Raw genomic sequence first — 922,746 nt, forward strand, 5'->3', positions numbered from 1 at the left:
GGCTGGCGGGATTCGTTACCGCCACCCCGACTGGTCTGAGTCACAGGTTGAGGCCGAAGTCGCGCGGAGATTGCTTTGTGACGCAGACTGAGCTTCTTGAATTCGCGACGAATCTTTTGGAGCGGCTCGGCATTCCCTACGCAATCGTCGGTTCATTCGCGACTGCCGTTTGGGGTGACGCGAGGATGACTCGCGATATCGACATCGTTGTTCAACTGACGAGCGAACTGACCGATAAGCTGTGCGATGCATTTCCAGCGGACGACTTCTACGTGAGCCGCCCCGCGGCGCATGAAGCGGTTGCACAGCGCGGGCAGTTTAACGTCATTCACTTTCGTTCGAGCAACAAAATTGATTTTATGATTGCCGGTCGCAGCGAATGGGCGGTGCGTCAACTAACGCGGCGGCGTCGGGTTCAGTTTGGTGCAGGCATTGAGGGGTTTGTCGCGGCTCCGGAAGATGTCATCATTGGCAAATTGGTCTACTACCAAGACGGCGGATCGGAGAAACATCTTCGGGATATCGCCGGCATCTTGAGCCAAGATGAAGGAGATTTGGATCGGCGCTACATCGCCGAGGTCGCAACTCTTCTTGGTTTGACAGCGATCTGGGATCGTTTTGCCATTCCCGACGATCCGACTAAGTACCCGACTATCATCGATTGAAGTCGCATGCTCGCTACCTGCTTCGAGAAATTTTCTGGCCCGATCACTGTTGAACATGTTGCCGACCCGGTTGCGTGTGACGACGGCGTCGTCATCGCCGTCCGCGCCGCGGGGGTTTGCCGCAGCGATTGGCATGGCTGGCAGGGCCACGACGCCGACATCGAGTCGCTCCCCCACGTTCCCGGCCACGAATTCGCCGGCGAAGTCGTTGAAATCGGGCGCGACGTCCGCAAGTGGCGCGTCGGCGATCGGGTGACCATGCCGTTCGTCGCTGGGTGCGGGACCTGCCGCGAATGTTCCGCCGGAGCCGCCCAGGTTTGCGATCGACAATTTCAGCCAGGATTTACGGCCTGGGGCGCTTTCGCCGAGGCGGTGGCTGTTCCCTTCGCTGACTACAATCTCGTTGCACTTCATGAATCGCTCGATTTTGTCACTGCCGCCGCGCTCGGTTGCCGCCTGGCGACCGCTTACCGCGCCGTTGCCCTGCAAGGTCGCGCTGCGCCAGGCGAGTGGGTGGCCGTATTTGGATGCGGCGGCGTCGGATTGTCGGCTGTGATGGTCGCCGCGGCGCTAGGCGCGAGACCGATCGCCGTCGATGTCCGCGACGAATCGCTCGCCATGGCGAAAGCATTCGGCGCCGAGCATCTCGTCAACGCTGCATCCACCGACGCTGTTCCTGCTATTCAAGAAATTAGCGACGGCGGCGTGCAACTATCGCTCGACGCTCTCGGCAGCGCCGCCACCGCGGCAAACTCAATCAAATCGCTCCGCAAGCGCGGCCGGCACGTGCAAGTCGGCCTCCTCGCCGGCAGCGAATTCCAGCCGCGACTGCCGATGGAGCTCGTGATCGGCCGGGAACTCGAAATTTACGGCAGCCACGGACTCGCCGCCGCAGACTATTCTCCGCTGCTCGACCTCATCCTGGCAGGGAAGCTGCCCGTCAGCTCGATGGTGAGGAGGAAAATTTCTCTGGCAGAAGCCCCCGCCGCGCTCGTGGCCATGGGCAGCTTCGGCGAGCCAGGAATTACGGTCATTGACCGCTTCGAATAGCAGGCGCACGCATCGTTCTGAGCGCAGCGTAAAATCTCGCGCCTTGAGCAAGCGTCTAGATCCTTCGCTTTGCTCAGAATGACGATTCCAGGCGCCGTAAGGTACGCACGCCTCCGCTAGCAGCGACAGCACTCATTACCTTTGGCGTTGGCCAAAATCTGTTCACCCGTGAAATGTGATGCGGGGAATGGGCGGACTTTTCCGATAGTAGGGATTACTCCGGCCGCCGAGACGCTGCTGGAGCGTTCTCTTTCTTCTCCTCATCACGACGCCGGCTGGAACACCAGAGGTTCGTGGGTATCGATTCTCTTCGTCGGTTCTCAGCGGACTCAGTTCGATGGTGATCCAACTCCAGCCGCTCACCTTTTCGCAAGCTGCACGGCGATTTTTCGCCGACGCGCTGGCGATTATCGCCGTGCTCTGCGGGGGAAGTGCATTGGCGGAGGACTCGCCAGTCGCTCCCGAGCCGGCGCCGTCAACGATTCACGTCGCGCAGCTTGGCGACGGCGACGATGATGACGAGGAGGCCCCGCAACCGTTGCCCCCGGTCAGCGTCATGGAGCAAGAATTCTCGACGCAACCTTACAACATGCCAACTCCGCCGCTCGAACCGCAAATCGAGGGCATCTTGAAGCGGCTCAATGCGCTAGAAAAAGGCGGCGGTCCCAAAAAGCCCGACGTCAATGCGGAACTCAAGAAGGAATTCGACGTTAACGACGGCGTCGGCGATTGGCGCGATCTCTCCGGCGACAAGTGGGCCGTCAAACTCGGCGGCCACATGCAACTCGACAGCATCAACTGGGCCGACGTCGAGAATCCGCCCGTTCCGGCCTACAACTATGTTGAATTCCGCCGCTTGCGACTGCTGGCCGACGGCGTCGGCTACGGCGTTTACGACTTTCGCCTGCAAATCGACATCGAGCCAGAGGGCGAAGACAACGTCACCACCCCGGTCACAGTCATCAAAGACGCCTACCTCACGATGAACGAAATTCCTGTCATCGATCGGTGGCGGATCGGCAACTTCTTCGTGCCGTTCGGCTTGGAGCAAGTCACGAACGATACGAACAACATTTTTCTCGAGCGCTCGATCCCGACGCAGGGCATTTTTACCGCAGATCGCGAAGTCGGCATGGCGATCTACGGCGTCGACGACGCCAAAGATTTTACGTGGACGACGGGCGTCTTCATCGACAGCCTGAGCGAGGCGACCAAGGAACGAATCGACGGCAATCAGGGGCAGCGCGTCAGCGGCCGCCTCACTTATTTGCCGTACTACGACGAACCGTCGAACGGCCGCTACCTGATTCACACCGGCGCCGGCGTGCTTTACACGCACGACCAAGATGAACAGGCCAGATTCCGCGCCCGGCCGCAAATTCACGAAGGGCCGTTCTTCATCGATAGCGGGCTATTTCCCGCGAAGTCGTACACGACGGGCAACATCGAACTCGCCACCGTATGGGGGCCGTTCTCCGTGCAGAGCGAAATGTATCTCTCGAACGTCGATCGCATCAACGACGAGGTGGCGACGATTTCCGGCGCCTACGTCTACTGCAGCTACTTCCTCACCGGTGAGAATCGCATTTACGAACGCTACGGCCAGCATGGCGCCCAATTTGGCCGGAACGTCCCCTACTCGAATTTCTTTCTCACGCCCGGCGGTTGCGGGCCAGGCGCCTGGGAATTCAAGGCTCGTTGGTCGAACCTCACGCTCACGCAACTCGATAGCGGCCAGTACAACGATTTCACGATCGGTTTCAATTGGTACTGGTCTGATCGCGTCCGCACGATGTTCGACTGGATTCATCCAATCACCCGCTACGGCACCACGCCGTATGGCCCGCAGACTGCCGACATCATTGGCATGCGGTTCGATTTCAACTTTTAAGAGGGGTGCAGCATGACAACTAGAAAAACGCTGCTCTTCGTGTTGTTCACGCTGGCGCTTGCCGGCGGAACGAGCGCCCCGACTGCTGTTGCGGGAGAGATCTGCTGCGCGTTGTGCGGCTGCCACGATTCCTGCCAGAAAGTTTGCCGACTTATTTGCGAAGAGAAGAAAGTCGACGTCATCTGTTGGGGCGTGAAGTGCGAGGATTTTTGCGTCCCCGGACCGAGCAAACCGTGCTGCAAGCAGTGTGATATGGTTTGCGATGAGTGCAGCAAGAAAGCGAAGGAGGGCGATCCCCAGCCGACGCCGCATCGGTTTGTGTGGCGCGATTGGATTCCGAGCCCGTACGCGACGATCCACACTAAGAAAAAGTTGATGCAGCGGATCGATACGAAAAAAGTCCCCAGCTATAAGTGGGTCGTCGAAGACCTGTGCAAGAAGTGCGAATCGAAGGCCAAGTCCGCTTCTGTCGCGCCGGGTATGGCCGTGCCGCCGGTTCCGCAGACCGACGCGAAGATTTTGCTTGCCCATGCCGAGGAAGGCCCGGGCCAGGAAAAATCGTCGACGGCGGTGAAATAGGCCGCGGCGGCCAGCAATTGGCGGCATCCGCCTGGGCGAAATGCGGAGTGTATAATTGACCAGAGACGGCCCCGCGACGGTCCGCTCGTCAATTGCTGCCTCGCTTCCGCTACGCCAGTCCCCGCTTTCGCCGAGTTCCGCCGTGGGTTGCCTCGAAGACAAGCCGAAAGAGTGGGACCATCCCGGCAAGTTCAAATGCAAGTCGTGCGGCGCCACGTCGGATAGCAAAAAAAAGATCTGCAAGCCGACGAAGATCGAGAAGAAGAAAAAGGGGTAGGACGCACCGCCCTGCTGGCCGCATCTCGCTTTGCGTTGATCGCTCACTTATAGTGTGCCGATGCGAGTCGGGCTCTTCATTCCCTGCTACATCGACCAGTTCTACCCCCGCGTCGGCATCGCCACGCTGCGGCTGCTGGAACACTTTTGTCCCGGCCAGGTCGAGTTTCCGACGAGCCAAATCTGCTGCGGGCAACCGATGGCGAATTCCGGCTGCGTCTCCGATGCACGTCCCGCGGCCGAACGGTTCGTCGCCACATTCCGCCCCTACGATTACATCGTTGCTCCCAGCGGCAGCTGCGTGTCGATGGTGCGGCATCACTACCATGGACTGGTCGCCGATGAGGCCGCGCTCGCCGAAGTGCAGGCGAAGACGTTTGAGCTCTGCGAATTCCTAACCGACGTCTTGCAAATCGAGCCACCCGCTGGCCGGTTTCCCCACCGCGTCGGCATGCACCAGAGTTGCCACGGCCTGCGCGACCTACGGCTGGGAAAATCGAGCGAGCTGAATGTTGCACCGTTCAACAAAGTCGAGCGGCTACTGTCGAAACTCGACGGGATTGAATACACGCAACCCGATCGCGCCGACGAATGTTGCGGCTTCGGCGGTTCGTTCGCCGTCTACGAAGAAGCGGTCTCGTGTATGATGGGGCGGGATCGGATCTCCGATCACCAGCGCGCGGGCGCCGAGGTTCTCACCGCCGGCGATATGTCTTGTCTGATGCATCTCGACGGTCTGATTCGGCGTGAGCGCCGTCCGTTGCGAGTGCTGCATGTGGCGGAGGTGCTGGTCGAGGGGATGGGGATTGGCGGGGCGTAGGGAGTGGGCGCGGTCTTGTCTGTAGGGGCGCCTTTGATACCCCGGCTTGAAGAGCCGGGGGCTAATGAACGGAGTGGGGGAACCGTTTGGCGACGATGAAAACCTTCGATCATCCCACGGCCGCCGCGGAATTCGTCGCCGACGATGCGCATGCTCACTGGCATGATCAGGCCCTCTGGTTCATTCGGGCCAAGCGCGACAAAGCCTCGCAAACGCTGCCCGAGTGGGAAGTCCTCCGCGAGCGGGCGGCGGCGATCAAGCAGCACACAATCTCGCACCTCGGCGATTACCTCGAAGAGTTCGAACGGAACGCCACGCGGCTCGGCGCCGTCGTCCACTGGGCCCGCGATGCGGCGGAGCACAATGCGATCGTGCATGGCCTGCTGCGCGAGCGGGGCGTGCGCCGGATGGTGAAGAGCAAGTCGATGCTCACCGAAGAGTGCGGCCTTAACCCGTACCTTGAGCAGCAGGGGATCGAGGTCACCGATACCGATCTCGGCGAGTGGATCGTCCAGCTGCGGCGCGAGCACCCAAGCCACATCGTGCTGCCGGCGATTCATATCAAGAAGGAAGAGGTCGGCGAGCTCTTTCACCGTGAACTCGGCACCGACGAAGGCGCGACCGATCCGACGTACCTTACCGAAGCGGCGCGGCACCGCCTGCGGGAAAAGTTTCTGCAGGCTGAGGCGGGGCTGACTGGCGTCAACTTTGGCATTGCCGAGACGGGGGGCTTCGTCGTCTGCACGAACGAAGGAAATTCCGATCTCGGCACGTCGCTGCCGAAGCTGCACATTGCGTCGATGGGGATCGAGAAGCTCGTGCCGCGATTGGATGATCTCGGCGTGTTTTTGCGATTGCTCGCGCGCTCGGCGACGGGGCAGCCGATTACCGCCTACAGCACGCACTACCATGGCCCGCGGCCGGGCTGCGAATTGCACATCGTACTTGTCGACAACGGTCGCACGAAACTGCTCGCGAGCGACGATTTTCGCAACTCGCTACGCTGCATCCGCTGCGGGGCGTGCCTCAACACGTGCCCGGTTTATCGCCGCAGCGGCGGGCATAGTTACGCGGCGTCGGTGGCGGGGCCGATTGGGTCGATCGTCAATCCGTCGCGCGACGCGGCCAAGTACCATACGCTCCCATTTGCTTGCACGCTCTGCGGTTCGTGCGGCGACGTTTGTCCAGTGAAGATCGACCTGCCGAACCAATTGCTCACTTGGCGGCAACGAATCGCGGAGTTGGGGCTGCTTGAGCCATCGAAGCGGCGGTTGATGGGCGTCGCAGGGAAGCTACTGAGCAGTCCGCGGTTGTACGCATTCGCCGGAAGTGCGGGACGAACGGTGCTGCGTTGGGCGCCGCGATGGTTGTTGTACAACCGGTTCAATCCGTGGGGCAGGCAGCGCGAGTTGCCGACGCCGCCAGATGAGAGTTTCCGGCAGTGGCATGCTCGTCGCGGACGCGGAGGTAAGTCGTGATGAGCAGCGCCGCCCGCGAACAGATTCTGCGAGACGTCCGCCGTTCGTTGCCGGCCGAGGCGCCGCGGCCGGCGCTTGACGGCGAGTGGATTCGCTACGCAGACCCTTACGCCCAGTTTTTTGAAACGCTGCGCGGCGTCGGCGGGGCAGGGCGGATCGTCACTGGCGAGACTCAACTTCGGGAGGAAGTGGAGCGCGTCATCGAGTCGCTTGGCGCCAAGGATATCTGCTCCGTCATTCCGGCTGCGGCGGCGGGAAACGTCGATCTCGCTGCGGTCGATGATCCGCATCAACTCGCGGGCGTCGATCTTGCGATTCTCCCTGGCGAACTCGCGGTCGCGGAGAACGCCGCGGTGTGGGTGACGAACGCCCGAGTGGGGCAGCGCGTCGCGTACTTTCTGTCGCAGCATGTGGTACTCGTCGTGCCGCACGATCGCATCGTGAACAACATGCACGAAGCGTACGAGTGGCTTCACCGTACGGCCGGTTCTGCCGGTCTGTTCGCCGCGGCGACCTGGGGGACGTTCATGTCCGGGCCGTCGAAAACGGCGGATATCGAGCAGGCGCTGGTCATCGGCGCTCATGGGGCACGGTCGCTCCATGTGTTCTTGCTCAAGCCGTGACGTGAAGTTCGTCGCCGAGGCGAAGCGTCATTGCGCCGGCATGCGTTGGGTCGAGCGACGTGTTGAGCGTCAGTCGATAAAAATGGTTGAATGCATCCGCTGGAGCCCAGGCTGGGAGCTCGGCCTGACGATGAGCGGAAAACGCCTTAGCGAATCCTGAGATGATTTCTCCCGTGAGCGAATCGCGGGACGGAACGGCGCACCGCTGGCAGGGCGTGCGGCCGCGGAGCAGTACGTCGCCGAGCGTGAACGGCGTCGGGCCCGTGTCGGTGGCGACGAGGCGGTCCTCCCAAAACGGCTCAGTCGCGTCGATTTCGAGATTCGTGCGGAAGCGGCGGCGGACTTCGTCGAGTTCTAGGCCAAACCACTCGGCGACGCGCTCGAGCGAGCTAACGCTCACCAGCGTCGGCCCCGAGGCGTCGGCGTCGTCGGGAAAACCGATCGCTTGGTTCTCGATCAGCAGGCACTTGCGGCCGATCGCTTCGCTGAGCCACTCGCCGGCGCGATCGACGGCCGCGGGAAGCTCGAAGCTGGCGGGTTCCAAGTTCGGGTGATGGAACGTGACGACTGCCGCGTTCTGTTCGAATGCGGCGCGAATCGGATGAATCGCGGGAGTTCGTTTGCCATTGACGAATTGCCGCATCGGATTGACGATCGCCCACCGCCGATCGCCGACGATCGGGCCGGTCGGCATCAAGTCGGCAGCGTCGACCGCGTAGCCGTCGAGCGACTTGATCGGGTAGATCGTGATGCGCGTGAGGCGTGGCATAAAGGCGTGCACTTCACCAATCGATTGCTTCTTTTGGCTTCCTCCCCCTAGTGGGGAGGGCTGGGGAGAGGGAGTGAACGTTGGTACCAGCTACTGCCACCCCTCTCTAACCCTCCCCATCGAGGGGAGGGGACCCAAACATTTTTATATCTAACCGCTACGACCTCATCGCACGTTCGATTTCTGCGAGCAATGGCCGTGCGTCGGAGAGATCTTCGAGCAACAAGTCGGGCTTCGCCGCTGCGAGTTCTTCGCGCGTCGCGCCGCCGGTCGGCACGGCGACGGCAAACGCGCCGATCGATCGTGCGCAGGTGACGTCGTGCACTGTGTCGCCGATGACCATCGCGCCCGATAGTTCGCAAACTTCTAGGCCACGCGATTCCTGCCACTCGGCGTTTGCGACGCGCTGCGCTTCTGCGAGCGCTGCCGCGGCGATGCCGTTACGATCGGGCGAAGCATCGCCGAAACCACCGAACGAAAAATGCTCGGCAAGACCGTAGTGCTGCAATTTGTGATCGGCGCCTTCGCGGATGTTGCCGGTCAGCAGGCCGATGAGCGGATGGCCGGCGGCGGCGAGTTCCTCCAGTAGGGCGACGACGCCGGGGAGGACGCGGCCCGATTTACGCTTGAGCGCCGACGGCAAACGCTCGAGGTAGCCGGCTCGGAAGCGGCGCCAATTTTCGTCGTGCGGATCGACGCCGTGGAGTCGCATCAGGTCGCTGGCGATCGCCCGATCGCTGCGGCCGGCGAAGGGAACTTTGCCGCTCAACTCGTCGACGCCGAACTCAGCGGCGAACGTTTCGGCGAACGCCAATTGGCCGGCGCCGCCGGTGGAGACGAGGGTTCCGTCGATGTCGAACAGGATGGCGTACACGGGCGATTGGCCTGGAGTGAAGTGGCTTGTTGGTGTCGTGTCGCGTTGCGTCAGAGCGAGAATGCGATTTTAGGCGACACTAAGGATTTGTTGTAAGTTGTTTTGCGAGAGCGATTTACAGCTGATGTCGTGTTCTTGGTGTCGCATTTGAGGCGACATCAAGCGTGGGCTCTTTGTGCAAGCGGCTCACTGGTTGTGACTGCTTTTCTAGTCCCGGGCTCCGCCCGGGGGTGGCGTGAGTTGCGCGTACGGCAACGTCTCTCGAAGTGGAGACCGACCCCCGGGCGGAGCCAGGGCTAGAAATTCACGCTGTCGGACTGCAAGTCCAACCTACCTGTTGGGCGGCCGAAAGCAATCCGCCAGTTTCTGCCAGCGCTAGCGGTAGGGGTGCAGGCCGCGTTCGGTTTGAGCACGGTTGAGCAGCACCAGGGCTCGCGGTTCTTGCTGGAGGAACTTGACGAGCTGCGAGGTCGAGACGCCGAGGCGTTCGGCCGTGGCGGGGGCGGCCCAGTTGGCGGCGTCGAGGGCGTCGAGGGCTTCGGCGAGGAGGGCGGGGAAGTCGTCGTGCGATGTGCTGACGGTGATTCGTTGGCCGTTGGCGCGGCTTTGCCACAGCGGGGAGGGGGCGGCTGTCGTTTCTTCGCTTCGCACGGCGAGGGCGAGTTCGACTTGGAGCCGGTGTTTGGCCTGAGCGAGATTCTCGGCCTGGCTGCGGCGCTCCGAGGCTTCGCCGCGGACGCCGGTCGGCAGATGGGTGATCACGATCGCCGTTTCGGTTTTGTTGCGATGCTGGCCGCCGGGGCCGGAGCCGCGGGTGCGCGTGACTTGGCACTCGGTGAGGAGTTCGTCGATCGGCAGTGCGGCGGGGTGGGGCATGGAAATGCTAACCACAATGAAATGCCAACCACAAAGACACGACAGGCACGAAGGAACACGAAGAAGAGGCTGTCGAAGACGACTTATTCAGGATTTCTTCGTGCGTCTTTGTGTTCGTCGTGTCTTCGTGGTGAATGATCTGGGAATTAGCCCTTTTATACCGCTCCAGCCGGTCGTTGACCGGCGGCTACTTGAGGAGTTGCCAACTGGTGACGGCGATGCCAAGGGGGACGAGGTAGTAGACGAATAGTTCCAGCCGGCCGCGGCGGAGCATTCGTAGGAGGACCCAGAGGGCGGCGATGCCGACTAACATCGAAACGATGAAGCCAAGGGCGAGTGTGGGGATGGGGGTGCTCGTAGTTCCTTTATCGACCGCGTCTTTGATCTTCAGCAGTCCGGCGCCGCCGATAACGGGTATTGCCATCAAAAACGAGAACGTCGCCGCCGCTTCGCGCCGCAAGCCGAGGCCGACGCCGCTGGAAATCGTCAGGCCGCTCCGCGAAACGCCGGGCAAAATCGCAGCGGCTTGAAAGAAACCAATCACGACTGCTTTCCACGTGGGCGTGTCGGGGTAGTCGATCTCCCCCTCTTTCGTACGGCCGAGCCACCACAGGGCGGCGGCCGTGATGAAGAAGCCGAAGCCGGCGAACAGCGGGCTTTCGAGGAGCCACTTCGTCGTTTCGTCGGGAAGGCCTTTCTCGATGCCGACGCCGATAATGCCGGCCGGAATCGTGGCGGCGATCAGCGGGAGGATGGCGCGGCGGTTCGTCGTGAGCAGCCGGATAATCTCGCGGCGGTAGAAAATGAGCACCGAGGCGAGCGTGCCAAGGTGGAGGACGATCGTCGTTTCGAGCAGGTCGGGGACTTCGCCCTTGCCGCCGGCTTGCAGCAACGCGTTGACCACCGCGAGATGCCCGTCGCTGGAGATCGGCAGGAATTCGGTAATGCCCTGGACGATCGCCAGGAGGATCATTTCAAAAATGGACATAGTAGCCGCCGGTCAACGACCGGCCGGAGCGGTTCTGGGTGGACGTGGGGATTTACCACGAAGGCACGGAGGGCGCGAAGACGCACGAAGGAACGCTGAAGTAAGGAGGAAGATTGGGGATTCTCCCTTATTCCTGCTTCAAAACTTGGTGCTGCTTCGTGACCTTGGTGTCTTTGTGGTGAAACAAACTGGGTCGCTCCGGCGGCTCGTTGAGCCGCGGCTGGCGGTGGCTGCGGGACGTATCACTATAGCTTTTTAACGGCGGGTGGGGCTGGGGGGATTTTTCGGGCCGATCGGGCTGGCCGACGCTTGGCGGCTCGATCGCAGGTTGGCCCGCCACCAGGCGGGGGATAGACTGGAGAGACGGCTCACGTCGCGTTTTGCGGCGGGCTTCGGTAGCGAACAGGAAGCGGCATGGGCGTGCGGTTTGAGTGTCCCGCGGGGCACAAACTTCATGTGAAGGCAGAACTGGCCGGCAAGCGTGGAATTTGCCCTGAGTGCGGGGTGAAGTTCATCGTGCCGAGCTTCAGCGGCCAGCGCGTGCCCGAAGATAACGGGCCGCCCGAAGGGACGACCGCGACTGTTTCTGGACCCGGGGCGACTTCTTCGACCGCCACCCCGCCAATTGCGAAGACGGTGCCGGGCGCTCAGCCGCCGCCGGCAGCGGTGGAAACGGCCACCTGGTACATTCGCCCAGCGAGCGGCGGGCAGTATGGCCCGGCCGATGACGCGACGTTCGCTCAGTGGGTGACCGAGGGCCGCGTCGCCGCCGACAGCTGGGTGTGGCGCGACGGCTGGGCCGATTGGAAAGCTGGGGGCGAAGCGCTCCGCGACTTCAAGCGCCGGCCCGCAGCGAGCGCTTCGCCAACGCCTGCAGCTTCAGATCTTTTCGAATCGAACTTCGACGTCGAAGAGCCGATGCCGGCAATCGGCGTGACAACGGCGACGGCTGCCGCGCACATCGAACCGACAAGCGCCGATGCCCGCCGTGCGGAGACGCGGCGACGGAAGCAACAGGTGCGGATGTTTTCGATCGTGCTGTCGATTGTCGCGCTGGTGATGTTGGCGGCGCTGGTGTTCGTGTTGTCGCGCGGCGGGGAGGAAGAGACGCCTGCGGACGAGAAGAAGCCTGCAGTGGCTCCGCCGGCGGCGACGGAACCTGCCGCAGTGCAACCTGCGCCGGAAGCGGCGCCGGTCGAGCCGCCTGTGGCGGGCGCCGTCGCGGAATGAGTGGGCTGCTTGCGACGCATTGAGTCAATAGAGACCGGCATCTCTGTCGGCGTCTTGCTGCTTACTCGTGCGGATGAGTTTGCACGCTGTTGCGAGGTTCGCTCCGGCCGGTCGTTGACCGGCGGCTACTGCGCCGTGGCTAGTTCGCGCGTGGGGCGGAGTTCTGGCGGTTCGACAAACGCGGCTGTGGCGGTTAGCATCGCGGCGGCGAACGGGACCCAGCCGCTGGCCAATGCGAACGACAGCCACACGAACCCGCCGACGATCACGACGATCGGGCGGGCCAGGCGCAGCCAGACGACGAACGGCATCAGCAGCAGATAGAGCGTGATGATGTGGCTCCACGCGGCGACGATGCGGGGGTGATCGGCCAGGCCGCTGAGGTCGATGAGCGGCATGTTTGGGCGGCCGGCGGCGAGCCAGATGCCTTCTCCGCTCCACCACGCCGACTCGGGAGCGGCAAGTTGGGCCCAGCCCATCATCAGGCAGGCGAGCGCGATGTGGATCTGGATCAGCCGCAGCGAAATCGTGCTGAAGGCTGACGGCGGGGCGGGGAGAGGCGAGTTCGTGGTGTGGCGACGCCAAACGGCCTTCAGCGAAAACATGTCGTCGGCTTGGCCGATGCACAGGTAGACGAGAATGAACGACAGGATCGATTCGAATTCGCCAGTCACCAGCGGACCGCGGGCGAAGAAACTGAAGGCGGCGACCGTCGCGGCGAGGGCCGAGAACCGTCCGCCGATGCCGAGCGTGAACAGGCCGATGACGACGAGGGCCAAGTAATAGGCTGGCCACAGCAAGTTCGCAGGCACGTAAAACAACAGCGACCACTGGCCAGGGTAGAGGTTCCGCACCATGTCGAGCGGCAGCATGCCGCCCTCGCCAAACCAGACTTCGAGGTCGGGGGCGTAGGTCGCCACGGCGTAGAACGCGAGCAAGCCGGCGGCGATGCGGATGAATCCCAATGTGGCGGCCGACGACGGCGTGAACCAAAACCGGTTCCACGCGGCGCCGACGGAGGCGTTCAGATCGTTGATGTAGTTGGTAACGGCTTGCATATCGAAGTCCCCCTCCCTTGCAGGGAGGGGCTAGGGGAGGGATTTTTTTGGTAGCTGTCAGCGGTTAGCTTTCAGCGATCAGCCATGCGGGAGAAGTCGCTTCCCGCACAATCGGCGAGGGCGATCAGTCTCCGGAGATTGCTTCGCTATTAGCTGCAGGCGATGCCGCCGGCGCTTCGATTTTGGGCAGCGCGGGAATCGCTACTTCTTCCGCATCCTCTGACTTCGTCACCAGCGAACGCTGGCCGAGGGCCGCTTCGCGGATCCCTTGGTAATGCTCTTCGAGCGGATCCCACACCATGAAAATCTTGATCGGCGGCGGCAGCGGCTTTTCGACGACCTGCTGCTTGAGGCCTCCCTCGCGCATCACGTAGGCGTAGGTGATGTCGGCCTCGATCGCCCGCGGCAGCCGCTTTGAAGGAAGCTTCACGCAGCGGAGCAGGTACGATTCTTTCGGCAGCTCTTCGGCGGCGACCCAGCGACCGGCGACCTGCAGCGGCAAGCTCGTGCGGAGGTCGTTGTTCTCTTCGAACAGATCGTCGAAGAACGCCACGTGGTAGGCAAGTTGCTGATAACGCTGCCGACGGATGCGGAGCTGGGCGTCGTCGTCGGGAAGTTCGGCGAGGACGGCGTTGGGATCGTTCGGGGCGGCGTCGACCTTCACCAGCTGCAGGCGGTGAACGCCGTCGTCGTCTTCGACGCCGGCGAGATGGAAGTCGTAGGCCAAATCCATCATCAACGCGCGGAGATATTGCCGGGCGATGGGGACGTTGCGGAGCGATTGGCCGACGAGCGATTTGCCGCCGCCAATGTTGATGGCGACGCCGATCAACAGGCAGAAGAGCTGGAGGATGATCAGCACCGTGGCGATGCTCTGCCAAGCCGGCGGCGAGGGGGCGGCAGCGGGACGCTTGGAGGGCATAGTCAGCTGGCTACGGCAGGAAAGGTGACGGCAAACCACCCAGCGTAGGCCGTTAGGGACTCGGATTCAACCGGCATTCGTTGTCGCCGCGGGGCAACGACCCGCCGGAGCGGCAGAGCGGATTCTCCCCATAATTCTCACCACGAAGGCACGAAGGGCACTGAGCGGCACGAAGGCAGGGAGTTCGGCTCGCTCAGCCGGCTTAAATCTGACATTCTTTGTGCGTCTTCGTACTCTTTGCGGTTTTGTGGTGAGCATTGGCGAGAGACGCTCCGGCCGGTCGTTGACCGGCGGCTGCTAGGCGTTCAGTTTCACACTCGGATTGTCGGCGATATTGACCCAGGTGTGGACGTGGGGCGCTCCGCGGAAGTGCCAGACGAACGACGGGCCTTCGAGCCGCCAGTTGTCCCAGACTTTGTCGTTGCCGATGTCGCCCGGCTGGTAGAAGGCGAGGCTGCAGGCGTCGAGGCCTCCTTGGGCGCTGAGGCAGGCGAGGGCTTCGTCGCGGTCGCTTTGGCGGAAGGGTTCGATCAGCTTGCGGAGCACTTCCTGCACGCGGGCTTTCTGGTCGGCGGAAAATTCCGTCACCGGAATGCCGTCGAACTGGCCCTTGGCGCCCCGAAAGGCGACTTGCGATTCGCCGGGCAATCGCTTCACCAGCGCGAGTTGCTGTTGCTTGCCGTCGAGCGCCTGGTAAAGCGAGTTGGCCTCCAACGCCTGCGACCAGAAGACGCTCCCTTCGTGGCTGGCGTCGTCTTCCTGCGTGCTGGTCGGATCGTGGCCATAGAAGATCGGCCCGCCGAAGGCGATATGCTCGGCCGAATTGCCGTCGCAGCGGAGCGTCATGTGGCGACCAGTAAGGACGAGTTCGCTTGGCCCGTCGCCCGGCGTGCCGAAGATCGCGATGCTGTTGTTAGCGCCAAAGCCGCCGGCGTCGTCGTCTTGCTGTCGGTCGTAGCGCTCATGCCATTCGGGGGCGATGATGCCGCGATAAATGGCGTGGACGAGTTCCTGCTGCTCGGGCGTGTAAAACTTGCTGTCGACGACCTCGTCGGTGATGTTCCAGTTGGCCGAGACGCGGGTGCGTAGCAGGCCCCACTCGGGATGCTGGTGGTCCCACGCGAAGCAAACTCGCTCGCGCTGGCCGGGCGTGAGCGATTCGAACAGCAGCTTTACGAGCGACTCCGGTGCAGGCGGGCTGGCGAGCGGTGCGTCCGTGGCGAACGCGAGGAGGGGCACGCAAGCGGCAGCGCCGAGGGCGAGGGCCGAGTGTCCGGCCTTATGGAAGAATTCACGCCGATCGAGGGGAGAGCGGGGCATTGCGCGACTCCGGGGCATGGGAGGAGATGCTTTGATTAGAACCGATAGGACCGGTGGCATAAAGGCAAGACCGGAGGCATAAAGCCTCCGGCTCGCTGGGGGATTGGACATCGCCGGGCGTCGCTTGCTGGTCTTGGGGGGGCGGTTTACTACACTTACAGTACGACGACACCAACATTGCGAGCCTGTTGCCATGTCCAACTTTCGTCCTCAGAAGCCTGCCGATGCGTCGAAGCAGGATGCCTATCCTCACATCTACGTGAAGGATACCGACACTGACCTGCCAAGCTTCCAGACGACTGGTTTTGGACGCTACAGCGATTTCCATCCGCTCGCGGTCGGTGGTTCGGCCCAACTGCGGACGTGCCGCGACAAGACGCTAGGTCGGACGGTGGTGATGAAGACGCTCCACCCCCACCTCGCGAACAACGCCTACATGCAGTCGCGGTTTCTGCGCGAGGCCCGCGTCACCGCGCAGCTGCAACACCCGGTGACGGTGCCGGTGTACGACTTGGGCCGCGATCTGGAGGACCGCCTCTACTTCACGATGAAGAAAGTCGAGGGCGAGACGGTCCGCGGCATCATCGAACGGCAAGCCGATGGCGACGCCCAGGCGATTGAGCACTTCGGCCTGGAGCGGATGCTCGGCGTATTGATCCAAGTTTGCAACGGCTTGTCGTACGCCCACGCCCACGGCGTCGTCCATCGCGACGTAAAGCCGGAAAACATTCTCGTCGGTTCGTTCGGCGAGGCGGTGCTGCTCGACTGGGGCGTCGCCAAGGTTTGGAACGACGAGGAGAGCGAGAGCGACGCGCGGATGATGGAGCATCAGATTCTCACCGACGTTAGCCAACGGCCGGGCACGCCGCTCTACATGTCGCCGGAGCAGGTCCGCGGCGGCAGCGACGACATCGATGCGCGGACCGACGTCTACAGCGCGGGGGCTGTGCTGTACGAGATTCTGACGCTCACCGAGCCGCTGCGGGGGAAGCAGATTCAGGAGACGTTCGAAAAGATTGCGAACGAGATGCCGCCGCCGCCGCGCGAGCGAGCGCCGCAGCGGCAGATTCCTGCGGCGCTGGCCGACATCGCGATGACGGCAATGGCCAAGCGGCCGGAAGATCGCTTCGAAACAATGGAAGCGATGATCGAAGCGATCCGCAACTTCCGCGGGCGGGCGTTGGTCTCGGCCGGGTAGCCGCCGGTCAACGACCGGCCGGGGCGCGTACCGGAATTACTAACCACCAAGACACGAAGGAGACGAAGACGCACGAAGGAATTTTAAGGTTTGGAAGAGTTGAGCGACGTCGTCGGCTTCTTCGTGTCTCTTGGTGCTCGTCGTGCCTTCGTGGTTAGAAATTTAGGAGCGACTTTTTATCACCGCTCCGGCCGGTCGTTGACCGGCGGCTACTTTTGGCACTTCGGGCAGTAGAAGGTGGAGCGTTGGGCTTGGACGATCCGCTCGATCGCGACGCTCACGCAGCGGGGGCAGGGATCGCCGGCCTTCGCGTAGACGCGGTGTTCGTTCTGGTAGCCGCCTGATTGGCTGAGGGCGTTGCGGTAGGTGCCGTCGCTGAGGGTGGAGCCTTCGTAGCGGATCGCCGTTTCCAGCACTTCCAGCGCCGCCGCGGCGATTGCTTCCCACTGCTTCGATTTCAGCGAGCGGCAGGTTCGCTCGGGCCCAATGCCAGCGAGGTGCAGAATCTCCGATGCGTACAAGTTGCCGATGCCGGCGACCGCTCGCTGATCGAGCATCGCGACCTTCACCGCCCGCTGCGAGGCGCCAAGCCGCTCGCGATAGAGTTCGGCCGTCATCACCAGGGCGTCGGGGCCGAGCGTGTCGAGGCCGTAGGCGGCTTCGTATTCGTCCGGGCTGAGGAGCCGAATTAGGCCAAGGCCGCGGCGATCCCAGTAGGTGAGTTGCTTCGCCGCGCCGCGCTTGCCCCGCAGGTGGAAGCGGACGCGGTTGTAAATCGGATCGGGCGGCTCGTCGAGCAGAAGTAGGCCGGTCATTCGCGGTTCGAAGATGATCGCATCGCCGCGGTCGAGCCAGAGGACGACCCGCTTGCCGGCGCGGCCGGTCCGCTCGACGCGGGCGCCTTCGACGCGGCGGCGGAACGGAGCGAGCCCCGGCGTGACAGAGATCGGCTTGCGCGGGCACGGAAGGAGTTCGAACCGCTCGATCGTCGTCCCGACGATCGGCTCGACGCCGCGACGCATCGTTTCAACTTCAGGAAGTTCGGGCATTGGTCAGTAGCCGCGGGTCAACGACCCGCCGGAGCAGTGATAAAAGCGGCCAGTTGCTGAAATACTTACCACGAAGGCACGACGAGCACAAAGGAACGCGAAGAAGAGCAAGCCGTTGTGCTCAACTCACTATCTTTTCGAATTCAGAATTCCTTCGTGCGTCTTTGTGTTCGTCGTGTCTTTGTGGTGAGCGTTATGGAGAGACGCTCCGGCCGGTCGTTGACCGGCGGCTGAGCGCAACAACCGGGGGGCGCATAAAAAACGCCGCGGAGAGGAACGGGCCTCTCCGCGGCGATCGTCGACTAACTCTTACTACCCCATCAGCACCAAGGCTGACGGTCGAAGCTGGCCTTATTCAGGCAACACTTCGCCGCCGGCACGGGTGATCTGAGCGAGGTAGGCATTGCGATCGGAATTCGCTTGGATGGCCTTACCATGGCCATCGCAGAAGCCGTGCAACACGATGTCGCCCGAGTGAGCGCTCGAGGGACCGAACATCCGTGAGTTCGGACCATGCGTCCACGGGGTTTGGTAGTAGAACGCCGACGTGCCGGCGACCTCCGGACCCGTCTTGGCGTCCTTGCTGTTGCCATTCTCGGCGGTGCCGCCGACCTTCTTGGCGTTTTGGCCGATGTTCAGAGCCGTTTGGCCGGCCGTGTCTGCGGCCTTCCAACGGAGCATCAGCGGCTGGCCAGTCGTGGCAGTCGGCGAATCGGCGGCCGTCAGCTTCTGGACCTTCTGGCCCGGGCCGCCGGGGTCGGCGCCGACGACGTACGACGAGAACCCGCTCACCCAGCTGGTGTAGTACTCTTCGCGCGATTCACCGAACATGATCGTGTTCGACGTCCCGTCACGAATGCTGGCCATCGAGGCGCCGCCCACCTTGCTGTAGGGGGTGCGGTCGGCAGCCGTCGTCAGGCTGTAGAACGCGATGGCGCCGTTGCCGCCGAGTTGCTTCGGCTTGCCGGCGGTCGGGATCGTGTCGAACGGAATCGCCGCGCTGGTGGCGCCCACGTCGGCAGCGCCCGTGCCAGATCCGTCGTTGTTCATGTGGGTCGAGGCGATGGCGACGTAGTTACCCACGGCGGCCTTCACGGCTCCCGTCGCACCGCCCGTAACCGATCCGGTGTAATACGTATTCTTCGACTCGTCGGCCCCAGGGAAGCTCGGGCACTTGAATGCTTCGATCTGCTGTTGAATAGCATCGCGAAGTTGTGGGGCAGCGGCATTCGGGTTGACGACGCACGCGTTGGCCCCCATCGGACCAGCCAAGAACTTACCGGGCTGGGCGTTAATCTGAGCGTCGCGCATCCGGTTGTAGAGGGCTTGCTGTTCGTTGAACGGCAATATCTGCACCAACCAGCTGTAGCCGTCGCCGTTGTTGCTGAGCGTACCGCGACGATCGTTGGGAGCGGTAAACTGAGCCGCCGTTGCGGTGCCGGGCAGGAATGGCGACGTCGACACGACCGGGAACTTCTCCTTGTTCGTGTCGGCGAAGTTCAACACAGCCAGGCTGATTTGCTTGATGTTATTCAAGCAAGAATTGCGGCGAGCCGCTTCGCGCGCGGCCTGAACGGCCGGCAGCAGCAGGGCGACGAGCACGCCGATGATCGCGATGACCACCAGTAGCTCGACGAGGGTAAAGCCTCGTACCTTTCTCTTTCTTTCCATCGTGGTACCTCCTTCAAGGGAAAAATGGAAATGAAAAAAAGAAAACGACCGACGGGGGGATAAATGGATTCCCGTCGGTATGAAAAACAGTCGAGGATCGCCCGCGACGCGCCGGGGGCGAAGAGGAGTTAGATGTCTCTGAAGCCGATAAGCCGGACCGGTTTTATGCGGGCCGATGGCTGAGAAAACGTCGCATGCCTCTTCACGCGCCGAGCACTCGCGATCGCTAACGTCGGAAAAGACGGTCGCAACGCTACTGCCCTAGCTGGAGCTTCCTGTACCGTAACAGTTTAGGCGAGTTTGGCCTGTGCTGTCAAATATCTGGCGGGGCGTCCTGCCTTGAATTTTGCTGCTTCCGTGCCGGAAAAACCCGCAATTGAAGATCGTGTGAAGGTCGGCCGGGCCGGCCTGCCTTCAAACTCAGTTGTGAGGGTTCAGTGGGCAGGGTTCAGGGTTCAGGGTTCACCTAGAAGACCGGGAGGCGACCTTTACTGGCCCCTAAACCCCGACCTTCGACTCCTCCTGCCACTCTTCTCGTCTCATCGGCTGACGGTGTACGATTCACCCATGGAAATGGATGCCAGACTGGTCGTCGCAATTGGGTTGAGTGGGGAGCCGCAACGGGCGGTCCTGCTGCGCAAGTACCGGGAAATGTTGCGGTTAGGGAGACTTGGCGAGCGGCGGCGGACGCTGTGGATCGCCCCCAGCCAGGCCGTGGCTCGGGCGGTTCGCGAGGAACTAGCCCTGGGCGGTGCGGGGGCGATTCTGGACCCCGGGGTGACCACCTTCGCCGGGTTTGCCGCCGGGGTGGTCCGCGACGGGGCTCGGCCGCTGCGGCCGATCTCGACCCTCCAGCGGCGTCGGTTGGTGCGACAGGTGATCGCCCAGGCTCAGGCTGAAGGGGCTCTCAAATACTTCGCCCCGGTCGGCGGCTCGTCGGGGCTGGTCAATCTGGTCGACGAGACGATCGCCCGGCTGCGGCGACGGGATAAGCCGGCGAAGGATTTTGCCCGCCGGCAGAAACGGGGGACGCCCCGGCAGCGGGAACTCGCCGGGCTGTACGCCGCCTACGAGCAGTGGCTCGACGACCAGCGGCTGGTCGACGCCGAGGGGATGTTCCGGGCGGCCCGGGACCGGATGCTGGCGGAGCCGGCGGTGGCGACGGGCATCGAACTCGCGGTCGTCGACGGGTTCACCGAGTTCACGGCGCCGCAGTTGATGATGCTGCAGTTGCTGTCGCAACGGGCGTCGCAGGTGGTGGTGACGCTACCAGGCGAGGCGGGGGAGGGGGAGCGGCGCGATTTGTTTGCGCGGACGATCGCCACGCGGCAGGAGCTTGTTGAGGAACTGGGCGCCGCTCCGCTTTTCGACAACGAACAGTTAGCAACATACCTCGCCGCTACGGCCCCCGCTGCTCACAGCCTTCCCCCTTCCTCCTTCCGCCTTCAGCATTCTTCTGGTTGGCCCGCACTCGATCACCTCCGCCGCAATCTATTCCGCAGCTACCGTCAACTAGAGTCGCCGACGGACGACGCGCTTGCCACGCTCAACCGGTTCCACATCATCGCGGCGAGCAGCGTACGGGCCGAGATCGAAGAAATCGCCCGCCGCGTGAAGTTGCTGCTCGTCGCGGGCGCGGCGCCGAGCGAGGTGATGGTGGCGTTCCGCTCGACGTACGACGTGGCCGATCGCGTGCGGCAGGCGTTCGACGATTTTGGCATTCCGTATTACCTCGATGCGTCGCGCAAGCTCAACGCGACGCCGCTCGTGCGGAGCTTGCTGAATGTGCTGCGACTCGTGCCGGAGGATTGGGCGTATCGGCGGCTGCTGCATGTGGTGGGGGATCGCTCGATCGGCTGGTGGGATGGTGACAAAGGAGAGAGTGGAAAGGGGAAAGGGGAGGGGGCTGACGGATCGGTGCGCGGGGGCGTCGAGTGGCTGGTACGGCAGGCGCAGTTGCCGACGGGGCGCGAGGCACTGCTGGAACTGGTGGGCCAGGCGCCATCAGCAGAGCAAGCTGCGGTCGCCGAAACTGTCGTGCCGGTGAAGCAGAGCAAACGCAAGCCAGCGGCGAGTTCCAAAGCCGATGACCACTTGCCGTTGTTCGATGACGATCCGTTTGGCGACGAACCTGCGAGCAGCAGCGCTTCAGACGACGATCCCTTTGGCGACGACCTACCCGCGAAAGCGGCGCCGCCAACTTCGCGGCTGCTGCAAGAACTCGCGCTGCGTGGATTCGACAGCGCCGCGGCGGCCGAGCGGTTGCACGGGTTCGCGGCCGCTCTTAGTGATCTGCCCGGGCGAGCGACGATCGGCCGCTGGACCGAACTGCTCGAGGCGTTTATTCGCCGGCTCGGGTTGTTCGACGTCGACGATGGGGCAGAACGTAACCCGCGGCGCGAGTGGGCGATCCTCCTCGAAGGTCTGCAATCGGCGGCGCACGTCGATGCGTGGGCCGGCGACGAGCCGACGAAGCTCAGCCTCGATGAGTTGATTGACCTCATCGCGACGACCGCCATCGAGTTACCGGCGCCTGAGCCGCGCGAAGCGACCGGTTGCGTGCAGGTGCTTGGCGCCGAGAGCTTACGCTTCCTGCGGCCGCGGCATCTCTTCCTCGGCGGGCTGAGTGAGCAAGCGTTTCCGGCAGGCCGCCAAAGCAACGCGGCCGACGAGGAAGCAACCGACGGCGCCGCGGCTGCTGAGCTATCGGCGGCCGCAAGCGACGAGATGCTGCTCTTCTTCCAGACGGTCACCGCGCCGACGGAGACGCTCACGCTCAGTTTCCCGGCGCTTGACGCGAAGGCACAACCGCTGCCGCCGAGCCCATTTCTCATGGAACTGCGGCGGGCGTTCGGCGGGCACGACATTAAGACAACAACACAATCGCTTAGCTACGAGCACCAACATGGCGACGTGCCGTTGTCGCGAAGCGACGTGCGGCGGCATGCGGTTCTCGACGCGCACGATTCCGCGCGGCACGACGCGAAGTTGCTCGCGGCACTCGTCCGTTCGCCGCAGCATGGCGGCGTGGGCGGTTCGATTCTCGAAGGCATCAACGCAGTTGCAGGCCGCGGTGATCGCAAGGTCTTCGGCGAGTTCGAAGGGATCTTCCTTTCGAACGACGCCCGCGCGCGGCTCGCGGCTTACTACGGCCCCGATTACATCTGGAGCCCTAGCCGACTTGAGACATATGCAGCTTGCCCGTTTCGCTTCTTTGGCGAGCATCTGTTGAAGCTCGAGGCGTTGCCGGAACTTGCGCTCGAGAACGACCTTGCCCGTCGGGGCAGTCTGCTGCATGAGACGCTCGCGCGGCTGTACGCGGTGATCAACGAACTCGCGGACAAGGGCTCCGCGCCGTTGCCCGTAGAGGTGGCGGAGAACTTTCAGGTGATGCTCGACCGCGTTGTCGGCGAACGGCCGCGGCGGGGGCTTGATCGGGCGCTCGTCGAAATCGAACGCCGTCAGATCGCCGCGTGGGCCGAGCAGTTCGCCCGTCAGCATGGCGACTACTCGGTCGCCTGGCCACAGGTTGATAGCCCGCTGAAGGCAACGTACTTCGAAGCCCGCTTCGGGCCGAAGAACAAACGTAGCGAATCAACCGACGATGCGACGCTGTCGACCGACAAGCCGTTTGAGCTGAAGATCAAGGAGGAGCAGATTCGCTTCACCGGGCAGATCGACCGTATCGACGTCGGCCGCGTCGGCGGCGTTACCGTTTTCAATGTGATCGACTACAAAACGTCGGCGAAGCAGCGCGTCGACGAGGCGAAGATGCGAGCCGGCACGCAGTTGCAGTTGCCGCTCTACGCGATGGCGGTGGCCGAGTTGCTGCTGGCCGAGCAGGAAGCGGTGGGACTGTCGGCGGGGTACTGGAGCATTCGCGGCAAGGGATTCGGAGCTGGCTCGCGTTCAGGCGGGCCGCTGACGCTCGCCGAGGTGGAAAAGGGCGTGTTGCGTGAAGCGGCGCATTGGCCGGAACTGAAGGGGGCGCTCTTGCAACGCATCGGCGAGATTGTCGACGGCATCCGCCATGGGTGGTTCCCCGTGTACAACGAAGACAAAGACTGCGGCACGTTTTGTCCGTTCAGCACCGGCTGCCGGATCGCGCACGTGCGGAGCCTCGAGAAACGGTGGATTCCACCGGTGGAGGTCGACGCATGAGCAAGTCGACGGCCCCCGTTTCAAAACTCACCGACCAGCAGCGTGCGGCGCTCGACGCCCGCGACCGCTCCGTTTCGCTTTCCGCCGGCGCCGGCTGCGGCAAGACGTTCGTGCTGACGGAGCGTTTCCTCTCGCACGTCGATCCGACGCAAGTTGAGCGGGCGGAGCTGAATGAAATCGTTGCCATCACCTTCACCGACGCCGCAGCCCGCGAGATGCGCGAGCGGATTCGCAACCGTTGCTTCCAGCGGTTGCAGGCGGCGGGAACTGAAACCGAGTCAGCGGCGTGGCAACGCTTGATGCGGTCGATGGATAGCGCCCGCATTAGCACGATCCACTCGTTCTGCACGCAGCTGCTGCGGGCGCACGCGGTGGAAGCGGGGCTCGATCCGCAGTTCGAAGTTCTCGACGCCGCGACGGCGGAACTCGTGAAGCTCGAGACGGTCGACGATCGGCTGCGGGCTCTGCTGCTCGAACGGAACGAAAGCGTGCTCGATCTGGCGGCGAAGCGCGGCCTCGATCGCGTTCGCACCGAAGTAGCGGGACTGGCGGGGCCGCTTGCGATGCCGGCGATCGAACGCTGGCGCCACGCGACCGTCGACGACGTCGTAGCCCGTTGGCAACAGTACCTGGCCGAAGAGGCGGCGCCGTCGGCGATTCCCGACCTGCTCGCCAGCGAAGAAGCCCACCGGTTGCGGTTGATCGCGAACCCAACGCTCGCGGAGAGCGACAAGCTTTATCGGCATCTCGACGATCTCAATCGGGCGCTGCAGTTGGTTTCCTCGACGGACGACGCGGAGGGCGACGCCGCGATCGCGACGCGAACGCCATCTGTGCTCGAGGCGAATCTCATGCTCGACAACCTCCGCGACATGGCGATGGTGAAGGGGAAGTGCACCGTCAAAGATTGGCGCGACGCCGAGGATTTCGAAGAGTACAAAAAGGCGTGCGAGGTCTTCCGCAAACGAGTCGACAAAAGTCTGCTGAAAAAGAAGTTCGACGAAACGGCGGCCCGCGAGACAGCGGCGCAGGGGCTCTCGTTGCTGCGACTCGTTGGCGACGTGACCGAAACGCTCGAACGCTCGAAGTCGCGGCGCAACCAATTGGAGTTCGACGACCTGCTCGCCCGCGCCCACCGCTTGCTCACCTCGCCGACGAACGCGGCGATTCGCAAGGAACTCGCCGGCAGCACGCAGCTGCTAATGGTCGACGAGTTCCAGGACACCAACCCGCTGCAGGTTGAAATCATCCAGGCCTTCTGCGGCGACGATTGGCGCGAGCGGGGACTGTTCGCGGTCGGCGATTTCAAGCAGTCGATTTATCGCTTCAACGGCGCCGAGCCGCAGGTCTCGCTCAACCTCCGCAACGAATTGCCGCCGCCGGGGCGGCTGTCGCTCACCACGAACTTCCGCAGCCAGCCGGCCGTCACCAATTTCGTGAACGCGGTGTTCCACGGCGCGTTCGAGCAGTACGAACCGCTTGTCCCCAAGCGGGAGCAGGCGACGCCCGTGCCGGCGGTCGAGTTTCTGTGGACGCCGGGCGAGAACAGCCTCGCCGATGAGGAGGGCGCCGCGGCAGACCATGCGGCCGAGACGCTCGGCAAGAAACCGAAGAAAGGCCGCAGAGCCGGCGCCGCGCGCGACGCCCGTGCGGTCGAAGCGGATTGGATCGCTCGCCGGCTCGTACAACTCCTCAACTCCGACGAGCCGGTGGTCGTCGACATGATCAACAACGTCGCGACGCCGCGCAAACTAAAACCGGGCGACGTGGCGATCTTGCTCCGTACGCTTAGCGATGCCCAGGTGTACGAAGAGGCGCTGCGGGCCCACAACCTCAGCTACTACCTCGCCGGCGGCCATGCGTTTTACTCGCAACAAGAAATCTACGATGTGCTGAATCTGTTCCGCGCCGTGGCGAGCGAAGTCGACGAGATCGCACTCGCCGGCGCGTTGCGGAGTCCGCTTTTTTCGTTGACGGATGAAACACTCTACTGGCTCGTCGAGCGGCACAAGTCGCTCAACGGCGCCCTTGCCGCGGCCGAACGGCTGCCGGCGGAGCTTGAAGCTGGCGAGGCGGTGAAAGTCCGCCGGGCCGCGGCGACGATCAACAAACTGCGACTCGAGAAAGATCGGCTGCTCGTCGCCGACCTGTTCGCGTTGGCGATGGAGCGGACCGGCTACGACGCCGTGCTGCTCACCGAGTTTCTCGGCCCGCGCAAGGCGGCGAACATCGAGAAGCTGATCGAGCAGGCCCGCACGCTCGACCGCAGTTCGCCCGGCGACCTGCCTGGGTTCATCACGCAGCTGTCGGAGTTCGTCTCCCGCGCGCCGAAAGAAGCGCTCGCGGCGACGCAATCCGAGGGGGGCGACGTCATCCGCATCATGACGATTCACTACTCGAAGGGGCTTGAGTTTCCGCTAGTGGTGCTCCCGGATCTCGATCGCCAACGCAACGCCGGCACAACGACGCCGGTGCTCGACGCGTCGCTCGGCCCGCTCGTGCCGTTGCCGTCGGACGAGCGCGAGGGGCTCATCGGCATGGATCTCTACCGCTATGCCGAGGGAGTGGAAGACCTCGCCGAGCGACGGCGGCTGCTGTACGTCGCCTGCACGCGGGCGGCCGACTACTTGCTCATCAGCAGCAACATCGACGATCCCGAGAATCCCAAACGCGATCTGCTGCAGCTGATCGATCAGCAAGTGAGCATCGTCGACGGTTCGCTGCGGCAGCCGCTGCCGCCAGGGTACGCGGCGCCGCAGATTCGTGTGACGGACGAACTGCCCGAAGTGGCCGAGGCGAAGGGAACGCAGTCGCGCGGTTCGAATCTCGACAAGTTGGTGGCAAGCGTCCGCCAACTCGCGACGAAGAGTAGCGGCGCGTTGCCGCGAGGCAGTGAACCGATTCCTGCCGACGCGCGTGCGAGGAGAAGGTTTTCGTTCTCGCAACTAACCGGGGCGCTAGCGGTTGCCCGCGAGGCTGATCTCGCAGGAGCGGATGACGGAGAAGGGCTGGCTGCTAATTCGCTCGGCTTGGAAAAGGGAGATCGCGAAGGGAAGCTGCTCGGTACGGTCGCGCACGCGGCGCTCGAACGGATTGATTTCCGTCAGTCGGAAGAGGCCCGGGCTTTCTGCCGGTCGATTGCCGCGCTGATGCCCGATGCCGTGCCCGAAAAAACAGTGGAGCGGGCTGCCGATTTGGTCGAGCGGTTCCTGCAATCCCCGCGGGCGGCGGAGTTGGCGGCGGCGAAGATCGTCCGTCGCGAAGTCGAGTTCCTGCTGCCGTGGCCGCCAGCAGAGGAGGGGGGGAAGTCGCCCGCCGACGCAGAAACCGCCCAGCGTTACTTCCACGGCTACATCGACTGCCTCTACCAAGGCGCCGACGGCCGCTGGCGGCTGCTCGACTTCAAAACGAACCGCACGTCGGCGGGGAATTTGGATGCGGTCGCGAACCAATACGAGGCGCAACTGCTCGTCTATACCCTGGCGATCGAGCAAGCCCTCGGCGAGCCGCTGGCGGAAGTGGCGCTGGTGATGCTGGACTCGGAGGTCGAGCGGAAGTTCAATTGGGAGCAGCGGGCGCGAGCGGCGCATGTGAAGCAGATCAATCAAGCGATCGCCGGTTTACTTTCCCCGCCTGCACGCATTTAGTCTCGGAGTCTTGTGGACGCCCCAGTCAGTCAACGTGAATTTGCCCTCGACGTCGTTCGCCGCCTCCGCGATGCGGGACACGATGCGCTCTGGGCCGGCGGATGCGTTCGCGATCAGTTGCTCGGCATCCCACCGAAAGACTACGACGTGGCAACGAGTGCTCGCCCCGAGCAAGTCCGCGAGTTGTTCGGACATCGGCGGACCCTCGCGATCGGGGCGTCGTTCGGCGTCATCTCGGTGCTCGCCCGCAAGCCGCTCGATCCGATCGAGGTGGCGACCTTTCGCACCGATGGCATGTATCTCGACGGCCGGCGGCCCGAGTCAGTGGCGTTTAGCGACGCGCGGCACGACGCCCATCGCCGCGATTTTACGGTGAACGGGCTTTTCTTCGACCCCATCGCGGAAGAGGTCGTCGACTACGTTGGCGGCGTCGCTGATTTGGAGGCCCGCGTGTTGCGGGCGATCGGCGATCCGCAGCAGCGTTTTGTCGAAGACAAGCTTCGTTTGTTGCGAGCGGTTCGCTTTGCGGCAACGTACAGCCTCGCGCTCGAACCGGCGACGCTCGCCGCCGTGCAGTCGATGGCCTCGCAAGTTTCGCAAGTGAGCGGCGAGCGGATCGGCGCCGAGTTGCGGCGGATCGTGACGCACGCGTCGCGGGCACTCGGCGCCAGACTGCTCGCGCAAGCTGAACTATTGCCGCCGATCCTGCCCGAACTGGCGCCGCATGCCGCCGCCAACGATGCGCTCTGGCAGGCGGCGCTCTTACGACTCGAAACGCTGCCGAAGGCGACCGTCGCCTCGGGGTTGGCGGCGCTCTTCTACGGCATGATCGACGTGGCGCCCATGCGGGACGTTGGCCGACGACTAAAACTCTCGAACAAAGAGCTAGAGCGGGCGGCATGGTTGCTCGCGCAGTTGCCCGTCGTCATGGAGGCGGCGTCGCTCCCCTGGCCGCGGCTGCAGCGGCTGCTCGTGCACGAGGGAGCGCCTGAGCTGATGGAGCTTCTCGCGGCGAGCCTGCCGGCCGACGATGCGAGCCTGGTGCGCTGCGGTGCGGAACTCGCCCGCTCGCCGGAATCGCTCAATCCGCCGCCGCTCGTCACGGGCGACGACTTGCTGCGCAACGGCATTCGCGGCGGGCGGCACTTCTCGCCGCTGCTGGAATACTTGCGAGATCGGCAACTCGACGGCGAGCTCGCTTCGGTCGAGGAGTCGCTCGCGGCCGCCCGGAAATGGCTCGCTGAGCAGCCTACCGGCGACCAGCGGTAGACGAATCGCGGGCGGCGGCTTACGATCGAACCCCAGCGGCGCCAGCGTCGGCGCCAGTGGTTCATCAGCCCGCCGGAGCAGCGTCCATGTCTCTCTTTTCCGCAGATATCGACGCCCTGTCGCTTCTCGCCCAAGCCGCGGCGGATGCTCCGCAGATCGACGGCATGTTCGCCGTCCGGCTACTGAGCCGCATTTTCCACATCATGTTCGCAGTCATCCTCGGTGGCGGCCTGTTTTACCTCCGTGCAGTGCTCGCGCCGGCGGGCGTCGACGCCTGTTATGCTGGTCGTCGCGCTGTTTGGGCGCGGTGGGTCGGCATCGCGACGCTGTTTCTCATCGGCAGCGGACTCTTCAACTACATCACGTTCGTCCGCGAAGCGAAGGCGATGGGCGATCCATTGCCCTCGGCGTACCACATGTTGTTCGGCATCAAGTTTTTGCTCGCGCTCTTCGTCTTTTTCATGGCCGCCATCCTCGCGGGGAAAACCTCGCTGGCCGACAAGCTGCGTGCAAACATGGCGATGTGGCTGAACCTCACCTGGACGGCGGTTATGGCGATCATCATCATCGGCGCCCTGATGCGAACCTATCACTAATCGGCCGACGCCGCTCCACTCAACTCACGAGATCTCCTCATGGATAAGAAGGCAAAGAAGCGGATCGAAGTCATTCGTCAGAAGCTGGGGACGCTGCAGCAGCAACTCGCCGGCGCCAAGCAACAGCCCGACGATCCGCAAGAACCGGCCCGCCTGCAGGCGGAGATCGACAAGCTGCAAGCCGAGATGACGAAGCTCAAAGCGAGCTAAGATGCACCCTAGCCCCTGGCTCCGCCAGGGGGTGAGCTTCCATTCCGGCAGATTTTGCTACGGTTTTACGAATTGCCGCGCAAAGCTTCCGGCTTGAGCGTGTGGCTGGTCAGCGCAGCTGCGAACGCCGACGGCGTTCAGGCATCCAGCCCAGGGTTGATCGCCACGCGATCTACCCTGGGGCTAGCGACGAGTCGTTGTTGGCCAACCCTGAAAGGGTTGCATCGCTGTGCGACTAGACCGTCGTGATTCAACCCTTTCAGGGTTGCCGACGAATCGCGCCTGGTGCCCCAGGGTAGATTGCTGTCGCAATCAACCCTGGGCTGGTTGATTGAACGCCGTTGGCGTTCTTCTTGTCAACCACTGCCCACTGCCCACTTACTCGCCTAGCTGCCAGTTCTTAATCGCCTCTACCGGCCAGAAGAGCATCAGCACGTTGAGCAGCAGGCTGTCGCGGATCCAGAGGAGCAGCCCCGCTTCGATGCCGACGAACAGGGCGAGCGTCCACCGCCAGCCGATGCGGCCGGCCACGGCGAAGCCGATGACGCAGGCGAGCAAATCGCCGAGCGAGTTAACCACCGAGTCGCCTGTGTAGCCGAGCGCCGCCGTCGCTTCGCGATAGCGGTTGATGACGAATTCGGAGTTTTCGACGATTTCCCAGAGCGCTTCGATCGCCGTGGCCGTGACGAGCCGCCCCTGCCACGACCAGCGCGGGACGAGCCAGGCGAGCGCCCAGTAGAAGATCAGCCCGTGCTGAAAGTGGGTGAAGCTGTACGGATCGAGCAGATGCTGCGACGTATGGCTGCTGTTCGCGTCGGCGATCCAGAACAACAGGCGATTGCATTCGCAGAACCAGACGCGGCCTTCGAGGCGGACGACGAACACCATCGCCGCCGTAATGCCCGCGACGGCGAGCGCTCCCCAATGGCGGCGGATCGTGGCGTGCATCATTGCGAAAAAAAGATTAGACCCTGAGATCCCCTCCCCTTGATGGGGAGGGTTAGGGAGGGGTGATTGAAGCGGGTACCAGCGATCTACCCCCTCCCCAGCCCTCCCCTCAAGGGGGAGGGAGCCAGAAAATTTAAAGCAGCTCGTTAAGCCGCTGGCTTGCTGGCGACTTGCCGCCACGTCTCGGTGCGTTCGGCGGGAGTGCTTCCAGGTTGCGTGGCCGGCGGCGTCGCGACTTCAGCGACGGGCGGAGCGGCATGCAGCTCAAACGCCTGTTCGCGGGCAGCGTCTCGTTCAGCCGTTTCCGCTGGCTCTGCTTCTTCGTGACCGACCGGCGCAAATGCGGCGTCCGGTTGATCGTTCGTTGCGAAGGCGTCGAACAGCATTGCGAGTAGCTCGTACCCTTCGGTGATCGCGGCGTCGAGATCAAGCTTCAGCGAGTTCTGCACTTCGCCGCCGCCGGCGTATTGCTTGTCGGCGCGGCGCCGCGACAGCGGGCTTGCATCATCGGCGGCAGCCGCGGGCGACTCGACGACCTGTTGCTCAACGGTCGTGGCGACGGGCTGCGATTCCTCGATCGTCAGCGGCAGGACGAAACCGGCCCAGGGCGACGCCTGCAGCGGCGACTCCGGTTCGGGAATCGGCATGGGCGTTGGATTCGGCGCCGGCTCGTTGGGCGTCGGTTCCTCCGCCTCGTCGACCTGCGCGAAACGCTCGGCAAAATCGTAGCCGGTGAGATCAGCCCCCGGCATCACGACGATCTGGCTGATGAGATCGTTCGCTTCGTTCCAGCCGCCGCCGATGCCAAGCCACTCGGGGCCGTCGTCATAACCGACGGGCTGCGTTTCGCGGATCGCGTAGACGCCTGGTTCGAGCGCGGGGAAGTCGTAGCGTCCCTCGGCGTCGGTGAGCGTCTCGGCGACGACGCGGCCGTCGTCGGCGAGGAGTTCGATCCGCACGCCGCTGATGCCGGCGTCGCCGGCGGTCGGTTGGTCGTTCGCGGCGGAGACGGCGACTACGCGCCCGGCGATGCTGCCGGGAATAAAGAGGTCGCCATCCGGAATCATCCCGGAGTCTGCAGGTTGCTCCAACAGCGGCGGCGCCAAATCGACGGCCATCAACAGCCGCGATTCCATACGCTCCACGCGGCAGACGCGGCGACACGCTGGCGTGGAGGGTGGCATAGCGGAGGCAGGCGGCGGGAAGGGGCGGGCGACTGCGGATCGACGCCGACCAGCGCGCGGAGGCGTACCTCGGCGCGGGAGCGCGGCGTCTGCCGAGTCCTCATCGGACGAGGTCGCACGGAAGATTTAGCACGTGCGAAACCTTGACGATTGTGCCGATGCAAGCGGTACGACGAGACGGCGCGGCGGCGCAGTTGCTTACAGCACTCGTTTGCCAGCGTGCTGGCAATTGCATCGCAGGCGACATTACCGGCTGCGGTGCAGGTTAATGATTAAACAAGAACGCCGGGCTGTTGATGAGCGCCCAGGCGAGATCTTGCACTGCCGCGAGCCGCGGATTGGCGAGCAGGCGGGCCGCCTCTTCGAGCGAGCGATACTCGGCGTCGCTCTGCAGGTAATGGCAGAGCAGCTTGGTGCGTTCCGGCTCGCTCAACTCCCGCGCGGCGAGGAGGGCGCGCCACGGCGCCGGCTGCTCAGGCTGCGTGAGGGTGGCTTCGGCGGCGGTTGTGGCGATGCGGACCCGGCCAAGTAGATGGTTGCCGCCCAGGAACTGCTGATCGAGCTCGATGGTGATCCGCGTTCCCGCCCGCGCGACAAGCGGCCGCGAGAGCGTAAAAATCGCCGTGTGCGTTTGACCGAATTGCGGAGCGATCGCCCAGCCCGTTTCGACCTTGCCGTCGATGGCCCGCGCGACGTCGTACCCATCCTGACCAAAATCGGCCTCGGCGGTGCGGAATTTCAAGCGACGAAGTTTGCCGGGCGACGCCGCGTCGGACGCGAACGCCCGAATTTCACTGAGCACAAAGTTGCCGTCGGGCCCCCGACCAGGACCGCGGGCGGGAAATTGATCGTCGGCCAGCGTTTCCAGTCGAATCGCCCGAATCTCGCCAAGCGGGGCCTCGAACGTGAGCTTGTAAGTCCCCAGCCCTGTGCCGCCGGTGGAAACGATCGATCCATCGTCGGCGGCGGTGAGCGTAGCGCCCATGCTGGGCGTTGCTCCAAGTGCCGCAAGAGTCTTCCATTCGATCGGGCGATTCGCGGCACGCCACGCGTCGAAGCTTGGCTCAAGCGCCGCGGCCCGCTCGGCCACGGCGGTGGCGAGGCGAGCGCCTTCATCGCTGGGGGCGGCGAGCATCTCGGCGCCGGCCGCGCGTTCTTCCGCCGTTGGCGCTCGATTGAGCACCCGCATGAAGACTTCGTCGACGAGCGATCCGTCGTCCGCGGTTGCCGCGGTGAGCTTCGCCAATTCGCTGTCGGGATCGCTGATGGCCGCCGCGAACGTGGGGCCGTTGAGGAGCGCCATCACCGGACCGAGCTGCAGATCGCTGGATCGTTCGCACTCGCAGCCGCTCTCGCGGGCCGGTCGGCCGAGCTTCGATAGCAGGCCGCTTTCGACTTCGATCATTGAATCAGGCAGCGCCGCCGCCCGCGTTCCCGCCGGCACGCCGGGGAACTGCGACTTCGAGCCAACGACGCGGAACACGGCGTCGTACAGCGCCTCGGCCGGCAATCGGCGGGGAAGGGCGTGCGAGTAATTCCGCAGGTCGTCGGCGTTCCAGCGATTCGTCTGGTGCGACAGCTGGTACGTTCGCGAGTTGCAAATGAGGCGAATGAGTTGCCGCACGTCGAACTTGCTGACGACGAACTCGTCGGTGAGGTAGGCGAGCAGTTCGGGATTCGTCGCCGGGTTGCCGGCGCGGATGTCGTCGATCGGTTCGATGAGGCCGGCGCCGAGCAGGTGGGCCCACACGCGGTTGGCGTAGCTGCTCGCAAAGTATGGGTTGTCGGCGGAGGCGATCCAGTCGGCCGCCTGCTGGCGGAGCGTTTGATTCGCTTGCTCATTCTCGGTGCGGGGACTTTTCACCGGGAAGGGGAACTTGGCCGACGCCGGCTTGCCGGTGCGGAGATGCGTCATCACGCCGCCGGGAGTATCCGCGACAATTTCAAACAGCGGTTGCGCCGCTTCAACCGCCGAGCCCGCCACCGTGCGATCACCGCTCGCGGGATCCTTCTCCAGTTTCACGTCGGCGAAGTACGCCGCCCAACCGTAATAGTTATCCTGAGTCCACTTTTCAAACGGATGGTCGTGGCACTTGTTGCAGTTGAAGCGAACCCCGAGGAAGACCTGCGTCGAGGTCTCCGCCATCAGGTCGGGCGTGCGGAGCGCCTTGAAGTACGAACCAGCCGGATGCTCGCGATTCGAACCGGCGGCCGTGAAAATTTCGTGCACGAATTGATCGTACGGGCGATTCTCCGCGACGGCGGTGCGGATCCACTGGCGGAACCCCGCGGCGCCTTCGCTGCCGAGGAACTTGCCGTTCACCATTAAGAGGTCGGCCCAACGATTCGTGAAATGCTCAATGAAGTCGTCGCTGCCGATCAATTGATCGATGACGGCGGAACGCTTCGTCCGGCTATCGCGATCGTCGGCGAGGAAGACGCGAACCTGGTCGGCCGTCGGCGGCAGGCCGGTGAGATCGAGATGGATTCGCCGCAAGAATTCTTCGTCGGTGCAGAGTCCGCTTGCGGCGATCTTCATCCGCGCGAGCTTCGCGTCGACGAGTTCATCGATGTGGTTGTAAACCGGCTGCGGCTCCGCAGCGAAACCCTCGCGATCGCCCATCACGGTCAGCGTCGTCGCGGCGTAGGCGCCTTCGTAGCGGGCGAGCAGCGGCGCTTCGCCGCGGCGGATCGCGGTCACCTTGCCGGTGGCATCGGCGGTGGCCGTTTCGGTGTCGCCGCTTTCGATGAACGCGTCCTCGGTGACGTCGCGTTCGCTGCCGTCGCTGTAGCGGGCGATCACCTGCATCGCGAGCGTCGCGTCGGCGTCGTTCACTACCGGGTTTTGCGGGGCGAGTGCGATCGACACGACCCGCGGCGCCTCGGGATTGAAGCGGGCGCCCTCGGCGATCCAGCGACGCATGATTTCGTACCGCCGCGAACCGACTTCGGTGACGGCATTCCCGCCATGCGGTACCGCGCCGATGGCTTTCATCAGCATCAGGCTTGCCGCAGGATCAGCGCGGTTGATGCGGCGAGCGGCCAGATCGTCGGTGAGCGCACGATGATCGCCCAGCGGGTTGTACCCGCGGAGCGACAGCATAAAACCGTTCTGCCCTTCGCGCGAACCGTGGCAGGTGCCGGAGTTGCAGCCGAGTTTCGCGAGCACTGGCATCACGTCGGTGAGAAACTCGACCGGCGGTTGATTGGCGTCAGCGGCGATTGGCGCGGCGGCGTCAGCGGGCGCCAGTTCGAACGCATTGAACTCTGCCAACAGTCGTCCATCTTCGGGTGCGTGAATTCGCACCACGCCATCAGCCCCGCCGGTGACGAGGCCTTTGCCGTCAGGCTGAAACGCGATTGCGTACACCGGCGGCAACTCGCCCGTGGCGGTCGCGACGAGTTCCGCGCCTTCGCGGTTGTACGCTTCGATGCGGGCCTTCTCTTCGGGCGAACGTTGGTCGACCGTCTTCCCTTGAATCAGCTTCACGTCGTCTGGGGGCAGGAGCGCGTCGGGGACGTTGAACAACTGCACATGGCCGCGCCCCTCGTGGCTGCTGGCCGCGGCGAGCCGCGTCCCGTCGGGGCTGAACGCGATCGCAAAGATGCGGCCCGGCATCGCGGGGTAGGCCCGCACGAGGTTGCTGTCGTCGCCGATCTTGCGCTCGACGACGCGGTGTATCATGTAGGTGCGCGGAATCCCCTCGCCGCCGCCGACCGCCACGAGGTCGCGCTGCGGGTGGCGCGCGATCGCGAAGATCGGCCCCCCGGGCACGCCGGGCGAGACGGCGGTGATGTTGTCGACGAACCGGCCCGACGCCGTTTCAACGAGCTTAAGCGTCTGGTCGCGCGAGCCTGTGACGACATGCTTGCCGTCGACGGAGAACGCGGCGTCGAGCACCCAGTCGGAGTGGGCGCCTTGTTCGATTTGCTGGGCGCCATCGGCTGCCGCGACGACGCGGAGGTTGCTGTCGGATCCGCCGAAGGCGATCGACGCGCCGTCTGGGCTCCACGCAGCGCCGCTGAGCGTATCGGCGGTCGCAGTGCGCGAGACGAGCAACTCGCCGCTCGCGACGTCCCAGACTTGTAGCTCGCCCAACTCGCCCGGCTGACCGCCGACGACGGCGAGCTTCGACCCATCGGGCGAGAAGCGCAGCGATTCGATGCGCGACGACAACCCAATCAGGCGACGCACAACGACGCGCTCTCCCTGGGCGGCGGCTTTCGCATCGAGCAGTAATGTTTCGTTAACGCCCGAGACGGCGAGCAGCGTGCCATCTGGAGAAACGTCGAGCGCGGTGATCGTCGCCGGCTTGCTGTAGGTCGGCGGATGTTCGGCGTCGAAATGGGGTCGGTCCGACTCGGCGTCGATCTTCGCGCCCTCGACGATCCAGCGGCGCACGAGGGCGATCTGTTCTGGAGCGAGCGGCTTGCCATCTTTTGGCATCGCAGCGGAGCCGGTTTCATCAGGCGTGATTTGCGCGAGCAGCTCGCTCGCGTCGACGTCGCTTGGCGTGACGACGGCGAGACCGCTATCGCCTTCGCCGAACAAGCCTGCACGGGCCGTCAGATCGACGCCCCCTTCCAGTCGCGCCGGCTGATGGCAACCTTGGCAATTAGCCCGCAGAATCGGCAGCACTTCGCGCTGATAACTGACCGGCGCGGGCTCAGCGGGAGACACAACGTCCCCACGGGCAGCGCTGCCGATGGTTAGCAGCGCGCATAGCACTGCAATGAAACGAAGATGCGGCAACCTGAGAGGACATTCCGGCATGAAGAGAGACCTGCAGCAGCGGGCCAAAACGACTCTTCGATTATAACCGGCCTGCCGAAAAAGGGGCGATTTCTCTACCGCGGCAGGCTCTCGGGGGAACCGTTAGAGCCGGTAAATCCCGACCTGAGCGGTGCGGGGGAGCGGGAAGTTTTTAACCACGAAACACACGAAAGGAACGAAAAGGAAGACGGGGGAGCACCGCTGATGGACGCTGATTAACGCTAATGAAAGAAAATAAATAATGCACTCAATGCAATTGATTAGCGAGCATTAGCGCTTATTAGCGGTGTACTTCCACGCAATTCCCTTTCGTTCCTTTCGTGTGTTTCGTGGTTAATCCCCTCCCCGAATTTCTCACCACCACCCAATCAGCTTCCAATACGGCAGCCCGATGCCGAGCCACACGACGAGGTGGAAAATCGCCACGCCGAAGCCGACGGCGAACCAACGGCGGGTCGTCACGTAGTCGAACCCCGAGTAAATGACGACCTGTCCGGTGGAGTAGTTCGTCAGGCAGCCGCACAGGTTCGAAAAGTACGAAATCATCGGAATAATCAGCATCGCGGGGCTGCCGGCGGCATGGGCGACGACGAAAAACGCCCCCGCCATCGCCATAATATGGCCGGTCATCATTGAGAAGGCGTACATCGAGAAGAAGTAAATCAGCCCGAGCGCCACGGCGGCAGTAACTCCATGCAGGCCGACCACCTGGTCTTTCATCAACGCGGCAAACCAGTCGATGACGCCTTCGCTCTTGAGGTACTTCGCCATGCCGACGAGGCCGCCGAGCCAAATGAGCGAATCCCACGCGGCACGATCGCCGGTGAGGTCGGTCCAGCGGTCGATATTCAGGATGAGAATGACGGCAATCCCGGCGAGCGCGATCCCCGCGGCGTAGACGCCGTGGTAAGGTTCGAGCGCCCAGGCGATCACCATCGCCACGAGCAGCAAGCCGACGGCGATTTGCTTGCCGCTCCAGGGGCCCATCGCCTTCAGTTCGTCGACCGCCTCCTGCCGCGCCTCGGGCGAGTGAGTGAGGTCAGGCCTATGGAGTTTGAACAAGATCCACGGCAGCAGCGCGAAACCGACCAGTCCCATCGGCCAACTGCCGCGAAGCCAATTCATCCAGTCCCAATCGTCGACGCCGAGTGCATCGCGGGCGAAGATTGCGAGTTGCGGGTTCGCCGCCATGCCGGTGAAGAACATTGCCGACGCGATCAGATTCGCGTGGGCGCCGCAGAGCACCAGATAGCCGCCGGTGCGGCGACGTTCGCCGTGGGGCGTGGCGCCGAGCGCAAGGGCGAGCGAATTGACGATCGGCGCCATCACCGCGCCGCCGCGGGCGGTGGCGGCGGGAATGATCGGGCCGAGAATCAACTCGCTGCCGGCGATCGCATAGCCAAGCCCGAGCGTCGTTTGCCCCAACGAGCGGATGAGCATCAGCGCGATCCGCCGGCCAAACCCGGTGCGGACGACCGTTCCGGAGAGCAGGAAGGCCGCCACAACCAGCCAGACCGTCGCATCGGCGAAGCCGCTCAGCATCCCCTCGACCGCCTTCGCGCCTGTGCCGAACGCGCCGGCAAACAGCAGCGTCAGCAAGGCAACGAGAACGAGCGGCCCCATCGCCAAGGGGCGCGTGAGAAAGCCGACGATCGTCGCGATGAAGACCGACGCAAACCACCAGGCATTCGCCGTGAGTCCGTCCGGCGGTCCGGCGGCAATCATGCCGCCGCCAACAACGAGCACTGGGGACCAACGGGCTAACGAATCGCCTAGATGGCGCGAGGAGTCAGACAAGGCACGGCTCCATGCGCAGAGCGGCAGGAAAAGGCGGACGAGGACGGGAAGCAGCCAAGTAAAATAGCGTGGCGAAGAAGCAATCTCTTCGCCACGCTCTGGAGTTGTTCGGGCGAACGCCCACCATGCTACTGAAATTCGCTGGAGCTAACACCCCTCGACTTCAGTTTGTTTCGACGCGAACGCTACTTGGGCAAGGCGTCAGTCGGATCGATCAGCGTATCGTCTCGTTTGATTTTTCCCTCGCGCGCGTGCTGCTTTTCAATTGCAGCGTCGTACTTGCGCGTCTGATCGTTGATTTCCAGCAATTCCCATAGCGCAAACCGTTCTGCGACATCGTCGTCTTCGAGGCTCTGGTCGAGCTGCTCAAGCACCTTCGCGTATGCGTCGACGAATTCCATCAGGTCGCCGCCAGTCGTCGAATCTTTCGGCATTTCCGGGAACTGGTCGAGTGCTTTGCCCCATTCCACGAAGCATTGCTCGTACAACTCCGCGGCTTTCTTCGGGTCGCCGTCTTTGAACGTGAGCGCCGCCTGATGGGCGAGTTCGCGAGCCTTCAGCGATTCGGGCGATTGCTCCAGGTCGCAACGGATCCGCCAATATTCGTAGTTCGCCACGTCCCGGTTGCTGGCAATCAGATTGGCGCGACGATTTGCGTCTTCAATGCGGGTGGCCAAGCTTTGCGCCAGCGCGGCCTTCTCCGGCTGCTCTTTCGCGATTCTCGCGGCAATCTTCGGGACGGAGAAGTCCATCATTGCCGTCGCCTCTTGTTGCCACTTCTGTTCGTCCGCCGTTGGATTGATCGGCGACGCCTCCCACACGCGGCGCTGTTCGGGGGTCAATTGGGCCTGTGCGTCATCTTTCATCTTCTGCTCAACGCCCGGGCTCAACTCGTCGAGTTGATTGCGGAGCCGGGCCGCTTCGAGCTTCCACTTGGTTTCGTCAGTAAGCCGGATCATGAAGTCGTCGGTCGACTTCATTTCGCGGTCGCCGTACTCTTTCCACAGCCGCGCTCCTTCGCGCCACGCGCGTTTCGCCGTTTCGCCAAAAGTGCCTTCTTCCTCAAGCGCTTCGGCATGGCTGATCTGGGAACGCGCCGGCGAATCGAAGAAGGTCGTCGGGTTCATCGTGGAAAGGGATTGCCCCTTCTCGTCGATAGACGCGATGGCTTGCTCGTACCAGCGCTTCGACGCCAGCCAGTTGTCCCGCAGCGCCGGGTTGTCGTCCGGGTTGAGTTCTTCGTCGAGCTTATACAGCTTGCGATAGATTTCGTGCTCATCGGCGCGGCCGACCTTGTTGCCGGTGAACCAGCCGAGGTCGTCGAGCAAACGGGGATGGTCGCGGTTGTAGCCGACCCCTTCGAGCAGGTACTGAATTCCCTGCTTCACGTAGTAGAAGCGGTCGCGAACGTTGTCGAGTTCTACCGAGACGTTGTACGACAGATTCCAGGCCTGATACTGCCACACCTTGATGAAGTAAGGCTGCAGACGGGCGAGTTGTTCGAGCGTCGACTGGAACTTCGTCCAGTCTTCTTTCTTTTTCATGTCGTTGGCATGTTGCCAAAGCAACGTCACGGCGATGCCGCGAAGGCCGAGCGTCGCCAGACGGATTGTTTCGCTCGCAGGATCGATGGCGCCGAGGTCGGCTTGACCCAGGCGAGCGTCGGTTCGCTCCTTCGCCAGCACGCCGCCTTGATCGCCCGGGCTGGAGGGCCGGCCGAGCCAAACGATCGGCGCCGCGATCATCATCAGGATGAGCAGGTAGACGATCTTGCGGAAGGCGGAGCTGTTGGAATTCATCGCTTACCTCGGTAGGTCGGGCTTTCAGCCCGACGTGTAGGTTAGGCTTTCAGCCTGACTACGTTTGACTTCGCTTTGTCGTTAAGTTGCACGGAGCTAGCTCTCCTTCGCAACAGCGACGACTTTGGTTCGATTCGGGCTCGACTGGAGTGCGGCGTTTGGCGTGCTGCTTGTCGGGCTCAAAGCCCAACCTACTTCGCTACCTCGCGGGTCCGCAGCAAGAAGTAGCCCAATATCGACAAGCCCACGACGTACCCGAGGCAGATCGTCATGTCCTGGAACACTCGATCCCACGGCACATTGTATCCTTCCGCCGCATAATTGACCGTGCTGAACGCGCTGAAGTCGGGCAAGCACTGCGCCACCGCCCACATGATCGGCTTGGCGAAGAACCTATCGAACCCGGTTACCAGGTTGTTGAGCAACGTGTCTTCCAGCTGCACCATCACGTTCGCTTGCGTCGCAATGCGGACGACCGATTCGGCCGGGCCGCCGCCGTACGACTTGCCCGTGGCGATGTCGACGAAGTCTTGCCGCCAGAAGCCGAGGATGATGAAGCCGACGACGAACAGCATCGCCACCGGGCCGCTCACCAGCGTGCTGATCGTTACGCCGACCGCCACAACGATGACGGCTTGCACCCAGATGCTGATGCAAACCTTCGCGAAGCTCGCGATCGGCGAGCCGTCGGGATGGCGGATGTACATGTCGGCCTGAGCGAAGCCGAAGTACTGGCCGCGGTCGAGGCACTTTACCAGGACTTCAATCTGGCCCTCTTTGCTTACCAGGTCTTTGAAGAGGTCGATCTCTTGCCGAGATTGCGAATACTGCTTCCGCGGGATGTTGAACTCGTCGACCTGTTGGTCCTGGGCGTCGAAACTGATCGGCTCGCTGGTAAGCTGCGAGACTGGATTGCGGAGTTGGATCGTTCCCTGCAGCTCTTGCCCGATAATTCCCTTGTGCGTGCGGAAGACGCGGACGATGAGGGCGAGGCGGAGCGACCGTTCAGCTTCCGGCACGCCCGGATCGAGGGCGTCGCTGACGTTGTCGAAGGTCCAGATTGCGGTGGCAGGCGTATTGCCGTCGATAAAGCTGCGGTAGGCCCATTCGTTGCCCACGCTAATGCCGGTATCCTTCGCCGCGCCGCCGCGATCAATGAATCGCAGCTTGCCGTACTGCGGCACGCGAGCGCGGATGAATCCGAGCGGCGGCGAGACGCGATACTTGCCGTCGCCGATCGACTCAATCGTGTGGGTGTGGCCGTTCTCGACGAGCGTTTCGCCGTTGCCGTCGGCGTCGAGCGTGAATTCGTGGCGGTGGTCGGCGTCGCGGGTCGTCGTGCCCTTCTTGCCGGCGGCCGCGCCATCCTGATCGGCGACGATCTGGAAGCTCTCGGCTTCGACGCCGTGCGAATGGTCGAGCGAACGAACGACGAAGATGTAGCTGCTGACGCCCATGATGGCCAGCAGCACGGTGATCACGATCGAGAAGCCGATGATGCGACCAAGGATGATTTCACCGGCGCGCACCGGCTTGGTGACGACCGTGTAGATCGTTTTCGATTTGAAGTCGCCTGGCAGGCTGAACGCGCTGAGGAGCAGCGCGACGATCAGGACGAGGTAGGTGGAAGCCGTGAGGACGAAGCTCAGGTAGAGTCGGGCCGGATCCTGGTGGCTGGTGCTCAGAAACCAGTTGGCGAACAGCAGGACGAGGAAGAAGACGCCGAGCGCGACGGCGACGCGGCGTCGCAACGATTCCTTGATCGCCAGCCGGGCGATGGCCCAGACGCGGCGGGGCGACGTCTGCACAAGCTCGCGCAGCCCCTCGCTGACGGTTTTGTAGGTGACGTCGCCGCCGCGGAGCAAACCGTAGCGCGAGGCGGAGATCGCGTACCCGACGACGAGCGCCGCCATCGCGACGCCGAGGAACACCAGCGCAAAACTTGGCAGCGCGCCGATCTGGCCGTTGCCGCCGGTGATCAGCCACTGAAAGTACGGAAGTAGTTGTTGTTCAACGACCATCGGCAGAGGGGGTAGGGTTCAGGGTTCGGGGTTCAGGAAGAGAAGACCAACATCGTTGCGGTAATGCTGTGGTTCACTGGTTCAGAAAGCAGATGTATTCCCTGAACCCTGAACCCCAAAACCTGAACCCTCTACTTGGCTCCTGCCCGGCGACCGGGACGGGCCTCGCTGTCGCGGACGATTTCCAGGAACAGTTCTTCCAGCGTCGTCGTCGGGTTGTCGAGCGAAATCAGCTCGCCGTGATGGCGGGCGATCACGTCGCGCAACTCGTTCTGGCAGTCGACCGAAAGGTTCTTCGCCTTCAGCTGAGTGACGTCGGCCACCTTGAGCAGCTCGTCGACTCGGCCGAGTTCCTTCAGCTCGCCTTGGTGCAGAATCGCGATGCGATCGCAGACGTCTTGCACGTCGGCCAGCAAGTGGCTGCACATGACGATCGTCTTGCCCTCGTCCTTGAGACGCAGGATCATGTCCTTCATCTCGCGAGTGCCGATCGGGTCGAGGCCGCTCGTCGGCTCGTCGAGCATGATCAGTTCGGGGTCGTTGATCAGGGCCTGCGCCAAGCCGATGCGGCGAGTCATGCCCTTGGAGTATTCCTGCAGCTGCCGCTTGCGGGCTTTTTGCAGGCCGACCATTTCGATAAGTTCGTCGATCCGTTGTCGGCGGACGTCGGCCGGCATGTCGAACAGCCGCCCGTAGAAGTCGAGCGTTTCGTCGGCCGTTAGGAACCGGTAGAGGTACGATTCTTCCGGCAGGTAGCCGAGGCGTTCGTTCTTGGCGACGTCGCTGGCCGGTTTGCCGAAGACGAGTGCTTCGCCTTCCGTCGGGAAGAGCAGCCCCAGCAGCAGCTTGATCGTCGTCGTCTTGCCGGAGCCGTTCGGCCCGAGCAGGCCGAAGACTTCGCCGCGGCGGACTTCGAGGTCGAGACCCTTGAGGGCTCGGACTTTTTGGCGGCCCCAGAAGTCGCGGTAAACCTTGGAGAGGGCCCGCGTTTGGAGGATAATTTCGTCGCTCATAGGCGCAGTCGTGGGTCAGCGAATCGGAAAAGAGAAAGGCTCGTTCGAGATCGGTTGGCCCCAAGGGGCGCCATCCGCCGACAGGCGAGCGAGAATCCGGCGTAACACGCACTACGACGGCGAGAGCGCGATGGTTCGGCGACCTTGGCGGGCCGCTTCCAGGCGTCCTCAACTCGCTCCAAGTGAAACGCCGAGTATAAGTTGCGGCCAAATCAGCGACAAGGAGCGGCAACCCGCCCGATGCGGCTCTCCGCGGGGGAAAACCGCCCTCGCGCCAACCTGTGCGACACAACCGGCACAGCCCGCAACGCGACAGCGCGTTCTAGCCCCGGGCTCCGCCCGGGAGTGGGTTGCCATTCCGTTTGGCAACGTCGCGCGATGTGTCGGCCGACCCCCGGGCGGAGCCCGGGGCTAAGGGGCCTGCCACGGCTCAGGCGACAGGATTAGCGTGGCGTTTGTGCGACGCTCGGAGCCTGTAGCGGCACGTACCGCACCGACAATCCGTCGATCTGAGCGCGACCGATCCCCCCTAGGGCGATCGTCAGCCGCAGCTCGGCTCCCGGAGTCGGCGCACGCAGCAGTCGGAACGGCCGCCATTCGGGCGACGATTCGATCCGGATCGCCCCTTCATTGCCGCCGACCGAGTCGAAAATCAGCAGCGGGTCGCTGGAACCGAGCGGCGGCTCCGGGACGCGGACCTGGCCGCTGATTTCTACCATATGCCCTGGCGGAGCCTGCAGCGGCGGAGACGTGACCCACACCGGCGCCGCCGGGAGAGAAGGAGGCGCGTTCTCCGTGAGCTGGCTCTGCACCTGCAGTTCGAGGCAGTAGGCGCCTTGGCCCGGGGCTTCTGGGGAAAGCCGCACGGCTGTCGTCACACCCGTGGGCGGCTGTTCGAAACGCTGCCAACCGGCCTGAAGGAGTTGATTGAGGTCTTCAAAATCGCCGCCAGGCACGGACTGCGGGAGCGAGCCTGCCGGGAGCGCGCTCTCAAGCGTGCGCATCTCGGCGAGGGTCGTCCAATCGAGCGGCAGCGGCGACGAACCGACCGGCAGCGATGGGGCGACCGTCGCCGCAACGCGCCGCAGGGTTTCGTCGAGCAATCGCTCCGCCTCGGCGGCGCAGCCGAACACGGCCGCATGGTCGCGACGCTGAATCATTTCCGCCACTGCCGTCAACTGAGCATCGACGGGGGCAATTTCGGCTCGCGCATCGATTCCCGGGATTTTTGCCAGCGCCTCGACCGCCTGCTGCCGGCGGAGGGCGGCCAGGTCGATTCTCGCATGTGCAGCCCGCGGCGCATGTTGTCGCAAGTAGCGTTCAATGTGGGAATAGGCGTAGCCATCCTCGGTGACGAGGAGAAAGGCGTCGTCCGGCATGTGATCGACGGTAATTTGCAGGCCGCCGGTGACGCGCTTCGCCGGAAGGCGCTGCGAGCCGGCGATCGACAGCAGATAGGCGTCGGACGATTCGGGGACGCCGGGCAGCTTAAACGAGATCGGCTGCTGTTTCGTTCGCTCCGTCGGCGCCAGGGCGTTGTCGCTCCACCGCATCGGCACGATCAGGTGCGAACGCTCGACCTTGATCACCAGCCCGCTGAGGTCTGCACGGCTTGATTGTGCGACCGTCACCGACTTGCCGCCGGCCAACCAGGGTTCGGCCAAACCGAGTCGTAAGTTGGTGAGCTCCAGCGCCAGGCTGCGGATCTGGTTTTCGGGTTCGCCGCCCGCGAGGCTGGCGTTCGATTGAAAGCAAAAGCCGCGTGGAGCAATGCCGAACGCCGCGGACGTGGTCATCGAAAGTTCGTGGAACGTCGCCGGAACGATCGCCGCCGCGCTGCCGCGCAGGGCGCCGAGCTGGGCGCCAAAGTGAGGGCCGCAGTGCGTTTCGACGCTCACCCATAGCGGCGTCCCGCCTCGAACCAGCCGGCGCTGCTGCCCCAGCCACGCCCCGTATGACGGCCAGGGGAGCGACGACCCGAGCGTCGGCCGGCCGATCATCACGAGGTCGGCGATGCGGCTCGCTTCTCGCGTCATTCCGGTGGGCCGCAGCAATACTGGTCGGGCTGGGTCTGATTCGTAGTACTCGATCGCCTGCGCCCAGCGGCGGCAAACTTCCAGGTCGCCCGGTTCGGCGAGCTTGCCCAGGTCCCAGGCCATTACTTGCGAGAACCGCGCGTCGAGCGGCAACGTCCGCATTTGCTCGGGCGTCGGCGGTTCGCAGACGATGAACATTCCGAGGCGTCGCGCTTCGGCAATTTCGCTGTCGACAGGCGGCCGTCCCATCCAGACGGCGTCGAAGCCGAGCTTTTGCAAATAGTCGAGCGGCTCCCCTTGCCACTGGATCACCCGCGGCGCGACCGGCGGCTTGCCGCTCGCCGTTACGATTGGCGACGTTGCCGGCGTCGCGTGAGCCGCCGGAATCACGGCGTTCATCGGCAAGACCTCGTTCGGCGCCGAGCCGGGGGCCTTACCGCCGACGTTCAGCACGCCGTACATCGCGATCTGATCGACCCATAAATCGGTCGGACCCGGCCCGCCGGGAGCCAGGATCACGAGATGCGTGACGAAAGCTTCGCGTTCGTCGATGGCGCCGCCGTACTTCGCCCGCGCGACGCGAACCTGGGCCGGCAACTCGCGCGAAAGCTCGCTGAAGTCGAGTTGTTCCCAGTCGCCCCCTTTGCCGTTCTTTCCCGAGCGAACGAGCAACTGGCGGGGCTGTCCTGTTTCTTCATCGATCGACCGCTTCAGGGTTACCAGCGCGGCGAGTTGCACGCCGGGCCGATTGCACGACGTGATCGCGGTGAGGCGGGTCTCGGCGAGGACGATCGCTTCCGGCAGGTTGTAAGCGAATTGAACCGAAGTCCCGGCCGGCGCGGTGAAGCTGACGTGTTCCGACGCCTTCCCGAATCGTTGCCGGCCGCTCTCGATCGCATGGCTGAGGAGGCGAATTTCGGACGTCGGATTGAGCACGTGCAGCGCCGGCGTTGCACCATCCATATTGTCCAGCAACACGGGAGACGATTGCGCTGATTCAAACGATTGCGCGAGCGCATCCCCGCAAATCGCCCATGCAAGTATTGCAGCAACCATTGAGATTGCTGCGCAGCAGCGACAATCCGATGCGCACCAGCTTCGCTTTATCGTCTCCATGCATACAATCGCTGTGGCCAGACAAGAAATGACGAAGCCGCACGCGGATGTGGCTTCGCTCTCCCAAGATCGCGTGGCGGCGGTCGACCTTCAGCAGCCATGTTGCGGCAGGGCAACATTCGCTGATAGCGACGCGGCTCGACGTAACTTGGGCTTGTATCAGTCTTTCCGCACAGGGGCCAGATCAAGTCGAGGCGTTTCCGCCACAGGCAGGGTGGCAGCACGACTCGAACCGCCAATTGCTTGCTGCACGTTAACTCTTTTCACTACAATGCTTTGCAGCAAGTAGGCGTTGGTCTGGAATGACCGTGGCACGAGCAGTGCCTTAGAGGGTGGCGTCAGCAAGCCACCCGGAGACGCACGATGAACAACACGCCCGATTCGATCGCGACCAGCCAAGACCAGATCCCTGCCGACCTCCTTCGTTTGTCGGAGGCGATCCACGGCATGCCGGAGCCGTACGCCGCGCAGCTCGCTCCGCTGGTCGACGCCGTGATGGAAAGCACCAAACGCCGCCGCCGGATTCTGACCCTCGTTCAGGACGCCCTCAGCCAGCTCCGCCTCGACATGAAGTACCTCATGTTCGATTTGGAAGCCACGCGTCGCGAACGGGACGAATATCGGCTAAAATTGGAAGAGTAAGCATGCGGCGGCTGGCGACACGGGGCAATGTCGCACGGACGGCGCTCGCGGAGAGTTCGCCCCCTCAACCGGTCGACTCTCCAACAGTTCCCACTTTCCGTTGATATTCCCCTAACGGCTCGCTCGGCGTCGATTTCGAGGCGGCCTCTTCTGCGCCATGACCACCACCCTCACCGCTGAGAAGCTGGCGCAACGGGCCGTCGACTGCAATGTCCTCTCCGAGCAGGAGCTCAACGGCGTCTGGGCTGAATTCGGCACTCGCGCCGTCGAATACGAGCCCTTTAAGCAGACTCTCGTCCGACGCGGCCTGCTCACCAATTACCAGCTCGATCGGTTGATCGAGGGGCATCGCAACGGATTCTTCTACGGCGACTACAAGATCCTCTACGGCGTCGGCGCCGGAACATTCGCGAGAGTGTTCCGCGCCACGCACATCCATACGGGCGAATTGTTCGCCGTGAAGGTCTTGCGCGCCCGTTACAGTCGCGCTGGCGCCGATGACAAACGCGACTTGTTCCGCCGCGAAGGCGAACTCGGCGCGCAGCTCAAGCATCCGAACATCGTCGGCATCCATGAGATCGTCTCTAGCGGCGCGCTCAACTATATCGTCATGGATTTCGTCGAAGGGCAGAACCTCCGCGACTTCTACAAGGTCCGCGGCAAGTTCGAGCCGCTCCACGCGACGCGTATCGCCGCCGACATGATGGCGGGATTGAACTATGGATTCCTCAAAGGAATCACGCACCGCGATCTGAAAATGTCGAACGTCATCGTCTCCAGCGACGGCGAAGCGAAGATTCTCGACTTCGGCCTTGCCGGCATCGAAGGGGCCGACGCCGACGAAGCGAATCCCCGCACGATCGACTACGCCGGTCTTGAACGAGCGACCAACGTCCGTAAAGACGACACGCGGAGCGATATCTTTTTCTCGGGCTGCATTTACTACCAGATGCTCTGCGGCAAGCCGGCGCTCGCCGAAACTCGCGAACGCTCGCAACGGTTGAGCAAGTCGCGGTTCATGGAAATTAAACCGATTCTCGACGTGGCGCCCGAAATTCCGCTGGCGCTGGCGCGGATCGTCACCAAGTCGCTCGAACTCGACCCCAGCCGCCGCTACCAAACGCCGGGCGAAATGCTCGCCGACCTGAAGGTCGCCGCCAAGAAAGTCGCCGAAGCCAAAGACAATCCCGCGCTCCTCGAAGAGCAGGTGAAACTCGAAGGTCAGGACGACGCCGGCGAGCCTCGCAAATTGATGATCGTTGAAGCCGATCACAAGATGCAGGACCTCTTCCGCGAGCTGTTTAAGAAACAGGGCTACCGCGTCCTCGTAACGACCGACCCGGAACGTCTGTTCCAGCGGATCTACGACGACGTCAAAGCGTTCGACGTCATCATGCTTAGTTCCGGCCAACTCGGCCGCGACGCGCTCGACGCTTTCAACAAACTCGGCGGCGACATGCGCACGAAGCTGATCCCGACCGTGCTCCTCCTGGGCGACGGCCACGCCGTTCTGGAACCTGAAGCCCAGGCGACTAGCAGCCGCATCGTTGTGAAGATGCCGCTTAAAGGCCGCGAACTCCGCGCGGCGATTCTCAAAGCGCTTGCGGGCAAACAAACATCGTAACGAAGCAGGCCTGTTGAGCTTCACCTGCCCGCGCGCCGCTGGGCCGCTTACTTGAGCGATCGGTTAGAAGCTGCGATCTTGGATTCATTCGGCAGAGAGCTTCACGACCTCAGCTTGTGCGGTTGTCGTTTTGCTTGTCCGTTGCAACTAGAACAGGCTGATCAAGGTTGATCGTCGTTGGCTAGATTTGCAACTGCCCCCAGGCTTGAGGGCAATTCAGCTTCAGCCACGTTTCAGCCGAGTCTGCGGGCAAATCGGCTGTCGTTGTTTTGGCGATCTGCTTCTGCGCGCCTCGTAGTCGTCGCGAGACGGTTTTGCTTCTAATTGGCTCATCCTCTTTCATTCCTAAACGGCGAAGCGTATCGCGGGTCCAATCGCCGCCGAATACTCGCACCAAGGCGTCATCAAACGAAAGCTGGCAAGTCGCTCGAGAGCGGTACGGCAAACCCTTCAGGACATTCAATGCAATGTCGTCGTAGACCGGATGGGGATGCCGCGAGTTAATGATCACTTCTACCCAATTCCGGGCGGCGGAGGTGGCAGAAGATCGGCAAGCGTCGCCAAGATTCGTCGCCAGGCAAGCCTGCAGAGGAAGCGTTGAATTGAACTCCGCTGCGAGTTCGCGCAATACGCTCAGCGAGTCTGGGAAGTGAGCGACAAGGTAGACCGCCGCCGCCGGTTCCCGCAGCGCGGCGGACTCATGAATCGCCGCTCGAATTCCGTTCAGCTTGGCTTCTTCAGTTAGCCAAACAACATTGGGCAAGACTTGAACGTTCGACGGTTCCGATTTTAACCAGTCGAACCAACCCATCGCTTACTCGCTTTAAGGCGTTGAGAGAACTACGGGCATCCCAGCTCTTTTTCCAACTGGTGGATCTTCTCCACCCGCCGCTCGTGTCGGCCCCCTTCGAACGGCGTCGTCAGCCAGACTTCGACCATCCGTTCGACCGTGCGCGGGCTAAGCATGTCGGCCGAGAGGCACAGCACGTTGAGGTCGTTGTGCCGGCGGCTGATCTCAGCCGTCACTTCATCGTTGCATGGCGCCGCGCGGACGCCGGAGAATTTGTTGGCGGTGATCGCCATGCCGATGCCGGTGCCGCAGATGAGAACGCCGCGCTCGGCGGCGCCTTGGCTCACCTTCTTCGCCACGAGGACGGCGAAGTCGGGATAGTCGACCGATTCCGTCGCGCACGTCCCCTCGTCGAGGACTTCATGCCCCTTCGAGCGGAGCATGCCGATGAGCTGCTCCTTGAGGTGGTAACCGCGATGGTCGCTGCCGATGGCGATGCGCATGGCACTGACGCCCTATGAAGATGTGGAACGAATGCGTCGCTGCGTAAAGGAAAACTCTGACTCTGTTTCGGAACTCTGTTGATCGATTGGCATGGCGGGCTGTTCACCACTGCCGACTGCCTGCTAAAGCCGGCAGTCCGATCGTGGAACCCGCCGCCTACTCACTTAAACACCTACTCACCAACACCCTCGCCCCTACGTGAACTTTAGCTCTTTAACCCGCTGCCGGAGGGCTTCCTCAATCTGGTTGGCGCACTGTTCGTACACCTCCATTGGGCAGCCGATGGGGTCTTCAATGTCGGTATTGTCGGGTTGCACCAGGAAGGTCCGCGTCGACGCCTCCGGCCAGCGGCGGATGATCGCCTGCCGGTGGGCGCCGGTGAGGGCCAATATAAGGTCGGCCTGGCGGACCAGCTTCTCCGTCAGCGGCTGCGATTCGTGCCGCGTGAGATCGAGCCCGCGCTCTTTCATCGTGCTGATCGCTTCGGGCGCCGCCCCGCCGCCGGGGGCCGCCGAAACGCCGGCCGAGGAAACCAGCACGCCGCGTTGTTCGACTTCTTCGACTTTGCAGCCCAGCTGTTCCGCCACCAGCTTCCGCAGCAGCGCCTCGGCCATCGGACTGCGGCACGTGTTGCCGGTGCAAACGATGACAATCAACATACTGGCCAGCCGTTCCAATGCCGACGCGGGGACGACCCCCTCGCGGAGGCATTCGTAAGAGTCGTCGCGGGCCCGCACGACCGTCGATGGCTGGCCGTAGCGGCACGCCCCGTCGTCGATTACCAGGCCAACATGTTGCCCAATGCTGCGGATCGCCTCTTCGGCGGTTACGGCATCAGGCTGGCCGGAAAGATTAGCGCTCGTCAGCGCGATCGGTCCCGCCAGCATGTGCAGGACGTCGAGCACCGCGCTATGGGCCGGCACCCGCAGGCCGACTTCGCCGTTTGGGGCAACGGCCGCACGGACTTCCTGCGGTAGCTGCCGGAGCAAGCTCTCGTCCTCGCCATGTTTGACGACCAGCGTAATCGGCCCCGGCCAGCAGCGTCGCGCCAGTCGTTGCGCTTTCACGCCGAGCGTCGGGGCGTAGTCGATCGCATCTTCCACGCTGCGAATCGCTAGTGCCAGCGGCGAGTTGTGCGCCCGTCCCTTCGCTTCAAAAATTCGCCGCACGCCGTCGGCTCGTCGCGCGCTCGCAGCCAGCCCGTAGACGGTCTCGGTCGGAAATACGACCAACTTCCCCTCGGCCAACGTCTGCACGGCGCGATGAACCACATCGCGGCTGTCTTCGGTCTTGCGGAGATTGATGACGATGGGGGGCATAGATCCAATCTATCGAGGCGGGCGTTCGCTCAAGCACGTGGCCGTCCATTCGGCGGAGAGAGCGGGTGCAAACGATCTAGATGGCGGCGCGCGGAGCGACTCAGTTAAGGTACGGACCGAATCCCAGTCGCTGGCGTGAATACGCTGGCCGACCTGCAGCGCTCGACCCCTGCGCTGCCCCACTGACGAATAACGACTCTGAACTATATCTCTGCTCGCCGTCGACGGTCAAGCTGCTGCGGGCTGGCCGTGCGAGGCAAAAGTGGTTGTGTGCAAAGGGGTTACGTTTCGGTAAGGAGCAGTCGTTCGGCGCCAATGCCTCGCTGCCGGTTGCGGGCGATTCCCCGCTGACCAAATCGAAAATCCAATTCTTACCCCGGATTGGCGAACGTCGAGTGCCGGCGCTCATTGCTACCCGAATTGTGAGTCGCCGCTGGTTCGAATGGCGCGATTCTGACGATTTCATCGATTGTTCGCTGAGGCCTCCACTCCGAACCTCTATTCAAATGACAATCAGAAATGCATTTAACACAGAGAACACAGAGGCCACAGAGAAGACGATCAGGGAGAATCACCACCAATGGTTCCTCTGTGCTCTCTGTGTCCTCTGTGTTTAACTCTTTAGCTGCCAACGATTTCAACGGTGACGGCAGTTCAATGGCTTCGCCGCCGGTCGAGTTTGTTCCCACTCCGCTTGCCCCCACGCCCCGCCGCGGAGAAACTTGGGGCTGCCGGTCCGCAACGCTGTTCTGGATGGCGTCACTCCATAGAAAGAAACGGTACATGAGCGATAGCGCCTCGATCGAAAAGCAAGCCGCCGAGTTCGCCGCCCGCTACAAAGCTGTTCGCGAGCAAATCGGCCGCGTCATCGTCGGCCACGACGACATCATCCACGGCGTGCTCACCTGCCTGTTCGTCGGCGGCCACTGCTTGCTCGAAGGCGTCCCTGGCCTCGGCAAAACGCTCCTCATCCGCACGTTGGCTGAAACGCTCGACCTGCAGTTCTCGCGCATCCAGTTCACTCCCGACTTGATGCCCGCCGACATCCTCGGCACGAACATGGTCGTCGAAAACCCCGACGGCCGCCGCACGTTCGAATTCCAAAAAGGCCCGATCTTCACGCAGATCTGTCTCGCGGACGAAATCAACCGCGCAACGCCGAAGACGCAATCGGCGATGCTCGAAACAATGCAAGAGAAGAAGGTCAGCATCGCCGGCAAGGTCTTCCCGATGGAGCCGCCGTTCTTCGTGATGGCGACGCAGAACCCGCTCGAGCAAGAAGGCACCTACCCGCTGCCGGAAGCGCAGCTCGACCGCTTCTTCTTCAAGCTCGTCGTCGGCTATTCGAGCCGCGAGGAACTCTCGACGATCATCGACCGCACCACCCGCGGCGTCGACGTCCGTCCCGAGAAGGTGATGGACGGCCGCGAGATCGTAAAGTGGCAGCAACTCGTCCGCGAGGTGATTATCGCCCCGCACGTGCAGGATTACATCGTGCGGCTCACCCTGGCGACGCACCCCGAGGGCCAGTTCGCCCAACCGATCACGAACCAATACCTCCGCTGGGGCGCCAGCCCGCGCGGCGCCCAAACGGTGACGCTCGCCGCCAAAGTCCGCGCCCTGCTCGGCGGCCGCTACAACGTCAGCTTCGAAGACGTCCGCCGCGTCTTCATCCCCGCGATGCGGCATCGCGTGATCATGAACTTCGAAGCCCAAGCCGAAGGGATCGACGCCGACCACGTTCTCACCGAGATCCTCAAAAAGGTGAGCGAGAAGGGCGAAGACGCGAAGGTGGCGTGAGGAAGCTCCTCTTCTGCTGAGATGCGGCAATAATTCGGCGATGCCAACGCCCTCAATGAGTTCCTAACGCTCGCCATGTCCTCTCCAACCGCCACGCAGACGACGAAGCCCAAAGCCGAGATCCTGACGCCAGAGCTCCTCGCGCAGCTCGAACGGTTGGAGCTCGTCACCCGCAAAATCTTCCGCGGGCGGATGAAGGGCGAGCGTCGCAGCAAGCGGAAAGGGCAGAGCGTCGAGTTCGCCGATTTTCGCAACTACGTCGCCGGCGACGATCTGCGGCTGCTCGATTGGAACCTTTACGCCCGCCTCGACAAGCTGATCGTCAAGCTCTTCATGGAAGAGGAGGATCTCCACTTCTACACGCTCATCGACGCCAGCATGTCGATGGATTTCGGCACGCCGACGAAGCTAGAGTACGCGAAGCAACTCGCCGCCGCGCTCGGCTTCATCGGCCTAGTGCGGGCCGACCGCGTGCGGATCGAAACCGTCGGCCAGTCGGCCGCGCAACGCGGGCCGGTTTTGCGGGGCCGCTCAAGCGTCTGGCGGATGCTTCAGCAGCTTGACGCGATCAAAGCAGGCGAACAAACCTCGCTCGCCGCGGGCGTGAAGAACTTCTGCATCCGCAACCCCGGCAAAGGCATCGTGCTGCTCATCAGCGACCTGATGGACAAGCAGGGGTACGAGACGGCCCTCCGTTATTTCGTCTCGCACGAAATGGACTGCTATGTGATACACCTCCTCTCGCAAGAGGAACTGCAGCCCGAAGTGAAAGGCGATTTGAAACTGGTCGACTGCGAAGACGCCGACGAAGCGGAGATCACCGTTAGCGCGCCGCTGCTCGCCCGCTACCAGCAAACGCTGACCGCATTCACGCGCGGGGCGCAAGAGTTCTGCACCCGCCGCGGCATCCACTACATGCTCGCGAACAACCAGCTGCCGGTGGCCGATTTGGTCGGCCAACATCTACGCAGAAGGGGACTCGTGCGATGAATCATGCTGACATCGAGGGAATGACGAATTCCCGAATGACGAATGACGAATGCCAGAGTGCAGAATCGCCGGTTTACGACTTAGAGGAACGCACTGCTGCATTTGCCGAAACGGTGATCGACTTCGTTCTTGAAATAGATCGCGGTCCAGTCACCTCGCCGCTGATTTCGCAACTCGTTCGCTCCGCCACTAGTGTTGGCGCGAACTACTGCGAAGCAGACGACGCCGAATCTAAGAAGGACTTTCGGCATAAGATCGGACTATGCCGCAAGGAAGCAAGAGAAACCAAATATTGGTTTCGCATGGTGGTCAGAGCGATGCCCGAGACGAAGAAAGCTGCACGCTCATTGTGGAAAGAGGCGAACGAGTTGCATTTGATTTTTTCCAAGATCCGCTGCTCCTGCGACAAGGCTTAAACCAATGCGCATTTCCATTCGTCATTCGTCATTCGTCATTCGTCATTTATGAACGAGCTGTTTCGCAACACGCTAGGCCCCGCCGCTTGGGTCGCGATCGGCATCGTGCCGCCCGCGATCTTTGCGCTCTATTTCCTCAAGCTCAAACGCCAGCCGCTTGAGGTGCCGAGCACCTACCTTTGGACGAAGGTGATCGAAGACCTCCACGTGAACAGCCTCTGGCAGCGACTTCGCCAAAGCCTGCTGCTCTTTCTGCAGTTGTTGCTCGTCGGGCTTGCGATCTTGGCGCTGCTACGGCCGGGATGGTTGGGTGAATCGCTCATCGGCCAAAAGTTTGTTTTCCTGATCGACCGTTCCGCCAGCATGTCGACCGGCGATAGCGATGGCGGCACACGGCTCGACGCCGCGAAGAAACGCGTCGGCTCGCTCATCGATCAAATGGGTTCCGACATGTCGGCGATGATTATCGCGTTCGACGACGAGCCCGACGTGGTGCAAGAGTTCACCGACAACAAACGGCTGCTGCGCGACGCTCTCGACCACATCACCGCGACCGCTAAGCCGACGAACATCCGCGGCGCTCTCGAACTCGCTGGCGGTTTCGCTAACTCGGCGCCGGCGGCGAGCGCTGATGGCAGCGAACCGACGGACGAAACGCCCGCGGCCGCTCCGCAAGAACGCGTCGAACTCTACATTTTCAGCGACGGCCGTTTCGGACCGGTCGCCGAATTCTCGATGGGTAATCTGCAGCCCAAGTACCTCCCCATCGGCTCGTTCGATACGAACAACCTCGCAATCACTGCGTTCAACACCCGCCGCAACGACGCCCGGCCGGAAGATCGGCAGGCGTTCGTGCAAGTCGCTAACTACAGCGACGAGCCGCAAACCTCGACCGTTGAACTCTATCACGACGGCCAATTGCTCGACGCGGCGGAGATTACCGTCCCCGACGGCGACGCCACGGGCGTCACCTTCAATCTTGGCGCCGCTGCGACGGGCAAGCTCGAAGCACGGCTCACGCCGCCGACCGACGCGAACGATCGACTGCCGCTCGACAACCGCGGCTACGCCGTGCTCGACCCGCAGAAGCAATCGCGGATCCTGCTCGTCACTCCGGGCAACAATGCGTTGAAACTCGCGCTGACGACCGGCCGCGCCCAGCGGCTCGGCAAAGTCGAAGTCGTCTCGCCCGAGGCCATCGGCACGCCCGACTTCCAACGGCGAATGGGCGCCGAGACTTACGACCTCGTGATTTTCGATCAGTGTGCTCCCGAGAAGCCGGAGCAAATGCCGCTGGCGAACACGCTCTTCATCGGCCGCGTGCCGCCGCTGCCGGGCTGGACCGAGAAGTCGTCGACTGAAGTGGTCGAGTTGCCGCAAATCATCGACTGGCAACGGAGCCACCCGCTGCTCGCGCTGGTCGAACTCGGCAACGTCGGCGTCATCAACAGCCACATCGTCCGTCCCCCCGCGGGCGGCAAGACGCTGATCGATTCGACCAAGGGGCCGCTGATGGCGATCGCTCCCCGCGACGGGTTCGAGGACGCGGTGCTCGGCTTCGAGATCGTCGGCCGCGACGCCGACGGCGATATGACGGCGAACACCAACTGGCCCCGATACTTCAGCTTTCCGAACTTCTGTTTGAATGTTTTTCAGTATCTTGGCGGGGCGTCGGAAGAGGGACAGAACCAGGTGATCCGCCCTGGCGAGCCGGCCGAGATCGACTTGCCGGAAACCAAGGGGGCGCTCGCGGTGATCCTGCCCGACGGTTCGCGCCGGCCGGTCGAGGCGCCGAAAGCCGGAAAATTGGCGTTTCACGAGACAGATCAGCTTGGCGCGTACGAAGTTCAAGCAGGGAGCGAGGTGGTTGCTCGGTTCGCGGTCAACCTCTTCGACCGCCAGGAGAGCGACATCCGGCTTCGCACCCGCCAGGAGGGGGATGAGGGCCTGCAGGAAGTGGCGTCACTTTCTATCGGTTACGACGACGTGAAGGCCGAATCGCCCTCCTCCCCGATGCGAAAAGAGCTCTGGACGGGACTCCTGTTGGCGGCCCTGGCAGTGCTGGTTTTCGAGTGGTATATCTATAACCGACGAGTGTACATCTGACGGCGGCCGGAGCCGGGCCTGAGCTACGGCGGCACGTCGTTTGCCCTCTCGAGGGCGGCCTTCCGGCCGGAGGCCGAGATCACTCGCCATCATCTGCTGAGGACGCGGCGGCAAATGCCCAAGACCATTAAGCCACGCAAGGCTCGGAAACCGAAGGGAGATGGCAAGACGCTCCACCGGTTTATCGAGAACGACCTCATCCGCCGCGTGAGCTACAACGAATACCGGGATAAGGTCGCGCGAGCCTACGGCGGGCCGAAGGGTGCCCTCCTGACTGTCGCCAGCACGCTTTCGCTCCACATTCCGCTCGGCGAGCGGGTCTTTCGCTCGCGGAAGTTCGATTTGACGGGCGCCAAGTCGATTCTCGACGTCGGCAGCGGCGCGGGCCAATTGGCCGGCCATCTGCTGAAGTACGGCGACCCCGACGCCTCGGTCACCTGCACCGACCTGAGCAGCCAAATGCTGCGGCGGGCCCGCAATCGCCTGAAGAGCGACCGGCCGCGGTTCGTCTCGTGTGATTTGTCGCAACTACCGTTCGCGGACGGTTCGTTCGACTGCATCACCTGCGGCTATGTGCTCGAGCATTTGCCGAACGCCGAGACCGGCCTCGCCGAAATGTCGCGCGTCCTGCAGACCGGCGGCCGGATGTTCCTGCTGACGACCGAGGACAGCTTCTCGGGCGCTTGGACGAGCCGCCTGTGGTTGTGCCGCACATACAACCGTAAGGAACTGATGCGGGTTTGTGAAACGCTGGATCTGCACTGGAAGCAGGAGATCTGGTTCACGCGGATGCACAAAGCCTTCCGCGCCGGCGGCATCTGCGTCGAGATCCAGAAGCGGTAGAGAAGAGGATTAACCACGGAACACACGAAAACGACGAAAGAATTATAAGAGGCGCTTAACTGCCTTTCTTAATTTTCTTTTTCGTTCCTTTCGTGTGTTTCGTGGTTAGAAATGCATTTCTGCATTCGGCTCAAATCCGCAGAAACAACTGCCGCCGGTACATCCAGTAGCAGATCAGCCAGATGAACGCCCCCACAGCAAGATTCTGCAGCAGCGGTTCCCACGCCGGTCCGAAGAGCGTGAATATCGCCGCGCCGAAGTGCCGTAGATAGTTCTCCAGCGTCCAGTGGGCGATGAGGTGAATGAGCGCGTAGGCGGCGATCGAGTTCATTCCCACGACCACCGCCGGGAAGGCCCAGCGACGCCAACCCTTCAGGTCGACGATCGCGTAGAGCAGCCCGAGCGTCAGCAGGCTGAGGCCGCCAGCGGCGAGCGTGAAGCTTGGCGTCCAGATCTTCTTCACGATCGGGCAAACGCCCGCGAAGTGGCAAGCCAAGCCGAGGCCCAGCGCCACGGCGCCGCTCGCGAGCAGCGTCAACAACTTCCGCCGCGGCGCTCCATTGCCACGCAGCAGTTCGCCGGCTATCAGGCCAAAAATCATCGTCGCCAGCGAAGGAACAAAATTAAGCGTGTTGTAGCCGCCGCCGTTGGCGACCCACGGCTCCGGCCGTGGAAAGAGGTTCAGCAGCCAGCCGTCGAAGTAGTGAGCCGGGTGGGCGTTCTTGTTCCAGTGGGCCCAGAAGCCTTCGTAGTAAACGTGCCCGTTGACCGCCGCGTAGTCGTAGTCGCCCGCCGGCAGCGGCCAGAGTGCGAATAGCAGCCAATAGCCGGCAAGGATCGCCGCCGCGACGCCGAGCTGCACCCGCCAGCCGCGGTTCCACAGCAGGAATAAAAACACGTAGCCGAGGCCGATTTGCGAGACGACGTCTTCGAGCGTCCAGTCGGTCGCATCGTCGCCTTCGGACCGCAGGAAGACGCCGATGAGAATCAGCAGCAGCGACCGGTAGACGGCGTGCCCCAGCATTCGCCCGAACGAATCGCCTCGCCGTTGCCGCGCCGCGTATGAAAACGCCGCCGCCGCCCCGACGACGAACATGAACGACGGCTGAATCATGTCCCACAGGACGATGCCGGACCATTCCACATGCTCGAACTGCCGCGCGAATGCCTGAATCCACGGCGAGTCGGGATACCCTTCGCGCACCGCAGAGGTCCAGCCGTTAGGCGCATCAAGCAGCACCAACAGCAGCATCACGAGGCCGCGGTAGACGTCGATCGACGCCAAACGCTGCGACGGGATCGCAGCGCCGACAGGCGCGGTTGCAGATGGCGGACGTTCCATCACCCCTCCTCAAGCCCGCCCCCTCAAGCGGGGACGGGGACAAGTTGCGAGTACGTCCACCTGTTGTAGCGCCGTTACAGCACCGAGTCGAGATCGCCCTTCCAGCGGACGAACCCTTCGATCGCTTCGTACTCGGCGAGGCCGAGCTTGTCGTAGGTTTCGGCCGTGGTGCGGTTCCGCTGTTCGGCGCGTTGCCAGAACTCGCGGGGGTCATTACCCGGGAACAAGGCGCGGTCTTTTTGCGATTCGTGCTTGAAGATTGCCGCACGCTTCCGCAGGAGTTCCTGGGGGCTGAGCGGGACCGCCATCTCAATTTGATGGGCGCCCCATTCCTGCCAGGCGCCGCGGTAGAGCCAGACTTGGCACTGCTGGTACCACTCGTCCCCTTCGGCTTCGATCTGCTTGCACGCCTGCAGGATCGCAGCGAGGCAGGTGCGGTGCGTGCCGTGCGGATCGGAAAGATCGCCCGCCGCGTAGACCTGGTGCGGCTGCACCTTGCGGAGCAGTTCGACGGTGATGCGAATATCGTCGTCGCCGAGCGGCTTCTTGCGGACGCGGCCCGTTTCGTAGAACGGCATGTCCATGAAGTGGAGCTGCGATTCGGGGATGTTGCAGCAGCGGGTCGCCGAGCGTGCTTCCGCGCGGCGGATCGTCCCCTTGATGAACTGCACTTCGGGGCTGTCGACCTGGCCCTGTTGCTTGTGCTTCACGAACTCGTCGATGTGCCGTTCGAACTCGGCGGTCCGTTCGGGATCGATGTTAAACTTGCGGTTGAACTCCGAGACGAAGTCCATGAACGTGATCGCATCGTCGTCGAAGACCGCGATGTTGCCGGAGGTCTGGTAAGCGACGTGCACCTCGTGGCCCTGGTCGACGAGCCGGATGAGCGTGCCGCCCATCGAAATCACGTCGTCGTCAGGATGCGGCGAGAAGATCAGCACTCGTTTTGGGAAGCAGCCTTCGCCGAAGCGGAGCGAATCGCCGGCGCGGCGGGCATGTTCCGGCTTGCCGCCCGGCCAACCAGTGATTGTCTGCTGCAACTCGCGGAAGACTTCGATGTTCAGGTTGTAGGCGCGGCCTTGGCTGGCGAGCAGGTCTTGCAGGCCCTCTTCGTTGTAGTCTTCCTCGGTGAGCTTCAGGATCGGCTTCTGCACCTTCTGGGCGAGCCAAATGACGGCCTTGCGGATCGCGGCGTTGTCCCAATTCACGGGGCCGACGAGCCACGGGCTGCGACGACGCGTGAGGGCATCCGCCGCCGCGTCGTCGAGCACGAACTGAGCGTTCGGGTGCGTTTGCAGGAAGCTTGCGGCGACAATCGCTGAGATCTCACCCTCGACCGCCTTGGCAACGACGGCCGACTTCCCTTCGCCGTAGGCCATCAGAATGACCTTTTTGGCTTCGAGAATCGTGCCGACGCCCATCGTGATCGCCCGGCGCGGGACGTTCTCTTCCGCGAAGAAGTCGCTCGCCGCATCGCGACGGGTCTTCTTGTCGAGCGTGATCATACGGGTGCGGCTGTCTCGACCCGAACCAGGTTCATTGAAGCCGATGTGACCCGTGCGGCCGATGCCGAGGATCTGGATGTCGATGCCGCCCGCTTCAACGATCTTCGCTTCGTAGTTGCGGCAGTACTCTTCGACTTGCGTGTCGGCGAGCGTGCCGTCGGGGACGTGCACGTTCTCTTCGAGAATATCGACGTGGTCGAACAGATTCTCGTGCATGAAGCGGACGTAGCTCTGGAGCTCGTCGGGCTGCATCGGGAAGTATTCGTCGAGGTTGAACGTGACCACGTTCTGGAACGACAGACCTTCCTGCTGGTGGAGCCGCACGAGCTCTGCGTAGACGCCGACCGGGGTGCTGCCCGTGGCGAGGCCGAGGACCGTCTTGCGACCTTGCGAATTCCGCTCGCGGATGAACGCGGCGATTTCCGCGGCGACGGCTTTGCTCGCTTCACCGGCATGACGGTAAACGCGGCAGGGAATCTTCTCGGGGCAGGAGCTGTGATCGTGCATGGAGGTGGCGTCGGTGGGTTGAAGGGCGCCGGCGACGGGCGAATCAATCGTACTCATACAGGGCTAAGGAAGGCCTTATTCGTGGTGGGCGAGGTCGCCCCAAAAGCGGACCTCGATCATTACTGCGTGCGCGTTCGTGAGTGTGAATCTCACATTCTAACCGACTTAGCGCCGGATGCGAGACGCTGCGATGCTGGCAGCTTCCAGATCGCAGATCTTCACGGCGTCTTCGGCTAACCGTCCATTGAGAATCTCACTTTCCTGATTTTTGCGCAGACTTTCGATAACATTGCGCAGCTCGGCGGCAAAGGCATCCATCGGGTCGCCGCTGCCGAGGTCAACGCGCTCCGCTTTGCCTGATTCATCGAGAATCGTCGGCGGGCAGAGGTACGTTCCCGCGCCGTTCAGCACTGAGAATTCGAACAGCAGCGTGGCGCGTTCGAGGTGAATCTCGAAGCCATGGTTGAACGCCCGACCTTGTTGGTCGACCGTGCCGCTCGTCGCTTCGACGACGTAATCTTTGTCGGCGAAGCTGAAGAAGCTGTGCCAGAACTCGGGGAGGCCGTCGCGCATCCGGCCGCGGCTCACGACGTCGTCGGGCATGCCAAACAGCAGCCGAATGAAGTGGGCGTCGTGCACGTGCAGGTCAAACAGCGGGCCGCCGACTTGGTCGGCCGTCCAATAGTTCTTCAGCCACGCCGGGTTGGAAATCACGCGGCGGAAGGCGCCGCCGCGAAGGGCGCCGTAGCGGCCGCTAGTCGCCGCTTCGTAAGCCCAGGCATATTCAGGGAAGAACGGCAGCACATGCCCGACGAACAGCCGGCGATCGGCTGCCGCGGCGGCGGCCGACATCCGCTGACACTCGGCCGAGGTGAGCGACATCGGCTTTTCGCAAAAGACATGCTTCCCGGCGGCGAGCGCTTTGAGAGTGACTTCCGCGTGCAGGGCAGGGGGGAGCGTCACGTCGATCAGGTCGAGGTTCGTCGCGGCGAGCATCTCGTCGACGTTCGAGTACGTCGCGACGCCCCTCAGATCCATCTGCTCGCCGGCGGGGCCGAAGTTCCCTTTGATATCGGTCCAATCGCCCTCGAGCCGGCTCTGCTTCGACTCGCAAATGGCCGCCACCCGCACCCCCGGAATATTCCGGTAGGAGAGGTAGTGGATCATCCCCATGAAGCCGAGGCCTACGATGCCGACTTCGATCATGCGACTTCCTTCGTGGTGGATTGAATTGAACCACAACGACACGACGAGCACGACGAAAGGCGGCGTTCGCAAAACGACCGCAATGTTTTTCTGCGTCGTGTCCGTTGTGTCGTCGTGGTAAGTATTACTGAATCTTGCTAAGCCAACTGACTCTTCAGCGACTCAAGCGTTTCGACTGCCGCGGCGATTTCGGCCTTTTGCCGCACCGGTTCTTGCGGGATTTCGCGTTCGATGGTCAGCGGCCCCGTGTAGCCGATTTCTTGGAGCGTCTTCAGGTACGCGGCGAAGTCGACGGCGCCCTTGCCGAGGGCCACTTCGGCGCCCCACGTGTCGCCCGGTTTGTCCGACCAGGTTGCGTCTTTGCAGTGGATGCTGCGGACGTACTTGCCGAGCGTCTTCAGCGCGGGGATCGGTTCGCCGCAGCCGTAGAGGATCATGTTCGCCGGGTCGAAGTTGATGAACAGGTTGTCGCGCTCCATGTCTTGCATGAAGGCGAGCAGCACGTCGGCCGGCTCTTGGCCCGTTTCGAGGTGGATCGCCTGGCCGTTCTTCGCAGCGTAATCGCAGACGTCGCGGGTCACCTTCAGCACGTCTTGATAAGCGGCGCTCGACCGATCGTGCGGAACGAAACCGAGGTGGAGGCCGACCACATCGACGCCCATCAGGTGGGCAAAGTCGGCGATTTCCTTTAGCTCTGCCACTCGAGCTGCGCGGGTTTCCAGCGGCACGAGGCCGATCGTCCGCTCCACCGTCGGAATGTCGGCGTAGCTTTCGCCCTCAAAGCCGGCGAAAACGACGGTGACGCGGATGCCGAGGTCCTTCAGCTTCGCGACGAATTCCTTGGCCCGTTCCGGCGTGCGCGATCCGGCATGCGGGGTGTGGAGGTGCGCGGTCGAAATCCCGAGCTCATGGGCCGTGTCGGGACGGACACCCAACCCGGCGTCGATGCTGATGAAGACTCCAATCGGCCACTTGCTCATGATTTTTCCTTAACCCAGTTCCACTTCTATTCGAATTGAATTGGTAAGCGCGGACTTTCACGCCAGCAGTGTTTGATCCATGCGTTTGGCGACGTCGGTCAGCCACTCGCGGTCGCCGCCGGCCACCTCCGCCGTGCACCAGCCGGAGAACTTGATCTCGCGGAGCGCCTCGCGGACGGCGGCCCAGTTGACGTCCCCTTCACCGATCTTGGCGTCGAACCCCTTGGTGGTACTCCAGTCCTTCACGTCGAGTTTAACGATCCGCGATCCGAGCGTGCGGATCCAGTTCTCGCTCGGCGAGAACTTCACGACGTTGCCGATATCGAAGTACGATCCGACCCACGGGTTGTCGATTTCATCAATGTAGTCGCGGAGCTGTTCCGGCGTTTCGCAGAAGCCGTTCCAGACGTTTTCGATGAGGACGCGGACGCCGAGTTTGCTCGCGAGCGGCAGTACTTGGCGAATGCCGACGATCGAGCGCTGCCAGACATGGTCGTGGTTCTCGTCGGCGCCGTTGACGCGGCCGGGGACGAGCAGCACCGAGAAGCCGCCAAAGGCGTGGCAGTCGAGAATCGCTTGCCGCAGGATTGCGACCCCTTCGTCGCGGACTTTCGCATCGGGGGCCGAGAGTCGGACGTCCCAATGTTTCATATCAACCAGCCCGTGGACGGGCAGGCCGGTGGCATCGCTCGCCTTGCGGACCTCCTCGGCAGAGAAGTCGGCCGGGCTGATGAGCTCCATGCCGTCGTAGCCGATTTCTTTACAAATCTGAAAGTGATCGAGGACCGTGGGGGCGCCTTCGATCATGCCCCACTTCACTGCTTTGTAGAGTTGTAGCTTGTCTGGCGACGCTCCGGCGGCTCGTTGAGCCGCGGCTGATTCGCCCGAGTTGGTCGGTATGGCGGAGCCGATCGCCGCGATGGCGGCGGCAGTCGTGGCCTGACGCAGGAAGTTACGGCGGTTGGAAGCAGTGGCGTTCATCGAGTGCGTCTCCCCAGGCTCAGGCAGTTGAAGGGTCGGCGAACCCACCATGATGGGCGTTGCCGTGGCTCCTGTCTCCCCGGTCTGTTGCAATTTCTTGTACAGATTTTGCGCGATCTCGCGTTACAATCGGGGCCACGAGTTATGTGCGGCCCAATCGCCCCCGCGGCGGTCCTTCGCCACGCTTACTCCAACGGTTGAGAGCGATGCAGCCATCCTTCGAAAAACTGATCCCGCCCACCGGCAGCTCGATCCGCTGTTTCGATCGGAGCATTATCGAGAAACCGGCCGGGTGGCACTACCATCCTGAGGTCGAAATCTGCCTGATTGAGCGCGGTTCGGGAACCCGCTTCGTCGGCGACCATATCGGTAACTACGCCGACGGCGACTTGGTCCTGCTGGGGGCGAATCTCCCGCACCACTGGGCGTCGGACGAGTTTCGCGGGCAGCGCTACGACCGGCACCCAGCCGTGGTGGTGCAGTTCGACCCAGTGCAGTTTGGCGGGCAATTCTTTGGCCTGCCGGAAATGGTCGATACGGTCGAACTGCTCGATCGCGCTGGCCGCGGGTTGCATGTTCGCGGCGAAACGCAGCAACGTGTGGCGGTTGCCGTGCGGGAGATGCTGCGGCAACGCCCCTCCGCGCGACTGTTATCGCTGCTGGGTATTCTCAACTTGCTAGCCCAATCGGCCGATTTGGCGCCGCTAGCCAGCCCCGGATTCGCCCCTTCGTTCCACCCCCGACTGCAAGATCGTCTCAACCGGGTCTGCAAGTACATCCACGATCACCTCGCCGAACCGTCGCTCAACCAAGGCGATTTGGCAAAATTGGCCGGGATGCACCCTTCGGCGTTCAGCCGATTTTTCAAGAACGGCACCCAGCGAACGGTGACCGACTACGTCAACGAGCTGCGCATCGGCCTCGCCTCGCGGCTGCTGCTAGAGACTGAGCTGAGCATCCTTGAGGTCTGCCTCCGCTCGGGGTATGAAAATGCGTCGAACTTCAATCGGCGATTCCGCGAGTTCCGCGGAATGACGCCGCGAGATTTTCGAGCCGCGCATCGGGCGCCTGGCGGCCACCCGCAGCGTGCGTTCGAGCCCCCTCCCCGCGCTGCCGCGCCAGCGTGAAGCCCTCCCTGCCCCCCACCTTCCCTCCCCACCCCACAAAGACTGCCATGGCTGCCAACGGCGACTCCCATTCCGAATTGCGCCGCGAGATCGACGACCTTGGACGAATGGTCGGGACGACGATCACCCGCTTCGCCGGCGACGCGGGGCTGGAACTGGTGGAGAAGGTTCGCGGTTTAGCGCGTTCGATGCGTGAAGGGAACGCCGAAGCGGGGGCGTCGCTTAAGTCGCTTCTCGCGGAACTCGACGAAGCTCAGTTGAAGATTGTGGTCCGCAGCTTCAGCATCTTCCTGGAACTAGCCAACGTCGCTGAGGACCGCCAGCGGATTCGCACGCTGCAGCAGCGCGAAGAGGCGTCGTTCCCTGAACCTCGCAAGGAATCGATTCGCGACGCGATCGCCGCGTTTAAAAGTCGCGGCCTCACCGCGTCGGAAGTACAGACGCTCGTCAATCGCGTGGCGATCGAGTTGGTGCTCACCGCTCATCCCACCGAGGCCAAGCGGCGCTCGGTGCGGCGGATTTTGCGTCGCATTCATAAAACGCTCGCTGAACGCGACGAGCAACAGGGACAATCGCGGCAACAGGCCCGCATCAATCGGCATTTGCAGAGCGAAATGGAAATGCTCTGGCAAACGGATTTCATTCGTCCGCGCCGGCCGACGGTACTCGACGAAGTAATGCGCGGGCTCGCGTTCCTGCCGGTGCTGTGGGAAGAGGCGCCGGCGCTGCTCGATGAGCTGCGGCAAGCGCTCCAGGCCGACTATCCGACGGTGAAGCTGCAACACGACCCGCCGCTGATTCGTTACGGCTCGTGGATGGGGGGCGATCGCGACGGCAATCCGTTCGTGACGCCGGAGGTAACGCAGCAAACGCTCGAACGCCTCCGCCGCACGGCGATCGACTTGCACCTCGAAACGGGGCGGCAGCTCTCGAAGTATCTCAGCATTTCCGACCGCGAAACGCCGCCGCCGCCGGCGCTGACCGAGGCGATTCGCCGCGTGGGGGCTCAATTCCCGGAGTTGGCCGAAGAGTTGAAGTCGCAGCGGCCGCTCGAATCGTATCGCCAGTGGTTCCATGCGATCGAATGGCGGCTCGGCAAAACCGCGGCGGTGTCACTCGCAGGGGGCGCTACCCCGCCCCCCGGCGCCTACCAATCGGCGAGCGAACTGTGGGCCGACGTCAACGTCGCCGCAACCGCTCTGCTGGCGACGCGAAACAGCACGACCGAAGCGGTCGAAGTGCAGCCGTGGCTCGACCAGATTTTGCTCTTCGGTTTTCACACCGAACGGCTCGACGTGCGGCAACATTCGGGCGTCTACCGCGCCGTCATCGACGAACTGTGGCAAGCGATGGGTGTCGTTGAAGCGGGCGCCACGCTCGATGAAGCGACACGCTGCGACCGCCTGCTGCAGACAATCGGCCGGCCGATTCCAACCACCGGCGTCGAACTCTCGCCCGCGGCGAAAGAGACGCTCGACCTCTTCACACTCCTCCGCCGCGTCGGCCGACGCTTCGGCATGAGCGCGCTCGGCGGCCATGTGATCAGCATGACCGAGTATGCGAGCGACATCCTCACGGTGTTGTGGCTGTGGCGTGCATCGGAAACGGTCGACGGCGGCGACCGGGCCGACGCCCAGTTGCTGCTGCCGATTGTGCCGCTGTTCGAGACGATCGACGATCTCAAGGGAGCGGCGGCCACGTTCCGGGCGATGCTCGAGAAGCCGGCCTACCGCGAGCATCTGCGCGGCCTGAAGAACCAGCAGATGATCATGATCGGCTACTCCGACAGTACGAAGGATGGCGGCTACGTCGCGGCCCAGTGGTGTCTGTTCCAATCGCAAATCGAACTACAGCAGATTGCCGACGAGTTCGGCGTGACGCTCACCTTCTTCCACGGTCGCGGCGGCGCCCTTGGCCGCGGCGGCGGGCCGGCGGCGCGCAGCATTTTGTCGCTGCCGACTGAGGCCTTTTCCGGCTCGCTGCGACTAACTGAGCAAGGCGAAGTGTTGGCCGAGCGGTACGACAATCCCTACATCGCTCACCGCCATCTGGAGCAAGTCGCGTGGTCGACGCTCACCGCCGTCTCGCGACGCTCGCGCCAGGCGCCGACCGAGTGGCAAGAAGCGATGGATCGTCTCGGCGCCGAATCGCTCGCCGCGTATCGCAAGTTCGTCGACCACCCGGCGTTCGGCGAGTATTACCGCCTGGCGACGCCGATCAACGCGATCGAACGCTTGCCGATCGGCTCGCGACCCTCGAAGCGCAAGGCGAGCGGCCGGATCGAAGACTTGCGCGCCATTCCGTGGGTTTTCTCCTGGACGCAAAATCGCTGCATCATTCCCGCGTGGTACGGCATCGGCTCGGCGTGCGAGGCGCTCACCACCGCCGAGCCGTCGATGGCCGCGATCCTGGCCAATATGTACCGCCAGTGGTCGTTCTTCACCGCGATGATCGACAACGCGTCGCTCGCCCTCGCCAAGGCGAACATGACGGTGTTCAAGCAGTACGCGGAACTCGCGGCCGGCATCGCCGGGGCCGACGAACTCACCGCGTCGATCGTCGCCGAGTACGATCGCTCGCGCCGCGCGATCTTGACGATCACCGGCAATCGCGAGTTGCTCGACGAAGTCCCCTGGCTGCAGCGGTCGATCAACATTCGCAACGGTTATGTCGATCCGCTCAACATGATTCAGGTCGAACTCCTACAGCGGGCCGCTCGTGGCGCCGCGACGCCGGAGCGGCAGGAAGAGCTTGAATACCTGACGAATCTGACCGTCAAAGGCCTATCGACGGGGATGCGGACGACCGGCTAAGCCGATTGGATGCGAGCACCATTGGTTCGCAGAACGATGAATCGCCTCCGCAAAAGCGAGAGACTTCTGCGTATGTGCGCTAGCGTCGAAACGGCAGCCTGCGAGTAAGATAAGAGCTGGAACAGCTCACTCCTTCTCCGAGAGGCAGCATGGTCGGTCGCCGGTCTTGCCGTTGGTTTACGCACGCTTGTTGCGCGGTTACTAGCCTACTTGCTGCGGGCGAGGTTCGCGAAGCCCACGCGCAAACGGCGAGTCGCTCGTCGTGGGAAGCCGCCGACTTCCGCATCTGGGGGTACGTCCCGAATTGGACGACCGTTTCCCAGATCAACGCCTTCAGCACGAACGGCATTTACGATCACGTTTCCGACGTTTTGTACTTCGGCGGCGTGCAGCCGAAAGCGGATGGGACGCTCTACTACGCGTCCGGCGCCACCAGCCAGTTGGCGCCCTTAAAGACTGCGGCGCAAACGCGCGGCTTCTCGCTCCATTCGAGCATGTTCACCGTCAATGGCGGAGCGACCGACGACGTGTGGAACGCGATTGTCTCGAGTCCCACGACGCGAGCGACGTTCGTCAACAACGTGAAGAACTTTCTCGCCGCCAACAACATGAAGGGGTACAACCTCGACTGGGAGCGCCCGGGCGACGCCACCGAGTGGGGCAACTACACGCAGCTGGCGCGTGAACTCCGCACCGCGTTGAATCCGCTCGGCATCGAGGTTTCGGTCTGCGACTTCGGCAGCACCGACTACACGTGGGACAACACGGCGTTGTTCGATGCGAAGGTCTACGACCAGATTTTCGTGATGAGCTACCATCTCACGGCATCGTCCACGGGGACTTACACGAATCAAAAACTCGGCCTGACGGGGCAAGGCGCCGCCAAGGCGTTCTCCAACGACCAGATCGGGATTGGCTTCGGTACCTGGGGCCAAGGCGGCCCCGCGACAGTCAGCCTGCAAACGATCGTCAACGCGAACCCCAACCTACCCTACGACGCCCTCACGTTCACCGGCACCATCAACGACATCAACGGCGTCTCGCGCACCGGCACCTGGAATATTGAGAGCCGCAAGCAAGTCCGCGAGAAGGTGCAACTCGCCATCGACCGCGGCATGCCCGGGCTGTTTTCGTGGACGATGCACTACGACGCGACCGGTAAGTACAGCCTCCACCGCGTCGCCCAGCACTATGCGATGGTGAAAAAGCAGACGCCGGATCTCAATCTCGACGGCAAAGTCGACGCCGCCGATGCCAACGCCCTCGCCGACAACATGGGAACGTACTCCACCGCCACCGGGACGGCCGCCGGCGCTCAGTTCGAAGCCTTCTACTGGAACGGCAACTGGGAGAAGGGCGACCGTGACGGCAACGGCTACGTCAATCAGGCCGACGCCACGTGGCTCGCTGGCCGCTACGCTGCATTGGGCGTGGCGCTGCCCGACCGCCTCGCCTTCACCGGCGAGTTCGAAAAGTTCACTGGCTCCCTCGGTCTCAACGGCCGCTGGAAGGCTGGCGCCACGCGCGCCGGCTTCGAAGAGACGGGCAACTTCCACCAACAAAACCTGGGCAATCTGCCCTTCGCCGGCAGCGGCGCCGGCGCTAACAAGTATTCCGCTTCGTCCGTCACGATCCGCAACCAAACCGCCGGCGAAGTCGCCGATGGAGTCAATGGCGCGCAGCGAACAATGAAAACGACGCTGGCCGAAGCGGTCGATCTCGCCGCTGAAGGCGACTCCTACCTCACGTTCGTCGTTCGGCAAAACACCGCGTCGCTCACGGCGACGCAGCTCGACTCGGCGAATCGGACGCTGTCGCTCGAACTGCTCAACTCTGCCAATCTGGTGCAGTACGATTTCTCGTTCCTCGGCCAGCAAACGGATTTCAGCATTCGCAGCCAAGCCGACGCAGCGGGCGACGATGTGACGGCCGACGGATTCGCCGCCGACGCGACGTACTTGTTCGTCGCCAAGATTTCCGGCAACGGCTCCGCGGCCAACACGCTGCAGGCGTCGTTGTTCGCCTACGGTTCCCACGTCGGCAACTTTACCGATCCGCAATTTGAGTGGATGCTAACGGCCAACGGCGGCGCCGGCTTCGATCCGATCATTACGCAGTTGCAGTTCAAATCGTCCGCCGAAGGGAGTTTCAGCGTTAGCAATTTGCTCGTCGGGCAAGAAAGTAATTTTTTCGCCGCCCCCGTCGCGGGCGACTTCAACGCCGACGGCGTCGTCGACGCTGCTGATCTTGAACGTTGGAAGCTAGGCGTTGGAACCACGAACGCCACTCACTGGGATGGTGATGCGAACGACGACGGCGTCGTCGACGGAGCCGACTTCCTGGTGTGGCAACGCAACCTCGGGCAAACGGCGGCGACCAGCGTCGCTGCCGCCGTTCCCGAGCCATGTTCGCTGGCTCTCGCTTCCATCGCCCTCGCAGCGTCGCTGATGCGCCGGCGCAGCGCTTCCTAACCGCCAGGCTTACTTCCTGGCGACGCTGCCGCGACGATCGAAACGGCCGCTTGCCGGCCGCGCTCAGGCGAGGTCCGCAGGGCCGTCGAGCAGTTGCGCTCGCCGCCGATACGCTGCGAGCCGGATCGCTCCGCAGGCGAGCAGCACGCCGGTGCCCGGTTCAGGGATGACGGTGGAACTGGTCCCGCGCGAGACGTTCAGCGATGACCAGCCAAAATTGCGTTGCCAAATTAGGTAGTCGGCGCTGTCGACTCTGCCGTCGCCGTTAGCATCGCCATTGGCAGCCGCCGCGCCCTCGGTAATGCCGAACCCGCCGTCCCAAATCGCCAAATCAGCCTCGTCGACCTTGGCGTCGGCGTTGAAGTCTCCCGGCATCAACTTGTCAGTCACGATCCGGTAGATCTCCCCGGTGTACATATAAGTGATGTAGATGTTGCCGACGGCGTCCTCGCTCAGGGCGACCGGTCCGAGCGGCCAACCTTCGTCAGTGGGAAGCTGCGGATTGAGGAACGTCACTTCCTGCGGCGTCGTTTCCGTCGCTGGCTTCAACATCCAAATTCGATTCAGCGACGTGTCGCCGAAGAAGTAGTTGCCCTGCAGTTCCGGATCTGGCCCGCGATAGGCAATGCCGCCGAAGACCGTGATGCCCGTGAAGTTTTGGTCGACGCCGGCCGTTCCCGGCCGCGCGTAGTCGTAGATCGGTTCAACCGGGGTGACCGGCAAGTCGCCTGAAGTGTTCGGATTATCGAGCGAACCCTCGCGGATGCGCCACCCGTAATTCTCGCCCCCGGTGCTGGTTCCCAGTTGGCGATTGATTTCTTCCCGCTGTTGTTGGCCGACGTCGCCGATCCAGAGATCGCCGGTCGCTCGATCGAAACCAGCGCGGAACGGGTTCCGCAGCCCGTAAGCCCAAATCTCGTTGTCGCCGACCGGATCCTCGGCCCCCGGAGCATCGGGCGCAAACGGGTTGCCCGGCGACTGCGCCGTGTCGTAAGGAATGCCGTAGTTGCGCGCGTTGTCGTTGGGGAAGTCGTCGCGATTCACGTCGACTCGCAACACCTTGCCCAACAGGTTGTCCGTAATATCTTGCGCGTTGCCGGTGGGCTCGACGTGACCTGGGCCGGTGTCGTCGCCGTGGCCGCCGTCGCCCGACATGAGATAGAGGTAGCCGTCGTTCGGACCAAAACCAATCCAGCCGGCATTGTGGGCGTAGTCGGGCTTCGCCCAGCTGATGATCGGCGTGAATTCTGGGTTCGCGGTCGTTGCGTTAGCGCTCGGAGCGGTGTACTCGCGAATGTATTCGCTGAAGACGCTATCCGGGTCGTCGTCGTTCGCCGTCAATGAAAGGTAGAACTTGTGGTTGTTCTGAAAGTCAGGGTGAAACGCGAGCCCCAGCACCCCGCCTTCGCCAATGTTGTTTACGCCCGGAATCGTGAGGTACGGCGTTTCCTGCAGCTCGCCAGTGGTCAGATCGATGACTCTGACGGCAGCGGTTGCGTTCTCGCTCCATTCCGGCGAGCCGCGCTCGATGACGAACATTCGCTGCGGATCCCCCGGAGCGAAGGTCGCATACATCGGCCAGTTAAGGCCTTTCGCAACCAGCTGACGTCCGACGACGCCAGCGTCGGCGGCATTTGTACAGAAGCTAGCCGTTGCAACGGCTAGTAGCGACGACGCGCGGGAAAGACGGGCGGAACGCCGCCGGCCTCTCGGCGCGCGCGCCGAGGGCGTGAGTGGTGTCTGATTCATGGTGCCTGTCCAATGTTCCGTGGTACCGACTGGCGCTCGCCTCCGAAAGCGCCAGAATAGTAGATATGAGTGTATCAGAGATAAGCGATCAGGGCGAACGCGGCGACGATAAAATATGCGGTTTGCCCTATGGAGCAACCCGCGATCCTGCTGGTATGAACAGGGAACGCGCCAGTGAACTGGGATGCATCGCCGTACGCGCGAGCATTGACGCCAGCGCCAGCACCCTCGGTCAACGTGCAGAGTCACCTCTTTAGGTGATTGTTAAATCGGCCAGTCGCCGGCTTTGGGCGGCCCGCTCATTCGTCCTAAGAGCTGCCGGTTTCAGGATTTAGGACTAATTAAATAGTTAAGGGCCCTCTCGCCGCCTCCGCCAAGGGCCAGTCGTCGCTCGAACGCCGAACGCCGCACGGCGTGCTGCGGGTTCTTACGAGGCTCGCCGGGAACGCTGGGATCACGAGACGACGCGTGTCGGGGGCCGCGAAGCAGCCCACGCCTGCCAGCTCGCTTCTCGAGGGGAGCGGATTCAATCCCAGTCGTCGACTGCCGCGCGGCGCCGGGCAGGCTGAGTGCCGCCCACATCGACGTGAAGCTTCGGCAGGAAACCTAGAAAAGCGAATTCCGCAGCGCCGCTCGAACTAAGCGGATAGCTTGTAGGCACGCACGCCGGAAAGAAAATAGCCGCGGCGGGACTCGAACCCGCTGAGAAATCCCCGCGAGATTTTGATGCTGCAGCCGCTGGCGGCGCGCAAAGCGGCGCAGTCCGGCATGGCTTCCCATTCGATGACGCAAGTCTAGGGCGACTAACCTGCGCCGAGGCAAACGTGTTGAGGTCACGGTGGTTAGCGGTGCACCCAGTCATACGCTCGCTCATCAAGTCCCTCATCATCTCAAGCGACGGGGCCGGCGGGAAATGATTGCGGACGCAGCGGACAGGGCGGACGATTCTACGAGGTAATGCCGCAGACTATCGCGAGCCCCGGGGACGCGTGATGAGCAGCGGGAACGTTCCGCTACGGGGAACGCAGACGGCGGCGTGCCGGCGTGGCGCGTCGCCGTTTCCTCGCTATGAGGTCGTCGGCCGGGGGCCCCATGGGTTCGCTGATGTTTTGACCACAACGGGCCGGTCGCGCTGCCGATGGGACTCGACTAGGGGGTATCCAATCGTCACAAATTTTTTAAAAGAAATCTCCAGAGATTGGTATTGTTTTGCGGGGTCGCAAATTCCAGAGTCATTGACCCGGAAGACTTAAATATTTAATGATGCTCGCTAGAATTTCGTCTCGCACGCGGGCGAATCCTGCTCGCCGTTCAGTCTCGTCACCTTCAAAATCTGCCGGGTCTTCGAATGGCCAGTGAAGCGTTCGCTTCGCGTTCGGAAAGAACGGGCACGCCTCCTTCGCGTTATCGCAAACGGTCACGACGACATCGAAAGCTTCCTTGTCGAACTGCTCGACATGTTTGCTCGTGGCGGAGCTGAGGTCGACGCCAAGGTCTTTCATGACTTCAATGGCCATCGGGTGAACGTATCCTGCTGGCTTTGAGCCCGCGGAGACGGCTTGCCACTCGCCTTCGCCGAGCTTATTCCAGAGCGCCTCGGCCATTTGAGAGCGACACGAATTGCCGGTGCAAAGAACTAGAACCTTCTTCACTTGAGTTGTCCCCCACTGGCTAATTCGCATGCTGCGAAATAGCGGCGTTGAAAGAAGAATGCGACGCTAACGAGCCCAATCATCACCGGCACTTCGACCAGCGGCCCGACCACGGCCGCGAACGCCTGTCCGGAGTTAATTCCGTAGACGGCGACCGCAACCGCGATTGCGAGCTCGAAATTGTTGCTCGCAGCGGTGAAAGCAATCGTCGTCGTTTTCGAGTAGTCTGCTCCCGATTTCTTCCCCATCCAGAATGAAACGAGGAACATGACCACGAAATAGATGCAGAGTGGAACAGTGATGCGGAGCACATCGAAAGGTAGAGCCACAATGTAATCCCCCTTCAGGGAGAACATCACGACAATTGTCAGCAGCAACGCAACGAGCGTCAGGGGCGAGATTTTTGGGATAAAGACGCTCTCATACCACTCTCTTCCCTTCGCCCTCACGAGCACCAAGCGAGTTAGCATCCCGGCGATAAACGGAATCCCGAGGTAAATGAATACGCTGACGGCAATCTGAGACATGCTCACATCTAGCGCCGCCCCATCGATGCCGAAGAGGGGCGGCAAGACCGAGATGAAGAGCCACGCATAGAGTGGATAGAACAGCACCTGGAAAATCGAGTTGAAGGCAACAAGCCCTGCCGCGTAGTCATTGTCTCCGTCGGCAAGTTCGTTCCACACGATGACCATCGCAATACACCGGGCGAGGCCAATCATAATGAGGCCGACCATGTATTCCGGGTAATCGCGGAGGAAGATTATCGCGAGGAAGAACATCAGGAGCGGGCCAATCAGCCAGTTCTGAGCGAGCGACAAGCCTAGTACTCGAAAGTCGCGAAAGACCCTTCCTAGTTCCTCGTAACGAACCTTCGCCAGCGGCGGATACATCATCAGGATTAGCCCAACCGCGATGGGAAGATTCGTCGTGCCGACTTGCAAGGAGTCGATGAACTTCTCGACGCCCGGCAGGAAGTGGCCGAGCGCGACCCCGACGATAATCGCGAGGAATATCCAGGCCGTTAGATACCGGTCGAGGAACGACAGCCGCTTCGGACAGCAATTAGTAAGGTCAGATTCCATTCCCTATCCCTTGATGGCGTAGACTTTGACGCTCGCGGCAAAGTCGTTCACGTCATACCGCGAGAGTAGGTCCTGAAGGTCGGAATGAATGCCGGTCGTTTGCTTGCTTGCCGGCTCGCAGCATCCGCCAATAACGGCGAGTCCACTCGCCGGTTCCATCGAGGGAGAGCAGCAGGCACTCTGACCATCGACGTTCGCGTAAGCGTTGAGGTCCGCTCCGCTGTCCTTGATTTCTACCGCCGAGAAGCCTGCATCGAGGAGGCCCGCTCGATACTCGTCAATTTGAATCGCTCCGGCGATGCAGCCGACGTAGGCCATGATGTTCTCGCTGAGCGCCTCCGGCATCGGCTTTTTAATGGCGATGTCGCTGATTGCTACCCGGCCGCCGGGCTTCAGAACCCGGGCCATCTCCGCGAAGGCCTTCGGCTTGTCCGGAGCGAGATTAATCACGCAGTTGCTGATGATGCAGTCCACAGACGCATCAGCCAACGGAAGCTGGTCGATAGTCGACAAATGGAATTCAATGTTCGCTGGTGCCTGCCCAGTTGCAGGATTGACGGCGTTCTTTCGCGCGAGATTAATCATCTCCTCCGTCATATCAATGCCGATGGCTTTGCCTGTCGGCCCCACAGCCTTTGCCGCGAGGAACACATCGAGCCCGCCGCCGGAGCCGAGGTCGACGACGACTTCTCCTTCACGAATGCTGGCGAATGCTGTAGGGTTTCCGCAGGACAGGCCCATGTTGGCGTTAGCAGGAATCGAATTCAGCTCCTCTGCCGAATAGCCAAACGCTTCTGCCACGGAGCGAACGCCTTGCTGTGAGCTGGAGAGCCCGCTCGCAGCGACCTGTCCGTATTTCTCTTGAATGACTTTCTCAATATTTGAAGACATCTCTTCTCTCTGCTGCTAGCTAGCCCGATTTCTCAGATATGGTTTTTACTTGGTCGCCGATTTCTTCCCTGGCTTTGCTTTCTTCTCGCCGCAGCTCTGAGAGCCAGCGAGACCGCACAACTCCGGACGGCCCTTGCAGCACTCTTCGGTGAGGAAGAGCAGCAAGTCACGCATCGCGGGCACACACAGGGAATAGCGAATCGAACGCCCCTCACGCTTGGACTCGATAAGTCCCGCGTGAGTCAGCTCTTTGAGGTGAAACGACAGGGTCGCCGCAGGAATCGAGAGGTCGCCCGCGATATCGCCCGCGGCAACACCCGATTCCCCGGCCACAACGAGAAGCCGGAATACCTGGAGTCGTGATTCCTGGGCCAGGGCCGCTAAAGCCGTAACTGCTTCTGTAACTTTCATAGTTCTGTAATAATGGAAATGTCAGGGGAAGGCAAGTTTGGCCAAACTGCCGGGGGGGGGCGCCACTAAGCGCCGAGGTCGACGCAGACGATTTCCTTCTCGAAACGCACGTAGAGACGCGTTCCAACGAGAGCCGGAAACGTGAAGAGTTCTGCCGCAGCAGAGTCCTTATCCGGAGCGAAGCTGAGGCGAGAGAGAATCCGCGGCTCCTCGTCCTTCGTATCGACGAGAACTAACTCCCCGCCCCGACCCTGGACCAGCAGCCGGTCGTCGCTTGCAATGGCTGCTCCGTATTCGCAGAAAGTTCGGTCGCGGGCCGACCATGCCGACTGGAGCCCCTTCGCCACATCGAAGCATTCGAGTCGACGGTTCACGCAAAATATCCGGTCGCCGATTGCAATCGGCGTGCTCATCTGCGGGTTCAGCTTCGTGTTGACGGCAACATGCTCCGGATTGATGGTGCCGTCATTGTTGAACTCGTAGAGACGACCGCCATTATTTTCCGTGGCAATTAGCAGCTTGTCGCCAACGACAACCGGCGTCGGCACATTGAAGTCACCATCGGTCCGGGGCTTCACCGACCACAGCTCCCGCCCGGTTGACGCTTCCCAACCGCAAAGCATGTTTTGGGTGTGCCCGATGATTTGACGAACTCCGCCGAACGTCGCTGCGATGAATGAACCATAGCCTTGGGGGCCACCTGGAGTTTTCCATCGGACCTCCCCGGTTGCGGCGTCGAGGGCGGCAATCGCCGCGGTCGGAGCGCCCGGGTTTACGATAATCATGTCGTCCACAACGAGCGGCGACGAACAAGTTCCCCACGGCAGCTTGTCGAGCGCGAGGAACTTCAATCGGACGTTGGCTTTCCAGACAACCTTCCCAGTTTCGATGTCAGCACAAATCAAATCACCGAAGGCACCGAAGAAAAAAACCCAGTCCTTATAGATGAGCGGCGTTGCACGAGGGAGGTTGTCGTAATCCAACTGCCCAATGGTGAGCTGCGTGATTGACCACAACTCTTCGCCGGTAGAAGCGTCCAGGCAACGGAACACATCAGCCCGGTTAGCGGCGTCGCGGTCACCGACGAACACATGTCGGTCGGTTGCCGCGAGGCCGCCCATACCGGGGCGAAGGAACGATTGCCGCCAAACGATGTTCGCTGTTTCGGGCAGCGAACTCGGGAGCCACTCAACATGGCCGTTTCTCTCCGGGCCGAGCCAACCGGGCCATGCCCGGGTGGTCGGCGTTACGTTTGCCGCTTTCTTCGACTCGTCGGTCGAAGGTTTGGGTTTTGCCGCTGCCGCAGGAGTTTTTCCGGCAGCTTTGATTACTGGTTTGGTCGGAGCGGGCTTGAAGTCCTCAGGTACAAATCCCAGCATCGTCTCCAGCGCGACCAGCATGCCGGGCGACTGCGCCGCTGCGTATAAAGCCTTCTGTAATTTCTTCTGCTCGTCTTTGTCGAGCGACTTCGTTGCGAAAGCAGCAACGAACGGGACTTCTTCCGTCTCGCCAATAACCCGAAGGTCACCCTTCTTAATCGTTCCGCAGCCTTCGAGGAGCGGAGCGGCGTAACTGGAGATGACAGCCGCGCCGCGAATCTTATCCCCCCAGTCGATAATCATGCACGCACCGTCGCTGCACGCGTAAGAAATCTCGGCGTCCTTTTCAGGAGGAAGGTCGACGCCAGCTTCTTCTAGCAATGCCCGGGCCGCAGCGAACTTCTCATCGCACTCCGAAGGTCCGAAGAGAATACGGTAGCCGTTGAGGTCAGAAAGCTTCTGAGCTGGGTCGGCAGAGCGAACAACAATCAGACCAGTCTGAGTCGTCTTCCCATCCTTACCAACGAGCCGAGCGAGGCGAGAAACATCAAAGTCGTGTTTCTTCCCCTGAGCGGTAACGACTGAATCTTTGCCGATGATGATGTGAATATCATCGACGCTCTCCTTGTCGAGGGCGTTCTTTACCGACTCAGCGAAGACGACTTCAACGGGTCGACCCAGTTCCTTACTGAGATACTCTCCGAGCACTTCGTATTTCCGCTGGGCGTAGCCGGCGACGCATGGACACGACAGCGGCAGCGCCAGCGGGTCCATCACAAGCATCGTAATGGCGTCGTCGCTTTTCGCCTCAGCCTGCACTGGAATTGCGGCGAGCATTGCCATGAGGAGAAGGGCAAGCCTCGCAAAGAGGGATGTTCGCATGATGGGTTTCCTGAGAACTAAACGGCAGGAATGAAAGAACACGGCAGTAAGCCTCGTTTCCGAAACCTACTACCGTGTTGCGATGTGAGAAATTAGCCGCCTGCTATTCGAGGCCGAGCAGGCTGAGAATACCGCCGCTCTTCGCCGAGACGGCATCAGCAAGCGGTTCCTTCGGGTCGGGAAGAACCCGGGTCAGAACCGCGACGTTGTTCTTCGTAATGTCGAGCATGTAGACACGGTCGCCGGTCGAATCGACGCCAATCGAGACTTTCTTGCAGCCCGGAACAACATCGGCGGCGCCGACAACGCTCAGCAGCTTCCCGTCATTCGAATAGCGCTTGATACGACCAGTGGTATCTTCCGCCGTGTAGACGGCACCGTTCGTGCCGAAGGCGAGATTCATCGGATTGCAGCAGCTCCCGAATCCTTCAACGCCCTCTGAGGCTTTGCCCCAGTCACAGATAGACTTCCCCTCGGCGTCAAAGCGACGGACTCGCTTCCGCGAGTTCTCCGCTACGAACACTCCGTCAGCATTCGCTTGAACATCCATCTGACCGCAGCAGCCACTGAGGCCAGAGACGATTTCCTTCCCTTCAGCAAAGTCCGGGTTCAACTTCCAGACCGCGTAGCCGTAGCCAGCGGGCATTCCGCAAGCAACGTAGACCGCATCTCCATCAGAGCTAATCGACGCGACCTTCAGCTTGTACTGAATCGCGGCCTGCACCATTTCTTCAATCTTCTCCTCAGTCAGCTCCTCGGCAGTGCCGTACTCTTTCTTCATCTGCTCTTTCGCAGACTCGTAGGACTTAATCGTCTCTTCCAACGTCGCGAGCTGCTCGTCGGCATTCTCTTGGTCCTTTAGGCCATCAATCTGGTCCTTCAGTGCCTTAATCGCCGTGTCATACGTTTCGAGCATCTGGGGCAGCATGTCGGCTTGCTGCTTGTGCTGTTCAATGGTTTGCTCCCGCACCTGCTTCTTCGCTTCGCGAATCGCAGCAGCATGAGGCGACTCGGCCTTAGTCACAATCTCCCCGTCCTTCGAAAGACGGATTAGCTCTCCCTCACCGGCCACCAGAATGGTTCCGTCCTTAGCGACGTTAATCGCTTCCGGAGCCACGGGCAGCTCAATCGACTTCAGGAACTTGCCCTCAGCATCAAAGACGCGAATCTCATTCGCGTTCCCCGTGCAGCCAGCCAGGAGCTGGTCATCGCCCATCAGGCAGAAACATTGAACGCTCGCCTGGGAGAGGCCGTCAGCGTTGATATTGATAAGCGCAGATTGCTTGTGAGTAGGCTGCTCGCCGGTCGGGTCGGAGTCGTCTTTCGACTCCTCCTTTGCCTCCTCCGCCGCGTCGTCGCTGGCGTCTCCGTCAATCGTTACCACGTCCGCCTCAATGAGGACGGTGACAGGCTTCGACTCTTCAGCAGTCGCTGATTGAGCCAGGAATAGAGATAGAGACAAACAACAAGACAGGACCTCGAAACGACGAGAGAGGGCCATCATTCTGCTCCTTGCGGGAAAACTAACCGCTTCTCCGGAACAAGTGCTCGCCACGCGCGAGCAGCTTTTGTCCGGGCGATTATCACCGATTCAACTGCTGCTCGCCAAGTAATTCGGTCTCGAACGGCAAAGATTGCCGTACGGAATTTGGAAAACTAGGAAGACAGGGCGAGCGGTGGCGATAGCTTGGCTACTGACGAGCGAGAATCAGGGCGGAGCATCTAAGCCGGGATCCTGCGTATTTTGTAGCAGCACCAGCTCGACTTTTAAGAGGGAGCGGCGGCCGGCTTTTGTTGCCTACGCGCTGCGGCTACTGATCGGCGACGCGCTCGACTCAGCCACCGATGAAGAGCATAGCTTACCGTTTTGCCGGCCACTCCAACTAGATTGTAGTCATCCCGGGCCGGCAACCAGAGCATTCTTAACTGCACGGACCGCCGTCGACGACGAGACGCCATGAGTCGGGGCCGTAGGGGCTGCTAGCTGAACCATCCCACGACGCGCCGATAAACAGATCAAAGGCGACGGAGTAGAGTTGCCCCGGCGTTAGGCCCGTATCTACGAGCGAGACGCTCTCATCGAGTGATCCGCTCTTGGTGACGTTGCTGACCAGTTTGCCGAGCCACGTGGACTGGTTGGGAGGTGCGAGCCTGCCGCTGTCGGTCAGTAGGGAGGCTCGACTGAGTGCGACGAGCGAGACACTCGGGGTAAAGCCTGCTGTGTCCGACTCGAAATCGTTGCTGAAGACCGTCTGCACTGCCGTCACGTGGCCCATGGTAAGGGCGAGCGTCAACGAGAGCAGCATTCCGAAGCAACGTGGCAGGGGCGTTGTCTGTATCTCAAAGCTGAGTGCGTGACGGTCAACGTTGACGCATCGGTCGAAGTTGATGCTGGAGCGGCATTTTGGCCCGGCGTTTAGTCGTATCGCAAGCTCCCATGGCTGGAAATGTTGCTCAGTTTTGAGTGCAGCTAGCACGTCGACTGCACGCCGCAGGGCGCACCGCTTGCCGTTCTGATTTCGAGACGCCCCTCGCCGGCAGATTGCCGACTTACCGTCTGGCAGGTGTTGCCTTCGGCATCACCGCAAGCTCGGGCGTTCTCGGCGGTAGTGATCGGCTTAGAGCGGCTTCTTCAGGAAGTCGACGCGACAGTGAGCAGGGGCTTAGTTGTCCCGAATTGAACTCGCCCGACGCTCTGCGCGTTCCAGCGTCTTACGGTGAAGCCGTGCGTCGACCGTTTCCGTCTTAAAATTTTGCTGGAGAAGATCGCGAGGTGTATGAGACTGAAAAGGGTCTTTCGCATTTCCCGGCGCCAGTATAGGCAAGCTGCATTGTCTTTCGAAATGGGGGCCGTCTTGCGGCAATTCGTCGCGAAACAATCGCGATAATTCAGGTTGCCGTATGGTTGGAACCATCTGGCGGATGCTGGTCAAACTGGACTCCGACATCCCGTCATGCAATGCACAGACCTACTGCTTTTGCGGCTCGCAATATGACAACGCCAACAAGGCAAAAGACGTAGCGAGGTTCGGGTCGTTTTCGTACCAACGATTGTCCTTGTTGGTCCATGAGCCGTCGGGATTTTGCCGCTTGATCAACTCCTCGGTCAATTCTTTCCGCCAGTCATGCTTAACGCCGTTGGCGTCCTCGAAGGTTGGAGAGCCGAGAGCTGCCAGCGTCCGAGCCATCACGTAGAAGTGGTAGTACTGCCCAGAAGTGCCGAGCCCGGCATTTGAGTCGACCGAATAATTCTTCTGCAGCCATTTGATCGCAGCCTGCACGCGGGGATCGTCGGGAGTAAGCCCGGCGTAGAGCATGCATTTTAGTCCGCAAAAGGTCATCGACGCGTAACTTTTGACGCCTCCCTCCGCCGCTTTGCCGGCGGCGCCGTAGCCGGTGTGACAAGGCGAGTAGTAAAAGCCGCCGTCGTTCACTTTGGCGGCGAACTCGAGCGTGTTGTGCTCGCTGGCGAGGTTTTGGCAGCGCGAGACGAAGATGAGCGACTTCTCCACCGCAGGGACGTCGGGCTTCACGCCGGCTGACTCGATGGCGTCGAGCATCATGTGGGTGTTCGACAAATCCCCGCCAGGCGTTTTCGCGTGGTAACCGAGACCGCCGTAGTCGGCGTCGCTGGGTTTGCGTTCTTCCTCCTCATCACGCTGAACGTGGGTCAGGAAGTCGACGGCCCCGGCGACGATTTCATCGTAACGGCCGTCGTCGTTGGCGGCGACGAAGCATTCCAGGCCGATGCTAGTGTCGTAGTTGGTGGTGCCTGGCTTCACCATCGTGATGCTGCCGTTCTCTTGGACGCACCCTTGCATGAACTGCAGCGCCTTCGCAACGATTGGATCGTCGCGTTCGACGTCGTGCCGCAGCATGGCGGTCGCTGCGAGGCCGGTTATGCCAGGACCCAGGCGAGTGCTAAAGCCACCGTCAGGCTGAGCGTTCTTGTTGAGGTAATCGAGGCCTTTTGCAACGGCTTGCTCGTAGGGCGTTGCCTCGGCCTTCACCGTTTCCGCTCCGCTGCAGTCGGCGAATGAGATGCCGCAAACAGCAACTGCTAGAAAGAGCGTAGCGTGACGCGTAAGCGTATTCATATAACGACGCCTTCAATTGAAATTAAGGTTATTTCGTGGTGTTTGTTACGCAGTGATGTCCGCTGGACGTTCGTCTGGTCCGAACTCGCAAGGTTCCCGCAAGTGTGGCGATCGTTAGCACAATCGCACTGGCGTTGGGTTCCGGGACGCCTGCCGTCGTGGCTTCGGGAGACGGGCCTGAATAATTGCGTTGCCAATCAAGGAAGTCACCGCCGTCTAAATCGACGCCGAAACGGGCCTCCCACCCTCGGATTGGATCCGTTAAATCAGCATTGTCAACGGAGCCATCTCCATTGAAGTCGCCGGGAGCGGCGGGAGTCGCCAAGTTGACGACGCGAAAGCCTTGGCCGACGTTCTCAACGGTCGCAGTCGATGCAAACCAACCCAGATTCGTGCCATACTCGCCTGGATTGTAAAACGACCCCCCCATCACGCCGCGGACGCCTGCAGTCGTCGCCGCTTCTGGCATCAGCAACGCCTCATTCCATTCGTAGACATTGCCTGCTTGATCGAACGTTCCGTAGTAGTTGCTCGACGCCGTATACGCCCCGACGTTGGTCAGGTAGTTGATGCCGGGAACGATGTCGAGCGGCCGCGTCCCCGCGCCGGGCGTCATGGCAAAGCCGTTGCCGATGAGGTTCGCTGCGTTCGGCGTCGGGCCCGGAAACGTAGAGGTCGGTACGCTGTCGCTGCGAGTCGGGTAGGTCCAGTAGCCTGCGCCGCCGGTTTTTTCGGGGTCGTAGTAGGCCGCCTTGTACCACTCGTCCTCCGTTGGCAGAACGATCGTCGCTCCAGAGTTGCGTATAATCGCTTTCGCGCCAGTTGGCACCGTAGTTCCGCCCTGTAACGTGTAGGCGCCGGTCTCCGTGTCGGCGTCTCCCTGGCCGTTGTTCAGCCAGTTCGTAAACCTCACGGAATCAAACCATGAAACGAAGTTGACCGGTTGCTGACCGCTGCCTTGCTTCAAGCTGTATTTGCTTCCTTGATTCGCCGTCGCGTCAAACAGAATTCCTCCGTTCGCGTCTGTGCCCATCTTGGCGTTGTATAGCCCGTAGGGATTGGTTCCGGAAGGATCTTTGATGTTTAAGAACTCCGCATACTGCGCGTTCGTGACCTCGTATTTGCCAATTTGATAGGCGTAGTTAACTGCCCCGAACGTTCGACCATACGACTCAGGACCGCCGTAATTACCCGTGTCTCCGACGGTCGCCCAATCAATCGTCACGGCGAAAACGATGTCAGCCGAAGCGACGTGCATCGCTAACGCAAGCAAGCCGCTGGCAACACGTAAATGAAGTAACGCTATCCGTGTCATTTCTTGCAGTAATCGAGTGTTGCCAGCAGCTTGCGCCGATTGATCGCCATCTCAGCCGAAATCGCACCGTCGATGCGATTAGCCGTTTCGCTTCGAAAAACGACGCTGAACTAGCCCGACGAGGCTAGCGCCGAGCATCGCCAACAAACCGGCGTGCGGTTCGGGAACAAAAGCAACGCGGAAACCAAGATTCTGGATTTCAGTGGTCGTCGGCTGTGCGCCGCGGAGATAGGCCCGCATGCGGTGAGAAACCTCTTGGAACGAGCCGCTGCGGATGCCGCGATTCGTGCCGGTGATCAGCGATTCGTTCCATTCGTAGACGCTTCCGGCTTGGTCGTAGGTGCCATAGTAGCTGGCGCTCAGCGGCCCAGCGCTGCCGACGGTGGTGACGTTGCCATCGAGCGCATTCCAATCGGCGCCATTGCCCCAGTTAGCAACGTTGGCTCCGGGATTGCTGATATCGCCCACGGCATTGGCAGTCGCGCTCGTCGGTTCAATGTCGCTCTTTGTGGCGTACAGCCAGTAATGATCGTCGCCGGCGGGGCCGCCCTGTGCAGCGGTGCGAGGATCGTAGTATGCGGCTTTGTAGGCTTCGCTTTCAGTCGGGAGGACCCACTTGGCGCCGGCGTTGCGGGCGACGGTCGTCGCATTGCTTGGCGCGGCGGTGCCGCCGAGGAGCGTGTATGACCCGGTCTCGGTGTTGCCGGCTCCCTGGCCATTGCCGAGCCAGTTGATAAAGCGGAGCGAATCGAAGAAGCCGACGAAGTTTACTGGCTTGTTGCCCATGTTGTCTTTGAGCGTGTAAGCGAAGCTGCCGCTAACGCCGCTTTGCACAATGCCGCCGCGGGCGTTGCTGCCCATGGCCGCGTTATATAGGCCAAGGGAGTCGGTCGTTGCTTTGGCGTTGAGGAACTCGACGTACTGCGCATTCGTCACTTCGTACGTGCCGATGCGGTAGTTGTAGTTGACTCCGCCCACGACGCCGTCAGGGCCGAAGCCGGCGTAAGGAGTGCTCGCCCCGTCAGCAGGGCTGCCGATGACGCTGGCTCCCGATAGTTGCCCAGCGTTGCCGGGGTTGCCGACAGGGACGGTGCTCATCGAGACTGCATGGGCTTGCAACGGAATGGCCGCGCATGCAAGCGCGGCCGCGAAACGACCAATAACACGACGGGACATTAGCAAAGCTCCTCAATCAAAGGTGAAAAACGCTCAAGCGAATACAAACATCGCACTAACAAACGAGAGATCTACATGCAGCTCATGCGGTCGTTCGGTTGACGCGACTCGCACGAGCGAACGGTCGTAGGAGAGCTGTTCCGCCGGCGACGATGATCGAAACCAACGGCAGTCCGCTTGGCTCTGGAACCACTGCACCGACGACGGCTGCTGCGGCAGGTGGAGCCAACTGGTAGCTTCGTTGCCATGTAAGAAACGCCTGGCCGTCAAGGTCGATGCCGAAACGAGCCGCCCAACCCAGCGTTGGGTCGGTAAGGTCAGCGCCGTCGACGAAGCCGTCGCCGTTGAAATCGCCTGGCAGCGTTATCGCCGCGAGGTTAACGACGCGAAAACCTTGCCCGACGCTCTGCACCGACGCCGTCGAAGCCGCCCCTCCCATGCTATTGGCGAACGATTCCTCGTTGTGGAACGCCGCGCCGCGGACGCCGCGCACTCCCGCGGGGCTCGTCGACCAAGGCATCAAGTATTGTTCGTGCCATTCGATGACGTTGCCCGCCTGATCGAACGTGCCGTAGTAACTGGGCGACCCCGTGTAGGCGCCGACGTCTGTAAGGTAATCGACTGTCGGTTTGATGTCGGTCCCGCCGGTTCCTTCGCCGGGCGTGAGAGCAAATCCATCGCCGCGGATGTTGGCCGAATTAGGCGTGGCGGAGGGGGGAGCGGAAAGCGGCGTTTGATCGCTTTGCGTCGGATAGAGCCAGTAACCGGGACCGCCCGACTTCTTCGGATCGTAGTAAGCGGCTTTGTACCATTCGTCTTCCGACGGCAGTGCGATCACTGCGCCAGGATTGCGCTCGATCGTTCGCGCATTGCTGGGGGTCGGCGTACCGCCAAGGAGGGTATACGCGCCCGTTTCGGTGTCGGCGTTGCCTTGGCCGTTGTTCAGCCAGTTGATGAATCGCAGCGAATCAAACCAAGAGACGTAGTTAACGGGGTGGTTGCCCGAAGTCGCTTTCGCACTGTACTTGGCGCCCGGCTCACCCGACGCATTGAACAGAATGCCGCCGGTGGCATGCGACGTCATGTTCGCGTTGTAAAGATCGAACGGATTGACGCCCAGCGGATCCTTCGCATTGAGGAACTCGACGTACTGATTGTTGGTGACCTCGTACTTGCCGATACTGTAGAAGTAGTCGACGCCGCCATAGGTGTTGCCGTTCAAGGTAACGGGGCCGTCGTAGTTGCCGACGTCGCCGACCGGCGTCCAGTCGATCGTCACGCCGCTGGCTGGGGCCGCAGCAAGTATCCCGATGGTCGCCGTCGCCCAGGCAATCGACGTGCGGATGCCGCCAATGAGAGCGCGGTGCATAGCAGCTGTGAACCGTCGCCAACCGCGGCGTCCTCCGAGTAGCAACGCCGGTACGATTGCCAGGCTCCACGATTGAGGCTCAGGAACTGTATTTGCCTCAGCCGTGGAAGCGGCCGGTGCCGGACTGCAATTCCGTTGCCAGGCAAGGAAGTCTTCGCCATCCAAGTCGACGCCGAAGCGGGCCTTCCAGCCCATTTCAGGATCGGTGAGATCAAGGCTGTCGACGACGCCGTCCCCGTTGAAGTCGCCAACCAGCGGCTGTAGGCGAATCAAGCGAAAGCCGAGACCCGCTTCCTGAACGTAGGCGTTGGACGCTGCCCAGCCGAGATTGGTCGTCAGATTAGCGCTGTTGTAGAATGAACCTCCCATGTTGCCGCGGACGCCGGCCGAGCCTCCGGGCATATTCATGATCGACTCGTTCCATTCCCAAAGGCTGCCGGCCTGATCGAACGTCCCCATTGCGCTGACCGAAGCCGAATAGGCGCCAACGTCCGTGAGGTAATCAACACCGGCAACAATGTCGGACCCGCTAGAGCCTTGACCAGGCGTCAGCGCGAATCCGTTGCCGATGATGTTGGCGGAGTTCGGGACAGCGGTGGGAAACGACGAAGTTGGCGGAGCGTCGGACTTCGTGGGGTAGGTCCAGTAGCCTGGCTGCCCGCCTTTGTCCGGATCGAAGTACGCGGCCTTGTACCATTCGTCTTCGCTCGGCAACGCGATGAGCGCGCCGCTATTCCGTGTGACCGTCTTGGCGTTTGTCGGCGTGGCTAGTCCTCCTTCGAGGGTGTAGGCGCCCGTCTCAGTATCAGCGTCGCCTTGGCCGTTGTTCAGCCAATTTGCAAATCGCGCCGCATCGAACCACGAAACGAAGTTCACGGGGTGTGACTGGTAGCCGGGCTTCGTTTCGAACTTCGCTCCTAGGGCGGCCGAAGCGTTGAGCAAGATCCCGCCGTTGGCGTCGCTCGCCATACTAGCGTGGTATAGAGACAGCGAGTTCGTTCCGGCGGGGTCCTTCGAGTTCAGAAATTCGGCGTATTGGCCATTCGTCACCTCGAAGCGGCCGATCTCGTAAGCGTAGGCGACGGAACCGAAAACGCGACCGTAAGTTTCCGGGCCGCCGAAGTTGCCAGGGTTGCCTACTGTTACCCAGTGAATGTCGACCGCTTGTGCCGCGCCTCCCGCAATCCAGAAGGTGATCGCGACGATGCTGAACCGCATGCGTCGATCTGAATCCATCATCAGCAGGCTCTAAAAAAAAATTCCGTCGGAGCTGAGCAATTGCTTAGCGGCTTCTCGCAGGTGTGAGCCCAGGCCCCATCAATTTTGCCGTGGCATCATTCGCTTCGTTGGTCGTCACCGACTGCTAACCTAGACGCCGGCGGCCACCAACAAGAAGGGGGCTTATCATACGATGAAAATCCAAGGCCCTACATACGCGCTGCTAAAAGCGACGCGCGCGGCGAAAAAAGCGACACGCTATCATCTCTCGGCCAAAATGGTTCAATTCAACCGTTCCGCGCCATGAGTCGAGCAGCCTTGAGGGGTTCACTCCATTGACGACTATCCGCAATAAACGAGCATTCACGCTGGTCGAACTCCTCGTCGTTATTGCAATTATTGGCGTACTCGTTGCTTTGCTGTTGCCGGCGGTTCAAGCAGCGCGCGAGGCGTCCCGGCGGGCATCTTGCCTCAACAACATGCGGCAGCTGATGCTCGGCTTTCAGAATCATGCTAGCGCTAAGGGGGCTTTCCCGCCGGCACGGATCAATGCCGCCGGGCGGCAACACGGGTGGTTCGTGGATTTGCTTCCCTATCTGGAACAGGCGACGTTGGCCAACGCTTACGACGACACGAAGAATTTCTACGCCCCGGAGAACGAGGCAGCTGGCAACACGCCGCTGCCGATCGCCATTTGCGCCTCGAGTCCGCAAACGCCGACTGATCGAATCAATCCGCTGACAGCAGCAGGGGGAATGCCGTTCAACACAACCGGCTTTGCTGCTGACTACTCCGTTGCGTACTTGCTGGACGCCGCGTCGGCGGTCGCGACCGGCGTGCAATACGGCAGCGACGATCTTCGTCCCGTGCTCTATGGAGGGCCGGGGGAAGACGATCTTCCTCACCCCATGAAATGGGTCACCGACGGTCTATCGTACACGACTCTGATCGTCGAACAGGCGGGGCGCCCGGATCATTACTTGCTTAACGCGAAGCAGTCGACGAACTCGAAGCTGCAATACCCGACATGGTGGATGGCATGGGCTTCGCAGCGCATTTTCGTTTTCCAAGGATACGACGGCAGCGGCCTGACAGCCGGTGCTGCCTGCGCGGTAAACTGCAGCAACAGCCAAGGCATCTACGCCTTCCACCCGAGCGGGGCGAACGTCTCTTTCTGCGACGGCAGCGCTCGCTTCATCTCGCAGGAAATATCAGTACGAACTATGTTCGCCTACATGACGCGGGCGGCGGATGACGGCGTTTACGCCGACGAATAATCGCTCATGAACATGTCTCGTTCGCCACATCGACGGGCGGCATCAGCGTTCGCAATCGTTTGTTGCTTAGCGGCCGCGGGGTGCGGCTCCGCTGCTCCGTCTACTGTTCCAGTAGCAGGGAAGGTGCTCGTCGACGGAAGTCCAGCGAACCGAGCCGTGGTCGGCTTTTACTTGGTTTCTCAACTTCCGGGTCGCACGCCACTAGCGACGGCAATTGTTGAAGCGGATGGTACGTATCGCCCCAGCACCTATGTAAACGGCGACGGCGTTCCGCAAGGCGAATACGTCGTTACCGTTGCGTGGCCTCGTTACGTCGAGTTTGACGGACAGCAAATTGCCAGCGACGATCAGTTGCAGGGTAAATATGCTGATCCCGAAAAATCGACGCTGAGGGTAACTGTCAACGGCACTAGCGGGGAGATCGCGCCCATTGACCTGACACGTTAAACTCCAGCGTTCACTCATACGCGGTTCAATCGTCGCCAACGTTCGTTGCGGCGAAGTCTAGATTTAAGGCCTACATGCTTATGACGCGCGGCGCCGCTCCACTGTTGCGAGTCGAGTCGATAGTCAAACGGTTCCGCCAGGGAGCCGCGACGATCGACGCCCTGCAGGACGCGTCGCTGACGGTCGACGAAGGCGAATTCGTAGCGGTGATGGGCTCCAGCGGCTGCGGCAAGAGCACGCTCATGCACGTGATCGCCGGACTGACTCGGCCCGACTCCGGCCGAGTTTTAATTGGCGACCAAGATCTTTTCTCGCTTTCGGATCGACGACTGACCAAGTTTCGCCACGAGCGCATCGGCTTGGTGTTTCAGGCGTTCAATCTCATCCCCACGCTGACGGCGGAGGCGAATATCGCGCTGCCGCTCTTGGCCGCCGGCCGTTCCAATGCAATGGAGGAGCGGCTGAATGATTTGATCGAGCGAATTGGATTGACCAGTCGCCGCGAGCACCTTCCCGATTCCCTCAGCGGCGGCGAACAGCAGCGCGTCGCCATAGCCAGAGCCATCGTGCAAGATCCGGCTATCGTGCTAGCCGACGAACCGACCGGCAGCCTCGACTCGAATAATGGGCAAGCCGTTTGTCAGTTGCTTTACGAACTATCGCAGGAGCGCCGCCGCACGATCATCGTCGTGACTCACGAGCCGAGCGTCGCCGCCTGGGCCGATCGAGTCGTCGTTATGAAAGATGGTCGTGTGCAAGCGGAATTTGACGCTTCCACGCGATTCGAACCGCAAGAGTTAGCCGCGCGGTATCAAGCGGCGCTTCACGCCCCGACTTCGCTCCCCACCCCGGCCGTTTAATGGGTCTGCTTCGCTCTAACGTGGTTCTCGCGCTGGTAGCCGCTGAATATCGGCGTCGACCGGGGCGGCTCGTCCTTACGACGCTGGCCACCGTCGCAGCGGCGTGCGTCGTCGTGTGGGTTGTCAGCAGCTACGATTCGTTGCTCGTGCACTTCGATAAATTCAGCGACGAGTATCTCGGTAGATATCAGGTCATCGTCGTGCCGGCTCGGCCCAAGGAAACTACGACGTTCGGGCCACGCCAGACTCCCACGTTGCCGATCTCCGCGCTTGATCAAATACGCAGCGACACGGCCGTCGAATCGCTCGATTCGGTGCTTCAAGCCCGCGTGCGAGTGGCTCTGCCGCCCGGCAACCCGGGCGCCGCGAGAGTCAAGCAAGACTCGCTACCGATGCTGGCAGGCAGCGACGCGGCCGCGCCTCCCTATCCGTTATTGAAAGGAGCGTGGATTTCGCCGCAGCGTTCTGCCGAGGGGGCAATCAGCGCCGCTTGCGCCGCCGAGTTGGGGATCGAGATTGGCGACGCGCTGACGATCTCGGATTTCGCCAATGGTACAAAGCGAACGGTAACCATCGTCGGCATCGTCGAACAGCTCGACCGACTTCCGCCGATGAGCCTGAACGCTGAAATGCCGTCGATGCGCCTGGAGGTCTTGCAATATGGACCAGCAGATGCCGTCCTTTACGTTCCGTTGCAGGTTGCAAGAGAAATCCTCGGCAACGACGCGCCCCCTTCCTACGGCGGCATCGTGTTGAAGCCGAACGTCGAACCATCCGAATTCATGCAGCGTTTTGCGGCGGAACATCGGGATTTTTCACAGCAGGCCGAACTCCAAACAGCGGAGCAGATCGACGGCGAACTTCAATCGAGCTTTACTTCCGAGTCGGCGAGAATTCAGTCGTACTCCGCCACGGGGCTGTCGTTGCTGGCGGCGCTGTTCATCATCATGTCGACGTTGAGCATGAGCGTGCAGGAGCGGATTCGACAGTTCGCCATGCTGCGGGCGATCGCGCTGAAGAATTGGCACATCGTAGCGATCGTCGCCCTGGAAGGCGCCCTCCTGGGGCTCATCGGCTGGGGAGGCGGTTTGTTGGCCGGTTGGGGCCTGCTCCAGCTGATGGCATGGCTTCGCCCTGCGCTCTTTCCGGGGGGGGCTTCGCTCGGCAGCTGGTGCGTTCTTCTATCAGGGGCTTGTGCATTAGGCGGCGCGATGCTGGCCTCGCTATACCCCTCGTGGTGCGCGATTTCCGCCACGCCCTTGGAGGGGATGATCCGCCGACCCGCGGCCGCGCCGGCTTACCGCAACGCTCGCTTAGGTTTGCTCGGCGCAGCGCTGATCGCCTTTAACCCTCTCGTGATGTTCTATGCGCCGATTCCCGCTTCCGCCCGCTACGTTACGTTCGCGGCGATTGGTTGCGCAACGACCGCGATTGGATTTCTGCTGATCGCCCCGCTGTTGTTTCGCGTCGTCGAACGAGTCGCCTCGCCGCTTATCGCGTTTTTACTACGCCTCAACCCGCAGCTTCTCGCTACGCAATTAACTGCCAACCTTTGGCGGTCGTTGAGCGTGACGCTCACGCTTTCGGTCGGGTTGGGACTCTTCGTGGCGATGCAGACGTGGGGATATTCGATGTTGGCGCCCTTCATGCCGGGCGAATGGATGCCCGAAGCGCTTGTGATGATTTCTCACGGAGCGACCGACGCACAGCTCGAAGCCTTGGCTGGCGCCGGCGTCGTCCGCGACCTCCTGCCGCTAGCGATCGAGCAGCCCAAATTCGCCGAAGACGTCACAGACGCCAAAACTCGCGCGACGGTCACGCGGCAAGACAACTGCGTTCTCGCCGGCGTCGATGTCGACCGCGCCTTTGGCGGCGACCACCCGCTGCTAAACGTCAGGTTTGTTGACGGTACTCGCGAAGAAGCCGTAGCCAAGCTGAAGTCAGGCCGCTATTGTCTTGTCCCTGATCACTTCGAACGCCAAAGCGGCCTCGGCGTCGGCTCGCAGTTGGAATTGGTTCCTCCCGCCGACCCGGAACGCACCGTCTCCTATGAAATCGCCGGCGTCGTCTCGCTCGAAGGCTGGCATCTGGCGAGCAAAGGCGGCCTGCGCACGAGAAGTCCCCGTTCGGCGGCTATGGTCTTTGCTCCCATCGGCGAAGTTCGTCGCGATTTCGCGATTGGCGATTTGCGATTTTTGTGGGCGAGCGTCGACGGCTCGCAAACGGAAGCGACTCTTGGAAAGGCGCTGTCAGCTGCGCTAAATGCTCCTGCTCAACAAGTTGCCGCCACGGCTTCGGGGGATGCGAAGCCTCAACGGCCAATACAGGCGCGGGTGCAGTTAACGTCGACCTTGCGGGGCATCGTTCAAAAGCATGCCGACGCCATTATCTGGGGCCTCAGCAAACTGCCGCTCATCACGCTGGCCGTTACGTCGCTCGGCGTCGCCAGCGCAGTACTCAGCTCGGTACGTAGCCGCCGCTGGGAACTGGGAGTCTTGCGATCCATTGGCATGACGCGATTCGCGCTGTTGCGATTGATCCTCGCCGAAACGCTGCTAATTAGCCTTGCCGCGTGTTTGTTGAGCCTCGGTTTCGGCGTCGCCGTCGGCTATTGCGGTACAGAAGTTACGCGTTACGTCGACGTCCACGGCGGCTTGAACACAACGCTCGTCATTCCCTGGTTGAAGATTGCCCCCGGCATGCTGGCGGCTGCCCTGCTGTCGATCGCCGCGGCGTTAGGGCCCGCCGTCGTGGCCAGCCGTTGCGAACCCTTGCGGCTGCTTCAGGATGGAAGGGGCGTCGGCTAGGGGCAGGCTCCTCTGCATATCGCCAGCGCATTTCGGGTTGGTCAATCAGCGTCGAAGGACATGTAGTATTCGGGAAGTCTTTCGATGACTGCCTCCGGAAACAATCGCTCTACGCGAGGGCGTTCACGCCGCCATTCGTCGTCGCTACGGCAAGGAACGTAGACCCACGACTGTCCAGTCTCGCCAAAATACCGAAGTAACCCTGGAGCCTTGGTGGGGTAACGCGATGCCTCGGTTCGAACATCTTCGTTCACCGAGTCCAGCACCTTATGCCGCTCGATAAGCCAATGGAGATGGTAGCCCAGAAACAGCACCGCGACGGTCATCGCCGCAAGCAGACCGCGCAGCGAGAAACGAAAAGTTCTCTTCACCCGCGCGGGCAAGTTTCGTGCGCTGTCTCCACTCAAGTCTTCCACCGTGATCCCCGAACTATCTGCGACGCCAACAAGCTCTTATCTTGATGATAGCCGTGGATTTTGAAGCGTGCCGACATCTGCTACCGCCTATCATAGCATCGACTCGACGACAGAAATCGGGAAGCCTAAGGGCGAAGCGGCAGTTGATACTCTTCAGCAACGCCTCGCGGCGGCTATCCTTCGCCATCATCTTCCGCTTCACGCCGAAAGATGGTTCCGAGGGCATGCCGCTGGCCCCGCCGCCAGGTCGTAGATCGACCGGACGGCGCCGGGCATTCGTGACGGCGTCGTCGTCTTCGATGTACAACAGATTCACCATCAGCCGAATGACTTCGCGGGGGGAAGTGCTCGCCGGCGGTCTCGTTGGAGAGTTCCGCGAACTTCCGGATCAGCTCCTCGAACACGGCCCCCATTTGCGCGTTGCTGACAACGTCGGGGTGGAGGTCGATGTTGGCGAACTTCTCGGTCACTAGGTAGAGGAGCCCGGCCTTCGCGAGGCGGTCGATCTGGGGGTGAAACTCGAACGACTCGAAGGTATTGCGAACGGCCGGGGAGAACGCCTGCAGGTAGCTACATGCTCCAGACGATTCGCTCGCGGCCCCTGGAAGCGTTTTTTTCGCATCGGGACATCTACTAGGTGGGTTGGAATAGCAATTCCGATAGTCCGGAAGGAAGCGAAGAGTCGCGGCTTTCTGCACGGCAAGCCCGAGTTGCCCTGTTCTCCAGAACGCCGTAGACTGTGGAAGGTTTCGGCCTTTTGAGATGAGTTATGGTCCGCCGACTAATCACAACATGTGTTTTGATGGGGATGCTCGCCGCCCAGTGGGCGGTCGTTCCCCATTCGCATGGCTCGTCGACCGATCCTTCGCATGACGACTCGCCGCACGTTCACCTCACTTTCGTAGAGCGTGAGCATAGCCACTCTCATCACGAGGGGCACACGCACTGCCATCATGATGCGACGCCTGCTGATCACACCGCCCCTGTTGGGCCCGTGGCAGAGGGCGCCGATCAGCATGATGCAGACGCCGTCTATTTGGCGGGAGGAGATTCCCCGTCCGCTCCAGTTTCGGCGCAGAAGTGCCCCGACCAGTCGCCTACGGCACAACCATACGCATTGGTGGCGAACGTTTGCGACGCCGTTAATTGCTTAACGGCAACTGCGGAAGCGGCGACGACGCCATTCGAGAGCAGGGCCCCTTCGTGCGCTCGTTTTCTCACTCTGCGGACTCTCCGCATCTGAAGCGATTTCGCCGTCCCTTGCGGTGACGGCGGCGGGGGTCTTTCCCGCGTGACGCTTCCTGCTCAACGCATGTAACTGTGCGTTTTCGTTTCGAGTTCATCTTTCGTTTCGTAGGTGCGCAATGGCACTCAAGGCGTTTTACGTCAGCCTCGCCGTCTTACTAGGCATCTCCGGCTGGTGGGGCTGGCGAACGTGGCAAACTTCGACGCAATCGACGGAGGCTCCCGCTGCAGCCACCGTCAAGCCGCCGCTGGGTTCGGTTCCGGTGAGGATCAGCCCGCAAGCTAAGGCGAACATGGGCCTTGTCTCGGCGCCGACTAAACCGGGGACGTACTGGCGAACGGCGGAATTCCCGGCGGTCATCGTCGAGAAACCTGGAATTACGAGTCGCGGCGTCGTCGCCCCCATTGCCGGCGTCGTTTCAAAGATTCACGCATTCCCCGGCGATACCGTAGCCGCCAACGCTCCGCTCGCGACGCTGCGATTGCTGAGCGACTCGGTCTACAGTTCGCAACTTGAACTGTTCAAGGCAACCAAAGATTCGGCGATCACGAAGAGCCAGATCGAACGGTTGTCAGCGGCCGCTGCGTCGGGCGCGTTACCGAAGTCGCGCTTGATTGAACTTGAAAACGAATTGGAGCGGCAGGCAGCGACAATCCAAGCCTACCGGCAAGACCTCGCAGCTCGCGGCGTTGCGGAAGAGCAAATCGACGCGGTCGGCAAAGGCGAATTCCTCACGGAAATGACGGTCTACGCCCCCGCGGCGGACAGTGCAACACAAAGCATCGTAGACCAACGCGAGGTGCCCTTTACGTTCGAGGTTGAGTCGCTAGAAGTTGAACTCGGCCAGCAAGTCGCGGCAGGAGATGTGCTGTTCAAGCTCGCCGACCATAGCCAGTTACTCATCGAAGGGCGCGGCTTCAAAGACGACCTGCCGCTGATCCAGGCCGCTGTGAGCAACGGTTGGAACGCGGAAGTTGATCTGCCCACTTCGCCCGAAGGCGATTGGCCCGAACTGTCGCACGAGTTTCAGATTGACCGCGTCTCGAACTCGATCGACCCGCAAACGCGGACGTTCGGGTTCTTCGTCGCGCTCGGCAATCAGCAACAGGCTTACGCTCGCGATGGCAAGAATCGCGTGATGTGGCGCTTCCGGCCTGGCAGTCAGTTGCGACTACGCGTGCCTGTCGAGAAGTTTGAAAACGTCTTCGTCGTTCCGCAGGCGGCGGTCGTGTGGGAAGGCCCCGAAGCGTTCGTCTTCCAGCAGGACGGGCAGTTCTTCCATCGCCGGCCGGTTCAAGTCTTGCATCAAGACCGCCTCAACGCCGTCGTCGCCGCTGGCGCCGGGATTCGCTCCGGCGACTACCTCGCCCAAGGTTCGGCAGCGTCGCTCAATCGCATCATGAAGTCGCAGGCCCAAGAGGCCAGCGGGGCCCCTCCGGGGATGCACGTTCATCCCGACGGTACGACGCACGCCGCTCACTAGGAAGGCCCAGTCATGCTCAATGCTCTGATTCGATTATCGCTTCGCTACCGGATGTTGGTCGTCGTGCTTTGCATGACGCTGATGTTCTACGGCAGCTACTTGGCGACAACGCTGCCCATCGACGTTTTCCCCGACCTCGATCGCCCTCGCGTCGTCATTTTGACGGAGTGCCCAGGGCTCGCGACCGAGGAAGTCGAAACGCTCGTCACCCAACCGATTGAAATCGCGCTACTCGGAGCAAGCGGCGTTCAAGCTGTGCGCAGCCAGAGCACGGCGGGATTGAACGTCGTCTACATCGAGTTCGATTGGATGACCGACGTTCGTGCCGCACGGCAAACCGTGCAGGAACGGCTGGCGACGCTCACCGGCATTCTGCCGGATGGGATTCGCCCCCAGATGACGCCGACGGCATCGATCATGGGACAGATTATGATCGGCGGCATGTACCGCCAGAAAGGACCGAAGGGCGGCCAGCTTATCCCGCTTCCCGAAGGGGGACTATTGGCAGAAGTAATCGCCGCTCCAGCCGGCGAGCCACAGCTAAACGTCTGGCAGGTCGTCGAACGCAATCAACCCGCGACTTGGAAAGCTGTAGATCTGAAGCAAGTCGAATGGCTTCCGCCGGAGCCGGGCGAGCGCAATCGTCGCGTCAGCATCCACTTGGCGGGCGGCGTCCAAACGATTGCTATTCCCGACGAGCACCAGCAACAAATGGCGTTGCGAACGCTAGCCGACTGGGTGATTCGACCGCGTTTGCTCAAGATACCGGGCATCGCAGAGGTATTCACGCAAGGCGGTGAGCGGAAGCAGTATCAAATTCTCGTGAACCCGACCGCTCTCTTGGAATACGGAGTTTCGCTGCAAGAAGTCGAGCGCGCGCTCCAGGAGAGCAACATCAACACCAGCGGCGGTTTTGCCGTGCAAGGCGAGTCAGAACGCCCGATTCGCATTTTGGGACGACTCGGCCCGCGAGAGTATCGAGTCACGAGCGACTTGAAAATGGTTCCCGTCAAACGAAACGCCTCGCGCCCCGTGCTGTTGCAGGACGTTGCCGAAGTGACCGAAGGGGCCCAGTTCAAACGCGGCGACGGCAGCGTCAACGGCCAACCGGGCGTCGTCTTCACGATCGCCAAGCAGCCGCACGTTGATACGCGCGCGCTTACGAACGAAATCACTGCAGCGCTCGCCGGTGTCGAGCAGTCGTTGCCAGCCGATATCGTCATCAACTCCGAACTATTCCGTCTCAAAAATTTCATCGACCGAGGGATTTTCAACGTCGGCGAGGCACTCGTCATTGGGGCCGTCTTAGTGGTGATTGTGCTGTTTTTGTTCCTGATGAATCTGCGCACAACGTTCATCACGTTGACGGCGATTCCGCTGTCGCTGGTCATTACGACGCTCGTGTTCCGCGTGCTGAGCCAACTTACGGGGGCTCAGCTCTCCATCAATGTCATGACGCTCGGCGGAATTGCCGTCGCGATGGGGGAACTCGTCGACGACGCCATTGTCGACGTGGAAAACATTTTTCGACGGCTGCGCGAAAACAACTCGCTGGAACGACCGCTGCCGGCCATTCGCGTTGTCTACGAAGCCAGCAAAGAAATTCGCAGCGCGATCGTGTTCGGCACGATCGTGGTCATTCTCGTCTTCTTGCCGTTGTTTGCTCTGTCGGGCGTCGAAGGGCGTCTCTTCGCGCCACTGGCCGTCGCTTACATCACCTCCATTCTTGCCTCGCTGCTGGTCTCACTGACGGTGACGCCGGTGCTGAGCTACTACCTGCTTCCCAATTCCCGCGCGGCTCATCGCGAGGGGGACGGGCCGCTTCTGCGAACGTTAAAGACGTTGGCGGCGCCGCTGATTCGCTTCAGCATGGCGCAGCCGACTTTGCTGCTCGTCGTGACGTGGGCGATGGTCGCGGTCGCCGCTTGGCAACTCACCCGGCTCGGCCGAGATTTTCTTCCGCCGTTCGACGAAGGGAGCATCCTCGTCAACGTGACGCTTCCGCCTGGCTCCTCATTGGACGCGTCGAATCAAGTCTCGCAGTTGATTGACGAGGAGTTTCGCGAGCGACAACTCACCTCGGAGAATCCAAACGGTGAGATCGTCCACTTCGTACGCCGCACCGGGCGGGCGGAAATGGATGAGCACGCAGCGCCTGTGAACGCTGGCGAGTACATCCTCAGCATGAACCCAGCGGTGCAGCATAGTCGCGATGAGGTGATCAAAGACCTGCTCGACACGCTTCGCGAGGAAGTTCCTGGCGTGTCGATCGAAGTCGAGCAACCGCTCGCACACTTAATTAGCCACATGGTATCCGGCGTCTACGCTCAGATTGCCATCAAAGTAGTCGGCGACGACCTCGACACGCTGCTCGGAACGGCCGAGCAAATTCGCAGCATCGTCGGCGATATCCCCGGCATCACGCCGCCGGTGATTGAACCGGTTCAGCAGACCGAGGAACTTCACATCGCTCTACGCAGCGACGACTTGGCCAAGTACGGCCTCACGCGTGGCTACGTCGCCCAAGTGCTCGAAACAGCCTTGCAGGGTGATGTCGTGTCGCAAGTGCTCGAAGGCCAACGGCGTTTTGACCTACTCGTTCGCCTCGAAGACGCGGCTCGAACGGACTACACAGCACTCGGCCGACTCCGCATCGAACTGCCGGAAGGAGGCCAAGTCGAGCTTTCAGAACTCGCTGATATCTACTCAGGCGTCGGCCCCAACGCCGTCAATCGAGAGAACGCCCGTCGCCGCATCGTTATTCGCTGCAACACGCAAGACCGCGACTTGGCGAGCGCTGTCGAAGAAATCCAAAAGCGGGTCTCGGCACAAGTCTCGCTGCCCGATGGCTACTTCATCGAGTACGGCGGCCAATTTGAAAGTCAGCAGCACGCGACGCGACTGATCGGCATTCTGGCGATCGTCTCAGCGATCGGCATGTTCGTCGTGCTGATGATTCTATTTCCTTCCGTGCGGATCGTCGGCCAAATCCTCAACGCACTCCCGACGGCCTTTATCGGCGGCGTGCTGGCGCTAGTCCTTACGGGGCAAACGCTCACGGTTGCCAGTCTGGTGGGGTTCATTTCCCTCGGCGGCATCGCCGTGCGGAACGGCATCTTGCTCGTGACTCATTACTTCCACCTCATGAAAGACGAAGGCGAAGCATTCACCGCCGAGATGATTCTCCGTGGCAGCTTAGAGCGACTGGCCCCGGTGTTGATGACGGCGCTCACGGCCGGAATTGGATTGGCGCCGCTGGTGATCGGCGGGCAGGAACCAGGCCGCGAGATTCTGTACCCGGTGGCGACGGTCATTCTAGGTGGACTCGTAACGTCGACGTTCTGCGAGTTTTTAATTCACCCTGGAATCTTTTGGCAGTTCACCGGTAAGGACGCTGACCGGCTCGTGCACGAAGCCAGTCAGAGCGAGGAGTTGTAAGCTCGCCCAACGGACGCGGAAAAACTTTGGAGATGATTTGATGAGAACGAAAGGACTGAGATTAGCCCTGCTGATGGCGGTTTGCTTGCAGGCGGCGGGAAGCTCGCTGGCACACACGCCGCCATCGCGCAAGCCGTCCAAGAGAAAGGAAAAACAGAACGTCACCGTCGCTCTGGCGACGGCTTGGTCGGCCGCCAATCTTGAACGTTAGTAGAGAATTGTAGTTCGTAACGCATCCTTTTTTGAATGGAGACTAGTTCGATGAAACGTTGGACGACTTTATTGAGCCTGTACGGCATGCTGTTGATCGCCCCTGGCTGCCAAGAGCAAAAGCCGGCCGATCCCCCAGCTGACGCGACCGCCATGGCCGAGGCGCTCAGCCCCGCTAAGGACGATTCGCACGGGCACTCGCACGGATCAGGCCCGCACGACGGAGCCGTGGCTGATTGGGGCGGAGGCGCCTACCACGTTGAGTTCACCGTGGACCACGACGCCAAACAGGCGACTGTCTACATCCTGGGCAGCGACGGCAAGTCGGCCGCGCCGATCAAAGCCGAAACCATCAACCTGATTATCGATGAGCCGGCAACCGAACTGACGCTCAAGGCCGAGCCGCTGGAAGGTGAGACCGACGGCATGTCATCGCGATTCAGCGGTACGCATGACACGATCGGAATCGTCCGCGAGTTCAGCGGGACGATCCGAGGCGAAGTCGACGGAACGCCGTACGTCGGCGAGTTCGCTGAAGTCGCTCACGGTCACTAGGAAGGGGAGAGCCGCATGCAACCCTTGTGGTACGTCCTACGGGTGGCAATCGTTACCGTCATCGTGGTCTCAGTCGCGGAGGTCTCCAAGCGATCTCCGCGACTGGGGGCGGTTCTCTTGTCGTTGCCGTTGGTGAGCCTCTTAGCGTTTAGCCGCTGGAGACCCGTTCTGTGATTCGACGAGACCGCACCGACGCTCGTGCCGGCGGGGCGAAGAGAGAGGAGACTATTGGTGTCCGACCGCGCACGCTTTGTTCGCGGTCGGACTGCGGGGCTGGGGCGATGGTCGGGGACGAAGCCCGCCGCGAATATAAGCTTGGAGAAAGGGAGTTTATCGATGGCGTCAGTTTCAAAAGATGCAAAAGGGCTGGTCCGGGTGCTGTTCGTCGATGAACTCGGCGTGCGTAAAACAGTCCGCCTAGGGCGAGTGTCGAAAAAGGCCGCACGATCCGTTGCGAACCATGTCGAGCAACTGGTGGCGTCGGCTGTAACGTCGACCGCGCCGCCGATGGAGACGGCTCGATGGCTTGCGGAGCTTGACGACCGACTCCGCGCCAAGCTGGCTAAGGTTGGGCTCGTGGAGGGGCTGCGCTGTCCATCCGAGGTGCTGACGTTACGTTGGACCGATATCGACTGGGAAGGACAACGGTTCCTCGTACAGTCGTCGAAGACCGAGCACCATGTCGGGGCCGGGGAACGGCTGGTTCCGATCTTCCCCGAGTTAATCAAGCCTCTCAATGACGTGTGGGACGAGGCGGGCGCAGGGGCCGAGTTCGTGATTACCTTCTCGCCGCGGGCGAAATCAGCCGTCAATCTGGTTGCCACGTGCGCGGCATTGTCATCGAGCATGGCGACTCGCGGGGCTTCGACCACCAAGTGGCGATCGACGTCGACGGCAAGTACGTCGAGCTGTGCCAGGTGATTCGCGACGCGATTCGGCAGCACGTCGGGCCGGCGGCGACCTTCGCGACGATTGGCGGCGAGTAGTCACTCTGGAGCGCGGCGGGCATGTCACTTGAAGAGACGAGATCGGCCACTCAGCCGTACGATCCAACGCCGGATGAGATCGCCGCGGGCTGCGAGCGGATCCGCGCCGGCTGATCGGCGGGAGAGACGCGTCGCCGGCGGTGGGATTTGACGAAGAAGTTGCGTTTGGCGATCAGTGAATCAGGCGGGAACCGTGCCGCAGACCGATCTTCGTGCCGGCAATTTATATTTCGAAGAAATAACGCGTTAGCACTATGTAAATGCAGGACACCAGCCACGCCGCATCTTCGAAGCGACTGAAAAGGACAAACCGGTACGAGGGTTGGCGTCGAAAATTACTCATAGATCGAATCAGATGATCCTGTCCGCGACGATCGAAGTGTACGATTGCATCTCGCGCCCCCATTTCACGATCTTCAGCCGAGCGACGCGAAACAAAAGACACGATAGTCAACGCCGCTAACGCCAATCCGGAAGTAACTATAGTTGAGCGTTTGAACTCGAGGCGGTAGGCGAGCACCATGGTCGTGATGAACCACATAAGTCGCAGCGTCAGTCGGAGCAGGAGCTGCTCTAGCCTGATAGATCGGTACTGAGCCATTAACAGCTGCAGAACCGCAGCATCAGGCGGCGTTGGTTCTTCTGGTTTAGCAGATTTGCGGCGTGTCGATTCAGTCATTTTCGTATTTGCTTAGCGATGGTTCGGATTAATGTATCAAGCAACCTTGCATCGCCCCCGTCAACTTTGATAGCGATCGTCCCGACGACGGGGATTGCTTTTGCCTTTTGCACTCCGTGAATTGGTCCGAGTCCGTCGAGCAAGCATTTTTTTACCTTCGCCTGCCGTGCGCTGAAGTGATGCGACTGAACCAAATCTCTCTTGTTGAGCGCTACGAATACCCCTCGCAACTTTCGCTGTAGGCTACTGTCTTCGCGAAAGATCGCGTCAATGCGTTCACAGAACGGATCTAGCCACTCTTGCAACGACTTCACTGAGCTATTTGCATCGAACACGATCAAAATCGCATGCGGACGACGATCTCTGACAAGATTTGCGTGCTCGACCGGCCCCGTTTGACCCGGCACGTCAACTGTTCGCCGGATTCGTAGCTTCAAAGATTCGTTCTTGCCGCATGCTATCTCGAATGTGCTCGACTTAGTTACGTCCAGGGTCTTTTCATGCGGTCGATGATCTTCGAGCTCACCGAATTGGAGATAGTCCGAGATGCTCGTTTTCCCAGCCCCGCCCGGACCAATAATTAGCAGTTCGATGCCGTTGTAAAAGGTAGATAGCCACTTGATGCCCCGAGGGGCAGTGCGACGAAGGACCTCTAGACCGACTTTTACGCCAATTGCGCCAGCATCCATCGAGCTACCTGAAGCTTGTGATTTCATTAGAAGAGGGCCCCGGAGCAGACAGGAAACACGATGTAATATCAGCGCCGTGGGTGTTATTTGGCAAGCCCATACTTTGAAGCAAATCAGTATCGTGGCGACGACTCTGAAAATTCAAACTATTGGGCGGTGTGCGGCCTAAACGCGGCGGCGCGCGGCGTGGACGGCGCCGGCGGTCGAGTTCGACGACGAGGCGGCCGTTGGCGGCCAGTGAGGCAGGTCCCAACCGTTGGCACCTGGCGCGAGTGGTAAGAATCGATGATTCCGCGCTGCGGTTGTCAGCTTGCTGAATCGGGGATCACGGAATCGCGAAATTGTACCACTCGGGGCTTTCGGGCCCGATCTTTGGCAACTCGGTGTAGCCCGCGCCGCGCGAGTAGCGTCCCGGCGCGGGCGTCATGCTTTGACAATTATGGTAAGCGGTCACCGTGGCGTCGCCATCGGGGCGGCATTTTCGATCGCCTCCGCATTCGACTCTCAAGATCCCCGGGAATTATTGAGCTACTTGCTATAAATCTGACCTCGAAACAAAAATTGGATTTGTAGGCGGGAACTCTGCACGGAGAGCCTTTCGATGTGGCAAGATGTAGCCGATCTGGTCCAAGCGTACTCGGCGTTTATCAATGTATTGATCCTGATCATTACGTTCTTCATCGCCGTACGGCAAGGAAAGTACGCTGGTGAACAGGCCATGCTGCTGAAGAACATCGAGCTACGGTTGGGCTTGATTAACGACGCGAACCACAACGACATGCAACGCAAGATCTCGCATAAAGACAACGCTCTTGAGAGGTTGTTACGCAAAATCAACTCGGCGGCAGACCCCTGCGCCGCAGCCGGCCTAACTGAAGACGAACAGCGCCTGCGTCAAAAGCTCGACAACTACCTCAACTACCTTGAAACGGTGGGTTTGTTGCTGGAGCGAAAATGGTTCCGTCGCCATGATGCTGGCGGGTTCTGGGATTACTACTTTCAGCGTTTAGGCGCTTGGCAGCCACTGAAGCAGTACATTTCTCACCCAGAGTTCCTGTGGGGCGATTTGGCGGGCCTGTGCAATGGCATTTCGCGATCGTCGAATGCCGTCTCTGTGTGAGTGCGCGTGAATCTAAGTCGCATCTACTTAGAACAGCGACCCAATCGCCTCCACTTCAAGCCACCCATCGGCCAGCGGACGCATCGATTCATCGAGCGGCTCGCGCTCTTTGATCTCCGGAACTAGCCAGCGAGCGTCCTCGGCTTCGGTCTGCAGGATGACAGTGGCGGGCGGCATTCCGCTTCAGAACGGTGCGCCATAACCTATTGCCTCTAAAGTATTTGGGGAATCTGCAGATTTTTGGCCAAAAGGGCTTTTCTCCGTTGCATAAATTTGTATATTTGGCCACTTCTCTGCGCTACATAGCGTTGTATAATTTTGTCATGGGAAGGATTCCGGGACACCGATACTTGGAACAAGGGAGTTCTCCATGGCCAAACGCCAGAAAGTTGCCCCTGACCCGGCACCGTTGCCGACGCCAGGGGTGGATGTGTCATCGAAGTACCAGGAAGTTGTCGTCCTGGGGGTAGCAGCAAAAGAGGGTTATGACGTCCTCACTCCAGGCCAATATTTACACGTCAAAGACTTGATTAAGCAATTGGTAGGTTTTGGGCGGCGAGAGTTCGGCAGCATTCTCCGTTTGGAGAAGTTGGATGAATTCTGGGAGCTGAAAGAAAAGGGGGGCACACTTGGCAAGAAGAACATTCGCGTGTACTTCAAATTCAACGGCGATGGCAATGAAGTCGTCGTGCTTTGCACTTACAAGAAAGAAGACGATGGATCCGCGCCACCGCACATCGTTTTCAAGTTGAGGAATAGGTGGCGCCTCTATCAAAAGGGGGATTTCCAAGACAACTGCATCCGCTATCAGAGACCGTCAACCAGTTCCGACTAGTCATCGGCTGGTTTCAACTCTCGCGGAGGAGCCAAACCGAGGGATGGTGCACATTATGAAAACCACAGCGAAGAAGTCGACAGACAAGCCACGCCGTAAGCGCAGTGACGTTTACGAGCAAGCGCGTCGCGAGATGCGCGACGAGATCCAAAAGTGGCTAGAGAGTCTCCCCGAGGAACTCGCGGAAGACCTGAAGCAATTGTTCAAGCTGTTGGCGGAAGCTGAGGATCCCAAAGCGAAGTCAGAAATCGCTGAGACAATCAACGAATTGCTGGTTCCCAGCTCGTTGCTGGTGAAGCTAGAGGAACAATTCAAATTGTCAGCGGCTGACGCGGCGGTTCGGGAGCGATTAACCGACTACCGCAAAAAGGTCGGCAAAGCGATCAAAAAGCATCGGACGGCGAAGAAACTATCGCAAGGCGCACTGGCGGATCTCGCTGGGATCCCGCAAAGCCACGTAAGTAGGCTGGAAACCGGTGTCCACGTTCCGACGCATGTAACGATCGAAAAAATCGCGAAGGCCTTAGGAGTATGCCCTTCGCAAATTGACCCAGGCTTCGAGAGTGTTGAGCCTGAGTAAAATCGCTATTTCAGCTTGGAGGGAAATGAAGGCTGGCCGCAGCTGCGGCCAGCCTTCATTTTTGGGTGACTACGAGTTTAGACCGCGTCGAACTATTTCTCCTCCCTTGTACCCGAAAATTGCAACTCACGTCGTGAGAGAAACGAGATCGGATGTTCCAAGAAATGTTCCAACCTCTCAGCAAGCACTTCGATGATGGCTTTGGTGGCGTTGGCGACGCATTCCATCGCGCCGCTAAGCATTTGCTCAACACCGGCGGGGACCAAGGCGCGGCGAAGATCAACGGACACCTGCCGATTAACTATTTGTTGCGGCACACAATAGAGCTCTACCTGAAATCGATGATTCTCACTCTGCATCGAGGCTTTCAAAAACTCGAGAATGAAACCGTTAGCACGCCGGAAATCGAAGTTGGCGAGAAGAAGCCGAAGGTAATCTTCTCAGTTCATGCACTCGATCGTTTGTGGGCAGATCACATTGCGCGGTGCATTGCGCGAAAATCCGATTTTACCGACCTCAAAATGACGGACTGGAGCGCGGCACCCACTGATCTTGCGGGCCACATTGCGACGATCGCGGCAGCCGATCCAATGAGCGCAGCATTTCGCTACCCAGTTTCAAAAAATACGACGCTCGATCACGAGAAGTCTTCGATGAAGCAGTCCGACCCCGCAGAGACGCTTCGCAATGTCGCTATTGGTGTTCAAGGAAAGGTTATACTTGCCGTAGTTGATGATGGTAACGACGATGGCGAAGTCGCCGATACGTATGTGTTGGACGACAATCCGATTCCAGAGCTAAGGGACGCACTATTGGAAGCAGCTGGAATACTTGAAGCAGCGCGCACGGGAATATCGCAAGAAATGTCCGGGGCGCTTTCTACGTAGCGTTCAGCAGTTCCCGCCCATACTTAAGGTTTGCCGCGTAGCCTCATCGCGAGCTCAGCCGCGATTTGCAAGCGTTTACGGTTACTTCACTACCGATCGGAACTTCCGAGCGCCCTCGATGAACTGCGTCTCGTCGCCCTCCGTGACGTGCAGCACGACGTCGCCGAGATCGTCGAGCGCGAACGCGCGAACGGCGCCCGGGCGAGATTCCGTGGCGCTGTAGAACCAGCCGGCCGGCGTCTCCCAAGCGTTCACCACGCCCAAGAGTGCAAGGCCGAACATCGCCTCAGGGAGCTGCGCCTGCAGCTGCTTCGCCTTCTCGATTGCCTCGAGCCGCGTGCCGACGGGCCAGGTGTCGATCGTCCGGTTACCCTGGAGGAGTTCGACCTGCCAGCCGTCAGAGCCTCGCGGCGGGCGGTAGGTGATGACGTACGAGGGCGGCTGGTCCATGGGGGCTAGTTTAATTGGCGAGAAACCGGCCGGCTAAAATTCCTGCTTCGCGCCCAGATGCGAGCCAATCGTTTCGATGATGTTCACCGACGACGGCTTCCCGTTGCTCTCCTTCGAGTAGCCGCTCGACTGCGGCGCGAAGATGCAGGCCGCGGCGTGCTTCAGGACGACATCGCGACTCGCAGCGTCGCCGGTGGCTTCGACGATTGCCTTGTACGTCTGCAGGGCGTTCTGGCGATGGAGATTGACGACGGTGTTGTGGCAGTGTGCGAAGTAGCTGCGCGACGCGATGATTGCCGAGAAAGAGAGGACGCCGAAGACGAGCACCTTCGAAGCGATGAGCTGGGGAGCGTCGAGCGGGGTGTCGGTCAGATACTCCATGGCCTTGAATGCCCAAGCACCGAAGAATGCCCAGCCGGCCAGGAGGAATGCTAAACCGATCAAAACGCCCAACCAGTCTTTCGCGAGCCTCTTATGCTCTATGGAAGCTTCCTGAAACTTGTTCGCTTGAAAATGAACGCCCGCGGCGGCCGCGGCATCTCTTGCTGAATTTAGTGCTGATGCTGCCTCCTCAAGAGTCTTAGCCGTCTCGCGCGACAGATCACGCGCCTTGACTTCGAGGCTCTCGATCATCTCGTTCGAGCGTTGCGAGTGCGCTTCGACTAACTCATTGAGTGACTCCAGCATCTTCACTTGTTGATAGCGGGCAGTCACGGCCAATATCGCATGGGAGTCGCCCCATGCTTGAATAAAAAGTTGCTCCGACTCTGCTAGGAGTTGGCTGCGAACTGCCTGAGGTTGCGAGTCCTGAGGGTTGAATTGAAGGCATCGCTCACAAATTTCAAAAACAAACCTTAACCGTTCGGCGAGATTGTCACTTACTTGCTTCGGAAGTATTTCGAGAGCGTCGGAATCGATCATCTCGTAAATTCGGAGTGCACGTTGTACGTACAAAGCAACCTCCGTGAGCTTCAGGCTCTCGCCAAGCTGCGTCGCCTGTTCCAACATCAGACAGTCGAAGTTGCGAGCGCCGTCGAGAAGTTCACGAGCAGACTTAGATTTTCGGTCGCGAATTATTTCCGGAGAATCCATCGAGCACCTAGAACGCTGAGATTGGAGAAGGATGGGGGCAATCTTGACGACGCCGCCGGCAAATAGCAAGCTTCGCGATTTCCTTAGGATTCGGAGGCGACGCGATGGCCAGGAAGGCAGCTAAACAGACCCCGATGGCGCCGTTGGGGCAGATCGGCGTCCGGTACGAAGGGCTCGAGCGGGATCGGATGTATACCCGCGAGGATCTCTGCCGGCACTTCGGCTACAACCCTGAGGCAGTGCCGGTGGATAACGCCCGCTCCGCCACCCGTAACCGCGATCGGTGGTTCCGCGACAACATGCTGAGCCGCGGCCTGCCGGCGCTGCCGGTCGGCAAGACGTACCTGATCAGCGGGGAGTCGCTTTGGTTGTGGGTGACGGCGAACGCGCGGAAGTTCGACGAGACGCGCGCCGGCTCAAGATCGCCCGGTCTCTAAGGCGGGACAAAGTGCCGTTGCTCCTCAGCAGCGATCTCGCAACATTCCGCCAATGACGAACCTTGCGGCTGTATCCAAATGCGAAGGTTCAACGTGATCCGAATCCTCTAAGTCAGCAACTGTACGCGACACCTTTGCGAAGCGATCCATCGACCGCGTCGACAGACTTCTCGAATCAATTGTTTCTTTGAATCGATCGAAACCCGCGGGCGAGAAATTGCAGAAGTCGGCAACGTGACCGCCTGGGATTGCGGCGTTGAATGGTATCGACGATCCCTCGAATCGCTTAAGTTGCCGCTCTCTTGCTTTTTCGACTTTTGCACGCAGCCGTGGCGATACCCCATCCTCTGACGGCGAAAACCGCTCGTCGGTAGTTAACGCCTTTAACTCCACCTGAAGATCAATACGATCTAACAGCGGACCACTAATCCGGCTTTGATACTTGTCGATGGCCGCGTCGTTGCAAACGCATTTATCGCTGCCGAAGAATCCGCATGGGCAAGGATTCATTGCTGCGACCAAAGTAAACTGGCAGGGGAACTGCAACGTTCCTCCCACTCGCGAGATGGTCACCCAGCCCTGCTCGATCGGCTGACGCAGCGCTTCTAAGGTGTGCCGAGAGAACTCGGCGATTTCGTCGAGGAACAACACGCCGAGATGAGCAAGCGTGACTTCTCCGGGGTTGGGAGTGCCAGACCCACCGCCGACCAAAGACGGCAAAGAAGCAGAGTGATGCACAGGACGCATCGGACGTCGCGTCACGGCCATAGCATCGTGAGCCAGTTTGCCGCACGCCGAATAGATCCGCGTTAGCTCAACTTTCTCTTCGTTGTTCAATCGCGGGAGTATGCCAGGGATCGCGCTGGCGATCAGCGACTTGCCTTCGCCCGGCGGCCCGATTAGAAGCAAATTGTGTCCACCGGCGGCCGATATCACAGCAGCCTCACGAGCAGCCTTTTGGCCTTTAACTCTCCCAAAATCGACGGATTGGGGAATCGCTGATTCGAAGCTAATTTTTTCTTTGAGCGCATTGTCGAGAGATCGCTTGCCCTTAAAGAAATCAATCACCTCGTCGATTGTCGACACCGCGAACACCCCACAGCCCTCATGGCCCGGTTTGGCCATGATGAGCGCACATTCCTTTTCATTACCAGCTGGGACAATTAGCGACTGCCCTGGCTTCGCACGGCATGCGAGAGAAAGCGCGCCGGGGATGCGACGCACCTCGCCATGAATTCCAAGCTCACCCATCAGGACGAAGTTGCCTTCGATGTGGTCAGGCAAGTCTGGAAGGTAGCCAGATGCCTGCAGCAGGATGATCGCGAGCGGCAGATCAAGCCACGTCCCGTACTTCGGCAAATCGGCCGGAGCAAGATTCACTAGGATGCGAACATCCGAGCTATTGACCCCCAACTTAGCGAACGCGCCGCTGATTCTCTGCAGCGACTCTTTCACCGCGCCTGTAGCCATACCGGTTATCGTTGTGGTCCGGCCATTCTGCCACTTAGCCTCGAATGGCATCGGCTCTCTAAGAACCTCGACCGCGCGCGCTTGAATTTCAATGAAGTATCCATCAAGTCCTACGAGCACACCCCCGTTGAGTGTGTGATCGCGCCGAAGGAGTTCAGCGAAACGCTGCTCGCGATCTTGTACTTTTCGAGACGCCATAATTGACTCCGGAGAGAGGCTAGAAGAGTAGTTCCAATTTGGCTCACCCGCGGTCGGAAGTAAATAAACCCAAGCTGCTTCTATTGCAATTTCCCACCGGTTCCGCACAATGATGCCCGTCGACCATTCTCGGTCGACCGGCGCCTAGAAAACGCCGCAAAGATATGGAGACGATTCGATGTTCAGTGCATCAGAGCATGGGCTCGCGCGCGTAGGTTGCCGTTCAAGTTGTGATCCCGGTAGCGGGGGAGCGAGGCGGCGACGGGGGACCATATCCCCTTTTCTACTACGTTCGCGAGCCCATGCTCTTTTCGCGAGCGTCGGATTGCCTGATGGGCTCCCCAGCTACGGGGGGCCCGCCCCCACCTGGGGAGCCTCTCTTCCGCTACGGCAGCTGCCGGCGGCTCGGTGGGAAAGGTGTCCCCATGTTGTCTCTTCCTTTGTTCCGAGGCTTCAGCCTCATGTTCATCGTGGCCCCGTGCTACAAGCCGCCTAAGAAGAAGTCGAAGGCTTGGCCGAAGCTCGAGTGCCCACCAATCGACGGCGATCTGCTCGTCGACGCCCGCGCCCTGTACGACGGCGGTAACCTAGTCGCCGCGGCGATGACGGCCCGCGTCGAGATCGAGCGGCAGCTGACGACGCTAGCGCTCAAGTACCCGAAGTTCGGCAGCGGCTGGCAAGGTATTGGTCGAACGGCCGTCTGGCTCTTCGATCGGCGGATCCTACGCTCCAACACTTTCGATTCGGTAATGGCGGCCGCCGACGTCGGCAACCGCGCGGCGCACGGCCAGCTGGTGACGAAGACTGAGGTGCTAAACATGCTCGGCGCCGTCGAGTCGCTGCGCTACACGGTCCGTCGGAAAGGCGGTGTCGCATGAGCCCGGAAGCAAGAGAAGCCGCGCGGGAACGCGCACTGGCGGCGATGGCGAAGCGGGCGAGCACGCCGGATCCGACCGAAGCGGAGATCGCCGCGGCGTGTCGCGCGATTCAGGAGACGTGGTGCGCGAGCGAAGAGCGGTCGCGGCGGATGAGATCGCGGCGCTGGAGTTTGCAGCAGGTTCGAACCGTCGACTTCTGCATCGGCTGATCAACCTGCAACGTACGTTGCAGCCCCGCGGGCAGGCGGGGCTTTTAGTATTCTTCCAGCCGCCGCTCCGCCAAAGCCTTCCAACCGAGAACGATGGCCGCAATTCCAAGGAGAACCACCCCACGCATAAGCGGCTCGCCTAAAGGCAGGTTCTCTAAGTAAGCCTCGACCGCATCAGCACCTTTAGCACATGCAGGAGGGATAGAGAGGATCGCCGGAACGATGAACATCGCGGCGAACAGAATGGTCGCCGAAATCAGACAGCCGACCGACAGAATGGCGCGGATCATTTTCCTGGTTTCCAGTCAAGGAGCCAGTCGACGTCCACGAGCGTTCATGCGGACGCCGACCGGCCAGCATGCCCAATAGGGGGGAGGGCGGGGCGGATGATCCAAATATCCAGATTCTGCGTCAAGCCCACTTCCTCTCAGCTATCACTTCCCCTTTTTGCCGGGCTTGATCGTCTCGACGACCGAGCCCTTTTTATCCTTCTGGGCCTCCTTTACAGGCTTGAACTTACCTGTGCCGGCATCGCGGCCAATTTTCTTGTCTGCCATAGCTTTAGGTGTCCTAAATCGGGATCGGATGAGAATCGACGCGGGCGCAAACTACCGCGCCGAAGTGCAGTTTCAATAAGAGCAAACACCCCAACGGAGATTCGAAATGCGAGCATGGCTATTCCAAGACTCACGCCAGAAGTCAAAGCTCGGCGACAAATGCCCCTGGTCGGTCGGCTGGTACGACCCCGACGGCAAGAAGCGATCAAAGCGCGTCGGCTCGAAGTCGTTGGCGGAGAAGCATCAGCGAAAGATTGAGGGGCAGCTTGCGGCGGGCACCTACTCCGCCACCGAGCGGACCACCTGGAAGTCATTCCGGGAGGAGTACGATCGGCGGATCGTCGCGGGCATGCCCGCCGGCTCACGGGAGCAGCGGCTCGTCGCGCTCAAGCACTTCGAACGGATCGTGAGGCCTGCGAAGCTGACGGCTATCAAGACGCAGACGATCGACGACTACATCGCCGCTCGGCGTCTTGAGCGTGGCCGGAAGCAGGGGAGCACCGTCTCGCCAGCGTGCATCAACAAAGAACTGCGCGAACTCCGCGCCGTGATCAACATGGCGAAGGACTGGGAATATCTCGCCAAGTCGCCGAAGTTCCATTTCGTGCTCGAGCAGCACCGCGAGCCGACGTTCGTCCCGGCCGAGCACTTCGCCGCGATCTACGACGCGTGCGACGCCGCACGGCTGCCGGCGAACCTACCGTACCCCGCCGCCGATTGGTGGCGGGCGCTGCTCACGTTCACCTACATGACTGGCTGGCGCGTAGGTGAGCCGATGTCGCTCCAGCGGTCGGAACTAGACCTCGATGCAGGCAAGGCGACGCTCCGCGCTCAGAATAACAAGGGGCGCCGCGGAGAGGTTGTGCCGCTCCATCCCGTCGTGGTTGAGCACCTGCGAACGATCGCGAGTTTCGAGCCGACGGTCTTCCCCTGGTATTACAACCGCCGGTCGCTCTGGAGCGAGTTCCTGCGGATCCAAGAGGCGGCCGGCATTAACCTGCCATGCCTCGGTGACCACGTTCACACACCGTCCTGCTACGTGTACGGCTTCCACGATCTGCGTCGCGCGTTCGCTACTGCCAACGCCGCGACGCTTGCAGCAGACGAGCTACAGCGGCTCATGCGGCATCGCTGCTTCGCGACGACGCAGAAGTACGTGAGCATGGCCGCGCGAGTGAACGCTGCCGTCGACAAGCTCGTCGTTCCCGCACGCCTTCAGAAGGTCGCGACGTGAAAGTCGCTTGGCGTGTTTATGGAGTGTTACCCCAACTGCGGCGGTTCGATCAGGATGATCGGGTCGCCGTAAGTCGTTTCTGGGTAAGTAGCCGCGGCGGGACTCGAACCCGCACGAGGGTTACCCCTCACTGGATTTTAAGTCCAGGGCGTCTGCCAATTCCGCCACACGGCCGTACTGAGACATCATTGTAATCGGTCGAAAACGATGCGTCGTGCGGGCATTGGAGCATTCGCTGCGCAAAGGTGCAAGGCGACGGGCCGCCGCATTTCGTCGGCTGGTTCGCAGCCGCCCCTCCGTCTGCTGGGGGCTTCTGTTAGGATGAACCCCGGGGCGGCGAAAAGATTCGGCGAGACGCGAAATCGCTTCGCCATGTTCAGCATTCAGGCTTCGATTCGGTTCGGCCGTCGCAGCGCGTAGGGTTTCATGGATCACGCTTACATCTCCAGTAACGCCACGATCTTGGCGGTGCTTACCGGCATCTGTGCGTTTTATTTTTGGTTGGAGAAGGCGACGCGCTGGCCGCTCTTCAACTATGTGCCGCCGCTGGTGTTCATCTATCTGACGCCGGTGATTTTGGCGAATAGCGGGAACGTGCTCACTCACTTTCGTGATCGCGGAGCAGAGACGCCGACGACTGCCGCCCCGCTCGCGGCGATTCCGAATGTGCTGCCAACTGAATCGCCGGCGTACGACGTGATCAACGATTATGCGCTGCCGATGATGCTCGTACTGATGTTGCTGAACGTCGACGTCGCGGGGGCGGTGCGCGTCGTCGGCAAAGGGGTGGGCGTCATGCTCATTGGCGCGCTCGGCGTCGTGGTGGGCGCTGTGGTGGGTTACGCTTGCGTGAAGCAATGGTTGGGGCCCGATGCTTGGAAGGCCTATGCGGCGCTCACTGGGAGTTGGGTTGGCGGCACGGGTAACCTGGCCGCCGTCGCCGAGGCGACTGGCGCCAACGGCACGCAATTTGGATTGGCAGTACTTGCAGATACTGCCCTATTGCTCATTTGGTTGCCGGTGATGCTGGCCTCGAAGAAAATCGCCGAACCGTTCGCGCGGTTCGCGAAGGTCGACGCCGAGCGCGTCGCCCACCACGATGCGATGTCAGCGGCGACGCAACTCGATGGCCGGCCGCCGAACTATCAAGACTTTCTGCTGCTGCTGTTCACCGCGTTCGCTGTGACGGCGTTCGCGCTCTGGTCGACGCAATCATTGACAGCGAAGTTCGCTGAGTACGACCGCGTTTGGCCAGTGCAATTCAGCGAGAGTACGGCTCGCATTTTACTGATTACCACGATCAGCATCGGTCTGTCGTTCACGAGGTTGCGGCACGTACCGTCGAGCCGCCATTTAGGCATGGCGCTCGTGTTCATCTTTATGGCAAGAACCGGCGCCACCGCCGATCTCGCCCAAGCGGCCGATCAAGCCGTGCCGTTCTTGGTTGGCGCGACGATCTGCATCTTCATCCACGGCTTTTTCTGCCTCGCGGCGGCGAAGGTGCTGCGCGTCGATATCCACACGGCGGCGATTGCGAGCGCCGCGAACGTTGGCGGCATTGCCACGGCGTCGTGCGTTGCGGCGCATCACAAGGAAAGCCTGATGCCGGCGGCGGTGCTACTGGCGCTGTTGGGCTACGCGATCGGCAACTACGCGGGGCTGTTGACCGCCGCGATCTGCGAGAGTTTGTAGCCTTCGCTTTCGAAGCTGGCTCAGCCGAACTTTGTCTACCGAATGTTGTGGCTCCCTCCCCCTGGAGGGGAGGGCTGGGGAGGGGGGAATGAACCCGGGTACCCGCCGCCGTCACCCCTCCCTAACCCTCCCCCTCAAGGGGAGGGGACCTCAAGGTTCACAACTCTCCGGTAGGCAGCCTTGAGATTCTACCTCAAACCTGGTCCGGCCGCTCCGCAATCGGCTGACCCGCGCCGCTCGCAATCCGATTGATCGCATTCAACTGAGCACAGGTGCTCGCCTCGACGGTATCAGTCGAAGTCCCGCGGCCGCGGTACAGCTGGCCGTTGTACTCCAACTCGACCATCGCTTCGGCAACGGCATCTTTGCCGCGGGTCGCACTCTGAACGCGGTAGTCTCGCAACACCGCCGAGATGCCGGTGAGCGTTTCGATCGCGTGGAACAGTGCATCGAGCGGGCCGTCGCCGTAGGTCTCGGTTTGCTTTTGCTCTTCGTTGCCGCGGCGGACGGTGAGCGTTACGGTCGGCGAGGCGCCGCTCGAGGCCTGCACTTCGTAGCTGACGAACTGCCACGCATCGAAGATCTCGGCGTTCCGCTGTTCGATGAGGGCCGCGATGTCGCCGTCGTAGATTTCCTTTTTCTTGTCGGCGAGCTTCTTGAACGCTTCGAACACCGAGTCGAGCTGCTCAGACGTTAAGTGGTAGCCGAGTGCGGTCGCCCGGTCCGCTAACGCGGCGCGGCCCGAGTGCTTGCCGAGGACCAAGTCGGTTTTCGTAAAACCGACGTCCTCGGGCCGCATGATTTCGTAGGTCGAGCGTTCCTTGAGCATGCCGTCCTGGTGGATGCCGGCCTCGTGGGCGAAGGCGTTACGGCCGACGATCGCCTTGTTCCGCTGCACCACCATGCCGGTGATGCCGGAGACAAGCCGGCTCGTCGGCACCAAGCGGGGCGTGTTGATTCGTGTGTCGGCTTTGTAGTAATCGTGGCGGGTGCGGAGGGCCATCACCACTTCTTCGAGCGAACAGTTTCCGGCCCGCTCGCCGAGGCCGTTGATCGTGCACTCCACTTGCCCGGCGCCTGCTTCGATGGCCGCGAGGCTATTGGCTACGGCGAGGCCGAGGTCGTTGTGGCAGTGGACGCTAATGACCGCCTTGTCGATGTTCGGCACGCGTTCGCGGAGGTTGCGAATGACGCCGCCGTAGTGGGCGGGGGTCGCGTAACCGACGGTGTCGGGAATGTTGACCGTCGTGGCGCCGGCGGCGATGGCGGCTTCGACCACGCGGCAGAGGAAGTCGGGCTCGGTGCGAGCCGCGTCCTCAGGCGAGAACTCGATGTTATCGCACCAGCCGCGGGCCCGCTTCACGCCGGCGACGGCCCGCTCGACGATCTCGTCCATCCCCATGCGAAGTTTGAACTCGCGGTGAATCGCGCTCGTCGCGAGGAAGACGTGGATCCGCGTGTCGGGCGCTCCTTTGAGCGCTTCGCCGGCGCGGTCGATGTCTTTGTCATTGCAACGAGCGAGGCCGCAGATGGTGGCGCCACGCACCGTTTGGGCAATCCGCCGCACCGATTCAAAGTCGCCGGGCGACGCAATCGGGAAGCCCGCTTCGATCACGTCGACCCCCAGATCGACCAGCGCCTGCGCGACCTCGAGCTTTTCGTCGAGGTTCATGCTGCAGCCCGGCGATTGCTCGCCGTCGCGGAGCGTCGTGTCGAAGATGATGATCCGGCGTGAGTCGGAGGTGGACATGGCGGTAGGTCAGGCTTGTAGCCTGACGTTAGTGGTAGGTCAGGCTTTCAGCCTGACGGGCGTCACGTTGTGGAATGGAAACCGTCGGTCACTGCTAGTCAGGCTAGAAAGCCTAACCTACTAACAAAAAAACCCCGAAGCCGGGCGGCTTCAGGGTTCTGGCAATTCTCACGATCAAGATGCAGACGAACCCTAAGCCTTGCCCTCGGCAAGTAGCAGCAGTAGCAGGCTGTTTAGGTTCAGAGCTGGCATCGGATGCTTTTTCGGTCTTTGGCGTGGGCAGACGGTGTCTGCCTGCAATCTGTTCTAGCTGACCCGATATCGAGGGTCAAGGTTCGCCGGCGTCGCCGTAAAGCGTTTGATTAAGGGAAAACACCGCCTACTGGGCGATGAAAAAGCGGGCGTCGCTCCCCCCGGGGCCGATCCCGAAGCGAACTCGCTTCGCACAGCGGGGGCAATGGCCGACGTATTCGGTCCCCTCGCGATTGGCGTACACGCGGGAGTAAACGTCGCAGCAGGCGAACTGCACGCCCAGGTACCGCGACGACTCGCGGCGATTGTCGGCCGTCATTGTGGAGGGCATCGGAACTGGACTGCAGAGATCGAGATGTTGGCCGGTCATGGCAACGCCTCATCAATAAAGTGGAAAGACTCGTTTCGTAATATTTGAATCGCAACTCCAAGCGAGCCGCAGGCCTCGTGCCTGCGGTCCTCCAAGTCGCGCCAACCGCCATTTCACGTCCCAAATCGTACGTCGTCCGCGGTAACGTCGCAGCGTCAATTTTTCCGCTATCCCCGCTATCGCCCGCACAGTCGCTACGCGCCGCTAGCACTCGCCCGCTCCGCCTTGCGGCGCCAGCGTGGTTTGCCTACTATCCGCCGCCCGCGTCGCTAAATTTGCCCCCGCTTCCCAGCGACATCGCTCTCCGCGCCTACCCAATCGCCCAGCCGATATGTTCGTCGATTTTGAAGTCACCAACTGCTCTCGCCAATGCGCCGCCAGCGGGCGAACCCTGGCGCCGGGCGAGACGTACTTCTCGACGCTGCAGGTCGATGGCGGCAAAACGGTGCGAGCCGACTACAGCGCGGCCGAGTGGCGCGGCGCCCCGGAGTCGGCGATCGCGTGGTGGAAAGCCGCGATGCCGGCGGGCGACGCGAACAAACCAAAGCTCGCGCCGCACGACGTGCTGATTAACTTGTTCGCCGATCTCGCGGAGCGTCCTGAAGAAGCCGACTTCCGTTACGTGTTAGGACTGCTACTCATCCGTCGGCGGCTGTTGAAGTTGGAAGAGACGCAACGCGATGCCTTCGGCGAACTGATGATTCTCGATTGCCCGCGACGGAACGAACAATTCGAACTCAGAGCGACGACGCCTGATCCCATGCAAACCGAGCAGTTGCAGCAGCGCATGATCGAGCTGCTCTACGGCGGCGAGTGAAGGAGACTCATGACATGCGGAACAGTGCTCAAAACTTATCGTCTAACCTCTCCCTGCAAGGAAGAGGAATCCTCTCCACGCTCTTGCTCCTCGGCCTGGTCTTCTCCACCACCGGCGCCTCGTGCACGCGCACAATGCGTAGCCCCTTCACCGCCTGGCAGCCGCCGGCGCCACAGGTGCTAATGACCGGCTCCTCGCTCGATCAAGTAATCGCGGCAGTGAACGCCAACGCGGCCCGCATCCAAAGCATTCAAACCAACAACGCCTCGATCACCGTCCCCGGCATGCCCGGCATTCCGCTCTTGGGCGGCAAGATCGCCGCGCAACGCCCCGGTCGCTTCCACCTCGTCGCCGGCACCGCGATCACGGGCGACGAAGTCGACATGGGTTCGAACGACGACCTCTTCTGGTTCTGGGTCCGCCGCAACGAACCGCCGGCGCTGTTCTACGCTCGCCACAGCCAGTTCGCCGGCAGCGCGGCGCAGCAGATGATGCCGATCGAGCCGCAGTGGCTGCTTGATGCGATGGGCTTCACCGAATTTCGCCCCGGCGATCAACACACCGGCCCCGTCCCCGTGGGCGACGGCAAGGTCGAGATCACCTCAGTCATTCAATCGCCGACCGGTCAGCTGACAAAGCGGACCGTCGTCGACGCCACCCGCGCGCTGGTGCTCGAGCAGCACGTCTACAACGCCCAGGGTACTCGAATCGCTAGCGCCGTGGCGAAGTCGCACTACTACAGCGAACCGCTGAAAATCTCGCTGCCTCAAAAGGTAGAGATCACCATGCCGGCCGCCGACCTGTCGCTCTCGATCGACATGGGGACGATCGAAATCAACACGCTCGCCGAGAACCCACAGCTGTGGGCGATGCCGTCGAAGCCTGGCGTGCCGCTCACCGATCTCGGCGCGATCCAAACCTCGGCCGCGCCGCAGCGGATGGGCGACCAACTCACCGGCGCCAACTGGTACGGCCCCGGCCCCGCGGCTGGCCAAACGCCGCCGGCCGCCGTCTACGGGCAGGCGCCAAGCATCCCGATGGCGCCGCCGCACACGAACGCGCCGCTCGCCGCCATGCCGCAAGCCATGCCAAGTTCGCCGGCTCCGCAGTTCGTGCCGCCGAACGGCGTCGAGCTTCCCGCCGCGCAAGTGGCGACGCAGCCGTCGCCGTACGCGATCCCGCAGCAACTCCCGTCCGGCGGCGTGTCAGATGCGGGGGCGTTCGTGCGCTAGACGCACGTAGCGATGCTCACAACACGCTCCTGCCCCCGGCCTACGAAACTTAATCGAGTGCCGGCGCCGCCATGAGAAATGTTGTGGCTCCCTCCCCCTGGAGGGGAGGGCTGGGGAGGGGGGATGAACCCGGGTACCCGCTGCCGTCACCCCTCCCTAACCCTCCCCCTCAAGGGGAGGGGACCAGATGGTTTAATTTTCTCAGTGATTCCGGCGGCGTTTCCAATGCCGGGACGTTCGCACGCTAGTTCGCGCTCCAGATCCCGCGCCGCGCACGCTTGGCTTCTTGCTGCGCGCGCCGCAGCACTTCCTTCTTCCGCGGGCTGAAGTCGTACCCCAACGTCGCCCGCGCAAGTCCCGCGCGAACAAGCTCCTCATTCAGCATCCGGTCGCCGCTCCACGCAAACGCGAGATACCGCCCGTGCCGATCAACCGACTCGCCATCAACTTCGATGCGCAGTTGATTACCCGCATCGCGGACGAACTGCTTCGTAAACGCACTCGCCTCGGGCCCAAACGGTTCCACGGGCCAGTCAGGCTTCACCGACTCGGGCGAGTTGACCCCTTGCAGCCGCAGACGGCGATGGCCTTCGAGCAGCAGCGTATCGCCATCGACGACGCGCTCGACGCGGTAGAGGCCAGGCTCCAAGCCCGCCTGTGAAGTCGCAACTCCGCCGCTACCGCTGCGGCCACCGTTACCACCACTTGGCCGCGGCGAATCGAGCGTCCAATCGCCGCTCCACCATCGGAACAGTCCGAGCACAATCACGCCCACGATCGCGGCGAGTTCCCGCCAATACGACCGGCGATAGCGTCTCATGGGCCAATCGCCGCGGGGCGTCTATGACAAGAGATTGCGAAGAGAAAAGTTGAGCGAGCAGGCTCAGTCGGCTGCGAACAGCTAGTTCTGGCTGAATCCAAGCTCATGCAGCCCGACGCGACCGAGCGGGTTCTTCAGGTAAGCGTTGCGACACTTGCTGCACAGGTCGTAGCGCTTCTGTTGGTAGACGTCGTCGCTGATCCGTTCATCCTCAGCGTCGTCGAGCCGATCGAGAATGTCTTGAATTTCTTGCAAGTGGTCGTGCTCGTCTTCCAACTCGCTGTCCATCGGATCGAGCGCGGCGTAAACCTCCAACCGAACGACATAGCGTAATTCGCGCTCCGGGTCGATCACCCGTTTGCAGCAATCGCATGTGAAGTGAAGCATGGCCAGCGTCCTCTGCGACAAGTTCGTAAAACGATACGCTCTGTTCCGTTGAGCGCCCCTGAAGATTCATCCTAACGACAGGATGAAGCGGCTCGCAAGTTAATCATCAATCTTTCCACAACCTGCCAACCGCGCCGCGAAAACTTCGCGCGACATAAACTCGCGCGCTCCCCCATGTGCGGCATCTCCTCCGTGAGGAAGGTTCACGGAATGGCAAATGCCGTGCCTAATGTAGGATTTGCGCGATTTCACAACGACGTTTGAAACACGCTCTTCGCCGCGAATCTCGCTGCGAAATCGCCCGGCAACGGTGCGAGCGACGAAGCGGCGCACGCCCCCCGCGTGCCGACAGACTGAGCCGTTGCCGCCGTGAAATCGCGCAGACCGCGCTGGTTTTGCCGAAAACAGGCGACTAGAATGCAAGTGACGCCACTCGCTTCCGTCGACTCGCTGTGCTTCGGACTCAGCTTCCGAAGCCCCTCAGTTGCCGCGCGACGGCGACATTGGTCTCGGGTCCCGGGCGCTGCTGCGTCCTGCCTAGCAGCGCCTTTCCTTCATACGTCATTAGCGCTCGTCGCCCAGAATGTGGGCAGCGATCGCAGCGAAGAAGCGCATGCGTCGTTCGAGCTTTCGAACCGCGTGAGCCTCTCCGCTACCGGCGTAGGCGGAAATGGCTTCGTCGTCGGCTACGTGTGACGACATGCTTGTTGGGGAGACTACCGCGAATGTCGACTGCTGATGCCAGCGGGCTCAATGCCAGCGTGCTCATCTTGAACCGGCATTACATGGCCGTTCACGTCGTCAACGTACGGCGTGCGTTCGGCCTGCTGGTCAACGCGTTGGCCGAAGTCATCCACATCGAGGATGGCGCCTACACGAATCATGATTTCGACTCCTGGCGCGAAATCAGCGAATTGCGGGCCACGTTTAAGGAACGCGAAGCCCACGACGATTGGATCCGCAGCGTCAACTTCGACATCTGCGTGCCGCGCGTCCTGCGGCTGCTCCACTACGATCGCCTGCCGAAGCAGCAAGTGCGGCTCAACCGCCGCAACATCTTCGCCCGCGACGCGAACCTCTGCCAATACTGCGGCAAGAAGTTTCCCACGAGCGAGCTGAGCCTCGACCACGTCCTGCCGACGTGCCGCGGCGGCGGCGCGAGCTGGGAGAACCTCGTCTGCGCGTGCGTCCGCTGCAACGTCCGTAAGGGAGGCCGCACGCCGCAAGAAGCCGGCATGAAGCTGATCCAAAAGCCGGTGCGCCCCAAGCGGAGCCCGATGCTAACGATCAAACTCGGCAACCCAAAATACGCCAGCTGGAAAAACTTTCTCGACAGCGCGTACTGGACAGTTGATCTGAAGTAACCGCCAGTAGCCGCGGGTCAACGACCCGCCGGAGCGCCACTTCATCGACTTCACTCCCCACAAAAAAACGAGCCTTCAACGCCCAGCGTTGAAGGCTCGTTCGCTTTGATCTCATCAACCGCCAACCGCGAGCTTAGTTCCCCGCGAGCGGTTCTTTCTTTTCAGTGATCCCTGGACACTGCGGCGCCATTTCGGCGTTCAGTTCCGTAAAGCCCTTCCACTCTTCCGGCACGTTATCTTCGTGGAAGATGGCTTCAACCGGACACTCCGGCACGCACGCTTCGCAATCGATGCATTCGTCCGGGTGGATGTACAGGATCTGCTCACCCTCGTAGAAACACTCGACCGGGCATACCACCACGCAGTCGGTGTACTTGCAAGCAAAGCACGGCTCGCACACAACGTGGGTCATCTTCGGAAATCTCCTTCTATCGCGATCTGTCGCAGCAACGCGAATGAGTGGACTGGCTGGTTCAGCCGAAGCCGATTCCGCCGCCGGAATTCAGCCATCGCCCGACAATCCGGACGACGCTCCTATCCTAGCACTGTCGTTTCAACGGCGACAAGTATTGATGAGCGAACGACTTTCGGCCATCGGCTTTTCGCCGCGGCAATCTTAGATTCGGCCAAATCGAGCGTCAACCCAAGGAAAACCTTGCCCAATCGCGACTTTCGCCGGCAATCGCAGCCTCCTCGACCAGCTAAAACCCCGCGGACCCCGACATTATCTTGCTCCGCGCTCCCTGGCTATCTAGAATCGGATGGAGCGGTTGCGACCCTTGGCGCGCTATTCGCTCACGAGGCCAGGAGCTGTATGGGGCTCAACCAATAAGGTGGTGAATCGACGTGGCGCTTTCCGACATCGACCGCAATCTGCTGGAACGCTGCCTCGCCCGCAAACCGCGGGCGTGGGAAGATTTCGTAGATCGCTTCACCGGCCTCGTGATTCACGTTGTGAACCACACCGCTCGCTGCCGCTCGCTGATGCTCAGCTCGGCTGATCGCGAAGACCTCACCGCGGAAGTTTTGCTAGCAATCGTCCGCGACGACTTCGCCGTGCTCCGCCACTTCCGCGGCAAGAGTAGCCTGGCGACGTACCTCACCGTGGTAGCCCGCCGGGTCGTCGTGCGGAAGCTCGTCGACACCCGCACGGCCACGCCGCTTGGCTCAGCCGACGTCGCCGCCGACGGCTCCGCCAACGAACAGCGGATGACCGACCGCGAAGAGGTGGAAGCTCTCATGGAACACCTCGACGACAGCGAAGCCGCCGTCGTCCGGATGTACCACTTGGAAGGTAAAACTTACCAAGAGATCAGCCGCACCACCGGCATGCCGACCAACAGCGTCGGCCCAATGCTGACGCGAGCCCGCGCCAAGCTTCGCAACGCGAGCGCCAGGTAGGTTGGGCTTTCAGCCCGACTCGGTGCGCTGTCGGCTGGCGCTGTTCGGATATTGTCTGTGCTGTGGGAGGCGTCTCCGACGCCGATATCGCTCACCACATGTAACCGACATTGCCTCGCCACGCCGCATCGGGGTCGGAGACCCCTCCCACAGATGCGTTCAGCGAAGTGGTTGTAGCGATGTTCAGAACCCCGGCCCGCGCAAATCAATCGTCCCGCTCGGCCAATGCTCGCCGCCGGGATATCTCATCACCAGCTCATCCCAAAACGGCGACGACTTAGGCTCAGCGCCGAGCGAGTTGATGAACGGATTGAGCGCCCGCACGCAGCCGAGCTTCTCGTAGAAGCCGCACGTCTTGAAGTTAGTTTGAAAGAGCGCGAACGGATACTCGCCGGAGTCGACCAATCCGAACGCCGCGCGAACGATCAGCTCGCCTAAGCCGCGGCCGCGCATCGCGCCGTCGGTGCACACGCGAGCCAATCCGCCGATCGTCATGTCGCCTTGCGACGTTCTGATCTCGCGCGGCAGCATCGCCGCATGGGCGATCACGCGATCGTCTTCCACCACCACGAGCGACCGCGGCGCTGGGCCAGGCTTGCCGCGGAACTGTTGCCCGAGCGCCAGCTGTTGCTCCGCCCGATCGGCCGCGGTGAGATGGGGTTTGGGCCATACCTGAGCGACCAATTCCCCAATCGCCCGCGCCTGGGCAGGAGTGAACTCGCGCACGTCCCAAATCTCGACGGGCATAGCGGCAATCACGGCGGACCATCCTCGTAGCGAACCAGTGGCGTAACCCTATCAAAGGGTACGTCACGCCGCCAAGCCGAGGTCGCGCCGAGGGGGATTTTCACGGCCCCGGCAGCGTTTCGCGGAACCGCAACAAGGCTTTCGCATGACGAGAAGCTGCCCAAAAAATCGGTTCGACACGGTTCACCCGCACATCTGCCGCTGCAATTTGGTGCAGCGAGGGGCCCGTGTGCCAGAGCCCGCGTGATTCCTAGCCCCGGGCTCCGCCCGGGGGTGACTTACCATGCCGCAACGCGTCGTCGCACGCAACGCGACCCCCGGGCGGAGCCCGGGGCTAAAAAACAGTACAATAGACTTACGACGCGAGCTGCGAACCGCACATCGCAACCGCGCAACATCGCCCCTCCAGGACTCCGCCGTCGATGGCCAAGAAATCAAGCACCCGCGACGCCAAGGTCGCCGCCGCTCGCAAACGCAAAGCAGCCGCCAACAAAGACGCCGACAAACGGCAACGCGTCGGCAACAAAGGAACCGGCACACAACAAGCCCGCGCCTCGCAAAAGGCGTCCGGCGGATCGAAGCAAGACCGCGAAGCGACGCGCAGCAAACTGCTGAAGGAAGTCCGCTCGATCGCGATGGGCGCCCTCGTCGCCCTCGAAGAGCAAGACTACGAAGCCGTCCGCAACAGCCTCATGACGATCGCCCAACGCGGCGATAAGTGAGTCGCATGCGGAGGTAGCCCGCAACTTTTCTGCTACGCTCGTCCAAGCCGTGTCCAAATGCTTGTGTCGGTGACGCGCTCGCGCGTTTCACTGTCAGCAAAGAGCTGGTAGTGGCCGCAGTCAGCGCAGAGCACGGCGTCGAACTTCGCGTAGGAAAAGAGCTGGCCGAGCTTAGGCAACAAGAAGGGGCCGTAACCGCCGTTCGCGCCGATTTTGGTGGTGTAGAGAGCCGTGCCGTTACAGTGACTGCATTGAGTTGGCAGCGAGTTGTGAGCCACCGGCGTCCTCAATCGAGCTTCAGCAATCCGTGTTGAACCGAATACGCAACGCTACCGCGGCGGCAGTTCTTCCGGCCGATGCACGTGATGTTCCATCGCCACTTCCAAGAACTCCGCAATCTGATCGTCAGTGAATCCGCCGATCGAATCGAAGATCGATTCCTTCACCGTCTGCGCGTCGTACGCGCTCACTTGGGTGAGAATCTTCGCGATCTCTTCGGGCGAGTGGCCCCGCTCGGTGAGCCAGGCGATCAGTTCAGCGTGACGAGGATCTGGTGCGTTTTCCATGGGCCGTGACCTTAACGAGCGTTTAGGGGATTCCCTACATTCTAGCTTGGCCGGAGGCTGCAGGGCTGGCAGGCGTTGTAGAGGCGGAATCCATCGCTTCCAAACCAGCCAGAAACGCTGGCGACATTCCAGAGATCCAATAGAGTCCGTCATAATGCCGGACCACGCGCATCGGATGCGCGTAGATGATCAAGAGGGGCATGAGCATGCAAGAAATTACCAGACACGACACAGCCAGGACTAGAAACTCCCCACGGCCGGTCGCTACCGCGACGCCTGCCATCACAATCGACATGGGGAGTATGGAAATCAACAAACTTCTCCAGACGAGCCGCCGCCGCCGATACCGTCGCGAAAAACCGGCCTTGAACTTGCAACGCTGACGAACGAACGGCGCCGTGATCATGAAGAACGGCCCCATGAACATCAGCATGAGCAGCCAACGGGGAATATATGGCAGGTTCCAAACTTGGTATTCTGAAGACTCGACTGGTTCGTTGGTGATAATGCACCGCTGCGGCAGCGCGGTTTGCGTCGGAATTACCACGCACGACCCGTCGACCCACGGCTGAAGCTGGGCCGCTTGAGGCTTGGCCATTGTGCCCTCGCTGCAGCAAGAGGTTGGAAATCCAAGCAGCCGCGATTGGCGGCGTTTGGAAAGAGGATAATAGCAGTTGTTGAATCAGGTGCCAACGCCGCGTTCCGCTTGGTGAGTCGCCGGTTCAGAGCCGAAGGTCAGTAAGCATGCCCAAATTCGCCGTCATCCTTCCCGCCGCCGGTCGCAGCAGCCGCTTCCGCGATCCCCACTACAAAAAGCCGTTCGCCAACCTCGGCGGCCGCGCCGTTTGGCTCCACTCGGCCGAGCGATTTCTCAATCGCAAAGACGTGAAGCAGGTGATCATCGTTGTTTCGGAGGAGGACCGCGAAGAGTTCGGCCGCAAGTTTGGCGCGAATCTCGCGATCATGGGCGTCGAGGTCTGCCTCGGCGGCGCCGAGCGGACCGACTCGATTCAGAATGCGCTCGCCAAGGTGAACGACGACATCGACTTTGTCGCGATCCATGACGCCGCGCGGCCCTGCACGGCAGATAAGCTTGTTGACCAAGTGTTCGCCGCCGCTGAACAACATGGCGCCGCGATCTTGGCGGTGCCGGTTGCCGCAACGCTCAAGCGGGCCGCGAAGGGCCAGCCGACGCTGATCGGCGAAACGGTCGACCGCGCCGGCCTGTGGGAAGCGCAAACGCCGCAAGTCTTCCGCCGCGAACTCATCAACAAAGCCTACGCCGCTCGCACCGCGGCTCTCACTGACGACGCCCAACTCGTCGAGAAGCTGGGCGTCCCCGTGGCCCTCGTCGAGGGCTCGCCGATGAACCTGAAAATCACCACGAAGGACGACCTGCGGCTGGCCGAGCAAATCGTGAAGGTCCTCCCCAAAGCAAAGCCCGAAGGCTTTTCGCATCCCTTCGCCGGCGACGACCTCTGGCGGTAGCCGCCACCAACACGGCCAATTTAGCCCCCGATTCTTCAAACCGGGGGCGCCACCGCGTGCCCGCACCAGGAATCAGCGATTTCTGATTTCGGCCGCCTAACCTATGATGGTCGCTCCCCGTTGAACCAGCCATCAAACTACAAACTTACTGCTCGCTCCCATGTCCTTCTTCGCAGATCTCCAGTGGCGCGGCCTGATCCACCAGACCACCGACCCCGCGCTCGACGCCTGGCTCGCTGAAAAGCCCCGTACGCTGTACGCCGGCTTCGACCCCACCGCCGACAGCCTCCACGTCGGCCATTTGATGGGCGTGATGATGCTCCGCCGCTTCCAGAAGGCGGGCCATCGGCCGATCGCCGTCATCGGCGGCGCCACGGGCATGATCGGCGATCCGAGCGGCAAGAGCGCCGAGCGCAATCTACTCAGCAAAGAACAGCTGCAGCTCAACATCGACGGCATGAAGCGCCAGATGGAGCAGTTCATCGACTTTGACGAAAGCCAGCCCCGCGCGCTGCTGGTGAATAATTTCGATTGGACTGGCCCCTGGAGCTACCTCGAGTTCCTCCGCGACATTGGCAAGAACTTCCCGGTCAACGTGATGCTCGCCAAGGATTCGGTGAAGAGCCGCATCGGCCGCGGCGAGGAGAGCGATCCGCAGGCCGGCATGAGCTACACCGAATTTAGCTACATGCTGCTGCAGGCGTACGACTTCGTCCACCTGCACGATCGCCACGGCTGCGAACTGCAGGCGGGCGGCAGCGACCAGTGGGGCAACATCACCGCCGGCATCGACCTCGCCCGGCGGATGCGCGGCGCCCAACTCCGCGGTTTCACCTGGCCGCTGCTCACGAAGAGCGACGGCGCCAAGATGGGCAAAACCGAGTCGGGCGCCGTCTGGCTCGACCCCGCGCGGACCAGCCCCTACGCCTTCTACCAATACTGGTTCAACGTCGACGACGTCGACGCGGCGAACTGCCTCCGCCTGCTTACCGAGTTATCGCAGGCAGAGATCGAAGCCCTCGACGCTTCGCGCGCGGCCGATCCTGCCAAACGCGAAAGCCAACGTGCGCTGGCCGTGGAACTCACGCGACTCGTCCACGGCGACGCCGGCCTGAACGCCGCCAAGCAAGCGACCGACATTTTCTTCGGCGCGGAGATCGCCAATCTCACCGACCGAGAACTCGGCCAGATTTTTGCCGACGTCCCGAGCAAGGAACTTTCGGCAGCTGCGCTGCAAGGCGCCGGCCTGCCGCTGATCGACGCCCTCGTCGAAGCGGGCCTCGCCGGCAGCAAGGGCGACGCCCGTCGGACGATCACGCAAGGGGGCGCCTACGTCAACAACCGCCGCGTTGAAGGCGTCGACGCGACGCTCACTCCGTCGAGCCTCGCCAGCGAAACGGTGGTGGTTCTCCGCAGCGGCAAGAAAAAATACGCGCTGCTCCGCTTCGCGTGATAAACTAACTCCGATGCGACGCACCCCGGAACAGTTGCGCGCGGACGCGCTCCGAATTTGGCGAGCCGGCCTCGACGCCGTTCGCTCTCCGCAGCTCATCTTCGACGCCGTCGAAGTTGAGGGCTCGACGCTGCGGCTTGGCGAAGAGTTCATCGATCTCGACGCGATTGACCGCATCGCCGTCGTCGGCGGCGGCAAAGCGGCGGCCGGCATGGCGGTCGCGCTCGAACAAGCCCTCGGCCCGCGGCTGCTGAAGGCGAAGCACGTCACCGGCATCGTCAACGTGCCGGCCGACTGCCTCCAGCCGACCGACGCGATCCGTCTCCACGCCGGCCGACCGGCGGGGCTCAACGAACCAACCGAAGCGGGCGTCGCCGGCGTTCGCGAGATGCTGCAGCTCGTCTCGCAGCTTGGCCCGCGCGATCTTTGCATCTGCCTCATTTCGGGCGGCGGCTCGGCGCTGCTGCCGGCGCCGATCGAAGGGTTCGCCCTCGCCGACAAAGCGCTCCTCACGCGCGAAATGTCGGCCCGCGGCGCCACGATCGAGCAAATGAACGCCGTCCGCCGCGCCCTCAGCAGCGTGAAGGGGGGCGGACTTGCCGCCGCGTGCAAGGCGGGCCGCCTGGTCGCGCTGGTGCTCTCCGACGTTCCCGGCGACGACCTCGCCGCGATCTCGTCGGGCCCCACCATCCTCGGCCACTCGCAGCCGCAACCGGCGCTTGAGGTGATCGCGAACCTCTCGCTCGCGAATCTCGAAGCCGGAGCGCGAGCCCAAATGCTTCTGGAGCAGCGACTCGCCGCCGCAGCGACGTCGCCCAACAGCCAAAATCACGCCAACAACGATCCGACGGCAACCGTTGCCAACGACTTCGGCTGCCGCATCGAAAACCTCCTGATCGGCAACAACGCGACCGCCGTCGACGGCGCCGGCGTCGAGGCCGAACGGCTCGGCTACAGCCACGCGATGCTCTCGGCCAACGCCCCCGAGGGGCTCGTGGAAGAGGTCGCCGCCGGGATCGTCGCGATGGCCCGCCGCATGCGCGACGAGCCAGGCCCCGATTGCCTCATCAGCGGCGGCGAACCGACGGTCCGCTTGGCGCCCGCCGCCGAGCGGGGCAGGGGAGGGCGAAATCAACAGCTCTGTCTCGCCGCTCTGGTTGAGGAACGCGACTGGCGGCGACTCTGCCTCGTGAGCGGCGGCACCGACGGCGAGGATGGCCCCACCAACGCCGCAGGGGCCTGCATCGACGAACTAATCGCTGCCGAGTTGCAACGCACCAAACTCGACCCGCGGTCGTACCTGGCCCGCAACGACGCGTACACGCTCTTCGACGCCGTGGGCGGCCTGCTCGTCACCGGCCCGACCCACACCAATGTCTGCGACCTTCGCGTCCTCACCGTCAGCGCAAAAAATTAGCCCCCGGCTCCGCCCGGGGGTCGGCTTCCCTTCCGGTAGACGTCGCTACCCTTTGCGTCAGCGCAAGAAAAAGCCCCCGGTTTGAAGAACCGGGGGCTAATGCGTTTCAAAATCAGAAGCGGCGGCGGTCAGGCCTTATCACTTACTCACCTAAACACCTACTCACTCTTCTCTCAATCCCACCACCACTGATCAGCCGGCAAGCTGCTCAGATCAATCGAAGCCTTCGCCTTCGCGACGGCTCCGTCGGTGTCGGCGACGCGGTTCTCGGCGTCGACCGCCTTGTTCGCACGGATTTCGACGCCGCCGCCCACCGGCGTCATCAGCCGGCGGCCTTTCCACATGCTGTTCACAGCCGTGGCGACTTGCGTCGGAGCGTTGTAGGTTTCGACCGCGTACGAACCTTCGTCGCCGATGGCGCCAAGGTCGACTTCCGCTTGGCCGTACAGATCTTGCTGTTGGATGAACGCCGCAGCGACGAGCAGGTCGACGCAGTTCCGCAGCTGGCCGTACACCGGGGCCCGTTCGGCCAGGGCGTTGTAGTTCTTGGTGAAGCTCGTGGTGAACTTCTTGCTCGCGCCGCTTTGGCGAGCCGTCCCCTCGCGACCGCCCGATTGGCTGACGACTTCGTCTTCGCCGACGAGCTTCACGCCCGAGCCGATGAATTCCGCCGCCAAGCCGTCGTTGGCCACCTTGATCCGCTGATAGTCCGGCACGAAGTACCAACGTTGCAGAGCATTGCGAGCCACGGTCGCCGGGTCGGCCATCGAGACGAAGCTGGCGATGTTCACCGGCGCTTCTTCCAGACCGATGCCGATCAGCTTCATCCGATAGTCGGCTTCCACCAGCACCTGGGCGAAGTGGGTGTCGGCCGGCACGCCGCCGACGGTGATCACTTGCAGGCCGAGGCTGTTCCGCAGGTTCTCGACGATGAACTGCTCGTCGCCGGGGCCAATTTGTCGGCCCATTTCGTTGAGGAACTGCTGCATCCGCTGCAGACCTTCCGGGGTCGGGTCGATCGAGCAATAGACGAACGGGTTCTTCTTGCCGTTTGGAGCGAACGTCCGCAGCGCGACGGCCAGGTCTTCCAATTGAAGAATTGGCTGTCCCGAATTCCACCCGACGACGCGGCCGTCCGGCGTGTCGACCCAACCTTCAGCGGGGCCGGCGAGAACAATGTCCTTCGTTTCCGGGTAGTAGAAGACGTACTGCACGCGGGTGAGGCCCGCGAGGCTTTGCATCACTTCATCCGGGCCTTGGCCCGCGGCCGTGGCTTGGTTCATCAGCTTGATCAACCGCGTGAGCGACACCTTCCGCAGCTTGCTCGGTGCAAAGACGTCGCCGCCAAGTTGGGCTTTCGCTTGCTCGACGCGGGTCTGCATCAGTTGGCCAGTGGGATCCCGCACTTCCACGCGCCGTAGCACGCCGTCGGCGTCGACGGCGACGCCGGAGGTGTTGCTGGTGCCAATGGTGTTGCCAGTGCCGCCGCCGCTGCTTTGAGCGAAGACTTGCGTCGCTCCGGTGGCAACGAGGCAGCAAAGCGCGGCCACGGCGACGCGGTGCGAGAGACGAGCCACAGACAAGTGCGACAGCATGACGACCTCAACGGAATCTGAAAGTGTGTTCTAAGCGACCGCTGCGTTGCCGAAGGCACGCCGTTCTCAAAACGGCCTGCCGTCCGCGCTGTGGCGATCAATCTTCTCTGTTTGACGGGCCAGATCGATGGCTAGCCCAGGCGTTCCTAACAGCCCGGCCCAGCCGTCGTTTCGGTTTGGCGAAACGGCGTAACCTGCGCAAGGGCCGATGCTTCTGATCTTAGTTGGGGTTCCGCAGGGAAGCAAGAAACGGCCGTTTGCTTCGAGCTTTTCGCGGGACATTCGCAGCTTGGCGTGGGCCTAGGAGAAGAGCTTTTTTAACAACGAAACACACGAAATGACACGAAAAGCGTGGCGTGTGGACCTAGCGCTCGCTGTAAGCAGCGTTTGGGGGCTTTTCTTTCGTCCCTTTTCGTGTGTTTCGTGGCCAATCTCCCCGTATCGAAATGCTCGTCCAGCCGCTCGATGCCCGGAGAACCCGCAGAATCATCGCCAACCTGCTCGGACGTGGCGAAAAAGCAACACTGCCCGTTGGATTCTGGCATCACTCTCTTATCTAGGCGCTACATTTTACCAGCCGTGTCCCTGCGCGCCCGTTGTTCGCCCCTGGCATTTGCCAGCGAGCGACTGGCGTCTGTCCGGGCCGGACACTCCCCCACATGCCCACCCTCCCCGCCTATCACCGCCGTTTGCTCGTGCTGCTGGCCTTGGCCTGCGCACTCGTCGACGCTGGCTGCGCGGGATTGCGCTGTCCCCGCTGTCCGCGGATCGATCCCTCGGGCGAACGCTGCCTTATCTGGCCGAAGGACGAAGCCGCCGTCGCGACCGTCCCCCCGCCGGCGACCGTCTTTCCCGCCGCCACCGCCTCGCTGCCCACAGTCCCCGGCAATACGACGGCGCCGCCGGTGCTCACCGATCCCGTCTTCCCGCAGCCTGAACTGCCGGCCGTGGCCAGCGCCGCCCCCGGCGTGCCGATCGCGCCCGTCTCAACGCAAGTCGCCACGGAGCCGCAAGATCGCCTGACGATCTCGCCCGAGCGGATGCTCGCACCCGTCGGCAGCGAAGTCGTGCTGAAGGGCAACATCTGCACCACCGAAGGCTACACGCTCGCCGAGCAGAAAATCGAGTGGATGCTCGGCCGCAACGGCGTTGGCGAATTTGTTGAAGTCAGCGGCAAGGGCGCCTTCCACCCGTCGATCTACCCGTGGAACAAAGGTTCCAAAACGGATAATTACCTCGCCACCTCCTACACGGCGAACGGCCCCCACTGCATCGATCGCGGCACGCCCGACCCCAGCGACGACGTCGGCATTTCGCGCGGCGACGCCTGGGTGAGCGTTACCTCCGCGAGCGAGGGAACCAGCCACGTTACCGCCTACACCGAGAGCGTCGACTCGTGGCCGCTCCGCAAACAGATGGCGACGATCTACTGGGTCGACGTCCAGTGGGTCTTCCCGCCGGCCGCCGTCACCAGCGGTGGGCGTGAAACGCTCACCACCGTCGTGAAACGCCAAACCGACGGGGCCCCGCTTGCCGGCTGGATTGTCCGTTATGAAGTCTCCGACGGCCTCACGACCGCGGCCGGCGCCGGGCAAGTCAGCGAAGTCGTCACCGACGCGCAAGGCATGGCCTCGGTGCAAGTCTCGCCGACCGCCGCCGGCGCTGCGAGTTCGAAAATCGATATGCAACTCGTTCGCCCCGCCAACTTCGGCGGCGGCGACGCACCGCGGCTCGTCATCGGCAACAGTTCGACGATCGTCAACTGGTCAGGCGGCTCGACGTATCTGCCGCCGAGCGGTTCATCGCCGTTGACGCCCGTCACTCCCTCCACTCCGGTCGTCCCCGCGGGGCCGCCGATCACCACCATCCCCTCGACCCCGCCGCCCGCGACGACGACCCCGTCGCAACCCGCTGGGCCGCCGCGATTGGAGGTGACGCTGCAAGCTCCGCAGACCGCTCAGGTCGGCGGCAAGTGGGTCAGCACGGTCACTATTCGCAACGTCGGCGGATCGCCGGCGACGAACGTGGTGCTGACCGACCGCTTCGACGTCGGGCTCTATCACGTCACCGATCCGGCGTTGAACATGATTCGGAACGACCGCGTCGGCACGATCGCTCCCGGCGAATCGCGACAATTTCCAATCGAACTGCAAGTTTCCAAAGCCGGGTCGCTCTGCCAGGACGTCACGGCCGAATACACCGGCGGCAATCCGGCGAGTCAACGCGCTTGCGTCTCCGCCACCGCGCCCGCAGCGCCGTCGAACGCCTCCTTCCGCATCGACGTCGAAGCGCCGTCGCCCGTCGTTCAGGGCCAAAACTTGCCCGTCCGCATCACCATTCGCAACACGGGCGAGGTGGCTCTCTCCAATGTGCGGATGGTCGAAGAATATCCACTGGCCGCGATGATTCCCCAGCCGGCCGAGGCGGGCGTCCAGGTGATCAGCGGGCGCATCAGTCGCGACATCGGCATGCTGCCCGTCGGCGCCGTCAAGGAGTTCCGCGTCAACTGCGGCTTGAAGACGGCGACCCGCGCCACGATCTTCGCCCAGGGCGAAGCCTATACCGATACCGGCGCGAGAATCTCCACGGCCGATTCGGCCGACGTCGATATCACCGCCGCGACCGGCGCTCAACCCGGCGCCGGCGGGACGCCCGGCGCGGCGAGCGGCGCCGCGACGCTGGCGATTGGCGTGCAACTCGGCACTGCTTCACCCCGCGCGGGGGGGCCGAGTTCGCTCCGCGTTGGCGCTCCCACCAACTGCGAGATCATGGTTCGCAACACTGGCTCGACGCCGCAGACGAATCTCGGCGTCCGCGTGTTCTTGCCTGCGCAACTGACTCCTAATCTGAACGCGATCTCAGGATCAAGCACGTCAGCCCAAATCGTCGATGGCGCCATTCAGTTCGCCACCATCCCGACGATCAATGCCGGCGAAGCGGTGCGGTTCGTTATTCCGGTGAATCCCACGGCCGCGGTAAACGCCACGGTCATCGCCGAAGCCATTAGCAGCGGCCAACAAGCCCCCGCCCAAAAGACGCAGACGATCGAAATCCTCGAAAACCGCTTCTAGCCCCGGGCTCCTCGCGAGAAATGTTGTGGCCCCCTCCCCCTGGAGGGGAGGGCTGGGGAGGGGGGATGAACCCTGGTACACGCTGCCGTCACCCCTCCCTAACCCAGTGCTTCGCACGGACTACCGCCTGTGCTCGGTCGACACTGGCGACCGTGCTCGTTGCTCCCCTCAAGGGGAGGAAACCTCAAGTTTTCGTTACATTGAGGCTCCGGTCCCTCACCGTCGACTCCCCCGCGCAACTCCCGTAGCATGGAGCCGATGCCCACCGACGACGCTTCGCTCGACCGCTACCGCCGCCAAATGCGCTTCGCCCCCCTCGGCGAAGCGGGCCAACGGCAATTGGCCCAGTCGCGGGCCCTCGTCTGTGGCTGCGGCGCCCTCGGCAGCGTCATCGCCGATCAACTGGTTCGCGCCGGCGTCGGCTTCGTGCGCATCGTCGATCGCGACTTCCTCGAACGCGACAACCTCCACCGCCAGGTACTGTTCGACGAACGCGACGTTGCCGAACAGCTCCCCAAAGCAGTCGCTGCGGCCCGTCGGCTCCGGCTGATCAACTCGGAGATCGAAATCGACGCCGTCGTCGCCGACGTTTCCGCGGCGAACATCGCCCAACTCGCGGATGGCGTCGACGTGATCGTCGACGGCACCGACAATTTTGAAATCCGCTACCTGCTCAACGACTACGCTGTGGCGAACAACGTGCCGTGGGTCTTCGGCGGTTGCGTTGGCGCCGAAGGACAAACGCTTGCGATTCTGCCCGGCGAGACAGCTTGTCTGAGCTGCTTGCTCCCCGAACCGCCACCGGCGGAACTCCAACCGACCTGCGAAACGGCTGGCGTCATCGGCCCAATTGTCGCAACGATCGCTGCGCTCCAATCGGCCGAGGCGCTGAAGATCCTCAGCGGCCATCGCGAGGCAGTGAATCGGCGCCTCGCTGTCGTCGATCTCTGGAATAACCAACTCCGCTCAATCGGCATCTCACGAGCCACCGGCGACGCACCCTGTCGCACGTGCGTCGAGCGCGACTTCCCCTGGCTCGACGGCCGCCGCGGCGCCGCCGCCGTTGCGCTCTGCGGTCGCAACGCGGTGCAACTCGCGCCCACCGGCGGCGAGCCGACGTCGCTCGACCGCCTGGCGGCCAAACTTCAATCGGTCGGCAAAGTTTCCGCGAACCCGTACCTACTGCGACTCGAAGTCGAACGCTACCGCATCACCGTCTTCGCCGACGGCCGCGTGATCGTCAGCGGCACCGACGACATCGCCGAAGCCCGCGTCGCCCACGCCCGCTACATCGGCGGCTGAGGCTGATGGCACGCGCGGTGTGCCGTCGCGATGCCGCGGAACGCGTCAGCCAAAATAGCCAGTTTCGCGCTTGCTTTCGGCCACTAGATTTGCGAATGTGAACGGGTGTTCATTTGCTGCGATTGGGCATGGGAAATCTGGGGTAGAGGCTGCGTTCTCGAAACGCGAAAGATTTGTGGGAGGGGTCTCCGACCCCGAAGCCACGTTGCGCCATCGCCTCCGTTTGCGGTGGTGACCGATCTCGGCGTCGGAGACGCCTCCCACAACGAGGTTACGGAGGCATCAGCGAGGCTGGTTAAATCGCGACGCTACACCCTAGATGTCGCCTCAAATGCGACACGAAGCCGAGGCGACAATCACTCAAACTCAATAAGAGAAACAACTTAAAGCAGGTTTTATAATGTCGCCTAAAATCGCGCTTTGCTCCAACAGGCAACGCGACACGACATTAGCGACACCACTCGCCCCGCCTGGATTGCCAAAGCCTCGGGGAGCAAACACGCAAGCCAACCTCCCTCAACCCACCGCCGCCGAATCCCCTTTTCGTCCCCATCCAGCCTCCACTTTCGTTCCGCCCCGCGTTAAACGCCCCGCCAGTTTCCCAGCTTCACGCTCGCCGGGCGTAGTCGGCAAAATCATCCCGTTCGGACTGAGCGCCGCCGCCCGTTCGGTCGATTTGCTGTCCTGGGGTCGGCAATCCCGCCGCTGATCCTACGTCGGCGCCAGCGTTGTTTCGCGCAACCTGTCCGCGCCTCCTGACCCAGTCTGTCCGGAGCGAATGCATCACGAATGGCCACTGTCGAGAGTTCGTTCGCCACGAAACATCCCGCGGTTCACACTCCAGTCAAACTCGAGCGCAAGCTGGTCGGCCGTATCGGCCCCTGGCAGCTCGTGCGGCTGATCAACGAGAGTGAGCTGGCGCGTGTTTACGTCGCCCGTCCCGCCGATTCAGCCGACGACAAGTCGGCGGCTTACGTCGTGAAGGTGCTGCGTAAAGAGTGGTGGCGCGACGCCCATGCAATCGAAATGCAGCGCCGAGCCGCGTGGGTCGGACGCAAGGTCTCGCACCCGCACTTGTTGCCGGTGCTCTCGGCCGGCGTCGATCAACCGCCGTTCTACACGGTGAGCCCGAAGCTCGAAGGCCGCTCGCTCGCGAAGATTCTCGAGCAGCAGCGCCGCCTGCCGATGGCGATCACGTTGTGGATCGCGCGCCAAGTGGCTGAAGCGCTCGATGCGCTTCACACCACCGCTCGCATGATCCACTCCGACGTGAAGCCGGCGAACATCGTCGTCGCCCCCGACGGGCACGCGACGCTCGTCGACCTCGGCTTCGTCCACACGCCCGGCGAAAGCCGCCATTGGTCGTCACGTCCCGTCTACGGCACGCTGAACTACCTGGCGCCCGAGTCGCTGACGTCTTCGCTTTCTGCCTCGCCGCAGAGCGACGTCTACAGCCTCGGCGTGACGCTGTACGAAGTCCTCACCGGTTCACTGCCGTTCGTCGGCCGCGACGCGGAGGAACTGATCCGCAAACACCGCGAGACGAAGCCCGACTGCATCACGCTCCGCCGGCCTGATGCCTCGAAGGCCGTCGCCTCGCTCGTGGCGCGGATGCTGGCGAAGGACCCGCTCCGCCGCCCCGAAAGCGCCGCCGAAGTGGCCGAGGAACTCGTACGGTTGGAGATCGATTCGTTCGCGGCGCGATCAGCGTAGGTCGGGCTTTCAGGCCGACAGCCCCGCCAAGCGACTTACCAAACTCGCTGCACCCCATAACCGTCCAGCACCGCATCCGCTGAAAGAATCGGCAACGATTCGCACAGCGACTGGGCGACGAGCATGCGATCAAACGGATCGCCGTGCAGGTGGGGCAGCGTCGCTACGCGAGCCGCATGATCTGGTGCGATGGGGAGCAGCTTCAGATCGTTTGAGAAGAGTTCAAGTTCGAAGAACTGGTCGAGTGGTTGGGCGATCTTCAGTTTGCCCAGGCCAACTTTGATCGCGATCTCCCACAAGCTCGCCGGGCTAATGTAAAGATCAGTCTCAGGATGCAACCATTGAGCGCGAGCATCGGCGCTCAGTTTGCGGTCTTCGAGCACCGCCCACAGAAACGCATGGGTGTCGACGAGCAATCGCACTACATGTACTCGGCGAAATCTTGGAGGTGATCGTCGTCTTCGGAGACGATCGTCAGAATTCCCTTGGCCGATCCTAGTCGCCGCTTAGGTTTTTCCTCCGCCGCTACGGGCGTCACCTTCGCCACCGGCTTGCCATCGGCGGTAACGACGATCTCATCTCCGGGCGCCAATTGCGTAATCAGCCCCGGTAGTTGAGACGCGATCTGTTCGATCGAAAGCGTAGTCATCAGGCGTGCTCCAAGTGGAAAGCTCTCCGCTGGAGATTATACGACGGATCGGGCCGGCGACGTAGGTCAGGCTTTCTAGCCTGACTCGCAGTGCGACCGACGAAGCCCCAAAAAAGCGGGACGAACCTTTGATTTGGTTCGCCCCGTTGTCAGGCACTAGGGCTGTCGGGCTGAAAGCCCGATCTACGGCACGTCCACCGCGATCGGCTCGACGCCGTCGAGGAACCCGGTGAGGGCCCGTGAGCGATACGGGCTCTGCAGCTTGCGAACGGCCTTCGACTCGATCTGCCGCACCCGTTCGCGGGTGACGCTAAAGATCTTGCCGACTTCTTCGAGGGTGTACGTGTAGCCATCGGCTAGGCCGTAACGGAGGCGAAGGATTTCACGCTCGCGGTAGGTCAGCTCGGTCATCACCTCTTCGAGGCGAGCCTTGAGCGCTTCCATGTGCGTGTCGTAGAGCGGGTCTTCGTCGCGCTTCTCTTCGAGGAACTCGCCGAAGTAGTTGTCTTCGTGATCGCCCACCGGCTGGTCGAGCGACAACGGCTGGCGGGTCATCTTGTGGACGCAACGGGCGTCGTCGACCGACAGACCGGCCAGTTCCGCGATCTCTTCCGGATTCGGTTCGCGGCCGTAGAGCTGGACGAAGTCGGTCGTTACCGAACGGATCTTGCTCATCGTGTCGATCATGTGGACCGGCAGACGGATCGTGCGGCTTTGGTCAGCGATGGCCCGCGTGATTGCCTGGCGAATCCACCACGTGGCGTAGGTGCTGAACTTGAACCCGCGGGCATGTTCGAACTTGTCGACTGCTCGCATCAGGCCCGTGTTGCCTTCTTGGATCAGGTCTAGGAAGCTCATGCCGCGGTTGCGATATCGCTTGGCGATCGAGACGACGAGCCGGAGGTTCGCGGCGGAGAGATCCCGCTTCGCTGCGTCGTAGGCGGCCTTGCGGCGGAGGGTCCGCGAGGCCAGACGACGCAGCGTAGCGGGCGTCTCTTGGGTGATCTTCATCAAGTAGCGGAGTTCTTGCCGCAGTTCGGCGACGTTCCCCTGGTGGAACGAGTGTTCGGCGTGCGAGAGCTGCGACTTGATCGTCCACATCCGATCGCTGATCTCGTGGAGCTGCGACATGAGCGGGGTGAGCCGCTGGATACGGAGGTTGAGCTCTTCGACCAGACGAATCACCTTATTGCGGCGGGCGATCATCCGGCGCCACGAACTGTGCTTCTCGGCGACGGCGGTCTTGCGGCTCACCGCGCGGCGATAATCCCGCTGGTTGAGTGAGAGCAGTTCGCGAGCGGTGGCCAAGTTTGGGGCGATCCGCTTCAGGATCCGCTTCTTTTCGGCGGTGTTGGTCACCGAGATTTCGATCGTGCGGTCGAGCCGCAGCGTGCCGTCGGCGACCTTTTGCAGTAGGTCGACGGCTGCGTGCAACATGAAATCGCTGCACAGCATCGTGCGGCGGAAGCGGCGGCGGGTCGACTCGATCTGGATGGCGGCGGCGACTTCCTTGTCCCGATTGAGCATCGGGATTTCGCCCATCTGCATCAGGTACATCCGCACCGGATCGTCGATCGCGGCGTCGCCTTCGACTTCGGCCGATTCGAATTCATCTTCGTGGCCATCCGCATCATCTTCGAAGCCGGGGGCTTCCTCCGATTGCGGTTTGGGGCGCGAGGCGCGTCCGGCGGGAGCGACGGCCCCCTTCTTTCCCAGCGGCGAGGCGGTTCCGTTGACCTGAGCACTTGAGCGAGACTTCGTCGACACTGGGGGCTTCCTCATGAAGTGACGCGGCTGTTGATGAGAGTGGATCCGACGAGATGCAGAGGTCGTGCCGCCGCTCGGTTGTCCGGCGGTTAGAAAAGGCGTAAAGTGTTTGCTGCGAGCGATTTTCGACGAGGCGGGAGACGTCGCGGCGAGTGCGGGAGGTCGCTCGACGATGCTGTTTCACCACGGAAGCGGCGTGGCGATGTTCCGGAATCTCAACGTAACCCTTCGTTCGGAATCTTACGCACAATTGGCATATGCGGTTTGCAAGATTGCAATGCGACGGCGCCGGCGCACCGCTCGGGATTGAGGAACTAGCTGCCAGCGGGCAGCTCGATTTTCTGCAGCTCGACTACCCCCGCGCTCGTTGGGCGAAAGTCGAAGGCGCCGCCGAAGCGGCGTTACCGGAGTGCGCCATCGGATTTTGCGACGCCCTGCGGGCGGTTGTGAAACCGCTTTACCTCGACCCGCAATTGCATCTGTTCGCCTCGGCCGGTTGGGCCGATGCCTATGGCGCTGTCGAACGGGCGGCCCACCTGCTTGTCGAAGGGGGTTGCGGCGACGTTCCCGTCGCAGCGGTGCGAGGGAGCAACGTCGAGCCAATCCTGGAGATGCTGGAGGAGGAGGGCGTCGACCTCAGCAATGCCGAGACAGGGGCCCCCTGGCGGGAATTGAAGGCGCCGGTGCTGGCAGCCGACCTGCAACTTGGGGGCGGGCCGCTGTCGCTGGCCCTCGCCGAAGAGGCCCGCGTCATCGTGGCGGGGGCGTTTGATCCGACCGCCCCGCTCGTGGCCGCCGCCGTCCACCGCCATGACTGGAAGTGGCGAGATTGCGATCTCCTCGCCGCGGCCATCGCCGGTGCTCGCGCGGCGACGTGGATCGATTGGCAAGCCTACGCAGGGGAGGCGCCGGCGACTCAGCCATGGCGTCCGCAGGTGGTCGAGCTAGACAGTTCGGGTCGGCTGTTGTTGGAAACTCCTCACGGCAATGGCGACGCCGCCGCGCGGCTGCAGGAGTGGCTGCGGGCGGGCGACGGAAAGGCGGCTGATGCGCTCCATCCCGACGTGCGCGAAGAGCGGGGCGCCCTGGAGTGCCGGCCTCTGAACCCCAAGCAGCTTGAGATCACCGGCGCCCAGGGAGCGGCGAGCGACGATTGCTGGGAGCTGGAAGTTCTCTACCAGACCGGCTTCGTGGTCGAAACCTTGGTCGAGTTCGCCGCCGAGTCCGATCCTCGCTGGCGGCAGCACCTCGCGACGATGGCCCGGGCCAGCCTGCCCGCCAACCGCGATCTCGACGAGCATCTGACAATCGAGGAGCTCCACGGAAGCAGCGGCGGAGGATGGCTCCACCTCGGCTTTCAATCGAAGTCCCGCCGCACGGCCCAGCAGTTTGCCGAACAGACGATGAAGCTCGTCGCGGCTCATCGCCCCCACGTCCGCCTCTCGGTGCGGCCCGAGGTTCACGTCCACTGCAGCTGCTGGCCGGTCCGCGTTCCTCGTGACGCGGTCGACATCGCCGTCGAAACCCGCGTTGCCCGCGAGTGGCTGTAGGCCACTAGCTTACCTACGGAAAATCCCTCAACGTTAAAACCAGAATGACGAAATCCGAATGACGAATGAGAATACTGCAGAGAGGGCTATTCATTCGTCATTCGAGCTTCGTCATTCGTCATTCAAGATTCCGCCATGTACATGCCCAGCAATGCCATCGACGTGAAAGTGTTCGAGGGAGCGGGGACGATCATTCTCAATCGTCCCGACTACGGCAATGCGCTGATGCGGTCGATGGTGCAGCAACTCATCGAGGCGATCGACGACCTGTACCTGGAGAAGCGGGTACGGGCGATCATCATCACCGGGGCAGGGGACAGCTTCTCCGCCGGCGCCGACGTGGGTGAGATGCAGGTGAGCCAGGACTCGGAAGCTCCCGAGGAAGATTGGGGCTCCGACGCCGCTGATTTTCGCGACCTTGTCGTGCGGATGATGGAGATCACCAAGCCGATCATCGCCGCGGTGAACGGCCCTGCGGTCTCCGCAGGAGCGGCGCTCGTGGCGGCGGCCGACATCGTCGTCGCGAGCGAGCGGGCGACCATCGGCGTGTCTGACGCTCGTCACGGCATGGTAGCGGGCCTTGCCGCGCCGCTGATTGCGTTTCGCATCGGGGCAGGGCAGGCGGCGCGGATGATGCTCACTGGCGCCATGCTCGATGCGGCAGAGGCGTATCGCATTGGGTTGTTTCACGAACTCGCGCCGGATGATCTCGTCTGGGCGCGAGCAATGGAAGTCGCCAAGCAGTGCGCCGCCGGCGCGCCCGAGGCGATTCAACTTTCCAAGCGGCTCGTCAACGAGACGCTCGGCGAAGAGCTCGCGACGCAGCTCGCCTCCGGCGCCGTGATGGCCGCCACGGCTCGCACGACCGAAGCGGCGAGCGAAGGGATCAAGGCGCTGCTCGAAGGCCGCCCGCCGGAGTGGAAGTAGCTGCCGCTCGGCTAGAAAAGAGAATTCGAAAACTTTTCCGGCTCGCGTTTGACTTCAGGAAAACTCGACCTAGATTTCAGTTGCCGGCGACGAGTTGCTGACGCTCGCCTGCGACGCCGCGATCGTCTGACCCTTCATGCGACGCGGCGCTGGACTTATCTCGCTACTTATCCTGCCTCGTTTCCTTCCTCATCGTGTTGTCGCTGCGTGCGGGCGTTGGCCCTTCGCTGCGACCCAGCAAGTACCCTGTCAGCTTAGGCCGTCGGCGTGTGTGCGCGGTTCACCCCACGTATCGCTGCTGCGCACGCCGGCGGCCTGGCGCGTGTGAAACTCGTCATCGTCTCATTCGTTTGTCGGCATCTTGAGTGGAGCGAAGAATCTAGAGCTCATGGCGCATCGCCCGCGCCGGTTGCAACCCGGGCCTGACCTGGGGGACGCGGGACGTATGTTGGCCGATGAGGCTCAGTCGGCTCGGCGTCGTTGGCGCTCGAGCCGGAAATGCGGACGGGGTTGGCTTCGCGCCGGCCGTCGTCGCTCTAGATCCTTCGCTGCGTTCAGGGTGGTGACAGCCGCCGAATGGCGCAACAAAGCCGCGACCGCCGGTCGCGGCTTTGTGGAAATTCGCGAAACCCCAACGGGGAAAGTCCGAGACCTGCAGCGTTTGGCGCCCTCCAACGTGTGGCCGGACTTTTCCTTCCACCTGCCTGAGGCGCGGCGGCTCGTAGCGTGTGCTGCGGCCGCCGCCTCAGGCCCCTTCTACCGGCGAGCCGAGTCGTTTGACTTGGTTCAGTCTACTTCCGCGTTCCCTGCCGAGGAGTTGTCGACAAATGTATCTTGATAAAGCGGCATATACCGGTAGTAGACTTCGAGCGTCATCGTGGCCAGCGCGGTGGAATAGAGCCGGCCCCCTGCTGAACTGTGCGGTTCTGAAAAGTACCAGCTCCCTTTCTCGTGCCCCGCCGTGGCCTGGGTGCTGATGAGGTGCTCGCGCATCCGCGGGTTCCACCGCTTCCAGTTCGCACCGCCGACATGGTGGAGCACCTGCGATGCGTAGTAATTGAAGTAGGCGTCTTTCGTGCTCGGCGTCACTTGGCCGAGCCGCGCGACGCTCGCCCGCAACGGGCGGTAGTCCTTTTTCCAGCCGCCAATCATGCGGCAGAGCAGGCCGATGGGCGTTGAGGCGGTGCGTCGGTTCGGCGAATCGCCCTGAACGTACAGGTAGTTCATGCCGTCGTCGTACTGCACGCTATCGAGATAGCTGCCGATGCGCTCCCAGATGTTCGACGGGAGTTCGATGTCAGTGAGGCTCGCGCTTTTGAGGGCCGCGATCTGCCAGCCGCTCACCGTCGTGTCGCCGGCCATCGGTGCTTCAAAGTTCGGCGTGTAGCGCCAGCCGCCGTCGTTGTATTGGGCTTCGAGAATGAACTGGATGGCGAGGATGGCCGACTTGCGCAGCTCGCGGTCGTGGGTCATCGCGTAGGCCTCGGTGAGCGCAAGCGTGGCGATGCCTTGCGAGTACATATTATCGCCATCGCGCAGATCGCCGCCGTGCGTGGTGACGGTCATCTGCTCCTGCAGGAAGTAGAGGCCGTGGCCAACGACTTCTTTGTACGGCCCTTCCTTATGCGTGTACCCCGCGCCGAGGAACGTGAGCAGGGCGAGTCCCGTCGCCGCCGTCTTCGAACGGTTCGATCCTGAATCGCCGCATTGGCCGCCGCAATTCGGATTCGCTTGCAGATCGAACCGCCAGCCGCCGTCGGACCACTGATGCTTCTTCATCCAAACAAGGGCCGCTTCGACGGCTTCTTCGCTGCGAACCGTGCCGCCGCCGGCAAGCGCGGCAGCGCGGCGATTCTCCAACTTGCGGCCTTCCAGTCCGCCTCCGCGCGAGGCCGACGGGCCTAGCAGCGCATCGAGCGGCAGGCCCGTACCAAATCCTGAATCGCTCGATGACGTTGCCGCGGTGACGCCGCTACCAACATTCGCCGCAACGGCGCCCTCGGAGGGGAGGTCGCCAATCGGGCCGCCGAGTTGCGGTGCAATGTCTTCGCCAATGGGCGAGCCGATCATGTCGCTTACTTCGCCCGGGAGCGAGATTTCGTCGCCGAGTTCGAACGGCCCGAGCGATGGAACGAGTTCGTCGGTGGGGGCGATCGGCAGTTCGCCGACGCCGACTTCCATCGGCTCCACCGACAGCGGGCCCGACGGTTCGTCGTCGAACAGCTCTCGGGCTCGCTGTGAGGAGAGGATCGCGATCGACAAGGTGGCGAACAGGACGCCATGGACGACGGCGCTCGAAACCCACGCGCCGGCGCCCGATTCTTCGAGCCAGGCGCCGATGCGGTCGACCAGTCCGAGCGGCTCGCTGAGCGGGACGGCGGGGGAGGGGGGCTCCACCAGCGGTTCCGCCACGGCGGCAATTTTGTCGGCTGGCGAGTCTAAAACGGGGCCATCAAGCGGCGCTGGAAGGTCCGGCGGCTCGACGTGAGGAGGCGGCGTATGGTCCAGCGGGGAGGACAAGCCCGTCTGTTCCGATCTTGGCTGCTAGGGGCTGAACTCGTCAATTATACCGCCACGGCGTCGTTTTCTGCGTCCGAACGCTCCAGTTCCTCTGCTTTCCGGTTACCGCGAGGATGTTGGAGTCCCCACTGGCGTAATGCCGAAAAAGTCCATAAAATGCCGGGCTACCTATACCGTCCGGGCCGCAGCCGACAAACCGGCGCCCCGGAACCCCCGAGTTTTATCGCGTTTCGATAGTTAGGTGACGTATGGCGAAGACCGGCAAGCGGAAGAAGAAAGTGGAAACCGTGTTCCTCGTGTGCGAGGAGACCGGCGATTACAACTACACGCTCCGCCGGAAGACGGGCGGCGAAAAGCTGAAGCTCAGCAAGTTCTGCCCTCGTTTGCGCAAGCACACGATTCACGTTGAGAAGAAGAAGTAAGCTTCTTTTTCCGTTTCTTTAGGGGGCGGCGGGAGTTCTGCGCGCCGCTCCGGCGGGTCGTTGACCCGCGGCTGATTGGGGTTCACCCCGCGGCTGAGCAGGCGGAGCCTCGTCCATGCCCAAACATTGGCGCCTTGCCCCGCATGATCCGGCACGCATCGCCGATTTGGAGCGAGCGGCCGGGGTGCCGTCGCTGGTCGCCCACTTGCTGCTTTCCCGCGGGATTCATGACCCGGCGGACGTGCGGCAGTTTCTCGACCCGAAGCTCACCGGGCTGCGCGATCCTGAACTGCTCCCCGGGGCCGCGGCGGCGGCCGATCTGCTCTATCAGGCCTACCGGGCCAAGCGGCGGATCACCGTTTACGGCGACTACGACGCCGACGGGATGACCGCGACGGCAATTCTTGTCCGCTGCTTGCGGATGCTCGACGCGCAGGTCGATTTCTACGTCCCGCACCGGATCGACGAGGGATACGGGGTTAACTCCGAAGCGATCGCGAAGCTGGCCGAGCAAGGGGCTGACGTCGTCGTTACCGTCGACTGCGGCATTTGCAGCGTCGCGGAAGCACGACTGGCGAAGGAACTCGGGCTCACGCTGATCGTCACCGACCACCATCAGATGGACGCCGAGTTGCCCGATGCGGCGGCGTTGGTCCATCCGGCGCTGCCGGGGAGCGAGTACCCGTTCAAGGGGCTCTGCGGAGCCGCGGTGGCGTTCAAGCTGGCGTGGGCCCTCTGCCAACGCGTGGCGGAGAACAAACGGGTCAACGAGCGGATGCGGCAGTTCTTGCTGCAGGCGGTCGGGCTGGCCGCGATTGGGACCGTGGCCGACGTCGTACCGCTCATCGACGAGAATCGCATCCTCGTGCGACATGGGTTGCAAAGCCTTACGGCGTACCCCACCATCGGCATGTCGGCCCTCATGCGGCAGATCAAGCTGCACGAGAAGCATGCCCTCGAGTGCGAGGATCTTGGCTTTTCGATTGGTCCGCGATTGAATGCGGCCGGGCGGATGGGGCAAGCGGAGCTGGGCATCGAACTCCTCACCACCGAGAGCGAGGTGCGGGCCGAGAAGCTGGCCAAGTACATCGACGAGCTGAATCTCGAACGCCAAACGCTCGAACGAAGTATCTTGCGGGCGGCCGATAAGCAGGCCCGCGAACGCTTCGACCCCAGCCGCGATTCGGCGCTCGTGCTGGCCGACCATGATTGGCATCCGGGCATTATCGGGATCGTCGCCGGTCGCGTGGCCGATAAGTTCCATATGCCGGCGATCGTGATCGCGCTCGATAAGCTTGGCGTCAAGCCGGGCGTCGGCTCGGCGCGGAGCGTGCCGGGGTTCAACCTTCACGCCGCGCTGGCGGAGTGCAGCGAACTGCTGGAGAGCCACGGCGGGCATGCGGCGGCTGCCGGCCTTCGCGTCACCGAGGCGAATCTGCCGGCCTTCCGGCGGAAGTTCTGCGACGTGGTGGCCCGTGAGTTGGGCGAAGGCTCTCGGCTCGCGGAGCTGTTCGTCGATGTCGAGACGACCTTTAGCTGTCTCACCCAGCGAACCGTCGAGCAGATCGAGAAGTTGGCTCCGTTCGGCCACGGCAACCTGCGGCCGGTGCTGTGTGCTAGCGAGGTGCGGCTCACGGAGCGCCCGAAGCGAATGGGCGGCGCAGGGCGGCACCTGTCGATGACGTTCGATCAGGCGGGGATCAAGTTGCGGGCCGTCGCGTTCGGCGGCGGCGACTGGGAAGACGAACTCGCAGCGATCAACGGCGAGATGTCGATCGCGTTTCGCCCCGTCATCAACCGCTACCGCGGCCGGGCATCGGTCGAGATTCATCTTGCCGATTGGCGTCTCGATAGCGCGCAATAGACCTGCAACTGGCAGCGATCTGAACCGCGGCGCATGCTAGCAGCGCCCACAAGCGGCAATCCGCATTGGCCTGCGTGACAAACATCGATCGGCGTTTACGCCGTCTGCACGCTTTCGTATGCTCCCCGCCGTCCAGTTTGATTGTTCGGGGCTGCGCGCCCCACGAAAGGGAGTTCCGCCATGGTTCGGCAATTCTTCAGCCTGCTGTTCATTGTCGCCGCTTCGTGTTCGCTGCTGCGGGAATCGCAGTGCGTCTCGGCTCAAGAATTCCGGATTGAAACCGAGATCTACGTTGGCGACGCCACCGAACCGGCAAGCCACACGGTGACGCTCTTCGAAAAGTCGGCTGTTTACGAGTTCGTCGACAGCCCGCAGCAAGTGATCGTCTACCGCCAGGGCCCGGAAGGGAAGTCGGGGCAGTTCATTCTGCTCGACGTCGTTCGCGAATGCCGCACCGACGTCGAGGCCGATCGGGTGTCGAAGCTGATGGTGAAAATGACCGAATGGGCGTCGGAGCACAAAGACCCGTTGCTCAAATTTTCCGCGAAGCCGAGTTTCGATGAAACATTCGATAGCGACACCGGCGCGCTGACGCTGGCGAACAAAGAGTGGACCTACCGCACCGCGACGATCAAGGCGCAAGACGCCGCTAGTTTGAAGCGTTACCGCGAGTTTACCGACCGCTACGCTGAACTTTCGTCGATGATGTACAACTCGCCGCCGCCAGGTCCGCGGTTGGCCCTCAATTCGTCGCTGGCGAAGCACGGCGTCGTGCCGGTCGAGATTCAACGCTCGCTAGGCGGCGACGACAAGAACGCCGTGCGGGCGACGCACCTCTTCTCGTGGCGACTGTCGCGCGAAGATCGCACGCGCCTCGACGAAGCCCAGGCCCATTTGGCGAACTTCAAGAAGGTCGACAACGAGCAGTTTATTGCGGCTCGGACGGGGAAAGATGTGGTTCGCGGGCAGTCGAAGTAGTCTTCCCAGACGAAGTGTTTGACGTGCGGAATTGGGCTCATGCTATAATTCACGCATGACCATTCAACTCACCTCTGAACAACGGGCTGTCGTCGATTCACAGACGCCAGGTCGCCCCGTACGCGTAGAAGACAGCGAATCGGGGCGCGTTTATTGGCTGGTGTCGTCGGATGACGTTCACTCGCTGTGGACGACTCACGTGAGCGACGCCGTTGAAGCCGGGATGCAAGCGATTGCTCAAGGCCAAGCAGTTGATTGGAACCCTGAGGCCATGAAAGCCTTGGCACGGCGCACCGCGGCGGGCGGTGAGGCTCTATGAGCCTCCGGCATCGTCTATCTTCTCTTGCCGAGCAAGACGTCGCTCAAATCGTCGAGTATTTGGCAAAGGCGAATCTAGACGCCGCGTTGGCGTTTATCGACCAGTTGTCAGAGCGATTCCGGTTGCTTGAGGCGTATCCAGAGAGCGGCGAACGCTATTCGGATCCGCAACGCGGGCTGAGACGAACATCGCTCGACAACTACGTCGTTATCTATCAAACGCTAGACGACGCGATCTTGATCGTTCGCGTCGTCCATGGTGCGCGAGACTTGCATGAGCTTCTCTAGCTGGGCGGCGTATGACCCATGCTCGAATCTCACGTACCTCAATCTTTCAACGCAATTGGGTAACAGCAAATCTTCGTAAGCGGTCGAAAGCATCCTCCGCGGATATTTCTCCGGATGCCATTCCTTCTTCAATAAGCAGGCGAAGTTGTTGGTGTCGTGCGACTTCGCCCGCATACCGCGGCTCCTCCCCCGCAGGCGCTTTCGGCATCTCGTCAGGCGGAGGTTGCGGAATCGAACCCATAATTGCGTCTACGCCCGCACTAGCTTGTGGAACGCCTCGGTCAGCTGCTTCGTGATCGGCCCCGGCTTGCCGCTGCCGATGACGCGGTCGTCGACCTTCACCGCCGGGATGATTTCCGCGGCCGTGCCGGTGAGGAAGCATTCATCGGCGACGTAAACGTCGTGCTTGGTGATCGCCGACTCGGAGGTGACGATGCCCGCTTCGGAGGCGAGCTCCAGCACGGCGTTGCGGGTGACGCCTTCGAGAATGCCAGCGTCGAGCGGCGGCGTGTAGAGTTTGCCTTGCTTCACCAGAAAGATGTTGTCGCCCGTGCACTCGGCGACTTCGCCCTTGTGGTTGAGCATCAGCGCTTCGACGCAGCCTGCCTTCAAGCCCTCGATCTTGGCGAGGATGTTGTTCAGGTAATTGAGCGACTTGATCCGCGGGCTGAGCGCCGCCGGATGGTTGCGGATGACGCTCGAGGTGATCAGTTCGAGGCCGTTCTCGTAGAACTCCTTTGGGTAAAGGCTGATCGAGTCGGCGATGATGATGATTTGCGGATTGCTACAGCGATTGGGGTCGAGCCCCAACGTGCCGCTGCCGCGGGTGATGACGGCGCGAATGTAGCCGTCTTTGATGCCGTTGGCAGCGACGGTGTCGTCGATCGCCTTGGCCATGTCAGGCTGCGACATCGGGATGCTCAGCCGGATGGCGAGCGCCGATTCGAACAGTCGGCGGACATGCTCGTTGAGCTGGAAGACCTTGCCGTTGTAGGCCCGTAGGCCTTCGAAGACGCCGTCGCCGTACAGAAGCCCGTGATCAAAGACGCTGACCGTCGCCTGCTCGGCGGGGAGGAGTTTGCCGTTGATGTAGACCTGTCGTGACATCGTTGCTTTCGTGGGAGCGTTCGGGTTGTATTGAGCGACGGACGACATGGGCACGGCCTCTACGTGGAACGTGGAACGATTTCCCGTAAAGAGGGGCTGCCAATGTCGCAGGTTCGGCCGGCAGGGACGAAACCATCAACGCCGCCGGATTGGCCGATGGAACACCGCGCTAATAGCGTCGGCGTCAGGTTCGTCCACCGGTGGAGCCGGTGGCTTGAATCGGCCCTAGCCGGCGATTCGGCCTTCGACGAGCTTCACCGTGCGGTCCGCTTGCCCGGCGATCCAGGGGTCGTGCGTCACCATGACTATAGTGAGCTTTTCCCGGGCATTCAACTCGGCGAGGGTCTTCATCACTGCTTCGCCGGTGGAGCGGTCGAGGTTGCCGGTCGGTTCGTCCGCGAGCAGGACTTTGGGCTTCAGCAGCAGGGCCCGGGCGATGGCGGCCCGCTGCATTTCGCCGCCGGAAAGTTCGCGTGGCTTGTGCTTGGCTCGGTGCCCGAGGCCGACGAGTTCCAGCAGTTCAAACGCCCGTCGACGGTACGAACTCCGCCGCATCCAATAGCTGAGCGTCGACTCGGCAATGAACGCCGGCGCCAGGATGTTTTCGAGCGTCGTGAGCTCCGGCAGCAGGTGGTAGAACTGGAAGATCATGCCGAAGTGGCGGTTGCGAAGCATGTCGCGCGACGCGGCCGGCAGGTTGTCGATGCGATGTCCCTCGAAGTGGACTTCGCCGCCGTCGGGTTGGTCGAGCGTGCCGAGCAAGTGGAGCAGGGTGCTTTTGCCGCAGCCGCTTTGGCCGACGATCGCAAGGGACTCGCCCTCGTGGATGTCGAGATCGATCCCCCGCAGCACCGGGATGCCGATGGCCCCTTTGCGGTAGCTCTTGAACAAGTTGCGGCAGCCCATGTGAATGGCGTTCGACACGGGCGTCAGCACCGGCGCGACAGGCGTCTGTAGATGCCGCTGCAGGTCGGCGAGCGTTCGCGAGTCGGCGTGGGGCGTCGGACGCGGCGCGTCGGCGGCTCGCCGCGGCGTGATCATCGGAGCGCCTGTCTGCGATTCGTAGTTCGGGCGGCTCATGGCGAATAGTCCGTGGTCAGTTGTCAGTGGTCCGTTGCTGCAAATGCTTTTCGACCGGGTGCCACTGGCGTGTCGCCAGTGGGAAGTGCCGCAACGTGATGATTGCTGTTTGGTTTACAAGGGGCCTGAAAATTAAGGCTGCCTGCTGCCTGCAATGGATTGCTAGTTAGTACCCGCTTCAGCACTAGCGACACGCCAGTGGCACCTAGATGCCAATTTCTCAATTACTCGTACCTTAGCGCACGCACCGGGTGAAGCGTCGCGGCACGACGGGCGGGCAAGACGCTCGCCAACACGGCGATGCCGACGGCGCCACAGGCGATCCAGGCGACGGTGAACGGTTCGACTATCGTCGGGATTTTGTAGAAGTAGTAGACCGATGGATCGAACACCGGTTGCCCGGTGATCTTGCCGAGCAGATCGGCGATCTCGTTGATGTTCGCGACGAAGAGCAGCCCCATGACGGTGCCGACGCCGGCGCCGACGATGCCGAGACTCAGGCCGTACGATAGGAAGATTCCCATGACGCCCCAGCCCGAGGCGCCGAGCGACTTGAGAATGCCGATGTCGCGGGTCTTCTCGACGACGATCATGAAGAAGATCGCCAGAATGCCGAAGCCGGCCACGGCGATGATCATGAACAGCAGCACGTTGAGCACGGCCGTTTCCATTTGCACGGCGGCGAGCAGGGCGCCTTGCTCGTCGCGCCAGGTGCTCACCTGGTAGAACTGCATCGGGAACGCGGCCTGAATCTTGTCGCGAATCTCTTCGGCGTTGACGCCGGGCTTGAGCTTGATTTGGATCGTCGTGAACTTGCCGGCGCCCGTTTTGGGGTCGATCATGCCGCGATCTTTTTGGAGCGCCTTCAGTGGGACGAACGCAAAGTTGGCGTCGTACTCGCTCATCTTGCTTTCATAAAAATCGACGACGGTGTACTCCTGGCCGACGATTTCCGGCGGCATCACCGCGAGCGGGAACGCCACCTTCACGTCGTCGCCCGGCAGACCGAGGTAGTGGTCGACGCCGTCGGGGGTGCGGAAACCGCAGATGCCGATGCCGAGGACGATACCAGTATGCTGTTCGGTGGCGGGGTCGAAGTCGCGACCTTCCGTTTCGCCTGCCTCGGCGGCCGCCATTGCGAATGGATCAGCCATCGCTGGTTCCGCGGCCTTATCCGGAGCGGTTGGGGCCGCGGTCGGTTCGCTTTTCGCTTTGATTTCATCGAGCCGCTTCTGATCCGCGGCCCGTTGCTTGGCGAGCATCGACTTGTACGAGCGATACTGCCAACCGGCGTCGCGCATCACTTCGCGCGGCTTCGCGTCGGCCGGATCGACCTGGTGATCGAGCACGTCGTAGCCGCCGTCACGCAGATCGAACGACAGTTGCTTGCGGTTCTCAGGGTGCTGCAGGAAGTCGCCGAATTGGCTCACCGACGCGTAGCTCGTCTCGTCGATGCCGATCAGCGTCACTTGCCGCGGCAACGTTTCGCCGCCGACGGTAAGGTAGAGCAGCGACGGTACGTGGACTGTCGGCGACATGCCGGCAATCGTGTCGCCCGCGGCGGTGCGAATCTGCGCCATATGGGAGTCGGCGTCGAACACGCCGTCGAGGCTGCGGGTGCGGAAGATGAGGTCGCCCAACATGCCGTTGAGCCGGCCCTGCATCTCGTGCGTGAACCCCGCCATGACGCTGTTGACGACGATCATCGTCGCCACGCCGAGCGTGACGCTGACAATGCAGAGGAGCGCGATGTAGCGGGTGCGCAGGTAACGCCAGCAGAGGAGGAGTTTGTACATGGTCCCATCCTTGGGTTAGTTGCGAGCGGCGAGTCGCGAGTTTCGAGTTGGAAGATAAAACTCCTCGCAACCCGTGACTCGCAACTCGCAACCATCCGTTATTTTTCAGGCCGCAGCACGGGGAACAAAATGACGTCGCGAATCGACTGCGTCCCGGTCAGCAGCATCACTAAGCGGTCGATGCCGATGCCCAGGCCGCCCGCCGGCGGCATGCCGTGGCGTAGGGCGCGGATAAAATCGGTGTCCATCTTCGCCATCGAGTCTTCTTCGCTCATCCCCGCGAGTTGGCTGCGGAACAACTCTTCCTGCAGGTCGGGGTCGTTTAGTTCGGTGTAGGCGTTGGCGATCTCCATCCCGCCGATGAACAGCTCGAACCGTTCGGCGACGGTCGGATCGCTCGCCTTCCGCTTCGTCAGCGGGCAGATGCTCGCGGGGTAGTCGATCACGAAGATCGGGCCCTCAAGGGCGTCTTCGACTTTCTCCTCAAAAACGTCGTTCTTGATGACATCGGGATGCCGGCCGGCGGTTTCGATGCCGAGCTTCTTCGCGAGTGCGGCCACGGCAGCCGAGTCCGTCGGATCAACACCGGCATGCTGCTTGAACAACTCCGCGTAGGTCGCTCGCTTGAATGGCGGCTTGAAATCGACCGTCTTGCCGGCCCAAGAAAGCTGGTAGTTGCGAGTTGCGAGTTGCGAGTTGCGAGAAACAGAATTCCCGCCTTCAGCATTTTCTCGTAACTCGCGACTCGAATCTCGCGACTCATTGATGGCGTGGATCGCTTCGCAGATGCACTCTTCGGTGAGATCCATCATCGAACGGTAATCGCCGTACGCCTGATAGACCTCGAGCATCGTGAACTCGGGGTTGTGCTTGGGGCTAATCCCCTCATTGCGATAGACGCGCCCAAGTTCGTAGACCCGTTCCACGCCGCCAACCAACAGCCGCTTGAGGTGGAGTTCCAGCGCGATCCGCATAAACAGATCGAGATCGAGCGTGTTGTGATGCGTCGTGAACGGTCGGGCTGCGGCGCCGCCGGCAATCGTGTGGAGCGTCGGGCCTTCGACTTCGACGAAGCCACGATCGCCGAGCGTCTTGCGAATCGACGACACAATCCGCGTCCGATCGAGGAAGCGGTCGAGGACGCCCTCGTTGTAGGTCAGGTCGAGGTATCGCTGCCGGGTGCGCAGTTCGGCGTCTTGCAGGCCGCTATGCTTTTCTGGCGGAGTTTCGATCGACTTCGTCAAGATATGGAGCCGGTCGGCGAATATCGAAAGTTCGCCCGTCTTCGTCCGGCGGAGCGTGCCGTCGACGCCGATGATATCGCCGAGGTCGAAGCATTGAGCCAAGTCCCAGCTATCGCCGACCTGATCGCGGCCGATAAACAGCTGCACCTGGCCGGTCATGTCGCGAATGTCGATGAACAGCAGTTTTCCTTTGTCGCGCGACAAGATGATTCTGCCCGCCGCACGCACTTGCGGGCCGACGATTTCGCCGGCGCCTTGCTCGGCGAGCCAAGGGCGGAACGCGGCGCGTTCTTCTTCCGTCTCCAGCGACGGCAGCGTGATGTTGGCGCCATCCGCCTTGCGGTAGAGGATCTCGTTCGTGCGGGCGCGGATCTCGCCGATCAGTTGGCGATCGTCGAAGCGCGTGCCCCACGGATCGTGGCCGAGTTCGATGATGCGGGCGAGCTTAGCGCGGCGCGCGGCTTCCAAAAACGATTGGTCGCGCGAGGGATCGGTTGCGTCGTCGGCGGGAGTCTGTTGGTCGGTCATCGATTGCGGGGCAGGCATCATGGCTGGAGCCGCAACAGCTCGAAAATGAGCCGCGCGGAGGGTGGAAATTTCGCTAAGGTCAAGAGTGGAAAGATTTTAGTGAAGATAGGCAAGGGGTCAACGCCACTCACCCACCGCGAAGGATGCTAGCAGGCGAGAATGACGGCGAGCGTCATTCGCCGGCACGATCGATTCGTCCCGCTTGAACGGCTCTAGCAGGTTCTGCCCGCCGAAAGCGAACCACGATCAAAATTGACCCTTTCGCCCCCATAACCTACGATTTCAGGCCCCCGAATCACCGGGAGGCGTCGGAGACGCTGCCGCCATGATTGCTGACACGCCCCCCCAAACTTCCCGCCCCCCGTCGCTTGCGCTGTCGATTATCGGCAGCGTGCTAGCAGTGCTTCTCGTCGTGGCCGGAGCCCTGTACTGGGCTGCCCAGGCGGTCGATCCATTTTATGCGGCGGCGACCCAAGCAAAGCCGGCTGAGTTGAAAGAAGCAGGCGAGCAACTTGAGAATCGCGTCGCCGATCTCACGGACCAGGCCGAGACGACCGGCCGTTGGGAATCGGTCTTTAGCGATGAGGAAGTGAACGGCTGGCTGGCGACCGTGCTCCGCGAAAAATACCCGACGCTGCTGCCGCCCGAGGTGGTCGACCCGCGCGTTTCGTTCGTGAACGGGAAGTGCCTGCTCGGCTACCGCTACCAAGGCGACAAGGTGCGGGCGATGGTCACCATCGAAGGCGAAGCGTTCATGGCGAGCGACGACGTCGCCGGTCTACGGCTCCGCAAAGCACGCCTCGGCTTCTTGCCGCTACCGCTGTCGAAAGTGGTCGACCACATCAACGACGGCGCCAAGCAGCTCAAGATTCCCGTGAAGTGGGTAGAGCAAGAGGGCGACCCCGTGATGCTCGTCGGCGTCACCAATGCGCTCTCGACCGATGAAGAAGTGCGACGGTTGGACGCGATTGACCTTCGCGACGGGCAGCTGGTGTTGGCGGGTTCGATCGAGCCGCGCCCAACGCTCGCGCCGGCCAAGTCGAGCAGCATAGGCGACCGCGCGCGAGCGGCGGTTAACGCGGCGGCGTCTGCTGCTGCAGCGGCAGCCGTGCAATAGGGGCTGCAAGCATCGCATTAAAAGCCACCGGCTCCGCCGGTGGACGCGGTGAATGAATGTCTGCCGTTGCTTCGTCCACCGGCGGAGCCGGTGGCTTTTATTTCGGTAGCTCAACGATGCCGTGACATCGACTGCCTTTAAGCCGAACGCTCAAACTCGCGGCGTCCTCTGAAGCGACTTCATACTCGCCTTGATCGACGCGGGTCACCGTCCCACGCCCACCGCTGACGGGGCCTTCGTAGTTGAGATACGCGATGCGGTGATCGGCGATGCGCGTGGCTTCGATCGTTGCGGCATCGCCGCCCCAGGCGACCGGTAGCTGCAGCAAGTTCCAGGTGAGCAGCACGCCGTCGCGTTCGAGCATGAGATCCCAGTGACTTGGCTTGCCGAGCGCTGGCGGGCATTCGTGATAGAGCAGCACGAAACGAGGCATGGAGTTACTCGGCGCCTCGCACGTGGCCGGCGAAATAACCGGCGAGGTTGAACTCGGGCGCCAACTCTGCCTGCAGCCGATCGCATGCCGCTCGGGCTTCGGCGAAGCTGGCAAATTCAGGCGATCGCCGCACCGCGATGACCGGTTTTCCTAATGCGACAAGCGCGGCGGGCGGGCGTTCGCCGGCGGCGAGATCGGCGACGATCAGTTGAGCACCTGCCGAATTTACGGCGTCTTGCCACTGCTGCGACGGAAGAACGACCCCGGTCAAGAATGCGTTTTCGTCCGTTCGGTCGTGAACGCCCGCAGCGTGCAGTAGCGCCGCCACCGCTGGTTCCCAAGAGAGCCGTTGCCGCAGTTGTTGAATGTCGCCAGCGAAGCTCGATGCATCAACCAGTACGGTCGCGCCCCAACGCGACGCGGCCGACAGGTCGAGAATCTCTTTCGCAGCAGTAGCTATGATCGCTGACTCAGCTTCGTGCGCCTCGCGGACCGTCTGTTCGTTCAGGGCTGTAGCGACGGCGCCGCGCAGCACGATGCGTTCGCCACCTAGACGAAGGTTCACGGCATGGGCCGATAGCCGTTGCAATCCCAGCGTGTGGACGACGCCGTCGTTCGTGGCGCCGGCACCAACGCGACGCAACTCGTACAAAAACGGCATCGCCGCCGACCAGTAGCAAGGCTCTGTGACGAGGAACTCGATCCGTTTATCAGCCGTGAGCTTGCCGCGAAACGTCGACGCCAGCGTGCGGCCGTGCTCGCAGCGAGGTCCATAGAGTTCCCATTCACCGGCCAAGTCGACGACGCCGTCGCCAACGAGCGACAGCCGCACGCTCGACTCGGTGGCGGACGCAAGTTGGACCGAGACGCCCTCAATCATCGCTATCCGTCGCGACGCGCGCCAGCTCCTCGGCAAGGTATTGGCCGGTCACCGACGCCGGGTTGCGGGCGACTTCCTCCGGCGTCCCGACCGCGACGATTTGGCCACCCATCTCCGCCGGACCGGGGCCGAGATCGATGATGTAGTCCGCCGCCCGCATCATCTGGAGGTTGTGCTCGACGACGATCAGCGAGTGCCCCATCGCGACGAGCGATTCAAAGCATTCGATCAACTGCATCACGTCGGAGAAGTGGAGCCCCGTCGTCGGCTCGTCGAGCACGAACAGCGTCCGCCCCTTGCGAGCGGCCGACACGTAGTTAGCGAGTTTCAACCGTTGCGATTCGCCGCCGCTAAGCGTGTTCGCCGGCTGGCCGAGCCGCAGGTAGTCGAGGCCGACGTCGATGAGGCACTTCAGCCGGGCCAGTACCTTCTTGTGACCGCGGAAGAAATTAAATGCCTCGCGGACGGATAGGTTCAGCACGTCGGCGATGCTGAGGCCGCGGTACTTCACTTCGAGCACTTCGCGGCGATAGCGGGCGCCATGGCACTCGGGGCACTTGATGTAGACGTCGGCCATGAACCGCATGTCGATCTGCTTGTAGCCGTCGCCTTGGCACGCCTCGCAGCGGCCCTCCTCGGCGTTGAAGCTGAAGTGCCCCGCCTTGAAAGAACGGGCCTTCGCCTCGGTTGTTTCTGCAAAGAGCGTGCGAATCGGATCGAACGCTTTCACGTAGGTGACGGGGTTTGAGCGCGGCGTGCGGCCGATGGGACTTTGGTCGACGCGGAGCGCGTCTTCGACCTGGCCGGCGCCGATGAGGTCGTCGAAATCGGCCGGACGATCGCTTTCCATCCGCAACTTCTGGGCGACGGCGGGGAACAACGTCTGCTGGACGAGCGTGCTCTTCCCTGCGCCGCTAACGCCGGTCACGACGCAGAGCAGCCCGAGTGGGAACTCCGCAGTGACGTTTTGCAGGTTGTTGCCGCGAGCGCCAACAAGTTTCAGCCAGCCATGAGTGGTGGGGCGGCGGGTCTTCTTTTCCGTGCCGATACGCCGGCCGGCAATCCACTCGCCGGTGCGGCTTTCAGGATCGTCGAGCATCGCGACCGGCGAGCCCTGAAAAATGACTTTGCCGCCGAACTCGCCGGCGCCGGGGCCCATTTCGACCACGTGCTCAGCCGCTTGGATGAGCGATGGTTCATGCTCGACGAGCGCCACCGTGTTGCCGCGTTCCCGCAGGCTGCGCACAGCTTCGACCAGCCGCGGTAGATCTGCGGGGTGCAGGCCGGCCGATGGTTCGTCGAGGACGTAAAGCATGCCGGTGAGGTTTGAACCGAGCGCCGCCGTGAGCGAGACTCGCTGCGCTTCGCCGCCGCTAAGGGTGCGAAGGGAACGATCAATCGCGAGATGCCCGACGCCGACGCGCTCCAGGTAGCCAAGCCGCGCGGTCACCTGATCGACCAGCAACTGGCCAACTTGCCGTTGCCAGTCGGTGAGCATCAATCCGCGGAGCCACGCGAGCGCTTCGCTCACCCGCATCGCCATCGCCTCAGCGATGTTCCAGCCGGCAATCCGCACGGCGAGCGCTTCCGGCTTCAGCCGTGCGCCACCGCAGGTGGGGCAGGGGTAGTAGCTACGCCAGCGACTGAGGAAGACGCGGATGTGCATCTTGTACTTGCGCCGCTCCAGCCAGCTGAAAAAGCCATTGAGGCCGCCGAACTTTTTTTCCGGCACGCCCTCTCGAATGAGTCGCAGATGCTCGTCGTTCAATTCGCGGAACGGCACGTCGACTGGAATGCCATGCTTCGGGGCGAGGGCGAGCAACTCGTCGAGTTCATGCGAATAGGCGGGCGTATTCCAGGGGGCGATGGCGCCGTCGCGTAGCGATTTCTCGGCGTCGGGAACCACGCGCTGCATGTCGACGTCGATGATGTTGCCGAACCCCTCGCACGCCTTGCAGGCGCCGAGCGGGTTGTTGTAGTTCAGCAGTTGCGGCTCGACGTCGGGATATTGGATGTTGCAGCGTTCGCAACGCAGGACGTTGCTGTAGCGGCGCTTGGTCCAGGTGCGATCATCGATGCTCAGGAGTTGTACGGGGTCGCCAGTCTCGATCCACGCTATCGCCGCCCCGCGGCCTGCCTCGAGCGCATTTTCCAACGAGTCGCGCAGTCGCGTTCCATCTCCTGCCTGCACCGTCACGCGGTCGATGACGACTTCAAGCTCCTTCAACTCGCTCAGCCGCGCGGCCAGTTCGGGAGTGATCTCTTCAGTCTTCCCCGCCAAGATGCAGCGGCGGTAGCCGAGCGCCGCCAAATCAGCCAGCCATTCCTCGGCGTTGCGTTCCTTGCCGCGGAGCGATTTGAAGCCGAGCATCAGCCGCGTGCCGGCCGGCAGGCTTAGGAGTTCGTTCGCTGCCGACTCGGCCGAGTCGCGCTCTACCCGTTCGCCGCAGTCGTAGCAAATCACCTCGCCGAGTCGGGCGAACAACAGCTGCAAGTGCTCGTTCACTTGCGTCGCGCTGCCGACAGTCGCCCGGCTCGAGCGGCTCACATGCTTCCGCGTGACGGCGACGGAGGGAGGAATTCCCTCGATGCTCTCGGCGGCCGGTTTGTCGAGTTGTTCGAGAAACTGCCGCGTGTATGTCGAAAAGCTTTCGACGTACCGTCGTTGCCCCTCGGTGTAGAGCGTGTCGAGCGCCAGGCTCGTCTTGCCGCTGCCGCTCACGCCGCAAAAGGCGATCAGCCGCCGGTGTGGGAGATCAAGATCGACCTCTTTGAGATTATGGACCGCCACCCCGCGCAGTCGAATCATCGGCGGCGAACCATTGGCATCCACGCGGTCGGTCCTTTCCCTGTGGTCGTCGGCAAGCTCTGGGCAAACCGCTCAGTGTACCGCGCCAGTCGGGGGAGACGCCACCGGGGCGGAGATTGCTATAATTCGCGGACGCCCTCAGCCTGGCTCCTTCGTCAAGTCACTCGATGCCCGCCAAACGCAAGCGAATCAATCCGTTTTACGCCCTGCTCGTTCCCGCGGGATTCGTCTTCGCGGTGACGGCGTTCGCGTACGGGTACATGGCGTTCCAAGCGGTGAACGCCGTCCGCTCGCAGGCGAACGCCCACGCTGGGCACCCGCTGTATCGCTGGCTGCGGGCCTATGGCGACGAGGCGATGTTGATCCAGCTGGCGATTTTGGCCGCGCTGACGATCGCCGCTCTCGCGACCGACCGCTATTGGGATCCCGTCGAGAAAACTGAACCGAAACCTCCTGCCACGTGAGCCGATCATGCGCATCAAACGCAACACGGAAGTCCCGCTCAACGACGTCACCATGGAAGGCGCCGCCGGCTGCAAAGTGCGCTGGCTCGTCGGCGAGGCCGACTCGGCGCCGAATTTCGCCATGCGGCAGTTCGAACTTGAGCCGGGCGGCCACACGCCGCGGCATTTCCATCCTTACGAGCACGAGATCTTCGTGCTGGAAGGGGAGGGGAGCATCTTCGACGGCCAGCAGGAACAGCCGCTACGCCCCGGCGACGTCGTGCTTGTGTCGCCGGACGACGTGCATCAATTTCGCAATGTCGGCGGCACGCCGTTCAAGATGCTGTGTCTCATTCCGAACTCCGCGGCGGACAAGAAAGTGACCGTGGTGCCTGAGTGCGGCATCGAGCGTTAACGGCACGAAGCTGAATCGTCTGCTCTCAAATCCCGCTCCGCCCAGGCTAAACTTCGCGGCATGCCCGACGACATCCAACAGCAACTCGACGCTCTTCGAACCGAGATCCGCGCACACGATCGCGCGTACTACGTCGCCGCGACGCCGACGATTACCGATCTCCAGTACGATCGCCTGCTAAATCGGCTGAAGGAACTCGAAGCGGCCCATCCGGAACTCGTGACGCCCGATAGTCCGACGCAGCGCGTCGGCGATGCGCCGATCCCTGAACTGAACTCGGTTGTCCACCGCATCCCGATGATGTCGATGGATAACACCTACAGCCTCGAAGAGTTGCAGCAGTACGGCGAACGGATCGCGAAACTGCTCCCCGGTGAGGGGGTGGGCTGGGACGTTGAGCTGAAGATCGACGGCGTGGCGATTTCGATCGTCTATGAAAACGGCCTGCTAGTCCAAGCGGCGACGCGCGGCGACGGCCAGACGGGCGACGACGTCACCCACAACATTCGCACGATTGCCGACATTCCGCTGCGGCTGGCGGGCGACGAGCTTCCGCCGGTCGTTGAGGTTCGCGGCGAGGTCTACATGACCAATACCGATCTGGCCGATATCAACGCGAAACGCCAGGAAGCGGGGCAGAAACTTTACGCCAACACCCGCAATACGGCGGCCGGCGCGGTGCGCCTGCTCGACCCACGGCTAGCGGCGCAGTTGAGGTTGCGCTTCTTCTGCCATGGCGTCGGCTACAGCGAGGGGCTGACGGCGGAATCGCATTCCGAGTTCCTCAAACTCGCCAGACAGTGGGGAATCCCCGTGACGCCGCTGGTGGAGCGGTTCGACGACTTCGCCGCTGCGGCGGCGCATTGCGATTCGATGATCGCCCGGCTGCATGACTTCGATTTCGAAGTCGACGGGCTCGTACTGAAGGTCGATCGGTTCGACCAGCGCACCCGGCTCGGCGCGACGAGCAAGGCGCCGCGGTGGCTGGTCGCTTACAAGTTCGAGAAATACGAAGCGACGACGAAGGTCAACAACATCTTCATCACCGTCGGCAAAAGCGGTGCGCTAACGCCGACGGCCGACCTCGAACCAGTGCAAATTGCCGGCACGACGGTCAGTCGCGCAGGCCTGCATAACATCGAAGAGATCGCGCGCAAAGATGTTCGCGTCGGCGATACCGTCATTGTCGAGAAGGCGGGGAAGATCATTCCGCACATTGTTCGCGTGGAGAAACATCTTCGCCCGGAAGATGCGGTTCCGTTCATCTACCCGACGCACTGCCCCGAGTGCGGCAGCGAGTTGGAGAAGGATGAGGGAGGCGTCTTCATTCGTTGCTTGAATCCCGCTTGTCCTGCCCAACTAGGACAGCGGCTCCTTTATTTTGCCAGCCGTTCGGCGATGGATATCGAGGGGCTCGGCGAAAAACTGGCTGAGCAACTCATCGCTGAGAAGTACGTTGACGATTTGGCGGACCTATACTCCCTCACGGTCGAGCGACTCACTCAGCTTGAGCGGATGGGAACGAAATCGGCGCAGAATCTGGTCGACAACATCGCCGCCAGCAAGTCCCGGGGACTCGCGCGAGTGCTCAACGCTCTTTCGATTCGCCATATCGGCGTCCGCAGCGCCGCCACGCTGGCAGGGTATTTCGGCAACATCGACGACATGCTCGCTGCGACGGCGGAAGAATTGGCCGCCGTCGAAGATATCGGCCCGATCATCGCCGCCAGCATTCACGACTTTCTACACAACGACGCCGGCATGCGCGCGATTGACCAACTGCGCACGGCAGGCGTCGATATGACGGCGCCAAAGAAGGAACGTGCCCCAGAGGGCCTGCTGACCGGCAAAACGGTAGTCGTTACCGGTACGCTCGAAAAATACACCCGCGAACAGATCGAGGAACTTATCGAAGCCCACGGCGGCAAAGCGGGGAAAAGCGTCAGCAAGAAGACGGCTTACCTCGTCGCCGGAGCCGAAGCCGGCAGCAAACTCGCCAAGGCCGAATCGCTCGGCGTGCCCGTCATCACCGAAGAAGCCTTCGAGCAACTCATCGCCGGCGAACCGCCCGCGTAGCGATTTTTAGCCCCCGGTTCTTCAAACCGGGGCTCTAACGGCGTCCCACTCTCATCACCCCAATCAACGCCATGACGCCCCCCGCCAATCCCGCCGGCGAGTACGTCGCCGAACCCCAACCCACCGACGCCCGTCGCGCGGAACTGATTGCGATCATCGAGCAAGCGCCGCAGCAATTGAGTCGGGCCGTCGCGGGGCTCAGTGACGAGCAACTCAACGCGAAGTACCTCAACTGGTCGATCCGCCAAATCGTCCAACACATCGCCGATAGCCACGCCCATAGCTACATCCGCTGCAAGTGGACGCTCACCGAGGAGCAGCCGCTCATCAAAGCGTATGACGAGAACCTTTGGTCGGCGCTTCCCGATGCTCGCGAGGGCAATATCGCCGCCCCGCTGGCGATGCTCGCCGGCGTTCACCAATGTTGGGTGCAAATACTGCGAGCAATGACGCCCGCCGATTTCGCTCGCAGTTTTAACCACCCCGAGACGGGCAAGGCGGTCGTCCTGAACGACGCGCTGAGCTACTACGCCTGGCATGGCCAGCATCACACGGCGCAGATCAGCTGGCTACGCGAGCAGCATGGCTGGTGAGACGAGCGTGACCTGGAGCACTACTCCGCCACGCGCCCCGTAGATTTCCGCACAATAAGGTCCGCTCCGACGCGGATCGTCGTCGGTGGGCTGTCGAACATCTCGCCATCGAGCCGGTCCAGGATCAATTGCGCGGCTCGGCGGCCGATCTCGCGCGGCCGTTGCCGCATCGTGGTGAGAGCCGGCCGCAGCGTGGCGGCAAAGTCGAGATCAGCGAAGCCGATGATCGACAAGTCGCGGGGAATCTCCAGCCCCAGTTCCGCGGCCGCTTCGTACAGGTAGAGCGCTTCGTGATCGGTGACCGCAAAGACGGCCGTAGGCCGCGGCGTTTGCGACAGGATCTCGCGGGCCACCTCGAGGCCGTCGGTGCCCCAGGGGTTGAGCCGGCGGCTCGTCACCTCGACGCCGCACAATTCCTCGACGGCTTGCTCAAAGCATTCGCGCCGACGCACTGCCCATGCTTGCCACGCCGCTTCGCGCGACGAGAGGCAGGCGATTCGTTTGTGCCCCAGGCTGATGAGATGTTCGGCCACTGCCCGCGCGCTCGCCGCTTCGTCAGTTTCGATCGAGTCGGCGATCTGGTCTTCAGAATATTCGTGGTCGATCACCGCTACGGGAACTTTGCGTTCCAGCAACTCGCGGAAGTGGTCATAGTAAGCAACCGCGAACGACGGCCACAGAATGAGGCCGTCGACGCGACGATCGAGCAACCGGCTGATTTGCTTAAAGCCTTCGTCTTCGTCTTTTTCGAAGTGGGGCATCTCCTGGCAATCGCCAACCCAGACCGTGATCGGCAGGTAGTCGGCTTGCGCAAGCACTAGATGAATGCCGGCGAGCACGTCGACCCAGAACGAATCGAACGGCGGAATCATCACGCCAATCGTGCGGGTGCGGCCGGTTTGCATGCCGCTGACGAGCAGATTACGCCGCCAGCCAAGTTCTCGCGCCGCTTCGAGGACGCGATCGCACGTTTCTTCGCCGAAGCGTTGCCGCTCGCCGCGCAGAATGCGCGACGCGGCGCTGAGCGAGACATTGGCCTTCGCCGCCACATCCTTCAAACGCGGAACTTGCGAACTAGCCATATCTCATTCCCCTCCCTCGCAGGAGGGGCCAGGGGAGGGATTCCCGACCCGACTTTCAACTCGCGCGATCTGAACTGGCGAGCGGCTGCGATCGCAACCGCAGCTTGCCAACAAGCCGCAGTCGCACAACTACTTGCCAATTTTTGCCGGCAGAGCGACACCGCCAGCCTCTATTATCTCGACCGCAGGCGCTAGCAGCAATCGCCAGTTTCCGTCGCTTCCGAATTTTCCGCTGTTAAACTAGTTGAACGATTCCGACCCCGTAGCTAAAGTTTAGATTGGCGGCGACGAAGCCGCTGCGCGCCTCCCGCCCGGCAAGTGGGGCATCGCGAACGGGGCTCCTCCACGGGTTCCGACGCTGTTGCCGAGGACTGGGGCACGCCACCGGACTCTTCATCTTCCACAGGACTTTCCTCGGATGGCCGACCAATTCTCTCCCGTCAACGCTGGCGGAACCGCCTTGGCTGCTCACAAGGGGCAGGCAACCAATCGCGGTAAGCTGGCAGCCGCGCCCGCCATGCCCTGGCAAGAGCGACCGGCCGGATCGAAAGACGTCGTCTGGCGCCATTCCGCAAATCCTGTGATCGGCCGCCGCCCGCTGCCCGATGTGCTGGGCATCTACAACAGCGCTGTCATTCCGTTTGGCGACGGCTTCGCCGCAGTGTTTCGCCTGGAAGACCGCACCCGATTCCCGCGGCTGCACATGGGCTGGAGCGACGACGGCCTACAGTGGCACATCGAGCCGACGCCGATCGTGTTCAAGAATCGCCCTGGCGACGGCGACGAGGTCTCCGACTACGCCTACGACCCGCGCGTCGTGAAGATCGAAGACAAGTACTACATCACCTGGTGCGGCGGGACGAACGGCCCGACGATCAGCGTCGCCACGACGACCGACTTCCAAGAATTCACGCGGCTCGACAACGCCTTCCTGCCCCACAACCGCAACGGCGTGTTGTTCCCACGGCGGATCGACGGCAAGTATTTCATGCTGAGCCGTCCGAGCGACAACGGCCATACGCCGTTCGGCGACATCTACATTAGCCAAAGCCCGGATATGATCCACTGGGGCAAACACCGCAAGGTGATGGGCCGCGGCGGTGATGAGCACGGTCTTTGGTGGGAGCGGACGAAGATCGGCGCCGGCCCCGTGCCGATCGAGATTGAAGACGGCTGGTTGATGATCTATCACGGCGTGATGGATACTTGCAACGGTTTCGTCTATCACATGGGCGCCGCGATTCTCGATCGCGACGAGCCGTGGAAGGTCGCCTACCGCTGTAGCAACATCCTGCTGGCGCCGGAGGCCGACTACGAAGTTTTCGGTCATGTGCCGAACGTCGTGTTCCCAGTGGCGGCGCTCTGCGATCAGGAGCAAGATCGGCTGGCCGTTTACTACGGCGCCGCCGATACCGTGACTTGCCTCTGCTACTCGCGGTTGAGCGAGTTGATCAGCTACATTAAGGAAAACTCGCTGGTCTTCTAGTCGCAGCCCCGGCCTCTGCGCGGGGGGTAAGTCTGAGGTACGCTGTACGTTTTGCAGGGGTGACGCGACCCTCGGGCGGAGCCCGGGGCCAGTGGAATTTCTCTTCGTTCGATCTCATCCGCGGGGCCGGGACTGTGCGCCTGCATCTGCTCGATATCTCCATCCTGCTCGGCTACTTCGTCGCCACGATTCTGATCGGGCTGTGGGTTTCGCGGCGCGGCAGCAAAGATCTCGACTCGTACTTCCTGGGCGGGAAATCGTTGCCCTGGTACGTGCTCGGCGTGTCGGACGCCTCGGGGATGTTCGATATCAGCGGCACGATGGTGATGGTCTTCTGGCTGTTCGTCTACGGCCTGAAAAGCATCTGGCTGCCGTTCGTGTGGCCGGTGTTCAATCAGGTCTTCCTGATGATGTTCCTCAGCGCCTGGCTCAGACGCTCGAACGTTCTTACCGGCGCCGAGTGGATTGAGTTTCGTTTCGGTCGCGGCTTAGGCGCCAACCTGGCTCACCTGAGCGTCGTGCTGTTCGCCGTGCTGAACGTCATCGGCATGCTCGCTTACGCGTTCAAAGGGATCGGCAAGTTTGCCGAACGGATGTTGCCGTGGGACTTGCAGTCCACGCTCGCCGGCTGGGCGCCGTCGCTTTTGTCGACTGACCCCGCAGCGCTGCTCAACAACGAAAATCTCTACGCCCTCGTCATTCTGCTGCTCACGTCGCTTTACGCGATCAAGGGCGGCATGGTCAGCGTCGTCATCACCGAGGTGATGCAATTTTTCGTCCTGACGATCACCTCCGTCATCATCGGCATCACGGCGATCTACAAAGTTTCGCCGGAGATGATTCAAAAGGCCGTGCCCGAGGGCTGGTTGAGCCCGTTCTTCGGCTGGGAACTGGGCCTCGATTGGAGCGGCCTACTGCAGCAGGCGAACGAGGTCATTGAGCAGGACGGGAATGAGTTGTTCGCCATCGCGTTCGGCCTGATGTTTTTCAAAGGCGTGCTCGCCAGTCTCGCGGGGCCGGCGCCCAACTACGACATGCAGCGGATCCTCGCCACGCGAACGCCGCGCGAGGCCTGCCTCATGAACGGCATGGTCAACCTCGTGCTCTACTTTCCGCGGTACATGATGATTACCGGCATCACGGTGCTGGCGGTTGCTTTCTCAATGGAAGAAATGCGATCGTTGAAGGCGGACCAGTTTGAAGAGTTGCTGCCGATTGTGCTGACGCGGCACATCCCGGTTGGCGTCGTTGGCTTGCTGCTCGCGGGGCTGATAGCGGCGTTCATGTCGAACTTCGCCGCCACGCTGAACGCCGCGCCGGCGTACATCGTGAACGACGTCTACAAGCGATTCATGAATCCCGATTGCACGCCACGCCGTGCGGTGACGCTGAGCCGCTTTGCGTCGATGGCCGTCCTGGCGATCGGCATCGGGTTCGGGCTGTTCACGACGCGCATCACCGACGTGATGATGTGGATCGTCGGCGCCCTCTACACGGGCTACGTGATGGCCAACGTCCTGAAGTGGTATTGGTGGCGGTTCAACGGCTACGGCTACTTTTGGGGGATGGTGAGCGGCATCGGCGCCGCGATGCTCGCGTCAAAAATCGCGAAGCTAGATGGCGTGGAGGCGTGGTTCGTCGAGCATATCGGCAACATGAACTCGCTTTACCTCATTCCGCCGATCTTGTTGGCTTCCGCGATTGGTTGCCTAGCGGGAACGCTGCTCACGCCGCCGGAAGACGAAGAGACGTTGCTCAACTTTTATGTGAAGACGCGACCATGGGGGGCGTGGGGGCCGATTCGCGAGCGGGCGATGGCGACGATTCCTGGCTTCGAGCCGAACCACGACTTTCGCATCAACATGTTCAACGTCGCGATCGGCATCGTCTGGCAGCTCTGCCTGACGGCGCTGCCGATCTACGTCGTGTTGCAGCAATGGAACTGGGCGATTCCCGTCGCGACGACGCTCGCGGTGACGAGCTTAACGCTCAAGTTCACCTGGTTCGACCGTCTGGAACACGATCCGCCGGCGGTTTGCACCGCCTAGCGTGCAGGCCGCTCGGAGATGGCCTAACACGCTTGGCGATGCTGAATCCGTTCGACAGGCGGCGCCATCGTCGACGCCGCTTCCAGCTTCTCTCGCACGTCGGCTTCCACCGACGCCTCCATTCCCAGCAAACGTAGCGCTGCGGCATGCTGCCCCGCAGCCGCCAACGTACGGGCTAGGAACCGGAGATCTTGTACGGCCCGCGCCACGGCGGCAGCGACTTCAGGAGCAAGAGGCTGGGGCATGGCGCGGGTTCCTCGGGCACTATTGATTCGACTCTCGTCGGAGAGCTAATTCTCGTGACTAGTTCGCTGGTCACTTCGGCTCTCCATCAGCATTTACGAGTCAATCATCCTCTTGGATATTACAAACTGGAAAGACCTGGCTACGGGTTAACGCGAAAACCCTCGGAGCGACCGCAGTCGCCCCGAGGGCCGTTTGCTTCAGCAGTAGGTTTCTAGGCTGTTAAGCTCAGAATTCCTCGAACCCGTCGTGACCGGCGCCGGCGCCGACCAGTTCGAGTTCCTCGACGCGGCGGCTCGCTGGCTTCGCGGCAGTCCGCTTGGCCGGCTTGCTCGGCGTCGAGTAGGCCTGAGCCGTCGCCTGCGGGGCATGGCTCGACTTCTTTGCCGTCTGCTTCGCTTCGCGGTTCAGGTTGAACTGAGCCACGACCGACTGCAGCTGCTCGGCTTGGCCGGAGAGGGCCACGGCCGTGCCGCTCATCTCTTCGGTTTGCGAAGCGTTCGACTGCGTCACCTGGTCCATCTGAGCGACCGCCTTGTTGATCTGCTCGATGCCGACCGTTTGCTCACGGCTGGCAGCGGCAATCTCGGCGACGATGTCGGTCACGCGCTTCACGCTCGTGACGATCATGCCCAAGGTCTCGCCCGACTTGTTGACGAGTTCCGAACCGGTCTCAACCTTTTGCACCGAGTCTTCGATGAGACCCTTGATCTCGCGAGCGGCAGTCGCACTACGTTGAGCCAAGTTGCGAACTTCACCGGCGACGACCGCGAAGCCACGACCTTGTTCGCCGGCACGAGCGGCTTCGACCGCGGCGTTCAAGGCGAGCAGGTTCGTTTGGAACGCGATCTCGTCGATCGTCGTGATGATGTCGGCGATCTTACGGCTCGAGCGGTTGATCTCGCCCATCGCGTCGACTGCTTGGGCCACCACGGCGCCACCCTTTTCGGCCGTTTCACGCGAGCTGTTCGCCAGCTGGTTGGCTTGATCGGCGTTGTCGGCGTTTTGACGAACCGTCGCGGTGATCTCTTCCAGCGACGAGGCGGTTTCCTCGAGGCTCGAAGCCGATTGCTGGGCGCCCGAGCTCAGCTGCTCGCTTGCGGCGGCCAGTTGCTGCGAGGCGGAGGCGACGCTGTTCGAAATGTCGTCGACCTCGACGACCGCACGGGTGAACCAACGCGAGATCCATGCCGCCATACCGAGGCCGAGCAGGACGTTGATGCCGAGGACTGACAGCGTGACCAAGCGGCCGGTCGAGTAAGCGACCAGTGCCGTGGCAGCTTCAGCGTTGCACCCGGTGCGGTTGATTTCCAACTCTTTGCCGATCGAAGCGCTCAACGCTTCGCGCGACTCAAAGAGCGGACCCAACAAAATTTTGTTCGCTTCATCGCGTTTGTCTTCGTCGACCAGCTTGATTAGCGCGTCGGTCTGGGCGAAGTAGGTGTTCATCTTGCCCTTGAGCTCGTCGAGCACCTGCTTCTCTTCGGGAGACGCGCAGAGCTTCACCAACGCATCGTAGTTGGCTTGGATCTTCGTCGTGAAATCTGCAAGCGATTTCTTGCACGCAGCGCGATCTTCCGGAGTGGTGACCGTGTACAGCTTGTAGGTCTGCACGCGGTGATCCGAGGCGTTCGTATTCATGACGTTCGTTTCAGCACGAGCGGGAATCCAGTTGTCGTTCAGTTCGACGACGCTGGAATTCAACGAAGCCATTTTCATGATGGCGATCGTGCCCATGATGCCCATCAGCAACAGCAGAGACATGAACGCGGCGAACAACTTCGCTCCAACGCTCAAACGAGTAAACCAAGCCATAGTAAATTCTCCCCCACGACGCCGGTTTAGGCGTCTTGAAAATAGATAGGAACAAGTCGTAGAAAGATCTCAACGGCAGGACGACTAGGCCGCCGTCGTTTCGGCTTCGATCAGCGCTTCGACGCCGACCAACCGTCCAGTATCGAGCAGCATGACGATCCGCTCGCCCAACTTCCCCATGCCGGTGATGCAGGACGAATCACCGGAAGTCGCTAGTTCCGGCGGATCGGCGATCGAATCGTTCGGAATGTTGAGCACGTCCGACACGGTGTCGACGACGAGACCCACCACCCGATTGCCGACGTTCACTACGATGATGCAGGTGAACTGGTCGTATTCCTTCTCGGTCATCGCGAACCGAGCGCGAAGATCGATGATCGGCACTACCGTGCCGCGGAGATTCATCACGCCGCGCACGAACGACGGAGCGTTCGGAATCGGCGTGATCTTCGAAAATCCTTTGATCTCCTGCACGCGAAGAATCTCGATTCCGTATTCTTCGTTCTGCAGGGTGAACGTCAGGAACTGGCCGTTCTCCGACGCCTTGTCTCCTCCCCCACTGTCTAGTTCTTGTCGCATTTCACCATTCCCCTGGTTGACCGGAGTCGACGTTGTCGCGTTCGACGTCCGTACAATTGGCGAAACCGAATTCGCCCTGCTACGGACTACCCGTTCGACTCTACGGCAGTCCGCAAAGACTAGGTTGCGTCTGCATGAAGCAGGTCAAATCCGCCGTGCGGAGATGTGCGTCTTTAGGACTCTCGCTTTAGCTGCGGGACGTTGCCCCAGCGGCTGGCGGAAGGCCACGTGCAGAACTCGCAAAACCCGTGGAGCGAGGAGGCGACGTAGCCCGCAAGGCGGGTTTGTGCATTGCGAGTTGAGAGGCAACGCCGCGTGCTAAGGGGCCGCATGCTGAAGGAACGTTGTGAGCGCTTTCGGCTTAGGAGCGGCGCTGCAGCAGAGTCCGGACGATGCGCCCCACGGCTGCCGCCGTAGAGGTGTACAGAACGTCGCGCTCGCCCAGGAGACGCCAATCGTCTGGTGCGGCTTCAGGCAACGGCTCGAGTAACGGATAAATATCGCCGGCGGCGCCGCCGCTTCGACCTACGGGAATCAACGCCGCGCCGTGCGCGGTGGCGACGGCTGCTTCGTGCTCCGTTCCCGGCCCTCCTTCGATCACCAAGTAGATCTGCGCCGCGCGCCCGAGGACTTCGCGACGCTGGTTGAAATCTTCGCCGGCTCCGAGCGTCGTGCCAGACCTTTGGAGTAACGTGCCGTGCGGAAGCAGATGGTAGAGATTCACGGGCAGCCCATTTGCTTTTCGAGCCGTCTCGTACGCTTCGGCGAATGTTTGCCCCACGCCATTCATGCCGCCGGTCAGGGCGACCAATGGTTCGATCGCGGCCAGTTCGCCCGCGATTGCCTCGCACAGCGCAGGGCTGCCGGCATCCCAGAACTCCGTGCTGCCGATGACCGCGAGCCGCGGACCTGCGGCGAGACGTACGAGGGCTCGTTCAAGCTCTGATTCAATGCGAGGGTTCACGGCGGCGCTCCCGAGAAAATCGAGAAGTTGTTAGCGACCGGTATCGAACTTCCGAGCGAAAATCGAAGCCTTCAGGCTCCGGCTCGGTGGTTTCTTCTCGGTTTTCTTGCTGAAAAGGGCAGCCTGCTTCGGTACGATTGCAATCTGCTGCACGTCTTGATTTAACAAAAATTTTCTGACGGCAGCAGAACTCATCAGCGACCTCAGCATTCAGCGTCGCCGACCAGGCAAGCGACCACTCCAGCGGCATTCAACACCATGCGATTTGCATTCGTCGCGAGCGCGACCTTTCTGACGATCTCGCTGCTGGCGGGAGCAGCGAGCGCTGAACTGAGCGGCTTTATCACAGCTCGCGGCGACCAACTTTTTGACGGCGACAAGTCATTCCGATTCATCTCGTTCAACATACCGAATTTGCAGCTGATTGAGGACAACTTCGCGCCTGACGCCGAAACGGCCTGGGCGTGGCCGAACGAGTTTGAATTAAACGACGCCCTCGCCTCGGTGCGGCAACTGGGCGGAACGGTCGTGCGAACCTACGTCTTGAGCGTCCGCCGCGACGGTTCAGACATGGGCGATCATGTCTACCTCCGCGGGCCCGGTGAATTCAACGAGGAAGCATTCAAGTCGCTTGACCGCGCCCTCGAAGCGGCGAATCGTCACGGCGTGCGGCTGATCATCCCGCTCGTTGATAATTGGAAGTGGCAGGGAGGCATTGCCGAGTACGCCGCCTTTCGCGGGTTGCCTCCTGAAGCATTTTGGACCGACGAGCAAGTGATCGCCGATTTCGAAGCGACGATCCGGCACGTTCTCACCCGCATCAACTCCCGCACCGGCGTCGCATACCGCGATGATCCGGCGATTCTCGGTTGGGAAACCGGCAATGAACTCGACGCCCCACCCGAGTGGACGGCGCGGATCGCGAAGTTCATCAAGTCGCTCGATCGCAACCATCTCGTTATCGACGGAGATTCGCTCCACGGCGTCCCCGAAGAATCGCTCGCCGATCCCAACATCGACGTCGTCACGACGCACCATTATCCGAACGTCGGCAACGGCGACTACGTCCTGCCGATTCGCGCCGCACGGGAGCAGGCGCGCGGCCGTAAGGCATACTTTGTCGGGGAGTTCGGTTTTATTCCAGCAGACAAAATCGCGCCTGTTTACGACGAGATCATCGCGAACGGCGCGAGCGGGGCCTTGCTCTGGAGCTTGCGGTTTCACCATCGAGACGGCGGATACTATTGGCATTTCGAACCGTTAGGGGAGGGGATATATAAGGCTTATCACTGGCCTGGCTCGCCGACGGGCGATGACTACGACGAACGCGAAGTACTACGACTGACGCGAGCAAAAGCGTTCGAGATCCGCGGCCTGCCGATCCCTCCGTTTGAAGCGCCGGAGGCTCCGGTGCTTTTGCCGATCGTCGACGTCGCGGCGATCTCGTGGCGCGGCAGCGCTGGAGCTGCGACTAACGTCGTTGAACGTGCGACTAACTCAGCAGGTCCATGGACGCGTATCGCTGAGAGAGTGGACGATACTGCGGTGCAATACCGGCCGCTGTTTAGCGACGCCTCGGCTTCGCCGGGCCAGAACTACTATTACCGAGTGATCGCCAAGGGAAGCGGCGGCGAATCGCCGCCGTCAAACGTCGTTGGGCCCGTGGCCGTCAATCAGCGCACGCTTGTCGATGAAGCGCGCGACCTCAAGCTCATTGCGAAAGTCGACGGCGAGGTTGTTCCGGTGAGCGCCGACGCGCGGCGGCGCCGCGAAGACTGCTCGCGACTAAAGCTCGCGCCCGGCAGTCGCGTGACGTATCGAGTCGATGCGCCAATTAGTTCTTGGCAGGCGGAGTTCTTCTTGTTGGGCGCCGATGCGACCGCAACTCCGGTAGCGGCGGAATGGTCTGTCGATGGCGTGGAATTCAAGACGCTTCAAGCCGCCGCCGAACTTCGCGGGATAGGGCCGGCCGACGCCGATTACGGCTACTTACCGCGGCTTGAACTCTCTGTAGCGGCGATGCCTGCCGGAGCGAGATTCTTACGCTTGGCCGCCGAGGCGGAGGTGGAGCTTGCTTGGCTGCAAATCCGTTATGGGAAGCGTGCTGAGCCAGCGATCGGGCCTGCCCAAACGTCCGCGGTAAAAAAACACGGTCGTCGGTAAAATCTGGTAGACACGCCGCGACGAAGGCGGTAATATGCCGGCGTTCAACTATTTGAGCTAATTTCCTTGCGAACTGCTCAAGTATTTGAACGACCCAGGCACCTCTTCACTATTCGAACGTTACGGCAGGCAGCCCTTCGCTCGATCCCTTAAGTCGTGGTCGGTAGCTGCTGGCAAATCTGCCGGCAGCGGTTAGCGAAGCTCGCAGCTTTCAGCGCGTTCGACGTCCCTTTTCGATTTGTATCGCGTCTTCGTCCGTGGACGGCGTTTCCGACGATCGTCGCTGCAAGCGTCGTTCTCGCGCGCCGTCGCTCATCGTGATCCCGCTTCTTGTGAGCTCTTTTCAATTTAGAGGGAGAAGTCTAATGCAATTGATTCCTCGTTGGACCTTGATCGCCGCACTGGCGGTCGCGTTGTTGCCGGCCGGAACATCGCTGGCTGGCAGTGCGCAGCTTTACTCGTGGGAAGCTGGCCTCGAAGGTTGGACCGCCGCGAACGCGACGCTCGCCAACTCGCCGACGCTCGGCGTGACCGACGGCGCCCAGTCGCTGTTGCTCGATAATCTCACCTCCGGCTTCAAAAACGACGTCGGCGTCGCGACGGTCGGTTCCGGCCCGGCGTTTGCGAGCTGGTCGCAAGCCGCCACGGCCTTTGCCGGCGGTGCGACCGATGTGAAGCTTGAATTCGATTTCAGCTGGGACAACACGAACGCGACGACTGACGGCTTTGCCCAGCTCGGCATGTTCCTCAACAGCACCACCGGCGGCTACACGCAGTACGGCACCGGCGCGTTCATTCAAGGCAATTTGCTGAGCACGTTTCCGATCCTTGGCGCGCAGGCGACGATCGATGGCGTCACGCTCACTTCGATTGGCCAAAATCGCGTCCACGTGGCCGTGCCGTTCGTTTCGGTGGGCGTCGGGCCCGGTTCGTTCTTCCAAATCGGTTTCAAGTCGAACGGCGGTTGGGGAGGCACGACCGACTGGGCGATCGACAACATGAAGGTGACCAGCGCCGCGATTGGCGTCCCTGAGCCGAGCTCGGTACTGATTGCCGGGCTCGCGGCAACTGGCGTGGCCACGGTGGTTCGTCGTCGTCGCCAGATCGCTTAACGAAGCCCTTGCTCTGAACAAGGCTTCTAAAACATCGCGCCGGTTGGCTCGTTTTCTTGGGCCAACCGGCGAATAAAAACTTTTCTCGAACGCAGGTTGCTCGAAACTCACGCAACGACGTAAGGAACGTTCACCATGAAGAAAATGCGAACGCTGTTTCTGGCAGCTGCAGCTCCCTGCCTCCTTCCCGCCGCGACGCATGGAGCAACCGTGTTCCATCAACTAGCGGACTTCGAGAGCGGCGTTCCCGCCTTCTTCGCTCCGCAGAACGGCGCGATTCTTACGCAGTCGACGATCGGTGCGACGCACGGGACTTCGAGCCTGAGCGTTCAATTCACGGATACGCGTACGACCGATACCCGGCCGGACCAGCACATTTACATGGCGATCGACGCGACGAACAACAATTTCGCCAAGTGGCAGGAGGCGGCGACGTTGCAGGTTACGACCAACCGCCAGTTCGCGCTTGCTTACGACATGTACCTCGATTTCGACGGCGGCTCGATTCCCGCCGGCGCCGACCTCTTTGCCTCCGACCTGCGCTACAACCAAGACCCCGATCCAGGCGCGGCCGTGCCGATTCCCGGCTTTCAGGATACCGGGGGCGAGTATGGTCTGCCGACGCGCTACAGCAGCGGGTTTCCGACCTCCGACCGGTTGATGCCGATCGTGATTCCGTTCGACAAGGCCGACAATCCACGCAGCTTCTTTGTGAATCCGAATCCCAGCAACAGCTTTTATCAGCTTCAGCTGGGGCACAAGTACGGCCCGGTTGGTCTCGGCAGCTCGGCCAAGGTCTACTACGACAACTTCCGCATCCTCGAGTACAACACGCCGCAAACTAATGTCCTGTTTTCGTGGGAGACGCCCGATAACCCAGGCACGCCTGAGAACGAACAACTCGAAGGCTGGGGCTTGGGGGCAAGCGGCGCGCCCGGCCACAACCGCTCGATCACCGCGGTCGGCGCCACCGACGGCGCCTCGGCACTTCGCATCGGCACCGGACTCAACGGTTTCACTTGGGGGAGCCAGGTCACTTTCGGCAACCAGACGCAGGTGACGCAACTCGCCGATTCATTTAAGAAGGCGATCCGCGTCGAGGCCGACGTTACCTTCACCGGCGGCGGCGCCTCGACGACCTACTTCAGCTTCTTCATGCATATCTCCGGCGCCGGTCACTTCTATCAGTCGCCTGCCTCGCAGTTCAACGACATCCAGAACCTGGGCGTCGGCGAATCGAAGACGATCACGATTCAATTCAGCATGGACGATTTCCGTGATGCGAACGGGACGCTGCGGCAGATCGGGCTCGATGGCGCCACCTCGCTCGCGGTCGGCATCGGCACGAACGAAGGCGCCCTCAACAACGTGAACATTTCGGTCGACAAGCTGCGCGTCATCAGCGAGCAGGCGGTAGCCGTCGAGACGGGCGACTTCAACGACGACGGCATCGTCAACGGCGCCGACTTTTTGATTTGGCAACGCGGTTTCGGCGCCGGCAGCGGGGCGTCGCTCGGGCAGGGCGACGGCAACGGCGACGGCGCCGTCAACAATCTCGACTTGGCGATTTGGAAGGCCCAGTACGGTTCGCCCGGTTCGACGGTGACGGCTGCCGCCGTGCCGGAACCAGCGACGGCGCTGCTCGGAGCCGTTGCTATGCTCGGCGGCGCTGCATTGCGTGGCAAGACGCGGCGTTCGTAACGGAACAGCTTGCGGGGCGGCGAACGCGCACCGCAATGCTCGTCTGGATAATCTCAGCAGGAACGTGAGAGAGGGGAGGCCACGTGGCGTTAAGCATTCAACTTGAACACCGCTCGCCGCGGCGGCGCGGATTCACGCTTGTCGAGTTGTTGGTAGTCATCGCGATCATCGGCGTGCTCGTCGCGCTATTGCTGCCGGCGGTGCAGGCGGCGCGCGAAGCGGCGCGGCGCAGCCAATGTACGAACAACCTCCGCAACGTGGGGTTGGCCGTGTTGAATTACGCCGACGTCCGCGGCCGGATGCCCGCGGCGGCGACGTTTCTGCCGAAGGGGGAACTCAGTGCGAATCCCGCCCGCGACAACGGGCTGATGTTTAACTGGGCAATCGACATTCTGCCGTACATGGAACAGCAGGGGCTGCACAAGTCGTTCATCATTGATCCGGCGAACGACATCAAGCTGTTCAGCGACGAAAACAAGCTCGCCCGCGGTACCGAGATTCCCATCATGCTTTGCCCGAGCGACGGCGGGCAGGGGCAGCCGTTTCAAGGTTCGGGAGGAAACTGGGCCCGCGGCAACTACGGGCTGAACGCGATGCAGTGGTATCCCAATGCGTTCATGTGGCCCAACATGCAAACCGACCCCTTCTTCGACTTCAACATTGGCATGGCCGGCTTCAGCAACGGCGTCATCAATCAAGGTCAGAAACTCGCCCAAATTACTGACGGTACGAGCAATACGATCATGCTCGCTGAGATGCGCGTCGGCCTTGGCGCCAGCGATCGTCGCGGCACGTGGGCGATGGGACTCTGCGCCTCAAACTACCACTGCCGACACGCTGGCTTCCCGCCGAACGCTTGCGGCGGCGCCGAAGACGACACGCAGGGCGTCGCCGACATCATCAAAGAGGTTGGCGAAGGAACGCTCAAAATGGAGTGCATGCTTCCCGACGCCAGCGTGCCGGATAGCGGCCAGTCGGTTGTTCGCAGTCGGCACCCAGGCGGCGCCCACGTTGCGATGGCTGACGGCAGCGCTCGCTTCATCAGCGACTTCATCGAGTATGTGCAGGTGAGCCTTGGCCCCAAGTTCGACGACACGGAGAACAAAACTTCCGAAAGCAAGTTCGTTGCTTGGCAACGGTTGAACGTCTCCCGCGATGGGATGACCGTGGGAGCAGCACAGTAACGGCATGACACGCATGATTTCCAGGGACGCTTGGTGGGCGCTAGCATTGACCGCGCTAATCGGCTGCGGGTCGGCTAGCCCGTTCGACTATCAGCCTGCGTCGGGAAAAGTCACCTACGACGACGGCACGCCGATTTCGCCGAGCGGCTTCACCATTTACTTCTCGCCGCAAGTCGCCGCCATCAACGCCGAGACCCATCCACGCGTGGCGAAGGCGATGGTCGACGCCAGCGGCAACTTTACCGAAACGACCAGCCATAAGTTCGGCGACGGATTGATTCCGGCCAAGCACAAGGTATTCCTCGATCTTAAACCGGCGAAAGGAGCGAAACCGTTAGTCGCCGCCGCGTACACTGACGTCGAGACGACGCCTCTGGAGGTCGACTCAACGGCCACCGATTTCTTAGAGATCAAAATCCCTCGCCCGCAGTAACTCTACCCACCCAGATCGAGCAGCGTCGACGTGCGAACAGCGAACATCATTGCCGGAGCGTTGGCGTTGGCGTTAGTGACCTGCCTCTCCGGCCGTCTCGACGCGCAGAACTATCGCTACGAGGCGGAATCGTCGCAGCGAACCGGCGTGCAGATGGTTAGCAGCATTCCAGGCTATTCGGGAACCGGTTACGTCACGGGCTTCGACAACACGTCTGACAAGGTGACGTGGCAGGTCGACGTGCCGAACGGCCTCTACGAGATGTGGGTCGGCTACCGCTCGCAGTATGGCCAGAAGGGCTACGACTTCCATGTCGACGGCGAAGCCGGGAGCGGCATGTTCGATCAGTCGAACGTCTTCAAGGCCGATCGCGCCGGCCTGTTCAACCTCCAGAACCCGACGAACACGTTTTCTATTGAGTATGGCTGGGGCTACTACGATCTCGACTACGTCGAGTTCCGGCCGTTCACGCCGCCGACGCTCGCGCCCGTCTCGCCGCAACTAGTCGACGAACAGGCAAACGCGCGGACCAAGTTTTTGATGAATTATCTCACCGATATCTACGGCGAAAAAACGCTCTCCGGCCAACAGCACGAGGTGAGCCAGAACCTGTCGTTCCCGGGGCAGAGCTATCTCACCAAGTCAGGCGGCCTCGTCCCCGCGATCCGCGGCTCGGACTTCATCGAATACTCGCCGTCACGCCTGCAGTTTGGTTCGAACCCGCGCAACGAAACTGAGCAGACGATTGCTTGGGCTCAGCAAACGGGCGGCGTCGTTTCGATGATGTGGCATTGGAACGCGCCGGCCAACCTCATTAATCAATCGGGCGGCAAAGAATGGTGGCGCGGGTTCTACACCGATGCGACAACATTCAATCTACCGGGCGCGTTAGCAAATCCTGCCGGCAACGACTACCAGCTATTGCTCCGCGACATCGACGCGATCGCCGTTGAGTTGCAGAAGTTCGAAGACGCTGGCGTCCCGGTCATTTGGCGGCCCCTGCACGAAGCGCAGGGAGGCTGGTTCTGGTGGGGCGCTCACGGGCCGGACACATTCAAGCAGCTTTGGAACCTCACCTACGATCGGCTCACTGAGTATCACGGCCTCCACAACCTGATTTGGGAATTTACTTCGTCGTCTGCGGAGGGAAACTTTCGCGACTGGTATCCCGGCGACGACGTCGTCGACATGATCGGTCTCGACATCTACACCGATCCCTCGGCGAGCATGAGCGGCCAGTGGTACGACCTTGTCCAAGAGTACAACGGCCGCAAGCTCATCGCCCTCTCGGAGACCGGCACGTTGCCGAACCCTGACGTGATGGACCAGTGGGGCATCGATTGGAGTTACTTCTCCCCCTGGAGCGGATCATTCGTCAATGCATTCACGGCTCAACAACTTCAAGCAACGCTCGGACACGAAGACGTCATCACGCTCAACGAACTACCGATGATGCCGTGGAATGCCGCTGCTCCGCAGAATGGCGATTTCAACGACGACGGCATCGTCGATGGCGCCGACTTGCTGCTCTGGCAGCGTGAGTTTGGGTCAAGTGGCGTGCTATCAGCCGACGGCAACGGCGATGGGGCCGTCGACGCCGACGACTTAGCAATTTGGCGCCAACAGTTCGGCCAGTCGGCCGGCGGGGCAGGGGGACAAGCGACTGTCCCCGAGCCGGCGACTGCCGTGTTGGGCGGCGTTTTCGGTGTTGCGTTTGGCTTTTGCAGCCGCCGATCGAGACGCTAGCAACCGGCAGCGTTGGCCGCACTTATAAGTCGCGCCGCCCTCGCGCCAAGTCGATCTTGACCCATCCGCCGAACTGGGCCACATTCGCACGATCTTGCGCCGGCCGGAGTGCCGCGCTCCCCCCGCATACTTGCTTTAAAGCTCAATGGAGTGACGTGATGAAGCGAGACCTCGACCTGGCCCGGCAACTCTTGCTGGAAATTGAAAACCGCGGCGCCGATTGCTCGGTGAGCGTCCTGCGCAGCGGACCGAACCACGAAGCGGAAGAACGGATCCGTTACCACCTGCGTCTGCTGATCGATGCCGGCCTGCTAAAGGAAGTCGACCGCACTGCGGGCGGCGTGCCGTGCGTCCGCCTGACCGACGCTGGTCACGAAACGATCGAACTCACCCGCAGCGAATCGCGTTGGCGCGATGCGAAGTTCGCCTGCCAAGAACGAACCGGCGGCCTATCGATGGGCGTCATTCGCGACATCCTCGCGCATTGGTCGCTCGATGCGCCCCGCTATCGATCCCGCCGCCGCTACGCAGTCGAAGGTCCGGCGCTCGTCGAAGGTCGCTACCGCGGCCGCCGTTCGCCCTACCGCTTCGAGCCGTTCATTGAGAACGAAGTCAGCGCTATCCTTGATGACGACGTCCGCTATGTTCGCGTCCGTCCGAGCCGCGCGAACGGTTGGCGGTACGAGCCGCTCGAGAGCGATTCGGTGCGCAGCGCCGAGTTCGGCGTCGACGCGACGCTGCCTGATTACTTGCTGTAGCGTTTGCCGTTTCAGATAGCTTTTAGCGTTTCTCACAACCTCAAGCCGTCGCCTCTCCAAGCGAGAGGCGACGGCTTGTCGCATTTTGCGGCGCTGGCGGCATGGCAAGACTCTCAACGCCCGAGGCGAATCGTCGGCAGCCGCAGCGGAGCGTTGGCAATTGCAGAATGGATTCCTAGACAAAATGGGTGGAGTCTGAGCGGACGCTTTGTCGCAGAATTGGCTGATTCGTCGTCTTAGAATCCGGCGTAGACCCTCGCGGTAATTACCACGGGTCCGCTGCTTGTGCCATTCGCGGCAAACCGGCTAGATTCCCTCGCCTCGTGCATCTGCTGGCAGACGGTTTGCCGTACTGATTCCTGGCGGACTTTGGAGCCGGCTGCTCTGCTAATTATTCGCCATGGCTTGGGGACGTTGGCGGCTCCCCCACAGTCATTTCCGCTGGTAGCGATTATGCCGGCTGTCGACCTGTGGTTGGCCGTTTTCTGACTCGTTCATCCAAAACTCTATGTTCCGAACGCTCGTATTCATTTTGTACTAAAGAGGCAGTTTTTCGGTTCCGCCACCGTTGATTCACACCCTGAACCTGTATGCTCATCAAGTTAGCCGAGCGACGGATGCTCCCAGATTCCGTCATTCGGGCCGGTATTCGCAAAGTTCTCGAACGGCGTCTCGCCCGCGAACGCGCCGCTATCCCAGCCGATCATTCCGGTCGCTTGCAACTCCTGCGCGAGCGGTTCGCCTCTGGGCCGATTGCCGAAGGCGTCGAGGTTGCTCTCGCTCAGCAGTACGAAGCTCCCGCGTCGCTATTTCTGACGATGCTCGGGCCATGGCTAAAATACAGCGCAGGCCTTTGGGAGAACCCCGATAGCACGCTCCTCGAATCGGAAGAGGCGATGCTTGCTCTCACCTGCAAGCGAGCCGAGATTGCCGACGGGCAACGAATCCTTGATCTCGGTTGCGGCTGGGGAGCGTTGACGTTCTGGATGGCGGAGCGGTATCCCAACGCCGACGTCGTCGCCATTTCCAATTCGCGTACGCAGCACAAGTTCATCACCGAGCAGGCGCTCGCCCGCGGGCTGATGAACGTGCGGCATGTGCGGATGAACATCGCGGACTTCGATCGAGAGCCGCCTGCCGAGCAGACGGAGCCGGACGCTGAATGGCAGTTTGATCGCATCGTGTCGATCGAGATGTTCGAACACATGCGCAACGTCGAAAGCCTGCTCACGCGGCTCGCAGGCTGGCTCCGGCCCGACGGCAAGCTGTTTTTGCACGCCTTCTGCCACCGCGAGCTGTTCTACCGCTTCAACCTTGACGGCCAATACGATTGGATGGCCCGCCACTTCTTCACCGGCGGCGCCATGCCCTCGGCTGATTTGTTCGAACACATTCACGGCCCTCTGCAACTGCAGCAGAAATGGGAAGTCGCCGGCCAACACTACGCCCGCACATGGCGCGCCTGGTTGGGCAATCTCGACGCGAATCGCGAGGAGATCATCAGGGAGTTCGAACAAACGCAACCGCCAGTCGACGCTCGTCGACAGTTCCAACGCTGGCGGATGTTCCTCATGGCCGGCGGAGAAATCTTCACGTACGGCGATGGCAGCGAGTGGTTCGTTATGCACGCGCTGCTCTCGAAATAGCGGCGCGCTCCGGTCGCCGCGGTCGCGACCGGAGCGTTCTAAATGCCGTGTTTTCCGCTCGGCGGAATCGCTAACTATTCCGCACGCGCACGGCGTCGGCGATCACGTAGCCCGTGCCGGAAGTCCAGCGGCTGACGCCGACGACGTTGTAATCGCCCGCGGCGAGGTTAAACGTGCCGATGTTTCGCCACGAACCGCCGTTGGTCGTTTGGTTGACGGCCACCGTCTGATTGCCGCTGGAAGTGGCGACGATGTACGGCGTCGACGTGTTGTAGCCCGGGTCCGCCGGATACCAGACGTCGACCATGTAGTTGCCGGCGCTGGGAATATTTACCTTGAACCACGCCGTATCGCTGGCGAGGACAGGATTTGCGTAGCGGTAGTCCGCCCCGTTCTTCTGGCTCGACCAACTCGACGTGAGCCAGTTGGCGCTCGCAGTGAAACGTCCGGCAGTCGCGTTGTCGACTACCGTGCTATAGTTTCCGCCCGCGAGCACAGCCGCCACATCCGAGCGTAGCCCCGGCAGCATGCCGTAGAGAATGTTCCCCGGGCAGGCGGTCGCCATGAAGTCGCGGTGGCCGAAAATTTGCGTTGCCGGTAGGCCGTATTGGTCGCAAATGTATGCGCACAAATTAACGAGCTTGTCGTAGAGCGCGGTCGGCGGCGTCGCCGTCGTGTAGAGCCCTTCGTTCTCGATGCCGATGGCCTCGTTGTTGACGTTGCCCGCGCCGACATGGGCGCCGCGGACGAAACTGGTGCCGAGATTCAACCGCTCGAGACTGCGATGGCGGCCTTCCATCGCATAGCCGCCGCGGCTCACGGTAAACTGTTGCCCGGTATCGATCCAGCCGTTGCTATCCATGTGATAGTTCTGAATTGAACGCGCGAGCGAGTAGGCGGCGGCTTGCGTCGTGGCGGTCGTGTTCGAGGTCGCGGTGTGGTGAATGACGATGTACGACGGCTTGTAGCTCAGCACGCTGACCGCTGAACTCGCTGCGCGGGCGCCCCATGCGCTCGTACTGGCAATGCTGGGGTTTGGAACGGCCGCCAGCGCGGGCGTCGCCCGCAGCAGTTCCATGCCGCCGACCGCCGCCGCCGTGCCGAGCGTTACGGCGCCGCGCATCATGTCGCGACGGCTCATCGAACGATTGCACATACACATAGAGAACTCCTTTCAAGAGGCGAGAAAGAATGGAGACCGGTTCGCCGCCCAGCGAGAACGAGAGAATGGCCTGGGAGGAGCGCAAGAAGCATGCTCCAAACCGCGGTCGCGAACGAGCGTTCGCACCAACGCCTGAAACGGCGATAAGAAAAGCGCAGAGTACCGCACACGCAACTCATGTGAATCCTCGGATCGCAGTGAGTCGACGAAGCTCGGTGTCGCGAGACAGGCTAGCGAGTTACGCGGGCGCAGTTCAACATGTTCTTGCGCAAAATGCTCTCGATAATCCGAATTGCCCGCTGCTGCATAGCCACGGCGAAGTGAATATCGATGCGGAGAGAAGTTTTCTAAATTATCCAATAGTCGAGATAGCTCTTTCGGGAACGGCGGAATGCGTGGCAGCTTCGCTGAACCGCCAAGGACGCTAAGAGCGCCAAGGAAGAGAATGTGGGAACCGCCGATGAACGCCGATAGACGCAGATGAAAAGTCAGTTGTGTTCACCCGCGTTTCTCAGCGGTTCAGCATTTTCCGGGGCGTCCGTCGTGCTTGTCGCGTCGTCGTGGCTAGTCCCCCGGAAGGCATTTCTTGCTTTCACGCCTCCAAGTCGGGTAAAACGGCGGCGAGCGAGCACAATCTCATCCCGCAGTCTCCCACCGGCGGTGTCATCGATGCGTATTTCAACTTGCCTTCGTCTTTGCCGTTCCTTCGCGTTCGCCGCGCTGCTTGCCTCAGCATGGCCGTCTGCCCTCCCGGCGGCCGAGACGGCCCCGCAGCAGGGCGACGATCAGCGCGACTTCTCGGCAGAGGCGGCGGCTCGCCACGCCGATCGGTTTGAAGCTCTCCGCGACCCTGAACTGCGCAGGCATTACCTAGACCAAGCGGAAAGCCGCCGCTGGAGCGATTTGGAACGCAGGACGCGAGTTGAATCGAAGCTCACTCCCGGAAGCGGCGAGCTTCCGCCGGAAATCCGCCAGCTGCAAAAATCACTCGGCGGGCCGCAGGTCGATCAGTTCCCTGCGCTCCGTTCAGACGGCTTTGGCGCCCCGTCGTCGCCGTCGCGGAATGACCGTAGCCCGCGGGGCTCGCAGCGGGACGTCATCCGCGCCCTCCGCGACGCTGCCACGCAGCTCGACGCGACCGCCAACCGTTTGGAGCAGCTCGATCTCTACCGCCAAGCCGATGGCCTCCGCCATCAGGCCCAGCAGCTCCGCATCGACGCCCGCGGCTTCGGCGGCGATCCGCAGACGACGCCAACGCCCTCGACGCCGACTCCCAGCTCTTGGGAGCAGTGGCCGACTTCGCCCGCACCGGCGCCCGTCCCACAGCCAGTACTGCTGCCCGACGCCGTCCCCCAGCCTACCCTCAACACGATTCCCACGCCGGCGCCAACGGCAGACCCGCGCATTCCGGACGACCAACCCAAGCCGCAACCCCTGAACGACTCCCCCGCAAGCTCGCCAATCGCTGAGCCGGAGCTTGAGGATTAACCGCTCCAGGGGCCGTGGCATGGAGTCTCCCTCGGATTGGTCGCTTAAGCGACCAGTCCTGCAGCGCGCGACGACTTCAACCGTTCCACGCCTTCGCACGCCGTTCGGCATTGATTGACTTTCCAATCCCGCCCCACTAGCCTAAAAGGTTACAGGCGGGATGGTTACGCGCTCTCGGCGATCGCTGGGGACGCGCACTCCGCCCGCTCTTCGGGTCGATTCGCGGCCGTCGCGGCCGCACCGATCCTGTCGATTCGCTTCCGGAACACGCAGCAGAGAAGAAGCCGCCATGGCCGATCGATTCGGGGATTTTCTCATTAAGAAGGGGATCATCGGTCCCGAACAGCTCCAAGAAGCCGAGACGGTCGCCAAGTCGCGCCGGCTGAAGCTGCAAGACGCCATCGTGCAGCTCGGCTACGCCAATGGCGAGCAAATCGCCAAGTCGCTGGCGAAGCTCCACGGCTACGAATACTACGACCTCAACAACGTGCCGATTCCCCCCGCGGTGGTTGAACTCGTGCCCGAATCGGTCGCCCGCGAAAACGCCGTCATCCCGTTCTCCGAAGAAAATGGCGCCCTGAAGGTGCTCGTCAGCGATCCGCAAGACTTCGAAACCTTCGACAAGCTGCAGTTCATTCTCAATCGCAAGATCGAGATCGGCGTCTCCACGAAGGAAAGCATTCTCGAAGCCATTAACCGCAACTACGGCCAAGTCGACGGCGAATCCGCTGACTCGATGTTGCAGGAATTCACCGACACGGCCATCGACTTCACCGAAACTGAAGACGATACGGCCAGTGATTCCGACGACGTGGTCGACGAAACCAGCGCCCCGATCGTCCGGCTCGTCCAGCTGATGATCGGCGAAGCGGTCCAATTGCGGGCCTCAGACATTCACGTCGAACCGTTCGAAGACCGCGTCCGCATCCGCTACCGGATCGACGGCATGCTGGTCGAACGCGACAGCCCGCCGCGGCGTCTGCTCGGCGCCCTGCTGAGCCGTATCAAAATTCTCGCCAAGATGGACATCGCCGAACGCCGACGCTGCCAGGACGGCCGGATCAAGATCACGGCCGGCGGCAAGGAACTCGATCTCCGCGTCAGCATGTTGCCGACCAACCATGGCCAGTCGTGCGTGATGCGGCTGCTCGATAAGGACAACATCAAAGTCGGCGTCCGGCAGCTTGGTCTTTCCGAGAAAGACTTCAAGACGTTCAAGAATCTCATCCGCCGTCCCAACGGCATTTTGCTCGTCACCGGCCCGACCGGTTCGGGCAAGACGACCACCCTCTACGCGGCGATGAACGAGCTCAATCGCCCCGATCGCAAGATCATCACCGCCGAGGATCCGGTCGAGTACTACCTCCCAGGCGTTAATCAGGTAGAGGTTCGCCACAACATCGGCCTCGACTTCGCCAAGATCATCAAAGCGATGTTGCGGCAGGCCCCCAACGTCATTCTCGTCGGCGAAATGCGCGACCACGAGACGGCGTCGATGGGCATTCAAGCGTCGCTCACGGGCCACTTGGTGTTCAGTACGCTCCATACGAACGATGCTCCCGGCGCCATTACCCGTATGGTCGACATCGGCGTCCCGGCCTATTTGGTGGCTGGCAGCGTCGTCGGCGTCATGGCCCAGCGGCTTGTCCGCGTTAACTGTGCCAAGTGCAAGCAGCCGTTCACTCCCTCGCAGGCCCAGCTCGACATTGCGGGAATCACGCCCGAACAGGTGGCGGGCGCTACCTTCATGAAGGGCGTTGGTTGCTCCCATTGCGGTAAGAGCGGCTACCGCGGCCGGATTGGCATTTACGAGCTGATGACGATGACCTCAAAAGTCCGGGAACTTTCGTTCCAGGGCGCCTCGACGCTTGAAATCCGCAAGGCGGCCGTCAAGCAGGGGATGACCACCCTCTACGACGACGGCATCCTGAAGACCCTCCAAGGGATCACGACGCTGGAGGAAGTCTTCCGCGTCTCGAAACGCGAGCAGACGACCTAGTCGTTGGCGGAGGGTTCGCCGCAACACCTCTAGCCCCGGGTTCCGCCCGGGGGTGGGCCTCTATTACGGTGGACGTCGTCCCTCGCAATGTCACCCCCGGGCGGAGCCCAGGGCTAATGCGCCGCTGCAACCTGCGCGGCGGCTGAAGGGCGGCATTCCACCGGATTAAACGGCCTTTCCCAGGCTTCGCCAAACGGCATTATCCTCTTGAAACTCTTGAGTTTACCACTTTCCCCCGACATAATGCCTAGGTAGGCGCAGAGCAATTTTGAGGGGGTGGATCGAGGAGCGTGGAGACCCGTTCGGCCGGAACAGCCGACGCGGGACGCCTCTCTTGCCTGGGCCGTCAGACTTGTCACGGGAAGAGGCTTCCCGGATGGCGCTGCTTGCCTCTCGGCAACTCGCCGCGCGATCGTTACGGGAAAGAACATATGGGTACGATTCTCATCGACAAGCTCCTCTCTGCTCAAGTCAAGCAGGGGGCGAGCGATCTTCACATCTCCGTCGGGCAGCCGCCCGTGCTGCGGCTCCACGGTCATATGCAGAAGCTCAAGACGAAGGTGCTTGAGCCCGCCGACACGATCGCGTTGATGAAGTCCATCACGCCCGATCGTTGCCAACAAGAATTCCAAGAAACCGGCAGCGCCGACTTCGGCTTCGCATTCGGCGATCAGGCCCGTTTCCGCGTCTCGATTTTCCGCCAAAAGGGCAACGTCTCGATGGTTCTCCGGCAGATTCCGGTGAACCTGATGTCGATGGATCAATTGGGCCTCCCCCCAATTTTCAAAGACCTCATTCTGCGGCCGCGCGGTCTGCTGCTCGTCACCGGGCCAACCGGTTCGGGCAAGTCGACCTCGCTCGCGGCGATGGTCGATCACCTCAACTCGACGGTCGACCATCACATCATCACGATCGAAGACCCGATCGAATTTTATCACAACCACAAGAAGTCGACGGTCAACCAGCGCGAAGTAGGCGTCGACGTCACGTCGTTCGCTGAAGCGATTCGTCGCGCATTGCGGCAGGATCCCGACGTCATTCTCGTCGGTGAATTACGCGACTTGGAAACGATTGAAGCCGCCATCACCGCGGCCGAAACAGGCCACGTCGTGTTCGGCACGCTCCATACGTCGAGCGCTGCCGGCACGATCAACCGCGTCATCGACGTGTTCCCCAGCCATCAGCAAGATCAGATCCGCACGCAGCTCGCGACGGCGATCATCGGCATTCTCGCCCAGCAGCTCGTCCCCCGCATCGGCGGCGGCCGCGCGGCGGCGTTCGAGACGCTGGTCGTTACCCCGGGCATTGCCAACCTGATCCGCGAGAACAAGATTTTCCGCATTACCTCGGCCATTCAAACCGGCTCGAAGTACGGCATGCAGCTCCTCGACGATCACCTTTTCCAGCACTGGCGGAATGAAGTCGCCACGAAGGAAGACGTAATGATGAAGTCGAACAGCCCCGACGATTTGGCCAAGCGGATCGCCGCGGCCGAGCGTGGGATCTTCGACGAACCGCAAGCGAACGATCCCGGCTAGTAGTCTCGACGAAGAGAAGAAGATTTCACGCAAAGGCGCGAAGGCGCAAAGGAAATGCAAAAAAAACGCACAGGTTCGGCGCACTGATCAATGGTTTTCTTTGCGCCTTCGCGCCTTTGCGAGAAATTTCCTTAGTTCATCCTTATTCAATTAGCATCCTGACGCGCAAGCCATGGCCCAACGCCGCATCGGACAAATCCTGGTCGACCTCGGTTACGTCTCCGACGACCAGCTCGAATTGCTGCTCGAAGAGCAACATCAGCGCACCGGCCAATTGCTGGGCCAGGTCGCGCAGGACATGGGTCTGATCAACGACGATCAGCTCGCCCAGGCCCTCGCCGAACAGCTCCACCTCCGCGTCGTCACCGTCACGGATCTCACCATCGATCCCAAAGTGATCTCCATGGTCACCGAGCCGATGGCGCAGATGTATCGCATCATTCCCACCGAGTTCGACGGTAACACGCTCACCGTCGCCATGTGCGACCCGCAGAACCTCGGCGTTCAGGACGAGCTGCGCACCTTCCTCGGCTACAACATCCGCGTCGTCGTCGCCACCGAGCCGGGCATCATCAAATCCCTCGAACGCTACTACGGCGAAAGCACCGAAAGCGTCGAGTCGATCGTCACCGCGATGGAGGACGACGCCGAACTGGCCGCCGCCGCCGCGAAGGTTGCCGGCAACTCGGTCGACCTCACCAGCGTCGAAGCCCTCGCCGACAGCGCTCCGGTCCGCAAGCTGCTCAACATGGTGCTGCTGCTCGCGATCAAGGACCACGCGAGCGACTTGCACTTCGAGCCGTTCGAAGACGAATTCCGCATTCGCATCAAGGCGGACGGCGTCCTCTACGAAATGGTGCCGCCTCCCCGCCACTTGGCCTTCGCGATCACCACCCGCATCAAGGTCATGGCGAACCTCGACATCGCCGAGCGCCGTCTGCCGCAAGACGGTCGCATCGAGCTCACCGTGGGCGGTCACCCTGTCGATCTCCGCGTCAGCGTCTTGCCGACCTTGTTCGGCGAGAGCGTCGTTATGCGGGTGCTCGACCGCTCGGTCGTGTCGCTCGACCTCCGTAACGTCGGCATGAACCAGGAGACGATGGACGTCTTCCGCCTAGCCATCGCCAAGCCGAACGGCATTGTCCTGGTCACCGGCCCGACCGGTTCCGGCAAGACGACGACGCTCTACTCGGCGCTCAACGAGCTCAATACGATCCACGACAAACTGATCACCACCGAAGATCCGGTCGAGTACGACATGGAAGGGATCATCCAGGTCCCCATCGACGCCTCGATCGGCAACACCTTCGCCGCCTGCCTCCGGGCCATCCTGCGGCAAGACCCCGACAAGATCCTGGTGGGCGAGATCCGCGACCTCGAAACGGCCGAAATCGCCGTTCAGGCGTCGCTCACCGGCCACATGGTGTTCAGCACGCTCCACACGAACGACGCCCCCAGCACGATCACGCGTTTGAAGGATATGGGGGTTCCCGTGTTCCTCATCACCGCCACGGTCGAGGCAATCCTCGCCCAGCGGCTGGTCCGGCGCGTCTGCACCAAGTGCCGCGAAGAGCACACGCCGACGAAGGAAATGCTGGACGATTTGGAGCTTTCGCCTGCCGACCTGAAGGGAAAACGCTTTTTTCGTGGCTCAGGTTGCGAAAATTGCAACAATACTGGGTACAAGGGGCGCGTTGGTCTGTTCGAGCTGATGATCATGAACAACGAGCTCCGCGAGCTCATCATGCGCAACGCCTCGACCGACGAACTCCGCGAGGCGGCCCGTCGGGGCGGCATGGTCACCCTCCGCGACGCCGGCATGAAGGCCTGCTTCGATGGGCTGACCACCGCCGAAGAAACGATCCGCGAAACGATTATGGAAGCGTAAGAGAGGTCAGTTGTCAGTGGTCCGTGGTCAGTTGCGAGCAACTCAACGACCTCCCAGCAACTGACCACGGACCACTGACAACTGACAGAGTTAGAGGAACGGGACTGAGGACCCACTGCGGACTGCGCCGCTTCAGCGACCAGCCCGACGCTAAGGATCGCCGCTATGCCAACTTTCCAATTCGAGGCGATGGACTCCACCGGGGCGGAGATCAAGGACGTCATTGACGCCGCCACCGAGGAAGATGCGCAAGCGACTATCCGGCAGATGGGATACTTCGTCACGAAGATCTCCGTCAAGAAGGTTCGCAAGAAGGCCGAAGCCGGCGGAGCCAAAAAGAAACGCGGCTTCGTTTTCGGCGGCGTCCGCTCCAAAGATCTCACCGCCTTCACCCGCCAGCTTTCCATTCTCCAGGACGCCGGCCTGCCGATTCTCCGCTCGCTCCGCATTCTCGGCGAGCAAGCGAAGCCGGGCCGTCTGAAGTACTCCCTCGAAGACACTTGCGAAGCGATCGAAGGCGGCGACACCCTCTCCGAGGCGATGGCCAAGTCGCCCAAATGCTTCGACCGCCTGTACGTCAACATGATCAAGGCCGGCGAGGCGGGCGGCGCCCTCGAAGTCATTCTCCAGCGTCTCGCCGACTTCAAAGAACGGGCCGAGTCCCTCAAACGCAAAGTTAAGTCGGCGATGATCTATCCGGTCGTCGTCGTCTGCGTCGCCGTCGGTATTTTGACGTTCATCATGATCAAGATCGTCCCGAGCTTTCAGGACATCTTCGAGGACTTTGACCTTGAGCTGCCGACGCTCACGATCTACCTGATCAACGTCGCCGAGTGGTGCCAAAACTACTGGTACCTCATCCCTGGCATCCCGATCGCCATTTGGCTCACGATCAAGCTCATTCGCAAGTTCCGCCACGGCCGCATCGGCTGGGACCAGTTCTGCATCAAGATGCCGATTTTCGGCCAGCTGGTCGAAAAGAACATCATGGCCCGCACGTCGCGGACGCTCGGCACGCTGATCGCTTCGGGCGTGCCGATTCTCGAGGCCCTCAACATCACCCGCGAGACCGCCGGCAATGCGATTTTCGAGAAGATGTTCTTGAAGATCAGCGAGCGGATCCGCGAGGGCGACGCCATCGCCGGCCCGATGAAGGAATTCTCCCGCCTCAGCTTCCACCCCGTGGCGGCCTTCTTCTGGTTCTGCTTTATCGGCGGCCCGATCGGGCTCCTGATGTACATGCTCAAATACCGCCAGCGGGTCGTCGACGACATCGTCGTCAACATGGTCGACGTCGGCGAGGAAACGGGCGAGCTCGACACGATGCTCTACAAGGTGGCCGACACCTACGACGAAGAAGTCGCTGTCCTCACGGACGGCCTGACGAAGCTCATGGAACCGCTGCTGATTATCTTCCTCGGCGGCGCCGTCGGCTTCATCGTCATCGCCCTGTTCGTCCCCCTGGTCGACCTCATCAACAACCTGTCGGGCTAGGCGGAAAATGACCGAATGACGAAACCCGAATGACGAATGGAGGGTCCTGACCCCCATTCGTCATTCGTCATTTAGGCATTCGTCATTACGCCCCACGGGCGTCTCCGGTTAGTTCCCAGCTACCCCGAAAGCAGTTAAACTCCATCCGGCACACAGTTTGCGGTTGCTAGCGATTCAACGTGCGAACTTGCTAATTTCCGCGGACTTGCGTCGGGGGGCGCCTTATTCCGCCTTGCGAAATCAAACGCTTCGTCTCATTCCAATACGCCTCTCTCCCACACGGAGAGAGGGCAGGGTGAGGGGAGGAAACTCCCATGGTGAGATTTCGCCACAGGCAGACAGGTCGAACCCCGCCGCCTGGCCACCCCCATTCGGGGGAGCCAGCCGCCAACAGTGCCCACTAAACGAACAGTGCCACTAGCCGAACGGCCCCGCCGTCCGGTCGCCCCGAACCAGACGCCAGTCCCGGAAACCAACCAGAACCGCCCAGCATCAACGCCCGGCCAGGCGAGCCAGAAGAGCAAGACAAGGAGCCAAAGTCACATGCAAGAATCGCAAGTCACCGCCGCCGCCACCAGCCAGCGTCGCGCGACCGCCCGCCGCAAGGGCTTCACCCTTACCGAACTGCTGGTGGTCATCGCGATCATCGCCGTTCTCGCCGGCCTGATCGCCGCCGCGGCGGTGAATGCGTTGAAGAACGCCAAGCGAGCCCGCATCGTTTTAGAGGTGAAGAATCTCTCGGGCGCAGCGGAGAATTTCAAGAACGACTACGGCATCTATCCGCCGAACGGGATGAACCCTTCCGGCGGGACCGTGGGGCCGATGGTGAGGGCCGACTTCGTGCGTGCGTTCAAGAAGGCCTTCCCGCGGCACAACGAGCCCGCGGACCTGATTGACGCCCTTGCCGGGGTCACGCCGTCTTCCACAACCATTGTGACGTCAGGCGCGCTTCCGAACGGCATGACCGGCGCCGAAGCCCTCTATTTCTGGCTGGGGGGATTCAGCAGCGACGAGCAATATCCCATCTCTGGGCCAGGCGGTCCGTCGTTTTCCACGGCAACCGGAAGTCCCGGCGAGGTTCTCGAAAATAGAAACAAGCGTTATGAGTTCGATTTGGGCCGCTTAACGCCCAGAAACGACGACGGTTCGTTCTTGGACGACACGTCCAACGCGGCCGCAGGCAGATTCGTAACGTATGTAGATCCGCAGAACAGCGCCATCACTCGTCGTATTAATCTCTGGCGATACATCCCTGCTGGATCGACGCAGCCGCTCGTCTACTTCGATACGTCGCGTCACAAGCCGTACCAGTACGATCCGTACGCCTCGGCGACGGCGAACAACGTCTTCGCCCTCAAGAAAGTCCGCGAAGGCAAAGCGACCGCCGCGAGCTTGCAGGACCTGGCGTTCGTGGACGCTAAGTTCCAAATTCTGCACTGCGGTCTCGACGACGATTGGGGCGACTTCGGCGTTAGCGCGTCGGGCAATTCCCCGGTTCCGACCGTCGCACAACTCGAACCTTATCTGTTCCCCAAGGGTGTCTACATCGGCCCGATCGCCGACACGCTGACCAATTTCACCGAAGGCGAACTCTCCGCCGCAGCGGAGCAATGAGCATGAAGAATCAATGCGGAATGTCGAATGGAAAGTGGGGAATGGAGCCAGAGCGGCTGCGCGCTGAGCGTGCGCTCCCCATTCAACATTCCGCATTCTCCATTGGCACGGGCCCCATTCGCACCGGCCTCACGCTCGTTGAGCTCCTGATCACCATGGCGATCATGGCGATCATCGCCGCCGCCATCCTCGGCACCGCCGCAGCGGCGATCGAGGGGGCGCGCGAGAAGCGTACGCAAACGCTGATCACGAAGATCCATACGCTCATCCTCGAACGTTACAACTCGTACGAAACGCGACGGGTCGAGGTGAAGGCCAAAATCATCAGTGATATTGACGCGTGGGTTGCGAGCTTTGTTGCAGGTTCCAGCAACCCTCAGCAAGCGATGAAAGAAGCTTCAAAGGCTCGTGGAGAGATGATTGCGGATGCAAGGCTGCTTGGCATCCGTGAGTTGATGAAAAAAGAAATGCCGGATCGGGTGGAGGACATTCTTTACGTCCCGCAGATTCTCGCTCAACCGCCGCAGTTGGCGTTCGCCTACGATCGGCGTCGGCTTCAGTTGCCGGCTACAGCCGGGCTTTCGCAAGCGGAATGCCTCTATCTTGTAGTAATGAACGCGACTGGCGACGGCGAAGCCCGAACTCTGTTCGCCAAGCAAGACATTGGAGATACGGACGACGACGGGGCTCCCGAATTCATCGATGGATGGGGAAATCCGATTGGCTGGATACGTTGGCCTGCCGGAGTGACGTCTGATTTGCAGCCTCGCAACCCTGACGGCACCCGCCCAGGAGAGACGGACCACGATCCTTTCGATCTCTACCGTCGCGATTCACCAACGGTGGTCACTCCGAATTTGGGTTACTATCCCGCGTCGCTTCGTAGCGTCTACGAGGCCAACATGCGCAACCGGATGACGCGTGCGACGGGGGCTAATATGACGCATCAGCAAGCATATCGATTGGTGCCGTTGATTTACTCTGGTGGTCCGGACGGCGAATCGAAGCTGCAACTCACTGGCGCTCAAAATGGCGATAACATCGATCCCTATGTCGCCAATCAGAGTGAGAGTTACGTCGACGGCACGCAGTCAGGCGCGCCTGTTCTCGACTCGGTGCAGCTCACCAAAGACAACATCACCAACCACCTCATCGAGTACTAACCGCCAATCGCCGCAGCAACTGCCGAAATAGCCCTGACCTAGCGAGGTCAGGGCCGCCGCCAAGAGACGAAGCTATGAACCGCCACGACCAACTGCGAACTGCCGAATGCGGAGCGATCGCCGCCGCGTCGCCGACCGCTTCCGCGCGCCGCGGCCTGACGCTGATCGAACTCCTCGTGACGATCGTCATCATGGTGACGGTCCTCGCCGGAGCCCTGCCGCTGCTTTCGCCCAACAACAACTCCCGCAAGATTCGCGAAGCTTCGCGCCAGCTCACCACGCTGTTGTCTCAAGCCCAGGCCCAAGCTGCGCGCGACGGCCGGCCCGTCGGCGTCGCCTTCCGGGAGACCGGAACCAGCTCGCCGTTCAGCGGCATGGCGCTCGAAGCCTACATGATCGCCCAGCCGCCCGCGTTCACGGGTTTCAGTGAGTTTTCTCGCGTCTCCGTGAATAAGCCCCGTTCGAACGACAAGCTGACCTATGGCGAGCCGACGACGGACAACGCCAACGGCAATGGCGGCACGATGTTCGACGCCCGTTACCGCGGAGCGGGGGTTTGGGAATTGGCGTTCACGCTGTACGGCGCCGAGGATCCCATTCCGCCGCGCATGGTTCGCAACGGCGACGTCGTCAACGCCGGCGGGAACTACTTCTTGATCGTCGACGACGGCGGCGGCACCGAGGGGGCTCATCAAGTCGACCAGGCGACCGGTTACGTCATGCCGACGAATTTCTTGCTCGCCATTTGGCTCAACCAAAACGGCCAGCAACTGGCGCCAGGCGCGCTCAAGCCGTTCTCGTTTGCCCGCCTGCCAGTCAACACTTCGGAGCAGCCGCTGCAGTTTCCTCGCGGCATCGGCATCGATCTCGAAGCATCGGGCGCTACCGGCGTCGGCGCCTCCATGCCAATGGACTTCGACTCTGGCGGAGCGACGACTGTCGGCATCATGTTCAGTCCCAACGGCTCGATCGAAGCCGTCTACCGCGACGGCGTCCGCCGTGAGGGGGCCGAGCAGATTTTCCTGCTCCTCGGCCTCTTTGAGAATGGCAACAACGGCTCGCAAGATCCCAACGACTACGATTTCTCCGCTGGAGCGAGCATTTCCAACGACGAGTTGACCCAACGTCGCACGCGCATCAACTGGCTGAGCGCTGATAGCCGTTGGGTGACGATCAACCGCGCCGGCCGCATCATCACGGCTGATAACAACATCAGCTTTGATCCGCGTCTTTCGCCTTACATCGACGACACTGCGCCTGCGGCTCAGCGTGCCAAGCAAATTGGCGACGCCCGCCAAGCCGCCAAGAACATGACTGCCGCCACCGGCCGCTAACGCCTTGAACATATGACCAATCAACTCCACATCCGCCGCGGCATCTCGCTCCTCGAAGTCCTGATTTCGATGTTCGTGTTGCTGTTCGGCCTGATGGGCGTCGCCGCCGTGTTCCCGGTCGGCAACCACTACGCCGGCAAGGGCGAGCAATTCGACCGCGGCTCCGCCCTCGCCGAAGCCGCCATGGCCGACCTCAAGGCCCGCGGATACCTCAAGCCGGAGAACTGGCTCTACGCTGCCCAGCCGACGAACGGCGTGGTCGCTGGCGACTATCGCGTCATTCAGCCCGACTGGATTCCCGGCGGCTCCCCGACGCTCAATCCGACTGCGGACTACTTCAACACGACCGGCACGGTCGGGGGAGGGCAGGCGTTCGTGATCGACCCGCTCGGCGAAGCTGCGGCGCGCAATGACGGTATGATCGCGGATCGCGACATTTTTCCGTTCGCGTTCTTCAGCGACGCTTACCCGACAGGCGCAGACAACGACCCGCTATTTTCGACGAACTCTCAGAACGTCACTTGGCCCGCTACCCCTCTACCGCCGTCAACCGTCGGCCTCGCCGAAACCCGTTGGCCAATCCGTCGCCTGACGCTCTCCTCGACGAATGTTCCGACGACGACCGTCGCAGTTCCCAACATGAGCGTCGCTTTCGCTGAGACGATCTTCCGCCTCCACGACGACGTCACGAACGAACTGCCCAAGCAAGACGATCGACCCGCCATCCAGCGCTGGAGCGCCGTCGATAGCAACGCGACCCCGACACCGAATTATGCAGCAGACGACACGCTGCTGTCGCGTCAGTATAGCGGCAGCTACTCCTGGATTGCGACGATCGTGCCGACGACCACCGGCGGCCTCAATGCGTTGCAGCCGATTAATCCGCAGTTCGGCAGCGAGCTCTACGAAGTTTCCGTCGCCGTCTTGAACAAGCGCGAACTGACGCCTTCGGCCGCGTCGGAGCGTTCGATCGCCGCCGTCATGAACCTGGGCAACGAACTTGTCATTTCGGCCGCCAACAACAACACGGACGCGGTCGACAACGCCGTCGACGGCATTCGCGCCGGCAACTGGATCGCCGTCGCCGGGGTCCATCAGGGGACGGGCCAGTTCCTGATGCGATGGTACCGAATCTTATCGATCGACGATGAATCTCAAGATCGCATGCTCGCCGATGGCAGTAACACCGGCAACTTCGCCATCCGCCGCTTGATGCTCGACGGCCCCGAATGGCCGTTGAATTCCGGCTCGAACCTCCGCGCCATCCTCCTCCCCGGCGTCATCAGCGTCGCCACGCAAATGCTGCCGATGGAGGCTCAATAAGTTGCGAGTGACGAGTGGCAAGAAGCCAAGCCGCACGACGACGCTCCCACTGACAACCGCCATCAACAACTCGCAACTCGTCGCTCGCAACCCGCAACTCGCAACTAGATTCGTCCGTTACTTGGGGCAAAACAAGTAGCACAGGAACAGCAGTCGCCATGTCTCCGCACCGCCGCCAACCATCGTCGTCGCCAGCTCCCCGCCGAGCTCGCGTCGGCCGCACCGCTCGCACCAGCCGCAGCCGGCCCGCCCGCCGCGCCCGGCTGCTCACCCGCCGCGCGAAGCTAAACGCCGCCCGCCGCCCCCGCCGCGGCGTGCTGCTGCTGGTCGTTCTCAGCTTGCTGGTGCTGTTCATGATGGTCGGCACCGCGTTCATCATCACGGCGAAGCAGTCGGAAAAGACGGCCAAGACCGCGATGAAGGCCTCGGTCCGCCTCGCCAGCGAAGCGGCCCAAACGCAACTCCTCGACGAAGTCCTGCTGCAAGTCCTCCGCGACACGAATAATCCCAACAGCTCGCTGCGATTCCACTCGCTGCTGGGGGATATGTATGGGAATGAGGGAATCAAGACGCAGGTAATGACTGGGGCGGCTTCCGCGTCGTGGGCAAAGGATGCCTCAGGATTCCCGATTGCTGGCGATCAGATTGTTGAGTTGAACCTCGACGCCAACTTCGTGCAGAATCTGCAGGGCATCGATATCGACGGCTACGGAAACTATTTTGTCACTTCAGCAACCCCGCCGCCGCGCTTTAGCCCGTACGACAACGCCTACAACGGCCAAGTCCTGACATTTCTGAGCGGCCCCGCCAGAGGTCGTAGCACGCGCATCGTCGGCTTCGTGCCGCCGAATCGCATGCGCATCATGAACGTGCAGCTGGCCGATGGATCGTTGATTACCGCTGCGAACGTCGGGACGCTCGCCGAATCTCGCATTCTCATCAACGGCCGTCCGTTCAGCGGCACGGGTTTCGGTTACAACCGTGCGGCGGCGAACAATGCCGCGAAGCTGAGCCTGCTCGAGGAAGTCAACGTCGGCGGTACGCCGTACTCGTTTGAACTCGCGTTACTGCCGAACACGACGTTCCTCAACGTGATGCAAATTCACCAAACCGCGACCGACACGGCGAACGCGAACTACCTGCTGAACAGCGCCTCGCTGCAGTTTATCGACCAGTACACCGGCGCCGACAAAGCCGCTCGCAGCATCGCCCTGGCGAACCTCGTGGGCCCGGCCGCGGCCGGCGGCGGCAACGAAGGTTACGACGCCGTCGATTTCCAGAACATGGCGCTCGCCTACCTCCCCGCGACCGCGTTGTCGGAGACGTTGATTCAGGGAGTTGACTACACAACGATGCCCGCGGCGCTTTCGCAGGCCAATACGGCGCTGCCGACTTTCGGCTCGTTGGTGCTTCCCTCCTGGCATCGTCCCGACCTGCTCTACTACTGGGCGATGCGGGCGCCCTACGCCGCCGCCACGCCCGACCTCATGACGTCGACCCTCGGCACCCAAGCGATGATGCTTCGCAAGGTGTTGCTCCGCCCGAACTGGCTCGATCATCCAAAGTTCAGCGGCAGCAATCCCGAGTTCGCCGCGACGCAAACGCCGCAACAAAAGCTGGCCCGCATGATTTACGGGCCGTGGGACGTCGACAACGACAACGACGGCGTCCGCGACAGCGTGTGGATCGACGTCGGCCTGCCCGTGATGGCCGGCCCCAACGGCAAGTTGGTGAAGCCGCTCGTGGCGATGCTGATCGTCGATCAGGACGGCAAGGCGAACGTCAACGCCGCCGGCACCTGCGACTTGGCGGGGGCTTGGGATAGTAGCGCGGGAGGAATGGCGTCGCTTCAAAACACGGGGACGCCGCCGAACACCGGTCGGCCCTCGACCATTGCTTCAACGGGCCTCACCTCCTTCACCACGCCCCGCGGCATCGGCTACGGCCCGGGCGACGTCAATCTGGCCTATCTGTTCCCCGATCCCAACCCGATTCAGCGTTTCCAACAACTGCTCACTGGCGATGGCGGCACGCCGCTCGTTCCGGGACGCTACGGCTTGCCGACCGCCGTCGGCGCTCCGATTCGTCCTGGCGTCGTCAGCGCCGTCGACCAGATGGCCCAAATCAGCATGTTCGGCTGGCCGCTGCGGGCGAACATTCGTTCAAGTTTTGGGACGCCGCCTGATCTCCGCGCGCGTTACGGCTCGGCAGTCAATTACCACGGCCAGCCGGTCTTCGACGCCACGCTAACGACGGAAATGAATACCGCCACCGACCCTGGTCTGCTGATGGACTCGCCCTACGAGCTCAATCTCTCGCAGAAGACGGCCGCCGGCGTAAATGGTTACGTCGGCGCGAGCGGCAGCGACGCTCCGTTCACCGACGGCGAGTTGGAACGGGTGCTGCGAGCCTATGACTCAGACGCCGGTTCGCTTCCTCCACGGTTAGCGACGCTGTCGCAAGCTCAAGGCACGACTCGCAACAAGCTCACGACGACCAGCTTTGATTTGCCGACGCCAAACGTCTCTTTGCCGCACGAACTGGCGAATGATGCGACGATGTATTCGACGAATCCGCTCTACAAGCGTCCTCCGCGCACGCCGGCGGATCTGGTGGAAATGCGCGTCCGCAAAGCGCTGGGGCTTCGCCCATTTCCGGAACCTCTCGCAGGGATTGGCGCCATCCGTCTGCGCAATCACATGCGACGGCTCGTAGCGCCTGAATTGCTAAACGGCACGCCTCTCAATGTGAATCGCACGCTTGGCAACGGCGCCGATGACAACAACAACGGCGTCGTCGACGAACCGGGCGAAGGGGGCGCAACCGGACAGCCGGTTTGGACGAACCGGACAGGATTAAACGCAGACTTCGATAGCTATTTTCCCCAATACGCCGCTGATTACGTTCCGGACGCCTCGAATGTTGTGACTCGCGAGGATGCCGATCACCGTCAGTTGATGGCGCGTCATCTCTACGTTCTCGCCCTCACGACGGCGGCCGAGGCAGACTACGCCGGCACGAGCGCTCAAGACAAGGAACTCGCCCGTCGCATTGCCCAGTGGGCGATCAACGTCGTCGATTTCCGCGATGCGGACAACATCATGACGCCGTTTGAATACGACACCAATCCATTTGACGGATGGGACGTGAACGGTTGGGTGGGCGACGCCAAGCCTGGCCCAGACGGCATTCTGGGCACGGCGGACGACGTCTCGGTGACGCCAGCCGATGATACTGCCGCGCATCGCGGATTAGTCTGGGGCGCCGAACGCCCCGAACTCGTGATGACCGAGACGCTCGCGTGGCACGATCGAAATACAACCGATGAAACAGACGAAGATCCTAACCCGGGCGAACAGGCCGCCTCGACGACGGACTCGCCTCCTCGAGGACCAGATCCGGACTTCGATCAACTCTATCGACCGCGCGGTGCGTTCTTTATGGAGATTTACAACCCCTGGCCGGAGACGCCGTCTCCGAGCCGCGACTTGCACCTTACGGATACGACCAACGCCGCCTTGCCGCAGCACGATTTGGGCGTCGACGTCACGCGCACTCATAATCAGCAACGCGACGGGTCGCCGGTCTGGCGCGTGATTGTGACCCGCGACGTCGACCCGCGGAAGGATCCCGACGATCCGCTGCCGGCCAATCGCCCCGCGCAAATCGACCGCTCGATCTATTTTGGCGATCGCGATCCGCAGATTGCGAACGATGGCGTCGCCTTTTATCGATTCCCGGGCGCAACGGGCGATACCGCAGACCCCGTCGTTCCGCCAGTTCGCCCAGGTCGCTACCTGGTGGTTGGTTCGGGAACTCGCGATAAGACCAATCCAAAGATCTACGCATCGCAGCTGGGGCAACGCCTGGACCAAACGCCATCGCAACGACCGCGACGTCCGCTACGGCGAGTGGAACTCGACTCCGATCTGAGCACGCTTCACTCGGTGCGCCTTCTCGACAACGCGAGTGGCGACAACACTGTAGCGACGAATGCGCAAGACGCCGCCAACCAGTACCAAATGGAGGCGCCGTCTGAAGCGCAGGCTTCGGGAGCGAACGCCGTGCCGACCATCACCGTCAACAACAGTCGCTGCGTGGCCGACGTTGCGATTATCAATGGCGCTGAAGGCGTGCGTCGCCGATTGACGTTGTCGGAGCCTGCCGGAGGATATCCCAATCGAGTGGGGAACGTGCAGTTCGTCAAATTTGATCCGCCGCCTCAGAATGCCGGTACTTCGTACGATCCCAGCGAGGATGGCATGTATTGCAACGGCGGCGATATCACGACGCCGAAAGCGATTGATACTCCTTTGGACGACGGCGACGCCGAGTTGACGAAATTAGGCACCGACTTCACGAAAGGCCGCCGACTATTTTTGCAGCGTCTCGCCAATCCGCTTGCGCCCTACCATGTGACGGCGAACCCCTATCTCACGATCGATGATACGCAGGCGTACATTACCGTATTCAACGGCCGATTGAGCCAATCTCAATCGGAACTGGGAGCTCGGAATTCGACCGTTCGAAGCGGATTCTCTAGCGCTGAACGCGGATATGGCGCACGCGGCCAGACGGAGGATCGCGATTTGTGGAAAACTCGCGCTCCTGATACCGCTAGTTTCACCAACCAGGACGCCAAACGCGCCGCAATCAATGCGAATACGACGTACTCGTTGTCGCGAATTCCTCAAATGAGCTTAGGGTTCTTGAACCGGCCCCTCATGAACACCACGGAGCCTACCCCGGCAAAGAAGCTTCTACAGCCTAAGCAGCCGTTCCCGTGGCTGACTTGGAACAATCGACCTTTCGTCAGCGGCAATGAGTTGATGCTCGTGCCACGGCATCGATCGTCGCAGATGCTTCGCTATTTCCGGTCCGGCGAAAACCCTGTGGCTGGTTGGAAGCAGTACGATCCAACCGACGCCGACGATCCGCAACAACAGCTTGCCAATCCCAATTTTCAGCCGAAACCGTTTAGCCACTTCGAAAATTTCTTCTCGACCGAAAACGCGGGCGGAACGCCTACGCCCGGCGTGCCGCTTCATCTCTATCGAATGTTGGAGTACGTCCACACTCCATCGCTATTCGTGGGAACGCAAACCTGGCTCAATCCCAACTATTTTGATTCTGCCGTCTATGCATCGCCCCCAGGCGCTGAGGACCCGCGGCTCAATTTGCAAGCGCCGTTCAACCAAGTATCAGAGTTCCGCGACCCTGGGCGGATCAATCTGAATACGGTGTCGGAGCGCGATATGAAGCCAAATGCGCCGACCTCGGCGATTGAGATGAGAAAGCGCAACGTCTGGAACACTCTCTTCCATGGCGAAACGAGCCGCAACGTCGCGCCAGGAGCAATTCATCCTGGCCCGAGCATCGATGACTGGATCATCTCGCGCAGCGGGCAGCTGCCTCCGGCGGCGCCGTCGACGCCGCCTCGCTCAGCGACGATGCTCGATCGAACGCTCCCGACTGTCTTCGCAAACCCGCTCCGCAGTCCCGACGCCGGCGATCTCGTGCCGGTTGCCGCGATGATGCGATCAGGGGTCGATTGCACGTTGCTGCGAAGCATCAGCGGCACGGCGGGGAGCACGGCTGCGCCTAACGGCGAGCCATTGTTCTCTACTGATCTGAAAGGCGCCGGCAACGATCATTGGAACTCCGAACGCAACGGCTACTTTCGATATCAGCCGATCGTCCGCCTCGACAATCTCGTCACCAACCGATCGAACGTTTACGCGATGTGGGTGACGATTGGTTTCTTCGAGGTGGAGGAAGTTCCTGATTGGAACACCGCTACTGCTGCTCAATTGAACAAAGCTAACTTCAACAATGATCCTCAGCTCTACAAAAAGGTTTACCCTGAAGGGTACGCCTTCACCCGCGAAGACGGCGTCGACGTCGGCAACGTGCGGCGAATCCGTGGTTTCTACATTATCGATCGGACTCAGATGGCTGGTTTCGAGCCAGGCGCCGATCACAACGTCGAAAACACGGTCAGGCTTCGCCGCAGGATCGAGTAAGCAGCTATTTTTCCGAGCAACGGAGCCAGCGTGCCAAACGAGCGCCTTCCCGGAACCTCGAACGCTACACCCCCGAACCCTTCCGACAGAGACAAACGCCGCCCGCAGCGGCCATAAGTAGTAGCCCCCAGCAGCGGCAAACCGGGGCTGCCGACCGTAATTGCTCATTTAGCCCCGGCCGGCGGGGCGGGCGACAATTTGCTGGCACTTCCCCCAGTTTTCAACGATTATAGAACGACGGGCCAGATACCGACCGGGGCGAAGCTGTGCGCCGCGGTCGACGAGATTAGAAAGAGGCATCATCGATGAAGCGTAGCAATTGGCGGCTCCCCGCGATTTTGTGGTTCAAGCGACAGGGGGCGGCGGCACTGCTGGCCGCAGCTGGGTTGGCGGTCGCGCTCCCTCTGCAGTTTGCGCAGGCAGACGTTGTTGGCGAAGGCGACTACAGCCCGTTTGGAGGCCTACCTCTCGACGGCGGAGTTGTCGCAGGAGACATCATCGTTGGCGGCACTGGCTTTGACCCGCTCTTCACGGTCGGCCGCATGGCAATCGATGTGCCGGCGTTCACGCTTCCCCTCGTCTCAAACAATGGTTTCATCGGTTTGAGTACTGACGGCGTCGGCGAAGTCGCCGTCTCCGGCTTTCTGTCGGAATGGACGATTCAAGAGCTATTGTCCGTCGGCGTCGAAGGGCAAGCGTATCTGACAATCTCCGGCGGCGCCATCGTACGAACCAACTTCGATGGAACCGTGTCGACGGACGCTGACGGCGTCGTCGGCGAGATGCTCGGGTCGCAAGGCTTCGTCTCGCTGACCGGCGTCGGTTCTAGGCTCATCAATACGGATCTGACGGTCGGGTTACGCGGGAAGGGCGATATCTCCGTCGTCGCCGGCGCGCAGCTGATTACTCTCAACGAGGCGATTCTTGGCGAAGAGTCGCGACTGACGAGCGGCACGCTCGCCATCGGTTCCGGATTGGTGACCGTCTCCGGCGCTGGTTCGCGCTGGACCGTCGCAGATCAGTTGACGGTTGGCGACGAAGGACGCGGCGAAGTCCATGTCTTCGAAGGCGGCCTGGTGCACGTCGAAGAAGATATCACGTTCGGCGCACAGAACACTGCGTCCGCGACGATCCCGGCGGTCTATTCAAAGGCAATCGTTTCTGGCCAAAACTCGCTGATGTGGGCGGAGCAAACGATTACCGTTTCCACTCCGCTGACAAATGCTCAAGCGGAAGTCTACGTTGAAGATCGGGGCATCCTCCGCGCCGACACTGATATCGTTGTCGGCCAGCAAGGGTTCATTAACCTCAATGGCGGGACGTTGCTGACGCCTATAGTGACGTCGTCTGGCGTTATTCGCGGCGCTGGTACCGTCAATGGCGCCGTGGTCAACAACGGCGACATCCGCAACGCGGCTTCAACGACCAACCCGAACGTTCGCGAACGCCTTCTCTTCACCGGCGCCGTCACGAACAACGATAACATCGAGTCGGTCGGCGGCGAGATGGAGTTCAAAGGCAACGTCACCAACAATTCGCCGAACGGCGATATTTACGGCAAGGATGCGATCCTCCGTTTCATCGGCCCCAACGGCCTCGTCAATAATAGCCGTGTGACGCTCGACAACACCATCGTCGAGTCGACCGTCTTCGCCAACAATGCCGCACTCGCCGTGCAAGCCGACGCCAAGTCGACCATCATCGGCGATCTCACGTTGAGCAGTTCCAGCATCCTTGAGATGGACCTCGGCAAAGATTACAGCCAACTCTGGGTGACCGGCACGGCCGACCTCGGCGGCATCTTATCGCTGTCGCTGATCCCGAGCTACGTTCCGCAACTCGGCGACTCGTTCGAGATCCTTCGCAGCGATACGCTGGCAGGCTCCACCTTTGATGCGGTGATTAGCCCCGGCACGTTGTGGAACGTCACCTACCCGGGCGACAGCGTCTTCGTGACGTACGCCGGCATCGCGGCCCCGGGCACTGGCGCCGACTTCAACGGCGACAACATCGTCAACGCGGCCGACCTCGCCATTTGGAAGCTGAACTTTGGCGTCGGCCTGAACCCTCCGCCAGCCGCGACGAAGGCGCAAGGCGACGCGAATGGCGACGGCGTCGTCGACGGCTCCGACTTCCTGCTGATTCAGCAGCAATACGGCGGCCCGCCAGTCGCGATTCCCGCTTCGGGCGGTTCGATCGTCGGCGTGCCGGAACCGAGTTCGCTGGTGCTCGCCGCCGCCGTGCTCGGCTTGCCGCTGGCCGCTCGCCGTCGCCGCAAGTAATCGCCGCTGAATCGGCGTTCGCGCCCATCGCCCCGATGATCGCGAATCGCGAATTGAACGAAGCAACCTGACGCCGTGAGAGATCGCATTAGCGGTTTCTCACGGCGTCGTGCTATATTGCCGCGATGGAAAAGCGTGCAAGCTTCGGCGATTCGTTCGGCGTTATTCTGTTGATCATTGCGATTGTCGGCGGCGTCTGGATGCTGCGCGGCGTCTCAAGCCCGAGCTCCGATCTCAAAGTCGGCACGCCGATGCCGCCGCTCGGCGTCGAAGGTTGGTTGAACGTCCCCGAGGATTTCGCGTTCGAGCCTGCCGGCAAAGTGGTCGTCGTCGACCTCTGGGCGACTTGGTGCGGGCCGTGCCGTGCGGAAATTCCGCGGCTCGCGAAGGTCGTTGAGAGGTACCAGCCCCTCGGCGTTCAGTTCGTCGGCTTGACTGACGAATCAAAACGCGACGTGCAGCTGATCAAAGAATTCGTGGCCGCACGGCCGGAGTTCACCTGGCCGGTCGGCTGGGGCGCGAGGGAGTTCTTCGACGCATTGCCGATCGAAGGCATCCCGACCGTGATCGTCTTCGGTCGCGACGGCAAGCTGCGCTGGTCGGCCGTCGGTTCTGGGCAGACGGGGCTAGAGGCCGCGCTCGATGCCGCCCTCGCCGAGGCTGGTTGACCGGCCTCCGCTGCGCGGTTAGGTGGGGTGCCACTGGCATCTTGCCAGTGCTGAGGCGGACTCCCGCTCCGCCGTCGTGTTCGGCCGACGTTCGTTGTCGCTAATTCGTCAGCGGCTCGCGCACATACACCACGCGAGGCTTGTGCTTCCCCGAAGCCTTCAGCGTCGTGTAATCAGTCGCATACCGCAGCCGCTCGCGACGTCGCTCGGGAACGCGGAAGTTGTCTCCCTTCTGGAAGATCACCATCGGCAACGGCATCTCGCCGAAGGCCCGCGTCCCCGCGAGCTGAGCAGGATACCAGTAGCCTTTGCCTTCCTCGTCTTCCAGATAGAACTCGGCGTACTGATGATTGTCGACCCACACCATGCGGGCCGGAACCTTCATTGTGCGGGCCATCGCGACAAAGAGCGCCGACAGTCCATAGCAATCGGCTTCGCCGTCTTCGAGGGCTTTCGTCGCCGGCATATCCTCGGCGCCGTCGAGGTACTTCACCTTCGTGCGGACGAAGTCGTAGAGCGCTTCAACTTTTTGCCAGTCGGTCAGCTCGTCGATCTTGGCTTCAAGCTCCGCCAACTCTTCCTTGGTCTTCGGCTTCGGCTTTTCTTTTGCCGCTTTTTTCTTGGCGTCTTTATCGTCCACTGCGTCGGCTGCGACCGATGCGGCTGGCGCGACGGAAAGATTGGCGCTTCGAATCGCATTCGAATCTGCCGCCAGCTTGTCGCCCAACGTAACGCGCTTTTCCAGCGCTTCGGCAACCGCATCGCGAATCTCGCGGTCGTTCACTTCGATGAACGGGCTCGACTTCACGAACAGCTTCAAATCGCTCGGCGTCTTGGGCGGAATCCGCAGCCCGGCCGTTTCCGTCGGAGCGTAGACGTGATCGGTTTGGATTTCGTACGTCACCACCGCATTGGCCGTTTGCCGTGCGGGCAGCTGCGGGATCGAAATCAACATCTGGTTCGCGCCCGGCTTCGACCGCTTGTCGTCCGGCAGCGTGCGGAAGTCCACCGTTCCGAGGTCGGTGGGATACTCTTCTTCGATGATCTCCACGCGCTGCTCAGGACAAGAGAGCGGCGCCGCGACCATGATGTAAATGTTCTGAACCTCGCCCCCCTTGGCCTCGACGCGTGCGCCGATCCGCATCCGCCGCGTGACGGGCGCACCATAGGTCGGCTGGCCAGCGCTTGGCTCAGCGTTCTTGGCCTCGTCGCTTGCCGCGTCCGATTTATCGTCAGCAATAATCACGTCGGCCGCGGCCGTATCCGCCGCTTGCTGCGTATCATCAGCAGCGTGCAGCATGGCCGGCGCCGCAGCGAATGTGAGAGCGGCGGCGAACAAACGGCAGGGCAGGGGAGCGGTGCGAATTGACACGGAGCGCGAGTCCTGAGGTACGGAGCAGTCCATACTCTCAGCATAGCCCAAGGGAAAAGCAGCGGCGAATTTGCCGGTCGTACCGGCCGCGACGACCAGCCGCATTGACTCAGGTTCTGAGTAATAAAAGCCACCGGCTCTGCCGGTGGAGGCGGCAAAAGCACGGCCAACTAGCACTTCGTCCACCGGCGGAGCCGGTGGCTTGGATTCGGCGTATTCTCTGAACCTCAATAAACGCAAAAAAACTCGAAGCCGCCCGACCGCGTTCAGGATGGCGCGGTGCGAACGGCTTCGAGTTCGTTAAATCAGCTCAAACAGCAGATCAATCGGCGCCCGGCGACGGAACGGGCATCGAGCCGCCTTGCATGATCTGCGGGGCGCTCATGATCGCTCCGGCGCCGCCGCCAGAGCAACCGCAACCCTCGGGCGACGCGTAACCGCCGTCGCCGCCGTAGCCCATCGTCACCATCCCGCCGGTGGCGCAGGGATCGGCGCACGGGTCCGCGCACGGGTCGACGGGCATGCACATCGGAGCTTGCGGCACGCACATCGGGCCGGCCATCATCGGGGCCGATACCGGCATCGTCATGGGCGTTCCCATGGCGAGCGGGGCGCCCATCACGGCCGGAGCGGTCATCGCGGTCCCGCAAGGCGAGCCTTTGTGGAACAAATTTCTGCAGCGGCCGATGCAGCTCGAGCATCCGCTGCTCGCGGCGACGGTCGTCGCCAGCGCCATCAGAATCGTCAATTTCCTCATGACTTGGTTCTCCGCTGCCAGCGCACTGTAGCGAAGGCGTAGAAGGGGGGAGGGGTGTTTTGCTTCAGGAGGGCAAAACGGAGGGTCCGGCAACTCTACAACACGTGGAATGATGTGCAAACGCAACACGCGTTTTTTTTCGCCCTCATAGCTTCCGCCTGCGCGCAGAAAAAATGCTACGCTTGTGCGGGTCGTAGGTGCGCACCCGCCCAAAGGAGTTATTGGTCTCACTTCGGTGCGCCTGCCGTGCGGATTGGACGAAGTCCGCGCTAAACGGTCATGATGGAACGAGCAACAGATATGCTGAGACGCGGCGTCCTGCCGTTCGCGATGGCGATGCCGTTGGCATGCGCCGCCGGGAATTCTGCCTTCGCGATGAATCATCCGGACGCCCTCAAGCAGGGCGGCGGAATCATCGCTGCCTCGGCGTCGCCAACACGCGGCTTCCCGAACGCGTCGCTGCGCCGTCAGCAAGAGGAAGACCAAGATCAAATCTTCCTCATCAACACGCGCGCTATCGGCACGCGCTGCGAAGGCGACGCAATGTGTTCCGGCCTGGTGTGCGAAACGCACGCCGGCCTCGGCGGCCCGTATGGTTGGGAATCGTTGAGCTGGGAACAGCTCTCCGCGGAACTCGCCAAGCCGACGCCGACGATCATTTACATTCACGGCAATCGCGTCGACTGCGGCTACTCGAAGTCGCACGGCCTCGCGATGTACCGCTCACTTGCCAATCGTCGTCAAGACGACGGACCGATCCGCTTCATCATCTGGTCGTGGCCGTCGTCGCAGATTCGCGGCCAAGTGCGCGATTATCAGGTGAAGGCCGCCCGCACGAAGCAAGTCGGCTGGCAGCTCGCGTGGGCGATCGATCAGCTGCCGGCTGAAACGCCCCTCGCGGTGATCGGCTACAGCTACGGCGCCCGCGTGGCGACTGGCGCGCTGCACCTGCTCGCCGGCGGCCGACTCGGCTCGTTGGAGCTGAATGAACGTCTCCACCCCGAGCGCCCGCCAGTGCGAGCCGCCCTCGTCGCCGCCGCACTCGACGCCAATTGGATCCGTCCCGGCGGCTACCACGGTCGCGCGCTCGAACAAATCGACGAGTTACTGCTCGTCAACAATCACCTTGACCCGGCAATGCGGTTCTATCACCTCGCAATGGAAAGCGGCGCCCGCCCGCTGGGCTTCGGCGGCACTGGCGGCCTCGGCCAATTCGCCACGCGCGTTCGTTCGGTTGACGTGACGAATTCCGTCGGCCGCCATCACGCGATCGAGGAGTATCTCTCCTCCTCCAGTCGCGTGACGCGCGTCCTGGAACAAGTCGCCCAGTTCCCGCCGCAACATCCGCAAGAGCCGGTCCTCGCCGACGCAGAAATGTCTGACGCCGAAGCCTCGGAAACCGAAGTCGCATTAGCCCCGTAAGGGGCGACATGTTGTAGCCAGGGGCGTAAGCCCCTGGAATCGGTGCGGCCTAGGTGATGAAAGCCCCAGCGGGGCGACACCTTCCAGCTGAGTACGAACGATGTCGCCCCTCGCGGGGCTGCGTTTGGCTAAACCAGGGGCTCGCGCCCCTGGCTACAATATGCCGCCCCTGCCGGGGCTCCCGCCGCCGTGGCCAAACCACCGCGCCCCCGCCATACTGGGCTGCATGAACCTCAGCCAAGCCTACCTTAGCGGCGAGTGGATCCCGCTGCAAAACGCCCTCATTCCGCTCAGCGACGTCGGCTTCGGCCTTGGCGTCGTCGTCGTCGAACGCCTCCGCACGTTCGCCGGCCAGCCCTTCCGCGTCGAAGAGCATCTCAAGCGTCTCCACCGCTCGCTCGAAATCGTCGGGTGGAATGCCGCCGCGATCGTCGACGAAGTTCGCGCGGCTGTGGCTGCATTTCCCGACGTGAACGCCGAATTGATGGCGCCCGGCGATGATTGGTATGTTGCGATCTTCGTCACGCCCGGCGATTCCCCCGCCGCCACGCAGCCGCGCATCGGCGTCCACGGCGGCCCGCTGCCGTTCGCCGGCTGGGCCGACAAGTTTGATACCGGCGTCGACACCGTCATCACCGACGTCCGCCAAACGCCCGCCAACTGCTGGCCGCCGGAACTCAAGTGCCGCAGCCGCATGCACTACTATCTCGCCGACCAAGAAGCCGCCCGCCGGCAACCTGGCGCACGCGCCGTCCTCCTTGACCAACAAGGTTTCATCGGCGAAGCGTCGACCGCCAACGTCGTCGCCTGCTACGCCAACCGCGGCCTCGTCACCCCTCGCATCGACGGCGTCCTCCCCGGCATCAGCCAGCAGGTGCTATTCGAACTCGCCGACGCGGCCGGCATTTCCCACACCGAAGCCGACCTAACGCCCGCCGAGTTCGCACGCGCCGACGAGCTCTTCATCACCAGCACCTCGATCTGCCTGCAACCGATCGTCCGCGTCGATGGCCAACCCATCGGCAACGCCCAACCCGGCCCCGTCTACAAAAAATTCCTCGCCGCCTGGAGCGAGAAGGTCGGCGTCGACATCGCCGCCCAGGCACGGCAATTCGCGGCGAGATAAATGAGTAAATTCTGGCTAGCCATCGCTGGACTCGTGTTCGCCGTCCTCGCGGTGCTAGTGGCTCAGTCGCCGACTAATTACCTGGATGTGCCCCATCCCGCGGTAAAGCCTATCAGCGCTGGTTTGCTTGTGAGCGCGGTCTGGGCGATTTTCTTTCGCATGCAAATCGAGCAACGCCGAATTAGTCTCTTCGCGATGTTCGTTCTGGTGACGCTACTGGCCAGTTGGTTTGCTGCCGATCAGTTCTTCAATCCGAGGAGATGATCGTTCTATAAGTTCGCTCGACAAAGATCTTTTCGAGTAGAAATCGGCCACCTATGTCGCTATACTGTTCGTTTGTGTAGGTCGGTCTGCGGCACTGTGTTAACTGTCGCGGCCATTGCCCGCATGTCGCGTGCTAATCACGCGATAACTTCACGCGCCGCAACAACTTAGCATTAATGTCGCCAAAAACGCGTCGAGGCGACAAAAAGCGATGCGACAGCAGCCGCGGCTCAACGAGCCGCCGGAGCGCTGCCACTCTGCGGTTACAAGCGAACGGGCCATTCTGCCGCCATCCCTTCGCCTATATCAGCCGTACCCCTTCCGCTAGAATTGCGAGTCTCACGACCCAATCCAACGCTTACGCCTCTCAAGTGCCATGTTCGAAGCCCTCCAAGACGGTCTCTCCAGCGCCTTCAAAACCCTCCGCGGGCAGGGGAAGCTCTCCGAATCGAACATGCGCGACGGGCTGAAGCTCGTCGAACGCTCGCTCCTCGAAGCCGACGTCAGCTTCGCGGTCGTCCGCGACTTCATGAAGCGCGTCAACGACGAGGCGGTCGGCGAGGCGGTGCTCAAGTCGCTCAACCCGAGCCAGCAGGTCGTCGGCGTCGTCTACCAGGCCCTCGTCGACTTCATGGGTCCGGTCGATCACTCGCTCCACCTCAAGGGGAAAGGCGAGCTGACGACGATCATGATGTGCGGTCTGCAGGGCTCCGGCAAAACGACGACTACCGGCAAGCTCGGCCGCCAGCTCAAGGCCGCGGGCCGTATGCCGTTGATGGTCGCGTGCGACTTGCAGCGTCCCGGCGCCATCGACCAGCTCCACATTCTCGGCGAGCAGCTCGAAGTCCCGGTTTTTTCCGATCGGACGCAAAAGGATCCCGTCGCGGTTACGAAGGCCGCGCAGGCCCACGCGAAGAAGATCGGCGCCGACGTCCTGCTGCTCGATACGGCCGGCCGACTCCATGTCGACGAAGCTCTCATGGAAGAGCTCAAGCGGGTCGACCGCCAGGCGATGCCCGACCAAGTGCTGCTCGTCATCGACAGCATGACCGGCCAAGACGCGGTGAACAGCGCCCAGGCGTTTAACGACGCGCTCGAACTCGACGGCGTCATTCTCACGAAGCTCGACGGCGACGCCCGCGGCGGCGCCGCCCTCTCGGTGAAGCATGTCACCGGCGTGCCGATCAAGTACATCGGCGTCGGAGAGCACCTCGACGCCCTCGAAGAATTCCATCCCGACCGGATGGCCGGTCGGATCCTGGGACAGGGCGATATTCTCACGCTCGTCGAAAAGGCGCAGCGCGAGTTCGACCAGGACGAGATGGCCCGTCAGGAAGAGCGGCTGCGGAAGGGCGAGTTCACTCTCGACGACTTCCGCAAGCAAATGAGCCAGATCAGTCGGCTCGGCCCGCTGCAAAAGATCATGGGCATGATCCCTGGCATGGGCGGCCTGATGAAGCATCTCGACAACGTCGACGCCGAGCAGGGCATGCGGCGGATGCTCGGCATCGTCGACTCGATGACGGCCGAAGAAAAGCGAAATCCCTCGAAGGTGATCGACCAGAACCGCCGCCGCCGTATCGCCGCGGGTTCCGGCGTTCAGCCGCACGAGGTGAACGAACTGGTCAAGCAGTTCGACGCCATGTCCCAGGTGATGACCGCCATGGCGGGCAAGGGCGCTCGCGACCGCATGAAAATGGTCCGCGACCTGCAAAACGGCGCCATGGCCAACCCTGGCGGCCAATTGACCCGGCAAAAGCAGGCTTCGGGCAAGCGGTTGAGCCCGCAGGAGAAGGCGAAACAGAAAAAACAGCGGGAAAAAGAGATGCGTAAGCGTCGCCGCGACGAAAAAGGGGGGAACAAGGAGTAACACGCTCTGGGCGGGGCCTGAGTCGGTCTGGCGGTTCCAAAATGCTGGCAGAAGGGCCCTTGCCAAATACCCCCACATTCTGACAAGATACTGGATTCCCGTCTGGCCCCTAAGCTATGCCTGGGCGGGCACTTGTGAACTGTGAAAGCGGTTCACGCACCGATTACCGAGGAGATTGAACGTGGCGGTATGCATCCGCATGAAGAAGATGGGCCGCACCCATCGCGCCTTCTTTCGCATTTGTGCGACCGACAAGCGCGCCCCGCGCGACGGTCGCGTCCTGGAAGAGTTGGGCACTTACGACCCGTCGGTTCCTGATACCGACGCGCGGGCGTTGTTCAACCAAGAGCGAGTCGCCCACTGGCTGAGCGTTGGCGCCCAGCCGAGCGAGAAGGTCGCTGTCCTGATCAAGAAGTACGGCCCGAACGGCACGCACCTCGAACAGCAAACGAAGGCTCTCGAGAAGCTGAAGGGCCCGAAGACGGTTCCGGATGCCGGCCCCGCCGCTCCGTCGCGCAAGAAGTTGGCTGAAGAAGCTGCCGCCAAGGCCGCTGAAGAAGCCGCTGCGGCGAAGGCTGCCGAAGAAGCGGCCGCTGCCGCTGAAGCTCCGGCTGCTGAAGAGGCTCCGGCCGAATCGGCTGAAGGTTAATCACGCGGCGAGCAGCCAAGGAGCCGTCCAACCATGCGGTTCGACGTCCTCACGCTGTTCCCCGAAATGTTCTCGGGCTACCTGACGCAGAGCTTGCTGAAGCTCGCGATTGAGCGATCCATCGTCTCGGTCGACCTTCACAACATCCGCGACTGGGCTCAGGACAAACACCACTCGGTCGACGACCGTCCCTACGGGGGCGGGCCTGGCATGGTGATCATGCCGGGGCCCGCGGTCGAAGCGGTCGAAGCGGTGCAGAAGTTGGACGTAACGCCGGGGCGAGTTGTCATGCTCACCCCGCAGGGCCGGCCGCTTAACCAGCGGCTGGTCGAAGAGTTGGCGACCCATCCACGGCTGCTCCTCATGTGCGGCCGCTACGAGGGGTTCGACCAACGCGTGATCGACATTTTGGAACCTGAGGAAGTCTCGATCGGCGACTTCATCATCAACGGCGGCGAAGTCGCCGCGATGGTGGTGATCGACTCGGTCATCCGACTGGTTCCCGGAGTGTTGGGCGACGAAGACAGCGGCCGGTACGATTCATTTTCGACCGGCAACCGGCTGTTGGAGTTCGCCCAGTACACCCGTCCGCGGGAGTATCGGGGGCTGCAAGTTCCCGAGGTCTTGCTGGCGGGCGATCACCAGAAGATCGCCAAGTGGCGCGAAGAAAGCAGCTTGCAGCGGACGAGAAAGCAGCGTCCCGACTTGCTGAACGAATAAAAACTCGCTGTTGAGATCGCTAACCGCTCTCTGCAGTCACTTACCAAAACGCATTTGCTTACGGATTAGCCAAGATGAGCCAGCAAATCCTTGCCGCCGTCGAGAAGTCGAGCCTCAAGCCGGCCGAAGACATTCAGAAGTTCGAGATCGGCGACACCGTCGACGTCCACACGAAGATTCTCGAAGGCGAAAAAGAACGCATTCAGGTCTTCTCGGGCATCGTGATCGCTCGCAGCGGTTCGGGCTCGAAGGAAATGTTCACCGTCCGCCGCATCGTCGCCGGCGAAGGCGTGGAGCGCAAGTTCCCGCTCCACTCGCCGCGCATCGCGAAGATCGACGTCAAGCGCAGCGCCGTCGTCCGCCGTGCGAAGCTCTACTACATGCGGGAACGCTCGGGCAAGTCGGCCCGTCTGCGTGAACGCCGCAGCGAGCAAGCCGGCACCGACAAGAAGTAGTCAATTTCTTGTTGATCGCTGGCTGATTGGGGCTGGGCTGGGAGGTGTCTCCCGTCGTGCTCCGCAGTCGACGTGCCGGCGGGAGTGGCGTGCGACGCATCGCCTCCTGCCCTCGGCGCGATCATGACGCTTCCGCAGTGGTTCGGCCTCCGCTGGCGACCGCTCACCTTCGGTGAGCAGGGCGAGCGCGCCGCCGCACGATTCTTACGCCGGTTGGGTTACCGCATCGTGGTGACCCGCCGGCGTTTGCGTTATGGCGAGATCGACGTCATTGCCGTCGACGGCCGCACTGTCGTCTTCGTCGAAGTGAAGACCCGTCGCAGCGCTGCGATTCGTCCCGCGCTCTCCGTCGATGCGGTCCGCCGCCAGCGCATGACCCGCGCCGCCGTGGCGTTCCTGAAGTCCCACGGCTTGCTGCAAAAGTGTCCGGCTCGGTTCGATATCGTCGAAGTCATTTGGCCGGCGGGCGATCCGCGGCCGACCGTGGTGCACCATCCGAACGCGTTCCAGGCGGAAGGGCAGGGGCAGTTTTTCTCTTGAGTGCGAAGCACTGTTCCCCGGCCAATTCTCAGGACTGCGCGCCTCGCACTTCCCCGACTAGAATAGACAGGTCCGCGACAGCCAGGCTGGCGTCCCGCGGACCGTTTCTCCCACCTTCGCGCCCCTATCACGGAAGGCCCCGCAGCGTATGACCAAGCATATTTTCGTGACCGGCGGCGTCGTCAGCTCTCTCGGCAAGGGCCTCACCAGCGCGTCGATCGGCATGCTGCTCGAACGCCGCGGCCTCAAGGTGCGGATGCAGAAGCTCGATCCGTACATCAACGTCGATCCGGGCACGATGAGCCCCTACCAGCACGGCGAGGTCTACGTCCTCGACGATGGCAGCGAGACCGATCTCGATCTGGGACATTACGAGCGGTTCACCAATTCGCCCCTGACGCGCGATTCGAACTATACGACCGGCCAAATCTACCAGTCGGTCATCAACAAGGAACGCGCCGGCGAGTTCCTCGGCAAGACCGTGCAGGTGATCCCGCACATCACCAACGAAATCAAGTCGGTGATCCATCGCCTCGGCGAAGGCGACGTCGACGTGGTGATCACCGAAATCGGCGGCACCGTCGGCGATATCGAAAGCCTGCCGTTCCTCGAAGCGATCCGCCAGTTCTCGCTCGACGTCGGCAAGCAAAATTGCCTCTACATTCACCTCACGCTCGTGCCGTACTTGAAGGCGGCCCGCGAGTTGAAGACGAAGCCGACGCAACACTCGGTCGGCCAGCTGCGCGAGATCGGCATCCAGCCCGACGTGCTCATTTGCCGCACTGAGCAACCGATCAGCCGCGAAGACCGCGAGAAGATCGCGCTCTTCTGCAATATTTCGATCGACGCGGTGATTGAAGAGCGCGACAAAGATTTCTCGATCTACGAGGTGCCGCTCAGCCTCGTCGAGCACAAGCTCGACGGGCTTATCTGCAAGCAGCTTGGCTTGAAGACGCCGGAGCCGGTGATCGACGATTGGCGCGAACTGCTTCGCCGGCTTCGCAATCCCGATCACGAAGTGAGCATCGCCGTCGTCGGCAAGTACGCCGAGCATCGCGACGCCTACAAATCGATTTACGAATCGATCGACCATGCCGGCATGGCGAACTCCTCACAGGTTCGTATCGCCCGCATCAAGAGCGAAGAGCTCGAGGCCGAAGGGCCTGAGCGGATGCTTGCCGGCTACGACGGGATTCTCGTGCCGGGCGGTTTCGGCGAGCGTGGCATTGAAGGCAAGATCGCCGCGATCCGCTACGCCCGCGAGAAAGGCGTCCCCTTCTTCGGCATTTGCCTTGGCATGCAGTGCGCGGTCATCGAGTTCGCCCGCAACGTCTGCGGACTCGAAGGCGCTCACTCGACCGAGTTCGACAAAGAAACCCGCCATGGCGTCATCTGCCTGCTCGACGACCAGAAGACGGTCACCGACAAGGGCGGCACGATGCGGCTCGGCGCCTACCCCGCGAAGCTCGATCCGGAGAGCCATTCGGCGAAGGCTTACGGCGCTGAAGAAGTCTCGGAACGGCACCGTCATCGGTACGAGCTCAACAACGTCTACCGCCAGCAGTTCACTGCCAACGGCATGATGATCGCCGGCACGAGCCCCGACGGCACGCTGGCCGAAATCGTCGAACTTCCCGGCCACCGTTGGTTCGTGGCGGTGCAGTATCACCCCGAGTTCAAGTCGAAGCCGACCGACGCCCATCCGCTGTTCGCCGGTTTCGTGCGGGCCGCGATCGACCATCACGCCGCGAAGCACGCGAGCGGCGAAGGCAAGAAGGCGGCTCCCCGTTCCACTCATCAAGAAGCGTAACGACTTTTCACGGTTGGCAACGAACTATGAGCGACGCGAAGAAAATCATCATCGACGAAGATTGGAAGTCGCAGGTCGCGGCCGAGAAGGAAGCGGCCAAGCATCCTGGCGCTGGCGCGGAAGGCGTCGGCGACGAGATGTCGGCACACGACGGCGAGTTGCCAGAGGCGTCGTTCGAGTTGCTAATCTCGACGTTCGTTACCGAAGCGATGGTGGCGCTGGGGCAGTTCCCGCATCCGGGCACCGGCGAGATCGCCGCCGATCCGGGGCATGCGAAGTTCGCGATCGACATGATCGGCGTCATTGCCGACAAGACCAAGGGGAATCTCAATCCCATGGAAGAGCAGGGTCTGCAAGACCTGCTCCATCAACTGCGGATGACATACGTCGCCGCGACGCAGGGCGTCAAATAAAAAACCGCGCCCAGCCAGCAGGAGATGCGGGTCTCCTTTGCCGATTAGCCTACCGATAGACTTGCATCCCGAACCGGGTGACAACGGACGGGTGGTGTGTGGCTAACCGTGCCAGCCAGGCGCGGATTGTTCTGTAGTAAGGAAGCGGTCAGCTGTCAGCATTCAGCCAAACTTCCTCAGTTTTTTTTTCTGCTTGTATTTGCTGACGGCTGAAAGCTGATCGCTGACAGCTCCTTAGTTACTCCGTTAACTGGTCGAACAGCTGCCGGAAGCCCGGCATCTGATCTCCGATGTGTTGGCTCCAGCTCGCTGGCCGCCAGATTTCTACGCAAACCGCGGCGCCGACGATTAATACGTCTCCGCCCGGCTCGACTCCCAGGAACTCCCGAAACGCGTCGGGGATCGCAATCCGTCCGCGGCCGGCAATCGGCAGCGTGTAGTGGCGAGTCGATAGCAGCCGCCCGACGAGCTGAACGCTCTCCGTGCGACGATCGAGTCGCCCGCTGCGGATCTTGCTTTGCAACAGCTCGACGCCGTTGCTCAGCCAGCCTTGCCACTGCTTGGTGTTCCACAGGCTGAGGCATCCCGGCCGTTCCTTGGCCAAGGTGCAGTTCGCCGTGTCGACCGCGAGCGGTTCAACCCATTCCGGCGGGAGCGAGAGGCGGAAGCGATCGTCGATCGTTCGTGGCCACTCGCCGAGGAACAGGTCAAAGGAATCGGTCATGCCGTCCCGGCGGTTGCTGGAAATCCCTCCGTGTGTCGTATGTGGGGATTAGACCCACTTAAATTACTGGTTTAATTGCTGTATTGGGCTTCCGTTCCCAGTTAGCGTTGTGCGGCTGATTCTACCCGCCGCGCGCGCGCTCGCAAGCCCCCGGCAGAGGGATTTGCTAGCATTCCGCACGATTTCGCTTCCCGGCGCGCGTTTCATCACCGGCAAAGTTGCGGCAGTCGCCCCACTTTCCCATTTCTCGCCTAAGTCGCCGCAACTCGGGTAGCGGCGTTCACGCAGAACCCGTATTCCTTGCGTTTCTGAAAGAGATCTCTGCTGCCGCCACTTCCTGCGCCCTCACCACATTGCGGATTCGATGGACGATCGCGTCGTTATCACCGGCATCGGCATGGTCACCGCCGTAGGGCGTGATCGTGAATCGACGTGGAATGCCGTGAAGGCCGGCCGCAACGGCGTGAGCAAACTCTGCGGCATGCCCGGAATCCCCGATGGGTTGCTGCTCGGCGCCACGGTCGAAGGCGTCGGGCTCGATCGTTACGGCGACCGCAACTTCCCGATCGCGCTCGCCGCGGCTCGTGAAGCGCTCGACGACAGCCGCCTCGATCTCAAGCGCGTCGATCGCTCACGCATCGCCCACTCGTACGGCACCTGCGGCGGACCGACTCCGTGGATGGCCGAGGAATACGCCCGCCGCGACGGGACGACTCAAATCAAGCCTTGGTGGGAGAACCTGCTTTACTCAGCAGTCCCCACGCGCGTCGCCAACCGGCTCGGCATCTACGGCCCGCGCATGGTCAACTCGACCGCGTGTGCGACCGGCTCGATTGCCACGATCAGCGGCATGCGGGCGATCCTCGACGGTCAGTGCGACATTGCCTTCGTCGGCTCGGCGCAAACGCTTCACCCGATTCTCTCCGCCGGCTTTTACAACATGCGCGTCCTGGCGAACGCCGACGACCCGGCCTCCGCGTGCCGGCCGTTCGACGTCAATCGCACGGGTTTTGTGATGGGCGAGGGCGCCGCGACGCTCGTCCTTGAGCGTCTCAGTTCCGCCCGCGCTCGCGGAGCGTCGATCTATGCGGAGATCTTAGGCGGCGCGCTGATGAGCGACTCGACCCACGTGACCGATCTGAGCGCCGACAGTCGGCCGCTCACGCACCTGCTCGCTCGCACGCTGCGAAAGTCGAATCTCGTGCCCAGCGACGTCGCGTACATCAACGCCCACGGCACTGGTACCAAGCAGAACGACGCCATGGAAACTCGCGGCATTCGCGCTGCGTTCGGTTCCGCCGCCAATCATCTCTGCGTCAGCACGATCAAGGCCAACCTCGGCCATCTGGTGAACGCCGCGGGCGCCGTGGAGCTCGCAATCACCGCAATGGCGCTCCGCGACGGTTTTGCTCCGCCGACGGTCAACCTCACTCACCCCGATCCTGATTGCGATCTCGATTGCGTGCCGCTCGTCGGTCGCCGTCGTGCCCTCGAGCACGCCGTCAAAATCTCGATCGCGTTCGGCGGCCATCTTGCCGCCGTCGCCCTGCGTCGTTGGTCCGGTGCGGGCGAACGCTGCGAACCCGCTCCGGCTGCTGTCGCCGCCGTCGCCGCTCGTCGTATGGCGGCCTAGCCGCTCGCGGCTTAGCGGCTAACACGCGCTACGCCCCGGGATGTGTCCATGGCTTCCGATAAGGCCGTGCCAACCGCGCATTAGCTTCGTCGTCGCCGACGATTTTTCCTGCGGCAGCGTCCCACTTGAAGCTCCGTCCCAAGTCCATCGACATGTTCGCCAGGATGCAGGAGGCCGAGCTGATGTGGCCCTGCTCGATGTTGCTCACCGGCAACCGCTGCTCCTGCCGCGCGGCGAGAAAGTCTTGCATGTGGCGGCGCGTGGCGGCAGCGGCGAACATTTCCGTCTCTTTGTGCTGCGCGTCTTCAGGATACTTGTCGCGCTCGTCGAGGTGGTCGCCATGTTCGGCGGCGCCGTCGCCATGCGGTTTGAAATCGTAGCTGTGGACGCTCAGCTTGAGCGTTCCTTTGTCGCCATAGAGCGTGGCGCCCCACGGGTATTCCTTGTCGCCTGACTCGCCCCAGTTGCGCTGCGTCCAGACGACTTGCAGCTCGGGATACTCGAACGTCGCCGTTTGCGTGTCGGCGATCGTGGCGATCGACTTCTTGTCGCGTTGGAAGACGCCGCCGCTCGCCGAGATGGTCATCGGCCAGCCGATGTCGAGGAAGTAACGCACGACGTCGAACATGTGCACGCAGAGGTCGCCGATTTGCCCGTTGCTGAAGTTGCGGAAGTCGCGCCAGCTGCGCGGGTGGATGCGGGGGTGATAGTCGAGCCACGGCGCCGGGCCGACGTACATTTCCCAATCGAGATTGGCGGGGGGCTTTTCCTGTGGCGGAAATCCGCCCGGGCCGCCGTAGTAGCTGTGGATGTCGACGAACGCCACTTTGCCGAGCTTGCCGCTCCGGATATAACGATCGCGGGCCTCGATGAGGTGCGGCGTGCTGCGGCGTTGCAGGCCGACTTGCACGGTGCGGCCGGTGCGTTTGGCGGCGGCAACCATCGCGGCGCCTTCGGCGACGTCGACGCTGATCGGTTTCTGGCAGTAGACGTCCGCGCCTGCTTCCACCGCGGCGATCATTGGCAGCGCGTGCCAATGGTCGGGCGTGCCGATGTTGACGATATCTGGTTTTTCCGCGGCGAGCAGCTTGCGGAAGTCGCCGTAAATCGGCGGCTTTTTCTTCGAGGGTTGCCGCTGCGCGACCAATTCCGCGGCGCCCTCTGCCATCGTCGCATCAACGTCGCACAAGCCGACGACTTCCACCGGGGCGACCTGCATCAAATGAAACAGGTCGGTCTTGCCATACCAACCGCAGCCGATCGTCGCCACCCGCAGCGGCTTGTCGCCGGCGGCGGCGAAGGCGCGGGGCTGAATGGCGGCGAGCGACGCGGCGAAGGCAGTGCTTTGCAGGAAGCGGCGACGATCCATGGCTGAACTCTTCTGAGGGGGAATGCTGACCACAAAGACTCGAGGTCAGGAAGATGAGCACGAAGGGGGCGAAGAACAGAATGCGAGGTAGCGAGACGTTAATCTTCGCTGATCCTCACGCGCCAAGTCAATTAGCCCAGTTCCGTGGAACAACGCCAACGCGGCACTTCTTCGTGCTTTTCTTGGCGCCTTCGCGACTTAGTGGTGATCGCATTGATGCCCAGCGGGCGGGAACTCGCTGTTACAGTGCTCCCCCTCCAGCTCGGTTTCAATCGTGATGTGCTCGAACTCACGATTCCGCAGCAGGCGGTAGAGTTCGCCCTTAGCAGCGCAGATTTCCTCGCGCGTCGTGCCCGAACGCATCAGCAGGTGCGTGGCAATGACGTGCCGTTCGCCATCGAGCGTCCAGGTGTAGGTGTCGTGCAGTTCCACGACCTTCGGCAACTCAAGAGCTTCCTTGCGGAACGCTTCAACGTCGAAGCCTGCGGGAGAGGCCTGCAGGAACACCATGCCGACCTTCTTCAGATTGCGAACGACGTTGTACAGCACGAAGATCGAGATGCCGATCGACAGCAGCGGGTCGATGATCGGCACATCCCAGAAGGCCATGATCGTGCCGCCGATGAGGACGGCGACCCAACCGAGCGTATCTTCGAGCAGATGCCACGTGGCGACCTGTTCGTTGAGCGACGTGCCGCTGCGGAGGCGCCATGCGGCGGCGCCGTTGGCGAGGACGCCGACCACCGCCAGCGCGACCATGCCGCCGGCGCGAACTTCCTTCGGTTCGAAGAGGCGGTGGATTGATTCGTACGCGACGAAGCCGAGGCCGACGATCAAGACGCAGCCGGTGATGAAGGCGCCGAGCGCGGAGAGGCGACGGTAGCCATAGGTGAACCGTTCATTTGCCTCGCGATCCGACACGCCTTGGAGGTACCAGGCGAGGCCGAGCGAAATGCAATCGCCAGCGTCGTGCACCGCGTCGCTCAGAATGGCGACGCTGCCGGTCCAAATGCCGCCGGCAATTTCGATGAACGTGAACACGAAGTTCACGAAAAACGCGAACCGCAGATTCTTGCCGGCGGGATGGGGATGATCGTGCATGCGGAATCAGCAGTGATCTTTTAGCCCCGGGCTCCGCCCGGGGGTGAGTTTGACGCAGGGCCAACCGTTGCCTTGGGGCGACGCGACCCCCGGGCGGAGCCCGGGGCTAGAACGGCGGCTGCCAAAGTGTAGGTCAGGGTTGTAGGGCCTGACCAGCCGGCTTTTACGAGTCGCCGAGCGTCCGTTTTCGCCGCAGCAAATGATGATAATGCTGGGCAAATCGGTGTGCCTCATCCCGCACGTATTGCAGCAGCCGCAGGGCGAACGCATGCCGGCTCAGCCGCAGCGGCTCGTCGCGGCCCATCACGTAAATGAGCTCTTCCTTCTTGGCGAGCGACAACACGAGCGGCGGTTTGATGCCAAGCGTTTCGAACGCCGTGAGCGCTTTGCCAAGCTGCCCCTTGCCGCCGTCGATCAGCAGAATGTCAGGGAAGACTTCGCCTTCGCGTTCGAGCCGGCGGAAGCGACGGGCGACGACTTCGTGCATGCTTGCGTAGTCGTCGATTCCCTGCACTTCGCGAATGCGAAAGCGGCGGTAGCCCGGTTTGAACGGCAGTCCGTCGATGAACTGCACGAGACTCGCGACCGTTTCCGTGCCGCCGAGATGGGCGATGTCGCACCCCTCGATCGTCCGCGGCTGGAAGTCGAGTTTGAGCACCTTCTGCAGCCCCGCGAGTCCCTTCTTCGGATCGAGGTAAAAGACCTCGGGCTGCTCGTTCTTTTCGAGGTCGCCGCGATCTTCGAGCGACTCAAGCATTTGGATTTCGTCACGTAGCTTGGCCGCTTGCTCGAAGCGCCGTGCGGCCGCCGCCTCTTGCATCTCGGCCCGCATCTCGGCGAGCAACGGTTTGCGGCCGCCGTCGAGGAATTTGCGGAGGCGGTTGATGTCCTTGCGATACTCCTCTTTCGAGATTCGCAGATTGCACGGCGCCGTGCATTGGCGGATCGAAGCAAGCAGACAAGGGCGGAACCACCGCCAGCGGTCGTCGCTCTCTTCGATGTCGAGCGGGCACGTGCGGAACTTGAAGACTCGCTGCAGCACTTGCAGCGCGCCGCGCAGCGAGCTGACGTTCGCGAACGGACCATACAGTTTCACGCCGCTACTCTGCGGCGTGCGGGTGATCTCGACGCGGGGGAAGTCTTCGTGCGTCGTAATCTGCAGGTAGGGAAACGTCTTGTCGTCGCGGAGGTCGCGGTTGAACTTCGGCTGGATGTCTTTCACCAGCCGAGCTTCTTTCAGCAGAGCGTCGACTTCGCTCTCCGTTTCCATGAAGTCGATGTCGTAGGCCTCGAGCACGAGCTGGGCGGTGCGCGAATCTTCCGCCGCCGCCTTCAGGAAGTAGCTGCCGGCCCGGGCGCGCAGGTTCTTCGCCTTGCCGATGTAGATCACTCGGCCGAGCTTGTCCTGGAAGAGGTAGACGCCGGGGGTATTGGGAAACTGCGTCCGCACCTTTTCGGCGGCGCGGAGGAAGAACTCGACCTGCGACTTCGGCAAGTCGGGCGGCGCCTCCGGCTGAGCATCCTGCGGCAATTCGTTGGCGTCGGGGGCGTCCATGCGTGAATTGTAGCGCAGCGGTTAGCCCACGGTCAGTGACCGGGGGAAAACGAGGCGAAAAATACGATACCGCGGGGTGCCACTGGCATCCTGCCAGTGCAGAAGTGGATTCTCGCTCGGCAATTCACACTGGCAAGATGCCAGTGGCACCCTTTCGGTGGGCAGTTTAAACCCCCGCAAACGCCCGCATGTCGGCTTCCATCGCTAGCAGCCGCTGGTCGAGCATCTGCTTCGCGTCTTCCAGGTTCGCCAACTGCTCCGGCGGTTCGTAGGTGAACATGTAGAGCTTGATCTTCGGCTCGGTGCCGCTGGGGCGAATCGCGACGTAATTTCCTTCGAGAGCCAGATCAAGAATCACTAGGTCCCCCTTCGGCCCATCGAGCGGCTGCTTGCCGCCGCCAGGGAGGATGACCGTCTGGTCGAAGTAGTCGCGCACCTGCACCACCGGGCTGCCGGCGAGCGTCTTCGGCGGCGCCGCGCGGAACTGCGCCATCACTTCATTCATCCGCAGCATGCCTTCGCTGCCGGGCATTTGCACCGAGACAGTCCGCTCAATGTGCACGCCATGCTGCCAGAACAGATCGTCGAGCTTCTGGTGCAGCGTCTTCTTCTGCGACTTCAGCTTCGCGGCGAGTTCGCACAGCAGCATCGTGGCGAGGCCGCCGTCCTTGTCGCGGTTGTAGTTGCCGGCCATGTAGCCGTGCGACTCTTCGGTGCCGTACAGGAACTTGTCGGCGCCTTCGCGATCGATGACGCCGGCGATCCACTTGAAGCCGACGAGGTTGTCGCCAAACGTCTTCACGCCGTAGCTATCGCCGATGCGGCGAGTTAGCTCGGTGGTGACGAGCGTTTTCACAATGAAGTTCTGCGGCGACAGTCGGCCGGCGGCTTTGCGCGATTCGCACATGTACTCAGCGAGCAGGGCGCCGATTTCGTTGCCGGTCAGGGTAAGCCACGGCGAACCCTTGGCCATCGTCAGCGGCGCCGCGCAGCCGATGCGATCGCAATCGGGGTCGGTCGCCACGGCGAGGTCGGCGCCGTTGTGGCTGCCGTGGGCGATCATCGTGTCGAAGACTTGCGGATTCTCGGGATTCGAGACATGTCCCGGCACGTTCGGGAAGTCGCCGTCCGGCTTCGCGTGGAGGCTGAACAGTTCGACATCCTTGAACCCGGCCGCTTCTAGCACCGGCAGCACCGCGCTGGCGCCGACGCCATGCAGCGGCGAGTAAATCACCTTCAGGTCGCGCGGGCCGGGGATCGACTGCTCGACCACCGCGGCGACGTACTTGGGATCGACTTCGTCCTGACAGATTTCGATCCGGCCATCGGCGACCGCGGTATCGAACGGCACCCGCTCAATCGCGTTCACCGACATCACGCGGTCGATGACCCCCTTGTCGTGCGGCGGCAGCAGCTGCCCGCCGGTCGACCAGTACGCCTTCACCGCGTTGTCGCTCGGCGGGTTGTGGCTGGCGGTGACCATGATGCCGCACGACGCGTTTTTGTAGCGAACGCAGAACGAAAGCTCCGGCGTGCTGCGGTAGCCTTGCAGGAAGAAGACGCGGAAGCCGCTGGCGACCATGATCTCCGCACAGAGCCGGGCGAAATGTTCCGACCGATGCCGCGTATCGTATGCCAGCGCGCACGACAGGTTCCCATCGGCGCCGAGTTGCTCTTTCACATAGTCGGCCAAGCCCTGGGCGCTCTCGCCGATCGTGCGATCGTTGATCGCGTTCGACCCCACCGGATACATCCGCCCGCGGCGGCCGCCGGTGCCGAACGGAATGACCGTCCAAAACACGTCGTCGAGCGTTTGCCACTGCCCCGATTCCACCATCTCGGCCACTTGCCCGGCATACTCGCTGTAGCGGGGCTCGGTAAGCCACGCGGCAATGTTCTTCTGCGCGGTGCTGGTGATCTTGCCGGTCTCGGCGGCCTGGCGGACGAGGGCGAGCGTGTTGTCGTACGACATGGTGCGGCGGTTCCTGGGGGGCGGAGAACCAGGGAAATGGGCAGGCCGAGGATTGGCCTGGAAGGGCGATTTAACGTACACCATAGTGCAGGAACGGGGAAGTTGGCGGGAAGGAGGAAGGGCGAATGCGGAATGCTGAATGGGGAAGGGGGAAGGGCATGCGGGGAGCGTTCTCTGCGGCATTCGTTGTGGCCATCGCGCTAGGCGAGGCCGGCTTGGCAGCAGAGAAGGCGCGGCCGGTGAAGCGGGCCAAGCCGCCGGTTTGGTCGCAGGATGTGCTCGACGAGTTTTTCGCTGACGCGCGCGAGCAACTCGTTGGCGAGCGGCCCGTGAAACGGACTGAAGCTATCGCGGCGACTTCAGCGGCGGGGCAGGGGAGTGGCAATGCAACCGCCGAAGGGGCCGGCTCAAATTCTGACGCCGCGACTTGGTCGCAACTCATTTCCGGCGACACGCTTGCAGCCGAAGTAAAGCGACTCGCTGCGACGCTCCGCGATCCGCTCGCCAACCCCGCTAAGTTCAAATCGGGCGGCTACAAGGTCTGCCGCGGTGCGTTCAGCGAACTCGCCGTTTTGTTCGCAGTGATCGCCGAGTACGACGGCGATGTCCGCTGGCAAGACGATGCGCCAGCCCTCCGCGATGCTTTTGCTCGGGCCGCCCGCAATTGCAAAACGGGAACCGACCAAACGTTCGCCGAAGGCGCCGAACTGCGGACACAACTCGACGACCTCGTCCGCGGCGAGCGCCTGGGCGGTAAGCCCGCGCCGCCGCCCGAGCAGTGGAGCAAAATCGCCGACCGGCCGCTCCTCATGAAACGGATGGAGTCAGCGCTGCAAGAAGGGATCTCGCCCGCGCTCGCCAATGCCCGCGAGTTTTCACGCAAGGCGGTCGACGTCCAACAGCAGGCCGAAGTCCTCGCGATGCTCGCGGCGATCATCGATCGCGAAGCGTACGAGTACTGGGATGACGAGAACTTTCAGCAGCAAAGCAATGACCTCCGCGCCGCCTCGCGCGAGCTAACCCGTGCCGCCGCCGATGCCAACTACGAAGCCGCCCGCGCCGCCGCGGGACGAGCAAGCCAATCGTGCACTGCCTGCCACGAAGGCTACCGCGGCTAAACGCGGCGTTATTTTCGCATCCGAAAAATTGCCCGCCAATCGGCCGGCGTTGAGAGCGCCGCCGTCGCTCCGCCGTGGTATTCGCGCACCAAGTCGACGCTGTAGTAAATGTGCGGATCAACGCCCCGCGCCGTTTCCAGTAGCTCGCTGGTGCGACGGCGCGGAGCAATAACGAAGATCATCGTATTAGGCCCCTCGGCGCCAATGCCTTGAAACGTCGTCGGCTGCCAGCCTGCGATGCTGAGCGCTGAGGCAATCGCTCCGCCCGCTTGCGACGAGAACATCCGGATCACCACGATTCCCAAGGCGATCTTACGCTCAATTTGAATCCCCACGGCATTGCCAGCCGCGAACCCCGCGCAGTACGCGATGATCAGCATCGGGTGCTTCTCGACGCCCATTAGCGCCTGAGCCACGGCGGTGAGCCAAACGAACGTTTCGAAGAAGCCCAGCACGACCGCGAGCTCAATGCGGCCTTGCACGACCGAGATCGTGCGGAGCGTCCCAAGCGAAACGTCGATGATTCGCAAGAAGAAGATCAGCAGTGCGGCCGCGAGCGGGTGGAGCGAAATGAGGAAGTCCATAGCGAGTGATCCAGTAAAGGGCATTCCGCCCGCAGCGAGGAATCTTGCGCTTCGACAACAGCAATGCATCAGATTCTTCGTTTCATTCTCCATGACGCAAGATGATGCGGCGAATGAAGCATGCCGCTGCAGCCGCGCTGCTCGCATAGGCGCTCGCGATGCCGCCCATAGGTAAAAACGTCGCAAATCAAGGCGTTTTCACAGCGCTCGTCGAGTTTACGCCCGTCGGCCACCCCTCTATAATTCCCCCTTCACCCACCCACCGTGGGTTCATTAAAAGTTTGTGCCGGAAGGATGTGCGACTGTGGCTGAACATGTGGTGATTATTGGCAGCGGACCCGCGGGATGGACCTCGGCAATCTACACGGCGCGGGCCAATCTCTGCCCGATCGTGTTCGAAGGCGCCATCACCGAAGAGAATCGCCAGGTCGGCACGCTGCCGCTTGGCCAGCTCGCCCTCACCACCGAAGTCGAGAACTTCCCCGGCTTCCCGAAGGGAGATCTGAGCCACTACCTCCGCTCGGCGCTCGACGAAGAGAATCACTACCTCGCCGACATGCATCATCAGGAAGGCTGCTCGGGCCCCGAGCTGATGCACCTGATGCGCAAGCAGGCGCAGAACTTCGGCACCCGCATCGAGACCGACGACATCGTCAAAGTCGATTTCAGCAAGCGGCCGTTCGTGCTCCACTCGGCGAGTGGGCAGCGGATTGAAGCACAGTCGGTGATCATCGCCACCGGGGCCCGCGCGAACTACCTTGGCCTGCCGTCGGAAGATGCCTACAAGAATCGCGGCGTCAGCGCTTGTGCGGTGTGCGACGGCGCGTTGCCGCGGTTCCGCAATAAGCCGCTCGTGGTCGTCGGCGGCGGCGACTCGGCGGTGGAAGAGGCCGACTACCTGTCGAAGTTCGGCAGCGTCGTCTACATGATCCACCGCCGCGATCAGCTGCGGGCGTCGAAGATTATGGCGGACCGAGCGATCGCCAATCCGAAAATCAACATCCAGTGGAACACAGAAGTTGACGAAGTGATCGGCGACGACGCCACTGGCGTGAAGGGCGTGCGGCTCAAGTCGACGACCGGCGACGGCAAGACGATCGATCTCGATGCCACGGGCATGTTCGTCGCGATCGGCCATACGCCGAACACGCGGTTCCTCGAAGGCCACCTCGAGATGACGTCGAAGAAGTATCTCAAGTGGACGGTGCCGTTCCGCACCAACACGAGCGTCGAAGGGGTCTTCGCCGCGGGCGACGTGGCGGACGATTACTATCGGCAAGCGATCACCGCCGCCGGCAGCGGCTGCATGGCGGCGATCGACGCGGAGCGCTGGTTGGCTTCGCAGGGGCTGTAAATACTAGCAGTTCTTTGATGATGCTGGGGCTGGGGCCTAAATTCAAAAAATGCTTAAACACAGAGAGCACAGAGGACACAGAGAGATTTAGTAAATTTCACAAATTTGCATTGACTCTGTGTTCTCTGTGAACTCTGTGTTTAAGAATTAATCGGCCAGCAAGTACGCAGGCGACGGTCGATATCAACATTGCACCAGGGATGACGCGATGGAAAAGCTTTCAGTCTGGGCGGCTCGGCAGGCAGAGGCGATTGGCAAGCAGGCGACGCTGCAAGGTTGGGTGCGCACGCGTCGCGACTCGAAGGGGGGCTTCAGCTTCATCGAGCTGAACGACGGCTCCTGCCTCGCCAACATTCAGATCGTCGCGGACGCGCAGCTACCAAATTATGAAGCAGAAATAAAACATCTCAGCGCTGGTTGCAGCATTACGGTTCACGGCGAAGTGAAACCTTCAGGCGGCAAGGAGCAGGCGACCGAGCTGCTCGCGAGCGAGGTGATCGTCCACGGCCTCGCCGACCCCGACGACTACCCGCTGCAAAAGAAGCGGCACACGCTCGAAAAGCTTCGTGAGTGGGCGCACCTCCGCCCGCGGACGAACACGATGGGCGCCGTGATGCGGGTGCGAAACCGCATCTGCCGCTCGATCCACGATTTCTTCCAAGAAGAAGGCTTCCTCTACGTCCACACGCCGATCATCACTGCCAGCGATTGCGAAGGCGCTGGCGAGATGTTCCGCGTGAGCACGATCGACCCCGCCAATCCGCCGAAGACGGCAGACGGCAAGGTCGACTACGCTCAAGACTTCTTCGGCAAGCCGGCGTTCCTCACGGTCTCCGGCCAGCTCGAGGGTGAAATCTACGCGACCGCACTCGGCAAGATCTACACCTTCGGCCCAACGTTCCGCGCGGAGAATTCGAACACCTCGCGCCACTTGGCCGAGTTCTGGATGGTCGAGCCCGAGGCGGCGTTCTTCGATCTCTACGACGACATGGCGCTCGCTGAGCGGTTCCTCAAACGCATCGTCAACGACGTGCTTGCCGACTGCCAGGAAGACATGGCGTTCTTCCAAGAGCGGATCGACAACACGATCATGGCAGCGCTCGAAACGGTTCGCGATCGTGACTTCTTGCGGCTCAGCTACACCGAAGCGGTTGAGATTCTGGAGAAGTCGGGCGAGAAGTTCGAGTACCCGGTGAAGTGGGGCTCCGATCTCCAAGCCGAACACGAACGCTACCTCACCGAAAAGAAGTTCAACGCCCCGGTGATCCTCTACGATTACCCTCGCGGCATCAAAGCGTTTTACATGCGCGTCAACGACGACGGCAAAACGGTTCGCGCGATGGATGTTCTCGTTCCTCGCGTTGGCGAAATCATCGGCGGCAGCCAGCGGGAAGAGCGGCTCGACGTGCTGATCGAGCGGATGAAAGAGCAGGATCTCAATCCCGACGACTACTGGTGGTACCTCGACCTGCGCCGCTTCGGTACGGTGCCGCATGCCGGCTTTGGTTTGGGTCTCGAGCGGATCGTGCAGTTCGTCACCGGCATGGCGAACATCCGCGATGTGATCCCGTTCCCCCGGACGCCCGGCAGCGCGGAGTTCTGAGGAAAATGCGATTTAACACAGAGAGCACAGAGGACACAGAGAGAAAGCTTTAGCCCGCGAATCACGCGAATCACGCGAATAATTTTTGCTGCAAGCGAACGCGATATCGAGTTGACACTAACACGGCAATTATTTCATTCGCGTGATTCGCGGGCTGTCTTTACCGCATTCTCCGTGTCCTCTGTGCTCTCTGTGTTAAAGTAATCCCCGTATTCAAGCAAGTCCCCGAGCCAGCCATGATCCTCGAAGAAATGACCACCGTCGAAGTCGAAGCCGCACTAAAATCGTGCCGCAGCGTCTTCATTCCCTTCGGCGTCATGGAAGCCCACGGCCCGCACTTGCCGCTCTCGACCGACACGATCCAGGCGTACGACGCCGGCAAGCGGGCCGCCCAGCTTGTGCCGCTGTTCGTCGCTCCGCCGATTCCCTACGGTTATTGCCGCAGCCTCGGCGGCCACGATGGGACGATCAGCATTAGCGCGGAAACGCTGCGCTCGCTGGTTCGCGATATCGTCCAGTCGCTCTACCAAACGGGCCTGCGAAACTTCATCCTCTATTCCGGCCACGCGAGCGCGCTGCAAATGGCGGCGATCGAAGAGGCGGCCGAGCGTGTGCTCCGCAGCTGTCCCGACGCGAACGTGGCGATCGTGCTCGAGTACGACGTTCTACTGAAGCGGATGGCCGGCATCATCGAAACGCCCGGCGACATGCACGGCGGCGAAATCGAAACCTCGCGGTTGATGTCGATTTGCCCCGAACTCGTCCGCAACGATTTGCTCCCCGAAGAGAGCGGCCGCGAATCGCCCAAGCCGCTCCTGGTGCGCGACGTGAAACGCTACTGGCCGAGCTCCGTGCTCGGCGCCCCGCGCAAGGGAACGCCCGAAAAGGGCGAACGCCTCGGTAAGATCATCGCCGAGTATCTTGCCGACCTCGTGAAGCGGATGGAAGCCTTCGAGCCCCACTAGCGCCGCGTTTAGCGTTGCAGCGCCATTACCAGCACCGCCAAGATCGGCGCCAGCGCACTGCAGATGGCGAACGTCAAGAACCCGCCCGGCGGCGGCGTCTTCCGAAACCGCAACACCACCGGCAGCAGCAACAGCGAAATCAGCCCAATCGCCGCCGCGCAAAACAGCAGCAGTTGGCTGAGCATTTGCGCACCGCCCAGCCGTGGATTCGCCCGTGCGTACAAGTGAGCCGCCACGGCGGCGATATCGCACAGGAATACCGTCGTCACCGACACGGTCCACGCGACAGTCGCGACCTCGGCGTTGCGCGTGTCCGAAACGCGGTGCTCCAGGTCACGGGCCGAGTTCTGACGACGCGGTTTCGTCTTACGCTTCGACATGGCGAACGCCGCCTCCTGCGGGGGAAGAGAAGTACGCTTCACAATACGAAGTTTCACCAAATTGGCAACTCCGCCGGCATCCTCCGCTCGTTTCCCGGTATTTCTTTGCGCCTTCGCGCCTTTGCGTGAGATCTCAATCAGAAATGTCTCACGCAAAGGCGCGAAGGCGCAAAGGGGATGCGGGGGGGCTTCCAGGTGCGGTTGTAACGACCACTGCCCGCGCTTCCCCGCAAGTTTCTTCGCCATCCGCTCCGCCGCGCGCCCGCAAGCAAGCTAAATTTCCCATGGAGTCGAGTTGCATCGCTGCACTCGCTCCGCTGCTCGTCAGTCTTGCCCCTTTTCAAGTTGCGACGCCGCCACGACGCACTCGCGGTCGGAACCAATCCCGGCCACGCGGAGCGACGCAAGTGGATGGCTCGCAGTTGTCAGGTCTCGCTTCGCATGCGTGAGCGTCGCACTGCGCGCTCCAACCGTTCGCGCGAGGCCGCGCTATTCGTCCGCCGATACATCCGCCGCACCATCCAGCTCACTCAACACGGCAATGGTCGAATTTCGGTCGTTGGAGACCCTTCGCGAGGCGTTAGCCCCGGTCGAGGCGCTCCGAGGGGAACAATCTGAACTCGAGTCGTGGGTCTGCGAATCGTTCGCGACGCTCGATTCGCTGCATGGCGAACTTTCGGACTGGCAGCGCGACCTCACGCGACAGCAGGCGCTGCTCGATCAGCGCCAGGCGGCGGCCGACGATGCCTCGCAGCACCTCGCGCACGCCGAGGAGTACGAACGTCGGCTTGTCGCGGCTGAGGAAGAGTACCGACAGCTCGTCGCCGAGAACGCCGAGCAACTGCAAACCTTGGAAGAGGTTGGCCGCAAGCTCGCCGTGGCGAAGTCGGAGTTACGGCTGCTCCAGCAATCGAATGAGGAGCGAGGCACAGCTCTTGAACGCGAGCGGCAGCGGGCGACTGAAGAACATCACGAATGGCTCACCGAACTACGAGAATTACGGAGGACGATGCAATTGCATGGATCATTGCTGCAACGATTGACCGGATCTACGCACGAGGGGAATGCCTTGCCCGACGGCGCCGCAACTGGCCCGGCGAATGATGCCGCCGGGCAGACGCCGCTCGACGACGACGTGGCGTGTCGCGCCGCCGAACTGCGGCGGCGGGCGGAACTCCGCCGGGCCGCCCACGGGCGAACTTCCTGATTCCTGCGTTTGTCTCTCTTCCGGCTCAATCGATCTTCAGGCGGCTCAGCAATGGCAAAGAATCTCAACATGCATGGCGCGCATCTGCGGCGCATCAAACCCGGCAGCGAATTACCGCCGACGGTCCCGCTCGATCCCGAATCGCGCGAAGCGAACGAACTGCTCGAAGCGCTCGACGACGCGATGTTCGAAGCAATCGCGGGCGACGAAGCGGCGCTCGCCCGCGCGCGTGAACTATGGCAACGAGCCCTAATCGCCGTCGGCGGCGAGCGCGTCGAAGAGTCGCGTGAGCAGTATTTGCGATTTGCCGTCGAGACTACCAACCGCCACTCGGCGGGCGAAATCCGCGAATCGGCCCGCATGGTCGCCGCCGTAGAAGTCATCGCCTGGCTTACCCGTGGCGCGGCGTGACAGAAGGTTCGGCGAGGGGGGCCACTGGCATCTTGCCAGTGCTGAAGTGAAGACCCGCTTGGCAATTCACACTGGCAAGATGCCAGTGGCACCCAAGTCGCTTTCTCACCCCTCCGGAAACTGCCGGCAGTACTCATACAGCGCCATCGTCGTCGCCGTCGCGACGTTGTAGCTGAACGGTAGCCCCCAGACCGGAATCTCGACGACGTCGTCGAGCAACTTCAGCAGATCGGGCGTTAGTCCCGTCCGCTCGTTGCCGATCACCAGCGCCGTCTTCCGCTGGAACTGGAAGTGATGCATGTCGTGCGAGTCGGTCGTCTGCTCGAGCCCAACCAGCCGGTAGCCTTCCTCGCGGAGTCGCTCCAGCACCGGCGGCAGCGTCCGCCGGACTTCAATCGTGATCGTATCGGCCCCGTCGCGAGCGATCTTGCGATCAAGACTCGCCTGACCGGTGCAAATGATCCGGTCGAGCCCGCAGCAACTCGCCACCCGCGCGATCCGCGACAGGTTGATGTTGCTTCGCATCGGCGCACAGACGATGAGCAACTCGCGCGGGTGAGTGAGTTCACGGGGTGGTTTGTGACGTAAGTGTTCGAAACTCATAGAGAGCGATTCTAGCAGGCTGCTTGGTTCTGTTCAGGAGAAGAAGATTAACCGCCAAGGACGCCAAGGACGCCAAGGTTCGCCAAGGGAATGCGGGAATGTGAACCACAACGGCACGACGAGCACGACGAAAGGCAGGTTATGTCAGAGCTAAGTGTTCTCAAGCCGTATTTCTTTGCGCCTTCGCGCCTTTGCGTGAGACGATTCTGATTGAGATCTCACGCAAAGGCGCGAAGGCGCAAAGAAGAGCAGGGAAATAGCAGTTGCCCTTGGCGAACGTTGGCGTCCTTGGCGGTTCAAATTGAAGCTCAGTAAGTTCTTTGCCCCGTCCTCTCCGTCCGGTAAGCTAACAACGGCGGTTCGCAGGCGTCGGCTGGGTGAATCAAGCATTCACGTACCTACCTACTCACTTACTCACCTAAACCACCCAGCCCATCATGCCACTGGATGGCCGATCGCTGTTCCCCTGGATCGCCGGCATTGCGATTCTCGGCTCCATTGGCTGGGCCCTCAACCGTGGCCAACTTCCGCCTGCCGACTTCACGTTCATCAACGGCACGGAAGTCAAAAGCCTCGATCCCGCGATCGTTACCGGCCAGCCCGAGAACCGGATGATCAACGCCCTCTTCGAAGGGCTGACGAGCTGGAACCCCAAAACGCTCAAGCCCGAGCCAGGCGTCGCCGAGCGTTGGGACGTCTCCGAAGACCTGCTCACCTACACCTTCCACCTGCGGAAGGATGCGAAGTGGTCCGACGGCTCGCCGGTGACGGCCCACGACTTTATCTACTCGATGCGGCGGTTTCTCGACCCCCGCACCGCGGCCGAGTATTCGTACCAAGCGTGGTACGTAAAGAACGCCAAACGCTACAGCGGCGGCGGCCGCGCGGTGCGGCCGGGCGACAACGTTGAGGTGGAACTCAACGTCGATCCCGACTCCTCGAACGCGCTCCGCGGCGAACTCGTGCATGGCAAGCTCGTTCGCATCGAAGATAAGAGCGGCCAGGAACTCACCGGCGAAGCGCTCGACAAGGCCGCCGCCGACGAGACGCTGAAGATCGAAGACTGGGTCTTCGTCATCTCCACCGAAGCGGGCGAAGAACGCTTCCGCTACGCCGACGACGGGGCTGCCGCCGACAACGAGCCAGCGAAAGGCGAACGCCACGCACGGCAGATTCTGCTTGACCTGAAAGAAGTCGGCATGCGGGCAATCGACGATCACACGCTCGAGTTCACGCTCGAAAACCCGACGCCTTACTTCCTCACGCTCGTCGGCTTCTACCCGCTCTTCCCCGTGCAGCAAAAGTGCGTCGAAACCTTCGGCTCGCCCGATTGGACCGACGTCGAGAACATCGTTTGCAACGGCCCCTTCAAGCCGGAGTTCCGCCACTTGCGCGATCGGACCCGCGTCGTGAAGAACGAGCACTACTGGGATCGCGACAATGTCAAACTCAATAGCGTCGACTTCCTCGCCGTCGAGTCGAGCACCACGGCGCTCAACCTCTACCTCACCGGCGAGGTCGACTGGATTTACGACGTCCCCGCCTCGGCGCTGCGGACGTTGATGGCCGAGCGGCCGGTGCGAGACGATCTCAATCCGCAGCCGATGCTCAACACCTACTTCTATCTCCTCAACGTTAAACGCAAGCCATTCGACGACGTGCGGGTCCGCAAGGCGTTGTCGATGGCGATGGATCGCAATGAACTCACCCAAGTCCTGCTCGGCGCCGGCGAACTGCCGACCTACAGCCTCGTCCCGCCGGGGCTGCCCGGCTACGATCCGCCGCAGGGCCCGCACGAAGACGTTAAAGAGGCTCAGCGGCTCCTCGCTGAAGCGGGCTATCCGAACGGACGCGGCTTCCCCGAGATCGAGATCCTTCACAACACGCACGAAGGCCATCACGCGATTGCCCAACTCATCCGCGACCAATGGCGGAAGAATCTCGGCATTAGCGTCAAAACTCGCAACGAAGAGTGGGCCACCTTCAACGCCAGCCAGCGGCAACTCAAGTACGATGTCAGCCGCCGTGGCTGGATTGGCGACTACGCCGACCCCAACACGTTCCTCGACATGTTCGTTACCGGCGGCGAGAACAACTGCACCGGCTGGGGCAACGCCGAGTACGACCGACTGATCGCCGCCGCAGCGACCGAAACAGATTTCACGAAGCGGCTCGAACTCCTCCATCAGGCCGAAGCGATCCTCATGGACGAGCAGCCGATCATTCCGTTCTACAACTACGTCAGCAAGAACATGGTGAAGCCGACCATCCGCGGCTTTTACAACAACATTCAGGACACCCATCCGCTCTCGGCGATCTGGATCGACGCCGAAGAGAAGACGCCCAATCCGTTCATGGAGGGCCGGGAATGATTACGTTCATCATTCGGCGCCTCTTCTGGCTAGTCGTCACGATGTGGGCGGTCTTCACCGTTTCGTTCATCTTAATGCGAAGCGTCCCCGGCGGACCGTTCGACGGCGATCGGCAGGTTGCGCCGGAAATTAAGCGGAACATGGAGCGGCGCTACAACCTCGACAAGGAACTACACGAGCAGTACTTCATTGAGCTGAAACGGACGTTCCTCGAAGGCGATCTCGGCTTCTGCATGCGGCTGACCGACCGCAGCGTGAACTACGTGATCGCCCAAGGCTTGCCGATCTCGGCGGCGCTCGGCGTGCTGGCGCTCGCCTTTGCGATGACGTTCGGCCTGCTGACCGGCGTCGTCTCGGCGGCACGGCGAGGGAGTGCGCTCGACGTCGGCTTGCGACTCGTCGCGACGATCGGCATCGCGCTGCCGAGCTTCGTCGTCGCGACGATTTGCATCATGTTGTTCGTGTTCATGATTCCACTCTTCCCAGCTGCCGGTTGGGGAAGCGCGTCGCAACTCGTGCTGCCGGCGTTTTGCCTCGGCGCCCCGTACGCCGCGGAAGTCGCGCGGATCTCGCGTACGAGCTTGCTCGACGCCCTTTCGCAAGACTACATCCGCACCGCCCGGGCGAAGGGCCTCAGCAGCAGCCGTGTGATCCTCGTCCACGGCTTGCGAAATTCGCTGCTGCCGGTCGTTTCGTTCCTCGGCCCCGCAGTGGCCGGCATTCTTACTGGCTCGCTCGTCGTCGAGACGGTGTTCGCGATCCCCGGGCTGGGAATCTACTTCGTGAAAGCGGCCGAGCTCCGTGACTTCACCCTCGCGATGGGCGTGGTGCTGCTCTACACGCTCGTGCTCTACACGATGAACTTCCTCGTCGACCTCTCCTACGCCTACCTCGATCCCCGCGTGGAGCTGGAATGACGGCGTTTGTATTTCATATGAATAAAGATCTCACGCAAAGGCGCAAAGACGCAAAGAAGACTGCCAGCAAGTTGGGATGCTGCATTTCCTTCGCGCCTTTGCGCCTTTGCGTGAGATAAAAAAAGAGCAGTATGTCGACGCCAGACGCCAAATCGACCGCCGGAACATCGCTCGCTCGCGATGCCTGGCGGCGGCTGCGCCGCGATTGGGCCGCCATGGCCGCGCTCGCCACGCTGGTGGTCGTCTGCTTGCTGGCTGCCATCACGCCGCTACTGCCGCTGCAGCCGCCCGATCGCGTGCAGACCGATTTGCAATATCGCCCGCCGACGCTCGCGCCGCTCTGGATCGACGGGTTTTCATTGAACCTCGAAGCGATTGAAACCGGCCCCGCCGAAGTCGCGGAACTCCGCGGCCAATTGCCAGAACTCGAGGCCGCTCACCGTAAGGCGACCGAGGCGTTTCGCACCGCCGAGCGCGAGCTTCCCGCCGACCTGCCGCCGCTCGAACGTGAAGCCGAGCTGGAACCATTGCGCACAGCTCGCAACGACGCCTTCGAAGCCCTGGTCCGCAAGCACAACGAAATCGACGACGTCATCCAATCGCCCTACGCTAAGGCTGGCTTCGCCGACCTCGGCCCGCTGAGCCGCTGGATGGTCCGCACCCGCTACGCGATATTCGGCGAGTCTCAGCTCAACTCGCTATGGGGCCGCGATATCTTCGGCCGCGATCTCCTCTCCCGTGTCTTCTGGGGCGCCCGCATCTCGCTGATGGTAGGGCTCGTGGCGACCGCAGTCTCGCTAGTCATCGGCGTCACCTACGGCGCCGTTGCCGGGTACTTCGGCGGTTGGCTCGACGATGCAATGATGCGATTCGTCGATCTGCTCTACTCGATCCCGTTCATCTTCGTGGTGATCTTCATCATCACGATTCTCAACGACGACAGCACGCCCGAAAGTTGGGGCACGCGTCTCGCCTATCTCGGCCTCAACAAAATCACGGTCTTCTACCTCGTCGTCGGCGCCATCTACTGGCTGACGATGGCCCGCGTCGTTCGCGGCCAAGTGATCTCGCTGAAGACCGAGCCGTTCGTCGAGGCCGCCCGCTCGCTAGGCGCCGGCCACTGGCGGATCATCTTCCGCCATCTGCTGCCGAACGTCTCGAGCGTTGTGCTCGTTTACCTGACGCTTACCATCCCGCGGGTGATGCTCTTCGAAGCATTCCTCTCGTTCCTCGGCCTCGGCGTCGAAGCTCCCGACGTCTCCTGGGGCATGCTCGCCCGCGAGGGAATCAACGATCTCACCCCAGTAAAAATTTATTGGTGGCTCGTCCTCTTCCCCAGCCTCGCCCTCGGCGTGACGCTGCTGGCCTTAAACTTCCTCGGCGACGGCGTCCGCGACGCGCTCGACCCGCGCATGAAAGACCGGTAGGAGTAATGACGAATTCCCGAATGACGAATGGGAATAGAAGGCAGCGCCGTCCTCGCCAGCATTCGTCATTCGTCATTCGTCATTCGTCATTCGTCATTTGCTCATTTGCTCATTTGCTCATTTGCTCATTCTTCTTCGCGAGTAAATCAAGCGCAGCGGCCGTCAGCGTTCGCACGCCGGTCGTCAGCGTGCCGTCGATGTCGGGGTAGAACAGCGGCGAGTGGAGCGACGGCGGCTGGACGGCCTCTTTCTCGTACTTGTCGAGCCGCGCCTGGTCGACGGCCCCCACAGAGATCATCAGAATCGGCACGCCCGCTCGGCCGTAGGCGCCGAAGTCTTCGCCTCCCATCGAGGGTTCCGACTCCTCCACCTTGTTTTTGCCCAGTTCCTTCTGAATCACCGGCTCCAACCGCTTCGCTAAGTCGGCGTCGTTCGCCAGGGCAGGGGTGCCGTCTGAAATGGTGATGTCCGGCTGCGGCGCTCCCGCACTCGCGGCAGCGGCGTTCGCCTTCCGTTTAATCGCATCAAGAATCTGCTTCCGCACTTCGGGGGTGTAGCTCCGCACCGTGAGTTGCAGCGTGCAGTCGTCGCTGATGACGTTGTGCTTCGCCCCGCCGTGGATCGAACCGACTGTCACCACCACCGGTTCGATCGGCTTCACCTCCCGGCTGGCGATCGTTTGTAGGTCGAGCACCAGCTTCGCCGCGATGACGATCGGGTCGATCGTCATGTGCGGATAAGCGCCGTGACCCCCTTTGCCGTGGATGACGATATCGACGCTGTCGACGTTGGCCATCGCATAGCCTGGGCGCCACGCGACGTTGCCGGTCGGTCGGTCGGCGGCAACGTGCAGCGCGAGGGCGTAGTCTGGTTTCGGGAAGCGGCGGAACAACCCGTCGTCGAGCATCTTCTGCGCGCCGGCGCCTTTTTCTTCCGCAGGTTGGAAGATCGGCACAAGCGTTCCGCTCCACTGGTCGCGATGCGTTGCCAGATATTCGAGCGTCCCCATCAGCATCGTCATGTGCATGTCGTGCCCGCACGCGTGCATCACGCCGACCGTCGCCCCGCGCGCGTCGCGCACCTTGACTTGCGACGCGTACGGCAACCCCGTCTCTTCCACCACCGGCAGGCCGTCCATGTCGGCCCGCAGGAGCAGCGTCGGACCGGCGCCATTCTTCAGCACGCCGACAACGCCATGCCCGCCGACTTTCTCAGTGACTGTGAAGCCCAGTTTGCGAAGCGTCTCGGCCATCGTTGCCGCCGTTTTTTCCTCTTCGTGCGATAGTTCCGGCGCCTGATGGAGCGACTTGTAAAATTGGGTAAGCTCGGGCAACGCGCCTTGCACCCAGTCGCTCGCCGACTCGGCGCCGCTGGCGGGGGGGATGGCGCCAGCCAGCAGACACAAAAAGAGCCAAAACCCGTTGGCGAGGGAAAACAGGCGCGTTACACTTCGGGCATTCATTCGACTGCTCTTGTTCATTGGAGCCGCTGTGAGTTCATCGCTCGCAGCGGCTCCTCTTATTTGGTGAACGAAGCGTTCACGAACAAGCAGCAGCCCGCCGCGGCACGGCTGATTGTAATCCCCCACGCCGCCGGTGCCATTCTTCTCTGGCTGAGAAATGCCTCACCGCCAAGGACGCCAAGGTGCGCCAAGGAAATACAGGGGCGGTTGAACCACAACGGCACAACGAGCACAACGAAAGTCAGATCAAGCCAGAGAGAATTACTTTCAAGCCGTATTTCTTTTGCGCCTTCGCGCCTTTGCGTGAGATCAAAATCAGAAATGTCTCACGCAAAGGCGCGAAGGCGCAAAAGAAGATGGAGTACTTATAGTCCCCCTTGGCGTCCTTGGCGGTTCAATTCTTTCTCTTTAGCCCCACGCCCCGCTCGCCTTCAGCGCGAGTAGCTTCGGCACCACGCTCCGCAGCGCCCGCGCTCGGTGGCTGATCGCCCCCTTCACCAGCGGCCCCAGCTGGCCGAAGGTTTGGTGATACTCCACGACCTCGAAGAGCGGGTCATACCCGAACCCATTCGTTCCCGCCGGTTCGAACACGATCCGGCCGCGGCAAATGTCGGCGCATTCCGTCCGAATCTCGCCCCGCGGATCGGCCACCGCCACGTGGCAAACGTAGTGGGCCGTCCGCTTGGCGAGCGACAGGTCGCCCAACTCCGCGAGCAGCTTCGCGTTGTTGTCGGCGTCGGTCGCGTTCTCGCCCGCATACCGCGCCGAGTAGACGCCAGGCCGGCCGTCGAGCGCATCGACGGCCAGTCCGCTGTCGTCCGCCATCACCCATGCGCCCAGATAGATCGCTTGCTCCGCCGCCTTCTTCCGCGCGTTGTAGGCGAACGTGTCGCCATCCTCAACCACGTCGAGAATCGGCCGCCCCGCCTCGCGCAGCGTCTGCACCTCGAACCCATACGGAGCGAGCAGCTCCTGCAGCTCGAGTCCCTTCTTGAGGTTGGTGGTACCGATGACAAGACGATGCGCGGCCATAGTGCGTTCCCAGCGACGTGAGTGGAACGCATCATTGTAGCGCCGCCGGCGCTCAGGCAGAACCGCGAATCCGCCGCGGCTTGCCGACTTCAGCCGCTATTCCGGCTCGTACTATTTCCGCACGTACGCCGAGCTCACCGAAACCTTCGGCGCGTCGATCGGCTGCGGTTGAATATCGAACGGCAGTCCGACGAAGTCCTTGGGGTGAAATCCGTCGGCAACGTCGCCGAACTTCGCGGAGAACTGCTTGTCGAATTGCTGCAACACTTCGCCTTCGGTGTGTTCCGCCTGCTGAATGTCTTCCGCATCGGCGCCGATCGCTTGATACGTCGCACGCTCGAAACCGACGTTGGGCGTCGCCGCGCCGAACGTGTTGACGATGATCTGCGCTTCGCGGGTCGAGGGCGTCAGCTGGCCATTCTGATTCCGCTGCAGGTCGTCGAACGACCCGACAGTGACGTAGCTCTCGTAGCGATCATGGAATTCGTAAGCCTCCCAGCCCTTCGCACGCAGGGCGACGGTCAGCTTGTGAGCATTTTCTCCAGCGACGACCAGGGCGTCGTTGTCTTTGGCGCCGCGGATCGACGAACCCTTGGCCGCTTCGATATCGCTCGACTTGAGCGACGTTTTGCCGGCGAACGTCGCCACTTTGATGGTGTACTTGCCGGGGCAATTGAGCAGGGAGTGCTCAAAGTTCTTGTTCCACTTGGCGATTTCTTGATCAACGCCGACCGGAGCAAAGTATTCCTTGGGCAGCAGCGGGTTGCGCGTCAGGAATGCGTGGCTCATCGGCCCGCGATTTACTTGCTTGCCGAGCTTCTGCTTCACCGACCGCTGCAATTGACGCATGCCGATCAAGCTTTGCGATGTCGCTTCGCCCGATTCAATCTTCAGCGATTCGGGCTCCAGGGTTTTCACGCGATCCAACAGCGCCTGCGCCGCAGGATCTTCGATCGTGTGGAACTCGCCCACGAGCACAGCGTGCTCTACCACCTCGCTCCCGCGCTGATATCGCCGCTTGATCGGGGCGCCGTAATTATCGATCCCCAGGCCAGTCCGCTCGTCTTCCAGCTTGAACGTCATCGCGTAGTAATACGCGGGCAAGTTGAACTTCGAGCGCAGCTCGTTGACCAACTCGCGGGCTTCCGTCTCGCCCCCCTCGCCGTTGAACGACATCGCCATCACCAACCACGGGCCGTTCTGCTCGGTTAGCGTGTAATCGCCGTTCGCTTCGAACGCCACCTTCTTCTGCGGCATCACTTGCCGCCAAAACGGCTCGGCGGCGTGGCTCGTCGCGGGAATTCCAGCCACCATCGCCGTAGCGACGGCGAGCGACGAACTACGGCGAACAAACAAAGAGCGGAGGGCCTGCGAAAATGCTGAGGTCATGGTCGGTTCCGCGATCGGGGAGCACGGTGGAGCGGGAGACGCCGGGCGGGCCGGCAAAAAGTCGCGCGGGAAAAGTATCAAACCGCGGTGCGATCGCCCAGGGCGGATTGCACCGCCGCTAGCATGGCGGAGAGGTCGCGCCGGTTGCACTGCCCCGGCAAAATCGGGCCGCCGCGGAATTCGGCCCAATTTGGGCAAGATAGCCCGGCCCCTGGCGAATGCCCGGCATCTACCCGCTATAGTGGTAATGACGCCGGGAAGCGGCCTGAGTAGGCGGTTGAATCTCGCGGCGTCAGCGAAATCACGAGAGACTCAGAACGGGGATACCAGCAATGCGTGAATTCTTGCTCGGGATGTGGTTGGCCATCGCGCTCGTCGTCGCCGGACCGGCGACTTGGTCCTTCGCCGCCGACAAATCGGCGTCCGACGACAAAGCCGCAGCGGCGGAAAAGAAAGCCGACGACAAGGAAACCGATAAGAAGTCAGCCGACGAGAAGTCGGACGCCAAGGCCGACGCCGACAAGAAGGCCGACGACGCCGACGAGAAGGCGGAAGCCAAGGACGAAGCCAAAATCGAATCCAAGCGCGTGAAGGCCAAGAAGGCCGAAGCCGCCCGCGCCGCCGAAAAAGCCAAGGCCGAAGAGCAAGCCAAGAAGGACAAAGAAGCCGCCGACAAAGAAGCAGCCGCGAAGGCCGCCAAGAAAAAAGTCCGCATCGCCTACATCATCGTCGACGGCGCCCTCCCCGAATCCCCCGGCGAGATGTCCCTCTTCGGCGACCTCGGCGTCGATCTCCGCAAGACGATGGCCCGCATCGAAAAGGCGGGCGACGACGAATCCATCGCCGGCGTCATCCTCCAAATCGACGCCGCTCCAGGCCGCGGCAAGCTGAACGAACTCCGCGACTCGATCAAGCGCGTCCAGTCGAAGGGTAAGAAGGTTTACGCCCTGCTCGAATCGGCCATGGGCCCGCAGTACCAACTCGCCTCGGCCTGCGACGAAATCATCATCCCCGAGTCGGGCGAAGTCCTGCTCCCTGGCGTCCGCGCCGAGTTCTCGTTCTACAAAGACCTCCTCGGCAAGGTCGGCGTCGAGGCCGACATGCTCCACGTCGGCGACTTCAAAGGCGCCGCCGAACCCTACACTCGCGACAGCCTCAGCGAGCCGGTTCGCAAGAACATGACTGCGCTCATCGACGACGTCTACGACGAAATGCTCACCACGATCGCCTCCGACCGCGATCTGAAGGTCGAAGAGGTGCGGCTCATCGTCGACCAAGGCCTGCTCATGGCGAACGAAGCCAAGGAAGCCGGCCTCGTCGATCGCATCGCCTACCCCGACCAATTCCGCGATTCACTCCAGAAGGAATACAAAGCCGACAAGCTCGTCTACGTCGAGAACTACGCCAAGCAAAAAGTCGACGCCGACTTCAGCGGCCCGATGGGCATGATGAAGCTCTTCCAGTCGATGATGGGCGAAGGCAAGGGGGGCAGCGGCGACAGCAACCCGAAAATTGCTATCGTCTACGCCGTCGGCCCGATCATGAGCGGCAAAAGCCAGAGCAGCATTCTCGGCGAAACCACGATGGGCTCGACCACCATCGTTGAAGCCCTGCAAGAAGCCGCTAAGGATGAAACCGTGAAGGCGATCGTCCTCCGCGTCGACAGCCCCGGCGGCTCGGCCCTCGCCAGCGACCTCATCTGGCGGCAGACCCAAGCGATCGACAAGCCGATCGTCGCCAGCATGGGCGACGTCGCCGCCAGCGGCGGCTACTACATCTCGATGGGCGCCGACCGCATCTTCGCCGAACCTGGCACCGTCACCGGCTCGATCGGCGTCGTCGGCGGTAAGCTTGCGATGAAGGGCGTCTACGACAAGCTCGGCATCGACACCGAATCGATCTCGCGCGGCGAGAACAGCGGCATCTTCTCGACAACCCACAAGTTCTCCGACTCGGAGCGCAAAGTCGTCGAGCGGATGATGAAAGACGTCTACCGACAGTTCACCACGAAGGCCGCCGAAGGCCGCAAGATGAAGGTCGAACAACTTGAAAAGCTTGCCGGCGGCCAAGTCTACACCGGCCGCGTCGCCAAACGCCTCGGCCTGATCGACGAAGTCGGCACGCTCCGCGACTCGATCCAATCGGCCAAGCGGCTCGCCGGCCTCGACCCCGACAAGAAGGTCGAAGTCCTCGTCCTGCCGAAGCCCGAGAACCCGTTCGAGGCGATGTTCGGCGGCAACATGGACGCCGAACGCGAAGCCGAAGCCCGCGTCATCGCCGGCATCACGTCCCTCGCGCCGGAACTCCGCGGCGTCCTGCGTCACGCCGTACAGCTTCGCCAAGTGATGCGCGAACCGGTGGCGGTGATGATGCCGTATTGGTTCGAAATCAAGTAACCTGTTCGCTTTGTAATGCTTTACCTCGAATCGGCCGGTCGCCCTTTGCGATCGGCCGATTTTTTTTTTGCGTGCGTCTTCCGAGGGTGCCACTGGCATCCTGCCAGTACGAAGTACCGCAACGCATTGTCTAACGATCAACACCCAAGCAGCCTGAAAAGCAAAGCTGGCTGCGCTGTGCAGGTGATGGAGAGCATGTACCCGCTGCGCACTGGCGACACGCCAGTGGCGCCCAGTATCAAGCGCCAACGCTTGAGGCCGCTCAATCCGCTCGTTAATCTGCTTGAATCAGCGGACTCATCTCATCTTATCTTGCAGCGTGAAGAGGCGAACATGAAACTCGCAGCGGCAGTTTTCCTAGCGATCGGTCTCTCTGCTCACGCCCACGTCGCCCGGGCGGCAGACGCTCCGCAACCGCTCGCCCTCGCCTCGGTCTTCTCCGACCACATGGTGCTGCAACGCGACGCGCGAACTCCCGTCTGGGGAACCGCGGCGCCGCACGCCAACGTGACGGTCTCCATCGACGGCAAAGCGAGCGTCGCCGCCACCGCCGACGCCGACGGCAAATGGAAGCTCGCCCTCGCCCCTCATCCCGCCGGCGGGCCCGTGACCGTCCAAGTAAAATCGGGCGACGAATCGATCACGCTCGACGACGTACTGTTCGGCGACGTCTGGATCGCCGGCGGCCAATCGAACATGGAGTGGACCGTCAAAGATTCGGACGGCACTGATGCAGCGCTCGCCGCCGCGGCCAACCCCATGATTCGCGCCATCGACGTCCCCAATCGCCCCATGGACGAACCGCAAGCATCCTTCGACACGCTAGGTTGGCAAGTCGCAGCCCCGGAAACGATCGCCTCGTGGCCCGCCGTCGCTTACTACTTCGCCCGCGACTTGCAGCAGGAGCTGGGCGTGCCGATCGGGATCCTCTCGTGCAATCAGGGGGGCACCCCCATGGAAGCCTGGACCAGTCGCGAAGCGCTCGCCGCCGTCCCCACGTTCGCCGACGACTACGACCAGGCGCAGGAACTGCTCAAGAGCAACGCTAAAGACGCTGAGGGCCGCCCCCGCATGTACTCGCACCACGTCCCCACCGTCCTCTTCAACGGCATGCTGTCGCCGATCATTCCCTACGCCGTCAAAGGCGTCGTCTGGTATCAGGGCGAAGACAACGCCGGCCGACCCGCCGAGTACCACGAGCTCTCCAAAACGATGATTGCCGACTGGCGAGCGCGGTTCGGCCAAGGCGACTTCCCCTTCCTCTTCGTCCAGTTGGCCGCGTTCGAACCGGGCGGCGAGACCTGGCCGCTCCTGCGGGAAGCTCAGGCCGAGACGCTCGACGTCCCCCGCACCGGCATGGCGGTCGCCATCGACGTCGGCGATCGGCACGACGTCCACCCGCGCAACAAGGCCGAAGTCGGCCGGCGGCTGGCCCTCGTCGCCCGTCATGTTGCTTACAACGACGATCAGATCGAATATTCCGGACCGACGTATCGCGATCTACAAACGGAGGGCGACAAGCTGCGCGTCTCGTTCGACCACGCCGCAGGCCTCCGCTCAGCCGTCGGCGAACTGAAGGGCTTCGAAATCGCGGGTGCTGACGGCCGGTATGTCCCCGCCCAAGCAACCATCGACGGCGACGCCGTCATCCTCTCCGCCACCGGCGTCACCGAGCCAAAGTCGGCCCGCTACGCCTGGGCCGCCTACCCCGAAGCAACGCTAAAAAACGCCGCCGGCCTACCAGCCGTCCCGTTCCGGTCAAAAAAGTGACCCGAACCCAAAACAATAAAAGCCACCGGCTCCGCCGGTGGACGAAGCACGAACATTCCCGCCACTCAGCGCGTTTCCCGGCGGGTAATCGGATAGCGGGTAGCCCCGGTTGCCGCCCAAGCGGCTACCGGGGCAGCGCAGCTGCAAGAGGCAACTCACATCGAATCGTCCAACCCGCGACAGTGTGAGCCTCTCACGGCCGGGTGGCATGGTCTCGGCTGTACTCGGCCGTGGCCATGTGAAGCGTGAAGAGCCTGCACGCTCCTCAGCAAATTCGCATGCTCACGGCTTGAGGCCGAGAGCATGCCACCTGCCGAGCAGAGCATCTGTCATCCCGAGCGAAGCGAGGGATCTAGCAACTCAAACAAACTCCCAAATTCCTCACCCGCCCAAGGGTGCCACTGGCATCCTGCCAGTGCGAGCCGCCGCAACGCCCTGGTTACCGACCAGTACGCAAGCAGCCTAAAAATCAAAGCCGCCTGCGTCCTGCAGATGATGGAGAACACGTACCCGCTCCGCACTGGCGACACGCCAGTGGCGCCCGGCGATTGGCATACTCCGTCAGTTTACCGATAAGGGTCGCCGCTCGCGGCGCCAATGATGCAACATAGGTGAAGCACTAAACCTGGGATGACGAGAGCGAAATAGCCGATTGTGGTGACGATGAACCAAGCTAAGCCGTTGAAGATTTGCCCCTTGTACATCTGCCCGAGGCCGGGAATCAGGAAGCTCAAAACAATGGCAACGCCACGGCTCCACCGCGGACCGTGGTGCATGCCGACTACCTGATTAACTACGACGTTAACGGGGGCTGCGGCGGGAGCAGCATGGAACACTGTCTGCGCGACTGGTTGTGCCTGCTCGCGTGGTCGGCCGTCAAGGAACTCGTTGCAATGCCTACACTTGATCGCGGTCGGTGCAATCGACTCGCCGCAAAAAGGGCACAGACGATTCACCACGGGCGGAGCGGCAGGCGCGGGGACCGCAATCGCCCTGTGCGTAGTTGAAGTCGCGACGGGAGCCGACTGGTTTTGGCCTGCCTCGATAATGTCGATAGCGCGGGCGGGTGGTGCAGGCGATCGGGTAGCGACTGTGGTTGAGCGAACGGCTGGCGGTTTGACGGCCGGCGCGAGTTCGCGAGATGGTGAGTCGAATAGTCCCTTAACTTTTTCAGCCGAAGTCCACTTCCCTTCGACGCCCATGCGAATCTGGGTGTCAGGTTTGATCTTACCCGTGTTGGCAAGTTCTTTCAGCTGCGCTGAAGTGAACGGCCCGTAGGTCTTATCACTCTTGTTGACGAACCACTCGGTTTTGGTTGCCATTGCGCGCTCATGCGAGAAGAGTCGTAATTTATACTTTTGTGATGGTAATCGAGCTATTGGTCTCGGTCAATTTTCCTTGCTGTCGAGCGGGATTATTCCGTCCAGCAATGCCACTTTGTGGTGGATTTCATCTAGGCGTTGAGGGCTAACGTGGCGTCGCCCAACGGTAAGGGCCAACCGCCCCTCCCCAACGACTTTGCCGCCCAGGCAAGCCAGTCCGCCCCCTCACCCCCCGCCACTCGGTCCGCTTATTCCGGTTGTACCGCTTAACCCGTCCCGCCAGTTTTCCCGCAGAAGATGCCTAAAACCGTGCGATCTACGGAATGGACACGACGTCCACTCGTAAGTCACGGAGGGCGGTACCATGCGGAAGCTTGTCAGTTTGGCCTTTTTAAACGCGGCGCTCATCGGTTCGACCGGGGCGGCCTACGCGGAAGAAACCAGCGTCGCGAATTTCCTCGACGGCGAAGTCAAAAGCGAAGCCAGCCTCTCCGAGGCCTGCTTCAACGAGAAGGGTGGCTACGAGCTCTGTAGCTACAGCGACTCGTGCGAACCCTGTAACGACAGCTGCAGCCCCTGCATTGGGAACTGGCTCGATAACACCGTGGTCTTCGCCGGCGCCGACGTCTACAAGTCGATCGGCGACCGCCTCACGAACATCAACGGCGGCACCGGCTCGCTCACCAGCAGCTTCGGCGGCGTCACCGGCTTCAACACCGGCTTCGCCCTCGGCGATTCCGAGCTCCGCGGACAAGTCGGCGGCAGCTACGGCGTCTACGATCCTCGCGGCCGCTTGGCCGTCGTTCCCGAATCGACCGACGTCGAAACACAGGGCTTCGTCACCGCCGGCGTGTACAAACGGGGCGACATGCTCCACAACACCGACCGCATTAGCTACGGTGCCGTCGTCGACTCGTTCATGGCCGACAACTGGGGCATCAACGCGAACACGGTCCAGATGGGCCAGCTCCGCGGCATCGCCGGCTACGCCCTGAGCGAACGGTTTGAAGTCGGCGGTTTCGGCACCGTGCACCTGTGGCACGATCAAGCCGCCGTCACCGTCGCCGGCGCCCCCAGCGTCCGCCGCGAAGTTCGCGCGGCGAACCAAGCCAACCTCTACCTCCGCGGCAACACCGCCTCCGGCGGCTCGCTGATGGGTTACGTCGGCGCCTTCGACCGCGCCGACATCCAGTCGTGGCAGTTCGGCTTCACCGGTGAAGCCCCGCTCAGCCGCTGGTTCTCGCTCTACGGCAACGCGAACTACGCCGTCCCCGGCGCCAGCGCCGGCCCCCGTGGCTCGGGCGAAGAACAGTTTGCCGCGCAGTTCGGCGTCGCCTACTACTTCGGCGGCAAGGCAGCCAGCCCGACCGTCACCGGCCAAAAGGGCCTGCCGCTGCTCGACGTCGCGAACAACGGCTCGTTCCTGGTCACCGACTGATCGGCTTAGGATCGGGCCTGATCGAGATCGGATAGCTACGCGAAGCACGCCCCCGGTCGCCGCCGCACGCGGCGACCGGGGCAGCGTCGCTGTATGACGAATTAAAACAAACTTGTCCCTAAAGTGCCGAGCGCCATCGCTCAACCCTTTTCGCATCGTTTCGCCACCACAGCCCCCCCCACCGCAGCGAGCCGGGTCGTCCCGACCCCGGCGCATTTCGAGGGTGGCAGAAACTGCCATCTACCCACGCAGTGTTTTCTCCGCTAGGTTGAAGAGCGTCGCGCCTGCGTGTGAAGATCGCACAAGCGTGCGAACAGCAACTCGGCTTCAGCGCCAACCACGTAGGTGAGCCGCCGCGCCGCAGCATCGCCGCCCGCGCAACGACCGGAGCGTTCCGTCCCAAAATGCGACTTCCAACGCGTCAAAACATTCTGTCGCCACAACCGCCGCACCTAACAGCAGCCCCAACAACAACTTAGGATTCTGTCGCCAAAAACGCGTTTCGCGACAAAATAGATCGCAACGTTGAACGAACGAGGCGTACAAACTCTCTGGGCACGAGATCCAAAGCCGGAGACGTGAAAGTAGCTTGATGGAGCGCTGGCGGCAAGCCGCCGCTGGCCGCGAAATGTTCGCAACAAGCGCGAGGCACAACATGACTGTTGAGGTTGCACCGGGCTAGGCGCCGGAAGCACGCAAGCTAGTGGTCTTGATGTCGCCTAAACGTTGACCCGCGGCTGCGCGGCGGGACAAATCGTCGGCAATGACCGCATCGACCTCGCGTTCATTGAGCCATTCGACTGTCGGCGCTCTGAGCTGGGCCAGGCTCCTGGCGTAGCGATAGGCGGAGTTGGCGGATAGGCCGCGGTCCAGCGACTCGCACAATTGGTCAGCGATTGAGGAGCGAGCACTCAGCGCGGGTTCGAACAGGCGGAGCACGTAGTTTGCATTCGCTTCGTCGGCGGCGAGTTGGGCAAATCGGGGGGCAAGGTTGAACTCGCAAAACAGTGATTGCAGAACCGACTCGACATGGGCCGCGTTGAGTTTTTCGCCGACCAGATCGCTTGTGGCATCGGTCTTGCCGACGAAGCGCAGCAGCGGCGTCTCGCGGAAGAAGCCCACGACTTCGATTTGGTCGTGCAGTTGGTAGCGATAAAGTCCGCCCTGCGTGGTAACCAGCACTTCGTAGTGGCGTCCCGCTTCGAGTTCATGGGCCAGGAGCAAGCGAGCCGCTTCCAGCGGCGGGCGATCGATGGGGCGAAATTCGAAGAAGTGCGATCGAATCGCCAAGGCTGGCGCCGTCTGGCTTACGAGGGGGACGCTGACGAACGCCTCGGTTGCTAACAGCCCCTTGGGTTGAAGTTCAATGCCATTGAGATAAGTTTGTAGATGATTGGCGTAAGATCGCGACGGGCCGTCCGTCCAGCAGCTGACGAGCCGTAGCTTCGGCCAGATCGCGCGAATGCAATCGGCGATGCGATCGCTGTTGCCCAGCAGTTCGCGAAGTGCTTGGGCTCGCTGCGGTCGAGGTTCAAACGGCTGTTGCCATCGTGGGGCGTGACGGGGCGACGAGGGCGTTGAGATATTGCCTAGCTCGATGTCGCGGCAGAGTTCGTCCCAGTGAAGCCAGAGGAAATTCAACAGTTCCGTTAGAAACGTCGGACTCCACACCGATATCAAGCTGAGGCGCGGATCTCGAAGCAGAAAGAACAACGTTGCGTAACGGCACGAGGCAATATCAGGAGCCAGGGCGAGAGTCGACGGCACGGCCATCGTCCGCTCGACGAGCATTTTTTCGAACTTGCCGAGGTAGGCGGCGTCTTCATCGAAACCGATTGGAGTGCCGCCGCTCGTCTTGCGAGGTAATGACGCCAGCGGCGAGATAGACCAGTATGCAGTTCCCTGGCGTACGGCTGGGCGAGAGGAGAAGAGATCCCAAATCCAAACCTTAATCGCCCGCTGGAACGCGCGCCTCAGCGAGGCGGTGTAGGGGATCAGCTTGTCGCCCCGACTCGAACCGCCTGTAGGCTCGAGGAGGTCGACTCGCTCCGCCGTCAACACGCGAGACTCGCCATGGGAAATCCGATCGACTGGTCCGCGATAGTCGTCGTAATTTGAGACCGGAACGGCGTCCTGGAATTCATCAACGCTGCTGATTGCTGAGAACCGATGCTGCTTGCCGAACCATGTCTGGCGATTGTCCTGCACGATGCGTCGCAGCAAGCGTGCCTGCGTCTGCTGCACGACGCCGGTCGATCGCCGATATGCTTGTGCTTCGCGGAAGCAGGCGGCCATCCAGAAGGTGTTGCAGAAACTCGGACCAAACACGAGTTATCCTGCGAGTGGGACGGAAGCGGCGGGGTAGATGACGCGAAGAGCTGCAGCGGTAAAGTTGGCCTTCGACAGCGGAGCCACGCAGCAGAGTTCATCGCCCCGTTGATAGCCTGGATTGCGAGCAATGAAGTAACGAACGTGTCGATCGGATTGCGCTCGATGGCCGGGATCAGCGAGGGTTGCTCGGACATATTCCTTGTCGGGCATCGCTCGGATCAATTGAGTATTGGCATCGTAACCGAGCGGAGCCACCTCCCTGGCGAGTGCGTCAATCACGGCGCGCTCGCGACTCGGCGTTGGTGCGTCGGCGCTAGGGAACCACTCGCGAAAGAACAACGGCAAGTATTTATAAGTGCGAAAACCCTTCGACGTAAGGAACCAGTAGAGAGGTTGCTCGGCGTGGCTTTCGATCAGCGACACTGCCAGTCGACCCCACTCGTGGGCGAGGGCAATGTCGCCCCAGTGCTGCGGATCGACGACGGTGTCTCCCGAGAACAATGCCCTGACAAGTTTTCCGTCGACTTCAGCTTGCAGCAGCGTCTGCGTCGAAAACCCAGCCAGACGTTCCGAGAGGGGATCGTGAACTTGGACCACCCACTCCTTGGCAGCCAAGTCGGCTTCGAACTGCTTTCGCTGAATATTCGCATACGCTCGCTGCATCAGGCCGAACATCGCATCGCGATCGCATGCGACCAGATCGCTAACTTTGATAAGTGAACTGCGAAGTCTCACGTCAACTTCCCTACAGGCAGCCGAGTTCCAAGTAGGGAACTCGTTGAGTTAGTTCGGCAAGGTCAGGCGGCTGGTCGGGCCAGAATACCAGATACAGCTGCGTCACGTACTCTCTGCCGCCGATGGTTCGAGCAATCGGCAGAAGCGGATCAGCAGCGTGCAACCCCAGGAATACCAGACGGTCGCCACGTTGAAGCAACTCGCGGCTCATCGCCCCGATCAAACGACGGCAGATTTCCGCATCGTTTTCAGCAACGACTAAGATCGCACCATAGCGTGCAGCCAGGATGCTTCCGGGCGCTGGCAAGGTAGCTCGCTTTCTCATGTTGGCGACGACATTGTAAGCGGGACGAGTCAGCGCCAGCCACCTGCTGTAACTGTGAATAATCGTTTGCTTGAAGCGGCTTTGATCCCAGGCGCCCCAGACGCCAACAAGCTGATCGTCGCGGAAAGCGAGCATGACGTCACCGGGGGAAAGCCCTTGGAGCCAGCCTTGTTCGCTAAAGAGATCGGCGGCGGCGTACGCAGGGAAGAATTGCCGTCGCGGCCCGTGAGCGTTGAGAAAAGTAATGATCTGTTCTCGGTCATCGATCGTTGCGAGTCGCGTTGAAATCCTGGTTGAAGAATCTTGATCGATACGACTCGTCGCCGCTGGATTCAGCGAGGTCGTGACGTAGTCGCCCAAGGAATGGTAAGTCGGCAGCCCGGCTCTGCCGGAGGTGATTGTCTTGAGTGCGACCACGTTGTCGGCAGCGATTGTCGTCAGGTAGTAGGGGGCTGCTCGATCTGCATGCAGCTGGCGAAGAAAGCGATACCCGCGTGCAATCAGAGCTCCTTGCCCTCGGTATTCCGCAAGCAGCCGAAGTCCGCCGAGGTAGCCCACGTTGGTTGGTTGCTGGTTGACGTATCTTGGGCCGGCGGTGCGACTGCCCATGCCGACAATTCGGCCCTGCTCCACGTCTCTGCCGACGACAATTTGCACAAGTTTGCCGTCGACCGGCGTGGCGGCGAAGAAGTTCGGCTCACGAGCGAAGCTGATCGAGATCTGTCCAGTCATCGGCGTCGATGAAAGCACCTCGCGCAGCTCGGCATCATCATCCGCCGTGGCGAGCGTGAACTCGAACTTTCCCATGACGTTTCACTTGGTGATTGGGGGCGAGTCCGAGCTGCAGTCCTTGGCGTAGATCGATGTCAAAGTGCGAGCCCAGGTTGAGGCCAAGGTAGACGCCCAGCATCGTGGCACTGCTGGCATTGGCTTCGCGGTCGAACAGGCGTCCGAAGATGGAGCTCCAACCGTAGAACTCTCGTCGTGCCCAAAGACATCCCGCTTCCAGCTCTGCAGGAGTCATCTTCTTCGGGTTAAAGACTACGTCGCCAACCCGACCCGACGGTTCGAGCCACCATTTTTCCTGGAGCAGCCGTCCTTCCGCCAGCAGTCGGCGGTAGAGCGGCGTGCCGGGGAACGGCACGAGGTGGTTGAACGCCGCCAAGAACAGTTGATGTTCCCGAGCGAAGTCGACGCTCTGTTTGATCACCGCCCAATCATCTTCGTCGTAGCCGAAGACGAAGGTACCGTAGACGGCGAGGCCATGCTTGCGAAACTGACGCAAGCTGGCTTCGTAAGTGGCGTGAGCCGTATTCCAGTCCTTGCCCATCGCCTTGAGGTTCGCGGCGTTGATCGATTCCATGCCAATCAGCACGCCGCGACAACCGCTCGCGACCATCGCGGCCAAGAGGTCGTCGTCGTTGGCGACGTGGATGCTCGCCTGACCGACCCAGCTGATGTTCAGCGGCTGCAGTTCGCGGCAAAGTTCGCGGGCTTTACCCGGTTGGCTGACGATGTTGTCGTCGACGATGAAGAATCGCTGGCTGCCAGTCTGCTCCATCTCTTCAGCGACGTCGCGAGCGGGCCGATGATTTTGAGCAGCGCCATGGACGGCCGTAATGGAGCAGAAATCGCATTTGAAATTACACCCGCGGGCATACTCGACCAGCGTAATGTTCTGGTAGGGGCGGCCGGCAAAGATCCTGCGGTCAGGTCGCACATTCCCCAGTTCTCGACGGCCGCGTCCGTCGTACACCGGTTTCAATCGGCCCGACCTGGCATCGGCGAGCAATTGACTCCAGACCGGTTCCGCATCGCCGATGACGATCGCATCGGCGTGCTCTTGAACCTCCTCTGGAATCAATGTCGCGTGATAACCGCCCATCACCACGGTAACTCCGCGTTGCCGAAACTCCGCGGCGATTGCATACGAACGGAGGGCAGTGAACGTTTCGACGCTAATGACGACCAGATCGGTTGAGTCGTCGTAGGGGATCGCTTCCATCCGGTCATCGTAGAAGCAAGTCTCCACGTCTGGCGGCATCAAGCTGGCGAGCACCGCCATTGATAACGGCTGCATCTGCCAGGCCTTCACATAAGACTTCCCTTCTTTGCGGCCGACGGCTGGGTAGATGAGCGTGATCTTCATGCGTAAGCGTTTGCCTTCCTGATCCGGTGCGGCCGCTAGACTGCGACGGGCTCAACCTGATGCGACTCAGTCAACGAGAGGTCGCGAAAAATCCCTTGAGCCTTCGAAGGCAAATGTTGAGCGAAGTAACGATACCCGAGATTCGTCGACAACCAAAGCGGAAGAATCGACCAAGGGGCGCCGCTGAGGCGTCGGAAGAATGACGGCCAACTGTAGCTTTGCTGCCAACTCCATTTAAGACCCTCCTGCAATCGCTCCGGGCTCATGCCCTTCGGCTGGAAAACGACGTGCTCGACGTCGTAGAGCGACCAGTTGCGATGGAGCAACCGGCCCTCGGCTTCCAGTCGGCGATAGAGCGGCGTTCCCGGAAACGGCGTCGCCACAGCGTACCTCGGCAGATCGATCTTCGTCTTATCGACAAACTCTACGGTGCGTTCGAAGACCGATTCGTCTTCGTCGTCAAATCCAAATACGAAGCAGCCTTGAATGCCGATGCCGTGATCGTGCAGGCGACGGACATGCTCAGCGTAGCGAGAAGCGGCGTGAAATTGTTTGCGGGCGCCGTTGAGCGTCGCCTGGCTGACCGACTCGAAGCCGATCAGCACGCCTTTGCACCCGCTTTGAGCCGCGAGTTTCAAGAGTTCGGCGTCTTCTGCCAAACGAGTCGTCGCTAGTCCCAACCAGCGGATCCGCAGCGGGATCATCGCCCGATACAACGCCTTCGCGTAATTCACGTCCTCGACGGGACTGAGGTCGATAAAAATTGCATGTCGACCTTCAAACGTTTGTAGTTCCGCAATGACGTCATCGACCGGCCGATGAGCGTAGACTCCCTTCCAGGCCGTGGGAACGACGCAGAAGTCACACTGATGGGGACAGCCTCGCGTCGCCTCAATACTGTTGACGGTCGCGTATCCTTTCTTCCTCAGGAGCTCACGCCGTGCAATCGGAACGCCGCGTAGTTCACGGCCAGTCGGTGCAAAATAATGCGGCCGTAGGTTTCCCGCTGAATAATCTCGCAGCAGTTGCGGCCAAGTCTGTTCTGCGTACCCGGTGACGAGCGAATCAGCATGCCGGCTAGCTTCCTCCGGCATGAGCGTCGGGTGAACGCCTCCTAGGACGACCGTGTGACCGCGAGCCCGCAATTCATCCGCGATATTGTAGGCTCGTTGAGCGGTGCCGGTGATCGCCGTGATGCCCACGACGTCGGCGTCGAAATTAAGATCGAGCGGTTGCACCCCTTCGTCCTGGATCGTCACCTCGGCTCCCAACTCTTCCGGCACCATGGCCGCGAGCGTTGTTAGCGTTAACGGTGCGTAGCGAAGCGATCGTTTGAAGATCCCCGTCGAATTGCGATGGATCTCTCCCGCCGGCGATAGCAGTTGGATTTTCACGACAGCGGGCTCGGGCTAGGTGATGGGGGCGACAGCGGGACGGCGGCGAGTGACTAGCCACAGCAGCAGGGCGCCGATGAAGATGCCGGCGACGCCGCCGATGACGCCCGAGTAGGTCGACGCGCGCTGGAGCGAAGTGATCGTGAACACATTCGTGAGTGCATCCATCGACCCGTGGATGCGAACGATTTTCCACTGATCGCCATCTCGACGGCAGACGGCCGTCCAGAAACCTTCGAACGGGTATTCTTTACCATCGGACGTGACGGCCAAGTCCTTCGTCGTGCCCACGGCGTACGCGAGATCCCCAACGATGACTGCCGGTTGCGGGACTACCACCTCAACGGTGTACTTACCGCCTTGGCCGAGGTACCCCTGAACTTTCTGCCAGTAGGCATCCAAGCCAGCTAGATTCGTGACCTCTTCGCCTGTCACCATCACCCCGGTGAAATCGTCGGCCAGATGCGGCTTCAAACTATTAGGGTCGCCTGCGGCGATTGCCTGCTCGTAGGCAGTAACAAGCTCTTTCAATGCAGCATGGTCTGCATCCTCATCGGCAACCGCCGATCCTGATAGCGACCATCCGCTCAGCGTCACACAGAGGCAAAGTAAGAGAGGCCGAATCATTCGAATTCCTTTCTGAACCGCTGCGTGCGGCGATGCGAGCCGTTACGAAACTCAGTGAACGGAGCAAACGGACGACCGCCGGGCGTCTGTTCGCAGGCGTCAACGACGACGCCCGCAGGCAGCAGCGTGCAGCCGCCGACCAGTGCATCAGAACCAACAGTGATCGGCGCCAAAATGAGCTTCGTCGAGCCAGATGAAAGCTTGGCGAGAAAATGCGGGTAGAGCTTCGCATCGATCCCGAATACGACGCGATCCCCAATATGCAAGTAGGGCCGATCGGTCACCCGCACGCCCGGTGACCAGTAGACTAGGCGTCCGATTTTAGCTCCCCACAATCGCAACCATGCCGAGTAGAGGCTCGGGACAAGTCTCAAAACTTCTTCCAAGATTGGAAGGCGATTGAAGACGACTTGCCACTGAGTTGCGTACCACCAGGCGAGAAAGCCGCGTGAACCTAGCTCATGCGAAATAGGTTGAGTTGAGCCGGCCGATTGACCAATAACCCGAACCGCCAGAGGCGGGAGCAAGTAAAGAACTCCCACGGCAGCCACCGCGAGCCAGGATGAACCTCCTGCCAATTGCGAAAGTACCAACAAGCCGATTACCGTGCCGACGTGCAGCAGCGGCACATAGCCGAGCAGGACCATGCCGAGGCGATAGCTATTGGTGACGACGATTGCGGGTTGCGTGGCGGGTTGGCTAGCGGATAACTCGGCCGGCATAGCGGTTCTCCACTCGTTCGGTTGCCTGTCGCGGACCACGCCACATCCGTAGATAGTGCCAGATCAAGAACTCGCGAGTCGCCCCTTGTTCCCGCGAAAGCCGCGGCAGGTAGTACCACGAGACCGTCGGCCGCTGGTGATGCGTGTGATGCCAGTTGTGATGGAGCCACATCCAGTCGATGGGCTTCCATATCCACAGATTTCTTGAACCGTTGACGACGTCTCGTTCCGTCCCGAAATGGTGGACGTATTGCATCGCCGACCAAGTGACGCCGAAGCCGACATAGACGCAGAGGTACGACAGCACCGGAATGCCAAATCCCCAGACAATCGCCGCGTGAAACGCGATGGCCGCTCCCCCTTCGCAGCGGATCCGTCGCAGCACGCTGCGGTTGAGCGAATCCATGAACGCCGCGGATGGACGGTCGAACTCAAAGAATCGACGCTTCAATACTGACGGGATAAGCACGACGATCACATTCGAAAAGACGATCGTCAACCAGAAGAAGCCGGACAAGATGCCGTAGAGTTGGAGCCACTTCCATAACGGCGTTTCGCCTTCGAAATAAAAATCGAAGGCTTCGTCGTCGGACCGATTTCGCAGGTGATGCCCGAGATGCCCCTGACGCAGCAGATGAAATGACGCCGGAAAGAACAAAGCCAGAAACGTGCCCATGCCGTCGTTGAGACGCCGCGATGGGCAGAAAATGCCATGTTCTGCTTCGTGCATCATCGCGTAGATCGAGTTGCCGATCAGTGCGAAGCTCAATGCGAGAAGCGCGAGCTGCCACCACTGCGTCGCGAATGCAGCCAGCCGAAAGATGGCGAAGGCGACAGTAACCTGAACGGCGGCGATCGTAAAATTCAGTCGCCATGGAATAGGGAATTCGCTCATTTTGCCGCCTCGTACTCACTGCGAGGCAGGGTCGTGAGCCACTCAAAGAACGCGATCATATCGCGATCCTGGGGAGTGAACCCCGACGGTTGGTAGCGGACGCCGCTCAGCTTGTCGATGTCGTATCGCATGAACGCCTGCGTGAACCGGCGTCGCACTCGGAGGTTGAGTCGGTCGACGAACGCTGCCTGCAAAGGGTTGCGGCTTCGCTTGGCAAACACGATAACGTCCGACAGCGTCCGGTTCTCGCCAAGGGGTTGGCTGATGATCAGGATCCGACTGTGAGCTCGCCCAAACACTCCTTCAACCAGTACGTGCGGACCGCCCCAGCTGGTAATGCTGATCTGCACGTCCCTACCGACGAAACGTTTGAGCAGCCGATCGTAGATAGAAGTTCCGGTGATCTCCGCATCGAATCGCATGCGCCGAGCGTACTCGTGCGGGCAATCAACCTGCGGAGCTCCCTTCAACTTCCTGTCGTGCACGGCATAAAAGTGCTGGGTATCGAAGCCATTGCCGGGGAGCATGTACCAGGGGCAGTCCATTTCAAATCGAAACGGCGAGCTGGCGGACATTTCATTGGGATCGCTTCCGGGAAAGAACGGCAGCGGAAATAACGCCCGTGGGCCGAAGAAGAAAAAGATATAGCCGTGTCGCTCGACGACAGGATAAGATCGGAGGCACGCCGATCGCGGCACGTCGCGGTGATTAGGAACTGAGACGCACTTGCCGTTCGCGTCGTAGTTCCAGTGATGGAACGGACATTGGATCGATTCGCCGACGACTTCGCCTCGTCCAAGGTCCGCCCCCAGGTGAGCACAGTTGGCGTCGAGCACGGCAACCCGACCTGCGGCGGTGCGGTAAGCGACCAGTCGCCGCTGCAGAATGGATTTGGAGAGAGGTTTTCCGGCGACATCCGTAGACCGACTGAATAGATACCACGTCGCCGGGAGCGTAGCGAAATCCGCCGAATCAGCAACGATCGGCGTGATCGCAGCGGCAGGTTGGTCTGCGGTGTGAATCATCCTTGTTCCGTCGCAGGGTTGCCGATCGTGGCGTGCTCCTTCGCGGCGGCATTATACAGCATTTAGGACGAAGGCGAGTACATACTCTTCCCCATGCCTTTAAAAGCCACGCGATTCACTTGGCCCGATCGAGACCGCGTCGCCGCTTTTCTCGGCTACGGATCGCTGCTCTGCGTCTTGTGGGTCGTTGTCTACGGCGGTGTGTCGTGGCTCACCGGGTTGCACGGCTATCGAATTGACTTCGGGTGGAACGAGGAGTCGTACATCCCCTTCTTGCCGGAAATGGCGGTGATTTACCTGTCGCTGTTTCCCATGATCTGGCTCTCGCTGTTTATTCTGCCGACCCCCGCTGATATTAAACAGTTCGCGGTGGCGCTGGCTTGTCTCTTTGTGGTTTCAGGGATCGGTTTCGTGATCTTGCCCGGCCGGACATACTCCCCAGCTGAATCGGCAAGAGGACCGATTCAGCCTGTGTTTGAGTTCGCCGACTGGATTAATCTGGAACACAACTACTTGCCATCGCTTCACGTTGGGATGGCTGTCGTCTGTGCGTACGCTTATGGGCGGCAACTCCGCCGAGGCGTCGCACTTTTCTTCTGGGCATGGGCCACGGCGGTCGCACTTTCGACCTTACTCACGCATCAGCATTACATCGCCGACGTCGTTGCCGGCGGGGTAGTCGGCTGGTTGGTCGGTTCTATTTCATACTCGAAACTGAACCTCTCCGCGTGAGCCGTGTCATCAATGGCAAGGTTGGCACGATTTAGAAAAGGAGGTGTCCCATGGCACGCAATCAGCAAGAAGAACCGTCCTTTCGTGCCCATGAGCAAACGGCGACGAGGCTACCCTTCTGAAACGAAGGTGAAGGTCGGTGTTCGCGTTGTTCACGGCGAGAAGCTCTTGGAAGAGAAGCTCGGTCGCAACGACCTCTGCCCTTGCGGCAGCGGTAAGCTGTTCAAAGGCTGTTGCCTGCGATCGGGCCGCTTTTGACGGGGGCGCTCGCGACCACTATTTTTAGAGATCAATAATCGCTTCAATTGCGGGGCCGCGTCCTACGGGCGTTGGCCCTTTTTTGTTACAACTCATCGTCAGGCGACGAACTGCGGGGGAGCGGGAGTACAACCTTGAAAAACCGCGTTCATCACAGCGACAACCTTATTTACTCCGTCGGTACGCAGGTTGTCGCACTGAAACACATTCAGGGGACTGACGGCCAAACCGTTCACCCCGCCGGTGCTGTGGGCGTGATCATCCGCTCACCGCAGGATCGGGCCCATTCTTACCACATCCGCTTCGTCGATGGATTTGAAGCCGCGATTCATCATGATGGGCTGGCTTTGCTGGCTGAGTACAAGCTGGGGACGATCAACGATTCTCAGCAAGTGTTGGCAACGCACGGGCTCTTTCATCGAGTGATTCTGCGATGCGTCATCGGATCGAGAGCGTATGGACTCGACACGGAAAATTCAGACACCGATCGCCGAGGGATCTACCTGCCGCCGGCTGATCTCCACTGGTCGCTTTACGGAGTGCCCGAACAGCTAGAGGACGAAGCCACTCAGGAGGCTTATTGGGAGCTGCAAAAGTTCCTCATCATGGCCCTGAAGGGAAACCCAAACGTATTAGAGTGCCTCTACACGCCGCTGGTGGAGTTCGCCTCGCCGCTGGCTCAAGAGCTGCTCGACATGCGGTCGATCTTCTTGTCGCGGCTGGTCTACCAAACTTACAACGGCTACGTCATGTCGCAATTCAAGCGGATGCAAGCCGATGAGCGAAATCAAGGCCAGGTGAAGCCGAAGCATGTGATGCACCTGATCCGGCTCCTGCTTTCCGGCATTCACGTGCTACGAGAAGGTTTTGTGCCGGTGGAGGTGGGCGAGCACCGACCCCAACTACTGGCGATAAAGTCTGGTGAAATGCCCTGGCACGACGTGGAGGCGTGGCGATTGCGGCTCCATCAGGAGTTTGATCGAGCGTTGGAAACGACCAGCTTGCCGGAACGCCCGGACTACGAGCGAGTCAACGAATTCTTGGTAAAGGCCCGTCGGCAGGCAGTCGAAGAGGTCCTGCCGTGAACGATGCCGTGACGCTATTTCGACCCGTCGGCCAGCAAGAGCTGGATCTCATCCGCGATGCCCAGTGGCGAGCGTTCCCGCCCCGGCTCGTCGGCCAGCCGATCTTCTACCCAGTGCTCACTGAAGATTACGCCGTTCGCATCGCTCGAGAGTGGAATACAAAGGATCCCAACTCCGGTTTCGTCGGCTATGTGCTGCAGTTTGAGGTGAACGCCGAGTTTCTAGGGCGGTACGACGTTCAAGAGGCGGGCGGCCGTGAGTTGCTGGAGTACTGGATCCCAGCGGAGGAACTCACGGTTTTCAATGCGAACATTGTCGGACCGATTCGCGTCCTTCATGAATTCCGACCGAGTGGTGAAAATTCCTCATGATCGATTACGCCAAACTTCGCCGACAAGTCGACGCCCATCCTTTTCCGCTGGTCTTCGCGACTATCAGCGGAGCACATTTGTATGGCTTCCCGTCGCCTGATTCCGACTTCGATCTGCGAGGCGTCCACCTGTTGCCGCTGCAGCAAGTCGTCGGCATGACGCCTGGCGAGGAGACGGTCGAGAAATCCGGCGTTTACGACGGCATGGAAGTCGACTTGGTGACGCACGACGCCAAGAAGTTCTTCGGACTGATGCTAAAGCAGAACGGTTACGTCCTCGAACAGCTCCTTTCGCCATTGGTCGTTCACGCGACGCCGGAGCATGAGGAGCTGAAGGAACTCGCCAGGCAGTGCGTCACTCGCTACCACGGTCATCACTACCTGGGATTCGCAGCGACCCAGTGGAAGCTCTTTCGGAAGGAGGAACCGCCGCGGGTAAAACCGCTTCTTTACGTTTACCGGGTGCTGTTGACCGGAATCCACCTCGTGAGGTCCGGAGAAGTCGAGGCCAACCTGTTGACGCTCAATGAATCGGCCAAGCTGCCGTACATCGACGAATTGGTGGAGCGGAAGCGATCTGGCCCTGAGAAGGGAAAGCTCGACGCAGCGGACGTGGCGTTCCACGAGCAGGAATACTTGCGACTCGTGGCTGCTCTCGAAGCCGCGGGAGGAATGTCCACGTTGCCGGAGCAACCAAGCTGTGCGGAGCAGCTGAACGATCTGTTGGTACGGCTTCGCCTCAGCAAGTGAGGAGCGAACAGATGATCCCGTCGCCTGGAAGCCGCTGAAGGCGACTTTAGTCAGTCCCGCGTCAGTCGAGCATCTTATGCAGCATCAGTTCGACTACTACGACGACATACTCAAGGAGCTCGCTCTCACCAAGCCCGAGGAGATTGATTTCGGCGATATGTAGTACTACCACCACGATCTTGCCTATATGCTAGGCGGCGGGTGTAACAGACTCTACTCGGCTAGCAGGCGACAACCAAATTCCCTGAGATGATGTTATGTGGTCTCGTCGAGAAGAATCGCTTCCTGAAGCGTCAGGCGTCCACTACGAAATTGCGTTCAACGAGCAGCCAGCCACATTCGGCAATGTCGCGCACGCATGGCGGGAGGACGAGAATTTCCGCTTATGGTTCAACTCTCTGTTAGCAGCTTCTCCCTTCACTGCTTTCCGCTGGGAGACGCCGGGAGTCTGCTTAGCAACGCTTCAGCGACCGTTCGAATTTGTCTTACTCGATGCTCCGCGATTGGCTCGTCAACCTGACGCAAACGCCTTTTCAAAGCATTTCCCGAGCGCGAGCGAGGGCATCGCAACGTTTGCCAATCTGGGCGGCGACGCTGTACTGGTCGTCCCAACTCCGTTGACGGAGCACAACGCCTACGGACACTTGGCGGCCTTCGTACGACAAGCTCCCCAGCGACAATGCCATGCCTTATGGCAAGCGGTCGGAAGGGCAATGGATGCTCGACTCAATCATCAGCCTGTCTGGCTGAGCACGGCTGGGGCTGGCGTCTCTTGGCTGCACGTCCGACTCGACGACGCCCCGAAATACTATGCACATCGTCCGTATCAGCAAGCATCGGTCTAAACCACGGCATTTTCCGGCATTCGGGTCACTTCCGATCCACTTGGTAAAACGCGGCGAAAAGGCTGAAAAATGCGAGAAAAGCAAGCGCCCCCGGCAGGAATCGAACCTGCGACCAACGGTTTAGGAAAGTGCGCGCGGGCTCAACTGTAGGGCTTTTCTCAAGCTGCGCACCACCGGCGCACCAAATCTAGCCAACTTCTTCTTCTTCTTCTTCGTCGTCGTCTTCGTAGAAGTATCTGAAGTCGTCTTCGTCAGCAGGGCTACCTGGGAATCGTTCGGGCTCAGCGGCGACGCCAGCTTGGGCAATCCCGATAATCTCGCGCATGTCCGCTAAGTACGGTTGACCCAGGATCGACCGGTTTAGCAGCTCATGGAAGACCATCGCACTAACCGCTACGTCGGGGCGTGTTAAATCGGCGAATTCCAGCTGCGGAACAACGCTGTCAACGTGCACGAACTTCTCTGAGTGTTCAAACCAAACGTTTGAAAGTTCGTGCCCAGGATTATTCAGGGCGAACGTAGTGGCACTGGCGAAAATGTCCGCCAACTGCACGCCAGGATACGCGCGCGAATCCACCATCTCAATCTTTCTGTCTAGATTGAATGTCACTTGGTGCATGCGCCCGGCGAACGGAACTTTCCTCACGTCAGTGCGTCCGACCATCACATCAAATATGAGTGTCTGGTCAGCGATTGGTTTCGATTCGTCGCAGTAGACTTCCATTGGCTCCATGTCCGCGCCAAACGCCACTAGAATACTTCGGAGTGAAGTAGTGGAGAGTTCTAACATCCAGCCGCCTGCGCGCTGCGGCTCATCCAATATGACTTCCTCTGCAATCTTCTTTCGATTGCATACAAGAAACGTGATGATGTTGTCTACGAAATCGTTCAGGTCAATTGCAGTGACAGCAGACGCACCCGGGATTGCAATAAGCTGCCGATCAGTACGTCCGCGCAGTGCGTCCTCAAATCGCCCAAACACACTCTCAGCTGATGCTTTCTCCGCAATCATGAAGGCATACAGCACGTTAGCGACGAACTTATGAAACTTGATGTTGTAGAGTAGGCTGTTCACCGGCGACACAGCGGGCTCAATCAAGTACTCAAACATCTTGCAGCACAACGCGTACTTCTTGTTGGCGAACGCAACTTGTGCATGATCGGCCAGTTCCTCTATTACTTGCCGCACAACGGCTTGCCCTCGTTGACGCTTACACAGCGACCCACCCTTAAATTCCGTCGCCTTCAGTTTGTGCTTTTCAGCCAACTCGCGCTCATACGCTTCCGCGCGATCAGGGGCCATGCAGACCCCTGCGAAGGCGAAGATCGGTTGATCCTCGTCCATTAACCGATTGCCGGTGAAGCCTGATTCATCACAATAGACTGTTCGCATATTCGATCACTTCCCTGAAAGTCTACGACAGCTTTACATGATCGAAGGTTCGCACCGACCTACCCGTCTAGCACTTGCACGAAATTCAGCCGGGGCAAGCATGGATAAGACTTAGAGAAGGGGCTCAGAGGCCGTTCACGACGATAACAGATCGGCGCCCGGCGGCTTCGGTGGCAATAGCTCAAGCAGGACATCCTCGCAGAACGCCTGATACCTTTCAGCGGCCATCTGCCTATTGGCTTCTTTGTTATTCGCAGCCTCTTCAGCCATGCGAATCATCTTGTCTGCCGAGTCCTGCGGCAACTCTTCGTCGCCTGCCCTTTCAGCGAAGTGAGCAGCTGCGCCCCGCAGCCAGTCGCGGCTCGCGGCAGCATGAGCGGGGTCGCTTTCTAATCGCATGTAGTTAAGCATGAGCGAGACTACAAAGAACGTGACTGCGAAGTCTTCGACTTCCGCATTCCTGAGCTTGTAGCATCGCTCCCGAAACGCCGAATACAAATCCTCTGCTACATCTTCCTCAGTAGGCAGGTCAGTGTCGTATGTGCCGCCAATGGACGACAGCGTTAGCCCAATTAAGTGCTGCCGTTCCAGTGGATCAACGGCATCAAGCTTGGTAAACAATCGCTCAAGCGAATTGCGACCACCAAACGGCTCGCAGATCAAATACATCACATGATACGGGTGCATCATTTTATATCTTCCGTTGGCAGTTCCAACAGGCGCGGGAAGGCGTCAATCAACTCTTCCCGTAAGTCTTGATAGGTGTCCGCGACGAGCCGCAACCAATGAATCACCTGAATTGCCTTAACATGCTCCTGACTCACATTCCACGCTGAGATAATCGCGAATAGGCAGAGATCGTGCGGATACCAGTTGCGGCCTTCAGCCGACTGACGGCACTGCCAGATTCCGCCGCCACTCATACCGTGCGGTTTGGCCGCGAACTCATCGCGACAAGGATTCTCTGAGTGGATGAACAAGGGTTCCGAGATGTTGTAGTAGAACATCGCATGAGCTTCTGGGTCTAACGCCTCATCGTCGCGGCCAAGCTGTATACGATGCCACGCGATGGGGTCGATCGGTTCACACCCGAGCGAGTTGCCACGGAATCCCACCACGCCGGGCGCGGATGCGAGCCTCATTTGATTAGCGCCGGGATAGCCGATCATCCACGACTTACAGTAATGGCGGCCCGATTGCAGGTCCGCGATACGGTCAATACCGATCGGCTCCATTCCGATAAGCCGGGGCGTATCGGTCTCGACTTCGATCAGACCAACGTCGTGATACTCTGACTTCGCGACGTGGAGAATCTTGGGAGCGCGCTCCACACGATCGGGCGCAATCTTGGTCACGAGTGTGATACGATTGGCACTCTTAGGAACCGTGTGTTCCGCCGTGGCAATCAGCAAGCGATTACCAATTTTGACTAGGGTTCCACTCCCCGCGTGGTCTTTCACGCCCTTGTTGTAAACGAACGCCAGCGATTGATTCGCGAGGTTCTGCGCTGCGGCCGTGCTGAGATTGTGGCCGATGTCGAGCGCCTTGGGGTCTAAGTCCGGGTGGCGTAGTGCGCCGAACGAAGGCGTCTCAGGACAGCCGGGGCACTGAATCGGGAAAGCTCCGTCCCGTGGGTCTACTTCAAACTCAGTCTTACACCACGGGCATGTAACAGCTTCAAGCATCCGTTTTCGCAAGGATCGCCCTCCGAGTTGGCAGGTGATAAATTCCTCGCGGGATTGTAGGCATTAGCTGTGCCGGAATATCCCGATGGCACTTAACTCAAATGCCTGAAGCCGCTTACGATGTTATTAGACACTCAAGTCATGGCGGCTCATGCCATTTTGACATGCGGCTTCCGCCACCAAGAATACAGAGCCCCAACCGCCAGCCCCAGTGCGCCGTAGAGCGGCCGCCCGACGCCAATCAGCGCACGTTTCGGGTTTTCTAGGCTCGGCAAGATTTTCCAAACTTTTTCCGTTCTCGAATTGCAGTCCGCTCGCCTGCAATCGTCGAGATTCATAGGCTCAACGCGGTGGCGAGCTAGCTAGTCATGCTAGCTAGGATGTACGCATCTTATTTTGTTCTTGCTTCGCCGAAAACATGATGCATGATTCAGGTAGTTCGCTACTTACACCTTTCTTGAGGACGCAACCATGACCACCTGCAATCTGATCGAAGCTGCTGACGAACTGCTTGAGGCTGGGGACGTTGACGCCATTCGCTTCGCCTACGTTTTCGCCCTGCTCAAGTTAGACGCAATGGACCCGCGGAGTGATCGGTTCGGCGACCGTGTCGAGTCGACCGACAGCGAGCTGCTGACGCTGCTCAGCAGCGAGCCCGACGACTTCACCTTGATGGTGTTCGTTGACCATGTTGAGGAACGTCTGCAAATCGCTGCCTAAACACGTTTGGCCCGGCCAGCAACGTCGCTGGCCGGGCCCTTGTCTTTGGAGTCTCTTCTATGCTGTACAACATGAGTGACAACGAACTGGTCGCCGCTGAACGCGAGGGCAACGAGCGAGCTGGAATCGAGCTGGCAATCCGCCATCGTGCGGCCCTGCTCAAGTCGATCGGCAGGCGGATTGGGTTCGGTGAAGCCGCCGAGCGTGTCACTGACGCTGCGTTTGGCAGCGCCCGCGAGCACTTCGACCCGGCGGACGATGCCTACTTCTCTTGCTTGCTGCGGTTCGCCTATAAGCATTCAGCGGACTTAATGCCGCCGATTATCAAGATCGCGGAAAAATACAGCGTCCCGGGTTACGACACCCGCGACGCCGCAATGAGCGCCACTCTCAAGGCAAAGCTTCTGCAAACGCCGGAGGGCCGCGACAGCGTCGCCAAGTGGAAGACAGACGATGACCACCCGTTGCGGGAGCTGCTCGCTGCGATCAACGCCAACGATGATCCGGCCGAGCTTAGGCTGGTCGCTAACTACCTAGCTGCATAAATAAAAAGGGCCGGTAGCGGATAATCCGCTACCGGCCCTTAGTCGTTTATCGAATTCGGTTTGTGCCCTGCCGCTGGGTGCGGTTGATCAATCGAACGATCTCTTTGCCCGTGGCGGACGGGTCTCAGCGTAGCTCGTCGCGCTGGACCAAGCGTCACGCCAAGTCAGGGGCGGACGCCGGGGGACCGCGCCGAAAAACGGGGACCCGTGGTCGTTCCGGAGGATAACATCTCGATCCATGTTGTTTTAGCGCAGCGTTTGCGCAGTTGAGCTTTCTGAGAGAGTGGCGCAGAGGTGCGAGAGGAGACGCCCGGCTCACGCAGAGCCCGGGCGTGTGGATACTAGAGATCGAGCTTAGAGCGGTTGGTTTTCCACAACCTCATGAATTCGTCAGTGCTGATTGTGGTAACGTCGACCTTACCGTTTTTGTTGGTGGGCAAGGCGGCTTTGCTAGCCACGAAGTCCGCAAAGAGTCCACCCCAGCGATCAGGTTGAGCTTTCATGCGTTTGACCGCATCGATAGGCGATACGCGTTCGACGATGTCGTTGCCGTCCTCGTCTTTTCCAGCGACTTCCACGACGACATTGCCTTCAGGCGTCAACGTCGTGCGCTCACGCAGGACTTGCGACAAAATGGAAGGATTGAACGCGCCACCAGCGACTGCTGCTTCGCTTAGCGCGACAGCGATCGTTGATTCGCGCTGCTTCGCCTCGGCTTCGTCTGCACGCTTTCGGAGCGTGGTCAGTTCCTTCTGCAGCTTCTTTTTTTCGATGGCTTCATTTTCTTCTTTCGATCGAAGCTGACGGCGAGTCTCTTCGAGCGATTCTCGCAACTGTTCACGCTCTGCTTCTGTAAGGCTCTTGCTCTCTGATAGCTCAGCGAGCTGACGCTCAGTGTTCGCAAGCTGCGAACGCAGCCCTCGCTTGTCCTCGGCGAGAAGCGAATTCAGCTTTTCCTGCTGAGCGGGCGTGAACTCAACGTCGTCGCCGAAGCAAACAATAGACGGTACGGAACGATACATAAATAAATCCTCTGTGCCCCCAAAACGGTTGATCGCGCAGACCTGGGGTGCGGTCGTCGCGATGAGAAAACAGAAGAGGGCGGCGACGGAGTAAGAAAATCCGTCGCCGCCGCAGCTCGACACCCACCCTGTAGGCGGAGTTAAGATGGAAGCTTGTAGATTTCTGACAGAGTCAGATCGCGCGGGAGTAAGATTTGCGCATCTAGATCGAGGATCAACGACATTACGCTAATGAACCGCGACCTTGGTCCAGACAAATTGCCCACATAGAGTGAATCGATTTGATCGGGACGCGCGCCGAGCGTTGCGGCCGGACCGATCGGGAAGCCGGCCTTGATCAGAGTGCGTTCGATGCGACGACTCTGGAGCCAAAAAAGAACCTTCTCTTCGTCGCCGAGCCGCGCTAGGAACTGTTCGACCAAGAATGAGTACGGAGAGATCGCGCCGGAGACCTCGACGTACCCTGCGGCGTCGATGAAGTCGAAGAGATCGCTAATCGAATGTTCTCCACGCGATGCCGGGAATGATCTTCCTGTTGCCTGTGGCGGCAACGGTCCGATGCTCAGTCGGAAGGGCGCGAGTCACCGCCGCACGGGTCCATCGATACTGCAAATGCTTTGGCGCGAAGTGCTGAAAGCGGCGGAAGAAATCCGCGAACGGAATCCCATCTTCGCCCAGCACGCAATGCAGCGAGACGAACTCTCGCATCGCATTGCTGCGATCGATTGCCTCTGCCGCCCGCCTAATCGTGGCAGCGGTGCGCACCGCATCGTGTCGTGAGAGGCCATGCTCCGCTAAGTAGATAGCCGCATCATCTTCGCAAGCGGGCTGGGGGAGAAGAAATCCACGGTGAGGGCAATAGGTGATCTGCATAGCGACCTTTCTGGGTGCGACCACTAAGAAAAATAATGCCGACGGCGGCAACAGCACGCGGGTCGCAAGCGCACGCTGTAGATGCGAGCCGCCGTCGGCAAAGATTGAGAAAGCCGAGGGCGCAGCACGGCGGACCATGCTGCACACGAGAAGTGCCCTCGGCCGCGGATTTAGGTGGGGACTTCCGACGAAGTCAACGAGAGGCCGAATACAGCGATTCGGCGATCGACGAGCCCAAGCTCGTAACCACGTCGAGTCAGCTCGGAGACGATTCTGGTGCGGGTCCAGGCTGGGCGGTCAGCAGGCAGGATGGCCTGTTGTAGCTTTCGCACGAAGGCCTTTAGCCGAATGGAATCGGACGGAGAGGCGACGCACTGCGTCGCCAAGAAATCATCGAACACTGAAGAAATACCTGTGGGATGCGACCACGGTAGGATGGGTGCAGGCCTCTATGCAGACGACTGAGAGCGTCCATCGGGCCTTCGAGCTTAGCGAGCTTCCGCCGGTGGTCGACCCGCGCGAGCAGGAAGGAGCGGACCTCCTCCTGGTTCTTGGTACTGACCCCGCCGCAGCCGCGGCAGAAATCGGAGCCGTGCTCCTGGCGATTAGGGCATTGGCCGTGCTTCCCGGTGCCCTGGCCAGGAGGAACTCGATCCATTCGGGCGCTCGCGGGAGACAAGTCTTGACATAGATAGACTAGGGGCGTTTTGGCGATTATTTCAGAAATCGAGAACTTTTGTCCGTAATACACGTCCGGGAGTTACCGAGTTACTCAGCGAAAACGGTGCTGAGTAACTCGATTTCACGCACACGCCCACAGCAGAAACGCGTAAAACCCTTATTTATTTAGAAGATAGATAAATAGAAGCAAGAAAATATCATAAGCAGTTACCGAGTTACCGAGTTACTCACCACTTCACGTATAGGAGAGTGAATTATTTTTTCCTATATAGCGATGTGGGGCCGAGTAACTCAGTAACTCAGTAACTTTTCAGATTCTTCTCGGATTTTCTCGATTAAGCTGGCCCTCGCCACCCGTTAGGGCTGAGTAACTCAGTAACTTTGTAGTGCTGAACTTCGCGCCACAGGCCAAAATAGGCCCTGAGAGAAAACCGCCTCTCAGGAGCCGCACCCGCGCCTCGCATCGCACGAGCGGCCCTCGTAGGCGTCATGGTGGCATTCTGCGACTCAGAGGATCATGTCGTCATCAATAAAGCGATCGCCGCGTGGGCTGGTGACGACGGACGCGGCGATCGCCAACTCCACGACTGAGCGACGCGTTAGCGGGTTCGTAAGCACCGCCTTAAGAGTGACGAGGTTGGCTCGCGCGAAAGCGACAGCCAAGTCGGTATTCCTTCGCTCATTCACGGCGCGCCGAACGTCACATCACGGCGCCAATTTCCGACGCACTGCGCGAATGCACCACTCTCGCGCGGTTGTGCGCGGTTGACTCAAACCGAAGGTTTAAGCCGCTATCGCTCCGCCGCCCAATCGACCAGCCGCTCTCATCGCTCAGCTCGGCATCGGCGCCTCGACCGTCGCAGACCGCCATCGGACGATGGTCGTGCCGACGCTGGCGCCAATCGTGGTCAACGCGGCAACTCCGATCGTGGCGCCGATATCGTACCGATGACTCCTGTATCGCGACAATTCTCTCGTTACATCGCTTCAACGTTCGTTGATGCGATGTAAAATTGAGTATCACCAAGGGGAGGTAACATGAAGATCATCGTCTATTGCCGTGTTAGTACCCGCAAGCAGGAAGCCTCAGGCCTCGGTCTGGAGGCTCAGCAAGCCGCTGTCGTTGCTTACGCTCAGTCCAACGCGGCAACCATCGCGTCAGAGTTCATCGAAGTAGAAACTGGCAAGCGAGCCGATCGACCCGAGCTGGCCCGAGCTATTGCCGCGTGTCGCCGCCAACGAGCGACGCTTGTGATTGCTAAGCTCGATCGACTGGCGAGAAACGTCGCGTTCGTGGCGAATCTGATGGAGGCACGTGTGTCCTTCGTCTGCTGCGACAATCCGAATGCTACGCCTTTAACGATTCATATCCTCAGCGCTGTGGCCGAAGACGAGGCCAAACGTATCAGCCAGCGGACCAAGGACGCGCTGGCCCGAGCTAAGGCCAGAGGAACAGTGCTCGGCAAACCTGCCAACCTGAATGGGATCGCACGGTGCAAGGGAACGGCGGCCAACATACAGGCAGCTCAAAGGCACGCAAGTCTAGCTCTACCTCTCGCACGTAAACTCCGTGACGCAGGTGAGACGCTCGCAGCGATTGCGAATCGATTGACGGATGATGGTATCCTCACACGCACAGGCAGAGCGTGGAGTGCGACGAGCGTGATGAGGTTGCTTGCGTGACGGGAGGGGGTGGGGTCAAATTAGACAACGACAACCGAATAGTAAAGGCCCGCTTTCGCCCAGCCCCTTCCTCGCTGATTGCGCAACTTCCCAGAGCACTGACGCGTCAAATGACGATGGGTTCTCCCACCCATCTGCTCGCCATCGAGTAAGCCATCATCGTTTGCAATGCTTTCGTCGAAGCGGCGTGGCGCACGGTCCATTAGCCCCCCAACGGCCCGAGTAAGTTGTTATATTGCCGTTGGATCGTGCGAAAACACTCGCATGACGCGGATTTCAGGCCAGCAGCGTTGATGATCCGCATACTCCTACGGCCGCGGTGGATCAGTCCGCGTTGCTGCAACCCTGCGGACGCTTCAGTGATTCCCGCTCGCCGAACGCCCAGCATCTCAGCGATGAACTCGTGCGTTATTTCAAAGTCATCTGACTGCATGCGATCGCGACACTCCAGCAGCCAACGCGCCAATCGCTGTTCGATGGTGTGGAGGCGATTACACGCCACGTTCTGCGAGAGCTGGGCGATATAAGCCTCAGTGTATTTGAGCATGATATTCCGCACCGCTTTGTCATTGTCAAACTCTGCCAGCAGACGCTGGGCGTCGATGACAATGGCAGTTCCCGCGAGTTGGCAGATGTACATCGTCTGAGTGGTCTCATGTCCTCCCATGAAGGCGTTGAGTCCCACCATTTCCCGGCTTCCGACGATTGCCACCTCGACCGTCTGCAACTCCATCATCGTTATAGTGACGGATATCAGGCAATCCAACGGGAAGTAAGCCTTTAGTATCTCTGCGCCAGGCTGTTGGAGAATCTCACCGTGCGCAAGTTTTAACGTACGCGCGGTATCTGTCAGTCGAGTACGAGCGACGCCGGGCAAAGCGGCCAGCAATTGATTGTCTGGGGCCATCGAAGTGTCTTGAGGTGTGTGACCGCGTGATCAAACTACGTCTTCTTACGAATGTAACGTCACGCGCGATGAACAGGAGGCTCTGGCATTGCGTTTCCGTACGATATCGTACTAAGTATTAAACTGAGTTGGACTAAACTGAGCAGTTAACTGATTGCTCGTAACACCGACCTAAGTGATGTTGGAGAGGAGAATCGGACGCACTGGACTTAAGCCAATGAAGGCCGCCGACCCTGTCGATATCGTCGCTTCAAACGAGTCAGATGTCTCCGCTGAACAATCCGTCGCCTCGGATTCCCCGCCCGAACATTCCGCCGATGTTGGCGGGAGATTGATCGAGGCGCGCAGCGTAACCGAGGCGGCGGCGCTCAATATGGCTGGTGCAATTCTCGACGAAACCGAGCCAAAGACCCATAAAAGAGAGTTGATACAGTCACTGTCGGAATTGCTCGAAGCTTATGGACTTCTCAGAGCCGCTCGTACGTTACGAGAAAGATATATTAGAGAGACTGACTGAAACGGCCCGCCGAAATCGAACGCCACTGGCTCTCGTCTCACAAGAGGCGATGTTCAACCACGAGCGAATCAGACTTCAGCACTCTCCTGATTTGTTGACGGTCTCAGGTAGACGCTTTTCCACCTGGGAATTTGAAGGCATTGGTCGGACTATGCCCAAGTTGTTCTCTCACTGTTATATACCTCCCATGTCTTCACTGGATCGAGAGTAGTAGGCAACTCACGGTGCGCCTTAGGCAGCTTCAGCGCGGCCCTGACGCATGAAGTCTCCTGATCACCTCGTTCAAAAGCCGTTGATGCCTTCCTAGCGAATACCGTTGGCACGCGTCCTTAATGAGGTGCAGCCGGCCGATCGTCATCGTACTGGCATTTGATGGATCCACCTCTATCGACTGTGCATCAGTCAGCAGTGCGCGGTCTTCATCTGAAGCACAGGCGATCTTCCTATCGCCAATGTGAATCTGGTGGAGATGGAAGTTGTTTGACATCAGTCTGTCCATCATAGATGCGGCTATGGGTGCGTAACCAATTGCCGTACTCCCTTTAACGGAGGGCCTGAAGCCGCGAGCGATAATCTAAAAAAGGAGGTAACAGTCGAAGGACAATTTCTTCCTTCCACGATGCAGCCGCTAGTTGTCGTACAATTGACGTTTGTCGTCGAGTCACCCAGGAACTCATGAGTTCCTTTTAGCAGAATTCGGGGCGCCATAGCGATGGGTTTGACCGTATCGAGAACGGACGAATGAAAGATGGGCGTCGCACAACTCAAGGTCATGCGACGCCCGAGCACCCCTTCGCCAGTAGCCGCGGGCCTCGGAAGCAGGCCCCGGCGGTTGCTCCTGCGATGAAGGGGTATGAGACTTATTATTCGGAAAGGCGGGGCGTTACACATCATCAGGCGCCACTCTTGAGCCAACGCATCGCATTGTCGTACTCGGATTCCGAAAAGTGCTTGACTTCGGGATGCACGAGTTGGGCAATGAGCTTCGACATGCCGGTTAAGAATTCGCTATCGCTGACGAGAGCGAGCCTCCGGACCTTTTGATGATGGTCCTCAATAAAGCGGATGTGTGCGACAAATGAATCAAGGCTGGCCCAACCCGGAAAACTTTCCGCGTGGATCATCAGACCGGCTAGTGAGCCATGCATCGCGATGTACGTTTCGACTTCGCGGGCGAGGATTGAAAAATCATTTAATTCGAGCGGGCCCGACGGAGTGAGAATTAAAATGCCCTCGGCTGTCATCAACTGATGCTTGATCATCGAAGCTTTCCTACCATAATCGAAAGCCGCCAATAAATGCGCCATTGCTGTCGCCAGCCCGGCAACCTGGTGGAAGCTTTTTTAGCTTATGGACGTTGCCGCCTCCGAGCACCACGTCATCTGGTTCAAGTGCGTCGACGAGCCGAGGTACTATGTCCCGTACATAATGTTGCCAATTCTCATCTCCTAGACGTTCGTATCCGCGGATGCCTAAGTAGTCTTCGTACGTTGTTGATTCATACGGAAGGCGGCCTAGCTCCATTGGTTCAACGATGCCGTTCACGATCATGGCGGAGCCGAGGCCTGTTCCTAATCCCAGGAAGAGCATCTTGCCGCCCTGGTAATCGCCGATCGCTTGCATGGCCGCGTCATTAATCACTTTGACAGGACGCTGGAATGCGGCTTGAAAGTCGAAGCCGACCCACCCTTCGCCGAGATTATGCGGCTCTGAAACAGGCTTTCCTTGGCTTATGACACCGGGGTAGCCGATTGATACTGCCTCGTACTTCCAACCCTCGGCTGCTTGCAATACGCCAGCGACCATTTGATTAGCGGTCATTAAGGGGCCAGAGGCAAACGATCGCGGCGCCTGCTCTCCCGTGGCAAGTATCTTCACCTGATTTCCGCCTATATCGACGACCAGAATTTTCATGATCCGACACTCGACTCTCCATCGGTTATCTGGGGAAAAGCTGAGTAGCTTGCCTTAGGCGAGGTCGTCCCCCGTCGCATTGTCAATATAATGTTGCGAAGCGGGCGATTTGGCGCAATCCGCCGGACGGTCCCCGCTCAATCCATCGCAACTCACTACTTTCACGCGATTATCGATTCGCTGAATGTCGTGAAGACTGCCGATCAACTGCTGCAGCAGCTGCTTGAGGTAGTAGGTCGGCACGACGCCTTCGATGACGAGGAGATCGTCTGCGTGACTGAACGTGAACCCATCGACTCGACCCGCAAAGTGAACCGAGTTGGACAAAAGGTTCCGCACCTCATCTTCCACATGATGCGAACTGTGTTCCGATAATTGCGATTGGGCGATTGCTTTTGTATCCATCGAGCTTCCTATATTCGAGTGCCCTGACAGACTGCAAATAAACGACTCCGGCCGCAGGCTAGACCTTTGCGGCCGGAGGAGCAGCGTCTAAGACTTGGCGACTTTTGCCGCTTTGACCATCTGTTCTCCCAGATCGTGAATCGCTTTCTCGATCTGCTGCAGGTCCTTACCCAGATTGTCATGCTGAACGGTAGCCGATTCGGAAGTTAATTTGCCGTGCCTGTAGGTTCTCGTGATGACTTCCTGAACATCGGGACCAAACTCAACGTGCGCCGAGTTCGCGGCATGCTGAAGATAGGCTGCCGCCAACTCCAGATCGTGCCCTGCGTCCGCATCATTGTTCTTTCCTTGCGCGTCCTTAGCGCGACTGTAGTGCCAACCGGCGAGTGCCTGAGCCGCCTTTCCAAGTTCTCCGTCGAGTTTCTCCGCCGCCACGATATCCCCGGATCGGATGTCCTTCGCCAACGTCGATAGCTCACTGGCAACGCTGGTCAACTTTTCCTTATCAGCGGGGGAGGCAGTGCTTTCGGCTAATTTCAACCAACTGGTCGCTTTGTCGATTTCGTTTGCCGCCGCGGATTCCTCATTACGACGATAGTGAGATCGCGCCATATCGAGGGAGCGAAGCGGCTCAAAGCGCAAAGGGCGCCAAACTTCCTCTTCAACAATGATCCATCCCGGCGAGGCTGGCGGCTTTTCGCCTTTCGTCGCAGTCGCTGCCGGAGCCTTGGGCGCCTCGGCCGCCGAGCATAGGGTGCTGCTCGCGATAAGGGTGAATACCGTCAACGTCAACTTTGTCGAGTTCATCACGTTCTCCTGATAGATGTGGAGGAAACGACCGCGATTGGCCACTCAAAAGGTTCGACTAGCCCATAACAGCGATGGGTTCAGCATGGACTTTGAGTTCCGATTTCCTGAGGCGACTCCTGGCTGACGCCACCTCGTTCGGAGTGCCGTGGACGATCAAGAGGTACCTGCCGGCCTTGAGGTCCAACTCGTATTGCAGGACGCTATCCTTCGGAATCCCTATGCTGACGAGCGCAGCTCCTAGAGCGCTCAAGCCCCCGACGACCACGGCGCCCTCCAAACCGGCAACGATCCAACCGACTAACGGTCCTGCGATCAGCACCGGCCCTAGGCCGGGAATGATCAAAAAGGCCCAACCGAGAAGCATTCCCCAGATCCCTCCCCAGAATGCGCCCATCGCCCCCCAGGCTTTCATGCGATTGCCTACGTTGTAGTAGCCGACGACATGCTCATCCGTGGCATAATCTTTGCCGATGATCGAGAGCTTCTTCATGTCGAAGCCGCTTCTCTGAAGTTCGCGAACCGCTTCTTCCGCTCTTTCGTGCGAGCGGAACACGGCTACGGCCGTTTCCGCATCAGAAGCTGCGATCTGTTCTGGCTGTTCTGGATTTCGAAGGACCATCTGATCGTCTCCTTATTTCCATGATTATTGTGCGCACTCTACCTTCGCCGAATATGGCGAATCGAAAGGCAGATACTCGTCAACGCCTCGCTCACATGCGTGGGTGATCATCCCTTCTAACAGGGCCAGTACGCATGGCTTCGTGATAACTCCGAACGCCCCTTCTTCTCTGGCTCTCCACAAGGGATAGTCATAGCCTGAGAGAATAATGACCTGGAGGTCAGGCTGCATTCGTTTCATCCGCCGCATCAATTCGATGCCATCCATTCCCGTGAGACTCAGATCGAGCAAGGCGATTTGAATCTCGCGCCGACTGATGACGGCTAGAGCTTGTTGCGGAGTAGACGCCCCCGCGACTCGGTAGCCTCGTCGATGAAGAAGTTGCGTCATCGCGAATAGCAGATCAGGTTCGTCATCCACAACTAACAATGAACAGGTCATTCGATTTTCCCTTCGATGATTTTTCCGTTAATCCAGAAACAGGCGTTGCGCACCTCTACCGCGACCAACTCCCTCAGTCGCTTGACGTTCTCCTGCTCTTGCAACTTCATGTCGCTCCACAACTTCTTCAATCCCTCTCGCTATTCGGCGTTGGCAAGATACTGGTCATAGCGACTCATCGAATTGCGGCGACGGCTCAGCTCGTGGATCAGGTCATGATCGTGATCGCTGCAGCCAAATGATTCGCCCAAGTGAAAATGGGCCTGGCTTCCCTGCCGACGCGGCGAGAGAAGCGACTATTTCTTGACGACGATGGAGTTCTCAGCCGCTGCTTTGGGCGGCGTCACGCCTTGCGACTTCATAATTGAATCGTGAGCTTCGCCGGCCGTTGCGGCGGCCTTCTGCACCGCCTCGGCCTGCTCGGCAACTTTGGCGGGTGCTGGTTTCGGCTTGGCAATCTCCGACTTCAATTCAGCGACGTGCTTGGCGGCTAGCGCATGCTGCTGATGAATGGCCGCCAGATGATCCTTCGCTGCTGCTTTCTCGGCGGCGGTAAGGGAGGCCTCAAGCTCGGTGAGCTGCTTTTCCGCTGCCTGGAGTTGGTGTTCAATCTCGTTCACTTGATCGATCGCGACCGGCTGGGAGATCTCGGTGTTGCTCGCCGCATGATACATGGCATGCTCATGAAGAGTTCCGGCGTACTCTCCAGTGTGGCGATGCCGCAAGTACATCGCGTGGTGACGATACTCTTGCGAGGTACCCTTAATGGCTTGACCAGGCTTGCTCAGAGGGTCCACGGCGTTCGCACTGGCGCATGCAGTAACGCAGAACGCGGCCGCGAGTAGGTACGAAAGGTGTCGCATGTTAGTTTCTCCTAAAGAACTATGGTTCTGGAACACATCGATTGAAGGGTATGACACGGCTGCAACGCTTAGCGTGCGATGGTCGTCTGTGTCGAATTCCGTCGTGAGACGCTTGGGCAGCACCTGAGCGGCGGCATCTAGGGCCTCACTACACTAATGACTTGAGTCGCCAATGCTGACCAACGCGGCGACAAAAATCCCAACCAGCAAGATCAAGACTAATGGCAGAATGCTCATAATGTGTTCGAGGTTCTTAAGGTGCATCATCCGTAGCTCGCAGCGCCGATGTTCAACTCATTGTCGACCCAAGTTACTCCCGCCGCTCCCCAGGCGATTCGCTCCGCCTCGCTAGACTCCGACCAAGAATCAACATCGCCTTGAAGTGTGATTGCGCCGCTTTCAGCGCCCACGCGCACATGATCGTCCGCTAACCATGCCCTTCTCCGGAAGGCGGCTTCAATCTTCTCTTTGATATCCGTCGAATGAGGAAGAAGGTGAAGCTCGATGCGATTGATAATTCCTTGCACGCCGATTAGGTTGCACACCGCTTGATGAGCTTCCCGCCGCTGGAACTGCCAATCAACGCATCCTTTCAAGGTGATCCAGCCGCTGCGAACTGCCGCTTGAACGTTGCCGACAAGTAGCGAAGCTCGCCATCTAATCGCATCTGCCGCGGCGCCAGAGATTTCTCGGTCGCTTCGCCAATCTACCTGCGACAGTCGCACCTCAAGGTCATTAATGACTCCCATGACTCCAGCTATCGATTTTGCAAGACGCTCGGCCGCCATATTCTCTGCGTACGTTGGCGAATCTCCCGTCAGCTTTACCACGCCGCCGATAGACGCGACGCCAATGCGATCAGCGCGTACGCTCGGGTCCCAATCCAATTCGTCCCTCACATCCTGGCGCAGCTGTGAATCGCAACGCATCGAGTGATTCCATTCACAATTGATATAACGCATCTTTCACCATGCCGAATTCGGATCGCTCAGCATCAATTCGCAGGAGTTTGTACTTCGTTGCCAGCGACCGGCGGAGCAAGCAAGTAGACTTGCACCATCGCACCCGACGTAAATGCATGAATCACGGTTCCCGTTGACGTATCGACCTCGGCGGCTGCCTCGCGCACTTCTCGCCCCGTGATACGGGCAATTTCGCGTCGCATTTCGTCGTCACTGCTCGCGAATAGCCTGCGGTGATACTCCTGCACCTGCGCCATTCCCTCTGGAGTTTGCGCCAATGTCTTCTCCGCCGGCGACAGCGCGTCGAGTAGCGTCACCACGAGCGTGTCCTCTCCCATCACGACGGTAACAGCCTTGGGAGCGTAGCCGGTACGCTGCTGTTGCATGGCCTTGGCTAGTTGCGCGATCTGTTCTGCAGCTGATAATTCGGACGGGGGCACGGTGGAGCATCCCTTGGTTATTGGCCGCGTCATTGCGGTTAATAACGAAAAAAGCCGACGTGCCCGAATGCCACGAAGGCATTCCAACACGTCGGCTTACTGGTTAACGAGCCTTTCGGGCCTACCCGAACTGCTCTTTATCTAGTCTTCCGATGACTGAGTTCATTCACTTGGCAGGCGAAACGCTGTGCGCGAGATCGGTGCTTGTGCGATTGACTCAACGAACGAACTGTAGACCAGGTGACACATAATAGATACCCCCCAACTAGTTATACTTTCTTGTAACCTGGCGCTTTGATTCCCTTAGTCCGGCGTGTAGTCTGCATTATTCGATTGTCCGACCGCCGACGAGAGCGATGAAACGACGCAGAACGGCAGTCATCTGTGAGTGTTATCATGAAATCGATCGGAGAAATCGAAGCAGGGATTTGCGAAGGAATCTCGCGTTTTGAACTGGAATACATGGGGCGTGGCCCGAAGGACATTCGCGCACATCTATTGGGAGATGTCGTTATCGTTCGACTTCAAGGCGTACTAACCGCTGCGGAGCAGCATCTGGTGGCATCGCTTCCTGCTGAGAAAGGACGGGACCTGCTGAAGCAGGTCCGCACACACTTAATCGAGACTGCGCGACCAGTGATGGAGGCGATGATTGAGACAGTGACTGAAGTGAAAGTGGTGTCTTTGCACCACGATATCAGCACAAAGACGGCTGAGGAGATTCTCGTTTTCACCCTCGTCACTGCTCCTGAATGCCGCGAATCGAAGAAGCGATAGGCTCGTCACTCGCTAACCCTCGATAATTACTCGGACGAGTTGCATTAAATAGATGCAATGTGGCTGATTAGTACTTACGCCCCGAAGAAGCGAGCGTGACAATCAGCGTTGTCTCATGTCCCCCGTGATGGAGGGTCGTCGACATGCATCAGAACCACTTGATTTGCGCTAGCGATGAATTTGAAGTGTTCTTAACCGGTGAGATGGTCGCCTGCAGGTCGCTCGAAGACGCCGTGGCCGTAAAAGCCGCTGATGACATCCTGTCCGGCAATGATCTTACCGCGTATCAAGCGGTCTATCTGGAACGTTTGGTTCGGGTTCTACTCGGATACGGCCGGGTGCGCGCCGCATGCTTGCTGAGCGGCAGCTTCATTGGCCTGCTCTCTCAGTGCCTCACGGCTCTGCCATATGCCGAAGTGACAACCTGCGAGTTGGCGCCGTCATCTGAGCAAGCGGTTCTTGCCGATGCCGTGAAGAGCATCATCTGATCGTCTAAAGATCATTGCGACTCGCTTCGCATCACATCGCGTTTCGGATGTGCACTCTATTTCGCTTAGCGACATGGAGCTATGAGTCGTCTATAGATTCGCTCGCCAACAGCAAAGGCACGTGCATTGCGGAGTCTGTCATCGCGGCAAGGCTTGTCTCATATCGTTACCGCCAGAAGCACGATGTTACAACTTCACGCGGTAGATTGCGATGTCAATGAAAGGAGTTGCTAAGGATGAGCTGTTGCTAATTGATACGAAACACCCTAGTAAATCAGTGGAGTTCAATCGAAATGAGAATCACAGCCATAGCGGTATTGGGATCGTTACTATGCTTCGCAGGCGCATTGAAGGCGACGGCAGCTGACGAGACGGGACATGAGGGCCTAAGTCACGAGATTGCGGCGTGCATGCTGCTTGGAAATCAGGAAGAAGTCGCGCTCGCCCAGTTCGCGGAGCAGCATGCCGATCATGCTCAAGTGAAGGAGTTTGCCAAGGCATTGGCCGCCGCGCATACCAGTGCGATTGCGAGCATCAAGAAGGCGGTTCCTGAGGTTGCAGATCTGCAGCTCACGGCCAATAAGGGCGGCAAGGCGACGGCGGCGCATCAACATCAGGCCCTCGCACTATTGCAGCAAGTCAAGAGCGAATGCCTAGCTCTTACTGAGAAGGAACTCAGCGAATACAAGGGCAATGAGTTTGACCAGGCCTTTATCGGCCAGCAAGTTGGGGCTCATATTGGCATGCTCGCCCACCTGCGGGGTAGCAAGAACTTTGCTTCGCCTGAACTCCAGAAGGTGATCTCGGAGGCCGAGAAGACGACCGAGGCTCACATGGCCGAAGCAAAAAAGATCATGAGTCAGCTTAGAGCGAATGCGGCGACTACGGCTCGCGTGGGTCAGCGTCCCGCAGCGCGGGCACGTTAGACGAAGGCGATGAATTTCCGGTGCGGCGCTAGCGCGTCGCATCGGGCTTTTACACAATCAAGGTCGCGCCGCCGAAGGATGATGAAGCATTGGCGATCGTGCGGATGCGACCACAATCAGCGTTCTGCGTGCGTAATCGCTCTGCCTCTAGTGGGGGGGCGCGAGATGATGCAAGTTGCGATTGCCGGGAAACAAGAAGATCGCTGCGATTGCAACCTTCCAGGTATGCAATTTGCCGCTCACCTAAGTGGATCGCACGAAACAACTCACGCTTTAATGAAGGACCATACGATGAAGACCGACTCTCAACTGAAACGCGACGTAATCGATGAATTGGAATGGGAACCAAGCATCGAATCGTCGCACATCGGAGTCGCCGCCAGCCAAGGGGTGATCGCACTGACAGGCACGGTTTCGCGTTATGAGGAGAAGACGGAAGCAGAAAAACTCGCCAAGTCGATTGCTGGCGTCAAGGCGGTCGCCAATGACCTAGAGGTGAGGCTTCCGGGGGCAAGTGAACGTAACGACCCGGAGATTGCGGCCGCAGCGCTAAATGCTCTTAAGTGGAGCACCTCAGTTCCCAACGACAAAGTGCAAGTCACGGTCCGAGATGGATGGGTTACGCTCGACGGAGCCCTTGATTGGCAGTATCAGCGGCAAGCCGCGCAAGAAGCCGTGTGCTGCCTGATTGGGGTCAAGGGCGTCACTAATAACACGACAATCGAAAGCAAGCTGAAACCCAAGGCCGCTGACGTAAAGAGCAAGATTGAAGCGGCCTTCAAACGCAAGGCAGAGATCGACGCCGGGCACGTTCGCGTCGATACGACCGGCGGCCTCGTGAAGCTCAAAGGCAACGTCGACAACTGGTCGGAGTTCACCGAAGCGGAGCGAATCGCTTGGGCCGCCCCTGGCGTCGTTGCAGTCGACAATGAACTGACAGTAGGGGCGGGCAACGTTTAGAGGCAGGAGCCGTGGGCGAGGTGCACATGTTCAGTCCTCAGATTGTGATGTTTCTAATCGTGGCGAGCTTCGTCGCCACGCTGGTCGCGATCGCCCAGTCGTGTCGCTAATAATTTCAGTTTGGGTCAACCAACGGCGCGAGCAGAAGAAGCTGCGTCAGCTACTTTAAGGAAAAAACGATGACAACTGCAATTTCGAAGAGAGAGCCTCGCGCGGTGAAAGCATGGGAGCCGATGCAGGCTGTACGCGAAGAGTTCGAAGGGCTATGGAACCAACTTATAGGCGAACGCGCCCCCGGATGGTTCGCCATGCAAATGGCGCCCGCGCTTGATCTTACCGAGACGGCAAAGACCGTCGAGGTGCGAATGGATTTGCCCGGATTTACGACCGATGAGATCAACGTCCAGCTGAACAACAATGTCCTCACCATCAGCGGCGCCCGCGAAGAAGAACAGAAAGAAGATGTGGCGACGTTCCATCGCATCGAGCGCCGCAGCGGCAGTTTCTCCCGATCCGTCGCACTACCGACTCACGTCGTCGAGGAGAAGGTCGACGCCAAGTTCCGAAACGGCGTCCTCGCCGTCACGCTGCAGAAGTGCGCCGATGAAAAGTGTCGCAAGATCAAGGTACATGAGTAGGATGCCAACCGTCGCTGCGACGTGCCACCGCAGCGACGGTCCTTTCTGGCGTGAGTTATAGAGTGGGAGTAATGACGCTACGACGGAGGCTTGAACGATGACGCAGAACCTATAGGAAACGACGCATCAAGAGCACCTCGACTGGCGTTCCGAAAACGCCCTGAGGCGAGACGAAGTACGAGCGTGGCAATACGAATTCTACCTTGTCAAGACGGAAGTACCTCGATTGGAATCGGCGTTGACGGCTCATGACCGGGCGTTGACTGAACAAGCAACGGCCATCTTTCAGTACGACGAACTGCTCAGCAAGGAAGAACATATCGTCGCAGTGAAGCAGGGTGACTGCGACGAGCAGCCTCCCTTCGCTGATCACCATGCTCACGAAGTGACAGTGCATCAGGTCCAGGAAGAACGGCATGAGCGGGTCAAGCGGCATCATCGCGCCGTGATGCTGCAGTGGCTGAAGCTCATGAAAGCCTTAGAGTCGCCGATGTGAATCGCATCCGCGCCCGTGGTTTCAATTCAAATAGCGCCAGTGCAGTTGGACGAATCACATGAGGGATTTTCATGACTGTCAGATCATTGCACCTGTCGATTTCTCCGAAGAATCAGACAGGAGCCTGAGAACAGCGATTGAACTCTCGGGCGATTCGACTCACGTCACCGTCGTTCACGTGATGGCGCCTTTTGTGTTTGCCGAGCCGCTCATCATCGGCGATGCGATGAGCGATGAGGCAAATCGCCACGAACTGCTAACTGCATTAAAAGCGAGGTACGCGGACTCCATATATCACGGCGTCAACCTGAGAGTGATTACGGGAAATCCTGGAATCGAGATTGTCCGAATCGCGGCGGACCTAAAAGCAGGGCTGATCGTCATGCCGTCGCATGGCTGGACCGGGCTCAAGCATCTCCTGTTGGGTTCGGTCGCCGAACGAGTGGTTCGTACCGCGAATTGCCCGGTGCTGATACTGCGAAAGTGACGGCCTATCACGAGCGTGATCAAGAGGCGCCACGGCCCTTGGGCTGCGTCTGAATGATTTCCGATTGTCCAAAACAGACGGAATAAAAAACCTAAAATCCCAATCAAGAATGAACAGAAGGCGCCCGTCGAGGCTGCCAGAGAGGAAGCATTGCCATGTCAACTCAAGCAGGGCTGTGGATTGATCATCAACGCGCCGTCGTCGTCTTGCACTCCGACGCTGAGCAGACGATTCAAACGATCCCCTTCGACATTGGACAGCAGATCCGAACTGTGCGGGGGTCGCATCCTCAACACCCTTGCAAGCCGGGGGTGTTCGTTGCCGAAGATAAGCTTCAACGAAGGCAGGAGAGGGACCTTAACGCATTCTATGATGATGTGATTGACGCGATTCGAGGCCGTGAATCCGTCTTGATCTTCGGCCCTGGCGAGGCGAAGAGCGAACTCTTGAAGCGACTTCACGCCAAGAAGCTCAATGTCTTGGTTGAGCTGGAATCAGCTGATGACATGACCGAACATCAGATTGCTGCGAAGGTGAAAAGTCACTATTCGAGAGCTTCAGCAACCAAAGCTAGAACCCCGTAGTCTAGCACGGCATTCGGTGTTCCGTCATTGGAATCACTTTACCGAGCGATTGGCGCGGCATACGAAGGACGCTTTGGCTTCATTGAACTGCTCATCGCTTGTTCTTGCTGCAGATCTCCGTCATCAGTTCGACCTCCATCTGCTGGATCTCCATCATTCGCTCCCATTGGTGAGACATCAGTTCATCCAGTTTCACGTGAAGATGGCGAATTTCGAGTTCCGCTTTGAGATTGATGCGGTAGTCGTGTTCAGCACGCATCCGATCTCTCGCCTCTTGGCGGTTTTGGCTCATCATAATCACCGGAGCCTGGATCGCGGCGATGAAGGAGAGAACAAGGTTAAGGAGGATAAAAGGGTAAGCGTCAAACGCCTCGTTGCGAAGGACAACGGCATTGACGCCGATCCACGTGGCCATGCCGGCTGCAAATACAATCAGAAACGTCCAGCTGCCTCCGAAGGCAGCGAGCTGATCGGAAAGCCTGTCGCCGAGCGTTCGCTGTCCTGCAAACTCTTCATCGACGTTCTCTGTAAGCAGTTCATGCTCACGCAGGCTATCGACCACCTCCTGCTCCAGCGCTGACAATTCGCCCCGTTCTGCCGTCAGCGATTTCTCGATTTGAGTCGCGCGATAGCGATTCAGGTCGTCCAGGCAGATATACTGATCCGTGCTCCATTGCGGATGGTCGGCCGTAATGAGGGCTGCGATGGGGGCTCTAACGAGATCTCCTGGCATCATATGCGAAGTTGGTTTTGAAAGACCGCAGGCGACGCATTTCTTGAGCGAGGGATGATTCATGTCGGAGACTTTCAGTTTGAACAACGAGGTCTGGAGTCCGCAACGCGCGCGATTGAAGTAGACGGCGCGAGTAGATCGACGACATTTACGAATGTGCAGGGGTGACGTGCCGATGAATCAAGGCGATCGATCTCGATCATTGTCAAAGAGTATGCTTGCGATCGTTCTGACGAAAGTCGTGGTCACGATCATCGTAGTTGTTGGTGGTGAGCGATTCGCCCCCGCCGGCGAATCGGGCGATCAACGATGTTGCGTCTCAAGTTCGGCCTGGGTCCTGATGTCGCCGGCGGGATCGTCGCTCGCGGCCACACTTGATCAACTTGATGTCGAACATCGGTGGCTTCGCAGCGACTTGCGAATCGCTTGGCGTACAGGCAAGCCAATAGCCAGTGATTTGGAAAAGGACCAGACTCCTCTCGCGGAAAACGAAACCCATTGCAGTGCCTTTGCGGCAGCTGCCGCCGACCACTTGGGCGTTTATCTACTGCATCCGCCGGAGCACTCGCACGTCCTCTTGGCCGACGCACAATTCGATTGGATTTTGAGTCCTGGCGGCCGAAAAGCTGGCTGGCAATCCGTGAGCGGTCCGCTTGCCGCACAAAAACTGGCCAACTCTGGTTCGCTCGTCGTTGCCGTATTCAAGAACTCGGATCCCAAACTGCCTGGGCACATTGCTGTCGTGAGGCCGAACGAAAAGCGAGTCATATGCGTCGAAGCCTGCGGGCCACAGATTACGCAAGCGGGTTTTGACAACTATCGCTCAACTGATCTGGCCACTGGTTTCGACCGGCACTCAGGTGCGTGGTTGCCTGAGGGAAAGGGACAAGTGCGGTTCTTCTCGCATCCGCTCGATCGCGCTCGACGGCCATAGCTCGGAACGTCGCTCTCACTGTCGCGGACAATACGCCGCGGACCACACGCAAACGTAACACGTAATGAACGATAATCCGCAAGACACAGCTTTCTGGGCTTCGACAGTTGATCAGCAGATGCTGTGGCTGCAAAGCACTCGCTACGGGCTTTCGGCACTCGTTGCAGAGGATCGCTATCGATCACAAATAGCGCGACGACCCGTGCGGAAGAGACATCGGCGCCTGAGGCTGTTTCTTTCACAATTTAAGAGCCCCATCACACTTCTTTTGATTGGAACAGCGACGCTTTCGATCCTCTTGCATGATCATGTTGACGCCCTCATCGTCTTGATAATTGTTTTTGCAGGAGCCTTTTTAGGTTTCTGGCAAGAGTGGGGGGCGGCCGGCGCGTTGGAGAAACTCTTAGCGCTCGTGTCGACGAAAAGCGTTGTTCTCAGAGACAGCCGACGAATCGAGATTCCGACCGATCAGGTCGTGCCAGGAGACGTGGTTGAATTGTCGGCCGGGACGACGATTCCTGGTGACTGTCTGCTCATCGAATGCAGTGAACTGCATGTCGACGAAGCGACCCTCACCGGCGAATCGTTTCCTGTAGAGAAGCGGGCCGGAGTTGTTCCCGCCGATGCCTTACTTTCTCAGCGAAGCAATACGCTCTTAGCGGGAACCCATGTGGTTAGCGGGTTTGCTCAGGCGCTGGTGATCCAGAACGGATCTGCCACCGAGTTCGGCCGCATCTCTCAACGGCTTGAACTTCGTCCTCCCGAGACGGAGTTCGAGCGAGGCATTCGTCATCTTGGAAATCTACTTCTTGAAGTCACGATGGCATTACTCGTCGTGATTTTCGCCGCCAATGTTTTGTTCAAGCGCGACGTACTCGAAGCATTGATGTTCGCCTTAGCGCTCGCTGTCGGGCTCACGCCCCAGTTGCTCCCGGCGATCATCAGCGTCAATCTCGCACAAGGCGCTCGACAAATGGCCAAGCTCAAAGTGATTGTCAAGCGATTATCGTCCATCGAGAACTTCGGCAGCATGAACGTACTTTGCAGCGACAAGACAGGAACGTTGACGACGGGAATTATTAGCGTCCACTCAGCGCTAGATCCTGCCGGAACCCCCTGCGACGCCACTCTTCGCGCTGCTGCCATCAATGCATGGCTGCAGGCCGGCTTCGCCAACCCAATCGATGAAGCCATCCGCAAGCAACAGACTCTCGACGCCACTTACCGAAAAGTTGACGAGTTCCCGTACGACTTTATTCGTAAGCGGCTCAGCGTTCTCGTAGAGTCTGACGGGGAATACTTGCTCATTAGCAAAGGCGCAGTTGATAACGTGCTTAGCGCCTGTTCGAGCGTGAAGCTGAGCGATGAGTCGTGCGGTGAACTGTCGACTTACGAGGGGGCCGTCCACCGTCAGTATTGTGAATTGAGCGCACAGGGCTTTCGCACGTTGGGCATCGCCGAATGCCGCTATGGCGCGAGTTTGCCTGGCGGCGAGCGGACCAACCAGATGGAACGCGAGATGACCTTTCTGGGGTTTCTGGTGCTACAGGATCCACCCAAGGAAGGGATCGCGGATACGATCTCTCAAATCAATGGGCTAGGGATCACACTTAAGATGGTCACTGGCGACAATTCCCACGTGGCGGAACATGTTGCGAAGCAGGTGGGGCTCGCCACGTCGTCCATACTGACCGGCGGCGATCTACGCCAACTTAGCGACGAAGCACTGTTGAGTCGTGTTCGCGACACGGATGTCTTCGCAGAAATTGAGCCAAATCAGAAGGAGCGAATCATTCTGGCGCTTCAGAAGGCCGGTGAAGTCGTCGGTTATTTGGGGGATGGGATCAATGATGCGACCGCCTTGCATGCCGCGGACGTTGGCATTTCGGTAGATCAGGCGGTCGATGTCGCCAAGGAAGCGGCCGACATCGTCCTCCTAGAACGCGACCTAAATGTATTGGTGCAGGGAGTCCGTGCGGGGCGAGAGACATTCGCCAATACGCTGAAGTACGTCTTCATGGCAACGAGCGCCAACTTCGGCAACATGTTCAGTATGGCCGGAGCATCGCTGTTCCTGCCATTTCTACCGCTCTTGCCCAAACAGATTCTGCTGCTGAATCTGATGACCGACTTTCCCGAAATGGCGATTGCCAACGACCGCGTGGACGATGAGCTTCTTGCCGTTCCCCGTCGCTGGGATATCGCGTTTATCCGGAGATTCATGATTGTCTTCGGACCGCTAAGCTCTCTCTTCGATTTCGTGACGTTTTGCGTTCTATTGAAGATGGGCGGTAACAAAGAACTGTTTCGTACGGCGTGGTTCTTTGAATCACTCATCTCCGCATGCCTTGTCGTTGTAGTCGTACGCACGCGGCGTCCATTCTGGAAAAGCCAACCTGGTCGGCTCTTGTCGTTGGCCAATGCGTTGATGATCAGTGCCGCTTTCATCTTGCCATTCTTGGCGTGGACAGGCACGCTAGGCTTCGTGCCGCTTCCGCCCACTCTCATTGTTGTGCTAATGACAATTGTTGCTGCCTATGTCGGCTCAGTTGAAGTTGCCAAACGCTGGTTCTATCGCTCGGCAATCAACGCCAACAGTTAGTGACACGCCAAATTCGCCTCGTGTTAGCGGCGAACTTTCAGTGTGGGCGGTAATTCTTATCAACGAAAGCCGATACAATCGCTCCTAGCATAAATGCGATGAGGTGCGCGAGATCGGCAGGAAGGCTTTCCGCCAGATCGCTTGACGAGTGGAGCGACCACGCGATGCGCAACGCAGTCACTAGCAGAACGATGGAAATGGCAAGCGTGCGATACCTCATCGGCCGAGCCAGCAATACTCCCAGGCAGCCGTAGTAGCCGGCAGACGGCCCGATGTCATGCGCTGCGTGCAGCGAGTCACCGATCGGATGCCCTATCGACCTCAACGGTGCGATCACTAGCAGATACTCAGAAAACAGCGTCGCTACATGGACGCCAAAGAATACAGCAGCTGTCCTGAGGGAACCAATGTACCGTTCCGTCGTTCCGACGATCGCTGTGAGCATTAGAAGCGACGCCCAGAACGCACTGGCGCCTTTCGTGAAAAATATCGAGGTCAAGAAACGCGGCCACTGAAAGAAGTCGGGCAGATGACGAGGCGCATAACCGAAGCGGTGGAGCAGATCGTCAGACAACGCCAAACGATGCGTGTTCGAGTACCAAGCGACAGTAAGCAATGCGACAGCGGTCACCAAGGTGAACGGGTAGCGTCGCACTACTTTTTGAGGGGATGTCACAAGCTAAAGTGTACCATGAGGCGGCGAGATGTCGCCGGCGGCTCACGAGCCGCCAATCGAGACGCAAGGTACTCCATGTCATTGACAGTTAAGGATGCTGCAACGGTAGACGCTCCACTGCCGGATCAACGGCATGTTTGGGTACGTCGAAGTCGCAGATTGGCGCCGATTTTGGCTGTCGTGATCTTCGTCACCGTTGCTTGGCTACTCTACCGTAATCTTCGTTCATATAGCATTGAAGAAATCCGCCAATCTTTTCTGCAAATCCCCCGCAGCAAGATCTATCTCGCAGCGGCATTAACGGTTGCCAACTACCTTTGCCTAGCGCTATTCGACCGACTGGCATTCAAAGCAGCCGGCGTTAAGTTATCGACGGGCAAGATTGCTGGCGCCTCGCTGGCGGGCTATGCCGCATCGTACAGCTTTGGGGCACTCTTGGGCGGCGCGTCGATTCGGTACCGCCTCTACTCGACGTGGCGACTGACGGCAAGCGACATCTTAAAAGTGATGTTGATGATTGCGATCGGCGGCTGGAGTGGAATGCTTACTGTCGCGGCGGCGGCGTTCTTGGGCACGCCACTCAGTTCGGGCAGCTACGCCACGTCGTTGCGTCTAGTAGGCGTCTGTTGCGCCAGCCTCGTCGTTGCCTATCTTGTGACAACGCTCGTTCGTAAGCAACCTATTCGATTTGGGCACTACGCAGTGCAACTTCCTCGCTTTCGCGTGGCTGTGGCCCAAGCAGTGGTCTCCACGACTGAATTAACTCTCGCGGCGGCCGCCTTGTGGATCCTGCTCCCGGACGAATTGAGCATTCCCTTTCGCGTCCTCCTAGCCGGTTACATGATGGCGGTATTCGCCACGATTGCTTCCCACGCGCCAGGGGGACTAGGGGTTTTTGAGCTGGTCGTATTAAGTTATGTCATCCCGACGAAATCACCCGCCGCGGTCGCGGCCCTCGTTCTCTATCGAATTATCTACTACTTCATGCCATTAGCAATTGCCGCAGTAGGCTACATAGCATTCGAATGGCGTAGACAGAAGGAGCGCTTGCTGAGAACGACAGCGAAAGCGTCGCGATTGATATCGCCCGTTGCGCCCTGGATGTTGTCGGCGCTCGTCTTTCTTTGTGGACTGATTCTGCTGCTCAGCGGCGCGACTCCAGTCGAGCATTCGCGTCTCACGCTTATTTCTCAGTGGCTGCCCATCCATGCGGTAGAGATGGGCCACCTCATCGGCAGCGTCGTCGGCACGCTACTGCTCGTGTTGTCGCACGGTCTTTCGCGACGATTCGATTCGGCATGGTGGACTTCGATGGTGCTCGTGAGCATTGGAGTCGTGGCCTCGCTAATGAAGGGAATCGATTGGGAAGAAGCAGGCATACTCGTAGTGGTGCTGATACTGTTGGCGATGTCGCGATCCAGATTTTACCGTCGCGGGGCAATGCTGCACTCGGTTCCTTCCGCCAAGTGGTGGGTAGCGGTTGCCTTAACCCTGACGGCTACCATTTGGCTGGGCTCGTTCGCTTACAAGCACGTCGAATACTCCAATGATCTATGGTGGCATTTTGCGTACGACGCGAACGCTCCCCGATTCCTGCGCGCCAGCCTGGTCGCCGCAACAATTCTGCTTGTGCTCGCGTCCATATCTCTGCAAGGAAAGTCACGAGAGATCCCGCCGCTTCCGACAGTCGATGAGATCTCACGAGCGACAGAGGTGGTCGCGCATCAGTCTTCTACAGAAGCTAATTTGGCCTTACTGGGCGACAAATCGTTATTGTGGAGCGATGACCGAACTGCTTTCGTGATGTTCGCCGTGCGCGGGGCGTCATGGATTGCGCTTGGCGACCCCGTAGGCCCCATTGAGCAGCATGAAGAACTTGTGTGGCGTTTCCGAGAACTCGCCGATAGTCACGGCGGGCGGACGGTCTTCCATCATGTGCCCGCAATGAGTCTCCCGAGCTATCTTCAGGTGGGATCGGTTCCGCTAAAGATCGGTGACGCCGGACAGGTCGCCTTAGAGTCCTTCTCATTGGACGCTCCTAAGCTAAAGTCGCTTCGACGCGTTCACATGCGTTTTGAACGACAAGGGTTCCAGTTTCACGTTGTTCCGGCTCATGAAGTGCGATTGTGGTTACCGCAGTTGCGGCTTATCTCCGAGGAATGGCTGGCCGCCAAACACACGGCTGAGAAGCGGTTCTCTCTGGGCTTCTTCTCGGAGGATTATCTTTGCCGATTACCAATCGCCCTGGTTACGAAGAACGGCGACGCGCTTGCGTTTGCCAATGTGCTCGTGACTAACGGCCGAGAAGAGCTGTCGATCGACATGATGCGGCATTGCAACTCCGTTCCAAATGGCATCATGGACTACCTATTCGGAAGCCTGATGTTGTGGGGGAAAGAGCAAGGTTATAAGTGGTTCTCGCTCGGAGTCGCGCCGCTTTCTGGATTAGACAGCCGGCCTCTGTCGCCACTCTGGAATAAGATTGGCAATGCGCTTTATGAGCATGGCGAGCATTTCTACAATTACGAGGGGCTGCGTCAGTACAAAGAAAAGTTCTCCCCTCAGTGGCAGCCAATGTATCTTTGCTATCCGGGCGGGTTTTGCCTTCCGCAAGTACTCATCGATTTCGCGGCGTTGAACTCTGGAGGCATTAGGGGCGTGGTGAGTCATCGTGGCAGCAATCACAATCAGCGTGAATGAGCGACACCGCGCGCTGAAATGACTGGTATAGACGCTAATCCCTCGTCATTGCCCTTTCGCTAGAAGAAAGTTGGACTTGAAACTCGCTCGGATCGACGTGAATGACCTTAAGATCAGAAGGGTAGATGCAATTCTTCGAGGTCAGGGCAATATTGGATGTGCCTGCTTCGAATCCCTGTAGATTGACTCGTACTTCCAAAGTTTTGGGCGTCAGCAGGGCGAACGCTGGTTCTGAGCCGGTGTGCATCACCCGGACGCTATCCGGAGCGTCGTCATTCACAACCAAGTTTGTGGGGACATTGCGAAACTCTAGCGGAACGGCAAAGCTCCTCTCGATCGTATCAGCGTGACTCGCGTAGAGTGCCCACGCAATCGCAGCAATCGCCACTGCGGCGACTTTCAACCCCAGTCGGCCAACGAGTGGCCCCGCAAATCGAGGGCGATTTGGCGCAGGGTATTTCTCCTTGAGAAAGGCATCGATTCGCTGCTTTAGTTCGATCGGGGTGGTCACCGGGTGAAGTGCTCCGCCATAGGCAACGCAGATCGCTCCTCGTTCCTCCGAAACGATGACGACCAAGGCATCGGCGATCTCGCTGAGCCCGAGACCTGCGCTGTGCCTCGTTCCGCGGCTTCGAAGTTCACGCAGATTGTTTGACAGCGGCAGATGCGCAGACATGCGTACAATTCGGCCATCTTGCACGATGACGGCGCCATCATGACCTGGCGTGCGGGGGTCAAAGATGCTTTGCAACAGCATGACATTCACGGGCGCAGAGAGGTTGATTCCTCCCTTCAGTACAGAATCGAGAGCATCACGACCCTGAATCACGACCAGGACGCCAACTCGCTGTTCTGCGCTCTTGGCAATGAAATCAATTAGCTCGTCGATCGGTCCGCTCGTCAACCAATTCTCGGCGCGCCCGCTGCCTCTCCATCGCCAACGCAAGAGGATCGCGCGACGAATGTCTTCCTGGAATGCGATCCCGAAGAGGACCAGGAGGCCCAGCGCTGCCGAGCGCAACGCCAATTCCGTCAGATAGAGTTCAAAAGCACTTGCCGCCAGGTAGACGCCAACGAGCCCAGCCGCCGCGAGCAGCAGGGTTCGATTATGTGTTGTCCACAGCAGGTAGAGCACCGCGTAGACGAGGACCGAGGCAATGGCAATATCGACGGCATCCATCGCCCCAAACGACTCGATCGACTTCTCAATAGATAGCGCAAACCCGAGCATACCGCCTCGAATGGCCGATGTACCAAAACTACCGGTCTAGGTAATTGTGCGCACTGGCGGTTACAGACAGATCTGATCGCAATTAATGAGGCAGCACTGTTGTTGGACAGCTTTCTTGGAACGGACTTCCGCGGTTTGTGCGATAGGTTGCACTGCGGCAAGCACGATCGGATAGAATCAGTCGAGCGAAAGGACAATGCTTATGGAGTCTTTCGGCCCCACACCTGAATTGCTAGGCAAGTTGGACGCCTACTGGCGTGCGACCAACTATCTCTCGGTAGGTCAGATTTACCTTCGCAGCAATCCGCTGCTGCGCGAACCGCTCGCTCAGGAACACATCAAAGCAAGACTCTTAGGACATTGGGGGACTACGCCCGGACAGAACTTCGTCTATGTGCATCTCAACCGGTTGATCAAGCAGTACGATCTGAACATGATCTACATCTCGGGGCCGGGACATGGCGGACCGGCGTTGGTAGCCAACACCTATCTGGAAGGATCGTACACCGAGTTTTATCCTGACGTGACCCAGGATGAGGCTGGCATGGCCAAGCTGTTCAAGCAGTTCTCCTTTCCAGGCGGCATTCCGAGTCACGTGGCGCCCGAGACTCCCGGATCGATCCACGAAGGAGGCGAGTTGGGCTATTCGCTGAGCCATGCGTTTGGAGCCGTCTTCGACAATCCAGAGCTGATCGTGGCCTGCGTCATTGGCGATGGCGAGGCAGAGACCGGACCGCTCGCTACAGCGTGGCACTCCAACAAGTTCCTCAATCCCACATCGGACGGGGCCGTCTTGCCGATCCTGCACCTCAACGGTTTCAAGATCGCCAATCCCACCATCTTGGCTCGAATCGCGCCTGATCAATTGGCAGCGTTAATGAGGGGATATGGCTACGAGCCATTTTTTGTCGAGGGAGATAATCCGGCGACAATGCATCTCCTCATGGCGTCGACTCTAGATACGGTAGTGGGCAGAATCAAAGAGATTCAGCGCGCCGCGCGAACTGACGGCTGCTCAGGCGTCCCGGCGTGGCCGATGATTGTGTTGCGATCTCCCAAGGGCTGGACGGGCCCAAAGGTGGTCGACGGCCTCCAAATTGAAGGGACGTGTCGGTCGCATCAAGTCCCCCTCACCGAAGGTCCCGAGGCGCCCGGTCACGTTCCGCTCCTAGAAGCATGGATGAAGAGTTATCGCCCAGAAGAGTTGTTCGACGAGTCGGGCCGTCTCCTCGCCGAATTGGCCGAGTTGGCGCCTCGCGGTGAGCGGAGAATGGGCGCCAATCCTCATGCCAACGGCGGCATTCTCTTGAAGGCGCTGCGGATGCCTGACTTCCGAGAATATGCCGTTAGCGTTGCGTCGCCCGGCTCCGTCGATCGGTCAGATACGCAGATGCTTGGGCAATTTCTCCGGGACGTGATCAAGCTTAATGAGGCGCAACGCAATTTTCGCATCTTCTCCCCCGATGAAACGGCGTCGAACCGGCTTTCCGCCGTCTTCGAGGCTACATCAAAGCAGTGGCTTGCGCCCATCGAAGCGAACGACGAGCATCTGGCCGCCGAAGGTCGAGTGATCGAGATGCTCAGCGAGCACCAATGCGAGGGTTGGCTAGAGGGCTATTTGTTGACGGGCCGGCACGGACTGCTTAATTCGTATGAAGCCTTCATTCACATCGTCGACTCGATGTTCAATCAGCATGCCAAATGGCTGAAGGAAACGCGCGATATTCCCTGGCGCCGACCAATCGCCTCCCTCAACTACCTACTGGCGTCGCATGTCTGGCGTCAGGATCACAATGGGTTTACGCATCAAGATCCTGGGTTCATCGATCACGTCGTCAACAAGAAGGCCGAGATAGTTCGCGTCTATTTGCCGCCGGATGCAAACTGCCTTCTCTCGGTGATGGACCATTGCTTGCGTAGCACGCACTACGTGAACGTCGTCGTCGCCGGCAAGCATCCGGCTCCGCAATGGCTTGGGATCGACACCGCTGTCGCACATTGTTCCGCGGGAATCGGAATGTGGGAGTGGGCAAGCAACGACCAGGATGGCGAGCCTGACGTGGTGATGGCCTGCGCCGGAGACGTGCCGACGCTCGAAACGCTCGCGGCTGTCCAGTATCTACGACAAGCATTGCCCGAACTCAAGATTCGCGTCATCAATGTCGTCGACCTCATGAAGCTCCAGCCTGCGAGCGAACATCCACATGGTTTGAGCGATTATGACTTTGATACGCTCTTCACGAAAAACAAGCACGTGATCTTCGCATTCCACGGTTATCCGTGGCTGATCCACCGACTCACGTACCGTCGTACGAATCACGCCAATATGCACGTTCGCGGCTATAAAGAAGAAGGGACGATCACAACTCCGTTTGATATGGCAGTGCTGAACGATCTTGATCGCTTTCACTTAGCTACTGATGTCATCGATCGCCTGCCCCAACTTGGCTCGCGAGCAGCACACCTAAAGCAGGCTCTCCGAGATAAGCTGTTCGAGCATCGGCAGTACATCAACGAACACGGCGAGGACATGCCGGAGATTCAGAACTGGAAGTGGGAACTGAGTTGAAAGTTATGCTTAGAGCAAACCGAAGGACTTAAACTTGTCCGAACTATTCAGCACATTCCCGATCCAGCGTCTGATCCTGGCCGTCAACGCCGGCTCGTCGAGTCTCAAGATCGCCGTCTTCGAAGCAAATTCGCCTCCAGTTCGACTTGCATCGGCGAAGGTCGAACGCATCGGCGCGTCCGACGCCAAGATCACCCTTGCGATCGGCGGCGAGGCGTCACGCTCCGAAGCAGTGGTCGCAAGCTCTCACGATGACGCACTTGCTGCGATCATGTCTGGCCTACGGGGCAAGATTAACGATACCTCGATCGCAGGCGTTGGTCACCGTCTCGTTCATGGCGGGCCCAACCATTCGGCTTCGGAGGTGATAACGCCGAAATTGCTGGACGAAATCCGCCAGCTCGAAATCTACGACCCAGAGCATTTGCCGTCCGAGTTGCGGGTAATTGAGACATTGAAACGGCGGCTGCCAAATATCCCGCATGTTGCTTGCTTCGACACGGCCTTCCATCACGATCTTCCGGCGGTTGCGCGGCGACTGCCGCTACCGCGACGATTTGACGAACTGGGCGTGCGGCGCTACGGGTTTCATGGGCTTTCCTATGCCTACCTAATAGACCATTTGGCGCGATTGGATCACGAGGAAGCGCGGGGACGAATCGTTCTTGCGCATTTGGGCAACGGCGCAAGCTTGGCGGCGGTGCGAGACGGCAAACCCATTGACACCAGCATGGCATTCACGCCTGCGGCCGGCATTCCGATGAGCACCCGATCGGGTGACATTGATCCTGGGTTGATTGAATATCTTCTGCGGGCCGCGAGCATGACCGTTCAGGAATTCAACCGCACTGTCCATCTGGAATCAGGCCTGTTAGGAGTTTCGGAGACTTCCGGCGACATGGAGTTGCTTCTGGAACGCGAATCGCAGGATGTGCGGGCAGAGGAGGCAGTGGCAATTTTTTGCTACCATGTCCGCAAATGTATCGGAGCGTACGCCGCCGCCATGGGAGGACTCGATACGCTCGTTTTTACTGGAGGAATCGGCGAACGTGCAGCGAAGGTTAGACATCGGGTCTGCGTAGATCTTCAGTTTTTCGGGGTCGAACTCGATCCGACGCTAAACGAAATCAACGCCGAGGTGATATCAAGCGGAATCCTTCCAGTAAAAGTACGAGTCATTGCAACCGACGAGGAACAGATGATTGCACGGGATGTGATCGCAGCGATTGAGTAAAAGCGATTCGGCCACAAGCATCGTGCCGCTTAAGTTCGCGGCCAGCGCCCATGGATAGACGATTTTTGGCAGCTGATTGACGGTTGAAGTCGGCAATAGGCGTCGTGGACTAGCGTCACTCTCGCACGGTGATTTGCGATTTGGTAGCGTGGATGGGTATAGTGGGGCGATGACAATTCGCCACCGAGAGGTTCATCGGATCACGCGCATAGGATGGCTTCGCGCCGCCGTGCTTGGGGCTAACGATGGAATTGTCTCTACCGCGAGTCTAATCGTCGGCGTCGCTGCGGCCGATTCCACGCGGAACGCAATCGTCCTCGCCGGCGTTGCGGGACTAGTGGCTGGCTCCGCGTCAATGGCGGCGGGCGAGTATGTTTCGGTTAGTTCGCAAGCCGACACGGAGCAATCGGATCTCGCTCGCGAGCGAGAAGAATTGGCTGCGGATCCCGCCGGCGAACTCGCCGAGCTAACCAGTATCTATATGGGGCGTGGCTTGGACCGGGAAGTTGCCGTCCGCGTCGCCGAGCAATTGACGGCGCATGACGCTCTCTCTGCCCACGCCCGAGAAGAATTGGGTATTACCGCGGGCATGGAAGCGAAGCCAGTTCAAGCCGCATTAACGTCGGCAGCAGCGTTCGCCGCGGGGGCGATGTTGCCGCTGACCACTGCCGTTACATCACCATCTTCCGTGCTACTGGCAGCGGTCGTCGCGTCATCGTTGTTTTCCCTAGCTCTGCTAGGCGGGGTAGCCGCGAAGATCGGCGGGTCAAAGCTTAGCGTCGGTGTGGTTAGAGTCACCGTATGGGGTGCCATTGCAATGGCGCTTACGGCCGCTGTAGGACGGGCGTTTGGCGTCAATGCGTAATGCTTAACTCACGCCACTTGCGCAAACGTTAAGTCCGCAAACGTGACGTTGGTGCGTCGCTTTCGAGCATCAGCGGCGATGGTGGATATACGGACTTGGGCGAGCTATCCCTGAACGGATTGAATCAGTCTTGCCACGACCCAATTCGGTAACGCATGAAGTTCGCCGAACCGGCTGATCGCTTCCTCGACCTCGGCCGCCCCTGACGGCAACAGATCGCCTTGAACCAGCGGTCCCTCGCCTGGGTTAGCGTCGATGTAAAGAAAGACTCGGCCATCGGAGTGGCGCCGTACGACCACGTGCGCCTGCACGACGCCGCCCTCTCGTTGGCTAGTCCACTGGGCGTCACCAATCTCGGGCCATTCGGTTGGGTCAATCTCGATTTGCATTCCGCTGGAAAGGCGGACGTAAAGCAGGGATAGCATCAGTAACTCTCCTAGTTTGGCACTTCACAGGAGAATTATAGCTATGCAGGCCTAACGCTCGTAACGTTCGATAGCGAGTCTTACAAGTCGCTGATGCTTTCCTAACGAGTATTTCTGGCATGCGTCCTTGATCATATGGAGCCGACCGATGGTCAAAGTTGCAGCGAAGGCCGGGTTAATCTCGACCGACTTCGCTTGCATCAGCATGGCGCGATCTTCCGTGGAGTCGCAGCGTACGTTTCGGCCGGCAATCTGAATTTGCCGCGGGTGATTTTCATCGAACATGGCCATATTCTAGCGACTCGGCGATTACGTGTTGAGTTAGCTTAGATAGGATAGCGGTCCTTGTTTTGCCGTGCAGCGAAGCGCTCGCCTGGAAGAGAAGACGCAATACGCTTCAGCCCTGCATTCCATCGCGCCGCCGCCATTAGCGACGAACTACGTAACCGATGCAATTGAGCGACACTTTGGACAATGGTAAGCTTAGTGCCAACATTCACGAGGCTCTTGCATGCCTGCGCTCCAGAAGACCCTGACGACGGCGATAGCGCTACTGGCGTTTACACAGCCTTTTGGTCACGGCCATTCTCATGCAGAGCTTGCCGGTCCCGAATTGCGATGGCATCTGGTTCTCTACCATGGCAGCCAGCCCGCGAACGCTACCGCTGGATGGCACTATCATCCCGTCTTACTATCAGGTCAGTGTTCGCCGAGCCCGCAGGCCGACCAAACTGACGAGTTGGATCAGCCAAGTGTGAGTATTTGGAACGTACTTGAAAGTTCCTGTCTCCCACGCCGCACCGATTGTCGACATCGACTCCGTGTCGATCGCGGGCGTACTCATCACGAAATGCCCTGCGTGTTATTGATTTGAGCCTGCGCTGAGATCAACTTAGCGCGGTTTACTTCAGGGCCATAGGCGTAGTTGCACGAGCCTCGCCGCCCTCTTTCTTCATTGGAAGGATTAATCACCATGAGTGCTATTCGCTGCGCTGTATGCGCATTGTTTGCGTTGGGAGTATTTTTGCTGAGCTTCAACCAACTCGTCGGCTGGGCGGCAGAGCCAATCAAAGCGCCGGCCGGAACGCCGGAACCGGTCGAAGATGATATGCACGAGTTTATGGAGTACGTGTTTCAGCCGAATTATGGCTTACTCAAGAAATCATTGGCGAAAGCGCCTGCGACCAAAGAAGAATGGTTTAATGTGAAAGTGGGGTCGCTAGTCCTGGCCGAAGGGGGCAACCTCATTCTCCTACGCGGTCCCAATGAGGATCGGAAGGAATGGATCGAGTATGCGACAGCGGTGCGCGACTTAGGGGGCAAAACGTATCGCGCTGCTCAGGCGCAAGATTTCGATGTAGCTCGATCGCATTACGAAGCGATGATTACCAAGTGCAATGCGTGCCACCAGCACTATGCGGATGGCGAGCATCAACTGACGCCGTAGTTAAGCAGGAGCTTGGGGCTCGGTTTTCGGCCGGGCCCCAAGCTCGTTAGAAGGGCTCCATGTGCACCAGAACTTCTTGAGCCGCGGGTAATGCCTCGCGGATAGCGGTTTTCACCTTCCCGCTAACCACATGGGCCGCGTCCAGGGCGAGATTCCGATCGGCTTGAACATGGAGGTCGACAAGATAGGCCACGCCGAACTTTCGCGCGCGCACTTTCTCAGTAGCGAGAACTCCAGCGACGGAGCGTGCTGCGGCGTCAACTGTCGAAATGACGGAATCGTCCGGCGATCGGTCCATTAATTCGCTCGCCGCGGTCGTCATAAATCGAAGCCCGTTGGCGGCGATGATGACGGAAGCCACTAGTGCAGCCCAATCGTCCGCCGGCTCCCACCCGGGACCTCCCCAAATGGCCAGTGCGATTCCAATAAAGGCCGCGGCTGACGTGATCGCGTCACTTCGATGGTGCCATGCGTCCGTCTTGACGGACGTACTTCCAATAGAATCGCCGACCTTGAAAACAGTTCGGAACAGCGACTCTTTGATGATCACGACGCCGGCGACCACAGCCAATGTGAATGGCATTGGAGCGTGGTGGGGCGTAATGATCTCACGGACGGCGACGATTGCAATGCTGACCGCCGCGCCGAGCAGCATTAGGGCGACGATGGCTGCCGCGAGGGATTCGGCCTTGCCGTGTCCGTAGGGATGATCGTCGTCGGCCGGGCGCGACGCCACTCGCAGGCCGCCCCAAACAATCAAGGAAGAGAAGATATCCGTCGACGATTCGATCGCGTCAGCTACCAAGGCATAGGAGTGGCCGACAATCCCAGAAACTAATTTCACAATGACCAGCAGGCAATTGACGAGCAATCCGGTTTGAGCCGCCTTTATTCCTTGTTCGAGACTTGCCATTATTCGCCCTCCATGCTGACAGTTCGAATACGAGTATGAGCTGCAAAAAAAAGAAGTAAGGGTGATTCTCCAGCCACCCGATTCCGGCCTGAGAGATAGTGGCCGCTGAACCCTCAATGATAACCATTCATTTGGCAAAAAGTGCGAATCGTCTCGTCGTCAGTTACCTCTTTCCCATCAACAGGGCCCGCGAATCCGCCCGAGCAATGGACTTCGCTGATATGTGTCGGAGGCCTGGCCTGTTTATTCGCCAAACGGTGTCGCTTACATTTTAAGAAGGCAGGAATTGAATGCGCTGCGAGAAAGGGCCATGAGTAAAGATAAGTCTCAGCGGATTGCACTCGTTACCGGCTCGAATCGAGGCATCGGATTGGAAACGGCTCAACAGCTAGGGCGGCGGGGATTTCACGTCGTCATTGCTGCGCGTGACGGTGTCAGCGGGAATCAGGCGGTTGCTGCCATTGTGGCTGAGGGTGGGAACGCGGCGTTTCTCGCACTTGATGTTAGCAGCTCCGAAAGCATCCGAATGGCCGCAGTCGAATTCGCAACGATCGCTGATCGTCTGAACGTGCTTGTCAACAATGCCGGCATTTACCCAGACGGAGGCCAAAACATCTTGACCATCCCACGCGGTCGCATGGTTGACACGTTTCAAACGAACACCTTTGCTCCGCTGGAGGTTACTCAGGCGTTTCTTCCGTACTTGCGGCGAGCAGAATCTGCGCGGGTAATTAATGTTTCAAGCGGATACGGCCAGCTAGACGATCTCTCGCCTGGCGTCCCGAGCTATTGCCTTTCCAAGCTTGCCCTCAACGGATTAACGATCATGTTGGCTAAAGCATTGGAGGATGATCGCATCGCCGTGAATTCGATGTGTCCTGGCTGGGTGCGTACAGACATGGGCGGACCAAACGCGACACGATCCCTGGAAGAAGGCGCTGATACGGTTGTCTGGCTCGCTGATGAGGCTCCGCACAGCCTTACGGGGAAGTTTTTCCGCAGTCGTGAAGAGATTTCTTGGTAGTCCTTGCACACGACTCTATTGGTGGTACTTGCCAATGCGCCCCCTACGCTATTCGATCAACGTCATGTTAGATGGATGCTGCGATCACCGAGCAGGGTCCACGGACGAAGAGCTTCATCGTTACTGGGCCGAGAAACTCGCGCAGGCCGACGCCTTACTTTTTGGCCGGATCACCTACAAGATGATGGAGTCGGCATGGCGACTGCCGGTGACCGGCGTGAGGCCTGATGGGATGGCCGAGTGGATGGAACCGTTCGCTCGCACGATTGACGCCGCGAAGAAGTACGTCGTGTCGAGCACCCTGGATCGCGTTGATTGGAACGCGGAACTCTTACCTGAAGATTTTGGGAAGGCCGTTCACCAACTCAAGCAGGAGCCTGGCAATGGGCTATTCCTGGGAGGAGTGAAGCTTCCGCTGGCGCTCGCGGAGCTGGGGTTGATCGATGAGTACGAATTCGTGGTGCACCCTAGACTGGCTGGCCATGGGCCGACGCTGTTCGCGGGGCTATCGAAGTATATCGACTTAAAGCTCCTGAGCCGGCGGGAGTTCGGATCGGGCGCAGTGGCGATGCGGTATGAGCCGAGGTAAGTACAGATCGCCGCTGGAAGTGACTTGAAGAGATGCGACACAAATACTTCGCCGAGTGATCGGCGAAGTGTTTTTTATGCGCCAGGTGCAATAAGGAATGGTTCACGATGTCCCTCGAATCGGACTATCAGAAGTATTTGAAGCTTACTGGCCATGAAGTTGCCGCCGCCGTACTTGCCGTCGGCGCATCGTTGACGAGTCATCGCGACGACGCCCTGCTAACACCCAAGCAAGCCGCCGCCAAGCTGGGAGTTAGCATCGATCTTATCTATGAGCTTTGCGCATCGGGACGGCTGCGCTCCAGAAAGATTGGGCGTGCCGTGCGTATTCATCCTGACGATCTAAGGGACTTGGACGAGGATTCGATTGCACATTAGCTATCTAGACTGACTTCCTCCAAAAAGCGGGCGACTCGTGCGAATCGGAATGCCACGTTAACCGGTGCACCCCAGTGCATCTCACTATTCGCTGGCGAAATTAGGCATTTCATCGCCACTCGGTCCATAGCTGGATGGAACAGCCACACCGAGAAGCCGGAGATAAACTCCTAGCTGCCCTCGATGGTGATACCAGTGGTTGAGCATAATACTTCTCAGAAAAGCGGCGCGTGGTAGCGACACTACGATACGTCCTCCCTGAGTGACACGGAACGTCTCGTTCATGCGCTCGTCGTTTATCGTAGGTAGAGTTTGCCGAAGGTACGCGGCGCTCTGGTTGAGCGCATCGAGAATCTCGCGTAGCGCTGCGGGCTGCGGTCGCTCGCGGCTCAAATCTGGTACTGGCGCCTCGTCAGGCTCTGACAATCGCAGGACGCCCTCGGGGACTTGGGCAATATGGAGCGCGAGTTGCCCGGCGGTCATCGACTTTTCATGCGGCCGCCAAGTGAGCTGACCTTCGGGCACGCGTTCGAGGTACTTTCGCGTTGTGCCGAGTTCCTGCTCGAACTCAGCAAGGAGCGACGTTGCAATCTTCATGGCAGTCTTCCTTCAGCGTGATTTGGTTTCCGCACGTTCGCGAATTTGATCGAGCCAGTTCTTCCAGCCTTCGGGCATGCCATCGCGATGCTCTGGCAGGATGAGGCCCATGGCGCGATGGGAGAACGTTAAGAGCGTTCCATTGCCATTTGCCTTCAAGCGATATTGAACGTGGTTCACTGCCGGGTAAGACATCGGCATCGGCCCGGTGATTTCGAGGAGCGTCGGCGGCTTGATGACTTGGACATGGCCCCACAGATGTCCCGCGTCATTGCCGAGATCACGAAACCACCGACCGCCGGGCCATGGCTCGATCTTCATGGAGAGCGACTTGCCGTCTGGCATCTGCGCATCTGCGCCCAGTTCGTCTAGCACGGCGTCAAAGGCGATCTCGATTGGCGCTGCAATTTCAATCTCTTTGCGAATTGTAAATGCATGAACCTCTTCGTGTTCAGTTGTCATACATACCTCGGTTGTGATTTAACGTGTACCGTCCCGTCCCGCCTTGGACTTGCGCTCAGCGCGCTCCTTAATCCGATCTAGTTGATGGCTCCAGTGCCGCTCAAATTTATTGGCCCAATCGTGCACCGCTTTTAGCTCCTTCGCCTCTAACTGGTAGAGACGCTGCTGGCCCTGCTTAGTCACCGAGACGATGCCGACCTTGCGCAGCACGCCCAGGTGCTTTGAAACTGCCGGCTGCGGCATTCCTAACGTCAGGACCAGGGCTCCGACGGCAAGCGCGCCCCGACGGGCGAGCACTTCAATGATCTGGCGCCGCTTGGGCTCGGCAATGGCGTTGAACACGTCGGTGGTGGTAGAAGCACGAGGCATGGCGCCAATATATTCCCATAACGGAATATGTCAAGAATCCAATGGAATCTGCTGCTTCACGGACGAAGTCATCCTTAGCGGCGAGGCCTGCAGTCCCAGGCGAAATGATGGGTTAGTCGCACGTCGTCACGCATTTTGGAGGAGAAAATTCGCCAAGCTCGGGGATTCGCTTAGAATCTATGGCGGAACTAATCGCATTGGGTGATCCATGTTTGGCAGACTCGTCGCCATTTCTCTGCTCGGTGCCGGATTGTGGAGCGCGGCTTGCGTCCAAGCCGCCGATCTGCCGCCTGATGCCACGGTGCTCGATCCGGACATTGTCTGGGACGTGGCTAACCCTCATAGCTTCGCCATTTCGCCCGACGGCAAACAGATCGCCTACATCAGCAAAGGCGCAATCTGGGTTTGTCCGGTTGACGCCGGACCGCCGTCGAAGTTGGCCGAGTTGCCCAATACGATTACCGCGATTCTGGCGGAACCGGGCAACCAAGAGCAACGCGAGAATGCGGCCGCCTCCCCGCAAAACCTCGGCTTCCGAGCCTTCTATGGTCCAGTTCATCTCGACAAACACTATGTGTTCAGCCTGGCTTGGACGCCGGACCAGCGCGGCGTGGTCTACGCCGTGCGAAAGCGAGTTCGCGAGAACTCTCCGGTGGCGGCCTACCATGTGATGCACGCGCCGCTAGGCGGAGCCGTTGAGACGGTCGCGATCATCGAAGGCGAATTCGGCGTACCGGACGAATACACGACTTCGTTTCATGTCACCCCCGACCGCAAGTTTGTCATCGCCTCTGCTTACGTTCCACTCATTTGGGATGTCGTTCGCGCTCATCCGCAAACGACGCCTTACGACCTCCTCGTGCCGTCGTCAACGAGCGGGCGCTTCCTCGGCGTCGAGATCGACACCCGCCAACTCGTGCTGGTCGACGAACAATTCCACGTCATCAAACGATTCGACGTTTCGTTCCTCGGGGAGCGCAGGGTTGATCTGACCTGGTCGCAGAACGAACGTTTCGCCATCTGCCGGATGCGCAACGAGTATCCCTCGTACGGCGCTGTCGCCTTTCGCATTGACCTCGAAACGGGCCAGAAATCGCCGGAAGTCAAATGCAACGTCAGTGATCGCTTTCTGTTCATTAACCAGGAAGGGAAGTTACTTCACCTGCGCATTGCCAATTCCGGAGTTTACGGATACTTCAATGGAGAGGCTGGCACGCGAGTCACGGTGGTTGATCCGGACGGCACGGCAAGAAACTTGTTCACCACGAAAGGGTTTCGGAAGCCGGAAAAGGGGCAGCGAGGCACTGTCTTTCCTCCCATGGTTGCAGCTCCTGACGGCAGTCACATCGCGTTCGCGCAGCCGCGGCCGGAAGGTCAACTGCCTGGTGCGCAATATCATCTGATCGACCTCGATGGACGCACGACGCCGCTGGCGCCGGTGAGCGACGACCGGTACATCACTCCGTACTACCCGATTGCATTCGCCGACGGCGACGGTCGGCTGATTGCACGATTGGGCTCGACATTGTTTTCTCTGCCTACAGATGCAGTTGCCAAGGACGAGGAAACGAACTATGACGAGTAGACTTCTTCGTCTGACGCCGGCGATTCTGTTAGTCGTCGTAGCGATACTTCAAGGCCCGATTACAGCGGCTGGAGAAGTTCCCGCGGCAGCGAAGGTGCTTGCCGATAGAACGATCAGGAACCTGCGCCCGGTTCCGCTGGTTTCTCCGAACGGCCGGTATGTCGCGTTCGTCAATCGCGGATATGTCTGCGTCGCCGACGTGGAGGCGGGTACATCGCGCCGTTTGGTTGAGGTTCCGTGCATTTGGACGCATGTGTTCGCGAAGGAGACGAGCGAGGGCGGAAGCCCCGACTCGCTGGTGCGCACCCTGAATCGAGAACGGTATAAGGAGTTGGAATCCAGCGTCAAGGACGAGATCGGTGAGTTCGCATGGACCGTCGATTCCAGCGCGATCGTCTTTAGCGTTCATTCACACGATGCTGTCAAGGCGACGACCCAGGTTCATATCTGGCGTGCCCCGCTGGAGGGCGAGGCGAAGGTAATCGCCAGCAACGAACGATCGCTGACTTCGCGGCGCGGCCCCGGCGGCGTCCTGACGCGCGACGGCCGATTCCTCGTTGGAAATTTTGGCCGAGAGCGCGCCTTTATCTGGGACGTGACGGCAAACAAGCCTCGCGCCACGCCATTTAATTACTTGGCGCCTTCGTCGACGAGCGGGAGATGGATTGGCGTCGAGAAGGATACGCGGCAATTGGTCGTCGTTGACGACGATTTCGAGATCATTCGTCGCTATGAGGAAATCCTGCCGGAGAACCAGTTTGGGTTCGACATGATCTGGTCGCCAGACGAACGTTTCGTCTTATGGCGTCAGCAAGTCGGATTCGACTATTACAGCAATTGGGTCGGCTGCCGGTACGATCTAGAGACGAGAGAGCGAAACATCTTCACCGGCGACTACATGGGCGAAAAGCTCGCTTTTACTGGGAACCGCGGCGAGTTTGTCCGCGTTGGTGCTGCCGGCGTGCAGGGAAATGACTCCGGCTTGAAATTGACCGAGCAGTACGTGGGCATCGTTCCCGACGGTCGGTTGCATCTCCAGCGCTTCTGGTATCAACGCTCCGATCCCTCTGATATGGTCAGTGATGTCCGCATAGCAAGCATGTCCAACGTCATTTGGTCGCCTGACTTACAGCTATTCACGATCGGTCTGCCGCGGCAGGAAGGACCCCACGGCGAGATCATTCATTTGGCGGACCGTCACCGGCATTTGTGGAAGCTGCCGGGCGACGACACCGGGCGATACGTTTCGCCATGCCATGTCGCCGGCTTCGCGCTCGACGGCAAAGCCATCATCGCCTACGACGAGACGCGACTCTTCTCGCTGCCAGTCGCTGCAATTCAATCTTCAGAAAACAAGGTTCGTTGAGAGTAACGGCGTACTTTTCTTGCTACGATGACCCCGCCCGACGATCAAAGCGGCGTGAATCCGTATGGTCGGTGGCTGTGCGGCCTGTGCTCGGGCTCCAAGAGACACACTAGCTTGGAGACGAGAGTCTCTTCACAAGCAGCGTAGAAACCTTACCGAGCAATTTTGACAGACATGAGATAACGAGCGAGATCAATCACGACATAGCAGCGTCCAGAACTGAGGACAGAGCGGACAGCGCAGAACCAAGGCTTGCCGGAGGTAGATAGCCAAAGCCCAACCGAAACACACGGTTGGTTTCGCCAAACCATGTTCCGGATGCGAGTTGCAAGTCGTGGTGAGGCAATAGCCCCCAGAATCGCGAGGTTGCCGTCTCGTCCCACGCATCTCCGCGCAGGCGCATACAACATAGTGCACCGGCGTCTGGCTGCACCCATTCAACGCGCTTGCGCTCCGCGTCACACCAAGCCGCCACTTGCTCAAGAGCGCTGCCGAGCAATTGTCGTCGTGGCGCAAGCACCTTTTCTTTATTACGCAGCAGAACCGTAGCGAGCGCCTCATCCAGCACCGCCCCAGAGATCACGGTGTTCATCTTAGCGACTGTCAGACGCGATCGAAGGTCGGGCTCCGCTACAGTGAGCCACCCTGTACGCAAGCCTGGGGCACCGAGAGCCTTCGATACCGATGCGCCGGTGACGATGCGAGCATCGAGCCCTGCAAAGCTGTCCACGGCCCTAGCGTCTCCATACGTTGCCTCTCGATAGGTTTCGTCGATGAAGAGCAAGGCTTCGGGCGAGCGCCTTTCAATCAGGCCGAGCAGTCTCTCGATATCCGCACGAGAGGTCTGAACGCCAGTTGGATTCTGAGGTGAAGCAATGCTTACCAGTCTGGTCTTTGGAGACAACTCCGCCTCAATCCCGTCCACGTCCAGTCGATAGCTCCGCTCAAATGTCAGTTTAACTTCGCGAACGTTAACGCCGGCACCGATGAGGCAGTCACGGCTCGGCGGGAAGCATGGCGTTGCGAGAACGGCTTCGTCACCAGGACGGCAAACTTCAAAAGCGAGGAGGAAGAGTCCCAGCGCGACGCCGTGCGTTGTGATCACCTTCTCGGAAGAGACTTTACAAGCATCTGCGATGGCCTCGCGAAGCTCTAATCCGCCTGCGGACTTACCATACCCCAGCGTCAATCCCCGGATACTTTCTAGATCGGCCAAATCTAGAAGTTCGCCAACCGTCAAATCTTGGGACGTGCTCTCCGCCAGATTGAACGATCGGTTCACATCGAGCAATGAGATGATCTCGTTGTATGGAAATCTCCCACTCCATTCACGAGTATTGGCGATATCGGAGCCAGGTCGCTTTCGTTCTTCAGAACTAACTTGGAGAGCGCTCATGCCCTTACCTTACGTTTTCGAGTGCTACCATCGCAACCCGCCTTGCGCACCTCTGGCAGACGGAAGGAGTTTGAGAACGAACATTCGAGCGTGACGCTTTAGAACCTGATCAACACCCCACATGGCCAACATAGGGTGTTTTGACCGGCAGGCTTGCCGCAGTTTCATTCAGGGACGGTTAGGCGCCTCTGTGGAAGCGGCCACCAAGCTGCCCCATCCAAATAGCCGGGCGACTCTCATCCTAGCAGCGGGCATCTCCGATCGGCGTAACCGAGGTCCGATTATGCGGGCAATTGAGTAGGAATTATTTCGCTGGCTACCTTATAGCGCCGCCACTGAGCTTCTTCGAGCGAATTAACTCTTGCCGACCCGAATCGATTAACAAGGGCCGACTGTAACGCGTCCTGCAGCCGGAATTGTGCCGGTTGCGGTGACGGTTTGCGCCGCCACTTCAGGTGGTCGAGCGTATTACTCACATCGCCGATAGGTACTCGGCCGTAACAAATTCTGAGGGGACAACATTGAGTACGAACAATCGATCCACTACGAAGCCTCACGTCCGCCAGACGCCCAGAGGCGACGAATCGTCGGCCGTTATTCCATTAAACCGCACCGATGCGGAGTCTATCGACGGTCTTGTCGACAAGATCATCGAATCGATTCCGGCTGAGATGCTCGCCGTCGCTGCCAAGGCATTGGCCGAGCGTATGCGAGAGCGTTTATCAGTTGAACAAATCCGCCAGCGGCTTACAGACAACGCTGCGGAGCTGATCGCCGGTCGGCTCGACGAGTTTGCATACGAAATCCGCGAAGAACTTGATGAAGAACTCCGTTATCTTGCGCTGTCGCTTGCAGACGAAGACGCAGAAACGGCAATCGAGGACGGTGAGCTGGACGATTTCATCTACGACCTCGCCGATAACACGGTGCACGAAGAGCTGAACTACTAATCCTCTTAGGCTGAGGCGGGGAGATGTTAGCCGGCTCCGCAAGCGACGCTAGGCATCCCTCGGTCACGTCCGGTTATGCAGTCCAGTTGATGCGGAATATTCTGCAATCTTATCGCTGCGCGCCCCTATTGATAGCGGTGGATCGTAGTACCAGTGTCAGCCGAGTACAAAGAGGGAGAAACACGAATGAAGAAAGCTGAGTTATCGAAACGACTGAAGCCCTACATCCTTCGATGCGAACGCAAGTATCGTTGCCGCGAGCACGATTACTTCATCGGTGAGTGCAATTGGTTGGAGCGCCCCGCATCACTTCTCAAATACAAGCGGGGTGGAAGACGCTGGCGTGAGAATATCGGACGCATTGAACCATGCAATGGCCCGAAATGGTTGAACCATTACACAGGTGCCATCATCGTCACGCAAAAGGAAGACGATTTGTACTACGAGGATCGGTACGCCGAGACGTTCTACGAAAAGATCAGGGACTATGCCATCGGGATTCATGGCAAGCCTCAAGTCGTGTTCAACAACTTTGAACGTTTCGAATCTACCATCTTCGACATTATCGTCGAGGTCTACCCGGAATTCGCAGAAGCCAGCGACTAATCTCCAATAGCAACTTGGTCGGGGTGTTCGCTCCCACGTTCGTCTCTTCTTTTCTTCGAGTAATCACCAATGGCAGAAATTTCTGAAATCCAGTGGACCGACGCCACATTCAACCCATGGATCGGCTGCACACAAGTTAGCCCAGCGTGCGACAATTGTTACGCGATGGTGATGATGGACCGTCGTTATCATCGCGCCGAGTGGGGCGCAGGCAAGCTGCGGGTGCGGACTTCACACGCGAACTGGCGAAAACCCCTCGCATGGAATCGCAAGGCAGAGCGCGAAGGCAAACGGATCAAGTTGTTCTGCGCGAGCCTTGCCGATGTTTTCGACTCTGAAGTCAACGACTCTTGGCGATCAGATTTGTGGCGGCTGGTCGAGCAAACTCCGAACTTGGATTGGCTGCCGCTGACGAAGCGAACTGCCAGTGTTGCGGGGATGATTCCTTGGGGCGACCACTGGCCTGATAATGTTTGGATTGGCACGTCGGTCGAGAATCAAAAGTACGCAGACTTGCGGTTGCCGATACTTTCGGCACTGCCGGCGAAAGTGCGGTTCATCTCGGCTGAACCATTGCTGAGTGACTTTTCACTCGACGGCTACAACGTCGACTGGGTGATCGTAGGCGGCGAAAGCGGCAAGGGCTGGCGGCCGCTCAATCTTGACCATGCCCGCGTCCTGCGCGACCAGTGCCAGGAGCGTGGGATTCCATTCTTCTTCAAGCAGCATGCCGCATTCAACCCTCATAAACTTGGCCGAGAACTCGACGGCCGCGAATGGAATCAGTTTCCAGTGGCGGCGTAAGATCGTACTTAAGCTGCTATGGTCGTTGATCTATCTAAACTACCGCCGATGCTCGCGGCGACCATCGCCGAAGTTGTCCCGCAACTCGTTGGCGGCCGTGACACAGTCCATCTGGCTCGGAAGTTGATGGACTATCTGATCGCGTACGCCAATGACTGGGAGCGATTGCCGGCCGAGGAGATTGTTAATCTCGCCTTACCGGCCCACTTGGGACTTGTCGCCCTCGCCCGCGAGCAACCGTGGAAGTTGCGAGCCGCCATCGAAAGCTACGTGGAAAGCCGGTGTGATTACGAGGCGCTGGACGGCGACCTCGACCCGGTCATCGAACGGCTGGTCGCCGAGGCGATGGAACTTGCGTAACAGACTTTTTTCCCACTTTCTTTTCATTTCGGATTTGGCGCCGACGATCGGCGCCTGCATAGTTGAGTGAACGATCTCCAATCTCTCGCCAAACAACTCGGACTGAAGCTGGTGGTCCAGCAGCCCGAGCCAGAGTTCATCAACATCCAGCAAGTCGCGTCGATGTTTGGCGTTTCCACTCGAACTATTAGGCGCCTATGGTCCAAAGGCGAGCTGCCGGAGCCGATGCGGATCGGCCGGTCTGTCCGCTGGCGGAAGCTGGACATCGAGAATCACAACTATGGCAGCAATCTTCAAACGCAACGGTCGGGACGGCAAGCCGGCTAAGAAGTGGTCCTACAAGTTCAAGGACGAACGTGGTAAGTGGGTCACAAAGACCGGCCATCGGTTGAAAGAAAAAACCGAGCGGATGGCCGAAGCCGATGAGGATCGGGCCAAGCGGATTCGGAAGGGCGAACTGACGCCAACTTCTGAAGTGATTCTGGTCGAGCTACTCGAAATCTTCCGCACGAATCTGGAAGTCGCTGCCAACAGCAAACGCTACGTTACGCAGACGGTCAATCGGGTGAAGCGCATCTTCGATGCGTGCCAGTTCACCACTCTCGCTGATCTCCGCGCACCAGCCGCGCTCGACCAGTACAAGGCCTTTCTTGCCGCGTTCAAGTACAAGAAAGGTAAGAAGGGCGCGGAGCGCGGTTGCTCGCAGCAGACAATCAATCACTATACGACGACCCTCAAGACGTTTTGCCATTGGGCAGTGACCAGTCGCAAGATGCCTGACTGCCCATTGCTGACTCTGAAGAAGACAAAGATCACAGTGAAGAAGGGCCGCCGGGCCGCGACTGTGGCGGAATGTGATAAGCTGCTCAAGGCGGCAGGGAAGGGCGATGAGCTATACGGGTTGACCGGAGAAGAACGAGCCATCCTTTATCGGCTCGCGCTCAACACAGGCTTTCGCGTCAGTGAGCTGGCTAGCCTCACGCCATCCAGCTTCCATATCGACGCCAAGTCTGCTTACGTCGAGCTGAGAGCGAGCGACGCAAAGAACCGGCAGACAGCCGAGCAACCGATCCCCGCGGAGTTTGCTGTCTCGCTGGGGAAGTTCTTGAAGGGGCTCCCGTCAGACCAACTCATCTGGCCGGGTGATTGGAAGCTCTACGCCGCGCGAATGTTGCGGACGGACCTCATCGGGACTGGAATCACCGGCTTGGACTTTCATTCGCTGAGAACGACGTTCATCACCAACCTTGCTCGCGCTGGCGTCCACCCGCGGCGGGCTCAGCAGCTCGCCCGCCACTCCGACATCAACTTGACGATGGCGTTCTACACCAAGCTCGACCGTGATGAGCTGGCGAACGACCTCCCCTGCATCTAGGTGCGGAAGCAAACAGAAGCCCCGTCGACTCCGCTGAGTCGACGGGGCTTTTTTGTTGCCTTCGTGTTCTAAGGCGCACCAAATGCGCACCACGGATAAGTCAGACAGTGTCATTTCGTGTCACAACCAGTCACAAGCAACTGACGCGGCAAATGCCGACTGGAACACGACTTAGATGCAAAAAGACTAGCGCCCCCGGCAGGAATCGAACCTGCGACCAACGGTTTAGGAAACCGCTGCTCTATCCCCTGAGCTACGAGGGCGGGCGTTGAGGCGTTCCCTCAAATGTAAAGAGTTGGCGACCGGCTGGGTAGCGAGGCTTTTTCCGTGCCTTCGGCGGCCTCAGTCGCGGCGCGCGGAAAGCGACGGGCGGTTAGATCCGGGCCGCTCTGCTCAGATCGATCCTCTGCACAATACGCCGTGATGGTCGGCCGGCGTAACATCGGGCGGCGTTTCGCACATTTCTGCTATACGACGCACCGGCATCGGGCCGCGGCGTCACGGCCCATTCGCGTGTCGTTGCCGGGCAGCGAACGCTTATCGATGAAGGTTGTGCTAGAATCGCGAGCCACCGCCTCGCCTTTGCGTTTTACTTTGGATCAACCTGCATGCTCCTTCGAACAATTTTCGCCAGTGCGCTCGTCATCGCAGTCGGCGTGGCAGCGTTGTCGCCGTCCGCCATTGCCCAGAACGCCACGGAGTCTGCGACGTTTTCGCCTCAAGCGGAGGCACTGCCGTTTCCTCTCGACGCGCGTGAAGTTGAGTTCGACGCCACGTTCGACGACATCGAATACCGGTCGTCGTCATCGCTGCCGTCGCTCGCTGCGTTCTATCGGAAGGAGCTAGCGAGTCGAGGCTGGTCGCTGGAAGACAATTCGGCCGTCGTGGAAGATGACGCCGTCGAGATGACGTTCTTTCACGATGGTTACCAGATCGACGTCGATCTCGATCAACGCTCCGACGACGTCGCTGTGTCGATCGAATGCGAGGGGCTCGACTTCACGCACACGGGGAACCCGTCAGATCTTGTGGCGGCAGGCGTACCGCAACCGCGGGCGAATCTGTTTTCTGCAGAAGGAATTGCCGCGCCCCGAGATTGTCGACGGCGAATCCTACAGTGGCGATGCTTGCCACTTCAAGTCGCCGTTAGCACTGCAAGCGGCGTTCGATTTCTATGTGCAGGCGCTCAAGAAAAACAACTGGCGTGAAACGCGCCGACCCATCGTGACGGGGGACCGGCGCTACACAGAGTTCAAGAAAGGACGCATCGAAGTTGGCGTCAATGTATTCTCCGACGCCGTTGGTTCGCGGATTATTCTGAGCTACGAAAACGAGACCAAAGAGCCGGTCGTGCCGCCGTTGCCGCCGGTGGAGGGCCAGCCCGCAGGCGGCATGGTAGCCGCGCAGGAGCCGACGCTGGCCGCGGTTCCGAAGACTACGGTCGACGTTTCCGCGAATCGGGGCGCCGCCTCGATCGTGATCGACAGCACCACTTCCACGTTTAAGCACGTGGCTGCCTACCGCACGAAGGCGGATGGCGATACGAAGACGCGACTGTTGTTCTGCGAGCAAGCGATTCCGCTGCAGCGGATGCAGGCCCTATTGGCCAAGAACGGCGACTTCGAATTCGATGAACTCTTTCCCACGGGATACCCAGGTCACCTCACGCTCGAAGTCAGCGATCGCATTCACTTCAATTTCAATGACGGCGGCGTGGCGATGAGCAACAGCTTCGAGGATCCGGCCAGCGACTTCAAGGTAGAGGCTGGGCGTGCACGAGGCGCTATTAAGATGGCGCAGCCAGAAGAGTTTTTCGACGATATGTACCAGATTTCGGCGACCGTCGACGCGGGCGTGATCACTCCTGAGACGACGCTCGACGCGGTTCCCGCCGCAGCGCCGATCGCCGCGCGGCAGGCACCGTTCGCCGGCTCGGAACTGCTCCTGCCCGAAGGCTGCGGCAATGTCCGCAGCGAAGGAACTCAATACACTAAGTCGACTCACGCCGAAGTCAGTCTCGAACCGACCGCCATCGCAGCATTTTACCGGCGAGAGTTGCTTGCCAAGGGCTGGAAGGAAGCGACCGGGGCGACGAAAGCGGAGCCGTCCAAGCCACTAACGCTCCAGTTCAAACAGAATGCAGCGACGATGTCGGTGAGAATCGACGGCGATCAGGATCTATCCACCGTCGACGTGCTGCTGTTGGATGACGCGAAAGCCAAAGCGGATGGCATGCTCCCCGAACCTGGCAAGGGGCGAATTGTGCTCGTCAACGGCGATTCGAGAGAGGCCGTCGTCATGATTGGCAAGCAACGATACCCGCTGAAGGCCGGGCTGGGGACGACGAATCCAAAATCGGCGCTCAACTACTCGGTCGCTTCCGGGAAGTACGACCTGCAAGTGATTGCAGCGGGACAAGCCCCGAAAGCCGAAACGCTGAACGTTGCCGCGGGGACGACGTGGGGCGTGATGGTGCTCCCTGGCGGCGACTACTTGCTCAACCGTCTTTACGGTGCAGCAGCCGAGTAAAACAACCAAAGCTGAGCGCGTAGCGCAACTGCTATGGAAGCGGCGATGGCTTATGACTGTGCGTTCCCTAACTGTAGCATCTCTCGCACCCGTTTGAGATCGCGGCCAATCGCCTGCAGGTTCTCCTGAGCCGACCGCCGCGGCAGATACTCGACGTGGATCGAGATCGGAACATCGAACCGATCGCGTTTCAACATGTCGAAGTAGCGGGGATCGACTCGTCCTTCGCCAAACGGAACATGCTTGTCGCGGTTGCCGGCCCAGGCGAAGTCCTTCATGTAGAAGGCGCCGACGTGGGGCTTGATCAATTGATAGAGCCGTGGCCAAGATCGACCCGCTTCGACTGTCGCATGGCGAATGTCGAACGCCGCGGCGACTTCTTCCTTTGCCACGTCGCGAAGGAGCTGATGCAGATCCCAAATCGTGGCGCCGACGTACTGTTCGCCGCTATGGTTTTGCCAGAGGCCGGTCACGCCTAGCTCGCGATTCAGCGCGGCAATTTCGAGCAACTGACTGCGGTAGTCGGCGAGTTGCATGGGAATCGGCCGATCGTCGGCATACTTGAACCAACCGAGACGGTAGCGCTTGATGCCGAGCTTCGCCGCAGCCGCGAGCAGCTTCTGGTTCGTTGGATTGTCGGCACGGTTGACTTCGGTCGTCAGGATCGTGACGTCAAGCTTTCGCTTGGCGAGGGCTTCGACGAGCGCCGGCAGCTGCTCTTCAGCTCGCTCGGGAGTAATGCGCCCGCCTTGTCGAGCCGTGACCTCGACGCCGTTGAATCCCAATTCGGCGAGGCCGTCCGCGAGTTCGTCGTGGCTCAAGTCCTGCAGGAATTTTTCGAAAGCGCAGAAGTGAATCGGCCGCGCCGTTGGCTCGGAGGCGCGGTCGGCGCCGATCGCTGTGCTCCCCAAGCAGGCAGCCGAGCCAATGGCCGCGGCGGCTGCGAGAAAATCACGACGGTGCGGCCGCGAGGGGGGCGTCTTCATTGAATACGTTTCGATGATGAGAAGAGTTGCTTCGGTGAACGCACTGAAAACAGGCCGCACGGCAGTATACATCCGCCGCTGCGCGGAGCGAACGCGGCAGGATGCCATGGTCAACCGTCGGAGCCGAAACGTGTCAGGCGCTTGCACCCACGGTGCTCGCCGCCTTTAATATTCAATAGCGGCGGGCGGCCGGTTGTGGACAACCTTCCGCGCTCTTCGGCTTTCTTTGCAGGAAATCGACCTATGGCGAGCTTTTCTCGGCGGCATTTTCTCGGCGGAACCCTGGCAGCGGGCGGCATGCTGGCGTGGAACGGCCGCTCGACGTGGGCCGCCGGCGCGAACGAACAGGTCAACCTCGGCCTCATCGGTTGCGGCGGCCGCGGGGCGGAACTGCTGCGCTCGTTTCGCAAGGTTCCAGGCCTAAAGGTCGCCGCGCTCTGCGATCCCGACGAGCAGCATGTCGATGCGTTGGCGAAAGAGTACGACGGCGCCGCGAAGTATCGCGACTTGCGAAAGCTGCTCGACTCGAAAGATACCGACGCCGTGGTGATCGCCACGCCGAATCACTGGCACTGTCTTGCCGCAATCTGGGCCCTCGAAGCGGGCAAGCATGTCTACGTCGAGAAGCCGCTTGGCCAAGTGAATTGGGATGGCCGACAAGTTGTCAACGCGGCCAATCGCTACGGGCTGGTGTGCCAAGTCGGCACGCAACAACGCTCGGACCCGATGCAGGCGGAGATCAAGCAATTTCTGCACGAAGACAAAACGCTCGGCGCCATCGAGAAGGTCCGCGTGAATCGCTTCGGCGTCCGGCCAGCCATTGGCGATCGCGATACGCCGCTCAAGCCGCCGGCGAGCGTCGACTACAACCTCTGGCTCGGCCCGGCTCAGGACGAACCGCTGATGCGGAACGCCCTGCACTACGACTGGCACTGGATGTGGAACACCGGCTCCGGCGAGATGGGCAACTGGGGCGTTCACATTCTCGACGACGTTCGCAACAATGTTTTCCAAGATAGCGTCGCGTTTCCGCAACGCGTTGTTGCCGGCGGCGGCCGATACGGCGACGGTGATTGCGGCGAGACGCCGAACCTGCACTGTGCGTTGCTCGATACGGGCAAGTATCCAGTGATCGTTGCCGTCTGCAACTTGCCGGAAAAGATCGGCGGCAAAGCATCGCCGCCGTCACCCGGGCCGGGCAGCGGCTACACCGTCTACTGCGAAGGGGGCCGCTTCGAAGGGCAACGCGGCCAAGCGAAGGCGTTCGACGCCGACGGCAAAGAGATTCGCAAGTTCAAAGGCGACAGCGGGGCAGGGCACCAGCAGAATTTCGTCGACGCCGTGCGCAGCGGCAGTTCGGCAGGGCTGAACGCGCCAGTGCAAATGGGACACGAATCGACCGAGTGGTGCAACTTGGCGAACGTCGCCTACCGCGTCTCCGGCGATTCATCCAAGGCGCGGGGATTCGCCCAGGAGCTTGGCGTGATGAGCGATTCGCTGATGCTCGTCGAGCAGATGAAAGGCGTCGCCCGCGAGCATGGCGCCTCGGAGTGGGAATTCCACATCGGCCCGGTTCTTACGTTCGACGGAGCAACGCAGCAGTTCACCGGCGCCGAGGCCGCGGCTGCGAACAAATTGCTGCGCCGCAAGGATCGCGCTGGATTCGAAGTTCGCGAGATCGAACCGGCGGCCACAGCCGCAGGCTAGGCGCCTACCCATCCGCCGGCGGCGTCGCTTTACTCTCGCGCTTCGCTCGCCAGATCTCGATGAGCGCCGGCAGCAGCGAAATGCCGACGATCGCAATGATGATCAATGAAAAGTTTTCTTTGACGATCTTCAGTCCGCCGAACAAGTAGCCAGCGTACACGCCGATGACGACCCACAAAATCGCGCCGATCACGTTGTAGAGCGCGAACTGCCGGTAGCTCATCTGCCCCACGCCGGCGATGAACGGGGCGAAGGTCCGCACGATCGGTACGAAGCGGGCGATGATGATCGTCTTCCCGCCGTAACGTTCGTAGAAGGCGTGGGTCTTTTCGAGGTGAGCTTTCTTGAAGAACCGTGAATCTTCCTTCTTGAATATTGCCGGCCCGATGCAGCGGCCGATCTGATAGTTCACGGCGTCGCCGAGAATCGCAGCGATGGTTAACAAGACCACGAGCAGGTGTGGATTGAGCGGGCCAAGCGCCGCGACGGCCCCCGCGGCGAACAGTAGGGAATCGCCCGGCAAGATCGGCGTAACGACGAGCCCCGTCTCGCAGAAGACGATGATGAACAGCACGAGGTAGGTCCAAGCGCCGTAATCGCCCACAACCTCGATCAGATGCTTGTCGAGGTGGAGAAACAGGTCGATCAGCTGCTTAACGTATTCCATGAAATCCCGCGGCGGCGTGGCGAGTTGAGCGATTCGGAAGCTCTCAAGGATAGCTCAACAGGCCGACCGATGCGAATCAGCTTAAATCGCGGTTTCGCCCGCTTAACTGCCGCTATAGAGTCCGCGACTGTCGGGGCCTGGCAAGAGCGAGAGGCGATTCAAGCGGCCTTCTCTTCCGCAGGCAGCACGTCGACGCTTACGCCCATACTATGTTCGCCGCCGCCGACGAACACCCCCTGAATCGGGCACACGTCGCCATAGTCGCGGCCCCAGCCGATGGTGATGTGCGACTCGCCGATGAGCGTGTTATTCGTTGGATCGAAGTCGACCCACCCCAGCGGCCCGCAGTGGACCGAGGCCCAGGCGTGCGACGCATCGGCGCCGACGAGTCGCGGTTTGCCCGGCGGCGGAACCGTGCGGAGGTAACCGCTCACATACCGAGCCGGCAGCCCGAGCGATCGCATGCAGCCGATGGCGAGGTGAGCAAAATCCTGGCAAACGCCACGTCGGATTCTGAGCAACTCTTCCAGCGGCGTGTGAACCGTCGTCGCTTTGGGGTCGAATTCGAAGTCACGATGAATGCGTGCCGTCAGGTCAACGATGCCTTCAACAATCGAGCGGCCGGCGGGGAAGCTCGGAAAGGCGTATTGCCGCAATTGCTGCGAAGGCCGCACCCGCGACGAGCGGAGCGTCAATTGGTAGACCTCCAGTGAGGCGCTTGTCGTCCCGGCCGTCGAGAGCTGGGCGACGGTCTCCCACTTCGGCGATTCGCTCGGGTTAATCTTCGGTGGTCGCGTCACGTTGACGACGCTTTGCGAGGTAATCTCGAGGCCGTTGTGCGCCCCTTCGATCGAAAAATAGTCGATGAAGTTGCCGAACCAGTCGGCTCGCCGCGTGATCAGCGCCGGCTCGGGGACAATCCGCAGGCGATAGTCGGAGCAGGTCTGATACGGGGTGTTGCGCGGCGCCAGGTGGAGCATATTGTGGCAGACCGGCGCCGATTCGGCGTAGGCATACCAGGTGCGGTGCTTGATTGAGTACTTCATCTCGGGCTCCGCCCTAGTCACGCGCCAGACGCTGCGCAGGTCCGCTGTGGAAGAAATAGTGGTGCGACACCGCGTCCGACAGCTTCGGCAGTGACGTGTCGATCGTCGTTAGCAGCGAGTCGAGCGGTTCTTCGTCGCCCGATTCGTACGCACGAGCGATTGCCAGCGGATCGACGCGGCGGATCAAGTGGAGCAGCGACGCGGCAAGCCGCTCCTCCGTCATCTGGCCCGGCACAACCGACTCGCGCGGCAACTGAGCCGCGTGCGAAGTGCATTCGACCAGCTGAAACGCCATCGAACGCGGGTTCGTTTCGTCGGTCATCAGCAAGTCGAGCACGGCGCCGAGTTGGAACCGCGAGTAGTACCGCGAGCGGTACGTCATCAAGCTGTCGGAAACTTCCAGCAGCGACTCGAGCGCTGCGGCATCGGTGCCGCCCCCTTCGGCGACGACGGCGCGTATGAGCTGCGAGGCTTGCAGCGTTCGCTCCAGGCGGCGGCCAAAGTCGAGGAACCGCCACGCATGAGTCCGCGTCATCCCCTCGGCGAACTGCCCGGTGAGCGCTGCCAAGCCCGCAAGCAAACCATCGACCTTCACGAGCATGTCGAGGAAGCCGTCGTCGCTTGCAGTCGGCTGGAATTCGTCGTTCATCTCGCGGATGATGCGCCACGTATCGAGCGACAACAAGTCGCGCACCGTAGCGGCGAGTTGTGCAAGATTCGCGACCGTCGCCCGCAGCGTGCCGGGCGTCTTCTCGTCGAACACCGCAGCTGGCAGCAGCTTTTCGAGCGCCGGCATCTGGACTTTGATTTCGTCGACGACGTAGCCAGGTTCGATTTGCCCCAGCTCCGCGAGAACGCGGATGAGCAACTGCAACTCAGGAATTCGTTCGGCGTCTTGTTCGCTTGTTAGTCGCAGCGCCACCGCACGAATCAATTTGCCGAGCGTTTCCGCACGCACCGATTGCCGCCCCAGCCAGAAAAAGTGCTCTGCGGCGCGGCTCGGTAAGTCGACGCCGCCGCGACGCAGCGCGAGCGGCTCGTCAGGAGCTGTCAGCAGCGTCACCGAACTGACGGGGCCTTCCGACAATACCCAGGTATCTTTGCTCCGTTCCCCCTCGAGCAGCGACATATCGAGCGGGCCAAGCGTGGCGCTCACCCGCGCGAGGCCGCCCGGCATCACTTCGAAGCTATCGCCGCTGGAGACAGCAAACGCCCGCAGCGAAATGTATGAGTGGGTGACGTCCTGCCCCGACCAGACTGGCGCCGTCGACCGACGGACGCGCTCTTGAGCGACGTACGCCGTCGGATGCGCCTCGATCATCGCCGTCAGTTCACTGCGGCTCAGCTCGAGTAACCGCGAATCATTGACGCCGCGGCGGCGATAGGCGGGGCGAATCGCCAGCTCCGAAACCCGGCTCAGCACATACTTCCGGCTCTTCGGATCGCCGCACCACCAAGTGGCGACGTTCGGCATCTTCAGCGGTTCGCTCAGCAGCGTTTCCGCGAGCCGCGGCAGGAACGCCATGAAGATCGGCGACTCAAGCAGCCCGCTTCCGAGTCCGTTCGCAATCGCGGCGTGGCGACTGCGCAGCGACTGCAGCAATCCCGCCACGCCCATCGAGGATGCATCGGAGAGTTCGAGCGGATCGCAGTTCTCGCTGTTCGGTCGACGCATCAACACGTCGACCGGTGATAGTCCCGCGAGCGTCTTCAGGTACAGCTTGTTCTGCCGCACCGCCAAGTCGCCCGCCTCGGCGAGCGTGTAGCCGAGATACCGCGCGAGGAACGCATCTTCGAAATAGTTCGCGCTCCCCGCCAACTGGCTGAGCCATACCACGCGGGCCCGTTCGCGATCAGGCGCCAAGCGAGCGAGGTGTTCTTGAAACGAAATGAAGTAGGGCGCCAGACGCTCGACGCGGCATTCGTGAATCACGTCGGGCAGCATCCGCGACATCGCGATGCGGTTCTGCAGCGCGAAGCCGGCGCCCGAGGGCGATTCGCAGCGATCGTCGAGCACCCACCAGCGACCATCGGGCGAACGGGCGACGTCGGCTCCGTACACATGCAGCACTTGCTGCGGCGCGGCATCGGGACGGCAGTAGGGGAGCAAGAAGCCCGGGTGGCGAAACACCACTTCCGCCGGTAGATGCCCCTCCCTGATCAGCCGCTGCGGACCGAGCAGGTCTTGCAGCACCATGTCGAGGAGCGTCGCCCGCTGTTTGAGCGCCGCCGCGACTTCGCGCCATTCCTCGGCTTGGATCACCAGCGGGAAGGCGTCGAGTTCCCAGGGGTGCCGACGAGCGCGCGGATCCCGCGGGTCGGGGTAAGCGAGGCTATTCTGCTGCAACAGCCGCTGCGCCTGTTCCCACCGCCGACCAAACTCAGCGCGCGGCAGCCCTTCGGTCGCGTCGATAAACCGTCGCCAAGCGGGACGAAGCTCCCCCTTATCGGAAAATACTTCGTCGAACGACCCCTCGGCGCCTGAATAGCCGCTGAACAGTTTGGCGTCTACGCGTAGGTCAGAGCCAGGCACTGGTGGATTCTCGCCGCGGATGAGGTCTCAACTGCTGATTATCGGTTACGGCGAAGATCGAGCGTTAGCGGAAAATCGGGATTCGGTTCTTCCTGCGGCGGCGTGATCGGCCCGCCGCTGTGCCCCATCTTGAAGAAGCGGGCGTAGCGACGGCTTTCGGCTTCGAAGGCGTTGATCGGAAATAGTTCCGGATTCAATCCGCCCGGATGCCCCACGTGGTAAGTGCAGCCGCCAAGCGAACGATTCATCCAGCCGTCGACTAAGTCGAACGCCAGCGGGGTGTCCACCGGTATTGTAGGGTGCAAGCAACTCGGCGGCTGCCATGCGCGATACCGCACGCCAGCCACGTATTCGCCTTCGGTCCCCGTCGGGTGGAGCGGCACTTTGCGACCATTGCACGTCATGTAGTGACGCGTGTTGGTCATCCCTTGCACCAGCACCTGCAAACGTTCGAGCGAGGAATCAACGTAACGGGAAGTTCCCGAACCCGTCGCCTCTTCGCCGAGAACGTACCATGGTTCGATCGCCTTCCGCAATTCGACACGCATGCCGGCTTGGGAAAATTCGCCCATCCGCGGGAAGCGGAATTCGAAGTGAGCTTCGAACCACGCCTTCTCCATCGCGAAGCCGGCTTGGCGGGTTTCATCGACGATGTCGTTAAAATCTTGCCGCGCGAACTGCGGCAGCATGAACCGGTCGTGCAGCGAGGTGTCCCAATCGACGAGCTTCGCGCTGTACGGCTTCTCCCAGAAGCGGGCGACCAGACAGCGCAAGAGGAGCTGCTGCGCCATGCTCATCCGCCAATGCGGCGGCATTTCGAACGCGCGAAACTCGACGAGGCCCAAGCGACCGGTTGAACTATCAGGCGAGAACAACTTGTCGATGCAGAACTCGGCGCGATGCGTGTTGCCGGTGCCGTCGACCAGCAGGTTGCGGAAGACGCGGTCGACCATCCACGACGGGTAGTTGTGCCGGTCGCGGATCTGCTCCATCGCGATCTGCAGTTCGTACCGAGCATCGCGGCGACCTTCGTCGACCCGCGGCGCCTGGCTCGTCGGGCCGATGAAACTGCCCGAGAACAGGTACGACAGCGACGGATGGTTGTGCCAATAGGCGAGCAAGCTCCGCAGCACATCCGGCCGACGGAGGAAGGGACTGTCTGCCGGCGTAGCGCCGCCAAGGACGACGTGATTGCCGCCGCCCGTGCCAGTGTGCGTGCCGTCGAGGTCGAACTTCTCCGTCCCCAGCCGCGAGTAGCGGGCGTCCTCGTAGACGCCCGAGGTGATCGCCACCAACTCGTCCCAGTTCTCGGCTGGCTGGACGTTCACTTCGATGACGCCCGGGTCGGGAGTCACCTTGAAGTGATTGATGCGGTGATCGTGCGGCGGTTCGTAACCTTCGAGGACGACCGGCGTGCCAAACTGCGCCGCCGTATCTTCAATCGCCGTGACCAACTCGAGGTAGTCTTCGAGTCGATCGAGCGGCGGCATGAAGATATGGATTACGCCGTCGCGCGGTTCGACGCACAGCGCCGTCCGCACCATCCACGACGGATCGCTTTGCTGTCCGCCGGCGGGGGCACTGCCCGGTTGCCCTTGGAAATCGTTATTGCCGTTTTGCAGCCAAGGTGCGCCGGAACCGTCGCCGTTTCCATTCGCTTGCCCGTTGCCGGCGTGCGGTCCGCCGTTGCCGGAAAAGCCGTCGACGATGTTGCCCGAGTAGTCGCCGAAGAAGGCGCCTTCGGGGCCTGAACCCCAGCTACCGCCGCCGCTCCACGCGGGTTGCAGCGTTTGAGCGCCGACGCCCGCCCGAGCGGCGATGTCTTCGCGCATCCGTTGATATTGCGGGAGCGGGAATCGCTCGGCGAATGGTTCGGTAGCGTAGCCGTACGACTCGATCGCCGGCCGCTTCGCCCACAGCAGCGATTGAATCGGCAGCCGGAAGCCCATTGGCGAATCGCCTGGCAGCAGGAACATCTCATCGCTGCGGACGACCCACTCGCCACTTTCCCAATAGGGCTGATCGGCCCACCAGACGCGACGAATCGGCAGCGCACAACCGACCGGCGAGGTGATGCCTTGCTCGAAGACCTTCGCAAGCCGCGCGCGGTCTTCAGCGTTTTCCAACTTGGAATCTCGCAGCGTGACGTTTGCCGGCAGGCGACGTTCTTTCCACGCGTAGTAGAAGACGTCTTCGAACCCGTCGATCACATGCTGCGGCTTGACGCCCAAGCGTTCCGCGAGCGCTTGGCCAAACCGGCGAGCGTCGTCGACCGTTTGTTCGCCCTTCTTCGTCGGATCGGCAAACAGCGATTCGTCACGCCAAATCGGCTCGCCGTCGCGACGCCAGTAACATTTCAGCGACCAGCGCGGCAGCGGTTCGCCGGGATACCACTTCCCTTGGCCAAGGTGGAGCATCCCGCCCGGTGCGAAGCGGTGCTTCATTCGCGTCAGCAAATCGCCCGCAAGACGGCGCTTGTTCGGGCCCATCGCCGCGGTTTTCCACTCGGCGCCTTCCATGTCGTCGATCGACACGAAGGTCGGCTCGCCCCCCATCGTCAGCCGCACGTCGCCAGCGGCGAGATGACGATCGACTTCTTTGCCCAGTTCGTTAACCGCTTCCCACTGCTCGTCGGAGTAGGGCCTCGTCACCCGCGGATCTTCGTGGATCCGCGTGACTTCCATGTGGAACTTGAAGTCGCTGGCCGCCGCCGTCGCCGAGAACGAAATCGGCGCGGCGCCGACTGGATCGGGCGTGCATGCGAGTGGGATGTGGCCTTCGCCGCACATCAGGCCCGACGTCGGGTCGAGGCCAATCCAACCAGCGCCCGGCAGGAAGACTTCCGTCCAAGCGTGCAGGTCGGTGAAGTCATGCTCGGCGCCGCTGGGGCCATCGAGCGACTTGATGTCCGGCGTTAGCTGAATGAGGTAACCCGAGACGAACCGCGCCGCCAAGCCGCAGCGCCGCAGGACGTTCACGAGCAGCCACGCGCTATCGCGGCACGAGCCGCTCCGCTTCTGCAGCGTCTCGTCGCACGTCTGGACGCCCGGCTCCATGCGGATCGTGTAACTGATGTCGCGTTGCAGTTGGCTGTTGACCTCAACCAGAAAGTCGATCGTCCGCCGCTTGCAGCGATCAATCTTCCGTACGTATTCGGCTAGGGGCGACCCCTCCATTGCGGGGGCGACGTGCAAGAAGGGCATCAAGTCCTTCAGCATGTCGGGGCCGTACGAGAACGGAAATTCCGTCGCGTCGTCTTCCAGGAAGAAGTCGAACGGATTGATGACCGTCATTTCGGCGGTCAGCGCCACTTCGACCGACACGTGGTCCGACGGCTTCGGGTGGACGATCCGCGCCTGAAAGTTGCCGTATGGATCTTGCTGCCAGTTGAGGAAGTGCCCTGACGGCTCAATCCACAGCGAATAGGCGGTGATTGGCGTCCGGCAGTGGGGCGCCGGGCGGAGCCGCACGATCTGGGGGCCGAACTCAACGAGCTCGTCGTAGCGGTACTCGGTGCGGTGATGGAGGGCGACTCGAATCGGCATGGTGGCCAGCGGGGTCGGAGGCGGCGGAGGTGGGGAGTGCTGTCGACAGGAGCGGCCAGCGGGCGCCGCGATGTCCTGCCTGGAGGCCGCCTAAAGCCCGCAGTCGTTAACAGCGCGTCGTGCCTCAATATCCTGCGCTCTGTTTCGCCTCGCGCCAATTACTACCGGCAATTTCCCCGTATTTTCACCGACCAGTCCCGCCTGCCACGGCGAATGCTCGCCCTCGACCCCATGACTGCGGCACAGCGGTGGTGCGACTGCAGTCGTTTTGCGGCGAAACCGCCCTTTTCGCGTTTGCTGCAGTCCACTTGCAACGGGCCGGCTCTCTATTTCAGTAACTGGAAGCGAATTTGGAAGAAAGCCGCAAGATTTTTCCTCCAGACGCGATCAACTCAACAGCAGCTGTCGTCTAACTCACCGCGGCGCCGCTCGCTGGCACACTGCCCAATCCGCCAGCGAGCGGCCGCCGCCGGAACTAAATTCGCCACAACCGAGGGAAGAACGATGATCGGACTTCGATTGGCCTTGGGAGCGATTGCCGTCATGGCCGTGATGACGGCCGGCATGGGGGGCTTGGCGGTCCTCGACTACCAAGCCTCTGCAACGCAGAGTTCGATGACGCTGCTGGCGGGAGGTAACTCTGCCTACTGGCACGTCTTGGCCGCCGGCGCTCGCGCTGCTGCGGAAGAGCAGGGCATTGAGCTGACGATCGCTTGGCCGCCGGCCTATGAGGATCGCTGCGGCAGCCTCGCGCTGGCTGGAACCTCAGGTTACACAGCTTCGTGCGGCTACGATCCCACCGATATCCCCGCGATTTTTCATATCGGCGAAGCAAGCTTTGGCGCGGGACGCCGCTGCGCGGAGCACGTCACGAGCTTGCTGAAAGCTGGCGAGGGCGTTTTGATCGTCATCGACGATGATTGTCACGCCGAGGAACCAATAGAACGCTTACAAGGCTTCCAGCACGCGTTGAAATGCCCGCGCAGTGCAAGCGGCGATTTCGCCGGAACGCAGCGCGAAGTCATCGTCAAACGCATCGCAGCAAGCAGCGAGCAGTCTGCTGCGCAGCAAATTTCTGCGGCGATTTCCGAGCATTCGCCGCACGTCGTCGTCGACCTCCGCCTCGGCAACGCGATGGAACTCGCCGCCGCCGTCGCTGAACTCGCCGACCCGCCGACGTTGGTCACGTTCGATCAGAGCGACGCGGCGCTTGAACTCGTGGAACTCGGCAAGGTGGCTGCGATCATCGCCCATGATCCCCGTCTGTGCGGGTACCTTGCGGTTGATCGACTTGCCTACTTCCACTCGGCGGGGCGGCTCGCACTCCCTGCTAAGGGAAAGGGGCACCTTTACGTTCCGCCGGTGGTCGTTCGCCCCGGCGAAGTGGCCGAGTTTCGCGCCCGCCTAAAGCAGTCCGAAGCGGCGATCTGAGGGCGCGCTTGGCGGCCTTCGTCCCCAACGCCGGCGACCGGTCTCGCGGTTGTTTTCCAACGATTAATCGCCTACGCTGACTCCTTAGGACGCGACCGTCCGAGGAACTATTCTCTCCAGCGAGGCGCCATCGATGGGACGACTGACTGTTGCCGATGCCAAACGGATGTGCACGAAGGCAGAACTGGGCGTGGTGATGGGAAGCCGTCCCGACGCCATCGAGAAGCTTTCCGTTGATCAACTGAAGAAGAACGTCGCTTCCGCGCGACGCTTACGCGACAAGTGGCGCGATCTCGCTACGGAACAACGTCGCGATACCCAGCAGGCGCAGAAGTCCCGCGTCACCGATAAGAACGCGCGCAGCGACGAGAAGGCCGCGCTGTTCTCGCATGTGCTGAAACGCTACGAAGAGCAGCTCGCCAAGGCGGAGTCTAGCGGCGCCGCGGGCGGCAAAACATTGCCCAAGCCGCCAAAGAAGAAGGTTCGCGCCGCTGGCCATCGGCTGAAGCGAGCCGTTGTGCGTGATGAGCTGAAGGACGTCCGCAGCGAACTGAACGCGGCGAGCAAAGTGAAAGTCAAAAAGAAGAAAGCAGCCAAGAAAAAGGCCGCAGCTGCTCCAGCGGTGCCCAAGAAGAAGGTTGCGAAGAAAAAAGTCGCGACAAAAAAGAAGGTCGCCAAGAAGAAAGTCGCCAAGAAGAAAGTCGCCAGCAAAAAGGCCGGCCCGATCACCGGTCCCGCCGGCGTCGTTTCGGCCGACCCCGGTAAGCAACGCAAAGCGACCACCGCCGCGAAGAAAGCTCGCTTGAAAGCCAGCGGGAAGACCTCGCGCGTGCAGGCCCACGTCCAAGCCCGCGGCGGCCGCAAGCAAGCCAAACGCGACTCGCGTTAGCGCTACTCGTTCCCACGCTCCGCGTGGGAACGCCTCCCTCGACGCTCCGCGTCGCGCGACCCAGCTCAATCTTCGGACGAAACAAGCAAAAACCCCGGCGAAGTCGTCAGACTCCGCCGGGGTTTCTTATTTCACCAGCCAAACGCCAAGCACGATTACATGTGCTTCACCACGGCGTGGCCGAACTCGCTGCACTTCACGAGCTTCGCGCCGTCCATCAACCGCTCGAAGTCGTAAGTGACGGTCTTCGCCGCGATCGCGCCGTTGAGGCCCTTGATGATCAGGTCGGCCGCCTCGGTCCAGCCCATATAGCGGAACATCATCTCGCCCGAGAGGATGACGCTGCCCGGGTTCACCTTGTCTTGGTCGGCGTACTTCGGCGCGGTGCCGTGAGTTGCTTCGAAGATCGCGTGACCGGTCATGTAGTTGATGTTGCCGCCGGGGGCGATGCCGATGCCGCCGACGCACGCCGCGAGGGCGTCGCTGATGTAGTCGCCGTTCAGGTTGAGCGTCGCGATGACGTCGTAGTCAGCCGGCCGGGTGAGGATCTGCTGCAGCATCGCGTCGGCGATGACGTCCTTGACGACGATTTCTTTGCCAGTCTTCGGCGACTTGAAGGTGCACCACGGACCGCCGTCGAGTTCCACGGCGCCGAATTCCTTCTTGGCGACTTCGTAGCCCCAGTCGCGGAAGCCTCCTTCGGTGAACTTCATGATGTTCCCCTTGTGGACCAGCGTCACGCTGCGGCGGTCGTTGTCGATCGCGTACTGCATCGCCGCCCGCACCAGCCGCGCGGTTCCTTCCTGGCTGACCGGCTTGATGCCGATGCCTACAGTCTCGGGGAAGCGAACCTTCTTCCACGGGCCGGGGAACGCTTCGCTGAACAGCTTCTTGAACTTGTCGCAGTCAGCCGAGCCATGCTCGAACTCGATGCCGGCGTAAATGTCTTCGGTGTTCTCGCGGAAGATCACCATGTCGGTCAGTTCCGGCTGCTTCACCGGCGAGGGAACGCCCGTGAAGTATTGAACCGGCCGCAGGCAGACGTACAGATCGAGGATCTGCCGCAGCGCCACGTTCAGCGAGCGAATGCCGCCGCCGACCGGCGTCGTGAGCGGGCCCTTGATGCCGACCAGCAAACTGCGGAACGCATCGAGCGTCGCGTCAGGCAGCCAGTTGCCCGTTTGGTTGAACGCCTTCTCGCCGGCGAGGACTTCCTTCCACTCAATCTTCCGTTTGCCGCCGTACGCCTTTTCGACCGCGGCGTCGAACACGACTTGGCTGGCCCGCCAAATATCGGGACCAGTGCCGTCCCCCTCAATGAAGGGGATGATCGGCGCGTCGGGGACTTGCAGACGGCCGTTGTTCATCGTGATCGGTTGGGCGGCGGACATCGCGGGCTCCTGGCGGGCGTTTATCAGTTAGTGACTTGGGGAAATGGTTAGGAAACCCGCGATTCTCGACCCTACCGCGCGTAGGGTCAATGGGGCAGGGGAGGGCGACGGGGGCGAGGGCTGTTTACAACTGGCGAGATTACATAGAAGTCAGAATCTCTAGAGCCGAAAGGCGACCGACCCTGCCGATCATGCCCATCGTAGAACACACCGCGTGACTTCCGGCGAATTGTGGCCCCCGCATCCCCCTTCTATACTCCCCGTAGCGGCTCGGCCCTTTCGCGGCCTGACGACCGCTCTGATCCAGGCGCCCTTCACTCTGTTAGGAGCTCGTTTTTCCCATGCACGACTCACTGCGCACCGTCGATCGTCGTTGGTTTCTTCGCACCGGAGCGGCGGTTGCCGGCGCTGGATTCGCCCTCGGCCGCGGCCTGACGACGGCCCTGGCCGCCGAGGCGAAGGCCCCGTTGTTCAAGATTTCGCTTGCCGAATGGTCGCTTCATAAGGCCCTGCAGGCTGGCAAGATGGAGAATCTGGAGTTCCCCGCCTTCACGAAGGCCTGCGGCATCGACGCGGTCGAGTACGTCAACCAATTTTTCAAGGACAAAGCCCGCGACGAGAAGTACCTGGGCGAGCTGAAGAAGCGTTGTGCCGACGAGGGGGTGACCAGCGTCCTGATCATGGTCGATGGCGAAGGCAACCTCGGCGACCCCGACGACGCCAAGCGGAAGCAGGCTGTGGAAAACCACCACCAATGGGTCGAAGCCGCCAAGTTTCTCGGTTGCCACTCGATCAGAGTGAATGCACATTCGGAGGGGACGCCTGAGGAGCAGGGCAAGCTAGCAGCCGACGGTTTGCGTCAGCTATCAGAATTCGCCGCCCCTCATAAGATCAACGTCATCGTCGAAAACCACGGCGGCTTGTCGTCGAACGGCGAGTGGCTGGCGGGGGTCATGAAGGCAGTCAGTCTGCCGAATTGCGGCACGCTGCCAGACTTCGGCAACTTCCACGAGTACGACCGGTATAAGGGATGCGCTGAGCTGATGCCGTTCGCGAAGGGCGTCAGCGCGAAGAGCCACGAGTTCAACGCCGCCGGCGACGAAGTTCGCACCGATTACTTCAAGATGATGAAAATCGTCCTCGACGCCGGGTACCACGGCTACGTCGGCATCGAGTGGGAAGGCGCTGATCCTGAAGATGAGCGCGAAGGTATCATGCTCACCAAGAAGCTGCTTGATCGCGTTCGTGATAAGTTCACGGCTCAGTCGTAGTGCTATCGCTGCTAGCTGCCATATCGGCAGTTGGCCTGTGCGCCGGCATCACCGCGATTCAAGCGGTGGTCCAGCTGGACACTTAGGTGTCCACGGCTTGAGAAAATCCGAAAATTTCTTTGGAGGCGACTTTCGGGTCGCCTCTTTTCGTTGATAGCAAACGAGTTAGGGCGATTCCTCGGCCGCGTACCACCCCATGCTGCTAGCAGGACATTTTTCGGAATGGGAAAAGTCGCACTGCCTGCTTTTTGGGCAGTGGGGTCGTGCGTCGAACTTCAGCATGGGCTGCTGTGGAATAGGCACGCTAGCAGAATCGACGTAAGTGCAAGCACTGCAAGGACCTCTGGGATTTGCTTGACCGCCTATGAATATGGAGGGACCAGAAGGCCGCCCTCGGGTCTTCGATTCGCCCATCCCAAAGCTGTTCGGAAGGAGACGTCAGCCGTGCTTACCCAAACTACGGAAAAGTATCAGGAAGTTCTCGAGTTCGCCGAAACCCGTTACAAGCAAAACCCCGACTGGGTTACGTTCTTCCGCGAAGTCCTCGGCGTCGATGGCGCCGCTCGTAAGACCTTCCCGACTTTCGATGAGCTGACTGCCTTCGAGCAAAGCGAACAGTTCGACCGCATTCAAAAGCTGCTTGTGAAGCTCCGCGAGAAGCGCCCCTCGGCCGACACCGAAAGCGAGCCCACTCGCGTCATCACCGTCCGCCTGCCGAAGAGCATGCACGAGTCGCTGCGGACCGAAGCCCACGACCTGCGGACCAGCATGAACAAGCTGTGCATCTCGAAGCTGCTGCAGGTTATCGGCGAAGAGATGATCCCGAACGAACGTGCTACCGGCGGCTCGCCGTCGCCTGCTAGCATCCCGTCGACGCCGCTGTCGGGTGGTCATAGCTCGACCCACTCGCCGTCGTTGGGTCTCCGCCCGCACCAGCCGACGCAGGTCGGAGTGAGTTCACCTTACGGCCAGCAGCTGCAGCCGACCTCGTCGGGCCTGCCGCCGTTCAAGCCGTCGCAGCCGCGTTTCTAAGTCGCTCGCGAATTGAGCTTTCAAAAGAGCCGCCCCAGTCTCTGGGGCGGCTCTTTTTGTTTTGGAGTGCGTAGCACTTCACTGCGTCTGTTATAAGGAAGCCAAGTCATGGGGAGCGCAAATTTTAATAGTCTGGCTACTCTCGACTCGTAGGGGAAAGCGGTGTGACGTTAATGCGAGCCTTCGCGTAGATCGACTTCGTCCTGGGGGCCCTGCTGCTGGCCTGCTCAGCTTGGGTAGCGTCAACCGGGCGCTGGTATGCACTCCCCTCTGCGGCTGTGATCGCAGTTATCTGCTTTGCGATCGGGAGCCGCGTCTGGCGCAGCCGCAATGACTTCCCAGTGAAAAGGCGCTACTCGCGGGACTGGCAGCGGATGATTCAGTGGCAAGTTGTTGCATTGCTTTTCGGGGCAATGGCATTTCTGTCGCTCACGTTCGGCGACTCGCTGAAGCAACATGCCCTGTGGGCAGGGTGGTGCGTGGGGGTGCTGCTGCTGTCGGGCAAGCGAAAGGCCAGGAACAAGCGACGAGCCGCGCGAGAGCGACGTGAGGTCCGTCTTGTCGGTAGCCAGTCCGCGGCTTGATGCGATGAGGAATTAGTAGGGCGGGCGGACTGCATGGGCCACGTTCCGGCACTACGGCCGGTTTTCGATTGGATGGGCGTTGGCCTAGGGAGGCATCTCGCTTGATTGCTTCTCTTGTGTTGCCTCGCTAATCTCCGCAATTTATCCCACTGCTGGACTGGTTGCTTAAGCGACCAGTCCGAACCTCCCCCACGCTTAGCCTTCCCGTTCGACTGCCCCAGTCTCCAGTCAGCCCCTGTCTCGAATCTGCTATAACAACTCTCGCGTCGCCGTCGCGCTCCTCGCTTCAGGGCAATCGCATGAATCCGCAAGTTCGCCAACTGCAGTGGGGCGTTCTCTCTATCGCGCTAAGCTTGCTGATTGGCGCCTCGGCCCGCGGTGACGAGTGGCCTCAATTTCGCGGCCCGGGCGGGCAGGGCGACGTGGGGGCCGTCGATCTCCCGCTCCACTGGAGCGAGAACGAGGGCATTCGCTGGAAAACCGAACTCCCCGGTCGCGGTTGGTCGTCGCCGGTCATCGCGAATGGCCGGATCTGGTTGACCACCGCCGTTGAGAAGGCATCCGACGCGGAGGAGCCGCTTGTCACCGACGAGCAGGTTGCACGGGTTTCCTCCGGAACCGACATGGGGGCTGCCGCGGCGATCGACCTGCTGGCACTCGAAGTCGACCTCGAAACAGGAAAGCTCCTCCGCACGGTGAACTTGTTCAGCGTCGACGAGCCGCCCCCAATTCACAATCTCAACAGTTACGCCTCCCCCACGCCGGTATTGGTGGACGGACGCTTGATTTGCCACTTCGGCACATTCGGAGCCGCGGCGGTCGACGTCAACAGCGGCGAGGTCCTGTGGCGGCGGCCGATGGAGCTCGACCATATCGTCGGGCCGGGGAGTTCGCCGGTCGTCGTCGACGATGTCACGATCCTTACCTGCGACGGCGCCGACAAGCAGTTCATCGCCGCGCTCGACATCGCCACCGGCGAGATCCGCTGGCAGGTCGACCGCCCACCCATTCGCGAGACGAACCCCGATATGCGGAAGGCGTTCGCGACGCCCCTCGTCTTCGAGCAGGCTGGCCGGAAGCAGGCCGTCATTCCCGGGGCGCAGTGGTTTGTTTCCTACGATCCAGCGACCGGCGACGAACTCTGGCGCGTCGACCACGGCAACGGCTTCTCGAACGTCCCGCGGCCCGTTTTCGATGGCGAGCGGGTCTACCTCTGCACCGGCTTTGGCAAGCCGCAGCTGTGGGCAATTCGCACCGACGGTTCCGGAGACGTGACCGAAACGCACGTTGATTGGCGGGAAAAGCAACAGATTCCCGCCAAGTCGTCGCCAATCATCAGCGACGGTCGCATTTACGTCATCAGCGACGGCGGCGTGGCGAGCTGCTTCAGCGCCGCCGACGGCAAGAAGCTCTGGCGCGAGCGGATTCCCGGCAAATACTCCGCCTCGCCGATCCTCGCCAACGGCCGCCTCTACTTCTGCAGTCACGAAGGGGGCACGACCGTCGTCGCCGATTCCGCCGAGTACGAAGAACTGGCCGTCAACCAACTCGACGGCATGCACATGGCCTCCCCGGCGGTCGCGGGCGACGACCTCATCCTGCGAACCGACACGCACCTTTACCGAATCAGCAACAAGCCCAACTAGCGGAGTGAAAGTCGTCGACGAAGCTCGAAATCGACCGCTCGTTCGTGTGGCTCTTCTCGCGATGCTTCGCCGTCCTCGGCGCGCCGCCCTCTGCGAAAAACTGCCCCCGGTCCCTGATTTGGGCGAAACTCCCCCCATTCGGGCGGTGTTTGCAGAGGGCGATAGGCGACGGATTCGTCTCCAGAAAATGGGGTTGTCCACCATTCGGAAAAAAATGCGTGGCGCGGCTCCCCGGCAGCGGCCTTGGGAAGTGAGGCCTGCGTCCGAAGGCGACTTCCGTTCGGCTCTCCGCATTTTCTCGGTTGTTTTGCACATCGCCTCCCCGAGGCGGGCAATCGCGGCGGCTCCGCCAAGATTCCCGGCAAATCGCCGAATGGGCTGCGGAAGGAGATTCGAGCCGAGTTCTGGTTGCCGAAAGTTTGACGGAAAAAATGGACGCAACTACGATGGACCGGTGGTGACTAAACCAAACGCCGCGGTGGATTTCCACATCAGCGGGCCGGTTGAATCGCCAGACGAGGCCTCTTAAGGACGCCAGCTCGGTCAACTCCTCGCATCGCCTGCTCGCGGCGATCGGGAAACATGAGCTTTAGCGTGTAGCATGCGCGCGAAAACCGGACTTCGAACGCATGCCGACCGAGTCGGATGATAGGTGCAGAGAATACTCTCTAGCTCTGTCAGTTCGCGCCCGCGTAGCCGCTCCGCCGCGGCGCGACCGCAAGATTAAGACGTCAACTTTACGGAACAAACTACCTTAGACGACATCGCTTTTACGGCGGGCCCTCCCCCCACGGCGGTTTCGGACCACAGAGGACGCATCAGTGTCGAATTCCCAGCCTCGTCGCCTTAATAGCCTGTTTGGCAAGCGCGCTCCGAAAGAACGCCGTCCTTCCGGCGTCAGCCGTAAGCAGAAGAAAACGCTAGGCTTCGAGTCGCTGGAAAGTCGGCAAGTGATGTCGGCGAATCCGGTCGTTGCTCCCGGTCCCGCGAACTCCCAGTCCTACTCAAGCAACACCCTCGAAGGCTATCTGCAGATTCTCCAACGAGAACTGTACTGGCAGGCGTTGGCTTCGGGGAGCAGTGCAGAGGTTGCGACGGCTCAGGTGATGTCGATTCCAACCGACCCGCTTGTTTCTCAGCAGTGGCATCTGGTTAATTCGGGACAACAGGTCGGTAATCCTGACTACCAGGCGATCTACGGCGTTGCCGGGCAAGACATCAACGTCGCGCCGGTTTGGAATAAGGGCTACACCGGAGCAGGGGTGACCGTCGCCGTCATCGACAGCGGCATCCAGCTAAATCACCCAGACTTGGCTGCGAATATCAGCAAGACATTGGGGCTCGACGCCCTTTCGCCGAACGGCAACGGCAGTCCGCGTCCCGATCAGTTTGAACCGGTTTGGCACGGCACGGCCGTTGCAGGCATCATCGGCGCCGTCGCTAATAACGGCATCGGCGGCTCCGGCGTCGCTCCCGGCGTCACGCTGGTGCCTATCCGCCTGATCGACATTGGTCAAACCGAGCAAGCTTACATCGATGCATTTCGCTACGCGATTCAAGACATCGACATCACCAACAACAGCTGGGGCGGCGGGGCGCGGGAACTCAACGCGCTGACGCCGCAAATGATGCTGGCGCTGCGGGATTCCATTATCTTCGGCCGCGGCGGCCTCGGCGTGATTCACGTCTTCGCTTCGGGCAACGACGCCGGCCCCCAGTTCAACAACGGCTTTCAGAACATCGGCAACTGGGACAGTTCCATCTACGACGGATGGCAGAACTCCCGCTACACGATCACTGTGACCGGCGTCGATCACGACGGAATGTACTACAACGTCGACGGTACGGTTACCGACTACGCCGAATCGGGCGCCAACGTCCTCGTCGCAGCTCCGACCGGATCGTTCGCGGCGATCAACATCGCCGATGACACGGGCATCGGCAGCGGCATCATTACGACCGATCTTACGGGGACGCAGACGAGCGGCTTGGGCGGCGCCAATATCGCCCCCAATCCAATCACCGGCCAAGAGTACGACCGCGACTTCTTGACCGACACCGACTACACGTCGCGGATGAACGGAACATCGGCCGCGGCGCCGATGGTCTCCGGCGTCATCGCGCTAATGCTCGAAGCCAACCCCAATCTCTCGTGGCGCGACGTTCAAGAAATCTTGGTTCGTTCGGCCCGCCAGAACGCTCAGTTCGAACGCCCCCAAAACGGCGCCGGCGACTCGACGAACAACCTCTGGATCACCAATCAGCAGCCGATCTTCCAAGATCCTGATTTCTACGACGGCTCCGTTGATCCGTTCCTGCAGACGTTCAATCCGACGATCGATTACCTCCAAAACGGGCCTCAGCTCTACTCGAACGGCGCCGGCTATACCGTTGCCCAAGGGTATGGTCCGTATGGCGAGCAACTTGGCTACGGGCATGGCGTCGTCGATGCGGAGATGGCCGTCGAGTTGGCCGAGCAGTGGGGAGTCAAGCAACAGACGCTTGCTCCCGAACTGACGTTCACCACCTTCTATACCCCGCCGGGCAATGTTCCCTACAATCTGCCCGCCGCTGAACGGTCGAACGACGAAAGCGGAAACCAGATCGTGCCGGGCGGCATCGGCGGTCGCTCCGGATTTATCGCCTACTGGAACGAATACTTCGCCGATAATCCCTTCTCCGCTCCGGATCCGCCGGATAATACTCGCGGGTTGTCTTATTTGGAGTTTTCGGTCCCGGACAACAACTCCATGACGGTGGAGTCGGTCGAGGTCAAAATTTCGATTTCGGGAGGCACTGCCGCTGCGCTGGATCATACGCGCATGATGCTCGTGTCTCCTTCGGGAACGCAGTCTGAGCTCAATCACTACTTCTATGCGACGACCAACAGTTCGTATCAGACGTCGATTGACGGCAGCTTCATCTTTCCAGGCGGCGCAGGTTCCGTCGATAACGGCGGGAATCTGGTCTGGACCTTCACGACTAATCGCAGCTGGGGCGAGCGTTCGGACGATGCGATTGTTTACGATCCCGTGACCGGCGAGCCAGTCGGCGAAAGAGGCTGGCGGCTGTACATCGAGAATTACGCTCCCACGAGCTTGGGGCTCGATGCCATTGAAATCGCGTGGCACGGCAACCCGATCGCCGCCGGAACGCAGCGCATCCAAGGCGCCATCGGCGTCGACTTAAATCGCGACGATATCTTCAACTACAACCGTGCCGCGGTCGTCAACCACGACGCCGACGGCACCGTGCGGTTGATGGACGAGAATAACTTCTTCAGCACGCGCGACGTCGAGGGCATTCAGGATCTAACGCAAGAATCGTTCGCGGGCAATGTTACCGTCGTTGCCCGTCGCGCGAGCGACGGCGTTATTGTCGATCGGTTCGTGACCGGGGCTGACGGCAACTACTACTTCGATCTAGCGCCGGACGACTACATCATCTCGATCGAGGATCCGCTCGGACGCGTCGCCCAAGACGATTCGCTGACCGGAGCCGGCTATCTTTCCGATTACAAGTCGGAATGGCTCATTACTCGCGACTTCTTCAGCGTCTGGACTCGCGATCCGCAAAATATCAACGAAGTGGTCGTCGACGCCAACGGCGTTCCGATTCCGCAGGTCGGCTACGAAGACGTCGTCGCCGGCGTCAAAAGCATCAACTTCTTGCTTGATCCGGGCGACCCCGTCTTGCCGCAAGTCGTCTTCACCGGCACGGCGTACGCCGATGTCAACGGCGACGGCATTTTCAGCGCCGGCACGTTCAATAGCAGCAATGTTTTCTCCGGTTCAGACGTGGCGTTGGCCAACGTTTCCGTCTACGCAGATTTGAACCGCAACGGCCAATACGATGCGGGCGAAATCCTCGTCAAGACCGACGCCAACGGCCTGTACAACCTGATTGTTCCGACGACGATTGCCGGCGTCATCAATGTCGGCGTCGTTCTGCCATCGCAGTGGAATGCTGTATCGCCTGCAACTTCGAGTCACACCCGATTTGCGAAGCCTGGCGACGAATTCGACGGCCTCAACTTCTTCATCAAGCCCTCGTCGGACACGATCGGCGGCGCCGGCAACATCGGCGGGATTTTGATCGGCTCGGTGTTCCATGATATTGGAACCGGGTCGAACAATACGACCGACGGCATCCGCAAGCCGGGAGAACTCGGTGCGCCTGGATTCACCGTATATATCGACGCCAACAACAACAATGTGTTGGATCTCGGCGAGACCTCGACGGTGACGAACCAGTTCGGCGCGTACGCCTTCACCAACGTCGCCCCCGGGCAGCGTATCGTTCGCGTGGTGACGCCGTCGCCGTACCAATCGACGAAGCCGACCGGCGGACGATACGTCGTCAACCTTGCCGGCAACGGCACGCTTGCCGGCCTAGAGTTCGGGATCAAGGACACCGCGGTCTTCGATTACGGCGATCTCCCTGACGTTTACGAGACCACGCTCGCTCAGAATGGCGCCCGCCATAAGAAGGGCGACTACTACCTGGGGACTCGCGTCGACGGCGAACTCAACGGCGTTCCGTCCACGAATGCCGACTCCGACGATCTGACTGGCTTCGACGATGAAGACGGCATTCAGTTCGGTGCGATCGTTCCGGGCGGCACGACGAGCCTCATCGTCACCGCTAGCCGTAACAACGGCTATCTGAAGGCGTGGATCGATTGGAACAACGACGGCGACTTCGACGACGTCGGCGAGCGTCTGGTATTTACCGGCGCCGCGGGAACGACGAACAACTACCTGTTGAGCGGCGGCGCCAACAACCTCACCTTCAACGTGCCTGCTGGCGTTAGCGTGGCTAACGTCTACGCCCGCTTCCGTTACGGCGAGGCCACGCTGAGCAGCCCTCGCGGCGAAGCGGTGATCGGTGAAGTGGAGGATTACCTCCTCTCAGTGGCGGCGCCAGCCCTGCCGCCGATCCCGGCAATCGTCGGACCTTCGGCCGACTTCAACGGCGACGGCAAGGTCGACGGCGCTGACTTCCTCGTCTGGCAACGCAACTTCGGCAGAACGGACAACGCCGGCCAGGCGCAAGGCAGCACCAACGGCGACGGCGACGTCGATCAGTACGACTTACGCGACTGGAAGGATCAGTACGGCACCGTGCCTGTGGCTCCGGCATTGACGGCTGAAGAGGATGGGGGCGAGACGCCGCAAGCGTTGGCTTCCCAACTCCAATCGCTCAGCACTCCGGCGCTGCCGACCTACGAGACGTTTACCGTCTCTTCGCAGCCTAACTTCGTTCCGTTCACCGGATCGACCGGCTCGGTGAGCAGCGTGATCGCCACGCCCCAAGCCGCCAGCCGGCTGGAATCGCGTCCGGCGCTCGCCGCACTTGCCGGCAAGCTGACCGACGTCGCTGATCGGCTTCGTGCACGGGCCGACAAGTTTGAAGATCGAGCCGACGATGCGCATGAATTCGTCGTTGAATGGCTTAGCGACGTCGCCGACCGCGTCGATGGCGTCGACTTCGAAACGGTTCGTCGCGATCGTGCCTTCGATGACTTGTTCGGCTCGCGTCGCCGCCAAGGCTTGCGGACTGAGCATGCCGAAGAAAATGGCGAAGAATTCGAATCCGACGAAGCTTTTGCGGCGTTCGGAGACCATTTCGAAGTGCCGCGCGGCTAGTCGTCGGACTATTTACAGTCGATTGGAATAGCTTATAAACCGGCAGGGGCTTGTCCCCTGCCGGTTTTTTTTTGTTGGTCCATTAAATGTTTGGATGGAACCGCCGATGAACGCAGATAGACGCAGATAGGATTTGGTTAGTGCTGAACTCTATTCCATTTGCGTTTATCTGCGTCTATCCGCGGTTCCGCATTTGTTTTTTCACAGCGTTCTTGGCGGTTCAATCTTTACTCCCCTCGGAGCGCGTATGAGCTTGCTGATCCAAAACGGCCGCATCGTTACCGCCAGCGACGATTTCGTCGGCGACGTCCTCGTCGAGGGGGAAACAATCGCCGCCGTCGGGCCGCGGCTGAGCGCTCCCGCGGGCGCCGAAGTGATTGATGCGACGGGCAAGTTCGTATTCCCCGGGTTCATCGACCCGCACGTCCACATTTACCTGCCGTTCATGGGGACGTTCGCGAAGGATACCTACGCCACGGCGAGTCGCGCCGCGCTTGTCGGCGGCACGACGACGCTGATTGAAATGTGTTGCCCCGCCCGCGGCGACGATCCGCTCGAAGCGTTCGAACTCTGGCTCTCGAAGGGGGCCGAAAGCGCCTGCGATTTTACGTTCCACATGGGCGTCTCGCGATTCGACGAAACCACCGAGGCCGCGATCCGAGAAATCGCCGCCCGCGGCGTCGCTTCACTGAAAGTCTTCCTCGCCTACAAGGGCGCCTTCGGCATCGACGACGGCGAACTCTATCAAACGCTCAAGCTTGCCAAAGAACTTGGCCTCATCGTCACCGCCCACTGCGAGAACGAAACGCTGGTCAGCGAACTGCAGCGTCGCCTGCTCGCCGCCGGTAAGACCGGCCCCGAATGGCACGAGCCATCGCGTCCGCCGCAAGTCGAGGCCGAGGGCGTGCACCATCTGATGACGTTCGCCGAACTCACCGGCGCCCACGTCTACTGCGTGCACACTTCTTGCCGCGAGGCGCTCGAAGCAGTTCTAGAGGCGCAACTCCGAGGCGTGCATGCGTGGGTCGAAACGGTGATCCCGTACCTGGTGATTGATAAGACCTACGTCGAACTGCCCAACTTCGAAGGCGCCAAGTACGTGATGTCGCCGCCGCTCCGCGATCCGGTCCATCAGCCGGTTCTCTGGAACGCCCTCCGTTCGCGCCTTATCAGCACGGTCGCCACCGATCACGCCCCGTTCGACTTCCATGGGCAAAAAGAGATGGGCCGAGACGATTTCACGAAAATCCCCAATGGCATTCCGTCAGTCGAAAATCGCGTCAATCTGCTCTACACGCATGGCGTCTGCCGCGGGCGGATCGATCTGAACACCTTCGTCGACGCTGCGAGTACGCAAGCCGCCAAGCTCTTCGGCCTCTATCCCCGCAAGGGAACGATCGCGGTTGGCAGCGACGCCGACTTGGTGATTTACGACCCTGCCTACCGCGGCAAAATTTCCGCGAAGACGCAGCAAATGGCCGTCGATTACAGCGCCTTCGAAGGCTGGGAACTCGAAGGTCGGCCGACGCTCGTCACCGTTCGAGGGCAGGTGCAGGTCCGCGACGGCAAATTTGTCGGAAAGCTTGGCTCGGGCCAGTTTTTAGCTCGTCCGGCGACCCACTTCTAAGCCACGATTTCAACGGCGTTCGACGCAAGTCGTTGCTGGCAAGTGACTTGTAAATTTGATTAAACCCGAGTGGAAATTCCATTGCCTCAAACATACCGTACGGTATAGTTAAGGTGTACTCCGAAGTTTTATTGGACGATCAAGAGACTATGGCCCGTCCGCCCGCCACCACGCCGAAAGGCATCCTCGAAGCCGCGATCCGCGTCGCCGGCCGCGATGGTCTGCAAGCGACGACGCTCGACAAAGTTGCCCACGAAGCGGGCGTCACCAAGGGAGGCGTCCTCTATCATTTCGCGTCGAAAGACGAGCTCCTCACACGCATGATGGAGCACTTCGCCAACGAGGTGGAGCAGGGGCTCGTGGCCCGCATCGCCGACGACCCCCACGCCGACCGCCGCTGGGTCCGCGCGATGGTCGACATGGTCTTCGCTCCCGATGCCCAGTCGGAGAAATCGGCCGAGGGGACGCCGCACGGCATCGCCCCCGAAACCACGCACAAATTTATCATGGCGATGCTCACCGCGTTCGCCTCGAACCCCGCGCTGCTTGACGTCATCCGCCCGTTCCTGGAGCGGATGCGCGGTCGAATCCAAGCCGAACCGAACTCGGTGGAGCAGGTTGTCACTTGGCTCGCCGCCGACGGCCTGTTCCTGTGGGAACTGTTCGGCATCGCCCGCCCCGGCGAACCGATGTGGAACGCCATCGTCGACGAACTCCGCCGCCGTTCCCGCCCCCGCTCGCCCGCCTTTGAAGCTCCGCTCGAAGTGTAACAACGGGCGACTTGCCGTCGCCTAACTGGTTGTCAGCGACCTTGAGAGAATTGAGGAACCCATGAGTCCCGTCTGGAGCCCTCCCGCTGGGTCGGCTGTAGAAGATCAGCCGAACGTCGCCGAGCCGCGCACCGCCGCGCGATGCTTCACGAAGCGCCGACTCCTGCTGCTGGCTGCAATTGTCGCAGTCATCGCCGCCGTGGCGTTCGTTGCCGTTTCGCGTTTGCGCACCGTCGCCACGCCTCCCGAAGCGGCCGCGCCGGTCGTGCTGAACGTCCACTCGCTCGGCTATCTCGAGCCGAAAACGGAAGTCATCCGCCTCGCCGCTCCCTCGACGTTTGGCGAGCAAGGCCGCTTGGAGCGTTTGCTCGTTGCTGAAGGCGATACGGTCGCCGCGGGCAGCGTCGTTGCAGTGCTCGACAATTTCAATCGCCGCTCCGCCTCGGTTGCCGAAGCTGAAGCCCGCGTTGCCGTCGAAGTTTCAAAACTCGCTCAGATCAAGGCCGGCGCCAAGCCGGGCGACCTCGCCGCACAGCGCGCGATGATCAGCCGTGCGAAGGCGGTGTTGAGTCAGGCGGAAGTCGACCTACACCGCAGCGAACGCCTCCTGAGCACCAAAGCAGTCCCGCAAGCAGAAGTTGATGCCGCCAACCTCAAAGTCGAGTCGGCTCGCGAGGACCTGAGCCACGCCGAGTCGACGCTCGAAAGCCTCGCCGAGGTCCGCACGGTCGACGTCGATCAGCAAGAACGCCAAATCGCCGCCGCCAAGGCGTCGCTCGCAATGGCTCGCGCCGAACTCGAAACAACCGAAGTCCGCTCGCCGATCGACGGTCAGGTACTGAAGGTCTGCATCCGCCCCGGTGAACGCGTCAACGAGGACGGCATCGTCGAGCTTGGCGACACGAGCGAGATGTACGCCGTCGCCGAAGTCTACGAAGCCGATCTGCCGCGCATCAAGCTCGGGCAGCCAGCGACGGTCCGCCTCTTCACGGGCGGCGCCGAGCCGCTCCAGGGCGAAGTCGCCGAGATCGGCATGATCGTCGCGAAGAAAGACGTCCTCGCGAATGACCCAGTCGCCGACACCGACGCCCGCGTCGTCGAAGTCCGCGTGAAACTCGAACACGAAGCCGCCCGCACCGTACAGCGCCTCTCCAATGCCCGCGTTGAAGTGACGATCGACGTTGCTGAGGAGCCTTCTACTCAACTGAGCGATAAGAATTGAACCACGACGACACTACGGACACGACGAATACAAAGCAAAATGAACCGCAAATGAACGCAAATAAACGCAGATCATTACTGATCTCATCAGCGTCTATTAGCGTTCACTAGCGGTACTGATTTACCACTGCGTTCTCTTCGTGCTTTTCGTCGTGCCCTTCGTGTCTTCGTGGTTAATCCCCTCAAGGAGTGACACCCGTGCCCGCCCGAGCGCCGCTCGCTTGGCTCCAACTTAGCTACGGCCGCGTCAAGCTCATCGTCGCGGTCGCCGGCGTCGTCGTCGCCGTGCTGCTGATGCTTATGCAACTGGGCTTCATGCAAGCCGCGTTCGAAAGCGCGCTGATCGTTCCGCGTCAAATCGACGCCGACCTCATCGTCATCAGTCCGCAATCGCAGGCGATGTTTCGCACCTCGCCGTTTCCGCGACGTCTCCTCTACCGCTTGCCGGCCGTTCCAGGCGTCGAGTCGGTCCGCGCCGTCTACCTCGGCACGGTGCCGTGGCACAATCCCTGGAAACGAAATGAGCAATCGATCTTCGTCTACGGCTTCGAGCCGGGCGACCCGCCGCTGAAGTTGCCGGGCCTCGCGGAGAACTGGCCCAATATCTTGCAGACCGACGCCGTCATCTATGACGCGAAGAGCAAGCCGATCTTCGGACCCGTCGCCGAGTCCTATCGCCGCGGCGAAAACGTCGAGGTCGAAGTGAATCGCCGCCGCGTCCACGTCGTCGGCCTTGCCGAAGCGGGCAACTCCTTCGGCATCGACGGCAACTTGTTCACGAGCGATCTCAACTTCTTCCGCATGTTCCCGCAACGCAATGCGGGCGGCGCCGACCTCGGCCTCGTCCATGTCGAGCCCGGCGTCGACCCGAAGACAGTGCAGGGCGAGCTGCAAAAACTGCTCGGCGTCGAAGCCCGCGTCCTCACCCATCAGGAATTTCTTGACTTCGAGCACGGCTACTGGGCCCGCTCGTCGCCGGTCGGCTTCGTCTTCACGCTCGGTGCCGTCGTCGGCTTTTGCATTGGCTTCGTCATCGTCTATCAGATTCTCTACACCGACGTTTCGAACCACCTCTCGCAGTACGCCACGATGAAGGCGATGGGATTTACTGACAGTTACCTCGTACGGCTGGTGCTGAAAGAGGCAGTCATCCTCGCCGGGCTCGGTTACTGGCCCGGCGTGCTGCTCGCATGGGGACTTTACGAAATCGCTCGCGCAGCAACGGCGCTACCGCTCGACATGACCTGGCAACGCGTCCTCGGCGTGTTTATCACCACGCTGGTGATGTGCCTCATTTCCGGAGTCGTCGCCGTCCGCCGCCTCCGCGCGGCGCAACCGGCCGATGTGTTTTAGTGATTGTCGGCCGCGGCGAAGAAGGTTTCAAATACTTAAACACAGAGGCCACAGAGAACACAGAGGAATTGCATTAATACTTATACTTGTATTTTCTCCGTGTCCTCTGTGCTCTCTGTGCTAAATGCCTTTGTCTGTCGGAAATAAAGGTACCGACGCTGCAATACTTAAGTCGAATCCGATGATGACTGTCAATCAAATACAATCTCTGACTGAGCCAGAAGGTGTAGGTAAAGTACCCGTCGTCTCCGGCCGCGGCATCTGCCATTCCTTCGGCGAGGGCGAACTCAAAAAACAAATCCTCTTCGATGTCGCCGTCGACATCGTCCCCGGCGAGGTCGTGCTCCTCACCGGCCCCTCCGGCAGCGGCAAAACGACGCTCCTCACGCTCATCGCCGGCCTCCGCGACGTGCAAGAAGGCCAACTCTTCGTCCTCGGCCACGAGCTCCACGGCGCCACGCGCGATCAATTGGTCGAAGTCCGCCGCAAAATCGGCTTCATCTTCCAAGCCCATAACTTGCTGCCATTTCTCTCGACGCGGCAGAACGTGGAACTCGTCTTCGAACTCCATCCCAACGTCTCGGCCGACGAAGCCCGCGATCGCGCCACGCGGATGCTGCAACTCGTCGGCCTCGGCGATCGGCTCGACTACATGCCTGAAAAGCTCTCCGGCGGTCAGAAGCAGCGCGTCGCGGTTGCCCGGGCGCTCGTCGCCGGGCCGCAGCTGATTCTCGCCGACGAACCGACCGCCGCGCTCGATGGCAAATCGGGCCGCGCGGTGGTCGACCTGCTGCAACAGCTTGCCCGCGAGCAGGGCTGCCCCGTGCTGATGGTCACCCACGACACCCGCGTTCTCGACGTCGCCGATCGCGTGATCCACATGGAAGATGGGCGAATTGCGGAGAATGCCCAATAGAAGCCACCGGCTCCGCCGGTGGACGCGTTTCAAGGAAGGTCAGCATTTCTTGCGCTCCGTCCACCGGCAGAGCCGGTGGCTCTCATCGCTCTGCGTAGCGTACTGCTAGCACCGCCAATAACCTGAAGTTGGTCTCTTTGCCAACTTAGGCTAAACTACCCGCCCCGCTATCGCTGTCGCTGCGCGCTCCCACTCGCGCAGCGGCCGACCCACTTTCGTACGCAAGGAGGCGTCGAATGTCGCAGCCCCCGCTTCGTTTCGTCCATGCCGGCGATCTTCATTTGGAACGCCCACTGACCGGCGTGTCCGAAATTCCCGATCAACTGCGCGAAGCTTTTCTCGAAGCTCCGTACCTGGCGGCGGAACAAATCTTTGAGACCGCGCTCACCGAAGGCGCTGACGCGCTCCTCCTCTCCGGCGACGTCGTCCACCTCGATAAGGCCGGACCGCGGGCCATTGTGTTTCTCCTCGAACAATTTCGTCGCCTCGCCGATCACAACATCGCCGTCTACTGGGCCGGCGGGCAGAACGATCCTGTCGATGCCTGGCCGCCGACCGCCACGCTCCCCTCGAACGTCCACCGCTTCCCCTCGGGCCGCGTCGGCAACTTCGAACACAAACGCCGCGACCAAACGATTGCCCGTATCCAAGGCATCAGCCGCAACCCCGGTCAGCCTGTCGACGACAGCGGCTTCCACCGCGATGCGAAGGGACTGTTCACGATCGGCGTCGCGCACGGCACCGCCGCCGCGCCCGGCAGCGAAGGCGACCGCGTCCACTACATGGCTCTCGGCGGCCAGCATCGCCGGCAAACGGTCGACCAATCGCCCGGCATCGCCCACTACGCTGGCACGCCGCAAGGCCGCACGCCCGACGAAACGGGCGCCTTCGGTTGTACCGTCGTCTCGGTCGACGAATCAGGCCATGTGAAAACGAACTTTGTCGCCGTCGACGTCGTTCGCTGGATCACCGAAACCGTCGAACTCACCGCCGGCGCCGAAGTGACGACGCTGCTTCCGCAAATCGACGTCCGCGTCAACAACCTGAAGGCGAAGCATCCCGATCGCGACCTGCTCGTCACGTGGCGGATCACCGGCAGCGGCGAGTTGCTCAACCAACTCCGCCCCGGCGGACTGAGCGACGAACTGATCGGCCAACTCCGCCACATGTACGGCCAAAAGTCGCCCGCCGTGTGGAGCGTCGCCATCGAATGCGACGAACCCCTCTGCGTCCCCGGCGAATGGTACGACGAAGAAACCATCCGCGGCGATGTGCTGCGGCAACTGCGCGAGCTTGAAGAAGACGATGCGATTCCGCTCGACCTCGAAGAGTTCTTCCCCGCGAGTCTCAAGGGGAGCCCGCTCGCCGAGCTGGCCCGCGTCTCGAGCGCCGACCGCAGCGAACTGCTCGTCGCCGCATCGAAGCTCGGCATGGACCTAATGAGTCTCGACGACGTCGAAGAGTAACGACACACACGCCAGGATCGAACCAACGGATTGACGTTCAATCCCAACCAACAAACATAGCCGCGGAGTTTGCTCCGCGAACGCCTCGGCACGGCGCCCGGGCACAATGGCCAGCACGGATCGCGAACCATGAAAATCACCGACCTTGAAATCGACGGCTTCGGCGTTTGGAATAACCTGAAGTTGACCGGTCTCTCCCGCCGCGTCACGGCGTTCTACGGCCCGAACGAGGCCGGCAAGACGACCGTCATGCAGTTCATCCGCAGCGTGCTCTACGGCATGTCGACGAGCCGGCGGAAGAAGTACCTCCCGCCAATCGACGGCGGCCAGCCTGGCGGCACGCTCGGCATCGTCGAGGGCGACCTCCGCTTCCGCGCGACCCGCATCGCCGACCGCGGCCCCGACGACGTCGGCCGCGTCATTTGCACCACCTCTGACGGCGCCACCAGCGGCGATCGCCTACTGCGCGAATCGCTCGGCGACGTCGACGAACCGACCTATACGAACATCTTCGCCGTCGGCCTCGACGAAATCCACGAACTCGGCATGCTCAGCGGCAGCAAGGCGGCCGAGTGGATTTACCGCCTCACGTCCGGCCTCGACCGCGTCAGCCTTTTCGACGTTATCCAAGAACTTCGCGCCAATCGTCACTCGCTGCTGAACGACGAAGGCCAGTCGTCGCGCATCGTCAGCCTGACGACGCAGCGCGAACGCCTCCGCGCTGAGGTCGATCGCCTCCGCGAGCAAAATCGCCTCTGGTCGCAACTGGCGGTAAAGATCAAGGAACTCGACGACCAAATCATCGCCGTCGAAACCGAAGTTCGCAAAGCCGAGCACCACGCCCGCACGGTCGAAATCGCCGTCGGCCTCAAGCCGAATTGGCGCAAACGCGAAAAGCTTGACGAGCAACTCGGCCACCTCAGCGGCCGCGTGAAGTTGCCGGCTGATGCGATCGAACGGCTCAACGCGATCAACGCCGACATTGAAAAACACCAACGCCAGTCGGACGTGCTGCAGGGCCAACGTCACCAACTGCGCGACGAAGCCGAACGCCTCGGCATCAACGAACTGCTCGTCCGTAACGCCCAGCGGATCGACGCCCTCGGCGAACAACGCGATTGGCTCCAATCGCTCCAGCGGCAACAAGACGAACTCGAACGCGAAGCGAAGAGCTACGAAGCCCGCTTCACTGCCGAGCAAAAGCGGCTCGCCGAAGCCCTCGGCGTCAAAGACGCGACGCGGCTCAACGAGCTGAACGAAAGCGACTTCGAAGCCCTGCAGCCGCAAATCGACGCCCTGCGCCTCGCCCAAAAGCGGCTCGAGCAAGCGCAACGCGACGTCGACATGCTCAGCGAGAGCGAACGCTCGTTCCGCACGCAAATCGAAACGGCCATCGTCGGCGGCGAATCGCACGGCCTGCCGATGGATCTGCAAGAAGCGAGCAACCTCGTCGCCCGCCTCCGCAAGCGGCTCGCCGTCGAGCAACGGCTCGACATGGCCCGCCAGCATGAAGTCGAACTCGAACAGCAAAGCCACGACCTGCTCGACGATCAGGTGATGCCGCTGTGGCTGTTCGGCTGGTTGCTCGCGGCGTTCGTCGCCGGCGCCCTGATGCTAGGCGTCTGGCTGCTCGTCCCTGATTCGCCGTTCGGCAAGTACGGCAGTTTGGTGGCGCTCGTCGGCATCGGCGGCGCCGCGTTCGCTTGGGTCTTCAAGTACTTCGCCGACGACGCCGCAGCCGACAAACTCGACGCCTGCCAGCGCCAGATGGAAGTCGTCGGCAAGCAAATCGCCGACGCCGAGCGCGAGAAGCAACAAGTCGACGCCGAACTGCCGATGACCGACGGTTCGGTCGTGCTCCGTATGCAAGCCGCCGAGCGTCACCTCGCCGAACTCGAGAACGTGCTCCCCGTCGAGGCTCAGCGCAAGCAAGCGGGCGGCGAAGTTGCCAACGCTGAAACCCGACTCAAGCAAGCTCAGCGCGAACGCGAAGCTGCGTTTGCCACCTGGAAGGCGAAGATCGTCGCCCTCGGCCTGCCGGGCGAAATCGATCCGCAACTGCTGCTCAGCGTCACCGATCGCTACGGCCAGCTCGCCGACCTCGAAGCCCGCGCTCGCCATCGCCGCGAAGACGCCGCCGCCCGCCAGCGCGAGCATGAAACGCTCCTCCGCCGCATCCGCGACCTCGCCGAAGAAGTCGGCTGCGTGCTGAAGCCGAAGGTCTCGAACGACAACAAGCAGAAGCAAGAGGCCAATCGCGAGAAATCCGACGCGGCCGCCGATCGCAATTCGACTGACCGCAACCAGCAAATCGAATTCGCCAATCCGCTCGACCAGCTCGATCACCTCCTCACCGAACGCCGCCGCCAACTCGGCGACGTCCAACGCCGCGAAGATCTCGTGGTGAAGGCGAAGGAACTCAAAGCGGAAGAAGGGAAACATCTGCAAACGATCGTCGGTCTCAAGCGTCGTCGCGGCGCCATGTTCCAAGCCGGCGGCTGCGAGGATGAGCAAGAGTACCGCATGATGGCCGCCGACCAGCACCAACATGCCCTCCTCACGCAACAGCGCGACGCCGTCACCCGCGAAATCGTCGCCGCCATCGGCCGCCATGAACCGGAGGAAGTCTTCAACAACCTCCTCGCCCCCGATTCGATCGGCACGCTCGACCAAATGTGGGAGCAAGCAACCGCAGGTCTCGACCTGACCGGCAACAAGCTGAAAGAACTCGCCGAGCAACGCGGCTCGCACACCCGCGAGCAGACCGAACTCGCGAAGGACCGCTCGCTCGCCGAACGCCCGCTCGATCTCAGCGTCGTCGAGAAGCAACTCGAGGAAGCGAAGTCCGATTGGCGCCGCCATGCGACGGTCAATCGCGTTCTCGAACGCATCCGCGCCGACTACGAAGCCCATCGCCAGCCCGAAACGCTCGCCGAAGCGTCGCGCTACATGGCGAAGCTCACCAACGGTCAGTACAAGCGAATCTGGACGCCGTTGTCGAACGACATCCTGCTCGTCGACAACGCCGCCGGCGAAGCATTACCGGTCGACGTGCTGAGCCGCGGCACCCGCGAGCAGCTGTTCCTCAGCGTTCGCATGGCGCTGGTGGCCAACTTCGCCCGCCGCGGCGTGAACGTGCCGATGGTGCTCGACGACGTGCTAGTCAACTTCGACATCGAACGAACCCGCCGCGCCGCCGAGGTCCTCAGCGAATTCGCCGCCGCCGGCCATCAGTTGCTGATGTTCACCTGCCACGAGCACATGTGGGAAATGTTCCGCAAGCTCGACGGCGACTGCCGCCGCATCCCCGTCCGCCGCGGCCAGCCCGAACCGGTCGCCCCGCCAGTCGTCATCGCCGAACCCGAACCGGTGGCGATCGAGGAACCAATCGCCCCCCCCAAGCCCAAAAAATCTCCCAAAAAGCCGCGACCGGTGGTCGCGGTCCCCGCTCCCGCCCCCATTCCCGTCCCCGCACTAGACCTCTACGACTACCCCTTCATCGAACGCATCGTCGAAGAACGCCACGCCCCCGCAGTCGCCGCTCCCGCGGCCGTCGCGACGGAAGCCCCGTCGGAGTTCCACGAATACTCGTTCGACCTCCCGGCCAGCGACTACCGCGAAGAGTCGCACGAAGGGGAGGGCGCCCTAGCGTACATCGTCAGCGCCGACGACGCGCTCAACCGCCGCGCCGAAAGCGCCTCGCGCCGCCACCACACCATCCCCAATTACCGCCGCCGCGGCGATCACCTAGAACCGCGCCGCGCATAACCGCTCCGTAGAGCGATGAATTCGCGCAACGACTTCCTTAGCCCCCGGTTCTTCAAACCGGGGGTAACGCGGCCACCACTACGCAACCCGTCAACTTCTCCGCCAAAGCCCCCGGGTGGCACCGACACTCCGGCGAGTCGGTGCGGCAATGTCGTGAAACGCGTCCGCCGGCGTGTCGGTGTTGTCGCAGACAACCAGAGGCAACGCAGCCTTCGCTCAATCGCCTCTCGTCGCTAGCGCGACCCCGACACGCGGCCGGTCTTCTACGGCAGAGTGGAGAGCCGGTCGCGGCCGAGTGTCGGTGCCACCCATGAACTCCCCGCCACTCAATAACGGCTATCCACCAACATTCCCCCCGCCCCCGCCGCTGGACAGCCCCTATAATTCGGCCTTCAAGCCAATCGGCCAGCAGCGTCGGCCTCCGCCGCACGCCTCGCTGCCGTTCCAGCCAGGAGCCAGCCGTCGTGTCAATCGATCATCGTGCGTTGTGGGCGGCGTCATTCATCGCAGCGTGCACCCTCGGCTCGGCCGGCGCCGACGAATGGCCCGGCTGGATGGGCGCCAATCGCGACGGCGTCTACCGCGAGTCGGGCGTCATCGACGCCATTCCCGCCGACGGCCTCAAAGTCCGTTGGCGGCAGCCGATCGCCGGCGGCTACGCAGGGCCCGCAGTCGCTGGCGGCCGAGTGTTCGTCTTCGACTATGCAAAGGAATCGGGCGAGTCGGTCAACGAGCCGGGCAAGCGCGCGAACCTCACAGGTCGCGAACGCCTGACGGCCTTCGACGAGCAAACCGGCAAACAACTCTGGCAGCATTCCTACGACTGCCCTTACAGCATCTCGTATCCCGCCGGACCCCGTTGCACGCCCACCGTCGTCGGCGACATGGTCTACATCCTCGGCAGCGAGGGCGACCTCAAATGCCTCAACGCCGCCACCGGCGAAGTCGTCTGGGAACATAGTTTGAAGAACGACTTCAACGCCGACGTGCCGATGTGGGGCTTCTCCGCCCACCCGCTCGTTGACGGCGACTTGCTCTACACGATGGTCGGCGGCGAAGGCCAATCGCTCGTCGCGTTCGACCGCCACACCGGCGAAGTGAAGTGGAAGGCTCTCGACGGCCCCGCCGGTTACGCCGCCCCCTCGATCATCGAAGCCGCCGGCACGCGCCAACTCATCGCCTTCAACCCCGCAGGCGTCACCAGCCTCAACCCCGTCGACGGCAGTGAATACTGGAACATCCCGGTCACCCCGCTCTACGAAATGTCGATCGCCCGCCCGATGCGCGAAGGCAACCGCCTCTACGCCAGCGGCATCCAAAGCGCCTCAGTAATGATGGAGCTCAGCGAAGACGAGCCTGCCGCAAAGGAACTTTGGCGCGGCAAGCCGAAGGCCGCACTCTTCAGCGCCAACACGACGCCCCTCATCGTCGACGGCGTCATCTACGGCACCGATTGCAACGAGGGTTCCTTGCTCGCCGTCGACGCCGAGAATGGCTCGCGGCTTTGGGAAACTTTTGAACCAACGAAGCCCGACGAAAAGCGGTTCATAAAACATGGCAGCGCGTTCATCACCCGCATCGGCGACACCGACCGCTACTTCCTAATGACCGAAACCGGCGACCTCATGGTCGCCCGCCTCACCCGCGAAGGCTTCGAATCCTTTGGAAGGTTCCACGTCCTCGAGCCGACGGAAGAAGCGTTCGGCCGCAACGTCGTCTGGAGCCACCCCGCCTACGCCAACCATACCCTCTTCGCCCGCAACGACAAAGAAATCGTCGCTGTCGACATCGCAGCGCCGGAGTAACCGCCGCAAACGACCCCTCCCGCCACCCCAAAAAGCCGCGACCGCCGGTCGCGGAAGCGGTTAGGTTAGGTTGACACAAACACTCCGGCGATAACAATTCGCCATCTCGCCCATGATCCCCGCCGGCGTGTCGGCGTTGTCGCAGACACCCAGAGATAACGCCCCCCCAGCACACGCTGCCTAATGACTAGCGAGCAAAAAAGTGGCGGCATCGATACCGCCACAGCCGAGCCGTGAGCACGAGCCAGTCCCGCCAAGTCGCTCCCGCATTCAATTCCACCGCTCGATTAAACCACTGCTTCGCGGCGACGAAGTCAATCGGCGTCTCAGGCGTTTTTGATAGGCTCAGGTTGCCAAGACTGAGGCAACACTTTGCGGCCGAATCCATATCGCCAAGTTTTTGATAAACCTCGAAGGCTTTCCGATACCAATCTTTGGATTCCTCGAAGTCGCGCTGCCGAGCGGCGAGATTTCCTAAGTATCGATAGCTAGATGCTTCAGCCGGAGCATTTTCATATTCCTTCGCAATCTCCAGCGACTCTCGATACAGTCGTTCAGCGAATGCGAACCGATGCGACTCTTCAGCACGCATCCCAAGTTTGATGACTTCGTAAGGTTGTGCTTCCCGGCGGCAGCGTTCGAGGCCTTTAAGCAGCCATTTCTCAGCAGCATCTTCGTCGCCCTGGTCTTGTGCGTTTGTGCAGAGACTAAAGCAGGTGTAGACAACGCTTCTTGTTCTTCCCAACCCTTCGTCAATCTCAAGTGATTTTAGGTACCACTTCTCCGCAGCTGGATGATCACCGCGCGTATAGGCGACGATTCCTAGCTGGTGGTAGCTTGCTGAAACGCCGCGAAGGTCGTTTAATCTCTCTTTGATCTCGATCGACTTCCACAGCCACTGTTCCGCTAGTTCAAAGTCTTTCCGAGCATTGGCGACCGCACTCAAATTGATGTAGGTCGTGGCCGCCTCATGCTCCTTACCGTGACGCTCTTCGATCTCAATTGATTTGCGATACCATTGCTCAGCGGCATCCAAGTCATCTCGCTTGTACGCGATCAACCCCAATTGGTGATAGCAGGGCGAAGCAACCAACTCATCGCCGTATCGCTCGCTGACTGAAATCGATTTTCGCAGCCATTTCTCGGCGGTTGTGTAATCTTCTCTCGCGAAAAAAGTGCCGCTCAAGGAGTGGTAAGTCACCGCCGTGCTTTGGTGATTGTTATTCCTCTCGTTGACGTTAATTGACTTCCAATACCATTGCTCAGCAGCGCGCAGGTCGCCTTGTCGACAAGAGATATCGCCCAACTTACTGTAGACTTTCGCGACCTCGCCATTCTCGGCGTCTGCATAAATCTTTGCCGATTTCAGGGAAAGCTCTTCGGCATGCTCCAATTCGCCTCGTTTGAAGGCCCCCTCGGCTTGTTGAAAGTAATCCGCGGCAGCGGTGTCGAGCTTTCGTGGGGCGGCGAAATCGGTCATTGAAGTAGCCAGGAAGCGACGTTCGGAAGCTGCAAGTAAATTGCAATCAATGTCCGAATTATGATGGCGAATAGCGTTGGATGCCACCTTAGAGTACGAAGGAACTAGGCCTAGGGTCGAATTGCCATGATCTCCGCATCTCCAGGAAACAACTCCTGCGCGATCGCGACTAGCCTCGACGCCGACGGATCAAAATCGGCCTCGCCATTTGTCCTGTCGCTCCGCGTCACTGCCAACGCGCGGCATTTGAAGCACACGTAAACGTCCACTTCATCGCCGCCGTTGATGAACGAAAACTTGACGCCGTAATCGGGCGGGCCGCATTCTTCGACGATAGGAGCGAAGAACCGGTAGCTCCCCGGCGTCGCGAGCAACTGCTGCAATTCGTAAGCGGCGCCGCGCGACAACTGGACTGGATCGCCGGCGACTTGAAACTCCTCCGGCGCTGCCGCCGGCATCCCTGTCTGCCAGTGTGCGGGCGGCATCAACCGCCAGGCGGTCACTTCGGTCGCATTCCGCAACATCGCGACGCGGTCGAGTCCGCCGTAGAGCTGCGACAATCACCACCGACTCATCCCCTCGAACGTCGCCCACCCCAGCGCGACGACCGCCGCCAAGAGAGCGAAGCGTTTCAGCGAAAAGAACCGTCCACGGGCTGTCGGAGTCGACATCGGCGTTTACAGGGGTGGCAGAAAATCGCGCGAGGCGCAGACGACTAATTTCGCGATAATGGGACCATTGTAGCGACTGCCCCGGACCGAGTCCTCGTTCCCACGCTCCGCGTGGGAACGCACTCCCCGCCGCTCCGCGGCGGTCCAGCGGTGAGTGTCGAAGACCTGAGCGCGCCTTCGTATCGCGGCGCTGAGCGTCGAAAGCGACGTTCCCACGCAGAGCGTGGGAACGAGGAGGCGCTAGGGCGAATCAACCAGCTAACTGTCGCGTCAACGTCACGAAAATCGCTCAAAAACGACCGCTAACTCTAACAACAGAAAGGACTTAGCATTGTGTCGCCAAAAATCGCATCTGCGACACTAAGCGACGCGACACGACAACAAACAGCACTACAATACGCTTCTCTACTAGCCGGCCCGCCACGCGGGCCGGGCGGGAGTGCCGCCGGGGAGAACGATCCGCAGAATGGCCAACATAAGTGTCGCGCCAGTCCGGAGGCCGTGGGCCTCCGGCTACAGTGAGCGACGATTGAGACCGGCGTGCGGCAGCGGAACGCACCTTTTCGCGAACGCAGAACTACGCCGCCGAAAAACGACTTCCGACGGCTCGCGCCGTTTTGCGAACCAGCGAACGGTACTTCTGCCGCACGTCGAGGTAGCTCCAGAAGAGATACAAATTGCCGAACGCCGAGCCGAACAACAGCACCCATGCCACCAAGGCGATGAAGGCATTGTCCCGCCCGCCCGTGCCGGCCGCCGCATTAGCTTGCGTATTAGCGGTTGGCATCGTCGCGGAGCCGCCTTGGCCAGCGCCGGCCGGTTGCCCGTTCGTCGGTTGGTTCGATCGCGGAGAATTGAAGATATCGCGATTCATCGTCGCTGGCGGCGTCGTTTGCCCCGTCGAGGCATGCGTTGCGGGCGTTCCAGTTCCTGCAGCGCCGGCGACTTCGTCGAGCGGGCGGTTGGGGTTCTGGTTCATCATTCCCACGCTGATGGCGGGCGCCCCAGTGTTCGACGGCGAGAGTGTCGAACCAGTTCCAGCCAGGTTGGTTTCGGAAGCGAGCGGAGGAGCCGATGGGATGGGCGAGTCGCCCGACCACTGCGAACCGCCGCCGCCGAACGGCCGCGTCTGCCCGTTGGCGAGATCGCCCTGCGGCGGCATGACGCCGATTCCGGGCGTGCTGCTCGTTGAGCCGGCGGTCGTGGCCGGCACGCGCGGATCGGCCACGCCTTGCCACGGGTTGCTAGTCGACGTGTTGTTGTTGGTCGCCGTGTTATTAACGCCGCCCATTCCGTTCGTTGCAGGTTGGCTGGCCGCAAAGTTATCGCTGTTCCACTCGTTCGCGGCAGGCGCACCACTGGCGGGCTGCTGTTGTTGCTGAGAGTACTGCGTTGGTTGTTGCTGTGAGGAACCGTTGCCGAGGCCGCTCGTCCCCTGGTTCGCGAGCGGCGCCGCGGTGGGGAAGGGAGCTGTTGCCGTGTTGTTCCACGTGCTGCCGGCCGCCGCCGATGGGGCAGGGGACTGCGCGTTCGACTGCAGCGGAGTTGTCGTGGGGAGTGAGTCTTGATTCCAGCTGTTCGCCGGTTGCGAGTCGCCGTAGATCGCTGGGGGAGCGCCAGTCGCTGCGGAGCCGGTTGCCGGCGGAGCGACGGCGGTCAGCGGCGCAGGCTGGTTGCGCACGTCGCGCGACGTTGTCGCCGGCTGCCGCGCTTGTGGATTGCGAAGTTCGTTGATGACGCTGCTCGTCCGCTCGCCGAGCGATGCCGCGGCATTCTGAGCACTCTGCTGCACCTGGTTGGAGGCGTTGTTAAAACCTTGCTGAACCGAGTTGCCGAGTTGAGTTTGCAGATTCTGAGCGGCGTCGTTCATCGCGTTGGCAGCGGGGCCGGCGACGTTTTCGTTCCAGGCCTGCGTCCCCGATGCGACGGCGTTGTCGAAGAGCGCCTGCCCGGAGGGCGCCGGCGTCGAACCGCCGTTCCAGGCTTCAGTCGCCGCATTGGTCACGGCGTTGGCCGTCGCTGCCGCCTGCTGCGAGAGTTGCTGTGGGATCTCGCCGTAGCGGTTGTAGTCGGCAGACCCGACGGCGTTCTGCCCGCGGACGACAATCGACTCCTCGGCGGGAAGTTCCGGCTTGGCCATAGTGGCCGCGACCACCGGTTTGAGCCGCGTCACCATCCGCTCGCGAGGGGGAGCGCCGTCGCCGATCACCACCCGCACCCAGCCGATCGGGCGGATGTCGTCGGGGACTTCGCCCACGATGGGGATCGACTTTCCCGAGGCCAGCGTCGCGGCGAGTTCTTCGTCGACCTGGACGATATATTCGTACCGCTCGCTTCCGTCCGGCATTGGCTGCCAGCCAAAACCGACCGCGGCGATCAACGCGAAAAGCGCAGCTCCGTCCATTTCCATCGACCCTTTACATCCATGCGGCGCGCGGGGGTGTCGCGCGAACGCCGTCAGTCTACCGGAAAGCCGAAAATCGGCCTAGACAGGCCTGCCAGCACCCGCGGACGGTTGACGCCGCCGAGACGGGGAGCAATTCTGGAGGATTCATGCTATCGTTGTGGCTCGTCCAGGGCGCACGCCAGCCCCCGGAACGACGCTGAGGCGGCACGTTTTTCATCCCCGCGAAGGTTTGCAAGCAAATGGTCTGCGCCATGTCGGCCGAGTCGATTCTGGAGTCGCCCTACGGCGATGTCGCCCCCCTCTTCGCCCGTGACCTCAACGGGACGTCGGAATTGGGCGATCGGCCATGGACCTTCGACGAGACGCCCAGCGACTTCACGGGCGAAGCGACCGCTAGCGAATCGGCCGAAGGGGACGACCCCTTCGACGACTTCGAAGACGACGACTTCGACGACGATTTTGACGACGACTTCGAAGAAGATTGGGAAGACGACCTCACCGAGGACGAGGAGTTCCCCGATACCTTCGGCGGCGCCGAGCCCGACGAAGACGTGGTTGAGAAGGACGACGAAGACGAAGATTCGCCATTCGCCGACGACCCCGACTTCGACGACGCCTAGCAGCGTCGCATCGCACCGAGCGCCCCTTAGCCCCCGGTTCTTCAAACCGGGGGGCATTCGACTCCGCGCCCAACAGACGCGCCACGCTAACCGCGCCGCCGCCCAAGCACCAACCCCAGCGCCGCAAGTCCCGCCAGCGCCGCAGCAGTCGGCTCCGGCACAGTCGCCGCTGGAGTTCCGCTGCCGACGTTCAGCGCCGACCAGCCGAAGTTCCGCTGCCAAGCCATGAAGTCGGCGCCATCGACGTCGGCGTCGCCATCGGCGTCGCCGTTGGCAGCCTTAGCGCCGGTCGCGGTGCCGAAGCCCGTTTTCCACGCAGTAAGATCAGCGTTGTCGACCTTCGCGTCCGCATTGAAGTCGCCCGGCGTCAGGGCGTCGGTCACGATCTGGTAGACGGCCCCGGTAAGGTAGGTGATGTAAATGTTGCCGTTAGCATCTTCGACGATCGACGAAATCGCACTGGGCGTACCGACGTCCGTCGGCAACTGCGGCGTGACGTACTCGACGACTTGCGGCGAAGTCTCCGTCGCCGGGCGGAGCGTCCAGATGCGATTGCTGCCGTAGTCCGCGAAGAAGTAGAGCCCTTGCAGTTCGGGATCGGGCCCGCGGTAGGGAACGCCGCCGACTACCGTAGTGCCGACGAAATTCGCTTCAGCAGGCGTGAGCGTCGGATCGTCGGGACGCTTGTAATCCCACACGGGGTCGATGGCGCCCGTCGGCTTGGCGCCGCCGACGCCGCCCGACGGCGTGGCGATCGTTCCCTCGCGAAGTCGCCACCCGTAATTCTCGCCTCCAACGCTGTTGCCGGGCTGGAAGTCGATCTCCTCGCGCGTGTTTTGTCCCACGTCGCCGATCCAGAGGTCGCCAGTCGCCCGATCGAATCCGGCGCGGAACGGATTTCTCAACCCGTAGGCCCAGATCTCATCGTCGCCGGTCGGGTTGGCGCCGCCGGGTGCGTCTGGTGCAAATGGATTGCCGGGCGACTCAGCAGTATCGAAGGGGATGCCGTAGTTTCGATCGACGTCGAGGGGAAAGTCATCGCGATCAACGTCGATTCGTAGCGCCTTCCCTAGGAAGTTGGAGGTAATATCTTGAGCATTGCCGGTGCCGGCGGTGTGGCCTGTGTCGTTGTCGTCGCTGCCGCCGCCGTCGCCGAACATCACGTAGAGATAGCCGTCGTTCGGGCTGAAGCCAATGAAACCGCCCTTGTGGTTGGTATCGGGTTGAGTCGTATTGAGAATCGGAGTAAACGCCGTGTTGGCGGTGTTCGACGTGGCGCTCGGCGCCGTGTACTCGCGGATATAGGAGCTGAATGGCGTGTTCGCGACGGAGTCGTTTGCCGTCACGTAGGCGTAGAACTTGTGGTTCGTTTGAAAGTCGGGATGGAAGGCGAGCCCCAACAGCCCTCCCTCGCCGTTCGTGTTGATGCCGGGGATCGACAGGTAAGGCGTCGGCTCCAACAGCCCGGTCTGCAAGTTGAGAACGCGAATCGCCGCCGTCGCATTGCTAGCCGTACCGGCGCCCCGCTCGGCGATGAACAGCCGCGTTGAATCCCCGGGAGCGAATGTCGCGAACATGGGGGCGTTGAGGCCCGTTGCCACCCGCTTGCGACCGACGATGCCGGCGTCTGCCTCGGTCGCAAGCCCGCCGATGCCGGCGAGAGTGGCGACCAGCGGAGCCGCTTGCAGCCACTTGGGAGCTGGCTGGTTCTTAAGCGCGCAGCCCGGCTGCAGAAATGACAAAAACTTCATGGCGTCGTCCCCAAGTTGCACCCAATGACCCGCGAACCGCCAGTATCAGGCCGCGATGGCCCGGAAGCAAGCAGTTCGGCGGGGCAGAGTGCAAACGACGCGCCCGGACGGATTCAGCCGTTAGAGGGTCGATCTGGTCGCTGGCGCTTGCTCAAACTCCGCCGTCGCAGGCGTCTGAGCAGAGGCGGCGACGCGACGTTCGTCGAGTTGAGCGGCCGCCTGGCTGATCTTCGCAAAGTCGACTTCCCGGGCGATGAACGCCTCGACCACTTCCGGGTCGAATTGCGAACCGTAGTGCGAGACAATCCACTCGCGGGCCTCGGCGTGGCTTGCCGCAGGGCGATACTCGCGGTGCGAGGTGAGGGCGTCGTATACATCGGCCAGCGCGACGATCCGCGCGGCCAGCGGGATGTCCTTTCCCTGCAGCCCGTAGGGGTAGCCGCTGCCGTCCCATTGTTCGTGGTGGGCGGCGGCGACTTCGCGAGCGAAGGTGAGGAATTGGTCGTTGTCTCCGAGCATCCGCTCGACCGAAGCGAGGCACTCGTCGCCAAGCACCGTGTGCATCTGCATGGCGCGGCGTTCGGCGGCGGTCAGCTTGCCAAGTTTCAAGATTACCGCGTCGGGGACGCCCATCTTGCCGACATCGTGCAGCGCCGAGGCGATCGCGAGGTTGGCGACGTAGTGGTGGTCGATCTTCGAGTTATGCTTGGCGAGTTCGCTGGCGAGGATCGTCACGTACGTCCGCAGCCGTTCGAGGTGTTGACCGGCGTCCTTATCGCGCGACTCGGCGAGCTTCGCCAGACCGAACACCACCGCGTTGCGGCTCCGCTGCAGGCCGAGCGTGCGGCGTTCGACTTCACGTTCGAGCGACGAGCTGACTTCCAGCAGCGTGCTGTCGAACCGACGCACGAGGAAGATTGTGCAGATCGCCGTGGCGCCAACGACGGCGCCGGTGAGCACGAAGCCGACCTGAATCATGGGAGTCACGAGCTCGGCCGACAGTCGATTGACGCTCGCGTCCGAGAGCGCGACGAGAATCGCCGCCTCGTGCTGCGGGACGCCCAAGGCGGTTACCGCGTACGGCTGGCCCGCGAATTCGGACATGCCTGAGACGAACGACTGTTTTCCCTCGCCTTTATCTTGAGCCAGGGCGGCGAGCAGCGGTTGCGGGGAGCCCTTGCCAGTCTGCAGCGTCTCCGTCGTGAGAGCCGTTCCTGCTTTGATGCCCGCCGGCGCCGCGAGCGTCGCGGCAATGACCTTGCCGTCGGCTGTCCGGACGATCGAGACGAATCCATCGTGAGGAACGTTGAGTTGTTCGACGAGGCGCTGGAGCGAGTCTTTGCTACCTGACGCGTCGACTGGTTGCTGCAAATCGGCGAGATCGGACGATTGCCGGGCGATGGTGAGCGCAAGCGATTCCGCCTGCAGCGTCACCGAGCGATGGATGATCTGATTGAACGCGGCGTGAAGCCACTGCGACGCCCACAACACCCCGAACGCCATGCAGCCGAGTTGGCTCATGACGAGCATCGCGATCAGAACTTGCCGCCGTTTGATATACATAGTCTCTCTCCCAACCAACGGCTGCAAACGACCGTGGCGAGGCGCGCGCATAGCGCCGCCGTTACGAAATTTGCCGAAGGTATTACCGGCCCTACCAAAACCTAGCTCGCAATCTGCCGTAAAGCGCACGCATCCCGCCAAAACACGCCGAGCGGAATCGTTGCGAACGGTGCAATCGGACCGACGATTTTGCGTCGTTGCGCTTATTTCGACGCGGTTCGAGCGAGGCAAGTCGACGCCGTTCGAGCGATGCACCAACCGAGCGGCGCTTCGGCCGCTGGTTGCAACACCCGGCGAAGTGATACAATGCGAACATGCCGCACGCGCTTCGCTCTTTTCACCAAGCGAGCGGCTTGGAATCGGCGTCGAGCCGACGCCAGCTTTCGCCCCGCTCACAGGTCCAGGCAGGAGAATCACGTCTATGGCCACGGTGACTGAAAAGTTCGCCCGTCCGCAAGTTCGTCAGACGCAGTGCTTCATCGGCGGCGAATGGGTTCCCGCGAAGAGCGGTAAGACCTTCGAGACGGTGCATCCCGCGACTGAAGAAGTGATCGCCGAAGTCGCCGAAGGCGATAAGGCCGACATCGACGCGGCCGTGAAGGCAGCCCGCGTCCAGTTCGACGGCGGCGAGTGGTCGAAGATGGACGCCCGCGATCGCGGCATCCTGATGAATAAGTTCGCCGACTTGCTTGAGGAAGAAGCCGACGAACTCGCGGCGATCGAAACGCTCGACAACGGCAAGCCGATCCGCGACGCCCGCGGCGCCGACATCCCGTTGGTCATCGACTGCATTCGCTACTACGCCGGCTGGGCCGACAAGATCCAAGGCGCCACGATCCCCGTCCGTGGCGACTATTTCACCTACACCCGTCGCGAGCCGGTGGGGGTCGTCGGGCAGATCATTCCGTGGAATTTCCCCGCGCTAATGACGGCCTGGAAGTGGGGCCCTGCGTTGGCGGCGGGCTGCACGATTGTCATGAAGCCGGCCGAGCAAACGCCGCTCAGCTGCTTGCGGATGGCTCGCCTCGCCCAGAAGGCGGGCATTCCGGACGGCGTGATCAACGTCGTCCCCGGTTACGGTCCCACGGCTGGCGCCGCGCTCGTGAAGCACCCCGGCGTCGACAAGATCGCCTTCACCGGCGAAGGAACGACGGCGAAGATCATCCAACGCGAAGCGCTCGAAACGATGAAGCGCGTCACGTTTGAACTCGGCGGCAAGAGCCCGAACGTCGTCTTCGCCGACGCCGATATCGACGCCGCGGTCGACGGCGCCCACTTCGGCCTCTACTTCAACCAAGGCCAGTGCTGCTGTGCCGGCAGCCGGTTGTTCGTCGAAGACCGCATCCACGACGAATTCGTTGATCGCTTGAAGGCGAAGAATCACGAGCGCAAGCTGGGCGATCCTTTCGATCCTGAGACCGAGCAAGGCCCGCAGATCGATAAGGCGCAGTTCGACAAGATCTTGAAGTACGTCGAGTACGGCAAGCAAGATGGCGCCAAGCTCATCAGCGGCGGCAAGCGTCACGGCGACGAAGGCTTCTACATCGAGCCGACGTTGTTTGCCGGCGTGACCGACGACATGCGGATTGCGACTGACGAGATCTTCGGCCCGGTGCTGAGCGTGCTGAAGTTCAGCGACGTCGACGAGATCGCCCGGCGAGCCAACGCTGGCAACTTCGGCCTCGCCGCTGCAGTTTGGAGCCGTGACATCGGCAAGGCCCACCGTCTCGCCGCTCGCTTGCGGGCCGGCACGGTGTGGATCAACTGCTACGACGTCTTCGACGCCGGCGCGCCGTTCGGCGGGTTCAAAGAAAGCGGTCTCGGCCGCGAACTCGGCGAAGCCGGCTTGCAGGCGTACACCGAAACGAAGACGGTCACCGTGGCGCTGAGCTAGCGCGGCCGTTCGCGGTCGCGCTTCAGCCCCGGGCTCCGCCCGGGGGTGGGCTACCACATCGCGCAACGTTGCCAAACGGAGTGGATATAGACCCCCGGGCGGAGCCCGGGGCTAGAATGTAAACGAAGCGGGGCCTTGCTGATCACTCAGCAAGGCCCCGTTTTTTGTTGAATCAAGTTGGTTATCAGCAGCGAGCTATCGGCGAGTTGTCTCGCCGCCGCTGGTGCTCAGAGCCAGCTGCCCAAAGAACCGCTCGCCGCCGCGGACGATGTCGAACCGCACCGGGCCCAACTTCGCCACCGCATCCGCACGGTTCAGGATGAACTGCACGTCTTCTTCGCTCGTGGTGTACCAGCGGTGGATCTGCACGAGGATATCGCCGGCGACAACGCCTTGCGTAGCGGCCGAGCTGCCGGGCTTCACCGAGACGACCCGCATGCCGCCGTCGAGCGGCAGGCCGCGATCGGTTAGCGTGCTCTTCGAGACCGGCTCCAGCGTCAGGCCGAAAGCATCCCAAGTGGCTTGCTGGAAGGGACCGAGTTGCGAGTTCGACTCGGCGACGCGGCTGCGGCCAGGGCCTGGTTTGGCGGCGACGACCATATCGAGGGCGACCTGTTGGCCATCGCGTTGCACGAGGACCGGCACCCGTTCGCCAGCGCGGCGGCCAAGCAGGGCGCGCTCCACGTCAAGCGGGCGATCAATCTGAGTGGTGCCAATCTGTTCCAAGCGGTCGCCCCGCGCCAGGCCGCTGATTTCGGCGGGGCTGTCGCGTTCGATGCGGGCGATCGTCACCGGGCCGGTCGGGCCATCAGCCGCCAGCGGAGTGATGCCGTGCCAGTACGATTCCAGCTTCTCGACCTTAATCAACCGCGTCGCGACGTCGAGGGCCTTGTCGATCGGAATCGCGAAGCCGATTCCTTGGGCCCCGGCGCGAACGGCGACGTTCAGGCCGATCATATCGCCGTCGAGGTTCATCAGCGGACCGCCCGAATTGCCGGGGTTGATGCTGGCGTCGGTTTGGATCAGGTCGAGATATTGCTGAGTCTCGTTCACCTGCACGTTGCGGTGCAGAGCGCTGATGATGCCGGAGGTGACCGTGTGTTCGTAGCCGTAGGCGTTGCCCAGGGCGATGACCGTTTCGCCGGTCATCAGGTCTTGCGAGGTACCGATGTGGATGGTCGGCAGCGGCTGGGGCGTCTTGATGCGGATGACGGCGAGGTCCGTTTCGCGGTCGTTCGCGACCAACTGAGCGACGTAGGCTTGCCCGCCGTCGAGCGTCACGTTGATTTGCCGCACGCCATCGACGACGTGAAAGTTGGTAAGGATGTAGCCGCGCGAGTCGATCACCACGCCCGTGCCCATGCCGTTGACTTCGCGCGAGGCGGGAGTGGTGCGGCCGGCTACCAGCGGGTCAGTGACCGACTTCTGTCCCTGAATGTTCACTACCGCCGGCGCCGCATTGCGAACGGCAGCAACTACCGGCGTCATGCGATCGGCGGGCGACGCCAGCGTATACTGCGGCGGCAGCGTACCGATGCTCACGGCCAAGGCGAGAGGCCATAGGACGGGACGGGAAGCGCGGCGAGAGAGCAAGCGCAGGATGGGCATCGCGGGTCGTCCAATGTGGAGTGTCTGCCGGCGCCGTCTGGGGCAGCGGTCGGTAGACGCGGAACGAGTATCCGGCAGAGCCGGTTGACACCTCGATGATCGGCGTACCCCTACGACACGCTTAAACGGCACAACCGGGACCGGTACACTCCGCCTAGTTTGTCACGGCCGCTAGCGGGTTGTCGCATGGTACGACAGCGTTGCTGCTTGGCCATGATGTTCTCTCTTTCAGGCAGGCGATGGATCGGCCAGCGAGATACACCGCTAATGGTATTGGCCCCGGAGGGGCCGAGTGTTGTATCCAGGGGCGCGAGCCCCTGGTAACGAATCATTTACATGACTTCTAGCCCCGAAGGGGCGGCAGAGATCGTCGCGCACATCGGGAGCAATGCCGCCCCTCGCGGGGCTCCGCCATAATTGCATCACGCCTAACCAGGGGCTTACGCCCCTGGCTACAACATGCCGCCCCCTTCGGGGGCTGAGCCCCCTCTACTGAACGCTCCGCTTCCTTCACAAAACAAAAACACGCGGCCCTCAGTAAGACTGCGGGCCGCGTGCAAATGATGGCTTCAGTTCGTGAGCGTCGCTCGTGCTAATCGTGCCCCGACACCGTCATCTGCGGACGCCAGCCCATGTCGACGTTGCCGCGTTGCGGCTCCGGCGCGTCGGGCCGTGCGGGCGAGAGGACGTCTTGCGTCGGCACGGGTAGAAACTTCGGCGGCATCGGCGGGCGGAACGTTGCCGGCGGCGGGCCGGGCGTCGGTTTTTCGTGGAACTTGTCGCCGATGCCGAACGGCAAGATCGGGCAGGTGCGGCATTGCGTACATTCAGGTCCGCACGTGACGGGACGCACCATGCGATCGCAAACGGAGCAGCCCTCGCCGAAGCAGCGCGAGCAGCAGATGACGTCGTCCGCGAGTTCGCCATGATAGGCGGCCGCAGCCATCCGAATCGGCGGGCAGCCGTTGCATTCGCCGCAGTTACAGTTGCTATTCCGTGCAACCGCGCAGCCGCTCACCGCCATTAGCAGCAGGCACGCTAGCAAGCGGTGCATCGAAAAGTGGAACGACGACATAGCGCGAGATCCCCCCCGGTTCCTCCTTCTCATGATCGGCCGCGAGGGGGCGGGAACTTCCGCACAATCGGCAAACTTTGCGCCAGCAGTCGCAGGCACGGGCATTTCAATTACCCGTCGCTGCTAGGCGGCGACTTGTAGAGCAGCTTCGGCAGGAATTGGATTCCCAAGAAAATCGCCAGGATTGCCAGCAGCAGATGCGGCCAGTAGCCCGCGAGCGGGATTCCGACGGCACCCGCCAACCAACCGACCGCCAGCAGCCCAGGCGCCAGGAGCAGCAGCAGACCGCAGCCGAGGGCTGCCATCGTTCCCTTGAAGGCCAGCTGCTCGGTGAGCTGCTGGTCGTGAACGTCGATCATGCGGCCGCGCCGGAGGCTGATTTCGATCGAGTCGGTCAGTTCCATCGCACGCAATGCATGCCGCCAGGTTCCGTCGACCGCGGCTGCAGCGATGGCGTCGGCAAAGCGATTGACGGCGCGGCTGGCGGGGCCGCTCGCCGGCTCGGCGACAAGGCCGTTGGCATCGAACCAAAACGATTCACGGCCGCGCTCGCAAATGAAATGGAGTGCCAGTCCTTCGGCTTCGCCCGGCGGTTCGACGCTCCATCGCACGGGGAGTTGCGTCGACCCCAGTAGCTGGACGCTCAACGCGGAATAGTCGGCTTCGGCGCCGCTGGAGGCGTGTGCACCAATGCGATTGAGCTTGCCGCCGACGGACGACAACAGATCGACGTCGCCGGCGAAGCGATCGAGGACCTGTTCGCGGGTCCGCTCAACCATCGATCGCGTGGCGGCAATTTGCTCCACTTTGCCGAAACGCGGGTGACCATCGACGACCCAGCGATCGGCGTCCGCGAGCGCTGAAGACTCCCGCAGCGGATTGTAGTAATGCAGGATGCCGCCCCCTTCGGTCCGCGACATGTCGACTTCGAAGTACGTCAGTACCGATAGGAAGAGGGGAAACGTCGTCAACATGGGCCGGCCGAGCCGAGCGAGTTCCTGCACTTGCCGCGTGCGGAGTGAATCGCCGGCGGCGCCGCGGCCGACGATGATCGCGTCGGCCGTTTCGTCGACAAGCAGGTCTTCCCACTGCTCCGCTTGGTCCTCAGTTGCGGGCCAAGAAAAATCATGCCCTGCGGCAAGACTTAGGTCGCCGCCCCAGGCCCATTCATGCCCGGCGGCAAGCGCCGCCGCCAGCAGGGGCAGGCTTTGTGCGTCGGCGCCGAGCAGGGCAATTTTCATGCTGGGCAGCCTAATCTACCGCCTGCACCGCAACAACTAGGGGTGGTAGAAGTTCGCTCCGTGCTACAATACCTTGTTCGCCGCGCGGTTCGCCGGGGCGAGCCAACTCAAGACTTACGTTCGCACTTGTGCGTTCGCTACCGGCAATGGACGACGACCACATGAAGGGATTCCAACTCCGATCCGCGCTGCGATCCCTGCGGCGGGCCTGGCTCCTCGCCGGCGGTTTGGTCGCCAGTTTATTCGCAGCGCCGCTGGCCGTTGCGCAGGCTCCCGACGTTCAGGCTGAAATCGCGAAGCAAGGCGAGAGTCCTGCTGAGCCCGAACCCGCTGCCGCACCGGAGGCGCCCCCTGAAGTTGCCGCGGCGATCAAGCAACTCGAAGGAGATCAGTACGCCGCGCGGCAAGCGGCGCAACGTACTCTGATTGCGATCGGAGCCCCCGCGCTCGAACCCACCGCCCAAGCGGCGGCGAAGGGCGGCCTGGAAACTTCGACGCGGGCCGCCCACATTCTGTGGGCTTGGGCCGATTCGGCGGATCAAACGCTAGCGATCCCCGCACTCGAGAAACTTGCGACGCTTGCGCAACGCCCTGTCGAAGCGGCCGAAGCGCAGCGGCGGCTGGCCGACCTGCGCGAGGCGGCGGCCATCGCGGCGATCAAAGAGCTGGGCGGCTTCGTCGAAATGGATCGCACCTTCGCGATGATGGGCGCTTACGGCACCCCGCTGCAGATCACGCTCAACAAAGACTGGAAGGGAGGAGCCGAGGGGCTTAAGCATATCGCGCTGATTCGCAACGCGACGACCCTCAGCGTTCACGGGGCGCCGCTTGGCGACGAAGCGCTGCCGGAGTTGGAAAAGCTCGCCAACGTGAAGCGGATGGAGTTCTTTGGACAGAAGTTTACGCCCGAACTCGTCGACAAGTCGCGCGAGAAGCTCCCCGCGACGTTGATTGACATTCGCAAAGGCGGGGCTCGGTTGGGAATCCGCGGACTCGACGCTCAGGAAATCGTTGCCGACAGCCCGGCGGCCAAGGCAGGCCTGATCATCGGCGACAAGATCACCGCGTTCGAAGGCAAGCCGATCGCCACGTTCGAGGAACTAACGGCCGCGATCTCCGACCGGATGCCAGGCGACACGGTGACGATCAAGTTCACGCGGGCCGGTGAAGAGCGCGAAACGAAAGTGACTTTCGACCGCTGGGGAGATAAGGCGGGCGCGGGACGAGCTCTTCCCGACGCCCCGCCGAGCGAGCAAGGATTGTTCGGGCCTGTGCCGCGGATTACTCCTTTGCAGCGCGTGCCGTTCGATGACCGGCCGACGCCGACTTCTCCCAGCGATCCGCTGCCGAAGTAAGCAGATCGAAGCCACGGCTCTGCCGGTGGACGAATTGCTAACTAGCCGCAACTTGCTCCGACCACCGGCAGAGTCGGTGGCTTTTATGTTCGAATAATATTGGGCTCAAACGGCGAGGCCCGTTTCAATCCGCAGCTCAAGCTCGCGGAGGTGGCCGCTTGAGTGGAGTTGCTCCACCAACAGATCACGCCCGCGCGTCGTCCAAACGCCAACGGTCCGCAACTCGGCTCGCGACGTGGGGCAAAGAAACGTCACCTGCGTCGGCGTGAGCACCGTTATTTCAACGCCAGAGCGATGCCGCGTGTAGCGGGCCGAGTAGTCGACCCGGCGGTGGTTAGCGCGGTCCTCCCAGGATGATTTGATCTGTTGCATGGCTGCGGCGCGACGGCATTAAATAACGGAAACTTGCGAGCTTGATCCCGCGGCGAGAACCACTAGCCAGATGGCCACGCCCTCCGGGCGAATTGCTCACTCGCTCGCCGCTTCAACCTGGACCGCGTGGCGGTCCGGCTACTGGCGTGCTTGGCAGCGTCGGCCAGAGAGCGGTTTGCCTTGCAACGGGTTTCGCATTCTACGCACGGTTTCCAAAGTCGGCAGCGTCAGCTCAAGCCCCCACTCGGGGAACACGGTCGACCGCATTCCCCGAGTGGGGGGATTCGCTCGGTTTACGGCGACTGGTCGATGAACATCGAACCATTGTCAGCGATGTTGAACATCGGTCGGTGCGGGTTGTTCCGCGTGTTCTGCGCGGCTCCGCCGAAGTGCCAGACGAGGTTCATGCCGATATTCCAGGCTTCTTCCGTGGCGCCGATAAGGCCGGCGTCGCCGCTCGGAATCAGGTAATTGAACCCAGTTTGTAGCGACCAACGATCGCTGAACGGCACGTAGAAGTCGCCGCCGAAGATCGTTTCGCTGTCGTTCGAGAAGCCGACCCAGAACCGCATATCGCCCGCTTTAAAGTTGTTGCGGAAGAAGAAGCGATACTGATCGACTGCCTGGAAATTTACTTCGCCGATCGTGCTGGAATTCGTGTGGGTTGAGCCAAGGAAGCCAAACTCACGACCACGTTGCGTCTTCAAGCTAATCTCGTACCGGATCTGTTGGAAGTTCGCGTCCACGAGCCAGTCGTCGGCCATGTAGTCCCACGCGGCGCCGAATTGCAAACCAGCCGGCACGCGACGGAAGAAACCAATGGTCACGAAGTCCTGAGCCCGATCGTCGGTGACGCCGCCGGTAGTGCCGGAGAGATGGCTTTGCACGGCTTGGTAGCCGAGTTGGTAGCTGAGTTCAGGGAACAGCAGGCCGATGAGCGGGGCCTTACCGCCGATGTTGATGCCTTCCTGGAAGCCAAAGTTACCGTCGCCCGACCCGCCGAACAGCGGCGAATCGCGCGGGCCTTTGAAACCATGAACGCCGGCCCACACCGACAGGTCGCGGAAGCGGGGCAAGCAAACCGGGAAGCACCAGTAGTCGGAGCCGCGATTCACGCCGCTGCCGCAGTCAACGCACTCTTGCATGCCGCAGCCGGGCTCAAGTCCGCAACCGGCTTCGATCGCGCCGCAGTTGGCTTCGATCGTGCCGCAGCCAGGTTCAACGGCGCCGCACCCTGGTTCGCAGATGCCGCAGTTGGCTTCGCCGCAACCGCAGGTGGCTTCTTGCAGGCCGCAGCCCGGATCGCTGTTGCAGTCGGCGCAATAGCCGGCCGGAGCGGTGAATGACTCGCGTTGGTGATGGATCGGCGGGCCAAGCAGTGATTCGTCGTAATCGAGCGCTGCGAAGTTCCGCATCCGCGAACGGTCGACCGTGGTGTAGGCCGCGGTTTCAACGCCGTTCGATTCTGGTTGCGTGAACGCCGGACGAGCGGTGATTCTGGCCGGAGCTTGCGCGACGGCTGGCGCCGGCAACGGGCGGGCAGCGCTGGCGAGCGGCTTGGCAACCTGCTGAACGGTCGGCGCAGTGACAGGAGCGGCGGGTGCCGGCGCTGCTTTGGCTTTGGCCGGTGCCGGTGGGGCTTCGCTTTCAGCAGGCGCCGAGGCGCTGCGGAACTGGAGCGAGCTATTCACAGCCGGGGCAGATGAACTGCCTGGCTTGCGGAATTCCACTCCATGGGCCGCGCCGGTGATGGGCGACATCCACAGGGGAGCGGTGAAGAGCAGGACCCGGGCGACTCGGTTGTAGCTCAAGCGGGGGAATTTCATGAATCGAATCCCGCGGGGGTCGGCCGAAGCCGCCGCCGCCTTGGTTCTCGACTCGGCCCAACCTTCCCAGCTTCGCGGCGAGGCGAAATTTGCCGGTGAAAAGGTAGACCGCGTCTCGGGAGCCCCCCCGGGAATCAACGCGTAAGAGTGATATCGGCCGGCCTCCGTCCTAACTTTCGGCAAAGTCATCACAATCGGAAAAAGTTCTCAAGATTGCCGGCGAGATCGCTAGCAACGAGCTGGGCGCTCGGTGGCAGCTGATTTGCCTCGTTTTGGCAGCTTCGCCGGTCGCTGCAATCTCGCCAAATTATGGGGAAATTGGAGTGTCTACTTCTAGTGATTCAACATGCGGCGCGAGTTCCTGCAGCGCGCGGAGAGACCGTGCCCATCGTTGGAAACCGTCAACAGTGCGGCATTTACAACGGTGCGGGGGTCGCGAACGCGTGGCGCAACGCGCTCCTGCGGCAAGACGCCGGCGGATTCCGTCACATCGATGTTGCCATGCTGAACTTTTGTGCTGATACTTAATGAGAGAGAAGAGTTCTTTGGAGCGATTCGACCTGCGGGTTTTTCCCGCTAGTTTGTCGACGCCCTAGTATGGCGCCGGCGACGAAGGTCCGCTGCTCTTTGCCAACTTCCGCTCTAGTAGCGTGCAGCGCAGGCATCCCTGGCACGAGCGTTAGCCACTCTGGCGACGCCATTTCCGTTTGCGACTGAAAGCGAATTCGCGTGCGCGCATTGCTGCGAGAGCAGAACGTTGTCCGAGGGTCGAGATCTTGGGCGATCGTTCAGACGGCATCCCCTGCCGCGAGAGTTCTTCCCGGAACTCATTGAAAACTTCCCCGCGCCCGCATCACCCGCAGCCATCGGGCTGCGTCCTTAATTACATCATCTGGGTCTACACAACGTTCCAGGACATCGCGCCGCCAGCACGACTCGCACACGCCCGCCATTTGACGATCGAGTCGTCGCCGTCGGCAGGGAGCATGGCAATGACCAAAGGCAGCGAAATTATTTCGCTCGTTTCTGAGCGACAGGATCGCGATCAGTTCCGCCGCAAGAATTGGGTCGGAACCTTCGAGGAGTATCTCGACATCGTTCGCGAGCACCCCGAGGTGACGCGGACCGCGTACCAACGGCTCTACGACATGATTTTGTCGTACGGCGTCGAGGTGCTCGACCGCAATCGCGAGAAGGTCTACCACTACCGCTTCTTCGACGACCCCGACCACAACGGCCACGACGCCGTCTACGGCCTCACAGGACCGTTGCACGATCTGGTCAACGCGCTGAAGAGCGCCGCCCACGAGTACGGCATCGAGAAGCGCGTCCTGCTGCTTCACGGCCCCGTCGGCAGCAGCAAAAGCACGATTGTCCGCCTCCTGAAGCAGGGCCTCGAACGCTACTCCGCCACCGACGCCGGCGCCCTCTACACGCTCGGCTGGGTCGATGAGGAAGATCCGGAGGAGGTTCACTGGTGCCCGATGAACGAGGAGCCGCTCCACCTCATTCCAGAGCGTTTCCGCGACGACGTGGCAGCCAAACTCAATGTGGGCCGTGGCGAAGATGACCTCAAAGTGCGCATCCGCGGCGAGCTCGATCCCTTCTGCCGCTTCATGTACCAGCATCGGCTGAAGAAGTACGACGGCGACTGGACGCGCGTCGTGCAAGACGTTCGTATCAAGCGGTTGATTCTTAGCGAGAAAGACCGCATCGGCATCGGCACCTTCCAGCCGAAGGACGAAAAGAATCAGGATGCCACTGAGCTGACCGGGGACATCAACTACCGCAAAATCGCCGTCTACGGCAGCGATAGCGACCCGCGGGCCTTTAATTTCGACGGCGAATTCAATATCGCCAACCGCGGTATCATCGAGTTCGTCGAGGTGCTGAAGCTCGACGTGGCATTCCTCTATGACCTGCTCGGCGCCAGCCAGGAACATCGCATCAAGCCGAAGAAGTTCGCGCAGACCGACATCGACGAAGTGATCATCGGTCACACGAACGAACCGGAGTACCGCCGGCTACAGAACAACGAGTTCATGGAGGCCCTTCGCGACCGGACGGTGAAGATCGACATTCCGTACGTCACGACGCTGGCGAACGAAATCAAGATTTACGAGAAGGACTACAACCCGCGCACGGTGCCCAACAAGCACATCGCGCCGCACACGATCGAAATGGCGGCGATGTGGGCGATCCTCACGCGGCTCGAGGAGCCAAAGCACGCCGGCCTGTCGCGGCTGCAAAAGCTGAAGCTCTACAACGGCAAGTCGCTCCCCGGGTTCACCGAGGAGAACATCGCCGAGCTGCGAGATCAGGCCGTTAGCGAGGGCCTCATCGGCATCTCGCCGCGGTATGTGCAGGACAAGCTCTCCAACGCGCTTGTCGCCCATCCAGAGGCCCGGTCCATCAACCCGTTCATGGTGCTCAATGAACTGGAGGCCGGGCTCAAGCATCACAGCCTCATCACGCACGAGGAGACGAAACACCAGTTTCGCGAACTCCTCGGCGTGGTGAAGGAAGAATATACGAACATCGTGAAAAACGAAGTTCAACGCGCGATCGCCGCCGACGAAGCGGCCCTGTCGCGGCTCTGCGGCAACTACATCGACAACATCAAGGCGTACACCCAGCGCGAGAAGGTCCGCAACGCCTTCACCGGGCAGTACGAAGAACCGGATGAACGCCTGATGCGGTCGATCGAAGACAAGATCGACATCCCGGAGAGCCGCAAGGATGACTTCCGCCGGGAGATCATGAACTACATCGGCGCCCTGTCGATTGACGGCAAGAAGTTCGACTACAGGACGAACGAGCGACTAAACAAAGCGCTCGAACTGAAGCTGTTCGAAGATCAGAAGGATTCGATCAAGCTCACGAGTCTCGTCTCGAATGTCGTCGACGCGGAAACGCAGCAGAAGATCGACGTCGTGAAGGGCCGTCTGATCCGCGACCTCGGCTACGACGACGAAAGCGCCACCGACGTGCTGAACTACGTCGCGAGCATCTTCGCCCGCGGCGATGCGAAGGAGAAGTAAGAGAGCGGTCAGCTGTCAGCGATCAGCTGTCAGCCAAAGGAGGAGAGCCCCCTCGGATCCCCATTCCCTTCTGGCTGACTGCTGAAAGCTGATCGCTGACCGCTTCCCCACGCATGGACATCGAACGCGACCAACGCCGATTTAAGCAGATCGTTCGCGGCCGGATCCGCGACAATCTGCGCAAGTACATCACTCACGGCGAGATGATCGGCCGCAAGGGTCGCGATCTCGTCAGCATTCCGGTCCCACAGCTCGACGTTCCGCGGTTCAAGTTCGGCAAGAACGGCTCCGGCGGCGTCGGGCAAGGGGACGGGGAAGTCGGCGACGCCCTCGGCAAGCCAGGGCAGGGGCCCGACGGGGCAGGGGGCGCCGGCAGCGATCCGGGCGGCGGGCACTACCTCGAAGTCGAGGTTTCGCTCGACGAGTTGGCTGAGATGCTGGGGAACGAACTCGAGCTCCCGCGCATCAAACCGAAGGGCGCCGCGAGCATCGAAGCGGAGAAGACCAAGTACAACAGCATCCGCCAAACCGGCCCCGAGTCGCTCCGCCATGTGCGGCGGACTTACTTGCGGGCGCTCAAGCGGCAGATCTCCACCGGAAGTTACGAGATTGGCGATCCTCGCGTGATCCCGGTGAAAGCCGACAAGCAGTACCGCTCCTGGAACGAAGTCCCGCAGCCGCAGGTGAACGCCGCGGTGGTGTACATGATGGACGTCTCCGGCTCGATGACCGACGAACAGAAGGAGATCGTTCGCACTGAGGCGTTCTGGATCGATGCCTGGCTCGGCAAGCAATACAAGGGCGTCGAAAAGCGATACATCATTCACGACGCCGTGGCCAAAGAAGTCGACGAGAACACCTTCTATCATACCCGCGAGAGCGGCGGCACGCGGATCAGCTCCGCCTACAAAGTGGCGGCCGATCTGATCGAGCGTGAGTTCCCCGTCGCCGATTGGAACATCTACTGCTTCCAATTCTCCGACGGCGACAACTGGGGGGACGACAATCGCAAGGCGTTCGAACTGCTCGGCGAGAAGCTGCTCCCCGCTTCGAACCTGTTTTGTTACGGCCAAGTCGAAAGCCCGTACGGCAGCGGCGACTTTATCGACGCCCTCGAAAAACAATACAGCGACCACGAAAAGCTCGTGCTGTCGGAGATCGCGGACAAAGACGCGATCTATGAGTCGATTCGAAAGTTCTTGGGTAAAGGGAAATGATTTGAACCACGACGGCACAACGGACACGACGTAATCAAGTACGTGGCATTTCGTCGTGTCCGTTGTGCCGTCGTGGTGAGTCGTTTTAAAGTTGAATGAATCATGTCGATGGGCCCCACTAGCAACTTGACGCCTGAACTCGCCGCCATGCAGGTGGAGATTGAGGAGCATGCGCGCCGCTATGGGCTCGACTTCTATCCGACGATCTTCGAACTGATCGACGCCGACCAGCTCAATGCGATCGCGGCGCGGGGCGGGTTTCCCACCCGCTACCCCCACTGGCGGTTCGGGATGGAGTACGAACAGCTGTCGAAGGGGTACCACTACGGATTGCAGAAGATCTACGAGATGGTGATCAACAACAATCCGTGCTACGCCTACCTGATGCGCTCGAACGCGGCGCTCGATCAGAAGCTTGTGATGGCCCACGTCTACGGCCACTGCGATTTCTTCAAGTGCAACGATTGGTTCTCCCAGACCAATCGCAAGATGATGGACGACATGGCGAACCACGGCACGCGGATTCGTCGCTACATGGATCAGGTCGGCGTCGAGCCGGTCGAGGATTTCATCGATGCGTGCCTGAGCGTCGAAGACCTCATCGACATCTGCTCGCCATTCATTCAACGGCGTGAGAAGAAGGACAACTACCGCTTCGGAGATCGTGAGAAGCAGGAAGAAGAAAGCCGCTCGCCGCGGTTCCAGGCGAAGGGGTACATGGATTCGTTCGTGAATCCTCGCGAGGTGCTGCTCAGCAAGCAACTCGAAGCCGCCGAAAAGGGCGTCGCCCGCCGCATTCCCGAACAGCCGGAACGCGACGTATTGCTGTTTATCCTGGAGCATGCGCCGCTCACATCGTGGCAGGCCGACGTGCTGTCGATCGTCCGCGACGAGTCGTACTACTTCGCCCCGCAGGCGCAGACGAAGATCATGAACGAAGGGTGGGCCAGCTACTGGCACTCGACGATCATGATCAACAAGGCGGTGACGGCCGTCGACATTGTCAACTACGCCGACCACCACAGCGGCACGCTGGCGAGTTCGCCGACGCAACTCAATCCCTACAAGGTCGGCATCGAGCTCTTCCGTGATATCGAAGATCGCTGGAACCGAGGCGCCTTCGGTCGCGACTACGACGAATGCGAAGACGTCCAACAGCGTCGCCGTTGGAACACCGGCGCGGGGCTTGGTCGGCAGAAGATCTTCGAAGTGCGGCGGATTCACAACGACCTCACGTTTATCGACGAGTTCCTCACGCTCGACTTCGTCCGTGACCACAAACTATTCAGGTTTGGCTACAACCCAGGCAGCGAAGCGTACGAAATCGAAAGCCGCGAGTTCCCGAAGGTGAAGCAACAATTGCTGCAAAGCCTTACCAATCGCGGCCGTCCGATCATCAGCGTCGTCGACGGTAACTATCGCAACCGGGGGGAGCTCTACCTTCGGCACGATTTTAGCGGCGTCGAACTGCAAACCGACTTCGCCGTGGATACGCTCCGCAATCTGGAGCGTTTATGGAACCGACCGGTCCACATTGAAACCGTGCTTGAAAACGCCCGCGCCGTCCTGTCGTTCGACGGCAAGAACCACGAAATCGAGAAGGGGGACTCGGTCGACATTCCGGGTCTCGAAGCCATCACTTGAGTCGCATCCACTGTAGAGTCGCATGAGTCTTTCCTCCCAACTGCTCGCTGAACTTAGGAACGCCATCGGGCAGGGTTCGCAATCTTTCTCCATCACGGCTGGCACTCGAACGATTCACTGCCGAGCGATCCAGTGCGAGCCGTTCGCGGCGACGATCGACGAGCTGACGCTCGAAACCGCCGAACTCGCCGGCGCGAGCGTCGCTCAGCTTCAAACGGCGAGCCAGTCGCTCGCCCAACGCGTGAACTACCTGCTCGAACCGATCGCTCCGATCGAAACCGACTCGCAAGGCTGCAGCGTCCAGATGCGGAGCAACCCGCCGCAACGCGACGACAACGCGAGCCGCTACTATGAACTGCTCCTTCGCCGCGGCGGTTCGATCGCACTCTGCCGCTTCGAAAAACAGCCGGGGCAACCCCGCCTCCGCGTTCCCGCCGCGCTGACCCACGAAGTAATCGGCCGGCTTGTCGACGATTTCTCCAGCACCGTGGATTCAATTTGAACCGCCAAGGACGCCAAGTACGCCAAGGGAAAGACGAAGAATGAACCACGACGGCACAACGGACACGACGAAGGGAAAGAATTGAATGACGAAAGTCGAGATCACAGCAATGAGAGAGGAAGTGTTTTGCTCAGCCCTCATTCGATCTTGGCTTTTCATCTTTTCTAGTCGTGTACGCCGTGTCGTCGTGGTGAATCCGTCTGTATTCCTTGGCGCACTTGGCGTCCTTGGCGGTTCATTTTTTTGTATTCGGCACATTGTGACGTTCCCGTTCCATCCCTAAACCTCCGAGGGCGATTCTGGTACCATGCGAATTGACTTTGAACTCCTTCGACGGCTATTCCACCACCGCATCTCTCGCCATGCATCGTCCTACCGCTTCGACGCAGCCCATCGAATCTACCCGTCCGCCGATCGACGGTGGATGGCACTGCAGCCACTTCTACTACACGTGGAATCGGGATCGGCTGGCCGACATGCCGCCGCAGCAGGTCGCCGCGGGCCGGGCCGCACTGATCTCCACGCTCGATCCTGCCCGTGAGGGGCAGCCGCTTCGCGTGCAGACCTCGATCGTCAGCGGCGCCAAGGCCGACTTCGGGCTGATGGTGATGGACCCCGATCCGCTCGTGGTCGATTCGGTTCACCAGCAGCTGATGGCCGGCCCGCTTGGTCCGGCGATCGTCCCCGGCTACTCGTTCGTCTCGATGACCGAGATCAGCGAGTACGTGATGACCGCCGAGCAATACGGCGCGCGACTGGTCGCCGAAGGCGAGACGGCGGGCAGCCCAGTGTATGAGACGAAGCTGAAGGCGTACGCCGACCGGCTGGTTCACATGAACCACCAACGGCTGACGCCGAACTTCCCGGCGTACACCAACACCTGCTTCTACCCGATGAACAAGAAGCGGAAGGTGGGCGAGAACTGGTTCCTGCTGCCGAAGGAAGACCGCAACGCGATGATGAGCGAGCATGCCAAGAGCGGCATGGCCTACGCGGGCAAAGTCTCGCAGCTGATCACTGTCGGCCTCGGCCTCGAAGACTGGGAGTGGGGCGTTACGCTGTGGGCGACCAATCCCGAGTACCTGAAGGACATCGTCTACCATATGCGGTTTGACGAAGCGAGCGCCCGCTACGCCGAGTTCGGGCCGTTCTACGCGAGCTACGTCTCGACGGCGGAGGCGATGCTGGATCATTGCCTGATAGGGAAATGACGAATGCGTCAAACTCTGCCGATCGCCGAGTCTGAAACGTCCGCTTGCCCTTTCTTTCTCGCGGGTCGCCGTTTCCGATTCTTTCAATTGCCTTGCTAGCACATTAGAATGGGCCCGCGGCGGCGCAGGTTTCCATTTCAATTGGCAGGGCGAGGGTCCACTCTCATGGCAGGCGCCATCGTGTCCGGCGCGACCGGCGAAGCAACTCCGTCTGGCGGCGCTCCGTCGCATCGCGGCGGCGTTCACTGGGTGAAGCACCCGCTGGTCGAACATCACGTCACCCGCATGCGGCGGGAGACGACGCGTCCCAGCGAGTTCCGCAGCCTCGTCCGCCGATTGGCGGCGCTGATGGCGTACGAAGCGACGCAAGATTTGCTGACGCAGCCTCTTCAGGTGACGACGCCGCTGTGCGAAACAGACGGCGTGCAGATCAAGGGCCGCATTGGCATCGTCCCGATTCTGCGGGCTGGACTGGGGATGGTCGACCCGGTGCTCGACCTGCTGCCGATGGCCGAGGTGTGGCACCTCGGTCTCTACCGCGACGAAGCGACGGCTCAGCCAGTGAGCTACTACGACAAGCTTCCCGCCAAGCGGCCGGTCGACGTGGCGATGATTCTCGACCCGATGCTCGCCACCGGCGGCTCGGCGGCTGCAGCGCTGATGACGCTCCGCGAGTGGGGCGTGCCGCAGGTGAAAGTGCTGTCGCTCATCGCCGCCCAACAAGGAGTCGACGCGGTGGCGTCGCAATTCCCCGAAGCGCAGATTTACGTCTGCCAGATCGACCCGGAGCTGAACTCGCACAAGTTCATCGTGCCGGGGCTCGGCGACGCCGGCGATCGGATTTTCAACACCATCGAACCGCACGAATAAACCTCGTCTCGCTCGGCCCGATGACGACGCTGGAGGCGGCGCGTCGCGGGTCGACGTTTTAGAGCGTCGCTCATTCGGGCGGCTTCTCGTTCTCCGTCGAATACTCAAGCGAAGGGCCACGGCCGCCTCATGGAACGCGTGATCAGTTTTCTCGGTTTGTTTGTGATGGTCGGGCTCGCGTGGCTGATGAGCTCGCACAAGACGCGGTTTCCGTGGCGGGTCGTCATTGGCGGCATGTTGCTGCAGCTGGTCTTCGCGCTCTTGATTCTCAAGACGACCGCCGGCGAAGCGTTCTTTGACGGCGTCGACGGCGTGTTCAACGCGCTGATGGATTGCGTCGACGCCGGCTCGAGTTTTGTGTTCGGTCAGAACTTCAAGGACCATTACTTCGCCTTTCGCGTGCTGCCGTCGATCATTTTCTTCGCGGCATTGATGCAGGCGCTCTACTACGTCGGCGTGATGCAGTGGATTGTCCGCGGCCTTGGCTGGGTGGTGCAGCGAACGCTCGGCACCACGGGGCCGGAAAGCCTCGCGGCGGCGGCCAACATTTTTCTTGGGCAAACGGAAGCCCCGCTCGTCGTGCGGCCGTATGTCAACAAGATGACGAAATCGGAGCTGATGGCGATCATGGTTCCCGGCTTTGGCTCCACCGCAGGCGGCGTGCTCATCGCCTACAAGGGCATGGGCATCGACGCGGGTCACCTGCTGACCGCCAGCGTGCTCTCGGCGCCGGCGAGCTTGCTCATCGCGAAGGTCATGATCCCGGAAACCGAAACGCCTGAACCGGTCGAGAAGGTCGAGCTCGAAATGGGCGACTCGGGCGGCAATCTCGTCGAAGCCGTGTCGATGGGGACGCTGGAGGGATTGAAGCTGGCGCTCAACGTCGGCGCGATGCTGATCTCCTTTCTCGCGCTGCTCGCGCTCTGCGACGGGTTGCTCGGTTGGGTCGGACATCAGGTTTACGATGTGGGCGAGTGGTTCGGCTGGCTTGAAACGGGGTTCACCTTCGAGTGGTCGCTCTCGGCGATCTTTGCGCGAATCTTTTGGCCGATCGCTTGGGTGATGGGAATCGAGACGCAAGATTGTTCCGCCGCGGGGCAGTTGCTCGGCATCAAAATGGCTTCGAACGAGTTTGTCGCGTACGGCATGTTCAGCGAGTGGATCAAGCCGGGCGGGGAGATTGACCTCAGCCCGCGAACGCAGGTGATCATGACGTACGCCCTGTGCGGGTTTGCGAATTTCAGCTCGATCGGCATCCAAATCGGCGGCATCGGCGGCATGGCGCCCGAGCGGCAGCGGGATCTCGCGAAGCTCGGCCTGCGGGCGATGCTTGGCGGGGCGCTGGCGAATTTCATGACGGCGTGCATCGCGGGCATGCTGCTGTAGTGAAATTGGTCGACCGCGGATTACGCTGATTGCACGGATCGGCTAAATTCAACGCTCTTCAATTTTGCCGCTTCGAAGATTTTGCAGTCCGTCCTGCACGAACGCATTCCTGACTTCCTCCATCTGTGAAATCCGCGTCATCCGCGGTTGCTTCTCTGACCGCCGAAAGGACTCTCTCTCCCATGAAAACGCTGCTCAGCAAAGAGGAACTTCACGATGGCGTCGCCCGGATGGCGAGCGAGATCGAGCGGGCCTTCGAGGGGCGGCAGCTCACGATCGTCGGCATCCTCACGGGCAGCGTCGTGTTGGTGGCCGACCTCATCCGCCACATCGACCAGCCGATGCGGGTCGGCGTCATTCAGGCGAGCAGCTACCGCGGCGCGACGACGACCCGCGGCGATCTGGTGATCAACAGCGAGCTGATGCTCGACATCGCCGGCCGCGACGTGCTGTTGGTCGACGACATTTTTGACACTGGGCACACCCTCCAAAAAGTGGTGGCGAAGCTGCAAGACTTTAAGCCGGCCAGCGTCAGCTCGGCCGTGCTGCTGCGGAAGCAAGGGCGGCAGGAAGCCGACTACGAGCCTGACTTCACCGCGTTCAACATTCCGGACGAATTTGTCGTTGGGTACGGCCTCGATTACGAGGACATGTACCGCAACCTGCCGTACCTGGCGGCGCTCGAGCCGGAAGATCTTGAGCGGCATCGGTCGATGCACAGTCAGGCGCTGTAAGTCTTTCTGATTCTTTCTCGTGCAGTCTCTCGTTCCCTCGTTCCCTCGCTCCGCGTGGGAACGTTTTTTTGACGCTCTGCGTCATTCTTTACGGCTGCTCGTATTGTTGGTCTCGCGCCGCGGGAGCGGCGGGGAGTGCGTTCCCACGCGGAGCGTGGGAACGAGGCGCGGCGGCGGTTGAATTTTGTCGCGAAACGCGTTTTTTGGCGACAAAATTCACCCGATGCGCGAGTTGTGCGATCGGCTATTGAACGAACTCGTGGGGTGCTCTGTAGTTGCATTGTTTGATCGATGCATAAGTCTTTGGTCGCGTTTGCATTCTGTCGCGACAGAATTGGGTTGGCGTCGTCGTGTGATTGGTATTGGGCGACGCCCGACTCAATGGATGACGACCCCCAGGCGGAGCCTGGGGCTAGGATGCGCGTGGAGATAGCTTCTCCGCAGTCGCACGGATCTAGCGGCTTGGTTCGTTGTAGCCGAAGCGGCCGTCGCCGCGCAGCTGGCAGATTTGGCCAGCTTGACAAGACGCTTGCGTCACGGCGACCGATCAGAGCGCGCCGGAAGAGAACTGCTCAGGCAGCAGCACGGCGAGGGTGGTGGTGCGCGTGCGCATCGGATCGTCGGCGTCGATCAGGATCACTTCCATTGCGGGTCCGAATTCGCTGAGGACTTGTCGGCAGGCGCCGCAGGGAGAGTGCCCGCCGCTGGTGGCGACGGCGACGGCGACGATTTGCTTGTGCCCCGCGGCGACGGCGCTGCCGATGGCGACGCGTTCGGCGCAAATCGTCAGGCCGTAGGAGGCGTTTTCGACGTTGCAGCCCGCGAAGATTTGGCCGTCGGCGGCGAGCAGCGCGGCGCCAACTTGGAATTTGGAATAGGGGGCGTAGGCTCGGCTGCGAACCGCCAACGCCGCCGATTCCAGCGATTTCCGCAGGGTTTCATTCATCGATAGATTCCTCTATTTCGTTCAGTTCCGCCCCCGGTGTACAATTTTGCCGGCCTCGATTGGCAGCGACTTTCAGCAGAGCAGGGACGAGCTATGGCGAAGTGCGACGGTTGCGGGACGTTCATCGTGTTCGGCGGAGTCAAAAGCGACGGCTACCGCTACTGCAACAATGATTGCGCGCAGCGCGGTCAGGTGCAACTGTTGTCGAACGCCGTGCCGCAGGAATTGCTGGACCGCTACATTCACGAAGTCCACCAAGGCGACTGCCCGAAGTGCGGCGGACCCGGGCCGATTGACGTCCATATGTCGCACACCTGCTGGTCAGCGCTCGTAATGACGTCGATGAACAGCAAGCCGCAGGTTTGTTGCCGTTCGTGCGGCGTGAAAGCTCAGGTGGGCGCGACCTGCAGTTCGGCGGTGCTGGGCTGGTGGGGATTTCCCTGGGGGTTGTTGTTCACGCCGATCCAGATCGTGCGGAACGTCAAAGCGATTGTGGTCAAGCCGGACCATTCGCGGCCTTCGCCGCAACTCGCGCACTTGGTGAAGCTGGATCTGGCGAGTAGTGCGATTCGACCGGGGATCAAGACCTAAGACAGCGCACTTCCCAAGGAGCTTCGGATGAAGCACGAAGTTCGATTGGAAGCTTCAACGGGATCGTCGGTGGCCGTCGTCCATCGGCAGGCGACGCGACCGCAACTTGGCGCCGTTGTTCAAGCGGCCTGCGGCGTCGTGTGGAATACACTGCGGGCGGCGCAGGTAGCCGGCGTCGGTCGGCACGTGGCGATCTATTGGGACGATACGATTCGCCTCGACGTCGGCGCAGAGGTCGCTGAGCCGTTCGCTGGAGCGGGCGAGGTCGTGGGAGCCACATTGCCGCGAGGGATGACGGCCGCAGCGACGCACGTTGGGCCCTACGACCAACTCGGCGGCGCGCATCAGGCGATTCAGGCGTGGTGCTCTGCGAACGGACGGCCGTTGGCCGGACCGAGTTGGGAGATCTACGGGCACTGGCAGAACGAGTGGAATGCCGATCCGACGCTGATTCGCACAGACGTTTATTACCTGCTAGCGGACTCTGCGAGCTAGATGCGTGATTAGACGCTTGCGGTCGCGTGCGAAACCCGAGAAGCGTGGCGTTTAGCTCGCTGCTCAGCAGATGGCTGCGACGCCTCGCGGTTTGGCGCGAGCGTCACGATGCGTTGCTCGCGCGGTTTGATTCGTCGGCGCCCGAGTAGCCGCAGGAACTGATAGCGAGCTTCTTGCCAAATTCGTTGTTCGCGGGCGAGGTAGCACCGACCAACGCTCGGCTGCGCGGCGCCTTTGAGGCCGGATTGCTCGGCGTCGTCGAGAGCGTCGGCAATCATTTCAGCTGCAAGTCGCATCGACTTGGCGGTGATGGTTGCTTCGGTATCACTTGGAGCGAGCGCCGGATAGCCGTACTTCAGCACCGCGCCCGTGTCGATGCCGCGATCGATGCGGTGGAGCGTGACGCCGACGTTGTCGACGTCGTTGTTTGCGAGGGCCCAAAAGAGGGTTCGCTCGCCGCGGTAGGCGGGCGCGATGCCGCGGTGGACGTTGAGGGTGGCAAGGCGTGGGATCTCGAAGATCTCGGGCTTTAAGATCGGCGCCGCGGTGACGAGCAGCACGTCGGGGTTGAGGCGGCGGAGTTCCGCGGCGAACGGGCGCGAGTTGATTTGACGGATGTCGATGGGCGTCGTGGGGATGTCGCCGACCGTCTCGTCGAGGTGGGCGAGGTAGTCCATCGCTTCGCGTTCGCGGCGGTTGTGGGCGCGTTCGAGATACTTGCGGTGCGCGAGTTCGACGACGCTCCTGACGGGGGCCTTGCGGAATTTGGCGAAGCGCGAGGCGGGGGCGGCGGCTGGTTCGCTCCACGCGACGCGGAAGACGTGGCTGATGGGGTGGCGCTCGGCCACGGAGCGGAGGAGGTAGGCGTTGGTCGGCGTGCAGGTGCTGAGGGCGACGATGTTCACGCGAGTCTCACGAGGCGAGAAAAGGGAGGGCGGCATGCTGTGCGGGACGGCATGCCGCCCGGCGGGAGAGGGGGCTGGAGAGCTTCAGAGTAGTTAGGGGGAGAGAGAGGCCTGGCGGGGAAGGCTCTACGGAGGTCCACAATTGAGTGTGGAGTTAGCAGAGTAGGCTGCTGCGGCCGGAGTGATGGGCGCAATCGGAATGCTGCGCGTGGGGAGCGTGTACCAGCTGCTTCCCCCCTCCCCAGCCCAGTACTGCGCACAGGCTACCGCCTGCGCTCGATCGCCGCTGGCGACCGTGCTCGTTGCTCCCTCCAGGGGGAGGGGGGCAGACATTTCATCATGGCGGCGAGAGGGCGAGCGGTGCTCTCAGTCGATGCGGTCGAGGATGAGCGGGCCGGTGGCGGGGGCTTCGTCGGTGACTTGGATCGCTTCGAGCAGTGTGTGGCGCACCCGTTCGGCGATCATCGGTTTGGCGAAGATGCGAGCGAGCGGTTGGCCGGCGTCGATGCGGTCGCCGAGCCGCGTGAGCATTTCGAGGCCGGTCGAATGGTCGAGCTGGTCGCTGAGCACCTGGCGGCCGCCACCCATAGCGATGATCGCTTTGCCGAGCAACTCGGCGTCGATGCGGGCAAGGTAGCCACTGCGGGGGCTGACGAGGTCGCTCGCCGGAGCGACAGGACGCGGGGCGTTGAGGTCGCCCGCTTGGGCGGCGATCATCGCGGTGAATTGTTCCATCGCTTCACCGGAGTCGATGGTGCGTTGGAGCTTTTCGATGCCGGCGGCGGAGCTCTCGACATGTTTCGTGGAGACTAGCACCTCGGCGCCGAGGGCGAGCGTGCACTCCATGAGGTCGGCGGGACCGTTGCCCTGGAGGGCGGCGATAGATTCGTCGACTTCGACCGCGTTGCCGGCCATGCGGCCGAGCGGCTGATTCATGTCGGTGAGGAGCGCCGTCGTCGCGACGCCCATTCGCTTGCCGGTGGCGACGAGCGATTTTGCGAGTGCACGGGCGTCGGCTTCGGTCTTCATGAAGGCGCCGGTGCCGAACTTCACGTCGAGCACCAGGGCGTCGAGGCCCTCGGCGAGCTTCTTGCTCATGATGCTCGCGGTGATCAACGGGATCGAAGGGACCGTGGCCGTGACGTCGCGAAGTGCGTAGAGTTTGCGGTCGGCGGGGACAAGGTCGGCGGTAGCGCCGGTGATGACGCAGCCGGTCTTGGCGACGACGGCGCGGACTTCGTCCATCGTGAGGTTGGTGCGAAAGCCGGGAATCGCTTCGAGCTTGTCGAGCGTGCCGCCGGTGGCGCCGAGGCCGCGGCCCGAGATCATTGGCACTTCGAGGCCGCAGCAGGCGAGCATGGGGGCAAGAAGAAGCGAGGTTTTGTCGCCGATGCCGCCGGTGGAGTGTTTATCGACGCGCGGCACGCCGTCATCCGGCCATTCGAAGCGGGCGCCCGAGGCGAGCATGTGATCGGTGAGCGAGGCGATCTCGTCAGTGGTCATCCCGTTAAGGTAGATCGCCATCGCGAGGGCCGACATCTGGTAGTCAGGGATGGCGCCGCGGGCGTAACCGTCGATGAACGCCGCGATCTCGGCGTCGGTGAGCTGCTCGTGATCGCGTTTCTTTTGGATGATCCAGACGGGGTTCATATCTTTGGCTCTGGGAGAAAGATCTCACGCAAAGGCGCGAAGGCGCAAAGAAGAGAAAAAAATTGTAAACGCTGAGCTGAGTTCAGCGATTGAATCATGCTCTTAAGCTTGGCCTCGCATTGTATTCCTTCGCGCCTTTGCGCCTTTGCGTGAAATACCTCTCACAGCGTTTCCACCACGCCGCGGACGATCGCGCTAAGTTTGGCGCCGGCGGTGGCGGCGACGGTGAGGACTTCGTGGCCGCAGGTTTCGCCGAGCGAGTCGGGCGAGCCGACGTTGGTGATTGTCGATAGGCCGAGGACGCGCATGCCGGCGTGGACGGCGGCGATCACTTCGGGAACGGTCGACATGCCGACGGCGTCGCCGCCGATGCGGCGGAGCATGCGGTACTCGGCGCGGGTTTCGTAGTTCGGCCCGAGCACCGAGGCGTAGACGCCGCGGTGGAGGATGAAGCCGTCGCGCATCGCGATTTCGACAGCGCGGCGCTGCAGGCCTTTATCGTACGGCGTGCACATGTCGGGGAAGCGCGGGCCGAGGGCGTCGTCGTTCACGCCGATGAGCGGGTTGCGGAACATGAGATTAATTTGATCGTCGATCAGCATCACGTCGCCGGTGGCGTATTGCGGATTGAGGCCGCCGGCGGCGTTCGAGACGACGAGCGTGCGGCCGCCAAGCGCGGCGAGCAGGCGGACGGGCAGCGACGCGGTCTCGGCCGAGTGCCCTTCGTAGAGATGGAAGCGGCCTTGGAAGGCGATGATGGGGGTGCCGCCGAGCGTGCCGCAGACCAAGCGGCCGGCGTGGCCGATGGCGGTGGTGTGCGGGAAGTGGGGGAGGTCGGCGTAGGGGATTGTCGCTTGGGCGTCGATTTCATTCACGAAATCGCCGAGGCCGGAGCCGAGGATGACGCCGGCCTTCGGCGTGGTGTTCCACTGGTTGCGAACGAACGCGGCGGTTTCGGCGATCTGATTGGCGAGGTGGAGCATCGTTACTCGTTCCCACGCTCCGCGTGGGAACGGGCGGGACGCCGCTCTGCGGCAATTTGGTGTTGGTTGTGGCTCTAACTTTAGGGCGCGCGACGCGGAGCGTCGGGGTGTGCGTTCCCACGCGGAGCGTGGGAACGAGGGTTAGCGAGAGGCTTCGTGTTGGAGGACCGAGAGAACTAACGCGCGGAGTTTGGGTTGCGCGGAGTTCGCGAACGCGATGATCTCGTGGATGTCGGCCGGCTTCAGCGTATCGGGGAGGCACATGTCGGTAATCACCGAGAGGCCGAAGACGCGCAGTCCGGCGTGGACGGCGACGATTACTTCGGGGACGGTCGACATGCCCACCACGTCGGCGCCGATCGCGCGGAGGAAGCGATATTCGGCTCGCGTCTCAAGGTTAGGGCCAGTGACGGCGACGGTGACGCCGCGGTGGGCGACGAAGTTCTCGCGGCGAGCCGTTTCGAGCGCAACTTCGATCAGCTCGGGCGTGTAGGGCGCCGACATATCGGGGAAGCGCGGGCCGAGGCGGTCGTCGTTGACGCCGACGAGCGGGTTGTCGCCCATCAGGTTGATGTGATCGTCGATCACCATCACGTCACCCGCTTTGTAGTACGGGTTCATGCCGCCGACGGCTTGGGAGACGATGAGCGTCTCGGCGCCGAGCGCCTTCATCACGCGGACCGGCAGCGTGATTTGCTTGAGCGGGTAGCCTTCGTATTGATGGAAGCGGCCTTCCATCGCGACGACCGGCACGCCGGCGAGTCGGCCGCAAACGAGGCGGCCGCGGTGACTGGTGGCGGTCGAACGCGGGAAGTGGGGGATGTCGGGATAGTCGATCGCGACGGGCGATTCGATTTCATCAGCGACGTTACCGAGGCCGGTGCCGAGGATGATGCCGGCGCGGGGCGTTTCGTTCCAGCGCTCACGGACGGCGGCGGCGGCGGCTTCGATTTGCGAGTATAGTTCTAGCATATTGGGCGTGTGGCGGAGTCCGGCGTGATTATTAATGCGGGAGCGGGGAGATTTTTAACCACGAAACACACGAAGCACACAAAAAGCTTAAGGGGGAAGAATGGAGGTGTTGTACCGTGAGGAAAGCTATCTGGTGATGGGGGCGTGTTTCGAGGTCTATAAAGAAATGGGGTGTGGGTTTTTGGAGGCGGTCTATCAAGAGTGTTTGGGTATTGAATTCGGTTTGCGATCGATTCCTTTTCAGCCTCAGCTGGAGCTACCGCTGCAATACAAGCAGCACGAACTCTCGCAGAAATACCAGCCAGACTTCGTGTGTTTCGAAAAGATCGTGTTGGAGATTAAGTCAGCCAACGCGATCATCGACAGACACCGTGCTCAAGTTCACAACTATCTTTGTGCCACAGGTTACCGATTGGGAATCATTGCGAATTTCAATCACCATCCCAAGCTAGAATGGGAGAGAATCGTTCGATAGGCGACATCACGAAGCACCATTGTTAGTCCTTTACTCAAGTCACACTTTCTATTTGGTGTGCTTCGTGTGTTTCGTGGTAAAAACCTCCCCGCTCCCGAATTGCGAGCTCCTAATATGCCCCGCCAGCTTGGGCTGTTTCGCCGCGTTCGCCGGCGGCGATGGCGGCGGTGCCGCTGGTGCCGAGGCGGGTGACGCCGAGGGCGACGAACTTTTGGGCGTCGGCGAAGGTGCGGATGCCGCCGGAGGCTTTTACTTCGACGGCGGGGCTGCAGGCGGCCCGCATCAGGCGGATGTCGTGCTCGGTGGCGCCGGTGGCGATCATGCCGCCGTTGTCGCCTTTCACCATGCCGAAGCCGGTCGAGGTTTTCACGAACGCGGCGCCGGCGGCTTCGCTTAGTTCGCACAGGCGGCGCTTCACGTCGTCGTTGGGGAGCAGGCCGCACTCGAAGATCACTTTGGTGATCGCTCCGCCCGCGCGGGCGACTTCGACGACGGCGCGGATGTCGTCTTCGACATATTGCCAGTCGCCGGCGAGCGCGCGGCCGATGTTCACCACCATGTCGACTTCACGGGCGCCTTGGGCGACGGCGATTTCGGTTTCGCAGACCTTGGCGCCAGTGGTCGTGCCGCCGTGGGGGAAGCCGATGACGGTGCTCGGGACGACCTTCGAACCGGCGAGCAGTTCGGCGGTCAGCGCGACCATCGAGGGCTTCACGCAGACGCTGGCCGTGCCGACTTCGACGCAGAGTTTGCAAGCTTCGCGGAGGTCGGCGTCGGTTTGGGTCGGTTGGAGAACGGCGTGGTCGATGAGGGCGACGATCGACATGGGGCGGCGGCTCGCAGGCGGGGCGAATGGGGGTGGCGAATGGGGGTGGCGGGGCCGGCCCCATCGTAGCGAAATGGCGTGCGGTTCGCCATTAGATTCGACCGCCAGAAATGGCGGGAATGCTTAAGCATTAAGGCACGAAGACACCAGATAAGCACCAAGGAAGGGCGGAAAGAACGGAGAAGTCGTCATACCATCATCTGCAATTTTTTGGTGCGTCCTCCGTGCGTTTGCGTCTTGATGGTTATTTTCTCGTTAGCGAATCGTTTCGCCGCCCGACATCGTGATCCAGGCGACGAAAGCGTTGGGATCGATTTCCTCAAGGGCGAACTCTACGTGCCCGTCGGCGAAGCTGACGAGGATGCCGCCGGGGTGGAAGCCGTAGGGCTGCGAGACGTTGTTGCAGTTGATGATTTGCGAGCCGTGGCAGTAGTTGTTGATGGTCATCCAGGTTTCGGGGCTGGCCCAGCGGAAGCGACTGTTGATCGAGCGGTTTTCCTCGCCGTTGTAAAAGAGCGGAGCGGGGTCGGTGGCGCGTTGATACCAGCCGAACATGAACGGCTTCGCTAGCGGAACCTTTGATCGCCTTACTGGAAGAGACGCCAGCGATTTTGCCTTTGAATTGCCCGAGGCGGTAACGCCCACCCTTGAGCGAATACCGGTTGCTCGTGCCGCTCTTGGTTGTAACCGTCGTCGTTTTGAAGTGCAACCGAACCTCTGTGCCGAGAGCCCGCAGAGCCTCGTTGACGATAATTGGATTCAACAAGACGTGCAGGTCTTCTCGGAAAGGATCGCGTTGAAACGACGCAAGGAACTCGTTGATTTTAGCAGGTGGGACGGCAGCCGAGATTGCGGTGCGGTCGAACTCAGCCCAAAAGTCGTCGAGCCGCTTAGCATCAGCGTCGGTGTAGTAGAAGTCCGCGGGAATCTTGCTTGGGTCGCCGTCGATTGCCGCCAGCATCTGCTCTCGGGTGAGCCCGTTGGTTTTAACGAGGCCCTCCAGCTCCTTCTGCCGAGCGACCAGCTTATTGAGCTGGGCCTGGATCATCATCGCCGTCTCGGCATCCCAGTCCATCGCAAGAAGCTTCTCGCGAGTCCGCTTGAGGTCCGCAGTTACCTCTCCTAGCTCGATGTCGTACAAATTCTGTTCTCTGCGCTTAAGATTGGGGGCAACAAGATCATCGGGAGGCGACGTGAGAAGCTCGGTGAGGTCGTCTCTGGTCTCGAAGAACAGCGACATAACCTGCGGCAGAATGTCCTCCTCGTTGATGGCGGGTGTGCCGGCCGAGCAAGCCCCCTTACCGAACCGACGCGTCATCCCGCAGTAGTACCGACGCTTGCCGCTGGAGGGAGGCGTTGCCCCGGCCATCTTCGATCCGCAATGATCGCAGACCAGGATATCCGACAGGACATACCGCGAGTGGCGGTCACGCTTGCCGATAGCGAACCGCTCCCGCACCTTAGCCGCTTGCCGCTGCGCTGCGTCGAACGTTTTCCGATCGACGATTGGTTTGTAGACATTCCGCCGCGTGATGACTGGCGCACGCTCGATGTGCTTGGGCTGAGCATCCTGCGCATCAGCCAATTCGCCGTCCGCCCCAACAACAGTAAACTTACCTTGCTGGCGGCGCCCGTAGGTGAAGTCACCCGCGTAAACCGCGTTCACGAGAATGTCGCGGACGGTGACCGCCGACCATTTTGACTTACCCCGAGGCGAGGGAATCTCCTCAGAGTTAAGCACCGCCATTATCTTGTTGTAGGGAATCAGGTCCGTTACGAACATCTGAAAGATTCGCTTGACGACGGCGACGGCCTTTCGATCGCCGTGGACCAAACCTCCGTTACCGTCATTCTTCATCGCGTAGGGAATCGGTGCGGCACGCTTCCCCTCCCCTGCCCGGTCGAGGTTCTTCAACGTGCTGCGGCGAGAAAGCTTGCGGCTGGACTGGTTGCTCGACCATACGTCGATAATGAACTTGAGCGACTGCCCTAAGTCGTTTCGGTTCCGCAGGTCGTAAACGCCTTGAGCGACCGTCACGATGAACTGAATGCCGCTCTTCTTGAGGGCCTTAACGTCCTCTTCAACGTCATCCCAATCCGCTCGACTGAAACGATCTACGTCGTCGCAGATGATCGCTACGAAGTCGCCCTTGGAAGCGGCGTCCCCGAGCATTCTTGCGAAGTCGGGTCGAGCCCCCTCACGCTTCCAACCGGACACGCCCGGGTCCGCGTACTCGCGAATAATCTGATAGCCGTTAGATTTCGCCAGCTTCTCAATCTCTGTGCGCTGTTGCGAGATCGATTTTTCTTGACGCTCCCGCTTGCGCCCCTGCGAATCGGTTTGAAGCCCCTTTGTAGATTTCCGCAAGTATGAGACTGCTGGAATTAGAGCCTGTGCCTTAGCTTTTGCCGGCATCGTCGTGACCTCCACCGTGACCTCTGTAAGCAAAAGAGGGGGCGGCGTGGCCTACCGAGGTCACGGAAAGTGGCCCAACTCGGGGGATCAATCCCGAGAAGTGCCGCCCCTGCTGCGAATTATACCGAATTCGTCGGCTACCCCTTATAACTCGTCGTTGCCTCGACTCTGGGGCCGCCATCTCGACATTCAAACACAAATTGTCAATAAATACGAAGCTCCACCGGCGCCCAAATGCATGAGGCAGCTATTCTCTCATTCGCGATTCAAGATCGCACGTCCAATCCACTCTTAGGCATGTAAAAATGAAATTGGTCGCGGCGCATATCGACGCATTCCGTAGCATCATCGGTCGCACACTTGAGCTTTCGCACGAATGCCTAGGCTTGGTGGGCATTAATGAATCGGGCAAATCTAACGTTCTTGCTGCTCTGTCCGTGCTCGCTGAAGACACCCCCTTGAAGGGCTCAGATGCGCCGAAGATGAACAGAAAGCTTGACCCGGCAATCCGCTTCGAGTTTGTACTTGACGCATCCGAAAAGCAGACCGTCCGCGACCAGCTGATGCGATGGCAGGAACTCTCGAACGCAAGCGATTTGGCGTGCGACGTTGAGCAGTGCCGTTTAACGTATCACGTTTGCTTTGATTCCAAGAGAAATCAAGAATTGCGATTCTTCACCGTGGATGGCGCCGAAATTGACGAGCGTTTTTTAGTGCGGAAGTTCGGCGAAGAGACAAGAGGAAGGCTCATCGAAATGCCGGGAGGCGTTCAGAAACTCGACGATGTTGTTTTATGCACCATCGAGATCATTCAAAGCAATAAAATGACATCGATCAAACTGTCTGAGATCCTGGAGATAGAATCAGCGATCGAAGATATTCGAGGAAAGATCGCCCAGCTTATCGAGTCCGCGATTCGGGCCGCCGACGACGAACACGATGGCCTCGAAACTGAAGCCGAGGATGACGAAGAACAAGAAGATGATAACGAAGAGGAAGAAATCGATGAGGAGAGTCACAAAGATGATGACAGCGGAAATGAAATTGATTCCGATCCTCCAATCAACGAGCCTCATCGTGAAATATCCGAGGACGATCTACAACGTCACCTGCCGGCAAGCAAGCTGACCGAATACTTACAGCTTCAGCGAAGGCTGCAAAGCCTTGAGCTTTCGAAGTTCGGCGCAACGGGCGATCTGGAACATGCCTACAATGTTCCAGCTTTGATCGCATCGAACAGAGCTGACATTGAGCGACTTTGTAGACGACTCGAAGGGTACAATTCACGTCGAGATGCGAACGAACTTGCAATCTCAGAATTATCATCTCTTAAAACCCTTACGGCAGAGCAAAAGAAACAACTCGTTTATGAACGAAAGCAGTTTGCCAACCGCTCGAGACTGATTGAGAACGCACAGCGAGAACTCAACCGAACGAGGCTGGAACTAGCAGCCCTTGAGACGCCACTCACAGATTGGTTTACTACCAGCAAAGCCGATCTGAATCTGCAGCTAGGGGACGCGCTTGATTCACACTTCGGTAGCCAACTGCCTCGTGTAGTGATGTGGACGCACAGCGATCGCTACATGCTGCAAGGTGAGACCGATTTTGGGACGATGACGACCGTCGAGCACCTCGATGAACTATCGCGTCCATTGCTCAACCTTTTTCGAATCGGCCTTAACCTTGACACCCTGGAAGGCATAAAAGAGACGATAGGAGAAATCCAGTCGGACGGAGGGCAACGCACGCGTTACCAAACGCAAATCAATCGGCGTCTCAAAGATTACTTGAAGCAAGTTTGGCCAACGTATGATCAGCAGTTACACATCTCACTCGAACAAGAACGCATTCGAGTTCAATTCTTCGATCCCTCGTGCGACGACGCCAGCTACTTCAACATGCAGGAGAGAAGCCAAGGCTGCCAGACATTCATATCCTTCCTTCTGACTATAGGTGCTGAAGCAAAAACCGGTGTGATATCAAATTCCCTCCTTCTACTCGACGAGCCGGAAATTCACCTGCACCCGTCGGGTGTTCGATACATGCTTAAGGAGTTAATCGAGGCATCTCGTCACAGCAATACTGTCGTATTCGCCACGCATTCAGTCTTCATGATTGATACGGAGAACTACGATCGGCACGTCATTGTAAAAAAGGAGCAGGAACTTACCGTCATACAGCCGTCGCGTCGCGATCGAATCGGCTTCTTCATGCAAGAGGAAGTACTGTACTCGGCGTTAGATGTACATCCAACGCGTGATTTCGGATTGCGACAGCAATTCAATTTCGTGTTTGAAGGCGATGGCGATGCGACGCTTTTCGAGAGTTACTTCACTCGCGGATTGAGGGTCGAAACTCGCCCGTTCGAGCTAAACAAGACATCCTTTTACCAAGGCGGCAAGTGCGGCGACATCCTTAAGTACTTCAAGCGGACACCAATCCAGCTTGGCGCAACATGGATCTTCCTCCTCGACCGCGACATGCCTGCCGACGAACTTCGTACGTTTCTTGTCAACCGGTTTCAACCATTCGTAGATCAGTTTGTCTTCGTTTACCAGTACTCAGAAGCTGATCGTACTGACATTACGACAACGGAACTCGAAGACATGCTACCCATTCCCTTTTTATCTAGATCAATCGTCTCGGCAAGCGAGGCGACTGGAGTGTCCGTACCAGAGGACGATCGCCGAGACGGCGAGTCATTTGACGCGGAAATGATTAGGAAGATTATCGACGCGGACGATAGGAAGCGATTTGAAACCTCATTCAAGAGCCACCTAAATCGCAACCTGCGAGATGCATGCAAGGGCCTACGAAAGCATGAGGATTTCATTGCTTCATTTCCTAAGTACACAGCATGGGCTGACAGGGTAGTCGGAGATATTGCAGCAAAACGAAACGGCGCAACCTCTAAACCTAAAACTTCAACTCAGTAATCGATATAGCGACTGTGCCTCCTTCAATTGAGCCGCCCCCGGCCGCCAAACAGGAGCAAAACGGCCGAGAGCGACTCTTTTGTAAAGGAGCGGGCAGCGTGGAAGCTTACCGAGAAACCACGCTGCCCGGGCTTTCGCCAACAGAGCTACTACACTCCGCCCTCCCCAGTGGTCGGCGAAACTAGCGGCGGTTTGAGCTGAACTCGTTTTGGAAGGTCCAGCTTTCGAGCGGCATCGGCGTCGGTACGTCGTCGTTGCGACGGTTCGTCACCCCCTCGCCAAATGCCATCCCCGCGTACATCGAGTGTTCCTGCCGAGTCGCCGCGGGTTCGGGAGCAGTAACCGGCTTGGGATCGTCAACGAACTCGTTGCGAAAATTCCAAACGTGCAGTTCCATTGGCGTCGGCTTGTCGTTGGCGATTGCCTCTTCACGCTGGCGTTCAGCTTCCTGTTCCGGAGTCCAAAACCGGCTGTATCTCCCGCTGTATACGTACCCTGGATCGTCGTTGGGAGCTTGGCCGCCGTTACCGCCGCAATTGCAAGTGGAGCGGGAGTTACCGCAGCACGACATATGGGGTTCGTTCGTGATAAACATTTGTTTCATATGTAATATTATCCTCGTTAAATCGTGTTAAAGCCCGGATTTATTATACGCTTCACCTGCCGGGGGAAATCGAAGAGACCTAGAGCACGCTAGGTGCGGCGAATCGTGGAGATTTTATCGCGGTAGGCCTGCATTTCGCTCTTGCGCTTCATCGCGGCCTCTTCCTCGTCGAGCCGCAATCGTTCGTGCCGCGACTCACGAGAGTCCGGGAACTCATCCACAAGCTGCTGCTTCAACTGTTCTTCTTTGGCCTGTAGTTTCGCGATACGCTCGGCACCCCGCTTGAGTTGCTCGTCAGCGTCGGCCGGCGGCGGTGGGCAATGCATCGGCCCCTTGAAGTGATTGGCGGCCTGCTCGGTGCAATCTCGCTTGAAGTTGTCGAAGTTACGCTGCTCATCAACGATCTTCGCGGACACGTACTCCAACTGGAAGCGAACAGCGTCATCTGGAGAGAATGGCGGCTGACGGGTCTGGGTTGGGAAGGCACTCCCAAACATCGGCGGGGGCGTCCAGTACTTCGCCCCATTCTCGAAAATGGTGGTGTCGCTCTCTCTAACGTAAACGTAGCTCAATGGGCTACCATCCTCGCCGAGCTGGGCTGCGGCGAATCGCTCAAAAGGGGCCAAACCGTCTGACATCGAAGTTCTCCTAAAATAGGACCAAAGGAAAGTAATTGCTAACCAAAGAGGTTTCCGCCAAGATCAACGAACCCGTTGTTTAAGGCGTCGTTGAAAGACCTGTTATTAGGCATCGCTCGCACGCGGGACTCTTCTGCTTCGTACTCGGCTCTGCGTCGATCAAAGTCAGACCAAGGATCGGGAGGCGGCGAGTTATCGGTGGGGTTGTAGAGAACCCGAATTTGGAATGGCCGAACGCCGGCAACCTCGTGGGCCATGAGCAACGCGAGAGCAAAGGCACTAAACGTATCGCCGTGGCCGTCACCGTCTCTGGGGGAAGTCAGCCGGCAACCATACGATTTTTCTTCGACACGCAGGCGATTCAAATCTCGGCGCAACGGCTCGCAGTCGTACAGTTGGATGCGACGATCGCCGAAGCATTCAATCGTCAGCGTCGCCTGCTGGCGAAGGTTTGCAGCAACTGGTGGAATCTCGCGCATCCACGGCTGGTTTCCGTACAGCCGTCGACTGTTGCGGCGTCGGTGCCCGGAATCCGCTTCTAGCGTTTGGGCCAAGTGCTCTGCCTGCCAAGGATCGAATCCAATAAACTCCAATCCATACTGCTTTTCGAGGCTGAGGATGTACTGCTCAACTTCGATCAAATCGATCTTCTGGCCGAGCGTCGGCCGCCACTGCTTCTGGTGTGCGAGCCGAATCTTGCCGGCAACGCCCCCCTCGGGAACAGCGAGAACTACAACAGCCGAGCAATCGCGGGTCAGCCCCAAGTCGAGCCCGGCCACAAAGATGTAATCTCTCTCGTCACCGCGCATGGGCTGAAGATCGTCCTTGAACGCCGCGGCGATGTCCTCCTTGGTGAGTGCGTCGCCACCAGCAGAAGACCATTCGTTCAACCACAGGCGGTTGTATGCTAGGCCCGGCAAGAGGCGTCGCTGTTCGGCTAGCGTTTTCTCCGTCATCCAACTGGCGACTGGTCCGTCGAGGCGACGAAAGATCCAGTCTTCATCGTTGCGAATTGATTCGCGGAGTTTCCACTGCCATGTTTCAGCGAAGCCCGCGTTGCTGATAATTACAAAGAGACAACCGGTGCGCTTCGCAGCCGACGAGATCAGCGAACCGAACAACTGTTCCGCGGAATCGAGCCAATGGGTCAACTCGTCGGCGATGATCAGGTCAGGTAGAATGCCGTAGCTGGACGCAACATCGCTGGTCGACACAGTCAGCGACGCTCCAAAGCCCGGGTGGGTCTGGTGGACGTTTACAACTGAGAGCTTCTGGACTTCGATGACTTCCGCCAACCACGGGTTCAGTCTCAAGATGACGTCGATGGCGTTGCGGAGTAGAGCGGCTTGTTCGGAATCGGCGGCGAAGCAGTACCCCTTGATTGGTCGAGTCGCGAACATCAACGCCCAGATTACGATGACCGCCAAATCTGTTGTCTTACTATGGCCGCGGGGACGCTCCAAATAAGCTCGCATAACCGCGGTATCGGAGTCTGAGCGGCCGGCGCAACGCATCAAGCCGGGGTCGATCGCGGCGAAGTCTTCACGCTGCCAATCATCCATAATCTGGCCGAATCGCTTCACCGAGCCGTCAGCGTCGACCAACAGATCATCGCGGAACGCTGCGGGGTTCTCGGCATACTTCGCTAGTTTTGCTGCGTTCATACTACTCCTCCACGTCCGTTACTTGCGGGGCTTGCCGGAGCGTCGCCCAAATATCAACCTTCTTATCTAAATCCAACAGCCGTAAATTCCGGTCGCGTTGGTCCGATGCCTTGGCGATCTCCCCGCTGAACCGTAGCCGGTCGCTAGCCGTCATCTTCCCTTCCGCCTCTCGCAACCAATGCTGGGCGAGAATGCCGTGCCTCTCCCACTTACAGATAGAGTTGATACAGGCGGCGTCGGTCATACTCACCGAACCCTTAGCGTTCTCCACCAAGGCCTCCAAGTGCCTGCGGAGCCCATTCACCCGCTGCTCCACGTACTGAAGGTGCTCGGGGATCGATTTGCTCAAACTTGTTGCCTTGGTCGAAGTGCGGAAGCAGGAAGGTGAGGCCGTTGTGAGTGGCGAGCGCCGGCTTAACGCCCGTGGGCGGCTCGCCGTCGCGATCTTGTGCGGCTGGGGCGAAGTATCCTCTCGCAGACTCAAAATTAAGCGCTGCGAGGGCGAGATTCTTAAGATTGTTGGCGCAGTCGCTTTTGCGAGAGGCTTCGCGAGCAGCCTGTACTGCCGGAAGCAGCAGCGCAATAAGAATCGCGATGATCGCGACAACGACGAGGAGTTCGACGAGCGTGAACGCATCGCGACGCGTTCTGCTGGCGGCGTAACCGTTCATACGGATGGCCCTGAAGGAGCGCTGCATGCCGCTCGGTCAGAAAGGTTCCGCGTCCATTGCTGACAATGGGCACATCCGTTGTGGCTGTTATGCTAGCAATTCATCATTCTGGACACAAAGAGATTCTGATAAAAAAACGAGCGGCCGAGAAATCTCGGCCGCTCGTCCAATCTTGGGCGTTTTTGAGGCTCGCTCAGGCGGTTCTCAAAAACGCTGAATCGACTAGCCACGACGACGCGTAGCGACGGCGGCGATCAGGCTCAGTCCGGCCAGCGACAGCGTGGCTGGCTCCGGAACTGCCGGCGTCGCATTGAACTGCACGTTGTCCAGGCGGTTGTTGCCAGCGGCGGCCGTGGCGCCCGTGCCGACGAAGCGGACAATGACGGACGACTTGTTCTCGATGGCCGGGAACGCGCTGAAATCGACCGAGACGACGCCTACCGCGGCGAACGTCGTGGCAGCCGCGGGAAGAACGTTGGTGACGACAGGCGTGAACGAGCCGCCGCCGTCCGTCGAGAACGACCACGCATTCGTGGTGTAACCCGTGGCGGTACGCTGGTGGGCGTAGGTGAGGACGACGTCCTCGAGACCCAGCGTCGAGAACGAGAAATCGACCGGAGTGCCGTTACCCGGGAAGTTGGTTCCAGCAACGAGCGAAAGAGATTCTTCGGCGGGATCGGCGCCGACGGCGTTGATCGTCGTGCCGCCGAAGTCGTCGACCGTGCCGAGATAGCCGGCCAGGTTTAGAGTGCCGGAGCCTGAACTGGCCGCGAGCGTCGTGGGAACGCCGCCGGAGCCGGGGGTCGAGGCGGTGGCAATCGAAAGGGTATTAAAGTTCCAATTAGCAATCAGAGCGGCGTGCGCCGCGCTGCCTTGCGACGCGATGGCGCCGACAAGAGTGAAAATCACCGCAAGTTTCTTCATTAGACATCTCCTCAGGCGTTGCAACACTTGTAAAAGGGTTAAATAGATTTCGAGGTGAGTAATTCAGTCGCCGTCGAATTGAAAGGGTATTCGGCGGGGCGGTTCGAGGCCGTTGGCCATCATAATCCTGTTTGCACGCTTCTCATGCATATTCACGATAAATTCACTAACCGGAAAAACTGTGCAGACAGTTCGCAACGGCAAACTTTGCGCCAAGAGTTGGGCTGGTCGACGGAGTTAAGCCCCTGGGCGTCGCGGTGCTAGCTGCAACCTGAAGGCAGCCAACGGCTTGCGGCGGCCCTGCGGCGGGCTACACGCTTGGCCAATGGGCTGGAGAGCAATCGGGTTTCGCACGAAATGCCCCATAAGGCGGCAACGGCGGCCGCTTGCCGTGGCACATTCAGGGGGCCCCCGGGCGGGGGGCGCAGTGGGGCCCGAAGCAGGCCGTTCGGCGGTAGATCCGGCGTCGATCAGTACTGAAAGTGCTTGATCTGCTCGCCCTGATCGTCGATCTCGCTCAGCGATTCGATGCCGATTTCGAGATGAACGTCCGACCAATCTTGGCTCACCTTCTGGTCGCTGAGTTGAGTCTTCACCCCTTCGGGAGTCATCGGCAGATCGGAAACCAGCAACAAGGCGCCGCGGGCGATCTGGTTTTTGTGGCCGACCGCAAAGATCGTCGCCGTTTCCATGTCGATGGCAATCGGCGTGTACTCGGCCAGCTGCTTCTTGAAGTCCTCGTCGTGCTCCCACACGCGGCGGTTGGTCGTGTAGACGACGCCCGTGCGGTAGTCGAGATGCCGGTCGACGAGCTTCTGCGAGACGAACTTGTGGAGCTTGAACGAGGGGAGGGCGGGGACGAGTTTGGGCAGGTAGTCGTCGGAGGTGCCTTCGCCGCGGATGGCGCCGATCGGCAGGATGAAGTGGCCGATTTCGGTCGAACGCTTCAGGCCGCCGCATTTGCCGAGGAACAGGACCGCCTTCGGGTTGTAGGCCGTCAGCAGGTCCATCACCGTGGCGGCGTTCGGCGAGCCGATGCCGAAGTTAACGATCGTTAGGCCGTCGGAGTTCGTCGCAGCCTGCATCGGGCGGTCGATGCCGTAAACCGATGTGCTGAATTTTTCCGCGAAGCGAGTGACGTAGTTGCGGAAGTTGGTGAGCAGGACGTATTCGCCGAACTGGTTGATCGGCATTCCGGTGTAGCGGGGAAGCCAGTCGTGAACGAGGTCGTGCTTCGTGATCATGAACCGCGCCTGGTGTGGGGGCGAACGGAGGGAGCCGCGATCTACAACCTAATGGAGCGGGGCGGCTGATTCCAGCTTGATCTTGGGGTGGTGCTAGAGCCTTGAGGCTTAACTTACACCGGGAACTCAAAGGCTCTTGCACTGTTTTCTTTGCGCCTTCGCGCCTTTGCGTGAGACTTGCCTTTCTTCGGATGATCTCACGCAAAGGCGCAAAGGCGCAAAGGGGAAGACGAATTCGGGAGATAAGGAATTGGGCTAGGTCGCACTCATTGGCTCGTTGAGGCGCGACTCTTTTTGAGAGTTTCATAGCGTCCTGGACGGTTCAATCTCAAAGATTGCCGCACAAATTGGCGAATACCGGGCGTCATTCATGAGGGGCTTCGCGGGGATTCCCCTAGCAGCGGCATACTCGGGAGCCCGCTGGCGGTCCGATTTCGTCCGGTTGGGGTTTATTCTTCGAGCGGCTTATCCCGCCAAATTGGGCCAATTTGCCGTCGGCAGCGCCAGCGCTCATAATGCAAGTCTATGGCTGGACACGGCTTCCGGCCTGCCAGCCCCCGCCGCGACGCACCTCCTTCCTCAATAGCCCACTCAAGTCATGGACGCCGGACAGATTCTGTTGAAGCACGGTTTGCTGTCCGACTCGGACCTTTCGCGGGCAATCGATGCCCGGACGAACGGTTCGCGCGTCGATCAGTTGGCCGTCGAGATGGGACTGGTCGGCGAAGCAGACGCCTTGCGGGCGTTGGGACTGGAGACCGGCGTTGATTTCATCGAGCTTGAGTCGGCCTCAGTCGACCTGTCGCTGCTGCAGACTTTTCCGCAGAGGCTGATCCATCGCCACGGGTTGTTCCCGATCGAAAAAAGTCGCGGGGCCGTGCTGGTCGCGACTTCCGATCCGCTGAACCTCCACCCGCTCGACGAAGCGGCGGCGGCCCTGGGGTGTCCGATCATTCCCGTGGCGGCGACGCGCGAGGCGATCGCCAAGCGGATCAAAACGCATCTCGGCGTCGGCAGCGAGACGATCGAAGGGTTGCTTGCCCAGCGCGAAGAGGAAGAGGTCGAACTCGTCGACGGCCTGCAAGTCGAGGATGGCGAAATCGCCGCCGAGGTGCAGGAAGCGTCGGTCGTTCATCTGGTGAACGAGATTCTGCTCGAGGCCATCGACTCGCGAGCGTCGGACGTGCACATCGAGTCGCAGCCTTCGGGCGTGAAGGTGCGTTACCGCATCGACGGCTTGCTGCAGCAGCAACCGACGCCGCCAGAGATCAACCGCTTTCAGGCGGCGATCATCAGCCGGTTAAAGATCATGGCGCGGCTGAACATCGCCGAGAAACGCCTGCCGCAAGATGGTCGCATCAAGCTGAAGGTGCATGGCCGCGAGGTCGATGTCCGCGTGTCGGTGATCCCGATGTTGCATGGCGAGGGAATCGTCATGCGTATTCTCGACAAAGGGAAGATGGAATTCTCCCTTGAGAAGCTCGGCATGGCGCCGCAGATGAAGGCGACGTTCGATCGGCTGATTCGCATGCCGCACGGCATCATCCTGGTGACGGGGCCGACCGGTTCGGGCAAGACGACGACGCTTTATAGCGCGCTCGTCGGCATTAAAAGCGAAGATACAAAAATCATCACGACCGAAGACCCGGTCGAATACCAGCTCGAAGGGATCAACCAGATTCAGGTTCATCCGAAGATTGGGCTGACGTTCGCCATGTCGCTGCGTTCGATCTTGCGGCATGACCCTGACGTGGTGCTGGTGGGCGAAATTCGCGATCACGAGACAGCGGAGAATGCGATTCAGGCGTCGCTCACTGGTCACTTGGTGTTTAGCACGCTTCATACGAACGATGCGCCGAGCGCGTATACGCGACTCGTCGACATGGGCATCGAGCCGTTCCTCGTGGCGAGCACGATCGAAGGGGTGATGGCCCAACGGCTCGTGCGGCGGCTTTGCCCCAAGTGCCGTGAGGAGTACGAACCGCAGCGAGACGAATTGCCGGACGATTTTCCGTGGGACGAGTACCGTGCGCTCGATCGACCGATCTACCGCAACACCGGTTGCCGCGCCTGTCGCGGGGCGGGGTTCGCCGGGCGGCAAGGGATTTTCGAACTGTGCGAAACGACCGACGGCGTGCGGCAGTTGGCCCATGACCGCGCGAGCAGCTGGGAGATTCGCAAGATCGCGCTGAAGGAAGGGATGCGTACCTTGCGCGACGATGCCTGGCACAAGGTGTTTGAGGGAATCACGACGGTGGATGAAGTGTTGCGGGTCACTAAAAGCGACATTAAGTAGCGAATAGTAATGGGGAATGCTGAATGGGGAATGGGGCATAGTGAGGGGACTCGTATGCGAAATCAAGAGTTGAGCAACCGTACCAAGCAGTTTGCGCTTCGTGTGATGAGACTATTCTCTGCTTTGCCGCATTCGGACTTGGGGCGTGTTCTCGGTAAGCAGTTACTTCGATCTGGAACGTCAGTCGGCGCAAACTACCGTGAGGCCTGCCGAGCACGTTCTGATGCGGAGCTCATCTCCAAGCTTGGCATTGTCGAGCAAGAGCTAGACGAATCGATTTACTGGATGGAACTGTTAGTGGACGGCGAGATCGTCACCGCCGCGCGCTTGGGCGAGTTAATGACGGAAGCCGACGAGTTAATGAAGATCGTGGTGACCTCCATCAAAACCATCAAATCACGATAGTGCCACTACCCCACTCCCCATTCAGCATTCCCCATTTGTAATGCCCGATTTTGCTTACATTGCACGAACTGCCACGGGGCAACGCGTTGAAGGCGTGTTGGCTGCCGGTTCGCAGCGCGAAGCATTGTTGGCGCTCGCGGGCAAAGAACTGTTCCCCGTTCAGGTGAAGCCTTCTGGCGGGAAGGTCGTCGCTGCAGGATCGCTCAAGGTTCGGCCGCAGGCGATGTCGCAGTTCTACGTCCAGATGGCGGCGCTGCTGCGGAGCGGCGTGCCGTTGTTGCGGTCGCTCGATGTGCTGGGGCGACAGGCGACCAATCCGACGATGAAGAAGATCGTCGACGATCTCCACTCGCGAATCACCGAAGGCGATTCGCTCGCCGAGGCGATGGCCCGGCATCCGCGGGCATTCAACGAACTTTCGCGCAGCATCATCCGCGCGGGCGGCGAAGGCGGGTTTCTCGAAGAGGCGCTCGAACGCGTCGCCAAGTTCACCGATCAGCAGGCTGAGCTGAAGGGCCGCGTGACGGGGGCGATGGCGTACCCCATCTTCCTGATGGTGTTGGGCGTCGCGATCGTCGTCGGGCTGATGATTTTTGCGGTGCCGCAGTTCGAGACGTTGTTCGAACGGCTGCGCGAGCGCGGAGAATTGCCGATTCTGACCGATGGCCTGTTGCGGGTCAGTGCAAGCATCCACACCTACGGACTGTTGATGGCGCTGGCGATTGTCGGCATCGTGCTGGCGGCGCGACACCAGCTCATGACCGAGCGAGGACGCTGGTGGCTCGATCGGCAGCGGTTAAGACTACCAATCGTCGGATCAATTTACAGCAATCTTGCCGTGTCGCGATTCTGCCGCGTGTTGGGAACGCTGCTGTTGGGGGGCGTGCCGATCGTGCGTTCGCTCAAGATCAGCAGTTCGTCGACTGGCAACTTGGTGCTGTCGCAAGCGATCGACAATGCCGCTGACAACATCACCGCCGGCGAATCGCTGGCGGCGCCGCTCGCGGCGAGCGGGCACTTTCCGCCGAACGTCGTCGAAATGGTCGCCGTCGCCGAGCAATCGAACACGCTCGAAACTGTGCTGACGAACATCGCGGAATCGCTTGAGAAAGAAACGTGGCGGCGGCTCGATTTATTCGTGCGGCTGTTGGAACCAATCATGTTGTTGTTTTTGGCTGGCGCGGTGCTCGTCATCGTGCTGGCGCTGATGCTGCCGATGCTTAAGTCGGCGACGTCGATGTAGCGTGCGTTGCTGAGTCGGTGTCGATCGTGCCCGCGCGGTGATACAATAGCTCGCTCTTAACCAGTCTCTCCGATAAGCAGGGTTCGCCCGCTTCCGACGAGTTCAAGAAAACCGAGGAAAGGATTTGAAAATGAACGACAAGCATTCCCGCCGACGCGGCATGGTGCGAGCGAGTGCGCAGGGCTTTACCCTCGTGGAAGTTCTGTTGGTGTTGATCATTCTGGTGATCATCGGCTCAATCGTCGTGCCGAATCTGTTCGGCGTGAAGGATAAGGCCGACATCGACGCTGCGAAGGCACAGGTGAACTCGATGAGCACGGTAATGGACATCTACCGTCTCGACATGAACAAATACCCGGCGACGCTCAAAGATCTCAACGACGCGCCGACTGACAGCGCGGTGGCCGACAAGTGGAACGGCCCCTACTTGAAGTCGGCCTTGAAGCCGGACCCGTGGAGCAACGAGTATCAATACGCGTCCCCCGGGAAGAAGAACACTTCAAGCTATGACTTGTGGTCGAATGGTCCAGACGGGCAAAGCGGCACGGATGACGATATCGGCAACTGGGAGAAGTGATGCCAATCGTCGCTGCGATTCCTGCAGGTGCGTCGCGTGACCGCGTACGGCTGAGCGGATCGGCTCGGCGTCGCGGCATGACGTTGGTCGAAATTTTGCTCGTGCTGGCGCTTGTCGTCTTGATCGGCAGCATGGTGGCGCCGGTTTTCAACGGCGTTTTTTCGACGATTCGCCTGCGTCGCGGCGGCGACCAAGTGATCGCCCAGTGGTCGGCGGCGCGGATGCGGGCGATCGAGACGGGCGAGGTGCAGCAATTTCGCTTCACGCCCGAAACGGGGAAGTTGGTCGTTGAACCTTGGACCGGCGTGCTGGGGGCGGACGCTGATTCGCGGCGTTCGACCGGCGCTGCGTCGACTTCTTCGGCATCAACGGCCGCTGGCGGCACGACTTCCACGACCACGGCGGCGAGCAGCACCGCGGCGACGGGGACTGCCAAGACGACGAACGTGACGCTTCCTGAAGAGGTTGTCTTTCACGCCGGCGAACTGGCGGTGGAAGATTACGAAACGGGCGAGCGGAGCGTCGCGTCGCTACAGGAACCGGGCGAAGACCAGTCGACGCCGATTCTATTCTTTCCCGACGGCACCACGTCGGACGCCTCTGTCCTGCTGACGAACGGCAAGCAGCAGTTTGTGCGTTTGACGCTGCGCGGGCTGACCGGGGTCGGTCGGGCGAGTTTGGTGCTGACGCAAGAAGAACTGCAACGCGCGGATCGGCGGAAGTGAAATGCGAGCAACGATAATACTTTTTCTTGTGGCTCCCTCCCCCTGGAGGGGAGGGCTGGGGAGGGGGGAATAAACGCTGGTACCCGCTATCGTCACCCCTCCCTAACCCTCCCCCTCAAGGGGAGGGAACCAGAAGATTACACGCGAGATTAGTTCAGTAACGTTCGTAAGCACGCATCGGCGTCAGACTAAATGGTCGGAACTACCTCTCATCACGACTGCTCAGCATGTGGCTGCCGAGCGCGACGCCGCACGCAGCGTTTGCAGCAAGCATTCACGCTGCTGGAAGTAATTCTGGCGCTCGCGATTCTCGGCGCCGCGATGGCGATCTTCGGCGAGGTGATGCAGCTGGCGAACCAGAACGCCCTCGATGCCCAGGCCGAGACGCAGGCTCAGATACTCGCCAGTTCGGTGATGGATGAGATTCTCGCCGGCGTCATCGATGATTCGCCCGCCAATCGCCAGCCGTTGGAGACGGAAGGCGATGTGCGGTGGGTCTATTCCGTGAGCTCGGGGACGGCGACGGTCAGCGGCGTGTACCCGGTTATCGTCGAGGTCGAGCAAGATCTGGAGGCCCGCTACAAGCCGGTGAAGTTTCGCCTCGTGCGGTGGTTCTCAACGACGCCGGAGGGGAACGAGTCGGAGGAAGAAACGGCTAACTCGCAGCAATCACAGCAGAATGCGAACCAATCGAACAACGCCCAGCAGGGTGGGGCGGGTACGGCTGGGGGAGCAGGCGGCGCGGGCTCCGCGGGAGGCTCACCGTGATGATTCACGCTCGCAACGAGTGGCGTGCTGAACAACGAGGCTGCGCCCCGCAAGCCGGCTTCACGCTCATGGAGATCGTGCTCGCGCTCGCGCTTACTTCGGTCGTCACGTACTTGTTGATGACAGCGGTTGAGCTCTTTGTCATCCGCATTGAGACGAGCCGCGGTCGGGTCGAGTCTTCGCAAATCGCGCGAACAATTCTCGACCAGATGGCAGATGACATTGCCTCGCTCCGCATCGATCCGCCGCGCGCGGCGGCGAGTCCAGGGTCGGGGAGTGGCGCAGGAGGCGGCACTCAGGCGGGAGGCGGCGGTGGATCTGCGGGCGCCAGCCAAGGGGCTGCGTCAGGGCAAGGCGGCGCAGGCGGTGCAGGAACTGCCGGAGGGCAAGCAGGAGCTGGCAATGCAGGCGGCGTCGGCAGCGGCAGCGCGACGGGCGGCAATGCTCTTGCCCCCGCGACGCTACACGGAATTTTCGGCAACGCTGAAGAGTTGCGAATCGACCGCGCGGCGCCGCAGAACTGGGCTCGCGCCAGTCGCGAGGTTGATCCGACCGAGCCGGCGGCGGTGGGCGACTTCCCGCGGACTGTGCGCTACTACTTAGGCGAGGGGACCGGGCAAACGTCGCAAGAGCTGGCGAAGCAGGGCGTCACCGTCGAAGAGGAGCCAACGGCGAACGCCGCGGGGCTCTACCGCGAGGTGATTCCGACGACGGCGCTCGCCGACGATTCTGATCCGCTGGCCAGTCCAGCGTCTCGCGAAGGTGCACGGGTCGAACTGCTTGCTCCCGAAGTGGTGAAGCTCGAATTCCATTACTTCGACGGCCAGCAGCTCGTCGACGAGTGGGACGTCGCTGAGGATGGCGGGCTGCCGAAGGGTGTGGAGATTTTGCTGACGATCAACCAGCCCGACTATGGCCCGCAGTCCGACGCCGAGCAGCAGCGGCGAACGCAGACGGGACAGAACTATCGAGAAAAAGACTTGGTCGTCTATCGGCGGTTCGTGCGGATTCCGGCGGCGAACCCGCCGCAGGCTGCCGAACTCTTGCTGCCGCAAGCCCAGAACGGCGGGGCGCAGCCGGCTCAAGGGAATGCCGGCGCCGGCAACAACGGCGGCGGTAACGGCGGGAACAACGCGGCCGGCGGGAACGGCCAGGGAGGGCAGGGGGGCCAAGGCGGGCAGGCGGGAGCAAACAATGGAAACTAACGCCCTGCACGCGATTCACTCTCGTCAACGCCAGCGCCGCGGCAGTGTGTTGCTGCTCGTGCTGATCGTCGTGGCGATGCTCACGCTCGGCACGGCGACGTACCTGGAGTTAATGCAGAACGAGCGAATGGCAGTCCGGCATCACGGCCGCGGGCTGCAGGCGGAGCGGCTTGCGGAGTCGGGCGTTGAGTATGCACGGACGCTCGTGGGGCTGACCCCTGCGGAGATCTTGCAAGCTGGCGGGCTGGCGAACAACCCAACCTCAATGCAGGCAATCATTGTCGACGACGAGGGGAATGAGTTCGATCGCGGCCGGTTCTCGATCATCTCGCCGGCGCAGGTCGACGGTTACTATTCAGGCTACAAGTTCGGCCTCGAAAACGAGTCGGCGAAGTTGAACGTCAACGCCTTACTGGCGCCAGGCGCCGAGGACGGAGCCGCGACCCGCTTGCTGGCCCTGCCGGGAATGACGGCGGAAATCGCTGATGCGATTCTCGACTGGCTCGACGCCGATGTGACGCCGCGGACGAACGGCGCCGAGGCCGAGTCGTACGCGCAACTCACGCCGTCGTACGAGCCGCGCAACGGACCGATCAGCGATCTTGACGAACTGCTTCAGGTGCGCGGCGTGACGCCCGAACTGCTGTACGGCGTCGATCAGAATCGTAACTTTATCGTCGATGCCAACGAGACGCCGTGCGGGCAGCTGCTGGAGATCGACAATGCCGACGGATATCTCAATCGCGGTTGGTCGGCGTATCTCACGACTGGAAGCGTCGAGGCGATGCAACCGGCCGCCGCTTCAACCGGCAGCGTGTCGACGTCGACCACTTCCACGGCGACGCCCCTGCAATTCAACGGCAGCGACCTGCAGCAGCTTTACAACAGCCTGAGCCCCGTGATCGGCGAGGACAAGGCGAAGTTTTTCATCGCCTACCGGCAGTACGGACCATTGCAGGATCAGCAGAACAACGGCGCGACCGGCGCTGCAAGCCAGGCTGGAGGCGCCGGAGGAGCGGGGAGCGGCGGACAGAGCAATGGCGGCGGAGGCGGAGGCCAGCAAGGCAATCAACAGGGCAACCAGCAAGGGAGCGGCGGCCAACAGGGTGGCCAACCGCCGAACGGCTCCGAGCAGATCCAACCAGGCAGCGGGCTTGTTGGCCAGGATCAGAATCAACAGCCGGTAGTGATCGAACCCTCGGCGATCACGCTCAACTTCCAACAGCAGGGCCAAACGCAAGTGAATTCGCCGCTCGATCTCGTCGGCGTGCGCGTCCAGATTCCGGGGCAGAACAACGGCCCGCCGCAGAACGTCACTTCGCCATGGGCCGAGGATGCAGCGTCCTATCGCGAATTGCTCAAACTCTACGATGCTGCGCCGCCGACGACGGCCCAGCGCGTCGCGGGGAGAGTGAACGTGAATCAAGCGTCGCGGTTCGTGTTGCAATCGATTCCTTCGCTGCCCGCCGCGGCGGTCGGCAAGATCATTAGTCGCCGCGAGGCGGAGCCCGACCCGGCGGTAAGCGAGCAGCGGCACGCGCTCTGGCTGCTGATCGACGGCGTCGTCACGCTCGCCGAGATGCGGCAGATTGAACGGTATGTCACGACCGGGGGCGACGCCTTCAGCGGTCAAGCTGTCGGCTTCTTCGACGCCGGGCCCGCGGCTGCCCGGCAGGAGTTCATTGTCGACCGTTCGGGGACGACGCCCCACCTGCGGCTGCAGCGCGATTTGACGCCGCTCGGCCGGGGCTTTAGCACGCTGTCGATGGGCGTTGAGTCGAGCGAGACGCCTCAGTAGGCGAAGCCGATGGGGGGAGACGGACAGGATTACAGGATCTTGGCGGATTGACGGGACGAGGAGTTCAGGCTGGGGACGTTTAGGGGGCGATCCGTGTGGTTCGCAGTTACATATCCTGTGAATCCACAGAAATCCGGCGATCCTGCTGCAGTCTTCACCGCAAACAGGCAGGGGGCCCGCGCAGCCGGCGGGGGCCTTGATTACAATGAACTGAGCTAGTTTCCCGCCGATTTTTTCCCTGCCGTTCGCAGCCCGACATGTCTCGAACCCTCGCTCTCAAACTATTGCCGGCCGCCGCCATCGCCGCCGTCGTGCGGAATGGCGAGCGATTGGAAATCGAGCGGGCAATGCGGATTCCGTTACCGACGGGAGGCGATGGGACGGCGCGGGGCAAAGCCATTCGCGAAGCGCTCGCGACGTGGAAGCTAGGCCGCATGGCGACCGTGCTCGCGGCGCCGCGGAGCGATCTGACGATTCAAAATCTCGAACTGCCGCCGATGCCGGCGGACGATCTGCCCGAGCTTGTTCACTTGCAAGCCGAGCGAGATATTCAGCTCTCCGAGGATGGCGAGGGATTCGACTTCCTGCCGTTGGCGGGCGACGAGGATCATCCTTACCGCGTGCTCGGGGCCGGGCTGTCGGCGACGCAGTGGAAGACGCTGAAGGCGACCTGTGATGCGAGCGAGTTGAAGGTCGGCCGGATCGTGCCTGAGCCGCTCGGCTGGGTCGAGCTCGGCCGGAACGCGCTGACCGAGCGTCAGGCCGACGCGCTGGGAGTGTTCTCCGCGATCATCGAACGTCAAGCCGTGGTGTGGGCAAGTCGCGGCGACGCCTTGCAGTTGATTCGCACGGTGTGGCTGCCGGCTGACGACAACGCGGCCGCCGACGCCGCCGCATTGGGGAACGAACTGCGCAGGACATTGCTGTCGCTCGCGCAGTCGCCGGATGCGGGCGCCCCGCCGCGTTGCTATTACCTTGGCGACAACGCCGATGAAATTGCCGGCGAGCTTGGCGCCACGATTTCGAAGCCCGTCCAGGCGACCACGCTCGCGAAGTTGGTGCGCATTGATCCGTCGTTCGACTTGGCGGGCGCCGGCGTCTCGCTGGTGGAACTTGCTCCGATGGCCGCGCTGGCGGCCGCGGCAGGCGCGGGCAAAGCGGCGCCGATCGATCTGCTCCACCCGCGTCGACGTCCGCCGGCGCCGAGCAAGATGCGGACTTACGTCCTGGCGGGTGCGGCTGCAGTGGCGGGCGTCGCGATGATCGGCTGGCAAGCCTACCAAAACGTGCAGGCGCCGCTCGCTTTGGCTGCCACGGCCGACGCCGAGCGCAAGGCGCTCGAGCCGGTGCTTGAGTCGTATAAGGCCGACGAGACGAAAGCGGCGGCCATCGGCGAGTGGTTGGGACAATCGACGAACCTGCTGACGGAACTCGACCATCTCAGCGGAAGGTTGCGTCCCGAACCGCTCGCCAGCGAGAAGTTCGCGGCGGATCAGGACTTGGTGCTCACTCGGCTGAACGTCATCAATCGGCAAGTCTCGTTTACCGCCGCGGCCAAAAGCAACGATGCGATCCAGCCTGCTGAACGCCGTCTCCGCGAGGGGAACTATCGCGTCGATCGCGGCGTTGTTGAACCGAAGGCGGAGGGGATGCCGGGATTCAATGTGACGGTGTTCGAAACGGTCGAGCGTGTCGCGCCAGCGACGACGACTACGACTACGAATACGGCTGAACCGCCCGCCGCCGCAGCGCCCGCTGAAAATGCGCCCGCTCCGGCGGCGGCCAAGCCCGCTGATGCAGGTGAAGTGAAGAAACCCGAGCCCGCGAAAGCAGAGGTTGAGCAGGCAGAGCAGCCGACTGAGGCCGAGAAGCCTGCCGCGGCGGACGAACCCGCGAAGTCGCCGGAACCTGCGAAGGCGTCCGCCCCGGTCGAGTCGACTGAGCCTGCCGCGGGAGCGACGCCATGACGAGTCGTGAGAAGAATTTGATCGGCGCAGTCGCGGCGGCCGGCTTGCTATGGTTCGGCTCGCAGGGCCTCACGCGCTATCGCGAGAAGGTGACGCAGAGCAAGAATCAGCAGACCGCCGCCGAGCAGGCGCTAAGCGAAGCGAACGTCGCCCAGTTGCGCGGCGCACGGGCGCGCAAACGGCTCAACGAGTGGCGAGCCCAATCGCTGCCGACGAATCAGGAAATTGCCGAGTCTCTCTACCAAGACTGGCTCCGCGCTCAGCTGGCCGGCGCCGGAATGAACGTCGTGCAACTCACCGACAAGTCGGGCAGCGCGAAGAATCCGCAATTCGGCGAAGTAACGGTAGCCGGCAAGGCCGAGGGCTCGCTCGCCCAGTTGACCGATTTCCTGCACCGTTTCTACGCGGGGCCGCATCTGCATCGGCTCTCCAGTTCGACGATCGCCGCCAGCGATGGCGGGCAAAAATTGACGTTCGACTTTGTTGCCGCCGCGCTGATTCTGCCTGATGCGAAGCGGACCGACGCCTTGGCCGAGGGCGACCCGCGGCCGATCGAGGGAGTGAAGTCGCTCGACGACGTGAGGCAGCGACTCGTGGACCGCAACTTGTTCGTGGCGCAGGCGCCGAAAGCAACGGAAGTCGATAACAACGCGGCCGACGCCGAGATCACGACCACGATTTACGGCAATTATGGCGACGAGGGGTGGCAATTGTGGGTTCGCCACAAGACGTCGGGGCAGGTGAGTCGCTTTCTGAAAGGCGACGCGATTCAGTTCGGCTCGTTCAAAGGCAAGATCGTCGAGATCGAGAACAGCCGCGTCGTCATTGAGACGGAGAAGGGGCGGATGGAATTCCGCACGGGGCAGAATTTCACGCAGGGAACGCTACTAGCGCCCCCAGCGGCGTAAAAGCCGTGTCGCGGTGGTCCTAGCCCCGGGCTCCGCCCGGGGGTCGCGCACCATGCCGATGGAACGTTGCCCGTACTCCACGCCGACCCCCGGGCGGAGCCCGGGGCTAGCATCGCCCCGACTTCGTCTCGTCCAGTTGATCTGCAAAATCCTGTGATCCTGTCCATCTTTCGATGGGCATCGCCGACCAAAGCGTCGGCGCCAGCAGTGCTGGCTTCTTAAATGGCGAGTTCCAAGCCGGTTTAACTGGCGTTCTAGGTAAACCTTGCCGATTAATTCGATTGTAAGGCCCAGTGGCGCCCCTGCGCTGGTGCTTTGCCAGCGACTTTGCCCTCTTGAGGCGGATAGCCCCATGTCGTTCCTCGCCGCAATCAATCATCGAGCCACGCTCTTCGCCACCGGCGCTGCGGCCGTTGTGGGAGTGCTTGCCTTGGCCTTGCCGACGCCGCCTGCGGCTGTGTCGCATGCGCAGGAAGCGTCTGGCGGGTCGAACTCGGGGCTGGTGGCTCCGCTCGTTGAAATGCCGGCGCTCGATTTTGGCGTGCCGACGTTGCCGAGCACCCCGGCCGCGGCAGCTTCAGCGGCCGCGCCGGCTCCGGTAGTCGCGACGCCAGCCCCAATTGTCGTGAAGCCAGCGCCAGTGCCAGCGGCTCCGGCAATTGTGGCGCAAGCTCCAACGGCGCCTATGCCGGTCGCCTCGCCGAATCCACCGCAGCCAGTCGCTCCGGCCGTCGTGTCGCCGCCGGCGGCTACCGCGCCGCCGCAAGGCTTGCCGGCCGAAGAGGCGAGCCTGCAACTTCGCCAACTCAATCCTGATCAACTCCACGCGCGGCTTGAACTGGCGTTCGACCGCGCGTTGCCTCGGCTTCCTGATGACGGGACCCCGTGGCTGCGGTTCCCGGTCGACGCCGGCGACAAGCTGCCGGTGTTGATTGCCGGCAATCGCCAGACGGGCGAAGTTCGCATCGTGGGCCGGCCAGAGCAGCTACGCGCGTGGCGTGAAATTGTCGGAGCGCTCGACTCGCCGCCGATCGGCGACCGCGTGACGCAGCTTGTTTCCACCGACAAGGCAGCCGCGCCGCATGTGAAGCAAACGGTTGGCGCCATTGCGGCACACGCTCAACCGGTGGCAGGTCAAGTGACGGCGTCAGGCTCGGCGGCAGGTTCGCTTCCCGCCGGCGCCGCGGAACTCGCGATGGCCGACGGCGAAGGGCTGCTCGGCCCCGTGCAGATCGAGGTGGTGGAAGGAACCGACTTCTTCATCATTCGCGGCAACCCGCGCGACGTCGAGCGTGTGATGAAGGTGATCGAAGAAATCGAAGAGATGAGCCGCGTGAGCGAGCCGCAGGTGGTGGTTCGTCCGCTGCAGCACGTCGACTCGCAGTCGATGGCCCTCATCACGTCGCGGATTTTCTCGCCGGCGGCGGAAGGCAGCTTTAGCCTCTATCCGTACTACGGTCCGGTGTTGGCGTTGCCGCTCGGCAAGCCGAATGCGCTGCTGCTCGTCGGTTCGCCGACGGCCGTAGGCAAAGCGGGCGAGTTGCTGGGGAAGCTCGACGTCGGCGGGGGCGAATCGCTCACGCAGTTCGAAACGTTTCGCTTGAAGAATGCTCAGGCTGAGCAGGCGCAACTGGTCGTCTCGCAGCTGTTCGTCCAGAACGAAGCCGAGGCCGAAGGAACCGCGCCGCCATTGGCGGCAAAGGCGCTGGTGATTGCGGAGACGAGGACCAATTCGCTGATCGTGCGGGCGAGCCCGCGCGACATGGAAGAAATTCGCAAGATGGTGAGTGAGATCGACGCCCCGGGCGGCGAAGCGGTGAACGAGATTCGCGTGTTTCGGTTGAAGAACTCGATGGCGGCGGAACTTGCCCCCATCTTGCAACGCGCGGTTCGCGGGGCAGGACAGAATGACGACGCCGGCCAGACCGACACGCGCGTCTCGCAACTGTTGAAGATGGTCACCATCGACGCCGAGGGGCAGAAGATTCTCGCCTCGGGCGTCCTCGCGGGCGTCACCGTCAACGCCGACCAACGGGCCAACACGCTCATCGTCTCGGCGCCGCCGGAGAGCATGTCGCTGATGGCGGTGCTCATCGAGCAACTCGACGTGCAGCCCGACGCGGTGGCTGAAATCAAGGTGTTCACGATCGAGAATGGCGACGCGGTCAGCCTGGAAGAAATGCTGCGGAGTCTGTTCGGCAGCGCGGATCAGGGAGGAGCGCAGGGCGGCCAAGGAGGCGGCGGAGCCCAAAGTACGGCCGGCTCGCGCATTTTCCAGCTCCGTTTCTCAGTCGACGAACGTACCAACAGCATCGTCGCCGCCGGTAGCAGCGACGAACTGCTCGTCGTCGAAGCAGTCTTGTTGCGGCTCGACTCCAGCGACAGCCGGCAACGGATCAATCGCGTTTACAAACTGAAGAACGCCGACGCCGAGCAAGTCGCCTTGGCCCTGCAAGAATGGCTCCAACAAAAGCGCGACGTGGAAGCGACGGCGCCGGGCGCCACGAGCCCATTTCAGCAAATCGAACGTGAAGTGGTGATTGTCGCGGAAATCAACAGCAACAGTCTCATCGTCTCCGCGACGCCGTCGTACTACGATGAGATCTCCGACATCATCAAGCAAGTCGACGAAGAGGCCCCGATCGTGATGATCCAGGTTCTCATCGGCGAAGTAACCCTCGGCGACATCGACGAGTTCGGCGTCGAATTCGGTTTGCAGGATTCGGTGCTGTTCGACCGCAGCTTGCTAGAGAACATCACAAATATCAATACGGTGACGCAAACGCAATCGCCCGGCGGCGCCGTGACCACGGTGACGACGCAGCAGGTGCAGGCGGCGACGCAGACTCCGGGCTACAACTTCGGCGACGCCAACCAGCCGCTGGGCAATTCCGGCAGCGCTTCCGCCTTGGCGACCGCGGGCGCCGTGGGCGCGCAGGGCTTGTCGAGCTTCGGCGTCGGCCGCGTCAGCCAAGCGGCCGGGTTCGGCGGCATGGTGCTCTCGGCCTCAAGCAACAGCATCAGCATGTTGTTGCGAGCGTTGCAACAGTCGCAGCGGCTCGAAGTCCTCAGCCGGCCGCAGATCATGGCGCTCGACAATCAGACGGGGCGCGCATTCGTCGGTCAGGTCGTTCCGTACATCACGCAGAGCAGCCTCGAAGCGAACGGCGCGCGTACGAATGTCGTCACCTTCCAAGACGTCGGCTTGGAACTACTCGTTCGGCCGCGCATCAGCCCCGACAACCTCGTGGTGATGGAAGTCTACGCCGCGAAGAGCGAACTCGGCTCCGTGCAGGACGGCGTGCCGATCTCGGTCGCTCCGAACGGTTCCGCAATCAATGCGCCAATCATCAGCACCATTTCCGCAGAAACAACGATCAGCGCCATCAGCGGGCAGACGGTGGTGCTCAGCGGTCTCATCGTGAAGCGCGATCGCGAGCTCCACCGCCGCGTGCCGCTGCTGGCCGACATTCCGCTGCTCGGCGACTTGTTCCGCTTCGATTCGAAGCAGGTGCAGAAGGCGGAACTCCTCATCGTGCTGACGCCGCACGTCATTCGCAGCCGGCAACAGTCGGAAATGTTGAAGCAAGTCGAATCGGCCCGGATGAGCTGGTGCCTGTCCGACGTCGTTGCGATCAACGGCCCCGCCGGGCTGCGGAGCGCGAACGATACGATGGGCGCGGCCGAAGGCGAAGTCGTCTTCCCGACGGAGATTCCCAACTCGGAGGGACGGTTCGAAGCGGCGGAGACGATCGTCACGCCAGGAGCGCTGCCAACGCCCGGCAACCAGCCTCCTGTCCTAGCTCCCACGCTGGCGCCTTAGCAGGCTGCGGAACTGCGATTCCTATTTACCGTTTTCATTTTTCAACCATGCTCGCCATGCCAAGCTCGCTAGACCAACGTTCGCGATCGACCGCGGTGACGACGTCGCTCCTGGCGGCGCTGCTGCTGTCGATCTTCGCAGGCTGTGCCAGCAAATCGAACAAGTGGAAGTTCGCCAATTGGAACGTCAAGCAGGCCGTGGGGCTGGAACCGAAGGAGCCGGAGCCGCAGCAACCCGAGCGCATGGTGGCGACGTGGACCGACACCACGCTCAGCACGGTGGGCCAAACTCCGAAGCGCGGCTTCGGCGGCAAGCTGATGTTCTTCAAGAAGGGTTCTGAGGATCCGGTGCGCGTCGAAGGGAATCTCGTTGTCTACGCCTTCGACGAGACAGATCGCCCCGACCACGAAACTCACCCGCAGCGGCGGTACATCTTCCCGATGGAGGAGTTTGTGCGGCACGAGAGCAAGTCGTCGCTAGGGCCGGCGTACAGCTTCTGGCTACCCTGGGACGAAATCGGCGGCCAGCAGCGGAACATCAGTTTGATCGCCAAGTTCGAGCCCAAAGAAGGCCCGGTCGTCATCGGGGAGCAAACGCGACATCTGTTGCCGGGTCTTACCATCGATCCCAACGCGAACAAACCGTTGCTCGCCAAGACGGTGCTGACCGAGAGCGGCGAGCAGGTGCGGCTAGCTTCGTACGCCGGGCAGTCTGCCGGGGCGCCCGGGGCAGCGAGTCAGGAAAGTTCGATCATCGTTCCAGCGCAGCAGCGCCAAATGTCGACGGCGACCATTCCGTTGCCGAAACGATTGGGTGAAGCGGCGAGCGAGCCCGCTCAACAGACGACAACCTTGGACGCCGGTAGTTCAGCAAAACCGTTATCGCAGCTGTCGACGCTAGGATCTCAACCGTTCCAGCAGCCGGCGGCCGCTAACTCGCAAGTGATGCAAGCTTCGGCGCAGATCCCGATCGTTTCGACGCCCGTGACCACGGCTACTCAGCGGCGGGAACTAAACGAGGCGGCGAAGGCGGCGAAGCGGCCGCAGGCTGGATCTGTACGAGATTCTCTACTTGAGACACTCCCGGTTCGAGCGAAGCCAGGCGGGCGATAAGCTCGCGATCGCGCTCCGTGGCGACGCTGCCGCGAATGACCGCGGTGCGGCCGACCATTTCGATCTGGGGCGAACTGACGCCGACGGTGGCCATCTCTTTCGCCAAGCGGCGTTGAAGAGGCACGTTTGCCTGCAGTGGCGTGATCGCGGGAGCGTCGAACGCGGGTTTGAGTTGAACGCGGATCGCCGGCGGAGCGGCGTTCTGTTCGCGCCAGCGACGGCGCGAGTCGCGCATCTCGTTGAGGTTTTCGATCATCGTGTCGAGCGTGCCGCCCGTACCGCGGCGACCGCCCGCTTGGCTTTCGAAGCCCGCTCGCACGTCCTGAGCATCGCGGCCAACGAAGCCGCCTTGTTGGAACCGCTCGCTTCCTGATTGCGATAGTCCCGCGGACATGGGGCCGCTGCCAAGAGCGCTCTGTCCCATGGGGCCATTGCCTGTACCGCCGCCAGCGCCGTTGCCGCCTTGTTGCTGAGCGAAGGCGCCGCCGGTACTCGCGCCGTAACTGCTGGAGATGCCGTCGCGAGCGCCGGAGATGCCGCCGGTGTAGTTGCTGCGGAGGCTACCGGTGCGACTTTGGCTCAACCCACCGCGGGCGCCGGTTTGTGCGGCTGCTTGGTGAGCACTAGCGGCGAACGCCAGAACGCCGGCAGCCGCGTAGGTGACTGCGAGTTGGCGGAAACGGGGCATGGCAGAATCTCCCGACTCGTGAGCGGAGCAGCCCAAGTATACCACTTATTCCGGTTCTGGCCAAAATCAGCAGGTTGTCGCCGCCCGCAACCGCGGCTCAACCCACAAGTAGCCGCGGCTCAACGAGCCGCAGGAGCGAACCGGTGACGGCTAAGCCTCTTCTCCGACGGTGGTACGCGTGTACCGGCCCGCTCCGGCAGGTCGTTGACCTGCGGCTGTAGGGGCGGTTGTCGTCGGCGGCGGATGGGGGTAGAAAATTGGGCTCGTCGATACTCGTCCGTTTCGCAGCAGGATCAACAGCCATGGAATTTCAAGTCACCGGTCCCTCGGGCATGCGGGCCAAGTTTGTCTCACGCGGCGCCACGCTGGCGGAGCTGTGGGTTCCGGATCGCGACGGGGCGATGGCCGACGTCGTGCTGGGGTTCGACAATGAAGCGGGCTACGCCAGCAGCGACAACCAGCATTTCGGCTGCACAACCGGCCGATTCGCTAACCGCATCGCCCTCGGCAAGTTCTCGCTCGACGGCAAAGAGTACCAGTTGGCGATCAACAACGGCGTCAACCACCTGCATGGCGGTTCGCAACGCGACCTGTCGCGGGTCGAGTGGCAAGGCGAGCCCTTTGCAGGGCCTGAAGGCAGCGGCGTGATCTTTCGCTATGTCAGCCCCGACGGCGAGGAAGGCTACCCCGGCAAGCTCGACATCCAGGTGACCTACACGCTCACGCCGGGTAACTCGCTCAAGATCGATTACGTGGCGACGACCGACCAAGCGACGCCCGTCAATCTGACGAACCACAGCTACTTCAACCTTTCAGGCCACGGTTCGCCATCGGTGCTCGACCACGAGGTTTGGATTGGGGCCGAGCGCTACACGCCGAAGGATGCCGGCGCGATTCCGACGGGCGAAATCGCGCCGGTCGAAGGAACGCCGCTCGACTTCCGCACACGGCGGCGGATTGGCGAGCGGATTGGCGATTTCACTGGCCACGAAGCGGACGGATACGATCACAACTTCGTGCTCAACGGCCCGATTGGCGTGATGAAGATGGTCGCCACGGCGTACGACCCCGCGTCGGGCCGCACGATGCACGTCCACACCGACCAGCCGGGCATGCAGATGTACACGGCCAACTTCGTGTGGGGCCAAACTTGTAAAGCGGGCCAAGTCTACCGAAAGCACTCAGCCGTCTGCTTCGAAACGCAGCACTTCCCCGATTCGCCGAACAAGCCGCAATTCCCGTCGTGCATCTTGCGACCGGGGGAGGAGTACCGGTACTCGTGCGCGTATGAATTCGGCGTTGAAGCCTAGGGAGTTAATGACGAATGACGAAGTCCGAATGACGAATGAAATACCAGAAGATTCAGGGCTTACCCCATTCGTCATTCTGGCTTCGTCATTCGTCATTTGCCCCGCTAGGGGCTACTCAAACCGGATCTCAAGAATCTTGAACCGGTTGGTCCCCGCCGGGACTTCAATCTCGGCCTTCTCGCCGACCTTGAGGCCCAGCAGACCTTGGGCCAGCGGGCTGGTGACGAGGATCTTGCCGATGTCGTAATCTTCTTCGCCGGCGCCGACTAGGGTGAACTCCTCGGTGTCGCCGAACTCGAGGTCCTTCACCTTCACGGTGCAGCCGAAGACGACCTGGTCTTTCGGCATGGTGGACATGTCCACGATCTCGCCGCTGGCGAGCTTGGCCTTCAGCATGTTGATCTTCGCCTGCAGCATCCCCTGGCTCTCGCGGGCGCCGTGGTACTCGGCGTTTTCTTTGAGGTCGCCGTCGGCGCGCGCAATCGCGATACGCTTCTCAATCTCGGGCATCTGGACGTTTTCCAGCTCGTTCAACTCGGCCTTGAGTTTCTCGTAGCCGGCCCGGGTCATCGGAGTGCGATCGCTCATTTCTTCCTCGCTCAAATAAAACGGGTCTTCCTTGCGGAAGACCCTCGCGTGAATCCCCAGATTGTTTCTCGAATGGGGGCCGATGTAAAGGGTGGAGGCCGTTTGGCATTCTTCGGCCCGAAGTGGGCCGGGCCTTGAGGCGGGCTGGCGGAGCCCTCCCTAGCCGGTTCGATCTCTGCAGCGATTGGCCGGGGAGCGGGGCCTATCGCTCGCCAGTGTAGAGGAGTCGGCCGCAAGCAGTGCAGAAGACCGGCTTCCCCATCAGCAGGTGGTTCTGCATGTTGAGGGTTACTTGCTTGCCGCACCCTTCACAGACGCCATCCTCCATTTTGGCCATGCCGTCGGCGCCCTTGCCGCGGATGACGCGGCGGTAATCTTCACGGAAGTCGACCGGCAGACCCTTCTCCGCGTCGCCGAGCTCGCCTTCCAAGCGGGCGATGTCGGCGGCGATCAGCTGGCCCTCTTGGGCGACCACGTCGCGGAACTTCGCGAGTTCGGTCTTCCCCGCGGCCAGCCGTTCCTTCACTTCGACGACTACCGCTTCGAGCTGGTCGATCCGCTCCATCGTTTCCAGAATCTCGTCGGCCAGCACGCTGCCAGCCATCGTGGCCGCGGCGATCTGGTCGGTCATCGTTTGGTATTCTTTGTTGTTGCTGCAGGAGTTCAGCTTCACTTGCCAATCGGCAATGCGGCTTTCGTTCGACTTCAGGTCGAGCTGCTTCCGATCGCTGAGGGCCTTCGTCTGTTTGACGGTGTCTTGCGAGGCGGCCAGTTCAGCGTCGAGCTTCGCCGAGTTTGCCTCGCGGGCCTTCACTTGCCGCGGGCCCCGTTCCTGCCGCTCGCGCAGGTCGGAGAGTTGCCGGTGAATCCGGTGAAGTCGTTGCAGCAGTTCGGCGGAAAGCGCCATGGGTCGCGGCTCGCAGGGTGTCGTGGACCGTGCATTGTACCGCAGATTGAGAGGGGCGACAGCGGGCGGAAGGGTGCGCGAATCAACGAAAAAAACGGCGTCGTGGCCATTCTGCCACGACGCCGTTTTCAAACTATCGTTGAGCTTCGCTGCCTAGCCGGGCCGCTACGCGGTCCGGGGCGGCTCACTTGGGCTCGCCTGTACAACGCGCTCCCGGAGGGCATTGGCTCTCCGGCTGGTCGCTATGCAGCACGCGAAGCGTTGCTTAGGCCACCAAGCGGCAGTCGGCCGGTTGCTCGTCCCACGCCTCAGTCTCTTGCTCTTGCGGCATGATCTGCGGGCTATCGGCGACGTACTCAGCCAGCTCCGAGCTACGCACCGGGTGCTGCAGCTTGGCGACCGCCTTGGCTTCAATTTGGCGAACCCGTTCGCGGGTCACCTTGAAGATCCGGCCAACTTCTTCGAGCGTGTAGCAATAGCCGTCGGTCAGGCCGTACCGCAGGCGGATAATTTCCCGCTCGCGGAAGGTAAGCGTCTTCAGCAGGTCGTCGATCTTCTCGCGAAGCAGGCTGTTGTTCGCCAGGTTCAGCGGGTTGTCGGTGTGCGAATCTTCGACGAACTCGCCGAAGCTGCAGTCGTCGCCCTCGCCGATCGGGCGATCGAGGCTCACTGGCGTGCGGCCGATGTCCATCACGTGCAGGCTTTCTTCCAAGCTGATGCCGGCGGCATGGGCCGTCTCTTCCGGCGACGGTTGCCGGCCGAGTTCGTGCTGCAGACGCTTGGCGGTTTGCTGGAGCTTGCTCAGCACGTCGATCATGTGAACCGGGATGCGAATCGTGCGGGCTTGGTCGGCAATCGCGCGGGTGATCGCTTGGCGAATCCACCACGTGGCGTAGGTGCTGAACTTGAAGCCGCGGCGGTATTCGTACTTGTCGACCGCCCGCATCAGGCCCGTGTTGCCTTCTTGGATCAGGTCGAGGAAGCTCATGCCGCGATTGCGGTACTTCTTGGCGATCGACACCACGAGCCGCAGGTTGCCGCTTGAGAGGTCGCGCTTCACGCGTTCGAACTCGGTGAGCTGCGTCCGCAGCAAATCGCAGCGGTCGCGAAGGCTCTTCGGCGATTCGAGCGTTTGCAACATCAGCGCCTTCAGTTCGCGGCGAACCGGGGCGATGCGATGTTGCGAAGCGCCTTCGGCCTTTAGCTGCTTCAGCTGAGCTTGCAGGCGATCCATGCGGCGCGAAACTTCTTCCAACTGCTTCATCAGCGGCTGGACGCGGCGGGTGCGGAGGCTCAGCTCTTCAACGAGCACGAGCATCTTGCGTTGACGGCGGAGGAAACGTTGGCGAGCGGCCGCCTTCTCGGTGCCGCCGGCGCGGTTGTCGACCTGCACGGCGAAGTCGCGACGTTGGGCTTGCATTAATCGGCGGAGCGTCGGCAGGTTCACCGGCATACGGGCCGAGACTTGCGCCTTCGTGAGACGTTCGGTCAGCGAGACCTTGATCGTGCGGTCGAAGGGCAACTCGCCCGATTGAACGCGTTCCAGCACGCTGACGGTCGCTTCCAGGGCCATGAATGACCGTAGGATATTGCGACGGAAACGCTTGCGGGTGATTTCGATTTTCTTGGCGAGCGAGATTTCTTCTTCGCGCGACAACAGCGGAATCCGGCACATCTGCGAGAGATACATCCGGATCGGATCGTCGGTCAGCTTCGGCAGTTCGGCTTGCAGGTCTTCGCCGCTAACTTCGGCTTCGGCCAGGGCGGCGGCGACGCGGCGGGAAACGGAAGCTTCGCCTTCGACGAGCTTGATCCGCATGCCGTCGAGCAAGTCGAGCAGGGCCTCGACGTGAACCGAGTCGGTCGACTCATCGGGAAGGAAAGCGTTCGCCTGGTCGTAGGTGAGATAGCCTTGCGTGCGAGCGAGCGCGGCAAGTTCGTTGAGGCGGGCGGCAAAGCGGGACATCTGAAACTCCTCCTGCACTTCCTGTGCAATGGAAAAGTTGGCGGGTCAGGAACTGGCAAGCTTCATCCCCCTCCCTTGCAGGGAGGGGCTAGGGGAGGGATTCACGACGTTCATGCTGCACCAAGGCGCGGGAGCCATGGGAGCCGTCTTAATCCCTCACCTATCCTCTCCCTACAAGGGAGAGGGACTAATGCAAACCAGTTCTCGCCAAGCACCTCACCCATCCGTGGGCGTGGAACCTGCTTGGCGGCGCTTCAAATCGTTGAACAAGGCGACCAGCGCGCGGTCCGCCTGTTCGGAGTCGAGTTGATTTGTCTTCAGCTCAGCTACGGTCATCCGGTGGCGAGCTTCCGTGTGGCGACGTTCGCGATCGGCCAGCAAATCGCTGAACCGCTTTTGCACGTCGGCGTTTAATTTGAGTTGGCCAACTTCGTCGCAACCGACCAGCAGATTTTTTACTGCGGAGTCTTCGGTGGCGTTCATCAGGCTGGCGAAGGTCGGCGTGACGCCGTCGTGGTACATCTCCGCGGCCATCGCGTAAATTTGGCGGGCGATCGGATGTTCGACGTCTTCTTCGTGAATTTGTTCGAGCAGCGCGTCCATTAAGTCGCCACCGCAGAGGACGATCTCGAGCAGCTCGCGATCCCAAGCGGAAAGCTTTTGCGGGACGGGCTTCGGCGCGACAGGCGTGGATTGTTCGGCGTTGCGACCGAGCGGCGTGGAGCGAACGAGCGAGGCCGCCGCTTGCCGCACGGCCTTCAGCCGCGTGCGGAGCGTCTCTTCCGCCAAGCCGAACCGCCGAGCGATCTGGACGAGCATCTGCTGTTCGCGTACGAACGCGGTGCTGCTGGCCGACGCACCGGTCGGCAGCATCTTCGCGAGCGTCGCGAGAATCGCCTCAACCGCTTGCGCGGATTGATGCGGGGCAGCGCCTGGGGCCAATCCTTTGGTCACGGCATTGATCTTGTGTTCGAGGGCGTCGACCGACTGTGTGAGCAGTCGTCGAAATTCGTCGCTTCCGTGCGAGCGAATAACATCACACGGATCGGCCCCTTCTGGCAAGCTCAGAATTTTTAATTCGACTTCATGCGCGACGAACAGTGCTAGCAGGTTGTCGAGAATGTCGAGCGTGCGGTTCTGCCCCGCCGCATCGCCGTCGAGCACGAGCGTGATTTTGTCGGTGAATCTGCGGATTAGCGGGACGTGTTTTTCCCCCAGCGCCGTGCCGAGCACCGCCACCGCATGCTTCACGCCATGCTGGTGGGCCATGATGACGTCGGTGTAACCTTCCATCACCAGCACGCCGCCTTCTTTCGCGATTGCATCGCGGGCGAGATCGAGGGCGTAGAGTTCGCTGCTCTTGTTGAAGAGCGGAGTCTCCGGACTGTTGACGTACTTCGCGTCGTTGTCGCGCTTGAATTCAGGCAGCACGCGGCCGCCGAAGGCGATCGTCCGCGCGCGGGAATCGCGGATCGAAAACATCAGCCGGCCGCGAAAGCGATCGTAGTAGCCGCCGGCCTCGCGTTTGCCGATGAGGCCGACGCGCTCGAGCACCGCCGGCTGCCAGTTGGCCGTGGCGCCGCGCTTGAGCATCCAGTCCCACTCGTTCGGTGAGAAGCCGATATGGAACGCGGCGATGCTTTCCTCGTTGACGCCGCGGTCGGCGAGGTAGCGGCGCGCAGGCTCAGCGCCGGGGCTTCGCAGCAGACACTGGTGGAACTGCTCTTCCGCCCAGGCCATCGCCTTCAGGAGATTGCGGCGTTCGAATGGATTGTCGGCTTGGTTCTCAAGCCGATTGGCAGGCGCGAGACTCACCCCTGCGCGATCAGCTAGCATCTCCAGCGCTTCGCGGAACTCCATCCCCTCGGCGCGCATCACGAACGTAAAGATGTCGCCGCCGACGTCGCACGGCCAGCATTTGAACGACTGGCGGTCGGGGTTCACCGTGAAGCTTGGCTTGGCGTCGTCGTGCCAGGGGCAAAGGCCGACGAAGCTGCGTCCCTGACGCCGCAGGGCGATATATCCGCCGATCAGGTCGACGATGTCGATCGCCTGACGGATCTGTTCTTTCGCATCCTGCAAACTCGAGAGCGACACGCGCGGGCAATCCCTTCAGACGACTACAAAGCAAGTTTCCTGGAACCCACCGATTGTAGCGGACTGCGGCGAGGTCGGGCATCGGCCGCGTACAAATCGCCCGCAGATCGGAAGAAGGGCTTGTCGACTAGGGCGTCGATTCGACTGGGGATTCTGGCCGCGCGGCGACTTTGACGACGAGCTCAAGATTCTTCGGCTTGCCGCGCGTCGCCCGGACGAGCTTCACCGGCACCTCGGTTCCGATCGGCGTCGCCGCGATCGCTCGGCTGAGGAGCGTCGGGTCGGAGAACTCAACGCCGTTCCACGACAGAATCACGTCGAACGGCTTCAGGCCAGCTTCATGGGCAGGCGTGTTGTGATCGACCGAAGTCACGAGCACGCCCTCGCCCCGTTCGAGGCCGAGTTCCCGGGCGATGTCGTCGGAGACTTCGTTCGGACTGACGCCGAGGAAGCCGCGGAGCACGTAGCCATGGTCGCGAATTTGCTCGTAGCTCGCGCGGGCAAGTTCGCTCGGCACGGAGAAGCTGATTCCCTGATACGACGGGCCGATGATCGCCGTGTTGATGCCGACGACTTTGCCTTCGTGGTTCACGAGCGGACCGCCGCTATTGCCGGGGTTCACGGCCGCGTCGGTTTGCAGGAATTCTTGAATGACGCGGGTGCCGGTGATGCCGCGGCGTTCCTTCGCGCTGAGGATGCCCGAGGTAATGCTCTTCTCTAGTCCGAAGGGGCTGCCGAGGGCCCAAACGATGTCGCCGACTTGTAGCTCGTTGCTGTCGCCCCATTCGGCGGGAACGAGGTCTTTAAGTTCCGTTTTCAGGACGGCGAGGTCGGTCATCGGGTCGATGCCGATGACGCTCGCCGGAGCGCGGCGACCGTCGCTGAGTTTGATCTCAGCCGTCTCGACTCCCTCGATCACGTGGTTGTTCGTGAGGATGTATCCCTCTTTGTCGACGATCACGCCAGAGCCTTGTCCCTCGGCGCGACCGCGTTGCGTGCTGATGTTGACGACGCTGGGCTGCACCGTTTGTGCGAGCAGGCGATAGCCGGTGGAGATTTGATCTAGCTTGAAGTCCTTCAAGTTCGCGCGAGCCACGTCGAGCCGGGCCCGTTCACGCGCTGATGTGAGCGAGTACTCAATCCGGTAGACGAACGACGGTGCGACCAGAATGATCACCAGAACAGTGAAGACCCACAGCAACCGCTTCAGACGGATTCCCTCTTCTTCGCGACGAGCGTCGACGGTCCAGACTTCGCTCATCGGCCGGTTGCGAACCGGCGGGGGCGTCGTGGTGATCAGATCAGCGCCCCACGGCGATTGGTCTGGCGGGAGAGATTCATGCTGCATGACGCGGTTCCTGAAACGTTCCGTGCCAGGAGGGAATAGAAGACGCCCTCACTGGCTTCCGTCACCCTTGCTTACGAATCTACTGCTTCGGATGATCGCGCCAGTGGAAGCGCGGACCCAAGAAAGGCCGCGAGCCAGCATTCGCGGCATTCTTATCAGCCATTATACTGCTGGAGAGCATTACGGGCAGCGTTTCCGCAAAATGCCCGCGACCGCAAAAACCCGAAAACCTCGCCCGAGCCCATTCCGAGATGCCCAGCCGATACTTTCCGCCGGCACAACGGGCCTCGCCGGAGGGGCTGGTGGCTATTGGGGGTCGCCTGTCGACCAACTGGCTGCTCGACGCCTACCGCCACGGGATCTTCCCCTGGCCGTCGAATTCCTATGAACCGATGCTCTGGTGGTCGCCCGATCCGCGGGCGATTTTGCCGCTCGACGGGATGTATATCTCGCGGCGGTTGGAGCGGCGACTACGGAGCGGGGAGTTTCAAGCAACGTGCGATACGGCGTTCGCTGAGGTAATCAGCGCATGTGCGACGGGGCCGGGTAGGGAAGGGGGGACGTGGATCACCCCGGAGATGGTCGCCGCCTATACGGAGTTGCACCGACTGGGGTGCGCGCATTCCGTTGAGATCTGGCGCGAAGGACAATTGGCCGGCGGCGTGTACGGCTTGGCGATCGGCGGGCTGTTCGCCGCGGAGAGCATGTTTTACCGCTCGCGCGATGGATCGAAGGCGGCGCTCGCGCGACTCGTTTGCCATTTACGGACGCGCGGCTTCGCATTGCTGGATGTGCAGCAGGCGACGGACCACACCGACAGCCTTGGCGTCGTGGAAATCACGCGCAAGGAATACTTGAAGCGGCTGGAGGCAGCCGTGGAATTGCCAGTTGAGTTCGGCAGCACGCTGGAAATGTGGAGCAAATCTACGTGAACTAGAACGGCAACTGGCCCATCAAGATGAGCACTAGCAAAATGACGGCGACAACGCTCAGCAGCCCGCTTGGCCCATAGCCCCAGTTGGTCGAATGCGGCCAACGGGGCACCGCTCCCAGCAGGAGCAGGATGACGACAATAAGTAGAATCGTGCCAATCATGGGACTTAGCTTTCGCGTCGCACTTGTGATCTACAGTCAACGACTGCAAGTTACTTGTTCACTTCAACGTCGACGCCTGGGAGGTTGATGTCGACGGCCTTCTCGTCCTTGCGGTCGACGTCAACATCAACATCGCCCGTGTCACGGTCGCGCTCAACTTCCAGTGTACGGTTGGGCGTTTCGACTTCGAGAACCTTCTCTTTGTTCTCGCAACCGAGCGACACGAGCATCGCAGCTCCGAGCAGCATCGGCGGGAGCGAGCAAGCGGTGAGTAGTTCGGAAAACTTCATCTCTGTTCCCCTCTGTGAAGAAGCCGTTGTAACGGCGGAGTTGGCGTTGTGAGGTTGCGTTGCGACTTGCTGTCGTGACAACGTGGAACCATCTATGCAACAGGCGTGCCACACGTGGCGAACGCGCAAATCGCCGAGAAAATAGCCGCTCGCCGCGGTTGTGAACGACTGAGCAGCGTGGCTGCGGAACGACCAATCGCGTCCGATTGGTCGGATTAGCGAACGCGTGGCCGGTCGTGTTAGCTGGAGAGGACGCGATGCGTCGCATGTTTAGCCCCTGGCTCTGAAGCTTGTCCGCAGCAGTCTGCAGAGCCCTCAGAGAAAAACCCAACTCTGAGGTCCCCTCCCCTTGATGGGGAGGGTTAGGGAGGGGTGACGGCGGTGGGTACCAGGGTTCCACCCCCTCCCCAGCCCTCCCCTCAAGGGGGGAGGGAGCCACAACATTTCTCTTGAGAAGCCTGCTGCAGGAGAGGCATTAGGGGCCCAGGCTCCTGCCGCCGAGGAAACTACTCCGAGTCGGAGTACGGTGCGTCGCCGATGGCGAATGACTGCGTCATCCGCTGGTTCCCTTCGCCTTCGGCCGGGGTGGCGGGGAGTTCGAGCGTGAACTTGCTTCCTTGGCCGACGGTGCTGTCGACGCGAACCTGGCCGCCATGTTCTTCGAGAATCTTGCGGGTCACGGGGAGCCCCAGGCCCGTGCCGCGGCCCCCCTTGCGGGAAACAAAGACGGTGAAGATCGCCTCAAGGTCGTCGGGGGCAATGCCGCCGCCGTTGTCCTCGACCGTGATCTGGGCAACCTTAGCATCGTCGTCGTAATGCGTAGCGACGATGACTTTCGGGTGCTCGGCCTCGTCGCAGGCGTCGATCGCGTTGGTGACGACGTTGAGAATCGCGCGGTGAAGCGCCTCGGGGTCGAACATCAGCGAGGGCATGTCGCTCGCCGGCTGCCAGGCGAGTTCGACCGACAGTTCCTGGGCACGGCTCGCCATCAATTCCACCACCTCGGAGGTGATTTCATTGAGATTTGCCGGGCGCGGTTCGGGCTCACGCTCCTTGCTGAACGTGAGCATGTCCATCACGAGCGTCGAGATCCGCTCCTGATTTCGCTCGACGATCGCCCAACCCTTGCGGATCGTATCGACGGCCTTCTGCTCGGCTGCTTCGTCGCGTTCGCCGCTCTTGGCCATCGAGTCGTGATCGCCGAGGCCGAGTTCGATTAGGTAGCTGCCGCCGCGAACGCCCTGCAAGATGTTCTTGATATGGTGCGACAGCGACGCGATCGTCTGGCCGACGGCTGCGAGCCGTTCTGCCTGGACGAGCGCCTTGTAGTAAGAGGTGTCTTCGACGGCGAGCGCGGCCTGGTGCGCGATCGCGATCATTAGCCGCAGATGCTCTTCGGTGAACTGGTTGGTTCCCTTGGCGGCGAGCATCTTCTGCGGCGACACCGCGGTGTCGATGTAAATGACGCCGACGACCTCGTAGCGTCCCTGCATCGGCACGCAGATCGCCTCGCGAACGCCGAGGCTAACGATGCTCTGGGCCGGATCCCAGCGGGAGTCGTCGCGGGCATTGCTGGTCAGGACGCCTTCGTTCTGTTCGACGACGTAGTCGAGAATCGTCTTGCTAATGCTGATTTTCTCTTCGGTGCGCATCCCGCGGCGATGGCGGCGCACTTTTGGAGTCAGTTTGCCCGTCTCCAGATCTTTCAGCATGATGCAGCCGCGGTCGGCTTCGACCCAGTCGAAGATCATGTCCATGATCCTCGCCAGCAGCTGATCGATGTCCATCGTGTGGCTGACCGCGAGCGCCGTGCGATACATGATCTGCAGGTTGCTGCGGGCGCGGGCGAGCCAGGGGTTCGACGAACCGCGGGCGTCGGGCATCAGCCATTCGCTGCCGCCGGTTTGGCCAAGCGAGGCGACGATGCGAGAGCCGTCGTCGATGGAGTTCGACATCGGCACAATGTCGACTTGTCCGGCGGCGTCTTCGACGCGGTCGTCGATGAAGCCTGTGTACAGCAAAAGCGAACGGCCAACCTGTACTTGATCGCCGCTGGTGAGCTCATGCTCGCTGACGATCTTGCCGTTAACGAACGTGCCGTTGGAACTCCCCAGATCGCGGACCGCGTAGGAATTCCCTTTGCGAATCAGCTCGGCGTGATTGCGCGAGACTTCGGTGTCGTGCAGCCGAATCGAATGGGTGTGCGTACGCCCGATGGTGTGGACGGCTTCCTCAAGTTGGAAGCGCGAACCTTGATCGCGGCCCTGGATGACAAACAGCGAAGCCACGCGAGTATGTTCTCTCGGTCGACGAGCGGGAGTCGATCGCCTACGTACGACTTCCCAGAAGCTCTTCGATTCTACGGATGAGCGCTGGGTATTGGTAGGGCTTCGCGACGAACTCTGCGGTCGGGAAACGACTTGCGCTTCGCTTAAAGGCGCCGAGCACAACGATTGGGGCGTCGTTACGGGCGGCCGCAGCGACGAGCCGCGCCGCAGAATCTTCACAAATGCCGTGGGTCGGCTCGGCGTCGACGACGATCAGATCGGGTTGCGCAGCGGCGGCAAGCTGCGCTGCCCGCGATGTTTCGCGAGCTTCGAGCACCTCAGCGCCACTGCGGGCGAGGAGCGAACAGAGTACGTCGCGTGATTCACGCGAACGGTCGACGATCAAAACGCGCGCAGTGGGAGACACAGTCGACGCTCCGGCGATGCGAAGTTGGGAGGGATAGCGAAGCGGGTCGCTCAGTCAGGCGGGGCGGGGAGCATAGGGACCGACCATGGCGGAATGGAAGGCCACTTTGTGACGGCGGCATGCGGAGAGAAATGCGGGGAGATTAACCACGAAAAGCACGAAAGGGACGAAAGGGACGAAAGGAGGAGGAGGGGCATTGACCGCGAATCACGCGAATCGTCGCGAATAACTCAGGAATACCGACAGGGCGTGCTCGATGCCTTCGCTCGACTACACTCTCTTGCACGAATTCATCCCCAACGATCGCAACGGCGGTAGTACTGAATTTCATTCGCGAAGATTCGTGGTCCCTAATTTCCTTTTCGTTCCTTTCGTGCTTTTCGTGGTTAATCTCCCCGTATTTAGTCGTAAGAATCCTCCCACAGAACTGCTCTTTACGGCAAACCGGTCGCCCGGCACAATACCCGCCGAATTCAACCCCTCCGCCCCAATCCCGCATGGCAACATTCGGGGGCGTCTCGTTAGCCCCTGGGCGGGCCCCAGAATCGTCTGGTCATGGATGGCCAGGTACAAGCAAGGAGTGCTGACGTGAAAAAGCTGCTGATCTCAGCTGCAGTCGCTGGATTGTTCTCTTCCGCCGCGATGCCGGCCTTGGCCCAAACCGCTCCTGCGGCAGCCCCGGCTGCAAGCGGCTTCTCCGCTGGCGCCAACGCCTCGCGGTACCACATCGCCGTCGTCGACATCAGCTTCATCTTCAAGAACTATCCCGTCTTCACGCAGCAAATCGACAAGCTGAAGGGCGAGATGGAAGCGGCCGACGGCGCCCTCCGCAAGGAACGCGACAATCTCGTCGCCATGGAAGAACAGCGTAACGCGCTGAAGCCGGGCTCTGCCGAATTCAAGTCGCTCGACGAAAACCTCGCTCACAAGAAGGCTGAGTTCAGCATTCAGCAGGGCAAGGTTCGCCGCGACTTCATGGAAAAGGAAGCTCAGGTCTATCACTACTGCTACACGCAAGTGTCGGCCAAGGTGAAGGAATACGCTGACAAGAATCAGATCGGCTTGGTCTTGCGGTTCACCGGCGAAGACAACCCTGGCCAACCGGCTGCGACGCAAGATCGCGAGTCGGTGATGCGGATGATCATGAACCCGATCATCCACCAGAGCAGCATCGACATCACCCCCGATGTGCTGATGACGCTCGGCGTGGACGTTCGCAAGCTTCCGGCTCCGTCGGCCACCGTGCCGTCGACCGCGACGCAACCGGGCCAAGGCGGCTTCGGCGGCAACCAGCTTCGCTAGTCGCATCGTGTTAATCGGCGGCGGCGTCTCCGAATCAGCGGCAGGCGCCGCCGCTTTCTCTTGCCATCTTCCGCGGGAATCGCTTCCCGCGCTTCAGGTTCGACTGCGCATGATTCCGTCCCGCATGCAACAAACGATCGCCGCTCGCGCCGTCGTCGCCGGCTTTGGCTACTGGAGCGGCCGCGACGTGCGGATTGAGTTCCGTCCGGCTGCAGCGGGAGCCGGTATCACGTTCGTGCGGAGCGATCTGGGCGCCTCGGCCCGCATTCCCGCTCGCGTCGATTTGCGAGTGGAAGTTCCGCGTCGTACAAATTTGCGGCAGGGAAAGATCGAAGTCGAAATGGTCGAGCATGTGCTCGCCGCACTTTCCGGCCTCGGCATCGACAACTGCGAAGTTTGGACCAACCATCCCGAGATGCCCGGCTGCGATGGTTCCTCAGCCGCGTTCGTCGACGCCCTCGTACGGGCCGGCGTCGTTTCGCAAGGCATCGAGGCGAAGCGCGTCGCCATTACCGAAACGATTCGCGTCACTGAAGGCGAATCTTGGATTGAAGCTCGCCCCTCGGCGAAGAATCAATTCTCCATCGAATACCAGCTTCACTACCCGGCGGCTCCCGTGATCGGACGGCAAGTCGCTCGCGTGGTGGTGACCCCCGAGCGGTTCCGTAGTGAGCTTGCTCCGTGTCGCACATTTTTGCTACAGACCGAGGCAGACCAACTTCGTCGGCAAGGATTGGGCGTTCGCGTGACGAATCGCGACCTCCTGGTCTTCGACGAACGCGGTCCGATTGACAATCGCCTTCGTTTTCCCAACGAATGCGCCCGACACAAAGCACTCGATGTTCTCGGCGACTTGGCCCTCGCGGGTTGCCGGTTCATTGGCGAATTTACCGCGTACCGCAGCGGTCATCGACTCCACGCGGAGCTGACGCGGCAGTTAGTCGACCGGTTCGTCACGACGGCGTGGCGAGCCAGCGCTTAACGGCCCTGAATCAGGCGGATGTAGAAAGAGACCAACATGGCTACCAGCATTGCAGCGAACGCTTGGGTCGACCCCCGGGCGGAGATCGACGAAGAAGTCGTCATCGGCCCCTTTTGCACGATCGGCGCGGGTGCGCGGATCGGTCGCGGAACCCGACTCCATAACAACGTGACCCTGATGGGGAACGTCACCCTCGGCGCCGACAACGTTCTGTTTCCGAACGTCGTCATCGGCGCCGAGCCGCAAGACTACAGCTACCAAGGGAGCGACACGGCCGTCGTCATCGGCGACGGCAATACGTTCCGCGAAGGCGTGACCGTCAATCGCGCCAGCGAGAAGGAAGATGGCGTCACCAGCATCGGCGACAACAACTTCCTGATGGGCAACTGCCACGTCGCCCACGATTGCAAGCTCGGCAGCCACATTCTGATTGCCAACGGCTCTCTGTTGGCCGGCCACGTTCACATTCACGACCACGCCTCGGTTTCCGGCGGCGTCGCGATTCACCAGTTCGTGACGATCGGCAGCTACTCGTTCATCAGCGCTCTGAGTCGCGCTCTGCACGACGTGCCGCCGTTCATGCTGGTCGAAGGAATTCCGGCTCGGCCGCGGTGCATCAACATCGTCGCGCTGAAGCGGAACGACTTCACCGCTGAGCGCGTTGAATTCATTGCCGCCGCCCACCGGTTGCTCTACCGGTCGAAGGTCGGCCTGAGCCACGCCCGCGAAATTTTGCGGACGAACAACCAAATCTCGCCCGACGTGGAGACGCTGTTGGCGTTCATCGAAGGGCAACAAGTCGGAAAGCATGGCCGCGGCCGCGAAGTTCGGAGGGCTGCATGAGTCGCCTGCGTCTCGCCGTCATCGGCGTCGGTCATTTGGGCAAGATTCACGCGAAGCTTGCCGCCGGAATTCCTGAGATCGAGCTCGTCGCCGTCGTCGACTCGCGGCCTGAAGCCCGCGAAGCGCTGGCGAAGGAAACGGGCGCTCGGCCGGCGGCTCATTTTCGTGAATTGATCGGCGAGATCGACGGCGCGATTGTGGCGACTCCGACGGTGACGCATTTCGACGTGGCGTCGGAATTGATCCGCGCCGGCGTTCATGTGTTCGTCGAGAAACCGATCACGCCGACCGTGCGCGAAGCCGACGAGTTGGTGCAATTGGCCCGCCGCAGCCAGATCGTACTACAAGTTGGGCACGTCGAACGCTTCAATCCAGCGCTTGTGAGCGTGCAAGACCGGCTGCAAGAACCAAAGTTTATCGAAGCGCGTCGCCAGAGCGGCTACACGTTCCGCTCGACCGACGTCGGCGTGATCATGGATCTCATGATTCACGACATCGACGCGACGTTGTCGCTCGTTAAATCACCGGTCGCCTCGGTCGATGCCATCGGCATTTCGGTCCTGGGCGATCACGAAGACATGGTTAGCGCACGGCTTCACTTCGCCAGCGGCGCCGTGGCCAACCTCATCGCCTCGCGGGCGAGTTACGCTCCGGCCCGTTCGATGCAGGTTTTCACGCCCAGCTGCTTCGCGTCGATCGACTTCGCCACGCGAAAATCGACGATCGTTGAACCTCGCGCCGACGTGTTGCGACGAGACTTCCACGTGAACGACCTGAGCGACGAAACTCGCACGCGGCTGCGTGAGCGGTTGTTTGAAGAACTGCTCGTCAAATCAGAAGTTCCCGCCGTCGAAGCAAACGCCATCGAGCAAGAGCAACGCGACTTTGCCGAAGCAATTCGCACGGGCCGCGAGCCGCGCGTCACCGGCGCAGACGGCCGCGATGCGGTGGCGGTGGCGGAACTCGTGCTCGAATCGGTTCGTCAGCACCAATGGGACGGCGCAAACAGCCGTCGCGCGGGGCACTTGGCCTCGCCGATGTTGCCGCTGCCGATGGTTGCGGCAATGGATGAATGGGCGACGGACGATACGGTGGTGTTGCGGCGCAAGGCTGGCTAACGGGCCGTTGTTAGCGCCTTGCCAATGTTGCATACGCCGGGGGCGGGACGCCCCGGCTCGCTGGGCTTAGCTTTCACTACCCACTTCTGCTACGCCAAGTCGCGATCTTCGAAGAAGATCAGTGCTAACAGGATCGCCGCGGCACTGTAGAGCGCGCTATAGAGCAGCGCCCAGCCAAGGTACGACAACGGTACGCTTGTCGCGCCGGCGATCGCTCCCTCGATCTCGAAGTGGTCGAGCACCGGTAAGATCACCGAGAGCAGCTTGCCGATGAATCGCACGAAGACGATCTCGCCGGCCGACGATTTGACGATCAACGCCGCCAAGTGGCCCAGCACGTAAATCGAACCGCAGATCACAAGGTTCGGCAGCATCGGCAGCCGCGTCGACACGGCGACGCTGATCGCCGCCATGATCACTGCCTCGAAGAATGCCAGGACGAGACCCGGCACGATCCGCACCACTTCGAGGTAACACTCGGTCCATTCGGGCGTCGTCTTCGACGACTCGCGGGCGTCGTACACCACCTTGAACGACACGGTCAGCAAGAAGACGACGCCGAGGATGACGAACATCAGCACGATCGGCCAGATGATGCCGAGGAACTTGCCGATGATGAACTGACGGCGACCGACCGGCTTCGAGAGCACGGTTAGCGCGGTGCGGCCTTCGATTTCGTCGGCGACCGAACCGCTCGCGGTCCACAGGGCCATGGCGATTGCCAGAACCTTGATGAGCGTCATGCCGGAGGTCTTGAGCATCTTCACGTCTTCGCCGAACGTGTTGTACGGGACGAAGACGAACGCCAAGAGCATCACGACGCCCACCAGAATGAGCATGGTGAACAGCGGTTGGGCGACCGTTTCCTTTGCTGTGGCGGCGGCGATAACCGCCGTTCGCGGGGCTAAGAACCGCACGACGAGGTAGACCAGGTAGAGCCCGACAGTGCTGGCCGCGGCGATCGGAATCGCCCGCACCTGCGGCGTCTCGACGTCGGTGTACATCTCGATCGAAACCTTGGCGGGCGAGTCGCTCTCATTGGTGAGATAGAGCGTCGTCACCTCGCCCTCGAACGCACGCGGCTTGGAGACGCCAGGCGCCCATACATAGGGCTCGCCGCCTTGAACGAGCAGGAGCGGCTCTTGGAATCCCTTCTTGGCCGCGACGTTGACGGCAATGTCTTGATCGCTGGTGATCGTGAAGCTCTGCAATTCGCTCGCGCGGAACGCCGCGGGAATTTCAACGTCGCTCTTGCGCGGTCCGACTTCGACAGTCTCGACGATCGGCTGCACGTCGGGCAACCGCTTGAGCGACTCGATGATTTGATCGTACGGCATCGACGGAATCGCCAGCAGCGCGAGCGCGGCCATCGACATGGCGACGTACGAAATCGGCCGCAGGATCCCTTCGCTCACGGCGTCGGCGATCGCGTGAGCCGCGCGGCGGTTCACCAGCCAGACGACGCCCCACATCAACAGCAGAATCAGCGCGCCAATCGTCACGCCGACCGCTAAGATCCAGATGGGGGTGAGCCAAATCGTCAACTTCGACATGTCGTTACCGAATTGCGGTGGAGATCAGTTGTGTCGGATCGCGGGGCGTCAACGTTGGCGCTCAAGCACTAGTGTCGAATACGAAAGTCGGCGAACTCGCCAAGTGCCGGCCGCACGTCGACGGCCACGTTGCGAATTCGACCTTCCATCCGTTCCGCCACTGCGGCGAGGAAGCGATCGAGTTCGCCGGCGAATCCCTCGGCGATCAACTCGACGCGTCCGTCGGGCAGATTCTTGATGAACCCCGTCACTTCAAACCCTTCGGCCAGTCGTCTCGTCGTCTCACGAAAACCGACGCCTTGGACATGGCCCGTGTAAATCGCTTGCCGTCGTTGCAGCGACGTGGGGCGGTGGGCAGGCATGAGCCATGACGCCGTGTGGATGAAGAGTCGGCGACCTTGCGAGTTGGAAGCGGCTGCAAGCGACGAATTGCCGCTTTCAACCGGAGTTTTGAGTATATCGGCGTGCTGGCAGGCGTTCCAGTCTTGACCCCCCGGCAGCGACTCAATACGCTCCGCCCCCTATGCCGCACGACCGGATCATCCGCTGTATTACGATCTTTCTGGGGGCGTTGTTCGCCTTAACCGGCGCCGGGCTGTTCGCGCAGCAGCCTGCCCAGCAGCCGACGCCGCTGGGCGTCCTGGTTCTCAAAAACGGGAACGTGCTCATCGGCTCCGTCCAGCGGCAGGGAGAACACTATCGGATTGAGAGCGAAGGCTCGGTCCTCCAGGTTCCTGGGACGCAGGTCGAAATGGCGTGCGCATCGCTCGTCGATGCTTACGAACAGCGCCGCCAACGACGAGTCGGCAACGCGACCGACGCCCATCTCGAACTTGCCCGGTGGTGTCTGCGGCACGGATTGCTGGCAGAAGCCGCGCGCGAGATTCTCGACGCTCGCACCGACGATCCTGGCCACCCGGCGCTGCGGGCGCTCGACTTGCAGTTGCAACAGGGCCTTGCCGACGAGGCGAGCCGAATCGAACGCGGCAAGAACGCAGTCGTTCAAGTAGCTCACGCGGAGCAGGCCGCAGAGGCAGTCGTCGAACCGGAGCCGCAAGTCGCCGCAACTCCTCAACTGCAAGAACAGTTCGTCCGCAGCATCCAACCGATGTTGATCCACAGCTGCACGACCACCGGCTGCCATCACCCTAATTCGCGGCAGCAAATGCAGCTTGACCGTTGGGCGCTTGAGGGGAGCGGCATCCCAAAGCTGATTAGTAAGAATCTCGACGAGGTGCTCGCACAAGTCGACGTCGAAGATCCCGCCAGCAGCCCGCTCATGCGCCGCGCACGGCAAGCGCATGGCATGCGAAACGAACGCCTTTCGCAACCACTCGCGCCGTACCAAACCGCGATTCTACTGGAATGGCTGAACGAGGCGGCCGGCGTCAAGCCGACGGCGGAGCCAAACGTCGCCGAGATCCAGGATTCCGCCGCAACGCCTGAAGGCGAAGGCGTGGCCGGCGACGAGGCGGACGTCAGCGATGCGATGCTCGACGAACGCGCTCAGGAACTGTTGAGCGGACGCAAAGTTCGCACCGCCTTCACCCCGCGCGACGCGTTCGATCCGGAGATATTCAATCGACGTGCGGCGCGAGCGAAAGCGAGCGCCCACGCCAAGGCCGGCGAGGAACCGGCGGAGCAATCACAGCCGCGTCAGGAGTATGTTCCCGACTCTGTGGAACTCGACGCTATGGGGCCGGTGTCGGAAGAGGAGTTGGAGAACCCTCCAGCGGAGGAGTCCAGTAGTTATTGAGTTCGGCGGCGACGGCCGGCGACTTTTGCTTCGGCGGGTCGACCGTGTTGTAGACTTGGCCGTTGAATGCCGAACCGGCGCGCTGCAGGCTTCCTGAGCGCGGACCGCCAGGCACCGGCGACGAAGTGTCGCCCACATCGCTGCACATCCGGCAACCCCCGGCTGCAAGCAGCACGGCGGCAGCCATGAATCTTCTACCCATGGCGGCGTCTCGCTAGCTCCCCCTAAACGCCGCGCAGCGCGCGGCCCCCCGTTCGCATAGATCGGACGAAGGCGAACCGTCCGATTAGGGAAACGGCGCCGAATGCAGCGATCGCAGCGTGCCTCGCGTGCTAGCAACTGCCGCCGGGCGTTTGGAGTCGCAGCGCGTGATAGATCCGCGCATCCGCGAGCGAGTGGGCCTCGAACCGTGCTCCGGGGAAGTGATGCGTTCGGCTCTGCCCATGCGGCACAGCGACGGCGTAGGCGCCCGAGGCGACCGCGGCCTGCGTGCCGATCTGGCTATCTTCGAGGATTATCATCTCCGCCGGCGCGACGCCATGCCGCTCAGCAGCGAGCAGGTAAACGTCGGGCGCTGGCTTGCCGTGGACGATATCTTCGCTCGTGAGGATGAAGTCGAAACGCGGCGCCAGATTGAACAGCCCTAGCACCTTGTCGACGAACAGTTTGCCGCTGCTGGTAGCGATTCCCTTGGGAATGCCTGCCGCTTCGAGCGAAGCGAGCAGCTCCAGGAGTCCTGGCATCGGCGCCAATCGCTTCGGCAGCAAGCCGCCGAAGATTTCCGCCGACTCGGCCGCGAGTTGTTCCGGCGTCTCGTCGAGATCGTGCCAATCGATCATCACTGCGAGCGCGACGTTCGACTTGCGGCCCATCATCTCATTGAGCAATTCGCCAGTGATCTGCTTGCCGCGCCGCGAGAGGAGCGTGCCGCCGACCTCTTGGTAGAGTTCTTCGGTGTTGAACATCAACCCGTCGAGATCGAAGGTGACGGCTCGCAGCGGCGGATCGGGGAGTTTGAATTCGCTCATCGTTGTTCGTTTCAAGTCTCACGCAAAGGCGCGAAGACGCAAAGAAGAACGTAGTAAATTAATTTGCGCCTTCGCGCCTTTGCGTGAGATCTTCTTCTACCTTCTCAAGCCGTAACAATCGCCCACGCAATTCTCCGAGCATAACGGCCGTGGCGCCCCATGCCGAGTGCCCCTCAACCCGCAGTTGCGGCGCGGTAAACCGCAGCGGGCCGCGCGTCATCTGGAGCGGCGGCTCTGTGGACGCGCTGAGCAAACCTCGCAGCGAAAGCCGTAACACTCGCTCGACTTCGCGCGGATTGGGCTGCCAGGCGGGAGCCTCAAGCGTCGCCGCCACGCACGGCACGACCATAGCATTGCTGGCGTAGACAAACTGCGGCGTCAGGGTGCCGAGCCACTCCAGCGGCGGCCGTACGCCCAATTCCTCCTCCAACTCTCGCTCCGCCGCGACGGGCGGCGATTCGCCCGCTTCGATAAGGCCGCCCGGAAAGCTGATCTGCCCGCCGTGCCGCGATAACTTCGCCGAACGCACGGTGAGCGGCAACGACCACTCCGTTCCGTCCCACGACAGCACCACGGCTACCGCGGCGCCGCGGGCGTCGCTGCGCGCGGGGCCGGCGTGGCGGCCATAGCTGAGTTCGGGAGCGAACTCTCGGCTCCACCGCGGTTCGGCCGGGAGCGTCAGTTCGCGCGCCAACAGCGCCGGCAGTTCGAGTTGTTCCCACAGCGGCCGACTCATGGCGCCGTCGTCGTGGGTTCGACGCCCGTTTCGTACACCGTGTAACCGCTCACGTTCGCGCTCGGGTCGACGGGCGTGGCGAACACGATTGGCAGATCGAGCGGTGGCGAACTTCGCGCGATCACATGCGTGGCGCCGTACTTTGCGGCTAACTCGCGGACGCGAGGCGTGCCGAGTAGTTCCGGCGAATCGAGGATGATCTTCCGGCCACGTTCGTCGACGGCGTCGAGGTTCGGGTAGAGCTCGCGCATCCGAGCCCGCCATTCGACGACGCCGGCCGCATTTTGCGGTACGTCTTTGTTGCTGCCGACGTCCGCCCGCGACGCATACCACTTGAACGAATGCCCCCACCGGGGGATGAGGAACTTCGCATCGGCCGGGGCGTGTTCGTCGATCCACTGGCAAGCCGCTTGCCAGCCCGCGGCGTTCTCCACCTGCAGCACGGCAGGCGGCAGGTTCGACTGCCAACGCGCGTAGGTGATGCTTCCCAGAAACCAAGCGGCAAATAGCAGCGGGGCCGGCGCAACGAAGCTTGAGAACCGCTTGCCGTTGCGCAACATCGCCGCCACCCAGGCCGAGCCGAGGATCGCAATCGCCAGCGGCAACGCCACGTCGATCTGGCGAAACCAATAGTAGCGCAGCAGCCGAGCAGCGGCCGCGCGGTCGTGATCGAGGGCCAGTTCAATCGCGAGTCCGACGACCGCGCCGGCGAATGCGAACATCGTGAACCAAATCAATCGGCGTGCGGCGCCTGGTGCGTCGAGGCCGCTAATCGCCTGGAACGCTGTATCGCTCGCGCGGCGGCGCCACCAGGCCCACAACGCAACGAAGGCGACGACCATGCCGCCGAGCCAAGTGAGCCGCCACTGCACTTCCGCAGCGGGAAGCGACAGGGGAGCAAGATGGTGCGGTAGCCGGTCGTAAACATAGATTTGCGCGGCCTGCGCGTTGAGCGCTGGATCAGTACCACGTTCAAGCGCGAGCGACGGGAGCAGGCCGACGAGCGACAGCAGTCCGCCGAAAATAAGTCCCGGCAGCAACTTTAGCGGCGGCGTCCGCTCCGCGCGCGGTTCCGTGAGCCATGTTGCTAGCGCGGTGAGTACGGCCCACGCCCCGACGAGGACATGAAACGCCGCAGCCGCGCCGAACCATGCCCAAGGGCGTCGCCAATCGCCACGAACCAGCGCTGCCATGCCGAACAGGAACAACCCGTACGCAAAACATTTCGCCTCAACGCCGCCGACGACCCACTCCCCGGCAAAGTTGGCATTGCCGTCGCGGAGGAGCGCCACCCACAACGCAGCGCCAAGAACCGAGGCCCACGGTACGTCGACGATGCTGGTCGACAAACGCCGCCACCCGGCTGCAAGCAACGTCCATGCCGCGATGCGGCCAATCCACGCGACCGCCGTCAACGGTAACAGTTTCGTCAGCCACCCGAGCGTCCAGTAGAAGGCGAGGTGCGGATCGGCCGAATCGAGGAACAGGTCGCCTGGGCAGTAGCTTGCGTCCCAGTAGTGCTTGGCCTTGGCGAGGTAGTGCGTCTCGTTGACGTGAGGCACGGCGGCGCCGCCGTCGATGAAGAAGATCAGGAGGATCATCAGGAACTCTAACCAGCCTTGATTCACGTTCGGCGGAACGTTTGTTGAATCGGACATGGTCGAGCGAAGGGCGGGATGAGCGGCAGTCAATTGAGACTTAGCGTCAAGAGAATTTGGAACGAGTCTAGAAGGTTATCGCATTCGCGCAACAGGGCCTAGCGGCCTGCGAAAAAGTTGCGGGAATACCGCAAGTTTTTCAATGATCTCTTCGGAAATCTCGCAACTTGTGACATAGTGATTCCTGGCGGCTCCACGTGGTCAAGGATTTCCTTGGCGAACGATAGCGTTGTTTGTTGCACAGATGACGTGCGAACGTGCAGGCCGCTCCTTATCTCCGTTCACTTGAACGAGCGAGCGATGCAGCTTGCCTATTCGTGCGTTGTCGAGCGCAGGCAGACCTGCGGTTTAGAGCGTATGAGCGTCCTCATTAACAGGTAGGGCGCTGTGACTGATGGCTAGCCCCAGCGAGGGAAGATCATGTCCGTATCGCGGAGCGTGAAGCGCGCGTTCACTTTGGTTGAGCTGTTGGTCGTGATTGCGATCATCGGCGTGTTGGTGGCGCTCTTGCTGCCGGCCGTGCAGGCGGCTCGCGAGGCGGCTCGACGCCAGCAGTGCCAAAGCAACTTGCGACAGCAATGTTTAGGGCTGCTGAACTATGAATCGGCCAAGGGTAGTTTCCCAATGGCGTTCGAGTTCGCGACTGGCGCCAATCCTGCGGTTCTGACCCCGGCGCAAATCGGTGCGAATTGGGCTGTGCGGGCATTGCCCTATTGCGAGCAGCAAACGGTTTACAACTCAATCGATCAGACCGTCACAGTGGCAGGCACATGGAAAGGCAAAGCGCCGCCGCAGATGGCGCACGCTAACAATGCCGCTGCGCGGACGGCAAACATTGATTCAATGCGGTGCCCATCCGATAGCTACAATCAAATTCAGATGGAGATGAGCGGGGGAACCATCAAATGGGCGCGCGGCAACTACGCCGCCAATGCGGGCAATGGCCCTTTATTAAGCGGTCGCGCCGATGGAATTTTCGGCGCGGACTCTGGGGGATGGCTTGATCCGAAGCGTCGCGGGGTCATCGGCCCTAACGTCGCCGTAAGGTTAAAGGAGATCGTCGACGGTACGTCGAATTCCATGCTCTTGGGTGAGGTTCGTGCTGGCGTTACTGCTGTAGATCAGCGTGGGACTTGGGCGCTGGGGCAAGCGGGGTCAAGCGTTCTTTTCTGGTTCGGAACCAGCGGGGACGCCAATGGGCCAAATATTTGTCTGGCGAGTTCCGACGATGTCGCAGGCCCTCTAGCGACAGATTTGCCGTTGCTGACGCAGGAGTGCATGCCCGACTACACTGGAGACCATTGGGCCGATCAGGCGACCACGAGAAGTGCGCACACCGGCGGTGTGAATATTGGCATGGCGGATGGAAGCGCTCACTTTATCAGTGATTCCATCGATGTCGGCGCGGCAACACTCCTCAATCCCTGGCCAGATACAGTGCCAATGACCGTTTGGGACAAACTCATCGCCAGCGCTGACGAACAGGCTACTGGTCAAATGCCTTTCTGATTTATTCTGCGCCTGCACGTCTTCCATCTCATGCTCTAAAAACGGCGTCACGTATGTTTCGTGGTATCGCACTACTTATTTTGGTCGCATGTCTAGGTTGCAACTCAAATGACGGGCCAATTCCCGTCTCCGGGACCGTGAAGGGAGCCGGCGGTGCGGTTATCTCGTTCGAAAGCGGCACGGTGATATTTCAGCCAGTGAGTGCGGGCAAGCCAGCAAATGGCGCGGTTGATCCATCCGGCGAATTCAAAATGACGACCGTGTCGCCGAATGATGGCGTTCACCCAGGGATCTACAAAGTCGCTGTTCAACTTTGGAAGAACTATCGCAACCAGGAACTCGCCGTGCCGAAGGCCTACGGCGATCCGGCCACGACGCCTCTCGAAGTCACCGTCGATGCGGATCATGACCACTTCGACCTTGTTATTGAGAAATAGCAACGGGCATGGCGGCTTCGCGACGCCGAAGCCGCCGGCAACGCGCTAATTGCGTTAAATCTCCGCCGAGGAGTTGCCCGCCGCAACGCATCGACGCCACAATCAGAAAGCTGGCCGATTCACGCCAGCTTCACTGCAACTGATAGGTGGCCACGATGCTCGTTCGACTACGTCTGGGGACGCTTAAGCGACTCTGTTTTGGATTGTTTGCCGCGGCGCTGGTCTGCGGCGGGCATGTCAATGCTTCCGCAGCGACCGCGGAGCAGCCCAATATCGTCATCATCGTCGGCGACGACATGGGCTACTCCGACGTCGGTTTCAATGGTTCGAAAGAAATCCCGACGCCGCACCTCGACGCCCTCGCCGCCGCGGGGACGAAGTTCACGAACGGTTACGTTTCGGGGCCCTACTGTTCGCCGACGCGGGCTGGGCTGTTGACGGGACGCTACCAAACCCGGTTCGGACACGAGTTCAACCCCAGCGCCGCCAAGAACGCGGGCTTGCCGCTGACCGAGCGAACCATTGCCGATCGGCTTCGCGGCGCCGGCTATCGCACGGGGCTCGTCGGCAAGTGGCATCTCGGTTCGTCGCCCGATCGCCATCCGAACAGCCGCGGTTTCGACGAGTTCTTCGGCTTCATCGCCGGCGCCCATCCCTACATGCCAGGGCAGGGGCCGCCGATCTTCCGCAATCGCGAGAAGGTGAAGGAAACCGAATACCTCACCGACGCGTTGGGCCGCGAAGCGGTGGCGTTCATCGATCGGCATCAGAAGGAGCCGTTCTTCCTATACCTCGCCTTCAACGCCGTCCACACGCCGATGGAAGCGCAAGAGGAGCGGATGGCGAAGTTCGCGCACATCAAAGACACGAAGCGCCGCCAATACGCCGCGATGATGGCGGCGATGGACGACGCGATCGGTAGCGTGCTGGCTGAACTCGACAAGACGGGACTGAGCGACAATACGCTCGTCTTCTTCTTCAGCGATAACGGCGGTCCGACAATGGCGACGACCGCCACTAACGGATCGATCAACGCGCCGCTCCGCGGTTCGAAACGGACGACGCTAGAAGGGGGCGTGCGAGTGCCGTTCCTGGCGAAGTGGCCTGGCAAGATTCCCGCCGGCAAGTCGTACGATCTGCCGGTCATTCAACTCGACGCCACACGGACGGCCCTCGTCGCGGGGGGCGCCGACCAGGCGAATGACAAGATGCTGGAGGGCGTCGACTTGTTGCCGTATCTCGCCGGAAAGAATGCCGCGGCTCCGCACGAGGCCCTCTTCTGGCGGTTCGGCGAACAGATGGCCGTGCGGAAGGGGGACTGGAAACTGGTGAAGTACGACCCGGTGGTCGACGGCGGCAAGAAGGGCGCTACCGACGCGCGGCTCTACAACCTCGCCAGCGATCTGAGCGAAGAGAAGAATCTCATCGCCGAGGAGCCGGAGAAGGCGAAGGAACTGCAAGCGGCGTGGGAAGAATGGAACAAGTCGAACGTCCCGCCGCTGTGGGGGCAGAACGAAGGGAAGGCGGAAGCGAAGAACAAGAAGGGAAAGGCGAAGCGCCGCGCAGCCGCCGCGGCAGCGGAGTAGCGCTCCTAGCCCCGGGCTCCGCCCGGGGGTGGGCGACCATTTCGGTAGGCGTTGTCGCGCGTAGTGCAACCCCCGGGCGGAGCCCGGGGCTAGACAGCGCTAGCTGGCGGTTGCAGCTTCGATCTCACTAAACAAAAAACAGGCCCCGGCGAATTTCGCCGGGGCCTGTTCGTTTTAACGTTCGCTTGTTCGAGAACTCTTAAGGACTAATCCTCCAGGTCTTCGAACTTCGAAATCGAGTGGGTCATCCAGGCGTCGTCTTCCTTGACCGTTTCGCTCCAGACGCCGCGGAAGCACTTCAGCACTTCCAGGCCGGTGTGAACCTGGCTGATGATCTCGCCCGCTTGCGAACCATCTTCCGGCTCTTTGCCGGCGGCTTCTTCGCCTTCGACGCTCGAGCGGATGCCGTAGTCGACCCACGGGGTCACCGCATCGATCAGCGCGGGGAAGTCGAAGCCAACCACCGCCGCCCGCGGCTCGTCCGCCGAACCGACCGGGAAGCTCTCCCACGGCGTTTCGGTAAGGACTCGCTTGGCCAGCTCGGGCGAGCTGCTGATCGTCGCCACGTGTTCGCCGACGCCGATCGCCAAGGCGATCTGGTCGTCAAGCTTGGCTTCGCTCGGAGCAGCCCAGGTGTAGATTGAACCGTCCGAAGCTTCCGTTTCCTCAGGCTCGGGCAATTCGAAGTCTTCCGGCACTTCGCTTTCGTCGAATTCCTTGAAGGCTTCGACCGCTTCTTGAGCGATCGACCAATAAGCCTTGCCCGCTGCCTTCAACTCGTCAGCGTCGCTGACGCCGAAGACCAGCGCGACCTCGGCCATCGGAAGTTCGGCGTATGACTCGGGCATTTCGCCTTGCCACTTCTTGCTGGTGATGTCGGCGTCGAGGACGAAGCCGCCTTGGCCATCTTCGAGCGCCGGAATCAGGTGCTCGCGGGTTGCCTCGTCGATCTTCGCCAACAGCGGCTTCACGACTTCGAGGACCTTCTCGGCTTCGGCGCGATCATCTTCGTCCATTTCGGCGAGGCCGTAACCTTCGAAATACTCGATGCCTTTGCCGACCCACTTGGCGAGCAGAGCGTACGCCTCGGGGTCGCTCACGCCGCGGCCGACGAACGCGAACACCGGATTGCCGCCCACGTGGTTGGTCAGTTCCAGCGGCAACGAGCCGTCGAGACGGGTGTTCTCAGCCCAGTTGTAGGTGAAGCTCTCGAAGCCTTCTTCCGTCTTCAGCGTGCAGCCGGCGATGTCGCCGGGCTTCGGCAGATAGGGCTTCAGGTCGCTGGCCAGCTCGACGAGGTCTTCGCTGAGTTCGCCTTTGAGTTCGTCGTCGATGTCGTCCGACGCTTCGATCAGCGCGCCGAGTTCTTCCGCGGCGTCGTCGAGGTCGGCGGCCGACAGCATTTGGGCCTTCATCACGCCGGCGCTAATAAATTGGACGCCGACCAGGTCGCCTTCCTCTTCTTCAAGGTGAGGCAACAGCGGCTCGAACGAGTCGGTTTCGACGAGCAGATCGTTGTCTTCGTCGCCGAGCGTGGCGAGTTGTTCCGTCGATTCGCCGATCGAGAGGACGACGTAGGTGTCCCACACGCCGAGCGCGACGGCGATTTTCTTGTCGGAAATGATTTCCTTCAGGCTGTCGTAGGTCTTTTCGTCGATCTGCAGACCGGCCGGCTTTTCCTCGGGCCACGGGATGGTCGATCCGTCGAGGTTGAGCACGAGGTATTCGACTTCGTTGATCGTTTCGCGCTCGAACTCGATTTCAGTCTTCGAGTTCTTCAGCGCCATCTTTACGACGACTTCCAGACGCTTCAGCTGCGTTTCGCCCGCGGCATTGTCCTTCACCTTGAAGGCCATGAGCATGTCGGGGACCGTCAGCAGCTCAGGATCTTCGGCGATCGCGTCGGCGACGGCTCGCATGCGGGCTTCGTTCGGGTCGATGTGCCCGCCGGCGGCGTTCATCGCTTCGATCATCGGCGCCAGGCGGCTGCCTTGGACGATGCTCAGCAGTTCCATGAACTTCGGGAAGTCTTCGCCAGCGATGAAGACGACCTCTTCCGAGAACATCTCGCCGAGCAACTTCGCGAGTTGCTGGTTCTCCGGCAGCTCCATCAGCTGCCAGAACATGGCAGCCGGGCCTTCCGGATTGTTGATTTGCATTTGGGCCATCTGCCAGCCCATGGCGACGGACGGAATCTCGACGAATTTCTTCCAGGCATTGCTCTCGGCAATGACGTCGATCTGCTCCTTGATCCGCAAGCTGCTGGTGTAGACGCTCGCGCTCGCTGGCGCCCAGTCGAGCGAGTTGCCGTAGTCTTCGTCATCGGCGGCGAAGGTCGGCGCCGCGAGCATGAGGCCCGCGGCCAGCGCCGCGCTGCGGCCGAGGGCCGGCAGCAATCGGCTGCAGAAGCGAACAGAGAAAGTTTTCATCGGTCCATCCTGAAGGTGAGGTACGACAATCAAGCGGTGCGTGTTGGCTTCGCCCTAAGCGCAAGCCGGCACTGTAGTGCTGCCTGTGCGCGATTGCAACCTGCATTTGCAGGCGCGCAGAAATCGCTCGGCAAGGGTAGCTTATTCGCCGTGCCACGGGGAAAATTGCCGGAATCCCTGAAAAACGGGCCGTTTTAGCCCAGCTTGGGGAACTCGCTCCGCAGCGAGCGGTAGAGCCCCTGGAACACCGGGAAGGCTTGGTCGTACGCCTTTCGAGCACGGGCGTCGGGCTTGCTGCTTTCGGCTGTTTTGACCGCCGCGGCGCACGCTTGGCTGATGTCCTTGTAATGACCTGCCCCCACTGCGGCGAGTAGCGCGACGCCGTACGCGGGGCCTTCGTCGGCCGCCATCGCACTCACTGCCTTACCGAAGACGTCGGCCTGCATCTGCCGCCAGAAGGGGTTCTTCGCCCCGCCGCCGCCCGCGCGAACTTGCTTCACCGGGACGCCGAGGCCTTCGATGATCTCGAAGCTATCGCGCAGGGCGTAGGTGACGCCTTCGAGAATCGACCGCACAATGTGGCCGCGTCCGTGGGCGAGCGTGAGACCGATCAGCGCGCCGCGAGCATGCGGATCGAGATGCGGCGTCCGCTCGCCGGCGAGGTAGGGGAGGAACTGCAAGCCCTCGGCGCCGGTGGGCGTGGCGGCCGCTTCCTTCACCAGCTCTTCGAAGCTAACGGTCGGCTTGCGGGCGCCTTTCTTATCAATCGTGGAGCAGAGGGCGTCCTGGAACCACTGCAGCGAACCGCCGGCGGAGAGAATGACCCCCATCATGTGCCACTTGCCGCGGACCGCGTGGCAGAAGGTGTGGAGTCGACCTTCGGGATCGAACTGCGGTTCATCGCTGTGGACGAACACGACGCCCGAGGTGCCGATCGACGTGGCGAGCAGGCCCGCCTTGACGATGCCGTTGCCGACCGCGCCCGCTGCACAGTCGCCAGCGCCGCCGACGACCTTGCACGCCGTTGTCAGGCCGAGCAGCTTGGCCGCCTCGGCGGTGAGCGTGCCGGTGACTTCCTCTGATTCGTAGCACTTCGGCAGCAGGCTGTTGTCGAGTTCCAGCTTGTCGAGCAGCGGTTGCGACCAGCGGCGATGGACCACGTCGAGCAACAGCGTGCCGCTGGCGTCGCTCACTTCGGTGGCGAACTCGCCCGTGAGCCGCCGGCGAATCTCGTCCTTCGGCAGCAGCACCTTCACCGTCTTGGCAAAGTTCTTCGGCTCGTTGTTGCGGAGCCAGAGGATCTTCGGGGCCGTGAAGCCGGTGAGCGCCGGGTTCGCGACCATTTGGATCAGCTTCGCCCGGCCGCCGGCGCGGGACTCGATCTCTTCGCACTCCTTCGCCGTGCGCTGGTCGTTCCAGAGGAGGGCAGGGCGGATCACTTTGCCCGCTTTGTCGAGGAAGACCGAGCCATGCATCTGGCCGGAGAGGCCGATCGCGGCCACGTCGCTCGGCTTCAGCTTGGCTTGCTTGACGACGGCGCGGACGACCTTGATCGTCGCGGCCCACCAGTCTTCGGGATCCTGCTCGCTCCAGAGGGGCTTCGGGTGGGCGCAGCCGTAGTTGGAACTTGCCGAGGCGAGGATCTCGCCTGCGGGGGAGATCGCGAGAGCCTTCGTCCCCGAGGTGCCGACGTCGATGCCGAGGCAGACTGCCATAAAGATCTCCGAGCTCTATCCTAAGGTGCCGCCGCAGAGTCGCGGCTCGTGATTAGCGTTCAACCAACGAAGAGGGGCGTAGCGGCCCGTTGGTGGACGAGTATAACTGCCGCACGAGTCGAGCGGCAGGCGGAACGGGCGCCGACGCAAAGTGACGGGGCGATGTAATTATTCGAAGGTCGGCGGCGGGACCAGCAAGAATAAGCTCGCGTTCCGACGGTGAAATCAGATAGACTGCGTGGATGAACCGCGATCATCGTCGACAATTCGGTCTCGGCGCCTTGCTGGCTTTGGCGACGATCGTTCCGCTGTGGCTCGGTTGGGCCGAAACGGTCGTCGAGCGGATTGAAGAGGACAAGCGGAATCAGGCTGCTGCTGCGGCTGCTTCGACGACGCGGCCAGCGGTAGTCTTCGGCCACTGGCAAGGAGCGAGATGAAGGCCGCCAAACAAATCTTGAAGGTGTCGGCAACGCTCGCGAATCTCGGGCTCGTCGGAGCTGTGATGCTCCGCAATCCGGACCTGCGGCAGTACCTCGCCACGGTTGCCGGGGCAATGTTCTTCACCGCGATCACCTGCGGCGTTACCATCTTGTGTTCGGGTTACTACAAGACGGCGGTACAGGGTGCGAAGCGTCAGCACGACGCTCATCGTGCTTTCGGTTCCAGCGGCGACAAGACTTCGCCGGTCTCGACGACCTGATACTTGCCGTCATCGAGGATCGCGACTTCCGAGCCATTGAGCATCGAGACGGTCGGCGGATCGGCGGTGACTTGCTCTTGGCCGTCGGCGTCGACCTCGACGCGCAGCCGCTCGATGAACCGCAGTTTGATCTGTTCGCCACGCTCGGTAAGAGCGAGTCGAATACTCATCCGCTCAGTGAACATGCTAGACCCGTATCGCCGCCAAAGAAAACGGTAGTCTAAATCGGCGTCGGGCGGATGTTAAGGTCCGGGCGGGAAAAATGCCGGCCGGCGCCGCGGGGCTCAGGGGTCGATCGAGAGCAACGCGGCCGCCGGCAGGCGGGCGCCGGCGGCATTTTTCGCAGAGGAAGGTGCGAGAAACCATCCACGAGCCTGCCGCAGGCGCGATTGCCGGCGTCTGGCGACGCGGCGTTGATGTCAGAGTAATTGCTGCGAGGCACCCGTCAAATTGGATGTGTTAAAAGTAATTAAAGCGTTGTCGTCACTCCATTTTGTGCGTGAAAACGTCCAGCGGCGGATTTTTTGGCGAGCGGATCGCCGCACATTCGGCACAGCCGGACCCGCCGCGGGCGAGCGGGTCGCGAGGTCGCGTTCCCTGGCGGGGCGAGGCGGCGGGGCGGTAGAATAGGCGAGGCCCGCTCATCCACCCGCAATCCCCGATCGATCTCGCATGGCTGTTTTTGTCGCTATCTCGCCTGCCGGCCCTTTGCCTCACCGTTGGCTCTGTTCGCTGCTCGCGCTGGTTCTCGTGTCGCTCGTCGGGTGCGGCGGAGGTGGAAGCGACCCGGCGGCCGCGTCCGACCCGCAGGCCGAGCCGCTCACGCCGGCGCCGGTGGTGACGTTGACGGTACAGGTCGCGGGGGACGTCCAGTTGGCTGAAGGCTTGCGGCTGCTGCGCGGCGAGTGGAAGGCCCGCACCGGCGGGGAACTGAAAGTCGACAGCGTGTCGCTCGAGGAATTTCTCACCGCGGAGCGGTTGGTTGGCGATGTGGTCATCTTTCCCTCGCGACAGTTGGGCGCCTTGGTCGAGCGGGGCGACTTGCGGCCGCTGCGGGCGACGACGCTCGCTGATCCCGCATTTGGGTTGAACGATATTTTCCCGGCCATTCGCGAAGCGGAAATGAAGTTCGGCGGGCAAGTTTATGCGTTGCCGCTTGGTTCGCCGCCGCTGATGATTTTTTCGCAGTTTGGGGCCGCGATGCCGAAGCCGGCTGAGTATCCGGTCGCGACGGCGCCGACTGACGGGCTGTCGGCGGCGCACTCGCTCATCTTACGGGGGCTGGGTTACACCGAGTCGTACCGCCGCAGCGAAGCGCTCTTCGATCCGGCGAGCATGACGCCGCGGATTGCGGAGCCGCAGTTTGTGAAGGCGCTCGTTGAGTTGACGGCCGCCAATGCGCCACGCGGCGATCAGCCGCCGATCGGGTTTGCCGAAGCAATGCGCTTGGTGGGAAATGATGAGGCGAAGTCGACGCTAGGCTGGCCGAGCGCGATCGACGAGGATTTCGCTGCCGAGGATGGTGCGGCGCCGCGCGACGTGGCGTTCGCGGCAATCCCGCCGACGGCGGAAACTTACTCGCAGACGCGCGGCGGTTGGGAACGCGAAACGAATCCGTCGGCCGTCGTGCTGCTCGGCGTTGAAGGGCGACTCGTCGGGGTGACTGCCGGTACGCGAAACGCGGTAGCGGGGTTTCAACTGGCCCAGTGGCTGACGACCGGCGACGTGGCGACGGGATTAAGTTCCCGGAGCACCGGGACGCTGTGGTATCGGGCGTCGCAGGCGGGTGCCAGTAGCCGATGGATGAAAAAGTTGACGGTGGCGAAGGAGGCGGAGCCGGTGACGAAGCTCGTCGCCGCGGCCCTGGCCACCGAGGCGCCGACGCTTGTGCCACGGATCCCGGCGATCGACGAGTATCTCAACCACCTCGCGGAAGTGGTGCGGACGGCCCCGGCCGACGAGGCCGCAGCCACGGTCGCCCTGGAAGGGGTCGCGGCCAAGTGGGAGGAGATCACCGAACGCCTTGGCCGTGACAAGCAGGCGGCGGCTTATCGGCGGCACTTAGGTGAGACGGAATGAGCGGACTCCAGCTAGAAATCACCAGTCTCGATCGTGTCGCTTGATGTCGTGTCGCGTCTCGTCCAGCGCAAAGTGCGATTTTAGGCGACACTAAGGAATCGCTCTAAGTCGTTTCGCCTCTTGCTATTGCGCTGTTCGTATCGCGTGTCGTGTCGCTTTTAAGGCGACATTTAGCGGCGCGGGCAGGATCCTCATTCGGCTCGTTGCGCCCTTCGCAATGGCCCCGGAGGGGCCCGAGTGATGTAGCCAGGGGCGTGAGCCCCTGGTCGCGGATCATGCAGTTTTGCTGAAGCCCCGGGAGGGGCGACACGATCGTTCGCGCGAATTAGAAGGACTCTGTCGCCCCTCTGGGGCTTGAGATTGTTGATGAGCGCGCACCAGGGGCTTACGCCCCTGGCTACAGTATGTCGCCCCTGCGGGGCTGGTTGCTCTCGGCGATGGCCCGGATCGTTGGTCAGGGTGAATGTGTTGACGGCGCGCATCGCTAGCTTCGCTGTGCGGCGCTCTCATTGCGGAGTGAAATTGCCAAAGAGCCTAGCTGTTATTTGATGTATTCATTTGTATACTACAAAGTCGGGTGGCCGTTTTCAATCGCTTATTGCGGCGAATTAGGGAGATGCATGCGGCGTCCGGCAATTTCTCTGCGACTTTGCGCCTCTGCGAGAGATTTCAGTCAGGGGGACGTGAATGGGAGTGCCGGGCGCGACCACCGGTCGCGGCTTTTTTTGAGGCCGCGTGGGGCGGTGTTTTCGGCGCGATCCTTCAGCTCTTCCATGCGGTAGTTTTTGAACTTCACCGCGCTCCTGGCCTTGGCCGTGCGCGGCTTGTACGATTCCACCCAAGGCAGTAGCCTGATGGGTTCTCTCTGTGCTGGCGCCCCGAGCTGGGCGCGGCCGAAAACGACTAGAAATACCGCATGATTCGCAGCGCTTCCGACGACCAACGCATCGTGATCACGGGCATCGGCTTGACCGCGCCCAACGGCGACAATCTCGCCGACTATCGCGCTGCGCTGTTGGCTGGAAAGAGCGGCGTCGAGCCGTACAACATCCGCTACGTCGGCGACACGCTGGCCGGGGTTTGCCACTTCAACGAGCTGAAGTACCAGGGGCGGAAAGACGTCCGCCGCGGCACGCGTGCTGGCAGCGTCAGTATTTACTGTGCCCGCGAGGCGGTGGCGGACTCGGGGATTGATTGGGAGGCGATCGACCGCGAGCGGGTCGGGGTTTACATCGGCCTCACCGAACATGGCAATGTCGAGACCGAGAACGAAGTCTACGAGATCAGCCAGTTCAACTACGACACGAAGGTTTGGACCCACCACCACAACCCGCGGACCGTGGCGAACAACCCGGCGGGCGAGATCACGCTCAACATGGGGATCACCGGCCCCCACTACACGATCGGGGCCGCCTGTGCCGCCGGCAATGCGGGGCTGATTCAGGGCGCCCAGATGTTGATGCTCGGCGAGTGCGACTTTGCGATCGCCGGCGGCGTTTCGGAGAGCATTCGCACGTTTGGCATCTTCGCCGGGTTCGCCAGCCAAGGGGCCTTGGCCAGCAACGCCGACCCGACGAAGGCATCGCGCCCGTTTGATCGCGGTCGCAACGGCATCGTCGTCTCCGAGGGGGGCTGCATTTACACCCTCGAGCGGTACAGCGACGCGACGCGACGCGGGGCGAAGATCTACGGCGAACTGGTCGGCTGGTCGATGACGAGCGACGCCACCGATTTCGTGTTGCCGAACCCGACGCAGCAGGCTCGCTGCATGAATCAGGCGCTCAAGCGAGCGGGGCTGAACGCGGAAGACATCGACATCGTGAGCACCCACGCCACGGCGACGCCGAGCGGCGACGTGCAGGAGTGCATCGCGCTGCGGACGGTGTTCGGCGAGTCGAAGCGGACGCATATCAACAACACGAAAAGCTTCATCGGCCACGCGATGGGCGCGGCGGGCTCCCTGGAACTGGCGGGCAACTTGCCTTCGTTTCAGGATGGCGTCTGCCATGCGACGATCAACGTCGACGACCTCGACCCCGAGTGCGAGTTGCCGGGGCTCGTGCTGAACGAACCACGCGAGACGCAGGGCGTCGAATACATTTTGAACAATTCGTTCGGCATGCTGGGGATCAACTCGGCTGTCATTATTAAACGCGTTTAGGCAACGGAAGCATTTTCAACGCCGCTAGAGAAACATTGGTATGAATGACGAATGACGAAGTCCGAATGACGAATGAAAAACGAAGGCGCCACACTTCCTCCATTCGTCATTCTGGTTTCGTCATTCGTCATTCACCTTCATAGGCTGCTTAGCCAGGAAGTTACGACATGACCCGCGATGAGATCAAACTAGAGGTCCTCGACATCTTGTCCGACATCGCTCCCGATGAGGATTTGTCGACTCTGAACGACGACCAGAGCTTCCGCGAGCAGATGGAGCTCGACAGCATGGACTTTCTCGACATCGTCATGGAGCTGCGCAAGCGGCACCGGATTCAGATTCCGGAAGACGACTACGTCAACCTAGCGAGCATGACGTCGACGGTGACGTATCTTGAGCCGTTGATGAAGGATATCCAAAAGGTTTAATGACGAATGACTTAATGACGAATGACGAATGCGGGTTGGCGTGATCAACGGTTCTCATTCGTCATTCGTCATTCGGGAATTCGTCATTGATGTACGACACCCTCATCATCGGCGCCGGGATGAGCGGCTTGGCCGCGGGGATTCGGCTCGCTTATTACGATCAGCGGGTCTGCATTGTCGAGCGACACACGACGATCGGCGGGCTCAACGGATTTTATCGGCTGCGCGGCCGTGATTACGACGTCGGGCTGCACGCGCTGACGAACATCACGCCGAAGGGCGCCAAACGCGGGCCGCTCGCGCGGTTGCTGCGGCAGTTGCGGCTATCTTGGGACGACTTTGCGATCTCGCCGCAGATTGGGTCGGAGATCGTGTTCCCCAGCGCGCGGCTGCGGTTCGACAACGACCTCGATCTGTTCCGCGCGGAGATCGCGCGGACGTTTCCAGCGCAGGTCGATAACTTCGAGCGGCTCGTCGCCGAAGTGGCTGAGTACGACGATCTCAACGAAACGCATGCGGCGATTTCCGCGCGCGAGCGGCTTAACGAGTTGCTCACCGAGCCGCTGCTGGTGGAGATGCTGTTCTGCCCGCTGATGTTCTACGGCTCGGCCCGCGAACATGACATGGACTGGGGGCAGTTCTCGATCATGTTCCGCAGCATTTTTATGGAAGGGCTGGGGCGGCCCCATGCGGGGGTGCGGCTGATTCTCAAGCAACTCGTGCGGAAGTTCCGCGGCGTGGGGGGCGAACTGAAGCTCCGCACCGGCGTCGAGCGGCTGCATGTCGAGGATGGCCGCGTGGCCGGCGTCGTGCTGCAAAATGGGCAGACCATCGAGGCGAAACGCGTGCTGTCGTCGGCTGGTTGGCCGGAGACGATGCGGCTGTGCGACGACGGGCAAGCGGTGACGGCGCAGCGTCCGCCGGGGCGGCTGAGCTTTTGCGAAACGATTGCGACGCTCGACGTCGAACCGAAACGGCTTGGGCACGATCGGACGATTACGTTTTACAACGACAGCGATACGTTCGATTGGAGCGAGTCGCACGAGCCGTGCGACTTGCGGAGCGGCGTTATTTGCAGTCCGAACAATTTTGAGTACGACGAGCCGCTCGACAAGAAGGGCGAGGGCGTGATGCGGATCACGGCCTTGGCGAACTTCGACTATTGGCGCGGCCTCGACGAGCCAACGTACCGGCTAGAAAAGCTGCGGTGGTACGACTACATTACCGACTCGGCGGTCCGGTTCATTCCCGACTATCGCGGGCGGGTGGTCGACACCGACATGTTCACGCCGACGACGATCGTGCGGTTTACCGGGCACGACAATGGCGCTATCTACGGGGCGCCGGAGAAGCAACTCGACGGGCGGACACACCTGGAGAATCTGTTCATTTGCGGGACGGACCAGGGGTTTGTGGGGATCATCGGGGCGATCACCAGCGGCATCGGCATGGCGAACATGCATTGTTTGCGGGATTCGTGATGCGCCAAAAAGCCGCGACCGGTGGTCGCGGTGGCGAACCGTTCGATGCCGCGATCAAATGGCCGCGATCAAATGCCCGCGACCGCCGGTCGCGGCTTTATACCCATGCCGCAAACGGGTTGGTTGGGATATCATGAACCGCCGAAAAAGCCGCGACCGGTGGTCGCGGCGGGTCCCAGGTTGTTGATATGGCCAAAGATTTTCTTAAAGACGCCCGCGATCACTATGACGTGGTCGTCATTGGTTCCGGGTTGGCGGGGCTGACTGCCGCCAACGTGCTGGCTCGCGCCGGCCGTTCGGTGCTGTTGCTCGAGCAGCACTACAAGCTCGGCGGCATGGCGACGTGGTTCAAGCGTCCCGGCGGGCACATCTTCGATATCTCGCTGCACGGGTTCCCGGTCGGCATGATCAAAAGCTGCCGGCGGTACTGGACCAAGGAGATTGCCGACAGCATCGTGCAGCTGACGGGCATTCGGTTCGACAACCCGATGTTCTCGCTGACGACGACGTTCAATCGCGACGATTTCACGAAGCTGCTGATCGAAGAGTTCAAGGTCGCGCCCGAAGCGGTGCAGGGCTTCTTCGATACCGCCCGTGGGATGAACTTTTACGACGACCAGCAGACGACGACGCGGCAACTGTTCGATCGGTTCTTCCCCGGCCGCGAAGACGTCATCCGGTTGCTGATGGAGCCGATTACCTACGCGAACGGCAGCACGCTCGAAGATCCGGCGATCAGCTACGGCATCGTGTTCTCGAATTTCATGTCAAAAGGCGTGTTCACGTTCGAGGGAGGCACCGACCGGCTGATCGGGCTCATGGAAGAGGAATTGAAGAAGAGCGGCGTCGATATTCGCATCAACTGCAACGTCGAGCACATCGACTGCACGGGCGGGCAGGTGCGCTCGGTGACGGTGAACGGGCGGACGATTAGCTGCGGCGCCGTGATGTCGAACGCGAACCTCAAGCAGACGATTTTTAATCTCGTCGGCGAGGAGTATTTCGACAAAGGGTTTGTCGACGATGCGCGTGAGGTGCGGCTCAATAATTCGAGCACGCAGGTGTACATCGCGCTGAAGCCGGACGACGTCATCGATGAGTCGACCGGCGATTTGCTCTTCAGCAGCACGGCGCCGGTGTTTCAGACCGACTTGCTGCTGAGCCGCGACGTGACGAGCCGGACGTTCTCGTTCTACTATCCGCGGACGCGGCCTGAGGGGCGGCCGCGGTGCTTGGTCGTTTCGAGCACGAACGCCCGCTACGAAGATTGGGCCAACCTGCCCGAGGACGAATACGAAGCGAGCAAGCAAGACTTGTGCGAGACGACGCTCGATGCGCTCGACAAGTATGTGCCGAACATTCGCGAGCGGGTCGATCATGTCGAAGCGTCGACGCCGGTGACGTTCAAGCATTACACGCAGCACATCGCGGGGGCGAGCTTCGGGACCAAGTTCGAAGGGCTCGCGGTGAGCCGGGCAATTCCGCAGCAGGTGAGCGGGCTGTTCCATGCCGGGAGCGTCGGCATCATCATGAGCGGCTGGCTCGGGGCGATGAACTACGGGGTGATCGTGGCGAATGAGGTTGATTCGAATTTGATGGCTGCCGCGAAGGCGGCGACTTAGAGAAGATCTCACGCAAAGGCGCGAAGGCGCAAAGAAGAAAGACTTTTAGTTTCATTTGATTGAGTTATCGCTTCGTCTAGTTCCTTCTTGTAATCCTTTGCGCCTTCGCGCCTTTGCGTGAGATACCTCAGATGTCCCTCGAACAAATCAAAGCCGCTATTCCGCATCGCGAGCCGTTCTTGCTTATCGACGAGATCGTCGAGCAGTCGGAGAATCGCATTGTTTGCCGGAAGACGTTCAGCGGCGACGAGTTTTGGTACGCGGGGCATTACCCCGATTACCCGATTACGCCGGGCGTGATTTTGTGCGAAGCGTCGATGCAGGCGGGGGCCGTGCTGTTGTCGAAGCTAGTCTCGGGCGCCGACGATCGCGTGCCGGTGGCGACGCGGGCGAACAACGTGCAGTTCAAAAAGATGGTGCTGCCGGGCGACACGGTGGAGTTGGAAGTCGAGCTGACCGAGCGACTGTCGACGGCGTTTTTTATGACGGCGAAGGTGACGGTCGGCGGGAAGGTGGCTTGCCGGTTGGAGTTTGCTTGTACGTTGGCTCCGAAGAATTAACCGCCAAGGACGCCAAGATCGCCAAGGAAATACAAAGCAGAGGAATTGAACCACGACGACACGACGGCCACGACGAGAAGTCAAATGATTATCCTTCGTAGTGCTCGTCGTGTCGTCGTGGTAAGTCCTCTTCCCCTTGGCGTCCTTGGCGTCCTTGGCGGTTAAACTAGCAGCGTCGAACCGTTCCTCATTCAGGCCCACAGAAATGTCCGATTTTCTCCAACTCGCCGGTCGCCGCATTGCGTTGTTTGGCGTCGCGAATCGCAAGAGCGTGGCGTTTCACGTCGGCCAAGTGTTGCGGGATGCGGGCGCCGAAGTGGTGTACGTCGTGCGGTCGTCGGCTCGGCAGGCGTCGGTGGCAAAACTGGTCGGCGAGGCGCCGGTTTACGTGTGCGACGTTGAGCATCAGGATCAGATCGACGCGCTCGCCGCGAAATTTGCCGCCGACTTTGACGGGTTTCACGGGCTGGTTCACTCGATCGCGTTCGCGGCTTACGACGAGCGGGGGATGCGGCCGTTTCATGAGACGTCGCGCGAGCAGTTGCTGCGGACGTTCGACGTCAGCTGTTTTTCGCTCGTCGCCTTGGCGAATGCGATGAAGGACCAGCTCGCCCGCGATGCGTCGGTGGTGACGATTTCGATCAGCACGACGCGGATGGCGAGCGAGAACTACGGATTCATGGCGCCGGTGAAGGCGGCGCTTGACTCGAGCCTCGCGTTTCTGGCGAAGTCGTTTAGCCAGTTCTCCGAAGTGCGGTTCAACGCCGTGGCGCCGGGGCTGCTGAAGACGAGCGCGTCGGCGGGCATTCCGGGGTACGTCGATTCGTACCTCTACGCCGAGCGGGCGACGCTGCGGGGGAGGGCGGTGGCGACCGAGGAAGTCGCGAACGCCGTGGCGTTTTTGCTGAGCCCGCGGTCGAGCGGGATGAACGCCCAGCGGCTGGTGATCGACGCGGGGATGGAAGTGAACTACTTTGATCCGCGGCTCGTAAAACCGGCCGTTGATGCGCTGCCGCGAGACTGAACTGCGGGCGCAGTTCTGGTGAATCCTTTTCCTTACAGCGCAGCATCATCCTGAGTGTCGGCGTTCGTGGTCGAGTAACCATTGCTTCCGCGCGAGACCGCCGGCGTAGCCGGTGAGGCTGCCGTCGGCGCCGATGACGCGGTGGCAGGGGATCACGATCGCGATGCGGTTCTGGCCGTTGGCCGACGCGACGGCGCGGACCGCGGTTGGCTTGCCGATACGTTCAGCCTGTTCGCCGTAGCTGCGCGTCGCGCCGTAGGGAATAGTGATCAACTCGTCCCAGACGCGCTGGCGGAAGGGCGTCGTCGGCGTGTGGAGCGGCGTTTCGAACACGGTGCGCGTGCCGGCGAAGTATTCTTGCAGTTCCCGATCGAGCTGGCCTAGGTGGGGATTGTCGTCGGCCGGCAGGATGACGGCGTTCAGGCGTTTGCGGAGGTCGGCGAATTCGGTTTCGAGCATGCGGCGGTCGGCGAACTCGCAGAGGCAGACGCCTTCATCAGTGGCGCAGGCGACCATCGGGCCGAGCGGCGTGGAGAGGCGCGCCAAGTGAATGACAGTTGCCGCACTCGCTTGCGATGGCGGAGTGCCGAGGGCATTGCGAAAGCCGTCTGTAAAACCGCTCAGCGATTCGTAGCCGGAGTCGAACGCCGCGGCGGCGACTGATTGGCCGGCCGAGAGTTCGCGGTAGGCGCGATTGAGCCGCAGCATTCGTTGGTAGGCGTTGAACGTCATTTGGTGATGACGGAGAAACCAGCGGCGCACGGTGGCCGGTTCGATGCCGCGGCGTCGCAGATCGTCGGCGCGGTAGCGGAGCGACGGGTCGGCCTGCAGTTCTTCGATGAGCGCTTGGATGAACCCGGGCGTTTCGTCGGGGGCTTCCATCGGCTTGCAGACTTTGCAGGGGCGATAGCCGTGAACGATCGCCTCGTGAGCGGTGGCGAAGAATTCGACGTTCTCACGCTTCGGCGTGCGAGCGCGGCACGTGGGATGGCAGAAGATGCCGGTGGTCTTCACCGCCGTGACGAAGGAGCCGACGTATTCGGGATCGCGACGCGTGATCGCGTCGTATCTCTGGTCGAAGTTGGCTGTAGAGGGCAGGGCGTTGGCAGTCATCGTTTGTTCCTCAGCTGTGTTCCCTACAGCATGAGGCGCGGCGGCCCTCGAAGGCAACCGCTAACGTGACAACCATGTTTTTCTGGGGAGATTTCTTGCGAAATTAGACGGCGGCAGCGTCGCGTAGATCGGCGAGGCGCCGGGCGGCGCGATGCCGGCCGTGACGCAGCATCAGCTCGATCAGGCGATCCCAGGTCGCTTCGTCATTGGCACGCGCGGAACCTTCGAGCAGGCGGTCGACGAAGTCGATGTCGGCCGCGTCCGCGGCCGTCGTGCAAATGATGCGTTCGCCGCCGAGCTTGGCAGAGAAGCTGCGCGGCGGCGTCACTGTACGCTGCTTGTCGGCTTGACGAGCGCGGTGGGCGGCGGCTGATGGGCTGCACGCGGTGAAGTAAGCGGTGCGGGCTTTCGACAACATCGCGTCGATCGCGGCGGTGGCGGTCGAGGGGCGGGTGGTGATCGCGGAGATGCTCATGGTTGGGGCTGCTCTCGTAGAAGCCGCCGGCTCTGCCGGTGGACGAAGTGCTAGGTCGCCGTACTTATGCTCCGTCCACCGGCGGAGCCGATGGCTTTTATTGAAAGCGGAGCCGCTAACGGCGAATAAAAAACCCTCGGCCCGCCAGCGTGGCGGACCGAGGGTCGTTTCAATTTACTCAGTAGCCGGAGCTCAGAATTCTTCGAACCCGTCGTGACCGGCGCCGGCGCCGACCAGTTCGAGTTCCTCGACGCGGCGGCTCGCAGGCTTCGCGGCGGTCCGCTTGGCCGGCTTGCTCGGCGTCGAGTAAGACGGAGCGGTCGCCTTCGGAGCTGTGTAGCCCGTCTTCTTTGGTGACTGCTTCGCTTCGCGGTTCAGATTGAACTGAGCCACGACCATTTGCAGCTGCTCGGCTTGGCCCGACAAGGCGACGGCCGTGCCGCTCATCTCTTCGGTTTGCGAAGCGTTGCTTTGCGTCACTTGGTCCATTTGAGCGACCGCCTTGTTGATCTGCTCGATGCCGACCGTTTGCTCACCGCGGCGTTGAGAGCGAGCAGGTTCGTTTGGAACGCGATCTCGTCGATCGTCGTGATGATGTCGGCAATCTTCCGCGACGAACGGTTGATCTCGCCCATCGCGTCGACCGCTTGAGCCACCACGGCGCCACCCTTTTCGGCCGTTTCACGCGAGCTGTTCGCGAGTTGGTTGGCCTGGTCGGCGTTGTCGGCGTTTTGACGAACCGTGGCGGTGATCTCTTCCAGCGACGAGGCGGTTTCCTCGAGGCTCGAAGCCGATTGCTGAGCGCCCGAGCTCAGCTGCTCCGAAGCTGCAGCCAACTGCTGCGAAGCGGAGCTGACCGAGTTCGAGATGTCGTCGACTTCCATGATCGCCTTGGCGAACCAGCGAGCGATCAGGTAGCCGAGCGTCAGGCCAGCCAACACTCCCACGGCAATGACGCCGATCATGAGCGTGCGGGCCTGCGAGAAGACTTCGTCGCCGGTGGCCGCCGCCGCTTTGCTAGCAATGTCCTTGGCTTCGCAGAGTTCGTTGACGTTGCGGCCGATTTCCTTCGCTTGGGGCAGGTTGCCGGCGATGATGGCGTACGCCTCTTCATCCTTGTTCTCCAGGCCGAGCTGAATCGCTTTCTGCAACTCGACCCAATAGGGCGGGAAGATGGCCATCACGCGGTCAAACTTCTCCCGATCAGCAGGGTCGGTGATTGTGGGGCGGGCGGCTTCGAGTTGTTCGACGACCTTGTTGCCGAACGCGAGGGCTTCTTCAGCATTTGCTTGGTTCGTTTCAGGATTCTTTTCCAAAACGATTTCGCGGGCCGAGCGGCCGATGCGAACGATGCACATGTTGGCCTCTTTGAGGGCCGAAATGCCGACCGTCTGCTTGACGTACATCTCGTCGAGCATGGCATTGATGGTCCCGAGTTTGACCAATCCGAATACGCCGACGATCGCGCTGATGGAACAGACCGCGGCAAAACTGAATAACAACTTCGCTTGCACGCTCAGGCTTTTAAACCAATTCATCGTTTAACCTTCCGAGAGAAATGACGCTGGTGCGTCGTGGTGAGTAATTGCCTTTGAGAGTCGATCAAAGTGACATGAGCTAGGCAGCCGATACTTGGGGAGCGGAGAAGTTTTCCGCGCTGACCAGGCGGGCGGTATCCAGGAGCATCACAATCCGTTCGCCAAGCTTCCCCATCCCGGTGATGCAGGAAGCGCTCTCCAAACTGGCCAGTTCCGGCGGTTCGGCGATGGCGTCGGTGGGGATGCTCAGCACGTCGGAAACGGTGTCGACGACGAGCCCGACGACTCGATTGACGACATTGACCACGACGATGCACGTGAATTGATCGTACTGCTTCTCGGTCATCGAGAACCGAGCGCGGAGATCGATGATCGGGACCACCGTGCCGCGCAGGTTCATCACCCCTCGAACGAACGGCGGTGCGTTCGGGATGGGCGTAATTTTTGAGAATCCTTTGATCTCCTGCACCTGCAGGATCTCAATGCCGTATTCCTCGTTCTGAAGGGTAAAGGTCAAAAACTGCCCGTTTTCTCGGGCCAAATCCAACTCTCCCGCCGCGTAATCGTCTTGCATCGCATCCTCCGTTCATTGTTCGCCGTCGCAGGCGCACACCGCTAGCGACCCGGGCAATCGATTGATTGTCGCGGCAAGAAGCGAGTTGAACTGCAACTCGGTAGCTTGGCGATGCAGCAACAGTACGCTCGTCGCTGACCGAAGCTAATTTGTCTGCAATGCGGGTATGTGCGTAATAAAAGATATCCGGCGCCAATTATATATTTAACCGCGGCGGCGCCGGTTATGACGCTGCGCGGGCGTTTGCGCGGGAAGTCGCGGCTTGTTCGACGTCAGTCTTGGCAGGGCGCGGGGCCGCGTCGGCGAGGAGGTAAGCGGCGAGTGTCGGGGCGGCGATTGCTAGTTCGAACGCGCAAGTCGACGATGCGCGAATGATCTGATAAAATGCGCAATGCGCATATACATATCCGGCAAGGCGTTGCTCGCTCGTGCGATGAGGTTTATGTGTGTCGGGTTTATCGACACTTGTGGTCTCGCATCCATATCGCTCTCTCACCATCCCGTCTAAATTAGAGTGATGGAATCTTATCGGGAATTTCTGCGTCTTATCGTCTGGCTTGCGGCTATCGCCGCTTGGCCACCGGCAAGTGCCTTGCCAGCTTTAGCAGCGGATGAGTTCGAGCAGCCTCCTATTGACTACAGCCGCTCCACTCCCAAAAACTCCGTGGTGCGGCTGCAAGGGGCGTTCGAGCAAGGAAAATCCCTCGGTTGGGACGCCGAGCAGGGGTACCTGCCGGCACTATTGCACGAGCTAAAGATTTCGCCGGCGACGCAGATGCTGGTTTTTTCAAAAACGAGCCTGCAGCGCGATCGCATCTCGCCGCGCACGCCGCGAGCGATTTATTTCAACGACGACGTGTACGTTGGCTACTGCGTGGGGGGCGAAACGCTCGAAGTGGCGGCGGCCGATCCACAACTTGGGGCGGTCTTTTACACGCTCGATCAAACGGAGGGGAAGGCTCCGCGGCTGGAGCGGCAAACCCATCGTTGCTTGCAGTGCCACGTCGTTGCCGACTCGACCCCGATTCCGGGCTTCCTGGTTCGCTCGCTGTTCACAAGTCCCAGCGGCCAGCCGATTCTGTCGGAAGGAAGCCACCGGGTGGACCATGCCACGCCGATTGCCGATCGCTGGGGCGGGTGGTACGTCACCGGGACGCATGGCGAGCAGACGCATCTGGGGAATCAGCTGATTCGCGACCGGAAGGCGTCGCGTCCCTGGCCGAACGACGACGGCCACAACGTGGTAGATCTGACTGGCCGACTGCGGACCGAGAATTATCTCACGCCCCACAGCGACATCGTTGCGCTGCTAGTCTTCGAGCATCAGACGCATGTGCACAACCTCATCGCGCAAGCTAACTTCGCTGCGCGGCAAGCCATGTATTACGAGGCGGCGCTGAATAAGGCCCTGGGCGAGCCGGAAGACCATCGCTTGGAGAGCACGACGCGCCGCATCGCCAGTGCGGGCGACAAGCTCGTGGCCGGGCTGTTGTTTGCCGGCGAAGCTCCGCTCACGCATCCGATCGTCGGCACGTCGGCGTTTACGCAGGAGTTTCAACAGGCAGGGCCGCGCGACAGTCAGGGGCGTTCGCTGCGCGATCTCGATCTGACGACGCGGCTGTTCAAGTATCCGTGCAGTTACCTCATCTACTCGCCGGCGTTCGATGCGCTCCATCCGGCGATGAAGTCTTACGTTGGTCAGCGGTTTCGCGATATCTTGGCGGGGCAGGGGGGAGCGGAGTTTGCGCACCTCTCGCCGGCCGATCGCCAAGCGATTGCCGAAATTCTCTACCAAACCAAGCACGATTTGTGGTCGAGCGAGTAGCATGAGCGAACGCGACGCGTGCAGGCTTGAGGCGCTGGCGGGCGATGGGAGCGGTCGGCTAGACTGAGCGGCGTTCTGCGTATGCTCTGCCGCTCAGTTGCCGCGGAGCCGTTCTATTGCCCAGTGGACCGCCATGCTACGCCGCCGTCGAGTACTTGCCCTAGTTGGTTCCTGCACAACGATTTTGGCCATGTCGACCGCCGCCGCTGAAGAGACGCGCGTGCCCGTGAAGTTCGCGGGCGGCCACGACATCTCGAAGAAGGATTTCGGCCGGCCCATTCCGCTGATTGCGGCGGCGCTCGGCGTGAAGCCGGAGGTCTTTCGGAAGGCGTTCAGCGGCGTCACGCCGGCGCGCGGGCGGGGGCCGTCGGGCGCAGAAGCCCGTAAGAACAAAGAGGCGCTGCTCAGCGTGCTCGGCCCGCACGGCGTCACGAACGAGCGGCTCGATGAAGTCTCCGACTACTATCGATTTCGCCCGCAGGAAGACGAGCTGTGGCCGGTGAAGGCAGCGAAGGCGGAAGCGATCGTTGAGGATGGCCAAATCAAGCGGATTGTCGTTACCGAACCGGGGCACGGCTATTCGACGCCGCCGCGCGCAAGCGTGAAAGGGTTCAGCGACGCGAAGCTGCACGTCGAGTTGGCGTTTAGCAAGACGCTCAAGAAGAATGGCGCCGTTAAGGCGATTGAGATCGACAGCAAGTAGCGTCAGGATCGCCGGTTCTCAGGCGACGAGGCTCAGTCGCGGTTCCGATCGCGTCAGTGCACAAAAAAAGCGGGCGTTTGAGAAGTGACTTCTCAAACGCCCGCTTCGTGTTACTTCTTGCAGTTCTCGCAGCTCAGTTGCTGCAATGGCCTAGCGACGGCGAGTCCAAGCCAAGCCAACCAGACCCAGGGCTGCTAAGGCACAGCTGGCCGGTTCCGGCACAACCGTGTTCGGGCCGAGCCCGTTGTTGTTCTGGGCGTCTTGCAAGGTCAACGCATGGCTGTAGATCCGTAGCTCGGCAATGCTGGCGTCGATCAACGAATCGGGCCACATCGACCGACCGAGCCAGACGTTGACGTCGGCCAGGGTCGTGACCGGGAAGGCGGTCGCGTTGGCGGCGATGTTGAGGTTGTTCGCAATCGGAGCCGGGGCGCCGTACAGCGCGCCGTTGCGATAGACGGTGATCGTGCCCGGCAGGCCGCCCGATTGATCGAAGACGGCGATCAGGTGTTCCTGCACGCCGACTTGCAGATCGGTCGAATCGCCGGGGGCGTCGACGAAGCTTTCGGGGCCGGCCACGCCGTTGCTGGTGACGCGGAGGTCGTTGCCTGCGCCGCCATCGCCGGTGCGCGGAATGATTTGGAGGTAGGGGAAGTTGTCGTTGCCGCCATCGGAGTTGCCTTCGATGCCGCTGCTGCTGATGCCGGCAGCGAAGAGAGCGGACCAATCACGATTGGTGTTCATCGTGACCCACATCTCGACGGAGACGGCGCCAGCTTGGCCGGCCGCGGCGGCGTCGCGGATGAGGAAGTTCGGAAAGTCAACGTACGATCCACTTGCCGGAACGTTGTTGTTGTTGAAGGCGCCAGAGCCCGTGTTGGTCGGGTTGCTGAGAACGATCTGGCCGCCGGCGTAAGTGGCCGTGTTGCCCATGACGACGCCGTTGGCGGTGCCGACCGAGTCGTTTGCGTTGCCATCGAAGGTGTAACGATGCACCAGGGCACCCGATGCCGACGTCGCGCAGAGCGCGAGAAGGCAAGTGCCTGCCAGTAGTTGCCGCTTCATTAGAACGGTGCCTCCAAGGAGAAAACAGAACAGAGTGCTAACTGCCGCTTACCGAACGAAGTTCGGCGACGGCTTGTTCGAGAACACTAAGGGAAAATTGATAAGCAGACTAGTCCGATAGCAGTGCCAGCAGGTTCAGCGAGCACTTGTGCGATCGAAGCCGAGCCCGAGGCGGCTCGACTCACTCACTGTAATCCGCCAATGCGAAATAGAAAAATGGTTCGCTAGTGATTTGCCGGTCGTGCGGTCGTCGATTGACGCCGTCGAGGGCGTTTATGAGACGACTGGGTCCCATCGGCGAATCGATCGCGAGGTTCCGTTCCGTTGGGTGTAACTCTTTTCAGCAATTGATGATACATCCATTCTCGGGAGTTGCTGGTCTAGCGGGGCGCTGCACGCTCCGGCGCGTTGCACTCAAGCAACTTGAGATCCTTTGCGAAGTGCCTCGTTCAGAAAAAAGACGGCAGAACTCAGTCGGATTTGAGTTCTTTCTGGCGGGCTGCGGGGCTAATTTCAAGGCCATGCCGCCGGTAGCGGGGGGCGGCCGCTGCCTGCGAACGCCTGGCGGGGGTTGAGATGCAGCGTCACGCGCGGCGGAGCGGCGTCGAATTGGCGTTTCTACCAGCGTGGAATGCCTCTTCTTTCGTGCACTCTGCGTCGAACGGTTTCCAGGTCGCGAGGCCTGCCTAGCGGTAGTCGCAGCAGCGAATTAACGGCGTAGGCAATTTGCATCGACGAGTCTAGATTAGACGCGATTCTAACGACTATCGCCGCCAAAACAGTGAGCCGCTGATGCGTTTCCGACGACTTTTGTTACTTGCGAGTTTGATCGCGTGGTCTGGATCTCGTCTATGCTTCGGCGACTTCGGGAGAGTTTTCAATGTGCCCGCTGAAAAAGCGCCGTCGCTTCTCAGTTCCAACATGCAGTTGAATCTATTCGAGGGAGGATCGCTTCCGAACTATTTCCAGCTGGGCTCTCCTTGGGTAGGTAGCTCGAACGTCGAACTCAACGTCTACGGAGGATACGTCGGGACAGGCCTGACAGCAGGCCGGGGAACGACGTTTAATATGTCGGGGGGCAAGATGGGCACTACGTTTGAAGCGAACAGCGGCAGCGTCGTGCGGCTGTCCGGCGGGCTATTTGACGCTTCCCCTTGGTTCAAATACGACAGCACTTTCATTCTCGTCGGCAACAATTTCCGCATCGACGGCGAACTGGCGCCTGGCTTCGGGACGTCTGACTTGACGCCCATCTCGCTCTCGATGACGTCGACGCTGAGCGGCACCTTAACCGACGGAACGAACTTCATGTTCTCCGGAAGGTGGCTGCGCGGGAATACGCAACTGCAGTACGCGCCGATTCCGGCGACGGCTCCGGCCGTGATCAACGTTCCCGGTGACGCGGCGCCGGCAAACTTGTATGCGAATCAACGGTTGATCGTGCACGACGGCGGATTGGTCGCCGCGCTCAACGCTGACTACGGGAGCGTCGTCGATATTCACGCGGGCGGCGCCGTGAGCCAGGCGCAAATGGTCGGAACCACCGTGAATGTGATGGGAGGAAGCCTGGGGGGCGCGCGAATTGCCGCCGGCTCCGTCGTCAATCTGAGCGCGGGCAAGATTGGATCGTATCTCCAAGCGGATCAGGGGAGCGTCGTGAACATGACCGGGGGCACCTTGGACTGGTCCCCGACGTTCTCCGGCGGCACGCTGAATATGTCAGGAGGTTACTTGAGCGACCGCGCCACGATCAGTTCCGCCGGCGTCGCGAACATTTCCGGAGGCATCGTTGTCGGCGGCTTGAGGGCGGAGTCTGGTGCACAAGTTCACGTTTCGGGCGGATACTTCTACTATGGCATCAGAGCGAGCGACGCCACCGCGATCGTTTCCGGCGGATCGATCGCCGGGGTCTCTGGCTCAACGGTTGAGATCTCGGGGGGAGTGATTCGGAAGGGGGTGTGGACTGCTGCCGGAGATCGCATGACCCTGGCGGGCGGGGAACTTCGCATCGACGGCGAACTTGTCGAGGGATTGGAAGTCGCTGGCGCGGAGCGCGAAGTCAACGTTCCGCTGGGATCCGTCGTCAGCGGGGTGTTCGCCGATGGCACGCCGTTCATGTTCTCTTCGAGCGATATCTCGCGAACCGACTACTTAGGGAGTCAATTCGCGGATGGAACGTTGCGCCTGCGGGCTGCGCCGCTTCCCAACGCGGGGCCGAGCGGCCTGACAGCTTCCGTCGACGGTCCGATCGCCGCTGTTCGCGACGGGCAGACGCTGGTCGTCGATGTCCCCGGCGTCATCGGCGACGAATTGCGCACTGCCCAGGGCAGTCGCGTCGACATTCAGCAGGGCGGAACGGTGGGGAACGGCTTTGAAGCCGTCGGCGCTATCGTCAACGTCACTGGCGGGAGCGTTGGGCATGGATTCGACGTTGCCGCGGGCGCGATCGTGACGCTGGCTTCCGGTTCGATCGGCTCCGGAGCGGACATCATCCGCGGCGGAGCGGTTCATGTGCAGGGAGGGACGCTAGGGCCCAGCGCTTTCGTCCACCCGGGCGGCACGCTTAGCGTCGACGGAGGTTCCGTTGGCAACGAACTACGAGTGTTGAGCGATGGGCAGGCCGCGCTGACCGCTGGCCGCATCGGGCAATACGCTACCGTCGAGCCCGGAGGCGAACTTCGAATCGAAGGAGGCGAGATTGATCGGTGGCTCACCGTGCAAGGCGAGTTGGCCATGCACGGCGGCGCGGCGGCCGATGTGAGAGTCGAGGGCGGCGACGTTCGTTTATTCGACGGGGCGGTCAATGCGCTGAATGTTGAGGAGAATGGCCAGGCCGTGGTGAGCGGCGGCAGGGTGAGGTACGCGTCTGTTTCCAGCGGCGGGAAGTTAGACCTGCTGGGCGGCGTGACTGGCGGAGAACTCACCGCGAATAGCGGCGGAACGTTGAAGGTCGTCGGCGGCGCCATCGAAGGGCAGTTCACAGCCAACAACAATTCCCAGGTCGTCGTGCGAGGGGGAGCCATCGGCGGTAAGTTTCAGACTATGGCGGGAAGCAACGTCAGGCTCGAAGGAGGGGAGTTCGCCGTCGACGGCGTTCCGATCGCAGAATTGAGCGCTCCTGGCGCGACCGGAGCCTTTGTCTTTCCGAACTCGAATGCAGTGCTGACGGGCGTACTCGCCGATGGTTCGCCCTTCGCGCTCTCTCCCTCCGATCTCGACTCCGTCGCGGCCTCGACGCTGCGACTGCAAGTCGTCGAATTGCCGTCAATTGGCCCCGCAGTCATTCAGATTGACGCAGGCGTCGCTCCCCGCGGCATTCGCACCGGGCAGAAGCTCGTCGTCGGCGGAAGCGGATCGATTCCGAAGGGCTTTAACGCTCATCATGGCGCCATCGTCGAAATCCTTGAGGGCGCCACGGTGGGCGAGAACTTCGAAGCAACTGGCGCCGTCGTCAACATACGGGGCGGAACATTGGGGAAGGCTGACGCCTTCGCCGGAGCAGTGATCAACGTCAGCGGCGGTAAGGTGGCTGGAAATATGAACGCCTACCGCGGCGGAATTATCAACGTGTCGGGAGGAACGATGCCTATCGTCGATGGCTACGCCGGCTATCGGGCTCTCGTCTCGTGGGAGGGGAGCGTCATCAACGTCTCCGGCGGCACGATCGGAGGCATTGTAGCCTCTAGAGGCGGTCGCGCGTCGATTTCAGGCGGCGTGATTACTGGTACACTGGAAGGGGGATATGATTCGGATATCAGCATCTCGGGAGGAATGTTCGCTGGCGATTTCTTGATGTTCGGCTCCAAGACCAATGTTTCGGGCGGGCGGTTCAGGCAACCGCTGAAAGTTTTTGCCAAGGAATTCAACTTGTTCGTAATCGATGCGTCGCTCGGAGGAAGTGCTCTGAGTGATTTGGCGATCGGCGAGCGACGAACGATCGACGCACGCGACCTCGTCCTCGCCGGGACTTTGGCCGAGGGGATGCCGTTCGCATTTGATCTGAACACTGACGGCGACCTGATCGACGTCGACGGCTACTTCTCGCCGTCTGCTCATCTGACTGTCACCCGCGTCTTCAATCCGGGCGACTACAATGGCGACCAAGTGGTTGACGATCGAGATCGCCGCGTGTGGGAAGCCGCGTCACTCAGCGGCAACCTCGCGGCGGACGGCAACTACGACGGAGTCGTCAACGACGACGACTTACGAGTGTGGACCGAGCGGTTCGGGCGGGACTACGGCCTGGTTCCTGAGCCGGTGACCGCAACGCTCGGCTTGACCGGATTATTCGGCATGCTGAGCTGCATTCGGCGAGCGACGCGGCGGAGCCGTTGCGCTTGAGCCGGCGACGAGCTCGTCGCTTCATAGCGACGACGGCGGGGAGCGATGCCCGAGAAGGCCGGTTGTAGGGCTCGAATGCAGCCGTCTGGCGATTCCCGCTGGAGCGGCGAAGGCTTGGTTTGGCAGGCGACCTTCGGGTTTACCAACCATTCTCCGCGGCGGACTCAGCCCCGATCGGTCGACTTCGGCGGGGCTCTGCCTTGGCCGTCGATAAATTCGACGCGGATGCGGGCCCCCGAGACCGTCCGCTGGCATTGCTGGTCGGAGCAATAACCTCATGCTATGATGGGAGTTGAGGCGACCACCGAGGCGGAGCCAGCTCCCGCGAACCGTTGCAAGTGAGGCGGCAACGACCGTGCGGACCCGTATTCAGGGCGTCGCTATGGACAGAGACAACTTATCTCGCTCGAGAGGCTCGACCAGCGGTTCTACGCCGCGGCCGGCGCGTCGGCACGCTGCGTGCGGACGCGCTGATTCCCTGGCGTGCCGACGCCCCTCGCGCTCCCACGGCTGTTCCAAGTCATGACGGCGAACGAATTTATCGATCTGGTGCGACGCAGCCAGCTGGTCGAGGAAGACCAGCTGACGAAGGCGCTTGGCGCCGTCGCCGCCAAGAACGGCCATCGCCTGCCGGAAGATGCCGACCCGATTGCCGCCGCGATGGTGGAGGCCGGGGTCCTCACCGAATGGCAATCGGAGAAACTGCTCGCCGGCAAGCACAAGGGCTTCATGCTCGGCAAGTACAAGCTCTTGCGGCATCTCGGCAAAGGGGGGATGAGCCAGGTCTACCTCGCTGAGCATATGCTCATGAAGCGGAAGGTGGCGATCAAGGTTCTGCCCTCGAACCGAGTGGAAGATTCGACCTACCTCGAACGCTTCCGCACCGAAGCCCGTGCCGCGGCGAAGCTAGACGACCCGAACATCGTGCGGGTCTACGACATCGACAACGATGGTAAGACCCATTACATCGTGATGGAGTTCGTCGATGGTCGCGATTTGCACGTGCTGGTGAAAGAGGATGGCCCGCTCGGCTATGAGCGGGCGGCTGATTACATTGCTCAGGTGGCGCGAGGCATCGCCCATGCCCACGAGATGGGGCTGGTGCATCGCGACATCAAGCCGGCCAACTGCATGGTCACGAAGCACGACGTCGTGAAGCTGCTCGACATGGGCCTGGCGCGGCTGATCGACGACGAAGCGTCGCTCACGCTCGAAAACAACGAGAACGTGCTCGGCACGGCCGACTATCTGGCGCCTGAGCAGGCGCTCAATAGCCACAAGGCCGACGCGCGGGCCGACATTTATAGTTTGGGCTGCACGCTCTACTTCCTGCTTACGGGGCATCCGCCCTTTCCGGAAGGGACGATTTCGGAGCGGTTGCTGAAGCATCAGGTCGAGCAAGCGCCGAGCATTCTGAAGGATCGCCCCGACGCGCCGTCGATTTTGGTGAGCATTTGCAACCGGATGATGGCCAAGCGGGCTGACGAACGCTATCAAACGGCCAACGAAGTCGTCGAGCAATTGACCGAATGGCTCGCGGACCGCGGCATTGCCGTCGGCGACAGCGGCAAGCGGAAAGACCCGAGCGGGTCGGGTGCTGGCGGCGGACTTGGCAGCGACGTCTTCCGCCGGTTCGCGGCGTCGATGAGCAAGGTCGGGAACGACTCGGGGAATCGCGCGCCGGCGCCGCCTTCGGGCAGCGGCGGACGCAAGCCGGCGGTCGTCGCCGTGCCGGTGCGGCCCGAGCCGGAAGAAGAGATGGAACTCGCGTTGCTCGAGGACGAACCGCCGCAGAAGGTGGTGATTCCGCAGCCGCCGCCAACGACAACCCCGTCGCCATCGTCGACGGTGAACGGCTCCGCTCCGTCGGCGCCGAAGCCGCCGGAGAAGCCGAAGAAGGTGAAGTCGCTCTTCGAGGAAGAGTTCGACGCCGCCCGTGCCTCGCAACCGAAAGTGCGTCCGCAGCGACGCGAAGGGGAATTCGATCCGTTGCGGCCGCCCGGATTCTCAGGCCCGAGTTATGGCCCGCCGGCGTGGGTGTTCGCCGCGATTGGCGTGGGCGTGTTCGCCGTAATCGGCATCGTCGCGGCGGTGCTGCTCGGCGTGTTCTAGCCTCGGGCTTTGCCCGGGGGGTGGCGTGAAGTAGGGGCGACGTTCCACGGCGTGGTGCGCGACCCCCGGGCGGAGCCCGGGGCTAGGAAATGCTAGCCGCGGGCGAGGGCGTCGCTCTGTTTGACGAAGTCATCGCCGCGCCATTGATCGTCGGCGCGAATCATCTTCTCCGCATCGTGCTTCGCCTTCGCGGCGGCGCGGGCTTCGGCTTGTCGCTTCACGAGATCGGCGTGCGTCGTAAAGTACGGTAGGCTGTGGCCGCGGAAGTCTTCGATCCGCTCGAACTTGTGCTTTTCCATGAACGCGAGGAGGCTCTCGCACAGCGGCTTGATCATGCCGTAGCCATGCTTCATCACGCCGGTGCAGACTTGCACGGTGTCGGCGCCGAGCAGGATGAACTGGGCCGCGTCTTCGCCGGTCTCGACGCCGCCGATGCCGCTGATCGAGCGGCCGGGGAATTCCTTGCGAATGACTTGCGAGATCTCCATCACCATTCGCAGCGCGATCGGCAGCACCGCGCGGCAAGAGTAACCGCCGGGGGTAGTGTAACCTTCAACGCTCGGCTCAGGCCGCAGCGTGTCGAGGTTCACGCCTAGCACGCTGCGGATCGTGTTGATCGCGCTCACCCCTTCGCACTCGGCGCGGAACGCGGCGCGGGCGGGGTCTTCGATGTGAGTGACGTTCGGCGTCATCTTCGCCCACACCGGCTTCGTCGCGACGGCGTTCACCCAGCAGGAGACTTCTTCGAGAATCTCGGGATTCTCGCCCATCGCCGAGCCCATCTTGCGCTCCGGCAACCCGTGCGGGCAGGAGAAATTGAGCTCAAAGGCATCGACGCCGACCGCTTCGCAGCGTTCGACGATTTCGACCCAGGCATCTTTGCGGAACTCTTCCATGATTGACGCGATCAGGATGCGGTCAGGGTACTTGTCCTTCACCGCCTTCAGTTCATCCATCCAAACGCTGAAGGGGCGATCGCTGATGAGCTCGATGTTCTCCCAGCCGATGATTTCGTCAGAACCTTGCGCGCGGAGGCGCGCGTAGCGGGGTTGGACGTTGGTGACCTTGTCGGCGTCGAGGCTGATCGTCTTGCAAATGACGGCGCCCCAGCCTTCTTCGAAGGCCTTGCCAATAACGTTGCCGTTGGTCCCTGGCGGGCCCGAGCCGATGACGAAGGGGTTAGGCAGCTTCAGGCCGTCGACGGTGGTTTCTAGAGTAGGCATTGTCGTTTGGTAATCGTTGCTTAATCGACAGGATGACTGGATTGGCTGGATTAACAGGATGTCGCAGGAAGGTCACGAACTTTGCGGCGAACCTCGACGGACTCGGCGCCAAAGTTCATCAGCAGGCCGACAGGCAAGCCAGTCGCTACCAAGTAATTCACTAACTGAACTTCATGTGCTTTGGCAAGACGTTCGCACGCCTTCAACTCGACGACTATTTTGTCTTCAACAATGATATCGGCGAAGAACTGCCCGACGACTTCGTCACGATAGAAAACGTCCAGAGGGGCTTGTTGCTGTGCACGAAGTCCTGCATGTCTCAGCTCAATCAGCAAACTTCGTTCGTAAACCGACTCCAGAAATCCCGTCCCAAGCGTATTGTGGACTTCGTATGCACATCGAATGATTCGCTCAGTTAGTTCCGAATGAACCATTCGTCGGCCTTTTCATCCCGTTAATCCAGCCTATCCTGTAATCCGGTCAATTAGGTTTTGCGGTCAGAGCAAGGCATTCATCAAGACAATCGACCAGAAAGTCGGCGTCGTCTTTGTTGAGGCACATCGGCGGTTTGATGCGGAGCGTATTGCCGAAGAGGCCGCCTTTGCCGATGATCAGGCCGCGTTCTTTGGTCCGTTCCATGACGTCGGCCGCTTCGGTGTTGGCGGGCTCTTTTGTCTTGCGATCGCGAACGAGTTCGACGCCGAGCATCAGGCCCTTGCCGCGGACGTCGCCGATCAGCGGGTGACGTTCTTGCAGTTCCAGCAGGCGATTCTTCAAGTGCTCGCCGATGTTCTTGGCATTTTGCTGAATCTGATCGCGATCGATCACTTCGAGCGTGGCGAGGCCTTGCGTCATCGAGATCGGGTTGCCGCCGTACGTATTGAAGTGGATGCGGTTCTTCATCATCGCGGCGATTTCAGGCCGCGTGGTGCAGGCGCCGAGCGGGGCGCCGTTGCCGATGCCCTTGGCCATCGTCACCATGTCGGGCGTGACGCCGTAGTTTTCGAAGCCCCAGAAGTGGTCGCCGGTGCGGCCGAAGCCGCTTTGCACCTCGTCGGCAATGCAGAGGCCGCCCGCTTTGCGGACGATGTCGTAGACGATCTCGAAGTAGCCGGGGGGCGGCGTCACGGCGCCGCCGACGCCTTGGATCGACTCGGCGATGAACGCGGCGACTTGGCCGCTTGTTTCGTACTTGATGACGTTCTCGACGTCCTTCGCGCACTTCAGCCCGCAACTCGGATATTCGAGCCCGTAGGGGCAGCGATAGCAGTAGGGGGCGAGCGCGTTCTTGACGTTGATCGTCGGGTTCTGCTTGAACTTCCAGGTGCTGTGGGCCGTGAGGGCCATCGTCGCCTGCGTGCCGCCGTGGTAGCAGTTGCGGAGGCTGATCACCTCTTGGTTGCCGGTGAACTCGCGGGCCGAGAGAATGGCGATCTCGTTCGCCTCACTGCCGGAGTTGGTGAAGTAGGTTTGCGTCAGGCCGCTGCCGTCGGGGAAATGCTCGGCGAGTTTCTGGCCGAACTCGCCGATCGTCGGGTGGAGGTAGATCGTCGTGACATGCTGCAGCTTGCCGACTTGCTCTTGCACCTTCTTGACGATGTCGGGATGGCAGTGGCCGACCGAGACGGTGACGATCCCCGCGAAGGCGTCGAGGTACCGCTTGCCTGTCTCGTCCCACAGGTACTGCATGTGGCCTTCAACCAACAGCAGCGGATCGCGGTAGTAAGTGATGAGCCCCGGCGTGAGGTACTGCTGCCGGAGGGCGAGGACTTCGGACTTCGAGGGCCCGTCGTAGGGGGCGGGCGTGTGGTCGATGATCGGCAACGAAGCGCGAGATTCGGTGGGCACGGCGGGGCTCTCGGTGGGCGTTGGCGGGTTGCTGCGCTGATTCTAGCGGCTTAAACGGCTCGATACTACAGAATTTCGCTGGTCGAACCGTGTTGTTCGGCGTTGACCTGAGGAGCCAGCCGATATTTACTGAGAGCCGCAACAACTGGCGGCAACCTGCTGCAGTGGCTTTGCACAAGAAGTTTGTGGGAGGGGTCTCTGACCCCGAAGCGACGCTGCACCACCACAGTGGCTTGTGGTGGTGAGCGGAATCGGCGTCGGAGACGCCTCCCACAAATAATTTCGTGCACGTCCTACTGCGATGTCATTTCTGGTTTCACTTCGTCCGCAAGGATTCTGTGCATGTCCGCCCCCGCGTCGCAGTCGGTCGTCGACGGCTTGGTCGAGACCAGCGTCGATCTTTCGCAGTCGCCCTACTACAGCCACGACATGGCGCCGACGACGCGGACCGAGCGACGATGGGGGATGCGCGACATCGCCGTGCTGTGGATCAGCATGTCGGCGTGCATTCCGACCTACATGTTGGCGTCCTCGCTAATCGACGGCGGCATGGACTGGCGGCAGGCGGTGCTGACGGTGTTTCTCGGCAACGTCATCGTGCTGATTCCGATGGTGCTGAACGCTCACGCGGGGACGAAGTACGGCATTCCGTTTCCTGTGTACTGCCGCTCAAGCTTCGGGATCCTCGGCGCCAACGTGCCGGCGCTGCTGCGAGCGCTCGTGGCATGCGGGTGGTTTGGCATTCAGACGTGGATTGGCGGCGAGGCGATCTACACGCTGCTCAAAGAGTTCTTCCCTGCGTGGGGAGAGTTGCCGCTGCTGTTCGCAGACGTCAGCGATCCGCAGAGTAAAGGCTTGGGAATCAACGGCGCCCAGCTGACGTGCTTCTTGGCATTCTGGCTGGTGAATATGTTCGTCATCTATAAGGGAATCGAGTCGATTCGCTTGCTGCTGAACGTGAAAGCGCCGCTGCTGATCGTCCTGGGGCTGGCGCTGCTCGCGTGGGCGTACGACGCGGCCGGCGGATTCGGCGAGATGCTGACGCGGCCCTCGCAGTTCGCCGAAGGGGGAGTGAAGGCAGGGAAGTTTTGGGGCTTCTTCGTTCTCGCGCTGACCGGCAACGTGAGCTTCTGGGCGACGCTCGCGCTCAACATTCCCGACTTCAGCCGCTATGCGCGTTCGCAGCGCGATCAAGTGCTGGGGCAGGCCATCGGGTTGCCGACGACGATGGGACTCTACTCCTTCATTGGCGTGGCAGTCACCTCGGCGGCGACGGTGATCTACAAAAACCTGCCGGCGGACCAAGCGAAAAAACTGTGGGACCCGGTCTTCTTGCTGTCATTGTTTGAGAATCGCGCGGTGCTGATCGTGGCGATGGTTTCGCTGGCGATCGCCACGCTGGCGACGAACATCGCGGCCAACGTGGTGAGCCCCGCGAACGACTTCGCCCACCTGTGGCCGCGGAAGATTTCGTTCCGCATCGGCGGGTTCATCACCGGCGTGATCGGGATTTTCATTCAGCCGTGGCACTTGGTCGCCAACGGCGACGTGTACATTGGCAAGTGGCTCGTCGGCTATTCGCTGCTGTTGGGCGCCGTGGGCGGGGTGCTGATTGCCGACTACGTAGCGCTGCGGCGGATGCAGCTCGACCTGGCGGGGCTCTATCGCAAAAACGGACCGTATTGGTACGTGAACGGCATCAATCCGCTGGCGCTCGCGTCGCTGCTGCTCGGCATGTCGCTGTGCGTGCCGGGGTTTATGGCGCAGCTTGGCTACATCTGGCTGGCCGGCGATTTGAACGCTCCGCAAGGCGCCGAGACTTGGCCGTCGATCTGGGGCGATCTCTACAGCTACGCATGGTTCACGAGCTTTGGGGCGGCGTTTGTTTCGTACCTGGCGTTGATGCTGACGTTTGGGCGAAAGTTTCGGCGCTAAGTTGGGGGCTTTCGCGTCTGCTATAATTGAGGCAGCTTCGACTCCCAGCGATTTATGAGCACAGCCCAACCAACGCCGACCGTCGTCTCGTTTGGCAGCGACGTCCTGGAAAGGATGGTGTTAGCCGTGGAGCAAGTGCGCGAACGTTTGCATCGATCGACGCAGGCGCTGGAAGCGGCCGGCATTCCCTACGCCGTTGTCGGCGGTAATGCCGTGGCGGCTTGGGTGTCGACGGTTGATCCAGGTGCGGCGAGAAATACAGTCGACGTCGACTTGATGGTCAATCGAGCCGATTTCGACGCCGTGAAGCTTGCTATGGCAGGCGCCGGCTTTATCTACCAGGAAGTCCACGGCGTCCACATGTTTCTCGACGGTCCTGAGGGACAGCCCCGGAGTGCCATTCATATTCTCTTCGCGGGTGAGAAAGTTGACCCGCGATATGCGACCGCAGCGCCGGACTTGTCGAGCAGCGAGCAGAACGAGGCGTACCGCTTGGTCGGCCTTGAGCCGCTCGTGCGGATGAAGCTCACCTCGTTCCGCCGTAAGGACCAAGTCCACCTTCAAGATCTGATCGACGTCGGTCTCATTGACGCTGCTTGGCCCTCTCGCTTCACTCCCGACCTGGCGGCGCGATTGCAAGAATTGCTGGACGATCCCCAGGGGTGAACGAGTTGACTACGGCGCCGTGATCGCGCCGTAAGTTTCCGGCCGGCGGTCGCGGTAGAACTGCCACGTGTTCCGCACCTCGCGGATGAGGTCCATGTCGATGTCGGCAATGACGATGTCGTCCTTGTCGCGGCAGCCCTCGGCAATAATTTGGCCGCGCGGGTTGCAGAAGTAGCTTTGGCCGTAGAACTCGCCGATCCGCCACGGGTCTTCCCAACCGGGGCGGTTAATCGCGCCGACCCAGTAGCCGTTGGCAGCGGCGTGGGCCGGTTGTTCGAGCTTCCACAGGTATTCGCTCAAGCCGGCGACAGTGGCCGAGGGATTGAAGACAATTTCAGCCCCATTGAGGCCGAGGCAGCGGGCGCCTTCGGGGAAGTGGCGGTCGTAGCAAATGTAAACGCCGACCTTGCCGACGGCGGTGTCGAACACCGGATATCCGAGGTTGCCCGGGCGGAAGTAAAACTTCTCCCAGAAGCCGGGGTTCACCTGCGGGATGTGGATCTTGCGAAACTTGCCGAGGTACGTGCCGTCGGCGTCGATGACGCTCGCCGTGTTGTAGTAGAGGCCCGAGATTTCCTCTTCGTAAATCGGCACGACGAGGACGATGCCATGCTTCTTGGCGACTTCGCACATGAGCTTCGTCGTCGGACCATCGGGGATCCGTTCGACGAGGTCGTACCACTTCGTTTGCTGTTCAGCACAGAAGTAGGGGCCGTAGAAGAGTTCCTGGAGGCAGACGACCTGCGCGCCTTTGTCGGCGGCTTGGGCGATCATCGCGAGGTGCTTGTCGATCATCGACTGCTTGATCTTGGCGACTGGCGCCGTGGCTGATTCGCAGAGAGTGGCTTGGATCAAACCGCCGCGGACAGTGCGAGGCATCGCGTAGCTCCTACTGAATTCATACAAAGGGAACGCCGGGGTCGTCCACGCCGCGACTGGGCAACCTTGGCTCGGGTGGTATCATATCGTGTTACCCACGAAACTCCTACCAGTTTTCGACGCTCGGCGGGGCGTTGCAAGGATGACCCATCATGGCGACTGCGACCACCGTTGACGTTGTTCCCTCCTTCTCCGCCGGCCAGTGGCGGCGTGATGCATCAGCCCGTAGCGGCGAGGTGTTTAATCCTTCGACGGGGAAGTTGATCGCGCGGGTGCCGCTCGCGACGGCGGCGGAGACTGGCGCCGTGGTGCGGGCTGCTAAAGCGGCCCTCGCCGATTGGGCGGAGACGCCGGCGGTGGAGCGGGCGCGGGTGATGTTTCAATTTCGCCACTTGATGGCGGCGAAGTTCGAGGAACTTGCCGCCCTTGTCACGCGCGAGCATGGCAAGACGCTCGCCGAGTCGCGGGCCGAGGTGCAGCGCGGGCTCGAAATGGTCGAGTTCGCTTGCTCCGTGCCGACGATGCTGATGGGCGACACGCTGCCGAACATTGCCGGCGGCGTCGACGCCGAAACAAACCGCCACCCGGTCGGCGTGTGCGTCGGCATCACCCCGTACAACTTTCCGTGCATGGTGCCGCTGTGGATGATTCCGGTGGCGATCGCCTGCGGCAACACGTTCGTGCTGAAGCCGTCGGAAAAAGTGCCGCTGTCGGCGGTGCGGCTGGGCGAGTTGTTGGAAGAAGCAGGCCTGCCGGCGGGCGTGTTCAATATCGTTCACGGCGATAAGGAGTGCGTCGATACGCTGCTGACGCACCCCGACGTCGCGGCGATTTCGTTCGTCGGATCGACGGCGATCGCGAAGTACATTTACGAAGTCGGCACGAAGCATGGCAAGCGGGTGCAAGCGGCCGGCGGCGCGAAGAACCACCTCATCATCATGCCCGACGCTGATCTCGATCAGTCGGTGAAGGCGCTGGCCGCGAGTGCTTACGGTTGCGCGGGGCAACGTTGCATGGCGGGGAGCGTCGCGGTGGCGGTCGGTAAGATCGCCGATCCGCTGGTCGATGAGCTGTGCTCGTACGCTGGCAATTTTAAAGTGGGGCCGACCGACGGCAACGAAGCGGTCGATATGGGGCCCGTCATTCGTGCGGAGCATCGCGATCGCGTCGCGAGCTACCTCGACGTCGCCAAGCAGGAAGGGGCGACCGTGCCGCTCGACGGCCGCCGCGACTTTGCGGGCGACGGGTTTTTGCTCGGCCCGAGCGTCGTCGATCGCGTCGAGCCGAAGATGCGGTTGGCTCAGGAAGAAATCTTCGGACCGGTGCTGTCGGTGGTTCGCGCCGACTCGCTCGATGCGGCGCTCGAAGTCGGCCGCAACTGCCCGTACGGCAACGGCGCCTCGATCTTCACTCGCGACGGCTACGCGGCGCGGGAATTCAAGCACCGCTTCAACGCCGGCATGATCGGCATCAACGTCGGCGTCCCGGCGCCGATGGCTTGGTTCCCGTTCACCGGCTGGAACCAGTCGTTCTTCGGCGACCTGCACATTCAGGGGACCGAGAGCGTTCACTTCTACACGCGGCAGAAGATGACGCTCACCCGCTGGTTCAAGAGCTCGGCGGATTCTTTCCAGGATCCGGTTTGGAAGACTGTTCGCAAGGGCTGAGTTGGTTGAAGACTGGACAGGATGACAGGATTTCGCGGATCGCAGGATTAAGGAAAAAGCGGGTGTATGGGCAAGAGACTCTGCGTTGCCCTCATCCTGTTAATCCGTGCGATCCTGTGATCCTGTCAAAAATCCAACCGACTTAGCTACCTCGATAGGTGCTATAGCCAAACGGGCTCAACAACAACGGCACGTGGTAGTGCTCGTCGGCGCGGATGATTTCGAATTCGATCGTCACGCATGGGTAAAAATGTTCGACCTGCTGCTCTTCGAAGTAGCTGCCGGTGTTGAACGTCATGCGATGGCGGCCCGGGGTAAGGCCTCCTTCGGAAAGTAGCCCCGGCACGCGGCCGTCGTCGTTGGTGGCGCCGCGGCTGAGGAACTGCCACGAACCGTGCGCGTCGCGGCGTTCGAGCGTGACGCAGACGCCGACGGCGGGGCGGCCCAGGCGGGTATCCAGAACGTGGGAAGTGATCGGCGACATCCTACCGTCGATCCTAGGACTGGTTTTATCCATTCGCAAGCTTTTCGATTCTTGGGCTGAGTTTGTGGCGGCGTTTTTTAAGTTTAACCGCCAAGGACGCCAAGGACGCCAAGGGGAAGACTGAATTTAGAAGGAACCACGACGGCACGACGGACACAACGATAGAAGCGTTAGTCGTTCGGCATTTCGTCGTGCTCGTTGTGTCGTTGTGGTTTAATGCTTCGGATCCGCGAGCTTAGTTAGTCGCAGGCGGGTGATTTTGAGTTGTTCGGCGGCGGCGTTGGCCACTTCTTGATCGCGGCTGTTGTGGATGCGGGACTTAAGGATGGCGAGCATCTCGTCGGCCGTTTTGCCGGTGGCGAAGACGATGAAGATGAAGCCGAATCGTTCGGCGTAATCCCGGTTGAGTTCCGCTAGTTCGCGGAGCGTCGTTTCGCTCGCGGCGTCGACGCCCGATTGCTCGCCGGCGGCGAGCTGTTTGGTGGACGCGTACTTCTTGCGGAGGCTGTCGACGTCGCCGATGAGGGGGTGGGCGGCGAAGGCTTCGAGCCAATCAGGTTCGGTAAGCGTGGCGGCGACTGCATCGCAGGCGGCGAAGAGGGCGTCGTCGCTCGTGAACGGACGCGCGGCGAGCATGCCGCTGACCCAATTCACGGCGGCGCAGCAGTTGGCGAGCGCCGCGCGGGCATCTTCGTCAGGCAGATCCTTAAGTTTGGCGGCGATTGACATTCAGTTTGTGAGCGGGCGGCGAAGCAGTTCGCCGATCGGGCCGGCGGGGAACACGCCGTCGTCGTACGCGAGCTGGCCGCGGACGTAGGTGCGTTTCACGCGGCCGCGGAGCCGTTCGCCTTCGTACGGGGTGAGCTTATGGCGATGTTGCAACTGCTCGCCGACGACGGTCCATTCTTCTTCGTGATTCCAAACGCAGAGGTCGGCGTCGCAGCCGACGGCGATGCGTCCCTTGCGATCGGCGAGGCCGACCAAGCGAGCCGGATTCGCGGAGAGCCACTGGGCGACGCGCGCAAAGGGAATGATTTGCGTGCGGAGGCCGCGCCACACGATCGGCAGCGTCAGCTCGACGGAGCTGATGCCGCCCCACGACGATTGCCAATCGCCGCTGGCGAGATGCTTCATGTCGGGAGGGCAGGGGGAGTGGTCGGAGCCGATCGTGTCGATCACGCCGGCGATGAGCGCTTCCCACAGCCGTTGGCGGTCTTCCTTACGACGAATCGGCGGGGCGCACTTGAACCGCGGATCGGCGTCCTCAAGTCGTTCGGCGTAGAAATGAAGATAGTGGGGGCACGTTTCAACCGTGAGCGGCAGGCCATCCTGCTTCGCCCAAAAAAAGTGGCTGGTCAGTGGGCCGCTGGCGAGGTGGACGACGTGGATCGGCGCCAGATACTCGGCGCAGAGGGCTCGCAGGAGATTGATCGCGTTGCGTTCGAACGACTCCGGACGCGAGGCGAGCCAGTCGGCGTACGAACGGATCTCGGTCTCCGCAGCATTCTCTTCGGCGAGTTCGGCGTGCACTAGCAGCGGCACGCGGCGTTTTGCTAGCAACGGTAAGACTTGGCGGAACTCGCGCTCGCCCGTGGCAGGAAACTCATCGAGCCCCGAGTCGCACATGAACGCCTTCACGCCGCAAACGCCGGCGTCGAGGAGCAATTCAACGTCCTCGATGTTGCCGGGCACCAAGCCCGCATGAAAGCCTACATCGACCCAACATTTGCCTTCCGCAGCGGCACGCTTCTCTTCTAGCGCCGCCAGCGTCGTCGTCACCGGCGAACTGTTTAGCGGCATGTCGATAAGCGTCGTCACGCCGCCGGCGGCAGCGGCGCGGGTGGCGGTTTCAAACCCTTCCCAGTCGGTGCGGCCCGGCTCGTTGATGTGAACATGGGCGTCGACGATGCCGGGGGAGATCACGAGGCCGTCGAAGTCTTCGAGCGGAATGCCGGCGGGGACGGCTTCGCGCTCGACGATTGCTTCGATCTTGCCGTTGTTGATCACGATCGCCGCGGCGCGAGTTCCTTCTGGCGTCACGACGCGGCGGCTGGCGACGGCGAAACGCTGTGGTGAGGAACTCATGCGGCGGCTTTCCGTTTAGCCCCGGGCTCCGCCCGGGGATGGCACAACGCGGGGCGATGTCGATCCATGTGGTGAGCGACCCCCTGGCGGAGCCAGGGGCTAGGGGTTGGCTAGCCGTGATCGTGGTCGTGAGCGTGCGCGTCTTCCGCTCGCTCGCGGCAGATGCTCGCGGTGATGTTGCCGTGCGGTTCATCGGTCGGCAGGAACAGGATGTTCGGATTGTCGAGGTCGAACGACGCCAGGTTGATCAGATGGCGATGGAGGTTTGGCATCGTCAGGTTGATCTCTTCGACGGCGGGTTCGGCGTCGAGCACGGCCGAGGCCATTTCGAAGAGCGTCGCCTGCACTGAGGGGCTGAAGCGTGCCGAGAATTCGCGGATAAGAATCGTGCGGATCCGTTCGCGAATTGCTCGCCAATTGTCGGGCGTGTCGTTGTAGACCCACTTCGCCGAGAGGGTCGTCGCGAAAATGCGATCGTTCACTTCGGGCAGCGTCGTGTACTGGTCCTTCAGGAACTTCGAGAAGCCCGAGTCGGTCGTCTTGAGCAGCGTGAGCCCTTCGAGCCCGCACTCGATGGCGCCTTCCGGTTCTTCGCCTTCCTTCGGCGGGGCCGTGATGACGGCATGGCAGGTGTTCCGCTCGGTGGAACTGCCGCTGAAGGCGTGCGGGTGGGCCTCGCCGTCGATCACCAGTCGCTCCCAGGGCGTTTCGGTGATTTTGATCGCCGCGTGCGAGATGTGGTCGAAGTTTTCGACGAAGTGACTGCCGAGCGTCCACGCGAAGGTTTCGAGTTCGCACGGATCGAGCTCGCGAGCGAACGCATAGACTGTGTTCTTCATCGTGTCGGTCGGCAGGGCGAGCGAGTTGTCGCCCTGCGTGTACACGGCGTCGAAATCGCCGTCGAGTTCGACGTCGACCGAGAGCTCCGTGTACTGGTGAACGTCGGTGTCGCGATCGACCTTGGCGAGACGAACGCGGGATTTTCCGTAGCTTTGGGTCCAGACTTGGTGTGGCATTTTATTTCTTAATTTCTGGGGGGATTTCACGCAAAGGCGCGAAGGGAAATACAGAAATGCTTTTTTTACCACGAAACACACGAAAAGTACGAAAGGAAGAGGAGGGCAGGATATGAAAATTGGAAGTTCGAGGTCCAATTAATCAGCCGTCTTTCTTTCGTCGTTTTCGTGTGTTTCGTGGTTAATGAATTTGTATTTCCTTTGCGCCTTTGCGTGAGATGTATTTTATTGAGCTAGTTGATAAAGCGTCCGAGCCAGAACCTCGATACCTGCGCGGATGGCTGCGGGGGACGAATATTCTTCCGGGCGGTGGCTCATCCCGTCTCGGCAGGGGATGAAAATCATCGCGATCGGGCAGACAAGCGACATGAACAGCGAGTCGTGGTACGCGCGGCTGACCATTCGTTGGTGCGTGAGCTTGGCGTCGACGCACGACTGTTCAATCGCGGCGACGATGGCCGGATCGCTCGTCGCCGGCGGGTCGGCGTTGATCATTTCGATCGTCGTCGGCACGCCGAGTTCGTCGCCGAACTGTTTCGCTTTTTGTTTGATACGCTCAAGCACACGGTCGCGGCGCGGGCCGTCGATGTCACGGACGTCGATTTCGAGCAGCACGTCGCGGGGGATGCTGTTGACCGCGCGGGGGTGAACGTCGAGAACGCCGACAGTGCCGACCGTGTCGGGGCTGCCTGACTCGCGGGCGGCGGCATCGACTTCGAGCGCGAGTCGCGAGGCGGCGAGGAGCGGATCGCGGCGGTCGGCCATCATCACGCCGCCGGCATGGCCGCCGGGGCCGGTGTAACGGACGCGCAGTGCGGCGGGGGCGGCGATCGCGGTGACGGCGCCGATGTCGAGATTCGCACGTTCGAGCAGCGGGCCTTGCTCGATGTGGAGTTCGGCGAAGGCTGAATAGTGGCCGGGCTGGAGCTTTACGTCTGCGAGCGGGCCGGTGAAGCCGGCGCTCTGGCGGACGTTGTCGAGGTTTTGGCCGTCGGCGTCGGTGAGCTTCGCGGCGGCGTCGGGGGGGAGTTGGCCGCTGAGTAGGCGACTGCCGAGGCAGCCATAAGCGAAGCGGGTCGGTTCCTCGGAGGTGAACATCACCAACTCGATGGAGCGGCGGGGGACCGCGGGGGTGAACCCCGCGGCTCGCATGGCACGCTGAAGCGTGCGGATGGCTTCTAGGCCGCCGAGGACGCCGACGGTGCCGTCGTACTTGCCGGAGTAGGGGATCGCGTCCGTGTGCGAGCCGGTGGCGACCGGCGGCAGCGTGGGGTCGGTTCCTTCCCAACGAGCAAAGATGTTGCCGACGGTGTCGTGCCGCACTTTCAGGCCAGCTTCTTCGAATAGGCCGACGAGGTAGGCGCGGGCCGCGAGATCGGTTTCAGTGAAGACGATCCGCTGGACGGCGGGGGCGGGAACGTCGGAAAATTGGGCGAGGCGGTCGAGCTCCGCGGAGCAGCGTGCGATGTCAACTTTCAGGTCCACGTTCGGCTCGCCAATCGCTAAAATGCCAGATTCGCCGCGGCCGATTCTACTGCGGCGAGCGGCAAATTGCGAGCAGGCCCACGATTCTGGAGCGTCTGGTGATGAGCGTAGAAATTCGACCTGCGGCGGTCGCCGACTTGCCGGCGATGCTGGTGCTCGTCCGTGAACTCGCGGAGTACGAGCGACTGGCCCACGCGATGGTAGCGACGGTGGAGAGTTTTGAGGCGGCGCTGTTCGGCGAACGGCCGACGGCCGAGGCCTTGGTCGCGCACGTCGACGGCGAGATGGTTGGGTACGCGATCTACTTTCAGAACTTCTCGACGTTCGTCGGTCGCGCCGGTATTTACCTGGAAGACCTTTACGTTCGACCTGAGCGGCGCGGCGGGGGCATCGGTAAGAAGTTGTTAGCGCGCGTCGCACAGGTGGCCGCCGAGCGCCAGTGCCAACGGCTGGAGTGGGTTGTGCTTGATTGGAACAAGCCGTCGATCGAGTTCTACAAGAGCTTAGGCGCCGAGCCGCTCGATGAGTGGACCATCTTCCGGATGACTCCGGAGGCGATCAAAAAACTAGCGGGCTCATCAACCGCTTGAGGCGATTGACGAGCCCGCTGTGATGCGCACTTATTGCTGAGAATTGAGACCGCTCTACCGCCGCTTGCGACTCGCGAAGGCTGCCAAGCCAGCGATGACTACGAGGGCGGCCGTCGCCGGTTCCGGAACGGCGCTCACCGGCGGGGCAGGGATGCCGGCGCCGAAGTTGTCCTTCCAGGCGGTCAGATCGAGGTCGTTGACGGCGCCGTCGCCGTTCGCATCGCCTTGATTCTGCAGGGCTGCGCTGGCGAGGCCGAAATTCTGCTGCCAGATCAGGAAGTCGGCGCCATCGACGATGCCGTCGCCGCTGAAGTCGGCGTTGATCGTCGGGGCGTTGGCGACGATGTCGTACGAGACGGGAATGCTCAGCCGAAACCCCTTGAGGCCGAAGCTGGTGGCGGCGCCCATCGTCATCGTCAGCGGCACATCGCCGCCGGCTGGCGTAAACGTGGCGCTGAAGTCGTTCTCCATTTTGATGCCGCTTTGAATCGTGCCAGTGGCGGCCCCAAAACCCCAGGTGTTCGTGCCGTCGGAGAGCGTGACGGCTTCGTTGATCGACTCGTCGAAGTTGAACGAGCGGAAGGAGTTGAACTTAGGCGTGCCATGCGAAATGGGCGTGAACGCAAAGGATTCAGTCGGCGTTCCACCCCAGGCGTAATTCGAGGTGGTGATGGCGCTGAAGTTGAGGACTTCACCAGTGTCGAGTAGACCAGTGTTGCTCGACCCGTTGGAGATGCCGAGGCCGTTCGACGTATTGCCGGCCGTACCAACCAAGTTGTTGCCGTTGGCCGACGAGATTGTGAACGAGACGTCGTAGCTCAGAGTGACGCCGGCAGGCAGACTGTTGCCGTCCAGCCAGTCGTCGGCGGTGCCTGGCGTCAGATCGACGCCAGCGGACGTCGCATTGCCGGTCACGGTGACGCGGCCACTCACCGTCGTGCTCGGTCCGGCCGAGAGCGTTGTACTAGGATGGTTGGGAGTCTTGATGCTGCCGATTAATCCGCCGGCTGGCACTGTTGTGTAATCGGTGTTGCCGCCCGTCGTATCCCTGACGGCGGCAAAGAAGGGCGATTCGACGATGACGGGAGAGACGTTGAACCCGCCATGCGTGTGATCGGTGAAGCCGAGGCCGTTGATCTGCACGGCCTGAGCAGGCGACGGCGCGAGCGTAACGAATGCAATGGCGAACGATGCCGCGGCAAGCGGCCAAGCAAAAATGCGGCGCATGGAGAGCAACCTTTGATGCTGATCAATCGGGAGCAGAAGACCGAGCAGGCGAGAACCAGGTCACGGTGAAAAGACAGATTCCACACTAACATGCGCTTTCAGGATCACATACAGATCAATGGCGCATGGCAGATGTGGCTGATTTCACTAGCCGAGAAACACCTGAAAATGGAGCGCAGCGTTCGAAAACGGCGCCGGCAGGATGGTATTTCGGTAATGCGAAATCGGCCGCCAGGTTTTTCGTGGATTTGGCGGGTCGTCGAGACCGTTCGCTATGATGCGCAGATGGATCGTAAATGCGACCTCGCGTCGCAGTTCCCGAATGCCAGCGGATGCCGCCGATCGGCCTTTCCGAAATTTAATCCCTGGCACGCGCCGTCGCGGGGCGTAGGTCAGGCTTTTAGCCTGACAGAACCTGCCAACCGGAATTGACTACCCAACGTCGCGCTCGTCGGGCTGAAAGCCCGACCTACGTGCGGTAGTCGGCGTTTAGGCGGACGTACTCGGCGGTGAGATCCGAGGTCCAGAAGCGGGCCGAGGCTTCGCCTTCGTCGAATAGCAGCACGACGCCCGTGTTGCGGTCGGCTTCCATTTCGCGCGAGACGGCGTCGCCGTCGAAAGGGACAGGTTGGCCGCGCTCGTAGAGGAGCGAGCCATTGAGGTGGAGGCAGACTTTTGAGGCGTCGAACTGCACGCCGGCGTAACCGGCGGCCGAGACGATGCGGCCCCAATTTGGATCGTTGCCGGCGATGGCGGTTTTCACTAGCGGGCTGTCGGCGACCGTCTTCGCAATTTGGATTGCTTCGTCGCGAGTGCGGCAGCCGTGGACTTCGACGGTGATGAGGTGCGAAGCGCCCTCGCCGTCGGCGGGGATCGATTGCGCGAGATCTTCACAGACTTCCACGAGCGTCGCCTGGAACTTCGCGAGCGCATCGCCCTTCAACTCTGGACCGCCGGCGGCGCCGTTGGCGAGGAAGAGGACGCTGTCGTTCGTGCTCGTATGGCCTTCGACGCTGATGCAGTTGAACGACTCGTCGGCGGCGTCTTTCAACCCTTCCTGCGCATCCTGTAGGCTGATTCGCGCGTCGGTCATCACCACCGCGAGCATTGTCGCCAGATTCGGGCCGATCATCGCGGCGCCCTTCGCGACGCCGCAGATCGAGATCGTCTGGCCGTCGATGGTAACGATGCGGCTTGAAATCTTCGGCCGCGTGTCGGTCGTCATCATTCCCCGGGCGGCGTTGACGAGCGAATCTTCGTCCCTGCCGAGGAACGTGGCGACCTTCTCGATGCCGGGGATGATCTTTTCCATCGGCATTAATTCGCCGATGACGCCGGTCGAGAGGACCAGCACGTCGGTGTCGGCGAAGCCGCAGACTTCGGCGACGCGGGCGGCCATCGCCTTCGCATCACGATCGCCGAGATCGCCGGTGCAGGCGTTGGCGTTCCCGGAGTTGATGACGACCGCCCGCACTGTTTCGCTGGGGGTCCGCTCGCGGCAGAGCTTCACCGGCGCGGCGAACACGAGGTTCTGCGTGTAGACGCCGGCGGCGACGCAGGGGGCGTCGGAGACCAGCAGCGACAGGTCGAGTCGCGACGTATTCTCCTTCACGCCGCTGTAGATGCCGGCGGCGCGAAAGCCTTTGGGAAGTTGCTCGGGCATAGGGGGGACCTGTTTGGCAGCGGCTATCGTTCACTCGGCGTTAGAGCGCCGTCGTTTCCTCGAAGCCGTACATCAAATTGAAGTTTTGCACCGCTGCCCCGGCGGCGCCCTTGATTAAATTGTCGATCACGCTGATCGTCACCACGCGGCCGCGAACGACGCGAGCGGTGAGGTCGCAGTAGTTCGTATTGGTCACGTCCTTGGTCGTCGGCAAGCCGTCGACGACGCGGACGAACGGCTCGTTCGCGTAGAACTTGCGGAGCTCGGCAAGGATCGTGGCGGCGTCGACCGGTTTGGTCGGCGTCGAGTAAGTCGTGGTCAGGATGCCGCGATCCATCGGCACGAGGTGCGGCGTGAAGATCACCTCGGTCGTCTTGCCGCCGAAGTCGGACAGCACCTGGTCGATCTCCGGCATGTGGCGGTGGGTGCCGACGCCGTAGGCCGAGAAGCTTTCGTTCGCTTCCGGGTAATGGAAGTTCAACTTCGGCGTGCGACCAGCGCCGCTGACGCCGCTCTTGCTGTCGACGATGATGCCGTCTGGCGAAATCAGGCCAGCCTTCAGCAACGGCGCGAGGGGGAGGATCGTCGACGTCGGGTAGCAGCCAGGGTTGGCGACCAATTGCGACTTTGGAATCCGCTCGCGGTACAGTTCCGGCAGGCCGTAGACCGTCTTGGCCATCCGCGCCGCGTCGGGGTGATCGTGGTCGTACCACTTTTTGTAGACGGCCGGATCGTTGAGGCGGTAGTCGGCGCTGAGGTCGACCGCACGCATGCCGAGCGGGAGAATCTCTTTGATCACTTCGGCGCTGGCGGCGTGCGGCAGGCAGCAGAACGCACAGTCGGCGCGCTCGGCGAGTTGAGCGGCATTCAGATTCTCAAGCCGCAGGTCGAGCCGACCGCGCAGCGACGGGTGGACGTCGCCGAGATGGGGCAAATCGTCCTGGCGAGTGGTGAGCGCCGTGATCTGGGCGTGGGGATGCGCCAGTAGCAGCCGGATCGCTTCTTTGGCGGAATATCCGGTAGCGCCGAGGATGGCAACTCGAACCATAACGATGCCGCAGGCGGTTGGGGGGCAACCTGACGAACCGCTGACGGAGGGACCATGCCTGGTGGCGGCCGCTCGCCAGTCGGGAACTTCCAAATATACTTTGCCGCCCGGTAGGTCGCTACGGGCGCGGGTGCCTAAACGACACGGGGCGGGGGAGTTCGGTTCAAACCTCGCAAGAGATAACTTGTGGTTCCCTCCCCTTGGAGGGGAGGGTTAGGGAGGGGGGACGGAAGCGGGTACCAGCGGTCTACCCCCTCCCCAGCCCTCCCCTCAAGGGGGAGGGAGCCTCACGAGTTAGTCGTTGGCGGGCGAGGGCATCTCGGGATTAATCAACCGTTCCTGGATGACCGCCAGGATCTCGCGGGCGACGGATTCCTTCGAGCCAGCGGCCGCGCGGAGAACGGCGCCGTGCGGGTCGAGGATCTCGACTTCGTTCTCCAGCGAGTTCATCGCCGCGACGCCGTTGGAAACCATCAGGTCGCAGCGTTTGCGTTCGAGCTTCGCCAGGGCCCGCAGGCGATGGTCGTCGGTTTCGAGCGCGAAGCCAACGACCCAGCGGGCGCCTTTTTCGGCGGCGAGCGTGGCGACGACGTCGTCGGTTTCGAGCAAGTGGAGCAGCAGCGGGGCGCCGGTCTTGGCGATCTTCTGATCTTCGACCCGCTCGGGGCGGTAGTCGCAAGGAGCGGCGGCGCCGATCAAGCCGTCACAGCGTGCGAACGCGGTGCGGGCGGCGGCGAGCATCTCCTCAGTGGAGACGACCGGAATGACTTCCGCAGTGGCGGGGTAGGGGACTTCGACGGGGCCGGAGACGATCGTCACGTCGTGGCCCAGTTCCAGGGCCGCGGCGGCGAGGGCGGCGCCCATGCGGCCGCTGGAGGCGTTCGTGAGATAACGAACCGGGTCGAGGTACTGCCGCGTCGGTCCGGAGGTGATGAGGATGCGGGCCATGCGGGGCGGCGAGTTGGGAATAAGAGCCCACCGGCGGAGCCGGTGGCTTCTATTAAACGGGCTTCGATTGTTCGAGCAAACGGCGGACTTCGGCGGCGATTTCCGCCGGCTCGGCCATGCGGCCGACGCCGCGTTCGCGGCAGCTCTGCCAACCCTCTGATGGGCCGACGAAGTGGTAGCCGTCTTCGCGAAGCTGGGCGACGTTCCGCTGCACCGCGGGCTTCGTCCACATTTCTTTATTCATCGCGGGGGCCAGGATGACCGGACCGGTGAACGACAGCAACAGCGTGCTAAGCAAGTCGTCAGCGATGCCGTGGGCGGCCTTCGCCAGGAAGTTGGCCGTGGTCGGCGCGATGCAAAGGAGCTCAGCCTGGCGGGCAAGCTGAATATGCGGCCCGAGCGGATGATCATCTCGCGGGAACGAACGCGTGGCGACAGGGCGACCGGTGAGCGCGCGAAAGGTTGCTTCGCCGATGAATTTCCGGGCTCCGCCGGTCATCACGACGGTGACGCCAACGCCAGACTGCACCAAGTCGCTGACGAGCGCCGCCGTTTTGAATGCGGCAATGCCGCCGGTGACGCCGACCAGAATTTCACGTGGCGCGGACATGCGGACGAACGTCCCCGTCAACAGTAGCAGTAGAGCCTACAGCGACGACAGATCGAATTCCGGCGGACCGCCCAGCGGGCGATGATCGGCGGCGGTGACGACCCGGTTCGTCGCGTCGAGGAAGATCTTGTCTTGCAGGATTTCCTGGACGACGATCTCCATTTTGTCGTCGCTGCGGAAATCGACGAGCGGGCGGGCGCCGGAGTTGATGGCGGCCAACCGCTTTTGAATCAACGTCGACAGCTTAAAACGGCCGCCGACCTTGTTGACGATCTCTTCTTCCTTCAGTGCGTCAATCATCTTCCTACGCCTCGGGTTCTAAGCCCCGACTCCGCAAAATATCGCTAATTTGGTCGACCGCCTGGTCGACCGTGTCATTCACAACTTGGTGAGAGTACTGGCTCGAGAGCTGCAACTCGTGTCGCGCGACGGCCAGTCGACGTTGCACCGCATCCTCGTTCTCGGTGCCGCGCGAGCGAAGACGGCGCTCCAGTTCTTCGACCGAATCGGGACGGATAAAGACCGTCACCGCTTCGGGAAACTGGCGCAGAACCTCCCCGGCGCCATCCACGTCGATCTCTAAGATTACCCACTTTCCCTGGGAGAGACTAGACCTCACCTCGCTCCAGAGGGTGCCGTACCAGTGGCCGCGGCCGAAAACCTCGATGCATTCGAGAAATTCGCCCTCGCCGCGGCGGCGCTGGAACTCGGCGTCCGTCAGGAAGTAATAGTCGATTCCGTCCCGCTCGCCCGGGCGGGGGGGGCGGGTGGTGGCCGAAACGCTCAGCCGGATTGCGTGGCCGAGCTTCTTCAAGACTTCCCGTACCACCGTGCTTTTGCCGACGCCCGACGGGCCGGAAATAACGACGAGCTTTCCGGGCTTGGCGGCAATCATGGGTTCTTGCACTGCGGAGTTGCACAGGCGCTCAAGGAGGTCGACGCCGAGTTCGGCGTCGTTCGAGTCGCTACTCCACGTTCTGGATTTGCTCCCGGATTCGCTCCAAGGCTGTTTTGATTTCAACGACTTCATGGGAGATCTCGGCGTCGTTTGCTTTGGAGCCGATCGTGTTTGTTTCGCGACCCATCTCCTGACAAATAAACTCTAGCTTGCGACCGGCGCTTTCGGCGGCCTGGAGGGCCTGGGAGAATTGCGCCAGGTGGCTGCGTAACCGGACTATCTCCTCAGAGATGTCGCTCCGATCGGCAAATACGCAGATTTCGCGGACGACGTCGATCGGCTCGATCGAGGCGTTGAACTTGGCCAGTACCTCGCCGACGCGGTCCTGCAGGCGTTGCCGGTACCCCTCGACGACCTGCGGCGAGCGGGCGGCGATCGCGGCGAGGCTTGTTTCGACCGTGTGGCATTGGGCCGTCAGGTCGGCGGCTAGCGCGGCGCCTTCGGCGGTGCGCATCGTGGTGAGGGCTTCCAGTGACGCGCGGAGCGTCGGTTCCAAAAGCGGCCAAACTTCTTCGGCGTCGCTCGCTTCGCTGGAAAGCTGCTCGATGACGCCAGGCAGGTCGGCGAGCGACTCCAGCCGGATGTCTTCGGCGAGGTGACGCTTCGCGGCGACCTTCTGGAGTTGGTCGACGTAGTTCTCCAGAACCGCCACGTTGACGCGGTAGTCTTCCGCATCGCTCATGTGGCGAATGCGGAGGTTGACGTTCACCGTACCGCGGCGGACGTACTCGCGAACGACAGCTTCGATCCGCGAATCGAGGGCGGCGTAGCCATCCGTCGTGCGCAGATTCAGCTTGAAGTGGCGATTGTTGATCGTGCGCACTTCGGCCGTGATGGCGTGGTCGTCGCGCTCGTCGCGAGCGTCGCCGAATCCGGTCATGCTCAACAGCGGCACGGGGCAAACTTCCTGGGTGCGAGGATCAAGCGGTGAGGAGGATGAGCGTTAGTTCTCGGCCGCGGGTTCGGCCGGGGCGGCGGTTTCAGCGGCGGGCGCCTCGGTCGACGCTGCCGGAGTTGCGGCGGCGGGCTCGGTGGCAGCGGGCGCTGCGGCCGGAGCCGATTCAGTTGTAGCGGCCGGGGTCGATTCAGCCGGTGCGGCGGTCGTGGCGGCGGGCGTTTCCGTCGTCGACGCGGCTGGCGTCGTTGTCGCTCCGCTCGCATCTGCCGGCGTCGTGGTTGCTGCCGGTGCGTCGGTCGCCGCGTCGCCGGTCGAGGCAGGCGTGCCGAGGTCTAACCGAGCGCGTTCGCTCGATCCGGTGGCGGCGAAGATGATGCAGAGCAAAATCCAAATCACCGCGGCGACCGAAGTGATCCGCGTGAAGATGTCGCCAGCCTTGGCGCCGAACGCGCTCGATCCGCCCATGCCGCCGAGGGCGCCGGCCAAGCCGCCGCCGCGACCTCGCTGCACTAGGATCAGCAGGATCAAAAACACGGCAATGACGCACAGCAGGAAGCCGAGCAGCGATTGACCGAGTGCGGCGAGAATGGGAAGGGGCACGTGTCGCTCCGTCTAAAAACTCAACAAGTAACTTGGTAATAGTTGCGGCGACCTGGGGCCAAGTCAGCCGGCAATATGATCGTCAGTTCAGCCTGCCGCGGCGATGGCCAAAAAGTCGTCGGCCTTCAGGCTGGCGCCGCCGATGAGAGTTCCGTCTACATTCGGCTGTCCGAGCAGTTCGGCCGCATTGTCTGGCTTGACGCTGCCGCCGTAGAGGATCCGAACCTGATCCGCCGTTGCGGCATTGTAACGCTCCGCTATCAGCTTGCGAAGATCGGCATGGACCTCCTCAGCTTGCGCGGGCGTGGCGACTTTGCCGGTGCCAATGGCCCAAACGGGCTCATAAGCGATCACCGTGGCGACCAGTTGCTCGGCCGAAACGCCGGCCAGGGAGCCGTCGAACTGCGTGCGGATCACTTCGGCGGTCTTGCCCCCTTCGCGTTCTTCGAGCAGTTCGCCAACGCAAACGATTGGCACGATCCCGGCGGCGAGGGCGGCCAGGGTCTTCTTATTCACGTCGGCGTCGGTCTCTTTGTAGATGTGACGACGTTCGCTGTGGCCGAGGATGACATGGGTGCAGCCGCAATCCTTGAGCATCGAGGCCGAGATTTCGCCGGTGAAGGCGCCGCTCTTTTCGTGGCTCATGTTTTGGGCGGCCAACAGCACCGTGCCGCCGTTGAGCACCGACCCAACCGTCTTCAAGTAGACGTACGGCGGGGAGACCAACAGATCGACCTTGCCGTAGGCCGGCGAGGCGTCGGAAATGGCGCGAGCGAGCGCAGTCGCGCCGGCGCCATCGAGGTTCATCTTCCAATTGCCGGCGATCAACGGTTTACGCATCTTCTCTTTCCGGGATTGATAATTCGGTTTTCTCTCGCAAAGGCGCTAAGACGCAAAGACGAACGCAAAGAATACAAAATGCTGAACTGTCTCTGCCTTCTCTTCTTTGCTTTTTCCTTTGCGCCTCTGCGGCTTTGCGAGAGATCAGTTTTTTGCTTTAGCCGATTTGCTTGCCAACGGCGGCGCCGACTTTGCGGATTTGGTCCATCAGCTCTGCGTACTGCTTCGGAAGCAGCGCTTGCGGGCCGTCGCTCATGGCTTCTTCGGGCTTGTCGTGAACTTCGATGTGGACGCCGTCGGCCCCGGCCGCAACGCCCGCGAGGGCACAGGCCGGAATCAAGTCGGGGCGGCCCGTGGCGTGGCTCGGGTCGACGATAATCGGCAAGTGCGAGAGCTTGTGGATCTGCGGGACCAGGGCAACGTCGAACGTATTGCGGGTCGCCGGATCAAAACCCTTCACGCCGCGTTCGCAGAGGACGACGTTCGAGTTCCCTTGAGCCATGATGTACTCAGCGCTCATCAGGAAGTCGGCCACGGTGGCGCTCATGCCGCGCTTGAGCAGCACGGGCTTGTTCGTGCGGCCGACCTCGGTCAGCAGGACAAAGTTCTGCATGTTGCGGGCGCCGAGCTGGAGCATGTCGGCGTACTCGCAGACCAACTCAACGTTGCGGGGGTCGACGACTTCCGTCACGACGGGCATGCCATGGCGGGCGCCGACGTCGCGAAGGATCTTCAAGCCGTCTTCGCCCAAGCCTTGGAACGAGTAGGGGCTGGTGCGGGGCTTGAAGGCGCCGCCGCGGAAGATGTTGGCGCCGGCCGCGCGGACCGACTTGGCGATTGATTCCATCCGTTCTTCCGATTCGACCGCACAGGGGCCGGCGATCATCGCCATGTGGCCGCCGCCGATCTTCACCGGACCGACTTCGATGATCGTTGGCTTCGGGTGAGCCTGCTTGCTCGCCAGCTTGTAGGCGGGCATCACCGGCAGGACTTCGGCGACGCCGGGGATCGCGGCCAGCGGCGCCGACTGCAGCTTCGTTTCGTCGCCGATGACGCCGATCACCGTGCGGTAGGTGCCGCGGCTGATCGAGGTCTGCAGGCCGAGCTGTTCGACCTTGCTAGCGACGTGCTTGATTTGTTCTTCGGTGACGGTTTCGTCGAGAATGATGATCATAGAACGCGCGGGTTCAAAATCTGGGAATGGGGCTGCCATAGCCCTCTCCGGCGGACCGGAGAGAAGCCCTCCAGAGTAACCTGAAGCGGGCGGCTCCACTAGCCGTCCTGGCGGTGCCGAAATCAGGCCTCGCCAGCGGAGGGCGGGGCAGGGGAGGCCGCCGCGGGACCCGCCTGTCGGCGGAGTTGGCGACGGGCCTGCTCGTAAATGATTTGGAGCCGTTTGAACTGCTCGACCGTTCCGCCCCGATCGGGATGGGCCTGCTTGGCCTGCTCGCGGTAGGCCCGTTCGACTTCTTCGAGCGTTGCGTCTGAGGTAAGGCCCAGAGCGATGAGGGCCGGCGCCGGGCCTTCGCCGGTTCGCAGGCTGCCCAGCCACCCGGGGGCGGCGAACTCGCGGTAGGCCCGCAATTCATCACGAATGCGATAGCCATGGAGCGCCATGCCGGCGAGTGCGGCCGCCAAGCCGGCGATGGCGGCGATTTCTAGAAACTGCTGAAGCTGGATTCCGTAGAGCTTTGAGCTGGCAGGATCTCGCGGGTCGGTGATGAACAACAGCCCCACGATCACGGCCACGCTCAGCACAGGGCCGAACAGCACGAACAAGAGCGCAGCGATGGGCCCCGAACGACCTCGATTGCGGAAATGGAGCCAAACGACCGCCGCCAGCAGCAGGACAAGCGTCGCGTGAATGACGATCGACCAGTGCTCAAAGAGTATGCCGGCGGGCGAGTTCATCTTAGTGGCAGATGATAGGCGCCCGCCGCAGGAGCGGCAATCCGACTCGGTCGCCGAGCCGACTGGCTAGCGGGCCTCGGGGGGCGAATCGATCGGCAATTCAAAGCTGAACGTCGCTCCCTGCTCGGGGTTGAGTTCCGCCCAGAGCCGCCCGCCATGGTTTTCGATAATCGAGCGGCTGACCGACAGGCCCAGGCCGAGCCCCTCCTGCTTCGTCGTGAAGAACGGTTGAAACAGCGACGAGAGGTCGTGGGCCGCAATGCCGGCCCCGCAGTCGATGACGTCGACTCGGACGCACCCCTTTTGCAGGGAAGTGCGGACGGTCACCGGTTGCGTGGCGCCAGAGTCGACGGCGGATTCGAGGGCGTTGCGAATCAGGTTCACCAGCACTTGCTCGATTTGGATCGAGTCGGCAGCGATCATCGGCAGCGAGCAGTCAAGCTCGGCGACGAGGGGGATCGCTTCAGCACGACCCATGGCGGGGCCGAAGCACGATTTCGTCAGCGTGATGACGCTAGAGACTAGGTCGTTGACGTCGACTCCTGCCGAGAGAGACGCGTTTTTCTTGACGAACGTGGTGAGTCGTTTGACGATCTCGCTGGCGCGATCCGTCTGTTTGGCGACGTTCTGCAGCAGGCCGAGGACGTCAGCCGGGAGTTCTTGCCCGGAGGTTAGCGGCCAGCGTTGGCACGCGCGGGCGAAGTTGTTGGCGGCCGCCAGCGGTTGGTTCAGTTCGTGGGCGAGGCCCGAGATCATTTCGCCCAACGTGCAGAGGCGGTTCGCATGGGCGATTTCCGCGAGTCGCTGCCGTTCGTTCTCCTCTGCCTTGCGCCGCTCGGTGATATCGATGAACGCCCCGACCGATCCGCGCGGATTACCGGCCGAATCGCGGAGCGGCGCCGAGTACCCCAACATCCGCATGATGCGACCATCTTCGTGGATAATCTTGAACTCAAGATCGCGAATCTCGGCGCCATTTCGCGCGGAGATTTGCATCGGCAGTTGATCGTCGGGGATCAGCCGTCCGTCGAGGTCGACGCAAACGAAGTTAGTCGGACGCTCGGAGGCATCGGCGGTTTTCGACGAGTTCTCGGCCGCGTCGAGATCGAGGAAATCAGCCAGGGTGCTGTTTGTGCGAATCCGTTTGCAGAGCGGATCGAACGCCACGCCGATGCCGACGGGGATCACATTCAGGAGCGTATCGAGTTCCGTGGCCCGATCATGGAGCGCCGCTTCTAACCGAGCCACTTCCGCTTCGAGACGAGCGATGCGCTCCTCAGCTGGAAGCGGCTCGGTCTGGATCGCAAGTTCCCCGACGACGGGGGCCGCGCTGCCAACAATCTGGGCGAGGACGATTCTCAAGGGAAGTGCACGAGGGGTTGAAAGGGATATGCAAATAATGAGGAGGGTGACGCTTAAATGCCAGTCAGTAAGTCGTTGATAGCCACGGGAGCCTGGCCGACAAGTTTCGTTTACATACCACTGTGGTGAAGAGTCTGGCTATTTATTATGCGATATGTCACAAAAAGCGACGCAATCTTGCGGAGTTGTAATGCCGGATGCCGCCTTCGAGAACTCCCTCAAGCGGGGGGATTCTACAAAACAGCGTCCTGCGACCATTCCACACATGCGCATGCAAATGGTCCTTTGGCTTGTTTGCGAATAAGCGGCGTGGTGCTACGCCGCTAAACTCTTGCAATTTAGTACGGATTTCCCCGCACGCTGGATTCACGGTTCATCGGGCGTCGAGGCCTTAGTTTCCGTTCGTGGCGAGAATAATTCAGACGTATAATGAAAGTTGGCCGACCAACCTGAAGGCGGCCGCCCCTGGCCGTAACATTGCGGAGAATGCGACGATGAAACGAACCCGGCTGATTCTCGCAGCAACGGCTATGGCAGCGCTCGGCGGGGGTGATTTCAATCGCGCCGCGGCGCAGCAACCTGCTTCGGCGCCCGCGACGCCGCCCCCCGCGGACGAGCGCTACGTCGAACCGAACACACGGTCGCAAGCAGAAATCGACAAGGAACGGGCGGCTATCTGGGACAGTAAAGAGATGGTCGCCGCCCGCGAGTGGTTGGTCGACCACATGGCCCGTTCCGCGCGGATCACGCCCTCACAGTCGCAGCGCTACCTAGAGGAACTAAAGCGACTGTCGCCCGAACAGATGAAGTTGTGGCTGATCACGTTCGAAGAGCAGCAGGCGGAGCGAAACCGCCAGCATGAGACCTTTGAATCGGCTCGCCAAATGTCGGTCGATCGTGCGATGCAGGCCAACCAAGCGAGCCAGCAAGCGGCCGAGAACGCCACCCGCACGCGCAATCAAGCGGCGCAGACAGCGCAAGAGGCGATGCGGAATCAGCAACAGACGGCGCAGGAGCGCGCCCAGCAGCGCGCAAGCGATCGCGACGCTGCGGCGCAGGCGATGCTTCAACCGTCGGCGTACATCTGGCTGAACACCGCTCCCTGGGGCCCGTATGCCGGCTATCCGATCGGCGGCGGAGCGGCCATCGATCCAGCGGCGTTTCGCGGCGTGTTGGGCGTCACCAACCGCGAACCTGCCAATACGATTTCGCCCGGCGCCCGCCGGCCCGAGACGAACCGCTAGGCTCGTCTTAGTGAGTTCTACAATTGGAAGCGTCGTCGCGGCGACGCCCAGTGGATCGGCTCGATCATTGCGTGTTAGTCAGGCGCGCTGTTGACGATCTGAAGGCCGCAGTGGGATGAGTATTTCTCCCGCCCGCTCGAGAGGCCGTTGCTCGGCTTCGCAGGCGTCCGCTTGAAGGAGGCCGCTTCTCGCCGTTTCGTTGTTCCTCGTGCAACGAAAAACGACCCGAGAACAGACAATTGTTCTCGGGCCGTCGTGGGGAGAGTTTCGTTGTCGCGGCGGCTAGATCACCAAGTGAACCCGCAGCCGAGAGCCAGACCGACCAGGTTGGCTCCGCCGATGCCGGCCGAAGCGAACGAGTTGGTCGTCAGTTCGCCGATCGTGCCGCCGAAGCCGGCGCCGCCGGTTGGCGGTCCATCGATGTCCCATTGCTGGTATTCGAGGGCCGTGCGGAAGAACGCGTTGGCCGGGATGTACTTCAGCGGGAAGTCCATCTGCAGACCGATCTGGTATTCCAGGATATCAAGCTCGGCGTCGGCATCGGAACGACGCACCGTTGCGGCGCCGACGAGCGGCGCGCTCGGCGAGGAGGCCACGGTGCCGTCTGAACGGCCGAACGAATCGGTGTGGCCGCCGAGATACGAAACGCGGAAGCCAGAGAAGAACGTGAACGGCGAGTCGCCCAGTTGCCGACGGACGTTGATGCCCGTCGTACCGCCGGCGCCGTTGAAGCTGAAGCCGTTTTGCAGCGTCAGGTTGATGAAGTTACCGGTTGTAAAGACGCCGAAGGCCAGGAAATCGGACTCGGTGCCGATCATCGCCTGGCGGGCGCCGAGCGAGCCGTCGATTTTCCACTTGCCCGGCTTGAAGCTGCGGACGATTTCGATGTCGGCGGTTTGCAGGTGAGCGCGATTCGTCTCGAAGATCGTGGCGAAGTTGCTGCCGGTGTTCGGAATCGCGGGATTCGGAGCCGGGGGCGTGTCTTGGTTGCTGGTTTCCAGATTCCAGTAGCGGCCGACGACTGCCCACCGCTCGTTCAATTGCAGGCCCATCCACAACCGCGGGGCGGCGGCGAACTTGTCGTTGATGCCGTCGCCGTCGACCGTTGCGAAGGTTGAGACGCCAGGCGCCGTCGTATCGGAGAACGACGCCGTGATCCGTCCGCCGGTCGTCGCGTTGACGTTCATCAACGTCGCTTCCGTTCCGGCGAAGAAGAACGGCCCGCTACACTTCTGGCAGCGGGCGAGTTCGCATTGAACGGGTGCGTCGGAGGCGACGACCGTTTCAGCTTCGTTGAAGAATGAGGCGACGGAGTACCCCGTGTCGCCGAAGGCTGGGGCGGGCGCGACGAACAGCGCAGCCGCGGCCCAGCGAAGGACCCATCCATTGGTCTTCATCGTGATTCCTTCCGGCCATCCTTTGGCCAGCGTAAAACGTGGACGGCGTCTGCAGGCATGAGACGACCGCCTCCCCAACGTCCACGGTGAAAACGATCGACCACTTGAAGCGGAACCACGCAATTCTGCGGTTGCTAGCAGTAGGGTCGCCGCAGGCCGCAAAGTTGATGATTGGCCTCAAGAGGCTGCGATGGCGTTAGATGGCGGCGTCGCATTCCAGCCCCGGGCTCCGCCCGGGGGTAGGCGTCCAATCCGGTTGGCATTGTCGCTCGTACTGCACCCCCGGGCGGAGCCCGGGGCTAAAAGCGATTCCGCTGCTAGCCAACGACTTCCGACTCGGCGTACGAGCCGAGCAGCGACAGGCGGAGCGACTTCTTCTGCAGCGAGGCAATCGCCCGCTTCACCCGCAGTTCGGCGGGGTGCCCCTGGAATTCCAGGAAGAAGAGGTAGCGGCCCCGGGCGCTCGGGATGGGAAAGGATTCGATCCAGGTGAGGTTGAGGCGGTGGCGTTTGAAGATCGCCATCGCATCGGCGAGCGAGCCAGGTTCGTGAGGGGCTTCAAACACGAGCGCCGTTTTGTCGCGGCCCGTTCGGTCGGCCGCTCTAGCGCCGATCACGGCGAAGCGGGTGACATTCTCCGCGTTGTCTTCGATGTTCCGCGCAAGAACCGACAGGCCGTTGTTGACTGCGGCTTGTTCGGTGCCGATGGCGGCGGTGTCTGGTTCGGCGGCGGCGAGGCTGGCGGCTTCGGCGGAACTCGAGGCTGGTTCCAGCTTCACCCCCGGCAAGTGCGCGGCGAGCCAGTTGCGGCACTGCGACAGCGCCTGGGGCTTGCTGCAGACGCGGCGGATCTCGCTGCGGGCCCCGCGGCCGAGCAGGCAATGATGAATTCGCAGCGGTACTTCGCCGCAGATTTGGACATGGGTCGCGCCCGATTCGCCGCTGCCGTTACCATTGGCAACGGCACTGAGGCGGGCCAAGCATTCCAGTGAGTCGGCGACGCGGCCATCGGTGGAGTTCTCGATGGGGACGACGCCGAACTGGGCGTGCCCTTGCTCAACCTCGTCGAATACGCTGGCGATCGTCGCAACCGGCACGAGTTCGGCACTCTGGCCGAAGCGGGCGATCGCCGCGAGATGGCTGTAGGTATACGCAGGGCCGAGGTAGGCGGCGCGGATCGGTTGGTTGGCCGAGCGGATACCGCTCAGCAGTTCGCGGAAGATCGCCTGGATTGCGTTGGCGGTGAGGGGGCCGTCGTTGTTTTCGATGGCATACTTCAGCACCGCGGGGTCGGCGACGCCTGAAGCCGTTTGATCGACGGCAGATTCGCCGCGAGCTTCGGCAAGCTCGCCGTTCGCGATGGCCGCCGCGGCGCGTTCGTTGAGCAGATCGACCAGTTGGCGGTCGAGCTTCCGAAGCTGAGCGGCGGTGACTTTCTTAGCGGCCATGGCGGTGAGCGGGATGGGGGGCGAACGTGGGTGTCAAACTGGCATGTCGTCCGAAATCGGAAAACGCCGAGCGTTGGCTAGATGCTGCCAAACTGACAGTTGGCGAAATCAGTCCAGTTCGCGCTCTCAATTCTAGCTTGCGATTTAACTCGTTATTTGGCGGTGGTTTATGGCTATTTAATAGGGTCGCCCGCCAGCCGGCACGGCCTTTGCGTAAATACGTGACCGTACCTGGAAAAAACAAACGGCGGCTGCCGCGATGGCATGCTGCGCGTTGAAATACAGCATATCTTAAGCGATCAACCTCCAACTAGGAGAGGAGCTAACACTTATGGCAAGCGGCGAAAAAATCATCGGTATCGATCTCGGCACCACCAACTCGGTGGTCGCCGTGATGGAAGGCAAAGAAGCGAAGGTCATCCCGAACCCGGAAGGGAATCGGCTGACCCCCAGCGTCGTGGCGTTCACCGACAAGGGCGAAGTCCTCGTCGGCGATCTCGCGCGGCGCCAAGCGGTGACCAACCCAACCAAGACCGTTTACTCGATTAAGCGGTTCATGGGCCGGCGGCACAATGAAGTCGCTTCGGAAGAGAAGATGGTTCCCTACAAAGTCGTAGGCGGACCGGAAGACTACGTGAAGGTCGACGTCGGCGGGCAGGAGTTCACTCCGCCTGAAGTCTCGGCGAAGATCTTGCGCAAGCTCAAGGAATCGGCCGAAGCTTATCTTGGTCACAAGGTGAACAAGGCGGTCATCACCGTTCCGGCGTACTTCAACGACGCCCAACGTCAGGCGACCAAAGACGCCGGCCAGATCGCCGGCCTCGAAGTCGCCCGCATCATCAACGAACCGACCGCGGCGTCGCTCGCGTACGGCCTCGACAAGCAAGCGCAAGAGAAGATCTGCGTCTTCGACCTCGGCGGCGGTACGTTCGACGTCTCGGTGCTGGAAGTCGCTGACGGCGTCTTCCGCGTGATGAGCACCAACGGCGACACCCACCTCGGCGGCGACGACTTCGACGAAGAGTTGATGAAGTACGTGGCTGGCGAGTTCCAGAAAGAGCAGGGGATCGATCTCCGCAAAGACCGCATGGCGCTGCAGCGTTTGCAGGAAGCGTGCGAGAAGGCGAAGAAAGAGCTCAGCACGGCGCAATCGACCGACATCAATCTGCCGTTCATTACGGCCGATGCGAACGGTCCGAAGCACTTGCAGATGAACATCACTCGCGCGCAGTTCGAGAAGATGGTCGACGGGCTGGTGGAACGCTGCCGCATTCCGCTGGTGCAGGCGCTGAAGGACGCGAAGCTGAAGCCGAGCGAGATCGACGAAGTCGTCTTGGTCGGCGGTACGACCCGCATCCCGAAGGTGCAGGAACTGGTCAAAGAAATCTTTGGCAAGGACCCGCACAAGGGCGTGAATCCCGACGAAGTCGTGGCCATCGGCGCCGCGATCCAGGGCGGCGTCCTCTCGGGTGAAGTCCAGGACATCCTGCTGCTCGACGTCACTCCGCTCAGCCTCGGCATCGAGACCCTTGGCGGCGTGATGACCAAGCTCGTGGAGAAGAATACGACGATCCCGACCGAGCGGAAGCAAGTCTTCAGCACGGCCGACGACAACCAGACGGCTGTCACGGTTCGCGTGTTCCAAGGCGAACGCGAGATGTGTGCGGACAACCGGCTCCTCGGCCAGTTCAACCTGGAAGGGATCCCGCCGGCCCCGCGCGGCGTGCCGCAGATCGAAGTGAAGTTCGATCTCGACGCCAACGGCATCCTCAGCGTCGCGGCAAAGGATCTCGGCACTGGCAAGGAACAGACCGTCAAGATCGAGCAATCGAGCGGTTTGTCCGACGACGAGATCAAGCGGATGCAGGCCGACGCGGCCTCGCACGCTGAAGAGGACAAGAAGAAGCGTGAACTTGTCGAAGCTCGTAATCAGGCCGACTCGATGGCTTACCAAATCGAGAAGACCATCAAGACGAACGCCGACAAGCTGAAGGACTCCGACAAGCAGGCGCTCGAAGCGGCTGTGACGAAGGTCCGCGAAGCAGCCAAGGGCGACAACGCGGCGGCCATCAAGACCGCCGTGGCGGAACTCGAGGCGGCGTCGCACGCGATGAGCGAAGCCTTGTACAAGTCGGCAGCCGCCGGCGGCGACGGAGCGGCGGAAGGGGCCACGGCCCAAGCCGGCGGTTCGAGCGCCGACGACGATGCGATCGATGCGGAGTTCGAGGTGAAGAGCTGAGCGCCTGGCGCTTAATGCCAAATTCGAGGCATTAGCCCCGAGAGAGGCGACATGCTGTAGCCAGGGGCGCAAGCCCCTGGAACGGAGTTAGCAATCGCAATGAGCTCCGGAGGAGCGACATAGTTCTTCCTCCGGAGCTTTTTCATGCTCTCAACGTATTCGAATCTCCTCTATCACATCGTGTTCAGCACGAAAGATAGAGAGCGGTTGATCACCGAAGGCTTCAAGGAAGAGCTCTACCGTTACATGGCGGGGGTCACGCGAGAGGAAGGCGGAAGTCTGCTGGAGATTGGCGGGATTGAAGATCACGTTCATCTGCTGGCAAAGTTCAAGCCATCGATTACCGTTTCCGACATGTTGCGTTTGATCAAAACGAACTCGTCCAAATGGTTGCATGAGCAAAAGGGGCATGCACGATTCGGTTGGCAGGAAGGATATGCCGCGTTCAGCGTGAGCGAATCGCAAGCGATTGCCGTTCGCCGATATATTCGCAACCAAGCGGCGCATCATCGGCGGCAGTCGTTTCAGGACGAGTTCGTGTCGATGTTAGAGCGGCATGGCGTGGAGTACGATCCGCGGTTTTTGTGGGATTGATTTTGCCCCTCCGGGGCTTTGAGGATAAACGGCATCGGTTACCAGGGGCTTGCGCCCCTGGCTACATGATGTCGGCCCTCCGGGCCTTAATGCGGTAACGCTGAAGGTTGGGAGAGCGCAAAGAGTAAAGTAGCTAATAAATAAAAAACGGTCGGCGCCGTCTCGCCGGGAAGGAGGCCCAACGTATGGCCTTTCGTTTCGATAAACTCACTCAAAAAGCTCAGGAAGCGGTGCAGCGGGCGCAAGAGATCGCGGCCGACGCGGGGAATCCGCAGATCGAGTCGCTTCATCTGCTGGCGGCGCTCATCGACGAGCAGGACGGCATCGTTCGTCCGTTGCTCGATGCGATCGGCGTCAATCAACAGCAGTTGCGGCAGATCGTTACTGCCGAGCTTTCGCATTTGCTGAAGGCGAGCGGCGGAGCGCCGCCGCAACTCGGGGCGGAACTGTCGCGCGTCCTCGACGGCGCGCAGCAGGCGGCCACCGAGATGAAGGACGACTTCGTCTCGACCGAGCATCTGCTGCTCGCGCTCGCCCGCGTGAAGTCGAAGGCGCAAGACACGCTGAAGCTCAACGCGGTGAGCGAGAAAGACCTGCTCGCGGCAATGCAAAAAGTCCGCGGCTCGGCCCGCGTTACCGACCAGAACCCGGAAGGAAAGTTCCAGGCGCTGGAGAAGTACGGCATCGACCTCGTGGCTCGTGCGGCGCAAGGGAAGCTTGATCCGGTCATCGGCCGCGATCAAGAAATTCGCCGCGTCATTCAGGTACTCTCGCGCCGCCGGAAGAACAATCCGGTGCTCATCGGCGACCCCGGCGTCGGCAAGACGGCGATCGCCGAAGGGCTCGCGCTGCGCATCGTGCAAGGCGACGTGCCGCAGAGCCTGAAGAACAAGAAGGTCGTGGCGCTCGACATGGGCGCCCTCATCGCCGGGGCCAAATACCGCGGCGAGTTCGAGGAGCGGCTCAAGGCGGTGCTGCGCGAAGTGCAAGATTCGCAAGGGCAGGTCATCCTGTTCATCGACGAACTCCACACCGTCGTCGGCGCTGGCGCCGCCGAGGGGGGGAACGACGCGGCGAACTTGCTCAAGCCCCAGCTCGCCCGCGGCGAGCTCCGCTGCATCGGCGCCACGACGCTCGACGAGTATCGCAAGTACATCGAGAAGGACGCGGCGCTCGAGCGGCGGTTCCAGCCGGTGTTCGTTGGCGAACCCTCGGTCGAGGACACGATCGCCATCCTCCGTGGGCTGAAGCCGCGCTACGAGGCTCACCACAAGGGTGTGAAGATCAAGGACTCAGCGCTCGTCGCGGCGGCCGAACTCTCGCACCGTTACATCGCCGATCGATTCTTGCCTGACAAGGCGATCGATCTGATGGACGAGGCGACGAGCCGACTGGCGATGGAACTCGAAAGCGTGCCGGAAGAGATCGACCGCATCCAGAGGCGGCTCGTGCAGCTTGAACTCGCGGCCCGGCAACTGGCCGACGAGAAGGAGGAGCATGCGCAGCAACGGCTCGAAGAGATTAACGAGGAGATGGACGAGCTCCGTCGCGAACTCGCCAATCTCCGCGAGCAGTGGGAGAGCGAAAAGCTCGGCGTCGGCGACGTCGCGCAGGTCCGTGAGGAACTGCAGAAGGCTGACCACGAGTATCAGCAACTTGCCGCCAGCGTGAAGGAACGGCAGTCGATTGGCCAGATGGTCGGCGAAGACTTCTACCAGTCGCTGTACGAGCTCGACACGAAGCGGAAGAAGCTGCAACAGCGGCTCGAAGAACTGGAGAAGGTGCAAGGCTCGCCCGAGGCCGAAGCGTCGAAGGGGAAGAAACGCCTACTGCGGCAGGAGGTCGGCCCCGACGAAATCGCCGAAGTGGTGAGCGCCTGGACCGGCATTCCGGTGAGCCGCATGCTCGAAGCCGAGCGGGCCAAGCTGCTCGTGCTGGAAGAACGGCTCCACCAGCGAGTCGTCGGCCAGGACGAAGCGGTGCGGGCCGTGGCGAACGCGGTGCGCCGCAGTCGCAGCGGGCTACAAGATCCTGATCGGCCGATCGGTTCGTTCTTGTTCTGCGGTCCGACCGGCGTCGGCAAGACCGAGCTCTGCAAGGCGCTTGCCGAGACGATGTTCGACGACGAGAACGCGATGGTTCGTATCGACATGAGCGAGTTCATGGAGAAGCATACCGTGAGCCGCCTCATCGGCGCGCCTCCCGGCTACGTCGGCTACGAGGAAGGGGGCAAGCTGACCGAAGCGGTCCGCCGGCGTCCCTACTCGGTCGTGTTGCTCGACGAGATCGAGAAGGCTCATCGCGACGTCTTCAACATCTTGTTGCAGGTGCTCGACGACGGACGGCTGACCGACAATCACGGTCACACAGTCGACTTCACCAACACGATTGTGGTGATGACCTCGAACGTCGGCAGCCAGGTGATTCAGCAGATCGCGGCCGAGGATGGAACGCAGGAAGACATGCGCGAGGCGCTCGACGAAGCGCTGAAGACGCGCTTCCTGCCGGAATTCCTCAACCGGATCGATGACATCATCGTGTTTCATCCGCTCGATCGTTCGCAGGTCGGCCGGATCGTTGACTTGCAGCTGGTGCGACTGGAAAAGCAACTCGCCAAGCGCGGGCTGCACCTCCACGTCACACCGGCGGCACGGGAACGAATCGCCACGCTTGGTTACGACCCGGCGTTCGGAGCTCGTCCCGTGAAGCGGGTGATCCAGCAGACGATCCAGAATCCGCTGGCCACCGAGCTGCTGCGCGGCGAGTACCCGGAAGGCTCGACGATTGAAGTCGACGTCGACGGCGAAGGCGACGAGTTCCTCTTCCGCCGCAACGACGGCGCTGTCAATCAGCCGGCCGGTTCGCGCAAGTGATCCGCGAGTTCGTAAGGACGACGCTAACAACGGCGCTGTGGCGACGCACTGAGTGCGATCGTTGCGGCGCCGTTAGCGTTTCAGCAGCGACTCGTCGCGAGGCGCGCCGTGGCGCAGCGAATCCTTCAGGCTGATGAAGTCCGACAGCAGGAAGATCACCGTCACAAACGCGAGCGTGATCTCGGTGAGCGTCAGCAGCTTCGCCGGGATCGACTGCGGCGTGATGTCGCCGTAGCCGAAGAACATGAAGTTCAGGGCGCTGAAGTAGAAGAACTCGAATACGAGCGCAGCGCCGGCCAGCGATTCATTGACGCCCGCGAAACTCTCACGCCGCAGCACGTCGAGCAGGTGAAAGTCGAGCGCGAACGAGGTCATGATCTGCCACATGTTCACGAGCATCAGCAACATGAACTTGTGGTACGGCGTGTTTTGCGCCGTGGCGTGCCACAACTGGCGGATGTTCTCAGCGCCGAAGAAAAGCGTCTTCGCCCAGGCGACGATCAGGATCGTCGCGACCACCCACGGCGCAGCGAGACGGCCGGAGTCGATGACTTCCAGAATTGCCCACCACGCGCCGAAAATAACGGCAAACTCCAGCGCGTTGCGGGCGATCATTCTGATCGGAGTGAGCCGCATGCCGCGTGGCGCCTCGGGCTAGGCTTAGCGATCGCTCTCGACGAGCTTCCAGCGATCGATCAGCTCTTCGGCGCCAGGCGTCAGGTTGCGGAGCTTACGGGCGATTTCGGTCTTTTCCGACTGCGTCGCCTTCGGCAGCTTGCTCTTCAGCTTGGTCAGCTTTTCCTGACGCGAACGGCGTTGACGAAGATCACGTTTACGTTGAGAGGCGCCCACGCGATGGTTCCTTAGCTACGGTCGTTAGTCGGTAAATCGAACGGCGATCGAGCCCTAAACCGACAGGGCGATCGCAACGCTTCGTCGAGAATCCCCGGTTCTAACAGCCACGCCCGCCCCCGTCAATTCCGCCCGTCGTCACGGAGGGGGATGAGGCCCGCCAACCGCCGCCAGGCAAAACTCCGATGGCGGCGAAACGCCCCGTTTGGCAAAATCTACCAATGGACTATCCGGGAATAGACGGGTTTTTGGGAACGCGAGCATCGCTCATGCTCGACGTCGTCTTCCTAGCGATGTTCGCGATTGTGCCGGCGCTGGGCTGGAGCATTTGGCTGGTTAAATTCCGCCGAAATTATCAGCTCCACAAGCAGATCCAGGTCGTGCTGATGGTCGTCCTGGGCGTCGCGGTGACGCTGTTCGAACTCGACGTTCGGTTCTTCAGCGGCTGGCGCGAGCGGGCGGAAGCGTCGCCTTATTACGCTTCCGTCGAGTCAGCGGGGCCGGTGTGGGACGCGATCTTCGTGAATCTGCTTCGTCGTCCGGCGACGCCCGGTTGGGTCTTCCGGATGCTCCTCATCCACCTGGTCTTCGCGGTGACGACGGCGATTCTGTGGGTGTGGGTCGGCGTGAGAGCGTTGCGGCGCTATCCGCATCCGCCTGTGCCGGGGCCGCATAGCCGCAGCCATGTTTTGTGGGGCAAGATCGCGGCCTGGGACATGCTGATGACGGCCGTCACCGGGTGGATCTTCTACTGGCTGGCCTTCGTGGCGTAGCGCGTACGCATTTCTGCCCCTGGCTCTGTCAGGGGGTCGGTCACCACGCCGGTAGGCGTCGCCAAACGAAACGCTACCCCCTGGCGAAGCCAGGGGCTAAGGGTTGAAGAGCCGTCCGGCCCTACATCGGCGTGCCGGGCGGGAAACGGACGTCGACCAGCGTACCTGGCTTGAGCGGCAGATCCGTCGGCAGCGTGATTCTCACCGGCAAGCCGCGGGTCGTGGCGCCGCCGCTGGTGCCGTCGTAGATAGTCGCCGAGGCGACGATCGGGCCGATGCCCTCGATCTCGGCGGCTGCCCAACGATTGCCTCCGCCGCGCAAGCGAACGGCGACCATCGTTCCCGGTTCCGGGGGCTTCGACCCGTTGTCGGGTACGTGGCAAGTGATGAACGTCGGCTTCGAGGAGGCAATTTGTAGAATCGTTTCGCCGCGGCCGATCCACTGGCCCGGCAGTCCGCTGACCTTGGTGACGACGCCGTCGATCGGCGCTGGCAAATCGACTGAGCTATCCTTGCCGATGGCTTGCTCCACTCGCGCCGCCATGGCTCCCGAGGAGATCGGAGCGAATAGCGGCCACTGACCGTTCGGCTGTCCCTCGATCGCTTCCAAACGGCCGTCGACGGGGCTGCGCACGTCGACGATTTCCGCTCCGACTTCGCCATGCACGAACGGCGCGACGCGGCCTTGCTGTTGCCACAGCCAACCGCAAGCCGCGAGCGTCGCCGCCAGGCAAATGGCCGGCAGCACGCGTTCGCGGAAGTTCTCCCAGCGCTGGGCGGAGGGAATCGGAATTCGTTCGGGTCGCGCGTTCATGAAGCGAAGTAGCAGCCGTGAGTGGCGGCATGCCTACTGGAAATCTTTCTTCGACGGAGCAGGTTGGTGGACGTAAGAGACTTCGTGCAGTTGGCCCTCGTCGGCGAGCTCCATGCGCAAGTCGCCGGAGCGCGACCGATCGCGGAGGTGGAGGCGATAGGTGACGACCGAGCCCTGGCCCGGCGTCGTCTGATCGACCGCAACGTCCCAGCGGCTGGCATGGCGGTAGAGGAGCCGAGTCATCGCGTCGCGTCCCAGCTTCTGGTCGCCGGAGATTTCCACGCAGAGCAGCCCATCGTAGCGGCGGTCGACGCCGAAGTTGGTGATGCGGAGATAAGCCAACACGATGCCGATCGCAATCGTACCGATCACGGCCGTCGAGTAGCGGAAGGTGCCGACCGACATCCCCTCGACGATCGCCCACAGGACGAACACAGTGTCGCGGGTGTCGCGGAGCACGTTGCGGAAGCGAACGACGGCAAAAACCGCCAACAGCCCAAACGCCACCATTAGACTGCCGGCCATCAGCATCATTAGCAATGCGACGATCACCGGCATGACGACCAACGAGGCGACGAACGCTTTCGTCGTGTCGGGCGTCGTGTTGGTCGCGAGGTAAACCCAGCCGATGATCTGGCCGATGGCGAAGGCCAACAGCAGCGTAAAAGCGAGCGTCGTCGGTTGGGAGAGGGAGCCGTGATCGCTGTAGAGGATCATGTCGATCCACGAACCGATGTTCATCGCGATCAGCCTGCCTTCGAGGGACTAGGGGCTTGTCCGGAGATCCCTAGTATATCCAGCCCTTTGACGAACTTCGAGAACGAGGTGCGGCGGAGCTTGAATTTCTTGAGGGTGTCTCGCAGCCAGAGCGGGCGCGTGCCGGCGTATTTGAACTCCAGCAGCACGTTCAGGCCGCCGATGTTCGAGCCGAAGCGCGGGGCGTTCAGCCCGGCGGAACGCATGGCGGCGTTGGTAGTGATGCGACGATCGAACGTGATGCGGACGCGCGGTTCGTCCTTCGAGTTGTAGGCTTCGCGCTCGTAAGCGACGAACAGCTTGGGGTCGGCGCCGAGGGTCTGCCGACGCTGGGCGAATTCTTCCAGCGCGGTGCCGCGGGCCCCGTTGCTAAGCGCATGCTGCAAATGTTCGCAGTTCGGGTTGCGGAGCATCGACTCGATCATCGACTTGTGAATGGAGAAGCGGCGCTTGAAAGTAAGGCCTTGCGACTTTTGCTTGATTTCAACGTACGCGATCCCCTCCGGATCGTGGTCGTAGTAACGGATGCGAAGCTTAACTCGTTCCTTCAGTCCCTGCCGACTTTGGTTGTAAAGGTCGAGAGCGGGCGTATCGAGGTAAAGGCTCAGCACCTGGTAGCCGCGCACGCTTTCCGGCGGGGTATGAGCGTCGACGTCGAGGTAGGGAAGCAGCTCGTTCCGGAGAGCGACGGCCATCGTGTCCGTCAGCAGATACTTCCGCTCGTAGCGGCCGGCGGGGAAGTCACCGAGATCATTCATCGTTCGTGGCCGTGGCGGGTGTCGACGGGCAGGGGGTTAGAAGGGGAATGTTTCGACGGCTTCGTCGCCGTCTCGAGAGCAAAGGCTCATGATGACGTCCTTGTCCGTCTCATCGGCTGCAAAATGGACTGAACCATCAGCCATCAAGAGGTTGGCGCCGCCAGGGTGGTCGGAAAAAATCGCTTCCTTGTACCACGCATCGGGGGCCTCCACGCGATTGACGCCCTTCGTGATGTGGCTGACATTGCTGCCCGACGCCCAAGCGCCATTCAGCGATTTAATTTCAGCATCATCCATTTCCACGCCGCGGCCCGTGCATTCAGCGACGGCAATCGTGTTCGACAGGCCGTCGGTAACGTGCTGCACTTTGACTGGCGGCGGAGCGAGGATCGTGTCTTCGTTCGGCATCCCCTTGGTGCCGATGAGCACTCCCCGTTGGCGACCGTAGGGTTCCGTCGAGCCAGGAGGAGATTCGTCTTTGTCTGGTCCAGACGAGCCGAGGTAGTCGATGCAGGCCATGCCGCCGCCGGGAACGCCTAGTTCAATCAACCTGGCGTCTTCGCCGCGGTGCGCTTCCAGTCTCCCCGTGCTCGGACAGCGGTAGATATCGATGACCAGCCCAGTGACGGGGAGATTAGCAGGATCCGACAGATTTAAGGAGAAGTCGATCTTGGGCAGCACATTCCCCTGCTCAAGATAGCTGAGCAGGAACGATGACCACGCCACTTGCTGAGTCTGCGGGAGAGTGCGTTTGTTCGTCCACTTTTTGCCGGCGGGAAATGCGCCCTCGGCGCCGACGTAGTTCTGCAGGCCGAGGCCGATCTGCTTCAAATTGTTCTGGCACTGGGTCCGGCGACTCGACTCGCGGGCGGCTTGAACGGCGGGCAGGATGAGAGCGACCAACACGCCAACAATGGCAATGACGACGAGTAGCTCAACGAGCGTGAACGCGTTGGCATCGCGGCGGGATTTCGCCCGGTTCCCGCGCCCGAGCGGTAATCTGCTGCGCGGATCAAAGCTGTTGATAGGCATCGATTTCCAGGCGATCGTTCGCGATAAGGGCCGGAATCAGCGTATCTGCCTTCGCAGCAGCGGCGACGTGAGTGCGAGTGCTGACGTCGTCGCCGGCTGCATTCCGCAGTCATACTGCAGCAAACCACATGATAATGGCCGTTTTCACAGACAACAATGAGAATCCTTATAAATCCTTCACTCAAACTTCATGTATTTGGTGTATGCGTCAGCGCCAGTGGCGCCTCGCCAGAATCGGGGCAGCGTCGCGGCGGTAGCTGACGATTCCGCAATCTGGGACCACCCGGCCGAGTCGCAGCGCAGTCGTCGGCGACGCCAAACGAGGGTTTACGCATGCCCTGGCGTCCCCCTCCGGCCGTCCGTAGGATAGTGAGACTCGCCGCCAACTTCGCGGCTCTCGGTCGGGTGGCAGAGCGGTTGAATGCACCGGTCTTGAAAACCGGCGTACACGAAAGTGTATCGGGGGTTCGAATCCCTCCCCGACCGCATCGCTGAGTTAGAAAGAGCCTGCAAACGCAGGCTTTTTCTATTTTCCCCGGGGATTTCAACAAACGGCTGTTTCGCTGTACCTCGGTTTGCAACTCGCTGCATGAGTTTGCAGCGCCGCATTGGGCGCCGCCTCTCAGGGCGACTTTATCTTTTAGCCTACGCTACATCTTTCACTTGCTTTGGCTCAGCACCGGCGGCGAAGTGGTGCGGCTCAACGGTTAGGTAGTGTTCGCGCGCCACTTCCTTGCTGTTGCCCATCCACTTGCAGACGACGTGCGAAGGAAAGCGGTCTTCAAGCTCAGTCTGTCGGGTGGCGCGCATCGAATGCCAGAGGCGTGGCCACACTTCCAAGCCGGCTCGCTTAATCGCAGTTTTCAGCGGGTCGCGGACGGAACCGCCACCGGTCCAGAATCGAGCCATCTGCAACACGGCTTTCTTGCCAGCGGGCGCGACGGCTTTAAGCTCTGACAAAACTTTCGCCAGTTCGGGGAAAAGTGGGATTTCGCGCGTCTCGTGGCCCTCGTAGCGTTGCGTCTTGGGCGAGTGGACTAGGATTTTCTTGCCTTCCCAGTTGATGTGCGACCACTCCAGCATGACGACTTCGGAAGGCACGCGCAGCCCGCCCCAGCGAGAGAGGGCGAACATTACTTTCCATTCAGCCGATGGAAGATGCGCCATCACCTTCAGGGCGTCGGCTTCGCTGACGAATGCTCGGCGCTTGGTGGCGATGTTGCTCTTGTTGATCTTGGCGAACGGATTGCGGTCGATGATTCGTAGGTCCATCGCGTGATTGAAAAATCGGGATGCGATCGACACACGCTTGCGGGCGGTGGCTTCCGCCAGCGGCGTTCGCTCGCGAAGCATCGTCTTCGGTCCACACTTTTTGACCGGCGCGCCGCCTTTAGTCAGCAAGTAGGTATAGAAGCCGGTGGCGTGGCCGCCGGTAATTTCGGTGAGGGGTCGGTCCGCCCCGAAGTGGTCGCACAGGTTTTCGCGCGTTGCACGCTCTAAGCGGATTGTATCGGCGACCAGCCGACCGACTTTGACCAGTTCTTCGCGCTCAGCAATATATGCGTCGATGAACGAGCCCAGAGCGTTGGCCTTAGCTTCCGCTTCGGCCATTCGCTGTTCTTCCTCTTCCTTCCGTTTCTCGGCGTCGATCAATCCGACGCCGGCGAGCTTGTCGCGAAGGGTAGGGGGGATGGTCGCCAGCCAAGTGGCGGTCGCGCGTGGGATGCCTGAACTTGCCACTTGGCACCCGACGAGCGTCTCGACGTGGCCGGCGACCGTTTTGGCGGTGGCCATGTCCATCTTTCCCAGCCGCAGCGATTTGCGAGCCCGGTAGGCGTCGTAGAACGTGATGCGACGGTAGCCGCCTGAGTAGCTTGTGATACCAGCCATTCGAGAAACTCCAGGGAGGGTAGGGGACGAATGGGGCGCCAGGATACCGTTACCGGCATTGGGCGCCTACTGGTCCCCTTTCCCTAATCGGCCCGTTCTCAATCACCAGCTTGGGCTAACTGGGGAGAGTTTGACGGATTTCCCGCCGCCGGCGTCGATTCTGTCCCTTCGATCGGTTCGGGCGTTACGATTGGCGGGTTACTCCCCCGGTAGGACTCGAACCTACGACAAAACTGCGACTAAGCCGACTGCCAATCGGCTGGCAGCCGACTCGCTAGCCACGCCTGCCAATCGGCGGCGTCGATCAAGAGAGAGTTGCCAAACTTCACGGTTGGCAATTCGCGGTGCTGAACCGCGCGGTCGAATGCTTGCCGTTCTTCGCCGAGCAAATCGCCTTGAAGGTCTTGGATGGTAAGCCAATGCTTCGATGGTTGGTTCATAAGTCGGCCCTTTCCAGTTAGTTGAACTTGGTTACGCTTCCAACGGCTTGGCGGATGCTTCGATTGATGCCCGCCACGCCAACCAGTCTTCGTGGTCGAGCCAATACTCACTGCCCACGCGCGTGATGGGGATTTCCTTGAAGCGAATCGCGTCGCGCAGCTGGCGGTAATCTTCCGCGGCAAGCAGCTTCCGAACCGTGGCGAGCGTGAACCAACCGAGCGACGTGAAATTCACGCCGCCGCTTTGAGGCTTTGAGTCGCCCATTGCACCACCCCTTCCACAGCTTCGCGGTAGATGGCCAGAGACACGCGGTCGACGCCTTCGAGGCGTAGGGCTTCTATGAACCCGTCGACCATGCTCGGCACGTCTGGCAGCGAAGGCTCGCCGCAGAGGCGTTCGAAGTCGTCGAGCGCCAACGCCTCCATTCGGGCGATGAGCGTTGGCGGGGTATGGCGTCGCTCGAATTGCTGGCGAGCTTCGCGCCACTGGGTCTGCGGCGTGAAGCCGCGGAGCTTGCAGATTTCCATTTCCGACTCGCTGGTGTGATATTCGGGTCACCCAAACGGGCCCAATATACGCGCATCGGAACAGAGCGGAATACCAAGTCTTGTAGATGGTTAGGCGGGGAGGCGGCGCCCATTGGGTGGCGGGCGCCCATGGGTAACGGGGCCCGATGGGTGGACTAGGCAAACCTCTACCGAACCGGCATCCGTTTGCGTCCGGTAGTTCGACCGCCACCGCTACCCACTCACTGCGAGCGCGCGACTACTACCGTCTGACACTTTCGGAAACTGGCTTCCGCAATTGTCGCATCGCCCGGTGGCGTGGCATACGCGGCAAACCCGACGCGCATCGATTGGCTCCCCATCCCTCGCAGGATGCGAACCTACTCCCTCGCAAACGGAACAGCGGCCCGAGTTATTGCAAGTCTTGCAAGCATTGGATGGTGTCACCATCGATTGCCTCCGTTGAGCGGAATTCTTGGCAATCCAAGCATACGCTCTAATACGGAGTGCTTGCCATGGAAATACAGGCGATTACCCATGATCATTTTACTCAAATTACCTCTGAGGCCGTCCGTGGGGAACTTGAGATAGGTTGCTTGGTATGCGACGGTAAATCGGCAAGTCGCCGGCCGCGTATTTTTTAGCACTGAACGCGCGTTTCGATTCAGCGTTGTACGTCTCGTGGGGTGCAAGTGGAAAGTCAACCGGCCGCGTCGAAAGTTCGATCGATTCGATGACGCGGAAATCGCATTGCATGCAGAAATAGATCGCATCATCAGTCTCAAAGCGATTTCGCTCCGAGATGTAGCGGTCGGCCTTAGATATGGGCGAGGCCGACCGGGGAATTGCAGCGCTAAGATCGCGACCAAGTAACCTGTACGCCGGGCGCGGATTGATGACCTAAAAGGTTTTATTCTTCCGTTGTCAGGTTTTACAGAAATTGTGTTACAATCGCGGTTCTTGGCATTCCGTCAAAGTTGAACGTCGGTAATCTGGTCGCACTCGCAGTGGTCCTTGCCGAAGCCGCCTTGCGCGGCCTGCGGTTCCTGCGAGTTGCTCAGGGCATCGCGCGAGTTGCGGCTCGCGCGATGCTTATTCAAAAGGAACGCTGCCACCAAGAATTGCAGGGCAGGTGGAATGGACTCGTCAGTAGTAGGTGGGAGTAACGCCGAGGCTCACACCGCGAAGGTCGATGGCCGAAAGATCAATTGCGAAACGCTTGCGGACGCCATCGCCTTGAAGATCGCAGAACACGCCGCCACGGTTGGCAAGCTGGACCTGCTTGAGGAACTAACGCCTGAGAATCTTAGCAAGATTGCTCGGAAATACGGCTTCGAAGCCATCGCCGATGCGATTGAAGCTTTGCAGTAGCTGCGTACTTAATCGCGCGTCGCAGGAGACCGTCGCAAGTTTCTAGGGGACTGGCGACGGTCTTTTATGCAGTCTTTGCTATCTCTAGCGGAACTGCTACAAGTTCAGCCAGTGGTACGTCGGATTATGCAGCGGCCGTTCTCTACTTCGCATCAATGCCAATCTATGACCAGTTGCCAAACGTCTTCGCTTGGGAACAGGCAGGACAGTGGTATTTCGTACAAGATCGAACTGCCGCCCCGCCTGAAGCCGTAGAGGCTCGCTGTTTCAATGACGGAACAGCGAATGTACTTTCCATTAATCGAGGCACGAGCGGCGTCTTCGTGCGCGACGCCATGCCTTGGAACGGCCGGGCGAGGGGTCAGTAGAATACTGCAATCTTCCGCCACAAATTGCAGTCGCCGGCGATAATTGTTTACTTATACTCCCGCAGTAGCTACTTTCCCGTAACTATTGCAGGCAGACGAGATGTCGTCATCAGTCATTGGGCGAAGAAGCGCGGAACCGCACACCGTCGAAGTCGATGGGCGATTAATTCAATGTGCGACTTTAGCCGACGCATTCGCGATCAAGGTGGCTGAGCATATCGCAACGGCACGATTTGCTGGGCTCGACGATCGGGGGGCCTTAGCGCCTAGCCCATGTATCGCGCAAGTACGGCTTCGACGCAATTGCTGATGCAATCGCGATCTACAACGCCACCACCATCCCCAACAACGCGGCGACGACGCTCATTCCCACCAATGCCGACCGCAGCGTGAACTGGCGGCCGATGCGAATCGCCGCGACGGCGGCGAGGGCGAAGACGAGTGCGGCGTACCAATGTGGGAAGTAGACCCCATAGCTCAGACGGCCGAATGCTCCGCTGGCGTGTATGAGGGATAGCAAACGATCATCGATTGTGGACTCAAACGCCACTGAGTGTCGCCACAGGAGGTTGTTTGCGGCGAGATACGCAGACGCTTCCTTGTCTAATAGCTGAACGGAAACCGTTCCCGGCATTGATTGCAAATTTACTGTGCGTGTGCGATAGACGTACGACGGAACATTGATGAAGTCCCAAGCCGCATGGCTACGCCACCACAACGCCAAGCAGCCCACGCTCGCCGCTAGACAAATCGCCGCCAAGGTGTAGCGTAGGGCTTTCAGCATCGATGGGGCCGGGGTTAGTCCGCCTACAGAACCGGAATTCTCAACCGGCTCATTCTGCCGGCTCGATTAGCCGCATGCCGCTGCTACTTTGCCGATCAAATCAGCTAGCTCATCGTGTAATTCTGGGGCGGTTGCGAACTCGTCTACGACGAAGCTCGCCAGTTGCTTCTTGCTGCGTCTAAGTCCATTGTACTCAATGGTGCCTCTTTCGAGATCGATCGCTCCGACCTGACTTACGTCGCAGCTAAACGCGCGAGCCACAATCGCCTTGGGATAGTAGTACTCGATGCCATTAAGGCTCCATACATGAATGTTATTCTTCGGAACCCCCTGCTTCTCAATTGCTCCTAAGTCGGCACTGTAAACTTTATCCAAGACCACGAAAAGTCGCTCACGAAACGGACTTGAGTGAAGATCGCCAAATGCCTGCTTAATGATTTCGATTTTCTTCGGAACTCCGCCATCCCCGTCCGCCTTGACAATAGCGACGGTTCTGTCGGGAATCGAGAGCGAGAAAACTTTCCGTAAATATGCGATGTCGCAATCACCCTCAACGATTACTATCGCTGAAGGCAGGAACAAGCTCTCTAAGTGATTGCCGAGCATATTCAGCTGGAGGTCGTGAAGCTCGCTGAATGATTTGATGCCCGCGATGCTGATTGTGTTATCGAGCTTAGTCACAACGAAGTTGTTGGACAGATTTCGCTTATCTAAAAACAGGTGGGAATGCGTTGCCAAGATGACGTGCTTGAGGTGAGGAAAATTTGCTTCCAATTCGCCGCTATTGCAAAAGAAATTGCTGAGAATCCCTTGTATGCGAGGGCTAAGGCCTATTTCCGGTTCGTCGATTAGCACCGTATGGAATCTTTTGTCGAGCAATACGCCCAGTAGTGTCATGAGAAGTCGTGTTCCACTGCTCGCGTACCGAAGATTCTGGCCATCCATTGCGACGTAGTATGGACTCAGGAGGTTGCCCGGGTCAGACATGCGAAGTTCAAATTTGTTGCCAAGGAGAGATTCTGCAACCTTGAATAGTTGTTTACGTTCGCTGTCGTTGAGTGACGCTATTATGCGATCCAAAGTAAGTTCGCAGCCCTCGGTATTCATCCGCGCGGCAACGAAATTATTCTCAAAGTTCCGGTAAATCTGGCGATGCTCATCTCTCGCAATCGAGCGAGAGTTTAATTGGTCAATTTGCGAAAAGCGGCTGCATCCCAGCAGGTATCCTTCACAACCTACAATCTTCTGTATGTGCTTCAGCAGAAAACTTTTTCCGCCATTGTTAGGCCCTGAAAGAACGGTCAGACGACCGGCCTTCCTATCTTCCCAAAACGTGTCGACAGGCGGATTGAAAGCTATGGGACTTACTTCAATGTCTGCGAACGCGATAGAATTGTTCACGAATCGCATGGTGCCAGTTGCGACATTAGTGTGCGGCTCAACTTGCCCGATCGAAGCGAGGTACTGGAGATTGTCGAACGTGCATGGTCCGTTCCAAGTTACGCTGCGACCATCAAAGTAATACCAATCATCGCCGCTGCTGTGCATTGGAACCGCCATGCTCTGGTTGAGACCTGCGACTTAAAGAATCGCTTTAAGATACAATGGCGTCGACTTCTCTGCGAGTGAGTCAATTCAAGCCAGCCCACCAACGCCCCCTCCGTGGAGCGTTGCGGGCGACTAGCTTCCCGGGGCGATCAGCCTGGGCCGCCGGGGATGCCCCCTTCGAAGGTCATCCTTTCGAGCAGCTTGGCACCGTTCTTGTCGATGCTCGTCAGCAAATCGACTTCACGGCTTCGGCCGCCGAACTGTTGCGAAGCGAAGCTGGCGTCGAGCGTGGCAATCGCTTTGCCGCCGGAACCGACCCCAGCCATTTCGCCGGCGTTAGCAATAGCGGGGTCCAAGCGGTCGCGTTCGAACGTCGCTTGCGCGTCGATCTTGGCTTGAGCTTCCGCCGCTGCGGCCTTTGCTTCCTCGCGAGACGAAGCCGCAGCAGCCTTCGCGGCGTCAACCTTGGCGCGGGCGGCGTCAATCGCTGCTTGCGCTTCCTTGTTCGCCGCCGAGTCTGCGGCGTTCATATCGCCGCCAATGATGCCGGCGGCACCGGCGTCGGTCTGGCGACTGCGATTGCGGTCGGCTTCGGCCGCCGCTTCCCGGGCAGCAGAGCGGGCCGCTGCGGCCCCCGAACGGTTGCCTTTTTCTTCCTCGGCTTTCGCCACTATGTCGGCGTTCTTTGCAGCAACGTCTTTTTCAACTTTGTTGATATAGACTTCGTTACTGCCGCCGATATCGATGGTGTATTCGCGAATCTTGAGTGCCATTTTCTGGAACAAAGCAATGACGCGATTCGTTGCTCGCAACGTTGCCGAAACGATGTCGGTCCAGACGTTAGCGAACCAAACCCCCACGTTGTCGATCGTGGACGCGAAGAATTCGACGGTGTGCGACCAACTGCGCTCGACCATTCCCCAGACGGCGTTCACGCCAAGCAGCATTCCGCCCCAGACGGAGTGCCACACGTTCGCGATGCCGGCCAAGGCATTATGCCACGTCTCGCGGATGCCTTGCGTGCCCTGAAGCCAGAGCAATTGCAGCCCTGCCCAAAGCACTTCGCCCGCTTGCTGAACGTCGCCGGCCATAAGGGCATCGGCCATGCCGCCGAACGTCGCCGTTACCGTTTCGAATAGCCCCGCCATATAGGTCCGGCCCATCTCGGTCGACGTGGCGAACCAATAGCCGAGCGCGGCCAACGCTGTGACGGCTAGACCGATTGGCGAAAGCATCGCGCCGATAACTGCGGAAACTGCTGCGAAGGCGGACACGAAACCGCCGACAGCCATTGATGCTAAGCCGAACGCGGCACCGATCGTTAGCAGCGCCGCGGCCCCGCCGACAATCGCCGTGATGGTCCAAAATACTGTCGTGGCAAGCGAAGCGTTTTCGCGAACGAAGTTGGCGACGTAAGGAACGGCGTCGTTCATCGCTTGCAGGAAACCGGTGAACATCGGCAGCAAGGCTTGACCGAACGGCCGCACCGCTAACGCGATGCCCGCTTTGAACCGGGCCCAAAGCCCGTCGGCGGTTCCGTTGACCCGCTTCAAGAGCCCGTGGAATCGACCGCCTTCGCTGGTTGCAGACTGGAACGCTTCGGCAACTTCGCCAGCGGCGATGCCGCCCGATTCCATCCGCTTAGCCAAAGACTTCATGTCTTCGCCGGTGGTGCGGCTGATTTCTTGCAGCGGGTTGAAGCCCGCTTCCACCATCTGCAAGACTTCCTGCGCCATGAGGCGACCTTTCGCTTGGACCTGCCCAAACGCCAAGGCTAAGCGGCTTAGCTTCTCCGAGTCGCCGGCGGCGACTTCGGCGAGATTCTGAACGATCGGAATCACCTTGCCGGCTTCAACGCCAAAGCCCAACATGGTTCGCGTTGCTTCCTGCAACGTTTCAACCGAGTAGGGCGAGACGGTCGCGAACTTTTCGAGACTCGTCAAAATTCGCTTCGTCTCATCGGCTGAGCCCGTGAAGGTTTCGAACTGCGCAGTTGCCGATTGCAGATTGGCGGCGAGCTTTACCGGCCACAGCAGAGCCGCACCGGCCCCCGCGCCCACCAGCAAACGTTGAATACCGGCGAACCCGCCGCCGGCGGCACCGAACGAACCGACGTTGCGGAAGCTCGCGCCGATCTTCGCGAGCTTTGATTGCATTTTGTTCAGCCCTTGGCTGACTTTGTCTTGGAGCGAAAGCGTAATTACCGCTTTCCCTGAATCGAGTGTTGCCCTACTAGGCATATATCTAAGGGCGTAGCGCCCTTCCCCTTAATGTTTGAAGAATCAGAATGTTGCGGCGCAGGGGGAAGGGCGCGCCCGAAGTGATTAGCCAGCGGCGCTGGCTAGAAGTTGTTTGACGCCGCCTTCAATCGTTCCCGCGATTGCGGCGGAGTATGCCGGCGACCTCATGTCGGCGAGAATTTCCGCGCCAACGCGCTGCATCGCATCTTGATAGTTTTCGAAGGTCTGGCGGATGAACTCACGCGATGCGAGGGGGGCCCAAAGAGCGAAAGCTTCGGCTAACGCACGGTGCGCTGCGGCGAAAACGTCGCCGTCGATCGAATCGAAGAACGCGTCTTCAGTGACGCCGAGCGTTTCGGCTTGACGCTTTACGAGCGTCCACAGAATCTTGCCGAACGTGTAAGGGTCTGCCTGAAGGGCGCAGACCGTTTCGACGTGGTCCGGTGCACCTAGGTCGATGAAGCACCGCGACTTGATCGAATGGACCGAACCCATGCTAAGTTGCAGTGACCACTCGTGACCGCCAGCGTTGAACGTATTGCTATACATTGAAAGTTCTCTTGTGGGAGTGAAAGTAAAACCGAGCGAGCGCCGCGCAAAGGAAACAACAAAACGACGCCCGCCCGGCAGCGAAAAGGGTTACGAAGTGAACACGCCGAACAGCGAAGCCGTCGCGGCAGTAACTTTGAAGGCTTTAAGGTCCAACTGCGTTCCCGCAACTACCGGCATGCCGGTAACGCCAGTGCCATCGCTGTTGAGGATGGAAACTTCGCCGACCGTGCCGACGTAAATGAACTCAAGCGAATCCGGTAGCGGCTCGTCGCTAGGCACGATTTGGCGGACATAGCCGCCAGCTTTGAAAGTTGTCATGGTGATTTTCCCCCTTTAATGGGTTGGTTGGAGCGGCGGGGCGGGGGAAGGACGCCCATCCGCGGAAATGAAACTAGGCCGCCGGCTTAGTGCCGAACGGACGGAAACTGCCTTGGCTCATGCGAATGCCTTTGCGGGGATTCGCCTTGGCTTCGCTGGCGTCGACTTGCGTTTTCAACTCGTCGATATCCTGCGACAGCTTTTTAAGCTCAGCGATTTTCACCGCATCGGCGGCTTGCTGTGCTGCCAGTTGCTTAGCCTTCGCGCCTTTGTCGACTACTGGCGCGGCGGGTTTCGCCGGAGTAGCTTTCTTAGCCAGGTGACGGTTCACCGCGTCGCGAGGCGTGTCGACGCCGACACGATAATCAGCGACCCGTTCGCCATCGACGAACATGACGCCTTCGTTGATGACGCAGCCGCGATTGAACCGCGACGGTCGATTGTCTTGAATCAGATTGAAACGAGTATCCAGAACCATCTTCTCTCTTTCCTTAGTGTTGAAGGCTTTGCGGCGACGCGGCTCGGAGCTAGAACACCGCGTCGCCGCTCGACCTTTGTCGCCGTCAACGAGACGGCGACGTTCCTATTCCGACTAGCAGCCGGCGAGCCGTTTCACGACCGTCGCCAGTGCGGCTTCGGCGTCAGCAACACGGGCCTTGCCCGTGGTCACTTCCGCCACCGCGGCTTGGTGTTGCTCGACGGCGGTTCCGGCCTTCGCGTTCGCGGCTTGCCACTCCGACGATTGCCGAACTAAGTGGCTGAATGCGACCTTGGCCGCTTCGCCGTTGTCCGGGTAAGCCGGTTGCGATTCGACGCTTACGCCAGCGGCGTTGAGCTTCACAACCACCGCCTTTTCAGTTTCAACAAGTCCTTCGTCGCAGGTTTCCCGGAATGTCTTCAACTCGCCAGCCCGAATCGTAGCGCGCTCGACGAACTCGCGTTGCAGCAGCACGGCACGTTGCGACAACGTCAGTTCGCTGCGGTTGATGGCTTCGCGACGAGTCGCCAGCTGTTCGACGGTCACGGTTTCAGGGTTGTCGCAGCAGTGTGCCTTGGCTTCGGCATACTTCACGGCGTCGGCGTTCCACGCCGAGACGGACTCATTGTGCCCGGCGTCATCGGCCAAGCAGCCGGGGGTTAGGCCGGCTTCAACGACTGCCATGGCCCGCGGCTTCACGAAGCCGACAATCTGCGGCTTTGCCGTGACCGCGACCGGAGCGGTCGGCAGCGGGGCAGCAGCGACGACGGGGCCGGGGTTGGCCGCCAGCGTCTCGGCGGCTTCGGCGCGAGCGGCGGCGCGCTCGGTTTTATCTGCCAGGAGCGTCGCCTGCTGGGGAGTGAGGGTTGCCGGCGCGACCGGCTTCGGGGGAGACATGACACTCATACAAAAACCTCTTCTAGAATGGTGCCGGTGTTCGCCGCGGCGCGCGGGTCGCCAACATGGTCGACCACTGATTTAGTTAGCAATCGTTACAATCGAATCCGCCGGACCAGACCCGGACGGACTCATATAGGGGGCCTCTTCCGGCTGCCCCGTCGCGTGGGTTCAAAAAGTAGTACCTACCCTATGGCCATTGAGGATTGGCCTGTCTCACTTTGAGGCGCCTCATTGTGAGACGCCTGCCGTTTTGGCTGGTCGCAAAACGACCAATGTTCAAAATCGATACAATGGTCATAAATCGTGCAGCCAGAATGGCAGAGGCGACGAGCACTCGGACTCGTGCTCTGATCGCCAGGGGATGAATCACCAGAACTAAGGCGAGGGCACCCGGACCACCCGGACTGCCCTATTACATAGGGCAGGTCCGTCCGGGTGGTGCCGTGGTCTGCCCAGGCACAAGCCGGACTCAGAGTCCGGGAGGGCAGTCCGGGAGTCCGGGCGGTCACACTCATGCGACAACCCCCAGTCGCGTTGAGAGGCGATAGCCGCCGGGCTTTGGTTTGTGGCCGCCAACGCAGTAGTCGGCGTCTTCAAGTTCACCGTTGGCAAGCATTGCCGCCAGCACGCCGGCTAGACGAACGCTATTGAAAGTCGTCTTCTCTCGAATCGCCGTTTTGCTCAGGGGCTCGTTGCGGCCTGTATCCAGCACTGAACGCACAATGGAGATATCCAGGGCCAATCGCTCTGCCTTGGCGTCTTGAGCCGCCTGAAGGGCGTTGGCGCGGGCTTGGTCGGCTTCAACCACGGTCACGGCCCATTGGCGGCCCCGCAGGTCGTCCCCTTCATCAACCGTGACAGCCCACTGCCCGAAGTGCCCGGCACTGCCGCCCGCCTCCATATGGAGTTCGTGGACGCCGTTGCGGAACGCCGACCGGCGGCTTAGCAGCAGCCATTGACGCATCCAAGCGTCAAAACCGGACTGCGACAAATCCTCACGGGTCATCGGCTGGAATTGCTCGGCGCGGCTCGCCTTGCGGGCATGGTGAACCAATGCCATCGTGCAACCAGTCGCGGTGCCGATCTTGCCGAACGGCTCCAGAATCAACCCCATCGCGAATTGGTTGCTTGCCTTGTCGGCGTTGCCGCTGGTCAGCGTCGCCAGATAGGCGGGGTCGACGCACAAAAGCTTGATGCCTAACTCTTCAATCGCCTTCTGAATGGCATCTAGGTGGGCAGTAATCGACAGCTTCGGAAGGTCAAAACCGATGAAGAAATTGTCATCGGAAATCTCGGCTCCGCGAACGCTCGCCATAGTGGCTGCACGGCGCTGAAGCGATTTGCGGCCTGACTCGCCGGAAATGAACGCAACGGGGCAAGGGCCGGCAACCGGAAAGTGACCAAAGAAAGGCTGGCCGCTCGCCAGCGAAATCATCATGTCGAGCGCCGTGTTCGTCTTCAGGCCCTTGGTGCGGCCACCAATGACGAAATGTTCGGCTTCAGCGACCAGACCCGGAATCAGGTATTGCTGCGGCGTTTCGTCTTTCTGAAAATCACTCCATCGAATGAGGCCAAGCGAAAAAGGGCCACCATTGCTGGCGGTGGCGGACAAGACGCCGAACTCGCGCCCCCGCAACACCTTTTCGTTAGCGCTTTTCCATTTGTGTTCAAGCTCGGTTTGCGACCACGGCGGGTCGCACTTCTCTTCATTGAAGCGATGAATCAGGGCCCATGCTTCTTCGCCGCTGATTCCGTGACGGAGAATTTCGCAGTTCACGGCGAGCATTCGGTCATGGCCGCGGTCGCCGCTGACGGCATCGGGCATTTTCTCCAAACGCGCCCAACACGCTTCGGCGTCGGACGCAGGCTCAGCGGTTACGCTCGGTGAGCCGCCAAACGTCTTCGCCCAAAAGGCGTTGAGTTCAGTCGTCCGCTCGGCGACGGGCTTCAGTTCCAAGCCGGTAACGTTGCCAGTCGTGCAGAAGTAGCGACCGTGCGAATAGGCTTCGACCTTGCCGCCGGCGAAGTCAACTTTCTTGCCGGTGCCATCGCACGGCAATTCGCCTTTGGCGATCAAGTGAAGCCCAGTGCCGCTTGGCGAAACTTCAACGTAGGTCGCCAGTGAGTTGACGATTTCCGTCGCCCACGGTTCGACGACGCCCGTTGCGGCGTTGCGGCACTTATCTAGATCAATACCGACATAAGAGTCATCGGGGCTGAACACGAACCCGATGCCGTCGAAGCCCGTGGCCTGAGTGGCGGCGTCGTACGTCGACCACGTTGCTTTGTTCGTGGTCGAGGCTTTGCGGCCGTTTGGTTGGTAGGGAACCTTCGTCGGCTTGTCGCCGCCGCGCGATTCGAGTTTCCAGTTGACCCACTGCTTGCGGCTTTGCAGTTCAGCGGGGATCGTATCAGCCAGTGATGGTTTCACAGCAATCATTTCTTTCTTCCTTTGTTGACTTTCCGGCCGAGCGGCCACATTCCTTGGCGAAAGGCGCGAGCCCCTTGCCGACCGCCATAAGTTCGAACGCACGTTGCTGCGTGAAGACGCCGCGGACGATGCAGGTTTGGGCTTGGTCGCCGAGCGTTGAGCCTTCGAACGTGATGCAAAGCAACACAACGTCTTGGCCGTCGATGGTCGACTTGGCTAGGAATTGCGTTTCGCGGCATTCGTCTAAGGGTGCAGCGCTGCGGCGAATCGAATCGACGGCGATGCGTCGTCGGTCGCGAAACTTGTCGTCACCCGGGCATACGCCGAGCCGAGCTAAGTCGGCGTCTGCGGTGCGCGAGACGACAAGCTGCGTCGTTGCGGCGGTTAAGGTTGGTAGGGTGGTCATTTCTATCTCATGTCTAAAAGTTCAACGTGGTCGGCGACTCGAATTGGCCAGTACATTTGGTATTGGGCACATTCAATCCAGTCGCTGCCGTCTTTCTCATCGCACTGAATTAGGAACGACTCATCCCATGCGTTGAAAATTTGCACTTCGTAGTCGTCGATAAGTTCAGCTTCGGTAACAATGAACAACATCTGGTTTTTCCCCGCAGCAGCAGGGAAGGGCACTTGCTCACGGTTGTGTCTTTCTTGGGTAAGAGTTAAGTGGTTTAGGCTTTGGCAACGGCGGCAAGCTTTTCGAGTGATGCGTCTATGTCTTGCCGCCGGTGCATCACTTGGCGGCCAAGGCGAATGGGGCGAAACAATCCTTGCGACTCATAATTCACCAGCGACCGCTCAGAGATGTTGAGCAGCTTCGCCGTCTCGCGGCGAGACAGCAGAATCGGTTCGGTTGGCTTCATCCTTCCCCCTTTCGCAACGTGCCACGGCGACGAAGTTCGGCGACGATCATCGGGACGTAGCTTTCGGGCACCACGCGGCGACCGGCTTTGATCGGGCACAGGTCGTCCCGCAATGCCCGCTCGCTGAATAAGTTGGTGATTTGGCGGGGCCGGACCCGCACGCCAAATCGCTCGGTGAGTTGGTCGGCTACTTCGCCGACTGAGTAAACGCCCATTCGTGACCTGCCTTTCTTGGTTGGGGATGGTGGTGACGGAAGGAGAGATATTTAGTACCGGCGTCACGAACTGAGCGCGCATAAAAAAACGCAACCCCCGGTAGTTCCAGGGGTTGCGTCGAGTATTTCGTCATGACGAAAAGAAACGGCGTCAGCGAGAGATTAGAAAACCACGGAGGCCTGTAACGCATTTAGGGGGTGTACCAGCATGCCGCCATTCGAGCCGGTCAGCGTCCCAAGTTTTCTTTGTCCCGTCGAATTCGGCGATAATGTCATCCCGAAATTCATCGTCCTCCAAGCGGTCACTAAATGACTCGATGTACTCGCTGACGGTTTCGTCAGACGCTCTTGGAATGCTTTCTTCCGCGGCCATTTCATCTGCAATCTCTTCGCCTATTTGTTTACCGCCAGCGATCTTAGTTCTCGTGTCGGGCAACGGTGCTCTGGACAAGCGTTCCGCGAGTTGGCGTTGCTGTTCAACGCTCAACTGCGGCTCACCTAGTTCATTCAAAGCGTTCGTCGGAATCGCAGGCAGTGAAGCTGGTTTGACCGTAGGTGGATGAATGGTCAGCCAAGCGTCAGTTTTGCTCGCATACCCTGTGGAAACCCTAAGTAGGCGCGCAAGTTCATCACGCCTTATCAGCGGCGAACGTCGCAGTATCTGCCGGGCGTCGTGTTCGAGAATCCTCTTTTCTCTGCGCGTGGGCTTATGGCCTCTCGGCCATCGTGACGTATCTCGTTGAGTGGATTTCCCAAATCGACGATTGCTAATTGCTGATGCCAGAATTTCAAGCTGGTCACCTAGTTCCCCTCGGAGCCTCAAAATCGGAGTGCGCGCATATCTGAATGCCGCATCAATCTCGCCTTTGACCAGGGCGCTTTCAGCATTAACGACCGCCGGACCGACAATGCAATCCGCGATGCGAAAGTAGTCCCGAAGTTTGACCCTAAGCGCCTGAGATTCGGGAAGCTGTTCGCAAGTGATCATACCCGTGTCAATCGCAGAGTGCGCTCGCTTCAGGGTTGAAATCGCCGACTCTGCGTCCCACCGCGTTGCCGATTCGTGTCCTTTCTCAGCGAGCGAGTCAGTGAATAGAAGGTCGTCCAGGCCCCGCTGGTCATCAATCGAAGAGATACAATCATGCAGGCGATCGAGGAGATTACGACGCGGCACAGCAGCAACGGTGGCCATCATTCAACACAGCAACGGGGTAGGGGAGGGGAGATACCATCAATCCCCATCGACTAGCCCCGTGGCAAAGTTCGCCAACTGGCGAAAGAATTCGGCCTGTGACGGTTTTTCCGACACAAGCCACCCACTTGGCGCCAATATCCCGAATCGCTATTCTGGCGCCCCACGGACTACGGGGAAGGCGACATAAAGTCGATTTGCCGACTGTTCATCGACGTTGCGAGCCCCGCCCCATTCAGTTGGGTGCGGGGCATTTTCTTGCGCTCATGCCCGGCGACGAAGCGATGCAAAGCCAATCATCGCAGATAAGGCGAGCAATGCGGCGGCCGGTTCAGGGACGACGGTGAGACGTAGCATCGAGTAGGTACCGGAAATCGTATCATCTGCGTTTCGCCGTGGATCTAATGACTCCATTGAGGCACCGAACACAAACACGCTGCCGATCTTCGCATTGATGGCGGCCAGACCGTCCTGGTTCATTGTGAATGTTCGTATGACGTTCGTATCCGCTGCCGACGAAAAGTCGGAGTTGGTCGCATACTTCACACCCGTTCCTAGATCGTTGAAAGTCGCATCCGTCGGTATCGCTAACCGATCAAGTAGGACTGAAATCGGCGTCGTAACGTCATACAAACTCACCGTCTCGAAAGGATCGGTGGACTTTACTTGGCCGTTTTCCAATAAAAGTTCGGCAGACACCACGCTTCCGTGGACGCCGCTTAAGTCGAAGATAAAATAGGTGCGAATGTTATACGGACCGTTTCGAGTGGGGCGCTGTCCGAGACTGAAGACGCTGAAGTATGGGCTACCAAAGAAATGTAGACTGTCATTCCACCCGCTCTTGTGAGGGGAAATGCGGGGGTCGCCAGTAGTCAGTTCAATGATCGCAGCGCCAGCCTGCGTTGGGCTGAGACCGACAATCGCGATCGTCGCGGCGATTAGTAAGGTTTTGACCAAGCGATTCTCCTGTTCCGCGGTGCAGATGATAGGATATTGCACCCGGCGGGGCTGGTCAATTTTCGCCGCCACGCCCACGGGCCTCATCGGCCAGCCGGTCGACCGTGGTAACAATGTCCGCACGGCGATAACGGACCATCCACCCCCCGACTTTGAGCGGCAACGTGACTCCCGCGGCGTCCAGGCGGCTCATCTGGGGGATACTGACGCCAAGCAGGCGGGCAGCCTCAGGGCGAGAGATTAGCAACGGCAGTTCGGGCTCTGGTTTGCGTTTCATTGCTGGCCGCCTTCCGCCAGCTTGGCGATAGTCGCCTCAACGTCGCAGCGTCGGTAGCGGACGGCGGTGCCGAGTCGGACGGGTTTGAACAACCCGTCACGCTCAAGGTTTTGCAAGTGCCTCTCAGTGACCGCTAGAAGCCGCGCAGCTTCGCGGCGAGTGATCAGGAGCGTTGGGTCGGGTTCTTTGTCGCGTCGCATCAGGGGCCCTCTTGCAAGGCGTAGAACGGAAGCGAACCACGCTTCAGCGAGCGTCGAATTCGCCCGTTTTCGGGGGTGGCGCGCCGGAATGGGCGCCCCAACGGTTCAAAGTGCAAGAAATCCCCGGGAAAAGGCGGTCTCGCGGTCCCTCCCCGACCGCATCGCTGAGTTAGAAAGAGCCTGCAAACGCAGGCTCTTTCTCGTTTTGGCGGGAATTCAAGCGAATGACAGCTTTGCGGCGCCTCGATTGGTCACTCGCGGCGTGAATTGGCAGAGCTGTATTCGGCGCCCGCCTTCGGGGCGTTTTCGCGTTCAGTCCAAGTGACGTCTTTTAGGGGGCTTGGGACCGGCTCCCGCGCTCCCTTCTTACCGTCGTCTATGCCGCCGCCCTTTGGTCGCTTCGCGGTCAATGGTCAGCAATCACGGTGAGGCGATTGCGGCGTCGGGTTGCGATGGAGTCGTCGGCCATGCTCGGCGCGTTTGGCAGCGAAGGCTCGCCGCACAGGCGTTCGAAGTCGTCGAGCGCCATCGCCTTCATTCGTGCGGCTAACGTTGGCGGGGAGTGGCGTCGCTCGAATTGCCGGCGAGCTTCACGCCACTGGGCTGCGGCGCGAAGCCGCGGAGCTTGCAGATTTTCATTTCCGACTCGCTGGTGTGATTATTGGGCCGCGAGAACGGGCGTCCGATGGGCAAGGTGGGGGCGAAAATTGACCACTCCCGCCGGGTGCAATATCCTGTTATCTGCACAGCAGAACAGGAGAATCGGTTGGTCAAAACCCTACTAGTCGCCGCGACGATCGCAATTCTTAGCCTCAGCCAATCGCAGGCGGAGGCGGCGATCATTGAATTGACCACTGGCGACCCCCGCATTTCACCGCACGTTAGCGGATGGAAAAGCACCACAGGACGCTCGTGGAGCCCATTCGCAAGTGTCTTCAGTTTTGGACAGCACCCAACACGATCCGATCCGTACTATGACCGCAGCTACTTCATCTTCGACTTAAGCGGTGTCCACGGGAGCATAGTGTCGGCCGAACTGCTAATGGAAAACGGCCTAGTAACATCCACAGATCCTTTCGAGACGGTGAGTTTGTACGACGTTTCGACTCCGATTTCAGTCTTGCTTAATCAGACAGCGATATCGACGGAGGCGACGTTCAACGATCTGGGAACGGGCGTGAAGTATGCGACTAACGCTAGCTTCTCGTCAGCGAAGACAGATGCGAACGTCATACGAACCTTCACGCTGAACCAGGACGCTTTGGCCGCAATCAATGCAAAGATCGGTAGCGTGTTCGCAATGGGCGGCTCGATGGAGTCGATGGACCCGCGGCGGGGTGTCGCTGAGACCATCGCCGGCAGTTACTCCAAGCTACGTCTGACCGTCGTCCCTGAACCAGCAGCTGCAATGCTCGCCATTCCCGCGACGCTCGGCTTTGCATCGCTTCGCCGCAGAGTAGTCGCCTAATCGGTTATCTATCCGCTCCCTTCGCCCGATATAATCATCGTCTGCCTTAAACGCCCGCTAGGGACGTAAGCCACGGCGTACGATGTCACGAATCGAACTCAGCGACGACGAATTCGCCATGCTGAATTGGCTGCGCGAGTTCAATAGCTTCGCGACCGTCGAAGACGAGGCGGTTCGGAGCCTCTTAACCAAATCCCTGCTGGTTCTCGAAAACTCAGCGGCCGTCATTTCGCAGGCCGGCGTTGAGTGGCTGGATAGCCACCCGTTCTTTTGGTAGCCGCGCGCAAACGATGCCGACGACGGTCTGTTAGCGATCATCTTTAAGATGAGCCGCTTGCAACTTTAGCACGCACGCTGCCGCAAGCATCACCATGCTGCCGATCCATACGTAATAGCCAAAACGCATGCCACCAAATATATAAATGGAGGCCAGCGGTATCGCGAGAAAAAGCATCGCCAATGCTCGCGACGGCCCCGCGGTGAAGTAGAGAAACACTGCGAGCAGCCAAGCGACGTTCGCAAAAGCGCAGATAAACGGCGGGATTGCCCCTGCATGCTTTGCTTCGTTGTTGGCGAAAGGCGTCAGGGCAATAAATAACGCTTTGTAGCCCGGAATGTCCTCGCTTTCGTGCGTGCGTCCAGACGTGATCGTAAAAGCGGGCAGGAAGAACGACAACGTGAAAACGCCGGCACTTAATAAGACGAGACGATTCGCTGGTTGCAACATACAAATACTGCCCGTTAGAGAGATGGGGCGGTAATTTCTCGCTGACTTTACTTTCAGATTGTACTCTGCGTTCACAAAGTCACCGCCATCCCCAGTAACGCAGCGACGACGCTCATCCCCACCAACGCCGACCGCAGCGTGAACTGGCGGCCGATGCGAATCGCTGCGACGGTGGCGAGTGCGAAGACGAGGGCGGGATACCAGAGTGGAAGCATAACGCCAATTCCGATGTTTGCGAAATGTCCCTGTTCTGAGATCAAATCACTCAAAAGTCGCCTGTTTTCAGGGGAAGGGATTTTTGTTTGAAAATTCACTCTCCACGGCTCGTCCTTAACTTTAAACCGACAAGCAAATAAATAACCGGACTCCGTTTCCAAGGAATTTGCGACCGAGGTTTGACGCAGGTACAGATAGAAAACGTTCCAGTGGCTTATCGGCCACAACGTCAAGCAGCCCACGCTCGCCGCGAGGCAAATCGCTGCTAAGGTGTAGCGCATGAGTCTGACCATGTAGGCATTCCTATAAGGCCACAATCATCCCCAACAACGCGGCGACGACGCTCATGCCCACCAACGCCGACCGCAGTGAGAATCGTTTAATTCGGACTATCGCGACCGCACCGAAAGCACCGCTCAAAGCGGAAGGAAGCCAAAGTGGAATGCTAAACCCACCTTCGTAAATCTCAAGTCGCGGCGGCCAAAGTCTGGGAGGCGGGAGTCGCGAATCAAGTGGATATGACTCGTAGCGCCAGTGCGTGACTTTTCCCGGGGGGATAAAGGAAGCGCTAAGCTGGCCGCGCGATATGGTGACACAGAGTGGCTGTGGGCTCACGGGGATCGCGCCGAAGGCCTCAAATCGCACGTTCATGCTCCGCCACCACAACGCCAAGCAGCCCACGCTCGCCGCAAGGCAAATCGCCGCCAAGGTGTAGCGGATGGCTTTGAGCATGCTGAAGTCGAGTTAGTTAGCGTTCTGCGGCGTAGGCGGGCCCGGAAGGTAGGGAAGCGATTCGACGGGCTCACCGTATTGAACTTGGGGCGGGGCAGCCGTAGGGGCGACAAGCGGCGGAGCGGACGCCATATTCAGAAGAGTCTTCGCGACCACTTCTGGCGCTTGCCCATTTCGAATGAGCCAAGTTTGTCCTGTCGTCGAATCAACGACGTAGCAGCCAGTCCCGTTCGGCGAACCGTAGGCCGAGACTTGGAAGCGACCGACCGGATTCGCGGAGGCACTTGGCCGCGTGGCTCCACTACCTGCGCGATGTTGCTCGTAAACGGTTATCGTGCGCCCTTCACTGTCGAGAACTTGTCTCGGAACAGTGACTACGTCGCCCGTAAGGGTAGAAGTTTCGGCGTCGGAGTCGGCAACGGCCGTGGCGCCGTCGTTCGGGGTAAACGCAGGTGCGTCAGTCGCCGGAGTCGGCGCGGCCGCTTCCATCTGCCGCAACAGACGACCACGCAGCACGCCTTCGCCTCTGCGAATCGGTCGCTCCGCGCCGGCTGCGGGCGCGGAGGATTCTTGTCCCACCGCTTCGCGGCTCCAATCGACGCCCGACGCGGCCCAACCAACAACGACGCCAATGGCTAACAGATAGAGAGGTTTCATGGGGAAGCTCCGGGGGAAGAGTGGATTTGGCAGGAAGCCATTATAGCGGATCGGGTTGTTGGCTTGGGGCCGGTTGGAGTGGGTATTGAAGCTTCGCTTCGGGGTTGCGAGCCCCGCATCATTTCATTGAGTGCGGGGCATTTTTGTGCACTACGGGGTCACGGCCAGTGCCAGTAGAGCCCCCAGCATTGCGGTAGCGATGAGTATCGCGCGGAGTGAAAAGCGGTATTGCAACCATGGCAAGGCGGCTACGAGAGACGGCGCCGTGGCAAGGGCGGCCCCAATCACCAACGTCGGCCCCGAAATATTCCATGAGCCGTTGGAATACATGTTGTAGCGGAAGCCACGGCGGCTGATTTGACCGGCCCACTGCGGGCGGTACGCAACGCGGGGCTGCCACGACAGCCAGATTTTTCCGTCGCTGACGCCAATATCAGTTGGACCGGGACCGCCGCGCTGCCACAGTGACGACCTGCCGCCGCGATACTGGAGCGTTAAGCAGCCGGCGACAATTGCCAGCGTCAATATCGCGAACGCTATCGACCACGCGATCCTGAATTTGCGGAATCTCATTCAGCCGCCCTTTCGCAACCGCGTCAGACCAGCGGTGAGTCGCGACACGGGACGGCAGAGTCCGGACGCCGCGTCGCAGTGGGCACTACTTTTCCGGAATCTTTCGCGGCGTGAACATCGAGAACAGAGCCGCAGCGATCAGCGACGGCAAAATCATCGTGGCAATTTGTAAGCAGAATGCGTACGCCTTGAAGCGTTTGTACTCATCAATGCCTGCGTAGAGCGGCCCGTCGTGAACTGTTCGCCACACAGGCTCCGCCACGAAACTCACGAACGGTTCGGGAAGCGATTGAGATTGATAGCCGTAGTGCAGCGCGAATAGGAGCAAGAACGTAAAACCGACGCCGACGAGAAAGCTGAGCCAGAGCGGGCGGGCCGCAGGCGATGCGACTGACCACTGCATTGCAAAGACGACGACGCCGATCGCCAACGTCGCCACCGGAAAGACCCAAGAGACGGACGGCGCCGCCACAGGGCCCAAGAACAGGGCGGCGACGGCCGTGAAGGCTAGGAGGCTCCGCACGCTGAATCCGGCTTGCTGGCTCATGCCGCCGATTCTACGGTCGCTGCGTCGCGGTCGCCACTATTGCCGCGCCGCTGCCGCTCATCGGCTAAGCGGTGACGACGAGATTCCAAAGGCCTCTGGTTTTTCGCCAGGAATTGGCAATACCGGCGAAGACTGATTGCGAGTTAGCGTAGCATGTGGCGGCTACCGCTAATTTCGTTGCTGGGTTCCATACCGCGGCGGATCGGCGATCAACTGTTGGCCGCGGTACTCAACGGGAACTGCGGTTGGGCGTACCGTTGACGGCGCGGGGAAGGGCGTCGCCCATGCTGCGGGGCTTATTTTCATTTCCAATCGCGGCGCCTTGCTGACGGTATTCGCCACGGTGAGCACGACGGGCTTCTCTTCCGTTCCGACAAGCGTCAGCAAGGATGACTTGGAATCGAACGCGATCTCATTGGCGGTCGCCTTCGCGCCGTTCGGCAGCGTCAGCGAGCAGTTCGCGCACTTGAGCGTGGTTCCGCCGCCAGGGTCGCTCTGCGTCGCGGCGTTGTCGCAAATGAGATACGCTGCGGGTTCGCTGCCGCGACGCTCCGGCTTGTTGCCGAATTTGATTTCGAACGACGAGGCCTTCAGCACGACGCAGACCTTGCCTGCGGCAATGTTCGTGGCAGCTGACGACTCTTGATACTGCGGCGCTTCAGTCCACGTATTGGCCTGCGGCGGCACATAAGACTCTTCAGTCACGTCGACGGCAATGGGAGGCGATTCCTCGATCACGGCCTGCGCGACGGGCGTCAGCGTTTGCACTTCGTCAGCAAGGACCGGCGCCGTTTGAATCGCCAGGGCGATCACCAGAGAGAGGGCAACTCGCATGCTTCGGCCTCCGTTCGGCGGGTAGACTCAAAACGCGGAGGCATTGTAGCAGATTTGCCCGCGAATTCGTCACGCCAAAATCGGCCGCTTGCGCATGCAGTCGCCATCTCCTGTGACCCTGCTTGGCCTGATTCTCCTTCGCTGATAGCTAGACGCCAATCTCCGCCAAGATCGAGCCTGCTGCGGAGCGATCTGAATACGCCATCAGGTATTGGAGGTAGTGGGGGCGCTTTACCGCCGGCATCTCCGAGGGCAAGCTGTCGGCGAGTTGGATCAGTTTCGCCGCAGCGTCGCGGTCGATGCGGGCGAGCGCCTCGGCGGCGATTGCTGCGGCGGCCGCAAAGTCGCCGTTTTCAAAGCTGCGGGTTGCCAGCACGTCGGCTTCGCCGAAGCAGTTGCGAGCCACATGGATCGCGTTGCGAATTTCGGAGCGGAGCGGCGTGCCGCCGGGGAAGCGGAGGGCGAGTTGCTCGGCGGAGTGGAGCGCCGCGCGGACCTCGCGCAGGCCGAAGACAAAGGTCTCAGTGCCGTTAGCAGCGGCGACGTCAACGCTTGGCGCCATGTTGAGCGTCTTGTCGACGTTCATAATGCCGGCCGCGCGGCCAGCGATCACGCCGAGACGGATCTTCAACTGTTCAACGTTGACCGTGGTCATTTCGCGGGTAGCCATGCCGAACGTCAGCCGGGGTCGTGGGGGAGGGCGAACTACGCCTACCCATCGACTGCCGCTGCGGTAAACCTCGCGGATTGGCGAAGGATTTCGCCTTCTAACGGTTGTGCGGACGGGAGGCGTGCCAATTGCCCGCCGGCGCCTCGCGCTTGCTACCCCGCCGTGCGCCCGGTAAAAACGCAGTCAACTGGTCCTCGCGGGCTGGCTGAAAGCTCGAAATGATCAATTCGCCGCCAGGCGGCTTTTGGGAAGGACGGCAGGGATGTCTGTCATTGCGAAAACGGTGCTGCTGCTCACCGCGTCGAACATCTTCATGACGTTCGCGTGGTATGGCCATTTGAAGAATCTGGCAACCAAGCCGTGGTACGTTGCCGCGCTGGTGAGTTGGGGAATCGCCCTGTTCGAGTACCTGCTGCAGGTGCCGGCCAACCGGATTGGGCACACGCAACTCGAAATTGGCCAACTGAAAATCATGCAGGAGGCGATTACGCTGGCGGTGTTCGTGCCGTTTGCGATCTTCTACATGAAGGAGCCGGTACGTTTAAATTATCTGTGGGCGGGCCTCTGTTTGTGCGGAGCGGTCTATTTTGTATTTCGTAAGTAGCAGTGTCGTTCGCTGGTCAGTGCGTGGCTTGTTCGGTCAGCGAGCACTTGGAGCCGGCACGCTCTTTCTGGTTGCGTGCTTGATCATCGGCTGCGGTCAGGCCACAGCGGCTGACGCTCAGCAGCGGCTAGTTATCGGCCGCGTCTGGACCGGCGTCGCCGCGCAGCCGTGGGCCGAGGCGGTGGCCATCGACGGTGATCGGATTGCCTTCGTCGGTAGTCGCGTCGACGCCGCGGCCAAGTTGCAACCTAACGCGCCAGTGATCGACGCGGGCGACGGGCTCGTCGTGCCGGGGATGATCGACGCCCACATCCACCTCATCGACGGCGGGCTCCACCTTACCTCGGTGCAACTCCGCGACGCGGCCACACGCGAGGAGTTCGTCAAACGCATCGCCGAGTTCGCGCAGCGGGAGCGACGCCCCGGCGCCTGGATCACCGGCGGCGATTGGGATCACACCGTTTGGGGCGGCGAGATGCCCGACCGGGAGTGGATCGACGCCGTCACGCCTGAGACGCCCGTGTGGATCTCGCGACTCGATGGCCACATGGCGCTCGCCAACAGCGCGGCAATGCGAGCGGCTGGCGTCGGCGACGACGTGCGAGACGTGGCCGGCGGCGAGATCGTCCGCGATGCGCAGGGCCGGCCGACGGGCGTGTTCAAAGACAACGCGATGTCGCTCATCGACCGCGCGGCGCCGCCGACGTCGCAGGGCGAACGCCTTGAAGCGGCCGTCGCGGCGATGGCGTACCTCAACGCGCAGGGGGTGACGGCGGTCCACGACATGGGAACGTGGCGCGACCTTGAAGTCTTTCGCTTGGCTCACAAACAGGGGCTGCTCAACGTTCGCGTCTATTCCTGCACGCCGCTCGGGCAGTGGGAGAAGCTCGCTGCGGAAGTGAAGCGGGCCGGCCGCGGCGACGAGTGGCTGCAAATCGGCGGGCTGAAGGGGTACGTCGACGGTTCGCTCGGTTCGCACACGGCCGCGTTCTTGGCGGCGTTCAACGACGCGCCCAAGGACAGCGGGCTGCTGGTGAACACGGTCGAGGATCTCGAAGAGTGGACCGCCGGCGCCGATCGGGCCGGCTTGCAAGTCGCCGTCCACGCGATTGGCGATCGGGCGATTCGGTTGCAACTCGACGTCTTCGAGCGCGTCGCCCAGCGCAACGGCGACCGGGACCGGCGGTTTCGCATCGAACATTCGCAGCACATCGACCCGGCTGATATCCCGCGCTATGGCAAGCTCGGCGTGATTGCCAGTATGCAGCCGTACCACGCGATCGACGATGGCCGTTGGGCCGAGCGAGTTATTGGCGCCCGCCGCAGCGAGACGTCTTACGCCTTCCGCTCGCTGCTCGATACGGGAGGCCGTCTGGCGTTCGGCAGCGATTGGTACGTGGCCCCGGCGACGCCGCTCGAAGGGATCGACGCCGCGGTCAATCGGCGGACGCTCGACGGCAAGCATCCGGACGGATGGGTGCCGGCGCAGAAGATTTCGCCCAGCGAGGCCCTCCAAGCGTACACCAGCGGCGGGGCCTACGCAGCGTTCCGCGAGCACGATTTGGGCACGCTCGAAGCGGGCAAACTCGCGGATCTGGTGATCCTCGACCGCAATATCGTCGAGGGAAATCCCAACGAAATCGCCGACGCCCGGGTCGATTTGACAATGGCGGGGGGACGCATTGTCTACAAGCGGAAGAACGGGGAGAATAACGAAGCTCGGCCCTGAGTTTCGCCCACCGCCATCGCTCCCGCCCCCCCTCCATGCCGCAAATCACGCTCAACAACGTTACGATTGCTTACACCGGCCACGCACTCCTTGATGGCGTCACCTGCCACATCGAGCCGGGGCAGCACATCGGTTTGCTCGGCCGCAATGGTTGCGGCAAGACGACTCTCATGCGGATGGTGGCCGGCATGGAGCAGCCTGACCACGGCTCGGTCGACCTTTACCCCGGCACGCGGGTGGCGTTGTTGCCGCAGGATGTGCCGGAGGGGATTAGCGGCGATGTGCACAGCATCGTTGCCAGCGGCGTGCATGAGCTTGCTGCCAAGCATGAATCAGAGTGGGAAGAAGAGCAGCGGATCGAACGGACGCTGCGCGACATGCAGCTCGACGGCACGGCCGACTTCCAATCGCTGTCGACCGGCATGAAGCGGCGCGTGCTGCTCGCCAAGGCGATCGCCGGCGAGGCCGACGTGCTGCTGCTCGACGAACCGACGAACCATCTCGACGTCAGCTCGATCGTGTGGCTCGAAGACTTCCTCGCGCGCTGGCGGGGGACGCTGCTGTTCGTCACCCACGACCGGGCGTTCCTCACGAAGCTGGCAGAGCGGATTCTCGAAATCGACCGCGGCAAGATCTTCGACTGGTCGTGCGACTACCCGACGTTCCTCGTTCGCAAGGAAGAGGCCCTCGCTGCGGAGGAGAAGCAGAACGCGCTGTTCGACAAGAAGCTGGCCCAAGAGGAAGTTTGGATTCGCCAGGGGATCAAGGCTCGCCGCACCCGCAACGAGGGCCGCGTGCGAGCATTGCAGGAACTACGGCGGATCCGCAGCCAACGCCGAGACGTCGTCGGCAACGTGCAGCTCGACATCGACGACGGCGAGCGGAGCGGCGCGCTCGTGCTGAAGACCGAGGGCGCCTCGTTCGGCTACGGCGACCGCGTGATCATTCGCGATCTGACCACTTCGATCATGCGCGGCGATAAGGTTGGCATCATCGGGCCGAACGGCGCCGGCAAGTCGACGTTGCTCAAGGGATTGTTGGGGCAGCTCGCGCCGCTCGACGGTTCGGTGCGGCAAGGGACGAACTTGCAAATTGCCTACTTCGATCAGACTCGCGACCAGCTCGATCCCAATCAAACGGCCGAAGACAACGTCGGCGAAGGGAAGTCGAGCATTACGATCGCGGGGAAGACAAAGCACATCATCGGCTATCTGCAGGACTTCTTGTTCACGTCCGAGCAAGCGCGGCAGCCGATTCGCTTTTTCTCCGGCGGACAGCGGAATCGATTGCTGCTGGCGAAGCTGTTTGCGAAGCCGGCCAACTTGCTGGTGATGGACGAACCGACGAACGACCTCGATAGCGAGACGCTTGAGCTGCTCGAGCAGCGGCTCGTCGGCTACGAGGGGACCGTGCTGATGGTGAGCCACGACCGCGCGTTCCTGAACAACGTCGTTGGCAGCACGCTCGCGTTCGAGGGGGATACGCTCCGCGAGTACGTGGGCGGCTATGATGACTGGCTGCGGCAGAGCCGCGCGAGCGCATCGCGCGAAGTGACTGCTGCGGCGCAATCCACCGCTAAGTCTGCTGCATCTCCATCAGCAGCGCCGACGGCTGCCGTTGCTGGTGGCGAAAAGAAGAAGCTGAACTTCAAGGATCAGCGTGAGCTGGAACAGTTGCCGGGAAAGATTGAGAAGCTCGAAGCGAAGCTTGCCAAGATTCATGAAGAGATGGCCAAGCCTGAGTTCTTCAAACAGGCTGGGGCGACATTGGCGGTGAAGCAGACGGAGGAGCGCGCGGCTTCGACGGAGCTGACGGCGGCGTATGCTCGGTGGGAAGAACTGGAAGCGCTGCGCGGTTGAGTCATTGCACGCGCGATGAAATCTAACGGCGTGGAGACCGACCCCCGGGCGGAGCCCGGGGCTAGGGGGTGCCGCCATTCGGATCGCTTGCTACAGTGCGTCGTCGCCGTAGGGGCCAATCGCTTTCTTGTAGTCGTCGACGCTGTCGTAGAGGGTGAGGGATTCGACCGCGCTCAGCATCACCACCGCCTTTCGGCCTTTCATCCAGTCGGTGTCGTCGCCCGTGTCGGCGTGCAGACCTTCGAGCATCTTCTCGCCTGCGAGGTCGCTGACGCGGACCTTCTCAAGCGTGTACGCCAAATCATCGTCGCGGCCTTTGAAGTAGACCAGGACGAGCTTCCCGGCGAACCGATCGGCCTCTTCCGTTTCCTTGGCAGGCGCCATCGCCGACGTACTGACTGACCAGAGGCAACACAACGTGACGAGGACGAGGCAGGCTGCGATCATGAAGCGGCGCATGACGTGTATCTCCTGAAGGATGCTGATGCTGCTGGAGGGGCGGAATGGCTGCCCGTCCGCCCGCTGCAAAATCTAACGCGCCCGCGTGCCGCTTCAACTCCAAAACTGTCGATCGAGCATCCGGTAGTTCACCGCCTCGCCGAGGTGTTCGCAGCGGATCGCGTCGCTGTCGTCGAGGTCGGCGATCGTGCGGGCGACGCGGAGGATCTTGTCGTGAGCGCGAGCGGAGAGGCCTTGCTCGTTGACGCTCGACTCCAGCAAATCGCGACTGGCGGCGTCGAGCGAGCAGACTTGCCGTACCTGCCGGCTGGTCATCTGCCCGTTGGTTTGTTTGGCCGAACCAAGCTTGCGGAACCGCTCGGCCTGCCGGCTGCGAGCGAGCTCGACTTGCTCGCGCATCGTTGCGCTGCCGGTGCCGCGGGGGCCGGTCGAGAGTTCTTTGAACGGCACGGCGGCGACTTCCAGGTGGATGTCGATCCGATCGAGCAGCGGGCCGCTGATTTTAGACATGTAACGTTCAATTTGCGGCACGGAGCAATGGCACTCGCGGCGGGGATCGTTGCGAAAGCCGCAAGGGCAGGGATTGAGCGAGGCGATGAGGATGAAGTCGGCGGGGAACTCGCTCGCACGGAGGGCGCGGCTGATCGAAACCGTGCCGTCTTCGAGCGGTTGCCGCAGCACTTCGAGCGTCGTGCGGTTGAACTCGGGCAGTTCGTCGAGGAAGAGGACGCCGTTATGGGCGAGGCTGATCTCGCCCGGCGCTGGCGTCGATCCGCCGCCGACGAGGCCGGCGTTGCTGATCGTATGATGGGGCGAGCGAAACGGGCGGCGAACCATCAGCGGACGACCCGCGGGAAGCTTGCCCATCGCACTATAGATGCGGCTCGTTTCGATCGATTCTTCAGCGGTGAGCTGCGGCAAAATGGTGGCGACGCGCTTGGCGAGCATCGTCTTACCTGACCCTGGAGGGCCCACCATTAATAAATTATGGGCCCCGCTCGCCGCGATGGTGACGGCCCGTTTGGCCATCTCTTGACCGCGGACGTCGGCAAAGTCTTCTTCGTAGCGGCCGAGTTCTTCAAAGAGTTCCCCGACGCGCGAGGGCGTGGGATCGATGTGAAGTTGTTCGATGAGAAACGCGGCCGCTTGGGTGACGCTGTCGACGGGGATGACCTCGACCCCTTCGACGACGGCGGCCTCGGCGGCGTTCGCGCTCGGGACGATCAACCCACGGACGCGCCCCCCCGCCGCGGCGGCCATCGCCATCGATAGGGCGCCTTTTACGGGACGCATTGTGCCGTCGAGGGCGAGCTCGCCGACGACGGCGTACTGAGCAAGAAGTTCCGAAGCGATTTGCCCGCTCGCGGCGAGGAGGCCCAGAGCGACCGGCAAGTCAAACGATGCCGCTTGCTTAGGGAGCTCGGCCGGGGGACGAACCCGTTAGGAAAGCATTGTTTTTTCGGGCAAATCGCGAGCTAATCCAGGCGATTCAGGGCTGCCCGTGGCGAGAGTCGATCGGGAAGGCCGTGGAGGCTCGGAAGGCTGCCGCTAGGCGGCGGCGAGAGGCGAAGAGCCACTAAGATTGGTGAGACGTGACAAGCTGGCGACTTGAACGCCATCGATGTAACGGAATCCCTGCGGGGGCTGGAAGCCTTGCCATATCTCTCTGAGACGTGGCAGCCCGATGGGCTTTGCGAAGGGCTGAATTCGATCAAGATGCAATCCAGTTCCCTTGCTCAGCCCATCAAAGTAGTCGCGAAAATCTGACCGCGAAACAGCGGCAGACTCTTTCGCTATTTTCCATAGCGAATCAAGCGACGTATGAGTTACTGAACTGATCCACGCGGAAGCGACAAGTTCCATGCGTGGTGACGTGGCGTAAATGAGCGCCGGCCCTTCGCTGATCCGTGGTTTTCGCCGCCTGAGTTCGATTGACTTCTCGCCAGCAAGGATGGCGTCAACGTACTTCGGGTGTATCGAAAGCCAAAGCATATATTTCTGCGAATGCTTCGCCCCGAATTTTGACGGGACTCTGAAGTTGAGTTCTCACGCCGTGAGCCCTCAGCACGGGCTGAAACTTACTCAAGGGGATTGGTCCTACTGGCTCCGAATCATCGAAGCGAAACGCCATGATTTCCTTGTTCAAATCCCCCGATGCCGTTTTTAATACGTCCTGCCAGTCGTACACGCCAAGTCGTCGAAATCGTTGGAATAAGTGCTTCGGTGTACCCTTAGCCAATTCCACGACCCGCGAGCAAGCTCTGATCGACATAGAACCAGTGTACGTTTGACTACTGCTAACGTACCAGAGAACGCGACTGGGGCAAGTGATAATTCCTGGCCTCGCGGCACGATAGTAGGCGGACTCGGGATTCAGAGCGAGGTCAACGTCTGCGCCAAACAATCCATCGCTAGCTAAGCCCTCATCGAACAAGTGTTCAGCGAAGCTAGGGCGAATAGGCACGATGAAACAAGGTAAGGCTGAATCAACGATCTTGGCAGGCCATATCAGGTGTTCAGCAATAGACGCTGTACTAGGGCACGTCGCGGCCTGCCCTAAGGCTTCCCGCAATTGGTCGATGCTTGCGCCAGTCAATGGAATAAGCTCCGACGCCTGCGCCGCGCTCAGTAAGCCGGACAGGACAATCTTTGCGTGCCCTTGATCGACTGGTAGGAACCCAATTGACGCGCAAGCCGCTTCAACTCCGTCAGCTACTTCCGATTCAGGCAAGAATACGGAGCTAGCGTTCTCTAAAATAGCCCGACGAACAATTCCGGTCAGTAAATAGCGCAAAAGCGTACCGGCCTGCCTGTTTTGCCGTACTCTCAGCAGCGGTATCGCAAGCTGATTGCTTCGCTTCTCAAGTACATAGAACGCAAGAGTTTCGCCCTGAGCGTTTGCTAGGCTGTGGCATTCGTACAGCTTAGGGTTCGCAAGATAACAATTCAGCCTTGAGGTCAAATTCCGTTGCGACTCTTGGCCACGGCTGATTGATTGAACCAGTCCTTGTTCAAGTTGGCTTATGCGCGTCTGTGATATTTGCTTTGTGCCAGCGACATATCGTCGCTGGTATTGCTTCTCTTGCAAGAGCGTGTCCACTCGCCCAATCAGTTCTGACGGTCGAACAATCGAAAGCCCGCACGCATCAAATACAGCCTGCGATTGATCTAGTAACGGCTGGTCGCGAGTTACAAACACGTTCGCGCCGCTTGCCGATGCTCTGACTAAGTGGCGAAAGTCAGATTCATCTTGCGGCGTTGGGAGCTTTGGAAACAGCGGCTTCAGGACCGCTTCCGCTTGGTGGTAATCTTCCGGCGTACACCGGAGTAGCTTGAATTGACTTGCTTCCGCGCGGCGTTGTAGCCGTGTAGCCTCATCATTGCTGCGGCCTAAATCGTTCAGCAGTTCGGCGGTGTAGCAAAGGGCAACGGTTTCGTGGAGCCAATCCGCCATGAGGCCGCTTGTTTCGTCGTTTCGATCTTCCATGAGGTCAAGGAAGATGTTTGCGTCAATGGCGGCATCAAGCGAGTCTGAATCCGATGGCTGGTCGAACAAGTCTGGCGTGCCAAAGTCCAACCACCAATGAATCAGCGTACTACCCTTGGATGCACGTCCGGCACTTTCGCGGATACGGGCAAATCCCAGCCGTGGCCAAGTTGCGCTAACATCGAAGTCTTGTCGGCATTTCAGCAGAATTCCCCTTCGATCCTTTGCAAGACTTCGCAGCTGGTCTAACAGAGCATGGGTCACGCCTTGTTGGCGAGCATTCGCATCAACGCAAAGGTGGACGATTACCGCTTTGCTATGATTGAGGCGATACAAGAGATAGCCAGCAAACTTTCCCCTAACTATTGCAACCAAAATTCGGCGAGAGTGCGCGTAATCGTGGAAGGCATCATCGGGAAAGAATCCCAGAGTATCGCTATGCTGACGCCATAGCGATTTGACCTCTGTCAATCGCGGGGAGGAAGCGTCAATTTGCTCAACTTTAACTGTACTCATATTCGCCAATAGCATACCAGCGGACTGCGGTTCACAGTAGACTATCAGATATGATTCGCGCGCTCATCCTATTGTTGCTGTTCGTCTCGCCAGCCCATGCGTGGAACGCGCTTGGACACAAGGTGATTGCCGATATTGCTTGGCAGCAGCTAAGTGAGGACCAGAGAAGCGAGATAGTCAGAACGCTTCGGCGTCATCCACGCTTTGATGAGGACTTCGCGAAGCAAGGTGACATTGGCGATGATCGCTGGATATTTCAGCAAGCCGCCGTCTGGCCAGATATCGCTCGCGGCAAAGCCGGCTTCGATATGCCGACCTGGCACTACGTCAATATCGCCATTGGACGTGAGAGAGGCTTTAATTTCGTTCCGAAGCCTGTCGGCAAAGCCGAAGAGTGGAACATCATTCAAGCCATCGCGTACTGCCGCAAGGTAATCGCGAGCGATGCCCCGCCAAGTCAAAAGGCGCTTGCGTATAGTTGGCTGTTTCACTTGGTTGGCGACTTGCATCAGCCAATGCACTCAACTGCGCTCTTCTCGGAGCGGTTTCCCGATGGCGACCGTGGCGGCAACTCGATACCGCTAGTACAGGGCGACAACTTGCATTCGCTCTGGGATAACTTGCTAGGGCGACAGCATCGCGCCAACGACGTAAAGCGTGAGATTGCCGAACTCAAGGCGCGCCTTGAGTTATGGAAGGTTGAGCCGGGCGACGTTGGATTATGGCTACAGGAAAGCCACAAGCTCGCGAAAGAATTCGCTTACTGTCCTGAGATACTTGAAGCAACTCGACAGCCGGGCGAGTTGCCCAAGATTCGACTGCCGGCGTCTTATCTTAAGGCAAGCGGCGAGCATGCGCGCCACCGCGTGGTTGCGGCAGGACTACGGCTCGGTGTGTTACTTGGAGGGAGCGCGGAGCCTGTTGAGGCTGAAGCGAAGCCAGTTCCCGAATTTGACTTTGCGGCGGCAGCAAAGCCGACGCCACGGCCAATGTCATTGACGCCAGCCCGGTCCGAGTTAACGCACTGGCTAAACACTAACGGCAATGTCCGGCACAATTCTGGCTGCCGATGGTATCACAACACCAAGAACGGGCGCGCGTGTGCGGCCAGCGACGGGAAAGCATGTGGCCAGTGCGGCGGCTAAGTCGATCGAACTTACTCTCTATAAACAAAGCTGCTTGGCAGAACTTCTCTTATGCCGCTCGATACAGAAATAGTGAAAGCCGAAATTGCGAGATTCTACCTGGAATCAAGGGACTTCAACGGTATCCCGTTCGGTGAACTGTTGCGGCGTACAGACTCCAGTGCCGAACAACTTACTGGAGTGTTACAGGAACTTATCCGGAATGAAATCGTCGGACTTCTCGGGCTGGAGGGCGGTAATTCGCACATCGTACTGTTAGGCTTTTCTGACGTTGATACTCAGATAGGCTCATTGGCGTGTGCAGATGCGAATCATACTTGTCTCTATCTTCGGCGACCCTATTTGAATGAATACGTGCCGCCTGATCTATATGCAACCTTGCCATACAAAAGGGCAATGGCGTTGGGTGAGCCCCAGCTTTCGTTCCGGTCGTTTGATTTGCACGTACTTGAAGACTATAGAAACGATCCGCGATACAGGTATCGAAACTTTGACTTATCGGGCGACATTTGCATACGCGATGAGTTCTTCGAGTGTGAGCAAGTAGCAGAAGCAGACAAAATACTCTTGAGTACGTTCGGTTTTTCGTTTGATCAAGACATGAATCGGGCCGTAGCTGTGTTTCTCCGCTATCTTGCAGATTTAAGTGCTGAGCACCAACGGATGTGGCACGCGCGGGAGCTTAACGGGGAATATGCGTTGCATCCTGACTACTTCGAATCGAAGATAATGGGTTCTTGGGACACTGGGGTGTCTGCGTGTGACGCGATTCTGGCAGAAATGCGGTTAATAAACAAAATGGCAGCTGCTATGGGACGTGAGCCACTCTTCACTGAATCATTCGGTGAATACGGTGAGCGAAAGCCAGCAGAGTTTGCGTTCTTGCTACGGCCGACAAATCACGAATACCAATCGTTTATACTCGTTCTCGACCGAATGCTTTCCGACAACTTGAATCGTCGATTTTTCGCAAATGATGTTCCCTATGAAAGGGAAATCGTTCAGGCAGATGGCCGAATACGAGTTGAGCAGAAAGGAACGCTAGCGATTCTTGACGAATGGTTGCGCGCGCACTTTGAAGTCGAGAATTGGAATCCGTGGGATACTGCAATCGCCACGTTGCGTGAAGTACGAAGGCTACGCCAAGGCCCAGCACATCGCCTAGACGACAATCACTTCGATACTTCAATTTTCACGCAACAGCAAGCATTGCTTGAGCGAGTGTACTCCGCTGTAAGAGCGCTCAGAATACTCTTATCGCACGATGAGATGGTACTGTCGGCTGATATCGCCATCGATAGATTCTTGGTTACTGGCGACAAAATCAGATTCCAGTGAGGTGGGCAAATGTCATCTGTAGACTACGTGTGGGAGAAGGTCGCTGTCGCCATTACGGCATTGTGCCAAGGCGACGGAACCTTTGAAGAAAGGCTATTTAATGCCTGGGTGCCCGCATTAATGGTTCTCAACTCCAACGATGGGAGCGCTGAGATTGCGGAGGAATTGAATGTGCTTCTGATGGTTGGTAATAGATACATAAGCGAAGGGCGAATGCTTCCAATACCCGATACCGATCGATTTCTCATCGTGGACAAGCTGATTAACCTATTGATTGAAACAACGCGACTAACTTCCACTGAATCCGATTCCCCTTGAGAATGAGGCGACGGCCGTATTTTCTGCGCACGATTCTGGGCAAATAAGAGCCGCTATACCATTGCCATTTATTTGCTCGTTGCAGTCTCAAAATTAGATCCACCCATCCATTATTTCGGCGAATTTGCCGCTCAACTCACGTCGCTAATAGTCTGTAGATAGTGGGCCTGGATAGGCCCACGCTGCGAGCGATGCGAGCGATTGGCGTGGCCTCACGGTGTAGCCGCCGCACTGTCTTCACTTGATCTTCGGTCACGGTCAGCCGTCGCCCTGGCTGGCTGCCTCCCCAGCTCTTGCCCTTTTCCCTGGCAGCAGCAATGCCGGCCCTCTGCCGCTCACTACGTACCTCTGTCTCGTAAGCGGCGACCGAGGCAAGGACGTTGGCCATCAGGCGACCTGCGGGCGTCTCCAGGTCAAGCGCATCCTTCAGGCTGTAGAGTCCCACCTTGCGGGCAATGAGGTCGGCAAATAGCGCGGTCAATCCGGCCGCCGTGCGGCCAAGGCGGTCGAGTCGCCAAACTACGATGCGGCTAACCTTAGAGAACGTCTATCAGCGCGGCAATTTGCTTGTGCGCGTGTCCCGCGCCACTCCGCCGCCGCCGAAGATCGAACGTGACGCCGATGCGCCTCGTATCGAGGTACTCTCATCGGCAGCCCTTCGCGAGGTTCTTGCAAAGGCTGCATACTTTGAGCGGCTCGACATGCGAGCGAATGAGTGGAAGCGCTGCCACGTCCCACCTTGGGTGGTGAGCGCCATCGACTCGCGCAATCAATGGCCAGTCCCGACGCTGGAGGCTGTCAGCGAAGTTCCCATGTTGCGTGCTGACGGTACCGTAATCGATCGTCCCGGCTTCGATATCGAAAGTGGCGTGTACTTCGCTCCTACCACTGACTTCCCTGTTGTTTGCAATGTAAAGGAAGCGCGAGATTCCCTGCTTGATCTAGTCACCGATTTCCCATTTGCGGGTGATGCCAATCGGTCCGCATGGTTCGCGAGTACGCTCACTCCATTGGCGCGACTTGCGCTCAAAGGCTGTGCGCCTTTGAATTTATTCGATGCGAATGCGCCTGGGTCGGGCAAAACACTGCTAGCAAAAGCGACTTCCATCATCGCGACTGGTCGGTCGATGGCGGTTACGACGGCCCCCGAGAATGATGGCGAATGGCGCAAGCGAGTTACGGCGATTGCCCTGGAGGGCGAGCCATGCGTGTTGCTCGACAATATTCACGGCGAACTTCGGTCGGCCGCATTTGATGCTGCACTTACAGCGACAGAATGGAGCGATCGCATTTTGGGCGTCTCCAAGACGGTAAAGCTCCCGTTGAGGGTGACATTCTTCGCAACAGGCAACAACGTGATTCTGGGCCGCGACACTCGCCGCCGCACCAACTATTGTCGGCTGGAGTCGCGAGAGGAAAACCCCGAGCATCGCACAGGATTTAAGCACACGGATTTGCTTACATTCGTTCACGCCAGTCGCGGCTACCTCACCGCGTGTGCGCTCGCCATCCTGAGAGGCTATTGCGAGGCGGGTCGGCCAAAGCAATGCGCGCCGCTGGGTAGCTTTGAGAGCTGGTCAGAGTTGGTGCGCTCCGCGACTATATGGTGCGGCCTGCCCGATCCAATCGCAACTCAGTCGGACTTGCAGGCCGCGGACTCTGACACAACTTTACTGCAAGCCTTGCTCGCCGGATGGCGGGAACTCGGCGACGGCACTGGCTTCACGGCTGCCGAAGCAATTGAGGCGGTCGAGTACCATCCTGACAAATTTCATACGTTGCGAGCCGCTCTGGCGGACATCGACGGCCGCGGCGGCAAGCGACAAGCGTTGGGACAAGCTTTGTACAAATATCGTGGACGGGTTTGCGGCGGATTGTGCTTCACGCGCGCCGAGCGAGGCAAGGTAAGCGTATGGCAAGTGGAGGCGGCATGAACATCCAATCAAGCGGTGACCGATTCGATATCGTTCGGCTAACCCGCCAGCAGCTAGAACGCATCTTGTACGCGCTCGACTACGACGCCCTTGAAGTTGCAGCAGTGTTCCGGCCCGTCTCCGATATAGACGTGGTCTATCACCCCGAGCGTACTAATAAACCGTATTCGATCGGCCGGGTGCAATGTGATGAATATCGCGCACTCGAAAAGTTGACTGAAGCTCACGGCGAGCGTACCGCCAAAGTTCTGATGGCGTTCGCCCGAATCGAAGGTAGAGCCCTCGCTCATGCCGAACGATTGAAACACGAACGTTGACTGTCAGGCAGCCAGCATTCGGGCCGCCGTCGTCGCGCCTTGTCTTCTCGAAGGCGGCGGCCAACCAACTTGCTCCGCGACTGCCTTCGGTTGCGTTGTAGCATCTCGGCGCGCGTCAGGCATCCTGGCGCGCGCCGCTCTTACAGTTCGCGGCGAGAGTAACATACTCGCCGCTATACGTCGGGGACTCCGACGCGCCCGCGCAAAGATGGCGCGGACGATCGGCGAGCGACTCGTTGTCTAGCTCGCCGAATCCGTTCACAACAGGGCATCTAATGAAACCTCCAAGACTTTGGTGGGCAATGAAAACAGGACCGGAGCGGCAACGACTTAAGGCCGAAGATGGAAAGCGTCGCGGCTTCGATGACGACGCCAATCGACTTCTCGTCAAGCTCTGCGCCAAGTTCCGGCTTAGGTACGACGATCGCATCCGAGCGAGGATGGACGACGACAAGCTCGTTCTCTACCGCGGCAAGCTTGAATTCTCGTTGTCGCTAAGCCTCTACGACGCCTTCTACCTCACGACAGTTAGCAAGATTCTCTTGCGAGACTAAGTCACCTTCATCCCTTGACTCTGAAAGGTCACCAGCATGCTTGACCCCCGACTGACAAACATTGTTAAACGTCGCGAAGGCCATTATGAATGGCTCGCGCACAGATCGGTAAAATTTCACTTTAGCAACGCCTTCAGTGAAGGCCTTGTCATCCAGCGCCTGAACGGAATTCTCGACAAGCTCGACAAGATCAATGGCGCGCCCATCCCCGACAGGACTCTTATTTGGGGCTTTCGTGGCCGCTTGGACGACATACCTGCCGTGGACAAAGTCGTCACGCTTGGCACTTCTAATGCCGTCGAAAGTGGTGACGAACGCAATCCTCATCTTCTCGCGCTCGAAGCTTACGACGCTCAATTCGGCCAACCCAAATCGCAGCGAGACGAGATTCTTGAGGAGGCAGCGGCATGGCAGGCCAAGAAAGATGCCGAAGCCGCTCGCGTGAGAATGGAGTCCGATCCCGCTTGGCGCAACCGTCACACGACCGCGGGCGAGAGTTACTTACTTGCGCACTACACCGCGGTCCCCGAATCAGAGTACCAACTGGCAGAGGCGCGACTCATTGCAGTCAACGATCCGGTTGCATTCTCGCAAGCGGACAAAGCGTTCAAGCAGCGAGCGGCAGGCCTCGCTAGACAATGCGCAGGCTGTTCTCAGCAACGGAGCGGCGGGGCGGCAAAAGACGGAAGCTCTTGGCGGCGTCGTCGATCGCATTGTTTGCCACTTCTCTAAGACGGAAACCAAGGCTGGAACGAACCACGGGCGGAGCGTTATGGAAAGTGTCGAAATCCACGCGATTTCAGGGGAAAAGTCATGCTTTCCCAACGGGATCGTCCTGGCGCCAAGTTGATGACAATGCGGTTGGCCGGGAGGACAAAGCCGCTGTTCACGAGGGCCCGTTCGATGCGGTGGATGCTCTCCTTCACCGCCTGCTCGGGGAGGCCGACGAGGACCGTCTTCGGCAACGCCGCGGGCGAGACGTCGACCTCGACCTCTACGGGGAGGGCGTCGATTCCCAGAAGTGAGAAGGTGTGGAGTTTGGCGAGCATGGGTAATAGTGTAGCAACCGCATCGGGAACTATGTTGTTGGGCTTGGTTGGATGGTGAGTTGGTTGGGTTTATTGACAGGATGACAGGACTAAGGGGGATCGACGGGATGGTTGTTGGGGGTGGGGCGTTGTCGTGTCGCGTCGCTAGATTTCGTCGTTGCGATTTTTGGCGACAATGTATGTCGCGTCGTAAGTGTATTTACTGATTAATGTTGCGTCGCTTTTTGGCGATTTGAGGCGGGATTTGACGCGACAGTTGAAGTCAAAATAGGTAGTTTCGCAGCAGATGCTCTCAGGCCGGCAAGGTTGGCGGGCGACAATTATCGGTAACTGAACGGACGTGCATTATATGCGATTGAGTGGCCCAGTTTCCACTCAAATCTTCCAGAAACGTCGTCGCGTTAGATCAGCGCCCGAGGGTGAACGGAGATCGCCGGAGACGCTGCTTTACAATCCGGAAGACGCCCCCGCAGCCCACCGCGTCGCCCGAAGGAGGCGGCTTTCGACGAGGCGCTGCTTGGCCTCCGCGAGCGCGGCCGTGGGGCGATGCTCCAGAGCGAGCATGCGGGCGGAGAGCTTGCCGGTTTTGCTGGAGCCGGTTGCCTTTCGCAGGCTGGCGCAGGCCGCCTCGGTGGGGCGCAATCCGAGTTGCATCAGCAACTCGAGTTGCACCGTCAGCAAATGGTGGAAGTCGCGCGGCAACGCGAACGCGGCGTAGGCGGCGATGAGGGCGTCGATGGCTTGTGCCACCGTCGCTGCGTGGAGAGGCGAGTTGCGCGCGACTTCGGCTAGGTTGGCCGAGATGCGATTTAGCTTCAGCCAGTCGGCCAGCGTCAGCTGCGAGAGGAGCGCGCCGAACGCTTGGCCATCTGCGCGGCCGTCGTCGACGGCGTCGATCAACGCGTCGCGGGCGACGGCGGCGGAGTCGGCGTCTTTGCCCATGAAGCCGGTGACGAGCGCCAGGTAGGCAAGTTCGTCGAGCGGGCGGTCGACTTGAATGAGGGATTGGAGAAAAGGGTGGTTTGGTTCGAAGGACGAACTAGGATCATCGATGCGGCCGATGAGACGTTCAATGCCGGCGCTGAGCAATCCCGAGCCGTCGCTCGGTTGGAGCGAAGCCAGATGCTCGATCATCGAGGGGCGCCAGTATCGATCTTGGAAGGAGTGAAGCAGCGCGGCGAGGCAATCGTCTCCAGGAGAGCCAGCGAGCGCGGGGGAGCGGGTGAACTTGATCTGCGGGAGGCGGAACGTTTCGTCGCCGCTGAATGATTTCCATTCGTGCCAAGAGATCGTCCAGGCGTAGTGCGCGCGGCCGGAAACATTCGGTCCCTGCAGTAGCACGCCAGCGTCGGCGATGGCCGTGAATGCGGAGTCTTGGCCGCGGGCGTTCGCGGCGGCGACCCACAGTTCGGCCGCTTCGGGCGCAATGCGGGGCGGAGTGGAGCGGTCGCCAAGGGCCCAGCGGATTGCGGCGATCGAGGGATGTTCGACGTTGGCTAGCTCGGCGAGCGCTGCGGGGCGATGGTCGGGCGCCATACGGTGCAGGGCTAACACAAGGTCGAGGTCGAGCCTCGCAGCGGGATTGGCTAGCCAGTAGCGCCAACGGGCGGCAAAGGCGAGGGGATCGATCCAGCCGCCGGCGTGGGTCGGCGTGCTGAGCATCGGGCCGAAGTGTCCCGCGCGGAGGCGGGCGAGCGTCTCCTCACAACGGCGACTAAGAAAATCGACGATGTTGGAGCTGTAATTGATTCGTTCCCAATCGCGGCGGAAGCTAGCCAGCAAGTCGTCGCCGCCGAGCCACCAAATGACGGCGGCAATAAAGCCCTTGGGAGTGCAGGTAATGTCGGTGATGCTGTGGCCGTTGAACTGCGGTCGTTCGGCAATTCGCTGCAGAATGGGATTCGCGCGACGCTCGCAGTCGGGCGGCTTCTGAGCGCCGAGGCGGGCGATGCCGTCGAGAATGCGTTCGATATCGTCGCCCGACTCAACTTGCTCGACGGCGCGGGCGACGAGGTCGAGCAGTTCGTCCGCCGATTCGACGCGGGGAAGCAGTTCGACGCCGGTGAGAATGGGAACATCCGTCCAGACGAAGTCGATGGCGGCGGGCCAACGATCCTCATCGACGGCGGCCAAGGCGTCATCGACGCCGACGAGAGTGCGCCAACGTTCGGGAAGTGCATCAGCCTGTTGACGCAGTTCGGCGACCGCCGTGGCGATCTCCGCATCGTCTGGCGTGACGGCGGCGCCCGCGAGGGAGGGTGAAATGCCGTTGTTGGCAGCGACGACGAGCGGTTGCAGCAGCGCTTGGACGGTGGCGGGGAGTTCCGGCAGCCGTTCGTTGATCGCGGCGATGGTCTTCTCGTCGAGCTGCGCCCGCCACTCGACGAGCAACTGCGCCGCGGCCGCGGCGCAGTCGGCGTCGGGATGGATGAGCGCACTGTGCAAGAGCGCGCGGGTCGCCGTCGGCGTCAGTTGGGGCGAACGCTTGCCAATTTTTTTGAAGAGGCCGATCGCGGTTTTCGCAGGCCCCTTGGCGGGTAAATCGAAGGCGCGGCCGGCGCCGGCGATGAACCCAGCGTCGTCAAGCCGCTTTGCCTGGTCGAGTTTCTTCAGCGTGTTGATGCCGAAGTTGACGACCTGGCCGACGCGCGCGGTAAGCAGATCGAGGTACGCCGGCTGGCGGGCGGCGAGTTCGTCGAGCGTCGGTTGGAGGTGGTCGTGCAAGCGAGCGTAGCCGCTGAGCGCGTTGTTTTTAAAACCTCGCTGCAGGGCGGCGATGCTTTCATCGAGCAGGCGCTGGCGATCGAGCAGCCCGCGGGCGGAGAGTTTGGCGATCGACGTGTGCCAGCTCTCGTACTGACTGGGAGTATTCGACGACGTGACCTCCATTGGCGCGGAGAAGGCAAAATTCTCGACCTCGAACAAACGCCACACGTCGTCCAGCAGATCGGGCTCGGCCGCCAGCTGTTCGGAAATTGGAACGTATTGGTCGGTGTGGTAGTACCAAGCGCCCATGTTCATCGCGTACAACCGCACGTAACCGTCCGAGGTCGGCTTGGCGCAGACGCCGTTGCGGATGAGTTCGCGCAGTGGGGCCCACTCAAAAGTTTGCCACTCGTTGCGTGGGCTGAGATGGTGATCGACAAAATCATCGATCCACTCGGGTCGGCGGTCGGTCAGCACTTTAACCAACGCCGCATGGGTATCGTTACGAAGCGTGTGCATGCGGACTTTTTTGGCGTCGCCTAACGGGCAGACGCTGAGGACCGCGATCTCGACCGCGGTGCAGACGACGTCGCGGTCGCGCAGGTTCAAGTGAGGGGCGAGCGTCGGATGCGTTTCCTCGACGGCCGGCTTCAGCGAGTCCTGCCAGGAGTTGCGTCGGATTGTCGTCGCCAGCTTCGCCGTGGTTTTGGAGAGCGCGCGGCGTTCCGCTTCTGTAAGTCCGGCTGCCGCCGCGGCGACTTCGTCGAACTTACCCGAGACGATGAGTTGGCCCCATTCATCCGCCGTCATGCCAGTTCCTCGTCGTCGGCGCCGTCAACGAGCATTCGTCCGGCCAGAATGTGTTTGCAGGGGCCGCGTTGGCCTTGGTTTTTGCTGAACCAGGGGCAGGTGCACTTGTCGCCTTGCGGACGGAGGCGAACGAGGTGGAGCACGTTCGTTCCGTCGACTTCGACGTCGGCTTCGAGCCCGTCGGGCTGCGTTGTTTGCGTGATGATGCGGGCGTGGGCGCCTTCGAGCAGCTTGCGGGCATTCTTCAAACGGGGCTGCATTTGCTCGACCTTGTCGAGTTCGAACGGCAGCTCGCGGTGGAAGTAAGCGGCTTGGTTGAGGTCGTAGCCGGCGAGGCCGCGGGCGCCGAGGACCGCGAAGGCGGCTTCGATTTCAGCGGTCGGCAAACTCACGTCGCGAGCGAGTTCGGCGGCGTCGAGTTGCGATTGCCACTTCAAACGCCCTTGCACCGCGGGGAGGGCGTCTCTCCAGCGTTCGCCGGCGAGCTGAGCGAGGGCTTGGCCTTCGCCGGAAAAGCCGCGATAGACTTCGGGGCTGAGCATCAAGAAGAAGCGGCCCGCTTTCAGCAACACCTCCCAGCCGCTGACGCCCGACTCGTCGTCCGCCCAAATTCGCAGCGACTTGGCCGAGTTAAGCAGCGGTTCGAGGATTTTGACGCGATGCGTCCCGGCGAAGGGAATGGCGCCGCGGGCGACGCGCTGGCTCAATCGCAGCGTCTTGCCCGACTGCGTAACGTAGCAAATTTGCTTGGGGACGGCGGAGCGGGGGAGGCTGCGGATGAATTGCCGCGCTTCGGCGGCCGAGGCTTCCATGCGGAGCGACATCGTCGGCTGGTAGAGCTGGACTTCGCTGAAGCCCTTGATCCAGCGGACGGGGAGTTTCACTTTTTTCTCGACGACGCGTTGATCGCCGCTCGCCAGTTCGACGGAATCGCCGCCGACGGAGAGGCGAGCGTCGTCGTGGTCGCGCAACCGGGCGAGGGCCGTGCGCATGGGGTTGTTGAAATCGACGTTCGTCGTGCCGCGTCCCTGGAGGTCGCTCTCGAACGCCTCGGCGGGCAAGTCGGCGCGGGCGTAAACGCCGCAGCAGCCGCTAAAACCTTCGAACCGCAGCATCGCTTCGCTGCTGGTGACCACGGGGTCGAGAAGCGCCGGGCGAGGGAGGAAGAAGTGCGTGCGCACCACGTCGCTGAGAACCAGCAGCATGTCGGCCATCTCGCGCGGGCTGCGGAGGCGGCCTTCGAAGAAGTAGGGATGTTCGTGACGCGGGCCGCACGTGGCGAGCGTGAGGCCGAACCCGCGCTCGGCGTCGCCGACGGCCGACGCGAACGGGTACTTGTAAGTGAAGTCGAGAGCGGCGGCAGTGGACACGGGTGGAATTCCGCCTTGAGGAGAATGGTCGAAGCGCGAAGCTCGACCATTCTGCCCAAAGTGGAGCGGAATTACAAATCGTGATTGAGAATCCGAATGACGGCGAACCTCGCGATTTACTTGGCGAGGGCGAGGAGACCTTGGCGTTGGAGCCATTGGTCGAACGACGTGGCGCCGATGCGGGCTTCTCCGGCGGGAACTAACGCCCGCTTGGCTAGGGCAGCGCCAAAGTAACCAGTTTGGTCGTCGGCAATAATCCGCCGCTTGTCGCCCTTGGCCTGCAGGTAGGCGCCGACGATCTCCGCCATCGGGTAGGCGACGGGGCCGGCGATGTCGAGCGTGGCGTTCGCCGGTGATTCGAGCGCGACGTCGGTCACCGCGGCGGCGACGTCGTCCGCTGCGATCGGTTGGAGCAGCGAGGTGGTGAGTCGAATTTCGTCGCCCCCGCCGCTGGCGTCGGCGATGCCGCCGAGGAATTCCATAAACTGCGTGGCGCGAACGATCGTGTAGGGGACATCGCCCGCCTTCATGAGGTTTTCTTGGGCGACCTTGGCTCGCATATAGCCGCTGTCGGGGAGGCGGTCGGCGCCGACGATGGAGAGGGCGACGTAGTGGCCGACGCCGGCGGCCTTGGCGGCGGCGAGGATGTTTTGCGTCGACGTCTGGAAGAACTCGAGGACGGCGTTGTCTTCCCACGACGGGGAGTTCGCGACGTCGACGACGACTTGGGCGCCGCGGAGGGCGTCGGCGAGGCCTTCGCCGGTGACGGCGTTGACGCCGCTGCGGGGCGAGGCGCTGATCGCTTCGTGGCCGCGGGCGTTGAGGTTGTTGACGACGCGAGAGCCGATGGCGCCGGTGCCGCCGATGACGATGATTTTCATGGTAGGTCCTCGAGGTTGAGGTGCTGCCCGTGAGGGGCGTGGTGGTTGATCGAGCCGAGGGTTCGGCAGTTGTGTTCAGGTCAAACAGGATTCGCCGCTGACGTGACGCGAGCTTCCGCTGAGCTTGCCACTGCGTACAGCAAAAATGCTGCGCCGGCGGCGGAGAATACCGAGTAGTCGAGGGGCGGCTTGGGGCCGAGCGCAACGGTCATCGACGCGGCGAACAACGTGAGCAATACCGCGGCGCTGAGTGCGAAGCAATTCAATCGCCAGCCGATGAGTAGGCCGATCGCGATGCAGGTTTCGGCGCCGGTGGCCATCCAGCCGAAGATCGGAATGAGCGCCGCCGGCAGGAAGTAGATGAGCGTCGCGGTGTACGATTCATAGTTGGCGACGCTGCCCCAGACGACGCCGGGGCTGCCGGGCGATCCCCATAAGCCGAGGCGATCGGCGACGGCGGAGAGGAACGACGCGGCGAGTCCTAGGCGGACGACCCAGGCGGCGATGACGGTGCGGTTCATGGGGCTGCGTGTGGCTGATGCAGGTTTGCAGTTAGTGTTGTCTTCAGCTAGCCGCGGGAAGCAAGGAAGAAATGAAACCTTGAGGTCCCCTCCCCTTGAGGGGGAGGGTTAGGGAGGGGTGATTGAAGCGGGTACCAGCGTTCCACCCCCTCCCCAGCCCTCCCCTCAAGGGGGAGGGAGCCACAACATACAGCATGGCGGCGTCATGCGGGACGACGTCTGCCGGTATGGTTGCCGACCCCCGGGCGGAGCCCGGGGCTAGTTGCGCTACTTGGTCTTCGGTTCGGGAATCGCTACTTCCTTCGCGTCGCGGGGATGGAGCACGATGGCGACGAGCTTCGTCTGCTCCGTTTTCGACGGGTTGCGCGAGACGCGGTGGAGGCAGCCGCCTGGTTCGTAAAAGCTTTCGCCCGCTTTGAAAATTTCGGTCGGCTTGTCGTCGATGCCGAGTTCGTACGTCCCTTCGATGACGTAGACGATGCCGGGACCGGGGTGGCGATGCGCGAGGCCCTCTTGGCCGGGGGCGATCGTCACTTCGACGACCGAGGCTGTGGCTTCCTCGCCATCGAGTTTTTCGCTCATCAGGTGTTGGGCGATCAGTTTCACGCTCTCGCCATCGTGGGGGGCTTTGTCGTCAGCGTCGTGGGCGACCGCGAAGCCGCCGGCTGCGAGCAGGATGGTGAGTGTGGCGAATAGACGTTTCATCGAAAACCCTCCTAGATCGGTGTGAATGCCTGGGGATGAGTCCCATTCCGGCAAGTTGACGGCTGGGGGACGCCGGCTGTGACACGCTACTAGAAAATTTCTTCAGTTTTCGAGTTTCTCCCCGTGCCACAACAGCGAAACCGCCTGATTTTTGGCCCGTTTCGTGCCGCTCAGAAATTCTTTGGCGTTGTCTGTCACAGGCGGAGCGGATCAATCGTCAACCATGCGAATTGAACGAACGACAACAAGTTCATCGACGAGCGAAGGAGTAGATCATGCAATCTAGCAACATAGGACGGCAGGCGGAAAGCGGCGAACGGAGCGGCCAGATTATTGTCATCGGCGGCGGGCTGGCGGGGCTGACGGCCGCGGCGTCGCTGGCGCGGCGGGGGAGGGGAGTGACGCTCGTCGAGCAGGCGAAGCATCTTGGCGGCCGCGCGGCGACGAATGTGAAGCACGACGTTTCGCTGAACCTGGGCGCGCACGCGCTCTACTGCGGCGGCGAGGCGTTTCGCATTCTCAACGAACTTGGCGTCACGTTTCGCGGCGGCTTTCCGAGCCAGGGGCGCGGCCAGTTGGTCGACCATGGCGCCGGGCATCGGTTGCCGCGTGGCGTGGCGAATATTTTGGCGTCGGGCTTCTTCTCGCTACGCGACAAGTGGCGACTGACGCGGCTGCTTGGTTCGCTGGGCAAACTCAACGCGCGCTCGCTCGATTGCGTGGCGCTGCAATCGTGGATTTATGGACACGTGGGCGACGGGCGGGTCGCGCGGTTTTTGGAAGCGATGTTCCGGCTCACCACCTACGGCAATCGGGGCGAGCTGGAATCGGCTGGGGCGGCGATCGATCAGATGCGGCTCGGGTTCGCGGCGAACGTGTGGTATCTCGACGGCGGTTGGCAGACGCTCATCGAAGGGCTGCGGGCGCAGGCCGTGGGGCAGGGGGCCGAGATCAATGCGTCGAGCCGGGCGGTCGACGTTGCCGCGGACGAAGCGGGCGTCGAAGTGCGGCTGGCGGACGGCACAACGCTGCATGGCGCCGCGGCAGTGCTGGCGACCGGACCTCAGGAAGCACTAGAATTGCTGGGCGACGCGAGCCCCGCGGCGTGGCGGAAGCAGTTGACGGAGTTGTTGCCGGTGAAGGCGTCGTGTCTCGACATGGCGCTTGAGAAGTTGCCTGATCCCGAGGCTCGGTTCGCGCTTGGCGGCGACGAGCCGCTGTACTTCTCCGTCCATTCGGCGGCGGCGAAGTTGGCTCGCGACGGCGTGGCGGTGGTGCATGCGATGAAGTACCTTGGCGCCGAAACGGCCTCAGCGGCGGACGAAGTGCAGATTGAGCGCTTGGTCGATCATCTGCAGCCAGGTTGGCGTGACGAGGTGATCGTACGGCGGACGCTTCCGAACATGACGGTGACGCACGCCCTCGTGACGGCGAGCGAAGGTGGACTCGCGGGGCGGCCGGGCGTGGCAGTTCCGGGCGAACCGCGGGTGTTCCTGGCAGGCGATTGGGTCGGCGGGCGAGGGATGCTCGCTGATGCGGCGGTGGCGAGCGGCGAGGAAGCCGCCGACTGCGCTGCGAAGTTGCCCGCAAAAGTAAATATTCTCGACAAGCGAGTCAGCTATGCGTGAAGCAGATGAGATTTTCGAAGAACTGCGGCCGTCGCTCTCGCGGTTGGCGTATCGCATGCTGGGCTCCCTGGCTGATGCGGACGACGTGCTGCAGGAAGCGTACTTGCGTTGGAATCGCGAGCCGCGGGCGGAGGTGATTGTGCCGCATGCGTGGCTCAATACCGCGGTGACGCGGCTGTGCATCGATCGACGTCGGGCCATTGATGCCCGCAAGGAGACGTACGTGGGACCTTGGCTGCCTGAACCGCTGGTGGAACTCGAAGCGCCGGCGGCCGATGTGCAGGCCGAGGCGGCGGAGTCGGTGTCGATGGCGATGATGGTCGTGCTCGAAAGCCTCACGCCGGTGGAGCGGGCCGCATACTTGCTGCGGCGAGTGTTCGACTACAGCTACGCCGAGATCGCGGCGATGCTGGAGAAGAGCGAAGCGAATTGCCGGCAGCTGGTAAGCCGTGCGGAAGAGCATGTGCGGCAGCGACGGCCGCGGTTCGATGCGACGCGTGCCGAAGCGGAACGCGTGACGGGGGCGTTCGTGGCGGCGTGCGCGAGCGGCGACCTCAACAGGCTGGTTGAACTGCTGGCGAGCGATGCGGTGGTTTATTCCGACGGCGGCGGCAAGGCGAAGGCGGCGTTGGCGCCGATCTTTGGCGCCGATCGGATCAGCCGCTTCTTCCTCGGCATCATTCGCAAGACGCCTGATTTGGCGAAGCTCAAGGCGATCACCGTCAATGGGATGCCTGGGCTCTTGGCGACGCTCGACGGTCAGGTGGTGATCGTGCTGACGTTCGAGATTGTCGAGGGGCGGATCGTGAAAGGATTTATTATGCGGAATCCTGATAAGTTGGCGCGCGTCGGCATTGCGGAGTAGCGGCGCGCTGGCGGTAGGCGTGAAACTGGACTGGACGGCGGGATAGCGGCGGGCGAAGTTAGGCCGCTGCGATTACCTTCTTGCCGGAGTCCTTGCGCACGATGAAGTCCGCGATTCGAGTTACCGCTGTTGCTCTGCTGTTGTCGGCGGCGGGGTGCCTGGAGAGCGAACCGTTAGGCGTTCCGGTGCGCGGGCGAATGCACGACGGCGACGAACTCGTGCAGTTCTCGCTGCTGTCGGCCCTGGCGGCGGGCGACTACGCCGGCGGCGCGCCGTTGCAGCAATTGTTGCAGTTCGGCGACTTCGGCGTCGGGACGTTTGATCGACTTGACGGCGAGATGATCGTTCTGGACGGCGACATTTTCCAGGTGAAGGCTGACGGCACGGTCGTGCCGCGCGACGGGGCAGGGGCGACGCCGTTCGCGACGGTAACGTTCTTCGAAGCAGATGGGCAACTTGACGGCATCGCGGCCAGCTCGCTCACGGAGCTGGATCATCAGCTCGATCGCCGCGTCCCCAACGCGAAGCGGCCGGTGGCGTTCAAGGTGACTGGGGAGTTTGCGGAACTCACGCTGCGGAGCGCCCCGCCCCAGAAGCCTCCCTATCGGCCGCTGGCGGAGGTGATCGACCAGCAGCAGGTGTGGACGCGGCAGAATGTGCGCGGCACGCTCATCGGCGTACGGTGCCCGGCGTGGATGGGGACGCTGAACGTCGCGGGCTACCATTGGCACTTCTTGAGCGACGACCGTACGATCGGCGGGCATGTGCTTGATTGCCGCGTCGAAGGAGCGCGCGGGGCCTACGACGAGTGTTCGTCGCTGCTCGTGCGCTTGCCGGATTCAAAGTCATTCGACGCGGCCGATGTGAGCAGCGTGAGCGACGCCGACGTGGAGAAGATCGAGCGGCAGCGCGGGAAAGAGGACGCCCATTAAGATAGGGCGCGAGCGGCGTTGGGTGACACACTACTGACACCGAAACGACAACCGGATTGCCCATCAAGTAGGTGGCATAAGTCGGCTCCGGATTTAGGATGACCGCTGTTCCAAATTGAGGAACTTGGTCTTCTCAAGTTACAGGAGCTCGATGATGGAGTACCACGTTTACAAAGACAACGCGGGCGAGTGGCGCTGGCGGTTGCTGGCGTCGAACAAGAAGATCGTCGCCGATTCGGGCGAAGGCTACACAGCGAAGGCTGACTGCCTTGCCGGAATTAAGTCGGTGAAAGGAAGCAGCGGAGCCGATGTCGTTGAAGACTAGTTCGATCGGGTTGTGCGCCCGGATGAACTGGAGAGTTAACGATTTGGGCACGGGCAGTTGAAAGGCTCCCGGTCGCTGAGGCGTTTCCATCCAGCCTCAGCGACCGTGGAGCGACTTCGCGCGCCGCCTAGCGAAGGTGGCGGCGGCGAAGTGCGGGCGTTACAGCCATCAGCGCGATGATTGCGATGGCGACCGCGGAGGGTTCAGGAACGGCCCCGGCAACTGGCGTAGCGGGCACGCCGCTCCCGAATTGTCGTTGCCAGATGAGGTAGTCGGCGCCGTCGACGTTAAAATCGCCGTTGGCGTCGCCGTCGAAGGGTTCGGCATTTCCTTTTTTGCCGAAGCCGGTTTTCCAATGAGCGAGGTCAGCCGCATCGACGTCCCCATCTAAATCGAAATCGGCTGCGAAACCGCTGCCCGCGACGACCGATAGGGTGAGTGCGGTCGATGTGTAGTCGAGATCCCACGACAAACCGCTGCCGAGTGCGGGGAGCGCGGCGGTCGCGAACGTCCCCGTGAGGCCGCCGGTGGCGGTGAGCAGACGGAACGAGTCGCCTAACTTCGGCGTCAGGCTGCCGGCGAGTTTCACGTCGAGCGTTCCGGCAAGCGTTGCCATCCCGCCGACTTCGACCTGGCCAAGTTCGTCGGTCGCGTCGATGGCGCCCAATTGCAGGCCGAGGAGCGAAGATGCCGAGAAGCTGAGGTTTTCGAGCATCACGGCGTCGGCGCCGGGCATCACATGGATTTGTCCGTTGTTCGTGACGGCGTCGTGGAAGATGGCGGCAGATTTGGCAGTGACGACGATCTGCGCGCCGGCGTTGTTGTCGACGGCGCCAAGCACATCAGCAACGCCGCCGGTGACGGCGAGTTGGGCGCCGGCGTTGTTGTCGAGGCCGGCGCCTTGGAATCGCAGGGCGCCGGTGCGGATGGCGATATCGCCGTTGTTGACGGCGGAGGTGAGCGATTCCAATTCGCCGATATCGACGTTGATCACGCCGCTGTTCGTGAGCGCTCCGTTCACCACCAGCACATTGCCCGCTTGGATCCGGACCTCGCCCGCGGTGGTGTTGGTGAGTGGCGCGCCGATGCGGCCGCCGCCGCGAATCAGGCCCTGATTATTGAGCCCAGCGGCCGAGCCGACGTCGATCCGACCGCCGTTGAGGGCGAGTTCGCCGTTGACGCCAATACGCGCGGCGCCCACGGTAGTGACGAGCCCCCCGCCGGAAATCATCAGCGATGCTTCGCCCGGCTCGGAAACATCGAGCGAGCCGGCGATTTCCCAAACGCTGTTGGCGCCGTCGACGAAGACTTCGCCCCGCGCTCCCGCGTTATCGGCGATGATGGCGTTCGTCGAATTCACTCGGCCGCCGGCGAGGACGCGGAGCACGCCCCGGCCAAATTCGGCGACCGTGAACGTCGTGCCAACTTGCAAACGCGACCCGGCCCCCGACACGACGGCGGTCGCTTCGCTGCCGGCGAGACTGGCAATTTTCGCCACTCCCGTCGTGGACACGCGGCCGCCGTCAAGCACGCTGAGGGCGCCTTGGCCGCTCGCGCCGACGGTGAGCGTTCCGCTCACTTCCCAGTAGGAGCTAGCGCCGGAAACGTTTGCCGTTCCATTGCCTGTCGCCACGTTGCCAAGCGTGCCGTTGGTGGTTCGCATCCTGGCTTGGTTGAGCACTTGCAGCGTTCCAATGCCGGCGTCGCCGACCATCATCGTGCTGTCTTGCCGCCAGAGCGTGCCGTTGCCGGTGATCGCCAGCGATCCTTCGCCGGTGGCGAGGGTGCCAATCGACGTCGCGTCGCCGAAGACGGCAGCGCTCGCAGAAATCTGGATCATGCCGATGCCGGCTTGCCCGATGACGAAATCGTCGCCAACGTCGAGCACCGTGCCGAAGCCGTCGAGAAAGACGTCGCCTTTGCCGCCGCTTTCAATGCCGAGCAGGAGATCGTCGGTCATCGTGACTCGCGCTTGCGTCGACGCGGTGAGGCTGCCGAAGCCGCGATTGCCGACAATGATGTCGCTCGCTGTCGTGAAGTTCGTATTGAAACCGGTCAACGACAAGATGCCGGAGACGCCGGCGTCGTCGCCGATGGTCGCGCTGCCGCCGGTGACGTTGATCGAGGTGGCGCCGTTGAGCGAAACGCTGCCGACGCTGCTGTCGCCGATCATGAACGGCGCGGCGACGTTGCCTCCGGCGGTGGGCGGGGCAGGGGTGACGTTACCGACGGTTTGGAGCGCCGCGTGAGCGGTCGGCGCGAGCGTCGCCGCCAGTGGCAACGCGAGCGCGAAGGCGCGCGGACGGCTGGAGTGAAGGGAGCGGCGCAGCAATGCTAGTCGGCGGGCGAACGGCGAAGAACTCGTCACGGCAGGAAACCTCGGGGAAGGCGTGGAGCGGCCGCCTCGGCGTGCAGCGCCGATGGCGTTTCGGACCGTTCCTTGCCCGGCCGGCGACGGCGTCGATTGCCGTCGCGCAGTTGCCGTCGAGGGAGCGACGATGGTGCATCGCCCCGTTCTTCCCTGGCTCTGTTTGCCGCAGATAAAGCTGGCCGGTCGTTGCGGCCGCCGTCACGCACTCACGCTGCGAGAAAATAAAAAAAAGGCCGCCCCGTCGCAAAAGTGCGGCGGAGCGGCCTCTGGATCATGAACTGGTTAGTCTTTTCGCTCGAATGTTGCGCCTCTCAAATCCGAAGTGACGTTGCGGGTCGATTTCGGCCTGAGCGAGCGGGACTAGATTTTTGCTGCGGAGCAATTACCGACTGAGCGTTTCCAGCGACGCCTGTCGGGTGCGAGTTTGCTCCCAAGCTCGGCCCGCTTCTGCACATTGGTAGGCGACTTTGATGAGGCCCTGCCGGCGCGGCTGGTCGAGATTTTGCATATCGATCGCCACTTGCTCGATCGCTTCGGGCCGCTTCTCCGCCGTGTACGAGAGATTCGAGACGAAGAGCATCGTATCGGTGAAGTTGCGATCGGCGGTCTGGCCGACGAAGGGGTGGACGGCCTTCGCGACGAGTTCGAGTCCCATGCGATCGAGCTTGATGAAGGCATCCATCCGAGCGGCGACGAAGCGGCGGCCGTTGGTCTCTTCCTTCGAACCGCTCGTCAGTACGATGACGCACTGCGCGGAGAGCGGTTGCTGGAACGGTTTTCCCGTGTAGCTGCCGTTGCAGAGCATCACGATCCGATTTTGCGCGCCCTCTTCGCACGTTTGTTCGACGACGATAATCGTCCCCGTCGTGCCGGCGCCGTCGCTGATTTTGCAGGTCCGTTCGTCGATGCGCTTCAACTCGACGTGACTCACGCCGAGATGCCGCCACATTTCGACCATCACTTCCGGGTTTTGCGCCAAGAAGGTGAACAGTTCAGGCCGGCAATCGACGACGCTCGTCGGCATTCGCCGAAAGATCGTCGGATCGGCGAGCACCGATTGGACCGCGGGTCGAAACTGCGGATCGATTTTCGCGATTGGAATGGCCCGCATCGCCTCGGCCTGCGTTGCCTCCGAGGTCGAAGCCCCCGTCGGCTCGCCGGCAGTCGATGCGGTCGCCGTCGCCAGCAATGCCAGCAAAGACCAGCCGCAGCGCCTCAGGTGCGCACGCGCTCCCTGGTACGCTAAGCGTATACCCCCCACCATGTATCCCCCCTTCCCCTATGACTCCGCACTTCGTGAGAAGCTGTGCGGGTCATGGGAATATTTCGGCTCGCGGCGGGGGGATGCGTCAGTCAAAAAAATTAGCCCCCGGCGGATGGCCGGGGACTAATCGTGGGCAAATTATTTAAGTCCGCGGCGCGTTATTCCGCGGCGGGCTTGCCGGTCAGATCTTTGATCCGCATGTTGCGGTACCAGATCTCGTCGCCGTGGTCTTGCAGCACAATGTGTCCCTTCGCGTTCTTGCCGAACTTTGGCCACGTGGCGAATTTGCTCGCGGCGAGCTTCTTGTCCCAGTCGTCGCCGCTCAGCTTAACGTCGACGACCTTCTCGCCATTCAGAAAGTGCTGGACGTGGTCGCCTTGAACGAGGATCCGCGAGCGGTTCCATTCGCCGGCCGGCTTCAGCACGTCTTTCTCGGGCGGGTACATCGCGTAGAGCGAGCCGGAGGAAGTGACTTTGTTTTGGCCATCCTTATGCTTGGCGTCGTCGAGCAGCTGGTACTCGGGGCCGGTGAAGTAGGCGGGTTCCTTCTCTTCGCTGACGCGGTACATGACGCCGCTGTTGCCGCCGGGAGAAACCTTCCAAGCGAACTTCAAGTCGAAGTCGCCGTACTCGTTCTTGCTCATCAGGTCGCCGCCAGAACCGTGGCGATGGAGGACGCCTTTCTCGAGTTTCCAGCCCTCGGGCCAACCTTCTTTGCCGTAGGCCTTCCAGTGATCGGCGGCGGCGTCGCCCTTGAGCAGCGGGGTGAAGCCTTCTTCTTGCCGGCGTTGGCGGCCACGGCGGGCGGGCTTTTCCGCTTTGGCGTCTTTCGCGTCGGCTGCCTTGGCCTCTTGAGCGGTGCAAGTCGGCGCGGTGGCGAGCGCGAAGGTTCCAGCCGTCAGGAGGGCGAAGCCGATCGCCAACCGGGCCGATTTGGAGAAATGGAAACTCATGGTCGATAACTCCCTGGGAATGAGTATGCTGGCACGAGGGACCGCCGGAACGGACTGGACCGGCATTTTAAGCGGGCGCCGGCCCGGCCGCTACGAACGGCTGAGGGAAAGTTTGGAACCGCCGGTGAATACCGGTTGACGCCAATCAATGCAGTCGGAGAGCTGCATTAGGGAGGTGGTAGCAATCTCCATTCCTATCTGCGTTCGTTAGCGATCAGCTGCGGTTCCCAACCGCCGCACTTTCACAACACAACGCTCAACAGGATCTGCCCCGCGTGCTCGATTTCGTCACTGCCCTCTGGCTGGGATTCGTCGGCGCGTGCATCGGCAGCTTTCTGAACGTCGTCGCCTACCGGATGCCGCGCGGCATGTCGGTGGTGTGGAAGCCATCGCATTGTCCGAAGTGCGGCCACGACATCCGCGCCCGCGACAACCTGCCGGTGTTGGGGTGGCTGCTGCTCCGCGGTCGGTGCCGTGATTGCGGCGAGCCGATCGCGCCGCGGTATGCGATCGTCGAAGGGTTCATGGGGATCGCCTTCTTCGGGTTGGCGTATATCGAACTCTTCAGCGGCGCGGCGAACTTGCCCGACGCGCTGGCCGACCCGGTCGGAGCGCTCGACAGTGTGGTGAATCCGAATTGGGAGCTACTCACCCTGTACGGATTCCATGGTCTGTTGTTGAGCCTGCTGATGGCGATGGGGCTCATCGATCAGGATGGGCAGCGGATTCCGTGGAGCTTGCCGCTGTTCGCGGGGATCGTCGTCACCGCGGGGCTGGCGTATGAATGTTGGTACTTCTATCCCGAGCGGACGCGCAACATTCACGTTTGGGAATGGAAGGCGCCATTTGATGCGCTGTTCGGCGCGATGTGGGGAGCGGTCGCGTGGTCGATCCCGCAACTGGTGCTGCGGCGACGCTCGTCGCCCGCGATGAAACGCTTCCTCCGCAACGCGGCGATCGCCTCGGCGGTGACCGGCGCGTTTCTAGGGTTGCGGCCAGTGGTCAGAATCTTCGGGCTGTGGCTCGGCGGCATTATCGCGGCTCGTGGCTTGCGAAACGCGATGAATGTGCGATTCAGCCCGCTGCTGGTGCTGTGGGGCGTGACGCTGTTGCACCTGAGCCTGTGGGGGCGGCTGTCGGACTTGTTCTCTTGGTGAGTTCGGAATCGCCTCGCACAGCATGATCGCGTTTCCAGCCCCGGGCTCCGCCCGGGGGTGGCGCGACGCGCGGCGATGCCTCACGAGATGGACGCCGACCCCCGGGCGGAGCCCGGGGCTAGGGATGCACGCTAGAGCAGCCGAGCGGCATCGCGGGCGAAGTAGGTGAGCACGCCGTCGGCCCCGGCGCGTTTGAACGCGGTGAGGCTTTCGAGCATCACCCGCTCGCGGTCGAGCCAGCCGTTTTGTGCGGCGGCGACGAGCATCGCGTACTCGCCGCTCACCTGGTAAACGAACGTCGGGGCGGCGAACGTTTCTTTCACGCGGCGGACGATGTCGAGGTAGGGCATCCCCGGCTTCACCATAACGCTGTCGGCGCCTTCGGCGAGGTCGAGCGCCACCTCACGCAGCGCTTCGTCGCCGTTGGCGGGGTCCATTTGGTAGGTCCGCTTGTCCCCGCTACCAAGATTTCCGGCGGAACCGACCGCTTCGCGGAAGGGGCCGTAAAACGCCGACGCATATTTGGCGGCGTAGGCCATGATTTGCACGTCAAGGAACCCCGAGCCGTCGAGGGCCTGCCGCACGGCGCCGACGCGGCCATCCATCATGTCGCTCGGGGCGATGACGTCGCAGCCCGCCTCGGCCTGGACGATCGCTTGTTGGCAGAGCATCTCGACGGTTTCGTCGTTCACCACATAGCCGTCGCGCACGAGGCCGTCTTGCCCGTGGCTCGAATAGGGATCGAGCGCGACGTCGCAAATGACGCCGATCGCATCGGCGTACTTCTCCTTGACGGCGCGGACGGCGCGACAGACGAGATTTTCAGGATTGATCGCTTCTTCGCAGCCGGGGGTTTTTAGCTTGGCATCGGTCGCCGGGAAGAGGGCGACGGCGGGGATGCCGAGTTTCACGGCTTCGCCGACGGCGTCGACGATAAGGTCGACCGAGAGCCGCTCGACGCCCGGCATCGAGACGATTGGTTCGCGCTCGTTCGACCCTTCGCGAATGAACAGCGGCCAGATGAGATCGTTGACCGACAGCGTTTCCTGGCGGACGAGCCGCCGCGACCAATCGTGCCGCCGCACGCGACGGAGCCGCGTGTGGGGATAGCCGGCGGGGAAACCTTCGGGCGAGCGGTCGGACATGCGGAGGGCCTAGGGAAGGTAGTGGGCAGTGGGCGGTCGGCAGTGGGCAGGACGCTGGGAGGCGGAGGGGCTTAAAACCTCCCTTCCATTATCTGAAGCGGCGTCTCTAAAATCTACGTCATGCGCCAGCGGCGCGATATCCCCGGATTTTCCTGCAGAGGCGCCTGACTGCGACATGGCTGACGAACCTCGTATCCATCTTGGCCCGTTTGAGTTTCGACCCGCATCGATTCAGATGTCGGGCCGACCGGCGCTGGCCGAGTGGAAGGGGCCGCTGCAGTTTGCGATTTGGTGCCAACGGGCGAGTCCATGGTGGATCGGCGACTTGATCAATCGCGGCGAGGATGTCTTTGGCGAAGAGTTTGCCGCCGTGTGGGGCGAGACGCTCTCCACCGAGATGGTTAGCCGTTACGCGTCGGTGGCTCGCCGCGTGCCGCCGCAAAATCGGAAGGCGAATCTTTCGTGGTCGGCCCATGCGGCCGTGGCGCGACTGTCGCACCCCGAGCAGCGGCGGATGCTCGCGCTGGCACTCAAGGAAGGGTGGAACAGCGACGACCTCAATAAGAAGGTTCGCGAATTGATCGCTGAACGCAAGAACGAGCAAAAGAAGGCGTAACTTCCGACGCCCATCACCGGTTAGCGATCGTCCCACCTGATGCACTACAGTCTCGAAGAGTTTCTGACCGTCGCCATCGTGATGACGATCGGCAGCGTGCTGCAGGGGGCGATCGGCTTTGCCTCGGGGCTGATGGGCGTGCCGATGCTCGTGCTGTGCGGCTTTTCGCTGGTCGAGGCGACCGTCATCAACTTCGTGTCGACGGCGGTGCAGAATTTTACTGGCGCCTTTCAGTTGTGGTCGCACATCGAAGCGCGGGACGTGACGTTGCCGGCGATTTTGCGCTGCGTCGGCTTGCCGCTGGGGACGCTCGCGCTCGCGGCGACGCCGAATCTTGATCAGGATCTGGTGAAGCAGATCATCGGCGTCGTGCTGCTCGTTTCGGTGCTCATGCTCGTCGCGGTGCGCGTGCGGCCGCGCGATAGTTTGGGGTATGGTTGGATCGGACTGACGTTCATTAGTTCCGGTTTCTTGATGGGCTTTGCATCGATTGGCGGGGCGCCGATGGTGATGTACGTCAACTCGCTCACCTGGTCGGCGGCGAAGAGTCGGGCGTTCATGTTTTTTTGCTCGGCGGCGATCATGCCGTTCATGGCCTGCGCGCTCATTTGGCAATTCGGCGAGCAACTGCTGAAGCCGGCGTTTTTGGCGGTACTGATTTTGCCGCCCTGTTTGCTGGGACTTTGGTTGGGGCTGACGCTGGGGGCCCGGCTCGATAAGGATCGCTTCCGCCGGCTTTCCTACGGTTTGCTGCTGGTGGTGGCGATCGCCACAATTCTTTCTCCGGTGGTGTTCAACGGGCGTTGAGTGCGGGATAATCTCCGGTGCTTTTCTGGACTTCACGCGGGCTAACGCCACGCGGCTAAATGGGCGTTGCGGCATGGAGTGCGTATCTAATTGCCCACTGACAACTGACAACTGACAAACAAATATGTACCTCCCCTCTTCCACGCGTTACGAATCGATGACCTACGACCGCTGCGGACGGAGCGGGCTGATGCTGCCGGCTGTGTCACTCGGGCTGTGGCACAACTTCGGTGGCGTCGACGCCTACGAGACGGGGCGGGCGATCGTTCGTCGCGCGTTTGATCGCGGCGTCACGCATTTTGATCTCGCGAACAACTACGGCCCGCCGCCTGGTTCGGCGGAAGAGAACTTCGGCAAGATGTTGCGCGACGACCTGGCGCCATATCGCGACGAGATTGTCATCTCGACGAAGGCGGGTTACCGAATGTGGCCGGGGCCGTACGGCGAATGGGGGTCGCGCAAGTATTTACTGAGCAGCCTTGACCAAAGCTTGCGGCGGATGGGGTTGCCGTACGTCGACATTTTTTATTCGCATCGCCCCGATCCCGACACGCCACTCGAAGAAACGCTCGGCGCTGTCGCGACTGCGGTGAAGCAGGGCAAGGCGATCTACGCGGGCATTTCGAACTACACGGCGGAGCAGACTCGCAACGCGTGCCGCATTCTGCGCGACCTGGGCTGCCCGTGTCTGATTCACCAGCCGAAGTACTCGATGTACGAGCGGTGGGTCGAAGCGGAGTTGCTCGACGTACTCGAGCAGGAAGGCGTTGGCTGCATTCCATTCTCGCCACTCGCGCAAGGGCTGCTCACCGATCGCTACCTGCAGGGGATTCCCGAGGGAAGCCGCGCGAGCAAGCCGCATGGGTTCCTCAAGAGCAACCAAGTGACGCCGGAGCGGATCGCGCAGTCGCAACAGTTGAATGCGATCGCCAAGCAGCGAGGGCAATCGCTCGCGCAGCTGGCGCTGGCATGGGTGTTGCGCGACCGGCGGATTACGACCGTGCTCATCGGGGCGAGCAGCGTCGAGCAATTGGATCAAAACCTCGGCGCCCTGGAGCGGCGAGATTTCAGCCAAGAAGAGCTTGCCGCGATCGAAAAGATTCTCATGTGAAGTTCGCCTTTGCTTGGCGATCGGGTTTTGCGGGGGAATTGACTATGCTGCTGCTATTTTCACGCCGGTTGATTCTCTTGGCGGGACTTTGGGCGGGAATCGGCGCCGCTTCGCATGCTGCGGAAACGCTCGCCGAGTTGCAGCCGCAGATCGATGCGCTCGTGGCCCCGGTGATCGAAAATCGGGGCGTCGTTGGCTTCGCAATCGGCATCCGCCGCGGCGACGAAGAGCTGTTTCTCAACTACGGCAAGGTCGACCTCGAAAAAGAGGGCGCTCCGACGCCCGACACCGTCTACGAAATTGGCTCGGTGACGAAGACGTTTACCGGAACGCTGTTGGCCGATGCGTCGCTGCAGACGGGGCTCGACCTCGACGCGACCGTCGCGAAGACGCTTCCCGAGACGGCGCCGCAACCGGCGGAGTCGGAGCAGCCGATTACGCTCGCGCATTTGGCGACGCACACGTCGGGGTTGCCGCGACTCCCCAACGACTTGAAGCCGAAGGACCAGCGGAATCCCTACGCGGACTTCACGGCCGACGATGCGTACGCTTTCTTCGCTGCGCATAAGCCAACGCGCAAGCCGGGCGAGTATGAGTACTCGAACTACGGCATGGGATTGCTGGGGCAGTTGCTCGCCGATCGCGCGGGGAAAGATTACGAAGCGCTCGTCATCGAGCGGATCTGCGAACCGCTCGGCATGCACGACACGCGGCAACACCTAACGCCGGAGATGGCGGCGCGGCTGGCGCCGCCTTACAACGGCGACCTGGGGCGCGAGTCGAACTGGGACTTCCAAGCGCTCGTCGGCGCTGGGGGACTGCGCTCGACGGCGCGCGACATGCTGAAGTTTACGGCCGCGATGTTCGCCGAGGATGATCGCGATGTGACGAAGGCCTTTCAGCTAGCCGGACAGCCGCGAATGAAATTGCCGGACGGCCGCAGCATTGGCCTCGCTTGGCACTTCGCCCGCGACGGCATCACGCGGTTGCACGACGGGCAAACCGCCGGCTACAGCTCGTTCGTGGCGTGCATCCCGGAGAAGAAGCTGGCGGTCGTCGTGCTCAGCAACACGGCGAAGCACGAATTCACTTCCGCCGTCGGCGAGAAGATCGCGCAACTTGCGCTGGGGATGAAGGTCGAACCGCTGGCGATGCGGAAGGTCGTCGACGTGCCGGTCGAGACGCTAAAGAAGTACGTCGGCAAGTATCCGCTCAGTCTGTTGTTCTCGTTAAACGTAACGCTCGACGGCGAGCAACTGAAAGTGCAAGCGACCGGGCAGGATGCGTTTCCGATTTACCCGAGCAGCGAGACTGAATTCTTTTACCGCGTGGTCGATGCCCAGATTACGTTCGTCGTTGACGAGAAGGGGGAAGCGACGAAACTCATTTTGCATCAGAATGGGAAGGACATTGAAGGCTTGCGGCAGAAGCAGGAGGCCGGACGCGAACAGTAGCCTTCAAAACCTAGCCTCGGGCTCCGCCCGGGGGTGGCGTGACGTTGGGGCGAGGCCGATCGGAATGGTAACCGACCCCCGGGCGGAGCCCGGGGCTAGTTGGCGGGGGCTTCGCTCCCCACCTTCTTAAACGCGATCCAAAAAAGGACGGCGAACACTAAATCGATGGCGCCGAAGAAGGTTGTCGTCGCCGAGAGCCTGCCTGTAGCGAACAGGGCAAGCGCCGGGATGCCGAAGCTCAGCTTTTCGAGGATGCCGGGGATCATGATCAGCCGGTAGCGAGCTGGATCGCGGGCGATGATCAAGAACGCCACCTGCCACGCGGCCGCGACGCCGACGAAGCCGTAGAAGTGCTCCGGGTGCACGGCGCCCGGCACGTTCGCTTCGCCCAGCTGTTGCTTGACGAAGTCGGGCGGCAGTAGCTCCATGAAGTACTGCGGCAGCAGCACCGCGAGGCCGTAGATGCCGGCGATGTGGAAGGCCCGTTGGGCGAATAGCATCCTTGCTTCCTCGTTGGTTGATCCGTGCGTTGTTCTGCGATCACAGGACGACGGGCTTCCCCAATTTGCGACGCACGACGGCGAACTGTCCGGCGTGAAGCAGCGGATGGGCGCCGAGCAAGCCGAACATCGCCGCCACCGTGGGAACGAACTTGCGAAGCCGTTCGGGCGACGGGTCCTCGAGTCGCTCGGGCGGCAATTCTCGCAGAACGCGTTTGGTCGTTTCTCGCGCGCCGTCGTACAGATCGATGTAGGCCTGCTTGGTCAAGAACGCCGCCGGGTCGTCGACGTGGCACTTGTCCTTTGCATGGGCCTCGGCAAACCCGTCGGGAAGCTTGAAGCCGTTGCCAGGGCTGACCGATTCAATCAGCCCCGCTTCGGAGGTGATTAAATGCCCTAGTTGCCAGGCAAGGTTGTTGCAGCCCGGCCCGGGACGCTCTAGGAGGGCCGCGTCGTCGAGATCGCTCAGATACATCTTGAGAATCCCGAGGCCTGAGTTCAGTGAAGTCTCGAGTACTTGCTTGGCGTCCATGTCGTTCGATCCGTGGTCGTGTGAAGGGCCTTGCCCAAAAATATCTCTGGGAGGGGGCTCTGCCCCCGAAGCAGCGTTAAGCTACCACAACTGCTTGCGATACTGAGCGTAATCGGCGTCGGAGACGCCTCCCACAGTTGAGTGCGTGGAAGTGGCGATTAGTCTGCCGCGCCCGCCGTCGCCGGTTCTTGCTTCGTCACGACCTCGACCTTGCCGTTGCGATCGCGCGTGAAGGCGTGCAACTGGTTCCCCTTGGCGTCGATGAACTGCACCGTCAACAAGTCCGGCGTCACGTGGACGTGATTGAACCCGAAGACTTGGTTGTTCACGAAGCCGCGATCGGTCGTGCGACAATCGTAGAGCCGCGCGCCGCCGGCGCCCGAGACGATAAAGCTCGGTTTGTAACCCTCGACCTGCAGGTGCTGCAGCGTGTGGTCGTGCCCGGCGAACGCGAGCGAGATGTCGTGCTCCTGGAGCGCGGGTCCCCATTCTTCAATGAGCCGCTTGTTGTCGCCGCGGTCGACCGTCTCGCTGAAGAGCGGGTAATGGTTCACCATCCACGTCCACGGCGCCTTGGTTTCCTTCGCGAGTTCGGCCTTGAAGAAACGGCGCTGCTCGATCTTTTCTTGCGGGGTGAGGGCGCCTTCCCAGTAGCTGCCGTCGAGGACGATCATCCGCACGAGCGGGTTTTCAGGACTGGGCAGTTCGACCGTGTACCACTTGCTGGGGAGCTTCCAACGCGACGTCGGATTGTTCTTCGCGTAGTCGAGTTGCAGCGCGAGCTTCCCCTCTTGGAAGTCGTACTTCGCGGTGCCGTAGTCGTGGTTGCCGACGCAAACATAGAAGGGGCAATCGAGCGAATCCTTCGAATACATCTCCTCGAACTGGCGTTCGATGCGGCCCGGCTTGATCGTGCTGTAGAAGTTGTCGCCGAGCGCGAGCACCGCGGCGAGGGGCTGGCCGAGGCCGTCGGCGAACTTGGCCATCTGCTTCGCGACGGAGGTTTGCGCGTCGTTGCCGTTGGTGCCGTAGTCGCCGAGGGCGAGGAGGTGCATGCCGTCGCCGAGCGATGCGGCCGCTTCCTTCGCCTGCAGGGCGCCGAACTGTGCGGCGGCCCAGGCGCCGCTGCTGAAGACGACCGCGCGGCGAATCGCTTCGCGGCGGGTGATGGGAGAGTTGAACAGGTTCGAAGCTGGCATCGCGGTCACTCTGCATTTGGTCCGATGAAACGCCGCCTTGGCTGCAGCGAGCTGCATTCATCATAACCCAAACAGACATTCGCGGAGAACCCTCGGAGGCCGTGTAATGGAAGCCGATGAGTTGCCTATCTTGCCGGGAGAGGCGAGAATTCATTCGCCCCACATGTGCGGTTCGCCGAACGTTAACAAATTCGCAAGATTTTGTTGTTGGCTTTCGACGCGCGAATTGCGCCGAACCAGGCAAAGTCGGGGGCGTGCGCACCATCGACGCGGAGAAGGTTGAATTCTGATGCGAAGCGTTCCATTCGTTGGCAGTGTCTTTCCTTCGCTCTGCTGCGCCGTGCTGTCGACGGCGATGGTGGCGATGCCGTCGGCTCTCTTCGCTCAGGCGCCCGCTGCGACCGCCGTCAGCGAAGAAGAGGAATCGGGGGATAAGAAGAATCCCGCCTCTGAACTCAGCGACCCGACGATTCTGTTGGTGCGCGACGCGGCGGTGCGGAAGGCGTTGCAACTCACCGACGAGCAGCGGACGTCGCTTGATGCGTTGCTGCGGGCGCACAACCGGATGCTGCTCGCGATTCGCGACGTGAGTCCGACCGGCGCCGACAAGACCGCGCAGCCGGCGCTCGCTGAGATTCGCGCGGAACTCAGCAAAATTTTCAATTCGAAGCAGAGGCTACGCCTGCAGCAACTAATGCTGCAAGTGCAGGGGTACGATTGTCTGTCTCGCAATGACGTCGCCCGACAGCTGAAGCTCTCCCCTGAGCAACAGCAGCGTTTGACTCAAATCGGCGACGAGTTTCGCGCCAGCGTGAAGGCGTATGGTGAAACAGGCGGAGGGACTGACGCCGAAGCGAATGCCAAAGAACTTTCCCGCCTGCAGGCAGCGCGTTTAGAAAAGATTCTGGCCGAACTCGATGAGCCGCAGGAGGCGGCGTTCTCGAAGTTGCTGGGCGATTCGTTCGATTTCTCGCAGGTGAAGCCCAGCCCGGCCGATGCACCGGAGTTCGTTTCGATCGAAGAATGGGTGAACAGCGATCCGCTCACCATGGAGTCGCTTCGCGGCAAGGTAGTCGTGGTTCACTTCTTCGCCTTCGGCTGCATCAATTGCATCCACAACTACCCGTGGTATCGCGAATGGCAGGAAGCGTATCAGGGTAAAGATGTGGCCCTCATAGGCATCCACACGCCCGAGACGAAGACGGAGGAAGACAACGCGAAACTAAAAGCGTCGCTCATGAAGAACGAACTGAAATTTCCTGTCGCGGTTGACAAAGAAAAGGCGATGTGGAAAGCGTGGTACAACGGCATCTGGCCGAGCGTCTACATCATCGACAAGCAAGGCAGGGTGCGCTACTGGTGGTACGGCGAACTCGACTGGAAAGGCGCCGGCAACCAGAAAGTCGCTCGGCAGCAAATCGAAAAACTTCTTGCTGAGAAGTACGTCGAACAGACGGAAAAGAGCGGGGAACTCACCGCTAATAAACGCTGATGGGCGCGAATAGCAAAACCCAACAGTCATTCACTTGCAATGATCTCTGAATTGCATTTCTTTGCGCCTCTGCGCCTTTGCGTGAGATCTTCTTCAGAAAAAAAAGTCTCACGCAAAGGCGCGAAGACGCAAAGGAAATCGGGGACACATCTCCCCCTTGGCGCTCTTGGCGTCCTTGGCGGTTAGTCCTCCTCTTCAGAGGAACCGCGGTGAAATCGCACAGCCTCCCGCGAAAAACCACGCCTTGTCACCCGCCCGTCGCGAACCGATAATCCTCGGTTTGCCGTCTGATCTCTCCTCGCGACAAGGATTCTCCGTTGGCTTACTACATTGGCGTCGACGTGGGCGGAACCACCAGCACCCTCGCGGTCGGCAACGACCGGAACGAGGTGGTTTACGTCTCTCCGCAGTTTGCCACGACGCCGGACCTCGGTCCGCAGAGTTCGATCGCCGCGATCGTCGTCGCCGCTCAGGAAGCGATGGCCCACCTCGGCGCGCCGCTCACCGAAGTCGCCGGCGCCTCGATCGCCACCCCCGGCCCCGCGACGATGGACGGCGTGTTGCTGGCGACGCCGAATCTCAATCGCGAACTGTGGAACAATTTTAATATCCGCGCGGGATTGGAGGCGGCCCTGCGGCAGCATCACCCGACGCTTAACGTGCGCTACATCGGCGACGGACAGGCGGCGGCCCTCGGCGAGTATGCCATCCGCAGCCGAGCGCTCACTTGGAGCCACGTTCCCGCGGAGACGCTGCCGAACGAAACGCTCGACTCGCTGTTCATGGTGATCGTCGGCACCGGCCTCGGCGGCGGCGCCGTGTTAGGCGGGCAGGCGATTCAAGGGAGCCAAGGTCGCGCCGGGCACGTCGGCCACATTCTGCTGCCGTCGTATGCGTTCCGCTACGAGCACGATCAAAAGCTGCTCAAGGGCAACGCCTACGCCACGTCGGAGTCGGCGGTGTCGCTGAGCGGGTTGGCCCATCAACTCGAATATCGTCTCACGCTGCCGGAGTGGGCGTCGCACTCGTTGAATCAGGTGGACGGTTCCGCACGCGAGAAGGCAAAGCGGCTGCGGGAGCTTGTGGCCGCGGGCGATTCGCTCGCTCAGCAATTGTTCGACGATCAAGCGAAGGCCCTTGGCATCACGCTGCTGTCGGTGAACTACCTTGGCGATTACGACCGGCTGGTGATCGGCGGCGGCGTGTGCGATCTCATTCCTTCGGTTCGCGATCGTTATCGCCAACTGGCCGAGGAAGAGTATCGCCGCCATTCGCTCGACGGGTTCCGCAATCTCGATCGCTTCGAGTTTTCCGTTTGCGGCGACGAGGCCCCGGTGGTCGGTTCGCTGCGATGGGCGATGCTCTCGTAGGTTGGGCATTCGTGCCCGACGACAGCGCGGTCGGTTCCCCCAAGTCCCGCGAAGTTGCGACGAGAAACGCCAGTGGCCAAGAACAAGTGGTCAAAATCTTCCGGGAACTTGGTGAACGATCTGAGCATCGCCGACGCGCGCCACATCATTAAGTGCGAAGGGGGCGAACTGACGGTCGGCGAACTGCTGATCGAGATCGCCACCTCGCTGATGGTTGCCGGGGCGCTGGCTCGCGCGATTTGGGTCGGCGACGCCACAGCTTGGCATCTCTTTCTGCCGATGGTGGCGCAGTACCTCGCGCTGCTGATTGCGATCCCCGCGCTCTACATATTCTTCCGGCATCCGGGGCTGCGGAAGGATGTGATCGGTTCGCTGCGGCTGTGGGCGTTCATGGCGATCGTGAGCGGCGTGGCGTTCGCGGTGCAAACACACCGCAGCGGCGTGCCGTGGCGCGACCAGCTGAACGACAATCTCACCCAAGCGTGGCGGTGGATTTACGACGCGCACATGCACTGGCCGATCGTGCTGGCCGTCGCTGCGATTTTGTGGGCATTGCCGCGGCGGATTCGCAATTTGTACGAACATGGGCCGCCTTTTTCGGGCGTCAGCCTCGGCTGCGCGATGCGGCTGGTCGTGCCGCTGCTGGGGGCGTTTCTGGTGCCGTTCGTCGCCTCGGGCGAGCTTCCTATCGTTTGGGTGTTGTGGGCGATTATTTTGCTCGCCGATTTCTTGGCCCTAGCGATGCACTGGGATCTGCAGCGACGGCTGCGGAAATTTGACGCGCAACAGTTGAAGGACGAGCGCACGACGCTGTGACCGCGTGTGAGTTGCTTTTGAACCGCTGATTGACGCTAATGATCGTTGATGAAATGCAATCAGCGTTCATCAGCGTGTATTAGTGGTTGACGCATTTCTTTTCGCGCTTCACGGTCACTATTAGATTCAGCAACTCGAGGGCAGGCGGCGAGGATGGCACACTACTTCTTCAATATTTGTCGAAATTGCTTCTTGGCAGTCGTCGGGTTTGTACTTGTATCAGCGGTGACTGCAGTCGCCGCGGAGCCGGCGGTCACGGTCAATGATGGGCCGCTACTGCCGATCTTTGCTTGGGAGGGCGTGCCAGCTGCGGAGGCGACTCCTGAGCGATTCAAAGAACTTGCCGACGCCGGGTTCACAATCTCGTTCAGCGGCGCCCCGGACAACGCGACGGTGACGAAGATGCTCGACGCCGCGGAGACCGCCGGCGTGAAGCTCTACATCTCGTCAGCAGAGCTCCATTCAGATCCTGAGGGAACGGCTCGACTGTTCAAGAATCATCCGGCATTGGGCGGTTACCATCTCGTCGATGAACCGTCGGCCAAGTCGTTTGGCGATCTTGGTGCATGGACGCGGCGGATCCAATCGGTCGATGCCGAGCATCCGGTCTACATCAACCTACTGCCAACGTACGGCAATCCCGAAGGATGGGGAACGCCTGACTACGCGACGTACGTCGAGCGGTTCCTCGCTGAAGTGCCGACCCAACAGTTGTCTTACGATCATTACCCAATCGTCCAAGGCGCTGCCGACTCGCCCGTAACGTTACGAAGCGACTTTTACGAAAATTTGGAGATCTGCTCGGCAGCGGCTCGGGAGGCTAACCGCCCGCTGTGGACGTTCGCGCTGCTGGTGGCCCACACGCCGTATCCGATTCCGACGCTCGCGCATTTGCGGCTGCAGGCGTACAGCGACTTGGCCTACGGGACCGACACGCTGCAGTATTTTACTTACTGGACGCCAGTGAGCACGATTTGGAATTTTCACGAGGCGCCGATCAACCCGGAAGGGAAGCGGACGCCGACGTACGACTTGGTGAAGGCGTTCAACGCCGAACTGCAAGCGGTCCGCGGCGTGTTCGTCGGCAGCCAAGTGGAGTCGGTCGGCCACACGGGCGCGGCGATTCCGGCAGGGACGAAGCCGTTCGCCGCTGCGGCGCCGATCAAGTCGCTGCAGACCGAGGGAACCGGCGTCGTCGCGTCGCGATTGGCGAAGGGCGACCAGCGGTTCTTGGTGCTGGTGAATCGCGACCTCCATCAGCCGACGACGGCGACGGTGGAGTTTGATGGCAGCACGCGGGTTAGCGCGGTGGCGAAGGATGGGACGCTGCAGCCGCTTGAAGGTGCGACGCATTCGGTGGCAATCGAGCCAGGGGATGTGGCGATCTACGCGTGGCAGGCCGAGTAGCGTTGCCGACTTCAACAGAATTCTTCCGGCTCCCTCCCCCTGGAGGGGAGGGCTGGGGAGGGGGGAAGAACCCTGGTACCAGCTGCCGTCACCCCTCCCTAACCCTCCCCCTCAAGGGGAGGTGACCTCAAGATTTTATTTTGAGGGGCAATCGCTCACGGGCAGAACCGGCTTTTCGCCAAGTCGCTCATGCCCTTGAGATCAAGCTTCCCCGTGCCGAGCACCGGAATCTCTTCCACTTCCAAGAAACTATCGGTCCCCGGAATCCACAGATTCGGCAGGCCCAGCTGCTTGAGATGCTCGCAGATCTCCGTGGGCGTCTTGCTGATCTTCGTGTGTAGCACGACAAGCCGTTCGCCCTTTTTGTCATCGGGGACGGAAGCGACGACGGCCGTCAGTTCTTCAGGATTGGCGCCCTGCAGGAACTGCTGAATCGCATCCTCGATATTTTGATGCGGTACCATCTCGCCGCCGATCTTTGAGAAGCGGCTCAGTCGGCCGGTGATCTCGATGAACCCGTGGCGGTCGATTCGCGCGATGTCTCCCGTGACGTACCAGCCGTCGCGGATCACCTCGGCCGTCTTGTCGGGTTGGTGGAGGTAGCCCTTCATCACGTTGGGGCCCTTCACCAGCAGCATGCCGGGGGTTTCGATCGGTAGGTCGACGAAGGTTTCGGGATCGACAATCTTCGCGGCAACGCCGGCGACGGGACGGCCGACGGTCCCTTCCTTCGCGTCGATTTCCTTCGATTGCGACCGACTCGGCGGGATGTTGACGCTCACTAGGGGCGAGAGCTCGGTCGTGCCGTAGCCTTCGACGGGGCGAACGCCAAACCGTTCTTCAAATGCCTCGAACAGCGCGAGCGGCATTTTCTCGGCGCCGGCGACGGCGACTTCGAGGTGCGTAAAATCTTCCGGATCGCAGCGGCGGATGTAGTTCCGCAGGAACGTCGGCGTCGCGAGCATAATGGTGGCTTCCCACCGTTTCGCAAGCTTGCCGATCTGCTGCGCTTCGAGCGGCGAGAAGTGGTAGACGCACCGCACGTCGAGGCCGAGGATCGTCCACAACGTTACCGTGAAGCCGAGCGAGTGGAAGAACGGCACGATGCCGAGCACCGTGTCGTCGCGGCGGAGGTGGACCGCCTGGAGGATCGCTTCGACGTTCGAGCCGACGTTGTGATGGGTGAGGACCACGCCCTTCGGCTCGCCGGTGGAGCCAGAGGTGAAGATGACCGTCAGTTCATCGTCGCCGCTCATGCGATGGAGCCCGAGTTGGCGGTCGAGCAGCGCCGCCGGCATCGCGTAGGCCATCGCGGCGCTGGTGAGCTTGTCGGCCTTGGTGACTTTGTCTTTAAAATCTTCGAGCAGAATTACCTTGGCGTCGAGCTGCATCCCCAGCTTGTCGAGCACCTTCTGGCTCGTGAGAATGTGCTTGATGCCGGCCTTTTTGATGCACTTGTTCATGATCTCCGCGGAGACCGTGTAGTTCAGATTGCAGGCGACGCGGCCGCAAAGCGTGACGGCGGCATTGACGAGCACGGCGCCGTTTGAGGGGGGCAGCAAGATGCCGATGTACTTTTCATCCTCGACCTTCGGCGCGAAGACCTCGCGCAGCAGGAGCCGGCGGAGGATGAGCGCCCGCATGAGAATCTGCGCCCCGGTGAACGACTGCCCGGTCGAGTCGGCGATCTTCCAGCGGAACATCGCCTTCCGGCATTTGCGAATCATCAAACGGGGAAGAACCATGGCGCGCTGTTTCCTGCGGGTGACTGCCAAAGCGCCGAGCGCCTGGACGGCGTTACGGATTTCGTAGGCGTTGCTCGGTTCGTGGAGCGGTTCGCCGAACCAGATCGAAACGCGGCGGGGGCTGAGTTCAGGCGATTTTCCGAAAAGTTTGCCGCCGCGGAAGCTGAAGATACTCCCCCAAAGTTCGTCGAGGTAGACCGGAATCACCTCGGCGGTCGATCCTTTGAGGATCTCAAGGACGCCTGGCTTGAAGGTTTGCAACTGCCCGCTGGGGCTGATGCGACCCTCGGGGAAGATGCAGACGATTTCACCGTTGTTGAGCGCCTCGCGGGCGGTGTCGATCGCCGAGCGGAGGGCCTTCGGCGAATCGAGGATCGGGATCACGCCCATTAGGCGGGCCAAGCCGCGGATGTACCACTTCTCGATGTAGCTGCGACTAACGATCAGCCGCACCGGTCGCGGCGAGACGCAGACGAGCATCAGGCCGTCGAGCCACGAGACGTGATTTGGCGCGAGCAGGGCCGGGCCCTCTTCCGGTAGGTTCTCGCGGCCGAAGACGCGAACCTTGTAGAAGGTGTGCGTAAGGAGCCACGCGATGAAGCGGATCGTCGCCTGCGGGATCAGGACGATGATGTAAATGAAAACGGGGATCGTCAGCACGCCGCACAACAAAAAAATTTGCCGTGCGGTGAGGAGCGGATGGCCGGTCAGTTCTTGATAGGCCTCGCGGATGACAAGGGCTTGTTCAGGGTTCTCTTCAACGAGGCGGTGAATGTCGATCGACTCGCCGGCCGCCTGCTGGGTTTGGAATTCGTTCCAAAACTTTTCCGCCTCCGCTAACGTCTTCGGTCTGTCGGCCAGCTGAGCGCGTAAATGTTCGATCGAACCCTCATGCACCGGCATCCGCATCATGCCGAAGGCTAAGGCGGCGACAAGCATGCCGCCGAAAGTGAGCAAGTTGCTTGCAGCCAAGACCGATCCGCGGCGATCTTGAGGGCTGTAGTGCTGCATGTACGACGCCAGAGGGACGTCGAACAGGCCGGCGGAACATCCGAGCATCACGAGCAGGAGAATGGCGACGATATAACTGAGCGTCCAATCTCCGCTCGGTTCAAAGAACTCGCCTTCAACGGTAAACAGCAAAATCGGGACGATCACCAACCCGAATGCGCCTAAGGGCAGAATGCCTAATTCGACTCGCCCTGCAGACCAAATGCCCGCAAGCACGCTTCCCAGGCCGATGCCGATGACCAAAGCAGAAAGCAACGGAACCACTTGCGTTTGCTTGCCGCCGCCTGCTTCGAAGACGAACTGATCAATGTTCAAATGCGCGAGGGCCCCAAGGGTCCAGAAGAACATGATCCCCATCGCCACTCGCAGCATCGCTGGAGTGTAGGCAAGCGTTTTCAAGTCGCGCCAACTCTGTTGGGCCATATCCCACGGAAACCTTCGCGACTTGTCGGCGGCGGGAAGCTTGGCAATCAGTAGGCTGGTCAACCAACCGGCGACGGCGAAGCCTAGCAAGACGAGTGCAGACCATTGCCAATGTTGCTGCCCTTTGTCGCCCGTTTCATCAGCAAGCCAGTTGCCCAAGAACGTGCCGACCATCGTCGAGAAGACAGTCGTCAGCCCGATGAGGCCGTTCGCCGCGGAGATGCGGCTCTCGTCGACCATTTCGGGAATGCTGCCGAGCTTGGCCGGCCCGAAGAGCGCGGCCTGGGCGCCGGCCAGTCCGAGCACGAGCAGCATCATCCAGATATGCCCGACCAAAATCGCGGCAATCGCGAGCGCCATGATCAGCGCTTCGCCGACCTTGCAAAGGACGATGACCTGCCGCTTGCTGAACCTGTCGGCCAAATAACCGGCCGGCGCCGCGAGCAAGATGTACGGCGCGACGAAGACCGCGGTGCCGATCGCGAGCAGATTGCTCACGTTGACGTCGGCGTAATCTTTGCCGATGCCGATCACCAACCAGCGCAGGATGTTATCGTTCGTCGCCCCGAGGAACTGGGTGAACAAGAGCCCCAGAAAACTCTTCGAGACGAGCGAGCGTTCGCGCGGGACGGCGGCAAGATGCTTGCTGCCGCTGGCAATCGGGCCGGAATGCATGTCTGGTCAAAAGCTGTCAAAGATTGCTGAAGGGGTCCGCCTAGTAGGAACTACTTTAGCTGAAAAGAGTTCCGGCGGCAGAGGGCAGTTGCTGGCGTGCTCTAAAGCGGTCGCGGCCGGGGCTTGCAACGCACGTTTACGACGAGGAATTCCGAGGTCGGCAACTCGCCTTGACGCTCCTAGGCCGATCGGGTCAACTCCTTTCGCTCTCGCCGCAAAACCTCCCCCAGAGGGGTTTGCAGCGGCCGCCAGGTAGGGCGCCGCGCGGGAGCACCGAAGACGCGAGAATGGATTCTCGCGATGCGACGAGTGCCTTGGCCGTCCGCGATTCGCAGATGGCCGGGGGACGACACCCGAGTAGCCGCCGCGGTTGTCTCTTCGAGGCCGCCGCGACCGGCACGCAGGCAAGGAGGCCTGTCCGATGTCGCAAGAACAAGCTATTGGCGTGGCGCTCGATCATCTGTTTTCGGGCGCCTGCCGCACCGGGGCCAAGGGAGCCTCGGTCACCAGCTGCACCAGCGATTGGCGCCGCGTTCAACCTGGCGACGCCTTTGTCGCCGTCCTCACCGCCGATAACGACGGCCACGACTACGCCGACCGCGCCGTGAAGCGCGGCGCCGCAGCGATCATCGTCGAGCGGCCGATTCCGGTGCACACGGTTCCCGTCTACCACGTGGAAGATACCCGCGTCGCCCTGGGCGAGCTCTGCCACGCGCTGGTCGACAATCCCTCGCAACGGATGCGAGTGATTGCCGTCGTCGGCGATCAAGGCAAGGCCGCGACGGTGGCGCTGCTCGAATCGATCTACGTCGCCGCCGGTTACGAAGTCGGCGTGCTGAGCACGATCAAGTCGTTCGACGGCATGACCCGCAGCGAAGGAATCGACGACGAGATCACGCCGTCGGTGCTCGCCGCGCGGTTGGCTCGTATGGAGTCGGCCGGTTGCAGCCACGCCTTGCTCGAAGTCACCAGCCAATCGCTCGCCCAGATGAAGCTGGCGGGCATCGAACTCGACACGGTCGTTGCCACGACCGTCGATTCAGCGCGGCTCGACTTGCATCACACGGTGAAGAACTACCGCGACGCTCAGCGCCGCGTGCTCGACTATCTCTCGCCGACCGGGCTGACGATCGTCAACGCCGACGACGCGGTGAGCTGCCGCTGGCTGAGCCAAGTCGGCGGACCCGCGCTCACCTACGGCCTCGGCGACGAAGCGCAGATCAACGGCATCATCGTCGAAGAGAACGCCTGCGAGACGGTGTTCATCCTCGGCGCCGGCACCGATTCGGCCGCTGTGCGGACCTCGATCGTTGGCCGCCAACAAGTCACCAACTGCCTGGCAGCCGCCGCTGTCGCGCTCGCTCACGGCGTCGAGTTCCAAACGATCGCCCAAGGCATTGAGAGCGTCAAGAAATTGCCAGCCCGTATGGAACGGGTTGACTGCGGACAAGAGTTTCCTGTATTTGTCGACGCCGCACACACGGCAAACGGTTTGCGGGCGACGCTTCGCACGGCTCGGGCGCTCGCCAGCGGTCGCGTGATTTGCGTCATGGGCGAAAATGTTCAAGCGACCGCTGAAGAATCGGAAACGATTCGCAGCGTGCTGCGGAAGATGGCCGATGTCACGATCGTGACCGACGCGCTCACCGAATACGACGAAGCGTGGCTGGCTGAACACTCGGCCGCGCCGAAGAGCGAGAAACTACAGATTGCCGCCGACCGTCAAGAAGCGATCGCCTGGGCCGTCGCGATGGCGGGGCAGGGGGACGTCGTGGTGCTCGCCGGCAGCCGGACGCCGACCGATTTCACGTTTGGCGGCGCCCAAGTCAGCGACGCCGACGTTGCTCGCGAAATTTTGTACGCCGCCGCTCGCCCGATGCTGCGGCTCGTCGGCTAACGCCGCACAGCGTTCACTCACTACTTATTTGCAGAGACCACCCGAACATAAAAGCCACCGGATCCGCCGGTGGACGGAGCAAACGAAGGCGCCATCGCACTTCGTCCACCCGCCGCGGCGGGTGGCTTGGATGAGATCAATTTCAGCTTCTTCCGAAGCTCACTAACTACCTTCACCCCCACAAAGGTTGGCTGAGTTCGACGAGTACGACGCGACAACTTCGCCCCGCTCCGACAACTCGCTTGCCACGCAGAATCATGGACCTTTCGCATTCGACTTCCGGTTTCCTCAATCCTGCCACGTTCACGGTCGGCCCGGCTTCGGCCAATCCTGTGGCCTTGGTCAACGTATCGGGCGCGACGCTCATGCACACGGCGAACTGCACGCCGGCCGCTGCAGATGCAGCGCTGAAGGTGCTTCGCGAGTCGCGTGCCGTGCGTCGCCGCGTCGTCTGGATCAACCCGACCGAGCTAAGCCGCACCCCCAACGCCGACTTGCGGGCCTGGGGGCGGAAGCTGGTCGAGTTCGGTCACGCTGACTTGGTCGTCGCCTGCGGCACGGGTGCACGCGATTTGTGCCTCGCCGTTCGCGATGCCGGCCTGTCGATCGGCCGCGTCGTGGTCTGCACCGACGACGCCACCTCGCGAAACGTGCTCACCGACTCAATTGTTGCTGGAGACACGATACTTGCTCTTGGCACGACTTCGGAAAGCTGTTACAAGCTCGCCGAACGATTGGAAACACGGTTCGAACGCGAACTGCTTGTCGCTTAAAAGATCGTCAGTTGTCAGTGGTCAGTAGTCAGTTGCGTTTGATGGAAAATCTTTCTTAGCAACGGACCACTGACCACGGACAAACTTATTAAAGAAACCATTTCAGACTTCATCGTTGATCGGCGTCGATTGCGGGGTCAATGCCGATCGCCCTCCCTGGGGTAGGAGCTCATAACTCGCTGCGGGCGGCTTCTGGGTCAGTCGCTCGCGTGAGTGCTTCACGATGAAGTCTACGTCTGAGCGCCGGGGGGGCGAACCATCGCCCCCCCGGTTGCTCAGCGGAAACACGAGGAAGGACGAACGGGGAGGATGGAAGGCTGAAGGCGGGCTGCGAGCTCCTTCTCCCTTCCATCCTCCCCGTTTTGATTTTCCACTTCGGAGGATGCTGCCATGCCCGCTACGCCACACGTTCTCTTCGCCGGCGGCGGTTCTGCCAGCCATCTCTATCCGGGCATGGCGATCGCCGAACATCTGCGGCGATTGATGCCCACTGCCTTGGTGACCTTCGCCGGTACGGGCGCCGCGCGCGAACGCCATACGGTGCGAATCGCCGGGCACCACTACTCGACCATTCCGACCCACCCCATGCCGCGCAATCCGCTGCAAGCGGTGCGGTTCGTGACCGACAACGTCGCCGGGTATTGCGCCGCTCGCTGGATGTTGCGCGAACAACGCGTCTCGCTCGTCGTCGGCCTCGGCGGCTCGACAAGCGTCGCCGTCGTGCGTGCGGCCGTCGCCCGCGGCATTCCCGTGGTGCTGCTCGAACAAAACGCGGTCCCCGGGCGCACGACGCGGTGGCTCTCGCGGGCCGCGGCGATGGTGTGTGCGGCGTTCGAAGAAGTACGCCCCCATCTGCACGTCCAAGCGCCGATGACCGTCACTGGCAACCCGTGCCGGATGGTGTTTGAAGATCTCTACAAGCGTACGCTTGGCCAAGCGGCCTCGGTGCGGGCCGATCTCACCGAACGGAATGCGGCGGGCGGTCTCGCGACGAACGGTCCGCGGCGGCAAAATCGGTTGGTGATTCTCGGCGGCTCGGGCGGCGCGCGGTCGCTCAACGAATCGATTCCAGCGGCGCTGAAGCGACTCGGCGATCGGCTCCACAATTGGCAAATTGTCCATCAAACGGGCGATGGGCAGCTGCAGGAGACGGAATCGCGTTACGCGCAGCTCGGCATGAAGGCGCTAGCGGTAACGCACATCGACGAAATCGCGTCGGTGTTGTTTGCCAGCGACCTGGTCGTTTCGCGGGCGAGCGGTACAACGCTGGCTGAGCTGGCGCTCGCTGGCGTGCCGGCGCTCTTGGTGCCGTTCCCGCAGGCCGCTGATAACCACCAAACGGCCAACGCCAAAGTCTTCACGTCGGCCTCGGCTTGCCGGATGGTTGACGAATCGCAGCAATCGGGCGCTCTCGATGCCGCGCTAGCTCGCGAACTCGATTCGTTGGTGAGCGACCACCACCTCCGCGTCGAGATGGGCCGCAACATGCAAAAGCTGGCTCGCCCGCAAGCGGCGTCGCAGATTGCCGGCGCCATTGCCGACCAACTGTGCGGCGGCAGCGTCTCGGGGCTGATGGCTGCTTAGCATTGCGTTGATTGCTTACAGCTGTTTTCTTTGCGCCTTTGCGTGAAATCCAGAGAAGAAATGTCTCTCGCAAAGGCGCGAAGACGCAAAGGAATGCGCAAAGGGCACGAGCGATTGCTGTCCTTCTGATTCGCGCAGATTCGTGTGATTCGCGGTTAGTATTTTAACCGCAGCGTCATGCTTCCAGTGCCCCCGGCACGCCGCCGGTGAATTTTTCGTCGTTCGCAGCGTGGCCCGTGAGGACTTGGGCTTGGTAGCCGCCGCGTGATTTGAAGTAGGCGATCAGCACGAGATAGCAGACGAGCATGATCGCCGGCAGCACGGCGATTTTGGCGAGCGCCCCTTGCTTCGTCTTGCCTTGGATTTCCGTAATCTGCGCCTGGACGGCTTCCGGCTGTTTCGCGACGAGCTTTTGATCGATCGCGTCGTAGTCGAAGAACAGTCCTTTCTCTTGCTTGACCAGTTGCGGCTGCACTTCCGGTAAGGCTTGGGCGACGGCGGCCGTGAAGTCGCGGTCTTGCATCGTGCCGATAGCGGGGCCGCCGATCGTGCCGACGGCGATCATGCCGACGCCCGAGATTGCGTTCAGCAACAGGGCGCCACCCTTGGGGTATTGCTCGGAGACCACGCCGAGCGTCGTGGGCCAGAAGAAGGTCTTGCCGAAGCCATACAGCGTCGCGGCGGCGAAGAGCATGCCAAGCACCGGTTTCGCGGTGCCAAGCCACAGCAAGCCGACCGTCGCGATCGCCGCCGAGGCCGCGAGCAAGCCGAGCGGCGAAATGCGATGGACGATCGGCCCCGCGAAGAATCGCAAGATGAACATGATCGACGAGGTGTAGATCAGGAACCAAGCCCCGGTCGTCTTGTTCTTGAGGACGGTGCCCATGATGTCTTGTATCCAGCCGTCGGTGCCGAGCTCCGTCGTCGCGAGCAGGAACATGATGAGCATCAAAAAGATGAACATCGGCCGGCCGAACGAGTTGACGTAAAACGCGAACACGGCCGCCGGGGCGATCGAGATCAAAAGCGCCGCGGTCAGCGACAGCTTGCTGAGCCCGAACGCCACGAGCATCTGGCTAATCCCCATCACGATGAGGAACGAGACGATGTACGCGCTGCCCCAGCCGAATTCGCTGAGCATTTCCTTGTAGCTGACGCCGGCTTCAACCCGCTCTTGCTGCGGGAACTTCATGCCGAATAGCAGGAAGCCGTAGCTGAGGATCGGCAGCAGGACGAGCGCCATCTGCCATTGCCACAGCTCGCCCGGTAGCTTGCCGCCTACCGTGCCTCCTGCCTTCATCAGCAGGATCGACAGCAGCCCGCCCAACACCAGCCCGCCCGGCCAGCCGGCGTGCAAGATGTTGAGCCAGTGAGTTTTGTTCTCTTTGTGAATCGTCGCGACAACGGGGTTAATCACCGCTTCGACGGCGCCGTTCGCCAGTGCGTAGATAAAGGTCGCGAAGTAGAGGACGATGAAGTTCGGCGCGAAGATCGTCAGCAACGCCGAGATCAAGTGGCCGGCGAACGCGAAGCCCATCGCGCGGCCATAGCCGATGCGATCGATGACGAGGCTGAGCACGATGATCGAAATGGCGAACGGATAGGTGCCGACGCCGATGATCATTCCCTTCTGTTCTTCGCTTAGCTGGAAGCCGGTCGCCCAGCTATCCATCACTTCGGCGGAATTGCGGACGGCAAAGCCAAAGGCGGTGGCGACGAGCCCGGTGAAACACCCCAAGAACAGCCGTCGCGCCGATTGGTTGTTGTCCGCCATCAATGCCTCGTGAGAAAAGGACGCCAAGGCGCCGGAAAAGAGAACAGCGATTGAGATTGCGACGCAGTATAGCCCGCTAGCGGGGCTGCTCCAAGCAGGTGAACGCGCGGAGAAACTTGAGATATTTCACGCCATCGCGTGCGATGTCGCAGCGCGCGACCCGCGCGTCGCCGACGGCAAAGAATCTCATGGCCGCTGACGATCAGCGTCAGTAAGGTGAGATCGAAGGGCCGTCGTTGCGTGTTTTCAGACGCCGAAGTCGTGGGCAGTGAGCGACTTCCGCGTGTTGCACCCGCGCGGCGAACATGCCATGCTTAGTTTTGTCGGCCTGATTCGCTCGGCTGGCGGCACTTTTCCCCGGATCAAACAGACCTCTCTCAGGCTCACCACTGGCGGAGATTCCACCAATGCGTCGTTCTGCAATGTTGCTCGTTTCGTTGGCCCTCGGCCTGTGCGTTCAGACTGCTTCGGCCAAGGTGACCGAATCCGACTTCGGCAAAACCAAGGCTGGCGTTGAAGTGAAAAAGTTCGAACTGACCAATAAGAATGGCATGAAGGTTCGTTTGTCGAGCCGCGGGGCGGCGCTCATCGGCGTCGACGTGCCGGATCGCGACGGCAAGGTTGCCGACGTGGTGTTCGGCTTCGACGACGTCGCCGGCTACGAGTCGGACGCGAACGATTATTTCGGCTGCACCACCGGCCGCTATGCGAACCGCATTGCGAAGGCGAAGTTCACGCTCGACGGCAAGGAATACAAGCTGGCCGCCAACAACGGCGTCAACCACCTCCACGGCGGCAAGACCGAGAGCCTCGATAAGGTGGTGTGGACCGGCGTGCCCTTCGAGAAGGATGGCGTTTCGGGGGTGAAGTTCAGCTACACCAGCCCCGACGGCCAGGAAGGCTATCCCGGCAAGCAAGACATGACCGTGACGTTCACGCTCAACGACAAGAATGAGCTGAAGATCGACTACTCGGCCAAGAGCGACAAGCCGACGGTGATCAACCTCACCAACCACGCCTACTTCAACCTCGGCGGCGCCGGTTCGCCGACGATTAACGACCACGTTCTCAAGCTAAACGCCGATAATTACACGCCGGTCGACGACACGCTGATCACCACGGGCGAAAAGGCTCCGGTGGAAGGGACGCCGCTCGACTTCCGCACGCCGACGGCCATCGGCAAGCGGGTTGATGAACTCACCAAGACGTCGGCCCTCGGATACGACCACAACTTCGTGATCAACCGCGGCGACGCCGGCGAGGGCGAACTGGTGGAGGCGGCCAAGCTCGTCGACCCGAAGTCGGGCCGCACGCTGACCGTGATCACCGACCAGCCGGGCATCCAGTTTTACGGCGGCAACTTCCTGAAAGGCAACAAGGGTAAGGGGGGCAAAACCTACGGTCACCGCAGCGCCTGCTGCCTCGAGACGCAGGTCTTCCCCGACTCGCCGAACAAGCAAGGCCTCGAAGGCTGGACCGATTGCGTGCTGCGTCCCGGCGACGAATACAAGCACAGCTGCATCTATGCGTTCGGCGTGGAGAAGTAACGCCAAGTAGGGTTAAGCACTGACTCAAAGACGCCGCCTGATCCAATCAAGCGGCGTTTTTTTATGCGATGGCCGATCAGCCCCGAAGGGGCGACATAATGTAGCCAGGGGCGTTAGCCCCTGGTAGCGAGCATCGCGATGATTCAGAGCCCCGTGAGGGGCGACACAACTCGCAATCGTTGCGGCGAGCTATGCCGCCCCTCGCGGGGCTGGACGTGCGGTTCGGTCCAGATACCAGGGGCTTGCGCCCCTGGCTACATTACTCAGCCCCTCCGGGGCCGGGCAGTCTGAGTTCATGCCTCTCGTTACAAATCCTCCCCCAGCAACTGCCGCAGCATCTGCTCGGGCCGGTTTAAAAACGTCTGCGTCACCCGATAGTGCTCCGTCTCGCGGTACTCGACGCGCTGAATCCCCTGCGGCCCGAACTCGTAAATCCACGCATTCGGGTACGCCATGATGATCGGCGAGTGCGTCGCGATCACGAACTGCGCCTCTTTCTCTACCAGTTCATGCATCGCCACGAGAAACGCCAGTTGCCGCTGCGGGGAGAGCGCGGCTTCGGGTTCGTCGAGCAGATAGAGTCCGTCGCCACGCAGGCGGTTCGTCATCAGGTCGATAAACGACTCGCCATGCGACTGCTCGTGATAGGAGCGGTGGCTGTAGAGGGTATCGAGGCCGAGCTTTTCGATCTCGCTCGCCACGTTGTAAAAGCTTTCGGCCCGCAAAAAGAAGCCATCGCTTCGCCGCTTTCCGCGAGAACTGCGGCCGAGTCGCACCCACTTGTAGAGGTCGGAGTGCGAATCTTTCGAGTGGAAGTCGAAGTTCCGCGTCCCGCCCTCGGCGTTGAACCCGTCTGCGACCGCCATCGCCTCTAGCAGCGTGCTCTTGCCGCTGCCGTTTTCGCCGATAAAGAAGGTGACTCGAGGATGCAGTTCGAGCCGGTTGAGGGATTTTATCGCCGGCAGTTCGGCGGCGTATTTCGAGTCGAGCGTCGCCCGAGTGCGGTCGAGCAAGACGTAGACGGCATGGGGCTCGTAGGGATGCTGCATGCGTCAGCCGCTCGGCGGATCGGGAAGTTTGCGAATCGAACCGGGAACAATCGGTTCGTGCCGCATTGCGCTCGCCACCGCGGCGAACGCTAGCTCCAAGCTGCGCAAGTTGCTGCGGCCGTCGTTTGAGGGCTGTCGCTTCTCCTCGATGGCGCACAGCAACTCGCCCATCGCTCCATGGAACCCGTCGGGGAACCACGCGCCGGTGAGTTTGGGCCGATAGTCGCCGCCGTCGCGCGACAATTCGACCGTCTGCTGATTCACGTTGGGGCCGAAGCTCCGCAGCGTGCCGTGGCTTCCGGCGACGTAGGCCTCGTCCCACGGGTTGTGCGCCGCATGCCCGTCGAACACCAGGGTCGCCTGGGCGCGGGGATACTCGATCGCCGCCTGCCCCAGTAGCGCCGGCACGATGGTTTGCGTTGGCGAAACGGCGGTCGACGCATAGACGCGCAGAGGGCGCTGCTTGCCCATCACGGTCGCCAGAAAATCAAACCAGTGAATGCCGAAGTCGTAGAGAATCAGGTGATACACCTTCTCGAAGATCGTGCCGCGGACCCAGCTGTGGTCCCAGTGGACGCCACAGTGGACTGAGGCGACTTGCCCAATGAGGTCGGCCTCGACCGCCTCGCGCATGTAACTGAAGTGGGGCGCCCACCGTGCATTTTGGTTCACGGCGAGCAGGACGCCCTGCTTGTCGGCAAGGTCGGCGAGCCGCTCCCCTTCGTCGAGGTCGATCACGAACGGCTTTTGGCTGAGCACATGCCGGCCCGCTTTGAGACACGCGGCGATGATCGGCCCGCGAATCTCCGGGTGCGTCGTGACGTCGACGACTTCCACGTCGGCGTCGCGGAGCATCTCGCGGTAGTCGGTGTAAACGCGGGCCTCGGGGTAAAACTCATCCCGGCGCTTTTCGGCCGCCTCTTTCACCACGTCGCACAGGGCGGTCACGCGGTACCCGGCCGCAGTGTACGCACGGAGGTGGTGCGTCGTGATCCCGCCGCAGCCGATTACCCCAATTGCGGGGTTGTACGATTGCGGGTCAATCGGCTGGTAGGGGAGCGCCGGCAGGCAGAAACTGGGGACTGTTTGCGCGGGTTTCACCATGATTTCAGTTGGATCAGGCATCGCGGGAATCCGCAAGTGCGCGAGGGGAGAGCAAGCCGGTTACCCGGCCGACTGCGGCGATTCTGGTAGCTTGGCGAAACCTTGGGGCGTTTCGGGGCCGCTTGTAAATCGCCTCTTCCTCGCTAAGTTTAAGGGTTTGCTACTCATTTTACCGCTTCGTCTGCTGGCTTGAGTCCACAGCCTTTCGACGGGGCGGTTACGAGACTGTCCGAGCAAACTACGGTTTGCAACTCGCATACCATTGAGCCCCCGCCCAGCGGCGCGGCCCACACCCCCGATACCTGAACGATGGCTAAAAAAGCTTCCAATAGCGAAAAGCGGATTCTTCTGGTCGACGACGACGCTGAAATCATTGAGTCGTTGCGACTGGCACTTGAGGCTCAAGACTATCAGGTATTGGTCGCCCGCGACGGCAACCAGGGGTTGGCCCTCATCGAACGCGAGAACCCCGACCTCATCATTCTCGACATGATGATGCCCAAGCGGAGCGGTTTCCTCGTCCTCGAACGCCTGAAGCGTCTCGGCGAGAAGAAGCACCGCATCATCATGATCACCGCCAACGAGGGGAATCGTCACAAGGCCTACGCCGAGATGCTCGGCGTCGACGATTACGTCCGCAAGCCGTTCCCGATGGATCGGCTCATTCAGAGCGTTGATCGATTGCTCTCTGAGTAAGAGCAGAACGGCGCTTTCCCCGCCCATGATGCGGTTCGCAACGATCGGTGCTGCGCGCTGCACTATTTTCTTGGCGTTGGCGCCGCCACGCCGCTACAATATCGCCTTTCGCGGTGCGGATAGCTGCTGCGCGGATAGTCATACGACCGGCGTTGGATAGCGCCGGCGCTCTTTGCTCTTCACGGGAGATAGCGGCATGAAGTACGCGAATCGATTCAGCGTCACGCTCGCCATGGCATTGCTGCTTGGCAGCTTCCTTTGCTCGCCAACTGCGTACGCGGAGCCCGCCGCACCCAAGTCGGTCGACGAATTGCTCGATCGCGTCGAGCAATCGATCAAGGATCTGCCGGCGTACAGTTTCGACTTCGATATCAACATCAACGTCGACGCCAACGGCAGCAAGCAAAGCATCGAAAGCGAGTTCGACGTCAAAATCGAACGTCCTAGTCGGTGGGCCGTGATCAAGCAATCGGGCCCGTTTGGCGCTACGTCGATCAGCAACGGCAAGGAAGAAACGGTCTACTTGCCGATGCTGAAGGCCTACATCGTTAGACCGCTCGCCGAGGCGACGGGCGAGAACAACGAACTGGCGAGTTTGCCGGTGACGTTTCTCGGTCCAGCCGGCAAGGTGCCAGCCCTGATGGGCGAGGGTCTCAAAAAGCTCATCCTCGACGGCGCCTCGGAGTCGAAGCTGGCTGGCGAGGAGGAAATCGACGGCGTCGCCTGCTGGAAGTGCGAGTTCAAGCAAGAGGGCCTCAACTCGCAATTGTGGGTGACCAAGGCAGATCATCCGCTGCCGCGCCGTGTGGTGCTCGTTCCCGACGACTCGTCAAAGTCCGGCATGCCCAAGGGAATGTCGCTCACCGCCCAGATTGATATCGTGAACTTCAACGCCGAGCCAAAGTTCACCGACGAGGACTTCAAGTTCACCCCGCCCGAAGGCGTCCGCCAGGCCGACTCGCTGCAAGATGCAATGCCGAAGCCTGGCCCGCAGCCGCCGCATGAATTAGTGGGAAAGCAGGCGCCGACGTTTGAAGTCGACGTGCTCGACGGCGAAGCCTTCAAGTTGGAAGACGTCCTTGGCAAGAAAGTCGTGATGCTCGATTTCTGGGCGACGTGGTGCGGTCCCTGTGTCGCAGCATTGCCCGAAATCTCCGCCGCCGCGGAAGAGATGAAGGAGAAGGACGTTGTGTTCTACACGGTCAATCTTCGCGAGGAACCTGAAGCGGTGAAGGAGTTTCTCAAGGAGCAGGAACTCGACGTGCCGGTGCTGCTCGACGCGGAGGGTGAAATCGGCGATCTCTATAAGGCCGAGGCGATCCCGCAGACTGTGCTGATCGGCAAGGATGGTCGCGTGCAGGTCGTCCATGTAGGCTTTGGCGGCGATGCGAAGAAGAAGCTCATCGAAGAGATGACAGCGCTGCTTGAAGGGAAAGAGCTAGCCCAAGAAACCCTCGATAAGTGGGAAGCTGAACAGAAGAAGGCTGAGGCTGAGGAAGAAGCCGAAGAGTCTGAAGGTGACGACGCGGAAGGCGAAGGCGCCGATGTCGAAGTTGAGCAGGCTGAGGTGGAAGTCGAGCAATAATGGAGTGCCGGCGACAACCTCTGAATGATGGAAATAAAAAAGCCCCGCCGTCGACTATTCGACGGCGGAGCTTTTGCTTAGTTTAACGGAAAGTGCTCGGACGATATTTGCCAGCGGCCGCGAACTTAGTCCAACGCAATCGTCCGCGCCAGCGGCTGCAGCACCGAGTCGATGACGTAGTTATCAACCACGTCGCGGCAGACGTCCCACAGCTTGTCGAGCATCGACGCATACGTCTGGTTCGGCGGCAGGCTGCCGTACTGCCGAGCGGTGACATAGACGCTCAGTTGTTCCTCTTGGAACTCGTTCGTCCGGATCTGGTAGGCGTTCGTGCGCGGTTCGATATTGAAGCGGCACTGAATGCGGCACTCGTCGTCGAGCGCGAAGGTGAATGACGGCTCGTAGTTGATGATCGTCGCGCCGGGGATCGTTGCTATCCGTTCTAGGGCAGGGCAGACGCCGAGCGCCTCGGCAATCAGCTGGTTGTGGTTGCCGCGGTAGCTGAAATCAAAGCCCATCAGCAGGTCCATCGCCTCGCAGTCGAGCGGGCTGACCGATAGGGCGTAGGGCGCGAGTTCGAGCGTCAGGCGATGCTGTTCGAGCGTTTCTTCGACCGACCCCGGGTTCACCTGGCCGGAGCAAATCCGCCGCGGCTCGATCGAACACCAACGATAGGCTCCCCGATCCTTATCTTCTTCAAGAATAAAATCGTTCTTGTCGCGCGCGTAGAAGTTCCGCATCTGCGGATACTGCTTTTGAATCTGCTCAAAATAGTGCAGCACGGTCTCCCGACTGCTCGGAAGATCCATCTCGGTGCTGAGATTCATGTTGATGTAGAAGTCGTCTGCGAGCGAGCTATACGGATTCATCGGGGATGGCGTCCTCCAGAGATTCAAAATCCTAACCGGCAAGGCCCAGTGCGGGGGAATCGAGTCCCCGGAGCCAAGTGGCCGCGTCATTGCTCGCCTCTCGTGTAAGTATAGGTCCGCTGGGAAATTAGTGTCAAAGACCCGGGGAGCTAAAACCCTGCGTATTGCCACGCATTTGGGCCTGCCGGCGGCGAGATTTGCCGGTTTCGTGGACCGGTCGTCGCCGCTCAAAACCCGCCGTGGTAAGCTGAACCGCCGCCCCCTGCGGGCGACATCGAACGCGGAACAGCAGCGACACGGAGGCGACAGTGGCAACCTTGCGGACTAGAGAAAGCGTGACGCCCGCGTTCGCGACTGGCGACAGCGAACTCGGCGGCTTGGCCGTGGCTGCGGCCGGCGACGTGGTAATCGGCGTTTCGTTTGGCAACCGCAGCGTTCAAGCAGCGGAGACCGCGCTCCGCCGCAAACTAGACCAGTACTGGCCGCTGCCCAGCGACGCCGCGCAAGCCAGCGACGATGATTTCGATCTGGCAGAAGAGGTGCTCGACCTGCTGCAACGCTTCGCCGCTGGCGAACCTGTCGACTTGAAGAAAGTCCCGATCGCCGTCGACCACCTTTCGCCGTTCCAGCAGAAGGTGGTGAAGGCTTGTCGCGCGATCAAGCGCGGGGCGACCTTGAGCTATGGCGAGGTCGCCGCCCAGGCGGGAAGTTCTGGCGCCGCCCGGGCCGTGGGATCAGTCATGCGGAGCAACCGGACCCCGCTGATCGTCCCCTGCCACCGCGTCGTCGCCGCTGGGGGGCGAATTGGGGGATTCTCCGCCCCCGACGGGCTGGTAATGAAGCGGCGTCTGTTAGAATTGGAGGCTGACGTACAGTTCCGGTAATGCTCATCCCCAGTTCACGGCCGCTGCCATGACGTCCGCGAAGACGATCGCTCGATCTTGGCAGAGGGCCACGGCAGCGCTGGTCGCCGCCGCCGCGGCGCTGCTGATCGCAACTCCGGCTCGCGCGGTCAACATCGTCATTAATTACCAGTACGACACGCTCAACTTTTTCGGCGCAGACAACCCGAGCGGCGCGACAGCAGGCGCTCAGGCGAAGGCGGCCCTCGACGCCGCGGCGAGTTTCTACTCGACGATCCTCACCGACAACTTCTCGGCAATTCAAAAGCCAGCTGACCTCGTCAGCACCGCGTCCAACGGCGTGGCGTTCTGGAATTGGACGGCCAACTTCAGCCATCCCGCGACCGGCGCCCTCGAGACGCTCAACAATCCGATCATCGCCGCGAATGAATATCGCATTTACGCTGGCGCTCGTTCGCTGAGCGGCTCGACGCTCGACGCTCGACGCTCGGCATCGGCGGTCCTGGCGGCATGGGCTGGTCGTCGAGCAACAATGGCGGCACCTTCAGTTCGAGTGAGATCAATCAGCTCAACCAAACCACCAATAACTTCAAGGCGGCGGTTGAACGGCGCAATGAGCCGAGCGGATTTGCTCGTTGGGGGGGATCGATCACGTTCGACAGCGACGTGAATGCGAATTGGCAATTCAACCACACGATCGCGCCGACGGTCGGCAAGAATGATTTCTACTCGGTCGCTCTCCACGAACTCGGTCACGCCTTGGGGCTGGGCGCCTCCAGCCAATGGAAGGCGTTGGCAAGTACGGCCTTCTTCACAGGATCGGCGGCGACCTCGTTGATGGGCGCCAATCCTCCCTTGGGACCGGTCGACTCGGCCGATAACACGCGCGGGCATTGGGCCGAGGGGACGATGAGCAAAATTTACGGCTCGAATGTCGCGCAGGAGGCCTTGATGGACCCGACCATCACCTCCGGCACACGCAAACGCCTCACGGCCCTCGACGCCGCTGCGATGACCGACATCGGTTGGAGCCTGACGGCGCCCCCTCCGCAGAGCTACCTTCCAGCCGACTTCAACGAAGACGGCTTTGTGAACGCCGCCGACCTCACGGTCTGGAAGGGCGCGTTCGGCGTCAATACGAACGGCGACGCCAATGGCGACAACGTCACCAACGGCGCCGACTTCCTGGTCTGGCAGCGTCAGTTTGGCCAAACGCCCGCCGTAGCCGCTATAAATCCAGCGGCGCTCGCTGTGCCCGAACCTTCGGCCGCCATGCTCTCCACGATCGCGACGCTGCTACTCGCAGCGCTTCGTCGTTACGCCGCTTCGAGCGGACGCATCTTCGCGGCGAAGCCTACCCACTGAGCGATCCGGTCGCTCGACGGCGCGGGGCCGTTTCGCAAAATCCGCAGCCCCTGTGAGCTGCGGCACGTGTCGCCGACGCGCTTCACGAGTTCGTCGACCTTCGTCTTCGCGACTTGCTCGGCTTCGTGGAAGCCGCTAGCCACGAGCAACTGGGCGCCGACGCCCCGCAGCTCGGGGATGCGGCAGACAAGCCTCGCTTCGCGTTGCCACCGCGTGATGACGGTTGCCGTCACCTTCGCTTCGCCAAGTTCTTCGGCGGTCGATTCGGGATTCGCGTTGAGTAAATCGGCGACGGTGCGAATGCCGACGTTGGCCAGTCGTTCGGCAGCGATCGGCCCGATCGACGGTGCATCGACCACCGCACTGTGACGGTGGAGGAAGAACCGCAGCGGGCCGGTCGGTTTCGTTGCCTTCACTGGTTTCTTGGCCGCGGGCTTCGCAGCGGGTTTGCTCTTCGCTGTGGTCGCTACGCTCTTCGCGGGCGATGTTGTCGCGCGATGGGGCGTCGCCGGACGATCGACCCACGAATATCGCGACTTAGCGAGCACCCAGTTCTCACGCTGCGTCCGCGCGAGCTTTTGCGTCTCGGCGAGCGCGTCACGCGTGTAGCGGCTGCGCAGGGCGTGGAAGCGGCGGCCGCGCTCGCTGGCGATGAACTGCTCGATCGCATCGGCTAGTAGCCGCACGTCGATCGCGTACAGCGCCTCCGGCGAGCCGATTTCGTTCGCCGCGAGGACTTGCGCATCGTTGAGCGATACGTTCGGTACGAAGCACATGAGGCTCATGTGATTCTGCCACAGGCGCACCGCATCGGCGGTGATGCCGGGACGGGCGAGTCGCGCGGCCACTTCATCGGCGTCGGCCGCCAACAGATCGCCGACCTTAGCGATCTTCAGTTCGGCGAACACCTTCGCCGTATCGTTCCCCAGTACCGGAAAGTCTTCGATCGACGCGTCTCGCGTCAGGAAGAAGACGTCGCGCTCTTCGTCGTCGTGCGACCACTCGCCGGCGATGCGGAGTTGGGGCTTGCGCTCGCCGACCGTTTCACGAACGATCTTCACGGTGGTCGTCGGTTCTACTGGCGTTTCGACCGCCACGGGCACAGGAGCCGGTTGCGGATGCGACTCGCGACGCAGCGCGTCGAGGTCGCGGACCTGGTCGCCCAGCGATTCAAGCCGCCGGGCCGCTTCGCGATCTTCGGTGAACAACACCACCTGCCGCCCTTCGCGGGCGAACTCGTGGAGCACGCCGGCCATGGCGGCGGCGCTCCGCGGATCTTGCCGCAAGAACGGTTCATCAAGGAACAACGGCAAGTTGATGCCGCGGGCCGAGAACGACGACACGAGCGCGAGCGTCAGCGACAGGTAGAGCTGATCTTGCTGCTGCGGCGTCAGTTCCTCGATGGCGAGCGTGCGGCCTTCGCGATCGACGACCGTGGCGCCGCCCCCTTCGCGATTCACGCGGATCTGGAGCAATCGGCCGTCGGTAAGTTGAGCCAGCACGTCGGAAGCCCGCCACAGTCGGCGATGCGAGGTCGCAGCCGAGTCGTACTCCGCGCGCGCTGTTTCGTTGGTGTGGAGGGCCTGTTGAATTTCGATTTCAAGCCGCTGCAAGGTGGCGCGGAGTTCGTCGAGCGTCGACCGCGTGGCCGTTTGCGCCCGGTCGAGCTGCAGCGTTTGCCAGCGGGATTCGAGCGACTTGATCTCGCGATGCAGCGCATCGCAGGCGTTGCGCAACTGATTGCGCTCTTGCTCAGCTTCGGTCCGCCGCGTCTTGGCGAGTGCTTCTTGCCGGCCGCGATCGGTTCTCGCGAGCACCATCGCATCGGCGTCGCGCACAAACTCGGCGTGCCCTTCGCACTGGCAATGCGTCGCCGCCGGAGATTGCGGCAGCATCACGATGGGGCGGTAGGTGAGTTGCGCTGCATGGACGTGCGCCTGGCGACGCTGAAGCAGGTGTTCGAGTTGCTCGCTCAAATCGTTCTGTGCGCGTGAGAGTTGCCGGCTTTCGGCGTGCAATTGGAAGCGGCGCACCGACCGCTCTTGCTCCGTTACCTGCCCGCACAAGGCGTAAAGCTGCTGACGCAGCATTTGGGCGACCGGCGAGAGGCGGGCGTGCGAATCGCAGCCGACGCAGCGTCCAGGCTCGTGCGAGCGAGCCAATTGTGATACCTCGGCATCGAGATCGTCGAGCAGCCGTTCGAACACGCCGACCGTCGCCCGTTGATCGGCCAGCACGCTCGCGCTGTCGGCCGTGCCGTCGGGCTGCACCTCGGCAAGCTCGCGGCGGACGGTCGCTTCCCGCGATTGCAAATCGCTGAGCGTTTGCCGGCAGCGGCCAATCTCTGCGTCGAGCCGTTCGAGGTCGATGCGATGCTGCTCGGCGTCGATTTCCGGACCGCGGCGAACGGCCGACTCGAGCGAGTAGTACCGCAGCCGCGTTTCGATCTCCGCGAGCTTCGCATCCGCCGCGCGGAGCTTCACTTGCAGTTGCTCAGCCTTACGACGGCGGTCGGCAAGCGTCGTTTCCAAGTCGCCGAGGTTCTTCTGCAGGTCGCTGCTTTCACGACGGCGGGCCGACATCTCTTGTTCGATCTGCTGCACGACGGCGTCGCGACGGGCAACGAGTTCGTCGACGCGGCGGCGATTAAGCGGCAGCCGCGGCGTTGCGCTGTGCGTTTGGCAAACGGTTCCCACGGCGTGAGCGGGGGGAACGTCGTCGGCCGCCGGGTTGAGGGCGAGCGCAAACTCGCGGGCGAACTCGCCGTCGAGCAGCGTCGCGGCCCGCGGTTGTTGAGCGAAGTCGACCGTGTAAAGCTCCGCCGCTAAGCGAGGCGAGATGCCGGCCAGCAGCGAGCGAATCGTGCCGCTGTCGACCGCCGGTCCGCCGGCCGCAGCAACTGAGAGTCGGCCGTAGGGAGAACCGTCGCGATGGCGCCGCAGCAAGTAACGGCCGCGCGGGCCGTCGACTTCCAGCGAGCCTTCGGCGAGCGGCGTACTTTGCCCGAACTGCCGCCGCCATTCGCTATCTTGCTTGCCGTAGAGCAACTGCGACGCGAGCTGCGCGACGGTGCTCTTGCCGGTCCGTTGGTGACCGAAGAAGACGTTCAGCTCTGTTGAGAACTGATCGACGAGGAGCTCTGGCCAGGCTCCTTGCCCGGCGAGGCGAAGTTGGGTGACGTTCATCCGTGGCGTCCTTGCGTGGCAGCGAGCCATCCTGGCTCGCCTCGTATCGCACGAAGCGGGTGTCGCCGCGGACATTCAACTCAAGCGGGGAGCTGGGACCATAGGTCCGGCAGGACGCCCGCGGCGGGCGTAGTTCAGCCAGCAACGTAACCCATCGTCATTGATTGAACAACGCGAGTATCTGGTCGCCGGCTCGCCAAGAATGCTCGTCGGGAGTGAGTGCTAGCGCTCGGCGGCGCCAGCGGTTCCGCCACTGAAAAATAATTGCGGCAGGCTTCCGCCTGGCTGCTGTCGCGCGTTGACGGGGCATTTCGCGGCAAGTTGCGTCGAACCGCACGGCAGAAGCGCGGGGCAGTTGCTCGTTCGCGCAATCAGCCACCGTGCCGATTGTTTGACGTGTTTGCGGACTCCAGCGATAAAGCTCATGTAGGCACCCTGTTGAGGCATCAATGAATTTATTTGCAGCTGTGATCGCGAGCGTTGCGCTCGGAATTGCTGGCGCCCAATTCGAGGACCAGCAGCAGTTGAAGTCGCTCCCTCCCGAAGAGCCTGCCGCGCTCGTGCACATTCCCGAACCTTCGACGATCGCGCTCGCCGCCCTTGGCCTGATCGGTATGGGCCTCTGTCGTCGCCGCCGCATCGACGGCGGTACTCATTAGGATTGCCTCCGGTTGCCGCGCTCACGGCGCCTTTCCTAGCCTCGGGCTCTGCCTGGGGGTCGCGCACCACGCCGCGGGCAGTTGTCCCTACTTCATGCCTACCCCCGGACGGAGCCCGGGGCTATCAGCGCCGCAACGATTCTCGGGTACATTGCCGATCTGGTTCGTCCTCCAGTTCTGCTCGCGTATGCCTTGAGTCGCCATGCCTGCTCCTCCTTATGATGTGATCGTCCTCGGCGCCGGCGGCGTTGGCAGCGCGGCGATGTGGCAGCTGGCGGCTCGCGGGCTGCGGGTGCTGGGGATCGACCGTTTTGATCCGCCGCACACTCATGGCAGTTCGCATGGCCGGACGCGGATCATCCGCCAGGCCTATTTTGAGCATGCCGACTATGTGCCGCTGCTGCTGGAAAGCTATCGCCTGTGGGAAGAACTCGAACATCAAACGGGCGAGCGGCTGAAACTCGAAACCGGCTTGCTCGAAGTCGGCCCCGCTGACGGCGTCGTCGTTCCCGGCGTTCTCGCTGCCGCGCAGCAACACCAACTCTCCGTCGAGGAACTGACCGCGGCCGAGATCGCCAAGCGCTGGCCGGCGTTTCACATGCCGCCGAGCGACGAACTGACTGGCGTGTTCGAACCTCGCGCCGGCTTGCTGTTTGTTGAGCAGTGCGTTGCCGCTTGCCTTGCCGAAGCTGAACGTCACGGCGCCGAGTTGCTTCCCAACGTCGAGGTCATCGACTGGCAAGCCGAAGCCGGCGCCGACATTGTCGTGCGCACCACCGCCGGCGAGTTCCGTGCGAACCGGCTCGTCATCACGGCCGGCGCTTGGGCCGGGCAGTTGCTCCACTCGCTCGGCGTGCCGCTCGAAGTCCGCCGCAAGCCGTTGATGTGGTACGACTCGACCGCTCCCGCGCAAACCGCGGCGAGTGCGTTTCCTTGCTTCCTCTTCGAACTTCCGCACGCCGTCTTCTACGGTTTCCCCGCGGTCGACGAGCAGGGGGTCAAAGTCGCCGAGCATTCGGGCGGCGAGCCGATTGCCGATCCGCTGCGCGTTGATCGCGAGCTTCGCGCCAGCGATACGCCGCTCGTCGATCAATTTGCGCGAGATTTCATTCCGAGCGTCCAGACGCCGTGCCGCGACCACGCCGTTTGTCTGTACACGATGTCGCCCGACGAACATTTTATTGTCGACCGCCATCCCGCCGACCCGCGGGTCGTCTTCGCCGCGGGGCTGTCGGGGCATGGTTTTAAGTTCACGCCGGTGCTGGGGCAGGCGCTGGCGGAGTTGGCGACCGAAGGCGTCACTCGCCAGCCGACGGCTTTTCTGTCGCTTGAACGTTTTCGGCGGAGCTAACATCGCTGCACCTGTGGAGGGTGACGCGGTCAAAGGGGCCTAGCGAATCAAGCTCTCAGCGGTCAGCTTTCAGCCAGGCGGTCGGGTTCGTTCTCCGCGCAGGGTTCAATAGTTGTCGCTTGGCTTTGGTCATGGCGAGCTCGAAGGTGATTTCTGTCGCGAGATGCGTTTTCGGCGACACAATTCGCAAGTTGTTTCAGGGGTGGACGTTCGGAGTGATACGTCGGGCGACAGATTGCGCTGACGGGCTTTGCCCAAAAAATCTGTGGGAGGGGTCTCCGACCCCGAAGCGGCGTGGTGGAACCACTACGGCCTGTGGTGGTGGACGAAATCGGCGTCGGAGACGCCTCCCACAAATGCTCTTTGGGCAACGTTGCGCTGGCGGCGACAGATCGGGAGCGGTGCGCGGTGGAGAATGTCGGACTGATCGGCAGCGGCCCGGCGTCGAGTTGCGGCGATTCGGTCGCGTGACGAATTGTGTCGCCAAACGCGTTTTTGGCGACACAATTCGAAAGTGGTTGCGCGAGTTGGAGTTGCGGCGTCGCTGATAGCGACAGAAGCGGCGACGGAGGACGTCGCGTGCCAGTGTTGAGCGCCGCCAGTCGTCGCGCTGCGACCTCACTCGCCCGGTTCACCGGGAGCGGGCCAGCGGCGAACTTCGTTACCAGCGACGCGGGTGCGAGTAGGGAATGGGCCTCTCCCGGCGGATGATGCGTCGGCGCAGCGGTGACGCAGGATATGGACATGCGCCCACTATAGCGAACCGAGTGGCCATTTTCTAGATGGGAGTTAATGGATTTTTCGCGTGGCGCCACTCGCTGCGGCGGGTACGCGTTCCCGATCGACCACGAGCGGCTGGACGCCCTGTCCGTCAAGCTGCTTGCAGGTCAATCGATCACCATGCCAAGGCGGCACTTCTCACTGGCGACACGCCAGTGGCACCAGGCGGAACTAGAGATGCAGTGCATCTTCATGGCTAAACAACAACGTCTCCGCCTCCATATCTACTTGCCGTTCTCAGTCAATCCGAGCATCTGTTTGACGAGTTCAGTTGCCGAAGTTATTCCCCGAGCTGTCAGCGTGAACTCGCCAACCTTGTTTGCATTAAGCTCGGCAGCGATAGATTTTATGTATTTTGAGTGATTGCCCCCATCGTACGCATCGTAATGCAGGCAAGCTTCCTTTATCTGCTCGGAGGTAATTCGTGCGACACCACTACTGAGGTATGAAGTGAGTCCCTTGAGCAACGTAACGCTCCTCACCCGCTCTCTCACAGACGAACCCGGCACGGATTTGGCTACGACGTCAATGTCATCAACACCAAGGCTAAAAATCTGACCTAGTTCGTTAATCGATAGACCTGATCTTCGCATCCATTTTTTTGCCACTGGACTAATTCCGTCCAGTTCGTCATCAGTATCACCAGAGCTCTGGGTGTCGGCGCGCGTGCCAGGCTCGTTGGCAAATGGAGCTTCGAATCCGTCACGAGTCCTATTTGAGTGACTTGTGTCAAGGTCTAAGCCAAGTTTTTTTGCAACATAGTCAAGCACTCGCTTCTGTGCATCTCCATCTAATCCTTGGAGTGCCGAGTTCACTGAAGTGAGCGCTTGAAGTTCTGGGTCTTCTGACATTGATGCTCTCCAGGAAATAACGAGTTAAGCCGAGGGCCAGATATTTTCCCACTCAACTCGCAGGAACTCTACGGCAAAGTTTGCTGCCATAAACGCGGCGTAGGGTTGCCATGAATCGGTCTTCGCAGCCGCGAAGTCACACACGGCCTTGAATGATACAAACCTTGGCTTGGGCTCCGGGGCCTCATGGCATGCTCTGTAGACGCCATACGTCTCCATCTCTACCCCAACGAGCTTGCGCCAGTTCTTCTGTATTTCCAGAATGCGCGATTCATCATCGATAACCTGATCGGCCGCGCCGACCGGCCCGAGATGAACTCTGTTCGACGCAGGAACTGTTGAGTGCTTCCATTTGCTGCGTATATCTTCAAGCAGGGAATTTGGCGCGCGGTATTTCTGGATGAGGCTACGCAATCGTGCATTCAGGCCTATCGGATACGGGTCTGGGAGAAAGTCGCGGACTCCATTCTCAAAGACAACCTTGCCCGAGTTGTAGTCAACGCTTGGATCGGCCACTAGGATGTCGCCGAATGCCTTTCCGCCATTCTTAGTGCCTGCCGCAATTCCGACCATTACAACTATTCGAGGGCGGAATTGAAACACTAGCTGTGTGGTCGCGATAGCCGCTGCCGTAAGCCCCATAGATGTAGACGCAGTTGCAACGACGGACAACGGCTTACCGTTCAGCGTTGTCAAGGTGGTCGCGCGATAGACATGAGAGAAGCGAGCTTCCCCTACCTCGTTCCAGGTAGAAGTTGCCCCAAACGCTTCGATAAGTGCCGAGAGCTCGGGGTGCTCTAGGGCGCATAAGAAAGCAATATCAGTATCGTACTCTGATTGTCGCGAGGCAGTGTTGAGTTCTAGCCCTGACAGCTTGCGAAGCCGCTCCACTCCTTTGAGTGTTAGCTTCCAACGCCGAGGGGTCTCATTTCCGGATATTTCGACTAGCCCCGTGTATGCCTTAAGGCTTGCGCTGATATTTGCTGGACCGCTTTGCTGCAAATGCAATCTTAAAAGAGTTGAAATTTCTCTCACCGTCACCGGCGCTTCGTTTGCTCCCAAGAAATACAGGGCGGACAGAATCAAATACTGATCGGTGCGCTGCTTGGGCTTTACCGCACTTAGAATCGCAGAGAATTCCAGCATGTCGAAGCTCAGCTAAACAGACTAAATTCGTATGATTTTTTCGGAGTTCAGCGAGTGGGCTAAATAGGGTAAATCAACTGGGGATAGTATAGATGTGGATTTGTAGTGTGCTACCCAAAAAAGTTGGGTGGTCCCTAAAGCAACTGAAAGGCAGGAATACACCCGGGCTTCCCCGACATCCACATCCGCATGCTTAGAGGTAAGACCATGACGTCCGGCGCAATTTTCAGCCCCTGACTCCGCCAGTGGGGTGGTTGCCATATCGGGTGCGTCGTTCTGCGCGGTGTTACCCCCGCCGGTGGAACCGGGGCTGGATTGGGGAAGTTGTATCGCCATGAGCGGGTGTGCCCGATGTCATCGCGTAGCGTCGGCATGTTGAGGTTCGACCGACATTCATTTAGGGTTCGCATGCTCATGTCTTGGTGGGCAAGAGCGTGGCGCCCGGCGCGATCTTCAGCCCCTAGCTCCGAGGCTTATTCAACAGCAAGCTTCGCCTGAGTGAATGTTCTGGCTCCCTCCCCCTTGAGGGGAGGGCTGGGGAGGGGGTGGAACTCTGGTACACGCTTCAAGCACCCCTCCCTAACCCTCCCCCTCAAGGGGAGGGGACCTCATGGTTTACATTTGTCAGTGATTCGGGCTGACGGCGGGTGGCATGTCGTCGCGGAGCGTCGGCATGCTGGAGTGGATTTTGGGATCCACTCACGGTTCGCATGCTCATGCCTTTGTGGTAAGTGGTAAGAGCGTGGCATAGGGACAATTGAAATGCGGAGTCATGCAGTCGTCCCTACGGGACTTCTTGATGAGCCGGGGCCTTTTACCCAGCAATGAATTGCTGGGCTGTTGTCGGTCGTCCCGCTGGGACGTTGCCTCGCCTTCCGCGAGCGGTATCTCCCCGCGTCGCTGCTCGACGAGTTCCTGCAGGCCCGCTGGTCTCGCCCGCAGCGGTAGAGTCTGCCTAGTCTGTTCCGGCTTCTTCGTGTCGCGAAGTGTCGCGGTCGGCCGCAGCGCTCATTTGCGTTTTTCTTCCGCGAAGTCGCGCATATGCGCATGGCTTGGCTTGGACGGGCAACCTGACTTGGCTACTGTTGAATTATCCCCCCTCGATTCCGCGCAGCGCGCCGGAATCGGGCGGCCGTGGCGATTGGGTCTCGCGCGACGCGGAACGACCTGGATCGCCGGCCGCCCAGCACGCCGGTCGCAACGATTGTGGCGATGGTGCGCACACCGCGTTCGCTGTGCCGCGACGTGGCCGCAGGGTGGGCAACTACAATGGATCGAAGCGGCGAACGTTTTCTCGGAGCAGAGGTTTTTGTATGCATCGCGTGTTGTTGCTCGGCGCCGGCAAGATCGGCCGGATGATTGCTCGGTTGCTCGTTGATACCGGGGACTACGACGTCGTCGTCGGCGACTCGAGTCGCGAAGCCCTCGAATTGATCTCCAGCCGCATTAGCGTGAAGACGGTGCAGCTCAACGTCGAATCGTCGGACGAGTTGGCAAAGGCCCTCGCGGGGCGCGACACCGTCATTTCCGCGCTCAGCTACTATCACAACCCGCGCGTCGCCGAGGCGGCCCTCGCCGCCGGGGCGAGCTATTTTGATCTCACCGAAGACGTTGAGACGACCCGCCGCGTTCGTGCCGTTGCCGAGAAGGCGAAGCCGGGGCAGGTCTTCATGCCGCAGTGCGGCTTGGCGCCTGGCTTTATTTCGATCGTTGCGAACGATCTGGCTCAGCAGGTTGAGAAGCTTGATACAGTTCGCATGCGGGTCGGCGCCTTGCCGCAGTTCCCCACTGGCGCCCTGAAGTACAACCTCACGTGGTCGACCGACGGCCTCATCAACGAATATTGCAACCCGTGCGACGCGATCCATGGCGGTCGCCGCATCGAGGTGTTGCCGCTGGAAGGGTACGAGCAGTTTTCGCTCGACGGCGTTCGTTACGAAGCGTTCAACACGAGCGGCGGTCTCGGCACGCTGTGCGAATCGCTCGACGGAAAGGTTCGCGACCTCAACTACAAGACGGTGCGCTATCTTGGCCACTGCAACCAGGTGCAACTGCTGGTGAACGAGCTGCGGCTCAGCGAACGTCGCGACTTGCTGAAGGATATTCTGGAAAACGCGGTGCCGATCACGTTCCAGGACGTCGTCGTTACCTTCTGCACGGTGACCGGGTATCGCAACGGGCAGTTGGTGCAGATCACCGACGCCCGGAAGATTTATCACCAGGAGATCGGCGGTGAGAATTGGTCGGCAATTCAGGTGACCACGGCTGCCGGCATTTGTGCGGTCATCGACATGCACGTTGCTGGGCAGCTGAACAGTAGCGGGTTCCTGCGGCAGGAAGACGTCGACTTCGCCAACTTCCTCGGCAACCGGTTTGGCCGGCATTACGACACGCGGATTGCGACGCGGTTCAGCAACGCCTCGTCCGTCGGCGGCGCCACGACCCGCGAAACGGCTGATAATGAAGTTGTGCGCGAGCCGTCGATCTAAAGCGTCTCGCTAAATCGCCGCGTCGACATAAGAATTCCACATGAATCGATGGGCGCCACTGGCAAGATGCTAGTGGCGCCCCAATTTTCAATATTTGAAAGCTCTTGTTATGAACGCAGCCGTTGCTCAAGCACTCAAGACCCTGGGCGTGGCCGATGCCGTGAGCGCCGTCAGCAATGGCGCCGATTGGCAAGCCGGCCGCGGCGAGAAGGTGGTGAAGCACTCGCCGATCGACGGCAGCCCGCTCGCTGAGTTCGCCGGCGCCGATGTGCAGCAGGTCGACGCCGCGATCGATGCGGCCGCTGAAGCGTTCCTCAAGTGGCGCGTGGTGCCCGCTCCCGTGCGCGGCAACTTCGTTCGCCTCTATGGCGAACAGCTTCGCAAGTATAAGAGCGAGCTGGCGACGATCGTCAGCTGGGAAGCGGGCAAGATCACGCAAGAGGCCCTGGGCGAAGTCCAGGAAATGATCGACATTTGCGAGTTCGCCGTCGGCCTGAGCCGGCAGCTGTATGGCAAGACGATTGCCAGCGAACGCCCCGGACATCGGCTGATGGAGCAGTGGCACCCGCTCGGCCCGGTGGGCGTCATCTCGGCGTTCAACTTTCCGGTGGCCGTGTGGGCGTGGAACGCCGCGCTTGCGTGGGTTTGCGGCGATCCGATCGTTTGGAAGCCGTCGGAAAAGACGCCGCTGTGTGCTATCGCCTGCCAGGCGTTGTTCCAGAAGACGCTCGCCGAAGCGGAAGGCGTGCCGGCCGGCATTTCGACGCTCGTCATTGGCGGCGCCGACGTGGGCAAGCAACTCACCGCCTCGCCGAAGGTGCCGCTCGTCTCGGCCACTGGTTCGGTGCCGATGGGCCGCGCTGTTGCGGAAGTCGTTGCCAAGCGGCTTGGCCGCTCGCTGCTTGAGCTCGGCGGCAACAATGGCATGATCGTTACACCGTCGGCCGACCTCGATCTCGCGGTTCGTTCGATCGTCTTCGCCGCCGTCGGCACCTGCGGCCAACGCTGCACGACGCTCCGCCGCCTCATCGTTCACGAATCGATCGCCGACGAACTTCGCGACCGCCTGCTGAAGGTCTACGCGAAGCTGCCGATCGGCGATCCGACTGCGGCGGGGACGCTCATTGGTCCGCTCGTCGACGAGGGCGCCGCGAAGCAATTCGATGCGGCCCTCGCGGCGGCGAAAGAGCAGGGGGGCGTCATCCACGGCGGCGGCCGCGTCACCGACAACGTCCCGGGCGGCGGCGCCTACGTGCGGCCGGCGCTCGTGGAGATCGACGCCAGCGCGAAGATCGTCCAGCACGAAACGTTCGCGCCGATCTTGTACGTGATGCGTTACAAGAATCTCGACGAAGCGATCGCGACGCACAACAACGTGCCGCAAGGCCTGTCGTCGGCAATCCTCACCAGCGACGTTCGCGAGGCGGAGCGCTTCTGCTCGCCCGCCGGCAGCGATTGCGGCATCGTCAACGTGAATATCGGCACCAGCGGCGCTGAAATTGGCGGGGCCTTTGGCGGCGAGAAAGAAACCGGCGGCGGCCGCGAGTCGGGCAGCGACTCCTGGAAGCAGTACATGCGCCGCGTGACGAACACGGTGAACTACTCGCGCGATTTGCCGCTGGCGCAGGGCATCAAGTTCGACGTGTAGCCGTCCCTGTAGCCGCGGGTCAACGACCCGCCGGAGCGGAACTCGTTTGGCGTCGTACCGTTGCGTCTTCGGCTCCGGCGGATCGTTGACCCGCGGCTACAGGCCTGCGAGCTTCGCCGTTTCTTCGAAGCCGCGAATGCCCGCCGTGGCGCCGAGTCGCGTCACGCAGCACGCGCCGGTTGCGGAACCCAATCGACCTGCATCGGCCGGCGACATCCCGCGCAACAGCCCCGCGAGCAACCCGCCGAGAAAGCAATCGCCGGCGCCGGTCGTATCGACCACGTCGCCCGGCGGCTTCGTGATCGCGACGTTGACGAACTCGCCCGGCTTCGGGCTGAGGATCGCCCCGCGACTGCCGAGCTTCACTCCGAGCATTCCCGTCGCGCCGGCGCTGCGATAGGCCGCGATGATCTTCTGCGGATCTTCCTCACCCGTCTGATGATGGGCTTCGGCGAGGCTTGGCACATACAAATCGAGATGCGGCAACACCGGCGCCAGCGGCCCCATCTCGCCGCCGTCGCCCGCTGCGTCGAGCGCCGTCATGCAACCGGTCTTGCGAATCGCCGCGAGCACCTCCGGCAAATCATCGATAAGGTTCGGCAGCAGCGGATAGTACCCGAGCAGCATTGACTTGCTGCGCGCGAACAGGTCGAGATGATCCATAAACGCTGATCGATTGAGCAGCTTCGGCGCCCCGACGCAATGCATGAACGATCGCTCGCCGCTGGGGTCGATCAGCACGGCCGTCGTGCTGGTGGCGCCGGTGGGGTGGGTGAGCAGCCCCGCATCGTCGAGCCCCTCGGCCGCATACCGCTGCCGAATCACCTCGGCCCACGCGTCGTTGCCAACGTAGCTAAACGCGGCGGCCCGCATGCCGAGCCGCGTGAGCGTGATCCCCGAATTGGCGACGATCCCGCCGGTGGTCAGCTCCAGCGGCTCCGCCTGAATCAGCTTACCGCCCCCGATCGCCCGCTCTAAATCGACCGGTCGCACCAGCACGTCAACGACGCACGACCCACAAACAATGGCATCAAAATCTTTGCTCATAGAAATCTAACTTCGTTGCGTCGTCACTATTATTCTGCGAATCCGCATTTCCTTTGCGCCTCTGCGCCTTTGCGTGAGATCTTCTGAAGGAGAATAAGTCTCACGCAAAGGCGCGAAGGCGCAAAGAAAGAAACTGAAGGGACATGCAGACTAGGGGGCGATTCCGTAAGCCTCACGCTCGAACGGATTGTCGCGATAAGCATCCCCGCCGCGGGCCCAGATCAGCGCCGAGCATAACAGATAGGCGGGCACGAACAACGGCCCCCACCGCTCATACTGACGGATGTGAACCAATTCGTGAGCGCGCGTAACGTCGAGGCAAACCGCATCCCGCCCGAGCACCACATGCCCCAGCGTCATCGCCATCGTGTAGTCGCTGCCCGGCCACCGCGAAATGATCCACGGCACGGCCCCGCCATAAAATTCGATCGCCGTCCCCGGCCGCTGCACCCGCCCGCCGGTGGCGAGGCCGATGGTTCCCGCCGCCAACCCCACCGCCGTCCACGGGGAAGCCCAGACCCAACCGAGCAGTCTTAGCGGTTTGATCGGCACTGTTTAAAGTCTCTCGCAGAGGCGCAAAGGCGCAGAGGAACGCAAAGAATACAAAAAGAGAATCGGCTAAATACCTCGTCCGATTTCTCGCTCCTCCAATCGTTCCCTTGTCTTCTTTGCGCCTCTGCGCCTTTGCGAGAGACCTTCGTATTTCATATTTCACGCAAAGGCGCAAAGAGGAGAAAGACAGAAATGTTCTTCTGGCTGAAAGCTGATCGCTGACAGCTGGCCGCTCTTCAAAAAAGCGTAAGAGAGGACCTATAAGCCGGGTTTTGTACGCAGCTTGCGCCGCGCGACGATCATTCCTCTACGACGACGATTGCTCGCCGCCTCTAGCAGCCTACCCGGAAGTCGTAACGAATCGGACCGATTCTGCTCCCTGTTTGGCCTTGCGTCGGGCGGGGTTTACCTAGCCAAGCGAGTCGCCCCGCCTGCTGGTGCGCTCTTACCGCACCGTTTCACCCTTACCGGGGAGAGCGGTCAGCGATCAGCTTTCAGCAATCAGCCAAACAAAGACGGTCTCAATTCAACCGTCTTGTATGCACGGCTGAACGCTGATCGCTGACAGCTGACCGCTCTCCCCGGCGGTTTGCTTTCTGTTGCACTTTCCCTGATCTCACGATCGGTGGGCGTTACCCACCACCCTGTCCTGCGACGCCCGGACTTTCCTCCCGTTTGACCCTTGCGAGCCCCACCGGCGATCGTCCGGTCCTCTCTTACGCTTGTTCTATCCTAAGCACTGAAATCAAAGCGAACTAGTATTTCCTTTGCGCCTCTGCGCCTTAGCGTGAGATCTGAATGCTGAGTGTCTCACGCAAAGGCGCGAAGGCGCAAAGACGACGCAAAGAAAAATAGAAATGGAAACTGGCAAACCGCCTGCTGATTTTTTTTTGCCATGCTGTTTCTCTTCGCGATTCCCTTTGCGCCTCTGCGCCTTTGCGAGAGATATTCTTCGTTCAGATCTCGCGCGAAGGCGCGGATCGCAAATAAGCCAGGAATCAACCCCGCCTAGCTGTAGAGCCGACCCTGATAAGACCCGCGGCGCACAAACTCCGCCTCAATCGCCCGCTTCACCGCCGGCTTGTCGAGGCACCAGTCGGGCCCGATGAAGAAGTCGGGCGGAGCGTCGCCGCTGATGCGTTCGATGATCATCGTCGGCGGCAAGAGTTCCAGGAAGTCGACCACCGTTTGTACGTAGTCGTCCTGGCCCATCAGCGTGACGTCGCCGGCGGCGACCTGGTCGGCGAGTCGCGTGTTCTTCACGCAGTAGAGATTGTGGATCTTCACCGCGTCGATGTTCACGCGGGCCAACTCACGGGCGGTGGCCAGCATGTCGTCGTGCGATTCGCCCGGCAGGCCGAGCATCACGTGCGCGCAAATTTCAAACCCGCGGCCGCGGCTTCGCTCGACCGCGTCGAGGAACGACTCGTGATTGTGCCCGCGGTTCATCCACTCGAGCGAGCGGTCGTGCATCGTCTGCATGCCGTACTCGACCGCGAGATACGCGCGGCCTGCCATCTCTTCGAGCAGGTCGAGCACCTCCGCCGGCACGCAGTCGCTGCGGGTGCCGATCGCCATGCCGACGACTTGCGGATGGGTGAGGGCTTCCTCGTAGAGCGGCCGTAGGCGCGAGACGGGGGCGTAGGTGTTCGTCGCCGGTTGGAAGTAGGCAAGGAATTTGTCGCAGCCGGCGTAGCGGTTCCGCATCCGGACGATGCTTTGGTCGATTTGCCCCAACACCCCGGCGCGGGGGAGCCGGCGGCTTGGGCTGAAGCTGCGGTTGTCGCAGAATGTGCAGCCCCCTTTGGCGACGGTTCCGTCGACATTCGGGCAGGTGAACCCGGCGTCGAGGCTGACTTTTTGGACGCGTCCTCCAAACCGCTGCCGCAGGAAGTGGTTATACGAATAGAACGGCAGTCCCGCCTCTCTCCAGGAGGGCGCGGTTGGCGTCGACGTAAGGGGTTTGGTTGACGACACTTGCGGATTTGCGTAAAGTAAATGAAGGCCAGGGCAGGGCGTCCCGGCGCCCGAGCGTGGGGGCTCGGCGGGTCGAGCAGGCGTCCCTAAATGTTGAGGCGTGGGGTTTCATCCTAACTCAATCATCGTTGGGGCTAAACAGGCTTACTGCGAGACACCAACCACTATGTACGGCGAACTAATCCCCCAAGGGGGCGGCGATCCGATCCCGCTCCTCAAAAAGCAACTTCTGATTGGCCGTCGCGAGAGCTGCGATATCGTGCTCCGCTTCGCCAACGTCTCCGCCCACCACTGCCAGCTGTTCATCAACGGCGGCTACTGGTTCATTCGCGACATGAAAAGTCGCAACGGCGTGAAGATCAACGGGATCAAGGTCCAAGAGAAACGGATCGATCCGGGCGACGAAGTTTGCGTTGCGAAACACAAGTACGAGTTGATGTACTCGCCGTCGGACCTCGGCGCCGTCGGGCCTCCGCCGGCCGATGATTTGCCGAACGAAATCATGCGTGAATCGCTCCTCTCGCGCGCTGGCCTGCAAGCCGTTCCGAAGAACATGCCCGCCGCTCGCGACAAGCGGAACGATCACGGCAGCACGCGGTACGACGTCCTCAACGACGGCGCCGGGCAGATCGAACTGCCAGATCGACCTGTATGAAGCTAGGAAGCGATCAGCGTTCAGCTATCAGCCAGAGAATCTGGCAACCGCGGAGACGCGGCAGCCACAGGAAGGCGTGCGGAATCGAGTAAGTTTTTTAGCTGATTGCTGAAAGCTGACCGCTGACCGCTTCTGTATGGCTAAGAAAAAACGCCAAGTCCGCGCTGATTTTCGCAAGAATCGCAACGTCCGCGCTCGCGAAAAGAACTGGGAGCGCGGCGTCGACCCCGAGAGCGATCAGCTCGACAGCGTTGCTCAGAACGAGAGCGTCAGCGGCAAGGGAGCGCTCACGCGTAAACGCGTGATCGCCGGCGCCGAGATTGTCGAAGACGGCTCCGGGACGAGCGTTCAGTTGTCGATCGACCCGGAGATTTGTCGGCTCGGCCGCGTGCTGCGCGTCCAGGGGTTGCACAGCATGGTGCAACTCGACGACGGCTCGCTCCGCCGCTGCGCCACGCGACGGATCCTCAAGACGCTCGCCACCGACCAGCGACACGTCGTTGCCGCGGGAGATCGGGTTTGGGTCCGGCCTGAGCGTGCGGACGAAGGGATCATCGAACGAGTTGAACCTCGACACGGCGTCCTTAGCCGGGCTAGCCGCGGGCGACAGCACGTGCTGGTCACCAACGTCGACCAAGTGATTGTCGTTGTGAGCGCCGCTGAACCGAAACTGAAGCCCCACCTGGTCGATCGCTACCTCGTGATGGCCGACCGGAATGGCGTCGAGCCGATCATTTGTATCAACAAAGCCGACCTGGTCGACGCGGCAGACTTGCAGCCGCTGATCGGCGTCTACAGCCAACTCGGTTACCGCGTGATGCTCGTCTCCGCCGAGCGCGGCTGGAACATCGAGCACTTGCGACGGCTATTGAAAGACCGGCAGTCGGCGTTTGCGGGGCAAAGCGGCGTCGGCAAGTCGAGTTTGCTCAACGCCGTCGAACCAGGCCTTGAGCTACGCGTCCGCTCGGTAAGTAGCGAGAACGAAAAGGGTCGCCACACCACGACGACGGCGGAGTTGATTCCGCTCGCCGCGGGCGGGTACGTCTTTGATACGCCCGGCATCCGGCAATTCCAACTGTGGGACGTCATCCCGCAAGAAGTCGCCGGCTTCTTCCGCGAGCTACGGCCCTACGTCAGCCGCTGCCGCTATCCGAACTGCTCGCACAACCACGAAGAGCCATGTGCCGTGAAGGACGCGGTCGCCGATGGTTTTATTGATGTGCGACGGTACGAGAGCTACTTGGCGATGCTTGACGACGAAGCGTAGCCATTGCTTTTCTCTTCTTGCATTTCCTTTGCGCCTTCGCGCCTTGGCGTGAGATCTTAAAAAGAATGTCTCTCGCAAAGGCGCGAAGGCGCAAAGAAATACGCAGAGAGGAGAATGGTGAAAGACAGCGCCTATTCGCGAAGATTCGCGGTTAATCTTCCTTCGCTTCCCAGACTTCCTGCATCAGCGCGAAGCCATCGGGGTCGAATTCTTTGAGCTCCACACGGTTGAACGGATAGAAGTCGTTCTTGCCGAAGTAGGCTTCCGTCGTTTCGGCAAAGTATTCTTCGTCGTTGTTGAGCGCGTAATGCCGGACGGTCTTGCCGTTGATGTGGCGGATCTTTTCAAACGTGCCGCTTGATTTGGCGCGTTCGTACGCTTTGCGCACGCTCGAGTGGCCATGCTTGAGCACTTGATCATGGTAGCCGTGCGCCAGTTCATGCAGCATCATCCAGGGCTGCTCGCGCGACCATTCGACGAAGTGCTCTGGGTTCGAGATATCGACCGAGTCGACCTTTTCTGGATTGAAGCCGTTCTCGCGGAGCCAGTCGACGCTGGGATGGTAGCACGCGCACGGGAATTTCGGGTGAAACCGCTCGACCCAGATCTTTGTTTTCTGGAGTCGTTCGACTTTGTCTGCCGGTAAGGTTTCGACGATCGCTGCGAGTTGCCGCGTCATCTCCTTACGCACTTGTTCCGCCAATTCCGGGGCGTCCTTGAGCAGCCGCTTATGGAAGTAGACGTTCCATCCCTCGATCGTTTCGATCTCGTAGGCCGAGGTCGGTTCAAACGCCGCCGGCGCGGAGGGTGGCTCCGCGCCGACGGTGCTGTTGTTCGAAACGGCGAGGCTGCACAACAGTAGCAGCCCGCCGCCGATCATTCTTGCTAGTCGCACGCTGCGTCTCCGCATTACATCGGCGTGAAGTCGGCGTCCTTCTCGAGGCTGCACGCGAACTCGGCCAGCAGGTCGGCCGCGCGGTCGAGATCGTGGAGCGAGACCATTTCCACGGCGCTGTGCATGTAGCGGTTCGGAATGCTCACCAGCCCCGCAGCGACGCCGGCGCGGGCGATTTGAATCGCGTTCGCATCGGTGCCGGTCGCGCGACCCTGGGCGTTCCATTGGCAGGGAATGTCGGCCTTTTCGGCCGCTTTGCGGAGGCGTTCGACGACGATCGGATTCATGTTCGGCCCGCGATGCAGCACCGGGCCGCCGCCCAGCTTCAGATCGCCTTCTTGGTTCTTGTCGATCGTCGGGCAATCGGTCGAGAAAGTGACGTCGACCGCGATGCCGACCTGCGGATCGATGCCGAACGCGCTGGTGTGGGCGCCGCGGAGACCGATTTCTTCCTGCACTGTCGCGACGGCGTAGACCGAGACGTTGAGCTTCTTCTTCGCCTTCGCGCGGCGGGCGGCTTCGATGCAAACCCACATGCCGGTCTTGTCGTCCATGCCGGGCGAGTTGCAGAGGCCGTTGCGCATCTCCTGGTAGCCGAGCTCCAGCGTCACCGGATCGCCGATGCGGACGAGCGACGCCGCTTCCTCGCGATTCTTGGCGCCGATGTCGAGCCACATGTCCTTCAGCTTCACCACCTGCTTCCGTTCTTCCTCGTCGAGCAAGTGAATCGGCTTCCGCGAGATCACCGCGGGGATCGGCCCGTCGGCGGTCCAGATCGTCATCCGCTGGCCGATCAGCTGCTGCGGATCCCAGCCGCCAATCGTGGCGGTGTAAATAAACCCGTTGTCGTTGATGTGCGTGACGAGCAGGCCGATCTGATCGGAGTGGCCGGCGAACATGATGCGGATCGGGGCGCCGGGATTGACGCCAACGATCACGTTGCCGTGAAGATCGGTGCGGACTTCGTCGGCAAACTTACCGGCGTACTCGCGGACAATACGCTGCACCGGCTCCTCGTAGCCCGACGGGCTGGGCGTTTCGAGAACCTGCTGAAAAAACTTCTTCGCGGAGGCTTCCATGATGGCGGTCATCCTTGAACGTGTGATGTTAGTTGGTAATTCGAATACGGGGATTTAACCACGAAAGAGACGAAAGGAACGGAAGTGAGGAAATGGGCTGAGTGCCTGCCAATCATTCCTAGTGGCTCTAATTGCATCGTCTTTCTTTGCGCCTTCGCGCCTTTGCGTGAGATCTAAAAAAATGTCTCTCGCAAAGGCGCGAAGGCGCAAAGAATATCGCTACCCAAGTTTGTCAGAGTCTCTTTCGTTTCTTTCGTGTGCTTCGTGGTTAAAAACGTATTTACGCAAGTTCCGGGAACATCTCCGCCTGCGACGGCCACTCGCCGAGTTCGATGACGTTGCCGTCGGGATCTCGGAAGAACACCTGGCGGTAGTGGTAGGTTGGCAGGACGTGGACGACGTGTTCAATACTGTGCGCGGTCAGCTGCGCAACCGCAGCGTCGAAGTCGTCGACGTGGATCGCCAAGTGGTTCGTTCGCGAGTTGATCGGCGCGGCGAGATTCGGCTCGAACTTCGCATCGTGAATCAAATGGAGCATCACGCCCACGTCGCGGTGGAGCAGCCACGCGCCGCGGAACGAGAACGCCGGCCGCGGCGTGGCGACGAACCCCAGCACATCGCAGTAGAACTTGGCGCCCCGCTCCGGATCGGCGGTCGGCAAAGCGATGTGGTTCATCGCGCCAATCGAAACGGGCGGGGGCGTCACGGTCGGGGAAGTCCTCGGGTTGCGGGCTGCAGTGAGCAGGCGCCAGCGTCGGCCAGCGCGAAGCTCTAGCGATTCTAACGATTTTCTGGACTTCCGCTAACCGCCCCGTCGATACCCCACGAGGAGCCCGCGGTCTATCCACGGCGGCTCCTGGTAGGGGGGATTCTACGAATGTCGATTCAAACTCGCGCCGCCGCGAGCCTGGCAATGCTTTGCCTGCTCGCCGTTGGCTGCCGGTCGGCGATGAACTGCACCGACGGCTGCGCATGCGCTAACGGTTCGCCGCTGGCCGGCATGCGATATTGCGAACCAGGTTGCGCGCCTTGCGCTGGAAAGACGCCCGCTTGCGGAGAATCATGCGCACCCGGTTGCACCGATGCCTGCGGCGAGGGCTGCGGCAAGTGCGGCGCGAATGGACTCAGCGGCTGCACGGGCTGCGGAGAACGCTACTGGTGCGATTGGTACAACCATCCGCCGCAGCTGTGCCAGCCGTGCGATTGCCACGGCAACTACACGGGGCCGGGCGTTGATCGCTACATTCTGCCGAACGCCAGCGGCCGGGCGGGAACGCCGGTGGGGACGGAGACTTCCTGGCCGCGCTGAGCTTGCTGACAGCTTTCAGTCGCGAATACGGAATAGTTCCCGCGCGTTCGCCGTCGTTTGGCGTCCCAACTCTTGCGGCGACACGCTGCGGGCGATCGCAATGCAGGTCGCCGTGTGCGCGACGTACGCCGGTTCATTCGGCCGCTTGCCGCGGACCGGTTCGGGCGAGAGGTAGGGGCAGTCGGTTTCGATGAGCAGCCGCTCGGCGGGAATCGTCGCCGCACAGTCGCGCAGCGGTTGCGACTTTTTGTACGTCACCATCCCCGCGAAGCTAATGTGGAGTCCGAGCCCCACGCACTCGGCCGCCATTGCGGCGTCGCCGGTGAACGAATGCATGATCCCCCGCAGCGGTTCGCGGCGGCGATGCTCCGCTCGCAGCGCCTCCATGATGTCGGCGTCGCAGTCGCGCATGTGGACGATGAACGGCAGGTCGAGCCGGCCGGCGAGCGCCATGTGCCGGTCGAAGTAATCTTGCTGCATCTCGAACGGCGTGAAGTCCCAGTGCCGATCGAGGCCGGTCTCGCCGATCGCGACGACGCGCGGCTGCGTGGCTAGGCGTTCGATCTCCGCCCAATCGTCCGGTCCGCACTCAGCGATGTAGTTTGGCTGCAGGCCGACGGCGGCGTACACGCTTGGGTACTTCGCGGCCACTTCGACGCACTTCTGGCTCGCGGCGACGGTGGTGCCGACGGCGATGATCGTCTCGACGCCGGCAACGCGGGCGCGCTCCACGACGGCGTCGCGCGTGTCGTCGAATTCTTCCTGGTCGAGATGGGCGTGGGTGTCGAAGAGCACTGGCGGAGGGTTCAGGGTTCAGTGGGCAGTGGCGGGCGCGCAGCTGCGCGGGATGACTTAAGCGTAGCAAAAGAGAGGGGGGAAATCAGGATGCGGCGCTAAGCACGCTTCACTCTGAACCCTGAACCCCAACGCCTGAACCCTGCCGCGTAGTCGCGGCCAGGGCCGTTTCGCGGAGCGTGTCGAGATGCCCCTTCGACATGCCAAGGGCTTCTTCAGCCAACGAACGGGCGGCGGCGAATGATTGCAGGCGGTGCACTAACTGCTCGATCATCGCGACGTCCTGCTCCTGGTAGCGCACCGCCGTGAGGATCACGTAGTCGATGTCGAGGTCGTGCAGGTCGGTGAACTCCATCGGGAATTCGCCGGTGCGGGGCAGGGCGTCGGCGTCGATAATCATCCGGCTGATCCGCTCGGCCATGATGTCCTGATCGAGAGCGATCGCGTCGACCGCCTCGAGTTCTTGGCCGCGACCGGCGGGGACGTGCGGCCGGGCCCAGCGCATGTACTGCGGGAACGATCGGCAGTGGATCGCCAGCAGTCGGTTCAGCCAGTGGATAACGTCGGCTTTCATGCGTCGGACGGGCTCGCTGGTCTAGTGAAACAATCCGGAGGCGGCGCTCTGCGCCCAAGCGGCGACCGAGTTCGGCAACACGCCGTAGATCACGACCGGCAGCGTCATCGCCAGGACGAACGCCGATTGCAGGAAGCCGAGGGAAACAGGTCGAGTTGAGTCGGGCTCGCCGTCGATGCACATTGTCTTTGCGACTCGCAGGTAGTACACGAGCGACAACGCCGTGTTCGCCGCGGCGACGACCATCACGAACGTCAGGAGCGTGCTGTGCGATTCGAACAACGCTTGCAGCACCCGCAGCTTCGGCCAGAAGCCGGCGAGCGGCGGCAGGCCAACGAGGCTGAACAGAATCAGCGTGAACGCGACCGCAATCACCGGGCTGCGGTTGATCAGCCCCGCGTAATCTTTGATCTCCTCGCTCTGCATCGAGTTGCGGAGGAACGCGATGATCGAGAAGGCGCCAAGATTCATGAACAAGTAGATCGCCGCGTAGAGCATCAGCGCCGAAATCGCTTCGCTGGCGGCCGCTGTTCGGCCTTCGCCGAGCAAAGCGACCGCGGCGGCGACGGGCATCATCATGAACCCAGCGTGGGCGATCGTTGAATAGGCGAGCATCCGCTTGATGTTCCGCTGTCCGTAGGCGGCGAGGTTGCCGAACGTGCAGGTGACGATCGAGACGACGCCAATGAGCGTGATCAGGAAGCTGCGGACCGGGCCAAGCGGCGTCTCAGCGTCGGCCGCGCTCGTGCCCGGCTGGTTAGCGGTGGAGTGCTGAGCGACCAAACGAATCGGGGCCGCGGCGTGTTCTTGCTCGCTGGCGGCGACGTGAGGCGACGGTTCGCCCGGCTTCGCGGCGGTGGGGGATTCGTAGCTGAAGCCGACCGCCACGCGCACCAACAGCGCCAACGCGGCAGCCTTCGACGCGACCGACAGAAACGCGCCGACTTCCGCCGAGGCGCCTTCGAAGACGTCGGGGCACCAAAAGTGAAACGGCACGGCCGACAGTTTGAACGCCAGCCCGACGCCAACCATGAGTCCTGCCAGCGCGAGCACCATCACGGTGAGTTCGCGGTCGGCCATCCGCGTGGGCAGATCGAACTCGATCAACCGTTGCGTGAGCGTCGGGAAGTGTGCGGAGCCGAGCAGCCCTGCGACAAGGCTGGTGCCGTAGAGCATCACCCCGGCGGCGCCGGCGCCGTAGACGGCGTACTTCAGCGCGGCCTCGCTGCTACGGCGACGACCCTTCACAATGCCTGCCAAAACATAGGACGGCACGCTCGCCATTTCGACGCCAAGGAACATCGTCAGTAGATGGTTCGACGAAACCATAATGCACATGCCAATCGTCGCGCCGAAGACGAGCGAGAAATAGTCTTGACCATCCTCGCGGTCGGCGATGCCGGTGAGCTGCGACAGCACGACGAACAGCACGGCGAACGCCATCAGGAACAAGCGGAAGTAGGCTGTCATACCGTCGTAGACGAGCAGCCCGGTGAATAATTCCTCACGCTCAATCGCGTGGAACGTGCCGAGGCCGTCTGGCGGAATCGCGGCGACAAAGGCGGCCAAGGAACCGATGAAGGCGATGACGACCGGCGGAATCCGATCGAGCAACGGCAGGACGCGAGTCAGCAGCAACACGACGATCGTCACGCATAGCGCCAGCTCCGGTCCAAAACGAGGCAAACTCGTTTGGACCGTGTCGCTGATCAGGTTGTCGACGATCTCGTGTAAATTCACTGCGTAAGTCTCGCAGGCGATGGTTCGTTACAAGCCGTTGGCTTTGCCGGTGGACGGGCTTCTATGCGTGTGGTTTTTACGGCGCGACGGAAGCGACTTGCGGTTCTTCTTTGCCGAGCGACTTCCTCAGCGTTTCTTGCGTCTCGTCGAATCGTTCGGTCCAGTCGGCCAGTTGCTGCACCTGCTGGTCGACCGAGGGTTGCATGTAATCCAACAGTGCCTGCGGATACACGCCAAGGACGATGGCGAACACAGTCAGCGGCACGGCGATCGCGAACTCGCGCGGCAGCATCGGCGTCAGCGCCTCGCCATGCGGACCGCGATACTCGGCGCCGAGGTAGACGCGTTGGATCGCCCACAAGATATAGGCGGCGGTTAGAATCACCACCGCCGCCGAGATGACGGCGAGCAGTTGGCTGTATTTCCACACCGACAGGACGACGAAGACTTCGCCAATGAACCCGCACAAACCGGGGAGGCCGAGGCCAGCGAAGAAGATGACAATCGCAAAACCACTGTAGACCGGCATCCGCGCCATGATGCCGCCGAACTCGTTGAGATTGCGGTGATGAACGCGGTCGTAGAGGACGCCGACGCAGAAGAACATGCCGGCCGAGCTGATGCCGTGGGCGATCATTTGGAACATGGCGCCGTTGACGCCCATCTTCCAGTAATCGGCATTGTAGGTGAACGAACCGGGCGCCGTAGCGCTCCACATGCCGAGGCTCCAAACGCCGAGGCCGAGCACGACGTACCCCATATGGCTCACCGAGCTGTAGGCAACCATCCGCTTGAAGTCGTTCTGCGCGAGCGCGGCGAAGGCGCCCCACACCATGCTGACGACGCCAATCGAGCAAACGACGTACGCGAGGTCGTACCCAGCCGCGGGGCAGATGGGATAGCAGATGCGGATGATGCCATAGCCGCCCATCTTGAGCAGTACGCCGGCCAGGATCATTGAGATTGGCGTCGGGGCCTCGACATGCGCGTCGGGGAGCCAAGTATGCAGCGGCACGCTCGGCACCTTGATCGCGAAGCCGATGAACAGCAGCACGAACGCCCACCACTGGATGCTCTTGCCGAGCCACGCCTCGCGGAGGAACGGCGATTCCTCATGCTGGCCAATATGCTGCAGTGCGAGGATGTTGAACGTGTGGAGTTGCCGGCGTTTGGCGGGATCGGTTTCGGCGGTGATCTCTTTGAAGCGCTTCGCCAGCGCGTCTTCGCTCTCTTTCCACGCAGCGAACGCTCCCTCCGGCGTCGCACGCGGGCCGCTGACGTCGACCTTCACGACGCCGGCGCTCGCGAGTTGCTGCGGGTTGAGCAGCGTGAGGTCGCTATTGAAGTAGAGCATCAGGATCGCGATTAGCATCAGCACGCTGCCGACGAGCGTGTAGAGGAAGAACTTGATCGCGGCGTATTCCTTCCGCGGGCCGCCCCAGACGCCGATCAGGAAGTACATCGGCAGCAGCATCACTTCCCACAGGACGTAGAACAGGAAGAAGTCGAGCGCCATGAAGACGCCGATCATGCCTGTTTCAAGCAGCAGAAACAGAATGCAGAACGCCTTCACATGCTTGGTGATCGACCAACTGGCGACGAACGACAAGATGCTGAGGAATGTTGTGAGCACGACGAGCGGGAAGCTGATGCCGTCGAGCCCCATTAGGTATTGAATGCCGAACGAGGGAATCCAGGGCGCCGAGAACATGTCCTGCATGTTGGCGACGCTGCTTTTGAACTGCACGCCGCGGGCGTCGAAGAAGAGCCCCAACGACAGCATGAACGTCAGAATCGTCACCCCGAGCGTGAAATAGCGGGCCGCTTCCTCCTTGCCGCGCGGGAAGAACGCGAGCGCCAGGGCGCCCAGCGCCGGCAGGAAGACCATCAGGCTCAGGTAAATTATCGGGTCGCTCAGATTCATGATGACGAGACGATCCTTGGACTATCCGAGTTCATAAAAATGCGACGAACTGCTTCGATTAGCTGAACGCGAAAAACCTAACAACTGACGCTGTAACAAACATGAAAACGGTGCCGGTGACGATGAAAAACACATACTGCCGAAGATTTCCAGTCTGCAAGTTTCGCAGCAGCAGGCCGAAGTCCCACGTCCAGTTGGCAAGCGTGTTCACCGTACCGTCGACCAGCGTGCGGTCGAATACCGTCGAGAAAATCCCCGCCACGCCGCGGCACACCCACGCGCAACTGTGGAGGAACCAATCAATCACGCCGCGATCAAACAACGCGATCTGCTTTCCAATGAACAGGGCAGGGCGGATGAACAGGACGTTGTAAAGCTGGTCGAAGTACCACTTGTTCCACAGCAGCGTGTAGACCGGCTTGAAGGTTTGCTTAATTTCGTTCGGGTTGAGGTAACCCCAGAGGTAGACGACTGCCGCCCCGAAGACGCCGATCAGCGCGGAACCGAACGCCGCGAGGCCGGCCCGCAGCTTGATGTCCGGAGCATGGCTGAGGTGTTCGGCAGGAACGACGAGGTCGTCAATCAACATCCCCGAGCCGCCGGCGGCGGTGCCGACCGGCTGCGCTTGTTCCAGCACACGCGTCAAATTGAAGGCCGGCCAAGCGACCGCGATCGCGAACGTCGCCAGCAGGATCAGCGGCCACGTCATTACCCGCGGCGATTCGTGGGCATGATCGTACTTGTGGTGGTCGCGCGGGGCGCCGGTGAACGTCATGAACCAGAGCCGGAACATGTAAAACGCCGTCATCGAGGCGCCGAGCACCGCCATCACCAGGAAGATCCAGTAGCCGCCGCCGTTCGTTTGGGCATGGCTCCAGGCTTGCTCGATGATCGAATCTTTCGAGAAGTAACCGCTGAACCCGATCGGCGTGAGCGGCACGCCGGCGCCGATGATCGCGAGGCAGCCGATCAGCATCGTGTACGCCGTGATCGGCATCTTCTTGCGAAGTCCCCCCATCTCGGTCATGTCGTTCGTGTGGACGGCATGAATCACCGAGCCGGAGCACATGAACAGCAAGCTCTTGAAGAAGGCGTGCGTAATGAGATGGAACAGCCCCGCGATCCAGCCGCCGAGGCCGAGGGCGAGCATCATGTAACCGAGCTGGCTAACCGTCGAGTAAGCGAGCACCCGTTTGATGTCGGTGGCCGTGATCGCAATCGTTGCCGCGAGCGAGAGGGTGATGCAGCCGATGATCGCAATCACCAGGAGCGCTTCGGGACTGAATGCGGGATAAAACCGGCCGACGAGGTAGACGCCGGCCGCGACCATCGTCGCCGAGTGGACAAGCGCGGAAACGGGCGTGGGCCCTTCCATTGCATCGGGAAGCCACACGTGCAGCGGGAACTGAGCGCTCTTGCCGACGCAACCGCAGAAGATGCCGACGCCGGCGACCAACAGCAGCCAGTGGCCCGCTTTGCCCGCGGCGGCGTCTTCGGCCTCGATCGCAGGTTGTTGGCGGGTTTCTTCGGCAATCATGCTTGCCGGCGGGACGAGGCGGTAACCATTCTCGGCGGTGCGCAGTTGGCTGAAGATGCCGGGCTCGGCGATCGCGCCCGAGTCGGTTAGCAGCGTCTGCCCCTTAGCGTCTTGCTTGTCGCCAAACGCGAAGGTGCCGAGGCTCGCCCACAGCGCCATCATGCCGATCAGCATGCCAAAGTCGCCGACGCGATTGACGATGAACGCCTTATTCGCCGCCGTGCTCGCGCTGTGGCGTTCGAAGTAGAAACCGATCAGGAAGTAGGAGCAGATGCCCACCAGTTCCCAGAAGACGAACACCATCGCCACGTTGCCGGCGATGACGATTCCCAACATGCTGAAGCAGAAGAGCGACAGATATTGGAAGAAGCGGTGAAATCGGCCAGGCCGACTGAGATGATGGCCGTGGACAATCACTTCGTGGTCGTGGTACGGGTCGTGCAACTCGTCGTGCATGTAGCCGGTGGCGTAGATGTGCACGCACGAGGCGATGAGCGTCACCATGCAGAACATCGTCACCGTGAGGGCGTCGATGTAGTAGCCGATGGTCAGCTTTAAGTTGCCGAACTGGCCGAGCGCGTACCAATCGCCGAAGTAATACGTCGGCGGCGGATTCGCGGCGTGGCCCTCGGCCGCAGCGTGTTCGTCGGCGTGCGACTCTTCCTGCAGCGCGACCAGCTGGAACGGCGAGTCTGTCGCCGCATGTGACGCCAGCGGGGCTGGCTCGCCGATCATTGCCGAATCGTGGTGATGATCGGCGCCAGCGGGCGCGTCGTAATGATCGCCCTCTTCGTGGTGGTCGCCGTGATGCGCTACCGGCAGTTCGTGGTTCGGCAACCAGACGATGAACATCGCCGTGAAGCTGAGCAGGAACGCCGAGACGATCGCTCCCGACGCCACGTAGCCGGCCCACTTGCCGTGGGGGCCAAGCCGTTTGCCGATGAACAAAATCACCACGAACGACGCCAATGGCAATAGCCAGGCGGCGGCGAGCAGCTTCGGCAGCGCGGTAGCGGGGGTCAAATCCATCGCGATCCGTCGGCGTTAGCCTTGCAATTGATCGGCGCGGTCGACGTCGATCGAGTCGTGGTTGTTGTAAAAATTGAGTGCGATCGCCAGGGCCACCGCCGCTTCCGCCGCGGCGAGCACGATGACGAACAACGCAATCAACGGCGCGTCGAGCCCCAGGTCCGGCCCGCCGTTGTTGAGGTACTTGCTGCCAAAGGCGATGAAGTTGAGGTTGGCGCCGTTGAGCACCAGCTCAATCCCCATCAACACGCCGAGCGCGTTTCGCTTAGTCGCCATGCACATGGCGCCGCAGACAAACATCACCGCGCCGACCGTCATGTAGTGGGCCGGTCCCGGCGGTTCCGTCAGCAGATTGGCAAGCAGCGAAATCGTCATGGTTGGTCAGGAAAATCAGTTGATTGAAATCTTAGCGAGCGCTACCAGCGAGCCGACGGGTTTATCCCGTCGGTAATGGATTTGCCCGCCGTTTCGCGCGAGCCAAGTAGGCCGCCCCAATCAGCACCACCAGCAAATGAACCGATACAATTTCAAACGGAAACAAATATCCCGACCTTCCCGCTTGTTCGCTCGTGGGAGCGTCGATCTTATCGACCCGTGCGCCGAGCAGCCCCATGCCGATCGGCGTGGCGTTTGGCTCCGCCTGCAGCTTCTCGACGGCAGCCCGTTCGGGGCTGCGCCATTCGGGGACGCTGAACGCCGCCGCGGTGAGCAGGCTAAGCAGCGCTCCGCCGGCAATCATGCCAAGCACCCAATCGCCGGCGGGCGTCTTCATGTTCACGAATCGCTCCTGCGACGTGAGCATGACGCCGAAGATCAGCAGCACCAACGTGCCGCCGACGTAAATCAGTAGTTGCATGGCGCCGACGAATTCCTGGCCCGCCAAGAAGAACAGCCCGGCCGTCGCCGCGAGGGCGAGCACCAGGTAGAAGGCCATCCGCACGATGTTCGTCGAGAGCAGCACCGCGAGCGAGAAGGCGCACGCGAGCCCGCCGAAGATCAGAAAGAAGACCGAGGGCCAGTAGATTTGCTCCATCGCTAGTCCCTCCGTCCTTGGCTAGCGAAGTGCTGATTGTGCGTGTGGGAGGCGCTCTTGCTGTGGGAGGCGTCTCCGACGCCGATTCCGCGCTCTACTTCCAACCAATTCGGCCCCTCAAGCTGCTTCGGCGTCGGAGACGCCTCCCACAGCTCAGCTTCGCGACCTTCTCGCACGTCGACTACTGCAGGTCGCGCCGGCTCGACGCTCGCTGCTCGCGGCGCGTCCCAGCCTTCGTCGACCGCGAACATCGCCGCGGGAGCCGGCAGCAATCCGAAGAACGTCCGACCGGGCAGATTGTATTGCCACAGCACCGCGCCGAGGAACATCACCGCCGCGATCGGCGTGCAGTACTTCAGGCACGTCGCCATCACCTGGTCGATCCGCAACCGCGGCAACGTCCAGCGAATCCAGATCATCACGCAGACGCCAACGACGCCCTTCAGCAGCACGTTCGTTAACCCGATCAGGTTGCCGAGGTAGCCGGTGAGTTCGCCATTCTCATAAGTCAGGCCGAGGATCGACGCGATCGGGATCGGCCCGTTCCAGGCGCCGAGGAACAGCACCGAGGCCAAGATGCTCACCGACAGCATCGAGCCATACTCGGCCATGAAGAAGAAGCTCCACCGCAGTCCGGAGTATTCCGTGTGGAAGCCGGCCACGAGTTCGCTTTCAGCTTCGGCCAAGTCGAACGGCGCGCGATTGACGCTCGCCGTCGCACACGTGAAGTAGACCCAGAACGTGATGAACGTCGCCGGATCGTGGAAGATGAACCAGTTGGTGAAGAGTCCCGCCTGTTGGTTGCCGATGACGACCATGTCCATCGACCCGGCGATCAGCACCGGGACGACGGCGCACATGCCGAGCGGCACTTCGTAGCTCACCACCTGAGCCGCTTCGCGCATGGCGCCAAAGAGCGACCACTTCGACGCCGAACTGTACCCGGCGAGGATGACGCCGAAGACTTCGAGCCCCAGCACGGCGACGACGAAGAACACACCGGTGTTGAGGTGCTGCGCGATCCAGGGATAAGGACCGCCGGCGAACGGAATTGCAATGAACGCCGCGATCGACGCGGCGAAGCTGACATACGGCGCGATCTTGAACAGGAAGCCGTCCGCCCCATCGGGCATTAGGTCTTCTTTGGTGATCAGCTTCAGGCCGTCGGCGAGCGTTTGCAGCCAGCCGAACTTGCCGCCGACCCGGGTCGGACCGAGACGATCCTGAATGCGGCCGGAGATCTTGCGTTCCAGCCAGATGAACACCAGGGCGCCAACCGCCACTAGGTTCAGAATCAACACGATGTGAATCAGCGCAGCGACAACATAGCCAACAGCGCTGTCAGACGGGATCGACCAGCCGAGTCCCGACAACAGCCAACTGGACAGCAGCCAGTCGAGCAAGTTGTTGATTCCAGACGCCACAGCAAACTTCCGTGAGTTGTGAGCGAGCTAACGACCGCTCATGAAAAGTGGGTGCTTTGCCCGACTTTTGCTAACAATGACAAAGCACTCGGAACCCAAACCATCGATCCAGGCATGCCAGCGGAAGTTCGTGAAATATGGCACAATGCCGTGCAGGTGTATAGTCTCTTCGGCCTCCAAATCCGGAAACGACCTGAAGGAATTGTCAGTGGTCCGTCGTCAGTTGTCAGTTGCTAAAGGCTATTGGCAAACGCCCCTGCGACAGCAGCAACTGACCACGGACCACTGACAACTAACATTCCTACCGATCAATCTCACCCATCACGATGTCGAGCGAACCGACGATCGCCGGTACGTCGGCGATCAGGCAGTCGCGGCACAACTCACTCGCCACCGACAAGTTGCAGAAGCTGCTGCTCCGTGCGCGCGCTCGCCACGGGATCGCGTCGCCGCTGCTGACGATGTAAAAGCCCATCTGCCCGCGCGGAGCCTCGGTCTCTAAGTACGCTTCGCCTTTCGGCAGCTTCTGGTTGAGCTTCATCGGCTCGCCGTAGTTGCCGCTGGCCACGCTGTAGCGATCGATCGCTTGCCGCACGAGATCGATCGACTGCATCACCTCGAGCATCCGCACGTAGAACCGGTGCCAACAGTCGCCGAGGATCGCTTCGCGCGGCACGGCCGGGTAGTCGTGATCTTTCGGATAGTGGCCGTTCTTCTCGACGATTACCTCAAAGGCGTAGCCGTCGTACATGGCGGTGTAGATTTCTTCGCCGTCGCGGCGCAGATCATGATCGACGCCGCTGCCGCGGAGCACCGGCCCGCTTGTGCCGTAGTCGATCGCCGTCGCGGCCGACATCACGCCGATCGCCGCGGTCCGCTTGACGAAGATCGAGTTCGTCGTCAGCAGCGTGTGATACTCGACGATGATCGGCTCAAGCTGCGTGAGGAACGCCTCGCACTTTTGCAGCCAGCCATTGGGCAGATCAGCCGTGCAGCCGCCGACCGTGATGTAGCTATAGGTAAGCCGCGCGCCGCAGACCTCTTCGAATAGATCAAGAATCCGCTCCCGCTCGCGGAATGCATAGAGGAACGGACTAAACGTGCCGAGGTCGAGCCCGTACGCTCCCATGCCGACCAGATGGCTCGCGATTCGCCCCATCTCGGCGATGATCACCCGCAGATGCCGTCCCTTTTCCGGCGGCTCGTACTTCATCAACTTTTCGATCGCGAGCGCCCAGCCGAGATTCATGTTCATCCCGGCGAGGTAGTCCATACGGTCGGTGTACGGAATGAACTGCCGCGGCGTGAGGTTCTCGCCAATCTTCTCGGCGCACCGATGGAGATAGCCGAGATGCGGCGTCACTTCCGACACGATCTCGCCATCGGTGCGCAACACGAGCCGCAACACGCCATGGGTGCTCGGATGCTGCGGGCCCATATTGACCAGCATCTCGTCCGTGCGGACGTCGAATTCGATGGTGCGCGGGTCGTCGATTGTGGCCATGGAGTCGGGAGGTCAGAGGTCGGAGTTCAGAAAAAACTGTTCGCGTTGCGGTGCGAGCTACCTCCCGCGAATGCCGTGGTACTCGAGCGGCATCTCGTAATCTTTTCGCAGCGGATGGCCCACCCAATCTTCCGGGCAGAGGATCCGCCGCAGGTTCGGGTGGCCAATAAAGTGAATGCCGAGGAGGTCGTAGCATTCGCGTTCGTGCCAGTCGGCGGTGCGCCAGACGTGCGCTACCGAGTCAATTTCCGGCAAGTCGCCCGGCTCGTCGCCCTTCCACCGCGGCAGCATCACCTTCAGCACCAGGCTATGTTTGTGCTGCATGCTGAAGAGGTGGTAGACCACCTCCAGGTGCGGCTGCCATTCGCTCTTCGCCGCCTTCTTCTCGTCGGTATGGACGTAGTCGACGGCAGTGACGCTGTTGCAGTAGTCGAACGCCAGGCCCGGCTCGTCGCGCAAGTAGGTGCAGACGGCGACAATCGACTCGGGCGCCACTTCGATCCACGGATCGACGTTTTCTAAGTTGGCGCCCGTGATGGTCGCGCCGAACTTTTCTTTGAGCTGGTCTAGTAGGCTCATCGTGGCGTGTCCGTGGTCAGTAGTCCGTTGTCAGTTGCGAATGCGGGAACGCTGCCGTATCTCATTTGGGAAGTTGCCTTGGCGACAGCAGCCACTGGCCACTGACGACGGACAACTGACGCCCTAAGCAGACAAAATCGATCCCGCGGCCCGCCCGCGCTTTTGTTCCAATTCCAACGTCACCGGCACCCGTTCGACGACTTCGCCGGCATGGCTCCGCACCGAGCGGACCCAGTCCAGATCGCCGCGCCGCCAGACGTACGCGAAGCCGACCATCAGCACCGCGAAGAACACGCCGATATCCCACAGCGAGGCCCGCGCCATCTGGCGAGAAGTCGCCTCGACCGTCGCTTTCATCACCGAGCCGTTCGCCGCGCTGCCGCCAAGTTCACGCATTTCGGCCGGCGAGAGGGCGCCGATCGTCGCCTGCGACGGATTGCGGACGCCAAGTTCTCGCAGCCGTTCCGTCGCTTGCGGCGTCAGCTCTTCCGCGGAGCCCCGCTCCGGATCGAGGTCGGCCATCACGACGGGCATGTTAGGCGCCGTCAGTTGCGTTGCCTTGCCAAAGACCGTCGCCCAAGGAAAGAAGAAGGCCACTTCGACGTCGAAGATAATGAAGAGCAGGGCGACGACGTAGAACCGCAGGTCGAACTGCACGAAGCTCGAACCGATCGTCGGCTCGCCGCACTCGTAGACCTCAAGCTTCTCTTGATTCGGCAACCGCGGCCGCAAGAACCGGCCGAGCAGCAAGTTCACGAACAAAAACGCCACCGCCAGGCCCGCGAACAGGCCGAGGTAAGCGACGATGGCGATGGGCGTGGCCATTTTTTAGTTGTCCGTTGTCAGTGGCGAATGCGGGGGACGTCGTCTCTTCGTTGGGAAGTTGCACTTGCGACAGCAGCCACTGACCACTGGCGACGGACAGCTGACGCCCCTACTGATTCGGTCCCCCATGCACCGGCTCGACGATCACCTTCGACTGCGCGACCGCCGTCGGATTGATCGTGGCCCGGCCCCAGGCGACGTCGAGCGGCAGCCGGGCGAAGTCGACGATGCATCCATCGCGGCTGTAGCAACTCAGGTCGTGGCTCGCCCCCATGAAAATGCAATCGACGGGGCAGGGCTCGACGCACAACGCGCAGAACATGCACTTGCTGTAGTCGATCGCGTAACCCGTGATCTTAAAGCCCTTGCTCCCTTGAGCACGCTCCTTGCCGATGTAGATGCAATCGACGGGGCAGGCCTTCGCGCACTGATCGCACGCGATGCAGGTCGTGAGATCGAACCGATGAAAGCCGCGGTAGCGCGCGGCGACTGGCACGGGGAGTTCGGGATACTCGAAATGTTCGGTGAACGTCTTGCGATCGGGGCGATACGTCTTGATCCACGTTCGCAACGTTACCCACATCCCGGCGCCAACTGTGGCGACAGCTTCGACGATATTCCCCAACCAGGGAAAGACTCGCTTGAGCCAGGCAATCATGGGCGAACTTCACCTTCGTCCCGATGGGGGCGGCAGAACCATTTCAGCCGCGGCCGTCAGGGAGTTCATCCGATCGTAGGTCTCGCGCCATAAACGAGTGCGATGCCGCATCCGATGCAACAAGGCCGAAGCGCAAGCCAAAGCAGTGGGGTCGATTATAGAGATGTCGACCCGCGCTGCAACTGTTCGCTTGATTGAATGAATGCGAATCGAGAAATAGTCAGCGCCCGCGCAGGCCTGATGCGCTGGTCGCATGGGCTCCGCTCGATTGAATGAAAAAGCGAATGCGCGTCGCCCTCAGTAAGAATTAAGTCAACGCAATGCAGCGTCCCAATGAAGGGACTCTGTGGTGAAAATCGCTCGAAGCTGTTCGCGCCGATTCAAGCAGGGAGCGAGAGAGCGGGGGGAGCCCACAATGAGGTTCGAGGCGGAGCGCGAATACTGCAGGGTTACGCCCACCCAACGCCAATTCGACCGGTGGACACTAACAGCCAGCCCTCGTCGGCTGATTCGGGCGGGTCGGCCCGTGTCAGAATCGCGGCAACGCTAGCGATGCGCTCTCGATTTGGGGCCTGGTGAGTGCTTGGGTCATTGGGTAGGGCACGTGGGCCGAATTTTCAGGTTCCGGTTGCGACGTAAGTCCCTAAAAAATAAAGGTTTACGTTTGAGTTTAGCGTCGCCTGGTCGGACGGCCAGACGCCAATCCGAACCACCGCCCCTGTTTCCTCACCCGCAAAACTCCACCTACCCCGCAAAAAATGGGCCGGCGGGCTGTCATCATTTCTTGACTAGCCCCAATCACCACGTAGAGTGGAACGAGGGGAATGGCCTCCATTCCCCGCCGAGGGCGCCCTAATTGGCCGTGCAAAAGGGGTTAGGATCGCTCACGGCAACGGCATGAAGGCAGCTACTTTGGAGGGCCGCCGGGCCAACCCGCGAAGGAATCGATCATGTTAGTTCTCTCACGCAAGAAGAACGAAAGTATTGTCATCAACGATGACATTACGATCGTCGTGGTGGAAATCCGCGGCGACAAGGTTCGCTTGGGAGTGGAAGCTCCCAAGGAAGTCCCCGTTCATCGCAACGAAGTTTACGAAGCCATTCGTCGCAACCAGCAGCAAGGCGCCGATGGCGAGGCCCATGAAGCCGACGCCAACGCCGCCGAGTAAATGTGGTCGCTCGTCCGCTTCATGTCCACGCCCCTAATTGGGGGGCGTGAACCGCTTTTGCCATTTGAGTTCGCGCCGCACCCGCGAACCCCATTCTGAGTCGGCTGCAGCTTTTCTTGGCCGACCGAAGTCGTTTTCGACTTCCCGTATTTCGGCGATTTTGCCGTAGTTTTCGGCTCTCGCCGCTCTCGGCCCTTGACGATTTGCGTTGTGCCCGCACAATGCGAGTTTCGTCGCCGAATGGTCGATAAGACTAGCTCAGCACGAATCGCAGGGTAGTCGCTCGCCGACTGCTTTCCGCGTCCGGCCCCATCGTCTAGCGGTTAGGACACCGGCCTTTCACGCCGGTAACACGGGTTCGATTCCCGTTGGGGTCACTGAGGTCCAGAGTGCGCACCAGCGTGCTCTGGGCCTCTTTGCGTTTGATGGCGAAACGCAGCGGTGAGTTCGTAGAATTGAACCGCCAAGGACGCCAAGGACGCCAAGGACGCCAAGGACGCCAAGGTAGAATGGGGAGAGCCTTGCTCGTTCGAATCTCAACCAAACAAGAGCACTGGTTGGAATAGTTCTACAGATCCGACGATAAGCCTCTCAGAAGTTTCACTCTGACTTTCTATGCCTTCCGAATTTCCTTGGCGTCCTTGGCGTCCTTGGCGGTTCAGTTTTTTCAGCACCAGCCATGGCCCCCGCATACGACGCCATCCTGATCGTCTCCTTCGGCGGCCCTGAGGGCCCCGACGAGGTGCTGCCGTTTCTCGAAAATGTCCTCCGCGGCAAGCCGGTGCCGCGCGAGCGGATGCTCGAGGTCGCTGAGCACTACCAACACTTCGGCGGCGTCAGCCCGATCAACGAGCAGAACCGCCAGTTGATTGCAGCCCTGCAGGCGGAACTCGACGAGCACGGTCCGCATTTGCCGATCTACTGGGGCAATCGCAACTGGCATCCGCTGCTCCCCGAAACGCTCGCTGAGATGGGCCGCGACGGCGTCAAGCACGCCCTGGCGTTCTTCACGAGTTCGTTCAGCTCGTACTCCGGCTGCCGGCAGTACCGCGAGAACATCGCCGCTGCCCAAGCCGAGGTTGGCCCCACGGCGCCGCAGGTCGACAAGCTACGCGTCTTCTACAACCATCCCGGCTTCATCGAGCCGATGGTCGAGTCGCTTGCCGCGTGCGTCGCGAAGATCCCCGCCGACCGCCGCGCTGCAGCGAAGGTGCTGTTCACCGCCCACAGCATCCCCATGTCGATGGCGGAGAACTGCCGCTACGAAGTTCAACTCGCTGAGGCCTGTCGGTTGGTCGCCGAAGGCGCCGGCCTCGCGCCTGCACAGTGGGAACTCGTCTACCAAAGCCGCAGCGGCTCGCCCCATGTGCCGTGGCTGGAGCCGGACGTTTGCGACCGGATCAACGCGCTGCACGCCGCCGGCGAGCTTCGCGACTTGGTCCTGGTCCCCATCGGCTTCATCTCCGACCACATGGAAGTGCTGTTCGACCTTGATACCGAGGCCCGCGAGCTTTGTGACGAGCTAGGCGTCCCCATGCAGCGGGCGGCGACGGTGGGCGTTCACCCCCGGTTTATCCAGATGATCCGCGAGCTCATTGTCGAACGAATCGACGCTAGCCCCGATCGACCCGCCCTGGGGTCGCTTGGCGCCAGTCATGACGTTTGTCCGGCCAACTGCTGCCTCTACTCCCCACAACGCCCCGCTTCGGGGGGCTGATAATGGCCACCCCCCAGGGGTAGAATTTGGGGATGGGCAAAACCTGCCCGGCACGAATCAACTGACACCCTTTTCGGAGTCGAACGATGAAGTTCACCTACACATTCGCCTTGGCCGCCGCCCTCGCCGGTCTCGCTGGCTGCAGCGACAACACGAAGACGCAAACTGACGAAGCGATCAAGGAATCGACCGAAGCTGCGAAGGCCGCCGCTGAAGACGTGAAGGCTGCCGGCGAAAAGGCCGTTGCCGAAACGAAGGCTGCCGCCGACGCCGCCGTCGATGCGACCAAGGAAGCCGCTGCTGGCGCCGCCGACGCCGCCAAAGATGCCGCTGACGCCGCGAAGGACGCCGCCGACAAGGCTGCTGAAGCGGTGAAGTAGCGAGTGCTGCTTGGCACGTGCTAAAGCAACAACAAAGCTGGGGCGTCACGGGACGCTCCAGCTTTTATTTTGCGCGAATGCCGCTGCAGCGATCAGCGCTTCGCATGAAACCCGACAATCGGCGCATCGCCCGGAGGCAACTCTTTCGCCAGCGCGCTGATCTGCTTGAATTCCGGCGTCCCCGCCCGCTCGCACCATTCGAACAGCGCCGCTTCGGTGGTCGTGATCGTCACGCCGGCCGACTCCATCCGCCGCAGCGCGACGTCGCGATCAATGCGGGCCCGCGTCCCCGTCGCGTCGGCCGCCACATAAACCTGATAGCCAGCCGACAGCAGATCGAACGCCGTTTGCGCGACGCAAACATGCGTTTCGATGCCGCAGAGCAAAACTCGCTCGACTTGCTCCGCCCGCCACTGGGCGAATAACTCGCCGCACGCGCCGGCGCTAAACGCGAGTTTTGAGTGAGCCGGCGCCGCGATCCGCTCCGCCAGCGACGGCTCGGTCGGACCGAGCTTTTCCGGATACTGCTCCGTCACCGCCGTGCGCACGCTGAGGATGTTGGCGCCATCGAGCAGCCGCCGGCAGTTCCAGACAATCCGCGGCCCCTCATGGACGACGTTGAGCAATCGCTCCTGGGCGTCGATCAGCAATAGCGCCGTATCGCTCGGCCGCATTAGGTCGATGCTCCGCGGCAACGGGGCAGGGGAGTGGCTAACGTGGTTCGTAGATGGTTGCGAGTCGCTCATCCCCAAAACATACCAAGGTAAAGAACGAACCGCCAAGGACGCCAAGGACGCCAAGAGCGCCAAGAAGAAATACATTCTTCCCGTATTTCCTTGGCGCACTTGGCGTCCTTGGCGGTGAATGCATTCCGCATGCATCTCTCAAGTCCTTCCCCCCTCCGCCATCCGCCCTCACAATAAAGCGTTCCCACCTTCCCACGCACGCCGCGGTCCTGCCATGAAATTCCGCTCCACCACGATTCTCACCGTTCGCCACAATGGCCAGGTCGCCATGGGGGGCGACGGCCAGGTGACGATGGGCCAGACGGTCGTCAAAAGCGACGCCGTGAAAATCCGCCGGCTGATGGATGGCCAAGTCATCGTCGGCTTCGCCGGCGCCGCGGCCGATGCCTTTGCACTGATGGAACGCCTCGAAGCGAAGCTGAAGGATTACCCCGCCAACGTTCCCCGCGCGGCGACGGAACTGGCGAAGGAGTGGCGGATGGATCGCGCGCTCCGCCGGCTTGAGGCGCTCGTCGCTGTGGTCGACGCGAAGAACACGCTGCTCCTCTCCGGCACCGGCGACGTCATCCAACCGAGCGACGGTATTCTCGGCATTGGCTCCGGCGGGAACTATGCCCTCTCCGCCGCGCGGGCGCTCGTGAACCACACCAACCTCTCGGCCGCCGAGATCGTTCGCCACTCGCTCGACATCGCCGGCGAGATTTGCGTCTACTCCAACCGCAACATCGTGATCGAAGAAATCAAGTGAAGACTCTCACTCCCCGCGAAATTACTCCGCGCGAAATCGTTGCCGAGCTCGATCGCCACATCGTCGGCCAAGGCGCCGCCAAACGGGCCGTCGCGATCGCGCTCCGCAATCGCTGGCGGCGGCAGCAACTGGAAGACGACCTCCGCAAAGAGGTGGCGCCGAAGAACATTCTTATGATCGGCCCCACCGGCGTCGGCAAAACCGAAATCGCCCGCCGCTTGGCCCGCCTCACCGGCTCGCCGTTCATCAAGGTTGAAGCGTCGAAGTACACCGAGGTTGGCTACTACGGCCGCGACGTCGAGAGCATGGTCCGCGAACTGATCGAGAACGCCATCGGTCTCGTTCGCGAGACCGAGCGCGCCGGCGTCGAGGAAGAAGCCAAGCGCCGCGTCACCGAACGGCTGCTCGATTTGCTCGCCCCTGCGCCGACGACGATCGACATCGGCTCCGATCAGCCCGACGACCCGCACCGCTACGAACGGACCCGCGAGAAGATGCGGGCGATGCTGCTGGGCGGCGAACTCGAAAGCCGCCAGGTCGAGATCAAGATCGAGCAGAAAACCCAAGCCATGGTCCTCCCCGGCATGGGCGGCCCCGGCAACGACCACATGGACGTCGACTTCCAGGGGATGCTCGAGAAGATCATGCCGAAGAACGTCGTCCGTCGCACGCTCACCGTCGCCGAAGCCCGCCGCGTGTTGTTCGAGCAGGAGAGCGAGGCGCTGATCGACAAAGAGAAGGTCAACGCGAAGGCGGTGGAACTTGCCGAGCAGACTGGCATGATCTTCATCGACGAGATCGACAAGATCGTCGCCAGCGAAGGTGGCCGCGGCGCCGACGTTTCCCGTCAAGGCGTCCAGCGCGACCTGCTGCCGATCGTCGAAGGGACGACCGTGCAGACTCGCTATGGCTACATCAAGACCGACCACATCTTGTTCATCGCCGCGGGGGCGTTCCACACGGTGAAGCCGTCCGACTTGATGCCGGAACTACAGGGACGGTTCCCGATTCGCGTGGAACTCGACGACCTCACGCGGGAAGATTTCGTGCGGATCCTCTCCGAGCCGCGCAACTCGCTCACCCGCCAGTACACGGCGCTGATGAAGACCGAAGGGGTCGAGGTCGTTTTCACCGACGACGCGGTCGCGGCGCTTGCCGACTACGCCCACCGCGTGAACCAGTCGACGCAAAACATCGGCGCCCGCCGCTTGCACACGATCATGGAGCGGTTGCTTGAGGAGCTTTCGTTCGAAGCCCCCGAGATGCACATGGGCCGCGTCGAGATCAACGCCGCCTACGTCCGCGACCGCTTGGACGAAATCGCCCAAGACGAAGACTTAAGCAAGTTCATCCTGTAGCCGTAGCTGCGGGTCAACGACCCGCCGGAACGGTGATAAAACGGACTCGAAGAGTTTTAATTCGAGGGGTTGTGGCTCCCTCCCCCTGGAGGGGAGGGCTGGGGAGGGGGGATGAAGCTGGTACCAGCAACCACCACCCCTCCCTAACCCTCCCCCTCAAGGGGAGGGGACCAGAGGATTCAGTTAGCGAAGCTCTTGCGCGATCGCCTCAACCATCGCCGCAATCCCCGCCCCGCGTCCCGCCCCGCGTCCCGCCAGCGTAAACCGCCGCTCCGTCTCTCCCGTCGCCTCGCAGCGAATCTCCAAATACTCCCGCGGCAAGCAGCGCTCGACGCGATCGGCCCACTCAACGAACGTCACCCCGTTCGATTCGAAATATTCATCCGGCCCCAGCTCGATGAACTCATCGTCGTCGCGCAACCGGTAGGCGTCGAAGTGATAAATCGGCAGCCGGCCCTGGTATTCGTTCACGAGCACGAACGTCGGACTCGTCGCCTCATCCCGCGGCACGCCATGGGCCGCCGCAAACGCCTGCACGAGCCGCGTCTTCCCGGCGCCAAGCGTCCCGATGAGCGCCACCGCCGTCCCGCCAGGAAGGGCATCAGCCAGGGCCGCACCCAGTCGCTCCGTATCCGCTTCGCTCTTCGCAACAAATTCAAACATGTTCATCTCACAAAGTAGCCGCGGGCCAACGAGCCGCAGTCGCTAGTGGCGAAATCCGCTCGCTTCGAGCGAAGTCAATACGCCGTTCGTGTCGCGTCGCCACAAACCCGGCTCCGCGACGCACTCGCCGATGATCGTCACTGGCACATCGAGCGGCTGCTCGCGCACCATCTGCTCCGCCACGTCTAGCGCCGCGGTGAACAACAACTCAAAATCTTCCCCGTCGCCGAGGGCATGTTCAAGCGGTGAGCGGCCATCGCGTTCGGCAAGCCGTCGGGCGTCGTCGCTCACCGGAATCGTTTCGAGCCGCAGCGCCACCCCGCAACCGCTCGCGGCGGCGAGTCGCGACGCATCGAGCGCCAGTCCGTCGCTGATATCCATCCCCGCACTCAGCTGGTAACGCTCGTTAAGCAGCAGCGCCTCGCGCACCCGCGGCTCGACGCTGAGGTGCCGCCCCAAAATGCTTCCGCCGAGGGCGCCGGTAACGAGCACCGCATCGCCCGCCTTGGCCCCGCTTCGCCTCAACGGCCCCCGTTCGGTCGTCCGCCCAAACGCCGTCACCGAAATCGCCAGCGGCCCGTCCCATGAGTTCGTATCGCCGCCGGCGATGGCCACGCCGAACCGCTCCGCCAGCGGCAACATCCCGTGGTAGAGCTCGACCGCAAGTCCCTTGGCGTCGAACCCCGCGCCGCCATTTCGCGGCAACACAAGCGACACTACCGCCGCCACGGGCTCCGCTGCCATCGCCGCGAGGTCGCTCAGGTTCACGCCGAGCGCCTTGTGCCCCACGAGTCGCGGGTCTGTCTCCGCCAGAAGAAAATCGACCTGATCGGTGATCGCGTCGGTGGTCACCACAAGTTCGCCGTCGCGGGGCCAACGCAGCACGGCGGCGTCGTCCCCGATCCCGATCCGCAGCAGCGGGTGGGAGGGAAGATTGTCGCTCAGCCAGCGAACTAGCTCGAGTTCCACGCTGTCCTCAGAAAGTAAATTGTCGCCGCCTAAACTGCGTTCATTGCCTAGTATCACAAGCTTGGCATTGCAGGAATAGGCGGATTGTGCGGTCCAAACGCTTGCAAACCCCTGCCGGCGCCACTACCGTTAGTTCCATGCGGCGGCCCGTAGGCCGGCCTTGCTAGCCCCCACGCCGGGCGAGATGGAGATCCCCAACGTGCTGGTAGTCTCTCGAAAAATCGGCGAACGCATTCTCATTGGCGACAAGATCGCCATCACCGTGGTGAAAGTCTCGGGTGGAGCGGTGCGCCTCGGCGTCGAAGCCCCCGCCGAACTCGCCGTCATGCGCGAAGAGCTCGCGATCGAAATCGAAGAGTCGCAGAAGGCGGCGCTCGACGAAACCGAAATCTTCGGCAAGTAGCCGCGGGTTGTCGACACGCGGCTGCTACTTCACCACGTCGTCTTCCGGCTTCTTGACGATCCGCTCGGACGGTTTCTTCACCATCCGCGGGCCGACTTGCAGTTCTCCGCGCACGTTGATCGTGCCAGGTGATTCAAGGGAGTCGAGCGGTCCGTATTTTTTAATGCACTCCTGCAGACGCTCAAGCTTCACAGCGAACGAGTCCTCGCCCGGCAGTTTGGCGCGCGGCGCCGGCCCCCATTGAATCCGCGTGCCGTGGCGCGACACGAGTTCATAGACGAAGTACTGGTTGGAGCCGGAGACCTCCGGCCGCGTCGACGGCGTGATCTCTTGCAGATGAAGTTGCTCCCACAGATGTCCGAGCATCGCGGCGATTTCCACGGCGCCGGAAACGCGCGGATCCTCCCAGGCCTGGCCGACTGGCGGCTGACCGACAATTCCCGTCACGCGCGGCAAGTGCTCGCGGCGAATCAGCGGCACCTCTTCCGCCGGCAGCAGCACGCCCATAATGTCGGCCGGCAGCAGCTTCCGCGAGTCGCCATCGGGAGATTCGATCACCGCCACTGGCTTGCGATAGGTGACCTCCAGAAACACGCCGGCCGGCACTCGCTTCTCGACGCGATCGACCGAGCGGATCCAAGGATGCATCGCGAACGGCTGCTTCACCGACTCCGCGAACCCGGGGTCGAGAATTGACAGCCGGCGATCGAGGCCGGCAGTTTCCACCACCTGCGTGCGAACGTCGGAGACGATCCACTCCGGCGGATCAGTCACGGTGATCCGATCCGCGGGAACGAGGTACCCCTCGCGAGCAGCGATCGTCGGCGCCGCGATGCGCCACGCCGACTTCGCCCCCCATGCCATGAGTCCGACGACGCCAATCGCCACGGCCGCTTTGAACCGCCGCCGCGTCAGCGCGTCGGCAATCGCCGGCCGCAGTCCGCCGGAGACCTCCTCGTCGAGCAACTCCTCCTCGGCCACGGCCTTCGACCGCTTCGATTTCCCCGTCGCGGGGGCGGCTGCTTCATCCGACGCCTTTGAACTCTTGCGAGCCATCACTCACCGCCGTGTGTGCCGAATGTTCCCCTCCCTCGCAGGGAGGGGCCAGGGGAGGGATTCCCGACGCGTGCTGTCCTAGTTGGAACGAGAACCCGCCGTATTCCTTTCTTCGCCACACAAGCCGCCCCAGCCTCAATGAACTCGCGTGGCTCAATCGCACCCCGCTAACCGACAAGAACCGCAAGGTTGCCCTAGCCCCGGGCTCCGCCCGGGGGCCGCGCACCATGCCGATGGAACGTCGTCCCTACGTCACGCCGACCCCCGGGCGGAGCCCGGGGCTAGGGGAACGCGCGCAGCACGAAGCAACTGAAACGCTACAGCTTCTTGCGCGGGGCCAGAGAAAAACCCCTCACCTAACCTCTCCCCTCGGGGGAGAGGAACCGCTACCAGATCTCAAGCTCGGTCTCGAGCTCCACGCCCAGCCGCTCGGCAACGCGGCTGCGGATCAGGTCGATCAGTCGCAGGACGTCCTGGCTCGACGCCCCATCGCCCGCGACGATGAAGTTGGCGTGCCGTTGGCTTACTTCAACGCCGCCGACGCGGGTCCCCTTGAGGCCCGCCTGTTCGATCAGCATCCCGGCGCTCATGCCGCGGGGATTCTTGAAGACGCAGGCGACGTTCTGGTGCGACAGGGGCTGGCCCGCCTTCTTGACGATCCACTGCTTCTGCATCCGCTTGGTGAGCTGAGCGGGATCGTCTTGCTCGAGCTGGAACTCGCCGCTGAGGATCACCAACTCGTCGAGGCTGCTCTGGCGGTAGGCGAAGACGAGGTCTTCGCGATTGCGGTGCACGATGTCACCAGCGCGGGTCATCACCGTCGCCCGGCAGGCCCACTGGCCGATGTCGCCGGCGCGGCTGCCGCTGTTGCCGTGGAGGGCGCCGCCGACGGTGCCGGGGATGCCCACGAGCGGCTCCAGGCCAGCCAGCCCAGCCCGCACGGTTTCGCTGATCGCGTGGGCCAGCTTGACGCCGCCGCCGGCAGTGAGCCGATTGCCGGCGATACGGATCTGCGAGAATGCGGGGCTCGTGAGGCTCACGACCATCCCATTGACCCCTTCGTCGCGAACGAGGACGTTTGAACCTCCGCCCATCAGGCGGATCGGCACGTCTTCGTTACGGCAGCGGCGAACGAGAGCAGCCAATTCGTCGACCGAATTGGGCTCGGCAAAGAATTCGGCAGGACCGCCCAGCCGGAGCCATGTGCGCTCCGCTAGCGGCTCTTGTTGCCGAACGATTTTCTCAAAGCCGCTTACCAGGGTCATGTTCGCACTATCCTTGACGAGTAGGCGCCATCGTGACTGATTGGCCCCGAATCGTCAATTCAGCCGGCATAAATTGCCCAGTCTGGGTGAGTTGCGTCGCGGTATGCCGAAATCGAGCCGGTGTGGTGGTTTCCCGCGAAAAACGCGGAGTGCCAGTGATCTGTGGGAGGCGTCTCCGACGCTGATTCCGCTCGCCAAACGAAACCCACTCGGCATTGCCGGGCCGCATCGGGGTCGGAGACCCCTCCCACAAGCCCTTTCGCCACCTCACTGCCTAGGTGTCGAAATAATCATCGACTCCCCGAGCCGAGAAGATCACGATTGCTCCCCGCATGCCGATCACGCCGCCTGCTTCAGTTCCGCTCAACCATCCCACTGCCGCAGCGCTTCGTACATGGCGATGGCCGCACTATTGGAGAGGTTGAGACTGCGAACTTCCGGCCGCGTCGGTATCCGCAAACACCGTTCCTGTCGCCCCGCGACGATCTCCGGCGGCAAGCCCTGCGACTCCCGCCCGAAGACCAGCACATCCCCCTCGGCAAACTCCGCAGAGGTGTAATTTTGCTGACCAAACTTCGTGAAGTACCAATGCCGCTCGACCGGTAACGCCGCGACGAGCGCCTCCCAATCGTCGACTACCTCCCACTCAAGGTGTTGCCAATAATCGAGCCCCGCCCGCCGCAGGTAGTAGTCGTCGACGCGAAACCCCAGCGGCCGCACCAACCATAGCTTCGCCGCCACGGCGACGCACGTCCGCCCGACGCTCCCAGTGTTGTAAGGGATCTCGGGCTGAAACAGGACAATGTGCATCCGCGGGACATACTTCGGCCCCGCGGCATCGTCTGCCGGTGCGCTTGGTTGATCGTCGCTCGCCAACTTTTCCCTCTACAGATATTCAGCGTGGAACCGCATAATACGCAACTTCACGCGGATGCAAAATCAGTAACTGCCCAGGACGCCAAGAGCGCCAAGGAGAAATGCTTTTTACCACGAAACACACGAAGCACACCAAAGGCAGAGCATGAGCTATCGAGCTCTTCCTCGTTTCTCAGTTTTGTGTGCTTCGTGTGTTTCGTGGTAAATCTCCCCGTACTTCTTGGCGCACATGGCGTCCTTGGCGGTTCAATTCGAATTCTCAAGAAGGCTCACCAGATGGCGATTGGCTTCGGAATTATCGGCGCAGGGATGATCAGCCGCTTTCACGCGAAGGCGATCCTCGACGTCAAAGGGGCGAAGCTCGTTGCCTGCGCTGATCGCACCCCGGGGAAGGCCGAGGCACTGGCCAAGGAGTTTGGCTGCACGGCGCACGATTCGGTCGAAGCGATGGTCGCCGACCCAAACGTCGACGCCGTAACGATCGCCACCCCCAGCGGCGCCCACATGGAGCCGGCCGTCATCGCCGCGAAGGCGGGCAAGCATGTGATCGTCGAGAAGCCGTTAGAAATCACCCTCAAGCGTTGCGATAAAATCATCGACGCCTGCGAGAAGGCGGGCGTGAAACTCGCCGCGATTTTTCCGTCGCGGTTTCACGATTCTTCGCGCCTGCTGAAGGGCGCCGTCGACGCCGAACGCTTCGGCCGCATCACCCTCGGCGACGCTTACGTCAAATGGTTCCGCACGCAGCAGTACTACGATAGCGGCGCCTGGCGCGGCACCTGGGCCCTCGACGGCGGCGGCGCGCTGATGAACCAGGCGGTCCACACGGTCGACCTGCTCAGCTGGCTGATGGGGCCCGTCGAAGAGGTGCAAGCCTTCACCGCGACGCTCGCCCACGACCGCATCGAAGTCGAAGACGTCGCCACGGCGACGCTCCGCTTCGCCAGCGGCGCCCTCGGCGTTATCGAAGCCACCACCGCCGCGTTCCCCGGCTACCTCAAGCGGATCGAACTCCACGGCAGCGAAGGCTCTGCAGTGCTCGAAGAGGAAGATATCAAGGCCTGGGACTTCGCCAAAAAGCTCCGCAGCGACGCCGCGGTCCATCGCCAAATGGCCAGCCGCAAAAGTACCGGCGGCGGCGCGGCCGATCCTTCCGCCATCGGCCACCACGGCCACAAGCTGCAGATTCAAGACTTCGTCGAAGCGATTCGCAAAGACCGCGCCCCGGCCGTCGACGGCCCCGAAGGCCGCAAGTCGATCGAGATCATCTTGGCGATCTACCAATCGGCGAAAACTGGGAAACGCGTGACGCTTCCGTTGAAAAACGATCCAAAAATGAGTGACAAATAGAAACTGGTTTTCCAGTCAATCGATTTGTTGCGGCGAGCCTCGCCAAGGTTAGAATCGAGCGGATAGCCTTCTAGGCGCTCTCTTTATCCTTGAGGTTGGCGATGACTCATCGGTCGTGCGTTCACGTTGCTGTTCCAGCGTTCGTCCTGCTGCTCGGCTTGTTACCGATTGCCGGCTGCGACGAAGCCCCGTCTGCAGCGGTCCCCAGCAGCCCAGTTTCGGCGGCGAACGCAGCCCGCGAGCCTGCCAAACCTCAAACTCCGCCGAGCATTAAACTCGACCGCGTCGCAGCGCTCTCCACGCAGTGGTATCCCAACCATTCCGAATGCAACACGATGACGGACAACCGCTTCCTCCGCGAAGTGGTCCGCCAAGGCGTGTTGATGGCGTTGCGCGAAGAGCTCGGGCTCGTCACCCGTGACGAATCATTGGGCGAACCGCTCGCCCAGCGCCCGCCCGACGCTAAAAACGTTGATTTGCAAGTCGATCCGCTGGCGCTCAACTTTCATTGGGATACGACGAACGTTTGGCACGCCGAACTCTCGGGCGCCGGCGCGCCGGCCGACAACCCGATTTGGAAACATGACGGCACGTTCAAGTTCAGGAACCGCACGTTCTACGCAGTGTTCGCGGCGCAGATGGCGGAACTTTCTGAACAAATCGCCGACCAAATGCGGGCCGCAGGCGCGAAGGAGGCTCGCCGCGAGCTGAATCCTGCCAATGTGCCTCTGCCAGAGATTGAAACGCAGCTCGGCGAAATGAACTTTGTGTCGCAGTTCGCCGCGGTGCGCGCGGCGCATCGAGCCATGGCAGATCAGGGACCGTCGATTCCCTGGTTGGGCGTCCTCGTTCGCGGCTACGCTAATTTGGCGATGCTCACTCAGCACACCTGGACGACGCAGCAAGACGCCTTTGCCGCCCGTTCGATTGTCTATGCCGAGCGCATGCTGCAGTTGAGCGAGCGCAGCCGTGAAGCCCGACTGCATCAGGCCTACGCCTACGCAGTCATCGGCATGCATGGCCATGCACTCGACCTGTTGGCGGAAGCTGACAAGCAAACGCCTCGTTCCGGCGATGCCGACCCCGCCTGGGCGCAACTCATCGGGCCGTTCGCCAAGTTTCAGCTCGTCGAACTCGAGCAACTCGCCGCTGACGATGACGAACTGGCGGAACTCGCCGCGCTTCTGCGTTGGCACGTCTACCGCAGCTACATGCACGGCCGATGGATCAACGACATTGGTTTGCAGACGATGGCCGTCTGCCCAGAGGCTTACTCAATCTACTCCGTGATGGCCAATTGGACGGCGCTCGGCATCAAACGGCGCGGCGCTTCGGCGGCGATCAACATGTTCGGCCGGCGTCTCCCCGATCGCGTCGCCGAGCTCCAAGATTTGCCAAAAGCGGCCCGGTCGCACACCGTGAAGTCGTCGGGCTTGCTCAGCAGATTGCTTGGCGGCGGCGACGATGACCTGAGCGATCGCCCAATGAAGATCGCGCGGGCCTTGCAGACGGCTGCGCGCGAGGAGGCGGAACCCACTGAGTTTTCGTGGGCCGTCCTCGGGACGCTCATTGCGGAGGAGCAGTTCGTCGAAGCCGTTAACTTGCTCAAGGTGTCCGGCGACGCCGTCGAACATTCGCGCGGCAGTCTCGTCGAGCGGTTCGAACCGCTCGTCGCAGGACACCGTTACGCGCCGTACGTCAGCACCTTCGCCGTGCCGCCCAGCGACGCCCCGCGCGCCGCCGAGATGATGCGTGAAGTCCAATTCGTCGACCCCCGCGCGGCGATGAATCGCATGTACAGCACGGTGTGGCATTCCCCGATCGCCGACGGCGGCAATGGCAACGAGTACCGCTACCGAACGGTGTGGGGCCGCAGCTTTACCCACCCGAGCTTGATGGAAAATTGGTACGACGTCGCGGGAACTTGGGCCGTCGCCATCTTGGCCGACCAGCGTCGCCATTTCGCGATCGAGTTCCGGCAAGTCTCGCCCCACTCGCCTCAGGCCGCCCGTATGCAGTGGGAGACCGCCGAAACGTACACGCCCGAGCAGTTGGCCAAGTGGGAGCAAGAACTCCGCGAAGACCCGGTTGGCTGGATGTCGCTCGGCCAGTGCTACTACTCGCTCAGCAAGCTCGACGACGCCACGCGCTGCTACAAGCGATCGGTCGAAATTAGCCCCTGTTACGACGCGACGCTTGGACTCGCGAATTGCTACTACTACAACGGCAAACGCGAACTGTGGAAGCCGACGCTCGAATCGTACCTGGAAGTCGAAGATTTGGGCCTCGCCCATGCGCAGATTCATCAGCAGATCGCCGGCGAGTGCATCGGCCGCCGCTCATGGCGCGAAGCGGAGCCGCACGCGCTGGACGCCGCGCAGACCTATTCCGCGTGGGGCCTGCAGTTGGCCAGCACCGTCTACGAAGGGAGTCGGCAGTGGGAGGAATCGGAACGCTTCGTCGCTGCGGCGTCGCGGAGCTATCCTTCTTACTATTCGGGCATGCAGTGGTACCTGTGGTGCCGGCGCACCGGCCGCGGCGAGCTCGACGAAGCGCGCGACCTGGCGCAAACAAGCCTCCGACTTGCCGAGGAGAGCACTCAGTTTTCGGAAGCCTACCGAGCGTTCGTCTATCGCATGCTCGAGGGCGAGCCCGCTGCGGCGATTGCCGGCATGGATCAACAAGCGGCGACGTTCGGGCAGAAGGAAGAGCTTTGGGACCATGTTTGCCGACTGCTGCATACCGCGGCGGCGGCCGAAGAAGCGGGCAACGCCGAACGCAAGCAGCAGGCTCTGGAAGAAATTCGCGGGCTGAACGACGCGATCGCCGCCGATTCGCCCACCTGGGTGGCGGTCGTCGATGCGCTCGTCGGAGCGTTCAACGGCGAAGAACTCAGCGAGGAAACGCTTGCCAACTACGATAAGGTCATCGAAGGAGGCGCCGCCAACGGGCGTTGCACCTATCAGTACCTGATGGGCGCCGCTCTCGATCAGCAGAAACGGACGGACGCTGCGGACGACTATTGGCGTCGTGCGCTCTACGGCGGACCATTCGACAACTACGGCTGCACGCTCGCCGGCCACGAGTTAGCCGAGAAGTACGGGGCCGATCGCGACGACCTCCCCGAGAGCTTCGCCAAGCTCGAGGCTGAAGCGGACGCCGCCTGGGCAAAGTCGCAGGCCGAGGCTGACGCCGCCGCGTCCGCGGAAGAGGAGGATGCCGAAGAAGCAGAAGGCGCGACTGACGAACAGCCCGATCCTGATACGACGATCTAGAAACTCAGCGCCGGACAGTTTGCGAGGGCCCGGCACGAATCTTGCAACGGGAAGTTGAGCATTCGCTTTCGAATCGCTCCCTGTTGGTCGAGGTTCTCGTGTCGCGTCGGTTGCACTTCCCCTCGTCGCTCGCCCCGGAAGACCTCGCCCGTCTTGCGCGGCTACGGTACGTCACCGACCAAGAGCCCGGCATGGGCCGGCGGCGGCACGGCCAAGGTTTCGCTTACACGACGGCTCGCGGCACGCCGCTGCGCGATCCGCGTAAAATTACCCGCATCGAAACGCTCGCCATTCCGCCCGCGTGGCGCGACGTGTGGATCTGCACGGTGAGTGCGGGCCACCTCCAAGCCACCGGTCGCGACGCTCGCGAGCGGAAGCAGTACATTTACCACGAGCGGTGGCAGGAGGTTGCCGGCCTCGCGAAGTTCGCGCGGCTCGCGGCGTTCGGCGCGCAACTGCCCAAGCTCCGCCGCGCGATCGCTGCGCACCTGCGTGGTCGTAGCCTGACGCGCGAGCGAGTGCTTGCCGGCATGTTGGCCGTGCTCGATCTCACCGGCATTCGCGTCGGCAACGAGGAATACGTGAAGGAGAACGGCTCCTACGGCCTCGCGTCGCTCCGCAACCGCCATGTGACGATCGGCGCCCATCGCGTCGAACTCCGCTTCCGCGCGAAGGGAGGCTTTCATCGCAACGTGGAAATCGACGCTCCGGCTGTCGTACGCCTGATCCGCGATTGCGCCGAATTGGCAGGCAGTCGCGTCTTTCAATACCTCGACGCGGACGGCAAGATTCACGCTGTCGAGGCAGGCGAAGTGAATGAGTTCCTCCGCGAGCTCAGCGGCGAAGAGTTCACAGCCAAAGACTTCCGCACGTGGAAGGCGTCGACCTTCGCCGTCGGCGCGTTGTTCCGTGCGGAAGTGGCGGAGACCCTTACGGCTCGCAAGCGGACCGCTCGCGAGGTGGTGTGCGCGACTGCCGAGATGCTCAGCAACACGCCGGCCGTCTGCCGCAACTATTACATCCACCCGGGGCTGCTGGAGAGCTTTGAGGCAGGAACCTTTCGGCAAGAAGTCGGGACCGCAACGCCCCGCGCCCGCAACCTATTTTCCACTGACGAGAAACTCCTCATGCGGTTTCTGAAGTACTGGAAGCCAACGCTCAACTAGCCCCGGGCTCCGCCCGGGGGTCGCGCACCAAGCCGATGGAACGTCGCCCCTACTTCACGCCGACCCCCGGGCGGAGCCCGGGGCTAGGGATGTGGCAGCAGTCCGGCAAGCGGCTAGCAATTCCCCCGCCCACGAATTCCCCCCGCAATTCGCCCTGGCTCGCTCCCCGCAAATTGTGCAGAATACCGCCGCTTCCAGGGAAGGAATCGCCGCTGCCGTGACACGTTCGAAGCCGATCATCGACTACACCGCGTACCTCGCGGTTCGCACCTTCGTCTGCATTATCCAGGCGATGCCGCTCTCGACGTGCCAAGCCTGGGCACGGCGGCTCGGCTGGCTCTTCTGGCATGTGCTGAAAGTTCGCCGCGGCACCGTTGAAGAGAATCTCAAAACCGCTTTCCCCGAACGCTCGCCGCGCGAGCACGAGCAGATCGCCCTCGGCATGTGGGAACACCTGCTGCTGATGGTTTGCGAGATTGCGCACGCCCCGCGGAAGATCAACCGCACGAACTGGCGGACGCACCTTGCGATGCCGCAAATGGAGCTGATGGTTCGCCGTCTGCTCGCCCCGCGGCCCGTGATCATCATCTCCGGTCACCTCGGCAATTTTGAGATGGGGGGGTACCTCCTCGGCCTCCACGGCTTCCCGTCGCACACGATCGCCCGCACGCTCGACAACCCATACCTCGATCGCTGGATCAATGACTTCCGAGGCGCCACCGGCCAGTTCATCCTCCCGAAGCACGGCAGCAGCCAACGGATCGAAGAACTCTTGAAGTCGGGCGGCACGCTCGTGCTGCTGGGCGATCAGCACGCCGGCGAGGCTGCCTGCTGGGTCGATTTCTTCGGCCGCTCGGCCTCGACGCACAAGGCGGTCGCCCTGTTCACGCTCAGCGGCAACGCCCCCACGGCCACCGGGTGCGTCTATCGCAAGGGGGCGCCGATGCACTTCGAAATGGAAGTCGCCGGCCTCGTCGATCCCGCCGACGCCGACTTCAATCTCGGCTCGATTCCGCTGCTCAGCACCTGGTACACCCGCGGTTTGGAGAATCTAATTCGCGTGGCCCCCGACCAATACTGGTGGCTCCACCGCCGCTGGCGGGAACCTCCGGCTCGGCAAAAAAAACTCCGCGCCGCAGAGCCGAGCGATCCCGCCGCCGCCCGTCCCGCCGCGTAGGCGCCGGCCAGCCGCACCATCGCCGCTTCGTCCGCTGAGGTTCGCCGCTACCTACCTTTGCCCCATCCCGCCCGCGTGACATAATCACGGCTTGCGCGCCGTTTGCCGCCGCAGCCCAACACGGACCACCTCGTGTATCGCCTCCGAGCTTTCCGCAACTCCGATCCGCCCCACCTGGCCGCCATTTGGCGCAGCCAGCCGGCGCAGCGCGGAATTCTCCAGCCAATTTCGCCGCCGCTGCTCGAGTATGCCGTCTTCTCGAAGTTGAACTTCGAACGCGGCGGCCTGATCGTCGCCACCCGCGACGACGTGCCGGTCGGGTTCGTGCATGGCGGATTCGGGCCGACCGATGATGGCTTGTACCTCGACACCTCGCTCGGCGTCACGCAGATGTTGATGGTGCAGGGGGGAAGCGAAACCGAGGCGCCGCTCGCCGACGACCTCCTCCGTGCCAGCGAAGAGTACCTCCGCGGCCGCGGAGCGACGGTTCTCTACGCCGGCGGCGTCAATCCTCTCAACTCGTTTTACCTCGGCCTTTACGGCGGCAGCGAAATCCCCGGCGTCCTGCAAACCGATCACATCCTGCGAAACGCCGCGCAGCGCGCGAACTACCGCGAGATCGATCGCGTGCTGATCATGCAGTGCGACCTCGCCCGCGTGCGGCCGCCGGTGTCGCGCGAGCTCCGCGCGATCAAGCGGACGACGCAGCTGATCGAGAAGATCGACCCCGAACCGAAAACGTGGTGGGAAGCCTGCATCTGGGGCTCGCTGCAACGCGACGTCTTCAGCCTGTTCGACAAGACGCAGAACCGTACCGTCGCCACGGCGTCGTTCTGGGACATGCAGCCCCTTTCGACCTGCTGGGGGATGACGGCCGCAGGGCTGTTCGACCTCGAAGTCGACGCGAAGTTCCGCCGCAAGGGCTACGCCAGCTACCTGCTCGGCGAAGCGATCCGCGTCCTCCGCCGCCGCGGCGTGACGACGATCGAAGCCCAAACGATGGCGACGAACGAAGCGGCCCGCGACTTCTACCTGAAGTTCGGCTTCACCGAAATCGACCATGGGGTCGTGTTTCGGAAAGAATCGACGCATTAGGCAAATGACGAATGACGAATGACGAATGAAAAACGCTTGCGTCCGACATTCGTCATTCGGATTTCGTCATTCGCTCATTCACTGCTCACCACTCGACGCCCAGCATCTGGCAGTTGATTCCCGAGCCGATGCCCAGCATCGCGACGCGGTCGCCTTTTGCAAAACGCCCCGCCTCGGCCGCTAGCGCCATCGTGGTCGGCAATGCCGCCGCGCCGGTATTCCCAAGCGTTTCGAAGGTCGAGTAATCGAGCGATTCGTCGAGCCCCAGCGTTTCGAACAGCAGCTTGCGATGGGCGACGCCGACCTGATGGCAGATCGTCTTCGTGATGTCGCCGCGCGACCAGCCGACTTCGCGCAGGAACGGCTCAAACGTTCGCCGTCCCGTCTCGACGCCGTGGAGCATCAACTGCTCGCTGTCGGTTCGCATGAAGGTCTCCAGCCCCTCGCTTTGGCAGAGGGCGTGCCCCTCGGTGTTCGCCACGACGGCGCCGCCAAGCAACCGATGCCGCTCGCGGCTGAGCGCCTCGTCACACAGCACGACGCCCACGCTCGCCGAACCAATGGTGAGCGACGCCACAAACGCCTTCACGCCGCGGCGATCGATCGAGTGATCGTTGTTGAGTCGCTCGACCGTCGTCTCCACCAGCGACCGCCCATCTTCGGTGCCGACGATAAGCCCCGCGCGAATCTGCCCCAACTCGATCATGTTCGCCACCTGCACCATCCCGCTGAGGATGCCGAGGCAGGCGTTCGAGACGTCGTAAATGAGGCAGTCGCCCGACAGCCCGAGCGCGTGATGCACGCCGCAGGCCGTCGCCGGTTCGAGGTAGTCGCGACAGACTGAGCCGTGCACCAGCGCGCCAATTTCCGCCGGATCGATCCCCGCCGCCGCGATCGCCCGCCGGCCGCTCTCGATGCTGATCTCCCCCGGCCGCGTCCCCGGCGAATAGAACCGCCGCTCGCGGATGCCGGTCATCAGTTCCAGCCGCCCCTCCGGCAGCCGCAGCCGCTGGTATGCCGGCGCTAGCCACCGCTCAAGCTCGTCGGTGGTGACGGCCTCATCGGGCAGCGTGTAGCCGAAGCTTTCGAGATAAACGCGGCTGTAGCGCATGGGAGGGCAGAGCAGTGTGCAGTGGGCAGTGGCAAGAATCGAGCGGCGCAAGCGAATTACTTACCGTACCGCCCGCTGCGTCCCCCCACAACGCCCCGCTGAACCCGCCCCTGCACGCCGCTCGCCATTCCACCACACCCATTTAGCCCCGTCCGCTCGCGGCGGGCGTTTGCGGCGTGACCGCCGACCGTTGCGGCAACGACGCGCGGGCTCACGCCCGCGGCTAAATGGGCGCCACGGCTTGCTGGACGCTCGCGTTCGCCGGCCGCCATTTAGCGTTCCCCGATTTGCCGAATTGCATTAAAACCACCGCACACCCTGCGGATTGCTTCTTTGTCCGAACTCTCGCCCACCGCCGCTCCGCCGCGCCCGCGCGATCTCGTCGCGGTCGTCGTTGCGCTCGTGTTGCCGACGATCGTCACCTGGCTCTACTTTTTCCAGGCCGACGACATGCGCCCCGCCGCGCAGCTCCTCGTCTTCAATACGGTGAAGACAGTCCAGTTTTGCTTTCCGCTGTTCTGGGTGCTCGCCATCCAGCGGGGCCGCGTCACGCTCCGGCCGACGACTACCCGCGGAATCGACGTCGGCATCACGTTCGGCGGCGTCGTCGCGGCGACGATGTTTGCGCTCTACCTGATCTTCCTCCGCGCCTCGCAACCGGTCGTCGACGCCACCGAAATCATCATCGACAAGGTCAGCGGCTGGGGCATCAACGAGCCTTGGAAGTACGGCCTCCTTGGCCTCTTCTACGCCCTCATCCACTCGTTTCTCGAAGAATACTACTGGCGCTGGTTCGTCTTCGGGCAACTCCGCCGTTTCATTCCGCTCTGGCCGGCGGCGATCATCTCCGCCCTTGGCTTCATGGCCCACCACGTCCTGGTGCTCGGCAAGTTCTGCGGCTTCGACAGCCCGCTCACGTACTTCCTCTCGGCCTGCGTCGCGATTGGCGGGGCCTTCTGGGCGTGGCTCTACGACCGCTCCGGCTCGCTGATGGGCCCGTGGCTCGGCCACATGCTGATCGACGCCGCCATCTTCGCGATCGGCTTCGATCTCATCCGCGGGTACTTTGCGACGTAGGAACCAACCACGAAGACTCGAGGGCGCGAAGGGCAGCACGAAGAAATGCTTTTTTAACCACGAATCACACGAAAGGAACGAAAGGAGAGGTAAAAAAACTCACCGCTAATTAACGCTAATTGATTTGATTCCAATCAGCGATCATTAGCGTGAATCAGCGGTACAACCCTCTTCATTTTCGTGTTATTTCGTGTGTTTCGTGGTTAAAAATCCCCGCTCCCGCATTTCGTCGTGTACTTCGCGCTGCAGTAGTTCAATTCTCTTGCTAGCGGTCCGTGGACGCACACGCATAAAACGGCAGAAACCCGCCTATGTAGTGCTAGCACTTCCTGCCCGCCGCAATATCGTCGAATGGTTTGCGTCGGCTGACGAAGTCGTTACATTTCGCTTCAGACTTGCATCCACGATCCGGACCGGTGACACGGTCGCCCATTGAAGGAGTTTCGAGGCCAGAAGATAGGGAAGTCGTTCCGACCCAGTTCCCCGTGCGGGCACGAAGCGTCGGACAGCCGCCTCAAGTCAAACATTGCCGCGCCCGAGCGCCCACGGATGGGTGGTCACGCCAGCTTCAGCTAGCCGACACGCTTGCCGCGCTACAAGTTCGCTTTGATCTGAGTGTTGTTGTCCGTCAGACTTTTGCCGCCCGTGCGAGGCGACAGCGAACGATTCTCCTCCGGCCTCTTTGAGCGAGCCCCCGCAAGCTCGCCGTTGTAGGGAAACCACAGGGTGCGCCATGATGGCGCCGGAAAGGATCATTCCATGTCCAAGCCGCTTATCGGTATCAACACCGACTTCCGTTCGTCCAACCAAAACTCGACCGAATTCGCCTACGTCGCCGCCGGATACTTCGACGCGATCTTCCAAGCAGGCGGCCTGCCGGTCCTCATTCCTCCCTACGAGAACGAATCGGATCTCGAACACCTGCTCCAACGTCTCGACGGCGTGCTGCTCATCGGCGGCGCCGACCTTGATCCCCGCCGCGACGGCTGGATGCTCCACCCGACCGTCCGCCTGCAAGATCCCCGCCGTGAGAATTCCGACCGCATGCTCGTCCGCCTCATCGCCGAACACCGCACTCCGGTCCTCGGCATCGGCGCCGGTATGCAGCTGATCAACGTCTCGCAAGGCGGCAACCTGATGCTGCACATTCCGGAAGATATGCCGGGCGCCCTCCCGCATCTCGACCCGCTCGATCCCGATCACCGCCACACGCTGCAGCTTGCCTCGGGCTCGATCATGGATCGCGTCTACGGCGACGGCGAACTTCGCGTCAACAGCATGCACCACATGGCCGTCGACGAAATCGCCCCCGGCTTCCAAGTGACCGCCCGCTGCCCCGACGGCATCGTCGAAGCGATCGAAAGCACGATGGAAGATTGGTTCGCCTTCGGCACGCAGTTCCACCCCGAAGCGTCGACCGCCTCGGCGCTCGACATGCGGATCTTCGAAGAGTTCATCATGGGCGTCGAAATCGCCCGCGGCATGCTGCCCGCGGTCCACGAACTAGCCGCCGCCTAATAGTGAGAGCTTTCACCTAAAGGCGTAGCGGGCTTCAGCCCGCGACGCAGAACACAGAGTGCGTGCTCCAGCGGCCTGAACGGATTCAGAGTGGCCGCTACGTTTGAAAAGGTCGGGCTCGGCGTTGGTAGAGGAAGCCAACGCCGAGCCTTTTTTATGCGCTGAGGTAATTGAACCACGACGGCACGACGAGCACGACGAAATACTTTTTTAACCACGAAGCACACGAAAGGAACGAAAAAGGAAAGAAGAGAATGAGCCCGCGAATTGACGCGAATGATCGCTAATTGAAATGCAATTCATTTATTCGCGATAATTCGCGTGGATTAGCGGGCCAAAGTTTTTTTTCGTGCCTTTTGTGTGTTTCGTGGTTAAATAATTCCCCGTTCCCGCATTTCGTCGTGTTCTTCGTGCCGTTGTGGTTAGCTTCTAATTGAGCAGCTTCAAAAACTCACGCATCCAAGCCGGGTTTCCCGGCCAAGCCGCCGCCGTCACGAGGTTGCCATCGGCCGTGACGCCGTCATAGCCCGGAGTCGGCTCTTCCCAAATGGCGCCCGCCCAGGCCAGCTCGCGCCAGCAGGAGGGGTAGGCCTGGCAACGCCGCCCCTCGACCACTTCCGCCGCGGCCAAAATCAATCCGCCGTGGCAGGTCGACGCCACCGGCTTATTGTCGGCGAAAAACTTCCGCACGATCTCAAGGACGCGCTCGTCAAGTTGTAAGAACTCCGGCGACCGTCCGCCAGGAATGATGAGCCCATCATAGGTCGATTCGTCGACCAGCCCCCAATCGATGGTGATCGGAAAGTTATGCCCGCGCTTCTCGGTGTAGGTTTGGAACCCCTCGAAGTCATGGATCGCCGTGACGACCGTCGACCCGGACTCCTTGCCAGGCGAAGCCGTATCAATGTGATGCCCCGCCATTTGCATCGCTTGATAGGGAAAAATCGCTTCGTAGTCTTCCACGAAGTCGCCAACCAACATCAACACCCGCTTCGCGCTCATAGTCTGCTCCTGTTTATTTTGAACCACGACGGCACGACGAGCACGACGGAAAGCGATCGATTAGAACCGCCGATGAACGCAGATAAACGCAAATGAGAGATCAAATCCTCTCCCAACCAATCTTATCTGCGTGCATTGGCGTTCATCTGCGGTTCGTTCCTTCGGGCATTTCGTCGTGTCCGTTGTGCCGTCGTGGTTAGCTTTCACTCCTTAATAATGCTCTCCGGCATCCGCCGAATATTCCCCTCGCGGTCGACGCAAGCAATCGTACTCGCCCCCTCGGCGATCAACTTTTCGTTCACCACCACGCGGTAAGCGTGTTCGATCCGCGCCATCGTCGCCTTGGTCACTTTGGTTTCGATCCGCAGCCGATCGCCGAAGCGGGCAGGGCGGTGGTACTTGGCTGAGATGCTATGGACGACGAGGAACGCCCCGTCGCGTTCGAGGTCTTGATAGTCGTGCCCCATCGCCTTGAGCATCTCGACCCGCGCGAGTTCGAAGTAGCGGAAGTAATTCGAATGGTGGACGACTCCCTGCCCATCGGTCTCGTAGTAGCGAACGTCGAGTTCAAACGCATGTTCCATCATCAAACACTTTCAGGCGGGGCAGGGATGCGGCGGTCGAACGCCGCGTCAGTAGCCGCCGGTCAACGACCGGCCGGAGCGGAGGGACCAACATCGTACAAAACCACCCGCCCCCAGTCAGTGGCCGCGCGAAACGGGGTCGGGAGCCTTTTGCCACTAGCGGGCGCCAATTCGATGGTAAGCCTCTAGTGGCAAAAGGCTCCCGACCCCTTCCCGCGCACCACCCCCAAACCACGTTGCATCCCCCAATTCACCCCCCTATAGTGAACCGCATTCCAAAGGAGTCCCCCAGGCCCCACCCGGCCCAGCAGGAGCGGCATCGATGAGCAGTAGCGGCGGCGGCGAGCATTCTGGAATCGATTTCGCCACGATGCGCGGCCGCGACTACCCTTCCATCCGCCAATTCACGGTCTTCCTCGAGAACCGCGTTGGCCAACTCCTGGAAGTCGTCCGCCGCTTCGAGGGAAGCAACGTCCGCATCGTCGCCCTGACGATCTCCGATTCGACCGAATGTGCGGTCGTCCGCTTCTTGCTGAGCGACCCCGAAGCGGGCCGCGAAGTGCTCGAACGGGCCGGCTTGGCGATCGTCGAATCCGACCTGATCGGCGTCGAACTCCCCGACACGCCGCAACCGCTGCTGCAGGTTTGCACGGCGCTGCTGCAGTCCGAGGTGAATATCACCCAGGTCTATCCGCTCCTCTCCCGCCCGCATGGCCGGCCGGCCGTCGCCCTGATGGTCGACAACATCGAGATCGCCCTCGACACGCTCACCTCGAAGGGCTTCACGCCGATCAACGAAGACGATCTCAAAGAGATCTAGGCCAGCGGTTTGGCCGCCGAGCCTTCTCGCTGGGGTGGCCGAAAATAGAGACTCGAAATTAGCCCCCCAATCCTCTATCAATGGGGGAGGCAAGTGCCCGTCAAGCGGCCTGCGGTCCGCGCTGCGGATCAGTTGCGCTCGCCACACACTGACGCCCATTCAGCCCCGTCCGCTTGCGGCCGGCGAACCGATAATCACTTCCGCATACAATGTCGCATGTCGCCCTTAATGTCGCGTTCACGACGCGACATTAAAGGTTAAAATCAACCTAACAGCCGACCAGGAAACGCCTTAAGTCCAGTTTCTTAGTGTCGCCTAAAATCGCTTTTCCTCTTAGATAGAACGCGTCGCCATGCCCATTCATGTCATATGCCCCACCTGCCATGCCCGTTTCAAGGTCGGCGACCAGCACGGCGGCAAGTCTGGCAATTGCCCCAAGTGCAAAGGGGCGATCCAGATTCCCAAGGCTGAGGACGAGGTCGTCATTCACGCCCCCGAGAGCGAAGCCGGAGCCAAGGACGCGAAGGGCCGTAACGTCCTCAAGCCAATCAAGCGCACAGAGACCAAGTTCCAACTCAACGCCGCACTGATCATCGGCGGGGCGGTGGTGCTCGTCTTCGCCGTTGCGTTTTTGCTCGGCAACAGTCGCGACCAGCTGAAAGACGTTCTCACTTACATCATGGCCGGCGGATTGGCGGTTCTCGGCCCAGCGCTCGCCTACGCCGGTTACACCTTCCTCCGCGACGACGAATCGGGCGCCTTCATAGGAACCGATCTACTCGTTCGCGCCCTCGGCTGCGGGTTGGTCTACGCTCTCACTTGGGGCGTCTATTGGTACGTCGGCTACACCGTCTTCGGCAGTGAACCCTACCTGATCACCGGCCTCGAACTCTGGCAGATTGGCCTGCTCGTCGGCATCTGCATCGGCATCGGCACGTTCACGGCGTTCGTCGCGTTCGACTTCGAACCAATGACTGGCTTCTTTCACTTCGCATTGTTCTTCGTGACGACCGTCCTGCTGCGGTTCCTCATCGTCGGTAACTTCCTGCCCGGCATGAACCGTGAGGAAAAGAAGCCCGGCGTGCGAGCCGCCGTCATGGAGGTCGTGCCGCACAGCAGCATTGTCATGATCAATGCCCCACCGGAGATGATCAGCTAGGAGTTCATTACCGCCCACCGACAACTGACAACTGACAAAGCCATGTCCACCATCCGCGAAATCCCTGAAGTCGCCGCCCTCCGCGCGAGCCGGCACCTCATCCGGATTCCGCCGGAGATCGACGTTCCCCTCACCCGCCGCGTCCGCCAACTGGTCGACGCCCCCGAGTTCCGCCGCCTCGCGAACATCAGCCAGCTAGGCCTCGTGAGTCTCGTCTACCCCGCTGCGAATCACACGCGGTTCGAGCATTCGCTCGGCGTCTATCGGATGGCGCTCCTTTACCTCGATCGCCTCGCCGACAACGACCGGTTTGAAGCGGCCGTCCCGCCGGCGGCAGCCGAGCGGTTCCTCGTGGCCGCGCTCCTGCACGACCTTGGTCACTGGCCCTTCTGCCACCCGATCGAGGACATTAGTCTGCGGCAGGTTCCGAGCCACGAACTCTTCGCCAACAGTTTTTTGCTTGAGGGAGAGCTGGCCGACATTCTGCGGCACGAGTGGAACATCCAGCCGCGCGACGTCGTCGAGATGCTCACCCACAAGCCGGCCGACCGTTGCGGCCGACTGCTGCGGAGCATGCTCTCAGGGCCGATCGACGTCGACAAGATGGACTATCTCATGCGGGATAGCCTCCATGCCGGCGTCCCGTACGGTCGTAACTTCGACCAACCGCGGCTGATCCAAAGTCTCTGCCTCAACGAGGCGGGCGACACGCTCGCGATCACCGACAAAGGAAAAACCGCCGCGGAGATGATGGTCTTCGCCCGCTACGTGATGTTCAGCGAAGTCTACTGGCATCACGCGGTTCGCTCAGCGACGGCGATGCTGCAGCGGGCGTTCTTCCTGCTCCACCCGCATCTCGACGTCGATTCGCTCTTCCGGCTCACCGAGCAACCGATGATCGCCGCCCTCCGCAACGCGGCCGGCGACGGCCCCTCGGCCGAACTGCTCGATGGGCTCTTCGGCCCCTCGCGCAAGCTCTACAAGCGGGTCGCCCAGTGCAGCTTGTTTCAGGAGCCGGCCCTCTACGAGCGTCTCGCCCGCCGGCCGTACCCGTGGCTCGTCCGCTGTGCGGAGCAGTTCGCCGGACTCGCCAGTCGGGCTCTGTCGCGGGTCGTGGCGCCGCACGAGATTCTGTTCGACGCCCCGCCGGTGGAACTCGAAGTTGAGTTCCAGATCGAGGTCTTTTTCCCGAAGGAAGGCTGTTACCGCCAACTTGGCGACGTCTCGCCGGTGGTGAAGACGCTCGCAAAGCAGCAGTTCGACGACTACGTCAAACGCGTCCGCCTCTTCGCCCACCCGCGTCTCGCCGCCGACCTCCGCGCGCTCCCCGGCCTTACGGACCTCCTGGCCCAAGCCATCGACCTCGCCACGTAAGCGACGCCACAAACGTTTTTTAGCCCCCGGTTCTTCAAACCGGGGGCGAACGAAGCACCACACCGTTCCGCGCAACAAAAAAACCCCCGGCATGAAGTGCCGGGGGCTAAGTAGTTTCCAAACGGCAACAATCGACCGCGCACCAAACCTACGCGTTCGCCAACTCGAGCTCCGGCTCCGCCTGCCGCGTACTACGCCGGTACGCCGCGTACTGCTGATCGATGACGTCGGCCGGCATGAAGTTGTGCTCCACGAGGATATCGCGGAGCCCCGCCATGTGGCGGCTCTGCTCCTCGAGCAGCAAGTTCAGATCGTCGTTGGTGAGGTAACCAAGCCGCACCGCAATCTCGCCGAACATCTGGTTCGGCGTATCGCACTGTTCCTGCAGGATGACGAACATCTGCTTCACAGTCAGCTTGCGAGTTTGGATCGCCATCGTCCCCAGCGGCGGACGCGACCGCATCTGCAGCTTCAGGGCCTTGTAGAACGCCTGTGTCGAAAGGAGCCCGTTGTCGACCAGGTACATACCGAATTGCATGAGAGTTTCCTCAGGAGGGGGCTGCCGTTCAGCGGCGTGGGGCCTCCGGCGCGGGAGGCAGGCGGGAGAGAAAGCGGGGGAGCCGCTCCTCTATTCAAACTTATCTCGCAACCGCCCCAAAGGTGGGGGGGCGGGCCTGTCGATTCCGTCATGCGCTGTGATTCTGCCCGAACATTCGTGCTGAGCCTCAAATTCCGAGCTTCCTCGCAGTGGCGATCCACCCGTGACTTGGGGCCGGCCGCAGTGTTCCGGGCCCGTACTTCTAGCCCCGGGCGCCGCCCGGGAGTGAGTTTCCATTCCGGGGGGCGTCGTCGCGAGTCGGGCCACCCCCGGGCGGAACCCGGGGCTAGAGATGCCAATGGAGGCCGTGCCGGGATTCCGTGCAGGGATGCGGCGGAGCTAGGCGATCTCACGGTCCGCGAAAGCCGCTCCGCTGCGTGCGGGGCATTGGCTTGGCCTCGCGCCAGCCGTCGCAACTCCATATTTTGCTAGCTGTTGCGCGGTGTACGACAACGCGCTCGCCGCCGTTTGGCAAGCGTTGTCCAACCATCGGCATATGAGTTGCTTTAGAGGCTTTCATCTCTCTTCCGGCGGCCTTCGCAGGACGTGAACCGCAGTGATCGATTCCGTGTCGATCTAGTTGAACGACCGCCCGCTGATGCGGACGGCAAGGAGTTGGATGACCATGCTACGCGATACCAGTGCCTACGATCTTAGCGCGACCCCGATCCCGTTCCGGGCGGCTACCGTTGATCAGCAGGTTGCGCCGGTCGCGGTGGCGCCTCCTTCCGACGCCCGCCTGATCGAACAAGAAATCGCGCGGCTCACATGGATTGTCCTCGACGGCGGCGCCACGCTTAGCGACCGCCAACGGCTCGCCGAGTTGGTCAACGCCCAGCACGCCCAGCGCCGCCGCTTCGACCGCTAAGCCGGTCGATCGTTACAGCCGGCGCGACCGGTCCCGCCTTCGCCCGCCGCGGCTTCCCTGGCCGCGGTTTCGAGCCAATTCGCTCCGCTTTTTCGCCTGTTAAGCTGGAGCGATTGCGAAAACACTGCCGATACCGTTCTCTAGATCGAGCAAGTGCCACGGTCTGATTCGCAAGGGATGCGACTCCCCGCCCCCAGTCACCGCCTCGGCCCCAGGAAGCCGCCGCCGAGGTTCCCGCCTGATGAGTTTGGCGAACTGAGTTCGGCCGACTCAGCTGGAACGACTGCGATGATGACCGCTCCCGCCGCGCACTACCTGCTGTTCGTCGAAGCCTCGATCGAACCAAATCAAGCCGGAACCTGGCGCTTCGTCCTTGAGAACGTCGCCACCGGCGAACGACTCTCGGCCACCGACGGCGAAGCGATCGAATGCCACGAGCGTCTCGAACTGCTGGCCGTCGTCCGCGGACTCGAAGCGATCGATCACTCGGCCCGCGTCACGTTGGTTACGAAGAGCCGCTACGTCAACCGCGGCTTGAAGCGCGGCCTGAACGACTGGCGCGCCAACGGGTGGCAGTGGGAACGCTTCGGCCGCGTGGTGCCGGTTCGCGACCACGACCTGTGGAAGCGGGTCGACCGCGCCCTCAACTATCACCAAGTCGACTGCCGTTTGTGGCAGTTCGACGGCGAGGTGGAAGCCGAGCCGGCGGTTGAAGTCGAAACGCCAGTCGAATCGGTGGTGATCGCCGGTCCGCGTCGCGGGCGTTTCACGCTCGCCGCGGAAGGCTTCCGCCGAGCGACCCAAGCGGCCGCTTCGCTGGGCGACGCCCTGATGCCGACGAGCCTCGCCGGCTAAAGAGTCCCGCCCAACCTTGAGATTTTCGCCCGTAACGAGCGACCTACGCGTTCAGAACGGCGCCCAGAGATTGCCTCCCCGAGTCACGCAGCAACCATTACCGGCCGCCCAAGCCCCAAGCAAGCTGCTCCCGTTTCAAGTACAACAGTTAGCAGGATAGACCACCGTGCGATCCACCGTCGACGTCAACGCGATTAACCCAGTTATCCACGGCTACCACGAGAATCCGTTCGAGGTACTGGGTCCGCATGTGATCGAAGAGAATGGCCGCCAGGCCTTGGCGGTGCGGGCCTACTTGCCGCAATCGCAGCAGGCATGGTTGGTCGATCCCAGGGCAGGGGAGTCGAAGCCGATGCGGCGGATTCACCCGGCCGGCCTGTTCGAAGCCATCTGTGGACCGGAGATGCATGACGTGGAACAAGGGCGGACCTACCAACTGCGTGCGGTGAATTCAGCGGGCGAGCAGACGACCATGCACGATCCTTACGCCTTCCCCCCGCTGCTCAGCGAATACGACCTCTACCTGCTCGGCGAAGGCCGCCACTGGCAGAGCTACGAGAAGCTCGGCGCCCATGTGCGGACCGTGAGCGGCGTCACCGGCGTCAACTTCGCCGTGTGGGCCCCCAACGCCGAGAGCGTCAGCATCATTGGCGACTTCAACGGCTGGGACCGCCGCAAGCACGCGATGCGGAAGCACGTCCCCACCGGCGTGTGGGAACTGTTTATCCCTGATGCCAAGCCAGGCCTGCTGTACAAGTTCTCGGTGAAGGCCCGCGGCGGCGCCGTCACTGAAAAGTGCGATCCGTACGGCTTCGCTGCGGAACTCCCGCCGCGCACGGCCAACATCGTGGCCGACCTGAACAACTACCAGTGGAAAGACCACGAGTGGATGGCTCGCCGGGCCGAAGGGGGTAACTCCCTCGACGCGCCGATGTCGATCTACGAGGTTCACCTTGGCAGCTGGAAGAAGAACCACGGCGGCGAGACGCAGTGGATGAACTACCGCGACTTGGCCCATCAGCTGGTCGCCTACTGCCAAGAGATGGGCTTCACCCACCTCGAACTGATGCCGATCAGCGAGCATCCGTTCACCGGCAGCTGGGGCTACCAGACGGTCGGCTACTACGCCGCCACGAGCCGCTACGGCACGCCCGAAGACTTCATGTACTTCGTCGATTACTGCCACCAGAACGGCATCGGCGTGCTGATCGACTGGGTGCCGGCTCACTTTCCGAAAGATAGCCACGGCCTCGCCACGTTCGACGGCACGGCGCTCTACGAGCACGCCGACCCGCGTCAGGGCGAGCATCCCGACTGGGGCACGAAGGTCTTCAACTACGGCCGCAACGAAGTCCGGAACTTCCTCACCTCAAACGCGCTGTTCTGGCTCGACAAATTCCACATCGACGGCCTGCGGGTCGATGCGGTCGCGTCGATGCTGTACCTCGACTACAGCCGTAACGACGGCGAGTGGATTCCGAATCAGTACGGCGGTCGCGAGAACCTCGAGGCGATTTCGTTCCTCAAAGAATTTAATGAACAAGTCCACCAGCAACACCCCGGCACGCTGACCGTTGCCGAAGAATCGACCGCCTGGGGCGGCGTCTCGCGGCCGACCTACCTCGGCGGCCTTGGGTTTAGCCTGAAGTGGAACATGGGCTGGATGAACGACACGCTGCGGTACTTCCGCCACGAACCGATTCACCGCCAATACCACCACGACGAGCTGACGTTCTCGCTGATTTACGCCTTCACCGAGAACTTCACGCTGCCGTTCTCGCACGACGAAGTCGTCCACGGCAAGGGCGCCTTGCTCGATCAGATGCCGGGCGACCTGTGGCAACGCTTCGCCAACCTGCGGTTGCTTTACAGCTACCAATGGACCCACCCGGGCAAGAAGCTGTTGTTCATGGGCTGCGAGTTCGGCCAATGGAACGAGTGGAACCACGACCACGAACTGCAGTGGGATCTCCTGCAATGGGATACCCACCAGGGCGTGAAGAAGATGATGGCCGACCTCAACCGTCTCTACCGCAACGAGAAGTCGTTCCATCAGGTCGATTTCGAGTCGGGCGGGTTCGAGTGGGTCGACTGCCACAACTACGCCAATAGCGTGCTGTCGTACCTCCGCCGGGCCGAAGATCCGAACGACTTCACCCTGGTGGCCTGCAACTTCACCCCGGTGCCGCGGCATAACTACCGCCTCGGCGTGCCGGAAGGGGGTTGGTACGGCGAGATCTTCAACTCGGACTCGGCCTACTACGGCGGCAGCAACGTCGGCAACTACCCGGGCGTGATGGCCGAAGAGAGTGAAAGCCACGGCCGTCCGTTCTCGATCGAACTGACCCTGCCGCCGCTGTCGGTGGTGGTGCTGAAGCCGAACCGGGGTTAGTCGATCGCGATGCAACCTGAAACGAACAAAGCAGCCTTCCATGCAGTATGGAAGGCGGCTTTTCTTATTGGCCGTTTGCTTCTCGAATTCTTCCTCGACTGGAGAACGCCAACGGCGTTCAATCTTCCAGCCCGGGGTTGAGAGCGCAGCGATCTACCCCGGGTAAAGAGCGGGCGCGAATCCGCAACCCTGCAGGGGTTGTAGCAGCTGGGACCAACTCCAATTAACGATTCAACCCTTGCAGGGTTGGAGAGGAGAGCCGAGATAACCCGGGGTAGATCGCGGGTGCGATCAACCCCGGGCTGAATGATTGAATCCCTTCAGGATTCGAAGCAGAGTTGTTGAGCGACTACATCACGAGTGCAGGGGCCACCACTCCGAGCCGTGCACTTGGCTCGAAATGACGTGTATGACGGTACGCGACGCTATCTCACTCGCTTACTGCGACTTCTCTCGCCGCTTCTGGCGTTCGATTTCCCACTCTTCGTTGATCTCCAGGCCAGCGCGGTTCTGGATCATCTCGGTCCGCACAGCGTTCTGGAACTGCGAGGCATGCTTCACGAGCATGTCCTGACCGCCGCGCCAGTATTCAGCTTCCTGCAAGAAGAGCTTCTTGAGATCGTCGTCGCTGAATTCCTTGCGGGCCAGTCGTAGCACGTAGGCGGCCGTGTGATCGTAGTTGAGGAGGCTCACCGTCTCGTTGTCGACGAGGCTGAAGGCCTTTTCCATGAACTCGGGGCTGATGCCCTTGAGCTCCGGCACGTCGCTGAGCATCGCCTGAGCGCTCGCGTCGGTACGGCCGGCGGGGTAGTTCAGCCAGCTGAACAACGCCGTTTCCTTGATCACTTCGTAACCGCGATCGGCGAAGAAGAACTGGTCGAAGGGGGTGTTGCTCTTCACGACCTCGGCGGCCAGCTCTTGAGCTTTCTTCTCAGCGAGTTCAGAGGCCTTCCGCTGCTTCCAAGCCGTGACGACTTGATCGCGGACTTCTTTGAAGTCGGGGATGCGACGAGCGACGTCTTCGGACTTCACCACGATGAAGGCGTCGCCTTCGAGCTCGCTGGCGAGCATTGGCTCGTACGGCTTGAGGCGGTAGAACGCCGCTTGGGTTACGTTCATCGTCTGCCGTTCGTCGATCGCCTTACCGACCGGCGTATCGAACAGTTCGAGCATCGTCAGCGGGCTCGTCTTCTCGTAGGTCAGGCCGTATTTGTCGGCGAGCCATTGGAGGTCGGTGAGCTTTGCGGGCGGCTTTGGCGGCTTCTTGCCTGATTCTTCGGCCTCGATCGTGGCGACTTCGTACACGTTGGCTTCCGCCTGCAACTGAGCCGTGGCTTCAGTCATGATCCGGATCAATTCCTTCTCAGCAGCTTCTTGAGCCAGCACGCGGCGGATTTCGTCGCGGACGGCGTCGAGCGGCTCGTACTGCTCGGTCGACGGCGTCGCCGTTGCCGAGGCAGCAGGCTCGGTTGCCGGGGTTTCGGTCGTTGCGGGAGTCGCGTCGGCGGCAGGCGCCGCGGGTTCTTCGGCCGGGGCGGCGGTTGCAGCCTCGGCGGCGGCAGGAGCCGCTGCTTCTGCGGCGGGTTCCGCCGGAGTCGACTCTTCCTGGAACGAAGCCAAACGGAACGGGCTGCTACGACGTGCGTCCGATGACTCGTTGGCGCCTTCGGCGGCAGGTGCGGCCGGTTCAGCAGCCGGGGCGGCCTCTTCCGCGGGAGCGGCTGGGCTCGCCGGCGTTTCCGTCGCTGGCGTTTCGGCGGCGGGCGTTGTCGATTCAGCCGGTGCGTCTGCTGCGGGCGTTTCGGTGGTCGGAGTTTCGGTTGCGGGCGTTTCTGCAGCCGGTGCAGTCGACTCGCCGGCCGGGGCCGCGCCGATCTTTACGAAGTTTTCTTTGTTTTGCTCGTAGTAATACGCGATGTCTTGTTCGGTGATCGTGTCGAGGAGCTTTTCGGTCAGCGTCGGCACGCTCAACTTAAGGTATTCGAGACGGACGCGACGCGGTTCCGCGAAACCAGGATCTGGCGAGTTGACGACGTGTCCGCCGAAATCGACGCGACGGCCCGGATCGAAATCCCTGAACTCGTTGTAGAGGCCTAGGAGCTGCTCATCCGTCGGTTCGGGAACTTCAGTCAGGAACTTGTCGACCGGCAGAATGGCGGCCTGCACCGAGATCCGTTCGTTCACTTGGCGCCAATCGGCCCACCGTTGTTCCGGGGTGACGACCAAACCAGCCTCGGCGTACATGCGGGTGTAGAAGTACGCCGACAGCGCCTTCCGCAGCGTGCCGAAGACAATTCCCTCGGTGGTTCGCGGGTTGCCGTTGCCCAGATTCGCGAGAATCTGCTCCGCCTGCTGATCGGTGACCTTACCCAGGCCCACCTTCTTGATGTACTGGCTGATCAATTGATCGCTGACGGTGATGCCGGCCTCTTTCGCGAGTTGGGCTTCCACCTCGGTATTGATCACGACTTGATCGAGGTTGTCCATCTCTTGGTCGTTGGTCAGCAAGATGCCTTGCAGCGGAATGTCGCGCGGAAGGTCGTAACCGCTCGTTCCGCCGCCGGCGCCGAAGACCCCGAGAAGAAAATCATTGGTAATCTTCCGCTGCGCCATGAGGGCCTGCAATTGGCTCTCATTGAGCGAGCCGCCGTTCCAAGCGGCGACCTGGCCATCGACTTGCGGTCCGTTGTTGCTCCGCCCGCTGCTAAAGGAGCTGCCGACCACCCAGATAAACATCAACAGCACCACCGCCACGGCCATGAAAGCTTTGGTGTGCTTGCGGAAATATCGAAACGGGCTAGCCATGAAATCGTCCTGAAGAATCGTGCTATCGCCGGCCAGTGACTTGACAGGCGGCCATGTCGAAAAGTAATGATTGACCAGCGGGAGTCGCGAAATGAAGGATGCTGATTCTATGGGGAATCGACGTAAACGCAATCCCAACAAGGGAGTATCGCCGATTGGCGCGTGCCGGTGAAGGGGCTGACAGCGGTTTGCTGGGCCGTCGGTCGTGCCGGTTAGAGGAGGTTGGCAGGAGCCCAAGCCGTCGACGGTGATAGCTGGCGAAACTTTAACGTCCGCTGCCGCCTGTGCCGGTTGCCCGAGATTGTCCGCAGCTACCGCTTAGCGAAAGTTTGTTTACGGCAGACTTGCCCGTGAACGGATAATTTCAGCACACGACGGAATACTATCGCATTCACGCGATTTGATATCGCCTTGCCCGCAGCCGACCGTATGGCCAAAAAAAGCTCCACCTCCGAATCCGCCGGCCAAGCGCTGGTGATCGTCGAATCCCCCGCCAAAGCGCGGACGATCGGCAAATACCTCGGCAAGAACTTTCGCGTCGAGGCGAGCATCGGGCACGTCCGCGACTTGCCGCAAGGCGCCAAGCAGGTGCCCGCGGAATATAAGAAGGAATCGTGGGCCAATCTCGGCGTGAACGTCACCGACGGCTTCACGCCGATCTACGTCATCCCGCCGGGGAAGACGAAGCAGATCAAGCTGCTCAAAGATCAACTGAAGGGGGTCAACGCCCTCTATCTGGCGACGGACGAGGATCGCGAAGGGGAAGCCATTAGCTGGCATCTGTTGGAGATTCTCAAGCCGAAGGTGCCGGTCCATCGTCTGGTGTTCCACGAAATCACCAAGGACGCGATTCAGGCGGCGATCGAATCGCCCCGCCAGGTCGACGAAGGGCTGGTTCGCGCTCAGGAAACCCGCCGCATTCTTGACCGGTTGTACGGCTACGAAGTTTCGCCGCTGCTGTGGCGCAAAGTGCGGCCGAAGCTTTCCGCCGGCCGCGTGCAAAGCGTCGCCGTGCGGCTCATCGTCGAACGCGAACGCGAGCGGATGGCGTTCGTCTCGGCCACGTGGTGGGATTTGCTCGGCAGCTTCGCGAAGGCCGATAAGCAGTCGCTCGAAGCGACGATGGTCTCGGTCGACGGCCGCCGAATTCCGGTCGGTAAGGACTTTGATTCATCCACCGGCAAGCTGAAGAACCCGGAGATGATGCTGCTCGACGGCCCCGCCGCGGCAGCGCTGGCAGAAAAGATCCGCAGCGGTAAGTTCCGCGTCGCATCGATCGAAGACAAACCGTACAGCAGCAAACCGTCCCCGCCGTTTACGACGAGCACGCTCCAACAGGAAGCGAACCGCAAGCTTGGCTTCACCGCTCGCCGCACGATGCAGGTCGCCCAGAGCTTGTACGAAAACGGTCACATCACTTACATGCGTACCGACTCGACCAACCTCGCGTCGGTCGCCATCGAGAGCGCCCGCGATCTGGTCGACAAGAACTACGGCGGCGAATTCCTGCCGGCGGAGCCGCGGATTTACCGCTCGAAGGTGAAGAACGCTCAAGAAGCTCACGAGGCGATTCGCCCCGCGGGCCACCCGTTCGAACTGCCCGACACGATGCGGCCGCAGCTCGGCGTCGACGAGTTCCGCATCTTCGAGATGATCTGGAAGCGGACGATCGCCAGCCAGATGGCCGACGCCCGCGGTCGGCGGATTTCAATCACCATCGAGGGCGAAGGCTGCGTCTTCCAGGTGAGCGGCAAGACGATCGACTTCCCCGGCTACCTGCGGGCGTACGTCGAAGGTTCCGACGATCCGAGCGCCGAACTCGCTGACCAGGAAAAGGTGCTGCCGAGCGTCGAAGTTGGCGAGTTGCTGACGTGCACTGCGCTCGACGCCAAAGAGCACACGACTCAGGCCCCGGGCCGGTTCAGCGAAGCGTCGCTGACCAAGGCGCTCGAAGAACGCGGTATCGGCCGGCCGAGTACGTATGCGTCGATTATCGACACGATTCTCGCCCGCAACTACGTCTTCAAGAAGCAGAACGCGTTGGTTCCGACCTGGGTGGCGTTCTCCGTGGTGCAGTTGCTAGAAGATCACCTTTCTTCGCTGGTCGACTATCAGTTCACCGCCCAGATGGAAGATGATCTCGACGCAATCAGCCGCGGCGAGCAAGAGTCGGTGAGCTATCTTGATAAGTTCTACTATGGCAACGGCGCGCCTGGGCTGAAGAAGCAGCTTGAGAACAAGATCGACGAGATCGATCCGGCCCGCATCGGTCGCATCCTCATCGGCACGCCCGAGGGGCAGGCGCCGGTGTTCGTTCGCGTTGGCCGTTACTCGCCTTTCGTCGAACAGGGCGAGCGGACCGGTTCACTGCCAGAAGAAACGCCGCCCGATGAAGTGACGCTCGAGATGGCGCTTAAGCTGCTCGATCAAGCGGCGCAAGGCGACGAACCGCTCGGCATGTGCCCCGAGACCAACAAGCCGGTCTACCTGAAGACGGGCCGCTTCGGACCGTACATTCAACGCGGTACTCCCGAGGATGAGGAGAAGCCGCAGAATGCGTCGCTCCTCAAGGGGATGAGCCCCGCCGATATCGACCTCGAGACTGCGCTGAAGCTGCTCACCCTGCCGCGGAACTTGGGCGAGCATCCCACGCTGAATCAGCCGATCATGGCGTTCAACGGCCGGTTCGGACCGTACGTAAAGTGTGGCGACGAAACCCGTTCGCTGCCCGCCGACGTCTCGCCGCTCGACGTGACGATGGAACAAGCGGTCGCGCTGCTCGCCGAACCGAAGACACGCGGCCGCGGCGCCGCGGCGAAGAAGGAACCGCTGCGGACGTTCGAAAAGCCGTCACCGGTCACTGAGAAGCCGATTCAAGTGCTCGATGGTCGCTACGGACCGTACATCACCGACGGCGAGACGAACCTCTCGCTGCGTAAGGGCATGACGGTCGAAGAGCTCACGTTCGACGAAGCGATCTCGATGCTCGCCGAGAAGGCCGCGATGGGCCCGCCGAAGAAGAAGGCGGCGAAGAAAAAAGCTGCTCCGAAGAAGGCCGCCGCGAAGAAGGCGACGCCGAAGAAGGGCGTCACCAAGAAGCCGGCGGCAAAAAAAGCGGCCAAGAAGACAACGAAGAAGACCGCCAAGAAAGCGGCCGTCGAAGACGGCGCTGACGGAGACGACTGAGCCCAGAACTTGCAGTCGCCGACGGCGGCTACCGAGAGGTTAGCGGCTAGTCGTCCATTGGATCGGCTTCCGCAATCGCATAGGCAGTCGCGTGGCTTCGGCAGTGCGAAATGCTGATGTGCATGTGAGCGATTCCGGATCGCTCGAAGACTTCACGCGCGCCGCCGCACAGCGCAATGATCGGCGCGCCGCCCGCCTTATGGCGGACTTCAACGTCGCGCCAGCTGATGCCGCGGACCCAGCCGGTGCCTAACGCCTTCAGCACCGCTTCTTTCGCCGCCCAGCGGCCGGCATAGTGCTGCGTCGCTGCTCGCTTCGACGAGCAATAGGCGATCTCGTGATCGGTGTAGACGCGGCGAATGAACAACTCGCCGTGGCGTTCGATCATCTGGGCGATGCGGAGGCACTCGATGATGTCGGTGCCGATGCCAATGATGCGGGCGGCCATCGTTAATATCCTTTCGCACCGCAGGCGGCTTGAGCGCGAGCCAGCGTCGCAGCGGCCTTTGCACGGGCCTTCTCGGCGCCTGCCTTGAGCACATCACGCACGTCGTCGGGGCGGGCGGCCCAATCGGCGCGGCGCTCGCGGGCGGCGGCGAAGTAGGCCTCCGCCGCGTCGGCCAGCGCCTTCTTCACCTCGCCGTAACCAAAACCGCCGCGGGCGTAGAGGGCGGTCATGTCGGCGACCTGCGTTTCTGTCGCCACGAGCTTGTAGAGATCGAACAGCACGTCCCCTTCGGGATTTTTCGGATCTTCCATCGGCCGGCTGTCGGTCGTGATCCGCAGGATCTGCTTGCGCTGCGCCTTCACGTCGTCGAATACGGCGAGCGTGTTGTTATAGCTTTTCGACATTTTTTCGCCGTCGAGGCCCGGCACCTTCGCTGAGGCGTCGAGGACCTGCGCCTTCGGCATGACGAACGTCTCGCCGAAGTGGTGGTTGAAGCTTCCCGCGATGTCGCGGCAGACCTCAATGTGCTGAATCTGATCTTCGCCCACCGGGACGACGTTTGAGTCGTACGCCAGAATGTCGGCCGCCTGCAGTACGGGGTAGGTGAACAGGCCGGCGTCGGCCTTCAGCCCCTTGGCCATTTTGTCTTTGTAGCTGACGCAACGTTCGAGCAGCCCCATCGGCGTGCCGGTGAGCAGCAGCCAGCAGAGCTCGCTCACCTCGGGGACGTCCGACTGCACGAACAGCACCGCCTTCTCCGGCTTCAGGCCGAGGGCGAGCAGATCGATGGCGCCGTTGAGGGTGTATTCCTGCAGCTTCGCGCGATCACGCACCGTGTTGAGCGCGTGGAGGTTCGCGATGAAGTAATACGCCTCGGCGGCCTGATCTTGCAGGTCGACGTACTGCTGAATGGCGCCAAAGTAGTTGCCCCAATGAAAGGGGCCGGTCGGTTGGATGCCGCTGAGAACGCGAGGTGCAATTTTCTGAATAACTTGCATGAAGAATAATCTGCTTCGAGAGATTAGTTTCGTTTGAGTTGCAGCGAGCCGACGACTTCCGTCACGCTCTTTGCACCGAGCGACGCAATTGCCGCTGGCAGGGCGTCGAGCACCGACATCGAGACCGTTGGATTGTAGAAGTTGACCGTGCCGAGTTGAACGGCCGAGGCGCCGGCGACGATGAACTCCATGACGTCGTCGACGGTCGCGATGCCGCCGATGCCGATCAGCGGCGTCTTCACGGCCTGCGCCGCTTGGAAGACGCAGCGGAGGGCGATCGGCTTGATCGCCGGGCCGCTCAGGCCGCCGATGACGTTGCCGAGGATTGGCTTCTTCCGCTTCCAGTCGATCGCCATCCCTTGGACCGTATTGATCAGCGAGATCGCGTCGGCGCCGCCTGCTTCGGCCGCCTTGGCGATCTCGGCGATGCTGGTGACGTTCGGCGTCAGCTTGGCGATGATCGGCAACCGGCAGGCGGCGCGACAATCAGCGACTAGCTTTTCGCAGAGCGCGGGGTTCACGCCGAAGTCGACGCCATGGCTCACGTTGGGGCAGGAGATGTTCAGTTCGACCGCAGCCGCCCCCTCGGTGTCGCCCACCATGGCGGCCATCTCGACGAACTCTTCTGCGCTGCGGCCGGCGACGCTCACGATGATCGGCGTTTGCCGGCTGGCCAAGTAGGGGAGGTGGTGCGCGAGGAATGCGTCGATCCCGTCATTGTCGAGGCCGATCGCGTTGAGCATTCCTGACGGCGTTTCGACCGTACGCCAGGGGGCGTTACCGGGCCGGGCTTGTCGAGTGACGGTCTTCGGCAAGATGCCGCCGAGCCGCGAGAGGTCGACCAGCCGCTCCATTTCCCGCGCGTAACCGAACGTCCCCGAGGCAACGAGGACGGGATTGGGAAGCTGCAGTCGCCCGAGCGTGACTTGCAGATCGACGGCGGCCGGGGATCCCGGCGGTAGGGCGGTAGCGGTCAACGAGATCAGTGGAGCAGGGGTGTGTGGGCAGCTAGCGACGCATCCCTGAATTTACCGGTTTGGACTCCACGGCGAAACGGGCGCATGCAATCGGCGTGCGAGAGCCACGTAGGCCCTCGCACGCCGTGCGTGGATGGGGTTCACGTCAGATTAGGCCCGCAGGCCCAATCGACTAGATGATGCCGCCATGGACGCTGTGGGGCGTCAGGTGCGAAGGCATATCGAGGAACCAGATCCGTTCCCACTCATCGAGCAGCAAACGGAGGTTTTCAGAACTGTAAAACAGCTCTTGAGCACGCCGCGCGGGATCGCCGGAGTAGATGGGGATAAGACAGCCCGTGCTGCTCAGCAGCGTGCAGGCGAGCGCGGTTGATATGAGCCAATTGCGCATGTGCGTAGCTCCTCCTTGAGCTGCAAACGGAACGTCACGTCCTGCAATGGACGACGTAACGCCCAACGATCTCACGATTTACGCTTTGTCGAACGCGTCCATGCGCTTACTTGTGGGGCGCGATCAACGTGGTTCGATAAGGTCTCAGACAAGCGATCACCGCCGGCTGGATCCTGCCGAGCGGCGGAATCCTAGCGACAGTAGTGACTTGCGTCGAGACTGACCGGCAGCACCGATAGGACGGCAATGCTGGCAACCTCGACTGATTCGTAGCGGCGTCGACGCTGAGTTACCCGGGGCTTTGCCCGTAACTCGTTGCGGAGCCATGTGTTTCGTGTGGCGGAGGGGTGGCAGGCGGCGAATCGACGACCTGGCCATTTTGGAGAGCCTGCTGGCGAGCGGCCTCATTGGCGCGGCGCTCGAGCTCGCGGACTCGTTCTTCCATTTCTTTGCCCGGTTTGAAGGTGACCACAAACTTTTCGGGGACAAAGACTTTTTCGCCGGTGCGTGGGTTACGCGCCTTGCGGGCAGCTCGTCGCTTCACTTCGAAGACGCCGAAATTCCGCAGTTCAATGCGATGATCTTCAACCAACGTTTCGACGATGGCGTCGAACGTTTTCTGGACGATTTCTTTCGTCTTCAACTGCGTGAGGCCAATCTCTTCGGAGATGGTCTTCACGATTTCTTTCTTGGTCACGACGAGTTCCCCTGTGACAAGGCTCGAGGTCCTTTTCGGCGGACGACGACCGTGCTAGTGAAGGGCATTCACTCGCTCCAAGTGTAATTGGCGTAAGCATTAGAGTCAAGAAAGGGAGACTCCCTATCGAAGCCCCGAATCGCCGTAACTTGGCGAGGCGGCGCGACGACTTTTCGGCACTTACGCCGATTTTTTGCGTGGCTATTTAGCGGCAAATTGTCAAAGAGCAGGCTGCCGGGCGTGCCTATGGCTACCCAGAGACAAGTATCGACCCGCACGACCGCCAGACTTCAGCTAATCGTTAAAGTCGACCAAATTATTCCAGCCAGCATGCTGGCGCCCGGCATTTGGGTACCTGCAGCCTTCGGGGCTGGTTCAGGGTACGACGCGTTTCCCAAAAAACTGTGGGAGGGGTCTCTGACCCCGAAGCGGCATTGTGCTGCCGCCACCGCTTGCAGTGGTGACCGGCATCGGCGTCGGAGACGCCTCCCACAAGCGATGTGTAGCAAGGGCGATAGCACCAGATCAGATGCGAATAACCGCCGCCTGCTCTTGGATCGTTTCGATCGAGTAGAGCTTCCCCTTCCCGCTGCCGGGGCAAACATCGCAGGTCGCTTGCCAATCTTCGGGCGTCCGGATCGTCGAATCCCAGAAGGGCCAGGTGCGACATTGGCGGGGGCGTTGTTCGTAGACGGTGCACTTGCGGGTTTCGCTATCGAGCAGCACGCAGTCGAAGTTTCGCTTTTCTTTGATCGAGCGGCGGACGCCGATCTGCTTCACGTACTTCTTTTCGAACGCCGCCGGCGTCATTTCCATCCGCGCGGCGATGGCGTCGATTTCGGCCTGATTCACCCACACATAGCCCGGGCCGCCGCCGCAGCAATCGCCGCAGCCGGTGCAGGTGAACTGCAGGCCATCGGCATACCACGGTTCGCTGCCATCAGATTTGGCGGGGATTTTGGCCATCGGGTGAACTCCATTCTTGCGGGCGAGCCCGTTACGCCGTTGCCACTGCCGTTGCGACGGCGAGTACTTCGTCGATCTCCTCGACGGTCGTCGCCCAACCGACGCTCATGCGAACCAAGCCGCCCGAGTCGAACGTGCCGAGCGCCTGATGCATTCGCGGGGCGCAGTGGAGGCCGGCTCGCGCTTGGATGCCGCGGGCCGCGTCTAGGGCGGCGGAAAACTCCTGCGGATCATATCCCTCGACGCTAAAGCTGACAACGGGCCCACGGAGGGGGGAGGGGGGCGGTCCGTAGAGCCGCACCGTGCCGAGAGCCGCGAGGCCGTTCCATAGACGCTCGACGAGCATTTGCTCGTGCGCGCAGACGGCCGTGATCGTCCGCTGCCGCAGATAGCGGACTGCTTCCACGAGGCCCGCGAGCCCGGGGCCGTTGAGGCTGCCCGCTTCGTAGCGCGTCGGCAGTTCGTCTGGCATGCGGTCGAGCTGGCTTTCGAAGCCTGTGCCACCCTGGCGAATCGGGTGGACCAGCTTTTCGACCCCGTCGCGGATGAACAGAAATCCGGTCGCCGCGGGGCCGAGCAGCCCCTTGTGGCCGCTGGCGGCGAGTAGGTCGGCCTGCAACGCCGTGACATCGATGTCGACGTGCCCGGCCGACTGCGAGGCGTCGACCATTAGCAGCTTGTCGGCGCTTTTTGTGACGGCGGCGATCTCGGCGAGCGGCTGGATCGCTCCGGTGACGTTCGACGCATGCGTGGCGATCACTATCCGCGTTTCTGGGCGAATGGCCCGCCGCACGTCGTCGGGGTCGATGAGCCCCTGGCCATTGCAGCCGACGTAGGTGACCGTCACGTCGCGCAATCGCGTCGCATCGGCCAGCGGTCGCAGCACCGAGTTGTGGTCGGTCACCGAGGCAACCACATGGTCGCCGGGCCGCAGAGTGCCGTGGATCGCCAGGTTCAGCGAATCGGTGCCGTTACAGCCGTGGATGATGTGGCTGGGGTTTGGGGCGCCGATGAGCGCGGCGATCTCGCGGCGGGCCGCCTCGACGATCCGCTGAGCTTCGATCGCGTCGTTGTATCCGCCACGGCCGGCGGCGATGCCGATCTCACGCTGGTAGCGGTCGACGGCGGCGTAGACGGCGTCCGGTTTGGGCCAGCTCGTGGCGGCGTTATCGAGATAGATGCGCATGGTGCTGGAACTGAGGCCTAGAGTGAGCTCTCCGAAGAAATGTTTGTGGGAGGCGTCTCCGACGCCGAGTTCGCTCACCACAACAAGTCGTTTAGGTGACGCAACGCCGCTTCGGGGTCAGAGACCCCTCCCACAGATGCATTGTGGAAGGCCGCGAGCAACCCAGCCTACCAAGTTTGCCGCCGGCGCTCGACCTACAGCAGCCGCGTGGCGACCTGGTAGGTGACCAGAGCCGCGACGTATGCCAGGGCGGTCATGTAGCCGAGTTGGATCAGCGGCCATTTCCAGGAGCCGGTCTCGCGGCGGGTGACGGCCTGCGTCGGCAGGCACTGCATCGCCAGGACGTAGAAGACGAGCAGGCTGAGGCAGGTGGCCGTGGTGAAGACGAGCGATCCGTCGGCATGCTTGGAGGAGCCCATCGAGGCGAGGAGCGAGTTGACGCCGTCGTCCGCCCCTTCGGCGCCAAGGCCATAGAGGACCGCCAACGTCGAGACGATCACCTCGCGGGCGGCGAAGGAGCTCAAGACGCCAATGCTCATCTTCCAGTCGAAGCCGAGCGGCTCGAACACCGGCTCGATCGTCCGGCCAATCCGCCCGGCGAACGAGTGTTCTAGCTCCATTTGCTGCGTGAGGTGCTCGACGCCCGCTTCATCGCCCGCAGCCTCCAACTCGGCCAGCTGGGCCTGCACCTCGGCCGGCATTTGGTCGACGCTTGTCTTCGGATAGGTGGCGAGCGCCCACAGGACGAGCGAGATCACCAGAATCGTCGTGCCGGCGGTCTTCACAAACGCCCAGGCGCGATCGTAGGTGAGCAGCAGGGCATTCCGCAGCGAGGGCAGCCGGTAGTTCGGCAGCTCGATCACCAGCGGCCGCACGGGGCCCTTGAGCAGCGTTCGCTTGAAGACCCAGGCCATCGCGAGCGCCGCGGTGATGCCAAGCGCGTAGGCCGCCGTGAAAATGAGCGCCCGTTGCAGCGAACTATTCGGGAACAGCAGAGTCGCCACCATCGCATAGACGGGGATCCGCGCGGAGCAGGTCATCAGCGGTGCGATAAGGATCGTCGCCAGCCGGTCGCGGCGGTCTTCGATCACCCGTGTCGACATGATCGCGGGGATCGCACAGGCGTGGGCCGAGAGCAGCGGCACGAACGCCTTGCCCGGTAGGCCGACCTTGTGCATCAACCGGTCCATCACCAGCGCCGCGCGGGCCATGTAGCCCGAATCTTCCAGCAGCGCAAGGACGAAAAAGAGCAGGCAAATTTGCGGCAGAAACACGAGCATGCCGCCGAGGCCGCCGATGACGCCGTCGGTGAGCAGGCTTTGCAGATCGCCCTCGGGAATCCACTTGCCAATCGTCTCGCCCGCGGCGCCGAACAGGCTGTCGATGAGATCCATCGGGAACGTCGCCGCCCAGAAGATCGTCAGGAAGGTCGCCGCCATCACGAGGGCGAAGCTCAGCAGTCCGCCGAAGCGGTGCGTCAGGACGCGGTCGATCGCCTCGGTGACGCGGCCTTGTTTCACCGCTGTGCCGCGAACGGCGGCGTGACTCACGCGCGAGGCCCAGTCGTAACGGGCGGAGAACTGGCAGCCGTTACACGAGCCGCAGGCAGCGAGCTCGGCGTGAACTTCGGGCGCCTTGCGCTCCCGCAGCGTCGTCTGCACTACTTCGAGCAGTTGATCGATGCCGCTTCCCGTGCGGGCCGACACCGGCACGACGGGGCAGCCAAGTCGCTGCTGCAGTTCCGCGAGGTCGAAGGTGATGCCCTGCTTCTCGGCGGCGTCGCTGAGGTTGAGCGCGAGCACCGTCGGATCGCCGAGTTCGAGTACTTGGCCGGCGAGGAACAGGTTGCGCTCAAGGTTCGTCGAATCGACGACCAACAAAACCAGATCGGGGTCGGGCGTGCCGGGGAGCAGGCCCTCGAGCGCTTGGCAGGCGACCCGCTCGTCGGGAGTCGTCGGGTCGAGGCTGTAGAGTCCCGGCAGATCGACGATCGTCACCGGCACATTGCCGAGCGTGACGTCGGCGCGTCGGTGCTCGACCGTGGTGCCGGGGAAGTTGGCCGTCTTCGCCCGCAACCCGGTGAGGCGATTGAAGAGCGACGTTTTGCCGGCGTTCGGATTGCCGACCAGCGCGATGGTGGTCGGCCCCCCCGCGGCCGGCGCAGGCGGCGTCGACAGGACCGGCAGCGATAGCTCTGGCGTGGCGGAACTCACGATGCGTTAGCCAAAGGAGCGAATGGCAGCGACGCATCGAGCGGTTCGACGCGAACTTCCGCAGCGAGCCGGGCCGAGAGGCCGACGCGAGCCCCGACGACGGTGATCACCATGGGATCGCCAGCTTTCAGCAATTGGAGCCGTCGTCCGACGCACACGCCAAGCGCCTGCAGCCGACGAATATCGTCGTTCGCTGCCACGACCTCGACGACGCGAGCATGCGCCCCCGCAGTGAGAGCGGACAGCAGTACCGTTTCGACCCGCGGTTGCGGATGGCGGTGAACCGGCGTCGTCGGTGCGGCTTCGACGGTGCTCATGGTCGCTCGAAAGGGGCCGAAGGCTTGGGCTGTTGAGAATGAATCTCAGTTCAAACCTAAGCAGATCGCGAGATGGCCGCAAGGGGTAGTTAGCCAACAGGTTGCGGATTTCGCGGCAACTCGCGGAGGACGGCTCGGCGGGCATGCGGGTGCGGCCGCGTTGCTTACTTCTTCCGCTTGCGATTTTTCGCCGCATTGCGAACTCGGGCCAGCGGGCCAATCGGTTTCGCGGGGGCGCCATCCACGCCAGTGCTCTCGTCGCCCAGCGGCGACGATGGATCGCCGGGGCCGAGCGGGAACATCATTTTCTGCCGCTGGTCGTCGACGACGTCACCGGCGCTGAGCAGCCGCAGCTCCTTGTTGACCATTACCAGCAGCGCGTGGATGAAGGCGACCAGCATCGGGCCGACGAGAATGCCGACGGGCCCAAGCGCCTTCACGCCGCCGAGAACGCTCATCAGCGCGAGTAGCGGGTGGAGGTTCGATTGGCCGTGGAGGACGAGTGGTTTGATGACGTTGTCGATCGTCGAAACGACGCCGCCGCAGTAGAGGGCGAGCAGGATGGCCGTCATTGGTTCGCCGGTGACGGTTGTCTGAATGCCATCGGCGCCGGTGACGATCCGTTCCCCTTGGTAGAGGAAGACCCAAATGCAAGTCGGGATCCAGATGCCGGCGGCGCCGACAAAGGGGATCACCGACGCGATCATCGTCACCATCATGAGCAAGAAGATCGGAGCGCCCGCATCCAGGGCGAAATAGAAGCCGAGCCCAGCGAGCAGGCCTTGCACCACGGCGGCTGCGAGCACCGCGACGACGACCGCGCGGCTAACATTGGCGAATTTGTCGAGCAACTCGCGTTCATACTCGTTGTCGAGCGGCGAGAGCCGCATCATCGTGTTGATCATCGTCGGCCCGTCGACGAGGAAGTAGTAGATCGCCAGGACCATAATGATCAGCCCTAAGACGACCCCCACCAGTCCTTGGGCGGTCGCGATCAGAATGCCGCCGATGGCGCCGGCTGCGAAGTCGTAGAGTGCATCGACCCGCAGGCGGAGATTCGGTTCTGTGGCTGAGCCGTGCTGGCCGTCGCCGTCCAGCGTGGACTCGAACACGGTCGGGCCTTCGGCCGCCTCGTCGTCCGCATCGTCGCGACGCGAGGTGATCTTGTCATCCTGATCGTCGGCTTCCGCCGTCCCGTCGGATGAGGGCTGCGATTGAAGAGGCTTCTCGGCCGTTGCGGGCGAAGCGGTGCTCGCGGCCAGCGGGTCGACGGCAGGTTTCTCATAGATGTCGAGAAATGGCACCACGTCGGTCACCGACTGAGCGGCGCGCGTCAGCTTGTTCTCGAGAGCTTTGCGGTTCTCGTCGTTCTTGAGGTAAACGAACACCGTCCGACCTTCGAGGTAGGCGTTCCAGCCCAGCCACGCCGTGGGCAGCAGCACCACGAGCATAATGAGAAAGGTGGTGATGATCGCCGAAAGCCGTATGCTGCCTGGCAACCGATCGCGGACCCAGACGTGAAGCGGCTTGAAGACGACCACGAACACCGCCGCCAGGAACAGCGGCAGCACGAACTGCGCCATCACCTTGAAAAACATCGCGGCGATGAACGCCAGAATGGCGACCAGAACGATAAACGAAACGACGCGCGGCACGGCCGGCTCCTTGAGGGCAGGGGGCTGTCGGCTAACTGCTCCCGGCTCTCGGCCAAACAGATTTGTCTGGCCGAGAGCCGATAGCTGATAGCCGAGTTTTTCATTCTATGCGTTTCTTCGCCAGACCCTAGACCAGCTTGCCGGGCGTGCTGGGCGGGATGTAGCGGTGACGCGGGGGTTTGCCGCTGATTCCGCGGTCGGAAGGCGTTGCGAGCCGTCTCGCCGCGCCCGAGCGGCGGGGATTCTGGTATGTTGAAGTAAGGCTTATGAGTATCGCGTGGGAATTGTCGAGTGCGATGCGGAGCCCCGAAGGGGCGGCATGATGTAGCCAGGGGCGCCAGCCCCTGGACCGGATCGTGCCAAGTACAGAAAGCCCCGCGAGGGGCGACACTTGCCGCGTCGATCTCACTCTGCACGCGACCAGGAATTCTGTCGCCCCTGCCGGGGCTTAGACGTAGAAAACGCCTTCATCCAGGGGCTCACGCCCCTGGCTACATGATTTCGCTCCTCCGGAGCTGCAAAACATCGTCGCATGATCAGCATCGTTATCCCGCTACTGAACGAAGTCGGCACGCTCGAACAGCTCCACCACGAGCTGAGCGAGCTGGCCGCTGCGCGCGGATACGAGCTGCAGATGATCTTCATCGACGACGGCTCGACCGACGGCTCGTGGCAGGTCGTCGAACGGTTGGCCGCAACCGACTCGCGCGTCCTGGGAATTCGCTTCCGCCGCAACTTTGGCAAGGCAGCCGCCCTCTCCGCTGGCTTCGATGCGGCTCAAGGCGAAATAATTGTCACGATGGACGCCGACTTGCAGGACAGTCCGGCGGAGATCCCCAAGCTGCTTGCCGTGCTCGACGCCGGCGCCGATGTGGTGAGTGGCTGGAAACGCGAACGTCACGACCCTTGGCACAAACGCTATCCCTCTAAAGTCTTCAACGCCCTCGTCGGCAAGATGACCGGCGTTCAGCTGCACGACCACAATTGCGGCCTGAAGGCATATCGCCGCGACGTGATTCACGAGATCCGCCTCTACGGCGAACTTCACCGCTTCGTCCCCGTGCTGGCCGCGGCTCGCGGCTTCCGCATCGGCGAGACGGCGGTCGAGCATCGGCCGCGGCTCTCGGGCGTTTCGAAGTATGGCTGGACGCGGATTCCCAAGGGGCTGCTCGACCTGCTCACCGTGCAGTTCATCACCCGCTACGGCCAGCGGCCGCAGCATTGGCTCGGATCGGCCGGGCTGATTTCGCTGCTGCTTGGCGGGCTCGGGATGGTGTATCTCGCGTTCATTTGGGTTTGGTCCCGGATGCCGTGGTCGGAGCATGTGGTGCATCTGCATGAAACGGCGGCATTGTTCTACTCGCTCGCGCTGCTGTTATTCGGTTCGAACCTGCTCGCGATGGGCTTCGTCGCGGAGATGATCGCCGCGTCGGTATCGCGGCATCGTGACGAGTTTTCGGTGGCGCAGTACACCTCGCCGCAAGGCAAGAACGCCGGCGCCGGGCCACATGCCGCGACGAATCAATCGGCTGGCCAGGAGCATGAGTCGCGATGATCGAGGCCGCCGCTGATCCAACCCGCCTGCTGCGGCGCGGCGTCTACGCCCTCCTCATCGCGCTGGCGGCGGGCAACATGGCGGGGCGACTTCTCGCGGTGAACGCCGTCAATCGGCAGGAACTCGAAACGAGCCGCATCGCTCAACGCCTTTCAGAAGCCGAGAAGCAATTCCGCGCCGAGGGGCTTCGCGAGGATGTGCTGCAGGCGAAGCTTGCCGCGGCCAAGCAATTGATCGAGCGTGAAGAACGCCGGCAGCGGCCGTTCCTGAGCGCTAACGACCGGAGCCGTTGGCTCGCGATCCGCGCGCTTGCCGACACCGGTTCGTTCGAAATCGACCCAGTGATGGACGCGAACGTCTGGAACACGATCGACATGGTGCAGCATCGCGGCCGCGACGGCGAGATGCACCTCTACTCGAGCAAGCCGCCGTTGCTGATCGTCCTGCTGGCGGGCGAATACTGGGTGATTCAAAAAGCGACCGGCTGGACGCTCGCCGACAATTCGTACGAAGTCGTGCGGCTGATGCTGTTTACCGTGCAGGTGTTGCCGACGCTGTTGCTGCTCGCGATCGTCGCAAGCCTGGCCGAGCGGTTCGGCACGACCGACTGGGGACGGATCTTCGTCGTCGCGGCGGCGGCGTTTGGGACGATGCTCACGCCGTTCGCCGTGGTGTTGAACAACCACACGATCGCGGCAGTGAGCGCGGCGGTGGCGCTCGAAGCCTTTGTGCGGATCTGGTTCGACGGCGAGCGACGCTGGCGGTGGTTTGCCCTCGCGGGGCTGGCGGCGGCGTTTACGGCGGCGAACGAGTTGCCGGCGCTATCGTTCTTCGCCCTTGTTGCGGCAGCATTGCTGTGGCGGAACTGGCGGATGACGACAGTAGGCTTCGCGCCGCTGGCCCTCACGGTGCTGGTCGCCTCGTTCGCGACGAACTACTGGGCTCACGATAGCTGGCGGCCTCCTTACGCCCACCGCAGCGCGACCGACTCCGCCGATAACTGGTACCACTACAGCTACACGCTCGGCGGCAAAGAGCGGCAGAGCTATTGGCTCGATCCGCAGGGTCTCGATCGCGGCGAGCCGAGCAAAGTCGATTACGCGATCCATTGCCTCGTCGGCCACCACGGGCTCTTCTCGCTGACGCCGATTTGGCTGCTGAGCGCGTGGGGATTGTGGATTTGGGGCGTTCGCGGCACGCCGGAGCAGCGGCAACTTGCGGCGGGCATCGCGCTGCTCACCGTGGTCTGTCTGGCGTTTTACATCGGCCTGCGGCCCCAGATCGATCGCAACTACGGCGGGATGACGAGCGGCCTGCGGTGGCTGTTCTGGCTCGCGCCGCTGTGGCTGACGGCGATGATTCCGGCGGTCGATCGACTGGCGCAGTGCCGCAAAGGCATGGCGGTCGCGCTCGTACTGCTCGCGTTCTCGGTGCTGTCGGCGAGCTATCCGACTTGGAATCCTTGGACGCAGCCGTGGATTTACAACTGGCTGCAATCGTGCGGCTGGCGCGGGGCGGTGTAGAGCGTTCGCCGGCCGCCACGCGAAACCTGCATTCTAGCCCCTGGCTTCGCCAGGGGGTGACGCCGCGTAGGGCAACGCTTACCGAGATACATGCCCACCCCCTGGCGGAGCCAGGGGCTAGAGGAGGTCGATCGGCAGGTTCAAAGCATCCCAAGTCGCTGGCAGCGGAGCGACGATGTCGACCGGCTCGTTCGTCATCGGATGGCGAAAGCCCAACTGCCGCGCGTGGAGCGCAATTGGCTTTTCCCGTTCATCGAGCCTAGGATCGCCGAACGGTTGCGTGCTTCCATACTGCGAGTCGCCGACGACGGCATGGCCGCGGGAACTCGACTGAATACGGATCTGGTGCGTGCGGCCTGTTTCAAGCTCGATCTCCAGCCACGCGCCGGTCGGCCCCTGCCACATCACGCGGTAGTGCAGCACCGCATGCTTCGCCGCGGGGTGATCGGCCGTAACGACTTCGGCTTGGGCCATACCGTGTCGCTTGTGGAGGTAGTCGGTCCAGGTTCCTTCGTCGGGCGTGACGACGCCTTCGACGAAGGCCCAATACGATTTGTTGATCGTGCGATTTTCAAACTGCGCCGACAGCCGTTGCGCCGCTCGCACATGCCGCGCGAAGACGATCGCGCCCGACACGGGCCGATCGAGCCGATGCGGCAGCCCCAGATAAATGTTCGCATCGGCCGGCTTTCCTTCGCGTTCGCGAAAGAATTCCTTTACCTGGATCTCGAGGCTATCAATCCCCGCCGGCGCCTGCGTCAGCACGCCTGAAGGTTTGTTGATTACGAGACACGGCCCATCGTCATACAAAACGTCAAGCATCGATTCAGTAGCCGCGGGGCAACGCCCCGCCGGAGCGAGAATAAAAAAACGAAAAAAAGCTGCGAGTGTTACCGATTCAACCGACGCCTGCAAAGCATGGCAGGCGCCCGCCCCAAGTTGCGGCGACAACTCAGTCGCCGAAAGACCAGCGGCTGAGCGACCGCCAGCGCGATCAAACTACCAGTTGCGGGTTCAGGAATCGCGAACTCGGCCGAGAACGGATAGTGGTCCGACGCCGCATAGGTCGTCAAATTGACGTCGAACCGCCCCAACTGCTGCACCCGCCACGCCGGCGAACGGTAGAAAATGTAGTCGATCTGCGTTGTGCGCGCGAGGCCGGGATTGGCGATGTTCGTCGCGTCATTCCACACGCTGGCGAGCGCAGCATACGATGTCGTCGTAGGACGCGAGTTCATGTCGCCTGCGAGCAACGCGGGCGTCGTCGAACTTGCTACGAGACCATTGATGAATGCCGCCTGGGCGTCGCGGTTGCTCTGATTGCTCGCATCGAGGTGGGTCGCGAAAAAGTTGAATTCGACCGTCTGTGGATCGGCGTCGAACGACAGGCCCATCTGGATGACTGCCCGCGCTTCGCCGCCGCCCGGGCTGGGGAGCGCACGGTTGGTCGTATTGACGATCGTCAGCCACGGCGCTACCAGCACGCCGTTGCCATACTGGCCCCCCATGAAGTTAATCGTGCGGCCGAAGTAACCCTGCATGTCGGTCCGCTGGGCGAGTTCCTGCAACTGGAAGATGTTCGACCCGCTGCGAGTGTTTCCTTGGTCGAGCTCTTGCAGCGCGACGAGGTCGGGTTTCGCCGCCAGAATGACGCTGGCGATCCGATCGAGATCGTAGACGCCGTCGCGCCCCTCCGAGTGGTGAATGTTGTATGATAGCACCCGCAGCGTTCGCGCCAGCGCAGGCTGAGCCGTCGCGAGAATCAGAATGGCTAGAAGGAGTCGAAGCGGAGGCATCGCGGCGGAGTCGGCTGGCGGAGGAGCGAAAAATCGCGAACGGCGTCTATCTGTTGTTGCTCGCCGCCAGGAACTTCGCCAGGGCCCGATCGACCAATCCGGGAAAAAGTCTGTTTACCGCTACCAGCGCCCGTCCCCGCCAGTTGGGAAAAATCTCGCGGCGCCCCCGTTCCAAGGCACGTACCGTCTGCTCGGCGACTGCAGCAGCGGGAATGGCGGTCGACTCGCCCCACGGCAGTTCGCCCCGCTTGGCAATGAGATGGTCGAAGAATTCGGTCTCCGTCGTGCCGGGGCTTACGATCAGCACCTCGACGCCGTCGGCCGCAAGTTCCGCTCGCAGCGATTCGCTCCACCCGCGGAGCGCGAATTTACTGGCGGCGTATTCACTGTTTAGCGGCAGCCCCCGATGCCCGATGATCGAGCTCATGTTCACGATTGCCGCTTGCCGGCTCTGCCTGAGCAGCGGCAGGGCGAGCCGCGTCAACTCCGTGGCGGCGAAGAAGTTCACCTCCAGAATTTGGCGGAGCGTCGACTCGTCGCTCTCGGCGAAGCGGCCGTGAGCGCTGATGCCGGCGTTGTTCACCAGCACGTCGATGCCTTCCCACAGCGCGACGGCGCGTTCAACGAGCGCCGCTCGAAACAACGGATCGGTCACATCGCCGGCTAGCGCTTCCGCTGTAGCCCCGCACTGTCGGCATTCAGCTGCGACAGCGGACAACTCCTGCTCGCGTCGAGCCGTCAGCAGGACGCGGCTGCCGCGCCGCGCGAACGCCAGCCCGAGCTCCCGGCCAATGCCGCTGGAAGCGCCGGTGATGACGACGCGGCAGTTGGAGAGCGAGCGACGAGCCATCGCGAACATCCGTTACGCAACTTCGCCGACGGCTTCATCGCCGGCAGCAGTGTGCCGGCCGAGGGGCGACGCGATGTACGGGTGAACCTCGATCTCGGGATCATCACGCAGCGAGCCGAGATGCTTCCGCGAGAGCCGACAATGCACGCTCGCCCGATCGCCGGCAAACGTTCTGCTGATCACCTCGCCGTACTTCGCCAGGTAAGCGAGCAGCCGACCGTTACTGACGCTGAAGCGGAACTCCAGATCGAGGAAGTCTTGGCTAAGAGCGTCGCTCACCGCCGAGGCGAGTCGCGGCAGACCGTCTTCCGTGCGGGCGCTAATCAGCACCGCCGAAGGATAAAGCTGCCGAATCGCCTGGAGCCGCGTCGGATCTTCGACTTGGTCGACTTTGTTGAGGGCCAGGAGCGTATCCTTCTCCTCGATGCCGAGTTCGCGGAGCACGTCGTAGACCGCCTTGATCTGATCGAGCGCGACCGGACTGCTGGCGTCGGCGACGTGAATCAGCAAATCGGCCTGGCGGGCCTCCTCGAGCGTCGCCTTGAAGCTCGCGATCAGGTTATGCGGTAGGTTGCGGATGAATCCGACCGTATCGCTGAGCAGTACCGGACCCCAGCCTGGCAGGTGCCAACGGCGGGTGCGCGTGTCGAGCGTGGCGAACAGCTTGTCCTCGGCCAGCACGTGCGAATCAGTGAGCGCGTTCATCAGCGTGCTCTTGCCGGCGTTCGTGTAGCCGACGAGCGACACGGTCATCCGATCGCTGCGACCAGCGACTTCGCGCTCTTTGCGACGCTGCACTTTTTCCAGTTCGCGACGCAGATCGGTGATCCGCTTCTCGGCCAGCCGACGGTCGGTTTCGAGCTGCTTTTCACCCGGGCCGCGCATACCGACGCCCATCTTCATACGCGACAAGTGCTTCCACATGCCTTTGAGCCGCGGCAGCGAGTATTCAAGCTGCGCAAGCTCCACGGCGAGCCGCGACTCGTACGTCTGCGCACGGCTAGAGAAGATGTCGAGAATCACCTCGGTGCGGTCGAGCACCTTCACCTTGAGCTGCTCTTCCAGGTTGCGCATTTGCGCCGGGGAGAGGTCGTTGTCGAAGATGACGACGTCGGCCTCGGTGGCCTCGACGAGGAACTGTAGCTCTTCGACCTTCCCATGACCGATGTACGTGGCGGCGTCTGGAGCGTGCCGCTTCTGGGTCATCCGCCCCACGACTTCAGCGCCGGCGGTTTTAACGAGGCCGGAGAGTTCGTCGAGGGGATCGCCGTGAAACGTATCTTCAGAAAGCTGAACGCCAACCAGGACGGCGGACTCGCTGTCGACGCTCTGCTTGCGATCGGTATTTGACACGTGTGGGAAGGGACTCCTTCTGGTGGCCGGTTGCCGTGCGGCGGCGGAAAGGATGAGCAGGCTGCCGCCTCGGTTGATTATACCCTCGAGGACGCAAGCGACCTAGGCGGGGTTCGCGCGGCAAAAAAAAGCGGCCCGCACGCCGTTAGGGCGCGCGGGCCGCGAAATTCACTACGTTGGCGGACACCTGGCGATCGCCGTTAGAGCAGCTCTTCGCCCCAGGCGGCAAAAACCTCGTCGCCGGCGCCTTCTTCCTCATTACCAGAGAAGAGTGCGTCGAGTTCTTCCGAGCGGCTTTCATTGAGGTAGATCGACGTGGACCGGACTTTGCTGACCGCACCGTCGTTCCAGAGCAACGAGTCGTCAATGACGTCCGCGGTCGCCGTCTTGGCAGCAGCTCGCGCGGGACCGCCGAGCGACGCCAAGGAGTCGTAGTCGTTGGCGTCCGCGTGGCTTTCATCGGTTGACGATGCGACTGCGGCAGGCGGCGTCACCGGCGATGCAACTCCCTGCGAGCCAAACGTGGAAGTCGGCTCTTCTTCCGCCAGCAGCGACGCCGTGTAGGTCACGGCGGCAGCGGTGGTCGAGGCGGCGGCCATCGCGGCCGGCGGTTCCGCCACCGAACCGAAGCCAGTCTTCCAGATCGTCAGGTCGGTGGAGTTCACCTGGCCGTCGTTATTCGCGTCGCCTTGCGACTTCGTTGCGCCGCTCGTCTTGCCAAAGTTCCGCTGCCAAGTCAGGAAGTCGGAGCCGTCGACTTTGCCGTCGTCGGTGAAGTCAGCGGGCAAGGCTGGCGCCAGGTCCGACTCGAAGGCGCCGACGTCGATGCGTCCGCGCTGGACGCGAGCGAAGCCTTCGCCCCGCTGGTCGAAGTTCAGCGCGGGGTTGTAGACGCTCGGGTTGAAGGTCGGGCTGCCGGCGTTGATGGCCGGGCTGCCGGCGAGCAGGGCGTGCGTCAACACCGAGAACGGGTTGTTCTGTGCGCCGCCGTTATCTTGCAGCGGAGCGAGCAGCGGGTTGGTAACGCCGGCCTGATCGCCAGTCTTATTGAAGATTGCTTGCGCGTTGCCGACGCCGATGACGTTGTAACCCAGCGACTGAATCGAGTTCACGCCGTTGCCGTCGACGAAGTCGACGTCGGTGCCGGTTCCCGTCGCAGCGCCGCCGTTGCCGGCAATGATCGACGAGTAAATCTTCGTCTGCGTCGCCGTCGTTCCTTGGCTGGCCACGCCGTTGCCCGAGTTCATCAACGCGAACGGCGTGGCGGTGTTCGAGTTGTTCGTGATCGTGCTGTGGTAAATCTCAAGCAACCCGTCGGCGTTGAAGACGCCCGCTCCGCGTAGCGGGGCGGTATTCCCGGAGATCGTCGTGTTGAGGATCAGCGTCGATTGCGTGCCGGCGAGGTTCGTGTCGCTGTAAACGCCGCCCCCCTTCGACTGAGCATGAGAGACGAAGTTCTCGACGATCGAGGAGTCGCGAATGATCAACGCGCCGCCGACGTTGTAAACGCCGCCGCCGTGGCCGCCGGTATTCGAGGTCGTATTGCCTTGAATGCTTGATTCGACGATCGAGCCGCTGCCGCCGATCATGGCAATGCCAGCGCCGGGAGCGTTTAGCCCGGTCGTTGAGTTTTGCGTGATGATCGACCGGAGGGCCGAAAGCGTTCCGCCGTTCAAGTAGATGCCGCCGCCCGTCGACTGGCTTCCGGCCGTCCGGTTCAAGCTGACGACGGAATCGACTAAATTCACTGCCCCGCCATAAGAGGCGATGCCGCCGCCCTCGGAGTTGGAGCCGGTGGTGTAGTTGCCGCTGACGGTCGAATCATTCAAATTGATCGCACTCAGCGCGCCAGTCGCGTAGATGCCGCCGCCGTCGGACGTGCCGGCAGGAGCTTGGTTGCCGCTGATGAGCGTGCGCGTTGCGTTGAGCACCGCATTGTTCAGGGCGATGGCGCCGCCGTCGGCGCCCGTTGCAAACGCCGTGTTGCCGACCAGGATCGTATCGAGGATCTCGACGGTGGAGTTGATCGCATAGATAGCGCCGCCGTCGGCGTTGGCTCCGCTCGTGCTGTTGCCGTTCATCTGCGAGTTGGAAATCTTTAGCGAGCCGTTCTGCTGGAAGATGGCGCCGCCCGAGGTCGTGTTGCGGTTCGCTTGGAAGGAGACCTGTTCAATCGTCAGGTTTTCCGAGTTGTTGATCGCGCCTGCACGTGCGCTTTCGATGGCGACGCCTTTAATGCTGACGTCGATGGTGGTCGTCGCGCTGCCGTCGTTGATGACGAACATCGGAGCCGTCGTGAGGCTCGTTCCAAAAATACGAATATCGAACCAACCCGGGCCTTCGATCGAAACCGAGTCGGTAATCGTCAACGAAGTCCCGGTGACGTTGATCTGACCGACCAGCTGCGTCAGATCGATGAAGTCTTGCAGCGGGTTTTCGTTGGCAATTTTAATTGCTTCCCGAAGAGTCAGATTCCCTTCCGAATAATCGCCGTTGTCAACGTCGGCGGTGCTGTCGACGACGAGTACCGCCGGCTGCAGTTCGTAAGCGCCGATGTCGATGATGCCGGGGCCTGCGCCCATGCCAGTGGCGTCGTAAACGCGTACGAACGACCCGCCGCGCTGGTCGGTTTCAGGCGTATCGCCTTCGCCGTTGACGTCGGCAGGGTTGCCGGCGTCAATAATGGGGCTGCCCGCCAACGGCCGATGCGTTTGGATGAAACCGCCGGTGTTCGCCAGCGGGGCCAGCATCGGATTGAGGATGTTTCTTCGATCGCCGGTCGCGGTGAACACGAAGGATGCGTTGCCGCGGCCAATCAGGTTGTAGCCCAGCGAAAATGTGTTGGCTGCGCCTGTTGCATACTCAATGTCGTTATTGAGATTGCCCGAGATGATCGAAGAGTAAACTTCCGTTTTCGTATTCGAGTAATTCGCGCTATAGACGCCGCTGCCGCGCGTCGACGCCGCGCTGTTCAGCGTGATGGTGCTATTGCGAATGATGACGTGTCCGTCATCGTTGCCGATGCCTGCTCCGCGTCCGCCGGCGGTGTTGCCGGAGATCGTCGAATTGACGATGAGCGCTTCGATCGCGACGCCGGCCACGCCGCTTGTGTTGACGAAGATCGCTCCGCCGTTGCCGCTGGTGGCATTGTTGTTGAAGGTGCTGTCGTAGACGGCGAGATTGCCAAACTGCGTGAATATAGCGCCGCCGCTCAACGTCGAGAAGTTGTCCTTCATCGTCACGTGGCGGAGCGTCAGGTTCTCGTTCGAGTAGATGCCGCCGCCCGGGCCGACTTGGTCGGCGCCCATCATCGTGATGTAGCTGATCTCGATGTTGAGGAGCGTCTCGACGTCGTTGTCGTCGATCGCGAATACATGCGAACCAAACCCGTCGTTGATGGACGGCGTCTCGTCCGTGCCAGTCGCGTCGACTTCCAGGATGAACGTCGACGGACCTTGGATAATCACTTCGTGATCGATCACGAGCGAGCCGAAATCAGGCGACAGCAAGATCGTCGGCGCCGCCGACAACGTTGGATCGTATTCCGTCTTCAGCGAGTCGGCGAAGCTGATCGTATCGAGTTCGGGGTTCTTGAAAGAGAACTCCAAAGCCTCGCGCAGCGAGAAGTCGTTCCCGCCTTCGAGGTTGCCGTCGATGACTTTCGTGAGGCGATCGGTCGTCCCCGAGTATTGAACGTCCGACTCGTCGACTAAGGAGTCGACGAAAAACACGACGGCCTGGACTTCCGCGGCGCCGATGTCGATGATCGGCTCTTCAATCTCCGGCTTGCTGTAGATGCGCGTGAAGTGGCGGCCGCGTTGTTCGTAGAGGCCGGCCTGCCCGGCAGTGCGCTCCGGATTGCCGGCGTCGATGAGCGGGCTGATTCCGTCGAAGTCGGGGTCTTCGGGATCGTTATTCGGCAACATCACCGGGATGGAGCCGCCGTAATCATCTAAGTCCTTGAGCTGCGGATCGGTGCCGGGCGCGAGATCGCCGTCGCCCCCTTCGATTTGGTCCCCTAAGGCGCCGATCAGGTTGTAGCCCTGATTTTCAAACGAATTGAGCAGCGGTAGTGGCGGATCGTCGTCCGATTCGCCGACGACGGCGACGTCGCTCTCGCTTCCCTCGCGGAAGACGACGGTGTGCGTCATTAGCGTTTTGACCGTTTCTGGAGGCGGGTCTGCGCCTTCTTCTTCTGGCAACGGATTACCCCAACTGGCGACGCCCTCGCCGAATCCTGAGCCCGAGCTGTTGTCGAAGAAGGTGCTCTGCGAAATCTCCATCCTGCCGTTGCGATTGAGAACGCCGCCGCCGAAACCAACGTTAGCGCCGCCTGCGGGAGCGCGGTTGGCGTAGAAGGTCGAATTGGAGATCGTCGTGAAGGGCTGTGAGTTGTCGTCGCCGGACGCGTTCAGAATGCCGCCGCCGCCGATCCCGCCGCCGCTGTTGTTCTGAAATAGGCTGCGATCAACGGTCAACGAGCCGAACTGAGCGTAGACGGCGCCGCCGCCTTGTGACGCGCGGTTGTTGCTGAAGATGACCTCGGTCAAGGTGAGAGCTTCGCGACTGAAGATCGCTCCGCCGCGAGCGGCGGCGTCGTCGCCGGTGATGTTGCCCCCTTGCAACGTCATCCCGGAGATTGTGACGTTTCGAACTTGCTGGTCCGTGCCGATGTTCAAATTGAAGATCCGCGAATCGGCGTCGGCGCTGACAGTCAACTTTCCCGCGCCTGGACCGAGGATCGACACTGGCTGAGTGATATTCAACTGACCAAGGTTCAGATTGATCTGCGCCGTGCCGCCCTCAAACACGTCGTCAGAGAAGAGAATCACGTCGGCCGCCGCGGTCGCGTTGGCTTGGTTGACGGCCCAGCGCAGCGAACCGTAATAGACGGCGTCGTTGTCGGGGTTGGTATCGAGGTCCGTGCTGACGACGAACGTGGCAAGCACGCGACGATCTTCTAACTCTTCGTACGTCAGCAGGTTGCGGTGAGCGAGGGCTCCGCGGGTCAACTGTCGCTGCGCTGAATTCCGCCGAGGCTTGCCGTGCGCGCGGTCACGCTCCCGCCGGAACCAATTTCCCTTGCCCATTTCGCTCGCTCTCCCTGGAGAAGTCTCAAGTGCCGTCTTCGACTGTTTTTTCCACAGACAAACCGACATTGTAATTCGCGCCGTCAGATTAGGCAAAAACCGTGCAAACGGAAAATTCCCAGATTTGCAGGGATTTTCGCCCGGGAACGCCTGAGTGGGAGACGCCAAACGAACGCGGCAAGACGCTTTGGGGAAAGCGACGGGAATTCGCGTGACGATTCGGCGTGGATTCCGCCCTTCATCCGCGCGGTTGCGTCCTTCCACAGGCGTTGGCTGGCAGAATGCTCGCGGCGCCTGACCGGAGGCTGGAAGGGCGCTCCTGTAGGGCGCCAACGAAAACAGGCTCCGGCATCTGTGGATGCCGGAGCCTGCGAAGTTGCCAGATTTTCTGCTTGTCGAGTCGTCGAAGGCGGTATCTCGCAGGCGAGATCGTGCGTCTACCAGATGTACTCGATGCCGCCGTGGAAGCCGTTGTACACCGCGTCGGCCTGCGTATAGAGAGCTGTCGAAGCGACGTTGAACGGATCGATGTTGTTGCCGACCGTTACCAAGCTGCTCATATACAGCACTCGGTAGCCGCCGCGGAGCGACACGCTCGGCAGGATGTCGGCGACGAGGTCGAACTTCGCTTCGCCGACGAACGCCACCTGATTGCCGTCCGCGTTGAAGTTGACGTTTGAGATGTCGGGATCGGGAATGTTGGTCTGGTGACCGTATTTAAAGCGGTTGTTGTAGATGCCGCCTTTCACTTCGCCGCCGAGCCGCAGGCCCTGACGCAGAGCAATCCAGCCGTCGCCGCCAAGTTGGGCGCCGACGAGGTCGTTCGTCGTGTCCCAGTTGATGCTGCTGTCGCCGAGGAGCGCCGTGGCGTCGAAGCTCATCTCCTCCGTCATCCGCACATAGCGGAAGCCGGCGAGGTAGGTGCCCGAGATCCGCGGATTGTAACCGACCCAGTAGCGGCGGTAGCTCAATTCGGTGCTTTGCAAATCCGACTGATAGTCGACATTGTACACCGAACCTTCGTCGAGACCGTCGATCGGGAACACGCCGTACTCGGAGAAGACCGAGTTCAACTGGTAGTCGACGCCGTTCGCGACGTCGACCGAGTTGACCGTCGTGTTAAACCCGAGATCGTAGATCCCCATGTAGGTCATTTCGAAGACCGAAAGCGGGCCGAGATCAAGCCGAGCGGCGATTTCCCAGCCGGCCTCGTAGTCTTCGTTCAGGTCGGCGAGGTCGAGAATCGTCGGACCGGCGACGCCGACCGAGCCGAGCGGCGGCACGTCGCGGAACGAGCGGTCGCTCTGCAAGAACACCGCGTTGGCGGCGATGTCGAAGTAGTGCGGGCCACACTGGTCGGGCGTGCCGTAGCCGCCGAAGTCGGCGTTGCCTGGATCGCCGTACTCGCAACCAGGCTGACAGCCGGGCTGGCACATCTCGCCGTAGCCGGGGCCAGGCGCGTTGTAGCTAGCAGGCATGACGATCGATTCGCCGTAGGCGTTCTGGTAGGCGCCTCCTTGGTAGGCGGCTTGCCCGCCGGCCAGCGGCGCGGCGGGAAAGTTGTTGGGCACTTGGGCCAAGGCCTTCGTTCCGGCCCCGGCGCCGCAGGCGAGCGCGGCAGCGACCATGGCCGCTGTCGAGCGATTGAAAAGCGATTTCATCCGTCCATTCCCCCTAGTGCGACGAGAAGGGGCGCGACAGTTCCGCCCCCCCGGGTGGATCTGTCGGCTGCCGCGTCGACCCCCGCCGACGCGTGCTCGCCTGTCTCCTGCCGTTGTATCGTGGCAAGCGCTCAGAGCAGATTGCGTCTTGGCAACCTACTATGGGCTCGGAACAACTTATCGGACTCAGAAATGCGGAATAATCAGGGGTTTCCGGAGATGCGGCAGATTTTCGCGCAAGTCCCCAATTTAACGCGCCCCGAGAACCAATCCGCTTGCCGCTGAATGCTGGCGCCAAGCTGGCGGCCGGCGACGAGAGTACGGCCATTTAGCCGCGGGCGTCAGCCAGCGAACCTGCCGCGAGCGGCGGGGCTAAATGGGCGTTGGGGAGTGGCGGCTGTTACTTCGCCGCAGCCAGATAGTCGCGTAGAGCTGCAAGTTCGCGCTCAAACCCGCCGCTCAAAATTGGGAACCGGCACCAGCCCTTTGGATCGAGCCCGCGATCATCGACATGGAACCCGGGGGCAAACCGCTCGCGCTTCCACTGGTTCCGCGACCAGAGCGTGAAAAATCGCTCGACCCACTGACCCAGCTGAGCGACCGATTCATTAGCGAACTGCGGCCGGATGGTTTCAAGCACTTCGACCGACGTCAGTTTGTCGCGGATCGCCGAGCGTTCGATCGCGTCGAGCACGCGGTACGGCATCAGGTCGCCTTCATCGGTTTGCCCTTCGGTCGGGGGACGAAGCTCCGCGGTCGGGCGTTGATTATTGACGACCGACAACGCCGCGAGCGCGCCGACGCCTTGCGGGCCGGTTGCTTCCATCCATTTGAGCCAGTCGAGCAGAAACGCCTTATCGACCCCGCCGATCGGCGCGAGCCCGCCGCACGTGTCGCCATCCATTGTCGCGTAGCCGACGGCCGCCTCGCTGCGGTTGCTGGTGACTAGTAGCAGTGCATCGCGGAGGTTCGCGAGCAGCCACGCCGCCGGGCCGCGGGCGCGGGCCTGGATGTTTTGCAGTGCCACGTCGTCGCGATCCCACGTCAACTCGCGGCCTGTTGCTTTGGAGACCGTCGACACGTAGCCGTCGACGAGGGCGTCGATGTTCCACTGGAGGAACTCGGCGCCGACGGCCTTCGCCACTGTCTCGGCGGCGTTCCGCGTCGTTTCGCCGCTGTTGCGCGTCGCTTGGTAGACGCAGGCAAGCAAGCGGCCAACGGCTGCTTCCGCCGATCTCGCGCCGCCAAGGTCGCGAATCTGCGGAAGCTTGGTTGCGAATTTTTCAGCGCTAAGTTCCGCGATGCCGAGCTTCGCCATCAACCACACGAGCGTCGTTACCGCCGAAGAATCGGCGCCGCCGCTGAGCGACACCACGAATCCGCGGCTGCGGCTCTTGCGCAAGTAATCGAACAGCGCGAGCGCGACGGCCCGCGCGAACTCCTCGTTCTTCGGCGGCGGCGAAGCGTCCCACGGCGACGGTTTCGCTACGGGGCAGGGGAGCTGCGGCGATTTCAGTTTGAACGACGACCGCACTGTCTCGCCGCCATAGGCATGCGGCGGCAGGCTGGGCTCGCTGGACGTCGCTTTCAAGCGGCGGGTCTGTTCGACGTCGATGTCGGCGCAAATCAGCGAGTGGTCGGCGAACGACAGCCGCGGCCCTTCGGCGAGCATCCGGCCGCTGCTCGCGATGTGCGTTCCGCCGTCGAAGATCGCCCGGCCCGCTTCATTGCCGAGCAAGTTCGCGAACGCGAAGCTGACGTCAAAGGTGCGCGAGCCTTCGAGCACCAGTCGCCGGCGAATGTCCTGCTTGCCAAACGAAAAATGGCTGGCGGTTGGGTTCAGAATGACATCGGCGCCGCCGGCGGCGAGGCGCGAACCGGGGCGATCGGCGACCCACGCGTCGCGGCAGATCTCGATGCCGATCCGCACGCCGTCGCAGTTGTAGAGTAAGTCGCCGACGGGAACCTCGCGGCCATCGAGTTCAATCCGCTCGACGGCGCTCGTCGGCCATTTGCGGAACCAGCGCGGCTCGTAGTGAATGCCGTCGCCCGCGAGGTGCTGCTTGAGCGTGAAGCCCAGCACTTCGCCGTTGCAGACGAGCGCCGCGGCGTTGTAGAGCCCGCGATTCACCATCAGCGGCAAGCCCAGCGCCACCGCCATGCCTTCAGTGGCGGGCGCGATCTCGGCAAGCATCTCCAGCGCCGTCCGCTGCAGGCCAATCGAGAAGTACTGATCCTCGCAGCCGTACCCAGTAATGCAAAGCTCCGGCAAGCAAAGAATCGCCGCGTCGTCGGCCTTCGCTTCAGCGATGGCGGCGAGGATACGGTCGCGGTTACCCGCCCAGTCCATGGGCGTTTGATTCAACGAAGCGGCGGCAAGGCGGAGTTTGTGCATGCCCAAAGTATACGCCGTGGCGAACGGCGCGAAAGGCGGCCGTCGATACCTGCTAACGCCTGCTCAGAGCGGAGCTTGCGTCTCTTCGGGCAGGTCGCGAGCGAGCAGCACCAGCCGCAACGCATTGAGCGCCTGCTTGGCCGCCCGCGCTTGACGGATGGCCGGATGGGTGGCGCTATCGAACTGCAGCCGTCGCGTCCGGTCCGGGCCGGCGATCGAGATGCAAAGCTTCGCCGCTCCGCCGTTTTGGATCGGCGGGAACGCCGCGACGCCAATGCCGTAGTCAGCGCCGATCGTTCGACGCACCCACTCGGCCGCCGTCGTGGCAACGAGCGAATCGCTCGGCGCGGCGTCTCGCAGAGCCGGTTCGCCCGTAAGTTGTTCCAGCTGCTTCAAACTGCCGATGAGGAAGCCGCCAGCCAGGACGCTCTCGACCGGAGCCGCTTTCGCGAGCCACTCAGACACCAGCCCGCCCGTCGCCCATTCGGCAACGGCGACCGTTTGATGCCGATTAACCAGTAGCCGCGAGTCGACGTCTTCCAGTTCGTCCTCTTCCTCGCCATACGCGATCGTGCCGAGGATCTCGTAAATCGTCGCCGCCGTCGGCTCCATTGCGCGGCGGCAGGCGTCGTCATCGGGCCCCGCGGCGGTGATGCGGAGCGTGATCGTCGCGTCGCTCACCGTGATCCCCACCGATGGCTCTCGGCCGCGGCGGATAAGGTCGGGCAGCATCGCTTCGAGCTGGCTCTCGCCAACGCCGAAGCACTTGATGCGGCGGTGGCGAATCACCCGCGCCTCGCCCCGCGCGGAGGCGATCGCGGGAGCGACGGTTTGCTCCCACATCGGCCGCATCTCGGCCGGCACGCCGGGCAGCGCGAACACGCTGCACGGGAGTCGATCAGCGCGGTCGACATGAAGCTCAACGCCCGGCGCCGTGCCGTGCTCATTCGGAATCGCCGTCGCTCCCTCCGGGAAATCGGCCTGCACGGCGTTCCGCTCGGGCATCGTGCGGCCGCGACGGTCGAACAGTTGGCGAATGTAAGTCAGCGACGCCTCGTCGCGTACCAGCCCTACGCCCGCCGCAGCCGCAATCGACTCGCGCGTCAGATCGTCGGCCGTCGGCCCGAGCCCGCCGGTCGCGACCACCACGTCGACACGCCCCATCGCCAGCTTGAACGCTTCCACGTTGTCGGCGAGGTTGTCGCCGATTGTCGTGTGGAACGCGACGTCGACGCCGAGCTCCGTCAGCCGCTCGGCCAGCCACTGCGTGTTCGTATCAAGCCGCTGGCCCGTGATGATCTCGTCGCCGATGGCAATGATTTCTGCACGCATCGGCGTCGTCTCTCTTGAAGTTTATAAAAATGGTTACGGCTCGTCGTCGCGATCGAGATCGTCCGCATCAGGCGCGACATGAAATCCCATCTGCCGTCGCGGCGCCGGCGGGCGTTCCAACATCCGCTGCAGCACGTCGCTGATCGCTTTGATCTGGTGATCTTGGAGCTTCACCGTTTCCGCGAGCCCCGTCAACTGCTGCACCAACTCGCCTGGCGTCGCCAGCCGCCGCCGCAACCGCCCGAAGGTCCGCATAATCGCGATGTTCACGCTCACCGCCGTTGGCGAGCGGAGGACGCTCGAGAGCATTGCCACACCATGTTCCGTGAAAACCCGCGGCGGAATCCGCCGGCCGCCATGGCTAGAACTTGATATCGCATTTTGCGATAGCAAGTCCGTAAACTCTTGTCAGGTAAGAAGAAACGAAAAGTCGTCGGGGAACCGCTCCAGGTTTCTAGCTACCTGCTCGTTGAGGCGCGAAGTGCTCACGCCGTACAGCCGGGCCAGATCGGAATCGATCATCACCCGTTGCCCGCGGATCACGTGAATCGACTGTTCGATCCGCTCCGGCGCGGGCACGCCCAGCAGCGGCTTGGGGAGTTTCTTGGCCATGCGACTGAGCATGGTTGGCGACGATCGGCGTCGCAAGCAGAATTTCTACTTCGTCAGTGGTTTTTTCCGTGCCGTCGCGAATGGGGATGGCGATTGACGAAGATTGGACAGGATCACAGGATTTCGCGGATCGACAGGATTCAATGCATACCAGGACTTCCGAGTTTGCATTTCATCCTGTTGATCCGCGCGATCGTGTAAATCCTGTCAAAATCCAATGCGCTTAGTGCCCGAACGTCACGCCCCAACTCACCCCAGGCCCATGGCAATGGCTCGGCCCGTAGTAAGGCGGCGGATAGTAGTGCTCAACAATCACCGGTTGCGGCCCCGCGACCACCACCGGCGCCGGCCCCATCGGTATCGGCGGCGCTTGCATCGTTTGAATGACATCGGCGGCGACGCCGTTGTTGTGCAGATAAATGACGTCGTTCGCGGTGAGCGGCCGCGCCATGCCCGAGGTCCGCACATAGTTCGAAATCAGCGCCGGGTTCACCCCCGAGCGCGTCATCGCGATCACCTCTTCCGGAGTCGCGGCGCCCGCCTGCACTTGGCGGCCCATCGCCATGGCGATCTCGGCGCGGTTCTGCGCTTGAATATCATCGATCGCCGTTCCCACCGCCGCGCCGCCGAGCGCACCGACGCCGGCGCCAATCAGCGCGCCGCCTGCCGTGCTGCCGACGGCGTTGCCGACGATCGCGCCCACGCCCGCGCCGCCCAGGGCGCCAATGCCGGCCCCTTGGTCGGAGTAGTAAGGTGAACGACAGCCTACGGCGGCGAGCGCCATGGCCAACAGCAGCGGCGCCGCGCAAACGCGGCAGAACGGGCGGGTCATCGGGGTGGGCCCCATCGGGGTGACTCTGAGCAGTGCGGGGCGGGGATCGTCTCAATCGGTCAGGGGACGGTCAAGGCCGTCTGATCCCGCTGACGGGGGGATTTGCGGGCGCCAGCGACTTGCATCTGCCCCGCGGCGCGCTTAGACTTCAAGTAACTCGGGATTTGTGGCCGCTTGCAGCCGTGACTGCTAAAGAGCCAAGCCGTTGCCCCCTTGCCCATTGCTGGCAGAGGGGGCGGCGGCAATCTTTATGGAGCTTGGTGAGCATCAAGCCGCATCTGCCGAGAGCGCATGCGGCTTTTTTCGTGCCTGTGCGTTGCGTAGGAGCCCTCGCGGCTCGTCCGCCCACTCACCGAGATGCCAGAAATGAGTCACACTCAGATGACCCGCCAGCCGTCCGCGGGAGACGATTCCGTCTCGCCGACCCTCCCCGCCGCCGATCAACAGTTTGGCACCGTCGCCGTCCACGCCGGCGAGGCCCGTCAAAAACCGGGCGACGCGATCACCGACGCCATCTTCTGCGCGTCGACTTACACGTTCGAAGATACGCAGTCGATCATCGACTTCATCGAACAAGAGCAGCCCCGCGAAGAGTACGGCCGCTACGGCAACCCGGGCGAGAAAGTCGTCGAGCGCAAGCTCGCCGCGCTTGAAGGTGGCGAAGAAGCCGTCCTCTACTCCAGCGGCATGGCCGCGATGGTCGGCCTGCTGATGGCCAAGCTCAGCAGCGGCGACGAAGTCATCTTCTTCGACGAGTGTTATCACCGCAGCCGGGAGTTCTGTATTAAGCACCTGGGGCGGTTCGGCGTGACGACGCGCCAGGTGAAGACCTGCGACTACGCCGCGATGGAAGCGGCCATTACGCCCAAGACCCGCATGCTCATCAGCGAGTCGCCCACCAATCCCCACCTCAGCGTCATCGACCTCGAACGCTTCGCCGAGATCGGCCGCAAGCACGGCGTCGACACGCTCATCGACGCGACGCTCGCCACGCCGTACAACCTCCGGCCGATTGAAGCGGGCGTCGACTTCGTCCTTCACTCGGCGACCAAGTACCTCGGCGGTCATAACGACCTGCTCGCCGGCGTCGTCATCGGCTCGAAGGAGAAGATGGATTCTGTCCGCAACCTCCGCGGCATCATGGGCGCCGTCAACGGACCGCAAAACTGCTACCTGCTTGGCCGCGGCTTGAAGACGTTCGAACTCCGCATGCAGCGGCACAACGAAAACGGCATGATGGTCGCCGAGTTCCTCGCCGGCCATCCGCGGATCGAAAGGGTCTACTACCCCGGCTTGCCGTCGCACCCCTACTACGACGTTGCCCGCAAGACGATGCGCGGCTTCGGCGGCTTGGTGACGTTCCTGGTGAAAGACGCCGACTGGCGGGCGACGGCCGACGTAATCGACGCGGTGAAGATTCCCCGCATCGCCCCGAGCCTCGGCGGCGTCGAGTCGCTCATCGAGCAACCGCTCGTGATGAGCTACTTCCAGCAAACGCCCGAGGCCCGCAAGCAGTTCGGCATCTTCGACAACATGATTCGCATGAGCTGCGGCATCGAAAGCGCCGACGACCTCATTGCGGACCTAAGCCAAGCGCTCGACGCCACGGCGTAGCTGAGAGGGTGATCGGGGATCGGTGATTGGTGATCGGTAATGCTTTTTGGAGCAATGTTCGATGGCCAGCAGTCACGAAGATCTCGAAGTGTGGCAACTTGGCATCGACTTAGTAGATGCGGTCTACGATGTGTGTTTGTCGATGCCGGCTGCTGAACGCTTTGGTCTGATTAGCCAGATGCAACGCGCGTCTGTTTCAGTTCCTGCCAACATTGCCGAAGGTTGCGGGCGCGGTTCTACGAAGGACCTCTTGCGACATTTGGCCATCTCGCAAGGCTCGCTCGCAGAACTTCGCACGTTGCTGCTAATCGTGCAGCGTCGGAATTTTGTAGCGGCCGAAGAGCTTGAACCGGTCGACGCGTTGGCATCGCGAGTCGGTCGACTACTAGTCGGCTTGCAGCGCTCCCTACGCAAAAAGCTTGAGTAAAGTTAACGTCGTCTCCGATCACCAGTCACCGATCCCCGATCACCTGCCTCCCCATGCAATTCCGCACCCGCGCCATCCACGTCGGCAACGAGCCGTGCGCCGAAACCGGCGCCGTCGTGCCGCCGATCCATCTGGCGACCACTTTCATCCAACCAGGCGCCGGCGATTGGGGCGAGTTCGATTACTCCCGCAGCGGCAACCCGACGCGGAAGAATTTTGAAACGACCCTCGCTTCGCTCGAAGGGGGCGTCGGCGCCTTGGCGTTCTCCACCGGTATGGCGGCGACCCACTGCGTCATTGCTTCGCTGAAGAGCGGCGACCACGTCGTCGCCGGCAGCGACATCTACGGCGGCAGCTACCGGCTGCTCCACAAAATCGCCAATCGCGCCGGCATCACGGTGACGCTCGTCGACACGACTGATCTCGCGAGGGTCGAAGCCGCCTTCACCCCCGCGACGCGGCTCCTCTGGATCGAAAGCCCCGGCAACCCGCGCATGTCGATCACCGACATCGAAGCCTGCGCGAAGCTCGCCCATCGCCACGGCGCCCTCCTCGGCATCGACAGCACCTTCGCGACGCCGGTCCTCACGCGGCCGCTTGAACTCGGCGCCGACATCGTGATGCACTCGGCCACCAAATACATCGGCGGTCACAGCGATGCGATGGGCGGCGCGCTCGTCGTCCGCGACGCGGCGCTGCTCAAGGAACTCTACTTTGTGCAGAACGCCACCGGCGCCGTCATGGGGCCGCTTGAAGCCTTCCTCTGCTCCCGCGGGCTAAAGACGCTCGAACTCCGCGTTCGCGAGCAATGCCGCACTGCGCAGCAGCTGGCCGAGTGGCTCGCTTCCCACTCCCGCGTCGCGCGGGTACTCTACCCAGGGTTACCAAGCCATCCCGGCCACGAACTTGCTCGCAAGCAAATGGGCGGCCAGTTTGGCGCCATGATGTCGTTCGAGATCAAGGGCGACCTCGCCGATGGCAAGCGATTTGCAGAGTCGACCAAACTGTTCGGCCTCGCTGTGAGCCTCGGCGCCGTCGAGTCGTTGATCGAACAGCCGGCGTCGATGTCGCACGCTAGCTACGACGCGGCCGACCGCGCGAAGCACGGCATCGCCGACGGGCTGATTCGGATTTCGGTCGGCCTCGAAGCGTACGAGGATTTGCGCAGCGATTTGGAATCGGCGTTCGGCGCGATTTAACGACATACATTGCATTTCTAATACATTGAATGCCTCAACACAGAGGACACGGAGAGCACAGAGCAAAGCATTAGCCGCATTGTCTTCTCCGTGGCCTCTGTGCTCTCTGTGTTGAACGTATTTTCAAACAGGCTTCCGAATCACTCGGAACCGATTGGAGCGTAGCCATGCAACTTGGTTTTGTGACTGCCATCTTCGGCGACCTGAAGCTCGAAGAAGTTCTCAAGCACGCGTCGGAGATCGGCTACGACTGCGTCGAAGTGATGTGCTGGCCCCCCGGTACGGTTGACCGCGAGTACGGCGGCGTCGTCCACATTGACTGCACCGAGTTCACGCAAGCGCAGGCCGACGATATTCGCGCCCTGTGCGAGAAGTACAAGGTCGCGATCTCCGCACTCGGCTACTACCCGAACGCCCTGTCGCACGACGAGGAAGAAGCGCAAATCGCGCGGACCCACGTTCGCAAGGTGATCGACGCCGCGACGAAGCTCGACCTGTCCGGCATCAACACCTTCATCGGCGCCAACCAGTACGAGTCGCTCGAAGACAACCTGCTGAAGTTCGAAAAGGTCTGGCCCGAGATCATTCGCTACGCCGAAGACCGCAACATGCGGGTCGGCATCGAAAACTGCCCGATGATGATCGACAAGAGCTGGCCGTTTGGTTGGAACCTCGCCCGCACGCCGGCCATCTGGCGGCGGATGTTCGAGGTGATCCCGTCGGTCTTTTTCGGCCTCAACTATGATCCGTCGCACCTGCGGATGCAGCTGATGGATCCGATCGCCCCGGTCTACGAGTTCGGCCAGCGAATCTTCCATAGCCACGCGAAGGACATGCGGATCGACGTCGAAAAGCTCAACCGCCTCGGCTCGCTCGTGCCGCCGATGCAACGCAGCACCGCCAAGATCCCCGGCCTCGGCGACGTGAACTGGGGCAAGTACATCGGCGCCCTTGCTGACGTCGGCTACGACGGTCCCGTTTGCGTCGAAGTCGAAGACGAAGCCTTCGAAGGGAGCCTTGAGAAGCGGCGTAAGTCGCTCGAAATCAGCTACCGCGTGCTGCGACCGCTGATTGCTTAGCTAGGGAAAGGGCAACTCCGAAGACGCGAAGGAAGATGACCGCGGATAGCGCAGATTTCACAGATAAAGTGAGGGGTGAGTTCGCTCCCCATTTTTCTATCCGTGCCATCAGCGAAATCCGCGGTGGTCTTCTCTTTTTAACTTTGCGTCTTCGTGATTAACTCTTCACAATCCGCCAGCAGCGGTGGATTCGTTTATTACGAAAATCTTCCGGCACTGTCTTATTCGAAATCTCGCGGACCGCGGCGCCGCGCAGCGCTTGCTCGTCGAATTTGAACTTCCGCGAGTTCGTCGAGAAGTACATCACGCCGCTCGGCGTCATGCAGCGCAGCACTTCGTTGAGCAGCCACTCGTAATCTTGCTGCACGTCCCAGTCGTCCTCGACCCGCTTGCTGTTCGAGAACGTCGGCGGATCGACGACCGCCAGATCGAACTGCGGCCGGCCGCCCAGCGACGCGACGAACTCGCGGCTGTCGTCGCGAACGAGCCGATGCTGCGGCCCGTGGAGGCCGTTGAGTTCCAGGTTCCGTTCAGCCCATTCAAGGTACACCGGCGACAGATCGACGGTGGTCGTTTCGCTCGCCCCGCCCGCCGCGGCGTACGCGGTGAACGAACCGGTGTAAGCGAACAAATTGAGGAACCGCTTGCCGGCCGCCGCGTCGCGAACTATGCCGCGGGTGACGCGGTGATCGAGGAACAGGCCCGTATCGAGGTAGTCCGACAGGTTTACTTCGAACTTGAGCCCCCCTTCGTTCACGACTCTCACGACCTGCGCATCATCGAACCGCTCGTACTGCTCCGTGCCGCGCTGCCGTTGACGTCGCTTGACGAAGACGAGATCCTCCGGCGTTTCGAGCGCCTCGGCCGCGGTGCGCACCATATGGTCGAGCCAGTCGGCATGCTCCGCCGCGGTCCGCTCGTGGGGGCGATCGAACTCGGCGATGTGGAGCGCGTCTTCGTAGCGATCGACGACGAGCGGAATCTCGGGGATGTCGCGCTCGTAGATGCGATAGCAAGTGATGCCGCGCTTCGTCGGCCAGCGGCGCAAGTGGCGGGCGAGCTTCTTTAGGCGGTTACCAAAGTCGGCGGCTTGGCGTTCGGCGTCGGCGTGTAGGCCGCCGAAGGCGGGGCGCTGCACCGGGCGCGGCGTGCGTGGTTGCTGCGGAACATTGCTTACGTTGGACTCGTGCGAGCCTGAATCTGCACTGAATTCCGCCGCCGAGCTCACCTCCCAACTTGCCCCCGTTTGGTCCCCCTCCCCTTGAGGGGGAGGGGATAGGGGAGGGGTGATTGAAGTGGCAGACGACTCCGCCACTTCAGCCCCCCTCCCCAGCACTCCCCTCGAGGGGGAGGGAGCCGGAGCATTCTTGAGAGTTGAATCTGACGAATCAGGTGGAGCTTGTGACGAGGGACGCTCAACAGGGTCGGGGACCTTTTGCCACTCGCGACTCTCTTCTGAATTGGCGCTCTCCAGTGGCAAAAGGTCCCCGACCCCTTCGCCGCTTCCCACGCCATTATCGCCGCTAGTCTTAGCAACCCCATCCTTCCGCCGCGGCGGCTTCGGCCCAAAGAACTGAAACAAATTGCACTGCAGCCGCCCGTTGTACAGCTTCCGCCGCTTGTCAGACTGCTGCCCGACGAGCCGTTCAAAGTCAGGATGCGCCGTCAGAATAAAATGCGACCAAGTCTTTAATCGCCGCAGCACGTTCGGAATCGAACGATACAGCTCTTCGATCTCCGCCTCTTCGCCCATCCGCACGCCGTAGGGCGGGTTCGTGATCACGCAACCATAGTTGCGGCTGCTGGTGAGCTCATCGAACGTATGCTGCTGGAAGTGAACATCGTCGGCCACGCCCGCGAGTCCCGCATGGTAGCGAGCAAGTTTCAGTGACTCGCCATCGGCGTCGCAGCCAATGATCCGCAGCGGCAGCGCGGGCAGCGCGAGATCGTCCGCTTCCTCGCGGGCCGCTTGCCAGGCCGCGGCCGGAATTTGCTCCCAAGTCTCCGCGGCGAACGCCCGCTTCCGTCCCGGCGCGAGCCGCCGCCCGATCATCGCAGCTTCAATCGCAATCGTCCCCGTGCCGCAGAAGGGATCGACGAGTTGACGCTCCGGCTTCCAAAAGCTGAGCTGCACCATCGCCGCCGCCAGCGTCTCGCGCAATTGGGCCGCCGCGGCGAGCGTGCGGTAACCGCGGCGATGAAGACCGTGGCCCGACGTGTCGAGATCGATCGTCGCGAGATCGTTGACCAGCGACACTTCGACGGCGATCGGCGCGCCAGTTTCCGGAAGTTCCACGCCTGGCCGCGCGGCGAGCAGCCGCTCGACGATCGCCTTCTTCACCGAACGCTGAATCGCCGGCACGCTCGAAAGTTGCGACTTGACCGATCGCCCGCCAACCGGGATCGCCGCGTCGGCGGCAATCCACTCTTCCCACGGGAAGTCGCGCGTCGTATCGAATAAGGCGTCAAAGTCGGCCGCCTGAAACGACGCGAGCTCCACCAGCACGCGGTCGGCCGAGCGGAGCCACATGTTCGCCCGGCAGAGCGCCGACGCATCGCCGCTGAACGCGATTCGCCCGGGCCGGGCGACCTTCGCGGCGTAACCGAGATCGCTCAGTTCGCGGACGACGACCGCCTCCAAACCGAAGGCGGAAGTGGCGATCAAATTGAGCGAAGCGGCAGGCATGGCGAGCGGGCGGCGGGGTGCAATCGGTAGCGGAACTCCCTCAGCGGGCCGTCCGAGTCGAAGCGAATCTTCCACCTTAGAGCAGCGGCCACCTGCTTTCTATGGGACAGGGCCGCGGCCGCCCCAAACGGATTGAAGTGTGGCTGAAAACCGTGTTGCTTTCGGCCACCGGCGCCGCTCTACTGTATATGTGTTTAGTGGTTCAGTCGCGTTCGAACCCCGACGCCGCGGAAAGCGTTCCCGCCGGCGTCAATCACCATGCGCCGTCCACCAGGCGAAAAAGCCGCGACCGGTGGTCGCGGTCCCCGCGATTGGCCGCATAACCACAAACCACAAAACAACTTACGCTTAATGTCGCCAAAAATGCAAAACGCGACACAACACGACATAACTACAGCCGGCACGAGGGCGAGCCGGTGCAGAACAGCTTGTACCGAGTCGGCCCGCCGCCGCGGCTGACGCGGATTTCGAGCAAGGCGCCGCATTTGGGACAGTAATCAGGTTCGACAAACGACCGACCGCGGTCGGCCGCATCCTGGCAACCGACACAGCGCCGGGCATCAGGTTTGAACTCGAGCCGCTCCGGCGGAATCGGCTCGCGACAAATCTCGCAGATGACGACCTGCTCCCACTCGTCGCCGTCGGATTGGTCCGGATCGATCGTCAGCTTTAATTTTGGCTTCTTGCAGCGATCACAGGGGAGGGCGTGCCCATCCTGGGCGAGCACCTCGCGCACAATCTCCTCCGGCGGATCGGTCGCCCGACGAAAGTGCCCCAGCGGCCGCAACCGACGAACAACCTCCGCCTCACCGCAAAGGGTCCACCAACCGCAATCCTGGCATTCAAGCTGAACAGATAACATCGCTGCACTTCAGGGAGGTAGCAAACCACGACGACACAACGGACACGACGAAAACCGACAAGCGATCGCTGCCCGTCATTGTATTTCCTTTGCGCCTCTGCGCCTTTGCGTGAGATCTTGAAAAAGAAGCGTCTCACGCAAAGGCGCGAAGAGGAGACGGAATGCTTGCATGCATTCCGTCGTGCCGTCGTGGTTCAATTCAAACTACTTGAGGGCGACAACGCGGTTGAAGTGCAGCGCCACCTCGCCGTCGACGACGCGGCGGACGCCTTCGACGAGGCAGGCGGGTTCATTTTGCTGTTCGCCGCGGCGGATGATTTCGTCGCGCGGCGTCCCGGGGGCGACGGTGAAGGTCGTTTGGTTGACGATTTGATTACCGGCGTCGAGCTCCGGCACGATGAAGTGGCAAGTGGCCCCATAGGTAAGCATCCGCGCGGCGTGGGCGTCGTGGTAAGGACGCATGCCGGGGAACGAAGGGAGCAAACCGTGGTGGAGGTTGATGATCCGACCGCCGGCGTATTTCCAGCAGCTCGACGGCGGCAGGATCCGCATGTAACGGGCGAGAATGATGTAATCGACGCCCAGTTCGTCGCAGATGTCGATCAACCGATCGTCGTCAACCGAGCCGTCGGCGTCGCCGATGTAATGCCACGGAACGTTGAACTCGTCGGCGAGGCCGCGGCAAACTTGGCGGTTGCTGATGATCGCCGCGGCGTCGGCGTTGATCGTCCCGTCGGCGATGGCGGTGAGGACGGCGCGGGGCGTTTCGGTGCGGAGCGTGCAACAAATCGCCAGTCGCGGTCGGCGGCCCGGTTCGCGGGGAACCCAAGTGCGAATCGACAGGCCGGTTCGTTCGCTGATCTCGGCGACCGATTGCCGCAGCGTCGCGTCGTGAGCCGGATCAAGCTCGACCCGCGTCAGCATCGAAAAGACTGACGCTTCGTCGTGGTCGTACATCTGGATCTCGGCGATGTTGCCGCCGAGTTGCGTCACGCAATGGACGATCGGATCGGCAAGCCCGCGATGATCAGGCCCAACGGCAGTAATAACGTATTGCATAACGCGAAACTCAGCAGCCGCGGGCGGGCGGCCCGCCGGAGCGACACAGTTGGGTTTTGAACGACGAATGAGCCGAAGCTTCGCGCCAGTCGTACGGGTTGTACCGACAGCGCCTGCCGCGGCCAATCGCAACCGGCGCGGGGTAAGTCTACGACGTAAGATAGCTTGCGCCGACGTCGCGCACTTACGAATCACCTTTTCTACCGCTCCCCAGGCAGTTGCGCCTACGATGAGCAGCACCGACTCACCTGTTTCCGCACCGAATCGTCCGGCATCTGCCGGCGCGTCGAACGATTTAGAGTCGATGCTTGCGCGGATTCACCAGCTCGCGGAGAGTACGCGCACCGAGGGACAGGCCGCGGTCGCTGCTCCCGTCGCCGCGCCGCCGCGCGAAGTCTCAGGCACGAACACAACGATGATCGATCCGCCCACGCTGGCCGCGGCGCGGTCGATCCGCACGACGCCCCCGCCGGCGTCGCGCAATGCCGAGGCCGAAGACGCCGAACCGTGGCGGCCGCTCGAGCCCCAGTCGCTTAAAGCGGCCGGCGTCAGTGAAAGCCAACTCGAACATCTCGCACTCAAGTGCCTCGCCGCCTGCGGCGAAATGAGCGGTCGCGCGCTTTCCGATCAACACGCGATTCCGTTCCGCTTGCTCGCGCCAGTGTTGCAGGAGATGAAGCTCGGTCAGCTGGTCGCGTTCCGCGGCTCGGCGCCGATGAACGACTTCGTTTATCAGCTCACCGACATGGGGCGGGACCGCGCGAAGAAGCTTTCCGAACTTTGTAGCTACTTCGGCGCCGCGCCGGTGCCACTCGCCACTTATTGCGATAGCGTTAAAGAGCAAAGTCTGACGAAGCAGCACCCGACGCAGAGCGACCTGGAAAAGGCGTTCGCCGATCTGCTCATCAACAAAAACATGCTCAAGCGGCTCGGGCCAGCGGTGAATTCGGGCCGCGGGTTGTTCTTGTTCGGTGCGCCGGGTAACGGCAAAACGAGCATCGCCGAGCGGGTCACGGCGGCGTTCGGCGATTGCATTTGGATTCCGCGGGCGATTAGCGTCGACGGCGAAATCATGCGCGTCTTCGACCCAGGCTTGCACACCGAAGCGCCGCTCAACGAGCCGACCGGCCCGCTGCAGATGAAGCCGATCGACCTCCGCTGGGTGCGAATCAAACGGCCAACGATCGTCGTCGGCGGTGAACTCACGATGGACGCGCTCGAAGTCCAATCGAGTGCCGGCGTCAACGTGAGCGAAGCGCCGATCCAGATGAAGAGCAACTGCGGCACCCTCGTCATCGACGACTTCGGCCGGCAGCGGATGACGACCGATCAGTTGCTCAATCGCTGGATCGTGCCGCTCGAAAAACGGTACGACTTTTTGCAGATGAACAACGGCAAGAAGATTCAGGTGCCGTTTGATCAGCTGATTATTTTCTCGACGAACCTCGAGCCGAAGCAACTCGTCGACGATGCGTTCCTGCGGCGTATTCCGTACAAGATCGAAGTGCTCGATCCGTCGGAGGAAGAGTTTCGCGCGTTGTTCCAGATCATGGCGCCGAAGCTGGGGATTCGCTTCGAGCAATCGGCGCTCGACCATTTGGTCAACAACCACTACAAGGCGATCCACCGCCCGTTCCGCTGCTGCCAGCCGCGCGACTTGCTGCTGCAGATCGTTAATTATTGCCACTACATCAGCAAACCGCCGGAGATGACGGTGGAGTATTTCGATTACGCAGTGGCGAATTACTTTGCGATTATGTAGGCGGTGGTGCTGCGACGATTAGGGAGCATAAGATTAACCACGAAGGCACGAAGACCACTAAGAAACACGAAGTAATTTGAGAGAAGGGTAGGTAGGAAATGGGGTGGGCCGCCCTGTCCAAATCACTTTCCCCTTTCTTCCTTGGTGCGTCTTAGCGCCCCTTTGCGTCTTAGTGGTTCGTCTTATGAGTGCCGCTCCGGCGGGTCGTTGACCCGCGACTGCGAACGCTGAAAGCGTTCAAGCTTCCAGCCCAGGGTTCGACGCGCAGCGGCGTACCCTGGGATTTTTGGATCGCGGTTGATCACAACCCTGAAAGGGTTGCGTCGGCCGTTTGGCTAGCGAGCTGATTCAACCCTTTCAGGGTTGGTGCGGCGAACTGGCTAGTCGACCCGGGGGAGATTGCTTGCGCAATCAACCCCGGGCTGGATGATGCAACGCCGTTGGCGTTGAGGAGCGGAGGCAAGCACAAGCGAGAGGGTTTGCGCTCTCATTGCCGCTTGCGGGGACGCTCCGGCTGGTCGTTGCCCGGCGGCTACTAGAGAATTAGCTCGGCGTCGAAATTTAACGGAAGCTGCGGGTCGGCGCCGTTCTTTGACGCGAATTCTTGGAACAGCATGCTCGGTTGGATGTCGTGGTTGTGCTGGTACTTGCTCGCGTACTCGGCGTAGGCGCCGGTGATCTCGTGGTAGAAGATCTGGCAGATCGGCACGCCCGGGTAGATGCGGATCGGCTGTACGGCGAAAATCTCCAGCGTCCAGTAGCCGCAGAAGCCGACGTCGCCGAAGCCGGCGGTCACGTGTACGAACAGTCCCAGCCGGCCGATCGATGAACGGCCTTCGATCTGCGGCACGAGGTTGTGCGTTTCGGTCCGCTCGACGGTCCGGCCCAGATAGAGCTGGTTCGGGCTGAGGACCAATCCTTCGGGCGGGATTTGCACGCGGCGGACGCGGTTCGCCTTGGCCATGTCGAGGATCACTTCCTCGTAGACCATCAGCTCGTCGTGGAGCGTGAGGTTGTAGCTGTTAGGGTTGAGCGCCGCCGGATTGTACGGTTCGATCTTCACGTCGCCGCCGAGGCGAGCAGCGATTTCTTGACCGGAAAGAATCATGGAACGCTCCGTCGGAGGAATCAGGCGGCGGGGAGGCCAATGCGCGGGCAGAATTTCAGCATCGTGCACTCGTCGCATTTTGGCTTACGGGCGATGCAAACTCGCCGGCCGTGTGCGATGAGGCGGTGTGAAAAGTCGATCCATTCCGTTTGCGGAATGATCGCCATCAGATCGGCTTCGACTTTTACCGGGTCGTCGTTCGCGGTGAGGCCGAGTCGGCGGCTCAGGCGGCCGACGTGGGTGTCGACGACGACGCCGGTCGCTTGGCCGAACGCCACGCCGAGCACGACGTTGGCCGTCTTGCGGCCGACGCCGGCGAGAGCGACGAGTTCGTTGAGCGTTTCGGGAACCTCGCCGCCATGGTCGTCGACGATGGCCGTGGATGCGGCCTTAATGTTCTTCGCTTTGTTGCGAAAGAAGCCGGTGCTCTGGATGGCCTTCTCAATCCCAGCGAGTGGCGCCGCGGCGAAGGCGGCGGGATCGGGGTACTTAGCGAACAGCGCGGGGGTAACGATGTTCACCCGGGCGTCGGTGCATTGAGCTGAGAGGATGGTCGCGACCAGCAACTCGAAGGGCGAGTTGTGGACGAGGGCGCACTCGACTTCGGGATATTCCTTATTGAGGGCCCGGACGACCTGTCCCGCGCGGCGTTTGACCTCGGCGTGGCTGCCGATGGCGGCGGGCGGCTTCTTGGCCGCGGGAGGGCTGCCAGCAGGCTTCCGACCAGTCATATTTCGCCTGCCATGGTGAGTTGAGACCGGCCCGGGCCGCCTCCGGGAGAGTGTTCCCACGGCCTCAGAGGGGCCGATTCTCCCGTCAGTCGACCAATTGTGAGGGCGGCGCCGATAGTGTCAACCCGCTCGAACGGCGGCCGCAAAAGCGGGGTACTGGGGCCGCCTTGTCGTTTCTGGCCCGCCGTGGGCGCCACGTCTATAATCCACCAGCGATTCACCCGAACGGATCGTTCCCCGACCCTGGCCGCCTGTGCCGACACGTCAGCCGCGCCGCCCGGAGCCACCGCACAATGCCGCACGACGCCGAATCAGACGATTCGCTCTACGACCAAGGCATTCGCTATTTCAACGATTGCGAATTCTTTGAGGCTCACGAAGTTTGGGAAGAACTGTGGACCGAATACCGCGGCCCGCTGCGGAAGTTCTATCAAGGGCTGATTCAAGCGGCGGTCGCGCTTCATCACTTCGGCAACGGTAACATCCGCGGCGCGAAGAAAGTCTACTTGTCGAGCCGCGGGTATCTGGAAACCTTCCAACCTGCCTGCCGTGGCATCGATCTCGAGGCGTTTCTCGGGCAAATGGACCAGTGCTTCGCGGCGGTGATGGCTGCGACCGATGAGTTTCCGAAGCTAGAGATCGAACCTGATTTGATTCCTGAAATTCACCTCGACCCGGCGCTTGCCGCCGCGGGCGAGACCTAAACACTGTTGGCGACGACATAAAAGCCACCGGCTCCGCCGGTGGACGAACTACCACCCAAGCTGTTTTTCACATCGTCCACCGGCAGAGCCGGTGGCTTTCAATCGCGGCGATGAGTGCCGCCTCCTCACGCCTCCCGCCCACCGCACACGCCATGTCCATGCTGCCCTGGAACACCGACGACCTCACCTTTGACGAAACTCGATTCAAGGGAGTCGCCCGGCTGTTCCCGCTGCCCGACCTTGTGATGTTCCCGCACGTGATGCAGCCGCTCCACATTTTCGAGCCGCGGTATCGGGAGATGCTCAACGACGCCCTCGACAGCGACGGCCTCATTGCGATGAGCATCCTGGCGCCAGGCTGGGAAGCGAACTACGAGGGAAAGCCGCGGCTGCTGCCGCAGGTTTGCGTTGGCAAGGTGGTGACGCACCAGCGCCTGGAAGATGGCCGCTACAACATCATGTTGCTCGGGATGCGACGGGCGCGGTTGGTGAGCGAAGTCGCCACCGGCCGCTCGTTTCGGACGGCAGAGTTGGAACTACTTGATGAAACTTATCCCGGCGAGGGCGAGGCCGATCGGGCCGAATTGCAGGCGGTGCTCTGCCGGGAGTTCCAGCAGGCGCTGCCGTTACCTCCCGGGGCCAAGTCGCCCGGGCCGGTGCAAGACCTTCTCGCCGCGGAGTTGCCGCTGGCGGTGCTGACTGATTTGGCGAGCTTTGCCCTACCGCTCGATGCAGGGCTCAAGTGCCGGTTACTCGCCGAATGCAATGTTGATCGTCGGGCCGAGCTGCTGCTGGAAACGCTCGGCAAGCCGTGGAAGGGAATCCCCGCGACGCCCGCACCGGCAGCGGCCGGTTTTCCGCCCCGTTTCAGCCAGAACTGAGCCGGTTGACTCGCTGCGCCGCCGCAACGTACGATCGGCTGTTTCTTTGATTTACGGACGGAGTCTCCCACTAAGCAGAGTCACTGTGGGAGGCGTCTCCGACGCCGATTCCGCATTGCTGGGGTGACGATGTCACGCCGGCGGACCGCCGTCGGGGTCGGAGACCCCTCCCACACGCTCGGTCACTGGTACTTCTAAATTTATAGAGACGGCGGTATTGATGAGCGCTTCGCAAGCGAACGGCGGCAAGTCTGTCGACCACGGCAGTCTGTCGGGAGAACTCGACGAACCAGGTGACAACGCGACCTCGCACGAGGTCGATCTGCCGCGCATCGAGCGGGCGGTTCGCGAAATTCTGTTCGCCGTCGGCGAAGATCCCGATCGCGAGGGCTTGCGCGAAACCCCGGCCCGCGTGGCGCGGATGTATCGCGAGCTGTTCAGCGGGCTGCATACCGATCCGCGGATCCATTTGCAGAAGTTCTTCACCGAGAAGTACGACGAGATGGTCCTCGTGAAGGATATCTCATTCAACAGCATGTGCGAGCATCACATGCTGCCGTTCATCGGCAAGGCCCACATCGGCTACGTCCCCAACGGCAAGGTCGTCGGACTGAGCAAGCTGGCCCGCGTCGTCGAAGAGATTTCGCACCGGCCGCAGGTGCAGGAGCGGATGACCGAGCAGATTGCCAACTTGCTCGTCGAAGAACTCGGCGTGAAAGGCGTCGCGGTCGTGATCGAGGCGGCCCACTCGTGCATGTCGATCCGCGGCGTGCGGAAGCCGGATAGCTTGTGCGTCACTTCGGCGATGAAGGGGCTGTTCCGCTCGAACCTGTCGAGCCGGTCGGAAGTGATGAATCTCATCTACGGCGGCAAGTAGGCTGAGCAAGCCGAACGCCTAGCCCGCGGGGAACGCATGGCGCTGCTGACGGAATTTCTGCTGCGGCTGTCGTTTGGCCTCGCGGCGGGAATGACGATCGCTTCGCCGCGATTGGTGACGAGCGGGTACTTTCGCAACCATCTCTACGTGACGCTCGGACTCTCAGCGCTTGCGGCGCTGCTGAGTCGCGTGGCGGCGCCGGCGGCGTTCGGTTGGGCGATTTGTTCGGCCGTGCTGAGTTACGTTGGCGCCGTTTGCTGGCTCTATGAGAAGCCGCGGGCTGGCGTGGCGCTGCTGTATGGCGTGGCGATCGTCGGCGCCGTGGGATCGCTGGCCGCGATGAGCGGCGTCGACAGCCTTCACGTCACGGGAGCAGCAGCGGAAGCGTCGGGCGTGCTGGAGTGGCTGCGGTTCCTGCAGCCGATCACCTCGGGCTTGCTGCTCGGCACGACGACCGCGGCGATGTTGCTTGGGCACTGGTACCTAAACGCCCCCGGCATGCAATTGGCGCCGCTGCGTGAACTGCTGCTCGCAATGGCGGCGGCGGTTGCGCTACAGACGCTCCTCTGCGGCGCTGGGCTCGTTGGCGAGGCGTCGTCGCAAGCGCTCAGCACGCAAGATTGGCTCTTCCTGCTGCTGCGGTGGTCATTCGGATTGATCGGCGTGATCGTGCTCATTTACCTGACCTGGAAAACGCTCGAAATCCCCAACACGCAGAGCGCCACGGGTATTCTGTACGTCGCCGTAATCGGGACGTTTGTCGGCGAAACGATGTCGTTGCTACTGTCTGCCGAGTCGGTTTACCCCGTATAATGGCAGTTTGCCTTGGCCACGAGGGCGAGGCGTCCCGTTCCCCCCCGCGGTCAGCGATGCACGTCACCTACGCCTGCAGCTCTTGCGACAGCGCCGTTCGTCACGAGTTCGACGAACGGACGACGGCGCTCGCGTGCCCGGCGTGCCGGCACGAGGTGGCGCTGCCGGAGGGGGCCGTGAGCGGCGAGCGGGTACGGCGGTGCCTTGTTTGCCCGAGCCACGACCTGTACATGCGGAAAGACTTTCCGCAGCGATTGGGCGTGCTGCTCGTAGCGATCGGCGTCGTCGGCAGCTCGATCGCCTGGGCCAACGCGAACCTCGCGTGGACGTTCGGGATTTTGTTCGCCACGGCGCTGGCCGACCTGCTGCTATTCATGTTCGTCGGCAACGCGCTCATGTGTTACCGCTGCGGCGCCCAATACCGCGGCGTGGCGGAGATGGAAACGCACGGCCACTTTAATTTGGAAACGCACGAGAAGTATCGGCAGATCGCGACGCGGACGAAGGAGCTTGCAACGTCGCCCCCTTCTTGAATTCAAAAAAGTATTGCACCACGACGACACAACGAGCACGACGGAATTTTAGATTGCAGCTCGCCTGAATGGGTTACTTGGTTTTTCGTCGTGTCCGCTGTGCCGTCGTGGTTATTCTTCGTGATTAAAAGTCATCCGCACGCCTCGCAATCGCCCTATGGACGCTGAACAGCTTCGCATCCGTGACGACCTGCGGGGGCAACTCGACGGCGACGTCCATTGCGACGACTTGTTCGTGCAGATGTACGCCAGCGATGCGAGCATCTTCGAAGTGCCGCCATTGGGGGTGGCGTTGCCGCGGCATCGGGACGATGTCGTGGCGATCGTCCGGTATGCGGCGGAACGGGGTATTCCGCTCTTTCCCCGCGGAGCCGGGACGGGGTTGGCGGGCGATTCGCTCGGGCGCGGCATCGTCGTCGATTTTTCGAAGCACATGCGGCGGATCGTTTCGGTAGGCGAAGATCACGTCGTCGTGCAGCCGGGGGTGGTGCTGGCGCAGCTGAATGATCGGCTGGCCCGCAGCGGCCGGATGTTCGGGCCCGATCCGGCCAACGTCGAAGTGACGACAATGGGAAGCGTCGTGGCCCTCGACGCGTCGGGAAGCCGCTGGCCGGCGTATGGTTCGACGCGGCGGCATGTGCGCGAGCTAGAGGTTGTGCTCGCCGACGGGCAGGTGACGAGATTGTCGCAACATGTTCCCGACGTCGACGCCGAGCGTCGCGATGACCCGGCCGGAACGCTGGCGGCGGGAGTCGCCGACATCATCGCTCGGCATCAACATGCGATTGACGAGCGACGGACGCGCAGCCTCGTTGATCGGAGCGGCTATCGGCTGCACGACTTGTGGAAGTCGAATGACGCCGATGAGCGGGGCACGATCGACCTGGCACGGTTGCTCGTCGGCAGCGAGGGAACGCTCGCGATCGTCACCGAAGCAACGCTCGCGACAGTGGCGCTTCCGGAGCACACCGGCAGCATGCTGCTGTTTTTCACGTCGCTCTCCGGTGCGGCGCAGGCGGCCGCAGAACTCTCGATGCACACGTTGCGGGCATGCGATCTGATGGATCGCCGCCATCTCAGCCTCGCCCGCGAAACGAACCCGCGGTACGAGTTCTTGATTCCCGCCGAGGCCGAGGCGGTGCTGCTCGTTGAATGCGGCGGCGAATCTGAGGAAGAGGTGCTTCAGGCGCTGCGCGAGATCGAGCACCTGCTGGTCGATCAGCGGCGGATGGCGTCGAGCTCGCAACTCGCGCTCGATCCGTTTGACAGCGACGTCCTGTGGCAACTCGCGCGGCGGTATGTACCAACTTTGTACCGCCTGCGCGGTTCGTCGCGGCCGGTGCCGTTTGTGGAAGACATCGCCGTGCCGCCGCAGGCGCTGCCGAACTTCTTGCAGAAGTCGCTCGAGACGTTGCGGCGGCATCAGGTGACGGCGTCGATCTTTGGACACGCGGCGCATGGGCAGCTCCACATTCGGCCGTTTATCGATCTCACCGACCCCGAGGAAGTGCCGAAGCTTCGCGAGCTGGCGGAAGAACTGTACGGCTACACGTGGGAAGTGGGCGGCACGATTAGCGGCGAGCATGCCGAAGGATATAGCCGGACGCCGTACGCTGCGGGACAGCACGGGCCGTTGATGGCGGCGTTCCGCGAGGTGAAGTCGCTGTTCGACCCGCGCGGGATTCTCAACCCGGGCAAAAAGATTCCGGCCGATTCGGTGCCACTCGAAACGCCACTGCGGCGCGTGACGTTCCCGCTGCTGGATCGTTTGGAAGTTGATGACGCGCCGCCGCAGTCGAGTTCGCTTAAGCGCCCGCCGTCGAGTTTGATTCAGCTGCAACTCGACTGGCGTCCCGACGAAATGACGTACGCGGCGCGGATGTGCAACGGCTGCGGCGCTTGCCGCACGCAGGAAGCCGAGTCGCGGATGTGCCCGACGTTTCGCCCCGCGCCGCGCGAGGAAGCGTCGCCGCGGGCCAAGGCGAATCTGGCGCGGGCGATTCTCACCGGCGCGCTGCCGGCGGGGGCGGTGCTTGAGGAAGCGGTGAAAGAGGTATGCGACCTCTGCATCCACTGCCACATGTGTCGGCTCGAGTGCCCGGCCAACGTCGATGTGCCGAAGCTGATGGCCGAGGCGAAGGGTTCGTACGTCGCCGTCAACGGGCTGCGGCTGCACGATTGGTTCATCACGAACATCGACGTGCTGTGCGGCTACGCGTCGCGCTTCCCCAACATTGCGAACTGGGCGATTCGCAGCCGCTGGGCGCGGTGGGTGATCGAGCGGACGCTGGGCATCGCTCAGGGACGGAAGTTGCCGCGGTTCACGCGCGGGCCGTTCCTCGAATCGTCGACGCAAGCGCGACTGGCCAAACCGAATCGCGACCCGGGCGAGAAGGTGTTGCTGTTCGTCGATACGTTCGCCAACTTCTGCGATTCGCAGTTGGCGAAGGCCTTTGTCGCCGTGCTTGAGCACAACGACGTGTCGGTTTATATTCCCGATCGCCAGTACGAGGCGGGGATGCCGATGATCTCGCAGGGAGCGCTCGGCCCCGCGCGGTTGCTTGCTGAACGCAACGTGGCGATGCTCAGCGAAGCGGTGCGGCAGGGCTACACGATCGTTTCAACAGAGCCGTCGGCGATTCTTGCGCTGCAGCGCGAGTATGCTCACTTGCTCGGCGACGATTCCGATGTGCGGCTGGTGGCGGAAAACTCGATGGAGGCGACGCAGTATTTGTGGCGACTCCATCAGAAGGGGCGGTTGCGGCTTGATTTTCAACCGCTGGAGATGACCGTCGGCTATCACACGCCGTGCCATGTGAAGGCGCTCGAAGTCGGCGTGCCGAGCGTCAACTTGATGGGGCTGATTCCGAAGCTCGACTTGCGGCTGATCGAAAAAGGTTGCAGCGGCGCGGCGGGACTCTTTGGGTTTCAAAAGAAAAACTACCGGACAAGTCTGCGGATTGGCTTGCCGCTGATCACCGAGCTTCGCAAGGGTGGCTACCGGCTGGGCGTCACCGAATGCAGCACGTGTCGGATTCAGATGGAGCAGGGGGCGTCGATGGCGACGCTCCATCCAGTAAAGCTTGTCGCGCTCGCCTACGGGCTGATGCCCGAGCTGCGGCAGTTGATTGATAGTCCCGCGCAGGAGCTGGTAGTAAGATGAGGCTGACGGTGAAATTGTTCGCCGCGGCCCGGGAATTAGCGGGTTGCGGCGAGTTGCCGATTGAGTTGCCCGTTGAGGCGGACGTGGCGGCGCTGCGGACGGCGTTGTGCGCGACAGCGCCGGCGCTTGCGGAATTGGCGCGGCGGTCGCTCATCGCGATCAATGAGGAGTATGCAGCGGATGCGACGCGGTTACAGGATGGCGATGTGGCGGCGCTGATTCCACCGGTGAGCGGCGGCTAAAAAGAAATAACCTGGGGCAAGCTTGCCCCAGGCTAGCGGCGCGAGTTGATGCGGCGATAGCTAGGGTTTGAGCTTGGCATGATTCAACTGACCGACAACCCGATCGATGCGACCGCGCTCTTGCAATCGGTCCAACAGCCGGAGGCAGGCGCCGTGGTGCTGTTCCTCGGGATCACGCGGCAGTTTACCAAGGGGCGCGAGACGGCGACGCTCAGCTACGAAGCCTACCGCGAGATGGCGGCGAAGGAACTAGAGCGACTCGAGCAGCAAGCACGCGAACGGTGGCCGCTGGTGGATTGCAGCATCGTGCACCGCTTGGGCGAGGTGCCGCTGGCCGAGGCGAGCGTGGCGATCGCGGTGAGCAGTGCGCATCGCGGCGATGCGTTCGATGCGGGGCGGTGGTTGATCGATACGCTCAAGGAAAGCGTACCGATTTGGAAGCAAGAGCATTGGGCCGATGGCGGCGCCGAGTGGGTTCATCCAGCGACCAACGTAAACGGATAAGTTTGGCGATAGGCGATGTCGACGGCGATCGAACATGCAGCGAACGAGGATGCGACGGCGGGAAAACTTCCGCCGCTCGTCGATGCGTTCGGCCGTCGGCATACAAGTCTCCGCATCAGCGTTACCGATCGCTGCAACATCCGCTGCTTTTACTGCATGCCTGCCGAGGGCGTCGTCTTCCGGCCGCGGGCGGAACTGTTGACGTTCGAGGAGATCGAGCGATTCGTGCGATCGCTCGTGCCGTTGGGCCTCGACAAGCTGCGACTTACCGGCGGAGAGCCGCTGTTGCGGGCCGACTTGCCCGAACTCGTCCGCATGCTGGCGGCAATCCCGGGCATCCGCGACTTGGCGCTGACGACGAACGGCATGTTGCTCGACCAGCAAGCTGCAGCGCTCCAGTCAGCAGGCCTGCGACGCATCAACATCAGCCTCGACACGCTCAGCGAAGCGACGTTCGAGCGGATCACGCGGCGGCAGGGGCTTGATCGCGTGCTCGCCGGTATCGCCGCGGCACAGGAGGCGGGGTTCGACGAAATCCGTCTCAATGCGATTGCGATTCGTGATCTCACCGAGAGTGAAATTGTTCCACTCGTCGAGTTTGCCCGCGAGCGCCAATTGGAACTCCGGTTCATCGAGTTCATGCCGCTCGATGCCGAGCATCATTGGTCGAGCGACCAGCTATTGACGGGCGCTGAGATTCGCCGCATCGTCGAAGAACGTTGTGGCCCGCTGCAAGTCGCGCCGCGCGACAATGCGAGTCAGCCGGCGGTCGACTTCTGCTTTGCGGATGGCGGCAAAATTGGTTTTATCAACCCGGTAAGCGAGCCGTTCTGCGGCGATTGCAATCGGCTCCGCTTGACGGCGGAGGGGCAAGTGCGAAACTGCCTATTCTCAACAGTTGAATGGGACGCCCGCCGCGTCCTCCGTAACGGCGGGAGCGACGACGACCTGCGGACGCTGGTTCGCGAGTCGGTCGCCGCGAAAGCCGCCGCCCACGGCGTCGGCCGGAGCGATTTTCATCAGCCCGAGCGGGCGATGTACCAAATCGGCGGATGAATCAGTTGATATTTACCACGACGAACACGACGAACACGACGAGAAGAAAAGAAGAGTTGGAACCGCCGATGAACGCGGATAAGCGTAGATTGAGCAATCAATAATTTGATCTGTGTTAATCTGCGTCCATCGGCGGTTCCAAAGTATTTCGTCGTGTCCGTCGTGACGTCGTGGTGAAATTCATTTGTAAAAAGTCACCTCATGAGGAATTCCCCCGTGAAGTTTGTCGCTACGATCGTCTGCCTCGGCGCCATGGGCGTCGCTTCGCTTGCTTCCGCTGAGATTGATCGCTCGAAGGTTGATCAATCGCCGCTCAAGTCGGTGAAGGTGGTTGAGGCGTTTCCGAACCTGTTCTGGCCCGACGACGTCACCGGCGTTGACGAAGGGAAGCCGAAGGAACTGCGCCCGCTCGTAATCACCGGGGCGGGTGATGGCAGCGGCCGGTTGTTCATCGCGACGCAGCCGGGGCGGATCCATGTGATCGAGAACAAGCCTGACGCCGAGGAGATGGGGACGTTCCTCGACATCACCGATCGCCTCCACTACAAGGCGCCTGCCGAAAACGAGGAGGGCTTCCTTGGCCTCGCGTTCCATCCGAAGTTCAAGGAGAACGGCGAGTTCTTCGTCTACTACACGAACGACTACAAAGACGAAAAGGATCGCAAGTCGATCATCTCGCGGTTCCGCGTCTCGAAGGACGACCCGAACAAGGCCGATCCGGCTAGCGAAGAGATCATCATGGAGATCCCGCAGCCGTATTGGAATCACAACGGCGGCACGCTCGTGTTCGGTCCGGACGGTTACTTGTACGTCGGCCTCGGCGACGGCGGTTCGGGGCGCGATCCGCACGGCAACGGTCAGAATCTCAACACGCTGCTTGGCAAGATTTTGCGGATCGACGTCGACAACAAGGATCCGGGGCTGAACTACGCAATTCCCAAGGACAACCCTTTCGTGGGTCGCAAGGACGCGCGCGGTGAGAACTGGGCCTACGGCATTCGCAACATTTGGCGGATGGCGTTCGACCGCAAGACCGGCACGCTGTGGGCCGGCGAGGTTGGCCAGGATTTGTGGGAAGAGATCGACATCATCGAAAAGGGGGGCAACTACGGTTGGAACCTCCGCGAAGGGACTCACAAGTTCGGCGACAAGGGGAGCGACCCGCGGGCCGATCTCATCGAGCCGGTGTGGGACTACCACCACGACCTCGGCAAGTCGATCACCGGCGGCAACGTCTACCGCGGCAAGAGCGCGCCGGAACTCGAAGGCGCCTTCATGTATGGCGACCTCGCGACGGGGCAGGTCTACGCCCTGTGGGTCGACGAAGCGACGAAGCAGGCGACAGCGAACCGACTTGTCCTCGAGAAGGGGACGCCGATCTTCACCTTCGGCGAAGACGATAACGGCGAGACTTATTTCTCGACCCAAGAGGGCGGGATTTATAAGTTTGAGTCGCAGTAGGTTGGCGAGGCGGGAATGCCGCCTCGACTTCGCTTGAATGCATTACGAGAATGCTCGACGGTCAGTCACGCTGATCGTCGAGCATTTTTTTTCGCTTGCAAGAGTCGCCGCGCGGCAGCAGTAAGTAGCTCACCACCGTGCTGATCGAAAGCAATACGAGCAGCGCTGAAACGGTGAGCGTCGCGAAGAGTCCCCACGCGTTGCCCAAAATCAAGGTGAACGCTCCGCCGACCAGGAGTGCTGCGGTAGCGAAGAGCATCGCGATTGCAGGTAGCCGGAGCTTGCGACGCGAGTGACTCATTAGCGTTACGAAAGGAAACCAGCCTTACCCCACGTTGAAGGATTGAGTAACGCCGCGGTTTTCGCTTGTGGCCGATATCGCCGTTCTGCGAGCCGGAGTTGCTCCAATTATACCGCCACGACGATTCCCAGTAGGCCCGCTACCGCGGTCATGGCGATGATTGCCGAGCGAACTGTAAACCGCTGCCCGAGGCGGAGGGCGCCGACGCCCAGCAAAGCGAAGAGGAGGGCGGCGTACCAGAGTGGGAAAATGAGGGACCCGTCGGCGGCGCCGAACGAGCCGTTCGACGCCAGTTTGTTCTGAAACCAAATGTCGATCGGACGGTCGTCCAGGGTGAAATGAACGATCGTCCGCGACATGCCCATGCCGGTTCCGCCGCCGGCTGTGATCGCCCTCGGAGTGCCGACTGGGCAAAGCTCAGGATCCACCGGCGTGGCAGAGGCTTCCGCCATCCCATGGGTGGCGTCGAAGCTCCACAGACGCGTTCGGGTTTCGATGCCGAATCGGCAGAAGTTTCCGCTCCCCCATAGCGCTAGCGAGAAGACGCCGAGCGTGAAGCATACCGTCGCCAGGGCGTAGCGGAGGTAAGAGAGCATGGCGGCCAGTATAGCGGGCGTCGGCAACATTGAGTGAGGCGTCTTCTCCGTCGCCGCTCGGTTGAAGGCCCAACGCATGACAGATTGACGACACCTGCATCGCTGGCGATACGTCGCCCGCGGCCCTGCTGGGCTTGAAAAGTCAGTAATTCACGCGAGAGTTGTAGTTGCGCAGAGTTGGCGCCCCGTTTGCGTCCACTCTTGCCGGCGAGGTGCGTCGTGGGCCGACGCAGCGTTCTCGCCCGCTTGCCGCCGCCGACCCAATGCACAGCGGCGGCAAGTTGCAATGGTTACAAGGTGCTCCCGAGGAAGGGGGATCTCGCCATGGCTGTCGTTAAGTATTTCACTGCACTCAGCGCGCTCGTCGCCGTTTCGTTCGCACCGATCGCTGCGACGCGTGCTTTCGGAAAAGTCCCTGCTCCGCCCGCACCGGGCGGAGCCCCCGCTGCGGCGGTTGCGCCGGCGAACCCGGGGCCACTGGCCGGCGCCCAGCAGCAGGGCGGGATGCAAGTGCTCGACCAGGGGCCGATCCACGAGGCCTTCGCCGAAGCGGTCGTTCTCGAAGCGGGCCAATCGATCCGCGTGAAGCAGGAACCGCCGGAGCCGATCAACGAACTGCCGCCTGAGGTCCGTCCGGAGGGCGACAATGTCGAGTGGATTCCGGGCTACTGGATGTGGTCGGACGATCAGAACGATTTTATTTGGGTGAGCGGCGTCTGGCGCGATATTCCGCCGGGGCGTCGTTGGGTGCCGGGACATTGGACGGCTGCCGACGCCGAGTTTCAGTGGGTGCCGGGCTTCTGGGCCGGCGAGCAGGTGCAAGAAGTGCAGATGCTGCCGTTGCCGCCTGAGACGTTGGAAGTTGGGCCGTCGAGCCCGGCGCCGGCGGCGAATTTTTTCTGGGTGCCTGGTTGCTGGACGTGGAACGGCGGCGCCTACGATTGGCGGGCTGGCTATTGGTACGCCGGGCAAAATAACTGGGTTTGGATTCCCGATCGCTACTGCTACACCCCGCAGGGGGCGATCTTCATCTCTGGGTATTGGGATTACCTGCTCGCTTACCGCGGGTTGGCGTATGCCCCGGTGTGGTGGCCGCAGCCGGTGTGGCGCGGCGTCGGCTGGTCGTACCGCCCGTACAGCGTGCTCGATTCGGGGCTGCTGCTTTCGGCGCTCTACATCAACCGCCACCATCACCACTACTACTTCGGCTACGGCGGCTGGCACGGCAACCACTACAACCCTTGGTGGCAGAACGGCGGCCGCGGTCGCGGGTACGATCCGTTCTGTGCGTACCACCGCTGGCACGATGGCCGCAACCGGGATGACTGGTCGAACAACTATCGCCGCGACTTCGATCGCTTTCAACAAGACTACAGGCGGCCAAGCGGCGGTCCCCAGGGTGGTCCGAACGGTATTGCCGGCGGCGGCCCCAACGGCGGTCCGCATCGCAACAAGCTCGTGACGACTGCCGACTTGCGCCAACGTTCGCAGATCGGCCAAGTGAAGTTGCAGCAAGCTTCGAAGGTCGACCTTGATCGCTCGCGCGGCCAGATCGACCAGTTCAAGCAGATCCGCGATGCGCGAGTCGCTGCGGAAGGACGCTTCAAAGGATTCGAGAACGGCTTTCCGAAGAACTTCGACGATTTGAAGAACGGGCGCGGCGGCCAGCCAGGCCGCGGGCCTGGGCAGGGCGCGGGGATCGACCGCGACGCAATTGCGGGCGGAAAGAACGGGCGGCCCAACGATCCAGGCAAACTCGCCGGCGTCGTCGATCGCGACGTGATTCGCGGCGGCAAGCAGCTAGACGGAATCGACGGCAAACGGCCGGCCTTCAACTTACCGCCTGTCGCGCGCACAACCGGCAAGCCGGCCGTCGACGCCGGCGTCGGCAGCGGCAAACCTCCGGGATTCGTCGGCGGTTCGCGCGGCGACGTGCGGACGCTGCCAAACGGTTCAGTGCGCGGCGGCGATGCGAATGGGATGAAGTTCAGCGACTTGCAGCGGCAAATGCGCGATCGCGGCGGCAATCTTCCTGGTGGTCAGAATGGCCAAACCGGCGGGGGCAGCTCGGTGGTGCGTCGCGAACAATTGCCGGTTGGCAGCGGCGGCGGAATTCCGAGCGCGTCGCGAGAAATCATTCGCGGCGGCCAAGACTTGCCGCAGAACGGCGGCGCCGACCCGTTCCGCTCGAATCGTTCCGTGCGGAATCCGCAAGAATTCCGTCGGCAGCAGAACTTCGACGGCAATCCATCCTTTCCGCAAGGGAGCGGCCGCACGATGGAGGGTCGCGCTCGCATCGAGATGCCGCAGAATCGCCTGCAGCAACCAGTTGGCCCGACGGGGCAACTGGGCGTCCGCAGCATGCCGTACCAGTCGCGGAATCTGCAAGTGCCGATGCCGAGCGGAGCAAGCTCCCCGAGCATGATTCAGAGCGATCGGCCGAACCAGAGCTTTCGCGGCGTACCCAGCGGCGGAGTCGGCGCGCCGCGGTCGTTTGGCGGCTTCAATCAGGGTAACTCCGGCAACTTTGGCAGCGGTAACAGCGGCGCTGAGATGCGCGGCTTCCGCGGACCGTCCGGGGGCGGCGGGGGCGGGCAGATGATGCGCAGCCAAGGGGGGAGTGGCGGCGGCGGACCATCGGCCTTCCGCAGCAGCGGCGGCGCCGTCGGCACTGGAGGTGGCGGCGGAGGCCACGGCCACGGCCGCCGTTGAAGGTCAACCACGCGGCGCCTCGGACTGGTCGCTTAAGCGACCAGTCCGAACCCACGGTTGAGATTGCCAGTGCTAGGGGCGTTAGTACCGCAGAATCGCATCGACCGTGAGGCGATTCTCAAGCACGTCGCGGCGTTCGGTGAGCGGCAGTTCCCACGCGACGCCGATTTCAACATGCCGGTTCGGCTTGTACTTGGCGCCAATCGCCCCGGTGACGATGTCGTTGCCAGCCACGCCAGTCGAACCGAAGTTGAACAGATCGCCGCCTTCAATGCCGGGAGCAAAATCGTTGTTGCCCGAGCTCATCCAATGGTACCAGTTGTATTCCGTGAGGAAGTACCACTTTTGCAGCACCTGGTAGTCGAAGTGGTTCGACCAGTACCACATCTGGCTCTCTTCGCTGCTGTCGGCAGGTAGACGGAAGCCGGAGCCGCTGATCACGTGGCCATATCCTAAAACCTGTGCGCCGCCGGTGAGGAACAGGTGGAACTCGCCGTCGCCGTTGCCTTGCCGCGTGCGCGGCGTGCCGGCCGGAATTTCGTAGGTGAGGCCGCCGCTGAGGAGCCGTTGCGTCTCGGCATCGGAGTAGATGGTGTATTTCAAACCGGCCGCCACGTCGGCCCAACCGTCGGCGATCACTGGGTTCTGCGAGACGGCGTAGCCATCTTTCGTGGCGATGATCGACAGCCGGTCGGTGATGCGAGCCCGCGCCTGGGCCGCGTAAACTTGAATGTCGCCGCCGCCTGCCGCAAGCGGGACTTTATGGTTCAAGAAGATGCCGCGGACTTCGGTTAGCTGGCGGGGATCTTCGAAGAAGACCGGGTTCGTCATCGGACTGATGAAGCTGTCGAAGCAGTGATCCGACTGTTTGATCAACCCGCAGAGGATCGCTTTCTCGCAGCAAGAGTCGCTGCACGAAAGCTGCTCGCTGCAGCCGACGTCGCACGAGGGATCGTCGATCACGAACTGATCGGCGATGGCCGGCGGGCTGGCGTACTCGTAAGGGGCGACGGCCGAATCGGCGCCGACGATTTCCGAGGGCATCAGTTGCTGAGCGGGGGCGATCGACGGCATGCCGAGCGCCAGCGCCGCAACGGCGGCGGAGAATTTGGCGTTCATCCTGAACGGTGTCCTATGTGCGTCGTCCGTGTCGAGCAGCCGGGAGCGTGGGGCTCGGAACCGGCGCGGCCCAGAGAGCGGCCTGACGCTAGCATCGACGAGAATTAGCGTTAATGCGCTGGATTTTGTTCAAGCCTAGCGCGCACGGAATAAACGTGATGACTCTTTCGACAGGAGTCGCGCGATGCGGCAATTGGCGCCTGGCGCAGTCGTTATGGGTCGCAAGGTTTAACAGACGAGATGCTGAAGCTTGCTTCTGGGTGCCACTGGCATCCTGCCAGTGCTGAAGTAGGTACTCGCTCGGCACTTCTCACTGGCAAGATACCAGTGGCACCCAAAGCTGATTGATCTAGGCGGGGCTTTTGAGTGCGTCGCGAACTTGAAGCAGTTGGGCGACGACGCTGATCGCGATCTCCGCCGGCAGATTGCTGCCGAGCGGCAGGCCGATCGGGCAGTGGAACGCATCGGCTTGTTCTTCTGGAATGCCTGACGCTAGGAGTTCGCGGCGGAGAACCGCTCGCTTGGCGGCGCTGCCGATGACGCCGAGATACGGAAATTTCTGGCCCTGCCGAAAGATCGCTTCGAGAATCGGCCGGTCGGTGCGGTGGCCCATCGTCATGCAGAGGACGAAGGCGTCGCGGGGGAGGTCGCCCAACAGCGCGGCAGGATCAGCAAGGCAGTGTCTGCGAAGCCGTGGGTGGTCGGGGAGCTTGGCGAGCCATTCGTCGCGCGGGTCGACGCAAAGGATGCGGCAGGGAAGGGGGAGCAGCGCGGCGATGACCGCCGCCGCGACGTGGCCGGCGCCGAAGATGACAATCTGCCATTCGCCGTGATTGTAGATTTCGAAGAAGAGCTGGACGACTCCGCCGCAGGTCATGCCGACGTCGCGTTGGAGGTTCCACTCGACGAGCTGGGGGGAAGGAGTGACGGAAGACCGGGGGGATGAACCCCCCGGCTCGCAGGTGGGCGGTTCGTTGTGGAGGAGTTGTTGCGCTGCGGCGATCGCTTTGGCTTCGACGCGGCCGCCGCCGACGGTGCCGAAGTCGAGCCCCGCCGCCGTGACGAGCATCTTGCTGCCGACGTCGCTCGGCGTGCTCCCCACGGCGCCGACAAGCGTGACGCTCACGAACGGCGCGCCGGCGGCGGCGAGCTCGGCGAGGCGTTCGACGTATCCGTGAGGGGAGGGCATTTGCGGGGTAGCCGCGGGTCAACGACCCGCCGGAGCAGTATTTAGTTGACTCGCCATGCAGACAGAAGCTCGTTGCGGTCTGCGTTCTTGGCGCCGGTGATTGTCAGGAACGGATGGAGGACAGTCATCGGTGCGTCGGAGGAGATCGCCCAAACTTGACCGTCAGCAAACATGACGTGGATGCGGTCGTTGAGGAGCCCTTTCACTGAGCTGCCGAGTCGGCCACTCTGGGCTAGCAACTCGTCAACGTCGTAGTCGCCAGGCTCCATCCAATTTTTTCCCGAATTGGCAACTTCCATTAAGATCAGGACATCCGCAGGGAGTTCACTCCAATGAGCGGCAGGATTCGGGGAAATTGCCGTATCGTCGCCTACGATGGCAAAGATGTTCGTGTTGCAGTCGCTTGTAGACGGGGCCAAGCAATACACGTCAAAATGCATTTCTCTGAGATCGCGATTGGCGGGAGATTGCCATGATTCGTGATAACTCCAATCCATGTTGCTATCGAGCTGCGCGACGAAGGGGGTGATTAACCAACGCCAACTATTAAGCGGCGCGCCGGCATCGTCAACAGAGTGATTGGCCACGCCAGTATCTTGGGTGTCAGCGTAGTTGCTCAGACCGAGTCCGATTTGCTTCATCGAGTTTGTGATGTGGTTGGAGGTCGCACGCAGTCGACCGCTAACCCAAACCGAATGAAATCCGAAGACGATGAATGCGACTGCGGTGGTGGTGAGCAGCAATGAACGCAAACTGAATCGGAATGAGCTTGGCCCTAGTTGTTCATCGAGAGACCTTGCGATTTCGTTCGTTATGCTTGATACGCCGTCTTGGGCGAACCCGGATGCGTCGGGACTTGAAAACTGAGACATCGTAAAATCTCCTCTCCAGTCGCCGGTAAATTTAGAGAAGTCGCCGCCTCGGAGCTCGTATAGGTCAATGCATTCTTCACCGCAGCCCAGGCCGCAATGCCGAGCATCAGCGGCGGCTCGCCAACCGCTTTGCTGCGGCGGATGTTTTGGACATTATCATCATTGTCGAATAACGACAATCGAAAGTCGATGGGAACGTCTGTGATCGCCGGGATTTTGTACGTCGTCGGCGAGTGGCTCAGCAGCACGCCTTTGTCGTTGTAGGTGAGGGCCTCCGCGGTGACCCAGCCCATCCCCTGAATAAAACCGCCGATGATTTGGCCGCGATCGACGCCCGGGTTGATCGAGCGGCCGATGTCGATCAGCAGGTCGGCGCGGGCGACGGTCAACTCGCCGGTGAAGCGGTCGATCGCGACTTCAACGGCAGCGGCGCCTTGCGTGAAGTAGAAGAAGGGCGTGCCTCGCCCCGTTTCGCGGTTAAAGTCGATGCCCGGCGTGGCGAAGAACCCGCGGGCGCCGAGGTCGACCCGTTCGCGGCGGGCTTCGTCGCACAGCGGGCCGAAGGCGATTCGCAGTTCGGGGCGGCGAGTATCGTAGACGACGTTATCCGCGAAGACGATGTGCCGCGGCGATGGCGTGAGGCCTTCGGCCTTGTCGGACAGTCGGTCGGCGGCGAACTTCTTCAACCGGCGTTTGATCTGCTGGCAGGCTCGCACCGCGGCGGCGCCGTTGAGGTCGGTGCTCGCCGAGGCGGCGGTCGGCGAGGCGTTGTTGTTTTTCTCGGTCGAGGTCGCCATCAAGCGGACGCGGGCCGGATCGAGGCCGAACTCGTCGGCGACGAGTTGGCGAATCTTCGTGTTGAGGCCCTGGCCCATCTCGGTGCCGCCGGTGGAAACCTGTACCGTGCCGTCGGTGTAGAGGTTTACCAGCGCGTTCCCTTGATTAAGGAACTTCGAAGTGAAACTGATGCCGAATTTCATCCCGGTGAGGGCGAGGCCGCGGAGCGTGAGCGGATCGTTCGCGTTGCGGCGGGCGATCTCCGCGCGGCGGGCGTGATATTGCGAAGAGGCGGCGAGGGCGTCGAAGATTTCAGGCAGGTGATTCTTCTCGACGATCTGGCCGTAGGGCGTGACATTTCGGTCGGTGACGCCGTAGACATTCGCGCGACGCACATCGTAGGCGTCGATCGCGAGATGCTGGGCGATTGACTCGAGGATGTTCTCGGTCGCCGCCATCGCCTGCGGACCGCCGAAGCCGCGGAACGCTGTGTTCGATGGCAGGTTCGTGAAGCAAATGCGGCCACGGAAATCGGCGTGCGGAATATAGTAGGCGTTGTCGGAATGGAGCAGCGTCCGCTCCATGATCGACGGCGAAAGGTCGAGCGAGCAACCGCCGTTCGAATAATAGTCGTACTTCAGCGCGTGGATGCGGCCGTCACGCTCGAAGCCGACCTCCCAGCGGACGAGGTAGGGATGCCGCTTGCCGGTGGAGCACATGTCGGTGTCTTTGTCGAAGATCACTCGCGCGGCGCGACCCGTTTTACGAGCGACGAGCGCCGCCATCATCGCGGGGATCGCCGCCTGTGTTTCCTTGCCGCCGAAGCCGCCCCCCATTCGCTTCGTGACGCAAACAACTTCGTGAAAGCCGACGCCGAGCATCTCGGCGACGACGGTTTGGATTTCCGTTGGGTTTTGCGTCGAGCTGTGAACGACCATTTGGCCATCTTCGCCGGGGTAGGCGATAGCGGCCTGCGATTCAAGATAGAACTGCTCCTGACCGCCGATGTGGAACGTGCCGCTGAGGCGATGGGGCGCTTTTTTCAGTTCGGCTTCGATCTCGCCGCCGCGGGCGATGCGGCGTTCGACGCCGAGGAAGCGCTCTCGAGCGATCGATTCTTCGAGCGTAAGGAGCGGCTGTTGCTCTGAATATTTCAATTCGACCGCGGCGATGCCGTGATGGAGCGCGGCGCGGGATTCAGCGGCGACGATGGCGACCGGCTGGCCCACGTAGAGGAGTTCGCGGTCGGCGAGAAACGGCTCATCGGCTGCGAGCGGGCCGAACATGTTGTGCGCGGGAATGTCGGCAACTGTGTAGACGGCCGCGACGCCGGGGATCGCCAGCGCTGCTGTCGCATCGATGCCTGTGAGCGTGCCACAGGCGATGGGGCTGGGCACGAACGCAACGTGAAGCTCCCCCGCCATCGACGGCATATCGTCGAGGTAGTACGCCTGGCCGGTGACGTGGCCGACGGCGGAATCGTGCGGGATGGTTTGGCCGACGCTCGGCATAGTGATCTCGTTTATACCGCCGCAAGTTGCGATTGTGTTTGGTAGTAAAACTTCAGCAGCACGTTGCGAGTTAGCTGTCGTCTGTACTCCGCGGAGCCGCGAACGTCGTCGATGGGCGTCACTTCGTTGACCGCGATGTCGCCGGCCGTTTGCATTGTTTCGAGAGTGAGCGGTTCCCCGACGAGGAAGCGTTCGGTTTGCCTCGCTCGCATCACTGTCGGGCCGACGGCGCCGAAGGCGATGCTTGCTTGTTTGATTGCGTCGCCGTCGAGTTGCATCCGGACGGCGGCGGTGAAGCCGGAGATATCGAGATCGCGACGGCGAGAGACTTTGTAAAGTTGCAGCAACTCGCTCTCCGCTGGCAGCGGGATGCGAACTTCGGTAATGAGTTCGCCCGGTTTCAGTTCGAGCTTTTTGTAGCCGTGGTAGAACTGATTGATGTTCACCTCGCGGCGGCCCGACTTACTGGCCAGCACCAGCACCGCTTCCATCACGAGCAAGAACGGGAGCGAATCGGCGATCGGCGAGGCGTTCGCAATGTTGCCGGCGATCGTGCCGACGTGCCGGATTTGCGGGGCGCCAAAGAGTTGCAAGATGCGGGCAAACGCCGGCGCTGCTTGGCGGAATGCTGCGAGCAGCGTCGTCCAGCTTGCGCGGGCGCCGCAACGGAAGACGCCGTCTCCCACCGCGATGGCTTCGAGTTCCGCAATGCGATTCAAATCGAGGATCACCGGCGGCAAGCGGTGGGCTTTGTTTGCGCGGACGCCGATGTCGGTGGCGCCGGCGACGATTGTGGCCGTCGGCTGCATCGCGAGGAAATCGAGCGCCTCCTCCAGCGTGCGAGGCGAGCAGGCGACATGCTGCACGCCGAATGAAGTCGTTTCGAGACGCAGTTCGTCGTCGCCAGTGCTAGCAAACGCACCCAGCATCGGTGCGGCGGGATAGAGTTGCGCGAGCCGATCGTGATCGGCGCCGTTGCATTTCAAGCCGGAGTCGATGATCGGCGTATAGCCTGTGCAGCGGCAGAGGTTGCCGGTGAGTTCGGAGCGGAGCGTCGGTTCGTCGAGTGCCTTTTGCTGCTCTAGCAGCCCGGTCATCGCCATGACAAAGCCCGGCGTGCAAAAACCGCATTGCGAGCCATGACAATCGACCATCGCCTGCTGCACAGCGTTGAGCGTGCCGTCGCGGCGGAGCCCTTCGACGGTGACAATGTGCGTGCCGTCGAGCTGGAACATGAATTGGATGCAGGAATCGACAGGCTTGTAGTCGAGCTGCTGGCGATTGGCAGCTGGACGGCCGATGAGTGTGGTGCAGGCGCCGCAATCCCCTTCGCTGCAGACGATCTTCGTTCCGACCAAGCCGCAACGAAGTCGCAGATAATCCGACACCGACAGGAACGCATCCCCGCCGCGGACTTCGCGTTGTTCACCGTTGATGAAGAGGAGCAGGTGGTCGCGCATGGGCGGGGCTCGCTGCGGCCCCCGGTTTTAAGAACCGGGAGCTAAGGGGGGAACCGTTGTCGTTGGCTGTCGCGATCGACGTTCTTCCACGTTGAACTTTGGAAAAACTGCCGATCGCGACTATAATCCGCTCGCACCGCCCGAACACCCCAATTATCGGTTCTGTTTTGCCTGTGGTCAATGAAAGTTCTGAGTGGCAGCGCTTGGCTGCGGACGTGATGGAGCGGTGCGACGCGCTCGCACGCTGCAGCGACGAACCGGGACGGATTACACGACTCTTCTGCACGCCGGCGATGCGCGACGCCCATCGGCTCGTCTCCGGTTGGATGGAAGCTGCTGGCATGAGCGGCCGTTGCGACGCGGCGGGGAACCTGCGGGGAACTTACGCACCGACCGGTTGCGATGCGAAGCGGTGCGTGGTGATCGGTTCGCACCTCGACACCGTCGGCGACGCCGGCCGCTACGACGGCATCCTCGGCGTGATGATGGGGATTGCCGTGGTCGAGGCGGTGCGGCAGGCGAACGTTGCGTTGCCGTGGGCGATGGAAGTGATCGGTTTTTCCGAGGAGGAGGGCGTTCGCTTTCGCTTGCCGTTCATTGGGAGTCGCGCGCTTGTGGGAACGTTCGATCCGCAATTGCTGACGCTCTGCGACGACGCGGGAGTTAGCCTGGGGCGAGCACTCACCGCGTTCGGTTGCGATCCGCATGCGATCGATGCGTGCCGCGTTCTGGAGGGCGAAATTGTCGCTTACCTCGAACCCCACATCGAGCAGGGACCGCTGCTCGAAGCAGTCCATCAGCCGCTCGGCGTGGTGACGGCGATTGCCGGCCAAACGCGGCTCACCGTCGAGTGGGCAGGGGAGGGGGGGCATGCCGGCACGGCCCCGATGAACTTGCGGAACGATCCGCTTCCCATTGCTGGCCGTTGGGCGATCGCTGTCGAAGAACTCGCTCGCGCGACGCCAGGGCTCGTCGCGACCGTCGGGCGGTTCGTCGTCGACCCGAACGTGCCGAATTGCATTCCGCGGATGGTGACAGCGTCGCTTGACGTGCGACATCAGGACGACGCCGTACGGATTATGGCGGTGGCGAAGTTGCTCGCCCTGGCGGAAGAGCTGGCGCAGGGCGCCAATTTGGCTGTGCGCGTGGAGCGGCAGCACGAACACGCGGCGGTTGCGATGGACGTTGAATTGACGGCAGGGCTCGCCGCGGCAGTGACTGAGGTCGATGCCGCACCACGGCTCATGGTCAGCGGGGCTGGCCACGACGCCGGCGTTGTCGCTCGCGCGGCGCCGACGGCGATGCTCTTTCTCCGCAGTCCCGGCGGCGTGAGCCATCATCCGGCCGAGGCCGTTCACGCGGCTGACGTAGCGCTCGGGCTTGAGGCACTGGTAATGTTCGTAAAGCAGTTGGCGGCGCAGTCGGCCGCCGCTTCGCGTTGATAGATCACAAGCACCGAATAATAGTAATGAGCCATCCTGCCATGGATTTGTTTGGAACGACTCGCAGCCGCGTCACGTCGCAGCATGCTCTCATCACGCCCGACACGTGGGTGTGGCAAGATCTTCCTGGTTGGCGAGGGGCCAAGGGCGTCGTCCACATCTCGCCTCACATGGGCGCCCGGTTCGTGCAGGCTAACGTCGCGATTGATGCAGGTGGTTTCACCGGCGGCGCGGCCGAAGGGGTCGAACGCGTCGTCTGGGTGCGAACGGGGAAGCTTGCGCTCAAGTTGCCAGGGGGCGCTGCGCACACGCTCGTGGCGGAAGATTTTGCGTACCTCCCGTCCGATCGGCCGCACGAACTGAAGGCGATCGAAGCGAGCAACATCGTGCTATTTGAAAAGCGGTACGTGAAGGCGGCGTTCGAATTCCCCGAAGCGATCGTCGGCAAAACGGCCGACGCGCCGGGCGTGGCGTTCATGGGCGACGAACAAGCCCGCCTGCAAACGCTGCTGCCGACCGACGAGCGGTTCGACATGGCGGTAAACGTTTTTACTTATCAGCCGGGGGCCAACCTGCCGCAGGTCGAGATCCATGTGATGGAACACGGCCTGGTGATGCTCGACGGCATGGGCGTCTACCGGCTGGGCGATTCGTGGTACCCGGTCGAAGAAGGCGACGTCATTTGGATGGCGTCGTACTGCCCGCAATGGTTCGTGGCGATGGGAAAGGCGCCGGCGCGCTATCTCTACTACAAAGACGTGAATCGTGAACCGCTGCTGGGCTTGTAACTGTTGCCGCGGCGCGGTGAGCGACTAACGCAGAATCGTCGCGTCTGACGACGGCGTTTCGACGGCATTCGCCTGGCGAACCTCGCCGCTCGCGGCGGCGGGAGGGGCGATGCCTTCCGCGAAGTCGCTCGGCCACGTCGTCTTCTCGGGCGCGTCGGCGAGTTCCGTCGACTGCTCGTACTTCGCCGCCGCTTGGGCGAATGGTTCCATGCCGACTTCCGGCGCGGGCGACATCGCGTTGACGGCATGCCCGACGCCGGCGCCGGCGAGCGAGAAGACGATGGTCGAACCAGGAACGAACAACCCCGTTTGCCCGCCGATTTCGCTGCCGAATTGCGGATAGAGGGCGTCGCGAGCGGCGACCTGCTCGTCGTACGTGCCGTTCTGAGCGACGTGGGCGTAGACTTCTTCTTTCGCCGCTTGCTCGGGGTAGAGCGTTAGAATCGGCAGCGAGTAGATCGAGGCGTAGGTCCCCGGGTTATCGCGCCAACGAACGTTCTTCGCATGGGCGCCTTGTTCGACCGCGAGCGCCGGAATGTCGGAGTAGACGTAGATGCTGTCGGTGTAAGGATTGTACGAATCGCCGCCGACGAGCCCGCTGAAGACGCGGCCTGGCAAAATCGTGTAGCCAAGCGTGCGGACCGCGCCGAACGTGTACCGCCAACCGGCGCCGACGCTTTTGTTTGCGGCTAGCCGGCGCCATTCGTCGCCGGGGGCGTACTGGTTGATGCGAACCTTGGTCGAGCCCATGCCGTTGGCCGCCATGTATTCCGAGAGCTTCAGCTCGGTGTCGGCCGAGACTTGATGATTCGACGCGCGGCGATCCCAGAGGGCGATTTTTTCGGGTACGCCAAGCACCCAGCCGACGCCGTCGACGACGGGATGCGCGTCGCCCCGCTCGAATTGCGGGCTGTCGTCGAGGGGGCGCGACATGCCATTTGCCGGCGATTGATCGAACGTCGGCACGCGGTGAGCCGCGCAGCCGGAAGTGATCGATAGCGCCAGTAGCAAGACCGCAGCGCGAGATTTCACGACGCGACTCGACGAGGGTGAACGGTGTGCACGCCGCTTCGAACGACGAGACGGCGGCGAAACAATGGCGTGGGATTAAACAGTCCCAGCGACGGGGCGCCAAGAGTGATTTCCAGCCGCCAAGATCGCTGCTAGCTGCTGTTCGAGCGCGGATGGGAAGCTAGTAGCGCATCATGATTTCGCCGCCATCGAGCCCTGCGATTCCCTTGAAACCACCTTCGGCGATCGCGGCGCCGAGGTCGGTCACTTGGCGGTAGTAGCTGTTGCTAGCCCGCTTGCCCGTGTACTTGCTCTTCAGTTCTTGGCAGAACACGTCGGCCGCGGTGCGCACGAGCTCGTCCTGCTGGCGGGCGCCGTAGAGCGACGCGCAGAGCATCGTGATCAAGTCTTGGCAGCGTTGTGATAGTTCCGCCATGCGGCATTGGCGATCGGCGAGGGCGAGTTGGAACTTGCTCATCGTTTGCGAGATTTCGAGACCCATCGCGTGGAGGTTCTCGCACGCGAATTCGGCGTGCCGGCGCAGCTCGGCCGACATCGTTGGCAGTTGTGGGGCGGCGCCGCTCGACAGCCGGCGGGCAATCATCCACTTGGCGTAGGGCCACGCGACCCCCTTCAGTGCCCAGGCATGCGCGGGGTTAAGCGGGTTCGGCTTCTTGATGCCGGCGGCGGCGAGCGTCTTGCCGATCGGTTCGAAGAACGTTTTGCCGTGCTCCTTCACGAGCGATTTGAAGAAGCCCATCGCGAGCATCTCGCCCTCGCCTTCGTAGATGCACGGAGCGAGGTATTCGTGGACGTTGTCGCCAAAGTTGTGGCCATGCAAGAACGAGCGGCCGCCGTGAGTTTTCATAAACAGCTCGATCGCCGCATGCTTTTGCGCTTCGCTGCCGAAGATTTTGGCGACGATGCATTCCATTTCGCCGCGATAGCCGCGATCGATCAGGCCGGCGCACCAGGCGACGAGGCCGTCCGCGGCGGTTATCAGGCCGGCCAGTTGGCCGAGGCGGCGACGGACAAGTTCGCGACGGGCGATCGTTTGGCCGTAGGTTTCGCGGAAGTTCGCCCACGGAATGATGTTCGCCATCATGAGGCGCATCGTGCCGGCGGCGTTCGCACAGAGGGCGATGCGGCCGAGGTTGAGACCGTGGTACGCGATGGTGAGGCCGTCGCCCTTCGGAGGCGTTAGCAAGTTCTCGGCCGGCACGCGGAAGTCGCGGAAGATGATACCGCGATTGTAGGTGTGCTTGAGCGCCCAGAGGCCGTACTTGCGGAGTTGGAACTGGTCGTTTTCTTCTCGCGGCAATTCGACGATGAGGACCGCCGGCTTGCCTTCGATCAGGCAGACGAGACCAATCGTCCGGCCGGGGACGACGTTGGTGATGAACAGTTTTTCGCCATTGACGATGAAGTCGTCGCCGGAGCGGACGGCCGTTGTTTTCAGTGCCGTGAGATCGCTGCCGGCGCCCGGTTCGGTAAGCGCGAACGCGCTGAGCCGCTCACCCGAGGCGAGCCCTGGCAGAAAACGTTGCCGTTGTTCGTCCGTGCCGAACGTTCGCACGGGGTCGACGGCGCCGATGCAGCCGTGGACCGATGCCAAGCCTGCAACCGTCGGGTCGATGGTCGCCATCCGCGTGAGGAACGGGGCGAACGCCGAGAAGGGCGTGCCTTTGCCGCCGTAGGCTGGGTCGACGAGCAGCCCCCAGTAGCCCGCTTGCCCAAGTTCGGCGAGCACGTGGTCGGCGATCTTGTGTTCGTCGTTGTAGAGCGAACCGCCGTCGCGATGGCGACGGACGATCTCCACCGAGGCGTCCATCACCTGCTGGATGGCTGGCGGCGTCACCGCTGGTTCGCTTTGAAACAAATCGACCGGTACGCCGTTGTCCCATACCGCGCGGTGGGCTGGACTGTTCGCGGTTTGATATTGAGCGGCGAACAGCTTTTCGACTTGATCGTCGGCCGCATCGATTGCCCCGGTGCGACGGGCCTCGTCGTCGCTCTTGCCGCCAAGCTTAAGCGCCGTTTCGGCGAACGAGGGGCCGTCGTTGTCGTCGGACGCGGGGCGAGGGCGGAGCTCGGTGGACATCACGGTTCCTCATAGTCGGAAAAGGCAAACTTCAGTACATTCTACCGTCGTCGGGCCTGTTCGACTCCCTTGAATCCTCGGACCAATCGCTACAGACGGACTCGCGACCAAGTTTGGGCTGCGGTGCGTAGAGACGGTTGGGGGCGAAGGGCGTTGATCCATTGAATATCGCTCCGGCGGGTCGTTGACCCGCGGCTACTGATCACCAGTCACCGATCTCCGATCACCTAAATCCCATGCACGATCCACGCATCGACAAGCTTGCCAATTTGCTCCTTGATCACAGCTGCCGGATCCAACCGGGCGAGCGGGTCGTCATCGAGGCCTTTGATTTGCCCGAGATGAACCTCGTTTGCGCGCTGGTCGAAGGCGCCGCGGAACGGGGGGCGATTCCGCTGGTCACCACGAAGAGCAACAAGGTGCTGCGGTCGCTCTACCGCACAGCGACCAAGGAGTCGATGGAAGCGGCCGCGAAGTTTGAGAAGGATCGCATGGATTCGGCGCAGGCCTACATCGGCATCCGGGGCGCCGCGAACAGCAGCCAGCAGGCCGACGTGCCGCAAGAGCGGATGGACCTCTACCAAAAGTATTGGTGGCATGCCGTTCACAGCGAGATCCGCGTCCCGAAGACGAAGTGGGTCGTCCTTCGCTACCCGACCGACTCGTTCGCCCAAGCAGCGAACATGAGCAGCTCTGCGTTCGAAGATTTTTACTTCAACGTCTGCACGACTGACTACGTTGCGATGAAGGAAGCGCAGCTGCCGCTGAAGAAGCGGATGGAAGCGGCGGACCGGGTGAAGATCACTGCGCCGGGTACTGAGCTCGAATTCTCGATCAAGGACATTCCGGTGATTCCGTGCTTCGGCGAGCGGAACATCCCCGACGGCGAAGTTTTCACGGCCCCCGTGCGCGACAGCATCAACGGCGTTATTCGCTTCAATACGCAGTCGCGCTATCAAGGGACGGTGTTCAGCGACATCACGTTCGAATTCAAGAACGGCAAAATCGTAAAGGCTACCGCTAACAATACCGAGCGAATTAACGCCGTGCTCGACTCCGACGAAGGCGCCCGCTACTGCGGCGAATGGTCGCTCGGGACGAACAACCGCGTTCGCCACCCGATGCTCGACACGCTGTTCGACGAAAAAATCGGCGGCAGCTTCCACCTGACGCCGGGCAACGCCTACGACATTGCGGACAACGGAAATCGCAGCCGCATTCACTGGGACTTGGTGCTGATCCAACGCGAAGATTACGGCGGCGGCGAGATCTGGTTCGACGGCGAACTGCTGCGGAAAGATGGCCGGTTTGTGCCGGCGGATTTGCAGGGGCTGAACGAAGGGTTGTAGCCGTCGGCAAGATTTATCCGCGCACTCGTGAAGTGCCGTTGCACTGTTCCTAGCCCCGGGCTCTGCCCGGGGGTGACGTTGCGTTACGCGCGACAATGCCCATCGGAATTGTGACCGACCCCCGGGCGGAGCCCGGGGCTAGTACGCCGCGATGTCCTCAGTAGCCGCTGAGAATGATTCGATCGAGCAACAGTGCCAGTGCCGCACCGAGAGTCGCCGACGCGATGCAGCGCGGGCAGATGGCGTCCCCACTGGCAATCGCTTGTTGCTGCAGCTTCCGTTGGCGGAGCGTGGAGCGCAGCAGATCTGCCGCCATCGTTTCGCTCTTCCCCTCGCGATGAGCCCACGCAGCGACTTCCTTGTTCGACCGCGTCGAACAACTGTCCAGCAGTGATAAGTGGGAGAGATTCATCGCAGCGTCTCGTTAGCCGTCCAGGCTCAACTGCGACATTGGAGGTGGCAATCGGCCCGCGGGTTCGCCGGCTGCCGAAAATCCTCGCGATTCGGCTGCACTGGCCCCGACGTAGCCAACAGGCTTCCAGCGAAATGCGGCACTTGTGAATTAATTCACAAGCGAGAATTGCCTCTTTTTTGTTGGCCGACCCTGTGGTTGAGTGATATTGTTACTATTGGAACCAAGAGTAGGGGCTGCATGGCGGAACCTCTTCTCTACACTCATTGACGACGATTTGCGGATGGGCGGCGCAAATCGCGGGAGCGGTGCGGAACATGACGCAAATCACGGCCCGCGACTGTATGGTGACTGAGGTATATACCCTCACACCGTCGACCGACGTCATCGACGCGGTTCGATTTCTGTTGGAGCACGACATCTCGGGCGCTCCGGTCGTCGACCGTCACGACCGTTATCTGGGTGTCTTCAGCGAGAAGTGTTCGATGCACGTGATGCTCGATGCGGCGTACGAGCAGTTGCCGGTGCGCGACGTGCGAGCCTTCATGGATACCGAGGCCCAAACGATCAGCCCGGAGACGCAACTCCTCTCGATCGCTCAGGTCTTCCTGCTGACGCCATATCGGCGGCTACCGGTAGTGGAGGATGGGCGGCTCATCGGGCTGGTGACGCGCGGCGACGTGATGTCTTGCTGGATGGATCTCATTGACCAATTTCCGAGCGAATCGCCCGAGACTACGCTGCTCTACTTCAGCTCGCTGTTTGCGAGTGAAGAGGCCCCGCTCGCGTAGGTTGGGCTTTCTGGAGACCGCCTCCAAAAGACTCCGCGACGCTATTTGAGCCGTTCAGCGAACGCCTTCGTTGCGGGTTGGCGCGAAGCGTGTGACGCCCCGGCGTGCGGTCTGATAAACCTTGACGGCGCCAGCGGTTCCACCTACCATAGCAGGGTAATCTCTCTGGACGCCCTAGCTCTTGGCGCCTCTCTGATGTCGAGTTCAGCCCTGTTTTCCCGAGTAAATCGCACGTTGGCGCTGATCGCGCTGGCGTCGATTAGCGCGCTCGGAATGTTCGGGCACTCGCTCCACTCGCTACTTCCTTGCGGCGACGGCGCCTGCGGAATTCAGGCTTCAGCGGCTGCGGAGACCTGTTGCTGCTGCCATCATCACGCTGCTGAAGAAGTAGCTGCTGAAGGCCCACGGGTGACAAATCCCGGGCACGACGCTGAGAACTGCCCGCTCTGTACGCTGCTCGCCCAGATGAAGGTGAGCCGTCCGTCGCAAACATTCGCGACAATTGAAACGGTAGCCGTCGAGCTGCCGATCGTGTTCGTCGAAACGCTGCGTTCGCAGCAGTTCGACCTCTCTGCCGCACCGCGCGGCCCGCCGCTGGCGTAACGAGCGCACTTCTTGCGCTCGGCGATTGCGTTCTCTTGTCAGCTGCCCGTTCGCTTGGATTGGCTTCCACGTTCGTTGCATGCGCGCAGTTTTAGCGCCGCTGCGAACGGGCGAGAGTTCCCTTCAGCATTGGTTCTCGCTCTGAATTTTCCAGCAAGGGGTCCATCGTGCGCGCACGGTCTGGATACGGTTTCACGCTCGTTGAGCTATTGGTCGTCATTGCCATTATTGGCGTGTTGATTGCGTTGTTGCTGCCGGCGGTGCAAGCCGCTCGCGGCGCTGCGCGGCGTTCGCAATGTGCGAACAATCAGCGGCAAATTGGCTTGGCGATCCATCAGTTCGCCGACGTGCACCGCGGGCGGTTTCCTGAAATCGCCCACGGCCACAGCGGTCACGAGGAGCCTGAAGACGCCTCCGATCCGCATGATCACGACGCGGAAGACGAGGTCGATTCGTGGGTCTATTCGCTCGCGCCCTACATGGAAAGCGTCGATGCGATCCGGCTCTGCCCGGAGGATCACGAGCGGATCGAGAATACCAATGGGCGCGTCACCAGCTACGCGATGAGCGGCTATTTGCAGGATCCGGCCAAGGCCTATCCGCCGTCGTCGCTGCCGCCGGGCGTCTCGCCGCCGGAGGGAATGTATGGAAGCCTTTTCGATCTTCCGTCGACTCACGCCACGATCATGATGTTCGAGGCGGGGATGACCGTGGAGGCGACCTTCGACCATGTCGAAGCTCCCGAGTGGTTCAGCGAGCAGAACCTCAAGCACAATGCGACCGATCGAAGCGTTTGGAACGCGGTTGAGCGGGAAGTGGCGGTGGACCGGCATACCGGCGCCGTCGCGAACTGTCTCTATGCCGACGGGCACGTGAAGGCGCTCGCGTCGGAGGAGATTGCTCAGTGGTGCGACGAAGGTTTTGATTTTGCCAAGCCGCCGGAATAAGGGCTGGGCCAGCAGGCAAGTTCTGAGCATGCAATCGCCGCCGCAGCTCAGCTGCGGCTTCTAGAGTCCGTGCGCAAGCGTCGCCGCTACAACGTCGCTGCGCTCGGCGTCCTGTTTTTCAACGCGCTTCACCCCGCGAACGCTACCGGTGCGCGCATGCGCTCCACGCTCAGGGGGCAGGGCGTCGTTGAACTCACTCACTTGCATTTATTCAACATTGGAACTGCTAACCATGAAATTTTCTCACCTGTCTCTCTCTTGCCTGTTGGCTCTTAGTACTTGTTCGCTCGCTCCGAACTCTGCTCGCGCCCATAGCGACGCGCTGCTGACGAACGTCGGCGGCCAGGTCGCTGTCGGCACAGCGGCCGACATCGATGGTCCCGAAGAAGCGTTTGGCCTCCACGCCGACGTCTTTGAGGCCATTTTACGTTCTGGATTCGCCCCGCCGACGCCGGCTGATTTCGAAGGGGACGAGCCTGGCTTCTTTGGCCTGCATGGCGTCAACGACGCCGCCAAGCTGGCGGCGCTCGGCGCCGCGGCCTTGCCGCCGGGCGCCGCGGTGACGGGAAGCATCACGACGTTCACCGTCAACGGCGCGAGCGACTCGCTGTTTTACTGGAACGGCGTCGGCGCCGTCGATTTTCAGCCGATCAGCGCGGCTCAACCGGGCGTGACGTTCGCCTTCAGCCCGGCAGCGTTCGGCGCCACCGGACCGAACGGCGCGCTCGACGATCACCCGATCTACCAGATCAACCATCCGACCGGCACGCCCGCCGACGGCGTGTATCTCGTGGCGCCGACGATTGGCGTCGCGGGGCTGAGCGACTCGCGGCCGTTTTACATGGCGTTTCTCGTTGATGCCTTAATCACCGGCGAGGACGAACTCGAACTGGTTGAAGCGGCGCTGGAAGGTTTGGAAGAGGAGGCGACGCCTGATGCACTTGCCGACTTCGGAGGCGGAGTGGCGAAAGACTTTGCGTATTACGAAACGAGCGTCGCGTGGATTGAGGGGAATCTCGTCGTGCCGGAACCGGCGACCGCCTCGCTGGGGGCGTTGAGCTTCCTCGCTCTGTTGGCAACCCGTCGGAAGCGGTAACGCGCGACTTGCGCTGGCTTAGGTTGGGCAGCAGCCTCTCGGTTCACGCCAGAGGCTGCTGCCGCGAGCCGCATCGAACGCTGATTTCTGCTAATCAATCACTTCAACGCCACTACGGCAAAAGCGTTTCCTATGTTTTACTTATTCATCATTACAAGAATACGAAGCCGCCCTCTCGGCGTCGTACTTGCACTCGCGATAGCCGCCGTCGTGGCAGACAACGCGCACGCGCAACATGCGGACGTTTTGGTGCAAACGCTCGGCAATCGCCTGGCGACAGGCAGCGCGGATTTCGATTCGGGCTCGTGGACGCTCGGCCGGCGCGTTTATTCGTCGGAGTTTGGCAGCAACTGGTCGGTGAACAATCCCGGCTTCAACGCCCTCGCCGCGACTTCGCCCTCGATGCCCGCGGGCGCCAGTCGGTTGCCCGGCAACACGTCCCTCGCGTGGGACTTCATGCCGATGAAAATCGACGGCGTGTTGCAAAACGCGTTTTACTGGGATGGAGCCGGATCGACCGCGGCAGCCGTCGACTTTGGCGCGTTGCCGGGGCCTGATTACGAGATCGCACTTTACGGCCGCAACGCGCCGGTCGCGGTCGATGGCGCAGCGTCGCTCGTCGCGGGCGATGTGATTGACGTCACGAGCAGCAGCGGCGCGCTTCACTCGCACCGGTACTTATACCTCGACTCGGGCAACCAGAATGCCGCGGGGCCGCCGGTTGATGGGATCTACCTGCTGTCGTTGCGGATGAAGATGAACGGCTACGATCCGTCGCAACCGATCTACATGGTGCTCGGTACGCCCGGGTCAACGCTCGCGGCATTGCAAGCGGCGGAATCATGGGTAACGGCGTGGGCTGATGAGTTGGCGCCCGACTTCGACGCCGACTTCAACGGCGATTGGGTCGTCGACGGCAGCGATTTTCTCGTTTGGCAGCGGAACTTCGGCGCGACGAACGCACGGTTGGTGCTGGGCGACGCTGATCGCGATGGGACCGTCGGCGCTGGCGACCTTGCGGCGTGGCGCGAGGAGTTTGGGTTGTCGATCGACTCGTTTGCGGGGGCGGTCAATGGGACGCTACCGACGCCGGCAGTGAGTGTTGTTCCCGAGCCGAGCGGCGCGGTGCTTGCGCTGCTTGGCATCTCCGCGCTTGCCCGCTGCGTACGAATGAGATTGCACTAAACGCCGCTGGCGCCTCATCTGAGTTTCTAAAATCGCAACGTAGCGACCACCCTCAATGCCCAACACCTCGACAACCCGATCAACGGCGTTCGCGCTGCTGACCCTCATCGGGTGCGTCGGCGGTTTGGGTTCGGGATTGCACGCGCTGGTCCATCAGTTTGGCGGCTACGCCCACTGCTATTGGCATGCAGTGCAGTGCCGGCACGAGTTCTTCTCGCCCAGTGGCGGAGAAGCGACAGGCCATGCCATTGGTGAAGCTGCCGGCTTCACCGCCCATGAGGCGGCGGGTCGCGGCGAGTGCCCGATCTGCACGCTGGTCGATCGCTACCACGCGCCGCCAGTGACGCCACCGACAACTTGCACGGCAGTGCTCCTTCACACCGCCGTGATCCCGGTTGAACCTTGCCTACCTCACTCAGAGCCTCGCCGGGCGCACCGCCCGCGCGGCCCTCCTCGCAGCGTCTGAGCGATTTCGCACCGCTCCCTCTAGCTGCCGTTCTTTCTTGCGGCGTCTGCCGCAACTCGCCGATTGGCAAAAAAGAACGGCAGCCCCGCGCGCACGCTGCGCCGACCTTACTGGCCCGGCGACCGCGTCGCGTGTTCATTGAAGACGCCATCATTTTTGAATTCATCAATTACGAGGTACTGAATAATGAGGTTTTTGTCTCGAATCGCCGGCTGCGTTGCAGCGCTGGCTATGATTTCTCTGTCGGCTGTCGCAGCTCGCGCGGCGCAGCACAACTACTACGTTACCGTCGACGGGCGGCCGACGCTCACGTCGGGAACGTACGCGGGGCAGGCTAATCCGAATAGCGGCCGGCTCACCCTGTTGTACGCCCACTGGAACGACGCGACGCCATCGTCGAATCACTTCCATGGCATCGGCGTCTACTCGTTGACGGGCCCGGCGGACGCGCCGACGGTGGCCGACACCAACGCGAACAACCGGCTCCCTGAGACCTACACGGCGCAAGTGCCGTTAACGCTTAAGGCGGGCGCCGGGGCTTACGCCGGAAAGTTGGTGAGCGGAGAGAATGGCGAGCACTACAGCGACCTGACGCTCTCCTCGATCCACGATCTGCAAGCGGCAGCGACGGCGAACCTGACGAGCCCTGAGGGGTACATGTACAACAGCAACGCTGGGTACACGAACACTCCGCTAACGGGGCTCAATCTGGCGCTGGAGATTGTTTCGATTTCGCCGGGGCTCAACCTGGGGGCTGCCGGATTGAACCAGCCGGGCGACCGGTTGGCGATTGGCGCCGAAGGAAGCTGGCCGTTTGAACCAGTCTTTTGGACCGACGGCAACGCGGCCGCGGGGAACTATTCTGCGGCGCTGCGGTTCGTTGATCAGGCGAACGTGTTCGGCTCGTCCGGCACGTTCAACGTCGACTTCACGGTCGTTCCCGAACCGGCGAGCGTCGGCATGGCACTGATTGCTGGGCTGGGGTTCGTCGTGGCGACTTATCGGTTTCGTCGTAGTAAGTAGTAGGTAACATCGGCGCGTCGGCCCGTTGCTTGCGGCGGGCCGACGCGATTTTCTTTGAAAGCCACCGGCTCTGCCGGTGGACGGAGTAGGCTGGAGCTTGCCGGCAATTCGTCCACCGGCGGAGCCGGTGGCTTTCATCGAACATTGTAAGGCGGAGCCGGCGACTCTAGCCCGTTTCGGCAAAGTTTGTTACCTTGTCGGCGTTGGCGCGATCGATCCGCCGACCCTCTTCTCCCGCGACGACACTTACCGGGCCGACCGATGACCACAGCCATTGCAGGGGTTGCTCCCGCCACCGAGCGCGAAGTCACGATCATGTCGGTGTGGCCGTCGCTGGCCTCCACGGCCTACGGCCGTTGGTGGGGACGCCGGTTTGAGAGTGAGATTGGCTTTTCGTTCTTGGGGATTCCGCTGACGCTGGGCCGGTTGATGGCCCTCGTCTCGATCCCGTTTATCTTGCCGCTCTATTTTCACATGTTGATCCCGCGAATTCCGTTCGTGATCGCCGGAATTCCGAACGCCGCCTGCCGCCGCTATCGGTTGACCAACAAGCGAGTGATCGTCGAACTCCCCTTCGGCGGCGGAGAACAGCAGGCCGTGTCGCTCGATCGGTTCGACTCGGTGACGCTCGAAGTGTTGCCGGGGCAGGGGTGGTACCCTGCGGGCGATCTCATCTTCCGCAACGGGCAGATCGAAACGCTCCGCCTGAGCGGCGTCCCGCATCCTGAGCCTTTCCGGCAAACCTGCCTCAAGGCGCATCAGGTCTACATCGGCGTCCAGAAAGCCCGCGCGATGGGCGTGGCTGTCTAGCCCCGGGCTCCGCCCGGGGGTGAGTCTCCATTCCGTTAGGCATTGCCCTACGTGCTGCAACCCCCGGGCGAAGCCCGGGGCTAGGAATGCCGTCGCATTGCCGCGTCACGCTTCCGTTTGTAACGACCACGGTATCGCTGCCGAAGTCGCGAGCCGCGCGCATCGTGCCGAATGAGCCCGCCGGCAAAGTTTGGCGCCGGCGCCGCTGTCGCGATCGTCCGAAGAACTTTCTGTTCCGCATTCTCGGTGCGGAGGGGGAGTCAACCTGCGGAGAACTCCATGCGCAACGCGTCGGTGTGCCTGTCTGCAGCGTTGGCTCTATGCCTGTCGGCCGCGCCGACGTTGCGAGCCGAAGAAGCTCCCCACGCCGCAGCTCTTACCACATCGGCTAAGCCACTACTCCGCCACGGCATCTTCCGCTTCACGAGCTATCCCGCCGCTTGGACGGCCGCCCAGGAGTCGAACCGGCCGATCCTGGTCTACGCGACGGCGCCAAATTGCCCCCACTGCGTGCGGATGATCAAAGAGACGTACGGCGCCGCAAGCGTCAAGCAACTGGCCGTCGAGTCATTCGAAACGGTCTACGTCGACCGGGCCGAACAGCCCGAACTCGCTGCGAAGCTAAAGATTCGCTATTTCCCATCGACGATCATCGTCGCGCCGAACAACGAAGTTCTCGACGTCGTCGAGGGCTATGTCGACGCGGCGACGCTGAAGCAGCGGATGCAGACGTCGTTCGCGGCGCACGAACGCTCGACGCGGAAATAAGGCAGAAAAACGAACGAGCATCAAAGCCACCGGCTCCGCCGGTGGCTTTGATGAGCTAGCCCAACCTACGCGTGGGCGACCTCGCGACGATGCGATTCATCGAGCGGCCGGACGCAGTTCGGCGCTTCGAGATCGACCTCAAACGTGATCGGGTACTTGTACCCCTGCGGAGCTGGCGGTTTCAGGCCCGGCACGCGACGGCAAACCCGCAGCGCGAATTCTTTGAGGGCCGGCCGCCAGCCTTCCAGTTCCGTCCGCCGCCAGGTTCCGCCCAATAGGTCGCGGAAGTGGCGGTTGGCCAGGAAGACGTTGTTCCGCCGAGCAGCCCGCGGCGTCATGTGTTCGGTCGAGAGCGAGACGTTCAGCCCCTCGGTGTTCACGACGCGATGGGGCGTATGCTGCGGCCAGGTGATCATTTCGCCCGGCTCAAGGTCGTGGACGACGGCCAGTTCGTCCCATTCGCTGCGGAAGTCGAGCTCTTCGCTCTTCTCGCCGCAGAGGACGCCTTCGATCGTTTCGTCGCTGACGATGCTCGATTCGAGCGGGTAAGCCCACACTCGCTTCTTGCCGCGGAGGTGCCAGAGCATGTTCGCCGGGCAGTCTAGATGGTAGTACACCATCGCTTCGGGCGAAGAGATCAGCAGATTCGCGGAGTGGTTGAATGTTTCGAGGCCGGGGCAGGCCTCTTCGAGATTCTCGTAGAGCGCGAGAACGAGCTCGGCGTATTCGGGGTGATGGTCCATCACGCGGCGAACATTCAGCCAGATGCGACCCTTGCGAGCGGCTTCCAGGAGTTCAGCGGCGTCGAGGTTCCCGGCGCGACCTTCCTGCCAATCGCTGCGGCGGGTCGGGTTCGTCCCCATCGTGTTGATGCCGAGATCGCGACGCGGGTGGCGGTCGAGCAGGTCGATCAACTGGTCGTCGCCGAACAACTCTAGCTGGTTGAGCCGATGTTGCGCGACGAAGATGTTTCGCTCCATGCGAGCGGCTTGTTCGGGGGTCCAGTTCTCGAGCAGCTTAAAGTTGTTGGCCATCCGGAGATTCCCGCGTGCGAGGAGCGACGAATCGCCGCTCCCCACGGAGGCGTCGCGTCGTCTTGAAAGGGTAGGTCGCTGTTGCGGGAGGGGACGACGAGGCCGGGAATAACGGAAATCCGCCGTCGGGGCGTAAAGGGGAGCAATTCGTCCAGCCGTTACAAGCGGACCGGTGCGAGTGAGGCAGGCTCCTTCACGCCGAGTCTGCCAAATAGCCGAAGGGCCACGCCTTCCGGGCGGGAGCGGGATGGGCAATCCCTTGGCAGTTCAACCTGGACCGCGTGGCGGTCCGGCTATTGGTGAGGCGGCTTGAGCAGGCAGCCAATTCCCCACCTACTCACTTAAACACTTACTCACCCGCCTCTGCTTTCACTTTCATCTCTACTGAAAGATCCGCTTCACCGCCGCAGTTCCGCGAGCCTTGATGGCAGTCTCGATGGCGGCCAGCGCATCGGGCGGCAGCCGCCAACCCATCGCCGAGGCGGTTTCTTCGATCTGCCACCCCCGCTTCGCCCCGCACAGAGCCGAGGTGATGCCTGGCTGGCTGATCGTCCAGTTGATGACGACCTCCGCCACCGTGCGGCCGACGTTTGCGGCAATGTCGCGGAGCGACGTCACGAACGCTTGGTTACGTTCGAACTCGTCCCCTTGGTACATCGGGTAGCTCTTGCGGTTGTCGTCGTCGGCTAGCTTGGTTTCCGTGCCGATCTTGCCGGCGAGCAGGCCCTTCATCAGCGGCCAGTAAGCGGTCACCGAAATCCCTTCGGCCAAGCACCACGGGATGGTTGCCTGCTCGATATCGCGCTGCAGCATGTTGTACGGCAGTTGCACGGCGCTTAGCGGGCAGACGGCGTGAAACTCCCGCAGTTGCTCGAGCGTGCAATTCGATGCGCCGGCTGTGCGAGTCTTGCCGGCGTCGATCAAGCGTTGAATGGCAGCGGCCGATTCTACGAGCGGCACGTTTGGATCGGGGGAGTGGAGGTAGTAGAGTTCCACATACTCGACGCCCAAACGCTGAAGACTTTCGTCGCATTCCCGAGCGATCGTGGCGGGCGAAGCGTCTTTGGCTTGCTTGCCCGCGGCGTCGTAGTGAATGCCCCCTTTGGTGGCGATGACGACTTCGTCGCGCGACGTGCCTTCGAGAGCGCGGCGAATGAGGTTTTCGCTCTCACCGTGAGCGCCATAGCAGTAGGCGGTGTCGATAAAGTTGACGCCTGCGGCCAAGCTGGCGCGAATCGTCGCAATGCTGTCCGCATCGTTGACGTCTAGGGACGTGACGCCAGCGATTGGCCAGCAGCCAAGAGAGACTGAGGAAATCTCGATGTCGGTTCGTCCCAAACGTCGGCGATCAGAGGCAGTGTCGAAGGACGGAACGGGCATCGTGAACTCGCTTGGTTGACCGCTGTCGCTGGAAGTGCTGGCAACGCTCCAAGATATCTCCATCGACTCCTCGTTGGCAAATGGCGGCTCTTCCGCCGGCCTTGTCGCTCGGGTGCCGGTCAATCCGATGGAATTGCGGCGGCGAGCCATCTAATCGCCCCGTTTTGCCGGCTTGGCGGCTAGCGGATTGGTATTGACGCACCTGCGTGAGCATTCGCTACACTCCCGTCGATTTTTTCGATGCATGCGGCGCTATCGCTCCGCCGACGTCAGCCCCAGATCATCCTGGCGACTCAACCTATGAGTTTGCAGCTCATCTTGCTCAGTGTGGAAGCCGACGTAGAGTCGGGACGCGCCTCGATGGCGCTCGGGTACTTCGCGTTCATCATTCTGTTCGCCGCCGCAGCGTTGAAGTGCGGCGCCCTCATGGCACGACCGCAGACGCACAAGCTGTGCGTTGGGGCGCTAACGACGCTCTTGCTAACCTTGACGCTCTCACTGCTTCTGACTGCGTTGAGGAACCTACTGGAACTCCCTCACTGGACGAACGTGGCGTCGTTTCTGCTGTGCGCGATCGGCCTCCTGAGCACGCTGGCGATGTCGATTGTTGGCCTGCTCGACTACCGCAGCCGTCCTACTTTATTCAATCAAGGTCGCGTGCAGGCGTGGCTCGCGCTCGGCATCTCGTTCGTTCCCGCCATCCTGGTTGCGATCGGATTTGCGAGAGGGTTTATTGAAGGCGCTCGTACGGCCATCGAACGGAACACGATCCGGTACGCGGAGCGCGAATCTAATTCGACCGCGGGCGACTTCGCCGCAAAGTCACCAGACGCAGGCGAGCGCTCAGAACAATCAGGCGTTAAGGCCGACTCAGCCGTGCGGCCAGCGGCCCACGAGGTCGTCGCGACTCGGCCAAGTTCTGACGCGACGCAGCAGTTCGCCGATCTCAATTTCGAGTTCACGCCGCCTGACGAGGGCTGGATCAAGCTGCACGCCGCGAGCGTGAGCGCTGACGCGAACGTCGCCTATACGAGCAAGGCGCCGCAAGTCATCTTCTTCATCATTGCCGAGCAAATCGGCGCCGACGCCGACGTGAAGGTCGATGCGCTGCTTGAGGTGGTGAAGGCGAATCTGTACGCGAGTTTTGAAGAAGTTGAGTTCGAAAACGCCGTTCCCCGAACGGTCGGCGGGATCGAAGGCGTCAACGTCGTGGCCAAATACACGAAGGGCGTCGTCGAACATCGTCGCGCGATGTGGCTCGGCGCTCGCGGCGGATTTCTCTACCAGCTGATTTCCACGGGAAGAGAAAAGTACGCGGAGCAACTAGACGCGCGGCACGACTTGATGCTGGCCGGCTTTCATGTGTTGGACCGCAATGCAGTCGTCTACTCCGAAGGCAAGACGCCGCTAACAACCTACGTTTCCGCGCACTATGGCTATCGCGTTGATTTGAGCGAAGCGCCGTGGTTGAAGGCCTCGGCAGATGACGATCTGCTCCCCGCCGCCGAAGTTGCGGCGACGCTCAAGAGCCGAGCGGCGTTCGCCGTCGTGCCGCTAGTTCTGCCTTATGATGGCGCTACCGTCGAAGATGCGTCGGCGGCGCTCGCTAGCGTGTTGATCGAAGGCTTTGACGCCGATCGTTGCACCGACTTCACTTCGGCTCCCGCTAAGAATTCGGTAGAGGAAGTGCGCTTCCGCTACGTCAGATCGTCAACGACCGGCGTATCGATCGAGAACCGCTTTCGCATTCTCCGGAAAGGTCGACGCGCCGTGATGGCCGTCGGCTGGGCAGCCGCCGACGAAACGGACCTACTGGCGGAGATTGATCAGGCTCTCGGAACCTTGGAACTGGACGAGGCTGGCGAGGCGAACAACGACAACGGCGAAGAAGAGCAGCGATTTTGGCGTGGCATGGCGGTGAATCGGCTGGGGATGGCGGCCTTCGATCGGCAGGACTTAACTGCCGCGTTGGCATGCTTCGAGGAAGCGATCAAGCTTCAGCCGAAGTACCCAACCGCACTGACCAATTATGTGCACATCCTCGCCGAGAGCGGCAAACCAGAGCAGGCTGTCGCTGAGTTGGAGAAGCGGATCGACCAGTACGAGGATAAAACTCGCCTGCGGGAAAAGTACGCCGAAATGTTGCTCGAAACCGGTGATGAGCAACGCTGTTGCGAAACGCTGCAGCAACTTCTTGCCGAGGGGCATCGTAGCGAAGAGACGTTGCTGGTTCTCGTCGGCGTGCAGATGGGAAATGAACAATACGACGCCGCGCTTGCCGCCGTCGAAGGCTATCTAGCGGGCGGGTCGAGTCCGCAGGCGACCCAGCTAAAGGCTGCTTTGCTTTCAAAGTTGGGGAAGCATGATGAATCCATCGCCATCATGGAAGAGATTCGCAAGTCTCGGCCGCGCGACGTCTCGGCCGTGATTGGTCTGGCAGTCGCCTATCACGAAGCGAAGCGGTTCGATGAAGCGCTGCAGCTGACGCAAGAACTCCTCGACACGGGCAAGCCGACTGAAAGTATTCACCTCCTGCGGGGCCGCTGCCAAATTGGCTTGAAGCTCTATCAGGAAGCGAAGGAATCGTTCGAGGCCGCGCAAGCCCTGAACCCGCGCAGCGAGGACGCGAAGGAGTGGATCTCCGTGGCGTCCAGCATGCTCGGGCAGGGGAATAATTCGCTCGTCAAGACGCCGATCGACCCGGTGCCGTTGCCTGCTGAGATCGCAGGACGGCTCACGCAGATCCCAGCCAACGATGCGGCCGCCGGGACGTTCGGAGCCTACGAGAAGTTCCGCGTCGTCGGCTACGAATATCGCCATGGCGAGCGGTGGCGCTCGACGACGTATCGGCAGATCAAGATCGTCGGCCAAGAGGGCGTTGATCGGTTTTCAACGCTGACCGTGACATTTAATCCCCTGGGCGAGCGCGTCTTCGTCAATCGGTTGGCCGTCTATGACGCGGCCGGCAAGCTCGCCGCCGAAGGAAACGCCGGCGATTATTACGTCTCCGCTGACTCGCAGAGCGAACTCGCGACGGGCGACAACACGCTGACGATTCCGATCCCGCAACTGCAGCCGGGCAGCACGTTGGAGTTTACCTACACGCGCGAGAGTCTCGGAGCTGAGGAATTTGGCTACGAGAACGTCATGCTGACGTCGTCGATTCCGGTGCAAGCCGCGGCGGCGTTCGTCGTCGGCGACATCGATAAGTTGGCCTACACGTCGAGCGGCCCCGAGCCGCGTCGTAGCGCAGAGGGGGGACTGTTTTGGGGGATGAGCGATCCGCCGGTCTACGTCGATGAATCCTCTCAGCCTCCTGTCGCCGAGTTCTTGCCAGTGATTCACCTCACCGACGCAGGGCAGGAGTGGAAGGTTTTGGGGGACGAATACGCTGAGCAAATCGCCGATCGTCTCAAACCAGACGACATTGCTGCGGCAAAAGCTGCGGAATTGACGAAGGGAATTGCCGGACGGGATGAGAAGATCGCGGTGCTCACGCGGTTCGTGCAGAAGCAACTGAACTACCAAGGGCTGGAGTTTGGCGTCCGCGGGCTCATGCCGAACACAGCGGCGAAGTCGCTGGAAAACGGCTACGGCGACTGCAAAGACCATTCTGTGTTGCTCAAGCAACTCCTCGACGCCGCCGGCATCCCGGCGCAAGTTGCAATTGTCAACTCCAGCGGCGACGTCGACGGGCGGCTGCCGTCAGCTTCGCAATTTGACCACATGATCGTTTCGATTCCCGGCCCTGACGGCGGCGACGCCGGCCGAACGTTCGTCGATTGCACGGCTAAGTATTCCGACCCCCGCCAGGTGACCGCTGATGAATTCGACGGACGCTTAGCGCTGCTGATCGAGTCGGGCGCGTCGCGCCTCGTGCCAATCGCGCCGCGGACGACGCTCGCTTCAGAAATTCGCTGCGGGCGCGAAGTGACGATTGTTTGCGACGAGCCGGAACGCGAAACAGCGGACGCCGTAGTCAGGGAACAGGTGTCGTTCAGTTCGACGCCGGCCGGGACGCTCCGCTCGATCCTGATCGGGATGCAGCCGCGCGATCGCAAGGAAGCGATCTCGCGATTGATCTCGGACCACGGCGACGTCGAGCTCACTCGATTGGAAGTAGTGAATCTGGAAGACCCCGCGGCGCCGCTGATTCTCCAACTTGAGTACCGGATGGACAACGTATTCCACCGCGTCGGCGACGGGGGATCGCCGCTTTCCGGCCGGCTCGTAAGTCCCTGGGAAACTTGGGTGACGACGGCTTACGCGATGAATGAACGACTGACGCCATTCCGCACGACGGGAGCGGCGATCGTCGGCTCGACTCGCTACGTGCTGCCGGCAGGTTTTACGCTCGATCGCGGTTTAGACTCCGTTGAATCGCCGCCGTCGAACAGTTTCGTCACCTGGCGAGTCGAAGCAAACCCTGCGGACGGCACGACGCTGTTGCACGTCGATCGCCGTGCGGGAAGTCACCCGGCCTCAGCGTTTGCTTCCTGCTCTGCTGAGGCGAAGCAGTTTCTCGACCGCCTCAGGCGACCGATTGCGATTCGTGAGATTTCCTCGACGGCGCAGGCGCCGGGCTACTCAACATTGCGTTGAATTCGCCCAAACGGCCGCGTCTTCGCCTTCGAGCCGCAGGGTGAGGCATTTGGCGCTACCGCCAGCTTTGACGAATTCGCCCAGCGGCGTTTCGACCGGCGTGAAGCCGGCGTTTCGCAATTGCTCGTGCAAATGCGGGCAGCCAACGTTCGTTACCACCGTGCGTCCGACGACGACCGCATTGCAGGCGAAGCTGCGGGCCTCTTCCTCCTCAACGGCGATGAGCGTCGGCACGTTCGCGGCGAGGACGCGTTGGCCGTAGTCGTCGAACGCCCCCGGGAAGTAGATCGCCGAGTCTGCCGTGAGCGGGCAGAAGCAGGTATCGAGGTGGTAGTAGTACGAGTCGATCAGCTCCAGCGGCAAGACGCGAATCCCAAGCATCTCGCCAATCTGCTGATGCCCCAGCGCGTCGCTCCGCTGGCGGTACCCAGCGAAGAGGGTGTCGCCGCAAAACAGGGCGTCACCGGCGCCTTCGAAGCTGAACTGGTTCGGCGTTTCGAGCGCTTCGAACCCGTCGGCCGCGAGCCATCGGCGAAAGTGCTCCTCTTCGCCTTGCCGCTGCGGATGCTTGAAGTGTGAGATTACTGCCTTCCGGCCAAAAACCATCGCCGCGTTGGCGGTGAAGACCAGGTCAGGCAGGCCGTCCACGGGAGCGAGTTCTTCGATCGTCGCTCCCGCCGCGACCAAGTGCCCGCGCAAGGCTCGCCACTGTTCCTGGGCAAGCGGATGGTCCGCTTGCCGTTCAGTATTCATCCACGGATTGATTTCGTAGTGAATGCCGTAATGGGTCGGCGGGCACATCAAGATACGAGGCGAAGACATGGCAAGCGACCTAGCTGTTCACAACCCACTTACTCACCTAAACACCTACTCCTCAGGCGCCAGCCTGCTGCTCCAACTTCCGCACCTCCGCAACCAGCGCCCGCAAGAACGGTTCGACGTCGGTCACAAGTCCCACCGTCTGGAAGCTGCCACGGTCGTTCAGCTTGATGACGGTCGACGGGTTGATGTCGACGCAGACGACCTTCACGACGGCCGGCAGTAAGTTGCCGACGGCAACCGAGTGTAGCGTCGTGGCCACCATCAGGCAGAAAGAAACGTCCTTCACCATCGACCGCATGATCCGCTGGCACTCCAGGGCGTCGGTCACTACGTCGGGCAGCGGTCCATCGTCGCGGATGCTGCCCGAGAGGTGGAACTGCACACCGTTCTTGATGCACTCGTACATGATGCCGCTGCGCAGCGTGCCCGCCTCGACGGCGGCGGCAATCGAACCCGCACGGCGGATGCGGTTGATCGACCGCAAGTGGTGTTCGTGCCCTGCGTCGACGCTCGTCCCTTCGTTCAGATTGACGCCGAGACTCGTGCCAAACAGCGATTGCTCGATGTCGTGCGTCGCCAGCGCGTTGCCGGCGAATAGCTTGTGGAGGTAGCCGTCGCGGAGCAGTTCGCATACCAGCGGGCCGCTGCCGGTATGGACGATTGCCGGTCCGCCGACGAGCAGCGACTTCTTCGCATCGCGACGGTTTTCGAACAGCTGCCGCGCGATCTCGCGAATGACCACCCCTTTGGGCTTCTCCGTCGACACGGCGCTGTTCATAAACCCGAACGCATGGCCTTGCTCTTGCCGCTCGAGCGGGAAGACCCGCGTGCCGACGTGCCCGACCACGACCTTCATCCCGCGCTTGACCTCGGTCATCGGCAAGCAGCGGCAGGTGATCGATCGGTCGTCGACGATGACGCCGCAGTCCATTTCCTGATCGCCGACTTCGATCCAGTGCCCGCCGAGCCGAATCTCGGTCCTTTGATTAGTTGTGCTGTAGAAGCCTTCGGGAAAGGCCCCATCCATGTCGGCCTCGACTAGTCGCGCGTCGCCTCCGTGGACCGCGACGGCGCCATGATCGGCAATCTGAGCGATGATCGCCTGCAGGGCTTCTTCACTTGCGGCGCGGACCTCGATGCGGGCGAAGCTCGGATCGCTTCGGTCGTGCCCGATCGCCACGTCCTTGATGGTGAACTCCCCCCCGGCGGCGGTGATGCCGTCGAGGACTTTGGGCAAAATGAGGCTGTCGATGATATGGCCTCGAACTTCGACGTCTTCCACGGCGGCGAACGTGGATTTCTGGGACGACGAGACCAGACCTGGATTCGACACGGTGGAAACCTCCATTCGAACCGACGAGGGGGACTTCTGTAGGTATTCTAGGCGTCGACAAGGCTGGCGGCCCGCCGGAATGCCGATTGGGCAAAGTTCGCCGGCGGGGGGCGTTCAACGCAGATTACGGCGAGTCCTATTCGCCTTGCTGACAACACTTTATATTGTTTACAGAGGCTCGGCAGACGTTGCCACGCCTTTCCCAGAGGCCCATCGCGCGCCTCCGGCCCCCACGTGCGGGCTGTCACCATTTTCATCGACGTAGCAGATGGACCAAAACCAGAATTCCTCTTCCTGGGACGACCTCATCAAGGAGATCGGCGCCGCCCCGGCCCCCGACGCGTTGGAGCGGAAACGCCCCGCGATCGAAACGACTGTCATCCCGCCGACGATCGTCGCCGCCCCGCCGAAGGCGAAGCCGAGCGATTGGGGTGGCCTCGCCTCGCAATTGGGCATCGAAGTTCCGCCGGAACCAGAGCCCGTTGCCAAGCCGCAGCCCAAAGCGAAGGCCGAACCACCGGCGAAGGCAGAGCCCAAACCGCAGCCGAAGGCTGAACCCAAGGCAAAGGCGGAGCCGAAGCCAAAGCGAGAATCGAAGCGGGCTCCCCGCGCCGAAGCCGAGGAGCCGCGTCACGAGCCTACGCCGGGCGAACTCGAATCGAGCTTCGCAGGCATCGAGCCGTTGGAATCGAGCTTCGTAGAGATCATCGAAGAAGAGATCGTCTCGGTCGAGTTCAGCGACGATGATTCCGATCTAGCTGACGAGTTCGCTTCGCGTTTGGGCGATGATTCGCTGTCGGGCGAAGCGGCTCGCAACGCGTTCGACGCTTTGTTCGAGGGGACGTTCGCTCCGCCAGCTCCGCGTCCGCCCCGCCCGCCGCGTGCCCCCCGGGGCCGCGAAGAGGGGCGCCGCGGTCCGCGCTGGCGAGAGGAAGGCGATGACGACGAAGCCCCCGTATCGCGCCCCGTTGAGGACGAACTCGATCCGCTGGAAGGCGCCGGTGACGATGAGGAAGATGAAGTCGCCGATGAAAGCGAAGTGGCTGCCGAAGAGACCGAAGGCGCAGTTGGCGAAGAGGGGGATCGCCCCCGTCGCCGTCGCCGTCGTCGTCGCGGCGGTCGCGGGCGCACTCGCGAAGGGCGTAGCGATGAACCGCGCCAAGAACGCGATTTGGAAGATTCCGAATCGGACGCGGACGAAGAACTGAGCGACAGCGTCGAGCCGGCCGAGCAAGACGAAGACGAGGCGCCAGCCGAAGCTGCGGAGGGCGATCGCCCGCGTCGTCGTCGCCGTCGTCGCCGTCGCGGTGGTTCGAGCGAAGGCTCCGAAGAACGTCCCGCTGCCGCTCGCAAGCCCCGTCCTGCTTCGCGCCGTGACGAGGAGAGTGACGGCGAAGAGGAGCACGACGAAGAGGCGGAGCACGATGATGACGACTTCGCTCCTGTCACCCGTTCGCGTGACGATGACGACGAAGATGATGACGACGATGACATGCCGCAAATGTCGCACAAGAACATCCCGACCTGGTCGGAGGCGATCGGCGTGATGGTCGATCTGAACCTGCAGTCGCGGAAGGATTCGCCGTCGCGGCCCGGCGGCCCCGGCGGCGGGCGCGAACGAGGCGGTCGAGGTCGCGGTCGAGGCCGCGGTCGGGGACGCAGTAGTTCGTAAGGTCGAAGTTGTTGCAGTAAAACAAACGGCGGCGCCGTCGTTGGGATCGTCCCAGCGACGGCGTCCGCGCGTTTCAGGCGTTCAATTTAACCAGCACACGGAAGAGGTCGCCGCATGAACGCGGGTTCCCAGACCATTGTTGGACAGGTCGTCGACATTGCCGGTCGGAAGATCGCCGCAGCGGAAGTGAGCGTCGTCGACGGGCGAATCGCCGCGATCACGCCGACGACGAAGCCTGCCGCGACGTTCCTCTTACCGGGGTTCGTCGACGCCCATGTCCATGTCGAAAGTTCGATGCTCGTGCCGAGCGAGTTCGCTCGCGCGGCGGTCGTTCACGGCACCGTCGCCACGGTGAGCGATCCACACGAGATCGGCAACGTACTCGGCGTCGCCGGCGTCCACTACATGCTGGAGAACGCCTCGCACGTGCCGTTCAAGTTCTACTTTGGCGCCCCTTCGTGCGTCCCGGCAACGACGTTCGAGACTGCCGGGGCGACGATCTCGGTCGCCGAGGTCGAGCAGTTGCTCGACGATCCGCGGATCGTGTACCTCAGCGAGATGATGAACTTCCCGGGCATTTTGTTCGGCGATCCCGACTGCCTGGCGAAGGTGCGGGCCGCCCATGCCCGCAACAAGCCGGTCGACGGCCACGCTCCAGGCCTCCGCGGCGCCGACGCGGCGAAGTACATCGCGGCTGGCATCACGACCGACCACGAGTGTTTCACCAAGGAGGAAGCGCTCGATAAGATCGCCGCGGGGTGCAAGATTTCGATCCGCGAAGGCTCGGCCGCACGCAATTTTGACGCCCTTCATACGCTCATCGGCGAACATCCCGCGATGGCGATGCTCTGCAGCGACGACAAGCACCCAGACGAGTTGCTCGTCAGCCACATCAACGCGCTGGTCCGCCGCGCGGTGGAGCGCGTGATCGACGTGTTCGATGCGCTGCAAGCAGCGTGCGTGAATCCAGTGGAGCACTACAAGCTGAACGTCGGCCAACTCCGCGTCGGCGATCCGGCCGATTTCATCGAGGTCGATTCGCTCACCGCGTTCAACGTGAAGCGGACCTGGATCGATGGCAAGCTCGTCGCCGAGAACGGCAAGACGCTCATTCCGCGCGTCGAGCCCAAGGTCGTCAATCACTTCACGGCAACGCATGTACAGCCCGAGCAGTTTGCCGTGAAAGCGCACGCCGGCACGAAGTTGCAGGTGATCGAGGCGCTCGACGGCCAGCTGATTACTAACCGCCTGGAGTTTGAGCCGTTGGCCGTGGAGGGCGTCGTCGTCAGCGATCCGACGCGCGACTTGCTCAAGCTGGTCGTCGTCAATCGGTATACCAAGGCGGCGCCGGCAATTGCGTTCATCAAGAATTTCGGACTGCAAAGCGGCGCCATGGCGTCGAGCGTGGCCCATGATTCGCACAATGTGATCGCCGTCGGCGTGAGCGACGACGATATCGCCGCGGCTGTCAACGCCGTGATGGACGCTGGCGGCGGACTGGCGGCGGTGAACCACGTGCAAGGCGATCACTGGGTGCTGCCGCTCCCTGTCGCCGGACTCATGGCGACAGGCACGTGCGCGGAAGTGGGGCATGCTTACCAGGAACTCGACGCCGCCGTAAAACGCTGGGGCTCGACCCTGCGGGCGCCCTACATGACGCTGTCGTTCATGGCACTGTTGGTGATTCCCGCCCTGAAACTCAGCGACAAGGGCCTATTCGACGGCGGCAAATTCGAATTCACGCCGCTGTTGGCTTAGTGGCGTAAGATTAACCACAAAGGCTCTGAGGCACGAAGAAGTTGCACAAAGAGTTGTTGCTCGCGCATCAACGATTACGGATAGGACTGCCTAACCGCTGATGAACGCTGATCAGGCGCTAATAGAAATTCATATTAGCGCCCATTAGCGTCAATTAGCGGGCCGTACTCTTTAATTCCTTTGTGCTTCCCTTCGAGCCTTCGTGGTTAGCCCCCGCTGAACTAAATCTAAGCCCAGAGAATGCCGATGGATCCGTTTCTGCAAGCCGCGATCGACGAAGCGAAGCAAGGCCTCTCCGAGGGAGGCATCCCGATCGGGTCGGTGTTGGTGATCGACGGCGAGATCGTCGGCCGCGGCCACAATCGCCGCGTGCAGAAAGGAAGCGCTATTCTCCACGCCGAGATGGACTGCCTGGAAAACGCCGGCCGGCTCGCCGCGCGGGACTACCAACGGGCCGTGTTATACTCGACGCTGTCGCCGTGCGACATGTGCAGCGGTACGGCGCTGCTGTACGGCATTCCGCGGGTGGTGATCGGCGAGAACCGCACCTTCCAGGGGCCCGAAGAGTACGTGCGGTCGCGCGGCGTGGCGCTGGAGATTGTCGACGACTCGACATGCGTACAATTGATGCGAGACTTCATCGCCGCCAGGCCGGAACTTTGGAACGAAGACATCGGCGTGTAGTAATTTTCCCCTCCCTCGCAGGGAGGGGCTAGGGGAGGGATTCCCAACGATCGCACTAAGTCATCGCGACACTCCCCAAGCAGCGTTCGAAAAAGATGTTCCTCTCCCCCCGCATCCGCCTCAAACCGCTCGCCACGCTTTGCCGGCGATTGGCGTTCGCCACCAGCGCGGGGATCGAAGACCGCAAGATCTGGCGCGATGAAGCCGCCCGCAGCCGCGGACGCGAACAAGCGGCCCTGCAAGAAGTGGCTGACCAACTCTCCCGCGGCGTGTCGATTAGCGACGCCCTCGCGATGAGCGACGGTTATCTGCCGAGGATGTTCAAGCAGATCGTCGCCATCGGCGATACGAGCGGCCGGCTCGATCATGCTTACAAACGGTTGGCCGAGCATTACGAGCATGCTCAAACAGCGAAGCGGTCGCTGATGACGGCGCTGGCGTGGCCGATGATTCAGCTCTTCATCGCGCTGGCGGTCGTCGGGATCGTGATCTGGATCTCTGGAGCGTTGCAGCTGCAGAACCTCGACGGCGAGCCGCTCGACTTATTCGGGCTAGGAATCTCGGGCTCGTCAGGGCTCATGCTGTACGTCGGGTGCATCGCCCTCGCGGTGGCGGCCGTCTTTTTGGCGATCGAAGCCGGGCGGCGCGGTGTTCTTTGGACGCGGCAGTTGCAGCGTTGGTTGCTCGGCGTTCCCGCGCTCGGCGAGGCGATCCGCACGCTCGCGCTGGCGCGGTTCACCTGGGCGTTGCAGCTGATTCTCGACACCTCAATGGACCTGCGCAAAGCACTGCCGCTCGCGCTCGACGCATCAGGCAATGACTACTACCGCGGGTTGGGTCCGCAGGTGGCGAGCAACATCCAACAAGGAATGTCGCTCCATTCAGCCCTCGCCGAGACAAACGCTTTCCCCAGCGACTTGCTGGAGTCGATCGCTATTGGCGAACAGACGGGGATGATGTCGGAAACGATGGAGCGGCTCTCAAAGGAGTACCAACGTCGTTCGAACACGGCGATCAGCATTATTGGCCAGACGATTGGGTACGTTGTCTGGGCGGTGGTGATCGTGTTGATCGTCATCCTCATCTTCCGCGCGGCGGGCATGTATATTGGGATGATTAATCAAGCGGCGAGTCCGGACTTCATGAAGTAGTGCGACGCGCCGTCTTCGATAGTAGGGCGCCGTTTCACTCCTTCAGCACCATGTCGATGCACAGCACGGCCGCGAGGATTAGCTTGCGGATCGCCGATTCGGGAGGAATGTTGTTCGCCACGTCGAGCGCGTAGCTGTCAGCCGTCGTGAACATCTCTTTGTGGATGCCGGCCCACTTCTTGCTGACGCGGGCCAGCTCGACGCCGTTCGCGGTGAACTTAAACTCCCAGCCGGTCCACTTGCCGGCGAGTTGGCACACCGTCCGTCCGTGCTCGTCGTGCACGTTGAAGGCGCCGCCGATGGAAAAGAGCTTCTGCTCGAATCCGCCTAGCAGCGCGCCCTCGCCGTCGTAGACCTTCACCTTCGAAAGGAAGAGCGAGATGCCGCGGACGACCCGCACGACCAGGTTGCCCTGCATGTCGGTGACGTGGATATCGAACGGCGTCATCCGGCGGTAATCGGTGAAGCGAAGGGCCTGCGTCAGCCAACTGAGGTGCGGCTCACGGCACTCGAGCACCATCTCGCCCGAGTCGAGGTCGTAGATGTCGTAGTTGCTGGCCGCTTTGAACAGGCCGAGGTGTTCTTTGACGATCAGTTGATCTGCAGTATCCCAAGCCATGAATAATCCTTCGACGAGAATGTGCAGTGGAGCAGGCGGAAGACTCCGTCGCCCGGCCAACGCCGGATGGACGAAGGCAGCGTGACAATCTTACCTGAAAGGATCGCCCCCGGAGATCGACTATTTGGATAGCGATCGCAAATGGGCGATGACGGCCTCGTGCGGATCCTTGACGCTCGCTTTCACCCAATCGCCGAGCGAGCCGGCGGGGACGCCCGGTTGCAGCGAGGCGAGGTAGCCGGTGAGGAGCGTTTCGCGGCCCGCTTCCGAGTGGAGCAGGAAGTGGACCCACAGCCACGATTCTGCGTAATCGAGCTGAGTCAGCGCCCCCGCGTCGGTTAGCTGTTCGAGCCGCGGCAGGTTCGGCCGCCATCCGCCGACGGCCAGCTGCCCGCGGAGGTAGTCGAGGTGCATCCGGTTGACGCCATCGAGGCCGCGGCCAACCTCGAAGTACTCGGCCAAACCTTCGTCGAGCCACAGCGGCAAGTTCGGCACGCTCGCATGGAGATAGCCGTGCGCCACTTCATGCCGCAGGTCGTCGGCGATCGCTTCGCCCCAGCTCGCGTAGACGGCGAGCTCGCGGTCGGTCTCGACGAAGATCGCCCGCCGTTCGGGGAAGCCAGGAAAGCGTCGCGAGACGTGGCGTTTGAAGTCGGCTTCATCGGCAAAGAGGTGGACGTGGATTTGCCGGTCACTGGTGGCGATGCGGAGTCGATCGCTGATGAGCTGCCGCTCGGCGACCAGCTCGTCGATGAGCCGGTTCTCGCTCGGCAGAATGAAGTCGGCGTGAAAGACCAGCTGCCCGACGGTAACGGGGTGAGCAAGGTAAGCTGCGGCGTCCTTCTGACCGGCGCCAGGGCGGAGGTCGATCCGGCGGTCGGAGTTAAACGAGCGGCAAGCCCCCAGCGCCAGCATCGCCAGCGCGAAGCAAGCAGTGATCAGGGGCGTTCGACGCATGCAGAGGCTCGCAAAGCCGCGGGAAACGGCGCTGCTGGCGCCGACATTCGGACGCGGGATTCTAGCGGCCAGCGGCCCTTCGCCGAATGGCAATTCACGCCCAGTAGCCGCGGGGCAACGACCCGCCGGGGCGGTGATGGAGGGACAATTGATGTAAATCCGCGTACGGCTCTTCGCTGAGGATCTTTCTGAACTCGCTCCGGCGGGTCGTTGACCCGCGGCTACCTGCCGGCGGAGATTAACGCGTCGAGTTCCGCCTTCAAGCGGGGCAAGATGGCGTCGTAGGGGAACTGGCCGAGCGATTCGCTGCGGCGTTTGAGGTTCACCACGGTCGGACCGCACCAGAGGCCGAGGTCGGCGTCGTCGGTTTCACCGGGGCCGTTCACGCGGCAGCCCATCACGGCGATCGTGATCGCATGCTCGCTAGCATAGCGGGTCATTTCTTTCACCTGCTCGGCGAGGTCGATGAACGCCTCGTTCTCGACGCGCGAGCAGCTGGGGCAGCTGATGATATTCAGCGTGCTCAGGCCGAAGTCGACCACCGAGCGGACGCGGCCGGCGGCGATGTCGGCGAGAATCTTGCGGCCCGCTTCGATCTCCTCCGGTTTGCGCGGGTTCGAAACAGTCAGCGAGACGCGAATCGTGTCGCCAATGCCGCGGCTGAGGAGTTGTTCGAAGGCGATCCGCGTTTTGATGATGCCGTCTGGCGGGAGGCCCGCTTCGGTGACGCCGAGATGAAGCGGCACATCGGGCCGCCGTTCGGCGAAGCGGCGATTGACCTCGATCACCTTCTGCGGGTCGGAGTCCTTCAGCGAAACGCAGTAGCGCGAGAAGCCGAGTTCGTCGAGAACTTGGCAATGCTCGAACGCGCTGTCGAGCATCGGCGAAATCGAATCGTCGTGGGCGTAACGATCTTTCACCGCCGGATCGACGCTGCCGCAGTTGACGCCGACGCGCATCGCGCAGTCGTTGTCGACGGCGATCTTCGCCAGGTAGCGGACCTTCTCCTGCCACGGCTTTTCGCGTTCGTGGTGATAAAGATGGCCGGGGTTGTAGCGAATCTTGTCGACGTGGGGCGCCACGAGTTCGGCGAGGCGATAGTTTTCTTGTAGGTCGACGGAGAGGTTCGCCTGGGTCTGCTTGCGGATCTCGGCGAGGGCGGCGGCGTCCTTCGTGCTGTCGACGGCCACCCGCACGACGTCGGCGCCGGCGGCGTGCAGGGCGTTCACCTGCTCGACCGTCGCGTCGATGTTCTGCGTGTGCGTCGCGGTCATGCTTTGCACCGCGACGGGGTGATCGGCGCCGATGGCGGTCGTGCCGATGCGGACCGAACGAGTTGGATTGCGAGTGATTTGCACAGTGAAGCGTTAGCCGAGGATCGCGAACTTGGAGCGGTTTCCCTTGATTTTACGGCATGCGAATCGAGCGGTCGAGGCGGAAGAATCGGCCACCCGGGGGCGTTAGTTTTTTCCGGCAAACTCGAGGGCGAGGAGGACGAACGTAAACCCGTTGAACAGGACGTGGCAGGTGATGCAGGGGACGATGCGGTGGGTCCGCTGGTAGGCGTAGCCGAGGATCGCCCCCAGCAGAATCAGCGGGGCGGGGGAAACGCCGTGGCCCCAATGGGCCAGCCCGAAGAGCGTTGCGGTCACGGCGATCGGCAGCCACTGTGTCGGTAGCGGAATGTACGGCAGCACGCGCTCCGAAAGAGAAAGAGTCGGGAGTGTTGCCGCGGCCGCTGCCGATTCGGATGCCACTGCTTCGTCCGCTGTCACTGTGGAGGCCGGCGGTTCGACCGCCTCGGGCGAGCCGAGCAGAATGTCGGCGCGTTCGAGCCAGCCTTGTAGCACGAGTCGAAACGCTAGCTCTTCGTAGAGTGGCGCCGCCACGACCGCCGTAAAGGCTGCGGCGAGCATCACGCCGATCGAGTGGTCCTTCATCAGCCGCTCGATGATCGGGTGCTGGTCGGTCGGCTCTAGCGCGAAGTTGAGCGCCACCATGATCGCGTAAATCGGCACGAGCGAGGCGGCCCACATGCGGGCGCCGAGCTGCACGTCGGCGACGAACTGCGTGGCGTCAGCGGGCAGGCCGAGGTCGGTGCGGTTCGCGCGGAATGCGAGGACGAGTAGCGCGAAGCACGCAGCCGCCAGGGTGAGCGTCATCGCCGCTTGGCCCCACATTGCGGCGATCATCGTGCCGGAGTCGATGCCGTAGAACGCTTCGCTCGTGGCGGACGCGGCGACGGCGGCGGCGATCGATTGGCCGCCGGCAGGGAGGCCGGCGCCGGTGAGCGCGGCCGCGGTCGCTCCACCGGTGAGCGTGGTTTCAGGTTCGCCTGGTAGCGAGTCGCTGCCGCCGGAGAGCGCGCTTGTGGCGAGGGCGATCAGCAGCGGAGCGAGCAGCACGAGGGGCGCCACGGCGTTCCACGGCACGATGCGGCGGAGCTCGGCGGGGATCAGCGGCTCGCCGGCGATATGGCGTTGGAACAGTTGGAAGAGCGTTCCCAGACTGAGCGCGACCGCTGCGATTACGGCGTAGCCCATGAAGTCACCAGGAACATTGTCGATCGCCAGTTAGTTGGAAGCCGGTGGCTTTTGATGAACGCTCAGCCATCCATCCGCTTGAGGACCTTCACCGAGACCCAAATGTACTCTAGGCCGGAGTAGATTGTCAGGATCAAGGCAATCCAGAGCGTGACGTGCAGTGTCGACGGCACCCAACCGGGCAGGTCGGCGGCGAAGCTGCGCGAGGCGGCGTCGAACCACTGCAGCTGACCGATGCTGAAGCCGGCGGCGATGCACTGGAACACCATCTTCCACTTGCCGGCCCACTTGGCGGAGAAGTCGCCGCCGTTGGTTTCGATGAAGCTGCGGAGTGCGGTGACGGCGAGTTCGCGGGCGAGGATTACCGTCGCCATCCAGGCGGTAACGCTCGATGCGGGCGAGCCGTCGACGAGTTGCGGCGCCGCGGAGAGGTAAATGAACGTGCCGCAGATGATCATCTTGTCGGCGAACGGATCGAGGATCCGGCCGAGCTGCGTCACTTGGCCGTACTTACGGGCCCAGTAGCCATCGACCCAATCGGTGCTCGCGGCGACGATGAACGTCACCAGCGCCGCGGTGTACTGGCTGAAGCTCATCAACGCGAACAGCACCACCGCAAGAATCAGGCGCGAGATCGTCACCATGTTGGGGACGTTCAGCACGCGAGCCTTCGCGGCGGGAAGGGCGGTGTCCGACATGACGGCGGCTCGTTGGGCGATGCGAGAAAGTACTGAATCAAGATCATCTGCGGGAGACTTCTGCGAGGCAGTAGCCGGTTGTGAACGCCGCGCGTTATCGGCGTCGGAGACGCCTCCCACATACGATCGCGTCCCCCACAGTCGCGGGCCTCTTTAGCGAGGTTTGCCGCTCAGTGCTCCTACTAAATCATACTCCTTGCTTGCCACAATTTCACATGGGGCGATCTTGCCGGTCGCCAGCCCTTTGCCCGTCACGTAGACGATGCCGTCGACGTCGGGGGCGTCGGCGTACGAGCGGCCGATCCAAACGTCGCGTTCGCCCGGCACGGCCGAGTCGATCAGCACGTCGAGTTCTCGCCCTTGCTGACGCTCGTTCCACTCGAACGCGATCTCCTGCTGGACGGCCATCAGGATCTCGCGGCGTTCGTCCATCACTTCCGTTGGGACATGATCGGGTAGCTTGGCCGCGGGGGTGTCGGGCTCCAAGGAATAGGTGAAGACGCCGGCCCGTTCGAACTTTTGCTCGGCGACGAAGTCGACCAGTTCGTTGAACTGCTCGTCGGTTTCGCCGGGGAAGCCGGTGATGAAGGTGGTCCGCATCACGAGGTTCGGAATCTTCGACCGTAGCTTGCCGAGGAGTTCTTCGGTCTCGGCTCGCTTCACGCGGCGCTGCATGCGGCGGAGCATCGTGTCGTTGATGTGCTGCAGCGGCATGTCGAGGTACGGCACGATCCGCTGGCTGCCGGCGATGACGTCGATCAGCTCGTCGGTGAAGTACATCGGGTAGAGGTACATCAACCGGACCCAGTCGAGGCCTTCGACCTTTTCGAGTTCGCGAAGCAGCTCGACGAGGCGCGGTTCGCCGTAGAGATCTTTGCCGTAGTAAGTGGTGTCTTGCGCGACGATCACCAGTTCGCGAACGCCGTCGGCGGCGAGTTCGCGGGCTTCGGCGACGACCTCTTCGATCGGCTTCGTCGCATGCTTGCCGCGCATCTTCGGGATCGCGCAGAAGGTGCAAAGGCGGTCGCAGCCTTCGGAGATCTTCAGGAAGGCGAAGTGCTTCGGCGTGATGCGCAGGCGGGCCGTGTCGGGGAGCGGGTGCGTCGGCGCTGGTTGGAAGATGTTGCGCTGTTCTTCCAAACCGCCGAGCAACCGGTCGGCGACCTTAGTGACGTGCTCGCGGCCGAAGACGCCGACGAGGTGGTCGATGTCGGGACGCTCGACGAGCAGCGCCTCTTGCTGGCGTTCGGCGAGGCAGCCCGAAACGATGACGCCGCGCAAGTCGCCACGGCGCTTCAGGGCGAGCATTTCGTCGATGGCGCCGAACGATTCAGCGCGGGCCGCCTCGATGAAGCCGCAGGTGTTGACCACCGCGAAGTCGGCTTCCTCGGGGGTGTTCACGAGCTTGTAGCCGTCGAGCTGGAGCAGGCCGAGCATCCGCTCGCTGTCGACCAAGTTCTTGGGACAGCCGAGGCTGATGAAGCAGTACTTCCCCTTGACGAACGAAGGATCGGCTCCGGCGGGCGCTGCCGGGGCAGGGGGAGTGCTCGGAAGGATAGGCAACTGAGACGACATCGACGACTCCGGAGGACCACTCGGTCCCCGGCCAAAACGGGCGTGGGGCGGCGCAACCCATGATTGTAGACGGAGATCGGGCGAAAGCCAATTGGCTCCGTAGGACCCGCAGAAGCTGTTTAGTTTAACCGCCAAGGATGCCAAGGACGCCAAGGGGAAGGCGGGGGATTTGACCGCGAATTATACGAATTTGCGCGCATCGGAGGCCAGCGAACGGGTTTGCTTTCACTGCCCACTGCCCACTGCCCACTGCCCACTGCCCACTGCCCACCGACCGCTTTCTATCACCGCTCCGGCGGGTCGTTGACCCGCGGCTGCTTTGTCGCTTTTAGTCGCGAAACGCGTTTTTGGCGACATAAATCGTAAGTTGCTTTCCGCGTGTGGGTTACGCGCTTCGGCGTTGCGACAATTTGTCGCGACCGCAAGCCGCGAGTGCTGTGCGACGGCAGTTTGAATTGCCTTATCGCGCAGCGGCGCCTTGGTAGATCGAGCCTAACAAAAGTGGTGGCCTAGTTTCGACAACAAACTTCGAAGATTTTTGGGCGGCGAGTCGTCGCTTCAGACTGGGGCCGCCTGGCGAGGCGACTTCCGGACGGTGAAGAATCTCACGGCTGGTTACTGGCTTCGAAAAAGATGCGGCCGTTCGCAGCGAACATTAAATTGATGGATGCGAGTGACAGGGTAAGAAATAGTGCATTAAAATCGTCAACTCATAGAGATCGATGGCGCCGGGGGCTGATCTTCTGATGCGTTTCCCTTCGTTTCTGCTGGTGCTCCTTGCCGCGTGCGGCGCGGTTGGCTGTCAACCGGGCGGCTCGACGCCGTCGGCGGACGTTGCTCGGCAGTCGAGCGAGTACATTGCGTCTTGGGCAGACATGGGGATGTACCTGCCCGATGCGAAGCAAGTCGGGTTTTTTCGTGAGCACTTCGATGAGTTGCGACCAGAGCTGGTCGCCGCGCTCTCCGCTCCGGAATCTGCCGTTCAGCAACGCGCCGCCTATGTCATTGACGAGATCGGCGGTTCCGCGCGGGCGTGCGGCCCCGATCTGCTGCGCCGGTTGCAGGAGAATCCTGAGCGGCTGATTCGGATGTACTTGATCAACGCCTTGGCGAGCGTTGGGTACGACGATCCCAACGCGATCGGCGAGCTCCAGCGTCGCTACAAGACCTTGAGCCGTGAGAACGTGCCGCGAGGCATGTTCGCCAGCGAGTATGACGACGTTGATGAGCGGATTAACGTGGCCGCGGCTCTGTATCGACTCGTACCAGTGGAGGATCGCGACGAGTACCGCGAATTTGTTACTCAGTGGCTTGAGCCTCCCGGCGACGGATTGAGTAGCCGCGAACTCAACGGCTATACAGAGCGGCGGTGGCATGCGGTGATCGTCTTGGAATACATGCCGGGGGCATACGAGGCGATCGAACCGCTCGACAAAATGCGGCAGGAGGAAGACGCTCCGGCCTGGGTCGAGGTCCACGTGCCGCGCGTGCTCAAGGCGCTGATGTCGAAGCCGGAGTAAGCTCATTCTTGATTCGGGCGATTCGTAACACGCAGGGCGCTCGAGGAGTCTAAATGGAAGATTTGCGAATTAACCTAGTGACGGCGATCGAGGATCGCTTTGGCATTACCCTTCGCGATGACGAAGCCGAGGCGATCCAAACGGTCGGCCAATTGTTATCGGTGATTGAAGCGCGGCGAGCGGCCGCGCGAGTTGCACCGTGCCGTTCGCTGCCGGCCTTCTTGTATGTTCGTCGCAATCTGCGTGACTTTCTTAGCCATGCCGAGCTACGCCTACGTCCCTCCACGCCGTTGGAACGAGTCATTCCGGCAAGTAGACGGCGCCAGTATTGGCGATCAATTCAACCCTGGGTGGGAGCGGCTCCAGCGTTGGAACTGCCGCTGAGTTTGCGTCGCATTGCGTGGGCGATTTACTTCGTAGCGTTCTTACTCGGAACTTCAACATTGCTGATCGACGTGAAGTGCCTCCCGCTGGGCGTGATGGCCGCTGCCTGTTTTTCGATTTTACTCAACCTCGCAACTACCCCCTTACGCGTGATTCCGCCGCCGAAGTTTGCTACTGTGGGCGATGTTACGCGGCGTTTTGTCGGGCGCTCGACCGCCGTCAATATGGATATTCGCGACGAAGATTTGCTCTCCCCGCTGCAGCAACTTGTTGCGGGCGTGCTCGGGGTCGACCCTGGCGAAGTCGTTCCCGAGGCCAGCTTTGTTAATGATCTCGATCTTGAGTGATCGAGATGGATAACTTTCAGACGTGAGCGCGGTCCTGGAGCCAGCGACGCTGGCAATTGCGGGTAGTCGTCGGGGGCGATTGCAAATTTTTTGGATGCGACAGAAACAAACTCGCCGCGTTGGCGCTTGGCCCTTCGTAGGTCGTCTCATGCGAGTCAATGCCTGCGATTCGCGGCCACTCCCTATCAATCAGGATGAACCATGACGAAGAATCTGTGTTTGCTAGCCGGAATCATCACGCTCCTGTGGACCTCGGCCCTTAGTTCGCCGGCGTCGGCAGTGACCCTTGAGAGCACCTTCGATGCGGGGCTCGAGGGTTGGACTGGCAGCACTGGCGGCGACTTGGCCTTTGTTTCCACCGGCGGTAATCCGGGCGGATTCCTGCAGCAGACCGATACCGACCTGTCGGACATGTTCGTGATGGCGCCGGCCAGCTTCTTGGGCGATAAGAGCGCTTTCTTGAACGGCACGTTGTCCTTCGATGCACGCCAGGTCGGCGGCAACGCTGAGAAGTACGCGGCGTTTGGATTTGTCACGCTCTTCAACGGCGGCAATGCCATCAGTGCCGACATCGCCGGGGCCAATGCACCGTCCAACGACTGGACCACCTTCTCCGTGAACCTCAACGCCGCGGGATTTGAAACGACGCCGGAAGCGGTGGCGGCCGTGCTGAGCAACGTGACGATGATCATGATCACGCTCGAGTCGCAAATCGGCGTCGCCGAAACGACGGGGATGGACAACTTTCGGATGGTGAGCGTTCCGGAGCCGGCGACGCTTGGCATTGCGGGGCTTGGTGTCTGCGGCGTGGCGCTGATGCGGCGGAAGCGGGGCTGAATTTGGCCGCGCCAGGCCCTACTCTAACGACACTATGTTGGCCCCGGAGGGGCCGAGTGATGTAGCCAGGGGCGTGAGCCCCTGGTCTCAGGGCCGAGCTGTCAGTTTAAGCCCCGTGGGGGGCGACATCACTCCGACTTATTGTGACGAATAACGCCGCCCCTCACGGGGCTACGAATCACCACCAGGCTTCGAACCAGGGGCTCACGCCCCTGGCTACATCATGCCGCCCCCTTCGGGGGCTAATCGCCGACCCACCTCTAGCGTCAAGGCGATGTGGCTTGATGGTTCCGTTATCTTCGTGGCTTTTTTAGCGCGCTGCTGATCACGCTTTTTTGATCGGAGATGACGCTACGCGCGACGAAGTCGACTGGCATGGAGATTTGATGACCGGAGGGATGAACCCTCCGGCTCGCCGTAGCGCTGCGCGATCAAGCCGATCGGAATGGAGGCCTACCCCCGGGCGGAGATCGGGGCTATTGGCGCGGCGACGCCGTGGGTTGGCTTGGGGGGCGGCGAGAGGACGATGCTCAGGATGCCGCCGAGGCAGACGAGGGCGATGCCGATCGCGGAGATCCAGTCGAGCGTGTTGCCCCACACGACCCAGCCGATGAGGCCGGAGAAGATCACCACCGAGTAGTTGAACGGCGCGATTTGCGAAGCCGTGGCGTGCTGGTAGGCGAGGATGATCAGGAGCTGCGCGAGCGCCATGAAGAGGCCGACGCCGGCTAAGTAGCCCCACCCACGCGGCGAAGGCATGCTCCAATCGGCGATCGCGAACGGGAGCGTGGCGATCGACGCGATGCAGAAGTAGTAAAACAAAATCGTGTCGGGGCGATTCTGGCCCGAGAGCTTGTTGACGCTCACCAGCGCGATCGCGGAGAAGAGGGCGGCCGAGAGGGCGATCAGTGCGGCGGGATTCGTGAGCAGGTCGGCGCCTGGCTTGATGATCAGCACGACGCCGATGAAGCCGGCGAGCAGGCTGACGGCGACCGCGGGCGTAATCGGCGTGCGGTTCCAGAGCCAGGCGACGAGCGGAATGAACAGCGGCGCCGCGTTCACCAGGAGCACGGCGTCGATGAGCGTCATCTCCTTCACGGCCCAGAAGTAGAGGACTTGCGACAGCAAGCCGGCGAGGGCCCGCGCGAGGTGGAGCGGGAACTGCGTCGTCTTGAGGTCGGCGAGGCCGTGCCGCAGCGTCCAGGGGAGGAAGAGGACGAGGCTGATGAAGCTTTGGAAGAAGCTGATCGTCGCCGTCGAGACGTTGGCGGCGCCTTTGCCGAAGGCGCTCATCACGGCGACGCAGAAGAAGGCGGCGACGATGAGGAGGATGCCGTAGAGGTGTTGCCGCGACATGGGATGATACTAGGTTCTTTTGACTAGCTCTATTGATTGGTCGGGGCAGGCGCCGGTTTCTTGTAGTGAATGTTCTGGCTCCCTCCCCCTTGAGGGGAGGGCTGGGGAGGGGGTGGACCGCTGGTACCCGCTTCTTTCACCCCTCCCTAACCCTCCCCCTCAAGGGGAGGGGACCTCAAAATTTAAGACACTCTGTCCTCTCTCGTTAGCGAGTCGCTAGCCGGCGAATTGCGCCTCCGGCAATCCACGCACACCGGGCTTCGCGGCGAACAGGCTGCCGGAGAGGGGGAACTGTTGGAGCTGTGCGGGCGTGAGCGTTTCGCGGGCGGTGGTGATGTAGAGGGTATCGAGCTCTTCGCCGCCGAAACTGCAGCCGCAGGGGCGGGGGACGGGGAGTTCAATCGTCCGTTCGAGGCGGCCCTCCGGCGTATAGCGGACGACCCGCCCAACCGCGTTGTGGACGCTCCAGACGTGACCTTCGGCGTCGACGGTGAGGCCGTCGGGAAAGGCGCCGGCGGAGCGGTCGACTTCGGCGAAGGTGCGGCGATTGGAAATCGCTCCGCTCGCGGCGTCGAAGTCGTAAGCGTAGATCGCGTAGCGGAAGCTTTCGGTGAAATACATCGTGCGGTTGTCGGGGCTCCAGCCCATGCCGTTCGCGCAGATGACGTCGCTTTGATGTTTGGTGATCGTGCGGTCGGGATCAAAACGGTAGAGGCCGCCGCAAGGTTGGTCCCAATGCTTGTCGCCCATCGTGCCGGCCCAGAAGCGGCCTTGGCGATCGCACTTGGCGTCGTTGAAGCGATTGTCGGGGAGATTTTCTTCCGGGTTACCGAGGCGGGTGAGCTGGCGCGACTTGAGATCGTAAAACGCAAACTCTTTGCGGAGCGAGAGGACGAGGCCGCCTTGCGTTCGTAACGCGAGGGCGGTGACTGGTTCGCCGAGGTCGAACGTGTTGCTCGCACTCGTGCCGGGATGGAAGCGGTGGATTTGGCCGCCCGTGATGTCGACCCAGTAGAGGGCTTGCTCGGCGGGGGACCAGACGGGGGATTCGCCGACGATGGCTTCGTGGCGGCTCACGCACTCTGCTTGAAGAACATCCATGGTTGTCTGTTGGCTTGCGCGATGCGAGATTGGGCGGCGTTCAGCGGGCCCAGCTTAGCAAGAAGACGCCGCCGGCGGCGAGCGCAACTCCTAGCCAGCTCGCGGGGCCGAGGCGTTCGCTGAGGAAGAGGGCGGCGAAGATGGCGACCATGAGGACGCTCAGTTTGTCGACGGCGGCGACGCGGGTGGCGTCGCCGATCTTCAGCGCGCGGAAGTAGCAAGCCCATGACGCGGCGGTGGCGAGGCCGGCGAGCATCAGGAAGATCCAGTTCTGCTGGGTGATGCTGCCGAGCGCGCGGAGCTTGCCCATGAGCGTGAGCGCGACGCCGAGTAGGGCGACGACGACCAAGGTGCGAATGAGTTGGGCCGCATCGGGGTCGACGCCGCGGACGCCAAGTTTGGAGAGGATGGCCGTGAGCGCGGCGAAGGCTGCGGAGAGGAGGGCCCAGAATTGCCAGTTGTCGGTGAGGTTCATGCCGCACTCGTGGCTGTTGTTTGGGTAATGAGGGTGCGTGGCGCGCGGTGCAAATGCTTCGGCGCATGAAAAAGGGCGTCGCCAGTTCCCCCTAAGAGACTGGCGACGCCTCTCCGTGCCCCAACTCGAATCAATGATGTCGATCGGTGTCCAAACGGATCGCTTCGCGTCGTGCGTCCCGGGTTCCGCCGCCGAGCATTCAGGCCGCTGTGAATATAGGCGGCGCGGCGTCGGCGGGCAATTAGGCAAAAAGCATTAACCGCCAAGGATGCCGAGGGACGCATAAGTTGTCACCGATTTCCTTTGCGCCTTTGCGTGAGACCAGTTTTCTTTAAAGATCTCACGCAAAGGCGCGAAGGCGCAAAGGAAATACAAGTCTGACGGAATTGCCTCGCTTCTCGTTTTGTCCGCCGAGTCGTCGTGGTTCAATTCCCCACATATTTCCTTGGCGTCCCTAGCGGTTCAGTACCTATCCCGCGGCCCGCATGGCTAGTTCGCCGGTGACCTGTTGCAGGTTGACGAGGCCATACTCGCCGCATTTGTCGCTCATCTTGCGGAATTGCTCGGCCGTGAATGATTTCGCATCGGCGGAGTCCTCGGCGACAAGGACCGCCTCTTGCAGCACCTTGCGATCTTCGGCGCTCTTGCAATGGATGATTTCGTTTACATATTGGAGCGGGAACAGGCTGTCGGTTTCGGTAGTCATGGAAAACTCTCCGGGGTTTCTATTTGGACGATTAGCAGTAACTGCAATCGCGATGCCAGAAGCACGGCGGCAGGTTTTGCCGGGCATTCTCGCGGGAGGCCGCAGGCGAACCGGCGGTGGTCGGTTGGTGTCCGTCGGGGATGCAATGAGTTGAACGATTTGGAATCAGGACGCCTGCCGATGACCGAGCCGACCCCCTCTTCGCGATCGCTCGTGTGGCGCATGAGCCGGCAGGAGCTCGTGCTGCTGGTGAGCACCATCGGCTGGGGCGGCACGTTCCTGGCGACGCAAAAGGGCGTCGCACTGAGCGGGCCGCTGTTCTTCGTCGGGCTGCGGTTCTTGTTCGCGACGCTGTTCATGTTGGCGGTGGGATTGAAAGTGCTGCGCGGGATGACGCGGCATGAGCTGATCGCGGGGGGCTGGATCGGGCTGACGATGTACTTCGTCTACGCGCTGCAGACGGCGGGGCTGCAGACGATCAGCAGCAGCAAGTCGGCGTTCATCACCGCGCTCTACGTGCCGATCGTGCCGCTGTTGCAGTGGGCCGTGATGCGGAAGCCGCCGCGGCTGATGAGCTGGATCGGCATTGCGCTGGCGTTCACCGGATTGATGCTGCTGGCCGGGCCGGAGCCGGGATCGCTCGGCATGGGGCGCGGCGAGGTGTTGACCTTGTTGGGAACCTTCGCCATTGCGGTCGAGATCATCCTCATTGGGCATTTCGCGCCGAGCGTCGACAGCCGGCGGGTGACGCTCATCCAGTGCGCGGTGACGGCCGTGCTATCGTGGGGGACGATGCCCGTGCTGGGCGAATCGCTACCGAATTTCTCGTGGACGCTGGTGATCATCGCGGCCGGGCTGGGGCTCGTGGGCGGGACGATTCAACTCGCGATGAACTGGGCCCAGCGGTCGGTCTCGCCGACGCGAGCGACGCTCATTTACTCCGGCGAGCCGGTGTGGGCGGGGATCGTCGGGCGGATCGCCGGCGAAAGGTTGCCGATGATGGCGATTGTCGGGGCGCTGCTCATTGTGGCGGGCGTCGTCGTGAGCGAGCTGCGACCGCGGAAACGGCGCGATGAAGAAGATGAAGAATGCGACAGCGAGCTAGAGCCTGAGGGCGTTGACGGCGAGCTGTGCAACTCTTAGACGCGCGGAGCGCGTCGACTCGCGGTCTCTCTTGGCGCCGCTTGATTGCGCGCTCCACTCGCGCGCCGCGCTCAAGTCCACATGTACCGGCAAGGCATTCCGATCTTTCTGCATAGCTTCACGCGCATTCAAGAATCCGCGCTGGAGCGCGTGACAAATGCGGGTTCCTGCTCTTGAATGATGCAGCGGGCGACTCCGATATTGAATTGGTGTAAGTCATTCGTGGCGCGCTCGCGGTGAGCGGCGCGCTGACTTCTCGCCAATTCGAGGTCGCCATGGGTTTGAAGCGTCGCCGTCAACGTTCCGCCAACCGTCACAATCCGCGGCTGCGGTTTGAGCCGCTGGAACGGCGAGATTTGATGAGCGGCAACCAGGTGATTTCGATCACCAGCGGCAACACCTACACCTTCTATGATGCAGATCGTACGAAGGTCAGCGTCAAGCTCACCGGCCCCGGCAGCGGGCAGATGACGCTAACGAACGGCCAGTTGACGGGCGGTTCGATCGATTGGATGACGCTATCGGGGACGACGTCGACGTCGCAGCTGAAGATCACCGCCAGCGGCGGGACGGACAACGGCTCGACGATGAATAGCCTGACCGTGTTCAGCGCGATCAACAGTCAGGTGGCGCTGAAGCAGTTCAGCAGCTCGGGGATCACGCTGTCGCCGAACGGCCAAATTTTGCTCCACGGGAACGTCGGCGATAGCTTCGCGATCGACAACGTGGGCGCTAATGCCTTGATCGACGTGGAAGGAACGGTGGCGACGTTTACTGTGGGGACGATGCAAGCCAATTCGTCGTTGACGGCTGACGGCATGATTTCCTCGTTGAACATCGTCACCATGAACGTCGGTTCCGAGGTGTTGGCGCCTCAGATCGGCAAGGTGAAAGTCACCGGTTCGGCCACCGGGGCGGACATCGCCGCCGGCATCGGGGGCATGCAGTCGGTGTTCTTCCAGAGCCTCGTCAATTCGAACGTCTACACTTCCGGCAACATCGGGCCGGTGGTGATTCAAGCCTCTGGTAACGGCAGCGTTCTTGCCGCCAATCGTTCTCCCGGCACCGACAACGTCTTCGGCACGATCGACGACTTTACGATGGGCGCCATGCCCACCGTCGGCTCGATTGGCACGGTGACGCTTAACGGGGCTCCCGGAACCTTGCAACTGCTTGCTACGGGGACGGTTGGAACCGTGACTGTGCCGCAGGGACAGTCGAAGCCGACGGTCGTCGATGACGTGATGTCGAGTTTCATTCCGCTGGAAATTGCGCAAGCGGTAGCGAACGCGACCGGCTTTGATGACGACGAGGTGTGGATTGCCGTCTTCGGCGAGGAGATCGCCACGCCGGCTGCCGGGGTGACGCCGCCGCCGGGGGTAAGTTACTATCTGGACGCTGGGAGCCTAAGCCCCGTCGGCCCGAACGGCCAGCCGACACCGATTCCCATTTCGACGGCGACGCTTGAGGTGGGCGTTAACACTCCGAACCAGGCGATTTTGCCGAGCTCCACGATCGCAGAGTGGGCGAATGCGTCTTCGGTATGGGGCAGCAATTTGCAGTTTCCGATTCCGGCGCCGGGGAATCAGTTCACTGGTCGCATTTTGATTTCGGTCGGTGCACCGGTGCAAGCGCAAGTCAATTCGACGAACGGCACCATTTCGGCGCCAAGCGCTTCGAACCCTGCCGATCCGAGCAGCGGCACGTTTTACGACTTCCTGGAATTCACCGTCACGAACACGGCCGGCGTGCCGAGCCTCGACATCGATACGTCGCAGGTCGATGCGTTTGGCTTGCCGATGACGCTGCAGTTCTTTAAGGACGCGCAGGGGACGCTGCCGTTCAACGCCCACTTCACGGGCGTGACCGCGACCGGCAGCAAGACGGTTACTGTTCTTTCCGGGATAAGCGGTCTAAAGGTTGGCCAAGCCGTCACGGGAACTGGCATGGCCGTAGGAGCGATCATCGACAGCATCGACACAGGCGCTGGGACGATCAAGCTCAGCTTGAATGCAACGGCGACGTCGTCGGCGCAGGGGGTGGCGTTGTCGGCGCAAAACGGCGGACCGGTGGGCGTCGACGGCACGCGCAACGAGATCCTAGATAATGCGAATTCGAACTCGCTGGCGGCGTTCCTGAATCTGCAACTCGGGGCGGGACATGCGGGAGCGCGGCCTTTCTTGCAATCGGCGTCGCCGTTCGAGGTCGCCGGCGGGGTGCCGATTACCGGCGCGACGACCGCCAGCAGCGTCGTCACGATTACGACCAACAGCACCGCCGGGTTGGTCAACGGCGATCAGGTGTTCATCTCCGACATCCAGGGCGCCACGGCGGCGAACGGATTGTTCACGATTAACAACGTGACGGCCAATACGTTTACGCTCAATGGTTTGACCGCTGCGGGGACGTACGTCGCCGGCGGCGAGTGGTCGCTGGCCATCACCGGCGCAAGCAATCCGGGCGCCAACCAGCCGATCGTCATCACCGCCAGCAGCACCGCTGGACTCCAGAACGGCGATCTCGTCGAAATCTCGGACGTCGGCGGCAACACGTACGCTAACGGCTTCTACTACATTTCGAATGTCACCGCCACGACGTTCGAACTCGACGGATCAAACGGCGACTCCGCAACGGCTTACACAAGCGGCGGCACTTGGCGCGTGTACGGCAGCGGGAGCAGGCTCGTGTCGCCGAAGGACGTCGTCGAAGCGCTTCTCGATTCGAAGTCGTCGAACCTGCTTAACAACTACTACAACGAATACATCGACAAGTTCTTTTTACAGTACCTACCTGCGAATCAGTTCGTCATGTCGGGCGGTCAGCAAGTCTACGGCGGCGGCGAGGTGTGTCAGATCGAGTCGACGGCGTCGGGGAGTACATTGACCTACAGCGGGACGGTGAAACAAGTTGGCAGCTTGGGCTACGTTTTGTATTTGACGACGCCCAGTGAAGCGACGCCGTATTTGGTTTTTTATCCGTTCACGGCTTCGAACTTGCCAAATCCAACCGACTACGTCCCGCTATTTCCCACAGTCGCTGCGCCGGCTTGGCTCGTGACCGCGAAGATGGAGGGGCAGTCGGCTTCGCAGATGCTGTTCGCGTGCGACGGATTCTTTGCTGATAACACGTTCCGCGCCACCTATTACAAAGACCAAAATCTCCCCACGTACTGGTCGGCGGTGATGGGAGACTTGGAGAACTCGATCGCCGCGGCGTTCAATCGCGGCATCGCACTGGAAAGCGGGCTCCTCTGGGGCGACCGCACGTCGTGGTTCCAGCAGAACAACGGTCAGGAGGGAAATTACAACTACTGGGTCCAATATTGGCACGAATCGGGGGTGGCGGTCGACGGCCTCGCGTACGGCTTCCCGTACGACGATAAATTTGGCAGCAGCACGAATCTGAACGTCAGCCAAGTTGGCCTCGCGCAGGTGTTGCTCAATTCGTGGAGCGCGTCGCAGCACTCGACGACGACGACCTTCACCGCGATCCCGGCGAGCGCTCAACAAGGGGGGCCGATCACGCTGACGGCGCACGTCGCGCCGTCCGGCGCGAATCCGACGCCGACCGGAACGGTGACGTTCTTCGTCGACGGCGTGGCGATCAATTCCAACGACTACAGCGCCTCGCCGCCGTGGCAGCCGGTGACGCTCGACGGCAGCGGCAACGCGACGATCAGCGCGACGCTGCCGGCCCTGGCCGACGGCAGTACTTCTCATACCTACACGGTGACTGCGGTCTACTCGGGCGACGCGAATTCAGCGCCGAGCGTTGCGTATCAACCGCTTAAACTCATCGGCGTGAACGGCGATTTCCTGATGACGCTGAGCCCCGCCCAGGCGGCGATGGGAGCGAACGTAGGCGTCACCGCGACGCTGCCTGGCACGACGTTTACCGGCACAGTGGCATTCAGTGCGTCGCTGAGCGACGGCAGCAGATCGCAACCGCTCGGATCGCCAGTTCCCGTCACGAGTTCGGCCTTTAGCGGGAACATCACCATTCCCCTCGCGCTGCTTAGCTTTACCGGAGACGTTACGAGCAGCAGCAACGTGATCACCCATGTGTCAGACGTCTCAAACTTGTTAGAGAATCAGACGATCACCAACGCTAACTTTACGGGGGCCCAACTGATCACGGGAATTACTCCGCCGAGCCTAACGCTCAGCGCTCCCGCGCTCAAGTCGGGGACGACCACGTTCATGTCGAACGGCGTCACGTTCACTGCAACGGCGACGGCAGGGCAATCATCGCTGACGGGACTAAATACGCTGGCCGGCCTTGCCTTCAGCAGCACTCCCATTTCGCAAGTCTTCGGGAGCAGCCAACTCTTGGATGCGAACACGACCGTCATCGGAAACACGCCGGGTCAGGTCGTGGTCCAGGGGACGGCGAATCAGTCGGCAAGTGCAACGACCATGATCAGCAACGGCGCCGGGTCCGTCTTCCCCGTGACCGCGACGTTCACGCCGACGAACGGCGCCCCTTACACGGCGTTCGTCGGCTTCCAGGGCCCGCCGTTGCCTCCGTGAGAAATGGTTGCCGGCTGGGCGGATCGCCGTCCAGTCGGCGCGTCAGCGGACGCTCAAACTCACGGAGTGCTGAGAGGCGCGGTCAACTGGAACAACGTGAATTGCCGACGGCGAAATAATGGCATAGGTTACGGGCTTTCTGCGACTCTTTTCCTCACGCGAAGCCCGCCATGTCGTTGCGTCTTTTCCTCTGGTCGCTCACTGCGGCGTTTGCCGGTTTCTTGTTCGGTTTCGACACCGTCGTCATGTCGGGCGCCGAGAAGCCGATTCAAGATCTGTGGCAACTCAGCCCGCAGTTGCACGGCATCGCCATTGGTTCGGCGCTGTGGGGAACCGTCATTGGCTCGGTGGTGGGACAGTGGCCGACCGACCGCTATGGTCGGCGGGCGACGCTGATTTGGGTCGGCGTCCTGTTTATCGTATCGGCCGTGTGGTCGGGACTCGCGCCCGACGTGTACTCGTTGATGATCGCTCGCTTTCTGGGCGGGCTGGGCATCGGCATCTCAACGGTGACGGCGCCGCTATACATCGCGGAGATTTCGCCGCCGGCGGCGCGTGGGCGGCTGACGGCGCTGTTTCAGTTCAATATCGTGCTCGGCATCGTGATCGCCTACGCCTCGAACGCGGCCCTCGCGTGGATCGGCGACGATGCGTGGCGGTGGATGCTCGGCGTCGCGGCGATTCCGTCCGTCATTTACACGATTCTTGCCTTCGCGGTGCCGGAGAGCCCGAGGTGGCTGATCGGCTTGCGGGGGCAACGCGACGCGGGGCTCAAGGTCCTACGGATGATTCGCCCCGAGGCGAGCGATACGGAACTCGCGCATGTCGCCGACGAGATTGAGCAATCGCGGGCGGAGGAATCGTCGACCGCGGGCTTCTGGTCGTGGCGGTTGCGAACGCCGATCATGCTGGCGTTTCTTGTGGCGTTCTTCAACCAGATGTCAGGGGTCAACGCGATCCTCTACTTCGCACCGCGCATCTTCGGGCTCGCTGGGTACGAGGACCAGGCGGCCCGCTTGACTTCCATCGGCGTTGGCGTGACGAACTTGATTTTCACGTTCGTCGGGCTGTGGCTGATCGATCGGCTTGGCCGGCGGACGCTGCTGTTCATCGGCTCGCTCGGTTACATCGGGTCGCTAGGTCTCTGCTCGTGGGGCTTTTACTCGGGCAACTCGACGATCGTGCCGGCGTGCGTCTTTGCATTCATCGCCGCGCATGCCATCGGGCAGGGGACCGTCATTTGGGTGCTGATCGCCGAGGTCTTCCCGAACCAATTCCGCGCGGCGGGGCAGTCGCTTGGCAGCTTCACCCACTGGATTTTCGCGGCGCTGGTGGCGACCTTCTTCCCGGTGGCGGTCGATGCGTTCGTGCCGGGAACGATCTTCGCGTTCTTCACCGGGATGATGGTGCTGCAACTTGCCTGGGTCGTCTGGCTGGTGCCGGAGACGAAGGGGGTGCCGCTGGAAGAGATGTCGCGGCGGTTGGGGATTGAGGGGTAGGGTCGAGGCAAAATTGGCTCTTGAGGTTCCCATCCCCTTGATGGGAGCAATGAGCACGGTCGCCAGTGGCGACCGTGCGCAGGCGGTAGTCAGTGCGAAGCACCGGGTTAGGGAGGGGTGAGAGGAGCGGGTACCAGGGTTCCACCCCCTCCCCAGCCCTCCCCTCAAGGGGGAGGGAGCCAGAGGGTCCAATGGAATTTGGGTGGCGTTGCGAGGCGGTTGCGTCGAGCGTGATGGAGGCCGACCCCCGGGCGGAGCCCGGGGCTATTTGATCGCTTCGACGACTAGCAGCGTTTCGTCGCGCGTTTCGAGGCCGCGGAGCGCTTCGACGGTACTTTCCTTGCGGACGGCGTCGCGGATTGTTTCGAATCCCGCTTCACACAGGCGGCGGTGGAGTTCTTCGCGATCGTAGAGCCATTTGTGCTCCCATTCGCGGAACGCGATGTTGATATTCTCGGCACGCGTCTGAATGTGTTCGTAGCCGTACTTTTTCATCCACGGCAGCCGCCAGTCGTTCTCGGCGTATTGTCGGACGACGTCGGCGAGGTCGGGCATGCCGATGCGGAGGATGCCGCCCGGCTTGAGCATCCGGCGGCACTCTCGCGACAGAGCAAGTCCCTCTTCGACGGTGAGATGCTCCATGAAGTGTTCATGGAAAATGTATTCGACCGTGCCGTCGTGGATTGGCAGCGAATGGCGGAGGTCCCACGAGACGTCGACGATCTCAGACATAGGATCGCGGTCGACGTTGACCCATCCGGGGAAGTGAACCTTGCCGCAGCCAATGTGGAGGCGGTAGGGCGCCTGGAACTTTTTGAGGGCTTGGCAGGCGGCGCGGAAGTCGCGGTCGTAGTCGGTTTCCGGCGCGGCGGGTTGATTGAGCGGCGTCAGCGCGACGGCAGCAGGCGGCACTGGCGAGCGCATTGGTTGCGGGCGGCGATCGCGACGGAATTGGCGGAGAACAGATTTGAGCGACATCGCGGCGCCTTTCGACGGCATGGACGGTGACGACAGGCGAGCCAACGCCTGCGGAGCGCCCGGAAGTAGAGGAGTTCGCCGTGTGCGAGTCAATGTCGATCGAGCTGCCTAGTTTCGCTATCCTCTCCGAAGTCTTGCGGCGAGCGGGAAAACGTAAAGACGCCGCGGTTCCTCCTGAACCGGCGGCGCCTTTGCCCCTAGCGGACGCGCTTGCTCAAGGCGCGTCGTGCTCCTCGCACTTATAGACCATGCCGTCGCCGACGGCTTGATAGACGCCTCGTCCGCGGACGAGGAGATGGCGGCCGTTGGCGAGCGTGACGATCGTCGACCGTCCGCGGCGCGGGCCGTGGATGCGAAGTTGAACGGAATTGCCTTGCTCGTCGAAGGCATTGATCCATTCGCCTTGTTTGATTGCGGACGAACCCATCTCAGTGACTCCCTGGAAACGAGAAACTGATTTGCCATGTCCGCTTAGGGGAAATGCACGCCGCGTGCCAAGAATTGGCCCATTACGGATGGAATACTCCATCCTGGACGGTATAAACGGACCGCCGGGGTGGTTGATTGCCGACCGGGGCGTTCGATTGGCGATCAGTGGCGGAAAACTCGACAGCCCGGGCAGTGTCAATTTGACGCCGCCGATTAGGCGGCGGCCCGGCGGACGGCAAGCGAACGCTCGACGAAGCGAGGCGGCTGGGGCAGCATTTCCGCGAGCTGGCGGTTTGATTCGCGGTAGAAGTCTTCCAAGAACGCCCTTGAATGCGGCGGCATTTGCGACGCCGACTTCCCGACGAAGACGTCGGCCAAGTTTGCCTGCGACCAATCCCAGGCCGGCATGCCGAGGAACTCAAGCACGCGGTTGAGGGTCTCCGTGCGGTTGAGCTTGAGATCTTCGCTATCGAGCACCAAGAGCTGCGAAGACGAAAACGCGTCGACATAGCGCCGCAGTTGTTGAGCGTACAGCCCCAAGTAGAGCAGGCTGCACGTCAGATGTTGGTTGCGGCTCATGAACTCCGCTTCGCGGCGAATGGCGAAGTCGAAGTCTTCGAACTCTTCATCGAGCCGCGGGAACTCATTTACCAGCTGATCGGGCGCGTACCGCTCGCGATGCAGGCGATGGTAGAAATCGGGATCGTACTCGAGTTGCTGGCGATACATCCGCCAGGAGGAGTACGCCCGCTCCACCGGATCGCGGAGCGTGACGATGAGCTTTACCTTGGGGAACGACTCGCGAATGCGCCCGCACGCCACCGGCGCGGCGAGGTATTGCGGCGAGGCCTCGAATCGGAGCTTGCCGTGGGCCTGCTTTTCGTCCCAGTTGGAGAAGTACCAATCCATCCCCTTGGCGTACATGAAGTCGCTGCCGAAGAAGTCGAGCTCCTTCTCGCGCGACGGCGCCATGCGGGGGTGCTGGGCAAGATAGCTAAACAGCGCCGAGGTGCCAGCTTTCTGGGCCCCGATGATCAGGACGGTGGGCAATCGTTTCGCGTTGTAATAGCGAAAGGTCGCTCCACGCCATGCTGCGCTAAGTTTGCTCATCCGTGACCAGCGTCTCGAGGCGTCTGAAATGGCGATTCGCCTTCCTGGCGTAGTTGCCTAGACAGTTTCCATCGTCATGCGCAACGACGTGCGCCAAAATCTTTCTAAAGAATTGCGTTTCCCCGAAACATCCGGCCAAAGAATCGGCCTATCCCTGACAGATTGCGGAAAAGTAATTCGCTAGCGTGGTCTCGCCAATAGGGATTTCCACCACCACGCGTCATTGCTGGCGATAAAAGAGGCCGCTTTCGTGCGGCGGCGTCCGAGCGAAGTCTTTAACACGCCGTAGTTGGCGCAGTTTCGCGCCAACTGTTGGAAAAAAAGAGGGTGGCGCGTATAGTGCTCCCATGAACTGGAACGACTTGCCCAATTTCGCGCTCCTCCTCCTCGCAGGGGGCGTTGCCAACTACATTTACGCCGAGCCGATTGCCCGAGTTTTTCATCGGCTTGTGCCGGGGCATTGGGACAGCGAACCTGAGTGCCAACGGACCTGCGGGCGAATGCTGAGCGCAGCGGGCGGGCTGCTGTTTGCCGTGACGTTTGTTACTGGCTAGGTGGCGTATACCGGTCGGTAATGACGGCGGCTATTCGACTGCCGTGGCGGGCTGCTCGCCATTCCACCAGGCGTCGAGTTTCGTGCTCAGCTGCTTGACCACGTCGGGGTGGTCAGCCGCCAGGTTTTGCTCTTCGCTTGGATCGAGTTGCAGGTTGTAGAGTTCGATCTTGGCGTCCGGCTCGTTTTGCGGCGCCGGGACGATTAGCTTCCAATGGCCGGAGATGATCCAGCGGTAGCGCAAGCTCACAGCGGGATTCTTGAGGTCGAGGATGTCGTGGGTGAAGCATTCGCCCTGCAGCGACGTGCGGGCGTCGCGGGGTTTTTTGTCGAGCAGGTTGATGCCCGGCATCGCCGCGGTCGGCTTGGCGCCGGCGGCGGCTAGCAGCGTAGGGGCCAAATCGAGCGAGATGGCGAGATCGTCGCTTTGTTCCGGTGCGATGTGGCCGGGCCAGCGCAGGATGATGGGGGTTCGCAGGCCGCCGTCGTACGGCGACTGTTTGGATTTTGCCGCGGCGGCGCCGGTTTCGGGATTAGTGATCCAGCCATTGTCGGCGACGTAGACCACGATCGTGTCGTCGCTGAGCCCTTGCTCGTCGAGGTGCGAGAGCAAGCTGCCGACCGTTTCGTCGAACCATTCGACCATCGCCCAATATTTGGCCACCTGCTTCGACGGCGCGATGGCGCGATACTTCTTCAGGAGCCGTTCCGGTGGCGTGTGCGGCAGGTGCGGCATCATCGGCGCATACCAGACGAAGAATGGCTGGTCTTTCTCGCGGGCGTCGGCGATGAACTCGTAGATCGGCTCCATTGTCTTGCGGCCGATCGAGAGGCCCTCGTCGCCATGCCGGCTGCCGTGCGTCATGCCGGCGGTGAATCCACCCCGCTTGTAGTTGCCTTGCCACCACTTGCCGGTTTGTAGCGAGACGTAGCCGAGGTCGCCCAGTTGTCGGGGCAGCGTGGGAACGGCTTCCAGCAGGCGATTCATTTCCTCGCGGCCAGTTTCGAATTCCGGCGTCTGATGGAACTGAGCCATCGGCAGAGCCGCTTTGTTCGGCGGATCGTTGCCGGTGATGCCGTGCTGATGCGGGTAGAGGCCGGTCACCACCGACGCGAGGCTGGGGCAGCAGAGGCTCGAGGGGACGTATCCGCGCGGGAACGCGAGCCCCTCGGCAGCGAGGCGGTCGATGTTTGGCGTGTGAACATGGCGGCTGCCCATGAAGGAGTAGTCGGACCAGGCGTGATCGTCGGAGACGATCATCACGATGTTGGGGCGACTAGGTGGAGCGGCGGCAGATAGCGCTGGCGGGCAGATGGCCGCGGCGATCGTGAGCAGAAGGAAGATGCGGAGCATGGTGTTTTTGGGATGAAGAGCGGGACGCAAATTGCTGAGCGTGCGTTTCGCAGATTGTATGCCGAAATGGCGGCGGCCGCACGGTGCGGGGAGCGCGAAGTGCGGGGGCGGAAACGGCAGTCGTTTGGTGGTTTATTCTTGAGTGTGATCAAATGTTCATGTACGATGGAGGCGGCAAGCTAAGTCCGAATTGAAGTCGGTTAGATGAGGTGGGGTGTGCTGAACGAAATCCCGGCAGAGCAATTGCGCGGCGTCATCGACGCGGTGGCTCAAGAGATTTTGGCCGAAGCGGAGGTGACGCAGCCGCCGGTCGATTGCCTGCTCGTCGCCGAGCGACTGGGTCTCATCGTGGCCCGCGATCAGCCGCTGCCGAATCAAGCGGTCCAGCCGCGGGCACGGTTTGTGAAGCTATCGGCGGGCGGGGCGCCGGCGGCCGATGCGATCTTTCTGGCCGAGGAGCCGCGGCGTGAACGGCGACATTGGGCCGTAGCGCACGAAATTGGCGAGAGCCGCGCGTTTCGCGTGTTCGCTGAGTTGGGCGTTGATCCCGCGGAGGCCCCGCCGGCGGCGCGGGAAGCAGTGGCCAACGCGCTCGCGGGTGCGCTGTTGTTGCCTCGCGAGTGGTTCGTCCGCGACGGGGCTCGCGTCGATTGGGACTTATTTGAACTCAAGGCGATCTACGCGACGGCGAGCCACGAGCTGATCGCGCGGCGGATGTTGGAAGCGCCGCCGTCAGTGATCGTGACGCTCGCGGACCAGGGGCGATGCGTTTGGCGTCGCAGCAGTGGCGGCCATCGACCGCCGCCGCTCACGCCGCCCGAGCGCGACGCCTGGACCGCCGCGCATCAGCAAGGGCAGCCGGTGCAGTGCGAGCGAGCAGAGTTGCCGGAGGGGATCGTCGACGTGCGGGCCTGGCCGATCCACGAAGAGGGTTGGAAACGCGAAATCATCCGCACGGAGTTGGCTCAGTGGTGAGCCGGCCAATCCGCGGCGGCGAGCCGTTCGAGTTCGTTGACGAGCTGCGTGAGTTGGTAGGGCTTCGCCAGGAGGGCGGCGCCGCCGGCGTTTTGTACGGCTGCGAGATATTCGACGCGTGGGAAGTCAAGCAGGGCGATGACGGGCGCCGCGGCGTTTGCGGTGTGGATCGAATCGGCGAAGGCGCGGAGGGACGCGAGTTCGCTGTCGGCGAGTTGGCCGCCGTCCCAGATCGCGGCGTCGAACGTTACGGCGGGGGCGTGTTCGAGTTGGCGTCCGCGCGGGCGCCATTCGCACTGCCATCCGAACGGGGCGAGGATGGTTGCGAGCGTTTCAAAGACGGCGAAGTCGGGCGCGTCGACGGCGAGCGAACGTGACGCATCCCCGCGAGCATGGGAGCGAGCGGTGGCCATTACGTTGAGTGGCGTTTGCTGCCCGCTGCGAGGATCGTCGAGCGGCTCCGACCAGGCGGGCGTGCGGCCAGCGTCGGCCGTCTCAATTGTTGCCCGCCACCAGGGGGCGAATTCGTACCAGTAAAGGCGAATCACACCGTCGGGCGGACGCCCGGTGCGGAGTTCGCCTTCGCACCAGGAGCCAGCGATGCAGATGATCCGCGTGAGCGGCGCAAGGATGCGTAGCGTTTCGATCGCTGGCTGGTGATTGTCGCCGGGCGTCGGTTGAGCCAGCAGGATGACTTCCGCTGCAAGCGCGACGGCGTCATTGGCGCTGAGTTGCTTGAGCAACGCGCTCAGCGTGGCGGCTGTCGGCCACTCGCGCATTGGATCGAGTTCCGCTTGCAGCGAGGCGAATTCGCCGCGATCCCAAGGGCCGACGGCGACGAGCGATGGAGGGGAGGGGGGCATGCGCGGGCGAACAGCTTAACCAGTGATCTCGGCGTCGCGCTCTAGAAACAACTCGCGAGCGGCGTGTGCATCGGAGGCGCTGCGAAGCGTCGCCGTCCAGTCGCGGTCGTTGACGATGCGACTCACGCGGGCGAGCGTGCGGAGATATTCGTGATCGCTCGTGGCGGCGATCAAAATAAAGATGTCGGTAAGGCCGCTGCCGCTCGGTCCGCCGCCGAAGGGGATGCCGCCGCTGGTGATGCCGAGTGCGATCACCGCTTCGCCCAGAATCGACGACTGCGGCCGCCGCGGGTGGAGCAGGGCGATGCCGTTTTCGAGCGCGGTCGGCGCCATCGATTCGCGTTGCGATACCGCTTCAGCCATCCGCTCGACGTCCCACAGGCGACCCGACGCGGCGGCGAGTTCGCACATGCTGCTGATGACGCTAGTGCGCGTCCGCGCGGCAAGCGGCACGGCGACGGTTTCTGGCAGTAGCAGCTCGCCAAGGTCGATGACGCTGGCGCCATGCGAATCGTCGCGGCGGAGTCGGCTTTCCATGGCGGCGAGTTCTTCGTCGCCGGAAAGGCCCATTCGCTCTTCGAGCCACTGGCTCACTTCGGGCCGAGTGAATTTCCACTGCCCGCCGATGCGCCGCCCCGGCAGCTTGCCGCGTTCGGCCAACCGGGTGACCTGCGCCGGCATCATGTGAAGGTATGCCGCCAGGCTCGCGATGTCGAAAGAGTCGTCGGCCATGGGGGCTCAGGGGGGCTTGGCGCCATGGGTAGGCAGGTGCGGGATGGGGAATCTTCAATTTTCGGCGGGGGGGCGGGCGGCGTCCAGTCTGATCTTGTTGCTTCTGCGGCGTTTGTTGACAATCTGGCCGCTCTTTCCGGACTCTTCGGGCCATAACGGCGTCGACGAGCCCATTCCCGGCGTAGCCCGGCATGTTGGACGATCGCGATGGAACCCCAATCGACAACCTGGCGCCAACTCGCCACCCGCTGGGTGATCGCGGCGGCGGCGGTGGGGTGGATGACGGCGATCGCCTGCGGCGTGTGGTACGAAGTGGCGCGGCGCCGGCAGGCGAACTTTGCGGAGCAACTGGCCGCACGAATCGTCGCCGCTGAGGCGAGGCCTTCACGGGCGGTTGTGGCCGAACTGACGCTGCTCGACGTCGCCGGCGTTGAACCGCTCGTGCGTCTCGCCTCGCTGCAGCGCCGAGATGTGGCAATCGCGGCCCGTGGCGCGGTGAATCAACTGCTGCAGTCGTGGGAACTTGAAGCAACCGAGTCGGGCGACGTGCGACGGTTTGCCGAACGCACGACGGCGCTCTCCGCCGCGCTGGAGCGGCATGCGGCGGAGTTCGGTCCTGAAACGCAGCGCTGGGCGAACGGTTTGGCCGAGCGATTGGTAACGCACAGCGATCAGTTCGCGCCGGCGGATTCTTGGGAGATTCTGGCGAACTGCGACCGCGTGCTGAGCCGGCCGCTGCAACCGCGCGAAGCGCGGCCGGCGCCCATCGTAGCCGTGGCCGAGCCGCTGGTGCCGTCGACCCCGCCGGCTAAGCCATTGGCCGCAGCAGTTCGCCCGCAAGCGAGTACGCCGGCGAGATCAAACGGCGATCAGCAGACTCGCGCCAACGACGGCCCGAAGGGCGATTTGAGCGTGCTGGGGCCGGTGACTTCGTCGGGATCGTCGTTCAATCTTCAACAGCAGTTCGGCAATACGTTGCGATCAGCTCTTCAGTTTGCCGGTGAGCATTCAGGCGCCGCGCAGCGAAGCGATCAACCGGTGCGTGTGACTCCAATGGGACCGGTGATCGACGTACCGTCGCCGCAAGAGGCGCGGTTGCAATCGCGACGATCGCGAACGCAGCCGCCGACAGCACCAGCAGTTGACGCCCATGTGGTGAAACTCGACGCGCGACCGGATGCGAGCGACCAAAGCGTAACGGCAATAGGCCCGCGCGGACGCGACACGGTGGCGGAGCTGACGAAGCAAATCAACGCATTGCCGCCCGGCGAACGGCTTGCCAGTTTGGAGCGGGCCTCGCAACTTCCGCCAGCTGAAGCGAGACGATTGCTGCGAAATTTCGTCGCCGACGGTGAGCCGCAAGTTCGGCTACAGGCGCTGACGATGCTCGCCACGGCGGGCGATCCGCAGCTGATGGAACTCGCCCGCGAGCGAGCGGTGGAAGATGCAGATCCGCGGGTGTCGGCGTTTGCGTCGGAGTTGCTGCGGAAACGGTAGCGGGCCGCTGCAGCATTCCTCGCCCCGGGCTTCGCCCGGGGGTTGCATCACGTCGGATGAAGTCTGCCGGAATAGTTGCCTACCCCCGGGCGGAGCCCGGGGCTAAAAAAAGGGCGGCGCCAATTGGTGACTGGCGCCGCCCAGTGCGTTGCGTTTCAGAAACCCTGCCCGTACGTCTAGCCGCGGTGCCGGCGGGCGGCGATGACGCCTACCATGCCGAGCGCAGCGATCCCCAGCGTTGCCGGTTCGGGGACGCCGACGATTTGCATGTTGCCGAACGGTCCCACGTCGGTCGACCAGACGTTGACGCCCGTGGTTTCGAAACCGAACTGGATGTGGCGCGTCGGGTCGTTGATGGTGTTCAGCGTGACGCTGAAGTCGCCAGTCGCCGACAGCGCAACGGTGGCTGCGACGTTCGAAGAATAGTTCGGAGCAAAGTCCTTGATGAAGGCGACCGTCGAGTGGGCGCTGGTAAACGTGTTGCTAAGGACCTTGCCGACGAACGTGACGCTCTGACCGGAGAGCGTGCCCGTCTGCTCGACGTACATGCTGGCGGCCATGTTCTTGTTGCCGGGAGCACCGGGCCCGCCGCCCCCTTGGTACCAGAAGGTCGCGGGGTCGTTCACCGAGTTTGGTTTGAGCGTGAGCACTGGGCCGGCAAAGGTCGCGACCAAGTCAGCAGGCGCCCAGCTGCTGCCGAACACGTACGCGCCGCCGTTCGAGGGTAATTCGGATACGTTCATGTAGCCGTTCCAGCTGGCGCTGGGATCGACCGTGACGGTCGCGGCCCGCGTGCACTGCGCGACGCTGATCGCGATGCACGCGATGAGCGAAGCTGCCAACATTCGTTTCATGAGTCGTTTCTCCAGAGTTGGCGCCGCGGAACCACGAGGAGGTTGGCAGGGCAGCGCGCGCCACGGCGTCGCGTGCTGCTAGGTATTCCGGCGCATTGGATGCGCTGGTGAGAATGCCGCCGAACGAACAGGAAGTGACAAGAACTGGTACTGCTCTCAGCTCCGAGCCAACGCCCGAAGTTGAGAAACAGTTACGAAACAGTTTGTGCCGCCATTATGCAGCCGAGCGGATGGCGATGTCAACTATTTTTTCCGGTTTTGTCGGTTGGGAGGGGACGCGAATCCAGCGAGCGGCGGCGGAAGGAGGGGGAGGGCTTAGCGAATCATCCGCTCTTCGAGGGGGGTAATGCGGCTGGCGGTGACGTGGGCTCGGCGATACTCGGGCATGAAGCCGCGGTTGCCGAGCACGCCAATCCGCTTGCCGACGTACGACTGGAGATTCACGTCGGGCGACGCGGTGACGAAGGTGACGACGTCGCCGTGGTCGTCGACGAGGGCAAACCGCGGGGCTTGGGCCCGTTTCGAGACGACTGGCTTGAGCGTGCCGACGGCGTCATATTTGGCGTCGGTGGCGGCGAGTTCCGTCGCACCCGGAGCGGCGCCGGGAGTGGGGGTGATCGAGGTATCGGCGCCGAGGTCGCTGCGGATGCGCGCCAGCACTTCGCTCGACTGGCCCGTCATGCCTTGGGGCGTTTGCGCTGCGGCGCCGTTTGTGGTCGGCGGCAGCGGCGGGCTGGCGGCCAGGGCGCTGGGCGTTGCCGGCAGGCCGGCGTTGCGGTAGCGAGTTTGTACGTTTTCAAACGTGGCGATGCGGTCGAGCAGGTCGCGCAGCTGGTCGCGTAGTTCCGGCGTGTCGCCTTGCGCCAGCAGCGCGGCCGCCTCTTCGCGCAAGCCGCCGAGCTGCCAGGCCGTTGGCGGCTGAACGACGATTTGCGACAGGCGGAGCTGCATCTCAACGACGCGCGAATCGAACGGACCAGTCGGCGCCGAGAGCCCTTCGAAGCGGATGCGAGGTTGCTTGGTGGCGAGCGGCTCGAGCCCCGTGTGAGAAATTAAGCCCGGGGCGACCGGCGCCGTGGCCGGAAGTTGCGCCGCGGCGGGCGAGCCGGGGACGATTTGGACTTCATCGGCCGCTTTGGCGAGGCCCGCGGCGCTAGCGGTCGGCGTCGAGGCGCCGACCGCGTTGGGATGCCATGAGGGGTTGGCTGGTAGCGGCGACGGAGCGCCGTTGTTGCCGAGCGCCGCGTCGAGATGGGCGAAGGGATTGGCGCCGGGCGTCGTTTCTGCCTCGCTGTATTGTGCTTGCTCGATCGTCGACGCACCGCCGGAGCTTTTCCAAGCGGCGTTGCCGCCCGCCCCTTCGGTGGGCGGCGACTTCGAGAGCCGGCGGGCCGCGATCCAGCGGAACTCGCCCGCGGGGGGCGCGATTTTCACAAACGGTTGCCCCGGCGTTGGTTGCTCAGTGAGCTGCACCATCTCGCGATGTTCAAGCTGCACCTGCACGGCGCTGCGGTCGTTGCTGAGCGACGTGCCGACGCGGGCCGGCACTTGCGGCGCGATCACCTCGGCGGTGCGGCTATCGAGAATGCGGAGCTGATGAGCAGGCGCCAGGCTGAAGCTCCCCTCGACGGGGCGAATCGCACACCAGCCGTCGCCGTCGTGGCGGTAGACCTCCACGGCGTAGCCAGCTTTCAGTTGGCTCGTCGGGTAAAAATCGCCGCCTGGTCCACTGCGGACGTAGGTGTCGTCCTGCGTCACGTAGGCGATGTACGGAAAGCCATCGGCAGCCAGCGCTGGTTGCACGCACGCGGCGACGAACGCGACGAGGCTCGCGAGTCCGAGTGGAAGTAGGTTGGTCGGTTTCGGACGCGTCGAGAGAAGCATGGCGTGCTCCGTGGCAATGGCATGGCGCGTCCCGGAGGGAACGTCGCCAGCTGTCATAAGCGGTTGCGCCGAGGCTTATAGGAAAATGGGAAGTTGGGCTCAAGATCGGAAGGGCCGGGCGCCGAGGGAGGCCCTTGCTAGCTGGTCGCCCAAGCCAACGTTAAGATGGGGGAACGTCCCTTTTCTGCGCATCGCTTGCTGCGCCAGGGCCGAGGCGAGGCGCCATCATGCAGATTGAACAACTCGGTCCCTATCGCATCGGCCGCAAGATCGGCAAAGGGGGGATGGGCTCGGTCTACGAGGCGGTCGACGAGAAGAGCGGGCAGCGGGTGGCGGTGAAGGCGCTCGCCCCGCAGCTAGCGATGGCCGAGGGTTTTCGCGAGCGCTTTGAAGCGGAAATCGAGTCGCTCAAGAAGCTGCAGCACGAAGGAATCGTCCGGCTGCTCGGCTACGGCGAGCACGAGGGGATCCTGTTCTACTCGATGGAGTTGGTCGACGGGCCGAGCCTGGAGCAGGAAATCAACGCGGGGCGGCGATTCGATTGGAACGAGACGCTTGGCATTGCGGTGCAGATTTGCCGGGCGCTGAAGCATGCTCACGATCATGGCGTCGTCCATCGCGACATCAAGCCAGCGAACTTGCTGCTCACGCCTGATGGCAAAGTAAAAATCGCCGACTTTGGCATCGCACGGCTGTTTGGTTCAACCCAGCTGACGACCGCGGGCGGTGTGCTCGGCACGGCCGACTACATGTCGCCGGAGCAAGCCGACGGCCGGCCGATCACCGAAAAGTGCGATCAGTACTCGCTCGGTTGTGTGATGTTTGCGTTGCTTGCCGGGCGGCCGCCGTTCCGGGCGAAGACGATGCCGGAGATGCTGCAACTGCAACGCTTCGCCGAACCGGAGCCAGTGCGCCGCTTCGCGCCGCAGACGCCGGAAGATCTTGATCGCTTGATCCGGCAATTGCTGAGCAAAGAGCCGAGCGAGCGCTTTCCAAATGTGCAGGTGCTCGGCCGGCATATGGAAGCGATGCAGCGGGCGCTCTCGCGACCGCCAAAGCCGCAGGCTCCGCCGACGGCAAGCGGCAAGCCAAATCAAACGCTGAGCGATACGCGGCTTGATGCGACTGCCGTGTTCAACGCCGACGCAACGCTCGCGCCCGAAGACATGTTGCTCGTGCCGCGCGACACGACCGACAGCGGCGTCTACAACGCGCCGACGCTCGCCGATGACGGACAGTTGGAACTAGAGCCGCCGGTTCATTCTGGTTCACCGCAGTCGCCGTCGATCTCGGCGCCGGCCGGTCCGAAGACGGTGACGCCGCCGAAGACGAGCCGATTCACAACTGTCGACGAAGAGGCAGAGCGGCTGCGACGCGAAGAACCGTCGCAGCTGTGGCCGCTCGTGGGGCAGGCGGCGGGAATCCTGGGCGCGTTGGCGGCGCTCATCATGCTGGGTTGGTGGATGACGCGGCCCGCGACGGCTGATGCACTTTACGAATCGATCGAAACCTACGTCGACGACAACGGCGACGATGATTTGAAGCCGGTCGAGAAACGCATCGATGAGTTTCTCACACGCTTCCCTGACGATCCGCGGATTGCGGATTTGCAGCCGTATGCTGATGAACTGGAGCTGCAGCGGATGGAGCGCAAGCTGCGTTTCCAGAGCCGGCGCAGCGGGCAGGGGGATGCGCACCCGATCGCTGAGCTGTTCAGCGAAGCGAACGCGCTCCGCGAAACGAATCCCGAACGGGCGGCGGCGATACTGCAAGACACGCTCACCCTCTACCCGGCTAGCGGACCCGCGGCGGCCGGTTTGAGCGAAGAGATGCGGCAATACCTGACGCTGGCCGAGCGCGAACTGGCGAAACTCCGCAACACAATCGCGCGGCAAGCGAAAGAGCAGATGCCGATGCTGCGAGATCGACTGATGGCGGCGGAGCGGCTCGAAGCGAAAGACCCGGTGCAAGCTCGCGCGATGTACGAGGCGCTAATCGACTTATACGGCGACCAAGCGTGGGCGTCGGAACTGATCGACGAAGCGCGACAGCGGATGGCGGCGCTGCCGGCGGCAAACGCCGCAAGTAACTAACGAAGACAATTTCTCAGACGGCAGCGGCGCCGCAGCAAAGGAAGCGACATGGCTGGACAACCCTCGAAGGTGGCGCGACCGCGGAGTGTGGCGGCGTTTGAACGCGCCCTGACGCTGATGCCGGGCGGCGTGAACAGCCCGGCCCGCGCGTTCGGCGCCGTCGGGGGGACGCCGATTTTCATCGACCGCGCTGATGGGGCCTATCTCTATGACGTCGATGGCAATCGGTACATCGATTACATCGGTTCGTGGGGGCCGATGATCTTGGGGCATCGTCACCCCGAAGTCGTTGCGGCGATTGAACGTGCGCTGGCGCACGGCACGAGCTACGGGGCGCCGACGGAAGCGGAGAGCGAGCTTGCCGAGCGAATCATCGATGCGGTGGCGTCGATTGAGAAGGTGCGGCTAGTGAGCTCCGGCACCGAAGCGACGATGAGCGCGATTCGTCTCGCCCGCGGCTACACCGGTCGCGACATGCTCATCAAGTTCGCTGGCAACTACCATGGGCACGTCGACAGTCTGCTCGTCGCGGCCGGGAGTTCGGCGGCGACGCTGGGGGCGCCAAATTCGCCCGGCGTCACGGCGGGGGCGTCGAAGGATACGCTCGTCGTTGAATACAACGACGTTGCGGAATTGGAGCAGGCCTTCACAGCTCACGGCGACAAGATTGCCGGCGTCATTCTCGAACCGGTGGTCGGCAACATGGGCGTCGTGGCGCCGAGCCGCGAGTTCGTCGACGCGCTCCATCGCCTCACGCAGAAGCATGGGGCACTGCTCGTCTGTGATGAGGTGATGACGGGCTTCCGCGTCGCGTTCGGCGGGGCGCAGTCGGTGTTCGGGATTCAGCCCGACATCACGACGCTGGGCAAGATCGTCGGCGGCGGGTTGCCGGTTGGCGCTTACGGCGGACGGGCCGAGATTATGAACTACATTTTGCCGGCGGGCAAAGTCTTTCAGGCGGGAACGCTAAGCGGCAATCCGCTGGCGACCGCGGCGGGGTCGGCTACGCTGCGACTGCTGAAAGAAGAGTCGCCTTACGAGCGGCTCGATGCGCTCACCTCACGCTTGGCGAATGGCTTGCATCACGCCGTCGAGCGAGCAGGAATTCCGCACACGATCGCGCGAGTCGGCAGCATGATGACGCTCTTCTTTCACCCTGGCCCGATCCGCGGTTGGCGTGAGGCGAGTCAGTGCGATACGGCGCGGTTCGCCAGCTACTTTTGGGGGCTGATGGATCGCGGCGTCTACATGCCGTGTAGCCAATTTGAGGCGCTGTTCGTGTCGACGGCGCATACCGAGGCCGACATCGATGCGACGATTGCGGCTGCGGAAGATGCGCTGCGGTAGCTCTTCCACCCCCTGGCTCCGCCAGGGGGTGGCGCCATGCGCGGCAGTGTCTCTCGGAATGGTGGCCGACCCCCTGGCGGAGCCAGGGGCTAGGAAGGAGGAGGCGCCGCGTGTTGCTAGACAGCCTCCGCGGCGTCGGCTTTTTCTTCGGCAGCGCTTTTGCGGAAGTAGTCGGGAACCAGTTCTAGCGGGCTGATCGCTCCACCGCTGGCGACTTTGAGCATGCCAAGTCGCCCCACGGCGATGGCAGACGGGTTCCACTGCGATTCAGCAGCGGCGTTGACCCCGGCGGGAAGTTGCGTCTGGAGCTTTTCGAGCAGCGGGCCCGTGACGACGTCGCCGCTGCGGAGTTGTTGCAACCAAGCGTCGGTCGCGATGATTTCGGTTGGCGGTTCGAGTTGCTCTTCAATCGCAGCACCGACGGCGAAGTTGGCGGCAAACAGTTCTTGCCGCTGGGCGTCGAGGATTGTCCAAACCCGCGACGCATTCGGCAGCAGCGGGGCCGCGAGGGCCGCGAGCGTGTGGACGCCGACCACCTGAGCACCGACGGCGTAAGCAAACGTCTTCGCCGCAACGACGCCGATCCGAAGTCCGGTGAACGAGCCGGGGCCGGCTGTCACCGCGACCAGGTCGATGTCGCTGGGACGCCAGTTTTGCTCTTTTAACAGTTGATGGACGGTCGGCAGCAACGAGCGCGCGGTCCGCTCCTCGGACGGCGTGCCCCGTTCGACGGAAAAGACGACTTGGCCGTCGCTGGCTTCGAGGAGCCCGACCGTGCCGAGCCGTCCGCTGGTTTCGAGAGCGAGGATTTTCATGATCCAACTACAATACCCGCCTGCGGCTGAGCATCGCAATCGGCGTGGGTGACTGGTGGGGCCGTTCGGCGTCTCTTTTGCTGCCACCTCCACCTTGGCATTTGGCCTGTTACATTGGGGCCCGCGACGGCAGCGGCCGAGCCCGATTTCCTTGGCATTTATGGGGGGACGAACGATGAAGATCTGGATGGCAATTCTCGCGGCGTTTGCAGTCTGCGGCAGCGGCTCTTGGGCGTTCGCGCAGGAGATGCCGGAACTGCCCAAGCCGCAGAAAGAGCACGAATGGCTAGCCCAACTCGCCGGTGATTGGACGGCGTCCATGGAGTGCTTGATGGGACCAGACCAGCCCCCCATGAAGAGCGAAGCGACTCAGACCTCGAAGTTGCTTGGCGACCGCTGGCTGATCGCCAAGTCGGAGGGGGACATGGGAGGGGTCAAAATGACCTCCGTGCTGACGATCGGCTACGACCCCGCCAAGAAGAAGTACGTCGGCACGTTCATCGCCTCCTGCGGAAACGAGCTGTGGACCTATGAGGGAACCGTTTCCCCTGACGGCAAGAAGCTGGTGCTGGATACCGAGGGGCCCAACATGCTGACCCCAGGCGAGACCTCGAAATACCAGGAAGTGATCGAGATCAAGGACAAGGATCACTACGTCTACACCTCGGCGATCGAGGGCGAGGATGGCAAGCTCGTCCAGTTCATGAAGGCCGACTACACGCGGAAGTAATGTCGTCGCTGGCAGTTGTGTCGCGGGAACCGACCGCAGCGAGCCGAGAACCAGCGCTCAGCCTGCCGAATCGCCAGTCATCCAGGCGACGGTGGGCGGCGAGGTTTTCGGCTCGATCTGTTTTTGCGGCTTCCCGGGCGATTTCGCCCGTCGCTGAGGGCCTGGCCGATCCTTGACCCCCCCACCGACGAGACTTAAACTGGCGGGTTAGCAAGGTTTAGGGTGAAATCGCCTGCGTTGCGGCTGGTCGGTTGGGTAATCGATGTAGCAAGTTGCGGGCGATTCAAATCCCTCCCCTAGCCCCTCCCTTCTAGGGAGGGGGAACCTGAGCGACGCACAGCAGCTTGTCCTCTATGGGATCGACACGACGGTGAAGCGCGCGATCATCAGCGACATCCACGGCAATCTCGAAGCCTTGCGGGCCGTGCTTGCGCATATCGGCGATCAGCAGGTGGAAGAGATTTTCTGCCTTGGCGACGTCGTCGGCTACGGTCCCAACCCGTGCGAGTGCCTCGATCTGGTGATCGACCGCTGCAAGCTGGGCCTGCTGGGCAACCACGACCAAGGGGCCATGTTCGACCCCGAAGGGTTCAACAGCGGCGCCGAGCGGGCGATCTTCTGGACCCGCGAGCAGCTCGAAGGCGCCAGCGGCGATAGGGGACGCATCGACGAGCGGTGGGATTACCTCGGCACCATGCCGCGGATCCACCGCGACGACCCGTACCTCTACGTGCACGGTTCGCCGCGCAATCCGGTCAACGAATATGTCTTCCCCGAAGACATCTACAACCAGAAGAAAATGGAGAAGCTGTTCGGGCTGATCAGTAAGGGGTGCTTCCAAGGTCACACGCACGTGCCGGGTGTTTTCCTGGAAAGCCTCGAGTTTATCACCCCCGAGCAGGTCGAGTATCGCTTCCCCATTGGTCAGGAACGGTTCATGGTGAACGTCGGTTCGGTGGGCCAGCCCCGCGACGGCGATCCCCGTTCTTGCTATGTGATTCAAGAAGACGACAAGATCACGTTCCACCGCGTCGAATACGACTGTAACGTGACGGCTGAAAAGATTTATCGAACGCCCGACCTGGACAACTTCCTGGGCGATCGCATCAAGGAGGGGCGGTAGACGCATCGTGTCTGCCCGCGCCGCGCAGGCTGAAGTTGCCTGAATTATCAGAAGTCTAGCGGAGACTTCTCTCACTTCGAACATTGCTTCGTTCGGCGTCCGCGCCGAACGTCATTGGTCGGGCCCGGAGCGGCCGATCGCTGCGAGGATCGCAAGACGTGGAACGCCGATTTTTAACGTTTCTGGTGCTGTCGTTCGGCATCATGGCGGTGTGGCAGATTCTGAACCCGCCGAAGCCGCCGGCGAAGAAGGCCGATGCCGCCGCGGCGGCTGCCGCTGAAGAGGCGAAGGACGACGAAGTTGCTGCGGACGATGCAGCTGGCGATAAGGCCTCGGGGGAAGAAGCCGCTGCCGACGAAGCAGACGAGGCCGAAGCCGCCCAACCGCAAGAGTTCGTGACGCTCGGTTCGATCGATCCTGCCACCGGCTACCGGATGGGCGTGACGCTGACTAACCAAGGGGCGGCGGTTCACCGCATCGAGCTGTCGAGCGATCGCTATCAAGACCTGCACGACCGCCGCGGGTATTTGGGCCAACTTGAACTGACCGCTGGCAATGGCGAGGGCGTCCTTGTTGGTAATGTGATTCCCGGTTCTCCTGCAGCCGTCGCCGGCATGAAAGCTGGCGATCGCATCGTCGAAGCGGGCGGCGAGAAGCCCGAGAAGATTGCGACGCTCGAAGATTTCCAGAAGGTGCTCGGCGCGATCCGCCCTGGCCGAGAGGCGACGCTCGTGGTGCTGCGCGACGGCCAGCGGCAATCGCTGACCGCCAAGCTTGGGCGACGCCCTCTCGAACTGATTCGCCCCGAATCGGAAAACGTCGCCCTTCGCACCGGCAAGCCGGCGCCGCTCGATTTCGTGTCGCCGCCGTCGTTCTTGATGACGCTGACGCAGCTCGGCGACAAGAAGGCGACCGATGCGAAGCCGCTCGTCGGCGTTGATCTTGAGACCGCGAACTGGCGTCGCGTCGATGCTCCCGCCGGCGGCGACGGCGAAGCGGTTTCCTTCGAGCGTAAGTTGGCGGGTTCGGGCCTCGTCGTCACGAAGATCTACCGCCTGCGTAAGGCGCCGGAAAAAGAGGCCGACGGAAAATCGCTACCGGCGTACGATCTCACCGTCGAAGTATCGGTGCGCAACGACGGCGACGCGAAGCAAGATTTTGCCTATCGGCTCGACGGGCCGAACGGCTTGCCGATTGAAGGCTGGTGGTACGCGACGAAGATTGGCCGCAACTGGGGCGGCGTCGGCTTGCGGGACGTGATCGGACGCTACTTCGGCGGCGACGCGACGCAGTTCGGCGCCTCGACGATTGTCGCAGGCGATGCCAAGCCGTTCGATGGGACGGGACTCGCTTATATGGGGGTCGACGCCCAGTACTTCTGCGTCGCGTTGATTCCGAACGTCGAGAAGCCTGAACAATCCGACTGGATTCTACAGTCGCGCGGCGTCGTTTCTGGGACGGCTCCGGTGAAAAAGGAAGACGGGCGGTTCGCGAATGTTTCGACGCGATTCGATTCGAAACTGTTCTCGCTAGAGGCGGGTGATTCGATCCAACACTCGTACACCGTCTTTTCCGGCCCGAAGCGTCCCGATTTGCTCTCACAGTACAAGGCGGCGAACGAGCCTAATTATTCGCTCAGCGACTTTGTCTACTACGGTTGGTTTGGCCCCGTCGCCAAAACGATGCTCTCGTTGCTCCACTTCTTCTATGGCATCGTCGGCAACTACGGCATCGCGATCATTATGTTGACCGTGCTCGTCCGCGGTTGCATGTTCCCCGTGAGCCGCGGCCAAGCGAAGAGCATGGCGAAGATGCAGGCGCTCAAGCCTGAAATGGATCGCATCAAGGAACGCTACAAGGGCGACCAGCAGAAGCAAGCCGCCGCGATGCAGGATTTGTATCGCAAGCACAGCGTCAATCCGCTCGCGGGTTGCTTGCCGGCGCTGATCCAGCTGCCGATTTTTCTCGGCCTGTACCGCGGTTTGGCGGTCGACGTTGAACTACGGCAGGCTCCGCTCTTCGGCGATTCGATCCGTTGGTGTTCCAACCTTGCCGCGCCCGACATGCTTTACGATTGGTCGTGGTTCATGCCAGACGCGGTCACGAGCGGGCAGGGGATGTTCGCGCTCGGCCCGTATCTGAACGTTCTGCCGTTGGTGACCGTCGCGCTCTTCCTGCTGCAGCAAAAACTTTTCATGCCGGAGCCGGCGAACGAACAGGCCGCCATGCAGCAGAAGATCATGAAGTACATGATGGTGTTCATGGGCCTCATGTTCTACAAGGTGCCGAGCGGGCTGTGCCTTTACTTCATTGCGTCGAGCTTGTGGGGCATCGCGGAGAAGAAGATGATTCCGCCGCCAGTGGCGCCGGTCGAAGGCGCTGGAAGTTCTACCGATTTGTCGCCCGTGCGCAACGGAGGGTCCGGCGGTAAGTACCCCGAGAAGCGTCCGGGTAAGAACGGCGATTCGCGCAACCGCAATCCGAAGCGGAAACGCTAGCCGTCGGCGATTGCATCGTTTGCTATGCCTTACGACGTCAATGACACGATTGCGGCGATCGCTTCGGCGGCGGGCGGCGGTGCCCGCGGGGTGATCCGCATCAGCGGGCCGCAGGCGTTGGAGCGACTTGCGCGGTGCTTCGTTTCGGCTGATCCTGAGGCGACTACGCCTATATTGTCGAAGCGGGCGCAGCGAATCGCGGGCGTCATCAATGTGCCGTCGTCATTTAGCGGCGATCTAATCGCCGTGCCTGGCAAATTATTGGTTTGGCCGAACCAGCAGAGCTACACGCGGCAGCCAGCAGCCGAGTTCCACACGATTGGCTCGCCGCCACTCGTGGCTGCGGTGCTCGAAGAGTTGGAACGCCACGGCGTTCGGCCGGCTGAGCCGGGCGAGTTCACGCTGCGGGCGTTTGTCGCTGGGCGGATCGATCTGATGCAGGCCGAGGGGGTGTTGGGCGTCATCGACGCCGAGGGGCGGGCCGATCTCGACGCCGCGCTCGATCAGGTCGCGGGGGGGATGTCGCGGCCACTGCATCAGATTCGCGAAGACTTACTGTCGTTGCTCGCGGAGCTTGAGGCGGGGCTTGATTTCGTCGAGGAGGATATCGAGTTTATCGGCCGAGACGAACTTGCCGCGCGCATTGCAGCGGCGCAACAGGTCGTCTCGGCGACGCAGGCGCAGCTTGGCGAACGCGATCGCCGGCGCGAGTTGCCGCGGGTGGTGCTGCTTGGCTTGCCCAATGCCGGAAAGAGCAGCCTATTTAACGCGCTGGTCGCCCGCTTCGGCGTCGGCGAGCATGGGGTGAGTTCGATTGTATCGCCCACGCCGGGGGCGACGCGCGACTATGTCGTCGGCTGCGTACGTTTGAATGGCGTCGACGTGGAGCTAATCGACACCGCCGGCATTGAGCACGAACTTCAAACCGGCATTGGCGGCGAATCGCAGCGCGCGACCAGTTTGCAGCAGCGTTCCGCTGACGTACGGCTTCGCTGCGTTGACGGGGCGAGTGGCGTGGCTCCCGGTGACTTCGCAGGCAACGAGATTGCCGTTCATACCAAGTGCGACCTCTGCGGGACGCCCAGCGCAGTGGAGGCCGGCCCGGCGAGCTGTCCGACGATTCAGTGTAGTAGTACGACCGGCGCGGGGCTCGATGAACTCGCCGCTGTCATCGCCGCCCAGGTGACGCTGCTCGCCCGCGACGGCGAAGCGTCAGGGCTCACGGCATCGACCGCCACGCGCTGCGCCGGCAGCTTGCGTCGCGCTGCTGCGTCGCTCGCCGTTGCTCATGGCCTTGTAATGAGCGGAGGCGATGAACTTTTGGCCGCGGAGATTCGCCACGCACTAGACGCTTTAGGCGAAATAGTCGGCGCCATCTGCACGGACGACGTGCTCGATCGCGTCTTCAGTCAGTTCTGCATCGGAAAGTGATTGCGAGAAGCGACGCCCGCGCGGCATAATCACCGCGGCCCGCTGCACAATCTCCCTATCCTCATGCTTTCGCCCCGCGGACGCATTCTATGAAGCTGTTGTTGACCGGTCCCGCAGTTCGGTTTGTTGTTGCTGCATGCTGCCTGTGGGCGACGTCTTGCCTAACAAATGCTCCGGCAACTGCTGGCGAAGGCAGCGCGACGATCGAATCCGCGATCGCGACGATCACCGACGGCGAAATTCTTGAGCATGCCGGCTTGCTCGCCGACGACACGCTTGAAGGCCGCGCCGCTGGCTCACGTGGCGCCATCGCCGCCGCTAAATATCTCGAAAAGCAACTGAAGGCTGCGGGACTCGAGCCGGGCGGCGACAACGGCACGTACATTCAGCGGTTCAGCCCCGGCTACCAGAACATCATCGGCATCTTGCGCGGGACCGACCCGCAGCTCCGCGACGAGTTCATTGTCGTCGGCGCCCATTACGATCATGTCGGCTACGGCAACCGCCAGAACAGCAACGGCCCGATTGGATTTATTCACAACGGCGCCGACGACAATGCTAGCGGCGTCGCGGCGCTGCTCGAAATCATCGACGCTCTGCATCGTTCCGGCTGGCAGCCCCGCCGTTCGATCGTCTTCGCGTTCTGGGACGGCGAGGAAATCAACTTGCTCGGCTCGCGGCATTGGGTGCGCCAGCCGACGGTGCCGCGCGAGGGAGTGAAGCTCGCGATCAACGCCGATATGGTCGGCCGCCTCACCAATGGTCGGCTCGAAATCGCCGGCACGCGCACCGCCGATGGACTGCGGCGTTTGTTCAGTTCCGAAAAGCTGCCCGAGGATCTACGACTCGATTTCACGTGGGAGTTTAAGGAGAACAGCGATCACTGGCCGTTTTACGTCGATGGGATTCCATCGCTGTTGATTCACACCGGCTTGCACGGCGATTACCATCGCCCGAGCGACGACATTGAAAAATTGAATATCGTCGGCATTAATCACACGGCGGCCTACATGCTCGATGTGATTTGTCGGCTGGCCGACGAGGAGACGTTGCCTGAGTTCCGTGCGGCGTCCCGGGCGGAGGTCGCTTCGATGCGTTCGCAGCGGGAAGCGCCGCTCGCGCCCGCTCCGCCGCGGCTGGGCTTGCGTTGGGCATGGGCGCCGGAAGAGACGAAAGAATCGGAGACGCCGGGAAATGGAAAAATGCGCGTCACCGAAGTGACGCGCGGTTCCGCCGCCGACGTTGCCGGCATTCGCGTCGGCGATGTGCTGACGGCGGTCGACGGCGCACTGCTGCCAGTCGAGGAGTACCTGCCAGCAGCCGTGCTGCGCGCGAAAGAATCGATCGCAATCGAAGTCGAGCGCGGTGAGGAGCCGCCGCAAACAATCGACGTGAAGCTTGCCGGCGAGCCAACGGCGCTCGGGTTGTCTTGGCGGCCCGATTCGGCGCTGACGGGCGCCGTCATGGTGACGCGCGTCGTGCCGTATTCGCCGGCGTCGCGCGCGAAGATCGCCGTCCAAGATCGGATCTACAGCGTCGAGGGAGAACCGTTCGCCGATCACGACGCTCTTTTGAAGCGTGTGCGGGAGTTGCTCGATTCGGGCGCCGAGTCGATGACGCTGCAGGTTGAAACAGCCGGTCGAGTTCGGCCGGTCGAAGTCGACCTGCGCTTGCCTGTGGCCGAGCCGGTTGATTCGTCGTTGTGAGCGGCGCGATCTTTCTCGGCTGCTTAAGACGCTGACCCGCTGCTTGTGGACTGCTCGCCTAGCTTTCGCAATCGCTCCCACGTATAGAGCCCCGATTGATGTCCGTCCGACCAATGGATTCGCACGGCATAGGCGCCAACGAGCTCCATCTGCTCGATCGTGATGTCAAGCGGAACGGTTTCCGGATCAAGAATCCTCGCCCCGGTCCACTCGTTGACGCACTGAGCGCATTGGCACTCGCCGCGCGCGAAGCGGAAGGCAAGCCGGTCTTCGCGGTCGGGCCAGACGATGCGTAGTACACTCTCGCCGCGAAGCGCCTGCACGTCGCGGGGGGCGGAAATGATGGACATAGTAAACGGCCAAGTGGCGAGAAATGCTGGGGCAGCGAACGTCGCAACGCGAGGAATTAACCCGCTGCGAAGCTATTTTGCCCTCAGTTCACGCCTAGCCGCAACCCGCCGGCGCCGACTATACTGAGGGCTCGCCGCCCGGCTAGCCGGGTTAGCATTCTGCGGGGACGTGGCGGAATTGGCAGACGCGCTGGATTTAGGTTCCAGTGGGGCAACCCGTGCAGGTTCGATTCCTGTCGTCCCTACTCCGCGGAAATTTTCGTGCGGAATTTGTTGGGAAGCGTACGCTCGCAGGCCGAGAGCATTTTTCGTCCTGCCGAACGTACGCTTCCAACAATTCGTGCGAGCCTGTAGCTCAGTCGGTAGAGCAACGGACTTTTAATCCGTAGGTCTCGGGTTCGAGTCCCGACAGGCTCATTGCCTACGCCATAAGGGTTTACGTCAATCGTTAAAACCCTCTTGGCAGGCTTGTCCGTGAGTTTTGTCCGAGTTTCGTGTTTTCTAACCGCCAACTCGCCCCTTCGGGCGAATTAAGGTTTAGAGCACGATGAAGAGGCAACCACGGGAACCCCAGCCATTCTTCAAGAAGTCCCGTAGGGCTTGGTACGTTCAGACAAGGGACGGCAAGCAGCACCGCCTCGGGTCGGAGATGGACGACGCCGCGCAGCGTCTCTACCACGAGCTGTTGGCGGGTAAGGCCGAGGAAGCTCCTGCGGCGCCAGACGACGAGCTGACGGTAGCCGAGCTTGTCGACGACTTCCTGACCGCGATTCAAATCCAGGTGCGACAGGAGAAGCTCGCGCCGCGAACGTACGAGTGGTACGACGTTCATTTGCAGAGCTTCGCGAAGTTCATCGGGACCAGTCTGCGCGTCAGCCAGTTGAAGCCGCTTCATCTGCGGAAGTGGCTCGATAGGGCCTACGCGAAGTCTGGTAACAATCACCAGAACGGGGCGGTGCGGGCCGTCGCTCGCGTCTTCAATTGGGCGCGTAAGCTCGGGACGATTCCCGCCAATCCCATCGCCGGTTTCGAGCGGCCGTCGAGCCAAGCTCGCGAATGCTATTTGACTGACGAGCAATGGAAGTTAGTCCACGCCGAGAAGAAATAACGCGAGTTCAATAGCGCGATTCAGCTGCCAGCCAGACTCTTAGGCAATGAGCGGGTGCTAAGCAGCAAGTTTGAGATTGCGGAACTTCCGCTTCGGAACCTCCGGCCTATCAAGGTCAGCAGCTTTGATTCTGATTGACCGTCCCACCCGCTGGTGAGGAAGGCTTCCATCACGAATCCGCTTGCGGATCGTGCTGACGTGGACGCCGAGCCGCGCGGCGGCTTGCTCGACCGTCAGCATCTCCTTAAGGGCGCCGGCTTGAAGGGATTCACTGAGGACCAGGGCGGCGGCGGTTGGCTCGCCTGTGAGGCGTAAGTAATGGCGGACGCGGTCTTCGATCATCAAAGTTAATTCGCTCGGCATCATCGAGATCAAAAAAGCCTTCACCGCGACGATCGACTTCCCGCCAGCCCTCAGGCGATTGCGCGTTGACAACGCCGAGCCATCGCTCAGATACAGGATCGAACTCAACTTCGGCGATAACGTGCCCGTCGTCGGTCGCGTATCACTCCGTTGGTTCCGCCGGCGCGGTGCGATCATGAGGCAGGGAAAGCACTTCGTCGAAATGCTCACGAGTGGTGGGTCTCAAGGACATGCCGATGCTCCTGGGTCGCTCAACAAGCTGACACGGCGACCCCAGGTTGAGTCGTTCTGGTAGTTTCACCCTCTGGGGTGGTGACGGTCGTTTCAGTCTTCGTCGATGCCTTATCCGAACAGCCGGTCAAACCGCCGACAGAGACGAGGCCGGCCAGCACGACCAGCGAGAGATAGCGTTTCATCATTCAGCCTTTCAAAAAAGAAACAAAAAACAGGTGGGCGAATCGCCCGCGAACGTGTTAATCAGCCGCCGCGCCAATCCCCCTCCGAGTTGCCCATCCATGAATCGATTGGCGCGGCGGGTTGTTGGCTCCTGAGTGGATCGCGACCGCTTTGACTGCTAAGGGTCCGCATTTCTGAGTCGCGGAGCGTCGAAGGCAGCCGCCGAAGGCTCAGTATTGGGCAGTAACCTGAACCTCACGGCGACTCTGCTGGATGCAGCGTTACAGCGCAATGCGAAAGCCGTGCCGAAGCCACACCGTCAGCGACGCTAGTTTAAGCGGCGCGGCGCCGGGGAACGCAAAGCAGTAGATACCGGCACACGCACTTCGGCTTCGCCGATGAATAGAGAAGCAATTTCTGCGACGCGCTGAATATTCGAGCTGCCGGTGAGCTGGCAATCGGGCCCTGGATGCTGCGCGGCTCGCCTTCGTCACCTAAGGAAGCGGATCGCTAACTTTCTGCCGGCTGCTTTCCTCGGTCCGCATCTAGCGAGTATCGTCCGGGCGCGAGCGTGGGAGATAACGACTAGCCCTTTCCGCACTTTAGACGGTTAGCGCGTAGATCGCTCGCGTTAGGGTTCCCGCGGCCCAAAACGCGCCGGCCATGCCAACCAGTTGAAGTAGCCGCACCAAGATCCGAGGCGCGCTCGATCGCAGGCAACAGACGCCCACGACGACCAGAACCACGGTCGACAAGCCGAAGATCATCCCGATGCCCATCCACCGATTGGGCAGAATTCCCGCAGAGGCAGCAAGATCGCCACACAACATGGCGAGCACTACCATGCAAATCCAAATAACGGCAATGACGATCGAAACCGGGTGAATTCGCACCATGGACATCCGACCTCTGCAGCGGCGTCGGCCGGACGTTTTCCCGGCCCTCTCCAAACTCTAGCATTCTCGATTATGCGGAGTTGGTAACGTCCGGTTATCATCGCTACGACGGTTGTGGCGAAGCCGCTGGGGACGGTGGTGGCCCTGCCCCCGGCCGGGTGATTGGCGGCCCAATCCCACACCGGGCTACTCACTCGCTGGGGCGATGACTGGCGATTGCCGTCAACGCGAAGTACGCCGCCTTCCAGCAATAGAATACCCCCAACGCAAAAATGCACTCCGTCTGCCGCATGGAGGGCCCCGGTTGATGTTAGAGGCCTTCATCTTAACAAATGAAGCGACTAAGCCGCGGACTTTCTGAAGGCGAATATTGCTGCACCACTCAAAGCTAAAAACAGGCACGCTGGCTCAGGGACGACCGTAGCAACCTGTAGGGACGGCGCTCCCCCGAAGTGGCTTTTCCACAGGCTTAGGTCACCCGCATCGACGATGCCGTCGCTATTAGCGTCACCGGTCGTGGGTGTTCCAGCCCCCCCGAAATTTCTTTGCCATATTAGAAAGTCGGCGCCATTCACAATTCCGTCGTCATTGAAATCTGAATCGGCTGGCGCAGCCACGCGCACGACTCGGACATTGTCGATCAATGTGAACTGCAACGCAGCGAAATCGGGATCCGATCCAATATTTGCACTCGGGTCAGATTCGCCAAACATGATGTTCGTCCCCGACGTCGCCGGAACTTTTAGCAGGGCTAGGTCGACCGTAGCCAGCACGAAGGTCTGATTGGAATTGGCGCCCGCATTCAAAACCGACCATGTGACCAGATTCCCAACCTTCTTGATCTCAACCTCGCGCCAATGCATACCCATCGCGCCAGGCATTGTCGTATCGAACTGTGTGGCTGGGAAAAGAGCGGCCTGCCCAGGTGCGGCTACCGATGGGAAGGCGGATTGATACAAGAAACCATCGGTTACGTTGGAATCATTAAGATCCAGCGGCACATCAGGATCTAAGAAGACGCCACGGTTTGATAGCCCAGCATCTGGGTGACCTTCGGGGTAGATGTCGGCGAAGTTCACGCCAGCGTCCAGTACCGGATCGTAATTATTTGCTGGGGTTGCGCTGCTAACTTCCACAGTTGCGCGAAATCCGCTAGGGCCATGGTCAGCGTCGGCGCCTGGCCCTTGAATGCGATAGTCAAAACCAGCTTGCCCATCTCCTGTGTTGGAAAAATAAAGCGCTTCGGCAACGCCCGCGCGAGTCGCCGTTTGGTAATTGTCGCCTACGCCCGAGCTCAAGATTCCGTAGTTCGACAACTTCGTAGAACTGGCTCCTCCCTCCCAGATGCCGTCCGTATTAGCGCTCGTTGCCGCGCCTACCTCCGCGCCGATAAAGTTGCTCCATAAGTCGAAACGCAGCGCGTAGTCTCCGGTAAAGCTCTTACCGACCGGAGAGACGTTGATCCCGCCGGCAACCCCGGACGTGAGGTTGGCTTGGAGCTTCATTCCCCGTGTCGTCCCGCCGGTGCTATTCGGCGCGACGGGAATTCCAACGGCACTGTAGTCAAAGAAGAAATCCGCGTGTTTGTCCGTGCCACCGCCCGCATTGATCGACCACGCTCCCGAGGGCAGAGGAGAGTCAAAACTTTCCGTGTAAAGCGTTTGCCCGAGGCACACTGGAGCGATGCCGAAGAGGGTCGTTGCCACCGCGACGCATGCGAAGGTAACTTTGGTTGGGGTCACTTCGTAGAACATTTGGTATTTCTCCAACTCACGAAGGGATTGAGAGGCTTCTAAAGACAGTCGAACGCGCAGATGCAGCCTAACCTCCGCGACTTGCGTAATTGCCGACCACGCCGATCACGATAATGGCGATTCCGAGCCAACGCAGCACACCTGAAACTCTTTTCGGAGCATCACGTTGCTCCTCAAACTCGACGCGAAGTTGTTCCAACTCCGCAGTTACTTTCTGATACTCCGAATCGATCTCGGAAACACTGCGGCCGTGCATGTTCGGTCGCCGGCGCGCTGAGTCTCGAGCTCCGCCGAGTTGATGAGCTTGCGTCCCTAATTCCGTCATTCGCTGCGACTTTTCTTCTGTCCACGAACGCTCTGCAGGGAAAATCGTTCCCCAGAGAAGGCTCGCTGCCATAAGGCAAAGTCCAACTGCGATCATTACTGTGTAAGCAACTTTCACAGATCATCTTTCTTCGCTGGCACTGCACTACGGCGACGAACAATTTCCCTACAACGAATGAAGTACGCGGGCTACTGAGCGTCCACTCTGCCGTCGTCAATGCAAATCAGTTGGGCAAAGAGCGGGCCGGAAATATCATCCGATATCCAACGAATGCTGCCGTCCGCATTCGCGCCGTATACTCCACTCGGATGGAGACTTCTAGCGGCTGCCGACCAGTAATTGTCCGTTCCTTCGCCCTTACAAGGCATGCCGGCGAATGCCGCAGACGTTTGATCCACGCATTGCCGCTCGAAGTCGAAATTGAACTTTCCGGGCGGATTGTTTGGCATGTTAGCGCGGTCTGTCGCTTCTTGGGTAGGAATGGGGATGTAGGCGCTCGATTGATTGGTTCCGTCAGCGCAACTTGAGTTAAGCCCCAACGTATCGCTGTGATAGTCGAGCCCCAGCAGGCTCGTCCCAGTCCACGCTAGGGCCCACGCTCCGCGTTGATCGGTCGGCTCATCCAACGTGCGCACTTCAGTCAGCATGACGGTATTGGACAACCCGTCCGTAAGGCGTTTCAGCGACTGTCCGCGGTGCACAATCGCACCGCGAAATAGCGTGCAGACGATGTGCTCAGGCCCTGCATACGCGGCATAGTTCCCCTTCCCAAAAGCGCGATTGCCTGTGTAGCGTGACTCAAACAGTCGACCGACCGCGCTATCAGACGGGCAAAGCAGAATAGCCGGCTGAGATCGTTCAGGCGTGGGGACATTAGCGACGACTTCAACCTTATAGTCGTCAAAGTCCTTTTTAAAATCCATCTGCTGGTAAAGCGTTTGGAGTTCGATGTAGGGCAGTATGCGAGCGATCCAGCTCAATTCGCTGCCAGAATACATATTGAACAATGCCTGGTTGGATCCCACAAAATCGCCGTCGCTCGCCGAGGGCAGAATCTTCTTCGTGCTTTCATAGTTTTGAGCCGCTAGCGCGAGATTTTTAAGGCTGGATTGGCATTGCATGCGTCGTGCAGCTTCACGCGCCGCCTGCACAGCCGGGAGCAAAAGGGCCACTAGGACGCCGATGATCGCAATAACCACGAGCAGCTCGACCAAAGTGAATCCTCGCCGAAATTGGCGAGGCTGTTGCAGTTGGTGCGCAGAGTTACTCGCTGCGAATGTGGAGCGATCAGACATTGATCGAGGTCCGTTAAACGAAGTCGCGGCCGGGGCGGAGCGCCAAAGGCACAGATCCCGCGAATACGCCGCGTCGAGCGCAAGCTAAGCAGAAACGGGAGCAAATCGGCGACTAAAGAGAGAAAGCGTAGCTGACCGACACGGTTTCCTGGACACGCATGGCGCCCATCATTCCAACAAATTGTTGAACCTAGTGGCCTTACTCGTCAGCGACACCGGCCGCCCCGGGGTACGCATTGCCAGAGAATCAATGGCTCAGTGCGGTAAATTAGCACTCCTGCCACCATTCACCAAATTAATTCTGCGCAAAAATTGCGTCGCTTAGCGCAGGCGTTGCCCGCTGTGAATCGATATGCGTTTATGCCCGCACGCGCAGGTCCGTCGGTCTCGATTGTGTACTAACTAGGACGAGAAGTGCGGATTTGGCAACTAGCGGGTGGGAGTTCAATAAAAACTCCAGAGCTCATTCCCGCCTTCGATGGTCGCTTCTGCGAATATTCGCGGCAGTCGTTGCCGCTCGACTGGGGAGTCGCGCTCTTCAGTGAGGAAGATGAAAGTAACTAAACCGCCAGCGATCACACCAACTGATCGCTGCCACCATAAGTTTGACTTTGCCAGCGATACGCTCGTGCGTCTGCGGCGGTTGCCAGAATACCCAGGCCAGCAGGGCGCGCGAGGGGCGACGCTTGCAAAGCGTCAGAAAAAGCGGGGCGTCGGTGCTTTCCATGAACAGCGACGCCCTGTCCTTGCCCCAGCTGGAATTGAGAAGCTCGAAGCCTCTCGCGAGTGGACCTCCACCTCTGTGCATCGCTAGACCCGCCCAGTCAGTCTGGCAAGATCCATTGTAGCAAGTCAACGAGTGCTTCACTCTAGCATCAGAGTTACTCAGGTATTCGGTATCCGTTCCAGGAACCACACCTGCGCAAAACCCTGGAAGGCTGGCGCGTTCCGCCGAGAACAGTGCTGATGGCGTTTGCGTCCCGCGCGTGGCTGATCCGAACCACGCCTATGTGACAAATGTCACGCCCACCTTACACAGTTCGGCGACTGCAGCTTAGCCCACAGCAGTGCGTCGCCGAGTCGCGCCCTTGCTCGCCGAGCCGTCCGAGTGTCGCGTGCCAACAAACCGACGGGCGTGTTGAAAAGCGACCGGGTGTTTTTGCTCAGTGTCATACACCCGATAAGTTGCGAGGTCTGGCTATGCAGCTCGGCGTCGCCGAATAGATACAATACTGGCCATCAAGATTATTTGCACCGCGGTTGCCGGCTCGGGAACGGCGATGGTGGCAAACGACGTCGGCGCCGAAAAGCTGCTCCAGCCGCCATAGTTGTCCTGGTAGCGGACTTTCCAGGTGTAAGTGTTGCCAGCGGTCAGTTTGCCGGCGGGAACGGTCAATCCCAGCAAATTGGTTGTGTCCGTACCCGTGTCATAGACGAGCGTGCTTCCCTTGAAGATTTCCCACTCGGCCGCGACGTGCTTGCTTCCGATCGCGCCATCGCTAAAGGCGTTGGCGGTGAGCTTGGGCGTGAGATTCGTAACTAACGCATTCGCCACCGGCGAAACGTTGCTCGGCGCCGTCGGCACGATGGCGTCGGGAAGAGTGATATGGACAAAGAAATAGTTATCGGCGCCGCCAAGGGTCCAGTTGGCGCCAAGACGGGAATTGGAATGGCAACTAACCTGCCCATTGCCGGTGTAGAGGGCGGTGTGATCGATGCCCCACATATTTCCGTTGGCGCCATCGCCGTCCCAGTCGTAGCCGATGACATCGCCAGGCGTAAGCTGGCTGACGGAGGTAACGAGCGTGCCATACTTATACGTGGTGCCGTAACCTCCTGCTGAATTGCCGACCAAGAGTGCGTCGAGCCTCGCCGCCCCGGGTTCGCCGTAGGTGCCGGCGCGATTGGGAATGGTCAAACCGCCCCCCGGGGTTCCAAGAGCACTGGAGACGAAGTGGGCGCAGTCGTTGCCACCCGCCGGCGTCGGCTGCCCGGCGCCGAGATAAGTGGCTGGATATGAGTTGATATAGAAATAGCCGTCGCTGACAACTTTATTCCAATTCGCGTTGGCATACGCTACGGCCGCTGTGCGGTTGTAAACAATCGCCGACGCCGACGGTGCGAGGCCGCAAAAGCTCGCGCCCATCGCCGCCCACAGGGCGAGCTTAGCCGAAAATCTTCTTGGCATCTTGTAATCCATGCGATCTACATACATTTGCTAAAGACAAAAAACGACCAGGACTCGATGACCAGAGCCTTGGTAGTGGTGACCGTGAACGATACGAACGCGACGCGGGCGGAAGAAGGCAGCGAACAAATCGCCGCAGGCCCGCTGAGATTCAAAGTCGCATTAGTTCAGATTGCAAAAAGGTGCTGATCGCAGGTGCTGCAATCAGAATCGCCTGCGATTGCTGGCTTGTCAAGCATGTTCAGCACTTTTTCCAGCGTTAAACAGAGACTGGACATTCCACGCCTGGGGCGAGTTTCGCTGCCGGCCATCCGTATATGCCGCTCCGATTAATATCACACCGCATTTCGCCAAAGGGACAATGACGAACCGACATTGAGCACCAAGTGCGTGTCGACAGCAGCGTTGCCGTAAGTCTCTATCGGCCAGCGTCCGTCTCCCGTCGCCAGGTTACCGCGACCAGCACCGGAGCGATGCCGGGTGCGCCACCAGCCAGGAGTCGGGCAGCAGCGCCGCAATCGCAGGCAGCAAGCAGCTTGACAACTGGACCAAGAGATCGCGCACGTAAACGAATGGCTCGATTTGGTTCGCTTTGGCGCTGGTCATGATGCTACACAGGATCGCCGCAGACTTGCCGCCATTATCGCTTCCCAAGAACAGGTACTTCTTGCGGCCGATTGCCACGGGACGAACGCTTCGCTTACTCAGGTTATTGTTGATCGACAGCGCTCCGTTCTCGCAGTAGCGGACCAGCCGGTCCGTCGTGGCCGCACGTTGAAGGCTTGTTCTCAGAATCGCTTGCGAAGGCGTTTACTGAAAAATCGTTCGGGTGTTGGGGAGAGAGAATATACTTCCCCCTCTGGTTCCCTGCTCTAGTCTTCGCCTTCGCCGCCAGCGCGGTGATTCATATCGGTCGCCAGTTCAGGCTGCGATCGGCGATGTTGGGAACGAACGTCGTCGCCGCGCTGCTGGGGATGGTGGTGGCACTCTAGGCGTTGAAGGGTCAAGTGACGACAAATCGGTACAACGCCCACGCAATTCCTAAAACGATCGCTACCATCAGCGCTACGATAATATTTCTCTCACGCCTTTGACTTGCTTCGATGCGGGCGGGGTCTAACATCATCGCCATTTCTGCCATCATCGGGCCATCCATCGCAGATGATATCCCCGACTCAATTCCGGCGACAATTTGCGGTGCTTGTCCGTTCTTTATTTGCCTTCCGAATTCGGAAAGCGCGTCGACGGTGTAATTGTGATCCGTCAGCGCGAGAGAACGCACGAGGTCAGAACGCTCAGTCGGCGAGCGATTACATTCAGTGCAGGGAGTGAATGCACCGAATTTGGACGTCCCGCAGTAAATGCACACTGCCGCCGTCATCTCGCTGCCATACCCCAGTCAATTCAATTGAAAAAAAGCCGTCGCCAGTTCCCCCTGCGAGACTGGCGACGGTCCTCCTTGCCTTGCTCACTTCAGTGATGCCCGCCGCGGGCCGCATACCTGACGCTGGCGAGCATCAAGTCGAGCACCGGATTCTTGAAATGCTCCTCACGATTGTTGCCGTCTCTGGCGCTTGATCGCCAACCGTCGACTCCTCATCGCGATTCCGAATGAAGGTGCGGCCATCACCGCCACAATCGCCGCACCTGTCGGTTCCGGCACCACGGACGGCCCTGTCACCGAGAGCGTGATCGAGCCGGTGTTGTCTTGGAAAATGTCGTCGTTGAAGCCAAGCAGAATTAGCGTTGCTCCAGTCGGCGCGGCAACGGATAGCGGACCATTCCCGACGAAAAACGGCGTACCCACAATCGCTCCGCTTGCATCAGCGAAAGTGCCAATGAGTGCGTTCAAGTAGGCAGGGTACGTCAAAGGGTTGACGTAAGCACTCGGAAAATAATTGCCCGAGTTGCCGAGGAAGTCATTGGCGAGGTAGTCGATATCCCCATTCGCGTCTGCGTATGGCGGTACTTGGTCGTAGGTTGAAGTTAAGCCGCTGATATACTCGAAGGTGAAAAGGCCGCCTGCGGTAAAATCGAATCCGCTAGTGATCGAAAATGCCGGCGAGTCGGAGCCGTCGCCGTACACCGCAGTTGGGTTCAGGTCCGGATCCCACGGGCCAGACGTTGCATCCACAGTGAAGACTGAAGCGACGCTGTGCGTGGAGATCAGCAACGCGATGAGCATCGACGCTAAGCGAACTCTCATTAGACGACTCCCGGGATGATTCCGCCTGAGCCGGCGCATTCTACTTTTCGGATAGGCCAGTCAACGTTTTTCTCGCTACGGTTGGCCTCTGCGCGCCCCCGCGAGCTCACTGGCTCAAGCCAAATTACGGGAAAGTTACTTTGGCAGGCGCATCGCGCGGGAACCGATCCGATTTGACTGTTGCAAACCTTGATTGAAAGGCGTCAATCTTCGATCCGACGTTGCAGCAACTCAGTCGCAAGGGCTTATTGCTGATCACCTGCGGCAAGCGCTTATGGATAGACAACGGATGGTGGGTTCCGCAGTCGCAGTTGGCACGCCATTCGCGTCCATGCCGGGAATTCAAGTCAACGACCAGTATTCCGTTCTCGTCGTTGCTGCCCGCGGTGCAGGGGCGAACAGGCGTCTCTAGCATCCTACACTCGCGCCAGAGGCGCTCGGCTAGCTCACCGTAGGGTTGATGAGTTCGCCCGCGACGGTAGCCGGCCTAGTAGGCCAGACGCTAGCAAGCTCCTCCTTCAAGTCGCAAAAATTGCGACGAATCGATATCTGAAAAGTGGTTGATCATGTCCTGTATAAAGATCGTGTCCGGACGATTCGAAGCCGGCAAAGCATCTCTAATGTTCTCAAGGATGGAGAGCATTCTACGGTGGACTATAAAGCGGAGAGGGGCATTTCTGCGGCGCCGGGCGCAGCGCTCTTCGTCGATATGGCTCTAGCCCTTGCTGTCGAGCCAATGACGCTCAGCTGCTAAGACGTTCCGCAGAACGATCGCTCTGCACAAAGGCGACTAGCGCCCCCCAGCATCATTAATGAGCCTCCTGCGACATATTCTGAAGGTCTAGTGCATCGCAGATTCGACGGAGCCCAAGCCCGACCGCAAGTAGTGGAAATGGACGTCAGCATGATCAGCGAGGAGGGACATTGGCACGGAGGTGCATACGAGCCGCTTCGAAACCATCAGCGCCGTTAACCGTTGGCCGAAGGGATTGTCGTGACAGCCCGCCTGCCAGATGCTGACGCGATCGCACTTCCAGGTTTCGCGTGGCCCGACGGTGCATGCCTTCGTCGGGATGCTGGCGACTTGCCCGCCGCCGCTGGTGCGTGCGTTCTGGATAACCGTCATCGGATGAAGGTCGACGATTCGCGCGCCGAGTTTGCGATACTCCGTGGCTGGCGGCGGTTCGTGTTTCCATTTACCGCTGCGCGGCAGTGGATCGTTGAACGCCCAATGCTTCACTTCGCCTTGGCCCCCTTGCATCACGGCGCAGTGGAACTGATCGAAGCTATCCGAGAACGCCTTGAGGTCGCCGGTGGGGAAGTGGATGTTCTCGCGGCGCGGTCGCAGCTTGCGGTCGATGCGGTTGAAGCATAGCTCCATGTCTGCACGAGCAAAGCTCAACGGGTGGGCGATACCGACAGGCCGTCCCGCTTCGACCCATTCGTCCATGCCCCAAAAATGAGCATCGACCTTGCTCAGGTTGAGTTCGATCGAGTTGACGATTCGCGCTACGAGCGGCAACTGCTCGGTCGGCCCGATTGGTCCGCAGATGCCCGTCGGATTGTCCGGAGAACTTTGTCTCCAAGCGTCGATGTATTCAAGCGCTTCGGCGAGGTAGAACTCTTCAAGAGTGTCGTAGAGGTGAATTGTAAAGCCTGGCCGCGCGAGCCCCTTCAGCGTGCGCTCGTTCAGACGGGCCGCGTCGGCGAGAATTGCCGGGTCGAGAGTCGTGTAGTCCCACCAATCGGGAGCGACTTTGCTGAGCGGTCGTGTCATGCTCGCCTCGGTAACGGCGTCGCGTCGTCGCTTCAGGTGGGGAGTAGAGATCGTAGACATAGTGAATATCGGCGAGGGGCGGTAGTGAATTTCTGGAAAGTCTGTGGCACGCGGCGATCCCCCGAGGAAATCGACGGCTTCTTCTAGGGTTGAAATTGTTCGACGGCGCCGCTCACTTTTTTTCCTCGATGCCAGACAGATTCGATCGATTGGAAGTTCTGCACATCGTCGGTCGGATCGGCATCAAGGATGACGAAGTCGGCTAGCTTGCCGGCGGCGATGGCGCCGCGATCGTCGAGTCCTAACGCCGCGGCGGCGTTCACGGTGGCGGTTTGCAACGCTTCGAGCGGCGTCATCCCGGCTTCGCACAGCAACTGAAGTTCGCGATGCTCGGCGAAGCCCGGAATGCGGAGTGGATTCGCTCCCGAATCCGAACCGAAGCCGAGTCGTACGCCGGCGCGATGCAAAGCGAGGGCGTTTTGCTGATTCATGACGACCGCTTTCCGGCTATCGGCCAGCTTGCGGTTCGCCAGAATGCCTTCACGCCAGCCATCGCTATCAAACTGTTCGCGCAGTGCAGGCTGAAGCGCGTGTTGGAAGAAATCGGAACTCATCCAGTCGGGACGATCGGCGTAAATATAGGCCGATTCGTCGACGCCGATCGTGGGGATGTAGATGATGCCATTGTCGTTCAGCAGCTTGATCAATTCGGCGTCAAGAGGTTGGTCGCGGACAGCATGGGCCAGTACGTCGACATTCAACTTGGCGAGTCGCTTGGCGTCTTCTAGGTAGTAAACATGTGAGGCGACTCGCAGCCCTTGAGCGTGGGCTTCGTCGATGACGGCCGCGTAGATCTCGGGCGACATTTTCACCGGCAGGCTGCCGCGAAAATCGTCGACCCAGATCTTGATGAGATCGGCGCCTCGCTCCTTCGATGCGCGAACAGCCGCTCGGGCCGCTTCGGGAGTGGCAGGTCGATCGAGTTGTTCCTCGCCGACTTTGACTGCCCCAGCCGGCGGAGCGCCGTCAACGACGCCGATCCCGCGGTCGGCTCCGTAGACGTCGGCGCCTGGAAGTTCGCCGGCATGTAGCTTGTCGCGTAGCTCGTAGAACAGCGGCGCATTCAACCCAAGCGACCCGAGCGTCGTCACGCCGTACGCTTCGTACTGCCTAAGCTGCCGCAAAATGTTGGTTCGAGTGTAGTTGGGCGAGCCGTTTTCCAGACCGTCGACTTGACCGATGTGCGCGTGGGCGGCGATCAATCCGGGGATAATTGTTTTACCTGCGACGTCCACGACGATGGCGTCCGCAGGAGCATCCTTTTGCTCGTGCGCTCCGACGAAGGCGAAGCGATCGCCCTCGATGAGGACGTCGGCATTGGCAACGACGCTGCCGTCGCCAACGAGGACTTTTCCGCCGCGTAGCAACGTCGGGGCTGATAGTGCCTCGCCGGCAGTACCGCCGAGGCACGCCGTTAATGCGACTGCAAAAGTGATTCGTAAGTAATTCATCGTATCATCAGCCTGAATCGATCCTCGTACATCCTTCGAACTCATCGAATCATCGCATAATGCTCAGAAATGGCAGTGCTCATACACAATCGTTGAGTACGCACAATGCGATCCAGTTTAAGGGGGAATGGCCGCGCTGCCGAGTTTCGCAGGACGCTTCGCTTGAAGTTCAGCCGCATGACGCCATGTCTTGAGAAACGCTAGCAAGTCGGCCATCTTCTGTAGATCGAGTTGTTGCTCGAGCCCTTCGGGCATCAGCGACTTTCCGCTGGTGAGCGATTCAAGATCGTCTCGCAAGATGGCGACTTGCTTGCCGTCGGCTCCGAGCAGGACGATGCCGCTTGACGTTTCCGAGCTGATGATGCCGCTATGACCGACGCCGTCGTAGGTGAGCGCGACGTAGTTCACGAAGTTGGCGTCGACCGCTCGGTTGGGATCGAGGATGTCGGTGAGCAACTGCGAGGAGGTCTTCATCGAGGAGTCGCCGATGTCGGGGCCGATCGCAGTTCCTTGATCGCCGACGCGGTGGCAGCTCGCACAATTCACAGCAAACGCCTCGCGGCCACGCCCTGGATCGCCGGTTAGCTCAAGTGCCGCCTGGTACCGGCTGATAACCTCTTCGCGACTCTTCAGTTGCGCGGCGAAGAGTTGCTCCGCTTGGCGACGGATGTCGGCGTCGGCATGTTGCATCAGCTGCAATCGACGCGCGGGATCGATGTCGGCCGCTTCGATCGCCCCGTCTGCGGCGGCCGTCAGCAGTTGCGACGTCCATGCAGGCTGCGAGCAGAGCAAATCGAGGCTGGCACGGCGAATCGCGGGAAGTTGCTCCGGAAACAGCGACAGGATCGCTTCGCCTAAGGTAGGCGTCGTTTGCGCTCGCAAGGCCGCGATAGCGGCTATTTGGATCTCGGGCGGGTGCGACGCTTGCAGTATTTCCAGTAGCGCCGCGCCGGTCGTAGATCGCGAATCAAATTGCAAGAGGTCGGCTGCGGCGATGCGGTCCGAGGCGCTTGCTCCAGGATTCGCGAATTTAGCCAGCGCTTCGTCGAACAATCGCGAAATCGCCTCGGCGGCTGGTTTGTTCTGCTCGGCGACCAACGCAAGCGCGGCCGGTAGGCTGCTTCCTTGAAGTTGCAGGGCGTCGTTCGCAGCTTCCAACAGCAATTGAGCCGTGGAGGAGTTCACGCGGTCGACTCGCTCCAACACGGCGGCGACCTGTTCGATATTCCCCCCAGCAGCGATCGCCGGCAGCAGCTCTCGCACAAGCGCCGGCGAAATAGCGACGTCGTCCTGCCCAGCGAGTTGCATCGATGACTGATCGAGTAGAGCCAGCAGCAACGGCGAGGCTAGCTCCCTAGAAGCCAAGGCGACGGCCCGGCAGGTCCAGAGGTCGTCGCCGCTGGCCGCTGCGATTTGCTTGAGCGGCTGCAGTGCTTCAGCGGCGGGAAGAAACATGGAGGTGAGCGCCGTTTGTAATCTCACGCCGGCGTCCGCGTCGCTGGCAAGCCCCATCGCCTGGTGCGCCAGTTCGGGAGAACTTTCGAGAAATGGTTCGCATAGCGTGAGGCCCAGCGATCGGATTTCCGGCGATGAATCAGCCAGCGCCTGGGCGGCGATCGCCGGCGTCATTCCGCCCATGGCGACGAGTGTTTGCAACGCAACGTAGCGCGTAGCCAGCGAATTGCTCCCGCGTGCGAGTTCGGAGAGCGCCGGGAGGACGCTGGCGTCATTGAGTTCCAGCAACCTTCTGACCGCCGTGTCGCGAATCCACGGATTGGAGGATTCGAGGAGCGGCGCGAGTTCGTCGACAACTCTAGACTTAAGTGTTTCGGGAATTACATTTTCTGCGCGCGGCCCGGCGGCGCAAACACGATAGATGCGCCCGCGGTCGCGACCGTCGTGCATATCTGGACGATTGCGAAGTTCCGGGGGCATCCACTCCGGATGCTCGATCACGGCGCGATACATGTCGACGACATAGAGTGCACCGTCGGGGCCGATGGAGAGGTTCACCGGGCGAAACCACTCGTCAGTCGCCGTTAGAAATTCGGACTTTTCGTCGATCGTCCGAGCCCGCCTGGTCGAACCGTCCGGCGTCACGCGCTCGCGGTGCACGAGATTTGCCGTCGGTTCGCAAACGAATGCGTCGCTGGCTGCGTCGGCTGGCAGCGCACCGCCGCCACGGTTTAACTCGACTCCACAGGCGGCAGTGAACTGCCCGGAGTGCTGGGCCGATGTAGTGATTGCTCGACTGCGCGGGAAGATGCGCGAGTCTGCTCCAGCGGCGGCGGCGTCTTGAACGATGCGCGACAGGACGAGCTTTGGGTTTCGATCGAGGTAGCACTGCTCGATCATCACTTCAATCAGCGGATTGCGGTTGCTGCAAGTAAAGCGGCGGCCAAAATCGTCGAATGTTAGGCCAAATTGGCCGTTTCCGCTGACGGCGCGGCACTTACCCGTTCGCGGATTGAACGCGAAGTCGCGACCATTGATGGAGAGGAGCGGTGCGTCGGGAAGGCGCAGGTTTTTGATCTGCCCGCCGCGAAGTCCCCCCGCGACGTAGATCCATCCGTCGGCGGCGAGCGTCGGATGATTCGCGCGGAGCTGCTCGTTGAGCGTGGCAAATCCTTGGTACCAGGTCTCTTTCTTGTCGGCTCGACCGTCGCCGTCGTCGTCGGGGAAGTAAGCAATCTCGCCCGCCAGCGTCACAAAGGCGCCGGAGCCCCATAGCTGTAAGCCGGTGGGAAAAAGCAGGCCCTCTGCAAAGACGCGAGCCGATTCGAAACGGCCATCGTGGTCTTTGTCTTCGAGGATTTTGATGCACGAGGATGGTTTGTCGCCTTCGGACAACAGCGGGTAATCCCGCAGTTCGACCACCCACAGCCGTCCCTGCGGATCGAACGCAACGGCGACGGGATCGACTATCTCCGGCTCCGCAGTGACGAGTTCAATCTGATAGCCGTCTGGAAGACGGAAATCGACGAGCGCGGCTTCCGGAGCTAGCGGATCACTGGCGTCGACCTGAGCGGACAGTGAAAGCACCGCTAGCGCAGCGAACCACCGCCAGCCATGGCGAGGCCGTCGTTGGGCGAATAATCGACGTTGTTGTTCCATCGCGAGCATCAGGCGGCGGGAGAAGCGTTACTTCTCAGTTCCTTTCAATTCACGCAACAACGCCACGGCAGCGTCGACCATCTGCTCGCCTCCGCCTGGTTCCAGCTTCGAATAGGTCGGCTCGTACCCTCCTTCGATATATCCCCGGCGCGTCGGAATGTAGCCGGGGTAGTCATTGCACAGCTCAAGTACGAGCGTCTTCGCGAAAGGGGAACGCTGCTTGATCGCCAGCCCCAGTTCCGTGAAGAGCTCCCCGGGCAGCGCGACGACTGCCAAGGAATCGCTCAAGCAAAACGCTTGCACGTCGACCGGCAGTGAGCGGACGCCGTAGTCGTTAACGCCAACGATTTTGACTGCTGCGACTTGCTCCATTATGGGCAATTCGCGCGTTCCAACTTTTGAAAGGTTCTCCTTCGCCGCGGCAATTTCGGCTGCAGTGAACTGTTGGAACGGGACTTCGATCCTTTGGTACGAGGAATTAAGTTCTGGCTTACCGAGGGGCACGGCCGTTTCCAGAGATTTCAGCGCCGTGGCGGCAATCGTTGCGCCGATCCGCTCTGCTTCTTCATGGCTCTTCTGCGGGCGATCGTGCGAGACGTCGAAGTGATTGACGTCGCCGCAAGGGCCGATGCCGAAGATCGAAATATATTGCGAGCCAAACGTGCGTCGCAGATCTCGTTCAAGGTAGAAAGGGAAATCTGCCGCGTATTCGGTGCCGTCGGTTGTATCAAGGTGCAGCCCGAACACTGTTAGGCCGGCAAACGGTTTTCCGTCCCGACGAAACTGGAGTAGCCCAAGCTCGACGTCGGTTGGGCCAGCGGGACGATCTATGTCGGGGTTGAGCTTGCCTGGGTTGGTGATGACCGAGCCATTCTTCATGAAGTAACGGCGGTTGAATGCGAGATCTCGTTGCGTAGCGAAGGATGCGGCGACTTCCGCAGGCTGCATGCTCTGACTCGCAGCGGCGATCGCTTCGACGAGCTTTTTCTCCAGTTCGGCGGAGTAGTCGATCGCTTCGTGTTCATCGACGCCAGTTTTCGCGATCGCTTGTTCGTGAAAATAGTCGCGTAGCGCTCCGAAGTAGAGCGGACCTGTATGGCTATGGGTGGCGGCAATCACGATCTTTTCGACCGGGATGCCTGTGGCGGCCTCGGCTGCCTCACGCACCTGCGACGTCAACGAGGCGGGAACGCCCACCAAATCGCAAAAGACCCATGCGAACTGCTCGCTCCCTTGCTTGAAGACGATCGCCCTGGCTTGCAACGGGTTCGCCGTGCCAGTGCTCAATCGCTCGTAAAAGTATCCGCTCATCCGGTGGCCGATTGGCGGCGTGACGTCGACGACGGCGAGGCCGATGGAAAGCGGTTCGGCGTCGTCCGCTGCAGCCAGCGAACTGGCGGAGCAGAAGGCGAGCAGAACGAGGGCGATCACAGCAAGCAGCGACGGTCGGTTTTTCAAGGACCGACCGTCGCCGCGTCTCGTGCTGCCCCGCCGAGACTGCCGTTGAGCGGAACTGGCCGTTGAGGAATCCACAAGCGATAGACAGGAACAAAGACCTTGCAGAGGGGGCGCGGCGGCGAAGGAGACGGCTGCGATTGAAGCGTCGGTTGTCGACAAATCGAACCTCACTGCGGAAGATGAATGACCTGCGTGCCTGGCACCGATTCGATTGCACGCTCATCGCATGGGTCTCAGTCTACTCCCCGCGCGCCGAGTTGGTAGAAAATGCAGGTTGCAATATTTTGCAAAACGTTTTCGACTTCCCTTCAACGCTCAGGCAACGCGGTGTGCGATCTCGCTAGACTGGGCCTGCGAACAGCGATTTCGATCGCCGGAGCGGTCTGCGGCGATGACTTGAAAACCGAGACCGACGCGACGATTCTACGAAAGGCGGGCAATCGAAACGCGAGTTTGGATTCCATACCATGCGAGAAGGGCAAGCGATGCGAACGATGTGGAAGAGAATTCTTGGAGCGACGTTGGCGTTTGTACTGCTGCAGCCGACGCTCGGGTTCGCAGCGCCCAACATTGTCTTCATTTTGGTCGACGACCTCCGCTGGGATGATCTCGGCTGCGCCGGCAACGATTTTGTCAGCACGCCGAACATCGACCGCATCGCTCGCGAAGGGGCTCAGTTTCAGAATGCCTTCGCCACGACGCCGCTCTGTTCGCCGAGTCGCGGCAGCATTCTGACGGGACAGTTCGCCCGAGTGCATGGCATCACAGATAACACTGATCGCAGCGAACAGAGCCATCGCCTGAAGACGTTCCCGCAGGAACTGCAGCATGCTGGCTACGAGACGGCCTACTTCGGCAAGTGGCACATGGGGAACGACAACACCCAGCGTCCGGGTTTTGATCGCTGGTTCTGCCTGACGGGGCAGGGGACGTCGTTCGACCCGGTCGTCAACGACGACGGCAAAGAAGTGCAGCGAACTGGATACGTGACCGACGTGCTGAATGAGGAAAGCGTCAAGTTCCTCCGCACCAAGCATGCGAAGCCATTCATGTTCTACCTTTCGCACAAGGCAATTCACCCCGAAACCTACCAAGGGCCCGACGGCAAGCTGTCGGATCCGACGCTATCGAACTTCATCCCCGCGCCGCGCCACAAAGAACTCTACAGCGACGCCAAGATTACGCGTCGCCCCAGCGCGGGCGTGCCGCCGACCGATAAGCCGGCGCTGCAGCAGAAAATCGACGGCTTGCCGCCGCTCGGCCCTGAAACCGGCAGCAGCGATACGGTGATTCTCAATCGCCTGCGGATGCTCAAAGCCGTCGACGAAGGGGTCGGCGAGATATTGAAGGCGCTCGAAGAGAGCGGCGAACTCGACAACACGCTCATCGTGGTGGCCGGTGATCATGGCTACTTCTACGGCGAGCATGGCCTGAGCATTGAGCGTCGCTTAGCCTACGAAGAAAGCATTCGCATCCCGCTGATCATGCGCTATCCGCCGCTGATTGCCGCGGCGAGCGAGCCGGCGTCGCTTGTGCAAACGATCGACATCGCGCCGACGTTCGTCGAGCTGGGGGGCGGTGAAATTCAGCCGGCGTACCAAGGGCGCTCGCTGTTGCCGCTCATGAAGGGCGAAACGCCGCCCGACTGGCGGCAGGCCGTGCTCGTCGAGTACTTTTCCGACACGGTGTTTCCGCGGATGAAGCAGATGGGATACGAGGCCGTTCGCGGCGAACGTTGGAAGTACATCCACTTCACCGACCAGCAAGGAATGGATGAACTGTACGATCTGCGGAGCGATCCCTACGAACTTCACAATTTGGCTGATAATCCAGACTCTGCCGGCGATCTAGCGGAGATGAAGGGCGAGCTTAAGCAGCTCTTGGAATCAACCGCCTCGCGCTAGCCATGTTCCGCCTTGCCACAATCGTCGGAAGTGACAACAAGATGATGCGACAGATGACAAAATTGCTGACGTTTTGCTTGGCTCTATGCCTCAGCATGGCGCTCGCGAGCGCGGAAGGGCTGCGGGTCGGCAGAGCTGCCGTCGATATTACGCCGCCGGTTGGCACGCCGATGCTCACGCCGCAACGGCCGCCGTTTGAAGTGAAGCTTGCGGGGCAAGCGCTCGACCCGCTGCAGGTGAAGGCAATCGTCTTGGAGCAAGGCGGAGTGAAGGCGGCCCTTGTGGCGTGCGACCTTACCAGCTTGCCGCTGCGGCTTTCGCAGGAAGCTCGCAAGCTGATTGGAGAAACCACTGGCGTCGATCCGGGCGCCGTCATCATTAGCTCAACGCACACCCATACGGCGCCGCAGATTCGGCTGAAGTACCTCGGCAAGGCCGACGACGAGGCGAAACGTAAGGCCGCCGAGTACGTCGCCGCCTTGCCGGCCAAGATCGCTGAGAGCGTCAAGGCAGCAGAAGCCGACTTGCAAGAGGCGACCGCGTACGCCGGCTATGGCGTCGAAGACTCTGTGAGCTTCAATCGCCGCTACTACCTGCGCGACGGAACGGTGGCTGCCAATCCGTTCAAAGGGGAAGACCACCGACTTGGCGAAGTCTTGCGCCCGGCGGGGCCGACTGATCCGAGCGTTGGCTTGGTAGCTTTCAAGAACCGTGAAGGAAAACCGCTCGCCGTGATGGTGAACTTCTCGATTCATCTCGACACGTTAGGAATCGATCAACCGTCGGCCGACATGGCGGCCGCGGTTTCGCGGATGCTGCAGGCCGTTCATGGCGAGCAAATGCTGGTCTTCTGGGGCAGCGGGGCGTCGGGCAACGTCAACCACTACGACCTGAGCGACCCGCAACGTTTCCGTCGCGAGAAAGGCGTCCACGAAACGACCCGCATCGGGACGATCATCGCGGCCGCTGCGCTCCGAGCCTACCCCAAGCTGGAACCGCTTCGCGACGCTCCGCTGCGCGTCAGCCACGAAACGGTATTGTGCGACTACCATCCCGAGAAGACCGCCGCGCTGCGGGCGCGGATGAAGAATTCGACCCGCTACTTCGACGGTGAAGTCGACGTCGTGCCGGATGGGGATCGGCTGGCGTTTGAAGCCGACGTCGAAGTGATCGCGCTCGGCAACGAGTTGGCGTGGGTCGGGCTGCCCGGCGAGATGTTCGTCGAGCTGGGGTTGAATCTGAAGAACGCCTCGCCATTCCGCTATACGATGATCCACTCGCTCGCTAACGGGGCCATCGGCTACGTCCCTATTTTGAAGTCGTACCCCGAGGGGTCGCGGGAGGTGCTCGCCACGCGCTGTGCGCCGGGCACGGGCGAACGATTGATCGAATCGGCGACCAAGCAACTGGCGCAGTTGAAAGGCGTCGTCCTTCCGCAAACGGTGCAGACGCCATGAAGTTATTACCATCGATCACTGCTGTTGGCGTGCTGCTGTTCGCAATTTCGCTGGTTCCGGACGCTTCTGCTGCTTCGCCCGAGCTGAGTTGGCAGCAACTGCAAACGGAGTTCATCGCAGGGAAGGGGTGGAGCAAGACTGTCTCTCCGTTCGATCGCCTACCCGCGGTCGCTGAGAAAGCAGTCCGGCCGCCAGTCTGGAAGCTTTCGCGCGACTCCGCTGGGATGAGCGTTGACTTCACGACCGATGCCGATTCGCTGGCGGTGCGGTGGACGCTCACCTCGCCGCAACTAGCGAAGCCGCACATGCCGGCGACGGGCGTAAGCGGCGTCGATCTTTACGTGCAGCAAGGAGAGCGTTGGCAATTCGTGGCAACTGCACGCCCGACGAAGTTCCCCACGAACGAAGCAATGCTCGCCGTCGGTCTTGGCAAGGGCGAGAAGCGGTATCGGATGTACTTGCCGCTCTACAATGGTGTGGAGTCGCTCGGGCTTGGCATTCCGCAGGAAGCAGCGTTCGCTTGGGACAAGCCCGACGCCCGGCCGCCGATCGTTTTTTATGGCACCTCGATCACGCAGGGGGGCTGTGCGTCACGACCTGGCATGGCGTATCCCGCGATCTTGGGGCGTCGACTCGATCGGCCCGTGATCAATCTCGGGTTCTCCGGCAACGGCCGGCTAGAACCGGAAATGGCCGAGCTGCTCGCGGAACTCGATCCTGCGCTCTACGTCATTGATCCGCTGCCGAACAATTTCCCCCAGCAAGCCGCGCAACGGCTGCCGAAATTTCTAGAGATCATTCGCGCAAAGCGGCCAACGACGCCCATCTTGTTGGTGGGCGGGCCGCGCTACGCCGATTCGTTGGCGCTCGCCGCGCGGGCCGAGCGCGTCGCTGCTGCGGATCGGGTTGTCGAGAAAGTCGTTCACGATCGACTAGCCAAGGGCGATATGCAGCTTCATTTCGTCGCCGGCTCTGATCTGGCAGCGAACGGCGGCGATGCCACCGTCGATGGGACGCATCCGACCGACTTGGGATTCATGCTAATGGCAGATGACTTGGAACCTGCCAGCAAAAACGCTTTGCAACCTCGCTAACCTGAACTTGTAATCTGACTGCCCATTGGGCGGCAGCACGTTAAACGGAGAACTTTCGCATGTCGATTCCTTACCGCCTCCTGGCGTCCGCCCTGTTCCTGGCGGTTGTGACCGCTTGCACCTCCCACGCCGACGAAGCGAAGTCGCCGCCGCCAGCCGAAGAAGGGTTCGTTTCGATCTTCGACGGCAAGACGCTCGACGGTTGGTGGCCACACACTGGCGTGCCAACGTTCCACGTCGGCGGTAAGTGGGAAGTCGTCGACGGCGTCATCGTCGGCCAGCAATTCCCGCCCGATAAGGGGGGCTTCCTCGCCACGAAGAAGAAGTACGACAACTTCGTCATCCGCTTCGAAGTGAACATGGATTACCCGAGCGACAGCGGCGTCTTCCTTCGCATGGGCGAGGACGGCAAGAGCCACCAAGTGACGCTCGACAATCGCCCCGACGGGCAGTTCGGCAAGATTTACCTGCCGTGGACGCAGTCGATGGTCCACGAAAGCCCCGACGGCATCAAATCATTCAAGCAAAAGGAATGGAACAAAGGGGAAATTCGCATCGAGGGAGAACCGTCGCGGATCCGCTTCTGGTTGAACGGCGACCTTGTCACCGACTTCCAGCACACGGCCGAAACGACTAAGGGAGTTCCCGATTCGGGCTACATTGGCTTGCAAGTCCACCCGACCGTGGAGAACATGAAGCACTTCGACGAAGGGAACAAAGTCCGCTACCGCAACATTCGCATCCGGGAGATCAAGCCGGGCGAGAAGGTGGAGTAGGGCCACCCCGATTGTTGAGGCGACTCCCAGCGTCGCTTTTGCCACTCCTACTTTGCCCTGAGCTCGTAGTCGTATGTTGATCGTTCGCCGCCGTTGGTTGTTGGGGGTTCTCGCTTGCGCAGCGTTTGCGTGGGCGCCGCTGGTCGGTGCTCAAGAGTGGGCGAAGGCGGCGATCGAGGCGTCGCCGCGGCACATGGAGTACGTCACCGTCACCCACGGCGATCGCAACGTCGAGTGCTTCGTCGCCTATCCCGAAGTTGCTGAGAAGGCCCACGCGGTCGTGCTAATCCACGACATCTCGGGGATGAGCGATTGGATGCGGAGCATGGCGGACCAGGTTGCGGAGGCGGGCTACATCGCCATCGTGCCGGATCTCCTTTCGGAGATGGCGCCAGGCGGCGGTGGAACGGAAACGTTCGCCAGCATCGATGATGCACGGCGAGCGATCCCCAAGTTGCCGCCCGCGCAGATCGAGGCTGACCTCAACGCGGCGGCGGATTACGTGAGTAAACTGCCGGCCGCTAAGGGAACCGTCTCGGTCGCGGGGTTTTGCTGGGGCGGCGGGCAGTCGCTCCGCTACGCTACGCAGAATCCGAAACTAAGCGGAGCGATGGTTTTCTACGGCTACGAACCGATCGACGCGGCAGGCGTCGCGTGCGTCGCGGCGCCCGTCTACGGCTACTACGCTGAGAACGACGCACGCATCAATATGTCGATTCCCGACGTGGAGAAGCTAATGGCCGAAGCGAAGAAGACCTTCGAGCCGCTCAAGTACAAAGGTGCTGGGCATGGCTTCATGCGGCACGGGCAGGATCCCGCCGGGACGCCGGAAAACAAAGCAGCTCGCGAGGCGGCTTGGAAGCGCTGGAAAGATTTGCTGAAAACTTACTAGGGGCTGTGTCAGCGGCACAGCTCTTCGATGGCTCCCATAAGCGTCGTCTCCACCTGCGGCGCGGTCCGCGACGCGCGACCCGTTTCGTATCCTCCTTCAGCGTATGAGCGATGGAGCCCGATGTAACCGGGCCCATAGTCGCCGTAGGCGGCGACGCAAACGAACCGCGCGGGAGCGAGCTTTTGGGTCACGAGTTGGTACTCGACAAACGGTTCGCCGGGTAGGTGGAGCAAGTCAACGGGGCCGATGCGCAAGCGGCTCAGCACGATTGGCCGGCCGGTTTCGCTCCTGCCGAGGTACGACAAGCCTCGCGCCGCTTGCAGGCGATCGATCAACGGCGACGACTTGTCGGCTAGCAGTTGATCGAGTTCGTCACGCTGCAACCATGCGGCCAGCGGTAGCTGCACCTCGATTGATTTCCAGTCAAACTCGAGATCGCGGAGCGACGTCTTCTGGATATTGCTCCAGGCTCGTTCGTGACCAGCCGCCAGTCGCTCGGCAAGTTCCGCCCGTCGCGGCGGCGTGCCGTCGTTGTACTTGCCCGCGGCCACGTTGCCGCTGGCGCCGTTGAAGTGGATGTGGAAGACGCCGGGGAGCGCCGCTTCGCGCGCTGAGCGTGCCATGCCGACGAAATCGGCGCTTGCCTTTCCGGTGCGATAATAACTCTGCGGGTGGGTGGCGTAGTACGTGAGGGCCAGCAGCGGTTGGTCATCGTTCCAAAAACTGACCACGCGGGCATTCGGATCGATCGTGCCTTCAGGAAGTTCGCGCAATCTTTCGGCCGCCGATGACATTCGTTGCTCGGCTACCTTGCCGTCAGAGCCGAGGATCCGCCGGTTGGAGGCGACCCGTTCGACATCCCCTCGGCCATACCCGAGATGAGTAACTGGCTGTGGGCTCGCTAGCGCCTGCTCTGCAGCTTTTGCCACACTCTCGATTGTGCTGAGCGAGAATTGGTGGTCGAGCAACTCTCCGTTAATGCCAGCCTCGGCAGCGCGTTCCTCGGCGCCAAGGTCGCAACCAGGCGCGTCGTGCTGGTGAAGCGTTTGCACGGCGACGCGCTCGGGAGTCGTGCCACAAGCCTTCGCGACAGCAGCCCGCCAACGCTCGTGGCTCCCGTTGGCGATGCCAACCCAATCGACGGCCACGAGTGCCACCGGCGCCTGTCCCGCAGGCAGAAAAATCACGCCGCGAGCGGTGAGAAGATCGTCGACGCCAGTGGTGCGCGGCGCCAAGCCCAAGCACAGCGGCGTTCCCACCGGCGGCGTCACATCGACTGCGAAGTGGGCGATGCGGAGTTCCGCAGCGCCGCCAATGGTCGCTGAGCAGGTCATCAGCGCGACGACGATGGCGGCAAGCGAGTGAAGGTTCGTTTTCACGCGAGCACTGCTCCAAGTTGAGCTTAACGGCGATGTCACCACCTCGGAGCATAACGGCCTGATCGTTCGTTCGCCCGTAGGAATCACGATCGACCTTGCAAGTTGTCTTAAAACATTTCCAACATCTTGCGAGCCGCCTAGCGCGCTCCGTTATGATCTCGCTACGTCGAAAAAACCATGTGGCGACGCTCGGCTCCATCACTAAAGAACGACTCGCTCCCATGAGAAAATATTCTTCTATCGCCGCGGCATGCATCCTCGCAGTGGCGGCAACCACGTCACTGCAAGCGGCGCCGGCGAGCGAGCCGAGCTCGACGCGCGAGGCTATCACGCCTGGCGACGAGCCTATCATCCTCTTCGACGGCAAGACGCTAGGCGATTGCTACGTCTGGCTCAAGGACGTGGGACGCAGCGACCCGGAGCAAGTCTTCCGCGTCACCGATGGCCTGCTTCACGTCACCGGCGACGGCCTTGGCAGCCTGATCACCAATCAAGCTTTCAAGAACTATCACCTCGTCCTTGAGTACAAGTGGGGCGACAAGACTTGGCGCGATCGCGAGAACTCCGCGCGCGACACGGGGCTGCTCATCCATAGCAATGGCGTTGACGGCGGTTACCAAGGGATTTGGAAACCCTCGATCGAGGTGCAGATTATCGAAGGCGGCGTCGGCGATTTTGTGTTCGTCAGCGGCAAGGACGAGGCTGGGGAGCAAGTTCCTTTGTCACTCACCGCGCCGGTTACGCTCGATCGCGACGGCGAAGTGGTTTGGAATCCAGATGGCAATGTTGAAACCTACGGCACGGCGAATCGCCGCCGCATCAACTGGCGACAGCGCGATCCCGACTGGAAGGACGAAAAGGGCTTTCGCGGTCCGCACGACGTCGATAGTCCTGGTCAGCAGTGGACTCGCATCGACGTCTTAGCCGATGGCGACCGAATCACGACGTTCGTCAATGGCGTGAAGGTCAACGAAGCTTCCAACCCCTCGCCGACGAGCGGGCAGATTCAGCTCCAAACTGAACTCGCCGAAGTTTTCTTCCGTCGCTGGGAACTTTACCCGATCGATGGCGGGCCGGCGCCGGCGCCGGCTGAACAGTAGACAAACGGGGCTGTGACATGATGGCTGACCGCGACTCATTCCGCAGGCGATTGATGTTGCGAGGCCTGCTCAGCGCACTGCTGTCGTGTTGCGTTGTCGCAGCGACCTCGAGTGAATGCGTCGCCGAAAACGCCGCTTCCGCTCCGTCGGGAGTTGCGAAGGAGAACTTTCACATCTATGTGCTGCTCGGCCAATCGAACATGGCAGGTCGCGGCAAGATGACCGCGATGGATCGGCAGCCAGTTGACGGCGTCTACATGCTTGATGCGAACAACAAGTGGCAGCTTGCGGCGCATCCCCTTCACTTCGACAAGCCATCGATCACGGGCGTCGGCCTGGGGATCAATTTCGCACAGACGATACTTGATATAGCCCCGCATGCAACGATCGGGCTGATTCCATGCGCCGTCGGCGGCACGCGACTCGACCAATGGTCGCGCGGCGGGAAACTCTACAACGCGTCACTCGCCCGTGCACGTTTAGGCCAGCAAGTTGGCGAACTGAAGGGAGTTCTGTGGCATCAGGGGGAGTCCGATTCCACAGACAAGCTTGCGCCGACCTACGGAACGAGGCTCGCTCAATTCATCGATGACTTTCGCCGCGACTTGGAGCAACCTGCGTTGCCGTTCGTTGTCGGCGAGCTTGGGCATTTCCGCCGCGACGCACACCCGCAAACTGACGAGATTAACCGTCAGTTGCATGCACTACCGTCCGCACTCCCGCGCGTCGCCGTCGCTTCTGCAGCAGGTCTTGAAGATCAAGGCGACAAGACGCACTTCGACGCCGATTCGCTAAAAACATTTGGGCGACGATACGCAGAAGCGATCATCGAGTCGACTAGCAGTGGACACTCGGGCTCAATAAACGACTGAAATAGCCTGTTTTGGTTTTGACTTAGAATCGCTGCAAGCTGCGTATACGGCCAAGGATCTTCGAGCCCGCGAAATGCCCTAGATTTGGGCGTCGTACGTTGCGGGCTGCCTAGGAACTATGCATGACGAGACCTATAGCCTTTCATTGTCGTCATCGCTTGGACGGCTCTCTTTGTGACATCGCGTAAGCAGTTTGTGGGATCTATCGAAAGCGTTGGAAATGAATTTTTGCGGCGATAAGAATCGACCTGTGGCTTGTTTTTTGCCAAGCAAAGCACCTTCGTCGCGAGCAGCCTGCGGCTGGCGCGATCGCACTGAGCTGAACGAATCACATCGGAGATGGAACATGCATAAGTTTTTCGGCCGAGCCCTCCTCGCTTTGCTTGCGAGTTCACTCATTGCTTCCGAAGGCTTGGGCGATCTGTTGTTGTACGAAGGATTCGATTACCCCGCCGCCGAGCCAGCGGCCTTCCTCGCCGGCTCGACGAACCCATCGGGAAGTTCTTGGACCAAACCGACAAGTTCTCCAGCCGGGCAATACACAAAGATCGTGGCGGGCAGCGTCGGTTATAACGGCCTGGCGGCGCCGGTTGGCAACAGCGCCTCGGTTCCTCGCGCCACGCCGACCACCGGGGAAGACCGCATCGGCCTCACTGGCCAACCCTTCACGCGCGCCAATGGCGGCAGCTACTTCTTCTCCTTCACGCTGCAGATGACCACATGGGTCAATTTCGCCACTGAGACCGGTGACGCCGGAGCCAAGAACGATAGCGGCCGACGCGGCGGTTTCATCGGCGGACTGTTTGGGGCGACGACTGGAAATATGCAATCCGCGTCGGGCTTTGCCGCGCCCATCTATATTCGTCGCGAGGTTGATTACAACCTCACCGGAACTGACGGTACGCCGGGCGCCCAAACAGGTCGATTCGAACTCGGCATCCAAGCAACGGCAACGCCAGTTGGGCTGTTTGATTCGTCGCTGCAAAATAGCCGCGGCGTTGCCTACGATGAGACCGCCTCCTACGCCGTTGGCGACACGATTCTGATTGTCGGCGAATACAAGTTTGTTGACACGGAAACTAACGGATTTGCCGACGTCGCTCGCCTCTGGATCAATCCGACGCCCGGCAATGCGGCTGCCGAGGCGACTCCGACCATCGTCGATGAAAGTTTCGACACGCCCAACTTGGGAGGAACGCTGCCGATCGCCGCGTTCCACATGCGCAACGACACGAACACGCCGGGCAACGTGTTGATCGACGAGATCCGCGTCGGCACTACGTTCGCCGACGTACTGCCGGCGGCGGCTGCGGGGCTTCCTGGCGATTTTAACGGCGACGAGATTGTCGACGGTGCAGATTTTCTGGTCTGGCAGCGCGGGAGCTCGCCGCAGCCGCTGTCAACGAGCGATCTCGACCTTTGGAAAGCCAACTTCGGAAGCGTTGGCAGTGCGGCTAGTGCACTCTCAGTGCCCGAGCCGGCGTCTCTGACGCTTGCCGCGCTGACGATGGCGCTGACCTGCCTTCGCAAGCGGCGGAAGGCTTGCGATTAGTAACCAAACGCAATGCAGGCGGAACATTAGGCGGCTGATTCATTCTTCGAACGCCCAGATTGACTTCCTCGTGGAAAGGAGAATTGTCTAATGCGAGCACTTCTCGCGGTTGCTGCGATCCTGGTCGCGGCGACTCCCGCCTCGGCTGCACTGTTAATGTATGAAGGCTTCGACTACGCCGTCAGCGACAATTTGAACGGCCGGACCAACCCGATGGTCGGCACGCCCTGGCTGAAGTCGGGCAGCAGCCCTGCTGGAACCAGTCAAACGATTGTCGCCGGGTCGGTTAGCTATCCAGCCCTGCCGTCTGCGACTGGAAATAGTTTGTCGACTCCGCGACTAGCAGCAGCGAGCAACACCGCTAATCGCATCACGCTCCCATCGGCTCCATACATTCGAGCAAATGAAGGTTCGCTGTTTTTCTCGTTTACGTTTCGCTTGCTGGAATGGGACGCGATTACGGACGTGCTAGCCAAGAACGCCACGAATCGCAAAGGAGGCTTGATCGCCGGGTTCCATGGCGGCGTGGCCGACACCGCGACTGGCATGGGAACCGCCACCGCCTACGCGGGCAGCATCTGGGTGCGGCGAGCCCTCGACTACACACAAACCGGCACTGACGGCACGGCGGGGACGCAGAATAACACCTACGAGCTCGGCATCTTGAAAACGATCGCTAGCCCGTCAGCCGCTGAGATGGAGACCGCATTCGCCACGTCTCGCCCGCTGACGATCGGGGAGACGGTGCTCGTCGTCGCTGAGTACAAGTTCGTCAACGATGGAACGCTGACGAGCGACGTGGCTCGGCTGTGGATTAATCCAACTCCCGGAGTGGTCACCGCGCCAACAGTCGTCGCCCCGATCAGCACCTCCGGCATCACCACCGCGATTAACAGCTTTTACATCTACAGCCACACCAGTTCGCCCGGAGATTCGCTGGTCGACGAAGTTCGTGTGGGAACGACTTTCGCGTCTGTTGTGCCTGTTCCGGAACCGGCTGCGTGCTCCATGGCCGTTCTGGGAGCAACGGCGGTTAGCGTGGTCGTCGGTCGCCGGCAACGCGAAAACGTAGCAGCGTGAGATGGAACCTCAAACCCGCCGCAAACGAGAGTTGCCTTAACGTGAGAAACTTTAGTAATCGACAAGCATTGAGCGCCGCAACTCTGTTGCGGACGGCAGCCGTCGCGACAGTCCTAGCAGCAGTCGGCTGCGGCGCTGGCAGCAGCCACGGCACTCGCGAGCCAATTTCCGGCTCGGTGACGGTCGATGGCCAACCGCTTGAAAGAGGATATCTCGTCTTCGAGCCTAAGGCGGGGCAGGCGACGCAGTCGGGAGGAATCATTTCCGCTGGAACGTTTAGCGTGCCGGCTGAAAAGGGCGCCGATCCGGGAGCATACTCTGTGGCGATTTTCGCCGAAGCGAAGCTGCCAACGACAACTGCTGAAGCTGGAACGCCCGAATACGAACAGGCGATGGCCGCCGACAAAGGCGGTCAGGTCATGATACCAGAAAAGTATAACGTCAAAACAGAACTTACGGCCGAGGTCAAAACGGGTGGGGAGAATACATTCGTGTTTGACCTCTCGACAAAGTGAAGGTCGACAGCCTCAACGCGGCAAGCCGCCTTCACGGACATCGCAACGCGCGAAGAGTCGATCAGCATTCGGTATTCAAAGTAGTTCGAAATAACTGTGGGAAATAAGGGCGTAGTTGAAATGAATTCGACCCGTCGGGCATTTACTCTGGTTGAGTTGTTGGTCGTCATCGCCATCATCGGCGTGCTTGTGGCGCTGTTGCTTCCTGCCGTGCAGGCCGCTCGCGAGGCGGCCCGTCGTTCGCAGTGCGTCAACAACATGAAGCAAATCGGGCTCGCGATGCAAATGCACCATGACGCGAAAGGGGCGCTGCCAGGGGGGGCGATTTCGTGCTGTTCAGGAACTTGGGCTAACTTCATCTTGCCCTACCTAGAGCAAGGCAGCTTCGCGGCGATCTGGGAAAAGAATAGCAGCGGCAAGCCCGGGCTTTACACTTCGACGAACAATCTAAAGAACTTCATGCAGAACCGGATCGGACTTTACACATGCCCAAGCGACACGCCCAATTCCGCAATGCAGGCAGTCACGGTCCCAATTCCCAATCACAACTACGCTGCCAATTACGGCAACACGACTTACGCACAAAATGACTATCAGAACGTCACCTTCAAGGGTGCGCCATTCGGTAACATCGAAAAAATAACGTACAGTCCAGGCGTTAACCCCTACTTTGATTACTTCGATTCGTACAAAAGGCCGTATCGCGGCGTAGCATCGTTTCAAGAAATTACCGACGGTTTATCGAATACGCTTCTCGTAAGTGAAATAATCCAAGGCGCCGAGGGGGATTTCCGTGGGCGGATCATCGGTTTTGCCGATGGCGGCGCGTTCACAGGCTGGCTGGCGCCGAATTCAAGTCTTCCGGATGCTCCCAAAGGTGCAGTTGTGGATTGTTCGAAGCTACAACCGGACAGCGTGCCATGCGTCAATGCTCCTGGCGGCGGCGATGATACGAGTCATCTTGGCTCGCGCAGTCGCCACCCAGGCGGCGTCAATTCAGCGTTCGCCGACGGTTCCGTCTCTTTCTTTGCCGATTCGACGGACATCGAGGCGTGGCGGGCCGCGACCTCGATCTCGGGCGACGAGACCTTTTCGCGAAATTGACGCAGAGCTTCACTCAAACGAGTCGCTCCAAACGAAGCAGTGGAAAATAGCCGGGGCGACGGGCAATCGTTACCAAGTTGGCGTCACCGGCGTTGGAAGAATGCCGCAAGTTACCGCATCAACTACCTGAGGGCTCTTTTGCGAATCTCCCCCGGCGTTTGCCCAGTCGCATTTCGCACGACCGAATTGAAGTACTGCACCGAGGAAATCCCGACGCGCTGCACGACTTCCTTGATCGGAATATTGGTTGTGATCAATAGCCTCTGCGCCTCTTCTAGTTGGATACGGCGAATTTCGGCGTGGATTGTCCGTCCAATTGATTCACGAAACCTCGCTTCCAGCGTCGAACGCGACATACGGGCGAGGTCGAGCACGTCGCTCACGTGAATGGGCTTGCAGGCGTTGAGGCGAATGAACTCCAGCGCCTCCGCGACGTCGGGATCGGCCACGGCCGTCACGTCGGTCGATTGCCGCGTCACCACTTGTTCCGGCGGCACCGAAAGCTGTGGCTGCGTCAGTTGATTGCCTTGCATCAGCTGATCGAGCATCGCTGCCGCTTCGAAGCCGACGCGAAGCGCTCCTTGCTCAATGCTCGATAGCGGCGGCCTCGTCAACTCGCACATTAAGTCGTCATTGTCGACGCCGAGGATCGCCACATCATCCGGGACGCGAAGCCCTAAAGTTCGACACGCTTGTAGAACGTGCCGGGCACGTCCGTCGTGGCATGCCATAACGCCGATCGGCGCCGGCAGTTTGGCGAGCCACTCTTGCAGCGAGGCTTGCGCTTGGCGCCACTGCTTCGCCGGGCTATGTCGGCCGGTGAACACGTCGCACGGAAACCCAGCTTCGCGAATGACATCGGCAAACGCATCTGCCCGTTCTTTCGCCCAACCGTTGAACTTCGTCAGCGGTTCGTTACAAAAGGCGAACCGGCGGAAGCCTAGGTTCAGCAGGTACTTGGCGCCCAATCGCGCGATCGCGCGGTTGTCAGTGCGGACGTACGGAATCTCGGGATGGTGCTCGTAGAAACCATACCCGCCGCCAATGCCAATCACCGGAATGCCGAGGCTCATTACCGCTGCAGCGATCCGTTCGTCGTCGAGGTTGGCGAGAATCCCGTCGCCTCCCCATGCTTGTAGGTCGGGCAGGCGATCTACCAAGTCCTCTTCAACATAGATCGACCACTCGCGGCGAACGCGGTGGACGTACTCCGCCACGCCGCGCACGATACGACGGTCGTAGGGCGAACCGGGGTCGATAATCAACGCGACTTCAAATTTCTTCGTCATGCACCATTGCTCAGCCGCCTCGGAATGCCCATTTCTACCTTCAGGCTGACACGCATGCAGTAACAAATATTGAAAAATGCTTGCAATATCTTACGTGCCTTGTTCGCCGCCCGGCATCACACGATTCGTGGTGCAGTGGGTGCGAAACTAGTTGCAAAGATTGGCATGTAATGCGTGAAAAGTATAGAAACTCAGAGTGTCAATCGTCTTACGCGCGTACCATTTCGGTGTAATCGACCGGAGATCGCGAAAGGAACCATTACAGCCACGACAGCCACGCGGGCAGAACGCCCCAGCGAGTTAGATTTCGCACGGGCAGGAAGCTACGCAAATGGTCGCTGAATCTAGTAGATTCTGGTTGCCGCGTGCACAAAGCTATGCAGCCTACCCGCTATTCCAATGGAGGGCGCACCGGCTCGCGGCTTCTATCTACCCCGAGTTGCGTCGATAGGTCGTGAATGATTAAGAAGGAATAGGCCGCTCTAGTATCCTATACGCACGTGCGAGCGACCCAACTCGCTCACCTACGGGGCGACGAGCTTCTCCGCGACGGCAGCCGTCTCAGTGCGACAGCCGTTAACAAGCTGCTATCACGAGCCGCAGAAATCGCAGCGAGTCGAGTTTTGCGTTGTAAGCGAAACTTTCTGAGATTCTAAAGTTTCCAGCTTTATGCCTAAACTCGACACTCGTGCTGTCGCCCCATCCGTGTTGGGCTCCCCTTAGTGTCAGCGCTAAAAACATCGAATAGCACGTCGCGGCACTGAGAGGTAAGAAAAAGGGGAGCGAATCGCTGCATTTGGCGAAGGCGAAGGTCATTCGTGTGCGAGATTGCGCGATAGAGGCGGTAGCAGATGGCCAATGTTGAGAGGGCGGGGCAGCGGCTTACCCGGAGGCTACCATAGCTAATTTAAGAATTTTCGTCCGCGTCTGCTTAGTAAGAGCCGGCCATCGATCAATGAGCGAAAGCAACTCGGTTGCTGCTGTGGAATTTGCTGTGCTTTGAGTCAGTGCCTCTATTTTCAACTCGAATTCATCAGTTATTCGAGTCCCGACAGGCTCGTCCGTACAGAAGTGCACTCTCCTGGCGAGTCGTCACCGCCGGTAAATCCGGCGGCGACTGACTCGTCGTACTCTTCAGTATTCTTCGTTACGGCTGCTGACTGCACCGCATTGTGCGCCGCCGGTGCAGTCGCCTTTGCAAAGTCAGCATCAATAACTCGCTAGTAGTTCTTCTGCGCCGCCATCGTCGAATGGCTGGGTCACTCGGGCGGCGACATGCGACGGGTATTCTGCGGCCAACTCCGTCGCTCGGGTCGTCCGTAGGTTCTGTAACAGCTTCGGCCAGGTCTTCAACCAGTCGATTCCGGCTTCGGTGATCAACACACGCTTGCCGCTGGTGATCAGCGCCAAGCCTTTGCGGCTGAGCTGCTATAACGTCGGATCGCTGATCGAAGCCTCGTAATCGAGGTTCGCGATTAGCCTCATGAGTTCGGTTTCTTCGTCCGTTAACGTGATCATGCGGCGGAGTTTAGACGCGTTGCGTCATGTGATCAAGTGTGCACTGTACCTTGCGCTCTCGTTGCGTTGAGCAGCGCATTGAGCACGTCGTCCAATTGATTGCCGGTCTGAGCGTGCTTTTAGTGCGAGCTTCGGCGGTCTGCGTGTCCGAATTGATTGACGCAGGCAGGGTTTTCAGCCATGTTGTTACATGTTGTTTCGCTCAGTCATGGCTATTCGGCGGCGATCACTTGAAATCAGCATTAACCGCAAGAAATTTCCCTGCTCACGCCCTCCTCCTGATTCTGTTCGCCGCGTCGGTTTACGTCATCGACGCTGAGGAAGCGGCCGCTTCGCAGATCAAGTTTGGTGTAGTAGCCATCACGGGCCAAGCTGCTCCTGGCGCAGGTACGGGGGTGACTTACCTCTACCTTGACGCCCCCGTCATTAACGATGCCGGTCAGGTTGGGTATCCAGCTTACCTTACCGGCGTCGATGTAGCGCGCGCAAACGATCGGGCGATCTACGCCGGGCCATTCGCCGCCCCTCAGCTCGTGTCTCGTGCAGGTGACGTTGCTCCTGGCATGTCGGAGGGGGAGATCGTCTTAGGCTACTTTAGCGGGCCGATTCTCAATGACGCTGGCCAAGTAGCCTACCACGCACTTCTCGAAGGTCGCAGAAGCGCTGCAATCTTCGCTGGCCCGCTCACCGGTCCTCAACTCATGTCCCGCGAAGGTGACGCGGCTCCTGGCACGCCAGCGGGCGTGAAGTATTCCAGTTTTTTTGCATCGAGCTTCAACACTGACCCGCCCGTTGTCAATGATTCTGGCCAAGCGGCGTACTGTGCAAAGCTCATCGGCAGCGGACTAACGAGCGCGAACGACACCGCGATTTATGCCGGTCTGCTGGGAAGCCCGCAGCTCGTGGCTCGAACTGGCGATGCAGCTCCCGGCACGCCGGCAGGAGTCAAGTATTCGAGTGTCGGGACGCCAGCTCTCAATGACGCAGGGTGGGTGGCCCACGTCGCCGGTCTCACCGGCAGCGGAGTAACGAGCGCAAACGACGAAGCGCTCTTTGCGGGGCCGGGTGGCGCTCTTCAGCTAGTGGCTCGAAAAGGCGATAACGCTCCCGGTGTGCCAGCGAGCGTCAAGTACGAGGCTCTTAGCCCACCCGCCCTCAATGATGCGGGCCAAGTGGCGTACCATGCCGTACTAACTGGAAGTGGTGTGACGGTCGCCAATGATCGAGCGATTTATGCCGGCTCTCGCACAGCTCCGCAATTAGTGGCCCGAACTGGCGATGCAGCGCCCGGTATGCCTGCGGGAGTCACCTATGCGTCCCTATCTCTTTCTCTACTACCAGTGCTTAACGATGCTGGTCAGGTTGCGTACACGGCCCGCCTGAAGGGAAGCGGGGTGACTGCTTCTAATGACGCAGCGGTCTACGCCGGTCTACCGGGGGCTCCGCACCTCATTGCCCGCGAAGGGGAGCCAGCCCCTGGCACTCCGGCAGGAATTACCTACGCGTCCTTCCTAACACCAGCGCTTAATGACGCGGGCCAAACGGCTTTTCTCGCGCGTCTCGGCGGCGACGACTTAACGGAAGCGAACAGTGACGGACTCTTCGTTAGCGACCCCGTGCTAGGCGGACTGCTAATTGTGAGAGAGGGAGATTTATTTGATGTTGGCGGCGGCGACTTGCGTACAATCGCGAACAACGGTATCGGTTTTCTCGCCGGTCGCAGCGACGACATGTCTACCGGTTTGTCGAACGATGGAACACTGGCGTTCCGGTTGATATTCACAGACGGCACGAATGGCATCTTCACCGCGACGATCGTCCCTGAGCCTACCGCGATGGCTCTGCTTGTCGTGGCCGGCCTAACGGTCGTTTGTTGCAGATCGCTACGGCGATGTTCGTAAGCAGGTCGGCTCCGCAGATTCGACAGGTTCCTTCACAACGCCACCAACATTCCCAGCAACGCGGCGACGACGCTCATGCCTCCGAGTGCCGACCGCAGGATAAACTGGCGGCGTGTATCAGGGTGCCGGATAGATCGCGATTCATCAGCCCTTCGCACGACTGAAAATAATCAGTTCCCCCGATTGGGCAATAATGAGTGATCTCCCTGTAGGAGAAAAGCCAGCGGCACGAAACTCATAAGTGTCTGTTACGCAAATCTTGCTGACACTAGCAGTGGTATCTAGAAAATCCTTCGAGTTCGACGTTAGGAAAATGACGTGAAACGGCCAAGGTAATTGCACGACATCAAGTGACCAACCGTCTGTCGTTCTCGCCCCCAAGCCTCCACCGTGAATGCCGGCAATTGGTATTTGTAACGAAGACCAGCTTCCAATTCCCGGCTCAGTCATCCCCGTTGAATCAGGGTTTATATACGTCGTGTCGTCATCGCGGGCTGTACGTTCGCCGCTCAAGCAATTGAATAAACCGCGCCCCTGGCTTGAAACGACTAGCAAATCATCGGAGTTTTCCCCAAAGCCTACGCCATACAACCCTCCGATTGTCATCCTTTGCACTTGGAGCCACGGCGACGGCGGCACGACTGACGGCATTGCTTCAAGTCTGGCCCGAATTGTCGCAGCGCATTCGCTTGCGGAGTTTCGTTTAGACCAGGGCCACATCGCTTGCTCCATCGCAAATTCTTATGGTTCGCCACCACAACCCCAAGCAGCCCACGCTCGCCGCTAGGCAAATCGCCGCCAAGGCGTAGCGGGTGGTCTTGAGCATGCTTAGGGATTTTATGCCGCTAAGTTTTTCAACGTCGCGGCGATCCTCATTGGCGATTTCATTGATCGCAGCGTGATGGTCCTCCGCGAGCAACCACGAAGGCCGCCATTGCTGCGAGGGCGAGCGACGACGGTTCGGGGATGTTCAACGGGATGTATTTAACGTCGGCCCACCGACTGTACGTCATGAAAGTTCCGATGGTATACAATGGCTCGACGGCGGGTGTTGTCAAGGACGTGATGTAGGGGCTCAACGCGTTGTACGGAGCCGAAGCAATCGCTGTTACTCTGATTGAACTAACGCTCACTGCCTTGTCGTAAGTAATTCGCCGAACCCCTGGCCCAACTATCACTGATTTTGGGTTGGTCAAGTCGCCCGCAGTCCACGAAAAGGACACATCCGTCGGCTAATAAGTCACAATTAGGGGGCTTCTAACAATACTGCCGTTGGGTGGGTTGAATGTAGGACTCGGTACTGTCATCGCCTCGTACGGAACCGAGCTTACGCGAAATTTGTGATCCTCGAAGCTAGACGGTTCCTCCTTCGACGCTGAACGAAATGTCCATTCACCCTGCAGGGCTGCGTTCATCGAGCCCCACGAAGTGTACAACGCTTGTAATCCAGAAGGTGAAATGAACGACTCAATTCGCTTAGGGTCGTAAGTTACGGACGGGGTGATGTCGTACTCTAGATTCCCGTTGTCTTGCACTCTCTCCCGGATCCTGATACTCAGATTGCGCAATGCAGCCGCATGGCCAGTTGTGGCTGCAGTCACGAGTACGCACGCACTTGCGAGCATGAGGATCAGAGTTCTCAACGGGCAGTCCCTCAAAGGCAATCGATCAAGTGGAGTCAAGATTCTAGTCGCCATGTTTTACGTCCGCAAACGTCTCGCCTCAGCGGCTCGAATTGACTCACCACCCACCCAACGCTCATATCCGTGCGGGCGTTTCGGGTGACTAGATTGCCGCGGGACCAACCGCCGGGAATCCCTTCGAACGTCATTCTTTCAAGCCTTTCAGCCTTTCGACTGCTGCTGTCCGAAATCTTCGTCAGCAAATCGACTTCACAGCTTCGGCCAGCAAACTGTTGCGACGCCATGGAAGCGTCCAGCGTTGCAATTGCTTTACCGCCGGTGCCTAGCCCCGTCATTTCGCCAGCGTTGTCGATCGCCGGTTGGATGGCTTCGCGAGCGGTGGCGATTTGCTGGTCGTTCGCCGCCTTCAAGGCGTCGGCCGCTGTGCGGGCTTCCGCCCAAATCGCGTTGACCGCCTCCAACTGCTTTTGAGCCGCAGTGGCCGCCACGAGAATTGGCGGTCGGTGCAAACCAGAGTGACCTGCCTTAGGGCAGGGATATCCGGTAACATTCGCTCACTACACCTTGCAATGGAGTGGCTAATGCTTCGCAATACCGCGCATCGATTCATCGCACTATTCATTGTGGTTTTGACCGCCCGAGAGTCATTCGCCGCCTACACCGAAGCAACTCTCCCTCCTGCATTCAAAATCTTGAGTCGGATGAGAGTGGATTCGCTAGGGTCTTTCGGGCCATCTCAAATCCTGATCAATAGAAGCGGCGAATTCGCTACGCAATCCTCTCGCTGGAGCGATGAGGGATATATTCCATACATTCTATTTAAGTCATCGCTTGGCGTAACTCAGGTTGATTTGCCGGTTGGACTTACGCTTCGAGAACTGTCTTTCAGCAACGGGGGAGCAATAGCAGACTTGGATGGAAATCTCTATATTTCCAGCCCTAATGGAATCGCCAAGCGTATTTATCAGTCCAACATTGGGGTGTCGTGGCCTGCGATTAATGACAACGGGAAAGTTGCGTTTAAGGTGATTACGCCTCCACAAAGCACCTGGGTCTATGATGGGCTCGGTCCCGCGCAAGCTATCGTCGACACTTTTGACCGAAGGGGCAGGCTACTGATCGACAATGCCGGTCGACTTGTTCAGGAACACTATTTGAACGACGCGACTTCCGGCGGCAGAATTACACGAATCATGCGTCTGGAGTCGCCCAACGTATGGCGTGATCTGCTTAGCGGCTGGGATAGCGAAAGCACCATTGGCAGTATTTCGCAGGTCGACAGCCTGAACGAATCAGGAAACGCAATCAATGCTTTGGGCGACTTTGTCTTTTCTTCGAGTAAGCGTCGAGACGCTAAAACAGTGATTCAAAGTTTGAACTTCTTCAGCGCCAACAACGACGAAGTTGTGCCGATCTTCTCATCGGACAAGTCGTTTGATCTGCGGCGACTCTCTATTGCAGACAATGGCGACGTATTCTTCTCAGTAGATGCAGGTTCCAGAGATCTCCAGTATTTGTTTCGAAGGAGCGATAACAATCTCATCAACCTCGACGAGATTGTCGGAAAAGACAACATTCTGTTCTATCCAACGGCTATGAACCGGAATGGCGACTTGCTCTTGTCCATCCTCAATACTCAACTCGGGGCTATGCAGTACTCGCTGATGAAGGCGACTTCATTGCAGCCTAAACCGCTGCTAGGTTTCAGCAATCTGCAGGACTATCCTCGCTACGCTAGCCTCGCAGATGACGGAACTCCTTATTGGTGGATGTATGTAGGGAATGATACATATCTACTTACGACAACCGCCGTGCCAGAGCCGCATTCGTACGCGATGCAAATTGCAGTGGGCGCGACGCTACTGGCGATGACGCCGCGTTTGCGGGAACGAAAGTACTGAGACTACGCACCAGTGAATTTTCTATAGCTCCCGCTAGCCAGCTTCGCTTTCAACCCGCCATCGTCGCCGCCCACGGTCGACGCTACCAAGGCAGTCGGGCTCGCCGAGTGATTGGGCTGTCCAATCGCTTAGCTACGGCGGCTTTGTCGACGGCTGCGGCGACGGGTTTCGCCGCAGCAGCTTTCTTAGCCAGGCGCCGGCAGTGAGCTTCGCCAAAGGATTCACCTAGCCGGTGGTCAACTCGTTTGCCCTAGGCGTAAACTTCAACGTTCTCTTCGACCGATCGTGTCGCGTTCGAACCGTAACCTGCGAGGATGATCGCCTTCGCTTGTGCAGCTGGACAACGCGTGAACTAGACATTCGGCGATGCGTAATTTCGATACTTCTCGGGAACTAGCGCCAACGCATCGTCGTGCAAAACGTACGATCTACCAATCAATTCAGGATCATGGTTGACGATGTCTGGATACCGCATTCCTCGCAATAGCTCGACGGCGAAAATTTCTTGAACGGCATCTTCGAACTTGACGAAGCCGAGTGTTGCGCCTGTCTCAATATGCACCACCCAAACGCCGCAGACGCGCTCGTCTAGTCTCTCGACCAGCGGAAAGTCGCTGAAGACGGCAGACTCGCGAACTTGAGACAGGCCGATAAATGCCAGCGGCCCGATGAGCGACAAACCGCGCGTGAAGCCCGGGAGCCGCGCGATCGGCTCGTATCTCCCCGCGCCTAAATCGACGCGGCCGAACGAGCCGTCGCCGCTTTCGAGCATCCACAACTCCCCGCGGTGCCAGCGCGGGGAGTGGGGCATCGAGAGTCCGCGGGCGACAATTTCGTTCGACTCAACGTCGATTAGGACGCCGCCATCGCGCTTGTTTTCACGCCAGCCGCTAGGGACGCCAGTCTCGCCCAGCGCCGTGACGAACGCCGGCTGACCGTCGCGCACTGCCAGACCGTTGAGATGGCAGCAATCGTTCGGCGCCAGTCCATCGATGAACTTTGGCCGCCAACGGACGTCGAAGCTATTCGCGTCGCTCCGCGTCGAGAGGCAAGAGAACGCCGTGTTAACGAACCAGAGTTCGTCGCCGATCCACGCCATTTCGTGAATTTGGACGTCGCCAGTCGTATGGCTACGACGGGGAAGGAAGCAAGCGTCGTGCTTGATAGGGACTGACGGCTCAGTTGATTCTCGCTCACCTGCAGCCATGCCAAGGCCTGCATCAGTCGGCTTGTCCGCGGGCGGGAAAGGACTTATCGGCAAATCGCCCGTAGGCTCGGAGTTTACTTCCGCATGGGTTTGCTCGTTACGGAAGCTGCGATCGAGGCGGGCGCAGGCGGCGGGAACATTGTGGAACTCGACGACCTCGAGCGCCGTCCCTACGGCGAGTTGGCCGCCAGCTGAAGCGAGGCCCATTGGCCGCATGAAGTTGCGGAAGTGGGTGTTGAGGAGGCCGCCTTCGTTGCGGAGGAGGACCAGTTTGCCGGCTTGGTAGGTGCTGACCAACAAGCTGGAGGCGAGTTCGTTTAGAATTTTTGCAAAGCTGACAGTATGGACGCTGCGCAGCGGCGGTGACTGCGGCAAGTCGTCGGAGGATCCGAGTGGCATTGTGGTGTCGGTACTCACAGGATCTTTGGATTCCCTTATTTACTATTTGTAAGCAAACCCTCTTGGGCGAGTCGCTGGCACTCCATTCCCTTGAAGAGATTATTCTACGAGTTGAGCCGCCGTCGCGAAATATGGTCGCGGCATGAGATGATCATCGCGAGGTAGCAATTGACACGCCAATCGCAAGCTAGTGCGATTCTGGGCGAACCAGTCCGACTAGGCCCCTAAGACTGCCTAAGCTATGCAGCGACATGGCTTAGCGCGAGTCGCCGGTTTTGAGGCCTGGGGCTAAGAAGTTATTCGTCGTGGACGCTTTTTGTATCTGGAGTATTTCCGGCGACACAATTTTTAAAGTGCGGCTCAACATGAGGGTTAAGCGACGATGGCGTGACGCTAGGCGACCATGCGACTAGTGACTGCGAAATGGAACGAGCCAGCTACGAAAAACAGCGCGGGAGCGAGAACTCGAAGCGTGGCCCCTCGGCGCGGTCAAAGCTGTCAGAATAAGCGGTCGATTTCAGTAGTTCTTTTGGTCAATTGGCGAGGCAGAGCCGCCGGCTGTTCGCCATCAGCTTTCAGCCAGACGGAAGGATTGTCTCGGCGTAGGATCCACAATTCACCATGCACTTGCCTTCGCACTGGCAGTAAAGCGAGTCAATAAGCCGAACCGTGGTGCGTCTTCATCCCCAGCACGTTTGACTGTGAGGCCAAGAAAACCCCGCTACTGCAAATCCAGGCTCGTTCGCCAAGATTTAGTTTTCTTCCTTGCAGGAGAGGGCAGGTGGAAGAGGCAGCGACTTTACGGTCTGGCATTCGAGAATTCCGGGGAATTAATCCCATCATTCTTGCTCGATACGCACGCTTTCTAGATACAGTTCATCAGAAGCGATTCGTCTTTCCAAGGCTATGGATCGTTCGTAATCAACCTTTTCCCTAAAAGCGGCAACCGAACCTCCGGGAATTCTTATCAAGACTTCCCCATAGTTATTTCTATCTTGGTTAAAAGTAAGTCCGGAGCACACTAGACGCTCGACAAATTGACCAATGGTTGTTTCGGAATTGAACGCAACATCACTCACATTGAGGCCGTCCGTAAGCCGCAGGGAATTATTGTCATCGCGGTCTTCAAACACAATTTCAATCTTAATTACTCTACTTCCGCTTTTGTCGAATACAATGCCAACATCTTCATACGACCATACGTTGCTTTGATCGCAGCTTAGCGTAGCCTTCCCTTCCCACCACACAGGGATGCCCAATTTGGACTTCACAAAAGACTTCGAGTCTCCGATCGCTAGTTCACCGAACTTGCCGGTCATAAGAAATGATTGAAAAGACACTTCCATTTTATCTCCCGACATATGGGACGATCTGATGTATCTCAGGCCGGGACGTCCCCAAAAGCGAGTGGGCTCGTTGCTGTGTTACCACCTCTCCAAGCTGAGGATCATACAGGACTTGTCGACCACTTGGCAGTACTCGGCCGTATATAACATGACTTCGACTAAATAAAGCGTAATGACCAGGGGTGACGACCTCGGCAAAATTGGTTGGTTGCCGAGCATAGGTCGAAGTTACACCGAGTTTTTCAAAATAGTTGATGGCATCAGTGCTATGTCTAAATGGACTCGTAGTTCCACCCCGAGTACCGAACACGCGTGCAATATCATGCGCATCTTGAAACGAGCGTCCTTGAAACAAAATCAACTTGTTACGCAGAACTGCTCCCACGCATGCCACACAATTATCCAATAGCCCTCCCGGATTGATCGGACCGCCATGTACGCCCGGAGCGCTGGGAGTGCCTAGATGCCAACTTGTGGCAAAGAAAGTGCTTGCAAGCCCTCGTAGTGAAGTTAATCGCCCAGCGCTTGAGACACCAGCGCCTGCGTAAGCGACGCTCGTGGCTCCTGGACCAGAAACAGTGATGACTCCAGTACCAAGCGGCCCCTCGCTTTGCACCGCGACGCCGGAGACGCTCGGGACGCTTCCAGGACGAGCCGGGAAAAGACCGCGAATGCCGCGGTAACCGGCATATGCAGAAATCCCTGCAGCAAGTCCTGCCGTCGCTGCGTGATATCCGGCTTGGAAGTAGTTTCCTTGTTGATACTGGTTGTACGCGGCTCGCCCTCCGCCAATTGCACCCGCTCCGGCCAGCAAAGCGGCTCCACCATTCACCGCCCACGCTGGCGCTAGAGTCGCCACCGTGCCAAAGGCGCCGCCGGCAACGCCGCCGACGCCCGCGGACGAGATGGCGCCTTCCCAGCTGAGCATGTGATCAGGATCAATGGGCTGATTATGGTAGAGATCATCGGCCATCTGGGCGTTCTGCCCCCAAACCCAAAGAGTGTACCCAAAGAGCGCTCCCTCGAATGCGGCTTTAGGATTGGCCACGACGCCAACCGCGGCCAATGTAGACCCTAGGACAACGCTGCCATACAGGACCAGGTCGGACGTTCTCGCTAGATTTTCATCGCCAACGTAACCGCGGAGCGTCTCGCCTGCGGACCGCTGCAAGCCGGTCCAAGTCCCGCCATCGTCGCCGTAAATCTCCGCCAGGTCGGCATCGCTCAGTCCGGCAGTTTCCCCCAGGAACCGATCCCGAGCGGGGTTATTGTTCATGAAGCGGTAGCCGTTCGGTCCACCGCCGTCGCTAGCGTAGCGGCTTGAGAACGGATCGTACCACCGGCCGCCGAAGTTGTAGAGTTGGGCCTGTTCGTCCCAGCGTTGCCCAGCGTAGAACTCTGGCGCGGCGAGCAACGCGGCGTCGCTCACGTCGCCAAAGAGTACTGCGTCGGCGCCTGCGGGGGCGCCGTTCTCAATGTGCAGCGGTTGCTCCAGTCCGTAACCATCGTAGTTGTGATGAAGGAGCTTCCAAACTCCAGTTGCGGAATCGAAATGGCCGACAGTGCGGACCGTGCCGGAAGGGTCGGCAAAGGTCCAAACGGCTTTACCGTCAATATCGAGGGCTGCCACGTCGCCCGCTGGGGAAACGAACGCGGCCGACTTGATCTTCTTGGCTGAGTCTGCCAAGTCAATCTCGAAGATGACGTTGGAACCATCGACGACGTAGCCAGTGAACTGGTCAAGGGCTGGCGTAACGTGATCGACTTTCTTAGCGATTTGCCGGCCCAGGGCATCGTAGGCGTAGTCAGCTCGATAAACTAGCTGGCCTGGCACTCCTTGCGAGTGGTACTCAACTGACAGCAAGCGGCCGCGATGGTCCCACGCATAGTCGTAGTAGTAGCCATTGGTGGCGTGCGTCGGGCCATTGGGAATGATGTCGATCTTGCGCGTAAGCCTACCTTCATCGTCGTACTCATAGATGTAATTGCCATCGTTGCGGAGGCGGTTTTGACGAGTGATGATAGTCAGCGGATCAAGCTTGTTGCCGCCGTCATCTATTTTATCAGTGCCAGTATTCTCGGGCGTCTGCTCGTCAATAGGCGTTGCGAATAGGGGGCTAGAGTTGGTGCGTTGACCGCTCGCGTCGTAAGTATATTGGATCCGTCCGTCATAAAACTCAGTCGCGAGGGCGTCGGATTTATTGAATGTCTGACCTGCAATTGACGTCAGCCCGCGGTCGTTTTTGGTATTGGTGTAGCTAGAGATAATGTTGCCGCCATCGCGGCGGTGATCTAGCTCGCTTAATGAACCATCGACCGCGTAGCTGTATTCCGACTCCGAAATAAGATTGGCCGATAAGTAGTCGGCTGCTTTAAACCGAGAAACTTTTTCGCGCGTTCCGTTAGCGTTAAACACAAAGGCAATAGACTTGTCGACGCCGACTTGGCTAGCCCATTTCGACGCCGCGTCTTGATTGACGTCTTGCGCGACGCCATCAATACGGTTCAATTGGTCGTATCTATAAGCATTAGTCAGGATATTCATCCCGTTAATCGACCAAGTTTCTGACGCGAGACGGCCGACTAGCAGCTCATAGCTATTGGTCAGCGTGCTGCTTGAGGCGGCGCCAAGGAATTCGAACGCTTCCGTATTCGTTATAAGCCGCCCGAATTGGTCGTAGGTCAATGTGATTGTCGAGGAATCGCCGTTGCGATCGACGCCGAGGGCGCCGTCGATGTCGCCGATCCAGGCGTCCTGGGCCTGCTTTAGCGACCCGTCGGAATTCAGGACGGTGGTTGACGTGTATGTTGCGCTATTCGGGTAAGTGGCCGTTTCGGTGCTCGTGCGAGTTGCGGGGCTAAAGGATTTTGTGATCGTAGGTTGGTTGCCGTCTTTATTGTTGCGGTCTTTATAAGTCGTCGTCAGTCCGTTGTAAGTCCAAGCGCGGGTCAACGTCTCCGTGCCTGCGATGTTGCCCTCCGAATCGTACGTGTCAACAACGATCGACTCGGTTTTTACGCGACCAAGCTTGTCGTACTCCCAGGTCGTGACGTTATCGGCGGGATCATCTTCTGCCGAGGATCCTGAAACGGCGGACGCGCCGTCTTTGTTCCCGAGAATTTGCCGCAGGTTCAAGCGATTACCGGCCGAGTCGTATTCGTACTCCACATGTTGGCTGCCGGGAGATGCAACAATGCTCGGAAGCCCTAGGCCGGTGCTGGTCGTGTCATAAGCAAACCAAGATAGCGTTTGCCCCTTCGCATCGGCGACGATTCTGAGCTGACCTGAATCGGTGTAGAGGTTAGTCTGCCGTAGGACGAAGCCGGCTAAGGAAGCATCATCGATGAAGTCGCTCTTGTCTTTGACTTCGTCGGTCGCACCGAGATTACTAGTGCGATCGGCAGAGATCAGCAGATCGCCCTTCGTGTTGAAGACTTGGCGGCTAACGCGAGTTTCGTCGTGAATCCGATTCGTGTTATCGATCTCCAATTCGCCGCGCTTGCTGGTGACGCGCGTCGTCACCGCGTAGGCGAGCTGTTCGGGGACGTATGCGTAACTGTAGAGCGTGACCGGCGCATCGTCGTTCGATGCATCAGGCCCAGGATCAGGCTGCTGCACGGCAATCGGATTTCCGAGAGAATCATACAGCGACTTCGTTGCGGCGCCGGTAGGCGCGGTAGTGACGACGTCCCAATTGCCCGAGATTTGGCCTGGCAAGAAATAGTCGACATAGCTGCGGATGCTATCGCCGAGAGTTGACGCCCCGTGCTGAATCGTCTCGCGAAGGCGGTTCAAGCCGTCGTACTTGTATTCAACGATGCGCTTTAGATCGCCGGCCTCTCCCGTCGCGCGGTAGAAGACCTCTTGCGCAACGTTGCCGGCTTGGTCGTAGACGCGGATCGTCTCGCCACTAAGAGCGTTGGTCTCTCGAACCAGCTGGCCTGCGGCGTTGAGGTATTGTTTGGTCGTTAAGTCGTCGGCTTCGCCCGATCCGTTTTTGACCGTCGACGTTATGACGCGAACCAAGTCATTGTCGATTTCGGTGAAGGCTCTATCATGCTCGATTTTTTCAAAGGCGTAATCGAATTCCGTGATTTGTTCTAAGGCGTCGACGACGCGACGGGTTCGGCCTTGCTGGTCGTATTGGTACTTCGTAACAACCTGCACTGCATCCTTCCTGTTATTACCCGTTCCTTCGTAGATTCCATCCTTGCGTGCTTCGTTTTGTTCGAGGACATTGCCCAGCGGATCGGTTTTGTAGGTCACCTCCGCGCCGAGCGACGCCATAACCTTCGAAGAAGCCAGATAGCCGAGCTCGTCGAATGCATAAGTGCGAGCCGCTTGGCCGGCCTGGCGCTCGAAGACGACGTTTCCGGCGCGGTCGTAGGCGAGAGTCGTCGCTAGGTCGTCAGTCAGGTTGTCAGCGCTAATGTCGTTAATATCAAACTTATGCTCGGAGTTGATCCGGCCGAGGTTCACTCGCTCGGCAATGCGCGTGGGCTGGTCGTGACGAGGATCTGCGTAGAAGTAAGTTGAGTGAGCGCCGGTGAGAAGATTTCTCTCGGAAATCAGCCGTCCGAGAACATCGAACGTTGAGGCGACCGTCAACTTTGTTTCGCTGCTGTCGACCGCACCCGCGTTTAGCGACGCCAGCGTGGCGACGCCTGAGGTGACAGTCCACGATTGCCGTTTGGCCGGATCGGCATACTGATTGACTGCGGAGCCGTTGGGATTGGCGGTCGACTTCAGGGAACCGTCTTTGTAGTAGGTGAAGGATGTGGTTTGTTGAATGTCCTCGTCATTTGGCTGGCCGGAGTAGTGCGGCTCGTATTCTGCGCCTTGAGCGACTGTCGTTGATTTCAATAGGCCGCGTTTGTCGTAGACGTACGTCGTCGCAATATTCAATGCGTTGACAACTTTGGTGGTCGCACCGTCTGGGGCGTAGTCGAACTCCTGCGAAGAGAGGATGGCGCCGGTCGGCGATGCGACCGTACTTTCTCGCAGCAACCCCGTTGCGTCGAAGTTAAACGTGGCGACCGAGAGTTTATTCACGGAGGTGACTTCGTCGAGGTAGGTTTGGGTCGATTCGACGAAACCATACCCGTCATCATCGCCGTTGTACTCGTAAGTGGTGACGATCGTCTCGTCGTCGCTTGAGCCGGCGAGCAGCCCGCCGTCGACGACGGTCGCTTGCCTTACCTGTCGACTCTCCTCGAAGTATTCGTAGGTCGTTTCCAGTCCAAGTGGATCAACGTAGCTTTTCGCCAAACCTTTAAGTGCGGCATCATCTGCCGGTTCATCTCCGTAGTATCTCCAAACTTCGATGTAGTCCTTTGCGCTATCGCTCGTGTCGACCGCGTCGTCCTTGCCCCGGATCGTGCGGGCTTCGAGGGTTTGGCCATCCTTGTTGTAGCGATACCGAGTGACGACGCCGCGAGAATCGACGTGCTTGACGAGTTTGCCGAACGCGTTTTCCGCGGCATCGCGCGTTTCATACTGGAAAGTTTCGATGCCGGAGTATGACAGGATACTAGTGACGTTGCCGCGGTAGTCATCCGGATCGTACTGCTCAGCGGGAACAAGGTGGCTGTTCGGGTCGAACGCCTGTTTATCGTTCGCATAGGCTCCGTCTTTGTTGGTGAAGGCCCCGTCGATTGGCTTCTCGTAATCGTACGAGAAGTAGGTTGTACGACCGAGGGGCTTGGCATTTCTTGCTTCATACGCCGCGGCGAACTCATTTGACTTTTTTGGCTCGCGTAAATGCGAGTCCTCAAATGATTTTACCGAGCCGAGATGGTCGTAGGTCCACCGTTGAACACTGAGCTGGGTGGCTGTGGCACTGCTCGTCGGCTTAAACTGTTCCTCAAGTTGCGTCACGTGGCCGCGAGCGTCGAAGGTGTAATTGGAAATCCAGTCGCCGCTGTTGGACTTTTCAACGCCTGTCGACTCGTTCAGCGAGCGGAGGTCGGTGTTCGTCTTGACGGTGGCGATCCGCTTTGGGTTGATTACCGGCTTCGGGTTCGATCCTGCAACGGCAATCACTCCCTCAATGGCAGCGCTGGCGATGAGGTGGGCGGTGGCGGTTTCACCACTGGGCGTATCGTTGATGCCTACAGTAACGGCATTGAGCAAACCGTTAGCGTCATAACCGAACGTTGTCGAGCGGTGCAGATTTCCCGTCGAGACTGAAGTCTCGTACCACTTGTCGAGCGTCATTAGGTCGCTTGAATAGGCGAACTCGCGAATCCGGTCATTCTCTCCAGGTGATTTTGCGGTGATTCTCCTCAGCTCACGAGTGGAACCGTCAACGGTGAATAGGTACTCCTTTGTCGTGTCGTTTCCGACATCTATAGATTCGACTCGCGGATTGGTAGTGTCGCTGTCGGAGGCGTAGTGGAGTGTTGTCGTCGCGCCATCCGTTCCGGCTATTTTTATGATGTGCAATGGATCGGTTGTTCCATAATCACTCTCTGAGTCGGCATAGTCGAACGTCATGGGGGTTTTTACGCCGGGCGCTTTGATCTGCTTGATTCGCCAGGCGGGAACTGTTTTGGAAACCAGGTCTAGCGTATTCTTGGCAACCATAACCTGTTCGAAGGCATATTCCACGCCGTCGCGGTCAGTATAGACGATGCCCCCGTCTGATAAAGACTTGAGCCGTCCCCATTCAGCGCGATCTTCTAGCGACGTGTTGACGTTGACGGCCTCGAACGCGCCGTTGCCGTATGCGTAACGCTCGCTGCTGCTGGTCGCGCCTTCTCCTGGACGGAATAGGCGAGGCGCCTGACCCGGGAAATAGACGATCAGACGGTCGTTTGCGAGGTTGTAATCAAAATTTGGTCCGTCGAATTGGTCGTCAACAAACAGTTGCGGCACGCCTTCTAGCGCCCAACCATTGCCAAACGCCGGCGTGTAGTTCCACCAAGCTGGGCTTTTGTCGCTATCGCCATCACTGCCTTTAAAGTTGACGTCTGTGACTTTGCGCTGCACGACGATTGGCGTCTCGCCGTGTTGCGTCAAGGTAAAGATTTCATCCCCGCCGTCGTCCGGAGCGCCGTTCTCGACTGTGATTTTGAACTCGACTTCCCAGCTATAAACGCCCGTGAAAAGAGGCGCGTCTGCAGGCTGGAACGAGAACATGAACTCCTTCACGTCCCCGAAGGTTTTGATGTTCGGGTCGTTTAGCGCATTGACAGATGTCGGAACATCATACGTCGCTGTGATCTCCTGCAGCTCCCGCGACCCACTGGCGTCGCCATTGACGTGGTCAATCCAGCGGAACGTCGCCACGATCTTCTTCGGCCAGACGTCATTCTGGCGTTCCAGCGTCGCCTGAATGACTGGGCGGGGATTAACTGTGGCTGAGTCGTAGATGAGCCCCGGCAGCGAAAGTTCAGCCGTTCCGCCGGAGCTGTCGAGAATTAAATCGTGGCGGCGGATAAGTGCGCCGGCGTTGAGATCTACCGTCGCATCGCCGACAGCCTGGATGTCTCGCCCTTCTCGCGCCGGCTGCCTGGCGATCGCGCTCGCGGTCCATTTTGATGCGTCGACTTTTTGCTTCGCCGGTGCTTGAGAAGTGCTTACGGAATCATAGACGTCAATCGGGCCAAGCGACTGACGGTGCGGTTGGACCACGGCCAGATTTGGGGAAACGGAAATTTGGAAAAGCGTGGCAACAGGTTTGCCATTTTTCGGAACATTATCAGTCAGCGAGATTTCGAAGGTATGCCGACTGGGGAAGTGACTTGTGGAGAAGCCGCCGCTAGGAGTGTCGCTCAGATCATTGATTTTGCCGTCATGATTGATCAGCAAATCGCTTGTCCCTGACTTTGTCAGGAACACCTTGCGCAGCTGGGGATCAAGCGTGGGCGGAGTTGAAAGCTTACCTGCGGCGACGGCCCATAGGTCAGTTGTACTTTGTGCAGGCTCATCGTCATTGTCGAAACTCGAAAACGAAGGGTGGGTGCTTGGTTGCGTGTTGCGCAGTTGAACGATTTCTAAGACGTCGCCATCCGGGTCATAGAAGTAGTCGTTAACATCTAGCACATAGTCCGTGTCTCGCAGCACCTCGATGGGCGATTCAAGAGTCGCGGCCTCGTTGCGCGCGATTCTAGAGTCTCCCAAGAAAACAGGCAGATCATTCTTCACCTTTATGGAGAAGTTACCCTCGGCAAGCTTTGACGACGTGCCAATTGAGAAAATCTTGTACCTGATTGAATCGGTCGCCGTGAACCGCGACCCTTCGTCAACGGTTAGCTTGCCATCTTTCGCGAGGTCGGCTTTAGGCTTGTAGGCGAGCGAGCCATCTGCGTTCAAAGACAAGACGCCAAGCGTGAAGTCCCCCGTTCCTTCCTTGACGACTGCCGGCTTGCCATTGACGTAATCGACTTTCAGCTTGGCTGACTCGCTGCCGGCGGAGAACTCGACGCGGAAATCGCCCCGGTTAGCGTTGTCGAAACCAGCAATCGGGTTAAAGGCGAGTTCCTTACGATGAGAAACTTCGTACTCGGCCGAGACGATAGCAGGGATCGTAGGTGCGGCCGGCTCGGTCGCCGCGACAACGTCGATGCGTACTCGAGCGAGAGTCGATTTTCCGCCAGCCTTGACGTCGACTTCGAGCTCAAAACTACCGAGCCCTTTAAGTTTGGACGCATTGATGACTCGAATGGCTCCAGTCTCGGAATCGACTTCCAGCGCAGCTGACCCGCCCGTGGTGCTTCGCTTTGCGTAAGTGATCGGAGCCTTTTCAGGATCAAAGCCGATAACGATGCCGATCGTGGCTCCCTCGTCGACGCCCTCCGAGACGGAGGTGCGCAGCTCCGGACCAACCCAAGGCGCCTCGTCCGCGTTTTCAACGTCAATGCGGACCAGTCCGACGTCCCAATTAGAGGCTGACGAGATTTGCGTGGCTTTAACCTGCAGCAAGTAGCTGTTGTACTTTTCCGCATCAAGAAGCGATGAGTCGGCGACGCTTATTACTCCGGTGTTAGCGTCAATTTTGAATGCGCCAGAATAGTTGCCGCTGATGATTTCATAGGTAAAACGACGCCAATTTGGCCCCGCAGCAGCGGTCGTGACGACGTCGCCGTTGGCTAAATTCTCTTTGACCGAGACACCGAGGTTCGGTAAGACAGGCGGGGCAATGTCGGGTCCGCCGTTGTATTCAGTGGCGCCAATATCTCGACTACTATCGAGTGTTGCCGGTACATAGCCCCGCTGATCCACTGGTGGCGCCACGGTGGAGGTCGTGTTCGGAGCGATAATGGCTGGATTATTGTTCCCCGCATTGCTCAGAAGATAGTTCTTCGTGATGCCGTTGTGGAAATCGAGCGCTCCATCGAAGATCACATGGGTAGTGCCGATGAAGTTATCGGACACGCCCGTTAAGCCGCCGGCGCTGTTCGAATCGCCGATCAGATTTCGAGTGCTTCCGCTGGTTCCTGTCACGAACACGACAGTAGTCGGAGACGGCCGACCCACGTCATTGTTGGAGGTCGTTGCGGTGTTCTTGGCGATAATCGTATTTCGTGAATGAATTGAGGCTGCGTCGCCGTAGATGCCGCCGCCCGTTACAGCTTGGTTGAAGGCAATCGTAACGTTCGTCAACTTGAGCAGATTATTAGTTCCACTGGCGTAGACGCCGCCGCCCGTCGTCGCGTAATTGCCAGCGATTGTCGTGTTGGTAACGTCAACGGTAGATCCGTCAAACTGGCGCAGTCCGCCTCCCTGCACGGCTGGCGACATCGCACTGCCATTGGCATAAATTGCGCTTCCCGCGAACTGGGCATTCGCCGCTTCGACGTTAACGCCAGCGCCGTACGGCGCATTGTTCGCGGTGATCGTGGTGTCGATGACTTGTAAGTAGGCGCCCGTTCCCGTCACGGCGACGCCGCCTCCAGAGCCGTCTGCTGCGTTTCCAGAAATGATCATCCGATCTAGGACGAGCGTGCCGTTGACCAATACGCCGCCGCCGTCGTCGTCGGCGCCTTTTGCCAAGCCTTGAGTGATCGCAAAGTTACGGAAAGTCGCCGCGCCAGCCGCAGTGACATGGAAGACTCGCGAACGATGCAATGCATCAATCTGCCCGCTGATTGTTAGTCCGGACGGCGAGCCGTCGGATTTCGTCCCATCGATGTCAACGGCCGAGTCAATGATCAATTGGTCTGGGAGGCCGTCAAGGCTGCCGTCGAGATTGGCGAGCGAGATCGTCGAATTGCTCGGGAGATCGAAGGTGATTTTGTCTGATTTTGCATCGAGCTTCGCCCACATGAGGGCTTCGCGCAGGCTAAGCGTGGCGCCTGTCGTCGGATCAAGGTTTAGTTCATCCAATGTCGTGTTGACGATTAGATTAACAGGCTTTTGAGCCCTATTAAAGACGACATGCTGCGAGCCGCCGATGACGCTCTCAATTTCGTTGCCAGTAGTGAGCGTGAGCTTGACGACCTCTGATAGCGGTCCGCGCGTTACGGTCTGCGTCCCCGCGTAGCCAAGAGCAATCAGTGCTCCAGCTGAGCCCTCTCGCCAATCGGCGAACTCAATCGCGTCGTCACCTGCCGCATCGACGATCGTTACGTCAGCGGCGAGCTTGTTGCTGACGACGAAAATGTCATCCCCGACGCCCCCGTCGACCTTGACCGTGCCAGTACCAATATAGATCTTGTCGTCGCCATCTCCGCTGCGAACGACGATTCCTTCTGGGCCAAGGTTTGGCAGGGAAGCGGGAACCAATTTGCGGAGATCGATCACGTCGTCTCCGTCGCGGCCGGTAATCGATAGTTCCTTCACGTCGTTGGCGCGAACCGACGTGAGTCGCCCATTGATCCAAATGTAACTTTGTCCGCCATAGTCGCGGACCTCGATAGAGAGCGAATCTTCTTCTAGGTCGAGTGCATTGATACGGAGCGCGCCATTCCCATCGAGAGCAGGTTCAACGGCCTCGCCGTCCCCCCAACTGAATCGCTGCATGAAGACATCGTAGTTGTACGTTGCGACGACAGCCGACCCTACGAGTTGGAACGCTCCGTTTGGCCCGCTCGCGAGCTGGAGGTATGACCATCCAGCTTCGGTCATTTGCGTAAAAGGACCGCTGATGATGGAGTTGCCTTGCTCGTCGAAAGTGCGCCAGACGGATGAGATAATGTTCGCCGCGGTTTCGGTTTCCCCGTATCCAGTGCTTCGGCTCCAGGCGATCCCCAGCCGTCCTTCATGATCGGACGCCATCGCAAGCCCGGAAACTATCTCGCTGCCAGGCCAGTAGACGCCGTATTGAGTGCCGAAAACGCTGTGAGCCGCTGCAAGTTGGACGGGTTGGCTATCCCAACTGACGCCGTTCCATGTTCGAGTGAACAACTTAGAAGTGATGACTTGAAAGAGGTCTGAGTCCGTCGTTACCTCGCTGCCAACCGCACTGTGCCATGCAAGCGATACGCCTTGGCCTGATGCAGCAACCTCGACAGATTCGAAGCGGTAGCTTTGCTCTTCCAAGCTTCCATCGGGAAGTTCGTTCTCCACTACGTCGACTTGAGCGACCGTCTGCAAACTTCCTAACGCGCTTCCGCTCAAATCGAACGTTTGTAGATAGAGCGTAGCGTCTGGCATGTCGTTTCCATCGGCAAACGCGACATAGAATTTCCCGTTGGCATACGTCAGGGGGTGTGATCCGCTGAGGCTTTGGTTGCGGCCAGTTGGGGTTGTAAGCAACTGCAGGGGCGACCCGATCGCGACGCCAGCGGAAGTAAACTTCTGCGAAAAAACTCTAGTCCCCGCATTGAGCGTCCTGCTCCAAGTCATCATGAAGGATCCGTCATCAGCAAACGCGATGGCGTGGGACGTATCGGAGAAAGAGCCGAACGTCAATTGTTGCGACCCCGGCGGCTCTTTAAGACTTTGCCCGTCTAGAGTGTATGTTTTCGCAAAGACGTGCGAGTATCCGCTGATTGTTTGTCTCCATGCAATGAGAACGTTGCCAGAGCTATCAACGTCAGCGCGAACTCCAGTTAGAATGCTCGCCGCCGCGACGAGGAACGATCCGCCCATCGGGGAGCCGTTGGGATCGAACCGGCGCGCGTAGATGCCCGTTCCTGACGGTCCCCCGCCGCTCCAAATGTGGAGCGAGTTTCCAGCGGCGTCGATCACAACTTGCGGCGAAATTTGATTATTGGTGCGATACCCGCTGTCGCCGTTAATTACAATCGGCTCGCCGATGCGCGGAGACACGGCAACGGCTGCGCCCACTTCGCTAACAAAGCGTTGCGTAAAGATTTCGTCGCGCGTGCCTGAGGTTCCGACAACTGGCTTAAGCGTCGTTAGTTGGAAAACTCCTGAGCCATTGGCGCTCAGTCGCGGCGAATGCCAGGCGTCGGCATTCTCGTAGGAGCCGTGATCGACCCATTCCCCGGTCTGTTCGTTGAAACTGCGCCATTCGACGTGCAGGACTGACGCATCGTCGGAGAGGCTAGGATCCTCGGAGGTTGACCACGCAATGCCGATGCGTCCTGAATCGTCGGCGGCCAGGTCGAGGCCGTTAACCCAATTGATCCAGGAAACGGGCCCTGAGGCGGAGGCGGGAGTCAATTCAGCTGCATCATAGTCGGGGATGTCGCCCGTCGGATCGCCGTAAGCGTAGATGACCGTTTCCTGCTCGGATGAAATGACGCCTTCAGTGAAGACGTAACGCCGCAAGTGGATGCTGCGGTCATTGAAATCCGCCCAAGCAACGTACTGCGAGTCGCCGAAGGTAGCGACCGCGCTGTATCGTTGATCGCCGGAGAATCTGTCCGGAATGACTTGAATAGCGCCGATAACTTTGTACTCAGACGATTCATATAAATTCGGCGCGCGAAATCGACTAAAGTAAACTTGCCTGCCGTACCCTTGAGCGAAATCAGCTCGCTCCCAGGTGGCGGAGAAAGTACCGTCATCGTTAACTTCGAGCGAATTAAAGCTGGCTGAACTAACGCCTTCAAAGCCAACTTCCGGGATGTAATGCGGAATGATTACGCCGACGGACGGCTCACTCGGAGCGTAATCGAAATAGTTATAATAAGGAGGCGGCGTTTCAACGATCCCATCAATGCCGATTGTGTACTCGCGGGCGTACAATTGGGTCTGGGCATTTAACGTCTCGCGCCAGGCTACAACGAACTTGCCGTACCGATTCGCCGCCACTCGCGGCTGAAACAGAGAAAATGACGCGTTGACCAAGGTTCCAACAGTGAATGAGTTTATTTGAACACGGGGCGCTTGATTGCCGTCACTGAAAACCACTCGGCGCCCAAACAGCTCATCCGCCGACCTCCATACCACAATGAAGCTTCCATCCGGCAAAGCCGTCACATTTGGCTCGAAGTATTGAACGCCTGGATCAACTAAGAACCAGGTCGCTGCAGTCGCTTCGTCGTCATCTGCAACCTGACCGTTGGAATTGATTCGTTGACCATAGATTTTCCCGCCGGACTCCCAGACGATCAGCGATTCCCCTTCGGCATTGACTGCCGACGTGGGCGTGCGTTGGTCACCCGATGTGGGTGATGTAATCGCGACGAGGCCGCCGTCAGCTGCCGAACCGCTGATGGAATTGCCAAGCGAGTTCAGCGACGTCTTCTGGCCGACGAATCCAGCCGTTTGGTCCCAAGCTCGGAAATGCAAGGCATTCGCAAGCGTGCCTTGGAACGATTCGTTCGGAACGAAGCGAATTCGAGTCTGGGCATCGGCCTTTAATGGCAACGCGGCGCTCTCGCTGACGAAGCCGACCTCGCGCCAGGTAGCGCCGCCGTTCGTCGTATATTCAAACCGACCACGCTCAGCGACGGCCGAATCGACGGCGACAAGCACTAGTCCCTTTAGCGCTCCTGCATCTTGATCGAAGACGTTGCCGAGAAGCTCGCTTGCCAGCACCCCGACGTTGTTAGCAGCCGACGCATTGCGACTCAACGGTATCTGTGCGAACTGCTCGACATCCAGAGAAGGGGCGTCGTTCCGATCCAGAATCGAAAGCGCAAAGGAAACGGAATTTGAGACAATTGGCGCCAACCTTGCGTCTGACGCGGTAATTGTCACATTGAGTACGGGATTCGTCTCAAAATCGAGCAAGGCCGTCGTCTTGAGACGCAGTTCTCGCCCAACGACTTCGAACATTGCCGCGTCGGAGCCCGTCAGCGTGAATTGATATGGAAGATTGGCGTCGTAGAGGAGTTGCAGATTTGCGGCGCGGATTCCTGCGGCGGTGTTGGCGTCTTCGGGAAGCGTTGCAACGCCGTTCACTACAGCCAGGGACACCGGCTGGATGACTCTGTCGTAGATAGCGACTTCGTCTATTTTCCCGGCATAGTACGCGTCGGAGGCGGAGTTGCTCCGACCAACATAATTTTGCGTCCTGGTGACGTTTAGCGGTACGGCGGTTGTTGATCCCGTTAGGGCTAGCTCGACGCCATTCTTGTAGATTTTGACTTGCCCAGAGGAGCTAATAGTGGCCGTAAAGCATTGCCACTCGTTAAGACTGATGGCGTCAAACTGAGTCTCAACAATCGCTCCAGGAGTTGTGCCGTTCCAAACCTGCACAAAAAGTTTGTTAGTAGTTCCTTTGCGAGCGAAAACAATGTTGTTATTCGCAGAACCATTTCCTAAATCAACAATTCGGGCTCCCGATTTGACGCTAGTGGGGTAGATCCATGCCTCGATCGTGATGCCATTCGTGAAGTTGGAAAAACCATCGGGTAGATCAACGTAGTCGTTCACTCCGTCAAATTGGGCAGCAGAATTACCAGTAATTCCTGGGCGTCCGCTAGCTCCAAGCGTGACGCCGCCGCCGTAAAAAGCATGCTTGCCCTTCCCTGAGGCGTCGCCGGCGTGCGTTCCCGACGCCTCGTTGAATTGGTAGAGCGCCGACAGAGGCCGGGTCGACGACGCACCAGCATCGACGACTGGACTGCCCCCCATTGGCTTGTGCGTCCAGCTTGGTCCGCCGTTATCGGCGAGAACATCGAGCTTGACGTTTAAAGACGAATGATAGACGTCGCCGTTCCACCAATCAAAATATCCGCCAATGAAATTGGTTCCCCACGCTCCGTTGCTGCCAGGCAATGCCAATTCAGTCTTCCGATCATATATTTTGGAACCGTAGACATCGCCGATAAAGCTGTAGCTCACGACGCCGGACGTCGCCTCGTTCCTAAACACAAGATCTGAAGATGAATTCGGATCGTTTGGCGTCGGGTCGAGTATTGGATCAGCAAGCTCTAGATCCGCCACGCCGCTATTCTGGGCGATAATCGAATGTGCAATGTCAACTGTTCCGTTGAATTGCTGAACAAATATTCCGCCGCCGCCGCCGTTGTTAACAACGTCTTGACGATTCACGCGATTGGCCGTGACGGTGCTGTACGCGAGGGCGAGTTTAGAATACTCGCCAACTAAAATTCCACCGCCATGAGTCTCAGCGTAGTTGCCTGAGATGGTGGCATTCGTCGCGTCCAATTTTGAGAGGGTGGAGCTAGAGCCGTCGCCGAAAATACCGCCGCCTTGCTGCGCGTCATTCCCGCTAACTGTCGACGAATCCAGCGTGAATACGTTGTCTTTGAAGTAGATGCCGCCGCCTTGGTAGGCCGAGTTGTCACTTATCGTCGATCTGGAAATTTCGAGCGCGCCGCCGACAGCGTAAACGCCGCCGCCACGCGTCTCGACAATCTCACCGACTAAGGGAACTCCTGAATACTCGTGAATACTATCTCGGATATAGACGTATCGTCTTGGGCTGCCGTCAGGATTGGCTGGATGCAAGTCATTACCACGCACGACGCTATCGCGCACGTTGGCTACCGCTCCGCCAACGACGCTAATGCCGCCTCCGTAGTGATCGCTCGTGTTATCGGCGATAAGGCTTCCTTCGAGGGCGTTGAACACCACATTCGCGCCGGCAACATGGATCCCACCGCCTGAGGCCGCTTCCACGACAGACCAAGCGTACGAGTCGGGGCGAGGAAGCCATAAATCTCGGGCATAGTTGTTCTGAACCTTCACGTTCCTAAGCGTCAAGCTTTCTACCGATCGGATGCCGGCGCCACTGCCTTGCACTTCTCCTCCTTGAACGACCAGGTTTTCAAAGGTCGTTAGGAGGGGAGTAGACGAAACCAAATTACCGTCATCGATGTTGAAAACTCTATTTCCGAACGCATTCTGGGATCCCGAAACGGGCTTGCTTCCAGAGACGTCGATAGTAACTCCGCCCGACGGGCCCATGATCGTTAACCCGTCCGCAATTCGCAGCTCGCCTCTCGTAAGTAAGAGCGGAGAACCGGAGTTGATCGTAATCGTCTGAGCGCCCGGCTTGATGTTGGCAAGCGCGATCGCTTCGCGTAGGGAGAGATTTCCGCTGCTATAATCCAGATCGATCACGTCAGAAGTCGTGCTGACGAGGAGAGAGGTCGGAATTGAGGCAAGGTTCGGCGATTCGTAGGCGCCAATATCCACCCATTTGTCGAGCGTTGCGTCATTCAAAGCGTGTACTTCTCGACCGAAACCGGCTCCGCGCTGATCAGTAACGACGAGGCCCCCGAAACGCACTTCTCCAAGTCCAACGCGACTGCCGCCGTTGTTGTCGGTGATCTTGATGTGCACCGCGTTTGCAACGACGGAACTGATTGATAGCTTCTCGCGTCCGCCGCTAAGCCCGTGCGTATGCGTGTACGTCGTGGCAGCGCCAAACGTGTCTCCGCCGTCAGTCGAGAACGAGATCTCGAGAGTTCTGGCGTCGACGGCGAACGTCGGATGGTCCCACAGATAGATTTCCTTCAACAAACTCAGGTCATCGAACTTGAATATGAATTCTGGCGGTGCGCCTCCCGAATTATAGTAATCGGTCGTGCGGTCGAATGACTGCCATGAAGCCGAGCCAGTTGAGTCGACATGTGCAAATTCACCAAAAACATCAGCGACAAACGGCTCGCTTGTTACAGCAACGTTGCCAACCCGTTTGAGTCCGGTACGATTGGTCAAGTTGTACGGCGTCGAATAAAAGTCGGTGACGTCAGTCAATTCATGAGTCGATTTGATCCCTACGACGCCGTAGCCGCCCGCGTCGATGGCGGAGCTTGCCGTACTGACCGCTTGAACAAGAGTTGTGCCGCCGTAGTCTCCCAATGCCCTGAGGCCGACGGGCGTCGCTCCTAGGCCGATCTGATTGGACCGTACGCCGTTCGAAAGCGGGAATTGCAGAGGGGACGGATAAACTGGCGCTACGCCGATGATATTGTACGAGCTCTCGGCGTGGATATTTCCAGGATCAGCGAACCATACGTCGTGCGTGTATGCATAGTTGGTGGCGGCGCCGCCCGTGGGGACAGGCAAGAACTGCGAGTAGCCCACGTATCCGTCAGTGTCTGGGCTGGAAGGAGTCCGCGTCAGCACTCCTTGGGCCGTGTTGCCGGCGATGAGCGTGTTGAGCAGCTTCGCAGCGGCGTGCGTTCGCTTGCGATAATCGACATGATAGTCCTTATAAGGAATAATGTAAGAGGCGTCGACCCACAAGCCGCCGCCCTGATTCTTCGCGACGTTTCCTGAGATCGTTGAATTTACGATGAGTAATTCATCGTCTTCGTTAAAGTCGACGGCGTAGATCCCCCCGCCATTCAACTCAGCGTAGTTTCCGGAAACAGTGCTGTTGATAAGCTCGAGAGTCGCGCTCTCGACGACGATGCCGCCTCCTGAACCGGAGGTATTCGAATTCCCAGTAATCGAACTTCCGGTGATTCGTGCGTGCACATCGCCTTCGAGCTGCACGCCTCCCGCTGTCGCTTGGAAAGGAGCGCCGCCGCCGCCTTTGGCGATATTATCAGCGATAGTGCTGTCTTCAATAGAGACTTGGTAGGTCGGGCCTGCCGGACGATCGACTCGCACGCCGATCACTCCGCCGCCTACCGAGGTCTTGTGCTGGTGGCTACCCCCATCCTCGCTCATCATGTTTCCCGAAATCGTCGACCGGCGAATCGCCAGCGACGCCGGGGCGCCAATCGTGAAAGCAGGGTAATAGCGCTCGTCCTCTGGTGGAAAATCGGGGAATAGATGGTTTGGAAGATCGTAGTCCTCGCCGTCTAGCGCGTCGGGCTCGAAGACGATCCGCTCCTCGGTATCTCCGAAGAGCGTTTCCAAAGTGATCACCGAATTAACTCCGACGTGATTTGCGGCGAAGCTGGAATCCTCGATAGCAACCTGACCGCCGTCGCGGGCGTAAATAATGCCTAGGCCGATATTCCGCTGAAACGTACTGTGCTGAACGAGCAATGATGAATCAATGACGTTGATCATTCCGGGCGTACCCTTGTCCGAGTAGTTGTCCTCAAACACCGAGTTTTTAATGTCAACATTCGCGCGGAACATATCGATAATTGCGCGTTCTTCTACCCAGCCTTTGTCGGGATCGCCTAGAGGACGCTCCATTTCAAATTCGCGCGGAAGATTCTTTGTGAAGAGAACTCCATCGAACGTAACGTTGGCGTAAGCTGCGGCGATCGTACCGGCCGTCATGTGATCGTACGTGAAGTCATTGTCATCTAGCACATTGAGCCCAGCGAAGTTGAATGATGCACCGCCGTTTCCGATAAACTGGCTGTCGGTGATCGTCGCGTTGATCTTGCCTACCGTATTGCCGCGAAGCCCGATTCCTTTGCCGTAAGAGAAGGTAGAGCCTTCAATCACTACGGAAATATCGTCGCTTCCCCAATGCTCGACGTGGACGCCCCCCAGATATGAAGTGGCATTTTGGTCGGTGTAAGACTCTGTCGGCGCTACATACTCGCCCGAGACGGAGTCAAGGATCGTAAGATTTCGGCTCGCGAAGATGTCGTCGGACACTCTATCGCTGTAGAGGCTTACCGAGTCAGAGAAACGTCCGCTTCGGTTGCGCTTAAACGTCGATCCCTGAACGAAGAGATCGCCCGTTGCGTAAATCGCGCCGCCACGGCCATTGCGGACATGTTCATCGTCTCCGTCGCCGTCGACGTCACGCGCGTCGCCATACCGCGATGCGCTGTTTTCCAAGAATGTCATGCCATACAGGTAGAGCTCGTCGGCATTGGTCGAAATTGCTCCGCCGTCGCCGTCGATGTCGCCGCCTGTCAACGTGAGACCGGCGAATATCACCGATTCGCTACTGGCGAGAACAGTAAAAATACGACTGCCATCGCCGTAGGCAGCGCGTTCCTGCGGCGTTGTTAAATCATACTGCTGCGTGCCCAGAGGAGTGGGATCGTACGCCTTGATCGTGATTCCATTCACTAAGTTTTGGGCCGCGATAACCAACGATTTAGAAATGATCAGATCGCCAAGGGGACCCAGTTCAATTGTTCCGCCATCCAACTCGGGCGCGAATCCAATTACCTCTCCGGGCGCTGCGCGCAGAACCGCCTCGCGCAGCGATAGCTTCGCGCTGCCGCCATTTTCGTCGATCAGCGTGTCAACGATAAGCGTCGGTTGCAGCGAAAATTCATACGCGCCGACATCGATGGTCGTGTAGCCATCGAAATCGCCGTCTTCGCGGCGTTCGCGGCCGCGCTGATCGACGATTATGCTGCTGGCCGCTGCATTGCTGCCGCCATCGATGGCGATACTGCCAGGCAGGAGGGCGTGAGTGGGCGTGGAACCTCCGTAATTTCCTAGCGGGCTCAGCTTGATTTGATCGGCGCTGACGCCGGTGATATTCGTATCGCCGCCCAATGGAAATATTCCGGAAACTACTTCTCCAATCAAATTATTAACGCTGGCAACGCTGTAGGAATTGTTGGCGCCCACCATCCCGATATCGGCGCTGGCAAGTACGCCATCATTCTTCGTTGCGTTACGCGCGACAATTGAATTCACGAATTTTGGGATCGAGTCTCCGCCCAGCGTGATTCCGCCAATTTCAACGCCGGCGTCATTGTCATCGACGTCGGCGATATTATCGACAATGGTGACGTTCGTGAACGTTCCGTTGAACGCATATAGATAGACGCCCGCCGCAGTGCCGTCGCTGGTGTTGCCGGATATCGTTACATTTCGAATCGTGCCCCCGCCGTACCGAACGTCAAGCGCCGGGCCGCCGGAATTGTTGATGATAGCGCTGTCAATAATCGTCGGGCTGTACCAGGCGAAGACGCCTCCGCCGGAGTTTCCTTCGACGATCACTCGATCTAGGGTTAGCGCGGCCATGCCGGTCGAATTAATGACGGCGCCATTGTTGCCGCCAGTTAACCGCACTCCCCGAATAGTCGTTGTGAAAGGATCGAGTCCGGAAGCGACGACGCTAAAGACTCGGCTGCGCCCTTGCGCGTTGATCGTCAAATTTTGAGCGCCGGGGCCTTCAATCGTGACGCCGTCGATCGTTAACTCGCCCTGAGTTAGTAGAATTTCACCAGACAGGTCCGGCGAGAAGCGTATTACGTTTTGCCCGGGGGTCTTGCGCGCCAGGAGCAGGGCGCCGCGAAGCGTTAGTTTTCCATACTCTGCCGGCCCGTCGGCAGTTGTATTGACAATGAACTCGGATTGATACTCAACGGCGCCGATGTCGGAAACACTAACGCCTACGCCAGCGATATCGGCGCGGGGAAGTCCTCGCTGGTCGGTTGGCGATGCGACAAGATCGCTTCCGGCGTCGACTGCTGGACTTGTAGGCAGCAGGGCGTGAGTTCTGGTGGACCCGCCGTAAAAGTCCAAAGGTGCAAGACCGTCTGCTTCTCCAGACGCAAGAATTTTGTTGCCGTCGACTCCGCTGCTTAGGCCTCCATAGCCCCCGTTGTAGCCAATAAGGTTGTGGTTGCTTCCCGCGGCGAAATTCAAAGGACCGACGTTACTGGGCGTCGCTGGATTCAGCGTACTGTTACCAGCGATAATCGTGTTCTCAGCGCGAATGAAGTTATTCGCGCCGAAGCTCGCGCCGGACGTCACTCCACCGCCAATAGCTGCGGAATTCTTCGAAATTGTTACGTTGCGAAGAAGATCCTGGTTGAAGTCGCCGTCAATTCGCCAAAGGTAGATGCCGCCTCCCTTTCCCGAGCTGCCAAGCACTTGATTACCCGATACTGTGCTGTTCGATATCGTGAACGCGCTGCTGTAGAGATTGTAGTAGCCGTTCCGCTGAGAAATACCGCCGCCCAGGCCGTTAGTTGAAACGGTTACTTTGTTGTCTGAAATTTCAGAGTCTTCAATATGCAACCAGCCATACGAGTCGATGCCGCCGCCGTTATATAAGGCTTCGTTACCCGTGATGCGAGACTTTCGCAGCGTCAGCGTGCCCCAGAAAGAAATAGCTCCTCCTGTTCCCGCTTTGCCTTTGGTTATAGTGAGCCCTTCAATATCTGCGTCCCCGTCACCGATCATTACGCCGGTCTTGTTCGCACCGCTAATCGTGAGCAGATCGGCGCCAGGACCTAGTAGATGAACGGAACTCAAGGTCAACGGATCCGGATCGGTCCCCACGTCACTGCCGTCGTAGGCGAGAGTAATCGTTGCGGGGCCATGGGCAAACAGATCGCTGCTGAACGAGATCGTTTCCGTCCCCGGCGTGTAGTAAGCAAGTATTAGGGCCTGGCGAAGACTCATCTTGCCTGCCGAGACGTCTGCGTCGGCCAGCGTCGTGACGATGAAGTCAGGCAGATATTCAAAGGCGCCGATATCGGCGATGGCGTTAAGTACGCCGGGGAAATCGTAGCGGGGTAGGCCGCGCTGATCGAGTGCTCCCGCCTCAACGTCATTTCCAGCATCGATAGCAGGACTCGTCGGCAGCAGCGCATGCGACTTCGTGGGGCCGCCAAAATCTGACAACTCAGTCAGCTGCGGATCCTTCAGCGCTGTTTCGCTGCCAACTTGATTGCCGTCGACGCCGTCTCTCAAGCCACTATGACGAGCTTCGCCAATCAAATGAGTCGATTGCTGAAGGCCAAGAATATTGTTCGAACTGTGATTGGTAGGCGTGCCGGCGATGTTTCCCCAGATATCGCGATACTCCGAACTACTCGACTGATTGCCGGCAATGATCGAGTTATGCACGGTAATCGGCGAGCCATAAACGTTGTGCACCCCGCCGGCGACTCCTCCAGAAACACTAGCGCGATTGTTGTAGATCGTGCTTTGAACGATGTAGACGCTTGTGGTGGCGCTGTCGACGCGAATGCCGCCGCCACTAGCGGACGAGTTGCCCGAGATGGTGCTAGTGCTGATCTTTATTGGGGCGTTGGCCGATCCAGCGACGATTATGCCGCCTCCTTTGCCAGCATTCGCCTGGTTTAAGGCGATGTTATTGGAGATCGTGCTGCCAATAATCTCGAGAAATCCGCCGTCGCCAATTACAGCATTGATGCCACCGGCGTCCGTCGCTCGATTGCCGTCGACGGTGCTGTTGACGAGGCGTAGCGCGGCGTCATTTCGACCAGCGAAGTTACGGGTGACGATGCCGCCGCCGACACTGCTTGTGCTCCCGCTCCACGTCGCCTGATTGTTGACGATAGCCGTCGCATCGAGAGTGAGGCGTCCCCAATTGAGAATACCAGCGGCTTCGGTGACCCCGCCGCCGCCCGTTATCGTCAATCCGCTGATCGTCGCTTCGACCCCCGGAGCGACCACGAGGACGCGGTGGGCGCCGGTGGATTTAACAGAAAAGCGACTCGCTCCCGGACCGACGATGGCCACGTTGCCGTCGACTTGAAGTTCCCCTAACGACGTCGTGAGCGTTCCATTGATTAGTGCATCGTCAATTTTAATCTGCTCAGTTCCCGCTAGGTCCCGAGATTTGGCCAGCGCTTCGCGCAGAGTTAGGTCGCTTGACGTAGCGGTCGTGCTGTTGCGATCGATCGCATTGTTGACGAGTAACGTCAGCGAGTCGTCAGCCTCGAAGGCGCCGATGTCCGAGTTTCTACCGAGGCCGTTCGTGACGGGCATATCGAATGCGCGCGAGTGCCCTCTTTGATCGATCGCACCGGCGATCAGATCGCTTGCTCTATCGATAGCGGTGCTTGTATTATTCAGCGCATGCGTTTTGGTTGAGCCGCCGTAGTAGTCTAGAGGGGCCAGCTTAGGATCGACCCATAAGGTCGACGTCCCAACTTGGTTGTCGGCGCCAGTGAGCGTAGCGCCCCCCCACCCTGAGCCGAAGATGTTGTAAGAGCTGCTGACATCGAGATTACCGGCAACGTCGATACGCGTACCGGCATGATTTTTGTTCTCGGCGACGATCGAATTGTGGAGTATCGGCGCGACAGTGTTATTCAGTCGCTGTAATCCGCCGCTTTCGTTGCCAACGTTATAGGCGATCGTGGAATTGACAATGGTGATCGGCGTCAGGCTGTTCTGCATTCGAATGCCCCCGGTGTAGAGCGCTCGATTGCCGGAGAACGTACTATTGGAGATTTGAATGGAACCTGTATTAGTGCCGTCGATAGTTATGGCGCCCCCAGCGGAGTAGGTGAGGGTCTCGAGCCCTAAGCCAACGTTGTTGGAAACAGTGCTGGAGTCAATCACGACTACGCCGCCGCCCACGCTGAGGTAGAGGCCGCTGCCATGCGTGGCTCTATTATCGTCGATGGTGCTGTTAATCACCCTAAGCGACGCAATGTTGCTCGCCCCGTTCTGGGTTAGCGCGCCGCCGCCGAAGCCGCCTGGACTCGTCGTATTGCCAGTGATCACAACGCTGTCGAGCGTGAGGTCGCCGTTGTTGAGTACGCCGCCGCCAGTAAGGACGTTGCCACCGCCGGTGATCTTCAGATCCTCGAGCTTTGCAGTGACTCCAGCGCTGACCAAGAAGACTCGGCTTGAGCCGCCCGCGTTGATCGTTAACTTGTCAGCGCCCGGGCCGATGATTTCGACGTCGCTGCTAACGACGAGCTGCTGCGCCGACGCCAACGACAGCACGCCGCTCAAACCGCTCATGTCGATGACGTCTTTGTCGCTCTCGCCGTCCGCTGCGGCGTGAGCGAGTGCCTCTCTCAAGCTCCACAAGTTATCCGTAGTGGTCCCCGCGACGGCCACATCCGCCAGCGTCGTGATCGTGTAGGTGTCGCCTGCCAGCATCTGCCGCGTTTCAAGCGACTCGATGCGAGACTGCCTTCCCCATGACGTCACTTGTCGCTTCTGGCGCCTTACGACTCGCCGATAACCCAACTTCGCGAGAACTTTATTCCAGCATGACGGGTGGTGGCGCATTGCTAAAACCTTGTTATTGGCCGACTTGAGCTGACTAGACGCGGCGTTGCGGCATATGCACTGGCTGAGACGTCAGCCATGCCGCGAAAGAAATGCGTCGATTCGACGGAATCGCAAGATATGCAGATCCGCCTTCAACAGCGTGCAAACTAGATAGGGCAGAATGCAGCAAGGGGTAATTGCTACTAAGGGCGTCGAAACTGACGTTATCCGCCCCGCAATCGATCAGACATTCCTACATCTTTAGGCAAATAGCCATTAAAATCAGAGTATGCCAACAAATCTCGCACCGATCGCCAGTTAAGCGTGCGCCGGAAATGCGACCTTGAAGTTTGCACCATGCCGTTTCCTCAGCAGGTGGCGAATTCGCGAAGTGACGCATCACGGTATGCGCCCTCCCGCTGGCAAAAGCGGGCTCGCACTGATTCAACTGGTATGTTCTTTGTCAGCACGCCTCTAGATTGCAGTTCAGCTGATCTCTTAACCGACGGCGATTGTAATGGGAAAAAAACCACATTTCAAGAACCATTTTTTATAAATAGGCGTGACACTACGATCGCCACTAAGCCGTCTGACTTGAAGCTTTAAATATGGAATTTTGAACAACTTGGAGGATTCGCAAGGTCCAGATGCCTGAGCTGGCTTCCTGTTGCGATCATCGACGTTTCTGGAAGCGGGCTCGGATTACATTTGCTCAGTAATGCTGCCGTTCTCCATTTCAAATTGATTGAGGCTTTTGTAGTCCGTCATTCAGTGAAGGCGTACCGGAGTGTTGAGTCCTTGGCTTAGTTTGCCACTCTGCCGGTCGCGTTCCCTAGCCTTGGGCTTGCGCTGCCACGACTAACCGGCTACAGCGGCGATATTTGCAAAGACATAGAGCGAGCTAAGTACAGTGGCACAAGTTTCGCGCCCCTAGCGGCGCGTAGGCGTGCTGATGATGTTCACCAGGGTTTACCGAATACTTGCTGACCGGGGTCCACTTCATTGCCAGCGACAAATTGTTGGCAGCGAAGGCTCGCCATAGCGGTCGTCGCCAATGACGGCAGCGGCCCCGGCGTCGGTTTGTCGACTTCGCTCGCGGGCAGTTTTAGTAGCGGTGGCCCGCTGGCTAACTCGGGACGATGAACTCGTCGTTCGACCAATGGGCGTGCAGCAGTTCGCCCAGGCGCAAGCCTGAGACCGTGGCCGGATCATGTGCTCTTCGGCCTTTGTTAGCTGTCGGCATTCAGCGGCCCCCAAGAGCTTTTGCTGCAACCCGTGAAGGGCCTCGCTGTTGGCGACGTCGCCGAGCCTCGACGCCTTTCGCGACTCCACGCGGAGCGTCCGCAAGGGCGTGGAGTTTTTCCAGCAATTTGCTAAGCCGATAACTGAGGCGCATGAGCAGCAAGCGGGGCTGCGATTCAAGCCGAAGTGGATAGGCGCCGCTGCCGCGCAAGAAGAGTTGGCGGCTGCGAGAAGGTTTGAGGGGCTTTTAAATTAGTCAAATCGCCAATGAGTCAAATTGATCGCGCGTGAAAATGTTCTGATTGGGGGCCATTTGGTTTCCGACACACTGTCGCCTCTCGTACGCTGAATCGCTCCTTAAACGCTCGTCGTCAAACCGCGTCCACGGGGACATAGACAGGCCACCACTGCGATTCGCGAACCGCCTCAACGACGTCGTCGAGCGGATTGCGCACTAACCCCTGGCGAATCGCCGTTCTCGCAACCTCGACCGCCACCACGCTGGAAGTTGTGCGCAAGTCGGCGTTCGAGGGAAGCAGCGACGCTCCTGGAGTCGCGGCTGGAGCTTGCCCAGCGACAGCCTGGGCGGCCGAGAAAATCATCTCGTCGGAGACCATCGACGCCCGTGAGACGACGACGCCCAAGCCAAGACCTGGGTACAGCGCGGCGTTGTTGGCCTGTCCGATCGCATAGGCGACTCCGTTCAATTTCACGTCGTCAAACGGAGCCCCCGTCGCAACGAACGCTTTGCCATCCGTCCATGTCAAAATTTGAGTCGGCGTCGCTTCGTGAAGCTTCGTTGGATTGGAAAGAGGGAAGATGATCGGATGCTCTGTCGCCGCCGCCATCGACCTCACAATTTTTTCGGTGAATTGTTGCGGCGTGGTCGATGTGCCGATTAGGATCGTCGGCTTCACTGCTGCGACGACCGTGGCGAGGTCGATGATCCCGCCCTTCGCCGCGGCTGCGGCTCGCAACCCAGCCATCTCCGGCCAGCGAGTTTCCGTCGCTGGAATCGCCTCGCACGGCGTGCGTTGTAGCTTGGCGACTTCTTGATCGTCACGAGCGTAGGGACGCTGGTAATCGAGCAACCCTTCCTTCATCTCGGCGGTCAGCAGGCCAGGCAGATCGACCAACCAAATGCGAAGCGTGGCTTCGTCAACTTGCAGGCCATGCCGCACCATGAGGTCGCGAATCTGATCAGCAATGCCGACCCCCGCGGTGCCGGCGCCGAAGATGACGACGCGTTGCTCGGTCCAAGTGGTTCTCGTTCGTTCGACGGCGTTTAGCAGGCCCGACAGCACGATGGCGCCTGTGCCTTGCATATCGTCGTTGAACGTCGCCACCTTTTCTCGGTAACGACTCAGGATGCGGCGCGCGTTGGTGGAGCCGAAATCTTCCCAGTGCAGCATCGCCTTGGGGAATAGCTTCTTTGCCGCCGTGACATAGGCGTCAATAAAATCGTCGTAGGCCTTCCCGCGCACGCGGCTGCGGCGGCAACCGATGTACAACGGATCGTTCAGCAGCTGTTCGTTGTTGGTGCCGACGTCGAGAACGACCGGCACAACGCCGTGCGGGTCGATTCCCGCCGCCGCAGTGTAGACGGCGAGCTTGCCAATTGAGATGTCGATGCCGTTGGATCCCCAATCGCCGATGCCGAGAATTTCCTCCGCATCGCTGGCGACCAACAGGTCGATGTCGTCGGGGCCCGCGCCGAAGTCGGCAAGCTTTGCCTCGACCTTCTCCGGCTCGTCAATGCTCAGAAATACGCCGCGCGGTCGCGTCATCACCTCGCTGTAGTTTTCAATCGCCTCGCCGACGACCGGATCGTACACCACCGGCAAGATTTCCAGCATGTGCCGCTGCAGCAATGCGTAAAACAACGTCGCGTTGTTGTCGTGCAGCCGCCACATGTAAACGTGCTTTTGGAGATCCGTGGGCGCTGCGTGATAGGCGGCGTAGGCCCGCTCCAATTGCGGTTCCAGTTCCGTTGTTATCACCGGCGGAAGCAGGCCATCGAGATTCAAGGCAGCGCGCTCGGCCTTGGAAAACGCGGTCCCTTTGTTGAGTGCCGGATCACGCAGTACCTCGTATCCCCGCGCAGTCGTCGTCATGCGTCGACCGGAGCCATCCTTGATAACCTTCGCCTGTCTGCTAAACATCCGGATCTCCTGAGAATGAAGGGAAGGCGTTGCTACGCATCCGTTGCTTACCGAACGTGCCAATTTGCATATATCTCATCGAGTTCACGCGCCCGCGACGCCGTGCCCGACCATTTTCGACGGATTGACGATTTCATCAAACTGCTTCTCATCGACGAATCCGCTCTTCACAGCGGCCTCTTTTAGCGTAAGCCCTTCGTCGTTGGCCAAGTGCGCGATTTTCGAGGCCTTGTCATACCCGATCACAGGCGAAAGAGCCGTCACCAGCATCAGCGATTGCCCGACCGTCGCCTCAATGCGGGAATGGTGGAGTTCCGTTCCTTCGACTGAATAGAGCCGGAATTTCTCGCAGGCGTCGCCAAGAATGCGGATCGCATGCAGCGCGTTGTTGATGATGATCGGCCGCATCGCGTTCAGTTCGAAATTTCCTTGGCTCCCTGCGAAGGCGACAGCGTTGTCGTCTCCGATTACCTGGATGCAGACCATCACCATCGCTTCGCATTGCGTGGGATTCACCTTGCCGGGCATGATTGACGAACCGGGCTCGTTGGCCGGCAAAATCAATTCGCCCAAGCCGCAGCGCGGGCCGGAAGCGAGCCAACGCATGTCATTGGCGATTTTCATGAGCGCAACCGCCAAGCCGCGCACCGCTGCCATGACGGCGACGATTGCGTCGAGCGACCCTTGCGCTGCAAACTTGTTCGGCGCCGTGACGAACGGCCGCGCGGTCAGCTGGGCGATTTTTGCTGCGATCTCTTTGCTGAAGCCTGGAGGCGCATTCAGCCCGGTGCCCACCGCCGTGCCGCCGGCCGCCAGCTGATAAATCCCAGCCCTCGAGGCCTCGACCCGAGCCAGCGCATCGCGGAGTTGCACCCCGTAGCCAGACCATTCCTGGCCGACAGTGAGCGGCGTCGCATCTTGCAGATGAGTGCGGCCGGTCTTCACCACTCCCATCCATTGCTGCGATTTGGCCTCAATGACTTTCGTCAGAGCCTCCACGCGCGGGAGGAGCGTTTCGTCTAGTTCCAGGATGGCGGCGACATGCATCGCCGTCGGGAAGCTGTCATTCGACGACTGTCCCATGTTGACGTCGTCGTTGGGATGGACCGGCGATTTACTGCCGAGCGCTCCCCCCAAAAGCTGGATGGCACGGTTCGAGATCACCTCGTTGACGTTCATGTTTGACTGGGTGCCGGAACCAGTCTGCCAGACGTAGAGCGGAAAATCATCGTCGAGTTTCCCGGCGATTACTTCCTCCGCTGCTCTGACGATGGCCTCGGCCTTCCAAGCAGGCAATCGCCCTGCCGCCGCGTTCACCAGCGCCGCGGCCTTCTTGACGTACCCGTAGGCGTGATAGACGCGTTTTGGCATACGGTCGTCGCCGATCGAGAAATGGATCAGCGAACGCTGGGTTTGCGCCCCCCAATATCGATCGGCCGGGACGTCGATGGCGCCCATCGAATCTGTTTCGCGGCGGAGTCCTGTCGCCCTGATGCCAATCGGGAGATCGGTCACAACCGGATGCTGTGGTTCCACTGTCAGAATTCCCCGTGGCGAAAAGAGGAGCGCACGACTCGACGGGGTAATCTATCGAACTTCGCTCGATTGGCCAACGCGGGATAGGTGGAGTTCGTCGAACGGCGGCTAAACCAGGAGGCCGAGAGACGCTAGAACGCTTCCAGCGCAGCAAGTGCGCTCAGTCCCGCCATGGTTGCCAACACCGCTTGATACTCGCGATTGCGAATCCATTCCCGGAGCGTCCAGGTGCTGTTTTGTGGCGCCAGTCTCCGCGGAACGAACCTGGGAGTCGCGAGGGTGTATTGCCGCCAATCCGCGCCAAAATGGTCGGAAAGTTTCCGCTCTTCATGCAGCACAGCACATACGCACATTGCCAAGCACGCGACCGAAGCCAGCCAGACGATCGCAGACGCGTCGGCGATGGCGGCGAAGCCCGCAACCATCATGAACGTACCTACATACAGCGGGTTGCGGATAATCGAGTAAGGGCCTGTCGTCGTGAGTCCCACGTGCTTGCGCAACGTCCCTGCCGCCCATGTGCGCAGAGAGAGACCGCAGCCGACTAGTATCAGACCGATCCCTATGTGAAGGGGGCTATGGCTCGCAGCGTCGTCGTTCTGTTGCATCGCGATAAATTTCCAGGCGAGCAGCGATAGGACGATCATCGTCGTAAAATGTATCCGGTGTTTCGCGATCAATGCGACCCAATCTTGCGTATTAACCATCTAAAGAATCCTATTTTGAGTATGTTGATAGCAAGGCCATCGATGCGAGCGCTTCCAACCGCGCAGCACCTTGAGACTGTTGAAACGAGTGAGCAAGAGTCAGGCGATTCGCTAGCCTGAGACGCGAGACAGCGACGCCGCGCCTGACGATTGGGCTCGCTTGGCGGCGAGAGGCGTGAGATTTAGCAATGATTCACGATGGAACATCCTCAGGCCGCCGTCGGCGTCTCGAATGTTCGCTTGATTCAGCGTCTGCGCGAGTTTTTCGAACAACTCTGAATAGATGGCGCTCAGAGGCGGCTCTTTGTGTACGGTGCGGTAGCCGCGGACGATCTCGAAGGCACGGGACACGATCGAAAATCGGTCTAGCTGGGAGACGTCGAATTGGCGTGCAACGTCTGTGAACACGACGAGATCGCATGTCGCAGCCATGAAGCCCGACCGGAGAGCAAGGCCGTAGCCGCGGTTGGGCTCGTGCGGGACCAATCGCACGCCAGGATTCGTGATGCTGATCGAGTGGATGGTCGCAGCCGTCCAGTCGCGGCCGCCGTCGTCAATGACGAGCACCTCGTACATGTCTGCAAGCTCAGCGATCGCATTCTTGGCGTCAATAATCGTCCGCCCGATGGTGGCGGATTCATTCCACGTGGGAATCAGTAACGAGAGACTTACTAGAGGCGGCTCGTTTTCGCTCTTCTGATTTGTGTTGTTCAGTGCCATTCTTCGCATCCATGCGTGATGGTTAGAGAATCGAGGCGGATGCAGGCGTGCCTGAGGCTAAGCGCTCTAGCATCTACTAATTATTTAGGAGTTAGGCCGAAATTTTTTTACGACATTACCCCGAAGCAGCATTGCTCCCTTTCTCCAGGTCGTGAAGTTGGAGCCTAGAATCAAATTGATCGAAGTCTCTGACGGGGATCTCGAACGCGTGCAACACCGCAGCCGTCCAACGAGGCCAGGGGGAGCACCATGATTTGGCAGACGCCAAGGGATGGGTTGGCAACCAAAGCTGAGCGACTAAAAGCGTGAGGAACAACATCAACATGGGGGCGAACCGCATGATCCGTCCGTCGCCGGCGGTATCGCCGCTCGCAAGCCGTTGCGCACGGACGTTGAGTTCGTGCGGGGAGCGGACAGCGTTGAGGACGGCAGCGTCTTGCGTGTTCTCGCACCGGGCGTAGCGGAGCAGCATTCTCAAGTACCGTGCGGCGGACTCGCCGCCGTCGACGGCCGCCTCATCGCAGACAAACTCTCGCGCAAGGCGCGCTAGTCGTCCTGCAGTCCAGATGGTTGGCATGAACCACAACAGCGTCTGCACGAGCCGTTGGATGAAAACCTGAACGGGATGCTGCGTTTGAAGATGAGTGAGCTCGTGCTGGAGAATTTGCCGAAGATCGTCGGCGTTGCCGATGACGACCGTTCGGGGAAGCAGCACCAGCGGACGGTGAAGTTGATAGCAGAACGGCGCGATCGAGTCAGGGAGAATGCGGAACTCGACCGCATGCCCGTCCGGGCGTCGCAATGACGTTGGCGTCGCGGCTTGGATGACGGCAAGTTCGTTCGGCGTTGCATGGCGGCAGTTGCGGATGAAGAGGGCTAGCTGGCGCGAGCCGTAGGCCCAGCGGATTGCCAGCCAGGCAATGCCTAGCAACCACACGCAAAGCAGCAGCACGACCGCAGCGTTTTCGACGTGAACGACGCGAATCAGGTTGCGATCGCTCAAATACTGCCAAGGATTCGCCCAGTAAAGATGAGGCAGCAGGGCGCCGGTCGCGAGCAATCCAATAATACAGAGATAGTAGGACGTCCACAGGCGCGTCTTGGTCGTCGCGTTCTTGCAGCGCCGTTCGATTTGGCATGCAAGAATCGTGACGATCGCCGCTTGCAGGGCGAACGAAATCAGGAATTGAAACCAGTGGAGCGAGGTCATTTTCGTGCTTCCAGCTGTTCGATGGCGCGTTTGACTTCCGCCAGATCGGCAGCACTTATCGCTTCGTCTTGAACGACGTTCAGTACCAGAGACTTCAGCGATCCTCCGAACAGTCGGTTGGCAATTTCGAGCGACATCGTTCCTTGCGCGACGTCTCGCTCAACGGCTGGACGGTAGAGGAAGGCTCTTCCCCTCTTGCCGCATTGCGTAAGAAATCCTTTGGTTTCAAGGATGCGCACCGTCGTCATGACTGTCGTGTAGGCCAGCTCGCGCGGAAGCCGCGGGACAATATCGGCGACCGCGATCGGAGCATCGTCCCAGATGACGTTCATCACTTCGGCTTCCGCCGCGGTGAGTACGAATGTTTCGCTCTGATCATTCATGCTCTCAGTTCCTACTGACTATCCCGCAGGGCCATCTGCTGATAGGTCGCCGAATCAACGTCATCGCTAACGAGTGAGACATGGCCATCGGCCCAAGCGAACTGGGATCCCCCGGCATGGCGGCTGCCGAATTCACATTCGTCGCATGGCGTGCAGTTGGGTTGAGTGATCGCCGACCCAACGAGACGGCAAGTGGAGTCCTCGCCTCTGAGGTCGACGCCTAGCCATGTCGAGGGCACCATCGCCATGACGCGTTCGCCAATGAGCAGCGTGTTGCTGAGTCCGCGCTCAAGATCGCTGAAGCGAACTCGGCGGTTGTGCACCACGCTCCCCTCGCCGAAAGAGGCGTCGGCCAGAGCAGACGGTTCGTAGGCTTCATCGGCCTCTGCAGTACCGAACACTCCTTGGTAGTTTGCGGAGGGGAGTCGTATGATCGGCTCCGCTGAGCCGTCGTCAGGCGGCATTGTAGGCGGGGCGTCGTGCGACTCTTCCCCCAACGGTTCGCTCCAAAGATCGAAAGCGGGTTCAATGATGTCCGACGGGCAAATGAACGACGGGTGAGTGGTTTCCTCCATTGCCAGCGTCGGTCTGACGCTAAAGTCGAATCGCTTCGCGAGAACTTCCTGTTCGAGATACGGAAGCACTCGCGTCGCCCAGCCATAAGCGAAACGCTTGTCGGAATTCGCAAGTTGCCAGGCAGGGGGGAGGCTGCCGACCTGATCGTGATGACTCTGAAAAGCCACGCCGATCTGCCGGAGGTGGTTGACGCATGTGGTCCTTCGAGCAGCTTCGCGCGCCGCCATGACCGCCGGCAGCAGCAACGCGAAGAGCATCGCGATAATTCCAATCGCGATCAGTAGTTCTAAGACAGTGAAGCCGCTCGGGAGGGCCCGAAGATACTGCCTTGCGTGCATTATTGAAGTTTGATTTCGCATGCGCTACACCGGCTCGTTAGGTCGATGCAGCCGTTTTACTAAGTTATTCGTAGTTGAGGCAACGCCGGTTTTTTGAGAATGATCGGCGAGGCGCCAGCCGCTAGCAACCTAAGAGTGAGCGTCCTTTTGGTTGCGTCGCTTGCGTTAGGAAGCGATTTTTCAATCGCGCGTTAAGCCGTCGAGACGCTTTCGTCTCATGACAGCATTGAAAAGCGTAATCGCCAATATTGCTGCATCAGGTTCGGGGATGCGAAACGTCGGCGATTCTGAAACGCCTTCAAGGCCGAAATTTAGTTGCCAAACTTTCAAGTCGGCTTGGTCGATCTGGCCGTCGTTATTCGCGTCCGCGGGAGCGAATGGTCCCGCATCAGGGCCAGCTGTTCGTTGCCACACGAGAAAATCTTCGCCGTCGACGCGATCGTCTCCGTTGAAATCGCCAGGCCGCGTAAATGTTGCATTGAGGTCGAGGTCGTCCACAAGGACGTCCGTAAAGACTTGAAACGAACTCCCTAGCCTGTTTTTGTGCAAGCCAATTCCATTGGCTTCCCCAGGCATGGCGCGAAGGTTGGCTAGGCTCAAACTTGGTCCATACGGGAGTCCGTTGACATAGGCCTGCAAATGACGGCCGATAAGTTCCACGCCAAAATCAATTCGCTCATTGGAGTCGATATAGCCGTTCTGGTTGACGTCGAAGTCCCCTGATCCAAACGCGGCGGGCAGTGCACCAGGCACTGGCTCGCGCGCGTTGGCCTGCCCCGTGAAATAGTTGAAATTGGCGATCGTGCTCAACCCGCTGGCGCCCAGGCCAGTTTGCTCGCGCACCAGGAGGTCGCCGTTAGGACCGAACTCGACGGCGACCATGCCGTTCTCCAGGGAGGAAGGCGAGCCGAAATTCTGCTGGCTGCGACTCCTAAGCATGAGCAGCAAGTTGTGATTGAATTTATTGGACTCGTCGCCCGCGATTCCCGACGGTGCGGCGCCGACGACGTTGAAGCCGACTCGCATGGAGAGATTGACGTCCGAGGCGTCGACGCCGGACAAGTAAACGCCGCCGGTGGTGTCGGCAGGAGTCGACCCCACGCGCGAACCAGTAATCCGCAACTCGTTGCCCGCGATCTGGATCGTACCGGTCGGAATCAGTTGCGCTGCCGTGTTGCCCCGTTCGACGTAGCTGTAGCCGCCAGTTTCCGGCAGACCGAGGCTGTTCGTCGCCGTTGACCCGTCCGCGCGGGTGAATGAGTCGGCAAGATTTCCGAGTGTCACGGTCGCCATGTAAATCGACGCTTTCTGTTGATGCGACGAATAGTAGCTGACCCAAAGCTTGTTGTCCTTCCATACAAAGCCGGGATAGCCGGTATCGCCGCCCGACGGCAGGCGGAGCAACTCCTGCAACGATCCCGTGGCAGGATTGAGTACGCCCAGCGAGGTACGGGCATTCGTTGAGAAATTATCCAAAAACCGTCCGCCGACGATAATGCGGCCGTCGGGAATTCGGATCATGTCGGGGCCGCCGACGAATACGTTCGTATTCTGAAAAGTCCAGTTCGTCATATCGGAGCTAACGCCAACCAACGCACCGGCGCCCTCGCGGCGAACGAGAGCGACGCCGCTGCCATTGTCGTCGAACAGCAGGGTTGTTTCGTTTCCCGCTGCGAAAGCAGGCACGACGGAGCCGAAGACGGTTCCCGTCGGGCTGGCGAGCAGTCTCGTTTGACCGCTAGCGCTGCCGTAGCTGACGCCATAAGCGGCGTTGTTCGCTGGGTTCCACGTTGCACGCCACAGCCACTGAGAATCGCTCAGTGCAGCTGAAGGGTTCGACCAGTTCGTTCCGTCGGGAGAGAACCACGTGAACGATTGCCTCGTGCCCGACGCCCCCACGTTAGGAACGTCGGTCGCCAGCAACATGAGTCGGCCGTCAGGCGTGACGGTGAGCTTTGGATCGCGAAGGTCGTGGTCAATCGCGCCGAGACTGATGACTGCAGAACTGCTCCAGCTTGACCCGTCGAGAGAAGTGAGGATGCGGACCTTGCCGCCAGCCTGCCCAGCCGCGGGCACCCCATGCATCGGCCCCTCGCGGAAGGTGAGAAAAAACGAGCCGTTGTAATAGGTGAGCCCGGTGAAGGCATTGTGCGGCGCGGCGTCCCAGACTTTGCTCACGCTCTCCAAGCGAGCGTCGCTAATGATGGCCGCGGGAGCGACGCTGATCGCTCCCGCGGCCGTGAACAGCCAAATAATGCACCCGACGACAGCCGGTCTTGAGATCGTCATCGCAACGTCGTCTGTGCGAGTGAGTAATGACGCGAGCCGTGCGATTGCCTCGCGGAACGCCTCAGCGTTGACGCCGACGAGCGGCGCATGCGCAAGCCATCCCTAGCATGGCGAGAGCGGCTGAGGCAGGTTCTGGAACGACGGTGACGTCCAGATTGTCCACGAGCAGATCCGTGCCAACGGCGAGCGTGCCGCCAATACGATTCTTTTGCAAGCCGATGCCGTTGATTTGGCCAGTGGCCGCCGAAGTGAGCGCTAGGGTGATGGGATCTCCGTACTGCACGCCGTTGACGTAGAGATTGAGCGACGTTCCGGAGAGCGCTGCTTCGAAGTGAACGGGTTCATTGACATCGAGATACCCGTTTTGATTGACGTCGAATGTGCCTGATCCGAAATTGGCTGGGAGCACGCCCGGAAGGGGATCGCGGGACGCTGCCAAGCCGGTGAACGGATTGGCGTTGCGCACGAAGACGAGATTCGATGCGCCTCGCTGCTCGCGAACTTGGATGGCCCCGTTCGCCACCATCTCGATCGCGACTAATCCGGCGTGATCCACGGCGGTGGTGCCGAAGTTTTGCCCGACGCGGCTGCGAAGCATCAGGAGAAACGTATTGTTGAACTGATTCGGCGACGATCCGGTAGGCGAGCCTGCGGAAAGCAGAAACTCCAGATCAAGCCCAACTCGCACGTCACGATAATCCACGGGCAGATAGGCGCCGCCAGTGATCAAATTGTGAGCTAACGTGGTGTTTTGTTGGCCGGTGATCAGCAGCTTGTTATTGCTGACGGCGGCAGTGCCGTCGACCGTGGAACCGCTCGCGCTGTTGTTGCGTTCGACGTAGGCGATTCCGCCGACTTCCGTGACGCCAACGCTATTGGTCACGGGCGTGCCGTCGGCACGCGTGAAGGTGTCAATAATCGCGGCCTGCGTCGTCGCCGCGCCCCAGAGGGCGACGAGTGCCGTCGTGAGCAAAGTCTTCATTAGCCAATTCCTCCAAGGTGTAGCGACGCCATCGCGTCACTGAAGCAAGAGTTCGGCGCGTCAATTCAGCTGGATTGACGACCGACTCGACGGAACACTGCCCCCGCATATGCTCCGCGAGTCGGCCGCCCAAACCAAACGGGAGCGCAGGCGCGCTCTCGCAAGAACGAATTAGGCGGGGAACCGTCGCGAACGGCGCGTGAACAGCGCCGCGAAGCCAACGCATGCCATCGCAGCGGTCGCCGGTTCGGGAACGACTCCGACGGCGCCTTCAGCCCCCACGGTCCCGAAGTTGGTCTTCCAATCGTTCAAGCTGCCGACGCTGGTATTGCGTTGCCACACGAGAAAGTCGGCGCCGTCGACCTTTGAGTCGGCGTTGAAATCTCCTGGAATTCCAGTCGGCAGCGTTGCAATGAGAGCGTCGGCGCCGTTGGCGTTCAAGAACGTCACTTGTTCGGGGGTCAAGGCGCGACCGAGGATCATCACGTCGTCCATGCTCCCAGTGAAATTCTCGTTGGCGTACGCTCCGCGGTAGCCGCCGCGATCTTCGCCGATTCGTAACTCATTGGTTCCTAGCGTTTGCACGGTGCCGGCAGGGAGATCGGTCTTGCTGGCGACAAGGGTGCCGTCCAGGTAAAGCTTCACCGAATCGTTCGTCGTCCCGGTTTCGTAAACAATCGTGAGGGTTTGCTTGGTGTTAATGTTCAAGTCCGGCTTGTTCGGCCCAGCGACGGTCAAGGTCGCGGCTCCGGTATTGCTGGGGAGGAACAAACGGATACCGGTGACGGTGCTCGGATTGAAGTCGAGAATCAAGCTGCCGGCGGTCGATCCGGTGCCAGCGTAGCTGCTGAGAATTCGAGCGACGCCGTTGCTCACCTGACCGTTGGTATAAGGATTAACGACTGCCGAAATCGTGAAATTAGGGCCGAGATCGCCGACTTGGCCGGCGTTGATTTGGCTGAAGATTTGATTGCCCGGCGTCGTGGGAGGTTGGGGGTCGAGGAAGTTAAACGAGGTGTTGCCAACCTTCGCGTTAGCTGCAGCCGAATCAACGGTTCCCGACGCGCGTACGATCCCGTTTTGATTTCCATCGAGCGTGAACTTGTCCGTGACCGTCGTGCCCGTATCTCCCTCGAAGTTGTAGTAGACGGCTTTTTCGCCCCCCACGGGCGTAATGACGTTAGAGACGGGAGCGCCTGTGCCGCCGTTGTAAATCGATGAAATCTGAGCGGGCGACAACGAGCGCGAGATCATGAACATGTCGTCGGCGTTACCGACAATCTGCTCGTTGGCGCTATTGGTCCGTGGATAGAGCGAGACGTCCTCGCCAATCCGCAGGTTGACGGTGTTGGAGTAAGCTCCGAGCGTTCCGCTAGCGGTGGTGGAGATCGGATTGCCGTCGATGTAGAGCTGAACCGCGGAGTTTCCGCTGACCGTGCCGTCGACGGTCATCGCGTAATGATGATAGCCAGGCGACAACGCAGGCGTGACCGTGCCGGTGAACTGGATGCCTCCCACAATGCCGCGCAGGCTCGAGTTAGTAGCTGAACGGCCGGAGTCAAGCAGCAAGACGTTGTTAGGGACCGTGCCGGAGGAGAAACTGCTGAAGATGCGGAAGCGAGCCGTCGGAAGGCTCACAACATCTTGATTCACCCATCCGCCCAAGGTGAACGAGGCGCCCGCGGCAAGCGTCGAGTCTGGAATTTCGATCGAAGAAAAGTCGCCTTCCGCCAGCGGCGGCGGGTTGTCAAAGAAGGCCGCTTGATTGCCGAAACGCGGATCAAAATTGTCCGTGGGATCGACGTTGTTGTAGATGACGCCGTTCTGTGCGCCGTCTGACGTGAGCTTGTCGGTAACCGTCGTTCCGCTGTCGCCTTCAAAGTTGTAAAGCAGGTTTGCTGCGCGGGCAGTACCGCCGCACGTAAGAGAAAGTGCGAAGATAGGCGTAATGAGACGGCGCACGCTGTTCATCGGTGACGCTCCCCTGTGGAAATGAGATTGCGAACTAAAAAATGATCGGTCGCTCGCCGCTCATCCGTGCGTCAATCCCAGCGCAGGCGTCCTGCCTACATTCCCGGCCAGCGCGGCGGCATTGCAGCTGGCTCGGCGATTGTTTCCCCTTGATGGAAACCTAACGGCGCCAGAAATCGACTGGCGTCGCTAATTGAACGCACCCCGCGCTTCATCTGATCAAGCAGTTGCGCGGTGAGCTTAGCCGTCGCCGGCTCGTCGACGGTAACGGCGGTGAGTCGTTTGGCGAGCACGTTCAGTCGGCTTGCTCCGCCAAAACTGACTAACGAAATCTGATGCGGCGGCTCGATTCCCGCGCGCAAGAGCGAGAAGTAGCATGCCTCCATGTCCGAGTCCCAAGGATCGATGATTGCCGTGGGGCGACGATCTTCGGGCAACGTCAGCATCGAGGCGAGCGCTTCGTCAATCTCGCGCGTCCGCGCAGGCCCTACTTGGCTCGACTTCGACGCGCCAATCTTGATCAACTCAGGCGGCAGATCGCTGCCGGCTTTGCGGAGCGCCAGGCTGAGAGCCGCTTCGTAGCGATTAACTGCTTCGCTACGGTGACTAGCGAGAAGCGCGATGCGGCGGTGCCCGCGACTGAGCAACGATTCCGCCGCTTTGATGATCACGTCTTCGAATGAAATTGCCACGACCGGCGCCGGGACGCCGTCGATCGCGCGATGGAGCATCACGATCGGGATGCCCTGGCTTTGAAGCTGGCGCAATTGATAATCGGGAATGTTCCCCACGGTCGGCGGGAGCAGGGCGACTCCAGCCACCCGCTTGTCGAGAAGCTGCAGGATGATGTCGCCTTGGCGGCTGGTCTCGTTGCCAGTCGTGCAGACGAGGATTTGGTAGTGCAGGTCGCTCGCCGCTGCGGCGAACCCATCGACAAGCGCCGGGTAGTGGCCAGATTGAATTTCAGGAAGGACGATTGCGAACGCCGCCATGTGCGGCTGGTTCTTCACGGCCTCGCGATCGCATACGACCGTCCCTTTGCCTGGGTGTCGTTCGACGACTCCGTCCTGCTCAAGGGAAAAGAGCGCCTGCCGCACCGTGCTGCGCGAGAGAGAAAAACGTCGCGCTAATTCGGGTTCGGACGGAAGAAAGTGCCCTGGGAGGTAAGCGCCGTTCGCAATTTCTGATTCCAATGCGAGACGCAGTTGCGCGTGCTTCGTGCCCGCACCGGCGTCGGCGATCGACGAATTGTCCTTGATATCGCTCATTGCTTCTTGCTGATTCGACCACAACCCTCGCCGACGCCACTGAATGACAGGATGTTCGGACAGGTTGTATGCTACATGCAGTCCAGCGGGGTTGCAACAAAAAAATTCAAAGTCTCTAGCGATCACCTGCAGAGGACCGTCGACGCAATTAATTTGTTAGGTAAGTTATTATGGAGAAAAAAGTTATGCGATTACTTGTTGCCACTGGGCGAGATAGGTAAGTTCCCGAATCGGTTGTCGGCCAGCCTGTCTGGTCCGCTAAATGACCTACTGGAGAACGTAGTGGCGATTCTGAGGCGGTAGGCGAAGTAAATGGGGCCTAGCCGCCACTGGCTGAAGATCGGTTCTACTTGCCCTTGGCGTCTTGTTCCGATTTCTTCTCTTGGCGACGAGCATCAATGGCCGCGCTGATCGTTTCCGCTATCAGCTTCGAAGCGGCGGCATTGGGATGAACTCCATCCGAAAAGTCGCTGCTGTGCGAGTCGCAGGCACTGTAGACGTTGATCAGCGTGGCGTTCTCGTCTGCAGCAACGCGGCGTAGCTTCGGCACAATTTCCTTGGCGAGAATTGCATCCGTGTCCCATGGTTTGCCGCGATCTCGAAATAGCGGCGGCGGCAAACAAACGAACACGTCGACGGCAGGATTCTTCTCACGCAGCGAGCGAATCAGCGATTTGCAGTCGTCGACGAATTCGCCTCGGTGTTGCCGCCAATCGGCTTCTTTCGTGTCGTTTGTCCCTAACTGCACGATGGCCACGTCGGCGCCATACGCTTGAGCGAGCTTCCATTCGTTGGTCGCCCAAATCGACTTCGCACCTTTCCTGAGCAACGTCGTTCCGCTCATGCAGAACGCGCGAACTTCGTAGTCGCCCCCGAGGATCTCTTGGAGTTGAGCAGGGTATGCTTCGCGTTTCGGATCCTTCAATCCATGCCCGCACGTGATGCTGTCGCCGATACAAGCGACGCGCCGCACGGGCTGCTGATCGACAGGTTCGTCAGCGTGAGAGCGTGGGCTCAAAGCGGCCGATATACCGGCAGTAATAAAAAGGATTGCTGTTTTTCGATGCACGTTACATCCGTCTAGGCGAAAGGATGCTGCGTAGTTTATCGCGGCCGCGCCCTCTTAACGCGGATCAAGCTTGAACTGTGCCGGCGCCCCGCCTGACGCGCTTGAGACGACGAAACCAAGCTCCGTTTCCGCGTTGTATCGCTTGGGGAGCATTTCGCGGTCGCCGTTCTTCTTGCTGATCGTGACGCGGTAAATTCCTGGCTGAATGCCAGGCAGGCCTTTCTCGATCGGCAGGACGAACCCCGCGCCGTCGCTGTTGGTCGTCGCGTGAGCGGCCTTAATTCGTTCTTGCATGAATTCCTCAGGATGGAACTCCACGATGGCTCCATCGAGCGGTTTGCCGCCGACCGTGACGAAGCAAGTGAGACTTTGAAGTCCAATTCTGCCGATCTGGTAGCTCTCTAGATGAGCTTTAAGCTCATCCTGATCAATTTTGGAGTCCTTGTTCACGTCAATCATGGGAATTGCAGCACGCAGCCCAGGCCATGCGCTCAATTCTCTAGCGTCCAAAGACCCGTTGTGATCGGCGTCGTTCTTATCGAACGCCTCTTGAGTCATCTGCACTGGATCAAACGTCGGTACTGTCACTCGCTGCGGCCCGCGGTTGCATCCTGCGAGCGTAATCGCGAGCAAGGGCATCAAGGCGAGCAGGGGCATGTAGTCGGCGGGACAAGCGAATTCACGACGATCGAGTCGTCGGAAGTGAGGTAAGCGCGTCGCCATGTCTCAACCTGCGGCAAAGTTTGGGGAAATTGATTGACACGTCCGCTCTCGAGTCTTAGCATACAACCTGTCCGTACAATCTGTCCACTCCCGAAGGCATGGATTTTGAGGGCTTTCTTATGGCGTCGAATCGGGCTGGTCTTTCGTCATCTCGCCGTCACTTGGCGGCGTCCTGCAATAGCTTCCGCGTCAATGCTGGCTCGACTTCAGCGGTCGTCGGTAGTCGGGGGTTCACGCTTGTCGAACTCTTGGTGGTGATCGCGATTATTGGCGTCCTCGTCGCGCTGCTGCTACCAGCCGTTCAGGCGGCTCGCGAGGCGGCACGGCGCGCCAACTGCGTGAGCAATCTTCGCAACGTGGGAATTGCGACGCTCAACCACGTGGATGTACAAGGGCACTACCCGAGCAACGGCTGGGGGTCTCTGTATACGGCCGACCCTGATCAAGGATTTGGAAAGAACCAGCCGGGTAGTTGGCTCTTCAGCATTCTGCCGTATATCGAACTTCAGGCGTTGCACGATATTGGATCCGGGTCTCCCGGATGGCCTGTTCCAGTCAAGAAGAAGCGAGCGTTACTGCAGACGATACAAACGCCGGTTCCCGTCTTCTACTGCCCAAGTCGTCGTCCTGCTCTGGCTTATCCCGTCAAGCAATGGTCGAGCGTCCTGAATTTCGTCCATGATGGAAGCGATTTAGCGCGAAACGACTATGCGGCGTGCTCGGGGTCGGGAAGCACCATCGCCGGGTTGACGGGCACGTCAAGATATTTCGCTCAAGACTACAACGAGGCTGATACGTTCACGGGGTGGCCTAACCCCGAGCTTTATAACGGCATCAGCTTCATTCGCAGCGAAGTGGCTCTGCGTGAAGTCACAGACGGTACGTCCAATACATATTTCGTTGGCGAAAAGTCCGTCAATGTCGACGCTTACAACGTCAACGGCGAGGCGAGCGTCGTTAATCTTGCCGATCACGGCGACGACCAAGGGTGGTTGATCGGTCACAATGGCGACACGGTGCGCTCGTCGGGCAGCCCGCCGCTGCAAGACACGTTAGGAGTCAATCCTTACGAGTTTTGGGGAAGCGCTCACCCTGGCGGGTTCAACATGATGTTCGGCGATTCGAGCGTGAAGACAATCAACTATGAGATCGACCTGGTGACGCATGCCGCGCTCGGGACGCGGAACGGGGCAGAAGTGGCGGCGACTCCGTAGTTGCCAGGCTTGGTCGTCGCCGATGTTGCACCGCAGACTCCGCCTGCGGCGATCGCTAAATTTCCTCGCCTCATTCGCCAGACGCTGAACGCTGCGATGGAGTGCTGCAGAAATTTTCGCAGGGGCGCCTGTTTGGCCAAAGCGAGGTAAGGCGATTTGATGCAGCGGCGCAAGTGAGCGTCTCGCCTTGCAGTCAGCGTCATTGCCGCTCGAACGCTGCCTACTCCAGGCTCGTTGCCGGCGAGTAGGCTCGGCGGTTTCCAGCAGCTTCTCCGTTCGTGTAACCTACCAAGCTACCGTCAACCAGCCTGCGGTTCGACGCTCGCCGTCCGCCCGTAGATGTAGCGGGGGTTTCTGCCCCAAAAGCCGTAGTCGTAGGCGACGAACAGCTTGTTGTCCTCCGGCGTCTCGGCGATGGCCATGTAGTGCGTCGTCGGCACTCCAGAAGTGAGTCTCACGACGTTGCTCCACGTGTCGCCCTGGTCTCGGCTGAAGGCTAGGTAATTGCCGTTCCAGTGGTGTTGGGCGTGCGGCCAGCAGGCTTTTTGCGGGACGCGAACTCCGAAGGCTGCGACGAGAATTCCGCTCCGAAGTTCCACAAGGTCTGGATCAACAACGGCGCCTTTGAGCTCATCGGGGTTGTTTTCATCCAACAGTTTTCCTGAAGCGCCTTTCGTGCGACGAAACATATCGGCCCACAGCTCGGTGCGGTGAATATCTAGACCGGCGAAGATTCGAGGGCGGGGCTGGCTCCATGTGTTGCCTTCGTCGTCGGACGTCGTTTCGTACAAGTCTCGTCCAGTGCGGATGAAACAAATGAGCCGCCCGGGATGCTTGCCTCCGCTCACGCGGGCGATTACCGGTTCATTGAAGCCCTCGGTTCCCACGGCGGGGTCGACGGCGACGGTGGAGACGAGATCCCAACTGCGCCCTTCGTCGGTTGATCGCACAAGCATCACGCGCGTCTTCATCATCGTCGGTCGGTAGGTCGACGGCGTGTTGTCGCCCTTCATCGTTCCGTACACGGTAGTCAGCAAGTCGCCGTTGGGGAGTGCGATGATTCGCCGATGGACGCGCTCGGCGTCGTGCGGATGGCCGCCGTCGTCTTTCGTGGCGTAAAAGTCGATCCCCGGCAGATTAAACTCGACGTCAATCGGGCCTTCGAGCGTGCGCCAGTCGTCGTCGGAAACGTAAAGTTGCCCCACGCCTTTCCCTGGCGTCTTCCCCGGGGTGACGTAGGTGTCGAGCGCGACGATCCGCCCACTGGCAAGTTGCACCGCCCCGCCTTCGAGATTGAGGCCGTTCTCGCCTGGCTTGAGGGGAATGTTGGTCCACGTTTTCCCCATATCCCGTGAGACGTTGGTGGGCATCGCGTAGGGGTAATGCATCCGCGGCGTGGGCGCCGGTTTATCCGGAGTTTGAGCCTGGACGATCAGCGTTCCATATTTCGTGCAGAGCATGTACGGCTGCAGGCCACGGTTCATCACCATCAGTTCGTCGCCGAACTCAAGCCGCAACTTGCCGTCCGCCTCAATCGTTTGCGGCGTATTACGCACCAGCAGTTCGCCGTCGTCGCTGGCGACAGACGTATCAGCTTTCGTTGATACGGCGGTGAGGAGCGGCGCCGACAGAGCAAACGCTGCCGACTGTCCGAGAAACGTGCGTCGTTGGTACGCCATGATTCCAACCTCTGCCTAAGTAATTGAAGTGGCCGCGCGGGCTCGCGTTTGTTCCCGTCGTAGAGCTCGGTTGCATTGACACGCTCGATCACGCCGATATCATACATACTGTACGGACATGCTGTCCATTGAATTCGGTAAGTATTCGACACTCTGAAATCGTTGCTGGATTGCCACTGCGATGCGTCAGCCAAAACCAACGGCGGTTCCGCCACCGATGAGGCGCCGCAAGCGCTCATTTGACGGGCTGGCGTTCAATATCTCCGCGGTAATAACTCCCGCCTTCTTGCGCATGGCGTCGATCATTGTTCTCGCCGTCAATACGATCGCTGCCTTGGACCTGCGGCAGGGCTACGGACGGCATGCGGATGGGGATGAGAGTGTCTGGACCGAGTTGGATCCTCTACCCGATCCGGTAGGCTACGCAGGAATGTTCTGCGGGACGCTCAACGGAAAGTTGATCGCCGGCGGCGGCTCGCAATTTCATGACCGGCCAGTCTGGCATGACGGTGAGAAGGTATTTAGCGACCGGATTTTTACGCTCGCCTCTGCGAAGGCGAAATGGAACGAAAGTCCGCAGCGATTGCCCTTGAAGGTTGCGCACTTCGCCAGCGCCGTCACGGATGATGCGATTTACCTGGTCGGAGGAGTGAATGCATCGGGTTGTTTGGCAAGCGCCATCCGCATCACGGCAGATGGAGACGAGTTGATTTTTAGCGAATTGCCGAGCTTACCTCGTCCTCTGGGATACGCTGCGGCTGCGGTTGTCGATGATCGACTTTATGTCGTGGGAGGCCTCCCCGCGGTCGGCGCCAAGCAAGCGAGTCGAGAAACCTGGTCGCTGAACTTGTCTCCCCAACGTGAACCTCTCGCATGGCGACGCGAACCAGATCTTCCCGGCCCAGGCGTCCACGTCGCGTGCACAGCCGCTGATCAGGGCCGTGTTTACTTGATCGGCGGCATTGGCTTCGATCCGCAGGGGGCGCCCATTCCTTCGGCTGCCGTTTACTGCCTTAAGATCGGTGCGCAGAAGTGGGAGGTTCTTCCGCCGTTGCCAGCGCCACGCGTGGGCGCTGTCAGCCCTTGTGCCGTCGTCAATGGACAGATTTGCGTGATTGGCGGATACGCCGATGTTTTTCCGGGGCTTCCACGGGAGCATCCTGGTTTCTGCCAAGAAACCTTCATCTACGATCTCAAGCAGAAGTCCTGGCGCGCGGGCATGTCGCTGCCAGTCACTCCGATCGTTGACCGCGATGCGCCCGGCGATTCCGGTCCGAAGCCCATGATCGCCGCTCCGTGCTGCATCTGGGAAAGCAACGTCGTAATCGTCGGCGGCGAGGTTCGCTCCTCGGTGCGGACGCCCACTGTTCTCGCGGCGCCGATTGAGAGCCTCCTCAAGTCGACTCTTCGATAAACCCCAACGCATAGTCAACCGTCGGGCTTCTCCTTCGCGGGAACTCTCGCATGTTCATTACCGACGTCCGCACGACGCTGCTCACAGGGCCGAGCACGAACGATCCTTACCTGAGTGAAGCGCGTCGCTTGCGGAGCGCTGCGTTTATCGAAGTTCTTACCGACGGTAAGCATGTCGGGCTTGGCGAAACGTACGCCGGATATTTTTGCCCTGAAGTAGTTCCTGCGATCGTCGAGTTTTTCAAGCCGATTCTGGTCGGCCAAGCCGTCGACGACGTGCCGGAACTCTGGCGCCGGATGTATCACTGCGGCAATTTTTGGTGTCGGGTGGGCGTGGGCGCTGCGGTGCTCAATGGCATCGAGGCTGCGCTGTGGGATCTGAAAGGTAAGCTCGAAGACAAGCCCGTCTACGAGTTGCTGGGTGGCTTGCGGCACGAGCGCCTCAGTTGCTACGCGACGGGCGGCCCCAGCAATTATCCGCTCGACAAGCTCGCGGCCAAAGTTGACCACTATCTCAGTTTCGGCTTCCGCGGAGTTAAGGTGGGGGCTGGATGCTACTCCGCCGACGGCGGGTGGTACATTCCTCATGGCGTCCAGGAGTCGGCGGAGTTCGAAGCGACGAAGGTTGAGTTCTTGCGCTCTCGATTCGGCGGCGAGATCATGCTGATGCTGGATGCGCACATGGGCAACACCCTCGGTCCAGCGTGGTCGCTGGACGTGGCGACGGCCGTTGCGCGAGCGGTAGAGCCGTTTGACCTATTCTTTCTTGAAGAGCCACTACCTTACGCGAGCTCCCAAGATTACGCAGATTTGTGCCGCGCGACGACGACTCCCATCGCAGGCGGAGAATGTCTCACGTCGTCGTGCGAATGGAAGGCGTATGTCGACCGCGACTCGTTCGACGTTGCGCAGCCCGACGCTTCCTTCACCGGCGGACTGAGTGAATTTCTCGCTGTGGCGGAGATGACGGCCGCCCGCGGGCGTCGCATTGCGACGCACGCCTGGGGCGCCGGCGGCTCGCTGATGCAAAACATCCACGCCGGATTCGCAGCGCCCAATACCTGCATCTTGGAAGTGCCCCCCAACTACGGCGGGCTCCACTTAGAGGTGATCGACGGAGGTTTGACGATCCAGGATGGTTACGTGCTGCCGCCAGACCGCCCAGGACTTGGGATTGTGCTGACGGAAGCGACTCGCCGTCGATATCCGTTCGTCGCTGGAAGCGGTGAATTCAATAGCGTCCCCGGAAAGTTGCTGACCACGTAGATGAAAATCGTTGTTGATTTTACGATCCGCCGCCAACCGCTCGAAGAGTTGGCGCGACGCAGCGACGTGGAACTCGTGGTGCTCGATCCTCCGGCAGAAGCGGTGCGCGAAGTCGATCCGAGCTTAATTCGCGATGCTGATGCGTTGTTCTGCACCTTCCCGCCAGCGAACCTGGCGAGCATGGAGCGATTGAAGTGGGTGCAAATTGCCTCGACGGGTTACACGCAATTGTTTGGTTTGGGGCTGTCTGAGCGGGATATTCGCGCAACGAATGCCCGCGGGTGTTTCGACGTTCCCATCGCGGAGTGGAATATCGCGATGATGGTTTGTCTCGCACGAAACGTGCGTCAGATGATTCGTCACCAGGAGGCTGGCGTCTGGGACCGCAGCGCGGAATTTCAAACCGAGATACGCGGAAAAACTGTCGGTATCTGGGGCTATGGGGGCATCGGTCGTGAGACGGCGAGGCTAGCACGACAATTCGGCCTGCGCGTCCATGTGATGACGCGCAGCGGCGTGCGCCCGCGGCCCGATATGTTCACCTTACCAGGGACCGGTGACTCGGACGGCGTTCTTCCTCATCAGGTATTCTGTGCGGGCGAGGAGGAGGCATTTCTTGGCGGACTCGATTTCCTCATCGTGGCGATGCCGTTGACCCACCAAACTCGAGGATGCATCGGAGCCGCAGAATTAAGGCGACTGCCTCCGCACGCGTTTCTTTTGAACCCCGCTCGCGGGCCGATTATCGATCAGCAGGCGCTGCTTACCGCACTTGGCGAGCATTGGTTTGCCGGCGCTGCGCTCGACGCCCACTACGACTACCCAATGTCCCCGCAGAATCCTTTCTGGAAGTTTCCGCAGGTGATGATCACTCCGCACATCTCCGGTTCGTCGCTGACGCCGACGTTCGCGGAACGGATGTGGAGCATCTTCATGGCGAACGTCGATCGCTTCGCTCAAGGCGAGCCGCTCCTCAACCAACTAAGCGTTGCTGAACTATCTGGACAGTGATTCTCGCGGCAGCGTAGGCAACGGCTTGGATCGTCCGCCGAGGCGAATGTGCACGACATCGCGCAACTAGCGAGTGTGTTGCGGGTGCAGGGCGTCCACCTTGTTGGGCGGATCTTTGTCGCCGGAGGCGAAGTACTCGTGGTATCTCCACTCGTGAGGAAGCGTCTGCGGAGCAGAGGCGAGCGAGTCGTGTTCTCGCGTGAGGCGATCAAGCGTCTTGGACGAGAGTAGGGGATCGTTGGTTGCCATGCGCCACTCGTGCAGCGCTGCTAAGAGATGAGATTTTACGTCCTTGAGTTCCGGCGTTTCAGCGCGGTTGTGAAGCTCGTACGGATCCTCTTGCAGGTCGTACAACTCGACGGGCGGAGGCGTTAGCCAAGTTCGATAAGCGGCTTGGACCTTCGGGCTGCCGGCGGCGACCTCGTCGGGAGTTACGTAACTTGGATGTTGCGGAGTCTCATGTTGGGTGTAAGCCGCGGCGACTGGATTAGGGCGATCTTGCAGGAGGTTAACGATTAGTTTGTAGCGATCGTCGCGTATCGTTCGCTGCGGAAAGTAGAGCGTTGGAATGTGGGCGTGATACTCCGCGCTCAGGTAATTGCGCCACGAGGCGTGCTGGTCTCGACACAAAGAAAGCAACGAGCGGCCAGGCAGGTCGGAAGGGCCGGGAATGGCCGTTGCCTCGAGAATCGTGGGCAAAATATCGATTGATGAGACCAGCCCGCTGCGACTCTCATCGGCTGGAAGCTGCTGAGGCCAGCGAAGCAGCAGTGGGATGTGCAGGCTTGACTCGTAGGATGCGAGTTTGCCGCGCGGAAATTGCGCCCCATGATCTCCCAGATAAATCACGAGCGTGTTCTCCTGCTGACCGGTCCGTTCCAGCACGGAAAGAAGTTCCCCCACGCCATCGTCAAGCCGCATGAGGCAGTTGTAGTAATCAGCTTGGCATTCGCGCAGCCGCGGAGCGTCCAAGCCGATCCAGGGCAGGGGGCGAACGTCGTTCGCGACAAGGGCTTCGGAGGGCGAGCCGTACTGCTGACGCAAGAAGGGGAGGTGAGCGTCGGCGTAATTGACCATCAAGAAGAAGGGGGCTTCTTCGCCGCGGATGAAGTCCTCGGCTAGTTTCGCCACCTTGCCGACGTTGCGATGCGTGAAGCTATTGCACTCGCTAACGTCAGGGCGGTAATCGAACGGAAAAGCCGATTCTGGATTGACGTGTAATTTTCCGATCAAGCCGGTGCGATAGCCATGAGCGCGCAAGATGCTGGGAATGTTGGCGCGCACGCTGCTCATGCGGTAATAGGGGGCGAGTCCAATCTGACCGTTTTGATGGGGATAAAGCCCCGTGAGAATTGCAGCGCGTGACTCGCTGCAACTCGCGGTGGCGACGAACGCCCGGTTAAACCGTATCCCTTCCGCAGCGAGTCGGTCGAGGTGCGGCGTGCGAACGAAGGAATCGCCGTAACATCCCAGTTGAGGGCCGCTGTCTTCTGAGGTGATCAGCAGAATATTTGGCGTCGCGGCCGCGACGATTCGAACTGCAGCGAGCGTCGGCAGGGCGAGGCACGCGATGGCGAGAATTCCCTTCATGAAAGTCACTTTCGATTGCGGGACTGAGCGGTCAGCCACCGGGCGGCAGAAGCCTGCTCGCAGTTTCATTTTCTAGGCTCTTCGCGGGAGAAAGATTGCAATCCGGAAGTCAATTGTACAAGATGTACGTACTTCCTGTATGTGTTGTGGCGAGAGGGATTCGTTTTGCTGTCGAGTGGGCAATTCAGGCCGTCCTTCGCGGAGTTACCAGGGCCCTGTTGGGGTCCCCATCCTTGACCGAGCAGACGCCGGCAAGACGATCGAGAACCTCGGGGCATGAAGAAAATGCTTACGCAAAACCAGATGGCGAACCAAACCCGCCGGCGGCAGCGGGGGCTATCATGGCTAATCGCCATCGCACTCTGCTGGGCTAGCTGGGCGGAAAGCAGTAGCGCCGAGGGACCGATTGACATTGGTTCGCGCCGAGAACTCTTCGTAGACGACTTTCTCATCGACGACATGCGGGGAACGACGCTGCAGTTGCAGCGTCCCGTGGATCGTGGCCAAGCGTTCGCTTTTGATAAGCCTTGGGAGGGAGAGTTTAGCGGGTACGTCACCGTTATTAAGTCTGGCGACAAGTATCAGGCATACTATCGAGGTTCGGCGGGGAGCGGCTCGAAAAATACGGGCGATCACCAGGTCCTCTGTTACGCCGAGTCGCCGGACGGGATCGTTTGGTCGAAGCCAGAGTTTGAGCTATTTGCCCAAGGCGACGACAAGTCGACCAACGTCGTGCTCGCCAACGTCTCGCCCGACACGCATAACTTTTCTCCATTCGTCGACGCGCGTCCCGGCGTTCCCGCGGCAGAAAAGTACAAAGGAGTCGGCGGTTATCATCAAACGGGACTGCGAGCGTATGCCTCGCCAGACGGCGTGCATTGGAAGGCGTTGAGCGCCAAGCCTGTGCTCACCAGGCAGGAGGTCGGCTTCATCGAAGGGAGCGAGGATCTAGTCTTCGATTCTCAGAACGTGCCGTTTTGGTCTGAGAAGGAGAACAAGTACCTGTTGTTCTATCGAGTCTACGTGGACGGCATTCGTCGTACGGCGCGAGTCGAGAGCGACGACTTCATTCATTGGAGTAAGCCGACGCTCATGGAGTACCGCCGACTGGGCGAGTCGGCGCCGATTGAGCAACTCTATACGAATCAGACGCATCCCTACTTTCGGGCTCCGCACATTTTTGTCGGAACCGCGGCGCGTTTCATGCTTGGTCGTCAGGTGCTGAACGCCGAGCAGGCGAAGGCGATCAAAGTCGATCCGAAGTACTTCCACGACACTTCCGACGCCGTGCTGATCACTAGTCGCGGAGGCAACGTGTACGATCGGACGTTCATGGAAGCGCTCGTTGCCCCAGGGATTGGAGCGGAGAATTGGACGTCTCGCACCAACTACCCGGCGCTCAACGTCGTCCAGACTGGACCGCACGAGATGTCGCTGTACGTCAACCAAAACTACGGACAGCCGACGGCCCATTTGCGCCGCTACAGTTTGCGACTCGACGGCTTCGCCGCGGTGCATGCCGACTATGTCGGCGGCGAAATGACGACAAAGCCGTTGATCTTCGCAGGCGACGAACTGCTCCTAAACTTCGCCACCTCTGCGGCGGGAGGCATCCTCGTGGAAATTCAGGGTGAAAGCGGAAAGCCGATTCCAGGCTTTGCGTCGGCCGATTGCCTGGAACTCGTTGGCAACGAGATCGCGCGGCCAGTCGTTTGGAAGGATGGAAAGCTTGGCGCCCTGGCTGGGCAACCTGTGCGGCTGCGGTTTGTAATGAAAGACGCCGACCTCTTTGCGATACAATTTGACGACGGCGCCGCGGCCGTGGCAGAGTCGAACTAGTTCGACGGCGGAATGAGCCGACGCGGTGCTTTCGCCAGCTAATTACTCTACAACGAGTCGCGTAGCGGCAGACTTTGCCAGGGATACGAGTCGAGAATGCACTGGATCGATCTCACCATTATGGCGGTTTACCTCATCGGCTCGATGACCGCCGGGTTGTTGGCGAGAGGCAAAGACGACGACGTCCAGGACTACTTCACCGCGGGCGGGAGCCTCGGCGGTTGGTTCAACACGATTGTCGTGGGCCTGAGCATCGCGGGGACGTTCTTCTCGGGGATTAGCTTCGTCTCTTACCCGAGCGTCGTTTACTCAAGCGGTGTTCTGCTCCCGGTGTGGGGCGTCGCCGTGGCGCTGCCGGTCTCGTTTCTGTTGCTGCAGTGGTGGTTTCTTCCGCGTTTTCTTTCCGGCGAATGGAAATTTCCCTACGACGTCGTCGAAGCGCGTTTCGGCGCGGCGACGCGCACCGTCGCTGCGCTGCTGTACGTGTTGATGCGCGTCGGCTGGATGGCGGCGATGATCTACGCCCCCACGATCGCCGTGATGACGATGGGCGGCCTCGACGATTGGTGGTTCTGGCCGATCGTGTTGATTACAGGTCTGACGAATACGTTTTATACCGTGTTTTCCGGCATTCGCGGCGTGATCGTCTCAGAGGCGATTCAGATGCTGGTCATTATCGTCGGCATCTCGGCGACGATTGCCTCCGCCTGGATGCAGATTCCCGTCTCCGCCGCGGAGGCGGGCAACCACCTGTGGGAGTCGGGACGGCTGAACGCGCTGAACTTCTCCGTCGATCCCAAAGATGGGCTGACGGTCTTCACGGTGGTCATTGGGCTGACGGTTGCGAATTTGATCAACTACATCGGCGACCAAATGTCGCTGCAGCGTTATCTATCGACCGGGAGCGCTGCTTCAGCTGGCCGGTCGTTCATCGTGAACATTATCGGCGTCGCTATCGTTGTATCGCTGCTGACGGCCGTCGGCTTGTCGATGTTCGCTTACTTTTCGTTCGTGCACGATCCAGCGTTGCCTGCAGACGCCGACCAGGTTTTTCCCCACTTCGTCGCGACGCGACTGCCGGTTGGCGTGGCGGGGCTGTTGCTCGCCGCGTTATTGGCGGCGACGAGCATTCCCAGCGGTATCAACACGTTGGCCGGCGTGTTGACGCTCGATTTCCACGCGCGGTTCAGCGGACAACGCGATCCCGGCGTGCTCGCCTGGTGGGGCAGGGCGTACTCGCTCGTCATCGGGTTGGCCGCGACGCTGGCCGCTGGCGTCGTTTCGTCGCTCGGCACGATTTTCGAGTCATCGCAGATTATTCTCGGCATCTTTGCCGGACCGCTGTTGAGTTGCGTCGTGCTTGCCGTGGGCGGACTACGTTGCCCAGGAAACGCGATGATCTTCGCCATGTTCGTGGGTTGGGCGGCGGGAATCGGGGTGACGTATTCCGACATGGCGGCGTTGTGGGTCGCTCCGACTTCCGCGGGAGTGACGCTGGCGGTTGCGCTTGCCATGCAGCCATTGTTCGGTAAAACGCCTCGCACCGACGTGGCTTAGCGTGCCTTAAACGAGAGGTTGAGTAAGTGGCGGATCGAATCGTGGCTACCGTCGACGCCAAGCCGCCGGCGATTAATCCACTGCTTGCATCGGCGCATCGCGTCGAGGCGCGAGACGCCGACTTGTTCGAGCGTCGCTTGCAGACTTTCGTTCCGCCAGCCGCCTTCGACGTCCACGCCCATCTTTACCCGCTCGTGGCGACGGGAGTCGAAGCAAGCGGAGACGAAGCCGACGTTGGCTTGGCCGTCTATCAGAATCTAATGGGTCAATGGATGGGCGCGCTGGCTCCGAACAGCGGCCTGTTCTTCGGCATGCCGCGGCCTTCGAGCGATTTAGAGGCGATTAATCGCTTCGTTGCGATCGAGGTTGCATCCAGTAACGAGCGCCGTGGCTTGATGCTCATCCGACCTCAAGACGACCCAATCGAGGTCGAGCGTGCGCTGCAAGAAGGCGGCTTCAGCGGGTTTAAAGTCTACCACTGCTTTGCGGATCGCTCGCCAACGATGGAGGCGATGCTTGAGGAGTATCTGCCTGATTGGGCATGGGAAATCGCGAATGCTCAAGAGCTTGTCTTGATGATCCATTTAGTTCGGGCTGAGGCTCTCGCCGACGAGGCAAACCGTCGCTCGCTTGAACGCTGCTTGCGCGCGTACCCGCGGGCCAAGGTAGTTCTCGCTCACGCGGCGCGCGGGTTCTGCGCGCAGCATACGCTCGACGGAATTGACGCGCTCGTTCGGTTCGACAACGTCTATTTCGATACGTCGGCAATCTGCGAACCGCTCGCGTTTGCAGTAATCTTGCAGCGGTTTGGCTCGACGCGGCTGCTCTTTGGCAGCGACTTCCCCGTGTGCATGTTCCGCGGTCGAGTCGTGAGCGTGGCCGAAGGATTCTGCTGGCTCGCTGAGCAGAACTTGCACGGCGGAGAAGCGACCCAAGCGACGCCGACGTTGATCGGCATCGAATCCCTGCTGGCCTTGCAACAAGCGGCGCGGCTGCTGCGGCTGAAGGATGGCGAGGTCGAGCAGATTTTCGGGCAAGCGGCGCGATCGCTGCTCGGAATCACTGCGGCGCCGGCGTGCGGCTAAGATCGGCGACGCGGCAGCACGGTTTCGCCAGGATAAAAGCCAAGCGGAACGGAGAACTGCGTGACGTCGGTGAGCGATCGTTCGCCGCGGTACATTTCGTTGAGCAGCTCCACCGTCATGCTGGCCGTTTTCTGCTCATCGATAGTGACCGCCGTCAACTCCTTCGCCAGGGTCGACGATCGGCGCGCTCCGCCGAAGCTAACCAGCGACATCTGTTTCGGCGTCTCGATGCCTGCACAGGTGAGCGCAAAGCGGCAGGCCTCCATGTCAGAATCCCACGGGTCGATGATTGCCGTCGGCCGGCGATCAGCCGGAAGGGACGTCAGCGTTTTGACGGCTTGCTCGATCTCTTGCATCCGCGAAGGCCCGCCGCCGATCACAGCGGAATTGCCAAGGTGAATCAGTTCTTCAGGCAATCCGCTGCCAATTCGTTCCAGTTCCTGCCGCAGCGCCGCGACGTAGCGATCGACCGCTTGGCTCCGGTGGCTAGCCATAAACGCGATGCGCCGGTGCCCTTTGTCGATCAGACACTTCGCGGCCATCGCGGCGATCTCTTCATACGGCATCGCGATTAGCGGCGCCGAGAAATTTGGGATCGGACGGTGGAGCATGACCACCGGAATGTTTTGGTTATGTAATTGCCGAAAGTGATAAGCCGGCGATTCGCCAACCGAAGAAGGAATGAATGCCACCCCCGCCACACGGTTGTCGAGCAGTTGCAAGATGACGTCGCCTTGGCGCCGGACATCGTTCCCCGTCGTGCAGACGAGGATCTGATGGTGCGTCTCGCCGGCCGCGGCGGCGAATGCTTCGACGAGCGCCGGATAGTGTCCAGTCTGAATTTCAGGAAGCACGATCGCAAACGCGGCGAGCGTCACCTGCGGCCGTTCCGGCAAACGGTCGAGGACCACGGTCCCTTTGCCTGGCAGGCGTTTGATCAGGCCGTCGTGTTCTAATGAAGAAAGAGCTTGTCGCACCGTGCTGCGCGACAGCGAGAAGCGGCGCGCGAGTTCCGGCTCCGACGGCAGGAAACTTTGCGGAGCGTACGAGCCACTAGCGATCTCGGCCGCAAGCACCGTGCTCAGGTGCGCGTGCTTCCGAGAGGAGGTGGCCGGCCCGGCGGCCGTTTCAGATGTCTCGGAGCGGGTCATTTAACAAATCTCGGAGGCCGCCTGGCAAACCCGGGAGCCTGCCAAAGGGCAGGCGGTGCGTGCATCGCCGCTCCGTGTTCGAACTACTGACGCTGGCAAGAGTTTTCGTTGCCCGATGCGAATTTGGAACACCCAATTTTAGGTCAAGCAACCGGACTGGGGAATTGCCTGATTACCAGGCCGTCCAGCCGCCATTTACCGCCAAATCGTGCCCTGTGACGAAGGAACTGGCGTCGGAAGCCAGAAAAACGACGGCGCCTTTCAGTTCATCGGGCGTCCCAATCCGTCCCATTGGTGTTTTTGCACTGAGTCGGAATATCAGGTCCGCCGGGGCTTTTTGCGGGTTCGGAAAGGGGCCGGGGCTGATCGAATTGACCCGCACCCCATCCGGCGCCCAGTGCACAGCCAGGTGCCGGGTGAGCTGCGCGACGCCCCCTTTGAGCGTCTGGTAGGCGACAGGATTGGGGGGCCCGATGCCGTCGTACATCCGCGGATCCGAACTGACCTGGCCGTACATGGAACCCAGCATGATGACGCTTCCCGCCGCCTGTCGCCGGACGACGTCGTCTCGCATCAATCGAGCCAAGGTGAAGTAACCTGCGGCATTCTTCAACTGGGCGGCAAAATCGTCCAGCGTCGCATCGCGCCAAGTTTTCGTCGTCGTTTCATGAGCGTTGTTGACGAGCACGTCGACCTTTCCAAGCGCGGCGGTGACTCGATCAAACGCCGCCGTGATCGACGCTTCGTCCTGGTGATCGAGTGCAACGCCTAGATGCTCCTGCCCGGCAGCTGGCGGCAACTGTGCGGCAAGTTCTTCCGCTCGTCCAAGCGTGCGGCTCGTCACCACGACCGTAGCGCCTGCTTCAGCCAAGCCGCTGGCCATCGCTTCGCCCAAATATCCCGAGGCGCCGGTAAGCAAAGCGACGCGGCCAGTTAGGCTAAACTGTTCGAGGACGTTGCGTGAATTCATCGTGATCGTCTTACTTGTTTAGTTGCCGCACTCTTCCCAGCGTTGGGATTCGAGCGACTGGAGAATAGCCGTGACCGTGCGAAGCGTTGCTTCGCCTTCGGCAAGCGAGCATAAGGGCGCCACGCCTTGTTCGATGGCGTCGAGAAAGGCATCAGCCTGCCGTCGGAAGACGTCGTCCTGATTGTACGCATCGACGATCGTTTCCTGCCACGCGCCGTCGACATCGGTGAGCCACGCAACGCGGCGGCGGTGGAACTCGGCTCGCAGCTGGCCCTTCTCGCCGACGAGGGTGATGGCGGCCTCGTTCGCCGGTTGATGCTGATTGAGGTGGTAGAGCGCCATCGCGTCGCCATGTCTGGCGAGCACGTGGGCCGTGTCTTCCACGTCTACGCCGGTTAGCGCGAGCCGATCCGCATCGGCGGCAACGCGCGTCGCCGGCCCCAGCAACCATTCGACGGCGTTGATCAGGTGCGTTAGCGCGTCTTGAATCGCTCCTCCGCCTGTCGCGCGCGAACGGTAGTACGTACTGGCGTACGCCGGCCGATACGTCGGAAAGCTCTGGCCCGCCGACACGGTGGCTTGCAGCGGGCGGCCAAAATCGATCTCTCGCCAAGCGTCCCTCATCGCAGTCATCACGGGATTGGCGCGGTAGGAATATGCGACGGCTCCAAGCAAACTGCGCTCGGCAAGCGATGATTTTAATTCGGCGACGCCATCGACCACCGTGCTCAACGGTTTCTCCACCAGCACGTTGATTCCGCGCTTGGCGAGAGTCGTCGCCTGCTCCACATGCAGATGCGCGGGCGTCGCCACGACGGCGGCGGTGAAGTCGTTTGCCAGGGCGTCGTCCAAGGATGCGTACGTTTCGCCGATCCCGTAGCGCTCGGCGACCGCCGTTCTAAGGTCGGCGTTGGGTTCGCAGATGGCCAGCGTCGTACGGTTGGTCGCGCCAAAGCAACGAACATGGCGTTCGCCGATCGAACCGACCCCCACGACTAGCGTGCGTCGTCGCGTCGACATGCCGCACCCTCCTTCGCCATTTCTTCAACCCACTCGCGAACCTTCCAGACGGAGTTACGGAACCGATCTTCCCACATCTTCACTTCGTCGTCGGTGTATTCGTAGAAGCCGCGACGATCCGCCACGCCGCGGAGGCCCGCCTCCATCATCGACTGCATCGTGGGCGAAATAGTTGGCGAGTTGTCGAGCGTTGGCAGTACGTTCGACATTGTGCGGCCGTAGAGGGCCGGGCCGCCAGTAAGGTCGATCCAGCGGAAGGGTCCGGCGAAGCTGGCCCACAAGCCGACGGAGTTGCGAAATGAGCGGTCGATCGTCTCCGCATCGGCGACGCCTTGCTCGAGTAGACTAAGCGCTTCCCGATACATTGCGTAACCAAGCCGGTTCGCAACGAAGGCCGGGAAGTCTTGCAGAATCATCGAAGGCTCTTTGCCGCATGATTCCGCGAGCGCGATCGCTCGTGCGAATGCCTCGTCCGAAGTCTGTTCGCTGCGAATCAATTCAATAAATCGCGTCGCGTACGCCGGCTCGGCCCAATGCATGCCGAGAAATCGTTCCGGATGCTTTCGCTGGCTTGCCACCGTCGAAACCGGCAGCGACGACGTGTTCGTGGCGACGGGGACGTCTGCGGCGATGCACGCCTCCAGGCCATCGAAGAATTCGCTTTTCACGGCGGCGTCTTCCGTGACCGATTCGATGACGAACGTCGCGCTAGCCAACTCTTCGACGGTGCTGGCAAACGTGACGCGGCTCCGCCATTCATCTGTTAATGACGCTCGAAAGCCGGCTCTCAAGATCAGCTCGCGCATCGCTTGATCGACGTACTTTTCCGTCTCGGTCTTCAACTCCTGAGAACGGTCGAACGCGATGACGCGATGCCCGAACGCCGCCAGGCACGCGACGATTCCTCGTCCCAGAAAGCCAAGTCCCGCAACTCCAACAATCTCGTCTCGCATGTATGTTCGCGCCTCCAGTCTGTTCCATGAGCGCAGCACGTGCGCATCGCATAGCGCGCACGTTGCATTCTTCAATTCTCCACAATTGAGCGTCGCCGCTCTCTATTGTCGCTGAATCTCTCTTGCTATGATCACATAAGCGGCTTAAAAAACGCCGTGTTATCCTAATTCAGTTCGCTGCGCAACCGCGCGGTTTGAAAACAAGCGGCAACAGGAGCTTCCAGGCAATGAAGATCAACGGCATCAAACAGCGTTTGGCGAAGAATGAACCGAGCTTCCTGACGACGCTCCACTTGTTTGATCCTGCCGTTTACGAAATGGCCAGCATGATCGGCGTCGACGGCATTTGGATGGATATGGAACATCGCACGTTCAGCATGGAAACGGCCCAGCTGCTGCTGACCGCCACCCGTGCGGGCGGCGACGCCGACGTGCTTCTCAGAGTCTCTCGCGGCGAAATGTCGAGCGTCACCCGCGCTCTCGAATGCGGCGCTCAAGGCGTCATTTATCCCCGTTGCGAAAGCCCCGAAGAAGCTCGCGAAGTCGTCCGCAACGCCAAGTTCGCTCCGCTCGGCCAGCGCGGTTGCGACGGCTGGAACCGCGATGCGCCGTTCGGCACGATGCCGCTTAACGACTACATTGCGGCTGCCAATGAACAGACGCTCGTCGTGATCCAAATCGAGTCGCCCGCGGCCCTCGAGCTCGCTCCGGAGATCGCCAAGGTCGACGGCGTCGACGTCTTGATGTTCGGCCCCGGCGATTACAGCGTGCTGGCCGGGGTGCCCGGACAGATGCGCAGCTCGGCCGTTCTCAACGCCAGCCGTCGCGTTTGCGAAGCGGCTCTCAGCGCCGGCAAGCACTTCGCACAGCCCGCCGGCTCGCTGGAAGCGGCCGAAGAGCTGATGGCGATGGGGGGACGGATTATTTTTCACGATGCCGACATCTTGATGGTGAACCGCGGGCTTCGCGCAATGCAGGAAATGTTCAAGCCGTACCGCTCTGATTCGGCTAAGGCTCCAACGCCAGCAGTCGCAAAGCGTCCCTACGAATGAGGCCCTCAATCGCCTCTTCGTTGAGGCGGGGGAGCGACGTGCTGCGAACCATGTCGTTCAGGCCGCGCAACCCCGCCATCGTGCCGTTGACCGTCGTGAACGGGTAGTCGGTTCCTAGCAGCAGCTTGTGCCAGACGCCGTACTCTTGCACGAGCATCAAGCTGTGGAACAACTGCCACGGTCGGTAGTAGAGCGCGCTGACGTCGGCGTAGACATGTTCGTGCTTGCGAATCACCGCGATGCATTCCCCTTCGTAGGGATGCCCCAAGTGGGCGAGGATGATCCGCAGCTCGGGGAAGCGAATCGCCACGTCATCGATGTGTCGCGGCAACGTGCACTCCAGCACCGCCTGGCTGACAAACGTCGTCCCAGCATGCAGCAGTACCGGCAGGCGATGCTTGTTCGCGTACTCCCATAGCGGGTCGAGCGAGCGATCGTTCGGCCGAAACCCCGCGTACATCGGCAGCAGCTTGATGCCACGGAGCTTTAGTTCCTCGCAGCCGTACCGCATCTCGTCTTCCCAGCCCGGCTGCGTCGGATCGAGACTCATAAACCCAATGAGAATGTCAGGCCGCTGCGCAACGAAAGCCGCGACGTAATCATCGGGAATCCAAACGCCGCTGAGCTTCGCCTTCCCGCCAAAGACGAGCGCCCGAATGTCGGCAGGGGCATTCGCTAAGTAATCGTCGAGGCGAACGCTCAGATCGACTTCGACGCCCGCGCGGGCGCGAAGGGCGTCCTTGCGAAACGCCGCGGTGAAATGATTCTGGTAATCCCAGGCATGGGTATGAACGTCGACAACCATCGTCTTCTACTTTCCTTGATCGTTAGGCGTTGTTGAGCGAACCGATGGCGTCGTCCATCATCTGCAGCGTGAACTCAATGTCTTCCGCGGTGTGGGCGAAGCTGATGCTTCCCTGCTTCGTCGGCGTCGGGAAGTAGTAAACGCCTCGCTCGATCAGCAGCGAACGCAACTTGGCGTCGAGCGCGAAGTTATGGCCGGAGATGATCTCCCACCAGTTGCGCGGCGGTTCCGGCAAGAAGTAAAACGAGTGAGCGCTCCCTTGCCGCACCACCGTGGCCGTCAGGCCGTGGCGGTCGAAGCATTCCGCCAATCCGTCGGTCAGCCGCTCGGACAAGCGGTCGAGGTAGCCGTACACGTCGAGTTCAGGGTCGGCGAGCTTTCGCAAGCAAGCGAGCGTCGCCGAAACGGTCACCGGATGGGCGTTGTACGTTCCCGCGATGAGCACCCGCCGCGTGGCGTCGCTGCTCATTGCAAGCTCCATCAACTCTGTTTTCCCCGCGAGGGCGGCGATCGGGAAACCATTGGCGATCGCTTTCCCAAACGTCGACAGATCGGGCGTCACGCCGCACACTGCCTGATATCCGCCGAGCGCGGCCCGGAAGCCGGTCTTCACCTCGTCGAAGATCAGCTTAAAGCCGTAATGATCGGCCAACCGCCGCAGTCCGGCGTGGTAACCAGGGTCGGGCTTCACGATGCCAATATTTTGCAGCACCGGCTCCGTGATCAGCGCCGCGATCTCGTAACGCCGCGCAATGTTCTCGACGGCTTCGAGATCATTGAATTCCACCGGATGGAGCAACGCCGCTTCCCCCTTCGGAATTCCGGCAGTGATCGGATTGAGCGGATACTCGCCCCCCGCCGCCTGCCGTCCGCCGAGCATCTCGACGCTATCCATCAGGTTCGCGGCGACGACGTTCTGATTCCCGTTGTAACTCCCCTGAATCAAAATGACATGCTCGCGTCCCGTCGCCGCCCGCGACACGCGAATCGCTTGCGCCGTCGCTTCGGAACCGGAGTTCAAAAACTGCACCCGCTCCGCCGTCGGCACGCATTGCAAGAACAGCTCGGCGAGTTCGCCCTCTTGCTCAGTCGGGCCCGAGCCGAAATTGCTCAGCTGATCGGCGAACGACTGATTCACCGCGGCCTGCTGGTCGGGATCGTTGTGCCCGAGGATGTACGGCGCGAAGCCGGCGTGGTAGTCGACGTACCGATTGCCGTCGACGTCCCACAGATACGCCCCCGCCCCTCGCGCGAACGCCAGCGTCTGGCTCGTGCGGCGATTCACCGAAGCCATGCCGCCGGGGATGAAGCGGCTGTTCCGTTCCAAAATCTGCTGAGACTTGTCGCTCACCTTGCGAGAGGGAAGCTGCGAGACGTTGCTCATCGAACCATACCTCGGGCGTCTATCGTTAATTCTTGGAGAGAACCTTCACTATCGAACCACCATGCCGAGTCCGTCAGATTGATCGTCGGACAGACGTGGTTAGGAATCACCGAAACTCGCTCGCCGACGCGCGGCGTCCGTTCGCACCGTGAGACGTCGATTTGGCCATGCTCTTCGCTGAGAGCCGTGACGACCGCTTCGGGGTACTCGACGACGAAGCCATGCCCAGACGTCGGCGCCGGAATGCAGCGATCAGCGGCGAGCGCTTTGGCGCCGGCGTCGATTACCACCTGCCCCGGCACGGCCGTGCTGACGACAGTCGCGATCATTCGCACCGCACAATCGTGCAGTCCGCAGAAGCCGCCGCGGACGGTGTTCATGTCGTTGAACACGTAGGTGCCGGGGCGAATCTCGGTAACGCCCGGCATCAAATGCGAGTTGAACGCCGTGGGCGTTGACCCGGCCGAAACGATCCGCGGCGTCATGCCGATCGCAGCGAGCGCGCCGATGCATGCCTGCACGAACTCGCCGGCGGTCTGCAGCGGCGCCGCCTGCTCGGCCGGCTTCACCCAAATATGGCCGGGATAGCAAAACAATCCATCGAACCGCAGTTTGTCGCTTGCGGCGATCAACTGCGCGAGCATGACGCATTGCTCAGGATTGCTCGCGCCGGTGCGATGCATGCCGACGTCGGCGTCGACGAGCACGCCGACCCGTCGCCCGCGTCCCGGCGCTGCCGCCGCCAGGCGCTCGATCGCCTCCGCCGAGTCAGCCGCGACGAGCACGTCGCCCCGTTCCGCGAGTTCGCCAATCGCTCGCAAGCTGGCAGGCGTGATTGGCGGGTAAGCAATGAGAATCGGCGCACCGAGCGGCGCCATGACGCGCGCTTCGCCCGGCTTGGCGACCGTCAGTCCCACAGCGCCTGCGTCGAGTTGCAGCTGCGCGATCCGCTGCGACTTGTGCGTCTTCGTATGCGGCCGCAGCGCGAGTCCATGCGACGCGCAATAGGTTGCCATGCGCTCGATGTTCCGCTCAACGAGCGCGCCGTCGATCGCCAAGCAAGGCGTCGCCAAGCGCGCGTCGTCGCGGACCGACTGCAGTCGGTCCAGTGCTCGCAATTCAGTGGTTTTCGACGCGGTATTTGCCGCAATACCAGATATTTGGGCTGACATAAACTAATAAGCGACTATATCCTGAACGTTGGCGGAAGTGGTCACGTACTCGCACTGCAGCTCGCAACGATGAAACTCATTGCCGATAGCCATCTCGATCTGGCGTGGAACGCCCTGTTGATGAACCGCGACCTGACGTGGCCGATCGCGGAGCTCAACGCTCGCGAAGCGGCTCACCGCGACGCCCCTGGCCGCGGCTGTGCGACGACGACGCTTCCCGAAATGCGTCGCGGCGCCATCGCTATTTGCCTCGGCACGCTTGTCGCCGGGGCCTCCTCGCAAGGTAGCGCCTCGCGTTTCACCTTCGCCTCGGTCGACGTCGCCAACTCCGTCGCCCGCGGCCAACTCAACTACTACCAGCGCCTCGCCGCCCGCGGCGAGATTCGCCTCATCGGTTCCGGCGTGGAACTCGCCGATCACGTCGCGCGTTGGCAAGCGGCCGACGAAGCGACTCGCGCTGCGCTGCCGATCGGTCTCGTCGTCGCCTTCGAAGGCTGCGACGCCGTCACCGCTCCCGCAGAAGCGGCCGATTGGTTCAAGCTCGGTCTTCGCTGCGCGAGCCTCGTTCACTACGGTCACGGTCGCTACGCCGGCGGCACCGGCACCACGGCGCCCCTCACCGATCTCGGCCGAGAGCTCCTCGCCGAATTCACCAGCCTCGGTATTCTGCTCGACGTCACTCACCTCAGCGATCTCGCCTTCGAGCAAACGCTCGACGCCTTCGGCGGCGTCATCTTCGCCAGCCACCAAAACTGCCGCGAACTCGTCCCCGGCGGCCGCCAATTTTCCGATTGGCAACTGCAGCAAGTGATCGCTCGCGACGGCGTCATCGGCGTCGCCGGCGACGCCTGGATGCTCTCCGCCAAGTGGCCGTCGCAAGCCTCCGGCGAGGCAAAGCCCTCGCGCGAGATCGTTCCCATTTCGACGATGGCGGATCACATCGATCATATCTGCCAACTCGCCGGGAACGCGCTGCACGCCGCGATCGGCAGCGACCTCGACGGCGGGTTCGGCACCGAGCAGACGCCGCATCAGCTCGATACGATCGCCGATCTGCAGCGGCTCGACGCGATTCTTTCGCAACGCGGTTACTCGACGGAAGACGTTGATCGCATTCTCTCCGGCAACTGGATTCGCTTCTTGCAGCAGCACCTGGCGAACGTGCCGTGCGGCGGCTGAGCGATTGGCTAAGCCGCGGCACGACGTCATCGACGATCGCATCACTTCTCTTGGGGCAGCTCGATCTTCGCCAAGTAGATTTGCGTCTTTCCCTCGTGCGACGAGTAGTAGCTCATCCACAGCAGCCCCTCGTGCCACACCAGGCCGGGGTAGCTTGTGTCGCCGCCGGAAGGGAGCTCTAGCAGCGGCGTCACGTGGCCCGATTCGCGATCAATCTTTACGAGCGCCGTTACCGGTTTCGGATTGTGAATACGCCCCGCGGCGACCCATTCGCCCGAGGGAAGCTGCAGCAAGTTCGGTCCGCCGATGAACCGGTCGAGCTCCTTCCACTTCCACTCGGTGTAGGGGGGAACCGCCGCGCCCAGGAACGCAAAATTTCGCTTCGAGTCTGTGCGGTGGAGGCAAAGCGCCTCGCCATCTCGGCCGAACCGGATTCGCGCCTCGGTCGGCCACTTCGAATCGGCGAGGAACTTTTCCACCACCGGTTTAAAATGCACGCCGTCCGAACTGTTGAGCAGGCTGCTCACGTTCATTCCCTTCGGGGCAGGGTAGGCGACGCCCCAAGCCACGTTGTCGTGCCAAGTGACCGCCCACATCCAGCGGCCCATCTCGCTGATTAGCTCCGGCTGCGTCCAATTGGCGCCGTCAGTGGAGAAGTAGACTAGCGAGCCAGTCTGCCGCTTCCCGTCGAGGACTTGCGCCGCCCCGGCAACCAGCATTAATTTTCCTTCAGGCGTCACCGACAGGCTGGCATCGCGCAGGTCGTATGTGTCGTGCTTGATCTGTGAAAGCGACGTCCATTGCTCCCCGTCCTTCGAGTGAAGGATGCGGATAGCTCCCTGGCTGCCGACATGATTTTGCCCCTCGCGGAAGCCGCAAATCCACTCGTCGCGCCAGCGGAGCAGGTCGGTGAATGCACTGTGCGGGGCTTCTCCCCAGATTCGCTGGACAGAGACGAGGCGGGCTTGTGGAGTCGCTTCTTCCGCGCGGGAGACTGGCTGAAGTAACAGCCAGGTCGCAATCAGTAGCGAGACGCGGCTTAGTATCGTGAGCATCGTGGACGGCCTCGATTGGCGAAGGGACTTACCGGCAAACGTCGAGTGCAATGCGGAGAAGTAGAGAAAGTGGAGCAGCGGGCGTCGTAGCAGCCTGCGATGAGCAAGTGTCGAGCCCGTCTTTGACCGAGGTTTCGATTCAAAACTAAGCAAACTGGAGGGGCGGTTGTCGAGGGTGCATTCTCCGAAAGAGAAGCGTCGCGCGCCGCAAATGAAGTGCGGAGCACGTCGCTCTTCCTGCGTGGAGCTGGCTTGACACCGTCATCACCACGGATATCATACAGCCTGTTCGTACCGGCTGTCTAGTGTTTTTGGAAGGGCAGAAGGCAACTTGGCGGCAGGCGTTTCCAGGGAGTCGCCACTTGTTAGCGTTGCTCTCAAGTCGCTCGCTGATCTCCCATCGATCGGCCACCCCGCCAATGCGGCTGCCCCAATTGACTTGATGCTCTTCCACCGCGGGCTTCGAACAGGCAACTGATAGTCATGAAGCGCGGGATCCATCTTTGATGGGGGGAGTTCCTCTCGCTGCCAATTTGCTAGCGTCTCCGCGGCGCCTTTCGGCACAGCAGTTCCACGGCCGCTACTTTTCTAACTCCCGCAAGTCACTCCCTTCAACAGTGAACGATGGCGAACTACTTCAAAACAGCGCTTGCGCAAGACACATGCCAGCTCGACAACGATGTTCAGCGAAAAGTCGAGGCAATGCTCGGCGACGTCGCCGCGCAAGGCGATGAGGCGGTGCGGCGGTACTCGCGGGATCTCGATCAGTGGGAGCCAGCCAATTTCCGATTATCGCCCGCCGAAATCGAGCGTTGCTACGAGGAAGTGAGCGACGAAGTCCAAGCAGACATTCGCTTTGCTCAAGCTCAGATCAGAAAATTCGCCGAAGCTCAACGCAGTGCGATTCGCGACGTGGAAGTCGAAACGCTGCCTGGCGTCGTGTTAGGGCATAAAAACATTCCGGTTGCCAGCGTCGGTTGCTACGTCCCCGGGGGACGTTACCCGATGGTCGCCTCGGCTCATATGAGCATCGTAACGGCCAAGGTCGCCGGCGTTGGCCGCATCGCCGCCACGGCGCCTCCCAGCGGCGGACGTCCCCACCCGGCGATCGTCGTGGCAATGGACATGGCGGGCGCCGATGAAATCTATTGCCTCGGCGGCGTTCAAGCTGTTGCCGCGCTCGCCCTCGGCACGGCGTCGATCAAACCGGTCGACATGATCGTCGGCCCCGGCAACGCCTATGTCGCCGAAGCGAAGCGGCAACTGTTCGGCCGCGTCGGCATCGACCTGCTCGCCGGACCTACCGAAACGCTGATCATCGCCGACGAAACGGTCGACGCAGAAATCTGCGCGGTCGACCTGCTTGGTCAGGCGGAGCATGGTCCCAATTCCCCGGCAATTCTATTGACGAACTCCCAAAAGTTGGCGGAGGAAACGGCACGAGAGGTCGAGCGGCAGCTGCGCACGCTGCCCACCGGCGACGTCGCGGGGCGGGCGTGGCGCGACTACGGACAAATCATTGTCTGCGATTCGGACGAAGAAATGCTCCGCGTCGCCAACGAGATCGCTTCCGAGCATGTGCAGGTGATGACCGCCGATCCTGAGTATTTCCTCAATAACATGGTCAATTACGGCTCCTTATTTCTCGGCCCCGAAACGAACGTGGCGTACGGTGACAAGGTGATTGGCACCAATCACACGTTGCCGACGCGAAAAGCGGGACGTTACACTGGCGGACTCTGGGTGGGCAAGTTTCTCAAAACCTGCACCTACCAGCGCGTCGCGCCCGAAGCCTCGGCCATGATCGGCGAGTACTGCTCGCGACTGTGTGCTTTGGAGGGCTTTATGGGCCATAAGGAACAGGCCGACATCCGCGTGCGCCGCTATGCGACGGCGAACGCTGCGTCGGGCGCGTCGCGCTAACGTTCGCAGCTTCACTTGATTAGCTACCCTCCCGACCGACCGTTCGACCACGGCGACCCGATTGTCATGAAACTCATTCGTTTTGGAGCGCCCGGCGCAGAACGCCCCGGCGTTGAACTGGAAAGCGGCGTTCGGAAAGATTGCTCGCAGCACTTCGCCGACTGGAACCGCGATTTCTTCAATGCCGATGGGCTCGCGCGACTTGCTCAGCTTGTCGAGAAACGAGCCGATGAACTGCCGAACGTCGCTTCGACGACGCGGCTCGCCGCTCCGGTCGCTCGGCCAGGCAAGGTGATGTGCATCGGCCTCAATTACTCCGATCACGCCGCAGAGTCGGGCATGCCCATTCCGACCGAGCCCATTCTGTTCCTGAAAGGCTCGAACACCGTCGTCGGCCCGTACGACGACATCCTCATTCCCCGCAATAGCCAGAAGACCGACTGGGAAGTGGAACTCGGCGTCGTCATCGGCTCGGACGCCCGATACCTCGCTTCGGAGGAAGAGGCGGAGCGTCATATCGCCGGCTACTGCATCTCGCACGACGTTTCCGAACGCGAGTTCCAGCTCGAACGGGGAGGGCAGTGGACCAAGGGTAAAAGCTGCGACACGTTCAATCCGCTGGGCCCCTACCTTGTGACGCGCGACGCCGTGAAGGCGCCCGGCTCGCTGCAAATGACGCTCTCCGTCAACGCCGAGCGGATGCAGAACGGCAGCACGAGCACGATGATTTTCTCGCCGACGTATATCGTTCACTACCTGTCGCAGTTCATGACGCTCGAGGCGGGCGACGTCATCACTACCGGCACGCCCCCCGGCGTCGGCCTGGGGCAGAAGCCGGCGCGGTACCTCCGCGCCGGCGACGTCGTCGAGTTGGCGATCGAGGGTCTTGGCGCCCAACGTCAAACCTGCCGCAACGCTTAATTGCCCTCGCGACTTTCAGTCTCAACGAGCTTCAGGGTCAACAGAACGCCCCGCGCGTTCCTCGCCCATCACTGTCGGAGATTTCCCTTGAGCCCCCGCGATCAACGCCTGCAAGATCTTGGTTTCCCGCTCGAACGCACGACGCCGGAAGGAACGCTTGTTGATCCGCTGACGGTCGATGGCGACATTATTTACGCATCTGGCCAAGTCCCCTTCGACGGCGACGCGCTCGTTTCCGTGGGCAAAGTCCCGTCGCAGATCTCCAAGGAAGCCGCCACCGCCGCTGCCGCCCTGTGCGCCGCCAACGTCCTGCGGGCCGTTCGCAAGCATCTCGGCTCGCTCGACGAAGTCGAACGCATCGTCCGCATCACCGGCTACGTCAATTCCGACCCTGACTTCACCGAGCAACACCTGATCATCAACGGCGCCTCGCAACTTGTCCGCGACGTCTTCGGCGAGGCGGGCCGCCACGCTCGGACGGCGCTGGGCATGGCACAGCTGCCTCTCGGTTCGTCTGTGGAGGTAGAAATGATCCTCCGCATGAAGAGCAAGTAGTCCGCTCTTGCTTGTTTTTACGGTCGCATAATACTTGGGCCGGCGTGCTGCGCGGATTTGCGCGATTGAGCAGCAATCGAGGCGCCCACTTCTAGAAGCAAATTCCCCGTCAGCCGTGAGGCCGCGTGGTTGAGTCGCTGCCAAACGGCGCCGTGCAATTCGAGGGTCGATACGAGAACGCACGGTCGCCGTCGGGCAAACGACCAGGAAGACGCTCTATCTTTTGCGAGAATGGCCGAGCATGCCGAGCGAGCGTCTCCCACAAGTGCATATGTGCCGAACGAATGAATTGCTTGCAGCCAATTTGTATGCACGCCTGGAAAATTTAATTCGCTGCTAGTGCAGTGCAGTTCAACGAGCGCTAGTTCGTGAAGAAGTGGCGACCCTGCTTTCGCAAGAAGTCGATCGACTCGCAAGAGCCGCTCCACCGGCAGTGGCCAATCAGAACCGAATGCGCTCAATTTCCGGGGCTAGGGTTTTTAGAGCGATCTCCGTGGCAGTGCAAGATTTCCGGGCGGAGGCGACATACGCTCCGCGTACTGACTTCACTCCACGGAGGCTTGGCTGATGAGAATTGCACTACTGTTTGGCTGCGCTGCGATCATTTTCGCTTCGATGGAAGCGGCGTTCGCGCACACGTCGATTTACACGACCACGTTGAGCGGCCCCAACGAGTTTCCCGCTAATCCGTCGCTGGGGACCGGAACCGCGAAAGTCACCGTCGACTACGATCTGCTCACCATGCGGGTGCAAGCGACGTTTAGCGGGTTAAGCGGCAACACGACGGCGTCGCACATTCATGGGCCCATTCCAGCTCCGCCGGCCAACCCGCTCGCTGGGGTCGCGACGCCGACTCCCTCGTTCCCCGGATTTCCGCTGGGCGTGCAGTCGGGAAGCTATGATCAGACGTTCGATATGACGCAAGCATCCAGCTTCAACCCAGCGTTCGTGACGGCAAACGGCGGTACCGTAGGGACGGCGATGAATGTGTTCTTTGCCGGGCTCGACGCCGGCAAGATGTATCTCAACATTCACACGACGAACACTCCTGGCGGCGAGATTCGCGGCTTCTTTACTCTCGTGCCTGAACCCTCGACGTTGGGCCTTGGCGTCGTCGGCCTCTTGGCAGGCGCCGCTTTCCGCCGGCGTGCATTGGCAATCGCTTAGAGACAATTTCGTCGCCGTCCACGAAACCGGCTGGCGCTTACCGCGGCGATAATCGCCGATGTGAGCGCCGCCGGCTCGGGGACGGCGCTGACCGGCGCCGAAGAACCGAATGCTCGTTGCCAAATGAGGAAATCTGCGCCGTCGGTGTCTCCATCGTTGTCGGCGTCGGAATCTTGATTGACGCCGAAGTCGCCTCGCCATTGCTCAAGATCGAGCCCGTCGACCTTCCCGTCGCTGTTAAAGTCTCCGGCAATGCTGGGGCCGGCGAGCACCAAGTCGAGGCTGTAGTTGACGACGTTGTCGGTATCCTGAATCAGCAGCGTGTAGTCGCCAGCAGCCAATGGCCTCGCGAAGCCAGGCGTAAAGGGAGCGACGCTCATGTCGATGAGCAAGTCGGCCCCTACGCCAGAGCTGCCTTCGGCAGCGATATGACTCCAGCCGAGCAGTTTCGAGGGATCAACGTCGAAGTCGAGTCCAGCCGTCCAGGTTGTCCCCGCGCCGAGGCCAACGAAGGAGACGGCGTTGAATGGATTGACGTAGGACGCGAGCGTGAGCGACGTCAGTGAACTCCCGACTGGAACTGAGAAATGAATCAGATCGAAATCGCCGGCGCCCGCGCTGCCGACGACTAGATTTGATCTAGAGTCGAGAACAATTGTGGTGGGAAGCGTTGGCGTTCCCGAGAGGTCCGTCAGCACAGACTCGTCGTAATTTGCGCCCATCGTCGTGCGTGGCGCGAGAACCAGGCTGGAGACTAACAACGGAGCGATCATCAATCGGCGACGCATTGGTTTCGGCCCTGAAAGTTTCTCGGAGTACCGATGAAACTATGTCGCCGCGGGCCGCGGTCATTGCACGCATGCGTCAACAACAGCGTTGACAACGCAGAATCTAATCAGATCATTCGTCGCTGGCGACCGTCGACATGGCGCGATAGAGCTCAGGAGCAATCTGCTCTTCAAGAAACTCGACATGGCCGTCGGCGAACGCGAATAGTGCACCGTTAGGATGATAACTTCCCATGGCGCCGTTCTGGCGTTCATAGGAGTCGCCGTGGCCGGGCGGGGTATTGATGGCATACTCCGTGGTGCGCAAGCAGTCGGCATTCAGGCGGGCGTATGTCCAGGTATTGGAAGACTCCCAAACATCGGACATCAGGACTTCGCCGAGAAGCATCGTCCGCGAGAGCCCGTCGGCGACTTCGCTCGCTCGCCGCGGAATCACATAGAGGAACATCCCGTCATTTTCGTACTTGGCGACGGCGCGCGGCGCCGCGGGGCCCTTTGTTCCTTGGACGAAGCAGTAACTGCCAGTGGCGGCCAAGACGGGCGCGTAAACCTCGCTGACGGCTGCTGAGTCGTCGCTTGGGCAAACAAAGATCGGCGGGCGCTGCATGACGCCTTCAGCTTTCTCCGGACTGGAAAACCATCCCAGATCATCGATATTGCGGTTCCACAGCCCTCCTTGGCTAACATTGAGCTGCGCGTAAAGCGGCTCTTGTTCCAGATACGGCAGGAGCGTCACAAATCCGCTGGCGGCTGTCTTACGCGCCACAGGCAACCCTGGCGGGCACGCGGAAACGCCGGTGGTGTCGTCACAGCCCACTCGTCCCGCTGGGAAATGGCGAATTTGAGCCTCGTACTGCGCGGTCGCTAGGGCCAGCTGCCGGAGATGATCGCCGCAGAGTTGCCGCCGCGCTGCTTCTCGCGCTGCTTGAATCGCGGGCATCACGATCGCTACCAGGCTG

At 61.2% G+C, this 922,746-nt stretch carries 762 protein-coding genes, 6 tRNA genes, 1 other RNA gene and 1 pseudogene (2 of these 770 running past the window's edge); 367 read left to right on the forward strand and 403 right to left on the reverse strand.

Features of this window, described 5'->3' with window-relative positions; all coding sequences use genetic code 11:
• The 9 genes from PLANPX_RS07095 to PLANPX_RS07130 all read left to right on the forward strand — a co-directional run.
• Window positions 1-91, forward strand: partial view of a hypothetical protein gene (locus PLANPX_RS07095; RefSeq protein ID WP_152098058.1) — the 3' portion only. It extends 128 nt beyond the left edge of the window; only the last 91 of its 219 coding nucleotides appear in the window; its start codon lies off the left edge, out of view; the stop codon is at window positions 89-91.
• Entirely contained in the window at window positions 78-665 is a 588-nt protein-coding gene (locus PLANPX_RS07100; protein ID WP_152098059.1) for a nucleotidyl transferase AbiEii/AbiGii toxin family protein, read from the forward strand. The genes PLANPX_RS07095 and PLANPX_RS07100 overlap by 14 nt, the downstream gene beginning before the upstream one ends.
• A gap of 6 nt (window positions 666-671) precedes the next feature.
• A complete protein-coding gene (locus PLANPX_RS07105) occupies window positions 672-1,715 on the forward strand; it encodes a zinc-dependent alcohol dehydrogenase family protein (RefSeq protein WP_152098060.1) in 1,044 nt (347 codons plus the stop codon).
• 337 nt (window positions 1,716-2,052) lie between these two features.
• A complete protein-coding gene (locus PLANPX_RS07110) occupies window positions 2,053-3,606 on the forward strand; it encodes an OprO/OprP family phosphate-selective porin (protein WP_152098061.1) in 1,554 nt (517 codons plus the stop codon).
• Window positions 3,607-3,618: 12 nt separating this feature from the next.
• The gene (locus tag PLANPX_RS07115) at window positions 3,619-4,185 is read left to right on the forward strand and encodes a hypothetical protein (protein WP_152098062.1); all 567 of its coding nucleotides are present in this window, start codon (window positions 3,619-3,621) and stop codon (window positions 4,183-4,185) included.
• Between the two features lie 142 nt (window positions 4,186-4,327).
• Window positions 4,328-4,462: a hypothetical protein gene (locus tag PLANPX_RS28210; RefSeq protein WP_261344416.1), complete on the forward strand. Its 135-nt coding sequence runs from the start codon at window positions 4,328-4,330 to the stop codon at window positions 4,460-4,462.
• A gap of 60 nt (window positions 4,463-4,522) precedes the next feature.
• A complete protein-coding gene (locus tag PLANPX_RS07120; protein WP_152098063.1) occupies window positions 4,523-5,281 on the forward strand; it encodes a (Fe-S)-binding protein in 759 nt (252 codons plus the stop codon).
• A 95-nt stretch (window positions 5,282-5,376) separates the two neighbouring features.
• Complete coding sequence (locus PLANPX_RS07125) at window positions 5,377-6,759, forward strand: lactate utilization protein B (protein ID WP_152098064.1); 1,383 nt, start codon at window positions 5,377-5,379, stop codon at window positions 6,757-6,759.
• Complete coding sequence (locus PLANPX_RS07130) at window positions 6,759-7,382, forward strand: LutC/YkgG family protein (protein WP_152098065.1); 624 nt, start codon at window positions 6,759-6,761, stop codon at window positions 7,380-7,382. Before PLANPX_RS07125 ends, PLANPX_RS07130 begins: the two co-directional genes overlap by 1 nt.
• On the opposite strand, the gene PLANPX_RS07135 is transcribed toward PLANPX_RS07130, so the two are convergent.
• From PLANPX_RS07135 to PLANPX_RS07150, 4 genes are all read right to left on the reverse strand, one after another.
• Window positions 7,372-8,151: an MOSC domain-containing protein gene (locus PLANPX_RS07135; protein ID WP_152098066.1), complete on the reverse strand. Its 780-nt coding sequence runs from the start codon at window positions 8,149-8,151 to the stop codon at window positions 7,372-7,374. The two genes, PLANPX_RS07130 and PLANPX_RS07135, sit on opposite strands and share 11 nt — an antisense overlap.
• 157 nt (window positions 8,152-8,308) lie before the next feature.
• Window positions 8,309-9,025, reverse strand: a complete 717-nt coding sequence (locus PLANPX_RS07140) for an HAD family hydrolase (RefSeq protein WP_152098067.1) — start codon at window positions 9,023-9,025, stop codon at window positions 8,309-8,311.
• Window positions 9,026-9,400: 375 nt separating this feature from the next.
• Complete coding sequence (locus PLANPX_RS07145; protein ID WP_172991917.1) at window positions 9,401-9,901, reverse strand: peptide chain release factor family protein; 501 nt, start codon at window positions 9,899-9,901, stop codon at window positions 9,401-9,403.
• 187 nt (window positions 9,902-10,088) lie between these two features.
• Window positions 10,089-10,889, reverse strand: a complete 801-nt coding sequence (locus tag PLANPX_RS07150) for an undecaprenyl-diphosphate phosphatase (protein ID WP_152098068.1) — start codon at window positions 10,887-10,889, stop codon at window positions 10,089-10,091.
• 414 nt (window positions 10,890-11,303) lie between these two features.
• Here PLANPX_RS07150 and PLANPX_RS07155 point away from each other — a divergent pair, with 414 nt between their 5' ends.
• Window positions 11,304-12,119: a DUF4339 domain-containing protein gene (locus PLANPX_RS07155; RefSeq protein WP_152098069.1), complete on the forward strand. Its 816-nt coding sequence runs from the start codon at window positions 11,304-11,306 to the stop codon at window positions 12,117-12,119.
• Between the two features lie 125 nt (window positions 12,120-12,244).
• Here the strand turns inward: PLANPX_RS07155 and PLANPX_RS07160 are convergent, their stop codons facing one another.
• The 3 genes from PLANPX_RS07160 to PLANPX_RS07170 all read right to left on the reverse strand — a co-directional run bounded on the left by PLANPX_RS07160 (window position 12,245) and on the right by PLANPX_RS07170 (window position 15,419).
• On the reverse strand, window positions 12,245-13,177 hold the full coding sequence (locus PLANPX_RS07160; RefSeq protein WP_152098070.1) for a hypothetical protein: 933 nt from the start codon (window positions 13,175-13,177) through the stop codon (window positions 12,245-12,247).
• Window positions 13,178-13,301: 124 nt separating this feature from the next.
• Window positions 13,302-14,099, reverse strand: a complete 798-nt coding sequence (locus tag PLANPX_RS07165) for a hypothetical protein (RefSeq protein WP_152098071.1) — start codon at window positions 14,097-14,099, stop codon at window positions 13,302-13,304.
• A gap of 297 nt (window positions 14,100-14,396) precedes the next feature.
• Window positions 14,397-15,419 (reverse strand): DUF3500 domain-containing protein, encoded by a 1,023-nt coding sequence (locus PLANPX_RS07170; RefSeq protein ID WP_152098072.1) that lies wholly within the window; start codon window positions 15,417-15,419, stop codon window positions 14,397-14,399.
• A gap of 193 nt (window positions 15,420-15,612) precedes the next feature.
• Between PLANPX_RS07170 and PLANPX_RS07175 the strand changes: the two genes are divergently transcribed.
• Entirely contained in the window at window positions 15,613-16,617 is a 1,005-nt protein-coding gene (locus tag PLANPX_RS07175; RefSeq protein ID WP_152098073.1) for a serine/threonine protein kinase, read from the forward strand.
• A 209-nt stretch (window positions 16,618-16,826) separates the two neighbouring features.
• On the opposite strand, the gene mutM is transcribed toward PLANPX_RS07175, so the two are convergent.
• Window positions 16,827-17,666 (reverse strand): DNA-formamidopyrimidine glycosylase, encoded by an 840-nt coding sequence (gene mutM, locus PLANPX_RS07180; protein ID WP_152098074.1) that lies wholly within the window; start codon window positions 17,664-17,666, stop codon window positions 16,827-16,829.
• Window positions 17,667-18,017: 351 nt separating this feature from the next.
• Window positions 18,018-19,337, reverse strand: coding sequence for a DUF1559 domain-containing protein (locus PLANPX_RS07185; RefSeq protein WP_152098075.1), 1,320 nt, complete (start codon window positions 19,335-19,337; stop codon window positions 18,018-18,020).
• A gap of 567 nt (window positions 19,338-19,904) precedes the next feature.
• On the opposite strand from PLANPX_RS07185, the gene PLANPX_RS07190 reads away from it, so the two are divergent.
• The 5 genes from PLANPX_RS07190 to PLANPX_RS27205 all read left to right on the forward strand — a co-directional run bounded on the left by PLANPX_RS07190 (window position 19,905) and on the right by PLANPX_RS27205 (window position 29,220).
• Window positions 19,905-23,498, forward strand: a complete 3,594-nt coding sequence (locus PLANPX_RS07190; protein WP_152098076.1) for a PD-(D/E)XK nuclease family protein — start codon at window positions 19,905-19,907, stop codon at window positions 23,496-23,498.
• Window positions 23,495-27,145 (forward strand): UvrD-helicase domain-containing protein, encoded by a 3,651-nt coding sequence (locus tag PLANPX_RS07195; protein WP_152098077.1) that lies wholly within the window; start codon window positions 23,495-23,497, stop codon window positions 27,143-27,145. The genes PLANPX_RS07190 and PLANPX_RS07195 overlap by 4 nt, the downstream gene beginning before the upstream one ends.
• Window positions 27,146-27,157: 12 nt before the next feature.
• Window positions 27,158-28,414 carry a CCA tRNA nucleotidyltransferase gene (locus tag PLANPX_RS07200; RefSeq protein WP_152098078.1) on the forward strand — a complete coding sequence of 419 codons (1,257 nt, stop codon included), beginning with the start codon at window positions 27,158-27,160 and terminating at the stop codon, window positions 28,412-28,414.
• An 86-nt stretch (window positions 28,415-28,500) separates the two neighbouring features.
• Window positions 28,501-29,010 (forward strand): hypothetical protein, encoded by a 510-nt coding sequence (locus PLANPX_RS07205; protein ID WP_152098079.1) that lies wholly within the window; start codon window positions 28,501-28,503, stop codon window positions 29,008-29,010.
• A gap of 39 nt (window positions 29,011-29,049) precedes the next feature.
• Window positions 29,050-29,220 carry a hypothetical protein gene (locus PLANPX_RS27205; RefSeq protein WP_172991918.1) on the forward strand — a complete coding sequence of 57 codons (171 nt, stop codon included), beginning with the start codon at window positions 29,050-29,052 and terminating at the stop codon, window positions 29,218-29,220.
• Window positions 29,221-29,598: 378 nt separating this feature from the next.
• Here the strand turns inward: PLANPX_RS27205 and PLANPX_RS07210 are convergent, their stop codons facing one another.
• The 8 genes from PLANPX_RS07210 to PLANPX_RS07245 all read right to left on the reverse strand — a co-directional run bounded on the left by PLANPX_RS07210 (window position 29,599) and on the right by PLANPX_RS07245 (window position 45,770).
• Window positions 29,599-30,171, reverse strand: a complete 573-nt coding sequence (locus tag PLANPX_RS07210) for a DUF2585 family protein (protein WP_232536317.1) — start codon at window positions 30,169-30,171, stop codon at window positions 29,599-29,601.
• 143 nt (window positions 30,172-30,314) lie between these two features.
• Window positions 30,315-31,352 carry an MSCRAMM family protein gene (locus tag PLANPX_RS07215; RefSeq protein WP_152098080.1) on the reverse strand — a complete coding sequence of 346 codons (1,038 nt, stop codon included), beginning with the start codon at window positions 31,350-31,352 and terminating at the stop codon, window positions 30,315-30,317.
• 265 nt (window positions 31,353-31,617) lie between these two features.
• Window positions 31,618-36,033, reverse strand: coding sequence for a DUF1549 domain-containing protein (locus PLANPX_RS07220; RefSeq protein ID WP_172991919.1), 4,416 nt, complete (start codon window positions 36,031-36,033; stop codon window positions 31,618-31,620).
• A gap of 447 nt (window positions 36,034-36,480) precedes the next feature.
• Window positions 36,481-37,923 (reverse strand): DASS family sodium-coupled anion symporter, encoded by a 1,443-nt coding sequence (locus PLANPX_RS07225; RefSeq protein ID WP_152098082.1) that lies wholly within the window; start codon window positions 37,921-37,923, stop codon window positions 36,481-36,483.
• A gap of 185 nt (window positions 37,924-38,108) precedes the next feature.
• Window positions 38,109-39,722, reverse strand: a complete 1,614-nt coding sequence (locus PLANPX_RS07230; RefSeq protein WP_152098083.1) for a hypothetical protein — start codon at window positions 39,720-39,722, stop codon at window positions 38,109-38,111.
• Window positions 39,723-39,913: 191 nt separating this feature from the next.
• The gene (locus PLANPX_RS07235; RefSeq protein WP_152098084.1) at window positions 39,914-41,743 is read right to left on the reverse strand and encodes an ABC transporter permease; all 1,830 of its coding nucleotides are present in this window, start codon (window positions 41,741-41,743) and stop codon (window positions 39,914-39,916) included.
• A gap of 131 nt (window positions 41,744-41,874) precedes the next feature.
• Window positions 41,875-42,756, reverse strand: a complete 882-nt coding sequence (locus PLANPX_RS07240) for an ABC transporter ATP-binding protein (RefSeq protein WP_152098085.1) — start codon at window positions 42,754-42,756, stop codon at window positions 41,875-41,877.
• Between the two features lie 443 nt (window positions 42,757-43,199).
• On the reverse strand, window positions 43,200-45,770 hold the full coding sequence (locus tag PLANPX_RS07245; RefSeq protein WP_152098086.1) for a hypothetical protein: 2,571 nt from the start codon (window positions 45,768-45,770) through the stop codon (window positions 43,200-43,202).
• Window positions 45,771-46,271: 501 nt separating this feature from the next.
• Here PLANPX_RS07245 and PLANPX_RS07250 point away from each other — a divergent pair.
• Together PLANPX_RS07250 and PLANPX_RS07255 are read left to right on the forward strand one after the other, a co-directional pair.
• Window positions 46,272-46,550, forward strand: coding sequence for a transcriptional regulator (locus PLANPX_RS07250; RefSeq protein ID WP_152098087.1), 279 nt, complete (start codon window positions 46,272-46,274; stop codon window positions 46,548-46,550).
• A gap of 157 nt (window positions 46,551-46,707) precedes the next feature.
• Complete coding sequence (locus tag PLANPX_RS07255; RefSeq protein WP_152098088.1) at window positions 46,708-48,174, forward strand: protein kinase domain-containing protein; 1,467 nt, start codon at window positions 46,708-46,710, stop codon at window positions 48,172-48,174.
• Between the two features lie 181 nt (window positions 48,175-48,355).
• Here PLANPX_RS07255 and PLANPX_RS07260 read toward each other — a convergent pair whose 3' ends face one another.
• From PLANPX_RS07260 to PLANPX_RS07270, 3 genes are all read right to left on the reverse strand, one after another.
• Window positions 48,356-48,985, reverse strand: coding sequence for a preprotein translocase subunit SecA (locus tag PLANPX_RS07260; RefSeq protein WP_152098089.1), 630 nt, complete (start codon window positions 48,983-48,985; stop codon window positions 48,356-48,358).
• 29 nt (window positions 48,986-49,014) lie between these two features.
• Window positions 49,015-49,467, reverse strand: coding sequence for a ribose 5-phosphate isomerase B (gene rpiB, locus PLANPX_RS07265; RefSeq protein ID WP_152098090.1), 453 nt, complete (start codon window positions 49,465-49,467; stop codon window positions 49,015-49,017).
• Window positions 49,468-49,662: 195 nt separating this feature from the next.
• Entirely contained in the window at window positions 49,663-50,787 is a 1,125-nt protein-coding gene (locus PLANPX_RS07270) for an L-threonylcarbamoyladenylate synthase (protein ID WP_152098091.1), read from the reverse strand.
• Window positions 50,788-51,570: 783 nt separating this feature from the next.
• On the opposite strand from PLANPX_RS07270, the gene PLANPX_RS07275 reads away from it, so the two are divergent.
• The 5 genes from PLANPX_RS07275 (at window position 51,571) to PLANPX_RS07295 (ending at window position 56,942) form a co-directional block, all read left to right on the forward strand.
• On the forward strand, window positions 51,571-52,587 hold the full coding sequence (locus tag PLANPX_RS07275) for an AAA family ATPase (protein WP_152098092.1): 1,017 nt from the start codon (window positions 51,571-51,573) through the stop codon (window positions 52,585-52,587).
• 75 nt (window positions 52,588-52,662) lie between these two features.
• Window positions 52,663-53,577 carry a DUF58 domain-containing protein gene (locus tag PLANPX_RS07280; RefSeq protein WP_152098093.1) on the forward strand — a complete coding sequence of 305 codons (915 nt, stop codon included), beginning with the start codon at window positions 52,663-52,665 and terminating at the stop codon, window positions 53,575-53,577.
• Window positions 53,574-53,993 (forward strand): four helix bundle protein, encoded by a 420-nt coding sequence (locus PLANPX_RS07285; protein WP_198421853.1) that lies wholly within the window; start codon window positions 53,574-53,576, stop codon window positions 53,991-53,993. The genes PLANPX_RS07280 and PLANPX_RS07285 overlap by 4 nt, the downstream gene beginning before the upstream one ends.
• A 48-nt stretch (window positions 53,994-54,041) precedes the next feature.
• Window positions 54,042-56,099, forward strand: coding sequence for a vWA domain-containing protein (locus PLANPX_RS07290; RefSeq protein ID WP_152098094.1), 2,058 nt, complete (start codon window positions 54,042-54,044; stop codon window positions 56,097-56,099).
• A gap of 114 nt (window positions 56,100-56,213) precedes the next feature.
• The gene (locus PLANPX_RS07295) at window positions 56,214-56,942 is read left to right on the forward strand and encodes a class I SAM-dependent methyltransferase (RefSeq protein WP_152098095.1); all 729 of its coding nucleotides are present in this window, start codon (window positions 56,214-56,216) and stop codon (window positions 56,940-56,942) included.
• Window positions 56,943-57,072: 130 nt separating this feature from the next.
• Here the strand turns inward: PLANPX_RS07295 and PLANPX_RS07300 are convergent, their stop codons facing one another.
• The 5 genes from PLANPX_RS07300 to PLANPX_RS07320 all read right to left on the reverse strand — a co-directional run bounded on the left by PLANPX_RS07300 (window position 57,073) and on the right by PLANPX_RS07320 (window position 63,463).
• Window positions 57,073-58,284: an acyltransferase family protein gene (locus tag PLANPX_RS07300; RefSeq protein WP_152098096.1), complete on the reverse strand. Its 1,212-nt coding sequence runs from the start codon at window positions 58,282-58,284 to the stop codon at window positions 57,073-57,075.
• 74 nt (window positions 58,285-58,358) lie between these two features.
• A complete protein-coding gene (gene nagB, locus PLANPX_RS07305; RefSeq protein ID WP_232536318.1) occupies window positions 58,359-60,353 on the reverse strand; it encodes a glucosamine-6-phosphate deaminase in 1,995 nt (664 codons plus the stop codon).
• Between the two features lie 108 nt (window positions 60,354-60,461).
• Window positions 60,462-61,502, reverse strand: a complete 1,041-nt coding sequence (locus PLANPX_RS07310; protein ID WP_152098097.1) for a Gfo/Idh/MocA family protein — start codon at window positions 61,500-61,502, stop codon at window positions 60,462-60,464.
• A gap of 137 nt (window positions 61,503-61,639) precedes the next feature.
• Window positions 61,640-62,482: a sugar phosphate isomerase/epimerase family protein gene (locus PLANPX_RS07315; protein WP_152098098.1), complete on the reverse strand. Its 843-nt coding sequence runs from the start codon at window positions 62,480-62,482 to the stop codon at window positions 61,640-61,642.
• A gap of 57 nt (window positions 62,483-62,539) precedes the next feature.
• Window positions 62,540-63,463, reverse strand: coding sequence for a sugar phosphate isomerase/epimerase family protein (locus PLANPX_RS07320; RefSeq protein WP_152098099.1), 924 nt, complete (start codon window positions 63,461-63,463; stop codon window positions 62,540-62,542).
• A 206-nt stretch (window positions 63,464-63,669) separates the two neighbouring features.
• Here PLANPX_RS07320 and PLANPX_RS07325 point away from each other — a divergent pair, with 206 nt between their 5' ends.
• The 3 genes from PLANPX_RS07325 to PLANPX_RS07335 all read left to right on the forward strand — a co-directional run bounded on the left by PLANPX_RS07325 (window position 63,670) and on the right by PLANPX_RS07335 (window position 69,874).
• A complete protein-coding gene (locus PLANPX_RS07325; RefSeq protein WP_152098100.1) occupies window positions 63,670-64,590 on the forward strand; it encodes an AraC family transcriptional regulator in 921 nt (306 codons plus the stop codon).
• Window positions 64,591-64,637: 47 nt separating this feature from the next.
• Window positions 64,638-67,403 (forward strand): phosphoenolpyruvate carboxylase, encoded by a 2,766-nt coding sequence (gene ppc, locus PLANPX_RS07330; protein WP_152098101.1) that lies wholly within the window; start codon window positions 64,638-64,640, stop codon window positions 67,401-67,403.
• A 149-nt stretch (window positions 67,404-67,552) separates the two neighbouring features.
• A complete protein-coding gene (locus tag PLANPX_RS07335; protein ID WP_152098102.1) occupies window positions 67,553-69,874 on the forward strand; it encodes a glycosyl hydrolase family 18 protein in 2,322 nt (773 codons plus the stop codon).
• A gap of 63 nt (window positions 69,875-69,937) precedes the next feature.
• Here the strand turns inward: PLANPX_RS07335 and PLANPX_RS07340 are convergent, their stop codons facing one another.
• The 12 genes from PLANPX_RS07340 to PLANPX_RS07395 form a co-directional block, all read right to left on the reverse strand.
• On the reverse strand, window positions 69,938-71,449 hold the full coding sequence (locus PLANPX_RS07340; RefSeq protein WP_172991920.1) for a PQQ-dependent sugar dehydrogenase: 1,512 nt from the start codon (window positions 71,447-71,449) through the stop codon (window positions 69,938-69,940).
• A gap of 1,406 nt (window positions 71,450-72,855) precedes the next feature.
• Window positions 72,856-73,275 carry an arsenate reductase ArsC gene (locus tag PLANPX_RS07345; protein WP_152098104.1) on the reverse strand — a complete coding sequence of 140 codons (420 nt, stop codon included), beginning with the start codon at window positions 73,273-73,275 and terminating at the stop codon, window positions 72,856-72,858.
• Window positions 73,272-74,360: an ACR3 family arsenite efflux transporter gene (arsB, locus tag PLANPX_RS07350; protein ID WP_152098105.1), complete on the reverse strand. Its 1,089-nt coding sequence runs from the start codon at window positions 74,358-74,360 to the stop codon at window positions 73,272-73,274. The genes PLANPX_RS07345 and arsB overlap by 4 nt, the downstream gene beginning before the upstream one ends.
• 3 nt (window positions 74,361-74,363) lie before the next feature.
• Window positions 74,364-75,251 carry an arsenite methyltransferase gene (gene arsM, locus PLANPX_RS07355; protein WP_152098106.1) on the reverse strand — a complete coding sequence of 296 codons (888 nt, stop codon included), beginning with the start codon at window positions 75,249-75,251 and terminating at the stop codon, window positions 74,364-74,366.
• Window positions 75,252-75,296: 45 nt separating this feature from the next.
• Window positions 75,297-75,662, reverse strand: a complete 366-nt coding sequence (locus tag PLANPX_RS07360; protein WP_152098107.1) for an ArsR/SmtB family transcription factor — start codon at window positions 75,660-75,662, stop codon at window positions 75,297-75,299.
• 65 nt (window positions 75,663-75,727) lie between these two features.
• Window positions 75,728-77,863, reverse strand: coding sequence for a PQQ-binding-like beta-propeller repeat protein (locus PLANPX_RS07365; protein ID WP_152098108.1), 2,136 nt, complete (start codon window positions 77,861-77,863; stop codon window positions 75,728-75,730).
• A 103-nt stretch (window positions 77,864-77,966) separates the two neighbouring features.
• On the reverse strand, window positions 77,967-79,325 hold the full coding sequence (locus tag PLANPX_RS07370; protein WP_152098109.1) for a hypothetical protein: 1,359 nt from the start codon (window positions 79,323-79,325) through the stop codon (window positions 77,967-77,969).
• Between the two features lie 460 nt (window positions 79,326-79,785).
• Complete coding sequence (locus PLANPX_RS07375; RefSeq protein ID WP_152098110.1) at window positions 79,786-80,169, reverse strand: hypothetical protein; 384 nt, start codon at window positions 80,167-80,169, stop codon at window positions 79,786-79,788.
• A gap of 663 nt (window positions 80,170-80,832) precedes the next feature.
• Window positions 80,833-81,960 carry a prenyltransferase/squalene oxidase repeat-containing protein gene (locus PLANPX_RS07380; protein WP_152098111.1) on the reverse strand — a complete coding sequence of 376 codons (1,128 nt, stop codon included), beginning with the start codon at window positions 81,958-81,960 and terminating at the stop codon, window positions 80,833-80,835.
• Window positions 81,961-81,988: 28 nt separating this feature from the next.
• On the reverse strand, window positions 81,989-83,218 hold the full coding sequence (locus tag PLANPX_RS07385; protein ID WP_172991921.1) for a formylglycine-generating enzyme family protein: 1,230 nt from the start codon (window positions 83,216-83,218) through the stop codon (window positions 81,989-81,991).
• 135 nt (window positions 83,219-83,353) lie between these two features.
• The gene (locus tag PLANPX_RS07390) at window positions 83,354-84,373 is read right to left on the reverse strand and encodes a formylglycine-generating enzyme family protein (RefSeq protein ID WP_172991922.1); all 1,020 of its coding nucleotides are present in this window, start codon (window positions 84,371-84,373) and stop codon (window positions 83,354-83,356) included.
• Between the two features lie 160 nt (window positions 84,374-84,533).
• Window positions 84,534-87,059 (reverse strand): formylglycine-generating enzyme family protein, encoded by a 2,526-nt coding sequence (locus tag PLANPX_RS07395; protein ID WP_152098114.1) that lies wholly within the window; start codon window positions 87,057-87,059, stop codon window positions 84,534-84,536.
• 314 nt (window positions 87,060-87,373) lie between these two features.
• Between PLANPX_RS07395 and PLANPX_RS07400 the strand changes: the two genes are divergently transcribed.
• The 4 genes from PLANPX_RS07400 to PLANPX_RS07415 all read left to right on the forward strand — a co-directional run bounded on the left by PLANPX_RS07400 (window position 87,374) and on the right by PLANPX_RS07415 (window position 92,429).
• Entirely contained in the window at window positions 87,374-88,315 is a 942-nt protein-coding gene (locus PLANPX_RS07400) for a DUF1559 domain-containing protein (protein WP_152098115.1), read from the forward strand.
• 156 nt (window positions 88,316-88,471) lie between these two features.
• Complete coding sequence (locus tag PLANPX_RS07405; protein WP_152098116.1) at window positions 88,472-88,762, forward strand: hypothetical protein; 291 nt, start codon at window positions 88,472-88,474, stop codon at window positions 88,760-88,762.
• 74 nt (window positions 88,763-88,836) lie between these two features.
• Window positions 88,837-89,622, forward strand: a complete 786-nt coding sequence (locus tag PLANPX_RS07410) for an ABC transporter ATP-binding protein (protein ID WP_232536319.1) — start codon at window positions 88,837-88,839, stop codon at window positions 89,620-89,622.
• Window positions 89,622-92,429: an ABC transporter permease gene (locus tag PLANPX_RS07415; RefSeq protein WP_152098117.1), complete on the forward strand. Its 2,808-nt coding sequence runs from the start codon at window positions 89,622-89,624 to the stop codon at window positions 92,427-92,429. The genes PLANPX_RS07410 and PLANPX_RS07415 overlap by 1 nt, the downstream gene beginning before the upstream one ends.
• 41 nt (window positions 92,430-92,470) lie before the next feature.
• On the opposite strand, the gene PLANPX_RS07420 is transcribed toward PLANPX_RS07415, so the two are convergent.
• Window positions 92,471-92,845, reverse strand: coding sequence for a hypothetical protein (locus PLANPX_RS07420; protein WP_152098118.1), 375 nt, complete (start codon window positions 92,843-92,845; stop codon window positions 92,471-92,473).
• Between the two features lie 173 nt (window positions 92,846-93,018).
• On the reverse strand, window positions 93,019-93,543 hold the full coding sequence (locus PLANPX_RS27720; RefSeq protein WP_198421854.1) for an SAM-dependent DNA methyltransferase: 525 nt from the start codon (window positions 93,541-93,543) through the stop codon (window positions 93,019-93,021).
• 666 nt (window positions 93,544-94,209) lie between these two features.
• Between PLANPX_RS27720 and PLANPX_RS07430 the strand changes: the two genes are divergently transcribed.
• The 5 genes from PLANPX_RS07430 to PLANPX_RS27215 all read left to right on the forward strand — a co-directional run bounded on the left by PLANPX_RS07430 (window position 94,210) and on the right by PLANPX_RS27215 (window position 100,763).
• Complete coding sequence (locus tag PLANPX_RS07430) at window positions 94,210-95,574, forward strand: efflux RND transporter periplasmic adaptor subunit (protein ID WP_152098119.1); 1,365 nt, start codon at window positions 94,210-94,212, stop codon at window positions 95,572-95,574.
• A 12-nt stretch (window positions 95,575-95,586) separates the two neighbouring features.
• Window positions 95,587-99,012 (forward strand): efflux RND transporter permease subunit, encoded by a 3,426-nt coding sequence (locus PLANPX_RS07435; RefSeq protein WP_152098120.1) that lies wholly within the window; start codon window positions 95,587-95,589, stop codon window positions 99,010-99,012.
• A 40-nt stretch (window positions 99,013-99,052) separates the two neighbouring features.
• Window positions 99,053-99,223, forward strand: coding sequence for a hypothetical protein (locus PLANPX_RS27210; protein ID WP_172991923.1), 171 nt, complete (start codon window positions 99,053-99,055; stop codon window positions 99,221-99,223).
• A 50-nt stretch (window positions 99,224-99,273) separates the two neighbouring features.
• On the forward strand, window positions 99,274-99,777 hold the full coding sequence (locus PLANPX_RS07440) for a hypothetical protein (protein WP_232536321.1): 504 nt from the start codon (window positions 99,274-99,276) through the stop codon (window positions 99,775-99,777).
• Window positions 99,778-100,601: 824 nt separating this feature from the next.
• The gene (locus tag PLANPX_RS27215; RefSeq protein WP_172991924.1) at window positions 100,602-100,763 is read left to right on the forward strand and encodes a hypothetical protein; all 162 of its coding nucleotides are present in this window, start codon (window positions 100,602-100,604) and stop codon (window positions 100,761-100,763) included.
• Window positions 100,764-100,986: 223 nt separating this feature from the next.
• On the opposite strand, the gene PLANPX_RS07445 is transcribed toward PLANPX_RS27215, so the two are convergent.
• A complete protein-coding gene (locus PLANPX_RS07445; protein WP_152098121.1) occupies window positions 100,987-101,442 on the reverse strand; it encodes a hypothetical protein in 456 nt (151 codons plus the stop codon).
• The gene (locus PLANPX_RS07450) at window positions 101,439-102,158 is read right to left on the reverse strand and encodes a Rab family GTPase (RefSeq protein WP_152098122.1); all 720 of its coding nucleotides are present in this window, start codon (window positions 102,156-102,158) and stop codon (window positions 101,439-101,441) included. The genes PLANPX_RS07445 and PLANPX_RS07450 overlap by 4 nt, the downstream gene beginning before the upstream one ends.
• 574 nt (window positions 102,159-102,732) lie before the next feature.
• Here PLANPX_RS07450 and PLANPX_RS07455 point away from each other — a divergent pair.
• Window positions 102,733-103,251 (forward strand): hypothetical protein, encoded by a 519-nt coding sequence (locus PLANPX_RS07455; RefSeq protein ID WP_152098123.1) that lies wholly within the window; start codon window positions 102,733-102,735, stop codon window positions 103,249-103,251.
• A gap of 27 nt (window positions 103,252-103,278) precedes the next feature.
• Here PLANPX_RS07455 and PLANPX_RS27220 read toward each other — a convergent pair whose 3' ends face one another.
• Window positions 103,279-103,428, reverse strand: coding sequence for a hypothetical protein (locus tag PLANPX_RS27220; protein WP_172991925.1), 150 nt, complete (start codon window positions 103,426-103,428; stop codon window positions 103,279-103,281).
• A 193-nt stretch (window positions 103,429-103,621) separates the two neighbouring features.
• On the opposite strand from PLANPX_RS27220, the gene PLANPX_RS07460 reads away from it, so the two are divergent.
• The 3 genes from PLANPX_RS07460 to PLANPX_RS07470 all read left to right on the forward strand — a co-directional run bounded on the left by PLANPX_RS07460 (window position 103,622) and on the right by PLANPX_RS07470 (window position 105,553).
• Window positions 103,622-104,086 (forward strand): hypothetical protein, encoded by a 465-nt coding sequence (locus PLANPX_RS07460; protein WP_152098124.1) that lies wholly within the window; start codon window positions 103,622-103,624, stop codon window positions 104,084-104,086.
• A gap of 55 nt (window positions 104,087-104,141) precedes the next feature.
• Window positions 104,142-104,666 carry a helix-turn-helix domain-containing protein gene (locus PLANPX_RS07465; RefSeq protein WP_232536322.1) on the forward strand — a complete coding sequence of 175 codons (525 nt, stop codon included), beginning with the start codon at window positions 104,142-104,144 and terminating at the stop codon, window positions 104,664-104,666.
• A gap of 152 nt (window positions 104,667-104,818) precedes the next feature.
• The gene (locus tag PLANPX_RS07470) at window positions 104,819-105,553 is read left to right on the forward strand and encodes a hypothetical protein (protein ID WP_152098126.1); all 735 of its coding nucleotides are present in this window, start codon (window positions 104,819-104,821) and stop codon (window positions 105,551-105,553) included.
• Between the two features lie 81 nt (window positions 105,554-105,634).
• Here the strand turns inward: PLANPX_RS07470 and PLANPX_RS07475 are convergent, their stop codons facing one another.
• Together PLANPX_RS07475 and PLANPX_RS07480 are read right to left on the reverse strand one after the other, a co-directional pair.
• Entirely contained in the window at window positions 105,635-106,003 is a 369-nt protein-coding gene (locus PLANPX_RS07475) for a hypothetical protein (RefSeq protein ID WP_152098127.1), read from the reverse strand.
• Between the two features lie 33 nt (window positions 106,004-106,036).
• On the reverse strand, window positions 106,037-107,164 hold the full coding sequence (locus tag PLANPX_RS07480) for a hypothetical protein (RefSeq protein ID WP_152098128.1): 1,128 nt from the start codon (window positions 107,162-107,164) through the stop codon (window positions 106,037-106,039).
• Between the two features lie 35 nt (window positions 107,165-107,199).
• On the opposite strand from PLANPX_RS07480, the gene PLANPX_RS07485 reads away from it, so the two are divergent.
• Window positions 107,200-107,532, forward strand: coding sequence for a hypothetical protein (locus PLANPX_RS07485; RefSeq protein ID WP_152098129.1), 333 nt, complete (start codon window positions 107,200-107,202; stop codon window positions 107,530-107,532).
• A gap of 24 nt (window positions 107,533-107,556) precedes the next feature.
• Here PLANPX_RS07485 and PLANPX_RS07490 read toward each other — a convergent pair whose 3' ends face one another.
• On the reverse strand, window positions 107,557-109,200 hold the full coding sequence (locus PLANPX_RS07490; protein ID WP_152098130.1) for a YifB family Mg chelatase-like AAA ATPase: 1,644 nt from the start codon (window positions 109,198-109,200) through the stop codon (window positions 107,557-107,559).
• Window positions 109,201-109,625: 425 nt separating this feature from the next.
• Between PLANPX_RS07490 and PLANPX_RS07495 the strand changes: the two genes are divergently transcribed.
• On the forward strand, window positions 109,626-110,078 hold the full coding sequence (locus PLANPX_RS07495) for a hypothetical protein (protein WP_152098131.1): 453 nt from the start codon (window positions 109,626-109,628) through the stop codon (window positions 110,076-110,078).
• Window positions 110,075-110,287 (forward strand): hypothetical protein, encoded by a 213-nt coding sequence (locus PLANPX_RS07500; protein WP_152098132.1) that lies wholly within the window; start codon window positions 110,075-110,077, stop codon window positions 110,285-110,287. Before PLANPX_RS07495 ends, PLANPX_RS07500 begins: the two co-directional genes overlap by 4 nt.
• 44 nt (window positions 110,288-110,331) lie before the next feature.
• On the opposite strand, the gene PLANPX_RS07505 is transcribed toward PLANPX_RS07500, so the two are convergent.
• Together PLANPX_RS07505 and PLANPX_RS28215 are read right to left on the reverse strand one after the other, a co-directional pair.
• Window positions 110,332-110,577 carry a hypothetical protein gene (locus PLANPX_RS07505; protein WP_152098133.1) on the reverse strand — a complete coding sequence of 82 codons (246 nt, stop codon included), beginning with the start codon at window positions 110,575-110,577 and terminating at the stop codon, window positions 110,332-110,334.
• A 144-nt stretch (window positions 110,578-110,721) separates the two neighbouring features.
• A complete protein-coding gene (locus PLANPX_RS28215) occupies window positions 110,722-110,844 on the reverse strand; it encodes a hypothetical protein (protein WP_261344417.1) in 123 nt (40 codons plus the stop codon).
• Between the two features lie 106 nt (window positions 110,845-110,950).
• Here PLANPX_RS28215 and PLANPX_RS07510 point away from each other — a divergent pair, with 106 nt between their 5' ends.
• Window positions 110,951-112,078, forward strand: coding sequence for a tyrosine-type recombinase/integrase (locus PLANPX_RS07510; protein WP_152098134.1), 1,128 nt, complete (start codon window positions 110,951-110,953; stop codon window positions 112,076-112,078).
• Window positions 112,079-112,166: 88 nt separating this feature from the next.
• Here the strand turns inward: PLANPX_RS07510 and PLANPX_RS07515 are convergent.
• Window positions 112,167-112,252: transfer RNA gene (locus tag PLANPX_RS07515), tRNA-Leu, on the reverse strand.
• A 252-nt stretch (window positions 112,253-112,504) separates the two neighbouring features.
• Here PLANPX_RS07515 and PLANPX_RS07520 point away from each other — a divergent pair.
• A complete protein-coding gene (locus tag PLANPX_RS07520; protein ID WP_152098135.1) occupies window positions 112,505-113,770 on the forward strand; it encodes a DUF819 domain-containing protein in 1,266 nt (421 codons plus the stop codon).
• A 193-nt stretch (window positions 113,771-113,963) separates the two neighbouring features.
• On the opposite strand, the gene PLANPX_RS07525 is transcribed toward PLANPX_RS07520, so the two are convergent.
• Both PLANPX_RS07525 and PLANPX_RS07530 read right to left on the reverse strand, forming a co-directional pair.
• Window positions 113,964-115,520, reverse strand: coding sequence for a 2-isopropylmalate synthase (locus PLANPX_RS07525; RefSeq protein ID WP_152098136.1), 1,557 nt, complete (start codon window positions 115,518-115,520; stop codon window positions 113,964-113,966).
• A gap of 379 nt (window positions 115,521-115,899) precedes the next feature.
• Window positions 115,900-116,142 carry a hypothetical protein gene (locus PLANPX_RS07530; protein WP_198421855.1) on the reverse strand — a complete coding sequence of 81 codons (243 nt, stop codon included), beginning with the start codon at window positions 116,140-116,142 and terminating at the stop codon, window positions 115,900-115,902.
• A gap of 331 nt (window positions 116,143-116,473) precedes the next feature.
• Between PLANPX_RS07530 and PLANPX_RS07535 the strand changes: the two genes are divergently transcribed.
• On the forward strand, window positions 116,474-116,959 hold the full coding sequence (locus PLANPX_RS07535; protein WP_152098137.1) for a hypothetical protein: 486 nt from the start codon (window positions 116,474-116,476) through the stop codon (window positions 116,957-116,959).
• A gap of 14 nt (window positions 116,960-116,973) precedes the next feature.
• Window positions 116,974-118,191, forward strand: a complete 1,218-nt coding sequence (locus PLANPX_RS07540; RefSeq protein ID WP_152098138.1) for a hypothetical protein — start codon at window positions 116,974-116,976, stop codon at window positions 118,189-118,191.
• A 244-nt stretch (window positions 118,192-118,435) separates the two neighbouring features.
• On the opposite strand, the gene PLANPX_RS07545 is transcribed toward PLANPX_RS07540, so the two are convergent.
• Window positions 118,436-119,011, reverse strand: coding sequence for a thermonuclease family protein (locus PLANPX_RS07545; RefSeq protein ID WP_152098139.1), 576 nt, complete (start codon window positions 119,009-119,011; stop codon window positions 118,436-118,438).
• Between the two features lie 81 nt (window positions 119,012-119,092).
• The gene (locus PLANPX_RS07550; RefSeq protein ID WP_152098140.1) at window positions 119,093-119,398 is read right to left on the reverse strand and encodes a hypothetical protein; all 306 of its coding nucleotides are present in this window, start codon (window positions 119,396-119,398) and stop codon (window positions 119,093-119,095) included.
• 725 nt (window positions 119,399-120,123) lie between these two features.
• Between PLANPX_RS07550 and PLANPX_RS07555 the strand changes: the two genes are divergently transcribed.
• Window positions 120,124-120,762 carry an HNH endonuclease gene (locus PLANPX_RS07555; RefSeq protein ID WP_152098141.1) on the forward strand — a complete coding sequence of 213 codons (639 nt, stop codon included), beginning with the start codon at window positions 120,124-120,126 and terminating at the stop codon, window positions 120,760-120,762.
• A gap of 133 nt (window positions 120,763-120,895) precedes the next feature.
• Here PLANPX_RS07555 and PLANPX_RS07560 read toward each other — a convergent pair whose 3' ends face one another.
• On the reverse strand, window positions 120,896-121,174 hold the full coding sequence (locus PLANPX_RS07560) for a ferredoxin family protein (RefSeq protein WP_152098142.1): 279 nt from the start codon (window positions 121,172-121,174) through the stop codon (window positions 120,896-120,898).
• A 434-nt stretch (window positions 121,175-121,608) separates the two neighbouring features.
• Here PLANPX_RS07560 and PLANPX_RS07565 point away from each other — a divergent pair, with 434 nt between their 5' ends.
• Window positions 121,609-122,163: an RNA polymerase sigma factor gene (locus PLANPX_RS07565; protein ID WP_152098143.1), complete on the forward strand. Its 555-nt coding sequence runs from the start codon at window positions 121,609-121,611 to the stop codon at window positions 122,161-122,163.
• 183 nt (window positions 122,164-122,346) lie between these two features.
• Here PLANPX_RS07565 and PLANPX_RS07570 read toward each other — a convergent pair whose 3' ends face one another.
• Complete coding sequence (locus PLANPX_RS07570; protein WP_152098144.1) at window positions 122,347-122,922, reverse strand: GNAT family N-acetyltransferase; 576 nt, start codon at window positions 122,920-122,922, stop codon at window positions 122,347-122,349.
• A 410-nt stretch (window positions 122,923-123,332) separates the two neighbouring features.
• Here PLANPX_RS07570 and PLANPX_RS07575 point away from each other — a divergent pair, with 410 nt between their 5' ends.
• The gene (locus PLANPX_RS07575; protein ID WP_152098145.1) at window positions 123,333-123,632 is read left to right on the forward strand and encodes a hypothetical protein; all 300 of its coding nucleotides are present in this window, start codon (window positions 123,333-123,335) and stop codon (window positions 123,630-123,632) included.
• 32 nt (window positions 123,633-123,664) lie between these two features.
• Here the strand turns inward: PLANPX_RS07575 and PLANPX_RS07580 are convergent, their stop codons facing one another.
• Genes PLANPX_RS07580 through PLANPX_RS07590 form a run of 3 tightly spaced genes read right to left on the reverse strand, consistent with a single transcriptional unit; the run spans window position 123,665 to window position 124,796 of the window.
• Window positions 123,665-123,910: a hypothetical protein gene (locus tag PLANPX_RS07580; RefSeq protein WP_152098146.1), complete on the reverse strand. Its 246-nt coding sequence runs from the start codon at window positions 123,908-123,910 to the stop codon at window positions 123,665-123,667.
• Between the two features lie 51 nt (window positions 123,911-123,961).
• Window positions 123,962-124,198 (reverse strand): hypothetical protein, encoded by a 237-nt coding sequence (locus PLANPX_RS07585; RefSeq protein ID WP_152098147.1) that lies wholly within the window; start codon window positions 124,196-124,198, stop codon window positions 123,962-123,964.
• A 34-nt stretch (window positions 124,199-124,232) separates the two neighbouring features.
• The gene (locus PLANPX_RS07590; protein ID WP_152098148.1) at window positions 124,233-124,796 is read right to left on the reverse strand and encodes a hypothetical protein; all 564 of its coding nucleotides are present in this window, start codon (window positions 124,794-124,796) and stop codon (window positions 124,233-124,235) included.
• A gap of 146 nt (window positions 124,797-124,942) precedes the next feature.
• On the opposite strand from PLANPX_RS07590, the gene ispD reads away from it, so the two are divergent.
• The 3 genes from ispD to PLANPX_RS07605 all read left to right on the forward strand — a co-directional run bounded on the left by ispD (window position 124,943) and on the right by PLANPX_RS07605 (window position 128,556).
• Window positions 124,943-125,686 (forward strand): 2-C-methyl-D-erythritol 4-phosphate cytidylyltransferase, encoded by a 744-nt coding sequence (gene ispD / locus PLANPX_RS07595; RefSeq protein WP_152098149.1) that lies wholly within the window; start codon window positions 124,943-124,945, stop codon window positions 125,684-125,686.
• A 160-nt stretch (window positions 125,687-125,846) separates the two neighbouring features.
• Window positions 125,847-127,139, forward strand: a complete 1,293-nt coding sequence (tyrS, locus tag PLANPX_RS07600; protein WP_152098150.1) for a tyrosine--tRNA ligase — start codon at window positions 125,847-125,849, stop codon at window positions 127,137-127,139.
• A gap of 13 nt (window positions 127,140-127,152) precedes the next feature.
• Window positions 127,153-128,556 (forward strand): glycerate kinase type-2 family protein, encoded by a 1,404-nt coding sequence (locus PLANPX_RS07605; RefSeq protein WP_152098151.1) that lies wholly within the window; start codon window positions 127,153-127,155, stop codon window positions 128,554-128,556.
• Window positions 128,557-128,729: 173 nt separating this feature from the next.
• On the opposite strand, the gene PLANPX_RS07610 is transcribed toward PLANPX_RS07605, so the two are convergent.
• Window positions 128,730-130,151 carry a DUF1598 domain-containing protein gene (locus PLANPX_RS07610; RefSeq protein WP_152098152.1) on the reverse strand — a complete coding sequence of 474 codons (1,422 nt, stop codon included), beginning with the start codon at window positions 130,149-130,151 and terminating at the stop codon, window positions 128,730-128,732.
• Window positions 130,152-130,810: 659 nt separating this feature from the next.
• On the opposite strand from PLANPX_RS07610, the gene PLANPX_RS28220 reads away from it, so the two are divergent.
• From PLANPX_RS28220 to PLANPX_RS07625, 3 genes are all read left to right on the forward strand, one after another.
• On the forward strand, window positions 130,811-133,222 hold the full coding sequence (locus PLANPX_RS28220) for a DUF11 domain-containing protein (protein ID WP_152098153.1): 2,412 nt from the start codon (window positions 130,811-130,813) through the stop codon (window positions 133,220-133,222).
• 258 nt (window positions 133,223-133,480) lie between these two features.
• Entirely contained in the window at window positions 133,481-134,524 is a 1,044-nt protein-coding gene (locus tag PLANPX_RS07620) for a ThiF family adenylyltransferase (protein WP_152098154.1), read from the forward strand.
• Between the two features lie 789 nt (window positions 134,525-135,313).
• On the forward strand, window positions 135,314-136,237 hold the full coding sequence (locus PLANPX_RS07625) for a serine/threonine-protein kinase (RefSeq protein WP_152098155.1): 924 nt from the start codon (window positions 135,314-135,316) through the stop codon (window positions 136,235-136,237).
• A gap of 35 nt (window positions 136,238-136,272) precedes the next feature.
• On the opposite strand, the gene PLANPX_RS07630 is transcribed toward PLANPX_RS07625, so the two are convergent.
• From PLANPX_RS07630 to PLANPX_RS07640, 3 genes are all read right to left on the reverse strand, one after another.
• On the reverse strand, window positions 136,273-136,659 hold the full coding sequence (locus PLANPX_RS07630; protein ID WP_152098156.1) for a type II toxin-antitoxin system VapC family toxin: 387 nt from the start codon (window positions 136,657-136,659) through the stop codon (window positions 136,273-136,275).
• Window positions 136,659-136,886 (reverse strand): type II toxin-antitoxin system Phd/YefM family antitoxin, encoded by a 228-nt coding sequence (locus PLANPX_RS07635; RefSeq protein WP_152098157.1) that lies wholly within the window; start codon window positions 136,884-136,886, stop codon window positions 136,659-136,661. The genes PLANPX_RS07630 and PLANPX_RS07635 overlap by 1 nt, the downstream gene beginning before the upstream one ends.
• Window positions 136,887-137,069: 183 nt before the next feature.
• A complete protein-coding gene (locus tag PLANPX_RS07640) occupies window positions 137,070-138,602 on the reverse strand; it encodes a sigma-70 family RNA polymerase sigma factor (protein ID WP_420844079.1) in 1,533 nt (510 codons plus the stop codon).
• Between the two features lie 308 nt (window positions 138,603-138,910).
• Here PLANPX_RS07640 and PLANPX_RS07645 point away from each other — a divergent pair, with 308 nt between their 5' ends.
• Window positions 138,911-140,203 (forward strand): acyclic terpene utilization AtuA family protein, encoded by a 1,293-nt coding sequence (locus tag PLANPX_RS07645; RefSeq protein ID WP_152098159.1) that lies wholly within the window; start codon window positions 138,911-138,913, stop codon window positions 140,201-140,203.
• Between the two features lie 135 nt (window positions 140,204-140,338).
• Complete coding sequence (locus PLANPX_RS07650; RefSeq protein ID WP_152098160.1) at window positions 140,339-141,130, forward strand: enoyl-CoA hydratase/isomerase family protein; 792 nt, start codon at window positions 140,339-140,341, stop codon at window positions 141,128-141,130.
• 786 nt (window positions 141,131-141,916) lie between these two features.
• On the opposite strand, the gene PLANPX_RS07655 is transcribed toward PLANPX_RS07650, so the two are convergent.
• Window positions 141,917-143,650 (reverse strand): prenyltransferase/squalene oxidase repeat-containing protein, encoded by a 1,734-nt coding sequence (locus tag PLANPX_RS07655; protein WP_152098161.1) that lies wholly within the window; start codon window positions 143,648-143,650, stop codon window positions 141,917-141,919.
• 248 nt (window positions 143,651-143,898) lie between these two features.
• On the opposite strand from PLANPX_RS07655, the gene rpmG reads away from it, so the two are divergent.
• From rpmG to PLANPX_RS07680, 5 genes are all read left to right on the forward strand, one after another.
• Window positions 143,899-144,072, forward strand: coding sequence for a 50S ribosomal protein L33 (gene rpmG, locus PLANPX_RS07660; protein WP_152098162.1), 174 nt, complete (start codon window positions 143,899-143,901; stop codon window positions 144,070-144,072).
• Between the two features lie 115 nt (window positions 144,073-144,187).
• Entirely contained in the window at window positions 144,188-145,936 is a 1,749-nt protein-coding gene (gene recJ / locus PLANPX_RS07665) for a single-stranded-DNA-specific exonuclease RecJ (RefSeq protein WP_152098163.1), read from the forward strand.
• A gap of 180 nt (window positions 145,937-146,116) precedes the next feature.
• Window positions 146,117-146,914 (forward strand): hypothetical protein, encoded by a 798-nt coding sequence (locus PLANPX_RS07670; protein WP_152098164.1) that lies wholly within the window; start codon window positions 146,117-146,119, stop codon window positions 146,912-146,914.
• Window positions 146,915-146,969: 55 nt separating this feature from the next.
• Window positions 146,970-147,233 carry a hypothetical protein gene (locus PLANPX_RS07675; RefSeq protein WP_152098165.1) on the forward strand — a complete coding sequence of 88 codons (264 nt, stop codon included), beginning with the start codon at window positions 146,970-146,972 and terminating at the stop codon, window positions 147,231-147,233.
• Complete coding sequence (locus PLANPX_RS07680; RefSeq protein WP_152098166.1) at window positions 147,230-147,520, forward strand: type II toxin-antitoxin system RelE/ParE family toxin; 291 nt, start codon at window positions 147,230-147,232, stop codon at window positions 147,518-147,520. The genes PLANPX_RS07675 and PLANPX_RS07680 overlap by 4 nt, the downstream gene beginning before the upstream one ends.
• Window positions 147,521-147,769: 249 nt before the next feature.
• Here PLANPX_RS07680 and ilvE read toward each other — a convergent pair whose 3' ends face one another.
• The 4 genes from ilvE to lysS all read right to left on the reverse strand — a co-directional run bounded on the left by ilvE (window position 147,770) and on the right by lysS (window position 153,296).
• Complete coding sequence (ilvE, locus tag PLANPX_RS07685) at window positions 147,770-148,627, reverse strand: branched-chain-amino-acid transaminase (RefSeq protein WP_152101810.1); 858 nt, start codon at window positions 148,625-148,627, stop codon at window positions 147,770-147,772.
• A 225-nt stretch (window positions 148,628-148,852) separates the two neighbouring features.
• Window positions 148,853-149,707 (reverse strand): ABC transporter ATP-binding protein, encoded by an 855-nt coding sequence (locus PLANPX_RS07690; protein ID WP_232536324.1) that lies wholly within the window; start codon window positions 149,705-149,707, stop codon window positions 148,853-148,855.
• 224 nt (window positions 149,708-149,931) lie between these two features.
• Complete coding sequence (locus PLANPX_RS07695; RefSeq protein ID WP_152098167.1) at window positions 149,932-151,503, reverse strand: ABC transporter permease; 1,572 nt, start codon at window positions 151,501-151,503, stop codon at window positions 149,932-149,934.
• A gap of 98 nt (window positions 151,504-151,601) precedes the next feature.
• Window positions 151,602-153,296, reverse strand: coding sequence for a lysine--tRNA ligase (gene lysS / locus PLANPX_RS07700; RefSeq protein WP_232536325.1), 1,695 nt, complete (start codon window positions 153,294-153,296; stop codon window positions 151,602-151,604).
• Window positions 153,297-153,600: 304 nt separating this feature from the next.
• On the opposite strand from lysS, the gene PLANPX_RS07705 reads away from it, so the two are divergent.
• Window positions 153,601-154,392, forward strand: coding sequence for a hypothetical protein (locus PLANPX_RS07705; protein WP_152098168.1), 792 nt, complete (start codon window positions 153,601-153,603; stop codon window positions 154,390-154,392).
• A 97-nt stretch (window positions 154,393-154,489) separates the two neighbouring features.
• On the opposite strand, the gene PLANPX_RS07710 is transcribed toward PLANPX_RS07705, so the two are convergent.
• Genes PLANPX_RS07710 through uvrA form a run of 3 tightly spaced genes read right to left on the reverse strand, consistent with a single transcriptional unit; the run spans window position 154,490 to window position 158,514 of the window.
• Window positions 154,490-154,825 (reverse strand): DNA polymerase ligase N-terminal domain-containing protein, encoded by a 336-nt coding sequence (locus PLANPX_RS07710; RefSeq protein ID WP_152098169.1) that lies wholly within the window; start codon window positions 154,823-154,825, stop codon window positions 154,490-154,492.
• A 4-nt stretch (window positions 154,826-154,829) separates the two neighbouring features.
• Window positions 154,830-155,705: a hypothetical protein gene (locus PLANPX_RS07715; protein WP_152098170.1), complete on the reverse strand. Its 876-nt coding sequence runs from the start codon at window positions 155,703-155,705 to the stop codon at window positions 154,830-154,832.
• Window positions 155,698-158,514 (reverse strand): excinuclease ABC subunit UvrA, encoded by a 2,817-nt coding sequence (uvrA, locus tag PLANPX_RS07720; protein ID WP_152101813.1) that lies wholly within the window; start codon window positions 158,512-158,514, stop codon window positions 155,698-155,700. Before uvrA ends, PLANPX_RS07715 begins: the two co-directional genes overlap by 8 nt.
• 167 nt (window positions 158,515-158,681) lie before the next feature.
• Between uvrA and PLANPX_RS07725 the strand changes: the two genes are divergently transcribed.
• From PLANPX_RS07725 to PLANPX_RS07740, 4 genes are all read left to right on the forward strand, one after another.
• A complete protein-coding gene (locus PLANPX_RS07725) occupies window positions 158,682-158,978 on the forward strand; it encodes a hypothetical protein (protein WP_152098171.1) in 297 nt (98 codons plus the stop codon).
• Window positions 158,979-158,985: 7 nt separating this feature from the next.
• A complete protein-coding gene (locus tag PLANPX_RS07730; protein WP_152098172.1) occupies window positions 158,986-159,372 on the forward strand; it encodes a cupin domain-containing protein in 387 nt (128 codons plus the stop codon).
• Window positions 159,373-159,432: 60 nt separating this feature from the next.
• Window positions 159,433-161,448 carry an NAD-dependent DNA ligase LigA gene (gene ligA / locus PLANPX_RS07735; protein WP_152098173.1) on the forward strand — a complete coding sequence of 672 codons (2,016 nt, stop codon included), beginning with the start codon at window positions 159,433-159,435 and terminating at the stop codon, window positions 161,446-161,448.
• Between the two features lie 71 nt (window positions 161,449-161,519).
• Window positions 161,520-162,041 carry a YfiT family bacillithiol transferase gene (locus tag PLANPX_RS07740; protein ID WP_152098174.1) on the forward strand — a complete coding sequence of 174 codons (522 nt, stop codon included), beginning with the start codon at window positions 161,520-161,522 and terminating at the stop codon, window positions 162,039-162,041.
• Window positions 162,042-162,061: 20 nt separating this feature from the next.
• On the opposite strand, the gene PLANPX_RS07745 is transcribed toward PLANPX_RS07740, so the two are convergent.
• Window positions 162,062-163,123 (reverse strand): LacI family DNA-binding transcriptional regulator, encoded by a 1,062-nt coding sequence (locus PLANPX_RS07745; protein WP_152098175.1) that lies wholly within the window; start codon window positions 163,121-163,123, stop codon window positions 162,062-162,064.
• Window positions 163,124-163,541: 418 nt separating this feature from the next.
• On the opposite strand from PLANPX_RS07745, the gene PLANPX_RS07750 reads away from it, so the two are divergent.
• Complete coding sequence (locus PLANPX_RS07750) at window positions 163,542-164,609, forward strand: glycoside hydrolase family 130 protein (protein WP_152098176.1); 1,068 nt, start codon at window positions 163,542-163,544, stop codon at window positions 164,607-164,609.
• Between the two features lie 134 nt (window positions 164,610-164,743).
• Complete coding sequence (locus tag PLANPX_RS07755) at window positions 164,744-166,657, forward strand: sodium:solute symporter family protein (RefSeq protein ID WP_152098177.1); 1,914 nt, start codon at window positions 164,744-164,746, stop codon at window positions 166,655-166,657.
• Between the two features lie 23 nt (window positions 166,658-166,680).
• Here PLANPX_RS07755 and PLANPX_RS07760 read toward each other — a convergent pair whose 3' ends face one another.
• The 5 genes from PLANPX_RS07760 to PLANPX_RS27225 form a co-directional block, all read right to left on the reverse strand.
• Window positions 166,681-166,902, reverse strand: coding sequence for a hypothetical protein (locus PLANPX_RS07760; RefSeq protein ID WP_152098178.1), 222 nt, complete (start codon window positions 166,900-166,902; stop codon window positions 166,681-166,683).
• 226 nt (window positions 166,903-167,128) lie between these two features.
• Complete coding sequence (locus PLANPX_RS07765; RefSeq protein WP_152098179.1) at window positions 167,129-168,715, reverse strand: methyl-accepting chemotaxis protein; 1,587 nt, start codon at window positions 168,713-168,715, stop codon at window positions 167,129-167,131.
• An 84-nt stretch (window positions 168,716-168,799) separates the two neighbouring features.
• A complete protein-coding gene (locus PLANPX_RS07770; protein ID WP_152098180.1) occupies window positions 168,800-169,294 on the reverse strand; it encodes a chemotaxis protein CheW in 495 nt (164 codons plus the stop codon).
• Window positions 169,295-169,655: 361 nt separating this feature from the next.
• Window positions 169,656-170,258: a hypothetical protein gene (locus PLANPX_RS07775; protein WP_152098181.1), complete on the reverse strand. Its 603-nt coding sequence runs from the start codon at window positions 170,256-170,258 to the stop codon at window positions 169,656-169,658.
• Between the two features lie 30 nt (window positions 170,259-170,288).
• A complete protein-coding gene (locus PLANPX_RS27225) occupies window positions 170,289-170,453 on the reverse strand; it encodes a hypothetical protein (RefSeq protein WP_172991926.1) in 165 nt (54 codons plus the stop codon).
• Between the two features lie 63 nt (window positions 170,454-170,516).
• Here PLANPX_RS27225 and PLANPX_RS07780 point away from each other — a divergent pair, with 63 nt between their 5' ends.
• From PLANPX_RS07780 to PLANPX_RS07815, 8 genes are all read left to right on the forward strand, one after another.
• Entirely contained in the window at window positions 170,517-172,421 is a 1,905-nt protein-coding gene (locus tag PLANPX_RS07780; protein ID WP_152098182.1) for a cellulase family glycosylhydrolase, read from the forward strand.
• A 365-nt stretch (window positions 172,422-172,786) separates the two neighbouring features.
• Complete coding sequence (locus PLANPX_RS07785) at window positions 172,787-173,533, forward strand: PEP-CTERM sorting domain-containing protein (protein ID WP_152098183.1); 747 nt, start codon at window positions 172,787-172,789, stop codon at window positions 173,531-173,533.
• A 135-nt stretch (window positions 173,534-173,668) separates the two neighbouring features.
• Entirely contained in the window at window positions 173,669-175,234 is a 1,566-nt protein-coding gene (locus PLANPX_RS07790; RefSeq protein WP_152098184.1) for a dockerin type I repeat-containing protein, read from the forward strand.
• An 83-nt stretch (window positions 175,235-175,317) separates the two neighbouring features.
• On the forward strand, window positions 175,318-176,418 hold the full coding sequence (locus PLANPX_RS07795) for a DUF1559 domain-containing protein (protein ID WP_152101814.1): 1,101 nt from the start codon (window positions 175,318-175,320) through the stop codon (window positions 176,416-176,418).
• A 4-nt stretch (window positions 176,419-176,422) separates the two neighbouring features.
• Complete coding sequence (locus PLANPX_RS07800; protein WP_172991927.1) at window positions 176,423-176,851, forward strand: hypothetical protein; 429 nt, start codon at window positions 176,423-176,425, stop codon at window positions 176,849-176,851.
• Between the two features lie 30 nt (window positions 176,852-176,881).
• Window positions 176,882-178,597 carry a glycosyl hydrolase gene (locus tag PLANPX_RS07805; RefSeq protein WP_152098186.1) on the forward strand — a complete coding sequence of 572 codons (1,716 nt, stop codon included), beginning with the start codon at window positions 176,882-176,884 and terminating at the stop codon, window positions 178,595-178,597.
• A gap of 158 nt (window positions 178,598-178,755) precedes the next feature.
• A complete protein-coding gene (locus tag PLANPX_RS07810) occupies window positions 178,756-179,355 on the forward strand; it encodes a DUF2513 domain-containing protein (RefSeq protein WP_152098187.1) in 600 nt (199 codons plus the stop codon).
• A gap of 590 nt (window positions 179,356-179,945) precedes the next feature.
• Complete coding sequence (locus tag PLANPX_RS07815) at window positions 179,946-181,001, forward strand: SAM-dependent methyltransferase (protein ID WP_152098188.1); 1,056 nt, start codon at window positions 179,946-179,948, stop codon at window positions 180,999-181,001.
• Window positions 181,002-181,071: 70 nt separating this feature from the next.
• Here the strand turns inward: PLANPX_RS07815 and PLANPX_RS07820 are convergent, their stop codons facing one another.
• Complete coding sequence (locus tag PLANPX_RS07820) at window positions 181,072-182,163, reverse strand: N-acetylmuramoyl-L-alanine amidase (protein WP_198421856.1); 1,092 nt, start codon at window positions 182,161-182,163, stop codon at window positions 181,072-181,074.
• Window positions 182,164-182,832: 669 nt separating this feature from the next.
• Between PLANPX_RS07820 and PLANPX_RS07825 the strand changes: the two genes are divergently transcribed.
• The 12 genes from PLANPX_RS07825 (at window position 182,833) to PLANPX_RS07880 (ending at window position 204,977) form a co-directional block, all read left to right on the forward strand.
• Window positions 182,833-183,651: a hypothetical protein gene (locus tag PLANPX_RS07825; RefSeq protein ID WP_152098189.1), complete on the forward strand. Its 819-nt coding sequence runs from the start codon at window positions 182,833-182,835 to the stop codon at window positions 183,649-183,651.
• A gap of 289 nt (window positions 183,652-183,940) precedes the next feature.
• Window positions 183,941-185,650 (forward strand): GspE/PulE family protein, encoded by a 1,710-nt coding sequence (locus tag PLANPX_RS07830; protein WP_152098190.1) that lies wholly within the window; start codon window positions 183,941-183,943, stop codon window positions 185,648-185,650.
• Between the two features lie 431 nt (window positions 185,651-186,081).
• Complete coding sequence (locus PLANPX_RS07835; RefSeq protein WP_152098191.1) at window positions 186,082-187,188, forward strand: type IV pilus twitching motility protein PilT; 1,107 nt, start codon at window positions 186,082-186,084, stop codon at window positions 187,186-187,188.
• Window positions 187,189-187,360: 172 nt separating this feature from the next.
• Window positions 187,361-189,076: a GspE/PulE family protein gene (locus PLANPX_RS07840; protein ID WP_152098192.1), complete on the forward strand. Its 1,716-nt coding sequence runs from the start codon at window positions 187,361-187,363 to the stop codon at window positions 189,074-189,076.
• Between the two features lie 165 nt (window positions 189,077-189,241).
• Window positions 189,242-190,570 carry a type II secretion system F family protein gene (locus tag PLANPX_RS07845; RefSeq protein WP_152098193.1) on the forward strand — a complete coding sequence of 443 codons (1,329 nt, stop codon included), beginning with the start codon at window positions 189,242-189,244 and terminating at the stop codon, window positions 190,568-190,570.
• Between the two features lie 543 nt (window positions 190,571-191,113).
• Window positions 191,114-192,184 (forward strand): type II secretion system protein, encoded by a 1,071-nt coding sequence (locus PLANPX_RS07850; RefSeq protein WP_152098194.1) that lies wholly within the window; start codon window positions 191,114-191,116, stop codon window positions 192,182-192,184.
• A 2-nt stretch (window positions 192,185-192,186) separates the two neighbouring features.
• Window positions 192,187-193,347: a prepilin-type N-terminal cleavage/methylation domain-containing protein gene (locus tag PLANPX_RS07855; RefSeq protein WP_172991928.1), complete on the forward strand. Its 1,161-nt coding sequence runs from the start codon at window positions 192,187-192,189 to the stop codon at window positions 193,345-193,347.
• 74 nt (window positions 193,348-193,421) lie between these two features.
• Window positions 193,422-194,681: a prepilin-type N-terminal cleavage/methylation domain-containing protein gene (locus PLANPX_RS07860; RefSeq protein ID WP_152098196.1), complete on the forward strand. Its 1,260-nt coding sequence runs from the start codon at window positions 193,422-193,424 to the stop codon at window positions 194,679-194,681.
• A 12-nt stretch (window positions 194,682-194,693) separates the two neighbouring features.
• On the forward strand, window positions 194,694-196,004 hold the full coding sequence (locus PLANPX_RS07865) for a type IV pilus modification PilV family protein (RefSeq protein WP_152098197.1): 1,311 nt from the start codon (window positions 194,694-194,696) through the stop codon (window positions 196,002-196,004).
• 158 nt (window positions 196,005-196,162) lie between these two features.
• Entirely contained in the window at window positions 196,163-202,027 is a 5,865-nt protein-coding gene (locus PLANPX_RS07870) for a hypothetical protein (protein WP_152098198.1), read from the forward strand.
• Between the two features lie 305 nt (window positions 202,028-202,332).
• Window positions 202,333-204,309 (forward strand): dockerin type I domain-containing protein, encoded by a 1,977-nt coding sequence (locus PLANPX_RS07875; protein ID WP_152098199.1) that lies wholly within the window; start codon window positions 202,333-202,335, stop codon window positions 204,307-204,309.
• A gap of 125 nt (window positions 204,310-204,434) precedes the next feature.
• On the forward strand, window positions 204,435-204,977 hold the full coding sequence (locus PLANPX_RS07880) for a TlpA family protein disulfide reductase (RefSeq protein ID WP_152098200.1): 543 nt from the start codon (window positions 204,435-204,437) through the stop codon (window positions 204,975-204,977).
• Window positions 204,978-205,077: 100 nt separating this feature from the next.
• Here PLANPX_RS07880 and PLANPX_RS07885 read toward each other — a convergent pair whose 3' ends face one another.
• Both PLANPX_RS07885 and PLANPX_RS07890 read right to left on the reverse strand, forming a co-directional pair.
• A complete protein-coding gene (locus PLANPX_RS07885) occupies window positions 205,078-206,349 on the reverse strand; it encodes a transglutaminase-like domain-containing protein (protein ID WP_172991929.1) in 1,272 nt (423 codons plus the stop codon).
• A gap of 322 nt (window positions 206,350-206,671) precedes the next feature.
• A complete protein-coding gene (locus tag PLANPX_RS07890; RefSeq protein WP_152098202.1) occupies window positions 206,672-207,106 on the reverse strand; it encodes a hypothetical protein in 435 nt (144 codons plus the stop codon).
• A 300-nt stretch (window positions 207,107-207,406) separates the two neighbouring features.
• Between PLANPX_RS07890 and PLANPX_RS07895 the strand changes: the two genes are divergently transcribed.
• The 10 genes from PLANPX_RS07895 to PLANPX_RS07940 all read left to right on the forward strand — a co-directional run bounded on the left by PLANPX_RS07895 (window position 207,407) and on the right by PLANPX_RS07940 (window position 216,375).
• Window positions 207,407-208,528 (forward strand): hypothetical protein, encoded by a 1,122-nt coding sequence (locus PLANPX_RS07895; RefSeq protein WP_152098203.1) that lies wholly within the window; start codon window positions 207,407-207,409, stop codon window positions 208,526-208,528.
• A 226-nt stretch (window positions 208,529-208,754) separates the two neighbouring features.
• Window positions 208,755-209,654, forward strand: a complete 900-nt coding sequence (locus PLANPX_RS07900) for an aminotransferase class IV (RefSeq protein WP_172991930.1) — start codon at window positions 208,755-208,757, stop codon at window positions 209,652-209,654.
• Window positions 209,655-209,918 carry a hypothetical protein gene (locus tag PLANPX_RS07905; protein WP_172991931.1) on the forward strand — a complete coding sequence of 88 codons (264 nt, stop codon included), beginning with the start codon at window positions 209,655-209,657 and terminating at the stop codon, window positions 209,916-209,918. It abuts the gene before it with no gap.
• A gap of 376 nt (window positions 209,919-210,294) precedes the next feature.
• On the forward strand, window positions 210,295-211,788 hold the full coding sequence (gene ffh / locus PLANPX_RS07910; RefSeq protein ID WP_152098206.1) for a signal recognition particle protein: 1,494 nt from the start codon (window positions 210,295-210,297) through the stop codon (window positions 211,786-211,788).
• A gap of 181 nt (window positions 211,789-211,969) precedes the next feature.
• Window positions 211,970-212,437: a 30S ribosomal protein S16 gene (rpsP, locus tag PLANPX_RS07915; RefSeq protein WP_232536326.1), complete on the forward strand. Its 468-nt coding sequence runs from the start codon at window positions 211,970-211,972 to the stop codon at window positions 212,435-212,437.
• 33 nt (window positions 212,438-212,470) lie between these two features.
• The gene (gene trmD, locus PLANPX_RS07920; protein WP_152098207.1) at window positions 212,471-213,157 is read left to right on the forward strand and encodes a tRNA (guanosine(37)-N1)-methyltransferase TrmD; all 687 of its coding nucleotides are present in this window, start codon (window positions 212,471-212,473) and stop codon (window positions 213,155-213,157) included.
• A 74-nt stretch (window positions 213,158-213,231) separates the two neighbouring features.
• A complete protein-coding gene (gene rplS, locus PLANPX_RS07925) occupies window positions 213,232-213,612 on the forward strand; it encodes a 50S ribosomal protein L19 (RefSeq protein ID WP_152098208.1) in 381 nt (126 codons plus the stop codon).
• Window positions 213,613-213,735: 123 nt separating this feature from the next.
• On the forward strand, window positions 213,736-214,152 hold the full coding sequence (locus PLANPX_RS07930; RefSeq protein ID WP_152098209.1) for a YraN family protein: 417 nt from the start codon (window positions 213,736-213,738) through the stop codon (window positions 214,150-214,152).
• Between the two features lie 148 nt (window positions 214,153-214,300).
• The gene (locus PLANPX_RS07935) at window positions 214,301-215,962 is read left to right on the forward strand and encodes a CTP synthase (RefSeq protein WP_152098210.1); all 1,662 of its coding nucleotides are present in this window, start codon (window positions 214,301-214,303) and stop codon (window positions 215,960-215,962) included.
• 26 nt (window positions 215,963-215,988) lie between these two features.
• The gene (locus PLANPX_RS07940) at window positions 215,989-216,375 is read left to right on the forward strand and encodes a DUF1844 domain-containing protein (RefSeq protein ID WP_152098211.1); all 387 of its coding nucleotides are present in this window, start codon (window positions 215,989-215,991) and stop codon (window positions 216,373-216,375) included.
• 238 nt (window positions 216,376-216,613) lie between these two features.
• Here PLANPX_RS07940 and PLANPX_RS07945 read toward each other — a convergent pair whose 3' ends face one another.
• Complete coding sequence (locus PLANPX_RS07945) at window positions 216,614-217,099, reverse strand: division/cell wall cluster transcriptional repressor MraZ (protein WP_152098212.1); 486 nt, start codon at window positions 217,097-217,099, stop codon at window positions 216,614-216,616.
• Between the two features lie 364 nt (window positions 217,100-217,463).
• Here PLANPX_RS07945 and PLANPX_RS07950 point away from each other — a divergent pair, with 364 nt between their 5' ends.
• Complete coding sequence (locus PLANPX_RS07950; protein WP_152098213.1) at window positions 217,464-218,732, forward strand: beta-ketoacyl-[acyl-carrier-protein] synthase family protein; 1,269 nt, start codon at window positions 217,464-217,466, stop codon at window positions 218,730-218,732.
• Window positions 218,733-218,760: 28 nt separating this feature from the next.
• Here the strand turns inward: PLANPX_RS07950 and PLANPX_RS07955 are convergent, their stop codons facing one another.
• The 4 genes from PLANPX_RS07955 to PLANPX_RS07970 form a co-directional block, all read right to left on the reverse strand.
• Entirely contained in the window at window positions 218,761-220,101 is a 1,341-nt protein-coding gene (locus PLANPX_RS07955; protein ID WP_152098214.1) for a Gfo/Idh/MocA family protein, read from the reverse strand.
• Window positions 220,102-220,299: 198 nt separating this feature from the next.
• Window positions 220,300-221,202, reverse strand: a complete 903-nt coding sequence (locus PLANPX_RS07960) for a cation diffusion facilitator family transporter (protein WP_152098215.1) — start codon at window positions 221,200-221,202, stop codon at window positions 220,300-220,302.
• Between the two features lie 163 nt (window positions 221,203-221,365).
• Entirely contained in the window at window positions 221,366-222,757 is a 1,392-nt protein-coding gene (locus PLANPX_RS07965; RefSeq protein ID WP_152098216.1) for a UvrB/UvrC motif-containing protein, read from the reverse strand.
• 166 nt (window positions 222,758-222,923) lie between these two features.
• Window positions 222,924-224,729 (reverse strand): phospho-sugar mutase, encoded by a 1,806-nt coding sequence (locus PLANPX_RS07970; RefSeq protein WP_152098217.1) that lies wholly within the window; start codon window positions 224,727-224,729, stop codon window positions 222,924-222,926.
• Between the two features lie 188 nt (window positions 224,730-224,917).
• On the opposite strand from PLANPX_RS07970, the gene PLANPX_RS07975 reads away from it, so the two are divergent.
• Window positions 224,918-225,847 carry a cytochrome c gene (locus PLANPX_RS07975; protein ID WP_172991932.1) on the forward strand — a complete coding sequence of 310 codons (930 nt, stop codon included), beginning with the start codon at window positions 224,918-224,920 and terminating at the stop codon, window positions 225,845-225,847.
• Between the two features lie 8 nt (window positions 225,848-225,855).
• On the opposite strand, the gene PLANPX_RS07980 is transcribed toward PLANPX_RS07975, so the two are convergent.
• Window positions 225,856-226,431 (reverse strand): DUF2179 domain-containing protein, encoded by a 576-nt coding sequence (locus PLANPX_RS07980; RefSeq protein WP_152098219.1) that lies wholly within the window; start codon window positions 226,429-226,431, stop codon window positions 225,856-225,858.
• Between the two features lie 304 nt (window positions 226,432-226,735).
• Between PLANPX_RS07980 and PLANPX_RS07985 the strand changes: the two genes are divergently transcribed.
• The 3 genes from PLANPX_RS07985 (at window position 226,736) to PLANPX_RS07995 (ending at window position 230,353) form a co-directional block, all read left to right on the forward strand.
• Complete coding sequence (locus PLANPX_RS07985) at window positions 226,736-227,785, forward strand: NAD(P)/FAD-dependent oxidoreductase (protein ID WP_152098220.1); 1,050 nt, start codon at window positions 226,736-226,738, stop codon at window positions 227,783-227,785.
• A 208-nt stretch (window positions 227,786-227,993) separates the two neighbouring features.
• Window positions 227,994-229,388: an asparagine--tRNA ligase gene (gene asnS, locus PLANPX_RS07990; RefSeq protein WP_152098221.1), complete on the forward strand. Its 1,395-nt coding sequence runs from the start codon at window positions 227,994-227,996 to the stop codon at window positions 229,386-229,388.
• 236 nt (window positions 229,389-229,624) lie between these two features.
• Window positions 229,625-230,353, forward strand: coding sequence for a creatininase family protein (locus PLANPX_RS07995; RefSeq protein WP_152098222.1), 729 nt, complete (start codon window positions 229,625-229,627; stop codon window positions 230,351-230,353).
• A gap of 8 nt (window positions 230,354-230,361) precedes the next feature.
• On the opposite strand, the gene PLANPX_RS08000 is transcribed toward PLANPX_RS07995, so the two are convergent.
• Window positions 230,362-230,733 (reverse strand): hypothetical protein, encoded by a 372-nt coding sequence (locus PLANPX_RS08000; protein ID WP_152098223.1) that lies wholly within the window; start codon window positions 230,731-230,733, stop codon window positions 230,362-230,364.
• 559 nt (window positions 230,734-231,292) lie between these two features.
• Between PLANPX_RS08000 and PLANPX_RS08005 the strand changes: the two genes are divergently transcribed.
• Complete coding sequence (locus PLANPX_RS08005; protein WP_152098224.1) at window positions 231,293-231,940, forward strand: hypothetical protein; 648 nt, start codon at window positions 231,293-231,295, stop codon at window positions 231,938-231,940.
• Window positions 231,941-231,991: 51 nt separating this feature from the next.
• Window positions 231,992-232,351 (forward strand): hypothetical protein, encoded by a 360-nt coding sequence (locus PLANPX_RS08010; RefSeq protein ID WP_152098225.1) that lies wholly within the window; start codon window positions 231,992-231,994, stop codon window positions 232,349-232,351.
• Between the two features lie 105 nt (window positions 232,352-232,456).
• Here PLANPX_RS08010 and PLANPX_RS08015 read toward each other — a convergent pair whose 3' ends face one another.
• Complete coding sequence (locus PLANPX_RS08015) at window positions 232,457-232,954, reverse strand: TrmH family RNA methyltransferase (RefSeq protein ID WP_152098226.1); 498 nt, start codon at window positions 232,952-232,954, stop codon at window positions 232,457-232,459.
• A 437-nt stretch (window positions 232,955-233,391) separates the two neighbouring features.
• Between PLANPX_RS08015 and PLANPX_RS08020 the strand changes: the two genes are divergently transcribed.
• The 3 genes from PLANPX_RS08020 (at window position 233,392) to PLANPX_RS08030 (ending at window position 237,670) form a co-directional block, all read left to right on the forward strand.
• Window positions 233,392-235,326, forward strand: coding sequence for a peptide ABC transporter substrate-binding protein (locus PLANPX_RS08020; RefSeq protein ID WP_152098227.1), 1,935 nt, complete (start codon window positions 233,392-233,394; stop codon window positions 235,324-235,326).
• Window positions 235,323-236,243 carry an ABC transporter permease gene (locus tag PLANPX_RS08025; RefSeq protein WP_152098228.1) on the forward strand — a complete coding sequence of 307 codons (921 nt, stop codon included), beginning with the start codon at window positions 235,323-235,325 and terminating at the stop codon, window positions 236,241-236,243. Before PLANPX_RS08020 ends, PLANPX_RS08025 begins: the two co-directional genes overlap by 4 nt.
• A gap of 131 nt (window positions 236,244-236,374) precedes the next feature.
• Window positions 236,375-237,670, forward strand: a complete 1,296-nt coding sequence (locus tag PLANPX_RS08030; protein WP_232536327.1) for an ABC transporter permease — start codon at window positions 236,375-236,377, stop codon at window positions 237,668-237,670.
• 109 nt (window positions 237,671-237,779) lie between these two features.
• Here the strand turns inward: PLANPX_RS08030 and PLANPX_RS08035 are convergent, their stop codons facing one another.
• The 3 genes from PLANPX_RS08035 to PLANPX_RS08045 form a co-directional block, all read right to left on the reverse strand.
• Window positions 237,780-239,132 (reverse strand): amidohydrolase, encoded by a 1,353-nt coding sequence (locus PLANPX_RS08035; RefSeq protein WP_232536329.1) that lies wholly within the window; start codon window positions 239,130-239,132, stop codon window positions 237,780-237,782.
• A 408-nt stretch (window positions 239,133-239,540) separates the two neighbouring features.
• Window positions 239,541-240,164, reverse strand: coding sequence for an RdgB/HAM1 family non-canonical purine NTP pyrophosphatase (gene rdgB / locus PLANPX_RS08040; RefSeq protein ID WP_152098230.1), 624 nt, complete (start codon window positions 240,162-240,164; stop codon window positions 239,541-239,543).
• 111 nt (window positions 240,165-240,275) lie between these two features.
• Complete coding sequence (locus tag PLANPX_RS08045) at window positions 240,276-241,553, reverse strand: hypothetical protein (RefSeq protein ID WP_152098231.1); 1,278 nt, start codon at window positions 241,551-241,553, stop codon at window positions 240,276-240,278.
• A gap of 332 nt (window positions 241,554-241,885) precedes the next feature.
• Here PLANPX_RS08045 and sppA point away from each other — a divergent pair, with 332 nt between their 5' ends.
• Window positions 241,886-243,949 carry a signal peptide peptidase SppA gene (gene sppA / locus PLANPX_RS08050; protein ID WP_152098232.1) on the forward strand — a complete coding sequence of 688 codons (2,064 nt, stop codon included), beginning with the start codon at window positions 241,886-241,888 and terminating at the stop codon, window positions 243,947-243,949.
• Between the two features lie 333 nt (window positions 243,950-244,282).
• A complete protein-coding gene (locus tag PLANPX_RS08055; protein WP_172991934.1) occupies window positions 244,283-245,719 on the forward strand; it encodes a sialate O-acetylesterase in 1,437 nt (478 codons plus the stop codon).
• Between the two features lie 566 nt (window positions 245,720-246,285).
• Here the strand turns inward: PLANPX_RS08055 and PLANPX_RS08060 are convergent.
• Window positions 246,286-247,041 carry a DUF4339 domain-containing protein gene (locus tag PLANPX_RS08060; RefSeq protein ID WP_152098234.1) on the reverse strand — a complete coding sequence of 252 codons (756 nt, stop codon included), beginning with the start codon at window positions 247,039-247,041 and terminating at the stop codon, window positions 246,286-246,288.
• 364 nt (window positions 247,042-247,405) lie between these two features.
• Here PLANPX_RS08060 and PLANPX_RS08065 point away from each other — a divergent pair, with 364 nt between their 5' ends.
• Window positions 247,406-248,479 carry a DUF6666 family protein gene (locus PLANPX_RS08065; protein WP_152098235.1) on the forward strand — a complete coding sequence of 358 codons (1,074 nt, stop codon included), beginning with the start codon at window positions 247,406-247,408 and terminating at the stop codon, window positions 248,477-248,479.
• A gap of 678 nt (window positions 248,480-249,157) precedes the next feature.
• Here the strand turns inward: PLANPX_RS08065 and PLANPX_RS08070 are convergent.
• Genes PLANPX_RS08070 through PLANPX_RS08110 form a run of 9 tightly spaced genes read right to left on the reverse strand, consistent with a single transcriptional unit; the run spans window position 249,158 to window position 258,682 of the window.
• A complete protein-coding gene (locus PLANPX_RS08070) occupies window positions 249,158-250,807 on the reverse strand; it encodes a GH3 auxin-responsive promoter family protein (RefSeq protein WP_152098236.1) in 1,650 nt (549 codons plus the stop codon).
• A 3-nt stretch (window positions 250,808-250,810) separates the two neighbouring features.
• Entirely contained in the window at window positions 250,811-251,545 is a 735-nt protein-coding gene (locus tag PLANPX_RS08075; protein WP_152098237.1) for a hypothetical protein, read from the reverse strand.
• A 10-nt stretch (window positions 251,546-251,555) separates the two neighbouring features.
• A complete protein-coding gene (locus tag PLANPX_RS08080; protein ID WP_152098238.1) occupies window positions 251,556-252,677 on the reverse strand; it encodes a hypothetical protein in 1,122 nt (373 codons plus the stop codon).
• Window positions 252,640-254,019 carry a B12-binding domain-containing radical SAM protein gene (locus tag PLANPX_RS08085; RefSeq protein ID WP_152098239.1) on the reverse strand — a complete coding sequence of 460 codons (1,380 nt, stop codon included), beginning with the start codon at window positions 254,017-254,019 and terminating at the stop codon, window positions 252,640-252,642. Before PLANPX_RS08085 ends, PLANPX_RS08080 begins: the two co-directional genes overlap by 38 nt.
• 35 nt (window positions 254,020-254,054) lie before the next feature.
• Entirely contained in the window at window positions 254,055-255,413 is a 1,359-nt protein-coding gene (locus tag PLANPX_RS08090) for a B12-binding domain-containing radical SAM protein (protein WP_152098240.1), read from the reverse strand.
• Window positions 255,414-255,428: 15 nt separating this feature from the next.
• The gene (locus tag PLANPX_RS08095) at window positions 255,429-256,040 is read right to left on the reverse strand and encodes a YybH family protein (RefSeq protein ID WP_152098241.1); all 612 of its coding nucleotides are present in this window, start codon (window positions 256,038-256,040) and stop codon (window positions 255,429-255,431) included.
• Window positions 256,037-256,762, reverse strand: a complete 726-nt coding sequence (locus PLANPX_RS08100; RefSeq protein WP_152098242.1) for a hypothetical protein — start codon at window positions 256,760-256,762, stop codon at window positions 256,037-256,039. The genes PLANPX_RS08095 and PLANPX_RS08100 overlap by 4 nt, the downstream gene beginning before the upstream one ends.
• Window positions 256,740-257,657: a fatty acid desaturase gene (locus PLANPX_RS08105; protein ID WP_152098243.1), complete on the reverse strand. Its 918-nt coding sequence runs from the start codon at window positions 257,655-257,657 to the stop codon at window positions 256,740-256,742. The genes PLANPX_RS08100 and PLANPX_RS08105 overlap by 23 nt, the downstream gene beginning before the upstream one ends.
• Window positions 257,654-258,682: a Rieske 2Fe-2S domain-containing protein gene (locus PLANPX_RS08110; protein WP_152098244.1), complete on the reverse strand. Its 1,029-nt coding sequence runs from the start codon at window positions 258,680-258,682 to the stop codon at window positions 257,654-257,656. The genes PLANPX_RS08105 and PLANPX_RS08110 overlap by 4 nt, the downstream gene beginning before the upstream one ends.
• Before the next feature lie 93 nt (window positions 258,683-258,775).
• On the opposite strand from PLANPX_RS08110, the gene PLANPX_RS08115 reads away from it, so the two are divergent.
• The 6 genes from PLANPX_RS08115 (at window position 258,776) to PLANPX_RS28400 (ending at window position 262,722) form a co-directional block, all read left to right on the forward strand.
• On the forward strand, window positions 258,776-259,414 hold the full coding sequence (locus PLANPX_RS08115; protein WP_152098245.1) for a phosphatase PAP2 family protein: 639 nt from the start codon (window positions 258,776-258,778) through the stop codon (window positions 259,412-259,414).
• Between the two features lie 90 nt (window positions 259,415-259,504).
• The gene (locus tag PLANPX_RS08120; RefSeq protein ID WP_152098246.1) at window positions 259,505-259,672 is read left to right on the forward strand and encodes an SEC-C metal-binding domain-containing protein; all 168 of its coding nucleotides are present in this window, start codon (window positions 259,505-259,507) and stop codon (window positions 259,670-259,672) included.
• A 134-nt stretch (window positions 259,673-259,806) separates the two neighbouring features.
• Window positions 259,807-260,757, forward strand: coding sequence for a DNA polymerase beta superfamily protein (locus PLANPX_RS08125; RefSeq protein ID WP_152098247.1), 951 nt, complete (start codon window positions 259,807-259,809; stop codon window positions 260,755-260,757).
• Window positions 260,754-261,128: a hypothetical protein gene (locus PLANPX_RS08130; RefSeq protein ID WP_152098248.1), complete on the forward strand. Its 375-nt coding sequence runs from the start codon at window positions 260,754-260,756 to the stop codon at window positions 261,126-261,128. The genes PLANPX_RS08125 and PLANPX_RS08130 overlap by 4 nt, the downstream gene beginning before the upstream one ends.
• Window positions 261,125-261,877, forward strand: coding sequence for a DNA polymerase beta superfamily protein (locus tag PLANPX_RS08135; RefSeq protein WP_152098249.1), 753 nt, complete (start codon window positions 261,125-261,127; stop codon window positions 261,875-261,877). The genes PLANPX_RS08130 and PLANPX_RS08135 overlap by 4 nt, the downstream gene beginning before the upstream one ends.
• Window positions 261,878-262,134: 257 nt before the next feature.
• Complete coding sequence (locus PLANPX_RS28400; RefSeq protein ID WP_420844073.1) at window positions 262,135-262,722, forward strand: DUF6940 family protein; 588 nt, start codon at window positions 262,135-262,137, stop codon at window positions 262,720-262,722.
• Window positions 262,723-262,909: 187 nt separating this feature from the next.
• Here the strand turns inward: PLANPX_RS28400 and PLANPX_RS08140 are convergent, their stop codons facing one another.
• From PLANPX_RS08140 to PLANPX_RS08150, 3 genes are all read right to left on the reverse strand, one after another.
• Window positions 262,910-264,115 (reverse strand): DUF3800 domain-containing protein, encoded by a 1,206-nt coding sequence (locus tag PLANPX_RS08140; RefSeq protein WP_152098250.1) that lies wholly within the window; start codon window positions 264,113-264,115, stop codon window positions 262,910-262,912.
• 135 nt (window positions 264,116-264,250) lie between these two features.
• Window positions 264,251-264,805: a hypothetical protein gene (locus tag PLANPX_RS08145; RefSeq protein WP_152098251.1), complete on the reverse strand. Its 555-nt coding sequence runs from the start codon at window positions 264,803-264,805 to the stop codon at window positions 264,251-264,253.
• Window positions 264,802-265,812, reverse strand: coding sequence for a hypothetical protein (locus PLANPX_RS08150; protein ID WP_152098252.1), 1,011 nt, complete (start codon window positions 265,810-265,812; stop codon window positions 264,802-264,804). The genes PLANPX_RS08145 and PLANPX_RS08150 overlap by 4 nt, the downstream gene beginning before the upstream one ends.
• A 459-nt stretch (window positions 265,813-266,271) precedes the next feature.
• On the opposite strand from PLANPX_RS08150, the gene PLANPX_RS08155 reads away from it, so the two are divergent.
• Window positions 266,272-266,520, forward strand: a complete 249-nt coding sequence (locus PLANPX_RS08155; RefSeq protein WP_152098253.1) for a hypothetical protein — start codon at window positions 266,272-266,274, stop codon at window positions 266,518-266,520.
• 59 nt (window positions 266,521-266,579) lie between these two features.
• On the forward strand, window positions 266,580-267,065 hold the full coding sequence (locus PLANPX_RS08160) for a hypothetical protein (protein WP_152098254.1): 486 nt from the start codon (window positions 266,580-266,582) through the stop codon (window positions 267,063-267,065).
• Window positions 267,066-267,406: 341 nt separating this feature from the next.
• Here the strand turns inward: PLANPX_RS08160 and PLANPX_RS08165 are convergent, their stop codons facing one another.
• From PLANPX_RS08165 to PLANPX_RS27230, 4 genes are all read right to left on the reverse strand, one after another.
• Window positions 267,407-268,210, reverse strand: coding sequence for a hypothetical protein (locus PLANPX_RS08165; protein ID WP_152098255.1), 804 nt, complete (start codon window positions 268,208-268,210; stop codon window positions 267,407-267,409).
• 17 nt (window positions 268,211-268,227) lie between these two features.
• On the reverse strand, window positions 268,228-268,509 hold the full coding sequence (locus tag PLANPX_RS08170; RefSeq protein WP_152098256.1) for a hypothetical protein: 282 nt from the start codon (window positions 268,507-268,509) through the stop codon (window positions 268,228-268,230).
• A gap of 70 nt (window positions 268,510-268,579) precedes the next feature.
• A complete protein-coding gene (locus PLANPX_RS08175; RefSeq protein ID WP_152098257.1) occupies window positions 268,580-269,098 on the reverse strand; it encodes a hypothetical protein in 519 nt (172 codons plus the stop codon).
• A gap of 1,050 nt (window positions 269,099-270,148) precedes the next feature.
• Window positions 270,149-270,304: a hypothetical protein gene (locus tag PLANPX_RS27230; RefSeq protein WP_172991935.1), complete on the reverse strand. Its 156-nt coding sequence runs from the start codon at window positions 270,302-270,304 to the stop codon at window positions 270,149-270,151.
• Between the two features lie 375 nt (window positions 270,305-270,679).
• On the opposite strand from PLANPX_RS27230, the gene PLANPX_RS08180 reads away from it, so the two are divergent.
• A complete protein-coding gene (locus PLANPX_RS08180) occupies window positions 270,680-271,324 on the forward strand; it encodes a recombinase family protein (protein ID WP_152098258.1) in 645 nt (214 codons plus the stop codon).
• 202 nt (window positions 271,325-271,526) lie between these two features.
• Here the strand turns inward: PLANPX_RS08180 and PLANPX_RS08185 are convergent, their stop codons facing one another.
• Window positions 271,527-272,231: a Crp/Fnr family transcriptional regulator gene (locus PLANPX_RS08185; RefSeq protein ID WP_152098259.1), complete on the reverse strand. Its 705-nt coding sequence runs from the start codon at window positions 272,229-272,231 to the stop codon at window positions 271,527-271,529.
• 217 nt (window positions 272,232-272,448) lie between these two features.
• Here PLANPX_RS08185 and PLANPX_RS08190 point away from each other — a divergent pair, with 217 nt between their 5' ends.
• Window positions 272,449-272,748 (forward strand): hypothetical protein, encoded by a 300-nt coding sequence (locus tag PLANPX_RS08190; protein ID WP_152098260.1) that lies wholly within the window; start codon window positions 272,449-272,451, stop codon window positions 272,746-272,748.
• An 893-nt stretch (window positions 272,749-273,641) separates the two neighbouring features.
• Here PLANPX_RS08190 and PLANPX_RS08195 read toward each other — a convergent pair.
• The 6 genes from PLANPX_RS08195 to PLANPX_RS08220 all read right to left on the reverse strand — a co-directional run bounded on the left by PLANPX_RS08195 (window position 273,642) and on the right by PLANPX_RS08220 (window position 276,937).
• Complete coding sequence (locus PLANPX_RS08195; RefSeq protein ID WP_232536331.1) at window positions 273,642-274,010, reverse strand: STAS/SEC14 domain-containing protein; 369 nt, start codon at window positions 274,008-274,010, stop codon at window positions 273,642-273,644.
• Window positions 274,011-274,020: 10 nt separating this feature from the next.
• A complete protein-coding gene (locus PLANPX_RS08200; RefSeq protein ID WP_152098261.1) occupies window positions 274,021-274,662 on the reverse strand; it encodes an ROK family protein in 642 nt (213 codons plus the stop codon).
• 54 nt (window positions 274,663-274,716) lie between these two features.
• Window positions 274,717-275,067, reverse strand: a complete 351-nt coding sequence (locus PLANPX_RS08205; protein ID WP_152098262.1) for a hypothetical protein — start codon at window positions 275,065-275,067, stop codon at window positions 274,717-274,719.
• 87 nt (window positions 275,068-275,154) lie between these two features.
• Complete coding sequence (locus PLANPX_RS08210) at window positions 275,155-275,874, reverse strand: hypothetical protein (protein WP_152098263.1); 720 nt, start codon at window positions 275,872-275,874, stop codon at window positions 275,155-275,157.
• Between the two features lie 58 nt (window positions 275,875-275,932).
• Window positions 275,933-276,496, reverse strand: a complete 564-nt coding sequence (locus PLANPX_RS08215; RefSeq protein WP_152098264.1) for a general stress protein — start codon at window positions 276,494-276,496, stop codon at window positions 275,933-275,935.
• A gap of 24 nt (window positions 276,497-276,520) precedes the next feature.
• Entirely contained in the window at window positions 276,521-276,937 is a 417-nt protein-coding gene (locus tag PLANPX_RS08220; RefSeq protein ID WP_152098265.1) for a response regulator, read from the reverse strand.
• Here PLANPX_RS08220 and PLANPX_RS08225 point away from each other — a divergent pair.
• Entirely contained in the window at window positions 276,925-277,179 is a 255-nt protein-coding gene (locus tag PLANPX_RS08225; RefSeq protein WP_152098266.1) for a hypothetical protein, read from the forward strand. The two genes, PLANPX_RS08220 and PLANPX_RS08225, sit on opposite strands and share 13 nt — an antisense overlap.
• Before the next feature lie 54 nt (window positions 277,180-277,233).
• On the opposite strand, the gene PLANPX_RS08230 is transcribed toward PLANPX_RS08225, so the two are convergent.
• The 3 genes from PLANPX_RS08230 to PLANPX_RS08240 form a co-directional block, all read right to left on the reverse strand.
• Window positions 277,234-277,800, reverse strand: a complete 567-nt coding sequence (locus tag PLANPX_RS08230; protein ID WP_152098267.1) for a hypothetical protein — start codon at window positions 277,798-277,800, stop codon at window positions 277,234-277,236.
• A gap of 263 nt (window positions 277,801-278,063) precedes the next feature.
• Window positions 278,064-278,762, reverse strand: coding sequence for a BON domain-containing protein (locus PLANPX_RS08235; RefSeq protein ID WP_152098268.1), 699 nt, complete (start codon window positions 278,760-278,762; stop codon window positions 278,064-278,066).
• A gap of 32 nt (window positions 278,763-278,794) precedes the next feature.
• Window positions 278,795-279,235: a DUF2294 domain-containing protein gene (locus PLANPX_RS08240; RefSeq protein ID WP_152098269.1), complete on the reverse strand. Its 441-nt coding sequence runs from the start codon at window positions 279,233-279,235 to the stop codon at window positions 278,795-278,797.
• 363 nt (window positions 279,236-279,598) lie between these two features.
• On the opposite strand from PLANPX_RS08240, the gene PLANPX_RS08245 reads away from it, so the two are divergent.
• The 8 genes from PLANPX_RS08245 to PLANPX_RS08280 all read left to right on the forward strand — a co-directional run bounded on the left by PLANPX_RS08245 (window position 279,599) and on the right by PLANPX_RS08280 (window position 284,558).
• A complete protein-coding gene (locus PLANPX_RS08245; protein WP_152098270.1) occupies window positions 279,599-279,979 on the forward strand; it encodes a DUF2294 domain-containing protein in 381 nt (126 codons plus the stop codon).
• 143 nt (window positions 279,980-280,122) lie between these two features.
• A complete protein-coding gene (locus tag PLANPX_RS08250; protein WP_152098271.1) occupies window positions 280,123-280,467 on the forward strand; it encodes a hypothetical protein in 345 nt (114 codons plus the stop codon).
• Window positions 280,468-280,760: 293 nt separating this feature from the next.
• The gene (locus PLANPX_RS08255) at window positions 280,761-281,393 is read left to right on the forward strand and encodes a DUF4142 domain-containing protein (protein ID WP_152098272.1); all 633 of its coding nucleotides are present in this window, start codon (window positions 280,761-280,763) and stop codon (window positions 281,391-281,393) included.
• 291 nt (window positions 281,394-281,684) lie between these two features.
• The gene (locus PLANPX_RS08260) at window positions 281,685-282,353 is read left to right on the forward strand and encodes a BON domain-containing protein (RefSeq protein ID WP_198421858.1); all 669 of its coding nucleotides are present in this window, start codon (window positions 281,685-281,687) and stop codon (window positions 282,351-282,353) included.
• 179 nt (window positions 282,354-282,532) lie between these two features.
• Complete coding sequence (locus tag PLANPX_RS08265) at window positions 282,533-282,991, forward strand: Hsp20/alpha crystallin family protein (protein WP_152098274.1); 459 nt, start codon at window positions 282,533-282,535, stop codon at window positions 282,989-282,991.
• Between the two features lie 226 nt (window positions 282,992-283,217).
• A complete protein-coding gene (locus PLANPX_RS08270) occupies window positions 283,218-283,487 on the forward strand; it encodes a hypothetical protein (protein WP_152098275.1) in 270 nt (89 codons plus the stop codon).
• Between the two features lie 58 nt (window positions 283,488-283,545).
• Complete coding sequence (locus tag PLANPX_RS08275; protein ID WP_152098276.1) at window positions 283,546-283,974, forward strand: universal stress protein; 429 nt, start codon at window positions 283,546-283,548, stop codon at window positions 283,972-283,974.
• Between the two features lie 155 nt (window positions 283,975-284,129).
• On the forward strand, window positions 284,130-284,558 hold the full coding sequence (locus tag PLANPX_RS08280; RefSeq protein WP_152098277.1) for a hypothetical protein: 429 nt from the start codon (window positions 284,130-284,132) through the stop codon (window positions 284,556-284,558).
• A 91-nt stretch (window positions 284,559-284,649) separates the two neighbouring features.
• Here the strand turns inward: PLANPX_RS08280 and PLANPX_RS08285 are convergent, their stop codons facing one another.
• On the reverse strand, window positions 284,650-285,354 hold the full coding sequence (locus PLANPX_RS08285) for a DUF1003 domain-containing protein (protein WP_152098278.1): 705 nt from the start codon (window positions 285,352-285,354) through the stop codon (window positions 284,650-284,652).
• A 112-nt stretch (window positions 285,355-285,466) separates the two neighbouring features.
• On the opposite strand from PLANPX_RS08285, the gene PLANPX_RS08290 reads away from it, so the two are divergent.
• Both PLANPX_RS08290 and mgtA read left to right on the forward strand, forming a co-directional pair.
• Window positions 285,467-286,225 carry a hypothetical protein gene (locus PLANPX_RS08290; protein WP_152098279.1) on the forward strand — a complete coding sequence of 253 codons (759 nt, stop codon included), beginning with the start codon at window positions 285,467-285,469 and terminating at the stop codon, window positions 286,223-286,225.
• Window positions 286,226-286,289: 64 nt separating this feature from the next.
• Window positions 286,290-288,827: a magnesium-translocating P-type ATPase gene (gene mgtA, locus PLANPX_RS08295; protein ID WP_152098280.1), complete on the forward strand. Its 2,538-nt coding sequence runs from the start codon at window positions 286,290-286,292 to the stop codon at window positions 288,825-288,827.
• A gap of 37 nt (window positions 288,828-288,864) precedes the next feature.
• On the opposite strand, the gene PLANPX_RS08300 is transcribed toward mgtA, so the two are convergent.
• Window positions 288,865-289,482 (reverse strand): rhomboid family intramembrane serine protease, encoded by a 618-nt coding sequence (locus PLANPX_RS08300; RefSeq protein ID WP_172991936.1) that lies wholly within the window; start codon window positions 289,480-289,482, stop codon window positions 288,865-288,867.
• Window positions 289,483-289,662: 180 nt separating this feature from the next.
• Here PLANPX_RS08300 and mprF point away from each other — a divergent pair, with 180 nt between their 5' ends.
• On the forward strand, window positions 289,663-292,203 hold the full coding sequence (gene mprF / locus PLANPX_RS08305; RefSeq protein WP_172991937.1) for a bifunctional lysylphosphatidylglycerol flippase/synthetase MprF: 2,541 nt from the start codon (window positions 289,663-289,665) through the stop codon (window positions 292,201-292,203).
• A 34-nt stretch (window positions 292,204-292,237) separates the two neighbouring features.
• Here the strand turns inward: mprF and PLANPX_RS08310 are convergent, their stop codons facing one another.
• Window positions 292,238-293,434 (reverse strand): diadenylate cyclase, encoded by a 1,197-nt coding sequence (locus PLANPX_RS08310; protein ID WP_152098283.1) that lies wholly within the window; start codon window positions 293,432-293,434, stop codon window positions 292,238-292,240.
• 196 nt (window positions 293,435-293,630) lie between these two features.
• Here PLANPX_RS08310 and PLANPX_RS08315 point away from each other — a divergent pair, with 196 nt between their 5' ends.
• The 3 genes from PLANPX_RS08315 to PLANPX_RS08325 all read left to right on the forward strand — a co-directional run bounded on the left by PLANPX_RS08315 (window position 293,631) and on the right by PLANPX_RS08325 (window position 298,102).
• On the forward strand, window positions 293,631-296,003 hold the full coding sequence (locus PLANPX_RS08315) for a phosphoketolase (protein ID WP_198421859.1): 2,373 nt from the start codon (window positions 293,631-293,633) through the stop codon (window positions 296,001-296,003).
• A gap of 34 nt (window positions 296,004-296,037) precedes the next feature.
• Window positions 296,038-297,237: an acetate/propionate family kinase gene (locus PLANPX_RS08320; protein WP_232536335.1), complete on the forward strand. Its 1,200-nt coding sequence runs from the start codon at window positions 296,038-296,040 to the stop codon at window positions 297,235-297,237.
• A gap of 169 nt (window positions 297,238-297,406) precedes the next feature.
• Window positions 297,407-298,102: a VIT1/CCC1 transporter family protein gene (locus tag PLANPX_RS08325; protein ID WP_152098285.1), complete on the forward strand. Its 696-nt coding sequence runs from the start codon at window positions 297,407-297,409 to the stop codon at window positions 298,100-298,102.
• A gap of 104 nt (window positions 298,103-298,206) precedes the next feature.
• Here PLANPX_RS08325 and PLANPX_RS08330 read toward each other — a convergent pair whose 3' ends face one another.
• A complete protein-coding gene (locus PLANPX_RS08330) occupies window positions 298,207-298,527 on the reverse strand; it encodes a hypothetical protein (RefSeq protein WP_152098286.1) in 321 nt (106 codons plus the stop codon).
• A gap of 51 nt (window positions 298,528-298,578) precedes the next feature.
• Window positions 298,579-298,818, reverse strand: a complete 240-nt coding sequence (locus PLANPX_RS08335; RefSeq protein ID WP_152098287.1) for a hypothetical protein — start codon at window positions 298,816-298,818, stop codon at window positions 298,579-298,581.
• Window positions 298,819-299,500: 682 nt separating this feature from the next.
• Here PLANPX_RS08335 and PLANPX_RS08340 point away from each other — a divergent pair.
• On the forward strand, window positions 299,501-299,974 hold the full coding sequence (locus PLANPX_RS08340) for a hypothetical protein (RefSeq protein ID WP_152098288.1): 474 nt from the start codon (window positions 299,501-299,503) through the stop codon (window positions 299,972-299,974).
• A gap of 46 nt (window positions 299,975-300,020) precedes the next feature.
• Here the strand turns inward: PLANPX_RS08340 and PLANPX_RS08345 are convergent, their stop codons facing one another.
• On the reverse strand, window positions 300,021-300,887 hold the full coding sequence (locus PLANPX_RS08345) for a cation diffusion facilitator family transporter (protein ID WP_152098289.1): 867 nt from the start codon (window positions 300,885-300,887) through the stop codon (window positions 300,021-300,023).
• Window positions 300,888-301,197: 310 nt separating this feature from the next.
• Between PLANPX_RS08345 and PLANPX_RS08350 the strand changes: the two genes are divergently transcribed.
• The 3 genes from PLANPX_RS08350 (at window position 301,198) to PLANPX_RS08360 (ending at window position 302,877) form a co-directional block, all read left to right on the forward strand.
• The gene (locus PLANPX_RS08350) at window positions 301,198-301,911 is read left to right on the forward strand and encodes an SDR family oxidoreductase (protein WP_152098290.1); all 714 of its coding nucleotides are present in this window, start codon (window positions 301,198-301,200) and stop codon (window positions 301,909-301,911) included.
• 34 nt (window positions 301,912-301,945) lie between these two features.
• Window positions 301,946-302,500, forward strand: coding sequence for a dihydrofolate reductase family protein (locus PLANPX_RS08355; RefSeq protein ID WP_152098291.1), 555 nt, complete (start codon window positions 301,946-301,948; stop codon window positions 302,498-302,500).
• Between the two features lie 107 nt (window positions 302,501-302,607).
• Complete coding sequence (locus tag PLANPX_RS08360) at window positions 302,608-302,877, forward strand: helix-turn-helix domain-containing protein (RefSeq protein WP_152098292.1); 270 nt, start codon at window positions 302,608-302,610, stop codon at window positions 302,875-302,877.
• Window positions 302,878-302,961: 84 nt separating this feature from the next.
• Here PLANPX_RS08360 and PLANPX_RS08365 read toward each other — a convergent pair whose 3' ends face one another.
• The 3 genes from PLANPX_RS08365 to PLANPX_RS08375 are packed head-to-tail and all read right to left on the reverse strand — an operon-like array spanning window position 302,962 to window position 304,305.
• Window positions 302,962-303,474: a DinB family protein gene (locus PLANPX_RS08365; RefSeq protein WP_152098293.1), complete on the reverse strand. Its 513-nt coding sequence runs from the start codon at window positions 303,472-303,474 to the stop codon at window positions 302,962-302,964.
• 12 nt (window positions 303,475-303,486) lie between these two features.
• Window positions 303,487-303,936: an SRPBCC family protein gene (locus PLANPX_RS08370; RefSeq protein ID WP_152098294.1), complete on the reverse strand. Its 450-nt coding sequence runs from the start codon at window positions 303,934-303,936 to the stop codon at window positions 303,487-303,489.
• A gap of 18 nt (window positions 303,937-303,954) precedes the next feature.
• Complete coding sequence (locus PLANPX_RS08375; protein ID WP_152098295.1) at window positions 303,955-304,305, reverse strand: ArsR/SmtB family transcription factor; 351 nt, start codon at window positions 304,303-304,305, stop codon at window positions 303,955-303,957.
• Between the two features lie 208 nt (window positions 304,306-304,513).
• Here PLANPX_RS08375 and PLANPX_RS08380 point away from each other — a divergent pair, with 208 nt between their 5' ends.
• Entirely contained in the window at window positions 304,514-305,890 is a 1,377-nt protein-coding gene (locus tag PLANPX_RS08380) for a hypothetical protein (RefSeq protein WP_152098296.1), read from the forward strand.
• Window positions 305,880-307,256: a hypothetical protein gene (locus PLANPX_RS08385; RefSeq protein WP_152098297.1), complete on the forward strand. Its 1,377-nt coding sequence runs from the start codon at window positions 305,880-305,882 to the stop codon at window positions 307,254-307,256. Before PLANPX_RS08380 ends, PLANPX_RS08385 begins: the two co-directional genes overlap by 11 nt.
• Before the next feature lie 196 nt (window positions 307,257-307,452).
• On the opposite strand, the gene PLANPX_RS08390 is transcribed toward PLANPX_RS08385, so the two are convergent.
• Window positions 307,453-308,652 carry a pyridoxal phosphate-dependent aminotransferase gene (locus PLANPX_RS08390; protein ID WP_152098298.1) on the reverse strand — a complete coding sequence of 400 codons (1,200 nt, stop codon included), beginning with the start codon at window positions 308,650-308,652 and terminating at the stop codon, window positions 307,453-307,455.
• Between the two features lie 455 nt (window positions 308,653-309,107).
• Between PLANPX_RS08390 and PLANPX_RS08395 the strand changes: the two genes are divergently transcribed.
• The 6 genes from PLANPX_RS08395 (at window position 309,108) to PLANPX_RS08420 (ending at window position 312,747) form a co-directional block, all read left to right on the forward strand.
• Window positions 309,108-309,602 (forward strand): hypothetical protein, encoded by a 495-nt coding sequence (locus PLANPX_RS08395; RefSeq protein ID WP_152098299.1) that lies wholly within the window; start codon window positions 309,108-309,110, stop codon window positions 309,600-309,602.
• 186 nt (window positions 309,603-309,788) lie between these two features.
• Window positions 309,789-310,208, forward strand: coding sequence for a hypothetical protein (locus tag PLANPX_RS08400; protein ID WP_152098300.1), 420 nt, complete (start codon window positions 309,789-309,791; stop codon window positions 310,206-310,208).
• 69 nt (window positions 310,209-310,277) lie between these two features.
• Window positions 310,278-311,012 (forward strand): phage Gp37/Gp68 family protein, encoded by a 735-nt coding sequence (locus tag PLANPX_RS08405; RefSeq protein WP_152098301.1) that lies wholly within the window; start codon window positions 310,278-310,280, stop codon window positions 311,010-311,012.
• Window positions 311,013-311,030: 18 nt separating this feature from the next.
• Window positions 311,031-311,372, forward strand: a complete 342-nt coding sequence (locus PLANPX_RS08410; protein ID WP_152098302.1) for a hypothetical protein — start codon at window positions 311,031-311,033, stop codon at window positions 311,370-311,372.
• Window positions 311,373-311,438: 66 nt separating this feature from the next.
• Entirely contained in the window at window positions 311,439-311,699 is a 261-nt protein-coding gene (locus PLANPX_RS08415; RefSeq protein WP_152098303.1) for a helix-turn-helix transcriptional regulator, read from the forward strand.
• Window positions 311,653-312,747 (forward strand): tyrosine-type recombinase/integrase, encoded by a 1,095-nt coding sequence (locus PLANPX_RS08420; protein ID WP_152098304.1) that lies wholly within the window; start codon window positions 311,653-311,655, stop codon window positions 312,745-312,747. Before PLANPX_RS08415 ends, PLANPX_RS08420 begins: the two co-directional genes overlap by 47 nt.
• 190 nt (window positions 312,748-312,937) lie before the next feature.
• On the opposite strand, the gene PLANPX_RS08425 is transcribed toward PLANPX_RS08420, so the two are convergent.
• Window positions 312,938-313,010 (reverse strand) — tRNA-Arg (locus PLANPX_RS08425).
• 817 nt (window positions 313,011-313,827) lie between these two features.
• Here PLANPX_RS08425 and PLANPX_RS08430 point away from each other — a divergent pair.
• The gene (locus tag PLANPX_RS08430) at window positions 313,828-315,276 is read left to right on the forward strand and encodes a hypothetical protein (protein ID WP_152098305.1); all 1,449 of its coding nucleotides are present in this window, start codon (window positions 313,828-313,830) and stop codon (window positions 315,274-315,276) included.
• A gap of 50 nt (window positions 315,277-315,326) precedes the next feature.
• On the opposite strand, the gene PLANPX_RS08435 is transcribed toward PLANPX_RS08430, so the two are convergent.
• Window positions 315,327-316,370, reverse strand: a complete 1,044-nt coding sequence (locus tag PLANPX_RS08435) for a sugar phosphate isomerase/epimerase family protein (protein ID WP_152098306.1) — start codon at window positions 316,368-316,370, stop codon at window positions 315,327-315,329.
• Between the two features lie 135 nt (window positions 316,371-316,505).
• On the opposite strand from PLANPX_RS08435, the gene PLANPX_RS08440 reads away from it, so the two are divergent.
• Window positions 316,506-317,969, forward strand: a complete 1,464-nt coding sequence (locus PLANPX_RS08440) for a Gfo/Idh/MocA family protein (RefSeq protein WP_152098307.1) — start codon at window positions 316,506-316,508, stop codon at window positions 317,967-317,969.
• Between the two features lie 4 nt (window positions 317,970-317,973).
• On the opposite strand, the gene PLANPX_RS08445 is transcribed toward PLANPX_RS08440, so the two are convergent.
• From PLANPX_RS08445 to PLANPX_RS08460, 4 genes are all read right to left on the reverse strand, one after another.
• Window positions 317,974-318,636, reverse strand: a complete 663-nt coding sequence (locus PLANPX_RS08445; RefSeq protein WP_152098308.1) for a DedA family protein — start codon at window positions 318,634-318,636, stop codon at window positions 317,974-317,976.
• 158 nt (window positions 318,637-318,794) lie between these two features.
• Window positions 318,795-319,682, reverse strand: coding sequence for a transglutaminase family protein (locus PLANPX_RS08450; RefSeq protein ID WP_152098309.1), 888 nt, complete (start codon window positions 319,680-319,682; stop codon window positions 318,795-318,797).
• A 13-nt stretch (window positions 319,683-319,695) separates the two neighbouring features.
• Window positions 319,696-322,215 (reverse strand): circularly permuted type 2 ATP-grasp protein, encoded by a 2,520-nt coding sequence (locus PLANPX_RS08455; RefSeq protein ID WP_198421861.1) that lies wholly within the window; start codon window positions 322,213-322,215, stop codon window positions 319,696-319,698.
• Window positions 322,216-322,253: 38 nt separating this feature from the next.
• Window positions 322,254-325,760, reverse strand: a complete 3,507-nt coding sequence (locus tag PLANPX_RS08460) for a DUF2126 domain-containing protein (RefSeq protein WP_152098311.1) — start codon at window positions 325,758-325,760, stop codon at window positions 322,254-322,256.
• 504 nt (window positions 325,761-326,264) lie between these two features.
• Between PLANPX_RS08460 and PLANPX_RS27235 the strand changes: the two genes are divergently transcribed.
• Together PLANPX_RS27235 and PLANPX_RS27655 are read left to right on the forward strand one after the other, a co-directional pair.
• Window positions 326,265-327,191, forward strand: a complete 927-nt coding sequence (locus tag PLANPX_RS27235; protein WP_172991938.1) for a substrate-binding domain-containing protein — start codon at window positions 326,265-326,267, stop codon at window positions 327,189-327,191.
• Window positions 327,192-327,324: 133 nt separating this feature from the next.
• A complete protein-coding gene (locus PLANPX_RS27655) occupies window positions 327,325-328,080 on the forward strand; it encodes a hypothetical protein (protein WP_194175119.1) in 756 nt (251 codons plus the stop codon).
• A gap of 155 nt (window positions 328,081-328,235) precedes the next feature.
• Here PLANPX_RS27655 and icd read toward each other — a convergent pair whose 3' ends face one another.
• Complete coding sequence (icd, locus tag PLANPX_RS08475; RefSeq protein ID WP_152098314.1) at window positions 328,236-329,471, reverse strand: NADP-dependent isocitrate dehydrogenase; 1,236 nt, start codon at window positions 329,469-329,471, stop codon at window positions 328,236-328,238.
• A 341-nt stretch (window positions 329,472-329,812) separates the two neighbouring features.
• Between icd and PLANPX_RS08480 the strand changes: the two genes are divergently transcribed.
• The 12 genes from PLANPX_RS08480 (at window position 329,813) to PLANPX_RS08535 (ending at window position 352,578) form a co-directional block, all read left to right on the forward strand.
• On the forward strand, window positions 329,813-330,742 hold the full coding sequence (locus PLANPX_RS08480) for a sugar phosphate isomerase/epimerase family protein (RefSeq protein WP_152098315.1): 930 nt from the start codon (window positions 329,813-329,815) through the stop codon (window positions 330,740-330,742).
• A 444-nt stretch (window positions 330,743-331,186) separates the two neighbouring features.
• Window positions 331,187-331,774 (forward strand): hypothetical protein, encoded by a 588-nt coding sequence (locus PLANPX_RS08485; RefSeq protein ID WP_152098316.1) that lies wholly within the window; start codon window positions 331,187-331,189, stop codon window positions 331,772-331,774.
• A gap of 883 nt (window positions 331,775-332,657) precedes the next feature.
• Complete coding sequence (locus PLANPX_RS08490) at window positions 332,658-334,004, forward strand: PQQ-binding-like beta-propeller repeat protein (protein ID WP_152098317.1); 1,347 nt, start codon at window positions 332,658-332,660, stop codon at window positions 334,002-334,004.
• Window positions 334,005-334,825: 821 nt separating this feature from the next.
• Window positions 334,826-339,652, forward strand: coding sequence for a S8 family serine peptidase (locus tag PLANPX_RS08495; RefSeq protein WP_152098318.1), 4,827 nt, complete (start codon window positions 334,826-334,828; stop codon window positions 339,650-339,652).
• 247 nt (window positions 339,653-339,899) lie between these two features.
• Complete coding sequence (gene hydA, locus PLANPX_RS08500) at window positions 339,900-341,279, forward strand: dihydropyrimidinase (RefSeq protein WP_152098319.1); 1,380 nt, start codon at window positions 339,900-339,902, stop codon at window positions 341,277-341,279.
• A gap of 149 nt (window positions 341,280-341,428) precedes the next feature.
• Window positions 341,429-342,049 carry a TetR/AcrR family transcriptional regulator gene (locus PLANPX_RS08505; RefSeq protein WP_152098320.1) on the forward strand — a complete coding sequence of 207 codons (621 nt, stop codon included), beginning with the start codon at window positions 341,429-341,431 and terminating at the stop codon, window positions 342,047-342,049.
• Between the two features lie 61 nt (window positions 342,050-342,110).
• A complete protein-coding gene (locus PLANPX_RS08510; RefSeq protein ID WP_152098321.1) occupies window positions 342,111-343,271 on the forward strand; it encodes an HlyD family efflux transporter periplasmic adaptor subunit in 1,161 nt (386 codons plus the stop codon).
• 197 nt (window positions 343,272-343,468) lie between these two features.
• Window positions 343,469-344,623 carry an ABC transporter permease DevC gene (devC, locus tag PLANPX_RS08515; RefSeq protein ID WP_198421862.1) on the forward strand — a complete coding sequence of 385 codons (1,155 nt, stop codon included), beginning with the start codon at window positions 343,469-343,471 and terminating at the stop codon, window positions 344,621-344,623.
• 181 nt (window positions 344,624-344,804) lie between these two features.
• Window positions 344,805-345,539 (forward strand): DevA family ABC transporter ATP-binding protein, encoded by a 735-nt coding sequence (locus PLANPX_RS08520; protein ID WP_232536337.1) that lies wholly within the window; start codon window positions 344,805-344,807, stop codon window positions 345,537-345,539.
• Between the two features lie 236 nt (window positions 345,540-345,775).
• Window positions 345,776-347,005 carry a metallophosphoesterase family protein gene (locus tag PLANPX_RS08525; RefSeq protein WP_152098324.1) on the forward strand — a complete coding sequence of 410 codons (1,230 nt, stop codon included), beginning with the start codon at window positions 345,776-345,778 and terminating at the stop codon, window positions 347,003-347,005.
• 129 nt (window positions 347,006-347,134) lie between these two features.
• On the forward strand, window positions 347,135-350,773 hold the full coding sequence (locus PLANPX_RS08530; protein WP_152098325.1) for an AAA family ATPase: 3,639 nt from the start codon (window positions 347,135-347,137) through the stop codon (window positions 350,771-350,773).
• Window positions 350,774-351,237: 464 nt separating this feature from the next.
• Window positions 351,238-352,578, forward strand: coding sequence for a PQQ-binding-like beta-propeller repeat protein (locus PLANPX_RS08535; protein ID WP_420844074.1), 1,341 nt, complete (start codon window positions 351,238-351,240; stop codon window positions 352,576-352,578).
• Between the two features lie 187 nt (window positions 352,579-352,765).
• Here the strand turns inward: PLANPX_RS08535 and PLANPX_RS08540 are convergent, their stop codons facing one another.
• The 3 genes from PLANPX_RS08540 to PLANPX_RS08550 form a co-directional block, all read right to left on the reverse strand.
• Window positions 352,766-354,145 (reverse strand): tetratricopeptide repeat protein, encoded by a 1,380-nt coding sequence (locus PLANPX_RS08540; RefSeq protein ID WP_152098326.1) that lies wholly within the window; start codon window positions 354,143-354,145, stop codon window positions 352,766-352,768.
• 23 nt (window positions 354,146-354,168) lie between these two features.
• Entirely contained in the window at window positions 354,169-354,618 is a 450-nt protein-coding gene (locus PLANPX_RS08545) for a hypothetical protein (RefSeq protein ID WP_152098327.1), read from the reverse strand.
• A gap of 688 nt (window positions 354,619-355,306) precedes the next feature.
• Complete coding sequence (locus PLANPX_RS08550; protein ID WP_152098328.1) at window positions 355,307-357,139, reverse strand: hypothetical protein; 1,833 nt, start codon at window positions 357,137-357,139, stop codon at window positions 355,307-355,309.
• A 236-nt stretch (window positions 357,140-357,375) separates the two neighbouring features.
• Here PLANPX_RS08550 and PLANPX_RS08555 point away from each other — a divergent pair, with 236 nt between their 5' ends.
• Window positions 357,376-357,756, forward strand: a complete 381-nt coding sequence (locus PLANPX_RS08555) for a hypothetical protein (RefSeq protein ID WP_152098329.1) — start codon at window positions 357,376-357,378, stop codon at window positions 357,754-357,756.
• A gap of 86 nt (window positions 357,757-357,842) precedes the next feature.
• On the opposite strand, the gene PLANPX_RS08560 is transcribed toward PLANPX_RS08555, so the two are convergent.
• On the reverse strand, window positions 357,843-359,507 hold the full coding sequence (locus tag PLANPX_RS08560; RefSeq protein WP_152098330.1) for a PQQ-dependent sugar dehydrogenase: 1,665 nt from the start codon (window positions 359,505-359,507) through the stop codon (window positions 357,843-357,845).
• 120 nt (window positions 359,508-359,627) lie between these two features.
• The gene (locus tag PLANPX_RS08565; protein ID WP_172991939.1) at window positions 359,628-361,070 is read right to left on the reverse strand and encodes an HD-GYP domain-containing protein; all 1,443 of its coding nucleotides are present in this window, start codon (window positions 361,068-361,070) and stop codon (window positions 359,628-359,630) included.
• A 421-nt stretch (window positions 361,071-361,491) separates the two neighbouring features.
• Between PLANPX_RS08565 and PLANPX_RS08570 the strand changes: the two genes are divergently transcribed.
• A complete protein-coding gene (locus PLANPX_RS08570) occupies window positions 361,492-362,964 on the forward strand; it encodes an aldehyde dehydrogenase family protein (RefSeq protein WP_152098332.1) in 1,473 nt (490 codons plus the stop codon).
• Window positions 362,965-363,159: 195 nt separating this feature from the next.
• Here the strand turns inward: PLANPX_RS08570 and PLANPX_RS08575 are convergent, their stop codons facing one another.
• The 3 genes from PLANPX_RS08575 to PLANPX_RS08585 all read right to left on the reverse strand — a co-directional run bounded on the left by PLANPX_RS08575 (window position 363,160) and on the right by PLANPX_RS08585 (window position 366,888).
• Window positions 363,160-364,572, reverse strand: a complete 1,413-nt coding sequence (locus tag PLANPX_RS08575; RefSeq protein WP_152098333.1) for a trypsin-like peptidase domain-containing protein — start codon at window positions 364,570-364,572, stop codon at window positions 363,160-363,162.
• 592 nt (window positions 364,573-365,164) lie between these two features.
• A complete protein-coding gene (locus PLANPX_RS08580) occupies window positions 365,165-365,647 on the reverse strand; it encodes a hypothetical protein (RefSeq protein WP_152098334.1) in 483 nt (160 codons plus the stop codon).
• Window positions 365,648-365,757: 110 nt separating this feature from the next.
• Window positions 365,758-366,888 (reverse strand): hypothetical protein, encoded by a 1,131-nt coding sequence (locus PLANPX_RS08585; RefSeq protein WP_152098335.1) that lies wholly within the window; start codon window positions 366,886-366,888, stop codon window positions 365,758-365,760.
• Window positions 366,889-367,034: 146 nt separating this feature from the next.
• On the opposite strand from PLANPX_RS08585, the gene PLANPX_RS08590 reads away from it, so the two are divergent.
• Window positions 367,035-368,243, forward strand: coding sequence for a PDZ domain-containing protein (locus PLANPX_RS08590; RefSeq protein WP_152098336.1), 1,209 nt, complete (start codon window positions 367,035-367,037; stop codon window positions 368,241-368,243).
• A gap of 105 nt (window positions 368,244-368,348) precedes the next feature.
• On the opposite strand, the gene PLANPX_RS08595 is transcribed toward PLANPX_RS08590, so the two are convergent.
• Together PLANPX_RS08595 and PLANPX_RS08600 are read right to left on the reverse strand one after the other, a co-directional pair.
• Window positions 368,349-368,615, reverse strand: coding sequence for a hypothetical protein (locus PLANPX_RS08595; protein WP_152098337.1), 267 nt, complete (start codon window positions 368,613-368,615; stop codon window positions 368,349-368,351).
• A 293-nt stretch (window positions 368,616-368,908) separates the two neighbouring features.
• Window positions 368,909-370,441 (reverse strand): DUF6666 family protein, encoded by a 1,533-nt coding sequence (locus tag PLANPX_RS08600; RefSeq protein ID WP_152098338.1) that lies wholly within the window; start codon window positions 370,439-370,441, stop codon window positions 368,909-368,911.
• Between the two features lie 830 nt (window positions 370,442-371,271).
• Here PLANPX_RS08600 and PLANPX_RS08605 point away from each other — a divergent pair.
• The 8 genes from PLANPX_RS08605 to hpt all read left to right on the forward strand — a co-directional run bounded on the left by PLANPX_RS08605 (window position 371,272) and on the right by hpt (window position 381,046).
• A complete protein-coding gene (locus PLANPX_RS08605; RefSeq protein WP_232536339.1) occupies window positions 371,272-373,482 on the forward strand; it encodes a PrkA family serine protein kinase in 2,211 nt (736 codons plus the stop codon).
• 113 nt (window positions 373,483-373,595) lie between these two features.
• Window positions 373,596-374,699, forward strand: coding sequence for a DUF444 family protein (locus PLANPX_RS08610; protein WP_152098339.1), 1,104 nt, complete (start codon window positions 373,596-373,598; stop codon window positions 374,697-374,699).
• A 102-nt stretch (window positions 374,700-374,801) separates the two neighbouring features.
• Window positions 374,802-376,343 carry a SpoVR family protein gene (locus PLANPX_RS08615; protein WP_172991940.1) on the forward strand — a complete coding sequence of 514 codons (1,542 nt, stop codon included), beginning with the start codon at window positions 374,802-374,804 and terminating at the stop codon, window positions 376,341-376,343.
• Between the two features lie 22 nt (window positions 376,344-376,365).
• The gene (locus tag PLANPX_RS08620; protein WP_152098340.1) at window positions 376,366-376,845 is read left to right on the forward strand and encodes a hypothetical protein; all 480 of its coding nucleotides are present in this window, start codon (window positions 376,366-376,368) and stop codon (window positions 376,843-376,845) included.
• A gap of 362 nt (window positions 376,846-377,207) precedes the next feature.
• A complete protein-coding gene (gene hemQ, locus PLANPX_RS08625) occupies window positions 377,208-378,056 on the forward strand; it encodes a hydrogen peroxide-dependent heme synthase (RefSeq protein ID WP_152098341.1) in 849 nt (282 codons plus the stop codon).
• A gap of 165 nt (window positions 378,057-378,221) precedes the next feature.
• Complete coding sequence (upp, locus tag PLANPX_RS08630; RefSeq protein ID WP_152098342.1) at window positions 378,222-378,926, forward strand: uracil phosphoribosyltransferase; 705 nt, start codon at window positions 378,222-378,224, stop codon at window positions 378,924-378,926.
• A 129-nt stretch (window positions 378,927-379,055) separates the two neighbouring features.
• Window positions 379,056-380,312, forward strand: a complete 1,257-nt coding sequence (locus PLANPX_RS08635; RefSeq protein WP_152098343.1) for a NupC/NupG family nucleoside CNT transporter — start codon at window positions 379,056-379,058, stop codon at window positions 380,310-380,312.
• A 182-nt stretch (window positions 380,313-380,494) separates the two neighbouring features.
• Window positions 380,495-381,046 carry a hypoxanthine phosphoribosyltransferase gene (gene hpt, locus PLANPX_RS08640; RefSeq protein ID WP_152098344.1) on the forward strand — a complete coding sequence of 184 codons (552 nt, stop codon included), beginning with the start codon at window positions 380,495-380,497 and terminating at the stop codon, window positions 381,044-381,046.
• Window positions 381,047-381,593: 547 nt separating this feature from the next.
• On the opposite strand, the gene cdd is transcribed toward hpt, so the two are convergent.
• Window positions 381,594-381,992: a cytidine deaminase gene (cdd, locus tag PLANPX_RS08645; RefSeq protein WP_152098345.1), complete on the reverse strand. Its 399-nt coding sequence runs from the start codon at window positions 381,990-381,992 to the stop codon at window positions 381,594-381,596.
• Between the two features lie 93 nt (window positions 381,993-382,085).
• On the opposite strand from cdd, the gene PLANPX_RS08650 reads away from it, so the two are divergent.
• Window positions 382,086-382,583 (forward strand): hypothetical protein, encoded by a 498-nt coding sequence (locus tag PLANPX_RS08650; protein ID WP_152098346.1) that lies wholly within the window; start codon window positions 382,086-382,088, stop codon window positions 382,581-382,583.
• A gap of 27 nt (window positions 382,584-382,610) precedes the next feature.
• The gene (locus tag PLANPX_RS08655) at window positions 382,611-383,078 is read left to right on the forward strand and encodes a GyrI-like domain-containing protein (RefSeq protein WP_152098347.1); all 468 of its coding nucleotides are present in this window, start codon (window positions 382,611-382,613) and stop codon (window positions 383,076-383,078) included.
• 8 nt (window positions 383,079-383,086) lie between these two features.
• Here PLANPX_RS08655 and PLANPX_RS08660 read toward each other — a convergent pair whose 3' ends face one another.
• The 4 genes from PLANPX_RS08660 to PLANPX_RS08675 form a co-directional block, all read right to left on the reverse strand.
• Window positions 383,087-384,019, reverse strand: a complete 933-nt coding sequence (locus tag PLANPX_RS08660) for a formyl transferase (RefSeq protein WP_232536341.1) — start codon at window positions 384,017-384,019, stop codon at window positions 383,087-383,089.
• A gap of 330 nt (window positions 384,020-384,349) precedes the next feature.
• Entirely contained in the window at window positions 384,350-385,633 is a 1,284-nt protein-coding gene (locus tag PLANPX_RS08665) for a thymidine phosphorylase (protein WP_152098349.1), read from the reverse strand.
• Window positions 385,634-385,794: 161 nt separating this feature from the next.
• Window positions 385,795-386,616 (reverse strand): purine-nucleoside phosphorylase, encoded by an 822-nt coding sequence (locus tag PLANPX_RS08670; RefSeq protein ID WP_152098350.1) that lies wholly within the window; start codon window positions 386,614-386,616, stop codon window positions 385,795-385,797.
• A gap of 141 nt (window positions 386,617-386,757) precedes the next feature.
• On the reverse strand, window positions 386,758-387,588 hold the full coding sequence (locus PLANPX_RS08675) for a purine-nucleoside phosphorylase (RefSeq protein WP_152098351.1): 831 nt from the start codon (window positions 387,586-387,588) through the stop codon (window positions 386,758-386,760).
• Window positions 387,589-387,688: 100 nt separating this feature from the next.
• On the opposite strand from PLANPX_RS08675, the gene PLANPX_RS08680 reads away from it, so the two are divergent.
• Complete coding sequence (locus tag PLANPX_RS08680) at window positions 387,689-388,063, forward strand: GxxExxY protein (protein ID WP_152098352.1); 375 nt, start codon at window positions 387,689-387,691, stop codon at window positions 388,061-388,063.
• A 109-nt stretch (window positions 388,064-388,172) separates the two neighbouring features.
• On the opposite strand, the gene deoC is transcribed toward PLANPX_RS08680, so the two are convergent.
• The 3 genes and pseudogenes from deoC to PLANPX_RS28410 all read right to left on the reverse strand — a co-directional run.
• Window positions 388,173-388,889 (reverse strand): deoxyribose-phosphate aldolase, encoded by a 717-nt coding sequence (gene deoC, locus PLANPX_RS08685; RefSeq protein WP_152098353.1) that lies wholly within the window; start codon window positions 388,887-388,889, stop codon window positions 388,173-388,175.
• 255 nt (window positions 388,890-389,144) lie between these two features.
• A complete protein-coding gene (locus PLANPX_RS28405) occupies window positions 389,145-389,444 on the reverse strand; it encodes a DUF1559 domain-containing protein (protein ID WP_420844075.1) in 300 nt (99 codons plus the stop codon).
• Window positions 389,445-390,138: 694 nt separating this feature from the next.
• Window positions 390,139-391,305: pseudogene (locus PLANPX_RS28410) on the reverse strand (recombinase family protein); the annotation flags it as partial.
• Window positions 391,306-391,610: 305 nt separating this feature from the next.
• Between PLANPX_RS28410 and PLANPX_RS08695 the strand changes: the two are divergent.
• Entirely contained in the window at window positions 391,611-394,244 is a 2,634-nt protein-coding gene (locus PLANPX_RS08695) for an AAA family ATPase (RefSeq protein WP_152098355.1), read from the forward strand.
• Window positions 394,245-394,425: 181 nt separating this feature from the next.
• On the opposite strand, the gene PLANPX_RS08700 is transcribed toward PLANPX_RS08695, so the two are convergent.
• The 7 genes from PLANPX_RS08700 to PLANPX_RS08730 form a co-directional block, all read right to left on the reverse strand.
• Window positions 394,426-394,848, reverse strand: coding sequence for a hypothetical protein (locus PLANPX_RS08700; protein ID WP_152098356.1), 423 nt, complete (start codon window positions 394,846-394,848; stop codon window positions 394,426-394,428).
• Window positions 394,849-394,937: 89 nt separating this feature from the next.
• Window positions 394,938-395,486, reverse strand: a complete 549-nt coding sequence (locus tag PLANPX_RS08705) for a hypothetical protein (protein WP_152098357.1) — start codon at window positions 395,484-395,486, stop codon at window positions 394,938-394,940.
• Window positions 395,487-395,524: 38 nt separating this feature from the next.
• On the reverse strand, window positions 395,525-397,150 hold the full coding sequence (locus PLANPX_RS08710; RefSeq protein WP_152098358.1) for a terminase large subunit domain-containing protein: 1,626 nt from the start codon (window positions 397,148-397,150) through the stop codon (window positions 395,525-395,527).
• Window position 397,151: 1 nt separating this feature from the next.
• Window positions 397,152-397,421, reverse strand: coding sequence for a hypothetical protein (locus PLANPX_RS08715; protein WP_152098359.1), 270 nt, complete (start codon window positions 397,419-397,421; stop codon window positions 397,152-397,154).
• Complete coding sequence (locus PLANPX_RS08720; RefSeq protein WP_152098360.1) at window positions 397,408-397,821, reverse strand: DUF1559 domain-containing protein; 414 nt, start codon at window positions 397,819-397,821, stop codon at window positions 397,408-397,410. Before PLANPX_RS08720 ends, PLANPX_RS08715 begins: the two co-directional genes overlap by 14 nt.
• Before the next feature lie 222 nt (window positions 397,822-398,043).
• Complete coding sequence (locus tag PLANPX_RS08725; RefSeq protein WP_152098361.1) at window positions 398,044-398,745, reverse strand: PEP-CTERM sorting domain-containing protein; 702 nt, start codon at window positions 398,743-398,745, stop codon at window positions 398,044-398,046.
• 470 nt (window positions 398,746-399,215) lie between these two features.
• Window positions 399,216-399,989: an AMP nucleosidase gene (locus tag PLANPX_RS08730; RefSeq protein WP_152098362.1), complete on the reverse strand. Its 774-nt coding sequence runs from the start codon at window positions 399,987-399,989 to the stop codon at window positions 399,216-399,218.
• A gap of 598 nt (window positions 399,990-400,587) precedes the next feature.
• Here PLANPX_RS08730 and PLANPX_RS08735 point away from each other — a divergent pair.
• The 12 genes from PLANPX_RS08735 to PLANPX_RS08790 all read left to right on the forward strand — a co-directional run bounded on the left by PLANPX_RS08735 (window position 400,588) and on the right by PLANPX_RS08790 (window position 416,816).
• On the forward strand, window positions 400,588-402,285 hold the full coding sequence (locus PLANPX_RS08735) for a GspE/PulE family protein (RefSeq protein ID WP_152098363.1): 1,698 nt from the start codon (window positions 400,588-400,590) through the stop codon (window positions 402,283-402,285).
• 54 nt (window positions 402,286-402,339) lie between these two features.
• Window positions 402,340-402,690, forward strand: coding sequence for a four helix bundle protein (locus PLANPX_RS08740; protein WP_152098364.1), 351 nt, complete (start codon window positions 402,340-402,342; stop codon window positions 402,688-402,690).
• Between the two features lie 40 nt (window positions 402,691-402,730).
• On the forward strand, window positions 402,731-403,933 hold the full coding sequence (locus tag PLANPX_RS08745; protein WP_152098365.1) for a type II secretion system F family protein: 1,203 nt from the start codon (window positions 402,731-402,733) through the stop codon (window positions 403,931-403,933).
• Between the two features lie 130 nt (window positions 403,934-404,063).
• The gene (gspG, locus tag PLANPX_RS08750) at window positions 404,064-404,510 is read left to right on the forward strand and encodes a type II secretion system major pseudopilin GspG (protein WP_152098366.1); all 447 of its coding nucleotides are present in this window, start codon (window positions 404,064-404,066) and stop codon (window positions 404,508-404,510) included.
• The gene (locus tag PLANPX_RS08755; RefSeq protein ID WP_152098367.1) at window positions 404,510-405,235 is read left to right on the forward strand and encodes a prepilin-type N-terminal cleavage/methylation domain-containing protein; all 726 of its coding nucleotides are present in this window, start codon (window positions 404,510-404,512) and stop codon (window positions 405,233-405,235) included. Before gspG ends, PLANPX_RS08755 begins: the two co-directional genes overlap by 1 nt.
• Window positions 405,236-405,496: 261 nt before the next feature.
• Window positions 405,497-406,003, forward strand: coding sequence for a type IV pilus modification PilV family protein (locus PLANPX_RS08760; RefSeq protein ID WP_172991941.1), 507 nt, complete (start codon window positions 405,497-405,499; stop codon window positions 406,001-406,003).
• Window positions 406,000-407,208: a prepilin-type N-terminal cleavage/methylation domain-containing protein gene (locus PLANPX_RS08765; RefSeq protein ID WP_152098369.1), complete on the forward strand. Its 1,209-nt coding sequence runs from the start codon at window positions 406,000-406,002 to the stop codon at window positions 407,206-407,208. The genes PLANPX_RS08760 and PLANPX_RS08765 overlap by 4 nt, the downstream gene beginning before the upstream one ends.
• Window positions 407,198-409,006 (forward strand): type II secretion system protein GspK, encoded by a 1,809-nt coding sequence (locus PLANPX_RS08770; protein WP_172991942.1) that lies wholly within the window; start codon window positions 407,198-407,200, stop codon window positions 409,004-409,006. Before PLANPX_RS08765 ends, PLANPX_RS08770 begins: the two co-directional genes overlap by 11 nt.
• Window positions 409,007-409,263: 257 nt before the next feature.
• On the forward strand, window positions 409,264-410,973 hold the full coding sequence (locus PLANPX_RS08775) for a hypothetical protein (protein ID WP_152098371.1): 1,710 nt from the start codon (window positions 409,264-409,266) through the stop codon (window positions 410,971-410,973).
• Window positions 410,970-411,881, forward strand: coding sequence for a hypothetical protein (locus tag PLANPX_RS08780; RefSeq protein ID WP_152098372.1), 912 nt, complete (start codon window positions 410,970-410,972; stop codon window positions 411,879-411,881). Before PLANPX_RS08775 ends, PLANPX_RS08780 begins: the two co-directional genes overlap by 4 nt.
• A gap of 352 nt (window positions 411,882-412,233) precedes the next feature.
• A complete protein-coding gene (locus PLANPX_RS08785; RefSeq protein ID WP_152098373.1) occupies window positions 412,234-415,704 on the forward strand; it encodes a secretin N-terminal domain-containing protein in 3,471 nt (1,156 codons plus the stop codon).
• Between the two features lie 56 nt (window positions 415,705-415,760).
• Window positions 415,761-416,816 carry a hypothetical protein gene (locus tag PLANPX_RS08790; RefSeq protein ID WP_152098374.1) on the forward strand — a complete coding sequence of 352 codons (1,056 nt, stop codon included), beginning with the start codon at window positions 415,761-415,763 and terminating at the stop codon, window positions 416,814-416,816.
• Here the strand turns inward: PLANPX_RS08790 and PLANPX_RS08795 are convergent.
• Complete coding sequence (locus PLANPX_RS08795; protein WP_152098375.1) at window positions 416,698-417,504, reverse strand: BON domain-containing protein; 807 nt, start codon at window positions 417,502-417,504, stop codon at window positions 416,698-416,700. The two genes, PLANPX_RS08790 and PLANPX_RS08795, sit on opposite strands and share 119 nt — an antisense overlap.
• Window positions 417,505-417,806: 302 nt before the next feature.
• Here PLANPX_RS08795 and PLANPX_RS08800 point away from each other — a divergent pair, with 302 nt between their 5' ends.
• A complete protein-coding gene (locus PLANPX_RS08800) occupies window positions 417,807-418,814 on the forward strand; it encodes an aldose epimerase family protein (RefSeq protein WP_152098376.1) in 1,008 nt (335 codons plus the stop codon).
• Between the two features lie 111 nt (window positions 418,815-418,925).
• Here PLANPX_RS08800 and greA read toward each other — a convergent pair whose 3' ends face one another.
• The 5 genes from greA to PLANPX_RS08825 all read right to left on the reverse strand — a co-directional run bounded on the left by greA (window position 418,926) and on the right by PLANPX_RS08825 (window position 425,720).
• Window positions 418,926-419,402, reverse strand: a complete 477-nt coding sequence (gene greA / locus PLANPX_RS08805) for a transcription elongation factor GreA (RefSeq protein WP_152101823.1) — start codon at window positions 419,400-419,402, stop codon at window positions 418,926-418,928.
• 202 nt (window positions 419,403-419,604) lie between these two features.
• Window positions 419,605-420,309, reverse strand: coding sequence for a zinc ribbon domain-containing protein (locus tag PLANPX_RS08810; RefSeq protein ID WP_152098377.1), 705 nt, complete (start codon window positions 420,307-420,309; stop codon window positions 419,605-419,607).
• A gap of 265 nt (window positions 420,310-420,574) precedes the next feature.
• Entirely contained in the window at window positions 420,575-422,275 is a 1,701-nt protein-coding gene (locus PLANPX_RS08815) for a sigma-70 family RNA polymerase sigma factor (protein ID WP_152098378.1), read from the reverse strand.
• Between the two features lie 216 nt (window positions 422,276-422,491).
• The gene (gene dnaG, locus PLANPX_RS08820) at window positions 422,492-424,372 is read right to left on the reverse strand and encodes a DNA primase (RefSeq protein WP_152098379.1); all 1,881 of its coding nucleotides are present in this window, start codon (window positions 424,370-424,372) and stop codon (window positions 422,492-422,494) included.
• A 127-nt stretch (window positions 424,373-424,499) separates the two neighbouring features.
• The gene (locus PLANPX_RS08825; protein WP_152098380.1) at window positions 424,500-425,720 is read right to left on the reverse strand and encodes a S1C family serine protease; all 1,221 of its coding nucleotides are present in this window, start codon (window positions 425,718-425,720) and stop codon (window positions 424,500-424,502) included.
• Window positions 425,721-425,971: 251 nt separating this feature from the next.
• Between PLANPX_RS08825 and aat the strand changes: the two genes are divergently transcribed.
• Window positions 425,972-426,652 (forward strand): leucyl/phenylalanyl-tRNA--protein transferase, encoded by a 681-nt coding sequence (aat, locus tag PLANPX_RS08830; protein ID WP_152098381.1) that lies wholly within the window; start codon window positions 425,972-425,974, stop codon window positions 426,650-426,652.
• Between the two features lies 1 nt (window position 426,653).
• On the opposite strand, the gene PLANPX_RS08835 is transcribed toward aat, so the two are convergent.
• From PLANPX_RS08835 to PLANPX_RS08850, 4 genes are all read right to left on the reverse strand, one after another.
• Complete coding sequence (locus PLANPX_RS08835) at window positions 426,654-426,815, reverse strand: DUF3309 domain-containing protein (RefSeq protein WP_152098382.1); 162 nt, start codon at window positions 426,813-426,815, stop codon at window positions 426,654-426,656.
• A 50-nt stretch (window positions 426,816-426,865) separates the two neighbouring features.
• Window positions 426,866-427,105: a hypothetical protein gene (locus tag PLANPX_RS08840; RefSeq protein ID WP_152098383.1), complete on the reverse strand. Its 240-nt coding sequence runs from the start codon at window positions 427,103-427,105 to the stop codon at window positions 426,866-426,868.
• Window positions 427,106-427,611: 506 nt separating this feature from the next.
• Window positions 427,612-429,393, reverse strand: a complete 1,782-nt coding sequence (locus PLANPX_RS08845) for an ATP-binding protein (RefSeq protein ID WP_152098384.1) — start codon at window positions 429,391-429,393, stop codon at window positions 427,612-427,614.
• 40 nt (window positions 429,394-429,433) lie between these two features.
• Window positions 429,434-429,799, reverse strand: coding sequence for a response regulator (locus PLANPX_RS08850; RefSeq protein WP_172991943.1), 366 nt, complete (start codon window positions 429,797-429,799; stop codon window positions 429,434-429,436).
• Window positions 429,800-430,387: 588 nt separating this feature from the next.
• Here PLANPX_RS08850 and PLANPX_RS08855 point away from each other — a divergent pair.
• The 4 genes from PLANPX_RS08855 to PLANPX_RS08870 all read left to right on the forward strand — a co-directional run bounded on the left by PLANPX_RS08855 (window position 430,388) and on the right by PLANPX_RS08870 (window position 434,044).
• The gene (locus tag PLANPX_RS08855; protein ID WP_172991944.1) at window positions 430,388-431,101 is read left to right on the forward strand and encodes an OmpH family outer membrane protein; all 714 of its coding nucleotides are present in this window, start codon (window positions 430,388-430,390) and stop codon (window positions 431,099-431,101) included.
• A 109-nt stretch (window positions 431,102-431,210) separates the two neighbouring features.
• Window positions 431,211-432,083: a UDP-3-O-acyl-N-acetylglucosamine deacetylase gene (lpxC, locus tag PLANPX_RS08860; RefSeq protein ID WP_232536342.1), complete on the forward strand. Its 873-nt coding sequence runs from the start codon at window positions 431,211-431,213 to the stop codon at window positions 432,081-432,083.
• Window positions 432,084-432,119: 36 nt separating this feature from the next.
• Window positions 432,120-432,926 carry an acyl-ACP--UDP-N-acetylglucosamine O-acyltransferase gene (lpxA, locus tag PLANPX_RS08865; RefSeq protein WP_152098387.1) on the forward strand — a complete coding sequence of 269 codons (807 nt, stop codon included), beginning with the start codon at window positions 432,120-432,122 and terminating at the stop codon, window positions 432,924-432,926.
• On the forward strand, window positions 432,923-434,044 hold the full coding sequence (locus PLANPX_RS08870) for a Gfo/Idh/MocA family protein (RefSeq protein WP_152098388.1): 1,122 nt from the start codon (window positions 432,923-432,925) through the stop codon (window positions 434,042-434,044). The genes lpxA and PLANPX_RS08870 overlap by 4 nt, the downstream gene beginning before the upstream one ends.
• 89 nt (window positions 434,045-434,133) lie before the next feature.
• On the opposite strand, the gene PLANPX_RS08875 is transcribed toward PLANPX_RS08870, so the two are convergent.
• Together PLANPX_RS08875 and PLANPX_RS08880 are read right to left on the reverse strand one after the other, a co-directional pair.
• Entirely contained in the window at window positions 434,134-435,597 is a 1,464-nt protein-coding gene (locus tag PLANPX_RS08875) for a hypothetical protein (protein WP_152098389.1), read from the reverse strand.
• Window positions 435,598-435,665: 68 nt separating this feature from the next.
• Window positions 435,666-435,959 (reverse strand): acylphosphatase, encoded by a 294-nt coding sequence (locus tag PLANPX_RS08880; RefSeq protein WP_152098390.1) that lies wholly within the window; start codon window positions 435,957-435,959, stop codon window positions 435,666-435,668.
• 161 nt (window positions 435,960-436,120) lie between these two features.
• On the opposite strand from PLANPX_RS08880, the gene PLANPX_RS08885 reads away from it, so the two are divergent.
• On the forward strand, window positions 436,121-437,353 hold the full coding sequence (locus tag PLANPX_RS08885) for a hypothetical protein (protein ID WP_152098391.1): 1,233 nt from the start codon (window positions 436,121-436,123) through the stop codon (window positions 437,351-437,353).
• A 332-nt stretch (window positions 437,354-437,685) separates the two neighbouring features.
• Here the strand turns inward: PLANPX_RS08885 and PLANPX_RS08890 are convergent, their stop codons facing one another.
• From PLANPX_RS08890 to PLANPX_RS08900, 3 genes are read right to left on the reverse strand one after another with little or no spacing between them, the layout of a single operon-like run.
• Complete coding sequence (locus PLANPX_RS08890; RefSeq protein ID WP_152098392.1) at window positions 437,686-438,381, reverse strand: HAD family hydrolase; 696 nt, start codon at window positions 438,379-438,381, stop codon at window positions 437,686-437,688.
• Window positions 438,382-438,439: 58 nt separating this feature from the next.
• The gene (locus PLANPX_RS08895) at window positions 438,440-439,117 is read right to left on the reverse strand and encodes an NUDIX domain-containing protein (protein WP_152098393.1); all 678 of its coding nucleotides are present in this window, start codon (window positions 439,115-439,117) and stop codon (window positions 438,440-438,442) included.
• Window positions 439,114-440,775, reverse strand: coding sequence for a DUF6798 domain-containing protein (locus tag PLANPX_RS08900; protein ID WP_152098394.1), 1,662 nt, complete (start codon window positions 440,773-440,775; stop codon window positions 439,114-439,116). The genes PLANPX_RS08895 and PLANPX_RS08900 overlap by 4 nt, the downstream gene beginning before the upstream one ends.
• A gap of 420 nt (window positions 440,776-441,195) precedes the next feature.
• Here PLANPX_RS08900 and PLANPX_RS08905 point away from each other — a divergent pair, with 420 nt between their 5' ends.
• From PLANPX_RS08905 to PLANPX_RS08915, 3 genes are all read left to right on the forward strand, one after another.
• The gene (locus PLANPX_RS08905; RefSeq protein ID WP_152101825.1) at window positions 441,196-442,284 is read left to right on the forward strand and encodes a DUF1559 domain-containing protein; all 1,089 of its coding nucleotides are present in this window, start codon (window positions 441,196-441,198) and stop codon (window positions 442,282-442,284) included.
• Window positions 442,285-442,337: 53 nt separating this feature from the next.
• A complete protein-coding gene (locus PLANPX_RS08910; protein WP_152098395.1) occupies window positions 442,338-442,721 on the forward strand; it encodes a hypothetical protein in 384 nt (127 codons plus the stop codon).
• A gap of 155 nt (window positions 442,722-442,876) precedes the next feature.
• The gene (locus PLANPX_RS08915; RefSeq protein WP_152098396.1) at window positions 442,877-444,307 is read left to right on the forward strand and encodes a sulfatase-like hydrolase/transferase; all 1,431 of its coding nucleotides are present in this window, start codon (window positions 442,877-442,879) and stop codon (window positions 444,305-444,307) included.
• 206 nt (window positions 444,308-444,513) lie between these two features.
• Here PLANPX_RS08915 and PLANPX_RS08920 read toward each other — a convergent pair whose 3' ends face one another.
• Complete coding sequence (locus tag PLANPX_RS08920; protein ID WP_152098397.1) at window positions 444,514-446,736, reverse strand: hypothetical protein; 2,223 nt, start codon at window positions 446,734-446,736, stop codon at window positions 444,514-444,516.
• Window positions 446,737-446,930: 194 nt separating this feature from the next.
• Window positions 446,931-448,451: a xylulokinase gene (gene xylB, locus PLANPX_RS08925; RefSeq protein WP_152098398.1), complete on the reverse strand. Its 1,521-nt coding sequence runs from the start codon at window positions 448,449-448,451 to the stop codon at window positions 446,931-446,933.
• 242 nt (window positions 448,452-448,693) lie between these two features.
• Between xylB and PLANPX_RS08930 the strand changes: the two genes are divergently transcribed.
• Both PLANPX_RS08930 and PLANPX_RS08935 read left to right on the forward strand, forming a co-directional pair.
• Complete coding sequence (locus tag PLANPX_RS08930) at window positions 448,694-448,888, forward strand: hypothetical protein (protein ID WP_152098399.1); 195 nt, start codon at window positions 448,694-448,696, stop codon at window positions 448,886-448,888.
• Window positions 448,885-449,151: a hypothetical protein gene (locus PLANPX_RS08935; protein ID WP_152098400.1), complete on the forward strand. Its 267-nt coding sequence runs from the start codon at window positions 448,885-448,887 to the stop codon at window positions 449,149-449,151. Before PLANPX_RS08930 ends, PLANPX_RS08935 begins: the two co-directional genes overlap by 4 nt.
• On the opposite strand, the gene PLANPX_RS08940 is transcribed toward PLANPX_RS08935, so the two are convergent.
• The gene (locus PLANPX_RS08940; RefSeq protein WP_152098401.1) at window positions 449,097-449,321 is read right to left on the reverse strand and encodes a hypothetical protein; all 225 of its coding nucleotides are present in this window, start codon (window positions 449,319-449,321) and stop codon (window positions 449,097-449,099) included. The two genes, PLANPX_RS08935 and PLANPX_RS08940, sit on opposite strands and share 55 nt — an antisense overlap.
• A 502-nt stretch (window positions 449,322-449,823) precedes the next feature.
• Here PLANPX_RS08940 and PLANPX_RS08945 point away from each other — a divergent pair.
• The 7 genes from PLANPX_RS08945 to PLANPX_RS08975 all read left to right on the forward strand — a co-directional run bounded on the left by PLANPX_RS08945 (window position 449,824) and on the right by PLANPX_RS08975 (window position 458,506).
• Window positions 449,824-451,230 (forward strand): hypothetical protein, encoded by a 1,407-nt coding sequence (locus PLANPX_RS08945; protein ID WP_152098402.1) that lies wholly within the window; start codon window positions 449,824-449,826, stop codon window positions 451,228-451,230.
• A 916-nt stretch (window positions 451,231-452,146) separates the two neighbouring features.
• Window positions 452,147-453,391 carry a beta-ketoacyl-[acyl-carrier-protein] synthase family protein gene (locus PLANPX_RS08950; RefSeq protein WP_152098403.1) on the forward strand — a complete coding sequence of 415 codons (1,245 nt, stop codon included), beginning with the start codon at window positions 452,147-452,149 and terminating at the stop codon, window positions 453,389-453,391.
• Between the two features lie 167 nt (window positions 453,392-453,558).
• The gene (locus tag PLANPX_RS08955) at window positions 453,559-453,819 is read left to right on the forward strand and encodes an acyl carrier protein (RefSeq protein ID WP_152098404.1); all 261 of its coding nucleotides are present in this window, start codon (window positions 453,559-453,561) and stop codon (window positions 453,817-453,819) included.
• 89 nt (window positions 453,820-453,908) lie between these two features.
• Entirely contained in the window at window positions 453,909-455,300 is a 1,392-nt protein-coding gene (locus PLANPX_RS08960; protein ID WP_152098405.1) for a phytoene desaturase family protein, read from the forward strand.
• 188 nt (window positions 455,301-455,488) lie between these two features.
• Window positions 455,489-456,922 (forward strand): phytoene desaturase family protein, encoded by a 1,434-nt coding sequence (locus PLANPX_RS08965; protein ID WP_152098406.1) that lies wholly within the window; start codon window positions 455,489-455,491, stop codon window positions 456,920-456,922.
• 131 nt (window positions 456,923-457,053) lie between these two features.
• A complete protein-coding gene (locus PLANPX_RS08970; protein WP_152098407.1) occupies window positions 457,054-457,482 on the forward strand; it encodes a 3-hydroxyacyl-ACP dehydratase FabZ family protein in 429 nt (142 codons plus the stop codon).
• Window positions 457,483-457,687: 205 nt separating this feature from the next.
• Window positions 457,688-458,506: an enoyl-ACP reductase FabI gene (locus PLANPX_RS08975; RefSeq protein WP_152098408.1), complete on the forward strand. Its 819-nt coding sequence runs from the start codon at window positions 457,688-457,690 to the stop codon at window positions 458,504-458,506.
• Between the two features lie 45 nt (window positions 458,507-458,551).
• On the opposite strand, the gene PLANPX_RS08980 is transcribed toward PLANPX_RS08975, so the two are convergent.
• From PLANPX_RS08980 to PLANPX_RS09000, 5 genes are all read right to left on the reverse strand, one after another.
• Window positions 458,552-459,619, reverse strand: coding sequence for a bifunctional transcriptional activator/DNA repair enzyme AdaA (locus PLANPX_RS08980; protein ID WP_152098409.1), 1,068 nt, complete (start codon window positions 459,617-459,619; stop codon window positions 458,552-458,554).
• A 103-nt stretch (window positions 459,620-459,722) separates the two neighbouring features.
• Entirely contained in the window at window positions 459,723-460,094 is a 372-nt protein-coding gene (locus PLANPX_RS08985; protein WP_152098410.1) for a hypothetical protein, read from the reverse strand.
• 192 nt (window positions 460,095-460,286) lie between these two features.
• The gene (locus PLANPX_RS27725; RefSeq protein ID WP_198421863.1) at window positions 460,287-460,583 is read right to left on the reverse strand and encodes a hypothetical protein; all 297 of its coding nucleotides are present in this window, start codon (window positions 460,581-460,583) and stop codon (window positions 460,287-460,289) included.
• The gene (locus tag PLANPX_RS27730) at window positions 460,571-461,632 is read right to left on the reverse strand and encodes an MCP four helix bundle domain-containing protein (protein WP_198421864.1); all 1,062 of its coding nucleotides are present in this window, start codon (window positions 461,630-461,632) and stop codon (window positions 460,571-460,573) included. The genes PLANPX_RS27725 and PLANPX_RS27730 overlap by 13 nt, the downstream gene beginning before the upstream one ends.
• Before the next feature lie 79 nt (window positions 461,633-461,711).
• Window positions 461,712-462,206: a chemotaxis protein CheW gene (locus PLANPX_RS09000; protein ID WP_152098411.1), complete on the reverse strand. Its 495-nt coding sequence runs from the start codon at window positions 462,204-462,206 to the stop codon at window positions 461,712-461,714.
• 592 nt (window positions 462,207-462,798) lie between these two features.
• Here PLANPX_RS09000 and PLANPX_RS09005 point away from each other — a divergent pair.
• Together PLANPX_RS09005 and PLANPX_RS09010 are read left to right on the forward strand one after the other, a co-directional pair.
• Window positions 462,799-464,031, forward strand: coding sequence for a hypothetical protein (locus tag PLANPX_RS09005; protein ID WP_232536343.1), 1,233 nt, complete (start codon window positions 462,799-462,801; stop codon window positions 464,029-464,031).
• Window positions 464,032-464,221: 190 nt separating this feature from the next.
• Window positions 464,222-464,734, forward strand: coding sequence for a hypothetical protein (locus PLANPX_RS09010; RefSeq protein WP_152098412.1), 513 nt, complete (start codon window positions 464,222-464,224; stop codon window positions 464,732-464,734).
• 150 nt (window positions 464,735-464,884) lie between these two features.
• Here the strand turns inward: PLANPX_RS09010 and PLANPX_RS09015 are convergent, their stop codons facing one another.
• Window positions 464,885-465,799, reverse strand: coding sequence for a LamG-like jellyroll fold domain-containing protein (locus PLANPX_RS09015; protein WP_152101827.1), 915 nt, complete (start codon window positions 465,797-465,799; stop codon window positions 464,885-464,887).
• Window positions 465,800-466,681: 882 nt separating this feature from the next.
• Between PLANPX_RS09015 and PLANPX_RS09020 the strand changes: the two genes are divergently transcribed.
• Together PLANPX_RS09020 and PLANPX_RS09025 are read left to right on the forward strand one after the other, a co-directional pair.
• Entirely contained in the window at window positions 466,682-470,140 is a 3,459-nt protein-coding gene (locus tag PLANPX_RS09020; RefSeq protein ID WP_152098413.1) for a hypothetical protein, read from the forward strand.
• 483 nt (window positions 470,141-470,623) lie between these two features.
• Entirely contained in the window at window positions 470,624-472,252 is a 1,629-nt protein-coding gene (locus PLANPX_RS09025) for a serine/threonine-protein kinase (protein WP_232536344.1), read from the forward strand.
• Window positions 472,253-472,344: 92 nt separating this feature from the next.
• Here PLANPX_RS09025 and preA read toward each other — a convergent pair whose 3' ends face one another.
• From preA to PLANPX_RS09040, 3 genes are read right to left on the reverse strand one after another with little or no spacing between them, the layout of a single operon-like run.
• Complete coding sequence (gene preA / locus PLANPX_RS09030; protein WP_152098414.1) at window positions 472,345-473,475, reverse strand: NAD-dependent dihydropyrimidine dehydrogenase subunit PreA; 1,131 nt, start codon at window positions 473,473-473,475, stop codon at window positions 472,345-472,347.
• Between the two features lie 50 nt (window positions 473,476-473,525).
• Complete coding sequence (locus PLANPX_RS09035; RefSeq protein ID WP_152098415.1) at window positions 473,526-473,909, reverse strand: GxxExxY protein; 384 nt, start codon at window positions 473,907-473,909, stop codon at window positions 473,526-473,528.
• 46 nt (window positions 473,910-473,955) lie between these two features.
• Window positions 473,956-475,323 carry an aspartate aminotransferase family protein gene (locus PLANPX_RS09040; RefSeq protein WP_152098416.1) on the reverse strand — a complete coding sequence of 456 codons (1,368 nt, stop codon included), beginning with the start codon at window positions 475,321-475,323 and terminating at the stop codon, window positions 473,956-473,958.
• 342 nt (window positions 475,324-475,665) lie between these two features.
• On the opposite strand from PLANPX_RS09040, the gene PLANPX_RS09045 reads away from it, so the two are divergent.
• Window positions 475,666-477,258, forward strand: coding sequence for an NCS1 family nucleobase:cation symporter-1 (locus tag PLANPX_RS09045; protein ID WP_152098417.1), 1,593 nt, complete (start codon window positions 475,666-475,668; stop codon window positions 477,256-477,258).
• Window positions 477,259-477,312: 54 nt separating this feature from the next.
• A complete protein-coding gene (locus tag PLANPX_RS09050; protein ID WP_198421865.1) occupies window positions 477,313-477,924 on the forward strand; it encodes a hypothetical protein in 612 nt (203 codons plus the stop codon).
• A gap of 9 nt (window positions 477,925-477,933) precedes the next feature.
• On the opposite strand, the gene PLANPX_RS09055 is transcribed toward PLANPX_RS09050, so the two are convergent.
• Window positions 477,934-478,803 carry a nitrilase-related carbon-nitrogen hydrolase gene (locus PLANPX_RS09055; RefSeq protein ID WP_152098418.1) on the reverse strand — a complete coding sequence of 290 codons (870 nt, stop codon included), beginning with the start codon at window positions 478,801-478,803 and terminating at the stop codon, window positions 477,934-477,936.
• A 152-nt stretch (window positions 478,804-478,955) separates the two neighbouring features.
• Between PLANPX_RS09055 and PLANPX_RS09060 the strand changes: the two genes are divergently transcribed.
• Entirely contained in the window at window positions 478,956-480,470 is a 1,515-nt protein-coding gene (locus tag PLANPX_RS09060; RefSeq protein WP_152098419.1) for a CoA-acylating methylmalonate-semialdehyde dehydrogenase, read from the forward strand.
• A gap of 142 nt (window positions 480,471-480,612) precedes the next feature.
• On the opposite strand, the gene uraH is transcribed toward PLANPX_RS09060, so the two are convergent.
• The 5 genes from uraH to PLANPX_RS09085 form a co-directional block, all read right to left on the reverse strand.
• The gene (gene uraH / locus PLANPX_RS09065) at window positions 480,613-480,954 is read right to left on the reverse strand and encodes a hydroxyisourate hydrolase (protein ID WP_152098420.1); all 342 of its coding nucleotides are present in this window, start codon (window positions 480,952-480,954) and stop codon (window positions 480,613-480,615) included.
• Between the two features lie 213 nt (window positions 480,955-481,167).
• Window positions 481,168-481,683, reverse strand: coding sequence for a 2-oxo-4-hydroxy-4-carboxy-5-ureidoimidazoline decarboxylase (uraD, locus tag PLANPX_RS09070; RefSeq protein WP_152098421.1), 516 nt, complete (start codon window positions 481,681-481,683; stop codon window positions 481,168-481,170).
• Window positions 481,684-483,039 carry an allantoinase AllB gene (gene allB, locus PLANPX_RS09075; RefSeq protein WP_152098422.1) on the reverse strand — a complete coding sequence of 452 codons (1,356 nt, stop codon included), beginning with the start codon at window positions 483,037-483,039 and terminating at the stop codon, window positions 481,684-481,686. It lies immediately after the preceding gene.
• Between the two features lie 110 nt (window positions 483,040-483,149).
• On the reverse strand, window positions 483,150-484,055 hold the full coding sequence (gene pucL / locus PLANPX_RS09080; protein WP_152098423.1) for a factor-independent urate hydroxylase: 906 nt from the start codon (window positions 484,053-484,055) through the stop codon (window positions 483,150-483,152).
• A gap of 225 nt (window positions 484,056-484,280) precedes the next feature.
• On the reverse strand, window positions 484,281-485,540 hold the full coding sequence (locus PLANPX_RS09085; protein WP_152098424.1) for a M20 family metallo-hydrolase: 1,260 nt from the start codon (window positions 485,538-485,540) through the stop codon (window positions 484,281-484,283).
• A 101-nt stretch (window positions 485,541-485,641) separates the two neighbouring features.
• Between PLANPX_RS09085 and PLANPX_RS09090 the strand changes: the two genes are divergently transcribed.
• Complete coding sequence (locus PLANPX_RS09090) at window positions 485,642-486,130, forward strand: GNAT family N-acetyltransferase (protein ID WP_152098425.1); 489 nt, start codon at window positions 485,642-485,644, stop codon at window positions 486,128-486,130.
• A 54-nt stretch (window positions 486,131-486,184) separates the two neighbouring features.
• Here PLANPX_RS09090 and PLANPX_RS09095 read toward each other — a convergent pair whose 3' ends face one another.
• The 13 genes from PLANPX_RS09095 to PLANPX_RS09155 all read right to left on the reverse strand — a co-directional run bounded on the left by PLANPX_RS09095 (window position 486,185) and on the right by PLANPX_RS09155 (window position 498,195).
• Window positions 486,185-487,357 (reverse strand): PEP-CTERM sorting domain-containing protein, encoded by a 1,173-nt coding sequence (locus tag PLANPX_RS09095; protein WP_152098426.1) that lies wholly within the window; start codon window positions 487,355-487,357, stop codon window positions 486,185-486,187.
• Window positions 487,358-487,826: 469 nt separating this feature from the next.
• Window positions 487,827-489,020, reverse strand: coding sequence for a bifunctional glutamate N-acetyltransferase/amino-acid acetyltransferase ArgJ (gene argJ, locus PLANPX_RS09100; protein WP_152098427.1), 1,194 nt, complete (start codon window positions 489,018-489,020; stop codon window positions 487,827-487,829).
• Window positions 489,021-489,060: 40 nt separating this feature from the next.
• The gene (gene argC, locus PLANPX_RS09105) at window positions 489,061-490,068 is read right to left on the reverse strand and encodes an N-acetyl-gamma-glutamyl-phosphate reductase (RefSeq protein WP_152098428.1); all 1,008 of its coding nucleotides are present in this window, start codon (window positions 490,066-490,068) and stop codon (window positions 489,061-489,063) included.
• Window positions 490,069-490,362: 294 nt separating this feature from the next.
• Complete coding sequence (locus tag PLANPX_RS09110) at window positions 490,363-491,016, reverse strand: phosphopantothenoylcysteine decarboxylase (RefSeq protein WP_152098429.1); 654 nt, start codon at window positions 491,014-491,016, stop codon at window positions 490,363-490,365.
• Window positions 491,017-491,068: 52 nt separating this feature from the next.
• A complete protein-coding gene (locus tag PLANPX_RS09115) occupies window positions 491,069-491,626 on the reverse strand; it encodes a flavoprotein (RefSeq protein ID WP_152098430.1) in 558 nt (185 codons plus the stop codon).
• A 36-nt stretch (window positions 491,627-491,662) separates the two neighbouring features.
• Complete coding sequence (locus tag PLANPX_RS09120) at window positions 491,663-491,926, reverse strand: DNA-directed RNA polymerase subunit omega (RefSeq protein WP_152098431.1); 264 nt, start codon at window positions 491,924-491,926, stop codon at window positions 491,663-491,665.
• A gap of 4 nt (window positions 491,927-491,930) precedes the next feature.
• Window positions 491,931-492,521 carry a guanylate kinase gene (gene gmk / locus PLANPX_RS09125; protein WP_152101830.1) on the reverse strand — a complete coding sequence of 197 codons (591 nt, stop codon included), beginning with the start codon at window positions 492,519-492,521 and terminating at the stop codon, window positions 491,931-491,933.
• A gap of 70 nt (window positions 492,522-492,591) precedes the next feature.
• Complete coding sequence (locus tag PLANPX_RS09130) at window positions 492,592-493,479, reverse strand: YicC/YloC family endoribonuclease (protein WP_232536346.1); 888 nt, start codon at window positions 493,477-493,479, stop codon at window positions 492,592-492,594.
• A gap of 48 nt (window positions 493,480-493,527) precedes the next feature.
• On the reverse strand, window positions 493,528-494,082 hold the full coding sequence (gene secG, locus PLANPX_RS27660; RefSeq protein ID WP_194175120.1) for a preprotein translocase subunit SecG: 555 nt from the start codon (window positions 494,080-494,082) through the stop codon (window positions 493,528-493,530).
• An 87-nt stretch (window positions 494,083-494,169) separates the two neighbouring features.
• On the reverse strand, window positions 494,170-494,922 hold the full coding sequence (gene tpiA / locus PLANPX_RS09140; RefSeq protein ID WP_152098432.1) for a triose-phosphate isomerase: 753 nt from the start codon (window positions 494,920-494,922) through the stop codon (window positions 494,170-494,172).
• A gap of 157 nt (window positions 494,923-495,079) precedes the next feature.
• Window positions 495,080-496,096: a 3-deoxy-7-phosphoheptulonate synthase gene (aroF, locus tag PLANPX_RS09145; RefSeq protein ID WP_152098433.1), complete on the reverse strand. Its 1,017-nt coding sequence runs from the start codon at window positions 496,094-496,096 to the stop codon at window positions 495,080-495,082.
• A 122-nt stretch (window positions 496,097-496,218) separates the two neighbouring features.
• Window positions 496,219-496,833 (reverse strand): J domain-containing protein, encoded by a 615-nt coding sequence (locus PLANPX_RS09150; RefSeq protein WP_152098434.1) that lies wholly within the window; start codon window positions 496,831-496,833, stop codon window positions 496,219-496,221.
• Between the two features lie 66 nt (window positions 496,834-496,899).
• Window positions 496,900-498,195, reverse strand: a complete 1,296-nt coding sequence (locus PLANPX_RS09155; protein WP_152098435.1) for a PAS domain-containing sensor histidine kinase — start codon at window positions 498,193-498,195, stop codon at window positions 496,900-496,902.
• Between the two features lie 494 nt (window positions 498,196-498,689).
• Between PLANPX_RS09155 and PLANPX_RS09160 the strand changes: the two genes are divergently transcribed.
• The gene (locus PLANPX_RS09160) at window positions 498,690-499,439 is read left to right on the forward strand and encodes a hypothetical protein (protein WP_152098436.1); all 750 of its coding nucleotides are present in this window, start codon (window positions 498,690-498,692) and stop codon (window positions 499,437-499,439) included.
• A gap of 287 nt (window positions 499,440-499,726) precedes the next feature.
• Here PLANPX_RS09160 and PLANPX_RS09165 read toward each other — a convergent pair whose 3' ends face one another.
• Window positions 499,727-500,836 carry a hypothetical protein gene (locus PLANPX_RS09165; protein WP_152098437.1) on the reverse strand — a complete coding sequence of 370 codons (1,110 nt, stop codon included), beginning with the start codon at window positions 500,834-500,836 and terminating at the stop codon, window positions 499,727-499,729.
• 317 nt (window positions 500,837-501,153) lie between these two features.
• Window positions 501,154-502,284: a prephenate dehydratase gene (gene pheA, locus PLANPX_RS09170; RefSeq protein WP_152098438.1), complete on the reverse strand. Its 1,131-nt coding sequence runs from the start codon at window positions 502,282-502,284 to the stop codon at window positions 501,154-501,156.
• Window positions 502,285-502,615: 331 nt separating this feature from the next.
• Between pheA and dnaK the strand changes: the two genes are divergently transcribed.
• From dnaK to clpB, 3 genes are all read left to right on the forward strand, one after another.
• A complete protein-coding gene (gene dnaK / locus PLANPX_RS09175; RefSeq protein WP_152098439.1) occupies window positions 502,616-504,523 on the forward strand; it encodes a molecular chaperone DnaK in 1,908 nt (635 codons plus the stop codon).
• A gap of 144 nt (window positions 504,524-504,667) precedes the next feature.
• Window positions 504,668-505,117 carry an IS200/IS605 family transposase gene (gene tnpA / locus PLANPX_RS09180; RefSeq protein ID WP_152098440.1) on the forward strand — a complete coding sequence of 150 codons (450 nt, stop codon included), beginning with the start codon at window positions 504,668-504,670 and terminating at the stop codon, window positions 505,115-505,117.
• Between the two features lie 185 nt (window positions 505,118-505,302).
• Window positions 505,303-507,990, forward strand: a complete 2,688-nt coding sequence (gene clpB / locus PLANPX_RS09185) for an ATP-dependent chaperone ClpB (RefSeq protein WP_152098441.1) — start codon at window positions 505,303-505,305, stop codon at window positions 507,988-507,990.
• Between the two features lie 72 nt (window positions 507,991-508,062).
• Here the strand turns inward: clpB and PLANPX_RS09190 are convergent, their stop codons facing one another.
• Window positions 508,063-508,626, reverse strand: a complete 564-nt coding sequence (locus PLANPX_RS09190; RefSeq protein ID WP_152098442.1) for an ion channel — start codon at window positions 508,624-508,626, stop codon at window positions 508,063-508,065.
• 24 nt (window positions 508,627-508,650) lie between these two features.
• Entirely contained in the window at window positions 508,651-508,842 is a 192-nt protein-coding gene (locus PLANPX_RS09195; RefSeq protein WP_152098443.1) for a DUF6800 family protein, read from the reverse strand.
• 269 nt (window positions 508,843-509,111) lie between these two features.
• Here PLANPX_RS09195 and PLANPX_RS09200 point away from each other — a divergent pair, with 269 nt between their 5' ends.
• Complete coding sequence (locus tag PLANPX_RS09200) at window positions 509,112-509,615, forward strand: DUF420 domain-containing protein (RefSeq protein WP_232536347.1); 504 nt, start codon at window positions 509,112-509,114, stop codon at window positions 509,613-509,615.
• 121 nt (window positions 509,616-509,736) lie between these two features.
• Here the strand turns inward: PLANPX_RS09200 and PLANPX_RS09205 are convergent, their stop codons facing one another.
• Genes PLANPX_RS09205 through PLANPX_RS09220 form a run of 4 tightly spaced genes read right to left on the reverse strand, consistent with a single transcriptional unit; the run spans window position 509,737 to window position 512,975 of the window.
• Window positions 509,737-510,429, reverse strand: a complete 693-nt coding sequence (locus PLANPX_RS09205; protein ID WP_152098445.1) for an HlyD family efflux transporter periplasmic adaptor subunit — start codon at window positions 510,427-510,429, stop codon at window positions 509,737-509,739.
• Between the two features lie 33 nt (window positions 510,430-510,462).
• Entirely contained in the window at window positions 510,463-511,170 is a 708-nt protein-coding gene (locus PLANPX_RS09210; protein ID WP_152098446.1) for a DUF4956 domain-containing protein, read from the reverse strand.
• Window positions 511,171-511,175: 5 nt separating this feature from the next.
• Complete coding sequence (locus PLANPX_RS09215; RefSeq protein ID WP_152098447.1) at window positions 511,176-511,943, reverse strand: polyphosphate polymerase domain-containing protein; 768 nt, start codon at window positions 511,941-511,943, stop codon at window positions 511,176-511,178.
• Between the two features lie 36 nt (window positions 511,944-511,979).
• Window positions 511,980-512,975 carry a DUF1559 domain-containing protein gene (locus PLANPX_RS09220; protein ID WP_152098448.1) on the reverse strand — a complete coding sequence of 332 codons (996 nt, stop codon included), beginning with the start codon at window positions 512,973-512,975 and terminating at the stop codon, window positions 511,980-511,982.
• A gap of 399 nt (window positions 512,976-513,374) precedes the next feature.
• On the opposite strand from PLANPX_RS09220, the gene PLANPX_RS09225 reads away from it, so the two are divergent.
• Window positions 513,375-513,461 (forward strand) — tRNA-Ser (locus PLANPX_RS09225).
• Window positions 513,462-513,620: 159 nt separating this feature from the next.
• On the opposite strand, the gene PLANPX_RS09230 is transcribed toward PLANPX_RS09225, so the two are convergent.
• The 5 genes from PLANPX_RS09230 to PLANPX_RS27950 form a co-directional block, all read right to left on the reverse strand.
• Window positions 513,621-514,715: a tyrosine-type recombinase/integrase gene (locus PLANPX_RS09230; protein ID WP_172991946.1), complete on the reverse strand. Its 1,095-nt coding sequence runs from the start codon at window positions 514,713-514,715 to the stop codon at window positions 513,621-513,623.
• Window positions 514,716-515,104: 389 nt separating this feature from the next.
• Window positions 515,105-515,305, reverse strand: coding sequence for a hypothetical protein (locus PLANPX_RS09235; RefSeq protein WP_152098450.1), 201 nt, complete (start codon window positions 515,303-515,305; stop codon window positions 515,105-515,107).
• Window positions 515,306-515,336: 31 nt separating this feature from the next.
• The gene (locus PLANPX_RS09240) at window positions 515,337-515,540 is read right to left on the reverse strand and encodes a hypothetical protein (RefSeq protein WP_232536348.1); all 204 of its coding nucleotides are present in this window, start codon (window positions 515,538-515,540) and stop codon (window positions 515,337-515,339) included.
• Window positions 515,537-515,833 carry a hypothetical protein gene (locus PLANPX_RS09245; protein WP_152098452.1) on the reverse strand — a complete coding sequence of 99 codons (297 nt, stop codon included), beginning with the start codon at window positions 515,831-515,833 and terminating at the stop codon, window positions 515,537-515,539. The genes PLANPX_RS09240 and PLANPX_RS09245 overlap by 4 nt, the downstream gene beginning before the upstream one ends.
• 950 nt (window positions 515,834-516,783) lie before the next feature.
• Window positions 516,784-516,927, reverse strand: a complete 144-nt coding sequence (locus PLANPX_RS27950; RefSeq protein ID WP_232536349.1) for a hypothetical protein — start codon at window positions 516,925-516,927, stop codon at window positions 516,784-516,786.
• Between the two features lie 22 nt (window positions 516,928-516,949).
• Between PLANPX_RS27950 and PLANPX_RS09250 the strand changes: the two genes are divergently transcribed.
• Window positions 516,950-517,183: a hypothetical protein gene (locus PLANPX_RS09250; protein ID WP_152098453.1), complete on the forward strand. Its 234-nt coding sequence runs from the start codon at window positions 516,950-516,952 to the stop codon at window positions 517,181-517,183.
• Between the two features lie 690 nt (window positions 517,184-517,873).
• Here the strand turns inward: PLANPX_RS09250 and PLANPX_RS09255 are convergent.
• The 17 genes from PLANPX_RS09255 to PLANPX_RS28225 form a co-directional block, all read right to left on the reverse strand.
• On the reverse strand, window positions 517,874-518,335 hold the full coding sequence (locus PLANPX_RS09255) for a hypothetical protein (RefSeq protein ID WP_152098454.1): 462 nt from the start codon (window positions 518,333-518,335) through the stop codon (window positions 517,874-517,876).
• Between the two features lie 66 nt (window positions 518,336-518,401).
• A complete protein-coding gene (locus tag PLANPX_RS09260; protein ID WP_232536350.1) occupies window positions 518,402-519,883 on the reverse strand; it encodes an ATP-dependent nuclease in 1,482 nt (493 codons plus the stop codon).
• A gap of 149 nt (window positions 519,884-520,032) precedes the next feature.
• Entirely contained in the window at window positions 520,033-522,039 is a 2,007-nt protein-coding gene (locus tag PLANPX_RS09265; protein WP_172991947.1) for a tape measure protein, read from the reverse strand.
• Between the two features lie 168 nt (window positions 522,040-522,207).
• The gene (locus tag PLANPX_RS09270) at window positions 522,208-522,672 is read right to left on the reverse strand and encodes a hypothetical protein (protein ID WP_152098457.1); all 465 of its coding nucleotides are present in this window, start codon (window positions 522,670-522,672) and stop codon (window positions 522,208-522,210) included.
• Between the two features lie 90 nt (window positions 522,673-522,762).
• The gene (locus PLANPX_RS09275) at window positions 522,763-522,993 is read right to left on the reverse strand and encodes a spike base protein, RCAP_Rcc01079 family (protein WP_152098458.1); all 231 of its coding nucleotides are present in this window, start codon (window positions 522,991-522,993) and stop codon (window positions 522,763-522,765) included.
• A 73-nt stretch (window positions 522,994-523,066) separates the two neighbouring features.
• On the reverse strand, window positions 523,067-523,471 hold the full coding sequence (locus PLANPX_RS09280) for a hypothetical protein (protein ID WP_152098459.1): 405 nt from the start codon (window positions 523,469-523,471) through the stop codon (window positions 523,067-523,069).
• A gap of 114 nt (window positions 523,472-523,585) precedes the next feature.
• On the reverse strand, window positions 523,586-524,377 hold the full coding sequence (locus tag PLANPX_RS09285) for a hypothetical protein (protein WP_152098460.1): 792 nt from the start codon (window positions 524,375-524,377) through the stop codon (window positions 523,586-523,588).
• Window positions 524,378-524,882: 505 nt separating this feature from the next.
• Window positions 524,883-526,811 carry an AAA family ATPase gene (locus PLANPX_RS09290; protein WP_152098461.1) on the reverse strand — a complete coding sequence of 643 codons (1,929 nt, stop codon included), beginning with the start codon at window positions 526,809-526,811 and terminating at the stop codon, window positions 524,883-524,885.
• Entirely contained in the window at window positions 526,783-527,208 is a 426-nt protein-coding gene (locus tag PLANPX_RS09295; protein ID WP_152098462.1) for a hypothetical protein, read from the reverse strand. The genes PLANPX_RS09290 and PLANPX_RS09295 overlap by 29 nt, the downstream gene beginning before the upstream one ends.
• 2 nt (window positions 527,209-527,210) lie before the next feature.
• Window positions 527,211-527,399, reverse strand: coding sequence for a hypothetical protein (locus PLANPX_RS09300; protein ID WP_152098463.1), 189 nt, complete (start codon window positions 527,397-527,399; stop codon window positions 527,211-527,213).
• Window positions 527,400-527,473: 74 nt separating this feature from the next.
• Entirely contained in the window at window positions 527,474-527,665 is a 192-nt protein-coding gene (locus PLANPX_RS27245; RefSeq protein WP_172991948.1) for a helix-turn-helix domain-containing protein, read from the reverse strand.
• Complete coding sequence (locus PLANPX_RS27250) at window positions 527,662-527,880, reverse strand: hypothetical protein (RefSeq protein WP_172991949.1); 219 nt, start codon at window positions 527,878-527,880, stop codon at window positions 527,662-527,664. Before PLANPX_RS27250 ends, PLANPX_RS27245 begins: the two co-directional genes overlap by 4 nt.
• 151 nt (window positions 527,881-528,031) lie before the next feature.
• Window positions 528,032-529,075 carry a hypothetical protein gene (locus tag PLANPX_RS09310; RefSeq protein WP_172991950.1) on the reverse strand — a complete coding sequence of 348 codons (1,044 nt, stop codon included), beginning with the start codon at window positions 529,073-529,075 and terminating at the stop codon, window positions 528,032-528,034.
• A 261-nt stretch (window positions 529,076-529,336) separates the two neighbouring features.
• Window positions 529,337-530,101: a hypothetical protein gene (locus PLANPX_RS09315; RefSeq protein WP_152098466.1), complete on the reverse strand. Its 765-nt coding sequence runs from the start codon at window positions 530,099-530,101 to the stop codon at window positions 529,337-529,339.
• Window positions 530,085-530,306 (reverse strand): hypothetical protein, encoded by a 222-nt coding sequence (locus tag PLANPX_RS09320; protein ID WP_152098467.1) that lies wholly within the window; start codon window positions 530,304-530,306, stop codon window positions 530,085-530,087. Before PLANPX_RS09320 ends, PLANPX_RS09315 begins: the two co-directional genes overlap by 17 nt.
• A complete protein-coding gene (locus tag PLANPX_RS09325) occupies window positions 530,303-530,506 on the reverse strand; it encodes a helix-turn-helix transcriptional regulator (RefSeq protein ID WP_152098468.1) in 204 nt (67 codons plus the stop codon). The genes PLANPX_RS09320 and PLANPX_RS09325 overlap by 4 nt, the downstream gene beginning before the upstream one ends.
• Before the next feature lie 406 nt (window positions 530,507-530,912).
• Window positions 530,913-531,035 carry a hypothetical protein gene (locus PLANPX_RS28225; RefSeq protein ID WP_261344420.1) on the reverse strand — a complete coding sequence of 41 codons (123 nt, stop codon included), beginning with the start codon at window positions 531,033-531,035 and terminating at the stop codon, window positions 530,913-530,915.
• Between the two features lie 156 nt (window positions 531,036-531,191).
• Between PLANPX_RS28225 and PLANPX_RS09330 the strand changes: the two genes are divergently transcribed.
• A complete protein-coding gene (locus PLANPX_RS09330) occupies window positions 531,192-531,974 on the forward strand; it encodes a hypothetical protein (protein WP_152098469.1) in 783 nt (260 codons plus the stop codon).
• A gap of 82 nt (window positions 531,975-532,056) precedes the next feature.
• The gene (locus PLANPX_RS09335) at window positions 532,057-532,251 is read left to right on the forward strand and encodes a hypothetical protein (RefSeq protein WP_152098470.1); all 195 of its coding nucleotides are present in this window, start codon (window positions 532,057-532,059) and stop codon (window positions 532,249-532,251) included.
• A gap of 30 nt (window positions 532,252-532,281) precedes the next feature.
• On the opposite strand, the gene PLANPX_RS09340 is transcribed toward PLANPX_RS09335, so the two are convergent.
• From PLANPX_RS09340 to PLANPX_RS09365, 7 genes are all read right to left on the reverse strand, one after another.
• Window positions 532,282-532,701 carry a hypothetical protein gene (locus PLANPX_RS09340; protein WP_152098471.1) on the reverse strand — a complete coding sequence of 140 codons (420 nt, stop codon included), beginning with the start codon at window positions 532,699-532,701 and terminating at the stop codon, window positions 532,282-532,284.
• A gap of 71 nt (window positions 532,702-532,772) precedes the next feature.
• Window positions 532,773-532,916: a hypothetical protein gene (locus PLANPX_RS27255; RefSeq protein WP_172991951.1), complete on the reverse strand. Its 144-nt coding sequence runs from the start codon at window positions 532,914-532,916 to the stop codon at window positions 532,773-532,775.
• 745 nt (window positions 532,917-533,661) lie between these two features.
• Complete coding sequence (locus tag PLANPX_RS09345) at window positions 533,662-534,306, reverse strand: hypothetical protein (protein ID WP_152098472.1); 645 nt, start codon at window positions 534,304-534,306, stop codon at window positions 533,662-533,664.
• 150 nt (window positions 534,307-534,456) lie between these two features.
• On the reverse strand, window positions 534,457-534,879 hold the full coding sequence (locus PLANPX_RS09350; RefSeq protein WP_152098473.1) for a hypothetical protein: 423 nt from the start codon (window positions 534,877-534,879) through the stop codon (window positions 534,457-534,459).
• Window positions 534,880-534,964: 85 nt separating this feature from the next.
• Window positions 534,965-535,426, reverse strand: a complete 462-nt coding sequence (locus PLANPX_RS09355) for a hypothetical protein (protein ID WP_152098474.1) — start codon at window positions 535,424-535,426, stop codon at window positions 534,965-534,967.
• Between the two features lie 168 nt (window positions 535,427-535,594).
• Window positions 535,595-536,260 (reverse strand): hypothetical protein, encoded by a 666-nt coding sequence (locus tag PLANPX_RS09360; protein ID WP_152098475.1) that lies wholly within the window; start codon window positions 536,258-536,260, stop codon window positions 535,595-535,597.
• A gap of 148 nt (window positions 536,261-536,408) precedes the next feature.
• Window positions 536,409-536,930, reverse strand: a complete 522-nt coding sequence (locus PLANPX_RS09365; RefSeq protein ID WP_152098476.1) for a hypothetical protein — start codon at window positions 536,928-536,930, stop codon at window positions 536,409-536,411.
• Between the two features lie 262 nt (window positions 536,931-537,192).
• Between PLANPX_RS09365 and PLANPX_RS09370 the strand changes: the two genes are divergently transcribed.
• Genes PLANPX_RS09370 through PLANPX_RS09380 form a run of 3 tightly spaced genes read left to right on the forward strand, consistent with a single transcriptional unit; the run spans window position 537,193 to window position 541,122 of the window.
• Window positions 537,193-537,534, forward strand: coding sequence for a DMT family protein (locus PLANPX_RS09370; RefSeq protein WP_152098477.1), 342 nt, complete (start codon window positions 537,193-537,195; stop codon window positions 537,532-537,534).
• A gap of 19 nt (window positions 537,535-537,553) precedes the next feature.
• A complete protein-coding gene (locus tag PLANPX_RS09375; RefSeq protein ID WP_198421866.1) occupies window positions 537,554-539,263 on the forward strand; it encodes an amidohydrolase in 1,710 nt (569 codons plus the stop codon).
• A 35-nt stretch (window positions 539,264-539,298) separates the two neighbouring features.
• The gene (locus PLANPX_RS09380; protein ID WP_152098479.1) at window positions 539,299-541,122 is read left to right on the forward strand and encodes an ATP-binding cassette domain-containing protein; all 1,824 of its coding nucleotides are present in this window, start codon (window positions 539,299-539,301) and stop codon (window positions 541,120-541,122) included.
• 90 nt (window positions 541,123-541,212) lie between these two features.
• On the opposite strand, the gene PLANPX_RS09385 is transcribed toward PLANPX_RS09380, so the two are convergent.
• The 4 genes from PLANPX_RS09385 to PLANPX_RS09400 all read right to left on the reverse strand — a co-directional run bounded on the left by PLANPX_RS09385 (window position 541,213) and on the right by PLANPX_RS09400 (window position 545,584).
• Window positions 541,213-541,581 carry a hypothetical protein gene (locus PLANPX_RS09385; RefSeq protein WP_152098480.1) on the reverse strand — a complete coding sequence of 123 codons (369 nt, stop codon included), beginning with the start codon at window positions 541,579-541,581 and terminating at the stop codon, window positions 541,213-541,215.
• A 93-nt stretch (window positions 541,582-541,674) separates the two neighbouring features.
• The gene (locus tag PLANPX_RS09390) at window positions 541,675-542,973 is read right to left on the reverse strand and encodes a YifB family Mg chelatase-like AAA ATPase (RefSeq protein ID WP_152098481.1); all 1,299 of its coding nucleotides are present in this window, start codon (window positions 542,971-542,973) and stop codon (window positions 541,675-541,677) included.
• A 156-nt stretch (window positions 542,974-543,129) separates the two neighbouring features.
• Window positions 543,130-543,573, reverse strand: coding sequence for an ASCH domain-containing protein (locus PLANPX_RS09395; protein WP_152098482.1), 444 nt, complete (start codon window positions 543,571-543,573; stop codon window positions 543,130-543,132).
• Entirely contained in the window at window positions 543,539-545,584 is a 2,046-nt protein-coding gene (locus tag PLANPX_RS09400) for a GNAT family N-acetyltransferase (protein ID WP_172991952.1), read from the reverse strand. Before PLANPX_RS09400 ends, PLANPX_RS09395 begins: the two co-directional genes overlap by 35 nt.
• A gap of 50 nt (window positions 545,585-545,634) precedes the next feature.
• Here PLANPX_RS09400 and PLANPX_RS09405 point away from each other — a divergent pair, with 50 nt between their 5' ends.
• The 3 genes from PLANPX_RS09405 to PLANPX_RS09415 are packed head-to-tail and all read left to right on the forward strand — an operon-like array spanning window position 545,635 to window position 548,385.
• Window positions 545,635-546,729, forward strand: a complete 1,095-nt coding sequence (locus tag PLANPX_RS09405) for a S1/P1 nuclease (RefSeq protein ID WP_152098484.1) — start codon at window positions 545,635-545,637, stop codon at window positions 546,727-546,729.
• A 51-nt stretch (window positions 546,730-546,780) separates the two neighbouring features.
• Window positions 546,781-548,067 (forward strand): AAA family ATPase, encoded by a 1,287-nt coding sequence (locus PLANPX_RS09410; protein WP_152098485.1) that lies wholly within the window; start codon window positions 546,781-546,783, stop codon window positions 548,065-548,067.
• Between the two features lie 9 nt (window positions 548,068-548,076).
• Window positions 548,077-548,385 carry a hypothetical protein gene (locus PLANPX_RS09415; protein ID WP_152098486.1) on the forward strand — a complete coding sequence of 103 codons (309 nt, stop codon included), beginning with the start codon at window positions 548,077-548,079 and terminating at the stop codon, window positions 548,383-548,385.
• 136 nt (window positions 548,386-548,521) lie between these two features.
• Here the strand turns inward: PLANPX_RS09415 and PLANPX_RS09420 are convergent, their stop codons facing one another.
• Complete coding sequence (locus PLANPX_RS09420; protein WP_152098487.1) at window positions 548,522-548,866, reverse strand: recombinase family protein; 345 nt, start codon at window positions 548,864-548,866, stop codon at window positions 548,522-548,524.
• A 43-nt stretch (window positions 548,867-548,909) separates the two neighbouring features.
• On the opposite strand from PLANPX_RS09420, the gene PLANPX_RS09425 reads away from it, so the two are divergent.
• The 4 genes from PLANPX_RS09425 to PLANPX_RS09440 all read left to right on the forward strand — a co-directional run bounded on the left by PLANPX_RS09425 (window position 548,910) and on the right by PLANPX_RS09440 (window position 551,922).
• Window positions 548,910-550,319, forward strand: coding sequence for an ATP-binding protein (locus PLANPX_RS09425; RefSeq protein ID WP_152098488.1), 1,410 nt, complete (start codon window positions 548,910-548,912; stop codon window positions 550,317-550,319).
• On the forward strand, window positions 550,316-550,636 hold the full coding sequence (locus tag PLANPX_RS09430; protein ID WP_152098489.1) for a hypothetical protein: 321 nt from the start codon (window positions 550,316-550,318) through the stop codon (window positions 550,634-550,636). Before PLANPX_RS09425 ends, PLANPX_RS09430 begins: the two co-directional genes overlap by 4 nt.
• Before the next feature lie 302 nt (window positions 550,637-550,938).
• On the forward strand, window positions 550,939-551,190 hold the full coding sequence (locus PLANPX_RS09435) for a hypothetical protein (RefSeq protein ID WP_152098490.1): 252 nt from the start codon (window positions 550,939-550,941) through the stop codon (window positions 551,188-551,190).
• A 36-nt stretch (window positions 551,191-551,226) separates the two neighbouring features.
• Window positions 551,227-551,922 carry a hypothetical protein gene (locus PLANPX_RS09440; protein ID WP_152098491.1) on the forward strand — a complete coding sequence of 232 codons (696 nt, stop codon included), beginning with the start codon at window positions 551,227-551,229 and terminating at the stop codon, window positions 551,920-551,922.
• A gap of 38 nt (window positions 551,923-551,960) precedes the next feature.
• Here the strand turns inward: PLANPX_RS09440 and PLANPX_RS09445 are convergent, their stop codons facing one another.
• The 6 genes from PLANPX_RS09445 to PLANPX_RS09470 form a co-directional block, all read right to left on the reverse strand.
• Window positions 551,961-552,239: a magnesium chelatase domain-containing protein gene (locus tag PLANPX_RS09445; RefSeq protein ID WP_152098492.1), complete on the reverse strand. Its 279-nt coding sequence runs from the start codon at window positions 552,237-552,239 to the stop codon at window positions 551,961-551,963.
• A 447-nt stretch (window positions 552,240-552,686) separates the two neighbouring features.
• A complete protein-coding gene (locus PLANPX_RS09450) occupies window positions 552,687-555,755 on the reverse strand; it encodes a DUF6493 family protein (protein WP_152098493.1) in 3,069 nt (1,022 codons plus the stop codon).
• Window positions 555,752-557,125 carry an SWIM zinc finger family protein gene (locus tag PLANPX_RS09455; protein WP_172991953.1) on the reverse strand — a complete coding sequence of 458 codons (1,374 nt, stop codon included), beginning with the start codon at window positions 557,123-557,125 and terminating at the stop codon, window positions 555,752-555,754. Before PLANPX_RS09455 ends, PLANPX_RS09450 begins: the two co-directional genes overlap by 4 nt.
• 116 nt (window positions 557,126-557,241) lie before the next feature.
• Window positions 557,242-558,006 (reverse strand): SDR family oxidoreductase, encoded by a 765-nt coding sequence (locus PLANPX_RS09460; RefSeq protein WP_152098495.1) that lies wholly within the window; start codon window positions 558,004-558,006, stop codon window positions 557,242-557,244.
• 80 nt (window positions 558,007-558,086) lie between these two features.
• Window positions 558,087-558,527 (reverse strand): DoxX family protein, encoded by a 441-nt coding sequence (locus PLANPX_RS09465; RefSeq protein ID WP_152098496.1) that lies wholly within the window; start codon window positions 558,525-558,527, stop codon window positions 558,087-558,089.
• A gap of 267 nt (window positions 558,528-558,794) precedes the next feature.
• Window positions 558,795-559,232 carry a cupin domain-containing protein gene (locus PLANPX_RS09470; RefSeq protein ID WP_152098497.1) on the reverse strand — a complete coding sequence of 146 codons (438 nt, stop codon included), beginning with the start codon at window positions 559,230-559,232 and terminating at the stop codon, window positions 558,795-558,797.
• Between the two features lie 275 nt (window positions 559,233-559,507).
• On the opposite strand from PLANPX_RS09470, the gene PLANPX_RS09475 reads away from it, so the two are divergent.
• The 4 genes from PLANPX_RS09475 to PLANPX_RS09490 all read left to right on the forward strand — a co-directional run bounded on the left by PLANPX_RS09475 (window position 559,508) and on the right by PLANPX_RS09490 (window position 562,982).
• On the forward strand, window positions 559,508-560,860 hold the full coding sequence (locus PLANPX_RS09475) for a protoporphyrinogen/coproporphyrinogen oxidase (protein ID WP_152098498.1): 1,353 nt from the start codon (window positions 559,508-559,510) through the stop codon (window positions 560,858-560,860).
• Window positions 560,853-561,725 (forward strand): RNA polymerase sigma-70 factor, encoded by an 873-nt coding sequence (locus PLANPX_RS09480; protein ID WP_152098499.1) that lies wholly within the window; start codon window positions 560,853-560,855, stop codon window positions 561,723-561,725. The genes PLANPX_RS09475 and PLANPX_RS09480 overlap by 8 nt, the downstream gene beginning before the upstream one ends.
• Window positions 561,726-561,826: 101 nt before the next feature.
• Window positions 561,827-562,657 (forward strand): acetolactate decarboxylase, encoded by an 831-nt coding sequence (gene budA / locus PLANPX_RS09485; protein WP_152098500.1) that lies wholly within the window; start codon window positions 561,827-561,829, stop codon window positions 562,655-562,657.
• Between the two features lie 151 nt (window positions 562,658-562,808).
• Window positions 562,809-562,982, forward strand: coding sequence for a YegP family protein (locus PLANPX_RS09490; protein WP_198421867.1), 174 nt, complete (start codon window positions 562,809-562,811; stop codon window positions 562,980-562,982).
• A gap of 127 nt (window positions 562,983-563,109) precedes the next feature.
• Here PLANPX_RS09490 and PLANPX_RS09495 read toward each other — a convergent pair whose 3' ends face one another.
• From PLANPX_RS09495 to PLANPX_RS09505, 3 genes are all read right to left on the reverse strand, one after another.
• On the reverse strand, window positions 563,110-565,350 hold the full coding sequence (locus tag PLANPX_RS09495) for a beta strand repeat-containing protein (RefSeq protein WP_152098502.1): 2,241 nt from the start codon (window positions 565,348-565,350) through the stop codon (window positions 563,110-563,112).
• Between the two features lie 385 nt (window positions 565,351-565,735).
• The gene (locus tag PLANPX_RS09500; RefSeq protein WP_152098503.1) at window positions 565,736-566,551 is read right to left on the reverse strand and encodes a hypothetical protein; all 816 of its coding nucleotides are present in this window, start codon (window positions 566,549-566,551) and stop codon (window positions 565,736-565,738) included.
• Between the two features lie 224 nt (window positions 566,552-566,775).
• Window positions 566,776-567,570 carry a 3-keto-disaccharide hydrolase gene (locus PLANPX_RS09505; RefSeq protein ID WP_172991954.1) on the reverse strand — a complete coding sequence of 265 codons (795 nt, stop codon included), beginning with the start codon at window positions 567,568-567,570 and terminating at the stop codon, window positions 566,776-566,778.
• A gap of 275 nt (window positions 567,571-567,845) precedes the next feature.
• Here PLANPX_RS09505 and PLANPX_RS09510 point away from each other — a divergent pair, with 275 nt between their 5' ends.
• Entirely contained in the window at window positions 567,846-568,727 is an 882-nt protein-coding gene (locus tag PLANPX_RS09510) for an A24 family peptidase (RefSeq protein ID WP_198421868.1), read from the forward strand.
• 131 nt (window positions 568,728-568,858) lie between these two features.
• Here PLANPX_RS09510 and hemB read toward each other — a convergent pair whose 3' ends face one another.
• Window positions 568,859-569,872 (reverse strand): porphobilinogen synthase, encoded by a 1,014-nt coding sequence (hemB, locus tag PLANPX_RS09515; RefSeq protein WP_152098505.1) that lies wholly within the window; start codon window positions 569,870-569,872, stop codon window positions 568,859-568,861.
• 175 nt (window positions 569,873-570,047) lie between these two features.
• Between hemB and PLANPX_RS09520 the strand changes: the two genes are divergently transcribed.
• The 4 genes from PLANPX_RS09520 (at window position 570,048) to PLANPX_RS09535 (ending at window position 573,860) form a co-directional block, all read left to right on the forward strand.
• A complete protein-coding gene (locus tag PLANPX_RS09520) occupies window positions 570,048-570,488 on the forward strand; it encodes a hypothetical protein (RefSeq protein WP_152098506.1) in 441 nt (146 codons plus the stop codon).
• Window positions 570,489-570,527: 39 nt separating this feature from the next.
• Window positions 570,528-571,295 carry a TSUP family transporter gene (locus PLANPX_RS09525; RefSeq protein WP_152098507.1) on the forward strand — a complete coding sequence of 256 codons (768 nt, stop codon included), beginning with the start codon at window positions 570,528-570,530 and terminating at the stop codon, window positions 571,293-571,295.
• Window positions 571,296-571,419: 124 nt separating this feature from the next.
• Window positions 571,420-572,406, forward strand: a complete 987-nt coding sequence (gene mgrA, locus PLANPX_RS09530; protein ID WP_152098508.1) for an L-glyceraldehyde 3-phosphate reductase — start codon at window positions 571,420-571,422, stop codon at window positions 572,404-572,406.
• A 44-nt stretch (window positions 572,407-572,450) separates the two neighbouring features.
• Window positions 572,451-573,860, forward strand: coding sequence for a serine hydrolase (locus tag PLANPX_RS09535; RefSeq protein ID WP_152098509.1), 1,410 nt, complete (start codon window positions 572,451-572,453; stop codon window positions 573,858-573,860).
• 95 nt (window positions 573,861-573,955) lie between these two features.
• On the opposite strand, the gene PLANPX_RS09540 is transcribed toward PLANPX_RS09535, so the two are convergent.
• From PLANPX_RS09540 to PLANPX_RS09550, 3 genes are all read right to left on the reverse strand, one after another.
• A complete protein-coding gene (locus PLANPX_RS09540; RefSeq protein WP_152098510.1) occupies window positions 573,956-574,360 on the reverse strand; it encodes a hypothetical protein in 405 nt (134 codons plus the stop codon).
• Window positions 574,361-574,400: 40 nt separating this feature from the next.
• On the reverse strand, window positions 574,401-574,892 hold the full coding sequence (locus tag PLANPX_RS09545) for a DinB family protein (RefSeq protein ID WP_152098511.1): 492 nt from the start codon (window positions 574,890-574,892) through the stop codon (window positions 574,401-574,403).
• A 158-nt stretch (window positions 574,893-575,050) separates the two neighbouring features.
• The gene (locus PLANPX_RS09550) at window positions 575,051-576,091 is read right to left on the reverse strand and encodes a metallophosphoesterase (RefSeq protein ID WP_172991955.1); all 1,041 of its coding nucleotides are present in this window, start codon (window positions 576,089-576,091) and stop codon (window positions 575,051-575,053) included.
• Between the two features lie 289 nt (window positions 576,092-576,380).
• Here PLANPX_RS09550 and PLANPX_RS09555 point away from each other — a divergent pair, with 289 nt between their 5' ends.
• From PLANPX_RS09555 to PLANPX_RS09570, 4 genes are all read left to right on the forward strand, one after another.
• Complete coding sequence (locus PLANPX_RS09555) at window positions 576,381-577,583, forward strand: redoxin domain-containing protein (RefSeq protein ID WP_152098513.1); 1,203 nt, start codon at window positions 576,381-576,383, stop codon at window positions 577,581-577,583.
• A 317-nt stretch (window positions 577,584-577,900) separates the two neighbouring features.
• Window positions 577,901-578,953, forward strand: coding sequence for an ROK family protein (locus PLANPX_RS09560; protein ID WP_152098514.1), 1,053 nt, complete (start codon window positions 577,901-577,903; stop codon window positions 578,951-578,953).
• A 72-nt stretch (window positions 578,954-579,025) separates the two neighbouring features.
• Window positions 579,026-579,769, forward strand: a complete 744-nt coding sequence (locus PLANPX_RS09565; RefSeq protein ID WP_152098515.1) for a hypothetical protein — start codon at window positions 579,026-579,028, stop codon at window positions 579,767-579,769.
• A 225-nt stretch (window positions 579,770-579,994) separates the two neighbouring features.
• Window positions 579,995-581,176, forward strand: coding sequence for a hypothetical protein (locus tag PLANPX_RS09570; protein WP_152098516.1), 1,182 nt, complete (start codon window positions 579,995-579,997; stop codon window positions 581,174-581,176).
• 155 nt (window positions 581,177-581,331) lie between these two features.
• On the opposite strand, the gene PLANPX_RS09575 is transcribed toward PLANPX_RS09570, so the two are convergent.
• Window positions 581,332-585,030: an MFS transporter gene (locus PLANPX_RS09575; RefSeq protein ID WP_152098517.1), complete on the reverse strand. Its 3,699-nt coding sequence runs from the start codon at window positions 585,028-585,030 to the stop codon at window positions 581,332-581,334.
• A 421-nt stretch (window positions 585,031-585,451) separates the two neighbouring features.
• Here PLANPX_RS09575 and PLANPX_RS09580 point away from each other — a divergent pair, with 421 nt between their 5' ends.
• From PLANPX_RS09580 to PLANPX_RS09590, 3 genes are all read left to right on the forward strand, one after another.
• Window positions 585,452-586,927 (forward strand): Mur ligase family protein, encoded by a 1,476-nt coding sequence (locus tag PLANPX_RS09580; protein WP_152098518.1) that lies wholly within the window; start codon window positions 585,452-585,454, stop codon window positions 586,925-586,927.
• 257 nt (window positions 586,928-587,184) lie between these two features.
• Window positions 587,185-587,700: a hypothetical protein gene (locus tag PLANPX_RS09585; protein ID WP_152098519.1), complete on the forward strand. Its 516-nt coding sequence runs from the start codon at window positions 587,185-587,187 to the stop codon at window positions 587,698-587,700.
• A gap of 390 nt (window positions 587,701-588,090) precedes the next feature.
• A complete protein-coding gene (locus PLANPX_RS09590; RefSeq protein ID WP_152098520.1) occupies window positions 588,091-589,284 on the forward strand; it encodes a UDP-N-acetylglucosamine--N-acetylmuramyl-(pentapeptide) pyrophosphoryl-undecaprenol N-acetylglucosamine transferase in 1,194 nt (397 codons plus the stop codon).
• A 175-nt stretch (window positions 589,285-589,459) separates the two neighbouring features.
• Here PLANPX_RS09590 and PLANPX_RS09595 read toward each other — a convergent pair whose 3' ends face one another.
• Window positions 589,460-591,058 (reverse strand): MFS transporter, encoded by a 1,599-nt coding sequence (locus PLANPX_RS09595; RefSeq protein ID WP_152098521.1) that lies wholly within the window; start codon window positions 591,056-591,058, stop codon window positions 589,460-589,462.
• A gap of 407 nt (window positions 591,059-591,465) precedes the next feature.
• Here PLANPX_RS09595 and PLANPX_RS09600 point away from each other — a divergent pair, with 407 nt between their 5' ends.
• Complete coding sequence (locus PLANPX_RS09600) at window positions 591,466-592,605, forward strand: aldose epimerase family protein (protein WP_198421869.1); 1,140 nt, start codon at window positions 591,466-591,468, stop codon at window positions 592,603-592,605.
• A 305-nt stretch (window positions 592,606-592,910) separates the two neighbouring features.
• On the opposite strand, the gene PLANPX_RS09605 is transcribed toward PLANPX_RS09600, so the two are convergent.
• Together PLANPX_RS09605 and PLANPX_RS09610 are read right to left on the reverse strand one after the other, a co-directional pair.
• Window positions 592,911-593,654, reverse strand: a complete 744-nt coding sequence (locus tag PLANPX_RS09605; protein ID WP_152098522.1) for an AAA family ATPase — start codon at window positions 593,652-593,654, stop codon at window positions 592,911-592,913.
• A gap of 3 nt (window positions 593,655-593,657) precedes the next feature.
• Window positions 593,658-594,779 (reverse strand): Gfo/Idh/MocA family protein, encoded by a 1,122-nt coding sequence (locus PLANPX_RS09610; RefSeq protein WP_152098523.1) that lies wholly within the window; start codon window positions 594,777-594,779, stop codon window positions 593,658-593,660.
• 288 nt (window positions 594,780-595,067) lie between these two features.
• Between PLANPX_RS09610 and PLANPX_RS09615 the strand changes: the two genes are divergently transcribed.
• Window positions 595,068-595,454 (forward strand): response regulator transcription factor, encoded by a 387-nt coding sequence (locus PLANPX_RS09615; RefSeq protein WP_152098524.1) that lies wholly within the window; start codon window positions 595,068-595,070, stop codon window positions 595,452-595,454.
• Between the two features lie 196 nt (window positions 595,455-595,650).
• Window positions 595,651-597,039, forward strand: coding sequence for a redoxin domain-containing protein (locus PLANPX_RS09620; RefSeq protein ID WP_152098525.1), 1,389 nt, complete (start codon window positions 595,651-595,653; stop codon window positions 597,037-597,039).
• Window positions 597,040-597,164: 125 nt separating this feature from the next.
• On the opposite strand, the gene PLANPX_RS09625 is transcribed toward PLANPX_RS09620, so the two are convergent.
• Window positions 597,165-597,908, reverse strand: coding sequence for a hypothetical protein (locus PLANPX_RS09625; RefSeq protein ID WP_152098526.1), 744 nt, complete (start codon window positions 597,906-597,908; stop codon window positions 597,165-597,167).
• Window positions 597,909-598,243: 335 nt separating this feature from the next.
• Here PLANPX_RS09625 and PLANPX_RS09630 point away from each other — a divergent pair, with 335 nt between their 5' ends.
• From PLANPX_RS09630 to PLANPX_RS09635, 3 genes are read left to right on the forward strand one after another with little or no spacing between them, the layout of a single operon-like run.
• Window positions 598,244-598,792 carry a methylated-DNA--[protein]-cysteine S-methyltransferase gene (locus PLANPX_RS09630; RefSeq protein WP_172991956.1) on the forward strand — a complete coding sequence of 183 codons (549 nt, stop codon included), beginning with the start codon at window positions 598,244-598,246 and terminating at the stop codon, window positions 598,790-598,792.
• 28 nt (window positions 598,793-598,820) lie between these two features.
• Window positions 598,821-599,441, forward strand: a complete 621-nt coding sequence (locus PLANPX_RS27260) for a hypothetical protein (protein ID WP_172991957.1) — start codon at window positions 598,821-598,823, stop codon at window positions 599,439-599,441.
• Window positions 599,438-600,136 carry a hypothetical protein gene (locus tag PLANPX_RS09635; RefSeq protein ID WP_172991958.1) on the forward strand — a complete coding sequence of 233 codons (699 nt, stop codon included), beginning with the start codon at window positions 599,438-599,440 and terminating at the stop codon, window positions 600,134-600,136. The genes PLANPX_RS27260 and PLANPX_RS09635 overlap by 4 nt, the downstream gene beginning before the upstream one ends.
• Here the strand turns inward: PLANPX_RS09635 and PLANPX_RS09640 are convergent.
• A complete protein-coding gene (locus PLANPX_RS09640; protein ID WP_172991959.1) occupies window positions 600,088-603,321 on the reverse strand; it encodes a DUF4332 domain-containing protein in 3,234 nt (1,077 codons plus the stop codon). The genes PLANPX_RS09635 and PLANPX_RS09640 overlap by 49 nt on opposite strands.
• Before the next feature lie 449 nt (window positions 603,322-603,770).
• Here PLANPX_RS09640 and PLANPX_RS09645 point away from each other — a divergent pair, with 449 nt between their 5' ends.
• Both PLANPX_RS09645 and solA read left to right on the forward strand, forming a co-directional pair.
• On the forward strand, window positions 603,771-603,980 hold the full coding sequence (locus tag PLANPX_RS09645; RefSeq protein WP_152098530.1) for a PEP-CTERM sorting domain-containing protein: 210 nt from the start codon (window positions 603,771-603,773) through the stop codon (window positions 603,978-603,980).
• A gap of 202 nt (window positions 603,981-604,182) precedes the next feature.
• Window positions 604,183-605,331: an N-methyl-L-tryptophan oxidase gene (solA, locus tag PLANPX_RS09650; RefSeq protein ID WP_152098531.1), complete on the forward strand. Its 1,149-nt coding sequence runs from the start codon at window positions 604,183-604,185 to the stop codon at window positions 605,329-605,331.
• A gap of 1,004 nt (window positions 605,332-606,335) precedes the next feature.
• Here the strand turns inward: solA and PLANPX_RS09655 are convergent.
• Window positions 606,336-606,962: a hypothetical protein gene (locus PLANPX_RS09655; protein ID WP_152098532.1), complete on the reverse strand. Its 627-nt coding sequence runs from the start codon at window positions 606,960-606,962 to the stop codon at window positions 606,336-606,338.
• Between the two features lie 24 nt (window positions 606,963-606,986).
• A complete protein-coding gene (locus tag PLANPX_RS09660; protein ID WP_152098533.1) occupies window positions 606,987-608,108 on the reverse strand; it encodes a hypothetical protein in 1,122 nt (373 codons plus the stop codon).
• A gap of 1,313 nt (window positions 608,109-609,421) precedes the next feature.
• Here PLANPX_RS09660 and PLANPX_RS09665 point away from each other — a divergent pair.
• Window positions 609,422-610,597 (forward strand): saccharopine dehydrogenase family protein, encoded by a 1,176-nt coding sequence (locus PLANPX_RS09665; protein WP_152098534.1) that lies wholly within the window; start codon window positions 609,422-609,424, stop codon window positions 610,595-610,597.
• A 109-nt stretch (window positions 610,598-610,706) separates the two neighbouring features.
• Entirely contained in the window at window positions 610,707-612,245 is a 1,539-nt protein-coding gene (locus PLANPX_RS09670) for an aldehyde dehydrogenase family protein (RefSeq protein WP_152098535.1), read from the forward strand.
• 96 nt (window positions 612,246-612,341) lie between these two features.
• On the opposite strand, the gene PLANPX_RS09675 is transcribed toward PLANPX_RS09670, so the two are convergent.
• The 4 genes from PLANPX_RS09675 to PLANPX_RS09690 form a co-directional block, all read right to left on the reverse strand.
• Window positions 612,342-613,292, reverse strand: a complete 951-nt coding sequence (locus tag PLANPX_RS09675) for a carbohydrate kinase family protein (RefSeq protein WP_152098536.1) — start codon at window positions 613,290-613,292, stop codon at window positions 612,342-612,344.
• Between the two features lie 150 nt (window positions 613,293-613,442).
• Entirely contained in the window at window positions 613,443-613,844 is a 402-nt protein-coding gene (locus tag PLANPX_RS09680; RefSeq protein WP_232536351.1) for a hypothetical protein, read from the reverse strand.
• A 245-nt stretch (window positions 613,845-614,089) separates the two neighbouring features.
• Window positions 614,090-614,561, reverse strand: an RNA gene (gene rnpB, locus PLANPX_RS09685) — RNase P RNA component class A.
• Between the two features lie 291 nt (window positions 614,562-614,852).
• Window positions 614,853-615,821: a TIGR01212 family radical SAM protein gene (locus PLANPX_RS09690; protein ID WP_152098537.1), complete on the reverse strand. Its 969-nt coding sequence runs from the start codon at window positions 615,819-615,821 to the stop codon at window positions 614,853-614,855.
• Between the two features lie 166 nt (window positions 615,822-615,987).
• On the opposite strand from PLANPX_RS09690, the gene PLANPX_RS09695 reads away from it, so the two are divergent.
• Window positions 615,988-616,476, forward strand: coding sequence for an FHA domain-containing protein (locus tag PLANPX_RS09695; protein ID WP_152098538.1), 489 nt, complete (start codon window positions 615,988-615,990; stop codon window positions 616,474-616,476).
• Window positions 616,477-616,612: 136 nt separating this feature from the next.
• Window positions 616,613-617,743 (forward strand): ribosome small subunit-dependent GTPase A, encoded by a 1,131-nt coding sequence (gene rsgA, locus PLANPX_RS09700; RefSeq protein WP_152098539.1) that lies wholly within the window; start codon window positions 616,613-616,615, stop codon window positions 617,741-617,743.
• A 151-nt stretch (window positions 617,744-617,894) separates the two neighbouring features.
• Here the strand turns inward: rsgA and PLANPX_RS09705 are convergent, their stop codons facing one another.
• The 3 genes from PLANPX_RS09705 to PLANPX_RS09715 form a co-directional block, all read right to left on the reverse strand.
• Window positions 617,895-618,638 (reverse strand): hypothetical protein, encoded by a 744-nt coding sequence (locus PLANPX_RS09705; RefSeq protein WP_152098540.1) that lies wholly within the window; start codon window positions 618,636-618,638, stop codon window positions 617,895-617,897.
• A 14-nt stretch (window positions 618,639-618,652) separates the two neighbouring features.
• Entirely contained in the window at window positions 618,653-619,717 is a 1,065-nt protein-coding gene (locus tag PLANPX_RS09710) for a M42 family metallopeptidase (protein ID WP_152098541.1), read from the reverse strand.
• 280 nt (window positions 619,718-619,997) lie between these two features.
• Window positions 619,998-620,393 (reverse strand): VOC family protein, encoded by a 396-nt coding sequence (locus PLANPX_RS09715; RefSeq protein ID WP_152098542.1) that lies wholly within the window; start codon window positions 620,391-620,393, stop codon window positions 619,998-620,000.
• Between the two features lie 201 nt (window positions 620,394-620,594).
• On the opposite strand from PLANPX_RS09715, the gene PLANPX_RS09720 reads away from it, so the two are divergent.
• Window positions 620,595-621,026 carry a hypothetical protein gene (locus PLANPX_RS09720; protein ID WP_152098543.1) on the forward strand — a complete coding sequence of 144 codons (432 nt, stop codon included), beginning with the start codon at window positions 620,595-620,597 and terminating at the stop codon, window positions 621,024-621,026.
• Window positions 621,027-621,041: 15 nt separating this feature from the next.
• Here the strand turns inward: PLANPX_RS09720 and PLANPX_RS09725 are convergent, their stop codons facing one another.
• The 12 genes from PLANPX_RS09725 to PLANPX_RS09780 form a co-directional block, all read right to left on the reverse strand.
• Entirely contained in the window at window positions 621,042-621,821 is a 780-nt protein-coding gene (locus PLANPX_RS09725; protein WP_152098544.1) for a TatD family hydrolase, read from the reverse strand.
• A 109-nt stretch (window positions 621,822-621,930) separates the two neighbouring features.
• Entirely contained in the window at window positions 621,931-622,395 is a 465-nt protein-coding gene (locus PLANPX_RS09730; RefSeq protein WP_152098545.1) for a hypothetical protein, read from the reverse strand.
• A gap of 21 nt (window positions 622,396-622,416) precedes the next feature.
• The gene (locus PLANPX_RS09735; protein ID WP_152098546.1) at window positions 622,417-624,135 is read right to left on the reverse strand and encodes an NADH-quinone oxidoreductase subunit N; all 1,719 of its coding nucleotides are present in this window, start codon (window positions 624,133-624,135) and stop codon (window positions 622,417-622,419) included.
• A 76-nt stretch (window positions 624,136-624,211) separates the two neighbouring features.
• Window positions 624,212-626,059 carry a complex I subunit 4 family protein gene (locus tag PLANPX_RS09740; RefSeq protein WP_232536352.1) on the reverse strand — a complete coding sequence of 616 codons (1,848 nt, stop codon included), beginning with the start codon at window positions 626,057-626,059 and terminating at the stop codon, window positions 624,212-624,214.
• 58 nt (window positions 626,060-626,117) lie between these two features.
• Window positions 626,118-628,625, reverse strand: a complete 2,508-nt coding sequence (nuoL, locus tag PLANPX_RS09745; RefSeq protein ID WP_152098547.1) for an NADH-quinone oxidoreductase subunit L — start codon at window positions 628,623-628,625, stop codon at window positions 626,118-626,120.
• Window positions 628,626-628,640: 15 nt separating this feature from the next.
• Window positions 628,641-629,000, reverse strand: coding sequence for an NADH-quinone oxidoreductase subunit NuoK (gene nuoK, locus PLANPX_RS09750; protein ID WP_152098548.1), 360 nt, complete (start codon window positions 628,998-629,000; stop codon window positions 628,641-628,643).
• A gap of 61 nt (window positions 629,001-629,061) precedes the next feature.
• Entirely contained in the window at window positions 629,062-629,658 is a 597-nt protein-coding gene (locus PLANPX_RS09755) for an NADH-quinone oxidoreductase subunit J (RefSeq protein WP_152098549.1), read from the reverse strand.
• Window positions 629,659-629,660: 2 nt separating this feature from the next.
• Window positions 629,661-631,082 (reverse strand): NADH-quinone oxidoreductase subunit NuoH, encoded by a 1,422-nt coding sequence (nuoH, locus tag PLANPX_RS09760; protein ID WP_152098550.1) that lies wholly within the window; start codon window positions 631,080-631,082, stop codon window positions 629,661-629,663.
• A gap of 301 nt (window positions 631,083-631,383) precedes the next feature.
• Window positions 631,384-632,586: an NADH-quinone oxidoreductase subunit D gene (locus tag PLANPX_RS09765; protein WP_152098551.1), complete on the reverse strand. Its 1,203-nt coding sequence runs from the start codon at window positions 632,584-632,586 to the stop codon at window positions 631,384-631,386.
• Window positions 632,587-632,643: 57 nt separating this feature from the next.
• Window positions 632,644-633,165, reverse strand: a complete 522-nt coding sequence (locus PLANPX_RS09770) for an NADH-quinone oxidoreductase subunit C (protein ID WP_152098552.1) — start codon at window positions 633,163-633,165, stop codon at window positions 632,644-632,646.
• 123 nt (window positions 633,166-633,288) lie between these two features.
• Window positions 633,289-633,990, reverse strand: a complete 702-nt coding sequence (locus PLANPX_RS09775) for an NADH-quinone oxidoreductase subunit A (RefSeq protein ID WP_152098553.1) — start codon at window positions 633,988-633,990, stop codon at window positions 633,289-633,291.
• A gap of 109 nt (window positions 633,991-634,099) precedes the next feature.
• On the reverse strand, window positions 634,100-634,648 hold the full coding sequence (locus PLANPX_RS09780; protein WP_152098554.1) for a 4Fe-4S binding protein: 549 nt from the start codon (window positions 634,646-634,648) through the stop codon (window positions 634,100-634,102).
• A gap of 950 nt (window positions 634,649-635,598) precedes the next feature.
• Between PLANPX_RS09780 and csrA the strand changes: the two genes are divergently transcribed.
• The 4 genes from csrA (at window position 635,599) to PLANPX_RS09800 (ending at window position 637,914) form a co-directional block, all read left to right on the forward strand.
• Complete coding sequence (csrA, locus tag PLANPX_RS09785; RefSeq protein WP_152098555.1) at window positions 635,599-635,817, forward strand: carbon storage regulator CsrA; 219 nt, start codon at window positions 635,599-635,601, stop codon at window positions 635,815-635,817.
• A gap of 305 nt (window positions 635,818-636,122) precedes the next feature.
• A tRNA-Glu gene (locus tag PLANPX_RS09790) sits at window positions 636,123-636,194 on the forward strand.
• 302 nt (window positions 636,195-636,496) lie between these two features.
• Window positions 636,497-637,534, forward strand: a complete 1,038-nt coding sequence (locus PLANPX_RS09795; protein WP_152098556.1) for a ferrochelatase — start codon at window positions 636,497-636,499, stop codon at window positions 637,532-637,534.
• 86 nt (window positions 637,535-637,620) lie between these two features.
• Window positions 637,621-637,914 (forward strand): hypothetical protein, encoded by a 294-nt coding sequence (locus PLANPX_RS09800; protein ID WP_152098557.1) that lies wholly within the window; start codon window positions 637,621-637,623, stop codon window positions 637,912-637,914.
• 92 nt (window positions 637,915-638,006) lie between these two features.
• On the opposite strand, the gene PLANPX_RS09805 is transcribed toward PLANPX_RS09800, so the two are convergent.
• Window positions 638,007-638,660, reverse strand: a complete 654-nt coding sequence (locus PLANPX_RS09805; protein WP_152098558.1) for an isochorismatase family protein — start codon at window positions 638,658-638,660, stop codon at window positions 638,007-638,009.
• 214 nt (window positions 638,661-638,874) lie between these two features.
• On the opposite strand from PLANPX_RS09805, the gene hslV reads away from it, so the two are divergent.
• Window positions 638,875-639,408 (forward strand): ATP-dependent protease subunit HslV, encoded by a 534-nt coding sequence (gene hslV / locus PLANPX_RS09810; protein ID WP_152098559.1) that lies wholly within the window; start codon window positions 638,875-638,877, stop codon window positions 639,406-639,408.
• Window positions 639,405-640,766 carry an ATP-dependent protease ATPase subunit HslU gene (gene hslU, locus PLANPX_RS09815; protein WP_232536353.1) on the forward strand — a complete coding sequence of 454 codons (1,362 nt, stop codon included), beginning with the start codon at window positions 639,405-639,407 and terminating at the stop codon, window positions 640,764-640,766. Before hslV ends, hslU begins: the two co-directional genes overlap by 4 nt.
• A 183-nt stretch (window positions 640,767-640,949) precedes the next feature.
• On the opposite strand, the gene tsaE is transcribed toward hslU, so the two are convergent.
• On the reverse strand, window positions 640,950-641,429 hold the full coding sequence (gene tsaE, locus PLANPX_RS09820; RefSeq protein WP_198421870.1) for a tRNA (adenosine(37)-N6)-threonylcarbamoyltransferase complex ATPase subunit type 1 TsaE: 480 nt from the start codon (window positions 641,427-641,429) through the stop codon (window positions 640,950-640,952).
• Window positions 641,430-641,471: 42 nt separating this feature from the next.
• A complete protein-coding gene (locus tag PLANPX_RS09825) occupies window positions 641,472-642,398 on the reverse strand; it encodes a thiamine-phosphate kinase (RefSeq protein ID WP_152098561.1) in 927 nt (308 codons plus the stop codon).
• A gap of 160 nt (window positions 642,399-642,558) precedes the next feature.
• Between PLANPX_RS09825 and PLANPX_RS09830 the strand changes: the two genes are divergently transcribed.
• Entirely contained in the window at window positions 642,559-642,801 is a 243-nt protein-coding gene (locus PLANPX_RS09830; protein ID WP_232536354.1) for a carbon storage regulator, read from the forward strand.
• Between the two features lie 24 nt (window positions 642,802-642,825).
• On the opposite strand, the gene PLANPX_RS09835 is transcribed toward PLANPX_RS09830, so the two are convergent.
• From PLANPX_RS09835 to PLANPX_RS09845, 3 genes are all read right to left on the reverse strand, one after another.
• Window positions 642,826-643,857: a cell division protein FtsQ/DivIB gene (locus PLANPX_RS09835; protein ID WP_152098562.1), complete on the reverse strand. Its 1,032-nt coding sequence runs from the start codon at window positions 643,855-643,857 to the stop codon at window positions 642,826-642,828.
• A gap of 386 nt (window positions 643,858-644,243) precedes the next feature.
• Window positions 644,244-645,122: a UDP-N-acetylmuramate dehydrogenase gene (gene murB / locus PLANPX_RS09840; protein WP_152098563.1), complete on the reverse strand. Its 879-nt coding sequence runs from the start codon at window positions 645,120-645,122 to the stop codon at window positions 644,244-644,246.
• Between the two features lie 363 nt (window positions 645,123-645,485).
• Window positions 645,486-645,998, reverse strand: coding sequence for a tRNA (cytidine(34)-2'-O)-methyltransferase (locus tag PLANPX_RS09845; RefSeq protein ID WP_232536355.1), 513 nt, complete (start codon window positions 645,996-645,998; stop codon window positions 645,486-645,488).
• 276 nt (window positions 645,999-646,274) lie between these two features.
• On the opposite strand from PLANPX_RS09845, the gene PLANPX_RS09850 reads away from it, so the two are divergent.
• The 5 genes from PLANPX_RS09850 (at window position 646,275) to PLANPX_RS09870 (ending at window position 654,061) form a co-directional block, all read left to right on the forward strand.
• Window positions 646,275-647,348, forward strand: a complete 1,074-nt coding sequence (locus PLANPX_RS09850; protein ID WP_152098564.1) for a Gfo/Idh/MocA family protein — start codon at window positions 646,275-646,277, stop codon at window positions 647,346-647,348.
• Between the two features lie 101 nt (window positions 647,349-647,449).
• Window positions 647,450-650,623: a tetratricopeptide repeat protein gene (locus PLANPX_RS09855; RefSeq protein WP_152098565.1), complete on the forward strand. Its 3,174-nt coding sequence runs from the start codon at window positions 647,450-647,452 to the stop codon at window positions 650,621-650,623.
• A 98-nt stretch (window positions 650,624-650,721) separates the two neighbouring features.
• Entirely contained in the window at window positions 650,722-651,789 is a 1,068-nt protein-coding gene (locus tag PLANPX_RS09860; protein WP_152098566.1) for a DNA topoisomerase IB, read from the forward strand.
• 217 nt (window positions 651,790-652,006) lie between these two features.
• Window positions 652,007-652,966: a lysophospholipid acyltransferase family protein gene (locus tag PLANPX_RS09865; protein WP_232536358.1), complete on the forward strand. Its 960-nt coding sequence runs from the start codon at window positions 652,007-652,009 to the stop codon at window positions 652,964-652,966.
• A gap of 132 nt (window positions 652,967-653,098) precedes the next feature.
• The gene (locus tag PLANPX_RS09870) at window positions 653,099-654,061 is read left to right on the forward strand and encodes a GNAT family N-acetyltransferase (RefSeq protein ID WP_152098567.1); all 963 of its coding nucleotides are present in this window, start codon (window positions 653,099-653,101) and stop codon (window positions 654,059-654,061) included.
• An 85-nt stretch (window positions 654,062-654,146) separates the two neighbouring features.
• Here the strand turns inward: PLANPX_RS09870 and PLANPX_RS09875 are convergent, their stop codons facing one another.
• The gene (locus PLANPX_RS09875) at window positions 654,147-655,172 is read right to left on the reverse strand and encodes a 3-oxoacyl-ACP synthase III (RefSeq protein ID WP_152098568.1); all 1,026 of its coding nucleotides are present in this window, start codon (window positions 655,170-655,172) and stop codon (window positions 654,147-654,149) included.
• Between the two features lie 333 nt (window positions 655,173-655,505).
• On the opposite strand from PLANPX_RS09875, the gene PLANPX_RS09880 reads away from it, so the two are divergent.
• Together PLANPX_RS09880 and PLANPX_RS09885 are read left to right on the forward strand one after the other, a co-directional pair.
• A complete protein-coding gene (locus tag PLANPX_RS09880; RefSeq protein ID WP_152098569.1) occupies window positions 655,506-656,249 on the forward strand; it encodes a CPBP family intramembrane glutamic endopeptidase in 744 nt (247 codons plus the stop codon).
• Between the two features lie 759 nt (window positions 656,250-657,008).
• On the forward strand, window positions 657,009-657,767 hold the full coding sequence (locus PLANPX_RS09885) for a gamma-glutamyl-gamma-aminobutyrate hydrolase family protein (protein ID WP_152098570.1): 759 nt from the start codon (window positions 657,009-657,011) through the stop codon (window positions 657,765-657,767).
• Window positions 657,768-658,196: 429 nt separating this feature from the next.
• Here the strand turns inward: PLANPX_RS09885 and PLANPX_RS09890 are convergent, their stop codons facing one another.
• Entirely contained in the window at window positions 658,197-658,769 is a 573-nt protein-coding gene (locus PLANPX_RS09890) for a DJ-1/PfpI family protein (RefSeq protein WP_152098571.1), read from the reverse strand.
• A 203-nt stretch (window positions 658,770-658,972) separates the two neighbouring features.
• Window positions 658,973-659,356 carry an acyl-CoA thioesterase gene (locus tag PLANPX_RS09895; RefSeq protein WP_152098572.1) on the reverse strand — a complete coding sequence of 128 codons (384 nt, stop codon included), beginning with the start codon at window positions 659,354-659,356 and terminating at the stop codon, window positions 658,973-658,975.
• Window positions 659,357-659,675: 319 nt separating this feature from the next.
• On the opposite strand from PLANPX_RS09895, the gene PLANPX_RS09900 reads away from it, so the two are divergent.
• The 3 genes from PLANPX_RS09900 to PLANPX_RS09910 all read left to right on the forward strand — a co-directional run bounded on the left by PLANPX_RS09900 (window position 659,676) and on the right by PLANPX_RS09910 (window position 662,706).
• A complete protein-coding gene (locus tag PLANPX_RS09900; RefSeq protein WP_152098573.1) occupies window positions 659,676-660,173 on the forward strand; it encodes an acetolactate synthase in 498 nt (165 codons plus the stop codon).
• A 352-nt stretch (window positions 660,174-660,525) separates the two neighbouring features.
• Window positions 660,526-661,332, forward strand: coding sequence for a hypothetical protein (locus tag PLANPX_RS09905; RefSeq protein ID WP_152098574.1), 807 nt, complete (start codon window positions 660,526-660,528; stop codon window positions 661,330-661,332).
• 42 nt (window positions 661,333-661,374) lie between these two features.
• Entirely contained in the window at window positions 661,375-662,706 is a 1,332-nt protein-coding gene (locus PLANPX_RS09910; protein WP_152098575.1) for an HD domain-containing protein, read from the forward strand.
• Between the two features lie 148 nt (window positions 662,707-662,854).
• Here PLANPX_RS09910 and PLANPX_RS09915 read toward each other — a convergent pair whose 3' ends face one another.
• Entirely contained in the window at window positions 662,855-663,244 is a 390-nt protein-coding gene (locus PLANPX_RS09915; protein ID WP_152098576.1) for a hypothetical protein, read from the reverse strand.
• Window positions 663,245-663,929: 685 nt separating this feature from the next.
• Between PLANPX_RS09915 and PLANPX_RS09920 the strand changes: the two genes are divergently transcribed.
• From PLANPX_RS09920 to glgB, 3 genes are all read left to right on the forward strand, one after another.
• The gene (locus tag PLANPX_RS09920; RefSeq protein WP_152098577.1) at window positions 663,930-664,172 is read left to right on the forward strand and encodes a hypothetical protein; all 243 of its coding nucleotides are present in this window, start codon (window positions 663,930-663,932) and stop codon (window positions 664,170-664,172) included.
• A gap of 288 nt (window positions 664,173-664,460) precedes the next feature.
• A complete protein-coding gene (locus PLANPX_RS09925) occupies window positions 664,461-665,027 on the forward strand; it encodes an RNase H family protein (protein ID WP_172991960.1) in 567 nt (188 codons plus the stop codon).
• A 166-nt stretch (window positions 665,028-665,193) separates the two neighbouring features.
• On the forward strand, window positions 665,194-667,419 hold the full coding sequence (glgB, locus tag PLANPX_RS09930; RefSeq protein ID WP_152098579.1) for a 1,4-alpha-glucan branching protein GlgB: 2,226 nt from the start codon (window positions 665,194-665,196) through the stop codon (window positions 667,417-667,419).
• A gap of 438 nt (window positions 667,420-667,857) precedes the next feature.
• Here the strand turns inward: glgB and PLANPX_RS09935 are convergent, their stop codons facing one another.
• The gene (locus PLANPX_RS09935; protein ID WP_152098580.1) at window positions 667,858-670,224 is read right to left on the reverse strand and encodes a hypothetical protein; all 2,367 of its coding nucleotides are present in this window, start codon (window positions 670,222-670,224) and stop codon (window positions 667,858-667,860) included.
• 429 nt (window positions 670,225-670,653) lie between these two features.
• Here PLANPX_RS09935 and topA point away from each other — a divergent pair, with 429 nt between their 5' ends.
• On the forward strand, window positions 670,654-673,410 hold the full coding sequence (gene topA, locus PLANPX_RS09940) for a type I DNA topoisomerase (protein WP_152098581.1): 2,757 nt from the start codon (window positions 670,654-670,656) through the stop codon (window positions 673,408-673,410).
• Between the two features lie 46 nt (window positions 673,411-673,456).
• On the opposite strand, the gene acpS is transcribed toward topA, so the two are convergent.
• The 10 genes from acpS to PLANPX_RS09990 form a co-directional block, all read right to left on the reverse strand.
• Window positions 673,457-673,858 carry a holo-ACP synthase gene (gene acpS, locus PLANPX_RS09945; RefSeq protein WP_152098582.1) on the reverse strand — a complete coding sequence of 134 codons (402 nt, stop codon included), beginning with the start codon at window positions 673,856-673,858 and terminating at the stop codon, window positions 673,457-673,459.
• A 2-nt stretch (window positions 673,859-673,860) separates the two neighbouring features.
• Window positions 673,861-674,856, reverse strand: a complete 996-nt coding sequence (gene trpS, locus PLANPX_RS09950; protein ID WP_152098583.1) for a tryptophan--tRNA ligase — start codon at window positions 674,854-674,856, stop codon at window positions 673,861-673,863.
• A gap of 23 nt (window positions 674,857-674,879) precedes the next feature.
• Window positions 674,880-675,833 (reverse strand): dihydroorotate dehydrogenase, encoded by a 954-nt coding sequence (locus PLANPX_RS09955; RefSeq protein WP_152098584.1) that lies wholly within the window; start codon window positions 675,831-675,833, stop codon window positions 674,880-674,882.
• A 172-nt stretch (window positions 675,834-676,005) separates the two neighbouring features.
• On the reverse strand, window positions 676,006-676,224 hold the full coding sequence (locus tag PLANPX_RS09960; RefSeq protein ID WP_152098585.1) for a hypothetical protein: 219 nt from the start codon (window positions 676,222-676,224) through the stop codon (window positions 676,006-676,008).
• Window positions 676,225-676,513: 289 nt separating this feature from the next.
• A complete protein-coding gene (locus tag PLANPX_RS28230; protein ID WP_152098586.1) occupies window positions 676,514-676,921 on the reverse strand; it encodes an HU family DNA-binding protein in 408 nt (135 codons plus the stop codon).
• Window positions 676,922-677,446: 525 nt separating this feature from the next.
• Complete coding sequence (locus PLANPX_RS09970) at window positions 677,447-677,887, reverse strand: YkgJ family cysteine cluster protein (protein WP_152098587.1); 441 nt, start codon at window positions 677,885-677,887, stop codon at window positions 677,447-677,449.
• 31 nt (window positions 677,888-677,918) lie between these two features.
• On the reverse strand, window positions 677,919-679,073 hold the full coding sequence (locus tag PLANPX_RS09975; protein WP_152098588.1) for an aminotransferase class V-fold PLP-dependent enzyme: 1,155 nt from the start codon (window positions 679,071-679,073) through the stop codon (window positions 677,919-677,921).
• A 194-nt stretch (window positions 679,074-679,267) separates the two neighbouring features.
• Window positions 679,268-681,286: a ferrous iron transport protein B gene (gene feoB, locus PLANPX_RS09980; RefSeq protein ID WP_152098589.1), complete on the reverse strand. Its 2,019-nt coding sequence runs from the start codon at window positions 681,284-681,286 to the stop codon at window positions 679,268-679,270.
• Window positions 681,283-681,603 carry a FeoA family protein gene (locus PLANPX_RS09985; protein ID WP_152098590.1) on the reverse strand — a complete coding sequence of 107 codons (321 nt, stop codon included), beginning with the start codon at window positions 681,601-681,603 and terminating at the stop codon, window positions 681,283-681,285. Before PLANPX_RS09985 ends, feoB begins: the two co-directional genes overlap by 4 nt.
• A gap of 164 nt (window positions 681,604-681,767) precedes the next feature.
• Window positions 681,768-683,258: an AI-2E family transporter gene (locus PLANPX_RS09990; protein ID WP_152098591.1), complete on the reverse strand. Its 1,491-nt coding sequence runs from the start codon at window positions 683,256-683,258 to the stop codon at window positions 681,768-681,770.
• A 532-nt stretch (window positions 683,259-683,790) separates the two neighbouring features.
• Here PLANPX_RS09990 and PLANPX_RS09995 point away from each other — a divergent pair.
• A complete protein-coding gene (locus PLANPX_RS09995; protein ID WP_152098592.1) occupies window positions 683,791-684,813 on the forward strand; it encodes a glycosyltransferase family 2 protein in 1,023 nt (340 codons plus the stop codon).
• On the forward strand, window positions 684,810-686,336 hold the full coding sequence (locus PLANPX_RS10000; RefSeq protein WP_152098593.1) for a hypothetical protein: 1,527 nt from the start codon (window positions 684,810-684,812) through the stop codon (window positions 686,334-686,336). The genes PLANPX_RS09995 and PLANPX_RS10000 overlap by 4 nt, the downstream gene beginning before the upstream one ends.
• Before the next feature lie 117 nt (window positions 686,337-686,453).
• On the opposite strand, the gene PLANPX_RS10005 is transcribed toward PLANPX_RS10000, so the two are convergent.
• From PLANPX_RS10005 to PLANPX_RS10050, 11 genes are all read right to left on the reverse strand, one after another.
• Complete coding sequence (locus PLANPX_RS10005; RefSeq protein ID WP_152098594.1) at window positions 686,454-687,158, reverse strand: RluA family pseudouridine synthase; 705 nt, start codon at window positions 687,156-687,158, stop codon at window positions 686,454-686,456.
• Between the two features lie 68 nt (window positions 687,159-687,226).
• Complete coding sequence (locus PLANPX_RS10010; protein ID WP_152098595.1) at window positions 687,227-688,132, reverse strand: endonuclease/exonuclease/phosphatase family protein; 906 nt, start codon at window positions 688,130-688,132, stop codon at window positions 687,227-687,229.
• 46 nt (window positions 688,133-688,178) lie between these two features.
• Complete coding sequence (locus tag PLANPX_RS10015; RefSeq protein ID WP_172991961.1) at window positions 688,179-688,982, reverse strand: SDR family oxidoreductase; 804 nt, start codon at window positions 688,980-688,982, stop codon at window positions 688,179-688,181.
• A gap of 12 nt (window positions 688,983-688,994) precedes the next feature.
• Window positions 688,995-690,335 carry a GTPase HflX gene (gene hflX / locus PLANPX_RS10020; protein ID WP_152098597.1) on the reverse strand — a complete coding sequence of 447 codons (1,341 nt, stop codon included), beginning with the start codon at window positions 690,333-690,335 and terminating at the stop codon, window positions 688,995-688,997.
• Between the two features lie 200 nt (window positions 690,336-690,535).
• Entirely contained in the window at window positions 690,536-695,347 is a 4,812-nt protein-coding gene (locus PLANPX_RS10025; protein ID WP_172991962.1) for a choice-of-anchor Q domain-containing protein, read from the reverse strand.
• Between the two features lie 515 nt (window positions 695,348-695,862).
• A complete protein-coding gene (locus PLANPX_RS10030; RefSeq protein WP_152098599.1) occupies window positions 695,863-697,086 on the reverse strand; it encodes a hypothetical protein in 1,224 nt (407 codons plus the stop codon).
• Window positions 697,087-697,486: 400 nt separating this feature from the next.
• Window positions 697,487-699,481, reverse strand: a complete 1,995-nt coding sequence (nadE, locus tag PLANPX_RS10035) for an NAD(+) synthase (RefSeq protein WP_152098600.1) — start codon at window positions 699,479-699,481, stop codon at window positions 697,487-697,489.
• A 63-nt stretch (window positions 699,482-699,544) separates the two neighbouring features.
• Complete coding sequence (locus PLANPX_RS10040) at window positions 699,545-700,813, reverse strand: CinA family nicotinamide mononucleotide deamidase-related protein (RefSeq protein ID WP_152098601.1); 1,269 nt, start codon at window positions 700,811-700,813, stop codon at window positions 699,545-699,547.
• A 33-nt stretch (window positions 700,814-700,846) separates the two neighbouring features.
• Window positions 700,847-701,128 carry a hypothetical protein gene (locus tag PLANPX_RS27735; RefSeq protein WP_198421871.1) on the reverse strand — a complete coding sequence of 94 codons (282 nt, stop codon included), beginning with the start codon at window positions 701,126-701,128 and terminating at the stop codon, window positions 700,847-700,849.
• 93 nt (window positions 701,129-701,221) lie between these two features.
• Window positions 701,222-701,425 (reverse strand): ORF6N domain-containing protein, encoded by a 204-nt coding sequence (locus tag PLANPX_RS27740; protein WP_198421872.1) that lies wholly within the window; start codon window positions 701,423-701,425, stop codon window positions 701,222-701,224.
• A gap of 223 nt (window positions 701,426-701,648) precedes the next feature.
• Window positions 701,649-702,272, reverse strand: coding sequence for a glycine zipper domain-containing protein (locus PLANPX_RS10050; protein ID WP_152098602.1), 624 nt, complete (start codon window positions 702,270-702,272; stop codon window positions 701,649-701,651).
• A 351-nt stretch (window positions 702,273-702,623) separates the two neighbouring features.
• Here PLANPX_RS10050 and PLANPX_RS10055 point away from each other — a divergent pair, with 351 nt between their 5' ends.
• From PLANPX_RS10055 to PLANPX_RS10070, 4 genes are all read left to right on the forward strand, one after another.
• A complete protein-coding gene (locus tag PLANPX_RS10055; RefSeq protein ID WP_232536360.1) occupies window positions 702,624-703,871 on the forward strand; it encodes a trans-sulfuration enzyme family protein in 1,248 nt (415 codons plus the stop codon).
• A gap of 61 nt (window positions 703,872-703,932) precedes the next feature.
• Window positions 703,933-704,298 carry a four helix bundle protein gene (locus PLANPX_RS10060; RefSeq protein WP_152098604.1) on the forward strand — a complete coding sequence of 122 codons (366 nt, stop codon included), beginning with the start codon at window positions 703,933-703,935 and terminating at the stop codon, window positions 704,296-704,298.
• 53 nt (window positions 704,299-704,351) lie between these two features.
• Complete coding sequence (locus tag PLANPX_RS10065) at window positions 704,352-705,497, forward strand: trans-sulfuration enzyme family protein (protein ID WP_152098605.1); 1,146 nt, start codon at window positions 704,352-704,354, stop codon at window positions 705,495-705,497.
• A 167-nt stretch (window positions 705,498-705,664) separates the two neighbouring features.
• Window positions 705,665-706,576 carry a sugar phosphate isomerase/epimerase family protein gene (locus PLANPX_RS10070; RefSeq protein WP_152098606.1) on the forward strand — a complete coding sequence of 304 codons (912 nt, stop codon included), beginning with the start codon at window positions 705,665-705,667 and terminating at the stop codon, window positions 706,574-706,576.
• Between the two features lie 157 nt (window positions 706,577-706,733).
• On the opposite strand, the gene PLANPX_RS10075 is transcribed toward PLANPX_RS10070, so the two are convergent.
• From PLANPX_RS10075 to PLANPX_RS10085, 3 genes are all read right to left on the reverse strand, one after another.
• Entirely contained in the window at window positions 706,734-709,262 is a 2,529-nt protein-coding gene (locus PLANPX_RS10075; protein WP_152098607.1) for a class I SAM-dependent methyltransferase, read from the reverse strand.
• 391 nt (window positions 709,263-709,653) lie between these two features.
• Entirely contained in the window at window positions 709,654-710,124 is a 471-nt protein-coding gene (locus tag PLANPX_RS10080) for a TraR/DksA C4-type zinc finger protein (RefSeq protein ID WP_152098608.1), read from the reverse strand.
• Between the two features lie 204 nt (window positions 710,125-710,328).
• The gene (locus PLANPX_RS10085) at window positions 710,329-711,183 is read right to left on the reverse strand and encodes a formyltetrahydrofolate deformylase (protein WP_152098609.1); all 855 of its coding nucleotides are present in this window, start codon (window positions 711,181-711,183) and stop codon (window positions 710,329-710,331) included.
• A gap of 229 nt (window positions 711,184-711,412) precedes the next feature.
• Between PLANPX_RS10085 and PLANPX_RS10090 the strand changes: the two genes are divergently transcribed.
• Complete coding sequence (locus tag PLANPX_RS10090; protein WP_152098610.1) at window positions 711,413-712,945, forward strand: AAA family ATPase; 1,533 nt, start codon at window positions 711,413-711,415, stop codon at window positions 712,943-712,945.
• A gap of 535 nt (window positions 712,946-713,480) precedes the next feature.
• Here PLANPX_RS10090 and dcd read toward each other — a convergent pair.
• On the reverse strand, window positions 713,481-714,053 hold the full coding sequence (gene dcd, locus PLANPX_RS10095) for a dCTP deaminase (protein ID WP_152098611.1): 573 nt from the start codon (window positions 714,051-714,053) through the stop codon (window positions 713,481-713,483).
• A 20-nt stretch (window positions 714,054-714,073) separates the two neighbouring features.
• Complete coding sequence (gene nth / locus PLANPX_RS10100; protein ID WP_152098612.1) at window positions 714,074-714,784, reverse strand: endonuclease III; 711 nt, start codon at window positions 714,782-714,784, stop codon at window positions 714,074-714,076.
• Window positions 714,785-715,077: 293 nt separating this feature from the next.
• Here nth and PLANPX_RS10105 point away from each other — a divergent pair, with 293 nt between their 5' ends.
• The 10 genes from PLANPX_RS10105 (at window position 715,078) to PLANPX_RS10150 (ending at window position 725,018) form a co-directional block, all read left to right on the forward strand.
• Window positions 715,078-715,488, forward strand: coding sequence for a DUF309 domain-containing protein (locus PLANPX_RS10105; protein ID WP_152098613.1), 411 nt, complete (start codon window positions 715,078-715,080; stop codon window positions 715,486-715,488).
• A gap of 152 nt (window positions 715,489-715,640) precedes the next feature.
• Window positions 715,641-716,369, forward strand: a complete 729-nt coding sequence (locus tag PLANPX_RS10110; RefSeq protein ID WP_172991963.1) for an LON peptidase substrate-binding domain-containing protein — start codon at window positions 715,641-715,643, stop codon at window positions 716,367-716,369.
• A 220-nt stretch (window positions 716,370-716,589) separates the two neighbouring features.
• A complete protein-coding gene (folE, locus tag PLANPX_RS10115) occupies window positions 716,590-717,246 on the forward strand; it encodes a GTP cyclohydrolase I FolE (protein WP_152098615.1) in 657 nt (218 codons plus the stop codon).
• A gap of 36 nt (window positions 717,247-717,282) precedes the next feature.
• Window positions 717,283-718,059, forward strand: coding sequence for a hypothetical protein (locus PLANPX_RS10120; protein WP_152098616.1), 777 nt, complete (start codon window positions 717,283-717,285; stop codon window positions 718,057-718,059).
• A 56-nt stretch (window positions 718,060-718,115) separates the two neighbouring features.
• Window positions 718,116-718,592 (forward strand): hypothetical protein, encoded by a 477-nt coding sequence (locus tag PLANPX_RS10125; RefSeq protein ID WP_152098617.1) that lies wholly within the window; start codon window positions 718,116-718,118, stop codon window positions 718,590-718,592.
• Window positions 718,593-718,749: 157 nt separating this feature from the next.
• Window positions 718,750-721,755: an anaerobic glycerol-3-phosphate dehydrogenase subunit C gene (locus PLANPX_RS10130; RefSeq protein ID WP_152098618.1), complete on the forward strand. Its 3,006-nt coding sequence runs from the start codon at window positions 718,750-718,752 to the stop codon at window positions 721,753-721,755.
• 8 nt (window positions 721,756-721,763) lie between these two features.
• On the forward strand, window positions 721,764-721,997 hold the full coding sequence (locus PLANPX_RS10135) for a MoaD/ThiS family protein (RefSeq protein ID WP_172991964.1): 234 nt from the start codon (window positions 721,764-721,766) through the stop codon (window positions 721,995-721,997).
• Window positions 721,998-722,075: 78 nt separating this feature from the next.
• Complete coding sequence (locus PLANPX_RS10140) at window positions 722,076-722,501, forward strand: molybdenum cofactor biosynthesis protein MoaE (RefSeq protein ID WP_152098620.1); 426 nt, start codon at window positions 722,076-722,078, stop codon at window positions 722,499-722,501.
• Window positions 722,502-722,516: 15 nt separating this feature from the next.
• Window positions 722,517-723,557 (forward strand): GTP 3',8-cyclase MoaA, encoded by a 1,041-nt coding sequence (gene moaA, locus PLANPX_RS10145; RefSeq protein ID WP_152098621.1) that lies wholly within the window; start codon window positions 722,517-722,519, stop codon window positions 723,555-723,557.
• Window positions 723,558-723,773: 216 nt separating this feature from the next.
• Window positions 723,774-725,018, forward strand: a complete 1,245-nt coding sequence (locus PLANPX_RS10150; RefSeq protein WP_198421873.1) for a PQQ-dependent sugar dehydrogenase — start codon at window positions 723,774-723,776, stop codon at window positions 725,016-725,018.
• A 61-nt stretch (window positions 725,019-725,079) separates the two neighbouring features.
• Here PLANPX_RS10150 and PLANPX_RS10155 read toward each other — a convergent pair whose 3' ends face one another.
• Both PLANPX_RS10155 and PLANPX_RS10160 read right to left on the reverse strand, forming a co-directional pair.
• Window positions 725,080-725,319, reverse strand: coding sequence for a hypothetical protein (locus PLANPX_RS10155; RefSeq protein ID WP_152098623.1), 240 nt, complete (start codon window positions 725,317-725,319; stop codon window positions 725,080-725,082).
• Between the two features lie 107 nt (window positions 725,320-725,426).
• Window positions 725,427-725,915, reverse strand: a complete 489-nt coding sequence (locus tag PLANPX_RS10160) for a hypothetical protein (RefSeq protein WP_152098624.1) — start codon at window positions 725,913-725,915, stop codon at window positions 725,427-725,429.
• Between the two features lie 324 nt (window positions 725,916-726,239).
• Between PLANPX_RS10160 and PLANPX_RS10165 the strand changes: the two genes are divergently transcribed.
• Complete coding sequence (locus PLANPX_RS10165) at window positions 726,240-728,627, forward strand: hypothetical protein (RefSeq protein WP_152098625.1); 2,388 nt, start codon at window positions 726,240-726,242, stop codon at window positions 728,625-728,627.
• Between the two features lie 81 nt (window positions 728,628-728,708).
• On the opposite strand, the gene PLANPX_RS10170 is transcribed toward PLANPX_RS10165, so the two are convergent.
• The 5 genes from PLANPX_RS10170 to PLANPX_RS10190 form a co-directional block, all read right to left on the reverse strand.
• Window positions 728,709-729,746, reverse strand: coding sequence for a hypothetical protein (locus tag PLANPX_RS10170; protein ID WP_232536362.1), 1,038 nt, complete (start codon window positions 729,744-729,746; stop codon window positions 728,709-728,711).
• Between the two features lie 349 nt (window positions 729,747-730,095).
• Complete coding sequence (locus tag PLANPX_RS10175) at window positions 730,096-730,935, reverse strand: XdhC family protein (RefSeq protein ID WP_152098626.1); 840 nt, start codon at window positions 730,933-730,935, stop codon at window positions 730,096-730,098.
• 41 nt (window positions 730,936-730,976) lie between these two features.
• Window positions 730,977-731,678: a DUF1559 domain-containing protein gene (locus PLANPX_RS10180; protein WP_172991965.1), complete on the reverse strand. Its 702-nt coding sequence runs from the start codon at window positions 731,676-731,678 to the stop codon at window positions 730,977-730,979.
• Between the two features lie 68 nt (window positions 731,679-731,746).
• On the reverse strand, window positions 731,747-734,095 hold the full coding sequence (xdhB, locus tag PLANPX_RS10185) for a xanthine dehydrogenase molybdopterin binding subunit (RefSeq protein WP_152098628.1): 2,349 nt from the start codon (window positions 734,093-734,095) through the stop codon (window positions 731,747-731,749).
• Between the two features lie 11 nt (window positions 734,096-734,106).
• A complete protein-coding gene (locus tag PLANPX_RS10190; RefSeq protein ID WP_152098629.1) occupies window positions 734,107-735,555 on the reverse strand; it encodes a xanthine dehydrogenase small subunit in 1,449 nt (482 codons plus the stop codon).
• A 173-nt stretch (window positions 735,556-735,728) separates the two neighbouring features.
• Between PLANPX_RS10190 and PLANPX_RS10195 the strand changes: the two genes are divergently transcribed.
• Both PLANPX_RS10195 and allE read left to right on the forward strand, forming a co-directional pair.
• Complete coding sequence (locus tag PLANPX_RS10195) at window positions 735,729-736,997, forward strand: allantoate amidohydrolase (protein WP_261344424.1); 1,269 nt, start codon at window positions 735,729-735,731, stop codon at window positions 736,995-736,997.
• A gap of 26 nt (window positions 736,998-737,023) precedes the next feature.
• Entirely contained in the window at window positions 737,024-737,785 is a 762-nt protein-coding gene (gene allE, locus PLANPX_RS10200; protein ID WP_198421874.1) for a (S)-ureidoglycine aminohydrolase, read from the forward strand.
• A gap of 24 nt (window positions 737,786-737,809) precedes the next feature.
• On the opposite strand, the gene PLANPX_RS10205 is transcribed toward allE, so the two are convergent.
• Together PLANPX_RS10205 and PLANPX_RS10210 are read right to left on the reverse strand one after the other, a co-directional pair.
• Window positions 737,810-738,817, reverse strand: a complete 1,008-nt coding sequence (locus PLANPX_RS10205; protein ID WP_152098630.1) for a hypothetical protein — start codon at window positions 738,815-738,817, stop codon at window positions 737,810-737,812.
• A gap of 160 nt (window positions 738,818-738,977) precedes the next feature.
• A complete protein-coding gene (locus tag PLANPX_RS10210; RefSeq protein WP_152098631.1) occupies window positions 738,978-740,897 on the reverse strand; it encodes an acyl-CoA dehydrogenase family protein in 1,920 nt (639 codons plus the stop codon).
• A 236-nt stretch (window positions 740,898-741,133) separates the two neighbouring features.
• Here PLANPX_RS10210 and PLANPX_RS10215 point away from each other — a divergent pair, with 236 nt between their 5' ends.
• Window positions 741,134-742,246 (forward strand): aminopeptidase, encoded by a 1,113-nt coding sequence (locus PLANPX_RS10215; RefSeq protein WP_152098632.1) that lies wholly within the window; start codon window positions 741,134-741,136, stop codon window positions 742,244-742,246.
• A gap of 157 nt (window positions 742,247-742,403) precedes the next feature.
• On the opposite strand, the gene PLANPX_RS10220 is transcribed toward PLANPX_RS10215, so the two are convergent.
• Entirely contained in the window at window positions 742,404-742,658 is a 255-nt protein-coding gene (locus PLANPX_RS10220) for a hypothetical protein (protein WP_152098633.1), read from the reverse strand.
• 317 nt (window positions 742,659-742,975) lie between these two features.
• Here PLANPX_RS10220 and PLANPX_RS10225 point away from each other — a divergent pair, with 317 nt between their 5' ends.
• The 8 genes from PLANPX_RS10225 (at window position 742,976) to PLANPX_RS10260 (ending at window position 750,347) form a co-directional block, all read left to right on the forward strand.
• A complete protein-coding gene (locus tag PLANPX_RS10225; protein ID WP_152098634.1) occupies window positions 742,976-743,449 on the forward strand; it encodes a CBS domain-containing protein in 474 nt (157 codons plus the stop codon).
• Window positions 743,450-743,644: 195 nt separating this feature from the next.
• Window positions 743,645-744,052, forward strand: coding sequence for a hypothetical protein (locus PLANPX_RS10230; RefSeq protein WP_152098635.1), 408 nt, complete (start codon window positions 743,645-743,647; stop codon window positions 744,050-744,052).
• Between the two features lie 167 nt (window positions 744,053-744,219).
• The gene (locus PLANPX_RS27665) at window positions 744,220-744,999 is read left to right on the forward strand and encodes a DUF1559 domain-containing protein (protein WP_152098636.1); all 780 of its coding nucleotides are present in this window, start codon (window positions 744,220-744,222) and stop codon (window positions 744,997-744,999) included.
• Window positions 745,000-745,231: 232 nt separating this feature from the next.
• A complete protein-coding gene (locus tag PLANPX_RS10240) occupies window positions 745,232-746,095 on the forward strand; it encodes a hypothetical protein (protein ID WP_152098637.1) in 864 nt (287 codons plus the stop codon).
• Window positions 746,096-746,305: 210 nt separating this feature from the next.
• A complete protein-coding gene (locus tag PLANPX_RS10245) occupies window positions 746,306-747,280 on the forward strand; it encodes a hypothetical protein (RefSeq protein WP_152098638.1) in 975 nt (324 codons plus the stop codon).
• A gap of 697 nt (window positions 747,281-747,977) precedes the next feature.
• A complete protein-coding gene (locus tag PLANPX_RS10250; protein WP_152098639.1) occupies window positions 747,978-748,769 on the forward strand; it encodes an all3515 family Zur-repressed PEP-CTERM protein in 792 nt (263 codons plus the stop codon).
• Between the two features lie 261 nt (window positions 748,770-749,030).
• Window positions 749,031-749,579: a PH domain-containing protein gene (locus tag PLANPX_RS10255; RefSeq protein ID WP_152098640.1), complete on the forward strand. Its 549-nt coding sequence runs from the start codon at window positions 749,031-749,033 to the stop codon at window positions 749,577-749,579.
• Window positions 749,580-749,858: 279 nt separating this feature from the next.
• Entirely contained in the window at window positions 749,859-750,347 is a 489-nt protein-coding gene (locus PLANPX_RS10260) for a thioredoxin family protein (RefSeq protein WP_172991966.1), read from the forward strand.
• Between the two features lie 65 nt (window positions 750,348-750,412).
• On the opposite strand, the gene PLANPX_RS10265 is transcribed toward PLANPX_RS10260, so the two are convergent.
• Together PLANPX_RS10265 and PLANPX_RS10270 are read right to left on the reverse strand one after the other, a co-directional pair.
• Window positions 750,413-751,381, reverse strand: coding sequence for a phosphatidylserine/phosphatidylglycerophosphate/cardiolipin synthase family protein (locus PLANPX_RS10265; protein WP_152098642.1), 969 nt, complete (start codon window positions 751,379-751,381; stop codon window positions 750,413-750,415).
• A 381-nt stretch (window positions 751,382-751,762) separates the two neighbouring features.
• A complete protein-coding gene (locus tag PLANPX_RS10270; RefSeq protein ID WP_152098643.1) occupies window positions 751,763-752,761 on the reverse strand; it encodes an aldo/keto reductase in 999 nt (332 codons plus the stop codon).
• A 300-nt stretch (window positions 752,762-753,061) separates the two neighbouring features.
• Between PLANPX_RS10270 and PLANPX_RS10275 the strand changes: the two genes are divergently transcribed.
• On the forward strand, window positions 753,062-757,363 hold the full coding sequence (locus tag PLANPX_RS10275; RefSeq protein WP_172991967.1) for a tetratricopeptide repeat protein: 4,302 nt from the start codon (window positions 753,062-753,064) through the stop codon (window positions 757,361-757,363).
• Here the strand turns inward: PLANPX_RS10275 and PLANPX_RS10280 are convergent.
• On the reverse strand, window positions 757,349-758,185 hold the full coding sequence (locus PLANPX_RS10280; RefSeq protein ID WP_152098645.1) for a dimethylarginine dimethylaminohydrolase family protein: 837 nt from the start codon (window positions 758,183-758,185) through the stop codon (window positions 757,349-757,351). The two genes, PLANPX_RS10275 and PLANPX_RS10280, sit on opposite strands and share 15 nt — an antisense overlap.
• A 52-nt stretch (window positions 758,186-758,237) precedes the next feature.
• Window positions 758,238-759,518, reverse strand: a complete 1,281-nt coding sequence (locus tag PLANPX_RS10285; protein WP_232536364.1) for a TIGR00300 family protein — start codon at window positions 759,516-759,518, stop codon at window positions 758,238-758,240.
• 268 nt (window positions 759,519-759,786) lie between these two features.
• On the opposite strand from PLANPX_RS10285, the gene PLANPX_RS10290 reads away from it, so the two are divergent.
• The 4 genes from PLANPX_RS10290 to PLANPX_RS10305 all read left to right on the forward strand — a co-directional run bounded on the left by PLANPX_RS10290 (window position 759,787) and on the right by PLANPX_RS10305 (window position 764,783).
• Window positions 759,787-761,190 (forward strand): hypothetical protein, encoded by a 1,404-nt coding sequence (locus PLANPX_RS10290; protein WP_152098647.1) that lies wholly within the window; start codon window positions 759,787-759,789, stop codon window positions 761,188-761,190.
• A gap of 114 nt (window positions 761,191-761,304) precedes the next feature.
• Window positions 761,305-762,948, forward strand: coding sequence for an adenine deaminase (gene ade, locus PLANPX_RS10295; protein ID WP_152098648.1), 1,644 nt, complete (start codon window positions 761,305-761,307; stop codon window positions 762,946-762,948).
• Between the two features lie 246 nt (window positions 762,949-763,194).
• Window positions 763,195-763,632 (forward strand): nucleoside deaminase, encoded by a 438-nt coding sequence (locus PLANPX_RS10300; protein WP_152098649.1) that lies wholly within the window; start codon window positions 763,195-763,197, stop codon window positions 763,630-763,632.
• Between the two features lie 95 nt (window positions 763,633-763,727).
• Window positions 763,728-764,783: a type II secretion system F family protein gene (locus PLANPX_RS10305; RefSeq protein WP_152098650.1), complete on the forward strand. Its 1,056-nt coding sequence runs from the start codon at window positions 763,728-763,730 to the stop codon at window positions 764,781-764,783.
• 34 nt (window positions 764,784-764,817) lie between these two features.
• Here PLANPX_RS10305 and PLANPX_RS10310 read toward each other — a convergent pair whose 3' ends face one another.
• The 6 genes from PLANPX_RS10310 to rimO all read right to left on the reverse strand — a co-directional run bounded on the left by PLANPX_RS10310 (window position 764,818) and on the right by rimO (window position 771,175).
• Window positions 764,818-765,402 (reverse strand): phospholipid scramblase-related protein, encoded by a 585-nt coding sequence (locus PLANPX_RS10310; protein ID WP_152098651.1) that lies wholly within the window; start codon window positions 765,400-765,402, stop codon window positions 764,818-764,820.
• A 120-nt stretch (window positions 765,403-765,522) separates the two neighbouring features.
• Window positions 765,523-766,359, reverse strand: a complete 837-nt coding sequence (locus PLANPX_RS10315; RefSeq protein ID WP_152098652.1) for a hypothetical protein — start codon at window positions 766,357-766,359, stop codon at window positions 765,523-765,525.
• 221 nt (window positions 766,360-766,580) lie between these two features.
• Window positions 766,581-767,717 (reverse strand): (E)-4-hydroxy-3-methylbut-2-enyl-diphosphate synthase, encoded by a 1,137-nt coding sequence (gene ispG / locus PLANPX_RS10320; protein WP_152098653.1) that lies wholly within the window; start codon window positions 767,715-767,717, stop codon window positions 766,581-766,583.
• A gap of 102 nt (window positions 767,718-767,819) precedes the next feature.
• The gene (locus PLANPX_RS10325) at window positions 767,820-768,902 is read right to left on the reverse strand and encodes a CPBP family intramembrane glutamic endopeptidase (protein WP_152098654.1); all 1,083 of its coding nucleotides are present in this window, start codon (window positions 768,900-768,902) and stop codon (window positions 767,820-767,822) included.
• 62 nt (window positions 768,903-768,964) lie between these two features.
• Window positions 768,965-769,600, reverse strand: a complete 636-nt coding sequence (gene pgsA, locus PLANPX_RS10330) for a CDP-diacylglycerol--glycerol-3-phosphate 3-phosphatidyltransferase (RefSeq protein WP_152098655.1) — start codon at window positions 769,598-769,600, stop codon at window positions 768,965-768,967.
• A gap of 153 nt (window positions 769,601-769,753) precedes the next feature.
• A complete protein-coding gene (gene rimO, locus PLANPX_RS10335) occupies window positions 769,754-771,175 on the reverse strand; it encodes a 30S ribosomal protein S12 methylthiotransferase RimO (protein ID WP_152098656.1) in 1,422 nt (473 codons plus the stop codon).
• Between the two features lie 746 nt (window positions 771,176-771,921).
• Here rimO and PLANPX_RS10340 point away from each other — a divergent pair.
• The 3 genes from PLANPX_RS10340 (at window position 771,922) to PLANPX_RS10350 (ending at window position 774,263) form a co-directional block, all read left to right on the forward strand.
• A complete protein-coding gene (locus PLANPX_RS10340) occupies window positions 771,922-772,695 on the forward strand; it encodes a hypothetical protein (RefSeq protein WP_152098657.1) in 774 nt (257 codons plus the stop codon).
• A 368-nt stretch (window positions 772,696-773,063) separates the two neighbouring features.
• A complete protein-coding gene (locus PLANPX_RS10345) occupies window positions 773,064-773,426 on the forward strand; it encodes a hypothetical protein (protein ID WP_152098658.1) in 363 nt (120 codons plus the stop codon).
• A gap of 201 nt (window positions 773,427-773,627) precedes the next feature.
• Complete coding sequence (locus tag PLANPX_RS10350) at window positions 773,628-774,263, forward strand: PEP-CTERM sorting domain-containing protein (protein WP_152098659.1); 636 nt, start codon at window positions 773,628-773,630, stop codon at window positions 774,261-774,263.
• 453 nt (window positions 774,264-774,716) lie between these two features.
• On the opposite strand, the gene PLANPX_RS10355 is transcribed toward PLANPX_RS10350, so the two are convergent.
• From PLANPX_RS10355 to PLANPX_RS10370, 4 genes are all read right to left on the reverse strand, one after another.
• A complete protein-coding gene (locus PLANPX_RS10355; protein WP_152098660.1) occupies window positions 774,717-775,619 on the reverse strand; it encodes a DMT family transporter in 903 nt (300 codons plus the stop codon).
• 216 nt (window positions 775,620-775,835) lie between these two features.
• Window positions 775,836-776,720: an SMP-30/gluconolactonase/LRE family protein gene (locus tag PLANPX_RS10360; protein ID WP_152098661.1), complete on the reverse strand. Its 885-nt coding sequence runs from the start codon at window positions 776,718-776,720 to the stop codon at window positions 775,836-775,838.
• Between the two features lie 40 nt (window positions 776,721-776,760).
• Window positions 776,761-777,195, reverse strand: coding sequence for an EamA family transporter (locus PLANPX_RS10365; protein WP_152098662.1), 435 nt, complete (start codon window positions 777,193-777,195; stop codon window positions 776,761-776,763).
• A 469-nt stretch (window positions 777,196-777,664) separates the two neighbouring features.
• Window positions 777,665-777,901 carry a hypothetical protein gene (locus PLANPX_RS10370; protein WP_152098663.1) on the reverse strand — a complete coding sequence of 79 codons (237 nt, stop codon included), beginning with the start codon at window positions 777,899-777,901 and terminating at the stop codon, window positions 777,665-777,667.
• Window positions 777,902-778,081: 180 nt separating this feature from the next.
• On the opposite strand from PLANPX_RS10370, the gene PLANPX_RS10375 reads away from it, so the two are divergent.
• The 3 genes from PLANPX_RS10375 to PLANPX_RS10385 all read left to right on the forward strand — a co-directional run bounded on the left by PLANPX_RS10375 (window position 778,082) and on the right by PLANPX_RS10385 (window position 785,072).
• A complete protein-coding gene (locus PLANPX_RS10375) occupies window positions 778,082-779,044 on the forward strand; it encodes a DMT family transporter (protein WP_152098664.1) in 963 nt (320 codons plus the stop codon).
• Window positions 779,045-779,319: 275 nt separating this feature from the next.
• The gene (locus tag PLANPX_RS10380) at window positions 779,320-783,573 is read left to right on the forward strand and encodes a beta-1,3-glucanase family protein (RefSeq protein WP_152098665.1); all 4,254 of its coding nucleotides are present in this window, start codon (window positions 779,320-779,322) and stop codon (window positions 783,571-783,573) included.
• Between the two features lie 170 nt (window positions 783,574-783,743).
• Window positions 783,744-785,072 (forward strand): sugar porter family MFS transporter, encoded by a 1,329-nt coding sequence (locus PLANPX_RS10385; RefSeq protein ID WP_152098666.1) that lies wholly within the window; start codon window positions 783,744-783,746, stop codon window positions 785,070-785,072.
• Between the two features lie 264 nt (window positions 785,073-785,336).
• Here the strand turns inward: PLANPX_RS10385 and PLANPX_RS10390 are convergent, their stop codons facing one another.
• From PLANPX_RS10390 to PLANPX_RS10400, 3 genes are all read right to left on the reverse strand, one after another.
• Window positions 785,337-786,050 (reverse strand): class I SAM-dependent methyltransferase, encoded by a 714-nt coding sequence (locus PLANPX_RS10390; protein WP_172991968.1) that lies wholly within the window; start codon window positions 786,048-786,050, stop codon window positions 785,337-785,339.
• A gap of 214 nt (window positions 786,051-786,264) precedes the next feature.
• Window positions 786,265-786,477, reverse strand: a complete 213-nt coding sequence (locus tag PLANPX_RS10395; protein ID WP_152098668.1) for a hypothetical protein — start codon at window positions 786,475-786,477, stop codon at window positions 786,265-786,267.
• Window positions 786,478-786,692: 215 nt separating this feature from the next.
• On the reverse strand, window positions 786,693-787,589 hold the full coding sequence (locus tag PLANPX_RS10400; protein WP_152098669.1) for a sulfotransferase domain-containing protein: 897 nt from the start codon (window positions 787,587-787,589) through the stop codon (window positions 786,693-786,695).
• A gap of 347 nt (window positions 787,590-787,936) precedes the next feature.
• Here PLANPX_RS10400 and PLANPX_RS10405 point away from each other — a divergent pair, with 347 nt between their 5' ends.
• The gene (locus PLANPX_RS10405; RefSeq protein ID WP_152098670.1) at window positions 787,937-788,143 is read left to right on the forward strand and encodes a hypothetical protein; all 207 of its coding nucleotides are present in this window, start codon (window positions 787,937-787,939) and stop codon (window positions 788,141-788,143) included.
• A 30-nt stretch (window positions 788,144-788,173) separates the two neighbouring features.
• Here PLANPX_RS10405 and PLANPX_RS10410 read toward each other — a convergent pair whose 3' ends face one another.
• Window positions 788,174-789,496 (reverse strand): sulfatase, encoded by a 1,323-nt coding sequence (locus PLANPX_RS10410; RefSeq protein WP_152098671.1) that lies wholly within the window; start codon window positions 789,494-789,496, stop codon window positions 788,174-788,176.
• 216 nt (window positions 789,497-789,712) lie between these two features.
• Between PLANPX_RS10410 and PLANPX_RS10415 the strand changes: the two genes are divergently transcribed.
• On the forward strand, window positions 789,713-790,471 hold the full coding sequence (locus PLANPX_RS10415) for a hypothetical protein (RefSeq protein ID WP_152098672.1): 759 nt from the start codon (window positions 789,713-789,715) through the stop codon (window positions 790,469-790,471).
• On the opposite strand, the gene PLANPX_RS10420 is transcribed toward PLANPX_RS10415, so the two are convergent.
• Window positions 790,462-791,334 carry a hypothetical protein gene (locus PLANPX_RS10420; RefSeq protein WP_152098673.1) on the reverse strand — a complete coding sequence of 291 codons (873 nt, stop codon included), beginning with the start codon at window positions 791,332-791,334 and terminating at the stop codon, window positions 790,462-790,464. The two genes, PLANPX_RS10415 and PLANPX_RS10420, sit on opposite strands and share 10 nt — an antisense overlap.
• Before the next feature lie 15 nt (window positions 791,335-791,349).
• A complete protein-coding gene (locus tag PLANPX_RS10425) occupies window positions 791,350-792,066 on the reverse strand; it encodes a PTS sugar transporter subunit IIA (RefSeq protein WP_152098674.1) in 717 nt (238 codons plus the stop codon).
• A 207-nt stretch (window positions 792,067-792,273) separates the two neighbouring features.
• On the opposite strand from PLANPX_RS10425, the gene PLANPX_RS10430 reads away from it, so the two are divergent.
• On the forward strand, window positions 792,274-793,563 hold the full coding sequence (locus PLANPX_RS10430) for a hypothetical protein (protein ID WP_152098675.1): 1,290 nt from the start codon (window positions 792,274-792,276) through the stop codon (window positions 793,561-793,563).
• 176 nt (window positions 793,564-793,739) lie between these two features.
• On the opposite strand, the gene PLANPX_RS10435 is transcribed toward PLANPX_RS10430, so the two are convergent.
• Together PLANPX_RS10435 and PLANPX_RS10440 are read right to left on the reverse strand one after the other, a co-directional pair.
• A complete protein-coding gene (locus PLANPX_RS10435; RefSeq protein WP_152098676.1) occupies window positions 793,740-794,417 on the reverse strand; it encodes a PEP-CTERM sorting domain-containing protein in 678 nt (225 codons plus the stop codon).
• Between the two features lie 315 nt (window positions 794,418-794,732).
• Complete coding sequence (locus PLANPX_RS10440) at window positions 794,733-796,301, reverse strand: SH3 domain-containing protein (protein WP_152098677.1); 1,569 nt, start codon at window positions 796,299-796,301, stop codon at window positions 794,733-794,735.
• A gap of 227 nt (window positions 796,302-796,528) precedes the next feature.
• Here PLANPX_RS10440 and PLANPX_RS10445 point away from each other — a divergent pair, with 227 nt between their 5' ends.
• Complete coding sequence (locus PLANPX_RS10445) at window positions 796,529-798,394, forward strand: serine/threonine protein kinase (protein ID WP_152098678.1); 1,866 nt, start codon at window positions 796,529-796,531, stop codon at window positions 798,392-798,394.
• Between the two features lie 48 nt (window positions 798,395-798,442).
• Window positions 798,443-799,741, forward strand: coding sequence for a glutamate-1-semialdehyde 2,1-aminomutase (gene hemL, locus PLANPX_RS10450; RefSeq protein ID WP_152098679.1), 1,299 nt, complete (start codon window positions 798,443-798,445; stop codon window positions 799,739-799,741).
• 116 nt (window positions 799,742-799,857) lie between these two features.
• On the opposite strand, the gene tsaB is transcribed toward hemL, so the two are convergent.
• Complete coding sequence (gene tsaB / locus PLANPX_RS10455; RefSeq protein ID WP_172991969.1) at window positions 799,858-800,556, reverse strand: tRNA (adenosine(37)-N6)-threonylcarbamoyltransferase complex dimerization subunit type 1 TsaB; 699 nt, start codon at window positions 800,554-800,556, stop codon at window positions 799,858-799,860.
• Window positions 800,557-800,731: 175 nt separating this feature from the next.
• On the opposite strand from tsaB, the gene PLANPX_RS10460 reads away from it, so the two are divergent.
• The 5 genes from PLANPX_RS10460 to PLANPX_RS10480 all read left to right on the forward strand — a co-directional run bounded on the left by PLANPX_RS10460 (window position 800,732) and on the right by PLANPX_RS10480 (window position 808,044).
• The gene (locus tag PLANPX_RS10460) at window positions 800,732-801,286 is read left to right on the forward strand and encodes a DUF1579 domain-containing protein (protein WP_172991970.1); all 555 of its coding nucleotides are present in this window, start codon (window positions 800,732-800,734) and stop codon (window positions 801,284-801,286) included.
• Between the two features lie 370 nt (window positions 801,287-801,656).
• Window positions 801,657-802,409 (forward strand): metallophosphoesterase family protein, encoded by a 753-nt coding sequence (locus tag PLANPX_RS10465; protein WP_152098682.1) that lies wholly within the window; start codon window positions 801,657-801,659, stop codon window positions 802,407-802,409.
• A gap of 158 nt (window positions 802,410-802,567) precedes the next feature.
• Window positions 802,568-804,907 (forward strand): YidC/Oxa1 family insertase periplasmic-domain containing protein, encoded by a 2,340-nt coding sequence (locus PLANPX_RS10470; RefSeq protein ID WP_152098683.1) that lies wholly within the window; start codon window positions 802,568-802,570, stop codon window positions 804,905-804,907.
• Between the two features lie 24 nt (window positions 804,908-804,931).
• The gene (locus PLANPX_RS10475; RefSeq protein ID WP_152098684.1) at window positions 804,932-806,338 is read left to right on the forward strand and encodes a tRNA modification GTPase; all 1,407 of its coding nucleotides are present in this window, start codon (window positions 804,932-804,934) and stop codon (window positions 806,336-806,338) included.
• A gap of 89 nt (window positions 806,339-806,427) precedes the next feature.
• Entirely contained in the window at window positions 806,428-808,044 is a 1,617-nt protein-coding gene (locus PLANPX_RS10480; protein WP_152098685.1) for a M20/M25/M40 family metallo-hydrolase, read from the forward strand.
• Window positions 808,045-808,067: 23 nt separating this feature from the next.
• Here the strand turns inward: PLANPX_RS10480 and PLANPX_RS10485 are convergent, their stop codons facing one another.
• Window positions 808,068-808,394, reverse strand: a complete 327-nt coding sequence (locus tag PLANPX_RS10485; protein ID WP_152098686.1) for a DUF971 domain-containing protein — start codon at window positions 808,392-808,394, stop codon at window positions 808,068-808,070.
• A 163-nt stretch (window positions 808,395-808,557) separates the two neighbouring features.
• On the opposite strand from PLANPX_RS10485, the gene PLANPX_RS10490 reads away from it, so the two are divergent.
• From PLANPX_RS10490 to PLANPX_RS10500, 3 genes are all read left to right on the forward strand, one after another.
• Window positions 808,558-808,639: transfer RNA gene (locus tag PLANPX_RS10490), tRNA-Leu, on the forward strand.
• Window positions 808,640-808,738: 99 nt separating this feature from the next.
• Window positions 808,739-808,811 (forward strand) — tRNA-Lys (locus tag PLANPX_RS10495).
• A gap of 232 nt (window positions 808,812-809,043) precedes the next feature.
• Window positions 809,044-809,502: a hypothetical protein gene (locus PLANPX_RS10500; RefSeq protein ID WP_152098687.1), complete on the forward strand. Its 459-nt coding sequence runs from the start codon at window positions 809,044-809,046 to the stop codon at window positions 809,500-809,502.
• 57 nt (window positions 809,503-809,559) lie between these two features.
• On the opposite strand, the gene PLANPX_RS27745 is transcribed toward PLANPX_RS10500, so the two are convergent.
• From PLANPX_RS27745 to PLANPX_RS10565, 14 genes are all read right to left on the reverse strand, one after another.
• A complete protein-coding gene (locus PLANPX_RS27745; RefSeq protein ID WP_198421875.1) occupies window positions 809,560-810,075 on the reverse strand; it encodes a helix-turn-helix domain-containing protein in 516 nt (171 codons plus the stop codon).
• Between the two features lie 788 nt (window positions 810,076-810,863).
• Entirely contained in the window at window positions 810,864-811,163 is a 300-nt protein-coding gene (locus PLANPX_RS10510; RefSeq protein ID WP_152098688.1) for a hypothetical protein, read from the reverse strand.
• A 335-nt stretch (window positions 811,164-811,498) separates the two neighbouring features.
• The gene (locus PLANPX_RS10515; protein WP_152098689.1) at window positions 811,499-812,911 is read right to left on the reverse strand and encodes a dockerin type I domain-containing protein; all 1,413 of its coding nucleotides are present in this window, start codon (window positions 812,909-812,911) and stop codon (window positions 811,499-811,501) included.
• 67 nt (window positions 812,912-812,978) lie between these two features.
• The gene (locus PLANPX_RS10520; protein WP_152098690.1) at window positions 812,979-813,353 is read right to left on the reverse strand and encodes a hypothetical protein; all 375 of its coding nucleotides are present in this window, start codon (window positions 813,351-813,353) and stop codon (window positions 812,979-812,981) included.
• 71 nt (window positions 813,354-813,424) lie between these two features.
• Window positions 813,425-814,531 (reverse strand): DUF1559 domain-containing protein, encoded by a 1,107-nt coding sequence (locus tag PLANPX_RS10525; RefSeq protein ID WP_152098691.1) that lies wholly within the window; start codon window positions 814,529-814,531, stop codon window positions 813,425-813,427.
• A gap of 538 nt (window positions 814,532-815,069) precedes the next feature.
• Complete coding sequence (locus PLANPX_RS27955) at window positions 815,070-815,258, reverse strand: hypothetical protein (RefSeq protein WP_232536365.1); 189 nt, start codon at window positions 815,256-815,258, stop codon at window positions 815,070-815,072.
• A 471-nt stretch (window positions 815,259-815,729) separates the two neighbouring features.
• Entirely contained in the window at window positions 815,730-816,719 is a 990-nt protein-coding gene (locus PLANPX_RS10530; RefSeq protein ID WP_172991971.1) for an amidase domain-containing protein, read from the reverse strand.
• A gap of 450 nt (window positions 816,720-817,169) precedes the next feature.
• Window positions 817,170-817,514, reverse strand: coding sequence for an IS66 family transposase (locus PLANPX_RS10535; protein WP_152098693.1), 345 nt, complete (start codon window positions 817,512-817,514; stop codon window positions 817,170-817,172).
• 208 nt (window positions 817,515-817,722) lie between these two features.
• Window positions 817,723-818,001, reverse strand: coding sequence for a hypothetical protein (locus tag PLANPX_RS10540; RefSeq protein WP_152098694.1), 279 nt, complete (start codon window positions 817,999-818,001; stop codon window positions 817,723-817,725).
• A 267-nt stretch (window positions 818,002-818,268) separates the two neighbouring features.
• Complete coding sequence (locus tag PLANPX_RS10545; protein ID WP_152098695.1) at window positions 818,269-818,904, reverse strand: hypothetical protein; 636 nt, start codon at window positions 818,902-818,904, stop codon at window positions 818,269-818,271.
• An 862-nt stretch (window positions 818,905-819,766) separates the two neighbouring features.
• Window positions 819,767-820,762 carry a glucosamine-6-phosphate isomerase gene (locus tag PLANPX_RS10550; protein WP_232536368.1) on the reverse strand — a complete coding sequence of 332 codons (996 nt, stop codon included), beginning with the start codon at window positions 820,760-820,762 and terminating at the stop codon, window positions 819,767-819,769.
• Between the two features lie 83 nt (window positions 820,763-820,845).
• Window positions 820,846-822,213 carry an amidohydrolase family protein gene (locus tag PLANPX_RS10555; protein WP_152098696.1) on the reverse strand — a complete coding sequence of 456 codons (1,368 nt, stop codon included), beginning with the start codon at window positions 822,211-822,213 and terminating at the stop codon, window positions 820,846-820,848.
• Window positions 822,214-822,330: 117 nt separating this feature from the next.
• On the reverse strand, window positions 822,331-825,327 hold the full coding sequence (locus PLANPX_RS10560) for a PVC-type heme-binding CxxCH protein (RefSeq protein ID WP_172991972.1): 2,997 nt from the start codon (window positions 825,325-825,327) through the stop codon (window positions 822,331-822,333).
• 27 nt (window positions 825,328-825,354) lie between these two features.
• Window positions 825,355-826,785: a neutral/alkaline non-lysosomal ceramidase N-terminal domain-containing protein gene (locus tag PLANPX_RS10565; RefSeq protein ID WP_152098698.1), complete on the reverse strand. Its 1,431-nt coding sequence runs from the start codon at window positions 826,783-826,785 to the stop codon at window positions 825,355-825,357.
• Between the two features lie 467 nt (window positions 826,786-827,252).
• On the opposite strand from PLANPX_RS10565, the gene PLANPX_RS10570 reads away from it, so the two are divergent.
• From PLANPX_RS10570 to PLANPX_RS10590, 5 genes are all read left to right on the forward strand, one after another.
• A complete protein-coding gene (locus PLANPX_RS10570; protein WP_152098699.1) occupies window positions 827,253-828,689 on the forward strand; it encodes a sulfatase in 1,437 nt (478 codons plus the stop codon).
• A 2-nt stretch (window positions 828,690-828,691) separates the two neighbouring features.
• Entirely contained in the window at window positions 828,692-830,146 is a 1,455-nt protein-coding gene (locus PLANPX_RS10575; RefSeq protein WP_152098700.1) for a hypothetical protein, read from the forward strand.
• Window positions 830,143-831,240, forward strand: coding sequence for an SGNH/GDSL hydrolase family protein (locus PLANPX_RS10580; RefSeq protein ID WP_152098701.1), 1,098 nt, complete (start codon window positions 830,143-830,145; stop codon window positions 831,238-831,240). The genes PLANPX_RS10575 and PLANPX_RS10580 overlap by 4 nt, the downstream gene beginning before the upstream one ends.
• 59 nt (window positions 831,241-831,299) lie before the next feature.
• Window positions 831,300-832,016: a 3-keto-disaccharide hydrolase gene (locus PLANPX_RS10585; protein WP_152098702.1), complete on the forward strand. Its 717-nt coding sequence runs from the start codon at window positions 831,300-831,302 to the stop codon at window positions 832,014-832,016.
• 73 nt (window positions 832,017-832,089) lie between these two features.
• Window positions 832,090-832,908: a dienelactone hydrolase family protein gene (locus PLANPX_RS10590; RefSeq protein ID WP_152098703.1), complete on the forward strand. Its 819-nt coding sequence runs from the start codon at window positions 832,090-832,092 to the stop codon at window positions 832,906-832,908.
• 8 nt (window positions 832,909-832,916) lie between these two features.
• Here PLANPX_RS10590 and PLANPX_RS10595 read toward each other — a convergent pair whose 3' ends face one another.
• Window positions 832,917-834,287: a hypothetical protein gene (locus tag PLANPX_RS10595; protein WP_152098704.1), complete on the reverse strand. Its 1,371-nt coding sequence runs from the start codon at window positions 834,285-834,287 to the stop codon at window positions 832,917-832,919.
• Between the two features lie 221 nt (window positions 834,288-834,508).
• Between PLANPX_RS10595 and PLANPX_RS10600 the strand changes: the two genes are divergently transcribed.
• From PLANPX_RS10600 to PLANPX_RS10625, 6 genes are all read left to right on the forward strand, one after another.
• Window positions 834,509-835,387 carry a 3-keto-disaccharide hydrolase gene (locus tag PLANPX_RS10600; RefSeq protein WP_172991974.1) on the forward strand — a complete coding sequence of 293 codons (879 nt, stop codon included), beginning with the start codon at window positions 834,509-834,511 and terminating at the stop codon, window positions 835,385-835,387.
• A 17-nt stretch (window positions 835,388-835,404) separates the two neighbouring features.
• Window positions 835,405-836,259, forward strand: coding sequence for a sialate O-acetylesterase (locus PLANPX_RS10605; protein WP_152098706.1), 855 nt, complete (start codon window positions 835,405-835,407; stop codon window positions 836,257-836,259).
• 346 nt (window positions 836,260-836,605) lie between these two features.
• The gene (locus PLANPX_RS10610; RefSeq protein WP_152098707.1) at window positions 836,606-837,811 is read left to right on the forward strand and encodes a hypothetical protein; all 1,206 of its coding nucleotides are present in this window, start codon (window positions 836,606-836,608) and stop codon (window positions 837,809-837,811) included.
• 90 nt (window positions 837,812-837,901) lie between these two features.
• The gene (locus tag PLANPX_RS10615) at window positions 837,902-838,891 is read left to right on the forward strand and encodes a hypothetical protein (RefSeq protein ID WP_152098708.1); all 990 of its coding nucleotides are present in this window, start codon (window positions 837,902-837,904) and stop codon (window positions 838,889-838,891) included.
• Window positions 838,892-838,959: 68 nt separating this feature from the next.
• A complete protein-coding gene (locus tag PLANPX_RS10620; RefSeq protein ID WP_152098709.1) occupies window positions 838,960-839,406 on the forward strand; it encodes a hypothetical protein in 447 nt (148 codons plus the stop codon).
• A 120-nt stretch (window positions 839,407-839,526) separates the two neighbouring features.
• Window positions 839,527-840,510 carry a DUF1559 domain-containing protein gene (locus PLANPX_RS10625; protein ID WP_152098710.1) on the forward strand — a complete coding sequence of 328 codons (984 nt, stop codon included), beginning with the start codon at window positions 839,527-839,529 and terminating at the stop codon, window positions 840,508-840,510.
• 122 nt (window positions 840,511-840,632) lie between these two features.
• Here the strand turns inward: PLANPX_RS10625 and PLANPX_RS10630 are convergent, their stop codons facing one another.
• Together PLANPX_RS10630 and PLANPX_RS10635 are read right to left on the reverse strand one after the other, a co-directional pair.
• Window positions 840,633-841,799, reverse strand: a complete 1,167-nt coding sequence (locus tag PLANPX_RS10630) for a XylR family transcriptional regulator (protein ID WP_152098711.1) — start codon at window positions 841,797-841,799, stop codon at window positions 840,633-840,635.
• A gap of 1,209 nt (window positions 841,800-843,008) precedes the next feature.
• Window positions 843,009-843,209 (reverse strand): hypothetical protein, encoded by a 201-nt coding sequence (locus PLANPX_RS10635; protein ID WP_152098712.1) that lies wholly within the window; start codon window positions 843,207-843,209, stop codon window positions 843,009-843,011.
• Window positions 843,210-843,367: 158 nt separating this feature from the next.
• Here PLANPX_RS10635 and PLANPX_RS10640 point away from each other — a divergent pair, with 158 nt between their 5' ends.
• Window positions 843,368-845,218, forward strand: coding sequence for a DUF7453 family protein (locus tag PLANPX_RS10640; RefSeq protein ID WP_152098713.1), 1,851 nt, complete (start codon window positions 843,368-843,370; stop codon window positions 845,216-845,218).
• A gap of 1,678 nt (window positions 845,219-846,896) precedes the next feature.
• On the opposite strand, the gene PLANPX_RS10645 is transcribed toward PLANPX_RS10640, so the two are convergent.
• On the reverse strand, window positions 846,897-847,271 hold the full coding sequence (locus tag PLANPX_RS10645) for a hypothetical protein (RefSeq protein WP_152098714.1): 375 nt from the start codon (window positions 847,269-847,271) through the stop codon (window positions 846,897-846,899).
• Between the two features lie 171 nt (window positions 847,272-847,442).
• Between PLANPX_RS10645 and PLANPX_RS10650 the strand changes: the two genes are divergently transcribed.
• Window positions 847,443-848,762, forward strand: coding sequence for a hypothetical protein (locus tag PLANPX_RS10650; protein WP_152098715.1), 1,320 nt, complete (start codon window positions 847,443-847,445; stop codon window positions 848,760-848,762).
• 352 nt (window positions 848,763-849,114) lie between these two features.
• Here the strand turns inward: PLANPX_RS10650 and PLANPX_RS10655 are convergent, their stop codons facing one another.
• From PLANPX_RS10655 to PLANPX_RS10730, 16 genes are all read right to left on the reverse strand, one after another.
• Window positions 849,115-850,368, reverse strand: a complete 1,254-nt coding sequence (locus tag PLANPX_RS10655; protein WP_232536369.1) for a TIGR03032 family protein — start codon at window positions 850,366-850,368, stop codon at window positions 849,115-849,117.
• Window positions 850,369-851,207: 839 nt separating this feature from the next.
• Window positions 851,208-851,729 (reverse strand): hypothetical protein, encoded by a 522-nt coding sequence (locus PLANPX_RS10660; protein ID WP_152098716.1) that lies wholly within the window; start codon window positions 851,727-851,729, stop codon window positions 851,208-851,210.
• Window positions 851,716-875,748 carry a choice-of-anchor Q domain-containing protein gene (locus PLANPX_RS10665; RefSeq protein ID WP_152098717.1) on the reverse strand — a complete coding sequence of 8,011 codons (24,033 nt, stop codon included), beginning with the start codon at window positions 875,746-875,748 and terminating at the stop codon, window positions 851,716-851,718. Before PLANPX_RS10665 ends, PLANPX_RS10660 begins: the two co-directional genes overlap by 14 nt.
• 1,727 nt (window positions 875,749-877,475) lie before the next feature.
• On the reverse strand, window positions 877,476-879,266 hold the full coding sequence (locus PLANPX_RS10670) for an NAD-dependent malic enzyme (protein ID WP_152098718.1): 1,791 nt from the start codon (window positions 879,264-879,266) through the stop codon (window positions 877,476-877,478).
• A gap of 84 nt (window positions 879,267-879,350) precedes the next feature.
• Complete coding sequence (gene fumC, locus PLANPX_RS10675; RefSeq protein ID WP_232536370.1) at window positions 879,351-880,802, reverse strand: class II fumarate hydratase; 1,452 nt, start codon at window positions 880,800-880,802, stop codon at window positions 879,351-879,353.
• Between the two features lie 131 nt (window positions 880,803-880,933).
• The gene (locus PLANPX_RS10680) at window positions 880,934-881,509 is read right to left on the reverse strand and encodes a methyltransferase family protein (protein ID WP_152098720.1); all 576 of its coding nucleotides are present in this window, start codon (window positions 881,507-881,509) and stop codon (window positions 880,934-880,936) included.
• 111 nt (window positions 881,510-881,620) lie between these two features.
• Window positions 881,621-882,229, reverse strand: coding sequence for a glycosyltransferase family 2 protein (locus PLANPX_RS10685; protein WP_172991976.1), 609 nt, complete (start codon window positions 882,227-882,229; stop codon window positions 881,621-881,623).
• Between the two features lie 115 nt (window positions 882,230-882,344).
• Entirely contained in the window at window positions 882,345-883,439 is a 1,095-nt protein-coding gene (locus PLANPX_RS10690; protein WP_152098722.1) for a M56 family metallopeptidase, read from the reverse strand.
• Complete coding sequence (locus PLANPX_RS10695) at window positions 883,436-883,822, reverse strand: BlaI/MecI/CopY family transcriptional regulator (RefSeq protein ID WP_152098723.1); 387 nt, start codon at window positions 883,820-883,822, stop codon at window positions 883,436-883,438. The genes PLANPX_RS10690 and PLANPX_RS10695 overlap by 4 nt, the downstream gene beginning before the upstream one ends.
• Window positions 883,823-883,833: 11 nt before the next feature.
• On the reverse strand, window positions 883,834-884,655 hold the full coding sequence (locus PLANPX_RS10700) for a DUF1559 domain-containing protein (RefSeq protein WP_232536371.1): 822 nt from the start codon (window positions 884,653-884,655) through the stop codon (window positions 883,834-883,836).
• A gap of 261 nt (window positions 884,656-884,916) precedes the next feature.
• On the reverse strand, window positions 884,917-887,025 hold the full coding sequence (locus PLANPX_RS10705) for a dockerin type I domain-containing protein (RefSeq protein WP_152098725.1): 2,109 nt from the start codon (window positions 887,023-887,025) through the stop codon (window positions 884,917-884,919).
• A gap of 61 nt (window positions 887,026-887,086) precedes the next feature.
• A complete protein-coding gene (locus PLANPX_RS10710; protein ID WP_152098726.1) occupies window positions 887,087-888,007 on the reverse strand; it encodes a PEP-CTERM sorting domain-containing protein in 921 nt (306 codons plus the stop codon).
• A gap of 171 nt (window positions 888,008-888,178) precedes the next feature.
• Window positions 888,179-889,978 (reverse strand): LamG-like jellyroll fold domain-containing protein, encoded by a 1,800-nt coding sequence (locus PLANPX_RS10715; RefSeq protein WP_152098727.1) that lies wholly within the window; start codon window positions 889,976-889,978, stop codon window positions 888,179-888,181.
• Window positions 889,979-890,073: 95 nt separating this feature from the next.
• Window positions 890,074-891,246: a GntR family transcriptional regulator gene (locus PLANPX_RS10720; RefSeq protein WP_152098728.1), complete on the reverse strand. Its 1,173-nt coding sequence runs from the start codon at window positions 891,244-891,246 to the stop codon at window positions 890,074-890,076.
• A gap of 346 nt (window positions 891,247-891,592) precedes the next feature.
• On the reverse strand, window positions 891,593-892,264 hold the full coding sequence (locus PLANPX_RS10725) for a GDSL-type esterase/lipase family protein (protein ID WP_172991977.1): 672 nt from the start codon (window positions 892,262-892,264) through the stop codon (window positions 891,593-891,595).
• A 105-nt stretch (window positions 892,265-892,369) separates the two neighbouring features.
• Window positions 892,370-892,774: a hypothetical protein gene (locus tag PLANPX_RS10730; protein WP_152098730.1), complete on the reverse strand. Its 405-nt coding sequence runs from the start codon at window positions 892,772-892,774 to the stop codon at window positions 892,370-892,372.
• A 383-nt stretch (window positions 892,775-893,157) separates the two neighbouring features.
• On the opposite strand from PLANPX_RS10730, the gene PLANPX_RS10735 reads away from it, so the two are divergent.
• Window positions 893,158-894,252 (forward strand): DUF1559 domain-containing protein, encoded by a 1,095-nt coding sequence (locus PLANPX_RS10735; RefSeq protein WP_172991978.1) that lies wholly within the window; start codon window positions 893,158-893,160, stop codon window positions 894,250-894,252.
• 299 nt (window positions 894,253-894,551) lie between these two features.
• Here PLANPX_RS10735 and PLANPX_RS10740 read toward each other — a convergent pair whose 3' ends face one another.
• Window positions 894,552-895,931: a sialidase family protein gene (locus PLANPX_RS10740; RefSeq protein ID WP_152098732.1), complete on the reverse strand. Its 1,380-nt coding sequence runs from the start codon at window positions 895,929-895,931 to the stop codon at window positions 894,552-894,554.
• 217 nt (window positions 895,932-896,148) lie between these two features.
• Here PLANPX_RS10740 and PLANPX_RS10745 point away from each other — a divergent pair, with 217 nt between their 5' ends.
• From PLANPX_RS10745 to PLANPX_RS10755, 3 genes are read left to right on the forward strand one after another with little or no spacing between them, the layout of a single operon-like run.
• Window positions 896,149-897,345, forward strand: coding sequence for a Kelch repeat-containing protein (locus tag PLANPX_RS10745; RefSeq protein ID WP_152098733.1), 1,197 nt, complete (start codon window positions 896,149-896,151; stop codon window positions 897,343-897,345).
• A gap of 50 nt (window positions 897,346-897,395) precedes the next feature.
• Complete coding sequence (locus PLANPX_RS10750; RefSeq protein ID WP_152098734.1) at window positions 897,396-898,610, forward strand: mandelate racemase/muconate lactonizing enzyme family protein; 1,215 nt, start codon at window positions 897,396-897,398, stop codon at window positions 898,608-898,610.
• The gene (locus tag PLANPX_RS10755; RefSeq protein ID WP_152098735.1) at window positions 898,611-899,621 is read left to right on the forward strand and encodes a D-2-hydroxyacid dehydrogenase; all 1,011 of its coding nucleotides are present in this window, start codon (window positions 898,611-898,613) and stop codon (window positions 899,619-899,621) included.
• A 66-nt stretch (window positions 899,622-899,687) separates the two neighbouring features.
• On the opposite strand, the gene PLANPX_RS10760 is transcribed toward PLANPX_RS10755, so the two are convergent.
• Complete coding sequence (locus PLANPX_RS10760; protein ID WP_152098736.1) at window positions 899,688-901,280, reverse strand: sulfatase; 1,593 nt, start codon at window positions 901,278-901,280, stop codon at window positions 899,688-899,690.
• 207 nt (window positions 901,281-901,487) lie between these two features.
• On the opposite strand from PLANPX_RS10760, the gene PLANPX_RS10765 reads away from it, so the two are divergent.
• The 3 genes from PLANPX_RS10765 (at window position 901,488) to PLANPX_RS10775 (ending at window position 905,692) form a co-directional block, all read left to right on the forward strand.
• The gene (locus PLANPX_RS10765) at window positions 901,488-903,050 is read left to right on the forward strand and encodes a hypothetical protein (protein WP_232536372.1); all 1,563 of its coding nucleotides are present in this window, start codon (window positions 901,488-901,490) and stop codon (window positions 903,048-903,050) included.
• A 96-nt stretch (window positions 903,051-903,146) separates the two neighbouring features.
• Window positions 903,147-904,607: a sodium:solute symporter family transporter gene (locus PLANPX_RS10770; RefSeq protein ID WP_152098737.1), complete on the forward strand. Its 1,461-nt coding sequence runs from the start codon at window positions 903,147-903,149 to the stop codon at window positions 904,605-904,607.
• A 41-nt stretch (window positions 904,608-904,648) separates the two neighbouring features.
• On the forward strand, window positions 904,649-905,692 hold the full coding sequence (locus PLANPX_RS10775; protein ID WP_152098738.1) for an amidohydrolase family protein: 1,044 nt from the start codon (window positions 904,649-904,651) through the stop codon (window positions 905,690-905,692).
• Here the strand turns inward: PLANPX_RS10775 and PLANPX_RS28320 are convergent.
• From PLANPX_RS28320 to PLANPX_RS10795, 4 genes are all read right to left on the reverse strand, one after another.
• Window positions 905,689-906,843, reverse strand: a complete 1,155-nt coding sequence (locus PLANPX_RS28320) for a GntR family transcriptional regulator (protein WP_152098739.1) — start codon at window positions 906,841-906,843, stop codon at window positions 905,689-905,691. The two genes, PLANPX_RS10775 and PLANPX_RS28320, sit on opposite strands and share 4 nt — an antisense overlap.
• A 172-nt stretch (window positions 906,844-907,015) precedes the next feature.
• A complete protein-coding gene (locus tag PLANPX_RS10785) occupies window positions 907,016-907,813 on the reverse strand; it encodes an SDR family NAD(P)-dependent oxidoreductase (RefSeq protein ID WP_152098740.1) in 798 nt (265 codons plus the stop codon).
• An 18-nt stretch (window positions 907,814-907,831) separates the two neighbouring features.
• Complete coding sequence (locus PLANPX_RS10790; RefSeq protein ID WP_152098741.1) at window positions 907,832-908,833, reverse strand: Gfo/Idh/MocA family protein; 1,002 nt, start codon at window positions 908,831-908,833, stop codon at window positions 907,832-907,834.
• A complete protein-coding gene (locus PLANPX_RS10795; protein ID WP_152098742.1) occupies window positions 908,809-909,786 on the reverse strand; it encodes a 3-hydroxyacyl-CoA dehydrogenase family protein in 978 nt (325 codons plus the stop codon). The genes PLANPX_RS10790 and PLANPX_RS10795 overlap by 25 nt, the downstream gene beginning before the upstream one ends.
• Window positions 909,787-910,013: 227 nt before the next feature.
• Between PLANPX_RS10795 and PLANPX_RS10800 the strand changes: the two genes are divergently transcribed.
• Window positions 910,014-910,838, forward strand: coding sequence for an HpcH/HpaI aldolase family protein (locus PLANPX_RS10800; RefSeq protein WP_152098743.1), 825 nt, complete (start codon window positions 910,014-910,016; stop codon window positions 910,836-910,838).
• On the opposite strand, the gene PLANPX_RS10805 is transcribed toward PLANPX_RS10800, so the two are convergent.
• Genes PLANPX_RS10805 through PLANPX_RS10815 form a run of 3 tightly spaced genes read right to left on the reverse strand, consistent with a single transcriptional unit; the run spans window position 910,795 to window position 914,145 of the window.
• Window positions 910,795-911,643: an amidohydrolase family protein gene (locus PLANPX_RS10805; RefSeq protein WP_152098744.1), complete on the reverse strand. Its 849-nt coding sequence runs from the start codon at window positions 911,641-911,643 to the stop codon at window positions 910,795-910,797. The two genes, PLANPX_RS10800 and PLANPX_RS10805, sit on opposite strands and share 44 nt — an antisense overlap.
• Before the next feature lie 22 nt (window positions 911,644-911,665).
• On the reverse strand, window positions 911,666-913,027 hold the full coding sequence (locus PLANPX_RS10810) for an aspartate aminotransferase family protein (protein WP_152098745.1): 1,362 nt from the start codon (window positions 913,025-913,027) through the stop codon (window positions 911,666-911,668).
• Window positions 913,024-914,145 (reverse strand): alanine racemase, encoded by a 1,122-nt coding sequence (locus tag PLANPX_RS10815; RefSeq protein WP_172991980.1) that lies wholly within the window; start codon window positions 914,143-914,145, stop codon window positions 913,024-913,026. The genes PLANPX_RS10810 and PLANPX_RS10815 overlap by 4 nt, the downstream gene beginning before the upstream one ends.
• Before the next feature lie 123 nt (window positions 914,146-914,268).
• Here PLANPX_RS10815 and PLANPX_RS10820 point away from each other — a divergent pair, with 123 nt between their 5' ends.
• On the forward strand, window positions 914,269-915,378 hold the full coding sequence (locus PLANPX_RS10820) for a dipeptidase (protein WP_152098747.1): 1,110 nt from the start codon (window positions 914,269-914,271) through the stop codon (window positions 915,376-915,378).
• Between the two features lie 41 nt (window positions 915,379-915,419).
• Here the strand turns inward: PLANPX_RS10820 and PLANPX_RS10825 are convergent, their stop codons facing one another.
• On the reverse strand, window positions 915,420-916,433 hold the full coding sequence (locus PLANPX_RS10825; protein WP_152098748.1) for an exo-alpha-sialidase: 1,014 nt from the start codon (window positions 916,431-916,433) through the stop codon (window positions 915,420-915,422).
• Between the two features lie 624 nt (window positions 916,434-917,057).
• Between PLANPX_RS10825 and hisD the strand changes: the two genes are divergently transcribed.
• The 4 genes from hisD to PLANPX_RS10845 all read left to right on the forward strand — a co-directional run bounded on the left by hisD (window position 917,058) and on the right by PLANPX_RS10845 (window position 920,999).
• Entirely contained in the window at window positions 917,058-918,356 is a 1,299-nt protein-coding gene (gene hisD, locus PLANPX_RS10830) for a histidinol dehydrogenase (RefSeq protein WP_152098749.1), read from the forward strand.
• Between the two features lie 66 nt (window positions 918,357-918,422).
• Complete coding sequence (locus tag PLANPX_RS10835) at window positions 918,423-919,277, forward strand: fumarylacetoacetate hydrolase family protein (RefSeq protein WP_152098750.1); 855 nt, start codon at window positions 918,423-918,425, stop codon at window positions 919,275-919,277.
• An 87-nt stretch (window positions 919,278-919,364) separates the two neighbouring features.
• Entirely contained in the window at window positions 919,365-919,832 is a 468-nt protein-coding gene (locus tag PLANPX_RS10840; protein WP_152098751.1) for a RidA family protein, read from the forward strand.
• A 567-nt stretch (window positions 919,833-920,399) separates the two neighbouring features.
• Window positions 920,400-920,999 carry a CHRD domain-containing protein gene (locus tag PLANPX_RS10845; RefSeq protein WP_152098752.1) on the forward strand — a complete coding sequence of 200 codons (600 nt, stop codon included), beginning with the start codon at window positions 920,400-920,402 and terminating at the stop codon, window positions 920,997-920,999.
• Here the strand turns inward: PLANPX_RS10845 and PLANPX_RS10850 are convergent.
• Complete coding sequence (locus tag PLANPX_RS10850; RefSeq protein WP_152098753.1) at window positions 920,996-921,787, reverse strand: hypothetical protein; 792 nt, start codon at window positions 921,785-921,787, stop codon at window positions 920,996-920,998. The two genes, PLANPX_RS10845 and PLANPX_RS10850, sit on opposite strands and share 4 nt — an antisense overlap.
• Window positions 921,788-921,899: 112 nt before the next feature.
• A protein-coding gene (locus PLANPX_RS10855) for a DUF1559 domain-containing protein (protein ID WP_172991981.1) crosses the window boundary here: on the reverse strand, window positions 921,900-922,746 show its 3' portion. It continues 107 nt past the right edge of the window; only the last 847 of its 954 coding nucleotides appear in the window; its start codon lies off the right edge, out of view; its stop codon occupies window positions 921,900-921,902.

The sequence above is a fragment of the Lacipirellula parvula genome (assembly GCF_009177095.1).
In the GTDB taxonomy this organism is placed as follows: Bacteria; Planctomycetota; Planctomycetia; order Pirellulales; family Lacipirellulaceae; genus Lacipirellula; species Lacipirellula parvula.

Coding starts and splice junctions, on each gene's coding strand:
- PLANPX_RS07105 (WP_152098060.1), top strand. CDS start 672: ATGCTCGCTACCTGCTTCGAGAAATTTTCTGGCCCGATCACTGTTGAA.
- PLANPX_RS07110 (WP_152098061.1), top strand. CDS start 2,053: ATGGTGATCCAACTCCAGCCGCTCACCTTTTCGCAAGCTGCACGGCGA.
- PLANPX_RS07115 (WP_152098062.1), top strand. CDS start 3,619: ATGACAACTAGAAAAACGCTGCTCTTCGTGTTGTTCACGCTGGCGCTT.
- PLANPX_RS07120 (WP_152098063.1), top strand. CDS start 4,523: ATGCGAGTCGGGCTCTTCATTCCCTGCTACATCGACCAGTTCTACCCC.
- PLANPX_RS07125 (WP_152098064.1), top strand. CDS start 5,377: ATGAAAACCTTCGATCATCCCACGGCCGCCGCGGAATTCGTCGCCGAC.
- PLANPX_RS07130 (WP_152098065.1), top strand. CDS start 6,759: ATGAGCAGCGCCGCCCGCGAACAGATTCTGCGAGACGTCCGCCGTTCG.
- PLANPX_RS07135 (WP_152098066.1), bottom strand. CDS start 8,151: ATGCCACGCCTCACGCGCATCACGATCTACCCGATCAAGTCGCTCGAC.
- PLANPX_RS07145 (WP_172991917.1), bottom strand. CDS start 9,901: ATGCCCCACCCCGCCGCACTGCCGATCGACGAACTCCTCACCGAGTGC.
- PLANPX_RS07150 (WP_152098068.1), bottom strand. CDS start 10,889: ATGTCCATTTTTGAAATGATCCTCCTGGCGATCGTCCAGGGCATTACC.
- PLANPX_RS07155 (WP_152098069.1), top strand. CDS start 11,304: ATGGGCGTGCGGTTTGAGTGTCCCGCGGGGCACAAACTTCATGTGAAG.
- PLANPX_RS07160 (WP_152098070.1), bottom strand. CDS start 13,177: ATGCAAGCCGTTACCAACTACATCAACGATCTGAACGCCTCCGTCGGC.
- PLANPX_RS07165 (WP_152098071.1), bottom strand. CDS start 14,099: ATGCCCTCCAAGCGTCCCGCTGCCGCCCCCTCGCCGCCGGCTTGGCAG.
- PLANPX_RS07170 (WP_152098072.1), bottom strand. CDS start 15,419: ATGCCCCGCTCTCCCCTCGATCGGCGTGAATTCTTCCATAAGGCCGGA.
- PLANPX_RS07175 (WP_152098073.1), top strand. CDS start 15,613: ATGTCCAACTTTCGTCCTCAGAAGCCTGCCGATGCGTCGAAGCAGGAT.
- mutM (WP_152098074.1), bottom strand. CDS start 17,666: ATGCCCGAACTTCCTGAAGTTGAAACGATGCGTCGCGGCGTCGAGCCG.
- PLANPX_RS07185 (WP_152098075.1), bottom strand. CDS start 19,337: ATGGAAAGAAAGAGAAAGGTACGAGGCTTTACCCTCGTCGAGCTACTG.
- PLANPX_RS07190 (WP_152098076.1), top strand. CDS start 19,905: ATGGAAATGGATGCCAGACTGGTCGTCGCAATTGGGTTGAGTGGGGAG.
- PLANPX_RS07195 (WP_152098077.1), top strand. CDS start 23,495: ATGAGCAAGTCGACGGCCCCCGTTTCAAAACTCACCGACCAGCAGCGT.
- PLANPX_RS07205 (WP_152098079.1), top strand. CDS start 28,501: ATGTCTCTCTTTTCCGCAGATATCGACGCCCTGTCGCTTCTCGCCCAA.
- PLANPX_RS27205 (WP_172991918.1), top strand. CDS start 29,050: ATGGATAAGAAGGCAAAGAAGCGGATCGAAGTCATTCGTCAGAAGCTG.
- PLANPX_RS07210 (WP_232536317.1), bottom strand. CDS start 30,171: ATGATGCACGCCACGATCCGCCGCCATTGGGGAGCGCTCGCCGTCGCG.
- PLANPX_RS07215 (WP_152098080.1), bottom strand. CDS start 31,352: ATGCCACCCTCCACGCCAGCGTGTCGCCGCGTCTGCCGCGTGGAGCGT.
- PLANPX_RS07230 (WP_152098083.1), bottom strand. CDS start 39,722: ATGAATTCCAACAGCTCCGCCTTCCGCAAGATCGTCTACCTGCTCATC.
- PLANPX_RS07235 (WP_152098084.1), bottom strand. CDS start 41,743: ATGGTCGTTGAACAACAACTACTTCCGTACTTTCAGTGGCTGATCACC.
- PLANPX_RS07240 (WP_152098085.1), bottom strand. CDS start 42,756: ATGAGCGACGAAATTATCCTCCAAACGCGGGCCCTCTCCAAGGTTTAC.
- PLANPX_RS07250 (WP_152098087.1), top strand. CDS start 46,272: ATGAACAACACGCCCGATTCGATCGCGACCAGCCAAGACCAGATCCCT.
- PLANPX_RS07255 (WP_152098088.1), top strand. CDS start 46,708: ATGACCACCACCCTCACCGCTGAGAAGCTGGCGCAACGGGCCGTCGAC.
- PLANPX_RS07260 (WP_152098089.1), bottom strand. CDS start 48,985: ATGGGTTGGTTCGACTGGTTAAAATCGGAACCGTCGAACGTTCAAGTC.
- rpiB (WP_152098090.1), bottom strand. CDS start 49,467: ATGCGCATCGCCATCGGCAGCGACCATCGCGGTTACCACCTCAAGGAG.
- PLANPX_RS07270 (WP_152098091.1), bottom strand. CDS start 50,787: ATGCCCCCCATCGTCATCAATCTCCGCAAGACCGAAGACAGCCGCGAT.
- PLANPX_RS07275 (WP_152098092.1), top strand. CDS start 51,571: ATGAGCGATAGCGCCTCGATCGAAAAGCAAGCCGCCGAGTTCGCCGCC.
- PLANPX_RS07280 (WP_152098093.1), top strand. CDS start 52,663: ATGTCCTCTCCAACCGCCACGCAGACGACGAAGCCCAAAGCCGAGATC.
- PLANPX_RS07285 (WP_198421853.1), top strand. CDS start 53,574: ATGAATCATGCTGACATCGAGGGAATGACGAATTCCCGAATGACGAAT.
- PLANPX_RS07290 (WP_152098094.1), top strand. CDS start 54,042: ATGAACGAGCTGTTTCGCAACACGCTAGGCCCCGCCGCTTGGGTCGCG.
- PLANPX_RS07295 (WP_152098095.1), top strand. CDS start 56,214: ATGCCCAAGACCATTAAGCCACGCAAGGCTCGGAAACCGAAGGGAGAT.
- PLANPX_RS07300 (WP_152098096.1), bottom strand. CDS start 58,284: ATGGAACGTCCGCCATCTGCAACCGCGCCTGTCGGCGCTGCGATCCCG.
- nagB (WP_232536318.1), bottom strand. CDS start 60,353: ATGAGTACGATTGATTCGCCCGTCGCCGGCGCCCTTCAACCCACCGAC.
- PLANPX_RS07310 (WP_152098097.1), bottom strand. CDS start 61,502: ATGATCGAAGTCGGCATCGTAGGCCTCGGCTTCATGGGGATGATCCAC.
- PLANPX_RS07315 (WP_152098098.1), bottom strand. CDS start 62,482: ATGAGCAAGTGGCCGATTGGAGTCTTCATCAGCATCGACGCCGGGTTG.
- PLANPX_RS07320 (WP_152098099.1), bottom strand. CDS start 63,463: ATGAACGCCACTGCTTCCAACCGCCGTAACTTCCTGCGTCAGGCCACG.
- PLANPX_RS07325 (WP_152098100.1), top strand. CDS start 63,670: ATGCAGCCATCCTTCGAAAAACTGATCCCGCCCACCGGCAGCTCGATC.
- ppc (WP_152098101.1), top strand. CDS start 64,638: ATGGCTGCCAACGGCGACTCCCATTCCGAATTGCGCCGCGAGATCGAC.
- PLANPX_RS07335 (WP_152098102.1), top strand. CDS start 67,553: ATGGTCGGTCGCCGGTCTTGCCGTTGGTTTACGCACGCTTGTTGCGCG.
- PLANPX_RS07340 (WP_172991920.1), bottom strand. CDS start 71,449: ATGTATGCGACCTTCGCTCCGGGGGATCCGCAGCGAATGTTCGTCATC.
- arsB (WP_152098105.1), bottom strand. CDS start 74,360: ATGGAATCTGACCTTACTAATTGCTGTCCGAAGCGGCTGTCGTTCCTC.
- arsM (WP_152098106.1), bottom strand. CDS start 75,251: ATGTCTTCAAATATTGAGAAAGTCATTCAAGAGAAATACGGACAGGTC.
- PLANPX_RS07360 (WP_152098107.1), bottom strand. CDS start 75,662: ATGAAAGTTACAGAAGCAGTTACGGCTTTAGCGGCCCTGGCCCAGGAA.
- PLANPX_RS07365 (WP_152098108.1), bottom strand. CDS start 77,863: ATGCGAACATCCCTCTTTGCGAGGCTTGCCCTTCTCCTCATGGCAATG.
- PLANPX_RS07375 (WP_152098110.1), bottom strand. CDS start 80,169: ATGCTGCTCTCGTTGACGCTCGCCCTTACCATGGGCCACGTGACGGCA.
- PLANPX_RS07380 (WP_152098111.1), bottom strand. CDS start 81,960: ATGAATACGCTTACGCGTCACGCTACGCTCTTTCTAGCAGTTGCTGTT.
- PLANPX_RS07385 (WP_172991921.1), bottom strand. CDS start 83,218: ATGCACGTCGCTTCGGCTGACATCGTTTTCGCCGTGACGATTGATTGG.
- PLANPX_RS07390 (WP_172991922.1), bottom strand. CDS start 84,373: ATGAGCACCGTCCCTGTCGGCAACCCCGGCAACGCTGGGCAACTATCG.
- PLANPX_RS07395 (WP_152098114.1), bottom strand. CDS start 87,059: ATGATGGATTCAGATCGACGCATGCGGTTCAGCATCGTCGCGATCACC.
- PLANPX_RS07410 (WP_232536319.1), top strand. CDS start 88,837: ATGCTTATGACGCGCGGCGCCGCTCCACTGTTGCGAGTCGAGTCGATA.
- PLANPX_RS07415 (WP_152098117.1), top strand. CDS start 89,622: ATGGGTCTGCTTCGCTCTAACGTGGTTCTCGCGCTGGTAGCCGCTGAA.
- PLANPX_RS07430 (WP_152098119.1), top strand. CDS start 94,210: ATGGCACTCAAGGCGTTTTACGTCAGCCTCGCCGTCTTACTAGGCATC.
- PLANPX_RS07435 (WP_152098120.1), top strand. CDS start 95,587: ATGCTCAATGCTCTGATTCGATTATCGCTTCGCTACCGGATGTTGGTC.
- PLANPX_RS27210 (WP_172991923.1), top strand. CDS start 99,053: ATGAGAACGAAAGGACTGAGATTAGCCCTGCTGATGGCGGTTTGCTTG.
- PLANPX_RS07440 (WP_232536321.1), top strand. CDS start 99,274: ATGAAACGTTGGACGACTTTATTGAGCCTGTACGGCATGCTGTTGATC.
- PLANPX_RS07445 (WP_152098121.1), bottom strand. CDS start 101,442: ATGACTGAATCGACACGCCGCAAATCTGCTAAACCAGAAGAACCAACG.
- PLANPX_RS07450 (WP_152098122.1), bottom strand. CDS start 102,158: ATGAAATCACAAGCTTCAGGTAGCTCGATGGATGCTGGCGCAATTGGC.
- PLANPX_RS07455 (WP_152098123.1), top strand. CDS start 102,733: ATGTGGCAAGATGTAGCCGATCTGGTCCAAGCGTACTCGGCGTTTATC.
- PLANPX_RS27220 (WP_172991925.1), bottom strand. CDS start 103,428: ATGCCGCCCGCCACTGTCATCCTGCAGACCGAAGCCGAGGACGCTCGC.
- PLANPX_RS07460 (WP_152098124.1), top strand. CDS start 103,622: ATGGCCAAACGCCAGAAAGTTGCCCCTGACCCGGCACCGTTGCCGACG.
- PLANPX_RS07465 (WP_232536322.1), top strand. CDS start 104,142: ATGAAAACCACAGCGAAGAAGTCGACAGACAAGCCACGCCGTAAGCGC.
- PLANPX_RS07470 (WP_152098126.1), top strand. CDS start 104,819: ATGTTCCAAGAAATGTTCCAACCTCTCAGCAAGCACTTCGATGATGGC.
- PLANPX_RS07475 (WP_152098127.1), bottom strand. CDS start 106,003: ATGGACCAGCCGCCCTCGTACGTCATCACCTACCGCCCGCCGCGAGGC.
- PLANPX_RS07485 (WP_152098129.1), top strand. CDS start 107,200: ATGGCCAGGAAGGCAGCTAAACAGACCCCGATGGCGCCGTTGGGGCAG.
- PLANPX_RS07490 (WP_152098130.1), bottom strand. CDS start 109,200: ATGGCGTCTCGAAAAGTACAAGATCGCGAGCAGCGTTTCGCTGAACTC.
- PLANPX_RS07495 (WP_152098131.1), top strand. CDS start 109,626: ATGTTGTCTCTTCCTTTGTTCCGAGGCTTCAGCCTCATGTTCATCGTG.
- PLANPX_RS07500 (WP_152098132.1), top strand. CDS start 110,075: ATGAGCCCGGAAGCAAGAGAAGCCGCGCGGGAACGCGCACTGGCGGCG.
- PLANPX_RS07505 (WP_152098133.1), bottom strand. CDS start 110,577: ATGATCCGCGCCATTCTGTCGGTCGGCTGTCTGATTTCGGCGACCATT.
- PLANPX_RS28215 (WP_261344417.1), bottom strand. CDS start 110,844: ATGGCAGACAAGAAAATTGGCCGCGATGCCGGCACAGGTAAGTTCAAG.
- PLANPX_RS07510 (WP_152098134.1), top strand. CDS start 110,951: ATGCGAGCATGGCTATTCCAAGACTCACGCCAGAAGTCAAAGCTCGGC.
- PLANPX_RS07520 (WP_152098135.1), top strand. CDS start 112,505: ATGGATCACGCTTACATCTCCAGTAACGCCACGATCTTGGCGGTGCTT.
- PLANPX_RS07525 (WP_152098136.1), bottom strand. CDS start 115,520: ATGTCCACCTCCGACTCACGCCGGATCATCATCTTCGACACGACGCTC.
- PLANPX_RS07530 (WP_198421855.1), bottom strand. CDS start 116,142: ATGACCGGCCAACATCTCGATCTCTGCAGTCCAGTTCCGATGCCCTCC.
- PLANPX_RS07535 (WP_152098137.1), top strand. CDS start 116,474: ATGTTCGTCGATTTTGAAGTCACCAACTGCTCTCGCCAATGCGCCGCC.
- PLANPX_RS07540 (WP_152098138.1), top strand. CDS start 116,974: ATGCGGAACAGTGCTCAAAACTTATCGTCTAACCTCTCCCTGCAAGGA.
- PLANPX_RS07545 (WP_152098139.1), bottom strand. CDS start 119,011: ATGAGACGCTATCGCCGGTCGTATTGGCGGGAACTCGCCGCGATCGTG.
- PLANPX_RS07550 (WP_152098140.1), bottom strand. CDS start 119,398: ATGCTTCACTTCACATGCGATTGCTGCAAACGGGTGATCGACCCGGAG.
- PLANPX_RS07555 (WP_152098141.1), top strand. CDS start 120,124: ATGTCGACTGCTGATGCCAGCGGGCTCAATGCCAGCGTGCTCATCTTG.
- PLANPX_RS07560 (WP_152098142.1), bottom strand. CDS start 121,174: ATGACCCACGTTGTGTGCGAGCCGTGCTTTGCTTGCAAGTACACCGAC.
- PLANPX_RS07575 (WP_152098145.1), top strand. CDS start 123,333: ATGGCCAAGAAATCAAGCACCCGCGACGCCAAGGTCGCCGCCGCTCGC.
- PLANPX_RS07585 (WP_152098147.1), bottom strand. CDS start 124,198: ATGGAAAACGCACCAGATCCTCGTCACGCTGAACTGATCGCCTGGCTC.
- PLANPX_RS07590 (WP_152098148.1), bottom strand. CDS start 124,796: ATGGCCAAGCCTCAAGCGGCCCAGCTTCAGCCGTGGGTCGACGGGTCG.
- ispD (WP_152098149.1), top strand. CDS start 124,943: ATGCCCAAATTCGCCGTCATCCTTCCCGCCGCCGGTCGCAGCAGCCGC.
- tyrS (WP_152098150.1), top strand. CDS start 125,847: ATGTCCTTCTTCGCAGATCTCCAGTGGCGCGGCCTGATCCACCAGACC.
- PLANPX_RS07605 (WP_152098151.1), top strand. CDS start 127,153: ATGCGACGCACCCCGGAACAGTTGCGCGCGGACGCGCTCCGAATTTGG.
- PLANPX_RS07610 (WP_152098152.1), bottom strand. CDS start 130,151: ATGCTGTCGCACTTGTCTGTGGCTCGTCTCTCGCACCGCGTCGCCGTG.
- PLANPX_RS28220 (WP_152098153.1), top strand. CDS start 130,811: ATGCCCACCCTCCCCGCCTATCACCGCCGTTTGCTCGTGCTGCTGGCC.
- PLANPX_RS07620 (WP_152098154.1), top strand. CDS start 133,481: ATGCCCACCGACGACGCTTCGCTCGACCGCTACCGCCGCCAAATGCGC.
- PLANPX_RS07625 (WP_152098155.1), top strand. CDS start 135,314: ATGGCCACTGTCGAGAGTTCGTTCGCCACGAAACATCCCGCGGTTCAC.
- PLANPX_RS07635 (WP_152098157.1), bottom strand. CDS start 136,886: ATGACTACGCTTTCGATCGAACAGATCGCGTCTCAACTACCGGGGCTG.
- PLANPX_RS07645 (WP_152098159.1), top strand. CDS start 138,911: ATGCGGTTTGCAAGATTGCAATGCGACGGCGCCGGCGCACCGCTCGGG.
- PLANPX_RS07650 (WP_152098160.1), top strand. CDS start 140,339: ATGTACATGCCCAGCAATGCCATCGACGTGAAAGTGTTCGAGGGAGCG.
- rpmG (WP_152098162.1), top strand. CDS start 143,899: ATGGCGAAGACCGGCAAGCGGAAGAAGAAAGTGGAAACCGTGTTCCTC.
- recJ (WP_152098163.1), top strand. CDS start 144,188: ATGCCCAAACATTGGCGCCTTGCCCCGCATGATCCGGCACGCATCGCC.
- PLANPX_RS07670 (WP_152098164.1), top strand. CDS start 146,117: ATGGTTCGGCAATTCTTCAGCCTGCTGTTCATTGTCGCCGCTTCGTGT.
- PLANPX_RS07675 (WP_152098165.1), top strand. CDS start 146,970: ATGACCATTCAACTCACCTCTGAACAACGGGCTGTCGTCGATTCACAG.
- PLANPX_RS07680 (WP_152098166.1), top strand. CDS start 147,230: ATGAGCCTCCGGCATCGTCTATCTTCTCTTGCCGAGCAAGACGTCGCT.
- ilvE (WP_152101810.1), bottom strand. CDS start 148,627: ATGTCACGACAGGTCTACATCAACGGCAAACTCCTCCCCGCCGAGCAG.
- PLANPX_RS07690 (WP_232536324.1), bottom strand. CDS start 149,707: ATGAGCCGCCCGAACTACGAATCGCAGACAGGCGCTCCGATGATCACG.
- PLANPX_RS07695 (WP_152098167.1), bottom strand. CDS start 151,503: ATGTACAAACTCCTCCTCTGCTGGCGTTACCTGCGCACCCGCTACATC.
- lysS (WP_232536325.1), bottom strand. CDS start 153,296: ATGATGCCTGCCCCGCAATCGATGACCGACCAACAGACTCCCGCCGAC.
- PLANPX_RS07705 (WP_152098168.1), top strand. CDS start 153,601: ATGATTGCTGACACGCCCCCCCAAACTTCCCGCCCCCCGTCGCTTGCG.
- PLANPX_RS07710 (WP_152098169.1), bottom strand. CDS start 154,825: ATGCCTCGTTTCGTGCTGCTCTATCACGAATGCCCGCCAGCGCTCGGC.
- PLANPX_RS07715 (WP_152098170.1), bottom strand. CDS start 155,705: ATGATTGAGGGCGTCTCGGTCCAACTTGCGTCCGCCACCGAGTCGAGC.
- uvrA (WP_152101813.1), bottom strand. CDS start 158,514: ATGATTCGACTGCGCGGGGTGGCGGTCCATAATCTCAAAGAGGTCGAT.
- PLANPX_RS07725 (WP_152098171.1), top strand. CDS start 158,682: ATGCCCGCCAAACGCAAGCGAATCAATCCGTTTTACGCCCTGCTCGTT.
- PLANPX_RS07730 (WP_152098172.1), top strand. CDS start 158,986: ATGCGCATCAAACGCAACACGGAAGTCCCGCTCAACGACGTCACCATG.
- ligA (WP_152098173.1), top strand. CDS start 159,433: ATGCCCGACGACATCCAACAGCAACTCGACGCTCTTCGAACCGAGATC.
- PLANPX_RS07740 (WP_152098174.1), top strand. CDS start 161,520: ATGACGCCCCCCGCCAATCCCGCCGGCGAGTACGTCGCCGAACCCCAA.
- PLANPX_RS07745 (WP_152098175.1), bottom strand. CDS start 163,123: ATGGCTAGTTCGCAAGTTCCGCGTTTGAAGGATGTGGCGGCGAAGGCC.
- PLANPX_RS07750 (WP_152098176.1), top strand. CDS start 163,542: ATGGCCGACCAATTCTCTCCCGTCAACGCTGGCGGAACCGCCTTGGCT.
- PLANPX_RS07760 (WP_152098178.1), bottom strand. CDS start 166,902: ATGCCCCAGCCTCTTGCTCCTGAAGTCGCTGCCGCCGTGGCGCGGGCC.
- PLANPX_RS07765 (WP_152098179.1), bottom strand. CDS start 168,715: ATGGCTTGGTTTACTCGTTTGAGCGTTGGAGCGAAGTTGTTCGCCGCG.
- PLANPX_RS07770 (WP_152098180.1), bottom strand. CDS start 169,294: ATGCGACAAGAACTAGACAGTGGGGGAGGAGACAAGGCGTCGGAGAAC.
- PLANPX_RS27225 (WP_172991926.1), bottom strand. CDS start 170,453: ATGAGTTCTGCTGCCGTCAGAAAATTTTTGTTAAATCAAGACGTGCAG.
- PLANPX_RS07780 (WP_152098182.1), top strand. CDS start 170,517: ATGCGATTTGCATTCGTCGCGAGCGCGACCTTTCTGACGATCTCGCTG.
- PLANPX_RS07785 (WP_152098183.1), top strand. CDS start 172,787: ATGCAATTGATTCCTCGTTGGACCTTGATCGCCGCACTGGCGGTCGCG.
- PLANPX_RS07790 (WP_152098184.1), top strand. CDS start 173,669: ATGAAGAAAATGCGAACGCTGTTTCTGGCAGCTGCAGCTCCCTGCCTC.
- PLANPX_RS07800 (WP_172991927.1), top strand. CDS start 176,423: ATGACACGCATGATTTCCAGGGACGCTTGGTGGGCGCTAGCATTGACC.
- PLANPX_RS07810 (WP_152098187.1), top strand. CDS start 178,756: ATGAAGCGAGACCTCGACCTGGCCCGGCAACTCTTGCTGGAAATTGAA.
- PLANPX_RS07815 (WP_152098188.1), top strand. CDS start 179,946: ATGCTCATCAAGTTAGCCGAGCGACGGATGCTCCCAGATTCCGTCATT.
- PLANPX_RS07820 (WP_198421856.1), bottom strand. CDS start 182,163: ATGTGTATGTGCAATCGTTCGATGAGCCGTCGCGACATGATGCGCGGC.
- PLANPX_RS07825 (WP_152098189.1), top strand. CDS start 182,833: ATGCGTATTTCAACTTGCCTTCGTCTTTGCCGTTCCTTCGCGTTCGCC.
- PLANPX_RS07830 (WP_152098190.1), top strand. CDS start 183,941: ATGGCCGATCGATTCGGGGATTTTCTCATTAAGAAGGGGATCATCGGT.
- PLANPX_RS07835 (WP_152098191.1), top strand. CDS start 186,082: ATGGGTACGATTCTCATCGACAAGCTCCTCTCTGCTCAAGTCAAGCAG.
- PLANPX_RS07840 (WP_152098192.1), top strand. CDS start 187,361: ATGGCCCAACGCCGCATCGGACAAATCCTGGTCGACCTCGGTTACGTC.
- PLANPX_RS07845 (WP_152098193.1), top strand. CDS start 189,242: ATGCCAACTTTCCAATTCGAGGCGATGGACTCCACCGGGGCGGAGATC.
- PLANPX_RS07850 (WP_152098194.1), top strand. CDS start 191,114: ATGCAAGAATCGCAAGTCACCGCCGCCGCCACCAGCCAGCGTCGCGCG.
- PLANPX_RS07855 (WP_172991928.1), top strand. CDS start 192,187: ATGAAGAATCAATGCGGAATGTCGAATGGAAAGTGGGGAATGGAGCCA.
- PLANPX_RS07860 (WP_152098196.1), top strand. CDS start 193,422: ATGAACCGCCACGACCAACTGCGAACTGCCGAATGCGGAGCGATCGCC.
- PLANPX_RS07865 (WP_152098197.1), top strand. CDS start 194,694: ATGACCAATCAACTCCACATCCGCCGCGGCATCTCGCTCCTCGAAGTC.
- PLANPX_RS07870 (WP_152098198.1), top strand. CDS start 196,163: ATGTCTCCGCACCGCCGCCAACCATCGTCGTCGCCAGCTCCCCGCCGA.
- PLANPX_RS07875 (WP_152098199.1), top strand. CDS start 202,333: ATGAAGCGTAGCAATTGGCGGCTCCCCGCGATTTTGTGGTTCAAGCGA.
- PLANPX_RS07880 (WP_152098200.1), top strand. CDS start 204,435: ATGGAAAAGCGTGCAAGCTTCGGCGATTCGTTCGGCGTTATTCTGTTG.
- PLANPX_RS07890 (WP_152098202.1), bottom strand. CDS start 207,106: ATGAGGAAATTGACGATTCTGATGGCGCTGGCGACGACCGTCGCCGCG.
- PLANPX_RS07895 (WP_152098203.1), top strand. CDS start 207,407: ATGCTGAGACGCGGCGTCCTGCCGTTCGCGATGGCGATGCCGTTGGCA.
- PLANPX_RS07900 (WP_172991930.1), top strand. CDS start 208,755: ATGAACCTCAGCCAAGCCTACCTTAGCGGCGAGTGGATCCCGCTGCAA.
- PLANPX_RS07905 (WP_172991931.1), top strand. CDS start 209,655: ATGAGTAAATTCTGGCTAGCCATCGCTGGACTCGTGTTCGCCGTCCTC.
- ffh (WP_152098206.1), top strand. CDS start 210,295: ATGTTCGAAGCCCTCCAAGACGGTCTCTCCAGCGCCTTCAAAACCCTC.
- trmD (WP_152098207.1), top strand. CDS start 212,471: ATGCGGTTCGACGTCCTCACGCTGTTCCCCGAAATGTTCTCGGGCTAC.
- rplS (WP_152098208.1), top strand. CDS start 213,232: ATGAGCCAGCAAATCCTTGCCGCCGTCGAGAAGTCGAGCCTCAAGCCG.
- PLANPX_RS07930 (WP_152098209.1), top strand. CDS start 213,736: ATGACGCTTCCGCAGTGGTTCGGCCTCCGCTGGCGACCGCTCACCTTC.
- PLANPX_RS07935 (WP_152098210.1), top strand. CDS start 214,301: ATGACCAAGCATATTTTCGTGACCGGCGGCGTCGTCAGCTCTCTCGGC.
- PLANPX_RS07940 (WP_152098211.1), top strand. CDS start 215,989: ATGAGCGACGCGAAGAAAATCATCATCGACGAAGATTGGAAGTCGCAG.
- PLANPX_RS07945 (WP_152098212.1), bottom strand. CDS start 217,099: ATGACCGATTCCTTTGACCTGTTCCTCGGCGAGTGGCCACGAACGATC.
- PLANPX_RS07950 (WP_152098213.1), top strand. CDS start 217,464: ATGGACGATCGCGTCGTTATCACCGGCATCGGCATGGTCACCGCCGTA.
- PLANPX_RS07955 (WP_152098214.1), bottom strand. CDS start 220,101: ATGGATCGTCGCCGCTTCCTGCAAAGCACTGCCTTCGCCGCGTCGCTC.
- PLANPX_RS07960 (WP_152098215.1), bottom strand. CDS start 221,202: ATGCACGATCATCCCCATCCCGCCGGCAAGAATCTGCGGTTCGCGTTT.
- PLANPX_RS07965 (WP_152098216.1), bottom strand. CDS start 222,757: ATGGACGCCCCCGACGCCAACGAATTGCCGCAGGATGCTCAGCCGGAG.
- PLANPX_RS07970 (WP_152098217.1), bottom strand. CDS start 224,729: ATGTCGTACGACAACACGCTCGCCCTCGTCCGCCAGGCCGCCGAGACC.
- PLANPX_RS07980 (WP_152098219.1), bottom strand. CDS start 226,431: ATGGACTTCCTCATTTCGCTCCACCCGCTCGCGGCCGCACTGCTGATC.
- asnS (WP_152098221.1), top strand. CDS start 227,994: ATGGAAAAGCTTTCAGTCTGGGCGGCTCGGCAGGCAGAGGCGATTGGC.
- PLANPX_RS07995 (WP_152098222.1), top strand. CDS start 229,625: ATGATCCTCGAAGAAATGACCACCGTCGAAGTCGAAGCCGCACTAAAA.
- PLANPX_RS08000 (WP_152098223.1), bottom strand. CDS start 230,733: ATGTCGAAGCGTAAGACGAAACCGCGTCGTCAGAACTCGGCCCGTGAC.
- PLANPX_RS08010 (WP_152098225.1), top strand. CDS start 231,992: ATGGCAAAGAATCTCAACATGCATGGCGCGCATCTGCGGCGCATCAAA.
- PLANPX_RS08015 (WP_152098226.1), bottom strand. CDS start 232,954: ATGAGTTTCGAACACTTACGTCACAAACCACCCCGTGAACTCACTCAC.
- PLANPX_RS08020 (WP_152098227.1), top strand. CDS start 233,392: ATGCCACTGGATGGCCGATCGCTGTTCCCCTGGATCGCCGGCATTGCG.
- PLANPX_RS08025 (WP_152098228.1), top strand. CDS start 235,323: ATGATTACGTTCATCATTCGGCGCCTCTTCTGGCTAGTCGTCACGATG.
- PLANPX_RS08030 (WP_232536327.1), top strand. CDS start 236,375: ATGTCGACGCCAGACGCCAAATCGACCGCCGGAACATCGCTCGCTCGC.
- PLANPX_RS08035 (WP_232536329.1), bottom strand. CDS start 239,132: ATGAATGCCCGAAGTGTAACGCGCCTGTTTTCCCTCGCCAACGGGTTT.
- rdgB (WP_152098230.1), bottom strand. CDS start 240,164: ATGGCCGCGCATCGTCTTGTCATCGGTACCACCAACCTCAAGAAGGGA.
- PLANPX_RS08045 (WP_152098231.1), bottom strand. CDS start 241,553: ATGACCTCAGCATTTTCGCAGGCCCTCCGCTCTTTGTTTGTTCGCCGT.
- sppA (WP_152098232.1), top strand. CDS start 241,886: ATGCGTGAATTCTTGCTCGGGATGTGGTTGGCCATCGCGCTCGTCGTC.
- PLANPX_RS08055 (WP_172991934.1), top strand. CDS start 244,283: ATGAAACTCGCAGCGGCAGTTTTCCTAGCGATCGGTCTCTCTGCTCAC.
- PLANPX_RS08060 (WP_152098234.1), bottom strand. CDS start 247,041: ATGGCAACCAAAACCGAGTGGTTCGTCAACAAGAGTGATAAGACCTAC.
- PLANPX_RS08065 (WP_152098235.1), top strand. CDS start 247,406: ATGCGGAAGCTTGTCAGTTTGGCCTTTTTAAACGCGGCGCTCATCGGT.
- PLANPX_RS08080 (WP_152098238.1), bottom strand. CDS start 252,677: ATGGGAAAGTTCGAGTTCACGCTCGCCACGGCGGATGATGATGCCGAG.
- PLANPX_RS08085 (WP_152098239.1), bottom strand. CDS start 254,019: ATGAAGATCACGCTCATCTACCCAGCCGTCGGCCGCAAAGAAGGGAAG.
- PLANPX_RS08095 (WP_152098241.1), bottom strand. CDS start 256,040: ATGATTCGGCCTCTCTTACTTTGCCTCTGTGTGACGCTGAGCGGATGG.
- PLANPX_RS08100 (WP_152098242.1), bottom strand. CDS start 256,762: ATGCCGGCCGAGTTATCCGCTAGCCAACCCGCCACGCAACCCGCAATC.
- PLANPX_RS08105 (WP_152098243.1), bottom strand. CDS start 257,657: ATGAGCGAATTCCCTATTCCATGGCGACTGAATTTTACGATCGCCGCC.
- PLANPX_RS08110 (WP_152098244.1), bottom strand. CDS start 258,682: ATGATTCACACCGCAGACCAACCTGCCGCTGCGATCACGCCGATCGTT.
- PLANPX_RS08115 (WP_152098245.1), top strand. CDS start 258,776: ATGCCTTTAAAAGCCACGCGATTCACTTGGCCCGATCGAGACCGCGTC.
- PLANPX_RS08120 (WP_152098246.1), top strand. CDS start 259,505: ATGAGCAAACGGCGACGAGGCTACCCTTCTGAAACGAAGGTGAAGGTC.
- PLANPX_RS08135 (WP_152098249.1), top strand. CDS start 261,125: ATGATCGATTACGCCAAACTTCGCCGACAAGTCGACGCCCATCCTTTT.
- PLANPX_RS28400 (WP_420844073.1), top strand. CDS start 262,135: ATGTGGTCTCGTCGAGAAGAATCGCTTCCTGAAGCGTCAGGCGTCCAC.
- PLANPX_RS08140 (WP_152098250.1), bottom strand. CDS start 264,115: ATGCGAACAGTCTATTGTGATGAATCAGGCTTCACCGGCAATCGGTTA.
- PLANPX_RS08145 (WP_152098251.1), bottom strand. CDS start 264,805: ATGATGCACCCGTATCATGTGATGTATTTGATCTGCGAGCCGTTTGGT.
- PLANPX_RS08155 (WP_152098253.1), top strand. CDS start 266,272: ATGACCACCTGCAATCTGATCGAAGCTGCTGACGAACTGCTTGAGGCT.
- PLANPX_RS08160 (WP_152098254.1), top strand. CDS start 266,580: ATGCTGTACAACATGAGTGACAACGAACTGGTCGCCGCTGAACGCGAG.
- PLANPX_RS08175 (WP_152098257.1), bottom strand. CDS start 269,098: ATGGTCCGCCGTGCTGCGCCCTCGGCTTTCTCAATCTTTGCCGACGGC.
- PLANPX_RS08180 (WP_152098258.1), top strand. CDS start 270,680: ATGAAGATCATCGTCTATTGCCGTGTTAGTACCCGCAAGCAGGAAGCC.
- PLANPX_RS08185 (WP_152098259.1), bottom strand. CDS start 272,231: ATGGCCCCAGACAATCAATTGCTGGCCGCTTTGCCCGGCGTCGCTCGT.
- PLANPX_RS08190 (WP_152098260.1), top strand. CDS start 272,449: ATGAAGGCCGCCGACCCTGTCGATATCGTCGCTTCAAACGAGTCAGAT.
- PLANPX_RS08195 (WP_232536331.1), bottom strand. CDS start 274,010: ATGATCAAGCATCAGTTGATGACAGCCGAGGGCATTTTAATTCTCACT.
- PLANPX_RS08200 (WP_152098261.1), bottom strand. CDS start 274,662: ATGAAAATTCTGGTCGTCGATATAGGCGGAAATCAGGTGAAGATACTT.
- PLANPX_RS08205 (WP_152098262.1), bottom strand. CDS start 275,067: ATGGATACAAAAGCAATCGCCCAATCGCAATTATCGGAACACAGTTCG.
- PLANPX_RS08210 (WP_152098263.1), bottom strand. CDS start 275,874: ATGAACTCGACAAAGTTGACGTTGACGGTATTCACCCTTATCGCGAGC.
- PLANPX_RS08215 (WP_152098264.1), bottom strand. CDS start 276,496: ATGGTCCTTCGAAATCCAGAACAGCCAGAACAGATCGCAGCTTCTGAT.
- PLANPX_RS08225 (WP_152098266.1), top strand. CDS start 276,925: ATGAACAGGTCATTCGATTTTCCCTTCGATGATTTTTCCGTTAATCCA.
- PLANPX_RS08220 (WP_152098265.1), bottom strand. CDS start 276,937: ATGACCTGTTCATTGTTAGTTGTGGATGACGAACCTGATCTGCTATTC.
- PLANPX_RS08230 (WP_152098267.1), bottom strand. CDS start 277,800: ATGCGACACCTTTCGTACCTACTCGCGGCCGCGTTCTGCGTTACTGCA.
- PLANPX_RS08235 (WP_152098268.1), bottom strand. CDS start 278,762: ATGCGTTATATCAATTGTGAATGGAATCACTCGATGCGTTGCGATTCA.
- PLANPX_RS08240 (WP_152098269.1), bottom strand. CDS start 279,235: ATGACGCGGCCAATAACCAAGGGATGCTCCACCGTGCCCCCGTCCGAA.
- PLANPX_RS08245 (WP_152098270.1), top strand. CDS start 279,599: ATGAAATCGATCGGAGAAATCGAAGCAGGGATTTGCGAAGGAATCTCG.
- PLANPX_RS08250 (WP_152098271.1), top strand. CDS start 280,123: ATGCATCAGAACCACTTGATTTGCGCTAGCGATGAATTTGAAGTGTTC.
- PLANPX_RS08255 (WP_152098272.1), top strand. CDS start 280,761: ATGAGAATCACAGCCATAGCGGTATTGGGATCGTTACTATGCTTCGCA.
- PLANPX_RS08260 (WP_198421858.1), top strand. CDS start 281,685: ATGAAGACCGACTCTCAACTGAAACGCGACGTAATCGATGAATTGGAA.
- PLANPX_RS08265 (WP_152098274.1), top strand. CDS start 282,533: ATGACAACTGCAATTTCGAAGAGAGAGCCTCGCGCGGTGAAAGCATGG.
- PLANPX_RS08275 (WP_152098276.1), top strand. CDS start 283,546: ATGAGGGATTTTCATGACTGTCAGATCATTGCACCTGTCGATTTCTCC.
- PLANPX_RS08280 (WP_152098277.1), top strand. CDS start 284,130: ATGTCAACTCAAGCAGGGCTGTGGATTGATCATCAACGCGCCGTCGTC.
- PLANPX_RS08285 (WP_152098278.1), bottom strand. CDS start 285,354: ATGAATCATCCCTCGCTCAAGAAATGCGTCGCCTGCGGTCTTTCAAAA.
- PLANPX_RS08290 (WP_152098279.1), top strand. CDS start 285,467: ATGAATCAAGGCGATCGATCTCGATCATTGTCAAAGAGTATGCTTGCG.
- mgtA (WP_152098280.1), top strand. CDS start 286,290: ATGAACGATAATCCGCAAGACACAGCTTTCTGGGCTTCGACAGTTGAT.
- PLANPX_RS08310 (WP_152098283.1), bottom strand. CDS start 293,434: ATGCTCGGGTTTGCGCTATCTATTGAGAAGTCGATCGAGTCGTTTGGG.
- PLANPX_RS08315 (WP_198421859.1), top strand. CDS start 293,631: ATGCTTATGGAGTCTTTCGGCCCCACACCTGAATTGCTAGGCAAGTTG.
- PLANPX_RS08325 (WP_152098285.1), top strand. CDS start 297,407: ATGACAATTCGCCACCGAGAGGTTCATCGGATCACGCGCATAGGATGG.
- PLANPX_RS08330 (WP_152098286.1), bottom strand. CDS start 298,527: ATGCTATCCCTGCTTTACGTCCGCCTTTCCAGCGGAATGCAAATCGAG.
- PLANPX_RS08335 (WP_152098287.1), bottom strand. CDS start 298,818: ATGGCCATGTTCGATGAAAATCACCCGCGGCAAATTCAGATTGCCGGC.
- PLANPX_RS08340 (WP_152098288.1), top strand. CDS start 299,501: ATGAGTGCTATTCGCTGCGCTGTATGCGCATTGTTTGCGTTGGGAGTA.
- PLANPX_RS08345 (WP_152098289.1), bottom strand. CDS start 300,887: ATGGCAAGTCTCGAACAAGGAATAAAGGCGGCTCAAACCGGATTGCTC.
- PLANPX_RS08350 (WP_152098290.1), top strand. CDS start 301,198: ATGAGTAAAGATAAGTCTCAGCGGATTGCACTCGTTACCGGCTCGAAT.
- PLANPX_RS08355 (WP_152098291.1), top strand. CDS start 301,946: ATGCGCCCCCTACGCTATTCGATCAACGTCATGTTAGATGGATGCTGC.
- PLANPX_RS08360 (WP_152098292.1), top strand. CDS start 302,608: ATGTCCCTCGAATCGGACTATCAGAAGTATTTGAAGCTTACTGGCCAT.
- PLANPX_RS08365 (WP_152098293.1), bottom strand. CDS start 303,474: ATGAAGATTGCAACGTCGCTCCTTGCTGAGTTCGAGCAGGAACTCGGC.
- PLANPX_RS08370 (WP_152098294.1), bottom strand. CDS start 303,936: ATGACAACTGAACACGAAGAGGTTCATGCATTTACAATTCGCAAAGAG.
- PLANPX_RS08375 (WP_152098295.1), bottom strand. CDS start 304,305: ATGCCTCGTGCTTCTACCACCACCGACGTGTTCAACGCCATTGCCGAG.
- PLANPX_RS08380 (WP_152098296.1), top strand. CDS start 304,514: ATGTTTGGCAGACTCGTCGCCATTTCTCTGCTCGGTGCCGGATTGTGG.
- PLANPX_RS08385 (WP_152098297.1), top strand. CDS start 305,880: ATGACGAGTAGACTTCTTCGTCTGACGCCGGCGATTCTGTTAGTCGTC.
- PLANPX_RS08390 (WP_152098298.1), bottom strand. CDS start 308,652: ATGAGCGCTCTCCAAGTTAGTTCTGAAGAACGAAAGCGACCTGGCTCC.
- PLANPX_RS08400 (WP_152098300.1), top strand. CDS start 309,789: ATGAAGAAAGCTGAGTTATCGAAACGACTGAAGCCCTACATCCTTCGA.
- PLANPX_RS08405 (WP_152098301.1), top strand. CDS start 310,278: ATGGCAGAAATTTCTGAAATCCAGTGGACCGACGCCACATTCAACCCA.
- PLANPX_RS08410 (WP_152098302.1), top strand. CDS start 311,031: ATGGTCGTTGATCTATCTAAACTACCGCCGATGCTCGCGGCGACCATC.
- PLANPX_RS08420 (WP_152098304.1), top strand. CDS start 311,653: ATGGCAGCAATCTTCAAACGCAACGGTCGGGACGGCAAGCCGGCTAAG.
- PLANPX_RS08435 (WP_152098306.1), bottom strand. CDS start 316,370: ATGGCATCCTGCCGCGTTCGCTCCGCGCAGCGGCGGATGTATACTGCC.
- PLANPX_RS08440 (WP_152098307.1), top strand. CDS start 316,506: ATGGCGAGCTTTTCTCGGCGGCATTTTCTCGGCGGAACCCTGGCAGCG.
- PLANPX_RS08445 (WP_152098308.1), bottom strand. CDS start 318,636: ATGGAATACGTTAAGCAGCTGATCGACCTGTTTCTCCACCTCGACAAG.
- PLANPX_RS08450 (WP_152098309.1), bottom strand. CDS start 319,682: ATGAAGTACTCAATCAAGCACCGCACCTGGTATGCCTACGCCGAATCG.
- PLANPX_RS08460 (WP_152098311.1), bottom strand. CDS start 325,760: ATGCCGATTCGAGTCGCCCTCCATCACCGCACCGAGTACCGCTACGAC.
- PLANPX_RS27235 (WP_172991938.1), top strand. CDS start 326,265: ATGATCGGACTTCGATTGGCCTTGGGAGCGATTGCCGTCATGGCCGTG.
- PLANPX_RS27655 (WP_194175119.1), top strand. CDS start 327,325: ATGGGACGACTGACTGTTGCCGATGCCAAACGGATGTGCACGAAGGCA.
- icd (WP_152098314.1), bottom strand. CDS start 329,471: ATGTCCGCCGCCCAACCGATCACGATGAACAACGGCCGTCTGCAAGTC.
- PLANPX_RS08480 (WP_152098315.1), top strand. CDS start 329,813: ATGCACGACTCACTGCGCACCGTCGATCGTCGTTGGTTTCTTCGCACC.
- PLANPX_RS08490 (WP_152098317.1), top strand. CDS start 332,658: ATGAATCCGCAAGTTCGCCAACTGCAGTGGGGCGTTCTCTCTATCGCG.
- hydA (WP_152098319.1), top strand. CDS start 339,900: ATGAGCTTGCTGATCCAAAACGGCCGCATCGTTACCGCCAGCGACGAT.
- PLANPX_RS08505 (WP_152098320.1), top strand. CDS start 341,429: ATGGCCCGTCCGCCCGCCACCACGCCGAAAGGCATCCTCGAAGCCGCG.
- PLANPX_RS08510 (WP_152098321.1), top strand. CDS start 342,111: ATGAGTCCCGTCTGGAGCCCTCCCGCTGGGTCGGCTGTAGAAGATCAG.
- PLANPX_RS08520 (WP_232536337.1), top strand. CDS start 344,805: ATGATGACTGTCAATCAAATACAATCTCTGACTGAGCCAGAAGGTGTA.
- PLANPX_RS08525 (WP_152098324.1), top strand. CDS start 345,776: ATGTCGCAGCCCCCGCTTCGTTTCGTCCATGCCGGCGATCTTCATTTG.
- PLANPX_RS08530 (WP_152098325.1), top strand. CDS start 347,135: ATGAAAATCACCGACCTTGAAATCGACGGCTTCGGCGTTTGGAATAAC.
- PLANPX_RS08550 (WP_152098328.1), bottom strand. CDS start 357,139: ATGGAAATGGACGGAGCTGCGCTTTTCGCGTTGATCGCCGCGGTCGGT.
- PLANPX_RS08555 (WP_152098329.1), top strand. CDS start 357,376: ATGGTCTGCGCCATGTCGGCCGAGTCGATTCTGGAGTCGCCCTACGGC.
- PLANPX_RS08560 (WP_152098330.1), bottom strand. CDS start 359,507: ATGAAGTTTTTGTCATTTCTGCAGCCGGGCTGCGCGCTTAAGAACCAG.
- PLANPX_RS08565 (WP_172991939.1), bottom strand. CDS start 361,070: ATGTATATCAAACGGCGGCAAGTTCTGATCGCGATGCTCGTCATGAGC.
- PLANPX_RS08570 (WP_152098332.1), top strand. CDS start 361,492: ATGGCCACGGTGACTGAAAAGTTCGCCCGTCCGCAAGTTCGTCAGACG.
- PLANPX_RS08575 (WP_152098333.1), bottom strand. CDS start 364,572: ATGCCCATCCTGCGCTTGCTCTCTCGCCGCGCTTCCCGTCCCGTCCTA.
- PLANPX_RS08580 (WP_152098334.1), bottom strand. CDS start 365,647: ATGTCGTCGTTCCACTTTTCGATGCACCGCTTGCTAGCGTGCCTGCTG.
- PLANPX_RS08585 (WP_152098335.1), bottom strand. CDS start 366,888: ATGAAAATTGCCCTGCTCGGCGCCGACGCACAAAGCCTGCCCCTGCTG.
- PLANPX_RS08590 (WP_152098336.1), top strand. CDS start 367,035: ATGGACGACGACCACATGAAGGGATTCCAACTCCGATCCGCGCTGCGA.
- PLANPX_RS08595 (WP_152098337.1), bottom strand. CDS start 368,615: ATGCAACAGATCAAATCATCCTGGGAGGACCGCGCTAACCACCGCCGG.
- PLANPX_RS08600 (WP_152098338.1), bottom strand. CDS start 370,441: ATGAAATTCCCCCGCTTGAGCTACAACCGAGTCGCCCGGGTCCTGCTC.
- PLANPX_RS08610 (WP_152098339.1), top strand. CDS start 373,596: ATGGACATCGAACGCGACCAACGCCGATTTAAGCAGATCGTTCGCGGC.
- PLANPX_RS08615 (WP_172991940.1), top strand. CDS start 374,802: ATGTCGATGGGCCCCACTAGCAACTTGACGCCTGAACTCGCCGCCATG.
- PLANPX_RS08620 (WP_152098340.1), top strand. CDS start 376,366: ATGAGTCTTTCCTCCCAACTGCTCGCTGAACTTAGGAACGCCATCGGG.
- hemQ (WP_152098341.1), top strand. CDS start 377,208: ATGCATCGTCCTACCGCTTCGACGCAGCCCATCGAATCTACCCGTCCG.
- upp (WP_152098342.1), top strand. CDS start 378,222: ATGGCAGGCGCCATCGTGTCCGGCGCGACCGGCGAAGCAACTCCGTCT.
- PLANPX_RS08635 (WP_152098343.1), top strand. CDS start 379,056: ATGGAACGCGTGATCAGTTTTCTCGGTTTGTTTGTGATGGTCGGGCTC.
- hpt (WP_152098344.1), top strand. CDS start 380,495: ATGAAAACGCTGCTCAGCAAAGAGGAACTTCACGATGGCGTCGCCCGG.
- cdd (WP_152098345.1), bottom strand. CDS start 381,992: ATGAATGAAACCCTGCGGAAATCGCTGGAATCGGCGGCGTTGGCGGTT.
- PLANPX_RS08650 (WP_152098346.1), top strand. CDS start 382,086: ATGGCGAAGTGCGACGGTTGCGGGACGTTCATCGTGTTCGGCGGAGTC.
- PLANPX_RS08655 (WP_152098347.1), top strand. CDS start 382,611: ATGAAGCACGAAGTTCGATTGGAAGCTTCAACGGGATCGTCGGTGGCC.
- PLANPX_RS08660 (WP_232536341.1), bottom strand. CDS start 384,019: ATGCCGCCCTCCCTTTTCTCGCCTCGTGAGACTCGCGTGAACATCGTC.
- PLANPX_RS08665 (WP_152098349.1), bottom strand. CDS start 385,633: ATGAACCCCGTCTGGATCATCCAAAAGAAACGCGATCACGAGCAGCTC.
- PLANPX_RS08670 (WP_152098350.1), bottom strand. CDS start 386,616: ATGCTCCACCTCGCCAATCAGATCGCCGAAACCGCCGCGTTCGTTCGC.
- PLANPX_RS08675 (WP_152098351.1), bottom strand. CDS start 387,588: ATGCTAGAACTATACTCGCAAATCGAAGCCGCCGCCGCCGCCGTCCGT.
- PLANPX_RS08680 (WP_152098352.1), top strand. CDS start 387,689: ATGGAGGTGTTGTACCGTGAGGAAAGCTATCTGGTGATGGGGGCGTGT.
- deoC (WP_152098353.1), bottom strand. CDS start 388,889: ATGTCGATCGTCGCCCTCATCGACCACGCCGTTCTCCAACCGACCCAA.
- PLANPX_RS28405 (WP_420844075.1), bottom strand. CDS start 389,444: ATGTTCGGCTGGTATCAACGCGCCACCGACCCCGCTCCGCTCTTTTAC.
- PLANPX_RS08695 (WP_152098355.1), top strand. CDS start 391,611: ATGAAATTGGTCGCGGCGCATATCGACGCATTCCGTAGCATCATCGGT.
- PLANPX_RS08700 (WP_152098356.1), bottom strand. CDS start 394,848: ATGAAACAAATGTTTATCACGAACGAACCCCATATGTCGTGCTGCGGT.
- PLANPX_RS08705 (WP_152098357.1), bottom strand. CDS start 395,486: ATGTCAGACGGTTTGGCCCCTTTTGAGCGATTCGCCGCAGCCCAGCTC.
- PLANPX_RS08710 (WP_152098358.1), bottom strand. CDS start 397,150: ATGAACGCAGCAAAACTAGCGAAGTATGCCGAGAACCCCGCAGCGTTC.
- PLANPX_RS08720 (WP_152098360.1), bottom strand. CDS start 397,821: ATGAACGGTTACGCCGCCAGCAGAACGCGTCGCGATGCGTTCACGCTC.
- PLANPX_RS08725 (WP_152098361.1), bottom strand. CDS start 398,745: ATGAAGAAACTTGCGGTGATTTTCACTCTTGTCGGCGCCATCGCGTCG.
- PLANPX_RS08730 (WP_152098362.1), bottom strand. CDS start 399,989: ATGATCACGAAGCACGACCTCGTTCACGACTGGCTTCCCCGCTACACC.
- PLANPX_RS08735 (WP_152098363.1), top strand. CDS start 400,588: ATGGACGCCGGACAGATTCTGTTGAAGCACGGTTTGCTGTCCGACTCG.
- PLANPX_RS08740 (WP_152098364.1), top strand. CDS start 402,340: ATGCGAAATCAAGAGTTGAGCAACCGTACCAAGCAGTTTGCGCTTCGT.
- PLANPX_RS08745 (WP_152098365.1), top strand. CDS start 402,731: ATGCCCGATTTTGCTTACATTGCACGAACTGCCACGGGGCAACGCGTT.
- gspG (WP_152098366.1), top strand. CDS start 404,064: ATGAACGACAAGCATTCCCGCCGACGCGGCATGGTGCGAGCGAGTGCG.
- PLANPX_RS08755 (WP_152098367.1), top strand. CDS start 404,510: ATGCCAATCGTCGCTGCGATTCCTGCAGGTGCGTCGCGTGACCGCGTA.
- PLANPX_RS08770 (WP_172991942.1), top strand. CDS start 407,198: ATGGAAACTAACGCCCTGCACGCGATTCACTCTCGTCAACGCCAGCGC.
- PLANPX_RS08775 (WP_152098371.1), top strand. CDS start 409,264: ATGTCTCGAACCCTCGCTCTCAAACTATTGCCGGCCGCCGCCATCGCC.
- PLANPX_RS08780 (WP_152098372.1), top strand. CDS start 410,970: ATGACGAGTCGTGAGAAGAATTTGATCGGCGCAGTCGCGGCGGCCGGC.
- PLANPX_RS08785 (WP_152098373.1), top strand. CDS start 412,234: ATGTCGTTCCTCGCCGCAATCAATCATCGAGCCACGCTCTTCGCCACC.
- PLANPX_RS08790 (WP_152098374.1), top strand. CDS start 415,761: ATGCCAAGCTCGCTAGACCAACGTTCGCGATCGACCGCGGTGACGACG.
- PLANPX_RS08795 (WP_152098375.1), bottom strand. CDS start 417,504: ATGCCCCGTTTCCGCCAACTCGCAGTCACCTACGCGGCTGCCGGCGTT.
- PLANPX_RS08800 (WP_152098376.1), top strand. CDS start 417,807: ATGGAATTTCAAGTCACCGGTCCCTCGGGCATGCGGGCCAAGTTTGTC.
- greA (WP_152101823.1), bottom strand. CDS start 419,402: ATGAGCGATCGCACTCCGATGACCCGGGCCGGCTACGAGAAACTCAAG.
- PLANPX_RS08810 (WP_152098377.1), bottom strand. CDS start 420,309: ATGGCGCTTTCCGCCGAACTGCTGCAACGACTTCACCGGATTCACCGG.
- PLANPX_RS08815 (WP_152098378.1), bottom strand. CDS start 422,275: ATGTCCCGCTTTGCCGCCCGCCTCAACGAACTTGCCGCGCTCGCTCGC.
- PLANPX_RS08825 (WP_152098380.1), bottom strand. CDS start 425,720: ATGCAGCATGAATCTCTCCCGCCAGACCAATCGCCGTGGGGCGCTGAT.
- aat (WP_152098381.1), top strand. CDS start 425,972: ATGCCCAGCCGATACTTTCCGCCGGCACAACGGGCCTCGCCGGAGGGG.
- PLANPX_RS08835 (WP_152098382.1), bottom strand. CDS start 426,815: ATGATTGGCACGATTCTACTTATTGTCGTCATCCTGCTCCTGCTGGGA.
- PLANPX_RS08840 (WP_152098383.1), bottom strand. CDS start 427,105: ATGAAGTTTTCCGAACTACTCACCGCTTGCTCGCTCCCGCCGATGCTG.
- lpxC (WP_232536342.1), top strand. CDS start 431,211: ATGATTCCGTCCCGCATGCAACAAACGATCGCCGCTCGCGCCGTCGTC.
- lpxA (WP_152098387.1), top strand. CDS start 432,120: ATGGCTACCAGCATTGCAGCGAACGCTTGGGTCGACCCCCGGGCGGAG.
- PLANPX_RS08870 (WP_152098388.1), top strand. CDS start 432,923: ATGAGTCGCCTGCGTCTCGCCGTCATCGGCGTCGGTCATTTGGGCAAG.
- PLANPX_RS08875 (WP_152098389.1), bottom strand. CDS start 435,597: ATGTCGAAGTTGACGATTTGGCTCACCCCCATCTGGATCTTAGCGGTC.
- PLANPX_RS08880 (WP_152098390.1), bottom strand. CDS start 435,959: ATGCCTGCCCACCGCCCCACGTCGCTGCAACGACGGCAAGCGATTTAC.
- PLANPX_RS08885 (WP_152098391.1), top strand. CDS start 436,121: ATGCCGCACGACCGGATCATCCGCTGTATTACGATCTTTCTGGGGGCG.
- PLANPX_RS08890 (WP_152098392.1), bottom strand. CDS start 438,381: ATGAGCGAATTCAAACTCCCCGATCCGCCGCTGCGAGCCGTCACCTTC.
- PLANPX_RS08895 (WP_152098393.1), bottom strand. CDS start 439,117: ATGAGTCGGCCGCTGTGGGAACAACTCGAACTGCCGGCGCTGTTGGCG.
- PLANPX_RS08900 (WP_152098394.1), bottom strand. CDS start 440,775: ATGTCCGATTCAACAAACGTTCCGCCGAACGTGAATCAAGGCTGGTTA.
- PLANPX_RS08905 (WP_152101825.1), top strand. CDS start 441,196: ATGTCCGTATCGCGGAGCGTGAAGCGCGCGTTCACTTTGGTTGAGCTG.
- PLANPX_RS08910 (WP_152098395.1), top strand. CDS start 442,338: ATGTTTCGTGGTATCGCACTACTTATTTTGGTCGCATGTCTAGGTTGC.
- PLANPX_RS08915 (WP_152098396.1), top strand. CDS start 442,877: ATGCTCGTTCGACTACGTCTGGGGACGCTTAAGCGACTCTGTTTTGGA.
- PLANPX_RS08920 (WP_152098397.1), bottom strand. CDS start 446,736: ATGAAAACTTTCTCTGTTCGCTTCTGCAGCCGATTGCTGCCGGCCCTC.
- xylB (WP_152098398.1), bottom strand. CDS start 448,451: ATGGCAGTCTGCCTCGGCATCGACGTCGGCACCTCGGGGACGAAGGCT.
- PLANPX_RS08930 (WP_152098399.1), top strand. CDS start 448,694: ATGAACCGCGATCATCGTCGACAATTCGGTCTCGGCGCCTTGCTGGCT.
- PLANPX_RS08935 (WP_152098400.1), top strand. CDS start 448,885: ATGAAGGCCGCCAAACAAATCTTGAAGGTGTCGGCAACGCTCGCGAAT.
- PLANPX_RS08940 (WP_152098401.1), bottom strand. CDS start 449,321: ATGAGTATTCGACTCGCTCTTACCGAGCGTGGCGAACAGATCAAACTG.
- PLANPX_RS08945 (WP_152098402.1), top strand. CDS start 449,824: ATGGCTGTTTTTGTCGCTATCTCGCCTGCCGGCCCTTTGCCTCACCGT.
- PLANPX_RS08950 (WP_152098403.1), top strand. CDS start 452,147: ATGATTCGCAGCGCTTCCGACGACCAACGCATCGTGATCACGGGCATC.
- PLANPX_RS08955 (WP_152098404.1), top strand. CDS start 453,559: ATGACCCGCGATGAGATCAAACTAGAGGTCCTCGACATCTTGTCCGAC.
- PLANPX_RS08960 (WP_152098405.1), top strand. CDS start 453,909: ATGTACGACACCCTCATCATCGGCGCCGGGATGAGCGGCTTGGCCGCG.
- PLANPX_RS08965 (WP_152098406.1), top strand. CDS start 455,489: ATGGCCAAAGATTTTCTTAAAGACGCCCGCGATCACTATGACGTGGTC.
- PLANPX_RS08970 (WP_152098407.1), top strand. CDS start 457,054: ATGTCCCTCGAACAAATCAAAGCCGCTATTCCGCATCGCGAGCCGTTC.
- PLANPX_RS08975 (WP_152098408.1), top strand. CDS start 457,688: ATGTCCGATTTTCTCCAACTCGCCGGTCGCCGCATTGCGTTGTTTGGC.
- PLANPX_RS08980 (WP_152098409.1), bottom strand. CDS start 459,619: ATGACTGCCAACGCCCTGCCCTCTACAGCCAACTTCGACCAGAGATAC.
- PLANPX_RS08985 (WP_152098410.1), bottom strand. CDS start 460,094: ATGAGCATCTCCGCGATCACCACCCGCCCCTCGACCGCCACCGCCGCG.
- PLANPX_RS27725 (WP_198421863.1), bottom strand. CDS start 460,583: ATGGACCAAGTGACGCAAAGCAACGCTTCGCAAACCGAAGAGATGAGC.
- PLANPX_RS27730 (WP_198421864.1), bottom strand. CDS start 461,632: ATGAATTGGTTTAAAAGCCTGAGCGTGCAAGCGAAGTTGTTATTCAGT.
- PLANPX_RS09000 (WP_152098411.1), bottom strand. CDS start 462,206: ATGCAAGACGATTACGCGGCGGGAGAGTTGGATTTGGCCCGAGAAAAC.
- PLANPX_RS09010 (WP_152098412.1), top strand. CDS start 464,222: ATGTCGACCGCCGCCGCTGAAGAGACGCGCGTGCCCGTGAAGTTCGCG.
- PLANPX_RS09015 (WP_152101827.1), bottom strand. CDS start 465,799: ATGAAGCGGCAACTACTGGCAGGCACTTGCCTTCTCGCGCTCTGCGCG.
- preA (WP_152098414.1), bottom strand. CDS start 473,475: ATGCCTACTCTAGAAACCACCGTCGACGGCCTGAAGCTGCCTAACCCC.
- PLANPX_RS09035 (WP_152098415.1), bottom strand. CDS start 473,909: ATGGTTCATTCGGAACTAACTGAGCGAATCATTCGATGTGCATACGAA.
- PLANPX_RS09045 (WP_152098417.1), top strand. CDS start 475,666: ATGTCCGCCCCCGCGTCGCAGTCGGTCGTCGACGGCTTGGTCGAGACC.
- PLANPX_RS09050 (WP_198421865.1), top strand. CDS start 477,313: ATGAGCACAGCCCAACCAACGCCGACCGTCGTCTCGTTTGGCAGCGAC.
- PLANPX_RS09055 (WP_152098418.1), bottom strand. CDS start 478,803: ATGCCTCGCACTGTCCGCGGCGGTTTGATCCAAGCCACTCTCTGCGAA.
- PLANPX_RS09060 (WP_152098419.1), top strand. CDS start 478,956: ATGGCGACTGCGACCACCGTTGACGTTGTTCCCTCCTTCTCCGCCGGC.
- uraH (WP_152098420.1), bottom strand. CDS start 480,954: ATGTCGCCGATCACTTCCCACGTTCTGGATACCCGCCTGGGCCGCCCC.
- uraD (WP_152098421.1), bottom strand. CDS start 481,683: ATGTCAATCGCCGCCAAACTTAAGGATCTGCCTGACGAAGATGCCCGC.
- allB (WP_152098422.1), bottom strand. CDS start 483,039: ATGAGTTCCTCACCACAGCGTTTCGCCGTCGCCAGCCGCCGCGTCGTG.
- pucL (WP_152098423.1), bottom strand. CDS start 484,055: ATGCCACACCAAGTCTGGACCCAAAGCTACGGAAAATCCCGCGTTCGT.
- PLANPX_RS09090 (WP_152098425.1), top strand. CDS start 485,642: ATGAGCGTAGAAATTCGACCTGCGGCGGTCGCCGACTTGCCGGCGATG.
- PLANPX_RS09095 (WP_152098426.1), bottom strand. CDS start 487,357: ATGCGCCGCATTTTTGCTTGGCCGCTTGCCGCGGCATCGTTCGCCATT.
- argJ (WP_152098427.1), bottom strand. CDS start 489,020: ATGCCCGAGCAACTTCCCAAAGGCTTTCGCGCCGCCGGCATCTACAGC.
- argC (WP_152098428.1), bottom strand. CDS start 490,068: ATGGTTCGAGTTGCCATCCTCGGCGCTACCGGATATTCCGCCAAAGAA.
- PLANPX_RS09110 (WP_152098429.1), bottom strand. CDS start 491,016: ATGGCCCGCATCCTCATCACCTCCGGACCGACGCGGCAGTACCTCGAC.
- PLANPX_RS09115 (WP_152098430.1), bottom strand. CDS start 491,626: ATGTCCGCGCCACGTGAAATTCTGGTCGGCGTCACCGGCGGCATTGCC.
- PLANPX_RS09120 (WP_152098431.1), bottom strand. CDS start 491,926: ATGATTGACGCACTGAAGGAAGAAGAGATCGTCAACAAGGTCGGCGGC.
- gmk (WP_152101830.1), bottom strand. CDS start 492,521: ATGATTGCCGCCAAGCCCGGAAAGCTCGTCGTTATTTCCGGCCCGTCG.
- tpiA (WP_152098432.1), bottom strand. CDS start 494,922: ATGCGTAAACCGTTGATCGCCGGCAATTGGAAGATGAACCTCGATGGC.
- aroF (WP_152098433.1), bottom strand. CDS start 496,096: ATGATCATCATTCTCGACGAAACCGTCACCGAAGAACAAATCAAGCAC.
- PLANPX_RS09150 (WP_152098434.1), bottom strand. CDS start 496,833: ATGAACTCGCCCGCCGGCATACTCTTTGAGCACTGGTCGATCGTCATT.
- PLANPX_RS09160 (WP_152098436.1), top strand. CDS start 498,690: ATGAAACGAACCCGGCTGATTCTCGCAGCAACGGCTATGGCAGCGCTC.
- PLANPX_RS09165 (WP_152098437.1), bottom strand. CDS start 500,836: ATGAAGACCAATGGATGGGTCCTTCGCTGGGCCGCGGCTGCGCTGTTC.
- pheA (WP_152098438.1), bottom strand. CDS start 502,284: ATGGCCGCTAAGAAAGTCACCGCCGCTCAGCTTCGGAAGCTCGACCGC.
- dnaK (WP_152098439.1), top strand. CDS start 502,616: ATGGCAAGCGGCGAAAAAATCATCGGTATCGATCTCGGCACCACCAAC.
- tnpA (WP_152098440.1), top strand. CDS start 504,668: ATGCTCTCAACGTATTCGAATCTCCTCTATCACATCGTGTTCAGCACG.
- clpB (WP_152098441.1), top strand. CDS start 505,303: ATGGCCTTTCGTTTCGATAAACTCACTCAAAAAGCTCAGGAAGCGGTG.
- PLANPX_RS09190 (WP_152098442.1), bottom strand. CDS start 508,626: ATGCGGCTCACTCCGATCAGAATGATCGCCCGCAACGCGCTGGAGTTT.
- PLANPX_RS09200 (WP_232536347.1), top strand. CDS start 509,112: ATGCTCGACGTCGTCTTCCTAGCGATGTTCGCGATTGTGCCGGCGCTG.
- PLANPX_RS09205 (WP_152098445.1), bottom strand. CDS start 510,429: ATGAACGCGCGACCCGAACGAATTCCGATTCCCTCCGCCCAGCGCTGG.
- PLANPX_RS09210 (WP_152098446.1), bottom strand. CDS start 511,170: ATGAACATCGGTTCGTGGATCGACATGATCCTCTACAGCGATCACGGC.
- PLANPX_RS09215 (WP_152098447.1), bottom strand. CDS start 511,943: ATGAATGATCTCGGTGACTTCCCCGCCGGCCGCTACGAGCGGAAGTAT.
- PLANPX_RS09220 (WP_152098448.1), bottom strand. CDS start 512,975: ATGCCTATCAACAGCTTTGATCCGCGCAGCAGATTACCGCTCGGGCGC.
- PLANPX_RS09235 (WP_152098450.1), bottom strand. CDS start 515,305: ATGAACCAACCATCGAAGCATTGGCTTACCATCCAAGACCTTCAAGGC.
- PLANPX_RS09245 (WP_152098452.1), bottom strand. CDS start 515,833: ATGGAAATCTGCAAGCTCCGCGGCTTCACGCCGCAGACCCAGTGGCGC.
- PLANPX_RS09250 (WP_152098453.1), top strand. CDS start 516,950: ATGGACTCGTCAGTAGTAGGTGGGAGTAACGCCGAGGCTCACACCGCG.
- PLANPX_RS09255 (WP_152098454.1), bottom strand. CDS start 518,335: ATGCTGAAAGCCCTACGCTACACCTTGGCGGCGATTTGTCTAGCGGCG.
- PLANPX_RS09260 (WP_232536350.1), bottom strand. CDS start 519,883: ATGCACAGCAGCGGCGATGATTGGTATTACTTTGATGGTCGCAGCGTA.
- PLANPX_RS09265 (WP_172991947.1), bottom strand. CDS start 522,039: ATGCAATCAAAGCTCGCGAAGATCGGCGCGAGCTTCCGCAACGTCGGT.
- PLANPX_RS09270 (WP_152098457.1), bottom strand. CDS start 522,672: ATGTATAGCAATACGTTCAACGCTGGCGGTCACGAGTGGTCACTGCAA.
- PLANPX_RS09275 (WP_152098458.1), bottom strand. CDS start 522,993: ATGACAACTTTCAAAGCTGGCGGCTATGTCCGCCAAATCGTGCCTAGC.
- PLANPX_RS09280 (WP_152098459.1), bottom strand. CDS start 523,471: ATGGTTCTGGATACTCGTTTCAATCTGATTCAAGACAATCGACCGTCG.
- PLANPX_RS09285 (WP_152098460.1), bottom strand. CDS start 524,377: ATGAGTGTCATGTCTCCCCCGAAGCCGGTCGCGCCGGCAACCCTCACT.
- PLANPX_RS09290 (WP_152098461.1), bottom strand. CDS start 526,811: ATGATTGCTGTGAAACCATCACTGGCTGATACGATCCCCGCTGAACTG.
- PLANPX_RS09295 (WP_152098462.1), bottom strand. CDS start 527,208: ATGACCACCCTACCAACCTTAACCGCCGCAACGACGCAGCTTGTCGTC.
- PLANPX_RS09300 (WP_152098463.1), bottom strand. CDS start 527,399: ATGTTGTTCATTGTTACCGAAGCTGAACTTATCGACGACTACGAAGTG.
- PLANPX_RS27245 (WP_172991948.1), bottom strand. CDS start 527,665: ATGAAGCCAACCGAACCGATTCTGCTGTCTCGCCGCGAGACGGCGAAG.
- PLANPX_RS27250 (WP_172991949.1), bottom strand. CDS start 527,880: ATGGGCGTTTACTCAGTCGGCGAAGTAGCCGACCAACTCACCGAGCGA.
- PLANPX_RS09310 (WP_172991950.1), bottom strand. CDS start 529,075: ATGATGGCCACCGTTGCTGCTGTGCCGCGTCGTAATCTCCTCGATCGC.
- PLANPX_RS09320 (WP_152098467.1), bottom strand. CDS start 530,306: ATGAAACGCAAACCAGAGCCCGAACTGCCGTTGCTAATCTCTCGCCCT.
- PLANPX_RS09325 (WP_152098468.1), bottom strand. CDS start 530,506: ATGCGACGCGACAAAGAACCCGACCCAACGCTCCTGATCACTCGCCGC.
- PLANPX_RS28225 (WP_261344420.1), bottom strand. CDS start 531,035: ATGGCGCTCGACGACTTCGAACGCCTGTGCGGCGAGCCTTCGCTGCCA.
- PLANPX_RS09330 (WP_152098469.1), top strand. CDS start 531,192: ATGGGCAAGGTGGGGGCGAAAATTGACCACTCCCGCCGGGTGCAATAT.
- PLANPX_RS09335 (WP_152098470.1), top strand. CDS start 532,057: ATGTCACGAATCGAACTCAGCGACGACGAATTCGCCATGCTGAATTGG.
- PLANPX_RS09340 (WP_152098471.1), bottom strand. CDS start 532,701: ATGTTGCAACCAGCGAATCGTCTCGTCTTATTAAGTGCCGGCGTTTTC.
- PLANPX_RS27255 (WP_172991951.1), bottom strand. CDS start 532,916: ATGCTTCCACTCTGGTATCCCGCCCTCGTCTTCGCACTCGCCACCGTC.
- PLANPX_RS09345 (WP_152098472.1), bottom strand. CDS start 534,306: ATGAAACCTCTCTATCTGTTAGCCATTGGCGTCGTTGTTGGTTGGGCC.
- PLANPX_RS09350 (WP_152098473.1), bottom strand. CDS start 534,879: ATGAGATTCCGCAAATTCAGGATCGCGTGGTCGATAGCGTTCGCGATA.
- PLANPX_RS09355 (WP_152098474.1), bottom strand. CDS start 535,426: ATGAGCCAGCAAGCCGGATTCAGCGTGCGGAGCCTCCTAGCCTTCACG.
- PLANPX_RS09360 (WP_152098475.1), bottom strand. CDS start 536,260: ATGCGAGTTGCCCTCTCTCTGGTGATCGCCCTGGCGATTCAAACGGCG.
- PLANPX_RS09365 (WP_152098476.1), bottom strand. CDS start 536,930: ATGGCTACCCGCGAAATGACCACGGTCAACGTTGAACAGTTGAAGATC.
- PLANPX_RS09370 (WP_152098477.1), top strand. CDS start 537,193: ATGTCTGTCATTGCGAAAACGGTGCTGCTGCTCACCGCGTCGAACATC.
- PLANPX_RS09380 (WP_152098479.1), top strand. CDS start 539,299: ATGCCGCAAATCACGCTCAACAACGTTACGATTGCTTACACCGGCCAC.
- PLANPX_RS09385 (WP_152098480.1), bottom strand. CDS start 541,581: ATGCGCCGCTTCATGATCGCAGCCTGCCTCGTCCTCGTCACGTTGTGT.
- PLANPX_RS09395 (WP_152098482.1), bottom strand. CDS start 543,573: ATGCTTTGGCTTTCGATACACCCGAAGTACGTTGACGCCATCCTTGCT.
- PLANPX_RS09400 (WP_172991952.1), bottom strand. CDS start 545,584: ATGAGTACAGTTAAAGTTGAGCAAATTGACGCTTCCTCCCCGCGATTG.
- PLANPX_RS09405 (WP_152098484.1), top strand. CDS start 545,635: ATGATTCGCGCGCTCATCCTATTGTTGCTGTTCGTCTCGCCAGCCCAT.
- PLANPX_RS09410 (WP_152098485.1), top strand. CDS start 546,781: ATGCCGCTCGATACAGAAATAGTGAAAGCCGAAATTGCGAGATTCTAC.
- PLANPX_RS09415 (WP_152098486.1), top strand. CDS start 548,077: ATGTCATCTGTAGACTACGTGTGGGAGAAGGTCGCTGTCGCCATTACG.
- PLANPX_RS09425 (WP_152098488.1), top strand. CDS start 548,910: ATGCGGCTAACCTTAGAGAACGTCTATCAGCGCGGCAATTTGCTTGTG.
- PLANPX_RS09430 (WP_152098489.1), top strand. CDS start 550,316: ATGAACATCCAATCAAGCGGTGACCGATTCGATATCGTTCGGCTAACC.
- PLANPX_RS09435 (WP_152098490.1), top strand. CDS start 550,939: ATGAAAACAGGACCGGAGCGGCAACGACTTAAGGCCGAAGATGGAAAG.
- PLANPX_RS09440 (WP_152098491.1), top strand. CDS start 551,227: ATGCTTGACCCCCGACTGACAAACATTGTTAAACGTCGCGAAGGCCAT.
- PLANPX_RS09445 (WP_152098492.1), bottom strand. CDS start 552,239: ATGCTCGCCAAACTCCACACCTTCTCACTTCTGGGAATCGACGCCCTC.
- PLANPX_RS09450 (WP_152098493.1), bottom strand. CDS start 555,755: ATGACGGCGGATGAATGGGGCCAACTCATCGTCTCGGGTAAGTTCGAC.
- PLANPX_RS09460 (WP_152098495.1), bottom strand. CDS start 558,006: ATGAAAATCATCGTCATCGGCGGCACCGGCGCCATCGGCTCTCGCGTC.
- PLANPX_RS09465 (WP_152098496.1), bottom strand. CDS start 558,527: ATGAACCGCACCGTCATCGCCGCCTGGGTCGTCCGCCTAGGACTCGCC.
- PLANPX_RS09470 (WP_152098497.1), bottom strand. CDS start 559,232: ATGAAACGTCTATTCGCCACACTCACCATCCTGCTCGCAGCCGGCGGC.
- PLANPX_RS09475 (WP_152098498.1), top strand. CDS start 559,508: ATGCAATCTAGCAACATAGGACGGCAGGCGGAAAGCGGCGAACGGAGC.
- PLANPX_RS09480 (WP_152098499.1), top strand. CDS start 560,853: ATGCGTGAAGCAGATGAGATTTTCGAAGAACTGCGGCCGTCGCTCTCG.
- budA (WP_152098500.1), top strand. CDS start 561,827: ATGAAGTCCGCGATTCGAGTTACCGCTGTTGCTCTGCTGTTGTCGGCG.
- PLANPX_RS09490 (WP_198421867.1), top strand. CDS start 562,809: ATGATGGAGTACCACGTTTACAAAGACAACGCGGGCGAGTGGCGCTGG.
- PLANPX_RS09505 (WP_172991954.1), bottom strand. CDS start 567,570: ATGAGTTTCCATTTCTCCAAATCGGCCCGGTTGGCGATCGGCTTCGCC.
- hemB (WP_152098505.1), bottom strand. CDS start 569,872: ATGTCCGACCGCTCGCCCGAAGGTTTCCCCGCCGGCTATCCCCACACG.
- PLANPX_RS09520 (WP_152098506.1), top strand. CDS start 570,048: ATGGCTGACGAACCTCGTATCCATCTTGGCCCGTTTGAGTTTCGACCC.
- PLANPX_RS09525 (WP_152098507.1), top strand. CDS start 570,528: ATGCACTACAGTCTCGAAGAGTTTCTGACCGTCGCCATCGTGATGACG.
- mgrA (WP_152098508.1), top strand. CDS start 571,420: ATGTACCTCCCCTCTTCCACGCGTTACGAATCGATGACCTACGACCGC.
- PLANPX_RS09535 (WP_152098509.1), top strand. CDS start 572,451: ATGCTGCTGCTATTTTCACGCCGGTTGATTCTCTTGGCGGGACTTTGG.
- PLANPX_RS09540 (WP_152098510.1), bottom strand. CDS start 574,360: ATGCTATTCGCCCAACGGGCCTTCCACATCGCCGGCATCTACGGCCTC.
- PLANPX_RS09545 (WP_152098511.1), bottom strand. CDS start 574,892: ATGGACGCCAAGCAAGTACTCGAGACTTCACTGAACTCAGGCCTCGGG.
- PLANPX_RS09550 (WP_172991955.1), bottom strand. CDS start 576,091: ATGCCAGCTTCGAACCTGTTCAACTCTCCCATCACCCGCCGCGAAGCG.
- PLANPX_RS09555 (WP_152098513.1), top strand. CDS start 576,381: ATGCGAAGCGTTCCATTCGTTGGCAGTGTCTTTCCTTCGCTCTGCTGC.
- PLANPX_RS09575 (WP_152098517.1), bottom strand. CDS start 585,030: ATGCATTCCGGCCCGATTGCCAGCGGCAGCAAGCATCTTGCCGCCGTC.
- PLANPX_RS09580 (WP_152098518.1), top strand. CDS start 585,452: ATGTCGCAAGAACAAGCTATTGGCGTGGCGCTCGATCATCTGTTTTCG.
- PLANPX_RS09585 (WP_152098519.1), top strand. CDS start 587,185: ATGGACCTTTCGCATTCGACTTCCGGTTTCCTCAATCCTGCCACGTTC.
- PLANPX_RS09590 (WP_152098520.1), top strand. CDS start 588,091: ATGCCCGCTACGCCACACGTTCTCTTCGCCGGCGGCGGTTCTGCCAGC.
- PLANPX_RS09595 (WP_152098521.1), bottom strand. CDS start 591,058: ATGGCGGACAACAACCAATCGGCGCGACGGCTGTTCTTGGGGTGTTTC.
- PLANPX_RS09600 (WP_198421869.1), top strand. CDS start 591,466: ATGCGTCGTTCTGCAATGTTGCTCGTTTCGTTGGCCCTCGGCCTGTGC.
- PLANPX_RS09605 (WP_152098522.1), bottom strand. CDS start 593,654: ATGCAGCATCCCTACGAGCCCCATGCCGTCTACGTCTTGCTCGACCGC.
- PLANPX_RS09610 (WP_152098523.1), bottom strand. CDS start 594,779: ATGCCTGATCCAACTGAAATCATGGTGAAACCCGCGCAAACAGTCCCC.
- PLANPX_RS09615 (WP_152098524.1), top strand. CDS start 595,068: ATGGCTAAAAAAGCTTCCAATAGCGAAAAGCGGATTCTTCTGGTCGAC.
- PLANPX_RS09620 (WP_152098525.1), top strand. CDS start 595,651: ATGAAGTACGCGAATCGATTCAGCGTCACGCTCGCCATGGCATTGCTG.
- PLANPX_RS09625 (WP_152098526.1), bottom strand. CDS start 597,908: ATGAATCCGTATAGCTCGCTCGCAGACGACTTCTACATCAACATGAAT.
- PLANPX_RS27260 (WP_172991957.1), top strand. CDS start 598,821: ATGACGTCCGCGAAGACGATCGCTCGATCTTGGCAGAGGGCCACGGCA.
- PLANPX_RS09640 (WP_172991959.1), bottom strand. CDS start 603,321: ATGAACGTCACCCAACTTCGCCTCGCCGGGCAAGGAGCCTGGCCAGAG.
- PLANPX_RS09645 (WP_152098530.1), top strand. CDS start 603,771: ATGAATTTATTTGCAGCTGTGATCGCGAGCGTTGCGCTCGGAATTGCT.
- solA (WP_152098531.1), top strand. CDS start 604,183: ATGCCTGCTCCTCCTTATGATGTGATCGTCCTCGGCGCCGGCGGCGTT.
- PLANPX_RS09655 (WP_152098532.1), bottom strand. CDS start 606,962: ATGTCAGAAGACCCAGAACTTCAAGCGCTCACTTCAGTGAACTCGGCA.
- PLANPX_RS09660 (WP_152098533.1), bottom strand. CDS start 608,108: ATGCTGGAATTCTCTGCGATTCTAAGTGCGGTAAAGCCCAAGCAGCGC.
- PLANPX_RS09665 (WP_152098534.1), top strand. CDS start 609,422: ATGCATCGCGTGTTGTTGCTCGGCGCCGGCAAGATCGGCCGGATGATT.
- PLANPX_RS09670 (WP_152098535.1), top strand. CDS start 610,707: ATGAACGCAGCCGTTGCTCAAGCACTCAAGACCCTGGGCGTGGCCGAT.
- PLANPX_RS09675 (WP_152098536.1), bottom strand. CDS start 613,292: ATGAGCAAAGATTTTGATGCCATTGTTTGTGGGTCGTGCGTCGTTGAC.
- PLANPX_RS09695 (WP_152098538.1), top strand. CDS start 615,988: ATGTACGGCGAACTAATCCCCCAAGGGGGCGGCGATCCGATCCCGCTC.
- rsgA (WP_152098539.1), top strand. CDS start 616,613: ATGGCTAAGAAAAAACGCCAAGTCCGCGCTGATTTTCGCAAGAATCGC.
- PLANPX_RS09710 (WP_152098541.1), bottom strand. CDS start 619,717: ATGGAAGCCTCCGCGAAGAAGTTTTTTCAGCAGGTTCTCGAAACGCCC.
- PLANPX_RS09715 (WP_152098542.1), bottom strand. CDS start 620,393: ATGAACCACATCGCTTTGCCGACCGCCGATCCGGAGCGGGGCGCCAAG.
- PLANPX_RS09720 (WP_152098543.1), top strand. CDS start 620,595: ATGTCGATTCAAACTCGCGCCGCCGCGAGCCTGGCAATGCTTTGCCTG.
- PLANPX_RS09730 (WP_152098545.1), bottom strand. CDS start 622,395: ATGAAAGCCGACGTTATCCACTGGCTGAACCGACTGCTGGCGATCCAC.
- PLANPX_RS09740 (WP_232536352.1), bottom strand. CDS start 626,059: ATGAATCTGAGCGACCCGATAATTTACCTGAGCCTGATGGTCTTCCTG.
- nuoL (WP_152098547.1), bottom strand. CDS start 628,625: ATGGATTTGACCCCCGCTACCGCGCTGCCGAAGCTGCTCGCCGCCGCC.
- nuoK (WP_152098548.1), bottom strand. CDS start 629,000: ATGACGATTTCGCTGCTTGCCAATCTGCTGACGGAACCGCCGGGACCG.
- PLANPX_RS09755 (WP_152098549.1), bottom strand. CDS start 629,658: ATGGAGCAAATCTACTGGCCCTCGGTCTTCTTTCTGATCTTCGGCGGG.
- PLANPX_RS09765 (WP_152098551.1), bottom strand. CDS start 632,586: ATGGCCACAATCGACGACCCGCGCACCATCGAATTCGACGTCCGCACG.
- PLANPX_RS09770 (WP_152098552.1), bottom strand. CDS start 633,165: ATGAGCCTACTAGACCAGCTCAAAGAAAAGTTCGGCGCGACCATCACG.
- PLANPX_RS09775 (WP_152098553.1), bottom strand. CDS start 633,990: ATGGCCACGCCCATCGCCATCGTCGCTTACCTCGGCCTGTTCGCGGGC.
- PLANPX_RS09780 (WP_152098554.1), bottom strand. CDS start 634,648: ATGATTGCCTGGCTCAAGCGAGTCTTTCCCTGGTTGGGGAATATCGTC.
- csrA (WP_152098555.1), top strand. CDS start 635,599: ATGTTAGTTCTCTCACGCAAGAAGAACGAAAGTATTGTCATCAACGAT.
- PLANPX_RS09795 (WP_152098556.1), top strand. CDS start 636,497: ATGGCCCCCGCATACGACGCCATCCTGATCGTCTCCTTCGGCGGCCCT.
- PLANPX_RS09800 (WP_152098557.1), top strand. CDS start 637,621: ATGAAGTTCACCTACACATTCGCCTTGGCCGCCGCCCTCGCCGGTCTC.
- PLANPX_RS09805 (WP_152098558.1), bottom strand. CDS start 638,660: ATGAGCGACTCGCAACCATCTACGAACCACGTTAGCCACTCCCCTGCC.
- hslV (WP_152098559.1), top strand. CDS start 638,875: ATGAAATTCCGCTCCACCACGATTCTCACCGTTCGCCACAATGGCCAG.
- tsaE (WP_198421870.1), bottom strand. CDS start 641,429: ATGTTTGAATTTGTTGCGAAGAGCGAAGCGGATACGGAGCGACTGGGT.
- PLANPX_RS09835 (WP_152098562.1), bottom strand. CDS start 643,857: ATGGCTCGCAAGAGTTCAAAGGCGTCGGATGAAGCAGCCGCCCCCGCG.
- murB (WP_152098563.1), bottom strand. CDS start 645,122: ATGACCCTGGTAAGCGGCTTTGAGAAAATCGTTCGGCAACAAGAGCCG.
- PLANPX_RS09850 (WP_152098564.1), top strand. CDS start 646,275: ATGGCGATTGGCTTCGGAATTATCGGCGCAGGGATGATCAGCCGCTTT.
- PLANPX_RS09855 (WP_152098565.1), top strand. CDS start 647,450: ATGACTCATCGGTCGTGCGTTCACGTTGCTGTTCCAGCGTTCGTCCTG.
- PLANPX_RS09875 (WP_152098568.1), bottom strand. CDS start 655,172: ATGCGCTACAGCCGCGTTTATCTCGAAAGCTTCGGCTACACGCTGCCC.
- PLANPX_RS09885 (WP_152098570.1), top strand. CDS start 657,009: ATGTCCAAGCCGCTTATCGGTATCAACACCGACTTCCGTTCGTCCAAC.
- PLANPX_RS09890 (WP_152098571.1), bottom strand. CDS start 658,769: ATGAGCGCGAAGCGGGTGTTGATGTTGGTTGGCGACTTCGTGGAAGAC.
- PLANPX_RS09895 (WP_152098572.1), bottom strand. CDS start 659,356: ATGATGGAACATGCGTTTGAACTCGACGTTCGCTACTACGAGACCGAT.
- PLANPX_RS09900 (WP_152098573.1), top strand. CDS start 659,676: ATGAGCAGTAGCGGCGGCGGCGAGCATTCTGGAATCGATTTCGCCACG.
- PLANPX_RS09905 (WP_152098574.1), top strand. CDS start 660,526: ATGCCCATTCATGTCATATGCCCCACCTGCCATGCCCGTTTCAAGGTC.
- PLANPX_RS09910 (WP_152098575.1), top strand. CDS start 661,375: ATGTCCACCATCCGCGAAATCCCTGAAGTCGCCGCCCTCCGCGCGAGC.
- PLANPX_RS09915 (WP_152098576.1), bottom strand. CDS start 663,244: ATGCAATTCGGTATGTACCTGGTCGACAACGGGCTCCTTTCGACACAG.
- PLANPX_RS09920 (WP_152098577.1), top strand. CDS start 663,930: ATGCTACGCGATACCAGTGCCTACGATCTTAGCGCGACCCCGATCCCG.
- PLANPX_RS09925 (WP_172991960.1), top strand. CDS start 664,461: ATGATGACCGCTCCCGCCGCGCACTACCTGCTGTTCGTCGAAGCCTCG.
- PLANPX_RS09935 (WP_152098580.1), bottom strand. CDS start 670,224: ATGGCTAGCCCGTTTCGATATTTCCGCAAGCACACCAAAGCTTTCATG.
- topA (WP_152098581.1), top strand. CDS start 670,654: ATGGCCAAAAAAAGCTCCACCTCCGAATCCGCCGGCCAAGCGCTGGTG.
- acpS (WP_152098582.1), bottom strand. CDS start 673,858: ATGGCCGCCCGCATCATTGGCATCGGCACCGACATCATCGAGTGCCTC.
- trpS (WP_152098583.1), bottom strand. CDS start 674,856: ATGCAAGTTATTCAGAAAATTGCACCTCGCGTTCTCAGCGGCATCCAA.
- PLANPX_RS09960 (WP_152098585.1), bottom strand. CDS start 676,224: ATGCGCAATTGGCTCATATCAACCGCGCTCGCCTGCACGCTGCTGAGC.
- PLANPX_RS09970 (WP_152098587.1), bottom strand. CDS start 677,887: ATGGCCAAAATCCCCGCCAAATCTGATGGCAGCGAACCGTGGTATGCC.
- PLANPX_RS09975 (WP_152098588.1), bottom strand. CDS start 679,073: ATGCGCATCTATCTCGATAACGCCGCCACGAGCTGGCCCAAACCGGAC.
- PLANPX_RS09985 (WP_152098590.1), bottom strand. CDS start 681,603: ATGAGCACCGTCGAAGCCGCACCGACGACGCCGGTTCACCGCCATCCG.
- PLANPX_RS09995 (WP_152098592.1), top strand. CDS start 683,791: ATGATCAGCATCGTTATCCCGCTACTGAACGAAGTCGGCACGCTCGAA.
- PLANPX_RS10000 (WP_152098593.1), top strand. CDS start 684,810: ATGATCGAGGCCGCCGCTGATCCAACCCGCCTGCTGCGGCGCGGCGTC.
- PLANPX_RS10005 (WP_152098594.1), bottom strand. CDS start 687,158: ATGCTTGACGTTTTGTATGACGATGGGCCGTGTCTCGTAATCAACAAA.
- PLANPX_RS10010 (WP_152098595.1), bottom strand. CDS start 688,132: ATGCCTCCGCTTCGACTCCTTCTAGCCATTCTGATTCTCGCGACGGCT.
- PLANPX_RS10015 (WP_172991961.1), bottom strand. CDS start 688,982: ATGGCTCGTCGCTCGCTCTCCAACTGCCGCGTCGTCATCACCGGCGCT.
- PLANPX_RS10030 (WP_152098599.1), bottom strand. CDS start 697,086: ATGAAATCGCTTTTCAATCGCTCGACAGCGGCCATGGTCGCTGCCGCG.
- nadE (WP_152098600.1), bottom strand. CDS start 699,481: ATGCACAAACTCCGCCTTGCCGCCGCTTCGTTGAATCAAACGCCCATG.
- PLANPX_RS10040 (WP_152098601.1), bottom strand. CDS start 700,813: ATGCGTGCAGAAATCATTGCCATCGGCGACGAGATCATCACGGGCCAG.
- PLANPX_RS27740 (WP_198421872.1), bottom strand. CDS start 701,425: ATGGCCAAGAAACTCCCCAAGCCGCTGCTGGGCGTGCCCGCGCCGGAG.
- PLANPX_RS10050 (WP_152098602.1), bottom strand. CDS start 702,272: ATGGGGCCCACCCCGATGACCCGCCCGTTCTGCCGCGTTTGCGCGGCG.
- PLANPX_RS10055 (WP_232536360.1), top strand. CDS start 702,624: ATGAGTCACACTCAGATGACCCGCCAGCCGTCCGCGGGAGACGATTCC.
- PLANPX_RS10060 (WP_152098604.1), top strand. CDS start 703,933: ATGGCCAGCAGTCACGAAGATCTCGAAGTGTGGCAACTTGGCATCGAC.
- PLANPX_RS10065 (WP_152098605.1), top strand. CDS start 704,352: ATGCAATTCCGCACCCGCGCCATCCACGTCGGCAACGAGCCGTGCGCC.
- PLANPX_RS10070 (WP_152098606.1), top strand. CDS start 705,665: ATGCAACTTGGTTTTGTGACTGCCATCTTCGGCGACCTGAAGCTCGAA.
- PLANPX_RS10075 (WP_152098607.1), bottom strand. CDS start 709,262: ATGCCTGCCGCTTCGCTCAATTTGATCGCCACTTCCGCCTTCGGTTTG.
- PLANPX_RS10080 (WP_152098608.1), bottom strand. CDS start 710,124: ATGTTATCTGTTCAGCTTGAATGCCAGGATTGCGGTTGGTGGACCCTT.
- PLANPX_RS10085 (WP_152098609.1), bottom strand. CDS start 711,183: ATGCAATACGTTATTACTGCCGTTGGGCCTGATCATCGCGGGCTTGCC.
- PLANPX_RS10090 (WP_152098610.1), top strand. CDS start 711,413: ATGAGCAGCACCGACTCACCTGTTTCCGCACCGAATCGTCCGGCATCT.
- dcd (WP_152098611.1), bottom strand. CDS start 714,053: ATGATTCTTTCCGGTCAAGAAATCGCTGCTCGCCTCGGCGGCGACGTG.
- nth (WP_152098612.1), bottom strand. CDS start 714,784: ATGACTGGTCGGAAGCCTGCTGGCAGCCCTCCCGCGGCCAAGAAGCCG.
- PLANPX_RS10105 (WP_152098613.1), top strand. CDS start 715,078: ATGCCGCACGACGCCGAATCAGACGATTCGCTCTACGACCAAGGCATT.
- PLANPX_RS10110 (WP_172991963.1), top strand. CDS start 715,641: ATGTCCATGCTGCCCTGGAACACCGACGACCTCACCTTTGACGAAACT.
- folE (WP_152098615.1), top strand. CDS start 716,590: ATGAGCGCTTCGCAAGCGAACGGCGGCAAGTCTGTCGACCACGGCAGT.
- PLANPX_RS10120 (WP_152098616.1), top strand. CDS start 717,283: ATGGCGCTGCTGACGGAATTTCTGCTGCGGCTGTCGTTTGGCCTCGCG.
- PLANPX_RS10125 (WP_152098617.1), top strand. CDS start 718,116: ATGCACGTCACCTACGCCTGCAGCTCTTGCGACAGCGCCGTTCGTCAC.
- PLANPX_RS10130 (WP_152098618.1), top strand. CDS start 718,750: ATGGACGCTGAACAGCTTCGCATCCGTGACGACCTGCGGGGGCAACTC.
- PLANPX_RS10140 (WP_152098620.1), top strand. CDS start 722,076: ATGATTCAACTGACCGACAACCCGATCGATGCGACCGCGCTCTTGCAA.
- moaA (WP_152098621.1), top strand. CDS start 722,517: ATGTCGACGGCGATCGAACATGCAGCGAACGAGGATGCGACGGCGGGA.
- PLANPX_RS10155 (WP_152098623.1), bottom strand. CDS start 725,319: ATGAGTCACTCGCGTCGCAAGCTCCGGCTACCTGCAATCGCGATGCTC.
- PLANPX_RS10160 (WP_152098624.1), bottom strand. CDS start 725,915: ATGCTCTCTTACCTCCGCTACGCCCTGGCGACGGTATGCTTCACGCTC.
- PLANPX_RS10165 (WP_152098625.1), top strand. CDS start 726,240: ATGGCTGTCGTTAAGTATTTCACTGCACTCAGCGCGCTCGTCGCCGTT.
- PLANPX_RS10170 (WP_232536362.1), bottom strand. CDS start 729,746: ATGAACGCCAAATTCTCCGCCGCCGTTGCGGCGCTGGCGCTCGGCATG.
- PLANPX_RS10175 (WP_152098626.1), bottom strand. CDS start 730,935: ATGCCCTCCCCTCACGGATACGTCGAACGCCTCGCCGAGCTCGCCGCC.
- xdhB (WP_152098628.1), bottom strand. CDS start 734,095: ATGCCGAGCGTCGGCCAAACCATCCCGCACGATTCCGCCGTCGGCCAC.
- PLANPX_RS10190 (WP_152098629.1), bottom strand. CDS start 735,555: ATGCGCGACCACCTGCTCCTCTTCATCAACGGTGAACAACGCGAAGTC.
- allE (WP_198421874.1), top strand. CDS start 737,024: ATGAGCCATCCTGCCATGGATTTGTTTGGAACGACTCGCAGCCGCGTC.
- PLANPX_RS10210 (WP_152098631.1), bottom strand. CDS start 740,897: ATGTCCACCGAGCTCCGCCCTCGCCCCGCGTCCGACGACAACGACGGC.
- PLANPX_RS10215 (WP_152098632.1), top strand. CDS start 741,134: ATGCACGATCCACGCATCGACAAGCTTGCCAATTTGCTCCTTGATCAC.
- PLANPX_RS10220 (WP_152098633.1), bottom strand. CDS start 742,658: ATGAATCTCTCCCACTTATCACTGCTGGACAGTTGTTCGACGCGGTCG.
- PLANPX_RS10225 (WP_152098634.1), top strand. CDS start 742,976: ATGACGCAAATCACGGCCCGCGACTGTATGGTGACTGAGGTATATACC.
- PLANPX_RS10230 (WP_152098635.1), top strand. CDS start 743,645: ATGTCGAGTTCAGCCCTGTTTTCCCGAGTAAATCGCACGTTGGCGCTG.
- PLANPX_RS10240 (WP_152098637.1), top strand. CDS start 745,232: ATGAAATTTTCTCACCTGTCTCTCTCTTGCCTGTTGGCTCTTAGTACT.
- PLANPX_RS10250 (WP_152098639.1), top strand. CDS start 747,978: ATGATTTCTCTGTCGGCTGTCGCAGCTCGCGCGGCGCAGCACAACTAC.
- PLANPX_RS10255 (WP_152098640.1), top strand. CDS start 749,031: ATGACCACAGCCATTGCAGGGGTTGCTCCCGCCACCGAGCGCGAAGTC.
- PLANPX_RS10260 (WP_172991966.1), top strand. CDS start 749,859: ATGCGCAACGCGTCGGTGTGCCTGTCTGCAGCGTTGGCTCTATGCCTG.
- PLANPX_RS10265 (WP_152098642.1), bottom strand. CDS start 751,381: ATGGCCAACAACTTTAAGCTGCTCGAGAACTGGACCCCCGAACAAGCC.
- PLANPX_RS10270 (WP_152098643.1), bottom strand. CDS start 752,761: ATGCCCGTTCCGTCCTTCGACACTGCCTCTGATCGCCGACGTTTGGGA.
- PLANPX_RS10275 (WP_172991967.1), top strand. CDS start 753,062: ATGAGTTTGCAGCTCATCTTGCTCAGTGTGGAAGCCGACGTAGAGTCG.
- PLANPX_RS10280 (WP_152098645.1), bottom strand. CDS start 758,185: ATGTCTTCGCCTCGTATCTTGATGTGCCCGCCGACCCATTACGGCATT.
- PLANPX_RS10290 (WP_152098647.1), top strand. CDS start 759,787: ATGGACCAAAACCAGAATTCCTCTTCCTGGGACGACCTCATCAAGGAG.
- ade (WP_152098648.1), top strand. CDS start 761,305: ATGAACGCGGGTTCCCAGACCATTGTTGGACAGGTCGTCGACATTGCC.
- PLANPX_RS10300 (WP_152098649.1), top strand. CDS start 763,195: ATGGATCCGTTTCTGCAAGCCGCGATCGACGAAGCGAAGCAAGGCCTC.
- PLANPX_RS10305 (WP_152098650.1), top strand. CDS start 763,728: ATGTTCCTCTCCCCCCGCATCCGCCTCAAACCGCTCGCCACGCTTTGC.
- PLANPX_RS10310 (WP_152098651.1), bottom strand. CDS start 765,402: ATGGCTTGGGATACTGCAGATCAACTGATCGTCAAAGAACACCTCGGC.
- PLANPX_RS10315 (WP_152098652.1), bottom strand. CDS start 766,359: ATGCGTCGAACGCCCCTGATCACTGCTTGCTTCGCGCTGGCGATGCTG.
- PLANPX_RS10325 (WP_152098654.1), bottom strand. CDS start 768,902: ATGGGCTACGCCGTAATCGCAGCGGTCGCGCTCAGTCTGGGAACGCTC.
- pgsA (WP_152098655.1), bottom strand. CDS start 769,600: ATGTCGGACACCGCCCTTCCCGCCGCGAAGGCTCGCGTGCTGAACGTC.
- rimO (WP_152098656.1), bottom strand. CDS start 771,175: ATGTCGTCTCAGTTGCCTATCCTTCCGAGCACTCCCCCTGCCCCGGCA.
- PLANPX_RS10340 (WP_152098657.1), top strand. CDS start 771,922: ATGCGTTTCCCTTCGTTTCTGCTGGTGCTCCTTGCCGCGTGCGGCGCG.
- PLANPX_RS10350 (WP_152098659.1), top strand. CDS start 773,628: ATGACGAAGAATCTGTGTTTGCTAGCCGGAATCATCACGCTCCTGTGG.
- PLANPX_RS10355 (WP_152098660.1), bottom strand. CDS start 775,619: ATGTCGCGGCAACACCTCTACGGCATCCTCCTCATCGTCGCCGCCTTC.
- PLANPX_RS10360 (WP_152098661.1), bottom strand. CDS start 776,720: ATGGATGTTCTTCAAGCAGAGTGCGTGAGCCGCCACGAAGCCATCGTC.
- PLANPX_RS10365 (WP_152098662.1), bottom strand. CDS start 777,195: ATGAACCTCACCGACAACTGGCAATTCTGGGCCCTCCTCTCCGCAGCC.
- PLANPX_RS10370 (WP_152098663.1), bottom strand. CDS start 777,901: ATGACTACCGAAACCGACAGCCTGTTCCCGCTCCAATATGTAAACGAA.
- PLANPX_RS10375 (WP_152098664.1), top strand. CDS start 778,082: ATGACCGAGCCGACCCCCTCTTCGCGATCGCTCGTGTGGCGCATGAGC.
- PLANPX_RS10380 (WP_152098665.1), top strand. CDS start 779,320: ATGGGTTTGAAGCGTCGCCGTCAACGTTCCGCCAACCGTCACAATCCG.
- PLANPX_RS10385 (WP_152098666.1), top strand. CDS start 783,744: ATGTCGTTGCGTCTTTTCCTCTGGTCGCTCACTGCGGCGTTTGCCGGT.
- PLANPX_RS10390 (WP_172991968.1), bottom strand. CDS start 786,050: ATGTCGCTCAAATCTGTTCTCCGCCAATTCCGTCGCGATCGCCGCCCG.
- PLANPX_RS10395 (WP_152098668.1), bottom strand. CDS start 786,477: ATGGGTTCGTCCGCAATCAAACAAGGCGAATGGATCAATGCCTTCGAC.
- PLANPX_RS10400 (WP_152098669.1), bottom strand. CDS start 787,589: ATGAGCAAACTTAGCGCAGCATGGCGTGGAGCGACCTTTCGCTATTAC.
- PLANPX_RS10405 (WP_152098670.1), top strand. CDS start 787,937: ATGAACTGGAACGACTTGCCCAATTTCGCGCTCCTCCTCCTCGCAGGG.
- PLANPX_RS10410 (WP_152098671.1), bottom strand. CDS start 789,496: ATGCTCCGCATCTTCCTTCTGCTCACGATCGCCGCGGCCATCTGCCCG.
- PLANPX_RS10420 (WP_152098673.1), bottom strand. CDS start 791,334: ATGCCCCCCTCCCCTCCATCGCTCGTCGCCGTCGGCCCTTGGGATCGC.
- PLANPX_RS10425 (WP_152098674.1), bottom strand. CDS start 792,066: ATGGCCGACGACTCTTTCGACATCGCGAGCCTGGCGGCATACCTTCAC.
- PLANPX_RS10430 (WP_152098675.1), top strand. CDS start 792,274: ATGGAACCCCAATCGACAACCTGGCGCCAACTCGCCACCCGCTGGGTG.
- PLANPX_RS10435 (WP_152098676.1), bottom strand. CDS start 794,417: ATGAAACGAATGTTGGCAGCTTCGCTCATCGCGTGCATCGCGATCAGC.
- PLANPX_RS10440 (WP_152098677.1), bottom strand. CDS start 796,301: ATGCTTCTCTCGACGCGTCCGAAACCGACCAACCTACTTCCACTCGGA.
- PLANPX_RS10445 (WP_152098678.1), top strand. CDS start 796,529: ATGCAGATTGAACAACTCGGTCCCTATCGCATCGGCCGCAAGATCGGC.
- hemL (WP_152098679.1), top strand. CDS start 798,443: ATGGCTGGACAACCCTCGAAGGTGGCGCGACCGCGGAGTGTGGCGGCG.
- tsaB (WP_172991969.1), bottom strand. CDS start 800,556: ATGAAAATCCTCGCTCTCGAAACCAGCGGACGGCTCGGCACGGTCGGG.
- PLANPX_RS10460 (WP_172991970.1), top strand. CDS start 800,732: ATGAAGATCTGGATGGCAATTCTCGCGGCGTTTGCAGTCTGCGGCAGC.
- PLANPX_RS10475 (WP_152098684.1), top strand. CDS start 804,932: ATGCCTTACGACGTCAATGACACGATTGCGGCGATCGCTTCGGCGGCG.
- PLANPX_RS10480 (WP_152098685.1), top strand. CDS start 806,428: ATGAAGCTGTTGTTGACCGGTCCCGCAGTTCGGTTTGTTGTTGCTGCA.
- PLANPX_RS10485 (WP_152098686.1), bottom strand. CDS start 808,394: ATGTCCATCATTTCCGCCCCCCGCGACGTGCAGGCGCTTCGCGGCGAG.
- PLANPX_RS10500 (WP_152098687.1), top strand. CDS start 809,044: ATGGACGACGCCGCGCAGCGTCTCTACCACGAGCTGTTGGCGGGTAAG.
- PLANPX_RS10510 (WP_152098688.1), bottom strand. CDS start 811,163: ATGTCCATGGTGCGAATTCACCCGGTTTCGATCGTCATTGCCGTTATT.
- PLANPX_RS10515 (WP_152098689.1), bottom strand. CDS start 812,911: ATGTTCTACGAAGTGACCCCAACCAAAGTTACCTTCGCATGCGTCGCG.
- PLANPX_RS10525 (WP_152098691.1), bottom strand. CDS start 814,531: ATGTCTGATCGCTCCACATTCGCAGCGAGTAACTCTGCGCACCAACTG.
- PLANPX_RS27955 (WP_232536365.1), bottom strand. CDS start 815,258: ATGGAAAGCACCGACGCCCCGCTTTTTCTGACGCTTTGCAAGCGTCGC.
- PLANPX_RS10530 (WP_172991971.1), bottom strand. CDS start 816,719: ATGCCAAGAAGATTTTCGGCTAAGCTCGCCCTGTGGGCGGCGATGGGC.
- PLANPX_RS10545 (WP_152098695.1), bottom strand. CDS start 818,904: ATGCTCATCGCGTTGCTGATCTCCACGCACAGCGTCGCTTCAGTCTTC.
- PLANPX_RS10550 (WP_232536368.1), bottom strand. CDS start 820,762: ATGTCTACGATCTCTACTCCCCACCTGAAGCGACGACGCGACGCCGTT.
- PLANPX_RS10555 (WP_152098696.1), bottom strand. CDS start 822,213: ATGAATTACTTACGAATCACTTTTGCAGTCGCATTAACGGCGTGCCTC.
- PLANPX_RS10560 (WP_172991972.1), bottom strand. CDS start 825,327: ATGGAACAACAACGTCGATTATTCGCCCAACGACGGCCTCGCCATGGC.
- PLANPX_RS10570 (WP_152098699.1), top strand. CDS start 827,253: ATGCGAGAAGGGCAAGCGATGCGAACGATGTGGAAGAGAATTCTTGGA.
- PLANPX_RS10575 (WP_152098700.1), top strand. CDS start 828,692: ATGTTCCGCCTTGCCACAATCGTCGGAAGTGACAACAAGATGATGCGA.
- PLANPX_RS10580 (WP_152098701.1), top strand. CDS start 830,143: ATGAAGTTATTACCATCGATCACTGCTGTTGGCGTGCTGCTGTTCGCA.
- PLANPX_RS10585 (WP_152098702.1), top strand. CDS start 831,300: ATGTCGATTCCTTACCGCCTCCTGGCGTCCGCCCTGTTCCTGGCGGTT.
- PLANPX_RS10590 (WP_152098703.1), top strand. CDS start 832,090: ATGTTGATCGTTCGCCGCCGTTGGTTGTTGGGGGTTCTCGCTTGCGCA.
- PLANPX_RS10600 (WP_172991974.1), top strand. CDS start 834,509: ATGAGAAAATATTCTTCTATCGCCGCGGCATGCATCCTCGCAGTGGCG.
- PLANPX_RS10605 (WP_152098706.1), top strand. CDS start 835,405: ATGATGGCTGACCGCGACTCATTCCGCAGGCGATTGATGTTGCGAGGC.
- PLANPX_RS10610 (WP_152098707.1), top strand. CDS start 836,606: ATGCATAAGTTTTTCGGCCGAGCCCTCCTCGCTTTGCTTGCGAGTTCA.
- PLANPX_RS10615 (WP_152098708.1), top strand. CDS start 837,902: ATGCGAGCACTTCTCGCGGTTGCTGCGATCCTGGTCGCGGCGACTCCC.
- PLANPX_RS10625 (WP_152098710.1), top strand. CDS start 839,527: ATGAATTCGACCCGTCGGGCATTTACTCTGGTTGAGTTGTTGGTCGTC.
- PLANPX_RS10630 (WP_152098711.1), bottom strand. CDS start 841,799: ATGACGAAGAAATTTGAAGTCGCGTTGATTATCGACCCCGGTTCGCCC.
- PLANPX_RS10650 (WP_152098715.1), top strand. CDS start 847,443: ATGCTTCGCAATACCGCGCATCGATTCATCGCACTATTCATTGTGGTT.
- PLANPX_RS10655 (WP_232536369.1), bottom strand. CDS start 850,368: ATGCCACTCGGATCCTCCGACGACTTGCCGCAGTCACCGCCGCTGCGC.
- PLANPX_RS10660 (WP_152098716.1), bottom strand. CDS start 851,729: ATGTCGGGAGATAAAATGGAAGTGTCTTTTCAATCATTTCTTATGACC.
- PLANPX_RS10665 (WP_152098717.1), bottom strand. CDS start 875,748: ATGCTGGCAGGCGACACCTACACGATCACGACGCTGGCGGATGTGGCC.
- PLANPX_RS10670 (WP_152098718.1), bottom strand. CDS start 879,266: ATGTTTAGCAGACAGGCGAAGGTTATCAAGGATGGCTCCGGTCGACGC.
- PLANPX_RS10680 (WP_152098720.1), bottom strand. CDS start 881,509: ATGGTTAATACGCAAGATTGGGTCGCATTGATCGCGAAACACCGGATA.
- PLANPX_RS10685 (WP_172991976.1), bottom strand. CDS start 882,229: ATGGCACTGAACAACACAAATCAGAAGAGCGAAAACGAGCCGCCTCTA.
- PLANPX_RS10690 (WP_152098722.1), bottom strand. CDS start 883,439: ATGACCTCGCTCCACTGGTTTCAATTCCTGATTTCGTTCGCCCTGCAA.
- PLANPX_RS10695 (WP_152098723.1), bottom strand. CDS start 883,822: ATGAATGATCAGAGCGAAACATTCGTACTCACCGCGGCGGAAGCCGAA.
- PLANPX_RS10700 (WP_232536371.1), bottom strand. CDS start 884,655: ATGCTCTTCGCGTTGCTGCTGCCGGCGGTCATGGCGGCGCGCGAAGCT.
- PLANPX_RS10705 (WP_152098725.1), bottom strand. CDS start 887,025: ATGACGATCTCAAGACCGGCTGTCGTCGGGTGCATTATTTGGCTGTTC.
- PLANPX_RS10710 (WP_152098726.1), bottom strand. CDS start 888,007: ATGAAGACTTTGCTCACGACGGCACTCGTCGCCCTCTGGGGCGCGGCG.
- PLANPX_RS10715 (WP_152098727.1), bottom strand. CDS start 889,978: ATGAACAGCGTGCGCCGTCTCATTACGCCTATCTTCGCACTTTCTCTT.
- PLANPX_RS10720 (WP_152098728.1), bottom strand. CDS start 891,246: ATGAGCGATATCAAGGACAATTCGTCGATCGCCGACGCCGGTGCGGGC.
- PLANPX_RS10730 (WP_152098730.1), bottom strand. CDS start 892,774: ATGATTGACGTGAACAAGGACTCCAAAATTGATCAGGATGAGCTTAAA.
- PLANPX_RS10735 (WP_172991978.1), top strand. CDS start 893,158: ATGGCGTCGAATCGGGCTGGTCTTTCGTCATCTCGCCGTCACTTGGCG.
- PLANPX_RS10740 (WP_152098732.1), bottom strand. CDS start 895,931: ATGGCGTACCAACGACGCACGTTTCTCGGACAGTCGGCAGCGTTTGCT.
- PLANPX_RS10745 (WP_152098733.1), top strand. CDS start 896,149: ATGAGGCGCCGCAAGCGCTCATTTGACGGGCTGGCGTTCAATATCTCC.
- PLANPX_RS10750 (WP_152098734.1), top strand. CDS start 897,396: ATGTTCATTACCGACGTCCGCACGACGCTGCTCACAGGGCCGAGCACG.
- PLANPX_RS10755 (WP_152098735.1), top strand. CDS start 898,611: ATGAAAATCGTTGTTGATTTTACGATCCGCCGCCAACCGCTCGAAGAG.
- PLANPX_RS10760 (WP_152098736.1), bottom strand. CDS start 901,280: ATGAAACTGCGAGCAGGCTTCTGCCGCCCGGTGGCTGACCGCTCAGTC.
- PLANPX_RS10765 (WP_232536372.1), top strand. CDS start 901,488: ATGAAGAAAATGCTTACGCAAAACCAGATGGCGAACCAAACCCGCCGG.
- PLANPX_RS10770 (WP_152098737.1), top strand. CDS start 903,147: ATGCACTGGATCGATCTCACCATTATGGCGGTTTACCTCATCGGCTCG.
- PLANPX_RS28320 (WP_152098739.1), bottom strand. CDS start 906,843: ATGACCCGCTCCGAGACATCTGAAACGGCCGCCGGGCCGGCCACCTCC.
- PLANPX_RS10785 (WP_152098740.1), bottom strand. CDS start 907,813: ATGAATTCACGCAACGTCCTCGAACAGTTTAGCCTAACTGGCCGCGTC.
- PLANPX_RS10790 (WP_152098741.1), bottom strand. CDS start 908,833: ATGTCGACGCGACGACGCACGCTAGTCGTGGGGGTCGGTTCGATCGGC.
- PLANPX_RS10795 (WP_152098742.1), bottom strand. CDS start 909,786: ATGCGAGACGAGATTGTTGGAGTTGCGGGACTTGGCTTTCTGGGACGA.
- PLANPX_RS10800 (WP_152098743.1), top strand. CDS start 910,014: ATGAAGATCAACGGCATCAAACAGCGTTTGGCGAAGAATGAACCGAGC.
- PLANPX_RS10805 (WP_152098744.1), bottom strand. CDS start 911,643: ATGGTTGTCGACGTTCATACCCATGCCTGGGATTACCAGAATCATTTC.
- PLANPX_RS10810 (WP_152098745.1), bottom strand. CDS start 913,027: ATGAGCAACGTCTCGCAGCTTCCCTCTCGCAAGGTGAGCGACAAGTCT.
- PLANPX_RS10820 (WP_152098747.1), top strand. CDS start 914,269: ATGAAACTCATTGCCGATAGCCATCTCGATCTGGCGTGGAACGCCCTG.
- PLANPX_RS10825 (WP_152098748.1), bottom strand. CDS start 916,433: ATGCTCACGATACTAAGCCGCGTCTCGCTACTGATTGCGACCTGGCTG.
- hisD (WP_152098749.1), top strand. CDS start 917,058: ATGGCGAACTACTTCAAAACAGCGCTTGCGCAAGACACATGCCAGCTC.
- PLANPX_RS10835 (WP_152098750.1), top strand. CDS start 918,423: ATGAAACTCATTCGTTTTGGAGCGCCCGGCGCAGAACGCCCCGGCGTT.
- PLANPX_RS10845 (WP_152098752.1), top strand. CDS start 920,400: ATGAGAATTGCACTACTGTTTGGCTGCGCTGCGATCATTTTCGCTTCG.
- PLANPX_RS10850 (WP_152098753.1), bottom strand. CDS start 921,787: ATGCGTCGCCGATTGATGATCGCTCCGTTGTTAGTCTCCAGCCTGGTT.